Raw genomic sequence first — 809933 nt, 5'->3', positions numbered from 1 at the left:
CAAACCGGGTCGAGAGGCACTCAAAGAGATTGTCAGAGCAGTTCTCTGACTCACCAACAATGTACTTCACAAGAGCGTACAATCAATTCAGCCAATATTAACCTCGTTGAAGATGGCTCCTCAGTCGCTCTAGACTCTGCGGGTGACTTCTCTTCAACCGATGTATCGGCTGGCACAACCTTCGGTGTAGACGCAGCAAGTGGGAATGAAATCAGGGTTGTGTACTCCAGTTCAAGTTCCGACAGCACTGCCACACTTGGGAAATTCGAAGTTCCGTAAATAGCTAATTCAACTCTAAAATGAATTTCAAAAAATTATTCAAAGACGATGACGCCGTATCGCCCGTCATCGGCGTAATCCTGATGGTGGCGATTACGGTTATCCTGGCTGCCGTCATTGGGACATTCGTCCTCGGGCTCGGCGATCAGGTTCAAGACAGTGCCCCAACTGCTTCGTGGACCTTCGAGACTCAAACCTACACGTTAAGTAGTACTGACTTCACCGCTGTCCAGATTACTCACGATGGTGGGGATAGCATAGATGGCGCGAATGTACTTGTTTCAGTTAATGGCGAGCAAGCGTACGCTGCAGATGGAAGTGATTTCGCAGTCAAAGCGTTTACTGGAACAATTAGTGCTGGCTCAAGTACAACTATTGTCGGAGCTGGAAGCGATGCCAATGTCCCCGATGGCGGGAATGATAAGTTTACTGTCGATGGGAGTGATCTCGATATCGACATCAACAACGATGGTGCCACCAGTGGAACAATTGACCAAGTTCAATTGACCTCTGGACAGACGGTCCGCGTAATCTACCAGAGTCCCACTTCAGATAGCACAGCCACAATCGGTAAGTACGAACTGCCCTAGAAAATATATCACTTCTTTATTTTGAACACCTCTCTGAGAGATTTCTTCACCATTCGATTTGATTAATGGCTAATTCTGTAATATACTCCTCAAGCAAGAAGCGTCAGGCTTTACCCCCTCTCTCGCGCACGGTCGACATGGACCAGCTTTCCCAGTCGCTTCGGGACGCACCCATCATCGAGAAAGACGGTTATCACTATTTCGTCCACCCGATCAGCGACGGCGTGCCGATGCTCGAACCCGGCCTTCTCCGTGAGATCGTCATCCGCATCATCCGGAAGGCGAACTTAGAGAACGTCGACAAGATCGTCACGCCCGCGGCGATGGGGATCCACATCTCGACGGCGGTGTCGCTGATGACGGACATCCCGCTCGTCGTCATCCGCAAGCGCCAGTACGGCCTCGACGGGGAGACCCCGCTGTTCCAGCAGACCGGCTACTCCGAGTCCCAGATGTTCATCAACGACGTGGACGAGGGCGACCGGGTGCTCGTGCTCGACGACGTGCTCTCGACGGGCGGGACCCTCTCGGCCATCTGCGCCGCGCTGGAGGACATCGGCGCGGAGCTGGTCGACGTGGTCGCGGTCATCAAGAAGGTGGGCGGCGAGAACAAGCTGGACGACACCCCCTACGCCGCGAAGACGCTCATCAACGTCGACGTCGTCGACGGCGAGGTCGTCATCGTCGACGAGAACGGCGACGACTGAACTCCTCTCGGCTCAGCGCTCCTCTCCGAGAAGCACCGACCGCAGCTCCGGTACGCCGACCACGATCTCATCAGCCGCAGAGAGATCCGTCTCCGCCCCGTCGCCCCGGAACCCGACCGTCCAGAGCCCGGCGGCCGTCGCGGCCTGTACGCCCGCGGTCGAGTCCTCGACGGCGAGACAGGCGTCGGGGGTGAGTCCCAGCTCGGCGGCCCCACGCTCGTAGATGGCCGGTGCCGGCTTCCCCGGGCCGTCCAGGTCCTCCGCGCTGACGACGGCGTCGAAGTGACCGGTGAGCCCGAACCGCTCGTCGAGCAGGCCGATCCAGTCGCGGGGCGAGGAGGTCACCAGCGCGAGGGGGACTCCCCGGTTCCGAAGCTCTGCCAGGAGCTCCGGCACCCCGTCGAACAGCTGGGCCTGTTCGCGGTAGATGCGCTCTCCTGTGGTCTCGAACATGGCCTCGAACTCATCGCGGGAGACCGCGACCTCGTACTCGGCGACGAGGTCGGGGTAGACCTCTCGGAAGTTCCGGCCGGTGATGGCGGCAAGCGGGATGTCGTCGTCCGGGGCGGTCGTCGGGAGGATCTGCTCGCGCTGCTGTTCGACCCAGTGCTCCTCCGAGCGGATGAGCACGCCGTCCATGTCGAAGCAGATACCGTCGAACGCGGTGTGGAGGGCCATTCGTGGTGTCACGTTACCGAGAGGGTGGCTTGGCTCTTTGGTCAGACGGGACACACCAGCCACCCGGTAACACCCGTGTCGCCACGAACTGAAGTACCTCTGTACCCTACATTGAGCCATGACCGACGTGACACCAACCCCCGGTATCCACCACGTGACGTGCGTCGCGGGTGACCCGCAACGGAACCTCGACTTCTGGGTGGAGACGCTCGGCCTCCGCCTCGTGAAGCGCTCTATCAACCAGGACGACCCGAGCACCTACCACTTCTTCTTCGCGGACGCGGCGGGGACGCCGGGGACGAGCATGACGTTCTTCCCGTGGCAGAACCTCTCGCAGGGGAAGGTGGGGTCGGGGCAGGTCGCCCGCACCGCATTCCGCGTTCCCGAGGGGAGCCTCGACTTCTGGGAGGACCGGTTCGACGAGTACGACGTGGAGTACGACGACCGCGTGGAGCGGTTCGGCGAGACCGTCCTCCCGTTCCGCGACCCGGATGGGCTCCCGGTCGAACTGGTCGAAGTCGAGATTCCCGAGGACGACCCGACCGTCCCGTGGACGGCCTTCGTCCCCGAGGAGCACGCCATCCGGGGGTTCCACTCCGTGACGCTGTGGCTCGCGGACCCCGAACCGACCGAGGACCTGCTTCGCACGATGGGGCTCGAGGAGGTGGGCGCCGAGCAGGCGCAGGGTGACACGCCCGGCGACCAGCGCACCCGGTTCGCCGCGGCCGGCCCCGTCGGAAAGTACGTGGACGTGCTCCCGACGATCGAAGGAGGCCGGCAGGGCCACGGGACCGTCCACCACGTCGCCTTCCAGACGCCTACCGACGAGGACCAGGCCGCGATGCGCTCCGCGGTGCAGTCACAGGGGCTGCGCCCGACCCAGCAGATCGACCGACACTGGTTCCGGTCGGTCTACTTCCGCGAGTTCGGCGGTGTGCTGTTCGAGCTCGCGACGAAGGACCCGGGCTACACCAGCGACGAGTCGCTCGACGAGCTCGGCGAACGGCTCGTCCTCCCGGGGAAGTTCGAGGCCCAGCGCGAGCAGATCGAGGCGAACCTCCCGGACGTGACGGTTCCGCGGGCGGAGCCGGTCGAAGCGGACGACTGAGCCGGCTCCGCGAGACAGCTCCGCGGGACGGCACCGGCTCGACTCGCCACCAGAGTCAGCCTTTTTCCTCCCACGCCCGAAGGTCCGGTCCCATGCAGGTACTGTTCGTCGTCAGCGAAGCGGGCTACTGGAGCGAAGAATGCATCACGCCGCTCGAGGTGCTCACCGAGGAGGGAGCCGACATCACCGTCGCCACGCCCTCCGGCGGTGAGCCGGTCATCGACGAGCGCTCGCTCGACCCCGAGTCCGTCGAGGACCACGAGCATCTCCGCGAGGTCCACGAGACCGACGACCGGCTGAACGATCCGATTCCGGTGGCCGAAGCCGAGATGGCTGAGTACGACGCGCTCGTCCTCCCCGGCGGTCACGGCACGGTCTGGGACATCAACCAGGACAGCCACACCCGCGCGCTCCTGCGCGAGGCCGTCGAGGCGGACACCCCCGCCCTCGTCGTCTGTCACGCGGTGGGCATCCTCGCGTTCACGCGCGACTCCGACGGTGGGTTCCTCGTCGACGGCAAGGACGTCACCGGCTTCCCCAACGAGTGGGAGGAGGGAATCGTCGACGAGAACGACGTGCTTCCCGATGGAGAGAAGCTCCCGTACTGGGTCGAAGACGAGGTCGTCGCTGCCGGCGGGAACTTCGACGCGGAGCTCGAGTCCGACACGTCCGTGACGGTCGACGGCGCGCTGCTCACCGCGCGCGGCCCCGGCTCCTCGCGGGCCGCCGTGGAGACGCTGCTCGACGAACTGTAACTACCGCCGGCTCACTCGTCTTCGTCTTTCGCCACGGATGCCGGGATGAGCGTCGACTGGGCGGCCATGTGTAGCAGGCCGAATCCGATTCCGGCGACGGCGAGCGACCAGAAAAATCGCGGTTCGCGGCCGGCATAGCGGGCGAGCGCGAACGTCGCGAGGAGCGTCACGACGGTTCCCGCGAGCAGGACCCACGAGAGCGACAGCACCAGCCTGTCGCGCGCGGCGACCGGGAGCGTCCGGTAGTGGAGGAGCTTCCCGACCGTGTTGAGGCCGAACGCCAGCGTGACGACGACGAGGCCGAGCCAGAACACGGGCGCGACGTTCACCAGCGTGGCGACGCCGAGACAGCCGAGCCCGCCGAACAACAGCAGTTTGCTGCGCCCCTCCGCGAGCGCGGGGTCGACCCACGGCGTCGCTCCCGTCGTGTCGTCGATGCTCGCGGCCGTCATGGCGTCGGTGAGGGGAGGACGGGAACGTTCAGATAACCGAGGTTGGCGAGCGCAGTCACCGCGAGCAGGACCACGCCCCCGGTGACGAGCAGCGCGTCGCCCGCGTCGAACTTGAGCGTGTGTCGAAGCTCGCGGTCCTCGTTCCGGAAGGAGTAGCCGCGCATCGTCAGCACGGACATCATCGTGTTCGACCGCCGGAGCACGGACATGAACATCGGAACGGCGAGACTGGGGACGTTCCGGGCGAACCGGATCGGGTTGCGCGTCTCGAGTTCGAGCCCCTTGACCTTCATCCCGTCCATGATTCGGAACAGGTCGCTGATGGTGACGTAAAACAGGAGGAGCACGTACTCCAGGGTGAAACACACCAGCTCGGGGACGCCGAGCCCGCGGAGCCCGTCGGTGATCTCCGTCAGCTCCATCGTCGTGAACAGGCTAGCGCTCACGAGCAGGGCGGCCTGCCAGGAGAAGGCGAGTTTCAGCCCGAAGTCGAAGTCGCCGCCGAAGGCGCTCCCACCCGTCGCCATGCGTTCGATGGCGGGGAACGCGAGGATGCCGAGGACGTTCGGCACCTGCAACAACAGGAGCGCACCGATCCAGATCGGCGGGACCCGCGCGACGATGGCGAGGCCGAAGCCGACGGCGACCATCGCCAACATCCACTCCCACGTCGGGGCGAGATACAGGTACGACAGCAGCAGCACGAACAGCCCGAGCTTCGCCCGGGGGTCACGCCGATGGACCCACGTGTCGCGGTCGTTGTAGATGACGGGAACGCGGCGTTTCATCCGCGCACCTCCAGCGTCGGCGCGAACGCCTCGACGAACGCGTCGGCGGTGAGCGCGTCCACGCCCACCTGTCTGGCGAGCCGTGCGGCCCGTGGCGGCCGGAGATGCCGGGTGGCGAGCCACTCCCAGTTGTCGACATCGAACACCGTCTCCACGGGGCCCTGCTTCGCTACCCGTCCGTCCTCGAGGACGGTGACGGTGTCTGCCACCTCACAGACGAACTCCATGTCGTGGTCGATGAGGACGACGCCCTTGCCTCGCTCGCGGAGCCGGTCGATCGTCCGGGTGATGTGCGCCCGTGCGGTCGCGTCGACGCCGGCCACGGGCTCATCGAGCACCAGCACGTCAGGGTCGGGCGCGAGCGCACTCGCGATGGTCACCAGCCGTCGTTGCCCCCGCGGAAGGAACATCGGGTCCGCCGTCAGTACGGACTCGGGAAGCCCGACCCACTCGCGGATCGTCTGGACCCGCTCGTCGATGAACGCGTCGTCGTACCGCTCGCGTTTCGAGAGGCCGAGCAGCCCAGTCCGCTCGTAGCGCCGGCGGGCAAGCGGGAATCGAAGCTCCCCGTCGACGGTCTGCTCGGAGAGCTGCTCGTCGGGGTTCTGCAGCGCGATGCCGACTGACTCCGCCACGTCGCGGGCGGTCCGCCCCTCCGTCGGCTCCCCGTCGACGGTCACCGCCCCCTCGTCGGGGGTGAACAGCCCGACGAGGAGCTTGCTCAGCGTCGTCTTCCCCGCGCCGTTCCCTCCGATGATGGCGTGGACCTCCCCCTCGGCGACCGTGAGATCCACGTCCTCGACGGCGACGATCTCCTCCGAGTAGCGGTAGGTGACCCCGTCCGCACGCAGCAGTGTCCGGCCGTCCGCGGCCGCGTTGTCGGCTCCAGCGCCGTCGGCGCGCTCCGGCCCACCGTCGGCCTGCGCGACGGTCGACTCTCCGGTGGTGGGATCCCACCCGACCGTGTGTCGGTCCAGCGCGTCGAGGAACTCCCCCGGCGTCAGCGGGGAGCTCGGGAGCCCGACCTCCCGCGCGATCCGAACGCAGACGGGCGGTGCGACCCCCACCGATTCGAGGAGCTCGGCGTCGCGCAACAGCTCGTCTGCCGGCCCGTACGCGACGCGTTCCCCGCCGTCGAGCACGAGCAGGTCGTCTGCGACCCCCACCAGCGCGTCGGGGTCGTTCGCCGTCACGACGAGCGTCATCTCGCCTTGCAGTGAGCTGATGAGGTTGGAGACATCGTCACGGCCCTCCGGGTCGAGCATGTCCGTGGCGGTGTCGAACACCAGCACGTCCGGGTCGGTGGCGAGCGCCGCCGCGATGGCGAGCCGCTGTTGTTGCCCCCCCGAGAGCTCCCAGGTGAACTGGTCTGCCACGTCGGCCATCCGGACCTGTTCGAGCAGTTCGCGCGCCCGGTCGAGTGCGTCCGCCCGGGGTATCCCCCGGTTCACGAGCGGTGCGACGACCTCGTCGATGACGCGGACCTGCGTGAGCTGTGCGGAGTAGTCCTCGAACACCATCGCCACCGCGGTGTCGTCCGCTTCTCGCGGGTCGCGTCCCGCGACCGAAAGCTCGCCGCTCGTCGTCCCCCCGGTGTTCTGCGGTGCGAAGCCGGACAGCGCCATCGCGAGCGTCGTCTTCCCCGCCTCGACGGGGCCGACGACACCGAGCACCGATCCGGCGTCGAGCTCGAACGAGAGCCCGGAGAGCACCGGCTCGTCGCTCGTGGGGTAGCTAAAACCGAACTCAGAGGCGTGGACCATCGGCTCTGTCGATGAGACGGGTGTATCTGTCATGTCTGTGTTCGTGTATAAAAAACCGCGTCGCGTTCAGTTGGCGGTCTGTGCGGCGGGTGCGAGCACGCGCTCCATCCGGCCACGCAGCGCGGAGACGACCGGGATGAGCGGGATCGCCCCGAGGACGATACCGTGAGTGACGGTGTTGCCCGCGAGCGCCGTGAGATAGACGCTCAGCGCGTCACCCGAGACCACGAGCAGCGAGAGCCCCTCGATGGCGAACTGGATGAACGCCCCGAGGACGGCCCCGATGGCCAGCTTCACGGTGTCGTTCGGGTCCTTGAAGAAGTAGCCCGCGATGGTGAAGCCGACGATGTATCCGGCCCAGCCGAACGGCTCGTCGGGCTCGAGCCCTTCGAAGAAGTCGAGGATACCCTCGGCCATCGTCGCCCCGACTGCGGCGGCGATGGTCGGCGTCCCCCACGGTACGAACACGATGACCGTGTAGACGACGAAGAAGGCCTTCCAGTCGATGTCCGGTGGAATCTCACCGAGGCCCTCGCCGATGGCAAGTGCCCCCGCGAACAGTACGGCCGTGAGCCCCGCGATAACGACGAGGCTCGTGATGTCTACGTCAGTGGTGAAGCGATCTGACCCCCGCTTCGAAGTTGCCTGCGCCATCACCTGTCCGATTCGCCGAGCCGTAAAAGAAGGCTGCTATGACGCGTACAGTCCGCCGGATACGGCCGTTGAGCACTCAGTACGTCACATATCCGTACAGATCGGTATATAGCTATAACTCTCGGTCGGGAGGGGGCTCACCGCAACCGCTGGTACTCGACTTTCAGACAGCGGTCCTGGACGACTCGTTTTCCGGCCGCTTCCGCCTTCTCGGCCGCCTCGCGGTCCTCGATGCCGAGCTGTGTCCAGATCACCTTCACGTCGTCGCGCTCGAGCGCCTCGTCGACGATGCCGGCGACCTCCTCACTCGGGCGGAACACGTCGACGATGTCGATCTCCTCGTCGATCTCCGCGAGCGAGTCGTACGGCTCCTCGCCGAAGATCTCGTCGGCGTAGGGGTTCACCGGATAAACGGTGTACCCCTGCTCTTTCAGGAACTTCGGGACGCCGTGGGCGGCCTTGCCGGGGGTGGCCGAACAGCCGACGACGGCGATACGCTTGTAGTCGAGAATCTCACGGAGTTCATCGTCGCTCGTAACTGGCATACGAGAGCCGACGGGGCGTCAGGCGAAAAGCCTGCCTCCGTCGTGTTCCGTGTACGCACAGTGGCGCAGCTCAGGGAAGCCGCGTCTCGATCCCGCCGTCCTCCTCGATACGGATGAGCCCGTCGAACAGCTGTGAGAGGGTGTTCATCGCCTGGGAGTCGTGCGCCTCGGATTCGAGGACGAACAGGCCGAGCGCGTCGGCGTTCTCGATACGCGAGGTGAACACGTGGAGAAACCGGAAGACGGTCTGGAGATCAGAGTAGATGAGCAGGGTCGACAGCGACGTGAACAGCACCCGGTTCTTCGTGACGCCGCGCTCCTTGTAGAACCCCTCTAACAGGTTCGAGAACTTGATCCCGATCCCCGTCATGTCCTCGGGGGAGGAGGCGTAGCGGATGTCGTCGCTGTCGCGGATGGTGCCCTGCCCCTGGTGTTTGGTGATACAGTCGACGATGCCGACCGGCGGGCCCGCCTCGAACAGCACCTCGTGGTCACGACGGAGACGGTCGGCACTGTCCCTGTTGGTGACGATGATGGCACCCTCGCCGTTCGCGAGACCGTGTTCGAGGAACTCGAATCCGAGCCGGTCCTTGCCGCTCAGTGCCGGCCCTGTGATGAGGAGGCTGTTCCCCGGCGCGACCTCCGTGCCGGCGAGCGACCCGCCCAACTCATACATCGGGAGGCCCCACGCATCGGGGTTCCACCGACTGGCGGTCCGTCCGGTCACACCGTTCCATTACTCTGTATGGCACTCAGCGCACATTTAGCGTTTTTGCTTGGCTCCGGGGTTCTTGCGTGGTATCAACACGGTAACCGGGGTGGCGTTCGATGGACCACCGGCGAGTATCGCCGGGAGACGACGAATCGACACTCACGCGAGCCGCCCGACGACGAACGCGGCGGCCGCGAGGAACATCCCGTATTTCAACAGCGACTGGCCCGCGGTTGGGTCGCGCCACGACCGGTACCCCGCGAACAGCATCACCGCGTCCGCGGGGAGCACGGCCACGAGGTACGCGACCGAGAACGTCCCGCGCAGGTACGGCAGTGGCGAGGCCCCCACGGCCACGACGAGCGCGACGAGCGCCACCACGAGCGCGACCCGCTCGCCCGCCGCGATGGGGAGCGTGTTCAGCCCCTCCTCTCTGTCCCCCTCGATGTCCTCCACGTCTTTCACGACCTCACGCGCGAACGTCGAGAGCGCGGCGAGCGCGAACAACACGACGACCGCGGCCGAGAGCCGCCCCAGCACGGCCGCCGAGCCGAACAGGAAGGTGCTCCCGCCGAGATACGAGACGACGAGGTTCCCCATCCCGGGCAGTCCCTTGAACACCTTCGTGTAGGCGACGAGCGCGAGGAGGTTCACCACCGCGATGGCGATGGCCAGCGGCGGGAGCACCGCCGTCAGCGCCACCGCCCCGACGAACAGCGCCACCGAGAACCACAGCGCCTGCCGCGGCGTGACCGCCCCCCGCGGGATGGGCCGCCCCGGCTGATTGATGCGGTCGATCTCCCGGTCGAAGTAGTCGTTGATGGCGTTGCCCGCCCCCGTCGCGAACACCGTCGCGAGTACGGCCGCCGTGACGCCCACGTACGCCGGGGTGCTCGACGGGATGCCGGCGACGAACGCCCCGATGAAGGTGAGCAGCCCCGCCGCGACCGCGTTGCCCGGTCGCGTCAGCTCCAGTAGCCCGCGAAACATACCCCCACTGCCCGAGCGCCGGCCATAAACCCGACGGAAGCCCCCCGGTTCGAATCGCGGGACTTATGCGGAACGCCCGACGTGTATCCGACAGGGCCCTTAGCTCAGCCTGGACAGAGTGTCTGGCTTCGGACCAGATTGTCGGGGGTTCAAATCCCTCAGGGCTCGTTCGGTTCCTCACTGCGTTCGTCACCTCACGAGCCCTGCGTACTCACGCTCGCTCCGCTCGCGTGAGTCCCTCAGGGCTCGCTTTTGCGAGCCTCGGAGATTTGAAGCAGGCCGGAGCTTCGTTGGTTGTTTAATTTCGGCCGCTAGCGTGACGAATTCTCGTTTGCCAACGAGATCTCCATGTGAGCAGAGCTTTCGCGTACTCACGTGAGCGCAGCGAATGTGAGTCCCCTACCTGATTATATTTTATTTGACTACTGCATCTAGACTCGCATATTCGAGGAGATCTTCTTCTTGTTGATTGTCTAACCATATCAAGAATCCTCTATCCACTATACTGAGCCTTCTGTTTGTTTGGTCGTAATCTAAAATAATCGGTTTTATTCCCTTGTCAACTTGGAGTGAGGCTGTTGATTGCAATGCTTGGGTCAAGTTACCTGGATTTAGGTCTTTTCCCCTCGGATGATGGTTTTGTATCTGCTTCCGAATATCGGCATATATTAGCCCGCCTTCAAGATCATCCGTATCTGCTGATAATATTGGGAATAACAGCCACTTATACATCTCGAGTTCCGTATCCTGAAACCCATCCCTGAACGCCCTGATAAATGATCGATACCTTGCACTCTGATCATTAACTACTGAGTCAACCACATCCGTAGCATCGATTTCTTTAGCCAGCTTTGACAAACTTTGCTGTGTTCCTTCAATGTTGTTGTCTAAGCATACTTTTCTGCACGCTTCTTGGACAATATATACACTGTCATAACAATTTTCGATTAGTTCGTCTTTAAAAGAGAGCTCAAATTGAACATTCAAGATGCTTTCCCCCTTTTCGATTACCCTTCTCAATTGATTTCGCTCCCAATTGTCTGCGTTTACTGCAATTACCCTGCCCGTTAGATCTCCATTGTGGACTATGAGTCTGTTCTCCTCAAGCCACACGCCCACGATAATAAAACTAAACTGAGAAGCTTCATGAAACGCTTTCAGTGCGACAGCGAAGTCTTTTTGTGTCTCAACAGGTAGATAGTGGTAGTCTTCTAGGACTAGATATTTGTCATTTTCAATTTCTTCTAAGGCTCGAATTACATCATTTACATCTAATGGGTCTAATTCTAACTCTCTTACCGTCTTCTCTTGCGTTTCCGTCTTCGTTTCTTCACCCTCGACTTCCCCCCCCTAGTCCTGGTATCTTGCCTCTGATTTTTGCCCTTATTTTCTTTGTCCCTGATATGGCTTCTTTTTCTGAGACTGTTATCTCGTACCCTGCTCTCTTTAGAATCGCCGTATGGATATCTTTTAATTCCCATTTATTGCTACATTGAACAACCAATTGGTCGTCATCCTCTATGCAGTGTTTTCTTAAACATGTCTTTCCTTGCTTGGAACTGCCGTAGATAACCAGATGCTTCCCCCTATTCAAATCGCTCCGCAGTTTCTCGTCCACAGCTTCTCTTCCAACGTAGTTACGCGGTAGATCTCTTGTTATGCCATAAACGTCGTCAACAGAGTATATTTTCGGTTTCATGAGATACAAAATGAACTTCTTCCACCTTGGTAAATGTTTGCACTGATAAGTTTCGATGAGTTAATATATTTAGCATGATTGAATCTCGTTCCCTCCGCTCGCGTGAGTCCCTCAGGGCTCGCTTTTGCGAGCCTCGGGGATTTGAAGCAGGCCGGAGCTTCGTTCAAATTCCGCGAGAGCAGAGTTCTCGCTTCACCCACCCGCTCAGTAATCTCGATTTTCTCTCGCTCTGCTCTCGTGTCGATGTACCGCTGATGAAGCGATTTGACCGGGTATATACGTCTCGCCCCCGAATTCGCGTGTATGAACCCGGACGAAGTTCGACAGGACTGGGCGGAGCGGTCCGGGCGGTTCTCGCCGGAGTACTACGCGCATCTCGGCCCCAACGGGGTGAGCGAGACGCTCGTGGAGGTGCTGGACCACTACACGACGGGCGACGTCTCTATCCTCGAGATCGGCTGCGGCTCGGGGCGGCATCTCGCGCATCTCCACGACAACGGCTACGAGGACCTGACGGGGATCGACATCAACGAGGACTCCTTCGCGGTGATGGCGGAGGCGTTCCCCGCGCTCGCGGAGACGGGGACGTTCACGGCGGGGGCCGCGGAGGATTTCCTCCCGGAGTGCCGCGACGGGCAGTTCGACGTCATCTACACCGTCGAGACGCTCCAGCATATCCACCCGGAGGACGACTGGGTGTTCGAGGAGCTCACGCGGGTGAGCGACGACCTCATCATCACCGCGGAGAACGAGGGGAACAGCCCGCAGCGCGGCCGCGGCGAGTTCGACGTGAGCTACGTCGACGACGAGTTCCCGCTGTACCACCGCGACTGGAAGACGGTCTTCACCGACCTCGGCGCGGCACAGCTGTTCGAGAAGCCGACCAAACGAGATACGATTCGCGTGTTCCGGGTGCTCTGAGACGGCGAACCGGGTGGCTCGATATGTGTCGTGTGCTAGCACGAACCGCGGGCTGTGAGGCTGCTCACGGCGTCGTGAGCAGGGGGTAACTACCCACTAAGTGTCCGCGCGCGAGTGCGTTTCGGGCGGTGTTACGCTTCCCGACTCTCTTCGTTGCTGAGTATTTTCCCCCGGAAGAAGGTTATTTGCTTCCCGATTCGGGTGGAATAGCGAAGTTTCGGACCCTTTCGGACCCTTTCGGACCGTTTCGGCACGAAATTCGGTGCAACTCTCTCGACCGCTCATATAGCGGTAACTGAATGGTTAGTCCGAGTCGATAGATGACGACACGACCGAACTTCCAGGCAGGTCGAGGACCGAGTACACGAACGACCCTCACGGGGGTAGCGCCATGACCGAGGAAGGTCAGCCGAGCCGTCGGACGTTCCTCCAGGGCGTCGGCGTGCTGTCGGCGGTCGGGCTCGCGGGCTGTTCGCTCGGGGCGAACCCGGACGTCCGCACTCAGCAGACGCCCGTCGAGATCGAGGTGAACCGGACGGCGACGCCCACGCCCACCGCTGCCGGCGGTGGGATGTCCGCGCCCGCGGAGGAGGCGCCGCCGGAGCTGGCCGCGTCGGCCACGGTCGAGGCCGTCGCCACCGACTCGGGGTTCGCGTTCGAGCCGAGCGTGGTCCACGTCAAACCCGGCGCGACGGTGACGTGGGAGATGGTCGACAGCGTCCACACGGTGACGGCGTACCACGCGGACAACGGGAAGCCGAACCGGATGCCCCCGACGGCGACGCCGTTCGATTCCGGGATGCTCTCGGAGGGCGACACCTTCGAGCACACTTTCGACAGCGAGGGTGTCTACGACTACTACTGTCTCCCCCACGAGGGGATGGGGATGGTCGGCTCCGTCGTCGTCGGGATGCCGTCGCCCGACACCCAGCCGGGGCTGGCCCCGCCACAGGAGTCGCTCCCGCAGCCGGCGCGCGAGGCCATCCTCGAGCTGAACAAGACCGCGAACGCGCACCTGAACGCCCACGGTGGCCACGAGGCCCACGGGGGCGACGGCGAGGACGCGGCGTCGACCGGGAACCCCGCACGGACCCTCACGGAGGAGGCCGAGGTCAGCATCGTCCCGGCAGCGGAGGACCACGCCTTCGACCCGCCCGTCGTACAGGTCGCCACCGGGGGTTCGGTGACGTGGACCTCGACGGAGGGGACCCACTGCGCGACCGCCTACCATCCCGAGAACGACGCTCCCCTCAGGATTCCCGAGGACGCGGAACCGTGGGACTCCGGCAGGCTCGAGGAAGGGGAGTCGTTCACCCAGACGTTCGCGGAGCCCGGGATCTACGACTACTTCTGCCCGATGCACCAGGAGCGCGGTGCCGTCGGCACCGTCGTCGTCGGTGACCTCGGCGACCAGCCGGGGCTCGCCCCGCCGCAGGCGGAGCTCCCGTCCGCGGCGGCCGAGGCGCTCTCGAAGCTGAATCGGCAGGCGCCCGAGCTGTTCTACGGGGCCACGCCGAGCGAGAAGACCGTCGACGCCAGCGCGGAGGTCGTCGAGGGCGAGATCACGCTGTTCGTCACGGCGGTCAACGGCGAGGTCGGCCCCGGCAGCCGGGCCCGCGTCGTCGCGTGGGTGGACAACCACCGGCTCGTGAACGCCCCCGTCACCGTCAACGACGAGCGCGTGGGGACGACGGACGAGCGCGGCGCGCTCGTCGTCACGCTCCCCACCGACACGGCCACGGTCAGAATCGAGGCGTTCGCCGGGGTCGCCACGGGCGGCACCACGCTCACGCTCGGGAGCGGGGCAGCCGGGGGGGCCGACAGCGGCGCCGGCGGGAACGCCGCCCCCGAACCTCTCCCGCAGTCAGTCACCATCGAGGCCGTGCAGACGGCCGACGGCTACGCCTTCGAGCCCGCGGTCGCGCACGTCGCGGCCGGCGGCACCATCACCTGGAAGATGGTCGATGGCGTCCACACGACGACCGCCTACGCCACCGCGAACGGGAAGCCCCAGCGCATCCCCGGTGGCGGCACCGCGTGGGACTCCGGCATCCTCCAGACGGGCGACAGCTTCGAGCAGACGCTCGGGACGGAGGGCGTCTACGACTACTTCTGTCTCCCGCACGAGGGGATGGGGATGGTCGGCACCGTCGTCGTCGGCCGGCCCTCCCCGGAGGGTCAGCCCGGCCTCGCGGCCCCGCAGAGCGACCTCCCCGCGGCCGCACAGAGCGCGCTCACGTCGCTCAACGGCGAGGCGGAGACCCTGCTCGCGAACACCGGCGGCTCGGGCGGCTCCGGCGGCACTGGTGGGAGCCCCCCGAACCAGCAGCCCGACCAGCCGTCGAACGGCGAGCCCGCGCTCCCCACCGAGGGGGACGTGACCGTCCGGCTCGTCGCCACGGGTGACGGCTACGCGTTCGATCCGCCGGTCCAGCAGCTCCAGCCCGGCCAGACCGTGGAGTGGCAGGTCGTCGACGGCACGCACGACATCGAGGCGTACGCCCCGGCGAACGACCGGCCGCGGCGCATCCCCAACGCGGGGCTCGCGTGGCGCTCCGGCATGATGGGTCCCGGCGAGTCCTTCGCGTTCACCATCGACGCCCCCGGCGTCTACGACTACTTCTGCCGTCCGCACGAGGGCAGCGGGATGGTCGGCTCGCTCGTCGTCGGCACCCCCTCTCCCGATGGCCAGCCCGGGCTCGCGCCCCCGCAGTCGTCGCTCCCGGATCGCGCGGAGACGACGCTCACGAGCCTCAACGACCAGGCCCGTTCGCTCCTCGAGAACGGCGGGAACGCCGGTTCCGGTGGCGGTTCGGGCGGTTCTGGAGGTTCCGGCCAGCCCGCCACTCACACGGTCACCGTCGGTGCGAACGGCGGGAAGTCCTTCTCGCCGGAGCTCATCCACGTGGACGTGGGTGACACCGTCCGGTGGGAGTGGGCCGAGGCGGGCCACACCGTGACGAGCTACTCGTCCGATAACGGGAAACCGGACCGCATCCCCTCGGGGGCCTCGGGCTTCGACTCCGGGTTCGCCTCCGCCGCGGGGTTCGAGCACACGTTCACGACCGCCGGGAAGTACGACTACTTCTGTCTCCCCCACGAGGGCGGCGGGATGGTCGCGTCGGTGCTCGTCGGCTCCCCCGACCCCGCCACCGATCCCGGGTTCCAGCCGGCACAGTCCAGCATCGACGCCGACGCGGGCAACGCGCTCGACGCGCTCACGACCCGCGCGGAGGAGATGCTCGCCGGCGGTGGCTCCGGCGGCGGCAACGAGGGTGGCTCGGGCGGTTCGGGCGGCGACGACACCGGCTCCGGCGGGAGCTCGAGCTGTGAGGAGCCCGTCGTCGACGCCGCGTCGCTGTCCGCGCAGGGAACCATCGACATCGTCGTCACCTCCACGGAGGTCGCGCCGGGTGACACGGCGAGGCTGGTCGCGCGGTACGACGGCCAGCGGCTCGCCAACGCCCCGGTCGACGTGGACGGCGACCCCGCCGGCTCGACGAACGGCTGTGGCGAACTCACGTTCACGGTGCCGAACGAGGACTCCTTCCGCATCGAGATCCGCGTCGGCGACGCGCGCGGCCGCACGGAGGTGACCACCTGAGCCGGTCCCCCACGCTCTGCCTGGAACCCCTTTTCTTCCCTGACAGCGTGTCTCTAGCTATGGCATCGAAAGGCGTCACTACCCGGATGACGGAGACGTTCGGGCTTCGGCCCGAGGAGGAGGCCCAGTTCGCGGGTCGCTGGGCGGCCGGTGTCGGCGGTGGGCTCGCCGGCGGGATCGCCTTCGGCGCGCTCCTGCAGGCGACGGGCGGGCTCCCGACCATCGGCGCGCTCTACGGGGCGGAGACCCTCGTCGGCGGCTGGGTCGCCCACCTGTTCCACAGCCTGCTGTTCGGGCTGGCGTTCGCCGGCCTCTCCACGGCGGCCCCGTTCCGGCAGTACGCGGCCCGCGTGCTCCCCGCGATGGGGCTCGGCATCGCCTACGGCGTCTCCCTGTGGCTCGTCCTCGCGACCGTCGTCATGCCGCTGTGGCTCACGGCGATGGGGCTGCAGACGCCCATCGGCTTCGACCTCGTGAGCCTCGTGGGTCACGTCGGCTTCGGCGCGGTGCTCGGCGCGACGTTCCCGGCGTTCCTGCGGGCGACGCGGCCGACCGGATAAGAAGGGGGGACCGGATGCGGTTTCAGGGCTCCACGTCGACGGCGATGTCGGAGCAGATCCACGCCCGGACGTTCATCGTGTCGAGCAGGAGCAGCCCCGTGTCGAGCTCGACGACGATATCCCGGGGCTCCGAGGGCTGGCGGCGCGATTTCGTCTCGTGCATGCGTCTTGTAGGACAGGTGGTGATTTGAACCCCGGATTACCTTGACAGGGAATCGCATGGATTCTATCGGGGGGATGCCTTGGCTGACTGTTGGCTCGGGGAGGAGACCCGTGGAAACGCCCGCTCAGCCTTTTTTTCAGGTACGACTGGTGACCTCTCAGGTGTCCGGGTGGTGGGGGCGGCTGGCGGGCCAGCGGCCGGATCCCCCGGCGTTCGGTGAACCTTGAGCGTTCGGCGTTCGGTGGGCCTTGAGCGTTCGGAGGACGTTCCGGTGGTTCCCCGCCCCTCCCGTCGCCGGGGGTCGTCTCCCGGCTCGCGTGTTCCACCCGTCGACCCGTGGCGTGGCACTCGCCGGTGGCAGCCGATACGACCCCGAGGGGGAACAGTCGGGTCTGTCGCGGCACGACGAGGCGCACAGGGTGTGTGAAGAAGTATCACTCTTCGTAGGCGACGCGCCGTGATAAGCGGCCTGACCGTTCATCGGGGCCGGAGACGGCGAAAAACGCGGTTTCGAGGGCGCTGAGGCGTCGGTTCGGTGACGCTCAGTCGTCCATTTCGTCCGCGTCGTCCATCTCTGCCATCTCGAGGCTCATCCCGTTCACCGAGAGGGTGACCTCGGCCTCGGCTTCCAGTTCGCCGTCGTCGAGCGAGACCTCGAACGACTCCTCGAACTCGACTTCGAGCTCGTCGCGTTCTTTCACCTGGCCCCGGATCTCCCCCGCGGGGTAGGTCGTGGTGTGGATGTTCACGTACGCCTTCCCGGCTTTCATCGCCTTCACGGCCTTCGCGAACGTCTCCTCGCCCGCCATCTCGGGGGTGATGGTGCCGTGCGCGAGCAGCCCGTTCGTCGTGACGGGGTGGTCGTGGTCGAACAGCGTGAGCAGGACGGGGCCGTTCTCCCCCTTCGCGCCGTCGTGGAGGTGGGCCGCCACGGCCTTCTTGAGCTTGGCGACGACCACCGCGAAGTGGATGTGCGGCCCCGCACCGTGCTCCGTCAGGTGGAGGGCGGCGAACCCGCTCGCCGGGCTCTCCACGGGTGGGACCTCGTTGGCCCCCTTCATCAGCTTCGTCGCGAAGACGTGGCCGTCGAGTTCCTTCTCGACCTCACCGGCCGCGGCCGTCCCGCTCACCGCGGGGGCCAGGAGGGCGCTCACACCGACCAGTTTCAGTGTCTCTCGTCGTGTGGTCATACGGATGCACCTGTAGGTCTCGTAGGCTCGCAGCGGAGATGACTCCCGCAGAGAGTTTCCCCGAAATCCGGGTGTATGAATGGCGATGACGGGCGATACCGAGAGAACGCTCATTCCGGCTCGCGCCGTAGCTGATGGTATGGTTCACGCCCAATCGCCCCCCATCGAGGTGTGGTGCGCCGGCGAGGAGTGGTGCCCCATCACGGCCACGGCGTCGCTCATCGGCAAGAAGTGGCACCCGGTCGTCGTCCACCGCCTCCTCGAAGCCCCCCTCGGCTTCAACGACCTCAAGCGCGCGGTCAACGGCATCTCCTCGAAGGTGCTCACGGACTGTCTCACCGACCTGGAGGCGAACCAGCTGTTGACCCGGCGCGTCGTCTCGGAACACCCGCTGCGCGTCGAGTACGAACTCACGGACCACGGCCAGTCGCTCTCGCCCGTCCTCCTCGCGATGCGCGACTGGGGGGAGGAACACCTCGTCGCGGCTTCCTCGCCCGCGTAGGCGCCACTGTCGATCGCTTTTCCCCTCGTCCTCACCGAAAAACGCCGCCCGCCGGCCACCCGCGCCCGTCAGATGTCGGCGGCGTCCTCCACCGCGCGGACCGGGTCGAGATGGCCAGCGCCGTGGAACTCCGCCTGGCCCATCCCGCGGGCCGTCTCGCGCAGGTGCTCGCGGACGGCCCTCGCGCTCGCCGTGGGGGCCAGCGAGCGCACCAGCGCGACGGTGCCTGCCACCTGCGGGGCCGCCATCGAGGTGCCCGCGGCCCAGCCGTAGCCACCGGGGACCGTACTGAGCACCAGGTCGAGATACCACGCCGCGTCCGTCCCGATGGCGCTCCGGTCGGCGTTCCCGCCCGGCGCGCTCACGTCGATGGCGTCCTCCCCGAAGTTGGAGTAGAAGGCGATCTCGGAGGGCTCCTGTTCGAGGCGGTTCAGGGGGTCGTCCTCGTCCGGTTCGTCGTCCCAGCGGTAGCCGATCGGCCCCGTCGCACTCACCGAGAGGACGTTCTCGGCCTCGTTCGGGAGGCTGATGACCTCGCCGTCGGCGTCGAGGTTCGCGCCGTCGTTGCCCGCGGCGGCGACGTAGACGGTCCCCTGCTCCTCGCCGAACGCGACGGCGCGGTCGACGGCCTCGCGGAGCAGCTGGACCTCGGGGTCGTCGAGCGGGAGGGGGTAGGCTCCGAGCGAGAGGTTCGCGGCGTCGGCGTCGATCTCGGCGGCGTAGACCATCGCGGCGATGACGTCACCGAACAGCGCCGACGCGGCGGAGAACACCCGACAGGCGACCAGGTCGACGCCGGGGGCCATCCCGACGAGCCCGGCGTCTCCGGGGGCCGCGGCGATGATCCCCGAGACGTGGGTGCCGTGGAAGCCGATGTCCGTGTAGTCGCCGCCGTCCTCCGTGAAGTTCTTCGAGAGCTCCGTGTTCACCGCGTGGGTGAGCGCCGGGTGCGTCCCGTCGATGCCGGTGTCGATGACCGCCACGCGGGCCCCGCTGCCGTCCGTGATGGCGTGGGCCTCCGCGACGGGGATGTACTGCCGGTCCCACTGGAAATCGAGGAGGGGCGCCTCGACGTGGGTCGCCTCGTGGCTTCGCAGCGGGAGGTCGATCCCGAAGGCCACGTCGCGGGAACACCGCACGTCCGGTCTGGGGCCGCGGACGACCTGCAGCCCGATCGCCGGGAGGTCGTGGACGACGCGCAGTCCAGCGAGCTCCTCGCTGGAACAGCTACAGGTGTCGACGATGAAGCGGTCCTCGACGGCCGTCGCACGCGCGGGGAGCCCGGCTACCAGCAGGGCTGTCGCCCCTCCAACTGCTCTCAGCGCCGCCCGACGAGTGAGGAACGTCACCATGACTCACACTATGTCAGCAGGTATGATAACGCGACCAGACACTCGCGATAGAATCAGTCGAAACGGTCGAAAAAACGGACGGTTTCCGTGGGGTTACCGCCGCAGGATTCTCCCGGCGATGACGACCACCGCGCCCGCGAGGGCGAGGATGGCGAGGAACGCCACGGCGACCGGGATGCCGGAGCTGTCGGTCCCGGGACGGTCCTCGGCGGGCGTCTCGGCCTCGGGGGCCATCGTGGGCACCTCGGGGGTGGGCGTCACGTCGTCGACGCTCCCCTGCTCGGCCGGGTCACTGACGGACGGGCCGGTGGCTCTGGGGGTGGGTTCCGGGGTCGGCGCGGGCGTCGGTTCCGGGGTCGGTTCCGGGGTCGGCGCGGGCGTCGGGACGGGCGTCGGCTCGGGGGTGGGTTCCGGCGTCGGCGCGGGCGCGGGCGGTGCGCTCGATCCGCCCGAGGAGCCGCCGGAGCTGCCACCTGACGAGGGAGCGGGTGCCGGTTCGGGCGCCGGAGTCGGCGTGGGTGCCGGTTCGGGCGCCGGTCGGTGCTCATCCGCGATGGCCGCGGCGTCGTCGAGCGTCACGATGGGGGTCGAGAGCGGGCCGTACACGCGGAGCAGGCCCCACTGGCCGGCCTCGGCGTACGGGAGCCGGTGGTTCATCCACAGGTAGTCGCCGGGGGTGTTGGCCCCGCCGAAGAGCTCGGCGTTGACCACCATGTGCGCGCCGAAGTGTTCCGCTCCGACGACCGTCGACTCCTCGAGGGCGGGGTTGCGCTGCCAGCCGTGGCCGTCAATCGAGAACACGCCGGCCTGGAGACCGTAGCCGTGGACGACGTGGACCGTCACGTCGTCGCCGGCGTACGCCTCCAGCAACGTGGTCGCGGGATCGCCGTGGGCCGCCGACGAGAAGTACGTGGCGGGGTCGGCCGCGCGCAGCCCCTCGTTCAACGAGGCCGCGCGGTAGTTGACGAGTACCGGCTCCCTGACGTCCTCCCGGTAGGGCATGACTGGCGTCCCGATGATCGGCTCCTGGTCGTGGAAGACGAGGACGTAATCGCGGTACGTCTTCTCCTCCGTGGAGACGATGGCGGCGACACCGGCGTCGGTCACGTTGCCCGTGTCGGGGTCGAGGATGATCGCGTCCTCCGGTGCGACGACGATGGCACCGTAGAGGCCGCTGCGCTGGCCTTCCATGCGGTCGTCCGCCATGGCGAAGTCGGCGATGACGCCCGTGCCGGGTTCGTCCAGCATGAGGACGTACGTCCGGCTCTCACCGGGGCGGACGGACTGGTCGGGGTTGTAGCCGACCGTGATGCCCTGACTCGCCTGCGGGTCGAACGACCCCTTCCCGATGTGCATCGAGACGGGGGCGTCGAGGCCGTTGTGGACCGTCACCTGGAGACACTCGCCCGCGGTGGGCCGCAGGACGAGCGGCTCCAGCTGTTTCGCGCCGGAGTGGACGGCCGCCAGGTCGTCGGTGGGGACGAAGGCGAACACGCGTCCGCCATCGCCGGTGCCCTCGTCGAAGACGGTGTCGACCTGGGTGGCCGTCACGTCGTAGGTGTGGACGGGCGCGTCGGGGTCACAGACGCTTCCGTCGTCGACCGCGGCGGGCGGGAGGCTCCCACCGACGGACGGGAAGCCGTCGCCCGCGGGCACGGGGTCTCGGTCGGGGAGCGGCCGGAGGTCCTCTTCTCGCGTGTCGTGGACGCGGATGATGCCCCACATCCCCTCCACCAGCTTGTCGGCGCTGCCGACGTACCAGAGGTAGTCACCGGCCGCGCCGGCCCCCCCGGTGAACCACATGTCGTGGCGCTCGGAGATGTCCATGAGGACGGCGTCTTTCGACGGGCTCCCCGGGTAGTGCTCCAGCTGGAACTCGTGGCCGCTAAAGCGGAGCGGGTAGCGAGCGATGGTGCCGGCGTTCAGCCCGCGGACCATGATGGGGTCGCCCTCGTAGGCGCGCAACAGCGGGGTCGCGGGGTCGCCGTGGACCGCCGAGGAGAACGCCAACGAGGGGTCGGCGCGGTTCAGCCGGTGTTCGAGCGGCTCCGCTCTGAGGTTCACCGACCCCATGACGGGCCCGGCGTTCTGGGCGTCGAAGCGGTGGTCCGTGAAGATGAGCACCATCTCGCGGTAGCTCATCGGGGGGCCGTTGGCGACGGCGGGACGGTTCGTGTGGATGTCCACGACGGAGCCGGCACGGCGCGTCTCGCCGGTCACCGGATCGTGGTAGCTCGACCCGCGGGGCTCGACGATGAGGCTGCCGAACAGCCCCCGTGGCCACGTGTTGAGCGCGTCGACGTGGTCGTGGAAGTACACCGTCCCGAAGTTCGCGTCGACGTAGTACGCGTAGCGGACGAACTCCACGCCGACGTGCTGTCCGGCCGCGTGGTCGCGGACGATGGGTTCGGCGAGGACGATGGTCCCGTTCGCGGCGTCGAGCCGCTCGATGGTGTGGATCTCGATGGCGTCCGTGCCGAGCCCCACGCCGACCGTGATGCCCTCGTGGAGGCCATCGAGGCTGGTGACCGGGATGACCGTGTCACCGGCACTGACGGCCGCAGTGAGGGTCCGGTTCTCCGTGCGGTACGGGCGGACCGACTGCTCGAAGTTGAAGCCGGTGATGACGCCGTCGGAGGCCTGCACGTCGAACTGGACGAAGTGCGGGTGGATGTTCACCTTCGAGAACCCGTTGTTCTCCGCCGAGTCGATGAGCTCGGAGACGAGCGTCACCTGGACGCAGTCGCCGACGTTGGCGCGGTAGATGAGCGGCTCCGCGGGCCGTTGGCCGGTCCGGATCGCCTCCGTCTGTTCGGCCAGCGTGAAGATCATCCCGTTGGGGATGACGTCGCCGTCGTTGTTGAACGCGATGGGGAGCTCCGTGGCGACGATGTCGTACCGTTTGATGGGCGCACCGGCGGGACAGATGGCGTCGTCCGGGCGGTTCGGATCGGGCGGGACGACCGCGTGGTCACTGTTCGTGGGTACGTCGTTCCCCCGATCGCCGGTCGAGAGGTACGGCGCGGGGCCGTGGCCGGGCGCGAACGGTGGGCGTTTCCCGAGGTGCGGGCTCAGCCACGGGTAGGCGAGCCGGCCGTTCTCGGGGTCGAAGGTGAGCACGCGGCGCTCGCCGGGTGTCTCGGACGCGAAGTTCGGCCAGACGTGGGTGTCCTCGGGCTCGGTGAGATAGAGGATCCCCTCCCCCTCCACGCCCAGCTCGGTCACGTTGACGCCGAGGTCGGCGGGGCTGGGGAGCCCGGAGACGGTCGTCGTGGTGTTGTTCTCCCCCTCGACGACGCGGGTGTCGACCTTCCGCCAGTCGTAGACCGTGGCGTCGTAGCCGTCCGGCACGCCCTGCGGCGGGAGGTTCGACTCCACCCACGACTCGACGTTCTCCTCGGAGAGTCGTTCACCCGAGGGGAGCTCCGTGCCGATGAGGCCGATGGAGGACACCGCCTGGGGGGTGTCGCCGGTCCGGTCCGGCAGCTCCGCGAGGTCGGGCTGTTTCGTGTTGTGCACGCGCCAGAGCGCCCACATGCCGGCGACGTAGTGGTCCGGGATGTGGCAGTGGAACAGGAAGTCACCAACCGAGCGCTGGCAGCCGCCGGCCCCGCAGGCGATCTCGTTCATGTACGTCTCACCGGGGCCGAGCGTCTGGGAGTCGAGCCGTTCGGTCTCGGAGTTCACGTCGTCCGCCGGGGGGTTCTTCGTGAGCCCCTTCCCGTCGAGGCTGCGCATGATGAGGTTGTGCGCGCCGTGGCTGTCCGCGTGGGGTTCGAAGCGCCACCGGATACCGCCGCCGTGGAGGTGGTGGCTGTGGAACTGCTCGCTCCCGCCGTGGACGATGGCGACCTTCGAGGGGTCCGCGAGGTAGGCGCGGGGCGTCGGCGTCGCGGGGTCACCGAAGGAGTACGAGCTGTAGAGCAGCGACTTGTCGAAGTCGGAGCCCTTCGGGATGTCGTCGTTGGCCTGCAGGTCGATAAGCCGCATCATGAAACACTCGGAGCGGTAGTTCATCGCCTTCGTGCAGGGACGGTAGGTGTCCGTCAGGGGGTCGACCAGCTCGACCTCGAAGTTGTTCGCGTCGAGCGGGCGGTACCGGTCGTCACCGATCTCGTGGTAGATGATGACGTACTCGCGGTAGGCGTAGCCCTCCTGCCCGTCGACGATGACGGCCTCCCAGCCGGAGTTGAGGGGTTCGAGCGTCTCCGGGTGGAGGTACTCGCTGCCCTCGTGTTCGACCATCAAGGTGCCGAACAGCCCGTGGGCGGTCTGCGCGCGGACATCGCCGTGGCTGTGGAAGTACCACGGGCCCTCGAAGCGCTCGTCCTCGGGGATGTAGAACGTGTACGTTTGGGTCTCACCGGGGGCGACGAGGCTCTCGGTGTTGAAACCAACAGCACCACCGCTCTCCTCCGCGGCGACCGGACCGCGGTGGATGTTGATAGAGGCCGGCTCGCCACCGAGGCGGTTCGTCAGGTCGATCGTGACACAGTCCCCCAGGTTCGCGCGGATGACGAGCGGCTGGATGGCGTCGTCACGGAGCCCGAGCTGGACCTTCTCGGGGTCCGTGTGCGGGATGGCCTCCTGGGCGCGGACCGCGGGGAGGTTCTCGTCGAGGACGTACATGCGACCCTCGGGGTCGTGGATGCCGTAGCGGTTGAGCGGGATGTCGACGCGGATGGCGCTCACGTCGAAGTTGACGTTCCGCGCGTCCGCGGGACAGACCGACGACTCCTGGAGGGCCTCGAAGGTCCCCGTCCCGAACGCGTGTTGCGACTCGCTGGAGTGGCTGTGGCCGCTGGACGACCCCCAGTCGAGGACGGGCGCGTCGTTGGCCGGACCGACTCGGTCCGGGAAGTCCCCACGCGAGACCTTCGCGTCGGGGTCGAACTCGAGGCTCGGGTCGATCCCCGTCGCGTGGTGGGTCGCCCCGTTCGTCTCAACGTCGGCGACGCCCTCCGGTGTGACGGCCGGCCCGGCGTCGATGGTTGCATGCCCACCCGTCGGGGCGACGGGGGTCGCACCGACCGGAGCTAAGAAGACACTAATCGAGCTAACGAACAGGATTAGTGCGAACAGAACGGCGGTCACACGCCGTCCCGTGGATACTTGGATACTCATTGTGGGTTCCTCTGGGTGGGGCCCGTGCTGGCCGGGGCGCACACCGAAACGACCGCTCGGAGGCGGACGCTCCACGACCTACCTACCCCCCGGTCGTGGTATAAGCCGTGACCGGAGAACTGGTGCGCTTTTCACCGGACGGGGAAGGAACGGGGTGGACCCACACAGACCGCCCCGGCCCGCCCCCGTCGACGGGCCCGTCGTATATCACGGATATATCGGTTCACGCGAGTCGTCGCCGAGAGAAACGACGAGCAAGGGTTTCCAACCGTTAGCTCGCGTCTCGGAAGTTACCGCGGGGTAACCCTCGCTCCGCGTGGCACGGGATTTCACCCGGGAGCGTCTGCGGTGTTCATCATCTCATCCGCCGTACAGTGACGTGGGAAGTTGAGATGCTCCGACAGATCCTCACCGTCGCGATGATCGCACTCTGTGTGACGGCTGGCAGCACCACCGGGCTCGCGGCACCGAGCTCGCTCACCACCGACCTCACGGCCGACGCGGACGGGGACGGCCTCACGGATGCCCAGGAAGGAAACCTGGGCACCGACCCCCTCAAGGCCGACTCCGACCGTGACGGGCTGGACGATGGCGAGGAAGTGTACACGCATCGGACCAACCCCCTCATCCGGGATACGGACGGGGACGGGTGGACCGACCGCGACGAGGTCGAGGCGGGCTCGAACCCCCTCGACTACGGTAGCACCCCCGAGCGCTAACACGACCCAAGCCCCCTTGCGCGCTCGCGGGGAGTGAAACGGGACAGTTCCGGGGTCTCGTCGGAGTCGGCGGCCGACCACCGCCGTCCTTCCCCATCCGACCCGAAGCGACGACGACCCGCTATGTTCGATGGCGGATATTTTGAGATAGGTACGATACCATGCACACCACACGACGCGATATGTTACGAGCCGTCGGTGTCGGCGCGGCCGTCGGCCTCGCCGGCTGTTCCGGTGGACCGGGCGGCGGCGCACAGCCGACCCCGACCGAGGAACCGACCCCGACACCCGCCCAGACGCCCACGAGCACCCCCACGCCGGCCCCCGAAGGCCAGACGCACACGGTGACGATGCACATGGAGCCCTCGAACGGCGGGATGGCCTTCTACTTCGACCCGGTCGCCGTCGCCATCCAGCCCGGCGACACCGTCGAGTGGGAGCTCGTGAGCGGCCAGCACACCGCGACGGCGTTCCCGGCCCGCATCCCCGAGGGTGCGGAGCCGTTCGACACCGGCCTCCTCACCGAGGCGGGGACGACCGCCTCGGTCACCTTCGAGACCGAAGGGACCTACGACTACTACTGTGAGCCCCACCGCGGCCTGCAGATGGTCGGCCGGATCGTCGTCGGCGTCGCCGGCGGCCCCGGCAACGAGGGCTCGCCCCCGGAGGGGATGCTCCCCGCGGGGTTCGACGTGCAGGAGGCCGGCGCGGTCTCGTTCGCCGAGTGGAGCGCCATCGAGGGGTTCACCTACGGCTCGTGGTTCCGGGGCGTCGACGCCTTCGACGGCACCGAGGATGAGACCGGCGACGAGACCAAGACGATCATGGTCGGCGCGCAGGGGAACGGTGGCCCGTTCGCCTTCGACCCCACCGCCATCCTCGTCGACGCCGGCACCAAGATCACCTGGGAGTGGGTGGCCGGCACCCACAACGTGGTCGCCGTCGACGGGAGCTTCCGCTCCGGCGACCCCGTCGAGGGCGGGACGTACACGTACACCTTCGACGAGCCGGGGGTCTACACCTACTTCTGTGAGCCCCACCGCGGGCTGGGCATGAAGGGGGCCGTCGTCGTCCAGTAGCGCCGACTCACCCCCGCATCGCCCCCGACCCGACCCGTTTCTTCGTCGCCGATTCTTATCCTCCCGAGACATCTCCCGACCCATGGACACGACACGACGGGCCGTCCTGACGCACTCCGGCGTCGGCATCGCCCTCGCCCTCGCGGGGTGTACGAGCGCCCTCGGCCCCGGTGCCGGGGCTGCCGACCACACCCACACCGACGGCGGCACCATCGAGGTCGCCATCGAGGGGGAGATCGCCTCCGGCGCGACCGTCACCGTGGTCGCCACGCACGACGACGAGCCCGTCGAGGGCGCGACCGTCGCGGTCGGGGAGTCCGGCGGCTCCCGCGAGGTCGTCGGCACCACGAACGCCCGCGGCCGCCTTCAGATCACCGTCCCCGACTCCGGCAAGCTGAACGTGAAGGTCCGGTCGGGCGAGCTGGAAGGCGAGTTCGAATCGGACCACGAGGACTCCCACGAGTCCCACTGAGCGGTCGGTCTCTTCTCCGTCGTCTCCTTCCGGTCGACTCTTCCCCCGCTGTTTCTCCGACTCCCCACGGTGAGCCGCGCGTTCGCCCTGTCCCACCTCGGTTCGTGTCGCCTCTTCGTCCCGGTTCGTGTCGCCCGGCTGTCCGGACACATTCGACACCGATTTCAGCGCGCAAGCAGGGGTGGATTCACGTCGGGTGAGTGCGGCGCTGGCACACTCTTTTCCAGCCAGAAACGCTGAAAACGGCTGTATTCGGGGGCTAGCACACCGCACGCCGAATCGACTATATGTTTCGACATCCTTCCCCATTGTAGATGATACGTGGTCGGACGGAGACGGTTCTCCTCGTTTGGCTCGTCGCCACGGTCGTCACGGTCGCCCTCACGCCGGCGGTGGCCGCGGCGACGGCTCCCGACACTCCCGTTCTCGACACGTCGACTACCCCGTCGACCACGGCCTCGCTCTCCAGCTCGCTTGGGTCCCCCGCCGAGACCCCGCAGACGGCCGTCCACGTCGCCCGTGAGGGGGACACCCTCCGCTACACGGTGACGGTCGAGACGGCCGGTGCGGACGCGCTGTGGCTCTACGTCGACCCCGACGTGACGGTCGTCGAGACCGACGGCGTTCAGGCACTCGATGGACACCGCGTCCCCACCTACCGCGCGACCGGCGAGACGACCCGAATCGTCGTCGAGCGGGAGCTTCCGCGCGCGCCCCGGACGACGACGGGGGCGGAGTACCTCGCCACGGACGACTGGGCGCTCGGTCCCGTCCCCTACCTCCGCGTGACGTGGCAGACGGACGGCCACACCGAGACGACCGCACCCTTCGAGGACGGTCGGATCACCACCGAGGACCCGGCCGCAGTCGGCGAGAAGTTCCTCCTCTACGGCGACCACGAGATCTACTCCCGCACCGCGAACGGGCAGACGTTCCACCTCGTCGCCCCCGCCGGGACGGGGCTGGACGCGCCCGCGGTGCTCGACACCTACGCGTCGGTCTCGGCCCGGCTCGCCGTCGGTGACCGCGATACGGCGGTCCGGGTGTTCGCCCTCCCGCCGCCGGCCCGCGGGGGTGGCGAGGCGTTCATCCGGAGCGACGAGGCGTGGGTCAACGCCGGCTCCCCGATGGACAGCGCGAACAACGTCTGGATTCACGAGTACGTCCACACGCGCCAGGAGTTCCGGCTCACCGGCGAGATGGCGTGGTTCACCGAGGCCTCGGCGGAGTACTACGCGGCCCGCCTCGCGTACGAGGAGGGGCACATCTCGCAGGCCGAGTACGAGGCGTACGTCTCCCGACCGGGGTTCGAGGGCGCGGCGCTCGGTGACCGGGACACCTGGGCCAGCCAGCGGGTCCCCTACGTCGCGGGGGTGCGGACCCTCGCCGAGCTGGACGAGCGCATCCGTGACTCCTCGGGGGGTGAGCGCTCGCTCGACGACGTCTTCCGGATGATGAACGAACACGAGGGGGAGGTCTCCTACGAAGAGTTCACGACGTTCGTCGCGCGCGCCGCGGGCGAGGACCACAGCGCCTGGCTCGACGAGCGCGTGCAGGCCGGCGACGGCTCGAACACGCCGTTCCCGTTCGACGGCCCGGTCGACTCCCCCGCGCGGGCCCTCTCGGACGCCATCTACGCGGGCAGGGGTGTACTCCCCGGCGTGCTCGCCCTCGCGGGGCTCGCCGCCGGGCCGCTGCTGTTCGGCTACCGGCGACGGGAGTAACCCCACCGGTGAGACGGCGCGACCGCTCGGGAGCGTGGGTCAGAAAAAACCGCTGTACCCCGCGTTGGGGGGTGGTTACGGGCGCGCCAGGACTGCCACACCAGCGACGAGCGCGATGATGAGCGCTGCGATGATGAGCAGGACGACGACGCTGCTGCCGGATTCGGGCGCGGGTTCCTCGATGTCCTCTGCGGGTTCGTCGTCGTCGACGTCCTCAGCGGGCTCGGGAGCCGGCTCCTGGTCGGCGGGTTCGTCGTTCTCGAGGTCGAACTCGGCCGTCGCGTCCGGGACGGGGTCGACCGCAGTCGTGCCGGAGGGGACGAACTCGTCCTGCTCGGGCTCGACCGCGTCGGGTTCGGGTTCGACCACGTCGGGCGCGGGCTCGGGTGTGGGCGTGGGGGCCGCACCACCGGAGCCGCCGGAGCCACCGCCGGAGCCACCGGAGCCATCGCCGGAGCCGCCACCGTTGTTGGCGGGCGGGGCGGCGGGGCCACCGGAGTCACCGGTGTCGGCGGGCGGGGCGGCGGGGCCACCGGAGGTGTCACCGGTGTCCGCGGGTGGTTCGGGTGCCGTCAGGGGACCGACGAACTCGAAGTAGGGAGTGACGCGGTACTGCATCTCTCCGACGGAGTCGTTGAGCACGACGGTCTCGGTCGTCGTGTTGGTGCTGTTGGCCTCCGTAACGGTCACCGTGGTGGTGGCGCTGGCGACGAGCCCGAGCGCCTGGCCGGGCGTGATGGTGACCGTTCCGTTCGCGGGCGCCGGCTCCGTCAGCGCGATGCTGGCGTCGCCGGTCGCGTTGCCACCCGGGTAGACCAGGGAACCGACGACGCCGGCGTCATCGTCCTCGTACTGGAGCGCCAGCTCGTATCTGATGTGCTCGGCGGCCGCGGCGTGGACCGCGGCGATCGGCTCGGTCGCCTCCCACATCCCGGTCGTCTCGTTGAACGTCATGCCGACGAACGCCGGCGTGGGGGGTGCGACCACGTCACCGGTCTGCTGGACGCCTTCGAGGGTCGCCTGCCACTGGACCTCGTAGCCGTGGCGGGCGTCGATGACGGTCCCACCGGTGTTGCGGTCGACGAGTCGCATCTGGACGACGACGTCCTGCTTCGCAGCGCCGTCGACCATCGCAACGCCGCCTTCCGGAACCATCACGGGCGAGTCGAACACGAGGTTGAACAGGCCGTTGTTGGAGACCTCGACCCACGGGGGTGCGGTCACGGCTTCCACCTCCTCGGGTGGGTTCGGGCCCTCGCTCACGTCGCTGAACCCGCCACCGTTGACGGTGAGGGTCCAGGTGTTCTCGTCCGCGTTGAGGTCGGTCACCGTGGGGGCGAGCACCGTGCCACCCCGCCCGGTCCCGTCGGACGTGAAGTTGACCTCCTCGGTGACGGTCCCGTCGGTGATGGTGAGCGTGTAGGTCTCGCCGGCGACGAGCTTGTCGCCGCCGAAGGCGACGCCGAGTTCCTTCGAGGAGTTGGGGTCGGCGGGGTCGACGGGCTCGACGACGGCCTCACCGCGGAGGCGTTCGTCGGTGAATGCGTCTCGGAAGCCGAACTCCCGACCCGCGGTGTGGAACTCCGCACCGGCGTTGAACAACAGGAGCTCTTCGCCGGTGGTCACGTCGATGACGCGGACGTGCATCGACCCGAGCATCCCCTCCGCGTTCGTCGTGGGCGGGATGGACCAGACCACGGTGTAGGTGTTGTCGGCCGGGTTGTACGGGACGGTCGTCCAGGTGGTGCCGGGGGCCGGCGGGCCACCGGGAGCGGTCTCGTAGGTGATACCGAGGATGACGGTCGCGTCCGTGATGGGGTTGCCACCGGCGTCGGTCACGGAGACCTCGAACGTCTCGAGGTTCTTCGCTAAGACCTCGATGGTCGGTTCGCCACCCTCCAGCGCCACGCCGGGCGAGAGGATGGTCATGGTCGCGCCGTCACCGGTCACCTCGTGGGGAACGATGGGCTCCTGCTCGACGGGCTCGACGTCGCCGGGACCGGAGACGCCGTTCGAGGCGTCGAACTCGGGGCCGGTGACCGAGATGGTGAAGTTGGTCTCGTTGGCTTCGAGCGCCGTCGCGGCGGGGCCGTACAGCGTGCTACCGGTGCCGGACTGTGGCTGGTCACCGGCGGCGGTGAAGTTGACGGACTCGCTGTTCACCCCGTCGCTCACGGTGAGCGTGTAGACCGCACCGGGCGTGAGATCGCTCCCGCTGAACGAGATGCCGACCTCGTTGCCCGCGGTGGGGTCGGCTGGGTCGACGGGCTCGACGACCACGCCACCGCGGAGGCGCGCGGATGTCGTCACGTCCTGGAACAGATAGGTGCGCTCGGCGGGGTGCATCCCGAAGCCACCCTCGAAGGCGGCCAGCTCGGTGCCGGCCGAGTCGAGCGCGACGATGCTGACGGACCCGAGGAGGCCCTCGGGGTCGACCGGCGAGGGGGACTGCCACTCCAGTTTGTACGTCCCCGTCGCGGAGTCGTAGCGGAGGAAGTGGGTTCCCGAGCCCTCGGAGGGAGCGATCGGGAGCAGGAAGAACGTGAAGTCCTTCTCTTGGACGGCCGTCCCATCGCTCACGCGCACGAACAGCATGGCGGTGGTGTTCGCGTCCACCATGGGTGCGGCATACGTGAGCTCCCACTGGCCGCTCGCGGCGTTGTAGGTCATGGTCTGATAGGCGGCGGGGTCGGGGGTCGCGGCCTCCGCGGCCGCGGCGTCGGCGAACAGGCCGACCTGCGCCTCGACGGTCGCACCGGCTGTTGCGTCGGTGACGGCCGTCCCGCTATCGGTCACGTTGACCGCGAGGGTGTATGTCGCCCCTCCCTGAACGGACGCTCCCTCGACAGGGGAGGTCATGTCGATATCCCACTCCGTCGCCGGCAGTGCAAAGACCACCGTCGACGAGGTGACGAGGAGCAGCACCATCAGGATGGCACCGATTCCGCGTTTCTGTGCGTTACGTACTGGACTCATGGTAAGTTTCTCTCTGGCACAGCCCCCTGCCGACACGGGACGCGTCGGTCGCGGTAGCACGATGCATGACCAGCCGGGACGCTACACCAGCGATTGGCGCTACGTTCGGTGAGGGCGGCTATGAACAGGCGGCGAAGAACCTCCCCTACCCGGACACAAATCGGTTCGTCCGGGGCGATTCACCGGTTTCCGCACCGACTACGGCTCCCTCTCCCCGACTGCGACCCCAGCCGGCAGCCGACCGCGGGGACCGGCTGTGCAGTGCGTCACTCGCGCGCGCGAGGGCCGTCCGGCCGGGGGTCGCGGGACCGGACGGGTGGGGCGGTCGCTCGAGGCGGTGACAGCTCCGATCGAGAACGCGGAATCGTGGGGTGTGCCGTCGACGGTCAGTCGCCGAATGGAGTACCTCACGAATTAGTGGTCGTAAAAACCGCGCCGTCCGTGTTAGCTGACACGGCGCAGGTCGACCGACGAGCGCGCCATGGACGGGTTGTAGGCGGCCATGAGCAGCCCGACGACTTCCGGGTTGCTGGGCTCGTACCCGAGCTGGTCGGTTAGTTCCGCTTTGATCTCTTCGAACCGTTCACTTTTCGAACCGTATAGCTTAACGTGTGAGGTCATTGGCATCCCCCTTTTGCTGCTGTCCGGCGACGGCACGCTCCCGTTCGGGGAAGATGTCGGTCGAACAGCTACGCCCTTCTATTCGACTGCGACCTACATAATCGCACGTACTGAACACCGTTCACCATGTGAACAGCTGTCAGATTCGATTGGTTGATCCGGCGTCAGTTTCGCCGTCCTCACGAGGGCGTGAGGTCAGGTCGTGAGGTACTCAGCCACCGGTTTGGCGGCCGACCAGCGACGTTCGAACTCCGCGAGACACCAGTCGGTGGCCGCCTCGTTCGAGCACGTGAGCAGTGCCCGTGGGATGCGGTCCTCGTCGGTGAATCCGAGATAGACCCGGTCCTCACCGATCGCGATCATGTAGGGAAGGTCCTCCTCGAGCACGCGGGCCTCCACGCTCTCCTGTGCGAGGAGCTTCTGGAACCGGTCGTCGAGTTTCGTGCTCCCGCGAATGGCCTCGAGGAGGTCACTCGAGACCGCGAGCTGGAACTCCAGGCCGTGCTCGAGGACGGCCTGGAGGCTCTGCTCCATCGCTTCCGGTCCGGCGATAGGTGTGAGCACCCGGTCGCAGCGCTCCGAGCCGGGGTCCTCGAGGAACGCCGTGACGGGAGCGAGCGGGTCCGCGCGCGTGCTGACCGTGAGTTCCGCGTCCGCGAGCAGCCGCGGATCGAGGTCGAAGGCGGGGGGGAGCACGTCGGCGATCTGCTGGAGCTTCCGCACCGACTCGACGGTCCGACACAGCGAGAGGAACTCCGTGCAGATCAGCTTCCCGAGGGGGGTCGCACGGTACTCCCGTTCCGTCTGGACGATCCAGCCACGCTCTTCGAGGCTCGAGAGCACCCGACCCAGGGTCACCCGGGAGGCGTCACAGCGGGATTCGAGTTGCGACCGGCTCAGCGACTCGTGGATGAGGTGCTGTAAGACCTCTACGCGGGTCGGCGAGCCCGAGAGGTACCCGATATCGTCGAACGCGGCCGCGATATCGTCCATCAGCGTTACGCCGGTTCGGGCGCGTGGTATCTCCCTTTCTTGCATCCGTCTCCCCCCAGCGATCCGTGTTTCTTGCATCCGTCTCCCCCCAGCGATCCGTGTTTCTTGCATCCGTCTCCCCCCAGCGATCCGTGTTTCTTGCATCCGTCTCCCCCCAGCGATCCGTGTTTCTTGCATCCGTCTCCCCCCAGCGATCCGTGTTTCTTGCATCCGTCTCCCCCCAGCGATCCGTGCTGTTTGCTGTTCTCCCAGACGCTCCATGCGGGGATAAAGGCTCGGGGGCGTCGCGTCGCTCGTGCTCACTCGGTGCCATGCCCGACGAGGACGGCGACGGCATTGAGCAGGATGAGCGCGCCGACCCCCGTCACCCCGAGTTCCGGCGGGATGCCGAGCAGGAGCAGGGGGACGTAGACGAGCGGGAGTGCGATGGCGAGCCAGAAGCTCAGCCGTCTCCCCACCCCCGCGACACGCCGTCGCAGCCACGTTCCGGCCCCGGTTCGCGTGTCGACTCGGCGCTCCTCGCGTTCCGTCTCGTGCCACGGCGTGGGCCCGCTCGACGTCGACCCTGCGGCCGGGTCGTCGGTGCGGGCGGCTCGCCCCTCGGTCGCCATGAACGGAAAATCGCCCCGGGCCGACCTAACTCGACCGGGGTGTATCTGCCCGAATCGGGGCGGCTACACGTCGTTCGCACACGACGGACACTCGTGGACGACCCCGTCGTTGTCACCGAACACGCGCGCGAACCCCGACGACACGTAGCTGTTACACCGGATACACGACGCCATCAGCGGTCACCGATTCTGTGGAACATGTGTGATTCACCGGAGGCACCCGCCTCCATCCGGTCATCATCCCGATGGGGTATAACCGCCGGGTGAAAAATCGGGAAGGTCGTGCGTCGGTGTCGCGGCTCAGACGCGGGGGCGCTCCGCACGGCCGAAGCGGGGGAAGTCCCGCTCGGAGCCGGTGAGTGCGTGCTCGAGCGAGAGCCCACCCGCGCCGAGCAGGACGAACCCGATGGAGGCCACCCCCAGCAGGAGGGTGAGTTCGAATCCCCCCTGCGAGACGGGGTAGCCGTTCGGCAGGTGGACGAGCACCGTCGCGGCGGCCATGTCGATGGTCGTGAACACCGCGGCATAGCGGGTGAGGACGCCGAGCAGGATGGCGAGCCCACCGAACGTCTCGACGATGGCGACGACCCACGCGAACAGCATGGGTGCGGGGACGCCGAGGGTCGCGAGGAACCCCGCGAACCCTCCGATTCCGGAGGCGAAGGGGCCGATCGCCGCGAGCTTGCCGATCCCGTGCAGGAAGAACACCGTCCCGATGGCGAGCCGCATCGCGAGGAGCCCGAAGTCGTGTCGTGTCTGGTACATTGGTCGTATCACCGACTGGTCGTTCGGTCGATGAGGGCCTAACTGAGCCGGGAGGGGTCGACGCGATTCGCGGCGGTTACCCCCGATTCGCCACGGGGAACCCCGCCGTCAGGCGGCCCCGTCTGCCGTCGAACGGGGGCGATACTTCCCCATCGTTCACATCCGACTTTTACCCTCCTGCGGCAGAGTATCCGCAACGAGGCGGTAACGTCGACGTTTCCGTCACGCCCCCTCACGGGGCGGGCGCTCGGAATCGCGCCCGCGGGCTATCGGGTCACGGCCCCTCCCCGTGTGTTCGACCCACGGAGTTACGATGAGTCACACGTCACTACAACTAACCACGACGCAGCGTGCGTTGACGCGCGCGCTCGTCGAGCTGTCACGGGGGGTGGCAACTCCCATCACGGGCGACGACCTGGCCGCGGCCGTCGGCAAGAAGGCCAGTACGGTCCGGAACCTGATGCGCTCGCTGAAGGAGCTCGGGCTGGTCGAGAGCACGTACGGCCCCAACGGCGGCTATCGCCCCACACCGCTCGCCGTCGAGCTGTTCGCGGTCGAAGCACCGATCGAGACGGAGATCCGCCCGGCAGCCGAGGAGCTGTCGGCGCCCGAGGGGTCGGCGGTCAAGGTCGACATCCTCGATTTCCACGAGCCGGCACGGACACGCGTCGTCATCCATCTGCGGGAGTCGGCCGAGGAGTACGAGGCGGGTGACGAGCTCGTCATCGGCCCGCTCCCGTCCTCTGAGCTCTCCCTGCACGTACGCGTCATCGAGACCGATACGGCCACGAACGTCGTCTACGCGCGCGTCGTCGCGATACAGCTCTCCGTCTCGACGGGGGAGGAGTGATGCGCCTTTCCGTCCTGCTCGTCGTCCTTCTCCTGCTCGTCGCCCCCACAAGCGGCAGCGAACTGCAGGTACAGGGCGTCGAGACCATCACGACCGTCACGCTCGCCGAGGACGGCGACGCCACGGTGAGCATCGAACTCCGCTTCCCGCTGGCGACCGAGGAGGAGCGCGCGGCCTTCGACCGCTACCGCGCGGACGTGGAGGGGAACCACACCGCGGCCGTCGCCGCCTTCGAGGACTCCGCGCGGGCGCTCGTCTCGCGCGCGGAACGGGCGACCGGCCGTGAGATGGCCGTCTCGAACGTCTCCGTCGAGACCGGCACCGTGACGCTCCCCCGCGAGTGGGGCGTCGTCACCTACCGGTTCGACTGGGCCGCGTTCGCCGTCCCCGAGGACGCCGCCCTGCGCGTCGAGGACGTGCTGACCGGCTACATCCTCACCGACGACGACGCGCTCGTCGTCCTCGCGCCCACCGGCTACGTCGTCGACGTGGTGTCGCCGGCCCCTGACGAGCGGGAGTCCGGTCGCGTCGTCTGGGTCGGCCCGCAGGAGTTCGACGCGGGCGCGCCCGCGCTCACGTTCGTCCGCAGCGACAACGGCCCCGTCGACGACCCCGGTGACGGGCCGGACACGGGCACGACCATCCCCTTCGCGGGGATCGGGGTCGGCCTCCTCGCGCTCGCGCTCGCGGGGGTCGCGGCCGGGGTCTACTACCGGCGCCGCTCGGCTCCCGCCCCTGCCTCGGAGATGCTCTCCGACGGCGAGCGGGTCCTCCAGATCCTCGAGGCTGCGGGCGGGCGCGTGAAACAACAGCGCATCGTCAAGGAGACCGGCTGGAGCGAGACGAAGGTGAGCAAGGTGACGACGGAACTGGAGAGCCAGGGCCGGATCGCCAAACTCCGCATCGGCCGCGAGAACGTGGTCGACATCCTCACTAGTTCGGACGGGGACGGGACCCCGATGGAGGACGGGCGGTAATGACCGCTTTCGACCGCACGCTCAGCGGCCGTCTCGGAACGGATTTATCCCCTCCCGAACGCGGAGAACAAAACGCTCCCCGGTCGTTTTCGACCCTTCGGAACGGTTCGGGAGTGTCCCAGTTCAGGAGTCTCAGCCCGAATCCCGGCGGATTCACCGTTGAGCGCGTTTCCCCTTCAAATAGCCATACGACATACCCCTCTCCAGAGGCCCAGCAATGAGACACACCAGACAGCTACTCAGTATCCTGCTGGCGACCGTCATGGTCACCAGCCTGTTCGCCATCGCCCCCGTCGCGGGACAGGCGGACGACCCCGACCCGGTCTCGCTCCCCGTCGGGAGCCAGCTCTCGCTGCTCGTCGACGGCCAGCGCGCCGTCGTCGAGGACCGACTCGACGCCGAGCGGTACGAACTCCGCGTCGAGACGGAAAACGCCACCACCGAGGAACGCATCACCGAACTGCGGCTCCGCGCCGACGACATCAGCGCCGACCGGAGCGCGCTCATCCAGGCGTTCCGCGCGGGTGAGCTCTCCAAAGAGCGGCTGCTCGCCGGGCTCGTCCTCACGGACCTGCGCGCCGAGCTGACCGCCGAGGAGGTCGAGACGCTGCTCGCGGCCGACCCCGACAACGAGGCGTTGGCCGACCTGCTCGCCGACCTCGACGGTGAGGGCACGTTCGATCCGCTCGTCGCCGCGCTGCGCGGTGGCGACGCCGAGATGGAGGCCCGTCTCGAGATCCGCGGTGACGGCTTCCGCGCGGAGGTCCGCACCGACGGCGAGACCCGCACCGAGTGGGAGGGCGGCGAGGCCGACGACGACCGGAACTTCACCGTCAGCGTGAACGAGGCGATGGCCATCGCCACGGAGCGCGTCGGTGACGACTGGTTCGTCACCCGCGTGCAGGCCAACGAGTACCACGGCACGTGGAAGGTCCGGCTCGCGACCGAGTCCGGTGGCGAGGCCCGCGTCGAACTCGACGCCTCCACGGGCGAGGTCATCGAGGTCCGCGAACGGACCGGTGACGCCGACGGCGGCACCGAGATCGAGACGAAAGGCGAGATCGACCTCGCGTTCGACGGCGAGCTCACGGCGGGCGAGACGGTCACCGTGACCGCGACGCTCGACGGCGAGCCAGTCGCGAACGCCACCGTCGAGGTGAACGGCGAGGACGTCGGCACCACCGACGCCGACGGGATGGCGACCGTCACCGTCCCCGCGGGCGACGAGCTCCGCGTGGAGGTGGAGACCGACGAGGCGGAGGGTGAACTCCGCGTCCGCCACGAGGCGAGCGACGCACCCCTCCGGCTCACCATCGACGGCACCATCGCCCCCGGTGAGAACGTCACCGTGACGGCCACGAAGATGGGCTCCCCCGTCGCCGGTGCCGAGGTCACGGTGAAGAACGAGGCCGGCCAGCGCGTGACGGTCGGCGCGACCGACGCCGACGGGATGCTCACGGTGAGCGTTCCCGCCACCGGCTTCGACCTCCGGGTCGAGAGCGGCGACGCCCGCGGCGAACTCGACGTGGAGTTCCCGGGTGTCGATGACGACGGAATGGACGACGACGAGATGGACGACGACGGAATGGACGACGACGACGCCCCCGACACCGAGGGCGCCATCCACATCGAGGTGCTCGGCGACATCGCGCCCGGCGCGACCGTCACCGTCGTCGCCACCCACAACGGCTCCGCGCTCGCGGGTGCCGACGTGTACGTGAAGGACGGCAACGGCGACCGCCAGCTCGTCGGCCAGACCGACGCCGACGGCCGGATCGACGTGACCGTCCCCGCCGAGGGCGACAAGGCCGGCCGGCTCTCCATCCAGGTCCGGCACGGCGAGCTCGAAGGCGAGTTCGACTTCGGCGACGATGACGACGACGGCGACGGCATCGACGACGGGGCCGCGATGGGTACCATCGCCATCGCCATCGAGGGGACCATCGCGCCCGGTGCGACCGTCACCGTCGTCGCGACCCACGACGGCTCGCCCGTCGCGGGCGCGACCGTCCAGGTGAAAGACGGCAACGGCGAGCGCCAGACCGTCGGGACGACCGACGCGAACGGCCGGCTCGACGTGACCGTCCCCGCCACCGGCGAGAAGGCCGGCGACCTCGACGTGAAGGTCCGCAAGGGCGAACTCGAGGGACAGTTCGAACACGACGCGCCGGACGCGCCGGACGAACCGGATGCCCCGGATGCGCCCGACGAACCGGACGCCCCGGACGCACCCGACGACGATGACTCGGACAGCAGCGGTTCGGGCGCCAGCGGCTCGGGCTCCGGCGACTCCGACAACAGCGGCTCCGGCAGCTCGAACTGAGCCTGACCCGCTGATTCCCGGGTGTGTCACCCACGGATGCGACTCTTTTGAACTCATCAGACACTGACGGGGGTTCCGTGCTGCATACACAGCGCGAGTCGGTCAGGGGCGAGGCCATCCAATCACGCCGACTAAGGTTTCCACACAAAGAATCCCTGTTTCTTCCAGCTTAGTAACGCTCGATGCTTTTTCCCCAATACTTGGTTTACTCGGGTCCAACTAAATCGTCTTGAAAAGAGATATGTGAATCACGGAGAACAACTGGTGTGTGGCAACGACCGCTCCAGCTTGGGTATCAATAGCGGCCACACTTCTTGGAGGTGGCATCTTAGCATATGGCGTTCGCCAAGTCTGGAGCGGTCACAAACTGAAGAAGGCGCTCAAGGCCGAGATACAATCGATGAAGGGCCTTGAGAACTGCAAGAACTCGATGAATTCCCGGAAATCTCCCCCCTCAGACAAGCCCCTCTCCCCTTCTGACGTTCCACCAGCCGGGTCAATCCCGACCACGATATACGAGTCGAACGTCGGTCAGCTGGGGCTGCTTTGTCGGCAGGACCTCACAGATGTTGTCGAGTTCTACTCTGACGTTCTCCGATACAAGGCAATCATCACTGCTGTCAGATCCGGTGAGGACATTCCAGAACCAGATCAGAAAGACCTCTACGACTCGATTAGTTCCTTAGAGCATCGCCGTCGGTCCCTTTTCGGGGGAGACTGGATGCCAGACACCGAGGACGACGGAACCGCTGATGATTGAAAAGAAGGTGATATAGTGAACACTTATGTTGGGCCGTTGATTCTGTTATTACACCCACACAGCCGAGAGCATCATCCATCGGACTCCCATCATGAGTGAACTAGACTTCCTTGAAGCGAAAGACCTCTCGTTCTCCTCCGAGTCCGATTTCTTCCAGTACATCACCAACGACGTTGATTTAGACGATGTCGATGGGAATGTCAATCTGATTGGGTCCGTGAGCGACTACCTCACTAAAGAGGAGTTCGTCCAAGCTCTCGACAATGGCTTCGAAACCATCTGGTCCACCGACGATCTCTATCTTTTGGCAGCCCACACCGGGTCATCCTCAATTCCATACTACGTGTATCTCGATGAGGACTTCCCCGTGTTCCTAACCACCGCCAACATAACGGACGAGATGCCGGGAACCATCGAAAACTTCCTTAAATCCGACCCGAACCTGGGTCGATTCTGGCTCTCTATGGAACAAATGGAGTTGCTACGCGCAGAGATTTCACGCGAATACGACGATTTGATCATCCCGTTCTTTACCGGCCATCGGTCCGAGTATACAGAAATCCCAGCAGAGAAACGCGACGAAATCGACCGTACCGTTTCGTATTGGGGTGAGGATGGTCGTCAGGCGTATAAGGAGATGCGCACCAAATACGGAATTCTCCCGACAAACCTCGTGTTCGAACGCCCGAACCATTTCAAGTTCGGAATTAAACAGGAAGGTGTCTTCAAGCACCAAGGTGGCTCGATTACAGAGACGTGGGAGCTATATCGAAGTGAGCGAACCCGAAAAAGCCGCGTAAAGAACGCGATTAACAGTGGTGGGTACGATACCGATGCACGGAGTGAGCAGTTCGAAGGTCGTACCATTTCGGGGAGCAGACCATGGGCTGTAGAGATGGATGAAGCAATGAGCACCGACCCGCTCGAAAGCTTCGTCCCTCATATCAGCGAGGAGGAAATGGAGTTCAGTGTTGCAGGCTACAAAGCAAAGCCAAACACTCCTGGATTCGACGCGCAGCTGGTCGATACGAACAGCTACGGTAGCACCAAACTCCGCGGGCGTAGAAAGACGATTCGAGTATACCCACACCAGGGTTCAGGAATTGACCAGCACTTCCGTATCTACAACTTCGTTCAGGACCACTTCGATCCTGCCTGCCGAGCAGTAGAAGTCTAACATGATCTCGCCGGAACATGTAGACTCGGATAACTACCTTCCCCGGCTTTCTGATCGAGATGAGTCTAACTTCCGGGAGAAGTACGAAGAGAAGCATGGAGAGCTGTCGTACGACGCCTCAGAGACTGCTGTAAAGGCATTACTCCGGAACAAGCACGAGCCTCAGCATGAGGTGTTCGAAGCGATCGCTGACGGGTTCCATCCGTACAACGATGAAGGCATGAATACGGGGTATGAGGTTGCGCTAACGAACCCATTGTGCGAGATGCGAGAGACTCCCGCCGATGTGCTGTTAACGGCACAGGACTATCGAGAAGTCCATCTCTGCTTCGTGGTTTGTGAGGCAGGCGGTGAGAACTACATTGAGTGGGCAAGGAACATCAATGAGGTCAGCGACCTATACACTGGTCACGAAGAGGAACTTCTAGAGCAAATACCGATTGAGGGTCTTGACCCCGGCCATGTCCAGTTCGTCACTGCGGCTCCCAAAGAGGATCTACCGGATATCGATTTCAAGTATATGAAAGGCAGTGTCTCTCCAAATAACTACTCGTTGTGGGTTGTTGATGACGACTACGAGGGGAACGGGGAACGGCAGGTTGAGTTGCGGAAGGAGTACGGTACGGTTGCTCATCGGCAGCTACGGGCTGTGCTTGATTCGGGATTCGATTACGGGAAAGGAGAGAACACGGAAATCAATTGTACGCTCAACAGTCACGACTTCATTGCGCTCCGTGAGACGTTCATGGGGCTGATGCTCAAACAGCATGCTGCGGACAAGGAACAGCCTCGTGAATTCAACCGAGACGATTTTATAGACGAACTAACGAGGCAAACACAGGTTGCTGATCCTCCCGAGCAAAAGGTTGACGTGATTCGTTCACGGGCAAGTACTCTGCTGGCTGTGGCTGATGATGCGGAGATGGTATACTCGGGGTCGAATAGCAATATCAATACGAATCGGGATTTCCGGCTGCGCTATCCGACTGGGATGCCTACGCAGGTTCCGGAGCATGTCAAACCGAAATACATCGACTATCGAACGCCGATTAAGATGGCAGAGGATGCTTATGACCGCGCTCGTGCCGAGTTCGAACCTACCGATCCATTGAAAACAGAGTTGGATGAATCGGATTCGTGGGGAACGGACTAGGGTATTTCGCGTCGGTTACAGTTGGTTGTTCGACAGCGTCGTACGACAATATGACGGTGATGTCGAGAAGGACCGCGACGAGTATCGGCTCTGGAGTCACGACACCGATCACTCCGGGCACTCCGAGCACGATCACTGCGAATGAGAGAGCGAGCATCGAAACGAAGCCCGATCGGATGCATGTAGTACCTACATGCACCAACGGTCTATATATCGAATTCACCAAATACATCGTGAATAAAATACGATCGGCGTGACCGATGTACTCTCTGTATTCAGCACGGTCGGTGAAACCTATCTCCGATTTGGGATGGCAACAGAGTCACGGACGCAGTTCTCACGCGGGGCTCCCCCGCGTCGTGCGCTATCTCCTACTGGGGGCGATCGCCGCGTTCGTCGGCGTTCTCGGGCTTTCGGTGCTCGCGGCCCTGCTCTAGCGAACTCAGACCGCGTGCGTGGGGAGCGTGCCGTCGACGACGACGATCCGGCCTGCCCGGCGCACCACGATATCCCCGTAGTCCGCGAACCGTGCCGTCGCCAGCCACGCGTCAACGTCGGCGCGCGCGGCCTGTTCGGCCGACTCGAAGCCGAAGACGTACCGCGAGCGCGATGATTCGGGGCCGAAGACGTAGCGGTGGCCGCGCACGCGCCCCCCGTCGAACCGGGCGTTCGCGGGGTCGGCGTCGTGGACGGGGTGGACGACGAGGCTCACGTCGTCGCCCGGGCCGAGCGCGGCGAGCGCCTCGGCCACCAGCGGGTCCCCGCTCCAGCGGTCCCTCCCCTCCTGCCCTGCGGCGAGTGTGGCTGCGAGGGCGTCGTCGGGCGCGACGACGAGCGCGCCGTCGGAGGATTCCCACCCGATGGGGCCGTCGTTGTTGAGTGAGTGGTCCGCGGCGAGGGTGCCCGAGCCGTCCCCGAACTCCCCGAACAGCACGGCCGCGCGGCGCGGGCCCTCGCGGGCGTGGACGAGCAGGTGGGCCCGCACGTCCCCGTGGGCGACCTCCCCGGGGAGGGGTACGCTATCGAGGTAGCCGGCGTACTTCCGCGCGGTGGCGGGGGGCATCGCGTCGGCGACCGAGAGCGCCCGCTCGCGGTCGAGGAAGAAGACGGCACCCGTGTCCGTCCCATGAATGGCGGGGTCGTAGGTCCAGCGGGCGATGGTGTCGGCACCCGGGGCGGGGCCGAGGGGGTCGGTGGCCGGTGCCCGGTCCCCGCGGGTGCCCCGGTAGCCGAGACAGCCGGCGAGCGCGCTCGCGGTGCCGAGACCGATGCCGCCGAGGAACCTTCTCCGTGTGCTCATGCCCCGAACGGCTGGGAGACGATCCACAGCGAGACGACGGTGTAGAACACCATCAGCGCGAGCATGGGCACCTGCGAGCGGACCGCGGCTCGTCGCGAGTCGAAGTAGTCGAGCGCGGCGTGGTGGGCGACCCAGACGGCGACGACGTGGCCGACGACGATGAGCCCGACCATCCAGTACCAGACGAGCGCGGGGGTGACGCCGGCGACGAGGTCCGGCTCGGGGACGATGGCTGCACCCGGGAGGGGTCGGGCGAGCACCGCGACGAGGAGTTCGTGCTGGAGGAGATAATAGAGGCTGTAGTGGGCGAGGTGGTAGGCGGCGGCGATGGGGACGAGCGAGAGGACGAACCGGCGCATCACGTCCCCGAGCGGGCGGGACTCACCGGAGGCGCGGGCCATCGCGAGCGAGACGACGGCGTAGGCCGCGACGAAGGCGACGTAGCCCGTGAGGAGGATTGCGCCGCCCCAGAGAACGCCCCACAGCGTCGGGTGGAGCCCGGGGTTGGGCAGCGCGATGAAGAGGTGGAGGAACGTCTCGGTCTCTTTGAAGCCGTCGAAGGTGAGCGCGTAGAGCATGGCGACGACGAGGAGAACGCCCTCGACGCTGGTGACGGCCTCGCGGACGAGGCCGACGGCGGGGGCGCGCACTTCGATTCCCTCATCGGTGAGCGCGAGGGGGGCAAAGCGGCCGAAGAAACCGAAGACGAGGGTGAACGCGTCGGCGTTCTCCAACCACGCGTCCTTCCCGAAGACGGCCATCCCGGCGAGCATGACGAGGAAGTAGCTCGCGGCGAGCGCGGCGGCCAGAATCGGCTGGGCGAACGCGAGGACGACCATGTTCAGCCAGACGAAGACGAGGAAGGCGACGAGCGCGGGGAGCGCGCCGAGCCAGTCGGGGTACTCCCGGTCGAGGGAGGGCTCGCCGAGCCACTCGAAGACGACGGTCCACGGGGCGATGACGCGCCAGACGTCGACGACGAGCAGCGCGAGGATGCTGTAGCTCACCCACCAGAACACCTCGACGAGGAAGACGGGGGCCGGATTGGTGAGTACGTCGTTCGGGCCGAACAGGCCGAGTGCGACGACGAACGCGAGGAGCGTCACGCTCGCGACACGGGCGAGGAGGCGCGCGGGCCGGAAGTCCTCCGCACGGAGGAAGCGGTGGCGGTAGCTGAACGCCCGCGCCCGGCGGCCGATGAACGCGCCGGCGAGCGCGAAGGAGGCGAACACCACGGCTCCGCCGGAGGTGAGATAGAGCCACGGCGGGATCCCTTCGAGGACGGCGTCCCCGCCGGGGACGCCGTGAGCCGCGGCGGTGCCGGTCGTCGCGATGAGGGCAGCGGTGAGGGCGGCGAGCGTGGCGGTGCCACGGCCGACCCGGCCCTGCCGCTCGGAACGTGTCGGAGTCATATGTCCGAGAACCCCTCGGACGAGGATAAGCCGGCGGGAACGGGGCTTCGCCAGTCGGGCGGGGGCTTCCCCATCCTTCCCGGTTCGCCCGCTCGGGTTCATACCCACGGTGCGCCTTCCGTGGAGCTATGAGCACTACGCGAGCGCTGGCCGTTGCCCTCGCCCTCGCCGTCGTTCTGGCGGCGGTCCCCACGGCGTCGGCGGACGGCCTCGCACAGCTCTCGTTTACGCCCGCGGTCCAGACGGTCGAGGCGGGCGAGACGTTCACTGTCGACCTCCTCCTGCAGAGCACCCCCCAGATCGCCTCGGGTGCGTACAAGGTGGGGGTCGTCGTCGCCTACAACGCCACGCTGGTCGAGGCGGTCGCCATCGAGGAGGGGGATTTCCTCTCGCGTGGGGGCGTCGAGACGTTCGTGAACAGAAGCGAGATCGACAACCGTCAGGGGTTCCTCGTCTACGACCTCGAACGCGACTTCGAGGACGGCGGCGTCGCGGGGCTCGGTACGCTCGCGACGGTCACCTTCCGCGCCCGGGAGACCGCGCCGGACGCGACGTTCGACCTCCGGTATCTCGGCGCGCGCATCCTCCTCACCGACGGGGAGTTCCAGCAGGTGGCGGCCACACCGGCGACCGTGACGGTCGTCGCGAACCCGGACGCGCCCGCGGAGGACCCTGCTCCAAGCATCCCCACGGAGCTCCTCGTCGGCGGTGCCGTCCTCGTCGGCGTCGTCGCGCTGTTCGGGGGGATGTTGCTGTTCGTGCGCCGTCTGTAGTCGGACCTTCCCCATCCGTCGCTGCCTCCTTTTATTCGATTGCGACATTCACCTAGCAATGCAGCACTGCCGGTACTGTGAGGAGACGTTCGACGACGAGTCACGGCTTCTCGCCCACTACAGAAAGCACCACGAAGGTGAACTGCGTGCCGTCGACCGCCGTCGCGTCGAGGCCAGCGCTCCGAGCCGCTCGCTCCCGACCGGGGCGCTCCTCGTCGGCGGGGCCGTTCTCCTCATCGCCGCGCTGTACGTCTTCGTCTTCACCAGCCCGGCGTTCGAACAGCGGAACGCCCCCGCGGGACTCGGCACCGTCCACGAGCACGGGACGGCGACGGTCACCATCGACGGCGCCCAGCTCGATTTCGCCGACCCGCGGTACGGTGACCTCGACACCTGTTTCCACTACCACACCGGCGAGGGGAACGTCTGGCATATCCACTGTCAGGGCGTGACCCTCGGTTACGCGATGGGGACCCTCGGAATCGGCATCTCGGATGCGGGCGTGACGGTCGACGGCGTCGAGTACCGCTACGACGACCCGAACGCCGTCGTCCGCGTGACGGTCAACGGGCGGGCCGCCTCGGCGGGGACGCTCATCGCCGACGGCGACGAGATCGACATGGTCGTCGCCCGCCGGTAGGGCCACAACGGCTTTTTCGGTGCCGGGAGTCCCCCCGATATGGCACTCCTCGACTCCCTCGTCGTCTTCATCGTGAGCCTGCTCATCGGTGGGCTGGGCATCCACGTCGGCGCCTCCATCCTCGCCCGCGGTGACGACTACTCACACGCCGTGGTCACGGCGGCGTTCGGCGCGCTCGTCTGGGCCATCGCGGGCACGCTCTTCGGTGGCATCCCGCTGCTCGGCCCGCTCATCACGCTGCTCGCGTACCTGACGGTCATCCGGTGGCGCTACGGCGTCGGCTGGCTCACGGCGGGCGGTATCGCCCTCATCGGCTGGGTCGCCGCCGTCGTCGTCCTGAGCGTCCTCGGCATCCTCGGGGTCGCGGACCTCTCGGCGACGGGGATTCCGCGCGTCAGAGGTTAGAAGAGCGCTTCCGACTCGTCGAGCACGCGCGCGGGGCCGCCGACCTCCCAGACGCGCGTGCCGATACCGAGCTCGGCGATCGCGGCCTCGACCTCCTCGACGTGTTCCTCGGTGGTGTTGACGTACACGGACGCGCCGGTGTCCGTGGAGTAGTACGCCGGAACGCCCTCCTCGCGGAGCGAGCGAACCGTCTCGAACACGCGGAGCGTGTCCGGCTGCCAGTAGACCCACGCCGCTGGGCCGGTCATCGTCGTCGCCGCGAGCGACAGCGAGTCCTTCTCCGCGAGCTCGAAGGCCGCGTCGAACTCGTCCGCGTGGAGCGCGTCGGTCATCGCGTCCAGCTGCTCGTGCATGTGCGCGAGCCGCGCCTCGAACATGTGGGAGTCGGCGGCCTCCTTGTGGGCCTCCTCGGTCTCTTTATATGCCGGAACCTCCGCGGCGACGATGCGCAGGTCGTCCTCCAGCCCGGTGCGGATGCGCTCGGCCCGGCAGTCCTCGTCGTTGTAGCCCGAGTAGAGGACCGAGAACGCCCCTGTCACGGCACGGGCCGCGGAGGAGGAGCCACGACGGGCGACGGTCGAGACCTCGGGGCGAGTCAGGTCGAGTTCGGCAGCTTCACACAGCGCCATCGCCGCGGCGGCGAACCCCGAGGAGGAGGAGCCGAACCCGATGTTCGTCGGGAAGTCGTTCTCGCTTTCGAGGCGGACGCGGGTGTCGATGCCCGCGAGCTCGCGGACGTGGTTCACGACGTGGCGAACCCGCTCGGCTGCACGGCCGTCGACGCGCTCGCCGTCGATGACGTAGCGGTCCTCGTCCAGCGACTCGTCGAACGCCGCGGTGGTGGTGGAGTTCGACGGCGCGGTACAGACGCTGATGGAGTCGTGATACGGCAGTCGCAGCTCCGGGTCGCGCATCCCGTGGTACTTGACGAGCCCCTGAATCGGGTGGGCCTTCGCGGTCGCTTTCATGGTTTGGGGACCGGTGCGGGCCCGCATAACGGTTCCCTTCTCTCTACCTGTTGCGCCCGACGGGGAACGCCACGCGGTCGGGGTGCTCGTTCAGCCGCGCGAGGATGCGCTCGTAGAGGTCGTTGCGCACCCGCTGGCCCTGCCGGGGGTTGACGAGATACCGGAGCCGGAACTCTACCCACGACTCCTTCTGCACCAGGTTCACCTGCGGGCGGTCCCGCACCTCGAGTTCGACGGGCGTCTCCGCCAGCCGCTTTCGGTACTCCGCGATGTGGCTCGCCATCTCGTCGCCGAGGTAGTCGTCGGCCTCTTCGACGATGAGTTCGCGGGCAAAGGCGAGGTCCGTCTCGTAGGCGACCTGGATGCCGAGTTCGTTCCAGACGTAGGGGAACCCCTCCCACGAGAAGTTGTAGACGTGCGAGGAGAGCACCACGCTGTTGGGGAGGGTGATGATGCGCCCGGAGGGCTGGTTGGAGGTGACGAGCTCCCCGTTTATTTCCCACAGCGTCGTGACGAAGAAGTCGATCTCCACCACGTCACCCTTCGACCCCTCGATGGCGACCCGGTCGCCCACCTGGTACGGCCGTTTGACCATGATGTAGAACCAGCCGATGAGCGAGAACAGGGGCTGTTGCAGCGCGAAGGTGATGGCGAACCCGACCACGCCCAGCGAGAACAGCACCCCGACCCACTGCTCGGTGACGACGCCGAAGACGCCGACGAGGCCGGCGGTGATGAAGAGGAACCGGAGGACGTTCCGGGCGTCGTGTTTCCGGCGTTTGTCCACCGCGCGGTCGACGACGAGCCGGAGGACGAGCAGGTACGCGGCGTACGCGGTGAACCCGACGGCGAGGGCGACGAACACCGTTCCCACGATGTAGGAGACGGCGAGCCCGTCCACCTGTCCGGGGATGAGCGTGGAGCGGCGGGCGACCCCGCCGACGAACGCGAAGACGACGGCGAGGGCGAACGAGACGTAGCCGAGGGGGCGTTTCACGGGCGGTACGTCAGCGGCCGGTGACAAAAACGCTCCGTGCGGCGCGCGGGCGGGGCCGCGAACCGACACGGATTTATCGGTGGGAATGACCGGTACGGCTGAAATGGGGACCGACTCGGGCGACGGGGGTTCGACCCTCGTAGAATTCGGCATCGACGACAGACCACCCCTCTCCACCTCGCTTCTGCTCGGCGTCCAACACTATCTCACCATGGTCGGCGCGAACATCGCCGTCCCGCTCATCCTCGCGAACCTGATGGGGATGCCCGGCGACGTGACGGCGAAGTTCGTCGGCACGTTCTTCGTCGTCTCCGGGCTGGCGACGCTCGCGCAGACGACGATCGGGAACCGCTACCCCATCGTGCAGGGCGCGCCGTTCTCCATGCTCGCGCCGGGGATCACCATCGTGCTCGCCGCGCCCGCCATCGCGGGGATGCCCGACTGGAACGCCAAACTCCTCTTCTTACAGGGGGCCATCATCGTGGCCTCGCTCGCGGAGGTCGCCATCGGCTACTTCGGGATCGTCGGCAAACTCCGGCAGTACATCTCGCCGGTCGTCGTCGCCCCGGTCGTCGCGCTCATCGGCCTGTCGCTGTTCCAGGCCCCGCAGTTCTCCAGCGCGACGGCGAACTGGTATCTCGTCCTCCTGACGCTGGGGCTCATCGTCCTCTTCTCGCAGTACCTGGGTGACGCCCACCGCGTCTTCGACCTCTTTCCCGTGCTGCTGGGCATCGCCGCGGCGTGGGTCATCGCGCTCGTCGGCTCGCTCGCCGGGGTCATCGCCCCCGGCACCGCGGGCTACATCGACCTCTCGTCGCTCGCCACGGACCAACTGATATTCGTCCCCTATCCCCTGATGTGGGGGACGCCGCGGTTCGAAACTGCCTTTATCATCGGGATGTTCGCGGGCGTGCTCGCCTCCATCGTCGAGTCCTTCGCCGACTACCACGCCGTCGCGCGGATGTCCGGCGTCGGCGCCCCCTCGAAGAAGCGCATCAACCACGGCATCGGGATGGAGGGGCTGGCGAACGTCTTCTCCGGGCTGATGGGCACCGGTGGGTCGACCTCCTACTCCGAGAACATCGGCGCCATCGGTCTCACGGGCGTCGCCTCGCGGTTCGTCATCCAGATCGGTGCGGCCGCGATGATCCTCGTCGGGGTCATCCCGCTGTTCGGCAAGATCATCGCGACGATGCCCGCGCCCATCGTCGGCGGGCTCTACATCGCCATGTTCGGCCAGATCGTCGCCGTCGGCCTCTCGAACCTGAAGTACGTCGACCTGGACTCCTCGCGGAACCTCTTCATCATCGGCGTCGCCGTCTTCGCCGGGATGGCCGTCCCGGCCTACATGGGGAACGTCGACGCGGCCGCACAGGGGATGGACTCGGTGGCCTCCGGCCAGGAGCTGTTCACCCAGGGGCTCGCCGGGGTACCCGTCCTCGGGAGCGTCCTCGGCTCCTCCGCCGTTGCAGGGACGCTCTACATCATCCTCAAGACGCACATGGCGGTCGGGGGCGTCATCGCGCTGTTCCTCGACAACACGGTGGCGGGGACGCCGGAGGCACGTGGACTCTCCGCCTGGGCCGACATCGCGGAGGGGGAGGCCGACTTCCGGTCGTTCCCCGAGCGCGTTCGTGGGCGCGCGCCGGCGGACGACTGACCCCGTCACCCACGTCGGCGCGGCACACGCCAGCCCGTCTCGCGCGAGCCTTATCCGTCCACGTCGCCCGAGTTGTTCACCATGACACGACTCGATCTCCTGACCGGCCTGCAGGCGCTCGGCCTGCTGTTCGCCGTGCTGGGCGACCTGCTCGATAGCACGCTCACGATGACCCTCGGTATCGGCGTCTTCGGGCTCGCGCTCGCCGCCGCCTTCGCGGTGTGGGGCGCGATGCTCGTCGAAGGGACCCGGACGTGGACTGCCACGCCCGAGCGCATCAGAAAGAAGTCCCTCTAATCAGCTCAGTTCTTCCACTTGATGGAACAGCCCCGCGCGGGCGCTTCCGCGGGCTCGACGTCCTCACCGGCGAGCAGCGCGTCGATGCGCTGGGCGACCTCGAACCCCGGTTCTCCCGAGGGCGCCGCGTCGGGCGACTGTGCGTCGTCCAGCCGGCCGTGGTACACCACGCGCCACTCGTCGCCCTCCTTCGCGAGCAGGAACGGGTCGGGCGTGCAGGCGGCCCCGTACGCGCGGGCGACTTCTTGGGAGTCGTCGCGGAGGTAGGCGTCGTACGCGATGGTGCCGTCCGCGACGAGTTCGACCATCCGCTCGAAGGAGTCGTCCGGGTACTCCGTCTCGTCGTTGGGGTTGACCCCGACGACGGCGCAGTCGTCGTAGCGCTCGGCGAGCGCGTTCAGCGTGTCGACCTTCGCCTGCGCGTACGGACAGTGGTTGCAGGTGAACACGAGGAGGACGGCCTCGGTGTCGAACGAGTCCAGCGTGTAGCTCTCGCCGTCGCTGCCCGGCAACTCGAACTCGGGTGCGGCGTCGCCGACTGCGAGCTCCGCGTCGTCGGATTCCTTCATGACCATACCTCTCCTTCACGGGGGAACGGAAAAAGTCGTGTGGCAGCGGTGAGGTTCGGAGGGTTCAGGACGCCGTGAGGTAGACGGCGACGCCGGCGAGCAGGATGCCGACGGCCTTCTTCGCCGTCAGCGGTTCGTCCAGCGCGAGGATACCCACCGCGGAGGAGGTGACGAGGAACATCCCGAAGATGGGGACCACGACGGAGACCGGTCCCGCGGCGAGCGCCCGGTAGTAGGCGAGGATGCCGACGGCGAGACAGACCCCGGCGGCGACCATGTACTTCGCGTCGGGGTGGGTGAACGCCTCGGTAAGCGACTTGTCCGCGGAGAGGACGACGACGGCGATGGCGGCGACGACGAGCATCCCGTTCGTCACGGCGGCGACCACGTCGCTGGAGAGGTCCTGTGTCGCGAGCTTGGTGAGGGGGGCCACGAGCGTGTAGGAGACCAGCCCCAGCACCGCGTAGGCGATGTAGTTCATGTCGATTGCTGTGGTCGGACGGTGAAAACCGTACGTATTCTCCGTCGGTGCGCCAGCGGATCCCACGGCCGTCGGCTTTACACGCGCTGACCGACTATCTCCCGGCAATGGTCGCACGAGGCGCCCTCCTGAAGGTCGCCGCCGGCATCCTCGTCCTTGCGGTGGTCGGGGGTGGGGCGGCGCTGTACTCCGTCGGGTCGGACTTCCAGCAACCGCGGGTGGAGTCGATCGAGAACGAGTTCGGCGCCGTCTCACAGGAGACGACGACGATTCAGACGCAGGTGGTCGTCCGGAACCCCAACGACGAGGCGCTTCCCGGGGCTGCAACCATCAGCTACGAGGTGTATCTGAACGACGTGGCGGTCGGAGACGGGTCGAAGTCGGGCATCGGCCTCCAGCCGGGGCGCAACGAGATCTCCCTCGACACCCAGCTCGACAACGGGAAGATCCCGGCGTGGTGGGTGACCCACGTGAACAACGGGGAGCGGACGACGCTGACGACGGCGCCCAGCATCTCCGTCGCCGGCATCTCCACGGACTTGCCGAACCAGACGCAGACGTTCGAGACTGACCTGCTCGGCTCGTTCCAGTCGAACGAGTCGCGGACGGTGACGGTGGCGAACGAGTCCATCCTCGAGGTGGGGGGCCAGCGGGCGTCGTGGGGTGAGGCGACGGCCGAGACGACCCCCATCGTCGTCGAGACCGAGCTCACGAACGTCCACGACGACACCGTCCAGCTCGACGGGACGGCGTACACCATCCGGATGAACGGCATCGTCGTCGGCAACGGCACCACCGCGGAGACGCTCTCGCTCGACCCGGGCGAGTCGACGACGTACACCGTCACGCCGGCCATCGACACGCCGCGGATGGAGCAGTGGTGGGTGAGCCACCTCCGGAACGGCCAGCAGACGGAGCTCACCGTCGAGGTGTACGGCGTCGTCGAACGGGACGGCGAGCGCCAGCGCGTGCCGGTCACCATCTACGAACAGCGCGCGGCGTTCACGACGGACCTGCTCGGCGACGGCGAGACGACGGTCGAACCGCTCCCGACGAACGACACCGCGTTCGCGCCGCCGGAGCTCGCGGGCACCCAGAGCACGTGGGGGGAGGTCACCGAGACGACCACGACCATCGACACGCAGGTCGCGGTGCGGAACCCCAACGCCGCCGCCTTCGAGTTTCTCACGCTCGACTTCTCGCAGCGAACCACCGTCGGTGGCGTCGAGGCCGCGAGCGGGGCGACCACCGTGGAGGGGCTCCCCGCCGGCACCAGCACGTTCACGCTGGAGAGCACGATGCCGCACGACCGGGTGCCGCGGTGGTGGGCGGCCCACGTCAACAACGGTGAGCGCTCCGTGCTCCGGACGACCACCAACGGGACGGCCGACCTCGGCGTGACGACGGTGGACATCGCCGCGCCCGACGAGGAGCGGGTCGTGGAGACCCACGCGCTCGCGGGGTTCACCCAGAGCGAGGACGAGCGCATCCGCCAGCAGGGCCGCACGGTCCTCGTCATCACGGAGACCAGCGCGACGTGGGGTGAGGCCACTCGACAGGAGGCGCCCATCACCGTGACGGCGGTCATCGAGAACCGGCAGGCGCGGACGGTGACCATCGACGACATCCACTACCGGGTGGGGCTCAACAGCGTGACGCTGGCGAACCGCACCTCGGACCAGACGTTCACCATCGCGCCGTATTCGACCAGAACGGTGGAGCTGACGATGCGGCTCGACAACACGAAGATGGCCGACTGGTGGCCCACGCACGTTCGTAACGGGGAGACCTCGACGCTGACCACCGAGGTCGACGCGGACGTCTCCACCTCCTTCGGCACCCGTCGCGTGGCCCTCGACTCGTTCGCGCAGAACAGCACGATCGAGACGGACTTGCTCGGTCAAGAGGAGGAGTAGGCGACGGCGACGGAGAGGCCGAACGCGGCCGCGGCCACCGCGGCCACGGCGAAGAAGGCGAGCTCCACGCTCTGCTGTTCGATGACGACCCCGAACAGCGGCGGGGCCACTGCGCCGCCGAGTGAGATGCCGATGGTCATGAGCGCGAAGTTCTTCCCCACGTCGGCCCGCGCGGAGGCGCGGTCGGTGAGCATCGACCGGGCCGGCCGGGAGATGTCGATGGTCGCGGCCAAGAGCAGCACGACGGCGAGCGCGGCGACGGTGGGGAGCCCCGCGGCGAGCGCGGCGGCGAGCACGACGAGCGAGCCGTAGCCCAGATAGAGGACAGGTGGGGCCCCGACCACATCGGAGAGCCAGCCACCGGCGAGCAGGAGCACCGCGCCGACGCCGAGCATCGCGGCACCGTAGAGGGTCGCCGTCTCGGGGGCCACGCCGTAGGCCCCTTCGAGCAGCGTGGGCGCGTAGGCACGAACGCCCCAGGCGGCGACGCTGTCGGCGAACCACAGCAGCGTCAGAAGCAGGATGGTCGTTGAGCCGAGGAGGGTGCGGACGCCCCCGACCGCGCGGCGGGGGAGCGAGCGCGCCCACGTGGCCAGCCAGCCGGGGGTGAGCGCGGGGCGCTCCGCGGGGTCCTCGGGGTGGGTGATCTCCCGGGAGGTCCGGCGCATCGCGAGGAGGCTCACGACGCCGTAGAGCGCGCCGACGAGGGCGACGAGGCCGAAGGCGACACGCCAGGTGCCTCCGAGCCGTATGACGAGCGGGACGACGGCGAACGGGGCGGCGAGCCCCACCGCGCCGGCGAAGCCGTGGACCGAGTAGGCTCTCCCTCTGGCGGACTCGTCGGTGGCCGCGGCGAGCAAGGGGTAGTGGGCGGGGTGGTGGCCGGCGACGCCGATGCCCATGACGACGTGCGCGAGGAGGAGCCACTCGTAGGTCGGCGCGAGCGCGGCCATCCCGGCGCCGAGCGCGCCGAAGGAAAGCGAGATGCCGAGGACGAGCGAGCGGGAGTAGGCGTCGGAGAGGTAGCCGAACGGGAGCTGCAGGAGGGTGACGACGGCACCAAGCAGCCCGACGGCGAAGCCGAGGGCGGCGGTCGAGACCCCGAGATCCGGGCCGATGAAGCTGAACGCTGGCGGGACGAGGATGAGATAAGAGTGGTTGAGGACGTGCGAACCGGCGACCACGCCCACGACGGTGGATGACTCCCGTGGCACTACCCGGAGTCCACGGGGGAGGACTTAGACTCCGTCGATAGCGGCGAGGTCAGTCGGCGGCGACCTTGGGTTTGGTGACGAGCTGGGTCTCCTCGTCGACGCCGAGACCGCGGCGGGCGAGACAGTCACGGAGGCGGGTCGGCTCGACGCCAGCCTGCCGGGCAGCGGTTTCCAGTGTGTATGTCCCACTCTCGTACAGCGTCAGCGCGGTCTCGAGCGCGTGCTGGTGCATACCCGTCTGCACATACTGTGGGATAATAAGAATATCGTGAGATAATATATCATAGTATGATACGGTGTGACAAGGAAGGGTGCTGCAGAATCGTTATACACTACCCGAGAAATCGCCGAACGTTGCGCCGGTCGCAAGTCTTTTGCCCGCCGTCGCTGGCGTTGGGGTATGGAGGAGCGTGCAGAGATACTCGACCTGCTTCGCGAGAACGCTCGCTATTCGACCGCCGACCTCGCCCGGATGACGGGCACGACCGAGGAGGCAGTCGAGGCAGCGATCGCGGAGCTGGAGGATGCGGGCGTCATCCGCGGCTATCAGGCCGTGGTAGACTGGGACCGGGCCGAGCGCGCCTCGGCGGCATCCGGTGACCGCGTCCACGCCGTCGTCGAGTGTAACGTCACGCTCGACCGCGAGACCGGCTACGACGACATCGCCGACCGGCTCGCGGGCTTCCCCGACGTGCAGTCCCTACGCTTGATGAGCGGTGACTACGACTTCGCCATCGAGGTGGAAGGGACCTCGATGAGCGAAGTCTCCCGGTTCGTCTCCGAGAAGGTGGCGCCCGTCCCCGAGATCACGCAGACGGTGACCCACTACGTGATGGAGACGTACAAGGAGGCCGGCCACCGCTTCGACGACGGCTACGACGACGACCGCCTCTCCGTGACGCCATGAGACCGGCCGACAGAGTCGCCTCCGTCCCCCCCTCGGGGATCCGGAAGTTCTTCGAACTCGCGGCGGAGATGGACGACGTCATCTCGCTGGGTGTGGGGGAACCGGACTTCTCCGCGCCCTACGCGGCCCGGGACGCCGCCATCGCCTCCTTAGAGCGCGGCCAGACCTCATACACCGCCAATCGAGGCATGAAGGAGCTCCGGGAGGCCATCGCGGACCACGTCACGCAGTACGACCTCTCGTACGACCCCGACGAGGAGATCCTCGTCACCGCGGGCGCAAGCGAGGCCATCGACGTGGCGTTCCGCGCGCTCGTCAACCCTGGCGATACGGTGGCGATCGCCCAGCCCTCGTACGTCTCGTACGAACCCGGCGTGGTGTTCGCGGGCGGCGAGCCGCTCTCCGTGCCCACGCACGCGGAGGACGATTTCAGACTGACCCCGGAGGTCCTCGAAGCCGCGGGCGCCGAGGAGGCCGACCTCCTCGTCTACTGCTACCCGAACAACCCCACGGGGGCGACCATGTCCCGCGAGGACATGGAGGCGCTCGCGGCGTTCTGCCGGGAGCACGACATCGGCGTGCTCGCCGACGAGATCTACGCCGCGCTCTCTTACGAGGGCGAGCACGTCTCCATCGCCACGCTGGAGGGGATGCGCGAGCGCACCGTCGTCTTCAACGGCTTCTCGAAGGCGTACGCGATGACCGGGCTTCGGCTGGGTTACTCGCTCGCCCCACCGGAGATCACCGCGGCGATGAACCGCATCCACCAGTACACGATGCTGTCGGCGCCCACGACGGCCCAGTACGCCGCGCTGGAGGCGCTGGAGTCGTGTGGCGAGGACGTCGTCGAGATGACGAAACAGTACGACCGCCGTCGCCGGTTCGTCCTCTCGCGGCTGGAGGAGATGGGCATCGACTGCTTCACCGCGACGGGGGCGTTCTACGTCTTCCCCGAGTCGCCGTGGGACGACGCGAACGCGTTCGCGGAGGCCCTGCTCGAGGAGGAGCACGTCGCCGTCGTCCCCGGCGACGCCTTCGGCGAAGGTGGGGAGGACCACCTCCGGATGTCCTACGCCACCGGCCTCGAGGAGTTACGGGAGGCGATGGACCGGCTCGAACGGTTCCTCGCGTAGGGGCGAAACGGCTATCGGCCCGTTCTCATCTCTAAGAATTCGAACACAACCCTTTTTCCCGGTAGCGGAGAAGTAACGCGGTAATGGCTACCGAAGACGTCGACGGCGGAGACGGCTCGCTCGTTTCCGACGTCGCGTCGGAGACTCCCGACGTTTCAGACGACCCGGAGGAGACACCCGTGGCGGTCGGGGAGTACACGTGGGAGGAGTTCAAAACGGAGTTCTACTACGACGAGGACGGGAACGCGCCCGAGGACCCGTTCGAGCCCGAATCGTATCTCGGGTTCGACCCGGCGGACACCGGCGCGGTGTTCGAGAACCGCGGGTCCGCGGCGAAGACGCTCGACGAGATCGTCGACGCGCGCACGGTCCGCGTCGACCCCGAGTTGGACGAGGACGCCTTCTTTTCGACGACGGAGGGCCACACCACCATCGTCAACCGCTACGACTTAGAGAAGGCCGTCCCCCAGGCGAAGAAGTCCCACTTCCGGGAGGTGGAACGCTACTGGGTGAACAAACCCTACGCGTTCATCATCATCTTCCACTCCGAGAAGGAGAACGAGAAGAAGTACTACCTCATCGAGCCGTATCTCACGGAGATCGAGAGCGACCTCCGGGAGTTCCTCGCGGGGAAGCTCAAGACGGCCATCAAGTACTCCGACGACGAGGTCGTCGTCGAGGGGACCGACGAGGACCGCGCGACCGTCATCGAACGCGAGACGCGCAATCTGCTGGACCGGTACGACCTCTACGCGGACGACGGGGCCCCGGAGCCGGGGCTGGTCGACCAGCTGAAACACCGTCTCGGCATGGGCGAGGTCGAACTCGAAGTCGACGAACGGGGGCTCTCCGGCGTCGAGGCCCGCCCCGAACCGGCCGTCCTCGAGGAGAACTCCCAGACGCTCACGGAGTACCAGATCGAGAAGCTGCTGTATCTCCTCAAGCGGGATTTCATCGGCTTCGAGCGCATCGACGGCATCAAACACGACATCAACGTGGAGGACGTCTCCTGTGACGGCTACAACTCCCCCGTCTTCGTCTATCACTCCGAGTACGAACAGATCATCTCGAACGTCTACCACGGCGAGTCCGAGTTGGACGATTTCGTCGTCAAACTCGCCCAACGGTCGGGGAAGGGGATCTCGAAGCGCCAGCCGCAGGTGGACGCCACGCTCCCCGACGGCTCGCGCGCCCAGCTCACGCTCGGGCGCGAGGTGTCGGACCACGGGACGAACTACACCATCCGGCAGTTCAAGGAAGTGCCGTTCACCCCCGTCGATCTCATCAACTGGAACACCTTCTCGCTGGAGGAGATGGCGTTCCTCTGGCTCTGCATCGAGAACAACAAGAGCCTCATCTTCGCGGGCGGCACCGCGTCGGGGAAGACCACGTCGCTGAACGCCGTTTCCCTGTTCATCCCCTCGAAATCCAAGATCGTCTCCATCGAGGACACCCGCGAGGTCGAGTTGCCCCAGCGCAACTGGATCGCTTCCGTGACTCGGCCCTCCTTCTCCGAGGGGGACCAGGGTGACGTGGACGAGTTCGACCTGCTGGAAGCCGCGCTCCGCCAGCGCCCCGAGTACATCGTGATGGGTGAGATCCGTGGTGAGGAGGGCCGGACGCTGTTCCAGGTCATGAGTACGGGGCACACCACGCTCACGACCTTCCACGCGGACAGCGTGGGGGAGGTCATCAAGCGGTTCACCACCGAGCCGATCAACGTCTCGAAGACGATGTTCACGGCGCTCGACCTGGTGTCGATCCAGACCTCCACGCGCGTGCAGGGGAACAAGGTCAGACGGAACAAGTCCCTCACCGAGATCAACCACTACGACCCGGAGAACGACGAGATCAACGTCCAGGACGTCTACCAGTGGCAGGCGGAGACGGACGAGTATCTGAAGATGGGGCAGTCGAACACCATCGAGGAGATCATGTTCGACCGCGGGTGGACCCCCGCGGAGGTCGACCGCGAGATATTCATCCGCGAACTCGTCTTGGCCTATCTCATCGAACACGGGCTCAACACCTACACGCAGGTCGCCGCGACCCTGCAGGCGTTCATCAACGACCCCGAGACCGTCCTCACGCTGATGGCGAACGACGAACTCGAACGCTCGCTGGAGGACCTCCGCGAGATGGAGTCCGTCTCCATCGACATCGACCCCGACAAGGAGGAGATGGTCCCGCGTCCCGACCCGACCGAGGAGGGTCGAGAGACCTGCCGGAGCATCCTCACGGAGGGGGAGTCGCTGCTCGCCGAGTACGAGGGGAACACCCTCCCCGGCCTGATGGAGGTGCTCGAACTCCCCGAGGCCGAGGACATCGAGGCCGCGCCGGCCGCGGACGCAGAACCGGTCGACCCATCGGGGGAGCCGGGCACCGACACCCCCGCCACTGCCGACGGGGCGACCGAGGTCACCGCCGACGCCGACGGAGGTGAGGACGAAGACGAGTTCGGCGGCTTCGCCTTCGACACATGAGCCTCCAGACCCGGTCCGGCGGGGGCATGGGGGACGCCGACGGCCTGTCGGACGCCTTCTACCCCGTCTACCGCAAGCTGTTCGACGACGAGGGGGATTTCGTCCTCACGATGGAGCGGAAGCTCGCGGAGTCACGGATGCCACAGACGGTCGAGATCTACCTCTCACGAGCGCTCGCCATCGGCGTCATCACGGGCACCGTGCTCTGGCTTCTGGGCACCGCGATGGGGTATCTCATCGTCGAGCTGTTCATCACGGAACCGCCCATCTTCCTCGGGCTGCCCGTCTCGGAGTCGACGGCCGCGCTGATGAACACGCTCAAACTCCCCTTCATCGTGCTCGTCACGGGGCTGTTCTTCGGCTCCATCGGCTTCGCGCTCGGGTTCGGGTCGATGGTCGCCGTCCCCTACTTCCGGTCGGACGCCCGCAAACGGGAGATCAACGTCCTGCTGTCGGATTCGGTGTCGTTCATGTACGCGCTGTCGGTGGGCGGGCTGAACCAACTCGAAATTCTGCAGGCGATGGCGAAGGCGGACGACACGTACGGGGAGGTCGCCCAGGAGTTCCAGTCCATCGTCCTCGAGACGGAGTACTTCGATACGGACTACCGGACGGCCATCCGGAATCAGGCGCTCCAGACCCCCTCCGACGAGCTGAGCCAGTTCCTCACCGACATGCTCTCCATCATCAACTCCGGGGGGGATATGTCACAGTTCCTGGAGGACCAGAAGGAGAAGCACATGCGGACCTCCAAGCAGGAACAGGAGATGGTCTTGGAGACCCTGGAGCTGTTCGGCGAGATGTTCATGACGCTCTCGCTTTTCCCCCTGCTTCTCATCATCATCCTCGTCATCATGTCGATGCTCGGGGAGGCCCAGACATCGCTGTTGTACGGGACGGTCTACGGCCTCATCCCGCTCATCGGTGGGGGGTTCCTCGTGCTCGTCTCCACCGTCGTCACCGACGAGGTGGGTGACGGCTATCTCGAACCCGACACGGACTCCGACCTGCCGACGGAGACGGGTCGGATGTTCGACCTGGGGCTCGTCGAGAGCTACGAGGGACGCTGGAAGGTGTTCGACCGCATCAAATCCCGGGAGGGGACCTACGAGACGGTCCAGCTGCTCAAGCAGCCGCAGCACTTCTTCCGTGAGTACCCGCTGACGGTCCTCGCGGTGACCCTCCCCGCCTCGGCCGTGCTGCTCGCGTTCGCCGCGGCCGGTGGGTACGCCCCTACCACCTTCGACGGGATGGTCGAGAACCCGATTCTGGGGACGTTCACGTGGTTCTACCTCCCGCTGTACGTCAACTGCATCCCGCTCATGATCTTCTACGAGTGGAACATCCGCTCGCGGATGGGCATCACGAAGAACCTCTCCGATAACCTCCGGAAGCTCTCCTCCGCGAACGACACCGGGATGACGCTGCTCGAATCCATCAAGGTCGTCGCCGACACCTCCTCCGGGAAGCTCGCCGACGAGTTCGAGACGATGCACGCGAAGGTGAACTACGGCACCTCGCTGAAAACGGCGCTTCGAGAGTTCAACAACAAGTACCACATCCCTCGGCTGGCGCGGACGATGAAGCTCATCGCGAAGGCCCAGGAGGCCTCCTCCCAGATCACGCAGGTGCTCTCGACCGCGGCGCAGGCCTCGGAGAACCAGGACGACATCGAGCGCGACCGGAAGTCCCGCACGCGCATGCAGGTGGTCATCATCATCATGACCTACGTCACCTTACTCGGCGTGATGGCCCTCCTGAAGATCAAGTTCATCGACGTGATGGCCGGCCTCGCCAATCAGGCCGGGTCGGACTCCGGCTTCGGCGGGAACGTCGACACGGCGTTGCTGACGATGCTGTTCTTCCACGCCGTCTCGCTGCAGGCCGTCATCTCGGGGTTCATCGCGGGGTACATCCGTGACGTGAGCCTGCTCGCCGGCATCAAGTTCGTCGTGGTGCTCCCGACGTTCGCGCTCCTCGTCTTCATGCTCATCTGACCATGCAGGGGAGAGCCCAGACGACGCTGGATTTCGCCATCGGCATCAGCGTCTTCCTCATCGCCGTGGCGTTCGTCTTCACGTTCGTCCCCGGCATCCTCGAGCCGTTCGAGGAGGGGCCACAGGAGGAGACGCTGGTCGCGGACCGGGTGGCGAGCCAGCTGGTCGGGCTGACGCTCGCGGACCCGGCGGAGCCGTATCTCCTCGAGGTGCCGTGCACGACGGAGTTCTTCAAGCAGACCCCCGACACGAGCCTCGACTGCCGGTTCGACCAGAGCGTCGACCTGGCGGGGAGCGGCACCCTCGAGGGGCGGCTGGGGCTCACCGACCGCCAGCGGGTGAACGTCACCGTCGTCGGTGACGACGTTGACGGCGACGGGGACGCGGACTTCCTCTGTAGTGACGACGGGACGGTCACGGTGACCGCCGACGCCGCGAGCTGCGGGGGAACGACGCTCGCCGTCGGCGGCCCGACGCCCGAGTCCAGCACCTCCGTCGTCGTCGCACGACGGGCGGTCACTATCGACGGCGAGCGAGCGACGGTGGTGGTCCGGGCATGGTAGCCGGCCGCCGCAGCGTGACGCTGTTCGAGCGCGACCGCGGGCAGGCGCACACGCTGGAGGGGATCATCGCCACCATCGTGCTCCTCTCCAGTCTCGTCTACGCGCTGCAGGTGACGGCCGTGACGCCGCTGTCGGCGTCGACCGCGAGCCAGCATATCGAGAACCAGCAGCAGGAGACGGCTCGCGGGTTCCTCGCCGCGACCGAGGAGAGCGGTGCGCTCCGCGAGGCGCTGCTCTACTACGACTCCGTCGGTGACGAGGGGTTCCACGGGACGGGCCGACGGACCGCGTACGTCAACGACGCCGACTTCCCCGCGGGGTTCCGCTTCGGCACCGCGCTCGCCGAGACGTTCACCCAGCGGGGGGTCGCCATCAACGTCTTCCTCTATCACGAGACGGGGCCCGGGGAGCTCTCCTCGCCGCGTCCCCTGGTCTACCGGGGGGCCCCCTCCGACAACGCCGTGACGGCCTCGCGGCTGGTGACGATCTACGACGACGACGTCCTGCTTAACGCGGACGGGACCCGGTCGGGGACGACCGTGGAGACCGCCGCCGCGAACGGGCGGTACTTCACGACGTACAACGCACCGGGTGACGTGTACAACGTCGTCCGCGTGGAGGTGGTCGTGTGGCGGATGTGATCGGGCGCCGTGACCGCGCCCAGCTGTTGCTCGCCGGGGGGCTCGCACTCGCCGTCGTGCTCGTCGGCCTCGCGCTCGTCGTGAACGCCGTCATCTACACGGAGAACGTCGCGACGCGGGAGGACGACCCCGCGGCCGACGCGCTTCGGGGGCACGCGGCTATCGTCGACGGCGCGGGCGGTATCGTCGACCACGTCAACGGCCAGTACGTCGGGACCCCCTACGCGACCCTCTACGGCGCCCACTACGACGACGCGTTCGTCGGCTTGCAGTCGGGGCTCCGGACCGAGGGGATCGCCCGCGGGACGGTACTCCAGGCGACGGATTCTCGGGGGTACGAGGGGACACAGATCGTCGACGACACCGACGGGGCGTTCGAGCCGCAGTACCTCGTCGCGCTCGGGGCCAACTGGACCGTCGCGGCTGACAGCCGGGTCCGGGGGTTCGAGATGAACGTCTCCGTCAGCGGCTTGGCCTCGGTCGACCCCGGGACGGTCCAGACACTGCTCGGTGGGGTGACGGACGACGTGTTCGTGGTGACCGTGGAGGACCGCGAGGGTCGGCTGTGGCAGGCAGCCGTCTACGAGAACTCGGATACCGCAGCGAGCGACCTCGCGGTGACGGTCCGCGACGTCCAGACGGGCACTTACACCACGTGTTCGCTCGCCGGGTCGCGGGTCATCGTCGACCTCACGGCGGGTGAGCTCCAGTCGGGGGACACCCGGACGGGCTGTCCCGGGCTGGACTTCCTCGGGGAGGCGACGGGACCGGTCACCGTGACGTACGGGAACAGCGACAAGATCTCGGGCACCTACTCGCTGGTTGTCGACCGGGCCGCGGGTGGGCTGCGCGCCGAGGTGAACCGCGAGAACGGCGTCACCTGCACGGACCCGGCGACCTACTCCACGGACCCGGCGAACCCCCCGTACGCGCTCCCCGCCATCTACGGGACGATCGTGACGACGGACTACACCGGCCCCGGGGCCACCTACGAGACGGAGACGTGGGTCGCGCCGGGCGAACCGGGCGCACAGCCACAGGTCCCGCAGGTCCGGACGCTCTCGGTGACGGACCAGCGCAACGACACGACCGACCAGGCGAAGTTCGAGGTGTCGTGGACCGCGGCGGACCCGAACGCTGGCACGGTGAACGCCACCCTGACGGTGACGAACACGGTCACGGGGGCCACCCAGACGTTCGCCAACCGGGCGGCAAGCGGCACCGTCACGTTCCTCGGCGTGTCCGGCTCCGCAGGGGACACCTACACGTTCGAGCTGACGACGAGCGACGGGCGGTACGCCCGATCGGTGACGAAACAGCAGGACGCGGACGGGAAGCAGAACGACTGCGGCAGCGACTCGAACAGCCCGCCGAGCGCGTCGTTCTCCTATAGCCCCTCCTCCCCCGCGACCGGCGAGAGCGTCTCCTTCGATGCGAGCGCCAGCGGCGACGACAGCGGTATCGCGAGCTACGAGTGGGACCTGGATGGTGACGGCGCGACGGACGACGCGACGGGCGTCACCGCGAGCACGACGTTCACCACCGCGGGCGACCACGACGTGACGCTCACCGTCACGGACGACGACGGCGCGACCGACTCGCGGACGCGGACCGTCACCGTCACGGCGGCCAGCGGGGCGCCCAGCGTCGACAGCATCGGGGTCACGGACCAGAGCAGCGACGGCCCCGGCAACTCCCCCGACGAAATCGAGTTCGACGTGTCGTGGGACGTCTCGGACCCCGACCCGGATCTCTCGACGCTCCGGATCACGCTGGTCCACGTCCCGTCCGGCTCGCAGGTCGACACGGTGACGGTCGGGCTCTCCGGCGGCGGGAGCCCGCAGTCGGGGATGAACACGGTGTCGTGGAAGGAACGCGGCGTCTACGGCGACGACTTCCGCATCGAGCTTCGGGTGGAGGACGCCGCCGGGAACACCGACACGAGCAGCGTCACCGAGACGGCGAATGGGGGTGCCGGATGATCCGCCGTGACGACCGGGCCGTCTCCACGACGGTCAGCTACGCGCTCACGCTCGCCATCACGGGCATCCTCATCTCGGGGCTGCTCGTCGCGGGTGCGGGCTTCGTCGACGACCAGCGCGAGCGCGCGTCGGCGACGGAGCTGAACGTCATCGGCCAGCGGCTCGCGGCGGACGTGGGGGCCGCAGACCGGCTCGCGCTCGCGACCGGCGGAGCGGTCACGATGAACCGGACGCTCACCGACACCGTCGTCGGCAGTGGCTACCGCATCGACGTCGAGCGCGTCGGGGAGTCGAACACCTACGAGCTGACGACGGTGAGCCAGAGCCCCGAGGTCAGCTCGACGGTGCGGCTCTACGCCGAGTCACCGGTGCTCGGTGGCCCGGTCCCCGGTGGGCGGGTGACGGTCGCCTCGAACGATGTCCTCCGACAGAAGCTCACCATCACGCGCCACGGCGAGTCGTTCGCGTACCGGGAGGTGGACGGGCTCGTCGTCATCGAAGCCGAGTTGCCGTTCGAGCGCGCGGCCGGGACGGGCGCGTGGGCGAACCACTCGTGGGAGCCGTTCGACGACGCGGTGGCGTCCGGCGACGAGGCCATCGTGACGCGACCGAACGTGAGCGACAGCGGCGGGACCGACAACACGACCGCCGGCCCCCGCCTGAGCTACCCGGTGCGCTTCGAGCAGGCGGGGACCTACTACGTCTGGGTGCGGCTGCGGGCCCCGGCGACGAACCCCGGGAACAGCGACTCGGTCCACCTCGGGCTGGACGGTTCGCCCGCCACCTACGGCGGGGAGGGGCTCTCCGAGGGGGCCGGGACCTCCTGGACGTGGGTGAAGGGCGTTGCCAACGACGGTACCACGGGTGACCACGTCACCGTCTCGCCGGCCTCACCGGGCGTCTCCCGGCTCGACCTCTGGATGCGCGAGGACGGGACGCAGGTGGACACGATCATCCTCGTCGACAACAGCACGTACGACCCGAACACCGACCCGGTGCCGAGCGCGTGGTGGTCCGCATGACCGACGAGCGCGCGGTGAGCGACGTCATCAGCTTCGCGCTGGTGTTCGCGCTCATCGCCACCACCGCCGCGGTCGTCTCCGTCGTCGGTATCGGTGGGCTGGAGGACACCCGCAACGCGGAGCAGGCGAACAACGCCGAACGCGCGTTCGAGGTGTTCGCGGACAACGTCCAGGATATCCACAGCGACGGTGCCCCCTCCCGGTCGACGGAGATCAAACTCGCGGGAGCGACGCTCGCCTACGGGAACACGACCACGATAGAGATCTCACACGACGACGGCGATGCGCCGTATCGCGCGGAGTTGAAGCCACTGGTGTACGAGACGGGCGAGACGAAGATCGTCTACGAGGGGGGTGCGGTGTTCCGGGTGGACGACGGGAACGCGGTGATGCTCGGTCGGCCGCCGTTCCGGCTCACGTCGGGCGGCCAGTCGCTGTTCACGCTCGTCGAGACCCGGGCGCTCGAGGCGGGCAGCATCAGCGGGGAGACGACCGTCCTCGTCCGGGCGACCCACCAGCAGACGACGGTGCCGTTCCCGGACGGCCCGTCCGCGGACCCGGGCTCGGCCGTGACGCTCACCATCTCGACGAGTGCGGCGCGTGCCCCCGTCTGGGCCGACGCGCTCAACGAGGAGTGGGGGTCGACGGTCTGCACCGCGAACGGTGGGCTCGTCTCCTGTACGTTCCCGGAGGCGCAGGTGACGGAGCTGTTCGTCCGGACGACGACGATCACGCTCCAGTTCGACTGAGCCTAGTCGAGCTCGACTTCCACCCTGTTTTCGGTGATGTGGAGGTAGGTGACGACGTTGTTCGTCCCGCTGTAGTCGATGAAGCCGCCGGAGGCCGTACAGTCCTCGTCACTGCTGTAACACTGCCCGGCGTTGTTTCCCTCGGCGACGGTGAGATCGGCGTTCGGGGCGAGCAGCGCGAGGTAGTGGGCGGTGAGGTAGTCGATGTCCTCGGTGGAGCCCGCGTTGTAAGTCGCCGCGGTGTCGACGCCGTGTTCGGTGAACTGGACGTCGCTCGCGAGCGTTCCGTCGGGCTTGAAGTGGACCAGCTCGCGGTTCTTGAGGGTGGTGTACTCCATGTCCACGGTGGTGTCCATGAAGTCGATGGAGAGCCGGACGGCGTCGTCGGTGCCGTCGCCGTTGGAGTCGTAACACTCCGCGGTGAAGGCGTTCGTCTTCCAGCCGTGGTAGGTCGCCCCGCCGTCGTCGCTGTAGTAGAAGACGACGTCCGCGGCGTCACCGCAGTTGAGGTTCCCGCCGCCACCGTTGCGCACGCCGATCTCGAACTGCGTGTTGCCGTCCTCGGCGTACATCGACCACTGGAGGTTCGAGAACTGGGAGTTCTGCTCCTCCTCGGGGTGGAGGGTGATGGAGAAGTCCGTGAGGGCGTGGCCGCCGTCCATCCCCCGGATGCGGATGGAGTCGCCGACGCTGGTGAACGTCACTGGCCCCTGGTCACCGAGGGTGAGGAGGTTCACACGGGCGGTCTGGTTGCCGTCGAACGCCTCCACCGCCCCGTCGGTGCGTGACTCGAAGTACTGGGCCCATCCCTGGTAGTAGGGGCTCTGCACGTCGATACGGATGTACCCGTTCTGGACGGGGTTCGCGTAGGTGCGCGAGGCGTTCGCGGCGTACGTCTCGCTCGCGTCGGGGTAGACGCGGGTGAACGCGTTCGTGGCGGGCGTGATCTTCGCGCGGACCCCGCCGGCCCCGCTGTCGCTGCTCACCACGTCGATGATTGGAAGGGTGAGCGTCTCGTCGCGGTAGTGGAACTCCGGCGGGGAGACCATCCGGGTGCTCCCGTCGGGGCTCTGCTTCCAGACGCCACCGCCCTGGTAGGCGATGGTGGAATCGCCGATGTCGTACGCGACGGCGCCGAGGCTCCCGGTGTAGAGCACTTCGTCGTTGCTGGGGTCGCCGGGGGATTCGGTCCCGTCGTGGTCGACGTGGGTGATGGTCATCGTCCCGACGGTCGGGTCGACGGTGAAGTCGCCAGCCGTGTCGCCGAAGGAGACCGTCTGCACCGAGGAATCACCGAGCGCGACCATCGAGACGCGCGAGTCGAACAGCGTCATCGAGTGTTCCGCGCGCGTGAGCCGTGATTCGGACTCGGTGTCGTTGATCGCCGCGGCACCGAGCGCGACGACCGCGGAGGTGCCGAGAACGACGAGGACGATGATGAGGGCGGTGCCGAGCGTCTCGGACTGCCCACGCGTGTCGCCCGAGATGCCCGGTCCGGTGTCGGCGACCATGTTCATCCAGTCAACGACCCCGACACACATAAACCGCGTGGCAGAACCGGCGAAACGAACCCGGGACCCCCCGACGTTCGTCGCCGTTCGAGTGCTCGCGAGTGTTCGGTTCGGTCCGACGTTATCCACATAGTGCTCGACTACTCGCCGTGATATCTGTGTATTTTCAAATTCGAACGGCTGTTTTCTCTGCTCTTCGAAAATATATATGCTAATAAGTCTTATTACAGGTTATTGATAACGGTTAAGTAGGGCTCGCGTGGTACTCAATGACACGATGACCAACTCAGACCGAAACACGATGAAAGACGTCAGCCACACACCGCCGACAGGCGAGCCGGTCTCTGACGTCTGGGCACGAGGAAACGAGGCGGAGGACACGAACCGAGCGGAGACCCCCGCGGACGACTGATTCTGCCAGAACGGCTATCCCTCCGGCGAGCGTTGCATCCCCCATGAGCGGTGCGAGCGACCGGGAGTCCGCCATTCGGGTGCTCCACGTCGACGACGACCCGGCACAGCTCCGGGTGACGGCGGCGTTTCTCGAACGAAACGGGATGGACGTGCGCTCGCACACCGACGTGGAGACGGCACTCGAGACGCTCGAGGAGGTCGACTGTGTCGTCTCCGATTACGAGATGCCCGAGCGGGACGGCCTCGACTTCCTCCGCGCCGTCCGCGAGCGCGACCCCGACCTGCCGTTCATCCTCTTTACGGGGAAGGGAAGCGAGGAGATCGCGAGCGACGCCATCACCGCGGGCGTCACCGACTACCTCCAGAAGAGCCGCGACGGGAGCCAGTTCGAACTGCTGGTGAACCGCATCCGGAACGTCGTCGAGCAGGCCCGCGCCAGCGAGGAGCTGGCCCGGCGTGAGCAGGAGCTCGCACTGCTGTTCGAGCAGTCCCCCGTCGGCGTCATCGAGTGGAACCTCGCGTTCGAGGTGGTCCGCTGGAACCACGCCGCCGCGGAGCTGTTCGGCTACACCGCCGAGGAGGCGAAGGGTCGCCACGCCTCCTTCATCGTCCCCGAGGAAGCCGCCCCGCACGTCGACGCGCTGTGGGAAGACCTCGTGGAGAACGTCGGCGGCGAGCGCAGCCACAACGAGAACGTCCGCAAGGACGGGAGCCTCGTCACCTGCGAGTGGCACAACCGCGCCATCGTCGACGAGACCGGTGAGGTGGTCTCCGTGCTCTCGATGGTCTACCCGGCCGAGGAGTGACCGCGGTGTCGCGGGCTACTGCTTGTGGGTGAACAGCAGTACCTCGTCGCCGTGGGTCGTCGTACAGAGGTCCATCAGCTGGTCGAGCTCGAGGCTCGTCGGCGTGTCCGCACACACGACGAGGTCGTCGAACGGCTCGTCACAGGCGGGACACGCCACGGAGACCGTGTTCCGGTAGGTGGTCACTCCCCCAGCCGAGGAGTTCGGCGTCAGCGATGCCGTCAGTTCGTCGAAGGCCGCATCGTCCATACCTCCGTGTTAGCACGGGTGAGTATAGTTCCTCCGCCGTATCTGGCTTCGAACGCGCTCGCGTCGTCGCCAGCGTCCGTCAGTCGGTCAGCCACGTCGGTGGCGTCACCTCCTGCGGTGAGTTGTGGTGAAGCTGTTCGAGCGTCCGCGTGATGAACGTCAACAGGGTCTTCCCCACGTCGGGGTTGACGGAGACGATGGTCCCGATGTCGTCGGTCTGTGCGACGTTGAACACGATGGCGTCGTCGTACACCCGGAGCGTGCAGTGGTGTTCGCCGGCGTCTATCACCTCAGACTGCTTGCGTGCGGCGATCCGGTCCTGCCGGTGGACGTCGAACGTCCGCTGGAAATCCCGCTCGTCGTACGTAGACTCGAGGTCCTCACGCAGGTAGACGAACTCCACCGACCGGTCGGTGTAGTGTGCGACCAATCGGAGGTCCTCACCGGCTTCCTCTTTGAAGAACCGGGCGAGCGACTCGGAAGCCTGTATCGACATGGTCTAAATTCTCCCTCATACACATTAAAATCCACGGGGTAGCTCTCGACATACTTCGTTCTGCCAACGCCAGTGGACTCGTCGGCATACCCTCGTTCGCTTCGATCACGAGGACTTCGCTCGTCGTGTGGTGTCGGGAAAATGATCGTGGACTCGCCGGGAGTCACGCGAGCGGAGCCTCCGGCTCCGCGAGGTACGCGAGAGCTTTGCTCTCGCGGGATTTGAACCCAGAGTGAGACGGTCGCCTCGTTCCACTCGGCGCTGCGACTCACAGGGCTTCAAATCCCGGCTCCGTCGAAAATCTGCGGTGCTCGCGGACTTGCTCGCGCCGCAGAATTATGGACTCGCCGGGACTGAGCGGAGCCTCCGGCTCCGCGAGGTACGGCGAGTCCGTTGACTGAGAGTGAAACGACCGAAGGAAATGGACTCGCCGGGATTTGAACCCGGGGCCTCTCCCATGCCAAGGGAGTGATCTACCCCTGATCTACGAGCCCTGTCTGCACTCCTTCGTAGTCCGAGGGTTTTCTTAAACCCATCGAAGCGGTTCCCCTGTGCGAAACCGGGTCACGGCGTCGGGGTAGCGTGGGGACGGGCGCGGGCGTACGCGGGGTCGTCACACGGGGCGCTCGGCATCACAACCGTCAAGTGGCCGAGTAGGGAACTATGGGTGGGAACAGCGCGACCGCAAATCTGACATCGCCGGGCGGTTGTCCGGCTTGGGATTGCGGTAGTGCAGTGTCGAGAGACACATGCGTCGTTCCGCGACGCAGCTATCAGCGGTCCGTGCAGTTCCAATTCGAACAATGGCACGAATGCATACGCGCCGTCGAGGGTCGTCCGGTTCGGACCGCCCCGCGGCAGACGAACCCCCGGAGTGGAGTGACGTCGAGGCAGACGCGATCGAGGAGCGAGTCGTCGAGCTGGCCGAGCAGGGGCACGACCCCAGTCAGATCGGCATGAAGCTCCGCGACGAAGGCGTGCAGGGCACGCCCGTCCCCGACGTGAAGCTCGCGACCGGGAAGAAGGTCACCGAGATCCTGGAGGAGCACGACGCCTCCCCGGAGCTCCCGGAGGACCTCCGCAACCTCATGGAGCGGGCCATCCGACTCCGTGAACACATGGAGGAGAACCAGACCGACTACCAGAACAAGCGGGCGCTCCAGAACACGGAGTCGAAGATCCGCCGGCTGGTGAACTACTACCGTGGTGACGTCCTCGACGAGGACTTCACGTACTCGTACGACGTCGCGGTCCGTCTCCTCGAATAACTGATGTCCACAGCCGGTCGTCCGGATGCGCCCGCCCCCGCCGCCAGCGCCAGCGATGTCGCCACCGCCTGTCGCGAGGCTGACTTCGTCAGTCTCGTCGCCACGGCGTCGGGTGACGCGCTCGCCGCGCTGGGCGTGGTCGCGAGAGCGCTGCGGACGGCCGACGTGCCGTTCCAAGCACGCGTGCGCCAACTCCCCCGGCCCTCGATGACCGAGGCCGACGTGACCGTCACGGTCGGTGCGCCCGGTGGTGACCTCGCTATCCTCGATACGCCGTGTTCGCTCGTCGCCTACGAGGCGGCCCGCGAACTCGGTGCCTCGCCGGACCCCACGCTCGCCCTCGCGGGTGCCGTGGCCTCCGGCGAACCCGAGGAGGCCGGACACCTCCTTGAGTCCGCACCGATGGAGCGCCGCCCCGGAATCGCGATTCCCGTGGCGGACGTTTCGGATGGGTTGGCCCACTCGACGCTCGCCCACGCCCGCTTCTCCGGCTCGCCGGAGACGGCGATGGCCGCGCTCGCGGACCTCGAGTTGCCCGCGGAGATGGACGAGACCGCCCACCGGCGGCTCGCCTCCTTCGCCGCGCTGGCGGCCGTCGAGGACGCGACCCCGCAGGCCGCCGAGGCCGTCGAACGGTTCCTCCGTCCCTTCGTGGGCGGGCCGTTCGAGACGCTCGGTGGCTACGCGGACGTGCTCGACGCCGTCGCGCGCGAACGCCCCGGCGTGGGTGTCGCCCTCGCACTGGGCGGGGACGCACGCACCGAGGCGCTCGACGCGTGGCGCGAGCACGCACTCGCGGCCCATCGAGGGTTACGAGAGGCCGACACCGGTCGCTACGACGGGTTGTTCGTGGTCCGCACGGACGGCCCCGTTTCGACGGTGGCCCGGCTCGCCCGCGACTACCGCGCGCCGGAACCGGTCGTTCTCGCCCTCTCCGAGGGGGAGGCGGCGACCGCCGGCACCCGCGACGTGGCCTACGCCTTCCGGCAGGCCGTCGACGCGATCGGTGGCGAGCAGACGGCACACGGACGGACCGGCTACGCACGGGACATCGACGAGCAGGACCTCATCGCCGCATACCGGGAGGCACTATGAGACGGGCGACCATCCGGACCGAGCACGCCGACGCCGAGACGGTGGCGGCCGCGCTCACGCCGGACAACACGTCCGACATCGAGACTCGCGTGGTCGATGGCGTCATCGAGACGACTATCGAACGCGAGACGACCGGTGGCTTCCGCGCGACGATGGACGACTACGTCACGAACCTCACGGTGGCACAGCGAATCGTATCCGACCACACCAACACACAATCATGAGCGAACGATCCGTTTCCCGACGAAAGCAGGAGAAGCGGTGGTACACCGTGCTCGCCCCCGAGCAGTTCGACCGGGCGGAGCTCGGCGAGACCCCCGCGGACGAACCCGAACAGGTCTACGACCGTACCATCGACACGACGCTTGGCGAGCTCACCGGCGACGCCAGCGAGAACAACATCAAACTCACCTTCAAGGTGACCGACGTCGGCTCCGACGCCGCGTACACCGAGTTCGTGAGCCAGGAGCTGACCCGAGACTACGTCCGTAGTCTCGTGCGCCGCGGCTCCTCGAAGGTGGCCGCCTACGTCACCGTCGTCACGAAGGACGACTACCGCGTGCAGGTCCAGCCCGTCGCGCTGACCACGAAGAAGGCCGACCACAGCCAGGAGCGCGCCATCCGCCGCACGATGATCGACCTCACGAAGGAGGCCGCGCGTGAGCACACGTTCGCGGACTTCATCGAGGCCGTCGTGCAGGGCCGGCTCTCCTCGAACATCTACAACGAGGCGAAGACCATCTACCCGCTCCGCCGCGTCGAGGTCCTCAAGACGACCGTCGAGGCGTCCCCCGAGGAGCTCGCGGAGGAGGAGGCGACCGCCGTCGACGTCGAAGAGGAGGACGTCGAGGTCGACGCCGACGAAGAAGACGAGGAGTAACCCCACTCGATTCTCCCGTTTATCGAGCGAAGAGTGGCGACGCTCTCTTTTGAGCGTCGCTACTCGACGACGATGGTGCCGACCATGTTCGCCGCCTCGTGGGGGATACAGTAGTACCCGTAGGTACCCGCGACCGAGAAGGTGTGCTCGTAGGTCTCGCCGGGGTCGACGCCTCCCTTGGACGGCCAGCCCTCGAGCGCCGCGTCCTCGCTGTCGAAGCCACCGGAGGCGAAGTAGCTCGCGTCGTCGGGGATCTCACCCTCGTAGGCGGTCACGCTGTGACTTCGCGAGCCGGTGTTCCCCCAGACGACGGTGTCGCCGACGGAGACCGTGAGTTCGCGGGGCTCGAACCGATTGGAGTACATCGCGATGTCGTAGTCGGAATCGGAGAGGCCGCCGCTGGCGCTGCCACAGCCTGCGAGCGCGGTCAGCGCGGCGGTGCCGGACGCTGCGAGGAACGTTCGCCGGTCCATAGCGGCTTTGCGGACCGGATGGCAATAGGCGGCGTGGTTCGAGCCTCGAAACGAACGTACTAAGAACGCGACCGGCCACGGTCGAACCATGCAACCCCGGTTCGTCGGACGGCTCGGCATCGCCGACGTCGTCACCGTCGCCAACGCCGCCCTCGGCTTCTGTGCCGTGGCGGCCGCGACGGTCGACCCGGGAATCGCCGCCCGTCTCATCCTGCTCGCGGCCATCGCGGACGGGCTCGACGGCGTGCTCGCCCGCCGCTACGGGGGAACCGAGGCCGGCAAACATCTCGACTCGCTCGCGGACGTGGCCTCCTTCGGGGTCGCGCCCGCGGCGCTCGTCTTCGCCGCGGCCCGCCCGACCGTCGTCGGCGTGACCCCCGCGACCGCCGCGGCCGTGGGGCTCCCCGCGCTGTTCGTCGCCGTCGCCGTCACCCGCCTCGGCCTCTACACCGCGGAGGACGCCGGTAACGACCACACGGAGGGAGTCCAGACGACGCTCGCCGCGACCCTGCTCGCCGCGGGGTATCTCGCCGGGTTCAGTTCCCCGGCCCTCCTGCTCGCCGCGACCGCGCTGTTCTGTTATCTGATGGTCGCGCCCATCACCTACCCCGATTTACTGGTCCGGGACGCGCTCGTGCTCGGAGGATTGCAAGCGCTCGCCGTCCTCGCGCCCGACGCGTTCGCGGGCGCGTTCCCGCGGGCGCTGCTCGTGGCCGCGCTCGCGTATCTCGTTCTCTCGCCCCGGTTCTACTGGCGAGCGACGTGAAGGGAAACGCTCTTGGCTTGCACTTACGCAGGTGGAGACATGAGCAACGGGGAGGACGAACCCCAGGACGCGGACGCCCAGCCCGAGGCCGAGGAGGCCGACGCCGGCGAGGTCGACGTCGAGGTGACGGTGGAGTCGCTCGACGAACGACTCGACGCCGTCGCCGAGGCCCTCGAATCGGCCGACACCGAGTCGGACCTCGACGACGTGGAGGCCGACCTCGACGCCGTCGCCACCGCCTTCGAAGACGCCGAGTTCGACGTGGCGGTCGACGAGGACGAGGAGGACCCGGTCGAGGCCCTCGAAGGCCGTATCGACGCGCTCCGTGAGGAGCTCGAGGACGCCCGCGGTCCGTACGCCGAGGACGTCGCCGACGCCATCAGCGAGGCGAAGGAGACCCTCGAGTCCAGCGAGTGGACCGAGGACGGCGAGCCCGAAGCACTCGCGGCCGTCGACGCCTTCCTCGCCGACCTCAACGAGGCACTCGACGCCGACGTGCGCGTCTCCGGGTCTGACCGCGACGACTACGCGGCCGCGCTCGCCACGGCTGCCGAGGCCGTCGAGGACGCTGGCCTGGACGCCGACGCGGACGCCGACACCATCGGCGCGCTGCTCGAAGCGACGGACGACTTCGAGGCCGCGCTGGACGACGCCGAGGTCTGGTCGGATCTCACCGTCGTCGAACAGCTGACTGCACAGGGGTTCTACGACCGCCTGGAGTCGGAGAACCGCAAGGACTTCCCGCCCGAGCTGGGGGTCGTCCGCATCGCCGAGAAGGAGAACGACCCCGAGCGCATCCTGCTGGCGCTCGAGAATCTCGACTCGGAGTTCATGCAGGAGAACTGTATCGATGCGCTCCGCCGGATGGGCGCCGAGGAGGCGTTCGACGCCATGTCCACGAAGGCCCAGCGGCGTGACCGCCCGGCCATCGAGGTGCTCGGCAAGATCGGCAACCCCGAGGCGCTGGAGATGCTGCACGGGTATATCGAGGGCGAGTCGAACCCGCCGCTCCAGAAGACGACGCTCCGCGCCATCGGCGAGATCGGCTCCCCCGACTCGACCCAGCACGTCGCCGACCGTCTCGTCGCCGAGGACTACGAGGTCCGCTCCATCGCGGCCCGTGCGCTCGGCCTCATCGGCGACACCCGGGCCGTCGACCCCCTCGCGGACGTACTCGCGGACGACGACGAGGACGCCGTGCGCGCCTCCGCCGCGTGGGCGCTCCGCCAGATCGGCACGAAGGAAGCGCTCGAACAGGCCGCCCAGTACACCGACGACCGCGCCTTTATCGTCCAGACCGAGGCCGAGAAGGCGGACGACGCGCTCGCCGTCGAAGCCTAATCTCTCTGTTCTCGGTTTTCGCGTTCCTCCCCCGCGAGCCGTAGCCTTTTATCCGAGGAGGGGACCACATCCCCCGTGCGTCCGGTCACCCTGCTCGTCGCGTGTCTGCTGCTCTCCCCAGTCGCGACACTCCCGGTCGCCGGCCATTTGGGGGACGCACACATCGAGACGGTGTATCCGAACCCCGTCGCCGACGAGGATGCCGGAGAGTTCGTCGTGGTGCACGTCGCGGGTCCCGACTCACAGTATACCCTCACGGATGGGGAGGACCGCATCACGTTCTCCGGCACTGCCTCGGGACGACTCGTCCTCTCCTCCGCACCGAACCGCACGCGCGAACTGGTCTCCGGTCCCGTCGTTCGTATGCCACTCGCCCTCGCCAACGGCGGGGAGACCCTCCGGCTCTCGACCGAGAACGAGACGGTCGATACCCTCTCGTACACCGATGCCCCCGAGTCGGAGACCTACGACGGGTCGTGGACGCCGCTCGGGGCGACGGCCTTCGAGGTCGTGCACTCCGACGGCGGCCCCGCGCGAACGTTCGTCCTCCCCGACTCCCCCGAGGTTCCCGTCTCGGTCATCGAGAACGCCTCCTCGCGTGTCCTGCTCGCGGGCTACACGTTCTCCGACGAGCGCGTGGCGGACGCCCTCATCGCCGCGCACGAGCGAGGAGTCGCGGTCCGGGTCTTCGTCGACGCCTCCCCCGTGGGCGGGCGCACCCGTGCCGGCGCGCGGGCGCTCACCCGCCTCGCCCGTGCGGGTATCGAGGTTCGGGTGTCGGGCGGCCCCCACGCCCGCTACCGGTTCCACCACGCGAAGTACGCCGTGGCTGACGACACCGCGCTCGTCATGACGGAGAACTGGAAGCCAGCGGGGACGGGCGGTCGCTCCTCGCGTGGGTGGGGGGTCGCGCTCCGGGACGGGGAGACGGCCGAGACGCTCGCCGACGTGTTCCGCGCCGACGCGGGCTGGCGGAACGCGGTTCCGTGGACAGAGTACCGCACGGGCAGGACGTTCCAGCACGACCCGCCCGCGAACGGGAGCTTTCCCACGAGATTCGCCCCCGAGACGGTCCCCGTCGAGCGCGCGTCCGTGCTCGTCGCCCCGGACAACGCCGAGGGGGCGATGGTCCGCCGTCTCCGAACCGCGAACGACTCCATCGACGTGGTGCAGGTGTCCATCGGCTCCCGGCGACTCCCCCTCCTGAACGCCACCCTCGCCGCCGCAGAGCGCGGTGTCGAGGTGCGGGTCCTGCTGTCGAGCGCGTGGTACGTCCGCGAGGAGAACCGGGCGATGGTCGGGTGGCTGAACCGGCGTGCGGAGTCGGAGGGCCTTCCCCTGGAAGCGCGGCTCGCCGCCCCCCGAAACCGCTTCGAGAAGGTCCACGCGAAGGGGGTCATCGTCGACGACTCCGTGCTCGTGGGCTCGGTGAACTGGAATCGCAATTCGGTGCGCGAGAACCGCGAGGTGGTGCTGGCGCTCGAAGGGGAGCGAGTGGCGGGCTACTACCGCGAGGTGTTCGCGGCGGACTGGCGTGCGTCGGGCACCCGGATTCCGGTGGTGCTGGTCGCGTCGGTCGCTGTCGGGGCACTCGCGGCGCTCGCGGTCGGGAGACGACTTCGATGGGAGCGCTAACAGCGCTCGCGACAGACGCGGTCGATGATCTTCCCGGTCGAGAGCAGCTCGTCGTCGTACTGGCTCTCGCGGGGGCCGGCGCGGGCGACCGAACAGTCGATGCCGCGGGCGGCGAGTGCCCCCTCCAACTCGGCCTCGTCGTGGTGCTGGTCGTGGCCGAGCACGATGATATCCGGATTTATCTCCTCGATGGGGACGAAGATGTCCGTGTCGTGGCCGATCCGGGCGAAATCGACGGGCTCCAGCGCGGCGACCATCTCGCGGCGCTGCTCGTCCGAGAGGATGGGGGGCTGTTTGTGCGAGACGTTCGCCTTGCGGGCGATGATGACGTGGAGCTCGTCCCCGAGCGCCTTCGCCTCCCGCAGGTAGTGGACGTGCCCGGGGTGTAGCAGGTCGAAGGTGCCCTGCGCGACGACGCGGGTCATCGGAGCTCCTCGTCGATGTCTTCCTGCGTGAAATCGAAGAACTGCTCCTCCGGGAGGTCGATATCGAGCACCTCCAGCTCGGTGGGTTCGCCCTGACGGTCGAACGCCCGCCAGTCGTTTCGCCCGTAGGGATAGCCGATGATGATGTGGACTTTCCCCTTGCCGAAGGTGGCTAAGTCGGCGTCCGACGGTCTGAGGACGCCGTTCGGGTGGGAGTGGACGGAGCCGGCGGCCCGAACGTCGTTGGGGACCATGCTCGTCTGGACGGTGGCGCTCACGGGGTTCGACTCGGTGCCGGGGATGACGAGCACGTCGGTGATGACGGTGCCGTCCCGGTCGAGGCCGAGCTTGCGGGCGTCCTCCCCGCGGAGAAAGCCCATGTACTCGTTCGGGTGGGCGTCCTCGCTCGCTTCGAGGGCGAAGTCGAGCGCCTCCGACGCGATGCCGAGGAGCGTCCCCGACCGGAACAGTCGCATATCCGAATCTCGGTCCGGCGGCCAACTAAGGCTTCCGTTCCCCCGTCGGCGGCCGGGGTGCCCCGCGGTCTCGGGGGGTCGCCGTGGGCGCCGGCCCCGGTGGCCCGCGCGCGGCCGACAGGCTCCCGCACGCGCGCCGGCGAGTAACAAACGTTAAAACTCGACGCTCCCGACCCTTCTGTAATGTCTCCACGCCCTGATGCCGGGGATTCCGGCGCCGTGTCCCAGCGGGACACGATTGTCTACGAGCTCGCGGCCGGCTGTACGTCCGAGGACCTCGAGGAGGGGAGCCTCTATCACGCGACCGTCAACGGTGTCGTCGAGTACGGTGTGTTCGTCGACGTCTCCGAGCACGCGTCCGGTCTCGTCCACGACTCGAACCTCATCGGCGACTACGACGTCGGTGACGAACTGATCGTCGAACTCGAGGCCGTCCGCGAGAACGGTGATCTGGCCTTTATCGAGCGCCAGCCCGACGATTACCGGACGACGGCGGTCCAGCACGGCCGCGAGGTCACCGTCGCCGACCTCGGCGACTCGCTCGGCGAGACCGTCCACCTCGAGGGGACGGTCGTCCAGATCAAACAGACGGGCGGCCCGACGCTGTTCCAGATCTCGGACGGGACGGGCGTCGTCCCCGCGGCCGCCTTCGAGGAGGCCGGCGTCCGCGCCTACCCGAGCGTCGAACTCGACGACGTGGTCCGCGTCACCGGCGAGGTCGAGTCGCGCGACGGCGCGCTCCAGATCGAGGTCGACAACCTCGCTCGCCTCCGCGGCGAGGCCGAACGCGAGGCGCGTGCGGCGGTCGACGACCGGCTCGCCACGGCCGCCACGCCCGAGTCGGTCGAGCCGCTCATCGACTGGCCCGCCTTCGAGACGCTCCGTGAGGACCTCCAGGCCGTCGCCGAGCGCCTGCGCCGTGCCGTCCTCGAGGCCGAGCCCATCCGGATGCGCCACCACGCCGACGGCGACGGGATGTGCGCCTCCCTGCCCGTGCAGGTCGCGCTCGAACGGTTCATCGCCGAGGTCCACGAGGACAGCGAGGCCACCCGCCACCTGTTCAAGCGCCTCCCCTCGAAGGCGCCGTTCTACGAGATGGAGGACGTCACCCGCGATCTGAACTTCGCGCTGGAGGACGAGGAGCGCCACGGCCAGCGGCTCCCGCTCCTGTTGATGCTCGACAACGGCTCCACGGAGGAGGACGTGCCCGCCTACCGCGCGCTCGACCAGTACGACATCCCCGTGGTCGTCGTCGACCACCACCACCCCGACCCCGAGGCCGTCGAGCCCTACGTCGAGGAGCACGTCAACCCGTACCTCCACGACGAGGACTACCGCATCACGACGGGGATGATGTGCGTCGAGTTGGCGCGGATGATCTCCCCCGACATCTCCGAGGAGGTCCGCCACATCCCCGCCGTCGCTGGCCTCTCGGACCGCTCGAAGGCGGACGCGATGGACGATTACCTCGCACTCGCCGACGAGGCGGGCTACGGCGAGGCCGACCTGCGCGACATCGGCGAGGCGCTCGACTACGCCGCCCACTGGCTGCGCTACAACTCCGGGCGCAACCTCATCAACGACGTACTGAACGTCGGCTGTGACGACGACGCGCGCCACCGCGAGCTCGTCGAGTTCCTCTCGACGCGCGCGGAGCGCGACGTGGACCGCCAGCTCACCGACGCGATGCCACATCTGACCGAGTCGGAGCTCGACAACGGCGCGCGCCTGTTCAAACTGGACGTGGACAACCACGCCCACCGCTTCACCTACCCCGCGCCGGGGAAGACGACGGGCCAGATCCACGACGAGAAGGTGACGGAGACGGGCGACCCCGTCATCACCATCGGCTACGGCCCGGACTTCGCCGTCCTCCGCTCGGACGGCGTCCGCCTCGACATCCCGCGGATGGTCACCGAGCTGCAGGAGGAGATGCCCGGTGCGGGCGTCTCCGGCGGTGGCCACCTCGTCGTCGGCTCCATCAAGTTCGTCTCCGGCAAGCGCGAGGCCGTCCTCGACGCGCTCGTCGAGAAGATGGCTGATGCCGAGTTGGACGAGGCGCTCCGCTCGACGCTCGTCCGCGACGACGACTGAGACCGGTCGGCCGGGGCTTTTTCAGCGTGGCCGCTAGATGGCTAGAGCATGACTATCAACGCGGGAGCCACGGGACTCTCCTCCGAGCAGCTCCTGCGTTTGCTCGATTCGATCCCGGACCTCGCGTACGTGCTCGACGACGAGGGCCGCCTCCAGTGGTGGAACGAGCAGTTCACACGGGTCTCGGACTACGACGACGCGGAGCTGTCGGGGATGTCCGCGTTCTCGCTCATCGCGGAGGCGGACCACGAGGCGCTCCACGAGGCGATGGCTGCCGCGGAGACCCAGCCGCAGACGCGGACGTTCGACCTCGTCACCGCCGACGGCGAGGCGCTCACCCACGAGTTCAGCGGCGCCCCGCTGTTCGAGGGGGAGGAGTTCATCGGCTACGTCGGGGTCGCCCGCGACGTGACCGAACGGGAAGCACGCGCCCGGACGCTCCGGAACCAGCGGGACGAACTCGACACGCTCGTGCGGGTGAACGAGGCGATGCAGGACGCCATCCGGTCGCTCACGACGGCGGGGACACGCGAGGAGCTGGAACGCACCGTCTGTGAGCGGCTTGCCGATTCGGAGCTGTATCGAACCGTCTGGATCGGTCGCAACGGCGACGTGGAACCCAGCGTCGGCGTCGGGCTCTCGACGCTCGGAGAGCTCCTCGACGCGTTGAAAGCGCACGACGAGGTGTCGTGGGACCGGCCGGCCAGCCGGGCGGTCGCGGAGAACGAACTCGTCTCCGTCCACCGGGAGCGGAGCTCGGTCCCCGAGCCGATCCGCGCGCTCGCCCGCGAGGCGGGTATCCTGACGGGGGCGGCCATCCCGCTGTCCCACCGGGGGACGGTCTACGGCGTCCTCTGTGTCTACACGACTCGGGGTGACGCGTTCAGCGACCGCGAGCTGGCGGCGTTCGAGCGGCTGAGCGAGGTCATCGGCTTCGCCATCCACGCGGTTCGGACGGAACAGCTCCTCCTGTCCGAACCCGTCGTCGAGCTGGAGTTCGAGGTGACCGACGAGGAGGCGTTCTTCACCGGGCTCACCGCACGGGAGGGGGGGACGCTCCGGATCGAGTGGGCGACGCCCGTCGGCGGCGGCCGGGTCAGGGAGTTCGCCTCCGTCGAGGGGCTCTCCATCGAGACGATCCGCGAGGCGGCCGAGGCCGACCCGCACGTCACGGACTTCTCGGTCGTCTCGACGGACGCACAGCCGGTCATCGCGGTGACGTTCGCGAGGTCCGTCGTCCGGGCGCTCCTGGACGCGGGGGCCAACATGACGGAGGCGGTCATCACCGACGGGGTCGGGACGCTCCGTGCTGAGGTCCCCCGCGACGCGTCGGTCCGCGAGGTGGTCGACGGCTTCCTCTCGGTGTACGACGAGGCGACGTTCGTCGCCAAGCGCGTGGTCGAGCGGGAGACCACGGGCGACCGGTGGCGGTTCGACGACGGCCTGACGGAGAAACAGGGAAACGCACTCGAGACGGCCTACCGCTCGGGCTACTTCGAGTGGCCGCGCGAGCGGAACGCGGAGGAGGTCGCGGCGGAACTCGGCGTCTCGTCGGCGACGTTCCACTACCACCTCCGCCGGGCGCAGAAAGGGGTGTTCGAGCGGCTGTTCGACGGCGGGTCTCTAGACAGTTAGACGGGATGTTCTTCGCCCATCCCCGGCTACCCCTCCCCGGGGGAAACAGGTCAGGGGCCACATGGGGTCGTGATCGGGGATGTGCCCGCGACGCTCAGAGTAGGTCGTTCGCCGCGAGGCGCTCGACGCCCTCCGTCAGTCGTTCTTCGGATGCCGCATACGAGAGCCGCGCGTAGCCGGGCGTCCCGAACGCGCTGCCGGGGACGGTGGCGACGTGCGCCTCTTCGATGGCCTCCTCACACCACGTCTGGTCGTCGTCGTCGACGGGGAGCATCATGTAGAACGCGCCGTCCGGTTCGGGAACCTCTTTCCCGTGCTCGGCGAACAGCTCGATGAGCATGTCACGGCGCTCCTCGAAGGCGTCGCGCATCTCGGTGACGGCCTCGTCGGTGTTCTGCAGCGCCTCGATACCCGCGTACTGGACGAAGTGGACCGCCGACGAGACGGAGTGGGAGTGGAGCTTCGCGGCCTGGTCGATGAGCGCCTTCGGCGCGGCGAGATAGCCGAGCCGCCAGCCGGTCATCGAGTAGGCCTTCGAGAAGCCGTTGACCGTGATCGTCCTGTCTTCCATCCCCGAGAGCGAGCCGAGCGAGGTCTGCTCGACGCCGTAGGTGATGGCGTCGTAGATCTCGTCGGAGATGACGGTGATGTCGTGCTCGACGGCGAGGTCGCGGACGCCCGCCAGCGCCTCGTCGGTGAAGACGGCGCCCGAGGGGTTCGACGGGCTGTTGATGACGAGCAGTTCGGTGTCGTCGGAGACGGTCTCCGCGAGCTCGTCGAGCGCGGGCGCGAGCTGGAAGTCGTGCGCGGAGAGGTCCACGCGTGAGAGGCTCCCGCCGGCCATCTTCACCATCGCCTCGTAGGAGACCCACGCGGGGTCCAAGAGGACGACCTCGTCGCCGGCCTCGATGACGGCGTGGATGGCCTCGTACAGCGCCATCTTCGCGCCCGGCGTGACGATGATCTCGTCCGACGCGTAGGAGAGCCCGTCACCCTCGAGCTTCTCGACGATGGCCTCCTTCAGCGCGGGGACGCCGTTGGAGGGGGCGTACCCGGTGTGGCCGTCGTCGATGGCCCGCTTGCCCGCGGCGATGATGTTCTCCGGCGTCGGGAAGTCAGGCTCCCCGACGGAGAGGTCCACGACGTCCTCGCCCTCGGCTTCCAGCTGGGAAGCGAGGTTGCTGATGGCGAGCGTCGCGCTCGGTTCGACCCGTTCGACTCTGTTGGCGAAATCCATTATCGTAGTTCCTCCACGAGGTCGATCGCGGCCTCGACCACCTCACCGCCCTTGGGAATGCGCTCTTCGGCTTCCGCCGCGCTCATCCCCGGCCCGTTGACGCCGAAGAGGACCGGCGTATCCCGCTTCAAGGACACGTCCGTGAGCCCCTGGGCGGCGGCGTCGGCGATGACGGTGTCGTGGTCGGTGTCCCCCGAGATGATGGCACCGAGGACGACGACGGCGTCGACGTCGTCGCGGCGTGCCAGCCGGTCGGCCGCCAGCGGCGTGTCGTACGCCCCCGGAACCGCGAGCTCGTCGACGATCTCCGCGCCGTGGGCGGCTGCGGCCTCGCGTGCGGCGTCCGCCATCTCGTGGGTGATGGGGCGCTCCTTGTTGAACTGCGCCACCACCAGGCCGAGGTTGACCATATCCCCGCTCGGAGTGTCCCAATAAAAGAAGTGCCGTTTCGGGCAGACGACCGGAAGGCTTCTTAGCCACGGGTGAACACCACGACCCAATGGCTCGTTCACCGCTCGCGGTCGCTCGCGCCCGCCTGCGTGGGGACCGCACCCTCCAGGCGGTCCTCGCGCTCGTGGCGCTCGCCCTGCTGGCCCGGTTCGTCCTGCTCGGCGCTCGCGTCGCCCACTTCGACGAGGGGCGCGTCGCCTACTGGACGCTCGAATACCTCCGCACCGGGGAGTTCCACTACCGCTACATCATTCATGGACCATTTATCCAGCACCTGAACGTCCGCGTCTTCTCGCTTCTCGGCGCGACGGACTTCGCCACCCGCGTCGTCGTCGCGCTCGTCGGTGGGCTGCTCCCCGCGAGCGCCCTCCTCTTCCGGGAGCGGCTGCGGGACCTCGAAGTCGCCATCCTCGCGGGCTTCCTCGCCTTTAACCCCGTCATCCTCTACTACTCGCGGTTCTCCCGGTCGACGCTGCTCGTCGCCGCGTTCGCGTTCGTCGCATTCGGCTTCTTCCTCCGGACGTACGACGGCCACGGTCCCCGGTCGTTCCATCTCGGCGTGCTGTTCCTCGCCGTCGCGTTCGCGTCGAAGGAGAACGCCATCGTCTACGTGCTCTGCTGGCTCGGCGCCTCGGGGCTGCTGCTCGACCACTTCCTGTTTCGGCCGGGCGCGGGTGAGGGTGGGCTGGCCCGCGCGAAGCGCGCGCTCGCCGGCTACGATACTGACGACGCCCGCGCCGTCGTCATCCACGGCCTGCTCGGTCTCGCTCTGTTCGCGCTCGTGAGCCTCTACTTCTACGCGCCGCGGAACCCGAACGGGCTGGGGCTGTGGAGCGCGCTGTTCTCGCCGGGTGCGCTCCCGGAGCTCGTCGCCGCGACGGCTGACGACATCGCGGTCGGCTACGGCTACTGGCTCGGCGGCCCCGCGAGCTCGGAGGACCTCGCGGGTGAGTTCATCACCCGGCTGGGACAGTTCATGGAGGCCACCGTCCTCTACGCCGCACCGCTGTTCTCGATGGCCGTCGTCGGCTTCCTCGCCGAGCGCTGGGTCGCCGACGAGCCCCGCTCGCTCGTGATGTTCGCCTCCTACTGGGGGTTCGTCTCCGTGCTCGGCTACCCGCTCGGGACGGACATCTGGGGGGCGTGGATCATCGTCAACGCGCTCGTCCCGCTCACCATCCCCGCGGCGGTGGGGCTCACCCTCGTGGTCGACGCCGGCATCGACGCCTACGAGAGCGAGGATGCGGTCTCCGTGGGCGCCGTCGGCGTCATCTGTCTCGTCCTCGCGGCACAGGGAGGGTTCGCCGCCTACTCGGGTGTGTACGCCGCGCCGACGAGCGCCGACAACGAACTCGTCCAGTACGCCCAGCCCTCCCAGGAGCTCCGGGCCATCCTCGACGACACCCGGGGGGTCGCCGACGCGACCCAGGGTCCCGACGTGCTCGTCTACGGGGAGAAGTACGTCGACGGTGACGAGACGGCCGAACGCACCCCCGCGTGCCTGAAGTGGTTCGAGTCGCTCCCTCTCGCCTGGTACTTCGAGGCCGACGGGATGGACGTGACCTGCGCGACGGAGACGACGGGGCTCCCCGACGAGCTTCCCCCCATCGTCTTCGCCGAGGCCGAGGTCCGGAACGGGGAGTACGTCGCCCCCGCGGAGCTCCGCGAGCGGGCCGAGGCCGAAGGCTACGAAAAACGCACGTTCATGCTCCGCACGACGGCCAAGCCGATGGTCGTCTACCTCGACGCTGAATCCACGGAATGAGCGTCCGCAGCCGGCTTCGCTTCGCAGAGCTCCGGTGGCTCGTCGCCGGCGTGGTCGCCGTCGCGCTCCTCGCCAGACTCACCCTCCTCGGGTCGCGCATCGCCCACTGGGACGAGGCCCGCGTCGGCTACTGGATACTCCGCTACATGGAGACCGGGGTCTACGCCTACCGACCCATCGTCCACGGCCCGTTCCTCCAGCAGGTGACGCCCGCCGTCTTCACCCTGCTCGGAGCCTCCGATTTCTCGATGCGGCTGGTCCCCGCGCTCGTCGGTGGGCTGCTCCCCGCGAGCGCACTGCTCTTTCGGGACCGGCTCTCCGACCGGGAGACGCTGGCGCTTTCGCTCCTCCTCGCCGCCGACCCGACGCTGCTCTACTTCTCGCGGTTCATGCGCGGGGACGTCCTCGTCGGCGCGTTCGCGTTCGTCGCCTTCGGCCTGTTCGTCCGGGCCGTCGACCGCACGCCCCGATATCTCGTCCCCGCGATGGCGATGGTCGCGCTCGCGTTCACGGTGAAGGAGAACGCGCTCGCCTACCTCGCGGCGTGGGTCGCCGCGCTCGGCCTCCTCTTGGACCACCGGCTGCTCCTCGCGAGTGCGAGTGACGCGGACGGGAGCGTGCCCGACGCGCTCGCTCGGGCGCTCGGACGGGTGCGCGCCGGCGTCCGTGCGGGCCTCCCGTGGCTCCTCGTCTCGCTCCCCGTGTTCCTCGGAATCACCGTCGCCTTCTACGCGCCGCGCGACCCCGCGCCGGGCGCGGTGAGTCTCCAGAACGCCGGGACGAACGCGACGGCCTGGTCGCTCGTCGTCGAGGAGGCCACGCTCGGGTCGGCCGACCGGCTCGTCGAGGGGTGGGTCGCCGGCGAGGGGGAACACAGCTACTTCGTCTTCCTCGGGGGTGTGCTCAAGGACTTCGCGCTCGGCTCGGCCGGGGTCGCGGTCCTCGGGCTCCTCGGCACCGCGGTCGACCGGTACGGCGGCGCCCCCCGGAGCCTGGTCCAACACGCCTTCTTCTGGGGACTCGTCTCGGTCGCGGCCTACCCCGCGATCACGGACATCGTCGCGCCGTGGCTCGTCGTCCATCTCGTCCTCCCGCTGTCGATTCCAGCCGCGGTCGGGGCCGTGTGGCTCCTCGACGTGGGCCGCGAGGCACTCGCGACGGACGACCGCCGGAGGGCGACGGTCGTCGGTGTCGTCCTCCTCCTGGTCTCGGTGCAGCTCGTCGGTGGCGCGGTCGCCACCTCCTACGTCGCGCCGACGGCCCCCGAGAACGAACTGGCCCAGTACGCCCAGCCGGTCGGCGACTTCCGCCCCACGCTGGAGACGATGGCGGCGAGCGACGACCCCGCACTCCTCGTGTACGGCTCGTACTTCGTCACCGGGCGCGAGGTCGGGCGGCTGGACTACCGGCCGCACTGCATGCGCGTCGGCGGGTGGTTCAACGCCCTGCCGCTCCCGTGGTATCTCGAACGCGACGGCGTGGGGACGACGTGTGCCGCGAACGCGAGCGACCTCCCCGACGAGCTTCCCCCCGTCGTCGCGGTGAAGGTGGAGAACCGGACGCTCGATGCGGTGCGCGTTCCCGACGCGCTGGCGGCCCGGACCGAGGGGTACGACCGCCGGCTCGTCCTGTTCCGGCAGCGCAACACGCCCGTGTTGTTCCTCGTGGACGACTCCCGCGTGGACCGGAAGGACGACTCCCGCGTGGACCGGAAGGACGACTCCCGCGTGGACCGGAAGGACGACTCCCGCGTGGACCGGAAGCTTCTCTTTTCACGCGCGGGGAGTGGCCGATAATGGAACTCACCACGCCCGGCCCGACGCTCGGGGTCGTCGGTGGCGGACAGCTCGGACGGATGCTCGGGGAGGCGGCCGGTCCGCTCGGCGTCTCCGTCATCTGCTCGGACCCGACGCCCGACCCGCCCGCCGCGACCGTCGTCGCCGACACCATCGAGGGCGAGTTCGACGATTACGACACGCTGCTCGCGCTCGCGGAGCGCGCGGACGTGCTCACCTACGAGATCGAGCTCGCCGACCCGGACACGCTCGAACGCGTGAGCGAGGAGACGGGGACGCCGGTCCACCCGGACCCGGGGACCCTCAGAACGATTCAGGACAAGCTCCACCAGAACCAGGCGTTCGCCGAGGCGGGGATTCCCCTGCCCGAGTTCCGGCAGGTCGATTCGGCGAAGGACCTCCACGCCGCGGGCGAAGAACTCGGCTGGCCCGTGATGGTGAAGGCGCGCTCGGGCGGCTACGACGGGAGAGGGAACACGCCCTGTTCGGGGCCCGACGACGTGGAGCGCGCGCTGTCGGAGATCGCGGGCCCCGCGCTGGTCGAGGAGATGGTGCCGTTCGAGCGTGAGTTGGCCGTTATCGGGGTCAGAGGAGCGGACGGGACGGAGGCGTTCCCCGTCACCGAGACCGTCCACGAGGAGGAGATCCTCAGAGAGCTGGTCTGTCCCGCCCGCACGAGCGATGCCGTTCGCGAGCGCGCCCACGAGGTCGCGCTCGACGTGCTCGACGAACTCGATGGGCGGGGGGTCTACGGTATCGAGCTCTTCGAAGTGAGCGAGGCTTTAGCCTCGGATGCGAGCGGGGAGGGTACCGACCCGCGAGCCGAAGACGAGATCCTCGTGAACGAGGTCGCCCCGCGCCCGCACAACTCCGGACACTGGACCATCGAGGGGGCGGTCACCTCGCAGTTCGAACAGCACGTGAGAGCGACGATGGGATTCCCGCTCGGCTCCGTCGAGCAGCGTGACCCCTCGGTCACGTCGAACATCCTCGGGGACGTGGACGAGCCCGAGATCGCGCGGCTCAAGAACGCGGAAACGATCCTGGAGACGCCGCGTGCACACCTCCACTGGTACGGCAAGCGCGAGGTGCGCCCGCTCCGGAAGATGGGCCACGTCACGCTCACGGGCGACGACGCGGTCGACCTCCTCGCGGAGGCCCGCGCGCTCCGGAAGGGGCTGACGTTCCGGTAGTCGCCCCCCGAACACCCACGAACGCGCATATTCTCGCGGAAGCGAAACACCGATAGGGCACACCTACGCACACTGACCATGGCCGAATCCGTCCAGACGCTCATCGACGATCTCGAACGAGAAGCCGAGCGGGACCGTGCCCCGAAGGACACCCCCGAGGTGGGGATCGTGATGGGGTCCGACTCCGACCTCGACACCATGTACGGGGCCTACGAGGCCCTGACCGAACTCGGGTTCGCGGAGGTGACGGACTACGATGCTCCCCCTGAAGCGCGGTTCACCTTCGAGACGTACGTCGTCTCGGCCCACCGCACCCCCGACCTGATGTACGCGTACGGGAAGACCGCGCGCGACCGGGGACTCGATGTCATCATCGCAGGCGCGGGTGGGAAGTCGGCCGATCTGCCGAACATGACCGCGAGCATCGCGTACCCGCTCCCCGTCATCGGGGTGCCCGTCCAGGAGAAGTCCGTCGACTCGGTGATCGGGATGCCGACGGGCGCGCCCATCGTCGCGGTGGACGCGGGCAAGTCGTTCAACGCCGCGCTGTCGGCGGTCCAGATGCTCGCGCGCGAGCACCCGGAACTGGAAGAACGCCTGCTGGAGTACCACCACGACCTGCAGCAGGGGGTGGGCGAGGTCTCCCGCGAGCTCCACGAGGCCGGGACGGACGCGTTCCGAAATCGGCGGTAGGACCCGTCGGGCGACCGTATTCCTCACTTCGGCCATCGACCACTCGTCTCACTCCCCCGTGCGGCGGCGAATCCGCCCGCACGCGGGCGCACGCACAAGAATCAACCCTTATGTACCCGGCTTCCTAACCGCCGGATGATACAGACGAGATGAGCAATCCATGGATCGCTATCGGTGCGCTCGCGCTCGTGGCCTTAGTCATCCCCATGTCGATGGTGGTGATTTCGAGCCTCTTGCGTCCGAGCGTCCCGGAGCAGGGTAAACGCGCCATCTACGAGTCCGGTGAGATTCCGACGGGCAACACGCGTATCCGCTTTAACATTCAGTACTACATGGTCGCGCTGCTGTTCGTCGTCTTCGACATCGAGACCGTCCTCATCTTCCCGTGGACGGTCATCTATCGAGACGCCGTCACGCAGTTCGGCCTCGGCGCAGCGCTCGTGCCGATGCTGGTGTTCATCGGTGTGCTCCTTATCGGGCTCGGGTGGGCGTGGCGGAACGGCGCAGTGCGGTGGGTGTCGAGCCCCCGCGCAGAACTGAAGAAGACGGAGAGCTAATATGAGCAGCGACAACACCCCCATGTCGACGCAGGAAGCCCGGATGGGCGAAGGCGTCGACAATCGATTTAACTCGAAGCTTCGCGAGGCGTTCGGCTCCTCGCCGTTCATCCTCACGAAGTTCGACAAGTTCATGAACTGGGTGCGTGGGTCCTCCATGTTCATGCTGCAGTTCGGCATCGCCTGCTGCAGCATCGAGATGATGCACACCTACGCCGTCAAACACGACCTCGACCGCTTCGGTGCGGGTGTCCCCCGTGCCTCCCCGCGGCAGGCGGACGTCATCATCGTCCCCGGTACCATCGTCTCGAAGTTCGCCCCGCGGATGAAGCGCGTCTACGACCAGATGCCGGAGCCCAAGTTCGTCGTCTCGATGGGCTCCTGTACGATTTCGGGCGGCCCGTTCCAGGAGGGCTACAACGTCATCAAGGGCGCGGAGGAGGTCATCCCGGTGGACATCCACGTCCCCGGCTGCCCGCCCCGGCCCGAAGCCCTCGTCTACGGTATCGCGAAGCTCCAGGAGCGCGTCGCCAACGGCGAGACCTCCCCGGTCACCGTGAAGCCGTACGAACTCGAGCAGTTCGGCGACCTCGAGAAGGACGAACTCGTCGAGCACCTGGCCGACCAGATCGACGAGGAGGACCTCGTCATGCGCTACAACTGGGCTGATTCACCATGAGCCTGGAGGAGCCCACCCCGGACGAGGGCGCCCTCGACGTCGGCGAGACCGAAGACGGCGTCGACTACGAGGCCCTCGAGGCACTCCTCGGCGACCACGTCATCGGGCGTGAGTCCCACATCAACGCCGAGGCGTTCGTGGTCCGCCCCGACGAGGTGCAAGAGGCGCTGTTCAAACTCCGTGACGAGGCCGGCTTCGACCACCTCTCGTGTGTCACGGCCCAGGAGTACGAGGACCGCTACGAGTCCATCTACCACCTGAAGAAGTACGACGACCCGACCCAGGAGGTCGGCGTCGTCGTCCCCGCCGACAAGGAGCACCCCGTGAGCCAGTCCGCGGACGCCGTCTACCGGACGGCCGACTGGCACGAGCGCGAGGCGTACGACCTCGTCGGCATCGAGTACGAGGACCACCCGGACCTCCGCCGCATCCTCCTCCCGGAGACGTGGCAGGGCCACCCGCTCGGGATGGACTACAACCAGGAGCAGCCGCAGGTCGTGACTCTGCGCGAGCACGCGAACCCGCTGCAGGAGGACTATCGTGACTCGGAGTCGGACACGATGTTCGTCAACATCGGCCCGCACCACCCGGCGACCCACGGCGTGCTCCACCTGAAGACGACGCTCGACGGCGAGCAGGTCGCGGACGTGGAACCCGACATCGGCTACCTCCACCGCTGTGAGGAGCAGCTCTGCCAGCAGGGCACCTACCGGCACCAGATCATGCCGTACCCGGACCGCTGGGACTACATCTCCGCGGGCATCCTCAACGAGTGGGCCTACGCCCGCGCGGCCGAGGACCTCGCCGACATCGAGGTGCCGGAGTACGCGCAGGTCATCCGGACGATGAGTGCGGAGCTCTGCCGTATCGCGAGCCACATGCTCGCGCTCGGGACGTTCGCGCTCGATGTCTACGGCGACTTCACGGCCATCTTCATGTACGCGACCCGCGACCGCGAGATCGTCCAGGACATCCTGGAGGACCTCACGGGTCAGCGGCTCATGTTCAACTACCTCCGTCTCGGTGGCGTGGCCTGGGACCTCCCCGAGCCGCGCGAGGAGTTCTTCGAGAAGACCCGCGACTTCCTCGACGGGCTCCCGGAGAAGCTCGAGGAGTACCACGACATGGTCTCCTCGAACGAGATCTTCCAGATGCGGTGTATCAACACTGGCGTCCTCCCCCCGGAGGAGGCCAAGAGCTACGGCGCGACCGGGCCGGTCGCCCGCGGCTCCGGCATCGACTACGACCTCCGGCGTGACGACCCGTACGGCTACTACGACAAGCTGGACTGGGACGTCGTCACGGAGGACGGCTGTGACAACTACTCCCGCGTGCTCGTGCGCATGCAGGAGGTCGAGGAGTCGGCCAAGATCATCGAGCAGTGTGTCGACCTGCTCGAGGACTGGCCGGAGGAGGACCGCGAGATTCAGGCGAACGTCCCCCGCACGCTCAAGCCCGACGCGGACACGGAGATCTACCGTTCGGTCGAGGGTGCGAAGGGCGAACTCGGCATCTACATCCGCGCGGACGGGACGGACAAGCCCGCCCGCTTCAAGATCCGCTCGCCGTGCTTCTCGAACCTCCAGACGCTGCCGGTGATGTCCAACGGTGAGTACATCCCGGACATGATCGCGTCGCTCGGCAGCCTCGACATCGTGCTCGGGGAGGTGGACCGCTGATGCTACAGGAGAACGCCACCAACGCCACGAACGCGACGACCGGGACGACCACCCTGCCGGAGACCATCGGCGGGCTGCTCGGTCTCGGTGGCGGCCCCATCAACGACTTCCTCGCGGCGTTCCTCGGCGCGGCGCTCGTCGGCACGCTGATGCTGACGATGACGGCGGTCGCCGGCCCGTGGGCGAAGCGGAAGATCACCGCCGCGTTCACGGACCGCATCGCCGTCAACCGCGTCGGGCCGTTCGGCCTGCTCATCATCGTCGCTGACGCGGTGCGGCTGCTCTCGAAGGAGCTCATCGTGCCCGAGGGCGTCGACCGGCCCGCGTGGGACATCGCGCCCATCGTGATGGCCTCCTCCGCGCTCCTGGGCTTCGCCGTCATCCCGATGGGGAGCGGTATCCACCTCGCGGACCCCGAAGCGGGGCTCGCGTACGTGTTCGCCGTCGCCTCCATCGCCTCGGTCGGTATCGTGATGGCGGGCTACGCGTCGAACAACAAGTTCTCCCTCCTTGGCGGGCTGCGCGCGGTGGCACAGAACCTCGCGTACGAGATCCCGCTCGTCATCACCGCGGCCTCGGTCGTCGTCTTCGCCGGCTCGCTCCAGATGAGCGAGATCGTCGCGGCGCAGGCCGAGCCGCTGTTCACGCTCGGCGGCGTCACGATCCCGGCGTGGTTCGCCTTCGTGAACCCCTTTGCGTTCATCCTGTTCATGGCCGCGAACCTCGCAGAGGTGGGCCGGAACCCCTTCGACATCCCGGAGGCGCCCACCGAGATCGTCGCCGGGTACCAGACCGAGTACTCCTCGGTCTACTTCGTGTTGATGTACCTCGGGGAGTTCCTGCACATCTTCCTCGGCGGTGCCATCATCACGACGCTGTTCCTCGGCGGACCCGCGGGCCCGGTCCTGCCGGGTATCGTCTGGTTCACCATCAAGATCTGGGCGGTGTTCCTGTTCACGCAGTGGATGCGCTCTGCCATCCCGCGTGTTCGTATCGACCAGCTCATCGAGATCGGCTGGAAGGGGATGCTCGTGCTCTCCTTCGCGAACCTCGTGCTCACGGCCGTTATCGTGGGAGTGATCGCGTAACATGATCGGACTACTCAAATCCATGGCGACGACGATGAAACACGCCCTCGACGGGACCACCTTCACCGTCGAGTACCCGGAGGCCACGCCCGAAGTGAGCCCCCGGTTCCGTGGCGTGCACAAGTTCTCACAGGAGCGGTGCATCTGGTGTCGCCAGTGTGAGAACGTCTGTCCGAACGACACGATTCAGATCGTCACGGACGACCAGCGCAACGGCGAACAGTACAACCTCCACATCGGCCAGTGTATCTACTGCCGGCTCTGTGAGGAGGTCTGCCCGGTCGACGCCATCCTGCTCACCCAGAACTTCGAGTTCACGGGTGACACGAAGGACGACCTGGCGTTCAACAAAGAGCAGCTGAAGAACGTGCCGTGGTACAAGGACATCGACCCGCTGGCGTCGCGTGAGCCGGACCGTGGTGCGTGGATCGGTGAGGGCGACGGGGAAGTCGACTACCAGTAGCCGCCCGCCCGAGTGGAACGAGGGCGGCCTTTTTCGCCCACGGTTTTGCCGTGAGTGGTTTCGACGCGAGCGACAGCGAGCGCGATATCCCGAACGGGAAAACCGTGGGGTCGCGAGGACATCGACCCGCTGGCGTCGCGCGAGCCGGACCGCAGTGCGTGGATCGGCGAGAGCGACGGGGAAGTCGACTACCAGTAACCCTCTTTTAAGCAACCCTCTTACGGTCTGCTCGCGTACGTGACGTATCGTGAGCGAGTTCGATGCCCCGGTTCGAGTCCTCCACGTCGATGACGACCCGGCGATGGTCGAGATGGTCGGGGTGTTCCTCGAACAGGCGGGGATGGTGACGGTCGGCGTCTCGAGTGCGGCCGACGCGCTGGCGGTGCTCGAGGACGAGCCGATCGACTGTCTCGTCTCGGATTACGACATGCCGGGGCGGACCGGTCTGGACCTCCTGGAGGCGGTTCGGGACCGCTGCGGGGAGCTGCCGTTCATCCTCTTCACGGGGAAAGGGTCAGAGGAGATCGCGAGTGGGGCGATCTCGGCCGGCGTCGACGACTACCTCCAGAAGAAGACGACGCCGGACCAGTACGAGGTACTGTCACAGCGCATCCGGACACACGTGGAGAAACACCGGGCCGAGCAGGCGCTCCGGCAGGCCGAGGGGCGGTATCATCGGCTCGTCGAGCAGAGCCTCGTCGGCATCTACATCGTCAAGGAGGACGTGTTCGTCTACGCCAACCCCGGGCTGGCGAGTATCCTCGGGCGGAGCCAGGAGTCGCTCGTCGGCATGTCCCCGCTCGAGGTGGTCCACCCGGACGACCGAGAGCTCGTCGCGGAGAACCTCCGCCGCCGGGCCGAGGGTGAAATCGAGAGCATCCGGTACGCGTTCCGGTGTGTGCGCCCCGATGGCACCGTGATTACTGTCGAGGTCCACGGCGGGCGAATCGAGTACGACGGTGGCCCCGCGGTAGCGGGCGTGCTGCTGGCGGTCGACCACCGCCCCGCCCCGGACCCGGCGGTCGAAGACGCACTCGGCGCGCTCCACGAGGCGTTGGACCGGGCGGGCGAGGGGGACGCGCTCGCCGATGCGCGGGCGGCGGCCGATCGACTGGCGTCGCTCGTGGCCGCGTGCGAGTGAGTGCGGGTGCGCGCGCGAGGGCTCGAAGCGGGCAAACGGGGGGTATTTTCCGGGTAACCGGCGTGGTCGACGGTGATATTTACGCGAAGTGGGGGGCGACCCCGTCCGCGAGCGCCCGCTCGCGCGCGTAGAAAGGTAAGCTTCAAACCGCATCCGGCGTAGGCTCACATAATGGCTGTAGCACCGGTCGAACTAGCGACGTTCCTACTGTTCGCCCTCTTAACCGTGGGGAGCAGCCTTGGCGTCGTACTGGTTCGTGACGTCTGGCACGCCGCGCTCCTGCTTGGGGTGTCGCTGACCAGCGTCGCGATCCACTACGTCATGTTACGTGCCGAGTTCCTCGCAGCAATGCAGATCCTCGTGTACGTCGGCGGGGTGCTCATCTTGATCACCTTCGCCGTGATGCTGACCCGTGAACAGGGCTCGGAGGAGGTGGGGGCATGACGACGCGCCCGCGTCTCCACACGAGCAAGAGTCAGGCCGTGGGGCTTCTGGCTTTCGCGCTGTTCGGCGTGCTGTCGGCCGTCTTCCTCACCGCGAACTTCGGTGAGCACGAGACGTTCAACGGCGCGTCAGAGATTACTGCCACCATCGGTTACGCGATGTTCGACCTCGACGCGGGGACGCTCCCGTCGGAGGGGTTCCTCGTCGCGTTCGAGATCATCGACCTCGTGCTCATCGCCGCGCTCGCCGTGGCGGTGATGCTCGCACGTCGGGAGGCCGACGGTGGCATCCTCCCGCTCACTGACGGTGGACGCGAGACGCGAGACGCGTCTCGGAGTGGCGAGCGGGGCACGTCACGCCCCGCGAGCAACGATGAGGACCGGAACGGGGGTGACCGCTAGATGGCGGTCCCCGTCGAGTACTATCTCGTCCTCTCGGCCGCCGTGTTCTGTATCGGCCTGTTCGGCATCCTCACGCGTCGGAACGCGCTGATGTTCCTGATGAGCGTGGAGCTGATGTTGAACGCCGCGAACATCAACTTCGTCGCGTTCTCGTTCTACTGGGGTAACCTCACGGGACAGGTGTTCAGCCTGTTCACGATGGCACTCGCTGCCGCCGAGGTCGCCGTGGGAATCGGGATCATCCTCGTCCTCTACCGTAACTTCGCGGACGTGGACGTGACGAAGGCGACGACTCTGAGGTGGTAACAATGGCAGAAGGCGCATTCGCATTCGCACCGGCTATCGCGTTCCTCCCGTTCGTATCGTTCCTGATCGCCCTGCTGGTCGGCAAGCACCTCCCGAAGAAGGGCGCAGTCGCCGGCATCGCCGCCACCGCTGGCTCGCTCCTGCTCTCGCTGTGGGCGCTGGTCTCGGTGGCGAACGGCCACGCCCATCAGGCGACGCTCTACACGTTCGTCGCCGGGCAGGGTACCTTCGATCTGACCTTCGGCATCCTGCTCGACCAGCTGTCGACGCTGATGCTGGTCATCGTCTCGACCATCGCGCTGCTCGTCCACGTCTTCTCCATGGGCTACATGAACGACGAGGGCGAGACGGGCCTCCCCCGGTACTACGCCGAGCTGGGCCTGTTCACCGCGTCGATGCTCGGGTTCGTCATGGCGGACAACATCCTCATGGCGTTCATGTTCTTCGAGCTGGTCGGGCTCTGCTCGTACCTGCTCATCGGCTTCTGGTTCCGCGACGACGGCCCGCCGTCCGCGGCGAAGAAGGCGTTCCTCGTCACTCGCTTCGGTGACTATTTCTTCCTCATCGGCGTCGTCGGCATCTTCGCCACCTTCGGCACGGGCGCGTTCATGGGCTCCGAGAGCTTCCCGGAGCTCGCGAAGGCGGCCATCGAGAACGGCGAGACGCTGTTCGGCATGGGTGCACAGACCTGGGTCACGATCCTGGGAATGCTCGTCCTCGGTGGCGTGATGGGCAAGTCCGCCCAGTTCCCGTTCCACACGTGGCTCCCGGATGCCATGGAGGGTCCGACGCCCGTCTCCGCGCTGATTCACGCGGCGACGATGGTCGCGGCCGGTGTCTACCTGGTCGCCCGGATGTACGGCTTCTACGCGCTCTCGCCCACCGCGCTCGCGGTCATCGCGTTCGTCGGTGGCTTCACCGCGCTGTTCGCGGCGACGATGGGCGTCGTGAAGCGTGAGATCAAGCAGGTGCTCGCGTACTCCACCATCTCCCAGTACGGCTACATCATGCTCGCCCTCGGAGGAGGAGGCTACGTGGCCGGGGTCTTCCACCTGACGACCCACGCCTTCTTCAAGGCGCTTCTGTTCCTCGGTGCTGGCTCGGTCATCATCGCGATGCACCACAACGAGAACATGTGGGATATGGGTGGGCTCAAAGACAAGATGCCCATCACCTACTACGCGTTCCTCTCGGGGTCGCTCGCGCTCGCGGGCATCGTCCCGTTCTCCGGCTTCTGGTCGAAGGACGAGGTCCTGTATGAAACGCTCGTCCACGGCCTCGGTGGCTCGCCGCTGCTGCTCGGAGCCTACGCGATGGGCCTCATCGCCGTGTTCTTCACGGGCTTCTACACCTTCCGGATGGTGCTGTTGACCTTCCACGGTGAGGCCCGTTCGGACACCGCGAAGGACCCCCACCCCGTTCGCTGGAACGTGAAGGTGCCGCTCGTCATCCTCGGCGTCCTCGCCGCGGTCGCGGGTGTCATCAACCTCGTCCCGGTCCACAAGGTGGTGCCGGCCGTCCCGGAGTACCTCCACGACTGGCTGTTCCACGGGCCGGAGACGCTCAACGGCGAGTACTACGGCACGCTGCTCCACGACTTCGCGGGCTACACGGCCAACACGACGTTCCTCGGCGGCGAGGTCGTCTCGCTTTTAGCCTCCGCGGCGCTCTCGCTCGGGCTGGCGCTCGGTGGTGCGGGCCTCGCGCTCGCGCTCTACCGGGGCCCCGACCCTGTGGAGCACACGGACAAACTGGGTTCGCTCAAAACGTTGCTGTTCAACAACTACTACCAGGACGAGTATCAGGTGTGGCTCGCTGAGGGCCTCACGCTGAACGTCGCGCGCGCGGCGGACAAGTTCGACCAGGGCGTCATCGACGGCGCCGTCAACTTCGTCTCCAGCCTGAGCCTGTTCTCGGGTGACCGCCTGCGCCGCATCCAGACGGGTATCGTGTCGAACTACGCCGCACTCCTGACGCTGGGGCTGGTCCTGTTGCTTGTCGGCTTCGGGGTCACCTCGGGGTGGTTCGCATGATGGTTGAGAGACGGTCGCGCGTCGCGCGCTGCGGCTCTCATACCGCTGCGGACCACCGGGGGTGGTCCGCATGATGTTAGAGTTCTTAATCGCGCTGTGTCTCGCCGGTGCAGTCGGCGTGATGCTGCTGCCCGACGAGTACGCGCCCAAGGGGGCGTTCCTCTGGAGCCTACTGCCCGTCGCCGTCTCGCTCGTGATGTACGCGAACTTCGACGGCTCGGGCAACGCGTTCCTCGGCGGCGACATCGCCTACGAGACCACCTACCAGTGGATCACGCTCGGCCCGTACGACATCAGCTGGCACATGGGCCTCGACGGGATCTCGCTCCCGCTCGTCGTCCTGTCGACGGTGCTCACGTCGCTCGCCATCCTGAGCGCGTGGACGCCCATCGACGACCGCAAGAGCCAGTTCTACGGCCTGATGCTGTTCATGGAGGCGTCGCTCATCGGCGTCTTCGGTGCGCTGGACTTCTTCGTCTGGTTCGTCTTCTGGGAGGCCGTCCTCATCCCGATGTACTTCCTCATCGGCGTCTGGGGCGGCCCGCGCCGGAAGTACGCCGCGATCAAGTTCTTCGTCTACACGAACATCGCCTCCATCGTGATGTTCATCGGGTTCTTCGGGCTCGTCTTCGGGCTCGGTGACTCGGTGTCGACGCTCGACATGCCGACCATCGCGCAGGCGCTGCGCGCCGGTGAACTCGGTGGGCTCGGCCTGCTCTCCGCGAATCAGGTCGCGAGCCTGGCGTTCCTCGCCATGTTCGTCGGGTTCGCGGTGAAGGTGCCCGTGGTGCCGTTCCACACGTGGCTGCCGGACGCCCACGTCGAGGCCCCCACGCCCGCGTCGGTGATGCTGGCCGGCGTCCTCCTGAAGATGGGGACGTACGCCCTGCTGCGGTTCAACTTCACGATGCTCCCGGAGGTCGCGGCGGCCTACGCGGTGCCGATCGCGCTGTTCGCCGTCGTCTCCATCATCTACGGCGCGTTACTCGCGCTCGCGCAGCAGGACCTCAAGCGCATCGTCGCTTACTCGTCCGTCTCGTCGATGGGGTACGTCATCCTGGGGCTCATCGCGTACACGACCTACGGGGTCGGTGGCGCGACGTTCCAGATGATCTCACACGGCCTCATTTCGGGGCTGCTGTTCATGTGCGTCGGCGTCATCTACAACGTCACGCACACGCGCATGGTCGGTGATATGGCCGGCCTCGCGGACCGGATGCCCGTCACGGTGGGCGCGTTCCTCGCGGGCTCGTTCGCCTACATGGGCCTCCCGCTGATGGCCGGGTTCGCGGCCGAGCTGTTCGTCTTCCTCGGCTCGTTCCAGTCGACCGTGCTCCCGATGGCCCCGCTGTTCACGGCCATCGCGATGTTCGGGATCGTCATCGTCGCCGGCTACCTGCTGTGGGCGATGCAGCGGACCCTCTTCGGCGGGTTCCGTTCGGAGACGGACTACGAGGTCACGCGCGCGGCCACGCACGACGTGGTCCCGCTCATCGTCCTCATCCTCTTTATCATCGCGCTGGGGACCTTCCCGAACGACATCTTCTTCGGGATGATCCAGGACGCGGTGAACCCGGTGATCGAGCCGGTTTCCGCGGCTCTCGAACTCGGAGGTGACATCTAATGGCGATAACCCCTGACTGGGCGGCGCTCGCCCCGACGCTCGTCGTCGGCCTCACGGCGCTCGTCCTCTTCGTACTGGACAGTATCGACCCCGATTCGAGCAACAACGCGCTGCTCGCGGGCACGGCGACGGTCGGCTCCCTCGCCGCGATGGCCGTCTCCGGGGCGTACCTGCTCTCCGGCGTCGGTGACCCCGCGACCACGCTGTACGGCGATCAGCTCGTCGTCGACGAGATGGCGCTGTTCTTCCAGTTCATCTTCACGAGCGTCGCGCTGCTCGTCACGCTGGCGAGCTTCGACTATCTGAAGGGCCAGCGCCACCAGGCCGAGTACTACATCCTCGTCATGCTCGCGGCGATGGGGATGACCCTGATGGCCGCGGCGAACTCCCTTGCGACCATCTTCGTCGCGCTGGAGCTCGCGTCGCTTCCCTCCTACGGGCTCGTCGCGTTCCTCAAACGGAACCGCGGCTCCGTGGAGTCGGGGCTGAAGTACTTCCTCATCGGCGCGCTCTCCTCCGCGATCATGGCCTACGGCATCTCGCTCATCTACGGTGTTACGGGCGGGCTCGCGCTGGAGACCGTCGCCGCGAACGTCGGCGGCACTGACCTCCCCGGCGTGCTCGGTGTCGGGCTGGTGATGCTCGTCGGTGGGTTCGCGTTCAAGACGGCCTCCGTCCCGTTCCACTTCTGGGCGCCGGAGGCGTACGAGGGGGCGCCCGCACCGATTTCGGCGTTCCTCTCGTCGGCGTCGAAGGCGGCCGGCTTCGCCATCGCGTTCCGCGTGATGGTCGTCGCCTTCCCCATCTCGTCGGTCGTCACGGCCATCGACTGGGTGCTCCTGTTCCAGGTGCTCGCCGTCGTCACGATGACGCTCGGGAACTTCGCCGCGGCGACTCAGGAGAACGTCAAGCGCATGCTGGCGTACTCCTCGGTCGGCCACGCGGGCTACGTGCTCATCGCGCTTGCCGCCCTCACGGGCGCGGGTAACGAGGGGCTCGTCCTCGGCGCGGGGATGATCCACCTGCTCGTCTACGGCTTCATGAACACGGGTGCGTTCCTGTTCATCGCGCTCGTCGAGTACTGGGGCGTCGGCCGCACCTTCGAGGACTACAACGGCCTCGCGACACAGGCGCCGGTCGCCTGCGTCGCGATGACCGTCTTCATGTTCTCGCTGGCTGGCCTCCCCATCGGCGGGGGCTTCCTCTCGAAGTACTACCTGTTCGCCGGCGCGGTCGGTGCCGGCGTCTGGTGGCTCGCGCTCGTCGGTGCCGTGAACAGCGCGCTGTCGCTGTTCTACTACAGCCGCGTCGTGAAGGCGATGTGGATCGAAGAGCCGGCCTCCTCGTTCGAGATCGAGGGGTACCCGACGGGGCTCTACGCCGCCGTCCTCATCGCGGCCGTCGCGACGGTCGCCCTGCTCCCCGCGCTTGGGCTGTTCTCGGACACCGCGTTCGACGCCGCCGCGGCGCTGTTCTAACCACCGCTCTCCTCCCGTTTTCACCCCCGAACAGCCGCGCAGTCGCCGGTTTCTCGCAGACGGAGGCTTTTAGCCGCTGGCCCCGAACTCCAGGATATGGTATCCCGGCTGGTGCTGGGGTGTGGGTCCGTCGGGCGCTCGCTCGCCCGCGCGGTCAACGAGGGGCCGGGCGTCGTCCTCGTGCTCACACCCGACGAGCACCGTGTCGAAACGCTCCGCGCGGAGAACGTCCCGGCGGAGCGGGCGGACCCGGCGGACCCGAGCGTCCTCGCCGAGTACGACCCGAACACGGTGATCGTCGGGAGCGACGACCCCGGACAGAACCGGCAGGCCGCCACCCTCGCGGCGGAGTACTTCCCCGACGCGTTCCGGCTGGCCTACGCCGGCAAGGGGGCGACGCAGGACGACGTGGCGGCGCTCCGGGGGCTCGCGGACCACGTCGTCGACCCGGTCGCTGCCGTCGCGGACGACGTGCTCGGTCGGGTCGGTGACGAGGGGGTCCACGTGCGACAGCTGCGACGGGTACTGCGGAGCATCGACGGGACCCTGGCGGTCGTCGCCCACGACAACCCCGACCCGGACGCCATCGCCAGCGCGCTCGCGCTCGCGGCGGTGGCAGAGCGGTTCGGCACGCCCGCACAGGCGGTCTACTTCGGCGACATCAACCATCAGGAGAACCGCGCGCTCGTCAATCTGCTCGACCTCTCGTTGCGCAACATCGACGGGGAGGACTTAGACGAGTTCGGCGGGTTCGCGCTCGTCGACCACTCCCGGCCGGGGGTGAACGACCAGCTCCCGGAGGATACCCCCGTGGACGTCGTCATCGACCACCACCCGCCGCGGGCGCCCATCGACGCGCAGTTCGTCGACCTCCGGTCGGACGTGGGAGCGACGAGCACGCTCATCACGGACTACCTGCGGGCGCTCGGCATCGAGCCGAGCACCTCACTCGCGACGGGCCTGCTGTTCGGGATCCGAGTGGACACGAAGGACTTCTCGCGTGAGGTGTCGCTGGAGGACTTCGAGGCGGCGACGTATCTCCTCCCGTTCGCGGATACGGAGACGCTGAACCGCGTGGAGTCGCCGAGCGTCTCGCCCGAGACGCTGGACATCGTCGGGCGGGCGATCCGCAATCGTGTCGTGAACGACGGCGTGCTCCTCACCTGCGTCCGCGACATCGGTGACCGTGACGCGCTCGCGCAGGCTGCCGACCAGCTGCTCGACATGGAGGACGTGACGACGACGCTCGTCTACGGCCACAAAGACGACACCGTCTACGCGTCCGCGCGCGCACGCGGGACCGACCTCGACCTGGGTGAGGCGCTCCGCGAGGCGTTCGGGCAGATCGGGTCGGCCGGGGGGCACGCGGACATGGCCGGGGCACAGATTCCGGTCGGGGCGCTCGTCGAGGAGGGGGAAGACGAGGGGGCGGCCATCGAGGAGTTCGTCCGCGAGCGGTTCTTCGAGACGCTCGGTATCGGCCCCCACAGGGCTTCCCCCGTCTACGCCGGCCGGGAGTACCTCCGGCTGCCGGAGGGACCGCGGCGGGAGGCCCAGCCCGAGGAGGACGTGTCGGCGGGAGACGAGGTGCCGGAGGAGGGGAGTGAACCGGACACCGAGGCGTCCCCGGAGTAGGCGCGGGGTTTTTCCGCGGCGGCCACGCATCTCCGGGCGATGGAACGAGACACGCTGGAGGGGAAACCGCGCGTCCGCGATTACATGACGCGTGACGTGGACACCGTGTCACCCGACGACACCGTCGCGGCGGTCGCCCGCCGGATCGCGGAGAGCGAGGAGGCCCACTCCGGGTTCCCCGTCGCCAGCGGCCGCCGGGTGGAGGGGTTCATCTCCGCCCGTGACCTGCTGCTCGCCGACGACAACGACCCGCTTTTCAAGGTGATGACGCGCGACCTCATCGTCGCGCACCCGGAGATGAAGGTGACGGACGCGGCCCGGGTCATCCTCCGGTCGGGCATCCAGCGGCTCCCGGTCGTCGACGACGCCGGCAACCTGGTGGGTATCATCTCCAACGCCGACGTGATCCGCTCGCAGATCGAGCGGGCCACCCCCGACAAGGTGGAGAAACTCATCCAGACGCTCCAGAACATCCACGACGTGACGGCGAGCGAGGAGCGCCGGCGCGTCCCGCTCGCGGAGCTCACCCCCACCCAGAGCAAGGTGTACACGGACGAGCTGGAGGGGCGGAGCTACGAACTCCAGAACGGGCTCGCCGAACCGCTCGTCGTCATCGACAACATGGGTGAGCTGCTGCTCGCGGACGGCCACCACCGCGTGAAGGCGGCCCAGCGGCTGGGTATCGAGGAGATGGACGCCTACGTCATCGTCCTCGACGAGCGGGTGAGCCTCGGGATGGCCGAGACGGCTCGCAAGGAGAACCTCACCGGCATCGAGGACATCCAGGAGGTGGACTACGCCCACCACCCGCTGGTGGAGACGACGAAACGGCTGCAGGAACGGGACTGACGGCGCGGGGTCGGGCGTCTCACAGGAAAAACGATGGGGAATCTTCTTTGCGGTTCCCGCAAACATCAGGATATGTACGACGAGGACGAGCTCGACGCGATTCGTGAGTCCCGCGAGTCGTGGGAAGCAGAGACGCTCGAGCCGGTACTCGACTCCTACGGGGAGCGCAAAGACCGGTTCGCGACGGTGTCGAACATGGAGGTGGACCGGCTGTACACCCCCGAGGACGTGGCGGATATCGATTACGGGGAGGATCTCGGCTTCCCGGGTGAGGAGCCGTACACGCGCGGCGCGTACCCGACGATGTACCGCGGACGGACGTGGACGATGCGGCAGTTCGCCGGCTTCGGGACGGCCGAGGAGACGAACGAACGGTTCCACTATCTCATCGACGAGGGACAGACGGGGCTCTCGACGGCGTTCGACATGCCGAGCCTGATGGGGCTGGACTCCGACCACCCGATGTCCGACGGCGAGGTCGGGAAGGAGGGGGTCGCGGTCGACACGCTCGCCGACATGGAGGTGCTGTTCGACGGCATCGACGTCGGCGAGGTCTCCACGAGCTTCACCATCAATCCGAGCGCCGCGGTCATCTACGCGATGTACGTCGCGCTCGCGGACCAGCAGGGGGTGCCCCGCGACCAGATCCGCGCGACCTTCCAGAACGACATGCTGAAGGAGTTCATCGCGCAGAAGGAGTGGGTCATCCCACCCGAGCCCTCGCTGGATATCGTCACCGACACCGTCGAGTTCGCGGTCGAGGAGACGCCGAAGGTCCACCCGATCTCCATCTCGGGGTACCACATCCGCGAGGCCGGCTCCACCGCGGCTCAGGAGGCCGCGTTCACCCTCGCGGACGGCTTCGCCTACGTGGAGGACGCGCTTGACCGGGGGCTCGAGACCGACCAGTTCGCGCCACAGCTGAGTTTCTTCTTCAACTCGCACAACTCCATCTTCGAGGAGATCGCCAAGTTCCGCGCGTCGCGACGCATCTACGCCCGTATCATGCGCGACTGGTACGGCGCGGAGTGCCCGGAGTCGAAGCGGATGAAGTTCCACACCCAGACGGCGGGCCAGTCGCTCACGGCGCAGCAGCCGCTGAACAACATCGTCCGCACGACGATCCAGGCGCTCGCGGGCGTGCTCGGCGGGACGCAGTCGCTGCACACGAACAGCTACGACGAGGCGCTCGCGCTCCCCTCGGAGGAGGCCGTCCGCGTCGCGCTCCGGACCCAGCAGATCATCGCCGAGGAGTCCGGGGCCGCGGACATCGTCGACCCGCTCGGTGGGAGCTTCGCCATCGAGAAGCTCACCAACGAGATGGAAGCCGAGATCATGGCCTACATCGAGGAGATTCGGGAGCTCGGGGAGGGCTCCGTGCGCGACGGCGTCCTCGAAGGGATCGAGCAGGGGTACTTCCACCGCGAGATCCAGGAGGCCTCCTACGAGTACCAGAAGCGGGTCGACGCCGGTGACGAGATCATGGTCGGCGTGAACAAGTACGCCATCGAGGAGGACACCAGCATCGACCTGCTCCACGTCGACGACGCCTCGCAGGAACACCAGCTGAAACGGCTGAAGCGCGTCAAGGAGGAGCGCGACGACGAGGCCGTCGAGGAGACGCTCGATTCGCTCTCCGATGCCATCGACAACGGGGAGAACGTGATGCCGTACATCGTGGACGCCGTGAAGGTGTACGCCTCGATGGGTGAGATCATGGAGGTCTTCGCGGACCACCACGGCACCTATCAGGAGAAGATCGGGCTGGCCTGACCGTGGACCGGTCGATGGCCCGCCCGTCGAGCGGCGGGGTTGGGATAGTTTCACCGAAGCTTTTTACCATGATTCGACATACCGCCGGGTGTAGTGTATGGTAAGGAATGACTCGCAGGGGGGTCCTGCCCCGGTCGCACCGCCCGACGCGTTCACCGAGCGGGCGAACGTCCAGGAGGAGGGGCTCCGCGACAGCTTCGCGGAGGAGGGGGTGGAGGCCTGGTCGCGGGCGGCCGCCCTCCTCGACTGGGAGACGCCCTACGACGACGTGTTGGTCGACGACGGCACTGCGCTCTCGTGGTTCGACGGTGGAGAGCTGAACGCGGCGGCGAACTGTCTGGACCGCCACCTTCGCGACCGGAAGAACCACGTGGCGATCCGCTGGGAAGGGTCGACCGGCGAGTCACGGACGTACACGTATCTCGATCTCTACAACGAGGTGAACGAGGTCGCGGCGGGGCTCCGCGAGCTGGGGGTCGAGGAGGGTGACGTGGTCACCTGCTATATGCCCGTCATCCCGGAGCTCCCCATCGTGATGCTGGCGTGTGCGCGGCTGGGGGCGCTCCACAACGTCGTGTTCGCGGGCTTCTCGGCCGACGAACTCGCGACCCGGCTCGAACGCACGGAGTCCGGGTATCTCGTCACCTGCGACGGCTACTATCGAAGAGGGAGTGCGGTGAACCAGAAGACGAAGGCGGACAACGCCTGTATCGCGGTCGACCACGACGTGACCTCGATCGTCACGGTCCACCTCGACGACGACGTGTATCTGGGCGGTGACCACCATCGGTACGAGGACCTCCGGGCGACCCACCGGGGGGAGACGGTGGAGCCGGTTGCCCGCGACGCGACGGACCCGCTTTTCGTCATCTACACCTCCGGGACGACCGGCGAACCGAGACGCGTCACCCACGCGACGGGTGGGTATCTCGCCTACGTGGCGTGGACCGGCCACTCCGTACTCGACATCTCGCCGGCGGACACCTACTGGTGTGCCGCGGACATCGCGTGGATCACTGGCCACTCGTACATGGTGTACGCTCCGCTCGCGCTCGGAGCGACGACGGTGCTCTACGAGAACGCGCCGGACCAGCCCGAGAAGGGTCGGCTCTGGGAGGTCATCGAGCGCAACCGGGTGGACGTGTTCTACACCGCCTCCACCGCCGTTCGGGCGTTCATGAAGTGGGGGCCGGACGCGCCCGCCGAGTACGACCTCTCGTCGGTGCGGCTACTCGGCACCGTCGGGGAACCCATCGACCCCGAGACGTGGGGGTGGTACCGGACCCATATCGGCCACGGTGAGGCCCCCATCGTGGACACGTGGTGGCAGACGGAGACGGGTGGGGTCGTCGCCTCCACCATCCCCGGCATCGACGAGATGAAACCCGGCTCCGTGGGGCCACCGCTGCCGGGGCTCGACGTCACCATCGTCGACCGGGAGGGAGAGCCGGCCCCCGGTGGTGAGCCGGGGCACTTCGCCGTGACGAAGCCGTGGCCGGGGATGTCGCGCGCGCTCGCCCGCGAGGCCGCGGGCGCGGACGACTGGATGTACGTCACCACCGACCGCGCGGTCATCGACGACGACGGCTACGTCACGTTCCTCGGCCGGGACGACGATATCATCTCGGTGGGGAACACCGCGTTCGGGCCGGCGACGCTCGAACGGGCCATCATCGAGGTCGAAGGGGTCGCCGAGGCTGCTGTCGTCGAGTCGCGCGAGCAGGGCGGGACGGCTATCGCCTACGTCTGTACCGAGCGCGGGTACGAGGGGACGGACGCGCTTCACGAGCGCATCACCGCGCACGTCGCGGAGGTGCTCGGCCCGACCGCGCGTTTCGGTGCGGTCGTCTTCACCGCAGAACTCCCGAAGACGCACTCGGGGAAGATCATGCGGCGGCTCCTGTCGGCGATTTCCGACGGGGAAGAGTACGGCGACACCAGCGCCCTCCGGAACCCGGAAGCCGTCGGCGAGCTCGAAACCGTCACCGACGGGAACTGACGTTTCGGTTCTCTGCTGTGAAAAGAACTGGTCCCTCGAACTCTGTTCGGGGGTGTTTCTGCCGTGTACCCCCGTGACGAGCCCCGAGGCTGGTCTTACTACTATCGCACCCCGCGGTATCAACCCGCATACTTATTTCGTGTGGCAGATATAGAGCGAAACGATGGGTGCGCAGGAACTCACAACCTCGGGCGACGGCCTCTCCAGGGAGGGGTACGACCGACTCGTCCGGACGGCGACGACGTACCGCCGACGACTGCTCGTCCGACTCGTCGGGGAGGCCGGGTTGCGGCCGGTGGAGGTGGCGGCGCTCACACGCGGTGACATCCGCGCGCACGTCCACGACGGTGCCGTCCACTACTTCGTCGCCGTCGGCGGCTCCGACGAGCGACAGGCCTACCTCCCACGAGAGGTCAAACGCGACCTCGACCGCTACGCTGAGAGCAACGGTATCGGCCCCGAAGCGCCCGTCTTCGAGGTGAGCGCCCGCCGGCTCCAGATGCTCATCGCGGAGACCGGGGAGGACGCCGCGGCCGAGACCGGCGACAGCTCGCTTTCGGCGGTGTCCTCGACGACGCTCCGACGCTACTTCGCGCGCGCACGGCTCGCCGATGGGGTCCCCCCCGCGGCCGTCATGGCGACCGGCGGCTGGAGCCGCCTCGACCAGTTCGTCCCCACCCCCGACCGCGTCTCCCGGTCGGCCATCGCGAGCGCCTTCGGTACCCGCCCTGCTTCCACGGACCGGCGGTTCCGCGCGGCGTTCGACGACCTGGATTTTCCGGCGTTCCTGCTCGACTCGAACGGCCGCGTCACCGACGTGAACGCGCAGTTCGAGGCGGTGACGGGGCTCAGCGACGAGCTCGCGGCCGGTCGCGAGCTCCGCGAGCTGGCCGACGAGATCGACGAGACGGAGTACGCCCAGCTGTGGGAGACGGTCGCCGCGGGGCGGACCTGGCACGGCCCCGTCGCCTGTACGGTCCCCGGTGGCGAGCCGATCCGCGGCCGGCTCAGCGTGACGAAACTGGACGACGGGTCGGGGTTCGTCGCCACCTTCTACTCCGTGGGGAGCGAGGGAGCCATCCCCCCGAGCACGCGCCGTGCGCTCGACCGCTTCGACCGCGTGCAGTCGCACCTCCGGGAGGTCGGCGACGCCGTCACCGAACGGACTACCCGCGAGGGGGTCCTGGAGACCGCCGTCACCGGGCTCACCGACCGGGAGCTCTACCGCCACGCGTGGGTCGTCGACGGAGTGACGGAGAGCGCTCCCACGACCGAGGCGACGAGCCCCGACACGGCCGAGTTCGTCGAGTCGGTGAGCGAGGCCCCGCTCGTCCAGAGCGCGGTCGAGGCGGGGGGCGCACGGCTCCAGCAGTCCGACGGCGACGACGAGACGCGTCTGCTGGTCGCCGTCCCGCTCGGGTTCGCGGAGACGACACACGGGGTGCTCGTCGTCGCGCCCCCGGGTGACGCCCCGTTCGACGACCGGGAACGACGGGCGCTCGACGGCTTCGCCCGGCGGGTCGCGAGCGTCCTCGCCGCCGTGGAGTGGAAGCGCCTGCTGCTCTCCGATAGCCTCCTCGAGCTGGAGCTGGGCCACGACGGGGGGAATTCGCTGTTCGCGACGGTCTCTTCGGCGCTCTCGTGTACGCTCACCGTCGAGGGAACCGTCCCGCTGGAGGACGGATCGCTGCTCTACTACGTCACCGTCGCGGACGCCTCGCCGCAGGCGGCCATCGAACGGCTCTCGGAGGTGGCGACGGACGCCCGGCTCATCACGGAACACAGCGGCGAGTCGCTGCTCGAGGTCACCTCCGGCGGTGACGCCCTCCCCGACGCGCTCATCGATCTGGGGGCCCACGTCAGCTCGCTCACCAGCACCACCGGGCGGACGACGGTCGTCTGTGAGGTCGCCTCGAACACCGATGTCCGGGAGTTCGTGGAGGACGTCTCCGCACAGTTCCCGGGCGTCCAGCTCCTCGCGAAACGTGAGGGTGGGCGCTCGACGCGCACCCCGATGGAGTTCCAGCAGGAGCTCGGCGAACGGCTCACGCCCCGGCAGCACTCGGTGTTACAGGCCGCCTACCACGCGGGCTACTTCGACTGGCCGCGCGGCTCGACGGGCGAGGAGCTGGCCGATTCGGTGGGGGTCTCCTCCCCGACGCTCCACAACCATCTGCGGCGCGCACAGCGGAAGCTCCTCGACGTCTTCTTCGCCGAGTGAACCCTCCCGCGAACGCCGGCTTCTCGGGCGCTCACGCCCCGATTTAAAACTATTATACATCACGTTTTTAGTACCCATCTTCTTGGTACGTAATGTCGTGACTCAGAGTACCAAACTCACTCGTCGTGATGTCGTGAAGGCCGCCGGAGCAACCGGAATCGCCGGGCTCGCAGGCTGCACGTCGTCGCTGACGAGTGGCGGGGCGGAGTCGCTCGGGAACTACCCCATCGAGGGAGACACTGCAACGTTCGGGTTCAACGTTCCGCTGTCGGGGCCGTACGGCTCGGAGGGCCAGGACGAGCTGCGTGCGTACAAGCTCGCGGTGAAGCACCTGAACAACGGTGGCGGCTGGGTCGACAGCCAGTTCGACGACCTCTCCGGTGACGGGGTCGCGGGCTATCAGATCGATTTCAAGACCACCGACACGCAGACGGACAAGGCGAAGGCGCGTGAGAACGCCCGGAAGCTCATCGAGCGGGACAACGCCATCATGATCTCCGGTGGGTCCTCCTCGTCCGTCGCCATCAACGTGCAGGACGAGTGCCAGAAACAGAAGGTGCTGTTCATGGCCTGTCTGACCCACTCGAACGACACCACGGGGACTGACTGCGTGCGGTACGGTTTCCGTGAGATGTTCAACGCCTATCACACGGCGAAGGCGCTCGCCCCCGTGCTCAAAGAGGAGTACGGCGAGGGCCAGAAGTTCTACCAGCTGTACGCCGACTACACCTGGGGGCAGTCCGTCCAGGAGTCGATGAAGCGGTTCCTGACGGAGGACGCCGGCTGGGAGCAGATCGACTCGGTCGCCACGCCGCTCGGGACGAAGGACTACTCCTCGTATCTCTCGGAGGCGGCGAACTCCGGCGCGGACGTCCTGCTGCTCGACCACTACGGGCTCGACGGCGCGAACTCCGTCCAGCAGGCGGCCGACGCCGGCCTGAAAGAGGAGATGGCGATCGTCGTCCCGCTGTACAACCGCCCGATGGCCGAGGCCGCCGGAAGCGCGATCTCGGGCGTGTTCGGCACCGTCGCCTGGGACTCCGCTATCGACAACGAGCCGTCGAAGGAGTTCACGAAGCAGTTCCAACAGGCGTACTCGCGTGTCCCCTCCGGGCCGGCACAGCTCGCGTACGCCCAGACGCTCCAGTACGCGGCCGCAGTCGAGCGCGCGGGGAGCTTCTACCCGCCGGACGTCATCAAGGAACTGGAGGGCTTCCAGTACAGCAACATCGGGATGGGCCCGGAGACGATGCGCGGCTGTGACCACCAGGCGCAGCGCGCGGTGCCCGTCGTGCGCGGGTTGCCCGCCGACGAGATCGAGACGGGGAACTACTACGAGATCGTGAATCTGACCCCGTCGGAGAAGGTCACCTACGCCTGTGATACAGGCCCGGCCGCGAAGTGTGAGCTCGGTCCGTACAAATAATCCCCACTCCCACCAGCTATATATCATGAGAGTCGTAGTCGCAACGACGACGGAGGGCCGATGAGCCTGCTCGCCGACGTCATTTCGATTCTGTTGAACGGCTTCCAGCAGGGGGCCATCTACGTACTGCTCGCGGTCGGGCTCTCGCTCATCCTCGGGACGCTCGAGTTCGTGAACTTCGCGCACGGTGCGCTGTACATCATCGGTGCGTACACCGGCGTCTACGTCGCCCAGGGAATCACCATCTCCGAGGGGTACGCGGCGGACCTCGGTATCAGCTCGCTCGGGCTGGGCTGGGGGTTCATCGCCGCGCTCATCATCGCCTCGATCGTGGTGTTCGTCATCGGGCTGCTGTTCGAGCGGTTCGTGGCACGGGCCTTCTACGACCGGCCGGACACCGACCAGATCCTGGTCACGTTCGGGCTGGCGATCATCGTGCAGGAGGCCATCCGGGTGACGTTCGGCTCGAACAGCCAGCCGTTCAACCAGCCCGCGTGGGCCAGCGGCACCGTCCCGATTCCGGGTGTGGCCATCTCCGAGTGGCGCATCTGGATCGTCGTCATCACGGCGGCGCTCGTCGGGCTGGTGTTCCTGCTCGTCGAGTACACGGACTTCGGGCTGGTCGTCCGCGCCGGGACGATGGACTCCGAGATGGTCCGCCTGCTCGGCATCAAACTGACGCGACCGTACCTGCTGGTGTTCGGTATCGGCTCCGCGCTCGCGGGGGTCGCGGGCGTCGTCGGTGGGCCACTGTCGCCCATCAACCCCACCGCGGGGACGGACATCCTCGTCCCCGCGTTCGTCACGGTCGTCATCGGCGGCGTCGGCTCCATCCGCGGGGCCGTCGCCGGCGGCCTGACGCTCGGGATGACGCAGGCCATCCTCATCCAGACGTCGATCGGGACGTACAACCTCGCGCAGTGGTCACAGGTCGGCATCTACGCCATCGCGGCGATCATCCTGCTGTACCGCCCACAGGGACTGCTCGGTGACGAGGTGAAAAGCGCATGAGCGAGCGAACCGACGGCGGCGAGACCGCGACCGTGGAGGGGACGAACTCCCGGCTCCCGTCGCTGCCGGGCGACGAACTGAAGATCGTCGGCGTGACGTTCCTCGCCGTGCTCCTGTTCCCGTACCTGTTCGCGGAGGCGCCGGTCATCAGCGACCTCCTGCAGGGGTACGCCGGACTGACGACGCTGATTCTCATCTGGGGCATCTTCGTCATGGGGTACGACCTCCTTCACGGCTACACCGGCCTGCTCTCGTTCGGGCACGCCGCGTTCTGGGGAACCGGTGGCATCGTCGCCGGCCTGCTCATCGAGTACGCCGGGATCGACTTCCCCATCGTCCTCATCGTCGCGGGCGTGGTCGTGAGCCTGCTCGTCGCGTGGCTCATCGGCTTCCTCTCGCTCCGGCGCGGGGGGATCTACTTCGCCATCCTGACGCTGGCGTTCGGGCAGATGCTCTACTTCACCATCTTCGGCCCGCTCGGGCCCATCACGGGTGGTGAGGACGGCTTGCTCCTCGAGATCGGTGGACTGTTCGGGGCGATTCCGCTCGATGCCGGCCTGCCGGTGCTCACCCCCCTCGGGATCATCCCGTCGTGGCTCTACCTGCTGGTCGCGCTCATCACCGTCCTCTCGGTGTTCGTCGCGTACCGCATCCTCCAGTCCCCGTACGGACTGGTGTTCAAGGCCATCCGGGAGAACGAAGAGCGCGCGGAGTTCGTCGGGCTGAACGTCTGGCGCTACAAGCTGATGGCGTTCATCCTCTCCGGCGGCTTCGCCGGGCTCGCGGGCGCGCTCCACACCATCTACGCCGGGTCCGCCTCGGCGTCGGGGTTCTACTGGATCGTGAGCGGCGACGTGGTCATCATGTCGATCCTGGGCGGCGTCGGGACGCTGTTCGGCGGCTTCCTCGGTGCCGGGGTCTACCTCTACATGTCGAACATCCTCATCACGTTCGTCGGTGACCTCTGGCACCTGCTTCTGGGTGTCCTGTTCGTCGTGGTCGTGTGGAGCTTCCCCGGCGGTATCTGGGGCGGTATCAACGCCATCCGTGAGAAGGTTAGCACGGACGGAGGTGACGACTGATGGCACTTCTCGAGACAGAGAACTTAGTGAAACAGTTCGGCGGTGTGACGGCGACGGACGACGTGAGCTTCTCCATCCACGAGGACGAGCGGGTGAGCCTCATCGGCCCCAACGGGGCGGGCAAATCCACGCTCATCAACCTCATCACGCGACGGCTCGACCCCACGAGCGGCGATATCCGCTTCCAGGGCGAGTCCATCGTGAAGCTCACCCCCCACGAGGTGGTCCAGCGCGGTGTCTCCAAGTCGTTCCAGAGCGCCTCCATCTTCCCGACGCTGTCGGTGATGGACAACGCGCGGATCGCCGCGCTCGGCGCGGAACACGGCTCGTTCCGCTTCAACTTCCTGAAGCGGCTCGACAGCCACGCGGAGGTTGACGACGTGGCCCGCCAGACCCTCACCGACGTGGGGCTGTGGAGCCAGCGGGACCAGCCCGCGGAGGACCTCCCGTACGGTGACAAACGTCGGCTGGAGATCGGAATCGCGCTCGCCGCGGAGCCGGATCTCCTGCTCATGGACGAGCCGACGGCGGGGATGTCCCCCGAGGAGACCAAGGCGACGGTCGACCTCATCGAGGAGGTGAAACGCGAGCGCGGGCTCACCTTCCTCCTCGTCGAACACGACATGGAGATCGTCTTCGAGGTCTCCGACCGCATCATCGTCCTCAATCGGGGCGAGGTCATCGCGACCGGTACGCCCGACGAAGTGAGGGAAAACGAGGCCGTACAGGACGCCTACCTGGGCGGGGTGGACGAATGAGCCTCCTCACCCTCGATGCCGTCGACGCCTACTACGGCGAGAGTCACATCCTGCGGGACCTCTCGCTCTCCGTGGAGGAGGGCGAGATCTGTGCCCTGCTCGGGCGCAACGGCGCGGGGAAGACGACGACGTTGCGGTCCATCGCGGGGGCGACTCCACCGGACGTGCGAAACGGAACGGTGTCGTTCAAGGCGACGGACATCACCGGCGACCCCGCGGAGGACGTGGCGGCCCGCGGCATCTCGCTCGTCCCCGAAGAGCGCCGGGTGTTCCCCGACCTGACGGTCGAGGAGAACCTCAAACTGCCCGAAGTCGCGCGCAACGCCTCCAACCGCTGGGGGCGTGAGGTGGCCACGGAGCGGGAGGGGATGTCGATGGACGACGTCTACGACTACTTCCCGCGGCTGAACGAACGCCAGAACCAGATGGCCGGGACGCTCTCCGGTGGTGAACAGCAGATGCTCGCCATCGGGCGCGCGCTGCGCCAGCCGACGGACCTCCTGCTGCTGGACGAGCCCTACGAGGGGCTCGCACCGCAGATCATCCAGACGGTGGAGGCCGCGGTCGAGCGCATCCGCGACGACGGGAAGACCATCCTGCTCGTCGAGCAGAACGCCATCGCCGCGTCGAAGATCGCCGACCGTGCGTACGTCATCGACCAGGGAGAGGTCGTCTTCTCCGGTACGGGCGAGGAGCTCATCGCCGACGAGGAGACGCGACAGCGGTATCTCGGGGTATGAGTGCCATGGATGCAGACCGGCTGTTCGACCGACTCGTCGACGCCGGCGTGTTGACCGAGCGCGAGGACGAGGTCGTCAAGACGGCCGACTTCGAGTCCACGCTCGACATCTACCGCTCGACGTACGGCGACGCGAGCGACGAGCGCTTCCGGGAGGTCGTCGCGGAGCTGTTCGACCTCTCGCCGGAGGCGGCCGAGACGAAGATCGACGAGCTGGGGATCAGCCGCGAACAGCTGTGTATCCTGCTCTCGCTCCGCTCGGAGGTGGAGGCGACGCCCGAGGCGCTCCTGCAGATGGTCGGGATGGTCGACGCCGTCTCACCTGCCTCCCCGGTCCCGGAGGGACTGCCCGAACTCGGTGCCGACTTCGCGGACGTGCTCGTCGATGGCCAGGCGGTCGTGCTGGTGTTCACCCACGGCTGTGAGCCGTGTGACGCGCTGAAAGCCGAGCTTCCCGCTATCGAGTCCGCCGCGCCCTCGGACGTCCGACTGTTCGGTATCGACGGCCCCGAGCGCCACGACTTCCTGCGCGCCCACGAGGTGACGGGCGCGCCGACGGCGCTCTTCTTCTCCGACGGCGAGGTCGTCGATCGGCTGGAGGGGTTCTACGGTGCCGACACCTTCGAAGCGCGGTTCGCCGAGCACTACTGAGCGCGGTCGGCCCACGCGGGCTTCTCGACCGTCGTCCGTCCGATCCCCCGATAGACGACGGTGCGTTCGACCCGGACGTGCTCACCGGCCGGTGTCACCCCCCAGTAGCGCAGCGTGTACCGGCGGACGACTCCCCGGTCGGTGACGATGGCCTCGACGCGTGCGCCGTGGGCGTCCGTGAGGTCACCGCTCCCGAGCGCGCTGGGGAGGGCCTCAGCCTCGCCGACGAGGCGGTGGCCCGTCGCGTTCGCCCCGGTCCGCGTCAGCTCGTCGAACGGCTCGAGGGTCCGGACGAGGTCCTCGCGTGGCCCGCCGACGAGTGCGACGCTCCGCGTCCAGTAGTACCACTTCCCAGCGTAGCCGTCCGGCGGGACGTACGAGGAGTAGGTGGTGTCGTTCCCGCGGGTGATGGCGGCGACGTAGGTGGAGCCGTTCGACCAGAACTCGCCGGTCGCGGGCGGTTCGCCGAGCAGGCGTGGCCCCGTCTCACCGGTGACGCTCACGTTCGTCCGGTAGTCCCGGTCGGCGCTCAGCCGCACGACGACGGCGTAGGACGCCCGCTCGGTGCCGTTCGGATACACGGACCGGTAGGTCGACTCGACGGTGTAGCTTCGGGCATCGAGCGTGGTGGTGTGGGCACCAGCCAGCGCGTCGAGATCCGCGAGCCCGGCGTCGGTGACCCCCGGTGCGACCGTGCTGTCGTCGGGGACCGGTGCCGGGGTGACGGATTCGGTCGGCGTCGGCTCGGCGAAGGGGGAGCCACAGCCCGCGAGCAGGAGGAGCAGAACGACGGCGAGCGTGGTGCGCATACCACGGCTTCGGCCCGGAGGAACCTAAACCTGAATCACGCCTCCTCGACGTAGCGGTCCGAGACGTAGACCACGCCGAGCAGGAGCACGCCCAGCAGCAGGCCGATGGTCACCCCGCCGTAGACGGCCATCCCGAGCGGGGTCGGGGGGAGCTGGATGACGCCGAACAGCTCGGGGTCGAGTTCCCGCGGGCCGATGGCACCGAGCAGGAAGCCCGTACCGGTGGCGACACCCACGACGATGACGTACAGCGTGAGGACGAGCTTCCGCCCGCCGAGTCCGTTCTCGCTCACAGTGTCACTCGGGCGGGGCGGAGGATTAGCCTTTTGAACGCGTGCCCCCAAGACGAGGTATGCAAGAGAAGGATGCGCTGTTCGGTGTGCTCGCGGGGATCGCGGGGCTCATGTTCGTCACCGGGATCGTCCTCGTGCTCACGTCGCTGAACTGAACCTGTTTTCCGTGTTCGCCAGCGCTGGTAGCGGTAGCTGGGCGATCTGAGAGCAGAACAGAAGATCGCAGGGAGCGTTACTCCGCGGCGCGGTCCGCGTCGTCCACTTCACCGCCGTCCGCGACGAGGGCGTCCTCGTCCTCGCCGCCGTCGGCGACGGGGAACTGGTTCTCGAACCAGGTCCACTCACGGGAGTGCTGGCCGGTCTCCTTGAGCCCCCACGGGTCGCCGTCTTCGACGTCGGGGCCCTCGATGTACGACTGGACCATGTTCCAGACCCAGATGACCTGCCCGAACATGATGATGAACGCGCCGGCCGTCGCGATGACGTGGAAGTTCGTGATCTGGGCGAGCGGGGCGATGTTCGGCCCGAACTCGTAGGTGGCGTAGCGGCGCGGCATGCCGAGGTAGCCCAGCACGAGGAAGGCGAAGAACGTGATGTTCACGCCGACCATCGAGAGCCAGAAGTGGGCTTTCGCGAGCGTCTTCTGGTACATCTTCCCGGTGACGATGGGGAACCAGAAGTAGATGGCCCCGAAGCCGGCGAAGGCGATCATCCCCATGACGATGTAGTGGAAGTGTCCCACCACGTAGTAGGTGTCGTGGAGGATGAGGTCGACGGGGATCGAGGCGAGGAAGACGCCCGTGATGCCGCCGAGCACGAAGTTCGAGACGAAGCCGATACAGAACAGCATCGGCGCGGTCAGCTTCAGCCGACCGTTCCACAGCGTCGTGATCCAGTTGAACGTCTTCACTGCGGAGGGGATCGCAATCGCCAACGAGACCGCCATGAAGCTCGCGCGGACGCGGGGGTCGATCCCCGTGGAGAACATGTGGTGGGCCCAGACGCCGAACGAGAGCACACCGATGGCGAGCGTGGAGTAGATGACGAACTTGTAGCCGAACAGCTTGCGTCCGGCGAACTTCGGCAGGATCCACGAGACGAGCCCCATCGGGGGTAAGACGAGGATGTACACCTCGGGGTGGCCGAAGAACCAGAACAGGTGCTGCCAGAGGATGGGTGAGCCGCCCTCGACGGCGAAGAACGTCGTCGCGAAGTTCCGGTCGAGCAGCAGCATGATGAGCGCCGACCCCAGAAGCGGGAAGGCGAACAGGATGAGCGCCGACTGGGTCAGGATGGTCCACGAGAAGATGTCGAGGTTGGCCCAGTTGACGCCGTCACCGCGCTCCGTGAAGATGGTGACGATGAAGTTGATGGCCCCCATCGTCGCGGAGACCCCGGAGAGGTGCAGCCCCAGAAGCATCAGGTCGACGCCGGGGTTGGCCTGCTCGACGGAGAGCGGGGTGTACATCGTCCACGAGGTCTGGGCGGGGTCGACACCGATGTTGAGCGGTGCCGTGAAGAAGCCGGCCCAGATGAGGAGTGCGGCTGGCGGCAGCAGCCAGAACGCGATGGCGTTGATACGCGGGAACGCCATGTCGTCCGCGCCGATGAGGAGCGGAACGAAGTAGTTCGAGAACGCGGCGATGATGGGCGTCCCGAACAGGAACAGCATGGTGATGCCGTGACTCGTCAGCAGCGAGTTGTAGAACGGCTGTCCCATGATGTCCGTGCCCGGTGCGGCCAACTCGACGCGCATGAGCATGACGGCCAGCCCGCCCCAGATGAAGGCGATGATCGCGTACAGGCCGTACATGATGCCGATGTCCTTGTGGTCGACAGTGGTGAGCCATCGAGAGAGTCCAGCGGGCTTGTGCTGCCCCGGTGCTGTCCCATAGCCCGAACCACTGGTGAGTGGAGTGTAAGAGCGCCAGTTCTCCATGCGGGCCACCAGGGTAAACACCGCGACGAGGAGGACCCCCATGAGAACCGTCAGCGCCAGCTGTTCTCCTGCCATGAATCACAGTGAGGACTGGGGGATAAGAAAGGTTGTGTTCCCGGTCGGTCGGGAGCGGAAAATCCGGGTCGGAGGGCGGGCTCTACGGGGCGCTATGCGGGCGGTCGACGCGGGTGGACTACGCTTTCTCGTCCTCGTCGTCAGCGTCGGCCGGGGGTTCGTCGGCAGCCTCGCTCTCCTCGGCGCTCTCCTCGGCGTCCGCGGCGATGGCGACGCCGGAGTCGGACTCGTCGATCTCCTCGGTCGCGTCGGCGAAGTCCTCCTCGTCGTACTCCGATTCGATCTCGGCGTCCGCGAAGGCCGCCTGCGGCTCCGCGAACTCCGCGGGCTCCTCCTCGAGCTCCTTCTCGGCGTTCGAGATGGCTCGCGCAGAGTAGTACGAGAGGATACCCAGCGCGACGAACATCACGAGCATGATGGTGAACTGCAGGGCGGTCTGGACGGGCGCCGACCCGAACGGGTTCAGGACCACGAACACCAGCATGAAAAACAGGATGATGCCCAGCGGGATGGCGTTGACCACCAGGTCCAGCAGGGTCTCCCGGTCGAACGTACTCGATGACATTGCGTGTCCGTTTGGATACCGGAACTAAGAGAGTATTGGTTCCAGCCGGCTACTGGTTCGCACCGACGGGGGGGTCCGCGAGCGAGGTCAGGCCGACGACGCTCACGGCGGCGGTGAACACGCCCGCGAGCACGATGGAGATACCCCGCAGGACGACGGTGTTCTCGCTCGACACGGTGCCGACCCACGCGGCGACGGTCTGGGCGTCGAGCTGGCTGGCCACCACGCCGAGGCCGATGAGGACGAACAGCCCGCCCATCCCCGTGAGGAGCTTCCAGGGAGTCTCGACGTAGCCCGCCTCGTGGACGATGCCGGCGACGCTGCCCGCGAACAGGAGCAGTCCCAGTACGGCGACCGGATAGAGGCCCATGAACACGCCGACCTCGCTGATGGCGAGTCCCAGCGCGACGAAGATGGGCCACGCACTGGCCCGTTTCGGTTCGGCTTCGCTCATGTGCGGGCGTAGGAGTCGTCGGACAAAGACCCGTCGGTCGCGGTCAGCTCAGAGCTGGAAGGCGTACAAAAGCAGGAAGCCGAAGTAGAGCACCACGAGCGCGCCGATGGCCTTGTACCGGAAGAGACGGAGGTCGGCCTCCTCCCCTTCGAGCGCGTCGGCGTAGGCGTCCGCCTCGCCGGGGGTGAGCCGATGCTCGTGGTCGATGCCGAGATGGAGGTCGCGCCAGTCGCGTTCGGCGAAGCGTCGGTCGCAGTACGGGCAATCGTGGGGGCCGTCTGTGTCCTCGGGGTCGGCAGGGTGGTGCTCGAGCATGGTCAGATGTAGGGGGGTGCCGCGTACGGTCGGGAGACGATCCACAGCGAGGTCATCGTGTACAGCACCATCACGAGCGTGAGCGCGTACTGGCTCCGCACGGCCTGCAGTCTGGATGGAAACAGCTCGTAGGCGACGGCGTGGGCGACCCAGACCGCGAGCAGGTGTCCCAGCAGGACGAACGCGAGCGCGAGACCGGGGAGCCAGCCGGGGAGGACGAGTACCATCGCGGGTGCGGGCGAGAGCGGGTCCGCGAGCGCCCCCGCGAGCGCGGGCGAGAGCGTGAGGAAGTAGCCCAGGTAGTGCGCGAGGTGGTAGCCCGCGGCGATAGCGAGCAGGGAGGGGGCAAAGCGTCGCGAGAGGGTGGCCTCGTCGAGGTACGTCCGCGCGTGCCGCTTCCCGTAGCGTGCCGAGAGCCGGTAGGCGCCGAGAAAGAGCCCGTAGCCCGCGAGCAGGGCGGCCGGGTAGAGCACGGGCGCGGGAATCCCAACGCCCCCCACCGCGGCGCGCGCGAAGTCGGCCCACGGCGGGGTCGCCACGAGTCCGTCGTAGGTCGTCACCCACAGCAGCGCGACGACGAACGCGACCTCGCTCTCGTCGGCGAGCGTGTCGTCGGTGAGCCCTGCGCCCGGCAGCCTGAGTCGGAGGCCGTCGTCCCACGTGAGCGGGGCGACCATCCCGTACAGCCGGAAGACGCGGGAGACGGGGTCCGCGCGCTCGAACCACGCGTCCCCGAAGACGACGAATCCGAGGAGCGTGCCGAGGGTGTACACCGCGACCACGAGCGCGAGCAGCCGCGGGTCGTCGGCCAGCGGGCTCACGACCTCCAGCCAGATGAGCGCGAGCAGTCCCACGACGGAGGGCCACGCGCCGTAGGTGTACGCCCGGTCGAGCGTCGGCAGCCCTCGCGCGAGCGTCCGCCAGGGGTTCAGGAGGGGCCACGCGTTGCCGAACAGGTAGGTCGTCATCGCGAAGCCGGCCCACCAGCCGCCCCAGACGAGCAGGACGGCGAGGTTCCGCAGGGGGTCGGCGGGGCCGACCGCACCGATGGTGACGGTCGCGAACAGGCCGACGACGCCGAGCGCCCGCACCCCGAGCCCGAGCGCGTCGCGGGCGGGTACCCGGAGTTCGACCGTGACCTCGTGGATGTACTCGAGGAAGGCCCGGTCGGTGGCGAACGACGCGAGGAGGAAGGAGGCCCCCACGACCCCGCCGCCAGTGGCGAGGAAGAGCCACGTCGGGACGGCGAGCCCCCGACCGGCCGCGCCGGCGATGGAGCCGCCGTGGGCGAGGGCCGTGGAGGCGCAAAGCGGGAGCGAGACGAGCGCGAGGAGCGCGCGTCGGCGGAACGTCATCGCCACGGCTTGGGAGTCCGGAAAGGTGTACCTGTCGAATCGGGGGCAAGGGGCGCGTGGATAGGTGGGTTTTTGATAGCCGAGTGGTAACCGCGGGGTATGAGCCACGCTGAAGAAAGCGAGGACCACGGACACCACCTCCCGGCCGTGGAGGACTGGCCCAAGGGGTTCGGTGAGGCCTCCTGGTGGCCCTTCATCACGGCGCTCGGTGGTGCGGGCTTCTACATCGGAGCCGCCCTGTACGTCCTGTCGACCGGAGAGAACCCCGTCGTCTCGGCCGTCTACGGCCCGGCGGTGTTCATCGCGAGTACGTTCGTCTTCCTGACCGGCCTCTACGGCTGGCTGTACCACGCCTTCGTCAAGGCCTACTGGTCCGCCGACAGTCACGGTGGCGTCGGCCTGAAACTCGGGATGTTGGCCTTCCTCGGATCGGAGGTCGCCACCTTCGGGGCCGGCTTCGTCTACTACTTCTTCATCCGTTCAGGGGCGTGGGAGAATCTCCCGCATCTCGTCGAGAGCGGGAACGTCCTCTCCAGTCTCGTCATCGTCAACACCGTCATCCTGATCCTCTCCTCGTTCACTCTCCACTACGCGCACGTCGCGCTCCGGGAGAACGACCGCGGTCGCTTCCTCGGGCTGCTCGCCGTCACGCTCCTGCTGGGTGTCGTCTTCCTCGGCGGGCAGGTGCTGGAGTACTACGAGTTCATCGTCCACGAGAACTTCACGCTCATCGGCGGCGCGTACAACAGCGCCTTCTACGGTCTGACGGGCCTCCACGGCCTCCACGTCACCCTCGGTGCCGTGCTGCTTCTCATCGTGTTCGTCCGCGCGCTCTACGGGCAGTACAGCGCGGAGAACCACACCTCCGTCACGACCGTCTCGATGTACTGGCACTTCGTCGACGTCGTCTGGGTGTTCCTCGTCGTCGTGCTGTACGGCGGTGCGGTCATCAACGTCTGAGCGGGTACTCGTTTTTGTTTCTCCTCCCTCGCGAGCTGCAGCGTCGTCGACATCGGTCCCTCCACGGCTGAGAGGGGCGTGTCGGGGCAAGACCCATTACGCTCCGACGGAACACGGCGTGCATGTCCCGCCACCCCGCAGCATACGTTCTCGTCGGCACCCTCGTCTCGGCAGTCCTCTTCGGGGTGCCCGGTGGCCCGGCGCTGGGCGGTGGCCTCGCGAGCTATCTCGACGGTCGGACGCTCGAACGAGGCGTGGCTCTCGGCGCACTGGTCGGGGCCGCCTCCGCCGTCGTCGTCGCACTCCTCTACGCGACCGTCGTCGTCGCGCTCATCCAGCCCGGGGTCGCCCGACCGATTCTCCCCACCGACCTCACGACGACGTTCCTCCTGCTGGTGCTCGGATACGGCCTCGTCGTGGGGGCCGTCGGTGGTCTCGTCGGCTCTCACCTCCCGGCCCGGCGAGGGGTGTAACGCGTCTCCTGCCAGCCCTCGCTCGTCCTCGGTCGTCGCCTGACTCGGGCGGCATCCGACTCCACGCGAGCACTCGGGATACGAACGCGTGTCCGTCAGGAGTGACCCACGCGGCGCGGTCGGTCGCGACGCTACGACCCACCACGACGACCACGCGAGCCGCACGGCTCACGGACAGGCGGGGTAGCAGAGAAAAATCGGAAACGAACGGACGTTACTCTTCCTGCATCGACTGCTTCTGCTCGTCGAGCCAGGTCTGGTACTCCTCCTGGGAGACGACTTTCACCTTGCCGAGCATGCCGGAGTGACCGACACCACAGTACTCGGCGCAGTAGAGCTGGTAGGTGCCCTGCTTGTAGACCACGGTCTTGATGGTGTTGTACTTCCCGGGGAAGGCGTCCTGCTTCAGGCCCAGGTCGGGAACGTGGACCGCGTGGAGCCAGTCTTTCGAGGTGACGTGGAGATATACGGTCCGGTTCGCGGGTATCACCATCGTCTCTTGCGTGGAGACGTACCGCGACTCGTTGCCGTTGACGACCTCGTTCGGGTAGTTGAACACCCAGAAGTACTTCTGGGCGACGACTTCGACCTGGACGGCGTTCTCACCGGGGTTCGGACCGATTGCGCCCTCGTATTCGAGCGTCGTGGCGGCCGGGCCGGCGTCGGGGTTGGTCGCGGCGGTGACGCCACCGATGGCGGAGACGCCGAGCACCTGGTAGGAGGCGAACCCGACGAACAGCAGGATGATGGCGGTGGCGACGGTCCACGTGATCTCCAGCCGGCGGTTCTCCTGCGTGGGTTTCGCCTCGTCGCTCTTGGCGAACCGGTAGACCGTGTAGACCAGAATCAGCTCGACGAGGATGGTGATGGGGATGGCAACGTACAGCAGCTTGATGTTGAGCCCCCGGATGAGCTCCTCGTTGAGGGAGGTCTGCGCGGCGACGGGCTCCACGGCCAGCGCGAGCAGCGCGAGCAGGGGAGCCACCCACACGGCGATACGCTTTCCTGTCATTGTTCGCGCTTAGGAGTTGGGCCACAAATACCTACTGAATCCTGCACGCGGGTGCGAAAGCGCGGGGCCTAAGTACACCCGCTCCGAGGATTCGACTAGGGATTATCGTGTCTCGGCCCACCTTCACCACGCTGCTTGCGGGCGCCGTCGTCGGCGTCTACCTCCTCGTCGTGGCGGGCGCGACCGCGACCATCGCGGACGCCGCCGCCGCGTGTGGGGGCTGGCCGCTGTGTGACGGGTCGCTGACGGCGTCGACGGCTATCGCGCTGGGTCACCGCGCGTTGGCCGCCGTCGTCGGCCTACTCGTCGTCGCCACGGCCGTCGTCGGCTGGCGCGACACCACTCGTCGGGTCCGAGGCGCACTCGCCGTCGCCATCGCGCTCTATCCGGTGCAGGTCGCCGTCGGCGGCCTCGTCGCCACCGGGGCGAGCGTGCCGGGGCTCCACCTGCTCGTCGCGACGGGCATCTTCGCGAGCCTCACGCTCGCGCTCGCCTGGCATCTCGAAGCCGAGACCGGCACGGACGACACGGGTGAGGTCCCCGACCGGGACCTCCCGCCGATCGAGGAGGGGCCGAAAGCCCCGATGCCGACCGGCCTCGCCCGCGCGAAGGCGACCGCGTGGGCCTACTTCCAGCTGATGAAACCGCGGCTCATGTGGCTGCTCGCGCTCGTCGCCTCCGCGGGGATGGCGCTCGCCGCCGGCCCCGGCCTGCCCATCGACACCGTCGTTGCCACGCTCGGTGGCGGGGTCCTCGCCATCGGCGCGTCGGGGACGTTCAACCACGTGCTCGAACGCGACGTGGACCAGCGGATGGAGCGCACGAGCGACCGCCCGCTCGCGACGTATCAGGTTCCCGTGAAGAACGCTGTCGTCTTCGGGCTCTCGCTCGCGGCACTCTCGCTCGTCGCGTTCCTGCAGGTGAACACCCTCGCCGCCGTGTTAGGGCTCGTCGCCATCGTCTTCTACTCCGTCATCTACACCCTCGTCCTGAAGCCGAACACCGTCCAGAACACCGTCATCGGTGGGGCCGCGGGCGCGCTGCCCGCCCTCATCGGCTGGGCCGCGGTGACGGGTGAGATCGGCGTTCCGGGCCTCGCGCTCGCCGGCGTCATCTTCCTGTGGACGCCCGCGCACTTCTACAACCTCGCGCTGGCGTACAAAGAGGACTACGCGAAAGGTGGGTTCCCGATGATGCCCGTCGTCCGCGGGGAGACGGAGACCCGGAAACACGTCCTGCTCCACCTCGGGGCGACGCTGCTCGGGGCGAGCGCGCTCGCCGCGGTGACGGATCTCGGCTGGCTCTACGGCGCGACGACCGTCTCCCTCGGCGCGGTGTTCCTCTGGACGGTCATCCGCCTCCACCACGAGCGCGACGAGGGGGCCGCGTTCCGGGCGTTCCACGCCTCGAACGCCTACCTGGGCCTGCTGCTGCTCGCCATCGTCGTCGACTCGCTCGCGGTATGAGTCGACTCGCTCGCGGTATGATTCGCCCCTCGAAACGCACCCTGCTCTGGGGTGCGCTCATCGTCAACGCCGAACTCCTGATCACGCTCGCGTACTACGCCGTGACGAGCGTCCCCGGCACGCTCCGATACGCACTCCTGACGCTCTACCCGTGGGTCTGGCTCAACGCCTCGCTGTGGGTGTACGTTCGCGTCCGCGCGCCCGACGCCCCCACCCATCGACGCGTCCTCGCGGGTACGCTCGCCGGCGGCTACTTCCTCCTGCTCTGTTACGTCGGGGGCGTCCTCCTCCCCGGCATCGGCGACCGCGCGACGGGGCTGCGACTCGTCGGGCTGACCCTCCCGCCGGGGTTCGCACCCGCGCTGCTCTACTCCGGGCAAGCGGTCGTTCTCAACCTCATCCCGTTCAAGCTCGTGGGGTATCTCACCCTCGCGTATCTCATTTATGGCACCGTCCTCGACGTGTCGGGGAGCGCCGTTGCGGGCGTCGTCGGTCTCTTCTCGTGTGTCTCCTGCTCGCTCCCGATCATCGCCGCCATCGTCTCGGGTATCGCCGGGAGTGGGACGGCCATCGCGACCGCGGCGACGGGCCAGTCGTACGGCCTCTCGACCGTCGTCTTCCTGTTCACGGTCGCGGTGCTCGTCTGGCAGCCCGACTGGTCCGACCTCGCGCGACTCCGAGCGCTCGCGCAGGGTTGATTCGCCAGCGGCACGAACAGTGGGTATGAAGATCGAGATCGAGTACTGCGTGCCGTGTGGTTTCCTTCCCCGAACGATGACGCTGAGCGAGAAGCTCCTCCGAAGCTTCGGGCAGAAACTCGACGAGGTGGCGATCGTCACGGGCGACCACGGCGTCTTCGAGGTCCGGGGGGACGGTGAGGTGCTGTTCGACATCGCGGAGGACGAGTACGACGTCGACGAGATCGTCCGGCGCGTGAAACGCGCGCTGTAGGCGCGTCGGAATCGAGAAGCCTTTTCGCCCGCCCCGCTTGGAGTCGAGGTATGGTCATTCGTGCCGCGAACGTCCGCCGATCGTACGGCGAGACGGTCGCCCTCGACGGCGTCTCCCTCGAGATCGACGCGGGGGAGGTGGTCGCGCTCATCGGCCCGAACGGCGCGGGCAAGACGACGCTCATCCGCGCGCTCACCGGGACGACGCGCGCGGAGGGCGACATCGAGGTCTTCGGGACGGCTCCCGACGCCGTCGACCCGCAGCGGATCGGGCTGCTCCCGCAGGAGTTCGACCCCGCGGAACGGCTCACCGCCCGCGAGCTCATCGACTACTACGGCGGGCTCTACGACCACGCCCGGGACACCGAGACGGTGCTCGCAGACGTGGGGCTCTCCGAGCGCGCCGACACCTACTACGAGCATCTCTCGGGGGGCCAGAAGCGCCGGGTCTGTGTCGGCACCGCGCTCGTGAACGACCCCGACCTGCTGTTCCTGGACGAGCCCACGACGGGTATCGACCCCGTCGGCCGCCGTGACGTCTGGCAGCTCGTCGAGGAGCTCGCCGCCGCGGGGACGACCGTCGTGCTCACTACTCATTATATGCAGGAGGCCGAGCGGCTCGCCGACCGCGTGGGCCTGCTCGCCGACGGGGAGCTCGTCGCCGTCGACGCCCCCGAGCGACTCGTCGCCGACCACGGGGGCACCCCACGGCTGGAGATCGAGGCCCGCGACCCGGACCCCGTGGCGAACGCCCTGCTCTCCGCGGGCTACGAGCTGGTGCCCGACACCCGGACGGTTGTGGTCCACGACATCGCCCCCGAGGCCATCGGTGGCGTCACCGAGGTGCTCGCGGACGCCGAGGTGGAGTACGGCGCGCTCTCGTGGCGCGGCCCCGACCTCGAAACGGTCTACCTGAACCTCACCGGGCTGGACGTGGACGAGCGTGGCGAGGCCGTGGAGGTGCCGACGTGAGCTTCCCCACCCGCGTCGCCACGGAGACCCGGGCCGCGGCGAAGGCGTTCCTCCGCCGGCGGACGGCGGTGTTCTTCACGTTCTTCTTCCCGGCCATCCTCATCCTCATCTTCGGCGCGCTGGTCCAGACCCAGCCGACGGGCGGGGGGCTGTTCACCGAACCGCCGGCGTACTACATCCCCGGCTACCTCGCCGTCGTCGTCCTGTTCACCCCGCTGTCGCGGGTTGGCAGCGAGGTCGCGCGCCACCGCGCTGGCAACCGCTTCGAGAAGCTCGCGACGACCCCGCTGCGCCGCTGGGAGTGGCTGCTCGGCCAGACGCTCGTGAACGTCGGCATCATCGGCTCGGCGGGGCTGCTCATCCTCCTGTTGACCGTCCTCGTCACGGGTGCGGGGCTCCCGCTCACGGTCGAGACGCTACTGCTCGTCCCCTACATCGCGGTCGGCGTGACGCTGTTCTGTGGCGTCGGCGCCATCCTCGGCCGGGTCGCGGACTCACAGGACGGCGTCGTCGCCGCCTCGAACGGCATCGCGCTCCCTCTGTTGTTCCTCTCCGATACGTTCGTTCCGCCCGCGCTGCTCCCCGAGTGGTTCCCGTTCTGGCTCTCGCCGCTCACCTACTTCGCCCGCGGCGTCCGCCAGATCGTCATGCCGGCGGGGCTCGACACGGCGAGCGTCGCGGACCCCCTCACGTCGCTTCTCGTCCTCACGGCGCTCGCCGCGGCGTTCTTCCTCGTCGGCGCGCTCGCGCTCCCGCGCACCGACTGAGCCATCTCCTCGCGGCGCCTTTCTCTCGCTATGGAACGCCGAGCCGATGTCGTCATCGTGGGGGCCGGTCCCGGCGGGTGCACCCTCGCCGCCCTCCTCGCCCGTAGCGGGGTGGATGTAGCCCTGCTGGAACGCCACCGTGACCTCTCACGGGAGTTCCGAGGGTATCTGTTCCAGCCGTTCGCCTGCCGGCTGTTCGACGAACTGGGGCTGCTCGACTCGATTCGGGCGCTTCCGCACGCGACGGTGACGGAGCCGGCAGCCATCGTCTACGGCCGTCGCTACCCGATTTTCGACCTCGGGACGCTCCCGGACCCGTACGACTACGCCCTGCTGATGGAACAGCCCGCCCTTCTTCGATTACTTATCGAGGATGCGACCGACCACGGCGCACGGTTCTTCCCCGGGACGACGGTCCAGGACCTCGTCTACGAGGGGAACGCGGTGGTGGGCCTCCGCGCACTCGACCGCGTCCGCGGGGAGATAGACGAGTGGCGCGCCCGGCTCGTCGTCGGGGCCGACGGCCGGTACTCCACCGTCCGCGAGCGTGCCGGTATCGACGCTGGCCTCCTGCCCTCGAAGCTCGAACTCGTGTGGTTCAAACTCCCCGCCGCGGCGGTGGGCGAGAGCGCCATCTTCCGCGTGAACCGCGCCGGGACGCTCATCTACTTCGGTCTCGGTGCGGAGGAAGCGCAAGCCGGGTGGTTCATCGAGAAGGGTGGCTACCCCGCGCTCCGTGCGGGGGGGATCGCGGCCTTCCGCGACCGGCTCGCGGCCGTGGACCCGGCGCTGGAGCCGTATCTCGCGGACGCGCTTCCCGACTTCGGCGCCTGCTCGCTGCTCCACATCGAACCCGGACTCACCCCCGAGTGGACCCGTGACGGGCTTCTCCTGCTCGGTGACGCGGCGCACGTCGCCTCCCCCGTGGGCGGACAGGGGAACGGCCTCGCCGTCGGGGACGCGGTGGCCGCCCATCCGGTGATCGTCGACGCGCTCGGGCTCCGGGGCCCGCTCTCGGGGGAGCTACTCTCGCGGTACGAGGCCGTCCGCCGTCCGGAGATCAAGGCCGTCCTCGGGGCACAGCGGGCCGGCGAGCGCGCAATCACCGCCTTCCTGCTCGGCCGTGACCGGATTCCAGCCCCGCTCGAACGGGTGCTCCTTCGGGCCGTTCTCGCGAGCCTGCCCCGGATTCCGGGATTCCAGCGCGTCCGCGATCACTTCGCGCTCGGGGACCCCGACCTCCACGTCGCGCTGCCGAAAACGCCAGCGGTTTTTGCCCCCCACTCCCAGTCGGGGGTATGAAACTCGACTCGCTCCCGGCCCGCCCGCTCGAACTCTCGGAGCTCCGTGAGCTGGAGGGGACGGGACAGTTCACGACCGTCCTCCCCGTCGCGGTGTTCACGCTCCACGAGGCCGACTACAAGCTCGTCGCCGCGTTCGTCGCGGTGACGGAGAAGAAGGCCGTCGCCATCGGCTACGATACGGAGGAGGGGTGGACGAAGGTGGCGACGAACGACACGCCCGAGACGCAGGAGGAGCTGGAATCGGCCGCTCGCGGGCTCAACACCGTCCTGCGCGACTGGGCCCAGAAGACGAAACAACAGTGGGCGGACCCGGACGGGACGGGCGTCCTGCTCGAGGCCTTCCGACGTGACCGGGATTAGAACCCGGTCACGCGAACGAACTCGTAGCTGTAGACGTGGTTCAGCAGGATATACGCGAAGACACCGAGCGTCAGCGAGACGGACCAGACGACCACGGTCACGCGCCCGATCTTCGCGTGGGCGGTCTGTTTCACCTCGTCGGTCGCGTAGGTGAGCCCGACGATGACGTTGTAGAGGACGAGGGGGACGGACACCGCGGAGAGCACGATGTGGATCGCGAGCATCGCGAAGTAGAACAGCGCGGCCGTGTCCGGGCCGACGAACTCCTTGCGGCCGCCTCCTCCCGTCTTCAGGAGGTACAGCACGAGGAAGACCAGAATCAGGGTGAACGCCGTGAGCATCAGCGCGCGGTGTTTTCTGATGTCGCCCTGCCGGATGTAGTACCAGCCGGCGACGAGACAGCAGACGGTGACGCTGTTCACGACGGCGATGGCGTGGGAGAGGGCGTTCACGGTCGACTCGCCGATGGTCGGGTAGAAGTCGAACCCGACGTAGAGGGTGCCGATGACGAGCGTGTAGCCGACGACGGTGAGGAGGGCGGTGAGGACTCTGGGATGGTCTCTGACGAACCGGGGCGCGGTGGCCGTGGCCATGGACTGGCTTGGAACCGGCCCACAAAGGCCGTGTCGCTTTCGGGAGGGCGTGCCGGGGAGTCCGGGGCACAGGATTTACGCCGGTACCGGACGGATTACTGTCATGAAACTGGGGCTCATCTCCGATATCCACGCGAACCTCCCCGCGCTGGAGGCCGTCCTCGCGGATATGCCGACCGTCGACGAGCTCGTCTGTGCGGGGGACGTGGTCGGGTACAACCCCTGGCCCGGGGCGTGTGTCGACATCGTTCGCGAGCGGTGTTCGGCCGTCGTGCAGGGGAACCACGACCGGACCGTCTCCTCGCCCGAGCGGTACCGCCACAACGAGATGGCGTACGCCGGGCTTCGACACGCCCGCGAACAGCTCACCCCCGCCCAGCGCGAGTGGCTGGACGGCCTCCCGCGCACGCAGACGCTCTCGGGGAACGTGCTGCTGGTCCACGACCACCCGACCCAGCAGGACCGGTACGTCTACCCCCACTCCGTGCCGGGGCTGCGGACCCACATCGACTCGTACCGGGGGTGTGTGCTCGGCCACTCGCACGTGCAGTTCGCGGAACGGGTCGAGGGGCGGCTCGTCCTCAATCCGGGGAGCGTGGGCCAGCCACGCGACGGCGACCCCGAGGCGGCCTACGCCGTCCTCGACACCGACACCCTCGACGTGGACCTCCGGCGGGTCCCCTACGACGTCGACCGCGTGGTCCAGGCCATCGCGGACGCGGGGCTCCCCCACGACACCGGGGCCCGGCTCCGGCGGGGTGAGTAGAGGGATTGATACGCCCCGGCACTGTTTCCCGGAGTATGTCCAATTCGGCTTGCCGAAACACAACTATACCTGCATTTTCGCCCGACGGCTCCGTTAGAGTCAAACCGTCTGCCTCGAAATCACATACCATGAGTACGGACCAGCGGACCATTCGCTGTCTCGTCGCCAAGGTCGGCCTGGACGGCCACGACCGCGGCGCGCACGTCATCGCGCGGGCCTTCCGCGACGCGGGCTTCGAGGTCATCTACTCGGGGCTCCACAAGGCCCCCGACGAGATCGTGCAGGCAGCCGTCCAGGAGGACGTCGACGTCATCGGCGTCTCCATCCTCTCGGGCGCACACAACACCCTCGTCCCCAAGATCGTCAACGGGCTGAAGGAGTACGACGCGTTCGACGACACCCTGCTCATCGTCGGCGGTATCATCCCGGAGGAGGACCGCCCCGGGCTCAAGGAGATGGGCGTCGCCGGCATCTTCGGCCCCGGCGCGTCGATGGAGGAGACGGTCGAGTTCGTCCGCGAGAACGTCCCCGACCGCGAATGAGCGACCTCATCGACGACCTCCTCTCCGGCAAGCACCGGGCGCTCGCCCGCGTCATCACGAAGATCGAGAACCGCAGCCCCGGCTACCGCGACCTGGTGAGCGAACTCCACCAGCACACGGGCCACGCGGACATCATCGGCATCACCGGCTCCCCCGGCGCGGGCAAGTCGACGCTCGTCGACAAGATGGCGAAGATCTACCGAGACCGGGGCCAGACGGTCGGCATCATCGCCATCGATCCCTCCTCACCCTTCACCGGCGGGGCCGTCCTCGGCGACCGCATTCGGATGGCCTCCAACGTCGGCGACATGGACGTGTTCTTCCGGTCGATGTCCGCCCGCGGCACCCTGGGCGGGCTCTCCACCGCGACGACGGACGCGGTGAAGGCGCTCGACGCCTTCGGGAAGGACAAGATCATCATCGAAACCGTGGGCGCGGGGCAGAACGAGGTGGACATCGTCGGCACCGCCGACACCGTCTGCGTGCTCGTCCCGCCCTCCACCGGCGACGACGTGCAGATGCTGAAAGCCGGCATCCTCGAGATCGCGGACCTGTTCGTCGTCAACAAGGCCGACCTCGACGGTGCGGACCGGACGGTCAAGGAGCTCCGCGAGATGGTCCACATGCGCGACCGCTCCCTGCTCGGGGGGTCGGGCCACGGCCTCCGCGCCCGCGAGGGCGGCGACGAGGAGTGGGAACCCCCCATCGTCCAGACCGTCGCCCGGTCGGGCGAGGGCGTGGAGGCGTATCTCGACACGATTCAGGAGCATCGCGACTGGCTCGCCGAATCGGGGCGGCTCGAAGCCAAGGAACGCTCCCGCTACGCGGAAGAGATCCGCGCGCTCCTGCGGGAGGACACCGCGGCGCTCATCGAGGAGGAGGTCGAGGCCCGCGGCGGGCTCGAACCCTTCGTCGAGGCCGTCGTCGACCGCGAGACGGACCCCTACGCCGTCGCCGACGACATCGTCGGCCCCATCGCGGATTGCGTCGAAACCGACCGCGACGAATAGAGTCAAGCGTCCGCCACTCCTCTTTCCCCTATGAAGCTCCGGACCTTCCTGAGCGGTGCCGTCCTCGGCGCCGGTGCCCTCGCGGCGTACAACGACCGCGTCAGCGATCAGCCGTTCCCGACGCCGCTCGACCACGAGATGGCCACCTGGAAATGGCGTGGGTTCGACATCGCGTACACCGAGTTAGGTGACCCGAACGACCCCACGCTGCTCCTCTTCCACGGCATCAACGCCGCGGGGTCGTCCCACGAGTTCCGCTACGTCGCGGACTCGCTGGCCGACTCGTACCACGTCGTCGCCCCGGACCTGCCGGGGTTCGGCCACTCCGACCGACCGCCGCTCATGTACTCCGCGAGGCTCTACGTCACCTTCGTCCGCGATTTCCTCGCGCAGTACGACGACCCGACCGTCGTCGCCTCCTCGCTGACCGGGGCCTACGCCAGCGTCGCCGTCTCGGAAGCGGCCCTCGACGTGCGCGAACTCGTCCTGGTCTGTCCCACCGCGACGACCATCCCCGGCCAGCGGACGTGGCTCCGTGCCCTGCTCCGGACCCCGCTCGTGGGTGAGGGGCTCTACAACGCGCTCACCTCGAAGCGGGCCATCCGCTACTTCCTCAAAGACCACGGGTTCGCCGACGCCCGTCGCATCACCGAGGAGTGGGTCGCGTACGACTACGCGACGAGCCACCAGGAGGGCGCGCGCTACGCCCCCGCCTCGTTCGTCTCCGGGTATCTGGACCTCCCCGATACGGACCTCCGCGGGGTGCTCGCCGACCTGGATATCCCCATCCGCATCGTCTGGGGCGGCGCGGCACACCTCCCACCCGTCGAGACCGGGCGCGAACTCGCCGATTCGTGTGGTGGGGGGTTCGTCGTCATCGAGGACGCAGACCTCCTCCCGCACGCGGAGTTCCCCGGACAGTTCGTCACGCTGCTCACGGAGACGCGCGTGACGGCCTGACTCCCCCCTGTCCGGAACCGACAGCTACCAAGTGCTCCCGCCCGAAGTCGACCCATGAGCGAGACGACCGTCACCGACGACGGCATCGAAGCACGGTACTACACCACCGACGCCGAGCGCGTGTTGACGTTCTCCCGCGAGGGGAAGACCGCAGCCATCGCCCAGAACATCGAGGGGTACGCCATGCTGAAGGTCCGACCCACGCCGGACGGGGACGAACTCGAACGCTACTACGGCTTCGACATGGCACTCGACCACGCGGCCGAGTTGCTCGGCGTCTCACCCCACGCGCTCCCCATCCCGGAGCCGGCCACCGACATGGGGATGTGACCGACTCGGGTCAACGAATCCGAACGTAGCTTTATACTTCGACCGGGAGAAGCTGTCTGCAGTCCATGACTGACGACCACCCCGACCCGGTGCCCATCGGGGACGACGTGCTCGACCGGATGTTGCGAGGGGGGCTCCCCCGCAAGCGTGCGGTCCTCGTCTCCGGGACGCCGGGAACCGGAAAGACCACGCTCGGGATGCAGTTCCTGCAGACCGGGCTCGACGCCGGCGAACGCTGTCTGTTCGTCTCGACGGAGCAGACCCGCGCGGAGCTCGCGGACGCGTTCCGGAACTTCGAGTTCGACCTCTCACACCCCGAGCTGGCGGTGACGACGCTTCACGCGTCCGTCGTCGACGACGGCGGGCTCGTCCTCAGAACGCTCGACGGCGGGGATGTCCACGAACGGCCCGTCTCCTTCTCGGGTGACTCACTCGCGGAGCATTTCGGCTCGGTGGAGAACTGCGAACGCGTCGTCTTCGACTCCGTCTCCGCGCTCCGCGTGCTCGCGTCCGACCGGGAGCTGTTCCGGCGCGAACTGCTCGATCTCATCCGGCTGTTCACGGACGACATCGGCGCGACGACGCTGTTCACGGCAGAGGCGACCGACAGCGAGGCGACGAACGTGATCCGCTACGCCACACACGGCGTCATCGACCTCATCCGCGAGCGGGTGAACGACGACCCCCACCGCTTCCTCGAGATCTCGAAGATGCGTGGCGTGGACCACGACCACCGGCAGGTGGAGTTCACCTTCGACGAGTCGGGCATCGACGTGGGGCCGGCCCGCCGTTCGCAACCCCCGGAGCTGAAGACGCACAAACACACGAGCATCGGTATTCCGGGGTTGGACGCGCTGTGCGGCGGCGGGCTCGCGACGGGCGTCGGCGTCCTGCTCGAACACGACGGCCACGCGAACCTCACGGCGCTGTTCGCCGCCGTCATGTCGAAGGCCGTCGAGAGCGGGTTCAGCATCGTCCTCGTCCCCACCATCCGGATGCGGCCGTCCAGCGTCGAGACGCTGCTCGAGGGCCACGACGCCTCCCTCCAGGAGCTGCTCGACGACAACCGGCTGTTCGTCCTCGACATGATCGGCGCGTGGGACGAGACCGAGGAGAACGTCTTCGGCGCGCGCGAGTCCGTGGCGGGCGTCCAGTCGGTGTTCCAGGCCATCCGCGAGCGGGCCGGCCCGGAACCCCGCCTCTCGCTCATCAACGCCGACGCGATGGTGAACACCCTGGGTCCCGACGGCGCCCGATCGGTGCGCTACGCACAGGAGGCCCGGTGGCTCCGCCCGGACGACCTGCTCATCCACGTCCACAACCCCGCGGTCACGCTGGAGGGGATAAACGGCTTCTACACCAACGCCGCGGAGCAGGTGTTACGCACGTGGATCACCGACGCCGGGCTCCAGTACGTCACGCTGAAGAAGTCGCCGTGCGGCTTCGTCGGCACTACCTCCCTCGTGGAGTACACCACCGACAAGCCGTATCTCCGGGTGCAGGACCCCCCGGAGAACCGCGAGAACCCCTACGCCGAATAGCACACCCTTCTTTTCGGTGGGCGCCCGACCCCAGGTATGTACCACGCGAGCGCCCTGCGCCGGGACATCTGTGCGCTTCTTTCCGAGAGGGAACTCCGCGGCCAACAGCTGAAACGCACACTGGAGGGCCACTACGACCAGCGAGTGAAACACGACACGTTCTATCGCGCGTTAGAAGAGCTGGAGGAGCTGGGCCACGTCGAATCGAGAACGGAGGGGATTCACGACGTGTACGCGCTCACGTCGGGCGGTGAACGGGCGCTCCGCGAGCACGTCGCGTGGCTGAACGAGCAGGTCGAGAAAGAATAGCGGTCTACTCGAGGACCTTCTGCCCGATGGTGTTCCGCAGAATCTCGCTCGTACCCTCGTAGATCTCGTTGAGCTTCGCGTCGCGGTAGAACCGCTCGGCGGGGAAGTCCTTCGTGTAGCCGTAGCCGCCGTGGATCTGGATGCCCTCGTTGGCGACCTCACGCGAGATCTCGGAGGCGTAGAGCTTCGCCTGCGCGGCCTCCTTGATGAAGTCCTCGCCGCGCATCTTCTTGTCGGCGGCGTCGTGCATGAGCAGGCGCGCCGCGGAGATCTTCGTGTCCATGTCGGCGATCTTGTGCTGGATGGTCTGGAACTGCGCGATGGGCTGGTCGAACTGCTCGCGCTGGTTCGCGTACTTGACGGCCTCGTCGAGCGCGGCCTGTGCGATACCGACCGAGCGGGCAGCGATGGTGATACGCCCGCCGTTTAAGGTCTTCAACGCCTGGACGAAGCCGCGGCCCTCCTCGCCGAGCAGTCGGTCCTCGGGAATCCGGAGGTCGTCGAACCGCAACTCGGCGGTGGGACAGCCCTTGTCGCCGAGCTTGTGCTCCGTCCCTTCGACGATGAAGCCGTCGTCCTCCTCCGGGCGGACGATAAAGGAGGAGATGCCCTTGTTGCCCGCGTCGGGGTCGGTCTTGGCGAACACGGTCACCGTGTCGGCGACGGAGCCGTTGGAGATCCAGAGCTTGCCGCCGTCGATGACGTACTCGTCGCCGTCCTTCTCGGCGGTCGTCTCCATCGCGGGCACGTCGGAGCCCGCACCGGGTTCCGAGAGCGCGAACGCGCCGATGTCGGTGCCCTCCGCGAGGGGGGTCAGGTACTCCTCCTTCTGGGCCTCGTCGCCGAACTCGTAGACCATGTTGCCCGCCAGCGAGATGTGGGCGGCGACGATGGTACCGAGGCCGCCGGACCCCCGGGCGATCTCCGCGAGCGCCATCGGGTAGGCGTGGTAGTCGAGGCCGGCACCGCCGTACTCCTCGGGGAAGGGCATCCCCATCAGGCCGAGGTCGGCGAGCTCGTCGACGATCTCCCACGGGAACTCGTCGGTCTCGTCGATCTCCGCGGCGACGGGCACGACCTCCTCGTCGACGAAGTCGGCGACCATGTCCCGAATCTGTTTCTGCTCGGGCGTGAGGCTGAAGTCCATCTCTACTCCGATGTGGGAGACCGCGGCCTTTAGGTTTCCCATCCCAACAATCGTGAGGGTCACTCGAAGATGACAGGCCAGAAGCTATTTATCGGACGCGTCCTCGGTAGGAGGCAGAAAGCGGGCACGGGTAGGGGTACTCTGCCCGCTTGGATTTCACACCGCGAGCCGCGCTGCCCCCTATTCGTACTCGTAAAAGCCCTTCCCCGTCTTCTTGCCGAGGTCGCCGGCGTCCACCTTCCGCTTGAGCAGGTAGGCGGGCTTGTAGCGGTCGCCGAGTTCCTCGAACAGCGTCCGGGTGGCGTCGAGACAGATGTCCAGCCCGATGTGGTCAGCGAGTTCGAGGGGGCCCATGGGGACGTTCGTCCCGAGTTTCATCCCGCGGTCGATGTCCGCCTTCGTCGCGACGCCCTCGTCGAACGCCCGGATCCCTTCGTTGATCCACGGCATCAGGATGCGGTTCGAGACGAAGCCGGGTTTGTCGTCGGACTCCCAGGTCTCCTTGCCCATCGCCTCGCTCAGGTCGTGGGCCACGGAGACGGTCTCGGGAGCGGTCTTCTCCCCGACGACGATCTCGACGCCCTTCATCACGGGCACGGGGTTCATGAAGTGGATGCCGACCACCTGCTCGGGGCGCTCCGTGGCCGCGGCGATGGTCGTCACGGAGAGCGTGGAGGTGTTCGTGGCGAGCACCACGTCCTCCGGGCACACCTCGTCGAGGTCCGCGAAGATGTCCTGTTTCACGTCCATGTTCTCCACGGCGGCCTCGATGACGACGTCCGCGTCACCCAGGTCACGGAGGGCGGTAGTCCCGTGGACCCGGCCGCGGGCCGCGTCGGCCTCCTCCTGGGTGAGCTTCTCGCTGTCGACGAGCCGGCCGAGGCTGTCCTCGATGGACTCCAGCCCTCGCTCGACGTACTCCTCTTTCAGGTCGCGCATGATCACGTCGTAGCCCGCCTGTGCGGCGACCTGTGCGATACCGTTGCCCATCGTGCCGGCGCCGACCACGCCGACGGTGTGGATGTCGTCGAATTCGCGCATACCCACACGTCTCCTTCGGAAAGGTAAACCTTGCCGACCGATGGCGGCTCAGGCGCGCGACTGGAAGGCCCGGACGGTGTCGTAGAGGGCACCCTTCCGGGATTCGTGGGCGAGGAAGTGCGTGCCGCCCGATAGCTCCGCGTACGCCGTCGTCTCGCTCCCGAGCGCGTCGTAGAGGGCCAGCGCGTCCGACCGCGTGGAGGTGGGATCGAGCGACCCCCGGACGACGAGCGTCGGCACGCGAATCTCGCCTGCGGGATACGGCTCGACGCCCTCGGCGGCCGCGCTCAAATCGACGAGCGTCCCGTTCGGCGCGACGACGACCCGTTCGCCGTCGCGCACGTCCCCCTGCCCCGAGTCGAACAGCGTCCGCCAGAACGCGTCGAAGACGGGGTCGTCGTCCTCGCTCCCCCCGCGCCAGCGCGCGGGCGACTCGGTCGGCAGCTGGTCGTCCCATCGCCCCCGGAGTTCCCCGCGCGTGGCCGCCCGGGCGGGTTCCGGTGGGGTGCCGAGGCCGAAGTCGTCGGCGAACTCGGGGGCCGGGGCGTACACCGGCGCGAACTGCGTGAGCGAGGCGGGCTCGACCGGGTGCTCGGTCACCAGCGTCCCGCAGATGATCGAGCCCCAGGAGTAGCCGACGAGGTGGACGCGGTCGTGGTCCTTCTGGAGTGATTCGTACGCCGCGAGCGCGTCCAGCGCGGCCGTCCGGGCGCGCACGGGGGGTTCCGGCCCCGGGTCGGCATCGAGGGTGTCGGGTCGCTCGCTGTCGCCGTATCCGCGAATGTCCACGGCCGTCGCGGTTCTTCCATTCAGAGCTGTCGCCGTGAGCCAGCCGTCGATGCCGGGCAACTCGAAGGCGGCCCGCGCCCCGAAGGTGGCCCCGTGGACGAACAGGACGGCCTCGTCGCTTCCGGTTTCGGGTGTGCACGTCCACAGCCGGACGCGCGACCCGTCCTCCGCCCGAACGTCGCTGGCCGTCGGTTCCATGCTCGCTGCTCACGCGCGACCCCCTTAGCCCTGTCTCGTGATTCCTTTTTCAGATGTGAGTGAATATGCTCGAAAGAGCGCCTGTACGGGCTGTTTCCCCGAAAATCCAGTAGCTTCATAACCGTCCTCGTTCCACCCTCGCGCGTAGATGATTCCCATCGACGACACCCCGCTGTGCCGGGACGGCAAGGTGCTCATCCTCGCGTACGACCACGGGCTGGAACACGGCCCCGTGGACTTCGAGGGCCTCGACGGCAGCGAGGACCCCGCGCGGACGTTCGAGGCGGCCACGCACCCCGCCGTCACCTCCATCGCGGTCCAGAAGGGGCTCGCGGAGGCCTACTATCCCTCCTACGAGGACGACGTGAACCTCCTTTTGAAGCTCAACGGCACGTCGAACCTCTGGATGGGCGAGCCCGACACGGCCGTCAACTGCACCGTCGACTACGCCGCGGAGATCGGGGCGTCGTCCGTGGGCTTCACCGTCTACGGCGGCTCCAACCACGAGATCGAGATGGTCGAGGAGTTCCGCGACGCCCAGGAAGCCGCCCGCGCCAACGACCTCCCCGTCGTCATGTGGTCGTACCCCCGCGGCCAGGGACTGAAGAACGACACCGCCCCCTCCACCATCTCCTACGCCGCCCGCCTCGCGCTCGAACTCGGTGCGGACGTGGCGAAGGTGAAGTACCCCGGCTCGAAGGCCGCGATGGAACACGCCGTCCGCTCGGCTGGTAAGACGAAGGTCGTCATGTCCGGCGGTTCGAAGACGAGCGACCGCGATTTCCTCTCCTCCGTGAAGGACGTCATCGACGCGGGCGGGAAGGGGCTCGCCGTCGGCCGCAACGTCTGGCAGCGTGAGGACCCCACCCACATCCTCGACGCCCTCGAACAGGTCATCTTCGAGGAGTCCTCCGTGGCGGATGCGCTGGAGTACGCCGACGCCCAGCAGTGATCGAGGATATCGTCGAGACGGTGGCCGCCACCGCGAGCGAGGTCCGCGAGGGGCTTCCCGGCCGCCGCGTCTACGACGACGCGGAGAACCCCTCGGGAGAGAAACAGCTCGCCGCGGACTGCTACGCGGACGAGCTGTACGAACAGCGCCTGCTCGCGCTTCCGGACGTGAAGAGCTACGCCAGCGAGGAACGCGAGGAGATCGTCGAGGCCGACGCGGGCCATCTCCACGTCGCCTGTGACCCGCTGGACGGCTCCTCGAACCTCAAATCGAACAACGCGATGGGGACGATTCTGGGGGTCTACGAGGAACCCCTCCCCGCCTCTGGAAACGCGCTCGTCGCCAGCGCCTACGTTCTCTTTGGGCCCATCACGACGATGGTCGTGGCACACGAGGGGACGGTGACGGAGTACGTCGTCGAGGACGGCGAGCTACGGGTCGTCACCGAGGAGCTCACCCTCCCCGACGACCCCGTCGTCTACGGGTTCGGCGGCCGGGTCCCGGACTGGCCGGCCGACTTCATCGACTACGCGAACGTCGTCGAACAGGAGCTGAAACTGCGCTACGGCGGGGCGATGATCGCCGACGTGAATCAGGTGCTGACCTACGGCGGGGTCTTCGCCTACCCGGCACTGCAGTCGCGTCCCCAGGGGAAACTCCGCCTCCAGTTCGAGGGGAACCCCATCGCGCACATCGTCGAGACGGCGGGCGGGGCCTCCTCCGATGGGAATCAGTCACTGCTCGACGTCGACCCCACCGAACTCCACCAGCGCGTCCCGGTCCACGTCGGCAACGAGTCGCTCATCGAGCGGCTCGAGCTGGCACTCGACTGAGTATTCCTGGCAATTTTTGGAAGGAAACCGATTTGAGGGTGTCCCCTGCATTGGGGGTATGAAAGTGCGTATCGGTGCCGATGCGACCCGCGAGGAGGCGTCCGCCATCGCGAGCGCGCTCGCCCAGCACGTCCACGAGGACATCGAGGTGTACGTGGGCGAGAGCGACGAGCCGATCCTGATCCACGACATCGAACTCACCGCGCCCATCGAGGACGATCTGGGCCCGACCGAGCGGGAGTTGAACCTCTTAGCGGAGATAGAGGAGATCGACCTCGGCGGCCCCGAGAAGTACAAAGAGCGGCTCTCCGAGCAGGGGAAGCTGTTCGTCCGCGACCGGCTGGACCTCTGGTTCGGCGAAGATGGATTGAAGTTCGAGGACGGGAAGTTCGCGCAGTTCGACGCCGACGACGAGCTCCCCGCGGACGGGATGATCACCGGCGCCGCGGAGTTCGAGGAGCGGGACGTCCACTTCATGGCGAACGACTTCACCGTCAAGGCCGGGTCGATGGCCCGCCACGGCGTCGAGAAGTTCCTCCGGATGCAACAGCGTGCCCTGAAGACCGGGAAACCGGTGCTCTACCTGATGGACTCCTCGGGAGGGAGAATCGACCAGCAGACGGGCTTCTTCGCCAACCGGGAGGGGATCGGGAAGTACTACTACAACCACTCGATGCTCTCGGGGCGCGTCCCGCAGATCTGTGTGCTCTACGGCCCGTGTATCGCGGGAGCCGCCTACACCCCCGTCTTCGCCGACTTCACCATCATGGTCGAGGGGATGTCCGCGATGGCGATCGCGAGCCCGCGGATGGTCGAGATGGTCACTGGTGAGGAGATCGACATGCAGGAGTTGGGCGGCGCGAAGATCCACTCCGAGGAGTCGGGGAGCGCGGACCTCGTCGCGCGCGACGAGGAGCACGCCCGGAAACTGGTGTCGAAGCTCGTCGCCTATCTCCCGAACAACGCCGACGAGAAGCCGCCGCGCGCGAAGCCCAAGCCCCCGCTACGCGACCCGAAGGGCATCGACTCGGTCATCCCGCAGGAGCCGAACAGGGGGTACGACATGGCCGACGTCATCGAGCGCGTGGTCGACCACGGCTCCTATTTCCCGCTCCAGCCCGACTACGGGAAGGAGATCATCACCGCGTACGCCCGCATCGACGGTCGCCCCGTCGGGATCATCGCCAATCAGCCGGCCGAGCGCGCGGGAGCCATCTTCCCCGACGCCGCGGAGAAAGCCGCACAGTTCGCCTGGAAGTGCGACGCGTTCAACGTCCCTCTCCTCTACCTCTGTGACACCCCCGGCTTCATGGCCGGCTCGCAGGTGGAGAAGGACGCCATCTTAGAGAAGGGGAAGAAGATGATCTACGCCACCTCCCACGCGACGGTGCCCAAACAGTGCGTCATCGTGCGGAAGGCGTACGGTGCGGGCATCTACGCCATGTCCGGACCCGCCTACGACCCCGAGAGCACCATCGGTCTCCCCTCCGGGGAGATCGGCATCATGGGCCCCGAGGCGGCCATCAACGCGGTCTACGCGAACAAGCTCAACGACATCGACGACCCCGAGGAGCGCGCCGAAATGGAGCAACAACTCCGCGAGGAGTATCGAGAAGACATCGACATCCACCGGATGGCGAGCGAGGTCGTCGTCGACGAGATCGTCCCGCCCTCGCAGCTGCGTGAGGAGCTCGCCAACCGCTTTGCGTTCTACGAGACGACGGAGAAACAGCTCCCCTCGAAGAAACACGGCACGGTCATCTGAGCCGACGGGAGCGGTCCTTTTTTGCCGTCGGGTCGCACCGTCTTCACACGTGCTAGGGGCGATCGCCGCGTTCGAGCGGTACTTCGGAACGGTCTCGACGACCGAGGCCAGGCTGCTGGTGACTGCCTTCGTCGCCATCCTCGTCGCGGCCGTCGTCGGGCTGGGGGCACCGTATCTGCGCCGTACCCTCGCGCGCCTCCTCAGACGAGAGGTGGGCGCACGGGTGGAGGAACGCGACGGCGTTGGCGCGCTCGTCCTCGAGGAACTCCCGGTCGGCACCCTCGCCGTCGGGCTGCTCCGCGCGCTCCAGCTCGCCGTGCTCGTGACGGGGGGGCTCGCGCTCCTCGTCGTCTGGGGGCGCGGTGACCTCGCGCTCGCGCTCCTCGTCGCGGCCCAGACGTCCGTGCCGACGCTCTCCCGTGTCCTCCTCACCGTGGCGCTGCTCGCGGGTGGGTATCTGGGCTCGACCGTCCTCTCGGACGTCATCGAGGAGCTCACCGAGACGAACGACCGCGTGGGCGAACACGAACAGCAGGTCGTCTACCGGTTCGCGCAGGTGGCGCTGCTCGTCGGCGTCGGCTTCGGCGCGCTCGTCGTCTGGGATATCAACCCCGCCGGGCTGTTCGTCGGGGCGGGGTTCCTCGGTATCGTCTTCGGGCTGGCCGCCCGGCAGACGCTCGGCTCGCTCGTCGCGGGGTTCGTCCTGATGTTCTCCCGGCCCTTCGAGATCGGCGACTGGGTCCAGATCGGCGACGCGGAGGGGATCGTCACCGAGATCACCATCGTCAACACCCGTCTCAGGAGTTTCAACGGCGAGTACGTCTCGCTGCCGAACGACAAGGTCGGCGACAGCGTCATCTACAACCGCTCGGAGGAGGGGAAGCTCCGACTCGATCTGGACGTGGGGATCGACTACGAGGCGGACCCGGAACACGCGGCGTCGGTCGCGCTGGCGGCCGTGAAGGAGGTCGACGCCGTGAACGACAACCCCGCCCCCTCCGTCATCCCGAAGGCGTTCGGGGACAGCGCGGTCGTCCTCGAGGTCCGGTTCTGGATCCACAACCCCTCCCCGCCGCGCAAGTGGCTCGCGGTGCAGGGCGTCATCACCGAAGTGAAAGCCGCGTTCGCCGAGGAGGGGATTGGCATCCCGTTCCCGCAGCGGACGCTCTCGAACCGACCCGATGGGCTGGACGTGCAGGTGGGCGAGGCGCGCGAGGTCACCGACTGACTGGGCGAAGCGCGTCGAGGAGGACGGCCCACGCGAGCCCCGCGAGCCCCACGTCCCGGACCAGCACGTCGCCGTAGCGTCCGTTTTCCAGCAGCACGACGAGCGCGAGATAGCCGACTGTGGCCGTGAGCGATACCGCCGCGACGAACGCCGCGAACGCAGTGTACCGATTCACGACGAGCGCGAGGCCGAACGCGATCTCCAGATATCCGTTGATGAGCATGAACTGGGTCGGCGTCACCACCAGGAACGGCGCGAGCCAGTCCGTCACGTAGAGCGCCCACGCTGCGGGGGCGAGGAGTTTGTGGAAACCGGCGAGGAGGAGCATCAGCCCGAGGCTCACGCGAGCGAGCGTGTCGGGAGCGGGCGCGTGCCGGGCGTACGCCTGCCCGCGGTCGCGCAGTCGCGCCCGCACGGACTCGGGAGTCATACTCATCGCCCCGGCAGTCCGTGCTCCTCGATGGCTGCCCGGAGGGCCCGGAGTTCCTCGCGGACCGCGGTCCACTGCTCGATGGTCCCCGGTAGCTCCTCCCGGCCGGAGATCCGGTCGACGAGCGCGCGGACCTCCTGTGGCGCGTGGATGTTCCGGAAGTCGATGTCGTTCCCCCCGGCGATTTCGAGGCCGACGGAGCCGTAGCCCAGCAGGCTCCCGCGGATCGACTGGTGAAAGGAGGAGTCCTGGACGCGTGAGAGCTCGGCGCTCGTGACGCGCCGGCCGAGGACGCCCGATTTGGCGTAGACGGCCCGGTTCGTCACGAGATAGCGGGTGTTGACGACCTGCAGGTAGGCGACCGCCGGGATGGCGAGGCCGACGGGGACGAGCAGGAGCCCGGCGGGCGAGACGCGGAGGGCGACGGCGACACCGACCGCGAGCAGGACGAGCCCGACGAGCGCGCTCGGCAGGACGGTCGCCAGCCGCGGGTGGCCCTCCCAGCGGACCTCCTCACCGGGGTCGAGGGTGACCGCGTCAGCCATCGTCTTCCGGGGCGCTCGCGGGGCTGTTCGGGGTCGCACCGGGCTCCTCGCCCGCGTCTGGGCGCTCCCCCTCGACGGCCGCACGGATCGCGCGCAGCTCCTCGAGGACCTCGTCTAAGACGGCGGCCTTCCCCTCGGTTTCGGGCCGCTCGGTCTTCACGCGCTTGTTGATGCGCTCCTGGACCTCCTTCGGGTCCGGGACGTTCGTGAACTGGAGTTCGATGCCCGCACCACCCGCGGTGGAGATGTCGATGGTCCCGTAGCCGTATCTGGTCCCGAGAAAGCCCTGCGAGTAGGAGGTGTTCTGGACTTTGTCGTAGGAGACGCGTTTCACGTCCCGCGAGAGGATACCGGTCTTCATGTAGAGCGCCTCGGTCGTCACCACGTAGTCGGTGTTCTCGCGGTAGAGATACGCGCTGAGGATGATGAACAGGCCGATGAGGACGATGGAGAGCGGGATTCCGATGGCGAGTGCGGGGACGAGCGAGACGGGGTGGGGGTTCCCCGACCAGACGATCTCCTCCCCCTGATCGAGGGTGAGCCAGTCGAACTCGGGTTCGGTCATGGGATGGATGTATCGTCCCCGGAGAAAAAGCTTCGCGCGCCGGAGGTCGTGACTACTCGGGTTTCTTCAGCGAGAGGGCGGTCCGGTCGAACGCACAGACGAGGGTGTCGTCCCCATCCTCCTCCAGTGTGAACACCTCGACGTGCATCGTGACGACGCCGCGTTCCCCGTCCGAGGTCTCGCGTTTGTCCGTGACGGTGGTCTGGACGCGGATGGTGTCACCGTGGAAGACGGGGTTCGGGTGCTCGACGTTGTCGTACGAGAGGTTCGCGACGATGGTGCCATCCGTGGTTTCGGGGATGGTGATGCCCACCGCGAGCGACATGGTGTAGAGGCCGTTGACGAGTCGCTCGCCGAACTGCGTCTCGCTCGCGAAGGCCTCGTCGAGGTGCAACGGCTGCTGGTTCATCGTCATGTCGCAGAACGTCTGGTTGTCCGACTCCGAGATGGTCCGGCGCTTGTCGTGCTCGATGGTCTCGCCGACCTCGAACTCCTCGTAGTAGAGTCCGGTCATGCACGCGAGTGCGCCCACGCGGCGCAAAAGCGTACCGCTCGGCGTGAGCGACCCCCCACCGCGTAGCTTCAACACCCCTCGCCGTGAACGGGGGGTATGGCACGACGAAGTCTCCTCTTTTCCCCCGGTGACAAGCCCGAGTTGATGCGAAAGGCCCCCGGTTCGAACCCCGACGTGGTCGTCTACGACCTGGAGGACGCGGTCGCCCCCGAGCGCAAGGGCGAGGCCCGCGCGGCCGTCAACGAGGTGCTCCTCGACACCGACCCCGACTGTGAGGTGTGCGTCCGGGTGAACGCCGACCCCGTGGTCGCCGCGCGCGACCTCGACGGTGTGCTCGAGGGGGACGCCATGCCGGACAGCGTGATGCTCCCGAAAGCCGAGTCCGAAGGGGACGTGGAGACGCTCTCGACGCTCCTCGACGAACGGGAGGCTGACATCCCCGTCATCGCGCTGTGTGAGTCCGCGGCGGGGGTACTCCACGCGGAAGGAATCGCCGCCCACTCCCGGACGACGGCGCTCGCGTTCGGCGCGGAGGACCTCTCGGCCGACATCGGGGCGACCCGCACCGAGGCGGGGACGGAGGTGCTCTACGCCCGCGAGCACGTCGTCCTCGCGGCCGCGGCCGGGAACGTCGACGCCATCGACACCGTCTTCGTCGACATCGAGGACACCGATCGTTTGAGGGAAGAGACCGCGTTCGCCCTCGAGTTGGGCTACGCGGGGAAGATGGCCATCCACCCGGCGCAGGTCCCGGTCATCAACGACGCCTTCACCCCGAGCGAGCAGCGCGTCGAGTGGGCGAAACGCGTGCTCGAGGCCGCGACGGAGGCGGAACAGGAAGGTGTCGGCGTCTTCCGCGTGGACGGGGAGATGATCGACGCGCCGCTCATCGCGCAGGCCGAGCGCGTGATGGAGCGGGCGCGAGCCGCGGAGGAGTGACTGACTCCCCGGACTGAGTCGCAGCGGGCGTGCGGTTCGGGTGATATTTGCCACCACGTTTAAGCGGTGACCACCCATCCGTCTAGCTATGGCTGACGATGCGAACCCGTTCGAGAGTCTGCAGGAGCAGATCGACGACGCCTCCGCGTATCTCGACGTGGCTCCCGACGTCCTGAACCGCCTGAAACATCCGGAGCGGGTCCTCGAGACGAACCTCACCGTGGAGATGGACGACGGGTCGCTGGAGGTGTTCCGGGCCTTCCGGTCGCAGTTCAACGGCGACCGGGGGCCGTACAAGGGCGGGATTCGCTACCACCCAGGCGTCACCCGCGACGAGGTGAAGGCGCTCTCGGGGTGGATGGTCTACAAGTGCGCCGTCGTAGACATCCCCTACGGCGGGGGGAAGGGGGGAATCGTCGTCGACCCCAAGGCGCTCTCCGACGGGGAGCTGGAGCGGCTCACCCGCTCGTTCGCGAAGGAACTCCGGCCCATCATCGGGGAGAACCGCGACATCCCCGCGCCGGACGTGAACACCGGCCAGCGGGAGATGAACTGGATCAAGGACACCTACGAGACCCTCGAAAACACGACCGCACCGGGCGTCATCACGGGGAAGGCCATCGACTCCGGCGGGTCGCAGGGTCGCGTGGAGGCGACCGGTCGCTCCACGATGCTCACCGCCCGCGAGGCGTTCGATTATCTGGGTCGTGACCTGCCGGGGGCGTCCGTCGCGGTCCAGGGGTTCGGCAACGCGGGCTCCGTCGCCGCGCGGCTCCTCCAGGAGGACCACGACGCCACCATCGTCGCCGTCTCCGACTCCTCGGGTGCGGTGTTCTGTCCCGAGGGGTTCGACGTGGCGGCGTTGAAGGAGTACAAGAACGAGACCGGCTCGCTCACGGGCTACGATGGCGCGACCCGGGAGATGACGAACGAGGACCTGCTGACGCTCGACGTGGACCTGCTCATCCCGGCCGCGCTGGAGAACGCCATCGACGGCCAGCTCGCCCACGACGTGCGCGCGGACGTGATCGTCGAGGCCGCGAATGGCCCACTGACGCCGGACGCGGACGAGGTCCTGACGGAGAAGGACGTCCACGTCTTTCCCGACATCCTCGCCAATGCTGGTGGGGTCACCGTCTCCTACTTCGAGTGGGTCCAGAACCGCCAGCGGTTCTACTGGACCGAGGAGCGCGTCAACGAGGAGCTGGAACGGCGCATCGTGGAGGCGTTCGAGGCGCTCGTCGACGCCTACGAGGCGAAGGAGCTCCCGAACTTCCGGACGGCCGCCTACGTCGTCGCCATCGAGCGCGTCGTCGACGCGTATCTGGAGGGCGGGACGTGGCCCTGAGTCGGTAGTGTAGTTTCTTTTCGCTCGCGTTCGTCGTCCACCTCATGTACGATGTCGACCCCGAGACGGTCGCTCGATTCGCCCGGACCATCGGCCCGGAGCCCGACGATATCATCGAGGAGATGGACGCCCGCGCCGACCAGTCGGGGTTCCCGACGGTCGGCCCCGAAGTCGGTGGCTGGCTCCGCCTCTGCTGTCGGCTGGCGGGCGCGAAACGGGTGTTCGAGTTCGGCTCCGGATTCGGCTACTCCGCCTACTGGATGGCGCCCGCGCTTCCCGAGGATGGCGAACTCGTCCTCACCGAGATCGACGAGGACGAACTCGACGACGCCCGCGCGTACCTCGAACGCGGGGGGTACGCCGACCGCGCGCGGTTCGAACTCGGTGACGCCATCGAGGCCGTCGGGAGCTACGACGGCCCGTTCGACCTGGTGCTCGTCGACTGTCAGAAGGAGCGCTACCGCGAGGCGTTCGAGGCGGTTCGCGGAAAACTCCGCGACGGTGGGGTCATCGTCGCCGACAACGCCATGACCGCGGGGCCGATGGCGTTCGAGGACCTGCTCGCGTTACAGGAGGGCGAGGACATGGAGACGACGGCCGCGACCCGGGGTGTTCACGACTACCTCACGGCCGTGCGCGAGGCGCCCGACTTCGAGACGGGGCTGCTCCCGCTCGGGGAGGGGCTCGCCGTGAGCGTGAAGACCGACTGAGCGCGTCGCAAAAATCGCCAGCCCGCGTTCCTTTCTCGCGATTGTCATGGAAATCCATAGCAAAAGCAAAGGGAGACCACCCCGCATGGTTGGGTATGCCAGGAGGCACAGACATGACCCTTCGGCCCTTCGCGTGGCGTGCAGAGAACCTCTATCCGGACACGGAGATCGTCTCACGCACCCACGAGGGCATCGAGCGGTACACCTACGCCGACTACGCGAAGCGCACGGCCCAGCTCGCGCACGCGATGACGGAGTACGGCATCGAGGAGGGGGACCGGGTAGCCACCTTCTGCTGGAACCACCACCGCCACTTCGAGACCTACTTCGGCATCCCGACCATCGGCGCACAGCTCCACACCATCAACCCGCTGCTCCCCGACGAGCACATCCAGTACATCGTCGACAACGCGGACGACCAGCTCATCTTCGTCGACGACTCGCTCGCCCCGAAACTGGCGCAGGCCGCGGAGGGAGCAGAGGAGTTCGACGGCGTCGACTTCGTCGTGATGTCCGAGACGGAGACGGACGCGCTCGATGCGACCCCCTACGAGGAGTTCATCAGCGGCCACCCGACGGAGTTCGACTGGCCCCAGGTCGACGAGGACCAGCCCGCCGGGATGTGTTACACCTCGGGGACGACGGGGAAGCCGAAGGGTGTGGAGTACACGAACAAGATGCTGTGGGCGCACACGATGGCGACGCTCACCCCCCACGGCATCCCGATGAACGACGACGACGTGGTGATGCCCGTCGTCCCGATGTTCCACGTCAACGCGTGGGGGATGCCGTTTACGGCGACCGCCGCGGGTGCGAAGCACGTCTACCCCGGCCCCTCGCCGGACCCCGAGGACCTCGCGAAGCTCATCGAGGAGGAGGGGGTCACCATCACGGCCGGCGTGCCCACGGTGTGGCTCGGCCTGATGGAGTACGCGAAGGAGAACGACCTCGACCTCTCCGCGCTGGATACCGTCATCGTCGGTGGCTCCGCCGCCCCCGAGTCGATGATCCGCTGGTTCGACGACCGCGGCGTCGAGCTGCTCCACGCGTGGGGGATGTCCGAGATGTCGCCCATCGGCTCCGTCTCGCATCTCAAGAGCGACCTCGCGGACGCCGACTACGAGACGCAGGTCCAGAAGCGCGCGAAGCAGGGCATCATGGTCCCCGGCCTCGAGTTCAAGGTCATCAACGAGGACGGCGAGCAGATCGCCTGGGACGGCGAGGAGTTCGGCGAACTCCACGTCCGCGGCCCGTGGGTGACGAAGGAGTACTTCAAGCGCCCCGACGCGAACGAGGAGGACTTCGTGGACGTTCCCGGGAGCGAAGCGACCGGGAAGTCGGGAGACGGGACGTCTTCCGGCCGGTGGCTCAAGACGGGTGACGTGGTCACCGTCGACGAGGACGGCTACCTCAAGATCGTCGACCGCGCGAAGGACGTCATCAAATCGGGTGGGGAGTGGATCTCGAGCGTCGAGCTGGAGAACGCCATCATGGCCCACGACGACGTGTCGGAGGCCACCGTCATCGGCGTCCCCCACGAGAAGTGGCAGGAGCGGCCCGTCGCCTTCATCGTCCCGATGGAGGGTGCCGACGAGGACACCATCCGCGAGGAGGTCTTAGAGATGCTCCACGAGGAGTACCCGAAGTGGTGGATTCCGGATGCCGTGGAGTTCATCGACGCCGTCCCGAAGACGGCGACGGGGAAGTTCTCGAAGAAGGACCTCCGCGAGCAGTACACCGGAAGCGTCGAGTTGCACGAGGGCTCCGTGCCCGAGGACGCCGCGCCCGACCAGAACGACTGAGCGGCTCGCCACGTGAACCCCCCAAACGCGGGGGGTGACCCGACCTTATATTGTGCTGTCACGCCAAGGTGCGCCATGGAACTGTTAGAGGAGTCCATCGTCCCCGAACACGCCCGACCCGTGAAGCAGGAGGCTCGCGAGTTCGCCGCGGAGTACATCGACCCCGTCGCCGCGGAGTACTACCAGTCCGGCGAGTACCCGTGGGAAGTCCTGCAGGCGGGGATGGACGCGAACCTCGTCGCGCAGGATATCTCGGAGGAGTACGGCGGCCGCGGGCTCGACATGGCCCAGATACTCGCTATCACGGAGGAGTTCTATCGCGCGGACGCCGGCATCGCGCTCACCCTCCAGCTCGCGAGTTTCGGCGCGGAGATGCTCCAGGAGTACGGCAACGACGAACAGAAGGAGGAGTATCTCCGGCCCGTCGCGGAGAACGACCAGATCACGGGGCTCGCCGTCTCCGAGCCCGAACGCGGCTCCGACCTCGCGGGGATGCAGACCACCGCCGAAAAAGCGGGGGATGAGTACGTCATCAACGGCGAGAAGTTCTGGATCGGTAATGGAGTCGAAGCCGACTGGGTCACCCTCTACGCGAAGACCGGCGACGACCCGAACAACCGCTACGGGAACTACTCGCTGTTTATCGTCCCCACGGACACCGACGGCTACGACGCCGAACACATCCCCGAGAAGATGGGCTTCCGCGCCTCCAAGCAGGCGCACATCGAGTTCAACGATGCTCGCATCCCGGAGGAGAACCTCATCGGCCACGAGGGCGCGGGGTTCTACATGCTCGCGGAGTTCTTCAATCACGGTCGGGTCGTCGTCGGGGGCCACGGGCTGGGGCTCGCCGCCGCGGCCATCGAGGAGGCGAACGAGTTCGTCCACGGCCGCGAGGCGTTCGGCCGCGACATCTCGGAGTTCCAGACCGTCCAGCACATCCTCGCGAACATGCGCCTGGAGTTCGAGAGCGCCCGCGCGCTGAACTGGCGCGCCGCGGAGAAGGTGGCGAACAACGACAACGCCGGCTTCTGGGCCGCGATGGCGAAGACGAAATCGACGGAGACGGCGAACACCTGCGCGGAACGCGGGATGCAGCTCCACGGCGGCCGCTCCGTCCTCGTCGAGAACCGCATCTCTCGCGTGTATCGGGACGTGCGCATCCCCGTCATCTACGAGGGGGCAAACGAGATCCAGCGGAACCTCATCTACTCGCAGACGCCGCGGTAGCTTCACAAGGGACCACACGAACGGTGACGCATGCGCGTCCGCCCTGCCCTTCTCGCCCTCCTCCTCGTCCTCGCGGGCTGTTCCGCGCTCGCTCCAGGTGGCGACACCACGCCAGAGCCGACGCTCACCCCCGCACCGGTCCCCGAGGATACCCCCAGTCCGACGCGGGCGCCGCCGGAACGGCTCGCACCGGGGCTGACGACCGCGGGGGTGGACAACGCCACCGCGCTCGCCGCGGCCCACGCGACCCGGCTGAACGGCACCTACGTCCTCCGGCGCAACGTCACCGTCCGGAACACGAACATCAACGTCGTGGCCCGGAGTCGCTCCGTGATCCGTGATAACGGGACTCACGAGCGTTATCAGTACACCCCGCTGTTCGGCGGCCCGCGCCTCGAATACTACCACACGAACGGGACGGCGTGGCGTCGCTCCGTCGAGAACGGGACCGTGACGTACGACCGGACCACTCTCGAGCCGTGGTTCGACGGGTCGGCGTTCGATATCACCACGCTGCTCGCCCGGACCGACGCGCGGGTCGTCGACCGCGAGCGCGCGGGTGCCACCCGCCGGTACGAACTGGTCGCGCGGGACGTGGACGAGCAGGTGGTGTTCACGCCGGAGGGTATCCGGAACGTCACGGCGGTGACGGTCGCGGCGTCCGTCGTCTCGGACTCGAACGGGACGCACGTCGAGCACTTCGTGATCTGGTATCGCGGGGAGCACGAGCGCCAGCCGGTCACCGCGGAGCTCCGGCTACGCTTTACCCCCCGTGACCGGCTCGCCGTCCCGGCGCCGGCCTGGCTCCCCGAGGCGCGGAACCGGACCGCATCTTCCGCCTGACCAACCGTTATCCGCGTTCCACGCCAACGCTACTCATGGACACGACCGTCCACCTCATCGACCGGGGCCGCATCCACGCCGACGCGAACTTCGTCCTCGACGGCTCGACGGTGGCCGTCGCCTCGGCGCAGAACCCCGAGTTGGAGTACGCGGAGTTCCTGGTCTGGAACCTGGTCATCGATCACCCGGAGGCGACGGTGCTGTGGGACACCGGGTCGCATCACGCAGCTGGCGACGGCTACTGGCCGGCACCCCTCTTCGAGGCGTTCGCGCACGTCGACGCCGACGAGCACCGGCTGGACGACGACCTGGAGCGTGCGGGCTACTCTCTCGGCGACATCGACGCCGTCGTCACCTCTCACCTCCATCTCGACCACGCGGGCGGGCTCCACCACTTCGCCGGGACGGATGTCCCCGTCTACGTCCACGAGGAGGAACTCAAGTTCGCCTACTACTCCGCGAAGACGGAGGAGGGCTCGGTCGCCTACTTCGCGCCCGACTTCGACCACGGGCTGCACTGGGAGATCGTCCACGGGGACCGCCAACTGCTCCCCGGCGTCGATCTGCTGCATCTCCCCGGCCACACCCCGGGGCTGCTCGGCGCGCGCATCGAGGCCGGCGACGATACGCTGCTCGTCGCGGGCGACGAGGCCTACTGGCGTGAGAACTACGAGAACGAACAGTCGATGGCCGCCTCCTTGCTCTACGACAACCGGGCGTGGTTCGAGAGCCTCCAGCGGGTGAAAGAGCTGGAACGCGAGTCGGGGGCGGACGTGCTCTGTGGACACGACCTGCGGCAGTTGGAGGAGAAGACGCGCTGGGGGTGACTACTGCTGGCTGACGGGCGTGCCCCGCACCGTATCGACGAACCGCGCCCAGACCACGAGTGCCGAGGGGAGGACGAGCAGCGAGGCGACGAAGGAGTAGACGACCGAGAGCGCCGTCAGCGACCCGAAGCTCCCGATGGCGGGGAACACGGAGAGCACGAGCACGCCGATGCCGAAGACGGTGGTGAGCATCGAGCCGGCGAGCGCCCCGCCCGTTCCCCGGACGGTCCGGTCGAGCGCGTCGAACAGGCCCTGCTCGGTGACGACGCCCTCGGTGCCGAACTCCCACTTGCGCTCGCGGTACTCGTCGGCGAACCGGTGGACGACGTGGACGGAGTAGTCGATGCCGAGCCCGATGGTGATGGCGAGCACCGTCGCCGTGAAGGCGTTGAAGGCGATGTCGGCGACGCGCATCGTCCCCGCGACGAACGCCACGGTGATGACGATGGGGACGAGGTTCGCGACCCCGAGCGTCCCCTTCCCCTCCAGCACGCGGTAGATGACCACGAGGAAGACCGAGGTGCCCGCGAGCGCCACCGCCAGCGAGACGATGGCGGAGTTGAAGATGAGATCGGAGATGGCCTGGAACACCACGGTCGACCCCGTCGCCGTCGCGGGGTAGCGGTACTCCTCCGCGTGGGCCTGCGCGTCGGACGTGATCTCGGACTGGGAGGCGCTCGCCTCCACGGCGTAGACGACCCGGGTGGCGCTGTAGTCCTCGGTGAGGTACGACAGCGTCTGCGACCGTGAGGAGGAGTTGAGCAGGTACGCGTAGATCTCCTCCAGGTTGTCGTCGGGGACGCCGTTGTCGTTCAGATCGTTCTCGGCGACGAGCGCGGCGAACTCGGGGTCACGCGCCGCGCGGTCCTGGATGACGGTGACGATGCTCGTCGCGTCACCCCGGCCGTCCTCGGTGATGAACGAGTCGGGGACATCGTCGCCGGCGCGATAGATGGCCTCGAGGGCGTGGTCCTGCCGCATCGGTCCCCTGACGTAGATGGTGACGGTGCCGTCCTGCGTGGAGGCGAACTTCGCCTCGAGGAAGTTCAGATCGCGCGTGACGGTGTACTCGGAGGGAGCGAACGGCTCGGGGAGGTCCTGGAGGTACTGGGGGACCTCTTCCGGGGGAAGGAAGTCCTCGTTCGAGAAGGAGGTGTCCACGCCCGTCGCGTAGCCCGCCATCAGCACGCTGGAGAGCAGCATCACGACGAGGAACGCTTTCGGCGTGCGCTTCGCGATGAACACCCCGCCCGTGAGCACGCGCGCGAGTACGCCGCCCTCGGAGCCGAGTGGCGTCCTTGAAAAGGTCGGGATGGGGTATCGCGCTCGAAGGTGGTCGAGTTCCACCTTCGCCGCGGGGAGGAACACCCCGAAGATGAGGAAGGTGAACACGATACCGATGGACGCGACGATACCGAAGTCCTGGATGGGCGGCAGCGAGGAGGTGAGGTTGGAGGCGAAGCCGATGACGGTGGTCCCCGTGACGATGAAGAACGCGACGAGGAGCTGTCTGGCGGTGATGGTCATCGCCTCGTCGACGCCCGCCCCCTCCGCGGTCTCCTCGCGGTAGCGGTTCACGGCGTGGATTCCGAAGTCGATGCCCACCGCCAACAGGAGCGGTGGCACCGCGATGAGCATCTGCGAGAACGGGATGCCGGCGAGCCCCATGAACCCGAACGTCCAGACGATGGCCATGACGAGCGCGAGCATTCCCAGGAGGAGGTCCGCGAGGTCACGGTACGCGACGACGAGAAAGAGGATGATGAACAGGACGGCGGCGGGGACGACGATGATCATCGAGTCGACGATGACGTTCGAGAACTCCGCGGAGATGATGCCCGACCCGAAGACCCGGATGTCGCCGCCCACGCCGTCGACGATCCACTGCGCGCGCAGTTGAATCGCCGTCAGCGGGGAGGAGCCACCCTGCCCGGACCCAGAGGAGATCCCCGCCGGAAGCCGGTGGGTGACGACCCCGATGGTCGCCGAGGCGCTCGCCGACTCGGGGTTGAAGTCCTTCGAGAGCAGCCCCGCGAACTGTGGGCTCCGGTCGTTTGCGGCCCGGACTGCGGCGTCGATCTCACTCGGGGTCGCCGATTCGATCGCCCGCTTCTGGGCCGCGAGGGTCGTCGCCCCCGGGTCGAGCGTCGTCGCGACGATACTGGCGGCGCTCGCCGTGGAGCTCACCCGGAGCCCTTCGTGTTCCTGCAACCGCTGTTGCGCCTCCAACATCCGCAACAGCTCCGTCTTCCCGAGCACGTTCGACCCCGACTGGATGAGCTGTGTGCTGCCCGTGTCGGCCGAGAAGGAGGGGCCGAAGTCGTCCTGAACGTTCTGGAACGCCCGTTCCGCGGGGACGTCCTCCGAGAACGCTTGCGTGCCGGCGGACGTGGAGATGTTCCCCAGCCCGACCGCGAACAGCGCGGTGACGACGAGGAACGCGATGATCACGCGCCGAGGGTGGTCGACGATGACCTCGTTCGCGGCGCCGAGCAGTCGGTCGTACATCTACCGGAACCGGATCACGACGCCGCCGAGTGCGAGGCCGAGCGCGGCCAGGCCGGCGGGGGCGAACGAGAGGAGCCCACCGCCGCCACCGGACGCCTGGACCGTGACGGGGAGCCGGTAGGTGTCGGAGAGCTTGGTGTCGCCGTCGGCCTCCTCGTACTGGAAGTCGACGGAGACGGGGTAGGTCTTCTCGATGGCGCTCCCAGCGACGGAGAGCTGGAACACCACCTCCCTCGTCTCGCCGGGTTCGAGCGCGTCGATGAACGCCTCGTCGTCGCTCGTGGAGACGGGGGCGTCGGCGAACAGCTTCGCCGAGATGTCCGAGACGGGTTCGTCGCCCTGGTTCGTCACGCTGACGACGAACCGGGCGCTCCCGCCGGGCGAGAGGGTGGCGTTCCGCGTCTCGACGGCGAAGACGGGGCGTTCGGGGGCGACGGTCTGGCGGTCGTACAGCTGGTCCGAGGTCTTCGTGGTGTCGTCGTTCGCGTAGCGGACGACGTAGCTGAACTGCCGCGGGCCGTCCCGGGCGTTGTCGGAGATCTCCACGTCGAACGTGAACTCGGCGGACTCCCCGGACTGGAGGTCGCCGAGGGCGTACTCCGTCTCGACGGCGTTGACGTTCGCGGCCGTGGGCTGGAGTACGACGACGGCGTTCTCCGCGGGACCGGGACCGTCGTTCGTCACGGTGCCGGAGAGGGTGCCCTCCGCGCCGACGCGGAGCGTGCTCGCGGTGTTCGACAGCGAGAACGCCTGCTCGCCGGCGGGGGTCACCCCGAACCGCGAGGGGCTGGTCTCGACGGTGCTCCCCTCGTAGTCGTACGACGTGGTGGCCTCGACCGCGTAACTCCGGGGTTCGGCACCGCGGGCGAAGGCGGCCTCGACGGTGAGGTCACGCGACTCGCCGGCGGCCCACTCGCCGACGAAGACGGTGGCGGTGGGCGACCCACCGAAGGTGAGCGCGCCGTTCTGGGAGGCGAGCGTCACCGTGGCGTCCTCGAGGTCCTGTCCGGCGGCGTTCTCGAGGGTGACGGTGACGGTGCCGGAGTCACCGACGGCGACGGCCGAGCTGACATCGGTGACCGTGACGCGGTTCTCGGCTTCGGGGGTGACGCCGAACTGCACCGAGTCGGTGCCGGCGATGCCGTCCGGGCGGTCGAAGGAGACGGTCGCCGTGAGCGGGAGCGACCGGGTCGCGGTCTGGGCGGCGACGCTCGCCGTGGCGCTCACCGTCCGGGTCTCGCCGGGAGCCCACTCGCCGACGAAGGTCTCGGCGCTGCCGGACTGCCCGAAGGTGAGCGAGCCGGTCCGGGAGGCGAGGCTCACCTGCGCGTCGTGGGCGGTGGCGCTCCCGACGTTCCGCAGGGTGAGGTCGACGGCACCGGAGCCGCCCGCGGCGGCGTCGGTCTCCGCGGAGACGACCTCGAAGCGTGGGGCCTCCTCGACGATGACGGTGACGTACTTCGTCTCCGTCACTTCCCGGTCGGTGAACGCGCGCGAGCCCTGTTCGGAGATGGTCCGCGTGTGCGTGTACGACACCTCGACGGGAACCCGATACTTCCCGGGGTCGGCGTCCTCGTCGACGACGAGTTGGAACTGAAGCGGGCCGACCGCGCCCTCGGGGACGGAGCCGACGGCGACGGTCCCCGTGCGAACGGAGACGGGCGCGTTGCCCGACGACATCGAGAGCGTGAGCCCGCGGGCGGTGGTCACCTGCCGCTCGCTGCCGGGGACGGACCCACCGTTCTCCACGTCACCGGTGTTCATCACCGTGACACCGACGGTGGTGGTCTCCCCGGCGACGACGCGGTTGTCGGAGGCTGAAAGCGAGATGACGGGGTCCCCCTCGACGATGGCACCGACGGTCATCGGTGCGAGAAGCGACCCGACGAGCAACAGGACGAGCGTGAGCGCGACGCCCCGTCTCATACTCCCTCACTGACCAGGTGTTCAGTCCGTTGAATCATACCACCCTCCACGAACTCCTGACGTATAAGAACGGGTAAACTGCTGACAACGCAGTCAGTGTTAATCGGACGACCGAGACGCGCGTTCGACGGTGGCGGCGGGAGAAACCTACTGGGACTCGATGAGGCCGTAGGCCGTATCGAGGTAGTCGATGATCCAGTCGACGGTGTCGGGGTCGTACGTCCAGAAGCCGTAGAAGGCGCGGGGCTCCCGTTCCTCGGCGAGAAGTGCACACTTGTTCACATCGACGCCCGCCCCGTCGTAGACGACGAACCACGAACGTTCGATTTCCTCGCTGCGTTCGACGTGGATGGTCAGGTCCGTATCGTGCCGGGGAACGTCAGCGTCGGGGGCGGCGTAGGCGTGGACGTCGAGCCCCTCCTTCTCGGCGAGGCGTTTGTACACGTCCATCTGGTCGGAGAGGATGGAGAGCCGCTGGAAGCCGGCGTGGAGCTGGCCCTTCCCGAGGCGCCACGCGCGGTCTTCGATCTCGCGGGAGGCGGCGACCATCTGGCCCGTGTCGTAGGAGGTGAACATCGTCTCGTCGAGATGGTCGAGGATGGGCCGGTAGGCGTCGGTCTCGAAGCCGGGGGTCATCTCGGGGTCGGCGGAGAGCACGTCGGGGACGCTGGCGGCGGTGACGAACTCGTCGTCCTGCGCGAGGACGACGAACCCACGAGGCTTCCCGCTCGGGGTCGTCTCGCCCGAAACGGAGAGGTTCCGGTCCGCGAATTGCTCGCGTATCGTTTCGACGGTGTCTGCGTCCGTGTTGAAGACCGTCAGCGTCTTCTCGTGGCTTTCGACACCGGCGATGAGTTCGGTGAGGGACATTGCCGGTCTTGTCGCTCTTGACACCATCATCAGTTAAATACTCTTTGGGGGAATGCTCCCCGTCCGTCAGCCGGTCTTCACCGTTTTTGGACAGGTGTCCACATGACGGGGGAACGCGCCCGGATTCTAAATTATATATGCTGTACCTACATGATTAATCCATGTTATTGTCTCACAAACGCTTTAGTCGGTCCGGGCTGAGGTTCACGTAAGCGTCGCCCAGACGCTGGTTCATATGACTCAGGGAGAACTCGTCTGGCGAATCGCAGGCGGTTCCGGGGACGGAATCGACTCGACGAGCCAGAACTTCACGAAGGCACTGATGCGCGCGGGCCTCCACGTTTTCACGCACCGCCACTATCCGTCGCGGATCCGCGGTGGACACACGTACGTCGAGGTACGCGCCGACAACGAACCCGTCGAATCGCGCGGCGACGGCTACAACTTCCTGCTCGCGCTGGGTGACTCGTTCGCCCGGAACCCGCAGGAGGAAGCCGTCTACGGCAACGAGGAGATCAAGCCGCTCTCGGAGAACCTCGACGACCTCCGGGAGGGCGGGATCATCGTCTACGACTCCGGGCTCATCGACGCCGCCGAGATCGACGGCTTCGAGGAGATGGCCGAGGAGAACGACTGGCACGTCTACCCCATCGACCTGCGCTCGCTCGCCCGCGAGCACGGGCGTGAGGTCATGCGGAACACCGCCGGTGTCGGCGTCACGGCCGAACTGCTCGACATCGACACGACCCACATCGAGAACCTGATGGAAGAGCGGATGTCCGGCGACGTGCTGGAGGCGAACCTCTCCATCATGGAGGAGGCCGCGGAGCTGGCGAAGGAGCTCGACCAGACCCACGACCTCCGGATTCCGGAGGGAAGCCACGACGAGGAGCAGGTGCTCATCTCCGGGTCGAACGGCATCGCGTTCGGCGCGCTCGACGAGGGCTGCCGGTTCATCTCGGGGTACCCCATGACGCCGTGGACGGAAGTGTTCACGCTCATGACGCAGTACCTCCCGCAGGTGGGCGGTATCGCGGAACAGGTGGAAGACGAGATCGCCGCGGCCGCGCTCGCGATGGGCGCGTCGCACGCGGGGGTCAAGGCCATGTCCGGGTCGTCCGGTGGTGGCTTCGCGCTGATGTCCGAGCCGCTCGGGCTCGCCGAGATCAACGAGACGCCCATCGTCCTCGTCGAGGCGATGCGCGCCGGTCCCTCCACGGGGATGCCGACGAAGCCGGAGCAGGGGGACCTCGAACACGTTCTGTACACCTCGCAGGGTGACTCCTGCCGCGTCGTCTTCGCGCCCGGCACGCCGATGGAGGCGTACGAGCAGACCCGGCAGGCGTTCAAGATCGCCTACGAGTACCAGCTGCCGGCCATCGTCCTCTACGACCAGAAGCTCTCGGGCGAGCTCACGAACGTTCCCGCGAGCTTCTTCGACCGCGAGCCGAACCCGGATCTGGGGACGACGCTCACGGAGGAGGAGATCGCGGAGGCCGCCCACCACTCTTCGGGCAAGTTCAAGCGCTACCAGCACGACACCGAGAAGGGCGCCTCGCCGCGCTCCATCCCCGGACAGAAGGGGGGGCGCTTCCTGGCGTCCGGGAACGAGCACACCCCGGAGGGCCACATCTCGGAGGACCCCGAGAACCGCGTCGCCCAGATGGAGCGTCGGATGTCGAAGCTCACGAACATCCGCGCGGAGCTCGACGAGGCCGACGAGTCCCACCAGACCTACTTCGGCGACGACGACGCCGACTTCGGGCTCATCACGTTCGGCTCCTCGCAGGGGGCCGTCGAGGAGGCCACCGGGCGGCTCAACGACGCCGGCCACAGCGTGAAGGCCGTCGGCGTCTCCGACATGATGCCGTTCCCGGAGGCGGAGCTCACCGAGTTCCTCGAGAGCGTGGACAACGCCATCGTCGTCGAGATGACCGCGTCGGCACAGTTCCGCGGCCTCATCCAGAAGGAGCTCGGCCGGTTCGGCCCGAAGATGGGTTCGCTGTTGAAGTACAACGGCAACCCCTTCGAGCCCGCCGAGATCGTAGAGGCCGTCGAGGCAACGAACAACGGGGCGGAGTACGAGCGCCCGACCGCTCGCTTCCAGCCCGCCGCAGGTGACTAAATCATGAGTGCATTCTCAGCAATCGGACAGGAACGGGAGGTCGACCAGAACGAGTACACGCCGGGCATCGAGCCCCAGGCGACGTGGTGTCCCGGCTGTGGTGACTTCGGCGTCCTGAAGGCGCTGAAGGGCGCGATGGCCGAACTCGGCAAGGACCCCGAGGAGATCATGCTCGTCACGGGCATCGGCTGCTCGGGCAAGCTCTCCTCGTACTTCGAGTCGTACGGCTACCACTCCATCCACGGCCGGTCGCTCCCGGTCGCCCGCGCCGCGAAGCTCGCTAACCCCGAGTTGACCGTCATCGCCGCCGGCGGTGACGGTGACGGCTACGGCATCGGTGGCAACCACTTCATGCACACCGCCCGGGAGAACCACGACATGACCTACATCGTGTTCAACAACGAGATCTTCGGGCTGACGAAGGGGCAGACCTCGCCCACCAGCCCGAAGGGTCACAAGTCGAAGACCCAGCCCGAGGGCTCCGCGAAGGACCCCCTCCGGCCGCTCTCGCTGTCGCTCAACGCCGGTGCGAGTTACGTCGCCCGCACCGCGGCCGTGAACCCGAACCAGGCGAAGGAGATCATCGTCGAGGCCATCCAGCACGAGGGGTTCTCGCACGTGGACTTCCTCACCCAGTGTCCGACGTGGAACAAGGACGCAAAGCAGTACGTCCCCTACGTGGACATCCAGCAGTCGGAGGACTACGACTTCGACATCCACGACCGGCGTGAGGCCTCCGAGGCGATGTACGAGACGGAGAACGCGCTCCACGACGGGAAGGTCCTCACGGGCCGCTACTACGTCGAGGAGAACCGCAAGTCCTACCACCGTGAGAAGATCGAGCGTGGCTCCATGCCGGAACAGCCGGTCGCCGAGAGCTACTTCGACGACTCCACGGAGTGGGCCCGCTCGTACGACTTCCTCGACGCCCACCGCTAACGCCCTACACCGGGCGTTCTTTCGAGACTCCCTCCCAGACGAGCACCAGCGTCACCGCGCGGTCGTGTCGGTGCGTTCACACGACTGGTCGGCTCTACACCCACACGCGGTTTTCCGATGCGGAAGATATTTTTTCGCCGACGGAAAATTAGGGGGTATGAGCGCCGAATCGACGGAAGATCGCATTCTCTCCGTCCTCGAGGAGGACGCACAGGCCTCCTACGCGGAGATCGCGGAGCGGGCCGGGGTGTCGAAGCCCACCGTCCGCAAGTACATCTCCAAGCTCGAATCGGACGGGGTCATCGTGGGCTACTCGGCCGACGTGGACCCGAAGAAGCTCTCGGGCCGCACCATCGCCCTCGTGGGTATCGACGTGGCGAGCGAGCGGTACGTCGAGGCCACGCGGGAGCTGAAGCATCTCGACGCCGTGGAAGCCCTCTACTCCTCCTCCGGCGACCACATGCTGATGGCGGAGGTCCGCGCTCCCGATGGTGACGCCGTGGGCGAGGTCATCGCCGACGACATCCTCACCATCGAGGGCGTTGAGGCCGCGCACCCCTCGTTCCTGAACGAGCGGCTGAAATAGCACAGATACCCGCTTCCCCCGACGTTTTTCCCGTTCTCCCCGTAGTGGGGGTATGCCCACGTACCACCGCGAGACGCGCGTCGAGGCCCCGCTCGAAGACGTCTGGGCGTTCCACTCGCACGTCTCGGGGCTCGAAGCGCTGACGCCCGGCTTCATGAACCTCTCCGTCGAGCGCGTGGTCGGGCCCGACGGCGAGGAGAACCCCGAGGTGCTCGAAACCGGTGCGCGCATCGAGATGGCGATGCGCCCCTTCGGGGTCGGTCCCACCCAGCGCTGGACCTCCGTCATCGACGAGCGCGTCGAGGACGCCGACGCCCCCTACTTCCGCGATACGATGGAGGGCGGGCCGTTCCCGAAGTGGGTCCACACCCACGCCTTCTACCGCGAGGGGGACGCGACGGTGGTCTCCGACACCGTGGAGTACGAGCTCCCCCCACCGTTGAACCGCACCGGCCCCTTCTCGAAACTCGGCTTCGAACCGATGTTCGTCCACCGCCACCGGACGACGAAGAAGCTCCTCGAGGATTAGCGGCGCTGCTGGACGAGCAGGACGCCGCCGAGCACGAGCGCCCCGCCGACGACGGTCCAGACGGTGACCTGCTCCTGCAGGACGAGCGCTCCGAGCGCGACGGTGATCGCGGGCTCCACGGTCGAAAGGATGCTCGCGCGGCTCGCGCCGACGCGGGCGATGCCGGCGAAGAAGGTGAAGATGGGGACTGCGGTGGCGACGACGGCGATGCCGGCGATGCTGCTCCACGACTCGACTCCGACCGGCACCTGAAGGCTCCCCGTCCCCGTCCCGATGAGGAGGAACGTCACCGCCGCCGCGGGGAGGACGTGCGCGGTGAGCGTCGGGGCGTCGACGCTGCCGAGGACCTGCCGCGAGGCGGTGATGTAGCCGGCGTAGACGAGCGCCGCGGCGAGCATGATGGCGACGCCGACCCCGGACGCGGCGGCGGGGTCCGCGCCGGTGATGAGCGCCACGCCCGCGAGCGAGAGGGCGAGTGCCGCGACCGTCCGGCCCGTGACGGGTTCGTCGAGCGCGAGTACGGCGATGAGGATGACGAACGCCGGATAGGTGTATAACAAGATACCGACGAGCCCCGCGGTCATGTACTCGAGCCCGAGAAAGTAGAGCGACGACATGGCCGCGTAGCCACCGCCGCCGAGGAGCACCCCCACGGCCAGCGCCCGCCCCCGCAGGATGGTCGCCTCGCCGCGGGCGGCGAGGACGCCCCAGAAGAGGAGCGAAGCGAGGAGAAAGCGGAAGAAGAGGACGGTCGGAATCGAGAGGCCGGCCGCGGCGGCGAGTTTGCCGAAGATACCGAGGGTGGCGAACCCCGCCGCGGAGCAGAAGACGAACAGCGCGCCGACCGTGTCCTCGTCCATACTCGGGAGCCACGATGAGAGGGGAAAACCGGTTCGGATTCGCCCGCACCGCAATCGGTAAGCCGGACGGCGAAAATGGGGAGCCGTGAGCGTCCTCGCCCGACTCGAAGCCCGCACGCCGCCGATGGTCGCGCTGGCCGTCGCGGTGGTCGCCGTCTCCACGAGCGCCATCCTCATCCGCTTTTCCGACGCGCCGAAGGGGCCGATGGCGTTCTACCGCGTGCTGTTCACCTGCCTGTTGCTCACCCCCCTTGCACTCCGGGGCGGCACGAACCTCGAGAGCCTCTCGAAACGCGACTTGCTCTCGGCGATGCTCGCGGGGGTCGCGCTCGCCGCGCACTTCGTCACGTGGTTCGAGTCGGTGGACCGAACCACCGTCGCGGCGAGCGTCACGCTCGTGACGACCCAGCCAGCCTTCGTCGCGGTCGGGGGCTGGCTCCTGCTCGACGAGCGACTCAACCGCCGCATCGGCCTCGGAATCGCCGTCGCCCTGCTCGGGTCGGTGGTGATGTCCCTCTCGGGACTGCTCGGCGGGTCGTCCGCGCCGGAACCCCTGCTCGGGAACGCGCTGGCGCTGGCGGGGGCGATCCTCGCCGGCATCTACGTGCTCGCGGGGCGGTCGGTGCGCCAGCGCGTCGACCTGCTTCCGTACGTCACCGTCGTCTACGCCGTCTGCACGGTCGTCCTCCTCGGGTACACGCTCGCCATCGGCGACCCGCTGGTCGACTACCCGCCCCGCGAGTGGCTCCTCTTTCTGGGGATGGCCATCGGCCCGGGTGTCTTCGGACACACCGTCATCAACTGGGCGCTGGCGCACGTCGAGTCCTCGGTGGTGAGCGTCTCGCTGGTGGGCGAGCCGGTCGGTTCGACGATCCTCGCGCTGCTGTTGCTCTCGGAGGTGCCGGACGCCATCACCCTCGCCGGCGGGGCCGTCGTCCTCACCGGGATCTACGTCACGACGACGGGTCGTTCCTGAGCCATTCACAGCCGAAGGTTTTTGTTCGAAGGCGTGTGCAAAAATCCTATGTTGCGCGCTCGGTTCGTCGTCATCGCACTCCTCGGGGTGGCCGCGATTGGGGGAGCGGCGGCCGTGCTGGACAGCGTCCCGACGACCGACGTGAAAGCCCACTCCCCCGTCGGTGACGCGGCTCGGCCCGGTGGCGGCGGCGGTGATCGGACAGCGCCGGCCAGCGGGCTGGTCGCCGAAGCCCAGTCGGGTCTCTTCCCAGGTGGGGGTGAGGGGGACTCACCGACCCTGGCCACTGATCGACAGGTCTTCGGGGGTTCGTTCGATGGGGTCCCGGTTCTCGGCGGCGAGGGTTCCGATTCGAGCCCATCGAAATCCGTGTCGGGCCGTCCCGGCTCGCCGCAACAACGGGAGCCGAACCAGCAGTCAGCGGTGAGTGGTGGGCCTGCTGGAGGCACGAGCGAGGTGAGCGACTCCTCGGGTGGCCCCCCGGCCGGAGGTGACGGCGGTGAGCCGGGGGACCGCGGTCAGAACGGCGGTGGCGGACAGGCCGCGGCGGCAGGCAGCGGTCCCGGTAGTGGTGGTGGCTCCGGTTCCGGCTCCGGCGGCGGGACCGGGGCGGACAGCGGCTCGGGTGAACCGAGCAGCGGCGCGGAGAACCCGGTCGACGAACTTATCGAGAAACTGGACGTCCCCGATTCCCTCCTCGTCGCGCTCCTCGTCGGTGCAGCGGTGATCGCGCTGGGCGCACTTCTCACTGGACTCCACCGTGCAGGGGTACTGCGTCGTCCTCAGTTCCTACGACCGGTCGAGGCGAACCCAGCGGAAGGGGGCCACTCGAACGCCGACCCGAGGGGTCCCCACATCCCGGTCGATGCCGGCGACAACGGTGTCTACGACGCCTGGGAGACGCTCTGTCTCGCGGCGAACGCGACCGGGAACAGCCGGACGCCGACGGAGATCGCGGCCGACATCGTCGCCGAGGGCTATCCCGAGTCCCCGGTCGACCGGCTCACGGCGCTCTTCGTCCGCGTGCGGTACGGCGATGTCGAGGTGACGCCGGAGCGTGAATCCCGCGCGTCGGATGCCCTCTCCGATGCCCTACGCTGAGTCGTGCGCCTCGCGCGCGGCGCGCTCCAGCGTCGCCCGCTCGGGCGCGTACGCGAGGTGACTCTCGCAGTCGCAGTCGGACGCGCCGAAGCCCGCGACTGGGCCGTCGGGGAGCGCCCGCGCCACCGCGCACTCGATGTCCGCATCGATGGTACGCACGTCACCGACCAGCCGTGCCTCGGGATGCCCGACCAAGTAGTCGACGTGCCAGTGGCGGGTGTCGCGCTCGCCCGCCGCGAGTTCGTAGTGTCTGTCCACGCGCGAGAAGCCGCCCGCTCCGAACGCGCTTCCGGTGTAGGCGTAGTAGCCGGCCGAGAGATCGTGGTCCCCGAGCGCGCCGACCGCGATACTCGTCTCTACAGGGAGTTCGAGGAGGAGGGTGTAGGTGCCGCTGGGCATGGCTGTAGCTCCTCAGGAGAGGCCTAAAGCCACGCGACTCGCGAAACGTGAAAGACTCGACCGCGACTAGTGGATGTCGAGCGCTTCGATCTGCTCCTGGTACCGGTTGCGGATGGTGACTTCCGTGACCTGCGCCACGTCGGCGACCTCGCGCTGGGTCTTCTTCTCGTTACAGAGCAGGGAGGCGGCGTAGATGGCGGCAGCGGCGTAGCCCGTCGGCGACTTGCCAGAGAGCATCCCCTTCTCCGCGGTGACCTCGATGATCTCGCGGGTCTTCTGTTCGACCTCCTCCGAGAGCCCGAGTTCGGAGCAGAACCGCGGGACGTACTGGACGGGGTCCACGGGTTCGAGCCCCAGCGAGAGCTCCTGGGCGATGTAGCGGTAGGTGCGGCCGATCTCCTTCTGCTCGACGCGGGCCACCTCGGCGACCTCGTCGAGCGAGCGGGGGATGCCTTCCTGCCGGCAGGCGGCGTACAGTGCGCTCGTCGCGACGCCCTCGATGGAGCGCCCGCGAATCAGGTCTTCCTTCAGCGCGCGGCGATAGATGACGGAGGCGACCTCGCGCACGGAGCGCGGGACACCCAGTGCCGAACTCATGCGGTCGATCTCCGAGAGGGCGAACTGGAGATTGCGCTCACCGGCATCCTTCGTGCGGATGCGCTCCTGCCACTTGCGGAGGCGGTGCATCTGGGAGCGCTTCTCCGAGGAGATGGAGCGCCCGTAGGCGTCCTTGTCCTTCCAGTCGATCTGGGTGGTCAGGCCCTTGTCGTGCATCGTCTGCGTGGTGGGGGCGCCCACCCGCGATTTCGACTGCCGCTCGGAGTGGTTGAACGCCCGCCACTCCGGCCCGCGGTCGATGTTCTCCTCCTCCAAAATGAGTCCGCAGTCGTCACACATCAGTTCCCCGTCGCCCGTCTTCACCAGTGTGTCGCTCTCACACTCGGGACAGCCATGCTCCTCTTTCTCCTCTTCGCTCTCCACTGCGCGCTCTCGCTCACGGGTCGGGCCTGGCATTATACTTTTATAGTGGAGATAATCAGGATATAAATCCTTTGCTACCGGAACCAACTAGGCCAATCGATAGCACTCCCCGGGGAGTGTCGTGGGGTTGATACCCTCCGCGTGCGGGCCTCTCAGGTATGCAACTCGCGGAGTTCTGGGGCGTCGGCCCGAAGACGGCCGAGCTGCTCGAACGCGAACTGGGCGTCCCCGCCGCCATCGAGGCCATCGAGTCCGCGGACTCCCGTGCGCTGGTGAGCGCGGGGGTTCCCGCCGGCCGAGCCACGCGCATCCTCCGGCGGGCGAACGGCGGCGAGGGGCTGGACACGCTCGCCACCCGGGACGCCCGGTCGGTGTACCGTGACCTGCTCTCGCAGGCGGAGACGTACGCGGTGACGGCCCGCGCGGGCGACCGTATCCGGGTGCTCACGCCCCTGCGCACGCGCGGGGAGATTACGGAACGGCTGGACCGCGTGGCCGACGCCACCGACAGCTGGCGCGCCCTTACCGAAGGTAAACGTGCGGCCGTGCTCGCGGCGTTCGCGGACCACGACTCCCTCGATGGGGGCGAGCGCGCCGCGGTCGAGACGGCCATCGCGCTCGCTGACCTCGGTATCGACGACGGCATCTTCGCCCCGCTCGCGGGGCTCGACACGGACGAGCTCGCGGAGGCCGCCGTCGCCCTGCGCGCGCTAGAGGGTGACCGGCTCGGGGAGGGGGCGGACGACGAACTGGACACCCTCCGGCAGGGGCTCGGCCGCGTGGAGGACCTGCTCGCCTCGGGGGCGGTGCTCGAAGCGGTGAAGAACGAAGCCAGGGACGCCTCGGAGTTCCGGGACGCCTTCCTCCGCTACGTCGTCGACGAGACGGGGCTCCCGCGAAGCGACGTGCGGGAGGCCATGGCCGGCGACGCGGTGGACGCGGAGGGGTTCATCACCGAGTCGCTGCGGGCGCTGGCGGGCGAGCTCCGGACCCGCGTGGACGAGCGCGAAACCGCGGTCGCGGAGTCCCTGCGGGCCACCGTCGAGGCGACCCGCGAGGCCGTCGACGAGGCCGTCGACACGGTCGAATCGCTCGCCTTCGCCGTCTCGCTCGCGCGCTTCGCCGACGCGTACGACCTCACGCGCCCCACGATTTCGGAGGAGGACGTCCTCGCCGTGCGTGCGGCCCGGAACATCGACCTGCTCGACCGCGGGGAGGACGTGCAGTCGATCACCTACGCGGTGGGCGACCACTCGCTGGATGTCCCCCCCGGGAGAGTCTCCGTCCTCACCGGCGCGAACTCCGGCGGGAAGACCACCCTGCTCGAAACGCTCTGTCAGGTCCAGCTGCTCGGCCAGATGGGGCTCCCCGTTCCCGCCGGGGAAGCCGAGCTGGGGCTCGTCGATTCGGTGGTGTTCCACCGGCGGCACGCCTCGTTCAACGCGGGCGTGCTGGAGTCCACCCTCCGGTCGGTCGTCCCGCCGCTCACCGCGAGCGGCCGGACGCTAATGCTCGTCGACGAGTTCGAGGCCATCACGGAGCCGGGGAGCGCGGCGGACCTCCTGCACGGGCTCGTGACGCTCACCGTCGAGCAGGAGGCCGTCGGGGTGTTCGTCACCCACCTCGCGGAGGACCTCGAACCGCTCCCCGAGACGGCCCGCGTGGACGGCATCTTCGCGGAGGGGCTGACCCCCGACCTGGAACTCGAAGTCGACTACCAGCCCCGGTTCGGCACGCTCGGGCGCTCCACCCCGGAGTTCATCGTCTCCAGGCTCGTGGCGCAGTCGACCGACCGTGCGGAACGCGCTGGGTTCGAGGTGCTCGCACGGGCGGTGGGGAAGGAGGCGGTTCAGCGGACGCTGGCGGACGCGCGGTGGCAGGAGTAAGAGAGGTAGCTCCCCGCTACACGGCGACAGGCGCACGCTGGCACGAGGCCAGCGTGGTCATCGCCGTGCGACGGCGACGAGCGTCGCCGCAGCGGCGAACTGGAGGGTCGAACTCGTCAGCAGGACCACGCAGCTGACGACCACCAGCGTGGCCGTCAGCGAGCGGTGGACTGCGGGGGCGGGTCGGTGCTGTTCGTAGGCGGTGCGCGTGCGGTGGGTGTCGCGTGACATGGGTTGTGTGCGGTCATGGGTGGCTAGCGGTCGAGTCGGTCGGCGCGCATGACGCCGAAGCCGTCCTCCAGCGAGTCGAGGGCGGCCGTGTCGGCGAGGTCGAGTTCCGCGACGACGTCGACGTAGATGTCGGCGGCCGTCGGGCGGACGTCGTCGATCTCGCGAACCGTGACGCGGTCGACGCCGTCGACCTTCTCGAGGACGGTGCGGGCTCCGGCACCGAGATCGCCCATGCGGCCGCGCGGGACGCGCAGCTCACAGGCCACGCGGACCTCGGTGTGTTGCATCTGGATTGCCATTGCAGGCCCCCGGCGCGAGTCGAACGCGCCGCGTTGCCACCGGGCGGGGGTGGCACAGGGCGGGGGCTACCGGCGTGGTGACGGCCCGAAGAAGAGTTCCCGACCCGTCGCCACGACGGGATGACCCCGCCTTATGCGGTGTGAGTCGGGAACTGGAGCGTGGCGTTCACGATGCCCCACTTCCCGACGGCAGAGACCCCCGTCTCGCGACGGGCGGTCTCGGGGGAAGTGGTGTCGTACATCGTGAATCACTCAGTTCGTATCTCTCCCTGTAAGCGGATTCGTATTAATTATTTTGCACGTTTGTCAGGCCGTTACACGGTGGGCGAGTGGCGTCGAATCTCAGAGCTCGCTGTCCTCCACGAGGGCCTCGCGGGAGAGTTCGTCGGGCGACTTGTGGCCGGTCAGGCCGAGGGTGATGTCGAAATCGGCGAGGAAGTTCTTACACACCTCCGCGACACCTTCCTGTCCTTCGAGCGCGAGACCGTAGGCGTACGGTCGGCCCAGGAGCACGGAATCCGCGCCGAGCGCGAGCGCCTTGATGGCCTGGGCCCCGCGCCTGATCCCCGAGTCGAACAGCAGGGTGGCGTCATCCCCCACCGCGTCCCGGACGCGGGGGAGCGCGTCGATGGCCGCGATGGAGCCGTCCACCTGTCGTCCTCCGTGGTTCGAGACGACGACGGCCTCCGCGCCGTGCTCGAACGCGGCTCGTGCGTCGTCGGGGTGGAGGATCCCTTTCACGACCACCGGGAGCTCCGTCTGGTCGGTGAGCCACTCCAGGTCGTCCCAGGTGAGCGAGGCGTCGCCGAACACGTCGAGGAACTCCTTCACCGTCGCGAGCTGGTTCTCCTCGGGCGGCGCGTCCAGCCGGTCGAGGAACACGTCGTCGGAGACGTAGTTCGCGATCCCCTCTCCATCCAAGAAGGGGAGGTAGGCGTGTTCGATGTCGCGTTCCCGCCAGCCGACGAGCGGGGTGTCGACGGTGACGACGAGCGCCTCGAACCCCGCGTCCTCCGCGCGGGAGACGAACGACTGTGCCAGCTCGCGGACGGGGCTCCAGTAGAGCTGGAACCACTTCGGGACGTCCGGGGCCTCCGCCGCGACCTCCTCCATCGTGTAAGAGGAGACGGTCGAGAGGACGAACGGCATCCCCACGTCGTTCGCGGCGCGGGCCACCGCGAGTTCGGCCTCCTCGTGGATGATGCTCTGGACGCCGATGGGGGCGAGCAGCGCGGGGGCGTCGAGTTCGCTCTCTAAGAGGTCGGTCGAGAGGTCACGTTCGGCCACGTCCCGCAGCATCCGGGGGACGAGATGCCACCGCTCGAACGCCGTGGTGTTCCGGCGGGCGGTGTTCTCAGAGCCCGCGCTCCCTGCCACGTAGGCGTGGGCCTCCTCGGTCATCGCATCGAGGGCCGCGCGTTCGAGTTCCTCGAACCGCGGGGGTATCGAGGGCGTGATGTCCGCGAGCCCCTCCATGTACACTTCCAGCAGGCGCTGTCGGCCACGGCTGTCGTCCATGGCCCGACTCCACCGCGAATCGTGTTATACTTTGGCACGAGTTTGGGTGGTCAAGCCTCGAGTATTTATACTCGAAATCGGACGTTAGAGTAACGACGGCCAGTGGCGTCTAATCGCCGCCGGCCACTTCCATCATGCTCCCCGAAGCCACACTCTCCGATGGCGCATTCGTCGACCTCGAGGTCGAGTTCCTCTCGCGACGCGTGTCGCGGGGCGGCGACCGCCCGGTCAGAACGCTGACGGTGGGCTGTGCCGGCGACACCCACCCGCTGGTGCTCGCCGGCGACGACAGCTACCCGTGGCTCCGGACGGGCGAGCGCTACGCGGTCGTCGACGCGCTCGTCTGTGACCCGGTTCGCCCCCGTCCGAAGTCGCTTTTCGTCTGCACGGACTGCGACGAGCGGATGCACGTGGGCTGTCTCTCCGCGAACTTCGCCGACCCCGTGCGCGATGCCATCCGCGAGACGGGGCCGGTCGCGACGCTCATCGCGCTGTCGGAGACGCGGGTCGAACCCCTCTCCGAGGCGTGGACCCCGCGTGAGCCCCGCGAGAGCGAGTTCCCCTCGCGGTACGTCTGCCCGAGTTGTGACCGCGTCGCGGCGGCCCCCGTCCTCGGCTGAAGCACCCGCCCGCAGTCAGAACGCGGGCCGCTCCTTGTAATCGATGGGGTCGCGCGCCCCCGCCTTCCTGAACGCCTGCAGTCTGAACGCACAGGAGTCGCACGTCCCGCAGGCGGGCGTCCCCTCGCGATAGCAGGACCAGGTGTGCTCGAAGGGGACGCCGAGTTCGAGGCCGCGCTCGGCGATGTCCGTCTTCGACCACTCGGCGAAGGGAGCCTCGATGCTGATCTCGGTCTCGGGTCTCGTCCCTACCTCCACCACCCGCTCGAACGCCTCGAAGAATGCGGGCCGACAGTCCGGGTACCCGGAGAAATCCTCCGAGTGGGCGCCGATGAAGACGGCCTCGGCGTCGTTCGCCTCGGCGTAGGAGACCGCCATCGCGAGCAGGTTCGCGTTCCGGAACGGGACGTAGGTGTCCGGCACCTCGTCGCTCTCTACGTCCGCGTCGGCCACGGCCATCTCCGTATCCGTGAGTGAGGACCCGCCGATCTGCTGGAGGTGGTCCGTCTCGATGTGGAGGAACGGAGCGTCCACCTCCTCGGCGAGGCGTTTCGCGCACTCGAACTCCGTCGTCTCGGTTCGCTGGCCGTAGGAGGTGTGGAGAAACAGCGGCTCGTACCCCTGCTCCATCGCCTCGTAGACGGCCGTTGCACTGTCCATCCCGCCGGAGACGAGCACGACGGCTCGTCGCGTCTGGTGAGAACTCATGTCTCTGGAGCGTCGTTCCACAGGTCGACGTGGAGTCTCGGTGTGTAGCGGTAGCCGTGTTCGAGCGCCAACTCGGCCACGACGCCGCGGGTCTCCGCGAGCCGCTCGCGGGTCGTCCCCTCGGGCATCAGGAGGACGCGGTCGTCCGGCACGGCGACTGCCTCGCGGACCCGCGCGAGGAGCGATTCGATTTCCGCCATATCCTCGCGGCCAGTGACGACGAACTTCAGCTGGGTGTCGTAGTCGCGACAGAGCGCCCGGAGCGCGTCGATATCGATGCGGTCGCGCTCGTGGCGCTCCGGCCAGTCGCCGACGGGCTCGTCACCGCCCGCGGGCGGGCGCTCGGGGGTGGGCGTGCTCGAGGAGAGCTTCGGGCTCACGGACGCGAGGTCGATGCTCGCCTCCCGGTGGATGGTGCCGTTCGTCTCCACGGTGGTGTGGTACCCCCGCGCGGCGAGTTCGTCCAGCAGGTGCACGGCCGACTCGTGGATGAGCGGCTCCCCGCCGGTGAGGACGACGTGCTCCGCGTCGTACTCGGCCACGCGCTCGACGATGGCGTCGACGGCGTCCCACGCGCCCGTCGGCTCCCAGGAGGTGTGATAGGAGTCACAGAACCAGCACCGCAGGTTACAGCCGGCGGTCCGGATGAAGACGGAGGGGACGCCGTTGAGGATACCCTCACCCTGCAGCGAGCAGAACAGCTCGTTCACGGGGAGCGCGGGGCCCTCGGGGCGTTCACCCTCCTCGACGTGGCTCGTGACGGGCATCAGTAGCCGGCACAGAGCTCGCTCGTCTCGGCGATGGAGACGGAGACCTCGGTGACGTTGCCGGGGAGCGCGTCGAGCAGTTTCCGTTCGAGGACGACGGCCATCACCTCGGCCGTCGGGGGCTGGGGGAGGATGACCAGCCCGTCGGCGTCACCCGCGGCCTCGAACGCCTCGATGAGGGGGTCTCCCTCCTCTACGAGGAAGCGGTGGTCCCATTCGTCGATGATGGACGTGACCGCACCCTTGTCGACGACCCACCCCTCGTCCGTGAGGGTCCCGCGGATCTCGACGGTGAGCTCGTAGTTGTGGCCGTGGGGACGCGAGCACTTCCCGTCGTGGTGCAGCAGTCGGTGACCGGCGCTGATCCGGATGGGCCGGTCGCGGCCGATCTGGAGGACGCGCTCGCCCGCTTCGGCGAGTGTAGATTCTTGCAGGGCACTTCGGGACATATTCGGGTATTACTGGGGTAATACTTAACGCTGTCTCCCCGTACCGATAGCTTCCTACGGGTCGGGTTTCGAGTGGGGGTATGGACCTCGCTCCCGGTGCGTGGCGGCTGGCGACCCCCGTCTTCCTCCTCGCCGTCCCCGCCACCCTCCTGTTCGCCCCGCTCGGCCCGCTTCTCGTCCTCCTGGGCGCGTTCGTCCTCTGGTTCCACCGCGACCCGCATCGGCCGGTCGGGGATGGAATCGTCGCACCAGCGGAGGGGACCGTCTCCGTCGTCCGCGAGGAGGACGGCCGCCTCCGTGTGGGCGTGTTCATGAGCCCCTTCTCCGTGCACGTGAACCGCGCGCCCCTCGCCGGTACCGTTCGGGAGGTGGAGCACGTCCCCGGCGCGTACAAACCCGCGTTCTCGAAGGACTCCGATCGCAACGAACGGGTCCGCGTCGTCTGTGAGGAGTACGAGACCGTCCTCATCGCGGGCTGGTTCGCCCGGCGCATCCACCCGTACGTCGAGGCCGGCGACGACCTCGACCGGGGCCAGCGCATCGGCCACATCTCCTTCGGTTCGCGCGCGGACGTGCTCATGCCCCCGGGCGTCACGCGCGAGGACCTCGTCGTCGACGTGGGAACCCGCGTCCGCGCGGGTGAGTCGCTCACCGGGCCGCTCACGTAGAAGCCGCGAAACGAACCCCGCCGCTCACATGTCCTCGCCGTGCGAGACGCCCATCCCGACGACATCGGCGGTCTCGACGGCCTCCACGACGTCGGGGAGGGCATCGAGGAGGGCGTCGACCTCGCTTTCGGGGAGCGCGACCGGCACGTCACCGAACTGGGTCGGCTCGCCGACCTCGACGGCCTCGGCGATGGGGTCGACTGCCTCCTCGGGGTCGGCGTCGTCGGCCACCCGCAGCATGAGCGAGACGGACTCGTCGGGGGTCGGGTCGGTGCGGATCGTCCGAACGGTGGGCGAGAGGTACATACCTCCTCTCGGGGATGGGGGGATTTCCCTCTTGTTACCCCTGGCCGACCATCGAGTCCTCGTCCGCCCACTCCTTCTCGCGGAGTTCGTACTTCTGGATCTTCCCGGTCGCCGTCGTCGGCAGGTCCGTGACGAACTCGAACCGGCGGACCGTCTTGTAGGAGGCGAGCCGTTCACGGGTGAACTCGGTCAGCTCCTCTTTGGTGACGCCGGGGTCGTCGGGGTCGCCGGACTCGGGGACGACGAACGCCTTCGGCGTCTCACCCCACTCCTCGGAGGGGGAGGGGATGACCGCCACGTCGGCGACCTCGGGGTGGTCGAACAGCGTGTCCTCCAGCTCGATGCTGGAGATGTTCTCCCCGCCCGAGATGATGATGTCCTTCTTCCGGTCCTGGATGGAGATCATCCCGTGTTCGTCGATGGTGGCCAGATCGCCCATGTGGTAGTAGCCCTCGATGCGGTCGTTGAACGCCTCCTCGGTGGCGTCGGGCTTCTCCCAGTACCCCTCCATCACCTGATTGCCGCGGACGACGATCTCGCCGATGGTGTTCCCGTCGGGCGCCACGTCGTTGCCGTCCTCGTCGACGACGCGGACCTCCGTCCCGAGGTAGCCGAGCCCCTGTTTCTTCTTCATCGCGTAGGGCTCGTCCGTCGAGGCGAGGAGCTTCGGCGTGTTCGAGGTGGTGATGAGCGGGCCCGTCTCCGTCGCGCCGTAGACGTGGATGAGGTCCCAGCCGAAGTCCTCCTCGACCGCCCGGATGGTCGCCTCCGGCGGGGCCGCGCCGGCCGTCGCCGCGCGCACCTCGTTGTCCCCCTTCGTGGGCATCTCCCCGTCGTAGTAGTTGATGAGCATGTTCAGCACCGTCGGCGCGGCGCACATGTACGAGACGTCCTCCTCGATGACGGTATCGAAGATCCACTCGGCGTCCACGCCACGAGTACAGATCTGGGTCGTCCCCATCCCCACCGCGGCGAAGATGTGCCCCCAGCCGTTGACGTGGAACATCGGGAGCGTCCACAGATACACGTCGTCGTCCTGGATCTCCTGGTGGATGGCGACGAGATACGCGTGGAGCGTCTCCGTTCTGTGCGTTCGCATCACGCCCTTCGGGTCACCCGTCGTCCCCGAGGTGTAGTTGATGGTGATGACCTCGTCCTCACTCATCTCCGGGCGCGTCACGTCCGGCTCCGTCTCGTCGAGCAGCGTGTCGAAGTCCTCCCAGTCGCCCTCTACGTTCTCGGCGTCGTTCGTGATGAACACCTCCGTCGGCACGTCGTCGCGCACCGTCTCGATGCGGTCCGCGTACTCCGCGTCGGCGTAGATGGCGCTCACCCGCGCGTTCGAGAGGATGTACTCGAAGTCGTCGGGGGTGAGCCGGTAGTTGAGTGGGGTGTGGACCGCCCCGATCTGCATCGAGCCGTAGGCGGCTTCGAGATGGTAGTGCGTGTTCGGGTCCAGTACGGCCACGCGGTCGCCCTTCTCGATGCCCCGTGCCTGCAGCACGGTCGAGAACCGGTCGACGCGGTCCCCGAACTCCTCGTAGGTGTACCGCTCGCCCGTGGTCGCGACGATGCCCTCCTGGTCGCCGTAGTGTCGCCGAGCCCTGTCGAGGAACTCGGTCACAAGCAGTGGCTTGTGCATACTCCGCCCTACCAGAGACGGTACTAAATAATTATGTCCATCAGTGGGGGCGGTACTTTTGGCCTTTGCTACCGATGTTCACACTATGTTCGAGGACCGACTCGACGCCGGTGAACAGCTCGCCGACGCGGTCGCGGACCGTGATATCGACGCGGACGTCGTCCTCGCCATCCCCCGTGGCGGCCTCCCGGTCGGCCGGGCCGTCGCGGACCGGCTGGTCGTCTCTCTCGATATCATCGCCGTGAAGAAGATGGGATTACCCGGCAACCCCGAGTTCGCCATCGGCGCGGCCGCCGCCGACGGGAGCGCCTGGGTGAACGACGCGGTCGTGACACGCCACGGCATCGACGAGGAGTACGTCGAATCGGAGCGCCAGCGCGCCGCGGCCACCGCCCAGGAGAAACTCGCCCGCTACCGCGGCGACCGCCCGGCCCCCGATCTGGAGGGGGAGCCCGTCGTCGTGGTCGACGACGGCGTCGCGACGGGAGCGACAGCCCGCGCCTGTCTCCGGCAGGTCCACAACGCCGGCGCAGAGCACATCGTTCTCGCGGTTCCGGTCGGCTCCCCCCGGTCGCTCCGCGATCTGGAAGATGAGGCCGACGAGGTCGTCGCCGTCGAGGAGCCCGCGGGGTTCAGCGCCGTCGGCGCCCACTACCGTGACTTCAGTCAGGTCTCCGACGCGGAAGCCCGCAGCTATCTCGCCTGGACGGAGGTGTGACATCGCTCGCAGTGCTCGCCGGTTTGCTTCTGGAAGAATGCTCCGTCAGGGATTCGAACCCGATTGCGAGACTCACTACGTTCCTCTCGCGTGCTTCGAATCCCTGCCGTGCGCGCTTCTGTCTCGCAAGCACCTCGCTGTCGCTCGGTGACTTGCTTCGTGAGAAGTGCTCCGTCAGGGATTCGAACCCTGGTCCTTGCCGTGAGAGGGCAAGATGATTGGCCGGACTACACCAACGGAGCGGTGTGGTCGACGCGGCGTGCGTCTGCAATCACAGGTATCGCGGTTGGACACATAACGGTTCCGTTTCGACCGCGCCGTGTAGTGGTTTCTCACTCCTCGTCGTCGAACGGTGATCTGGCGGCGTCGGGTTCGTGGCCGGACAGTGAGATGATGTTCTCGCGGCCGACGCGGAGTTTGGAGATGTCGCCCTCCTCTTCCATCTCGGAGAGGAGCATCGACACCTTGGACTTCGACCAGCCGGTCTCCTCGACGATGTTGACCTGTTTCATCCGACCGCCACGCTCTTCGAGCATCGAGACGACGCGGTCCTCGTCGGTCATCAGCTCCTCGTCGCTGATCGTGGGGGCGGTGTCGCCGTCCGGGTCGTCGCCGCCGTCGCCCGACGCGGCGGCCGCGGCACTCCCGTCGTCATCGTCCCCGAAGACGCCGGTGCGGTAGGCGGCGGCGACCGCGCCGAGGAGGAGGACAACGAGGAGCGCGACGATGGGGAGGATGCCGGGTCCGCCGCCAGTGCTCCCGTCGGTCGTGGTCGGAGTGGGGGTCGGAGTGGGGGTTGGTTCCCCGTCACCCGTCGTCGGGGTCGGGGTGGCCGTCTCGGTGGAGAGCACCACGCGTGGGCGGTTGTCGGAGAAGGAGCGTTCCCCGTCCCAGGTGACGGTGTCGCTCTCGGCGAGGGTTCCTCCGGAGGTGGCGTCGGGGCCGGAGCTGACCTCGCTGAAGACGAGGTCGTCGCCGTGGCCGATGACGAGCCGCTGGCTCGGGCCGATGTAGAGTCCGCCCTCGAACACGTCGCCCACGACGACCCGGTCACCCGTGACCACGGCGAACCCGCTCCAGTGGAAGGACATCTCCACGATACCCTGATTGCCGAGCTGGTTCACATACGCCTCCTTCGAGAAGCCGGTCGCGTTCATCTCCCGCCCCGTCGTCCGCTGGCCGTCGGCGACGAGCGCCCGTGCGCGGTTCTTGAAATCCGTATACAGCTGCGTCTCCTGGCTGTTGAACCGCGCTGCGAACTCCCGGAACTGCTGGCGTTCGGACGCGTTGGCGAGCGTCTGCTTGTAGGTGAAGGTCCACTCCGCGCTCCCGTTCGCGTGGACGGTGATGGTGAACTCCGTGCGGTCGAACTCCTGGGCGGAGAGCTTGACCTCCCCCGAGGTGGAGCTCGCGGCCGTCCCGACCGGCGCGAGCGCCGAGAGGAGAACGAGGGCGAGGGCGAAACCGACAGCCAACGGTCGGGACATCTACCGTATCTCCCGCGAGCCTCGAATAAAAAAGCACCTGAAACTGCCGTCTCCCCGTGTCTCCGAGGTGTTCAGTTACTCCCGTCGCCGGCCGCGAGCGCGTCAGCCAGCTTCTCGACGGGGTGTGGCGGCTGTTCACCCTCGTGGCTTTCCAGCTGGCTCCGGCAGGATGCCCCCGGGGCGACGACGGTGTCACCCTCGCTGGCCTTGACCTGCTCGAACAGCACGCCGGCGATGGACTGGCTCATCGAGTAGTGTTCGGCCTCGTAGCCGAAGCTCCCGGCCATGCCACAGCAGCCGGAGTCGAGCGGGTCGACCGCGTACCCCGCGCGCCGGAGCACCCCGACGGCGTGGTGGTCCTTCTTCGTCGACTTCTGGTGGCAGTGGCCGTGGTAGGTGAGATGCTCGGTCGGGGCGTCCCACGCGATAGTGTCGTCGAGCCGGAACGTGTCGAGGTACTCACACAGCCCGTAGCTGTTCTCGGCGACGCGGGCCACGTCCGGTCCGGAGAGCAGGTCCAGGTAGTCCCGCTGGAACATCACCGCGTCGGAGGGTTCGACGACGACCACGTCCCAGCCCGCGGCCACGTCCGGGGCGAGGGTGTCGACGTTCCGCGCCGCGCGGGCCTTCGCCAGGTCGAGAAAGCCCTTCGAGTGGGCGGCGCGCGCGCTCGGCCCCGTCTCGGGGACGCGGACGTGGACGCCTGCGGCCTCGAGCACGCGCACGGCGGCTTTCGCCACGTCGGGGGCGCTGTAGTTCGAGTACGTGTCGGGGAACAGCAGCACCCGTCTACCGGCCTCGGCTTCGGGCACGGCGGGGCCGCGCTCGGCGTACCAGTCCGTGAAACTCTGGCGTTCGAAGGTGGGGAGTTTGGCCTCCCGGGCGATGCCGAGCCCCTTCTCCATGAGCCAGCGCACGCCGGGTACCTTCGTCGCGAGGTTCGACAGCGGGGCGAGCCGACTCCCCCACCGCGAGGCGCTCTCGACGTTCGAGAAGAGCACCTCCCGCACGGAGGGGCTGTGCTCCTGGTGGTAGGCGTGTTCCACCTCGGCTTTGAGCTTCGCCATGTCCACCTCGCTCGGGCAGTCGTTCGCACACCCCTTACAGCCGATACAGAGGTCCATCACTTCGGCCATGAACTCCGGGTCCGTCGTCTCCGTGTCGAGCCCCCCGCTCATCGCCTGCCGGAGCATGTTCGCCCGGCCGCGGGTGGCGAGGCTCTCCTCCTCGGCGGCGCGGTAGGTCGGGCACATCACCCCGCCCGTCGTCTCCTGTGGCCCGCGACAGCCGCCACAGCCGTGACAGAGCTCGACCATCCCCTGCATGCCGTTGTCGTTCTCCCAGTTCAGCGCGGGCTCGAAGCCGAGCTCGAGGTCGTACTCCGGGTCGAACCGGAGATTCTCGGTCATCGACACGTCCCCGCAGACCTGCCCCGGATTGAGGAGCCACTGGGGGTCGAACGCCGTCTTGAGCTCCTGGAACAGCCCGAAGACGTCCTCGCCGTACAGCTTCCGGTTCCACTGGGTCCGGGCGCGGCCGTCGCCGTGTTCGCCCGAGACGGAGCCACCGTATTCGACGACGAGATCGGTCGCGGCGTCCGCGATGGCCTCCATCGAGGCGACCCCCTCCGCCGTCTTGGTGTTGATGAGCGGCCGGATGTGGAGACAGCCGGGGCCGGCGTGTGCGTAGAAGCTCGCGAACGTGCCGTTCTCCTCGAGGACCTCCTGGAAGTCGGCGACGTACTCCGGGAGGTTCTCCGGCGGAACGGCGGTGTCCTCGATGAACGAGATGTGTTTCGCGTCGCTCGTCCGGCCCAGGAGGATGGGGAGCCCCGACTTCCGGAGCTTCCAGAACCGCGCGCGCTCCTCGTCGTCGTGCGCGCCGACCCCCGAGAGCGCGTGGACGGGGGCGTCGGTCCTCTTTGGGTCATCGCCCGGTTCGAACTCGGTTATCGCGTCGGGGTAGCGGTCCGCGAGCATGTCGGCGACCTGCTGTCGCCCGTGGTCGTCCGAGTCGGCGTAGAACTCCACGAGGAGCATCGCCCCCGCGCCGTCGGGCACCATCTCCTCGACGAGCGGGCCGAACTCGCTCGTCTCGCCCGCGAGGTCGAGCAGCACGTCGTCGAGCACCTCCACCGCGGCGGGGTCGTGTTCGAGGATGGGCGTCACGTCCCGCATTGCGGTCACCAGATCGGGATAGCCGAGCAGCGCGACGGATTTCGTCTCCGGGATGGGTTCTAAGGAGACGGTCGCCTCGGTGACGACGGCGAGCGTTCCCTCCGAGCCCGCGAGCAGCCGGGCCAGGTTCACGGTCCCCGTCTCGGCCTCCTCCGCCAGCCGGTCGAGGTTGTACCCCGAGACGTTGCGTTTGAGGCGCGGGAACGCCCCCTCGATCGCCTCCAACTCCTCGTCGATGATGCGGGCGACCATCGCGTACACCCGTGCCTCGATGGAGTCCTCGCCCGCGCGCTCGCGGACCTCCTCGACCGACACCTCCCCGAACCGGGTGACGCTCCCGTCGGCGAGGACGACCTCGAGCTCCTCGATGTAGGCGTCGGTCTTCCCGTAGACGAGCGAGTGGCTCCCCGTGGAGTTGTTACCGATGGCCCCACCGAGGACGGATTTGTCACCCCATGCCGGGTCGGGCGCGAACTTCAGGCCGTGTTCCGCGAGCGCGCGGTTCAGATCGCCGAGCCGGACGCCGGGTTGCGCGGTGGCGCGGCGGGCCTCGGGGTCCACGTCGCGGAGGCTCGTCAGGTGCTTCGAGAAGTCGAGGACGACGGCCTCGTTCACCGTCTGCCCGGCTAGCGAGGTCCCGCCCCCGCGCGGGAGGACGGGGATCTCGCGTTCCGCACAGTACTCGACGGTCGCGGCCACGTCGTCGGTGTCCGTGGGGAAGACGACGCCCACGGGCGTGACCTCGTAGGCGCTGGCGTCCGTCGCGTACTGCTGGCGCGTGAACTCGTCGAACCGGACCTCCCCCTCGACCAGCGACCGCAGGTCGGCGACCAGTCCCGGGCGGCGCACCTCGTCGCCCGCGTAGTCGTAGTCGGCGCGCGGGTCCGTCGCCGGGTCGTCGATAGCCATACCCTCCATTGGAAGGGGGGTCTCTAAAAGTCAGTCCTGCTCTGCGATTTCTGCCGACGGCGCGTTCGCCTGCACGCTCTCGATCCCCTGTTTGGCCTTCTGCTTCGAGGCGTACCCCTCACCGGAGTCCGCGATGATGTTCCCGTTGTCGTGGCGGAGCCGCCAGCGGTACTTCCCCTGTTTGTCCTCGTAGAGTTCGAACGTCGCTCCCATGGCAGGGGGGTCGCCGCCCGCCTGCAAAAACCTTCTCGCGGGACGTTTATGTCCTCTCCCCGCCCAGTCGACGTATGGCCGCTGGTGATACCCTTCTCAACGCGCTGATCGGCGCGGTCGTCTCCGTCGTCCTCTCGTTTCTCCCGTTCGCCACCGTCCTCGGCGGCGGAATCGCGGGCTACCTCCAGGACGGCGACTACGCGACGGGCGCGAAAGTCGGCGCGCTCTCCGGACTCATCGCGTTCCTCCCGTTCGTCGGGCTCGCCGCCCTCGTCGGGGCGTTCCTCCCGTTCGTCCCCATCGAAGTCGCGGGGCTCGGCCTCCTCGCCATCCTCGTCATCGGCGTCATCGGCCTCGGCTACTTCGTCGGCGCGGGGGCGCTCGGCGGCGTCCTCGGCGTCTACCTCAGAAACGAGCTGTGAGTCGGTTCGCGACCCTGTAGACAGCGCTACGGTGCGAGCCGGTTCTTCCGGTTGCGCATCTTCTCGTTGTAGTACTCGAAGGTGATGGGACACCACTCCTCCGCGAGCTCCAGTACCTGCTCCGTCAGCTCGCGGATCTCCCACTGGGCGTCGGCGGCCGCTCGCATGTCGGCGACGTGCATCAGCATTCTCGCATTCAGGGTCATCACGATGTTCACCTCGGTGCCGATGGGGAGGACGAACCGCGCGTCCTCCGGGGGCATCCCCAACTCGAGCAGTTCCTGGTAGTCCTCGACGGCGCGGGTGACGGACTCGCGGAACACCGCCTTGCGTTTCTCGACCGTCTCCTCGTCGACGGCACCGGTCTTCTGGTTGCGGCCGACCCAGTTCGGGTCGCTCGCCGAGGGGGGCGTGACGACCATCTCCCCCTCGCGCACCGACTCGGGGTCCACGTCGTCGAAGCTCACGTAGCGCATCGACTGCACGTCGAAGCTGACGTGGCGGTGTCGGGTGAGCTGGGCCATACACGACCGGGAGACGCCCTCGATGGCGAACGTGGCGTGGGGGTGCTCGAAGGGCCCGTAGTGGCCGTGTGAGAGGAGATGGCCGATGAGGGTCCGTTTCTTCTCTTCGAGGCTCTCACCCTCGACAGTTGCCATCGTCTCCTCGAACGTCTGGTCCCCCACGAACCCGGGGGAGTAGTCGTTCCGCGCGCCGAGACAGATGACCCGTTCGGGGTCGTCAGTGGCTTCGATGAGGCGAACGTCCATACGCGGGTGGCGGACGCGCGCCCTGATAATACTATTCTCTCCGCTGGCGTTATCCCCCGGGGATGCGAGGGACTGCTATGCGTTACCAGACGACCAGCACCGACGACGTGGCGTCGCTCATCGACGAGGAGTGGGGCGGGATGTGGATGCTCCGGGACGCGCTCGGGGCGGACCACCTCGGCGTGACGGTGCTGGAACTCGAACCCGGTGGAACAGGGAAGCGCCACGACCACGCCGGGAGCGACCACGAGGAGGTGTATCTCGTCGTGGAGGGGACCCTCGAGGTCGACCTCGACGGGGAGACGGTCACCCTCGGCCCGCTCGAGGCCGTGCGCGTGGACGCGGAGACGACCCGACAGCTCCACAACCGCGGTGACGACTCCGTCATGGTGGTCATCGCCGGCGCTCCGTGAGCGAGTCGGCCCCTCTCCGTCCGCCGCGCGGACCTCCGAGCGACACCGATTAGGGCCCCTGATTCGAAGGGAGAGACATGATCCACAACCTCGCTGCGGGCCAGCAGGTGTTCACCTCGAACGTCTTTCTCATCACGGGTGACCGTACCGTTCTCGTCGACCCGGGCAACGAGTTCGATGTCGTCCCGGAGATCCGCGAGCACGTCGACGAACTCGACGCCGTCGTCCTCACGCACACCCACCCGGACCACATCGGCAACACGGCCGCCGTCGTGGAGGCGTTCGACGTCGACGTCTGGGGGTACGACCCCGGCCACGAGCTCGTCGACCACGCCATCGCCGACGGGGAGACCGTTCAGCTCGGCGACCACGCCTTCCGCGCGCTCCACACGCCCGGCCACAAGAACGACCATCTCTGTTTCTACGCGGCCGAGCCCCGCATCCTCATCGCGGGTGACCTCGTGTTCGCCAACGGCTCGTTCGGCCGCACCGACCTCGAAGAGGGGAACCGCGAGTGGCTCGTCGAGAGCATCGAGTACGTCCTCGACGCCATCGACGAGGAGCTGGCCGAGCTCCACACCGGCCACGGCCCGAGCGTCACGCGCGACCCCTACGACCACGTCGCGCACGCCGCGAAGGCCGCACGGATGTACTGACCGCTCGCTGGGTTCCGCGGGCCTCGGCTCCGACCGTCGCGGGCCAATCCTTATCCGCGCCGCCGACCGACTTCGTCCATGAGCCTGTTCACCGATGTCGGCCGAACCTTCGAGAAGACGAAACAGGCGTTTTTCGACGGAAAGGACGCGTACGTCTGTACCGCCTGTGGGGAGCGGCTCTCGGAGGACCACGACCACTGTCCGAACTGCGGGGAGGCGTCGGTCGAACCGGTCGAGTAGCGGTCACTCGACGCTCGCTACGCCGTCCGGAACTCGAAGCGCGCGCCGGGGCCGTCCCCGAGCGAGACCTCCCAGCCGTGGTCCGACGCTACCCGCCGGACGATGGCGAGCCCGAGCCCCGTCCCGGTCCCGGTGGTGACACCCTCCTCGAAGACGGTGTCGCGAACCGACTCGGGGACCCCCGGCCCGGTGTCCTCGACGTAGAACCCGTCCTCGAGGTCGCCGACGGTGACGGTCAGCGAGCGGGAGCCCGTAGAGCCGTGCTCCACCGCATTACGAAACAGGTTCTCGAACAGCTGTGCCAGCCGGTCGGGGACGGCCTCCACGGTCCGGTCCGTCTCGATCTCGAGGGTGGCATCTGCCGTGTCGATGACGTCCCACGCCTGGCGGACGATTTCGGCGAGTGACACTGGCTCCGTGGGAGCTCCACCGTTCCCCTCCCGGGCGAGCGAGAGCAGCTCGTCGATGCGGGTGTTCATCCGATTCGCTGCGCGTTCGACGACATCGAGCTGGTCGAGGTCCCCCGTCTCCTTCGCGAGTTCGACGTTCCCGAGGATGACCGAAAGCGGGGACCGGAGGTCGTGGCTGACGACGCGGGTGAAGGCGTCGAGTCGCTCGTTCTGGCGTTCGAGCTCCGCCTCGCGGTCGGCCCGAAGGAGGGCGGCCGCGGTGGCCGCCGCGAGCACGCTGAACAGTTCGACTTCGGTCGTGGAGAACGCCCGGCGGTCCGTCGTGCCGGTCATGATGACGCCGTACTCCCCGAGGGGGACGATGATCTCGGACTTGATGGGTGAGTCGGGGTTCAGACGGTCGGGTTCGTCGTGGACGTCGTCGATGACGCGCGGCTCCCCGGCTTCGAACACCTGCCAGGCGAGCCCCGTTCCGCGGTCGAACCGGGGAATCGTACCGACGAGGCGGTTCGACCCCTCCGTCGCATCGAGGGGGACGAGCGCGTCAGCCGCTTCGTCGTAGGTCCAGATCCCGGTGAAGGTGTGGTCCAGGATGTCCGTGGCGGCCTCGAGCGCGATGGCGGCCACCTCGGCGGGGGAGTCGGCGACGGTGAGCCGGTTCGCCGTCCGGTGGAGCTCGTGGAGGACGCGCTCGTGGTCCATCGGACTGGTCTCGACGGCGGCGACGACCCGGTCGGGGAGCGTCGCCGTCTCCTCCGGGGAGACGTAGTCGGCCGCGCCCGCGCGGAACGCGGCGACGGCGGCGGCTTCCGACCCGTTCTCCGGGACGGCGACGACGGGGAGGGAGGGATGGGTCGCCGCGAGCTCCGCGATGGTCGCTCCCCCGTCGCCGCCGAGGACGAGACAGTCCACGTCGGCGAGTGGGGTCGCCGAGCCGACCTGGGCTCCGGTCGTCAGGACGAACCGGTCGTCCGCGGCGAGCGGTGGGGTTGCGTGGCTCGCGTTCACGGCGAGGACGCGGATCGTCCCCGACTGCCCCGACAGAGACACCGACTCGTCACTCATTGCTCCTTCCGTACGGCCTCCTCCGAAATATGCGTTCGTGTCCGTGTTACGTCGCGTCGAGCAGCGCCTCGTACGCGGGGGCGTACGCGGCGGCGATGCGCGCTGGCTCCCCCCGGGTCCGGGCATCGAGAGCCGGCAGCTCGACGCGGGCGACGGGGTCGATGAGGTCGACGACGCGCGAGACGCGCTCCTCCAGTTGCCCCTCGCGGGCGCTCCCGCTCGCGACCTCGCAGGCTTTCGCGTACCGTTCGCCCCGGTAGATGCGGGCGCGTCGCGGCTCCACGACCGCGACGGCGTCGGGGACGAACCCGGAGAGGGGTCGCGCGATGTCGGCGTAGGACTCGACGACGGCCCGCTCCTCGTCGGCGATTCGCTCGGCCACGGCGTCCAGCGCGGGCCTGTGGAGCCGGGCCATCGCGTCGTTGAACGCGGGCAGCGAGTCGACGCGCTCGGCTCCGCCGAGCGGGAGGCCGTCGGTGACCTCGCTCGGGAGGTCGACGGTGTCGTTGACGACGAACTGGGTCTCCTCCGCGAGGCCGACCCGGTCGACGGCGAACGCCCGTCCCTCGCGGCCGAGCATCCCCTGGCCCGCGCCGGGGGTGGGGAGCCAGAGCCGGTGGACGGGGTTGATGGCCTCGGGCGCCACGTCGCGGGCGCTGGCACTCGCGAGACGCTTCGCGTCCTTCCCGTAGAGCCGGCGCTCATCGAGGGCGGCGAGCACGTCGTCGTGGTCGTACCAGTAGTCGTTCCCGGCGCGGGGTTTGTAGCCGACGGCGTCCGTCGCCGCACAGAGGCCGGCGGAGAAGGTTGTCTTGCCGGCGTCGACGGCGGCGCTCCCGGCCACGAGGAGCCTCATTCTCGCAGGCCGTAGTACCCCGGCTCCTCGTCGCTCTCGGGTTCGGCGAAGACGAACGAGTCCTCGTGGTCGAGCATCCACGGGATGGTCCAGTTCAGGAGGATGTCCTCCGTCCCGGGGTCGAGGTCGCGCTCGGGGTCGAGCCCTTGCAGGACGCGGGCGATCTCGTAGACCGTGTACATGGTGTCGGGGTCGAGCACCTCCTCGGGGTCGCGGAACTCGAACTCGCGGATATCGTCGAACGTGTCGCGCGGTCGTGGCATACCCTCCGATTGGCGACCCCTCCCGTAAAGTCCGACGAATCACGCGCCGAAACACGACGAAGCCCTTTTACCCTGTGGCTTGTTCCAGCATGCCAAGGAATGAGTATGTCACGCACGTCGTTTCTCGACCTGTTCCGGGGGTTCGCCGGGGATGCGCTGCGCGACGTCTGGGTGTTCGACAAGGAGGGGGAGGCGTGCGTCTACCTGCGGGAGGACGTGGCCGACCAGCTCGAAGGACACGACCCCACGACGTACATCGACAACGAACGGTACGGGTTCATCACCCGCCAGACGTACGAGGCGCTGACCTACACGGAGTACCAGTACACCGTCCGCGGGTTCGGCGAGTTCGAGCAGTTCCGGACGTTCCTCCCGGGAGTGGATGGGTACTTCGGCGTCCTCGCCAGCGTCGACCCGGACCACAACCACGACTACGGGGCGCTCTACCGCCGGCTCCTCGGTGAGACGGGCTACGAGTACGCGGCGCTCGCGGACTCGGACGGCAATCCCTCTCGGGCCACGGCGGACGACTAAAAAAAAAATCGAAGATCGGTCCTACAGCTCGACTACTTATTCGAAGTGACCGACGACCTTCTCGTAGTTCGCAGCGACGTTGTCCCAGTCGACGACCTCGAAGAAGCCCTCGATGAAGTCGCCACGGGCCGGGCCGTAGTCGTAGTAGTAGGAGTGCTCCCAGACGTCGAGCGCGAGGATGGGATGGGCGCCCCAGAGCGCACCCTGGTCGTGCTTGTCGACGACGAGGTTACGCAGCTGGTCGGCGACCGGGTCGTAGACGAGCAGCGCCCAGCCACCGGCACCGCTGGCTGCGGCCTCGAACTCGCCCTTCCAGCCCTCGTAGGAGCCGAAGTCCGCCTCGATGCGCTCGAGGAGCTCGCCGTCCGGCTCGTCACCGCCCTCGGGAGACATGTTCTCCCAGAAGAGCGTGTGGAGATAGTGACCGGAGCCGTTGTGCGTGACGTTGCGGATGGCCGACGCGGACGAGCCGAACTCGCCCGCCTCGCGGTTCTCCGCGAGCGTCTTCTCGGCGCTGTCGAGGCCGTTCACGTACCCCTGGTGGTGGGTGTCGTGGTGCCATTCGAGCACCTGCTCGGAGATGGACGGCTCGAGCGCGTCGTAGTCGTACGGAAGCGGCGGCAGTTCGGGATTAGAGTGTTCAGCCATTGTGAGATACCTCCACTCGGACACTCGACCGGCGACCTGAAAAAGATTGAGGCAACGGCGTGGAATCCCCGGTATTCGATTCCAGTAAGAATTCTTACTCGTCCGGGTCCTCGCCGCGAGCGCGCTTGTACATCGCCAGCGCCTGCTCCCGCCGCTCTCCGTGGTCGACGATGGGTTTCGGGTACTCCGGCGCGGCGTCCTTGCGGTCGCGGAGGCCGAGTTCGTGCCACCCGTGAATCTCGTCGGGCGAGGCCGCTGCCAACTCGGGGACCCACTCCTTGATGTACTCCGCGTCGGGGTCGTAGCGCTCGCCCTGTGTCATGGGATTGAAAATCCGGAAGTAGGGCTGGGCGTCCGTCCCCGTCGAGGCGGCCCACTGCCAGCCGCCGTTGTCGTTCGCGGTGTTGTGGTCGACGAGATGGGTCCGAAAGTGGTCGTAGCCGTGTCGCCAGTCGGCGAGCAGGTCCTTCGTGAGGAAGGAGGCGACGATCATCCGCACGCGGTTGTGCATGTGTCCCGTCTCGCGGAGCTCGCGCATCCCGGCGTCGACGATGGGGTAGCCCGTCTTCCCTTCTTTCCACGCCTGAATCTCCTCGGCGTCGTCTCGCCAGTCGATACCCTCCTGGTACTCGTTGTAGTTCTCCGTGACGACGTGGGGATGGAAATAGAGGACGTGGTGGTAGAACTCCCGCCACGCGAGTTGGGACTGGAACGCCTCCACGTTCTCGCGTTCCTCCTCGCTCTCGGCTGCCTCCATCGCGTCCTCGGTCGCGGCGTACACCTCGCGCGGGCCGATGGTGCCCCATCGGAGGTGCGCGGAGAGCCGGGACGTGTGGTCACCTGCGGGGTAGTCCCGCTTCTCGTCGTACTCGAAGACGGGCCCGTCACAGAACGCTTCCAGCCGATTTCGCGCCGCGTCCATCCCTGCGGGTTCGATATCGGCCGTGGGCTCTTCGAACCCCAGCTCCGAGAGGGAGGAGAGGGCCTCGCCGGCCTCGGCTTCGAGCCGGTCCGTGTCGGGCGCGTCGCGCGGCTCGTCCTTCTCCCGGTCGCGCCACTTCTTCCAGAAGTAGGTGTACACGGAGTAGGGGTCCCCTGCGTTCGTCGTGATGGAGCCGGGCTCGTGGTGGAGCGCGTCCTCGTACTCGGTGGCGCGCAGTCCCTCGTCCTCGAGCGCGGCGGTGACGGCCCGGTCGCGCTCGCGTGCGAGCCCGGAGTAGTCCGCGTTCCAGACGACACCGTCCGCCTCCAGCTCCGCGCAGAGGTCGGGAAGGACGGACGAGGGGTCGCCGTGCGTCACGTAGAGGTCGCCGCCACGCTCGCGATACCACGCGCGGAGTTCCTGCAGGGAATCGAGCATGAACGAGACGCGGTTGGGGGAGCCGTGTTCGAGCACCGCGTCGTCGAAGACGAACACCGGGAGGACCGTGTCCTCCGTCGCCGCTGCGGACAGGGCGGTGTTGTCCGTCGCCCGGAGATCCGACCGGTGCCAGTGGAGCAACATGGCTCCGGGTTCGCCCGCCGGGACCGTATAGCCACCCGTTGGGGAACCCGACAGCTCCTTGTGCCATGACGACGCGTCGCACGTATGGAGCAGTTCGCACTGACTGACCGCGTCGTCGTCGTCACCGGAGCATCGCGTGGAATCGGGAAGGCAATCGCGCTGGGGATGGCCGAAGCCGGGGCCGACGTGGTCCCGATGGCCCGCACCACCGCGGACGTGGAGGCCGTCGCCGACTCCTGTGAAGACCACGGTGTCGAGGCACTGCCCGTCAGCGTGGACGTGACGGATGTCGACGCCGTCCGCGAGGGCATCGACGCGGCCGTCGAGGAGTTCGGCGGGGTCGACTGCGTCGTCAACAACGCGGGCGTGAACCCGGAGGGGGCGCTCGGCACCCCCGAACACGTCGACGACGACTCGATGGAGTTCGTCCTCGACGTGAATCTGAAAGGGGCGTTCCGGATCGCGCGCGCGGCCGCGGACTCACTCGCGGAGCGCGGCGGGAGCGTCATCAACGTCGCCTCCGTCGGTGGGCTGGTCGGGCTGCCGCGCCAGCACCCGTACGTCGCCTCCAAGCACGGGATGGTGGGGATGACGAAGTCGATGGCGCTCGACTGGGCGCCCGAGGTGCGGGTCAACGGGCTCGCCCCGGGGTACGTCGCGACCGACCTCACGGAGGAGCTCACGGAGAACGAGAAGCTCCGGAAGTCCATCGAGAACCGGACCCCGCTGTCGCGGTTCGCGGAACCCGAGGAGATCGCCGGGCCTGCGGTCTTCCTCGCGAGCGACGCGGCCGCGTACGTCACCGGGACGACGCTCGCCGCGGACGGAGGGTGGACCGCCCGCTGACCCCACCCGATTCTCGTCAACCGAGTGTGGTAAAAATTGCCGTACACCGGGCAGAACCCTGCAAAATCCCCCATAACTTTATGAGACACGTGTGGTAACGTGTTTGACGGTAGCATGTTTAACAGTGGAAAGGACAGCGAAGACGGTCGAAACTCTGGTAACGAAGACAGTGCCGGAGCGAACATTGGTAGCGTCGGACGACGATCCTTCCTCCGGGCAACTGGGGCGAGCGGGGTCGCCGTCTCGCTCGCGGGTTGTACGTTCAACAGCGAAGCGACGGAGGAGCCGTCCGGCGGTGGTGGCGGCGGGAGCAACAACGACGGCGGCGAGTCCTCGGACACGGAGACCACAGAACAGCCGTCCGGTATCGAGGGGCCGATCAAGCTCGGCGTCCTCGCGCCCGAGCCGACGAACAACCCGATCGGCGCGTCAATCGCCAACGGCGCGCGGTTGGCGGTCCAGCAGCTGAACGCCGAGGGTGGGATCGCCGGTGCCGAGATCGAGCTCGTCGTCAAGGACACCCGTGAGGACCCCGCCGAGGGGCGCCGGAAGTATCAGGAGCTCACGGTCGGTGAGGGCGTCGACGCCACGTTCGGCATCTTCACCAGTGAGGTCCTGCTCAACATCATGGGCGACATCGCCAACCAGCAGACACCGCACCTGACGACGGGTGCGGCGACGCCGGAGGCCTCGAAGCTCGTCCACGAACAGTACGACAAGTACAAGTATCACTTCCGGACGGGCCCGATCAACGCGCACCACCTCGGTGTGAACATGGTGGACTTCGCGGACGCGAAGCTCGACGAGCTGGGCTGGGAGTCCGTCGCGGTCCTCGTCGAGGACTACAAGTGGACGGAGCCGGTCTCCGCCGCGCTGGACGCCCAGCTCGCCGACACCGGCGTCGAGATCGTCATGTCGGAGCGCTACGCCTCGGGCACGGAGAACTTCGGTCCCCTGTACGACCAGGTGGAGTCCTCCGGCGCGGACGCCGCGTTCATCGCGATGGCCCACACCGGGACTGCGGCCGTGGTCCAGTGGGCGAAACAGCAGCGCCCGTTCGAGTTCGGTGGCATCCACGTCCCGATGCAGCTGCCGGCGTACTACGGGCTGACGAAGGGCGCCTGCCGCTACGGCGTGACGCAGAACTCCGCGACGCCGCAGTCCGCGGTGACGGAGAAGACCATTCCGTTCGCCGAGGCGTTCAACGAGGAGTTCGACGGCTATCCGGTGTACACGGGCTACATCACGTTCGACGCGGTGAAGCAGTACGCCGCGGTCGCGGAGGCGCAGGGGTCGGTCGAGGCCGACGCCATCGTCTCCGGGCTCGAGGAGTCCTCGTACAAGGGGACCGTCGGCACCGTCGAGTACTACGGGAAGGACTCGGAGTTCACCCACGACGTGATCTACGCCAAGGACAAGGTGTGGCCGGTCTTCCAGCAGTGGCAGGAGTCGAACGGCGAGGGGGTCCAGGAGGTCATCTTCCCCGAGTCCCTCCAGACCGCCGAGTACCAGAAGCCTCCGTGGGTCTGAGATGGTAAACGCAGTCGGCGTCCTCCTGAACGCGGTGATGATCTCGGCTCTGTACGCCGTCGTCGCCATCGGGTTCACCCTCATCTTCGGGGTGGGCGGGGTGTTGAACCTCGCACACGGGGCGGCCATCACCATCGGCGCGTTCGGCGCGTACCACGCCAGCACCACGCTCGGCCTGGGCGTCGTCGGAGCCCTCCTCGCCGGCGTCCTCACGGGCGCGGCGTTCGGCGGGCTGCTCTACGTGCTGATGATCCGCCGCGTCCAGGAGGAACCAATCATGGTCATGATCCTGACCCTGGTGACCGCGGTCGCCTTGGAACAGGTCGTCCTCTCCGTCGAGGGGTCCCAGCCGGTGGTACTCCCCTCGCTCGTGAGCGGGAACGTCTCGGTCCTCGGCGCGCGTGTCCAGACGAACCTGCTCGTCGTGTTCGCCCTCTCGTGGCTCATCATCGGCGCGCTGTTCGCCTTCGTCAACCGGACGAAACCCGGGAAGGCCCTGCTCGCCACGTCGATGACCCACAAGGGCGCGGCGCTCGTCGGCATCGACGCCGACCGCATCACGCTCACCACGTGGGTTCTCGCGGGCGCGCTCGCGGGACTCGCCGGGGTCTTCCTCGGCTCGTTCCAGTCGGCCTACTGGGCGATGGGTCGGGCACCGCTCGTCCTCTCGTTCAGCATCGTCGTCATCGGTGGTATCGGCTCGATTCGGGGGTCCGTCGTCGGTGCGTACCTCATCGGGACCCTCGAAGTCCTGACCACGTCGTACATCGACTCCAGCCTGCAGGGGCTCACACCCCTCATCGTGCTGGTGCTGGTGTTGCTCGTGAAGCCTGAAGGCCTGTTCGGGAGGGAGCTGGCACATTGAGCGACGAAACCGCCACGGGCACGGCAAGCCCGCGCTTCGGGATGCTGGGGTCGCTCCCCCTGCGCCACAAGCTCGGCCTGCTGGGCCTGCTGTTGCTCGCGCTCCTCCCGGTCGGTAACCTGGTCGGCATCAGCTCCGTCACCCTGGTCGGTGGCCTCACGGTCCCGCTCACGGTGGACGCGCTGACCCTGCTGAAGCTCTCCGGGGCGCTCTACTTCGCGATGTTCGCGATGTCGTGGGACACCGTCTCCGGCTACACCGGTCAGATCAGCTTCGGCCACGGGCTGTTCTTCGCCATCGGCGGCTACACCTCGGCCCTGCTGAACCTCGGACACGGCGTCGACCCGATACTCGCCGTCCCCGTCGGCGTCGTCTTCGCTGCGGCTGCCGGCATCATCGTCGGCGTCCCGGCGCTGCGCCTGCAGGGGCCGTACCTCTCGCTGGTGACGCTCGTCGCGCCGCTCATCCTGCTGCAGATCTTCATCTACAAATCGGAGATCTTCGGCGGGGAGCTCGGGCTGTCGAGCCCGGACAACATCTTCGGGTTCGGCCTGCAGGACGCCGTGGCGGTCTACTACGTCGCGTTCGGCCTGTTCGTCGCCATCCTCGCCGTCCTGCTCGCGGTGACGCGCTCCGACGCGGGGATGGTGCTCACCGGCATCCGTGAGGACGAGGACGCCATCGCGGCCTCGGGGATCAACCCGGCGAAGTTCAAGACGTTCGCGTTCGTGCTCTCGGCCGCCGTGGGCGGGCTCGCGGGCGCGATGCTCGTCCACACGCCCGTCGGGAACCCCCAGCCCTCACAGCTGCTCTCGGTCACGGTGAACATCGAGGTCATCATCGCCGCCATCCTCGGCGGGATGGGGACCATCGTCGGGGCCGCCATCGGTGGCCTGTTCATCGTCCTCTTCCGGGACGCGCTGACGAGCGAGCTCTCGGTCCCCATCCTCCAGTTCGACCCCGGGAACTTCGCGTTCCGGGTGGGGAGCTTCAACGTCTCGGAGGTGATGGTGCCGGTGCTCAACGCCCGAATCGGGGACATGAGCTTCCTCATCTTCGCCGTCGTGACGCTCGTTCTCCTCTTCGTCCTCCCCGGCGGCATCGTCCGCTGGGCCATCGTGATGGGCCGTCGCGCCCACGCGCGGCTGCGAGCGCGGTTCGGTGACGGGGTCGCCGCAGACGGCGGCCGCGACACCGACGAGGCGCTCCGCGGAACCGCACCGTCCGAGACCCGCTCGCCCGTCGAGTCGGTCATCGAGAACTACCGCGAGTTCTTCCGGAGGGAGAAATGAGCACCGACACACCTATCGAAGAGACGCCCGAGCTTCGAACCGACTACGGCCCGAACGACGGCGTCCTCGTCGCCTCGGGGCTCACGAAGCGCTTCGGTGGGCTCACCGCCGTCGACGACCTCTCGTTCGCCGTGGAAGAACAGGAGATCCTCGGCTTCATCGGCCCGAACGGTGCCGGGAAGTCGACGACGTTCAACTGCGTCACCGGCACCTACCCCCCAACCGAGGGGACGGTCTGGTACGACGGTGAGGAGGTCACCGGCGACCCCGCCTACGAGATGGTCCAGCGGGGGCTCGCACGCACGTTCCAGTCGTTCAAGCCGCTACGCGACCGCAGCGTCGTTGACAACGTCCGGACCGCGCTCGTGCCGAACAAGCTCTTCTCCACGAAGGGGCTCGGCGGCGAGTCCAGACAGAAGGCCATCGCCATCTGCGAGCGCGTCGGGCTCGACGACGACCTCCACCGGACGCCCGACGAACTCCCCCACGCGGGGATGCTCCGACTGGAGCTGGCGCGGGCGCTCGCCACCGAGCCGGACGTGATGCTCGTCGACGAGCCGTTCGCCGGCCTCTCCGGCAACGAGGTGAAGGCGCTCTCGGCCGTGCTGGAGGACCTCCGCGCGAACGGGATGACGCTCATCGTCGTCGACCACAACATGCGCGGCCTGCTGTCGCTCATCGACCGGGCCGTCGTCATCAACTTCGGCTCGAAGATCGCGGAGGGGACCCCGGAGGAGATCCGGAACGACCCCCGCGTGCAGGAGGCGTATCTCGGGAGCGAGGCCGAGTAGCCCTCCATCCCGGTCCGGCCTTTCAGCGGATTCGTTTTTCCGGAGAACTGTTACCCTTGGAAGCGTATACCGTGGCAAAAGCTTACAACGGAAGCCTCCGAGGGGGGTTGTATGAGTGACGAAGCCGTCCTCGTCGAGGTCGACGACGGGGTCGCGACCCTCACGCTGAACCGCCCGGAGAACCGCAACGCGATGTCCCGTGACATGTCGCGGGCCATCATCGAGGCCATCGACTCCGTCGAACAGCACCCCGAGGCGCGGTGTCTCGTCATCACCGGGCAGGAAGGGACGTTCTGCGCCGGTGGCGACATCAACGCGATGCTGGCGCGGTTCGAGGAGGACACGCCGCTCGCGGAGGCCGTCCGGAGCATCCAGCTCGTCACCTCGCGGGCCATCCAGCGGCTCTACGAGTTCCACCTGCCGACCGTCGCGAAGGTCGACGGCGTGGCGTTCGGCGCGGGTGCGAACCTCGCCATCGCCGCGGACTGCACCGTCGCGAGCACGGACGCCAAAATCAGCTTCGGCTTCCGGCAGGTCGGGCTCGGCGTCGATACGGGCACCTCCTATCTGCTCCCGCGGCTCGTCGGCGAGAACACCGCGAAGGAGCTCGTCCTGACGGGCGAGCTGCTCGACGCCGAGCGCGCGGAGGACATCGGGCTGTTCAACCACGCGTACGACGCCAGCGAGTTCGAGGAACGCGCAGGCGAGTTCATCGAGACCATCGCCGAGGGGCCGACCATCGGCCTCGAGAACTCCGTTCGCCTCATCCGCGACGGGATGGACACGACGCTGAAGGCGGCCATCGACAACGAGGCCGCGGCCCAGGCGGCCGTTCTCGCGAGCGAGGACCACGCGGAGGGGGCGGAGGCGTTCATGGAGCGCCGTGACCCGGAGTTCGAGGGGAAATAAACTCACAATCGCCGGAACGTTCTTGCGGCTGTGTCGCTCTTCTTCGAGCATGACACAGGACGCACGGCTCTCCCGGGACGCGCGGTCGTTTCGCTACTATCGCAACGCGGTCGAACGCCACTGGGACCCGCAGGACGTGGACCTCACGAGCGATGCCGCGCGGCTCGATGTCCTGACCACAGCGGAGTTCGACGCGCTCCGGGCGGCGCTCGCGAAGTTCGGGGCGGGCGAGGAGTCGGTGACGACCGACCTCGCTCCCCTCGCGGTGGTGCTCGACGACGTAGAGGACCAGCTGTTCCTCACCACCCAGCTCTACGAGGAGGCGAAACACACGGACTTCTTCGACCGCTACTGGCGGGAGGTGGTCCACGAGGCGGAACGCGCGCGTGGCCTCGAGGAGTCCTCCCCCCACGAGGACCGGTGGTACGACGACGACTACGTCGAGCTGTTCGACCGGATGGAGACCGCGATGCATCGGCTCTTAGCGGAGGACACGCCCGAGACGCGCGCCGTGGCCTACGCCCACTATCACCTCACGATCGAGGGAATCCTCGCGCAGACGGCCTACTACGGCCTGCAGACGACCTACGGCCCCGATGTCGAGGGCGCACCCCACCTGCCGGGGCTCTGTGCGGGGCTGGACCTCATCCGGCGCGACGAGGGGCGTCACGTCGGCTTCGGGATGCTGAAGCTCAAGGAGCTCGTGGCCGAGGGGGTCGACCCCCAGCTCCTCCACGACACCGTCAACGAACTCGTCCCGCTCGTCAACGGCATCACCACCGCGGGGTTCGACGAGGGGGTGGAGCCGGCAGGCCCCGGCCCGAACGACCTCGTCGCCTACGCCGCGGGGAAACACACCACCCGCATGAAACAGATCACGACCGCCAGCGAGGCCGTCCCGGACGTGAACGAACTCACGAAACTGGAATCAGACGATTAACGCTGTACGGCCGCCGGGGGTATCTTTTTACCAACGTAACGCGCACAGCCTGCCATGTCGGAGCACAACACTGGACCGGTCGCCGAGACCGGGTGGCAGCGATGAACCACGAGGCGTGGAGCGAGGCGCAGTCCTCCCAGACAGTCGAGGTGGACGGCCACGACGTGGAGATGGCGTACTACGAGGCGGGTGCGGGCGAGACGGTCGTCTTCCTCCACGGCATCCCGACGTGGAGCTTCCTCTGGCGGGACGCGGCGACCGACCTCGAAGACGACTACCACGTCGTCGCGCCCGACCTCGTGGGCTACGGGAACTCCGCCGCCCACGAGGGGTTCGACCGCTCGATCCGTGCCCAGGAGCAGGCACTCTCCGACCTGCTGGATGCCCTCGACGTCGAGACGTGTACCCTCGTCGCCCACGACATCGGTGGCGGGGTCGCACTCCGCTTCGCGGCCCACCAGCCCGAGCGCGTCGAGAAACTGGTCTGCTCGAACGTCGTCTGCTACGACTCGTGGCCCGTCGAGTTCATCGTCAACATGGGCCTGCCGAAGACCGAGGCGATGGACCCCGCGGAGTTCGAGGCCAAACTCGACTTCGCGTTCGACGACGGGGCGTTCGGCGAGGCCGACCCCGAGTTCGTCGCCGGGATGAAAGCGCCGTGGCTCCGCGAGGGCGGCCAGCGTGCGCTCGCTCGCGCGGCTGTCTCGACGAACACCAACCACACCACTGAGATCGACTACGGCGCCATCTCTGCTGAGTTGCTGTGTCTCTGGGCGGCGGCCGACCAGATGCAGCCCATCGCCTACGGGGAGCGGCTCGCGGAGGAGCTGGATGGCGACCTGCAGCGACTCGACGACGCCTACCACTGGGTGCCCGAGGACCGCAAGGACGTCTACGCCGACCGGGTCCGCGAGTTCCTCGCGGGTGATACCTGATGGTCCCTCAGGAGGACCCGGAGGACGCCCCGGACTGGAAGTTCAAAGAGCGGGATATCTACATTCTCCGGGAGCTCTCTCGCGACCCACAGCTCTCCTCGCGGGACCTCGCGAGCATCTTAGAAGAGAAGTACGACATCGGCGTCTCGCACGTCACCGTCAGCGAATCGATTCGGGGTATGCGCGAGGAGGGGGTGTTCCGCGAGGCCGTCATCCCGAACGAGGAGTACTTCGTGTTCGGGCTGTTCGAGTTCAAGTTCAACACCGAGAACTTCGAGGAGGGGTGGCGCGACGCCATGGCGTACATCCGCGACTCCCCGAACACGCTGTTCTACTTCCTCTCGGACGGGGAGTACCAGTGGAAGGCGGTGATGATGTTCCCCACCCGCTCGGCGGAGTCGAAGTGGATCCACGAGTGTTACAAGAAACACGGCGAGGTCATCGCCAACATCCGCAACAGCGTGGTCCACAACGTCCTCAAATTCCGCACTGACCCCGCAGTGCTCGACACGCTGAGCGAGCACTGATCGCTGATCACGCGCGGCCGGCGACCTCCGCGGCCGCGATCTCGAACAGGAGCCACCAGATCACGAGCGCGAACGCGAAGACGAGCACGAGCGCGGTGGAGGCTAAAAGACCCAACTGTGCCGTGGCTGCTGCGACTGTGGTGAACCCGAGGAACAACGCGAGCGCGGTCAACGCGAGTGCTGACAGCGCACAGAGGGCATGCCCAGCTGGCCCGACGGGGCTATCGCGACTCCGTGCCGGGAACGTGCTGGGCATGCTAGATGCTAGGCAATACCACGAAAAAAGGGTTACGTCGAGGATGCCGAAGAACGGCTTTACCAGCCCATGAACGGGCTGCGTTCGGCGCTTACGCCAGCGCGCTGCCTGCTCGAATGATCGTCTCGCTCCCACCTTTTCCCCTCGCTCGCTGTCGCTCACTCGGGCAAAAGCTGTTCGCACGAGCGAACGCGAGTGCGGGCTTGTGAGACGCCGAGCGTCTCACAGTGGACCAAAAGGGTCACCGATTACGCCAGCGCGCTGCCTGCTCGAATGATCGTCTCCTCGTCGAACGCCTTCCCGATGAGCTGCAGGCCCACGGGGAGGCCGTCCGACTCGCCCGCGGGCACGGAGATGGCGGGGAGGTTGGCGAGGTTCACCGGGACGGTGTTCGCGTCGGCGAGGTACATCTGGAGCGGGTCGTCGAGGCTCTCGCCGAGTTCGAACGGCGGAACGGGCATCGTGGGTGAGGCGAGCACGTCCGCGGACTCGAACGCCTCGTCGAAGTCCTGTTTCACCCACGCACGGGCGTCCTGGGCCTTCTTGTAGTACTTCTCCTGATACCCGGCGGAGAGGGCGTAGGTGCCGAGGAGCACGCGCCGTTTGACCTCCTCGCCGAACCCCTTCTCGCGGCTCTCGGCGAACGCCTCGTTCCAGTTCCCGTCGGTTTCGGCCCCGACGCCGTAGCGGACGCCGTCGAACCGCGCGAGGTTCGAGGAGGCCTCGGACATCGCGATGACGTAGTAGGCCTCGACGGCGTGCTCGACGGACGGGAGCTCCACGTCGACGACCTCGGCGCCCTGTGCGCGCAGATCGTCCAGCGCGGCCTCGAACGTCTCGACGACGCCGTCGTCGGCCCCCTCGACGAGTTCGCGGGGGACGCCGACCGTGAGTCCGTCCACCTCGCCCGTGGCGGCGCTCGCGTAGTCGCTCTCGTCACCGGCATCACGCGTGGTGGCGTCGTGCTCGTCCGGGCCCGAGATCACGTCGAGGAGGGCAGCGGCGTCCTCTACGGAGTTGGCGATGGGACCGATCTGTTCGAGCGAGTTCGCGTACGCGACGAGGCCGTAGCGGGAGACGAGTCCGTAGGTGGGTTTGATACCGACGACGCCGCAGAACGCGGCGGGACAGCGGATGGAGCCGCCGGTGTCGGAGCCGAGTGCGAGGTCGGCCTCCCCCGCGGCGACGGCGGCCGCGGACCCCCCGGAGGAGCCGCCGGGGACGTGGCCGGGTGCGGCCGGGTTGTCGGTGGGGCCGAACGCCGAGGTCTCCGTCGTCGTTCCCATCCCGAACTCGTCCATGTTCGTCTTGCCGACGATGGTGGCGCCGGCCTCCTTCAGCCGGGTGACGACGGTGGCGTCGTACGGCGGGACGTACGCTTCGAGCATCTTCGAGCCGCAGGTGGTGGCGACGCCCTCGGTCGAGATGTTGTCCTTGACCGCGACGGTCCGGCCGTCGAGTGCCCCCGAGGCCGTGGGGTCGAGGTCGGTCTCGGTGATGAAGATATCGCTCATGAGACCTTCGGCCCCTTGAAGAAGCCCGCTTCGGACTCAGGCGCGTTCGCGAGCGCTTCCTCCTGGGAGAGCCCCTCCCGGACCTCGTCCGGGCGCATGACGTTCGCGAGGTCCTCCTCGCGCTCGACTTCGGGCACCTCGTCGAGGGTGTCGAAGTAGGCGAGGATGTCGTCGAACTGCGCGGCGAATCGCTCGACCTCGTCGTCGTCGAGCGCCACGCGCGCGAGCGACGCGACGTGTCTGACCTCCTCGTGGTCGACCATACGCGAGGGTTCCGCGCGCCGGCACTAAGGGTTTCGATGCGGCCCCTCCCGGCAGGGCTCCCGCTGGCCCCAGACCTTAAGTCGCTTTCGCCCCAACAGATAAACTGTATAGACGTTCTACCCCCGCGGTTCCCCACCCACCCCATCAATGAGCGATTCATCCGTCAGACGATTCCAGCGCGAGCGAGACGAGGAGGAGACCACAGAGGAGCACGAGGACGAACTCGTCTGCCCCGAGTGTGGCGGTCGTCTCGCGAGCGACGAAGCCCACGGCGAGACCGTCTGTGAGGACTGCGGTCTCGTCGTCGGCGAGAACGAGATCGACCGTGGCCCGGAGTGGCGCGCGTTCGACGCCAACGAGAAGGACGAGAAGTCGAGAGTCGGGGCCCCGACGACGAACATGATGCACGACAAGGGGCTCTCGACGAACATCGGCTGGCAGGACAAAGACGCCTACGGCAATCAGCTCTCCAACCGTCAGCGCCAGAAGATGTCGCGGCTCCGCACGTGGAACGAGCGGTTCCGCACGCGCGATTCGAAGGAACGCAACCTGAAGCAGGCGCTCGGCGAGATCGACCGGATGGCCTCGGCGCTCGGTCTCCCGGACAACGTCCGCGAGATGTCGTCGGTCATCTACCGCCGCGCTTTAGAGGAGAACCTCCTTCCCGGCCGTTCCATCGAAGGTGTCTCGACGGCGAGCCTCTACGCCGCCGCGCGGCAGGCCGGCACCCCCCGGAGCCTCGACGAGATCACGGCCGTCTCCCGCGTCGAGAAGGACGAGATCGCCCGGACGTACCGCTACGTGGCCCGCGAACTCGGCCTCGAGATCGAACCCGCGGACCCCGAGCAGTACGTCCCCCGGTTCGCGAGCGACCTCGAGCTCTCCGACGAGGCGGAGCGCCGCGCCCGCCAGCTGCTCAAGAGCGCGAAACAGCAGGGCATCCACTCCGGGAAATCCCCGGTCGGGCTCGCCGCCGCGGCCATCTACGCCGCCTCGTTGCTCACCAACGAGAAGGTGACCCAGTCGGAGGTCTCGGAGGTCGCCAACATCTCGGAGGTCACCATCCGCAACCGGTATCACGAACTCCTCGAGGCCGAGGAGTCCATCAACACCTAACTTCTTCCTCTACCTAGCGCGGCTGTGGCGAGCTACACCTACGTCTGCCCGGAGTGCGGGAACACCGTCGAACGCGAGTACCGCGTCCCCTCCATCATCCGTACCTGCGAGTCCGGCTGTGGGTTCGACCACTACGTCCGTGCCGAGCTCGCCGACGCCATCGCCGAGGTCCCCGAGGAGTCCCGTCCCGACGACTGGGACGACCTCACCTCGACAGAGCGCCTACTCGTCGCCTTCCGCGAGGGCTTTCTCTCGATGGGCGACGTTCGCTGACCTTCGCCAACCGCAAGCGGAAAGCCACCCCGCTCCCGAACGAGGGCATGGAAACGACCCGGCACTTCGTCGCCACCGTGTACGTCGTCTGTGACGGCGCGACCGCACTCCACGAACACGAGCGGCTGGGGATGTGGCTCCCACCGGGCGGCCACATCGACCGCGACGAACTCCCCCACGAGGCCGCGCTCCGCGAGGCGAAAGAGGAGACGGGACTCGACGTCGAGCTCTACGCCGAGCAGGGGGAGATGGACTCCGAGACCGCCCGGTCGCTCCCCGAACCGCAGCACTTCCTCCTCGAGGACATCAACGTCCACGACGGCGCGGTGGGCCACCAGCACATCGACTTCGTCTTTTATGGAGCGTCGGAGACCCAGGAGATCGCCCCCGACGGCCACGACGAGGCCCACCCCGAGCGCTGGGAGTGGTTCACCGTCGAGGAGCTGGAGGCGCGCGCGGATGAGCTCCCGGAAGACGTGGTCGAGGCCGGGAAGCGAGCGATTCGGACGGTCTCAGCGTCAGAGTAACGAGTCGATGTACTGCCCGACGTGGTCGTCCATCCGGCGTTTGTAGCCGGCCTGTCGGGCTAATCTATCGAGCTCGCGGGAGACGTAGGTGCCGTACTGGACGGCCTTCTTCTCGCGGAAGCGGACCTCGTCGGGGAGCCAGTCCGCGGCGAGCCGCAGGGCGCGTTTGCGCTCGCCGTCAGCCACGAGGAGCTCCTCCGGGAGTCGGAGCGCGGCCTCGACCACGGCGTCGTGGAGCAGCGGGGCGACCGGCTCCACGCCGGCTGCACGCAGCGCGCGCAGGTCGCGTTCGAGCTGCTTGGGGAGTGAGCCGACGACCTCCCGAACCGCACCCCTGACCGAGTCGGCCTCGACGCGGGGGTCGTCGGGCGCTTTCGCCACCTTCGCGTACCCACCGAACAGCTCGTCCGCGCCCTGTCCCACCGCGAGGGCGTCGTAGCCGTCGGCGGCCACCCGTTCGGCGACGAGATAGAGCGGCAGGGCGATCTGGACGTCCATCGGGTTGCTCCGGCCGATGGCGCGGGCGACCTCGGGGACCGCGCGCTCCAGTGTTTCGTGGTCCAGCTCGACGACGCGGAGCTCGCGGCCCATCGCCTCGGCCGACGCGCGGGCGGCGGCGATGTCGTGGCTCCCCTCGAAGCCGACGACGTAGAGGGGGGCGTCCAGTCGCCCGGCGACGGCGGCGGAGTCGACCCCGCCGGAGAAGGCGACGGCCATCTCGGATGGTTCGACCCCGTCGACCGCGTCGATGACGGCCTCACGCACGGCCGTGACCGCGTCCGCGTGGCTCTCGGTGGGGTCGAACGCGGGAAGCTGCCAGACGCGCTCGTCGCGCCCCGCGGTGCGGGCGTGGCCCGCGGGCACGAGCGAGGGGGTCTCGAGCTCCGAGGGGTCGTGGCTCCACGCGTCGCCGTCGGAGTAGACCAGTTCGCGGCCGAGCACGTCCCGGACGAGCGCGCCGTCGAGCTCCCCGGCGAAGCCGTAGCTGCCGGGGAGCGGGTCAGCTGCCTCGCGTGCGGCACGGACGATCTCGGCCGGTGCGCCGCGCATCAGAAGGGGCTAAAGAGCGTCTGTTTCGCCCGGCGTTTCATCCCGCCGCCGAACTGCTTGAAGCTGATCCGCCACGGGGTTCGCTTGCCGACGACGGAGGTTCGCCCGTCCGTGATGGCGTCGAGCACGCCGTCGAGACTCCGGTCCGTCGTCTTCAGCTCCGTGACGGCCTGCCCGACCATCTCCGCGATGTGGGCGTCGGAGCCAGCGGTCATCGGGAGGTCACGTCGTTCGGCGAACCCCTCGGCCTGTCGGTTCGACCGGCCCGTAAACAGCCGGGAGTTGTAGATCTCGATGCCGTCGGCGCTCGCCAGCTCCTCGCCGGTGATATGCGGGGCGACGCCGTGGCGCGCCTTCTGATACGGGTGGGGGATGACGGCGATGCCGCCCTGCTCCCAGATGCGGTCGAGCGTCTCCATGAACTCCAGCCCGGGCGGGACGAGCTCCTGGACGCCCAGCGCGAGGACGTGACCCGCGGCGCTCGTCACCTCCATCCCCGGAATCCCGACGAGGCCGTAGTCGGGGGCCTTCTCTGCGGCCTCCAGACTGGCGTCGATCTCGTCGTGGTCGGTCACGGCGAGCACGTCGAGACCCACTGCCTGCGCCTGTGTCAACAGCATGTCGACGGGGTCACGGCCGTCGTACGAGAGCGCGGAGTGGCAGTGGAGCTCTGCTTGTAACACACCACTCCGTAGCGGATACGGGGAGAAAAAGACCACGATAGCTCGTGTGATGCGCTCACACGCGTCCGGGTCGCCGCGCCGCCCCCGCGGTCGGGCGGTCACGGAACTGGTCACGAACGTGTACAACAGAATCCTTTTGTCTCCCGGATATGGACAGACAGGTGAATGACTCTCTCGCCGTCGGACCGCGAACTCGTCGTCGCGGAGCTGGGCCGGGACCCGACCCCTGCGGAGGAAGCGCTGTTCGAGAACCTCTGGAGTGAACACTGCGCCTACCGCTCCTCGCGCCCCCTGCTGTCGGCGTTCGACAGCGAGGGTGACCAGGTCGTCGTCGGCCCCGGTGACGACGCCGCGGTGGTCGCCCTTCCGTCGGCTGACGCCGACTCCACTCGCGGTCAAGACCGCGCTGATTCGGACACCTACATCACGATGGGCATCGAGTCGCACAACCACCCCTCCTACGTCGACCCGTTCGACGGCGCGGCCACCGGCGTGGGTGGCATCGTCCGCGACACGCTCTCGATGGGTGCCTACCCCATCGCGCTCGCCGACTCCCTGTATTTCGGCGACTTCGACCGCGAACACTCCCGCTATCTCTTCGAGGGGGTCGTCGAGGGGATCTCCCATTACGGGAACTGCATCGGCGTCCCCACCGTCGCCGGGTCGGTGGCGTTCCACGAGAAGTACGTCGGCAACCCCCTCGTGAACGTCGCCTGTGTAGGCCTCCTCCCGAAGGAGCGCCTGCTCACCGCCGCGGTGCAGGAGGTGGGGAACAAACTCGTCCTCGTCGGCAACGGCACCGGGAGAGATGGCCTCGGTGGCGCCTCCTTCGCCAGCGAGGACCTCGCCGAGGACGCGGAAACCGAGGACCGCCCCGCGGTGCAGGTGGGCGACCCCTACACGGAGAAGCTGCTCATCGAGGCGAACGAGGCGCTCATCGACGCAGGCGTCGTGGAGGCGGCCCGCGACCTCGGGGCGGCCGGCCTCGGCGGTGCCTCCTCCGAGATGATCGCGAAAGGCGACCTCGGCGCCGAGATCGCCCTCGAACGGGTCCACCAGCGCGAACCCAACATGAACGCGCTCGAGATCCTCCTCGCCGAGTCGCAAGAGCGGATGTGCTACGAGGTGAGACCGGAGAACGTCGATGCTGTGAAGGAGATCGCGGAGAAGTTCGACCTCGGCTGTTCGGTCATCGGCGAGGTCACGGAGGGGAACTACGTCTGCACCTTCGAGGGGGAGACGGTCGTCGACGTGCCGGCCGAGTATCTCGCGGAGGGCGCGCCGATGAACGACCTCGACCACGAGGAGCCGCCCGAGCAGGAGCGGGATCTCCCCGAATTCGACCTCGAGGCGGCGTTCGAGGCCGTCGTCGGCAGCCCCAACACGGCCTCCAAGCGCTGGGTCTACCGGCAGTACGACCACGAGGTCGGCGCCCGGACCGCCGTGGGACCGGGTGGCGACGGTGCACTCATCGCCATCCGGGAGGCCGAGACGGGCCTCGCCTTCACCGCCGGCGCGGACCCGAACTGGACGAACGCCGCACCCTACGAGGGGGCCCGCGCCGTCGCGCTGGAGAACGCCACGAACGTCGCCGTCCTCGGCGCCTCCCCGCTCGCCGCCGTGGACTGTCTCAATGGCGGAAACCCCGAGAAGCCCGACGTGTACGGCGGCTTCCGCGCCATCGTGGACGGTCTCGCGGACATGTGCTCGACGCTGGACGTGCCCGTCGTCGGCGGGAACGTTTCCCTCTACAACGACTCTCCCTCGGGACCTATCCCCCCGACCCCCACCCTCGCGATGACCGGGACCAAGCGGGGCTACGACGCCCCCTCCTCCGCGTTCGAGGGCGAGGGTACCGTCCTCCTCGTCGGCGCGCCCGCCGGGAGCCTCGGCGGGTCGCAGTATCTCGCCTCCATGGGCGGCACGGACGCCTTCCCGACGCTCCCGGGGGAGCCCAAGGCCGTCGTCGAGGCCATCGCCCGCGTGGCGAACCTCGACTCCACGCTCGCCGCCCACGACGTGAGCCACGGTGGCCTCGCGGTCACGCTCGCCGAGATGGTCGGCGACGCGGGCGCGAGCGTCACCCTCGCGGGCGAGGGCGGCCACGCGGAGCTGCTGTTCTCCGAGCTTCCGGGGAGAGTCGTCGTGGAGACGACCGACGTACCCGCCGTGCGCGAGGCGGTCGGTGACGCGCTCCCCGTCGCCGAGATCGGTGTCGCCGACGACACCGGTGGGCTGAATCTCTCCGTGGGGAACGAGAGTCTCGCCGTGACTGCTGAGGAGATTCGGGAGCTTCGGTCCGTCATCGAGCGGGAACTGGAATAGGTCAACAAGCCGAACGCTTTTGGTTCGAGTCGTGGACGGTGAGCCATGCGACTCCGCCTCCTTGCCGTCGTCGCCCTCCTCGTCCTTGCCGGGTGTGGGGCCGGGCCGACGGCCACACCCTCCACGACGCCGCAGCCGACCGAGACAGACGTGGCGGTCACCGACACAGCCACACCGACCCCGGCAGCGACCCCGCCAGCGACCACCACTCCCGAGCGAGAGGTCCGGGTCCGGAACGGTGAGTTGCCGTTCGATGCCACCGCGGTTTTCGCCCGGACGCAGGCGCTGCTCGGGAGTGACGTGGCCCCGCCCAGAAACGTCTACGTCAGCGAGCAGTCGTACTTCGAGCGCGGGAGCTACGCCGAGAGCGACCTGTTCCGTTGGCTCGGGCTCACCGGGGGCGGGAGCTTCCGGGCCTCGGCGTACGTAGCCCACCCGAACGCCGTGTACATCGCGACGGGGAACCAGACCGCCACAGAACTCGAAACCATCCTCGCTCACGAGTACGTCCACATCGTCCAGCGCCGGAGCGGGGTGCACGACCGGCTCGGGCGACGCGTCGTTGACGGCTCCACGGACACCGCTATCGCGGCCTCCGGAGTCACAGAAGGCGCGGCGACCTACACCGCACAGGCGTACTGGGACCGGCACATCAAGACTGGGGAATCCCCCCGAGCGGCCATCGAACGGGCCTACGCGAACGCCACCGGGGCTCGGAAATACTTGCTCGCTCGGTACTACTTCGGCGTGCGCTACATCGACCAGCGCGTCGACGACCCGAGTGAACTCGATTCGGTGTACGAGGCCCCACCCGAGAGTTCCGAGGCGCTGATTCACGGCCCGACGGAGGTGGTCGCAGCCCCCACCGTCTCCATCGAGAGCGACTGGACCGAAGCCAGTCGATCGCGACAGGGTGAGCTGTTCCTCCGCGGTGCTCTCTCGACGGGGCTCCCCGACGAGACGGCCGGCCGTGCCGCTGCCGGGTGGGGGAACGATACCATCGTTGGCCTCGCGGACGAAGGAGATAGCGCGTACGTCTGGGCCCACCGCTGGGACGACCGGGCGAACGCGACGGAATTCGAGCAGGCCTTCGCCGAGTGGGAGCGTCCGAGCGACGCGAGCTATCGGCTGGTTCGCGTCGATGGCGAGACGACGGTCCTGCTGTTCGGCACGCCACGATTCGTGACGAACGCGACCGTCGAGCGCGGGGACGGGATCGTCGTTCGGACCTAAAACGGCAGCTCCGTCCCGAGACCCCGTTTCTCTGCCCGCTCCAGCACGTACTCAGCCGTCGCCGCGTCCAGCACCGCCGTTCCCACGCTGAGAACGATTGCCCGCTTCTTCGCCTCGCGTTCGGCCCACCCCTCGATGGCCTCCGAGAGGGGAACGAGCGCCCCCTCGCGGACCCGTGCGGCGCGGGCGTCTCCGGTCTCCGCCGCCTCCGCCGGCACGTCGGCGAAGCAGGTCGCCCCCTCGAAAATCTCGGGTGGGAGCTCCTGCATCTCGCTCGTGTAGGCACCGACGGCGATGACGAGCGCGTCGGGGGCCAGCGCCTCCGGTGGAAAGACGGGGCTCGTCGCCGTGGTGGCCGTGACGACGACGGAGGCGTCCGCGATGGCGGCCTCGGGCGAGGAGACGGCCTCGACGGGGCAGTCGAGTTCCTCACCCAACTCGGCGGCACACGCCTCCCGCGCCTCGCTCCGGGAGTAGATGCGGACCTTCCCGAGCTCCGTCGCCGCGGCGATGGCGCGGGTCTGCCACCGCGCCTGCGTGCCGGAGCCGATGACCCCGAGCGTGATGCGACCTGAGGTGAGGTGTTTCGCCGCGAGGCCGCCGATACAGCCCGTTCGAGCGTTGGTGACGCGGCGGCCGTCGAGGAACGCCGCGGGGGTCCCCGTCTCGGCGTCCTGGAGGACGAGTTGCGCCTGAACGGTGGGCAGGCCGCGTTCGGGGTTCGCCTCGTGGACCGTGACGAGCTTCGTGGCGACGTACGCCGCGCCGTGGATATACGCGGGCATCGTGAGCCCCGTCCCGCCCGGAATCGGGAAGTGCGGCCGGTCGGGGCGTTCGACCTGGCCCTTCCCCTGTTTCGAGAACGCCTCGGCCACGACGGGGAGCAAGCTATCGAGGTCGATGCAGGTGGCCACGTCTGCGTCGGTGAGGACGCGCATGGCCGGAAAACGCGGGTAGAGACCTTAGTTTATAGCGTGAGTGCGAGCGGAATGCCGAAGACGACGAGGACGCCGATGAGGGCGACGAGGGTGCCGACGGTCACGTCCTTCATGGTGTAGGCGCTCTGCGGGGCGGTCGTGCGCTCGGTCGCGTACTCGCTGTCGTGGGCCGTGTGCCCACCGTCATCAGCGTGGTCGGTCATGGACGAGGATAACGAACGCGACTACCAATAGCTATCGGATATCGTTCGCGTGGTCGAAACGGTGAAACCGCCCCCTCGCCAACTCCCGATAACGAATGACGCTCACCAAGCGCATCATCCCCTGTATCGACGTGGACCTCGATGAGGACGGGAACGCCGCCGTCTACACCGGTGTGAACTTCGAGAACCTCCAGTACACCGGCGACCCCGTCGAACTCGCGAAGAAGTACAACGAGGCCGGGGCCGACGAGTTCGTCTTCCTCGACATCACGGCGAGCGCCGACGGCCGGGAGACGATGTTGAACACCGTCTCCCGCGTCGCTGACGAGGTGTTCATCCCCCTCACCGTGGGTGGTGGCATCCGCACGCGCGAGGACATCAAGGAGACGCTTCGCGCGGGGGCCGACAAGGTCTCCATCACGACCGGTGCGCTCGAACGCCCCGAACTCATCACCGAGGGCGCGCGCGCCTTCGGCAACCAGTGTATCGTCATCTCCGTGGACTCTCGAAGAAGGTTCGACGAGCAGGGCGAGCACTACGTCGAAATCGACGGCGAAAGCGCGTGGTTCGAGTGTACGAAGAAGGGCGGCCGCGAGGGCACCGGCATCGACGTGGTCTCGTGGGCACAGGAGGCCGAGGAGCGGGGCGCGGGCGAACTCTTCGTCAACAGCATCGACGCCGACGGGACGAAGGACGGCTACGACATCCCGCTCACGAAGGCCGTCTGTGACACCGTCTCGACCCCGGTCATCGCCTCCTCGGGCTGTGGCGGCCCGGAGGACGCCTACGAGGTCTTTACGGAGGCGAACGCGGACGCGGCGCTCGCGGCGAGCATCTTCCACTTCGAGGAGTACACCGTCGGGGATGTCAAGGAGTACTTAGACGAGCGGGGCGTCCCGGTTCGGCTGTAATCAGGCGTCGTCACTCACGGTCCGGTGAAACGAGAGAGAACGAACCGATTACGCGGCGAGGAACGCGTCACGCAGGGCGTTCGTCTTGTCTTTCACGTTGCCGGCTGCGGCTTCGAGCGTGTCGAGCGGGGCGACACCCTCCTCGGTCTTGATGGTGAGGATGGGGTCGGTCTGGCCACCGGACTGCTCGGGGTTCATGTCGTAGGTCGCGGCGACGACGCCCTCGGTCTCCAGAAGCGCCCCCTTCAGCACGTTCATGAACGTGTGATCCTCGCCCGCGATCTCGATGGAGAGCTCCGTTTCCTCGTTCTTGATGACGCGCAGGTCCATACCTTCGTTACCTATCTCGCGCGCATCAAGCTTACGAAGCGGGCTCCCGGCGAATCCAGAAGTTCACCGATTCCCACGAAGAGCTTACGTTTGGTAGCGTTTCACGACCGTGAGTTAACAGCGGTAAGCGAACGGCGGTGGAATTAAGAGCGTGCCGGGGCGAGTGTGGCGCATGACAGTCGATACCATCGACAGGGTCGCGGTGCTCGGGGCCGGCAGCATGGGCCACGGCATCACGGAGGTCATCGCGCTCGCCGGCTACGAGGTCACGATGCGCGACATCGAACGGGAGTTCGTCGACGACGGCTACGAGTCCATCGAGTGGTCACTCGAGAAGCTCGCGGAGAAGGGCATCATCGACGAGGCGCCCGCCGAGGTGCTCGACCGCATCTCCACCGAGACGGACCTCGAAACCGCCGTCGAGGACGCGGACCTGGTCATCGAGGCCGCCCCGGAGAAGATGGACCTGAAGAAGGACATCTTCTCGGATCTCGACGCGTTCACGCCGCCGGACGCCATCCTCGCGTCGAACACCTCCTCGCTCTCCATCACGGAGATCGCGACGGCCACCGACCGCCCCGACCAGGTCGTCGGCCTCCACTTCTTCAACCCGCCGGTGAAGATGGACCTCGTCGAGGTCATCTACGGGAAGAAGACGTCCGATGAGACCGCGGAGACGGGCTACGAGTTCGTCGAGTCCATCGGCAAGACGCCGATCTACGTCCAGAAGGACGTCCACGGCTTCGTCGTCAACGCCGTGCTCGGCCCCTTCATCACCGAGCCCGCGTGGATGGTCTCGGAGGGTGAAGCCGACATCCGGCAGGCCGACGCCTGCATGGTCTACGAGCGGGGCTACCCGATGGGCCCCTTCGAGCTCTCGGACATGACGGGCATCGACATCTCCTATCACGTCCGCAACGAGGCGGGGATGCCCATCCCGCCCGTCATGGAGGAGAAGATCGAGGCCGAGGAGTACGGGAAGAAGACAGGAAAGGGCTACTACGACTACGAGGACGGCGACGGTGCCGACTACGAACCGGACGACGCCGAGGGGTTCGACTGGCTCCGCGTCGAGGCCTGCATCATCAATCAGGCGGCCGAGCACATCGGCAACGACGTGGCCACGGCCGAAGCAATCGACACCGGGATGCGTCTCGGCACGGGGTTCCCGGAGGGCCCCTGCCGTCGCGGGGACAAGCTCGGGCTGGATACGGTCCTCGACAAACTCCGGTCGCTCCACGAGGAGTACGGTGAGGACCGCTACGAGCCCTCGGAGTATCTCGTCCAGCTGGTCGAGAAGGGCAACACCGGTGAGGACGCCGGCGCGGGCTTCTACGAGTACGGCTCCGGCAGCGACCGTTCGTACACCGCCATCTCCGTCGAACAGGACGGTGGCCTCCTCGAAGTTACCCTCGACCGCCCCGAGCGCCTGAACGCGCTCAACCAGGACATGATGGACGAGATCGTCCATCTTCTCGACTCCATCGACACCGACGAGGTGCGGTGTATCACCTTCGAGGGGGCGGGCGAGAAGGCGTTCTGTGCCGGCGCGGACATCACCGGCTTCGCGGGCGTCGACCCCCACGAGAAGGATATCACCCCTGTGTTCGAGGCGGTCGCGAACGTCGCCGTGCCGACGCTCGCGAAGATCGACGGCTACTGTCTCGGCGGTGGCCACGAACTCGCATTAGCCTGTGACCTGCGTATCGCCACGGAGGACTCGGAGTTCGGCTTCCCCGAGATCAACCTCGGGCTCATCCCCGGTGGCGGTGGCACCCAGCGCGCGATGCGGATGCTCACTGAGGCGCGGGCGAAAGAGCTCGTCTTCCGCGGGAACCGCATCGACGCCGAGACCGCGGAGGAGTGGGGGCTCATCAACCGCGCCGTCGACGACGACGAGTTCGACGAGACGGTCGAGGCGTTCCTCGACGACCTCGTGAACGGGGCACCCATCGCGCTCCGGAAGGCGAAGCAGGTGATGAACGACGGGAAAGACGAGAACATCCAGGCCGGCCTCCGCATGGAGGCGCAGGCGTTCGGTCTGCTCCTCGGCACCGAGGACATGGAGGAGGGTGCCGCGGCGTTCATGGAGAAGCGCGACCCCGAGTTCGAGGGGAAATGAGCACCCAGCGGTACGCCGCGCTGGAGCGGGACCTGCGCGAGCACGGTCTGTTCGCGTGGCTGGACCTCGACATCGAGACGGTCGAGGAGGGCCGGGTCGTGTTCACGCTCCCGTTCGACGAGAAGTTCGCCAACGTCGCCTCCGGCACCGTCCACGGCGGTATCACCGCGACGGTCATCGACACGGCCTCGGGGTTCGCGCTGCGCACCACGTTCGACGAGCCCGACGGCGCCATGCTGACGACGACGGATCTCAACGTCCGGTACGTCCGGCCCGCGAAACAGGCCGTGCGCGTCGAGGCCGAGGTCGTCCGCGCCGGCAAGACGATGGGCGTCACGGAGTCGACGGTGACGACCGAGTATGAAGGGGAGGAGAAAGTCGTCGCCACCGGTGGAACTACCTACCGGCTCTTCCGAGGTGACACACCATGAGCGTGTTCCACGAACTCGAAGTCGGTGACACCCACGAGTCCCACGGCCGGACCATCACCGAGGCCGACGTGGTGAATTTTGCTGGTGTTTCCGGCGACCACAACCACGTCCACCTCGACGCGGACACGATGGCGGAGTCCCACTACGGCGAGCGCATCGCCCACGGGATGCTCGTCCTCTCGGCCGCGACGGGGCTGGTGTGGCAGACGCGAACGGTGAAAGAGCGGAACGCCGTCGTCGCGTTCTACGGCATCGACCACCTGCGCTTCCGCGCGCCGGTGTTCTTCGGCGACACCATCCACATCGAGTCGGAGGTCATCGAGAAGGAGGAGAAGCCGGACAGCCCCGGGACGGGGACCGTCCGCTACGCGCTCGACGTGAAGGTCGGTGAGGAGACGGTCATCTCGTGTGAGATGCTGTCGTTGTTGGAGTAGTTAGCCATATACGTCTGTTCTCAGTTCAGTTGCGGTTCGCAGGGCCTCCTCCCGGTCCGTTATCGTGAATTTCGAGTTGGAGAACGTCGCCCAGTCGTGTTCGTCCGCCAGAGACGCCGCTGCGGCGCTGATCTCCCTCTCGCTGTACCCGACGATCTGCCGGTCGAGTTGTTCGACGTACATCGACCGCGGTGAGTACATCCCGTTCGTCGCCGTCAACTGGAGAATACACGCCTGTAGCTCGCTCATCTCGTCCGCTTCCATCGGTCGTGGTTCGGACATCTGCTGGTGCTCGTATCACTGTTTTGTTGTTCTACTGCAACACGAGGTTGCATGGATGCAACTTTAATACTGCCAGGGCGTATAGGGGGGTATGATGGTGGAACATGGTGGAGCAAAATACGTCGAGAACTCCCCGTTCGTGCGCCTGCTCGCGACACCGAGCCGGGTGAAGATACTCGATGTCCTGTTGCGTCGCCACTCGTCGTGGCTCACCGCGAAACAGATCTCGAATCAGGCGGGCTTCGACAAGGCGACGTTCAGTCGCAACAAGGACCTACTCGTCGAGGGCGGACTCGTCGAAACGAAATCGGAGGGCCGGAAGACGCTGTACAGAATCAATCGGGATGACGAGGCCGTGAAACACCTCGGCCGGGCACACGGTGAACTGCTGCTCCGCTCCGGTGCAATACTCGACAATACGGCGCGGTCGCCGTACATGGAGTTGCTCGAACATCTCGACGACGAACGATCCTCCAGCGAACGAGACTCCCAACAAGATGAAGCACGGGAGACGATTCGGGCAGCCATGAACACAGCATGACCTTCGAAGTCGAGGCAGATACCAGAGTGGAGATGATCTACGTCACCGATGCTGAATCCGGGGAACAGCTCGGACGAATCTTCTCCAGCTCTGCGCTGATGGTGCCCGCTACTGGCGACGAGCTGGAGCTGGGCGCAATCAGCAGAGATGCGGACGGTGCCTCGTTCGACGAGGACACCGAGGGACCGCACAGGGTCGAATCCCGGAAGTTCTCCTACGTGGAAATCACGCGCCCTCAACAGGACGACGATACCGATCCGGAAACCGCCCTGGGCACGATCGTCGAACTGGTCGTCTCCGAAGTCGAATAGTTACCGCTGGTAGGCGAGGTTCATCACCCACTGCGAGAACTTATCGGAGTTGGGGTCGACCTCCTCGTCCCCGATGAACGGCGAGAGCATGTCACCGGCCATCAGAAGCGAGAAATCGAGTTCCTCGGCTTTCACCTCGGCCTCGATGTAGTAGGTGTTGTGCCCGTTGTAGACGGTCTCCTCGCGGGAGACGTACCCCTTCTCCGCGAGCGATTCGATGATGCGGCTCCCCTTCCGGGAGTCCACGTCCATCTCCTTCCAGAAGTCGCTCTGGTGGATACCACCGCTCTGCCGCACGAGTTCGAGCCCCCGCATCTCGTCCTCGGAAAGGTCCTCTTCAGCCATTGTGCATCTATCCGAGAGCCGACCGTTTAAACCTCACCCTCGACGCTTTCGTAGGGCGTCTCACACGGGGGGCCGTCGGCGAATCCATACCACTCGCCGGGGACGATGAGCGAGGAGGATTTCGTCCCGAAGCCGTCGCCGTGGAGGCAGACGCCGTAGTCGTGGTCGCCGAGCACCGTGCCGGCCCGGTCGGTCCACGACTGCCAGCCCTCGCCCGGCTCCGCGACGAGGGCGTCGAGCACCTTGCGGGCGTTCGCGGCCTGCCCCTCGCCCACCTCGGGTCGTCGCCCCGGGACGAACACGCTCTCGATCCGCTGTGGGGCCGCCGCGTCGGCCGGCCCGACGGTCTCCCCGACCCAGCCGACGTTGACGACGACGTAGGTCCCCGGCGCGAGCTCGTGGACGGTGAGGTCGCCGTCCCACTCGACGAGGAGCGCGTCCTCGGTGTCCACGGCGAGCAGGTGGAACGGCTCGTACGCGCGTTCCCGGAGCTCCTCGCGCACGTAGGCGAGCACCTCGCGTGCGCTTCCGTACGAGAGCGCGTCGCGCACGAGCAGGCCGCGCGAGCGCGACCCCTCCCGCTCCGTCCAGCGGTTCGTCAGCGCGACGAAGAGGTTCGAGTCGTTGTACCCCTGCCACGTCCCGCCGGCCTCCTCGTCGCGGGGGGCGATGATGCGGGGTGAGTCACCGAACACCTCGGGGGGTGCGGAGGGACGAGCCAGCGCCTCGTCACGGTTGGCGGCGACGGCTAGGGGCGTATCGAGCACCTGCCACGCGAACGTCAGCGTACACACGGAGGGAGATAGCCCCCCGCCGGCGAAAAGCCTACTCCCCGCTCGACAGGCGCGCGCGGACGGCCTCGCGGTCGACGGTCCCCGACGCGGTCCGGGGGAGGGCGTCCGCGAAGCCGACGGTCCGGGGGCGTTTGAACCCCGCGAGCCGGTCGCGACAGTGGGATTCGAGCGCGTCCACGGAGAGGTCGCCGACGACGAGCGCGCCGACGCGCTCGCCCCACTCCTCGTCCGGGAGGCCGACGACCGCAACGTCTTCTACGTCAGCATGCTCGCGAATCACGCCCGCGACCTCCGCGGGGTCGATGTTCTCCCCGCCAGAGAGGATGAGGTCGTCGACGCGGCCGGTCACCCAGAAGCGCCCCTCCTCGTCGCGGTAGCCAACGTCACCGGTGTGGAACCCGTGGGGGCCGAACGAGGCCGCGGTCGCCGAGCGGTCGCCGTAGTACCCCGGTGTCACCGTCGGCCCCGACACCACGAGTTCGCCGCGCTCACCGGCCTCGCAGATCGCGCCGTTCTCCCCGACGACGGTCACCTCGGTGAACATCAGGGGATGGCCCACGGTTCCGAGTTCCGCGGCCGCGTCCTCCGGGTGGGCCGTCGCGATCTGCGAGGCCGTCTCGGTCATCCCGTAGGTCGGAGCGACCGGGACGCCCCGCTCGTGGCACGCGGCGAGCAGGTCCTCGCCCGCGGGCGCCCCCCCGAGGAGGACGAACCTGAGGTCGGGGAGGTCGCCCGCATCGAGCAGTCGTCGAAGCATCGTCGGGACGAGCGAGACGCAGGTCGCATCGTGTTCGGCCATCTGTTCGAGGGTCGCCGCGGGGTCGAAGTCCTCCTCCTCGACGACGATGGCGGTCCCGTAGCAGACCGAGCGGTAGACGGGTGCGAGCCCGCCCATGTGGTACATCGGGAGCGCGCAGTGCCAGCGGTCCGATGGGAGGACACCGAGCCGCCAGGAGGAGGCCATCGCCGAGGAGAGGAGGTTCCCGGTGGTGACGACGACGGCCTTCGGCTCGCCCGTGGTGCCCGAGGTGAACATGAGCACCTGTGGGGTGTCGTCGTTCCACGCGGGCAGGTCGAACGTCTCGGGCCGGGTCGCCCGGAGGTCCGCAGCACCTGCCTCCGGGCTGTCGATGGAGGCGACGGGGACCTGCGTCCCGACGACGGCCTCCAGCAGGAGCTCCTCGGTCTCGCTGTCCCCGACCACGACGGTCACGTCCGCGGCATCGAGCCGGTCACGGAGCTCTCGCGAGGTCAGCCGCGGCGAGAGGGGGACGAGCACCGCGCCCAGCCGCATCGCGGCGTGGACGAGCTCGACGAAATCGAGCGACGTGTCCATGCAGACGCCGAGGTGGTCGTCGACGCCCAGTCCCCGCGCCGCGAGCCGGCCCGCGAGCTCCTCGACGCGCTCGTCGAGGTCGCCGTACGAACAGCGCTCGCCCGTCTCGGCCGCGATGACGGCGGTCGCCGTCGGCGTCGCACGGGCTCGGTGGGCCAGCCAATCACGCATAGTCCGCCGATGATGTGGTGGGGATATTTCCCTCTTTCTGTGGCACGGCGATACGCCCATTGCTAACAGGCACCGGGTCGGGCCCGAAATCCACCGAAAGCAGGCTCCCGGTGGCGAGCCCACACGCCCGCACGTCGGGGATGGCCGCGGCGACGTGGACCGCCGCTGCCCGGGCGACACAGCCGTCGATGGTCGTGGTGACGACGGGCGCGATACCCGCGCCGCGCGCCAGCCCCGCGGCCTCGATGGCCACGTCCGGCCCGCCCATCGCCATCGGCTTGAGTATCCACACGTCGGCGGCGTTCGCGTCGAGGACGGCGTCGAAGCCGTGTTCGTACAGCCCCTCGTCGAGCGCGACGGGGACCGTCTCCCGGAGCGCCGCGTGCCCGTCGAGGTCGTCGGCCGGGAGCGGCTGTTCCACGTACGCGATACCGTACGACGTGAGCGCGTCGAACGCCTCCTGTGCCTCGGCACGGGTCCACGCGCCGTTCGCATCCAGGCGGAGCTCCGCGTCGGGCGCCGCGTCTCGGACGGCCGCGACGCGCTCGATATCCTCCTCGATGGATCGCGCGCCGACTTTGAGCTTCACAGCCGGGAAGCCGGCGTCCACGGCCGCCGTGACCTGCTTGGCCGTCGTTTCGGGGTCCGCATCCCCAACGGTGGCGTTGACGGGGACCGACTCCACGGCCGATTGCCCGCCGAGAAAGCGATACAGGGGCTCTCCCTCCGATTTGGCCTGTGCGTCCAGCGCCGCGAGCGAGACCCCGTGGCGGGCGGCCGGCGGGAGTTCGTCGAGTGGGTCGCCCGACTCGAGCGCCTCCTTGCACGCTGCCAGCGACTCGGTCCAGCCCGGGAGGGGTGTTGCTTCCCCGAGACCGATGTCGGGCTCCTCCACCGTGACGAGATACCCCTCCCGGTCCTCGATGGGCCCCTTCGCCGTCTGCAGCGGCTCGGAAAGCGGGAGCGAGAAGTAGTCGACCTTCATGCGAGCCCCAGCCCCACGGCGAACAGCACCGAGTGGGCGAACAGCAGTTTCCCGGTGGTCTCGAGCGCGGGGTTGAGCTTCGTGCCCTCCGTATGCGTGAGGACGGTCTTCGAGAGCGAGACGGCGACCGGGAGCGTCAGGAGCGGAAGCAGGGTGAGGAGCCCGTAGTCGAGCGCGAAGATGAGGGGGACGACGTAGGCCATTCCGACCATGCACAGGAACTCGACGCGCGAACCGGTGTAGCCGAGCGCGACCGCGAGCGTGCGCTTTCCGGCGTTCATGTCCGTCTCTCTGTCCCTGATGTTGTTCACGATGAGGATGGCGGTGGAGAGCCCCGCGACGGGGAGCGCGGCGACGACGGCGTCGATGGGCACCAGTTCGAGTGGGGCGGTGAGCGCGGGAATCCCCGACACGCCCGCGGCGGCCTGCACGTAGAACGTCCCCGTCACGGCGACGAGCCCGAAGTAGAGGAAGACGAAGAGGTCACCGAGCCCCCGATAGCCGTAGGGGAGCGGTCCCCCAGTGTAGGCGATGCCCGCGGCGACGGAGGAGAGCCCCACGAGGACGATGACGGGCCCGCCGACCCAGACGAGATACGTCCCCGAGAGGACGGCGATGGCGAAGGTGGCCCACATCGCCCGTTTGACCTGCTCCGGAGCGATGAGCCCGCCCGCGGTCACGCGGGTGAACCCCTCGCGCTCGTCGGTATCGGCCCCCTTCACGGCGTCGTAGTAGTCGTTCGCGAAGTTCGTCCCGATCTGGAGGAGCAGGGCACCGAGCAGCGCGGCGAGAGCCGGCAGGGGGGCCACCACGTCGAACGCCGCGGCCAGCCCCGTCCCGACGACCACCGGTGCGGCACCCGCCGGAAGCGTCTGGGGGCGCGCGGCCATCACCCACGCCTTCGTCTTCGAGATCTCCGCAGTGTCGCTCATTACCCCTTCTTGGGGCGTCGCCGAAAAAGCCGCTGTGGTTCGGTTGGCGGGCGGTTACAGGTTGTCCTCGACCTGCGCGTAGACGACGCCGAGAACGAGCCCGTAGACGACGTGCCAGAGCAGCGACGGGATAGCGAAGTTCGGGAACGGCGGGTTCGCGGGCGAGCCGACCGCGGAGAGCCACACGGGCATCAACAGTGCAGCGAGGACGGCCCACGTCACGACACCCCAGCCGATACCGAGGGCGGCGAGCTTCCCGGTCGACCCCTCGCCCACGACACCCGCGAGAGCCGCGAAGACGACGCCCAGCACCGCGCCGTGGCTGACGTGGACGAACAGCCCCATCCCCGGCGACGGCGGCGGGGCCAGCGTGTACAGGGAGGGGATCGCGACGGCCAGCGTCGGGGGGTTCATCGCCAGCACGAGCGCGCCCATGACGATGGCCCCGATGATGCCACCGACCACGCCCGCCTGCCAGTTCCCGTCCGATATCTCGACGTTCGATTGCGTTGTGGTTGCCATTCACCCCCGTCTGGCACCGCCAGCACGACTTCCATTCGGGGGAATGGCGGCAGAGATGCATGGTGGCACAGCGTTTTTATAGTAGTTCGCTAACGAACCCCACAGCCGTCGTCGCTCGGCCGGATTTGCCGTTGGCGGGATGTCCGAGTGAGCGCACGCCGTGCGCTCACGAGGACTGCGTTCACGAGCATCACCGACTCAGCCCGTCGGGCTGAGTCGGCCTTTTTGGTGCAGATTTTTGCGGTGAGCGGTTCGCGCAGCGCGCGAACCCGAACCGGAAAAAGGTGCGTTAGTAGTGCCAGGGGTAGTCCTGAAACTCCGGCTCGCGCTTCTCGACGAATGCACTTCTCCCCTCCTCGGCTTCGTCGGTCATGTAGCCGAGTCGCGTCGCCTCTCCTGCAAAGACCTGCTGGCCCACGAGGCCATCGGTGTCCATGTTGAACGCGTACTTCAGCATCCGAATCGCGGTGGGCGACTTGCTCATGATGGTCTCGGCCCACTCCAGGGCAGTCTCCTCCAGTTCCTCGTGGGGGACGACCTCGTTCACCATCCCCATCTCCGCGGCCTCCTCGCCCGAGTAGGTCTTGCCGAGGAAGAACACCTCACGCGCCTTCTTCTGGCCGATCTGGTGGGCGAGATACGCGCTGCCGAAGCCGGCGTCGTAGGAGGCCACGTCGGGGTCGGTCTGGAGGAACTTCGCGTGTTCCTCCGAGGCGAGGGTCATATCGCAGATGACGTGCAGCGAGTGGCCGCCGCCGACGGCCCACCCCGGCACCACGGCGATGACGGGTTTGGGCATGTGGCGGATCTGCCGCTGGACTTCGAGGATGTGGAGCCGGCCCGTCTCGGAGGCGGACTCCTCGCTCCCGTCGTACTGGTAGCCGTCGGGGCCGCGGATGCGCTGGTCGCCGCCGGAGCAGAACGCCCAGCCGCCGTCCTTCGGGGAGGGGCCGTTGCCGGTGATGAGGACACAGCCCACGTCCGTCTGGCGTTTGGCGTGGTCGAGCGCGCGGGAGAGCTCGTCGACGGTGCCGGGGCGGAAGGCGTTGCGTACCTCGGGGCGGTCGAAGGCGATCCGGACCGCGCCGGTGTCGGTGGCGCGGTGGTAGGTGATATCGCGGAAATCGAACTCGTCGATGGGGGTCCATCGGTCGGGGTTGAACAGATCCGAAACCATACCGCTCGTGGGTGGGGAGCCGAGAAAAAGGTGGGCAGTCGGTCTTCAGTCGTCGTCCGTCTCGTGTTCGGCCAGAATGGCCTGCACCTCCGCGAGCTCCTCCACCGCGACGACCAGCCGGTAGAACAGCCACAGCACGACGGCGACGACCGCGAGATACAGGAGGTTGTACAGCGCGGTCAGCGCGTCACCGACGACGCCGGTGAAGACGACGACGAGCAGCGCCAGGACGACGGCCAGCGCGAACGCGGGTTCGGAGGCGAGGCGTCGGAGGCTCGTATCGGGGGCCATGGGGGGCGGTTCGCGCGAGCGATGGATAACACAGGGGCGAGAGTTTAGGCCGCCGGGGCCCACCCACGGGTATGGACGGGGGGAGCTACTACGACCTGCTCGGCGTTCCCCCGGACGCGTCCGAGACGGAGATCCGGGCGGCCTACCGCGCGAAGGCGAAGGAGGCCCACCCGGACCGGAGCGACGCCCCCGACGCGAGCGAGCGGTTCAAGCGGCTCACCCGGGCGCGGGACGTGCTCACCGACGAGACGGAGCGTGCACGCTACGACCGGCTCGGCCACGAACGGTACACCGGCGAGGACGTGGCGGGACCCACGACCGAGCGCACCGACCACCAGCAGGGGAACCAGCCGGGCGACCGCCGGGAGGCCCGCTGGCGCCGCGAGGAGCGGAAACGCCGCGGCACCGATGAAGACGCCCGCTGGGAGGCGTACGACCGGGAGCGGACGAGCCGCGAGAAGGAGCGGGAGCGCCGGGCACGCGAGTACCGGCGCCAGCAGCGCGCGAAGCGGATGGCCGCGGAGCACCGCTGGTGGGACGGCGACGAGGAGGCGTACCGACGAACGCAGCGGACGGTCGGGCCGGAGTCGGCGAGCGGGCGCGACTCCACGATGGGACGACGGCAGGGCGGGAACACGCGCCGAGCCCGGCGACAGCCGCGGGGCCGTGCGAACCGGGGGCTCTCCGCCGGGGATATCGGGCTGGGGGTCACCGCCTTCCTCCTCTACCCCGTGCTGCTCGCGAGCAGCGTGCTCCCCGCGTTCCCGCCGGCCGTGAACGTCGTCGTCGGGGTGTGTACCCTCCTGCTCGTCGTCTACCTGCTCACGGTCCCGGAGGTCGCGGTGTTCGTCTTCGGCGGGTGGGCGTTCCTCGCGCCGTTCGGGCTGGCGGCGCTGGGCGTGGGCGTGCTCTCCGCCGTCGGTCTCGTCGCGCTCACCGCCATCTGGATCCCCTTCGCGCTGGCCTGTGTGAACCTCCTGTTCATGAGCGGATAGCGTCGGCCACCTGGGACTGCAGCTCCCGCCGGAAGTCGTGGCTGGCCTGCCCGTCGACCTGCACCTCGATGACCTGGGTCCCCTCGCTCTCGAGGGAGGCCTGATACAGCTCACGGAACTCAGCGAGTGAGTCCGTCCGGGTGAACGCCAGCCCGTAGAGGTCGCCCACCGGCGCGAAGTCGAGGCCGTGTGGCGTCTTGAAGAACCGCTCGAAGGTGGCGTGCTCCTCGATGGGGAGGATGTGGAAGATGCCGCCGCCGTCGTTGTTGACGACGACGATGGTGGCGTCGACGCCACACCGCCCGACCGCGAGGAGGCCGTTCATGTCGTGGTAGAACGCCAGGTCGCCGGTGACGAGCACGAGCGGGTCGTCGGTGGCGCTGCCCGCCCCGAGCGCCGTGGAGGTGATGCCGTCGATGCCCGAGGCGCCGCGGTTCGCGAGCACGGTGAGCGATTTCTCCGAGGGCGCGCCGAACCGGTCGAGGTCCCGCACCGGCATGGAGTTCGAGACGAACAGGGTCGCGGGGTCTGGGGCGAGACGGGCCACGTCGCCGAGTATCCGGCCCTCCCACAGCTCGTCGTCGGGGACGAACGCCCAGTACGCCTCTTCGATCGCCCGGAGGCGCTCGGCCCACGCGCCGGGGTCGCGTTCCACGCGCGCGGCGAGCCCCTCCGCGACCGAATCGGCATCGGCTGCGAGGAGGTCGGTGGCCGTGAACTCCGCTTCCCGCCACTTCCCTGCCGGGTCCACGACGACCTGTCTGGCACCGCTCTCGGCCAGATACCTCCGCAGGGGTTTGGAGGTAGGCGAGGCGCCGAACCGGAGGACGACCTCGGGGGCGTCGTCGAGCGTCTGGACCCACGCGTCGTAGCCCCCGAGCGTCTCCACGGGACCGAACCGGTGACCCGACATCGGGTCCGCGAGGACGGGGTAGCCGGTCGCGTCGGCGAGCGCCGCGAGCGCGTCGCGTGAGGGCGTGGGTGCGTCCGCGGGGCCACAGACGATGAGGCCGCGGTCGCTCGCCTCGATGTCGGTCGCGAGCGCGTCCAGCTCGGTTTCGAGGGCCTCGACGCGCCCCTGTCGCACGGAGACGAACGGGCCGTCACGTCCCCGGGTCGCGAGCGGATACTCCTCGGTGAACCCCTCGGGCACCTCGTCTGTCTCCACGGTCGGCTCCAGCGGTTTTCTGAAGGGGACGTTCAGGTGGACCGGTCCCGGTTCGTTTCCTCCGGTGTCCGCGACCGCTCGGCAGACCGTGGTCCGAAGCGACCGGAGCTTCCGGTCCGCGGCCTCCGGCTCCGGGAGGGTGCGATAGGAGCGAACTGCGTCCCCGTAGAGATCCTCCTGGTCGATGGTCTGGTTCGCGCCGGAGTCCTGCAGTTCGGGGGGTCGGTCGGCGGTCAGAAGCAGGAGGGGGACGCGCGCCTGACTCGCCTCGATGACGGCCGGATGGAAGTTCGCGAGCGCCGTCCCGGAGGTGCAGACGAGCGCCGTCGGGGTCCCCGTGCGTTTCGCCCGGCCGAGCGCGAAGAACGCCGCGGAGCGCTCGTCGAGGTGGGAGAAGGCCTTGAGCTCCGGGTGCTCGGCGATGGCGACGGTGAGCGGAGTGGACCGCGAACCGGGTGCGAGACAGGCGGCCTCGACGCCGGCACTGGCGAGTTCGTCGGCGATGACCGACCCCCAGAGGGTGTTGACGTTGGGTGGCGTGGGAACCGTCATTCCAACTCGTCGAGGATGGGGCGGTACTTGAGCTGGACCTCGTCCCACTCCGCGTCGGGGTCGGAGTCGCCGACGACGCCGACACCGGCGAAGAGCGTCGCGGTGTCCTCGGTGGCGACGGCCGAGCGGAGCGCGACGGCGAAGGAGCCGTAGCCCGCGGCGTCGAACCAGCCGACCGGGGAGGCGTACCAGCCGCGCTCGAACGGTTCGGTCTCGCGGATGGCCGCCAGCGCCCGCTCGGGCGGGAGCCCGCCGACCGCGGGCGTCGGGTGGAGCGCCTCGACGAGCGAGAGGACGTGCTCGTCGTCCGCGAGCTCGGCGGTGATGGGGGTCTCGAGGTGCTGGACCGTCTCCAGCCGACGGACCCGGCGCTCACCGGTCGAGATGCTGGCGGCGTAGGGGGCGAGCTGTTCGCGGATGGTCTCCGCGACGAGGTCGTGTTCGTGGGCGTTCTTCGCGTCCTCGAGCAGTTCCTCGGCGAGCCACTCGTCCTCGGCCGGGGTCTCCCCTCGGCCGGTCGTTCCCGCGAGCGCCTCCGTGCGGACGGTGCGCCCGCGCAGCGCGACGAGCCGTTCGGGGGTCGCCCCGAAGAACGAGGGGCCCTCGTGGGGCTCGACGAGGAAGCGATAACAGTCGGTGTACGTCTCGCCCAGTCGGGTGAGGATGTCGGGGACCGAAAGCGTGCGCGCGAGCTCCGTGCGCAGCGCCTGCGCGAGGACGACCTTCCGGAGCTCGCCGGCGTGGATGCGCGAGACGACGGCCTCGACGGACTCGCGCCACGTCTCCTTCGGCGTGGTGCGCTCGCGGGCCACCACGCCCGGCGGGCCGAGCACGGGGCCGGCGTCGGGGAGCGCAGCCAGCTCCTCGCTGGCCGTCTCGATACGCTCCTCGACCGCTGCGGGGGTCGCGTCGGGGCCTATGGCGTTCACCGTGAGCCACGCACCGTCGTCGGTGTAGGTGACCTGTGTTCGGGGGAGGACGAACCCCGCACCGGGGAACCCCTCCCACGGGGGCGCACCGGCGTGGTCGTCGTGGAAGGCGAACCCCCCGAACAGGCGGGGGCGGGCGGCTTCGGTTCCCGCGTGGACGTCACCGTGGTCGAACAGCGCGTCGGCGCCGTCTCGAATCGCGGAGAAACGGTCAGCCCCCGTCGCGGTGAGCCGGGCGGCGGCCCCGCCGGCGACGACGGTGGGTTCGTCGGGGGCACTCCAGACCGTCCGGGGGCGGGCAGCCGCCCCGAGGACGGCCCGGGGGTCCGGTGCCGGAATCGGCACCGCACGCGTTATCACCCCGTCCGACAGCTCGTCACCCAGCGGTTCCATTGGCTATCCATTCGGCCCCGATTGTTTTAGGTTAACTGACTCCGGTCGCCTTCGCAGTCAGACGACGGGCCCGTCGCGGACGCCGCTCGTTCCGAGCGAGAGCGTGCCGGCGACCATCATCACCACGCCCATGAGCGCCAGGATGAACTGCAGCGTCGAGGACTCCAGGCTGGCGAACGCGAGCATCGCGATGAGCAGCGAGCCGATGACGATGCCGGCCACACCGGCCTGTACCTTCTGCTGTTGGGTGAGTTCGCGGTTCATCTTCGCGAGCGTCTCGAGCATATCTCATACTGCGCCCTCTGTGACTTAATGTCACCTCTTGTGGAACCGCGGGCGAAACGCTATCACGATTCGTGCGTGAGTCTCACCCATGCGACGGAACCCAGCGACTGGGGAGCCACTCCCCGAGGTGGAGCCACACACGGACGAGCAGGTCGACGCGGCGCTCGACCGGGCGACCGCGCGGTTCGACTCGTGGTCGGCGCGACCGATGCACGAGCGCCGCGAGCTGCTCGCGACCGCGGCCGACGTGCTCCGCGCGAACAAGGAGGAGTACGCAGGGCTCATGACCCGCGAGATGGGCAAACCCATCTCGGGCGCCCGCGCCGAGGTGGAGAAGTGCGCGTGGGGGTGTGAACACTACGCCGAGAAGGCCCCCGAGTACCTGCAAGACGAGGTGATCGGCACGGAGCCGCACGCGAAGACGTACGTCACGCACGAGCCGCTCGGCCCCGTGCTGGCCGTGATGCCGTGGAACTACCCGTTCTGGCAGGTGTTCCGCTTCGCGGCGCCCGCGCTCACGGCGGGGAACGTCGGCCTCCTCAAGCACGCCTCGAACGTTCCCGAGTGCGCGCTCGCCATCGAAGAGGTGTTCCGAGAGGCGGGCTACCCGGAGGACGCCTTCCAGACGCTCCTGGTCGGCTCCGAGAAGGTGGGCGACATCATCGCGGACGACCGGGTCCGGGCGGCCACCCTCACCGGGAGCGAGCCCGCGGGCCGTGCGGTCGGCCAGACCGCGGGGAAGGCGCTCAAACCCAGCGTCCTCGAACTCGGCGGCTCCGACCCCTTCATCGTCCTCGACGACGCGAACGTCGAGGCTGCGGCACGCGTCGGGGCCACGGCGCGCACCCAGAACTCCGGGCAGTCGTGTATCGCCGCGAAGCGCTTCATCGTCCACACCGACGTCTACGAGGCGTTCGTCGAGGCGTTCGTCGCCGCGGTGGAGTCGCTCACCGTCGGCGACCCGATGGCCGAAGAGACCGACGTGGGGCCGCAGGCCCGCGAGGACCTGCTGGAGGACCTCCACGAGCAGGTCACGGCCTCGGTGGCGGCGGGCGCGACGGTCGAGACGGGCGGCGAGCCGCTCGACCGCGAGGGGTACTTCTACCCGCCGACGGTGCTCACCGACGTGCCGCTGGACTCCCCGCTCGGCTGTGAGGAGGTGTTCGGCCCCGCAGCCGCGGTGTTCGAGGTGGAAAGCGAGGCGGAGGCCATCGAGTTGGCGAACGACGCCGAACTGGGGCTCGGCGCGGCCATATTCACCGACGACCTCGACCGTGGCGAGCGCCTGACGAAAGAGATCGAGTCCGGCGCGGTGTTCGTGAACCAACTGACGAAATCGGACCCGCGGCTTCCCTTCGGTGGCATCAAGGACTCGGGGTACGGCCGCGAGCTCGCGGCGCAGGGGATCAAGGCGTTCGTCAACGAGAAGACGGTGTGGATACAGGAGGCGGAGGACTGACATCCTCCCACGACTGAAGTCGTGGGGTTCCACGGTCACAGACCGTACCCACGACGGAGAGGTTCCCCACTCACCGATGGTGGGGTTGTGGGCCGTGCCAGTACGGCCCCCGACCGAGATAGCGGGCTTCATCTACCGCCACGGTGGCGTGCGTATCCGTACCTCGGACTCGGCACCGCAACCGACGAACGGCGACACAATCAACGGTTCGCCGGTTGTCGGCTTCATCCCACGACTAAAGCCTGGGCTTTCGCCTCGAAACTCTGTAAGCGACGACGGCTACAGCGAAAGGATTCCGGGGCGGGCGATGGTGAGCCCTTCGCCGACGCTCGTCACGTCGGTTTCGGGCCAGTCGCCCGTCCGGGTCAGCACCTCGATCTCGTTCTCGCGAACGAGGACGGTGTCCTCGCTTTTCGACCCCTGCACCGTGGGGTTCCACGCGTAGGCCATCGGCAGGTGGACCGGGGCGTCGCTCGTCGGCGTGGCGATCCACTCGCGCCCGGCGAACCCCGCGGCCCCGCCCTGGTGGTGGTGTTCCCACTCGCCGTGGTAGCCGAGGGCGGCGTAGGCGTTCTGGATGGCCCCGAACACGTCACCGGCAGTCCCGCCCTCGCGCCCGACGCGCTGAGTGGCCTCTATCGCGGTCGTCTCGACACGGGTGGCGGCGCGATGGCGCTCCGGGAGCCAGTCCGGCGTGTCGAACGCGACAGTCCGGGTGCAGCTCGCGTAGAGGCCGTCGCGGCGCGCGGTGACGGAGACGAGCGCGTAGTCGCCGAGCGGTACGTCGATCGGTGTGTAGTGGCGGAACCGGGGCGCGCGGCGTTCCCCGCCGACGAGAGCGACGGGGGCGTCGATTCCCCGGCGAGCGAGCCGACCGCGCAGATCGCCGGCGACCGCCTGCTCGGTGTCTTCGGGCGTGGCAGCACGGCAAGCCGCTTCGAGGGCCGCCGCGGTCTCCCGACCGAGTGCGCGGTAGCGCTCCACGTCACGGTCCGAGAGCGGCTGGCGAAGCGGGCTCGCATCGAGCGGTTCGAGCCCTTCCACGGGGAAATCGGCGGCCGCGGTGCCATCGGTACGGGCGCGGACGGCCTCGGCGAGCGAGCCCTCGTGCCACGGCACCGTCTCGACGGAGACGCCTTCGGGGAGCTCCTCGACGGCGAGGCGTTCCCCCTCGATGTCGTTCGTGACGACGGTGAGCTGGCCATCGTAGCGGGCCGCCGCGACCCCGATATCCCCCGTACGGTCCACGACGTTGCTCCCACCGGTGAGCCACGCGAAGTTGTCGGGCCGGGCGAACCAGACGGCGTCGAGGCCTCGTTCGGCGAGGAGGGAGTCGAGCCGAACCGCCCGGTCGTCCGGGAGCGATACGAACGCAGCACTAGTCATTATTTACTTTATTGTGAGTAAACTTCTTAACGATGGCGGTCGATGATAGAGGCATGGAAGTGGAACAGGTGAAACACGCCAAGCAGAACCTCATCGACGGGACGTGGGACCCGTCGGAGGGGATCATCGAGGTGACTGATCTCGCGGACGGCGGGGTCTTCGCGGAGGTCGCCGCGGCGACGCCCGAGCAGGCAGAGGCCGCAGTTACGGCTGCTCACAACGCCAAGCGAGCCATGCGCGAGACGACCATCGTCCAGCGCGCAGAGTGGCTCGTCGCCATCGCGGAGGGGCTCGAAGCCCGCAAAGAGGAGCTCGCCGACGTCATCGTCCGCGAGGCCGGGAAACCGATCTCCTCTGCGCGCGGCGAGGTCGACTCCGCCGCCGAGCGGTTCCGGCGCGCGGCCGAGGAAGCACGCGGTCAGCAGGGGGAGTTCCTCGAAGGGACGACGACGGGCCACGAGGGCTGGCAGGCCATCGTGAAACCCCAGCCCATCGGCACCGTGCTGTGTATCACGCCGTACAACTACCCGCTGGCGACGACGGCGCTGCAGGTCGCCCCCGCCATCGCCGCCGGCAACAGCGTCGTGCTGAAGCCCGCGACGAAGACGCCCGTGAGCGCCGCCATCCTCGCCGAGGTCATCGACGAGGTCGGCCTCCCCGAGGGCGCGTTCAACTTCGTCACCGGGAACGCGAGCGACATCGGCGACACCCTCGCCGGCGATTCCCGGATCGACGCCATCGCCATGACCGGCTCCTCGGGCGCGGGCAAACACGTCGCCCGCCAGTCCGAGATGGTGAACCTCCACATGGAGCTCGGCGGGAACGCCCCGGCGATGGTGTTCCCCGACGCCGACCTCGACGCGGCCGCTGCGGCCGCCGCGAAGGGCTCGTTCAAGTACGCCGGGCAGCGTTGCTCGGCCGTCTCCCGCGTCCTCGCACACGAGGAGGTCCACGACGCCGTCGTCGAGAAGATCGAGGCGCAGATGGACGACTGGCAGCCCGGGGACCTGTTCGACCCCGACACGGCCATCGGCCCGCTCATCAGCACCGAGCAGGCCGACTGGGTCGAGGAGCTCATCGAGGACGCCGTCGAGAAGGGCGCCACCCTCGTCCGCGGTGGGGAGCGCGACGGCCGGACCATCCAGCCCGCGCTGCTCGCCGACGTGCCCCACGACGCCCGCATCGTCCACGAGGAGCAGTTCGGGCCCGTCGCAGTCGTCACGACGTTCGCCTCCGAGGAGGAGGCCCTCTCGCTCGCCAACGGTGGCGACCTCGGGCTCGACGCCGCGGTCTTCACCGCGGACCACGACCGGGCCATGCGCCTCGCCGACCGCATCGAAGCCGGTGCGGTCCGCATCAACGGTGCCCCCTCACACGGGCTGGGGGACATCCCGTTCGGCGGGGTGAAAGACTCCGGTATCGGCCGTGAGGGCATCGGCTACAGCATCGAGGCGTTCACGACCACGAAGAGCATCGTCCTCTGACCCGCCGTTCCACCCTCCGACCACACTCAAGGGGTCGGACCCAGAACTCTCTTTCATTCATGCGCAACGCAAAAATCGTCTGTACGCTCGGCCCGGCCTCTAACGACCCCGACACCATCCGCGAGCTCGTCGACGCCGGGATGTCCGTCGCTCGCCTGAACGCGAGCCACGGCACCACCGCCGACCGTGAGGCGACCATCCGACACGTCAGGGAGGCCGACGCCGCCTCCGACAGCACCGTCGCCGTCCTGCACGACCTGCCGGGACCGGAGATACGCACCGCACCCTTAGCGGAGCCCATCGAGCTCCACACGGGCGAGGAGGTCCGCTTCGTGAAAGGCGAGACCGCGACCCCCGAGGAGGTCGGGCTCTCGCTGTCGCTCGACGGCGTGGAGCCGGGCGACCGGGTCCTCCTGGACGACGGCCGCATCGAGACCGAGGTCGTCTCGGTCGACGACGGGGTCCGCGCGACCATCCTCGACGGGGGCCCCCTCTCCGGCCGGAAGGGCGTGAACGTCCCGGGCGTCGATTTGGGCCTCGACGTCATCACCGAGAGCGACGAGGCGGAGCTCGACCTCGCCGCCGAGGCCGGGGTGGATTTCGTCGCCGCCTCCTTCGTCCGCGACGCGGCCGACGTCTACACCATCAGCGAAGCCCTGGAGGAACGGGGTGCCGACATCCCCGTCATCGCGAAGATCGAGCGGGCCGACGCCGTGGAGAACCTCGACGGCATCATCGACGCCGCCTACGGCGTGATGGTCGCCCGCGGCGACCTGGGCGTGGAGTGCCCCCTCGAAGAAGTACCGCTCATCCAGAAGCGCATCATCCGAAAGTGCCGGAACGCGGGCGTCCCCGTCATCACCGCCACGGAGATGCTGGACTCGATGGTCCACGAGCGGCGGCCCACCCGCGCGGAGGCGACGGACGTGGCCAACGCCGTCCTCGACGGGACGGACGCCGTCATGCTCTCCGCCGAGACCGCGGTCGGCGACCACCCCGTGCGCGTCGTCGAGACGATGGACCGCATCGTCCGCGACATCGAGGAGAGCGAGGAGTACGACGAACAGCGCGAACAGCGCGTCCCCACCACCGACGGCTCGAAGACCGACGCGCTCGCGCGCTCGGCGCGCTTCCTCGCACGCGACGTGGACGCGACGGCCATCGTCGCCGCCTCCGAGTCGGGCTACACCGTCCTGAAGGCGGCGAAGTACCTCCCACGGGTCCCCATCCTCGGCTCCACGACGAGCGACCGCGTGCGCCGGAAACTCGCGCTCTCCGGTGGCGTCGTCCCGAAGTACGTCCCGATGCGCGAGAACACCGCCGATAGAGTCATCAACAGCGCCGTGCAGGCCGCCCTCGACGCGGGCGTCGCGGAGAGCGGCGACACCGTGGTCGCGCTCGCCGGGATGATGACCGAACTCGAGGGCGTCGACACGACGAACATGCTGAAGGTCCACGTCGCCGCCGAGATCCTCGCCTCCGGACGCACCGTCGTCGACGGCTACGCCTCCGGCCCAGTGTACAGAATCGAGAGCGGCGACATCACGGGCGTTCCCGAGGGAGCCATCCTCGTCATCCCGCCAGCGTTCGACGACGAGTTCACCGGCGAGGTGGAGAAGGTGGCGGGCATCATCGACGCGCGCGCCGGCATGACGAGCTACGTGGCGATGATGGCCCGCGAGCTCGGGGTTCCGATGGTCGGTGACGCGGTGCTCCCACGGGAGATCGAGAACGGCGATGCGGTGACCGTCGACGCCCAGCGGGGCGTCGTCTACGAGGAGACGGTCGGAACGCGAGATTAAAGCAGCTGCCGCTCGCGCTCTTCGCGCTCCTGTTCGCGGCGTTCCTGTGTCTGTTTCTCCTGACGCTCACGGCGGTACTCCCGCACCAGCGGGATGAACTTGTTCTTCACGTCCAGGGCGAACGAGACGAGCCCGTACGCCCAGAACCCGAACAGCAGCGAACCCGCGGCGAAGTACGTGAGCGGATCGACCATGGTCAGTCGTCCGTGTGCGCGCGGGCGCTGTCCGCCGCCCCGCCCGTCGTCTCGACGATGCCGTGTTCGAGCGCCTGTTCCGTCTCGCTGTCGAACAGGTGGACCTTCGAGCGGTCGAGGACGACCTCCATCTCCTCGTCCTCCGCGATGGTGGAGTCCGGCTCGACGCTCATCAGGAGCTGGCCGGACGCGTTCGGGTCGTCGATGTCGACCTCCGCGTCCTCCTCGGTGAGCAGGTAGACGAAGATCTCGTCACCCATCGGCTCCAGCACGTCCGTCGTGACGGAGATGGGCTTCGTCGGGTTCGCGAGCGAGTCGGCCTGCTCGGCCGGGTAGACGTCCTCCGGGCGGATGCCGACCGTCACGTTCTGATCGGGGGTGACGCCCACGTCGCTCGGCTCGAAGTCGATCTCGATCTGGCCGTCGTTGGAGTGGAAGCCGGTCGCCGTGGCCGCACCGGGGACGAAGTTCATCGACGGTGAGCCGATGAACCCCGCGACGAACAGGTTCGCGGGCTCGTTGTAACAGACGAGCGGCGGGTCGATCTGCTGGAGTTCGCCGGAGTCGATGACCGCGATTCTGTCACTCATCGTCATCGCCTCCGCCTGGTCGTGCGTGACGTAGATGATGGTCGTGTCCAGCTCCTTGTGGAGCCGCTGGAGCTCCGTCCGCATGTGGACGCGGAGCTTGGCGTCGAGGTTGGCCAGCGGCTCGTCCATCAGGAACACGTCCGGCTCGCGGACGATGGCGCGGGCGATGGCGACGCGCTGTCGCTGCCCGCCGGACATCTCGTCGGGCATCCGGTCCAACATCCCGTGGAGCTGGACGGTGTCCGCCGCGCGTTCGACGCGCCGGTCGATCTCCTCCTTCTCGTAGTTCCGAAGCCGGAGCCCGAAGGAGATGTTGTCGTACACGTCCATGTGGGGGAACAGCGCGATGTTCTGGAACACCATCGCGATCCCCCGGTCCTTCGGCGGGAGGTTCGTCACGTCCCGCTCACCGATGTGGACGGTGCCCGAGGTGGGCATCGTCAGCCCCGCGATGGTCTCCATCGTCGTGGACTTCCCGCACCCCGATGGACCGACGAGACAGACGAACTCGCCGTCCCTGATATCGAGGTTCATGTTGTCGACCGCCGTTACGTCATCGTACTGTTTGACTACGTCTTTGAGTGTGACTGATGCCATTGTTCTACTCCTTGAGTGCGCCCGAGGTGAGGCCGCTCACGATCTTTTCCTGTGCCACTACCACGAGGATGGCGACGGGGAGCACCGCGATGATGCTGCCGGCCGCCATGATACCGTAGGTGATCTCGAACTGCCCCGCCCGCTGCAGGTTCAAGAGCCCACCCACGATGGGTGCCCAGTTCTCCGGTTGCCCGTTGTTCATCAACTGGCTGAAGAAGAACTCGTTGTACACCGCGATGAACGTCAGGACGCCCGCGGTGGCGACCCCGGGGGCCGACAGCGGGACGATGACGCGGAACAGCGCGCCGAGCCGCGTGGTCCCTTCTACCCGTGCCGCGTCCTCCAGGCCGTCGGGAATCTGGCCGTAGAACGTCGTCAGGATGAAGATGGACAGCGGCAAGAACAGCGCGCTGAACGGCAGGATCATCGCGCCGGGCGTGTTGTAGAGACTGAGCCACGGGAAGACGTTCCCGGTGAACAGCCGGTACAGCGGCACGAAGAACGCCGCCGGGGGGAAGTAGCTGATCGCCAGCACGATGAGCATCATCGGCGTGCGCCCCGGGAACTCGAGGCGGCCGAAGACGTAGCCGGCGAGGCTCGCCAACAGCAACACGATGACCGTCGTGGTCAACGCGAGGAAGATGCTGTTGAACATGTATCTGAGGAAGTCGATCTTCACGAACACCTCCCGGAACACCTCGAAGTTCGCCCCCTTCGGGACGAGGCCGATCTGCCCCGCGTTCTCCGGCGTGATGGCGAGCACCAGAAGCCAGTAGAACGGGAACAGCGTGGTGAACAGGAAGAACACCGTAGCGACGTAGAACATCGCCCGGTAGGCCCGCTGTGGGTCCTCGATGGTCTTCGAAACCCACCGCTGGAGCGGGCCGCGTTTCAGCTCGCCCTCGCCGCTCATACGTCACCACGGGCGTAACCCACGATGTAGACGGAGACGACGACTCCGATGATGGCGGCCGTGATGAACGCGATGGTCGCCGAGGAGCCGAGCATCCGGTTGTTGAACGTCGTCACGACGAGACACGACAACGATGGCACGGTCGTACAGCCCGCCACGGTCTCGATGAGCCCGTAGATGCGCATCGCCTGGATGGTGCGGAACAGCATCGCGACCATCACCGTCGGCAGGATGATGGGCAGCGTGATGAGCTTGAACCGCTGCCACGGAGAGGCGCCCGCGACCTTCGCCACGTCGTAGAGGTTCCGGTCGATGGACTGCATCCCCGCGAGGATGAGCAGTGCCATGAACGCCGTCGTCTTCCAGACGTCGGCGACGATGACGATCATCGTCGCGTCCTGGGCGTTCGCGAGCGGCGTCGTCGAGATGAGCCCGAGCTGGTTGAGGATCGCCGGATTGTCGGCCGTCCCCACCAGGAACCCGATGTTCGGCTGGAACATCAGGAAGAAGATCATCCCCTGCACGACGATGGGGATCGCCCACGGCAGGATGATCGCGACCCGGACCCACCGGCGCCCCCGGAACTCCTGGTCTAAGACGAGCGCCTGGACGAATCCGAGTATCGTCTCGAAGAAGACGCTGATGACGGTGAAGATGAGCGTGACCGCGAGCGCGCTGTTGAACAGTGCGTTGACGGTCAGGCTCTGTGGCAGGAACGGCGATGGGAGCAGCGCCGTCCGTTGTCCGGTGAGGATCGCCACGTAGTTCTCGATCGCGACGAACTCGCCGACCCCGGCCCGCCCGAGGCTGTCGGCGAACAGCGACAGCCGGAACGTCGAGATGAGCGGCCAGAACGCGATCGCTCCCAACAGGAGAACGACCGGAGTCAAAAGCAAGTACGCGTACTGTGTCTCGGAGAGGTTCTCCATCCAGCGGACGGTGTTCGTGTAGATACCCCCGTCGCCGCCGGAGCCAAACCTCCCCGTTTGCTGTTCTGTGCTCATGATACTTGGTAACGCATGTCTATATGAATAATAAGTGTGTTGCCGCCCGGTGTTACGCCGAGTCCTCGATCGCCTGAAGCGACTTCTTCAGGTCCGACATCGCCTTGGTGGGCGTTTTCTCCTGACGGATGCTGGCGTTGACCTCCTTGGCGATCTGGGTGGACTCCTGCGGCCAGACGACCGTGACGGGACGCGGGAGTGCGTTCTCACCGGCGACCTGCAGGCTGTCGACGTAGCGGCCGATGACATTGAGTTTGCGCGTGCGCTCGGTCGCGATGAGGTCCGGGATCGGCGGGATCCAGCCACCGATCTCGAACATGCGGAGCCGGACGGCGTCGTTCTGGAGCGCCTTGAACAGCTGGACGGCGGCCTGCTTGCGCGCGTCGGTCGCGTTGGGGTTGAGCGTGAGATGCCAGCCACCGAGCGCGGAGGTGGACCCGCCGATGGTCTCGTACTGGGACTCGCTCTGGGAGACCGCATACGGGATGGGCATCACGCCGAGGTCCTCGCCGAAGACGTCCTCCGCCCCGTTGATGTTGATGGAGTAGGGCCAGTTGCGGTGGGCGATGACGTTGCCGTTGGTGAACGGCTTGCGCGAGGACTCCTCTTTGTACTGGACGACGGCCTCCGGCGAGATGTTCTTGATCCCGTTGAGTGCCTCGGGGTCGTTCCCCTCGCCGTAGATGAACGACCGCATCATCCGCACGGCGTTGATAGTGTTCTCGCTGTCGACGGTGATGGGGCGGTCGCCGATGGGACCGAAGTAGTTGTCGAACGCGCCGAAGTAGGAGCCGCCGTGCGAGCCCATGAACTCGACGAAGTCACAGCAGGAGAGCCCCTCGTAGGCCGCACCCTGCCAGGTGAAGCCGGTCTTGCCGGTCTCCTCCATCCCCTGTTTGACGACCTGCGAGAACTCGGACCAGGTCATCGGCTCCGTCGCCCACGTGTCGAAGTCGGAGTCGGAGTAGCCGGCCTGCCGGAGCAGGTCCTTGCGGTACTGGATGGTCGGGAAGTCCGCGAACAGGGGGATGCCGTAGAGGTCACCGTTCGACCCCTGTGCGGTCGAGACCATGTTGGAGAGGTAGTCGTTCTTCACCGTCTCCGTGATGGAGTTCGGGAGCACCTGCGAGAGGTTCGCGAGCTGCCCGCGGGCGATGAACGGGATCGTCCACCCGTTGTCCATCATCAGGACGGTCGGCTTCTCCTGCCCTGCGGAGAGGATCTGCTGGTACTTCGCGCGGCGGTCGCCCGTCGTGAACGACCCCGCGAGGAACTCGATGTTGATGTTGTCCGGGAGCCCCCCGTCCTCACGGAGCGTCTTGATGATGGCGTCCGAAGCGCCCTTGAAGTTGGAGTCGGCCGCGATCTGAATCGTGACCTCCTCTTCCGGAGCCTCGGTGCTGATGGGCGTATCCTCGCTCCCACCGCCACCGTTGTTGCCGCCGCCGTTGTTCCCGCCGCCGCCGGTACAGCCGGCGAGGCCGACTGCGATACCCGACGTACTTGCTGCTTTCACGAACCGGCGACGCGAGATGCGCCCGGAGCCGCCGTTACGCTTGCCACGCTCTGACATATCCGGCGGAGTCTAACGGCCCGACTCTAAAATATCTAGTGGATTTACAACAGCTGTTGTAAATAATTTTGTAGACTGCCAACACATCCCACGAAACCGGCTACGGTCGCTTGAACAGGTCGCTCTCGGCCGTCGCGTCCGTCGTGGGAACGGAGAGGACGGTGACCCGAGTCGCCTCCACGTCCTCCAGCATGGCTCCCCATCCCCCGACGGTGATCGTCTCCCCCTCGTCGGTGGTGACGGTGAGCGTGACCTGCCCGGAGAGCCGTTCGACCGGGTCCTGTGACTCGGGGACCCCGGAGAACTGCGCGCGGTCGAGCGTCCCCCGCACGGAGACGTCGTCGCCGGAGTTGACCTCGAACCCCTCGATGTGGACCCGTGGGGTGGCTCCCTCGTCCACGAGCGATTTCAGGTCGCGCACGCACTGGCGTACGTCGACGTAGGTGACGGGGAACGAGTCCCCGTAGTCGCTGTAGACGGTCGGCCAGTTCTCCCACAGGCAGGTGAGGAAGTACCAGTGGAAGACGAAGGTGTGCGTCCGGTCGTTGACGAGCACGCCGTACTGCTCGTGGGAGTCCGGGTGGTGTGAGAAACAGGTCTTCTCCCGGTCGACGAGCGCGACGAACGGCGCGGGCAGCGCCCGGTGGCGGACCTCCAGTGTGGCGCCTTCGAAGGCCTCGGGCGCGAGGGGTTCGGTGTCGCCGTCCGTGTGCACCGAGACGCGCGTCGAGACGCCCCGCTGGTGGGCGTCGACGAGCTGGGGACGGAGCGCCTCGAAGTCCTCCGGCGTCACCGACAGCTGGATCTGGTACTCCGCGTCCTCGATGAACGTCCGCGCGCGCTCGAGAACCGTCTGGAACCGCGTGACGATGCTCGTCCGGTTGCTCTCGAGTTTCGGCTGTTCCCACCGGTCTTCGACCTCCTCGGCGGCCGTCTCGAACTGGTTCGCTCGGTCGCGGAGGTCCTCCAGGACGGCCGCGGGGCTGTGCGCCCGCGCGTGGAGACTGTCCGTCTCGTACGTCTCGATGTAGCCGTGACTCTCCAGTCCCTCGAGCACGTCGTAGATGCGGGGTTTCGGGACCTCACTCGCCTCGGCGATGGCCGTCGCGGAGGCGGCACCGAGGTCCAACAGGGCGACGTACGCTGCGGCCTGGTACGGCGGCAGGCCCGCAGTCTCCAGCGTGGCAGCCAACTCCGCTTTCTCCATAGCTCTCCGAGGCAGTCCGAGTATCTAAATCCCGCGCCGGTTCAGGTGTCCTTCCCCGGGGCGGGCCACCGCGGCGTGACGGGTGCCTCGATGCGCTCCAGTTCCGTCTCCGACAGCGAAATATCGAGCGCGCCGAGGCTGTCGTCGAGCTGGTCGCGCGTCCGCGGGCCGATGATGGGTGCGTCGACCACGTCCTGGTGGAGCAGCCACGCGAGGCTCACCTGCGCGGGCGTGGCGTCCTTCGTCTCGGCGATGGCCTCGATGGCGTCCAGCACCTTCCAGTTCTCGTCGGTGAACCGCGCGGCGGTGTACTCGTCCTCCGCGGCGCGTCCCGACTCCGGCTCCGCGTCGCGGTCGTACTTCCCGGCGAGGAACCCGCCCGCGAGCGGCGACCACGGGACGACGCCCACGCCCTCCGCCTCGCAGGCCGGGAGGACGTTCGCCTCCTCGTGGCGGTCCACGGCGTTGTACTCCGGCTGCATCGAGACGAACCGCGCGTGGTTCTCCGCGTCGGCCTGATACAGCGCCTTCGTGAACTTCCAGGCGGGCATCGTGCTCGCGCCGACGTAGCGGACGAGCCCCTCCTCGACGAGGTGGTCGAGCGCCGCGAGCGTCTCCGAGAGGGGGACCTCGTCGTCGAACCGGTGGATCTGATAGAGGTCGATGTAGTCCGTCCCCAGCCGGTCGAGCGAGGCGTGACACTGGTCGATGATGTGCTTCCGGGAGAGCCCGGACTGGTTCGGGCCGTCGCCCATCCCGAAGTACACCTTCGTCGCGACGACGAGCTCCGAGCGGTCGCGCCCCGCGATGGCGTCGCCGACGATGCGCTCGCTCTCTCCCTGTGAGTAGACGTTCGCAGTGTCGAGGAAGTTGATGCCGGCATCGAGCGCGTCGTCGAGAATCTCGTGGCTCGCCACCTCGTCGTTCACCATCCACGGTTCGCCGCTTCCGAAGTTCATACAGCCGAGACAGAGCCGTGAGACCTCCAGCCCGGTCGAACCGAGTCGTGTGTACTCCATGTCCATACCGCCGCGATGGACGGGGAGCAAAAAGGCCTGCCGGCTGACGGCGGAACCCTCTTGCCCGCGCGGTGGGAACCGCGGACAATGTCACTGCTCGACGACCTGCGCCGGCCGGAACACACCGGGGACCGGCGCTGTTGGCCGTGTACCGTCGTGAACGTCGCCCTCGTCGCCCTCGCCGCCATCGTCACTGGCCGCAAGCGGAAGGGACTCGGCCTCCTCGTCGGGGTCGTCGGCCTCGCGCTGGTCGCCCTCCGGGGGTACGTCGTCCCCGGCACCCCCACCATCGCCCCGAAGCTCGTGGCCGCCTCGCCGCTCCCCGACGCGTGGTTCCACGACGAGCCGCCCGCAGCAGGGATCACGCAGGGGCCGGCGGTCGACCGGGGGGGAGAGCCCGACGAGACGCCGGCGACCGAGGAGACCCCGGACGACGCCTCCGAGGACCGGGAGACGCCCGACCCCGAGCAGGCCGGTGGGCTCGCCGACGAGGACGCCCCCGACGGCGAGGAGCTCCTGGGCGTGCTCGTCGAGGCGGGCGTCGTCACCGTCGAGGGGGAGGCACTCGAGTTGGCCCCCGCGTTCGCCGAGGCGTGGGAGGCGCGAATGGACGAGCTCGCGGCCCAGGATATCGAGGCGCTGGCCGACGCGGTCCGGGAGGTCGCGCACGCCGCCAAGGTCACCGCCTTCTCGAACGAGGAGGGGGCGTGGGTCATCTGCGCCGACGGGAGCGACACCTTCGAGGGGGAGACGTGGCTCACCCGGCCCGTCGCCATCGCCGAGGCCGCCGCGGTCGACGCGCTCTCGGAGTGGCTCGACGACCCCGCGCTCCGGCGGGCCGCGGCCGGCCCCCTCCGGATGTTCCTCGTCGACTGTCCCGACTGCGGCACGGAACTCGTGGAGGCGACGACGGCCTCCTGCTGTGGCGGCTACACGCGGACGAGCGAGGTGCCGGAGGACGTGCTCTCGTGTCCCGAGTGCCAGCGCTGGGTGTACGTCTTCGAGGAGTAGCTACCGTTCGCCCGCCAGCAGGTGTTCGGCGCTGGCGAGGTTCGTCGCCAGCGGGACATCGTGGACGTCACAGATGCGGAGCAGCGCGGAGATGTCCGGCTCGTGCGGCTGTGCGGTGTGCGGGTCCCGCAGGAAGACGACGGCCTCACAGCTGCCCTCTGCGACCTCCGCGCCGATCTGGAGGTCACCCCCGAGCGGTCCCGACGCCTTCCGTTCGACCGTGAGCCCGGTCGCCTCCCGGAGCCGTTTGCCAGTGGTCCCCGTCGCGATGAGGTCGAACCGCGCGAGCGTCTCCCGATGGCGGTCGGCGAAGGCGACGAGGTCGTCCTTCTTCGCGTCGTGTGCGATGAGTGCGATGCGCATGCTCTCACTCCGATGCCCCCCACCGTCAACGTTCGGGCGAGGTACTCGGACGCGAGTGAATCTATGACGTTAAGTGGGGGCCGTCCGCTGGATGAGACATGTACGCCGGTGTGGACCTCGGGGCGACGAACATCCGTGCGGTCGTCGGTGACGACGAGGGGACCATCGTCGGGAGCGACCGCCGGAGCACCCCGGCGGGGCCGACGGGTATCGCAGTCACCGAGGCCGTCCTCGGTGCCCTCCGGGCCGCCTGCGCGGACGCGGGTGTCGACCCCGACCACGTGAGGGCGGCCGGCATCGGGGCCATCGGCCCGCTGGACCTCCGCGCCGGCACCGTGGAGGACCCCGCGAACCTCCCGGACACCATCGACACCATCCCGCTCGTGGGGCCGGTCGAGAACCTCATCGGCTCCGAACGGGTCTACCTCCACAACGACACCAACGCCGGGGTCATCGGCGAGCGCTTTCACAGCGACCGCAACCCGGACGACATGGTGTATCTCACCATCTCCTCGGGGATCGGTGCGGGGGTCTGTGTCGACGGCTCCGTGCTCTCCGGCTGGGACGGCAACGCCGGCGAGGTGGGGCATATGACCCTCGACCCGCAGGGCGAGCTCCGCTGTGGCTGTGGCCACGACGGTCACTGGGAGGCGTACTGCTCCGGGAACAACATCCCGCGCTACGCCGAACACCTCCACGGCGAGGACCCCGTCGAGACCGCCGTCCCGCTCGACGACCCCGACTTCTCCGCCGCGGACGTGTTCGAACACGCCGGGAGCGACCCGTTCGCCTCCCACGTCGTCGACCAGCTCGCCCACTGGAACGCGATGGGCGTCGCCAACATCGTCCACGCCTACGCCCCCATCGTCGTCTACGTCGGTGGCGCCGTCGCCCTCCACAACACCGACCGCGTGTTAGCGCCCATCCGCGAGAAGCTCCCCGAGATGGTGATGTCGAACATCCCGGACGTGCAGCTCACCACACTCGGCGACGACGTCGTGGTGCGTGGGGCGCTCGCCAGCGCCATGACGCAGGGCACCGGCGACCGGCGCCACCTGCGTTAATCCTCCTGCCCCGCGAACGCCCGGAATACCCGCGTCGAAAAGCGCGGCGTCAGCCGGCTCGGCGGGCGACCCGCCCCCTCCGTCCGGGTCCCCGGAACCCGTTCGATGATACCGTCCTCCGCGAGCTCGTAGAGGAACCGCTCGACCGTCGACGCCGAGAGCGCCACCCGGTCGGCGATGGCCACGCTCGCGATGGAGACGGATTCACGGTTCGCCTCGTCGAGGGCGACGAGCCCGCGCAGCACCGCCAGCCTGCGCGGCGGGAGTGTCAGCACGCGACCGAGCGGCACGCCGGGGCGCGGCACGTCGGCCATCCCCTGGTCCAGCGTCGCGTCGGTGATGCGGCTCGCGCCCGCAGCCCGGGCGCGGTCGGCCGCCGCGAACCACGCGGCGAGCGCGTCGTGGGCGTCCCCGTCCGCCCAGTCGGCGACCCGTGCGAGCTGGTCGTGGGTCGCGCCGTCCCCCACCCCCTGGGAGACGCGCTCCGTCAGGAGATCGAGGAGCCCCGCGCGGTCGTACGGCTGGACCTCGATCTCTGCGAGCGTCTCGTCCCCCTCGCGGCCGACGGCGAGCCAGGCAACACCCGGGACGTCGAGCGCCGCGGCGACCGCGTCGAGGTCGGGCCCCCCCGGCTCACCCACGTGGTCGACCGCGACGACGGCCTGGTCCGTGGCGACGCGCTCCCGAAGCCGGTCGCGGAGCGTCGCCGTTCCCACGCCGTCGGCCGGCACTGAGTCTGCAAGGAGCGAGTCGAGCACGGCGTGGACCAGCCCGAACTCGCTTCGCGCGTGGCGGGCGTCCACGTAGACGAACGCGGGGGCGGACGGCGCCTGCGCGCGGGTCGTCGTGTAGATGGCCGACGCCGACCCCGTGACGAGCCGGTCGAGTTCGGCGACGAGTGCGGTGACGACCGCCGACTTCCCCGAGCCGGGGGGGCCGGAGAGCACGGCGTTCTCGGGGAGCCGCCCGTCCAGCGCGGGCGCGAGGTGGTCGAGCAGGCGCTCCACGAGCGGTCCCCGTCCCACCGGCTCGTCGAGGTGTGCGACCGGGGAGAGTGCGTCCTCGTTCACGACGAGGGGAGCCCCGCTCGACGAGCGCTGGCGTCGCCGGATGCGCGCCGCGAGGTCCATCTACTCGCGCGCCCAGTCGAGCGAGCGGTCGACCGCGTCGTGCCAGCGCTCGTGCTGCCGGTCGGCCTGCTCGGGCGACATCTCGGGGGCGAACTGCCGGTCTTCCTGCCAGTTCGCGCGGAGTTCGTCGAGGTCGGCCCAGTAGCCCACGGCGAGGCCGGCGGCGTAGGCGGCGCCGAGCGCCGTCGTCTCGTCGACCTCAGGGCGGGTGATCTCGGTGCCGATGATGTCCGCCTGGAGCTGACAGAGGAAGTTGTTCTTCACCGCGCCACCGTCCACGCGCAGGGAGGCCATCTCGATGCCGGAGTCGGCCTCCATCGCCTCGGCCACATCGCGGGTCTGGTAGGCGATGGATTCGAGAGTGGCGCGAACGATGTGCTCCCGGCGGGTGCCGCGGGTCATCCCGACGATGGTCCCGCGCGCGCGCCCATCCCAGTGGGGGGCTCCCAGCCCGGTGAACGCGGGGACCAGATAGACGCCGTCCGTGGAGTCGACGGCGCGGGCGAGCTCCTCGGTCTCCGCTGGGTTCTCGATGAGCGAGATGTCTTCGAGCCATTCGATGGCGGCGCCGGTGACGAAGATGGACCCCTCGAGCGCGTACTGGGCTGGCTCGCCCGAGCGCTGGAACCCCACCGTCGTGAGCAGGCCGTGGTCGCTCGTCACCGCCTCGTCGCCGGTGTTCATGAGGAAGAACGAGCCGGTGCCGTAGGTGTTCTTCGCGTCCCCCTCGTCGAAGCAGGTCTGGCCGAACAGCGCGGCCTGCTGATCGCCGAGCGCGCCCGCGACGGGGACCTCCGCACCGAGGAACCCCTCGGGGTCCGTCGTCCCGTAGAACGCGTCGTCGCTGGAGGGGCGCACCTCGGGGAGGATGGCCTCGGGGACCCGGAACTCCTCGAGGAGCTCGGGGTCCCACTCCAGCTCGTGGATGTCGAACAGCATCGTCCGCGAGGCGTTCGTGACGTCCGTGACGTGCTCGCCGGTGAGCTTGTAGATGAGCCAGGCGTCGATGGTGCCGAACATGAGCTCCCCCTCCTCCGCGCGGTCGCGGATGTCCTCGGGCCGGGTGCGCTGGAGCTTGATGGGGTCGGCGTTGTCGAGCAGCCACTCCGCCTTCGTCGCGGAGAAGTAGGCGTCCGGTTCGAGGCCGGTGCGCTCGCGGACCCAGTCCGTCTTCCCCGCCGCCTCCAGCTGTTCGATGCGCTCCGTGGTGCGCCGGTCCTGCCAGACGAGCGCGTTGTGGACGGGTTCGTCGGTGGCCGCATCCCACAGCAGGGTCGTCTCGCGCTGGTTCGTGATCCCGAGCGCCGCGAGCTGCTGGGCCTCGATGCCCGCCTCGGCGAGCGCGCGCGTCACCACCGTCTTGGTGTTCTCCCAGATCTCGTGGGGGTCGTGTTCGACCCACCCCGGCTCCGGGTAGTACTGTTCGTGCGTCTCGTAGGCGTTCGCCACGACCTCCCCCGCGTGGTCGAACACCATGAACCGCGTTCCGGTCGTCCCCTGGTCGATCGCGCCGACGTAGCTGTCTTCCATGTGTGTCACCTCGTGGCCACCAATTCTTTACTGGTGGTTCACGTCTGCGTGGCACATCCCACGACGCCCAATTAAATCTTACCCGTGACCCCCCTCGATATTCGCCGTTTCGAGCGTATCAACCGAGGAGGGCGAGGAGCGTCCAGCAAGAAATCGTTACTGCCGGTCGGAAACATCCAAGTGGGTGGGGCGCACACACTCCCCCAACCGAATGGCATCGACACCAACCGTCGTGGTCATCGGTGGGGGCTCGACGGGCACGGGCATCGTCCGCGATCTGGCGATGCGCGGGCTCGACGCGGTCCTCGTCGAGAAGGGGAACCTCACCCACGGGACCACGGGACGGATGCACGGCCTGCTCCACTCCGGGGGGCGCTACGCCGTCTCCGACCAGAAGTCGGCGAGAGAGTGTATCGAGGAGAACCGCGTCCTCCGGGAGATCGCGAGCCACTGCGTCGAGGAGACCGGAGGCCTGTTCGTCAAACGCCCCGAGGACTCCGAGGCGTACTTCCAACAGAAGCTGCAGGGCTGTCGCGACTGCGACATCCCCGCCGAAGTGCTCACGGCAGCGGAGGCCCGCGCGATGGAGCCACATCTCGCCGACGACATCGAGAAGGCCATCCGAGTCCCGGACGCGGCCATCGACCCGTTCCGGCTGTGTGTCGCGAACGCCGTCGACGCGGAGCGACACGGCGCGCGCATCGAGACCCACGCGGAGGTCACCGATATTCTCGTTCAGGACGGCGAAGTCGTCGGCGTCGAGGTGGAACACGACTCCGGGCCGGGGAAGCGCACCCACCGAACCCCGGGCGAGACGGAGCGCATCGAGGCCGACTACGTCGTCAACGCGACCGGCGCGTGGGCCGGCCGAATCGGGGAGATGGCCGGCGTCGACATCGCGGTCCGGCCCTCGAAGGGTGTGATGACCGTGATGAACACCCGGCAGGTCGACACGGTCGTGAACCGCTGCCGTCCGAAAGGGGATGCGGACATCATCGTCCCCCACGAGACGGCCTGCATCCTCGGCACCACCGACGAGGAGGTCTCGGACCCGGAGGACTACCCCGAGGAGGAGTGGGAGGTCGACCTGATGATCGACACCCTCTCGGAGCTCGTACCGATGCTCGAAGACGCCCGGACGGTGCGCTCGTTCTGGGGCGTCCGCCCCCTCTATGAACCCCCGGAGACCGGCAGCGAGGACCCCACGGACATCACGCGGGACTTCTTCCTGCTCGACCACGCGGAACGCGACGACCTCCCCGGCATGACGAGCATCGTCGGCGGGAAGCTCACCACCTACCGGATGATGGCCGAGTCCATCACCGACCACGTCTGTGAGCTGCTGGGCGTCGACGCCGAGTGCCGCACGGCCGAGGAACCGCTCCCCGGGAGCGAACACCCCGGTGACCTCGACGCGGCGATGGAGCGGTTCGGCCTCCGGTCACCGGTCGCCCGGCGCTCGACCCAGCGGCTCGGTTCCCGCACCGAGGACGTGCTCTCGAAGGCGGACCCGAACCCCGTGCTCTGTTCGTGTGAGGCCGTCACCCGCGCCGAGGTGCAGGACGCCATCGAGCAGTCCGGGACGGACCTCAACGCCGTCCGCCTCCGTACGAGAGCCTCGATGGGGAACTGCCAGGGCGGCTTCTGCTGTCACCGCATCGCGAGCGAGCTCTACCCCTCCCACGACGAGGTGGTCGTCGACGACGCGCTCTCCGAACTCGTCGAGGAGCGCTGGAAGGGCGAGCGCCACGCGCTGTGGGGCGAACAGCTCTCGCAGGCCGCGCTCAACTACACGCTGCAGGCGACGACGATGAACCGGGACGCGGACCCGGTCGAGAGAGACGTGGACTGGGGCGCGTTCGACGCGGGCGCGGAGGTGGCCGATGGCGATTGAGGACGACGTGCTCGTCGTCGGCGGTGGGCTCGCGGGCGTGACCGCCGCGCTCGCCGCCGCACGTGAGGGCGCACGCGTGCGACTCCTCTCGAAGAAGGAGTCCTCCCTCCGACTCGCCTCCGGGCTGGTCGACGCACTCGGGGTCGTGGACGGGGCGTTCGTCGCCGACCCGTACGACGCCATCGAGGGGCTTCCCGAGACACACCCGTACCGCATCCTGGGAGCCGACACCCTCCGCGAGGGGCTCGCGCTGTTCGACTCCGTGGCCGAGTATCGGGGTGGCCACACGGACGCGAACGCGCTCGTCCCCACCCACGTCGGGTCGGTGAAACCCACGGCGCGCTACCCGGACTCGGTCGCATCCGGGCTGGCGAGTAGAGATGAGAAGACGCTGCTCGTCGGATTCGAGGCCGAACCCGACCTCGACGCGCCGCTCGCGGCCGCCCACCTGGAGCGCGCGGGCGTTCCCTTCGACGTGTCGGGCGCGACCGTCGCGTTCCCCGGCGACCTCCGGGACGACGCGAAGGTGACGCGGTTCGCGAAACTGCTCGACGAGGAGCCCTCCGTGCGCCGGGAGCTGGCCGAGCGCGTGAAACCCCACCTCGACGGGGCGGCGCGCGTGGGGTTCCCGGCCGTCCTCGGCCAGGACCACGCGAGCGAGGTCCGGGCGGCGCTCGAATCCCACCTCGGGGCGACGGTGTTCGAGATTCCGATGGGACCACCCTCGCTGCTCGGGTTGCGCCTGCAGGAGCGGCTGTACGAGGCGCTGGATGCCGAAGGCGTCGCGGTCGAGACGGGGAACCCCGTGGTGGATTTCGATGCCGCAGAAGGAGAGATCGAGCAGGTCGTCGCCGAGCACACCCACACGCGGGTCCCCTACGCCGCGAGCCAGTACGTGCTCGCCACGGGCGGGCTCGTCGGGAAGGGCATCGACTCCACGCGCGAGGTCGTCCGGGAGCCGGTGTTCGGCTGTCACGTCGCGCACCCCGAGAACCGGTACGAGTGGTTCGCGGACGGGGCGTACGGCGACCACCCGTTCGCCCGCTTCGGCGTGGGTATCGACGCGGACGCGCGCCCCCTCGACGGCGAGGGCGAAGTGGAGTACGAGAACCTGCGGGCCGCGGGCGGCGTGGTCGGCGGGGCGGATATCGCGGCCGAGAAATCGGGAAGCGGTGTCTCGCTCGCGACCGGCTACGTGGCCGGGCAGCGAGCGGGGGAGCTGATCTGAAATGAGCAAGACAGACGACGGACTGATCGACGTGTTCACCGGCGAGGAGATCGACCTCCGCGACGGTGCCGATTCGTGTTACAAGTGCTCCGCGTGCGACGTGTCGTGTCCCGTCGCGGAGGTGGACGACGAGTTCCCCGGCCCGAAGTTCCAGGGGCCGGAGCAGTGGCGGCTCAAACGCCAGGAGGACACCGACATCGACGAGTCGGTGATGAAGTGTTCGAACTGCATGCGGTGTGACGGGGCCTGCCCCTCCGACGTGCCACTCTCGGAGATGCACAACACGGCACGCGGGGAGTACGTCGCGGAGCACATGAGCAAACTGTCGCGCGAATACTGGCGCAACCGCATCCTCGCGAACTACGGCACGCTCGCCCGCATCGGCTCGAAGGTGCCGCGGCTCACGAACCTCGTGATGGGCTCGCGGGTGACCCAGTGGGCCAACGAGAAACTGCTGGGCATCACGAGCGAACGGGAGTTCCCCGAATTCGCGAGGGAGCCGTTCACGGAGTGGTGGGCGCAGCGAGGCGGCGCAGCCGCCTCGAAAGAGCGAGCGCGGGAGGCGCGAGCAGAGCGGGGGGGAGCCAATGTTCAAAGCGAGGAGAAGCGCGTCGCCTACTTCCACGGCGACTACGCGAACTACAACACCCCGGAGGTGGCGAAGGCGATGGTCCGGGTGTTCGAACACTACGGCTACGAGGTCGTCGTCCCCGACCAGCGCTGCTCCGGCACGCCGATGTTCGCCAACGGGATGCTGGAGGACGCGAAACGCGCGGCGAAGTTCAACGTCGACACGCTCTCGGACCTCATCGACGAGGGGTACGACATCGTCGCCTCCTGTACCTCCTGTTCGATGGCGCTCAGACAGGAGTACCCGGAGCTGTTCCAGTTCTCCGACACCGAGCGGGTGGCCGCGCACACCTACGAGGCGCTCGAGTACCTGCGTATCCACGAGTCGGTGCGTGAGGACGTCGCTGCCGCCGAGGTGGCGTTCGAGGATATCGCCTACCACGCGCCGTGTCACGCGCGGAATCAGGGGCTCGACCGGCAGGCGGTCGAACTCTTCGGCGAGGTGGACGGGATGGCCATCGAGGACGTGGGCGACTCCTGTTCCGGCATCTCGGGGACCTACGGCTGGAAGGCGGAGAACTACGAGACCTCCATGAAGATCGGCGAGGAGATGTTCGACCACATGGACTCCGCGGAGGGCGAAACCGGGATGACGGAGTGTCCCACCTGCGCGATGCAGATGGAACACGGGACGGGCTACGACATCCGGCACCCGCTGGAGCTGCTCGAGGCTGCGGTCGTCGAGTGATCAGTCGCTGCGGACGAACGTGACCGGGCAGGGGGCGTTCAGCATGATGGCCTGCGCCGTCGACCCGAAGACGGCCTTCCCGGTGGGCGAGCGCTTGCGGCCGCCGACGATGAGGAGGTCGACACCGGCGTCCTCGGCGAAGTCGACGACCTCCTCCTCTTTCTCCCCGACGCGGCCGTGCCAGGTGAACTCCACGCCGGCCTCGGTCAGCATGTCGCCGAACTCACGGATGGTGGTGTGACGTTTCGCCACGTCGTCGGGCGTGACCTCCGAGTCGGGGTCGAACTCCAGTTTCTCCCGGAGGTCCCCGTAGGCGTCCTTCGAGAAGACGTGCAACAGCTCGACCGTGGCACCGGCGGGGCCGGCGATGTCGATGGCTGTCCGCGCGAGCGATTCGATCCGGTCTTCGTCCCCTTCGCCGACGGCGACGAGGACATTCTCGAGACCCATACCCGGCAATACTCGCTCCTACGTGTTAAAGCTTGAGTAATTTATTCAGAAGTGAGTGAATATTTGACTACCCGGTGTTCTTCATCCCCGCGGCGATGCCTTTCACGGTGAGCCGGAGGGTCCGGGCCTCCATCTCGGTGTGGTCGTCCCGGCCGAGGAGCTTCATCTGGAGGTAGTTCAGCGGGTCCACGTAGGGGTTCCGCCGGGCGAGGTTCTCCTCCAGCCACTCACGGTGGAGCAGCCCGTCGTCACCCGTGATCTGGAGGACGAGGTCGCGGGCGCGGTCGTGCTCGTCCGTGAGCCGGGGGAAGATGCGGTCGCGCAGCTCCTCGTCGGCGAGGTCCGCGTAGCCCGCCGCGATCTCGAGATCCGTGCGCGCGAGCGACATCCCCGCGTTGTCGATCATCGTCCGGAAGAACGGCCAGCCGTTGTACATCTCGCGGAGCATCTCGATGTCGCCACCCTCCGCCAGGTAGGCTTCCAGTCCGGTCGCCAGCGAGTACCAGCCGGGGATGATACACCGCGCCTGCGTCCACGAGAACACCCACGGGATCGCCCGCAGGTCCTCTACCGACCGCTCCTCGCTGCGTGAGGCCGGTCTCGAGCCGAGGTTCAGGTCCTCGATGACCGTGATGGGGGTGGCCTGCTCGAAGTAGGAGACGAACCCCTCCGTCTCGAGGAGGTCGCGGTACTCGGCGCGGGCCGCGTCCGCGGCCGTCTCCATCGCCTCGTGCCACGCCTCGGGAACGGGGTCCTCGTCGCTCTCCACCGCCCGGTACCGCGCGCGGAGCTGGGCGTTCAGCATCTGCTCTAAGTTCCGTTCGGCGATGTCCGGGTTCGCGTACTTCTCGGCGATCGCCTCCCCCTGCTCGGTGAACTTCACCTGCCCCGTCACCGTCTCTTGGGGCAGCGCGAGCAGCGCGTCGTTCATCGGCCCGCCACCCCGCGAGATCGACCCGCCCCGCCCGTGGAACAGCCGGAGGTCGATGTCGTAGTCCTCACAGATCGCCGCCAGCCGTTTCTGGTTCCGGTGCAGCGACCACTGCGCCGCCAGATAGCCGTTCTCCTTGTTCGAATCCGAGTAGCCCAGCATGATCTCCTGGGTGCCGTTGCGCGCCTCGACAGCGGCCGCGTACGCCTCGTTCTCGAACAGCGTCCCCATGATGCGCCGCGCACCCGACAGCGCGTACTCCGTCTCCAGCAGGGGGACCACGTCCAGCCCGCAGTGGCCGGGGAGGTCCGCGACGCCGGCCTGATCCGCGAGGAACAGCACCTCCAGCACGTGCGACGGCTCCTCACACATCGAGATGCAGTAGGTGTCGATGGCGTCCACCCCGTACTCACGCTGCCACTCGGCGGTGGAGTCGAACAGCTCCAGCACCTTCGCCGCGGTGTCGGAGAGCCCCGTCCGGTCCCCCACGTCGACGACGGGGTCGGCCTCGAGGATGGCATCGGTGAGCAGCTCGACGCGGTCCTGTTCGTCGAGCGCTTCGTAGTCGATCCCCTCGCGGGCGAGCGCCTCCGTCACCGCCTGCGTGTGGTTCGCCTGATGGTCACGCAGATCGAGACTGGCGAGCGAGAAGCCGAACGTGGAGACCTGCCGCGCGAGCGGGTCGACGTGCTCGGCCGCGACCGTCTCGGCCCCGTTGCGCCGAAGGTCGTCGGCGATGACCTCCAGGTCGGCGAGCAGCGCGCCGTGGTCGTCGTAGCCGCCCGGCCGGACGCTCCCCACCCGGTCGACGCGCTCGCGCATCAGCTTGAGCAGCTGGCGGTACGGCTCGTTCGGATAGCGCGTCTCGGCCTCCTCCGCGGCGGCGGGGAGGGCGTCGGCGTGGACCTCCAGCCGCTCGCGGACCTCCTCGCCGAGGTCGAGACGGGTCGCGTCCTGACTGAGCACGCCCGAGAGGCGTTTCAGGGCCGTGCGGTACTTCGAGAGGACCACACTCCGCTGGCGTTCGAGCGTCTTCGCCGTCGTCTCCGGCGTCACGTAGGGGTTGCCGTCGCGGTCGCTGCCCGCCCACGAGCGGAACTCGAACAGCTTCGGCACCGAGAGGTCGTCGTACGCCTCGCCGAGCTCGCTCTCGAGTTCGTCGTACACCTCGCCGACCACGTCGAACAGCGTGTTCTCGAGGTACCACTGGACGTTCAGCGCCTCGTCGGTCACCTCGGGGGCGCGTTCGCGAAGCTGCGGGGTCTGCCAGAGGCTCGTCACCTCGGCGTCGAGCGCGCGTTCGAGAGCCGCCTCCTCGTCTGAGGTCAACCGCCCTTCGTCCAGCGTCCGGAGGTGGCCCGCGACTGACCGGAGCTTCGCCTTCACGGTCTTTCGCCGGGCCTCCGTCGGGTGGGCCGTGAACGTCGGCTCGATGAGCACGTCGTCGAGCACCCCTCGAACCGTCTCCGCGTCGGCGTCGGCCTCGTCGAGCGCGTCGACCGCCGCGGCGATGCTGTCGGCGACCGTCCCGGCCTCGTTCCCCTGCCGGATGGCCCGGACCCGCTCGCGCTCCTCGGCGAGGTTGATGAGTTCGAAGTAGGTCGTGAACGCCCGCGCGACCTCGCTCTCGAGGCTCGCGGACATCTCCGTGACCTCCGATTCGAGCGCGGCTCTGGAGTCCGCATCGCCGCGTCGGTAGTCGATCGCCGCGCGGCGGGCGGTCTCCACGGAGTCGAACGCGTCGTCGGTCGACTGGTCCCGGATGACGTCCCCCAGAAGCGCACCCAACTCCCGGACGTCCTGTTCGACGTCCCTGTTATGTAATGGCGTGTCACTCATATCCGTACGTCATACCCGCACGCACAGCGCCAAAAGAATTACTACCGAAATCCGAGTTAATAATTACACAGTTTCGCCGTCACGATGGCGGTCGGGAAGCCGGCCCGGTACGGCCGAGTCTGCACGTTTCGGTGGCTTTTACGTAACCCCCCGCGGAGGGGGAGCCATGAGCGAGGACTTCCGAATCGAGGAGGACAGTCTCGGTGAGATGCAGGTGCCGGCGGAGGCGTACTGGGGCGCCCAGACCCAGCGTGCCGTCCAGAACTTCCCCATCTCGGGTATCACGTTCGGTCGTCGGTTCATCCGTGCACTCGGCGTCGTCAAGAAATCTGCGGCCCGCGCAAATGCTGACCTCGAGCTCGTCCCCGAGGACAAGGCGGAGGCCATCATCGCGGCCGCCGATGAGGTCATCGCCGGCGAGCACGACGAGCACTTCCCGGTCGACGTGTTCCAGACCGGCTCCGGCACGTCCTCGAACATGAACGCCAACGAGGTCATCGCCAACCGCGCCACCGAGATCTACGGTGGGGACATGGGCACCCGCGAGATCCACCCGAACGACCACGTGAACTTCGGGCAGTCGAGCAACGACGTCATCCCGACCGCGATGCATATCGCTTCGCTCGAGGCCGTCGAGAACGACGTCATCCCCGCGCTCACCAAGCTCGCGGACGCCCTCGCCGCGAAGGAACAGGCGTTCGACGGCGTCGTCAAGACGGGCCGCACCCACCTGCAGGACGCGACGCCCGTCCGGCTGGGCCAGGAGTTCGGCGGCTACCGCACGCAGATCGAGAAGGGCATCCGCCGGGTCTCCGCCACCCGCGAACACCTCTCGGAGCTCGCGCTCGGCGGGACGGCTGTCGGGACGGGGCTCAACACCCACCCGCAGTTCCCCGCGAAGGCCGCGGAGTACATCTCCGCCGAGACGGGGCTCGGCTTCCGCGAAGCCGACAACCACTTCGAGGCGCAGGCCGCCCACGACGCCATGTCCGAGGCCCACGGCGCGCTGCGCACCGTCGCCGGGAGCCTCAACAAGATCGCCAACGACCTCCGGCTGCTCGCCTCCGGCCCGCGCAACGGGCTCGGCGAGATCGACCAGCCCGAGAACCAGCCCGGCTCCTCCATCATGCCCGGCAAGATCAACCCCGTCGTCGCCGAGGCCGTCAACCAGGTCCACAAGCAGGTCGTCGGCAACGACGCGGCCGTCGCCGCGGGCGCGGCCGAGGGGCAGATCGACCTGAACCTTTATAAACCAGTTCTCGCCCACAACTTCCTCCAGTCCGCCCAGCTCATCGCGAACTCCAGCGACGTGTTCGCGGAGCGGTTCGTCGCCAAACTGGAAGCCGACGAGGAGCACTGCGAGCGGCAGGTCGAGCAGTCGATGGCGCTCGCCACCGCGCTGAACCCGACCATCGGCTACGACAAGGCCTCGAAGGTCGCCAAGAAGGCGCTCGCCGAGGGGAAGACCGTCCGCGAGGTCGTCGTCGCGGAGGGCTACCTCTCCGAGGAGGAGGCCGACGAGGTGCTCGACCCCGCGAAGATGACGGAGCCGGGCATCCTCGGCGACGACTGACCCGGGCGCGCAGGCTATCTTGGCTTCCCGCGTAGGGGAGCTATGGCAAAGCACACCACACGACCGCTTCCCGTTCTCGGGCTCCCCGAGCCCCTCCAGTCGCCGGAACGTCGGCTCGACCCGTTCCCGTGGTACGCCGAGATGCGCGCCGAAGGGGTGGTCTACGACACCGAACGCGAGTGTTACGACGTGTTCGGCTACGACGAGTGCCGGCGCGTGCTGGCCGACTGGTCGCACTTCTCCTCGAAGCGAACCGAAGCCCTCCTCCCCGAGGAGATGGAGGAACTGGCCGACAACCCGATGGCGACCGACTCCATCATCACGATGGACCCGCCCCGCCACACCGCGCTTCGGTCGGTGATCGACGCCCACTTCACCCCCCGTCGGCTCGCCACGCTCGAGGAACACATCCGGGAGCTCGCCGACGGCCTGCTCGACGGCATCGCGGGGGAGTTCGAGGCCGTCGAGACGCTCTCGTGGCCCCTCCCGGTGATGGTCATCGCCGAACTCCTCGGGATTCCCGTCGAGGAACGCGCCCAGTTCAAGGCGTGGTCGGACGACCTCATCGAGTCGCCGCCCGTGGTGGACGAGAACAACATCGACGGGATCGTCGCGTCCCGGACGGCGGTGCTGGAGGAGCTCACCGACTACTTCGCCGACGTGCTGGAGGAACGCCGCGCGAACCCCGGTGAGGACCTCATCTCCGTCCTCGTCGAGGCGGATATCGACGGGGACCCCCTCACGGAAGACGAACTGCTCGCCTTCTGCGTCCTCCTGCTCGTCGCGGGCAACATCACCACGACGAACCTCATCACGAACTGCCTGTGGACCTTCGCCGAGTACGACTGCTGGGAGGAGCTTCGGTGTGACCGCGTCCCCGTGGCGTCGGCCGTCGAGGAGGTGCTGCGGTTCCGTCCCCCGGTACAGTCCGTCGTGCGCGTCGCGGGCGAGGGCGCGACCCTCGATGGCGAGCCGATCCCCGAGGAGGCGCTGGTGTTCGCGTGGCTCGCGAGCGCGAACTGCGACCCCGCGGCCTTCCCCGACGCCGACCGCTTCCTCCCCACGCGCATCCCGAACCCCCACCTCGCGTTCGGTCACGGCATCCACTTCTGTCTCGGCGCGCCGCTCGCCAGACTGGAGACCCGTATCGCCATCGAGGCCCTGCTCGACGCGGCCGACCGAATCGAGTTCGAGATCGACGACCTCGAACCGCTCGACAGCGCCTTCCTCCACTCGGTGAAGCGCCTGGAGGGGACGCTCACACCGGCCGTGCTCCCCGCCTGAGCGGGGCCTGCGGCAGGTCGAGCGCCGTGCACGAATGCGCAAACCGGTTAACCAACGGAATCGTAACTCCTCGCAATGAGCTCCCAATCGGGCACCCCGTCCGTCGCGATGGTGGACCCCCGGGCACCACGGTTCGGCCAGACCATGACCACGCTCGGGATGGCCGCGTTCGTCGTCACCGGGAACCCCGCCCCCCTCTACGCCGTCACGGCCATCCTCCTCACGAGCGTCGCCACCGGCTGGCGCGTCGATATGTATGGATTCCTCTGGAAGCGCGTGCTGATCCCCGTCGTCGGGAAACCGGACCAGCCGGAGCCGGCCTCCCCGCACCGCTTCGCGAAGCTCATGGGCGCGACGTTCACGGCCATCGCCTCCGTGGCGGTCCTCGCCGGCTTCCCGGTCGTCGCGCTCGCGGTCGCCGCGATGGTCGGCCTCCTCGCCGGCGTCGCCGCGGCCCTCGACCTCTGTGTCGGCTGCCGGATGTACAAGCAGGTGCGGTTCTTCCGCGAGCTGGGCGTCGTCTAACGAGGACCGTCGGATTATTGCCCCCCGCCGTCCGACTCGCCACCAATGACCGAGTACGATTACGAGGACCTCGGCCTCGTCGCCGGGCTGGAGATCCACCAGCAGCTGGACACGGCGACGAAGCTCTTCTGTAACTGTCCGACGGCGCGGCGAGAGCCCGAGGAGGCGGCCCGCTCGTTCGAACGGTATCTCCACCCGACGCGCTCCGAACTGGGCGAGATCGACGACGCCGCCTTAGAGGAGTCGCGCGTCGAGAAGACGTTCGAGTATCTCGCCTTCGATACGACGTGTCTCGTCGAGGAGGACGACGAGCCGCCACACCGGCTCGACGACGAAGCACAGGAGGTCGTCCTCGAGGTCGCGTCGCTGCTGGATATGGACGTGGTCGACGAGGCGCAGGTGATGCGGAAGATCGTCGTCGACGGCTCGAACACCTCCGGCTTCCAGCGCTCCACGCTCGTCGCCACCGACGGCGTCATCCAGACTTCCGACGGCCCGGTCGGGGTCGCGGACCTCCTGCTCGAAGAGGAGTCCGCCGGCCGCGTCGAGGAGACCGACGACGGCGTCCAGTTCTCGCTCGACCGCCTCGGGATTCCGCTGGTGGAGATCGGCACCGAGCCGGACATCTCCTCGCCCGCACAGATGCGCGAGGCCGCCGAAGAGATCGGGATGCTCCTGCGGTCGACCGGGAAGGTGAAACGCGGGCTCGGCACCATCCGGCAGGACGTGAACGTCTCCATCGCGGAGGGCGCGCGCGTCGAGATGAAGGGCGTGCAGGCGCTCGACGACCTCGAGGACATCGTCCGCAAGGAGGTGGGTCGGCAGGTCGCACTGCTCGAGATCAGAGACGCGCTGGAAGCCCGCGACGCGAGCGTCGGCGACCCGCAGGACGTGACCGAGGTCTTCGCCGACACCGACTCCGGCGTCATCGCGGGCGCGGAGACGGTCACCGCGGTCCCCCTCTACGGCTTCGACGGGCTCGTGGGAACGGAGATCCAGCCCGACAGGCGGCTGGGAACGGAGCTCTCCGACCACGCGAAGCGCTCGGGCGCGGGCGGTATCTTCCACACGGACGAGCTGCCGGCGTACGGCGTCACCGAGGCGGAGGTCGCGGCCCTCCGGGAGGCCGTCGGGGCTGGTGCGGACGACGCGGTCGCGCTCGTCGCGGCCGCGACCGACATCGCGGAGCAGGCCATCGAGGCCGTCGCGGCCCGTGCCGAGGTCGCCATCGAGGGCGTCCCCGAGGAGACCCGCGGCGCGAACGACGACGGCACCTCCCGCTACATGCGCCCGCTCCCCGGCGCGGCCCGGATGTACCCCGAGACGGACGTTCCCCCGGTCGAACTCGACCCCACGGAGATCGAGTCCCCGGAACTCCTCACGGAGAAGGTCGAGCGCTACCAGGAGGAGTACGGGCTCGACGCCGGGCTCGCGGAGCAGGTCGCCTACGGCCGCCGGATGCTGCTGTTCGAGGCCGCCGTCGAGGCCGGTATCGACGCGACGCTCGCCGCGGGGACCCTCGAATCCACGCTCACGGAGCTCCGGCGCGACGACGTGGCCGTCGACCGGCTCACCGACGACCAGCTCCTCTCGGTGCTCCAGCTCGTGGAGGACGGCGAGCTCGCGAAGGAGGGCGTCAACCCCGTGCTCACGACGCTCGCAGAGAATCCCACCCTCTCCCCCGAGGAAGCCGTCGAGGAGGCGGGACTCGCCGGTGTGGACGAGGCGGCGGTCCGCGAGACCATCGTCGAGGTCGTCGAGCGGAACGCACAACAGGTGGACGAACAGGGGATGGGCGCGTTCTCCGCGCTCATGGGCGAGTGCATGGGCGCGCTCCGCGGGAAGGCCGACGGTGAGCTCGTCTCCGCCGTCCTGCGCGAGGAGATCCAGAAACGCGCCTGAGCCCCGTCCGGCGATACTTTTCTAACGCCCCACGGCGTTTATGTGGTATGTACACAACCGCGGGAAGCCTCCCGGTCGAGTCGCTCGCCGCGGGGAGCCGGCTCCGGTGTCTCGGGCCGCCGATGGCGGGCAAGCGGTCGCTCCTCATAGAGTTACTTGCGGCCGGTGTCGACGCGGGGGAAGCAGCCATCGTCATCACGACGGATATGGACGCGAAGACGCTCTTTGCGGCCGTTCCCGCGCTCGATGTCGAGGGGGTTGCCGTCGTCGACGCGACCGGGACGGCGACGACGGACGACCGCGTCCACGTGGTGAACTCCCCCTCGGACCTCACGGGCATCGCCATCGCGACCACCGAGGCCGTCACCGCGTTCACGGAGGCCGGGTACGACCGCATCCGGGTCGGCGTCGACTCGCTGTCGACGCTCCGGGTCTACTCCGACGGGAAGCGGCTGTTCCGGTTTTTCCACCTGCTCACCGGTCGCGCGCGAGACGAAGGGGCGCTGTTCGTCTGTACGGACCACGACACCGACGGTGGCGGTGCCCTCGGCTCCCTGTTCGACGTGCGCGTCGAGCTCCGCGAGGGAGAGACGGGGAGCGAACGGCGAGTGACCGTCGACGGGGAGACGACGGAGTGGGAGCCCGCGGCGCCCTACGACGTCCAGCGGGTCGAACACGAGCGGACGGTCCACGCCATCAGCGTCCGGTCGTTCCAGCACGTGCGCGACGTGCTCACGGGCGACGACCTGACGCTCGTCGCCTGTAACCCCACGGTGGGGGACTCCGATCTCGAGGCGATCCGCGCGTTCTTCGAGGGGCTGGCGGTGACCGTCGAGACGCGGCAGGTGGAGGGGTTCCCGAACTCCGTCGCGCTCCTCCACCGGGGCGGGGAGTTCCTCGCGGCCGACCAGCTCGTCACCGTCGCGGCGGCGGTCACCATCGACGACTCAGTGCTCCGGCGCGAGACGGTCCCGGACGTGATACAGCAGGCCTACCGGTCGGTCCACGGCGATCACTACGCCGACCCGCAGACCCTCGTCCGGGTGAGTCGGCAGTTCGAGCTGGAGGCCGGGCGAGGCGGCGTCGGGACGGTCCACGCGGGGTTCAGACGGCTCTCGCGTGTCACCGCGGACGCCGAGACGTGGGACCTCTACCGTCGGCTGGCGGCCGCCGGTGTGGAGATCCACATCTACGGCGAGCCGGACATCGATCTCCCCGACCACGAGGGGATCACCGTCCACACCGACCTGACCGACGAGCTCCGCGAGACCTGGTTCGTCGTCCGCGACGGCCCGACCGGCGGGGCGCTGCTCGCGGAGGAGGTCGAGCCCGAAACCGTGCCCGAGGACGGCCCCGTCGACGACCACCCGCATCGGGGGAGGTACTACGACGCGATCTGGACCCGTCGCGCGGACGTGGTCGACGGGCTCGTCGATTACCTCGGGAAACAGCAGCCCTAATCCTCCAGCCGTTCCGGGTGTTCGAGCAGGTCACCCGCGCGCCGGAAGATGCCGCGGAGGGTCGTCGCCTCACGGACGGTCGGGTGCGCCCGACCCATCACCCGGCGGAAGAGTCTGGTGGCTTTCTCGCGTTTCGGTTCGGGGTGATTGATGGACTCGAGGAAGGACGCGAACTGCTCGTAGAGCGCCTCGATATCCCCCTCGGGGGCGCGTTCCTTGACGTTCTCCGGGAGCTGGTACCCCTCGACGTTCAGCTCTCGAAGCTCGTAGAAGACGATGGTCGCGGCCTGCGCGAGGTTCATCACGGGGTACTCCTCGCTCGCGGGGATGGAAACGACTTCATCGAGCCGCGCCATCTCCTCGTTCGTCAGCCCGGTGTCCTCACGGCCGAAGACGAGACAGGTCTCCGTATCGACCTCCTTCAGCGACTCACGCAACTCGACGGGCGTCTTGAACGGGTACCGAACGTGCTTGCGAGCGTCCTCGTTCGTGATGGCCGTGGTGCCCACGGTGTGAAAGTTCTCGACGAGGTAGTCGAAGGAGACCTCCTGCGCGTTCGGGAGCACGTCCTCGCGGGCGTGGCCGGCGAAGCCGTACGCCTCGCTCTCGCGGGGGAGCTCGGGGGGGTTCACAAGCAGGAGCTCCGAGAGCCCGAAGTTCTTCATCCCGCGGGCGATGGTCCCGATGTTTCCGGGCGTCTGCGGGTCGACGACGGCGACGTTCATATATCGAGGTCGTCGAGGTTCACGTCCAGCGCTTCGAGTTCCTCGTCGCTCATCTCCGCGAGCTCCTCCTCCAGCGAGGGCATCTCGACGTCCGGTTCGGGCTGTGGCACCGAATCCGGGTCCGTCTCGACGTGTTCGAGCCCCTCGTACCCTTCGGGGGCGCGGTTGTCGTCGAGGAACCACTCGTGGAAGGCGTCCGCGAACGCCTCGGGCTCCTCGACGTACTCCCGCCCGCCGGCCTCGCGGAACCAGTAGAGGAAGTCCCTCTCGTGCTCGGGACAGAGGACGACCTCGTGGAGCGCCTCGCCGTACACCGCGCCGGCGACGTTACACTGCTCGATGTTCTCGTCCCCGTGGATGAGCCAGCAGGCGTCACACGGCGCGCCGGTGATGACCGTCAGGCGGACCAGCCGTTCGCGGGCGTCCTTCGGAATCTCCTCCAAGGGCCGGAGTTCGCCGTGCTCGTCGAAGATGTCGTCCTCGTCGAACCGCCAGCCCCGCATGGCGACAGAGACCTTTCCCATACCCGCGGTAGCCGGTCGAGGGGTAAAAGCGGCGCGTCATGGGTCGGTCGGACTACCGGAATCAGCCCCTATTTGTGTCGACCACTCCAAATCATCCTATGCGAACGGTAGACGCCGCCGGGCTGAAGATCGGCGACGACCATCCACCCCGGATCATGGGCGTGTTGAACGTCTCCAGTGAATCCCCCTACAAACCGAGCGTGTTCGACGACCCGGCCGAGGCCGCCCAGTACGTCGACGAGCGGCTCATCGGCGAGGGCGCGGACATCGTCGACGTCGGGCTCGAGTCCGCGAACAAGAAGTTCGAGGTGCTCTCCGCGGAGGGGGAGCTCGACCGGCTCGACACCGCCATCGAGACCATCGAGTCGGTGTCCGGGGACGCGGTGTTCTCCATCGAGACCCGGTACCACGAGGTCGCGGAGGCGGCCATCGAGGGCGGATTCGACATGGTCAACGACATCTGTGGGTTCGCCGACCCCGAGATGCCGCGCGTCTGTGAGGCGTACGACGTGGCCGTAGCGAAGATGGCCTCTCCCCCCGACCTGGAACGGCCCGGCGCGGTCGAGGAGGTAGACGACATCTACGACGCGCTCGAGTTGAACGGGCTCACCGACAAGACCATCGTGGACCCCGCGTTCGGCGGGTGGTCCGAGGAGAAGACGCTCGAACAGGACCGGGAGACGTTCGAGCGACTCCGTGAATTTCGGGGGTATGGCCAGCCCATCCTCGTCTCCATCAACCGCAAGAACTTCCTGCGCGAGCTCGCCGGGCGCTCGACGGAGGAGGCGCTCCCCGTCTCGCTCGCCGCCACCTCGATGGCCGTCGAGCGCGGGGCCCACGTCATCCGGACCCACGACGTGGCCGAGACACGCGACGCGGCGCTCGTCGGCCACCGGTTCGCCCGCGAGCGGGTCCGCACGCCCGCGGTGGAGGAGCTGGACGTGACGACTCCGAAGGAAGCGGAACGACACCTCGACCGCGTCGGCGGGGAGGCGGACCCCGAAGGTGCCGTCACCCGGACGTTCGCGGTGGAGCTCGCCCCGACCGCACGCGACCGGCTGGCGACGCTCGCGACGGAGATTCCGGGCGTCACCGTCGCGGCGGGGGAGGCGGGAACCCTGCTGTTCGGCACGGTCGCGGGGCTGCGCGCGCTCTGCGCGAACGACGCCGAGGGGGAGCTCGCCCCGGTCATCGACGGCGTGGCGCGGGCGCTGTGAGTCGGCTCCACGTCAGACACCCGTCTGCCGGAACCCGGTTTGGGTCCGCGCTCAAGAGAAGACTTATGCCAGACCCATTAGAATGGGCTGGTGGAAGCCGGAAGGGCGCACACCCGGGTAGGGGTACGTAGTCGCCCTTCGGGCCCATACTTATCACCGTGAGAGCGATGCACTACGAGACGTGGAGCCCGGTGTATCGGGAGATCCTCGACGACTTCGGCTTCGACAGCGACGGCGACGAGCGGGCGCGAGACCGGCTCGCCGAACTCACGGAGCCGTTCGACCGCTCGCGACTGGGGTTCCTCGACGGTGAGACCGTCTGTATCGTCGGTGCAGCCCCCACCCTCCCCGATGAGCTCGACGCCGTCAGCGAGGCCGACCGCAGCGTCGTCGCATCGAGCGCGGCGACCGTGCTCCGCGACCACGGACTCACCGTCGACGTGCTCGTCACGGACCTCGACGGCGACCCCGAGACGAGCGTCGAACTCACCCACGAGGGGACCCCCGTCGCGGTTCACGCACACGGGGACAACGTCCCCCTCCTCGAACGGTGGGTCCCGGAGATGAATCGGGAACAGGTGCTCGCCACGACGCAGGCGGAACCCCGGGCACACGTCCACAACTTCGGAGGGTTCACCGACGGCGACCGGTGTGCCTTCCTGGCGGACGCCTTCGGGGCCGGGACCCTGACGTTCGCCGGCTGGCAGTTCGACGACCCCTCGGTCGACGCGATGAAGGCACAGAAACTGCAATGGGCCGCGCGGCTCCTGAAGTGGCTCGAAGAGCGACGCGGAGAGACGTTTTCCGTACTGGACGGACTGCGAGAGGAACTGGAACCGCTCTGAGGATTAGCGGTCGCGCAGCTCGAACTTCTGGACCTTCCCGGTCGTCGTCCGCGGGAGTTCGTCCGTGAACTCCACCTCACGCGGGTGTTTGTACGCGGCGAGGTGCTCCAGACAGTACTGCTTGATATCTTCAGGAGTAGCCTCGGCGTCGGGCGTCGGCACGATAAACGCCTTCACCGTCTCACCGCGGCGCTCGTCGGGCTTGCCGACGACGGCGGCGTCCGCCACGTCCGGGTGCTCGAAGAGCAACTCCTCGACCTCGCGGGGGTAGACGTTGTAGCCGCCCGTGACGATCATATGCTTCTCGCGGTCGACGATGTAGAAGAAGCCGTCCTCGTCGTAGTAGCCGATGTCGCCGCTGTGGAACCAGCGGGTGCCATCCTCCTCGGTGAAGGCCTCCTCGTTCGCCTCGGGCAGGCCGTAGTAGCCCTTCATCACGTTGGGTCCCGAAATCACGACCTCACCCACCACGTCGTCGAGGTTCGTCTCCTCGTCGACGGGCCCCTTCTTCACGGGCGGGCGCTCCTCGAAGTCGGGGCCGACGATCTTCGCGTCGACGCCCGGAATCGTCTGGCCGATGGAGCCGGGACGGCGGTTCTCGGGGCGGTTCGCGTGGGTGACGGGCGCCGTCTCCGTGAGGCCGTAGCCCTCGTGGAGGGGAACCCCGAAGGTCTCCTCGAACTGGTTCATCACCTCGATGGGGAGCGCCGCGCCCCCGGAGTTGGCGAATCGCACCGAGGAGAGGTCGAACTCCTCGGCGTTGGGCTGGTTGATGGCGTCGTTGTACATCGCGGGGACGCCGTGGACGATGGTGAGCCCCTCCTCCTCGATGAGCGAGAGCGCCTCCTGGGCGTCCCACGAAGACATCGGCCAGTAGCTCCCCCCGTCGACGAGGGTGCCGAGCATCGTGACGGTCATCCCGTAGATGTGGAAGAGGGGAAGGACGCCGAGCATCTTGTCGTCGGCGTGGACGCCGTCGTGAATCTCGCCCGAGGCACGCGCCTCGAAGGCGAGATTGCCGTGCGTGAGCAGGACGCCCTTCGGCTGGCCCGTCGTCCCCGAGGTGTACGGCTGGACCGCCACGTCGTCGTCCTCGCGGGGGACGATGTCGAGTTCCTCGTCGGCGAGGAACGCCTCGAAAGAGGCGGCACCCTCCACGTCCCCGCCGACGGAGACGACGGTGTGGACGGCCGTCTCGGGCTGGACCTCCGTCACCTGCGGGACGAGGTCGGCGAGCGCGACGACCGCGGTGGCACCCGAATCCGAGAGCAGGTGCTCGATCTCGCGGGACTTGTACTGGGGGTTCATCGGGACGACGATGGCCCCCGCCGCGATGATGCCGTGGAAGGCGATCACGTACTGCGGAAGGTTGGGGAGATAGACGCCCACGCGGTCGCCGGGTTCGACGCCCGCGTCCGCGAGCGCCTGCGCGAACTGTCGCGTCTGGGTCCAGAACTCCCCGTAGGAGATCTCCTGTCCCTCGAAGCCGATCGCGGTGGCATCGGGCGTGGCCGTCGCCTGCGCCTCGATATCTGTGACGAGGTTAGTCATCTACTCCCGACTGTGAGAGGGGGCGAAAAAAGCGTTTCCAATAAAACAATCGGGAGAGTCAGGCCGCCGATTTAAGGGACGAGCACGACCTTCCCGCTGGTCTCACGGTTCTCGATGGCGTCGTGGGCCGCCCGTGCCTCCGCGAGGGGGAACGTGTGGCCGACCTGCACCTCGAGCGCGCCGGACGCGAGCTGCTCCGTCAGGGCGGGGACGGCCTCCAGCACCGACATGGGTTGGCGGGCGAGCGCGCGGCCGAGGTGGTACCCCTTCACCGTCTTGTTCCCGAACAGGAGTTTGTCCGTGGGCGGCCGGCCGGGGCGCCCGGAGGCCGCGCCGTACGAGACCATCCGACCGAACTCCTTCAGCGCGTCGAGGCTCTTCTCCGTCGTTTCGCCCCCGATACCGTCGAGCACGAGGTCCGCGCCGTAGTCAGTCTCCTCCTTCACCCGCGCGACGAACTCCTCCTCGGTATAATTTATCGGGACGTCACAGCCCAGCTCGCTCGCCGTCTCCAGCTTTTCGGAAGTCGAGGCCGTCCCGATGACGTGCGCGCCGACATTGCTCGCCAGCTGGACGGCCGCGGTGCCGACCCCACCCGCGGCGGCGTGGATGAGCACCGATTCGCCCTCCTCCAACTCGCCCCACTCGAACAGGCAGTTGTGCGCGGTGAGGAACTGCACCGGGAAGCCCGCGGCCTCCTCGAAGCTCATCGGCTCAGGGATGTCGAACAGCCCCTGCGCGTCGGCGACGGCGAACTCGGCGTAGCCGCCGCCGTCGACCATCGCGACGACCTCGTCGCCCTCGGAGCGACCGACATCTGCTCGCGGGCCTTGCCCGCTCGCACGGCCCGAGGAGCTTCGCTCCTCGCTGCCCTCCCCGACGGCGTCGACGACGCCGGCGACCTCCATCCCCGCGACGTACGGGGGCTCGGGCCCGCCGTGGTAGTGACCGCGGCGCTGCATGATGTCCGCGAAGTTGATCCCCGCGGCGCGCACCTCGATGCGGACCTCGCCGGGACCCGGCTCCGGCACGTCCGTCTCGACGACCTCGAGGGTGTCGCTGTCTCCGAACTCGGTTACCTGAATCGCTTGCATGGCCCGCGGTTCCCACCCCGGCTCCTTAACTATACGTCAGCCGGCAGGTCGGACTCCCGGCCGAGGCCGCCACTGTCATAACTGCTAACTAATGACGGCTCCAAACCGCGGGTGATGTCAGAACAGATCCACGACCGGCTGGAGGTCGACGCGTTCACGCTCGGCCTCGTCGGACCGGACCAGGAGTGGGCGGGAACCGTCGCGGACGGGGGAACCGTGACGACCCACACCCCCGCGGGCTGCTGGGGGCCGATGATCACCCCGCAGTTCCGCGGTGGCCACGAGGTCACACGACCCATCGCCGTCGAGAACGCGGAGCCCGGCGACGCGCTCGTCGTCCACATCAAGGACGTCTCCGTGACGAGTCTCGCGACCAGTACCGGCAGCATGGCCGAGCGCGAGAAGGCGTTCGGTGACGACCCGTTCGTCGACCACCGGTGTCCCGAGTGCGGGACCGAGTGGCCGGAGACGGTCGTCGAGGGGACCGGTGAGGGCTCCATCCGCTGTGCCGAGTGCGGGGCGAACGCCTCCTCGTTCGGCTTCGAGTACGGCTACACCGTCGTCTTCGACGACGACCGGACCGTCGGTATCACGGTGGGGCCCGACGGCGCGGATGACCTCGCGAACCGGGCCGACGAGGCGATGGCCCTGCCGGAGAACTCCCGACAGCACCCCATCCTGCTGTACAAACCCGACGAGATGCCGGGGACGCTCGGCCGTCTCCGGCCGTTCATCGGGAACATCGGGACGACACCCGAGGTCGAACTCCCGGACTCGCACAACGCGGGTGATTTCGGCCAGTTCCTCATCGGCGCCGAACACGACTGGGGACTCCCGGACGAAGCGGCGCTCGAAGCCAGAACCGACGGCCACCTCGACTCCAACGAGGTGCGGGCCGGCGCGACGCTCATCTGCCCGGTCCGGGTCCCCGGCGGGGGGCTCTACGTCGGTGACCTCCACGCGAACCAGGGTGACGGGGAGCTCTCGCTGCACACCACCGACGTGAGCGGCACCACCGAACTCGAGGTCTCCGTCCTCAAGGACGTGACCCTCCCCGGCCCCATCCTCCTCCCGAACGAGGAGGACCTCCCGCACATCGCGAAGCCGTACAGCCCCGAGGAGCGCGCCACGGGCGAGGCGCTCGCCGAGGAGTACGCGGTCGACCACCTCCACGACGCGCTCCCCATCCAGGTCATCGGCTCGGGCGCGACCATCAACGACGCCACGGACAACGCCTTCGCTCGCGCCAGCGAGCTGTTCGGCATCACCGAGGGCGAGGTGCGCTCGCGGTGTACGTTCACCGGTGGCGTCGAGATCGCCCGACTCCCCGGCGTCGTCCAGTTGACCATGCTCACCCCGGTCGAGCTGCTGGAGGAGGCCGGACTCGCCGACACCGTCCGCGAGCAGTACGCCTGAGCCGTCAGCCCCCGCGCATCGCGGGGAACAGCTCGATGGTACCCTCGGCGGGGACGGTCTCGTCGAGCTCGACGCGTTCCCCCTCGCAGGTGACGCGCACGCTCGGCTGGAGGTCGCCGTTCGCGTCGGTCAGGTGCCCCTCCGCCCGCGGGTAGGCCTCGACGAACGCCGCGAGCACCTCCTCGACAGTCGGGGTGTCGTCCGCGACCGCAACCACGACCGATTTACCGCCGGTGGCCGCCCGCAACGGGCCGTACACTCGAATCTCCATACGCCGTTCTCGGTGGGAAGCGAGAAAAGCACCGACCCTGCGTGATGGGCCGACAGCGCGCGACGTACCTTTATGTCCGTACGCGAGTCGTGTGTGGTATGCCACACGACTGCACGTTTCTCTCGGCGGTGCTCCCCGACGAGCAGGTCTCCGTCGGCGACTCGGACCGGGCGAGCCACGCGGCCGACTGGGGCGGCGAACAGCGCGGTGTCGGCGTCACCCCCGACGCCGTCGTCTACCCGGAGTCGACCGAGGACGTGGCCGCCGTTCTCGAAGCGGCGAACGAGCGCGGCGTCCCCGTCACCCCCTACGCCGCGGGGACGAGCCTCGAGGGGAACGCCGTCCCCGCGTTCGAGGGCATCAGTCTCGATTTGACGCGGATGAACGCGGTCCTCGACATCCGCCCGGACGACTTTCAGATCGATGTCCAACCGGGGGTGATGGGCACCGCCATCGACGAGGCCGTCGAGAGCCACGGGCTGTTCTTCCCGCCGATGCCCTCCTCCGCGAACATCTCCACCATCGGCGGGATGATCGCGAACGACGCCTCGGGCCAGAAGACGGTGAAGTACGGCGAGATCGCCGACTGGGTGCTCGAACTCGAAGTCGTCACCGCAGATGGGGAGGTGTTCACCGCGGGGTCGAAGGCCGTGAAGACGAGCGCGGGCTACAACCTCAAGGAACTCATCGTCGGCTCGGAGGGGACCCTGGGTGTCGTGACCCGCGCCACCCTCGAACTCGAGGGGCTGCCCGAGCAGATCAAGGGCGGGCGGGCCGTCTTCCCGTCGCTCGACGACGCCGCGGAGGCCGTGATGGACGCGGTGCAGTCCGGCGTGGACGTGGCGAAGATCGAGCTCATCGACGAGCTGTCGGGGGCGATGGCGAACGCCTATCTGGATACGGGGCTGCCGGACTCGGCCATGATCTTCGTGGAGTTCCACGCGAACCACGGTATCGAAGAGGAGATCGCCTTCTGTGAGGCCATCTTCGCGGCCCACGACGTGGTCGAGTTCGAGCTCGCGGACGGGGACGACCCCCGGATGGCCGAGCTGTGGCGCGCCCGCGACGAGCTCGCCTTCGCCGCGCAGTCGTACGACCCCGACCGCGCCCCCATCCACCCCGGTGACATCACCGTCCCCATCTCCTCGTTCCCCGAGCTCGTCCGCTACGCGAAGGACCTCGGCGACGAACACGGCCTCATGGTCCCCTGCTTCGGACACGCGGGCGACGGGAACCTGCATTACACCGTGCTCGTGGACCCCGACGACCCCGCGGAGGTGGACGCCGGGGAGGAGGTGTACAAGAAAATCGTCGAGCGGGCCATCGAGGTCGGCGGGACCGCCACCGGCGAACACGGGATCGGCCTCGGCAAGCGGGAGTACCTGGAACTCGAACACGGCGAGGTCGGCGTCGAGTTGATGCGCCGCATCAAGAAGGCGTTCGACCCCAACGACATCCTGAATCCGGGGAAGATCTTCCCCGAGACGGTGGAGGAGGGCGGGCGCGTGCGGCTGGAGTAACCGGGCTTTTTCTTCTCCACCCGCTTCTCGCGGGTATGTTCCACGACCGCCTCCGTGCGGGCGAGCCGCTCGTCGGTGGCTGGGTCGCGCTCTCCGACCCCGCCATCGCCGAGCTCACCGCCGCGGAGTTCGAGTTCGTCATGCTCGACACCGAACACGCCCCGAACTCCACCGAGACCATCGCGAACCTCGTCCGCGCGGTCGAGGCCGGGGGGAGCGTCCCCCTCGCGCGCGCCGTCGACAACGACGTGGGGGCGATAAAGCGCCTGCTCGACGTCGGCGTCCGGGGCGTGATGGTCCCGATGGTCGAATCGGACGCCGAGGCACGCCGAGCCGTCGAGGCCGCCAAGTACCCGCCCGAAGGGAACCGCGGGGTGGCCGGCACGCGCGCGTCCGGCTACGGCCGCGATCTCGATTCGTACTTCGAGACCGCGAACGAGGAGACCGTCCTCCTCGTCCAGATCGAAAGCGCAAACGGGGTGGACCACGCGGAGGCCATCGCCGCGGTCGAGGGCGTGGACGCGCTGTTCGTCGGCCCCGCGGACCTCTCCGCGACCCTCGGCTGTTTCCGACAGTTCGACGATTCACGATTTACCGACGCCGTCGAGACGATTCTCGCCGCAGGCGAGGCGACCGATACCCCCGTCGGCACGCTCGGTGCGACCCCCGAGAGCGTGGAGCGGTTCGCCGCGATGGGGTTCGACTTCCTCGTCGCGGGCGTCGACCAGACCCACCTGATTCGAGGGAACCAGGAGATTCGGGCCGCAGCCGACCGGACCCTGCGGGAGAGCTAAGACACGACACACCGAACGGCGGATATGAGCTTTCGTCTCACAGCCGAACAGGCGGCCGTCCGCGACGCCGTCCGGCGCTTCGCGGAGGGGGAGATTCGACCGATTGCGAGCGAGTACGAGGCTGAGGAACGGTATCCCGAGGAACTGCGGCAGGAGGCCGCGGAACTGGGCTTCGTCGCCGCGCATATCCCCGAGGAGTACGGGGGAGCAGGGATGGACGCCGTCTCCACCGCCATCGTCACCGAGGAGCTGTGGCGCGGCGACCCCGGCGTCGGCGGCTCAATCGCCGCGGCTGACTTCGGGACGGGGATGCTCCTCGAGTACGGCGACGACTGGATGCGCGAGGCGTGGCTCCCCCGCATCACCGGTGGGGAGACCCCCATCGCCACGGGCATCTCGGAGCCGGGCCACGGCTCGAACGTGGCCGGAATGGAGACCCGGGCCGAGCGGGACGGGGACGAGTTCGTCATCGACGGCCACAAGATGTGGATCACGAACGGCACCGTCGCGGACGTGGCCATCATCATGGCGAAGACCGCTCCTGAGGAAGGCCACCGCGGCATCACGGCGTTCCTCACCGAGACGGACGTCGTGGGGTACGAGGCGACCCGTATCGAGAACAAACTGGGAATCAGAGCGCAGGACACCGCCGAGATCGTGCTCGATGGGCTCAGGGTTCCCGAAGAGAACGTCGTCGGCGAGGTGGGGAAGGGGTTCTACCAGCTCATGGACTTTTTCGCCCCCGCGCGGGTGGACGTGGCCGCGCAGGCGACCGGGGTCGCACAGGCGGCGTTCGAGGCCGCGCGCGACTACGCGAACGAGCGCGAGCAGTTCGATAAGAGAATCAAGGAGTTCCAGGCCATCCAGCACACGCTCGCGGAGATGGCGACGGGCATCGAGGCGGGTCGCTCGCTCGCCTACCGCGCCGCGGCGGCGCTCGACGCTGGGGCCGACGACGCCACCCGACTCGCGTCGATGGCGAAACTGTTCTGCTCGGAGAACGCGGTCGACGTGACCGACGACGCGATCCAGGTGTTCGGAGGCGCGGGCTACGTGGCCGACCACCCCGTCGAGCGCTACTACCGGGACGCACGCATCACGAAGATCTACGACGGCACCTCCGAGATTCAGAAGAACATCATCGCGGACTCGTTCTACTAGTCGTGGACGAGGATGTCGAGTACGTCCACGCCATCGCGTGAGAGCGCGGCGGCGTACGCCTCCTCGATGCCGTCGCGGGTCTCGATGAGCTGGCCGCGCGCGCCGTAGCTCTCCGCGTTCTTCGGGATGTCGACGGGCGGCTCGAAGTCCATCCCGATGAACTCGTGGTCCTCGTCCGACCCGCCGAGCATGGCGTTCGTGTTGTCCTTCAGGATGCGATAATTTCGATTATCGGGGATGACGACGGTGAGGTCCACGTCCTCGCGCACCGCGGAGTAGACGGAGTTCGGGTAGTAGAGATACGAGCCGTCGCCGATGAAGCCGACCACGGTCCGGGGGTCCTCGCGCATCCCTTCGGCGATGGCCGCCCCGATGCTCGCGGGGAGGCCGTAGCCGAGGCCGCCCCCCTTGTTGGAGATGTAACCCTGTGGGGAAAGGTCGTATCGGGTGAGCAGCGCGTACTTCGCCGTGATCCCCTCGTCGACGATGTAGACGTCGTCGTCGTGGGCCTCGGCGGCGGCCTCCATCGCGTCGACGAGTTCGGCCTTCGAGGCGCGCTGGTCGCCCTCCTCGGCGGGGTCCTCCCCGATGGAGGCCATCGTGTCCGCGAGGGAGGCCTTCATCGTGGCGACGGCCTCCAGCCGGCTCTCCCTGATATCCTCGTCCAGCCGGTCTTCGACACGCGCCGTGAGGTCGGCCATCACGAGGCCGGGGTCGCCGACGACCGCGGCGTTCGAGTGCTCGTTCTTCCCGAGTTCGCGGGCGTCCGGGGAGACGTGGACCGTCGTGGCGTCCTCGGGGACCAGCCGTCCCTCGTGGCGCAGGAGCGTCGTGTTGGTCGAACAGCCGACGAACGCGAGGGTGTCCGTGTTCTGGAGCATCGCCCCGAGGTCGCCACGCGGCGGGAGATACGATATCCACTGCTCGTGGTCGGTGGGGAAGTTCACCTCACAGCCGAGCATCTCGCCGTGGACGCGCGCGCCGGTTGCCTCCGCGAGCGCGATGGCCTCCTCGACGGCGTCGTTGCGGGCCACCTCGTCACCGAGGACGAGCACGGGCTTCTCGGCGTCGACGAGCGCGTCCGCGGCGGTCTCGATCTGTGCGGGGTCGCCCGCCCCCGCGTTCGGAATCGGCCCCAGCGGTTCCGGCTCGGCGTCCGTCTCTGCCATCATCACGTCGACGGGTAACGAGAGGAAGACGGGGCCCGTCGGGGGCGTGAGCGCGATACGAAAGGCGCGTCGGAGGAGCATCGGGAGGCTGTCGATGTGCGTCACCTCGACGGTCTCCTTGCAGAACTGCTCGACGAGCTGCTGGAGGTCACCCGTCAGCAGCGGTTCCTCGTGGCGGAAGTCGAGTTCGTGGTTGCCGGCGGTGACGACGAGCGGGGCCCCCGTATAGGACGCGCCGTAGATGTTCCCGAGGCCGTGGGCCAGCCCAGGCGTGATGTGGAGATTCACGACGCCCGCGGGGCAGATATCGGGGTCGTCGTGGCTGTGGTACCGACGGGTGGCCGCGTAGCCAGCGGCCATGCCGACCGCGGCGTCCTCGTGGAGGCCGAGGACGTACTCCACGTCGGCGTCGGACAGCGACTCCATCACGGGGAGCTCCGTGGTCCCGGGATTGCCGAAGAGGTGGGTCACACCGTACGTCTCCAGGGCGTCGACGAACAGGTCGGCGCCGGTGTACGTCTCACTCATAGAGAGGGGGTCCGAGCGCGGGGGCATATATCTGCCCCACCGCACGGACCCCGACCCGTTAAGTTGGCTGCGGCCGAGAAGCTACTATGGCAGAGACAGTTGGGCTCGAGGTCGGCGACCGCGCCCCGGCGTTCACCGCGCCGCTCGTCCGGCCGAACGGGGACGTAAGCGACGTGCCGCTCGAAGAACTCCTCGAGGACGGCCCCGTGCTGCTCGCCTTCTACACGGCCGACTTCAGCCCGGACTGCGTCGATGAGTGGTGCGCGTTCCGGGATTTCGACTGGTTCGCCGCGACCGACGACGTGCAGGTCGTCGGCATCAGCAAATCCGGCACCCGCTCGCACAAGCAGTTCATCAAGCGACTGAGCCTCCAGTTCCCCATGTACTCCGACGAGGACCTCTCCGTCGCGGAGGCGTTCGACGTGAAGTACAAGGTGTTCGGCCTCGTCGAGCGCTCCCGGCGCTCCTGTTTCCTCATCGACACCGACCGCACGATCAGATACCGGTGGATCGGGGAACACTGGCTCGACCCCACGCGGAGCGTCCCGCCGGTCGACGAGATCCACGAGAAACTGGTGGAGATCCTCGACGCGGACGCCGCGACCGGCGCCTTCTGACCGCGCCTCGCGTTCGCTGCGTTAGGCCTTGACCTTCTCCTGGAACTTCTCGCGGACCTTCTCGATCTTCGGCTGGGCGTGCATCGAGCAGTAGGCGTCCTGCGGGTTCTTCTCGAAGTAGTCCTGGTGGTTCTCCTCGGCGCGGTAGAACGTCTCGAGCGGCTCGACTTCGGTGACGACCTCGTCGTCGTAGCCGCCCTCTTCATCGAGCGCTTCGATGTAGGACTCGGCGAGCTCGCGCTGTTCGTCGTCGTGGGTGAGGACGATAGACCGGTACTGCGTCCCGACGTCCGGCCCCTGCCGGTTCAGCTGGGTCGGGTCGTGGACCGTGAAGAACACCTCCAGGAGGTCGTCGTAGGAGATGACCTCGGGGTCGTACTCGAGCTGGACGACCTCGGCGTGGCCCGTGTTCCCGGTGCAGACCTCCCGATAGGAGGGGTTCGCCGTGTGGCCGCCGGCGTACCCCGAGGTCACCTCGTGGACGCCGTCGAGCTCCTTGAACGCCGCCTCGATACACCAGAAGCAGCCGCCGCCGAACGTGGCCTGTTCCGTCATACTCGAAGGGAGGTGACCCAGGTCTTTGTACCTGCCGTCCGGGGCGGGCGCTGCAGGGACTGCTATCGCTCGTGGTTGGTGGAGGAGGTCGGATTCCTCCCACCCGTAAACGGGTGGGCTTCCTCCTCGCACTCATGTGACATCGGTGTCATCGGCCACGTCGAAGAGGGGCGAAATATCGAAGTAGCCGCGGGGCGCCCCATCCGACAATGAGTTTCGGGTTTCGCGTCGTCCTGTACGCCCTCTTTCTCGGGCTGCTCGTCGGTGCGGTCCTCCTCGCGAACGGGGTGCTATGAGCTTCGAGAGCCACGACGCCCTGCTCCGGTGGGCCCGCGGCTACGCCCACATCGTGGACCTCGACGTGAACCTCGATTCCATCGACTGGGAGGTCTCCACCCGGGCGAAGCGCCGGGCCGGCGCTTGCCGGTTCGACCGCGAGACGGGGGAGATCACGGTCCGGCTCGCGTGGCGTGCGGCCGAGTCGTTCTCCCTCTCGGAGCTGAAGGCCGTCGTCAGACACGAGCTCATCCACGCGTGGGAGTACCAAGAGTTCGGTGAGGCGGGCCACGGCTCCCGGTTCAAACGGCAGGCCGCGCGGCTGGACGTGGCGACGACCTGTCCGCGGTTCTCGGACGGCCGGCTGCGCTTGACCTGCGAGAACGACGCCTGCGACTGGGTCGTCCACCGCCACCGCGCCTCCGCGAGCGTCACCCAGCCGGAGCGCCGGCGCTGTGGCGACTGTGGCGCGCGCTACGAGGTGGAACACGTCGCCTCGGGGGAGACGTGGACCACGACGACGGGATACGAGACGGCGCGAGCGAGAATCGAGGAGTGGTAGTCAGGGGGCGAGCGCCTCGATGGTCTCGCGGATCTGCTCCAGATTCGCCTCGCGGGGGAAGGAGATCGACAGCGAGTCCACGCCGTCGATGGCCTCCCACTCTTCGAGCTGGGCGCGGCACTCCTCGGGGGGGCCGGCGACCGCTAACTTGTCGAGGAGGTCGTCGTCGATGGCGGCCATGGCCTCCTCGTGGTCACCCGCCTGCCACGCGTCGAAGATTTCGTGGGCGACCGCCTCGTGCCCCTGTCGGGCGAGGTTGTCGCGGTAGTAGGTGCCCATCCCGCCGACGTAGAAGGCAGTGTGCCCGCGGGCGAGCCGCCGGGCCGCCTCGCCGTCTTCGAGGGCACAGCAGTTCAGCGAGAGCGTGACGCGCACGTCGTCGATGGACTTGCCGCCCATCTCCGCGCCGCGTTCGAGGTCCTCGAGGCGATCACGCAGACCGTCCGGCGTGAGCAACAGCGCGTGCCAGCCGTCGGCGAACCGACCCGCGAGCTCGACGGCCTTCGGCCCCATGGCGGCGGTGTCGACCTTCGGCGCCGGCTCCGGCGGATCACACCGGAGCCGGAACCCCTCCAGCTCGAAGTACTCTCCGTCGTAGCTCACTTCCTCGCCGGAGAGCACCTGCTTCACGATATCGACGGTCTCGCGGGTGCGTTTGAGGGGGTTCCCGAACGTCACGCCGTGCCAGTTCTCGATGACGATGGGGCCGGAAGGGCCCAGACCGAGCCGGAACCGCCCCTCCGAAACCTCCTGGAGCGTGGCCGCGGTCTGGCCGATGAGCGCGGGCGACCGGGAGTACACCGGCATGATGGAGGTGCCGATACCGATCTCGTCGGTGGCGTGCGCGATGCTCGTGAGGACCGTGACGGCGTCGCGGCCCCACGTCTCGGGGAGCCACGCGCGGTCGTATCCTAACCCTTCGGCGACCTGTGCCTGCTCGACGAGCGCGTCGACACTCGGCTGGGCTGCCACGGGGAGGAAGACGTCCCGGTCGGTCATACGTCCGGGGTCTCCATGATGTCCGGGAGACCGCGTGCGGTGACGGTTTCACCGACGAGATACGACGACGCATCGCTGGCGAGGAACTGGGCGAGGTCGGCCATCTCCTCGGGGAGGCCCATCCGGCGTTTCACCTCGCCTCTATCGACATCGTCGGCCGAGACGCCCATCTGGGACTCGACGCCGGGCGTGGCGACGAAGCCGGGGGCGATGCAGTTCACGCGAATGCCCTTGTCGGCGTACTCGTACGCGAGCGTCTTGGTGAGGTTCACGACACCCGCCTTCGCCGCGCCGTAGTGGCTCATATAAGGTGCGCCCTGCGTGCCCGCGACCGACGCGTAGTTGACGATGACGCCACCCTCGTCCATGTACTCGCCCGCGACCTGCGCGCCGTGGTAGGTCCCCGTGAGGTTGATGTCGAGGATGGTCTTCCAGCCGTTCTCGGAGATGTCGTCGAACGGGGCCATGAACGAGGCGCCGGCGTTGTTGAGCAGGATGTCGACGCTTCCGAACTCCTCGACGGTGGCCTCGAACAGCGCCTCCACGGCCTCCCGCTCGCGCACGTCGCACTCCACGGCGATGGCGCGGCCGGGCGCGTCGCTCTCGTTGATCCCCTCCGCGACCGACTCGACCTTCTCCTGGCTCCGCGAGGTGACGACGACGTTCGCACCTCCCTCGGCGAACACCTCGGCCGTCGTCTTCCCGATGCCCTGCGAGGAGCCGGTGATGATGGCCGTCTGCCCGTCGATACTGAACCGCTCGTTCGCCGTCATCGCCGCCCCTCCTGCGTGTGCGTAGTTACCATTGTTAATTCCGAGTGGCCGATTGTTCCCTGTTGTTAATAAAGGTGTGTGGCGCGGCAGGGCGTTCGAGGGCGCGTACTGGGCACACATCGCGGCGACACGAACGCTTATCCCCATCGATGGAGAGTTTCCAACGAATGACCGAGAGCCGCCTGTCCGCCGTCCAGCGCATCGAGTACGCCATCGACTGGCCACCGGGCCACGTCGCCTCCTATCTCCTCGGTGGCGACGAGCTGGTGCTCGTCGATGCCGGCGTCCCCGACGAGTCGGCGCCGTTGACCGACGCGCTCCACGCGGCCGGCCTCCGGCTCGCGGATATCGACCACGTCGTGCTCACACACCCCCACAGCGACCACCTCGGGCAGGTGCCGACCGTCCTCGCCGAGAGCGACGCGACCGTCTACGCCCCGCTCGGCGTGCGCGACCGCCTGCGGCGCGACCCCGCGGACCTCGCCGCCGAGGTCCGCGCGAACGCCACCCGAGCCGGACTCAGCGGAGAGCGCCTCGAAACCGCGGTCACGATGGCCGTCGAATCGCTGGAGCGCAACGCCGCGCTCCTCCCGCCCGACCGGGTCGACGTCTGGGTCGAAGACGGCGACACCATCGCGCCCGGTGGCCACGAGCTCACCGCGGTCCACACGCCCGGCCACCAGGCCGACCACCTCTGTTATCGGGGGACCGTCGACGGGGACCGGGCCCTCTTCGCCGGCGACATGGCCCTCGAACCGTTCCGCGCGGCCGCCATCCACGGCGGGCTCACCGACGCGGTCTCGGAGACCTTCGAGGCGTTCTACGGCGCGCTCGACACCCTCGCCGCGCTCGAGGTCGACCGGGTGTACCCCGGCCACGGCCCCGTCCACACCGCGTTCGGGGGAACCATCGAGCGCGACCGCGGGAGCCTCGACCGGCGGCTGCGCCGGGTCCGCGAGGCGCTCGCCCCCGATGGTTCGACCGCCCCCGAGGTGACGACCGCCCTCGCGGGCGACCGCTCGCCCGAGTACGTGTTCATCGAGGTGCTCGGCGCGCTCTCGCATCTCGCCGCGACCGGGGCGATCGGTGCGGAACGGGTCGACGGCGTGGAGGTGTTCTCGCCGTGACCCACGAGAGCTACGACGCCGTCTTCTTCGACATCGGTGGCGTCATCGTCGAACTGAGATCCGTTCGGGAGGGGTACGCCCGCTTCCTCGACCGGCTGGACGACGAGTACGATCTTCCCGGTGGTGCTTTCGAGTCGTGGAAATCCGTGCTCGGCTCTCATTTCAAATCCCGGACCGGGACGGAGTACAAGACGGCGAAGGCGGGCTACCTGAAGGCCACGGCGTCGCTGTTCGAGACCCCACCACCCGAGGAGGAGTGGTGGCCGATGTTCGAGGCGGCGACCCGGGAGTGTCTCCGGCCCGAACCGGGGGTCGTCGACGCTATCCGGACCATCGCCGACCGGGACACCCACGTCGGCATCGTCTCGGACATCGATACGGAAGAGGCGGAGAAGATGCTCACCACCTTCGAGGTGTGGGACGCCTTCGACGCGGTGACGACGAGCGAGGCCGTCGGCTACACGAAACCGGATTCGCGGATGTACGAGGCCGCGCTCGACGCGGCGAGCGTGGCCCCCGACCGGGCGGTCATGATCGGTGACCGCTACAAACACGACATCGCCGGCGCCGTCGATGCGGGACTCGATGCCGTGGCGTACGGCCCCGACGCGCGTGGCCCGAAGGCGACCTACGAGATCGACTCGATGGACGAGCTTCCCGATCTCGTCTGAGTTCCCCCGGCGAGTCGCCGTGAGCCGCGAGGAGTGTCAGAGCGCCGACTGTTGCGTCTTCGGCGCGTCGGCGTCGGCGCGGGTGATCTGCTGGCAGCTCTCGATGAAATCCAGGAGGTCGCGGCCCGCGTCGGCGGTGAGGCTGATGAGCACGCTATCGGAGTCGGAGACGGGGAACTGCAGGACGAACGCGTTCTCGTGGTAGGTGACGACGGCGCGACGCGTGCCGATGGGGGTCCCCTCGATGTCGGGAGCCTCCGAGGGGCTGGTGTCTCGGAAGGTCTCGACGACCTCCGAGAACCGGTCTTCGGTGTACTCCCCGCGGAGGTCGTGTCGGAGATAGTGGGTGTCGTAGCCGTCCTCGTGGATGACGACGACCGTGCGGAGCCCGTCACCCGCCTCGTTGAGAAGGTACCCAGTCAGCCGCTCGACGGTCTCCCGAGCCATGTCACTATGTACAAGAAAGAGGCTGAAAAGTGTGGTGGCCCAGCGGTTTTCTCAGAAAAAACCGGGAGAAATCGGCCAGATGTCAACCCACACACGGGTGCCGCCTGCTCGGCGAGAGCCGATGGCGGGGGTCGAGTGCGGCCGGTGTCTACCGCCCGTCCCCGTCCGCGCGCTCCTGGGCGTCGACGACCGCGACCCCCGCGAGGTTGACGATGTCCTTCACCTCGTCGCCCCGCTGGAGGACGTGGACCGGTTTGTCCATCCCCACGAGCATCGGGCCGATGGCCTCCGCACCGCCCAGCCGCTGGAGCAGTTTGTACGCGATGTTGCCGGACTCGAGGTTCGGGAAGACGAGCACGTTCGCCGCCTCGTCGAGCTCCGAGAACTCGTAGGTACCGGTGAGCATCTCCTCCACGACGGCGGTGTCGGCCTGCATCTCCCCGTCGACGGGGAAATCGATGTGCGGGTCCGCACGGAGGTTCTGCGCCGCCGTCCGGGGTTTCGCCGTCCCCTCGTTGCGGACGGAGCCGAAGTCGGAGTACGACAGCAGGGCCGCGCGGGGTTCGACGTTGAACCGCCGGGCGAGCTTCGCGGTCTGTTTGGTGACCTCGGCGAGCACCTCCTCGTCGGGCGCCTGGTTCACCGTCGTGTCCGCACAGAACACCACGCGGTTCTTGAACGTCAGCATGTAGACGCCCGCGGCGTAGTCCACGTCGGGCGCCGTGCCGATGACCTGCAGCGGGGCCCGCAGCGCCGAGGGGTAGTGGTGCATCAGTCCGGTGAGCATCGCGTCGGCGTCACCCATCTCCACCATCACGCTCCCGAGGTGGTTCCCGTCCTGGATCAGCTCGCTCGCCTCACGCCGGGTGATGCCCTTCCGCTTGCGGAGCTTGTAGAGCCGTTCCGCGTAGGCCTCGAGGTTCCCCTCCTCCGGGTCGACGATCTCGGGGTCGAAATCCAGCCCCAGCGTCTCGGAGATGGCCCAGATGCGCTCGCGATCGCCGATGAGCACCGGCTCCGCGATCCCCTGTTCGATGAGCTGGTAGGCGGCGCGGATCATCTTCTCGTCACCACCCTCCGCGAGGACGACCCGCTTGGGGTCGGACTTCGCCTTGTTCAGGACGACGCGCATCATCTCCCGCGACTTGCCGAGCCGGGCTTCGAGCCGCTCGACGTACTTCTCGAGGTCCAGCTCCGTTCGGGCGACGCCGGCGTCCATCGCCGCCCGGGCGACCGCGGGCGCCACCTCGAACAGCACACGAGGGTCGAGCGGTTTCGGGATGATGTACTCCGGGCCGAACTGCAGCGGCTGGTCGCCGTACGCCTTCACGACGGCGTCGGGCACGTCCTGTCGTGCCAGCTCCGCGAGCGCGCGAGCGGCCGCGACCTTCATCTCCTCGTTGATTTCGGTGGCGCGTACGTCGAGCGCGCCGCGGAAGATGAACGGGAACCCCAGCACGTTGTTCACCTGGTTCGGGTAGTCCGAGCGTCCCGTCGCCATGATGACGGTGTCGTCGCGGGCCTCCTTCGCGTCCTCGTACGGGATTTCGGGGTCGGGGTTCGCCATCGCGAAGATGATCGGGTTGTCGGCCATCGACTGGACCATCTCCTGGGAGACGAGCCCCCCGATGGAGAGCCCGACGAACACGTCCGCCCCCGCCATCGCCTCCGCGAGGTCCGTCGCGTCCGTCTCGTTGGCGAACTCTCGTTTGTACTCGTTCACGTCGTCGCGGTCCGGCGTGATGGGGCCCGAGGAGTCGCACATGACGATGTTCTCTTTCGACGCCCCGAGCGAGACGTAGAACCGGGCCGTCGCGAGCGCCGACGCGCCCGCCCCGGAGAAGACGATATCCAGCTCGTCGAGTTCCTTGTCCACCACGTCGGCGGCGTTGACGAGCGCCGCACCCGAGATGATGGCCGTCCCGTGCTGGTCGTCGTGGAACACGGGGATGGACATCTCCTCACGGAGGGCCTCCTCGATGACGAAACACTCCGGGGCCTTGATGTCCTCGAGGTTGATCCCCCCGAAGGTCGGCTCCATCGCCTTCACCGAGGTGATGATGTCCTGCGGGTCGTCCTGGTCGAGCTCGATGTCGAAGACGTCGATGTCGGCGAACCGCTTGAACAGCACCCCTTTCCCTTCCATGACGGGCTTCGAGGCGGCGGCGCCGATATCCCCCAGTCCGAGGACGGCGGAGCCGTTCGAGACGACGCCGACGAGGTTCCCCTTCGCGGTGTACTTGTAGGCGTCCGTCGGGTTGTCACGGATCTCGCGGCAGGGGGCGGCGACCCCCGGCGAGTACGCCAGCGAGAGGTCGCGCTGTGTGTTCGTGGGCTTCGTCGTCGAAATCTCCAGTTTCCCGGGTGGGTCCTGCTCGTGATACTCCAGTGAATCCTCGTCGAGTCCCATACCGGCTTGGCGTTGAGGGGGGACAAAAAGCTACCCGTGAGACAGATACCGACTGACAGGTCGGCCGTCCGGGAAAGCGTCCTTTATGACCGGGGAGGCCCGACCCCCGCACATGGAGTTCCGCAAGCTTGCCGCGGGCACCGCGGCCCTGACGGGCGTCCTGATGCTCCTCGGCGTCTACACCGCCGCCGCGGGCGCGGGGCTGACCTGTGGTCAGCGCTGGCCGCTCTGTGACGGCTTTCTGGGGCTGTTCCCCGCCAACTGGCCGTCGTTCATCGAGTGGTTCCACCGCTTCGTCGCGATGATCACCGGGTTCGTCATCCTCGCCACGACGATACAGGCGTGGCGCACCGGCCAGGAATCGCGCGTCAAGTACGCGAGCACCCTCGCGCTCGTCATCCTCCCCGTGCAGGTCGTGCTCGGGGGGCTCACCGTCCTCCAGTACGAGTGGGCCATCCTCATCGCGCACTTCGCGACGGCCACCTCGATCTTCGCGCTGCTCACCCTCGCCGCGGCGTGGTCCTGGAAGGGCGCGCTCGACCGCACCGCCGCCCGCGCACGAACGGCCACGCTCGCCGCCGCGGGCGCGCTCCCCGTCGCTGCCGTGTTCACCCCGCGACTGTTCGTCACCTTCGGCGAGGCCGTCCAGGTCGTCTACTACGCGCTCGCCCTCGCCGCCTTCGGCAGCCTCGTCGCGGCCACCGTCTGGCTCCGTGCCGAGCGCACGAAGCTCGTGACCGGCCTCGCGGCCGCCATCGTCGCCGCCCTGCTCGTGCTCGGCCGGCAGAACTTCGACACCACCGTCGCCTACGCCGCCCTCGCCGCGACGCTCGTCGCCGCCAGCCTCGCCCTGCTCGGCTCACAGTGGGCGAAACAGGAGATCGGCGTCACCCACACCACGTCCATCTTCACCGACGACTGACCTTTTTCTTCCTGCCCCACATAGAGGGCCTATGGCCGAACTCCTCTCCGACAGCGAGATCGCCGACCGACTCCCCGACGACTGGACGCGCGAGGGCGACGAGATCACGCGAACCTTCGAGTTCCAGTCGTACCTCGAGGGCGTGGGCTTCGCCGCCGGCGCGGGTGGCCTCGCCGAGGAGGCGTTCCACCACCCCGACATGCACATCGGCTGGCGCGAGGTCGAGGTCCGTCTGACGACCCACGATGCCGGCGGCATCACCCAGAAGGACATCGACCTCGCCGCGCGGCTGAACGACCTCGCCGACTGAGGATGGCCCACTACGTCTTCCGCGTCCGGTTCCGGGTCGACAGCACCGACCCCACCGTCACCGTCGAGCCGCGGCGCTTCGAGACGGTCCTGAGAAAAGAGGCCGCACCACCCGGTGACGACGACTGGCTGTTCTTCCGGGACAACCTCTGGCGCGGCGAGGTGAACGACGAAGGCCACCTGCGCGAGCTGGCGACCGACACCCTCGGCGTCGAAGTGGAGTCCGTCTCCTTTCGAGAACTCGTCTGCTCACAGCCGTATCTGGACGCGCTCACCGAGGAAATCGAGGACAATCTGGACCTCTTTCGCGCCGAGGACGCGGGCGAGGTGCTCCACAAGTATCTCGGGAGCAGCGTGCGGGTCTCAAAGTAGGTCATCGAGTGCGTCGAGGAACCGCTGAAAATCGTTCGCACCGGCCTGTTTTGCGATGTCCTGCAACGTCCCTGTCGCCAGTTCGTCGTGCAACGGCACGACGACCGTCCGAACCTCATCCGTGTGCGGGTGTCTGTACTTCAGTTTCACGTGGCTCCCACGCTGGCTGACGCGTACGAACCGCCACTTCTGGAGCGCGCGAATGACCTCCGCACCGGAGTAGGGTCGTCGAGGCACGAGGGACGCTGGCTCCGCCATCGGTCTTGAGCTACCCACCGCTAAAGCGGTGGGATTCAGCGTGGACTCCCATTCTGGCCTCGGATGAGGCAGGAGAGTAGCCTCCGTTCACGTTCAACATCCCGCTGTTCAAGCGCACGCCCAAGGGTGCGCCTCCGTCGCCCCCAGTTTGGTTGCGACGGAGATACCGCAAGCCGATGTTTTTCGCCGCGTTGTAGTCGGCGTGGTTCTCATACCCACACTTCAGGCACTCGAAGTCTTCGTCCTCGCGGTTGTCTGGATGCGTGAACCCGCAGTGCGAGCAACGCCGACTCGTGTTCTCAGGGTCAACCTGCTCCACGGAGATGCCGTATTCTTCGGCCTTGTACTCGACGTAGTCGTACAGGCGGTCAAACGCCCACTTGTGTCCCCACGACGCACCAGTTCGATTACGAATGTCGGTCAAATCCTCGAACGCTATCACCGAACACTCGTTTTCGCGGGCCTCTGCAACGAGTTCGTTGCTAATGCGATGGAGCATCTGTTTGAACCGTCCGTCTTCTTTCCGTCCGACTGATTGGATGTTCTGGTGTGCCCAGCGCGTCCCGCGCTGTTGGAGCGACCCACGCCGTTTCTCATACTCTTTTCGCCAGTGGTCGAATTCGTCGCCAGTCCAGAACGTGCCCGTACTAGTGACAGCGAGGTTGTTCACGCCGAGGTCAACCCCAAGAACCGTTCCGTTCTCGGTGGTCGCCTGTTCCGACGTGTCAGACTCCACCTCCTTCTTGCAGTGGACGTGAAGCACCCAGTCGCCGTCACGATAGTGCAGTTCCGCACCCGTCGTTTCATACTCATCTGAAAACAGGTACTTGGAGTGCGGCGTGTCGCTATCCTCGTCGGGCAGTACGTAGTCGGCTTCGATGCGACCGTCTGTGGTGGCGAGGCTCACGTAGTCGTCGTGGAACGTCGCGGTGCGGCGGTCGTAGACAACGTGTGGGCTGGTGAACGTCGGCTTCGACGCGTTCTTCCCGTTCTTCCACCGTACGACGACGCTTTTGCAGGCTTCGGCGGCCTTGTTCCGAGCGGCTTGGACGAGTCCACCGTTGAACCCGTCTGTTTCCTCGCGCACGTCGTCGTAGGTTTCGTCGTCCAGCGTGGTTTTGCTGGTGGTGACGTACTCGCCTTGGAAAGCGTGGTCTGCGACGTACTGAGCGCACCAAAGAAACGTGTCTACGGTGTCTTCGAGGAGTGCGGCGTCGTCGCTGTCTACATCGAGCGCAACGGGGACAGTACGCCGCACCTCCATATCTTATATGTCGAACGGGTGATTCTTAAATATCGGGGAGTCGGCCTGCTACTGAAGTGTGGTTTGATCCCCAGTTGTCGGCTTCATCCCACGGCTAAAGCCGTGGGTTTTCGCCTCGTACTTTCTATAAACCTCAGCCAGTTAGAGCCACGGGGCGTTCGACTCTTCGGGCTCTGCGTCGTCTGCCTCCCAGTAGAGTTCCAGCGCTTCCGCAAGGTTAGAGAGCGCCTCCGGTTTCGTCTCACCCTGACTCGTCACCCCCGTCTCTTCGTCTGTCGCGACAAAATACCCATCACTCACAACGACGGTGACACTACTCTGGTCGCCCGGACGGCGAGCGTTCGACTCCATACCGGGGATTCGGCGTTCTCGCTGAAAAGGGTTCGTGCGATGGGACACAGGGGATTCAGACAGGACCCTCGTGTTCGGGGCCTTCCGTCGATACGCCGAAAGACTCGCTATACTCGTCTTTCGAACCTTCGCCTTCGGCGCTACGCTCCTCAGGCGAACACACCGTCGCGGTCACTGCGTTCCCGCGACGAGCCTTTGCGTTCGTCGCTACGCTCCTCAGGCGAAGATATCCGTGAACTCGTTCCGGATGAAGTAGCGAACCCAGTTGCCGTACGTGCGGTCTGCGGGGTGGTCCGCGACCTGCTCGTACTGGACGATACCGTCCTCGTCGATGACGTACGTCGCGGCGATACCGGTCACGCCGTGGCTCGTCTCCTCGGTGCCGGAGTACTGCTCTGCGACCTCACCCTCGGGGTCGGCGAGCAGCTGATACCCCAGGTCGAAGCGGTCGCGCATCTCCGTCAGCGCCTGCGTGTCGTCGGTGACGACCGGGAGGATGTCGACGCCGTCGTTGAACCAGAGGTCGTAGGCCACTTCATCAAAGGTCTGGAGCTGTTCGGCACAGAAGCTACACCAGGAGCCACGGTTCACGAGGACGACGGTCGGGCCGTCCTCCAGGGTGTCGGAGAGGGAGACCTCACCACCAGCCGTGCTTTCGAGCGTGAAGTCGGGGGCGGATTCGCCTTCGAGACTCATTACGTCCGGTAGAGGGTTCCCCTTGGTAACTACCTTTGGGCGAGTTGACCGCGGGCGCGCAATTCCGATGATAAACCGGGACAGAAGACACTTATCCGGGCTTCACCTAGAGCAGGTGAATGGTCGCGGACGACTACGACTTCTGGCTTCTGGACCTCGATGGCACGCTGGTGGACGTCGAGCCGGGCTACACCCACGACGTGTTCGACCGCGTCGGTGAGCGAATCGGGTACGACTTCTCCGAAGAGCAGGCGGAGATCCTCTGGCACGGGCTCGGTGGGCCGCGCAACGAGCAGCTGGAGCGGTGGAACATCCCCGTCGCACCGTTCTGGGACGCGTTCCACGCAGAGGAGGACGGGGAGGCCCGCGCGGACCACACGTATCTCTACCCGGACGCCGAGTTCCTCGCCGACCTCGACGTGCCGCTGGGGGTCGTCACCCACAGCCAGCAGTACCTCGCGGACCCCGTGCTCGACCACCTCGGCATCCGCGACTGGTTCGACACCGTGGTCTGCTGTACGAACGAGACGGGGTGGAAGCCGGACCCCCGGCCCGTCCGGATGGCGATGGACGACATCGGCGCCGACGGGCGGGGCGTGCTCGCCGGCGACGGACCCCAGGACGTGGGTGCCGCGTGGAACGCGGGGCTCGACGGGATCCACGTCGAACGCCACGGGCACGAACGGCGGGGGCTGTGCGTGATGGCCGACCATCGCGTCCAGACGTTCGACGACCTCTTCTCGCAGTCGGCGTCGGACTAACGACGGTAGCCCGGCAGCGAGTCGAAGACGTCCGTCGACTCGATCGCCTCGCGCAGACGCTCGACACCCGATTTCTCGATCCGTTCGGGGTTCGCGAGCACCTGCACCGTCTCCTCGCCGACGGGGACGAACCCCATCTCGAGCGACGCGGCGGTCGCCCGAAGCCCGAGGCCCACGTCGGCTTTCCCCGCCAGCACGCGCCGAGCGGGCGACTCGTGGGCGCGAACCCCCCGGTCGAAGCCCTCGATGGCCTCGACGAGGGCGTGCCGCTTCTCCCCCCGCTCGGTCGCCAACTCGGCGACGGCGTTGCCGAGTGAGGTTCGGAGCCCCGACGCGCTCGTTCGGTTGACGAACGAGAGTTCGCGGTCGACGAGGTCACCGAGCCCCTCGACGTTCCGGGGATTGCCCGCGGGGACGACGAGCCCCCACTCCCGGGTCCACGAGCCGAGTTCCTCGGCGTCGAGCTCCAGCGTCTGCGTCGTGACGGCCACGTCAGGAATCCCGTTGCGCAGCCGGCGCAGCCCCTCGCGGGAGCCGAGGCCGAGATACCGGGGGTTCGAGACCGCATCGAGGATGCGCGCGAGCGCGGGGTCGTCCTCCCCCACGCCGAACAGCGCGGGCGGTCGCACGTCCGGGGAGAACAGCTGCACCTCGACCGTCTCCCCCTCGGCGAGATACTCCGTATCGGGGTCCACGGCGACGACCCCGTCAGCCTCGACGAGCGAGGTGGTCGCACCGGACCCTTTGTCCACCGGGTAGACGAGCAGGTCCTCTCCCGACTCCACGAGGCCGACGGGCATGTAGCGGAGTCGTCCTTCGGCGTAGCGCTCCTCGACGGCCATCTGCCCATCGATAGTCGCGGTGGCCGGCTCCGGGAGCCCCGCCGCCGCCCGGATGACGGGTGCGACGAACGTCCGGAAGATGGTGAGCGCGGAGACCGGGTAGCCCGGCAGGCCGACGTAGGCGCTCTCCTTGATGGTGCCGACGAGCATCGGTTTGCCCGGTTTGACGGCGACACCGTGCAAGAGGAGCTCACCCGTCTCCTCCACGACGCGATAGATGACGTCCACCGCGCTCGCGCTGGTGGAGCCGGAGGAGAGCACCAGATCGCACTCCTCCGCGGCCTCCCTGAGCAAGGACTCCATCGCCTCGTAGTCGTCGCCCGCGTGCGGGTAGAGCGTCTGCTCGCCGCCGGCCTCCTCGACTCCCGCGGCGATGGTATAGCTGTTGACATCGTAGATTTCCCCCGCGTCGGCGTTCAGCGACTCGCCGGGGCGGACGAGTTCGTCACCCGTCGAGATGATGCCGACCGTCGGGCGACCACGGACGGGCACCTCGTCGATGCCGAGCGCCGAGAGCAGGCCGATCTCGCGCGAGGTGATCCGTGTACCGGGCCCGAGCGCCCGTTCGCCCGCGGCCACGTCCGCGCCCGCGAACATGATGCGGTCGCCGGGGGCGAGCGAGGTGCGGACCAGAATTTCGTCGCCATCTTCGTCAGTTCGCTCGACCATCACCACCGCATCGGCGCCCTCAGGCACCACGGCGCCCGTCGAGATCTCGGCACACTCCCCCTCACCGACGACCACGTCCGGTTCGGCCCCTGCGTGGACTTCGCCGACTTTGGTGAGCCGGGCGGGCTCGGCTTCGTCCGCGCCGAACGTGTCCTTCGCCTTGAGTGCGTAGCCGTCGACGCTCGCCCGGTCGAACCCCGGCACGTCGAGCTGGGCGTCGATGCGTGCCGCGAGCACGCGTCCCCGCGCCTCCGCGAGCGGGACCGGCTCCGAATCGGGCGCGAGCGGAAGCCCCTCGATGATCCGGTGGGCCTCGTCCGGCTCCGCCAGATCGCGGAACTCCTTACGCATCGTACTCCCACTCCTCGACGGCGACGGTCGACCCTTCCGCGAGCCCCTCGCTGGACTCCTCGATGACGACCCAGCCGTCCGCGAGCGCGACGGAGGAGAGCACCCCGGAGCCGGACGCGCGGGTCGGGTGGGCCTCGAGGCCGTCGTCCGTCTCCTCGAGACGGACGCGGGCGAAGGTGCGGGTACCGGGCTCGCTCGGAATCTTCCGCGCGAGCGTCGCCTCCCTGGAGGGTGGGGCCTCCAGGGGAAGGCCGCCGGCCCACTTCACCGCGGGGCGGAGGAACTGCTGGGCGTTGACGATGCAGGCGACCGGATACCCCGGGAGCATGAGGACGGGCGTCCCGTCCGTCACTCCGAGCGCGCAGGGGTGGCCCGGCTTCAGCGCGACCCCGTGGACGAACACCTCGCCCAGTCCCGCGACGACCTCGGGGACCAGGTCGCGCTCGCCGACGGAGGAGCCACCGGTCGTGACGACGATGTCGTGGGTCGCGGCCGCGGTTCCGATGGCATCGGAGAGCGCCGCCTCGTCGTCCGTGACCACGTCGTGGTAGGTGGCCTCGCCACCCCAGCGCTCGACGAGCCTGGAGACCGTGAGCCCGTTCGTCTCGATGACCTCGCCGGGGGCGGGGTCGGCCTCGACCAGCTCCTCACCAGTGGGGATGACGGCCACGGTCGGCCGCTCGTACACCTCCAGCCCGGTGAGCCCCGTCCCGCGGAGCAGCCCCAAATCGGAGGGTCGGAGCCGATGACCGGCGTCGTAGAGATGCTGCCCCTCGCTCACGTCCTCGCCCGGGGGCGCGACGTTCTCTCCTTCGGCGACGGCGTCGAACACCTCCACCTCCTCGCCGAATCGGTCGGTGTGCTCGATCATCACCACGGCGTCCGCCCCGTCGGGGAGCTCACTCCCGGTGTGGACGCGCACGGCGGTGTTCGCGCTCATCGCGTCCCCCTCGCGGAGGACGGCCGGCGAGCGGTCCGATGCGCCGAACGTGTCCTCGGCACGAACGGCCCACCCGTCCATTGCGGCGCGGGCGTAGTGTGGCACGTCTCGCGCGGCGGCGATGGGGGTCGCGAGGGCGCGACCGTCCGCCGCGGTGAGGGGAACGCGTGTCGTCCCGACGTGGTCGACGCGCTCGCGCAGGGCGGCGCGGGCGTCGGCCACGCGGGTGACCTGTTTGAAGCCGGAGTCCATACCACACCCTTCGCCGCTGCGGGTAAAGTGATACCGGCGACGGGTGTGGGGAACGCGGGCTTTTTCGCCCATGCCCTCCTGAGGGAGAGTATGAACGCGCTCCGCGACGCCCTGCGGGACCTTCCCGAGACGGTGTTTGCAGACCTACTGGAGAGCGACGACGCCTACCTGCTCGTCCTCGACCTGCCCGGTGCGACCGCCGAGACCGTCGACGTGGCCGTCGAGGAGGGGCGACTCCGCATCGAAGCGCGCCGCGAGAAGTCCCTGCCCACGGAGTTCCGCTATCTCACCGAGGAGCGCTCGCTGTTCCTCGATGCCGAACTCCCGCTTCCCCCGCACGTCAGCGGTGACCAGGCGGAGGCGACCATCGACCGCGGTGTCCTCGAGATCCAGCTCCCGAAGGCCGGCGCGACGGGGACGAGCGTGCCGGTCGAAGACGCCTGACCGTGGCCGTCGCCCGCGCGTATCGACGGTTCTTCGTCGTCGCCTACCAGTTCCTCCCCCTGCTCGTCGCCTACGCCCGCGACCGCAAGAAGTACCTCCTCTTCGGCGGCCCCCGGCGCGTCTCCAGCGAGCGTCGCCGCCGCCGCGCCCGGTCGCTCCTCTCGTCGATGCTCACGCTCGGCCCGACGTTCATCAAACTCGGGCAGCTGCTCTCGACGCGCCCGGACGTCCTCCCGCCGGAGTACGTCGAGGAGTTCGAGAGCCTGCAGGACGACGTGCCCGCCGCCCCCTGGGCGGGCGCGAAACAGGTCATCGAGGAGGACCTCGGCCCCATCGACGAGGTGTACACCGACTTCGACACCGAGGCCATCTCGGGGGCCTCGCTCGGGCAGGTGTACACCGCCCGCGTGAACGGACAGGACGTGGCCGTGAAGGTGCGCCGCCCCGGCATCGAGGAGCTGGTGGAGGCCGACCTCCGGGTCATCCGGTTCTCGCTGCCCATCCTGATGCGGTTCGTCGACCAGACGCGCTCGTTCTCGCTCGAGACGCTCGCCGACGAGTTCGAGAAGACCATCCGCGAGGAGATGGACTACAACCGCGAACGCCGGATGTTAGAGGAGATCCGGGCGAACTTCCTCGAGACCGAGACGGTGCGGATCCCCTCCGTCATCGAGTCCCACTCGACACGCCGGGTGTTGACGATGGAGTACGTCCCCGGCACGAAGATCTCGGAGATCGACGACCTGGACAGCCTCGGCGTCGACCGGACCTCGCTGGCGGAGACGCTCCAGCGGGTCTACCTCCAGATGATCGTCGAGGACGGCGTCTTCCACGCCGACCCGCACCCCGGGAACCTCGCGGTGCAGGACGACGGCACCATCGTCTTCTACGACTTCGGGATGTCCGGCCGCGTCGACCCGTTCATCCAGGGGAAGATCGTCGAGTTCTACATGGCCATCGCCCAGCAGGACATCGAGGCCATCCTCGACACCCTCATCGAGATGGGGACGCTCTCGCCGAGCGCCGACCGGCAGGTGATGGCGAACGTGATGGAGCTCGCCATCGCGGACGCCCGCGGGGAGAACATCGAGCAGTACCGGGTCCAGCAGATCGTCTCGCAGGTGGAGGACACCATCTACGAGTTTCCCCTTCGGCTCCCCCCGAACCTCGCGCTCGTCCTTCGGGTCGCGACCGTCGTGGAGGGGGTCTGTGTCACCCTCGACCCCGACTTCGACTTCATCGAGGTCGCCACCAGCTACCTCCGCGAGCAGGGGTATCTCGAACGCGGTGCCCGGGAGTTCGTCGAGGACCGCGCGACGGAGTTCCAGAACTTCGGGAAGTCCGTAGTGCGCGTCCCGCCGAAACTGGAGTCCGCGCTCGACCGGGTCAACCGCGAGGACTTCACCGTACAGGTGGAACTCGCCGACGAGGAGCTGCTCGTCAACCGCCTCGCCAAACGCCTGATTCTGGGCCTGTTGTTCGCGACCACCACGCTCTCCGCGTCGGTGATGTACGCCTTCAACCGCCCGGAGGGCGCGCTCGTCGCGCTCGGTGGCGCGGCCGTCGTCGGCTTCCTGCTGTGGCGGTCGTTCCGCTCCCGGAAGGGGATCCGGGCGACCCCGCAGTTCACCAGACAGAACCTCAGACAGCGGCGCAACGACTGACTTTTCCCGGCGGGGGTATACCCCCTCGCATGGACATCGACCCCTTCGAGCTGGAGCGCTTCTTCGCCCGGTTCGAACACGACGCCGACATCATGCTCGCGGAGTCGGGGATTCGCTCGCTCGATTCGAGCCGTTTCGATTCCGATCCCGGCGAGATGGGCTACGTCATCCCGACGAACGGGGACCCCGAACTCAGAGAGACGATCGGCGACGACCACGGCCGCGACGCCGACGAGGTGCTGTGTACCGTCGGCTGTCAGGAGGCGAACTTCCTGGCGTTCGCCGCGACGATGGGCGACCACGCCGTCGTCGTCACGCCCACCTACCAATCGCTCTACGCCGTCCCCGAGGCGTTCGGGGAGGTGACGAAAGTCGAGTTGGAACCGCCGGAGTGGGACCTCGACGTCGACGCCGTGGCCGACGCCATCCGCGACGACACCGCGCTCGTCGTGCTGAACAACCCCAACAACCCCACCGGGCGGTATCTGAGCGAGGAGACGGTGCGTGCCGTCTACGACCTCGCGGCCGACAACGGGTCGTATCTGCTGTGTGACGAGGTGTACCGCCTCCTCGCCGAGGACCCGCTTCCCCCCGTCTCCAGTCTCGGCGAGTACGGCATCTCCACCTCGTCGGTGACGAAGTCGTTCGGCCTCGCAGGCTGCCGGTTCGGCTGGCTCGCCGGCCCCCGTGAGGTCGTGGAGGCCGCGTGGAACTGGAAGGACTACACCACCATCTCCCCGACGAAACACGGCCAGCATATCGCGACACAGGCGCTCGCCCAAAGGGAGGAGATTCTGGCCGAGAACCGCGCGCTCGCCGACGACCACCGGGAGAAGACGCGAGCGTTCGTCGAGCGACACGGCCTCGACTGGTACGAGCCGACGGGCGTCAACGGCTTCATCACCGTCCCCGACGGGTTCCACTCGGGCATCTCCTTTTGCGAGCGCGTCGTCGAGGAGGAGAGCGTCGTCCTCGCGCCCGGGAACGCGTTCGGCCAGCCGGACTACTTCCGGCTCGGGTTCGGGCTCCCCACGGAGGAGCTGGAGGAGGGGCTGGGTCGGCTCGACGCCTTCCTCGAACGCCACGCCTGAGTCCCGTTCGCAGGGTGGGCGCGCCCCGCCTGCCGCGCTATCAAACCGTTTATACCCACGTGGGAAGAACGCTCGTCCATGGCGAAAGAGCAGAAGGAAGTTCGCGACCTGCAGGAGGGTGGCTACGTGATGATCGAGGACACCCCCTGTCTCATCAACGCATACAGCACGTCGAAGCCCGGCAAACACGGCAGCGCCAAGGCCCGTATCGAGGGCAAGGGCGTCTTCGACGGCCAGAAGCGCAACTTCACGAACCCGGTCGACGCGAAGTGCTGGGTTCCCATCATCACGCGCAAGCAGGGCCAGGTCGTCTCCGTCACGGGCGACGACATGCAGGTGATGGACCTCGAGACGTACGAGACGTTCACGATGCGCATTCCCGACGACATCGACCCCTCCTCGGACGACGAGATCGAGTACCTCGAGTACGAGAGCCAGCGGAAGGTCGTTTAAGGCCCATGTTCCCGGGTGCGCGCGCCCCTCTCGACGAGGCCGACTACGTCATTTACGGCGCGCCACTCGACGTTTCCACCACGTTTCAGCCAGGCACCCGCTTCGGCCCGGAGCGGCTGCGCCGGTTCGCCCGGACCTTCGACGACTACGACCACCGGACGGGCCACCACTTCTCGAAGCTCGCCGTCCACGACGCCGGCGATCTCCACGCCTGGGACGACGCCGCGGAGTACCTCCAGTTCCTCGAAGGCGAGTGCGCGGATTTCGCCGACGACGGTGCCATTCCGATCCTCCTCGGTGGGGAACACACCGTCACCGCCGCGAACGTCCGCGCGACCGACCCCGAGGTGTACGTCACCCTCGACGCCCACCTCGACCTGCGCGAGGCGTACGGTGGCAACCCCCTCTCGCACGCCACCGTCACCCGACGCATCCTCGAAGGCGATGTCGAGAACGCCGTCATCCTCGGGGCCCGCACCGGCTCCGAGGCGGAGTGGGAGCGCGCCACGGAGGCGGACGTGACCGTCGTCCCCCCCGAAGACGTGGCCGACTGGGAGCCCGACTTCGACGCTCGCACCTACCTCTCGGTGGACATCGACGCCGCGGACCCCGGCTTCGCGCCCGGCACGGGCACGCTGGAGCCCTACGGCCTCACCCCCCGCGAGATGCGGGACGTGGTTCGGGCCGTGGCGCCGCAGTGCGTCGGCTTCGATGTCGTCGAGGTGAACGACCGGGACGACGGGCAGGCCGCGACGCTCGGCGCGAAGCTCTGCCGGGAGTTCGTCTTCTCGCACCACGCCTCACACCGTGCGACCGGCGACCGCTGAGTCGCCACCGCTTTTTTGCCCCCGCGAGAAGCCGGTGTATGGACCTCACGACGTTCGCGAACCGGTTGAACGAGACGCTCGACGTTGCGGAGTGGGCGGGCAGTGACTACGCCGAGAACGGCCTGCAGGTCGGCCCCGAGCAGGGCACCGTCGAGAAAGCCGCCTTCGCCGTCGACGGCGTGGTCGAGACGTTCGAGGCGGCTTCTGAGGAGAACGCCGACGTGCTCGTCGTCCACCACGGCATCTCCTGGGGCGGCATCGACACGGTCACCGGGAAGGAGTACGAGCGTGTGAAGACGCTCCTCGACAACGACCTCTCGCTCTACGCGGTCCACCTCCCGCTCGACGCGCACGCCGAGTACGGGAACGCGGCGGGCGTGGCCGACTATCTCGACCTCGAAGTCGTCGAGCCGTTCGGCCGGCACGGCCCCGGTCACACGGGCCAGCGTGCCCGCGCTGGGACCCCCCGGAACCCGGAGGGCATCCGCGACCGGCTCGCCGAGCTGCCGACCGGTGGCCAGCCCGTCCAGCATCTCGATTTCGGCCCGGACGAGGTGACGGACGTAGCCATCCTCACCGGGAGCGGGACCGATTATCTAGACGAGGCCCGCGAGCTCGGTGTGGACGCGCTCGTCACCGGGGAAGGAAAACAGCCCGCCTACCACGAGGCGAAGGAGGCTGAAATGCACGTCTTCCTCGCGGGCCACTACGCGACGGAGACGTTCGGGGTGCAGTCGCTCCAGGAGCTGGTCGAGGACTGGGGCATCGAGACGACGTACATCGAACACCCGACCGGCCTCTAATCGAGACGGCGGACGCGGAGGGCGAAGCCCCAGCGGCCGGATTGCCGTTTCCCGTCGGTGAGCGGGGCGATGGAGTAGCTCGCGGTGAACCGCGTGTTACCCGTGGGGAGACAGGCGGACTGCTCGGGAGCCCCGTAGAGCCCGACGAGCGCGCTCACGCGCCCTCCCGCGGGCACCTCGACGGTGCCGTACTCGGCGGTCACCGGGACGTGGTCGGTGAGCCGCCAGCAGCCGTCGCCGACCACGGGATACTCCCGCCCGGTGGGCGTCGGCGTCCCGTTCACGACGCGCTCGGAGTGCGGGAGCAGGATCGCGCGGTCCTTCGCGTGGGCGTACATGAAGACGACCGCGCGATACTCGCCGATGGTGACTGGCTCGTCCGTAGGATTGCGAACGGTCGCCCGGAGGACGGGCGGGTGCTCGGGCATCGCGTACGGCTCCACGACCTCGATTTCGGGGACGACGGGGAAGTCCGGGAGCGCGTCGCGCGATTCGATGGCGACGTGATGGGAGGCGTTCATGGGTGGATTCTCGGGACCGGGCGGGAGTTCGTTCTGCCCGGTATCGGGTCGATAGCCGGTCAAACAGCCAGCCAGCGCCGTGCTCGTGCCAGCGCCGAGCGCGCGCAGGAGGGTTCGTCGGGAGGGTCGGGAGGGCATGGATGAAGGGAATCGGGGAGCTGGGATAGGCCTTCAGGAACGTCAAACGGGCGTTTGTGCTACTCGCTGTCCACCTCTTCGACGCGGAGGGTGAACCCCCACGTCGCCTGCCCCGATGTCTCGGCCCCGATATCGCCCTCGGGGAAGGTCTGGTACGTCGTCTCGAAGCGGTACTCGCCCGACGCGAGACAGCCGTCGTCGGTGGCGTACAGCCCCACGGCACCGGCCACGAAGCTCCCCGCGGGGAGCGTGTGGGTGCCGTAGTACTCGGCGATGGCGATCCCCTCCGTGAGCCCGCCGCAGTCGTTGGTGGGGTACTCCGGGGTCGTGCGGTCCGGCTCGCGGTCGACCGCGTACTCGCCGTGCGGGAGGAGGATGGTCCCGTCAGCGCCGACGTACCGGAACAGCGCGCCGCGTTCCTCGCCCACACCGAGCGTCCCATCAGAGAGGTTCGTGACCCGCACGAGCAACGCGGGTGGGGAGCCGGACGAGGCGTAAGGGTCAGCGAGTTCGATGGAGATGGCGAGCGGAATCTCGGGAGTATCGTCGGTGGCGACGATGGAGACCTCGTGGGTCGTCCCGGGCGGGTACTCGCGGTCGCTGAGCTGGCTGTCGTCGGGGCCGTCGTCCCCGGCCGGGGGGAGGTCGTCGTCCGGCTGGTCGGTCGCCGGGTCCTCGCGAGGAGCGGTGCGGTCGTCGCCGAGACAGCCCGCGAGCGCGACGGACCCGAGGAACCCCGCGATGACGGCACGTCTGGTGTGCATACCACCTGATAGCGAGGTGAGGAGATAAGCCACCGCTAACCTCAAATTCCTGTTTGAACGGGAGGTTTTTGTGTCACTCCGGCGTCACTCGGCGCATGCAGCTCCGCGAGGCCCGACCCGACGACGCGCCCGCCATCGCGGCCGTCGCGCGCGAGGCGTGGCGCACCGCGTACACCGACATCATCGGCGAGGAGCAGGTGGCAGCGCTCCTCGACCGCTGGTACGGCATCGACGACCTCCGGGACCGCCTCGCCGACGCGCCGGCGTTCGTCGTCGCCGAGGTCGACGGGGAGGTCGTGGGGTTCGCGGACGGCGTGGAACGGGAGGAGGAGGAGTGGGCGCTCGGCCGGCTCTACGTCCACCCCGACCACTGGAATCGAGGAGTCGGGTCGGCACTCATCGAGGCGGTGGAGACGCGAGCGAGGGAGGCCGGTGCGGAGGCGATGGAGCTCGGCGTCTTCGCCGAGAACGACCGCGCGACGGGGTTCTACGAGCGCCACGGCTACGAGGAGGTGGGGGAGATCGAGGATGGGCTCGAGGAGGAGGTGACGGAGTTGCGATACCGGAAACCGCTCAGGCGATGACCGCTCACGCGATGACGAGCCACGCGAGGAAGACGACGATACCACCGATGGCGGTGGAGGCCACCGCGTGCATCCGGAGGCGGTCGAGCAGCGCGTGGTCGTGCTCCTCGATCTCGGCGACTTCCGCGACCTCGCTGCCGGCCTCACAGACGGGGAGGAAGTCCATCGCGACGTGGAGGAAGACGCCGGCGGCGAAGCCGAAGACGGCCGCCTGCATCGCCCCCGGGAAGGTGGGGTTCAGGACGGCGACGGGGATCGCCGTGAGACCGACCCCCGCGGCGGGAAGCAGGAGGACGGAGGCGTCCTTGCCCGCGCGGGCCATCCGGCGGGCCGCAGCGTAGCCGACCGGCCCCTTGTGCGAGACGATGGCGAGTCCGAGCAGGAGGCCGAGGTCGGGCATCGCGGCGTAGATGGTCCCGATGATGAGCCCCGCGGAGAGCGCGTGGGCCGCGATCTGCACGGCCGTGTCGTCGAACGGCGTGTCGAGATGGGAGAGCCGATGGCCCACCGTGTGGGCGGCGTAGCCGGCGAGGATACCGGCGGCGACCCCGAAGCCGCCGACCTGACCGCCGACGCCGGTGTTCTGGCCGATACCGATGGCCTGCGGGACGAGGAACACCGCGGCCGAGGTGACCATCGCGCCCGCGCTCAGGCCGTACCCCCAGACGAGACGGACGGCGTTGCCCGACTCCGCGGCGCGGACGCCCGGCACGGCGAACAGCGCCATCGCGAGGAACGCGGCCACCGAGATGCCGAGCACCTTCGTCTCACCGGTGAGGTAGGCGACGCCACCGAGGACGACGAACAACAGCGTCGAGGCGAGCCCGACAAGCGAGACCGCCCCGATGCGAGGCAGTCGGAACGTCGAAATTGACACTGGTAATCCGATACGGAGTGCCAGTAATAAGTACCCCGATTCACAACCCTCAATCGAGAGTTATTAATTCAGCGGGTGGCCCGCTTCCACGCCCCGAGGTCGAGAACGCCGCCGTCGAGCTCCTCGGCCGGGGCCTCGGTCGCCGCCCAGCGGAACAGTCCGGCCACCTCCTCGGGGGCCCGCCCCTCCATCCCGTCGGTGAGCTCCGTAGTGACCATTCCGGGGTCGACGACGCCGACCGGGATATCGAGGTCCGCGGCAAACTGGCGGGCCGTCGCCTCCGCGAGCGCCTTCGAGACGGCGTAGCTCCCGAACCCCGGTCTCGCCTCGCGTGCGATGCGGCCGGAGGAGACGAGGACTCTGGCGTCGGCCGCGAGGTGGGGGACCGCCTCCTTGATGGCGGCGAAGACCCCGCGGCCGTTCGTCCGCACGTGGTCGTCCCACGCGGCGTAGCTCTCCGCAGTGATGGGGGTGTGGCCGGCCTCGCCGTGGTAGACCCCGGCGTTGGCGACCAGCACGTCGATGGCCCCGCCTTCCCGCGCGGCCGTCTCCATCAGCCGCTCCATGTCGAACTCGTCGCGCACGTCCGCGCGCTGGGTGACGATTTCTTCGGGAAGGTCCGCGAGCGCGTCAGCGTCACGGGCGCAGGCGACCACGAGTGCGCCCGCCTCCGCGAACGACTCCGCGATGGCCCGACCGATCCCCCGTGACGCACCGGTGACGACGACTGTCCTGTCCATATCCCGAGAACGGATGGAGGGCCTATCGTCGTTTCCGTTGCGGCGGTCGGTCAGGTCCGAACCTCGGTCAGGTCCGAACCTCGGTCAGGTCCGAATCCCGGTGAACTCGAACCGCGCGCCGCCGTCGCTCCCCTCCGTCACCGTGAGCTCCCACCCGTGTGCCTCGGCGACCTGTTCGACGATGTTCAGCCCGAACCCCGTCCCGGACGGACGGGTGCTGTAGCCGAACTCGAAGATAGCCTCTCGCTCGCTCTCTGGAATCCCGGGACCGTCGTCCTCGACGTAGAACCCGTCGGGCAAGCTGCCGACCGTCACCGTCGCGTCGGTGCCTGCGTGTTCGATGGCGTTCCGGATGAGGTTCTCGAACAGCTGTCGGAGCCGGGGACGGTCGGCTTCGATGGTCAACTCGGCCTCCACGACGAGCGCCGCGTCCTCGGTCTGGACCATCTCCCAGCAGTCCCGGACGAGCGAGGCGATGTCGACCGACACCAGCTCCATCGAATCGCCCCGCCCGTGTGCGAGCGTCAGGAGGTCCTCGATGAGCGTGTCCATCCGGCCGAGCGAGCGTTCGATCGGATCGAGATGCGGGCTGTCACACTCCTCGCGGAGGAGCTCGAGCCGGCCCTCGGCGACCTGCAGTGGGTTCCGGAGGTCGTGGCTCACGACGCTGGTGAACCGGTCGAGCTGTTCGTTCTGGTGGACCAGCTCCGCCTCGCGGGCCTTCTGGTCGGAGATGTCCCGGTCCATACCGACGAAGAGGTCTTCACCCTCCACGTCGAGCCGGATGAGGTGGACCTCAACGGGGATGGTGGTGCCGTCCTTTCGCTGGAGACGCCCCTCGAACCGTCGCGGGGAGTTCGTCGGGAGCTCACGCCAGAAGGCACGTGCTCGCGTCTCGTCGGTGGCCGTATCGATCTCCCAGACGGTCTTCCCGACGAGCTCCGACTCGTCGAAGCCGAGTGTCTCGCACATCCGCCGGTTCACGTCGCGGATGACGCCGTCGGCGTCGTGTATCGCGATCATATCCGGCGAGTGCTCGAAGAGGGCTTCGAGCCGCGCGGTCGTCTCGCGGAGCCGTCGCTCGTCGGCGTTTCGCTCCGTCACGTCCTCCTGGAACCCGACGAACAGCTCCGCGTCGCCGTCCTCGTCGACCAACGGGGCGATGCGAACGCGGTTCCAGAACGCCGTCCCGTCCCTGCGGTAGTTGAGCACCTCCACGGTGACGGGCTCCGCCTCCTCGATTGCAGTGCGCATCCGTCGGACCGGTTCCTCGCTCGTCTCCGGCCCTTGCAGGAACCGACAGTTGCGTCCGAGGACCTCCTCCTCGTCGTATCCGGTCAGCTCGCGGAACCGCTCGTTAGCGTAGACGATGGGGTTGTCCTCGGCCGAGGGGTCCGCCACGACGATGCCGACGGGGGCCTCCTCGACGGCCCGCTCGTACATCGTCGCCGATCCGACCACGGTCGGCTCCCCGGCGCTCGAGATGGTGCAGATGAGCGAGCCGTCGTCGGTGTACGTGAGCGTGTGGTCGACATCTACGAGCGAGTCGTCCTTCCGCAGGAACGTCGTCCGGCCGCGCCAACCCCCCTCCCGGGCGCGGGGAAGCAACTCGTCGTACACCTGAGCGACCGCATCCGTCTCGTAGAGCGCCTCCCAGTGGACGCCGAGGAGCTCCTCGCGGTCGTACCCCAGCAGCTCCGCCCAGGCGGTGTTGAGATACTGGATGTGTCCCCCCTCATCGAGGATGGCGATGCCGTCTCGTGCGGTCTCGATGGCCTGCAGTCCGCGATCCGCGTACCGCTCCGCCCGGTACGCCTCGACGGCGTTCAGGATGCGGTTCGCGAGCACCTGGTACTTTTCCATCCCACCACCCTTCTGGAGGTAATCGGTGACGCCCGCGGAGATGGCCTCGCTCGCGATCTCCTCCGAGCCCTTCCCGGTGAAGAGGATGAAGGGGAGCTCCGACCGGTCCGTTCGGACCGCTTCGAGCACGTCGAGCCCGTTCATGCCGGGCATGTCGTAGTCGCTGACGACGCAGTCGAACACCGGCTCTCCGGCACGGACGCGGTCGAGGGCGGCCCGCGGATCCGTCTCGGTCGTGACCTCGAACCGGGCGTCGATGCGTTCGAGGGAGGTGGCGACGAGGTCGGCGAAGTCCGGGTCGTCCTCGACGTGGAGGACCGCGACGGGCTTCGACGCCGGGAGCAGCGACTCCCGGCGCACGGGGTTCGTCATACGAGTGAGTATCTCCTCGACACGTAAAAACAGTATCAGTTCACCGCGGGAACGTGCAGTAACATCCCACACCACGGCGTTTTAGATGCCTCCGCCCCTCTTTCGCGCATGGCTTCGCTCTCCGGTCTCTCGGTCGGTGTCATCGGTGCCGGCTTCGGTGGCCTCTCGACCGCCTGTTACCTCGCGGACGCCGGCGCGGACGTGACCGTCTTCGAGAAGAACGAGCAGCTCGGAGGCCGCGCCTCCCGGCTCGAACGCGACGGCTTCCGCTTCGATATGGGCCCCTCCTGGTATCTGATGCCCGATGTCTTCGAGCGCTTCTTCGCCCACTTCGGGAAGACCCCCGAGGAGTACTACACCCTCGACCGGTTGGACCCCCACTACCGCATCTTCTTCAAGGATAGCGCGGCGCGAAGCGCCGCGGACGATTCGGACGGGCAGCGCCCGTCCGAACACGTGGAGCGGGTGGACATGGTCCCCGACCTCGAGGCGAACGCCGAGACGTTCGAGTCCTACGAGGAGGGGGCCGGTGAGACGTTCTACGAGTACCTCGACACCGCCGAAACCCACTACGAGGTGGCGATGGAGCAGTTCGTCTACGAGGACCGCCCCCGGCTCAGAGACTGGGTCGATCTGGACGTGCTGCGCGCCGCGCCCATCGGGCTCCAGCTGCTCGGGACGATGGACGACTACGTCTCCGACTACTTCGAGAGCCACAAGCTCCAGCAGATCATGCAGTACACCCTCGTCTTCCTCGGCGGGGCGCCCTCCAACACCCCCGCGCTCTACAACATGATGAGCCACGTCGATTTCAACCTCGGCGTCTACTACCCCGAGGGCGGTATCGGCGCGGTCGTGGATGCCCTCGTCGAGCTGGGCGAGGAACTCGGCGTCACCTACGAGACGGGGATGCCCGTCAGCGAGATCATTTCGAGAAAAGCGGGGTTCGAGCTGGCGTTCGAGGACGGCTCGCGACGGCGGTTCGACAAGGTCGTCTCCGACGCGGACTACGCCCACACCGAACAGGAGTTGCTCCCCGAGCACGAACGCCAATATTCCCAGGAGTACTGGGAGAAGAAGACGTACGCCCCCTCCGCGTTCCTGATGTACCTCGGCGTGGAGGGCGACGTGGAGCCGCTCGCGCACCACACGCTCGTCCTCCCGGACGACTGGGACCCGCACTTCGAGCAGATCTTCGACCGCCCGGCGTGGCCCGACGACCCGGCGTACTACCTCTGCGTTCCCTCGAAGACCGACGACACCGTCGCCCCCGAGGGACACAGCAACCTGTTCGCGCTCGTCCCCATCGCTCCCGGGCTGGACGACGACGAGGAGACCAGACAGGAGTACCGCGAGAAGCTCCTCGACGATATCGCGGCGCACACGGGCGTCGAACTCCGCGACCGAATCGTCCTCGAAGAACACTTCTCCGTCAGCGAGTTCGCGGACCGCTACAACTCGATTCAGGGGACGGCGCTCGGGCTGGCCCACACCCTGCGCCAGACGGCCATCATGCGCCCCGGCCACCGCTCGACGGAGGTCCCCGGCCTCTACTTCACCGGCTCCTTCACCACCCCGGGTATCGGCGTCCCGATGTGTCTCATCTCCGGTGAGCACACGGCGAACGCGCTCGTCGACGATGTCTGAGTTCGTGCGACTCCCCCCCGAGTCGACGGCGACGGGCTATCTCCTCCGGCTTTCGAGACCTCGGTTCTGGTTCTATCTGGCGGGACCGGTCATCGTCGGAGCCACCTACGGCGCGGGCTCGCTCGGCGAGCTGTTCTCACCCGTAGCCGTCGCGCTGTTCTGCTACTTCCTCCTTCCTGCGAACGTCTTCCTCTACGGCGTGAACGACGTGTTCGACCGGGACGTCGACGAGGCGAACCCGAAGAAAGACGAGAAGGAAGTCAGATACGTAGGCGGGCGACTCGTCCCCGCGCTCGTGGTTGCGACGGGGGCGCTCGCGCTCGCGTTCGTGCCCGTGCTTCCGCGGGCGGGCGTGCTCGCGCTCGGCGCATGGGTCTTCCTCTCAGTGGAGTACTCGGCCCCCCCACTCAGATTCAAGACCACGCCCTTGTTCGACTCGCTCTCGAACGGCCTCTACATCCTCCCGGCCGTTATCGCCTACACCGTGCTCGCGGGTGAGGCCCCGCCGCTCGCCGCGATTGCCGCGGGCTGGCTCTGGACGATGGGGATGCACACCTTCTCCGCGATTCCCGATATCGAACCCGATAGAGCGGCGGGCATCCGGACGACGGCGACGTATCTCGGCGAGTCGAAAACCTACGGCTACTGTGCGGCCTGCTGGCTGGCGGCAGCCGCGGTGTTCCTCCTCGTCCACCCGTTTTTCACCGCGCTGCTCTTGGCCTACCCCGTCCTCGTCTTCGGTATCGTGCGCGCCGGTGTCCCCGTCGAAGAAGCCTACTGGTGGTATCCCGCCATCAACACCCTCGTCGGGATGGTGATGACCCTCGCGGGGCTGTGGGTGATGCTGTATGGCTGAGTTCTCGCTCCCCGAGTCGCGGGCCGACTTCGAACGCGAGCTCGACGCGTTCGTCGAGGAGCACCGCTTCACCATCGCGGTCGTCTTTCCGGTCCTCGGCGCGATCCTGCTCACCGCGAGCGCGGAGGCCCTGCTCGGCCCGTTGAGCTTCAACCCGTGGCTCATCGTCTCCGGCACCCTCGTGATGCGGCTCCCGCTCATCGCGGGCGTCCTCCCCGAGATCGGGAGGCGTGCGGCCGTCGCGCTCGGTCTCCTGACCGGCTACGCCTACGGCATCGAGTATCTCGGCGTGAAGACGGGCTGGCCCTACGGCTTCTTCGAGTACGGGGTCGACCTCGGTCCGATGCTCCTCGATACGGTGCCGGTAGGCCTCCCCATCTTCTTCTTCCCGCTCGTGGTGAACGCCTACCTCCTCTGTCTACTGCTCCTCGGAACTCGGGCAGAGTCGGCCCCGATTCGGCTACTCTCGGTCATCGCGCTCGTGCTCGTCATCGACTTCGTCCTCGACCCCGGTGCGGTCGCCCTCGGCTTCTGGGCCTACGAGGGTGGGGGCGCGTACTACGGCGTTCCGTGGTCGAACTATCAGGGCTGGGTGCTCTCCGCGACGGTCGCCGTACTCGCTCTCGACTGGGGCTTCTCGCGGGCGGGGCTCAGAGCCCGGCTCGACCGCTGTCGGTTCATGCTGGACGACCTGGTCTCGTTCGTCATCCTCTGGGGGTCCATCAACGCCTACTTCGGCAACTGGATCCCCGTGGCGCTCGCGGCGCTCATCGGCGTGGGACTCTGGCGAACGGAGCGGTTCGACATCCCGATGCCGCCGTGGCTCGCGCGCCGGCGGGCAGTTCGGAGCTAGCGGGCCGGCGACGGCGCCCCCGGCTCCGGGCCGTGGTGGTGCGTCTCCGCACTCGGCACCGCCGCGACCTTCGCGAAGACGGCCTCGGGGTCCTTGTTCCACGCCCAGTGCCAGCGGGTCTTCGCGACGAGCGCGACCTTTCGCGCGGTCGAGAGGGAGGGCGTCGTCGTCACGGTGTCGTAGTCGAGGTCCCTGATGAGCCGGTGGTGGTCCGCGTAGAGCACGGCCGAGAGGAGGACGGCGAACTGGCAGTCCTCGGGGAGGTACTTGATGCCGGCCACACCCTCGCGGTAGAGCTTCTCGGTGCGCCGGAGCTCCGACTGGATGGCCCCCCGGACGCCCGGGGTCGCCTCGCGGCGCTCGATATCGGCGAAGGAGGCGCCGTGGGCGCGGAGCGTCTCGCCGGGGAGGTAGATCCGGTCGCGCTCGGCGATGTCCTCGCCCACGTCCCGCAGGAAGTTCGAGAGCTGGAACGCCTCGCCGAGCGTGACGGCGTGGGGCATCGCGTGGTCCGGCTCGTCGGGGTCCATGACGTGGGTCATCATCACCCCGACGGCGGCCGCGGAGCCGCGCATGTACGTCTCCAGCTCCTCGTACGTCTCGTAGCGCGATTTCTCCGTGTCGGCGGCCATCGCCTCGATGAACGTCTCCACCTCCTCGGCGGGGATGTCGTACCGGTCGCGGAGCTCGGCGAACGCCGAGAGCACGGGGTCGTCCGTCAGCTCACGCCCCAGCGCGGCGGCTTCGATGGCCGCGAGGCGGTCGCGCTGCTCCGCGGTCGACAACCCGGTGTCGTTGTCGACGACCTCGTCAGCCACCCGGAAGAACGCATACAGCACGTAGGTCGCATCCCGGACCCGCTCGGGGAGCACCCGGGTCGCGTAGTAGAACGTCTTCCCCGTCTGCTTGTGGATGGACTTGCTCTCCGCAAGCTGGGACTCGTCAACCATTCGCTGTCTGATATATAGGGATGGAACCGACTTAGGTGTTCCTCCGAGCACCGGCAAAACACGGCCCCTGTCCCTCGAAAATCGGCAATCTGTGGGGGATACCGAAAACCCTCAGTGGTCAGTGAGTTCAGGCTCGGTGAGACTCACGGCCCGAGATACCCCCAGGCCAGCAGCCGGTCGCCTTCCCCGTCGACCCACCGTTCCCCGATGTCGTCGCGGTAGTACATATTGGGGATGACGATTTCGTCGATCCGTGCGTAGGCCTGCTCGCGCGCCTCCCGCATCGTCTCCCCCTTTCCGGTGACGACGAGGGGCATCCCGGACTCCCCCGCCGCGCGCCACTGGTTCTCGACGCGCTTCGCGTCCTCGATGTGGACCCCCTCGGGAGCGGTGCCGGAAGTGGTGACGCGGTCCCCCTCGACACCCGGGTACGCACCCTCGAAGACGATGGCCGCGTTCCGGGAGTTCTCGGCGTAGGTCGCCTCGTCGTCGAACGGGAACGGCGGGAGCACCACCCGGACGCCGATCTGGTAGCCGCGATGGACCTCGAGCCCGGGGTCCTCGCCGTTCGCCAGCGCCTCGAAGAACTCGCCGGTTGGCGTCTCGAAGCTCTCCTCTTGGAGGATGATGGTCGGGTAGCCGAACCGGGGGGTGAACTCCAGCGGGTGGATGCCGTCGGCGTTGACGATGCAGTTCAGATCGATGCTCCCCACGTACCCCTCCTCGGCGAGCCACCCCTCCAGTTTGCCGAGGGTCTCGCGGAACAGCTCGTTCCGGCCCGCCCAGAACATCGAGGTCCCCATCTCGCCCGTCGAGGGACCGATGTTCCCCGGGAAGAGCTTCTTGTGCTCGAAGTTGAAGTTGATCGGTTCGATGAACTCGTTGCCGTTGAAGAAGCCGCAGACGGCGATTTCGACGCCTTCCACCCGGCGCTGGAGCTGGAACCCCTTCATCCGGTGGCCCCACGCCTTCTTGTAGGCGCGCAGCACGTCGACCACGTCGCTCCCGTCGTCCTCGCGCCCGACGTAGAGCAGGCGTTTGACGTTCTGCACCTCGCCCAGCGGCTTGATGACGTAGGGTGCGGGGTTCGCCTCGACGTGGTCGATGGCGGCGTCGAAGTCCGTGAACACCTGGTGTTCGAGCGTCTCGATGCCGTGGTCGGCGAGGACCTCCATCGCGTAGCCGCGGTCCTCCTCCAGCCGGTCGGTGTTCGGGGTGCCTCCGACGACGGCCGTCCCGCGTTCGCGCAACTCCTGGGCTAGCTTCCCGGTGCCGACCTCGTTGCCCACCCAGATGTCGTCGAAGACGACCACGTCGGCCCACTCGATTTCGGCCTCCCAGTCGTCGGTCTTGGTGACGAACCCGTCCGCGATCTCGCGGTCGCCCGCCGCGTGGATGTAGTACTGCACGTCGTGGCCCTCTCTCGAGACCTGCCACGCGATGTCGCCGATGAGCGCGGCGTCCATCGAGCAGAAGAGGAAGTTGGTCATACTGCCCTGCCGAGGGGAGCCCACAAAACCGTTGCCCGCGTCGGCCCGCCCCTCGTGTCCGTCGCCACATCCATCCGTGAACCTGTCACCGAGCGGAGGTAGCTCTTTTAATGTTCGGGGGAGATGCTACGCTCGTATGACAACGTTCCTCATCGGAACCGACAGCGCCGAGACGAGCGAGAAGGTGTGTGCGTACATGAACGAGCGGGTCCAGGAGGGTGACACCGTCTACGGGGTCAACAGCCTCCACGGCGGTGACCGGACCAGCGACCAGGACGTCATCGACGGGCAGGAGGCGCTCGACGTCCTCGACGAGCAGATCGAGGGCGCGGACACCCACCAGCTCATCCGCGGGAACGCCCCGCAGGAGGACGTCCTCGACTTCGCGGCGGAACACGACGTGGACGAGCTCGTCATCGGCATCCGCAAGCGCTCCCCCACCGGCAAGATGCTCTTCGGGTCGACGGCACAGGACCTGCTGCTCTCGACGCCGCTCCCCGTCGTCTGCGTTCCCCTCACCGAGTAGCGCGCCGAGCCGAGGGGGTTTTCACCCCCGGTATCGAATGATACGATATGGCATACACTGAACTCCAGCGAACTGCGGAGCTCCTCCGCGAAGCCGCCGCCGACTGCACCGGGGAACCGAAGAAGCGACTCGAGGGGTTCGCGGACGAGTGTGACGAGCTCGCGGAACGGGAGAAGAAACCCGACCACGGTCGGCTCGACAAGATCCAGAACGGCCTCCACGAGATCGCCGGCGATGTCGACCCCGAGGTCGCCCGGCAGGTCCAGCAGGCCCGGAAGGCGCTGATCTCCTTCCGGAAGACGGTCCCGGGCGTCTAATCTAAGAGTTTCTCGGCGAGGATGGGGACGAACGTCCCGATGTCCGTCACCATCCCGACCGCCTGCGCGGAGCCTCTATCGAGCAGCTGTGTCACCGTCGCGGGGTTGATATCCACACAGACGACGCGCGTCGTCGAGGGGAGGCAGTTGCCGACGGCGACGGAGTGGAGCAGCGTCGAGAGCATCAGCACCATGTCGGCCTCGCGCGCCTGCTCGCGGATGGCGTTCTGCGCCTCCACGGCGTCCGTGATCGTGTCTGGCAGCGGGCCATCGTCGCGGATGGAGCCCGCGATGACGTAGGGGACGTCGTTCTGGACACACTCGTACATCACGCCGGACTCGACGAGCCCCGACTCGATGGCCTCGGGGATGGAGCCCGCGCGGATGATCTCGGAGATGGTGTAGATGTGGTGTTTGTGGCCCTTCCGCGCGTGGTCGAGCGTCTCCGTGTTGACGCCGAGTGAGGTCCCGTAGAGGTCGCGTTCGAGGTCGTGGACCGCGAAGCCGTTCCCGATGGAGAGGCCGTCGACGTACCCCTCACGCACCAGCCGGGCGAGGTCCTCGCGGGCGCCGGAGTGGATGAGCGCGGGGCCGGCGACGACGAGCACGTTGCCGTCCTCCCGCTTCGTCTCGTCGATGGCGTCGGCGATCTGCTCGATTGTCGTCTCCGAGGGTCGCTCCGAGGAGATCCCGCCCTGCATGAAGCCGAAGGCTCCCTCGGTGTCCCGGGGGCGCTCCGGGGGGCGCACCCGGATGCCGGCCTCGCCGACGACGACCTGATCGCCCGCCTCGATGGCGTTGAGCACCTTCGTGTACGCGCGCGGGTCGTCGCCGTCCTCCACGATGACGGCACAGTCCATCTCGATCTCCTCGACGGGGATCCACTCGTCGTCGTAGCGGATCTGCGTGGGGTGGTTCGTCGTGGAGTAGAAGCCGTCGGGGACGACCTGGTCCGCGGGCGCGGGTTCGAGTCGGGCGTCCGCGTCGTCCGCGGGGTTCGCCCCGTGGTGGTGGAGTTCGTGGACGATGGCCTGCAGCGTCTCCTCGTCGGGGGCGGAGATGCGGAGCCGCGCGTAGGAGGTGGCCGTCTTCTCGCGGCCGATGTCGAACTCCTCCACGTCGAACTCCCCACCGTTGTCCATGACGATGCCGAAGGCGGCCTGTAACATCCCGGAGTCGATGATGTGGCCCTCCAACTCGACGTCGCGTGAAACGGTCATACTCGCGGAACGGAGGGGTGGGACAAGTCGGTTATGGGTGTGACAGTCGATGTGGAGGAGATTTGGGTCACCCTCGGGCGAGTCTTGGGAAAATCGCTTTTATCTGATTCGTGCTCCGTCAACACGTACCATGGCCACTGAAACCGCCACCGTACAGACCCCCGAATCGAACGGTATCCAGACGACGGCCGCCATCGTCTTCGGCGGCGTGCTCGCGCTCGTCGGCGTCCTCGGCCCGGCGCTCGGCGGCGCGAACGGCGAGCTCGTCGTCTTCGGCCGGAACTACCTCCACGACGTGGTCCACCTCGGCTCCGGACTGGCCGGCCTCGCCGCGGGCTACGCCGCGGGCGGGAAGTACGCCGGCACGTACAGCAAGGTGCTCGGCGTGACGTACCTGCTCGTGACGGTCATCGGCTTCGTCGCGACCGGCTTCGCCGCCAGCCTCCTGAACATCAATTTCGCGGACAACCTCCTCCATCTCGTGCTCGCGCTGGCGTTCCTCGTCATCGGGTTCGGCCTCTCGCAGGACTAACGCCGGTCGACGTGCCACCGCGCGTCGCTCGCCGCGACCAGCCGGTCGTACAGCGCGTGGAGTCCCGCCTCCCCCGTCGCGGGGAGGATATGGAACTCCACCCGCCCGTCGCGAACGGCGACCCGGAAGGTATCCCCCGTCTCGTCGTCGTGGACCAGATACAGCGGCATCGGCAGGTCGAACCAGTCCCCGTAGGTGTACGGCTCCTCGTCGAGAACGGACTCGACGAGCGCCGCGAGCGTATCGTCCGACCGCTCGGGCGTGGGCACGAGCGTGAACACCATCTGCCCCTCGTACTCCACCCCACCACCCCGCGGATAGCGGCGCGTCGGCCGCTCGGTGATGGTGAAGTCCGGCCCCGCGGCCGCCTGCTCGGCTGCCAGCTCCGCGGCCGTCCGGAACTCCGGTTCGTCGCTCGCCATGAGACTCTGGGTCATGGTTCGTCGTTCTCCCGTTTAAATTCGCGGGGCGTATTTGGGGTGTATTCGTCGATCTGTGGCCTCGTGCATGGGGTTTCGTTCGAGTGGCCATCGCGAACGCTCCAGTTCGGTTGTGAATCAGAGATAACGGGTCCGGCAACACTACCTCGAAAGTCCCACCCCACGGTGAAATTTTGAGGGGCTTTCGAGGTAGTGCTGTCAGCTGTCGCACTCATTCATCCACCCCCCTCACCTCCGAATCACCAACACGAGAGGAGGACTTAACGCGACGGCAGGATAACACAGCGTCATGTGCGGCCGCTATTCGCTTTTCACGCCCCCTGCCGAGCTCGAAGACCGGTTCGACGTGACGTTCGACGTCGACTGGGAGCCCCGATACAACCTCGCGCCCTCGCAGTCGCTGCCCGTCGTGACGAACCACGACCCCGAGCGGGTCAGCCTCCAGACGTGGGGGCTCGTCCCCGAGTGGGCGGACGACGGCTTCTCCGGGCTCATCAACGCCCGGGCCGAGACGGCGGACGAGAAGCCCGCGTTCCGGGAGGCCTACCAGCGCCGGCGGTGTCTCGTCTTCGCCGACGGCTTTTACGAGTGGGTGGAGACGGAGGAGGGGAAACAGCCGCACCGCGTCGCCTTGGAAGATGACGAGCCGTTCGCGATGGCGGGACTGTGGGAGCGGCGCGTGCCGGAGCAGCAACAGACGGGGCTCGGCGATTTCGGCGGTAGCGGCCCCACCGGCGGACCGGAGCCCGAGGAGACGTTCACGATCCTCACCACCGAACCGAACGACCTCGTCGGGGAGCTCCACCACCGGATGGCCGTCATCCTCCCGAAGGGGCGGGAACGCGAGTGGCTCGAACGGCCGGACGAGGAGCTGCTTACGCCCTACCCGAGCGACCGGATGCGGGCGTATCCGGTCTCGACGCGGGTGAACAGCCCCGCGAACGACGACGCCTCGCTCATCGAGCCGGTCTGAAGAAGGGGAGGGTCACTCGAACAGGTCCTCGTGGCGGTTCGCGAGGTTCGCGTACTCGCCGGAGTGGTACCGCTCGAACAGCCGGTCCGTGTCGATGGTCGTCTCCGAGAGCGGCCGGACCGACGCGGGGCTCCCGTAGACGAACGACTCGGGCGGGATGGTCGTTCCGGGGGTGACGACGGCCCCCGAGGCGACGACGCTCCCCTCGCCCACCGTGGACTCGTCGACGACGGCGTTGAAGCCGACGAGCGCCCCGTCCTCGACCGTCGAGTCGTTGATGACCGCGCCGTTGCCGACCATCACCCGGTCGCCCACCGTGGAGGCGTGGAGCGTGGCGTTCTCCCCGACGTGTGACTCCTCACCGACCGAGACGGGCCCGATGTCACCGCGCAGGCGTGCGCCCGGCCAGATGCTCGCGTCCGCGGCGACCGTCACGTCCCCGACGAGCGTCGACTCGCGGGCGACCGAGGCGTCCTCGTGGACCTCGGGTGACGCCCCCTCGAACGAATACCGTGTCGTGAAACTCGGTGCTGCTGCCATACTGGTCTGTTCGGCCGGCGGAGAGAAAACGATTGTGTGTTAACACACCCCGTAGTGAACCGGAAGCCGTTTGTCGCCTCGCGTGTCCCACCCTGCATGAAACTGGCACGCATCGAGACGGCGGACGGGGTTCTCGACGGCGAGTACGACGACGGGACGGTCACGACCGACGAGGGGACGTACACGGTCGGCGAGGACGCGACGCTGAAGGCCCCCTGTGTGCCGCGCGTCTTCTACTGCGTCGGGCGGAACTACGGCGAGAAGGTCGACCAGATGGGGTACGACGTGCCCGAGGAGCCGGACTTCTTCATCAAGGGCCCGACTTCGCTGTGTGATCCCGACGGCCCCATCGAGTACCCGTCGTTCACCGAGGAGCTCACCTACGCGGGGGAGCTGGCGGCCGTCATCGACGTGGCGTGTCACGAGCTCTCGGAAGACGAGGTGGACGACGCCGTCCGCGGCTACACCATCCTGAACGACCTCGACTGTCTGGACCAGGAGCGCCGCACGGCCCGGAAGGCGTTCGACGGGAGCGCCCCGCTCGGTCCCGTCATCGACACCGAGGTCGACCCGGTGGGGCTCGACATGACCACCCACATCAACGGCGAACTGCGCCAGGAGGACAACACGGCGAACATGTTCATCAAGCCACGGGAGGTCATCGCCTTCCTCTCCGAACGGTTCACGTTCCACCCCGGCGATGTCATCTCCTTCGGCAGCCCGGCGAACCCCGGGCTCTTAGAGCGCGGCGACGAGATCGCAATCGAGTACGAGGGGATCGGCGTCCTCCGGAACACCGTCGAGTAGTCGATCGGGGAAGAAACGGGGCGCGCCGCCCCGGAATCCTTAAGCTACGTGATGTTTCTGCACGAAAAGTCTTAGTCCTCGACGGCTGTGTGGTACATATCTTATGAGTGATGAACGAGACCCCGACCGCGGGGACGGGGAGGGGCAGTCCGACGGTGGTACCGCCGCCGATGGCCAGACCACCGATGAGGGGGAGGCGTTCTCGGGGCTGTTCATCGACGCACCAGTCGAAACCGCGCCCGACCGCGCGCCGGGCATCACCACGACGGACGACGACCGGGAGCTCCCCGAGGACGGTGACCTCGGGGACTCGGTCGGCCAGCGTGCGATCGCCGTCCTCGGGGGGGACCGCGAAGAGCTCACCGACCCCGACGTTCCGGACCAGGCCGGTATCCGCGAGGAGATCATCGGCGACGTGAAAGCCTACTTCGCGGAGCACGCCGACGACCGACTGGGCAGGCCGGACGAGCTGTTCCTCGAGGAGGCGTTCTTCGATTTCGACTATCTCGACCGCTTCGAGGAGGTCGAACGCCAGTGGGTGAACGAGCCGTACGCGTACATCTCCGTCCTCTACGACCCACGGGAACGCGAGTACCGCTACCGCGTGGGCGAGCCCGACCTCGACGAGTTCGAACGCTACGTCCGCCAGGACCTCATCGAGTACCTGCGCAACAGCCTGATGTATCAGGACGTGGACGACCGTGGGGACAAAGAGCGCGTCTTCGAGGAGGAGGTGACCGACCTCGTCGTGAACCACGCGAAGAGCGTCAGCGCCGGATCGATGCACAAACTGCTCTACTACCTCCGGCGCGACTTCATCGAGTTCGGCCCCATCGACCCGATCATGCGCGACAGCGCGGTCGAGGACATCTCCTGTGACGGGGCCGGGGTCCCCGTCTACGTCTACCACCGCGCCTACCGCGATCTGGAGACGAACGTGGAGTTCTCCAAGGACCGGCTCTCCTCGTACACCGTCCGGCTCGCCCAGCGTGCCGGCAAGCAGATCTCCGTCTCGGACCCCCTGCTCGACGCCACGCTGCCGGACGGCTCACGGCTTCAGTTGACGCTCGGCGGGGAGATCTCGACGCGCGGCTCGAACTTCACCATCCGGAAGTTCTCCGACGTGCCGTTCTCGCCGGTCGACCTCGTCAACTGGAACACCTTCTCCTTAGAGCAGATGGCGTACTTCTGGCTCGCCATCGAGTCGAACAAATCGCTCGTCTTCGCGGGCGGGACCGGCTCGGGGAAGACCTCTTCGATGAACGCGGTTTCGTTCTTCATCCCGCCGAACTCGAAGGTCATCACCATCGAGGACACCCGCGAGATCGACCTCCCGCACGACAACTGGATCCAGTCGGTCACCCGCTCGTCTGCCTCGAACGAGAGCCGCGGTGAGGTGACGATGTACCGGCTCCTGCAGGCCGCGCTCCGGCAGCGCCCGGAGTACCTGCTGGTCGGTGAGATCCGGACCGAAGAGCGTGTCGCACTCACCTTCTTCCAGGCGATGGGGACGGGCCACACGGCCTACACGACGATGCACGCGGACTCCATCGACACCGTACTCAATCGCCTGCAGAACCCCCCGCTGTCCGTGCCGCGGGCGATGATCCAGGACCTCGACATCATCTCCATCCAGAAGCAGACGTACGTCGGCGAGAGCCGCGTCCGCCGGAACCAGCAGGTGACGGAGATGCTCGACCCGCCGGAGAACGACCCGATGGCGCTGCGGACGCGCAACATCTTCAAGCGGGATGCCCGCAACGACACCCACGAACAGGTGGGTGACTCCGTGGTGATGCAGCAGATCGCCGAGGAGCGCGGCTGGTCCGACGAGATGCTGACCGAGGAGATCGCCCGCCGCGAGGCCATCCTCCGGTTCCTCGTCGAGGAGGACGTGCGTGACTACCGCGACGTGGCCGCGGTCATCCAGCTCTACGCGAAGGACCCCGAGTACGTCGTCGGACAGGTCATGCGTCACGGCTACTCGGTGACACCCCAGCCATGAGCGACGGGAAGGGGGTCGACGAGAAGGGGGTCGACGGGAAGGAGTCCGGCGAGAAGGAGTCCGGCGAGAAGGAGTTCGGCGGATTCGAGTTCGACCACGACTCGACGACGGCGACGCGCGAGGACGGCGGCTACGACCACACCGCCTCCGACGAACGCATCGGCGTCCTGTTCGACCTCTTCGACGGCGTCATCACGCCCGACGACCGGCCACGGGAGTTCCCCGGCGGCTCCGCGTCGCTCGACCGGGCCGAGGACATGGAGGTCAACCCCCCGCCGGAGTACGCCCTCGAAGGGCTCGGCGGGCTTCGCGACCCCACGAAGGACGACGTGCAGGTGTACCGCGAGCAGTTCGGCTACCTGCGGGCGTACTTCCGGTCGCGCCCCGCGGACTACGCGGACTACCAGCGGACGCTCAACCAGGCCCGGATGGCGATCTCCTACGACGAGTACCTCGCGAACAGCGCGCTGTACGCCATCGCCGTCGGTATCGTCGGGGCGCTGCTCGGTATCGCGCTCACCTTCGCGCTGTCCGTCTCGGGCGTGCTCGGCACCATCGAGTCACCGTACGGTATCACCGGCCCCGTCGCCTCGTTCGTCGGGCAGTACCGCGTGTTCTTCGGCGGCCTCGCGCTGACGCTGATGCTGGGCGGGCTGTTCGGCGGCGTCACCTGGGCGCTGTTGAAGTACTACCCCGCCTCGAAGGTCGTCACCCGCACCCAGAAGATCGACGTGATGCTTCCTCACGCCATCGTCTACATGTACGCGCTGTCGTACGGTGGGATGGCGCTCACAGACGTGATACGCTCCATCTCGGAGGCGGAGGACACCTACGGCGAGATGGCACTGGAGTCCGACCAGATCGTCCGGGACATCGAGATCTTCGGGAACGACCTCATCACGGCGCTGGCGAACACCCGGAACCTCACGCCGTCGGACAACTTCGAGCAGTTCCTCGACGACCTGCTCTCGGTGCTCGACTCCGGCGGTGAGGTGACCCCCTTCCTCGAGAGCGAGGCGCAGGGGTACCTGGAGGAGGCGATGGACTCACAGGAGGACTTCTTAGAGACGCTCTCGATCATGTCCGAGGTGTTCATCGTCGGCTTCGTCGCCGCACCGCTGTTCCTCGTCGTCATCCTCGTCGTCATCTCGCTGGTCGGCGGGAACACGCTCACGCAGATCTCGCTGCTCGTCTACGCCGTCATCCCCGTCGGGATGGTGGCGTTCCTCGTCCTCATCAGCACGCTCTCGGAGCCGTACGTCCAGAAGGGGCGTGTCGACGCGCCGTCGCGGTCGCGGTTCGACGTCCCCGCGGAACTCGTCGAGGCCGACGAGCGCTTCGAGGCCTACCAGAAGCAGCGTCGGCTCGACGTCATCAAGGAGTACCTGGCGAACCCCCTCGAACCGGTCCGACAGGAGCCGCTGTACGTCCTCGCGCTCTCCGTCCCGGGGGCGTTGTTCTTCATGGCCGTCCTCGTGTTCTCCGGGACCGTCCCGATCTCGATGGACGCGTTCATCGAGCTCCCGCTGCTCACGACCGTCGGGCTGGTCGTGGTGCCGCTGCTCATCGCGACGATCCCGCTCTCGTACTACCACGAGCGCCGCAGTCGCCGCGAGAACATCATGTCCCGCCGGCTCCCGGACACGCTGAACATCCTCTCGTCCGCGAACAAGATGGGGATCACCCTCACCGACGGGTTGAGCCTCGTCGTCCGTTCCTCCTCGGGGCTGGTCGCCAGCGAGCTCCGGAAGGTCCGCAACGACATCATCTGGAACAACGACACGTCCGGCGCGCTGCTCGCGTTCGGCTCGCGGCTGCGCATCCCCCAGCTCGCACGGACGACACGCCTGCTCGCGGAGGGGCTCGAATCCACGGGTGACCTCTCGCGGGTCCTCTCCATCGCGGCGGAGGACGCCCGTGCCCGGTACAAGCTGGAGCGGGCGCGCACGCGGGAGATGACCTCCTACATCGCCATCGTCGTCATCGGCTATCTGGTCTACCTGCTCGTCGTCCTGCTTCTGGACGCCGCCTACCTCGGCCCCATCGCCGAGGCCGCGGCGGGCCAGGGGGACCCCGGACCCGACGGCACGCAGGTCCCGCTGTCGTTCACGAACGTCCCCGTCGCGACCTATCAGGCCATCTTCTTCCACTCCGCGGTGATCCAGGGGTTCGGGTCGGGTCTGCTCGCCGGGAAGCTGGCCGACAACACGCTGTTGTCCGGACTGAAGTACGCGATCTTCCTCGTCGGCCTCGCGACGGTGGCGTTCGCGTTCGTCTGACTCCGAGCAAACTGATTTAAATACAAACGTCATGTATACCACAATGGATTTCCGCGACGACCGGGGTGTGTCCGAGCTCCTGGGGGCGATTCTCCTCTTCGGGCTTCTCATCTCACTGCTCATCATCGTGCAAGCGACGGCGGTACCGAGCGCGAACGAACAGGTGGAGTTCCAGCACAGCCAGCAGGTGCAGGGCGATATGCTCCAGCTCGCGGACGACATCGACTCCGTCGCTGGCTCCGGAAGCAACCAGTTGAGCGTCATCGACATGGGGCTCTACTACCCCAACCGCTTCCTGCTGTTCAACCCCCCGCCGGTCTCCGGCACCCTGTCGACCAGCGAGGACGCGACGTTCACCATCACGAACGCGCAGGCCACGGGTGAGGTCGGCGACTACTGGGACGGCACGGCGAGGAGTTTCAGCTCCCAGGCGATCACCTACCGCTCCTCGTACAACGTCTACCAGGGGGCACCGGACGTCCGCTACGCGTCCGGGACCGTCCTGAACGTCTTCGAGAACGGGAACGCCAACGTCGTGGGCGGTGACAGCATCGTCGACGGGAACCGCATCAACCTCGTCGCGATTCAGGGGAGCCGCGACGTGAGCCAGGCGACACCGCTCTCGCTGGACGTGGTGCCGCTGTCCGCGCCCTCGCGGACCGTGACCGTCGCCGACACGGGGAGTCCCATCACGGTCACCATCACGACCGAGCTCTCGGCCGCTCAGTGGGAGGCCATCCTCGAGGACGAGCTCTCGGCGAACGGTGGGAACGTCCAGTCAGTGGCGGCCGGCGCACAGCCGAACACCGTCGACATCACGCTGGTTCCGGGCAAGAGCTATCAGCTCCGGCTGGCGGCCGTCGCGGTCGGCTCCGGCATCTCACCCCCGGATGCGAGCTACCTCACTCCCGTCACCGACCAGACGATCGAACTCGCCCGCATCGAGGCCACCGAGCTCACCGTCGAGGTGCGAGACCAGTTCAACAACCCCGTCGCCAACGAGAAGGTGTCCTTCTCCTCCAGCGGCGGGACGTTCGACACGGGGACGGTGACGACGGACGCGAACGGGCAAGCGACCGTGACGTTCACGCCGAGCAGCACCGGGACGGCGTTCGCCACCGCGACCATCAACAGCGGTGGGTCGGCCGCCGAACGGGCCGTGTTCACCGTCGGCGTCAGTGAAGCCACCACCGAATCCATCGGCGACGAGTGGATCAACAGCGGCTACAACTCCGGTGTGTTGTTGTCAGAGGTTGACGCCGCGAACAATAAAAAGAGCGCCACTCTGACCTTCGAAAACACCGGATCGACGGCCCGTGAAGCGGTATCAGCCAGGCTCATTTCGAGCGGTAGTGGTGTGGAATCCGTCGAGTTCGAAGGTGTCGACCTTCCCGTCGGTGGCTCGTACATTTCGTTACCTTCGACGTACACGGTTCCCTCGGGGGGCAGTGAGGACGCTCAGGTCGACCTCACGCTAATCGGTGCGGAGAACTCACAAACCCCGGAACTCACGCTGGCGGTGAGATACGACAACGGAGACGTCTCGAGATACGTGTTCAAAATAGAAGACGATTCCAACCTGCTGTCGGATGCCGACCGTGTCGGCATCCGCTCCGTGAGCACCGTCGGGAGCGGCAACAGCGGGATGGCGGTCGAGTTCGTCGTCACCAGCGATCCACGGACGGTCACGGACATCACCATCGAAGGGACCTCCGTCGGTGCCGACACCGTCCAGTTCAGCGGGCAGGAAGTCGACGAATCCTCCGGAACAGGTGGCTTCAACGGCGTGATGGACGTCGGGACGACCTACGCCCTCTCACCGACCATCAGTCTCACCGACGGGGAGACAGTCACGATTCGGGACTTCAGGGTCGGTGGCTCGCCGGTCGACCTCAGCGGCGAGAGCGTGGTCTTCACGCTGGAGTTCGCCGACGGCTCAGAACGGACCTACACCGTGACGTTGCCGTAGCCCGACAGTTGTCCCACGGGTTACAGGTATCTGAAGTACTTTATCCCCGCATGTGGTATCCCCGATGTGGCACGAGAACGGAGTATCGAGGAGGTCCTCGATACCATCGGCGATAAACACGCTCGGACGGTCCTCGCCGCGATCAGTCGCCAGCCGCGCCCTGCCAAGGAGCTCGCCGCGGAGTGTGAGCTCTCCTTGCCGACCATCTATCGGCGGCTCGAGCTCCTGCAGGAACACGACCTCGTCACGGAGGCAACGGCGGTGGCGGAGGACGGGAACCACTACAACGTCTACGAGTGCAACTTCGACAGCACCGTCATCGCACTGAAGGACGACGAGTACCAGGTGCGTATCTACCGGAAGGAGAACGTCCCCGACCGCTTCTCCCGGTTGTGGGACGACCTCGCCGGCGAGTGAGTGTAGCTGGCGAATGAACTAAGCCCCTCCCCGCGGCCCTTCCTGCATGATAGATGTCGCAGTCATCGTCCTCGCGCTCATGCGGCTCGTCCTCTTCGGCCTCTCGCTCGGCCTCACGCTCATCAGTTTCCAGGCGTACAGCCAGCGCGGCGGCCAGCGACTCCAGTACGCCTTCATCGGCTTCGCGTTCATTTCGATGGGCGTCGCCGTGACGAACCTGAACACCCAGCTGGCCGCGGCCGTCACGCAAGCGACGACGCTGTTCCAGATCGCGGAGACCGTCCCCTTCATCGTCGGCTTCACGATGATCTACCTCTCGCTCTACCGGTGACCCCACGATGAGTCGGGGTTCACGTCTCGATACTGGACCGGGGTTTAATTACGGGAGACGCACAGGAGTCGTATGACCAGCCAGACCACACGGGGACTCGCGCCGACGACGGAGTTCATTCTGCTGGGGGCGTTGACGCTGCTGACTGCGGCCGCGTCGGTGCTGCTTCTGTCCCCGGCGTGAGCCGTCGGCTCTGGGTCGCCGCCGTCCTCACCTACGGCGTCGGCGACCTCGTCACGACGTACATCGGCCTCGCGACGGACCGCGGCGCCGAAGCCGGCCCCATCGCCGGGGCGTTCGTGGGGAGCCACGGCTATCTGGGACTCGTCGTCCTCAAACTGCTCACCTTTGGACTCTTCTACCTCGTGTGGCGGGTCGCACACACCCGCGGAAAGATCGCCGTCCCGCTCGCCGTGACCCTCGTGGGGACCGTCGTGACGCTCTGGAACACCTCCGTGCTGCTCGCCTGAGTTACTGGGCGGTCGTGATGAGTTCGACCACGTCGCGGTGGTCGAGCTCGTGGCTCCCGCCGACCTGCCGCCCGTTCCGGCAGTCGATGCCGTGGAGCAGGCCGTCGCCGATGTCCGAGTGGATGTGGTAGGCGAAATCCGACGTGGTGGAGGTGTCGGGCAGGAGGAAGCAGTCGCGGAACGTCCCCTTCTCGTCGCCCTTCCCGTTCGCGGTGCCGGGGAACACCGCCATCAGGCCGAGCACGTCGAACAGCGCCGCTTCGAGCGACTGCTGGACGCCCGTTCCCCCATAGGCGTCGATGAAGGTGCGGATCCGTTCGAGCCCCTGTTCCTGCTCGTCCGAGAGGTCGCCCGTGATATCGAAATCCTCGGCACCGGGCGTGTAGTCGACCACGCCGGCCTCGTCGGCGTTCTTCAGCGCCTTCTCCGCGTGCGCGCTCGCGGGAACGATGGTGAGATGCTCGTAGTCGGGGTCGTCGCTGATCTCCTCGTAGTTCGCCTGGCCTTCGGGCGTGTCGAGTTTGTTCGCCGCGATGACGATGGGCTTCGTCTCCTTTCGGATCTCCTGGGCCAGCGCGAACACGTCGTCGTCGTCCCACTCCGTGGGGTCGAGCGAGAGGTCCAGTCGGAGGATGAGTTTCTTCACCTCGTCTTTGTTCGTCTTGAACGCGGACATCTGCTCGGCGAGCACGACCTCGATATCGGTGTTCTCCTTGTCGTAGGCGTTGGCGTACTTCTCTAACCCCTTCTCCATGATTTCGAGGTACCACATGTCGAGCTCCTCCTCCAAGAACGCGATATCCTCTCGCGGGTCGTGGCCCTCCGTGGCCTCACCCTCGGCGTCCGTCTTCCCCGAGAAGTCGACGACGTGGACGAGCACGTCCGCCTCGTTCAGGTCGGTGAGGAACTGGTTGCCGAGCCCCTTCCCCTCGTGTGCGCCGGGGATGAGCCCCGCCACGTCGACGAGCTTGACGGGGACGAACCGCGTCCCCTCGTCGCAGTAGCCCACGCTCGGGGTGCAGGTCTGGTCGAACTCCGGCGCGGCACACTGCACCCGCACGTACGCCTCCCCCACGGAGGGGTCGATGGTCGTGAACGGGTAGGCACCCTCCGGCACGTCGTTCATCGTCGCCGCGTTGAAGAACGTAGATTTCCCCACGGAGGGTTTCCCCACGAGGCCGATCTTGTAGCTCATTGCCCTCGATAACGACACCACCCGTTTCAGGCTTTCTGAACGGTACTCGCCGTGTGATTGCGACCCGCGAGAACCGTTCGCAGAGGGGCTACTTGTTCGACTGATACAGCAGCACCACGACCGCGATCGCGGCGAAGAGGTCGGGCAGGAACGTGAACGGCCCCAGCCCCGCTCCCGTCCGGAAGCCCAGCAGCCGGGGGAGGATGGGGTTCGACGCGAACGCGTAGAGCATGAGCGAGACGCTGAAGAGGAGAAGCGAGAGCGTGAACTGGTTCGGCATCTCGCGGTAGATGGCCGCGTACTCCGCGACCAGCACGACGAGCACGAGCAGCGTGAACGTCGAGATGAACAGCTTCGCGCGCAGCAGCGTCGCCAGCCGCGGGGAGTCGATGAGTCGCGGGCCGATGGCGGTCATCAACAGCGCCGTCACGAGGAGCGCGGCGAAGGCGGCGAAGCCGACGGTGAGCACCGTCCGCCGGGTGGCATCGGCGCTCATCCGTCCCCCTCCACGCCCGTCTCCACACCCGCCTGTTTCGCGACGGCGTCGAGCACGTCGAGGTTCTGTTCCATCCGGTCGGTGAGGAAGTACGTCTTCCCGTAGCCATCGCCCATCGTCATCAGTACGTTGTTCTCCGTCAGGAGCTCGAGGTGGTGCTGGACCGTCTTGTAGTCGAGGTCCAGTCGTTCGGCCAGTTGGTTCGCGTTCATCGGCGTGTCGTGGAGGGCTCTGATGACGCGGACGCGGTTCTTCCCACCGCGCGTGCCACCGATGAGCCACCACAACACCCGACGCATCTACGATTCGGTTCTCCGGTCGGGTATAAAAAGTCGCGGTTGGTTTTATTCTGGGATTGGCCGGTCACGTCTCGTGGTTTTTCGTTTTGATGTGGGTTGCCTCGGGTGCCACCACCAACAGCCCCGAAAGCCCCCACTTGCTGGTGAGTCGTCGTATCGACCAGTGACACCAACACCTCGAAAGCCCTCGGCCCCTTTCAGTCCCCCCGGCGTGGAGGTGGGGCTGTCGTCGCCCGGTGGCTGTTTCACCGAGCGTTGCTGTAGCGGCTGTCACACGGCCTACGCGGGAGTTGGCGTGGCGGTGTCGGTGGAGGCGTCAGCGGGGCGGTCGGTGGTCGTTTCACGCACGGGCCGGTCGGTCGCGCGGTCGCCGTCGAGCTTACCCCACGATTCGAGCAGGGCGCGCACGTCCTCCCGAATCTCGGCGGGGGTGTCACCGGCCGCGACACCGTCACGGACCGTCTCCGCGACGATGCGAGTCTCCTCCTCGGTGAGGTCGAAGCGCTCGGCCAGCCGGTGGATGCGGTACTTCGCGTAGGCCTCCTTCACGTCGGCGGGGTCGGCCCCGTAGCTGACGAGCTGACGGCCGACGGCCTCACGAATTTCCGCGTGAGTCGCGCCACCCTGGCGCATCTCGGTGACGGTCGAGAGGATTTCGTGGACCTGCTGTCCGGAGAGGTCGAACTCAGCCTGGAACGCGCGGATGTGGTCCGCGCGGTGGCCGTCCACCTTCTCCCACGCGACGAGCTTCAGGTAGATGGCGCGCTTGATTTCGTCCCTCGATGCGCCGTTCTCGTGCATCCGGGTCGCCATCGTAGCGAGTTCGCGGGTCTGCTCGTCCGTGAGATCGAAGCGTTCCTGCAAGTGCTTCAGGAGGCGCTTCGCCACGTCGCGCTCCTCGACTTTGTCCCACTCCACCAGTTTGGCGATGACGGCGCGCTTGATTTCAGCGCGCGACGCCCCCTGCTCGTGCATCCGGGTGATGAGGGTGTGGAGTTCCTCGACCTGCGCATCTGAGAGGTCGAAGCGTTCCTGGAGGTGCGCGAGGTGGCGGTCGATGGCCGCGTCGGGGTGTTCGTCGTCGGTTCGGTCGTCCGTCGGGGTGGCGCTGACGAGGCCGACGACTCCGGAAGAGACCGTCAGCAGCGCCAGCACCGCGCCGATGAGTGTTCGTGCGTTCATTTCGGACCTCGGCTGTCGGGAGGCCAAGAGGCTAAAAAGCGATTTGCCGAGATGGGGCCCGAGATGGGCCGGGTGGGACCCAAATTGAGTCCAGAACCGCCCCCAGTCTGGCGGTTTCGGGGGAGGAGTGGGGCAGGCGCGCAGGGTTGAAGGTTTCGGAGCGACAACACGACCCATGGTCTTACTCGTTCCGTTCGACGACACGCCGCTCTCGCGGACCGCGCTGCAGCGTGCGCTCACCTTCGCGGACCACACCGACGAGGAGGTGCTCGTGCTCACCGTCGTCCCGACGGACCGGGGGTACGCGCGCGAGCGCGGGTGGGTGGACGAGGGGTTCGACCCGAACGCCGTCGCCGAGCGGCTCGTCGCCCGCGCCCGCGAGCTCGCGCCCGAGGCCGCCGTCCGCCTGGAGACGCCGCGAAACGACAGCTCGCTCGCCTCCACCGCGATGGACGTGGCCCGCACCATCCGGGAGGTGGCCCACGAGGTCGGGGCCTCCATCGTCTTCATCGGCTCCGAGAACGCCGGGCGGGTCTCCCGGCCCATCACCAGCGTGGGCGCGCCCGTCTCCTCGGACCCGGAGTACGACGTGTTCATCGTCCGGCACGCGGACGAGCCGTAGGGTTTTCTCGCTCCCCCGAGTGGCCCCGGTATGCACACCATCGACGGGGGCGCGGGCGGGGGGCAGCTGCTCCGCACGAGCCTCGCGCTCGCCGCCTGCCGGGGAGAGGCGATCCGTGTGAGAGACATCCGCGGGAGCCGGGACTCCCCCGGCCTGCGCCCGCAGCATCTCGCCGGGGTCCGGCTCCTCGCAGAGATCACGGACGCCGACGTCCGGGGGGCAGAGCAGGGGAGCACCGAGATCCGGTTCGACCCCGGGGCCGTTCGTTCAGGGGACTACGAGATCGACATCGGGACCGCGGGGGCCATCACCCTGCTTTTCGACACCGTCCTCCCGCTGGCGACGGCCATCGACGAGCCGCTCTCCGTGACGGCCACCGGCGGCACGGACGTGCGGTGGTCACCCCCCATCGACTACTTCGAGCACGTGAAGCTCCCGGTCGTGCGCTCGTTCGGGCTGGAGGCGTCGGTCTCGGTCGAGCGGCGCGGGTTCTACCCCGCAGGCGGTGGGACGGCCACACTGGAGCTCCGGCCCTCGGAACTCTCGCCGCTCGCCTGCACCGAGCGCGGCCCGCTGAAGACAGCCGACGCCTACGCCGTGGCCGAACAGCGGCTCGCCGATGCGGACGTGGCCGGCCGTCTGGCTGCCCGGGCGAGCGAGCGCCTGCGCGAGGCCGGGATCGAGGTTCAGAGCCACGAGTCGGTCGTCGACGCTCGTTCCGCGGGTGCGGCGCTCACCCTCGTGTTCACCTACGACCACCCCGTCGGGTTCACCGCGCTGGGGGAGAAGGGGGTTCCCGCCGAGGCGGTGGCCGACGACGCCGTGGATGCGGCACTCGCCTTCCACGAGCGCGATGCCGTGGTGGACGCCCACCTCGCCGACCAACTGGTGCTCTTCCTCGCGCTCGCGGGCGGGGAAGTTCGGCTTCCGGAGCGGACCGACCACGTCGCGACGAGCCTGCGGCTACTCAGGGGATTCGGCTACGAACTCGAGGAGGAAGACGGCGTGGTCCGCCGGGAATCGGCTTAGAACGAACTCGCGGCTTCGATACCGAGCAGTTCGAGTTCGCCCTCGTGGCGGTCGTCGTCGAACGCCGTCACCCGGAAGCGGGCGCGGACGTCCACGGGCAGGTCGTCGGTGTCCGCGTTCCCGACGCGGAGGACGGAGTCACCGATGCGGACGAGCGGCGTGGTGCCGTTGTGGCCCGTGACGAACGCGGAGAACTCCTGGCCCGCGTCGAAGGTGGGTTTCGAACTCCGGAGGCTGAGGCCGGCGAGGAACGCACTGAAGCGGCTCATACGCGGCTCACCTCCTTACTCTCGCGGTCGGAGACGTATTCGAGCCCGAAGCCGGTGACGGCGGCGAAGAGGAACACGCCGAAGAGGAACCAGCCGTGGAACACGTAGGGCCACACCTGGACCGGGTTCACGACGAGGCTCTCCGTGAACCACGAGAACTGCTGGGGGAGCGTCTGGAGCTGGGCGTAGCCGACGAGGACGCCACCGGCCCACGGGAAGATGTAGCCGAGGGCGGAGGTGTTCGCGTCGAGGATGTTCGCCCGGCGATACCCGTTGATGTTGAACCGCTGGCCGATGCGGGCGATGTACGGTGCGATGGCGATCTCCGCGGCCGTGTTGATCGTGATCATCGCGTTCACCATCGCGGTGCCGAGCACCATCGTCACCTCGGCGCGGCGGACGCCCGTGGCGACGGTCTCGAGCAGGAAGTCCTGGATCGCGGCGAAGCCGCCACCCCGGATCATCACCTGCGCGCCCGCGACGATGAGGAGCACGAGGACGATGAGCGGGAAGAAGCCCTGCGCCCCGGTGTAGATGGAGCCGCCGACGCTGCCGGCGAGCTCCGCGTTCGCGGCGACGAACGGCAGGCCCGCGTAGCTCGAGCCTTCGGGGACGTAGAAGACGAGGATGTCCGTCAGTTCGGCGAGGCCGAAGACGAGGTTGAACGCGATGGCCGTAAAGAGCCCCCACGAGACGGCCTCGATGATGTGGCGACCGCGGACGGCGAGGACGATGACGACGCCCATCGAGACGAGATGGAGGAGGCCGAACGCCTCGGCGCGCTCACCGAGGAGGGCGGCCGCCCCGGCGATTGGCTCGCCGGCCATCGACGCGCCGGCGACGACGTACGCGATGAACGCGAGTGTCGCGGCGATGATGGCGTACTTGAACCGGGAGGCGACGACGCCACCGATGTCGGAGTCCTGGGTGACGGCGCTCACGATGGTCGTGTCGGAGACGGGCGCGAGGTTGTCACCGAAGACGGCGCCCGAGAGGATGGCCCCGAACATGAGGACGGGGTGGGCACCGAGGGCGACGCCCGCGGGGAAGAACAGCGCCGCGAAGGCGACGGTCGTCCCGTAGCCGGTCCCGATCCCCGTCGCGAGCAGGCCCGCGAGGAGGAACGTGACCGCGGGGAAGATCGCCGCGCCGACGGAGAGGCTGTCGGCGGCCCAGATGAGCCCGCCGACGAAGCCGCCGGCCTGGAGCGTGTTGGCGAACATGCCGGCCCAGAGCCAGGCGACGATGGCCGTGGCGGCGACCCGCTGGGTCATCCCCTCGAACACCACGTCGGCGTAGGTCTTCCAGTCGCCCTTCACGAACAGCATCCCCACGGTGAGCGAGACGAGCATTCCCGCGACGAGCCCTGTCGTGTCGCCCACCCCCAGCACGCCGGACTGGAAGACCGCCCAGAGGATGAAGAGGGTGATCGGAAGCGCACTCACTATCGGTCCGCCACGGAACTCTATCGACGGCGCCTCGGACTGGAGACCCGTCTCGAGCTCGGTGGACGGCTCGGTTCCACTCGTCGTCATAACTGTACACCACAGGGCATTCGAGCGGGCGCGATAAGCGTGCTGATACGCGTCGTGTCAGGGAAAAGAACGAATCTGCGGGGAGCGGACGGAGTTTTCCGGGGGTTCCGAGTGCGCCGTCGCCTACCGGTTCCGGAACTCCGATTTCAGCGTCTCGAGGACGGAGCGGTCGTCGTGGTCCAGCTCCCGTTTGCCCTGTTCGAGAACTGATGTGACGTTCCGTCCCGTCTCCGTCGCCTCCCGTTCGAGCGCGGCTTTCAGTTCCTCCTTCGAGCGGTCCCCCGACCGGAACTCCGCGAACAGCGTGCGCAGTCGCTCCCCGGTCTCGCTCATCTCCCGTTGCAGGTCGTCGAAGACGCCGGATCGCTTCGACATACAGGGCTGTGTATGGACGCCAGTCAGAAAGGCGTGACGCCGACCCCGTCACTTGCGGGTCTGCCAGACCAGGAAGGCGAGGAAGGCGACCACGGGGACGACGAGCAGGGCCTGCAACAGCTCGATGCCGGGGCTGAACAGGGCGGCCGCGAGCGCCAGCGGGGCGATGAAGAACCACACCACGGCGAGCAGGAGGGCCGCGTACTCGGTGGGGAGCTCCGGGGAGACGACCCCCTCACGGGTCGGGCGGTGGCCGGGCGGGCGGGCGGTCGACCGCGCCGTCTCGGAGGAGGGCCAGCCCTGGCCGTCCCACGCGCGGGCCGCGGCGACCCGCTCGTCGACGGGGGCGAACTCCGCCGTCGGGGGGAGCGACTCCACGAACCGGAGCCGCGACCGGAGTCCCGCACGGTTGGCGTTCTGGATGCCGAGCCCGGGGCGCTTGTTCACCTCGAGGACGAGCGGCCCTTTCGCCTCGTCGACGACGATATCGACGCCCGCATAGCCGAGTTTCGAGGCGGCAGCGGCGCGGACGGCGAGTTCGAGGATGGCCTCCCAGTCCGGGATGCCCACGCCGATGAGCGGCGCACCCGTATCGGGGTGGTGTTCGAGCCAGCGGTCGGTCGTCTGCTGGAACGCCCCGGTCGTCGTCCCGGTTGCGAGCGCGACGCCGACGCCGATCCCGCCCTTGTGGAGGTTGGCGACGCTGTCGGAGTCAGCGGTAGGGAGCCGGAGCATCGTCATCACGGGGTGGCCACGGAAGACGATGACCCGCACGTCCGGCACGCCGTCACCGCAGAGGTCGATGAAGAACCGCGTCGGGGCGACGAGCCGTTCGACGATCACCCCCGCCCGCCCGCCGCCGGGGCGTCTCGTATCGAGGATGCGCTCGACGCGGGTGAGGATGTCGTCGAGGGTGAGCGTCCCCGCGTTCGTGCGGTAGAGCCCGTCTTCGGTGCGGCCACGGACGACGAGGACACCCTCACCGCCGAGGCCGGCGGCGGGCTTGATAACGAACCCCGAACGGCGCGCGATGTCGGCGGCGAGGGCGGGGAGCTGGTCGTGACTCTCGACCATCGCGTACGTCTCGGGCGTCGGGATGCCGATACCGTGGAACGTCCGCTTCATCGACGCCTTCGTCAGGTGGGGGAACAGCGCCCGGGGGTTGTACCGGTCGACGTACTCGCGGTTCCGGACGTTCATCGTGAGGACGCTCCCGGCGGCGTCCGTCTCGTCGGTGCTGTCACGCAGGCCACGGAGCATCCGGCGGAGCCGCGACCCCTCGTGTGGGAGCAGGCGCTTGAACCGCCCGAACTCCCGGACCCGGACCGCAGCGTGGGTGCCGACGAAGACGTTCACGGCGATGAGCAGCAGCCAGACCTCCGGCGTGCGCGCGACGAACCGGATGAGCGGGTCGTAGGTGATGACCTGGTAGGCGACGACGACGGTGAGGAGCGTCCACAGCAGGCGCTTCCCCGGCGAGGCCCACCCCAGCTCGGCGACGACGCCGGCGAACCGTTCCGCGTACCAGGCGGTGATGATGGCGGGGAACAGCAGGGGGGCGACCCCCGTCTCGGCGACGACGGGGGCCATCGCGAGCGACTGGATGACGATGGTCGTCGCCCCGACGACGATGACGAGGACGGCGATGCGGTGGGCCGTCCCCACGCGGAAGGCGTTCAGGAACAGCCGCGTGACGAGCGTCACGAGGAAGACGTTCAGGAACACCACCATCCCCCAGAAGGGGCCGATGGGGACGAACGACAGCGCGATGACGATGGGACCGAACAGCCCGAACGTGTCCACGCCGACCTCGTGGCGGAGGAACGCGATGATGGTCCCCGCGAGCATGAGCTGGAAGTACGGCAGGTACTGTGGCGAGGTCGTCACCGGCGCCAGCGAGAGCCGGACGAGAAGCGCCACCGACACGAGCGCTACGATGAGGGCCACGGACGCGAGCCGCTTTCGCCCCACGAACCGCTGACCGAGGGTTCTCCCCCTGGTGGTAGTTGCCATCAGGTGAGGGTTCGTGAGGGTAGGGGGTAAGCCGCGGATATCCTCAGCGTGAATCCCGGAACGGTATCGGCCGAGTTTCGGACGCTCGCCGGCGATTGCGCACCGTTTCACGTCCGAAAGGGTACGGTCGGGAACGTCGGGGGAGATTCCGCGACGGGGCGCGTGGAGGAAACGGTCGCGCACGAGCCGAGCCGTCGCCGTGGTGAGCGGGCTCGTCGCGACAGCCGACGGTCCGCGCCCGTCGCGCGGTCGGCGAACTGGCGGTATTCTGACCGTCCGGCGGCGATTCGTCGCCATCCCGACGACACGGCCGCCACGCGACACGCTACCGCGCGTCTCCAATGACTTATCCGTGCCCCAGACGGAGTGGGTATATGAGCGAAGAGGAAGGTGGGCGACGGAACCTCCGCATGCCCAACGAGAACGAACAGTTCGCCCTCGTCACCGAGATGCTCGGTGGAAACCACGTCCGCATCCGCTGTGCCGACGGGAAGGAACGGCTCGGCCGCATCCCGGGCCGGATGAAGTACCGGACCTGGATCAACGAGGGCGACATCGTCCTCGTCGAGCCGTGGGACTGGCAGGACGAGAAGGCCAACATCGAGTGGCGCTACACGGAACAGGACGCCGAACAGCTGAAGCGGGAAGGCCACATCACCGAGCAGTTCTAATCCGAGTTCGCCGAGCAGTCGCTCCCGTCTCGTCGCGCTCTCTGGGGGCCTCGATGGGGGTCGGTGGGGGACTCCGTGGGAAGGTCAGTCCGGAGCTTGGAAAACGGGGAGAGGTCCTCAGGCGAGGCCGACCGCGATGCCGAACAGCGCGAGCGCGATGAGCGTGAACAGCGCGCCGACACCCTTCTTGATGAGTTTGGTGTCGAGCCGCGAGGCGACGTACGGGGCGATCTGTCCGCCCGTCACCGTCGCGGGGACGGTGAAGACGACCATGTTCCACGGGGTCGTCGCGAGGTCGACGGCGTGGCCGCCGACGATACCGCCACCGAAGACGTGGACGAGCGAGGCGAGGACCGCGGTGAAGGCGACGACGATGTGATTCGTCCCGATGGCGATCCGGACGGGTACGGAGGTGCGGAGCATCGAGATGATGCCGAGCTCGCCGATTCCGAAGCCGGCGAGTCCCTGGAACATCCCCCCGACGGAGTAGTTAGCGAACCGTTCGGTGTACCCCTGACGAGTGTAGCGGTAGTCGTTCCCGTCGCGGTCGACGCGGGTGACGACGCCCTCCTCGTCGGTGGAGACGCCGGCGTGACCGATCTTTTCGTCGTCGTCCGGGAGCTCCGGGCCGCCGTCGGCGGAGACCGCGTCCTCGGTGCTGGACTCACCGGGCTCCTCGTGGTCGAGGTCCGCGCGGAACAGCAGGTAGGCGGCCGCGGTGAGCGCGATGCCGAGCAAGAACTGGAAGACCGCCTCCGGGATGATAAACGAGAGGAGCGCCCCGCCGATGACGAACGGGATGGCGCCGACGACGAGCGAGAGGGCCAGTCGGCGGTCGACGAGCCCGTACTGGATGAACGCGAGCGCGGAACTGGAGAGCCCGAAGGACTCGGAGATGAGTCCGATCTTCACGATGGTCTCTGACTCCAGCCCGAAGCCGGCGATGAGCGGGAAGAGGAAGATGAGGAAGGGAACGAACAGCGCGGAGCCGCTGATCCCGATGGTGTTCACGGTGGTCGCCCCGAGCAGGAAGAAGGGGAACAGCCACCAGTATTCGAGCCAGTAGCTCGAGCCGGAGGCCCCCTCGGGCGTCGGCGCACCGACGTACACGCCCGTCACGAACAGGACGGGCGCGAGGAACACGAACACGTGTTGGTACTTCAAGAACAGTCGCTGGATTCGACTGGAACGGGAAGCCGCGCTCATTGTGCGGTGGCTCGGAGGACACGTTTCTCACATAAGGGTCTTGTCCTTGACCGCCGTGTTCGGGCGTCTATCACGGTTTATCGCCCGATTCGGAAGCGGCAGTTCCCGCCGCCACCACCCCGAATATCGAGAGTATTAGGAACACCTCGCGCGAGGGGTTCCCATGGAGCTCCCACCGGTCGGTCTGGGAACGATGGGGATCGACGACCCCGCGGTCGTCGCGCGCGCCATCGACCTGGGCTACCGCCATCTCGACACCGCACAGATCTACGAGAACGAGGCCGTCGTCGGCGAGGGCATCGCGATGGCCGACACGCCGCGCGAGGAGCTCACCGTCGCGACGAAGGTGTGGGCGAGCAACCTCGCGCCCGAGGACGTGCGGGTGAGCACGGAAGCGAGCCTCGAGAGACTGGGGCTCGACCACGTCGACCTGCTGTACGTCCACCGACCCATCGAGGCGTACGACCCCGCGACGACGCTCCCCGCGTTCGACGCCCTGCGCGAGGACGGGCTGGTTCGCGAGGTGGGGGTCTCGAACTTCGAGCCGGACGACCTCGAACACGCGCGTGAACACCTCGAGTCCCCCATCGCCGCGAACCAGGTGGAGTACCACCCCCTCTTTCGCCCCACTCGCGCGCTCGCGGACGCCCGCGCGAACGACTACGAACTGGTGGGCTACTCCCCGCTGGCCGGGGGCCGAGTGTTCGACCTGCCTGTCGTCTCGGAGATCGCCGACGCACACGACGCGAGCCCCGCGCAGGTGGCCATCGCGTGGCTGCTCGAGCAGGGGATTCGCGTGATCCCGAAGGCCTCTTCCGAGGCGCACTTACGGGCGAACCTCGCGGCTGCGGAGCTATCGCTCAGCCCAGAGGAGGTGGCTCGCATCGACGCCATCGAGGAGCGCGAGGAGCTGTTCCCGGAGTAGCCATTCCCTGAGAAGCCACGCCCCGAGTAGCCACCGCCGGGACCACCGAAACTATGCCACCCCCCTGCAAACGGGGGACATGGACACACGGGCACTGCTCGCACGCGAGCCCGACGACCGGGTGCAGTTTCTCACGCCCGACGGGGAACTCACGGACGGGTACGAGCCGACGCTCTCCGACGAGGAGTTGGTGGCGCTCTACCGCGAGATGAAGCTGGGCCGGCACTTCGATACGCGGATGGTGAGCCTCCAGCGGCAGGGCCGCATCGGCACCTACGCCCCGATGGCGGGGCAGGAGGGCGCACAGTTCGGCTCGATGTACGCGCTCGACGACCGGGACTGGGTGTTCTACCAGTACCGCGAGCACGCGGCGCCCCTGACGAGAGGCTTCCCCGCGGAGTATCTCCACTACTGGGCGGGCTACGAGTCCGGGAACGCCGTGCTCGCCGACTCGAACGTCTTTCCGCTCAACATCTGTATCGCCGACCACATCCCGCACGCGACGGGGTTCGCGTGGGCGACGAAGCTCAAGGGGAACGAGGAGGTGTCCGTCTGTCACTTCGGCGACGGGGCCACCTCGGAAGGCGACTTCCACGAGGGGCTCAACTTCGCCGGCGTCTTCGACGTGCCTGCGGTGTTCATGTGCCACAACAACCAGTGGGCCATCTCCGTGCCGAGAGAGGAGCAGACCGCCTCGGCTACCATCGCCCAGAAGGCGACGGCCTACGGCTTCGAGGGGATCCAGGTCGACGGGATGGACCCGCTCGCCGTCTACGAGGCCACCCGCGCGGCGGTGACGAAGGCCCGCAAGCCGGAGGGGCGAGCGCGCCCGACGCTCATCGAAGCCGTCCAGTACCGCTACGGGGCACACACCACCGCCGACGACCCCACCGCCTACCGCGAGGACGACGAGGTCGAGGAGTGGAAGGCGAAGGACCCCATCGACCGGCTGGAACGCTATCTTCGCTCCCGTGGCTTGCTCGACGACGAGCGCATCGCGGAGATCGAAGAGACGGTGAAAGGGCAGGTCGCCGACCGGGTCGAACGGCTCGACGAGGCGGAACGCGACATCGACGATATGTTCGCGGACGCCTACGCCGAGTTACCGCCGCGGCTCGAAGAACAGCGTGAGTACCTGCGAGAGCTACGCGAGCGACACGGGGACGAGGCGCTGTTGCGGGAGGAGTAGGCGTCGCTGTCCGGGTAGCGTCCTGAAAAAGTCGCGATTACACAGTGTCGCCGTGAGGCGACCGTGAAACCGATTTAAAGTCGCGTAACGTTCTTCGCGCGGGGGCCCTTGTCGGCCTGCTCGATGTCGAATTCGATCTCCTGTCCTTCCTCGAGGTCCGGGCCGCCGACGTCCTCCATGTGGAAGAACACGTCCTCGTCAGAGTCCTCAGTCGTAATGAAACCGTAGCCGCCAGTGTCGTTGAAGAAATCAACCTTACCGTTTGCCATTGCAACTAAACGGGGTACCTTCCCACGGATAAGGGTTGCCATTCGTCTACTGATACCGTCGTTTGATAGACGTTTGAATTCGAAAGAGAAGTGGAAGTAGACTTTTGCCCACGTATCGTCGGTTCTCACGGGGATCACCGCTAGATGCAGCACATCCAGCCGGTGCTTCGCGGGTATCGACAGTTCGCCCTACGAGTCGGGGTCACGACGTGTGCCGGAGCTCCCGCTCTCGGAGCGTAGCGTATCGAAAAGACGCGATTACACGATGTCGCCGTCAAGCGACGGTGGAATCGGAATTAGACGCGCAGAACGTTCTTCGCGCGGGGGCCCTTCTGGGCCTGCTCGATGTCGAACTCGATTTCCTGACCCTCGGTCAGGTCCTCGCCGCCAACGTCCTCCATGTGGAAGAACACGTCCTCGTCAGAGTCCTCAGTCGTAATGAAACCGTAGCCGCCAGTGTCGTTGAAGAAGTCAACCTTACCGTTTGCCATTGCAACTAAACAGGGTACCCACCCACGGATAAGGATTGCCATTCGTTCGCCAAATGAGTTGTTTGCTGGACGTTCGAATATACAAAATCGGTATGGATAGATATTCGTACACACATCGTCGGTTCTCGGTGGAATCCATGCCAGATACGGCACATCCAGCGGGTCCTTCGTCGGTATCCGCAGTTGTGGGTTCAGTCCCTCGGGAGTGCGCATCGTTTACAGACAGCGCCATCATTGACATCCTCCCCCGCCTGAAGTCGGAGGAATCCCACGGCACCGCGCCGCTGGATTGGGATATTAAGGTTTGCAGTCTACCACTTGAGCCTGCGGTTGGAATCCGCTGGACAAGTCATGAAGGTAGACTCCGGGCTGTGCCAACCAGCCGGTACTCCTATCCTCACCCAAACCGGGTACAGACTCGGAGTTACTTTGGTTCAAGTCGAGACGGATGTTCTCCGCCCCATTCACGTCAGCGTTGAACGCCGCATCACACGTCTCGCACACGTACAAGCCGCGCTCCACACGCTGATTATCGTCTTCTCTACCGCAGACACAACACGTCTTGCTCGTGTCGCGCTCTGAAACCTCTACGACTTCGATACCCTCGACTTTGGCCTTGTATTCGAGGATGTTGGTGAAACGGTCGAACGCCCACCCGTGCAGGTCGAGGTTGCCGTGCTTCCCCCAGTTCTTTGACTCGCCGTTCTCATCCTCACGAACACCAGCGAGTTCATCGACGTTGATGCGGCCAACTTCCTGTTCGACACACCGTTCAACGATGTGTTTGGCTAAGGAGTGGAAAAAGTGGGTTCGACGCTCCGACCACTTCGCATGCAATCGAGTTGCTTCTTGGCCGCCTGAATCGTCACACTTGGCGATCTCTTTCGGGAAGTAGTACCCGTCTTGTTTCAGGCGGTTGCCGGGATATAGGTCGGCTTCTTCGGTGCTGTATGCGACGGCGGCGAAGTTACAGATACCGAGGTCAACACCTGCCGTCTCGTCACCGGGATCGTCGGGAGTCTCGACTTCGTGCTTACACACTAAGTGCAGTTCCCAGCGCCCTTTCGCCTTGTCGTAGACGATTCTGACTTGTTACAAGTTCTCGACGGTGGCTCCGGGGAGCGTTTCGTATTCGACAAGGATGTATTCCCATGCTCGGGGGTGTTCCTTGTGATTCGCGCCTTTCGAAAGGCGCACTCGCCCGTTGTTGGTGTCGTGACGAATGCCTTTCTGCTTCCACGTAACCGTGCTTCGCGGGTGTTCTTCGTGGACGCGACGGCTTTCTGAGTCGTAGTAGTTTTTCTTGCGGTAGCCGGGCGGATTCGCACGAGAATCGTTCTTGCGTTTGCGGTACCACGAGTTGAAGGCTTCAGCGAGTTCCTCCAGAACGCGCTGACTGGACTGCGAGTGCAATCCTTTGTACTTGTTGTGAGTCTTCAACTCACTCTTCAAGTCCGAATCATCTGGAATCTCGCCCGTCTCATCCCATACTTGGCGGGAATGATAGTTTGCGACGTTCCAGAGTTTCGACGCACTCCACCCGTGTTGGTCGAGCGAGTCCTCTACCTGACTGTGGTTGAGGATTTTCGCTCGATAGGTTCGGTGGATGTGCATCGTGGAACGCTTCCATAACAGGTTATGTGGCGTTCTGTTGAAACAGTTCGGATTTCGGCGTGGAATATCCAGTCGGGCTATCGACGGTGGATTGTGGAGGAGTTGTCGGATTCATCCCGCGCCTAAAGGTGCAGGTATTCTCCTTGCCCTTTATAGGATGGGGCGCGACGCGGGGTACGTATGAGCGACGACTCAGACAAACGGACGATTTCGACCGATTCGCTACACGCGGGTCAGGAGCCCGACCCGGCGACGGGGGCGCGGGCCCCGCCGCTGTACCAGACCACCTCGTTCGTCTTCGACGACGCCGAGGACGCGGCCAAGCAGTTCGCGCTCGAGAAGCCGGGATACATCTATTCGCGGCTCATGAACCCCACGCTGGAGACGCTCCAGGAGCGACTCGCGACCCTCGAAGGGGGCGTGGGCGCGGCCGTCACCTCCTCGGGGATGGCCGCGTTCGACCTCACGAACTTCATCCTCGCCGAAGCCGGTGACAACGTCGTCTCCGCCTCCTCGCTGTACGGTGGGACCTACACCTACCTCACCCACACCGTCGAGCGCCGGGGCGTGACGACCCGGTTCGTGGACACCCTCGACTACGACGCCTACGAGGAGGCCATCGACGAGGACACGGCGTTCGTCCACCTCGAGACCATCGGCAACCCCGCGCTCGACACCCCCGACATCGAGCGCATCGCGGACATCGCCCACGAGAACGACGTGCCGCTGTTCGTGGACAACACGTTCGCCACGCCCGCACTCTGCCGGCCGCTGGAACACGGCGCCGACCTCGTCTGGAACTCCACGACGAAGTGGCTCCACGGCTCCGGCACGACCATCGGCGGGGTCGTCGTCGACGGCGGCTCCTTCCCGTGGGCCGACCACCCCGAGAAGTACCCCGAGCTCGCGAAGGACAACCCCGCCTACCACGGCGTCAACTTCGCGGAGACGTTCGGCGAAGCCGCGTTCACCTACGCCGCCATCGCCCGCGGCCTGCGTGACCTGGGCAATCAGCAGTCCCCCTTCGACGCCTGGCAGACCCTGCAGGGTATCGAGACGCTCCCGCTCCGGATGGAGCGCCACTGCGAGAACGCCATGCTCGTCGCGGAACATCTGGAAGACCACCCGGACGTGGAGTGGGTGAACTACCCCGGTCTCGAATCGCACCCGACCCACGAGAACGCCAAAAAGTACCTCGACGGCGGCTTCGGCGGCATGATCACCTTCGGCGTTTCCGGCGGCTACGAGGCCGCCCGGAAGACCGTCGAGTCCACCGAGCTCGCGAGCCTCCTCGCGAACGTCGGCGACGCGAAGACGCTCATCATCCACCCGGCGAGCACGACCCACCAGCAGCTCACCGACGAGGAGCAGGAAGCCTCGGGCGTGACCGACGAGATGGTTCGCCTCTCCGTGGGTATCGAGGATCCCGCGGAGATCATCGCCGATCTGGAGATGGCCATCGAGCAGGCGACGTAGGACGCGTCACCGAATCGACGTGCACATGCCTAGGACGTACTGCACTGCGGCGTTGTGGGCGCTCGCCACATCGTGCGGCAGAAGGAGGACACGGGAGGAGGACGGCGACGATTCTCCGAGCGACTGGAAACACTGGAGACGACTCTCGGCGGAGCTCGACATCTCTGAGACTGCCCTGGCGTCATGGACTGGCCGGACCGCGGCGTGTAGTTCTTCCTCACACCGAACGAGCACCACAGCGAGGGACAACGACGAGGCGGACCGGGTGCCGTGTGTCCCGTTCATCCAGCCGGAGGTCCTTCGAGACCCGACGAACAGCATCTGCGTGCGTGCGTCGACCTAGACGACCCCAATGATGATGCATGCTCCGAGAGTATAGCCACGTGTATGCTCAAGGAACCAGTCGAAGACGCCCTGAACGAGCAGATCAACGCGGAACTCTACTCGGAGTACGTCTACCTCTCCATGGCGGCCTACTACGAGGACGAGGGCCTCCCAGGCTTCGCGTCGTGGATGCGCGCCCAGGCGGAAGAGGAACACGCCCACGCGATGCGGATCTACGACTACGTCAACGAGCGCGACGGCCGGGTGACCCTGGCGGGACTCGACGATCCACCCACGGAGTGGGCCGACCCGAGTGACGCGTTCCGGACGGCCTACGAGCACGAGGTCGCGATCAGCGAGAGGATCGACGACCTCGTCGCGCTCGCCCGGGCGGAGAACGACAATGCGACCGAGAACATGCTCCAGTGGTTCGTCGCGGAACAGGTCGAAGAAGAGGCGACGGCCCAGGCCATCCTGGACAAGCTGAAGCACGTCGGCGACGACGGCCCCGGGCTCCTGATGATCGATCAGGAGCTGGGTGAGCGTGGGGGCGGCGACGGGGATCTGGCGGGTGAAGAGCTGGCTGAAGAGTAGCGTCGAACGGGTCCCCTCGGTTAGTCTGAGTCGCACGGCAGAAAGCTGGCCTCGGCACTCATAGGGTTCCTCATCACCGGGTGCCGAGTCCGGTTCGGCCCAGAGCTCTCGTCATCGGCCGCTCAGTGGTAGTGGACTGCGAAAGAAAGCGGTTGTGGCTTCGGGGGGGAAGTCCACGGGGGTGATTACCTGATCTCGTCGACGGGGACCGCGTGGTCCACGTCGATGGTGATCCATTCGGTCGCGAGCGTCTCGAGTGAGTCCCGAGCGAACACCGTGACCTCGGTGGGGGAGTCCGTGTCGTCGAGGGCACAGACGAGGTCGAAGTGGGGGACGTCGGCGTTCGAGGGGGTTCTGGTGTTCGAGGCGCTCATGATACGGTGCCATCCGCCACACGCAGCGGATCGACATCGGAGATGGGTGAGGGAAGCGTATGAACGTATCCCCCCAATTCTCACAGTTGAGAATCATCGACGGTCCCGCAGTCGGGTGATCGTCCCCTCCGCGCCCGCAACGGCGAGAACCACGGCGACGGTACCGAGGATGAAGAGGTCGAGCCGTTCCGGTGGCGGGCTGGCGACGAGGACGAACGCGAGGGCCGCGACGAGCGCGAGCGAGGGGGTCCGGAGCCCCGAGTCGGAGAGCCGGGTGACGGCGTAGCCGAGCGCGAACGGGACGGCGAAGAAGACGAGCAGTTGGGAGAGGAGCACCGTCAAGGTGACCGTCTGAGAGAGCGTCGCGGCTCCACGGAACAGGGCGTAGGCGTAGACCGCGAGACCGACGAGGAGACCGAAGCTGTGAGGGCGTCGCACGTGTGAGCCCCACAAGCCGGGGGGGCTATATCGGGGTTTCGGTCGGGGTCAGCCCTCCAGTCGCTCGCGGGCCGCGGCGACGAGCAGCGGGAGGAAGACCGTGGCGTCGCCCTGGACCGTCGCGTTGCGGGCGTCCTTCTCCAGTTTCCCCCACGAGCGCGCCTCGTCGAGGGTCGCGCCGGAGAGTCCCCCGGTGTAGTCGGGGTCCATCGTCACCTGCACCGCGTAGTCGTACGACTTGGGCACGACGAGCATCGTCTGGAGGGTGAAGTTCTTCGGGACGCCACCGCCGATGAGGAAACAGCCCGCGGTCTCGGATTCGAACGCCAAATCCGTGAGCGGGGTCATATCCCCGAGCGCGTCGAGCGCGAACGCGGAGGTCTGGGAGTACATCCACGCCTGCAGGCCAAGCACGGAGTCCTGCACCGCGGGGCAGTAGATGGGCACGTCGGCCTCGTAGCACGCGGCGGCGAGCCCCGCGTCTTCCTCGATCTCCTGCTTTTCATTCACCTCGGCGTTCGCCCGCCCCAGCTCCCGACAGAGCCGTTCGATGGTGACGGTTCCCGCCTCCTCGAGGACCGGAAACACCTCCTCACGGAGGTGTGACTCGAAGTCCGCGAAGTACTCCTGCGGGAGATAGACGTTGTAGATTCGGTCCACTTCCTCGTCGCGGAGCGTCTCGTCGTGTTCGCGCGTGGTCTTCCCCTCGTGCCCCTCGTGGCCGTGGTGGTGCTTCCCGCCGATGGCCTCGATGGTGTCGTGAGTGAGGTTCGCACCGGTCGTGACGAGCGCGTCGACGTAGCCGTCGCGCACGAGATCGGAGATGACGCGGCGCATCCCCGTCGGGACCATCGCGCCCGCGACGGAGAGGAAGACGGTGCAGTCCTCGTCGCCGAGCATCTCCGCGAGGATGTCGGCCGACTCGTGGACCGACTCCGCACCGATGCCGGCGTGGCCGTACTCCTCCACCAGCTCGCCGACGGTCATCCCCGCGTGGACCCGCGTGTGTCCGAGCGGGTTCTCCGTGAACTCCTCCCGGTCGGGGGCTTCGTACTCGTGGTCGTCCATTATCGGCTCTCTGTCGGGGGAGCGTTTGAAAGGCGCGGTTGCCCGATAGGGAGTGCGCGTGGTTGCCGTGGCAAGTATTGTCTCTACCCGAGCGAACTAGCACGATTTAAACCGGAGGGGGACCGCGTTGGCTGCATGGCTGACGACGCGCTGCAGAACATGCTGGCGCAGATGGAGAACGCCGAACCGTACATCGACATCGACCCCGGTGTGTTCGAGCGGCTCAAACACCCCGAGCGGACCCTGAAGGTGAGCCTCCCCGTCGAGATGGACGACGGCTCCGTCCAGGTGTTCGAGGGCTACCGCTGCCAGTTCGACTCCGCACGCGGCCCCTACAAGGGCGGCATTCGCTACCATCCGGGCGTCTCGATGGACGAGGTGACGGCGCTCTCCGGGTGGATGACCTGGAAGACCGCGCTCGTGGACCTCCCCTACGGCGGTGCCAAGGGTGGCGTCGTCTGCAACCCCAAGGAGATGTCCGACCGCGAGGTCGAACGCCTCACCCGCCGCTACACCGAGGGGATCCGCCGGATGATCGGCCCGGACATCGACGTCCCCGCCCCCGACATCAACACGGACCAGCAGACGATGGCGTGGATCATGGACACCTACTCGATGTACGGCGGCTACGTCATCCCCGACGTGGTCACCGGCAAGCCCATCGAGGTCGGCGGCACCGCGGGCCGACTCGAAGCGACCGGCCGCGGCGTCGCCATCACCACCGAGCGCATGTTCGAGTACCTCGACCGCGACCTCGAGGACGCCACCGTCGCCGTCCAGGGCTTCGGGAACGTCGGCTCCGTCACCGCCCGCCTGCTCTCGAACATGGGTGCCACCGTCGTCGCCGTCTCCGACGTTTCTGGAGGAATTTACGACCCCGACGGCCTCGACGTCATGGCCGTCGAACAGCACGTCGCGAAGAACGCCACCCTCGACGGCTACGAGGCGGGCGTCACTCGCATCTCCAACGACGAGCTCCTCCGGCTCGACGTGGACGCGCTCATCCCCGCCGCCATCGAGAACGTCATCACCGAGGACGTGGCGCGGGAGACCGAGGCCAGCCTCGTCGTCGAGGCCGCCAACGGCCCCACCACCGTCGCCGCCGACGAGATCCTCCTCGAACGCGACATCCCCGTCGTCCCCGACATCCTCGCGAACGCCGGCGGCGTCATCGTCTCCTATCTGGAGTGGGTCCAGAACAGCCAGCAGTACTCCTGGGACCTCAAGCAGGTGAACGAGGACCTCGAAGGCCGACTCACCCGCGCCTTCGACGAGATGCTCGACACCTACACCGCGCGTGAGTGTCCGGACCTCCGGACCGCGGCGTATGCGGTTGCCCTCGAACGGGTCGGTCACGCGCACGAGATGCGCGGTCTCTTCCCCTGAACCTTTTTCTTCGTCGGGTTTCCTCTCTCGCTTCGCTCGCTGCGGGAACCGCTCCTCGAAAAATCTTCACCAAAAAGGCCGGACGCTCGCGGTGCTCGCGTCCGGAGGACCTCGCTCGGACATCCCGCCAATGGCCACTTCTGCCGGCTATCGAAACACCTAGCTTGGCCGGCTATACGTTCAGTTGTAGCCTCTCCATCTGTAGCCGCACTCCGTACATTTGAAAAAGCGGGTCGGGGGTTCGTCCGCGCTCCCGGTCTGCTTGATGGTGTACCACGCCTTCCGGGTGCCGCACTCCTCGCATTTCACGTCCTCCGTGGTGGGTTTGCCCTCGAACTCCGCGCCCTCCTCCGTCTCGATGAGCTCGTCGCCGGCCTGCTCCTCGGTGGAGGTGTACTGCTCGCTCAGGTCCCTGTCCTTCGCGACGCGGTTGCCACAGGATTTACAGACCATCTCGTCGCCGTCCGAGTGCATCATCGACCCACAGTCGTCGCAGAACTGCATACTCGTGCTCCGGGGTCGAGGCCAAAAAATCAGTCGTCGTAGCCGCGGAGGCCGAGCCGCCTGGCGACGACCGGGCATCGGTAGACGCGGAAGTGGTTCATGTCGACGAGTTCGCGCACCTCGCTCCCCTCGTAGGTGCAGGTGGCGTCCGGAGGCGCGGAGAAGTGTTCACACTGCTCGCAGTAGCGGCGCTTCGGGACGACCGCCTCGCCGTTGACGACCTCGATGTCCTCGTCGAGCGCGGGGGCGATGAGCCCGTCGTCCTCCTCTTCGGGGGGTCCCTCGAGGAGCGTCGAGAGGTCGGCCTCGTCCGGCGTCTCCGTGGAGAGGTCCTCGAACGGGTCGTCGTCGGGAGTGACCTCGCCGAGGTCGGTGAAGGGGTCAGACTCGACTTCCACATCGTCGAGTTCGTCCAGCGGGTCCACGCTGTCCGCGGTGTCCTCCCGGTCCTGTTCACTCATCGTCCTCGCTCCGGTCGCCCGTGAGGCGTGGCTTCCCGAAGAAGCCGCTGGCCGGTTCGACCCCCCGGACCTGCGTATCGCAGTGCGGGCAAGCGGGCTCCGTGAGGAGGGCGATGTTCACGGACTCACCGCACGCGCCGCAGTTCGCCTGGTCGACGCCTTCGATGGCGGCTTCGTGTTTCAGCCGGTCGAGCGTCCCGTCTTCGGAGCCGGACGACCGGAGCTGGACGACGGCGTGGGCGACGCGCGTGAGCTTCCCGTCGAGGTCCGCCATCGCCTCCTCGGTGTCGTCGAGCCGGTCGTCGTGTGCGACGACGGTGTCGCGGAAGTCCTCGAACTCCTCGCGGAACTCCGCGACGGAGCGTTCGAGGTCGTCGAGTTGCGCGAACTCCTCGTGGTCGTGGTCCGCCGGGGCACGGCTCTCCGCCTCCTCTTTCACCTGGAGGACGCGTCGGCGGACGTCGTCGAGTTTGTTCTCCGTATCCGCCTCGATATCCGCTTTGAGATCGGCAAGCGCCTCCTCCGACGGCTGCTGGCGGGCCTCGACCACCGCTTCGACGACGGCCTCGATGTCGTCGGTATCGGCGAGTGACGCGTCCGATTCGGTCGCGAGCCGATACGCGTTCACGAGGCGCTGTACGAACGTCTCCCGGCTCACCCCCTGTTCTTCGGCACGCTCGTCGAGCCACCGTGTGAGGTCATCAGGCAACGGCTCTGACAACCTCCCCCCGTCTTGAGACTCGCTTGCCATTCTACCCCATCGTAACGCCGGATAGCAGTTAAGAGTTCGCCCGGAAACAACAGGATTCACCGGATCTTCCGCACGTCGCTGATGTCGAAGCCGGCGTCGCCGATCTCGGTCTCGAAGCGGACGATGTTCTCCTCCTCGATGCGCGAGAGGACGCCGCGGAACTGCCTGACGACGAGGGTCCGGGCGCGGGTGGAGCCGCCGGACTCCCACTCGAACATGAGCGTGCCCGCAGCGCTATCGACGAGCTGGCCGTGCTGTTCCGCCGTGAGCGTCTCGTGGTTCACGCGGATGAGGATGAGCCCGCCCCACCGGTGGGCAGCCCGGGAGATTCCCTTCAGCAGTTGGGGGATCTCGTTCCACGAGAGGTCGTCCTCGGCCGCGCTGATGAGGTCCGTGAGCGAGTCGATGACGACGAGGTTCCCCTCCGCGTGTTCGGACAGCCGGTCGCCGAGTGCTTCGGGGACGCTCGTCCGGTCGTCGTCCGCACCGAGGTCGGTGATCGTCGCCGTGCGCTCGGAGTACCAGTTCCGCGGGACCGGTGAGAGCCGGAAGTACTCCGGGGAGAGGTCGTGGAAGGTGACCGCGTCCATCGAGGCGTCCACCAGTTCGGGGTCGAGGGCGTGTTCCATCTCCTGGCGGACCTGCTTGCGGTCGGCCGTAAACGAGACGTAGTGGACCTCGGGCGGGACGGTCGTCCCCTCGTCGATGTCGCCGTAGTAGAGGTCGAACAGCTCCTCGTCGGCGGTGGCGAGCGCGTTCATCACGGCGGTGGTGTACATGAACTCGCGGGACCCGGCCCCGGCCTCGCCGGACAGGAGGACGACGCTCCCCGAGGGGGCACCGCCACTGATGGTGGTGTCGAGGCGGCGGATACCGAACGGGATGCGCTGCATACCCGTTCTTGTGACGGATGCTATTTAAAATCGGGCGCACGGACAGCACCCCGCTCGGCGGAGGAGACGACGAGCACGTCACCCGACACGTTCGCGCGGTCGAGCGCCTCCCGGCCGGCCGCTCGGGCCGCGTCCGCGCGAGCCGCGTCGGTCACACCGAACACCGCCGGGCCCCACGATGACTGGCCCACGCCGACCACGGCTGGCGACGACGAGAGGGCGTTGACCAGCTCGCCTGCCGGGGGGCGATACACCCCGCCCTGCTCGTCGGCGTACCACGCGCCGTTGAGCCGCCCGAACGCGCTCACGGCCGCCCCGAACTCCGCGAGGTCACCCTCGGCGACGGCGGGGAGGATGCGTCGCGAGAGGATGCCCGCGAGTTCGTCGCCGAGGGCGGGGTCGGCCCGTTCGACCACGGCGCGCATGCTCTCGTCCTCCGCGTTCCCGCTCCGTCCCGAGGGTGCGTCCGGGACGACGAGGACGAACCGCCAGTCCCCGGGGAGGGTGTGGCGGGCGACGACGGGGGGGACGGTCCACTCGCCGACGGCCGGGGTCTGGGTGGTGAACTGCTCGACGGGGTGGCCGGCGTCCACGACGAACCCCCCGGCCTCGAAGCCCGCGACGCCGACCCCCGACCGGCCGCCGCGACCGAGCGCGGGGGCGTGTTCGCGCACGTCGACCGCGACCCCGTGTGCGTCCGCGATCGCCGTGAGCGTCGCGAGCGCGAGCTGGGTGCCAGAGCCGAGCCCCGTGTGCCGTGGCAGCGTCTCCTCCACGCGGACGAGTGCACCCTCCACGTCGAGGAGGGCACACGCTCGAGACGCGTACTCGGCGACGAGCTCGTCCGGGCAGTCGAGTTCGTCGTGGGCCTCGGCCGTGACGGTCACGCGCGGCTCCGAGAGCGCGACGCCCACGCCGCCGTAGAGGCGCTCGTGCGCGAGCGAGAGGTTCTGAAAGCCGAAGTGGAGCCGTGCGCCGGCCGAGACCCGTGCCATCGGTTCGTCTGGGGGCGAGAGGAGTAATTCGCTTTCGCCACCGGCACCATCTGACTGCAACGTCTGTCCGGAGGACGGGAGTTAAGCCGCTCCGGGTCCAGCGGCGAGTATGAGCCAGCAGGAATCCCCGAAACGGGAGAAAGACGAGACGCTCCGGTCCCGGGAAGTCACCGAGGGGCCGGAGCGTGCCCCCCACCGCGCGATGTTCCGCGCGATGGGGTTCGACGACGAGGACCTCTCCTCGCCGATGGTCGGCATCGCCAACCCCGCGGCCGACATCACGCCGTGTAACGTCCACCTCGACGACGTGGCGGGCGCCGCCCTCGACGGCGTCGACGCCGCGGGCGGCATGCCCATCGAGTTCGGCACCATCACCATCTCCGACGCCATCTCGATGGGGACGGAGGGGATGAAAGCCTCCCTCATCTCCCGGGAGGTCATCGCCGACTCCGTCGAACTGGTCGCCTTCGGCGAGCGCATGGACGCGCTCGTCACCGTCGCCGGCTGTGACAAGAACCTCCCCGGGATGCTGATGGCCGCCATCCGCACGGACCTCCCGAGCGTCTTCCTCTACGGCGGCTCCATCATGCCCGGCCAGCACGACGGCCGCGACGTGACCATCGTCCAGGTGTTCGAGGGCGTCGGCGCCTACGCGCAGGGCGAGATGTCCGCCGAGGAGCTGGACGACTTAGAGCGCCACGCCTGCCCCGGCGCGGGGTCGTGTGGCGGGATGTTCACCGCGAACACGATGGCCTCCATCTCCGAGGCGCTCGGCATGGCGCCGCTCGGCTCCGCGAGCGCCCCGGCCGAACACCCCGAGCGCTACGAGGTGGCCGAACGCGCCGGCGAACTCGCCCTCGAGGTGGTCGAGGCGGACCGCAAACCCTCCGACATCCTCTCACGCGAGAGCTTCGAGAACGCCATCGCCGTCCAGACCGCCATCGGCGGTTCGACGAACGGGGTCCTCCATCTCCTCGCGCTCGCCGCCGAGGCCGGCATCGACCTCGACATCGACGACTTCGACGAGATCTCCAGGCGAACGCCGAAGATCGCCGACCTCCAGCCCGGCGGCCAGAGCGTCATGAACGACCTCCACGAGATCGGTGGGGTGCCGGTCGTCATCCGTCGCCTGCTCGACGCCGGGCTCATCCACGGCGACGCGATGACCGTCACCGGTCGCACCATCGCGGAGGAACTCGCGGAACTCGACCTCCCCGCGGACGAGGATATCGACGCGGACTTCCTCTACACCGTCGACGAGCCCAAGCAGGCCGAAGGCGCCATCAAGATCCTGAAGGGGAACCTCGCGCCCGACGGCGCGGTGCTGAAGGTCACCGGCGACGACAAGTTCCACCACGAGGGGCCGGCGCGAATCTTCGAGAACGAGGAGGACGCGATGGCCTACGTCCAGGAGGGACACATCGAGTCCGGCGACGTCATCGTCATCCGGAACGAGGGGCCGAAAGGCGGCCCCGGGATGCGCGAGATGCTCGGTGTCACCGCCGCCGTCGTCGGTGCGGGCCACGAGGACGACGTGGCGCTGCTCACCGACGGTCGGTTCTCGGGTGGCACGCGTGGCCCCATGATCGGCCACGTCGCCCCCGAAGCGTTCGTGGGCGGCCCCATCGCCGCGCTGGAGGAGGGTGACGAGATCACGGTCGATATCCCGAACCGGACGCTGGAGGTCGACCTCTCCGACGAGGAGCTCGACGCCAGACTCGCGGACTGGGAACAGCCCGAACCGGCCTACGACTCCGGCGTCCTCGCGAAGTACGGGATGCTGTTCGACTCCGCGGCTAACGGGGCGGTGACGAACCCCGGCGTGAAGCGGAACGACTGAACGGACGCTCGGTTTCTACTCCCGCCCGAACCACTCGTCTTCGAGCAGCCCGAACCGGACGAAATCCTCCCACTCGCCGCCGTTGAGCGCCTCCTCCCGGTGGCGACCCTCCTCCGTGAACCCCAGTTTCTCCAGGACGCGAAGCGAGCCACCGTTGCTCTCGAAGGCCGCCGCGGTCACCTTGTGGAGACCGAGCCGACCGAACGCGTGCGAGAGCAGCAGCCGCGAGCCCGCCGTGGCGTAGCCGTTGTCCCACTCCTCGCGGGCGACCCAGAAGGCGAGTTCGCCGCGTCGGAACGAGACGTCGTTCGGCTGCTCCCGTGAGAGGATGGCGAGCCCCACCGCGTCGCCGTTGTGGCAGATGAGCAGGGCGAGCGATCGGCTCTCGCGGCCGAACCGGCCGCCGAGATACGCCTCGAGATCGCCGCGGTCACGGGGGTAGAGGTCCGAACGGCTGGCGCGCACGGCCGGGTTGTTCCACTCACGGAGCAGAAACGAGGTGTCTGCCTCCGTCGCGGGACGCAGCGTCACGCGGTCGCCATCGAGGAATACGGGGCCGGGCATACCTGACGGTCACGCGGCGAGTACAAAAAACGTGGCTGGCAAGAGGTCGCTCGAGTGCCATTCCGTAGACGGCAACGGGGGCCGCTGCGCGCGGCTCCGTGCTTCCATTTCTGCTCCGCAGAAAGTGGGACCGCTGAGAGTCGAACTCAGGTCCTACGGACCCCATCCGCAGAGGATACCACTACCCCACGGTCCCAGTCGCGTACTGCATTCTAACCGATGGCGGATGGGTGGATAAGGGCTTCGTTTCGGCGTGGGGATGTGTCCTCTGAGAGCCACCAGAATTTTTTAGCAGGCGTGAGTTTGCCGAGGTGAGATGCTCCTGCAGACCGGCATCGTCGGTCGGATAGACGAGTACGTGAGAACACAGCTCTTGCCGAACTCGATCGAGTTCGCGACGGACCTCGCCGCGTTCGTCATCACGCTGGCGGTGGTGTACGTCGTCGGGAAGGCGGTGGCCGTTCCGGTCGTTCGTCGGGTGCTCGAAGCCCGCGGCATCGACCGGACGATCGTCCAGCCCGGGATGAAGGTGGTCCGGGCGGCGGTGCTGTTCGTCGCCTTGGCCGTGGCGATGGCGGTCGCCGGCTTCGGGAGCCTCTTGGCCTCCTTCGCGACGGTGGCCGCGGCGCTCACGCTCGCCATCGGGTTCGCGGCGCAGGACCTCATCGGCAACGTCGTCGCCGGGGTGTTCCTCATCTCGGACCCGAAGGTGAAGATCGGTGACTGGATCGAGTGGAACGGCAAGTCGGGCGTCATCGAGGACATCAGCTTCCGCGTCTCGCGCGTGCGGACGTTCGACAACGAACTCATCACCGTCCCGAACAGCGAGATCGCGAACACGGCGCTCACGAACCCGGTCGCGAAGGACAAACTCCGCGTGACGTTCACCTTCGGCGTGGGCTACGACGACGACCTCGACCACGCGAAGGCGGTCATCGTCGAGGAGGCGGAGAAGCACGACGGCATCCTCGACGACCCCGCGCCGTCGGTGCGCGTGACGGAGCTCGCCGACTCCTACGTCGGGCTCCAGTCGCGCATCTGGATCGACGAGCCGAGTCGCGCTGACTTCGTGAAGACCCGCTCGGAGTACGTCCAGGCCGTGAAAGAGCGGTGTGACGCCGAGGAGATCGAGATGCCGTACCCCTACCGCGAACTCACGGGGTCGGTGGAGATGACGAACGGGCCCGAACGGGCCGCGGCCGCGGACGACTAAACGAGCACGCGGTCGAGGTCGACGACCGTCGCCGCTTCTTCCTCGGGATCACCGACGAGCGTCCCCAGACAGACGGCCGCGCCGTTCGGCGTGTAACAGGCCACCTGCTCGCCGCGCTCGCCCTCGCAGTCGATGACGCCGGGGGCGTAGACGGGCGCGCCCTCCGCGACCTGTTCGGCCGCGCTGGGCGCGATGACGACGTGCGGGAGGTCGAGCGCGTCGAGGGCTTCTTCGGCCGGGGCGACGACCTCACGGAGCCACGCGTCGTCCCCTTCCTCCCGGTACTCGGCGAGCGCGTCGGCCACGTCGTGCATCGTGACCATGCTCGCGTCCGTGTAGCCGCCCGTGGCCGTGCGCCGGAGCGCACCCATGTGCGCGCCCGTCCCGAGCGCGAGCCCCAAATCGTGACACAGCTTCCGGATGTAGGTGCCGGACTCACACCGGATGCGGAGGAGGGCGCGACGCGCCTCCGTTTCGAGGATGTCGATGGCGTGGATGCGCCGTGAGCGGAGGCGGCGCGAGACCGCGCTCTTCCGGGGTGGTTTCTGGTAGATCTCCGTCTCGAACTCCGCGGCGATGGCGGGGAAGTCGTCCGGGATGCGGCCGTGGGCCTCGAAGACGGTGACGTACTCCTTCACCGCGTCGTCGAAGATCTGAGCCGCACGGGTCGCGTCCCCGAGGAGGACGGGGAGACAGCCCGTGACCTTGGGGTCGAGGGTGCCGGAGTGGGCCGCTCGCTCGACGTCGGTCATATCGCGGAGCCAGCCGGCGACCTGGTGTGCCGAGGGGCCGGGCGGCTTGTCGAGGTTCACCACCCCGAAGGAGAGCACCTCCTCGACCGTGCGGTCGGCGGGAGCGGGACGCATCAGAAGTCGTAATCGACGGTGACGGGCGTTTTCCCCTCGTCGCCCTCGGGATTGTACGCCTCGACGACGGTACCGATGGCCTCGACGACGCCGTCGGGGTCCAGCCGTGCCGTGTTGAGGACGAGGTCGTAGATGGAGAGGTCGTAGATATCTATGCCGTAGTAGTCCTGATAGCGGTGCGCCTCGCTCTCGGAGCGGGCCTTCGTCTCCTTGCGCGCCAGCTCCTCGGACTTCTCCTCGCGCTCGGAGATGCGCTTCGCCCGGACGGACAGCGGGGCGTCAAGCCAGATGCGGAAGTCGGCGTGTTCACCGGCCATCCAGCCCGCGAGCCGGGATTCGAGGACGAGATCGTCCGACTCCGCGGCGATCTTCCGGAGCCGTCGGTCGAGATCGCGGTCGATGTCGTCCTCCTCTTCGGCGAGCTTGTTCAGTTCGAGGGGGGTGAGCCCCCGCTCCGCGGCGAGCTCACGGAAGATGTCGCCGCCGCTGACGTGCTCGTAGCCGAGGAGGTCCGCGAGCTTGGCGGCCGCGGTAGATTTGCCGGAGCCCGCCGGGCCCGAGATGGTAATCAGCATGTAATCACTCCGGCGGGGCCGTTAAAATGGATTACCCTTTTGCGGGGGTGTGTGGCCGAGGGACACGCCCCACCGGCGCGATGCCGGGGCTGGCGTTACGTCGACGGAGTCGTCTGGATGTGCAGCGCCTTCCGGATGATCTGGGTGAAGCCCATCGAGCAGACGAAGTACCAGAGGATCCACGCCTGCAGCGGGCCGAGCACGCCTTCCGTCCACGTGACGGTGCCGACGAGCGGCATGGTGAACGACTCCGGGGTCGGCGTCCGGGTGAGGATCATCCAGTACATCCAGAGGAACACCGGGATGGTGAGCAGCATGATCCACACCATCGGGCGGAACTGCTCTTTGAACATCCCCATCTGGTCGCCCATCGCCTCCATCTGCTCCTCCTGAATCTTCTCCAACTCGTCGTCGTCGCCGCGCTCCTGGGCGTCCTTGCGGCGCTGTTGGATTTCCTTCATCTGCTCCTGGTACTTCCCCATCTTCTCCATGTCCATCAGGTTCGACTGGAGGATGGTGGAGTAGAGCCCCGTAAAGAGCGCGAGGACGAGGACGACGGCGTAGAAGGGGAGCATCGCGTCGACCGGTCCGAGGAAGATGTCGATGGTCCGGCCGATGGCGTTGCGGACGCTCGCCACGGAGTAGCCCGCGAACAGCCCGACCGCGCCGAGTGCGGCCAGCTTGTCGTACTTCGACCACGAGGAGTCCTCGTCGATCTCGGGCGATTCCACGTCCGATTCGAGCCCCTCGCGGACGGCGTCGGGGTCCGTGACGCGGAACCCCTCCCCGCCGTCGTCTTCCAGGAGGCCTTTCTCGATGAGCCGGCCCCACTGCCCACTGGTGAGGGAGTCGGAGACATCGGCCCAGGCGACGGTGCCGTCCTCGGACCGGTCGAGGACGACCTCCAGCGCGTCGGCCATGGCCGGGTCCTCGCTGACGAGGTCCTCGACCCGTTGTGCGGTACGTACCATTACGCCCCTCTAGCCCGGGGTGGCTTATCAACGTTTTACTGTCGGATGAGCCCCTCGAAGGTCCCCTGCAACACGGGCTCGCTCTCGCGCGTGCAGTCGAACACCGCCTCGACCTCGAGGTTCCCGTCCGGCCGCTCCGCGACCGTCTCGAACGTCACCTCCGAGTGGACCTCCTCCCCGGTCCAGACGGGCCGCCGGAAGTGGAACGTCATCCGGCGCGCGAGTACGTCGAACTCGCCGCCGACCTTCGTGGGGAGCGTCGCCGTGAGCAGCCCCTGGACGAGCAGTTGTCCGTCGGCGTTCTCCTCGACGTGGTGGTCGCCCGCGTCGCCCGAGAGCTCCGTGAACTGCCTGACGTCGGCCTTCGTGAACGTGCGGTCGAAGGCGTGGGTCTCGCCCGCGCTCGGTGTCATAGCCGGGGCGACGACGGGCGCGGACAAAAAGCCGCAGGCCGAGGGTCGTCCACTCAGAAGATGTAGGGGTCGTCCGGGCCGCCCGCACCGGGCGCGACCCACAGGCCGTCGCCGTCCCGCTCGATCTCGCCGCTCGCGGAGAGCTCCTCGATGACCTCCTCGGCCTCGTGTTCCGGCATCCCGAGCGTCGTCGCCACGCCGCGCGTGGAGAGCCCGTCGGCCTCCTCGATGATGCGTCGGACCTCGTCGCCGGGTGCCTCGTCGCCGTTCTCGAAATCGCCGTACATGGTTGCTACTCCGCGCTGGGGGAAGCGACTATATGAGTCTTTCACTCGACTCGCTGTGTCGTGATTATCCGTGGAGGAACGGCGCTGTATCCTGTCGGATACTGCAAATACACTAAATACAGTGGAATACAACAAATACATATGCCCATCGACATCGACACGTTCGAATCGTCCTCGCCGGAGCGCCTGCAGAAGAACGGCGAGACGAACGCCGAACGCGTCATGCGGTTCCTCGCTTCGAACCCGGACCAGGCGTTCACGCAGAGCGAGATCCGGGACGCGACTGGCGTGAAAGCCGGGAGCATCAGCGTCGTCCTCTCCCGGCTCGAGGACCGGGGGCTCGTCCGTCACAAGGGGAACTACTGGGCACTCGGAACGGACGCCGACATCGCAGCCTACACCAGCCTCTCGGAGAGCACGCGGGCGGCGAACGAGCGCTTCGGCGAGGAGGACATGGAGGAGTGGCTGGAACACGCCGTCGACGAGGACGGCGAATGAGCTACCGGCGGGGCGATGTCGTCTGGGGACCGGACCCGTTCAAATCCGGGGAGAACCCCCGTCCGTGGCTTATCCTGAACAACGGATCCCACCCCTTCGGCGATGAACAGTACATGACGGTCACGCTGACGACGACACCGCACGACGGGACCGTGCCGATCGAGGAGGCAGACTGGATCGAAGGCGGGATGCCTCGCCAGAGCTACGCCTCTCCGTGGGCGGTCGCCTCACCGAAACACGCCGCGCTCGTTCGCCGGCAGGGCCGACTCGACGAGTCGTTCGTCCGGACCGTCGTCGACGAGCTGGGGACGTATCTCGAACCACCAGCGGACGACCGGTGAGAGAAGGCGAGAGGGCCGCTCAGACGCGCTTCTCGATGGCGGCTTCGAGATCCGCCCACACCTCGTCGGGCGTCTGTTCGCCGTCGATGGTGACGAACGCCTCCTCGCCCTCGTAGAAGTCGATGACGGGTTGGGTGTTCTCCTCGAAGACGCGGAGCCGCTCGCGGACGGTCTCCTCGGTGTCGTCCTCGCGCTGGACCAGCTCGCCGCCACAGTCGTCACAGACACCGTCCGCTTCGGGCGGGGCGAACTCGACGTGGTAGTTCGCGCCACAGTCGTCACAGACGCGCCGGCCCGTGAGGCGGTCGACCAGCTCCTCCGTGGAGACATCGAGCGACGCGACGACATCGAGCTCCGTGATGGAGTCGAGATACTCCGCCTGGTCGAGGTTGCGCGGGTAGCCGTCGAGGACGTAGCCGTCCGCGTTCTCCAGGGCGGTCTTCACGATCTCGTTGACGACGGCGTCGGGCACGAGCTCGCCGGCTTCCATGTACTCGCGCGGCGTGTCGTGCTCCAGGTCGAGATCGGAGATGTCCATGTCCTTGTTCGCGCGGAGCGCGTCGCCCGTGGTGACGTGTTCCACGTCGAACCGGTCGGCGATACGCTTCGACTGCGTCCCCTTCCCTGCCCCCGGCGGCCCGAGCAGCAGGATGTGTGGCTGGCTCATTACAGCGGTCGTTCTCCCGGCCGCCTAAAAGAGTTATACAATCACGCCGAGCTTACCGCCCATGGACCCCGTCGAACGCACCCGCCGTACGTACGAGGCCATCGCGGAGGCGTACCACGACCGGACGAAGGACCTCACCGCGCTCGTTCCCGCGATCGAAGCGTTCTGCGGCCGCCTGCCACCGGAGCCGCGCGTCCTCGATGCCGGCTGTGGCCCCGGTCGGGACGCCGCGATGCTCGCCGCCCGGGGATGTGACGTGGTGGGGGTCGACTTCGCCCGTGCACCCCTTCACATCGCCCGCGACGAGTGTGCGGCCGAGCTGGTGCAGGGTGACCTCCGGGCGCTCCCCTTCCGCGAGAGGAGGTTCGACGGCATCTGGGCGTGTGCCTCGCTGCTCCACCTGCCGGTGGCGGACCTCACGGACACCCTCGCCGCGTTCCACGACCTCCTCTCGCCTGGTGGAGTCCTCTTCGTCTCCGTCCAGCGCGGCCGGGACGAGGAGCACGACGAGCGGGTCGTCCAGCACGAGGGGGAGGCAGGTCGCTACTTCCGGTTCCACACGGCCGCGGCGATGGAGGACCACCTGCGGGAGGCCGGGTTCACCGTCGAGGAGTTGGAGACGGACGACGAGGGGTGGGTGACGGGGTTCGCACGTCGGTAGCTTCTTTCTCCTTCCCGTGAATCATCGGCCAATGGACTCACGAGAGCGCCGGGTGACGCTCGTCCGCGCCCTCCACGCACACCGGGGCGAGACCGAGACACTCCGCATCGAGGCCGGCGGGGAGACGCTGGAGTTCTCGAACAGCGTGCTCCGGGTCCCGGCCCCCGTCGAGACGGTCGAGCCGTTCCTCGCGGAGCATCCCGTGTTCAAGGTGAAACAGCCCGAGACCAGAAAGGCATCCGAGGGCGTCACGTTCGTCTCCGCGAAGGCCGACGCGAACCACCTCGCGGGGTTCATCGATGCCGTCTTCGAGGACCTCTTCTCGCTCGGCGATGGCTACGATCTCGCCGTCTCCGTCGTCGACTGACCTTCGTGGACGGGTCGGTAGCTTTTCCCACCATCCCGGAGAACGCCCGACAGATGTACATCGTCATCGTCGGTGCGGGCGACATCGGGACCCCGCTCATCGAGATCGCGACAGCTGGTGGCAACGAGGTGGTCGTCGTCGAGCGGGACCCCGAGAAGGCCGAGCAGGCCGCGAGCGCCTTCGACTGCCTGGTCATCAACGCCGACGCGACGGTGAAAGAGACGCTCGTCGACGCCGGTGCGGACCGGGCGGACGCCCTGCTCTCGACGACCGACCGGGACGCGACGAACATCATGGTCTGTCTGCTCGCACAGGAGCTCGAGGTGCCGGACATCGTGAGCGTCGTCCACGACCCCCAGCACATGGCGCTGTTCGAGCGCATCGGCGTGAACACGATGGAGAACCCCCAGCGGCTCATCGCGGAGTACCTCTATCGCGCGGTGAAACGCCCCTCCATCGTCGACTACATGCGCGTCGGCGAGGAGGCCGAGGTGTTCGAGATCGTCGTCGGGAAGGAGGCACCCATCGCGGGCAAGACCATCGCCGACGCGGACCGCGAGGGGCTGCTTCCCGAGGACCTCCTCATCGTCGCCATCGAACGTGACGGGGACGGGCCACCGATCACGCCGCGCGGAAACACCGTCATCCACGAGGCAGACCTCCTCACGGTCTACGCGGCCGAAGGGGCGACCCCGGACGTGACCGACGTGTTCGGGCACCACGAGGACCACGACTGAACGATGCGCCGCGAAACGGTTCGAGGCGTTCCTGCCGACCTCGCGACCATCCTCCGGGACGTCGGCTCGCTGGTGGCGATGCAGTCGGTGTTGATGAGTGTCACGACGCTCGTCGCCCTCGGCTTCGCGGAGTGGTACCCCGCACTCGCGTTCGCGCTCGCCGCGGGCGTGACCGCGGGCGCAGGACTGCTCGCCCGTCGGGCGTTCGCCGACGCGCCCGCCCCCCGGATGAAACACGGGATGGTCATCGCCGCGGGCGGATGGTTCACGACGGCGCTGTTCGGTGCGCTCCCCCTGCTTCTGGCCGCCCATCTCACCCCCACCGCGGCGATGGCCGCGTTCGTCCCCGCGGGGGCCTCGTGGGACCCCGTCACGGTCTGGGGTGTGACCTCTCGCTCCTCGCTCGTCTACTTCCGCGACCCCCTCCACGCCCTGTTCGAGTCGATGAGTGGGTGGACCGGGTCGGGGCTCACGATGGCGGTCCACGAGCCCTCGCTCCCACACGCGGTGCAGTGGTGGCGCTCGTTCATCCAGTGGGTCGGCGGCGTGGGCGTCATCGTCCTCACCGTCTCCATCCTCGCGCGGCCCGGCTCGGGCTCGTACGCGCTCTACCGCTCGGAGACGCGCGAGGAACGCATCCACCCGAGCGTCGTCTCCACCGTGCGGACGGTGTGGAAGATCTTCGTCGGGTACACCGTGTTCGCGGTGGTGCTCCTCTTCGGGGCCATCGTCGCTAGCGCGCCCGACCTCCCCGTGGGCGAGGCGGCGTGGCAGGCTGTCAACCACGCCATGACCGGCCTCTCGACGGGTGGGTTTTCGGTCACGGACAACTCCATCGAGACGTACAATTCGCCGCTCATCGAGGGCGTCCTCCTCCCGGTCATGACTCTCGGGGCCATCGCGTTCCCGGTTCACTACGGCATCCTGAAGAACCGCGACCTCCGGCCGCTCGTGTCGGACCTGCAAACCCGGTGGCTGTTCGTCCTGCTTCTCGTCGGCTCCGTGCTCCTCGTCGCGCAGAACCTCCTTTTCGCCGCCCGGCTCGGCACCCTCGGCACGTTCGTCGAGGTGACGGGCGTCTCGGCCGCACGGGTCGACGCCGCACGGGACGGCGTCTTCCAGTTCGTCTCCGCGCTCACCTGCACGGGCTTTCAGTCCTCGCCCATCGGCCGCTGGTCCGACGGCGGGAAGCTCATCCTCGCGGGGGCGATGACCGTCGGCGGGGCCGCGGGCTCTACGGTCGGCGGCATCAAGGTCATCCGCGCGTACACCGTCTCGAAGGGCATCAGATGGCAGTTCTCGCGGGTGTTCCTCCCGGCCTCGGCCGTCGTCACCGCCACCCTCGGCGACCGACGGCTCGCGCGCGAGGAGATGGAACGTGAGTTCTCGGAGGCCGCCATCGTCTCGCTGCTCTGGCTCATCGTGCTGTTCGCCTCGGCACTCGTCCTCACCAACGTCACCGGCGCGCCGTTCGTGGACGCCTTCTTCGAGGTCGCCTCGGCCCAGGGGAACGTCGGGCTCTCGACGGGCATCACGGGGCCGACGATGCCCCGGCTCGCGGAGGCGATGTTCCTCCTGAACATGTGGGTCGGTCGGCTCGAGATCATCCCCATCCTGGTGTTCGTCCGGGCCGCCCTCTACGGGCTGAACCCCTGAGTTCTTGGGTGCCGAGCGGGGAGGTGGGGTATGGAAGACGTGCTCGTCCCCGGCACGCGCGACGTGCGGGCCTCGCTCGACAATCCGGAATCGGACACCGTCGTCGTCGCCTGCCCCCCGCATCCGCAGATGGGTGGGAAGCGCACCGACACCCGACTCCAGGCCGTGAGCGACGCGCTCGGGGAGTCGGGGACCGCCTGCCTCCGGTTCGACTACGGCGAGTGGGATGCAGGTCCAGGAGAGCTCGCGGACGCGCGGAACGCCCTCGCGTGGGCGCGGGAGGAGTATTCTACTATCGGGCTGTTCGGCTTCTCCTTCGGCGGCTGTCTCGCGCTGTGTGCGGCCGCGGCGGAGCCGGACCTCGCGGCAGTGTCGGCGCTCGCGCCCGCCGCGCGCATCTCCGCGGCGGTGGACGCGGTGGAGGCGCTTCCGGACATCGCCTGCCCGGTCCACGTGCTCTACGGGGAGCGCGACTCGACAGCCGACTGGGAGCCGGTCGTCGAGCGAGCCCGCGAACTCGGCTTCGCGGTGGAGGGGATGGGCGCCGACCACTTCTTCGTCGGCCAGGCCCCGAAAGTGGCAGCCCGGGTCGCGGGGTTCCTCACCGACCACCTGTAACCGAAGCTGAAAATCGGACGAGGGCGACGGTGTGCCGTTCACCCCCTCCCGGCAAGCTCTGCCACGGCTCGCCCGTCCCGGAACCGTTTTTACTGCCCCCTTCACATCGTCGGTATGCCGACGGAGTCCGTCACGGATTACGACCCCTCACTGGGGAGGAAGTTCATTTTCGTCACCGGCGGCGTCATGTCGGGGCTCGGTAAAGGAATCACAGCCGCCAGCACGGGCAGGCTGCTGAAGAACGCCGGCTTCGACGTGACCGCCGTCAAAGTCGACCCGTATCTGAACGTCGACGCGGGGACGATGAACCCCTACCAGCACGGGGAAGTGTACGTACTGAAAGACGGTGGGGAGGTCGACCTCGATCTGGGGAACTACGAACGGTTCCTCGACATCGACATGACGTTCGACCACAACGTCACCACCGGGAAGACCTACCAGCACGTCATCCAGAAGGAGCGTGCCGGCGATTACCTGGGGAAGACCGTCCAGATCATCCCCCACATCACCGACGACATCAAGCGTCGCATCCGGGAGGCCGCCGAGGGCCACGACGTCTGTCTCGTCGAGGTCGGTGGCACCGTGGGTGACATCGAGGGGATGCCGTATCTCGAAGCCCTTCGCCAGTTCGCCCACGAGGAGGAGGACGACGACTTCCTGTTGATGCACGTCACGCTCGTCCCCTACTCGAAGAACGGCGAACAGAAGACGAAGCCCACCCAGCACAGCGTGAAGGAGCTGCGCTCGATCGGCCTCCAGCCCGACGTGCTCATCGGGCGCTCGGCGGACAAACTCGACCCCGAGACGAAAGAGAAGATCGCGCTGTTCTGTGACGTGCCCACGGAGGCCGTCTTCTCCAACCCGGACGTGCCGGACATCTACCACGTCCCGCTGATGGTCGAGGAGGAGGGGCTCGACGACTACGTCATGGACCGCCTCGATATCGCGAACGAGGCCGACCCCCACGAGGAGCGCACCCGCGAGTGGCGCGAGCTCGTCACCCGCGAGAAGCAGGGGACGGTCGACATCGCCCTCGCCGGGAAGTACGATTTGGAGGACGCCTACCTCTCCGTTCACGAGGCGCTGAAACACGCCGGCCTCCAGCACGGCGTCGACGTGAACGTCCTGTGGGTCGACACCGAGGAGATGAACGGCGAGCACACATCGCGCCTGGAGGAGGCCGACGGCCTCGTCGTCCCCGGCGGATTCGGCCAGCGCGGCACGGAAGGCAAGATCGAGGCCATCCGCTACGCCCGCGAGCACGACGTGCCCTTCCTCGGGCTCTGTCTGGGCTTCCAGATGGCCGTCGTCGAGTACGCCCGCAACGTCTGCGGGCTCGAGGGAGCGAACTCCGCCGAACTCGACGAGGAGACCGCCCACCCCGTCATCGACATCCTCCCCGAGCAGTACGAGGTGGAGGACATGGGCGGGACGATGCGGCTCGGCGCCCACGAGACGGCGATCGAGTCGGGCACCATCGCCGAATCGCTCTACGGCGGCGGCTCCTGTACCGAGCGCCACCGCCACCGCTACGAGGTGAACCCCGAGTACATCGAGCAGCTGGAAAGCGCGGGGCTGAAGTTCTCGGGGACGGCTGGTAACCGTATGGAGATCCTCGAACTGTCATCGGAGGAGCACCCGTACTTCTTCGGGACGCAGTTCCACCCCGAGTTCCGCTCGCGCCCCGGCCGGGCCTCCCCGCCGTTCGTGGGGCTGCTCGACGCCGTCCTCGAGACGGAGGGTGGGAACTGATGGTCGACGTCGACTCGTTCATCCCCGAAGCCAAAGCAGAGATCGAAGACCAGATCGGTGACGCGAACGCCATCATCGCGCTGTCCGGGGGCGTCGACTCCTCCGTGGCGGCCGCGCTCGCCCACGAGGCCATCGGCGACCAGCTCACGGCCGTCTACGTCGACACCGGCCTGATGCGGAAGGGTGAGACCGAGGAGATCGCCGAGACGTTCGACTTCCTCGAGGGCCTCGAGATCGTCCACGCCGAAGAGCGGTTCTTCGAGGAACTTTCAGGAGTAACGGACCCCGAGGAGAAGCGCCACGTCATCGGCGAGCAGTTCATCCGTGAGTTCGAGCGCGAGGCGAAGGAGACGGACGCGAAGTACCTCGTGCAGGGGACCATCTACCCCGACCGCATCGAGTCGGAGGGGAACATCAAGTCCCACCACAACGTCGGGGGGCTGCCCGAGGTCGTGGACTTCGACGGCATCGTCGAACCCGTCCGGGACCTCTACAAGGACGAGGTCCGCGAGGTCGCCCGCGCGCTCGGCCTCGAGTCCGTCATCGCCGAGCGGATGCCGTTCCCCGGCCCGGGGCTCGCCGTCCGCGTCGTCGGCGAGGTCACCCCCGAGAAGGTGGAGGTGGCCCGCGAGTCGTGCCACATCGTCGAGGAGGAGACCGCGGAACACGAGCCGTGGCAGGCCTTTGCAGCGGTCATCGGCAAGGCCACGGGCGTCAAGGGTGACAACCGCGTCCACGGCTGGGTCGTCTGCGTCCGGTCCGTCGAGTCGCGCGACGGCATGACCGCGCGCGCACAGCAGCTGGACTGGGACACCCTCCAGCGCATCCAGTCGCGCATCACCGGCACGCTCGACAACGTCTCGCGCGTCGCCTACGACGTGACGCACAAACCGCCCGCGACCATCGAGTACGAATGAAAGCACTGCTCGTCGGGCCCGACACGGACGGGCTCATGGACGCCCTCGAGAAGGAGGGAGTCGAGGTCGTCCCCGTCGAGGGGACGGGCGCCCGCCCCGCGCTCGAGGACGCCGGGGTGCTCGAGGCCGACATCCTCATCATCACGGACGTCGGACTCTCGACCTCGATTCCCGTCGCGCGCGACCTGAAGGAGGACCTCCGCGTCCTGGTCTACTCCCGGGACAGCGTCCCGGAGTTCGTGCGCGGGAAGGCCGCGACCATCGTCGACCCCGAGCTCATCGCGGCCGACGTGGTCGCGGAGGAAGTGGCGGCGTCGACTAACTGAACCGTTTTCGCAGCGCGTCCACGTACCCCGTGGCCGGGAGAGACTCAGAGCGTCGCCGCGATGTAGGCGTCGACGGCCCGGACGGTCTCCGGGTCGAAGGTCCAGACGGCGTCCCACTCGCGAGGAGCTGTCTCGATGGCGACGAGTGCCGCGTGCTCCGCCTCCGGCGACGCCGGGGCGTAGACGACGAACCACGAGTCACGGTACTCCGTCGACTCCCCGCCGTGGACGGAGAGCGCGTCGATGGCGGGCGACCGGTCGGGGACGCCGTAGACGTGGACATCGGTGTTCGTCTCGCCGAGCCGCTCGTACACCTCCCGCGTGCCGAGCTCGTCGCGGAGCCGCGAGAGCCGCTGGAACGACGCACGCAGGGTCCCGCCGTCGCCGTCCAGCGCCAGCCGCTCGATACACCGCGAGAGGACGATGAGCAGGAGCTTCTCCTTGTTCGACTCCGGGTAGCCACGAAGAGAGAAGCGGGTCTCCGCGAGCTCCTCAATCACCGCCGGGAGTTCGAGGTCATCGAACCCACGGGTCGATGTGATGTAGAGGTCGGAGTTCACGAGCAGGACGGTCTCCTGCAGCGTCGAGAGCGGGGAGGTGGCGACGAGGTCGTCACCGTCCAGCAGGTAGAGCACGTCGGCGGCCTCGTCGGGGACCGCCGCCTCCCGGACGACGATCCCCTGATCCTCGAACGTCTCCTCCAGCAGGGTCTGGAACGGGCGTGGAACCGTCCGGTTGACGAGCGCGAGCGTCCGCTCCGGGCGGTCGGCCGTCCGGATGAACGAGAGCAGACTGTCCACGCGCACTACCTCACGTAGTCAGCTACGCGATATAAACCTGCGCGCTCAGCGGCGTTCGATGCGCTCGCCCAGCTCCGCGAGCCGGATGGAGCCGTCCCGGGTGAAGGGGACACCGTGGCCCATCGCCAGCACCTCGACGGCGGGCTCCTCGTCCGCGAGCTCGTGGATGGACTGGCGGACCCGCTCCGTGTCGTACGAGAGGTACCACGGGGACGGTCTGAGCTCCCCGTCGCGTTCCAACACGAGGTCGCCGACGAACGCGGCGTCCAGCGCGTCGCTCACGTAGGCGACGTGCCCGGGAGTGTGGCCGGGGGTGGCGTACACCCGGAAGGAGCCGACCGTGTCCCCGTCGGCGACCGGAGTGATATCGGCGTCGGGCCGTCTGATGAGAGGGCTCACGACCCGCTGGAGCGCCCCCTTCCGGTTGCCGAGCGGCGGTTTCGCCTCCTTCGTCAGGTAGGGCACGTCCGGCGCGCCCATGTAGATCTCGTCGACGCCGAGCGCGGCGAGCCCCCCGACGTGGTCGATATCGAAGTGCGTGATGAGCACGCGGTCGATATCCGAGACGGAGAAGCCGGCCGCGTCGACGGCACCGCGGATGGCACCCGTGTGGGTCGGCATCCCCGCGTCGATGAGCGTGAGCGTCCCGTCGTCGTCAGCGAGATAGGCGTTGACGCCGGTGAGGTCGATCTGCCAGACCCCGTCACGGAGCGTAGTTACCATGCCCACGAATACGAGGCGAGGGACCTTTAGGATGCGTGATACAACTCAGAGGGGAAGGCTCTGTCTGAGGAAGCCGCGGGCTGCCTTGAGCTTCGAAGGACGGCGGATGCGGGCCATCTCCTCGGCCGAGAGCTCGAAGTCGAACACCTGGAGGTTCGCCTCGAGATGCTCCCGCGAGGTGGCCTTCGGGATGGTGCAGACTCCCTCCTGCTGGACGAGCCAGCGGAGCGCGACCTGCGCCGGCGACTTCCCGTAGCGGTCGCCGATCTCCTCGAGGACGGGGTCCGAGAGCACCTCCCCCTGCGCGAGCGGGGAGTAGGCGGTGAGCATCACGCCGTGGATGTTACAGTAGTCGAGCAGCCGGGTCTGGGGCCAGTAGGGGTGATACTGCACCTGGTCGGTGAAGATGGGTGCGTCCGAGAGGTCGCGGGCCCGCTGGAGCCGCTCGATGCTGAAGTTCGAGACGCCGATATGCTCGACCTTCCCCGCGTCGACGAGTTCGTTCATCGCGGCGAGCGTCTCCCCGAGGGGGACGCCCGGCCGCGGGAAGTGGATGAGCAGGAGGTCGAGATACGAGGTGTCGAGCTTCGAGAGCGACTCGTCGACGGAGCGCAGTACGTCGTCGTACCCCCGATTCCCGCCCGAGAGCTTGGTGGTGAGGAAGACGTCCTCGCGGTCCACGTCCGCATCCGCGATGCCGGCGCCGACCTGCCGTTCGTTGCCGTACACCTGCGCGGTGTCGACGTGGCGATACCCCAGCTCCAGCGCATCGGTCACGGTGCGGCGACACGCGTCGCCGGTGAGCCGCCACGTCCCAAGTCCGATCGCCGGCACCTCGACGCCCTGTACGCGCACGTACTCCATGACGGTCCTTCGACGGGAACGGCCAAAAGCCGCACGCCCGCGGAACTACTGAGTGGAGGGCCCGCGGAACTAAATCCCTCGCAGGCGAGAAGGGGACTATGAACCGCTATCCGGACCTCCACCCCGAGGAGGGTGAGGTGCTCACCGAGGAGGTGGCGTTCAACGACGACACGCTGGTGAAGGCGTTCGCGCTCGGCCCCGGCGCGCGCATCGAACCACACGAACACAGCGGGTCCACGAACGTCTTCCACGTGCTCGAAGGGACCGTCACCGTGATCCAGGACGACGCGGAGGAGCGGGTCACAGCCCCCGGCGTCGTCGTCCACGAGCGCGGGGTCGCCCACGGCGCGCACAACGACAGCGAGGACCGCGCGATACTCACGGCGACGTTCTGTCCCGCGCCGTAGGGGTTACTCCTCGTCTTCCTCGTCCCGGCGTGCCAGCCCGACCAGATGCGGGGCCTCCGAGACGATGATGTCCGCGCCCAGTCGCGCGGCGTTCTCGCTGCCGGGAAGACAGAAGACGAGGACGCCCGAGGCGACCCCGGCGGTCGCGCGGGTGCCCACGACGCGCGAGCCGATCTCCTCGTAGGACTCCCGTCTGAACAGCTCGCCGAACCCCGGAAGCTGCTTCTCCACCAGCGGTTCGACGGCCTCCACGGTCACGTCGTCGGGGGTGACACCCGTCCCTCCCGTGGTGACGACGACGTCCACGTCCTTCCGGTCGACGAGCCGGTCGACGATCCCCTGGACGCCGTCGAAATCGTCGTTCACGAGTTCGCGGTGTGAGACTTCGTGGCCCGCGTCCTCGAACGCGGCGATGATGGCGTCGCCCGCGGGGTCGTCGTCGACGGAGCGCGAGGAGGAGACGGTGACGACGGCGGCCCGGACGGTGTCGAGGTCGTGATGGTGGTGGTCGTGGCTGTGGTCCTCGTCGTGGTCGTGGGGCTCATGGTGGCCGTGGCCGTCACCCTGGTGATGGTCGCCCCCGTTGTCATCGTGGTGCTGTTCGTCGTGGCTGTGGTCGTGGCTATTGCCTTCCTCCGCATCGTCCTCGGGTGCGTGATCGCTCATGCCCGCGCCTACGCGGCCCGGGGCAAAAATCAGGGGGCTGCGCCGTCCTTCGAGATCCCCAGTCCGACGCCGACGAGCGCGACCCCGGCGAGCACCGGGCCGACCACGAGCGGCCCGCGGGGGTCGCCACACCCCGACTCGCGGCCCACGCGCACGAGGTACTCGGTGCCCTCGTAGGTGACGAGCGCGGGCTCGATGTTCCCGCGGCGCGTGAGCACGCCCGCAGCCTCGGCGTCACCCCCGGCGGAGAGCGCGGAGCGGAACACCGACTGCTCGGTGGTCGAGAGGTCCGAGAACGCGCGTTCCGGGAGCTCCGTACTGGCGTTCTCAGGGGCTGGCGTCACGGAGACGAACTCCACGAGCCGGCACTGCTGGGCGTCGAGGTGGACGGCCGCGCCCACGCCGGCGAGGAGCAGGCCACAGACGAGGACGGCGATACCGAGGAGGGCGCGTCTGGTCACACCGGAACGCGGGGCCGCGGCGATAAAGCAGCTACGGGGGAAAGTGCTGCCCCGGTGGGGAGGGTTTTTGAGGGGTGCGAACACACTGCAGGTCGATGAAGGCAGTCTTCTACGAAGAGCACGGCGACACGGACGTACTGCAGTACGGTGAGCTTCCGGACCCCGAGCCATCGCGCGGTGAGGTGCTCGTCGACGTGAAGGCGGGCGCGCTCAACCATCTCGACGTGTGGACCCGTCGCGGGATGCCCTCGCCCGGGGAGTTCCCCCACATCGCGGGCTCCGACGCGGCTGGCGTCGTCAAGGAGGTCGGCGAGGACGTGACGCGCTTCGAGCCGGGCGACCGCGTCGCGGTCTGTGCGGGCTCCTACTGCGGGACGTGTGAGTACTGCCGCGAGGGGGAACACTCGCTGTGTACGAGCTACACCATCATCGGCGAGCACTCCACGGGCGTCCACTCCGAGCTGACGACGCTCCCCGAGGAGAACCTCGTCCACGTCCCGGACCACGTCGACTGGGAGACCGCCGCGGCCGCACCGCTCGTCTTCCAGACCGCGTGGCGGATGCTCCACTCCCGCGCGGAGCTCGAGCAGGGCGAGGACGTGCTGGTGCTCGGGGCCTCCGGTGGGGTCGGCCACGCCGCGGTCCAGATCGCCGACCACGCCGGCGCGACCGTCTACGCCACCGGCTCCTCACAGGAGAAGCTCGATGCGGCGAGCGAGCTGGGTGCCGACCACGTCATCAACTACGAGGCCGAGAACTTCGCGGAGGCCATCGACCGCCTCACCGACGGGCGCGGCGTCGACGTCGTCATCGACCACATCGGCGGCGCGACGTGGCAGGACTCGATGTCCTCGCTGGCGAAGGGCGGCCGCATCGTCACCTGCGGGGCGACGGGCGGCCCCAAAGTCGAGGTGAACATCACCGACCTGTTCTGGAACCAGTACGACATCATGGGCTCGACGATGGGGTCGAACGCCGACATCGACGGCGTCCTCCCGCTCGTCTGGGACGGGACCCTCGAACCGCAGATCCGCGAGACGCTCCCGATGTCCGAGATCGCGACGGCACACGAGATGCTCCAGGACCGAGAAGGCTTTGGCAAGGTGGTGGTAATCCCCGATAGCGAACTGTGAACGACGACGAGGGCTACGTCCACACACCCGACACCGACGAACCGACCGCCGACCCGGCCGACCGCGAGTTCGACTGGCGAGGCTGGGTGCTGGTGGGGTGGATCATCGTGGCCCTCGTCATCGTCCCGAGTTACCTGTTCTACTTCCCGCACGCGGGCGAGACCGTCTCGCTGTTCGGGCTCGGCTACCGGGACACCTACCTGTTCGTCCCGCTCATCCCCGCCATCGTGCTCGGCGCGCTGGCGGTGTGGGCGACGACGCGGCCCTGAGCGGCTGAAAACAGTTATTTCTCCTGCGTGCGTAGTGATAGCACGATGCACTACGTCGAGTGTGCAGCCTGCAACGCGACGTTCCTCGCCAAGGGGCTGCTGCGCGACTGCCCGAAATGCGGCGGGGAGGTCCGGGTCGTCATGCTCGCGTGACGGCCCGGCTCCCGATAGCGGACGCTTCGCGTCTTACAGAGTTTCGAGGCGAAAGCCCAGGCTTTAGTCGTGGGATGAAGCCGACAACCGGCGAACCGTTGATTGTGTCGCCGTTCGTCGGTTGCGGTGCCGAGTCCGAGGTACGGATACGCACGCCACCGTGGCGGTAGATGAAGCCCGCTATCTCGGTCGGGGGCCGTACTGGCACGGCCCACAACCCCACCATCGGTGAGTGGGGAACCTCTCCGTCGTGGGTACGGTCTGTGACCGTGGAACCCCACGACTTCAGTCGTGGGAGGATGTCAGGCCCGTTCGTCCCGGAACTCGGCGACCGCCGCCCGCGTCGGGAGCGCGGTCATCGCCCCCTCCGCCGTCGTCGCCGTCGCGGCCACCGCGTTGGCGAACGCGAGTACTTCCTCTACCGCCTCCCCGTCCGCGAGCGCCGCGAGCGCGCCCGCGGTGAACGCGTCACCCGCGCCCGTCGTGTCCACCGGCTCGACCGGGTAGCCCGGATGCTCGGTCAGCGTGGGCCCCCACGGTGCCTCCGCGGTCGCCGACGCCACCGCCCCCGACGAGCCGAGCGTCAGCAGGACGGTGTGCGGCCCCGCCTCGTGGACCGCCTCACAGAGCTCCTCGGGCGTCCCCTCGATGCCCGCCTCGGCGAGGTCCTCGGGGGTGGCCTTCACCACGTCCGCCAGCGCGAACATGGTCGAGAGCAGCTCGGGGAAGTCGTCGCCCCACAGCTCGGGCCGGGCGTTCGGGTCGAACACCACGGTGGCGTCCTGCTCGGTCGCGCGCCGCGCGAGGTCGAGCGTCGCCGTCCGCGCCGGCTCGGACGCGAGCGTCACCCCGCCGACCGCGACCCACGACACCTCCGCGAGCACGTCGTCCGGGACCGCGCCGGCGGTCATGCGCGTGTCCGCGGTGCCGTCCCGGTAGAAGGAGAACGTCCGGTCGGCCATCGAGTCGTGTTCGACGAACGCGAGCGTCGTCTTCGCCTCGGGGTCCCGCTCGACGAACCGGTCCGGGAGGCCGTGCTCCGTGAGCGTCTCCACCAGCGTGTCGCCGAACGGGTCGTCGCCCACGCGCGTCCAGAACCACGGCGTCGCGTCGAGATGCGACAGGCCGACGGCGACGTTCGCCGGCGCACCACCCGGCCGTCGGGTGAACGTCTCCACCTCCGCGAGGGGGCCGGCGCTCCCCGGGATGAAGTCGATGAGGGTCTCGCCGGCGACGAGGATGTCGTGCATACCCCCTCTCCACGGGAGGGCCGGAAAAACCCACCGAGGCCGGCAGAATCACGGTCACCGCTCCCGGAGCACGGATATGGACGACGGCCACCGCAACGCCGGCTTCGACCGGCTCTTCTCGGGGGAGCTGACCGTCGGAACGGGGTTCCCACTCACCGGTACCCGAACGGAGCGTCCCGACCCTGACCGGGAGATGCGGCTCGCCGGTCTCGCGGAGGAGCTGGGCTACGACGCGCTGTGGGCGCGCGACGTGCCGCTGTTCTGGCCCCGGTTCGGCGACGCCGGCCAGACGTACGACCCGTGGACGTTCCTCGGCTACGCCGCGGCCCACACGGACGAGATCGCGCTCGGGACGGCGAGCGTCGTCCTCCCGCTTCGCCATCCCCTTCATGTGGCCAAGCAGGCCGCCTCGCTCGACCAGCTCTCCGACGGCCGGTTCGTGATGGGGGTCGCCACCGGCGACCGCGACCTCGAGTTCCCGGCGTTCGACAGGGAGATCGAGGCACGCGGGGAGCGGTTCCGCGAGGCCGTCACCACGCTCAGAACGCTCTGGCGGGAGGAGTACCCCACGCTGGACGGGGAGTGGGGCCAGCTCGACGGCGGGATGGATCTCGTTCCGAAACCCACCGAGGAGACGGTGCCGCTGCTCCCGACCGGTCACAGCCGGCAGGAACTCGACTGGCTCGCCGACCACGGCGACGGCTGGTTCTTCTATCACCTCCCCGAGGACACCCTCGAATCGTATCTCGCGGACTGGCGCGAGCTCGCGGGGGAGAAACCCTACGCGATGGCGGTCCGGGTCGACCTCACGGACGACCCCACGGCAGAACCGGAACCGATCCACCTCGGCTACCGCGCGGGTGCGGAGTGGTACGTCGACTACGTCCGTCGACTCGCGGACCTCGGCGTCGACCACGTCACCGTCGCCGTGAAGGGCGAGAACCGGGAGGCCGCGCTCACCGGGTTCGCGGAGCGCGTGCTGGACCAGCTGTGAACGGCAAGACCCTTTTCGGTCCCGCGGCTCCCCCCGATATGACCGCTACTCGCTGGCTCACCGCGTGGGCGCTCGCGTCCGTCGCGCTCGGTGGTGCCTCGCTGCTCGTCCCCCTCTACGTCGTCGCACTCGGCGGTGGCCCCGCCGTCCTCGGGCTGCTCGCCGCGAGCGCGGCGTTCGTGGGGGCACCGGGCGCGCTCGTCGTGGGTCGTATCGCCGACAGGACCGGCCGTCGTCGCGTGTTCGTGCTCGCCGGCATCGCGCTGGCGACGGCGGCGCTCGTCACCATCCCCCTCATCGAGTCCATCCCGCTCATCATCGTCGCCAACGCCCTGCTGTGGTTCGCGGCGGGTGCTGTCGCCCCCGTGCTCTCGCTGATGGTCGTCTCCGGAGTCCCGGAGTCGCGCTGGAGCGACCGCTACGCGAAGCTCAACGCCTATCAGGGGTACGGCTGGGCCGCGGGGCTCGTCCTGGGTGTGGCGTGGACCGCGCTCGGTGGACGGTTCCTCCCCCCGCTCGCCGTCCAGCAGTCCTTCTTCGTCGCGTGTGCCGCGGCCGCCGCGGCCGGGCTGCTCGTGGGCCTGCGACTGCTCCCCTCCGACGACGCCGTGCTCCCGAGTCGCCACGCCCGCGGGCCGCGGCTGGCTCGCGCGATGGCCGGCGCCCGACGGCTGAACCTCCGTGGCGCGACGTTCCCCTTCGGCTTCGGGCGGCTCTACTGGACCACCGCCGCGTTCCACCCGCGGCGGTTCGTCGATCGGTTCTCCGCGACCCTCGCCATCTACTTCGGCGCGGTGGTGCTCTTCTTCGCCGGGTTCGCGGCGTTCTTCGCCCCGCTCCCGGTGTTCCTCACCGACGCTGGCTTCGACGCGGGGGCCATCTTCGGGCTCTATCTGGTCTCCTCCATCGGCGCCGCGGTCGCGTACGCCCCCGCCGGAACCCTGTCGGCGCGATACGACGCCAGCCTGCTCCAGACGGTCGGGCTCTCGGTCCGCGGGGTCGCGCTCCCCGCGGTCGCGGTGGTCGGTATCGCCTTCGACTCCACCGCGCTCGGCCTCCTCGCCACGGGTGGGGTCTTCCTCGTCATCGGTATCGCCTGGGCGTTCATCGCGGTCACGGCCGCGACGCTCGTCACGCGCATCGCCCCCGAGACCATCCGCGGGGAGGCGCTCGGCGTCTACACCGCCCTCTCCGCCCTGGCGGGCGGGCTCGGGAGCGTCCTCGGCGGCTGGCTCGGCGCCCGAAGCTTCACCCTCACGTTCGCCGTCGCGGGCGCGCTCGTCCTCGTGGGCGCGGGCATCGTCGTGCTGGTCCGCCAGCGGGCGGTGCTCACCGCGCCGACGGAGACGGTCGACGCCGCCTAGCGGGAGATTCCGCCGCTCGCGCCGGCGATGACCTCCGTGACCTCCTCGTGGGAGAACAGCGCCATATCGCCCGGTATCGTCCGCTTGAGCGCCGCGGCCGCGGCGGCGTACGCGAGCGCGTCAGCCACGCTTCCGCCGCGCTGGCGTTCCGCGAGGAACGCGCCGACGAACGCGTCGCCCGTCCCGACTGGATACGGGGACGCGGCCTCGAAGACGGGCTGGTCGTACGTCTCGCCGTCGTGGACCGCCGTCGCGCCGTCTGCCCCCTGCGTGACGATCACCGTCTCGCAGTCGTACTCGGCCGCGAGGTCGGCCGCCACATCGGCCGCCGCCCCGTGCCGGTCCAGCACGACCTCGGCGTCACGTTCGGCCACGACGAGGGTGTCGACCGCCGGGAGCAGCCCCCGGAGTACGTCCTGGGCCTCCTCGGGAGTCCAGAGCTTCGCGCGGTAGTTCACGTCGAAGGCGACGTGGGTGTCCGCGGCGTTCGCGAGCGAGAACAGCGCCGCGACGGTCTCGACGAGCGTCTCCGAGAGCGCGGGGGTGATGCCGCTCGTGTAGAACACGTCGGCGTCCTCGATGGCCTCGACCGCGAGCTCGCCCGTCGTCGCCGTGCGGACCGCCGCCGCCTCGCGGTCGTAGACGACGTTCGTCCCCCGCGGGTCGGCCCCGGTCTCGAGGTAGTAGGTGCCGACCCGCCCCGTCTCGCTTCGCGCGACGTGGGTGTCGACGCCCTGCTCGCGGAGCGCCCCGATGACGCGCGCGGCGGGCGGGGTCTCCGGGAGCTTCGAGAGCCACGCGCTCTCGACGCCGAGCCGCTGGGCGGCGACCGCGACGTTGCTCTCCGCGCCGCCCACGTGGACCTCGAAGCTGTCCGCGCGCTCGACGCGGTCGTCGTCCGGGGGTGTAAGCCGCAACATCGTCTCACCGAAGGTGACGAGTGCTGACATACCACCGCCTGCGGGCGGCGTCGGCAAAGACCTCACGTTTGCCCGTGACCGCACCGTTGAAACGGGGTGCGTGAGAAGCGTGGGTATGCAGTTCGACCGCAGCGCCGGCGTGCTCCTGCACGTGACGGCGCTCCCCGGACCGGACGGGGTCGGAACCCTCGGCGACCCGGCACACACCTTCCTCGACTGGCTCGACCGTGCGGGCGTTCGCTACTGGCAGGTCTGCCCGCTCGGGCCGACCGTCGGTATCCACGGCGACTCCCCGTATCAGTCGTACTCCGCGTTCGCGGGGAACCCCCTGCTCGTGGACCTCGACGCCCTCGTCGCCGCGGGCTGGCTCCCCGAGCACGCGCTGGACGACCGCCCCGACTTCGACCCCCACCGTGTCGAGTTCGACCGCGCGAAGGCCTACACCGACGAGACGCTCCGCGAGGCGTTCGACCACTTCGAGGCGACCGCCACCGAGGAGGAACGGGCTGCGTTCGACGCCTTCCGGGAACGCGAGGCCGACTGGCTCGCCGACTACACCCTCTTTCGCGCGCTGAAGGACTCCTACGAGGAGATCGCCTGGACCGAGTGGCCCGCGGCCATCCGGACCCGGGACCCGGACGCGCTTGCCGACGCACGCGCGGACCTCGCGGAGGAGACGCGTCACTACGCCTTCCGGCAGTTCTGCTTCGACCGCCAGTGGGCGACGCTCCGGGAGGCGGCCGACGCCCGCGGTATCGACCTCATCGGCGACGTGCCCCTCTACGTCGCGGCCGACTCGGCCGACGTGTGGGCGAACCCCGACGCCTTCCAGCTCGACGACGAGAACCGCCCCACGGCCGTCGCGGGCGTCCCGCCGGACCTCGGCGATGCCGGCCAGCGCTGGGGGAACCCGCTGTACGACTGGGAGACGCTCGCCGCGAACGACTTCGACTGGTGGGTCCGGCGGTTCCGCCGCCTCTACGACCTCGTCGACGTGGTCCGCATCGACCACTTCAAGGGGTTCTCCGAGTACTGGGCCATCCCCGCGGAGGCGACGGACCCGAACCAGGGCGAGTGGCACGAGGCCCCCGGCCACGCGCTGTTCGAGACGCTCGAAGCCGAGCTCGGGGAGGTGCCCGCCATCGCGGAGGACCTGGGCCACCTCACGGAGGACCTCCACGCCCTGCGTGAGGCCGCCGATATCCCGGGGATGCGCGTCCCGCTGTACGCCGACTGGTGTACCGAGGACCACCTCTATCTTCCTCACACCTACACCGAGGACCACGTCGCCTACACCGGTACCCACGACACCGACACCGTGGTGGGCTGGTACGCATCCCTCGACGCCGAACAGCGCGACTGCGCGAACTACTATCTGGACACTGACGGCCACGAGATCGAGTGGGACGTGCTCGATGCCGTCTGGGGCTCCGACGCGGTGCTCGCCATCACCCCCCTGCAGGACGTGCTGGGGCTGGGGAGCGACGCGCGGTTCAACACACCCGGCACGCTGGGTGGCAACTGGGACTGGCGCGTGACCCGCGCCGGGCTCGACGAGGATGTGGCCGACCGGCTCCGGGGGTTGACGGAGCACCACGACCGGGGGTAAGAGGAGCCATTGGTACTGTCTAACTTCGTGGAGACGGACAGAAGCGATGGGCGATAGATAGCGGGTGATTTTTTATATATTTTCGATATGTCCGGAATTGTTATAATGCTGTTAGGACAAGGGTCTCCTATGTCACTCCCAGGTAAACTTCGATTAAGCTTAGAACAGATGCTAACCGACTCTGAAATTGACGAATTTGAATCGGGTGAGTCGGCTCTCTTTATTTCGGAGCCGGATTACGCTTTTTTCCGTTTTGATAGTGGTGAGTATCAGCGGGCCGACGTTGTGCGAGATATGGACCCGGATGGTGATGCCCAAATGCGCATCTATCATGATGTCTACCGAACGACTGCAAATGAGCTAGAGAAACGCCTCAAAGACGTTTCTGATCTGGATGTAGTGCCTGCCGAAGTCGGGTTTGGCGATATCTGACTGGTATCAAGGCCACTTAGAATCCGATCGGCCCGTGCTGAATGGGTGCCCCCTATTTAATACGCTGTTTGTCTCAGTCGTTGTGGATCTCAACAAATCTGAACACTATTAATGCCAGTAAATTTTATTTTGCTGAATGTCTTTTCACTCAATCAGATGGTGAATGAGCATATTGTCCCACAATCATATCTCCAAAATTTTTCTCCGGGCGGAGAGGGACTCATTTCTAGATATTCACTCACTGACAAACATGGTGGAGGGGACTATCATTCGCCACGGGACCGTTATTCAATAAAAAAAGCGGCGTCATATGAGGACTTCGCAAACGGCCTCTTGGAAGATGGTGAAACGAACATCGCTGAAAGAGAGATGATTAGCACTATCCGGAATATCTTGGACGGGGAGGTCCTATCAGCAAAGGATATCCCCGGCGTATCTTCGTTTATATCGTTCCAAGCTATCCGCAGTATCAATTCACGGCTCTACTACGATCCTAAGGAGAGGCTGCCATTTGATGAGTTCAATGAAGGGGTACAGGATTGGCCCTCAGCAATTTCGTATACTACCTCTGAGGGACATACGCTTCTACAATACATGGGTTGGGTGCTGATAGAAAACAAGACCGATCTCCCCTTTTTTACATCTGATGAACCAGTAGTGGAGTTCCAAGAGAAGCAGTTTGAAAACATAGATTCGGCAACAAAAAATCTGATTGGGAGGCAGATTTTCTGTCCAATCAGTCCGAACTACCTCTTGCTGTTATTGGACCCGAGTATCTACAACGTAGATGGATTGCTATGGGAGGTTGATACAGAAGAGAGGATCCAACAACTCCCCGACGAAATGTTTATCAAGATTGAAGTAACGGACCGAGATGAGATCTGGAAGTTCAATCTCCTTCAACCACTCAGTGCATATCGGGAGATCTTCGCTCCTGTTGGGCACGGTGACTATTTGCAGCGGGCAGTGGAGCAACTTTGTTCGGCCTTTCCAGATGATGATTTCGTACGAGGGAATACACCAAGTTTTGAGAAAATGCGTCGAGCCTGCCTAATTGCGTCTTCAGGACCAAATTCCCAGGAACAAAAAGAGTGGTACCAGAGAGTAGGATCGGATATTGTTGCTTCCCGTAGGAAGAAAGTCAAGGCCCTCGAAAACTTCTCACACTCGATCTCACTCATAAATGATCTGGAAGTAGGGAGCCACGATATCGAATACTGGAATGAAATTTTAGAAGAGATTAGTCAAGTACCGCCCGAGGCGTATTTAGATGCGGACTCGCTGTAACTATCACGTCAGTCGATTACCTGTATTGACCGATCGACCTATCTGAAAGCGGGGAAATTGCTCCGTGCAAGATTCCCCCGTGAATTCAGCAAGCCCACCGAAACCCATCACCTATCAGGGTTTCAAAATCCCCAGGTCACCGCGAGAAGATGACCATCTCCGCGTTCTCCAGCGTCACCGGCTCATCAGCCACGGGCTGCTCGTCGAGTGAGGTGAGCGCGACCTCCCACCCCTCTGCACCCACGTCGGCCAGTTCGGTCGGCACGACCTCCGTCGCGATTCCCTCCATGTTCGCGACGAACAGCAGTTCCTCGTCCGGGCCGATGCGGTGGCCATAATAGATCACCGCGCCGTCGGTGGGATGGCGATACTCGAACGTCTCCGCCTCGGAGAGGTCGTGGCGGAGCCAGGGGCGGGCCTGCCGGAACTCCCGAATCGAGCGGTCGAACGCGGTGCGCTCGGGGTCCTGTGCGTCGCGCCAGTGGTCGAGGTTGGCGAACTCGGCCACGTCGCGCATCCACGCGAGGGCGAACGCCTCTAAGTCCGCCGCGGTCGGCTCTCCCTCCCCGAGCGGGGGGTCGAGCGCGGCGAGCATGGTGGCCATCTGTTCGAGGTCGTAGTCGGTCGCCTCCACGGCGTTGGCGAGCGCGTGGACGAACGTGGCGAGTTCGTCGCGGTCGTCGAAGCCGAGGGCCTGAATCCGGGTGAAGAAGCGTTCGTCGTGGAACCGGGATTCGGTGACCTGCCACTCGACGAGGTTGTGCTCGTCGGCGACGACCTTCACGTTCCAGGCGGGGTCCGTGTCGCGGACGAACCCCCACGGCGCGCGGAAGTTCGCGTTGAGGAAGTCCATCGGGACGCCCGGCAGGACGCCGTGGATGAGGGCGTTCGTCGCGGGGTTGTCGTAGGCCCGCGCGAGCGTCTCTCTTGGCGAATCGCCGAGATAGGGGTTGATGGGGTCGCCGTCCTCCCACGACTCGGGGACGGCGCGCTGGGTCCCGCGCCTGACGGTGTCGTGGTTCGCCACGCCGGTGATCCAGTTCTGGCCGAACTCGGCCACCTCGGTGACGCGCCACCACTTCGTCGCCCAGAACGTGAGCAGCGCGGGCGTGTTGTGCGCGAAGGTGATGGGCGACCACTGGAAGGCGTGGGGGTGCTGCTCGATGAGGGTCCGGTACGTGGAAGCGAGCTCCCAGTCCTCGCGGGGCCACGGCCGGCCATCTTCATAGATCATCCACGGGCGGTACTCGCGGCCCGCGACCTCCTGGGTGACGGCGTCCATCTCGGCGAGGAACGCGTCGTCGTGCCACTCGCCGCGCTCGGGGTCCCAGTTCGTGAAGTCCTGGGCGCCGTCGACGCGGATGCCGTCGGCACCGAAGTCCATCTTCCGGCGCTGCATCTCGAGGAGGACGGCGCGGACGACCGGGTGGGTGTAATCGAGGTCCTGGCCGTACATCCCTGGCCCGGAGAAGTACTCGTCTGTCAGAAGCTCCAGCGCGCCGTTGTCGGCGTGCCCGAGCGCGATATCGAACACGACCTTCACGGGGTCGGGCTGGTCGTGGCACGCGGCGATGAAGTCGACGAGTTCGTCGGGCCGCCCCGACTCGAGGATGGCGGGGTTCACCGTCGAGAACCCCGAGATGACGATGTCGTAGCCCCAGTTCACCATATCCGGGTTCGCGAGCTCGACGACGAGCTCGTCGGCCGAGCGGTCGACGGGCGACCAGTACGACTGCTCGTCGTGTTCCGTGATGGGCTCGACGGGCATCAGCTGGACCGCGTCGTAGCCGGCGAGGTTCGCCTCCGCGGGGGTGAGCGCATCCCCGTCCCGGCGCTTCTCCGCGAGGCGCTCGAACTCGCGGGCGAGACCGGCGAGCGACCCCGACTCCGTGGCGGTCCCGGGGTGGATCTCGACCATGCTCGTCGCCGGCTCGATGCGCGGGAGGCCGTCGTCCTCGCTCGTCGGGACTCGTTCCTCGTCGGTGCCGAGCGACTGGAAGTAGTCGCGGTCGGGGCGCTCGGCGTCGAGCCGATCGAGGTCGTACAGCTCCGGCGGGGCGAACGCCCCGAACGGGAGCGAGGCGGCGAGCGGGTCCGTCACCGTCTCGCGCTCGCCCTCGTGCTCGTAGACGAGCTGGTAGAGGGTGCCGAGTTCCTCCCGGGTCCCCGGGCGGACGCCCTCGACGGCGGCCCAGGTGAACTCACCCTCCCGGACCGTCTCGACGACCGCGCGGTCGAATCTGGCGGTCCCGTCCGGGTCGCCGGGGTCCACGTCGTCCGTGGGGGTGAGCAGTTCGAGTTCGACATCCCCGTCGATGTCGGGCGTCCAGAACCCGAACTCCGCGTGGTCGCCGCGCCAGTGACCACCGAGTCGCCGCACCAGTTCCGTCGCGGCCTCGAACCGGTCGTCGTGGCTCTCGAGCACCGACGCTTGCCACTCGGCCAGCGCGCGCGTCTCCTCCCGACGGAGTCGTGGGCCGCTCATGGTTCCGCCTGCATGATGAGGACGGATTCGACGGCGACCCCCTTCGACGTTGCGACCGACTCGCCCGTGAGGAGGTTCGTCGGCTCGTACCGCTCACTGGGGAGTGACACCTCCTCCGTCCCCGGCCCGAAGTTCAGGACGACGAGGACGCGGTCGTCACCCGTCCCGCGGGCGTACGCGGTGACGCCCTTCGAGTCGGCTGCGTACTCCACCCGCTGGAAGTCGGCTTCTCGGTCGAGCGCCGGCAGCTCGTCGTTCGCGTCGAGCAGCCGTTTGTAGTGGTCGTACAGCGACTCGTCGAAGGCGTCCCAGTCGACGTGGCCCCGGCGGACGTGTTCACCGAACTCCTGGCCGGAGTAGACCATCGGGATGCCCGGGAGGGTGAACAGCGCCCCCGCCGCGGCCAGCGTCTCGCTCCGGCCGCACTCCTCGATGAAGCGGTGTTCGTCGTGGTTCTCGATGTAGGTCATGAAGCCCGCGTCGTCGGGGAACCCCACGCGCGCCCGTTGCTCGATGGCGTCGAAGACGGCGTCCGCGTCGGCGTGGCCGCGACCGATCTCGCGGAGGGTGAAGTAGAGGGTGGTGTCGAAGTGGACGTCGAACATCCCCTCGTGGAAATCCGCGACGTAGGGGACGGTCTCGTCGAGGAGGAGGAACGACGAGTCGTGCGCCTTCACGCGGTCGTGGATCTCCTGCCAGAACGCCTTGGGGACGGCCCACGCCATGTCACAGCGGAAGCCGTCGACGAGGGGTGCCCACTCGTCGACCGCGTCGAGGAGGTGTCGGCGCACCTCGAGCGAATCGTACTCGAAGTTGGCGATCTTCTCCCAGTCGAAGTAGGTGCCCGGCTCGCCGGAGTCCTGCCACTCGTACCAGTCGCGGTAGGGGGAGTCGGGGTTCTCGTAGGCGTCCTCGAAGTGGGGGTGCTGGCGGCCGGAGTGGTTGAGCACGAGGTCGAACAGCACGCGCATCCCGCGGTCGTGCGCCGCGTCGACGAGCGCCTCGTACTCCTCGCGTGTCCCCAGGTCGCTGGCCACGTCGAAGAAGTCCGTGATGTTGTAGCCGTGCGGCGCGTCGTCGTTCTGGAGGACGGGCGTGAGCCAGAGGGTGTCGACGCCGAACGCCTCGAGATAATCGAGTTTGGCCTCGATGCCGGCGAAGGTGTCCTCCTCGGCGAACCCGCGGACGTAGATCTCGTAGATGGTGGCGTCGGTCGCCCACGTCGGCGGGACGTAGAGCCGTTCGACCGACCCATCGGGATGGACGCGGACGGCGTCGGGGACGCTGTACTGCTCGCCGACGGCGACTGCGTGGACGCGGACCGGCTCGTCGGGAAGCGGAAGGGTGGCGGCCTGGGTCCCGACATCGAGCTCCCCTGCGTCGCGGTCGTCGACGTAGAACTCCACGTCGAAATCGCTCGGGTCGTCGGCCGAATCCGGGTGCGGGGTCACCTCGGCGGAGAGCGAGACCGTGTCCCCGTCGCGCGTCCCGGTGAGCCGGAGGCGGGGACGGCCGCCCTCGCCGCTCGCGCTCCCCCGGCCGGAGCCGGAGCCGCTGCCGACGCCCGAGAGGTGGCGGGCGCTGCCCGAGACGCCGCTGAGCCCGGAACCGCTCCAGCCGTCGTCACTGGAAACCGATTTGTCGGCCGGGAACGCACGGACGGTGAGGCGGTGTGTCCCGTCGGGCGCGTCGAGTTCGACGCGGTAGATTCCAGCACTATCGGGGACGAGCTCCTCGACGGGGTCGTCGCCGAGGGTGATGCGGCTCTCGGCTGGCTGTTCGACGACGGTCCAGTGGTACGCCGCGGCCGGGTCGGGGTCGCGCGGCGCCAGCTCGACGGCCTCGCCGACGGCCGTGAACCGGGGTGGCCCTGGGTGGTGCATACGTGCGTGTGGGGTCCCGGGGGATATGATTTTTACTCATTTCCGAGTAACAATCTGCCGAAATCGTCAGTCTTTATGTACGGCACCGCATCCGGTCGAGTATGCGACTACGTACCGCTCTCAACGATTATAAGCGAGACGAGGGGCCGTTCCCCGGCAGCGTCCCCACTCACGAAGGGACGCTCTCGGGCTACGGCGACCGGCTCGTGTACGTCCACCCGGACGGGTCGTTCCGGGACCACTCCGCCCCACTCTCGGGGCTCTACGGCGTCGACCGCTCGCGGTTCGGCATCGAGACCGACGAGGAGATCCGGTGGTTCGACGACATCGACCCGGTCCGACAGCACTACTACGGCGATACGACGCTCGTCGAGACGGAGTACGACGCCGGCGAGTTCACCGTCCACCAGTACGACCTCACGCTCGGCCGCGCACACGTCACGCACGTCGAGCTCCGTGGGGAGGTCCCCCCCGACGCGAAACTCACCGCCTTCCTCACCTTCGCCCCCGAGGGGCGGGAGACGCAGGTCGGCCGACTCATCCACGAGCTCGGCGACGAGAACGGGGAGGAGACGGTCGTCGAGGTGTTCCACCGCGACGAGCACGACTACGTCGCGGCGACCAACGGCCTCGAGAACGTCCGCGGCCAGATCCCCGAACGGTTCCACGAGATCCTCGACCACGAGCCCGTGGCGTTCCCGCGGCGCGCCGAGAAGGAGAGCTACGAGGACACCCACCTCAGCGGTGACCTCGTCGTCTCGACCCCGCTCGAACGCGACGGCCGGGCCTCCACCGCGACGCTCGTCACCCAGCTCTCCGATCACCGGGAGACGACCCGCGAGCAGGCGCTCGCGGACATCCGCCACGCGGCCGCGACCCACGTCACGCCCGAGGACCTCCGCGCGGTGGCCCGCGAACAGGTCGCCGTCGACGCGCCCGAGGAGACTCCGCGGCGACAGGAGGTGACACAGGACCTCCGGGCGCTCTCGCTGTTGCAGGGCCGTGCGGGTGGCCGAATCGCCAGCCCGGAGCACGACCCGTTCTACGTCGCCTCCGGCGGCTACGGCTACACCTGGTTCCGCGACGACGCCGAGACGGCGAGCTACCTGCTGGACGCGAACGACCGGCTCGGCATCGATGTCGCGGGCGACCTCGAAGCGACCGCGCAGTTCTACGTGGACGCCCAGACGGCGGACGGCTCGTGGCCCCACCGCGCGTGGGCCGTCGACGGCTCCATCGCCCCCGGCTGGGCCAACGGCCGCGTCGACGGGAGCAACCTCGTCGAGTACCAGGCCGACCAGACCGCCTCCGTCATCACCTTCCTCGCGGAGCTCATCACCGAGCGCCCGAACGTCGTCGACGCGGAGCTCCACGGCGCCATCGTCGACGCCATCGAGGCCGGCCTCGACTCGCTCGACGACACGCTAGAGGACGGGCTCCCCGCACGCTGTCAGAACCTCTGGGAGAACATGGACGGGCGGTTCGTCCACACCGCCGCCACGTTCCTCGAGGCGTACGCGACCGTCGCGGCGGCACCGCTCTCCACCGCGGTCCGCGACCACGCGCGCCAGCAGGCGGAGACCGTCCTCGACTCGCTCGACGCGCTCTGGGCCGGGAGCCACTACGCACTCCGGCTCGACCACGGCGAGCTCGACGACCGGCTCGATGCGGCCTCCTTCGCGCTCGTCTCCGGGTTCGCGGCCTACGACGCCGTCGGCGAGCTGACCGACGACCACCTCGACCGGCTGGAGTCGCACCTCGTCGTCGCCGTCGACCGGCTCCACCGTGACGGCGGCGACGTGCGCGGGCTCATTCGGTTCGAGGGCGACACCTGGCGGATGGGTGACCAGGCCGGCCCCAAGATCTGGTCCGTCACGACCGGCTGGGGAGCGAACGCCCTCGCCCGCGCCGCGATGCTCTTCGAGGACCACGGTCGGAACGCGGACACCCTCCTCGCGCACGCGACGGACCTCTACAGCCTCATGGCGGCTGACGGCCCGTTCGCCGCCGACTCTGGCCATCTCGCCGAACAGGTGTACGACGATGGGACGCTCGATAGCGCTACCCCGCTCGGCTGGTCGCACGCCGTCCGGCTCGACACGACGGCCCTGCTCTCCGATCTCGACGCGCTCCCCGCGGCGACGACGCCGGAGGGCCCCGAGGCGGTTCCCCGGTGGACGACCGGCGAGAAGTACGGCGTCGGCACCGTCGCGGACCACCGCGCCGAGGCCCCCTCGAAGGTGTGGTTCACGCTCACCGACGGGGCGCTGACGGAGGTGCGCTACCCCCGCGTCGACCTGATGAACCTCCGGACGCTCGACTTCCTCGTTGTCGACGCCGACCCCGAGTCGGACTACACGGCCCGCACCCACAACGAGAGCCGGCGTGACGACCACGCCGACACCGTCACCCGGCACGTCGAGCCCGTCGAGGACGACGCGCTCGTCTTCCGCCAGACCGTCACCGAGACGGGTCGCGGACAGGGCCACGAGTGGGAGCTCACCGCCGAGTACGTCACCGACCCCTCCCACGACGCCGTCATCGTCGACCTCGCGTTCGAGGCGCGCGACGACAACGAGTACGAGCTCTACGCGGTCGCCGACACCGCGCTGACGAGCGTCGGCAACCGCGACCGGGGGCTCCGGCTCGGCCACGACGGCGCCTACCACCTCGCCGCCCGTGACGCCCACACCTTCGACGCACCCGGGGACACCCTCCTCGTCGACGACGAGGGCTCCCCCTTCAGCATCGCGCTCGCGCTCGCCGCGGACTCACGGTTCGACTGGGCGACCGTCGCCCGCGCCGGCTCCGAGGAGCTCCGCGGGCTGTTCGCGGACGGCGTCAAGCCCGAATCGGTCGACGAGACGGACGGCGGCAACCTCGTGCTCGTCGGGCGGCTCGGTACCGGCGCGTCGCTCGCCGACACCCTCGCACTCGGCTTCGCCGAGGACGCCGACACCGTCGGCGCGCTCGGGGAGGCGGAGGGGGCGCTCGCCCGCGGCTACGCCACCGTCCGGCAGGCGTACTGCCAGTCGTGGGCCAACTGGCTCGCGGACAAGCCGCTCCCGGAGGTGGTCGCCGACGACGGGGAGCTGGCCGCCCAGTACCGGAGCTGCCTGATGACCCTGCGCGCCGTCGAGGATAAGACCTACCTCGGTGCCGGCATCGCCTCACCCTCCGTCCCGTGGGGTGACGCCGTCGAGGCCGAGCGCCAGAAGGGGTACGGCTACAACTTCGTCTGGTCGCGCGACCTCTATCAGGTGTTCACCGTCCTGCAGGCCGTCGGCGATCAGGAGACCGCCCACGACGCTCTCGCGTACATCTACGACTACCAGCAGGACGAGACCGGCTTCATCCCGCAGAACACCTATCTCCAGGGGCGCACCCGCTGGGGCGGCGAGCAGATGGACAACATCTCCTTCCCGCAGGTGATGGCCTACCAGCTCGCCGAGGCCGGGATCGGCATCGACGAGGCCGACTACTCCTACGAGAACATCCGCCGCTCCGCGGACTACGTCGCGCGTAACGGTCCCGCGACCCAGCAGGAGCGCTGGGAGGAGGAGTCCGGCTACTCCCCGTCCTCCATCGCGGCCGAGATCGCCGGCCTCGGCTGTGCCGGCGCGCTCGCGCTCGACCGCGGCGAGCACGGCGACGCACTCGCGTGGCTGGCGCTGGCCGACGACTGGACCGCCCGCGTCGAAGACTGGACCGCCACGGACACGGGAACCGAGACGCTCGAGCCCCCGTACTACCTCCGGATCACCCGCAACGGCGACCCCGAGGAGGGCGCCACCCGCGCGCTCGTGAACGACGGGCCCGCGATGGACGAACGCGAGATCATCGACGGCGGGTTCCTCGAACTCCCGCGGCTCGGGATCAAGCCCGCGGACGACCCCGTCATCGAGCACTCCGTCGAGATCGTCGACGAGACGATCCGCGTCGACACCCCGCAGGGCCCGGCGTTCTACCGCTACACCGGCGACAGCTACGGCGAGCTCGAACGCGACGAGCAGGGCGCCCCGTGGGACATCGAGTCCGCCGGGAAGGGCCGACTCTGGCCCATCTTCACCGGCGAGCGCGGCGAGTACGAGCTCCTCCGTGGGACGGAGTCGGGTGAACTCGCCCCGGAGAACCTCCTCCGGACGATGGCCGGGTTCGCCAACTCCGGCCGGATGCTCGCCGAGCAGGTCTGGGACCGCGAGGCCCCGACCGAGTTCAACTGGTCGTTCGGCGAGGGCACCGGCTCCGCGACCCCGCTCGCCTGGAGCATGGCCCAGTTCGTCCGGCTCGCCCACGGCATCGACGCCGGCCAGCCGATCGAGACACCGACGGCACTCCGCGAGCGCTATCTGGAGACCGACCGCCCAGACGGTCCATCGCTGTGGGTGGACACGGCGTTCGAGGGTGACCGCCTCGCCGTGACGGTCGAGACGGACGGCGAGGCCGTCGCCATCAAGACGGGCTCGGACACCGCCTACGCCGAACCCGAGGACGGCACGGCGACCTTCCACGTCGAGGTCGACCACGGCGAGACCGAAGTGGTGGTCGCCGCCGCGACGGACACCGATCTCCACGCGGCCGGGACGACGGTCGAACGGCTCACGCTGTAACGAACAGCCGACACGGACGGCCCACGGTGTCGGGTGCCGGACACCCGCGTACGACACCGTGGCGACTCACACTGGCATGGGGTCGCTGGCCCCCTTCTCGCGTAAAAAGGTACGGACGGCTGCGGTTCTATGTTAGCTGCTTACGCCTCGTCGAACACCGTGAACCCTGACGGGTTCACGAGCTCGACGAGTCGTTTCACTCCTCGTCGAACGATGCGAATCGGGGATTCGCAGGCTCGACGAAGCTCCGCTCGCTACGCTTCGTCGAACACCGTGAACCCTGACGGGTTCACGAGCTCGACGAGTCGCTTCACTCCTCGTCGAACGATGCGAATCGGGGATTCGCAGGCTCGACGAGTCGCTTCACTCCTCGTCGAACAACGTCTCACCGTCGACCATCCGCTCGGCGACGGTGTCCATATCGAGAGTGACGCCGAGCCCCGGCTTCTCGGGAATCTCGATGTACCCCTCCTCGATGACCTCCTCCTCCACGAGGTCCGACCACCAGCCGAGTTCGTAGGAGTGGTACTCCACGGCCAGGGAGTTCGGAATCGCGGTGCCGACGTGGGCGCTCGCCATCGTCGCGACGGGCGAGGAGACGTTGTGCATCGCGACGGGGACGTAGTACTGGTTCGCCACGTCCGCGATCTTCCGGGTCTCGCGCATCCCGCCGACCTTCGGCATGTCGGGCGCGACGATGTCCACGGCCTGGTTCTCGATGAGTCGGCGGAGTTCGGTGACGCGGTAGCGGTTCTCGCCCACCGTGATGGGCGTGAGCGTCGATTTCGTGACCTCCTCCTGCACCTCGAGGTTCTCCGGCGGGACGGGGTCCTCCAGCCACCAGACGTCGTAGTCCTCGATGGCGGCGGCGAGCCGCTTCGCCGAGCCGCCGGAGAAGGTCCAGTGGCAGTCGAACGCCACGTCGGCGCGGTCCTTCACGCGCTCGGTGACGGCCTCGACGATCTCGGCCTTGTGCCGGATCTCGCCAGGGCGGAGATGCCGGTTGGCGCGGTCCTTCTCGTGGCCGCTCGGCACGTCGAGGTCGAACTTCAGGGCGTCGTAGCCCAGGTCCTCGACGACGCGCTCGGCCTCGTCGGCGCAGGCCTCGGGGTCGGCCTCGGCCTCGGTGTGGCAGTCGCAGTAGACGCGGACGCGGTCGCGGTACTTCCCACCCAGCAGCTGGTAGGCCGGGACTTCCAGGATCTTCCCCGCGAGGTCGTGGAGCGCGATCTCGATACCGGAGATGGCGGTGACGGTGACGCCCTCCACGCTCCCCTCACCGGACATCTTCTGGACGAGGTGCTCGAACAGACGGTCGATGTCGAGGGGGTTCTCGCCGATGACGAACGGCTTCATCCGCTCGATGAGTTCCGGGACGCCCGCGCCCCAGTACGCCTCACCGGTGCCGACGATGCCGGCGTCCGTGTAGATTCGGACGAGGGTCCACGGGAAGTTCCCGTCCACCATCGTCGTCTGGACGTCCGTAATCGTCACATCGCGTCCGCCACCGCGCTTCGCCGTCACGCCCATGGTCTCGGCGGAGAGCTCTCGCATCGTGTACTCCGCGTTGGGGTCGTGCAGGTCGGCGTAGTCCTTGCTCATGCATTGCGATTTAACTCGATGTGTAGTAAAAGTTTTGTAGCCGTCAGGTACGTCGGTAGATCCGCGCCTCGAACGGCCGGAGGTCGAGCGGTGACTGGTGGGGGACGTCGTCGTAGTTCGCGAGCAGTAGTTCGGATGCGGGGTCGAGCCCCGGGATTCGAACGGACGTGTACCCCTCGTCGAAGTTACAGACGACGAGGAGCTGGTCGTCGCCGAGCGTCCGGGTGAACGCGAAGACGGACTCGTGGTCCGGCAGGAGCAGTTCGTACTCCCCGTAGACGAGCGTCTCCGACTCGTCGCGCAGATCGATGAGCGACTCGTAGTACGAGAGCACGGAGTTGGGGCGCGCGCGCTCGTCGGCGACGTTCAACTCGCGGTGGTTCGGGTTCACGGGGAGCCATGGCTCGCCCGTCGTGAACCCCGCGTGCTCGGAGCTGTCCCACTGCATCGGCGTCCGGGAGTTGTCACGCGCGCGGTGCTCGACGAGGTCGCGGATCTCCGAGTAGTCAGAGACGCCCCGCTCGTCCATCAGCATCCGGACGTTGTTGATGGTGTCCACGTCACGCAGTTCGTCGAGGCTCTCGAACTCGCAGTTCGTCATCCCGAGTTCCTGGCCCTGGTAGACGAACGGCGTCCCCCGGAGGGTGAGCAGGATGGTCCCGAGCAGCGTCGCGGACTCGTAGTGGAACTGCTCGTCGTCGCCGAACCGCGAGACGATCCGCGGCTGGTCGTGGTTCTCGAAGAACATCGAGGGCCAGACGCTCCCGTCGACGCCGGTCTGCCACTCGCTCAACACCGCCTTCAACTCGGGGAGGGACCAGTCGCCGATGGCCCACCGGCCCGTCTCACCGAAGTCCAGCCGCATATGGTCGAAGTTGAACACCATATCGAGCGGCCCGTCCTCACCCGTGTACGCGCGGGCCTGCTCGACGGTCACGTCCGGCATCTCGCCGACCGTCATGGCGTCGTACTCCGCGAACACCTCGTCGTGGAGCTCCTGGAGATAATCCATGACGTGCGGGCCGTTGACGAAGTGTTCTCGACCGATCCACCCCGAGCGTGGGTCGCCGTCGGGGTACGACTCCGGCTTGGAGATGACGTTGATGACGTCCAGCCGGAAGCCGTCGATTCCCTTCTCCAGCCAGAAGCGCATCAGGTCGTGAATCTCCGCGCGGACCGCGGGGTTCGCCCAGTTCAGGTCGGGTTGGCGCTCGTGATACAGGTGGAGATAGTACTCCTCGCGCACGTCGCTCCACGCCCACGCGGGGCCGCCGAAGTGCGACTCCCAGTTGTTCGGCGGGGCGCGGTCCGCGGGGCCGGGAGAGGCCTCGGCGCGTACGGTCCGCCGCCCCGGATGCCAGAGGTAGTAGTCGCCGTACTCGCCGTCGGGATTCGCCTCGGATTTGCGGAACCAGTCGTGCTCGTCGGAGGTGTGGTTCACCGCGAGGTCCATGATGAGCCGCATCTCCCGCGCGTGGAGCCCGTCGAGCAGCGACTGCCACTCCTCGATGCTCCCGAACTGGTCGTGGATCGCGCGGTAGTTGGAGATGTCGTAGCCGTTGTCGACCTGCGGGGAGTCGTAGACGGGATTGAGCCACACCACGTCGACGCCGAGCTCGTCGAGGTAGTCCAGCTTCTCGATGATGCCCGCGAGGTCGCCGACCCCGTCCCCGTCCGAGTCGTTGAAGCTCCACGGGTAGATCTGGTAGACGACGGCCTCCTTCCACCAGGCGCGGGTCTCGCTCGATACGACGTTCCGGGTCATCTCAGCGTCGGTATACACGGGCCTCGAAGGGTCGCAGTTCGGTTTCAGTCACGGTTCCGTAGTTGCTGGTGACGAGCGTCGCCTCGGACAGGGGGAGGGCCGGCTCGCTCGGCGTGTCGTCGAAGTTGCAGACGACGAGGAACTCCGTTCCCTCCAGCGTCCGCGTGTACGCGAAGACGGACCGGTCCTCGGGGAGCAACAGTTCGTACTCCCCGTAGACGAGGGTGTCCTCGTCGTGCCGGAGGTCGATGAGTTCGCGGTAGTAGTCGAGGATGGAGCGCTCCGCGGCCTCCTCGGCGGCGACGTTGATCTCGTCGTGGCTCTCGTTGACGGGGAGCCACGGGTCGCCGGTCGTGAACCCGGCGTTCTCGCTTTCGTCCCACTGCATCGGCGTCCGGGCGTTGTCCCGCGATCGGTAGCGCACGAGCTCTTTCACCTCCTCGAAGTTCTCGATGCGTCCCTCCTCGAGGGCCTCGAGGACGCGCCCGACGGTCTGGGCGTCCTCCTTCTCCTCTAACGATTCCCACGGGTAGTTCGTCATCCCGATCTCCTCGCCCTGGTAGACGAACGGCGTCCCCCGAAGGGTGAGGATGAGCGTCGCGAGGAGCGTCGCGGACTCGTAGCGGTAGCGCTCGTCGTCGCCGAACCGCGAGACGATCCGTGGCTGGTCGTGGTTGCCGAGGTAGACCGCGTTCCACCCCTCCTCCAGCCCGGTCTGCCAGCGGGTGACGACCTCTTTCAGGTCACGCAGGTCGATGTCGGTCACCGCCCACCACCCCTCCGTCTCGTCGTAGTCGAGGCCCATGTGCTCGAAGTGGAACACCATATCGAGCGGGCCGTCGACGCCGGTGTGCCGGCGGGCCTGGTCGAGCGTGACCTCGGCCATCTCGCCGACCGTCATGGTGTCGTAGTGCGAGAACGTCTCCTCGCGCATCTCGCCTAAGAACTCGTCGAGGCGAGGGCCGTCCGAGCAGTGGCCCATCGCCGGCCACGCGCGGTCGGGGTCGTCGTCCGGGAACTCCTGCGGCTTGGATATGAGATTGATGACGTCCATGCGGAAGCCGTCGATCCCCTTGTCGAGCCACCAGCGCATCATCTCGTAGATGTCCTCGCGCACGTCCGGGTTCTCCCAGTTCAGATCGGGCTGCTCCTCGACGAACAGATGCAGATAGTACTGATCTCTCTCGGTATCCCACTTCCAGGCGCCGCCACCGAAGGCGGACTCCCAGTTGTTCGGGGGAGCCCTGTCGGCGGGGCCTTCGCTGTCGGTCGCGCCCTCGGCCGGGGTGCCGTCGTGCCAGATGTAGTAGTCGCCGTACTCGCCCTCGGGGGCCTCCTTCGAGGCGAGGAACCACTCGTGTTCGTCTGAGGTGTGGTTCACGACGAGGTCCATGATGAGCTTCATGTCCCGGTCGTGGAGCTCGGAGAGGAGGCGGTCCCAGTCCTCCATCGTGCCGTACTCCTCGCGGATGGCGTGGTAGTCACGGACGTCGTAGCCGTCGTCGTGGTGCGGCGAGTCGTAGACGGGGTTGAGCCAGACGACGTCGACGCCGAGCGATTCGATGTAGTCGAGCTTCTCGATGATACCGGGGATGTCACCGACGCCGTCGCCGTCGGTGTCGTTGAAACTCTGCGGATAGATCTGGTAGACGACGGATTCCTTCCACCAGGTTCGTTCGGGGGTCATAGGTAGGTGATTGAGGGGGCTAGTCGATTGGCGGTACTAAATCGCCCGATTGCGCGGCGATGAGCTCAGAGGAGCGCCAGTTCGCGCAGGTCGTCGGCGAGCGCCTCGCGGTCCGTGTCGTCCATCGTCCGCAGGGGACTCCGGAGCGGCCCCGCGCTGGGGGTGTCCTCGCGAAGCGTGAGCGCCGTCTTCACGCCGGCCATGTACGGCCCGCGCTTGATCGCGTCGCGCACGTCGTACACCCGGCTCTGGAGCTCGCGCGCCCGGTCGCGCTCTCCCGCGTCGTAGGCGTCGAACAGGTCGACGACGAGCTCGGGAAAGACGTTCGCGACGGCGCTCACCATCCCGGTACAGCCGACCTGCAAGCCGGGGTACAGAAGCGAGTCGGAGCCCGCGAGGAAGGTGAGTTCGGGGTGGGCGTCGATCGCCTGCCCGAGCCACGGCACGTCCTTGCTGGAGTCCTTGATGCCGGCGACGCCGGCCTCGGCGAGTCGGTCCACGGTGTCGAGCGAGAGGGCGTTCCCCGTCTTGCTCGGGATGTGGTAGACGTACACCGGGACGTCGACGGCCTCGATGACGCGCTCGTAGTGCGCGACGGCCGCGTCGCCATCTAAGGGGTAGTAGTACGGCGTGACGACGACGACGCCGTCCGCACCGACCGCCGCCGCGTCCTCCGCGTGCGCGACCGTCTCGCGCGTGCTGGGTGCGCCGACGCCCGCGATGACGGGGACCTCCTCTCCGACTTCGTCCACGACACACTCGACGACGGCGCGTCGCTCGTCGCCCGTGACGAGCGGGAACTCCCCGTTCGTGCCGAGGGGGAAGACCCCGGTCGCACCGTGGTCCACGACGAAGCGGGCGTGGGCGGCGGTCGCCTCGGTATCGAGCGATTCGTCCTCGTGGAACGCGGTGACGGTGGGGGGGACGACCCCGTGGAGTCCGAGGGGGTCGGCCGCACCCGGCTGTGGTGCCTCGCCAGTCATACACAGGGGTTCACGAGCCCCGGGCATAACGATTGCGCCAATGCTTTTTCGTATCTGAGTAAACTTTTAGTACCTCGCAAACATCACCGTGAGTATGTCAGTAGAAGTCAGACTGGAGGGCTCGCTCGTCGCCCGTGCCGGCGCGCGACGCGCGAACGTCCCGGTCCCGGAGGACGCGACGGTGGAGGACGTCGTCAGCGCGCTCGCCGAGAAGTACGGCCCGCACGTCCGCCCCGCCATCCTCGAGGGCCACCGCCTGCGCACCGACACCGTCGCCATCCGCGAGTCGCGCTCCCCCGGCGAGCGACTCACCTCCGACAGCAACGTCCGGCACGGCGACCGCCTGCGCTTCGAGATGCGGGCGTACTGACCCGGCGAAAAACAGCAGCCTCTCGTTCTCTCTCTATCGGATATCAGCCAGCCGATTGAGCGCGTAGACGGTTCTGAGTGGTTCGGTCGCCTTCCCCCGGTCGAACACCAGCTCGTCGGTGTCGAGCACGTGATCGAGCACGTCGCGCGAGGCGTGTTCCGGGGCGGCGGCGAGCCCGGCGTCCTCCTCGGCGATCCACTCCATCACGCGCAGGTCGCTCTTTGAGTCGCCCATCACGAGCGCGAACGGGTCGTCGATGCCGAGCACGTCGAACGCTCCCTCCACGCCGACGACCTTGTTCAGCTCGAGGCTCCCGATCTCGGCCGCGTCGGCCTCGTAGTAGGCCACGTCGATGCGCTCGAACACGTCGACCACGCCCGCGGGCACGTCGTCGGTGTCGAGTTCGGGGAGCCCGCCGCGCGTCTCGAGGACGCCACGGATCTCGGGGTCCTGTGCGGCGTAGAAGGCGCGCGTCCACTCGCCGGCGCGCTCCGGGTCGTGCGGCTCGTCCAGCTCCTCGACGACGGCCTCACCCAGGAGATCGAGCTGGTAACAGAGCGCGTGGTCGATGATCTCCTTCGCCTCGCGGCTCCCGGTCTCGAAGTTCGGTTTCAGCGTGACGTTGAACTCGTTGCCCTGCAGGTGGCAGCCCCGTCGGATGTCCTCCGGCGCGTCGGGGAGGATGCGCGAGCGCACGCGGTCGAAGACGTTCCGGATCTCGGGCGCGAGGTCCTCGTACAGGAGCTGCTTGGTAGCGGACCCGTGACCGGGGGTGAACACGCCCGTGCCGGCCTCGTAGACGATAGAGAGGGTGCCGGAGTGGACGATCTCGTTGCCGAGCCCCTGGATCATGAACCCCTTCACGTTTTCGAGGGTTTGGCCGGTACAGACGACGATGGGCATCCCCGCCTCGTGGAACTCCGTGAGGAGATGCAGCGTCTCCCGGGGGATCTCGTTGTCCGTCCCCCCCGCGGAGCGGAGCGTCTCGTCCACGTCGAGAACGAAGACGTTCACCCCCCGGTCGTACTTGTTCAGGAGGTCGAGCGCGGCGAACGCCTGGTCACGGGTCGCGTGGGCGGCGATGTCCGCGAACGTCTCGCCGGTCGCCCGGAAGGAGCCACGGATGGCGTCCTTTCGCGTCTCCAGCTCGTCGCTGGCGTTCTGCCAGTGTTCCAGCGCGACCCGGGAGTCGATGGCCGGAAAGAGATCCGTGAACTCCTGATACGCGCGCAGGGTCTCGGTATCGAACTCGTCGTAGAGCCGATACAGTTGGTCGTAGCGTTCCATGGGGTATCCACCACGGACGGGTGCAAAAACCCCACCCGCGACGATGGTTCAGATATTTACTCAAAATAGGATAAATCTTTTGTCGGAGTGGGGGGTAGACGGTAGTATGTACGCAGTAGCCATCCGTCGGGGGGAGACCACCCCGTCGGTCATCGAGAAACCGACACCGGAGCCCGCACCCGGTGAGGCGCTCGTCCGCACCCTCCGCGTGGGCGTCGACGGCACTGACCGCGAGGTCATCTCGGGGAGCCACGGCGGCTACCCCGAGGGCGAGGACCACCTCGTGCTCGGCCACGAGGCGGTCGGCGTCGTCGAGGACCCGAACGGCACCGACCTCGAAGTCGGCGAGGTGGTCGTCCCCACCGTCCGCCGCCCCCCCGTCGAGGGCACCAACGAGTACTTCGAGCGCGGCCAGCCCGATATGGCCCCACCCGAGGCCTGCGTCGAACGCGGCATCGCCGGGGCGCACGGCTTCATGACCGAGTACTTCACCAGCCCCGCGGAGACGCTCGTCTCGCTCCCCCGCGAGCTCGCTCCCCTCGGCTTCCTCGTCGAACCCCTCTCCATCTCCGAGAAGGCCATCGAACACGCCTACGCCTCCCGCGCCGCGTTCGACTGGAACCCGTCTTCGGGCCTGGTGCTCGGCAACGGGCCGCTCGGCCTGCTCACCCTCGCGATGCTCGACGGCTACGACCGCACCTACTGTCTCGGCCGCCGCGACCGCCCGGACCCGACCATCGACATCATCGAGGGGCTCGGCGCGACGTACATCGACTCCCGCGAGACACCCGTCGCCGAGATTCCGGGCGTCTACGAGCCGATGGACTTCATCTACGAGGCGACCGGCTACGCGAAACACGCGGTGGAGACGGTCCACGCGCTCGCCCCGGGCGGCGTGGGTGCGCTCCTCGGCGTCCCCGACTCGTGGGAGTTCGACATCGACGGCGGGAGCTTCCACAAGGACCTCGTGATGAACAACAAGGCGCTCGTCGGCAGCGTCAACTCCGGCGTCCACCACTTCGAGGCGGCCATCGACACCCTCGCCGGGCTCCCCGACTGGCTGCTCGAGGACCTCGTCACCGGGGTGTACGACCTCGACCACGCCGGCGAAGCGTTTGTCGATGACGAAACGTCCATTAAGACCGCGGTTCAGTTCGACACACTATGAAGAACGTAGACGACCTCATCAAGAGCGCCGCCGAGCTGGCGGAACAGGGGCTCTCGAAGGGGGAGATCGCCGACGAGCTCAACGTCTCGCGCGAGACCGCGAGCTGGCTCGTCGAGCGCGCCGGCAACGCCGCACAGCCCACGACCACCCAGCCCGAGAACTCGGGCGGCCCTCACGACATCCACGTCGACTGGTCCGCGCTCGGCCGCGACAGCACCCGGCTCGGCTATACCGGGAAGGCGATGGCCGACCTCCTCTCGAAGCAGGGCGAGGATGTCGATCTGACCATCGGCATCGAGAAGGCCGGCGCGCCGGTCGCGACGACCATCGCGAGCGAACTGGAGACGGATTTGGGGACCTACACCCCCGCGAAACACCAGTGGGAAGAGGGTGACATCGAGGATCTCGGCGGGACGTTCTCTCGGAACTTCGCGGAGATCCGCGACCGCGAGTGCTACCTCGTCGACGACACCATCACCTCCGGGACGACGATGCGCGAGGCCATCACGGCCATCCGCGAGGAGGGTGGCGAACCGGTCGCCTGCTGTGTCCTCGTCGACAAGCAGGGGGTCGAGGAGCTCGACGGCGTCCCCGTCTACTCGCTTCTCAGGGTCATCCGCGTCGGCAACGGCTCCTGACTGGGTCACGGAAGGGACACACTCTTTACCGGTCTCGCCGACTCCCCGACAATGACTCCCGGTGACCCTCGTGGTGCGCTCCAGCGGGTGAGCGAGCGCTTCGACTTCGGCGAGTACGAGTCGGACGCCTACCTCGCCATCCTGCGTCACGGCCGGATGACGGCCTCGGAGATCGCCGACGAGACGGACATCCCACAGCCCCGCGTCTACGACACCGTTCGCAGCCTCGCGGACGCCGGGCTCGTCGAACTCCAGGAGACCCGCCCGATGCAGGTGCTCGCCATCGACCCGGAGGAGGCCTTCGCCGACCTCCAGACCTCCCTCGACGAGCTCGTCGACGAGCTCGAACGCGAGTACACCACCCCGGCCCGTGACTCGGAGGCGGTGACACTCATCAAATCGCGGTCGACCATCCTCCGGTATCTCGGCGACGTCATCGAGGCTGCGGAGTACGAACTCGTCCTCTCCGTCTCCCCGGCGCTCGTCGGCCGGTTCGAAGAGCAGCTCCGGGCCTGCCGCGCCCGCGGGGTCAACATCGAACTGCTCCTCTCGCCCGCGGCGGAGGTCCCCTCCCCGGAGGAGTACGACTACACCGAGATCGCCACTCACGCGCGCGCCCGCCGCGGGCTCACGACCCCCGTCGTCGCCGTCGCCGACGGCACCTACTCCATCTACGCCACCCGGGAGGCGCTCAGGAACGACCGCGACCGCTACGGCGTCATCTTCAACCGCTCGGAGCTCGGCTTCCTCGTCTCCGGCTTCCTCAACACCGTCGTCTGGACGAGCGCCAAGACGCTCACCGACGTGGACGAAGACCCGGTCTTCCCCCGGCGCTACGCCACCATCCGCCGCTGTGTGAGCGACCTCGCCGCGATGAACGGGACCTTCTACGCCCGCATCGTCGGGCGCGACGTGGCGACCGGCGAGAGCCGCACCGTCGCCGGGAAGGTCGTCGACATCTCCGTCGGCACGAACCGCGAGACGGCCGCGCTCACCGTCGACACCGGCGAAGAACTCGTCGACATCGGCGGGCAGGTCGCGGCGCTGGAGGACGTGGAGGCCCACCAGATCAGCATCGGTCGGGACAGCCCGCCCGAACTCTGACCAGTCCGTTCGCCGGTCAGTTCTCGAATCAGTTCTCCGGCACGCGCGTCGTCAGCTCCAGCGCGTGCACGCTCCGTGTCATGTGATCGCCGAGCGCGTCGTACACCATCCGGTGCTGTTCGACGAGCGACTTCCCCTCGAAGGCGGGTGAGACCACCGTCGCGCGCAGGTGGTCGTCGTCGTGTTCGCCGCGGGCGCGTTCGACCGTCGCGTCGCAGTCCGGAATCGACTCCTCGATGAGCGCGGCCACGTCTTCGGGTGTCATACCCAACCCTTCGGTCTCGGGCGAACAAAGCTTGCGGTCGCTCGTTCGGGCGACCGCTTCCGTGCGAGCACGCTCCCGGCGCGTTTTTATTCTCGACTCCGCTCTCTCCGGCAATGACACCTCCCGGTGCGGACACGGTGCTCGTCCGCTACGGCGAGATCGGCGCGAAGTCCTCCGGCGTTCGCGGCCGGATGGAGCGCCAGCTCTGTACGAACCTGGGTGCCGTCATCGACGCCGAGGGGGTCGACGGCCGGGTCGAACGGCTCCCCACGCGGCCGCTCGTCCGCACGCCCGATCCCGAGCGCGCGGGCGCGGTGCTCTCGCGGGTTCCGGGCGTGGCCTCCCTTTCGGTCTGCCGGACGGTCGCCCCCGAGCGCGGCGCGGTCGTCGACGCGCTGGCGGAGACGGCGGAATCGCTGTACGAGACGGGGACATTCGCCGTCCGAGCCCGGTGTCCCGAGGGCGGGCTCTCCTCGATGGCCCTCCAGCGCGCGGCCGGCAGCGAGATCGAATCACGGGTGGCCCACGCCAGCGTCGACCTCGATGCTCCCGACTTCACCGTCCGTGTGGAGGTCAGAGCCGAGGAGGCGTTCGTCTTCGTCGACTCACGGGACGGCCCCGGCGGGCTCCCCGTCGGCACGCAGGAGCCGGTCGTCGCGCTCGTCTCCGGCGGCATCGATTCGCCCGTCGCCGCCTACCAACTGCTCCGGCGCGGCGCACCCGTGATCCCCGTCTACATCGAGCTGGGGGAGTACGGCGGCCCGGACCACGAGGCCCGTGCGGTCGCCTCGGTGAACCGCCTCCAGCGGCTCGCCCCGACCCACGACCTGCGGCCGTACGTCGTCGACGGGGGTGAGGCGGTCGCCGCGCTCGCCGACGCCATGGACCGCGGACGGATGCTCTCGCTCCGACGCTACATGCTCCGGGTCGCGGAAGCGATCGCCGACCGCGAGGGTGCGGACGGCATCGTCACCGGCGAGGCGCTGGGCCAGAAATCAAGCCAGACGGCCCGCAACCTGAAGCTCACGAGCGCGGCGACGCGTCTCCCGGTCCACCGGCCGCTTCTCACTCTCGACAAGCCGGCCATCGTCGAGCGCGCGAAGGCGCTCGGGACCTACGAGGAGGCCTCCATCCCCGCGGGCTGTAATCGCCTCGCGCCGGCGCGACCCGAGACACGGGGACGGCTCTCGAAGTTGCAGGAACTGGAGCCCGCCGAGCTGTTCGCGTGGGCCGCGCGCGATGCGGCTGCGGCGACCCGCATCGACGCGTTTTGAGTATCGGCCCTCACGGGCCAGGCGCTCGTTCCGGACCAACCCTCACTCCTCGTCGGGCGAGTCCGCGTCCTCCGTGGGCGACGGGAGGCTCTTGAAGAGCTGGTCGAACTCCTCGGGCCCCATCTCGTCGACGAGCTCGTCCACGTGCCGCTGGTGTTCGGCGAGGCTGTCGAGCAAGGACTGATACCGGTCGTCCCGTTCGAGCGCAGCGTTCGGCTTCTCTGACTCCAGGGTCGCCTTCTTCTTCGCCGTCGAGAGGAACTGCTGGACGCGTTCGTTGTACTCGCCGACGGACCGGAGCCGTTCGACCGTCTCCAGGACGGTCTCCTGGTCGACCGGCTTCTGCAGGTAGTCGTCGAACGGCATGTCGACGATGTCGAAGCCCGGGTCGACACCGGTGATCATGGCCACGCGGCAGTCGTACCCCTCCTCGCGGATGTACTCGAGCACCTCGTCACCGGAGACCCCCGGCATCTGGCGGTCGAGCAGCACCACGTCGACGGTGTCGTCGAGTTGGTCGAACGCCTCCTCTCCGCTGTTGGCGGTGCGGACGGTGTACTCGTCACCCAGCCAGAGCTGGAACACCTGTGTGATGCGTTTCTGGTCGTCGACCGCCAGCACGGTCCCTTTCGGCTGTTCCGTCGTCGTCGTGTCGTCAGCTGGCTCTACGGTATCCGATGTCATGGTTGTCTCGTCGTCGTCATCTCGTGGAACTCGAACCGGGCCCCACGGTCGCCCTCCGTCGCCTCGACGCTCCACCCGTGAGCGTCCGCGATCTGCTTTACGATGTTGAGCCCGAACCCGGTCCCGTCCTCGCTCGTCGTGTAGCCGTACTCGAACAGCTGCGACGGGTCCGCCACGTCGAAGCCGACCCCGTCGTCCTCCACGTAGAACCCCTCGGGGAGCGAACCGATGTAGACGGTCACCTCCTCACCGCCGTGTTCCACGGCGTTGCGGATGAGGTTCTGGAACAGCGTCTCCAGCCGTTCGGGGTCGGCCTCGACCCGCCCGAGGTCGTCGTCGACGGAGAGAACGGCATCTGAGGGACTGACCGTCCGCCAGGCGTCCTCCGCGGCGGTCTTCACCGGCACCTGCTGGGTCTCCCCGATGCTCTTCCCCTGTTTCGCGAGAGTGAGCACGTCGCCGATGAGCGCGTCCATCCGGTCGAGGATCTCGTCGAGCTCCGTCACTAGCACCTCCTCGCCGTACTGCGCTTCGAGCAGGGCGATGTTCGCCTTCGCGGACTGCAGCGGGTCGCGCAGGTCGTGGCTCACGATGGAGGCGAACTTCTCCAGCTGTTCGTTCTGTCGTTCGAGTTCGCGTTCGTGGGTTACCCGCTCCGTGATGTCACGCATGATCCCCGAGAACACGCGCTCGCCCTCGTACTCGTGTTCCTCGAAGGTGATGGAGAGCTGGACCTCGTGGCCGTCCTTGTGTCTCGCGGGCAGTTCGATGTTCTGCCAGTCGAGGTTTCGAACTCCGGTCTCGAGATACTCGGCGACCGCGTCGTGGTGGGCCTCGTGGAACCGGTCGGGCATGATTGTCGTCAGCGGCTCGCCCGTCAGCTCCTCGGGCGTGTAGCCGAACACCCGCTCGACGGCCTGGTTCGCGAAGAGGATATGGCTCTCCTCGTTGATGGAGACGATGGCGTCGGAGCCGTTCTCGACCAGCGCCTCGAAGAAGTCCTTGTCGAGGACGCCCGGCTCGACGTTCCCCTGCTCGTCGAACACCCGCGACTCCCCGGCCTCGGCGTCCGACGGCGAATCAGAAGATGCCATAGTCGTATACTCCCGTCCAACGCTTCTATCCCAGATAAAGGGTGGGTGTCGTGGCAGGTTCTCGGTTGAAGACCGACTGCGCCGGTCGCAGCGGTCAGGTCCAGCGGTCGAGCCCCGTCTGGACGACTGACTCCTCGATGCGCTCGAATCCCCGTTCCACCTCCGTCTCGGCGACCTCCCACTCCTCGGTGACGTAGGCTCGCGCCGCCGCCATATCCGGGTCCAGCGCGGTGTCGAACGCGTAGTCGTCGGTCACCGCGGGGTCGAGGAACATCTCTCGAATTCTATCGGCGTGCTGGATATGCTCGCCTTTCGCGTCGAGGACGGCCCACAGGTCGCCGTGTTCGTGGATGAGCTTCACCGCCGTCTTGGGACCGACGCCCGAGATGCCTTCGTTGAAGTCCGTACCCATCAAGATCCCGACATCCACGAGCTGTTCCCACGTCAGATCGTGTTTTTTCAAAGTCGCCTCGAAATCCATCAGCTCGGGGTCCCCTTTCGAGGTGAGCTGCCGGAGCGTGAACGGTGCGCCCAGAAGCAGCGAGTCGTAGTCCTCCGTCCCGGCGTAGTCGACCGCCCCCTTCCGCGCCATGTAGGCGGCCTGCGCTTCGCCCTCGGCAGGTGCCTCGACGACGGGCACGTCCAGCAGCCGGAGGAGCTCCGTCGTCGTCTCGATGATGGTGTCCGTGAGCCGCTGGGTGCGGGAGGCGAGCTTCGCGACCTCCACCGAATCGCCCTTCTCTCTCGCCTCCTCCAGCTGCTCCTCGTAGCGCTCACGCTGCTCACGACGCGCCTCGACCTCGTCGTCTTTGAGCTCCGTGACCCCCCCGTCGAAGACGAACACCGGGGTGAGGTCGTGCTCGAAGAACTTCGGGAGCCCCTGTATCACGCCGATGAGGTTCGCCACCTCCTCGCCCGCGTCGGTGGTGTACGCCGACTCCCGGGTGAACTTCACCGTCGTCGTGAGATACCGGTAGAGCCAGTTGTGCGCGTCGACGGCGACGATGCTCCCCTCCAGCTCCGCAAAGGGCACCTCCTCGATGACCGCCAGCTGCCGCAGATTCGAGTTACCCATTGCCGGGTGTAGTCGCCTTCGGGGCTTGAATCGTGTGGGATTTACCCAGGGTGAAACAGGTCCTCGATACGGCAGTCGAAGTGGTCGGCGAGCGTGAACGCCAGCTCCAGCGAGGGGTCGTAGCGCTCCCGCTCGATGGCGTTGATGGTCTGGCGCGTGACCCCGACGGCGGCCGCGAGGTCCGCCTGACTCTCACCCGTCTCCCCGCGGCGCTCCCGGAGGTCGTTTCTCATCGCCGGACCCGAAGCACAGCGTACACCAGCCCCCAGCCCAGCGAGACCACCGCGAACGCGTACAGGAGCGTCTCCGCGGGCCCATCGAGGGTGTACCGTCCCGTCGCGTCGAGGAAGAACAGCGTGATGAAGGTGAACAGCCCACCGTAGCCGAACAGCTCGAAGGTGAGGTGGCTCGCCCGCCGTTCGAGTTCGTTCTCCCGCTCGTCGCCCATCGCCAGCGAGTCGCTGAACCGGACGTAGAAGAACAGCGCGAAGCCGGCCACGACGGCGACCGTGTATACCACGAGGCCAGCCAAGAACTGCCCGACCAGCATCGCGGCCAAGAAGGCCACGACACCGATGGTGATGATGCCGAAGAAGAGGCGTCTGTACCGCCGACCGCTCTGCACTGGATTCGTCGTTGTCATGGGAGTGTGGAAAGCGCACTTGTCGTAAAGTATGCTTTACAGTAAAGCACGCTTTACACAGCCTCTTAACTGTTACTCCGCGAACCAATCTCTGTTGTGCGGTCGCGGGGCTCTCGACGGTGGGACTCGGACCACAAACACTCGAAATGCAAAAATATCTATTTATATTATGAATTTGGAGTAAGACTGCTGTTCGTCGGTATTGTTCTGAAACTCCTACCACTCCGATTCGGTGCCTGTGAACTGTCTGAATCCGTTTCGTTCTCGGATATCCTGTCCCGTTCCGGATTGATGCCAAATCTGGATAGATACGGCCCAAATGCTGCTTAGTGGCTTACTTCCGGACGAAGTCATCCATATCGGTCCCTGCGTCTACGGGGCCAATATTCTACTCAGGTTATTGTGATTTTTGAGTTTATCTATTGTTATTGATACTACCTCGGGTCGAAGCTCACGTCCGAAAAAGGGGTGTTTTCAGTCCGACTCGGTCTCGATTGGCTGGCTGGGCGTGATGAACGAGTCGCGCTCGCTCATCTCGGCTTCCGAGAGATGACAGGCGATGTGGTGGTCGCCGTCGACGGCCTCCAGCGCCGGCAGGTGCTGTTCACACTCCTCGCCGATCTTCTTCGGACAGCGGGTCTGGAACGGGCAGCCCGATGGCGGATTGATGGGGCTCGGCACGCTCCCCTCGAGGAGGATGCGGTCCGTCTCGCGGTTCGGATTCGCGTGCGGGACGGCCGACAGCAGGCTCTCCGTGTAGGGGTGGAACGGCGCGGAGAACACGTCCTCGATGCTGCCGAACTCCGCGATCTTCCCGAGATACATCACGGCGACCCGGTCACAGATGTGCCGGATGACACCGATGTTGTGCGAGATGAACAGGAAGGAGATGTTCTCCTCGGCCTGGATCTCGTTGAGCAGGTTGAGGATCTGCGCCTGCACGCTCACGTCGAGCGCCGAGACCGGCTCGTCACAGACGATGAGCTTCGGCTCGACGGCCAGCGCGTGCGCGATGGCGACGCGCTGCTGTTGCCCGCCGGAGAACTCGTGGGGGTACTTCGTCGACGCGGCCCCCGAGAGGCCGACGCGTTCGAGCAGCTCCCGCACGCGCTGGCGCTTCTCCTCGCCGTGGGCGATGTCGTGTTTCGCCATCGCGCGACCGATGATCTGCCCGACGGTCTTGCGCGGGTTGAGCGAGCTCTGGGGGTCCTGGAAGATCATCTGCATCTCGCGACGCAGGCTTCGCACCTCGCTCGATCCCAGCGCGTGAAGCGGCTGGCCCTCGAAGAACACCTCACCGTCGGTCGGTTCGAGCAGCCGCAGCGCCGTGCGCGCGACCGTGGACTTCCCACAGCCGGACTCGCCGACGAGCCCGACGGTCTCCCCGGGGTAGATGTCGAAGCTCACGCCGTCGACGGCCTTCACGTACCGGCGTTCGATGGTGGGAAGCCCGCCACCCTCTCGTGAGATGTGGACGTTGCCGAAGACGCCCTCGCCCGCGGAGAAGTGCTTCTCGAGGTTCCGGACCTCGAACAGCGGTTCGCCGGAACGGTCGACCTCACCGCGGCCCCCTTCCGACTCGGGGACGGTGCTCTCCGAGAGGTCGAGGTCGTCCGCGTGGATGCATGCCGCGCGGGAGTCGCTTCCGGCGACGGCCCCGAGGGTGGGGTCGCCACCCGTCCGGCAGGCCTCCGTCGCGTGGGCACACCGGGGGGCGAAGTTACATCCCTCGGGCAGGTCCGCGAGGTCAGGCATCGCGCCGTCGAGGGTGGGCAGCGTGTCGTACTCGGTGTCGACCTCCGGGATGGAGTCGATGAGCGACCGCGTGTAGGGGTGCCTCGGGCGGTCGAACAGGTCACCGAGCGCTGCCGTCTCGACGAGGTTGCCGGCGTACATCACGCCGACGTGGTCACACGTCTGCGCGACGACACCGAGGTTGTGCGTGATCATCAGCACGGCCGTCCCCTCGCGCTCCTGTAGCTCGTTGAGCAGGTCGAGGATCTTCGCCTGCGTCGTCACGTCGAGCGCCGTCGTGGGCTCGTCCGCGATGATGAGGTCGGGTTCACAGGAGAACCCGATGGCGACGAGGACGCGCTGGCGCATCCCCCCGGAGAACTCGTGGGGGTAGTCGTCGATGCGCTCTGCCGCGTCCGGAATGCCCACGTCGTCCATCGACTGGATGGCCAGCTCGCGAGCTTTCGCCTTCGAGACGTCCTGGTGGCGACGGATCGTCTCCGTGATTTGCGTCCCGACGGTCATCACCGGGTTCAAAGACGACATCGGGTCCTGCGGGATCATCGCGATGCGGTTCCCGCGAATGTCGCGCATCTCCTTTTCCGACTTCTCTAAGAGGTCCTCGCCGTCGAAGACCACCTGCCCGCCGGTGATCTCGCCCGGCGAGTCGATGAGACGCATGATGGAGCGCGCCGTCACCGACTTGCCCGCGCCGGACTCGCCGACGAGCCCCATCGTCTCGCCGCGGCGCAGCGAGAAGGACACCTCGTTCGAGGCGACGACGGGGGCGGCGTCGGTGCGGAACTCCGTCCGGAGGTTCCGCACGTCGAGCAGTGGGGTGTTCGCACTCATTCTATCGCCTCCACCTTGGGGTCGAGCACGTCACGCAGCCCGTCACCGAGCATGTTGAACCCGATGACGGCGATGGCGATGGCTATCGCCGGGAACAGCAGCATCCACGGCGCGGTCACCATGAACCCGCGACCCGCGTTTATCATCAGTCCCCACGACGGTTTCGGGGGCTGTGCCCCCAGCCCGAGGAACGACAGGCTCGCCTCAGCGAGGATGGCGAAGGAGACGGTGAGCGACCCCTGCACGAGCATCGGTGCCGTACAGTTCGGGAACACCTCGCTGAAGACGATGCGGGCGCTGCTCTCGCCGCGCGCGACCGCCGCCTCGACGTACGCCTCGTTCCGTTCGGCCAGCGCCGCGCTGCGTGAGACCCTCGCGATATAGGGGGTGTAGACGAACGCCAGCGCGATGATGACGTTCCGGAGTTCCGGCCCCAATACGACGAGCAGCGTCAGTGCCAGCAACACGGGCGGGAACGCCATCGCGGCGTCCATCACTCGCATCAGGAACTCGTCGGTCAGGCCGCCGGCGTAGCCCGCGACCACGCCGATGACGGCCCCGGTCACGAGCGCGCCCCCGACGGCCCCGAAGCCGACGCGCAGCGAGATGCGGCTCCCCATGACGACCCGGCTAAAGATGTCACGGCCCAGGTCGTCCGTCCCGAACGGGTGTTCGAGCGACGGCGGCTGTGACCGCTCGTCGATGTTGGTCTCGTCGATGGGGTACGGTGCGATGACCGGCGCGAAGATCGCGACGACGACGAGCAACGACACCAGCGTCAGCCCGATCATCGCCTTGGTGTTGTTCCGGAACTTCTTGACGAACCGCGCGATCCGGTCGCGTTGCGACTGGGTGAGATACCGGTTGGCCCCCGTCGACCGCGTGGCGCCGTCGGTGGCCATCACTCACCACCTCCGTAGCGGATCCGCGGGTCGAAGTAGGCGTACAACAGGTCGGCGGCGAGGTTCGAGAACATGTATATCAGTGCGATGATGATGATACACCCCTGAATGAGGGGGATATCACGGTTCTGGATGGCGGTCAGCGTCAACCGACCGATGCCGGGCCAGACGAACACCTCCTCCAGCACGATGACCCCGCCGAACGCGTAGCTGAACTGGAACGCGATGACGGTGATGACGGGGATGACCGCGTTCTTGAGCGCGTGCCGAAGGACGATGACGCGCTGGCTCATCCCCTTCGCCCGTGCGAGATTGATGTACTCCTCGCTCATCACCTCGATCATCGAGGAGCGGGTCATCCGCATGATGTAGGCGGTGAGCGCGATGCCCATCGCCCCCGCGGGGAGGATCAGGTGTCGCATCGCTCCGACGAAGTCCTCGCTCGGGGCGACGTACCCACCGGTCGGGAAGAGGTTGAACCACGCGGCGAACACGAGGATGAACACCAGCCCCCACAGGAAGATGGGCATCGAGATGCCGATGAAGGCGAACATCGACGCCGTCACGTCCGGGGCTTCGTTCTGCCTGACCGCGGCGTAGATGCCCAGCGGGATCGACAGGATCACGGCGATGAACGTCGCGGCGAACGCGAGCATCAGCGAGCGGGGGAGCCGCTCGGCGATGAGCGACGTGACGGGCTCGCTGAAGCGCAGCGACTCGCCCATGTTCCCCTGCAGGAGGCCGATGACCCAATCGATGTACTGGATGTACAACGGTCGGTTCAGCCCGAGCTGCGCACGCAACGCCTCGAGTGACTGCTCGTTGGCGTTCGGCCCCAGTATCAGCAGGGCGACGTCGCCCGGCAGGATGTTCGTGACGGCGAACGTGATGAGCGTGACGAAGAACAACGTCACGGCCATGAACCCGATACGCCGGAGTACGTAGTTGTACATCGATGACGGGGATCAGTTGTCGAGCCAGTTGTCGCGGAACTGGAGGGTCGAGCCGTCCGGCGCACCGGTGTCGCCCTTGTAGTGGTCGGCGGCCCCGTAGAGGCTGGGTTGCCACCAGAGGAAGAGGTGGCCTGCGCGGTCCTCGTGGAGGATCTCCGTCGCCTGGTGGTAGAGCTTTGCGCGCTCCTGTACGTCGTAGATGGTCCGCGCCTCCTCGACGAGGGCGTTGTACTCCTCGTTCACCCAGTTGGTGAAGAAGAACGCCCCCTCGGGGTGCAGGAACTTGTAGAACGACACGTCGGGGTACCAGAGCGCGAGATAGGAACTCGTCGTCGCCTGGAAGTTCCGCTTCGAGTAGACGTCCGAGAGCCAGGAACTCCAGGTGATCTGCTGGATCTCGAGGTCGATGCCCACGTCGCTCGCCTGGTCGGCGATGACCTGTGCCCCCTGGACCTGCGTCGGGTAGGACTGGGGGATCTTGAACGTCGCGGAGAAGCCGTCGGACATGCCGGCGGCGTCGAGGTGCTCCTGGGCCTTCTCGAGGTCACGGGGCCGCGGCTGGATGTCCTCGTTGACCCACGGGCTGCCGGGGGCCGCGGGGGTCGCGGTGGGCTGGCCAGTGCCGTAGAGCGCGGCCTCGGTGACCTTCTTCTTGTCGATGGCGAAGTCGAGCGCGAGCCGCGCGTCCTTGTTGTCGAACGGGGCGCGGTCACAGTTCATCCCGAGGTAGACGAGCGACTTCGGGAACTGCTTTTCTAAGCGCACGCCGGAGGCCTGCTCGACGCGGGAGACGTCCTTCGGCGCGATACCGTTGATGAAGTCGTACTCGCCGGCGAGGAACGACCGGATGCGGACGCTCGGGTCCGGTATCTCCGTCTTGACGATGGTGTCGAGGAACGGACCCTCCTCCTCGGAGGCCCCCCAGTAGTCCTCGTTTTTGACCATCGTGAACGAGGATTCGATCTCCCGGCTCTCGAACTTGTACGGGCCGGTCCCGATGGGCTCTTCGACCATGTCCTTCTTGGCGTTCTCCGCGGGCATCACCGCGAGCTCGGCCGTCGCCATCTTGGCGAGGAAGGGGGCGAACGGCTGGGTGAGCTGGATCTCGAAGGTGTAGTCGTCCGGCGCGGACATCGACTCCACGAAGTCGAAGAAGCCGGTGGCGAGGTAATCCCCGTTGGCGACGCGCTCGTACGTCGCCAGCACGTCCTCGGAGGTCATCTCCGTCCCGTCGTGGAAGGTGACGCCCTCGCGGAGTTCGAACGTCAGCAGCGTGTTGTCCTCGGACTGCTCGAAGGACTTGGCGAGATGTGGCTGGATGGAGTAGTCGTCCTGCAGGGCGACGACCTCCTCGTAGATGTTCTCGAGGACGCGCTTCGACGCCGCGGAGGTGTCGATGTGGGGGTCGAGCCCCTGCACGGGGACCGCGCCGCCCCACTGGAGCGTGCCGCCCATCTTCGCGGAGGCCGCGGCTTCGGTCTCGTCGCTGCCGCCGCCGCTGCCGCCGCTGCCGCCGCCACCGCTACTGCCGGAACTGTCGTCACTGTTCGAGTCGCTGCCCGTACAGCCCGCGAGAGCCGCACTCCCCGCGGTCGCCGTCGCGCCGAGGAAGGTGCGGCGACCGAGACGACCCCTGAGCGAAGGGGTCGCGTTGCTCTCCGGGGAGTCGGCTCCCTTGTCATCATCTTGCATACAGTCGGTGAAGTTGGTTAATGGGTATTAAAACTTGTGACACTGAAGGTATAATCGTGACTAAGGAACTCACAACTCCTTCCTCGCTGGCGTCGGCGCCCCTGCTCCGGGCCCGGGAGGTGCTCGCCAGGGGATTACCGCCACTGCTGGCGGTCTCACGGGCGTTCGCGGTGGATTGCTCGGCTCGAACCGCTGTCTCGATGCCAAACAGTAAAATAGGGGAACCACAAACCGTGTCGACCAAGGACAATGCAAGTCAACCAGCAGCGACTCCGCAGTGATATCGAGTCGAACGCGGAGTTCGGTGCCGTGCCGACGGCGGAGGGGCGTGGGCGGACGGTGCTGACCGGGAGCGAGGCCGACCGCCGGGCGAGGGAGTTCCTCTGTGAACGGCTCCGCGACGCCGGGCTCACGATCCGCATCGACGACGTGGGTAACATCGTCGGTCGCTGGGTGCCGGAGAGCGCGGACCCCGATGCCGCGCCCGTCGCCACGGGGAGCCACCTCGATTCCGTCCCCGAGGGCGGAATCTTCGACGGGCCGCTCGGCGTCTACGCCGCACTGGAGAGCGTCCGGGCGATGCAGGACGCCGGCGTCGAACCCACCCGGCCCGTGGACGTGGTCTGTTTCACGGAGGAGGAGGGCCAGCGGTTCGGCGGGGGGCTCATCGGGTCCGCCGTCGCCACCGGTGCGATGACCGCCGAGGAGGCGCTCGCCATCGAGGACCAGGACGGCATCCCGCTCGGGGACGTCCTCGCCGATATCGGCTATCGCGGTGAGGGGGTCGTCGACGCCTCGGCGTGGGACGCCTGGCTCGAGCTCCACATCGAGCAGTCCGAGCGCCTCGAGGACGCCGACGTGCCGGCCGGCGTCGTCACGAGCATCGTCGGCCTCTCCCGGTGTGCGGTGGAGATCTCCGGCGAGGCGAACCACGCCGGGTCGACGCTGATGGACGACCGGTCCGACGCGCTCACCGCGGCCAGCGAGTTCGTCCTCGACGTGGAGCGGGCGACGAAGGACCGGCGCGCCGAGTCCGAGACGGTCGTCGGCACCGTCGGGAAACTCGATGTCTCGCCGAACGCGCCGAACGTCATCGCCGGGAACGTCTCGCTCACCGTCGACGTCCGGGACGTGGACTACGGCTCCATCGAGCACGTCATCGCCGAGGCCCGCGACAGCCTCGACCGTATCGAGGCCGAACGGCCCGTCGAGACGACGCTGGAGCATCCGTGGGATCGCCGTCCGATCGAGATGAGCGAACGGTGTCGGAGCGCCCTCCACGCCGCGGGCGAGGACGCCGACCTCTCCACGATGGACCTCCACTCCGGGGCCGGCCACGACACCATGCACGTCGCCGAGGTGACCGACGCCGCGCTGCTTTTCGCCCCCTCCCGCGACGGTATCTCGCACAACCCCCTGGAGTGGACCGACTGGACCGACTGCGCCGACGCCACCCGCGTCCTCGCGGGGGCCGTCGCCGACCTCGCCACGCAGTAGCTCTTCGTTCTCGTTTTCGTCTCGTTCCGTTCGCGTCGTCCGCTCACTCTCTCGACGGTCTCCACAGCCCGCCGCTCGTGATTCGCCACTGTGGTCCGACGCAGTGGTCCGACGCAGTGGTCCGACAGGAAGCTCCCTCGATCCTCTCGCGAGCACTGCCTCCCGGGCCCCTTCTCCGTAGTTGGCGTTCGCATAATGAGAACAATATGTCCGATAGCGCTCGAAACCGCCTGAATCGGCTGAATTCTCCCGAATCGCGAGAAAGTCGAACTCGGAAACTCCCCGAAACGGGGTATTTCCCCGGAACAGGGCATCCGGTTCACATAATCAGTTTGTGAGATACAAACACCTTTGTCGGTCCGGGAGTGAAGCTTCGGTATGTCCGACGAACACACGACGGGGTCGCCGCGGACCCTGAAGACGGTGTCCCGGGCGTTCGACGTCGTCCGGGCGCTAGAGGAGTTGGACGGCGCGGGCGTCACCGAGCTCGCCGAGCATCTGGACCTCTCGAAGAGCGTCGCGTACAACTACCTCTCGACGCTGCGCGAGGAGAAGTACGTCGTCAAGGAGGGGGACACCTACCAGCTCTCCCTGCAGTTCCTGCTCGTCGGGGAGTACGTTCGATATCAGAACATCCTCTACCGCATCGGCAAGCCCGAGATGGAGGAGCTGGCGGAGAAGACGGGGGAGTTCGCGCATCTGGCGACCGAACAGCACGGACTCGGCGTGAACCTCTACAAGGTGAGCGGCGAGAAGGCGGTCGGCAGCGACTACCAGGTGAACAAGCTCCAACGCGCCGACTACCTCCACTTCTCGGCGACGGGGAAGGCCATCCTCGCGCACCTCCCGCGCGAGCGCGTGGAGTGGATCGTCGACCGGTACGGGCTCCCGGCGAAGACGGAGAACACCATCACCGACCGCGAGGCGCTGTTCGAGGAGCTGGAGACCATCCGCGATCGCGGCTACTCGCTCAACGACGAGGAGGAGATCACGGGGCTACAGGCCATCGGCGCGCCCGTGACGAACCGCCACGGTCGGGTGCTCGGGTCCATCAGCGTCTCCGGCCCGGTCCGCCGGATGAAACGGTCCGAGTACCACGAACAACTCATCGAGAACGTCATCAACACCGCGAACGTCATCGAGGTGAACGTCAACATGGAGGAGTCCGACGACGAGTTCCCGACGTTCGCCTGAGTCCATTACAGAAGTATGATTGTAACGCCTATCCGATCTCTCACGGCGACGCTCGTTCTCTTTTGACTGTCCTCGCGCGTAGAGGAGTCACAACCGCTCCGATTGACCGAGTACTACTCAGATAACTGAGTATATACATATAAGAAATAATACTATCGAATTGGCTGGTGGTGCCCCATTTCTCCACGCGAGAATATGGGAGCTGAATCGTCGCATCTGGACACTCTACCGGGTTCAAACGCCTGTTCATACAGTATCGTGTGAACTCTTCGAGCGTGTCGGGGCGACGATCTCGAACCATCTCTCCGGTCGGACTATTTCCGGGAGATATCTCCCCACTATCGCCTCTGTAGCGCTTAAGGAGAGTACTCTCTCGATTGCCGGTCGGATTCGTGAGCGAACTGCCGCTGGAACGAATCTCGATGAGGACGAAGAACTATCATTTGTGAATACTACTAGTTATACAAAATCAGTCATAAATTCTCGGCAGACAGCCGCCGGTATCGCTGTTAGTGCCGACCGACGAGAACGACGGGTCGCGCTACGGAAGCTGCCGGAGGTTTTCCAGCATCTCGTTGAGCCCGATCTCGGTGACGGCCAGCGAGAAGCCGTCGACGCCCGCGAGCTTCGGGGCGTGTTCCCAGAGGTCCTCTTCCGAGATGCCGTGGAGAACGACGGCGTTCGGGGTCGGTGTCGCCACCCGAAGGGCGACGAGCGGGGACTCCCCGCGGGTGACCTCCGTGAAGACGAGCGCCCGGTTGGTCGACTGGCCGTAGAGCCGGTAGAACTCCTCGGAGGAGAGGCGGGTGATCGCCTCGATGGAGTTGATGACGGTGTGGCCGGCGATGGTGGTCGCGCGGCCCTCCGCGACCTCGGTGGCCTCGATGGCGTCGTAAAAGCGCGAGATGGGGATGGTCGCGGAGTACTCCCGGAGGTCCTGGACGATGTCGCTTTCGAACCCCGCGGAGATGACACGGGCGTACTGCCGGATGTGACTCCCGCCGCTCGCCTCGTCGATGGCGAGCAGCGCCTCGACGAACCGGCGGACCATCCCGATACCGGGGGACTGCCGTCGCCCGGACTCGTAATCCGAGACGACGGAGGCCGAGACGTCGAGCTGGGAGGCGAGGTCGGTCTGGGCCACCTCGAAGTCCGTGCGCCACTTCCGGAGGGTCGCGCCGGGGTCGTCGGAGAGGACGACCTCGCCGGCGATCTTCTCGGCGAGTTCGCGCTTCGGTGACCCGTCCATACCCATCGATTCGGCGGCGCGCTTAAGGCCGTTCCGCCCTTCGCTCGGGTGATGCCCCCGACGGCCGTCCACGTCGCGGTCGGCGGCCTGCTCGCCGCGGCCCTCCTCGGCCCCCATCTCGACCGGCGGAGCGTCGCCGTCGTCCTCGCCGCTGCAGCCCTCCCCGACCTCGACGCCCTCCTCTCGCTTCTCGTCGAGGGGGGCCACAACGCCGCGCTCCACACGCTCGTCTGGCCCTTCCTCGTTGGTGTCGGGCTCTACTGGGCCACCAGCGGTGGACACCTGGCCGCGCGCTTCGGGGACCGCGGGGTGCGCGTCATCTGGGCCGCGTTCGCCTCCTTCCTCGTGGCCGGTATCGGCCTCGACCTGCTCAACATCGAGGGTGTGAACGCGCTGTGGCCCCTCGTCGACCAGTTCTACACGCTCGTCGGGGTCCTCGAACTGAACAACAAGGAGGGGCTCGTCCAGACGTTCGTACAGGTGAACACGACCGGCGGCCCGTTCCTCGAGGTGGGCACGCGCGGGAGCACGGCTGACTACTTCGTCCCCTCCCCGCTCAACCCGACGCGCGGCCCGGACGCTGGCGCGAACCGGATCTTCCGGGTAGTCGAGACGGGCTGGCAGTTCGTCCTCGTCGTCGCCTCGGCGGTCGTGCTCGCCACTCGACTGCGCGGAGGTGGTCGCTGATGCCCTCCACCGTCGTCCACGTCGCGTTCGCCTGGCTGCTCGCCGCGGGGCTCCTGCGGGACCACTTCGACAGGCGCGCGCTGGGGCTCATCGCAGCCGTCGTCGTCCTCGCCGACCTCGACGCGTTCGCGGGCCTGCTCGTCGAGTCGACCCATCGGGCGCTGTTGCACACCGCACTGCTCCCGCTCGCCGCCGGGGCGCTCGTGCGCTGGGACCTCCGCCGTCCCGACTCGCGCATCCGGGAGCGGTACGGCGACTGGGGTGCCGAGGTGTTCCCCGTCACGGTCGTCTGTTTCGCCGTCGCGGCCATCGGCCTCGACCTCGCCACCGCCGGCGGGGTGAACCTCTTCTATCCCGTTTACGACCAGTTCGTCTCCGTCTCGGGCGAGCTCGGCTACGCGACGAGAGAGGGGTTCTTCCAGACGTTCGTGGAGGTGACCGGAAGCCAGGCACCCGCGAGCGGTGGTGGTGGCGGCGCCGGGAGCACCCAGCCGCGCATCGACGTGGGACAGCAGGGCTCCACCCGTGAGCATCACGTCGGCAGCGGTATCGACCCCGAGAAGGGCGTCGAGACGGGCGACGTGCGCCGGACCTTCCCCGTCTTCTATCGGGGGTGGCACCTCCTTCTCACCGTCGCGAGCCTGCTCGCCGTCGCGGTTCGACTGCGTGACCGGCAGCCCCCGTGATCGACAGCCTGCGCGACCGGTAGACTGCGTGACCGGCAGGCCGAATACCCCCCGTGTGGAACCCCGGGTATGGACATCAGGGCGTACGATTCCGACTCCCCGACCGACACCGCGGGACTCTGGACGCTGAAGGAGGCGTTCGAGCGCGAACTCGGGAGTAAGAACGCGGAGAAATCGGCGACGTACGACGAGAAGCTCACCGACACGTATCGCGAACGGTATCTCGACTGGGTGGCACGCGCGACGGACAGCGAGGACTGCCTGCTGCTCGCGGAGCACGATGGCGGAGTCGTCGGCTACGCGTTCATGCTCCCCGAATCGATGGCGATGATCTGGGACGCGGCGGTGCTCAACGAGATCTACGTCGTGCCGGACCATCGGGGAACGGGGCTCGCTGGCGAGCTCCTGGAGGCGGGGCTCGACCACGCGCGAAGTCAGGACCTCCCGCTCGACCGCGTGGTGTTCGACGTGGATCCCGACAACGAGCGGGCCTACGCCTTCTACGGGAAGTTCGGCTTCGAAACCTGGGCCGAGATGGTCAGTCGCGACCTGTGAGTGCCGCGACGCCGCCGCCCGCGGCCCCGAAGACGACGGGGTAGAACACCGCCGCGAGCAGGATTCCCGTGGCGACGACGGGGGCGGCCCCCTCCACGCCGAAGAGGAACAGCCCGACGACGGCGAGCGGAGCGTATCCGAGCGAGACGGTCGCGCCGGTCACGGCCGCGTTGGCGGTGTCGAGCGTCTCCGCACCAGCCCGGCGACCGACCGCGAGCCCCGCAGCGAGCAGGAGCGCCGGCGGGACAACGTACAGGAGGAGGGTGAAGCCGTCCTCGCCACCGACGAAGGAGGCGGTGCCGCCGAAGATACCCTCGAACCGCGTCTCGACGAAGTGGGCGTTGTAGAACACCCAGCCGACGACCTTCCACGTCGGGAGCTCGCCACCGAACAGCTCGATGGCGCGTCTGAGCCCCGAATCGCGGACCCGCGACCCCGTGAGGAGGAACGTGGTCAGGTAGCCGAGGAGCCATGCGCCGGCGCCGGCGAGCGCGCCCGTCGCGTACGGTCTCTCGCTCATGTGCCGCCGTTCTCCCGGCGGGTCGATACCTCTTGTGGCCGTTCAGTCAGCTGTTCGCGGCCCACTCCTCCGTCGAGATCGAGTAGCGCACCGAATCGCGGGGCTCGCCGTCGATGACGATGTCGTTCCGAATGCGCCCCTCGCGTCGCCCGCCGAACCGCTCGACGTACTTCGAGATGGCGCGCTCGCTCTGGGTGTTCTCGGGGTCGTGGCTGACCGTCACGCACTCCAGGTCGAGCCGGTCGAAGGCGAGCTCCATGAACCGCGCGGCGCGCTCGCCGGAGTAGCCGCGGCCCCAGAACGGCTTGCGGAGCCACGTGCCGAAGGTCGCCGTGCGGCGGTCCCAGTCGACGCCCATCCCGGCGACACCGGCGAACTCGCCTGCCTCCGCTTCCCCCTCGCGCGGCCGGGCGACGTAGGTGGCCCCCTCGCCCGCCTCGAACTGCTCGCCACAGTGCTCGATGAACTCCGCGGTCTCCTTCGGCGTCGCCGCGGGGTCCCACGTGACGTAGCGCGTGATGGCGTCGATGCCGGGGGCCCCGCGCTTCTGATGCTCGTAGAACTCGAAGACATCCGTCTCGTCGGGGTGGACGCGCTCGAAGCGGAGCCGCTCGCTCGCCATCTCCTCCGGGAAGAGCTGCATACCCGAGCGTCGAGAGGCAGTATAAAAGCGTTTGCCGTGGGGTGTGAGTGAACGGCACGGCTGTGGGCCTATCGGCCGGGGAGGAGGTGGCGACCCCTACGCGCGAGCGGCGAGCGCGGCGCCCAGATAGAGCGCGATAGCGACGATGACGATGGTGCCGCCCGCAGCGACCCCGTACGCGTACGAGAGCGTCGTCCCGGAGAGGGTCGCGAGGAGCGCGAACCCCACTGCGAGGCCGATGGAGGCGCGGAAGCTTCCCGCGATCTGCGTCGCAGCGGCGACGGGGACGACGAGCATCGCGGCGACGAGGATGACGCCGAGCAGCTGCATCGCCCCCACGACGACCATCGCAGTGAGGACGACGAGCAGACGGTTGAGCCACCGGACGCGGACGCCGGCGATGCGGGCGGCCGACTCGTCGAAGGTGACGAAGACGAGATCCCGGTAGGTGACGGCGACGACCCCGACGACGAGCACGGAGAGCCCGACGAGCAGGCGCACGTCCGCGTTCGTGAGCGTCGAGAGGCTCCCGAAGAGGTACTGATTGATGCTGACGGCGATGCCGCCGCTGGTGAGGCTGATCAGGACCGTCCCGACCGCGAACCCGCCGGCGAGGACGATGGCCATCGACACGTCGTCGTACACTTCCGTGTGCTCGGAGAGGACCTGTATCGCCAGCGCGGCGAGGCTGGCGACGACGAGTGCCGTGAGATAGGGGGAGACCGGTATCGCGAGGACGTTCGAGAGGAACAGCCCGACCGCGACCCCCGCGAAGGCGGTGTGCGCGAGCGTGTCGCCGATCATCGCCAGCCGGCGGTGGACGAGAAAGGAGCCCACGAGCGGGGCGATGACGGCGATACAGAGTCCGGCGAGGAACGCCCGTCGCATGAACGGGAAGCCGAGCATCTCGGCGAGGAACTCACTCATGGTGGTGTGCGAGCACGCCCTGGTTCGCCCCGTAGGCCTCCCGGAGGCTCTCGGAGTCGGCGAACGCCTCGGGCGGGCCGTGGAAGAACAGCTCCCGGTTGAGACAGGCGATGCGGGTCGCACGCGCGGTGACGACCCCGATGTCGTGTTCGATGAGGACGATGGTGCGCCCCTCGTCGTTGAGCTCACCGAGCAGGTCGTAGAACGCGGACCGCGAGTCCGCGTCGACGCCGACCGCCGGCTCGTCGAGCGCGAGCAGCGCGGCGTCCGCAGCGAGCGCCCGCGCGATGAGGACGCGCTGGCGCTGGCCCCCCGAGAGCTCGGCGACGCGCCGGCTGGCGAGGTCCGTCACGCCGACGCGGGCCATCGCCTCCTCGATGGCGTCGCGGTCCGCCTGCGAGAAGCGCCCGCGGCCGACGTGGGGGTACCGCCCCATCCGGACGGCTTCCTGGACGGTGACGGGCATCCCCGAGGCCGTCCCGGCCGCCTGCGCGACGTAGCCCACGCGGGTGCCGTCGCCGACGCGGTGGGCGGGCTGGCCGAACAGGCGCACACGCCCGGAATCCGGTTCGAGCAGCCCCAGCATGAGCTTCAGCAGGGTGGTCTTCCCGGAGCCGTTCGGGCCGACGAGCCCGAGGAACTCCCCCGATTCGACGGTGAGGGAGACGTCCTCGATGGCGGGGCGGTCCCCGTAGCCGAACGTCACGGAATCGAGTTCGACGACGCTCATTCCGCGCCCAGGGCTCTCGCTAGACTCGGGAGGTTCACCTGTTCCATCACCTCGAGGTAGCCCCAGCCGTTCTCGCGCCACTCCTCGGTCAGGGTCGGGACGGGGGTGAGCGGGAGCACCGCCTTCGCGTCCGTCTCGGCGACGAGCTGGGTGGCCGCGCGGTCCGACTCGAACACCGGTGCGAGCACGTACTCGATGTCGTGTTCGTCGATGACGGCCTGTGCGCGGGCCACGTCCTTCGGCGTCGGGGAGGCGTCCGGCGCGAGCCCGACGAGCGACTCCACGTGGAAGCCGTAGCGTTCCGCGAGATACTGAAAGGAGTTGTGGCCCGCGACGAGCACGGTGTCCCTCGTCCGACCGGCCAGCCGCTCCTCGTAGGTCGCATCGAGCGCGGCCAGCCGGTCGGTGTAGGCCGCGGCGTTCGCCCGGTAGGTGTCGGCGTTCGCGGGGTCGACGTCCCCCAGCCCGGCCGCGATGGTCTCGACCGACCGCGCCGCGCGGCCGAGGTCGAGCCAGTAGTGCGGGTCCACGGCGCCCGCGTGGCTCGCGTGGCTGTCGTTGCCGTCGTGGTCTTTCTCGTGTTTGTCGTGGTGTTCGGTCTCGTGGTCTCCCTCGTGTTTGTCGTGGTGTTCGGTCTCGGTGTCCTTGGACCCGTGTTCTTCCTCGTGGGTTCCGTGTTCTTCCTCGTGGGTTCCGTGTTCTTCCTCGTGCTCGTCGTGCCCGTCCTCGGTCCCCGAGCGGAGCTCGACGTCTGCCCAGGCTTCGATGACGGCCACGTCGCTCCCGTCGTCGCGGATGTTCCGGACCAGTTTGTCGGCCCACGGCTGGAACCCCTCGCCCACGTAGACGAAGGCGTCGGCGTTCGAGACGGCACGCTGAACGTCCGGCCCCGGCTCCCAGCCGTGGCCGTGCTGACCGAACGGGACGACCGTCTCGACCGCCAGCTCCCCGTCCGTGACGTTCGCTGTGAAATCCGAGACGACGAAGAAGGAGGCCTGCACTCCACCGGTCTCCGTGGCGCCGGCTTGCGTCCCGAGACACCCAGCCGTCGCGACCATCGCCGCACTGCTCCCGAGCAGGAAACCACGGCGCGTGAGTTCGCTCATGTTATTATCTATTTTCTCTTAGTTAATAGCTCTTGCTAACTATCGTATGTAGATTCACAACTCGGCACTCGCGCACGAGGAACTGTGGACCGTTTCCGGGGCGCTCCTGTGGCGCTCCTGGGACGTTCCCGTCACGGCCCCGGGACGGTCCCGGGCCCTTCTCGGCCTCAGGCCCCTGTGTCGGTACCCGACTCCCCCCTGTCCAGGGGAACGCGGAGGGTGACGACGCTCCCGCACGGCTCTCGCTGGCCGATCTCGAGGGACCCACCGGAGAGCGAGATTGTCCACTGGGCGAGCCAGAGCCCGAGGCCACGACTGTGCTCGAGTGCGGTCTCCGTCCGGCCGTTCAGCACGTCCTGTTCGAGGGTGGGGATCCCCGGGCCGTCGTCGACGACGCGGACGTACGCACGGTCGCCGTCGACCCCGACCTCGACGGTGACGCTCGGGGCGTCGCGGTCACTGTGGACCACGCTGTTCTCGATGAGTTCGGAGAGCGACTGGCCGAACAGCTCCCGGTCCACGACGGAGACCGCAGCGACATCGCCCACGGCGGTGGAGACGGTGAGGTCGATCTCCGCCTCCGGAAAGGTCGCCCGCCCGGTCTCGACGACCCGCTCGACGGTCGCCACGAGCGGGACGGCGACGGTCGACTCGCTCTCGCGGAACATCTGCTCGATGCGCCGGGCCTGGTCCGCGGCATCGATGATGCGGTGTGCGCTCTCGCGGGCCGTCTCGAGGTGGTGGCCCACCTCGTCGTCGACGAGCTCGCGAGCGAGCTCGAGACGCCCGTCGACGATGTTCAGCTCGTTGCGGACGTTGTGCCGGAGGATACGGTTCAACACGCTGATCCGCTGTTCCTGTTTGAGGATGTCCGTCACGTCGTTGAGGGTGATGATACGCCCCGTCGTGCGACGGTACGGGTCGGTGAGCTCGCTCACCGTCGCCTCGTACGAGCGGTTCCTGCGCTCGTCTTCGATGAGGGCGGAGTCCGTATCGTGGGCTGGAAGCTCCTCGTAGTGCGGGATGACCTCGCTGGCGGGTCGCCCGAGCGTCTCGCCCACGGTGGTGTCGAACATCTCCGCCGCCTTCGGGTTGATGTCGATGACGAAGCCGCTCCGGTCGACGACTATCGCACCCTGTCTCATCCGCTCGTAGGCGACTCGCCGGGCGGACCGGCTCGGGGTCGGACTCGATCCGAGCAGCTGGAAGCGGGTGAGCGCCCCCAGATACGCCACGCCGGAGACGCCGAACGCGATGGGGGTGGGGTCGAACCCCGTCACGGGGACCCAGCCGACGAGAAAGAGGACGTTGGCGATCCACGGGGCCGCGATGCCGACCAGGAGGGCGATGCTCTGACCCCGGAAGAGGAGGTTGTCGCTGCGGATGAGCTCCAGCAGGGGGATCGCCCCCAGCAGCCCGAGCAGATACGTGTACGCCGCGATCACCCAGAACCACGGCCCGGACTCGCGGGCGAGATACGAGAGGCCGTTCCGCTCGACGACGACGGACCCCTGATACAGCAGGGAGTTGTAGTCGTCCGTCAACGCGAGAAAGACCGTCATCGCCGGGATGACGCTCAACCCGAGGATGTAGCGCGGCTGGAGATAGCGGTTGAGCCCGGTGTACTCTAGCGAGAATAACAGCCAGCCGAGCGGGATGAGGACGATCCCGACCCACCGGACGTTCGCGATGAGCAGTTTCGCCCCGAAGGTCGTCGCCTGGAACTCCAAGAAGAGCGTGGCGGACCACCAGGTCTGGCCCGCGAGAAGCAGGATGAGTGGGAGCGCCCCGGGTTCGGGGTACTCCCGCCACGCGAGGAGGCTCGCGGAGATCCCGATGCCGATGGCGACCATCAGCGCGACCGCGATGGTCACCGGCATCACCTGCTCGAAGGAGATGTCGATGGAGGGAGCCGTCCGGAAGTAGAGCACGATGAGCGTCCCGAAAACGACGAGATACTCGTACTCGGCCAGCCGGGAGAGCACGTCCGCGTTCCTGAACCGGTCGACGAGCCGGACGACGACCGTCGAGTAGGCCAGCCCGACGAAGAGGGCGAGCGAGAGCGTCTCGGGGAGATACCCCTGCGCCACCGCGACCACGAGGACGACGGCGGTGAGTGCGTCGATGGCGTGGAACGCCCACTGCGTCCGCCTGACACCGAGGACCGTCGGGAGCGTCGAGATGTCCCGGGCCTCGTCCTCTGCTCTGTCCGCGACGTTCGACACCTCGGTGTTCTTGAACACGCGCAACAGGAAGTAGCCGACCATCGTGAGCACGCCCGCAACGGGGACCTGCCCCGCGTAGCCCACGGGGATGAGGACGAGGGTGATCGCCCACGCGAACGCCACGAGCAGGCTGTTGAGCAGGAACAGCTCTTTCAGTCGTCTGAAGTTGACCCCCGTCCGTTCGGTGAACGTGGAGATGACGTCGGAGGCGTAGAGGATCCACGCAAGCCCCGGAATGAGGGCGATGGCGAACGTCAACAGCCCACCCCAGACGGAGAGGCTCAGCGCGATCCCGTAGGAGACGGCACCGAAGACGTACAGGAGGTCCTTGTGCCGGGCGATGAACGCCGCCTCACCCGGATCGGGGATGTCCCCGTCGTCCAGGTCGATGAGCTGGTCGTTGACGTACACCGAGAAGACGATGAGCCCGATGGTCGCCGGCGCGAGGCTCAACGGGAGGTCGAGCAGGACCGTCACGATGATCGTCTCCCCGACGGCGATGAGTGCCAGATACAGGCAGGTGTAGACGAAACTCCGATAGAGTGTCACCAGCGGCGTGGGGAGCCTCGTTTCAAAAGAATTAGACATCATCGCGGTGGTTTTCGATACGATAGACTCCTATCTGAATAAACGTTCTGATGGGGTGGCTATCTCATCGGTGGCTGACGATTTCTCGAGTTCCCGCTCTCATCGAGGGGCTCCCCGGCAGTGGAGCGGGTCGCAGTCCCCGAAGTTCAATTAAATTGATAGTTACGCGCGTGCGGCATCGGACCACGCCCCACCGCTCCGCAACCACTAAACGCACCTCCTGCCTACCACGGACAATGGCTGATTGGACGGAGAAATATCGTCCCTCCACGCTCTCGGAGGTCCGCGGGAACGACAAGGCCCGCGACGCCCTCGCCGAGTGGGCGCGGACGTGGGACGACCACCGCGAGGCCGTCATCCTCCACGGTTCGCCGGGGGTGGGCAAGACCTCGGCGGCACACGCGCTCGCGAACGACATGGACTGGCCCGTCATCGAGCTGAACGCCTCGAACCAGCGGACGGCGGACGTCATCGAACGGGTCGCGGGCGAGGCCGCGCGCTCGGGGACCCTCTCGGGGGGCTCCGGCGGCCGACGCCTCGTCATCATGGACGAGGCCGACAACATCCACGGGAACTACGACCGCGGCGGTGCTCGCGCCGTCACCCGACTGGTGAAGGAGGCCTCCCAGCCGATGATCCTCATCGCCAACGACTTTTACGATATGTCACGCGGGCTCCGCAACGCCTGTGAGACCATCGAGTTCCGCGACGTCTCCCCGCGCTCTATCGTCCCCGTCCTGCGTGATCTCTGCCGGAAGGAAGGGATCGCCTTCGACGAGAAGGCACTGGAGAAGATCGCCGAGGGGAATCGTGGTGACCTCCGCGGGGCGGTGAAGGACCTCCAGGCCGTCGCCGACGGGAAAGAGTCGGTCTCGGTCGAGGACGTGGTCTCCGGCGACCGCGACAAGACCGAGGGCATCTTCGACTTCCTCGACGCCGTCCTCAAGGAGGAGGAATCGGCCGAAGCCGCGCTGAAGACGGCCTACAACGTCGACGAGACGCCCGATAACCTCCTGCTCTGGATCGAGGACAAGGTCCCGCTCGTCTACGACTCCGAGGAGCTGGTGCGTGCGTACGACCACCTCGCCCGCGCGGACAAGTGGCTCGGGCGCGTGATGGCCACGCAGAACTACTCCTACTGGCGCTACGCCACCGACAACGTCGCGGCCGGGGTCGCCGCGGCCCGGAACGGCACCTCCGGCGGGTGGACGCGCTACGGCGGGGCCCCCTACCGCTCCTCGAAGGACAAGACGCGGGATTACATCGCCCGCGAGATCGCGGAGCACGCGGGGGTCTCCATCGCCACCGCCCGCCGCGAGATCCTCCCGTTCCTCGCCGTGATGACCCACCACTGCAAGAACCGCGAGCTCACCGTGAGAATGGCCGCGCGCTACGACCTCGACGCCGAACACGTCTCCTTTATCACCGGCTCGGGCAAGACGACGAACAAGGTCGAGAGCATCGTCGCGGACGCAGAGGAGCTGAAAGAACAGGAGGCGGTCGAGCACTCGGGTGGGGCGTTCGCCCCGCGTGAGGATGCAGGGGAGGACGCGGACGAGGCGGACGCAGCGGACGGAGACGCGGACGCGGATGCGACCGAGGACGGTCCCGCGCAGGCCACGCTCGGCGGGGGGAGCGAGCCCGCAGAGACGGACGCCGACACGGCCGAGGCTGACGGCTCCGGTGAGGCGGAGAAAGACGACGGGCAGTCCGGGCTCTCGGACTTCTTCTGACCCTTCAGAGGATCTTCGAGAGGAACTGCTTGCCTCTGTCCGTCTTGGGGTTCGTGAAGAACTCCTCCGGCGGGCCGGTCTCCACGATCTTCCCGTCGGCCATGAGGACGATTCTGTCGCCCACTTCGCGGGCGAAGTCCATCTCGTGGGTGACGACCATCATCGTCATCCCGTCCTCGGCGAGCCCGCGCATCACTTCGAGCACCTCCCCGACGAGCTCGGGGTCGAGGGCGCTCGTCACCTCGTCGAACAGCATCACGCGCGGTTCCATCGCCAGCGCGCGGGCGATGGCGACCCGCTGCTGTTGCCCGCCGGAGAGCTGGTTCGGGTAGGAGGCCTTCTGTGCGGAGAGCCCGACCTCGTCGAGTAGTTTCTCGGCCAGTGGCCGCACCTCCTCTTTCTCGAGGCCCTTCACCTTCGTCGGCGCGAGGGTGACGTTCTCCAGTGCGGTCTTGTGCGGGAAGAGGTTGAAGCTCTGGAACACCATCCCGATCTGCTGGCGCAGCGCGTTCACGTTCGCGCCCTCGGCCGAGATGGGCGTCCCGTCGAGCCGCACCTCGCCGCCCTGGATCTCCTCCAGGCGATTGGCACACCGGAGGAGCGTCGATTTCCCCGAGCCGGAGGGGCCGATGACGACGCAGACCTCCCGTTCGTCGATATCGAGGGAGACGCCCTTCAGGACGTGCGTCTCGCCGTAGTACTTGTCCACGGCGTCGAACTCGAGGAGGCTCAATTCGTCTCACCCCCCCAGTCGGCGCGGTCCTCGAGGTACGAGACCACGTACCCCAGCGGGAGCGTGATACCGAGGTACGCGACGGCCGTGAGGACGATGGGCGTCCACGGGTCGAACGTGGCGCTGTTGACCGACCGGAACACGCTGATGATCTCGGGCACGGCGATGACGGTCAGCAGTGAGGTGTCCTTCACGAGGATGACCTGGTCGTTCCCGATGGCGGCGAGCGCGTTGCGCCACGCCTGCGGGAGGATGACCTCGCGCATCCCCTGCGTGTAGGACATCCCGAGCGAGCGTGCGGCCTCCATCTGCCCCTCGGGGACGGCGCCGATGCCGCCGCGGATGGCCTCGCCGATGTACGCGGCGTGGTTGAGCGTGAGCGCGATGACCGCCGCCGGGATCTCCCAGTCCTGAATCGGGAACGTCCCCGTCCACAGCGCGGGGATCCCGAAGTAGATGATGATGATCTGGAACAGAAGCGGCGTCCCGCGGAAGAACGAGACGTACCCCTTCGCGACGGCCCCGGTCGGGAAGGTACTGGAGACGCGACCGAACCCGACGAAGATCCCCGCGATGACGGAGAGGACACTCCCCATCACGAAGATACGCAGGACGAGGAGGTACGCGTCGACGAACCGGGGGAAGATGGTCTGGAGCAGCCCGAAGTCGACCTTCGCGTAGACGATGTAGCCGATGAGGCCGAGCACGGCCAGCGAGAATATCGACGACACCGCGACACCGCCCCACTTCAGCGTCGTATCGTTGATGACGGATTCCTCGACGCGCTGGGTGGACGATTCGCCCGAATATGATCCTGCCATTGGTAGTGATTACCTCGGTTTGGTATAAATCGGAGGGGGGCGTTATCCGCTGAAGTACTTCGCGTAGATCTCGTCGTACGTGCCGGACTCCTTGATCGCGGCGAGCGCCTCGTTGACCTTCTTACGGAAGGCGTCGTCGTCCTTGCGGAACGCGATTCCGTAGTTCTCGACGGAGAGCGTGAGATACGGCGGGGCGTCCTGGCCCTGCTCGGCGGCCGCGCCCTCGCCCTCGACGAAGCGCGCGCCGTCCTCGTTGTTGACGAACTCGGCGTTGACCGTGTTGTCGTTGATGACGGCGTCGACCTGGCCGTTCAGCAGGGCGTCGAACGCACCCGTGATCTGGTCGTACTTCTTCAGTTCGAGGTTGCCGTCGAACTCGGCTTTGAGCTCCTCGGCGGCCGCCAGCCCGGTCGTCCCCTTCTGGACGCCGACGGTCTTCCCGCGGAGGTCCTCCTTCGAGTCGATGGGGCTCCCCGTGCGGACGATGATCGTCTGATAGGCGCTGAAGTAGGGGTCGGAGAAGTCGACCTTCTCGGCGCGCTCCTCCGTGATGGTCATCGCGGACATGATGACGCGGAAGTTCCCCTGGTTGAGCGAGGCGATGATGGTGTCGAAGGAGGTCTTCTCGAACTCGGATTCGACGCCGAGCTGCTCGTCGAACACCGAGCGGGCGATGTCCACGTCGAAGCCCTTCAGCTCGCCGGCGGCCGTCTCGTACTCGAACGGCCGGTACGGGATGTCCGACCCGATGACGACCTTCTCCGGAAGGGCGTCCTCCGTCGGCGTGTCCTCGTTCTGGCTGCCGCCGTCGTTCCCGCCACTGCCGCCGTCGTTTCCGCCATCGTTGCCACCGTCGCTGCCCCCGTTGCTGGTACACCCGGCCAGCGCCGCGGTTGCGGCCCCGACGGCCGCGAGATACGCGCGACGTTCCATGGTGGTTTCCTGTGCCATATCCTCTCCTACCGGCTAACGTGTTTCAAGCTTTCGCACTGCGTGCCGTTAGTATGACAACATCTCCGGATATTTTTCGCTCCGCTGTCGTGAACGTTCCATTCTCCGCGGTAGAACTACTGTCTGGCAAACAAACGTCCGGGAACGAACGGGAGATTGTTCGGTACGAACCGTTATCCCGAACGCCCCTGATAGAGGGGTCGTAATGGATTTCGGACTCGCTGACAAGACGGCCCTCGTCACCGGGGGCGCGGGGCGAATCGGGAGCGAAGACTGCCGGGTGCTCGCGGCCGAGGGGGCGGACGTGGTCGTGCTGGACGTGAAGGAGGACGCGGCGCAGTCCCTCGCGGACGACCTCAACGACGCCGAGGGGGGCGAGGCCCACGCCGTCGCCTGCGACCTCACCGACCGCGAGGACGTGGCCGACACCGTCGCCGCCGTCGAGGCGGAGACCGGGGGGATCGACGTGCTCGTCAACAACGCCGGGATGGTCGACGCCCGGTCGCTCATGCGCGACTACGACGACGAGCTGTGGGACCGCGACGTGGCCATCAACCTCACGGGCACCTACAACATCACCCGCGAGGTCTTTCCAGGGATGCTCGACCGGGAGTGGGGTCGCGTCATCAACATGTCCTCGATGGCGGGCTGGCAGGGTGGGTTCGGACAGGCCTCCTACGCCGCGACGAAGGCCGCGCTCATCGGCTTCGGGAAGACACTCGCCCTGGAGGGTGCCCAGAAGGGGGTCACCGCCAACATCATCGCGCCGAACATCGTGATGAAACAGCTCGCGGAGATGGACATCGAGGAACTGGAGCAGTTCGACGAGCACTTCGCCCGCATCGCGAAGGCCACCCCGATGCGGAAACTCGGCAAAGAGGAAGACGTGGCGAACCTCGTCGCGTATCTCGCCTCCGAACAGGCCTCCTACATCACGGGCCAGGTCGTCGGCGTCACGGGCGGTATCGACCTGTTCAGCTTCTGAACTCAGATGAGTTTCGGGACGTAGAACTCCACGAAGATGAACAGGAGGGGAAGGAACACGGACCCCGCAAGCCGGGCGAGGATGCTCGTCTGGAGCGGGTAGAGGCTGACGGAGTTGAAGTTCTGATACTTGGTCTGGAGTCGCTGGAGTTCGAGCCGACGGTTCAACTCCGAGAGCTCGTCGCGGTCCGGGGTCTGCATTTCGGCTTCGACCTGCCGGTACTCCCGCCGAATCCTCTCCAGCGCGGTATCTCGAAGCGTGTGGGCTCGCAAAGAGACGCGCAGCGTCGGGTAGAGGAACGTCCCGAGAATCGTGCAGACATAGACGGTGGCGAAGGCGAAAATGACGATACCACTCGCGCTGGCTGCACTGAACCGGAAGAGCAGCGGGAGGAACAGCGAGGCCGTCGAGTAGAGGAGCGTCGTTCGGATGGCACAGTAGCCGACCGTACTCAGTCCACCGAGATTATCGGGGTGAAGCGGATCGATTTGCAGGTCCGCCTCCGCCACCTCGCCGATGAGCCGGAGAGTCAACACCGGCCCCATGAAGCCGTGGCTGAGGACGAGACCGATGAACAGGGCGTAGGCGTACGTCGTCCAGATGAACACGCTTCCGGTCCCGACCATCCCCTGCGCCCGAAGCACATCCGTCCCCGCGAACACGATGGCGACGGTTCCAACGGTCCAGAAGGCCGCCACGAGCGGCTGCGGTTCTGCAAACATCGTGGTGTACTTCTCCGCGAGCTCGTCGACTGACGCCTCCTCGGGCAGGATTTCGCCCAGTCGCTCGAAGAACGACGGGAGCACCCGCTCGTCGTAGTACCAGATGAGATACGGGGCGATGTTGACCCACAGCAGGCCAAGTCCTGAGGCAACGAGATATCCCGGTGAGAACGTCGTGTCGGCGACGGCCAGATACGCCGCAGCGAGGAGGTTCCAGACGAGTCCGAATTTGAGCACGCTGACGAGCAGCGGGTGCTGGATCCCGAGTGCGCCACGCGAGATCTGTTCGCTGACCCAGTGGCTCCCGTAATCATACTGTTCGAGCGGGTCTCCCGCGGTGAGTCGGTCGCTTGCTCCTGAATCGGCTGTCATTGCGTCGTTCCCCCGGTCATACTCCGGCGTCACGGGGGGCCGTCAAGTATGTGTCGCCGTGACGACATCGGGCGCGCCCCAATCGACCCGTTTTTCGGGGCTGACCACGTGGTCAGCGTATGGATCAGATCCCTTCGCCGCGCGTGGTGAAAGACGAGTGAGCCGACTCCGCGCCGTCGCCCCGTTCGCCGTGCTCGCCGTCCTCTGGGGGCTCTCCTTCCCCGCCATCACCATCGGTCTCGATGCCCTCCCGCCCGTGCTGTTCGCGGCGTTCCGCTACGACCTCGCCGCGGTCCTCCTCCTGGGGTACGCGGTGACGACCGACCGCTGGCGGCCCACCACCCCCGCGAACCTCGCGGCCGTCGTCGCCGGCGGCTGCTTCCTCGTCGCGGGCAACGCCTTCCTCTTCATCGGCCAGCAGACCGTTCCCAGTGGGATCGCTGCCGTCCTGCAGGGGCTCGTCCCCATCGCCACGACGCTGTGGGCGCTTCCCCTCTTGCCGAACGAACGCGTCTCCGCCGTGGGTGCGGTCGGCATCCTCCTCGGCTTTCTCGGCGTGGGGCTCGTCGTCCAGCCGGACCCCGCGAACCTCCTCGCCGGGGATACGTTCGGCAAACTGCTGGTCCTCGCGCAGGTGGCGAGCGTCGCGCTCGGTGGCGTGCTCGTCCAGCGCGCGAACCCCTCGCTCGACCAGACGGCGATGGCCGGGTGGTCGATGCTCATCGGGGCGGTCATCCTCCACGCCGTCAGCGCGGGGCTGGCGGAGTCGTTCACCGTTCCGTCCTCGCCGACGGCCGTCGGTGCCGTCGTCTACCTCGGCGTGTTCGCCACGGCCATCGCCTTCTTCCTGTATTTCACCATGCTGGAACGGTACGGCGCGATGGAGACGAGTCTCGTCGCCTACGTCGTCCCGCTCGTGGCCACCGTCGCCGGCATCCTCGTGCTCGACGAGCCGATAAAACCCCTCGTCCTCGTCGGCTTCGCCGTCGTCTTCGTCGGCTTCGTCCTTCTCAAGCGCCAGTCACTCCGCGGGCTCCTCCGCGAGCGCCTGGGGTGACAGCGCCTCGATCGTCGTCTCCGCGAGGTCGGTCGCGTTGTTCGGAATCGTCACCAGCGGCTCGTCGATGACCGCCATGGCCAGCAGCGACCGGAACTGTTCGCGCGCCTCCGCGGGCGTGCCTGCGATTCCGAGCGCGCGGACCATCTCGTCGGTCACCAGCGAGACGGCCTCCCCGCGGTCGCCCGCCTGCCACGCGCTCGCCACGGCCTCGGCTTCCCCGGGGAACCGTGAGGCCACGGCTCGCTCGTACCCCTTCCCGCTACCGACGTAGTAGGCGATGTGGCCGCGGATAGCGTCCCGTGCCTCGGCCGGGTCCTCGCTCACCGCACTCGGAACGTACGGCGCGACGGCGATGTCGTCCGGCGAGCGCCCCTCGGGGAGGTGGTCGACGATGTAATCGAACGCCGAGGGGAGCTCCGGGAACGGGACGTTGTGGGGGATCCAGCCGTCACAGAGGCGGGCGACGACCCGGCGGTTGGCCCGCCCGAGCGCGGCGTGGTAGACCGGGATGTCGGTGCCGAGCCCGGGGAAGTCCGCCGCGTGGAACACTTCACCGTCGTACTGGACCCGTCCCTCGCCGAGCAGCGCGTTCGTCAGCTCGATAGCCTCGTGGGCGCGCCTGACGGGGCGGTCGAACGTCATCCCGTGGAGGTCCTCGACGGCTTTCGGGGTGGAGGTGCCGACTCCGAGCCGGAACCGTCCGTCCGAGGCGTCGTCGATGCTCGCCGCGGTCATCGCCAGTACGGCCGGGGTTCGCGAAAAGACGTTGAGGATGGCGCTTCCCACGTCGATCTCGTTTGTCCGCTCCGCGATGCGGGTGAGCGTCACCACCGAGGAGGTCCCCCACAGTTCGCCGAGCCACGCCGACTCGTAGCCGAGCTCCTCCGCGCGGACCGCGAGGGGGACCGGGTCGTCGCCGCGCTGGGGGAGCAGCAGGCCGTGGCTCATATCGCCCCCTCCGCGCGGAGCCGCGCCATCGCGTCGTCGTCCAGCCCGGCCTCCCGGAGCACCGTCTCGGTGTGCTCACCGTGTGCCGGCAGGTCACCGGCCTCGTGTGACACGTCGCTGCCTCGGAGCGGGAAGCCCACTCTCGGGCGCTCGCCCCCGTGGACGTATTCCCGCGACTGGATCTGTGGGTGTGAGAGCGCCTCCTCGGGGGTGTACACCCCGTCGACGGCGGTGTCCTCGTCCGCGAGTCGGTCGACCCACTCGTCGCGCGTTCGCGTGGCGAACAGTGCTTCGAGCGCCTCCCGCAGCGCCTCGCGCTCGGCCGGGTCGTCGGTCGTGTGGAGGGAGATCCACTCCTCGTGTCCCACGGCTTCGCAGAACCCCTCCCAGAACTGCGGCTCCAGTGCCGCGAGTGTGACGTACCCCTCCTTCGCCTCGTAGACGCCGTACCACGGGTACGCGCCCGTGAGCTGCGTGTCGCCGGGGCGGGGGTTCTCATCGCGCAGCGCCATGGGTGCGACCGTCTGGCCGAACGAGACCACCGCGTCCGTGAGCGACACGTCGAAGTACTCACCTCCCTCCCCGCCGAGTTCGCGCGAGAGGAGCCCCCCGAGAATCGAGAACGCCGCGAGCAGCCCCCCGCCCATATCCGCGACAGGATAGCCCGGTGCGCTCGGCACCTCGTCCTCGCCGGCGCGGGTCATATCGAGCATCCCCGCGACCCCTGCGTAGTTGAGGTCGTGGCCCGGGCGCTGAGCGAGGGGGCCGGTCGCGCCGAACCCCGAGAGCGAACAGTAGACGATGCCCGGGTTGTGCTCCCGGCAGGTCTCGTAGTCGACGCCGAGCCGGTCGACGACCCCCGGCCGGAAGCTCTCGATGACGGCGTCCGCCGTCTCGACGAGCGCGTAGAACGCCTCCCGGCCGGCCTCCGATTTCAGATCCAGCGTCACCGACCGCTTGTGGCGATTCACCGCGTCGAAGACGATGCCGTACCCCTCGTCGGTGAGCGGCGGCATCGCCCGCGCGTAGTCACCCGCGCCCGTGTCTTCGACCTTCACCACGTCCGCGCCGGCGTCCGCCAGCAGTTGTGTGGCGTACGGGCCCGGAAGCAGTCGTGTCAGGTCCAGTACGCGGACCCCATCGAGTTGCATAGCACAGCGACTCCGTGTGGACACTTAACGCTACGCACACCTCCGCGGGTTGACACCCCACAGTTATCCCCCTCCCCGCGCATCGTCGCCCATGCACGATGCATCCGCCGGCGTCTCCTTCGCCACGGACGAGGAGACGCGGCTCATCCTGGACTCGCTCGACGAGTTCATCAAGCAGGAGGTCACACCTATCGAGGCGGAGCTCGGCGAGACGTGGTCGAATCCACGGCTGCGCCACGAGCCCGACGGCCGGTTCGTCCCCGAGGTGCTGGAGGCCATCGACGAGGTCCGCGAGCGCTCCGCGGAGGCGGGCTTCTACGCCATGAACCTCCCCGAGGAGGTGGGTGGGGAGGGGGTCTCGAACGTGACGTGGTACCGCGCCGTGAAACACGTCGCGAGCCACGGCCCGGGGCTCACTGAGTTCGTCCTCGCCGGGCCGGAGGGGCCGAAACCGCTGCTCGCACAGGCCGAGGGCGAGCAGGTCGAGAACTACCTCAAGCCCGCCATCCGCGGGGAGAAGACCACGGCGTTCGCCCAGACGGAGCCCGGTGCGGGCTCCGACTCACCGGCGATGGCGACGACGGCCGAGAAGCGAGGAGACGAGTGGGTCATCGACGGCACCAAACAGTGGATCACCAACGGCCCCTACGCCGATTTCGTGCAGGTGTTCGCCCGCACCACGCCCATCGAGGAGGCCGGGCGCTACGGCGGTATCACCTGCTTCCTCGTCGAGGCCGACGAGTACGAGGTCGCCTCGCTGAACAACGCCGTGGGGAGGACCGGCCAGCAGGCTGAACTCGTCTTCGATAGCGTGCGCGTGCCCGACTCTCGCGTGCTCGGGCGCGTCGACGAAGCGTTCTACGACGCGATGGCGTTCCTCTCCCTTGGCCGACTGGAGATCGGGGCTCGGGCGCTCGGGCACACCGAGTTCCTCCTCGAGAAGGGCTTCGAGTACGCCACCGACCGGGAGGCGTTCGGCCAGCCTATCGGCGAGTTCCAGGGCGTCTCACACAGGCTCGCCGAGGGGCGCGCCCGGGCTAGCGCGGCCGACGCGATGGGCCTGCAACTCGCGTGGCAGATGGATACCGGCGAAGAGACCGTCGAGGCATCGAGCATCGTGAAGTACCTCGCGACGAACGTCTTCTTCGACGTGGCGGACGACGTGGTCGGCGTCCACGGCGGGAACGGCGTCGCCGAGGAGAACCCGTTCATGGAGGGGCTGGAACTCGCACGCGTCATGCGCATCGTGGAGGGGACAGACGAGATCCAGCTGAACACGATCGCGAAACAGAACGGCCTATAGTCGAGATCGGTGCTCCTCGGCCAACCGCTCCGCCTGCTCGCGAGTTTGGGTCGCCTCCCATCGCACCTGCGCCCCGTCGCCGTACGCGATGGCCTCCTTCAGCGAGTCCTTCAGTGGGCCGTGGTCGACGGCGATGACCGTCCCGTTCTCGTCACCCAGCTCGTAGACGCCGTAGCGGTCCGGTACCGTCCCCACCGTCTTGCGCGCCAAGGGATGCCAGCGTTTCTGGAGGGGCATTATTCGTCTTCGGGGTCGGGGTCGTCTTCGGGGACGGGGTCGTCTCCGTGCTCGTCCCCACTCTCGTCTTGCCCCTCGGGAACCGCACCCTCCCGGACGATCTCGTAGGACTGCTCGCCCCAGTCGTCCTCGACGAAGACGAAGACCCGACCGCGCGCCACCTCGGGGTCGGCCTCGACCTCGATGCGGTAGCCGTGGTTCTCGGCCTCGACGCCCGGGAACAGCGACTCGCGCTCCCCGCGGTCGATGATGACGCGGCCCACCCCCGAATCCTCGAGGATCTCGTCGTGTGTTTTCCGGTCGTTCACGTAGACGAGGACGCCCTCGCTGTTCGTGGGGTCCGTGACGAGGATGTGGACCTCTTTCCCGGGGGCACAGGTGACGGCGCCGTCGGTCTTCGTCGGGACGCCGTGATAGAAGGTCGAGCGGCCGTCGGAGTAGCTGACCTCGATCCCCTCCGTTTCGAGGGAGATGGGGAGGGTGTCGGGGGCGATGTCGTTCCGGAGGCTCATAGGGGAACTGGGAATCCGGGAGGGAAAAACGAAGCGTTAGCTCCCGGGGAGGATGTCACCGAGCGCGGCCCCGATGCTCATCGGGACGAACGCGACCGTCACCGTACAGAGCGCGACCCACGGGTCCGCCCAGTCGACCCGCCCCCACGCGGTCATCACGACGAGCGCGGTGAGAAACGGGATGGTGATGACGCCCACGACTCGGCGGGGAACGAGTCCGAGAACGGGGTTCGTGACCCGCACGTCCTGGAAGTCCGCGACGTAGATGATGCCGACGACGAGCGCGATGGCTCCGACAAGCGTCCCGAGGAGGTACGCGGGGTGGGTGGCGACGAACGCGCCGACCTCGCCGGTCCCGCCCTCGACGAACATCGGGATACCGAACAGCACCGCCCCGAGGAACATCTCCGTGGCGTCCGCCCGGTCGAACCCGTAGATGACGTTTCCGAACCCGGGGGACTGCAGCTCCGCGGCGAGCGCGATGGTCTCCTTCAGCCGTGCTTTCACCTCGGGGTCGTCGATCTCCCCTTTCAGCGCGGTGAGCTCCTCCACCACGCGGGTCGGTTCGACCCGGTCCGGGTCCCCGTCGGCCTCCGGGGTGGGCGCCTCGGGCGCGTCGCTCACTGCCCGCCGTCCCCCTCCCCGGATCCGCTCCGTGACCGGAGGAGTTCGCGGTGGTCGCTCCCCCCGGAAGGCATCGGGTCGGGCGCGTCACCCGCGGCCGCCACCGGCTCGCCCGCCTCCCAGACGTAGAACCCCTCGCCCGCCTCGCGGCCGAGCTTTCCGGCCCGGACCTTCCGCTTGAGGAGCTGTGGCGGCCGGAACCGCTCGCCGAGTTCGTCGTAGAGGTACTCCAGCGTCTCCAGCCGCGAGTCGAGCCCCTCGATGTCCGCGAGCTCCAGCGGGCCGCGGGCGTGGTGGGTGCCGAGCGTCATCGCGTTGTCCACGCCCCGGGGGTGCGCGACCCCCTCCTCGACCAGGCGCATCGCCTCGACGCCGAGCGAGACCGCGAGCCGCGAGGAGACGAACCCGGGTGAGTCGCGGGTGACGACGGGGGTCTTCTCCAGCGACTCGACGAACGAGGTGGCCCGCTGGGCCGCGCCGGCCTCCGTCTGCTCGGCGATGACGACCTCGACGATGCCCGTGAGGTCGACCGGCTCGAAGAAGTGCAGCCCCACCGCACGCTCCGGGCGCTGGAGGGCGCTCGCCACGTCCGTCACCGGGAGGGTGTCCGTCGTCGTCGCCAGCACCGTGTCCGTGAGGAAGTAGTCCTCCGCGGTGGAGAGCACGTCCCGTTTCGTCGTGAGGTCGTCCGGTACCGCCTCGATGGCGACGGTGACACCGGTCATGTCCGCGAAGTTCTGCGTCGGCACGATGCGGTCCATCGTCGCCGTGGCGTCGCTCTCGGAGAGCTTCCGCCGCTCGACGCGCCGACCCAGTTGCTCGCCGATCGCGTCGACGGCCTCGCGGACGACGAGACTGTCCGTGTCACGGAGTCTGACCTCGTGCCCGGCGAGCGCGCAGGCCCGTGCCACCTCCCGCCCCATCGTCCCCGCACCGAGAACTGCCACTTGCATAGGGGAGAAGGCACCTCAGGAGGAATAAGTGTTAGTCGAGTGGTCGGATCTTCAGGCCGTAGCGGGTGACCCCCTCCTGCGTGTAGATACGGCGGGGTATCGCGGTGACGGTATCACCCACCTCGACCGGGGCGACGGCCTGCATCGGCAGGCTCACCCCACCATCCGACTCGAACGCCACGATGGCGACGGGGAACGACCCCGACCGGGCCTGCTGCGGGGCGAACTCCGGGGGCGCGCCGCCCGCACCGATGGTCGTCACGGCCTCCACGGTCCCCGTCTTCGGCAAGCGGACCGGCTCGAAGTCCACGAGTCCGCCGCAGTCGGGACACGCACCGTCCGGTGGGAACGCGAGCGCCGAGCACTCGGGGCATCTCCCGGCCTCCAGCCGATGGCGCTGCGGGAGCGACCGCTTCCAGGTGGGGACGGAGACGTACGCGCCGCCGCCCGAGACCTCGCCGTCGGTGATGTCACCCCGGAGCCGGAGATACTCGGCGTAGGTGACCTCCTCACCCGCATCGAGCGCGAGCGAGACGGGAGCCGACCCCGCGAGCGCGCAGGCGAGCGCGCTGCCGGAGCCCCACGCGACGGCGAGCGGGCGCTCGGCCCCCTGGGAGAACGCGCGGGCGAGCGCGACCGGCACCGAGGCCGCGCCGAGGTCGCCGAGGTCGTGGACGGGCGCGGCCTCGTGGATGGCCTCCGCGTCGAGCCCTGCGACCTTCCCCGCGCGGTACGGGAGCTTCCCGTCCGGGGCCTGCAACGCGACCGCGTCGTGGTCGGCGTCGATGGCCGACACGGCTTCCGAAACCGGGTTGACGAACCGCCCCCGGTCGTAGGTCCCCGCGTCGATGGCCTCCACGCGACTGCTTCCGGCCTCCCGGAACCGCGTTCCGGGGGCGGGGTCGTTCACCTCTGTCCTCGCTTCGACCGTGACGGGTGCGTCGGGGGCGACGAGGAACGCCGCGGCACCGGCTCCGGCCGCGTGCTCCACGGCGTCGCCGGGCTCGGCGCTGGGCGCGTCCGCGACGAGCACGAGCCCCGTCGCGTCGGCGTCGATGGCGGCGAGCAGGGCCTCCATCCCCGCGCGGGTGCTCCCCGTGTGCGTCCGGACCGCCGCCGTCTCCGGGACGGCGAGCAGGGAGGCGAGCCGGGGTGCGAGGTCCCCCTCCTCGAGCGGGGGTGTGGTCGTCGCGAACGCGAGATACTCGATCTCCCCAGCTTCGAACGCGCCCACCTCGAGCGCCCGCCTGCCGGCCTCGGTAGCCATCGTCAGTGCGTCCTCGTCGCCGTCCGGCACGGCCTTCGACTCGATTCCCGAGCCCTCGAAGCGACCCCACGCCTCGGCGAACGCCTCACCGGAGACGCGCTTCGACGGGGCGTACGCGCCCATCGCGTGGATACCGGTCATCGGCCCACCTCCTGTTCCCGTTCGAATATATGGACGACGGCCGCCCCACCGGAGCCGCCGACGTTGTGCGTGAGCCCTCTCGTCGGAGCATCGAGCTGCCGGTCGCCCGCGTCACCGGAGAGCTGGTTGAACGCCTCGGCGACCTGTCCGGCCCCCGTCGCCCCGATGGGGTGACCCTTGCTCTTGAGGCCGCCGGAGGTGTTCACCGCGACCTCGCCGTCGGGCCGGGTCGCCCCGGACTCGATGAACTCGCCCGCGTCGCCCCGCTCACAGAAGCCCAGGTCCTCGTAGGCCATCAGCTCGGCGATCGCGAAACAGTCGTGGACCTCGGCGAAGTCGATGTCGTCGGGAGCGACGCCGGCCATCTCGTAGGCGGTGTCGGCCGCGGATTTCGAGGCCGGCACTCCCGTGTAGGTGTCGCGCTGGAACAGCCCCACGCGGTCGGAGGCCGCGCCGACGCCCGCCACCCGGATGGGGTCGTCCGTGTACTTGTCGACCACGTCCTCGCTCACGACCAGCGCGCAGGCCGCGCCGTCCGTGGTGGGACAGCAGTGGTAGAGCGTGAGCGGGTCCGCGACGACGGGGGCGTTCATCGCGTCTTCCAGCGAGCACTCGAACCCCAGCTGGGCGTGGGGGTTCTTCGCGCCGTTGGCGTGGTTCTTCACGGCGACGTGCGAGAGCTGCTCGCTCGTGGTGCCGTACTCGGCCATGTGCGCGCTCGCCATCTGCGCGTAGACGCCGGCGAAGGTGGTTCCCGAAAGGCGCTCCCACTCCGTCTCCCCCGAGACGCCGAGCCAGTAGCGCACGGCGTCCCCGGAGACGTCGGTCATGATCTCGACGCCGCCGGCGAGGACCACGTCGGCCATCCCCGATTTCACGGCCTGCACGGCCTGTCGGACCGCGTAGCCGGAGGCGGCACAGGCGTTCTCCACGCGGGTGACGGGAATCCCGTGGAGCCCGACGTGCTCGGTGACGGCTGGCCCCGACAGGCCGAGCTGGCGACCGCCCACCCCGAGCGTCCCGATGACGGCCTCGTCGATGGCGTCGGGGTCCATCCCCGCCGGCACCGAGTCGAGCGTCGTCTCGTACGCCTCCCGAAAGAGCGAGCGGTAGCTCTCCTCGGGGAACGAGCCGAAATCCGACTGGCCCGCGCCGACGAGATAGGCCTCGGTCACGGGCATCCCTCCGTTGCTGGGTGCATGTTCCACCGCTTGCGGTCCAGTATGAAATAGCTCCCGCACCCTACGAAGGGTTGCCACCCAGTTCGAGCGAAACGTCAACAGACGAAGAAGCGGCAATACTTATCATACCACGCGGCGACCCCCTCGTATGCCAGTTACGTACGAACCGCACTACTTCGAGGAGATGGACGTGGGCAAGACGTTCGAGAGCGCGGGCCGCACGGTCACCGAGGCCGACCTGGTGACGTACTCCGGGGTCTCCGGCGACTGGGAGGAGATCCACACGAACGACGAGTACGCCCGCGAGACGGGCTACGGGGCCCGCATCGCCCACGGCCCGTTCACGTTCGTCATCACCACCGGGCTCGTCCACCGCTGCGGGTTCGTCGAACGCCGGGTCATCGCCTTCCTCGGGATGAACTACATGGATCTGAAAAACCCCGTCTACGTCGGCGACACCCTCTCCGCGACGTTCGAGGTGACCGAGACGCGGGCGCTCGAGTCCCGCGACGACGCCGGGCTCGTCGTCATCGACGCGCTGACGACGAACCAGGACGGCGAGAGCGTCTTCGAGGGGGACATGAAGTTCCTGTTCAAGCGGGACCCGGAGGCCTGAGGCTCGACGCGACCGTCCCGGTTCTTCTCCATCCTTCGTCGCGCGGTTATCCCCCGGCAGGGCGACCGTTCACCTGCAATGTCAATCGCCGACGCCAAGAACAACAAGCAGGTCGTCCGCAAACTGAACACGGAGATCTTCAACGAGCGGAACTACGGGAAGATCGAGGGGTTCGTCATGAACCGCATCGAGAACGGGAAGATCGCGGAGTCGTTCGTCTGCGTGGACTTCCTCGGCCTGCTGGACCAGATCGGGGCGATCGAGATCCCGAAACAGGCGTAAAAAAGCGGCAACCTTTTTCGCGACTGCGGCGCCTCTCGTGAGTATGCTAGACGTACTCAAAGAAGAGGGCGAGCCGCGTGCCATCGACACGCACGCCCACCAGCCGACGGCGGAGTTCCTCGAGGACGCGGGCGGGGAGATGATGCAGGACGCGGCCCGGAAGTTCGGGATGGATCTCGACCCGTGGGACTACGACGCGATGGTCGAGGAGTATCACGCCGCGGGCATCGGGAAGACCGTACTGCTGGGGTGGGACGCCGAGACGAACACGGGGAACCCACCCGTTCCGAACGACTACGTCGCGGAGGTGCGCGACGCGTATCCGGACTTCTTCGTCGGCTTCGGGAGCGTCGACCCGCTGAAGGACGACTGCGTCGCGGAGGCCCGCCGCTGCGTCGAGGACCTCGACCTCTCGGGGTTCAAGTTCCAGCAGATCGCCCAGGGGTTCGACCCGTCCGACTCCGAACACGAGCCGCTGTGGGACACCATCGAGGAGCTCGGCGTCCCCGTCGTCTTCCACGGCGGGAACACCACGCTCGGCGCGGGCTCGCCGGGCGGTCGGGGCCTCACGCTCAAACACGGGAACCCGATGCTCATCGACGACGTGGCCGCGGCCCACCCGGAGATGCAGATCCTCATCGCCCACCCGGCGTTCCCGTGGGAGAAAGAGCAGCTCGCCATCTGCCAGCAGAAGGGGAACGTCTACATGGACCTCTCCGGCTGGCTGCCGAAGTACATCGACGACCAGGTGCTCCAGTACTCTCGTTCGATCCTGCAGGACAAGGTGATGTTCGGGACGGACTACCCGATGCTCGACCCGGAACGCTGGCTGGAGCAGTTCGGCGAGCTGGGGTTCCCCGAGGAGGTCCAGCGGAAGATCCTCTGGGAGAACGCGGAGGCGTTTCTCGGTCTCTAAAGGAAACAGCGAGGGCTCTGTTGAAACCCTCTCGCCCTCTTGCGGTTTGCTGAAAAGCCAGTTTCATAGCGGATCCGTCTGCTCCGGTCGGAAGAGCCGGTCTCCCCTATGTCAACTCTGATTCCGCCACCGACTGGCTATTTTACCCGGCGTCCGTAGTGGGGGGCGTGCAGCCGCCTCGACTCTCGACGACGGTCGCCGGCTATCCCGCGGTCGCGTGGGGGACGGGCGACCCGCTGCTCGTCGTTCCCGGTCTGAACGACCCACTGTGTCGCGTCGGCGAACAGCACTGGTTCGACGCCGCCGCCCTCGCGTTCTGTCGACGCCTCGCTCGAGCCTGCGCCAGTGCGGGTGTTCCGCGACGGGTCTTCTACGTCTCGCGACCGGCGGGGCTCCCCACCGACGCCACCACGCGCTCGATGGCCGACGGCTACCGCGCCGTCCTCGACGAGCTCGGGACCGTGGACCTCGTGGGCATCTCCATGGGCGGGTTCATCGCCGGTCACCTCGCGCGCGACGACCGCGTCCGCACCTGCACCTACGCGCTCGCGGGAGACCGGCTCTCGCGACACGGGAGACGGTCCATCGCCCAGTGGCGCGACTGGGCCAGCGTCGGCGACTGGCACGCCATCTACGACCGGGGAGTCAGAGCCGTCACCCGCGGCCCGCTGTCGACGCTGGGGCGGCTCGTCGCCCGTGGCTACGACCTCGTCACCGCACCCCGCGCGCCCCGCGATTTCCGCGTCTCCGCCCGGGCGTGTCTCGACCACGAGCCCGCGAGTCCCGAGTGCCCGACCCTCGTCGTCGGGGGGACGCGCGACCCCTTCTTCACCGACGAGGCGTTCGCCGCGACGGCCGACCGACTGGATGCGACCCACACACGCCTCGACGGCTGGGGGCACGACGCGGTCGTCCACGCGGCCGGGCGGTTCGACACCGCAGTCACGGCGTTCCTCACCGACTAGTCGGCCGCTCGCGGGAGCTCGAGCACCACGGTCCGCCCCCCGTCGGCGAACGAGAGCTCGCCACCGACGGACTCGACGACGTATTTCGCCAGCCAGAGGCCGAGCCCGCGGCTGTGCTGGAGCTGTGTGATGTCCTGGGCCCCCGTGAGGACGTTGCGCTCACGGACCGGAATCCCGTCGCCGTCGTCCTCGATCCGGAGCCGGACGCGCTCGCCGGACACCGTCGCGTCGAACGTGACGTGCGGGGCGTCCCCCGCGTGCAGGGCCGCGTTCTCGGCGAGCTCGACCAGCGCGGTCCGCAGCAGATCGCCACCGACTACGTCGACCGGCTCTACCGTCGTCTCGACGGTCACGTCCGGGTTCCGCTCGCGGGCGGCCTCGCTCGCATCGGCGACGAGTCCGGCGAGGTCGACCCGCCGGTCGCCGTCGTCCGCTCGGTCGAGTGCCCGCTCTATCGTTCGGACCTTCTCCACGATGCGGTTGGTGCGTTCGACCCCGTCGAGCGCCCGCCGTGCGAACGTCTCGGTCTTCCCGTCGACGGCCTCCAGGACCATCTTCAGGTACCCTTCGACGACCGTGTTCGTATTCCGGAGGTTGTGCCGGAGCACGCGGTTCAGCATGGCGATACGCTGCTGGTCGGCCTCCCGTTCGGTGATGTCGGTGTAGATGCCGAACATCCGCGGTCCCTGCTCCGTCGAGCCGTGCTGGACGGCCCGGAAGAGGAACGTCCGCGGGCCGCTCGGCGTCTGTCGAGTCACCTCCACCGGTTCGGTGAGCGCCTGCTCGGCGTCCGTATCGAGTTTCCGCGCCCCCGCCACGTCCCGCTCCGGAACGATGAGGTCGTTGAGCGGCTCGCCCACGGCGTCGTCGTTGTCGATACCGAACGTCTCGGTGAACGCGGCGTTGACGCGCTGGACGTAGGGGCCGTTCGAGGTCACGATGATATCCACGATGGCGTCCGGCGTCCGGGCGAACAGACTGGAGAACCGGGACCGCTCCCGTTTCAGCTCCGACTGGTCGCGGACGACACCCACGCTGCCGCCGTCGGGAAGCGTCGAGAGTTCCACCTCGACGGGGAACGTCTCCCCGTCGGCAGTCGTCAGCGTCGTGTCGATGGTCCGGCTCTCCTCGTCGCTCGCCCGGAGCGCGGCGAGGTGTCGCTCGCCAGTTGCCAGCGCATCCGAGGTCAGGAACGCCGAGACGTGCGTCCCCTCGACAGCCGCTCGGTCGTAGCCGAGTCGGTCGAGGAGGGCGTCCGTCGCGACCTGAAGGGAGCCCCGGTCGTCGAGCACGTACACCATCTCGCGGACGTTCTCGTGGATGGCGCGGTACTGCTGGAGCCGTTCGATGCGCTCCGCGCGGTCGAGCGCCGCCTCCGCGTTGGCCGCGAGGATGCGCGCGAGCGTCCGCTGGTCCTCGTCGATACCACCGGGGTCGGTCGTCCCGACGGAGAGGGTTCCGTAGTTCCCGAGGGGGATGACGAACGCCGAGACGATCTCGCCGTAGCTGTCGGGTATCGTCCGCTCCGCGGCTTCGCTATCGAGTGCCTCACCACGTGCGAACGCCATCCCAGAGAGCCCCTCCCCGGGGGCGTACGTGGGGAGTTCCTCGATCTGTTCTCTCGCGCCGGCACTCACCGCTGCCGAGACGAGGCGGTCGCGGTCGGCATCGTAGAGCCGGACGGCGTTGAGTGAGAGTCCGAGTACGTCCGCCGCGGCCGCGCAGACGATGTCGGCGATCGCTTCGCGGTCGTCGGCGTTCATCAGCTCCTGGGTCGTCGAGAGGAGTTCGTTGAGCGCGGTCTCCCGCTGTTTCCGCTCCGTGATGTCGTTGAAGAATACGGAGAGGCCGTCACTGGAGGGGTACGCGGTCACCCCGAACCACGTGTCGAGCGGGTCGTAGTAGGCCTCGAACGAGGTCGGTTGCTGCGTCGCCATCGCCCCCCGGTAGTGCTCCTCGAACGCGGTGCCGATGGCGTCCGGGACGACCGTCCAGAGGTTCTGGCCGGGGAGTTCCTCGAAGTCGACGTGGGCCGCTGCGGCCGCCTGGATGACCTCGTAGCCCCCCTCGTTGAGGTAGGTGAACTCCCAGTCGTCGTTCACGGCGAAGAACCCGTCCTCGACGCGTTCGAGTACCTCCTCGTAGCGGTCACACGCCGCCGGTAGCTGTTCTTCCCGGCGCTCCCGTTCGAGTTCGTAGCTCGACCGGTCGAGTGCGGCGACCACGCGGTCTCCGAGCGTCTCCGCACCGTCGTCGAAGGCCTCCTCGGGGGCGTACTCCACGCCCAGCCGAGAGGCGATAGCACCCGCCTTCGGGTCCGCGCTGCCGGTGAGGATGACCGGGAGGTCGGGCGCGCGGGCACGGAGCGTCCGGACGTCGCGCTCCCAGCCGTCGCGCGGGGTGAGGAGCACGCAGCCCACCGTCTCCGCGTCGACCGCGTCGACACTCGAGACCTCACGAACCCACTCGGGAGCGAACACAGCAGCGACCGCCCGCGCGGCGACCGAATCGAGACAGATAACCGCCCCAGAACTCATCACCCCGCCGTTCGCGCTGTGTATAAAAAAGCTGCACGCTCGGCGAGTGGAACGCCGCAGGGTGCATCAGACCAGTATCTGTCCGAAGAGTGAGGACTGGGCCCGTCTGAGGCGTTCGAGGAAGGCGCTCTTCGAGATGCCCAACTCGGCGGCGACTTCGCTCGCGGTACACCGTTTCGGCACGTCGAAGTAGCCCGCCTCGAACGCGGCCCGGACGGCGGCCTCCTGTGCGGGGGTGAGGTCCCACCGCGAGGCGACGGTCGACTCCGCGTCGTCGCCGAGCGGGGAGATGCGCTGGATGCCGACACCCACCGCGTCGCCCGCGGCCTGCAACACCCCCTCCAGTACGTCGTGGCCGACGACCGCGCCGACGTGGTGTTCCGTCCCGCCCGCGACACGCATCGACTCGACGAGAAAGCCCTCGTCGATGAGGTCGTGGACGACGCACCGCCCTTTCGAGAGGAAGCGGTAGGTGTATCGCCCGTCCGACTGGGAGCCGTGGAGATACCGGATGCGCTCGTCGGCGTCGAGCACCGCCCCCACGTCCGAATCCTGCGTAGAGACCTGATGGAGGGTGTAGCCATCACCTCTGAGCAGCGGCGGGAGTGCGTCGATGGCCGCGCCGGTCGCACGGGAGGCCTCGGCGAGGGGGCAGTCGTCGCCAGTGACCCGGAACTCGACGACGAGGCACTCCGAAATCATGCGGGAACTACGCACGATTTGCATATAAAGCCACGCCATGTGCGGGTGAATCGGGATGTGAACGCCCCACGTAGAGTCTATCATGAATCTTGAGGAGGTATTCGAACGCGCGGGCCCGCGAGCGTTCGGGCCGAACGACGACATGCCCGAGGAGTACCGCAAAGCGGCAACGCGGATGATCCAGTTCCACGCGAACTCCGAGATCATGGGCGCGTACATCGAGCGCCCGTACATCCGGCAGTCCCCCTCCTTGGACCGCAAGCTCGCCGTCTCCGCGCAGGTGCAGGACGAGATCGGCCACGGCCAGCTGCTGTATCGCGCGGCCGAGAACCTCGGCATCAAGACGCGCGAGCAGATGCTGGACGAATTGGCGAATGGAGAGGGGAAGTTCCTCAACTGCTTCCACTACCCCATCGACAGCTGGTACGAGCTGCCGATGATCATGTTCTTCGTCGACGGTGCGGCGATGCGCCGGCAAGCTACCCTTAAAAGAACCTCGTGGGAGCCGTACGCCCACGCCATCGACAAGATCTGTTTCGAGGAGGGGTTCCACATCAAACACGGTGAGGACATCCTCCGTGAACTCGCGACGGGCACCCGCCGCGACCAGCTCGAGTTGCAGAAGGCGTTCGAGAAGTGGTGGCCGCGCATCCTCCAGTTCTTCGGGCCGACGAACGACCGGTCGACCCACGGGGATTTCGGCCTCAAGACGGGGCTGAAGACGATGGGTAACGACGAGCTCCGCACCGCCTTCCTCAACGTCTACCTCCCGAAGGCGGAGAAGTACGGCCTCGAGATCCCGGACACGCCGACCATCTCCTACAACGAGGAGACGGACCTCTACGAGGTGGAGGAGGAGGAGCTCGACTGGGACGAGTTCTTCCAGATCGCGAAAAACGAGTATCCGACGGGGGTCGGGCAGATCAACAAGCGCCACCGGACGCAGGAAGCGGTGGAATGGGTCCGTGACGCCATCGAGGGGCCGGCCGCGCCCACGAGCGCGGCGGGGGCGGACTGATGATCTGGGAGGTGTTCCGCCAGGAGCGCTCGAAGGACTACCACGTCCACGTGGGGAACGTCCACGCCCCTGACGCGGAGATGGCGATGATGTACGCGCAGATCATGCACGCACGGCGGAAGCCCGCCCACTCGCTGTGGGTCGTCCCGAAAGAGGAGATCCACGAGGTCTCCGCCGACGACATCGGCGTCGAGATGGGCGGCACGACCCAGAAGGAGTACCGCTGGGCGACGAACTACAACACCGACGAGACGTTCGCTCAAGAGATCGAAGACTCCCAGCGCGAACAGGAGGAGGCCGAACGCGGTCGCGCGGAGGCACAGGAATGAGCGCGCTCGCCGGTCCCCAGGAGCTCTCCGCCGAGGAGCGCGCCGCGGTGGAGGCGTTCCTCGAAACGCTCGCGGACGACGAGTTCGTCGTCGCCGAGCGCTACACGGAGTGGCAGGTGCGGGGCCCCACCCTCGAGGCCGATATCGCCATCGCCAACATCGCGCAGGACGAGTACGGCCACGCGCGGCTCTGGTACGACCTGCTGATGGACTTCGGCTACGAGGAACCCGACCTCATCTGGGAGCGTTCCCCCGACGAATTCCGTCACTCCACGCTCGTCGAACAGCCCTTCGCGCGCGGGGACTGGGCGGACGCCGTCTGCCGGACGTTCCTCTACGACTCCTACGAGCATCTCCTCCTGGAGGCGCTCGCGGACTCCTCGTACCCCCGCATCCGTGACCGCGTGGCGAAGGTGCAGGGGGAAGAGGCCTACCACCGCGAGCACGCACAGAACTGGCTCGAACGGCTCTGCGAGAGCGAGGACGGGAAGACGCGAGTGCAGGACGCCCTCGACCGGCTGTTCCCCCACGCGCTCACCCTCTTTGCCCCCACCGAGGAGGAGGACGCCATCGTCGAGTTGGGCATCCGACCCGTCACCCTGCCCCAACTGCAGGAGGACTGGCTCGCCGTCGTGACGCCGTTCTTCGAGTCGCTGGACCTCGACGTGCCCGACGCCCAGTCGGTCGACCTCCCCGCCGTTCGGGGACGCGACGGCTCCCACACCAATTCGTGGAGAAAACTCTACAACGAGTTCACCTACACCTACGAGCTGCTCGACCGCTCCGAGGCGAGACGCCTGATGAGGGACCCCGACGATGTCTAACGAAACCGAGAAACTCGAGGAGATCGAGGAGATCGAGGAGTTCGACGCCCCGAACTACTGTTCGTACACCGACTACACCCCCGGCGTGGCCCCCGAGGACCTCCCCAACACGGGCGAGGGCTCCTCGGGCGTGGAGCGCCGCGTCTGGGACGCCCTCTACGAGGTGGAGGACCCCGAGATGCCCGTCTCGGTCGTGGACCTGGGGCTCATCTACGGCGTGCGCGTCGAGGAGTCGACGGCGATCGTCACGATGACGCTCACCTACACCGGCTGTCCCGCGCGTGAGATGCTCAAAGGCGACATCAGGAGTGCGGCCGAGTCCGCCGACGGCGTCGACTCGGCGGAGATCGAACTCGTCTGGAACCCGCCGTGGAACGTCGAGCTCGTCACCGAGACGGGGAGGAAAAAGCTCCGGGAGTTCGGGGTGGCGATATGAGACGGCTCGACCCCTCCGCGGACACCTCGCCGACGAAGAAAATGGCCTGTCCGTACTGCGACGGGACGAACACCGAGCGCGAACACCCGAAGGGTCCCTCGCTGTGCCGGTCGATGCACTTCTGTCACGACTGCAAGGAGCCGTTCGAGGCGATGGGCTGAGGAGACACCAAGAGTCGTTTCACTCATCTGAACGTTTTTACCTATCGGCGAAGGAGCACGTCGTATGCGCGCCCTCCACATCCTCGCAATCGCCCTCCTGTGTCTCGCCGTCGGCTGTCTCGGTGGCCCGGCCGGCCCGGCCGGCCCGGGGACGACCGACCCTGGCGGGAACGGCTCGGCGTCTCCGACGCCCCTGCCGGTGACGTTCGAGACGCCGACGGGTGAGTGTACGGCGGTGACGCCGACCCCGGCCGGGAACGACGAGGTGGCATCGTACGCCTACCCGTCGCCGCCCGAGACGTGGTCCCGGAACGCGACGGCGTCGTACGTCGAGTCGTTCGAGCGGGCGTACCTCCACGCGGAGAAGGTGGACGCCCGGACGACCTACATCGAGGTGTACGTCTCAGACGTGCGGGTCACCCGCCACGGGAACGTCTCGGTGGTCCGGCTCTCCTCCTACACGAACGGGGGGTACGAGAACGACGACGCGGACACCGGGACGCCGATCGAGGTCCACTGGGACGGGGCCGAAAAGCCCGTGGCGTATCTCGTCACCGATGAGCGAATCGTTCGGACGGAAGGCGGCTACCAGCGCACTCCTGCCTTAGCGGACCTCGGTAACGGCCGCACGGTGGCATGTCGCTAACCGAGGGGCCTTTCACCCGTCGCGTCGGACTCGGGGTATGAGCGACAACGGATGGTTCGTCGGCGTCGACCCCGGCGACACCGAGACGGCGGCGGGCCGCATCCGCGAGGGGTCGGCGGACTCCCCGGAGGACTGGCCGGCCCGCGCGGTCGAGGCCGGCTTCGCCGACAGCGAGGAGGCGTACTACTCGCTCCTGCGCGAGGCGAGCATCGCTGCGGCCCGCGCGGGCGTCGTCGAACGGGAGCGTGCCGGCGACAGACAGCTGATGCACGCGATCCGCGCGATGGACGACTGCGACCGCACGGCGAACGAACTCGCCGAACGGGTCGCGGAGTGGGCCGGGAGCCTGTTCGACGAGGTCGGTGCGGGTGTCGACGGCGCCCGCGCGGTCGCGGCGCGCGACCCCGCAGACCCGAACGAGGAGCGCGTCGTCGCGCTCGCGGAGCGGGTGGTGGAACTGGACGAGGAGGCGACGGCCCTTCGCTCGTACATCGAGCGCACGGCGCCCGAGGTGGCACCCAATCTCTCGCGGCTGGCGGGGCCGGTGCTCGCCACGCGGCTCATCGCCATCGCGGGTGGGCTGGACGCGCTGGCGAAGAAACCCTCCGGGACGGTGCAGGTGCTCGGCGCGGAGGACGCGCTGTTCGCCCACCTCCGGGGCCGCGCCCCGTCTCCGAAACACGGCATCATCTTCACGCACGAGTACGTGCGCGGGACGCACCCGGACGAGCGCGGGAGCGCGGCCCGCGCGCTCGCGGGGAAACTCGCCATCGCGGCCCGGGTCGACCACTACTCGGGCGAGCTGAAGCCGGCGCTGGAACGCGAGCTGGACGAGCGCATGGAGCGCATTCGCTCGCGGGGTGACGCATGACCATCGACGGCGTCACCAGACGGGCGTTCGACGGCCGGGACCGGCTCGCCACGCAGGGGCCGCCGGTCTACGGCGAGCCCACCCACGACGGCTGGCGCGCGTGGGACGCCCGGCGCTCGAAGCTCGGCGCGATGCTGGAGAAGGGGATGGAGACGGGACTCGACGGCGGGGAGACGGTGCTCTATCTGGGGGCAGCCTCGGGGACGACCGTCTCGCACGTCGCGGACTTCGCGGGGCCCACCTACGCCGTGGAGTTCGCCGCACGCCCCGTCCGTGACCTCATCGCGGTGGCCGAAGCCCGCGAGAACCTCTTTCCGCTGTTGAAGGACGCGCGCAAACCGGAGACGTACGCGCACGTCGTGGAGCCCGTGGACGTCATCGTGCAGGACGTGGCGACCCGCGGGCAGGCGCGGGTGGCGTGTGCGAACGCGCGGTTCCTCGACGCCGGGGGGAGACTCCTGCTCGCCGTGAAGGCCCGCTCGGAGAACGTCGTCGCCGACCCGGGTGAGGTGTTCGAGGGCGTGCTCGACGGACTGGCGGCGGAGTACGACGTGCTGGAGACGGCGCGACTGGAGCCGTTCCACGACGACCATCTCGCCGTGGTCGCCGAGAAGCGGTGACTCGCAGGTAACAGAACGCCTTTAGCCGATGCCGTCGGATGGTTGGCCGATGGAACTGGGGTCCGCCGACGCCTTCGACCGGATGGGTACGCTGGGAATCGAGGAGGAGTTCTTCGTCGTCGATTCCGCGGGGAGGCCCGTCTCGGGTAGCGACACGCTCGTCTACGAGGCGGACCCCCCCGAGCTGCTGGACGGTCGGCTGGACCACGAACTGTTTAAATGCGTCATCGAGACGCAGACGCCGCTCATCGAATCCCCCGGCGACGCCGAGGAGCACCTCCTCGCGGTCCGGCGGGCACTCCTCGACTACGCGGGCGAGCACGGCTACGGCATCGCGGCGGCCGGGCTCCACCCCGCGGCGAAGTGGCGCGAACTGGAACACGCCCAGAAACCCCGCTACCGGTCCCAGCTCGACCGGATTCAGTACCCTCAGCATCGAAATACGACGGCGGGGCTCCACGTCCACGTCGGGGTGGACGACGCGGACAAGGCCGTCTGGATCGCGAACGAGCTCCGCTGGTATCTCCCCGTGATGCTCGCGCTCTCGGCGAACTCCCCGTTCTGGAACGGCTACGACACCGGGCTCTCGTCTGCGCGGGCGAAGATCTTCGAGGCGCTGCCGAACACCGGGATGCCGACGGCGTTCGAGGATTTCGAGGCGTTCGCCGCGTTCGAGCGGCTGATGGTCGAGAACGGGAGCATCAACGACCGCGGCGAGCTCTGGTACGACGTGCGCCCCCACTCCGGCCACGGCAGCGTCGAGATCCGCGCGCCGGACGGACAGGCCGACCCCGACCGCGTCATAGCGTTCGTCGAGTACACCTACGCGCTCGTCGAGGACCTCGCCGCGCGGTACGACGACGGGGAGGAGGGGTACGCCCACCGGCGTGAACCCCTCGACGAGAACAAGTGGCGGGCCATGCGCCACGGGCACGACGCCTCGTTCCTGACGCGGGAGATGGACGGTGAGATCGGGCTGGGCGAGGTCGTCGACCGCGAGGCCTCACGGCTCGGCGTCTCCGGTATCAAAGAACTGTACGACGCGGAGAGCGGCGCCGCGATGCAGCGACGACTCCTCGAGACGGAGGGGATCGAGGCGCTCTGTGACGCCCTCGCGCTTCGGGTCTGAGCCGACCACTGCCCGGGGCATTCTGTCGGCAGAGAACCGACCCGTCCGTGGGTTTTATACGTGGCAAAATCTTCGTGTCGCAACACGAACGACACATGTCTGCTGACGATTCCAACGATGACGGCGTCCAGGAGGACGTCCGTGAACGACTCGAGGAGACCGCAGAGGGGCTCGACGCCAGGCTCGTCGACCTGCTCTCGTGGATTCTGGACACGGAGACCCGTGCCCGCATCTACGTGTACCTCCGCGAGCACCCCCACGCCACGAGCGAGGAGATCGCCGACGGGACCGGCCTCTACCCCTCCACCGTCCGTGAGGCGCTCGCCGCGCTCCACGAGGAGGGGAAGGTCACCCGCGGCAAGCGCGAGTCGGGTGGAGCCGGCAACAACCCCTACGAGTACGACGCGATGCCGCCGGCCGAGCTCGTCGGCAGCATCGTCGAAGAGGTCCAGGAGGAGCTGAACACGGTGTTCAACCTCGATAGCCTGCTCGGGGGGGAGACGCCGAACAGCAGTCCCGTCACCATCAACGTGAGCGAGGACGATACCCGGCAGGACGACCGCGACGACTAGCGACACCACTTTACCGGGGGACACCGATTCCGGTGGTATGCAGGTCGTGCTGGGCGGGACGTTCGATCCGATTCACGACGGCCACCGGGCGCTGTTCGAGCGTGCCTTCGAACTCGGTGACGTGACCGTCGGCCTGACGAGCGACGAGTTCGCGCCCGAGACCAGAAGCGAAGCCCGCCCGGTCCGGCCCTTCCCGGAGCGGAAAGCGACGCTCGAAGCCGAACTCGAGTCGTTCGCCACGGAGTACGACCGCTCCTACGAGGTCAGGAAACTCGAAGAGCCCACGGGCATCGCCACGGAGCCCGGGTTCGACGTGCTCATCGTCTCCCCGGAGACGCAGAAGGGGGCAGAGATCGTCAACGAGGTCCGCGCGGAGAAGGGGCTCGACCCCCTCGAAATCGAGGTCGTTCCACACGTCGTCGCCGAAGACGGCGACATCATCTCCTCGACGCGCATCGTCAACGGTGAGATCGACGAGCACGGCAACCTCGTCTGATTCGCTACCAGCTCGGCGGCTCCAGCCCCGCCTCGCGCATCAGGTCCTTCCAGCGCTGTTGGACGGAGAGTCGCGACACCCCCACCGCGTCGGCCACGTCGCCCTGCGACCGCCGGTCCCCCTCCGTCAGGGTCGCGACGTAGAGCGCCGCGGCGAGCGCGGGCTTCTTCGAGCGGTCCCCCTCCGGCACCGTCGAGAGGAACAGATCGGCCGCACGCGAGCGCACGGGCGCGGGAAGGTCGAGCCGGTCGGCCGCCTCGTCGAGCGCGGCCAGCCACGCCTCGTTCGCCACCTCGTCGCTCGCCCGGTACATACCTTCCCTTGCGAACGCGGGGACTTAACGCCCTCGTCGGCCCGCCTGGCAACGTTTATCGCCGCTCGTGTCAGTACTTGTCACATGTCCGGTCGTGTCGAGGGCATCTGGTACGCCGATGCGGACAGCGAGCCCATGGTCTCCGTCGAGCGAATCGAGGCCATCGAGGGCGGGCTCGCCGGCGACCGCTACGCCACCGGGAAGGGCTACTACTCCCCGTTCGACGTGTGTGCGGTCACGTTCATCGAGGCCGAGATCATCGACGACATCCGCGATGCCGGCATCGACCTCACCGATGGCCGCCACCGCCGGAACGTCGTGACCCGGGGGGTGGACGTGACGGACCTGCTGGAAACCCGTTTCAGGGTCGGCGAGGCCGTCTTCGAGGGGACTCGGCCCCGACCGCCCTGCGTCCACGTCGAGGAGGTTGCTGGCGAGGACGGGGTCGCGAAGGCGCTCGCGGGCGACCGCGGGGGCATCTGCGCGGACGTGGTGACTCCCGGGGAGTTCGGGGTCGGTGACGAGATCGAAATCGTGGAGGACCTGTCGTTCGACGCGGAGGGGTTGGCCGCCTCCATCGCCGACCGGAGCGACGCCGAGATTCTGTAACGACAATCTCTTAATGCGGTTTCGAGTATATGCGGGTGCGCGTGGGTAGCCAAGCCTGGAAACGGCGCAGCGCTTAGGACGCTGTCCTATAGAGGTCCGCAGGTTCAAATCCTGTCCCACGCATTCTCCGGCTCGACCGCAGGGGAGAGTCGTGAGAATCGTCCGGTCAGGATTTGAAGCATGGCGCGAACGCAGTGAGCGCCAGCGGTTCAAATCCTGTCCCACGCATATTCTGTCCGAGCGACGTGAAATCCTGTCGCGCGCTGAGCCCCCCGCGCTGGCCGTCGGGTGGCTCGCGCGAAAACGTGATATTGGATTACGACGTACTGTTCGGCTGGATAGGGAGGTGAAAGAGAATGCTTCCAGTGATGACTCCGAGCAGTTGGACGCAGGGGCTCGACCTGCCGTCCCGGCTGTTCCCGACCGGGCTGTTCGAACGCGCGTTCGAGGGCGTCGAACTCTACGAGGAGGACGACGCCTTCGTACTCACCGTCGATATGCCCGGGTTCGAGCGGGAGGAGATCAGCGTCACGTGGGACGACGGCCAGCTTAACGTCGCCGCCGAACACGTCGACGACGCTCACGACCGCAAGAAGACGTATCACCGGTCCTTCCGGCTGCCGAAGGACATAGAGGAGAGTGAGATAACCGCCTCGTACCGCAACGGCGTCCTCGAGGTGACGCTACCGATTCCCGCGGACGCCCCGCCGAAGGGCACGCGGATCGAGGTCGAGGGCTGAGGAGGGCTGAGGAGGGCTGACCGTCGAAGGCTGCCCTCGCAGGCCCGGACGAGCCTTCTTCTGAGCCTTCTTGGACGTACCGCACCTGACTACCGCCTCTCTGTGCAACCTCTAAGGGGTGTCTCCCATGAAGATGTACGACAGCGACCTGACTGCAGACGAGAATCGGACGACGACCGCGACCACGAAGCGATTCAAGGGGTTCGACGCCCGTTTCGGGACCGACCCCGCGGAGATCTACATCGAGCTCCGGATGGGGAGTCCCGCGTACATCCACCTGCGAGCGGGTGAGTACCTGCAGGAGGGTGACGTGTTCCACCGCGAGCAGCTCGGCGTGCGCTCCCCGACGCTGGACACGTGGGAGGTCGTCGAGATCACCCCCGAGCGCGTGGTCGGTCGGGACATCGAAACCGGCGACACGGTTACGTGGGACCGCGAGACGGTCGAAAAGGGGCTGGCGATCGGCCGGTACTCGACGAACCTCACCGACTTCGAGTGGGTCAGCGTCTATCAGGTCGGTCGGTGGGATGACTACGACCCCGAGGAGGGGGACGCGGGCACGCGGCACGCGGAGCAGCCGTACGTCTCCGTCGTCGCCTACGGTGACAACGGCCGGAAGTACGGCCGCCGGTACCGGTTCGCCGAGCCGGAGGCGGGGGAGTTGTACCTCTGGAGGGAGGACAGGCCGTTCGGGGGGTTCGACGAGACGGTGGTCGAACGGTTGGACGAACGCGTCCGGGAGGCGCTCGAAGCCGAGGGGTACACCGTCGTCGAACGGACGGACGTCCCGGCGTGAGCACGTGAGTTCTGTTTTCTACCGTCGGCCTCACGCTGGCGGCACGTCCCTGAAGAAGGCGCCATGAAAGTCGAACGGGAGGACGTGGGGGAGGGCGACCGAATCGACCAGACGCATCGACTGGGCGTCCACGACGACGAACCGCGAGGTCTCCGCGACCGTATCGAGCGCCACGGCGAGGAGGACGCCGTCGTCCTCCGCGACTCCCTCGGGATGGGGGACGAAGACGGGTTCCGAGAAGTACCAGTGCTCCTCGCGGAAGCGCTCGACGTCTCCCGAAGTCACGTCCACCTTCAGCAGTTCGTGGGGGAAGTCGGTGACCGGCTGGCCCGCGGTGCCCTGGCCGTAGACGTACCGGTAGGGGTCCATGTGGACCTTCGGGGAGTGGCGCGGGAGGGCGATACCTCCTTCGTAGGCCGTCTCCACCGAGATCTCGGCCGTGTCGAGCGCGAGCCGGTAGCGGTCGAGCCGCCCGCCGGCGAACGCGAAGTCGTCGGCGGTGAGCTCGTCGAGGTAGAGCGCCCCGATGGCGGACGCGTCGTCGAACGCGACGAGATCGAACACGAGTTCCCCACCTTCTTGGAAGGCGTTGACGTGGTGGAAGGCGAACGTGGCGGGCGCCTCGGCGTCGACGACGACCTCGCCGGTTTCCCGCGAGACGACCCGGATTCTGGTGCCACGCTTGGGGGTCCAGTCGTACCGCTCGATGAAGGACTTCGAGGACGGGAACAGGAGCTTCAGCGGGGTGACGACGAGCGGGAACTCCGTGACGATGACGTGCTCGCGGGTGAGCCCGAAGGAGTGGACGTAGGCGGGCTTCTCGGTGGGGAGCCGGGCGAGCGTTCGCCGCGACCAGACGCCGTCCGGTTGGATCGAGAGCCGATACTCGTTCTTGCGGCCGAAGTGGGTGTGGAGATTGAGGGTCTCCCCGCGGTCGGCGTCGTGGTGGGGGTGTGCGGTGACGAGCTGGCCCGACGGCTCCCCCAGATAGCTCGTCCTGCCCGTCGTCTCCAGGGTTTCGGGGTCGAACAGCGTGAGTTTGGGGGTCTCCGTCAGTGCCGCGAACTCCCCGCCGAGCCGTGCGACGTGGACGTTCGTGTTGTCGGTCGCCTCCGGTGGGGCGAGCGCGTCGAGCGCGCGCCGGGGGAGCGAGCGCCCCGAGTCCGTGCCGAACCCGCCCACGGCCTCCCCTCGCTCGGCGGCCTCCCGCGCCGTGGTGTCGAGAACCCGGTTGCGGTAGTGGAGGTTCTCGCCGACCGTGAACGCGCGGAGCATCGCGAGCCCGTCGAACCAGTGGGCGACCCGTCTCCCGCCGGGTTCGAACTGGCCGGGGCCGTTCCGGATGAGCGTGCCGCGGAGCCAGTCCGGGGTGGCGAGCGGGAGCCGGGTGTCGACCTCCTCCTCCGTGGACTGGAAGCCGGGTGCGTAGTCGCGCATGGGTGGGGAGAGGTGGGGAGCGGCCTTCAATCCGCCAGTCGTCCGGAATGATACGGATGGTGACACTCTGTCAGGGTGTCGGACAGTAGCAAGCCGTCCGCAAGCCGTCCCACAAACCTTTTTCCTGTCGGAATAGATGATAGGATAATGACCGACCTCCGTGAGCTGCTTGGGGGCATCGTAGCCGACGTCGACGCCGTGTGTCTGTTCTCCCCGAGCGCCTCGTACGTCGAGACGTTCGCGGAGGCGGACCTCCCCGTCATCGTCGTCTCGCCCGAGAACGCCGTGGGTGCGGACAACTACGTCGAACTCCCGCTGGAGTTCGCGGATATCAAAGAGCGCATCCGGTTCGGTATCGAGGGGGCCATCGACAACGGCTACGTCGAGGACGGCGACATCGTCGCCTGTGGCACCAAGATCTTCGGTGATAGCATCGACAGCATCACCCGGGTGAAGGCCTCGGAGTTCTCCCGGTCGGGCGTCTACGACCTGTTCGTCAACTCCCGCGCCGAGGCGTCCGTCATCCGCGACGTGCTCGAGGTCGCCATCGAACTCGGGAAGAAGGGCCAGAAGGGGAAACGCGTCGGCGCGCTGTTCGTCGTTGGCGACGCGGGGAAGGTGATGAACAAGTCCCGCCCGCTCTCGTACAACCCCTTCGAGAAGTCGCACGTCCACGTCGGCGACCCCATCGTGAACGTCATGCTGAAGGAGTTCTCGCGGCTCGACGGTGCCTTCATCATCTCCGACTCGGGCAAGATCGTCTCCGCGTACCGGTATCTCGAACCCTCCGCGGAGGGCGTGGACATCCCGAAGGGACTCGGCGCGCGCCACATGGCCGCGGGGGCCATCACCCGTGACACCAACGCCGTGTGTATCGTCCTCTCGGAGTCCGACGGGCTGGTCCGCGCCTTCCAGGCCGGTGAACTCATCCTCGAACTCGACCCGGAGGAGTACTGATGGCTCAGCTCGACGGCGCGCTTCGGACGGTCCAGGAGCTGTTGACCGACGAGCTGAACCTCCTTCTCGCCATCGTCGTCCTCCTTCTGGGGCTCGCCGTCGGCCTCTGGGCCGCCTCGGTGGTGACCCGCTGGCTCGACCGGTTCGGTGTCGCGGAGGCCGTCGAGGGGACCCCGTTCGAGCGCTCGGCCCGGAACCTCGGCACCTCGACGGTCGGCATCCTCTCGCGGCTCGTCGGCCTGTTCGTCGTCGCGCTCGCCGTCGTGGTCGCCCTCCAGCTACTGGACGTCGTCGCAACACAGATCTTCATCACGCAGCTGACGAACTACTTCCCGAACCTCTTCATCGCCGCCATCGTCGTCGTCACGGGCCTGCTCGTCGGGGAGAAGGCCGCCCTCGCGACGAGCGAACGCCTCCGGTCGGTGAAGCTCGCTGAGGTGACGCTGTTGCCGACGCTCGTCAAGTACAGCATCTTCTACATCGCCGCGCTCGTCGCGCTCGCCCAGCTGAACGTCGCCGTCCTCGCACTCATCGTCCTGCTCGCCGCGTACGCCTTCGGTGTCTTCTTCATCGGCGGGCTGGCGTTCCGGGACCTGCTCGGCTCCGCGACGGCGGGTATCTATCTGCTTCTCACGGAGCCCTACTCCATCGGTGACGAGGTGGAGATCGACGGGCATCGAGGTATCGTCCAGGAGGTGGACACCTTCGTCACGCGCATCGAGAGCGACGGCGAGGAGTACATCATCCCGAACCGCCGGGTGTTCCGGTCGGGCATCGTCCGGATTCGGAACTAGTCGCGGTCGACCGGTTCCGCGGGCACACCCGCGACCGTCTCCCCCTCCGGCACGTCCTCGGTGACGAGCGAGTTCGCCGCCACCTGCGCGTTCGTTCCGATGTGGACCCCGGGGAGGACGATAGCGCCCGCACCGATCATCGCGCGCTCGCCGACGACTACCTCGCCCAGCCGGTACTCATCTTGGAGAAACTCGTGGCACAGCAAGGTGGCGTCGTAGCCCACGATGCAGTGGTCCTCCAGGGTGATCAGCTCGGGCCAGAACACGTCCGGGGTCGCTTCGAGTCCCCACGAGACCCCCTCGCCGACCGTGACACCCAGCCGGTGGAGCGCCCAGTTCTTCACCCGGAGGAACGGCGCGAGCCGCGCGACGGTGACGAACAGGTAGTTGTAGATCAACTGGAGGAGGGATTTCTCGTCGGGCCACGACCACAGCGAGTTTCGCGGGCCGGGCGTCGGGTGCCGGGAGAGGCGGTCGTAGCGGGAGGGGGCGTCGTCGTTCACGCGAGAAGGAAGGCGAGCCGCGGGCTTAATTCCACGCCACCGACTCGCGCTCGGTCACCCGAATCCCCTTCCCCGCGAGGTGGCGCATCCGCTGGCGGGCGAAGTCCTCCTCCGTGCTCCCGCGCGTCGCGAGCACGTACATCCGCGCACGCCCCTCGGGGCGCATGGTTCGGCCCGCCCGCTGGGTCCCCTGCCGACGTGAGCCACCCAGCCCCGACGCGGCGATCGCCAGCTCCGCCTCGGGGAGGTCGATACCCTCGTCCCCCACGCGGGAGACGAGCAGCACGTCCCGCGGGCCGTGGCGGAACTCCTCGAACAGCTTTCTCCTGCGAGCATGGGGCATCTCCCCCGAGATGAAGGGAACGTTGAGCGCCCCGGCAAGCTGTTCGCCCTGCTCCAGATACTCGACGAAGATGAGGGCCTTCTCGCCGGGGTGGTCTCTGAGGATCTCGCGGATCTCCTCCTCCTTCGCGGGGTTGGCCGCCGCGAGCTGGCGCTTCTCGTGACCCGCGCTGGAGCCGTACTCGTTGGCGTGCATGTCGGAGGCCCAGGGAATCAGCCGAATCTCGATCTCGGGTTCCGCGACGTAGCCCGCGTCGAACAGCGCGCCCCAGTCCGTTCCTATCGGAGGACCGATGAGGGTGAATATCTCGCGTTGTTTGTCGTCTTCCCGTACTGGCGAAGCGCTCAATCCCAGGCGGGAGGTGGTCTGCAGGTCGACAGAGCGCCTGTGAATCGGTGCCGGCACGTGATGCACCTCGTCGTAGATGATGAGCCCCCATTTGCGCTCCTCGAACAGCGTTCTATGTCTATCCATCCCCGCGGTCTGGTAGGTCGCGACGGTGACGGGGCGAATCTGCTTCTCGCCGCCGTGGTAGAGCCCGACCTGCTCCCGGGAGAGCGACGTGTTCAACACGAGCGTGTCGCGCCACTGCTCGGCCAGCTCTCTCCCGGGAACCAGAATCAGCGTCTCGCCGTCCATCGCGTCCATGATGCCCATCGCGGCCACGGTCTTCCCGGAGCCGGGCGGCCCGACGAGCACGCCGGAGCCCTGCTGGACGAACCGGTTGACCCACGACTGCTGGTAGTCGCGCAACTCCAGCAGACAGTCGATGTCGAGGGGGTCACCCTCCTCGAGGTGGCGCTCGTCGCGGACGGGGTAGCCCGCGTCGTAGAGGGTGCGTTTGATCTCGGCGGCCTTCCCCTCCGCGACCCACGCCTCCGTATCGGAGATGCGCGCGCGGATGAGGCCCGCTTCGAGCTTCTGTTCGGCGACGTTCCCCAGCAGATCGGCGGAGTTCGCCTCGAGGACGACGTAGCCGTCGTCGTGCGTGTAGAGTCTGAACTTGTGCGCGCGCTCCCACTGGGCGGTGACGAACTCCTCTAAGACCTCGGCGCGCTGGCCGAGCGCCTGGCGCATCGTCCGGAGGAGCCCGTCGAGCGAATCGTGAGGGGCCTGCCAGACGTCCTCCTGTCTGACCTCGTAGATGTACCCCTCCTCGCGGTTGGTGTCGTCGAGGTGCGCGAACTGCGAGAGCTGGGCGCGGGTGAACTGCGTGGGTTGATCGACGATGATCTGGCGGCGCTTGGGAAACACCACGACCCGCTCGCGCGACTGGGTGTCCTTGTAGTCGCGGGGGAACCACACGACGGGGTCGGGCTCAACGTCGAGGGTGTCGAGCCGGCCCTCGTCGCGGAGTCGCTGGAGGGCCTCGGCCGCCTGCGCGTGGGTGCAGTCGAGCGCGCGGGCCACCTCGCCGGCGGTGACGACCGGCCGCTCGCGGGATTCGAGGACATCGTAGAAGCGGTCGATGGAGAGGTCGAAGGTGGGTCCGTCGTCCTCCCGTATCTCGGTTATCGCGGGGGTCGGCTCCTCGTCGGGGCGGTCGGCGGAGGCGTCGTCTGTCACTGGCCCCCCTTCGTGGGCGAACGGGAAAAGCGGCGCGACAGCCGGAAGAGGTATGTCCTGAAGGCGACAGGTATCGCGTATGCGCCGTCGCACAGCCCTCCAGCTGGCCGGCACGACCCTCCTCGGTGGTCTCGCCGGCTGTTCGGCCGTTACGGAATCTCGACTCCGCGACCCACGCACCGAACGCGAGGACGACCAGACGCACCACGTCTACACCCGCGGTGAGGAACGGATACTCGAGGTTTCCGCGCTCCGATTCGGGGTGCCGGCTCCCGAGTACGCCATCCCACTGAAACTGTTCGTCTGGCACCGCGGAGGGACACACCTCGATGCCGTTCGGTACGAGATTCAACTGAACGAGCCGGGGAAGCCCCTCCCCGAGGTGTTCATGACCCGCCTGTCCGGCTATCCGACGCCACGGGTGACGTTCGGCCGGAACCGCGAGGCGGACGCGACGGTCGTCGACATCCCCGAACTGGGGTCGCAGGGCACCGGCTCGTTCGGACTCGACCTCGTCGTCGTCCCCTTCGGTGACTGGGAGGAGCGAGTCGTCACCGTGCGCTACGACCTCGACCTCTCGCAGAACGGCGTCGACCCGCGGCGCTACACCGCGAGCGACGCACTCGAATTTCCGGTGACGCGGTAGCTACTCGACGCGCGTCTCGCCGCGCAACTCGGCCATGTGGTCGACGCGCTGTTTGAGCAGGTCGGCCTTCCCGATGTCGTGGCGGGAGCGGAGCCCCTCCTCGCCGGCCTTCTCGAGTGCTTCCTCCGCGATGGCTTCCGCCTCCGTGATGGTGTCCGCGACGCCGACGACGGCGAACGACCGGGAGGTGGTCGTGTAGATACCGTCCTCGCGGGCGTCGACGGAGGCGTAGAACAGCAGCGCGTCCCCGGCGCTCTCCTCGTCGATGGCGACGAGCGCGCCCGATTTGGGGTCGGTGGGGTAGCCCTCGGGGACCGCGTACTTGCAGACGGTCGCCTCGTCCGCGAACTCCAGGGAGGGGAGCGGCTCGCCGTCGCGGGCCGCCGTGATGACATCGACGAACGGCGTCTCGAGGACGGGAAGGGTGTTCATCGCCTCGGGGTCACCGAAGCGGGCGTTGAACTCCACGATCTTCGGCCCCTCCGCCGTGAGCATGAACTGCCCGTAGAGAATCCCCTTGTAGCCGTCGAGCGCCGCGACGACGGCGTCCAGAATCTCGACGGCGGCGGTGTAGTCGTCTTCGGTCATGAACGGGAGCTCGAACGTCGCGTCGGAGTACGAGCCCATCCCGCCGGTGTTCGGGCCCTCGTCGCCCTCGTAGGCGCGCTTGTGGTCCTGAATCGCGGGCGTTACTCTGTATTCACCGTTGGCGACGAACGCCTGTACGGTGAACTCCTCGCCGACGAGGCGTTCCTCGAGGACGATACGCTCGTAGTCGTTCTCGCGGATGTACGCCTTCGCCTCCTCGGGGGTACACTGGTCGCCGATGACCTTCACGCCCTTCCCGCCCGTCAGCCCGGCCGGCTTCACGGCGAGGTCGCCGTCGTACTCGTCGATGAACGCGCAGGCGGCCTCGTCGTCCGAGAACACCTCGAACGCCGGGTTCCCGGGGATCTCGTGTTTCTCGAGGAACTCCCGCTGGAACCCCTTGTCCGTCTCGATGCGAGCCTCCGTCGACTGGGGGGCGAAGGCGTAGATGCCGGCCTCGTCGAGTGCGTCGGCGACCCCCTCCGCGAGGGGGGCTTCCGGGCCGACGACGGCGAGCGTGGCGTCGACGGCCTCGGCGTAGGCGACGACAGCGTCGGGGTCGGTCTCATCGAGCTGTTTGAACGCCGTGGCCAGCCCGGCGATACCGGGGTTCCGGTTCGCGGCGCAGGCGTACAGGGTCACGTCCTCCGCGAGCGCGCGGGCGATGGCGTGTTCGCGGCCGCCACCACCGACGAGCAAGACGGTTTCACTCATGCGAGGAGAGGGACGGCATAGGAGTGTAAAGGTTGCTCTTCCGGGGGACGGATGTATACACGAACGTGTCTGATCGGGGAGGGAGTCTTTTTGTCTCCGACGCTCGCTTCACCGGGATATGGTCACGGGTTCGCTGTTCCGTCTGTTGTTCTCCCCCGTCGGTACCGTCGCCGGACTGGTCTTCATCCTCGCCGTCGGGACCGTCGTCGCGGCTACCCGGGGACGGGTCGGGCCCAACGCACCCCAGCGGACCGCTGTCGCCCTCGCCGTGGGTGGCGCGGCGCTGCTCGCCGCCGGGATCGCACTCCTGTTCACCGGGGAAGCGGCTGCCATCCCACTCGTGAACGAGGGACTCGATGCCGTCCAACGGGGCGTTTCCCCGAGCCAGTCCACGACCGCGGCGCTCGGCTGGCTGTTCACCGTCGGTAGTGCCGGGTTCGTCGGCGCGTTCGTCCTCGCGGGGGTCGACGCCGCGATACGGGACCACGACCACCTCCCACCGGCCGAGGGCGTCGTCCTCATCGTCAACGGTGGGGTGACCTGCCTCGCGGTCGGCATCGGCCTGAGCTACGCGCGCGGGTCGCTCCAGGGGACCGCAATCGCCGGCGTCTCCATCACGCTCGCGGTGTTCCTGCTCACCCTCGGATCGCTCCTGCTCGTCGTCCAGAAGGCGGGCTGATGTGGGTCGACCTCACCCAGCCGTTCGACGCGGACGCCGTCCACGGCTCCGGCCCCCCACCGGAACTCGACCGGCTGTCGACGGTCCCTGACGACGGCGTGGGGCTGAGCTGGCTCGGCTGTTCCACCCACACGGGGACGCACGTCGATGCCCCCCGGCACTTCCTCGCCGACGGCCCGACCATCGACGACCTCCCGCTCGACCGGTTCACCGGTGAAGGCATCGTTCTCGACGTGGCGTGCGGTGAGCCCCGCGAACTCACGCCGGCTACCCTCGAGGCCGCATCCGGGACCGTCGAGGACCGCGACATCCTCCTTCTGCGAACCGGCTGGGGCGACCGCTACGGAACGGCGTCGTACCACGAGTACCCGTGACTCTCTGCGGACGCGGCCGACTGGCTGCTCGATGCGGGGGTGCGGATGCTCGCCGTCGACACCCGCAGCCCCGACCGCCCGCGCGCCCTGCGCCCCGACGACTGGGACGCCTACCCCGTCCATCGGCGGCTCCTCTCGGAGGGAGTGCTCATCGCGGAGAACCTCGCGATTCCCGACTCGCTCGCGGGGGAACGCGTCGAGGTGTTCGCCTTCCCGATGGCCGTCCGGGAGGGGGACGGCGCCCCCGCCAGAATCGTCGCCCGGCGGTAGCGCCGCTCAGTTCTCTTCGGCTTCTTCCAGCGACGCCCGCCTGAGCTTCCCGGTCGCCGTCTTCGGAAGCGCCTCGCGGAACTCGATCTCTCGTGGGTACTCGTACTTCGCCAGCCGGTCACGGACGTGCTGGCGGAGCGCGTCGCGGGTCCCCTCCGTGGGCTCCCACCCCGCGGTGAGCACGACGAACGCCTTCGGGACCTCGCCGCGCTCGGCGTCGGGAACGCCGATGACCGCCGCGTCCGCGACGGCGTCGTGGCCCGCCAGCGTCTCCTCGATCTCCACGGGGCCGATGCGGTAGCCCGCGGAGATGATGACGTCGTCCTTGCGCCCCTCGAAGACGAGATAGCCGTCCTCGTCGAGCCAGCCTAAGTCCTCCGTGCAGAGCCAGCCGTTCCGGACCTTCTCGCGCGTCTTCTCGGGTTTGTTCCAGTACTCGACGAAACAGACGGGGTTCCCCTCGTAGCGCAGCGCGATTTCGCCGACCTCTCCCTGTGGCACCGTCGGTTCTGCGGTCTCGGGGTCGACGATGGCGATCTCGTGACCCGGTCCGGGCCTTCCGATCTTCCCCTCCCGGAACTCCAGGAGCGCGGTGCAGTCCCCGACGAGCATGTTCGCCTCCGTCTGGCCGTACCCCTCGTGGACGGCCGCACCCTGGAACACCTCGTCTGCCCAGTCGACGATTGTCTGCCCGAGCGACTCACCCCCGCTGGCGACGACGCGGATGGAGTCGAGTCGGTACTGTGAGGTGTCCTCGACCTGCATCATCATCCGGAGTGCGGTGGGCGGGGCGAAGAAGTTCGTCACCCCGTAACGCTCGATGAGGTCGAAGGCGAGCTCGGGGTCGAACGGCCCGCCGTCGTACGCGACCACGGGCTTGCCGTAGTAGAGCCCCGGGACGACCACGTCGAACAGCGAGGCGATCCACGCCCACTCCGCGGGCGTCCAGAACACGTCCGGCTCTTCGAGCGAGAGGTTACAGAACGCGGTGAGGAACAGCGGGAGATGGCCGAGCAGCATCCGGTGGGCGTGGCGGACGCCCTTCGGGTCCCCCGTCGTCCCGGAGGTGTAGATGAGGATGGCGTCCTCCTCGGCGTCGGTGTCGACGGTGTCGAACTCCTCGCTCTCGTCGTCGATGGCGTCCCAGAAGTCGGCCTCGTCACCCTCTCTGGAGGCCGCACCCACCGTGAGCACGGTGTCGAGGTCGTCGAGGGACTCGCGGGCCTCCCGGACGTTGTCGATGTTGGACTCGTGGACGATGGCGGCGACGGCCCCCGCGTCGTCCAGCCGGTAGCCCACCGCGTCGGGGCCGAACAGCGTGCTCAGTGGGACCGACATCGCCCCGAGCTTCCAGCAGGCGACGTGTGCGAACACGGTTTCGGGGCGCTGCGGGACGTTGATTCCCACCCGGTCGCCGCGTTCGACACCCTGCGAACGGAGGTAGTTCGCCAGTCGATTCGCGATTCGCTGGAGCTCCGCGTAGGTGTACTCGGTTCTCGCCCCGCTATCGTCCTCCGCGTACAGCGCCACGCGCCCTTCGTCGTCTGCCCAGCGGTCACAGACGTAGTGGGCCATGTTGAACCGTTCGGGGACCTCCCACTCGAAGGAGTCGTAGAGGTCGTCGTAGCTCTCCCAGTCCCGTTCGTAGAAGTGGTAGGTATCGAGTCGCTCGGACATAGCTCACCCAGAACGCGAGGTGTTACCAATGTTCGCCCTCGCTCCCCCGCGAAGCCCGACACTTAGGGACCGGACGCCCGTAGGTGGGGTATGGAAAACCGTCTCGACGCGGAGGAGTCACCGTATCTCCGCCAGCACGCGGACAACCCCGTCGCGTGGCAGCCGTGGGACGACGACGCGCTCGAAGAGGCCAGAGAGCGCGACGTGCCCATCTTCCTCTCCATCGGCTACTCGGCGTGTCACTGGTGTCACGTCATGGCCGAGGAGTCGTTCGAAGACTCGGAGGTGGCCGAGGTGCTGAACGAGCACTTCGTCCCAATCAAAGTGGACAGAGAGGAGCGCCCGGACCTCGATTCCGTGTACATCACCATCTGCCAGCTCGTCCGCGGACAGGCGGGGTGGCCGCTCTCCGTGTGGCTCACGCCCGACGGAAAGCCGTTCTTCGTGGGCACGTACTTCCCGAAGGAGGAGAAACGCGGGATGCCCGGCTTCCGCAGTCTCTGTGAACGCATCGCGGAGTCGTGGGCGACCCCCGACGATAGAGCGGAGATCGAGGACCGTGCGGAACAGTGGGCGCGGGCGGCCCGCGACGAGCTGGAGTCCGTCTCCGAGGCCACGGAGCCCGCCGAGACGACCCTCACCGATGCCGCGAACGCTGCGCTCCGCACCGCCGACCGCCAGTACGGTGGCTTCGGCCAGGGCCAGAAGTTCCCCCAGCCCGGCAAACTCCACATTCTCGCCCGTGCGTTCGACCGCGAGAGGCGAGACGCGTACCGAGAGGTCCTGACCGAGACCCTCGATGCGATGGCGAACGGCGGGCTCTACGACCACGTCGGCGGGGGGTTCCACCGGTACTGCGTCGACCGCGAGTGGGTCGTCCCCCACTTCGAGAAGATGCTCTACGACCAGGCCGAACTCACGAGGGCGTTTCTCGCGGGCTACCGACTGACCGGGAAGGAGCGCTACCACGAGGTGGCGATGGAGACGCTGGCGTTCGTGGAGCGGGAACTCACCCACGAGGACGGCGGGTTCTTCTCCACGCTCGACGCCCAGAGCGGCGGCGAGGAGGGGGCGTTCTACGTCTGGACGCCCGACTCGGTCGCGCAGGCGCTCGACGAGGACGCCGAGCTCGTCTGCGCCCGCTACGGCATCACCGAGGCCGGGAACTTCGAGGGCGACACTGTGCTGACGATTGCGAAATCCATCGAGGAGCTCGCGGCGGAGTTCGACACCAGCGAGGCCGACATCGAGGCCCGGCTCGCCAGCGCGCGCGAGGAACTCGACGCGGCTCGCGAGGAGCGCGTCCGCCCCCCGCGCGACGAGAAGGTGCTCGCCTCGTGGAACGGGCTGATGATCTCCGCGTTCGCGGAGGGGGCGCTCTCCGAGCCCGTGCTCGCGGAGACGGCCGCGGCCGCGCTCGAGTTCGTACGCGAACACCTGTGGGACGGCCACTCCCTGTCGAGGCGCTACGCCAACGGCGAGGTGAAAGGCGACGGCTACCTCGAGGACTACGCCTTCCTCGCGCGCGGCGCGTTCGACCTGTATCAGGCCACAGGCGAGGTGGCGCATCTCGCGTTCGCCCTCGACCTGGCACGGGCGCTCGTCCGGGAGTTCTACGACCCCGATGCCGGAACGCTGTACTTCACCCCTGCGGCGGGAGAGTCGCTCATCGCCCGTCCACAGGAGCTCGGGGACTCCTCCACGCCCGCGAGCACCGGCGTCGCCGCGGGACTCCTCGACTCGCTCGCCGCGTTCGCCCCCGACGCGGGGTTCGACGAGGCCGCGGAAGCGACCCTTGCCAGCCACGCGACGAAGGTCGAAACGAACCCCGCGGGCCACGCCTCGCTCGCGCTCGCGACCGACGCGCACACGCACGGGGAGCTGGAGTTGACGGTCGCGGCCGACTCGCTTCCGGACGCGTGGCGCGAGCAGGTGGCGAGCACGTTCCTCGACCCGTACACCCTGTCGGTGCGCCCCCCGACGGCGGAGGAACTGGAGCCGTGGCTCGACACCCTGAACCTGACGGCGGCCCCACCCATCTGGGCCGGCCGCGAGGCGCGCGACGGGCCGACGGTCTACGCCTGCCGGAACTTCACCTGCTCGCCGCCGACCGGGTCGCTCGACGAGGCGTTAGAATGGGCCCGAGAACGCCTGTGAGTTAGAGCCGCTCCGCGAGATAGACCAGTATCGGCTCGGGTTCGTCCTCGACGAACCGGGCGACCTCCTCGCCGTCGCGCTCGACGACGACGGTCGGGATGAGTTCGATGCCGTACTCCTCGACCTTCGGCCCGGACTTCGAGCCGTCGTCGTTCTTCTCGACCGGGTAGTGGTGGATCCGTTCGGCGGGGACGCCCGCGGCGTCGAGCCCCGCGGCGAAGTCCGGGAGCTGGCTGCGGCAGTCCTTACACCAGTCGCCACCCCACACCTTCACCTCGATCTCGTCGGCGACCGCGGCGAACGCCTGCACTGCATCGTCGTAGGAGTCCGCGTCGAACACCGGGTTCGGGCGCATCGTTTCGAGTTCCATGGCTCGCCCTACCTCACGCGGAGGCTTAACGCCCGCGCTCCGTGCAAGCCAGGCGCTCCGCGAGCACGACCCGGTGCGATCGCCGATTCGGGCCGACGGTGTCGACGATGACGAGTGACTCCCCCGCCCGGACGCGCTCCCGGAGGCCATCGAGGGCCGTCCTGGCTGCCGGGTCGTCGTCGAGTCGGTCCCGGTAGCGTTCGAGAACGCCCACGTCGTCCCACGCGGCGTTGTGTGCCCCCTCGGCGCACATCCCGGCCATGCGGAACTCCGCTGCGACCTCTCGGGCGTCGGCGAGTACGGGAGCTGGGGGTGCCAGCTCCGGGACGTTCGTGTCGACGAGCCGGCGGAAGCCGGGGTCGGGGTCCCGGACGACACCCACGAGCGTCGCGTCCGCGGGGGCCGGGGCGAGCCCCCGTCGCAGGGCGTCCGCGCTGGCGTCGGTGACGGACATGGTCGTGCTACGTCGTACCAACACAAATCCCCACCGACGGCAGCACCTGCCGGTGTCCACAGGGCGTTTAACCGCCGACCGACTACCCGGGAGCAATGAACCGGTCGATTCTGGAGAGCATCGGCTCGCCGCTGGTCCAGGTGTCCTCGCCTCCAGGGAGCCAGATCGCGGCGAAAGTCGAGTCGAAGAACCCCGGCGGGTCGGCGAAGGACCGCCCGGCGCTGGCGATGATCGAACGCGCGGAACGCGAGGGGGAGATCTCGCCGGGTGACCGGCTCGTCGAACCCACCTCGGGGAACACGGGCATCGGGATCGCGATGGTCGGCGCGGCGAAGGGGTACGACGTGACCATCGTCATGCCCGCATCGAAGTCGCCCGAGCGCCAGCGCATCATGCGGGCGTACGGCGCCACCCTCGAACTCGTGGAGGGCGACATCTCCGACGCGAAGGAGCGGGCGGACGAGATCGAAGCCGAGGGGGCCTACCAGCTCCGGCAGTTCGAGAACGACGCGAACCCGAACGCTCACTACCACACCACGGGCCCCGAGATTTTAGAGCAGGTCGGCGACCGCACCGTCGACGCACTGGTCGCGGGTGTCGGCACAGGGGGGACCATCACGGGCATCGGTCGCCGCCTGCGCGAGCAGTTCCCCGAGATGGAGATCGTGGCTGTCGAGCCCGAGGACAGCGCCGTCCTCTCCGGCGAGGAGCCGGAGGGAGACTCCTTCCAGGGGATGGGGCCGGGGTTCGTCTCGCCCAATCTGGACACCGAACTCATCGACTCGGTCGAGACGGTCTCGCTTGAGGCCGCTGAGGAAGAGTGTCGCCGGCTCGCCCGCGAGGAAGGGATTCTGGTGGGGCAGTCGTCGGGGGCGTCGAACCTCGCGGCGAAGCGGGTCGCCGGGCGTCTCGCGGACCCGGATGCAGAGTGCCCCGGCCCGAGTACCCAGACCGATCTGTTCGCCGACGGCGGGATGGAAGAAGCGTGCCCGCTCGTCATCACCGTGTACTGGGACTCCGGTGAGCGCTACATGTCCACCGGGATGTTCGACTGATTCGGGGTCGCCTGCGACTCCGTGCTCGTGATATCGCGTACGAACAGCAGCGTGGCCGTGTTGAGCGCGAGCGCGAGCGGGGCACAGAGCAGCGTGGCGAGGACGCGGTAGCCGGGGGCGCGGTGTACGCGAGCCATGAAATGGGGACGGAGCAGACCGCCGAGAGGGCGATGTACGCGAGGAAGAAGGCGGGCACGCGGATGTCCCCGGTCGCGAGCGTGACTGCACCCCGGAGCGCGGCCACGAGCGCGCGGTCCTCGACCACGACGAGGTACGGCGCGGTGAAGAACAGGTAGGCGAGGGCGAATAGCCCCACCCCGAACACGATGAGGACCGGCCCGGACCCCAGCGAAGACAGCGCGACGAGTGCGAACAGCAGGCCGACGCCCGCCTCCAGCAGCGCGAGGCCGACGAACGGGGGAGCGTACCGCCGCAGTGACGCGACGAACGACCACTCCCCGCGGAGGGCAGCGTCGATGCTCCCGAGATAGCCGGCGGCGAGCACCCCGGTGAGGACGATGGAGGCGACGGTGGTGGCGACGGCGAGCGGGTCGAGTGCCGAGAGTCCGTACACCGTCGTGCCGTCAGGAATGACGTTGAGAAACGAGAACAGCGTGCTGACTGGCCGGGGGACGCCGAACGTGACGGAGAACTCGTGGTCGGTGTTCGCGAGGAGCGTGGCGAGTTCGCCGACGCTCAGGAGCGTGGCAACGACGGGGACGAGGACGAGCGGCCACACGCGCTGGAGGTGCGTCGCGGTCCGCGAGACGAGTGAGTTGGAGGGCATCACTCGCTCGTCCTCCGGGGTGGGAAAAACGTGTTGTGGTTCTGACGCTATGCCCCGAACTCGGCCTCGGTCACCCGCACCCGAACGGTCTCCTCGACGTCGCGGAGGTCGTACTCGGGGAGTTCGGGGCCGGTGCGGGTGACGTACATCGGTTCGACGAGCTTCCGTCCTTCCTCCGTCTCCTCCACCCCGAACACCTTCAGATAGCGCCCCGACTCCTCGGGGGTGACCTCCTTGTCCCGGACCGCACGCGCCAGCTTCCGGGAGAGCCACTCCTCCTCGGAGACGGAGGGTTCGAGGACCAGGACCTCCTCGACGAACCGGACGAGATACCAGTTCAGGTCGTTACACAGCGAGACGGCGGAGCCGAGGCTGATGGTCTCTAAGGCCACCGTGTTCACGAACGGCTCGCGCAGGTCGTAGGTCGCGAGCGCGTCGCGGGCGGTCTCGCGGGAGACGAGTTCGTACCGGAGGTTCACGTCCGCGTCGCCGACGAGACACACCCGCGTCATGTCCCGTGAGAGAGGGGGTCGGGGAAAAACGGTTTCGCTCTCCCGCAATCCCTTTTCCCCTCCGTGCCCGAGGGAGGGTATGACCGAGTACACCACCGTCTCGATCCCGAAGGAGCTGGCCGAGCGCGTCGACGACACCATCGAGGGGACGAGCTTCTCCTCGACCTCCGATCTGGTGCGGTTCCTGCTCCGGAGTATCGTCATCGAGCACCAGCGAGAGGGGGAGCTGACGGAGGCACAGTTTCAGGACATCGCGAGCCAGCTCCGAGATTTAGGGTACCTGCAGTAGTCTCAGTCCCCCGTCAGTAGTCCAGCCGTGCTTCCGGCGGCTCGATGTCGAGAACCTCGAGGGGAAGGCGACGTCCCGAGCGGCCGAACGCGGCCAGACTCGACTCGTCGTAGGGTGGAATCGCGACGAAGATCACGGCCGCGAAGTCGTCCGTCTGGACGAGTTCGAGCTTCCCCTGCGGGTGGGAGACGAACCGCCCATCCGTGTTCGGCCGCCCGAGGTCCATCCCGAAGACGGCGTTGACCGAGCGCCCTGCGTCGGGGAGATAGAAGTCCGTGAACACCGACGCCTCGGGATCGAGGTCGGCTTCCGGAAGGTCGCTGGCGGGAGTGGTCGCCAGCGCCAGGGCGACCGATTCGGGGTCGGCCTCCCCGGCAAACTCCAGTAACGCGGTGACGAGCCCGCGGGTGACGTATACCACACCACTACTAGCCACGCGGAACGTATAATCCCGGTGGCTCTCGTCAGCTCCGCAGGAACGAGGCGAACGATTCCATCCACGCGCGCGGCGCGCGCTTTCGCGACCCGGAGACGGCGTCCTCGATGTGTGCCTCCGCGTTCTCCAGTACCCCGGCCCCGTGACCGACGAGCAGGCGCTCGACGGCGAGCGGCCGGAGCTGACTCGGCGGGAACAGCCGGAGCGCGGGGTGGACCCCCACCTGCTCGTCGCCCGTCGTGTAGTAGTCGACCGTCCCGAGCGTCTCGGGGACGAGCAGGGTTCCGCTCCCTTCGTGGTAGAGTGCGGCCTCCTTCCAGAACGGCGAGTCGACGAGTCGGCGCACCTCGTAGCCGGTGTCGCCGAGCGCGTCACCGAGCCGTTCGACGGGCGCATCGAGTTTCTTCTCGACTCCGGACATCCACGCGGGGATGTGTACGGCGACGTCGTGGCGGTTCGCGATGGTCGCGGCATCCCGGAGGTGCCGGTCCAGCAGGACCACGACGCCCGCGACCTCCCCTTCCTCCGCCAGGAGATCGTCCAGCCCGTCGGCGTCGACGGGGTCGACCACGTACACCTTCCCGTCCGAGACGAGCGCGTGGCTCGCCCGCTGCATCCCCTCCTTGGGGTAGGCGATCCAGCCGAAGCCGCCGTCGAACCGGTCGATCTCGCGGAGTTGGGTCGCGCCGGAGCCCTTGATTGGCATATCTCGGGAGAGGGGCGGTACCCGGAAAAAGGATAGCGAGGAGGCAGGCACCACCGCTTTGCCCCCTGCGTGCGAAGGGAGCGTATGGTCGCCGGGCTCACCCACCTCGCCCTCGAAACGAAGTACCTCGACCCCGCGGTGGCGTTCTACCGCGAGCATCTGCATCTCTCCACTATCGAGGAGTCCGCCACCGAAGTCGCCCTCGCCGCGGGGGAGACCGACCTGATACTTCGCGCGCCCTCGACGGTTCCTCGGGGTGGGCTCCACACCCACTACGCGTTCGCCACGCCGGCAGGGGAGTACGCGGGGTGGTACGACCGGCTCTCGGAGGAGTTCGACCTGGAGGAGGTCACCTTCGGCTCGGCGAAATCGCTCTACTTCTACGACATAGATGGAAACTGCGTGGAGATCGGCCAGCGCGCGGAGGAGGGCGAGGGGATCACGGGCATCTTCGAGCTGGTCCTCGAAGTGGAGTCGCTCGACGACGCCGAGCGGTTCTACCGTGACCTGGGGTTCGAGGTGATGGACCGCGGGGGTGAACGGCGGCGAATCCGGCTCACGACGGGAAAATTCGACCTCGAACTCTGGGAGCCCCAGCTCGGGCTCGCGGACGCGCGCGGTGGTGTGCACGTCGATTTCGGTATCGAGGCCGACCCCGAGGCCGCCCTCGCCGCGGTCGAGGACCGGGTGCAGAAGGTCGAGTACCTGAGCGACGGGGTTCGTGTTAGGGACCCGGACGGCCACTACCTCACATTCATCTAGTTCCCCCTGATAGGGTAGCACATGACAGACGACTACGGTCACCTGCCCGCCGACGCCGCACCGGACGCACCGAGCCCCACCCGCCACAAGTTCGAGGTGGACGAGGCCTTCTCAATCACCGAATTCGGCTTCAACGTCTTCGTCGCCGACCCCGGGCAGCGCCTCCCGTGGGGGACCCACTCGCATCCCGACCACGAGGAGCTGTTCTACGTCATCGAGGGACAGGTGTCGTTCGAGACGCCCGACCGCGAGTACGTCGTGGAGGCCGGTGAGGTGTTCTTCGTCCCGCGCGACCACCCGCAGAAGGGTGTCGCCGTCGGGGACGTGCCCGCGCGCGTCGTCGCTGTGGGTGCCCCGAAGGCCACGGACGACGCCGTCATCGAGGAGGAGTGCCCCGAGTGTGGGGAGATGACTGGGAGAACGTTCGACGAGGAGGACGGTGCGTACCTGCTTTACTGCGCCGAGTGTGGCGAGCAAGTCGACCGACTCGTCTCGGGGCCGGAGTAGTCACCCCAGCCGCGACGTGTCGATGTCCATCTCCGGGGGTGCGACGACGAGGAAGCCCCGGAAATGCATCAACTCGCCTCCCAGGTCCTTCACCTCGCGGGCGAAGCCCTCGGCCAGTTCCGCGAGGTCGCCGTCGACGTGGAGGACGAGCACCGACCCGCTGGCGATGGTCTCCACCCACTCCTCGGGCGGGGTGGAGCCGTCGAGGACGCCGAGCACGATGTCACCGGGGTCGATCTCCGCTGCCATCTCGCCTTCCGCGGTCTGTAAGTCGAGGTCGAAATCAGCCATATCCGGGAATCGACGCCCCCGGAGAAAAATCCACCCGTCGGCACAGGGTTGAAGGTTTCAATCCGGGACCGCGCGTGAGCCGCGTCTCAGATAATTCCAGATAGAAAAGAACACAACTTACAGTTGCACGATTATTTAAAGACCCTATCGCGGCCAAGGTATTGGGTAGCATATTGTGGACTCAAAATTGTATAAGGCCGTTTACGTCATGTGGTTTTGCTGTGCGACAGTCGACAGTCAGTTCTCGGCAGGAGCGTCTCGCCTGTCTGAAGGCAAGTCTTATATACTGGCGAGTGACTTGGACAGAATGCTATGACAAAGCGCAACGAGGGTTCGTCGGCTTCGCCGGCGGATCGAGTTCTTCGAGGGTACGTTAACTGACACCTCGGAGATAAACGAGGCACGTATTTTCGACACCACGCTGCGAGACGGCGAGCAGTCGCCGCGAACATCGTTCTCCTACAACGACAAGAGAGAGATCGCCGAGATTCTCGACGAGATGGGCACCCACGTCATCGAAGCCGGGTTCCCGGTCAACTCCGACGCGGAGTTCGAGGCGGTCTCCGACATCGCAGCGAGCACGACGAACACGGTCTGCGGACTGGCCCGTGTGGTAGACAAGGACGTAGAGGCCGCGCTCGATTCGGGCGTCGAAATGGTGCACGTGTTCGTCTCGACGAGCGACGTGCAGCTGCAGGATTCGATGCACGCGACCCGCGAGGAGGCGGTCGAGCGGGCCGTGAAGTCCGTCGAGCGCGTGAAAGAGGCCGGGGTGACCTGTATGTTCTCCCCGATGGATGCCACGCGGACGGATGGGGAGTTCCTCATCGAGGTCATCGAGGCCGTCTCCGACGCCGGAACGGACTGGATCAACATCCCGGACACCTGTGGGGTCGCGACCCCCAACCGGATGCAGTCGCTCATCGAGACCATCACGCAGCACACGGATGCCTACATCGACGTGCACACGCACGACGACTTCGGGCTGGCCTCCGCGAACGCGCTGGCTGGCTTCGAAGGCGGTGCGTCACAGGCGCAGGTCTCCGTCAACGGCATCGGCGAGCGCGCCGGGAACGCGGCCTACGAGGAGGTCGTGATGTCGCTGGAGAGCCTGTACAACGTCGACACGGGGATCGACACGACGCGCATCACGGAGCTGGCGCGCATCGTGGAGGAGAAGTCGGACATCGTCGTCCCGGCCAACAAGCCGGTCGTCGGTCGCAACGCCTTCTCCCACGAGTCGGGCATCCACGCCGCGGGCGTCATCGAGAACGCCTCGACGTTCGAACCCGGCGTGATGACCCCCGAGATGGTCGGTGCGAAACGCGAGCTGGTACTGGGCAAGCACACGGGGACCCACTCCGTGCGCGAGCGCCTGTACGACGCCGGCTACGACCCGACCGAGACGGAGGTTCGGGAGATCACTCGAGCGGTGAAGGACTTCGGCGCGGAGAAGCGCCGGGTCACGATGGAGACGCTGAAGCGCTTCGCGGAGGAGCACGGCGTCGCCAAGCGCGAGGAGGTCCGCGCGTAAGATGGCCTCCGTGAGCGTTTCGAACGGCCAGCGACCGCGTACGCACGCGCGCGGCAACGACTGCCCGACCACCAAGGTTTATCAGGGTCCGATGCCGTACGCTCGTGTTGATGACGCGGCACGCGACGCAGACCGGCACGCCCGCCGCCAGCGCCGCCGCCGTTCGGACGCTCATTATTGTAGGGGCGTAACCTGCCCCTCATCATCCTCCCCCCGACCGTATCGCACCGACTTCGAGCGCACCCAGCAGTATCCAATGACACCACACACAGACCACACACGACCGTATCGCACCGGAGGTGAACCATGAGCGGCGAAGGCGTCTCCGCACCCGCGGACACGAACACCGACACCGACACCGACACCGACACCGACGCGACCGCCGACGCCGACGCCGACGCGCGGGCCGAAGAGCGCCCCGTCACGAACGGCGCCGAGTCCGTCGTCCGGGCACTCGAGAACGCCGGCGTCGAACACCTCTTCGGCGTGCAGGGCGGCGCCATCATGCCCGTCTACGACGCGCTGTACCACTCCGAGATGACCCACATCACGATGGCCCACGAGCAGGGCGCGGCTCACGCCGCTGACGCCTACGGCATCGTCGCCGGCGTTCCCGGCGTCTGTATGGCCACCTCGGGGCCGGGCGCGACCAACCTCGTCACGGGGCTCGCGGACTCCAACATGGACTCCGACCCCGTCGTCGCCCTCACGGGCCAGGTGCCGACCGACTTCGTCGGCTCGGACGCCTTCCAGGAGACGGACACCGTGGGCGTCACCATGCCCGTCACGAAGTGGAACACCTTCTCCTCGGACCCCGACACCGTCGGCGACGACGTGAGCGAGGCGTTCGCCCTCGCCGCCCGCGGCCGACAGGGCCCGACGCTCGTCGACCTCCCGAAGGACGTGACGAACGCCGAGACCGACAAGGAGCCCGGCGAGCCGCGGACGCCTGATACGTACACGCCGCCGGAGCGCGCGAGCGCCGAATCCGTCCAGGAGGCCGTCGAGGTGCTCGCCGACGCCGAGAAGCCCGTCATCCTCGCGGGTGGCGGCGTCATCAAAGCCGAGGCGTCAGAGGAGCTGCGCGCGTTCGCGATGGAGAACGACATCCCGGTCATCACGACGATGCCCGGCATCGGCGCGTTCCCCGAGGACCACGAACTCGCCCTGGAGATGGCCGGCATGCACGGCACCGGCTACGCCAACATGGCGATCACCATGACCGACTGCATGCTCGCGGTCGGCACGCGCTTCGACGACCGCCTCACGGGTGGCGTCGAGACGTTCGCGCCCGACGCGGAGATCATCCACGTGGAGATCGATCCCGCGGAGGTCTCGAAGAACATCGAGGCCGACTACCCGCTTCTGGGTGACGCGAAGCAGGTGCTCGGCCAGCTCACCGAGGCCATGCCCCGCGCCCCCGACTGCGACGAGTGGCGCGAGCAGGTCCAGACCTGGAAACGGGAGTACCCGATGGACTACCCGATGGACCCCGACGGCCCCGTCAAGCCGCAGTTCGTCGTGGAGGCGTTCGACGCCGCCACGCCCGCCGACACCATCGTCACCACCGGCGTCGGGCAACACCAGATGTGGGCCTGCCAGTACTGGACGTACACCGAACCACGGACGTGGGTCTCCTCCCACGGACTGGGTGCGATGGGCTACGGCCTCCCGGCCGCCATCGGTGCCCGGCTCGCCGCGGACGACGACCAGCAGGTCGTCTGTTTCGACGGCGACGGCTCCTTCCTGATGACGTGTCAGGAGCTGGCCGTCGCGGTCCGCGAGAACCTCGACATCACCGTCGTCGTCCTGAACAACGAGGCCATCGGCATGGTCCGCCAGTGGCAGGACGGCTTCTTCGGTGGCCGCCACATGGCCTCGCAGTACAACTGGGTGCCGAAGTTCGACACCCTCGCGGAGTCGTTCGGTGCCGCCGGCTTCCGCATCGAATCGCACGACGAGGTCGAGGAGGTCGTCCAGGAAGCCCTGGAATACGACGGGCCGAGCGTCGTCGACGTCTACATCGACCCCGCGGAGAACGTCTACCCGATGGTCACGTCGGGTGGCGACAACGGACAGTTCGCGCTGTCGGAGGACCAGCTATGACCGAACAGGGACTGCAGGGCCCCGCGCCCGAAGAACGGCAGCGGCCGACGAAGCGACGCAACTCCCAGGGCATCCGCATCGACCCCGAAGTCGAGGCCGAGCGGAAGCCCCGCCGGACGGTCATCTCGGCGCTCGTCCAGCACGAACCCGGCGTCCTCGCCCGGGTCTCGGGGCTGTTCAGCCGCCGACAATTCAACATCGAGTCGCTGACCGTCGCGGACACGCAGAACGACGACTGGGCGCGCATCACGCTCGTCGTCGAGGAGCCGGACCCCGGTATCGACCAGATCGAAAAACAGCTCCAGAAGCAGCTGCCCGTGATTCACGTCCGGGAGCTGGGTGACGACGCCGTCGCCCGCGAGCTGGTGCTCGTGAAGGTCGAGGCCACGGAGCCCGACAAGGTCCACGCCATCACGGAGATGTACGACGGAACGGCGATGGACGCCGGCCCCCGGACCATCACCGTCGAGCTCACCGGCGACGAACAGAAGATCAACGACGCCATCGACGCCTTCCGCCAGTTCGGGGTCCTCGAGATCGCCCGGACCGGGCAGACGGCGCTGGCACGCGGAGAGACGAAGACAGCAATCGTTCCGGAGCATCTGAAATGACTGACGAATTCGAGAACCCACTCTACTACGACGACGACGCTGACGAATCGTATCTTGATGACAAGACGGTAGCCGTCCTCGGCTACGGCTCGCAGGGCCACGCCCACGCACAGAACCTCGCGGACTCCGGCGTGGATGTCGTGGTCGGCCTGCGTGAGAGCTCCTCCTCGCGGTCGGCGGTGAAAGCCGACGGCCTGCGCGTGGAGACGCCGAAACAGGCCGCGAAGGAGGCCGATCTGGTCTCCGTGCTGGTCCCCGACACGGTCCAGCCCGCGGTGTACGAGGAGATCGCCCCCGTCATGGAGGCGGGTGACACCCTCCAGTTCGCCCACGGCTTCAACATCCACTACGGCCAGATCGAGCCGAGCGAGGACGTGAACGTGACGATGGTCGCGCCCAAATCGCCGGGCCACCTCGTCCGCCGGAACTACGAGAACGACGAGGGGACCCCCGGACTGCTCGCCGTCAATCAGGACGCGACCGGCGACGCCCACGACATCGGGCTGGCCTACGCGAAGGCCATCGGCTGCACCCGCGCGGGCGTCGTGGAGACGACGTTCCGCGAGGAGACGGAGACCGACCTCTTCGGCGAGCAGGCCGTCCTCTGTGGCGGTGTCACCTCGCTCGTGAAGCAGGGGTACGAGACGCTCGTGGACGCGGGCTACTCCCGCGAGATGGCCTACTTCGAGTGTCTGAACGAACTCAAACTCATCGTCGACCTGATGTACGAGGGTGGGCTCGGCGAGATGTGGGATTCGGTGTCCGACACCGCCGAGTACGGCGGGCTCACGCGTGGTGACCGCGTCGTCGACGACTCCGCCCGCGAGCGGATGGAGGAGATCTTAGAGGAGGTCCAGGACGGCACGTTCGCCCGGCAGTGGATCACCGAGAACCAGGCGGGTCGCCCGAGCTACAAGCGGCTCCGCCACGCCGAGAAGAACCACGACATCGAGGCCGTCGGCGAGGACCTCCGCGCGCTGTTCGCGTGGGGCGAGGAGGCAGAGACGGAAGAGAAAGAGAAGACACGAACCACCGCAGATGACTGAGGACAAGAAGACGCTGGGCGAGATGAGCCACACGAACCCCTACACGAACGAGACGTTCGGGGACACCCAGACCTACAACCGCGGCCAGCAGGTGGCGGCGGACGGTGGGTCCGACCCGGTCCGTGAGGGCACGTCGATGAGGGACGTGAGCCACGAGCCGCCGAAGAACGCCCCGAGCGCCTCGCGCACGTACATGCGCGGGGAGGAGGACGGCGTAGACGCCGATAATGACGTAACATGAGCGAAGGAACCCTCTACGACAAGGTCTGGGAGAACCACAAGGTCACCACCCTCCCCAACGGCCAGGACCAGCTGTTCGTCGGGCTGCACCTCATCCACGAGGTGACGAGCCCGCAGGCGTTCGGGATGCTCCGCGAGCGCGACATCGAGGTCGCGCGACCGGACCTCACGCACGCGACGGTCGACCACATCGTCCCCACGAGCGACCAGTCGCGTCCCTACGGCGACGACGCCGCGGAGGAGATGATGAGCGAACTCGAGAAGAACGTCCGCGACGCGGGCATCGAGTTCGACGACCCGACCACGGGCGAGCAGGGGATCGTCCACGTCATCGGTCCAGAGCAGGGGATCACCCAGCCCGGCATGACCATCGTCTGTGGTGACAGCCACACCTCGACGCACGGCGCGTTCGGCGCGCTGGCGTTCGGTATCGGCACCTCCCAGATTCGGGACGTGCTCGCCACCCAGACCGTGGCGATGGAGAAGAAGAAGGTGCGGAAGATCGAGGTCACGGGCGAGCTCGGCCCCGGCGTCACGGCGAAGGACGTCATCCTCACCATCATCCGCGAGCTCGGCACCGACGGCGGGGTCGGCTACGTCTACGAGTACGCGGGCGAGGCCATCGAGAGCCTCGGGATGGAGGGCCGGATGAGCATCTGTAACATGTCCATCGAGGGCGGTGCCCGTGCGGGCTACGTCAACCCCGACGAGACCACCTACGAGTGGCTCGCGGGGACCCCCGAGTTCGCCGACGACCCCGAGCGCTTCGAGGAGCTCAAGGAGTACTGGGAGTCCGTCCGCTCGGAGGACGACGCCGTCTACGACGACGTGGTCACCATCGACGGGTCGGAGATCGAACCGACCGTCACGTGGGGGACGACCCCCGGCCAGGGCATCGGTATCACCGAACCCATCCCCCACCCGGAAGAGCTTCCCGCGGACAAACAGGAGACGGCGAAGATGAGCCAGGAGCACATGCGCGTCACCCCCGGCGAGACGATGGAGGGGTACGACATCGACGTGGCCTTCCTCGGCTCGTGTACGAACGCGCGGATGCCCGACCTGCGCGCGGCCGCGGAGATCGTGAAGGGCCGGCAGGTCCACGACTCCGTTCGCGCGATGGTCGTCCCCGGCAGCCAGCGGGTGAAGGCCGCCGCGGAGGCCGAGGGCCTCGACGAAGTGTTCAGGGAGGCCGGCTTCGACTGGCGCGGTGCCGGCTGTTCGATGTGTCTCGGCATGAACGAGGACCAGCTGCAGGGTGACGAGGCGTGTGCCTCCTCCTCGAACCGAAACTTCATCGGCCGACAGGGCTCGAAGGAGGGCCGAACCGTGCTGATGTCCCCGGAGATGGTCGCCGCCGCGGCCATCGCGGGTGAAGTGACCGACGTGCGGAAACTGCCCGAGGTGGCACAGCCATGAGCGAGGAGATTCCCGAAGTCGACTACGTGGAGGGGACGGGCGTCCCCATCCGCGGCAACGACATCGACACGGACCAGGTCATCCCGGCGCGCTTCATGAAGGTCGTCACGTTCGACGGCCTCGGGGAGTTCGCCTTCTTCGACCTGCGGTTCGACGACGATGACAACGAGAAGGACCACCCGTTCAACGAGGAGCGCTTTGCGGACGCGAACGTGATGGTCGTCAACAGCAACTTCGGCTGTGGCTCCTCGCGTGAGCACGCGCCGCAGGCCCTCGTGCGCTGGGGCATCGACGCCATCATCGGCGAGTCCTTCGCCGAGATCTTCGCGGGCAACTGCCTCGCGCTCGGCGTCCCCACCGTCACCGCGGACACGGAGACCATCGAGGCGCTCCAGGACTGGGTGGACGAGCACCCCGACGAGACCATCGAGGTCGACGTGGAGGCCGAGACGGTTACCTACGGCGACCAGACCATCGACGTGACCGTCGACGACGCCCAGCGGAAGGCGCTCGTCGAGGGGCAGTGGGACACCACCGCGCTGATGAAGTCGAACACCAAGGCCGTGGCCGACACCGCGGCCAGCCTCCCCTACGTCCGGAGCGATGACTGAGGAGATCGCCGTCATCCCCGGCGACGGTATCGGCCAGGAGGTCGTCCCCGTGGCAGTCGACGTGCTCGATGCCGTGGGCGCGTTCGAGTTCGTCCACGCGGACGCGGGCGACGCTACCAAAGAAGAGACGGGTGAGGCGCTCCCCCAGGAGACGTACGACCTCGCTGCGAACGCCGACGCCACGCTGTTCGGTGCCGCAGGCGAGACCGCAGCCGATGTCATCCTCCCGCTTCGCGAGGCGGTCGGCTCGTTCGCCAACGTCCGGCCCGCCCGTGCCTACCCCGGCGTGGACGCGCTCAAGCCGGAGACGGACCTCGTCTTCATCCGCGAGAACACGGAGGGTGTCTACACGGGCATCGAGTCCGAGATTTCCGAGGGCGTGACGACGCTCACCCGCGTCATCACCGAGGACGCGTCCCGGCGAATCGCGGCGTTCGGCTTCGAGTACGCGGCCGAGAACGGCTTCGACCGCGTCACGGTCGCCCACAAGGCGAACGTGATGCGCGTCACCGACGGCCAGTTCCTCGAAGCCGCGCGCGACGTGGCTGAAGAGGGCGACTACGACCACGACGAGGCACTGATGGACGCGCTGGCGATGCATCTCCTCCTCACGCCCGAGGAGTACGACGTCGTCATCTGTCCGAACCTCGCGGGCGACATGCTCTCGGACCTCGCGGCGGGGCTCGTCGGTGGGCTCGGCCTCCTGCCGAGCGCCAACGTCGGCCCCGAGAACGCGCTGTTCGAGCCCGTCCACGGCTCCGCCCCGGACATCGCCGGCGAGGGCATCGCGAACCCCGCGGCGACCGTCCTCTCCGCCGCGATGCTCCTGGAGCATCTGGGCTATCAGGACGAAGCCGCGAACGTCCGGTCGGCCGTCGAGGGCGTCCTCGCGGACGGCCCGACGACGCCGGACCTGGGTGGTAACGCCTCCACGGAGGAGGTCGGAGCCGCCATCATCGACCGGCTGTAATCCGGCCGCAACGACGTTATTTTCCCTCGTCTCCTCTGTTTAGCCATGCCCCGGATCGAAGTCGCACAGGCCACGGTGGGGAAGCTCGACGAGCTGTGTGAGGAAGGCGAGAGCTACGACGAGCTCATCAACGAACTCATTGCCATCTACAAGGCGGAGGAGATGACGTTGTATCACGCGGGTGAAGAGTACTGAGCGTTAGCGAAGTACTCTTCAGCATGCGAATCTCCGATTCGCAATCGGGCGAGGAGTACTGAGCGTCAGCGAAGTACTCCGAGCCACGCGAGACGAGCATCGCGAGTCTCGCATTCCGGCGAAAAATACTGAGCGGTAGCTACGACGACCCGTAAGCGTCGCGCACGCTCTCCCACGACCCGTTCTTCTCGAGGTGCTCCTGGAGCGCCGTCGCGTAGTTCTGTGCGAGCGCCTCGGCCGCGGCCACTTTCTCGGCGTCGGTCTCCTTCTTCGATTTGGAACTGCCGAGGCCGAGCGCGGATTTCACGGAGCCGAGGAGCCCGGACTTCTCTTTTTCGCCGCCCATCCCGGCCTGCTGTTGCATCTTCGCGACGCGCTCGACCTCCGGCATGATGTCCTCGAGGTTGGAGGTGTCGGCGACGAGGCGTGCGTCGTCGGTGTCGGCGTTCTCGATGTCGAACTCGACGGCGGTCATGATGAGCCCCCACTCCTGTCTGGAGAACTGTGAGTTCGTGATCTCGGGGGCGAACTCGTTGTCGACGGCCATGCGGGCGCCGACGATTCGGTCCTGCCAATTGCTCATGCGCGGCGTTGGCACTGGGCGGGCAAGAACGTTGGCAAAAAACGGGCAGGGCGTCGCTTCAGAAGGCGTCGGCTTCGACCGTGATGTCGGCGTGGATCTCCTCGCGGAGGACGGCGTGGACGTGGCAGATCTCCTCACCGAGCTCGATGAGCTCTGCGATCTGGTCGTCGTCGAGCTCCGCCTCTACCTTGAGCGTGAAGGCGACGGAGTCGTCGGCGATGTCGTCCTCGTCGTTGATGTCCGCGGAGGCCGCGGTCTCGATCTTGCCGAGGTCGAGGTCGTGCTCACGGGAGGCGCCGGCACGGAAGGCGAAGGTGTAACAGGAAGCGTAGTCGGCGAGCAGCACCTCGTTGGGGTTCGGGCCCTCCTTGTTCGTCGCGTCGATGGAGAGTTCGTAGTTGCCGACGCGGGAGGTCGCCGCGAAGCCCTTCTCGTTGACGGTGTTGGATTCGATGTCAGCCATTGCAGTCTGACCCACGGGCGGCGACATTAAAAAGATGGTCCGATTGTGCTCAGAAGTCGACCGGGTAGACGAACGTCTCGTCGCCCTCGAGGATGACCGGTTCGGCCTTCGCGCCGGCGGCGTCGAGCTCCTTCGAGAAGTTCTCAGGGTCGATCTCGATGGGCGGGAACGTGTCGTAATGCATCGGGATGGCGTACTCCACGTCGAGCCAGTCGGCGGCGACGGCGGCCTGCCAGGGGCCCATCGTGAAGTGGTCGCCAGCGGGGAGCGCGGCCACGTCGGGTTCGAGGAACGGGCCGATGACATCGCGCATCTCGCTCATGAGACTGGTGTCGCCGGCGTGGTAGAACGTCTCGGACGCCTCGTCGGCGACCTGTGTGGGCTTCGTGGTGGAGATGACGTACCCGGCGGGCATCCCGGCCGAGGCGTTGTAGTCGGTCATGATACCGTTGGTGTGGTCCGCACGGACCATCGTGACGAACGCGTCGCCACACTCGACCGTACCGCCCATGTTCATCCCCATCCCGCCGACGGCGTCCTCGAAGCCGAACTCGTCTTTCGCGTACGAGACGAGTTCGGGGACGGCCACGAGCGTGGCGTCGGAGAAGTGTGCGGCGTCCGCGATGTGGTCCGCGTGGCCGTGCGTGAGCAGGACGTAATCCGGTGTGTCGAGGTCCGCCGGCTCGACCGACGTCTTCGGGTTGTCGAAGAACGGGTCGATGAGCAGGCTCGTTTCACCGACGGTAACGTGGAACGTGGAGTGTCCGTGCCAAGTAATGTCCATGGCAGTTTCAGTTCGCCCGCCGAGAACTTAATCGTTCATGCGACCCCCCGGTTTCGCCGCGACGGGGAGGGGTACACTCTTACCGTCGCCCGGGTGAAAAAAGAACCATGTCGGGGCGACTCGTCGATATCGGACCCGTCTCGGGTGCAGGTAGCTGGACCCACGGGGTCGCGGTGACCGAGCGATGCTGACGCGCGTCGAGTGGCGCGTCAGCCTTCGCCTGCTCGGAACGGTCCTCAAGTGGCTCCCGGTCCCGCTCGCGCTCCCCCTCGCCGTAGCCCTGTACGACGGCACCGACGTGGTGCCGTTCGTCGTCCCCATGGTCGGGGCGGCACTCGTCGGACTCGCGTTGGAGGGGCTCACGGAGAGTGACGACCTCCAGGCCCGCGAAGCGTTCCTGATGGTCTCGCTCACCTGGCTGAGCGTCGCACTCGTCGGGGCCGTGCCGTTCGTGCTCGCGGGCGAGGGGGTGCTCGCCCGCCCCGTGAACGCCCTCTTCGAGAGCATGAGCGGCATCACGACGACGGGCGCGACGGTCATCCTCGATTTCGAGGTCCACTCGCGGGCGGTCATGCTGTGGCGGGCGGTCCTCCAGTGGCTCGGCGGTATCGGTATCCTCGTGCTCGCGACGGCCATCCTCTCACAGCTCTCCGTCGGTGGGGCACAGCTGATGGAGGCGGAGAGCCCAACGGGCGATGCAAAACGGCTCTCCCCGCGCATCTCGAAGATCGCCGCCATCCTCGGGCGCATCTACCTCGCGCTGACGGTGCTCCAGATCGCCGTGCTCTACGGCCTGCATCTGGCCGGACTCGCCCCGAACATGACCCTCTACGACGCGGTGGCCCACGCGTTCACGACGGTCTCGACGGCGGGATTCTCCCCGCGTGCGGAGAGCATCGCGGCGTTCTCCCCGGCCGTCCAGTGGGCGACGATCCCGTTCATGGCGGTCGGTGCGACCAGTTTCGTTCTCATCTACCACGCCGTCGGCGGGGATTTCGCTCGCCTCCGCGAGAGCGACGAGTTCCGGTTCTACCTCGGCATCCTCGGCTTCTTCACGCTGGGCATCGCGGGCGTCATCGCCCTCGATGGCGCCCCGCACACGAGCCTCGAGTCCATCGCCCGTCACTCGCTGTTCCAGACCGTCTCCATCGTGACGACGACGGGCTACGCGAGCACGGACTTCAACCTCTGGTCCTCGGGCGCCAAGCACCTGCTCTTCGTCTGTATGTTCATCGGCGGGATGGCCGGATCGACGACCTGCTCCATCAAGACGCTGCGCTGGCTCGTCGTCCTGAAGGCGTTCCGGCGTGACCTGTTCACCGCCGCCCACCCCGCGGTCATCCGCCCGGTCCGGCTGAGCGGGAAGGCCGTCTCCGAGGAGACGATCCGTGACATCTACGCCTACACGCTGGTCTCGCTCGTCTTCTTCATCACCGCCACCATCGTCGTCGTCGTCGACGCCTCACGCGCCCGGGTGACGGTCACGGAGTTCGAGGCCATGAGCGCCGCCGCGTCGACGTTCTTCAACGTCGGCCCCGCGTTCGGCATCGCCGGACCGTTCGCCAGCTACGAACCGTTCCCCGACTCGACGAAGCTGTTCATGACCTTCCTCATGTGGATCGGGCGCATCGAGATCATCCCCGTCCTCGTGCTCCTGACGCCGGGCTACTGGCGTTCATAGGACGAGAATCACCGGACGGCTCCCGACCGGCCCCTGTCTTTTTCCGTCGTGGCGACCTACGAGGAGGTATGCAGGAGACGTACGTCGAGTTCGTGTGTCCCGCGTGTTCGAAGGATTGGGAGGTCACCAAGCCGTTCCCCGACCCGAAATCGGAGTACGTCTGCCCCGACTGTGGGGAGGAGCGGCGGGCCGCGGAGTTCGCCCGCACGGACCGCGGTGTCGAACTCCTGAAGCAGTTCGCGTAACCACCCGACGCGCGTCGGGTAACCGTTTTTTCCGGGCGAGCCATCCCCTCGGCATGAACGTCGTACGTATCGAGGACGACGACGAGTTGGCGGCGGCGTTCGCCATCCGTCGTGCCGTCTTCATCGAGGAGCAAGAGGTCCCCGAGGAGCTGGAGCTGGACGAGAAGGACGAGACCGCGACCCACGTCCTCGCGACGGTCGACGGGGAACCCGTGGGCACCGCGCGGCTCATCGACTACGATGGCGTCGGGAAGGTCCAGCGCGTGGCCGTACGGAGGGCCCACCGAGGGACGGGTGTCGGCGAGGCGCTGATGGCGAAGGTCGAGGCGCTCGCGCGCGAGGAGGGGTACGACGAACTCGTGCTCGACGCGCAGGTCCCCGTCATCGGTTTTTACGAGACTCTGGGGTACGAGGTACGCGACGACGAGCCCTTCCTCGATGCGGGGATTCCCCACAAGCGGATGGGGAAGGTGCTCTGATTACTGCAGCCCCAGGTCGTGGCTCATCGAGTTCCCCGGTCGGGGGACCCCCTTCGCCGTGTACGTCTCGCCGGTGATGAACGAGGCCGCAGGGGAAGCGAGGAACACCGCGAGGTCGGCGATCTCCTCGGGGTGGCCGATGCGGCGCATCGTCTGTTCGCGCGGCGGCATGGCTTCCTCGTCGATGCCGAGCGTCTCCGCGACGCCCGGGGTCTGGACCAGCCCGGGGGCGATGCAGTTCACCCGGACCTCGTCGTCGGCCCACTCCACGGCGAGCGTCTCGGTGAGCCGGATGATGGCGGCCTTGGCCGCGCCGTAGTGTGACTCACCCGGGGCAGGGTGCTGGCCGTTCACCGACGCTATGTTGATGATGGTGCCACCCTCCCCCCTCAGGTACTCGCCGGCGACCTGTGCACAGCGGTAGGTCCCACCCAGATTGAGGTCGACGACGGCGTCCCAGCCGTTCTCCGAGATGTCCTCGAACGGGGCGACGAACTCCCCGCCGGCGTTGTTGACGACGATGTCGAGCCCGCCCAACTCCTCCGCCGCGGCGGCGAAGAACGCCTCCACGTCATCGCGCTCGCGCACGTCGCACTCGGTGGCGAAGGCGGTCCCCCCCTCGGCTTCGATCTCCTCTGCGACCGGGCCGACGCGGTCCATCGACCGCGAACAGATGGCGACCGAGGCGCCCGCGGCGGCGAAGGTCTTGGCGATGGCCTCACCGATACCCTGCGAGGCGCCGGTGACGAGCACGTTCCGTCCTGCGACATCGAACTCTGGTGCGTCCATGGGGGGAGGCCACACGCGGGAGTAAAGAGCGTTCCCGTCGTCACAATCGAACGGAAAACCCTTTTTCACCCCGGTCGGTGGTGTGGGTATGCGACACGTACGCTTTCGAGACCCCGGTGGCCGCGTCCGACGAGGCGAGTGGACCGGCGATGACGGCGCCGAGATCACCGCCCACCCGACCCACGGCGCGCGAATCACCCTCGAATCCGAGTCCTTCGCGGCCGACGAGGTGGAGCTCCTCCCGCCGTGTGAGCCCTCGAAGATCGTCTGTATCGGGCGCAACTACGCGGACCACGCCGAGGAGATGGGGAGCGACATCCCCGAGCGTCCCCTGCTGTTCTTGAAACCGCCGAACACCGTGGCGGCGCACAACCAGGACGTGGAACTGCTTCCCGGGAAGGAGCGCATCGACCACGAGGCCGAGCTGGGCGTGGTCATCGCGGAGCGCTGCCGGAACGTCTCCGAGGCGGAGGCCGAGGAGGTGATCGCGGGGTACACCTGCGTGAACGACATCTCGAACCGCGACGACCAGCGGAGAGAGCAGAACTGGGTCCGGGGGAAGGCGTTCGACAACAGCGCGCCCATCGGCCCGGTCATCGCCACGCCCGAGGAGGTCCCGTCGGACGCGAGCATCGAACTCCGGCTCAACGGGGAGACGAAGCAGTCCTCCTCGCGTGACCACTTCATCTTCTCCATCCCCGAGCTCATCGCCGAGATCACGGCGTACATGACGCTCGAACCCGGTGACGTCATCTCCACGGGGACGCCCGCGGGCGTCGGCCCCCTCTCGGACGGCGACGAGGTCGAGGTCGAGATCGAGGGTGTCGGGACGCTCCGGCACACCGTCTCGATCCCCTGACCCAGATCCCCTCGGGCGGTCTCCCCTCCTGCATCGAGCCCACCGGCGAAGGACAATCCCTAAGTTTAGGCTCACCTAATCTCGACGTGTGCAACTGACGCGACGGGACGCGCTCGCGGCGCTCGCGGGTGCCGGTATCGTGGGAGCCAGCGGGACCGCGGCAGTCGTCCGGAACGCCAGCGAGGAGGCCGACATCGAGGAGGCTCCATCTGAGGCGATCGCTCCCTCGCGAACCCATCTCGTCGAGACGTTCGTCGCGGTCGCGGAGGTCGTCTACCCGAGCCCGGTGGAGGGGATCCCCGCGTTCGTCGAGACGTACGTGACAGGGCAACTGGACTCGGAGACCCTGTTCGCCGACGAGGTGTTCGACGTGGTGGCCGTCCTCGACGACCACGCCACGGCGTGGTACGGGGGTGCGTTCAAGACGCTCGACGGGGAGACGCGTGACCGGCTCCTCAGAGAGATGGACGTGAACGAGGCCGACGAGGACCCGGATGGAACGGCCGCGGGCCGGGTCCGCTATTTCGTCGTCAACGAACTGCTCTACGCGCTGTACGCCTCGCCCACGGGGGGAAAACTGGTCGGCATCGAGAACCCGCAGGGGTACCCCGGCGGGACGCAGTCGTATCGGGAAGGCCCGGACGATGAGGAGCAAGCGGGAGCGGAGGGAGAGCGATGAGGGACGCCGTCATCGTCGGGGCGGGGCCGGCGGGCGCGCTCGTCGCGAACCGGCTCGCCGACGCGGGCCACGACGTGCTCGTGCTCGAGGCGGGGCCGCGGTTCGACTTCGATGAGCGCCCCGAACGGCAGAAACGGAGCATCCGCCCCGCACACGCCGACCCCGAGGTCTGGGATATGGGTGGGGACCGCGACGCCTTCTCCACCACGGGAGAGCTCTACTACCCGCTGAACGTGGCCCGGGTGAAGGGTGTCGGCGGGTCGACGCTCCACTGGCAGGGGATGGTGATGCGGCTCCACGAGTCGGATTTCGACGGGACCCACGGCCGGGCGTGGCCCCTCTCGTACGACGATATCGAGCCGTACTACGGCGAGGCCGAGCGAGCCCTCGGCGTGGCCGGCGCGTCCGACAACCCCTTCGAACCGCCGCGCTCGGAGCCGTACCCGATGCCGGCGTTCCCGCCCTCCTACTCGGACTCCATCTTCGCCGACGCGTGTGAACGTCTCGGCATCACCACCCACTCGGTCGGCAACGCCCGGAACTCCGAGGGGTACGACGGCCGGTCGCCGTGTGTCGGCTACGGTACGTGCAAGCCGGTCTGCCCCTCCGGCGCGAAGTACTCGGCCGATTTCACCATCGCCGACGCGGAGGCGAAGGGTGTCGACGTGGTCGCCGAAGCCCCCGTTCAGCGGCTGGAGACGGACGAGGACGGCGGGCGCGTCACCCGCGCGGTGTACGCGAAGGACGGCGCGGAGCACGCAGTCGAGGCCGAGCAGTTCGTCCTCGCCGCTGGGGGTATCGAGATCCCCCGCTTGCTCCTGCTGTCTGCGAACGACGCGCACCCCGACGGCCTCGCGAACTCCTCGGGGGCCGTGGGGCGGTACTTCACGGACCACCTCTTCGCCGGCGCGGGCGGGCGGCTCGACCGGCGAACGCGACAGAACCACATCGGGTTCATCACCACGGAGTCACACCAGTTCTACGACGACCCCGGCATCGGCAGCGAGGGAACCGACGGCGATATCCCGCCCGCGGATGGGGCGTTCCAGCCCGTCAAGCTCGAGTTCCTCAACTACGCCGGTCCCTCCCCGGTCGAGCAGGCCATGGCGGCCGACGACTGGGGTGACTCGCTGCTCTCGGAGCTCCGCGACAGCTACGGCACGCACATCGCCATGGGGGCGCTGGTCGGGATGCCCGGCAAAGCCGAGAACAGAGTGACCCTCGACACATCGCGGACCGACGACCACGGCAACCCCGTCCCCGACCTCCGGTGGTCCATCCCCGAGCAGACGAAACGGACGCTCGCACGGGCCAACGAGATCCAGCACGCCGTCCTCGAGGAGCTTGGAGCCTCCATCGACTGGACCGTCGGGCCCGACAACACCGGCCCCGCCTACCACCACATGGGGACCACCCGGATGAGCTCGAATCCGAATTCGGGGGTCGTCGACGCCCGCATGCGGACCCACGACGTGTCGAACCTCTCGATCGCCTCCTCCTCGGTGTTTCCCACCGGTGGTGCGATGAACCCGACGCTCACCATCGCCGCGCTCGCGTTGAAGTGCGCCGACCACGTCGCCGCGGCCCTCGCGTAGCTCGCCGGAACTCGACCGAACCCGACAGACCTTACCCCTCCCGTCTCGACCCCACACCCATGGCCGAGAACCGCGTCGTGCAGGGGCGGATGGTGACGCCGAAGACGCTCGCAGAGCTCATCGAGGGTGAGCCGGTGATGGACGCAGAGAACATCACCGACGCCGACCGCGAGTGCCCCGACTGCGGCGGCAACGTCGTCGCGGTCGGATACATGCCCACCGTCACGGAGTTCGTCACGGGCTACAAGTGCCAGGACTGCGACTGGGCCGACGACGACCGCTAATCGGGCAGCAGCTGACCCCACATGATTTTCCCGTCCACGAGCCGCACGGTGAGCGGCTGCGTCACTTCGATGGTACACGAGAGCCGAGGGTAGCCCCACCGCTCTGCCGCCCGGTCGTGCCAGTGGGCCGGCGCCGACTCCTCGTCGATGCGCACGCCACAGGTGCCACAGAGCCCCCGGCCCCCGCAGTTGAGCGCCCCCGAGACGGTCCCGTAGGGGTCGATGTCGGCATCGAGCAGCGCCGCCCGGAGGTTCGTCCCCGCGGGAACGTCGAGGGTCGTCGTTTCGGTGCCGTCGTGGACCGTCACCCGGACCATGTACGGGGATGGTGCCGGCCCGTCATCAACCGTCGGAATCGAAACCCCTTTAGTGGTAATCGCCATACGTCGGGGCGAGGGGACGTGGCCAAGCCAGGCATGGCGTCTGACTCCAGAGGCTACGCGCCCGGGACGAAACTCCAGCTGATATACCGAGCGACCGACTGATCATCGGTTCGCGTTGACGACCCTCTGGAGTTCCGAGGCGCACACCGGAGATATCAGACGATCGGGGGTTCAAATCCCTCCGTCCCCACTTTGATTTTAACCGCTTAGAAATGGCCATACAGCGCCTCTATGCGTATAATAGCGGTTTGAGGATACGGTAGGATTTGAACCCCTCATCGAATGAGATCTCGAGTCTTCTTGCGGTTTGGTCGAATGATGCTCGGCGGTAGTGGCCCCTGCTCGATGAACGGAAATTTTCGTAAACCATCCGGCCCAGAGGCCAAGAATTCTGACCATCTACCTCCGGCCCTGTTTGAATCTTCAATTGCTGTTACTATCTTGAGACCGTACTGAATAGACAGCGTGAATTCAGAACCAAACTTACCAGCGAGAGCCTTTTTTAAATCCCACTTTGCGTAGATGTCGGCTCTATCGTTAAGTGGACTCATCATTAATGTCTAATATGGCAGATAATCAGGGCCAGTGGCTGTTTAAACAGATTCAACAACAATTGAGTCGTGATTGGGAGGAGTTACGTGAGATCTACGCCAATAGCAAGGGGGACGCCTACGAACAGACACTCTCTGATTTCCTAACTTCGTATTTTGGCGGCGTATACGATATAAATACAAAGGTTGCAGTTATTGATAAGAATCTCATAAGCTTTGACGTATTTGACTTCGTAAAGGGCGATGATGAAATTGATTTGGTCGCATCTTTCTCACAGGCGAAACCCCGAATAATATTCAAAACAGGAGACGGCAACGGGGAACTTCGGTGGGTACCGTTTGAAGCAGTTGCGTTCATTTGTGAGGTCAAAAGCCAGCTAACAAAACAAGCACTGGAGAAAGATTTTGATAAACTGAAATCAGTTTCACAGATCTCAGAGTCAATTGATAATAGGTTCGGACCGATGATCGGGGGTGATTATACTATCTCTGAACCACTGCAATGTTTGGTATATGATAGAGAATCTATAGCTGACGACACATTAGAGGATATTCTCATATCTAATCATTCCCATTGGCATATGATCTTGCTGGTGGATAACGATGTTCTTCTACTCAACCGTAGCATACCTCTCTCTGAACATTTTGTGCCCAGTTCACGGATGTTTGGGCCAGACAATATGCCGGAATTACCGCCAGAGATCTTAGAAGAGATTGAATCTGAGTTAGATATTGACGTTGACTCAGACATCATTACCCTTGATAACGGCCTTTTCTGGTTTTTAATTACCATATCTGCAACCATTCCTGACCCACTTTCGGTGAATACCGTAAACTCTCTCAATGCGCTATCAAGCCAAATTCGATTTTATTCAGGCGCAAAGACCGAAATGGACAGTGAGGAGTAAGGAGACAAAGAATAATTGCTGTTGATAACTGTAGGTGGATGCAAACGTTCATAAGGAGTTCTCCGGATCAATGCTCTGCTGAATACATCCTCTGTATCTCGCACGGTGATTCTGTCAACTAATGAGGGTCCCAATGGAGCCAGAGTATTAGGTTACAGATTATCCAGATACTGCCTCCGTGTCATCGCCCGCTCCCCTTCTGACCGCCCATCGTAGTGTTCCTCCAGCACGTCGATACTGACGTTCGCCCGTTCGCTAACCTTCTGCTTCGGCCAGTTTCGATTGAGATGGTAGGTGATGGCGGCTCGACGTACTGGATGTGAACTCATCGTAGAGGGGCACTTCGATGATTGAGTCTTCTTCTGGGCGGCTTCGCAGTCCTCGATGAGTCGATTATGCGGACAGGTATTGCGATAGACACACGGGCGCGTCATCGCGTAGACGTTCTTCCGAATGGTCGTGTGGGTGACTCGGCCATACGATGTCGTGAACAATGGCTCACGACCGTACTCGTCGGTTCGCGGTTCACGGCGTCCCTGAATGTAGTCGCTCAGCACGTCGATGATCTCGTCTCCGAGGTTGACCACGCGCTCCGCATCTTCACCGTTCTTCAGCGGGGAGTCTGTCTCGGGTCGGTGTCGAATCTGGAGGAGATTCTTATTCGGCTTGTAGTCCTCCACGTCCAACGAGATGACCGTTCCAATCCGCAAGCACGAGTGCCACATCAGTTGGAAGATCGTGTGCCGCCGGCTGGCGTACTCGTACTTGTAGAAGTAGTCGAGTATGTCCTCAACTTCGTCCAGCGTCAGCATATCGTCATTCGAGCGCTGGTCCGAACTCAGAGATGGGAGCTGAACCATCTCGTCCATCCCTGCGGGAAGGAGTCCGGCTTGGGCACACCAACGAAGGAAGACCCGAAGCGTTGAGAGGTTGTTCTTCAGCGTCACCTCCTTGATGCCACTCTTTCGACGACGAATCTTGTACTGCTTCAGGTGGTACGGGTCGAGATCGTTGATGTACTCGATCCCCTTGTCGTCACAGAAGTGTATCAGCTCCTTGAGGGCGTACTTGTAGTTGCGGTGGCTTGCTCGACTGACTTCCTCGCGGCGCTCGATGAGAAAGTCCTCTACGGCTTGTTCGGGGGTGATATTCGGAACCATCGTTGGTTATTGACCCACAAGACGGCGTGGAGTTCTCCGGCGCACCACCAAGACATCAGCACTTGCGGTGCGGTTCCCACGAGACGGCCATATTTCGGCGGTATGGCCTCTGTCTCGGGGGAGGGGGTTCATAATCCCTCCGTCCCCATACTTTCACTCCGAGCACTCACGCGAGGAGTGACATCTGTCGGCGGAGGGATTTGAATCAGGGAGCGAGCAACGCGAGCGACCGTGGTTCAAATCCCGGACGATGACTCTGCACACTCACGCGAGAAGTGAAATCTGTCGGCGGAGGGATTTGAACGTACTCGCAACGCTTCGCGTTGCTCGATGCTCAGATCTCTTCGCGGGCTCAGAGATTCGAATCAGGGAGGAGCTTTGCTCCGACTGTGGTTCAAATCCCGTTGCTCACCAACTCTCGACTTCGAACCCCATCTTCTCGAAGTCCTCGACGTTCCGTGTGAGGACTTTCTCCCCTTCTACCTCGGCTGTCGCGCCGATAGCAGCCTCTCCTTTTTTGAATTGCTTCGCGTCCAGCTCTCTGATCCGTCGTCCTGCTCGCATCGCGATCTCCGCGTCCATCGGTACGAACGGATGCTGTGAGAGCACTCTCCGAGCGTCTTTCTCCTGGTCGGGTGTCGCCACCGCACCGACACCGATGTAGAACTCCAGCATCGCCATCGCGGGAATCTTAATCGGGACGCCTTCCTCCTCCAGCGCGGCCAGCTTTGCGTGTGCGTCCGCGTCTCGACCGGACAGCGCAATCAGAAAATCGGTATCAGCGATCATCGAATCGCTCTCGTACATCCGCTACTTCCTCGGCGTCCGCCTCGTCTGCTTTCTCGATCGCTTCGCGCATCTCTTCGACCTGTGAATCGTCGAAGATGTCGCCGAGCTCAGCCAACGATGACCCACCGAGTAGCCGGTCGATGGCCTCCGAAAACGTTTCATCCGGGCGCTTCTGTTGCCGAATCCGCTCGTACACCTGCTCGTCTAACCGAACGGTCTTCGTCCCCATGTGTATACGTCGTATACGGGTGACCAAAACCGTTACCCGTGTTTCACGATTAGCTCGCGGACGACCTGTGTGCCGGACATCTCTCGCTCTGCGGGCTTTTATTCTCTGGTGAAGATTCTCAGTAGCCACTCACCCGAGGAGTGAACTCTGTCGGTAGCGGAGTTCGACCGTTCAGTCGCGGACCCGCCGGAGGAACAGACCAGCACTCACGACGACGGAGCCGAGGCCGGTAATCACTGCCCCCCATCGGAGACGTGTCCCGAACCCCTCGTCGCTCTCCGAACCGTGGTCGTGACCGGCACCAGCCGCGGAGATGAACGGGGTGAACTGCTCCTCGACGTGCTGGCCGTCGACCGTGCCTGTCACGGTGACGATCCACCGGCCGTCCGTGGGGAACTGTACGACCGCCGAGTAGCTGCCGTCGTCCTGTCGTTCCGCGATCTGGCGTCGATGGAGTCCGATATCGGCGTGGCGCATGCGGATGGTCACGTCGCCGTCCGCGGTGAGCCGCTCGTCGTCGCTGACGAACGTGATGTCGGTGACACTATACCCGACCGCAGCGGGGGTGAGCCGCATCCGGACTTCGGGGTCGTCTCCCTCCTGTATGAAGAGCGGTACTGGTTCGGTAGCGGCCGCCGTCTGATGGGTGGCCGTCGGGATGCCGGTCAACACTCCCGCGAGAACCATGACGACCAGGAGGAGTGCGAACTCGATACGAACGGCTCGGACGAACCACGCACTGAGTGTGCGTCTGGACGGGACCATCGAACGGCCGCCGTCGGCCACCGTCTCCAGGGGGCCGGTGGGGAGGTGGTTGCCGAAGACGAGCTGATTGAGTCCTCCCATGGCGAGCGCGGCGATGACGACCAGCACTTTCACCGAGAGTACCGTCCCGTAGGCTGTCGTCTCCAGCGCGGTCGCGGCCGGGACGTGCCAGGCACCGAGGAGGAGGCCGGTGGCCCCTGCGAGGCCGACGCTCAGTACGGCGAACGGGCCGAACCGCTGGACGAGTCGCCCGACCGTTCGCGTCCGGTCAGCTCGGTCGAGGTCCAGGAGGGCTGGCGGCACCCCCACCGCGAATGCGGCGACGCCGCCAGTCCAGACGGCGACCGCGAGGAGGTGGGTGATATCGACGAGCGTGGCGGTGGCCCCGACCGACGACGCCGAGTGGCTCGACAAGCTGATCGTGGAGAGGGCGAGCACGCCGGCTATCGAGACGCCACCGAGTTGTCGGGGGCCGAACGGTCGCCCAGTGCGACCGGCAGCGAGGGTTACGGCGAGAACGGTGGCGGCTGCGGCGACCTGCACGACGGCATACAGCCCCAGCGATGACTCCACGAACTGCTGGACGCCGGCTATCGAGACCTGGGAAGCGATGTCCGTCAGCCTGATCGCCGCGAGGAGAAGCGCCGCGAACAGGAGCGTTCCGGCGGCACCAGCGACGAGTATACGCGTGCGCCGCTCGACCGGATCGGACCGGTCGAGTACCGGCCGGACAACGACGACCAGGGCGAGTGGCAGGCCGACGAGGAGCAGGACCGAGGTGAACAACAGCCCGCGGGCGAGTGCCTCCACGGGGTTCACTTCCGCGAACCCGCCCGCGCCACCCGAGAGAACCGCGTCGCGCGACGGCGGGTCCTGTTCGACGACCGGAAACGTCGGCGTCGGCGTTTGCGTCTGGGTCGCTGTCGGGGCTGCGGTCGGAATCGGCGTCGATGAGCCGGCCGGGGTCGGCGTTTGAGTCGATTGGCCGGCCGGGGTCGGGGTTACGGTCGGGGTCGCTGTCGGCGTGGGCGACGGCGTCGCCTCCCTGATGACGAACGTGAACGAGTCGCTGGTGGTGTGGCCGTCAGCCGCTTGCACCCTCCACCGGACCTGATAGGACCCCCGCTCCAGGGTTTCGAGCGGGACGGTGACGAAGCGGCCGTTCTCCTGTCGGTTTATCCTGGCAGGGCCGGCGTCGACGCGAGTCCCGTCGTCGGCGACGACCCGTACGTTCGCGTTCTCGACGCGACTGCTGAATTCGAGGCGGACCTCCGCGGGTGAGTCGGTCAGTCGCTCCCCCTCGGACGGGTCACTCGCGATGAGTTCCGCGTGGGCGCTCACAAGCGGGACGAGCGCGAGGCTGCAGACGAGCACGACGAGGAGGAGTGTCGGCCATCGCGCACGGCGGGGGCCGTCACTCCCCGGCGACCAACCTCGAGCATCGCTCATTGCACCTAGATGAAAGTATACCGCTAACTCCGTATTGGTAGAACTCTCGAAACGGCTTCTCGCCGAAACGAGCATAGAAGTGCCTCGCGTCGAAAGACGGGCTATGGACGAATCGACAGACGAGCATGGCGTGCCGACGGTGACGTGTTCACGATGCGACAGCGAGTGGGAACTCGATTTCGAGCTGGACGAGCTCATGGCCGGGAACCGCGCGGTCGAGCAGTTCGCGCTGGACCACGAGCGACACACGGGGCATTTTCCCGACGACGTGACGCCGTGGCGGGTCGACTGCCGACGGTGTCCGGGCGGGGAGGCGTATCTGGAGGAACGGCCGGCGCGTCGGTGGGCGCTGGTCCACCACCGGCACACGCGACATGCGGTGGAGCTCCGGCCGCCGGGGGCTGAGGCCGAGCTCATCGGAGAGGAGTAACTGCCCCTGTAGTGGGTCCGACGGGTAAACCGGACGGTTTATACTGCTACCTCCGTTCCAACAGGAACGGCATGGATGACATCCGTACCGGACTGAGTTACGGGGACGTGTTGCTCGTTCCGCAGCGCTCGCCGGTGGACAGTCGCAGTGACGTGGACCTGACGACCAACCTCACGCCGAGCGTCGAGCTCGCGAATCCGCTTCTCTCCGCGCCGATGGACACGGTGACGGAGACGGCGATGGCCATCGCGCTCTCGGAGGCGGGTGGGTTCGGGACGATCCACCGGTTCCTCTCCATCGAGGAGCAGGCGGAGCAGGTCCGAGAGGTGAAGGCCGCAGGCGAGCAGGTCGGGGCGGCCATCGGCATCAACGAGGACTATCTCGACCGGGCGCGGGCGAACGTGGAGGCCGGCGTAGACGTGTTGATGATGGACATCGCGCACGGGCACCTCGACGCCTGCATCGACGCGGTGGAGGCGCTCGCGGCGGAGTTCCCCGACACCGACCTCGTGGTGGGGAACGTCGCCACGCCGGAAGGCGTCGCGGACCTCGTCGCCGCGGGCGCGGACACGGTGAAGGTGGGGATCGGCCCCGGGTCGCACTGCACGACGCGGAAGGTCGCGGGCGCGGGCGTCCCGCAGCTCACGGCCGTCTCGGACTGCGCGACGAAGGCCGAGGAACTCGGCGTCTCCATCATCGCGGACGGCGGCATCCGGACCTCGGGTGACGCGGTGAAGGCGCTCATGGCCGGCGCGGACACGGTGATGATGGGGTCGCTGTTCGCGGGGACGGACGAGGCCCCGAGCCAGGTCGTCGAGGTTGATGGAGTCAAATACAAGCAGTCGCGGGGGATGGCCTCCACGGCGGCCGGCGAGGAGCGCACGGACAAGGCGAACAACGTCGAGGCCGCGGAGGGGGTTGAGTCGCTCACTCCGTATAAGGGCTCACTGGCGGACGTGGTTGGAGAGTTCTGTGCTGGCATCCGCTCGGGGCTCTCCTACTGCGGGGGCCACACCATCCCGGTGGCACGCGAGAACGCGGAGTTCATCAGGGTGGCCGCGAGCGCCAAGGAGCGGGAGGGCGCCCACGGCGACCACGACTGGGAAGGCATCTCGGTCGATACCGACACCTTCGCGCGGGCGGACGACTAAACGCCCGCGATGATGCCTCGCTCCGTCGCGAGGTAGATGCTGATGAGTTCGTTGAGCAGTTCATCGTAGCTCTCGCCCTCCTCCCTGAGGTCGTCGAGTCGGGCGACGGTCTCCTGCTCGAGGTGGAGCTGTACGGTCGGCGGTGTCTCCGGTTCTTGTGCGTGCATGGGCCCATCCACGGCTCTCGCCGCACACGCCTCTATGCGCCACGGTATCATTCCTCTTTCCCCTCCACGGTCACCCTCGCGACCAGACCTCGGTGTTCGGGTAGTGGGCGAGCCAGGCGAACCAGTAGAGCGAGGTGGCACCCGCGACCGGGGAGAGCGGGTCGTCGGCGTCTACTGGCGCCCCGGTCGTAGGGGTCCAGGTGGCACCGCCGGAGCTGAGCAGCCCGTCGCGAAGCTCGAACCGTCGGGGCCCGCGTTCGTAGGCGAACAGCCCGGTCTCCGTGTTGACCACGACGACGGGGAGCCCCCCGACGGTGTCGTTGACGACGGGCTGATACTGCATGTCGAGGAAGGCGTAGGCCGTCGCCTCACCGCCGTGGGCGACACCCAGCACGAGCGCCTTCCGCGGGAGCCGCGTATCCGAGTACGACTCGTCGCCGAGATAGTCGTCCACGCGGGAGAGCTGCCCGTACAGGTCGAACCCGTAGTTCAGCCGCACCTCGCCCACGACGGTGTCCGAGAGCGGTGGAGGGAGAAGCACTTCGGCGTCGGGGTGCTGCTCGCGCCACGTTCCCCAGTCGGTGAGCGACGCGGGGACGAGCGAGAGCTCCGTTCCCGTCGCCGGCCCCCGAATCGCCTTCCCGAGCAGCTGTGACCACAGCGAGTCCGACACCGAATCGTACATCACGAGGTTCTCGCGGTAGAGTAACCCCGAGACGCCGAACGTCGCGAGCGACCCGTCGACGACCCGTTTCGCGACGACCCCCGAGCGACACAGCGGGCAGTAGGAGACGAGTAGCCCGTCGGGGGCGTTCACCACCTCGTGCCACGCGAGCACTTTCAGCGGGTACGCCCGTGTGGCCCCTTCGTAGTCGACACCGACCACGAGGTCACTCGGATGGAGTTGCGGCTCGTACGTCGAAGTGCGACCCTCTGGGGTCGTGAACGTGATCTCGATACCGTCCCAGCTCGCAGCGTACCTCGGGTCGGTTATCGCGGGGATGCCATCGCGCGGCGCCCCCCGTCGCAGTTCGTCCCGCGGGACCGCTGTCGAACCTCGGTAGCCGGCGCTGCAGCCGGCGAGCAGCCCGCTTCCGGCGAGCGCGAGGTAGCGGCGACGCTTCACACCGCAGCGTTCGTAGACACGACGGATATACCTCGCTCGTGCGTGCGCCCCGCTATCACTTCCGCCCCGGTTCCCGAAGGGTAAGGTGGCGGGCGTCGTATCCTCGGATATGGCACGCGGCCGCCTCCCCGGTGTCGAGCGCGACGAGCGGGTGGTCTGTCACGTCGACATGGACTGCTTTTACGCCGCTTGCGAGCGCCTGCGCGAGCCCGCGCTCGAGGGAGAGCCGGTCGTGGTCGGTATGGGGTACGAGCCGGGCGAGACCATCGGCGCGGTCGCCACCGCCTCCTACGAGGCCCGCGAGTTCGGCGTCGACAGCGCGATGCCCATCACGGAGGCCCTCTCGAAGCTCCCGCGGAAGGTCGACGCCGCGAAGGAGGGGAACGACCCGAGCGAAGCCGGGTTCTACCGCCCCGTCGACATGGCTTACTACAAGGAGGTCTCCCGGGAGGTGAAGGCCGTCCTCCACGACCTCGTCTCCTCGGCCGACCCCGACGGCGTCGTCCGTGAGGTCTCCATCGACGAGGCGTATCTGGACGTGTCCGGCGTCGGGTGGGACGGCGCCGAGGCGTTCGCCTACTCGCTGAAGAAGTGTATCGCAGAGGAGGTCGGCGTCACCGCGAGCGTCGGAGTCGCGCCGAACATGTCCACGGCGAAGGTGGCCTCGGATTACGAGAAGCCCGACGGCTGTACGGTCGTCCGCCCCGAAGACGTGGAGGCGTTTCTCGCCCCGCTTCCCGTCTCGGAGCTCCACGGCGTCGGCCCGAAGACCGCCGCCACGCTCGCGGAGGAGGGGATCGAGACGGCGGGGGAGCTCGCGGCGGCCGCCCCGTCTCTCCTCAAAAAGCGGTTCGGCGAGCGCGGCAAGGAGATTCACGCCCACGCGCAGGGCCGGGACGACCGCGCGGTCACGCCCGTCGGCAAGCCGAAGAGCCTCTCCTCGGAGTCGGCGCTCCCGCCCACCTCGGAACTGGAGACGAAACGCGACATCGTCCGCGGGCTCGCGAGCGAGGTCGCGGAACGCGCCGACTCGAAGGGCGCGCTCTACCGCACCATCGGCATCAAGGTCGTGGAGCCACCGTTCGAGGTGAACACCCGCGCGACCTCGCTGCCCGGCCCCGTCGCGAACCCCGATCTGGTGGAGCGGACGGCGCTCTCCCTGCTGGAGGAGTTCGACGACGTCCGCGTCCGCAAACTCGGCGTCAGAGTCTCGAACCTCTCGTTTTCCGACGCGGAGCAAGCCTCGCTCGCGGGGTTCGAGACCGGCGATATGGGAAGCGAGGTGGAACGGCCCCGCTCGTTCCCCTCGCGACCCGCACGCGGGCAGACCTCGCTCCAGGACTTCGAGTAGTACGTCGCGGGGTACCATGGACCAACCGTCCGGTAACGTTTTCCGACTCAGCGGACTGGCCGGAGTATGAGCAGTTCGACCCTCCAGTTCCTGCTGCTCGTCGTCGGGATGTCCATCGTGCTCGGTAGCGTGGTGGGCTTCTTCGCGATGCAGGACCAGGACTTCAAGTACGTCTACGAGCAGTCACACGACGACTACCCCCACAACGCCGGCCCGACCGGCTACTACGAGGAACTCTCCCCCGAGCAGCAACAGGCGGTCGACGCCGCCATCGCCGGCACCCCGCAGCGATACGAGGACGGGTCGGGCGTCCCGCCCGAGGTGGTGAAGAAGAACGGTACCTACCACGAGTTCGACGCGTTCTCGCATTTCGACTGGGGGAACCCGAACACGTTCGGTCCCGTGCTGGTGGGGCTGTTCGGGCTCGGGGTCACCGTCGAGGTGGCACGGCGTGACGTGCGACGGCCGTGACCGGCGAGTGCTTTTGTCCGGACTCGGCGTACAGACGGTATGAACAAACTCGCCCCCGTGGGTGACGACCGGTGGCAGCTCGCCCGGCACGCGCACGTCATCGTCCACGAGACCCGTGACGGCAACGAGTTCATCACCGTCTACGACTGCGGGGCGGCCCAGAAACCCCCCCGCGCGCAGGTCATCGGCAACCTCGTGCGCGTCGATGCCGACCACGAACTCGTCGCCCAGCCAACGGGCTACATCGCCAAGCTCCGGGAGCCGTCGATACTGGAGAAACAGGACGAGTCCCACTGGATCATTCGCGCGAACTGATAGGTGTCTGACGCGGACTTATCCCTTCCTCGCGTGAACTCGCGTCCAAATGGGAGACTCCGAGACGATTCGGGTTGGGGAGGAAAGCGAGGGTGAGCACGCCGGCCGCGCGGTGGAGCTGCCCGTCGTGGAACTCCTGACGGGCCGCGGCTTCGTGACCGGGAAGAGCGGTTCGGGCAAGTCGAACACCGCGTCGGTCATCGCGGAGAAGCTGCTGGACGGCGGGTACGGCCTCCTCATCGTCGACATCGACGGCGAATACTACGGCTTGAAAGAGGAGTACGAGATCCTCCACGTCGGCGACGACGAGGAGTGTGACCTCCGCGTCGGCGTCGAACACGCGGAGAAACTCGCCACGCTCGCGCTCGAACAGAACGTCCCCATCATCCTCGACGTCTCCTCCTTCCTCGACGAGCGCAACGCCAAGGAACTGCTCACCGAAGTCGCCAAGCATCTCTTCGCGAAGGAGAAGAAGCTGAAACAGCCCTTCCTGATGCTCGTCGAGGAGGTCCACGAGTGGATTCCCGAAGGCGGTGGCTTAGACGAGTGTGGCCGCATGCTCATCAAGGTCGGCAAGCGCGGCCGGAAACACGGGCTGGGCATCACGGGCATCAGCCAGCGCCCCGCCGACGTGAAGAAGGACTTCATCACGCAGTGCGACTGGCTCACGTGGCACCGGCTGACGTGGGGGAACGACACGAAGGTCGTCGGCCGTATCCTCGGGAGCGACTACGAATCGGCGGTCGAGGGGATGAACGACGGCGAGGCGTTCCTGATGACCGACTGGTCGGAGGACATCCGGCGCGTGCAGTTCGAGCGCAAGCGCACCTTCGACGCAGGCGCGACCCCTGGGCTCGACGACTTCGAGCGCCCCGAGCTCAAATCCGTCTCCGCCGACCTGATGGGGGAACTCGAAACCATCAGCGAGTCCCAGGAACAGCGCGAGTCGCGCGTCCAGCAGCTCGAGCTGGAGCTGAAGAACAAACAACAGCGCATCGAGGAGCTGGAAGAGGAGCTGGAGGAGGCCCGTGACCTCTCGCGGATGGCGGAGCAGTTCTCCCGCGCGATGATGGCCCACGCGACGGGGCGGGCGTTCCGGGAGGACATCACGGGCTATCAGTCCCAGCTGGAGGAGCATCTCCCTGCGGACGCGCTCGATGCACCCGATTTCGCCCGCGATGCCCCGGCGATGAACGGCGGGTCGGCGGAAAGCGAGGCGCAGGCCGACGGGGGGACGAGTGCGGCCTCGGACGCCAGCTCCGGCGTGGACTACGGCGCGACGGAGGCGCCCGACCCGGACGCGCTCGTCGCCGACGACTTCGGGGCCGAGCGCCAGGCTGAGGCGGCAAAGCGCATCAAGGACAGGCGGAAGGACAGCACGGAGAACGAGGGGACGGAAGAGCCTCCGGCGTCCTTCGACCCGCTCCCCTCGGACCACGGGGTCAGCCCCGACCAGCGTGCGCTGGTGAAGCGACTCCGCACGGAGATCGTGAAACTCGACGCCATCACGCAGGGGATGCTCGCCTTCTACCGCGAGTACGGCCCTGCCACGCCGATGGACGCCCACGTCGTCGCGGGCGGGGACGCCACCCGGACGGAGGCGTACCGGCGCAACGGGCTCCTCCGCGAACTGGGGCTCATCCAGCACGTCGCTCGCGGGGAGTACACCTCCAGCATCACCGAGCGCATCGACGAGGCCCACGAGAACCGCCTGGAGCCGGAGACGCTCGACGCCGCGGTCGCGGCCGTCGTCGAGGTGCTTCCCCCGGCGAAACCGCCAGAATCGGCAGAAGACTGGCCCGAGCCCTAGATTCCCGAGACGAGATCTTCTAAGGCGGCCTGCGGGTCGTCGGCTTTCGCGACGCCCGAGGCGAGTAGCACACCTTCCGCACCCAGCTCGCCAGCCGCGTCGAGGTCCTCACCCGTGGAGATGCCGGCGCCACAGAGCACGTCCACCTGGGGCGCGACGGCCTCGGCCGCGGCGACCGCGTCGGTGACGATGTCGGGATCGGCCTGCGAGACGGGCGTGCCGGTGCCGATGAGCTCCGGCGGCTCGACGGCGACCGCGTCGGGGCCGAGGACGCTCACCGCGCCGATCTGCCGGGGGTTGTTCGCACAGACGATGGTCTCCAGCCCGGCGCGCTCGGCGGCCTCGACGCCCGCGTCGATGTCCGCGAGCTTCAGCCGCCGCTCGGAGTGGTTGAGTAGCGTCCCCGTCGCGTAGTCGGCGACGGCCTCCGCGAGCGTCGAACCGGTGTGCGAGCCGTAGTCGTTCGGCGAGACGTGCTGGGCCCACGTCTCGACGCCGGTCTCGGCGACGGGCGCGAGCTGGGCGGCCTGCGGTGCGACGGCGATGCGGGCCCCGTGGTCGTCGGCGACGTTCGCGGCAGCGGTGGCGACGTCGACGGCGTCACAGGGGTACGCCTTGAGGTTGACGAGAACGAACATACTCCCACCCCGATGGGACGGATGAAATAACTGACCGTTCCGGCCGAACTTCTCCTCCCCGGTCAGTACCGGTAGACGACCGCCTCGTACGGCCGGAACGTCCCGCGTGGACCTTCCGAATCCGCGTAGTTCCCGATGACGACGGTCGCGTCGGCGAATCGCTCGTGTGCGAGGTCGACGGTGGCCGGCTCGGCCGACCAGTTCAGCACGACGAGCAGGCGCTCCTCGCCCAGCTCGCGGGTGTAGACGTAGAGCTGTTCGTCGTCGGGCAGGAGCAGGTCGTACGCGCCGTAGACGAGCGCGCCCTCCTCGTGGCGCAGCGCGATGATCTCCCGGTAGTGGTGCCAGACCGAGGCCGCGTCGGCGCGGGCCGCCGCGACGTTGATCTCGGGGTAGTTCTCGTTGACGGCGAACCACGGCTCGTGGGTGGTGAACCCGCCGTGCGGCTCGTCGGACCACTGCATCGGCGTCCGCGCGTGGTCGCGGCTCTGGTAGTTCACGAAGCCTCGAAGGTCGTCGAAGGAGTCCGCCTCGCCCGCGGCGATGGCGTCCTCGACCGCCCCGCGGATCATCGGGTCGTCCAGCTCCTCGAACCGGTCGAACGCGTCGTTCGTCATGCCGATCTCCTCCCCCTGGTAGATGTAGGGGGTGCCGCGCGTGGTCAACAGGAACGTGGCGAGCAGCGTCGCGCTCTCGCGGTGGTACGCCCCGTCGTGGCCGAACCGGGAGACGATACGCGGCTGGTCGTGGTTCCCGAGGTAGAGGGCGTTCCAGCCGTCGAGGTCGGTCTGCCAGCGGCTCATGATCCGTTTGAACTCGGGGAGGCTCCAGTCGCCCCACCCCTCCGGGTCCCACCGCCCCCGTGGTCCGGCGTCGATGTCCATGTGCTCGAAGTGGAAGATCATGTTCATGCCGTCGCCGTCTTCCCCGAGATACTCGTCCGCGAGGTCGACGGACACCTCGCTCATCTCCGCGACGGTCATCACGTCGTAGTGGGCGAACGTCCGATCGTAGAGCTCCCGGAGGTACTCGTGGATGCGCGGCCCGTTCATGAACTGGTCGAGCCCACGGGGGCGCCGCTCGTCCGTGCTGTCCGGATACCCCTCCGGCTTCGAGAGGAGGTTGATGGCGTCCAGTCGGAAGCCGTCGATCCCCTTCTCCAGCCACCACTCGACGAGCGAGACGACCTCGTCGCGGACGGCTGGATTGCCCCAGTTCAGGTCCGGCTGTTTCTCATCGAAGAGGTGGAGATACCACTGCCCCCGCGTCTCGTCGTAGGACCACGCGGAGCCACCCATGAACGACCCCCAGTTGTTCGGGGGGACGGGGTTCCCCTCCTCGTCCACGTCGCCGTCGTGCCAGTGGTAGTAGTTCTCGTAGCCGCTGACCCGTTCTCGAGAGTTCTGGAACCACTCGTGCTCGTCGGAGGTGTGGTTGACCACGAGGTCCATGAGGAGTTTCATGTCGTGGGCGTGGAGCTCCTGTAGGAGCGCTTCCCAGTCGGTCATCGTCCCGAACTCCGAGGCGATGGTCCGATAGTCGGCGATGTCGTAGCCGTTGTCGGCCTGTGGCGACTCGTAGACGGGACAGAGCCACACCACATCGACGCCGAGTTCGTCCAGATACCCGACCTTCTCGGTGATGCCGGGGAGGTCACCCACCCCGTCACCGTCGCTGTCGTTGAAACTGCGGGGATACACCTGATAGACGACCGCCTCCTTCCACCACTGCCGGTCGGGCGCGGGGGAGGCGGGTCGGTTCTGCGGGGGCATTATTACCCAGATGGACCACCCAGCCGGCCTTTGGTGTTCCGCTCTCCGGGTTCGGAGACGGCTCGGAGACGGCTCGGAGACGGTTCAGAGGGGGGCCGCCGACTCCGTCTGCGCCGTCAGCGACTCGGGGACGAGCCGGAAGAACCCGAACTCGAGGTCGCGGGGCGGTTCCCCGAACATCTCGACGAACGGGATGTCCACGCGTTCGAGCCCCGCGAGCGTCTCCGTCGCGATGGCCTCGTCCGTCGTCGGTTCGAGGTGGCCCGTCGCGATGACGCTCCGCCACCCGTCCTCGCCCGTGCCGTAGACGACGAACGAGACGGGGCGCTCGACGAGGGGCGCCTTCTCGTGGTCGCTGCCGAGGGCGAGCCGGAAGTAGAACGTCTCCGCGGTCGCGTCGTAGCCGTAGGAGACCGGCAGCGAGTGAGGGGGCGCACCGGCCGCACCCGCGAACGCGATGACACCGGTCCCGCCCGTCCCGAGGAACGCGTCCCGCGCCGTCGCGTCGAGTTCGGTCGTGCTCGTCGTGCTCATTCGTATCTGTAGGCGACGTGCGAGAATAGCGCTGTCGCGAGAGAAGGAGGGGTTCGACCGTTATCGGCAGTCGTCGAGGTCGAGGAACGCCGCGGCATCGGCCGAGAGCCACGTCGACATCCGGTCGATGTCGTCGAGCCCATCGGGGTAGACGGTCACCCGGTCGGGGGCGTCCACGTAGCAGACCAACTCGGCGTTCAGGGCGGTTCCCTTCGTGGTCATGTTTCTCCGTACTCGACGGTGTATAAAATACCCTGCTATGTTCTCTCAATAGCCGACCGGTCAGTGTCGTTCACCCACCGTTCGCTCGCCTTTCGTCCCCTCGCCGTCAGACCGTGCAGGCGCGCATGTACGCGAGGTGGTCGGCTGCGTCCTCGATGGTGTTCGGAACGGCGTCCATCCCCAACACGAGTTCGCGGTGGACGAGCGCCTCGGGTCCGTAGCCACCGGTGAACGTCTCACGGAGACAGTCGTCTTTCAGGTCGTCCGCCGCGGTTTCGAGCCGTCGAACCCGGTCGAGCGAGGCCCCGAGCGAGGGCGGGTCCGCGACCGTCGCCAGCGCACGAACGTACGACCGCGAGGCGGCAGCGAGCGTCTCGAAGGCGACACCCGCCACGTGCGCCATCTCCGCGAGCCCCTCACGGATGGGGCCCAGCGCCGGCTCGATGGTGTCCAGCTCCACGAGCACGCGCTCCGCGCTGGTGGCGATCTCACTGAGTGCGGTGAGATAGGTGACGAGCTCACCGCGCATCAGATACACCCGTCCGGCTTCGAAGCCGTCGATCCCCGCCAGGGTCGCCCGCAACTTCCGTGCACACTCGACCGTCTCGTCCTCGTGGTTCGAGACCGCCCGGATGGCCGCGGCGAACCGCTCGGTATCGTGGCCGTACGCGTCGATGGCGTCCGGAAGGACGTGGACGCACCGCTCGACCGCAGCGAGATACTCCGAGAACTGTTCACTGACGGGTCCGACTTGTTCGGCGCGCGCCATGCCGAAGGCTCTTCGAGTGATAGGAAAACGCTTCGTAATAGCGCTATAGAGGCCGAGATGGCCAACGGAGGCCTATATATCAGTCCTTCCGCTTGACCACGTCGCCGAGCGTCGTCGTCCCCATCGAGGAGCCGCTTTCCCACTCGCTGTCCTCGCTCTCCCCTTCGGTGAGCGAGATGCCGAGTGCCTTCTCCAGTTTCTTCTGGACGGAGTCGGACGGGAGCACGTCACCGCGTTCGACCTTCCGGATGAGGCTCGCCTTCTCGTTGAGCTGGTTCGCGAGCTCCTCCTGTGAGAGCCCCTTCGACTCGCGGGCGGTGCGGATTCGGTCGTCGTAGTCCGTCGCGACCTCGTCCATCTCGTCGAACATGTCGCGGCGACGGCGCGAGGAGCCGCCTCCCGAGCTACCGGACCCGGAGCCGGAGGTGCCGCCCCCCGAGGATTTCGAGGAGGAGGAGGACGAGGAGGTGGAGTACTTCGTCGACGTCGAGGAGGACTGCTGGGTTCGGACCTCCGTGCCGAAGTCCGCACAGTCGGCGCAGACGTCGAGCTCCGCGCCCTCGACTTTCACCGTCTTCGGGGCCCCGGTCTCGGCGCCGCACATCTCACACTGAACCATACCGGCCCTTTGCCAGCGCCGGGTATAAAACGCACGCCGTGGCGTTATTCCGCACCCAGCGCGCGCATCGAGTAGTAGAACCGCTGGAGTGCGGTGACGTGGCCCACCACGGCGAAGAACACCAACAGCAGGCCGACGAGTGAGAGCCCCCGCAGTTCGACGGGGGCGAACGGTGCCACTGCGGTCACGAGGCCGACGAGTGCGAGGCGGTCGGCCCGTCCCACGAGCCCCCCGTACACCCTGTCGAGGCCGACGGCCTGCGCCTGCGTCCCGAGATACGAGGTCATCAACACACCCGTGATGGCCGCGAGGCCGATGGCGTACTGCTCGACGCCGACCGCGAGCCCGACGATGATGACGATATCGGCGTAGCGGTCGAGCACGTGGTCGAGCAGGTCACCGGCGGCGGAGGCCGTGTCCGTCCGGCGCGCGACGGCGCCGTCGAGCAGGTCCAGCCAGCCGTTGAGGAAGACGAGGAGTGCTCCGGCGAGGTAGAGTATCGGGGTCGCGCCCGCGAGCACGTACGTCCCGCCCGCCCCCACGGCGAGGAGGAAGGCGACGACGGAGATGGTGTCGGGCGTGGCGCCCACCGCGAGGGCGAGCTTCACCCACGGTTCGAGCAGGCGGTTCGCCACGCTTCGGAACCGGTCGAGCATTCAGAGCCACCCCACGAAGTCCACCTCGCCGGCGCTCGGTTCGCGGTCGCCGGCGATCACGGCCTCGATCTCCTCGGCGACCTCCGCCGGCGTCCGGTTCGTCGTATCGACCTCGTGCACCGAGTCGAGTCCGTGTTCGTGGACGGCTTCCGAGAGGATCACGTCGAGGGCTTCGGCCTCCGCATTTTCCGTCGCCTTGGCCTCCGTCTCCCCGCGCTCTCTCAGCCGGCGCTCCAGCTCCTCGGGGTGACACCGCAGGACGACGACCCGGTCGACGGGGAACCGGTGGGCGAGATGCGACTCCACGAGGATGTCGTCCTTGCCGGCGAGCCACTCCCCGAGCGCGTCCATATCGGCGTAGAGACTCCCCCGGTCGGGGTCCGTCCCCGTGGAGAGCCCCTCCTCGCGAATCACGTCGTTCAGGTGGATCACCGCGAGGTCGGTCTCCACCGCCTCGGTCGCGCTCGTCTTCCCCGTGCCGGGGGTGCCGGTGACCGCGACCCTCATAGCGCGTCGTTGATGACCTCGACGGCGCGCTTCGTCTCGGCCTCGGTCCCCGTCGTGATGCGGATACACTCGGGCAGACCGAACGACGAGGTGTCGCGGACGATGACGCCCTCGCGTTTCGCGGCCTCGAACACCTCCGTCCCGTTCCCGACCTCCGCGAGCACGAAGTTCCCCGCGGACTCCCACGTCGGGGCCTCGAGGGTGTCACGGATGTACTCGCGAGCCCACTGCGCGCCCGCCACCGTCTTCTCGACGTGTTCCGTATCCTCCAGCGCGGCAAGCCCGGCGCGGCAGGCGATCTCCGAGGCCGCGAAGGGGGTGTTCACCCGGGCGTAGGCGTCGGCCCACGCCTCCGGGACGACCGCGTAGCCGAGTCGAACCCCGGCCAGCCCGTACGCCTTCGAGAAGGTCCGGAGGACGGCGAGGTTCTCGTAGTCGTCGAACAGCGTGACGGCGCTCGGCGAGTCGGAGAACTCCGCGTACGCCTCGTCGACGAGGACGAGCGTCTCGTCGTCGACGGTCTCGGCGAGCGCCTCCACCTCGGAGAGCGGCATCTCGCTCCCGGAGGGGTTGTGCGGCGACGTGACGTAGATGATGCGCTCCCCGTCGTAGTGTGCGAGGACGTTCGCCGCGGTCTGTGCGAAGTCCGTCTCCTTCTCGATGGGGTACTCCGCGACCGTCCCGTGGTGGTAGCGCGCGGACATCGCGTAGTAGGCGAAGCCGGGTTTCGAGACGAGCACGCGGTCGCCGGGGTCGAGGAACGTCCGTGCGAGGTAGTCGAGCGCGCCGTCCCCGCCGTTGGCGAGCCACACCTGCTGGGGGGTGACGTCGAACCGCTCCGCCAGCCCCGCGCGGAGGTCCGCCGCGGAGGACTTGGGGTAGGTGTGTACCTTCGGCGCGTACGCCTCGATCGCTTCGATGGCCTTCGGCGCGGGGCCGAAGGCGTTCTCGTTCGAGGAGAGCTTGATGAGCGACTCGGTGTCGAGCCCGAGTTCGCGAGCCACCTCCTCGATACCACGACCCGCCTCGTAGGCGACGTGCGAAGAGAGGTCCCGTGGTTCCATACTCGGTGACGGGGGCGCACCGTTCTTAAGCGTGTGCAAGCCGAGTCGACGCGAGTCAAACAGGTGTGGCTCGTCACGAAATGATTGATTAGGCGTCCGCGCGCCCTCCCCGTATGGCACCGATCGACCTCGTCGTCTCGTATGCGGTTCACATGCTCTTCGCGGCCGCCTGGACCGGCGCCGTGTTGTTCTTCGCGTGGGCCGTCCTCCCACTCGCTCGCGACGGGACCGTCGCACCGGAGGTACTCGGACGGACCACCGGCAAACTCACCACGCTCACCCGCGCGTCGGCCGTCGTGCTCTTCGTCACCGGGGGGCACCAGGCCGGCCGGCTCTACACGGTCGAGAGCCTGACCGGCTCCCAGCTGGGACATCTCGTCGTGACGATGCTGGTGCTCTGGCTCGCGCTCGCCGCGCTCGTCGAGATCGGCGCGAGCAAGATCCGCTCGGGCGTCGACGAGGAGAAGGTCCGCACCCCGGCACACGACGCCCACACGATCTTCCGGGCGGCGAGCGTCGTCGCCGTGCTGTTGCTTCTGGACGCGGGGGTCCTCGCCGTCGGCGGCTTCTAGCTCCCGACGGCTAGCCGCCGTCGATGATCCCCTCCCCGATGAGCGCCATGTAGCTCACCCACGGTTTCCACTCGGACTCCGCGCCGGCCTCGACCCGGAGCCGATGGAGGTCCGCCCACACCGCCCCGAGCATGAACGCGGCGTTCGCCCGGTAGAATCGCTCGTGCTCGAAGGCGGTCCCCGTCCGTGCCTCGTAGCGTGCGACCAGCGCCTCCCGCGAAGGACTGCCCGGCTTCGCCGTGAACGGCGCGAGCCCCGCCTCGTTCGCTCGTCGGATCGTCGAGAGCGCATCGTGGCCCGGGTACGCATCCTCCAGCGGGGCCAGCGAGATCGGTTCGTCGTCCTCGTCGCGCCACCGGAGGAGGAGATAGCCCACCTCGCCCAGGGGGTCCCCGAGCATCGCGGTCTCCCAGTCGAGGACACCGGTGAGTTCGGGGAGAGAATCGCCCGAGAACAGCACGTTTCCCGGTCGGTAGTCACCGTGGACGAGCGTCCGCACGCCCGTCTCCGGCGCGTTCCTCGCCAGCCACTCTCCGACCCCGCGGAGCCGTGGGAAGGGCTCGCCCGTCGCGTCGGCTACCACGTCCAGCCGTCCCCGATCGTGGGCGACCTGGTCGGCCACCGTGTGCTGGTCACAGACGCCTTCGAACGGCGCTGTCTCGAGGGTGTGCATCGTCGCCAGCGTGTCGACGAGCCGATGGGCGAGTCGCTCGCGAGCCGCCGGGGTCCGGAACCGCTCCGGCAGGTCCGAGCCGAGAGGGACCGTCTCGCCGGGGAGGTACCTCGTCACGGTGAACGGGGCACCGAGAAGCGACGGGTCCTCACAGAGATGGATCGGTTCGGGAGCCGGAAGGGAAGTCGCTACGAGGCGGTCGAGCACCCGGTACTCCGTCGCCACGTCGGTGAACATCCCCGTCTGCCGGAGGTCGTTCGGTCGCCGGAGGATGTATCGTTCCGCCGGGGTCGTCACTTCGAGCACGAGATTCAGCCCGTCACTCAGCGTCTCGATGCGCTCGATGTCGATGCCGAGCACGTCGCGGAGATGGGATTCGAGGGCGGGGAACTCGGGGTCGGCGGTCGGCATACCTGAAGGTGTCGGGGTCGGAAAATACGTCTTGGGGAGGGGTGAGGACGGGTGTCAGCTCAGAGCCACGGCGCGCGGTCGCCGTCGCCCAGCGAGGGGCCGTCGGACTCCTCCGTGTCGATGGAGATGTCCGCGTCGTCCTCGTACTCCTCGTCTTCGTACTCCGCCTCCGCGTCGTCGGCCTCGACCTCGTCGCCACCGTCGGTGACGGCCGCGGCGGAGTCGCCGACGCTCTGGGTCCCTTCGGGGTCGAACGCCAGCAGACCCGTGACACCGAGGACGGCGAGCGCGAGGGGGACGTTCGCCTGGATGATGCCGAGGATGCTGAGCGGCAGCACCCCGAGCGCGACGGCGCTCCCGAAGCGGAAGCGGTCGATGTTGACGGAGCCGCGGAGCCACGGGGCGAACAGGGCCGCGCTCAGCGCGAAGGCGACGCCGACACCGGCGGCAGCCGCGCCGCGGGCGACGAGCATCGGGTCCGTGACGAACTGGATCGTCACCGCACCGGGCTGGAACGAGGCGATGAGCCCGAGGCCGATGATGACCCCCGGCGAGGGGAGATACTCCCCGACCGTCGCGGAGGCCGTCTTCGCCGCGATGGCGAGGATGACGAGCGCCGCGAAGCGCGTGAAGATCTCCATGTTCAGGAACGACTGGATGGTCGGCGCGAGCGCGGCTTCGATGGTCGCGACGCCGATGATGAGCGCGCCGACGGCGAGCACCGAGGCGACCTGCTCGCGGCGGGTCCCCTCCATCTCGGCGAGGACGACGGCGAGAGTGGCGGAACCGCCGAAGATGAGCAGCCCGACCTCGATGATGCCGAGCGTGGTGCTCAACGCCCCGGCGAGGACGACGGCTGGGAAGATGCCGTCGACGAGCGGGAGGCCCATGACGGTCGCGAGAAGCTTCGTCCCTTCACCCACGGTGCGCTCTAGGCGGAGCGCGATCGGATGGCGTGAAACGCTCATCTCAGGCGGCGTGGCGATACCCCGTCGCCGATGGGTGATGGGATTCGCGATACGAGTGGCAGGCGTGCACGGATTTCCGCCCGAGCCAGTCGAATGCGAAGTTCTCCGCTTTATTCCCAGTCGCGAGTGTAAATGTAATGCCGGCGTCGAGGCTGGTTTGCCCGGCGTTACGCTGCGCGATGGGACATGCGGAGTCCATATCCCAAACAATTGTTGACGCAATCATAAGTGTTGTGTGAGGCTTGCCCGCATGGCTCGGGAACTTTTGGCTCGTTTCCGCCCCGATTGTTCGCTTTCGACCGATATTCGACAACTCCCTGCACGACTGTACACCGACGGGGTCCGTTCCCGAACACCGGTCGTCCGCGACGGCTCCGGGTCGACGAGTTGGCTGCTGGCTCAGCCCGCCGACTCGCCCGCGTCCGCGGTGTCCGAGCTGGGTAGCATCTCCCGACGGGTGGTCATGATGACCCCGCTCGTGAGCATCAGGACGGCGATGGCGACCATCCCCGCGTCCCCGCCCATCATCGAGCCCGACAGCATCCCCGGCCGCATCCCCATCTCCGCGGGCATCAGCGCCTGCAGCGCGAGCATGAGGGCCGAGTAGCCGACCATCAGTGGGCCGCTGGCCCGACCGAGTTTCCCAGCGAGGGGAGTGAGCAGGGCGACGCCGTGGGCGAGCACGACGACTCCCACCAGGAGCATGAGCCAGTCGGTCGTCGTCATCCCCATCATCCCCATCGTCGAGAGCCACACCGAGTAAGCGCCCGAGACGAGCGCGATGGCACTCCCGTAGAGCCGCATCGTCGAAATCCGTTCCATGGTCGACAGTTCGCGCCTCGGACCCAACTACCTTCGGGGGGTGTGCGGGTCGCACGCGGACGGCGACGAGACAGATGTTCTGACCGCTGGCAGAGCACACATACTCACTAACGTGTGTATCCACGGGGGTGGAGCATCGACCCGGTGCGTGGTCGTGTGGGTTCGTGGCGTGGTTCGTGGCCACGAACATCCCCTATCTCGCAACGTTTTTCCGATGTGCCTCCGCACCGCTTACATGGCGAAGGATTCCGCTCCGTTCTCGCAGAAACTTCAGGTACCGGAGTCGCTGACGTTCGACGACGTGCTGCTCCGACCGATGGAGAGCCGCGTCGAGCCCGACGAGGCCGACACCACCACACGCGTCTCGAAGAACGTCGAACTCAACATCCCGGTCCTCTCGGCGGCGATGGACACCGTGACCGAGGCCGACCTCGCCATCGAGATGGCCCGGCAGGGTGGCCTCGGCGTCCTCCACCGGAACATGGACGTGTCTGAGACGGCAGAGCACGTCACGCGCGTGAAGCGCGCGGACGAACTCATCATCCGTGATGTCGTCACCGCGGCCCCCGAGCAGACCATCGAGGAGGTCGACCGGATGATGGCCCACGCCGGCGTCTCCGGGGCACCCGTCGTGAACGAGGACGACGAGGTGCTCGGGATCATCTCCGGCACCGACATCCGCCCCTACCTCGAGGTCGGTGAGGCCGACCTCGTCTCCGACGCGATGACCGACGAGGTCATCACCGCGACGGAGGACGTCGACGCGCGGGAGGCGCTGGAGCTCATGTACGAGCACAAGATCGAGCGCGTCCCCATCGTCGACGCCGAGAACCATCTCGTCGGCCTCGTGACGATGCGCGGCATCCTCTCCCGGCGCGAGTACGACGCCGCCGCCCGCGACGAGCAGGGCCGCCTCCGAGTCGGGGTCGCCGTCGGCCCGTTCGAGACGGACCGCGCGACCGCGGCCGACGAGGCCGGTGCGGACGTGCTGTTCATCGACTGTGCGCACGCGCACAACCTCAACGTCCTCGACTCCGCGAAGGAGATCAAGCAAACAGTGGAGGCCGATGTCGTCGTCGGGAACATCGGCACCCGGGAGGCTGCGGAGGCCGCCGTCGACTTCGCCGACGGCCTCAAGGTGGGTATCGGCCCCGGCTCCATCTGTACCACGCGCGTCGTCACCGGCGCGGGGATGCCCCAGATCACGGCCGTCACGGAGGTCGCCGACGTGGCCGTCCAGGAGGACGTGCCGGTCATCGCCGACGGTGGGATTCGCTACTCCGGTGACGCCATCAAGGCCATCGCCGCGGGCGCCGACGCCGTCATGCTCGGCTCCTACTTCGCCGGCACGGACGAGGCCCCCGGCCGCGTCATCACGATGAACGGCAAGAAGTACAAGCAGTACCGCGGGATGGGCTCCGTGGGCGCGATGCAGTCCGGCGGCGGCGACCGCTACCTGAAGGACGCCGACGAGGACGACGAGTACGTCCCTGAGGGTGTCGAGGCCGCGACGCCGTACAAGGGCTCGCTGGAGAGCGAACTCCACCAGCTCGTCGGCGGGATGCAGTCCGGGATGGGCTACGTCGGTGCCGCGACGATTCCGGAGTTCAAAGAGCGCTCGCGGTTCGTCCGCGTCTCCTCCGCGGGCCAGACCGAGGGCCACCCCCACGACGTGATGATCACGGACGAGGCGCCGAACTACTCGCCCGGCGAGTAAGCGCGTCCGTCCCGCTCGTGGAGAACCCAAGCGTCTTGTCTCCCTTTCTCCACCCCCGAGTATGTCCATCGTCTCGTCGCTCCCGAACCGGGGACTCACGCACAGCGAGCTGGACGCCCTCCGCGAGGTCGACCGCGTCGACGCCGTCCACCCGGTGTTCGGCCGGGAGGACGGGAAGGTGGCCTACGGCTTCGTGCTCGTCGCCGGGCGCTCGGTCCGGGGGGTGGCCTACGCGGCGCGCAGCGGGACCTGGTCGGTCGTCGCGGAGACCACCTTCGAGGCGGCGGATGCGGAGGGCGAGGCCGTGGTCACCGATGTCCAAGAGAAGGTCGTACGCCGGGTCGAGCAGGGGTGACTACTCGGCGGCGCGGTAGTAGGGGAGGTGGTGGCGAGCCGAGAAGGTACAGTCACCCGAGCTCCATGCGTTCGGCGCGCTCGCGGGCCAACTCGGCGAGCTCGTCGACATCGCTGTCCGACTGGTCGGCGAGGACGCGCAGGAGCATCCCGAGCTGGACCGCCGCGGCCTCCCGGAGCGCCGTGGCGTCCTCGGTGTCGTTGCCGAAGTAGTACTCGCGGCGACCGTCCGCGTGGATGATGCCCGTGTAGACGGACTGGAGGTCCGGCTCGGAGAGCGCGGCCACGGCCCGGTCGGTGACGGTCTCGAACTGGGGGTTCGTCATGCTCCGAGTGACGGACAGCAACCACCTAACGCTTCGTGGTGGGTGTGGATTTTTGCCCTCTCGGTGTGAACCCCTGTCAATGAGTTCTGTGGACGGGCCGAGCACCGATGCGCGTGCGGTTCGCGTCTCCGCCCCCTTCGACAGCACGGCCGCGGACCGCGTCGCGCGAGCGGCGCGTGAGACCGCCGCCGATACCCCGGTCGTCCGGACGGGGCCGAGCGGTGCCGGCGTCCTGCTCCTCGCGACCGCCGACGGCGAGACGGTGGTCCACCGGCACCCCGAGGCGGCGACGGTCCGGGAGGTGGTGCGGGCGGTCGAGGCCGGCAACCCGCTGCCGGGCGAGACCATCACTCACGACCCGGACACGACGACGCTTCCCGTCCCGAGCGAGGGGCCGCTCGCGGTCGGGACACGACGGCTCCTCGCCCCCTGCGGCTGGCGCGACCCCCTCGATCCGACGGCGTGGACGTTCGTCTCGACGACTGAGAACGCGGAGCCTGTGGCGGGGACGAGCCTTCGGGGCCGCGGCCGCGGGGACGCCGCACGCGACGACCTCGTCAGTGAGGCGTGGACGACCGTGCGCGAGCAGGACGGAGAGCCGGTCGTCGTCTGCAACGCGAACGAGGCGAGTCGCCTCCCACAGGGTGACCGGACCCTGCTCGCTGGCGCCCCGCTGGCGGTGCTCGACGGGATCGCTGCCGTGGCCGACTTCGTCGGCGCGGCGGACGCAGTGCTGCTCGTGAACGAGACCGAGACCGCGCTTCAGCGGCATCTCCGTGATGCCACCGACGCGGTAGCCGACCGGCTTCCGGTGGTTCCACAGCTCGTCGCCGGCCCCGACGTGTACCGCGCAGGCGAGCCGACCGCCGCGCTCGAGGGACTGGAGGGGGCAGACCGCATCGAACCGCGGCTGCAACCCCCGACGCCCGCCGAGTACGGGCTGTACGGCCGGCCCACGGTCATCCACACTCCGCGGACGTTCGCGCACGTCCGGCAGGCCATCGCAACCCCCGGCGCGTACACCGGTCGCGACCCCGGAACGAGACTCGTCACGGTCGCGGGCGAGGTGGCGGACCCGGTGACCGTGGAGCTGGCGCCCGACGACAGTCTCGCCGGCGTGCGGGGGGCCGTCGACCTCGATGAAGGGTTCGAATTCGCCGTCGTGGGTGGGGAATTGGGCGGGCAGACCCGTGACCTCGATATCGCCCCCACCGCCCGGGCGCTCACGGCGGCCGGGCTCGGCACCGACGGCGTGGTCGAGCTGTTCTCGGACCGGTGTCCCGTCGCCGTCGCAGGCGAGCGGGCCCGGTTCGCGAGCGAGGAGAACAGCGGCCGATGTGTCCCCGGCCGGGAGGGGACGAAACAGCTCACCGAACTCCTGCGAGACGTGTACTCCGGGGCGTTCGACCCCGAGAAGATCCGCGAACTCGCGCGGGTGATGCGACGCTCCAGCAACTGCCTGGTGGGGGCGCAGGCCCCCCGCCCGGTCACCACCGCAATCGAGGCGTTCGAGCCGGAGTTCCGCGCGCACACCGACGGCCGCTGTTCAAGCGACAGGTGTTTCCAGTGAGTACCCACGACCATCTCCCCGGCGTACCCGACATCGACGACCCGACCCCCGAGACGCCCGTCACGGCGACGTTCGAGACGGGGACGGCGAACGACCCACCCGTCGGGACCCTGGAGGGGCCGACCACCCTCACCGTCGACGGCGAGCCCGTCACCGTCGATGCGGGAGCGACGCTCATCGACGCCATCGAGGCCATCGACTCGGTGCGCGTCGGCGGCGACGGGGTGGACACGGACGCCGACATCCCCGCGCTGTGTCACTACGACCGCGAGGGAGAGTGTGGCGACGACATCGGGCCGCGCAGTGAGTGTCGGACCTGCATGGTCGACACCGACGACCACGGGCTCGTCCCCGCCTGTTCGTTCCCCGCGGAGGACGGCCTCTCGGTCGAGACCGACACCCCCGATGCCGACGAGGCGCGCAGCGTCAACCTCGATTTAGTCCTCTCGAACCACAACCTCCGGTGTACGACCTGCAACGGCAACGGTCGGTGTGAGCTGCAGGACGCCGCCATCTCGGAGGGCGTCGACCACCCGCGCTACGGCGTCTTCGACGACCGGAGCGAGTACGAGCCGCTCGACGACAGCTCCTCGTTCATCCAGATCGACCGCAACAAGTGCATCATGTGCACCCGGTGTGTCGACGCCTGCAACGACGTGCAGGTGGAGGGCGTCCTCCGCGTGGAGGGCCACGGCGAGGACACCCGCATCGGCTTTCAGTCCGAGGCGGAGACGATGGCCGACTCCGACTGCGTCTCCTGTGGCCACTGCGCCACCGTCTGCCCTACGGGTGCGCTCACGGAGAAGGACATCGGCGGGGCCGGGACGCTCCCGCTCCCGGGGTTCACCCAGCGCAACTCCATCGGGAGCGTCATCGAACACGAACCCGCGGAGACGATCGACGACACGCCCGCGCCGAACCGCTCGTTCGGCGTGCCCGGGGTCGAAACCGAGAAACCGGGGCTCGCCGGCTTCGCGGCACGGGCTAGACGGCAGGCGGAGGGGCTCGCGGGCGCACTCGGTCGGCAGGCGTTCCTCGCGGCGGAGCACACGGCCGAGAGCGTCGCGTCGAACACCCTCTCGGAAGGGCGGCTCTTCGACATCGCCAGCCTCGTCGCGGACCACCGGCTCGGCGAGATCGAGAAAGCCGAGACCACCTGCGGGTTCTGTGCGGTCGGCTGCCGGTTCGAGATGTGGGGGAAAGACGGCGACACCCTCGGCGTCGTTCCCGTCGCCGATCCGGACGCGGCACCCGCGAACGACTTCTCCACGTGCGTGAAGGGGAAGTTCGGCCACGAGTTCGCGAACAGCGAGGGACGCCTCCGAAAACCCCTCGTACGGAACGACGAGGGAGAGCTCGAACCCGCGTCGTGGGACGAGGCGCTCGACCTCGTGGCCGACCGGCTCTCCGGGATTCAAGAGGAGCACGGCATCGACAGCGTGGCCTGTCTCGCCTCCTCGAAGGGGACCAACGAGGAGGCGTATCTCGTCCAGAAGTTCGCCCGGCAGGTGCTCGGGACGAAGAACATCGACAACTGCGCGCGGCTCTGTCACTCCTCGACCGTCGCCGCGCTCCAGCAGACGGTGGGCTACGGCGCGATGACGAACCGCATCAACGAGGACGTGGGGGAGGCCGACGCCTACCTGATCTCGGGGTCGAACACCACCGAGTCACACCCGGTGCTCGCCACGCGCATCAAGCGAAACGTCCGGAACGGGGCCGACCTCGTCGTCTTCGACCCCCGGAAAATCGGCATCGCGGAGCACGCCACCCAGTACACCCGGACGAATCCGGGCTACGACGTGACGTGGCTCAACGGGCTCATCCGCTATCTCATCGAGAACGACCTGCACGACAGCGCGTTCATCGAGCGCAACACGCGGAACTTCGAGGCACTGAGAGAGAAGGTGCAGGCGTTCACCCCCGAGAAGGTCGAGGAGCTCGCAGGGGTCACGCCAGAGGAACTCGCCTCCGCGGCCGAGACGCTGGCGTCCGCGGAGACGGTCGTCTTCGGCTGGGCGATGGGGATGACCCAGCAGCGCCACGGCACCGAGAACCTGCTGGCGATGGCCGATCTCGCGCTCGTCCTCGGGCAGGTCGGTAAGCCCGGCGCGGGCCTCTCTCCCTTCCGCGGCCAGAACAACGTACAGGGCGGTGGCGGGGATATGGGCACCCTCCCGGGGAGCCTCCCCGGCTATCAGGACCCCGCGGACGACGAGGTCGGCGAGACGTTCGCCGCCGTCTGGGGCGAACGGCCACCCGAGGAACCGGGGCTCAAGGTCCCCGAGATGTTCACCGAGATCCACGCGGGGAACCTCAGGGGGATGTACGTCGTCGGCGAGAACCCCGCGCTCTCCGAACCCGACATCCAACACGCTGCCGAGGGACTCGAGGAACTGGAGTTCCTCGTCGTTCAGGACGTCTTTCTCACCGAGACCGCGGAGTACGCGGACGTGGTGTTGCCTGCGGCAGCCGCCCCCGAGAAACACGGCACCTTCACCAACACCGAACGCCGGATTCAGCGCGTGCGGCCGTCCTCCTCGCCGCCCGGCAAGGCGCGACAGGACTGGGCGATCACCCAGGCGCTCGCCCGCCGGCTGGGGTACGACTGGGCGTACGACCACCCCCAGGAGATCATGGCCGAGATCGCTTCCCTCACGCCCATCTACGGCGGGGTCACCTACGACCGGCTCGAAGAGGGCGAACACGGCCTCCAGTGGCCCTGCCCCGACGAGGACCATCCGGGGACCCCCTATCTCTACGACTACGAGGAGGGGAACTTCAACTTCGAGGACGGGAAGGCCCGGTTCGTCCCCGCCGACGGCGGACATCCGGGCGAGCTCCCGGACGAGACGTACCCCTACACCCTCACCTCCGGACGGGTGCTCTACCACTGGCACACGGGCCAGATCACCCGGAGGGTGGAGGGACTCATGCACCACGTCGGCGAGAGCTTCGTCGAGATCTCGCCCGAGACCGCGACGGGACTGGGCGTCGCCGACGGCGAGTACGTCCGCGTGGCGTCCCGTCGCGGCTCCATCGTCGTCAAGGCCACCGTCACGGACCGGGTCGGCCCCGGCACGCTGTTCATCCCGATGCACTTCGCCGCGGGCGCGGTGAACAAGCTCACGGGGGAGACGTTCGACCCGACAGCCGGTATCCCGGAGTTCAAAGTGTCGAGCGTTCGCGTGGAGCGGCTGGGCCCGGAGACGGACGAATCCGTGTTGAAGACCCCCGACGCGGGCCGCGGCAGTGGAGCCGCGGACGACTGACCACGCGCCGATAGGCGAATGCCCGCTCGCGCCCTATCTCTCCCCTCATGTCCTCGCTCTCGACGGGACGCCACGTCGCCGACACCGACGGCGATTTCGTCATCTACATCAACGGAATGCGGCTCAACACGCTCCGCGCGCTCCCGCGCTGGATTCGCGCCAGCCGCGAGACGGCGAAGATATTCAAGCGGCTCGAAGCCGACCCCGACAGCGGCTTTCTGGGGTATCACCCCGCCTTCATGGGCCTGCCGAAGGGCGCCGCCATCCAGTACTGGCGCTCGCTGGAGGACCTCCGCCGGTTCGCCAACGACCCCGGCGACCTCCACGTCCCCGCGTGGCTCTGGTACAACGAGACCGACGACGGCGGGCTGGGCTTCTGGGCCGAGCTCTACGTCATCGAGGCGGGGAACTGCGAGACGTTCTACCGGAGCATCGAACCGACCGGGCCCGGGGAGTTCTTCGGGGTGGTCGAGGCCGATGAACGGGAGCGACGGCTGGGGCTGTCGGAGGATGGGGTGGTGGAGGAGAGCGGGAACTGAATCGGGGGAGGGGTCATTCCGCCCCTCGATGAAACTCCTCTCGCCGACGAGACGCAGGGCTCACAAAGTTGTTCGCGCTGCGATAACGGGCCGAGAGGGATTGTGAACCGTTGCGAGACGTCACTTCGCTCGTCTCGCATGGTTCAAATCCCTCTGTGGCGTTTTCACTGCTCACGTTGTTCGCAGGAAAACGGGCCGAGAGGGATTTGAACCCTCGACCGTCTGGTTAAGAGCCAGACGCTCTGCCTGGCTGAGCTATCGGCCCAGGCAATTCGATGTATCCACGAGGAACTCATATAGGTGTCGATTGAACCGCCCTGTGCCACTTAGCCACGCGTTTACACGAAGTGGGCAATATAAGTATCGTGCCGCCGCACCCATGTGTACCATGAGTACCGCGATTTCGATGGCGTCGATGTCCACGTACGCGATTTTGGGGTGCGGGAGCGTGGGCCACGCCGTCGCCGAGGAGCTCGTCGACCAGGGGAAAGACGTCCTCATCATCGACAAGGACGAGGGCCGGGTCGAGGCGCTGCGGGACCAGGACCTCGACGCACGCACGGGCGACATCGCCGACGAGGAGGTCGCGGACCTGATGGACGACCGCGATGTCATCCTCATCCTCTCGTCGGATATCGGCGCGAACCGGGCGGCCGTGGAGAACATCCGCGAGCGCGACGGCGACCAGTTCATCGTCGTCCGCGCGTCGGACCCCGTCACGGCCGACGAACTCCAGAAGCTGGGCGTCGACGTGGTCGTCAACCCCTCTGCGGTCATCGCGGACTCGGCGCTTCGCGCGCTCGAGACGGGGGAGCTGGAGTACAAAGCCGAGCAGCTCGCGGAGGTCATCGACGACACGAGCGGGAAGATGGCCATCCTCGCGCATCGGTCGCCGGACCCCGACTCCATCGCGAGCGCGGTGGCGCTGAAGGCCATCGCGCAGTCGCGGGACGTGGACGCGGATATCATCTACGAGGGGGAGATCGGTCACCAGGAGAACCGCGCGTTCGTGAATCTGTTCGGTATCGACCTGCTGGCGCGCGATGACGTGAGCCTCGAGGACTACGACACCATCGCGCTCGTCGATTACGCGAAGGCCTCCGAGCCCGTGGTCGACCGCCCGGTCGACATCTTCATCGACCACTACGAACCCGAGATCGACTACGACGCGACGTTCGTCGACGTGCGGCCGAACGTCTCTTCGACCTCCACCATCCTCACGAAGTACATCCAGGAGTTCGACATCAACCTCTCGGACGAGGTCGCGACGGCGCTGCTGTACGGCATCCGCGCGGAGACGCTGGATTTCAAACGCGACACCACGCCGGCGGACCTCACGGCCGCGGCGTATCTCTACCCGTTCGCGGACCACGACACCTTAGAGCAGGTGGAGTCGCCGTCGATGAGCCCGGAGACGCTGGACGTGCTCGCGGAGGCCATCCGGAACCGAGACGTCCGGGGGTCGCATCTCGTCTCGAACGCGGGGTTCATCCGCGACCGTGACGCGCTCTCGCAGGCGGCCCAGCATCTCCTCAATCTGGAGGGAATCACCACCACAGCGGTGTTCGCCATCGCCGACGAGAACATCTACCTCACGGCTCGCTCGAAGGACATCCGGATGAACATCGGGAACGTCCTGCAGGACGCGTTCGGCGGCATCGGCGAGGTCGTCGGCCACTCCACGGATGCGAGCGTCGAGATTCCTCTCGGCATCTTCACGGGGCTCGAAGGTGGTGGCTCCAACCGTGACACCCTGCTCGATCTGACCGAGGAGGCGGTTCGCTCGAAGCTGTTCCAGGCGATGGGCGTCGAAGGATCTGGCAGCGAGAGCGGGAACGGCAGCTAGACCGCGGACTCTTCCTCTTCCGCCTGGTCGCGCGACCGCTCGACGATGTCGTTCACGAGGATGACGTCGCCCACGGCCCGGACCCAGCGGTACGGGATGATGACGCCACGGGCGTCGCTCGTCCGGTCACCGAACAGCGAGCCGTTGAGCTCCGAGAGGGCGAGCCCCGTCACTTGCTCGGCATCGAGATCGAGTCGGAGGTCCTCCACCTGGCCGACGAAAACGCCGTTGTTCGAGTACACCTCGCGGCCGACGAGGCTGGTAATCTCCTGAGGTTCGTCCATACGGCCGTGGTTGCTGGCCGCGCCCTTAAACCTACAGGTCGTCTCTAAGCCCCGGATACCGCCGGCGCGCCGACCCCCTCAGCGGTCCTCTGTGGCCGGTGGCGTCGGGATCGGATCGGCGGCCTCCCAGTGTTCGGTGAAGAACGACTCTCCCCACGCCACGGCCGCGGGGTCGTCGTTGACGATCGCCCCCTTGAGCCCGTCGTCGACGTAGACGAGGACGGCGAGCCGGCGTTCTCCGTCGATCTCGAAGACCCCCTGACTGAACGGGAGGTCGTCGTCGAGTTCGCGCATGGTGACGGTCCCGCTCTTCAGGGCGGTGTCCAGCACCTCGCGATGCTCCGCGATGAGTCGCTCCACGACGCAGTCCGCACACGCGACGTCGAGATCGGGGTCGCCGGCGACGGCCAGCTGTTCCAGCTCTTCCACGTACTGCTCCGTGAGTGCCGTGTTGAGCAGCCAGGCACGGTCCGAGGACCGGAGTAGGTCGAGATACGCCTCCGCCGGGCGGTAGGGGGCGGTCCGGTCGGCCATGACGACCTCGGCGCCGGCGAGCGCACTCGGGGCGAGGCCCACGTTCGGCGGCAGCGACGACAGCAATGGGTGGGCACGTTCGATGCCCGCGACGCGGCGGCGGAAGTTCTCGTACTCCTCGACGAGCAGCTCACCGGCTAGCGTCAGCACCCACCCCTGCCCCGTTCGCTCGACGAGATCGTGGTCCGCGAGCTCACGCATCGCCCGGTCGACCGTCGACCGGGAGATGTCGAGCGACGAGACGAGCGCGCTCTTCGAAATCGGCTCGCCCCGAAGCTCCCCGAGCATCGCATCCCGGCGTGAGAACAGCGGGAGCAGCTCGTCGAATACACCGTCCATAGTAGTTCATTCTAACATGTTCACGAATGGGGTTATCGGTTGGGGTTGAGTGAGCAACCATATATAAATGAAGGCTGAGTTTATATACTACTGCTCAGGTGGTGGACGCCGTCCCGGTGAGTGATGTAAAGCCATCCCCTTACATCTGTACTGGTGCCGGGGTGCCTCTGACATCCGGCACTCGGCGGCGGTTTTGCCCGGACCGCCGCCTCTCTTAACTCGGTACGGTCGTGTAACTCGCGAGCACCAGCCCCGAGTCGTTAACTCCTCGTGGATACATCACACTACCGATGAGCGACAGTGACGACGAACTGGAACGGATCCAAGAAGCGAAACGCGAACAGCTCCGGGCGGCCGGGGAACGGTCGGACCCGATCCGTATCGAGACGCGGGCCCAGTTCGAGGAGCTCGTCCGGAGCCGGGACGTCGTCCTCGTCGATTTCTACGCCGACTGGTGTGGACCGTGTAAGCTGCTGGAGCCGACCGTCGAGACGCTCGCGCGCGAGAGCCCCGCGACCGTCCTGAAGGTCGACGTGGACGAACACCAGGCCATCGCGAGCGAGTACCAGGTGCAGGGCGTCCCAACGCTCTATCTGTTCGTCGACGGGGAGCCGCGAGAGCGCATGGTCGGCGTGCAGGACGAGGCTACCCTCTCGAACACCATCGCGCAGTACGCCTGAACGCGGCCGCGGGTACCCGTCGGAACGAACGCCCCCATCACGCGGTCCGACGTGGGATTCTCCGTCCGATCGCGTAGCCGAGCCCCCCGAGCATCACACCACCCCCGACCACGAGCACACCGTACCGCGGAGCGAGGGTGAAAAGCGAAATCGTGAGCGGGGTGAACGGGGCACTCCCGAGAGCGAGTCCCCCCACCGGGTGCTCCCGACGTGCACCCGCGAGCCCCGCGGTGAGCCAGCCGACGACGACCGCGACCGGGAGGTACGTGGCCTGCGACACCCCGACGACGAACGCCAGCGCGGTGAACGTGCCGGCGGAGACTACGGCGAGCGGCAGCGCAGCGCGGGCCATGTCGACGGAAGGGGTGGAGCCGACTAATCCCTCGGGGTCCCGGTGATTCGTAACCGGTATGCACCGGGGGCCGCACCGTGGGGTATGGACCTCTCGCTGCTGGTCGCGGCGGCCGCGCTCGGCATCACGCACGCGGCGGAACCGGACCACGTCGCCGGCATCATCTCGCTGGGGAGCGAGGGGGGCAGGAAGCGGGCCGCGCTCGTCGGCGCGAGCTTCGCGGCTGGCCACGTTCTGCTCGTGCTCGCGTGGCTCACCGTGGCGACGGTGCTCGCCGCACGGCTCCCGCTCGACCGGCTGGACGCCGTCGGCGGGTCGGTGCTCGGCGGCTGTCTCCTCCTCGTCTCGCTGTTCGTCGCGCGCTCGGGGGTCCGGACCCTCCGCGGCGAGCGCGGCCACGACCACGGGGCGACCCGCGGAGCCCGCCACCTCCCCCACGCGGAGGGGACACGGGGACTCCTCGTCGTCTCCGTCACAGGCGCGCTGTTCACGCTCTCGCCACCCGTCTCGATGCTCGCGTTCGTAACGGGCGTCCTCTCGACGGGGGCCGCGCTCGCCGTCGTCGCCGCCTACGCCGTCGCCATCACGGGCGGGATGGTCGCCGTCGGTCTCCTCGCGGGCGTCGCGTTCGAGCGGCTGGACGGGCGCACGCTCGGGGGCGCACAGCTCGTGGCCGCGGCCGTGACGGCGTTCGTCGCCCTCTCGGTACTGGCGTAGGACAAAGACGCGTTTGCGCTTTCCGAACGGCCTTACTCCCGGCGCGCCTCTGAAGTAGCATGAATCGACGGGCTCTCCTCCGGGCCGGTGGGGCCGTCACCGGCATCGCGCTCGCGGGCTGTACCCGCCCGACCGACGAGCCGGACGACCAGCCAACCACGGGGACCGACACGCCGACGGATACGCCGACGGATACGCCGACATCGACACCCGAACCGGCCGTCGTGTCGAGGTCGTTCACCGTCCGCGACACGGCGTGTGGCGACGGGCGCGACGAGGCGACGGTCACCCGCGACGGCGACCGGATCACCGTCTCCGGGGTCATCGGCGGGCGCAACGGCTGTTACACCGCCGAGCTGGAGGACGTTCGCGCCACGGCGGGCGAGCTCACCGTCGCGGTACGCTCGTTCCAGCCGGACGACGCGATGGCGTGTACCCAGTGTCTCGTCGACATCGAGTACGACCTCGAGCTCGTCCTCGAGGGGCACCCCGACGCCGTGGTCGTCCGCCACAACGGTGAGCGGGTGGCGCGCGAGCCCGCGACGGAGTAGCCCGCGTCGGGGAGCCAGTATCAGGTCGAGTCCGTCGCGTCGGCCGCGAGCTCGCCGACCTCGGCGGTGAGGTCGAGCAGCCGGTAGGCGGGCGGGCAGTCGAGGTCGTGGGTCGCGATGAATCGTACGACCGTCTCCTGGGCGTCCATGGAGGCAACGCTGCGGCGACAGCCGGGAAGCCGTTTCGGTCCATCGACACAGGAAAGTGGGCTCGGTACCCGGTCCCGGTATGCACGACCGCTGGCTCTACGGCTGGGCGCTGGGCTACGCATCCGTCGGGGCTGCCTCGCTGCTCGTTCCGCTGTACGCGCTCGCGCTCATCGGTGTCACCTGGGCCGTCATCGGGGCCCGCACCACCGTCCCCGACTCGCTGTGATTTTCCCCTCTCCAACTGATTGTCACCCATGACCCGTGACCTCCCCGTCTTCGAGGCCGAGCTGGTCACCGCGGTGGCCGAGGCACACGACACCTCACCCGACCAGCTCGCGGCGCTCGTCGCCCGCGTCCAGTCGTATCTCGCGGGCTTCCCCGGTATCGAGGACCTCGTCTACGAGTGGAAACGCGCGTTCGCCTACGACCCGGTCGTCCTTCGCGACGACGAGCGGTACGTCGTCGTCCTCCTGCCGTACGTCTGGGAGGAGCTCGCCGAACAGCTCGAGCTCGAGGACGACGATCTCGCCACGCTGCGAGCGGTCCACGACCGGCAAGCCCGAGCGACCTTCGACGCCCGTGGTGAGGATGCTGCCGTCCTCGAGGGTGGGGCGCCGATGGTCCTCCACCGGGAGTGACCCTGCCGTTCGTCGGGACTGCTTTGTGCCCGCGCCCGCGAGCGGTCCCATGCACACCGTCGCCTGCTGTCAGGCCCCCGTCGACGATCTCGACCCCGAGGCGAACCTCGCCCGCCTCGACTCGCGGGTCGCCGACCTCCCGGACCGCGTGGAGGTGGCACTGTTCCCCGAGCTGTATCTCACCGGCTTCGTCGGCGACGAGCGCCTCGACCCGGTCGCGCTCGGCCGTGACGCGCCCGCACTCGACCGGGTGCGAGCCCGCGCGCGGGCCAACGACTGTGCGATCCTCGTCGGCTTCGCAGAACGGGACGAAGACCGGCTCTACAACACCGCGGCCTACGTCACCCCCGAGGGTGAGACGACCTACTACCGGAAACGACATCTCTGGGGCAGCGAGCGAGAGCTCCTCACCCCCGGGACGGAGCGGGTCATCGTCGACACGCCGCTCGGCCGGACCGGACTCGTCACCTGCTACGACCTGAACTTCGTCGCGGACAGCGCGGCGTTCACCGCGGACCGCGTGGACGCGCTGTTCGTCATCGGCGCGTGGCCCGCGGCACACGCGACGAACTGGCGGCTGCTCGTCCGGGCGCGGGCGCTGGACGGCGTGCGATGGGCCGTCGCCTGCGGCCGGACGGGACGCCGGGAGCTGGACCCGGTCACCACGTACGCGGGGCGGTCGCTCGTGGCCCGGCCGAACGGTACGGTCCACAGCGCGCTCGACGTCGCGGGCCGCTCGCTCGTCGCCGACCTCCAGACCGACGAGCTGTCGGCGTACCGTGAGGAAGTCGGTGTTTTTGACCCATAGAAGAAAGATATCTTTTCGAAAAGAGAACTTTACTTGTCGTGGCAACAAGGTTTAAGGGGCTGACGCGAGAACGTGAAACCGAGTCATGAGCACCCAGAAATCCGACGCGACGGCTCGACGGGAGGCCGGCAGCATCGAGGAGAACGCCCTCCGCATCGACGAGGAGAAGGCCCGCCAGCTCATCGACGCGCTGAACACGGACCTGGCCGCGGCGTACGTCGCCTACCACCAGATCAAGAAACACCACTGGAACGTCGAGGGGGCGGAGTTCCGCGACCTCCACGTCTACCTCGGTGAGGTCGCCGAGGACCTCGAGCTCGCGGCCGACGCCTTCGCCGAGCGCGCGCAGGCCATGGGCGGCGTCCCGCTCTCCGGTGGCGCGACGTTCGAGGAACACGCGCCCGTCACGCCTGAGGACGAGGACGTCTACGACATCCGCACCTCACTGGAGAACGACATGGAGATGTTCGGCGAGATCATCGAGACGATGCGCGAGCATATCGGGCTCGCCGAAGATCTCGGCGACTACACGACGAGCGAGCTCCTGCGCGAGCACCTCGAACCGCTCGAGGAGCACGCACACCACTTCCAGCACTACCTGGAGGACGACACGCTCGTCACCGAGGACGCGTTTTAACGTTCCAACTCGACCGTCGTATCCGTCGAGATCCACCCGTCCACGTTGCCGGGTTCCGTGAACACCGATTTCTCAGGGCACGTTCGATAACACGCGAGCGCCGGCACACCGTCGTCGGTCGTCTCACTCGTCGGGGACGTGGCTGCCATTACCGGGATTAGGTAACCCTAAAAGGTAAAACGTTTCGGTCGGCCTAAATTCGGCCTACAGGGGGAGCCAGTCCGTGACGAGCCCGGCTTCACGGAGGTGCCAGCGCTGCTCGCGGCCGTCTCCGCGGGTCCGCACCTCGATGACGGCGTCGAACAGCGGGACGAGCGTCCGCACCGCGGAGTCGTCGTAGCTCACGGGGAGATGGAAGTGACCCATGCCGCGGGCGGCCTCGATCTCCCGGGTGATGCCGTGGAGGAAGTGGAATGTCGGCTCTTCGCCGTGTTCCTCCAGCAGGGGGCGCAGGGAGTCGACGCAGACGCGCAGTTGTGCGGGCTCCAGCCCGCCGGGCCGGCGGGTCGCTTCGGTGATGGCCGCCTCCATCTCGCGGCCGAGCGACGCCAGATCCGTGACGGTCTGGTAGCGGGCCGGTTCGGGGCCACTGTCCGCGGCGGGTGACGCGCTCGCGGCGGCCGAACGCGTCTCCTGTTCGTACTCGATGACGGTCGTTCCATCCTGGATTCGCTCGTCGACGGCCGTCGCACCCACGGAGACGAGGAGCCGCTCGCGGGGTGCTTCCGACTCGTCGCCGAGCAGCCGGCTGCACGCACCGTGCTGGGCGTCACCGGCCGCGCCGACCAGAAGGATGTTGCTCCCCGTGCGCTTGAGGCTCGCAAGCGCCTGCGTGAAGGTCGCCGTCTCGGAAGCACCCTGTCCCATTGGTATTCTTTTAGAGTATTCTCTCCATTATATATTAAGGGTTTTGCCGTGTTCACAACCGGACACACCGTTTTGGTGCCCCACCGCGAAGGGACGGACATGAGCGACCGCCCCGACGACCTCGCACCCCTCCTCGAGGAGCTCGCAGAGACGCTCGAGGCCCTCCAGCGCGCCCAGCGGCCACGGGGGCTGAGTGAACTGCTCCGCTTTACCGAACAGTACACCATCCCCGCGGTCATCGCGGTCCTGGAGGCGAACATCCGACTGCTCGAACTGCTCGCCGGCACGATCCGTCTCGCGGAGGGACGGGTCGACCGGGGCCGTGGCGACCGTGAGGGACGCGGCCGTGGCGCGGAGGCCCTCTCGCGGAGCGCACGCGAGACACTCGACGCCGCGCTCGCGGACCTGACCCGTGCATTCGAAGGGGAGCCATCGGACCCCGAGTCCCGTCGCCTCCTCGAGGAGGCCCGCGAGCTCCGTGCGGAGGTCCGCGAGCGTCTCGCCGCGGCCGAGACGGCCCCCGAGGATGGCTCGGACTCGGAGCCCATCACCATCGACGTCGACGCCGAGCTGGCCTCCATCCGCGAGGAGGTCGACGGGGACCACCCGGATGGCAACGACTCGGCCGACGACGTGCCGGGAGACGACGACTCACCCGGTCGATAACGGAGGTCCCGACGGCCGGGCCGATCCCCTCGTGAGTTGTCGGATTTCTGTAGAGTCGTTTCCGGGTCGTTTCCGAACGGATTCCGCGGCGAGTCACACGGCCGTCATCCGTCAGCTCCCGTTCTCGGCCCGCTCGTCCCGGAATTCGAATAAATGTACGACTGACTAGTCCGTTCCCCGTCACGTTCAGAACCAGTTATATCGTCGACAGGACCTGTCCGAAACCTTTCGGAAAGGGATATGGTAACACACACCATAACATGGACTGCCGACACCACACGGCAGGTACAACTATGGGGACCACGCCAACGCGCGTGCAACTATTCGTCCGATCGGACTCGGCGGCAGTTGCACGCGAGCGAAAGGGAGAGGTACTAGACCGTCTGCAGACGTTACGGGAGGCCGGTATCGACGTCGAGACGGCCACGTGGGGACACCGGATCGTCATCGACGACGAGGAACGCATCGACAACGAGGCCATCGAGCAGTACGAGCGGTTCCGTGACTGGGCCGAGAAGGAGGGTGCGAGCCTCTATCCCGCGTTCCGGACCCGGCAGTACGACTGCTCGTTCACCGGCGTCTGCGCGGAGATCCTCGTGACGCCCGGGCTCTGTCTCGCCGTCTACGATGGCGACGAACTCACCGCGGTCTACCCGCGGTGGCAGGACGACAGAACGCTCACCGTCGAGGACGGACTCGCCGCGCTCGCGGAGGCTGTCGGGGCCGACACGACGGAGACCGCCACGACCCCACCGGCGTAACTGCCGGGACCGCCGTGTGGGTGTCCGATTTTCGGAGAACAGCGAGCGAGTGACTACACCGGGTCGAACCGGTAGCCGTCCCAGTCCTGACTCTCGGGTTCGCGGATCCCCGCGCCCGGTTCGCGGAGCTCCTCGACGTAGACGGGCGTCACCTCCGTCCCCGACTCCGCGGGCTCCGTGAGCTGACCGAGCGCGCGCACCGACTCACCGTCGACCTCGAACTCGACGATAGCGAGGTGGTTCGGCGAGCGCACCCCGGGCGGGGTCGAGGTGGAGGTCGTCCACGTGACGACGACGCCCGTCTCCTCCGTCAGGTCCACCGTCTCGGTCTGCTCCTCACCGCACTCCGGGCACAGCGGGTGTGACGGGTAGGTGGTGTGACCGTTCGGACAGCGGAACGCTTCGAGGCTCATCGGCCCACCTCCATCACCGTGGTGATGACACAGTTGCCGAACCCACCCACGTTACAGGTGAGTCCGACCTCGGCGTCGACCTGTCGCTTCCCGGCTTCACCCATCAGCTGTTCGTAGATCTCGACGCCCTGTGCGACGCCGGAGGCCCCGAGCGGATGGCCCTTGCTCTTGAGCCCGCCGGAGGTGTTGATGGGGAGCTCCCCGTCGCGGGTCGTGATCCCCTCCTCGATACCCAGCCACGCCTCACCGGGTTCGAAGAAGCCGAGCCCCTCGCTCTGGAGGAACTCGAGGATGGTGAACATGTCGTGGAGCTCGGCCACGTCGATGTCCTCCGGGCCCATCCCGGCCATCTCGTAGGCCTGCTGGCCGGACTCGACGACACCGCCCATCACCGTGGGGTCCTCGCGTTCGTGGACGACGTGGGTGTCAGTCGCCCCCGCGATGCCCGCGACGGTGACGTAGTCGTCCGTGTACTGCTCCGCCATCTCGACCGGGCAGAACATGAGCGCGGCCGAGCCGTCCGTGATGGGACAGAAGTCGTAGAGTCGGAGCGGGTCCGCGATGACGGGTGACTCCATCGCCGTCTCCACCGTGATCTCCTTGCGGAACTGGGCGTTCGGGTTGTCGACGCCGTTCCGGTGGTTCTTCACCGCCACCTTCGCGAGCGACTCGCGCGGGGCGTCGTACTTCTCGAGGTACGCCCGCGCCGTGAGCCCCGCGAACGAGGGGAGCGTCACGCCGTGTTTGTACTCCACCGGGTGGGTGAGCGACGCGATGACGTCGGTCGCCTCCGCGGTAGTGCGGTGGGTCATCTTCTCCCCGCCGACGAGCAGGGTCATATCGCTCGCCCCCGACGCCACCGACTGCCAGGCGGCGTACATCCCGGCCCCACCCGAGGAGGAGGTCTGGTCGACCCGCTGGGTGTACGCGGGGAGCGCGCCGAGGTCGTGTGCCAGCCGGTTCGGGACGCCCGTCTGCCCCTCGAACTCGCCGCTGGCCATGTTCGATACGTAGAGATGCTCGACCTCGGAGGGGGCGACGCCTGCGTCCCGTAGACAGGCCTCTCCCGCCTCCGCGAGCAGGTCGGCGACCCAGCCCTCCCGCTTGCCGAACTGGGTCATCGACGCCCCGATGATTGCAACGTCGGACATGCGCGTGAGTGCCGGCGGCAGGGGCCTAACTGTTTGGGTGCACGGAACCGTTTGGGTGCACGGGAACTCAGAGCCGACGGGTCCGCCCCGCCAGCTTCCACACGTTCCGGTCCCCGTCCGGCGTGAACCGCCCGCGCGTCCGCGAGCCGAGCCGGCCAGCCAGCTTCCAGCGGTCGACGCTCGGCACCGCGTCCTCCTCCTCGGTGGCCTCCTCCGCCCGGAGGTGTGCCGTGATGGCGGCGACGATGGCCGCGGCCTCCGCGGCCCCCGCGGTGGGTGGCAGTCGGGCGGTGACACCGTCAGCGACCGGGACTGCCTGAGGCTCGTCGCCCGGAAGTGGCTTCGCGTCGTCTCCGTCCATCGTGTCCCCGCTTCGGGGCTGGGATTCTTGCATCTGCATCACAGGGGGATGTTGCCGTGGTCCTTCGGCGGGCTGTCGCCGCGTTTTCTGTCGAGCAGTTCGAGGTCGTCGATGAGCCGTCGCCGGGTCTCCTCCGGCCGGATCACGTCGTCGATGTAGCCGCGTTTCGCCGGTTTGTAGGGGTTCGCGAACTCCTCGCGGTACTCCGCCATCAGCTCCTCGCGCAGCGCGTCGGTGTCGCCCGCGTCGGCCAGCTGTTTCCGGTAGAGGATGTTGACGGCGCCGCGTGGCCCGAGGACGGCCATCTCCGCGGACGGCCACGCGTAGTTCACATCGGCTCCTAATTCCTTCGAGCCCATGACGATGTACGCGCCACCGTACGCCTTCCGGGTCACGACCGTCATGAGCGGGACGGTCGCCTCCGCGTAGGCGTAGATGAGCTTCGCCCCCCGGCGGATGATCCCCTGGTGTTCCTGGTCCGTCCCCGGCATGAAGCCGGGCACGTCCACGAGCGTCAGGATGGGGACGTTAAAGGAGTCACAGGTGCGGACGAACCGGGCCGCCTTCTCCGAGGCGTCGATGTCGAGGGTGCCCGCGCTCACCCGCGGCTGATTGGCGACGATGCCGACCGACCGACCGTCCAGCCGGGCGAACCCGACGACGACGTTGCGGGCGAACCCACCCTGTACCTCGAGGAACGACCCCTCGTCGACGATCTCGTCGATGACGTCCACGGCGTCGTACGGCTTCTTCGGCGCTTCGGGCACCATCGAGGCGTCCACGTCGCGGTCGGGGTCGTCCCACGGCTCCACCCGCGGCGGGTCCTCCACGTTGTTCTGCGGGAGATACGACAGCAGGGTCCGGACCCCGTCGAGCAGTTCCTTCTCGTCCTCGTAGGAGAAGTGGGCGACGCCCGACTTCGACATGTGGGCGTTCGCGCCGCCGAGCTCCTCCATCGAGACGCGCTCGCCGGTGACCGTCTCGATGACGTCCGGGCCGGTGATGAACGCGTGGGCGGTGTCCTCCACCATGAACGTGAAGTCCGTGAGCGCCGGGGAGTAGGTCGCCCCGCCCGCACACGGCCCCATGATACAGGAGACCTGCGGCACGAGGCCAGAAGCGTCCGTGTTCCGCTTGAAGATGCGGGCGAAGCCGACGAGCGAGTCGACCCCCTCCTGGATGCGGGCGCCCGCGGAGTCGTTCAGCCCGACGACGGGGACCCCCTTCTCGATGGCGTGGTCCATCGCCTTCGTGATCTTGTCGGCGACGGCCTCGCCCACGGAGCCACCGAGCACCGTGAAGTCGTGGGCGAACACGAACACCTTCCGGCCCTCGACCTCTCCGTAGCCCGTGATGACCGCGTCGCCGAGGTACTTCTTCTCGGCCATGTCGAAGTTCGTCGACTGGTGTTCGACGAAGGTGTCGAGCTCGCGAAAGCTGCCCTCGTCGACGAAGTACTCCACGCGCTCGCGGGCGGTGAGCTTCCCCTTCGCGTGCTGGCTGGCGATGCGCTCCTCCCCACCACCCTGCTTGGCCTCGGCTTTCAGCCGGTCGAGTTCGGCGAGCGGGTCCGCTGTCGCGTCGAACTGTGTGCCGGGCTCCTCCATCTTACCACTCCATGCCGCCGTTGACGGCGAGAATCTGGCCGGTCATGTAGGATGACTCCTCGCTGGCGACGAACCGGACGATACCCGAGACGTCCTCCACCGTGGCGAACCGGTCGAGCGGGATTCTGCGGAGGATCTTCTCTTTCACCCGTTCGGGAACCGTCTCCAGCATGTCCGTCTCGACGAACCCCGGCGCGACGCAGTTCGCGGTGGAGCCCGAGGAGGCGAGTTCCAGAGCGATGGTCCGGGTGAAGCCGAACAGTCCGGACTTCGTCGTCGCGTAGTTCGCCTGCCCGTAGTTCCCCTGCTGGCCCACGACCGAGGAGATGTTGATGAGCCGGCCGTGGTCGGCCGCTTTGATGTCGTCGAAGAAGGCGTTCGTGCAGTTGAACACGCCGCCGAGGTTCACCTCCATCACCGTGTCCCAGTCCTCACGGGTCATGTGCTCGAACTTCTTGTCGACGGTGAGCCCGGCGTTGTTCACGAGCACGTCGGCCCCGCCGAAGGCCCGTTCCGTCCGGTCGCGCATCTCCCGGACGGCGTCCATATCCGAGACGTCCGCCTGGATGGCGACGGCCGACCCCCCCAGGTCCTCGATGGCGTCGACCACGTCGTGGGCTTCGGCCTCGGACGAGCGGTAGTTCACGACGACGTTCGCCCCTTCGGCCCCGAGGTCCTCCGCGATTGCTCGACCGATACCGCGCGATGCTCCGGTTACGACGCAGGTCTGGTTTTCCAGTGTCATGGTTTCCTCTCGATTGGTCCGACTCCCACTCGCCGTGCAGGCGATTTCCCGTCGGCCCGCGTGAGTTATCTGCCGATGGTTTCGCGCTGAACTATAATCCTGTCCTTAGCGCCCCTAGTATTTTTTCTGTCGTGTATATATGTCGTGGTGAGTATTGCCACGAGGCACCTCACCACCCGTGTCAGAGCTATTGGACCCACTTCGACTTAACAGTATGTCATATGTCCACACACCAGAACACGCAGACAGCTGGCTTGTTGAGGCTCGTCGACACCATTACGACGACAGCGATAGGTACTTTAGGCTGCCCTAAACATGTGGGGGTGATGACCGACACGTGCGTGATCGTCCCGACGATTCGCGAGTACGAGTGTATGCGCGAGTACTTCCAGAACGCCCGCGACCACGGCTTCGACCTCTCCCGGCTGTTCGTGCTGCTCGTGACCGAGGACTTCTGTGACACCGAGGAGATGGAGCAGATGCTCGAGGAGGAGGGCGTCGAGGGAGCCGTCTACGACGGCACCCGCCGAGAGCAGTGGTACGCCGAGCAGGGGGTCGAAGAGTACGGCCACCTCGTGCCCGCCGCGTCCCACGCCGAGACCTCCTTCGGCCTGCTGTACATGTGGGCCAACGACTTCGAGTACGGCTTCTTCATCGACGACGACACCCTCCCCACCGACGAGGACTTCTTCGGCACTCACTTCGAGAACCTCGCGTACGAGGGGAAGATCGAGAGCGTGGAGTCGGACACCCGCTGGGTGAACGTCCTCTACCAGAACGTCGAAGAGCACGGGCTCTACCCCCGCGGCTACCCCTACGCCGCGATGGACGAGACCGTCGAGACCCACGAGGCCGAGATCGACTCCGTCGTCGCCTCCCAGGGGCTCTGGACGAACGTCCCCGACCTCGACGCGGTCCGCATCCTCATGGACGGCGACCTGAACGGCCAGGCCCAGACACGCACGGGCGCGGAGGACTACGACGAGGACTTCGTCGCCGCCCCCGGTCAGTATCTCACCGTCTGCTCGATGAACCTCGCCTTCCGCCGCGAGGTCATCCCCGCGTTCTACCAGCTCCCGATGGACGACAACGAGTGGAACGTCGGTCGCTTCGACGACATCTGGTCGGGCGTCTTCTTGAAGCGCGCCGCCGACCTCGTCGGCGACCAGATCTACAACGGTGCCCCGCTGTGTGAGCACAACAAGGCCCCGCGTTCGACGTTCTCCGACCTCAACAACGAGGTCCCCGCACTCGAGCTCAACGAGCACGTCTGGGAGGTCGTCGACAGCGTGGGCGACGGAGCACACTCCTACGCCGAGGCGTACGAGGCGATGGCCGACGCGCTCGCGGAGGGCACCTTCGACGACTGGGAGAACGGCGAGTTCCTCAACTTCGTCGGCGAGCACATGCGCGAGTGGCTCCACGCCCTCGACGCCCTCGAGACGATGGACGCGCAGGCCGAGGCGGCCGCCGCCGCGGACGACTGAGAACCGACACCTATAACCGATTTAGGCAACCCTAAACTGATAATGGAAGACTCACGACCTACGACCCGTCGCCGGTTCCTCTACGCGGCCGGCGTCGCGGGCATGACAGGACTGGCGGGCTGTGGCGAGCAGGCGACGCCCACGCCCACTGGAACCGACAGCGACGAGACGGAGACGCCCGAGGACGAAGAGGTCCAGATCGGCTCCGGCCGCGAGGGCTTCGAAGCCGAAGGTGGCGTTCCGATGTCGGAACTCCCGGATCTGTCCGGCACGCTCGACATCTACTCCGGGCGCGGCGAGGCGCTCGTCGGCCCCCTCATCGAGACCATCGACGACCTCTATCCCGATCTCACACTTCGGGTGCGCTACGGCGGCTCGACCGACCTCGTGAACCAGATCCTCACCGAGGGGAACAACTCCCCGGCGGACGTGTTCTACTCCGTCAACGCCGGCGCGCTCGGCGCGCTCGCGGAGAACGGCCGAACCATCGCGCTTCCCGCTCGCGTACTCGATCTGGTCCCCAACGAGTTCCACGACGCACAGGGCCGATGGGTCGGCACCTCCGGTCGCGCGCGGACCATCCCGTACAACACGAACCAGTTCTCCGAGAGCGACATTCCGGACGACATCTTCGCGTTCCCCGACGACCCCGCCTTCGACGGCGTGATGGGCTGGACCCCTTCGTACGGGTCGTTCCAGGCGTTCGTCACCGCGATGCGTATCCTCAACGGCCGCGCGGAGACGAAGGCGTGGCTCCAGGGGATGATCGACTCCGACGTGGCGACGTTCAACGACGAGTTCGCCATCGCGCAGGCCGTCGCCGACGGCGAGATCGGCGCGGGCTTCGCCAACCACTACTACACCCTGCGCGTGCTCGCCGGGCGCCCGAACGCCCCGATCGACATCGCGTTCACGGAGGGGGACGCCGGCTCCATCTTCAACGTCGCCGGCGCGGCCACCGTCGACACCGCGCAGAACGCCGAGCTCGCGCACAACTTCAACATGCACTTGCTGTCGGCGGAGGCCCAGGAGTACTTCGCCTCCACCACCTTCGAGTACCCCCTCATCTCCGACATCGAGCGAATCCGGTTCGAGGGGATCGACCTGCCGACCATCGACGAGCTGAACCCGCCGTCCGGGCTGGACCTCTCCCAGCTCGCCGACATCGGCCCGACGCTCGAGCTCATGCGTGAGGTCGGCCTGAACGTCTGACCATGGCCACCGAGGGGCGCTCGCTATCCATCTCGCTGGGGGACGAAAAGCGCGAGCTCCCGCTCGGCCTCACCCTGCTCGCGGCGGCGATCGCGGCCGTCGTTCTCTCACCGCTCCTGTGGGTGTTCGCCGGCGCCTGGGACGCTCGCGGCTCGCTCGATCTGCTCACGAGCCCCACGACCCAGCAGGTGTTCATCAACAGCGCGCTGCTCGTCGCGGGCGTCACCGGCGCGTCGATCGTCATCGGCGTCCCGAGCGCGTATCTCACCGTCCGCACGAACCTCCCGTTCAAACGCGCGTTCACGGTTCTGCTCGCGATGCCGCTCGTCGTCCCCTCCTACATCGGCGCGTTCGCCTTCGTCTCCGCGTTCGGACCGCGCGGGGCGTTTCAGGACCTCCTCGTCCCCCTGGGCATCGAGCGCATCCCCTCCATCTACGGCCTGCACGGCGCGGTGCTCATCCTCACGCTCTACACCTACCCGTACGTCTACATCAACACCCGCGCGGCGCTCCAGTCGATGGACACCCGACTGGTGGACGCGGCCCGCACCCTCCAGCACACCCAGTGGGGGGCGTTCAAACGCGTCATCGTCCCCCAGATCCGTCCGGCGGTCGCCGCCGGCTCGCTGCTCGTCGCGCTCTACACGCTCTCGGATTTCGGGACGCCAGCCATCATGCGCTACAACGTGTTCACGCGCGTCATCTACTCGAACTACAACGACGTGCTCGGCGGGGGCCGCTACAAGGCCGCGCTGCTCTCTCTCCAGCTCGTCGTGGTGACGTTCGTCATCCTCTCCGTCGAGTCGCGCGTGCGCGGTTCCGGGGTGCGAGCGAAGAACCCCCGTGCCCGCTCCTCGCTCGTCCGGCTCGGGAAGTGGCGATGGCCCGCTGCGGGTGCGTGTCTCGCCGTCGTCGCCACCGCACTCCTCGTCCCCCTCGGCATCCTCGGCATGTGGCTCGTCCGCTCCGGCTCCACCGTGGCCGCGGAGTCGCTCGTCTTCAAACCCGTCTACGTGTCGAACTCGGTGAGCGTCGCCGCGGCCGCGGCCGTCGTCTCCGCGGTGGCCGCCGTCCCCATCGCCTTCCTCGCCGCGCGCTACGACTCGAAGCTGACGTGGCTCATCGAGCGCGGCGCGTACGTCGGCTACGCCGTCCCCGGCGTCGTGATGGGCCTTGCACTCGTCTACTTCGGCGCCCGGTACGGCGGAAGTCTCTACCGTAACGGGCTTATCCTCCTGCCCCTTCTCGTCTTCGCATACGTGGTACGTTTCCTCCCGCAGGCCGTGGGGTCGTCCCGCGCCGCGTTCCTCCAGGTCAGCCCCCAGCTCTCGGAGGCCGCCCGCACCCTCGGGCGCTCGCCCGCGCGGGCCTTCCGTGACGTGACGCTCCCACTCGTCGCCCCCGGCGTCCTGGGCGGCGCGGCGCTCGTCTTCCTGACGACGATGAAGGAGCTGCCGGCGACGCTCCTGTTGCGTCCTCCCGGGTTCGACACGCTCGTCACCCGCGTCTGGACCGCGTACAACGCCGGCCACTTCGGGGAGGCCGCGATCCCCGCGCTCGCGCTGCTCGGCGTGAGCGCGCTGTCGATGTTCGTCATCCTCGCCATGGAGGGATACGATGTCGAGTGAGACCCAACCCATCCGATCCGACAGCCGCGACGACACCGTCCTCGAACTGGACGACGTAAGCAAGACCTACGGCGGGACCGAGGTCATCTCCGACCTCTCGCTCACCGTGCGGGAGGGGGAGCTCCTCACCCTGCTCGGCCCCTCGGGCTGCGGGAAGACCACCACCCTCCGGCTCATCGCCGGGCTCGAACGCCCCGACGGCGGGCAGGTGAAGCTCCGAGGCACCCCGGTCGCCGGCGGGTCGACGTTCCTCCAGCCGGAACAGCGCGACATCGGCGTCGTCTTCCAGGAGTTCGCGCTGTTCCCTCACCTCACCGCCCGCGAGAACGTCGCGTTCGGTCTCGATGACCTCGAGGAGTCCGCGCGCGAACGGAAGGTCGACGACCTGCTCGAACTCGTCGGCCTCTCGGACCACGGCCACAAGAAGCCGGACGAGCTCTCCGGCGGCCAGCAACAGCGAGTCGCGCTCGCCCGCTCGCTCGCGCCCGAGCCGCATCTCCTGCTGTTGGACGAGCCGTTCTCCAACCTCGACGTCGACCTCCGCGTGGAGATGCGCGAGGAGGTCCGCCGTATCCTGACGGAGGCGGGCGTCACGGCGATCAACGTCACCCACGACCAGGAGGAGGCGCTCTCCATCTCCGACCGCGTGGCCGTGATGTACGAGGGCCAGCTCGAACAGGTCGACACCCCCGAACAGGTGTTCCAGCACCCCGAATCCCGGTTCGTCGCCTCCTTCCTCGGCCACGCGAGCTTCCTCGCCGGCCGCGTCGACGGCGACACCGTCGAGACCGGCGTCGGCACGGTGGACCGCGACCGCATCCACGGGCTCGCCTCCGAGTACGACGGGACGAACATCGACGTGCTCGTGCGCCCCGACGACATCGCGGCGTACCCCGACGGCGCGACGAACGCCGAGGTCGTCAACCGACGATATCTCGGGCCGACCGTGCTCTACCGCGTCGAGCTGGACAGCGGTGACGTGGTCGGCTGTATGCACAACCACGCCGACGAGGTGCCGCTCGACGAACGGGTCCGCGTCGAACTCGCCGCGGATCACGATCTGGCCTGGTTCCCGCGAGGGAGCGTCGTGCGACCGAGGGGGAGCAGGGAGTGACGCGAGTTGTGTCGAGTAGAACGACCGGGTTCCCGCAGGGGGCCCCCCGGGTCGCCGATGGCGGCCGACCGGTCGACTCCTCGGAATGAACCGCGACCGGGCCGCACACGTCGCGCTCGCGTTCCTCTCCGTCCTCGGGGGCCTGCTGGTTCTCCTCGTCGCCGTCGACCTCTTCCCCTACCACTCCTCGAACCACGACGAGGGGGTCTACCTCCAGCACGCGCGTCTGCTGCTCGGCGGCGAACTCTGGTTCTCGACGCCGTATACGGACGCCTTCCACCACTGGTTCTTCGTCGAGGAGGGTGACCGGCTCTACTCCAAGTACCAGCCCGTCGTCCCCGCCGTCTTCGCGCTGGGGGTCGCCATCGGTGCCCCGCGGCTCGTCCTCGCGGTCGTCGGCGCCGGGATCGTCGCGCTGGTCGGCCTGCTCACCCGGGAGGCGTTCGACGCACGCACGGGAATCGTCGCCTCCGCGATCGTCGTCGCTACCCCACTTTATCTCATCAACACGGCGCTGTTCCTCCCGTACGCGACGACGACGGTCCTCAATCTGAGCTTCGCGTACGCGTACGTGCGCGGGGTGAAAGCCCGGAGTCGCCGGTGGGCCACGCTCGCGGGCCTCGCCGTGGGGCTCGCCTTCTTCGCCCGGCCCTATACGGCCCTCCTGTTCGCGCTCCCGTTCGTGGTCCACGCCCTGTGGACCTGCACCCGCGAGCCGCGCGCCGCCGTCCGCCATCACCTCCCCACCGGCGTCCTCGGGGTCGCGTTCGTCGGCCTCGCGCTGGCGTACAACCTCGTGCTCACCGGCGACGCGCTCACCTTCCCGTACCAGGCGTTCGCGCCACGGGACGGCATCGGCTTTGGAACGAGGGAGATCCTCGGCTACTCCCGGGAGTACACCGTCTCACTCGCGCTGGAGGCGAACGCCCGCGTGCTGTGGGAGTTCGCGACCCGGTGGGTCGCCGCCCCGCCGTTCGGTGCCGTCGCCGCACTCGGTGGCCTCGCGGTCGCCACGTTCGGGCTCCGCGGCTTTCGCCCCGGTGGATTCGATATCGCAGCCGAGGATTTACGTGTCCTCCTCGCGGGCGTCGTGCTTACCGTCGTCGTCGGCAACGTCGCGTTCTGGGGAAACCTGAACGTCCTCGCGAGCCTCGAGGACCCGACGGATGGGCTCATCGCCCAGATGGGGCCGTTCTACCACTACGACCTGCTGCTCCCGCTCGGGGCGTTCGGCGCGGTCGGTCTCCTCGCCGCGTTCGACACACTCCGGGCGGCGATCCCCTTCGCGAACGACCAGCGCGTACGCGCGACGCTGCTCGCCGTCTTACTGGTGACCGCCCCCGTCGCCGCCGGCGCACAGACCGACGCCCTCTCCCCTGTCGTCGAGGAGAACCGCGCGTACACGGAGCGCTACGAGAGCGCCTACGAGCCGTTCCCGGTCGAGTCGGAGAACGCACTCGTCTTCGTCCCCGCGCCCTACGGGGAGTGGCTCGGCCACCCGTTCCAGTCGCTGTACAACGACCCCGGACTGGATGGGGACGTGGTGTACGCGCTCGACCGGCGCCCCGACGACGATTGGCCGGTCATCGACGCCTACCCGGACCGGGAGCTCTACCGCTACACCTACCGCGGGGAGTGGACCCCCGAGCCCGACCCCGTGGAGGCCCACATCCAGCCCCTCGACGTCCGGGAGGGGACGACCCACACCATCCGGTTCGAAACGGGGGTCCTCGGGAGCGTCTCCACCGTCCGGCTCGCGGACGGCGACGACGCCGTCAGCTACGACGTGACCGAACGGACGGACGGGACGCTCACCCTCACGTGGACCGTCTCGCACGTCGACGCGGAGGGGCGTGCCCGCGTCGTCGGCGAGAACGTCGAGCCACGGGGTGCTCCCGGTATCGACTTCGAGGGGAGCGACGAGCTCTCGCTCGCGGTGACGTACATCCAGCAGGGTGGCGCGACGGTCACCTACCGACAGGAGCTCGCGGTCGACGTGACGGACGAGGAGGTCCGAATCGTCTGGCCGCCCGAAGTCGAGGTCTGCCCGCTCACCCCGGACTGCGGCCACGAGGGGATGTACGTCCCCGGCGGGGAGTACATCGACGGCGTGGCGGTGAACCAGACCATCGCGACGCGGTAGGGGGCTCCCGCATTTTCCGACTGGTGGGCGTTCTGTCGGCCATGAACCGACGCGGCCTGTCGTCGTCGGCGACAGCGGGGCGATACTGGAGCTGGGCTACTGACGGACCAAAGCGGGAGAACAGCGAGAAACGAGGAACCCTGTTTTCGGCGAGGAGTTCCGAAGCGTGAGTCAGTCGTCGGCGACGGTCGGCGCGTTCGCGGTCTCCGCGCGCGCCGTGATGGCGTCGGTGACCGGGCGCCACTCCAGCGCGCCCTCGTAGTGGAACGCGCGGTGGTCCTGCGTCGGGTCGACGACGGTGAGCGCCAGCCACTCGTTGTCCAACAGCGTGGCGACCGCCTCGTGCTCGGCCAGGATCTCCGTCACGCGGTCGACCGGCGCGTGGACGACCGTCGAGAGGCGCAGCGGCTGGTGGTACGGCTCGTCGTCCGCCGCCAAGAGCGACTGAAGCGGGAGGCCGGCCATCAGGTCGCCGCCGTTCCCCTGGTAGACGCCGACGTTGCCGACCGGGTTCTGCGTCACCTTCGACCCGCTGCCGTAGACCGCGTTGTCGACCGTCGAGAAGTAGTACTGGGTGTTGATCCACTGCGTGACGACGAGCGGGCCGGTGAAGATGGCCTCCAGCGCGTCCCCGTCGGGGTCCGTCGTCCAGTCGTACGAGTGGAGGAACGCCCGCCCGTCGAGATCGCAGTCGCGGGTGAGCGCGCGCGGGCCGATGACGAAGCCGGCGTTGCCGGCGAGCCCCCACTCGGGGCGCGTCTCCGCCCAGTCGGCCGCCCGGCGCTCCGTCTCGCGAACCCCCCGGGAGCCGTCGGCACCCATCGACTCCACGCGCTCCGCGGTCGCGCGCTCGCGGGCCGTCTCGAGGTCCGAACGGAGCTGGTCGAGCTCCGCGGCGTGGCTCTCCGGCACGTCGCTCGCGAACAGGTCCACCTCGTCGGTCGTCGTGTTGTGCTGGGCGGCGAGGAACACCGTGTCCTTGGGAATGTCGAACCCGCGGTCGCGGAGTTCGTCTTTGACCTCCGCGTCGTTGCAGATATTCGCGAGCACGCGGGCGCTGGGGCCGCCGGGGTTGCCGGCGCAGGCTCCGCAGTCGAGACTGGAGTCGTAGGGGTTGTTCGCCGTCTCGCTGGCGTGACCGGTGAAGACGACGAGGCGGCTGAACTCCTCCCAGCCCATCAGCTCGAAGGCGGTCGCGGCGTACTCCACCTTCTCCTCGGTCGTGAGCCCCACCGGGAGGTCGCCGGAGTAGCTGTACTGGTGGTGGACCAGCGGCTCGCAGAACTCGTGGACGTCGGGTACGCGGGCTGCGGTCCGGTCGAACAGGTCGTGGACGCGCCCGGGGACGAGGGTGCGGGCTGCGAGCGAGATGCCGTAGCCGCTGCCGGCCGTCTCGACGTAGCCGTACGCGGTGGCGGCGTTGGCCTCGAGAATCTCGATGACCTCGTCGGCGGCCGCCCGGAGCTCGGCCCAGCGGTCGTGTTCTTCCTGTGTGTCGTCGTCGGTCGGGTAGTCCGTGATGTGGTGCTGCGGGTCGAGGATGGGCGGGCAGGCGTCCACGGCGACCTCGGCGTCGTAGCCCTGATACTCCATGGGGATGCCGAAGAAGCCCGCGTAGCCGTGGGTCTCGTAGTCGCCGACGCTCTCGAGGTGACGGCGGATGACCTCCGAGCGAGTGTCGATACAGAAGACCAGCTGGGCGTCCGGGCGCGCAGCGGACTCCTCGTCTGCGGCCGCCCGGCTCTCGGCGGCGACGGTGCCGACGAGCTCGTCGCGGTAGGTCGCCTCCCACGCGCGGAGGAACGCCCCGGCGAGTTCGTCCGCGGGCGACACCTCGCTTCCGGTGGTCGACGGCGTGAGGTCGGCGTCGAAGGCGTCGGCGAGCGCGAGGCGAGCCGCGAGATACCCCTCCAGCGAGATGGGGTACGTCGACTGCCAGACGCCGCCGTCGGCCGCGCGCTGTTTGATGAAGCCGGTCCAGCCCGGGAGCGCCGCCAGCTGCTCCTCGAAGATGGGGACCCACTGGCTCTCCGGATACGACGAGACGACCGCCTCGATGGTCTCCAGCGGGTCCTCGGGCATCTCGGCGACGATACCCTTCTTCGGGATCTGGCTGTCGTACGCCGCCATCCCCGTGAACGCGGTGTAGAAGCCGGCTTCACGGTTCGGCATCGACCAGTGGGCGCTCCCTTCCTCGAGGAAGGCCGAGAGCCACTTCGTGAGCACGCGGTCGACCTGGTCGGCAGCCGTGTCGGCGGCCTCTTCTGTGGGGTTCTCCGCCTCGGCGATCCGGTCGAGGAGCGTCTCGGGGGACGCATCGTAGCCGAGCGCCTCGAGCTCGGCTTCGAGGTGGGCCGTGTCGATCTGGTCGCGTGCCAGCGCCGTCCGGAACGTCTCGGCGCTGGGGTAGCCGCGGCCACCCAGGAGGTCTCCGGCCTGCTGGACGGCCTCGTCGAACGGCAGGTCCTCGAACCCGGCGAGGGGGTTGGCCGTCACGAACGAGTGGATGGGCCAGAGGGAGCCGACGGTGGTCGCTGCGTCGTCGATGCTGGTGCGGATGGCGGATTCAGTACTCATTGTAGTCCTCCGTGGAGGTCAGCAGGGTGTCGGACGAGGGCTGGGTGGCGTTCAACAGGGCCACGTAGAGCCGCTTGCTGTGCTCGTGGATGCCGGTCTCGATACCGATGTAGATGCCGACGAAGCTGACCGCGATGATCCCGTGGAGCAGGGTCAACTCGGTGGTCGCCGTGCCGACCGGGAGGAGTCCCGACACGCCCTCGTAGACGACGGCGTAGACGACGATGGCCGGGAAGAACACCAGCGGGACGGCGCCGTAGCGGGCCGTCGTCGAGAGCGAGGTGTGGTGGACCGCGCTGCGAGCGGCGTGGAGCGTGGTGAAGACGACGAAGAAGGTCAACAGCAGCCCGCTGTCGACCCTCGCCCCCTTCCCCGTGAGCACCGTGAACACCGCCCCGCCGGCGAGCCCCGTCACGACGGCCACCAGGAAGCCGGTGACGCTCGTCACCTGCCCGAGGGTGTGTTCCGTGTGGTCGCTCGGGCTCGTGCGCTGGACCTGTTCGCCCGAGCTGAGGAACTGGTAGGCCTTGTAGAACCCGTGGAGGATGAGGTGGGTGATGGCGGCTCCGAAGAAGCCGAGGCCGGCCTGCATGATCATAAAGCCCATCTGGCCGATCGTCGAGCAGCCGAGTTTCCCCTTGATGTCCGTCTGGACCGACTTCAGGAGTTTCCCGCCGACGGCGCTCGCGGCACCGACGGCGACGACGCCGAGCATGAGGGTGGCGTCGACGGTGATGACCGGGGCGAAGCGAGTCAGCAGGATGCCGCCCGCGTTGACGAAGCCGGCGTGCATCAGGGCCGACGCGGGCGTGGGTGCGGTCATCGAGGAGAGCAGCCAGCCGTGGAAGGGGATCTGGGCGGACTGGATCATCGCCGCGAGCACGAGCGCCCCCGCTGCGAGGAGCCACGTCGTCCCGCCGAGCGTGTCGGCGGCCGCGTCGATCCCCGAGATGGTCGTCGCGCCGGTCGTCCACCAGAGCGTCGCCAGAGCGACACCGAGCAGGACGCTGCTGGCGACGAAGTAGCGGCGGGCGGTCGCCGCCGCGGCCTGCGCCTGTTTCCAGCCGTCGATGGTCCCGATGAGCTTCGCCATCACCAGCCCCATCGCCAGCCAGAGCGCGGCGAACAGCACGAGGTGGTCGGCCGCGACGAGGGCCATCACCACGGCGGTGAAGCCGGACATCGCGAGGAAGAACCGCGTCTTGTGGGTGCTCCCTGCCATGTAGCGGCGCGAGTAGCTGTGGACGATGCCGCTGAAGAACGTGACGACCACCCACATGAGGACGGTCAGCCCGTCGACGGCGACCAGTCCGGGGAGTTCCCACACCCCGCCGAGTCGGAGCTTGGCCACCAGAACTGCGATACTTGCGGCGAACAGCGACCACACGAGCCACGTTAGTGCGACGGGCACGAGCGGTGCGTCGACCGTTGTGTCCGGGAGCGCTCCGACCGTTGGTTTCGAACTGTGTCCTGACATCGTTCAGCTCAGTACGACACAGGTGGACACCCGGTAGAGCACACGGGGTGTACATCTGGTCGCGCTTACTCCACTCTTTGAACAGACTGTTTGTTAAAGCTATCTATGATCACATTCTGTTCGAATATTGGTTATTAAAGAACATTATGGTTTTCTGCAGGGGTGCATGTCGATGGAGCTCCGACGGGGGTTCACGGCCCCTCCGGTCGCTGTGTCTGCAGGGTAGGAGCGGCCGGCCGGGGCGCCAGAACCGCACGACGCCGGTCCCTACGAGTCGTGTTCCGCGTGCGTCTCGGGATCGAACTTCCCGAAGGGCGTCGTCTCGTGGCTCCGGACGAGGACTTCGTCGGCGACCGTGAGCCCCATATCGAGGAGCTCCTGCGCGACGGAGGTGATGTCGCTGTCCGACTCGCCGACGGCCGTGACGAGGAGGTTCTGTTCGCCGGTGACGAGCTCCTGGACCGAGACCACGCCGTTGATCTCCAGGATGTCCGGGATGAGCGCACCGCGTTCGGGGATGGCGGCGGTACAGTAGAGCAGCATCCGGAGCGGGTACCCCGACTTCTGGTAGTCGACGCTGGCGCTGTACCCCTTGATCACCTCGCTGGACTCGAGCCGCTGGATACGTTTGCGAACGGTACTGTCCGAGGTCCCGGTTCGCTTCGCGATGTCCCCGGACGACATGTTCCGTGCGTCCTCCTGGAGCGCGTACAGGATCGCCTTGTCCACGTCGTCGATGTCCACATCAGTCATATCGCCCTCTCCGCGGGTGAGCCACTTTACTTTTGCACGTTACGGGGTTCTCGCGCACGCGAACACGCGTAATCTCAACCGACTCTCGCTGGCACCGGGCTCCCACGCCGGCTATCGACCGGAGAACCCCTCTCGCCGTCGATATCGGGTGTCTCGGACCGTGGACTACCGGCCGCGATGGATGGCAATTTGATATAGCTGTCTATAGTTTATGAGTTGGCCGCGCGGCGCAGGAACTCTCGATGAAATGACAACTAATCAGCACTACTCCCGAAAAACGAACCGAATATCGCGGGCGCGGGAACTCAGCGGAAGCGCTCCTGCAGCGAGACCTTGACGATGCTCTTCAGGATGGCGTAGCCACCACCGATGGGGTCGAGTTTCGTGTCGCCGAGGCGTTCGGCGTAGTTGATCGGTTCCTCGTAGACGTCGTAGTCGCGCATCAGGGGCCGGATGAGCAGCTCCGCGGAGAGCCCGGTGTTCTCCGTCCACCGGATCTGCCGGATCACGTCGCGGCGGTACGCCCGCATCCCCGTGGTCGTGTCGTGGATGCGCTTGCCCATGAGCGCGCTGGCGACGAGGGCGAACGCCTCGTTCCCGAGACGGTTGAACCGCGGCATCGCCTCCGCACCGTGGTAGAGCCGGTCGCCGCTCACCACGTCGTACCCCTCGTTGACGAGTTCGAGGAACCGGGGGAGCGCGTCCATCGGGTAGGTGTCGTCGCAGTCAGTGGTGACGATGACGGGGCGCGAGGCCTGGAGGATCGCCTCGCGGACGGCGACTCCGTACCCCTGCGGCTCCTGTTCGATGACGCGTGCGCCATGCTCACGGGCGATCTCTGGCGTGCGGTCGGACGAGCCGTCGACACAGACGACCTCCGCCCGGCCGTCGGTCACGCGGTCGATGTCCTCGAGAACGGTCGCGATCGCCTCTTCCTCGTTGTAGGTGCCCATGACGACGCTGAGGTCGTCGAAGGTGTACTCACTCATATAGAGTGAGAACGAGGGCCGGTACTTGGTGCTTTAGGTTTGCCTAAACAGTGGCACTACCTAGCGCATATCGGGAACCATCGGGGTGAGTTCCTCCCGTGGGCGGTCCCGTTCGGTACAGGTGAGCCGTTCCGGCCGTTCCGGAGCCCGGGTACCGCCGTCGGGTAGCGGCGTCGGATCGGTGGTTCGTGGGAGTTCGGGAACGAGCGGTTCGATGTCGAGTGTGGGTTTTCGGGTCATTGGTCGTGGGGCAGGTAGTCGGCGCGCTGTGCAGTCGGGCAGAATCAGTGGTGTACGCGTACAGCGAGCATCCGTACTCCCACCCATGACGCAGACTATCATAAATGTTCATGCTAGACCAATCGTTGCCGGCGGGTCGAAATCGGCTTGTCCACGGCGGGGTGAGGGCTCCTATGGACGACGTGACGCTGACGCTCGCGTTTGAGTTGCGCGCAGCGAAGCGACTCGTGGACCCCGAATCCGCGTTCGAGAGCGCCCGGCAGTGGAGCCAGTACGTCGGTATCGTCAGCGACCGCCCCCCGTTCGTCGTGACGAAGTTCGCCCGTGACCACTACGTGGAGAACGACTTCCCCGTCGAACCGGAGCCCGCGGGCCGCAGCCTCGAGCACATGCGCGAGCACCTGGACACCGGTCGACACGTCTTCGTCGGGGATTCGCCCGAGGACGGCGCGCTCGCAGCCGAATACGGCTGGGAGTACCAGTCCATCGAGGAGGCCGCGGAGGCGGCCGGCTGGGCGGTTCGGGACCGCGTCGACGACGCATCCGCTGAACCACAACGGACCGACTCCGAAGGCTGGCCATAGTTGACAATGCTGTAACCAATATTCCGGGAGTGTGTTGTGGCTGGTACATATAGCAGGATGTGATTCATGAAGTGGTCTCGGGACAAACTAAGCCCTTGTTTGTTGTTTATTTAATAGAACTGCAGTCGGCCGAAACTGACCAACTTTTGAGGACAGAATTAGAATCGGTCAGTATTCGGTTCAGTAAACACTATACCTCATCTACAGCGCTTCTACCGCACATTTTCATCCCACTCATAGAGAAACCCCGTGAAGTCTCATCTTCCCCCCACAACTCTGGGGGTAAACGCGGCGAAACAGGGGTCGGTTCACACTCCTTCGGCGCGAAGGTCGAGGACCCAGAGAATCGAACCGATCACATACAAGTCGATAGTGAACTGCCGAACCACCGACCGAGTCCCACCTGTGCAGAGTGGGGAAGACAACATTGCGAACCGTGATCACGAGAACACCAATATCGATTATAGTGTCACGATTCGCACCGCTTGATAGGATCAGAAATATAGATAATGCATACATGGGTCCGCTCTTTGGATACCAAAATCGGCGATAAGTGCCCTTATCCGGTATTCTGGGGTAGATTGATTATCTGGGGGTGAGTCGGCCCGCACATGAGTTCGGAACGCGACGAGGAGCGGGTGGCCGTCCGCACGTACGTGCCACGCTACCAAAAAGAGCTGTGGGCCGACGAGGCCGAGGACCTGAACATGAGCCAAAGCGAGTTCGTCCGGTCGATGGTCCAGGCGGGGCGTCGGGAGTTCTCGTTCGACACGACCGACCAGCCAGCTGCGGAGTCGGCTTCGTCGGGTACGAACCCTGGGGGTCAGGACCTCGAAGCACGGGTCCTCGACCTGCTGCGGGACGGTGACCCCCGCGACTGGGACGAGCTCGTCGAGGGGCTCACCGGGGATATCGAAACACGGCTGGAGGAGACGCTCGCGACCCTGCAGTCCGAGGGCCGAGTCATCTACGCCGGTCGACAGGGTGGCTACGTGGTGACCGATGGGCGCTGACGGCGTCGAGGACCCCATCGGCTACTTCGTCGAGGACCTCACCTACCACGGGAAGACGGAACGGACGCGCCAGGCGTACGAGCGCGTCCTCAGGCGGTTCGAGACGTTCACGGCCGAGCGCCGGGGGACGAGCCTCGCAGACGCCTCTCAGCGGGAGTGTATGGCTTTCGTCCACGAACTACGGGGAGAGAACGCCCCATCGACCGTCGCGAGCTACGCGTCGTATCTCCACCGCTTTTACGCCTACATGACCCAGGTCGGCGTCTTCGAGTCGAACCCGATGACGCTCGTCTTAGAGGAGATGGACGAATCCATCGACACGGACCCGGCACGCCGCGAGATCAGCGTCCCCCGGATGCGCGCGTTCGTCGCAGGGATCGACCACCCGCTCGAGCGGGCGCTCGTCGTGACGCTGCTCAAGACCGGGATGCGTGTCGGCGAGTGCTGTAACCTCGATCTGCGGGACGTGTCTCTCGACGATTCCGAGGTTCGGGAGGCCTATCCGGTCGACCCCCGGGGGCGGCTCGACGGCCGCCCGGACTCGGTGTTCGTCTCGTCGGAGCCCGCCCGCGGGAGCGTCGTCAACGGTGAGCGACGGACGGCCTCGAACAAGCGAAAACGGGATACCGTGATACCCATCGACAGGGAGCTAAAATCGGTGTTGAAACGGTGGCTGGCCGTGCGTCCGGACGCTCGCTCCCCCGCGGAGCCGCTGTTCTGTTCGACCTCCGAGTGGGGCCGACGCGTCACGCCGGCGATGGTGCGCGACATCGTCGCCGACCACGCCACCGAAGCCGGGTGGTATCGCCCCGGCGGGGGCGCAGAGGAGAACGTCACGCCCCACTACTTCCGGCACTTCTTCACCACGCATCTCCGGGACCGAACCGGGGATAGAGGCATCGTGAAGTACCTCAGAGGAGATGTGGCGACAGATATCATCGATACCTACACCCACAACTGGGGTGACCGGGTGCGCGAGGTGTACGAGGAGCACATCTACTCACTGAACTGAGTCGGCGCCGACCGCCTGCTCGTTCGGTGGGTCGCCCCCCGAGCCCTCCGCTTCTGTAGCTCCTGTTCGTCCTCCATATTCGGGTTCTCCTGCGATTTTGCCGTCTTTGGAGCGACACACCGCTGGTAGCTGTCAAACTCATAAAGCGTATGTTGCTATACAAAATCTGCCCCCGGCGCGACTGTCGCATCTGCAACGCAGAACCACCGAAATCGGGGGGTATGGCCGGAAAGCGGCGCTCGGAGAGGGCACACAGAACGGTTCGGAGATCCATCCGGGAGTTGGACGCCGGCGCGGCGGTTACTCGAACGCGTCGACCAGGGTCGGGTCCGCCAGCGAGACCAAGCGGTCGGGCGTCAGCGCGAAGACGGCATCGGGGGTCCCCGCCGCGGCCCAGATCGTCTCGTGGTCGGTGAGCGTGGGGTCGAGATAGACGGGGAGCGCCTCCGCGTGACAGATCGGTGGCACCCCACCGATGGACCAACCCGTCGCTTCCTTCACTTCCGTGGCGTTCGCGACCCGGACCGACTCCACACCGAGCTCCACGGCGAGGGCGTCCTCGTCCACGCGATGGTCACCGGCGGTGAGGACGACGACCACCTCGCTGGCGACGAACACGAGACTCTTCACGATCTGGCCCACCGTACAGTCGATGGCCGCTGCGGCGTCGGCGGCCGTCTTCGTCCCCTCGGGGAACTCTCGAACCTCGGGGTCGAAGCCGTACTCGCGCTGCACCTGCTCGGCGAACCGCTCGGCGGTCGGATGCATACCACGCCGTCAGATTCACCGGACAAAAGCGTGTGGAATCGACCCAAACGTTCTCCATCTCTCGCGTCGTCTCCCCGTCATGCAGTACGAGATCACACACAGACCCTCCTACGCCCAGGTCGACCTCTCGCTCGAGACGGGTGACACGATCCGCGCGGAGGCGGGGGCGATGGTGAGCCACTCGGGCGGTATCGACGTCGAGACCAAAGCCGAGGGCGGGCTGAAGTCCACCCTCTTCTCCGGCGAAGGGCTCGTCTGTGAGTTCACCGGCGAGGGACGGGTGTGGACCCAGACCCGGAGCCCGGAGGCGTTCCTCTCGTGGCTCATCCCACAGCTCCCGACGAACAACAGCTCGAACTGACCGGCTCAGGCCGGCAGCGGTGTCTCGAAGAGGGTATCGGCGACGGCCTCCGCGGCGGCGGTCGTCTCGTCTCCGTTCGCCAAGAGGACCGTCTCGGAGGGGAACAGGCGCTCACCGAGGTCCAGCCCGTACTCGCGGGCGGTCGAGCCGGTGACCGTGAGATAGACGCCGACGCCGATCTCGGCGATGGCGGCCTCTTCCTCGTCCCCGTTCGGGTAACAGAACTCCACCCCATCGAGCGCATCACTCCCGACGACGGCCTCGACGAGCCGTTCGTATCGCGGGGAGATACACAGCGGCCCCGCGTACGCCGCGATGGCCTCACGGGTGAGCACTCCTTCGTTCGAGAGCAGGGTGTGGTGGACGGTGTCCCCCAGCCCGGAGACGACCCGCACGTCCGTGTCCCGCGGGTCGATCCGCTCGTTCACGTCCTCGAGCGACGAGAGCGGCTCCCCACGGAGTTCGACCACCTCCTCCAGCACGAGGTCGGCGCTGTCGAACCCCAGCGCGAACTCGTGTTTTCGCAGCGCGCGGAACGGCTCCTCCCGGCCGACGAGCTGGACGGTGTGGTCGTCGAGTTCGAACCCACAGGAGTCGAAGACGACGCGGCGCGGCATCCCCTCGCGGGCGTCACGCAGGAGCGTGTACTCGGGGGCGAGCGGGTCCGCGGGGTCGGAGTACTCCGCGAGCCGGTCGTACACCGAATGGTGCGGGTCGTGCTGGCCCTTCGTCACCGCCTTCTCGTGGCGGAGCGTCTCGATGACGACCTCTGCACGGTCCGGCGCGTCCGCAGCGTCCGCGAATCGGCTGAGGACGGCCTCCAGCGGTCGCCCCTTCCGGGGAACCGCGACCCTCACGGTTGTCATTAGCGGGTGAACGAATCCCCCAAGTAAAACGGGCCCGGTTTCGGTCTTATTCGTAATCGCCCTCGTCGTCGGGGGCCGGGCTGGCCGCCGCGAACACCGACGAGAGCCGCTCGCGCATGGCCGCGAGGTCCTCCAGCCGGTCGTCCATCTCGTCGAGCCGCTGGGTCGTCTCCTCGATCTGCTCCTCGACGTTCTCCAGGTCGTCCAGCCGCTCCGTCGTCTCCTCCAGTCGGTCCGCGGTCTCTGCCAGGCGGTCGTCGAGCTCGGCGACCCGGTCGGAGACCACCTCGATCTCGTCGACATCGATATCCTCGACGGTCGTCTCGAGGTCACGCAGTTCGCCGCGGAGGTCGGCGATGTCCTCGTCAACCTCGTCGACGTGGATTCGCATGCTATCGACCTCCTCGCGCACGTCCTCGACTTCGTTCGTCGCAGCGGCCACCTCACCCTCCACGTCCGCCACGTCGCCTTCGAGCGAGCCGACGGTCCCCTGGATCTCCTCGACGGTGTCGTCCAGCCGGCCGACCGCGTCGTCGAGGTCGGCGACCTCCTCCGCCGTCGTCGCGGACCGCCCGTCGAGCGTCTTCACCTTCGAGCGCACCGACTCCAGCCCGTTCCGGAGGTCCCGGAGGAGGGTCTGTGCGTCCCCGTTCTCGTCGAGGAACGCCTCCAGCGCGTCCGTGTACGCCTCCAGATCCGCGATCTCCGTCTGGAGTCGGGTGATCTTCGCGTTCAGGCTGCCCGCCGACTCGACCGGGCCGTCCCCCTCGACACCGAGCGCATCCCGCAGCGTCTCGAGGTCCTCGTCGCCGACCGCACCTGCACGGAGCTGTGCCGCGAGCGCCGAGGCGAGGTCTGCCGTGGATGCGGCGTTTCCGGGCGTCGACTCCGCCGCCGGTGGCGGGTTCGGCTCCGCCTCGGCGACCGCATCGATGTCGCTTCCGTCCGTCTCGATGGGGACCGAGTCCGCCGCGTCGGAGTCTACTTCGGAGTCCGTGTCGTCCGCTGCATCGCTCTCGGACTCGTTCGGGTCCCGAAGCTCCAGCGGCTCGATGGGGTCGCTCTCCTCCGGGTCGTCGTGGTCCGTCCCGTCCTCTGCGTCGGCTGCCTCCTCGTCGACCGACTGGATGGCGGGCTCGGCGTCCGACATCACCTCGCGGATGGCCGCCCCCGCGTCCTCGACCGGTGGGTCGACGCGCTCGATGGTGGGTTCGCTCAGGTATCGCTCGATGTCGCCGGAGTCCTCCGTGCGGAGCCCGTACACCGTGGTGTACTCCTCGCCGGCCTCGAACTGTCGCTCGAAGACGATCTGGTCACCGTCGACGGACCAGAACTCGGCGCCGTACTTCGGATGGAACCCGATGTCCGTGGCCTTCACGTCCTCCGGAACGTCGTCGACGATGCGGACCTCGACACTCTCGTCGCGGGTCGACTGGATGACGAACGCGATCGCCGGGACCGGGAAGTCGTCGGGCTCGAACGATTTCTCCACCGAGACACCGTGGTCGGAGACGACGACGCTCACCTCCTCCGGGTTCGTGTTACTCATACCTTCAGGTGTGGCGAGACCGGTATAAATCTAGTCGGTGGGTCGACCTCCTCCCCCTCGGATGGGCTACAGCGAGACGCGGTCGCCGATCTCCACCAGCTCCAGGGTCCGCGGCGCGTCGAACGACCGGATGTGGTGACGGAGCGCGGTCGGGTCCGCGGTCATCCCCCGCCACATGTCCCAGTGGGAGGGGAGCAGGCGGTCGAGTTCCAGTTGGCGAGCCGCCTCCGCGATCATGTTCTCGTCGGAGTACCACGTCGTCAGCGTCGGCTCGCCCGTCTCCTTGTCCGGGATCATCCCCGTCGAGCCGAACGCCAGCACGCCGAGGTCGATGTCGTAGCGCTCGCCGATGTCCGCGAAGTGCTCGGACGGACGCGCGTCCCCACCGTGGAAGAACGTCCCGGCGTCGTGCTCGATGACGTAGGAGACGGGGTGTTCCGCGTCGGGGTCGTGTGCCGGTTCGACGTGAATCGTGAGCGAGCCGAGTTCCACCGTCTGGCCCTCCGCCACGTCGTGGAACTGCTCGGCGCGGAGGTCGTACTCCTCGACCCAACCCTCCTCCTGCGTGACCGCGATGGAGGCCGAGGGACCGTAGAACGCGGCCCCCGTCTCGCGCATGAGGGCCCCCTGCGAGGGGCCGTGGACGTGGTCCGTATGCTCGTGCGTGGCGAGTACGGCGTCGCACTCGTCGGGTGCGTCGGGGTCGAACGGCACCGGGATCATCCGCACCGTTCGCGGCGGGTCGCCCGTCCCGAGATACGGGTCGATGTAGACCGTCGTGCCGTCGTCCGCTTTGAGGACGAAGCCGTTGCAGCCGAGATACCAGATGTCGAGACCGTCGGGGTCCGCCGTCTCCACTTCGCGGGGGAGCCAGTCGCCCCAGTCAGACGCGATCATGGTTCCGGGTCCGAACGGCGGCGGGCTAAGCGTTGTGGTCACCAACGGACTTCGATGCGGCCGCCCGGTCCGGGCTTCGCGGTGACGGTCCAGCCGTGGGCGTCGGCGATCGCCGCGACGATGGCGAGCCCGAGGCCCGTCCCGTCCTCGTCCGTCGTGTATCCGTGGTTGAACACCGCCTCCGTAATTGATTCGGGAATACCCGGCCCCTCGTCCACGACCGCGAACCCGTCCGGGAGCCGCTCGACGCGGACGGTCGGCGGGCGGTCCTCGTCCTGTTCGAAAGCATCGCCGGACTGCGTCCGGCGGCCCGTGGAGCCATGCTCCACCGAATTCCGAAACAGGTTCTCCAGCAGTTCCACCAGCCGGTTCCCGTCGGCGTCGACCGTCCCGAGCCCCTCGTCGATGACGAGAACCGTCTCCCCGTGGTCGGTGTGGCGCCAGGCCTCCTCGACGGCCGCCGCGAGGTCGACGCGCCCGGGGTCGTCGACGAGGGCGCCACGCCGGGCCAGCGTGAGCAGCTCCTCGATGAGCCGGTCCATGCGTTCGAGCGCCGCCTCGATCTCCGTGAACGCCTCGCGCTCTCCCGTCTCGGCGAGCGTGAGCCAGCCCCGGGCGACGGCGAGCGGCGAGCGCAGGTCGTGGCTCACGATGGAGGCGAACGCGTTCAGTCGCTCGTTCTGGCGACGCAGCGAGCGCTCGTGTTCGGCGCGCTCCGTCCGGTCGGTGACGGAGGCGACGACGAACCGGATCTCCCCGTCCTCGATGACGGGAGCCGCGTTCACCGAGAGGAGCACGCGGGCGCCGTTCGGCTGGCGGATGGCGTGTTCGTACTCCCAGACGGATTCGCCCGTCTCCAGCACCCGCGCGAACGGCAGGTCCTCGCTGGGGATCTCCGCGCCGTCGTGGTCGGTGATGACCCACTCGGGGGCGTCGTACTGGCGCCCGGCCACCTCCGAGGTGGAGAGGCCGAGGATCTCCTCGGCACGGCCGTTCGCCCGGCGGATAGTGCCGTCAGGGCCGAGGACGACGATACCCTCCGGAGCGGTCTCGAACACCCGGTCCATGATGTTCCGGGTGGACTCGAGCGCCTCCGTCACCCCGGTCTCCTCCGTCAGCTCCCGCACCGAGACGACGTGCAGCCCCGGCGAGATGTCGGACTCGATGGCGAACCGGACCCGTCGTCGCGCGCCGTCGTCGGTCCGGATCTCGACCTCACCGGCGTACGACCCCGTCTGCTCGAAGCGGTCCCACATCGAGGCCGCGAGCTCGGTGTCCGGGAGGAACGTCCCGACGGGGCGGCCCCGGAACGACTCCCGGTCGACCCCGAATAGCTCCGTCGCTGCGGGGTTCACGTCGACGTACGACCCGCCGTCGTCGAACAGCAGGAGCGCGTCGAACGCTTCCTCGAAGAGGGCTCTAAACGGCGGGGGGAGCGCGTCCTCCGGTGGGGAAGACATACGGCGTATAAGGGAGTAGAGGTGAAAACGGTATCTAGTACCATGGACCCCCGACACCGCGACGGTCTCCTCGCCCTCGCCGCGCTCGCGGGCGTGTTCGCACTCGGGGCGGGCGGGTCGATGACGCGACCGGTGGCGGCCGCCGTCGGTGTGTTCGGCGCGCTCGCCATCGAGGTGCTGTTCTACCGGTTCGACGCGCTGCTCGCCCTCTGGGAGCGCGAGTGGGTCCGACTCGGGGGGCTCGCCGTCGTCCTCGCGGGCGGATACGTCCTCGCGCTCGTCGCGGGCCCGTGGACGCTCGCCGCGCTCGCGTGGGGTCTGATCACCTATCTGGGGCTGCTCGTGGTGTCGCTGGGGCGACGGCCGGAGCCGCGAGGGGAGTAAACGCGAGGGGTGCGCCCTGAATTTAAATACGAACGCGACCGACTGTTCAGTATGGCCGTCGAGCTTTCCGAGCGCGTTCGCGAGATCGCCCGAGCCCGTGACGTACCGGAATCACAGGTGTTCGAACAGGCCCTCGAACGCGGACTGGAAGCGCTGTGGAACGACGTCATCCTCTCGCAGTTTCTGCGTGGTGAGCTCTCACGTGAGGAGGCTATCGAGGCAGTCGGGCACGACCTCGTCCGGCGCGCAGAACGAGAGGCCGAAGCCGTCGAGGAGGACGTTTCGTGGGGACTCAACGCGTGATCATCGCGGTCTCCGATACGGGACCACTCATTCACCTCGCCGAAATCGACTCATTCTCACTACTGCGTAGCATCGACGAACTCCTGATCCCCGAAACAGTCCGGGACGAGCTCGCGACGGGTGGGCTTCCCGATGGGTTCGGCGACCTCGACGTCTCGGTCGTGCCAGATATCGACATCGATGACGTAGATCTCGACCCGGGTGAGACGGCAGCGCTGGGTGTGGCACGCGATCGAAATGCGATTTTCCTCACCGATGACCTCGACGCTCGCCAGGCGGCAAAGTCACGCGGTGTCGAGGTTCACGGCACGGTCGGTCTCATCGCCCTGGCTCACAGCCGTGGGGAACTGTCGGAAGAAGCCGCCACAGATCGAATGCGTTCGCTCGCCTCGGAGACGAGTCTGTTCGTCACCGACGCGGTCATACAACGGGGAATCGCGCTCCTGAATCAGTCCTGACAGCAGCCGCCGGCCTTCTCGCCGAAGTCGACGACGAGCTCGTCGGAGATGAGGGTGTTCAGCTCCTGCAGTTCGAGTTCGAGCGCGGACTGCGCCTGGAGGTACTCGCGCATGACGGGGAGTTCGTGGAGCTCCTGCTGGGCGGACTGCAGCTCACGGAGGTCCTCGTTCGTCGCGTCGCCGGTCTGGCGGGCGAGCATGAACTCCTCGCGGATGGACTCGAACGTCTTCACCTGTTCCTGCGCCTCCTCGTCGCTCTCGACGGCCTCCTTCGCCTCGAGATAGCGCTGGTACTCCTCGGTCTCGGTGATGGCCTGCCCGAGTTTCGTGGCGAGGTCGGACACGCTCTCCTCGGCGTCGGTCGCAGCGGCGGACGTCTCGATGCTCATGCTCGCGCTTGGGTGCCGTGGATTAAAGGGTTGCCGGAAGGGGCACCGGCTCGCTCCGTCCGCGGGAGCGAGACGGAGACGCACGTCCCCGTGGGTTCGCGCTCCTCGACGCTGAAGGTGCCGTCGCGGTCGGCGACGAGCAGGCGGACGATCCACAGGCCGACTCCGCGGGAATGCGAAAGTGGGTCCTCCAGCTCCTGCCCGAGGACGGTGCGCTCGAGTTGGGGGAGCCCCGGGCCGTCGTCCTCGATGGTGAGTCGTAGCTGGTCGCTGTCGGTGCGGAGCCGCACGGTTATCTCGACGCCCTCCTGTCCGTGTTTCGCTGCGTTCTCGAGTAGCTCCACGGCGATGGTCTCGGCTCGCGCGGAGACCACGGGGGGTGACCGCTGGAGGTCGAGCTGGATCGTCGCCTCGGGGAACCGCTCGCGCAGGTCGACCCGGAGCGCCTCGATGAACGTCGCGAGGTCGTCACCGTCGGAGGGCCCCCGGTCGCGGGTCATCCGGCTCGTCTTCTCGCTGAGCCGGACGAGCCGCTCCGACTGCTCGATGATGGTGTTGACGTAGGGGCGACACTCGGGAGGGACGTCGTCGTCCAGCAGCTCCGCGTAGCCGAGGAGGATGTTCGACACCGTCCGGATGTCGTGGCGCATCACGCGCTGGAGCACGCTCACCTGCTGGAGGTTCCACTGCAACCGCTGTTCGTACTGTTCTCGTTGGGCGATGTCGTGGGAGAGGAGCAGATACAACACGATCGCGGTGAAGCCGACGAACGCGACCCCCTTCCAGAGCTGGACGGTCGGTTGTGCGGACGGGGGGACCACGGCCGCGACGATCGCATCCGAGGTGAGAAGCCAGAGGAGCCCCACGGCCAGATACGCCGTGACGATACGTGTCGGCGTGCGAACACGAAGTGATTTCCCCCACATAGCAGTGTCTCGGGTCATGAATTCTCCCGACGGGTCATAACTTTATGCACAATGTATCTAGCAACAATCTCGGGAGGGCGTGGGGGTTCGAGGGTCGCTGGCACGCCTCACCCCGGAAGCACGGACGTTATACGGCGTGACTCGCAAGGGCAGGTAATGAGCCAACAGTCGGAGTACGGTGAGGGAGACCTCACGCGGACGGGGATGGCCCTCAAACACGACCGCACGTGGGACTACGAACTCGACCGCATCGCCGAGGCGGTCGAGGAACGCGACGCGACGAAGGTGGGCCTCCAGTTCCCCGAGGGGCTCAAGCGCCGCGGCCCGGCCGTCGCCGACGACCTGCGGACGCTGCTCCCCGACGACGTGCAGGTGATGATCTCGGGCCAGCCCTGCTACGGCGCCTGCGACCTCGATACGTTCCTCATGCGCCGGACGGACGTGTTCGTCCACTTCGGCCACTCCCCGATGAAGGAGTCTGACAAGATCATCTACGTTCCCCTCTTCTCGAACGTGGCGGTCACCCCCATCATGGAGGAATCCCTCGATTCGCTCGCGGACCCCGCAGAGGACCCGGACGTCGGGCTCGTCACCACCGCCCAGCACATGAACAAGTTCGACGAGATGCGCGAGTGGCTCGAAGACCGCGGGTTCACCGTCCACACGCGCCGCGGCGACGACCGACTCACCCACGAGGGGCAGGTGCTCGGCTGCAACTACGCCTCCGCGGACATCGACGCCGACCAGATCTTGTATGTGGGTGGCGGGAAGTTCCATCCCCTCGGGCTGGCGATGGAGCACCCCGACAAGAACGTCGTCATCGCCGACCCCGTGAACAACGTCGTCACCATCGCCGACACGCGGAAGTTCATGAAACAGCGCTACGCTTCGGTTCACAAGGCGATGGACGCCGAGACGTTCGGCGTCATCTTCTGTACCAAAATCGGGCAGGGACGCTGGGAGATCGCCCAGGAGATCGTCGAGAACAACGAGAACGCGTATCTCATCACGATGGACGAGGTCACGCCCGACCGCCTGACGAACTTCGGGCTCGACGCCTACGTGAACACGGGCTGTCCGCGCATCACGACCGACGACGGCCCGCAGTTCAAGAAACCGATGCTCACGCCCCAGGAGTATAAGATCGCCATCGGCGAGGAGCCGCTGGAGAGCCTCGAGTTCGACACCTTCCACGGGACGTGGTGACGCTCGTTTTGAAGCGACTGTTCCCGAAACGAACCCAGTTCGCCACTAGTCGTCGCTGACTGCTGGGGTCGCGTGATTAGATTGATTCGTCGCTGGGCCGGGGTCACGGAGTGCGAGAGCCGCGATTCCAGAGAGGAGGGCGAGCACCCCCCCGAGCTGGAAGGTAAGCGACCAGCCGACCTGGGTGACGACCCATGCGGCGACGGCCCCACCGAAGACGCCACCCCACATCTTCCCGGAGTAGAGCAGGGCGTAGTTCGCCGAGGAGTTCGACTCGCCGTAGTAGTCTGCAACGAGGCTGGGGAAGAGTGTGTACTGTGGGCTCCAGAAGAACGTCGCGAGAACGACGGCCGCGAGGAAGCCGACAGTCGTTCCGGTCTGACTGAACCCGACGACAGCGAACAGCCCAAGTCCGCAGAGGCTGAAGGAGGCGGCCATCGCCAGTCGGCGGTTGAGCCGGTCGGAGAGCTCACCCAGGACGAGCCGACCGATACCGCCCGCGACGGGGAGAAGCGTCGCCGACGCGGTGGCCGTAACCGCATCCAGCTGCATCGCCTGCGCGAAGGAGACGATTTTGGCAGTCAACATCAGCCCCGCGCCGCTGACGGCGACGAACATCCCGTACATCAGCCAGAACTGCCAGGTACCGAGCATCGTCCGCCAGTGGTAGTCACGGGCTGTATCGCCACCGTCGGCCTCCGCCGCAGTCACTTGATCGGCCTTCCGGGCGTCGTACCACGACTGCGGTGGGTCACGGAGGACGACTGCCGCGACGAGGATGGCGATGCCGATGACGAGGCCCATGTTCTGAAGTACCGCATCGTACGCGCCCGTCGTGGCGTTCGCACGGACGTAGGGAACGAAGAACGCCGCTCCGCCAGCGAACGCCATCGTCCCGACGCCGGTCGTGAACCCCTTGCGGTCTGGGAACCACTTCAGCGCCGTGTTCACGGAAATCGTGTAGACGATACCGACGCCGAGAGCCCCCACCGAGTAGAGCAGATACAGCTGCCAGACTGCGGTGGCATACGAGAGCAGATAGTACGCGCCGCCAGCGAGACCCGCGGCGAGGAAGGTCAACAATCGTGGACCGTGACGGTCCCGCCACCAGCCGACGGGGAACTGCGAGCCGGACTGGACGATGACGAACAGCGTGAACACCAGTCCCAGCTGGGTCAGGGGGATATCGAGGTCTGCCGCCATCGGCCCCTCTATCGACGACCAGACGTACTGGTACGGGCTGACGACGGCCATCGCCAGGGCCGCGGCGACGACGAGCCACCACCGCGAGAAGCCGAGGTGGTCACGGGCACGTTCGTCGTAGGTGGTCTCTTCACTCATCTCAGTAGCCGATGGTCAGCCCGTCTTTGCGCGGATCGGTCGCCCCCGAGAGCGTTCCCGACTCGTTGCGGACGATCTGCGCCCCACCGAACTGGAGGCCAGGGAGGATGCGCACGTCGTGGCCCTTGCGGGCGAGTTTCGTCGGAATCCCCGATGCGATATGCTCCTCGACGGCGAGGCTCCCGTCCTCACGGTAGCGCCACCGCGGCTCGTCGAGTGCTTCCTGGAGACTCATCCCGTAATCGACGAGATTCGAGACGACCTGAACGTGCCCCTGTGGCTGCATGTAGCCACCCATCACGCCGAAGGCGGCCCAGTCGTCCTCGGCCAGACGGGCGACTGCGGGGATGAGCGTGTGGAAGGGCCGCTTCCCCGGTTCGAGCTTGTTCGGGTGCGACTCGTCGAGCGAGAACGAACTGCCACGGTTCTGGAGCGCGATGCCGGTCTCCCCAGCGACGAGACCGCTCCCGAAGCCAGCGAACCGGGAATTGATGTAGGAAACGACGTTCCCCTCGTCGTCAGCCACACACAGGAGCACCGTGTCGGCGTCCTCGGCGTTGGCGTTCGGCACGCCGAAGGAGACATCTTCGAGCCGCTCCGTCCCGATCTGCTCGGCGCGCTCCCTCGCGTACGATTTCGCGTTCAATTGCGGGATCTCCTCGTAGTTCGGGTCGGTGATGTAGCGGTGGCCATCGTGGAACGCGAGTCTCGTCGATTCCGCGAACTCGTGGACACGGTCAACGGAGTGGAGGTCGTACTCCCCCGCCTCGCGAGCCTGGGCGATGTTGAGCGCCTCGAGGGCGATGAGCCCTTGATTGTTCGGCGGTAGCTCGAACACTTCGACACCGTTGTACGTCGTGCTCACAGGGTCGAGGAACTCCGGCTCGAACGCCGCGAGGTCATCAACGGTGAGGAAGCCCCCCTTCGATTGGACCTCCTGAGCGATGGTCTCCGCAATGTGGCCCTCGTAGACGACATCCGCACCCTCCTGAGCGATGGCTTCCATCGTCGCACCGAGTTTCGGGAGCCGCATCGTCTCGCCCGCTTTCGGTGCGCGGTCGTTCAAAAGGTAGGCCTCACGGGCATGGGCGTCGGTGAACAGCTCTTCGGCGTACCCCCAGTGGCTCGCGATGACCTCGGTGACGGGGTAGCCGTCCGTCGCGTAACGGATGGCAGGGTCGAGCACCTCCGAGAGTGTGAGCCGTCCGAGCTCCTCGACAGTCGTCTCCCAGCCCCGGGCAGTACCGGGAACGGTGACCGTGTGCGGCCCGGTGTCGGGCATCTCCACGTCCGCCGGGTCGGTGTCCGTTCCGTCCGCGACCGCCGCTCGGACGGTCTCGACCGTCGCCTCTGCGGGTGCACCCCCGCAGCTGCGCATCGCACCGACGTCACCGTCGGCAGTGCGGTAGAGGCCGAAAACGTCACCACCGATGCCGGTACTCGTCGGTTCGACGACGTTCAGTACGGCCGCGGTCGCCACGGCGGCGTCGAAGGCGTTGCCACCGCGCCGAAGCGTTTCGATGCCCGCTTGCGCTGCCAGCGGCTGGCTCGTCGAGACGACCCCTCGCTGGCCATAGACGGTCGACCGGCGAGAGTTGTACTTGTCGAGATCTCCCATATACCGTAACCAATCGGATACACCGGCTAAAACCGACAACCGAATCAATTTGGGTGGTGATATAGCCTCCACCGACTCAGAGATACCATCATGACGTTCTCCATCTGCGTCCGTGAGGAGACGACCGACGGTCCCGTCTTCGGTGTCGCCGTCGCGACCGATGCACCCGCAGTCGGCGCGTTAGCCCCGTGCATCTCCCACAAGGGAGTCATCAGCACGCAAAGCTTCGTCAACGTTCGACTCGGACGACGAGGCGTCGAACTGCTCTCGGACCTCGCCGTCGACGACGCCCTCACAGGCCTGCTCGCACAGGACGACCACAGTGCCCTCCGGCAGGTCCACGGACTCGACTATCGGGGCGAGGCCTTCGCGTTCACCGGGACGGACTGTGATGGCTGGTGTGGACATGAGGTCCGCGAGGACGAGGGTATCACTGTCGCGGGCAACATGCTCGCCACCGGGGAGACGCTCCCGGCGGCTATCGATGCGTACCAGTCTACCGACGGACAGCTCGGCGAGTGTCTCATTGCGGCACTCGCAGCTGGCAAGGAGGCCGGTGGCGACAAGCGCGGACACACCTCCGCAGTCCTGCGAATCAAAGCGCCCGAAACCACCATCTACCACGACCTCCGGGTGGACGAACACGAAACACCGATTACTGAGTTACGGCGCGTGTACGACGCCGCTCGGGAGGCCAGCGAGCAGTTCACGGAAGCGAAGAAGTCGCGGATTTTCGACTGAGACGGCGTGCGCTACTCGACGCGGTGACACGCCGCCGTGTGGGCGGCATCGACCGCGACCGTCTCAGGCACTTCACCCGCACAGGGTGAGGGGAACGCCTCCTCGACGAGCCGCGCCGCCCGATCCTCGTCACCCGCGACGACGGCCGCGGTCGCCTCCTCGATGACTGTAACCGCGTCTGCCGGAAGGTCACCACGACTTCCCGTGAGCGTCCCGCCGATGAGATACTCGACGATGTGGTCATCGTCGGAAGGGTGGCCTTCCGCCTGGAGTCGCTCCTTCGCCGCCTCGGGGTCGAGATCGCCCGCGACGACTCGCGTGCGGTAGCTGAACGCCCGACGGAACGCCTCGTCCGAACCTGGCCAGTCGGCTGGCGGGACGACCTTCGGACAACGCGTGTGGAAGCGGCAGCCGGACGGTGGATTCAGCGGGCTCGGCACCGTCCCCTTCAAAAGGATACGGTCGGTCCGGGCCGCCGGGTCGATGCGTGGCACGGCCGACAGCAGCGACTGCGTGTACGGATGCTGTGGGTTCTCGAACAGTTCGTCGGTCGGTGCGGTCTCGACGATCTCGCCGAGATACATCACCGCGACGCGGTCCGCGAGATAGCGGACGACAGAGAGGTCGTGGGTAATGAACAGTAGCGAGAGGTCCAGCTCGTCCTGGAGCTCCTGCAGGAGATTGAGAATCTGCGCCTGCACGCTCACGTCGAGCGCGGAGACTGGTTCGTCGGCGATGATGAGATCCGGCTCCAGCGTCAGTGCACGGGCAACCCCCACGCGCTGCTGTTGGCCACCGGAGAACTGCTTCGGATACCGGTCGAGCTGGTTGGCCTTCAGCCCGACGCGTTCGAGCAGTTCGCGGGCCAGTTCAGTCCGCTCGGCGTCCGAGTCACCGATGCCGTGGACCTCCATCGGCGCTTTCAGGATCTGTCCCACTGTCTGTCGCGGATTGAGCGACGCCAGCGGGTCCTGGAACACCATCTGGATATCCCGGCGATAGGGGCGCATCTCCCGGGCCGAAAGCCCCGTCAGCTCCGTCCCGCGATAGCGGACGCTCCCGGCCGTCGCCTCGTGGTGCTGCAGCAGGGTGCGACCAAGCGTACTCTTCCCGCAGCCGGACTCGCCGACCACGGCCAGCGTCTCTCCTTCGTGTACCGTGAGATCGACGCCGTCAACGGCCTTCACCGAGGCGTTCCCGCCGAGCAGTCGATCGACCAGGCTGTCGGACTGCGCGAAGTGTTTCTTCAGTCCCCTCGCTTCGAGGACGACCTCTCCCGTTCCGTCCGCGGTTGCTGGTGTCTCAGTCATCTGTTGCTGACCCGTTCCGCTCATAGCTGCACCTCCGATGGGCCACGTCGCAGACAGGCCGCCTCGTGACCCTCCGCACCGACCTCGCGGAACTCCGGGTCGGTCTCGAAACACTCGCGTTCCGCTTCGGGACACCGTGGCGCGAAGTGACACGCGTACGGGATGTCGATGAGGTCCGGGACGTTCCCCTCGATAGGGGTAAGACGGTCCCCCGGCGCATCCAGTCGCGGCGTGCTCGCGATGAGTCCTTGGGTGTAGGGGTGCCGTGGGTTTTCGAACAGTTCGCGGGCTGTTGCCCGTTCGACGATCTTCCCAGCGTACATGACCGCGACCCGATCACACACCTCCGAAACGACAGCGAGGTCGTGGGTGATAAGCAGGATGGAGGTGTCGAACTCGTCTTTCAGCTCGCGCAGCTCGTCGAGGATCTGTGCCTGTACGGTTACGTCGAGCGCGGTGGTCGGCTCGTCAGCGATGAGGAGGTCCGGCTCACACGAGAGTGCCATCGCAATCATCGCGCGCTGGCGCATCCCGCCCGAGAATTCGTGGGGATAGTCGCTCGCGCGACTCTCAGCCTCGGGAATTTCGACGGTTTCGAGCATCTCGATGGCGCGCCGCCACGCCTCGCTGTTCTTCGTCGCTCCGAGCAGTTTGCGCTTCAACTCCGCGGACAACGAGACCGACTCTCCGACCGACTGGTGGAGCCGAACCGTCTCGGCGATCTGCTCGCCGACCGTCAGCGTCGGGTTGAGGCTGTTCATCGGGTCCTGAAAGATCATCGACAGCCGACCGCCCCGGAGCGATTCGAGCGCTCTATCGGACTTTTGACGGAGTGATTCGCCGTCGAGGCGGATGTCGCCAGCGACGATCTCTCCGGGGTGATCGACGATACCCATGAGGCTCTGGGCGAAGACGCTCTTGCCACTCCCCGATTCGCCGACGAGCCCGACGATCTCACCTCGCTCGACCGTGAGGTCGACGCCATCGACGGCCATCACGGTTCCACGAGCTGTGGGGAACTGGGTACGCAAGCCATCGACTTCGAGGAGACGGTGGTCGGTCATCGCGCCTCCACCTCCCCTTCATCGATGTCGAAGGCATCGCGCAGCCCGTCACCGAACATGTTGAACGCGAGGACGGTCACCATGATGGCGAGGCCGGGCATGACCGAGATCCACCACGCCTCGCTGATGAACTGCCGACCGTCCGAGAGTAACAGCCCCCACGTCGGCGTCGTCGGCTTGACGCCGAGCCCGAGAAACGACAGCCCGGCCTCGGCGAGAATCGCCAATGGCAGCATCAGCGTCGCCTGCACGATGAGCGGGGCGACCGCGTTCGGGAGGATCTCCTTCACCATGATGCGCACGTCGGACATGCCAACTGTCTGGGCGGCCATGATATACTCCTCTTCGCGTATCGAGAGCACCTCTCCCCGGATGAGCCGGGCGAAATCGTCGATGTAGGCGATCCCGATGGCGATGACGACGTTGACGACGCCCAACCCCCCTGAGAGAGCGATAATGGCGACGCCGAGGATGAGTTCGGGGAACGCCCACTGGAAGTCGACGTATCGCATCAGCAGGCTATCGATCCACCCGCCGTGGTAGCCAGCGAGGATACCGATAGTAGTGCCGAACGTGAAGGCGACGGCGAGCGTCGCGAGCGCGACGAGCAGCGAGACCTGTGCGCCGTAGATGAGGCGTGTCAGGATATCGTGGCCGAACGAGTCGGTGCCGAGCGGGTGGAAGACACGCTCCAGTTCGCCGTCACCGTCGAAGTCACCCTGTGAGTACGTCCCCGGCTCCTTCATGAACCCGAACGTCTGTTCCTCGCCGTAGGGGGCGAGATACGGGGCGAACGCGGCGGTGAGGACGAACAACACGATGACGACCGCGCCGAACAGTGCCATCCGATCGCCGAGAATCCCCTCGACGAGGCGCTGACGGGTGCTCTTGAACTCCTCGACGGCCTCGGACTCTTCGTACTCCGGTGGCACTTCACCGGGGCCGTAGGTGCCACGGTTCTCACCGAAGCCCGAGCTCACGCAGCGTCACCTCCGTAGCGGATTCGGGGGTCGATGGCGGTGTACGCCAGATCGACTGCGAGATTCGTGAACACCAGCACCGCGGAGACGAGCAGGATGACCACCTGCGTCACCGGATAGTTCCGGTCGAGCATCGAGTCCACGAGGAGGCGGCCCAGTCCCTGAATTCCGAAGACGAGTTCGACCGTGACACTCCCGACGAGCACGAGCGCGAGCTGGATGCCCGCGACCGTGACGACGGGGATGAGCGCGTTCTGCAGGGCGTGTTTGTAGAGACGTACTCTGGAGCTGACCCCCTTGGCGAGTGCCGTCTTCATGTACGGCTCGTCGAGCACTTCGAGCAGTGACGAGCGCATCATCCGCATGACGACGGCTCCGTACGGGAGCCCCACCGCAATGCCGGGCAGGAGGATGCTCTCCAGCCACGGCACGACACCTTCCGAAAGCGGCGTGTAGCCGAACACGGGCAGGAGGTCGAGCCAGACTCCGAAGACGAGCGCGAGCAGGATGCCAACGAAGAAGGCGGGCATCGAGAGGCCGAGGAACGCCGCCACAGTGGCGAGATAATCGATCGGTTCGCGTTTTCTGGTCGCGCTGACGATGCCAGCTGGGATGGCTACCCCGAGGCCGACGACGACGGCGACAGCGCCGATGGAGACCGTCCGCGGGGCCGCTTGGACGACGATGTCGGCCACCGGCTGGCTCGAGGTGAGACTCTGGCCGAACTCGAACGTGATGAGATCGACCATCCAGTCGCTGTACTGGACGTACCACGGGTCGTTGAGCCCGAGCTGCTCGCGGAGTGCTCGCTTTGCCTTCGGTGTCGCCTCCTGGCCCAGCATCGTTGCAACCGGGCCACCGGGGATGGCGCGGAGCCCGAAGAACACCGTCGTCGCGACGAGCCACATGATGAAGACCGCGTGTGCAACCCGTTTGAGGATGTACCGACGCATCCTATCGGTTCACGACGACCCGAGAGAGGTCGCGCATGAAGGGGATATGCGTGAAGTTCGACACCGCGTCGGTGTAGGCGGCGATGTCGTTCTGGTGGACGAGGTAGGCGTGCGGGACCTGCTGGATGAGGCGGTCTTCGAGCTGTTGGAGGATCTCTTTCCGTTCCTCGCGGTCGAGTGCCCGGCGCTGTTCGTCGAGCAGCTCGTGGACCTGCTGGTCCTCGTAATCCGTCCAGTTCCAGACCCCGTCCTCGTCGGGGAGTCGGTAGAAGTTCCACAGCGACTGGTCGGGGTCGGGGTCACCGACGCTGCCGCTGATCGTGGTGTCGTAGTCGAGCTTCGCGTACCGGTCCCAGTACGTCGATGACGTGACCTGCTCCAGTTCGACCTCGAATCCGGCGGCGTTGAGCTGCTGGCGCATCGCCTTTGCCGCGCGGGTGTCGCCCTGGGTGACGAGGATACTGAAGCTCTCGCCGGCGATGCCTGCTTCCTCGATGAGCTGTTTCCCGGCTTCGGGGTCGTACGACTGGTCGTCGGGTTTGTCCTCACGATACACCCAGTTGGTCGCTTTGTTGATCGGGCCCTTCGCGGGTAGTGCGTTCCCGAAGTAGGCTGTCTCGACGAACTTGTCGTTGTCGATGACCTTCGCGATTCCCAGCCGCGCCTTCCGTGAGCTGAAGATATCACGCCGTTGGTTCATCGCGAGCCCGTACCAGTTGACCCCGGGGGCGATGGATGCTGTGACGCTCTCCGTCTGTTTGATGCGGTCGAGGTTCTGCAGGGGAATGAGGTTCGCGAAGTCGATATCACCACTCCGAAGCGCGTTGACGAGCGTCGCGGCCTCCGGAATCGTCTCGATATCGATGCCATCGACGTAGGGAAGCTGGGTGCCGTCCTCGTCGGTTTCGAAGTAGTCCTCGTTGGCGTCAAGGACGAGCTTCGAGCCCACATCGTGCTCGACGATTTTGAACGGGCCCGTACCGACGGGCTTCGTCTTGTACGCTTCCGCGCCCATCTCCTCGATGGCTGTCTTCGAGACGATGGTCGCGGCTCGCCCCGGACCACGGGTCAGATAGATGAGAGCCGGAGCCATCGCCTGTTCGAAGTTGAGCGTCACCGTGTAGTCGTCCTCGACGACGACACCGTCCTCGTCAAGTGGCTTCAGCGTTCCGAGCTTCGAGGCGGCCGGTGCCTCCTCAGTGATGGTTCGTTCGATCGTGTACCGGACGTCCTCTGCGGTGAACGCATCACCGTTGTGGAAGGTGACTCCCTCACGCAGCTCAAAGCGAATGGTCTTGCCGTCGTTTTCGACGGTCCAGTCCTTGGCCAAGTCGCCACGGATGGTCAGGTCCTTTTGAAGCGTCACCAGCCCGTTGAAGACGTTGGCAGCGACCTGGAAGTACTGGCCAACGCTGATGTAGGGTGGGTCAAGCACATCGATACTGCCGGTGAACCAGCCCGCACGGAGTCGCCCACCGGTGGACGGCTCGCCCGCAGGCTCGTCCGAGGGACTCCCACTACCGCCACTGCCGTCGCCGCCACCGGAGCCGTCGGCGTCTCCGTCACCACCACTACCACCAGTACAGCCCGCAAGGCCAGTAATCCCTGCTGTGCCGAGCAGTTTTACGGCCGTCCGCCGGTCGATTGTCGGTCCGCTCAGAGCTTCGTCAGTGAACTCCCTCGTCTCGTCAGGGGTCTTCATTACAGAACGAAGTATGAGAATATGTACCAAATAGGGACCCCCGAATATATTTGGCCATCAGCCAACAACCATGTATGGCCGCAACGGCCGGTAATACATGCGAGAAGTAACGCTGCTCATCAGGCACCACGGTGAACCCGAGAGTGATGTGAGTGCCGACTATCCGGAGGTGACACTTCGATCCCGGTCGTCGATGACGGGACGGACCGCGAACCGCAAGCGAATTATCGAAGTCTCCGGGCCTTCGAGAGTCATTCCGGAGTTCCTCGACGCGTTCGAACAGACGGATCCGATCGTCGCACTCGAACCCCTCTCACCCCTCGACCGTTCGCGCGTCTACGTCGCGATGACGTACGACGCCTACCAGTGGGACAGCATCTCTGAGCGGTTATCCGATATGGAGATCCACTACCGAAACGGCACTACCATAACAGCTGGTTGGGAACGGTGGACGCTCTATCTTGAGGAAGACGACGACCTCGGAGGGATCCGCGACTCGCTGGAGGCAACCGGAAACGAGACCGAGCTCGTCCGAACCGTCGAACTCAAGGAGATGCACGCCCCAACCCAGATCGACATATTCGAGCTCGTCGAGGAACTCACCGCTCGCCAACGGGAGGTACTGACACTGGCTATCAGGGAAGGCTACTACGAGTCCGGCCGCGATACGTCGATCGAGGCGCTCGCCGAGCAGGTCGGTATCGCCCCGACGACCGCGTGGGAGCATCTCAAACGGGCCGAAGGGAAGGTGATGGACGAGCTCTACGACTACCTCCAGTCCGTGCCCACTACGTAACGTGGGAAACAGTCTCCGGGTGACGACGCCGCGGTCGAGAAACAACTCGATGGCGTTACCACGGGATGTCGAGTCCCGCGACCAGTATCGCGGCCCGGTCGTACGGCGAGTCCATCTCTCCAGTTGCCCTCGGTCGCGCCGTCCCAGCCGCGTTGAACACCGAATCCACGAACGCCTCCCTGACAGCATCGTTCTCGAACAGGCCGTGGAGATACGTTCCGAGAACAGGGCCGACCGCCGCGCTCTCGGGGCCGAACGGTTGGGCGAGGTCTGCATCCGAGACGGTCCGTCCCATGTGAATTTCGTATCCCGACGCGTCGCCCTCCTCGCCGGTGAGAAACCCCCCGGCTGAGACCGTGACGGCGGTCTCGACCACTCGCTTGTCGTGTTCGAACCGCGTCTCGACGGGGAGCAGACCGATCCCCTCGACCTCGTCCTCGTCGCCGGTCCCCTCCACCGCGGCGTTGGTGATGCGTTCCCCGAGCATCTGGTACCCCCCACAGAGCCCGACGACCGGCCCCTCGAACGCGCGGAGGCGGTCGGTGAAGCCGGCCTCGTGGAGCGCCAGCAGGTCGTCGACGGTGTTCTTCGTGCCGGGGAGGACGATGGCATCGAGGTCATCCAGCGCGGCACCGAGCGGCAGGTATGCCACCCGGACCCCCGGCTCGCGACTCAGCGGCTCGAAATCGGTGAAGTTGGAGATGTGAGGGAGCCGCGGGACGCCGACGGTGACGGCGCGCTCGTCCTGGACCCCGTCCTCGTCCCCGACCACCGCCCGCTCGCCCTCGGCCGGGAGGGAGACGCTGTCCTCCTCGGGCAGGCCGGGGTCGTCGTACGGGAGGACACCGAGGACGGGAACGCCCGTCCGGGCTTCGAGGTCCGCGATACCCGAATCGAGGAGCGAGGGGTCGCCGCGGAACTTCGTGATCATCACCCCGCAGACGCGCTCGCGGAGGTCCGCGGGCATGAGTTCCAGCGTGCCGTAGAGACTGGCGAAGACGCCGCCGCGCTCGATATCCCCCAAAAGAAGGATCTCGGCATCGGCGAACCGCGCGGTCTCCACGTTCGCCAGATCGCGGTCGTGGAGGTTTATTTCGGCGATTGAGCCCGCGCCCTCGGCGACGACGACATCGTGGTCCGCGGCGAGCCGATCGTAGGACGCCTCGGCCGCCTCGCGGGCGCGGTGCCACCCCTCCTCGTAGTACTCCCCGGCCGCGACGTTCCCGACCGCCTGACCCTGGATGACGAGCTGGCTCTCCCCGTCTCCTCGGGGTTTGAGCAGGACGGGGTTCATGTCCGTCGTGGGCGCGACGCCCGCGGCGCGGGCCTGCGTGTACTGCGAGACGCCGATCTCGCCCCACTCGCCGTCCGAGGAGACGACGGCGCGCGCGTTGTTGCTCATGTTCTGCGCTTTGAACGGCGCGACGGAGACGCCCCGGTCGGCGAGCAGCCGGCACAGGCCGGCGACGACGGTGCTCTTGCCGACGTGGCTCGCGGTCCCCGCGACGAGCAGCGTTCTGGTCACTGGTCGGTGATTCGCGGCCGAGGGGAAGGGCATTTCGCCCGAGCCGAGTGAGACGGGGCGGTCGGACGCCTTCCTGACGTGCGGGTCGCTACGCAAGTCGGAGTGTCTACAGGCTGTGATGTTCCGAGAGGCCCAACAGTCATGACCCCTCCCGCGTAACCCTCGCGCATGACTGACACCCCCGACGACCGGTTCGTCGAACTGTACAGACGGTATCTCGGGGAGCCGGAACGCGAACTCGACGTGTATCTGGGCTTCGGGCTCTTCTTCGGCGGCTTCGCGCTCGGCATCCTCGGGCTCGTCCTGTTCGCGGTCGAACAGACGCTCACCCCCGGCGACCTCTTCTGGGTCCGCGAAATCGCCTACTCGGTCGGCGCGCTCGGGCTGCCGACCCTGCTCGTCGGCGTGACGGTCCTGTTGCCCGTCGACCGCCGGGCGTCGTACGCGGCCGCGGTGGGGCTCGTGGTCTGTCTCGCGGCCATCGCCTTCTTCGTCTCCGTCTATCCGAGCCAGTGGAACGTGCAGGGCTCGGACTTCTCGCTGCAGGGGGTCGTCATCTACGCGGTGGGGCTCGTCACCGTCATCGCCTCCACCGGCGCGGCGCTCGTCTCGTATCACGTCGAGCGGGTCTCCGGCGGGCCCGCCGCTGCGGGTGAGGGGAGCGGTGCGGACGACGGCCTCGACGAGGAGGCCACGGCCGCGCAGGTCGAACGCGACATCGAGGAGGCGATGAAGGGCTCCGATATGTCGTGGGGTGGCGTGAAGAAGACCGAGACGAAACGGCTACAGATCAACCCCGAGTTCGACGACGTGGACAGCTCTTCGTTCAAGAAGACGCAGGCGAAGACGCACAGAGGGGAGGGGGTCGACGACGCGCTCAACGCACTGAAGGGGCTGAAAGGCGGGGAGAAGCGCGAGGCCCGCAGTTCGGGGACGACGGACGACCAGGCGGCGGCGCTACGGGAACTCCGGCAGAAACAGCGCGAACAACAGGAACAACAGAAGCAGGGCGGGTTCTTCGCGCGGCTGAAGGCGATGCTCGGACTGTAGCCACGCGGCTATTTTTTCACCTGTTCGTTCTCATAAATAACTATTTGAAGCGTACCTTTATGCCCCCCGGCGTGTCCCTATTCCGCATGGCACGAGGCATTGACGTCGGTACCATGAACCTGGTATCGGCCCGACAGGAAGGCAACGAGACCGTCTTCGTCCAGCAGCGAAACTCCTTCGTCGAGATCGAGTACTCCGATATGGCAGAGCGGATGCTCTCCCGCTCCGACGTCCTCCACATCCGCAAGGGTGACAAGGTCTATGTGGTCGGAGACGACGCGCTGAACTTCGCGAACATCTTCAACCGCGAGACCCGCCGCCCGATGAAACAGGGGGTGCTCTCCTCCGACGAGAAGAGCGCCATCCCGATGATGAAGCTCATCATCGAGCAGGTCATCGGCGAGCCCTCCCGACCCAACGAGCGCGTCTACTTCTCGACGCCGGCGGACCCCATCGACTCCGATATGAACACGCTGTATCACCAGAAGACGCTGGAGTCGTTCCTCGGCGACATGGGATACAACCCCGAGCCGATCAACGAGGGGATGGCCGTCATCTACTCCGAGCTCGCGGACAAGAACTTCACGGGGCTCGGCATCTCCTTCGGTGCGGGGATGACGAACGTCTGTCTCTCCTACTACGCCGTCCCGGTCATGACGTTCTCCGTCGCCCGCGGTGGCGACTGGATCGACGAGCAGGCCGCGAACGCCACCGGTCGCTCCGTCGACAAGGTCACCTCCATCAAGGAGGAGGACTTCCGGCTCGACTTCAAGACGGACGCCGGCGGTGTCGAGGGCGCCCTCGCCATCTACTACGACAACCTCCTCGATTACGTCATCGAGAACATCGCCCGCGAGGTGAACGACGAGGACGTCGAGGAGGGCCTCGACGTGCCCGTCGTCGTCACCGGTGGGACCTCCTCGCCGGCCGGCTTCGAGGAGCTGTTCGAGGAGCGCTTCGAGAAGGCGGACATCCCCTTCAGCATCTCCAGCGTGCGCCGTGCCCGCGAACCGCTCTACTCCGTCGCCCGTGGCGCGCTCGTCGCCTCCCGAACGGAGGAGGAAGACGAGGAGGCAGAGGACGTAGAGGCAGAGGTCGACATCGAGGCGGACGGCGAGGGCGAGTAGTCAGATCCCGGTCTCCACTGCGACGTCCTTCCGTTTTTCACCCGCGGAGCCACCGCTCTCGCTCACTCCTCGACGCGTCGGATGGCCGGCTCCGGGACCCACCGGATGGCGGGCGTCGGGTCCGTGTCGTTCGCTTCCTCCGTGTCGTCGCGCACCCCAGAAACATCCGTGTCCTTCGTATCCTCAGAATCGTCCGAGTTCGTCTCGGCCGACGTCTCCTCGCCGGTGATCTCCGCTGCGGCCCGCTTCACCGCATCCAGCGGTACCGACCCGTCTTCCTCGCCGTCCACTCGGCGACCCTTCTCGTTGAACCGTCTGATGGCGTCGGCCCACGACTCGACCGGGCGGAGTTCGCTCCGGTGTTCGACGGGGACGCCGACGTAGCCACAGCGGTCACAGCCGTAGGCGACCCGGTCGCGAAACTCGTAGCGGTCGAGTGTCGACGCACAGCGCGGGCAGTCCATACCCCGAGTATCCGGGTCGGGGGTGATAAAGGCTCAGTCGTCCGCCGTGGCGGCCTCGCTCGCGGGGACGACGGGGGCGGCCGCGAGCTGGCGGGCTGCGACCTGCACGGCCAGCCGCGACCGGTCGTTGTACGCGTGCGCCGCGTCCCACGCTTCGGCGAGCGCGGCCTCGTCCGCGACCCCGCGGAGGGTGATCGTGGTTCCCGTGGCGTCGATATCGAGGAGGAGGTACGCACAGGGGAACGAGGAGAGCGCGGGGGCGACGATCTGCGAGACCCCGCCGGGGACGGTCGCGGGAACGACCGCGGGGATGTGGAGGTGTCCCGAGACGTGGAGCGGGACGCCGGCGTCGGCGAGTTCTCGTTCGACCTCGGTCGCGGTCCACATCGGATAGGAGCCCCGCCACGGCGGGACGCCGAGCCCGTCGAGGTTGTGGTGCGAGACGGCGATGTCCACGCCGTCGAGGTGCGTCAACGTCGGCGGGGAGGCGAGTCGCCCGCCCTCCTCGGGGCTGTAGCCTGCCGACGCGAACCCCGCCACGGTGAGGTCGTCGATGGCGGTCGGCCCGCGGTCGAGCCACGGCAGCTCGACACCCTCCTTCGTGTCGTGGTTGCCGGGGACGCCGACGACGGGGAACGAAAGAGAGCCGAACAGCTCCGCCGCGACCGCGTGGTCGTCCGGGTGGCCGTCCTTCGTCAGGTCGCCTGCGAAGACGACGCCGTCCGGGTGGGTCTCCGCGAGGTCCGCCACGGCCGTCCGGAGGCGCTCCTCGGTGCGGTGAAAACACTTCCAGCCACCCTCGTGCCGGGTCGAGAGATGCGGGTCCGAGAGCACCGCGAGCCGCGTCGGCTCCGTGGAGACGGGGGCGGGGAGTCGGCCGAGGACGCGCTCCTCGCCGCGGGTGGGCATCCCGGCAGGAAGGGGCTGGTCGGGGACGGGCTGGCCGGCGAGGTGGGCCTCGAGCGCGGGGGCGTCGAAGCCGGGGTTCGCGGCGTTCACAGCGTAGCTATCGGACCGGTCGGTATGAGCGCTTCGTGGGGTTTGCTAGCACTACAGGTGACCGAAGCTCTCGCGGAGCCCGTCGGCGATGACGGCGAGGCCGTCCTCGGCGCGGTCGAGTTCGTCCGTCATCGAGACGAAGCCGTGGATCATCCCGTCGAACTTCTCGAAGGTGACGTCGACGCCGGCGTCCGCGAGCCGGTCGGCGTACGCCCGCCCCTCGTCGCGCAGGGGGTCGAACTCCGCGGTGATGACGCTGGCGTCGGGGAGCCCCGAGAGGTCGCGGGCCAACAGCGGGGCGAGATAGGCGTTCCGGGCGTGGACCTCGTCCTGCACGTAACAGGCGTAGTAGTCCTCACAGGAGGCGCGTTCGAGGAGGTACCCCTCGGCGTTCTCCTCGTAGCTCTCGAACTCGTGGACGCGCGGGGAGGCGACGGCGGGGTAGATGAGCCCCTGGTGGTCGATGTCGGGGCCGTCGCGGTCGCGGGCCATGAGCGAGATGGCCGCGGCGAGGTTCCCGCCCGCGCTGTCGCCCGCGACGGCGAGCTGGCCGTTCCCCTTCACGTGCGCCCCGTGCTCGTCGGCCCACTCCAGTGCGGCGTAGGCGTCGTTGACCGCCGCGGGGAACGGGTGTTCCGGGGCGAGCCGGTAGTCCACGGAGAGGACGATACACTCCGCGCGGTTGGCGATGACCCGGCAGACGTTGTCGTGGGTGTCGAGGCTCCCCGCGGTCCAGCCGCCGCCGTGGTAGAACACCGTGATGGGCGCTTCCCCCTGTGGGCCGTAGAGCCGCACCGGGAGCTCACCGGCCGGGCCCGGAATCGTGAACTCGTCGGTTCGGGGGACCTCCTCCACCTCCTTCCCGCCGAAGAAGGTCTCCAGCCGGTCGCGTTTGCTCGCCGGCGAGAGCGTGTAGGAGGGCGGTGCACCGAGGTCCGCGAGGAACTGGAGGAGCGCTTCTGCCTGTGGGTCGAGTTCGCGCATGGTCCCTCCTCACACACCGGCCACTTCACTCTATCCGAGGAATAACTACTGTGCATACACAAAGCTATTAGTATGTCCATGGAGAATTGAGTTGCAAGATGAGTGCCACGCCCGACCTCGAATCGACGGTCGCTTCCTGTCGTCCCGCGGACGCCGAACCCGTCGCCATCCCGGCCCACGCCCTCGAATCGACCGCCCCGGAGTACATCCGGGACCTGAAGTACGAACTCGCCTGCGAGGGGAAGCTCCCCGCGAGCCTGGAGCTCTCCGCGAGCTTCGAGGAGGACTGCTCGTTCGCCACCCAGTCGGAGGTCAAGCGCGTGCGAGAGCACGTCCGTGCGGCCGCCCTGCTCGGTGCGAGCCGGCTGGAGCTCACCGTCGAGGCCGTCGCCGACGAGGGGAAAGTCGAGCCCGCACTGGAGGCGGCCCGTGAACGCGCCCGCCGAGAGGGCGTCACACTCGCCGTCAGACGGGAATGACCCGCCAGCGGTTAGAACAGGAGCTGGCCGTCGTCGCGGGGTTCGACGACCCGCGACTCGACCTCGAACAGTACCACACGCCTCCGGACCTGGCGGCCCACATCATCCACACCGCCGACCTGCAGGGGGATATCGAGGACCGGACGGTACTCGACCTCGGCTGCGGGACGGGGATGCTGGCGCTCGGGGCGGCGCTGCGGGGCCCCGAGCGCGTCGTCGGACTGGACATCGACGCCGAGGCGCTCGGAACGGCCAGACAGAACGAGCGCCGCGTCGCCACGCGCACGGACATCGCGTGGGCTCGCGGCGACGCGGCCCGGGCCCCGTTCTGCGTCGAGGACGCGACCGTCGTGATGAACCCCCCGTTCGGCGCGCAGGCGGGGAACGAACACGCGGACCGGCGCTTTCTGGAGACGGCGAAGGCGCTCGCGAGCGTCTCCTACTCCGTCCACAACGCGGGCTCGCAGGCGTTCATCGAGGCGTTCGCCGCCGACAACGGTGGCGAGGTGACCCACGCCTTCGCCGCGACGTTCGACCTCCCCCGGCAGTACGACCACCACACCGACGAGCGGCGCGAGCTCGAGACGGAAGTGTTCCGCATCGAGTGGGCCTAGTTGTACGTCTCCTTCTTCGCGACCCTGACTTTCGTCCCGTCCTCCACGGCGTAGAGCGTCCCCTTCTCGCGGACGAGCCGGAGCCCGTCGATCGTCGCCGACTCGTTTATCCCCGGCATCGGGGCGATCCCGCGCGTGACGTTCCCCGCGGTGACCCGGAGCTGGAAGCCCGTGTCGGCGGGGACGACGCTGACGTTCCGTCCCTGGATGACGGGCTCGGCCGTCGCCGGCGGCGACCGGTAGGCGAGCGTCGGGTCCTCACCGGGCTGTCGGAGGGTGACCCGGTAGGCCGTCGGCCCGCCGACGGTGGTCCAGCCGGTGCGGTTCACGACGACCGTCTCGCGCCAGCCCACTCCCCCGACACGGACCCGGGTCTCGCCCCGGAAGGCGAGTTCCGACTTCGAGACGGGTGACCACCAGATACCCCTCGCCTCGGAGGTGACGATGACGCCGCTCTCCGTGACCCCGGAGGCGTTGTAGAACGGGAGGTCGTAGGCGGCGACGAGCTGGTTCGCCGTCTCCTCCGCGTAGAAGACGGTGTAGTCACGAGCCTCGACGGTCGCGCCCTGTGGGTCCGTCTCCCCCACGGTGAGCAGGTTGTACGGGACGGCGACGAGCGAGAGCGCGAGGAGACTGCAGACGAGGAGGCCGACCGCCGCCTCCTTGCGCGTGAGGTCGATGCGCGGGACGAGATCCCGGTCGCTCGCGACGACGGCCGCGGCGACGAGCCCCGCGAGGACGAAGACGAGCGCCGTGCCCACCCCCCGGAGCAGGAGGAACTTCCCGTTGCCCAGAAAGAGGTAGGCGGCCCACAGCCCCTTCGAGACGGCGAAGGCGAGCGCGCCGAACCAGAGCAGCCCCGCGCTGGGTTTCAGATTCCGGCGGCGGACCACGGCGACCCCGAACGCGACCCCGAGCAGGAAGCCGACTGCGTGGCCCTGGATGGCGATGCCGGCCCACCACGGCGTCGAGAAGCTCGGGCTCGCCGACCCGGTGACGGTCGGGTTGTTGAACGCCCGGTAGAGCTGGCCGACGAGGCCGTCCCCCGCGAGCAGCACGATGGTGGCGAGGGGGTACCGCACGAGCGCGAACCCGGCGTAGGCGAAGACGACCCCCGAGAAACCGATGACGGGGCCGAGCCCGAACAGCGAGCCGAAGACGGCAGCGAGAAGCGACCCGGCGGCGAACGCGACGGCCCGGGCGTACGGGTTCGTCGCGAGCGAGGTGAACGTCTCGCTCCCCTTCTCCTCGGGGAAGTGGCTCCACGCGTACTCCGCGAGGATGCCGAAGGTGAGCGTGCCGAAGACGTTGCCGAGCAGGTGGTTCGGTCCGGCGTGGGCGATACCAGCGGAGAGCATCCCCAAGGGGTAGAAGTACGACCACGCACGGAACGGGATGGTCATCGGGGTGAACCAGTGCCAGAGCCCGCCCTGCACGACGAGATAGAAGCCGACGACGACGGCGACGGTGAGGGCGGTGCCGAGCGGGACGCCGGCAACGAGCCGTCTCCGGAGGCGGAGCCCCCACCTCCCCTGGGGGCGGGCGAGTCGGAGGAGGACGGCGACGGAGACGACGACGGCGAGGAGGAGGCCGATCTGCGAGACGGCGTCCGGGAGATCCATTACCCGGTGATCGGGGGCGAAGCTGAAAAAGCTACGTTCGTCGGGCTCACAGCGGTTCGTCGCCCTCGATGATGCGGAGCGCACGCTCGGCGAGTGCCGGGACGCCCTCGCGCATCTTCGGGTACATCGGGTCGTCGGAGTTCCCCTCCAGATAGCGCCGGAAGAACATCTCGCCGAGCCCCGCGAGCTTGTAGACGGCGAGCGCGCGGTAGAACCGGTCGTGCTCGAACTCGAAGCCCGTGAGCTCCTCGTAGCGTTCCACGAGATCCAGCCGTGAGGGGTAGCCCTCCCGGGTCATGAAGTCCTTCATCAGCGTGTCCGTCGACTGCGGCGGGTCGGGGTCCTTCGGGTCCCACCAGTAGGAGAGCATCCAGCCGAGGTCGGTGAAGGGGTCACCGAGCGTGGACATCTCCCAGTCGAAGACGGCGTTGATCTCGGGAGGCGTCCCCGGCGCGTACATCACGTTGTCGAGCTTGTAGTCGCCGTGGACGAGCGTCGCCGGGGTCTCCTCGGGGACGTTGTCGTAGAGCCACTCCATCACCTCGTAGAGTTCGGGTACCTCGCGCTCGTCGACGGTGACCTCGAAGCCCCACATCAGCTGCTCGGACCAGCGGCGGACCTGTCGCTGGGTGAATCCCGGGGGGTAGCCGAAGTCCCCCACTTCGAGCCCGACGCCCTCGTAGTCCACCTGGTGGATGGCCGCGAGCGTCTCGACGAGCTGGTAGCCCACCTGCTCGCGGTGTTCGGGGGTGGCGAACCGCTCGGGTTCGTCGTTCCGCAGCACGTCCCCGTCCATGCGCTCCATCACGTAGAAGTCGGAGCCGAGGACGGCGTGATCCTCACAGGCGAGCACGGTTCGGGGGAGGGGCACCTCCGTCCCCTGCAGCGAGTCGATGACGCGGTACTCCCGCAGCACGTCGTGGGCCGTCTCCGCCACCTCACCCGGCGGTGGTCGGCGGATGACGAGCTCCTTGTCCCCCCACGTGACGAACAGCGTCTCGTTGGAGTGGCCCTCCTGATGGTGTTCCACCTCGTACACGTCGACGGGGCCGAGCTCCTCCCGGAGATAGCCCGCGAGCGCCTCCTCGTCGACGATGCGCGCGAAGTAGTCGTCCTCCGCCGTCATACGCGCTCACCTAACATTGTAAGGAACCAATCTAGCCGGAACCCCCTATACCTACGGGTACCTCACAGCCCCCCGACAGTTCGCGGGGCGATTGTTTTACATTGGTGTGTTCCAATGGGGTTGGCATGGAGTATCATGACTCGGCCCGCGCGAGCGAGCTGGAAGCGAACGCACGGGCGTTCATGGACGAAGTCGTCATCCCCAAAGAGCGAGAGTACCAGGGCCAGGGTCCGGTCCCCGAATCCGTCATCGCGGACCTCCGCGAGCAGGCCAAGGAGTACGGCGTCTACTGCCCGCAGATCGGCGAGGAGTACGGCGGCGGTGGCGAGGCGTTCCGCGACGTCCTCCCGCTGTTCGAGCAGGCCGGGCGCTCGCTGCTCGGTGCGCCCGCGATGCGCGTCGACGCTCCCGACGAGGGGAACATGCACACCTTCGAGATGTTCGGCACGGAGGCCCAGAAGGAGGAGTGGCTCGCGCCGCTCGTCGCGGGCGAGATCCACTCCGGCTTCTCGATGACCGAACCCCAGCCCGGCGGTGGCTCTGACCCCAAGATGCTGAAGACGACCGCGGAGAAGGACGGCGACGAGTGGGTGATTAATGGACACAAGTGGTGGACGACGCAGGGTACCGAAGCCGACGTGCTGCTCGTGATGGCCGTCACCGACCCCGACGCGCACCCCTACGAGGGGGCCTCGATCATCATCGTCCCGTCCGACGCCGACGGCGTCACCATCGAACGCGACATCCCGCATTTGGGACAGGACCTCATCCACGAGAGCCACGCCGAGATCACGTACGACAACGTGCGCGTCCCCGTCGAGAACACCCTCGGCCCCGAACACGAGGGCTTCTCCATCGCGCAGGCCCGGCTCGGCCCGGCCCGGCTCACCCACTGTATGCGCTTCTCGGGGATGGCGACCCGCGCGCTCGACATCGCCAAGGCCTACATGAGCGAGCGCGAGGCGTTCGGCTCGAAGGTGGGCGACAAGAGCGTCATGCGCCACCGCGTCGCGGACCTCGAGATCAAACTCCACGCGACGAAGTCGATGGTCCGCCACGCGGCGCGCGAGATCACGGAGGGGAAGCAGGCGCGGGTCCCCGTCTCGATGTCGAAGGTGTACGCGGCGAACGCCTGTCAGGAGATCATCGACTTCTCGATCCAGGCTTGCGGTGGCGCGGGCATCAGCAAGGACCTCCCCATCTCGGACTTCTACGAGGCCGTCCGCGCGTTCCGCATCATCGACGGGGCCGACGAGGTCCACCGGCGCGTCATCGGCCGCAAGGCGTTCGAGGAGGTCGACACGTCCGAAATCGAACACCTCCCGCAGTTCTAACGCCGAATCGAAAGCCGTTTTCCCGCCCTCGGCAAGCGAGGGTATGACCCGCTATCGGACCCTTCTCCTCTTTCTCACCCTCTCTGCCGTCTGGGGGACGGCCTTCCCCGCGACGAAGGCCGCGCTCGACTACCTCCCCCCGGTGACGCTCGCCGCCGTCCGGTTCGACATCGCCTCGCTCGCGCTGTTCGCGTACGCGGTCGGGACGGGGGCGGCCCTGCGCCCCCGCACACGCGAGGATTTCGCCGTCATCCTCTCGGGGGGTTCGCTCACCGTCGGCGCCCACCACGCCTTCCTCTTCGCCGGCCAGCAGTTCGTCACCTCCGCGGTCGCCGCCGTGCTCCTGGGGGTGATCCCCGTCGTCACGCCCGCGCTGACGCGACTCACCCCCGGCGGGAAGCGGCTCTCCCCCATCGGTCTGGTCGGCGTCCTCGTCGGGTTCGGGGGCGTCGTCGTCATCGCCGACCCGGACCCCGCGCGGCTCGCGACGGAGGGACTCCTCGGCGTCGCGCTCGTCCTCGCGTCCGCGCTCGTCTTCGTCGTCGGCGCCATCTACATCTCCGAGCAGTCGCCCGACCTGGGGCTCGTCTCGCGGCAGGCGTGGACGATGCTCGTCGGGGCACTCCTCCTCCACGTCGCCGCGTTGCCCCTCCCCGACGAGCCGTCCGTGCCGGGCGCGCTCCCCCTCCGGGGGCTCGCCGCGCTCGGCTACCTCGCCGTCGTCGCCGGCGCGTTCGGCTTCGGGCTCTACTTCTTCCTCCTCGAACGCGTCGGGCCCATCGAGGTCTCCTTCCTCGAATATACGATTCCGCTGTTCGCCGCGGCGACCGGCTGGTTCCTCCTCGACGAGCCGGTCGCCCCCAACACCGTCGCCGGCTTCCTCTGCATCCTCGTGGGGTTCCTGCTCGTGAAGCGCGTCGCCATCCGCGCGGAGCTCCGGCGTGCGGTCGACCGCCACGGGTGAGGTTTTATCGCGCGCGGCTGTAGCGCGACCATGACCGATATCGACGCGCTCGCGGCCGCCATCCGCGAGGCCGAGACCACCGTCGCGTTCACCGGCGCGGGCGTCTCGACGGCATCGGGGATTCCGGACTTTCGAAGTGAGGATGGGATCTGGACGCGCTACGACCCCAAACAGTTCCACGTCTCGCGGTTCCGTGCCGACCCGGGGGGGTTCTGGTGCGACCGCGCGGAGCTGGTGGCGGAGGCGTTCGACGGCGTCGCCCCGAACCCGGCCCACGAGGCGCTCGCCGACCTCGAACGCGCCGGCCAGGTGCAGGGACTCATCACGCAGAACGTCGACGGGCTCCACCAGCAGGCGGGCAGCGACCCAATCGAGATCCACGGGAACGGCGACCGGACCGTCTGTACGGACTGCCGAGAGACATTCGACGCGGCGCCGGCGTTCGAGACCGTCCGCGCCGGCGAGTCACCACCGACCTGTCGGGACTGCGGCGGTGTCCTGAAGCCCGACGTGACGCTGTTCGGGGAGTCGCTTCCGCAGGACGCGCTGTTCCAGGCGCGACGGCTCGCGCGCGAGGCGGACGTCTTCCTCGCCATCGGCTCCTCGCTCACGGTGGAGCCCGCGGCGTCACTCCCACGGGAAGCATCGCGTCGCGGGGCGACGCTCGCCATCGTCAACCTGGACGAAACGGACGCCTCGAGCGAGGCCGCCTTCGACCTCCGGGCGGACGTGACGGACGTGCTGCCGGCGCTCCGCGACCGACTGGTCGGTTAATCGCCGGCGAGTGAAGGCTTTTCACCCCGTGGGGTGTGTCCTCGGATGGCATGCACTACAAGGTCATCCACGAGAACGACGTGCCGGTCACGGACCTCTCGGAGATCGAGGAGGTCCCGCCGGATCTGAACATCCGGGCGGTCGACTCCGCACTCGGTGCCGAGGAGCTCCGCTGTAAGCTCTGGTACTTCGAGCCCGGTGAGGAGATCCAGTACCACGCACATCTCGAACAGGAGGAGCTCTACTACGTCCTGCAGGGGGAGTTCTCGCTGAAGCTCGGCCCCTCCGGTGACACCGAGATCATCGAGGCCGGGCCGGGGACGTTCTGGATCGCCGGGCCGGAGACGGGCCACGGCCACCGCTACATCGGTGACGACGAAGGCGTGTTACTCGCTGTGGGCGCGCCGAACGTCGAGGACCCCGGGCAGGACCCGCACTCGCTGTAGGGGTCAGGGGTTCACGTCGACGGTGACGTCCTCCTCCGCGTAGGTGCCGTTGATGTACTCCATGATGCGGCCGCTCTGGCTCATCGTCACGCCCGTCGCGTCGTCGACGATGACCGGGACCTGCCGCTGTCCGGAGACCCGCTTCACCTCGTTGCGCTTGGAGTGGAGTCCCTCCACCCAGACGGAGTCGTAGTCGAGACCGAGTTCGTCCAGTCGGTCGACGACGAGTTCACAGTAGGGACAGCCCTCGAGTCGGTAGAGCGTGAGACTCATACTCCCCTCTGGGAGTGGGGCACACTTCACTCCAGCGGCGACCCGATTCGGGCCGGAGCTTCCCGAACCGGTGGGGTTCGTCGACTGGGAGCTTTGACCGCAGCGCGCATACCTCACGGTGGTACCAACCATGAGCTACAAGATCGCGTGTCGCGACAGCGGGATGGACTGTGCCTTCTGTATCGAATCGGACGACGAGAAGGAAGTCATGAAGCTCGCACGGACCCACGCCGCGGACAAACACGGGATGTCGGTGAGCGACGACGACCTGCGCGGGCTGATGCAGAAGCCAGCGTAGGGTACCCGTGCGGTTTTTCATGGTCCGTGATGCAGGTGAGCGTATGCCAACTGCAGGAGAGCAGGCCCCGGGGTTCGAGGCGCTGTTGTGTGACGGTGAGACGTTCCGCGAGCGGACGCTGGAGCGGGCGCTCGGCGACCGCGGTGGCGTGCTCGTCTTCTTCGGGTTCGCCTTCTCCGCCATCGCGGAGAACTGGTGGCACCGCTACGAGCGTGCCGGCTGGCACGAGTTCGACGTGCCCGTCTACGGCGTCGGTCGCGACGGGCCGTACGCGATGAACGCCTTCCTCCGGGAGATCGACTCGCCCTTCTCGCTGTTTGCCGACGTGGACGGGGAGGTCGCCGAGGCGTACGACCTCCTCGTCGAGCGCGACGGGATGGCCGGGGTCCACACGCCGCGGCGGGCGGTCTACGTGCTGGACGACGAGGGGACGGTCCAACACGCCTGGGAAACCGACGAGTGGATCAACCCGGTTCCGCGCGAGGAGATCGAGCAGGCTGTCGAGTCGCTGTAGGCGAGCAGGCGGCCCGACCGTTCGTCCACGACGGGTGGGCCGCGCTCCCGCCAGGTCCGCCGTGGCACCGCTCAGGTGATACGGTCGCTGGTCGCGGCCTCACTCTTGAAACTTCGGCGCAACAATCACGGTCCGGGCCGCTCTCTTCGGAGATATGAGTGATGACGTGACCCTCGAGGTCCGCAGCGCCGAGAAGCGCGACGCGGGCCGCGGGGTCGCCCGCCTCCCTGAATCCGTCCGCTCCGCGCTGGGGGTGCTCTCCGGTGACACCGTCGTCATCGAGGGGGAACGACCCACGGTCGCGAAGGTCTGGCCCGCGAGCGGCGCCGGCCGGTTCGTCCAGGTGGACGCCGACACCCGCGCGAACGCCGGCGTCACCGTCGGCGATAGCGTCGTCGTCCGGCCCGTGAGCGTGGAGAACGCCCGCTCGATCCACGTCCGTGTTCCCGACCTCGCGGGCGACGACCTGGAGGGGCTCCTCCGACGGGTCCTCCTCGACCGGCCGCTGCGCGCGGGCGAGACCGTCCGGCTTCCGGGCGGCGAGCGCGCCCACGTGGAGTCGACCACGCCCGACGGGACGGTGCGCGTGACGAGCGAGACACGGCTCTCCGTCGAGGGAGCCACCTCCACGACGGAGGACTCCCCCTCGCAGACGAGCACGGACACCGGTATCCAGCCGAAATCCGAGCCGGAACGGGACCGCCCCGGCGAGACGACCTACGAGGATATCGGCGGGCTCGACGAGGAGCTCGACCTCGTCCGGGAGATGATCGAACTCCCGCTCTCCGAGCCGGAGCTGTTCGCCGAACTCGGCATCGACCCGCCGAAGGGGGTTCTGCTCTATGGCCCGCCGGGGACCGGGAAGACCCTCATCGCGAAGGCGGTGGCGAACGAGGTGAACGCCGCCTTCTACACCATCTCGGGCCCGGAGATCGTCTCGAAGTACAAGGGCGAGTCCGAGGAACGGCTCCGCGCGGTGTTCGAGGACGCGACGGCGAACGCCCCCGCGGTGGTGTTCATCGACGAGGTCGACTCCATCGCGGGGGAACGCGACGAGGACGCCGACATGGAGAACCGCGTCGTCGCCCAGCTGCTCACGCTGCTCGACGGCCTGAACGAGCGCGGGCAGGTCGTCGTCATCGGGGCGACCAACCGGGTGGACGCGGTCGACCCCGCACTGCGCCGCGGGGGTCGCTTCGACCGGGAGATCGAGATCGGGCCGCCGGGAGAGGAGGGCCGCCGCGAGATCCTCGATGTCCACACACGCGCCATGCCGCTCGCGAGTGACGTGGACTTGGATCGGCTCGCCGCCCGGACCCACGGCTTCGTCGGGGCCGACCTGGCGACGCTGGCGACGGAGGCCGCGATGGTGGCCCTGCGCGAGCGGTCCACGCGGGACCCGCTCACCATCACCCGCGCGGATTTCGAGGCCGCACTCGCCGCCGTGGAGCCGAGTGCGATGCGCGAGTACGTCGCCGAGTCGCCCACGGTGGACTACGACGACGTGGGCGGGCTGGAGGACGCGAAAGCCCAGCTCTCGGAGGCCGTCGAGTGGCCCCTGCGCTACCGCCCGCTGTTCGAGGCGACACGGACGGACCCGCCCTCCGGTGTCCTGCTCTACGGCCCACCGGGCACTGGGAAGACGCTGCTCGCCCGAGCGCTCGCGGGTGAGACGGGCGTGAACTTCATCCGGGTCGCGGGCCCGGAGCTGCTCGACCGGTACGTCGGCGAGTCGGAGAAGGGCGTCCGGGAGCTGTTCGAGCGGGCGCGACAGGCCGCCCCGGTCGTCGTCTTCTTCGACGAGATCGACGCCATCGCCTCCCGGCGGGGGGAGAGCCACGAGGTGACGGAGCGGGTCGTCTCCCAGCTCCTCACCGAGATGGACAACGCCGCGGACAACCCCGGTATCGTCGTGCTCGCGGCGACGAACCGCCGGGACGCGCTCGATCCTGCCCTGTTGCGTCCGGGGCGGCTGGAGCGCCACATCGAGGTGCCGACCCCCGACGAGGCCGCCCGTGCCGCGATTCTGCGTGTGCACACGGCGGGGAAACCACTCGGAGAGGACGTGGACCTCGACGCGCTCGCCGCGGAGACCGACGGGCGCTCTGGCGCGGAACTCGCCTCGCTCGTCCGTGAGGCCTCTCTACGCGCGATCCACGAGGTTGCGGACGGGGTCTCCCCCGACGAGGCGAACGCGCGGGCCGACGACGTGGTCATCCGCGCCGAGCACTTCGAGGCGGCGCGGAAACGGCTCCACGGGTCCACATGAACCGTTTCGAACGGTCTAAACGATGTGCGACGGCCGGAGTGATTATGTCCCTGTACCGGGTGTAGGGGACATGAACCAGGGGATCAGTGTGCTCGTCGTTGACGACGATGCAGGGCTTCGACGGCTCGTCGCCGACGTTCTCTCACGGGCGCCGGACATCGACGCGACGACCGCGGCGGACGTGGCGACGGCGCTCGACGACCTCACCCACGGTGACCCTGGATACGACTGTGTGATCTCGGATTACGAGATGCCGGAGCGGGATGGGCTCGACCTCCTTCGGCGGGTCCGTGAACGATGGCCCCACCTCCCGTTCATCCTCTTTACGGGACGGGGGTCCGAGGAGATCGCGGCCGACGCCATCGCGGCGGGCGTCACCGACTACCTCCAGAAGGAGACCGGGACGGCCCAGTACACCGTGCTCCTCCACCGGATTCGGAACGCGGTCGGGCAGGCCCGCGCGGAGGAGGAGAGCCGGCTTCGCGCACGAGCGATGGAGGCCGCACGCGAGGGCATCGCCGTCCTCGACGCCGAGGGCTACTACCGGCTCGTCAACGAGGCGTTCGCGGCCCCGTTCGGCCTCGACACCTCGGAGATGGTCGGCCAGCACTGGGAGACCTACAACACGCCGGAGGAGGTGTCCCGCCTCCGGGAGGAGGTGTTCGAGTCCGTCGAGAAGACCGGGGCGTGGGAGGGCCACTCCACGGCCCTCCGGCCCGACGGAACCGTCTTCGAGGAACACGCCTCGCTCACCAAGCTGCCGGGCGGTGGATTCGTCTGCTGTTGTCACGTGGTCGGCGAACCCGCGAACTGTCACGCCGACACGCCCGCACAGGCGGACTGACCGCCGAGGGGGAGGTCCCGGAGCGACACGCCCCGTTTACTGCTTTTCGAGTGCCGCGTAGTAGGCGGAGCCCTCCTCCATGCGCTCGATCTCTTCGACTTCCCAGCCAGTCCCGATCGCGGCCTCACGCAGGCGGTCCGGCGAGAGCATCAGAAACACCAGGGTCTCCCCAACCTCGTCTTCGTACTCGAAGTGGAACACCCGGTGGGCCAGCCCCGGCTCGGGGCGAGGTCGGTAGCCCTGCAGTCCCGTGGGGTCGCCCTGCTCCGGGTCGTAGAGGTGGACGGCGGCCGTTCCCTCATCGTCCGTGACGTACGCGAACTCCCGCAGGATCTCCGCGACGCCACCGAGGGAACCACCGAGTCCCAGCTGCGTCCCGAAACAGAGGATCGAAGCGAACCGGTCCCGCTCGAACTGCGCGGACAGCGAGAACATATCGCCGAGTCGCGCGTCCGTCACGCCGCGCTCGCGGGCCGTCTCCACGAGGTGCTCCGACACCTCGATGCCGACTGCCTCGAAGCACTCCTGGTAGGACAGCGCGTGCTGGCCGACGCCACAGCCCACGTCGAGCATCGGGCCGCGGAGGTGGTCGTCGAAGAACGGGTGGCCCTCGTAGTCGCCGAAGTAGAAGGCCTCGATGGGGTGTTCGATGACGTCGTCGCCGTCACGCTGGCGGAGTGGCTCGTCCTGCTCGCCGCGATGGAACTCCCGGATGGCGCGGCCGAAGGGATCCGACATGGAGTGGGACGCGGAGCGGGGGGACAAAGCGGTTGGGCAGGCGTGTGAACAGTTAACGAGGATAGTCTATTATTTCGAACGGAAAGCACGATGCAGGTGACGGTGACGCGCCAGGCGACCGGTGCGGCCGTCTTCAACGAGGCCGTGACGCTTCCACCCGGCACTGAGAGGGAAGTCTACAACACGAAGCAGGCGAATCCGGATGGGTCAAGTCGTTCGATGTGGCCGCGACGATGGGCGGACAATCCGGTTCCGTCGTCATCGAGACGGACGACTGCCACGGGAGTGTCATCGTCTCCGTGAACGAGAACGGAGAGTTGCAGGTAATTTACTCTATTTGTTGAGGTGTTGGGTTGAATCTCCTGATGGGAAACAAGTTTTAGCTGACGTGCTGAATATACAGCGCGTATTTAGCAACCACCTGCTCATGAGCAGGTGGTTGCTATCTTATGCTTAGTGACGGTGAGGCAGTGTGTAATAAATAACCAATTGGGGAGTCGTTTCGTTATTATGGTAGAACGATAGTTTCAATTTGAAATTCAGATCCGTCAATCGTCCGCGGGCCTGTGAGATCCTCTTCAAAATTCGATCTATCCGTGATTAGTCGTTTCTCGTCCCACATAATTGCTTTCATCCGAGTACAATCTGGATGCTTATGGTAACTCTCAATATCCACTTTCAATTCATCAGAGAGTTTCTTCGCATGTCTTTCGTTTCGGACATATTTCAGTTCGATAGCGAGAGATAATTCTGGAACCACAAAGTCGATCTTCTTTGACTTTGTGGCGTGTTGGGGGATAGGTTCCTCTGAAAGAGCGGTTGGGAATGTCGGCTTAATTAGAGCGAAAAATAAGTCTTGGAAATCCTGTTCGCAAGTAATCTCAAAATCCGGACGGTCGTCTCTTCTATCTTGTAGAATCGTGGCTGATTCGGGAATCCCCTCAATTAGTTCATCAAGCAGATATCGTCGATTACCTTTATACGAATCTTCAAAAAATTCGTATCTTTCCGTTTCACTTCCGGTCAAGAGGGCTTCTAATTCATCACCGTAGAATGCCGCGGGACAATACTCTTGATCCGCCTCAACCCACTCATTATACTCTTTGACCCTTTCCTTTATTTTCGAGTCCGAGATTCTCTTAAGTGCGGTCTCGCGTGAGTCTCCCTCATTCAGATATTCCAAAAAGTCGTCATAGGCTTGAAGAGCGTCCACGAATTTAACAATCTCGTCAGGATTGAACTGTATTCGACAGTAGTCAAACTTCTCTAAATCCTCTCTCCAGAACCGGTCATAAACACACCCTTCATCCTCTAATGTGTGTAGCTTTTCGAGAAAGAACCAATCTATTTCACTGAACTCCCGTCCAAAAAATTCCACCATGACACGTGTAAGTCAGAGATTCTACTAATATTTAGTGGATAGAGACTTTGCGCAGAACACTCTTTCCAGCACACTGCGTTGCTGACTACACCCTCTGTATCCACCACTCAGCTCGCATCAACTTCTCAATATCCCAACAACTACCCAGCCCGACTCAGTCCCAGAACGACTTCGTCCGCGCGTACTGCCGTTCGCGTTCCAGAATATCCCGGTAGAAATCCTCCTCGTTCTCGCGGAGTTTGTTGATGATGAGCGCGGCGTTCCGCGGCCCCACTCCCCGCGCGGCGAGCGCGATGACCGCCTGCTTCCCGTGGCTCTGGACGAGCGAGGCCGATTTGTAGGCGCGTTCGGTCATCTTCTGCTCCTCGGCGTCCTTCTCCGTCGATTTGATGGCCTGCACCACCTCCTCGGCCCACGGATTCAGACAGGCGATCTGCGTGGAGCCACAGAGCGGACACGCGGGCTCCTCGTCGACGCGCTGGACCTGCCGTTTCGTCTGCCAGTCCTTGCAGTGGAGACAGAAGAGCAGGACCCGGTCCTCCTGAATCCGCTCTTTCACGGTCTCGATGACGCTGGCGTCGGCGTTCTCGGGCGCGAGGAGCTCCTGGCCCGAGGAGCGCCCGTCGATGCCGATGGCGGTGCGCTCGCCCACCTGTTCGAGGGCGAGCTCCCCGGACTGGATGCGGGTGAGCACGTCGGCCGCGCCCGCGGCATCCAGGTCCTCGTGGAGCACTTCTCTGATTGCTTCGTCGTAGATGGGGGTGTCCTCGAGGGCTTTCAGCAATCGGCCTTTCCCGAAGCTCCGGCCCGAGCCCTTCTTCCAGTTCTTGAGCGTGCCGAACTTCGCCGCGACCTGCGCGAGCTTGAATTTGAGGGCGTCGGCGTTCTTCAGGGAGAGCTCGATGAGGGGTTCGACGTGGGCGGGGTCCGTCTCCTCGAGGAGGCCAGCCACGTCGCCGAGCGAGATGCCCGAGGGGACCTCCAGTTCGATGCGGTAGGGGTCGATCTCCATCGCCACGGAGGAGCCGGTCTGCTGGCCGATGAGCGCCGAGAGGAGTCGCCCGAGCGTCTCGTTCACCTTGTGCCCGAAGCAGGCGTTCACCGTGATCTCGCGGGCGTACGCCTCCACGACGACGGTGTTCTCGTCCGGAAGGGGAGCCTCGTGGCGCTCGATCTGTCGCAGCGCCTCGCTCGCGGTGTGCTCGTCGATGGGATACCGCTCCGCGAAATCGCGGGCGATGGCCTCGCGCGACCGGCCGGCGTCGAACCCCTCCCTCGCCTCTCTCCTGAGTCGGCCGACGTGCTGGGCCACGTCGTAGGGGACCGGGATCTCCTGGCCGACCCACGAGGGGACCTCGCCGCCGGGGTCCGAAACCGGTGTCACCTTCACCTGCTCCTCCTCCTCTTCGACCTGCGTGATGCGCCACATCTCCCCTCCTTGAATAAAGCTCTCGCCCGGTTCGGCGAAGTTGACGACGAACCGCTCGGCGAGCGTGCCCACCGTTCTGCCGGAGGCCATATCCACCACCTGGTAGTTGGCCTCGTCGGGAATCATCGAGAGGTTCGCGTAGAAGTACTGCCACGTCCCGCTCGACTTCTCTAATCTATCGGCCTCCTCCTCCAGCCAGAGGATGCGGTTCCCCGAGAGCTCCTGGACGACCTCCTTGAACTGCTCCTCGGGGAGGTCTCGGAACGGATACGCGCGGGTGATGATCTCGTAACACTTGCGCGCGGATATCTCGCCGAAGCCCATCAGAATCCCGGCGATCTGGTTCGCCACCGTGTCGAGGCTCCCCTCGTGGATGTTCGCGTCCTCCACGTCCCCGTTTTCGGCGCGGGTGACGATGGCGAGCGCCTCGAAGGTGTCGTCCGGGCGCGTCGTGATGACCGTCCCCTCGGAGACGGTGCCGCGTTTGTGGCCCGCTCGTCCGACGCGCTGGAGCATGCGCGAGACCTCTCGTGGGCTCTGATACTGGACCACGTGGTCGATGGACCCCACGTCGATGCCGAGCTCCATCGACGAGGTACACATCAGCGCCGAGAGCTCACCCTGCTTGAACCGGTCCTCCACGTCGATGCGGGCCTCCTTCGAGAGCGACCCGTGGTGGATGCCGATGTCGGTGTCCAGCTCCTTCAGGCGGGAGCCGAGCCCCTCCGCCGTCTGCCGGGTGTTGACGAAGACGAGCGTGGACTCGTGTTCCGCCACGAGTTCGTCGATGCGCCGGACGTGGCTCGCGATCGTGGCGTCCGTCATCAGCTTCGAGCCGAGCCGGTCGTCGGCCTGCGTCACCTCGGGCTCCTCCACCGAGATGTCGATCTCGGTCCCCGCGGCCACCTCGATGATGTCACAGGGTGCCCCACCCGTCAGGAACTTCCCCACCTCCTCGGGGTCACCCACCGTCGCGGAGAGTCCAATCCGTTGAAAATCGCCCGCGTACTCGCGGAGGTGTTCCAGTCCGATGGTGAGCTGTGCCCCGCGTTTCGCCGCCGCGAGCTCGTGCACCTCGTCGATGACGACGTGCTCCACGTCCGCGAGCGCCCGCCGGAGCTTCTTCCCCGTGAACATCGCCTGGAGCGTCTCGGGGGTCGTCACGAGCACGTCCGGCGGGTCGTCCGCCTGCTTCCCGCGCTGATACTGCGTGGTGTCGCCGTGGCGCACGTCCACCTCGATATCCAGGGTCTCACCCCACCAGTCGAGTCGCTCGCGCATGTCGCGGTTCAGCGCCCTGAGCGGGGTGATGTACAGCGCCTGCATCCCGTGGCGTGCCTCACGCTGGGAGATAGCCGAAAATACCGGGAGCATCGCCGTCTCCGTCTTCCCTGTCCCCGTCGGGGCGATGACGAGGCCGTGATTCCCCGACGACAGGGGTGGAATCGCGCGGCGCTGTGGCTCCGTGGGCGTGGAGAACCCTCGTTCCGAAAGCGCCTGTCGCACCGGTCCCGAGAGGTGCGCGAAGGCGTCCATACCGCGAGCGTCGGTCACTATCGGTCGAAGGGACGGGAGCCGATTAAGTCGCGCGGTCGCCCTCAGACGCGCCGGTAGTCCCCCAACCGGGTCCCGTCGAGGAGGTACGCCTCCCCGTCCGCGAGCCCGTCGGGGAGGAACGGCGCGAGGAAGTCCTGGCCCTGGTTCACCCACGTCCCACCCAGCAGGTCGTTGAACGCGGGGAACACGACGAACCCACTGGGTGGGACCTCGTATCGGTCCGCGAACGTCTCGGGGTTCACGCGCCCGCGGAGCCAGACGCGCTCCTGTCGGCTGCCGCCAACCGAATCCTCCAGCCTGACGACGGGGTGCTCGTGGGCCATACAGAACGTCGGAGCCGCCAGGACCTCCTGCGCGGGCCACGTGTGGCCGTGGGCGAACCCGACCTCCCCCAGCCGGACTCCCGTCCCTGGCGTTACCTCGACGCGCGCCTCGTAGCCCAACTCGGCCACCACGTCCTCGATGTCGCCGTCGTGGTTCCCCTTCACCACCGTCATCGGCACGCGCTCGGTGACGGCCGCGAAGAGCTCGTCCAGTTCACGGCGCTCGCGCTCGCCCGGTCGGCCGATGGCGTTCGCCAGATCACCGAGCACGACCAGTCGATCTGCATCCGTCTCGTCGAGCAGGGAGCACACGTGCTCGCGTCGCTCGCCGCTCTGCGTCCGAATCTCCACGCCGTCGCGCCGGAGCGCGTCCTCCAGCCCGGCGTGGTAATCCGCGACCACGAGCGCCCGCTCCCGGCCGAGCGTGGCGACCGCCGCGGGCTCGTCGGGGAGCGGTTCGAGCATTCAGATGGGCTTGATGACGCCGTCGGCGGGCTCGTAACACCGCCCGCTCATCAGCGCGTCCTGGATCGCGTCCTCGACCTCGCTCGCCGCGACGCCGTACTGGTCCGTGACGTGCGAGACGACGGCCTCCTTCTCCGCACCCTCCTCGTCCTGCAACTCGTTCATCGCGTCGATGACGGCGTCGACGAGGTCCACGTCCTCGGCAGACGCGGGCTCAGGCTCGGACTCGTCGGTGGGGTCCTCCTCGACAGGCTCCGGTTCGGGCTCCGTGGTCGTCTCCGGTTCCGACTCGCTTTCCGGCTCCACGGCGCCGGCTTCGGGTTCGATGCCGGCCTCACCGGGCTCTTCCACCTCGCTCCCGGTCGAGAACTCCGTGCCGAACTCCTCCTCGACCTGCTCGCGGGTCTCCTCGTCCATCTCGTACATCCCCTCGTCGCCAGCCGCGTCGCCAGCCGGCTCGTCGAAGTCACCGACGTCCTCGTCGTCGCTCGTGGACTCCGGCGCGGCGAAGTCGCCCACGTCGTCCTCGGGTTCGGAGTCGGCGACGGTCTCCGGCTCCTCGGTCGCGGACGACGGCTCCGGCTCCGCTGCCGTGGTGGGCTCGTTCGCCGATTCGGTGTCGGTTGACTCTGGTTCGGCGGCGGATTCCGGCTCTGGTTCCGTGATCTCGGCCTCCGGTTCGGGCTCGCTGGATGCTGCCTCGGACTCCTCGACCGGCTCGGGTTCCCCGACCGATTCGGACTCCTCGACCGATTCGGACTCCTCGACCGGTTCGAAGGAGTCGTCGGGTTCCTCGCTCGCCGGCTCTGGCTCAGTGGTCGACCCGCTGAAGCCCGCGGGGACGCTCGCCTTCGCGATATCGGGGTCCGCGAGCGGCGCGGCGTCACCGTCCCCGTCACCGGGCGCGAGGGTGAGCGACCGAACCTCCTCGACCTCGCCAGCGACCTGCCGCGTCGCGTCGAGTGCCGTCTCGCGCAGCGCGCTCAGGTAGTCCGGGGTCGTGCCGTAGTGCTCCAGCGCGAGCGCGATACCCTCGGAGAGCTCTGGGGTCACGCCCACAGATTCGAGGGCCGCAGTGAGCTCTGCGCCGTGGAGGCCCGTCTCGATGGCGCCCGCGATGGTCGAGACTCGATCGAGGGTGCGTTCGGCGGTGGAGACGACCCAGCGGTCCCGCGTGGCCGCGTCGATCTCGCTGATGGACTCCGGGCGGACGGAGGTGTAGACGAGATCCGAGTCCTCCGGCTGGAAGGTGCGGGCCTTCCCAGTCACCGCGAGGAACGCCGGGGGTTCGACCCGTTCGAGGAAGGCGAGCGCCTCGGGCTGGTACTGCCCGGCGTAGACGACGAACGCGCCCGTCGGGTCGACGATGCGCGCCCGCAGCATGTCGTCGTTCACGGCTTCGAGTTCGGTCAGGACACCCGTGATGAACAGCCGGTTCACCCGCGCGCCGGTGGGGGTGATGACGAAGTTCGGGGCACGCTCCTCGTCGCTCTCGGAGTAGGAGAAATCGGCGTCGTCGAACTCCGCGGCGAACAGGCGGTAGGCGACCTCGCGGCGGCCGGGGGCGGAGCCGGAGGAACTCATGCGAACCACCCCGCGAGGTGGTGAGCGTGAGGTCGTCGACCGCGGTCAACGGAACTCATGCGTCCACCTCCGCGAGCAGCGCGGTCGCACGCGCGGCCGGGTCGTCCTCCGCGAGCTCGAACGACGTTGCATCGAGGTTCGCGCCGTACTCGTCGACGGAGAGCTGGCCCCGGACGACGTACTCCTTGCCGACGATGTCCTCGGCGATGGACTCGGCGACGACCTCCTTGTCCATCGCGTCGCGGGCGTGTTCCTTCGCCTTCTCGACCCCCCCGCCGTAGATGTCGGCGGTGAGCTCGTCGTCGAGGATGACGGTCACCGTGCCGGTGCCGTCGTCGAGGATACCCTTCACGCGCAGGTCGTCCTCGCCTTCGACCGCGCCGTGGGTCCGGCACTGGCCGTTCTGGATGACGCGGGAGCACTCCGGACAGCGCTCGATGAGCCCCGAGCCGTCGCGCACGGCGATGAGGTTCCCGACCAGTTCCACGTCGTAGACGCCGCCGGAGTCGACGGCCTCGCGGATACCCATCCGGGGGGCACCCTCTGTGGTCTCGACCTCCTCCTGGAGCGCGATGACGTGGGAGTGCTCGGAGACGTTCACGGAGGGGACGCCGCGGAACTCCCGTACATAAATGTCCTCGATACGGACCGAGCCCCCGGCTTCGATCTCCGAATGGGGGTCCCAGTCGGTGAACGGGAGCTTCCCCGAGCTATCGGCGAGGACGCCGGAGAGGATCTCCGTCTCCCCGTCGCGGCCGTCGATGGTCTTGCGCTCGCACTCCTCGACCTTGACGACGACGTTGCGCCCGCGGTCGCCCGGCGCGAGGTCGGCGAGCTCGCGGTCCCCACCGATGGGGTACGGCACTTCGAGGGTCTCGTCCTCCTGCACGAGCGTCGTGGACTGCCCCAGATTGAGTTCGGGGCGGCCGTCCCACTCCCGGACCCCGGCGTTCCCGGCGGTGATGGTGTCCCCTTCGGTGAGCCCGAAGTCCTGCCACGCGGTGTAGGAGATGGTGCCCGTCTCGTCGGCGAGCTCCCCCTCGAAGATGCGCTGGTCGTCACCCTGATAGCGGATGGTTCGCTCCCCGACGGTGAGCACGCGCGCGGTGACCGTCACGTTCGAGTCCTCGGTAGTCACGTCGCCGATGGACTTCTTGGATGGTTCGCCGCCCGAGGCGGACGAGGAGCCACCGCCGTACTTCCGGCGGAGGCTCCCCTTCGCCTCGTCCACGGGGACGGAGTAGGAGACGAGCTTCTCTAAGTCTTCTAAGACCTCCTGTTTGTCAACGCCGAGGTCGGAGGCGAGCTCCTCGGCATGGTCTTCGAGATTCATCATCTGGGGATTTTACCCCCGCCAGCAAAAGGGTTCCCGCTATTCTGATGGTGGTGTCTCTTTTCGGAGCCGAGTGGGGCATGCGGCGTACGGGGTTTCTCGTACTGCCCCGGCTCCGAGAGGACCACCGAGACAGCCGTCAACACCACCTCGAAAGCCCCCGAGTGCTCGCGGTCGCTGCGCGAGATATTCGCTTCGCGAATAGGGCTCGCGCACCGACTCCCCTACCGGCGCGAGCCCTCGGCCCCTTTCAGTCCACCCGAGTCGAAAAATCGGTCAGCCACCGTGGGTCGGCTAGTCGGCCAGCCACCGAGGATGGAAAGCCCGGAAACTACTGCGGGGTGGGACCGAAAGGGGCGGCTGCGCGGCGGCTTCGCCGTTCACGAGACGCGACGCGTCTCGTGAGCGCACGAGAACTTCGTTCTCGTGAACGCCGCGACTTGTCGAGGCCGGCAGAGCCGGCCTCGCGTGCGCTGGAGGAAGGCTCGGAGACGTGAGCACCGCAGCGAGTGAAACGAGCGAGGAGCGCGCGTCCCGAACCGAGTCCAGCGCGTCGGGGCTTTCTACCCGTTGTTGGCGGACTCGGTCGCACAACAGCAAACAGCGGCACTCAAAGCGTTCTCGAGGGCAGTCACTACACTCTAACGACAAAACAAGAAACGGAACGGGCAGGAATATCATAGACGGGGAAACTAAGCCACGCGAGACGCGAATCACCACCATGTACGTCCACGTGAACGCCGCGATGTCGGCGGACGGGAAGCTCTCCACCCGTCGCCGGGAACAGGTGACGATAAGCGGCGACGAGGACTTCCGCCGGGTCGACCACATCCGTGGGCGCTCGGACGGGATCATGGTCGGCGTCGGGACGGTGCTCGCCGACGACCCGTCGCTGCGCCGGCACGACGAGAGCGCGCGGGAGGACGCGCGCCGGAACCACGCGGTACGGGACGGGCCGCCCGCACGGGTCGTGGTGGACTCGCGGGCGAGGACCCCGGTCGACGCCGAGATCCTGCAGGGGGAGGCGGACACGTTCGTCCTCGTGAGTGAGGCTGCCGTCGCCGAGGACGTGGACGCGCTCCGGGATGCCGGCGCAGCGGTCGTCGTCGCCGGGACCGACCGGGTGGCGCTGCCGAAGGCGCTCGCGGCGCTGGAGCGGGGAGGAATCGAGTACCTGATGGTCGAGGGCGGCGGGGAGCTCATCTTCTCGCTCTTCGAAGCGGGGCTCGTCGACCGCTGTACGGTCTACGTGGGGGCGCTGATCCTCGGCGGGCGAGACGCGCCGACGCTCGCCGACGGGAAGGGGTTCGTCGACGAGTTCCCGGAGCTCACGCTCGACGACGTGACGCGCGTCGACGACGGGGTGGTGCTCACGTGGTCGGTCGCGTCCGAACGAGCTCCCTGAGCTGGTCGGTCGTCAGGACCTCCAACAGGGACTCCCCCGCTTCGAGCCGGCGCTCCTGCTCGGGGGAGAGCAGCTCCTCGGCGTTCCACTCCTCTAAGAGCTCCCGGAGCCGTTCGTCGACGTCGGCCGGGTCGTAGCCTGCGATGGGCATACTAGAACTATGTTACACAGTGCCAAATATAGTTTGCCGGTAGATTACTCTCGGTAATTCGCTGGCGTCGAAAGAAGCCGGTGGTCGGTCGAAACTCCGGTCGTTGGCCGCTATCGGGGTTAGTGCTGGTGGCCCGTTAGCTCGCCGTAGGTCGCGCCGAAGCGCTCCTCGAACAGCTCCATGGTGACGCTCTCGGCGTCCTGCAGCTCCTGGGGCGCCTCGCCCTGCCCGTGGTGGACGGAGGCGTGGGCGCGCTGGGCGCAGCCGAACAGCGCGAGGTCACCGACGACCTCGGCCGCGCTCTCGTCGTTCTCCGCGAGCATCTCCACGAGCGCCGCGGAGAGGGTCACTTCGTCGTCGCCGTCGGGTCCCGAAATCTGCACGGTGACTGTGTCGTCTGCCATGCTCCCTCCTTTCAGGCCGCCACATAAGGGGTTGTTGGGTCAGTGTGCGAGCGCCGACTCGATGAACGCGTTGATGCGTTCGATGTCCGGGGGCTCGACCGCGTGTTCTCTGGGGTCCACCTCGCTCGGGAGTGAGAGCTCGCCGAAGGCGTCACCCACCGACACCTCGCCCTCGCCCGCCCGCTTTCGGTCGACGAGCGTGCGGGCTTCCGTGAGCACCGCCTCGTCGAAGCGGTCGGCCTCTTCTTCGAGAAAGCGTGGGAAATCCAGCTCCGGGAACGCGTGGGTGTCGAGGACGTAGCGCGCGTAGCAGTACCCGCGCACCCGGTAGAGGTTCGTCTTCACCGTGGCCGTCCCTGTCCGAATGCGCGCCGCGTTCGTCTCGGCGAGCGAACGGTAGTGGTGGTACAGCGAGAGCGGCGCGAAGGCGACGTCCTCGGCGAGCGCGTCGAACGCGGGATGCGCTGTATAGGAGACCGGGGAGTGGACCAGCTCCAGCGCGGACGGGTTGGAGTCCGCGAGGAGCTCGCCGAAGCGCTTGACGTTCCAGCCGTGGAGCTCGACGTCTCGCTCCCGAGTGTCGATGCTCGCCCGGTACTCGCCGAGCTTCCCGTAGGCCGCGGCGGACTGGGCGAACACGAACCCCACGTCGTAGTCGCTGTCGGGGTCAGCGAGCCCCCACGCGCGGCTCCCGGTGTCGCGGGCGGCGATGACGCGCACGTCGTACTCGGCTTCGAGCCGAGAGAGCGCGTCGAAAACCACGGGCTCAGTCGTCTGATTCGGCGGCCGCGGGCTCCGAGGCCTGCGTCCCCGCACGCCCGAGGTCCTCGAGGTACTCGTCGGCGTCGATGGCGGCCTTGCTCCCCATACCCGCCGCGGTCACGGCCTGCTGGTAGTGGTGGTCGACCACGTCGCCCGCGCCGAAGATGCCCTCGACGCCCGTGCGGGTCTGGCCACCGCCGTCGCCGCCGAGCGTCTTCAGGTAGCCCGCCTCGTCGAGTTCGACGCCGGTCCCCTGCAGGTAGTCGGTGTTGGGCGTGTGGCCGATGGCCATGAACACCGCGCCGACCGCCTGCTCGTACGTCTCCGTTGCGGGGTCCTCCAGCTTCTCGGAGGGGTAGCCCTCGGGGTTCTCGGCCAGCAGGACGCCCTCGATGCCCCCCTCGGGAGTGCCGTTGATCTCGAGGAGTTCGGTGTTCTTCCGGACCTCGATCTCCCCGGCTTCGACCTTCTCGTTGATGCGGTCGATCCAGTAGTCCTCCGCGCGGAACTCCTCGCGGCGGTGGACGAGGATGACCTTCTCCGCGAACTTCGTGAGGAACGCGGCCTCCTCCATGGCGGCGTCGCCCCCACCGACGACGAGCATCGTCTCGTCGCGGAAGAACGCGCCGTCGCAGGTCGCGCAGGTGGAGACGCCGTAGCCCATCAGCTCGTCCTCGCCGGGGACGCCGAGCGTGCGCGCGGACGCACCCGACGCGGCGATGAAGGCGTCACAGGTGTAGACGGTGCCGTCGCGGAGCTCGACGGTGAACGGGCCGGAGTCGCCCTCCCGCGAGACGTCGACGACGACGCCGTGGTCCACCTCCGCGCCGAACTGCGTCGCCTGTTTTTTCATGTTGTTGACGAGGTCCGGGCCGGAGATGCCCTCGGGAAACCCCGGGTAGTTCGCCACGTCGGTGGTGAGCGTGAGCTGGCCGCCCGGTTCGACCCCTTCGAGCACGAGCGGGTCGTTGTTCGAACGCGCGGCGTAGATGGCGGCCGTGAGCCCTGCGATACCGGTCCCGGCGATGATGAGCCGTCGGTGTACGGCGTCCTCGGTCATATCTCCCCGTACCGGCCGGGCGGCTAATTACCTTGCGCCCTGTGACGGCCGGCGCGCAGTCCCGACAGTCTTACTCCCCCGCGCGGAGGAGACGGGGTATGCCCGCGGACCTCGACGAGAAGATGAACCGCTACGGAGAGCTGCTCGCGCAGGCGGTCGACGCCGCCGAGATCGCGCCGCCGGAGGGGACTCCGCTCCACGACGCCGCCCTCGAATGTGAGGAGATGGCTGTCTCCTATCTCGAAGACGGCCGGCACTTCCGCGAGCAGGACGACCCCGTGAACGCCCTCGCGTCGTTCTCCTACGGCCACGCGTGGCTGGACGCGGGGGCGCGCGTGGGGCTGTTCGACGTTCCCACGGAGGGACACCTCTTCACCGTCTGACGCCGGGGCGTTTTCTCGCCTCTTCCCGGTGGGCTTACATTGGTTGGGCGAAACCAGTTACCCGATGGAGGCGGTCCTGTGGTACGTGTTGACCGGGACCCGCGGAGGTGGCAACCGGATTCGCATCCTCCGCGCGCTCGACGAGCGACCGCGAAACGCGAATCAGCTCGCGGAGGACTTAGCGCTGGACTACAAGACCGTCAGACACCACCTCGACGTGCTCGCGGACAACAACATCGTCCGGGATTCGGGCGACGACTACGGGGCCATCTACCTCCCCACCGAGGCCGCGCGCGTCCACTGGGAGACCATCGAGACGATCATGAACCATGAGTAGGACCCATGAGTAGGGACGAATTTGGGAAAGTGTATATGAGCGCTGGCGGACGGAGGTGTAGATAGATGCCCCTATTGGTCGATCTCTTCCGGGTCTTCACCGTGCTGAACCTCCTCCTGTTGGCGGGGCTCGGCTACGTGTGGGCCCGCAACTGGCTCCAGCTCCGCTCGAAGCATACCCTCGGTCTCCTGCTGTTCGTCGTCTTTCTCGCCGGGGAGAACCTGCTGGCCGCGTACTTCTTCATGATCGACCCGACCCTCTCGACGTGGATCGTGACGGCCGAGCAGGTCCCGCCGGTCGCACAGGGCGCGATGACGACCCTCCGCGTGCTGGAGTTCGCCGGGCTCGCGTTCCTGACGTGGGTCACCTACGACTGACGACCCGCCCACGGCCCTCCACCCGTTTCTCGTCGTGTTCCACCTCCTGAGCGTGAGCCGCGCGACCGTCTCGACGGTGTCGCTCCCGACCCTCTGAGCTGTCCTCGACCGGGGGAACCGGCAAAGCATGAACGAATTTGGGTGAGAGAGGGGCCACGTCCGGGGAACAGTTCGGCAAACCCCCTTTTAGGGTCTCCCGGATGGTGTGGTATGCACCGACGCATAGGTATCGGCCTCGTGGCACTGGCGCTCCTCATCGCAGGGGCATCCGGCGCAGTCGCCGGTGACCACCAGGCGACGGTAACGTTCGAGAACCAGACATCCGGCGGGACGACCGTGACGGTCGACTCCGTCACGCTCCCGAACGGTGGGTTCGTGGCGATCCACGACTCCACACTCGCTGACGGGGCGGTGCTCTCCTCCGTCCGCGGGACGAGCGCGTATCTCGAGGCAGGCACCCACGAGAACGTGACCGTCACCCTCGATGAGCCCATCTCCGAGGACGCGACGCTCATCGCAATGCCCCACAAGGACACCGACGGCGACCGCATCTACGAGTTCGTCGCCTCGTCGGGCGGCGCTGACGGCCCCTACACCGTGGACGGGAATATCGTCATGACTTCGGCGGAGGTCACCGCGAGCGCGACCGTCTCCTACGAGACGCAGCCCACCAAGGGCGGCAGTCTCGTCGTCGACCGCGTCGAGCTGGCGAAGGGCGGCTTCGTCACTATCCACGACGCGACGGTCACGGAGGGCGCGGTGTTCGACTCCGTACGTGGTACCTCGGCGTACCTCTCCGCCGGGGTCCACGAGAACGTGCGCGTGACGCTCGACGAGCCGCTCTCGTCGTCGGCGACGGTGGTCCCGATGGCCCACCTCGACACGAACGACAACGAGCAGTACGACTTCCTCACGAGCGAGGGCGAGGCTGACGGCCCCTACACGGACATGAACGGGGACATCGTCCTCACCACCGGGAAGGCGAAGATCATGAACACCGCGAGCGCGACGTTCGCGAACCAGACCTCCGGCGGCCACTACGTGGAGGTCGAGTCCGTCTTCCTCCCGGAGGGTGGCTTCGTGACGGCCCACGACGGGTCGCTCGCTGACGGCGCGGTGTTCGACTCCGTCCGCGGGACGAGCGCGTACCTGGGGGCGGGCTACCACGAGAACGTCGGGATCGTCCTCGACGAGCCGCTCGACTCGCAGACGACCATCATCGCGATGCCGCACAAGGACACGAACGACAACGAGCAGTACGACTTCGTCACGAGCGAGGGCGAGGCTGACGGGCCGTACACCGACTCGATGGGGAACATCGTCGTCGACTCCGGTACCGTGACGATCGGCGCGACGGTCGCCATCGACGACCAGGCCTCGAACGGCAACACCGTCGTCGTCGAGCGAGCCGACCTCCCCGAGGACGGCTTCGTCACCATCCACGACGCCTCGCTCACCGCGGGCGCCGTCTTCGACTCCGTGCGTGGCTCCAGCCCGTATCTGGAGTCCGGGCTCTCCGAGAACGTCGAGATCACCCTCGACGAGCCGCTGACGACGACCACCCAGGTCTACGCGATGCCGCACAGGGACTCCAACGACAACCGCGTCTACGACTTCGTGACGAGCGAGGGTGGCGCGGACGGCCCCTTCACCTCGATGGGGAACATCGTCCTCGACCCCGCGACGGTCACCGTGACCGCGCAGGTCACCATCGCCGACCAGATGAGCGACGGTGAGACGGTCACCATCGAGCGCACGACGCTCCACAACGGTGGCTTCATCACCATCCACGACGCCTCGCTCGCGGACGGCGCCGTCTTCGACTCCGTGCGCGGCTCCTCGGCGTACCTCGCGCCCGGCACGCACGAGAACGTCGAGATCACCCTCGACACCCCGTACGAGACGAACGGCACCGCCGTCGCGATGCCGCACCTCGACACGAACGGCAACGAGCGGTACGACTTCGTCACCAGTGAGGGTGCGGCAGACGGCCCCTACACCGCTGGTGACACCATCGTCACCGACGCGGCGAGCATCGGGCTCCCCGCGCGAGCTGATGTGACCTTCGAGAGCCAGGCGACCGCTGGCGCGAGCCTCACCGTCGCCGAGGTCTCGATGACCCGTGGCGGCTTCGTGACGATTCACGACGCCTCGCTCACCGAGGGCGCGGTGTTCGACTCCGTGCGCGGCACGAGCGACTACCTCGCGCCCGGCACGCACGAGAACGTCACGGTCGAGCTGAAGAACGACGAGCGCATCGAGGAGTCCGGGACGTTCATCGCGATGCCCCACATGGACACGAACGACAACGAGCGGTACGACTTCGTCCGCTCCGACGGGGCGAACGACGGGCCGTTCACCACCGCGGGCGGCGACATCGTGGTCGCTCCCGCCGAGGTGACGCTCCGGCAGGCCTCCGTCTCCATCATGGATCAGACCTCCTCCGGGGAGACCGTGAGAGTGGCCTCGGCGTCCCTCTCGCAGGGTGGCTTCATCACCATCCACGACGCCTCGCTCCAGGATGGCGCGGTGTTCGACTCCGTGCGCGGGAGCTCCGCGTACCTCGAGGCCGGCTCGCACTCCGACGTGGAGGTCACCCTCGACGACCCGCTCGAGGAGTCCGGGACCGTCATCGCGATGCCGCACCTCGACACGAACGGCAACGAGCAGTACGACTTCGTCGCCAGTGAGGGCGCCAACGACGGCCCCTACACGACGGCTGGCGGTGACATCGTCGTCGACGCCGGTGCCATCACGGTCGAGCAGACGGAGATGACCGAGATGGACGACGCGACCCCCACCGAGGGGAACGGCCCCGGCTTCGGTGTCGCGGCGGCGATCGTCGCGCTCGCGGGGGCGGCCCTGCTCGCGCGGCGCCGGTAACCACGACCCGACCCGGGGGACCCCGGGACAGTAACGTTTATTTATACTAATATTTGACGTGACGGGAGCGACAGATCACCCCGAAGCGTGTAGAATCGCGTTATTCCGAGGAATACGTGTGTTTCAGCGTCACACGCTGCCGATAGATTTATATACTTTTCGGACTAACAAGGAGTTAGGAGCACGGGCCGGATTTATTGGCCTTTCGAACAAGCCCTCCAGCCCGTCGCATCTCACCTACCCCATCATGAGCGATACGAACATCCGAACCTACAGCGAGAAAGAGCGCGAGGCGGAACGCGTAGCGGAGCAGGAGTCGACGACGACCTGTCCCGAGTGTAACGCCCGCCTCGAGACCGACACGGAACACGGCGAGGTCGTCTGTTCCGACTGCGGGCTCGTCATCGAAGAGGACAACATCGACCACGGTCCGGAGTGGCGCGCCTTCGACAGCGCCGAGAAGGACCAGAAGTCCCGCGTGGGTGCGCCCACGACGAAGATGATGCACGACAACGGCCTGTCGACCAACATCGGCTGGCAGGACAAGGACGCCTACGGCAAGCAGCTGTCCAGCCGCCAGCGCGCGAAGATGCAGCGGCTCCGCACCTGGAACGAGCGCTTTCGAACGAGAGACTCCAAGGAGCGCAACCTGAAGCAGGCGCTCGGCGAGATCGACCGCATGGCCTCGGCGCTGGGCCTCCCGGAGAACGTCCGTGAGACCGCCTCGGTCATCTACCGCCGCGCGCTCAACGAGGACCTGCTCCCCGGCCGGTCCATCGAGGGCGTCGCCACCGCGAGCCTCTACGCCGCCGCCCGACAGGCCGGCGTCCCCCGGAGCCTCGACGAGATCACCATGGTCTCGCGGGTCGACAAGATGGAGCTCACCCGGACCTATCGGTATATCGTCCGCCAGCTCAACCTCGAGATCGCCCCCGCGGACCCCGAGAGCTACATCCCGCGGTTCGCCTCGGATTTAGGCCTCTCCGACGAGGCCGAGCGGCGCGCCCGGAAGCTCATCGTCGCCGCCCGGGAGGACGGGCTCCTCTCCGGGAAGTCACCGGTCGGCCTCGCGGCCGCCGCCGTCTACGCGGCCGCGCTGCTGTGCAACGAGAAGGTGACGCAGTCCGAAGTCTCAGACGTTGCGAACATCTCCGAGGTCACCATCCGCAACCGCTACAAGGAGCTGCTCGAGGCCGAAGGCATCGTCACCGCGTAACATCGCTCGGGTAGGCCAGCCGCCCACGAGTCTCCCGTTTTTCCGTTTTCACACCGCGAGCGACCGCACCGTACTGCAGTAGTCGTGTCCACACACCTCATGACAACGTTTTTCACACTACACGGCGCATTGAGGTAGCATGGTGGAAGCGTACGTTAGACTTCTCTGTCCTGAGTGCGGCAAACACTGGGAATCCTCCCCCAGCGACCTCCCCGAGGTTGCCCGAACGTTCCACTGTCCGAACTGTCACGCGAGCCGACGGCTCTCCGAGTTCGCGCGAACGGAACACGACCTGCGGACGATGAAGGAGTTCTAGTTCCCGGCGGGGGTGGTCGCACCGCACGCCTCACATCGCAGCTTCGAGTCGCCCTCGACCAGCTTCGTGTCCGGCAGGCCACACTCCGAACAGAGGACGTAGGCGTCCGCGTACTCGGTGAGCGCACGCTGGACGCGGCGGGGTTTGAACTCCCCCGTGAACCGGACGCGCCCGCGGTCGTCGATGCTCGCGGAGGTGCCGAGCTCGTTCTGGAGGTATTTCATCACGTGGTCGGCCTCGCGGCCGAGCGCGTCGAGCGTCTCCTGGAAGTTCTCGAAGACGGTGACGTTCCCCTCCTTGCGGAGGTTCGAATCGGGCAGCGAGAACCGTGCGGCACTCCCCTCGGTGTCGGGCTTCTGGTCCATCGCCCGGTCGAGATAGTCGTCGTAGCTCATACCCCTGCTATCCGTGCCGCCGGGAAAAACCGTTCGGCACGCCCGCAGCCGAATCCCATGATAACGCGCCCCACGGGCCGAAATACGACGATGTATGTTAACGGTTGTCAGGATAATAATATAACCCTCCGCTGGTTAGCGAAGGCTGACTATGAAGAAGCAGGAGCTCATTCATCTCCACGGCCTGCTCGCAGAGGTATGTAACCACTACGAGGAGCTTTCGGGTGCGACCGTCGCACACGAAGAGTACTCCGAACTCGGGATTCGACCGACATCGATCCACAAATCGAAGACGGACCACAAAGCAGCTGTTTTCGCCCTGGCGGACGGCATCACGAACGAGATGACGGAGGAGACCAAGGAGCCGGTCTCCGCCGCCGCCGACTGAGTCGCAGCGGATCGCTGTCCTCCCGAGAGCCACACCCACCAGCGACGGCGTTCTCGCGAGAGCTACTCGTCGAGGAGGTCCTCGAACTCCGGCAGCTGGTCGTTCGCTTCCTCCTCGCCCGTCGGTTCTTCCCCGTCGTCCCCCTCCGGCGAGGTCTTCTCGTCCGCAGCGTCCGTCTCCTCCTCTTTTATAACCTCGACCTCGAGCACCTCCAGCGGGATGTTCTTCAGCCGCATCCCGATCTCCTTGCGCGCGATGCGCGAGGCGTGCTCCTCGCGCTCGACGTTGAAGACGGTCATCTCCAGCTCGAGCGCGACGAGCCCCTCGTCGGCCGCGATGAACGCCGGTTCCAGCGCCTCGTGGCAGTGGGGACACGACCGCGACCCCATCTCGATCTCCACGTAGTTCAGGTCGGGGTTCAGCATATCCCCGGTCTTCGAGATGGCGATGCGAACCGCCTCGTCCGGGCTACCAACGTCATACACGGGGACCGCTGCCTCGACGACGACTCGGCAGTCCATACCACGGTATTTCTTCTCCTGTGTCAAGAAGTTTCGCCCGTCGGAACCCGAAAGGCCCAATCACGGGAGCGCCGGAGGACAGGTATGTACGAGGGCGAGATTCCCGGGGGCGACCTCGCGGGCGGGTTCGACATGCAGGCCACCGTCGAGTCCGGCCAGAGCTACCTCTGGGACCGGGCGGACGGCCGGATGTTCGAGGACGACCACGCGTGGGGGGCGGACGCCTGGTACCACACCGTGCTGCCCGCGTCGTTCACCCCCTCGAACGAACCGGCGGTGCTCCGCGCGCGCTGGACCGGCGACGCCCTGGAGTGGGAGTCCTCCTCCCCGAACGCGCCCGACCTCCTGACGCATCTCCTCCGGCTCGACGACGACCTCGACGCCATCGTCGCGCGGACCCCGGCCGACCCGCTGCTCGACCGCGCGTACGATACGTATCGCGGCATGCGGCTCGTCCGTGACCCCCCGTTCCCCTGTCTCATCTCCTTCATCTGCTCGGCCCAGATGCGCGTCGAACGCATCCACGGGATGCAGACCCGGCTCGCGAAGGCCTACGGGGACACCGTCGCGTTCGATGGGGAGACGTACCACGCGTTCCCGACCCCCGAACAGCTCGCGGCAGCCACGGAATCCGAACTCCGGGAGCTCGCGCTCGGCTACCGCGCGCCGTACGTCCAGCGGACCGCGGAGATGGTCGCGACGGGGGAGGCGACCCCGGAGGAAGCCCTGGACACCGAGTACGAGGAGGCACGCGACTCGCTCACCCGGTTCGTCGGCGTCGGCGACAAGGTCGCGGACTGCGTGCTGCTCTTCTCGCTCGGCTATCTGGAGGCCGTCCCCCTCGACACCTGGATCCAGACGGCCATCGAGGAGTACTACCCCGACTGCGACCGCGGCTCCTACCGCGAGACCTCGCGCGCCATCCGCGCCCAGTTCGGTGGCGAGTACGCCGGCTACGCCCAGACGTACGTGTTCTTCCACCTGCGGACGGGCGGAGAGTGAGACGGAGAGCGACAGAATTATCTGAAGTATTCTTCAATTGGTAGACGATGAACGCTCGTCCGGAGTGGTCGCCGTGAGCGACCCGTTCGGCCTCGGCCTGCTCGTCGCCGCGTTCGCGGGCGGGGCGTTCGGTGCCTCGCTCGGTGCGCTCACCTCGTTCGTCTTCACCGGCCTGTTCGTCATCGTCGGCGAGACGTACCGACTCGTCCAGCGCAACCTCGTCCCCGGCGTCGCGACCTACGGCCACCTCGGCCTCGTCGACAACATCGCGTTCGGCGTCGTCTTTGGCCCGCACGTCGCCTTCGGTGGCGGGGCGGCCGCGCTCGCCTACGCCGTGAAGAAGGGGTACGTCACCGGCACGGGCGGGTACCACCCCGCGAAGAACGTGACCCGGGGGCTCGGCACGCGTCCGGACGTCCTGCTCGTGGGTGGGGCGTTCGGCGTGTTCGGTCACCTCGTCGCCGCCACCTCCGTCACCCTCGCGCTTCCGTGGGACCCCGTCGCGATGGGCGTCGTCGTCAGCGCGCTGGCTCACCGTGCCGTCTTCGGCTACGACCTCATCGGCGCGACCCGGGACCGGTTCGATATGAGCCCGTTCGAGGACGCCATCCCGGATGGGGGTCGCCCGGCGGTCGAACCGTGGCTCCCCTACCAGTACCGGTGGCCCGGCGTGTTCACCATCGGCGTCGTCGTCGGGATTCTGGGCGCGTACGTCGCCTACCTCACCGCCAGCGCGTTCCTCGCGTTCGGCATCAGCGTCACCCTCCTCGTCTTCGTCGTCACGGGCGTCGAGGAGGTCCCCGTCACCCACCACATCTCGCTGCCGGCGAGTACGGCCGTCATCGCCTCCGCCCCGGTATCGTACGCGGAAGCCACGCCGGAGGCGCTCGCCGCCACCGTATCGCTCCCCGAGGCGCTCGCCGTCGGCGCGGTGTTCGGCGTCGTGGGCGCACTCGCCGGCGAGGTACTCCAGCGGGTCCTCTACGCCCACGCGGACACCCACCTCGATCCACCCGCGGCGAGCATCGTGGTCACCTCCTTTCTCATCGCCGTGCTCGCCATCACCGGGGTCTTCGACGGCGCGGTCTGGGTGCCGACCCCATAAATTTATTTGAACAGTTTCTCAAGTATCGGTATGGTCCAGATAACGGAGCGGCTGGAACGGTTCGTCGCCGAGTCCGGCGACTGCTGTGACGATATGGAGGCGTGTCAGGTCCGGCTCGGTGAGCTGGCGGAGACGGCGACAGAGGAGGTCGACACCGCGGACGTGGACGTGTTCGCCGCACTCGGCAACGAGACGCGGTACACCCTGATCCGCCTGCTCCACGCCGCGGGTGACGAGCTCTGCGTCTGTGAGCTCGACGCGCTCGTGGACGCGACGGAGAGCGCCGTCAGCCACGCCCTGCGGACGCTTCGCGAGGCCGGGCTGGTTACCGTCCGGAAGGAGGGTCGATGGCGCTACTACCGCGCGACGCCGCGCGCGACCGCCGTGCTCGTCGCCCTCGACGGGACGAGGCAGCGATGAAACTCGGCTTCGTCTGCGTCCAGAACGCCGGGCGCTCGCAGATGGCGACGGCGTTCGCCGAGCGCGAACGGGAGCGACGCGGGCTCGACTGGGAGCTCCTCACCGGCGGGACCCACCCGGCCGACCACGTCCACCCCGAGGTCGTCGAGACGATGCGAGAACGCGGCATCGACCTCTCCGGGCGGACCCCACGGAAGGTGACCGACGCCGAACTCGGCTCCTGTGATGTCGTGGCGACGATGGGTTGTTCGACCCTCTCGCTCGACGTGGACACCCGGGACTGGGACCTCGACGACCCGGACGGTAAATCCCCCGAGGAGGTGGCTGCCATCCGCGACGAGGTGGAACACCGAGTCGTCGCGCTGTTCGACGAACTGCAGGGCTGAAGTTTTTCAGCGAGGCCGACGCATATTCTGTCATGACATCACTCGACGCACCGCTTCGCGCACACGTATTCGTCTCCGGCAAGGTGCAGGGAGTCTACTACCGCGCGAACACCCGCGATACGGCACACGAACGCGGGGTCGACGGCTGGGTGCGGAACCTCGCTGACGGTCGCGTGGAGGCCGTTTTCGAGGGCGAGAAGGAGGCGGTCGAGGCGATGGTGGAGTGGTGTCACGAGGGGAGCCCCCGTGCGGAGGTGGAGTCCGTCGAAGTGGAGTACGGCGAACCCGAGGGGCTCTCCGGGTTCGAGGTCAGGGCGTAAGCCGCCGCGAGACCGCCTCGGAGAGCGTCGATCGGAACGCCTTCACGTCGAACGCCGGGGACTCCTCCTCGAACAGTCGCGCGTACTCCTCGCGGGCGAGCCGTTCGAGCAGGCGGTCGAGCACCGTCTCGACGGTCGGCGCGTCCTGTGCGCTGATGACCCCGTCCAGCCACCGGCTCGCCGTCTCGCGGGCGTACTCGTCGGTGTCCGCGGCGAGCGCGACCTGCGGGAGTTCCCCGTCGACTCGCGCGCGCCCGCCCGTCTTGTTCCGGAGCAGCAGTCCCGCCGCAGGCCCGTCGTACCACGCGGAGTCCGGCAGCCCGAACCGCTCGGCGGAGAAGTGCTTGGCGGGGGTCTCCTTCTCGACGGGAGGAAGCGGTGTCAGCCCGAGCCGGTCGAACGCCCGGTCGACCGCATCCGGGGGGAGGACCGTGCCGTCCGGCCGGACGATGTCGGTGCCGAGGAACGCCGGCAGCCGGTCCCAGTCGTACGCGATCCCCTCGTATCGCGTTGCGGTGCCGACGAAGGTGTACTCGTCGGGGGAGTCGACCTCCGCACGGAAGGCCGCGTCGTCGAACCGGTCGCGGACCTGGCGCGCGGCAGCGCGGAAGGGAAGCGGCTCCCCCCACGGCTGGAACTCGTCCGTCTCGTCGCCGAAGACGAGTCCCACGTCGGTGACCTGAAATCGGACTGGGGCGCCAGTGACTGCCTCCAGTATCCAGAGGTGGCCCCCATCGAGGAGGGCCGTGTCGTCGAGCGCCGGTGTCGCGGGAATCGAGTGCACGCTCGGGGGTGTACAGCCACGACCAAAACCCTTCGCGTGGCCGGAAGGGTGAAGCCCCGGCTCGCCGACGTATCCGGTATGTCCGAGCCCTCCACCCACGCTGACGACGAGGTGTTCTGTCGCGACTGTGGCGAAGTCATCTCCGAGAAGGCCGAGATCTGTCCCGCGTGCGGCGTCCGCCAGAAGGCCCCGCCGAGCTCCGGTATCGACCGCGCGGTCGAGAGCCTGACGGAGGGGGGCAACCCCTTCGTCGCCGCCGTTCTCTCCGCCGTCTTCCCCGGACTCGGTCAGCTCTACAACCGCGAGCTGGCGAAGGGGCTCGCCGTCATCGTCGCGATGTTCGTCGCCACCCTCTCGGTCGTCGTCTTCATCGGCATCGTGCTCGCGCCCGCCGTGTGGCTCTACGCCGTCTGGGACGCCTACGTCGTCGCGGACCGACAGGCCGCGGCGCGCGATGGCGTCGGGACGAACGACGCGTGATACCGACCGCGAGCGACACGCTTTCCCCGCGCAGGCACCGAGTTCGGGTATGAACAGGCGAGCGTTCCTCGCCGCGGCCGCAGGCGCGAGCCTGACCGCGAGCGCGGGCTGTCTCCGGTCCATCGGCTTCACGAGACGCGGCTACGTCCGGTCGAAGACGCTCACCGGGTTCGCCGCGGACGGCGAGGAGACGCGTATCATCCAGGTCGCCGTCACCGGCGACGGCGGCATCAACGCGCAGGTCGCGGAGCGCCACGCCGGGCTCTTCGAGGACCCGAAGCACCCGGAGATCTCCGGCCGCGCACGCTCGGTGCTACAGAACGCCTACAGCAGCCTCCGCGTCGAGCTCACGCTCTGTGCGCTGGACTTCCCGGAGTGTGAGACGGGGACGACGGGCGTCTCCGGGTTCAATCAGGTGCAGGTGTACGACGCGGCCGAGGTGTTCGCGTCGCGCGGCGGGTTCTCCGTGCTCGCGGTCGAGGATAGAGAGGACGGTGCGGTGTGGTTCTGAGGAGGAGTCGGAACCGCTTTCGAGCGTTTAGACCGGCGGCTCGTCTGCCACGAACTCGACGACCCGGGAGCCGGCCGAGTGGCGTTCATACCGAGCTGCATCGGCACTGTAGAGCCGGACGGCATCGGCGTCGAACTGCCCGAGGAGGCCGAACTCGAGTGTCGCGACGAGCGACTCGCGGGGGTCGACGGGGTGGGACTCGTCGACGACGGGGTCACACGCGTGGAGGACGCCGTCGTCGACAACGAGACGGACGAAGCCGACGAGCGCCTCCGTATCCTGTCTGAGGAAGCCGTAGGCGCTGTCCGCGGCCGCCAGGCGTCTGGAGAGTTCCTCCTGGTCGCGACCGAGCGGGTGTCCGGCCCGTTCGTAGAGCGCCGCGACATCGGGGAGTCGGTCGTCCACGTCTTCGCCGACGATTGCCATGCGTGTTCCTCGCGAGTCGGAGCGCAAAAGCGTTCGGACCGCCCACGACACCGGATTTTATCGCCCGGCCGGTCGAGGACTGGACTATGATCACGAGCGACGAGATGGCCGTCGTCGACCGGAACGCGGCAGCGCTGGGGGTGCCGACGAAACAGCTGATGGAGTCCTCGGGGAACGCCATCGCTCGCGTCGCACGCGAGCTCGTTCCAGAGGGTGCCGAAATCGCCCTCGTCTGCGGGCGGGGGAACAACGGCGGGGACGCCTTCGTCGCGGCGCGGTTCCTGACGGGGTACGACGTGACCGTCCACCTGCTCGGCCGGCCGGAGACCATCTCGACCGACATCGCGCGGGAGAACTGGGAGGCCCTGGAGCAGGCGGAACTCGCCACCGAGGTCGTCCGCGACTCGCGGGACCTCGAGTTGGGCACCCCGGACCTCGTCGTCGACGCGATGCTCGGGACGGGAATCACCGGCGAGCTCCGGGAACCCGAGGCGAGCGCCGCGGCCGCCATCAACGAGAGCGACGCGACGGTGCTCGCCGTGGACGTTCCCTCCGGGGTCGACGCGGACACCGGCGACGGGGATGGCGTCGAAGCCGACCACGTCGTCACGTTCCACGACGAGAAACCCGGGCTCTCGAAACTCGACGCGACAGTCCACGTCGCGGACATCGGCATCCCCGCGGCCGCGGAGACGTTCGTGGAGCGGGGCGACCTCCTCCGGCTCGGTCGGGACCCGCGCTCGCACAAGGGCGACCACGGCGAGGTGCTGGTAGTCGGGGGCGGCCCGTACACCGGCGCGCCGGCACTCGCCGCACAGGCCGCCCTCCGCGCGGGGGCCGACCTCGTCCGCGTCGCCTGCCCCGCGTCTATCGCCCGCGAGGTGCAGGGGTACGACGAGAACCTCATCCTCCGGCCGTTCGAGGGGGAGCGGCTCACTCCCGATGCCGTCCCCCATATCAGAACGCTCGCGGCCGACCACGACGTGACGCTCATCGGGCCGGGGCTCGGCGACGATGAGGCGACGCTCGATGCCGTCCGGGAGTTCCTCTTCGCCTTCGACGGGACCGGGGTCGTGGACGCCGACGCCCTCCAGGTCGTCCCCGACGTGGAGACGGAAGCGACCCTGCTGTGTACCCCCCACCAGGGGGAGCTCCGGAGGATGGGTGGCCCCGCGAGCGACGGCTGGCGCGAGCGCCGGGAGCTCGTCGAGGCGTTCGCATCCGAGATCGGCCACACGCTGCTCGTGAAGGGCGCCTACGACATCATCTCGGACGGCGACCGAACGAGAGTGTCGAAAACGGGGAACCCGGGGATGACCGTCGGCGGGACGGGCGACGTGCTCGCGGGCGCGGCGAGTGCGCTCGCCTGTCCGCTCTCGCCCGTGAACGCCGGTGGCGTGGCCGCGTACGCGAACGGGCGGGCGGGCGACGCCGTCGTCGCCCGACAGGGGTACGGCCTCACCGCGACCGACCTCGTGAGCGAACTGCCCAAGGCGCTCCGATTCGAGGAGTGAGTATGACCGACGAGGAACTCACGCACACCGACGAGTCGGGGAAGGTGCAGATGGTCGACGTGGGGAGCAAACCGGACACCGCGCGCCGTGCGGAGGCGCGAGGAACCATCCACCTGAGTGCCTCCACTGTCGACGCCGTCCGCGACAACGACGTGAAGAAGGGTGACGTGCTCGCCACGGCGCGCATCGGAGCGGTGCAGGCCGTGAAACACACCTGGGAGACGATCCCGATGTGCCACCAGATCCCCATCACGAACATCGACACCGCGTTTCAGGTCGCAGAGGAGTCCGTCACCCTCACCGTCGCCGTGGAGACCACGGGCAAGACGGGCTGTGAGATGGAGGCGCTCGAAGGCGTCACGACGGGGCTCAACGTCGTCTGGGACATGGTGAAAGCCGCGGAGAAGGATTCGGAAGGCCAGTACCCCGGAACCCGAATCACGGACGTGGAGGTCGTCGCGAAGGAGAAACGCGAACTGGCGTGATCACTGCTCGGCCGGCACGAGGTTCGCGGCTTTCGACCGCGACTGTTCGACGACCGACGGTCTCGCCTCGAACTCGATGATCACCTGCTCGCCGTAGTCGACGTCCTCGACGACGGCGTGGTCGTGGACCCACGAGACGACGCTCATCGTCTCCTCGGTCATGGGGAGCACGAGCGTCTCGTGCTGGTAATCCGGGAGCTCGCCGTCGATGCGGGCGACCAGCTCGTCGATGTTCAGGTCCTCCATCGCTGAGATGGCGACGGGGTTGGGCGCGAGCGCGGAGAGGTACTCGCGTTTCTCGGCGAGCTCCTCCTCGCTCACCTTGTCGATCTTGTTCAGCACCGTCACGATGGGGGCCTCGTTGCGCTCGTAGAGGGTGTCGTGACAGGTGACGAGTTTCTCCTGGATCTCCTCGACGGGGTCGGAGACGTCCACGACGAGCAGCACGAGGTCGGCACGGTACACCTCCGAGAGCGTGGATTTGAACGACTCGACGAGCCAGTGGGGCAGGTCGGAGATGAACCCCACAGTGTCCGTCACGAGCACGTTCCGGCGGTCGATATCCGCGCGGCGGGTGGTGGTCCCGAGCGTCGTGAACAGCCGGTCTTCGCTCTCCGCGGTCTTGTCGAGGTCGGGGTGGAGCCCCTCGTTCTCGTCGATGTCGACCTCCGCGGCGAGCCGCCGGAGCAGGGTGGACTTCCCCGCGTTCGTGTAGCCCGCGAGCGCGACGAGGTCGAAGCCGGATTCTCTGCGGGTCTCGCGGCGGTGCTCCTCCTCGCGCTCGATGCGGTCGAGCGCGTCCCGGATGTTGGAGATCTGCTTTTTGATGTCCTGCTCGCGCGACTCGTCGTACTCGCCGAGCCCCATGAAGCCGGGACGCTCGTCGCGTTTCGCGAGCGAGGTCTTCGCCTCGGCTCTGGGAAGTTCGTATCTGAGTTCCGCGAGTTCGACCTGGAGCTGCGCCTTCTTCGTCTGGGCGCGCTGGCCGAAGATGTCGAGGATGAGCCGGAATCGGTCGAGCACCTCGACCCCCTCGGGGAGCTTGTTCCCGATGTTGAACGTCTGGTACGGGCCGAGACGGTTGTCGAACAGGACGGTCGTCGCCTCCGTCGCCTCCACGACACGCGCGAGTTCGGCCACCTTCCCCTCACCGAGGCAGAACGCGGGGTCCTCCGTCCGGGTCTGCGTGACCTCCCCCACGACCTCGTAGCCGGCCGCGCCGGCGAGGTCCCGGATCTCCTCCGTGTTCGGTTCACCGTCGTCCGCGCGTTTGGCGACGACGGCAGTGCCGTTGTATGCGTCAGTCACTCACAGAACGGTTGGCACCGCGGATATTTAAGTTCCAGTACCGGCCCGTCGACGCCCCCCGAGGCGCCACAAGAGTCTTATCGCCGGCTGTCGGTTTCCCTACCATGTTCGAACTGAATCCCCAGCAGCTCGGTCTGGAGTTCGGCTCCGGGGCCGTCATCGGCGGTATCATCGGCTTCGCCGCCAAGAAGGTCGCGAAGCTCGTCGCCGTCATCGTCGGGCTGGAGCTCGCCCTGTTCAAGTTCCTCGAATCGCGCGGCATCCTCACGGTGGACTGGGAGCAGCTGACCGCCGGTCTCGTGAAAGCGAGTCGGGAGGCCGCGAGCGGTGCCCCGCCGTCGTGGCTCAACACCATCCTCTCGACGCTCTCCATCTCGGCCGGCTTCACCGGTGGGTTCCTGCTCGGGTTCCGTCGGGGATAGTCCTAGCGCGTCGTCAGGTCGTCCTCGTCCTTGATGACCTGCACCTCACCCTCCCCACTGGTGATCTCGTTGACGAGGTCGTAGAGGTCGTTCTGCAGCCCCGCCGGGAACTTCAGGACGCCGACCCACGAGCCGTCGTTCTGCCACTCCTCACGCTGGAGGTCACCGAACTGCCGGACGCGCGCCTGCCCGCTCCCCGCCTTGTCCGCGGGGAGGTGGACGGCCATGACGACCTCCTCGAATCGGATGGGGATGACGGGACGGAGCGCCTCGAGCGCCTCGTCGACCTGCCCCTCGACCGGCTCCATCGGGTCCACCTTGAAGCCGGCCTCCTCCAGCGCGCGCTCGATGCGCTCCGGCGGGTGCGGGGCGTTGTCCATCTGCGGATTGACCGCGTTGCGCGCGATGGTGTTGATGAGCTGTTTCCGCTTCTGTTCTTGCATCTCACGGCGCTGCTCCGCGGTGATCTGGATCTCCCCGCGTTTGATCACTTCCGGGATGATCGCCATCGGGTCGGTGGTGTCGAACACCGTCTCCAAGTCCGCCTCCGCGGGACGGTCACCGCGGGAGGCGTCCTCGAACACGTCGTCGGAGGCGATGACGTCCTCTAAGTCGCCGTCGAACTCCCCGCGTTTGATGGCGAGGGCGGCGTCCGGGTCGACGAGTACCTCGAATCGCGCGCCGTGGCTCTCCAACCGTGCCGTCACTGCCTCGTCGAGACTTATCATGCCACCAGATAGTACGGGCTGCTAAAAAGGCGTTTCCACGTGGGGAGGAAACCCGCCGCGGGGGATCGAGTTTCGAACGGGCTACTCGTCGGCCAGCAGGTCTCGCGTCTCGAGGTGCTCGCGGAGCGCCTCGGGCGTGAGCTGTTCGTAGCGTTCGTCCTCGGTCGTGATGGTCGCCATCCCGACGCCGTCGGGGGAGAGCGAGCCGTCGTTGACCGACGCGAGCGCCTCTAAGGCGAGGTCGACGGCCTCCTCCGTGGAGAGGTCCTCGGAGTAGTGCTCCTCGAGGTGGTCCTCGATCTCGCCGCGGTCCGCGCCGACGGCGAGCGCCTGCCACTCGTAGGGGGTGCCGGAGGGGTCGGTCTCGAAGAGCCGCGGCTCACCGTCCTCGATGCCGCCGACGATGAGCGCGACGCCGAACGGGCGCGCGCCCCCAACCTGCGTGTACTGCTGGATGTGGTCGGTGATGTTCTTCGTCAGTGTCTCCACGCCGATGGGCTCGCCGTAGCGCAGACGGTTGATCTGCGCCTGCCGACGGGCGAAGTCGATGAGCTGGCGGGCGTCGGCGACGTGGCCCGCGCTCGCGATGCCGATGTGGTCGTCGGCCTTGTGGAGTTTCTCGACGGACGATGCTTCCATGAGTGGGGAGCGGGACCGCTTGTCGACGGCGAAGACGACGCCGTCGGCAGCTCGGATCCCGATACTCGCCGACCCGCGTTTCACTGCCTCGCGGGCGTACTCGACCTGATACAGCCGTCCGTCCGGGGAGAAGATGGTGATCCCGCGGTCGTAGGCCTGCTGCTGCGATTGACCCTGCATTGTTAAGTATCGAGTGCCGTCGCCCCCACGAAGCCGTCGCCGACGCGCACGTCCAGCCGCTCGTCGCGGCCGTGTGCACGCCGGTCAGCGTCCGCGAACACGACGTGTCTCTCCTCGGGTGGTTCCGCCGGCCCGCCTAAATATTTTTCCTCACACGCCCGTACCGTCCCCGAGATTCCGGCTATCGACGCTCGTATCGGCTGGCCGTCGATCTCGTCGATGCAGGCGACGACGGCCCGCGAACGGCCGGTCTCGCCGTGGCGCACCCGGACGATGGCGTGGCCCTCACCGTCCTCGAACGTGAAGCCGTAGACGGTGAGGTCACACGCGGCGCTCCCGGCGTCGCCGATGAGGTTCTGCGCGGCGTACCAGAGTTCCCGCTGGAACGCCCCCCGCTCCAGCGTGGCGTCGGGCCACCCCTCCAGCTCGACCGCGAGATATCGGTACCGCGGCCGGAGATGCTTCGGGAGGTGTTTCATACCCGTGTCTCGGGGGACAGTGGTTTCAAACGTCCGGAGTCGTCACGGTCGGTGCACGCGTTGCGGGGGGTCACTCGGCGAGCCTGGACGCCGCGGCATCAAGGAGTTCGGCCATCGAGAGCCCCCGGAGCGCGTCGTCGGCGAGGACGAGCCGGTGGGGGTTCCGGCCACGGGTCCCGGTCTCGATGGGCTCGGTGTCGACCACGTCGACGCGCTGGAGCTCCGCCAACCCTCGCTGCATCGTCGACGAGCTCACGAAGCCACACTCGTCCATCGTCGTCGCGATGTCCTTCCGGCGCGCACCGGTGTAGCCCCCGACGAGCACCACGAGATGCTTGTCGTCGAGCACCGGGCGGTCGCTCTCGGGATTTGCCGCCCGGGAAGCGACAGCCCGGCTCCCCTCGGCCGTGACGGTGGCCGACCCGAGCGCGACGACGAACGCCCGGGCGTACGCCGCCCCGAGCGTCTCCTCCACCGTACTGAGCACGGTATCGAGCGGGGGTGTGTCCAGCGTGACGGGCGTGCAGGCGTCCCACCCCGTCTCGTACTGCGCGCGGAGCCGGTGCACGGGCTCTCCCTCGGCGACGGGGACGGCGGCCCACCCCCCAGTCGGGAACGCGCGCGTCTCCTCGGCGAGGTCGCCGAACGGCCCGCCGGTCGTCGCGGTTCCGGCCTCTGTCGCCGTGTCGGTCGAGGGACCCAGCCCGGCGACCGCCGGGACGACCGCGAACGCCACGTCGTCGACGAACAGCAGGGTCGGGTCAGTGACGGGTCTGGCCGGCGCTGCGGGTGCGCGGTCGAGTCCGGAGAGGTCACCGGGCCAGTTCGTCAGGTGGCCGAACACCCGGTCGCTCCGGTCCGTGGGTGCGACGCGGACGTTCGCCAGCTCCGCCGGGCGCGCGTCGGCTGCCGCCCGGGTCGCCGACCGGATGGTCACCGCGTCGGGGGGCTCGTCCCCGCCCGGGGAGGTGGCAGGGGTCGCGGGCGAGTCCGTCCCCGCACCGTTCGCCTCGGCCACCCCGCCGCCGAGCTCGCGGAACTGTCGGTAGAGCACACCGGCGGCACTGGCGACGTTCACGTCGTCGAGCGCGGCCAGGACCGTCTCGCGTCGCCCGAGCACCCGGAGCCGGATGGGCCGGCCGAGCGGGGTCCCGTCGGGGCGGAGCGCGTCGCCACCGACCGCGATCGGCCCCATCGAACTGGTGACGGCGAGCGAGACGACGAGCGATTTCAGCGCCGTCGTCGGCAGCCCCACTGCGAACACGTCCGTCGATTCACCCGCCTCTTCGTGGCGCTCCCGTGCATAACGGACGACGCCGGTCGGGAACGCAACAGCGTCAGCGGACCCGTTCGAGGCCGGTGACGAGGTCATACGCCGACGTTAGCCGGCATCTCCCATAAACTCCCCGTCGATACGGGACGCCTCCTGAACGGAGTGGAGATCGAGTTCGTCGGACCAGTGGAGCGAGTGCCGGCGCACCCCATCGCTGGAACGAATCCGAACCGGAAGGGGCTCGGCCCCGAGGAAGCGGGAGAGCCCCGTCGCGTCCACCGTGTACGGGCCGAACGTCGCGCCGTGGAGCTCATCTCCCTCTACGACGGGGAGCTCGTAGAGGGTGACGACGCCGCCGGCCTGGGGGAAGCTCTTCGCCGAGAACGTCTCACAGGACAGGTCGAAGCGCCCGTCGTCACGCGGCACCACGTCGGCGAGCAATCCGACGCCGGCCTCGTTGTCGACGATGCGAGTGCCCGGGTAGCCGATGGCCGCGTAGCTGCTCGCCGCGATGGCGGCCTCCTTGACGACGGCGACGGCGGAGTCCAGCCGCCAGCCGAGGTTCAACAGACGGGCGACGTGGCTCCCGACCGTCGCCGCGGTGCGGTCGGGGACGTCCTCGAAGGTGATGATACCGCCCTCGGCCCCCTGCTCCGTGAGCCGTCGCCCCTGCCAGACGGAGCGACAGCCGTTGAGGATGAACGCGGTCGCCCCGACCGATCCGATGTCACTGGCGTCGAGTACCCCATCGCGACAGGCCAGCCCGTCGGCGTCTACGTGGCCGATGTAGTGGACCAGATCGACGTTCGACCGGAACACCGCCCGGAGCTCGTCGACCGTGAGGTCGGCCCGGGTGGTCACGTCGAAGTCGAACTGGTCCCGGTCCCCGTACGGGCTGGACCGGACCTCCTCGACCATCGACTCGTCGTTACAGACGACGGTCACACCGATGTCGATGCCCCCGGACGGCCGCCGCTGGAACCGTCGCTCGTAGGCGGCCAACACCCCCTTGTTCGCCCCGACCGCGAACCCGTCACCGAAGTAGAGGTGCTGTGCGGTCTCGACCGGGGGCATCCGGGTCAGCGTCTCGCGCTGCCGGGAGCCGTCCCTCGTGGCGGAGCCGGACGGCTCGTAGCCACGAACCAGCGCCAGCTCGGAGGCGAGATGTGGCAGCACCGCTACGGTGTCGGGTGTCGTGGGAACGTCGGCAGTCACCAACCACGTCGGGCGAAACGGCTCCACCTCCTCGAACGGCACCGCGAGGTAGCGCTCCAGCTGCTCCCCGAGTGAACGATCGTAGAGCGCCTCGTAGTCGAGTCCGAGAGCCGCACGCTCACGTGAGATGAGGGAGATGGCGTAGAGTCCCTCACACCGCGTGAAGCAGTCGAGGGTGAACACGTGCTGGAGCACGTCGCTGACGGTGGATTCGAACCCGCCACGGGCGGTCAGGTCGAACGCGACCCCGGTGTCCGTCCGGAGCGTGGGCGTCTCCCCGGGAACCAGCTCCGCACCCAGATAGAAGGCGAGCGGCGTGACGGGGAAGAGCCGTTCGAGCGTCGGCGGGAGTTCGATGGTGACGCCGGTGTCGGGCCGCTGGCGGCCGCCGGGGAGGTGGAGCGCCTCGCCAAGCTCGACGAGTGGTGGGTGGCCGCGGAGGGTCGGCCACGACCGCTCACAGGAGGTGGTCTTGAGTGCCGCGCCGAACTCGCTTATCACGGTCATCAGGTCCGTGGGGTCACGAGTCGTCGTCAGCGTCCGTGTCGGTCGGAGGTGCGACGACCGCGCACCGATGTAGAGCTCGTCCGTGTCCGGAAATCGGAGGGTGGTCGTGTCGTCGCGGGTGTCGACGTGGAGCCGACTGTCCGCGGCGAGCAGGATCTTGAACGGGACGCTGGAGAGTTCGACGGTGTAGAACCCCCGCGGGGAGACCGTTCGAGCCGTCGCCTCGGAGATCTGCTCGACGGCTGTGGTGTCCTCGGTCCGGACCACGACCTTGACCCGGTAGGGGACCGAGAGCTCGTTCGTCGCCACGCGCGCGGCGGAGTCGATGGGGAAACAGAACGGTGCCGCGTCCGTCGCACACGGCTCCGGCGTGACGGGGACGGTGGTGTCGAACAGGAACAGCTCGTCTTCGACGGGGTCTCTGACGACGATGCTGCGTCTGGACGGATGGCTCCCGAACGTCGGTGCCGCGGTGGTGAGGTCGGATGACATCTGGGCGGAACTCGGACACCTCCGAGTGGTTACCGGCGGTTCGGGGAGCGAGGATAAGAACTCCCCCGTCGATGGTGGCTTCCCGTGGCACCCGGACGCCGACGAAGAACTATTTACACCGATTCCTCTGCTAACGGTAATTATATAATTCCGGGGAGCGACGGGCCGGTGCGGGAACGGCGCCGCTCGGTTGCACCCGTTTCGAACCGGGGGAGACGGTGGGGACGAGCGGGCCACCGTCCCCGCACGGGGGACGGGCCTGGGGAAGTCGACGGTCGGCGCGACAGGACCAGCGTCCTCCCGGTGGACGACCCGCGGGGGGTGTCGTCCACCCACCGACTGGCGCTCGAACGGCCGTCGAGACACTTTTCGGGCGTGCCGTCACTCCTCGTCGAGCCACACGCCGGGTTCGAGATAGTGCGCTGACGTGCGCTCGCGGTTCCGCGCGGCGAGTCGGCCCCACTCGCGGAGTCCCGTCTCCATCTCGTCGGCCGTGAAGCCGACCACCTCGCCGAGCGCCGCGAGTTCGCGCGGGGCCCGGAGCTGCAGATGCGAGGTCGGGTCTGCGCTGACGACGTAGGGCACGTCGAACTTCGCCACGAGTTCGCGGAGTTTGCGTAGTCCCTGGATGGCCTGTACGCGCCGGCCACCATCCGAGCGAAGGACGGGCCCGAAGTTGAACTCCAGCCGGACGCCGTTGTGGGCGGCGGCCTTCGCGAGGACGTGGTTCACGTCGCCGTCGCCGCGCATGGGGTGACAGAGCACGTCCACCTTCGGCTCCTCGACGGCGAGGCGGTTTATCGCCCGGTCACCCCCGTGGAGACAGAGCAGGGTGCGTTTCTCGCGATAGGTCTTCACGAGGCTCGCGGCCTGCGAGCGGTCGTCTGTGCGGAGCTCGATGGCGTCCACCACGTCCACGTCGTACGCCTCACGGATCGCGGCGGCGTCGTAGTCGGCCTGGCGGTCGCCGTGGTTCCGGACCACGACGCCGTCGTAACCCAGGTCACGGGCCGCGAGCGCGTGGCGCGCGACCGTCGCGCGACCGTCGGGGTGTGCGTGGACGCCCTCGTACATGGACCGAAGAAGTCGGGGGAGGCTATTGTGGGTTTCCTTGTGCGTCGGCGTGGAACCGCGAGACGAGGAAGTCGATGGCGGCACCGCGGTCGCCCGAGGGAACGAAGACGAACGGGATGGGCGTGTCGAACGCGCGCTCGCCGTAGAGCCCCCAGTCGCCCACCGACCGGGTGGTCCCGCCGTAGGCGATGGGGATGTCCGTCAGCTCCTCGGGCTCGTACTCCGGGACGTAGGAGCGCTCGATCCACACCTCGTGGGTCGGCACGCCCAGTTCGTCCGCGAGCCGCTCCTCCAGGGCGTCGGCGTTGGCGACGAGCCACGAGCCGAAGGCGTCGAGGTCGGCGTCCACCCGGTCCGCGTACGCGATGCGGTGTTTCCAGCAGGTCTTCAGGAACCGCCGCGACCGGAACCGGTCGTAGAGCGCGGCGAGCGTCGAGTCGGGGTTCTCGCGTGCCGCGACCCGGAGCCGTTCCATGAGGACGGTGTCGTCGAGTTCGTCCCCCAAGACGCCGTCGACGGTGACCGGTGGCTCCCCCGTCAGCGCGTACAGCTCGTCGAGCATCGCGCGCAGGAGGACGTTCGCGTACACCGATTTGTGGTGCTGGGTCACCCACATGTAGAGGGCGATGCGGCCCTCGAGGTAGTTGCCGATGGTCGACAGCGCCTTCTCCGAGAGCGCGAGCCCCTCCTCGGGGTGGGCGGTGTAGGCGTCGACCATCCGGTCGACGTCGAAGCTCAGCACGTCCGCACCGGTCATGCGGTTGTCGCGGGTGATGTAGTCCAGCCGGTCCACGTCGATGGGGGAGTGGAGCAGCTGGGCGCCGAGGCCGTACTGCCACGCCCCGCCCTGTTCGAAAGTGAGGCTGTAACCGAGGATGTAGCCGCACACCTCGTAGGGGTCGACGCCGAACGCCGAGATGGGGTCGCCGAACGCCCGGAGGACGGTGAGACAGCTCAGCAACTCGTGGGCGCTCGCGCGGCGAAGCGGCTCCGCACCGATGCCCGCCTCGGCGAAGGCACCGACGAGCCCGTGGTCGTCGAGGCGGGCGAGGAGGTCCTCGCGGTCGAGGAACCGTTCCGCGAGATGCGAGAACGGCGGATGGCCGATATCGTGGAGCAAGCAGGCACACTCCAGGGTGCGTTGGATCTCGTCGAGCGTCTCGGTGTCCGTCTCCTCCGTGAAGTACGACTGGGTGCGGAGGTTCTCGAAGACGGTCTTGCCGAGGTGGTAGACGCCGAGTGAGTGTTCGAACCGGGTGTGGTTCGCGCCGGGGTAGACGAGATGCGTTGCCGAGAGCTGGCGGATGTAGCGCATCCGCTGGAACGGCCGGGTGTCGACGATTCGGTCGACGAGCGGCCGGGCGAGTTCGATGTAGCCGTGGACGGGGTCTTTGATCTGCGTCGTTTGCATCGAGGCGATGGTGTCACCCCTACAGGCTGGAGGGTCATGCCGATTTCGACCCTCGGTGAGCGCCCGAACGAACGATTTATTCGACTCACCCGGAAAGCGGGAGTATGAACGCGTCCGAGCGGACGGACCTCGTCTCGCGCTTTACGGAGGAGGTCGTCACGGAAGACGAGCTGGAGGCCCTCTTCGAGGAGACCGACGAGCCCACCGCCTACATCGGCTACGCCCCCACCGGCGAGATGCACATCGGCCACTTCACGACGATGCGGAAGCTCGCCGACTTCCAGGAGGCCGGCATCGAGGTGACGGTGCTCCTCGCGGACCTCCACGCGCATCTCGACGACGAGAAGTCGCCGTTCGACCTGCTCGACGCCCGCTCGGAGTACTACCAGGTCGCCATCGAGGGGATGCTGGAGGCCGCGGGCGCGGACGGCGACGCCATCGAGTTCGTCCGCGGGACCGACTACCAGCTCGAGGAGCCCTACACGCTGAACCTCTACCGGATGATGGCGGACGCGACCATCTCGCGCACCCAGCGCGCCGGCAGCGAGGTCGTCCGGCAGTCCGAGAACCCCAAGCTCGGCGGGCTGGTCTACACGCTGATGCAGAGTCTCGACGTGGCGGCGCTCGACGCCGACATCGCCTACGGCGGCATCGACCAGCGCGGCATCTACATGCTCGCCCGCGAGGAGCTCCCGAACCAGGGGTTCGACAAGCCGCTGTGTGTGTTCGCCCCCCTGCTGTCGGGGCTCTCCGGCGGGAAGATGTCCGCCTCCGACGCCGCCTCGAAGGTGAACCTCAACGACGCGCCCGACGTGGTCGAGGAGAAGCTCCAGGGCGCCTACTGTCCCGCCGGCGAGGTGGAGGACAACGGCGTGCTGGAGTACATGGAGTTCCTCGTGTTCCCCATCCTCGCCGTCAGGGACGAGTCGTTCACCGTCGAGCGTCCCGAGCAGTACGGCGGCGACCTCGTCTACGACGACTACGCCTCGCTGGAGGAGGATTTCCTCTCGGGTGAGCTCCACCCGGCGGACCTCAAGCCCGCGGCCGCGTCGGCCATCTCCGAGGTCATCGACCCCATCCGCCAGCGCCTGAACGACCGGCCGGACCTGCTCGCGGAAGCGTACCCCGAGAAGTACGACTGAGCCGGCTCTTTCTCCCGTTTTCTCCAGTACGTATCACCCACGTAGTGGTTTCGACAATCGTGTGAAATACCCGGTGACACCGGAGTTACCCGGTATCCCGAATGTCCGCGAACCGATATATGCGTCCGGGGGATAGTTGACTCCGTATGGTAACAATCGGTAACCTACTGCCGCTCGTGTTCGACACCGCCGGTGCCGGTGAACTGTTCCTGCTCGGCCGCCTCCTGTTCGGTGGCGTCCTCGCGTTCATGGGCCTGAACCACTTCATGAACGCCGACATGATGGTCCCGTACTCCGAGGCGAAGGGCGTCCCCGCCGCGGGACTCATGGTCCCGTTCACCGGCGGGCTCCTCCTGTTCGGTGGCCTCTCGGTCATCGCTGGTGCGTACGTCGTCGTCGGGGCCGGTGGCCTCGCGGTCTTCCTCGTTAGCTCGGCCGTGCTGATGCACGACTTCTGGGCGGTCGGCGAGGAAGAACAGATGACGGAGATGACCCAGTTCCTGAAGAACATGGTCATGGCAGGCGGCGCACTCGCCTTCCTCGCGCTCGCCGGCGAGACCTGGCCCTACGCCGCGAACGTCGGCCTGTTCTGAGGCCGCGACCCGCGTTCGTTTTCGACACGCACCCGTCTGCCGAGCGGCTGCCAGATGGCGTGCGAACGACTGACACAGGGACGACATTCTCCGTCTATAGAAAGCACAGCGGCTAATACCGTGGCTAGCGGAGTACGGAATATGACCCACACGTGTAGGAACTGCAAGCGTGCATTCGGGACGAAACTCGAGTACGAACTCCACCAGGACAAGTGTGCAGCGGAGCAGCTCCTCTGTCGCAAGTGTGGAGAGAAGTTCGCGGAGCGAACCGCGACACGCGACGGCTGGTATTATCGATGTCCGAACGACGAATGCGACGGTGAGGGGATCGGGGAGGACCTGTACGCCGTAGACGAACTCCTCGTCGCGACCCGCTAACGCCCACTCGAACCGTCCTGCACGTCCCCCTTCTCCCGCCCTCTGGCCCGCGACTCGGCGAGCCGTGCGACCTGTCTCGCCGCGCGCGCACAGACCGGCGCGTACCCGACGGCCCAGACTGGCACTTCGAAGACGACACGCGAACCCCCCTCCCGGTGGTCGGCCCGGTGGCCGGTGGCCGGCACCCCCGCGACCGACCAGCTCCAGCAGTAGTCCCCGCAGCTCTCGATCTCGAAGGGGATCCAGCCAAGCGGCGTCCGAATCCGACCCGTGTCGCCGGGGGCGACGTACCGATCCACCACGTCCACCGCCCGGACCGACGGCCCCCAGTCGGGCCACGTCGCCGTGTCGGTGAGCACCTCCCACAGCACGTCGCGGGGGGCGTTCACGTCCCGTTCGACCTCGACCGTCGGGCCCGCCAGCAGTCCTCGCGGCATACTGACTCTTCGCGCCCTCGAGGCTTGAACCCGGCGACGGACTTAATTTGCCCCCCCACGGACCTGCGACCGTGATCGACGTTCGCAATCTCCGCAAGGAGTACGGCGGTTTCGTCGCCGTCGAGAACTCCACCTTCTCCGTCGACGCCGGCGAGGTGTTCGGCATCATCGGCCCGAACGGGGCCGGGAAGACGACGACCCTGAAGACGCTCGCCGGCCTCATCGACCCCACCGCCGGCGAGGTCTCCGTCGCCGGCTACGACCCCGGCGACTCCGCGATGCGCGAACGGCTCGGCTTCCTCCCGGAGGAGTCCCCCCTCTACGAGGAGATGACCGCGGACTCCTATCTGGCGTTCTTCGCCGACCTCTACGACGTTGAGAGAGGAGTGGCCCGCGACCACATCGCCGACACGCTCGACCGGCTCGACCTGCAGCACCGCGACCGCCCCCTCGGCGACGTGTCGAAGGGGATGAAACGCAAGGTCGCCATCGCCCGCTCGCTCGTGAACGACCCCGACGTGCTCATCTACGACGAGCCCGCCTCGGGGCTCGACCCGCTCACCACGAACTACGTCATCGACTTCACCCGCGAGCTGGCGGACGACGACCGCACCGTGGTCTTCTCCGCGCACAACCTCTATCACGTCGAGTCCATCTGCGACCGCATCGCCATCATGAACCACGGCGAGATCGTCGCACAGGGGCCGGTCGACGAGCTCCGCGACCGGTACGGCACCGTCCAGTACCACGTCTACACCTCCGTCCCCGTCGAGGGGTCCGAACCCGATGACGGCCGGCACGTCGTCACCGTCGAGTCGATGGACGCCGTCGACGCAGTGACCGAGGAGGCCGAGCGCGCAGGCGGTGCCGTGGTGGACATCCGTACCGTCGAGCCGAACCTCGAACGGGTGTTCCTCGACCTCGCCGAGGGGGACGCGGGGCGCGCGTGAAGCTCCGCAAGACCCTCCGGGTCGCCCGCTGGGAGGTGACGAAAGGCGCGGGCGGCATCGACAGACGGAACCTCCTCGTCGGCGCGCTCGGCATCGCGTTCGTGCTGGCGATGGTCCCGGCGCTCGCCGGTGGGGGGTTCGCGCTCGACGAGGGGATCTACCGCATCGGCGTCGCGGAGTCACACCCCCTCCACGGCCCCGCCAGCGCCGACCCCTCGTTCATCGTCCGCGAGCCCTCGGCCGAGGCCTACGAGGAGGGGAACCTGGAGATACTGATCCGGGGGAGCCGCGCTACCTACCGCGATACGGAGAAGGGTCGTGCGGCCGTCGCGACCCTCAGAGAATCCGTTGCGCGCTACAACGACGCCCGGATGCGCGGGGAGGCGAACGAGACCGCCGCGTTCCCCGTGGACGTGACCATCGAGTACGTCGAACGCGGCACCAGCGAGCTCGTCGCGCCCGGCAGCGGTGGCGGTGGCGACGCTGGCGGCGGTGGTGGCGGTGGGGACGGAACCGGCGGCACCGGCGGAGGGACCGCCGGCGGGAGTGACGGTGGCGACACCGATTCCAGAGGCGACGACGGGCCCTTCGGCGCCCCGAACATCGGCCCGGACCTCTTCGGCACCGGGACCGCACGGGGCTCCCCCTCGGCTATCGCCCCGCCGTTCCCGTTCCAGTCGCTCGTGCTCGCCTTCGCGTTCGTCCTCCCCCTGAACTTCGTCATCCAGGCGTACGGCTCCTCGATGCTCAGAGAGCGCGTGAAACGCCGCGGGGAGCTGTTGCTCGTCGCGCCCGTCTCCAGAGGGGACATCATCGTCGGGAAGACGCTCCCCTACTTCCTCGGCGGGATCGGCGTCATCGCGGCCATCGCGCTCGTCGCGGGCGGGGGGCCCCTCTCCGTCGTCGCGATGGTCCCCCTCGCGCTGTTGTTCCTCGCCGCGACGTTCCTCGGCGCGATGTTCGCCCGGTCGTTCAAGGAGCTCACTTTCGTCACGGTCACCGTCTCGGTGTTCCTCACCTCCTTCGCGTTCGTCCCCGCCATCTTCACCGACATCGGCCCCATCGCGCTCATCTCGCCGCTGACGCTCGTGGTGCGTGACCTCGCGGGCGAGAGCGTCGACTTCGGGAGCGTCGCGTTCGCCACGCTCCCCACCACCCTGACGGCGATGGTCCTCTACGGGCTGGGGACCGGGCTCTACCGCGAGGAGGACCTGTTCACCCAGCGGCCCGTCCACCTGAAGGCACTGGATGCGCTCGCGGGGCGGATCTCGGGACTGCGGTCGCTTCCCCTGCTCGTCGCCGTCCTCATCCCGTTCGTCTTCGTCGCGGAGCTGCTCGCCGTGGCCGCGCTGTTCGCCGTCCCCGCGGGGCTCGCCGTCCCCCTCCTCTTCCTCGCCATCGCGGTCATCGAGGAGCTGGCGAAATCCCTCCCGGTGTACGCGGGGTTCACCCACGCGCGGTACCCCCGCACGCTTCAGGCCGGGGCGCTCGCGGGGGCGCTCGCCGGCCTCGGCTTCTTCCTCGGGGAGAAGCTCACGCTCATCGTCCAGCTCGTCGGCCTCCCGGAGCTCCGGACCCGGACCTCGGGGCAGATCGGCGAGACGGCCTTCCAGACCGGCTTCGGCGTCGACGGGCCCGCAGCCATCGTGATCCTCCTCTTGGCCCCGCTCGCGCTCCACGTCGTCACCGCGGGCATCTCCGCGGCCGGCGCGAGCCGGGGGCGCGACGAGTACGCCGCGGCGCTGACCGTGGCGATCCTGCTCCATCTCGCCTACAACCTCACGGTGGTGACGAACCTTGTTTGAGGGAGTGCGAAAGCGGCTCACCATCGGGAACCGCGAGCTGTCGGCCATCTCACGCGAGAAGACCATCGTGCTCGCGCTGCTCATCCAGCTGTTCGTCGCCGCGTTCTCCTCCTTCCTGGTCGTCGGGCTCACCTCGCTGTCCGATCCGTCGTCGGTGGAGGGCGGGGAGGTCGAGATCGCCGCGGTCGGCAACGCGACGGACGAGCTGGTCGCCGCGAGCCGGGGGACGAACACCGACGTGGTCCGCTATCCGAGCGAGACCGACGCACGGCTGGCGTTCGACGAGGGGCGCGTCGATACGGTCGTGGAGGCGCGGTACGACCCGACGGACCGGGGGAAGAAGATCGCCATCGAGGCGCTCGTCCCGCAGTCGAGCCTGCGGAAGACCCTCATCGTCGTCCAACTCCGGGAGACGCTCGAGCGCCTCGAACGACAGGAGCGACGCGAACGGGCGCAGTACATCGACGCCCCCCTCGTCCCCCTCCCGCCCGCGGTGCAGGCGAGCCCCTACTTCGGGTTCACGTACACGATTCTCTTGCCCCTGCTTTTGTTCCTCCCGGTGTTCATCTCCGGCTCCATCGCCGTCGACTCGGTGACCGAGGAGATCGAGCGCGGGACGCTCGAACTCCTGCGCGTGGCGCCCGTCTCGCTCACGGCTATCGTCGACGGGAAGGCGCTCGCGATGGCCGCACTCGCACCGCTGCAGGCGGTCCTCTGGATCGCCCTGCTCTCGGTGAACGGCATCGGAGTGTCGAACGTCCCGTCGCTCGTGCTCGTCGTGGCGAGTCTCGCCGTCGGCCTCGTTGCGGTCGGAGTTGGGCTCGCCATCGCCGTCCCCAGCCGGCAGCGCGCCCAGCTGCTCTACTCGCTCGCGATACTGGTGTTCTTCACCGGCGCGACGGCGCTTCCCGAACACCCCGCGGGGACGGTGGCGAAGCTCGCGGTCGACTCGCCGACGGCGACGACTCAGCTCATGGTGCTCGCGTACGCGGCCGCGGCACTCGCGCTCGCGGCGGTCGTCCGCGCGGCCGTGGCGCGGGTGGACCCCGAGTCGCTGTGAGGTCCATGACCGCCGGTCCTCCCGGCGGGCACCCGCTGCCGCCGACAGCAGCTTTTTCGCGTGGGGGTGAGTCTCACGACCATGGAGTACACCACTCTGGGCGACACCGGCGTCACGGTGTCCAGACTCTGTCTCGGCTGTATGAGTTTCGGCGACTCCGACTGGCGCGAGTGGGTCAAAGGCGACGAGTTCGGCCACGAACTCGTGGAGAAGGCCCTGGATTTGGGTATCAACTTCTTCGACACCGCGAACATGTACTCGCGGGGCGAAAGCGAGCGCATCCTCGGCGACGCGCTGGAGGGGTACAAAGAGGAGTCCGTCGTCGCGACGAAGGTCTACTTCCCGATGGACGACGACGACCCCAACTCCGGTGGACTGTCGCGAAAGACCATCGAGCAGGAACTGGACGCCTCGCTCGAGCGGTTGGGGATGGACACCATCGACCTGTATCAGACCCACCGCTGGGACTACGAGACGCCCATCGGGGAGACCCTGCACGCGCTCGACGACGCGGTTCGCCGGGGGAAGATCCGCTACTTCGGGGCCTCCTCGATGTGGGCCCACCAGTTCGCGGAGGCGCTCCACACCTCGGAGTTGGAGAACCTCGACCGCTTCGCCACCATGCAGAACCACTACAACCTCGCCTACCGCGAGGAGGAACGCGAGATGCTCCCCCTGTGTGACAAGGAGGGGATCGGCGTCATCCCGTGGTCACCGCTCGCGCGTGGCTTCCTCACCCGGCCCCACGAGGAGTACCTCTCCACCAAGCGGGCGGAGACGGACGACTACGCCCAGACGCACCCCTACGCCGACGGTGGGGGGAAGGAGATCAACGAGCGCGTCCAGGAGCTCGCCGACGAGTACGACGCGACGATGGCGCAGATCGCCATCGCGTGGGTGCTCCACAAGGACGTGGTCACCGCCCCCATCGTCGGAGCCTCCTCCGTCGAGCATCTGGAGCAGTCCGTCGCGGCGCTCGACATCGACCTCTCCGACTCCGACGTGCTGTGGCTGGAGGAGCCGTACGAGTCAGTGCGGGTGTCGGGCCATCAGTGACGCGCAGCGCCGGCTGAGCCGTCCCGCCTCCACGGGATCGCCGGAACGGCCCGCAACTATTTACCCCCGCGTCCCACCACGTCAAGTATGTCCGATTCGGAGGGCACGGAGATCGTCGACCTCGACGCCGAGGCAGTCCTGGACGCGGCTCGGGCCGCGACCGACGGCACACTCCACACCCTCATCGAGTTCGACCGCGAACGCTTCGAGATCCTCTACGTCCACGAGTCGACGCGCGCGCTGTACGCCTCCGACGAGGAGATGCGCGAGCACTTCGCCAGCATCCACGAGTTCGTCAACCTCGATTTCGCCGAGGTGGAGCTGTTCACGGAGGACCTGCTGCCGTTCGTCGACCGGGTCCGCTACAAGACGACGGCGATGGACACCGCGACGTTCGTCCGGCTCTACGTCTCGGAGTCGACGGGGCTGTTCATCACACTCGACCCCGGGGCGGAGGCCGAGCCGGTCGCCCGCGCCATCGAGGGGACCATCGAACGATAGCCTTTCCTGCAGGCGGTTCGCCGGCCCGGTATGGACGACGCCCTCCGCGCCGTCGCCGTCCGCGCGAGCGAAGCCGGCGCACGGGTCGCCCGCGACCGTTTCCGGACGGGAGATCTGGACGGCGAGTACGGCACCGACGACGTGAAGACCGACCTCGACCGGGAGGCCGAAGCGCGCATCATCGAGGTCATCGAGGAGACCTTCCCGAGCCACGCCATCGTCACGGAGGAGTCGGGCTACCACGACGGGAGCGACTACGAGTGGGTCGTCGACCCCCTCGACGGGACGAACAACGTCGCCGCGGGGCTCCCGGTGTTCGCCAGCGCGGTCAGCGTCCGCGACGACGAGGGAGCGCTCGTCGCCGCGGTCCACGAACCGCTCGCGGCCGATACCTACGTGGCCGAGCGCGGGGCGGGAGCCACCGTGAACGGCGAGCCCATCGCCGCGGGGAGCGCCCTCCCGCTCGACCGGGCGACCGTCTCCTTTATCCCGGGGTATCGGGCGCTCGGGGACGCTGACCTGCGGGCGCGCGCCGACGCGATGCGCGACGCGCTCGACGGGGAGGCCAAGCGCGTCCTCTCGACGTGGGCCCCCTGCGTCGACTGGGGGTTGCTCGCACGCGGCCGCATCGAGGCCGTCGTCACCTACCACCCCGACGTGTACGAACAGGTCCCCGGCACCCTCCTCGCCGGGGAGGCCGGTGCGGTCGGCTGGGCGGACGGCCCGCTCGCGGTCCACGCGGCGACCGAGGAGCTGGCGGAGACGGTCGTCTCGATACTGCAGTCCGAGCCGTCGACCGGGTGACCGCGGGTCAGGGGCGCCGGCGTCGGTAGACGACGGCGGCCACCCCGGTCACCGGTAGCCCGAAGACGAGGAGATACGGGAGCGCGTAGGCGACCGTCACGGTGATCGTCCGGATCGTGAGGACGACCCCGTCGATCGAGGCCAGGAACGCCGTGATGAGCCCGACATCGGCGTAGCCCGGCTCCGGCTCGCGCTCCGGGGGCTCCTCGTGCAACTCGACGGTGATGGTCGAGTAGGCGACCCGGTTCTCCAGCTGTCGCTTCTGGGCCTCGAGCCGTTCGATCTCCTCTTGCACCTCGCTGAGTCGCTCGGAGACCGCCAGCACGTCCTCCGTCTCGTTGGCGTTCTCGTAGAGCGTTCGGAGCCGGTCGCGCTCGGCCCGGAGGTTCTCCAGTCGGGCGTTGAGATCGACCAGCTGGTCGGTCACGTCCGTCGTGTCGGATTCCGCGCTCTCGACGGTGCCCATCGTCTGGATCTCCGTGAACGCCGACTGGAACTCGTCGCTCGGGACCCGGATGACGAGTCGGCCGGTCGTCCACGTCTCGTTGTCGCGGCTGTGGGTCGTCCGCGACGAACTCGCGACGAACCCGCCGCTGGACCGGGCGAGCGACGCGATCCGGTCGCTCGTCTCCGTGAACGAGTCGACGGTCAGCGACACCTGGCCGGTGCGGATGATGGCACGCTGCGCCTGCAGCGCCGTCGTGTCGGCGTTCGCCGAGCGCTCCCGCTCTTCGGCCGCGGCGTCGACGGCCCGTCCGCCGTCGCTCCCGCCGGCCGTGAGGTCCGCGCCACCACCACCGTTGCTACTCGCACCCAGTCCGCCGCCCGAACACCCGGCGAGGACGACGAGGGCGACCACCGCCACCGCACCGAGGAGTCTGTGCGATCCCATAGCACGGTATGGACACCCCCCGGAAAAACGGGTTTCCTAATATCAAACGCTCGTTTGAGTGTTCGGCGGGCGTCAACGGCAAGGGGCTTCGCCGCGTCAGTTCGGGTATGCACGACACCGGTGTGCTCGACGAGACCGCCCTGCTCTCGATGACGTGGGCCGACCTCCTGTTCGCCCACTGGCCCGTCGATCCCGAAGTCGTCGACGCGCGGCTCCCGCGGGGGCTCTCCGTCGACACCGACGGGGGGACGGCCTACCTCGGAGTCGTGCCGTTCCGCATGGAGGACATCCGGCCGCGGGGGTTCCCGATCGGCCTCTCGTTCGGGGAGCTGAACCTCCGGACCTACGTCGTCGACGAGGACGGGACCCCCGGCGTCTACTTCTTCAACCTCGATGCCGACGACCGGCTGGGTGTTCTCCTCGCCCGCACGCTCTTCCAGCTCCCCTACTACCGCGCGGAGATGGACGTTCGCCGGGAGGACGGCGAGGTTCACTTCCGGGCGCGGCGCACCCACCGTGGCGCCCCTGCCGCGCGGTTCGAGGGGCGCTACGGCCCGGTCGAGGAGCCGACCGTCCGCGACCCGGAGAGCCTGGAGGCGTTCCTCACCGAGCGCTATCGCTTCTACACCAGCGACGACGCGGGCACCATCTACTACGGCGACATCGACCACGAGCCGTGGAAGCTGGCACCCGCCCACGCCGAGATCACCTCGAACACGCTGTTCGAGGCCAACGGCTTCGCCAGGCCGGACTCCGAGCCGATCTACCACTACTGTCCCCGCATCGAGGTGACCGCGGGGCGACTCCACCGCGCCTGACTTTTTAATCCCTCCCGCCGTCTCCCCGACGATGAGCGACGACGTGCAGCCGGCGATCCGCCGCGTCGACGAACCGGCGACCGATGCGTCGGCGACCGACGAGCCGGTACTCGACGACGAGGCCGCTGAGCCCCCGTCCCCGCCGGAGCCATCGGGTGTCGAACGACAGCTCGATCCCCGTGTGCGCTACGAGTGGCTGATTCGCGCCGGCATCTCGAGTCTCGTCCTCGCCGTCGTCGGCACGATCATCGGGAACTTCACTGTCGGGCTGTGGCTCGGCCCCGCGCTGGGGGTCCTCGTGCTCGTCTCGGGCGTCGGCCTCGTGGGGGCGCGCTACCGCGCGTGGCGCTACACCGTCCGCGCGGACTCGCTTCTCCTCTCGCGGGGCGTCATCACCCAGACGCGGACCGTCGTCCCCTACGTCCGGCTTCAGCACGTCGACGTCTCGCGTGGCCCCATCGAGCGCTCGCTCGGGCTGGCGAGCGTCGTCGTCTACACCGCCGGCTCGCGGGGCGCGGACGTGACCATCCCCGGGCTCACCCCCGGGGACGCGGACTCACTGCAATCGCGGCTGAAGGCGCTCGCCATCGCCGCGGAGGGTGAAGACGCGGTATGAGGCTCCACCCCCTCTCCGTTCTCTATCGGGCCGGCGACACCGTCTCGCGGCTGGCGTGGATACTGGTGTTGACGACCGTCGGGGCCAGCAACGCCCTCGGCCTCGAGACCGCGCTGCTCATCGTCGGGGCGACGCTCGTCGTCGCGCTCGCGTACCACGCCGCGGCCGTCACGCGCTTCGAGTACGCGCTCACCGACGACACCGTCGACATCCGCTCGGGGGTGTTCTCCCGGACCGTCCGCGAGATCCCCCTTCGACGGGTGCAGAACGTCGACATCGTCCGCAACGTCGTCCACCGGCTGTTCGGGCTGGCGGAGGTCCGCATCGAGACCGCCGGCGGGGGGGAGACGGAGGCTCGGCTCAGATACGTCACCGGCGACGAGGCGAGACGCCTCCAGCGCGAGGTCGGCACCCGCTCGCGGGGGGAGACCGAGGGCGACGCCCCCGAACGCGAGGAGCTGTTCGCCGTCACGATGGGTGAGCTCCTCCTGTTGGGCGTCATCGGGATGGACCTCCGGCTGCTCTCGGCGCTGACGGCACTCCTGCCCATCATCCTCCCCTCCGTCTCCGACACCTTCCCGCTCTCCTCGCTGTTCACCGTCGCCCCGCTGCTCGCGGGGGGGATCATCGCCGTCGCGGCCATCGCCTCCGCCGTCATCGCCGTGACGAACTACTACGGCTTCCGGCTCTCTCGTGTCCCCGGAGAGCTCCAGTACGAACGGGGCTTCCTCCAGCAGTTCTCGGGGACGATCCCCCTCTCGAAGGTCCAGTCCGTCGTCATCGAGGAGAGCGTCCTCGCCCGACGACTCGGCTACGCGTCACTCACCGTCGAGACGGCGGGGTACGCCCCCGGCGAGTCCGGCGCGCAGTCGGCCGTCCCCATCGCGACCCGGGACCGCGTGCTCGCGCTGGCCCGCGAGGTCGAGCCGTTCGGCGACCCGGACTTCGAACGGCCCCCGAAACGCGCCCGGACCCGGTACGTCGTGCGCTACGCGCTGGCGCTCCTCGTCCTCGTCGGCACCGTCACCACCGTCGTCCGGTTCTTCGACCTCCAGCCACCGATTCCGCCGCTCGCGGGGGTCGCGCTCCTCCCACTCTCTGCCCTCGGTGGGCACCTGAAGTGGCGGAACCTCAGCGTCGCGTTCGACGCGGACCACGTCATCACCCGCGAGGGGTTCTGGACGCGCCGGACGCGCGTGGTTCCCTACTACCGGATCCAGACGGTCATCGAGTCGCGGACCCTGTTCCAGCGGCGCCGGTCGCTCGCCACCGTCACCGTCGACACGGCCGGAACCGGCGGGTTCGGCGGTGGCAACGCCCGGATGCTCGACATCGACGCGGCTCGCGCGGAGGAGCTCCGCGAGGCCGTCGCGGACCGGTTGCAGGGGGCGCTCGTCGACCGGCGAATCCGGAACCGGGAGCCGGAACGGAGCCTGGACGGGACGACCGGGGCGACCGCCTCGCCGAGGGGCGACTGAGCCGACCGGCAGTTTTGTATCCGGCGCGGGATACGAGACGGCCATGACCGACACCGAACGCGTGCTTCGCGTCGCCGGCCCCGTCGCCATCGTCGTCGCATTCGGTGGGATACTCTCAGCGGTGGCCGTCGCACCGTGGTTCTCGTGGAGCGGGAACGCGCTCTCCGACCTCGGCGAGGCCGGCCGCGCGTCCAGCCCGTTTTTCAACGGCGGACTGGTTCTGGCCGGCGGGTTGGGCGTGGCGTACGCGGGCTATCTCCGCACGGTCGCGCGGAACGTCCTCCACCGACTCGCCGTCGCCACGCACGTCGCCGCCATGCTCGGGCTGGCCGGTGTCGGCATCGCCCACGTCCCCCACCGCCTCCATCTCCCGGCCGCCGTCGCCGCGTATCTCGGATTCACCGCGACGCTCGTCCTCTGGGGCGCTGGAACCGTCCGGGACGGCATCCGTATCCGCGGAGCCGCGTCCGTGTTCGCGGGAGTCGGCCATCTCGCGGTCTGGGTGCTGTGGGCGCTTTTCCTCGTCCCGTGGCTCCCGGGACTCGCCGTTCCGGAGACCGTCGGTGCGCTGCTCTACGCCGGGTGGGTGTTCGGAGTTACCCGCGGAACCCACGACGCTCGATGACCCGTGCGAGCGGTTCGGGGAGATAGCGGTCGTCGTCGAACGCGACCCCCGAGCCGGTGCTCGGCGCGGGGTGGAGGAACCCACCCTCGCAGTAGTGGACGCCCTGACACTCCCCCTCTCCTCTGAGCGGACCGAGGACGTTGTGGAGCAGGCCATGGGTGAAGAACACCTCGCGGTTGCCGCTGTCGGCCGTCGAGTCCACGAGGGCGATGCGGCCGGGCGTGGCCGCGAACCCGTCGTGTGCGTGGCGGGCCACGTCGACGAACGGGAGGAGATACACGTCGTGATACGCGTCGTTGCGCGGAAGTTCCTCGTCGAGCGCCGCGGCCGTCTCCTCGAGGTCCGACCCATCGAAAAAGCGGAGCGAGGTGTTGTGCGTCCCGACGATGTGCAGGGAGATACCCGTCGTCCCGTCGGGGTTCCGAACGGGCATGGCGGCCCAGTCCGCGACGATGCGCTCGCGGACGATGGGGGTGTACGGCTCGGCGCGCGGCCCGTAGGTGACTCGGACGTAGAGGTCCATCCGCGCGGGGTCCGCGTCGGGGATGGGCGTTCCCTCGTCAGTCACGCCGGCGAGCTCCTCCCCGTCGCGGAGGCGGTCCTTGTCGGTGTCCACGCGCCGGGGGTTCAGCCCGCGGTCGAGCTCCTCCTCCGTGGTGAGGCCATCGCCGTCCGGGTCACCCTCCGGGTCCAGCTCCTCGACGGGGACCTGGGGGGTCGGGGTGGCCGTCGCGTCGAGCGAGACGCCCCGTGGTTCCGGCGTGGCACTGTCCGTGGGCACCGGTGCCGGGGTGACGGTGGGCGTCTCGGGGGCGTCACCGCCGCTACAGCCCGCGAGCACGAGGAGGACGACGAGTCCCAGCGCGGCGCGTCGCATGCGCCCTCTCGGTGCGTCGGGGGGAAAAGCCTACGCCAGCCCGAGTGCCCGGAGGCCACCCAGATAATCGAAGTCGAAGACGTAGAGGTATATCTGGGCGAGGCCGGCGAGCGCGAGCAGCGCGCCCGCGACACGAGTGACCCGACCGCTCTCGCGGGAGAGCAGCCGGAGCAGGGAGTCACGGCCGAGCGCCGAGAGGAACGTCACGCCGAGCATGAGACTCACCATCCCCGCGGCGTAGGCCCCGAGGACGGCGACAGCCCCGAGGGCGGTGCCCGTCGTCGCGACGAAGAGGATGCCGACGAAGATGGGGGCGGTACAGCCGGCCGCGGCCAGCGCGTAGACGACCCCGAAGAGGAGGAAGTCGCCCGACGAGCGGTTCCGGACGGGGAGCTGTATCCCCTCGACGGAGAACCGCCCGGTGACCATGGCGACCCCGAGGCCGACGAGCAGGCCACCGACGACGACCTCGAGGAGGGCGATATCGGCGAGCGCGCTCACCCCGAACGTCGAGACGACGGCGGCGATGGCCCCGTAGACGAGGAGGAAGCCGAGACTGGCCAGCCCCCCGACGCGGGCGGCCCGCGCGAGGCTGGCGTCGCCGTCCCCGCGCCCGAGGTAGTAGGCGACGTAGCCCGGGAGGAGGGGGAACGCACACGGCGCGAAGAACGTGGCGACGCCCGCGGAGAAGGCGAACCCGACTCTGAGCGATTCGATCACGCTCCCGCCTCCCGGAGCTTCGCGGCGAGTGTCTCGGTGTCGGCGAGGCCGACGTGGCGCCACACCTCCCCACCCTCGGCGTCGAAGACGAGCAGGGTCGGAAGCGAGGTCACGTCGTAGCGCTGGTGGGCCGTGAGCGACGGCTCCATCGCCACCGGCCACGTCCCCTCGAACTCGGTCCAGAACTCGCGGACAGCGGGCTCGTCCTCCTCGCTCGTGATGGAGAGCATGTGGAGCTCCGGGAACCGCGAGCGAATCTCGCGGAGCCCGGCCATCTGCGCGCGGCAGGGGGCACACCACGTCGCCCAGAAGTCGAGTAACACCGGCTCCGGGGGTTGCACGCGCAGCTCGCCGCCGGGAGAGCCGGCCACGTCGAGCGTCTGCACGCTGAAGCCCGCGGGCGAGCCGTCGCCGGTCCCGCCGGAGCCACCGGTGTCGCCGGACCCACTACCCAGACAGCCCGCGAGCGCGGTGGCCCCCGCGGCGGCCGCTGACAGGAGGGCGCGGCGGTTCATACTCGAAGTTCGGCTGCGGTCGTCTTATTCCCGCCGCGATAGTGAGACCCACTCACACAACCCCGTATGGATGATGGGACGGTGGGCGTAACCCCCGCCATGGACGAACCTACTCCCAGCCGCCGGCGACTGCTCGGAGCGCTCGGCGTCGCCGGCCTCGGTGGCCTCGCCGGCTGTATGGGCTATCAGGGCCGCTCGGGTGGGGCTACCCCGACGGAGCCGCCCGGGACACCCACGCCCGTCGCGACGACGGGCCCGGGCGGCGTCGAGCTCCCGGTCCCCCGCAGCGAGCTCGTCAGGGGGGCCGGCAAGGACGCCATCCCGGCCATCACGGAGCCGGCCTTCGGTACCGACTGGGAGGGGATCAGTTTCGAGGCGCACCACCCCGCCGCGGGGCAGTACACCGCGAACCCCCGGCTCGGCGAGGGTGACTGGGTCGTCGGCATCGAACGCGACGGTGAGGCGCGCGCGTACCCCCTCCTCGTGTTGAACTGGCACGAGGTCGTGAACGACGAGTTCGGCGGGCCCCTGCTCGTCACCTACTGTCCGCTGTGTGGCTCCGCGATGGCCGCCGAACGCCGAGTGGACGGCGAAGAGACCGTCTTCGGGGTCTCCGGGCTGCTCTATAAAAACGACCTCGTGATGTACGATGAGAAGACGGGGTCGCTGTGGTCCCAGATCATGGCGACCGCCATCAACGGTCCCCGGACGGGCGAACGGCTCTCGCTCGTCCCCGCCGCACTGACGACGTGGGGTGAGTGGAAAGCGGAGTACCCGGACTCGCTCGTCTTGCGCCCACCCCCGGAGTCGAACACCGTCGTCGGCCGGCACGCCACCCGGGACTACGACCGCAACCCCTACGCGGGCTACACCTCCTCCCGCCAGATCGGGATCGGCGGGGAGTACGACGACGAACGGCTCCACCCCAAGACGCAGGTCATCGGCGTCGCCACCGAGGACGCGGCCCGGGCCTATCCGCTCGACGCCGTCTTGCGGGCCGGCGTGGTCAACGACACCGTGGGCGACCGCCCGGTCGTCGTGACGACCCACGGCGAGGCCTCGCTCGTGGCCTATATCAGGACCGTGGACGGCGAGACGCTCACCTTCGAGCGGGACGGTGACTCCCTCGTCGCCGGGGGCTCGCGCTGGAACCCCGCGACTGGCGTGGCCCTCGACGGCCCCCACGAGGGAACCCGGCTGGAGCCGGCGAACGACGTGTCGCCCATGTTCTTCTTCGCGTGGAAGGAGTTCCGCCCCGAGACGAGCGTCTACGGGGCCTGACCGGTCGCCGACGCCAGCGGTCGCGGTCCTCCGACGGCTACGCCGCGGCCGGACTAGTTCACGTGAGCGTGGCGACGCGGTTCACGTCCTCGTCCGTCCCGGCGATGACGAGTTCGTCCCCGTGCTGGATGCGGAAGCCCGGACCGACCTCGGTGACCACGTCACCGTCGCGTTCGACCGCGATGACGGTACAGCCGGTACGCGCCCGGAGGTCCGCACCGGCGAGCGTCTTCCCGGCGAGGTCGCCACACTGCATCCGGACGACCTCCACCCCCTTGTCGAAGGAGATGACGTCCTCGTCGAACACCGTCGAGGCGAGCAGCCGGCCCGAGACGGTGGCGATAGCGAGCACGTAGTCCGCACCGGCACGGTACAGCTTCCGCACGGACTCCGTGGCGTCGGCGCGGCCGATGACCTCCACCTCGGGGTTGAGCTCCCGGCAGACGAGCGCGGCGAAGATGGCCGTGCTGTCGTCGGCGACGGCGAGGACGACGGTGGACGCTTCAGCGACGCCGGCCTCGCGGAGCACGGACTCCTCGGTGATGTCGCCGACCACGTCCACGCCGTCCATCGGCTCGCGGTCGACGACCCTGACCTCCCGACTGGCCTCGCGGAGTGCGGTGGTGACGGTGTGGCCCACCTCGCCGTACCCGGCGACGACGACCGGCCCGGTGCGCTGGCGGCGCTGTTCCGAGAGGGTGAGCTCCTTCAACCGCTCCAGCTGGTCCTCGCGGCCCGCAGCGACGAGGATGGTCTGTTCGTCGATGCGCTCTGTAGTCGGCGGCGGGGAGACGAACTCCCCGCGGAACCACGCGCCGATGACGTTCGTCCCGGTGCGCTCGCGGATGCCGCTGTCCTCGATAGTCGTCCCCGCCAGCACCGAGCCGGCCTGTACCGGGAGTTCGACGATGTCGAACGACTCGCTGATCTCCACGGCGTCCCCGAGCTCGGGCGTGACCCCCGCCGTGATCTTCCGGGCGATGGCCTCCGCGATGAGCTGCTGGGGGAGGTAGGTCTCGTTCGCGCCCGCGTATCGGTGATACTGCGCCACGTCGGGGTCATCGACGAAGGTGATCACGTTCGTTCCCTCGACGTCGTTCGCCGCGAGCGCGATGGAGGCGTTCGTCTCGTCGTCGACGTCCGCGACGAGCGCACGCGCGGACCCGATGTTCGCGTCGTGGAGCGTCTCGGTCTGCTCCGGCTCGCCGTGGATGGCCTCGATGTCGTCCTCGCGGAGTTCCACGACGCGCTCGCGGCTCGGTTCGATGACGACGTACGGCCGGTCACGCGCGTCGAGCTCCTCCACGAGCGCCTTCCCCCGGGAGGTGAACCCCGCGAGGATGACGTGGTCCGCGATGCCATCGACCGCCGTCGGTGGGGTCGTGGAGATTCGTTCCTGGAGGTACGGTGCGAGGAACACCGGGAACGCGAGGAAGACGAGCGAGACGCCGGTGAGCTGGACGACGACGAGGAAGAGGTAGACCGGCGTCGTGCTCCAGAGGCCGCTGTCCTCGCCGAACCCGACCGTCGTGAACGACTCCGTGACGGTGAGGAGGGCCTTCGCGAACGAGACGGTCTCGCCCTCGAAGACAGCGATGACGAACTGGTAGAGGAAGGTGTAGGCAAACACGAGCACTGTCAGGCCGATGAGATAGAGGACGACCCGTCGGCGCTGTTTGCTCCCAGCCAGAAGGCGACCGCCGAGCATGGGCACTCTGCGAACGGCGGGCGAATAACCGTTCGGTTTCCGGGCTACTCCGCGTCCGCCGGGGTGTCGAAGTCGTGGAAGTGCTCGCCCTTCTCCTTCGAGAGGATGTTGAGCGCGGCGGCCGCGCCATCCCCTGCCGAAATGACCGCCTGCCACTCCTCCGCGCGGACCATCGCGCCCGTGGCGTAGGCGTTCTCGACGCTCGTCTCCATCGTCACGTCCACGTCCACGATATCGCCGTCGAACGCACAGCCGAGCTCCTCCGCGAGCGCGCGGTTCGCGCCCGTGGCGAGCACGAGGTAGTCGGCCTCGTGGTCACCGTTCTCGGTCGAGACGGTGAACCCCTCGTCCGAGGAGGCGACGCCCGTCACCTTCGTCCCCTGATGGCGCTCGACACCGAAGGAGTCGGCCTGCTCGCGGGCGCCCTCGATGAACTCGGTGCCGTCCTCGGAGTCGATACCGAGGTAGTTGAACAGGTGGGCTTTGTGCATCCACGTCTCGTCCGTGTCGAACAGGACGGTGTCGAGACCGTTCTTGGCCGTGAAGAGCGCCGCGCTCAGGCCTGCGGGACCACCGCCGACGACTGCGACTGTTGGCATGAGAGAACGTTCGGGTCGGAGACGATTATACCTGCTGGGTGGGGCGGATTCCGCCGCTGCCCGATCGATGGAGCGACCGACTCATTTCGGTGGGCTCCATAGGCCGCCTATGGACTATCACGGCGTCGTACTCGACCTGGACGGGACGGTCTATCGGGGCGACACCATCATCGATGGCGTGCCGGGGACCGTCACCCGACTGCGCGAGCGCGGGCTCGACATCGCGTTCATGACGAACAACCCCACCCGGAGCCCCGCGGAGTACGTCGAGAAGCTCGCGGGGATGGGGATCGACGCCCGGGAATCGGAGATCCTCTCGGCGGGAGCGATGACGGCCGAGTACCTGACCCACCACCACGCGGACGACGACATCTACCTCATCGGCTCCTCGGGGCTGGAACGCCAGCTCGAGGCCGCGGGCTGTTCGCTCATCGCGGACCCGGACGCGGCGGACGTGCTCCTCACCTCCCACCACTACGGCTTCGACTACGAGTCGCTCACCGCTGGGCTGTGGGCCTGCGACGTGGTCGATGCGTTCTACGGGACGGACCCGGATTTGACCTACCCGGACGGCGACGGCCGGCGGTATCCCGGGTCGGGCGCCATCACGCGGTCGGTGGCCGCGACGGCCCGCCGCGAGCCGGATGCGGTGCTCGGGAAACCCTCCGCGTCCGCCATCGAAGCGCTCTCGCATCACCTCGACGTCCCCCTCTCGGAGTGTCTCGTCGTCGGCGACGGGCTCGACACCGACATCACGCTCGGCAAGACGGCCGGGATGGACACCGCGCTCGTCCTCTCCGGGCGGACGACGCGGGCGGAAGCCGAGTCCAGCGACATCACCCCGACGTACCTCCTCGACTCGCTCGTGGAGATCGACTCGGTGCTGTAGCCGCTGAGCGAACCAGTCTGCGCGTGAGAATGTCTGACAAAGGCTTATATCCCATGGCTCACAACCTCCGCTCATGGTCGAACGGAACTCTCCCTACGAATACGGCGACATCACCACGGACGGTGGGCTTGGGTCTGACGACCCCCCGGAGGACCACGAGGACGGGACGGACACCGTCATCGTCGACGGGAGCGCCATGAGCTATCGGAGCTACTGCCGCCACACCGGCGACGAGTGAGACCCGGCGGCGCGAGTGTCAGCCGCGCGCCGCCCGACTCGAGCCCGGGGATAGACCCTTATCCCGCCCCGTCGTAGGTTTCGGTTATGGGTATCCAGTACGACGATTTCCTCGACGAGAGCTACGCGCCCGGCGACGCCGACCTGCTGTGTACCTTCCGGCTCGCCCCCGGCGAGGGGATGAGCCTCGAAGCCGCCGCGGCACGCGTCGCGAGCGAGTCCTCCAACGGCACCTGGGCCGCCCTCGACGTGGAGAGCGACATCTCCCGGCTCTCCGCGATGGCCTACGACCTGGAGAGGGAGACGAACACGGTCCGCGTCGCGTACCCACCGGAGTTGTTCGAGCCGGGGAGCCTCCCGCAGATCCTCTCCTGTATCGCCGGGAACATCATGGGGATGAAAGCCGTCGACACCATCCGCCTCGTGGACTGTGAGTGGCCCGAATCGGTGGTCTCGGGGTTCCCCGGTCCCGGCTTCGGGCCCGCCGTGAAATCGGAGTTCCTCGACGCGACCGACCGCCCCGCGCTCGCGACGGTCCCCAAACCGAAAGTGGGGCTCCCCACGAGCGAGCACGTCCGCGTCGCGCGCGAGGCGTGGCTCGGCGGCGTCGACCTCCTGAAGGACGACGAGAACCTCACGGACCAGGCGTTCAACCCCTTCCGCGAGCGCGTCGTCGACTCCTTCGCCGCGCGCGACGAGGTACAGGACGAGACGGGCGAGCGGAAGGACTACCTCGTCAACGTCACCGCGGAGACGACCGAGATGCTCGAACGGGTGGACTTCGTCCACGAGCAGGGCGGCTCGTTCGTGATGGTCGACATCATCACCTGTGGCTGGAGCGCGCTCCAGACCGTCCGCGAGCGCTGTGAGGAACTCGGACTCGCCATCCACGCCCACCGCGCGATGCACGCGGCGTTCGACCGGCTCCCCCACCACGGCGTCTCGATGCGCGTGCTGGCCCAGTGGGCGCGGCTCGCCGGCGTGGACCACCTCCACACCGGCACCGCGGGCTTCGGGAAACTCGAGAACGAGGACACTGCGGGCATCAACGAGTGGCTCCGCAGCGACCTCTACGGGATGAAGGAGGTGCTGCCGACGGCCTCCGGCGGCCTGCATCCGGGCGTCGTCCCCCAGGTGCTCGACGCGCTCGGCCCGGAGCTCATCGTCCAGGCCGGTGGCGGCATCCACGGCCATCCCGACGGCACCCGCGCCGGCGCGATGGCCCTGCGTCAGTCCGTCGAGGCGTGGCAGGAAGGCGTCTCGCTGGAGGAGTACGCGAAAAGCCACCCCGAACTGCGGGTGGCGGTCGAGAAGTGGGGCAGCGAGTCGCCGCGCTAGCACTCCTCTTGTTCAGTCGTCCGGCGACGGGGACGCAGCCAGCGACTCCGGTTCGACCGACCCGTATCTGACGATGGCGTCGAACTGCTCGTCACCCAGTCGCTCTCCCGAGTCGATGCCGTACCCACCCTCGAATCGGTCGCGTGCGAACAGCGTGACGACGAGCGCCAGCCGACCGTCATCGTCGAGTTCGTCCGCCGCACGGTCGAGCAGGAGCGCACCGGCGACCACGTCGAAGACGAGGTCCGCGAGCTGCTTCGCGTGGTACTGGGCGTGGTCCTCGTCGACCGTGGCGAGCGTGCCGAGCGCGGTCTGGAGCTCCGTGAACGCCTCACGGAGCTGGGAACGGGGTTCGGCGAGCGCCGGGTGGTCGACGTCGAGCAGGTCGTCGACGTACGGTATCAGCGCCTCGTGAGCCGATTCCCGGGCGAACACGCGGAGCACGTCGAGCGAGAGGATGTTCGAGGTGCCCTCCCAGATGGGGAGCACCTGCGCGTCCCGGAGCAGGCGGGGCGTGACGTGTTCGCGAACGTAGCCGTTACCGCCCAGCACCTCCATGCAGTAGGAGGCCGTCTCGACACTCATCCTCGCGGTCTTGTACTTCGCGATGGGGACGAGAAGCCGCATCAGTTTGTACTCGGATGAGTCGTCACCCGCCTCCTCGCGGGCGTCCATGAGCCGTGCGGCCTCGAAGGCGAACGCGGCGGCGGCCTCGTAGTCGGTGGTCAGCTCCGCCAAATCGCGTCTGAGAAGCGGGTACTCCTGGATCGTGGAGCCAAAGGCCTCCCGGTTGGCGGCGTGGACCTTCGCCTCGAGGAGGCCGCGGCCCATGATCCCGAGCGCGCCCGTCGCATTGGTGAGCCGCTCGTAGTTCATCATCTCGGCCATCTGTTTGAACCCGCGGCCCTCCTCGCCGACGAGATACGCCTCGGCACCGCGGAACTCGATCTCGCCCGTCGGAACCGAGAGCGTGCCGAGTTTGTCCTTCAGTCGCCGGAACAACGAATCGTTCACCTCGCCGCTCGGCTTCGTGCGGGGGACGAGGAACAGCGAGAGACCGCGTGTCCCCGCCGGCGCGTCGGGCGTCCGGGCGAGCGCGAGCGCCCCCTCCGCGTCGAGGTTGGAGCAGAACCACTTCTCACCGTAGAGCTGGTAGGTGCCGTCCTCCTGTGGCTCGGCGCGGACCTCGTTCGCCCCCACGTCGCTCCCACCCTGCTGCTCGGTGAGGAACATCGCGCCCTCGATGTGCTCGTCGACATCGCGGCTCGTGAGCCGGTCGAAGTACTGAGACAGCGACCCGTCGTCGAACTTCTCGAGGACGAGCGCCGCGCCCGTGGTCATCGAGACGGGGCAACAGAAGCCCACGTCGGTGTAGCAGAGGAGCGTCTGGAGGGCGAGAACGTGAGTCAGACTCGCGGGCTCGTCGCGCCCCGGTGGCGCGTGGAAGGCGTCGTGGGTGAACCCGAACTCCCCGTAGACGATGCGCTCGTTCTCGTGCTGGTCCGGGTGGTACTCCACCTCGTTTCGGATGTTGCCCTCCTTGTCGTAGGTGTGGAGGATGGGGCCGTGGCGGTCGATTCTATTCGAGGTGTCGGCGAGCGTGTGCCCCGCGACGTGGCCGAACTCCGAGAGGACGGACTCGGCCCACGCGAACTCCTCGTCCGTGTAGGCGTGGCGCACGGCGGCCTGCAGGGTGGGGTCGAGCGCCCAGTAGTTGCACTCGCGGCCCGCCTCGTACTGACCGTAGTCGATGGGGTCGGACATGGGCGAAAAGAGTGCCACGGTGACATAAATCCGGAGGCTGGCCGGGATCAGATGACGCCCTCGGAGCTGAGCCGGTCGATGTCGGCGTCCGTGTAGCCGTACTCCCGCAAGACCTCCTCGGTGTGCTCGCCGAGCAGGGGTGGGTGCCGGCGCACGCTGGTCCCCGTTCGCGAGAAGTGCATGGGGTTGCCGGGCATCTCCACCTCGCCCGCGGTGGGGTGGTCGACGTGGAGGTGCATCCCTCGTGCCTCCAGCTGTGGGTTCTCGAAGACGGCCTCCATGTCCTTCACGTCGGAGGCGGGGACTCCCCGCGAGTCGAAGCTCGCGAGGAGCTCCTCGGTGTCTCGCTCGGCAAACAGCGGTTCGAGGACCGCGTCGAGGGCCTCGCGATGCTCGACGCGGGCCGTGTTGTCGGAAAAGCGGTCGTCGTCGACGAGGTCCTCGCGGTCGATGGCCGCGCAGAACTTCGGCCAGAGATTGGGGGAGGGGACGGCGACGACCACGTACCCGTCCGCGGTCTCGAACGCCCGGTAGGGGACGATGGAGGGGTGTTTGCTCCCCATTCTCGCGGGTGAGTCACCGGTGGCGAAGTAGTTCGTCGCCATGTAGGTCATCCACGCGACCTGCCCGTCGAGTAGCGACACGTCGATCTTCTGGCCGCGGCCGTCGCCCAGCTCGCGTTCGAGGAGCGCGGCGAGGATAGCCTGAGTGGCGTACATTCCCGCCCCGATGTCGGCGATTGCGACGCCCGTCCGGACGGGGGCGCGGTCGGCCTCGCCGGTGATGGACATGAGTCCCGACTCCGCCTGCACCACGAGGTCGTACGCGGGCCGGTCGCTGTCGGGCCCCCACTCACCGTAGCCCGAGATGGCACAGTGGATGAGCCCGGGGTTCTCCTCGCGCAGCGACTCGTAGCCGAGGCCCCACTCCTCTAAGGTTCCGACCCGGAAGTTCGAGACGAGGACGTCCGTCTCGCCCGCCAGATCGCGAAAGAGTGCCTGTCCGTCCTCGCTGTTGAGGTCGATGGTGACCGACCGCTTGTTGCGGTTGATGGAGAGGTAGTAGGCGCTCTCCTCGCTGTCGCCGTACGTCGGCGGGTGCCACGACCGGGTCTGGTCGCCGCCGTCCGGCCGTTCGACCTTGATGACATCCGCACCCATGTCACCGAGGTTCATCGTACAGAACGGGCCGACGAGCACCCGCGAGGCGTCGAGGACGGTCACGCCGTCGAGCGGACCGGTTCGCGAGTCGGGGTCGCGCGCTTCCCCGACCATCAGGCTCCCTCCGGGACTGCGATAGTGAACACGATAGGCGAGCAATCGCGGGAGGTACCTAAACCGTTTGTCCCCTACTCCGCGAGCAGCCGTGTCGCGATGTGTTCGCCGAACGGGAGCGAGGAGGTGAGCCCCGGTGAGACGGCGTTGAGGATGTGGATCGCGTCGTCGCGTTCCAAGAAGAGCGGCTCTTTCACCAGGTCGCCGTCCTCGGTGACGAGCTGGGCCCGGATGCCCGCGTAGCTCTTCTCGAGGTCCCGTTCGGTGACCTCGGGGACCAGCCGGGCCGCGGCCGCGGCGAACTGCTCCTTCCGGTAGGACTTGTGCAACTCCTCCCACGCGACGGCGAGCATGGTCGGCGAGGCCATGAGCTTCCAGAACCCCTCGTAGGTGAGCGTCTCGCGGAGGTCCGCCAGGTCGAACTGGGTGTTCTCGTAGGCCTCCCGACCGAACGCGAGGACGGCGTTCGGTCCGACGATGACCTTGCCGTCGGTGCGGCGGGTGTAGTGCACCCCGAGGAACGGTAACTCCGGGTCCGGGGTCGGGTAGATCATCGTCTCACAGAGCTCCGCGCGGTCGGGAACCACCTCGTAGTACTCCCCGCGGAACGGGACGACCTGATACTCCTCACCCACCCCGACCTGGTGGGCGAGCCGGTCTGCGTGGAGGCCGGCGGCGTTCACGAGCAGGTCGCACTCCACCGTGCTGTTCGTCGTCGCCAGCCGGTAGCCGTCGTCGACGGCGGTGAGCCGCGTCACCTCGTGGCCCGTGTAGAGCGTGACGCCCGCCCGCTGGACCTCCCGCGCGAGGGTGTAGACGTACTGCTGGGAGTCCACGGACGCGGCCTCCGGCGCGTAGAGCGCCGCCTGCCCGGCCGCGTGCGGTTCGTGTTCCTGGATGGCGGCCTCCCCCTCCAGGAGCTCGTATGCGACGCCGTTCGCCTCGGCCTGCTCCGCGAGTTCGTGGAGTCGGCGTTCCTCCTCGTCGTCCTGCGCCACGACGAGCACCCCGAACTCCTCACACGGGACCCCGTGCTCGGCGCAGTAGGCTTTCATCCGCCGCGTCCCCTCCGTCGCGAACCGGGCTTTCTGCGAGCCCGGCGGGTAGTTGAATCCCGGATGGAGCACCCCGGAGTTGCGCCCGCTCTGGTGTTCGGCGAGGTGGTGTTCCTTCTCGATAACGGCGATATCCAGGTCGCTGCGCTCGGCGAGATGTTTCGCCACCGAGAGGCCGACACACCCCCCGCCGACGACGGCGACGTCGTGACCGGTCATTCGTTCGGCTCCTCTCCCGCCAGCGGCTTCTGTGTACCGAATAAACTCTCTGCAACGGGAGAGTTGACGAAATACACACGATTTATACTCCTCTGTGCAGTTGTTTCTCCCATGGCAGATAAAGCAGCCCTCCGCGAGCAGATGATCGAAGCGTTCGAAGGTGCCGACTACCCCATCAACTCCCCGATGGACCTCGTCCCCGCGCTCCCGAACGGGCCGGCCACCAAGTTCGAGTCCGGCGACTTCTCGATGACCGCTATGGAGCTCAACACCAAGCTCGGCGGTGGCGAGTTCCCCTACGACTCGGCCGAGGCCTTCGTCGACGACATCCTCGAGCAGCTCGAGAGTCAGGACCTTATCTAACACCTCCACCTTTTTCTGCGTCGGGTAGTCGGCTTCGCCGACTACCCCTCCTTGAAAAATCTGGACCAAAAAGCCGGACGCTCGCGGCGCTCGCGTCCGGTACGACATCCTTGTACAGCCCCGCGACCGCACAGCACCGCGACCGCACAGCACCGCGACCGCAACAGCCCAGCCCTTCCCCGACTCGCTCGCGCTCGCCCGCCGTGGGCTCGCGCGAGCGACCGGCCACCGCGACAGCACCGCACCGCGACAGCACCGCACCGCGACAGCACCGCACCGCGACAGCCCCGCGACCGCACAGCACCGCGACCGCACAGCACCGCGACCGCAACAGCCCAGCCCTTCCCCGACTCGCTCGCGCTCGCCCGCCGTGGGCTCGCGCGAGCGACCGGCCACCGCGACAGCACCGCACCGCGACAGCACCGCACCGCGACAGCACCGCACCGCGACAGCACCGCACCGCGACAGCACCGCACCGCGACAGCACCGCACCGCGACAGCACCGCACCGCGACAGCACCGCACCGCGACAGCACCGCACCGCACCGCTCCGCCCTACTCCGAGTCCAATGGCTCGTCGAGTCGCGAGTCGAGTTCCTCCTCCAGTTTATACCGCTGGACCTTCTGGGTGGCCGAGCGCGGGAGGTCGTCCACGAAGAAGATTCGCCGGGGGTGTGCGTAGGAGGCGACGTGGTCGAGGGTGAACTCCCGGAGTTCGGCCTCGGTGATGTCCGTTCCCGAATCGAGGACGACGAAGGCGACGGGGGCCTCGCCTTTCACCTCGTGGGGGGCGGCGACGACCGCGGCCTCGGCCACGGCCGGGTGCTCGTACAGCGCGCTCTCGACCTCGGTCGGGTAGACGTTCTCCCCGCCGGCGATGATCATGTCGTCGGCGCGGTCGATGATCCAGAAGTAGCCATCCTCGTCGACGCGGGCGATATCCTCGGTGTAGAAGAACCCGTCGTAGTCGAACACCTGCTCGGTTTTCTCGGGGCGCTTGAAGTAGCCCTCGAAGACGTTCGGGCCGCGGATGGCGATCTCCCCCGTGACGACGGAGTCGTCCTCGAAGTCGATATCCGGGTCGGGGAAGGGGGAGAGCTGGTCGGTCGTGAGCCGCGTCTCGCGGGTCGCGGGGTCGACGAGTTTGATGTCGATACCCTCCAGCGCGGGGCCGGTCGAGCCAGCGGCCTTCCGGACGCCGTGGGAGGGTTCCGCGGTGCCCGCCGGCGCGGTCTCGGTCATCCCCCAGCCCTCGAGGATGGGGACGTTCCACGCCTGCTCGATGGTGCGTCTGGTCTCGTCGGCGAGCGGGGCGGCCCCGCAGTTCACGTACCGGAGCGTGGAGAGGTCGTACGCGTCTTCGTTGTCGCGGTACTCCCGCCAGAGCATCGTGAACAGGGCGGGCACGCCCGCGAACGTGGTCGCGTTGTACCGGTCCATCGCGGAGAGGATGGCCTCGGCGTCGGGTTGGGGCTGGAGGTGGACCGTCGCCCCCTGCGCGAGATACGTGGTGAGGATGGCGTTGAGCCCGTAGATGTGAAAGAGGGGTAAGACGAGCACCGTCGCATCGTCAGCATCGACGGTCGACGCCCCCTTCGAGTACGCCTCTATCGTCGAGAGAAGGTTCTCGTGGGTGAGCAGGACGCCCTTCGGGTTCCCCGTCGTCCCCGACGTGTACGGCTGGCAGGCCACGTCGTCGTAGGCCCGCTCGGGTCGGTCGAACCCCGGGTCGTAGTCGGCCTTCGCGTGCGAGTAGTTCACCACGCCGTCGTCGCTCACGCCCGGCAGGAACAGGGTCCCCACGTCGGCGGTATCCGCGAGCCCCCGGGCCTCCTCGGCGAGCAGCGGGGAGCCGATGAGGGAGTCGGCTTCGGCGTTGTCGAGGACGTACGCCAGCGTCCCGGGGTCCATCTTGAGGTTCAGGGGGACGGGGACTGCCCCCGCGCGGATCGCGCCGAAGAACGCCTCCGGGAACTGCACGGTGTTCGGGACGAACAGCCCGACCCTGTCGCCCGGGTCGACGCCGTGGTCGGCCAGCATCGCGGCCACCCGGTCGGACTCCTCGTGGAGCTCCCGATAGGCCTGTTCACCGTCGATCCCCGTGAGTGCCGTCTTCTCCCCGTACCGCTGTGCCCCCATCGCCGGGAGATCCCCCACGTGTCGCAGCGGACCGCCGTTGAAGTGCTCCATGGTACCGATTGGCAGTCATGCCGGGACGGCTTAATTATTCGCCCGGCGAGCGCGGCGGTTCAGACCCGCAACGCGACGATCCCCGCGGCGATGGTGGCGAACACCCCGAGTGCGAGCAGCCCCCAGTTCGCGATTCGGTTGGAAGCGCGGGCGACGCGCCACGAGTAGGTGCGCGAGGAGAGCGGCCAGAACAGCGGGACGCCCGCGGGGGTGAGCATATCCGCGACGAGATGCGAGCCGACGCCGAACAGGGCGATGGCGACCCCGAGCGTGGCGTAGAGGGTCTCGTTCCCGAGCCCCCCGCGGACGCCCGCGAGCCAGCCTACACCCCCGAGCGCGCCCGCGACGAGCGCGAGGAAGAGCAGGGTGTGCGTGGGCCCGCGATGCGAGATGAACGGCAGCCGGAGGTCGATGTCGGGGAGCCGAGCGAGCCACACCGCGCCGGCCCCGACGACGACCGCGACGACCGGGTCCGAACGGAGGAGATAGCCACCGACGGGCGCGTAGAGGAGCAGTGCCGCGCCGTAGTGGCCGGTCTTGTACATACCGGGTCTGGGGCGTCATCCCGCCTAAAGCTGTGGGCCGCCCGTCGCCCGTCGGAATCAGGAGTCCAGAAACGCCCGTGCCTGCTCGCGCATTCGACCGGTGAACGCGTCCGTCACCCGCCCTTGCGGTCCGGAGACCGCACGATGTTTGATGGTCCCGAGTACCCACGGTGAGCAGTACGACGTCTTCGCGGGGTTCCTGCCGGAAACCCACGCGTCGCCGAGTTCGTGATTCGCAGGAAGGTCACTCGTCGTGAGCGCAGCACAGACGTACTCCTCACCGGGATAGGGCAATCTTTCCGCGGCCAAGACCAGCCACAAGCGGGGGTTCGACCCCGTCCTGAACGGGTCCGGTGCCCAGAACACATCCCCTGCGCGGTAGGAGCTACTCACGCGTCTCACGCGGGTCGACCGCGTGCTCTTGCCATTCATCGTAGTCCAGCGGTTCCTCCTCGTGGCTCGCTGCAACGTCGCTTGCGTGGTTCGCGGCTGCGTTAAGGCTCTCCTCGTGGTCGCTGACCCGCCAGTAGGTCCCCCGATGGTCGACCCGGCCGGCCTCCCGAAGTCGAACCAGCGTCGGCCCGACGGAACCACGCGGGATATCCGTTGCCTCGACGATTTCCGACTGCGTGAACGCGCTGTCCGCGTTGGCTTCGAGAAACGAGAGGACCTCGTGGGCGTTCGTCCCGGGGGTCGGCGCGTCCTTCTCCTCCTCGATAGCGTCGAACTGGTCCGCACTGATAGGCATGTGTATCAGTTTGTATCGAATGTACTAAGCAGTTTGGCCCGCACGTCGGTTATCGGTGGGCCTTATTCCCCCGCCACACGAACGGGTGATATGACCATCGTCGACACCTTCGGCCCCTTCCTCGTCCCCGCGACGATGTTCGTCCTCGGTGCCATCGGCTACGCCGCGCTCTACCTCTACACTCGGGTCCGGCGCGGGAGCTAAGTTCTCTCCCTCGGATGGTGGGGCCATGGACGACCCGATGACCCGCCTCGACGTGCCAGAGTACGACGACCTCCCCGAAGACCTCCAGGAGCGCATCGACGAGGAGACGGAACAGGCCGGCTTCACCCCGAACGTCTTCTCCGCGTTCGGCTACAAGCCCAGCCACTTCCGCGCCTTCTTCGCCTACCACGACGCGCTCGTCGAGGACTCCGCGCTGGAACGCGAGGAGATCGAGATGCTCGTCGTCACGGTCTCCGGCGTCAACGACTGTCTCTACTGCGTCGTCGCGCACGGCGCGCTCGTCCGCATCTACGCGCAGGACCCCCACCTCGCCGACCAGCTCGCCACCAACCACCGGACCGCCGATCTGGGCCACGCCCACGAGGCCATGCTCGATTTCGCCGTGAAGCTCACCGAGGAGCCCGGCCGCATCACCGGTGCCGACATCGACGACCTGCGCGTCCACTTCACCGACGAGGAGATCTGGGATATCGCATCTGTCGTGGGCTTTTACAACCTCTCCAACCGGCTCGCCACCGCATTCGATATGCGCCCGAACGAGGAGTTCTACACGCTCGGGCGGGAGCCGCGAGAGTAGTTTCTCAAGGAAGGATTTCGGCCGGAATCGCTTTGGATTGCTAAGCCATCTCACCAGCTATGCGCGACCTCGACGATATCGACCGGCACGTCCTCCGGCTCCTGCTCGAAGACGCTCGCCGCCCGTACAGCGACATCGCCGAACACGTGGACCTCTCGGGGCCCGCGGTCTCGGACCGGGTCGAGCGCCTCCAGGAGATGGGCGTGATTCGGCGATTCACCGTGGATCTGGACCGCTCCCGTCTCAGAGAGGGGCTGAACGTCCTCCTCGAACTCGAGACGGCACCGGAGTCTACTGAGGGGACCCGGGAAACCCTCGCCGGCCTCGACGGTGTGGAGCACGTCTTCGAGACGGCGGAGGGCGCCCTGGTAGTGAGCGCGACGGTCCCGACGGGGGACGTGCGGGCCTATCTGGAGGAGCAGATCGACCTCTCACAGGTTCGAACCCTGCGCGTGCGCCTGCTCGCGGGCAGCGAGTGGACGCCCGATGTAGGCGAGGCGACGCTCGGCCTCGAATGTGCGGAGTGCGGGAACCGCGTGACGAGTCAGGGCACCTCCGCCGTGGTGGGGGAGACACGCTACGAGTTCTGCTGTCCGACGTGTGAGTCCCGGTTTCGAGAGCGGTACGAGCAGATGCAATCGGGGGTTTAACCCATCGTCGCGGGGTTCCCCATCCCCTCCTTCACGCCAGCGCGGATGAGCGCGAGGTTCACCGGGTAGGCGACGACGAGGCCGATGGTGAGCGAGAAGACGAGCCCGGACCAGAACAGCACGTCACCGATGTGCGCCTCGCCGGCCAGCCAGACGTCCGTCCCGATGGCGGCGATCTCCATCACGGTGATGGAGGGTGTCTCGGAGTAGAACGCGTCCGTCATCGCCTCCCAGAAGGGGACCTCCTCCTGCATCAGCGGGCCGACCGTCAGCGCGTATCCCAGGACGTAGGCCGCGGCGAACGTCCCGACGATGACCAGATGCGTGTCGAGCGCGAGCAACCCCGCGGTGACGATGACGCCGATGACCTCTCCCATCCCACAGCCGGAGTAGCAGTGGGCCACCGAGCGGAAGCCGCGACGCCAGATGTCGTCCTCGGGTATCTGGGTGCGCCCAGCGTACGTGTAGATGGCGAGCCCCAGCGGCCCGGAGTAGAGCACCGTCAGCCCCCAGACCAGCTTCATCAGGCTCGGGAGTTCCGCGTTCTTCGCCACGAGATCGTACCCCAGCACCGCGAGCGAGGTGAGGACCAGCCCGCCCCACACCGCGAGCGCGAGGGGGTTCGTCAACACCGACTGCAACAGCTGTCGGAGCATGGATATGTGTTCGACCGGCCGACTTAATCCGTTTGGGGCTGTCGTATCGGAGAGAAGGACAGCGTTCACTTTGGATTCCAAATATTCGGGATAGAATATCGCCGATTGATGAGTGACAAGGGGCATCAACGAGGCGGCCGAATACCTATCCATGAGACGGGAACGACTCGCGATACAGGGGATGAGCTGTGCGAACTGCTCGTCCACGGTGCAGGGGGCCCTCGAATCCCTCGACGGCGTCTCGGAGGGGTCGGCCAACTTCGCCACCGACGAGGGGACCGTCGAGTACGACCCCGAGGAGGTCTCCCTGCGGGAGATCTACGACGCCATCGAGGAGGCTGGCTACGAGGCCGTCTCGACCACCTACTCGCTCGCGGTGACGGACATGACGTGTGCGAACTGCGTCCAGACGGTGGAAGGGGCGTTGCTCGACACGCCCGGCGTCATCGCAGCCGACGCGAACTTCGCCACCGACGAGGTGCGGGTGCGGGTCAACCCCGAGAGCGTCTCCCGTGAGGAACTCTACCGGGCCATCGAGCGGGCCGGCTACTCCCCCGTCCGCGAGGAGAGCGAGGACACGGGTGGCGAAGCGCGAGAGGCCGCGCGAACCGCGGAGATCGACCGCCAGTTCCGCCTCACCCTGCTCGGCGCGGTGCTCTCGGCCCCGCTCGTCGGGATGCTCGTGGCCCACCTCTTCTTCCCCGGCGTCCTCCCCGAGACGATTCCCGGGACCGCCCTCCCCATCGGCTGGGTCGGCTTCCTGCTCGCGACGCCCGTCCAGGTCATCCTCGGGAAGGAGTTCTACGAGAACGCCTACTCCGCGGTCGTCCGGAACCGCACGGCGAACATGGACGTGCTCATCGCGCTCGGCTCCTCGACGGCGTATGGCTACTCCGTCGTCGTCCTCCTCGGCCTCCTCGAAGGGGGACTCTACTTCGACACCGCCGCGCTCATCCTCGTGTTCATCACGATGGGGAACTGGCTCGAAGCCCGCTCGAAGGGCCAGGCCAGCGCCGCGTTACAGGAGCTCCTGGAGATGGAGGCCGACGAGGCCACCCTCATCGACGAGGATGGCGAAGAGCGGACCGTTCCCCTCTCGGAGGTCGAGGTCGGCGACCGGCTCAAGGTGCGGCCCGGCGAGAAGATCCCGACCGACGGGATGGTCGTCGAGGGGGAGTCCGCCGTCGACGAATCGATGGTCACCGGGGAGTCCGTCCCCGTCTCGAAAGAGCCCGGTGACGAGGTCGTCGGCTCCACCATCAACGAGAACGGCGTCCTGGTCATCGAGGCGACGAAGGTCGGGAGCGAGACCGCGATCCAGCAGATCGTCTCGCTCGTGAAGGAGGCGCAGGCCCGCCAGCCCGAGATCCAGAACCTCGCCGACCGCATCTCCGCGTACTTCGTCCCCGCGGTCATCCTGAACGCGCTCGTCTGGGGGAGCCTCTGGTATCTCTTCCCGAACACGGTCGGGGAGCTGGTGCGGGCGCTCCCGCTGTGGGGGCTCGTCGCCGGCGGCCCCGCGGTCCTCGGCGGCACCGTCTCCACGTTCGAGTTCGCCGTCATCGTGTTCGCCTCCGCCGTGCTCATCGCGTGTCCCTGCGCGCTCGGACTCGCGACGCCCGCGGCGACGATGGTCGGCACCGCCATCGGTGCACAGAACGGCATCCTATTTAAAGGAGGAGACGTGCTCGAACGGGTCCGTGATGTCGATGCCGTCGTCTTCGACAAGACCGGCACCCTCACGAAAGGCGAGATGCGCCTCACCGACGTGCGGCCCGTGGGTACGGCCGCGGATGGCGGGCTGGTCGCCGAGACCGCATCCGAGTCCCGAGAAGCGTCCATCCTCGCCGTGGCGGCCACCGCGGAGAACGGCAGCAGCCACCCCATCGCCGAGGCCATCGTCGCGGGGGCACGGGAGCGAGGCATCGAGGTTGGCCAACCGGAGGGCGTCGAGAACGTCTCCGGTCAGGGCATTCGCGCGGAGACCGACGCAGGCACCGTCGTCATCGGCAAGCCCGACCTCGTCGCGGATGCTGGCGCGGACCCGGCGCCCGCGATGGACGCCCTCGAGGAGCTGCAGAACGAGGGGAAGACCGCGATGCTCGTCGCGGTCGACGGGGAGGTGGTCGGCGTGCTCGCCGTCGCCGACGAGGTGAAAGAGAGCGCGAAACGCGCGGTGGCCGCGCTCACCGACCGTGGCCTCGTCGTCCACCTCCTCACGGGCGACAACGAGCGGACCGCGCGCGCCGTCGCCGAACAGGTCGGCATCCCCGCCGAGAACGTGCGCGCGGAGGTCCTCCCCGAGGACAAAGCCGACAACGTCGAGGCGATCCAGGCCGAGGGATCGAAGGTGATGATGGTCGGCGACGGGGTGAACGACGCGCCCGCGCTCGCCGCGGCCTACGTCGGCACGGCCATCGGGAGCGGGACGGACGTGGCCATCGAGGCCGCGGACGTGACGCTCATGAGATCCGATCCGTACGACGTGGTGAAGGCCATCCGCGTCTCGGAGGGGACGCTCCAGAAGATCAAACAGAACCTCTTCTGGGCACTCGGCTACAACACCGCGATGATCCCCCTCGCGTCGCTGGGGCTGCTCCAGCCCATCCTCGCCGCAGGGGCGATGGCGCTCTCCTCCGTGTCCGTGCTGGCGAACAGCCTGCTGTTCCGGCGGTACGACCCCGACGAGGACTACGAGCTGTTCGGCTGACGGGCCGCCGGGTACTTCCGTCCTGGCTGCGAACGGGGAGGTATGGCCACCCACGGGACGAACTCCGACGCCGATGCTGATGCCGACCCTGACCCCGATAGCGACCCGTTCAGCGACTACCCCAACCGCATCGGCGGGGAGGAAGGCGCCCGGCTGGTCGGCCGGGACACCGACGGCGCCCTCTACTACTTCGACGCCGAGCGCCGGGTGCTCGTCTCCGGCGCTCCCGAGGAGGTCCCGGACCCCGAGTGGCAGGGCGGCCGCCAGCTCTCCCGCGAGGAGTCGCTGACGGATGTCATCCGCGACGTGGAAGGCGAAACCGGGTGGGACGCGCTCACCGGGTACGCGAAGCGCGTCCGCGGCGAGTGAGTCTTGCTCGAATAACACAATACATTTCTCCGCCCCGCCCCTCTCCCGAGGTATGACCGGCGACGCCAGTGAACGACCCGAGGCGGAGCTCCCGCCCGAGACCGGTGAGGGACCCGTTCCGGCCCCCGACCCCTACATCGGGCGGGGGCTGTTCGACCGTACGTCCGGAGCGCTCCCCCATCTCTATCGCGGGGAGATCCACCGGATGAAGGCGTGGCGTGAACGGCTGGATCGCACGACCTACTGGGCCGTCACGGTGCTCGCTGCGGTGTTGACCTGGACGTTCTCCTCGCCCGACAACCCCCACTACGTGCTGCTCGCGGGGGGCGTCCTGCTCGGGTTCTTCCTCGTCACCGAGTCCCGGCGCTACCGGGGGTACGACATGTGGCGCTCGCGGGTGCGGCTCCTCCAGGAGAACGTGTTCGCACAGGCGCTCGACCCGCGCGAGGCGCTCGAACACACCGACTGGCGCGAACGACTCGCCGCGGACTACCGGAGCCCCGACCCGCGCATCACCTTCGAGGAGGCGCTCGCTCACCGCCTCAGACGCATCTACCTGCCGCTGTTCACCGTGCTGTTCGCGGCGTGGGCGTTCCGCGTCACGGGGTTCATGCCCGGTGGCTGGCCCGAGACGGCGAGCGTCGGCGTCGTCCCCGGCCCCGTCGTCACGGCCATCGTCCTCTGTACCTACCTCGGCTTCCTCCTCGTGACCGTCCGCCCCCGGTCGTGGCAGGCGAAGGGCGAACTCCGGTCCGACGACGTTGAGCCGTGGGAGTAGTCTTGTACTAATCACGCAATTCTTAATGCCCTCGCGATCCGAGGTCAGGTATGGCCAGTTTCATCTCCGCCGAGGAACTGCGTGACCGCATCGACGCGGGCGAGACGTTCACCATCGTCGACACCCGGGGCGAGGAGAGCTTCGACGCGTGGCATATCGCCGGCGCGATTCGCTACACGTACAAACCGCACCACGCGTTCGACGCGGCGGAGTTCAAACGCGAGACGGGGCTCTCCGAATCCGACTCCATCGTCACCATCTGTGCCAAGGGGATCTCGAGTGTCGACTTCGGGCGGGAGCTGAGCGACGCGGGCTTCGAGGACGTGGCGATGGTCGAAGACGGGATGCAGGCGTGGAGCGCGGTGTACGACATCGTCGACCTCCCGGTCGGAGTCGACCTCGTCCAGGTCCAGCGCCGCGCGAAGGGGTGTCTCTCCTACGTCGTCGCGAGCGAGGGCGAGGCGGCCGTCATCGACCCCACCCGCCACACCGGGGAGTACACCCGGCTCGCCGACGAGCGCGGGTGGGAGATCACCCACGTCTTCGACACGCACGTCCATGCCGACCACATCAGCGGGGGTCGCGCGCTCGCGGACGCGACGGGTGCGAGCTATCATTTGGGAGCGAACGCGACGGACCGCGAGGTGGCCTACGAGTACGACGCCCTCTCGCGGAACGAGGTCGTCCAGGTGGGTGAGGTGCCCATCAAGGCGCTCTACACCCCGGGGCACACGAGCGAGATGGTCTCGTATCTCATCGGGAGCGTGGGGGTCGCCACCGGTGACACGCTGTTCGTCGACAGCGTGGGGCGGACGGAGCTCCAGTTCGGGGACGGCGAGGCCGCGACCGGTGCCCGAGAGCTCTACGAGTCGCTCCACCGGACGCTACTCGCGGAACCGGAGTCGGTCGAGGTGCTGCCCGGCCACTTCGCGCTCGCCAACGACGGGACGAGCCACCAGACGCCCGGCGAACCCATCCACGAGTCCGTGGGTGCGGTGCGACAGGCGCTCGCCGTCCTGGGTGAGGAGAAGGATTCGTTCGTCGCGCAGCTCACCGAGTCGCTCCCGGAGAAGCCGCCGAACTACGAGACGGTCATCGGCGTGAACCGGGGCCACGATTCCGTCGACGACGAGCAGGCCATCGAACTCGAACTCGGGCCGAACCGGTGTGCTGCCGAGTGATCAGAGGGTACCGTCCTCGGCCATCGTCCTGACCTCGGCCGCGCGTTCGCGGATGGCGTCCAGCTTCTCCCCGCGCTTGTCGTCGAGATGTGAGTAGACGAGCCCCATCCGGTGGTTGCTTCGGAGTTTCTCCTCGTTCCGGGCGAGGAAGTCCCAGTAGAGCGCGTTGAAGGGACACGACCCCTCCCCCGACGCCTTGGTGTGGTAGTAGGGACACCCCGAGCAGTAGTCGGACATCTTGTTCACGTAGTTCGCGCTCGCGGCGTAGGGTTTGGTGGCGAAGACGCCCGCGCCGAAGCTCCCCATCTCCACGACGTTCGGCGTGGTGACCCAGTGGTAGGCGTCGACGTAGCCCGCGTGGAACCACTCGTTCAGCTCGCCGGGGTCGACGCCGTAGATAAGCGCGAAGTTCGAGAGAATCATCAGCCGCTCGATGTGGTGTGAGTAGCCTCGTTTGCGGACGCCGTCGATCACATCTGAGAGACAGGCCATGTCGGTCTCGCCGGTCCAGAAGAGCTCCGGGAGGGGTTCCGTCTGGTCGAGCTGATTCGCATCGGCGAGCCCGTCCGTCTCCGCGTAGACCCGTCGCGTGAACTCCCGCCAGCCGATGACCTGCCGGACGAACCCCTCCACGGAGTTGAGGGGGGCGTCCTGTTCCGCTGCGGCGTCGATGACCGTCTCCACCACCTCGTCGGGGTGCAGGAGGCCGAGATTGAGCGAGGAGGAGAGCAGGCTGTGGTTCAGCGCCCACTCCCGGTCGAGCATCGCGTCCTGATACGGCCCGAACTCGGCGAGCCGGTCCTCGCAGAACCGGTCGAGGGCGTCCAGCGCCTGCTCGCGCGTGACGGGCCAGATGAACGTCTCGGGGGCGGCCCAGTCGCCACCGTTCTCCTCGTAGGAGCCCGAAAACTCCTCACGGACCCACGATTCGACCTCCTCGGTGAGCGCGTCGGGCTCGTATCGCGGCGGGTCCGGCGGGTCGTACGCCTCACCCGGGAACTCCCTGTTCTCCTCGTCGTAGTTCCACTCCCCTCCGACGGGGTCGCCGTTTTCCATCAGGTAGCCCGTCTCACGGCGCATCGATCGGTAGAACTCCTCGTGGCGATACGGTGGGTCGCGGTCGTCCGCGTAGTCGCTCCAGAGCTCGTCGTCACAGAGGAACAGCGCGGTTTCGGCGACTTCGAGGCTCCCACCCCGCGATTCGACCAGTTCCCGGAGCCGATCGGTGTCGGTCGAGGCAGGCTCCATCAGTGTCAGCGTGTCCTCCGGACGAGCGTCGAAGTGGGCGTCCAGTCCCTCACCGAACGTCTCACACCGGTAGTAGTCCACCTCGTGGCCGTCCTCGCGGAGCTCGTCGCGGAAGTGCCGCATCGCCGAGAACACGAGCGTCAGCTTGTGCGGGTGGTACGGCTTCCGACGGGCGAAGCCGTGCGCCTCGACCATGAGGACGCGCTCCCCCTCTCGTATATGCCGGCGCGTCAGGGCGTCACCGAGGACCCAGCGTGTCATACCCTCCGTTCGCGGGGATGGGGCTTGTAGGTGGGAGCCGAGGCGGCGGTTGCCGGGAGCCGACGGAGCGCTCGAATCGGGGCCACCGATGCCGGGAGAACCCACGGGCCGTTGCCGGCTTTCGACCGTCGTAGCATCCGGAGCCCCCGACCTTTTCTGTCAAGCGCACCAACGATCGATGCATGACGGACTCCCAACTCAGCCGTCGTTCGTTCGTCGCGGCAGCCGGCGCCGCGAGCCTCACTGCCCTCGCGGGCTGTTCCTCCGGAGGCGACGCCACCCCCGAACCGACCGAGGAGCCCACGGACGAGCCCACAGACGAGCCCACAGCAGAGCCGACCCCCACGGAGGGTGGTGGCTCCGGGCCCGAAGCGCGCGTGACCGACTTCCTCCAGTCGGACCCCGCAGCCGGCAACTTCGACGGGAACATCGCCGACATGACCGGTATGGACAGCGTGACCGTCGAGGTCGGTGCGGAGGGGAACGGCGGGAACTTCGCCTTCGCCCCCCCGGCCTTCCGCATCGACGCCGGCACCACGGTCGAGTGGGTGTGGACCGGCAAAGGCGGTGCCCACAACGTCGCCTCCGTCTCCGACTCGGATTTCGACTTCACCAACGGCGACCCGAAGGAGTCGGGCGACCCCTACACCCAGTCGTTCGACAACACCGGCGTCGGCCTCTACGAGTGTGAGCCGCACGCCTCGCTCGGGATGAAAGGGGCGTTCATCGTCGAGTAACCGAGTCGTTCCGAGTCGTTCCGAATCGTTCCCGATTAATCGCACGCCGACGCGACCTTTTTTAGCTCCCAGTCGCTACGGAGCGGCGTGGAGAACGTAACAAGCGAGACGAGCAACCCCTTCGGGATGCGGGCCGGGGGCCCCGCGGTCTACGGCTACGGTGACGCGAACGCGGACTTCCACGTCATCGGTGACCACCCCGGTGTCCACGGCGGCGTGACGACGGGCGTTCCGTTCACCGAGAACGGCGCCGGCGAGCGCCTCCAGCGCGTGCTGGCGGAGGTGGGTCTGCTCGCGGAGACGGGGGATCGCCCCGTCGTCGACGACACCTTCCTCTCGTACGCCCACTGCGGGGTACCCGAACGGGAACCGACGGACAGCGACTACGCCGACTTCGAGCGCTTCCTCGACGCCGAGTTGCGAGCGATCAACGCCCACATCCTCCTCCCCGTGGGTGACCGGCCCCTGCGCTACACCCTGCAGGAACACACCTCGATGGCCTACCGGCTCCCGGATTCCGCAGCCGAGCTGCACGCACAGGACATCCGCGGCCGCGGGTTCATGGTCCTCCCCGTCAAGGAGCCGACGGAGTGGGACGACGGGGACGAAGAGGCACTCGTGGACACGCTCACGGCGATTCTGGAGTCGGATTACCGCCAGACGAAGGGGATTCCGACGCTCGTCGGCTAACTCGTCAGTTAGGTCCGGTCGACGAACGCCACGATCTCCTCGGCGATCTCCTCGCCCGCGTCCTCCTGTAGGAAGTGCATCGCCCCCTCGATCCAGATGTCGGGCTGCTCTGTCGCCGTCGGGATGAGTTCCCGGAGGGGGTCACGCGCCTTCCCCGTGATCGGGTCCGAATCCGAGAACAGCACGAACGCGGGCTTCTCCCACTCCCCCAACCGCTCGCGGGCCGCGCTCGTCATCTCGCCGCCGTCGCCACCACCGTAGCGAGGAACCATGTCGGGCCACGCCCGCGCCCCGGCCTTGGATGCCTCGTCGGGGAACGGGGCTTCGTACGCCGCGACGACCTCATCGGAGAGCTCCGTGGCCGTCGCGTTCTGGATCAGCATCCCGATGGGGAGTTCGTCCACGCGCTCGGTGAAATCGCGGAACGCCTCCCACTCGTCGGACATCCGCTGGTCGCCTCTCGGGATGTCGGTGTTCATCGCCACGATGCGGGCGAACCGCTCGGGGTGGTTCGCGGCGAGCGTCAGTCCCAGAATCCCGCCCCAGTCCTGGCAGACGAGAGTGATGTTCTCCAGATCCAGCTCCTCGAGGAACGTCTCGAACGCCTCGTAGTGGAGGGCAAACGAGTAGTCCTCTTCGCGAGTGAACTTCTCCGAGCGGCCGAAGCCGAGCGCGTCGGGAACGACGACCCGGCCCCTCTCCGAGAGCGTGGGGATCAGCTTGCGATAGAGGAACCCCCACGTCGGTTCCCCGTGCAGACAGAGGAAGGTCTCCTCGCCCTCCCCGACGTCGACGTAGGCCATCTCCGCCGGCCCCACGTCCACGTACGAGACGGGGTAGTCGTAGTCGGGCACGTCCTCGAACGCCGCCTCCGGGGTGCGGGTCGTCTCCATCGACGGCACATCTCAGCGTGACAACAAAAACGTTCGCCGAGAGCGGGGCTACCGTCAGATGCGCGATCCCTATTCGCGAAGCGAATATCTCGCGCAGCGACCGCGAGCCCGCTGGGGCTTTCGGGAGTGTACAGATCGTTGTGTGTACCGAGTGCGAGGGGGCAACACGGTAGCCATCGAGTGAACGCCATTTATTCCCCGGCACACCAATCCAGAGGTATGCACGTCACCGTCGAACTCTACGGCACGCTCCGCGACGCGGTCGGCCACAAGTCACTCTCCCGGAACGCCCCGCAGGGGGCGACGGCGGGCGAGGTCGTCCACGAACTCGGCGAGGAGTACGGCTCACTTGGCCCGCTGGTCTTCGACTCGGAGGGGCGGGTACGACCGCACATCGGCATCGTGGTGAACGACGAGCCGGCCGAGCGTGACACGGTGCTCGCCGCCGGCGACACCCTCCTGCTCGCGCCCGCGGTCGCCGGTGGCGTTTCCCTCCGCTAACCCCAGTTTTAGGATGGTAGAGTCGAAATACGTGACTGATGTCCGAGGTAATCGACGTGGAGGCGAAAGCGGAGTCGGTGCTCGACTACCTCCGTCGTCGGGTGGGGGACGACCTCCGGGTCATCGCGTACTACGACCTCGAGACGGAGCGGTTCGACTCGGCGTTCGTCCGCGACGACATCCGGCTGGAGTACGGGCCGGAAGGGCTCCGGGAGTTCGCGCGGGAGGTCGTCGACCTCGCCGGCGCACCGCGGCAGACCCCGGACGACTTCCCGCTGGGGGACAACCTCGCGGATATCGGCTGGTACGAAGACGGCGTCGCCGTGCTCGTCTCACCCTGGGAGAACCGGGGAATCATCTTCAGCATGGAGCCGGACGCGGCCGCCCTGGCCGAACTCGGGGAGATCATTTCCAGCGTCGATGCCCGCCTCTCCTGACGGCGATACAGTCATCACATCCCGCGTTCTCGCGGTAGGTAGTGACCGACCCTGCACTCCCCTTCACGCTCGAACAGGTCGCCCTCGGAAACCACGCCTTCGAGGGGAACAACAACGCCTACCTCCTCACCGGTGACGGCCCGACGACGCTGCTCGATACGGGTGTCGTTCAGTCGGAGGGCGAACTCGAATCCGGCCTCGCGGAGTTCGGCGTCTCCTTCGCGGATATCGACCAGGTGATCCTCACCCACTGGCACGGCGACCACGCGGGACTCGCCGGGACCATCCAGGCCGCCTCGGGCGCGCCCGTCTACGCCCACACGCTCGACGCGCCCATCGTGTGCGGGGACCCCGACGCACAGGCCGCGATGGACGCCCGCATCGAGGAGCGCCTGCTCGCGTGGGGGATGCCCGACGCCGAACGCGAGGAACTGCTGGACTTCCTCGACGGCGCAGGCGGCGAGGGCCGCTACGCAGAGGTGACCGAGTTCGAGGCGGGCGCGACGTTCGAGGCGGGCGATGCGGAGCTCGAAGCCGTCCACCTCCCCGGCCACACCATGGGCCTCACGGGCTTCGAGGTGGCCGGTCGCGACGGCACGGAGCTGTTCTCCGGGGACGCGCTGCTCCCCTACTACACCCCGAACGTCGGCGGGGCCGATACCAGAGTCGACGACCCGCTCGCCGACTACCTCGACACCCTCGAGACCATCGTCGCGGGCGACTACACCCGCGCGTGGCCCGGCCACCGCGGCGCCATCATCGACCCCGCCGGCCGCGCGAAGGACATCGCCGTCCACCACCGCGAGCGCACCGACCGGGTGCTCTCGGTGCTCGAAGACGGGCCGGCGACCGCGTGGGAGGTCTCCGCCGCGCTGTTCGGCGACCTCCACTCCATCCACGTCCTCCACGGCCCCGGCGAGGCGTTCGCGCACCTCCATCACCTCGAAACCGGTGGGAAGGTCGAACGCGACGGGACGCGGTACGCGCTCGTCGACGACTCCGACGTGGACGCGCTGTTCCCGGCAATCGCGCTCGGGAACTGAGACTGAGACGGGAGCCGTCGCTCCGGAGTCGAACGGCGAAAAAGTGGGACAGACTCGCCGCGTTGGGTGAGGTTCGTGGACTAGTCGTCGGAGGTCTTGATGTCCGCCGAGAGGCCCTGTGCCATCTCGATCTCCTTCGAGTTGTTGAGCGTCCACGCGGTGCGCTCGGTGACGGCCTCGATGATTTCCCTCGCGCTCGGGTAGCCGTTGCCGGACTTCTTCACGCCACCGAACGGGAGGTGGACCTCCGCGCCGATGCACGGCAGGTTCCCGTACGCCAGCCCGACCTCGGCGTAGTCGCGGAAGTAGTTGATCTGGCGGTAGTCCTCGGAGATGACCGCGCCGGCGAGCCCGTAGTCCGTGTCGTTCTGGATCTCGACGGCGCGCTCGATGTCACCGGAGTATTTCAGGAGGGCGACGTGCGGGCCGAAGACCTCCTCGTGGGTGCACCGCAGGGGGGCGTCGGGGTCCGCCTCGTAGACGAACGGGCCGACCCAGTTGCCCTCTTCGTGCCCCTCGGGGATCTCGTCGGCGTCGAGTTCGACGCGGTCGACGAGCACGTTCACGCCCTCCTCCTTCGCGAGCTCGGCGTAGCTCTGCACCTTCTCCTTGTGGCCGGGCTCGATGAGCGGGCCCATGAAGGTGTCCTCCGAGAGGGGGTCGCCGACGGCGACCTTCTGTGCGAGCTCGACGAAGCGCTCCTTGAACTCGTCGTAGACGTCCTCGTGGACGACGAGGCGCTCCGAGGAGACACAGCGCTGGCCCGTCGTCTTGAACGAGGACATGAGCGCCGAGTGGACGGCGATGTCGAGGTCCGCGTTCTCGGTGATGACGATGTTGTTCTTCCCACCCATCTCACAGGCGGCGAGCTTGCCGGGCTGCTCGGCGACCTTGCGGGCGACCTCGTGGCCGACCTCCGCGGAGCCGGTGAAGAGCACGCTGTCCGCGCGCTCGTCCTCGACGATAGCCGCGCCGGCATCACCGAAGCCCTGGACCATGTTGAAGACACCGTCGGGGATGCCGGCGTCCTCGAACATCTCGGCGATGATCTGGCCGCACCACGGGGTCTGCTCCGCGGGCTTCCAGACGACGGTGTTCCCCTCGACGAGGGCGACGGCCATGTGCCAGAACGGGATGGCGACCGGGAAGTTCCACGGCGTGATACAGCCGACGACGCCGCGCGGCTTGCGGCGCATGTAGGCGTCCTTCGCGGGGATCTCGGAGGGGATCACGTCCCCCTTCGGGTGCCGGGCGTCGCCGGCGGCCCACTCGACCATGTGGTACGCCTCGATGACGTCGGCGCGACCCTCGCTGATCTCCTTGCCGCACTCCTTCGTTACCACTTCCGCGAGCTCCTCGGTGCGCTCACGCAGCTCGTGGTAGATCTCCCAGAGGTACTCCGCGCGGTCGATATGCGAGAGCTCGCGCCACTCCTCGAACGCGTCGTCCGCCGCGGCCATCGCGGCGTCGATGTCGGCTTCGGTGCCGCGCTCGAAGGTGCCGAGCGTCTCCCCCGTCGCGGGATTGGTGCTGTCGAACGTCTCCTCGCTCTCGCCTGAGGTCCACTCCCCGGCGATGTAATGTTTGTAAGTCTCGCTCATACATGCAATCCGGATTCCGGCCACGTAATACCCCGGCCCGTCCATGGGAGGGTGTCAGCGAGAGGTCAGACAGGTGTTTATTCTCCCCACCCGATATGCGGGTATGAGCGACAGCGCGAACGCGAGCACGCGGCTGACGCTCGACCTCTGGCATCCGAACTGCTGGGCCATCGAGTCGACGGCGCAGGTGGGGGGTGGGGTTCTCGCCCACGCGATCTACAACTCACCGCAGGTCGAGGCGGAGTCCGTCAACGGGCTCTTTACGGCGTACGGGGACACCGACGAGGAAGTCGAGACGCTACTGGAGACCATCGAGGCCTCCGAACACGGGGGACAGGTCCTCGAACTCCAGGAGCGGTTCGGCCAGGGCCACCGTGACGCCCCGGGGAACGTCGTCCGGGAGTTCTTCCTGGAGTACAACCCTCAGGACATGGTCTGTCCCACCCTCCTCAAGTACGGGTTCGTCCACTCCGCGCCCGTCCGCATCGAGGACGGCCGGGAGACCTGGCAGGTCGTCTTCGCCGGCGACCGCGGGGAGATCGAATCACAGCTCGACGGCGTCCGTGAGGAGGCGGGGGCGGAGGTCACCGTCGAGGCCATCACCGCCGCAGATACCCGTCGCCCCGAGCGCGAACGCCGGATGAGCGCCCTCACCGCGACACAGCGAGAGGTGTTCGAGCTGGCCCGCGACGAGGGGTACTACGAGTGGCCGCGCGGCTGTTCGACCCGCGATCTCGCCTCCGAGATGGGCGTCTCGAAGACGACACTGCTCGAACATCTCAGGAAGGCCGAGGCGAAGCTGCTGGACCCGAAGAACTAGCGACCGGTCAGACGCCGATGACCGCCCGCAGCGCGAACAGCGCGTTCTCCTTACGCTCGCGCACGCGGCGGTAGAAGTAGGAGAACCACTTGTCGCCGTAGGGGAGGTACTGCCACATCTCGTACTCGTCGGCGAGGTCGACCTGCGCGTCCTCGCGCACGCCCATGAGCATCTGGACCTCGAAGGGGGTGCCGTACTCGTCGTGGAGCTCCTTCGCGTACGAGATCATCGCGGGGTCGTGGCTCCCGACGGCGATTCCGCCCTCGAACTCCTGGAACATGAACTCCAAGAGCTGCTTGTACGCCGCGTCGACCTCCTCCTTCTTCTTGTAGGAGACGGATTTGGGCTCGTTGTACGCCCCCTTCACGAGCCGCACCTTCCCGGGGAGCGGCGCGAGCCGTTCGAGGTCCGCCTTCGTGCGCTTGAGGTTCGCCTGCACGCAGACGCCGACGAGGCCGTCCGTCTCTTTCTTCAGGCGCTCGACGGCATCGAGCGTCACGTCGGTCGTGGTGTAATCCTCCATGTCGACCCAGACGAACACGTCCTTCTCGGCCGCGTGGGCGACGATGCGGTCGAGGTTCTCCACGAACACCTCGTCACCCAGGTCGAGCCCGATCTGGGAGGGTTTCACGGAGACGCAGGCGTCGAGGTCGCGCTCGACGATGCCGTCGATGAGGGTGAGATACTCGTCGGCGTCCGCGTCCGCGGGCGGCCGCTCGTCGTAGTGCTCGCCCAGGAGGTTGAGGATGCCCTTGATCCCCTGCGCGTTCAGGCGTTCGACGTGGTCCAGCGCCGCCTCCGGCGACTCACCGGCCACGAAGTTGTTCGCGATAGGTGGTATCATGGGCTATGTGGCGGACTGGGTGACCCTATATCACCACCCGACCATATGGTGCACGCAATACTTGCTGTAATTTGTAGGATAGCGACCGGCTCGCGACCGATCGGGCCAATCTGTCAACCCGCTCCCGACCATGGTCGGACGCCAGTATAACAGCCATCTCGGTATACGTCCTGATAGTTCGTTATGGCACAGAATGACAACCGCGAACTGTCTCGCAGGGACGTACTGAAAGCGACGGGGGCCACGGGATTCGTTATCGCCGCGGCCGGCTGTCTCGAAAGTGAAGGTGGCGACTCGACGCCGACTTCCGGGGGGAACGACGGTGGGAGCTCCGGGGGCGGTAGCTCGGACGACTCCGACAACAGCGGTGGGGGAAGCGCCGCCTCGAAGATCCAGTTCGGGATGGTCGACTCGCTCACCGGCTCGCTCGCCCCCTACGGCGAGCGCAACACCCGGGGGCGCGAGCTCGCACTGAGCGCCATCAACGCCGAGGGGATCGGTGAGGCCGGCGCGACCCTCGAGTTCCTCGTGGAGGACGACGAGTCCACGAGCCAGGGCGGGGTCAACGCGGCCCGCAAGCTCGTCTCGCAGAACAACGTTCCGCTGCTCGTCGGTTCCGTTGGCTCCGGTGTCTCCATCGCCATCCACGACGCCGTCATCTCGGGCAGCGGCGTCACGCAGATCTCACAGAACTCCACCTCGCCGGAGCTGTCGAACTACCCCGACCTGCTCCGGATGTCCCCCTCGGGGGCCGCGAAGGGGAAGGCGCTCGCCAACCTCGTCTCGCGTGACCACGACACCGTCGCCGTGACGTGGATCAACAACGACTACGGGACGGGCCTCTCCGGCGTCTTCGCCGAGGAGTTCCCCGGCACCGTCGCGTACAACAACCCCCACGACCAGGGCCAGGCGTCGTATCGTGGCATCCTCTCGGAGATGGCCGCCACGGACGCCACCGCGTGGGTGTTCCTCACCTACGCCAACGAGTACACCATCATGGTGAACGAGGCGTTCGACCAGGGGTACAACGAGCAGATCCAGTACTACGGCGCCGAGTCCACCGTCGCCGACTCCATCATCGAGAACACCAGCCCCGGCTCGATGAACGGGATGCTCGGCATCACGGAGTCCGCCCCGGTCGACCAGGAGTCCTACCAGCAGTTCAAATCCGACTTCGAGTCGAAGTACGGCTCCACGCCCACGGTGTGGTCCGCCTACGCTTACGACGCCATCACCGTCTCCGCCATCAGCGCGGAGGCCGCCGTGCGTGCCGACGGCGAGGTGACCCAGGAGGGGCTCGCGAACGTCGTCCGCGACGTGACCCGCCCCGAGGGGACGAAGGTGTACTCCTTCGCCGAGGCCAAAGCCGAGCTCGCGGGTGGCGCGAGCGCCACGGAGATCAACTACGAGGGCGTCTCCGGTCCGGTCGACCTCGACGAGAACGGCGACCCGCCGGGCTTCTACCAGATCTACCGGGTCGAGGACCACGAGTACGTCTTCGGCGACTTCATCACCGGGTAATCCCCACGATGAACCACTTTTCGAACGGAGGTGACAGTCTTGGCTAGCCTCGCGCAACTGCTCGCGAACGGGCTGGTGTTCTCGTGTATCATCATCCTCGCGAGCATCGGGCTGTCGCTCATCTACTCCATCGCCGACTTCGCCAACTTCGCGCACGGCGACCTGATGACCGTAGGGGCGTTCGGCACGTTCGTCGGTGCGGCCGTGTTCGGACGGGGCTACGTGTTCACGGTTCCGTTCACCGACGCGGCGTTCCGGCTGACGGTCCCGTTCCCCGACATCGTGCTGTTCGAACTCCCGCTCGCGCTGTACGCGGGCGCCATCGTCGGGATGCTCCTCGCGGCCGTCGTCGCGCTCGGAACGGAACGGTTCGTCTACCGCCCGCTCTCGAACGCCGGCTCCATCGAGCTGCTCATCACCTCGATCGGGGTCGCACTCGCCTACCGCGCCATCATCCAGATCCTGTTCGGCTCGGGCCAGCGAACCTACGAAATCCAGCGACAGGGCCAGATCGGCTGGCTCAACGACGCCATCGGCGTCTCGCTCACGCCGCGCGACGTGGTCGTCGTCGTCCTCACCGGGGTGATGGTCGTCGCGCTCCACGCCCTGCTCCAGTACACCACGCTGGGCCGGAAGATGCGTGCCACCGCCGACAACCCGAGTCTCGCCCGCGTCGCGGGCATCCGCACCCGCGAGGTCGTCCTCGCGATGTGGGTCATCGGTGGCGCGCTCGCCGCCGCCGGCGGGGTCTTCCTCGGTATCGACACGCTCGTCCGCCCGCGGATGGGCTTCGACCTCCTGCTCATCGTCTTCGCCGCGGTCATCCTCGGCGGCATCGGCTCCGTCTACGGGGCCATGCTCGGTGGGCTGGTCATCGGCATCACCCACGAGCTGACGCCCGTCATCCCCTTCGTCCCAATCGAGTACGCGTCGGGGCTGGCGTTCCTGCTGATGCTCGTCATCCTGCTCGTCCGCCCGCAGGGCATCATGGGTGATTCCGTATGAACATCGCGGTCAACGACGCCGACCGTCGCGTGCTGGGCTCCGTCGCGGTGCTCGTCGTCGCACTCGCCGTCGCCGTCGTCGCCGGCGTGCTCGACTTCGGCTTCCTGCTCGGCACCGTCGCGCTCGCCGGGATGTGGATCCTGCTCTCGCTCGGGCTCAACGTCCAGTGGGGCTACGCGGGGCTCATCAACTTCTCGGTGGCCGCGTTCTGGGGTATCGGGATGTACGCCGTCGCGCTCGTCGTCTCGAAGGGGTCGCCACTCGGCATCGAGATGGGTCCGCTGACGGCGCTCGTCGGCGCCATCGTCGTGAGCGCGCTCGTCGCGCTGCTCATCGGCGTGCCGACGCTCAGACTGCGCGAGGACTACCTCGCCATCGCCTCCATCGGGCTCGCGGAGATCATCCGGCTCATCGTCCTGAACGAGCGGGAGATCACCGCGGGGAGCCAGGGCATCTCCGTGCCCCCGCTCCTGCCCGGGCTCGTCTCGGGGATCGACAGCGTGTTCGCTCCCGACGCACCCGCGTTCCCGTACCGGTCGCTCGTCGACGTGTTCCTCGTGCTGGCGGCGGTCGCCGTCGTCTACGGCGTGCTCCGCCGGATGCACCGGTCGCCGTGGGGGCGCGTGCTCCGGACGATCCGGTCCGACGAGGACCTCGCCCGCGCGCTCGGGAAGGACACCTTCCGGTTCAAGATGCAGGCGTTCGTGCTCGGCTCCGTCCTCATGGCGGTCGCCGGGTTCTTCTTCGCCTACCAGTTCCGGTTCGTCCTCCCGACGAACCTCGAACCCATCAACACGTTCTACGTGTGGGTCGCCGTCATCCTCGGCGGCACCGGGAGCAACCGCGGTGCGGTCCTCGGCGGGCTGACCATCGTCCTCATCCGACAGGGCCCGCGGTTCGTGAACGACCTCGGGGCGCTCCCCGTGGACCCGGCACAGTTCCGCCTGCTTCTGGTGGGGCTGCTCATCATCGCCATCGTCCGCTACCGCTCGGACGGCCTGCTGCCGCCGCGCGACGAACTCATCTGGCCCTCGGCCCGCTCGAAGTCGAGCAAGACGGCCGTCGCCGACGGAGGTGAGAGCGAATGAAACACGACGGTGCGAACCTCTCCAAAGATGATGTCGTGCTGGAGACGCAGGGCCTGCGAAAGACGTTCGGTGGCCTCGTCGCGACCGACGACGCCTCCTTCCAGGTCGAACGCGGCACCATCACGGGCATGATCGGCCCGAACGGCGCGGGGAAGTCGACCCTCTTCAACCTCGTCTCCGGGTTCTACGAACCCGACGAGGGGCAGGTGTTCGTCAACGGGACGGACGTGACCGACATGCCACCGCACGAGGTGGCCCACGAGGGGCTCATCCGGACGTTCCAGACCCCGCGCAAGCTGGAGGGGATGACCGTCCGCGAGGCCATGCTGGTGGGGCCGAACCCCCAGCTCGGCGAGTCGGTGATTCCGCTTTTCACCTCGCCCGGGAAGGTCCAGCAGGAGGAGTCCGAACTGCTCGCACACGCCGAGGAGCTGCTCGAGCGGTTCGAGATCGACCACCTCATCGACCAGCCGTCGACGGACCTCTCCGGCGGGCAGTTGAAGCTCGTGGAGCTGGCACGCGCCATCACCACCGAGCCGGACATCCTGCTGCTCGACGAGCCCGTCGCCGGCGTCAACCCGACGCTCGCGAACGACATCAAGCGGTTCATCCGCACGCTGAACGAGGAGGAGGATCTGACCTTCCTCATCATCGAACACGACATGCCATTCATCATGGACCTCGCCGACCCCGTCATCGTCTTAGACCAGGGGCACGTCCTCATGGAGGGCACCCCCGAGGAAGTGAAGAACGACTCGCGCGTCATCGACGCCTATCTCGGAGGTGCCGAATGAGCGACCACGCCCTCGAGGTCTCGAACGTGGATTCGGGCTACGGCGAGGCGCAGGTGCTCGACGACCTGAACCTCTATCTCGACGAGGAGGAGATCGTCTGTCTCGTCGGCCCGAACGGCGCGGGCAAATCGACCGTCCTCAAGACCATCTTCGGCCTGCTGAAGCCGTGGACCGGGAGCGTCGAGCTCGGCGCGGAGGATATCACCGGCGAGGAGCCGGAGGACCTGGTCCGGAAGGGCGTCGGCTACGTCCCTCAGACCGAGAACGTCTTCGGGAGCCTCACCATCGACGAGAACCTTCGGATGGGTGGCGTCGCCCGCGACAACGCCGACCCGGTCATCGACCGACTCTACGACCGCTTCCCCATCTTAGCGGAGAAGCGCAACGTCAAGGCACGCACCCTCTCCGGCGGTCAGCGTCAGGTGCTCGCCTTCTCCCGCGCGCTCGTCATGGAGCCCGACGTGCTCCTCATCGACGAGCCCTCCGCGGGGCTGGCACCGAACATCGTGCAGGACGTCTTCGAGAACGTCCAGACGGTGAACGACCTCGGTACCGCGATTCTGATGGTCGAGCAGAACGCCCGCGAGGGGCTCGCCATCTCCGATCGCGGCTACGTCCTCGACCAGGGGACCGTCGCCTACACCGACGAGGCAGACGGGTTGCTCGACAACCCCGAAGTCTCGCGGCTGTATCTCGGCGGGTAGCCCCCTACTGCAACTCGTTTTTTAGCAGTCCGTAGCGCAGCACGTCCACGTGCTCGCCGTCGACGAACCCCTGCTCGCGGTGGACCCCCTCCTGCACGAAGCCCACCTTCTCGAGCACCCGCGCCGATGCGGGGTTCAGGTCGTACACGTCCGCGTAGACCTTGTGGAGTCCCCGCTCGCGGAATGCGTAGCGACACAGCAGCCGCACCGCGGCCGTCGCGTAGCCGTTCCCCCACGCGTCGCTGGCGATGAAGTACCCGAGTTCGACGGTGCGCGAAGGCCCGGATGGGGGCTGGATACCGACCGTCCCCACCGGCTCCCCCTCGACGCAGACGAGCAGGTGAACGCCCTCGTCGTTGTCGAGCGACTCGATCCAGTTCTCCTCCTCGATTCCCGTGATTGGCGCGTTCGCGGCCAGCGTCCGCCGGACCTCTGGGTCGTTGATCGTCTCCTGTAAGAACGCGGCGTCCTCGGGTTCGATGGTCCGGAGTTCGACCGTCTCGCCCTCCAGAAAGATCGGACCGGGCATACCACCTCAGTCGTCGCCGCGCGGTTTCAGCGTTATCCTGCCATGTGTCGTGTTAGAACACCGCATCGACCTGCTCGTAGGTCGATGCCAGCCCATCGGAGTTGTCGACGACCACGTGGTCACCCTCGATGGGGTCGAACGTCTCGCGGAACAGCAGATGCACCTCGAAATCCGCGTCGCTCTCGTCACCCTCGCGCTGTTCGATGCGTTTCTCGACGCCGTCGAGGTCACACCGGACGTACACCAGCTCGAACGCGCGTCCCGTCTCCTCGGCCACGCGGCGCGCTCGCTCGCGCTTCGCTGCCTCCTGAAACGTCGCATCGAGGACGACATCCTCGTCCGCCTGCAAGCGGTCGCGCGTCCGCGAGAACAGTTCGTCGTACACCGCCTGCGACTCCTCGTCGGTGTAGTCGGGGTCGGGAAACAGCTCCTTGCGTACCACGTCCGTCCGGAGCATCTCAGCATCGAGTTGCTCGACCACCCGCTCCGCGACCGTCGTTTTCCCGACACCCGGCAGGCCGCAGACGACGACTAACATATGCGTTGGAAACGGGGGCGGGGTCTTGAACGGTGCTGTTCTGCGTGGTGAGTGAACGGGCGTGGTGGGAGTGAGCAAACGCGGAGCGTTTGCGAACGACGCGAGAGCTTCGCTCTCGCGGAACCCTCGTGAGTGAGCAACGCGAACGAACGAGAGTACGCCACGCGCGCTGAACGAAGTGAGTGAAGCGGGCGTGATGGGATTTGAACCACGGTCGGACGTGCTCACGACGTTGCGCGCGACCTCCCTGATTCAAATCCCACACGGTAGGCTCTCGGTCTCACTTCGCTCGACACAAGAGCGGGCGTGATGGGAGTGAGCAAACGCGGAGCGTTTGCGAACGACGCGAGAGCTTCGCTCTCGCGGAACGCTCGTGAGTGAGCAACGCGAACGAACGAGAGTACGCCACGCGCGCTGAACGAAGTGAAGCGGGCGTGGCGGGATTTGAACCACGGTCGGACGTGCTCACGACGTTGCGCGCGACCTCCCTGATTCAAATCCCACACGGTAGGCTCTTGGTCTCACTTCGTTCGACACAAGAGCGGGCGTGATGGGATTTGAACCGCCGTGAGACTCACTCCGTTCGTCTCACGTGCTTCGAATCCCTTGGCCCGTGGTCGTCACTCGCGTTCGCTCGTGACAGACCACGGGCGTGGCGGGATTCGAACCCACGATCTAGAGGTTAGGAACCCCTCGCCCTGTCCGCTAGGCCACACGCCCCGCTCTCGGGAAGGAGTGCGCGTAGAAAAACCGTTGCGACTTACTCGGCCTTCTCTTTTTCTTCTTCCTCGTCGGAGGCGTCCGTCGTGGTCTCCTCCGTCGTGGATTCCTCACCGCCCTCGGCCTCTTTCTTTTTGCCTTCGCGCATCTCCTGGAGCTCCTGTTCGACCTCCTCACGGCCCTTCTGGAACTCACCCATCGCCTCACCCGTCGAGCGGGCGAGTTTGGGGATCTTGTTCGCGCCGAACAGCAACACCGCGATGAGCAGGATGACGAGCAGCTCTGGGCCGCCCGGGAGCCCACCCAGCAGGGGGAACATCTGGAACATCTCTGAGGTGAGATAGCCGGGTTGCGATTATATGCTTTTTCCTCCGAAGAGGACAGGAGCCGGGAGGAATCGAGTGACGCAGCTAGCGATGAGAGGGTTCAGCGAAAAGGGGAGACGGGGTTACTCCGCGGGCTCGGACTCCGGCTTGGCCTTGCCCTCACGCATCTCCTGGAGCTCCTGTTCGACCTCTTCGCGGCCCTTCTGGAACTCGCCGAGTGCCTCGCCCGACGAGCGGGCGAGCTTGGGGATCTTGTTCGCGCCGAACAGCAACACCGCGATGAGCAGGATGACGAGCAGTTCAGGGCCACCGGGAAGCCCGCCGATGAAGGCTGGAAGCATAGCTGACCGTTAGGGGGGGTACTTGTATGCCTTTCGCCCAGCGGAAGCTCGCCAGGCTCGGAAAGATGATAGGAGTGGGCTACACAGTGAGGGTATGGTATCAGTCGGCGATTCGGCTCCGGATTTCACGGCCCCGCTCGCGAACGGCGACATCGAACAGTACACGCTCTCCGAGCGGCTGGAGGAGGCGCCCATCGTACTCGCCTTCTTCCCCGCGGCGTTCACGGGGACGTGCACGACGGAGATGTGTACGTTCCGCGACCGGATGGCGAACTTCAACGACCTCGATGCGTCGATTTACGGGGTGTCCATCGACACGCCCTTCACCCTCAACGAGTTCCGCGACCAGCACGGGCTGAACTTCGGACTCATCAGCGACGTGAATCGGGAGCTCATCCACGCGTACGACGTGGCGATGGATTTCGCCTCGCTTGGGGTGCGTGACGTGGCGAAGCGCTCGGTGTTCGTCATCGACGCGGACGGCGAGGTCACCTACACCTGGGAGTCGGACGACCCCGGTGTCGAACCCGATTACGAGGCCATCGAGGAGGCTGTCGAGACGGCCGCGTAGGCCCGAGGGCTTTTCTTTCGCCGTGGCGGAGTAGCGGTATGAGCGACGGACACGCAGGCACGGACGAGCCGGCTCGCACGGAGTCATCCGAGGCCGGCCGGGAGTACGACCCCACGGCGGCCCACTCGTTCCCCGACGAGCGGGTGAACGAGGTGCTGGACCTCATCGAGACGGACGAGGAGATCGAAGCGTACCTCGAGGCACAGAACGTCAACGCCGTCACCCGGAAAGGGTACAACGACCACGGGCCGAAGCACATCAAGATCGTCCGTCACCGGGCGCTGTGTCTCTACGACCTCCTGAAACGTGGGGGCGTCGAGTTCAACGGTGCGTCGGAGAACGGGCTCGAGGAGGCCGACGAGGCCGTCATCATCGCGCTCGCGGCGACGCTCCACGATATCGGCCACGTCGTCCACCGCGACGACCACGCGTACTACTCGATTCCGCTCGCTTCAGACCTCCTCGACCGGGTACTCCCGGGGTTCTACGACATCGCCGACGCGGTGCGGGTGAAAGGCGAGGTGCTCCACGCCATCCTCTGTCACCACACCGAGGAGACCCCACTCACGACCGAGGCGGGGGTCGTCCGCATCGCTGACGCACTCGACATGGAGCGTGGCCGGTCACGTATCCCCTACGAGAAGGGCGGCCGCGGCATCAACACGCTCTCCTCGCAGGCCATCCGCTCGGTGAACCTCCGGGAGGGGGACGGTCGCCCGGTGCTCGTCGAGATCGAGATGACGGATGCCGCGGGGGTCTATCAGGTGGACGAACTGCTGAAGGCGAAGGTCGTCGGCTCCCGACTGGAGGATCACCTCCGCATCGTGGCCGTGAACACCCACGAGGACGACGACCAGCTCGTCGAACGGATCGAACTGTAGCTGAACGCCCCGGAACGGTCGTCTGTATTTAAGCTTCTCCCCCTCCTACGGAGAGAGAAGAATGACCTATCATAGCTCCTTCAGGGATTACGCGCCGACCGAGGAGTACGTCATCCCTATCGGAGCTGTGGACTGTCGGCTGGTGACCGACGGGACGCGCTCGTGGGACGACCCCGCCGCGACCCTGTTCGCCGACGTGTCGGACGACGAGCTCGCGGCCGCGCTCGTCCGCTACGGGACGGACCTCGACGGCTGGCAGAGACACGAGACGCCGTGTATCGCCCTGCTGGTCGAGACCGGAAGCGACACCGTCCTCATCGACACGGGGCTCGGTGACGACTCCCCCGACGGGGGGCTCCTCCGCACGAGCCTCCGGCGGGCCGGCGTCGAGCCGCCGGATATCGACGTGGTCGTCCTCACGCACGCCCATCCCGACCAGATCGGCGGGGCGCTCACCGACGGCGAGCCCACGTTCCCGAACGCCCGGTACGCCATCACGCACACGGAACGCTCCTTCTGGCTCGGTGACGCGCCGACGCATCTCCCCGAGCACATCGACGAGGAGGCCGCACGCATGCTGGCACGCGAGACCATCCTCGGGCTGGGCAACCGACTCGACGTGGTCGAGACGACGGCCCAGATCGTCCCCGGCGTTCGCCTGATTCCGGCCGGGGGTCACACCCCGGGCCACGTCGCCGTCCGTGTCGACTCCGGCGCGGAGACGTTACTCTACATGGCGGACGCGGTCGCACACCCCGTGCAGTTCGAGAACCCCGAGTGGGTCGCCGGCCTCGACAACGACGAGGAGCACGTCATCGAGACCCGCGAGCGGCTGTTCGCGCTCGCCGCCGACAACGACTGGCTGGTCGTCTGTGCGGGCGCGCCGACGGCTCGTCCCGGCCACGTCGTCCACGAGGGAGACGCCTACCGATTCATCCCCCAGGAGTAGCCCAGCTACTCGTAACCGGTCCCGTACACGCCGTCCCCCAGTCTGATCTCACAGTCGAACACCGTCCGGATGGTGCTCATCGTCTTCGCCTCGTGCATATCCGGGGTGACGGCGAACATCGCCAGCAGCGACGCCGACCGGATCCGGGAGGAGAACACGTGCAGGAACCGGAAGACCGTCCGGAGCTCCGCGTACATCAACAGCGTCGACAGCGAGGTGAACCCGACCCGGACCTGGTCGACCCCCGAGTCGTCGAACTGCGAGAGGAGCTTCGAGAACTCGAGGCTGATACCGGTGAGGTCCGCGGGCGAGCTGAGTCCCCGCACCGGTACCCCATCGATCTCGGTGTCCCCGCGGTCGCTTCCGCTCGCGTCGACGATACCGAGACGGTCGGTCGCCATCCCGCGGTCGGTGAGTTCCTCGAGGGCGGTCCGCGCGTCATCGTCCGTCGTGATGAGGATGGCCCCCTCCTCCGGGTTCGCCTCCGCCATCGCGTCGTACACCCGTTCGTTCGCGTCTGGCCCCGTGACGAGCGCGCTCGTCCCCGGCTCGAACCCGGAGAGCTCCTCGTGGAGGCCGGTCACCTCATACATCCCCCTCACCTCCCGACTCGATATCGCGGACGAGCGTGACGAGGTCGTCGTCGTCGACCGACGGGAGCTCGTCGTCCATCGCCTCCCGTACCGACCGAATGCGGTCCGTGAGCCGTTCAATCTCCTCGCTGGAGTCGAGAACGTGCGCCGGCTTCGACTCGGAGAGCGCCACCTGCTTCGAGACGAGGGCGAACAGCTCCCGCTCCAGCTCGGAGTAGGCCGACCGCGCGAACAGCCGGTCGACGGTGTCGACGAGCGTCCTGCGGTCCACCGGCTTCGTCAGGTACGCGTCGAACCCCAGCGTGAGGATGTCGAAATCGGGGTCGACGGCCGTCACCATCGCAACCCTCACGTCCGGCGTCCGCTCGCGTATCTCGGGGAGTATCGTGTCCCCCGACCCACCGGGTAGCCGTCGGTCCAGCAGCACGACCCCGACGGAGTCGTCCAGCCGGTCGAGCGCCTCCGCCCCGGTCGTGGACGTGCGGACCTCGTACTGGTCGGCCAGCCAGTGGGCGTACACCTCGACGAGTTCCGTCTCGTCTTCGACGATGAGAACGGTGCCCTCGGTGCCCATTTACTGGGTTGTCGTCCCCCCATAGCAAATGGGTTCCGGGTTCCTGACGGCCAGCAGGGAATCAGTATATAAACAGGCCGTCCGATAGCCCGGCCAATGCTCGTCGCTGCACTGCTGCTCGCACTGGGGTTCCTCGGGGTCAGTTACGTGACCCAGACCCGAGGGCTCCGACTCGGTGGGACGATCGTCGTCCCGATGGTCGCGCTCTACTCGCTGAAGAACTTCGTCGCACTCCCCGTCTTCCTCGTCAGCACCGCGCTCGCGTACGCCGCGCTGTGGGCCGCAAAGGAGTACACGCTCGTCTACGGCCGCCAGGAGTTCATGATCGCCCTCCTCTCCGGGTCTCTCCTCCCACTCGGCATCCTCTTTCTCGGGGAGCAGGCTGGGACAACCCTGTTCGATGCCCGACTCGCCCTCTTTCTCGGTAGCATCCTCCCGGGACTGGCCGCGTACAACCTCCAGCAAATAAAGCCGGGGTACCGTCGGCAGGACGCGGGCTACGCCATCGCGCTCTACCTCGGCCTCGTCACCGTGGGTGCCCTCCTCGTCGGCCCACGGCTCGCCCCGATGCTCGGTACTCACACCCCGCTCGTCCTCTTCAGTGCGACGAGCGATATCGCGGTCCTCCGGGGAGCCGTCGTCGGTGGTGAACTCTATCCCGTCATCGTTACCCGGTCGCTCGCGGTCGGGCTCCTGCTCGTCTCGCTCCTCGTCGCCGAGTGGGGTCGCGCCCGGTTCGGCGTGCGTGCCGGCGTCGTGACCATGGGACTACTCGCGGTGTACGCCACGGCGAGCCGCTGGCTGGTGCTGCTGTTCCTCATCTGCTTTCTCGTCGCGAGCTTCACCATCGCACTCATCCACACGACCACGCTCTTTTACGGCCGGGTCCTCGTCGGCCTCGCGGGAACCATGACCGCCATCGTCGTCATCCCGCTGGCGCTCACGCTCCCCATCGTGCGGGGGCTCTCGGCGCTCATCGTCGCGGTGCTCGCCGCAGCCGCCGCCTACAACAGCCACGTCACCCCGCCGTACGAACGCCGGATGCGAGTCCCGCTCGCACTCATCGTGTTCACCTCCATCTTCCTTCTCGCACGTTTCATCGGGAACCCATACGACCGGGGGTTGTTCGCGGACGTGGCGACCCTCCCATGGATTGCGCTTCTCACGCTCGTCATCGTCGTCGGGAGTCTCCTCCTTCTCGAACGGTTCCAGGTGCCGGCCCCCTCCGACGACGCCGTGCTTTCGGCGTCGATCCTCTCGGGGGGTGAGGGATGAACCCCCTCGACCGCCTCTCACGGCTGTTCGGCCGCGGGGAGCGCCACCGCCGCGTCCTGGATCACGCCCCGCTTCGCATCTCGATCTCGGGCATTCGTGGCAAGTCCTCGACCGCGAAACGCCTCGGTGAGGTGTTCTCCGACCGTGGCTTCGACACCTACGTGAAGATCACGGGGGACCACCCTCAGTCTATCCACAACGGCCGGGTCATCCCCGTCGAACGGAGCGGTCCGCGGGTGACCCTCTACGAGAACATCCGCCTCCTCAAGGAGTTCGTCCCGCAGCTCGCCGTGGAGGAGCCCCGCGACGCCGTCGTCGTCGAGAACCAGGCCATCACGGAGTACACGATGCGGATGGTAAACGAGACGTTCGTCCGCCCGAACGTCGTCGTAATCTGTAACGTCCGGCAGGACCACAACGACACCCTCGGTCGAACGAGACAGGAGATCGCCCGCTCGTTCGCTCGCTCCGTTCCCGCCGGGGTCCACGTCATCAACGGCGAACAGCACGGCGTCATCCACGAGTACATGCGCGAGGAGATCGAGGCCCGTGGCGGCACCATCGAGCAGGTCTCCGTCCCCGAGAACCACCGCGGGCTCACCGCCGCCGAGACCGTCCACGCCCTGAACCACGTCCTCGAGTACGTCGGGGAAGAGCCGCTGCCAGACAGCGACCTCGAGGAGCTCCTGTGGTCGATTCAGCCCCGATGGACCATCTTCGAGAACGGCCGGCTGTTCAACGCCGCGAAGGTGAACGAGATCGAGAGCACGGAGCTGTTCCGCCGCCAACTCGCGGGGAACGGTGAGGACGCGGAGTTAGTCTGCCCGTTCGTCTTCCTCCGAAGGGACCGCCGGGGGCGGACCGCCTCCTTCGTCGAGTACATCGACATCCTCGCCGCGCGGGGGCTCATCGACCGCGTCCACGTCGGCGGCGCGTACACGAGCGTCTTCGCCCGGAACGTCGACGTCGAGGCTGTCGAACACGACACGGACACCGAAACCGCGGCCTCGGTGCTCGATACCCTGCTCGAGACGGGCCAACCGGTGATGCCGATGGCGAACACGGTCCACCCGTTCATGCGCGAGTTCGCGGCGGAGATCGAACGACGCGCCGTCGGGGTCTCGGCCCCGGCTCCGGCCGACCCCCGGATGCCGCCAGAGTAGGCCTGGTGAACCCCCAGCCAGAACTCGCCCGACCCTCACTCGGTCCGCGGCAGCGCGACGACCGGCACCTCGGCGTCGGTGACGAGCCCCAGCGTCCGGTCGCCCGAGAGGAACTGCTGGAGGCGGTTCCCCCCGCGCGGCCGGAACGCGATGGCGCTTGCATCCAACTCGTTTGCCAACTCGATGATGGCCGCGACCACGTCACGCCGGTAGGTGACCTCCGTCTCCGCGTCGGGGAACGTCTCCCGGAACGCCGCGAACGCCGCCTCGGCAACCCCTTCGGACTGCTCGACGGGCGTCTTGTCCGGGACCCCACCACCCTTCTCGACCACGTGCGTGACGGTGATCCGCGACGGACCGTACCCCGCGAGCGCACTCGCGGTCAGTCGCGCGTCCTCGTCGTCCGCCACCGGGACGAGCACGTGCCGGAGCAACTCTGCTGTATCGTCGGAAGAAGCCATACCGGGAGTACAGTCGGATTCGGTATAATGGTTCGCAGGGAGTGGGAGCGTGGGGGCGTTCGCCCGATTCGGACATAGTGGCGTCGTGAGTGTCGAGATTGGTGGGAAATGCAGGAACAAGTGCTGTAAACAGAAGGATGGCCGTTCAGTCGAGAGCCTCAGTACGTCTCGATGTCCACACCATCGAGGCGGTCGAAATCATCCACGTTCCGCGTCAACACCGGCTCATCGATGATTCGAGCCGTCGTACCGATGATAACATCCCCATCCCCGATTGGGGTTCCATCGTTTGCTAACTCTCCCGCAATCCGACCTGCTTTCCGCATGACAGCTGAATCCGCGTCGTGGACGGGCTTCGATCCGAGGACGGTCTCCACTTTCTCCCGTTCGGCATCTGATTCGACCGCTCGCGCAACGCCGTAGTAGAGCTCAAAAAGCGTCATGGACGAAAGGCGCTGCTGGATCAACTCGGATTCGATCTCACGCGCCTTCTCGACTGCCCCCTCGTCTCCGCGCATCAGGTCGATAAGAAATGACGTATCGAGGAGCACTACTGCCCACCCATCCGCTCTGCAGTCCGTTCGAGGTCGGAATTCCGGCGCGCTCGTCGCTCGTCGATAGCTTCCGCAAGCGCGTCCGCCTCCTCGTCGCTCAGGATACCCGCCAGTTCGAGCAGTGACCGCTCACCCGCGAGCCGAAGCACGACATCGGAGAACGTCTCCCCCTCGCGTTTGTGCGCGGCAAGCCGCTCGTAGGCGTCCTCGGAGAGCCGGATGCTTTTCGACATGTGCATACAGTTGTATGCAATCGCAGAAAAGGATTCGCCTGGGAGAGAACAGAACAGTCGACATTAGTCCTTCGAGGGTCTAACGGCTCTTTGTTGAGGTCGTCGAACATGGCTCTGTGTGGAGCCGATTAACCTTATCGGGTAGGCTGAGATTGGCCTAACTCGAGGTTAGTTTCACGTTAGAAAGCCAGAAACGGGCGCGAGAGCGCCTGATGCACCGGCCGGGAGTTGAACCCGGATCGTTGGCTTGGAAGGCCAAAGTCATAGCCATTAGACCACCGGTGCTCGTTCACTGCGTTCACTCGCACCGAGGCTCGCGGTCCCTGCGGGACCGCTCACCACCGGTGCGTGCATCCGCACCGTGGCGAACGACCCAAAGAGTCGCTCACCACTAGCGCCTGTGTTTGCACCGTGGCGGGCAATCCAAGATTGCTCACCACGGCAAACGCGACAGGGCCCGTGGCGGACGGTCGGAGACCGCACACCATCGGGCCCGCGTTCGTATCTCTCCGTATCCGACGCCCACTAAAATCCGTTTCCCTTCCGGTCGGTGAACGCCCGTCCGTCACTCTCCGCTCGCGACGACAGCGTAGCAGTTCCCGCTGGAGACCACGCTCTCGACGACGTGAAGCCCCGCACGTTCGAGGTCGGCGTCGAACTCCGCGGGGTCGTAGATGTGGTAGTATCTGGGAACGGTCTCACCGCCGGGGAGGGTCCACTCGACGGTGGTGTCGAAGCCCTCAGTCTCCTCGAAGCGGTCGTGTTCGGTCGACCACGCGCTCACGAGCGCGCGGCCCGCGGGAGTGAGCGTGCGGCCGAGCTCCGCGAGGCTGCGGACGCGGGCGTCGCGGGTGGGGAGGTGGTGGAGGGTGGCGACGTAGACGGCGAGATCGACGCGGTCGTCGCGCAGCGGGAGCCGAGCGGCGTCGCCGTGGAGCCAGTCGGCGTCGAATCCCCGGTCGGCGGCGCGGGCCTTCGCTTCGGTGAGGAGCCCCCGCGAGGCGTCGAGCCCGACGGCGCGCTCGACGTGGGGGGCGAGCGTCTCGGTGTGTCGGCCGTTCCCGCAGCCCACGTCGAGCCCGACGGTGCCCGTCCGCCCGTCCAGAAACTCCTCGACCTCGGGCCACGGATACTCGCGGGTGGCGGAGAAGTGCCCGGCGATGCGGTCGTACGTGCGGCGCACGTCGCGGGCGTCGTGGTCCATGGCGAATCTGTGTGGCGGGGGGACAAGAGCGCCCCGTTTTCGGGGTTAGAAGGGGGCGAGGAACAGCGCGTTCTCGGCGAGGCCGGAGCCGCCGAGCAGCAGGAAGCCCACGTAGGCGACGGTGAGCATGATGGCGGCGTGTTTCGCCCCGTGTCGGATCGACCCCCCGCTCATCTGCCCGCCGACGAGCCCGGACATGGCGGCCTGGATCAGCCCGGCGTGGAAGAAGGTGAGCCGGTAGCCCTCCACGTCCACGTCGCCGAGGGAGATGATCCCCGGTCCGGCGAGGCTGCCGGCCCCGTTCAGCGAGCTCGTGTCGGGGAGACTCGGGATGAGCACGTAGTCGATCGCCCCGATGACGACGAGGAAGACGAAGAACGCCACGTAGATGATGAGCAGGTAGGTGAACATCTCCTGCTGGCGACGGCGCTTCAGCCGGCGGTCCGCACGCGCCTGGTCGGCGGCGATACGGAGGACCGGCCCGATCTCGTTCGACGCCCGCATCGCGTTCGTGATGAGCGTCACGACCCGGGTCACGGCGGGGGTCTCGACCCGGCGCTCGAAGCGGCCGAGCGCCTCCTCGACCGTCGCCCCCCACTGGATATCGCGCCAGATGCGCTGGACCTCCGGGCCGAGCGCACCGAGGTCCGACCGGCGTACCCGGTCGAACGACGTGACGGCGGCCACGCCGGCCTCGTTCACCGACGCGAGCCGGTCGAGCAGGTCCGGCACGGCCCCCTCCAGCCGATCCAGCCGCCGCGTGCTCAGTTCGTGGGCGATGGCGAACGTCCCGAGGACGAGCAGCACCGACTGGACGAGCACGTCGTCGAACCGCCTGAGATCGAAGACCCCCTCGACGAAGACGGCGGGGAGCTGGATGAGGAAGAAGCCGAGTGCGACGGGGACCGTGACGTAGAGGACCAGCTCCGGGCGAGCCGTGAGCGACCGCAGTGGGTTCGAGATCGTATCGATGATCCCGTGGACGCTCCGGTAGGCCTGGAGCCGCTCGCGGTCGGCGCTGTGTCCCCCGTCGGTCGCGGTGACACGCGTGTCCGGCGCCTCTCTGGGGGTGACGACCTCCTGTTCGATGTTCGTCCGGTTGGTACGGCTCGCGCGCAGCGGCTGGGTGATGTCGGAGAGATACGCCACGAACAGCACGTTCGTCGCGGGGAGGACGAGATACGTGAGGAGCTGGACCGCGGGGAGCATCCCCCCGGCCGTCAGCCCGATGACGAGGAGGATGGTGATGAGAAACAGCATCCCGGCGACGACGGTCGTGACGTAGATCTCCGCGGTCGCCGACAGCAGGTCGAGGATCTCCTGTTGCTGCTCTTCGGCCTCTTCCTGGTACCGTTCGTACTCGTCGCGGAGGAAGCGGGCGACGCTCCCACCGGACTGGAGGACGCTGACGAGGTTCTCCGTGAACTTCTGGAACTGCTCGGAGGGGCTGCGCCGGGAGATGTCCTGCATCGCGCTGATGAGGTCGTCGTTGAACAGGTCGATGTTCCGGACGCCGACGGAGATCTCGTCGGCCGTCGTGCCGAACACGCCCCGGTTCCGCGCGAGCGCCCGCATCACGTCGGGGAACGCCATCCCCCCGCGCGAGAGCGCGTAGACGAACGCGATGGTGCGGGGCATCCCCGCGTCGATCTGGCGGCTCCGCGTGTTGGCTCGGACGGCGGGGACCTTCCAGCGGACGAGATAGGCGATGGTCGCGCCGAACGCCCCGAAGACGAGACTCGCGATGAACAGCACGGCGAAGTACTTCGCCGAGAACGAGAGCAGCCAGTCGGGGAGCGGTCGGAAGATGTTCCCGGCGATGGGGCTCGTGATGCGCTCGACGTTCAGCACGTCGATGACGAGCGCCCCGAGATAGATGCCGAGGATGGCCCCGCTGACCGCCCCGATCGCCGTGAACAGGTAGGTCTTGGTGGCGTACACGCGGTAGGGCGTCCCCAGTCCGGCAGACCTGAGGCTCCGTTCCCGGCTCGAGTCCTGTTCGATGATCCGCCCACCAAAGAGGCGGAAGGCGACGTGCGTGAGCCGGCGGTCGAGAGCGGGGGCCGTCGGGGCCACGACGACGAGCGCGACGAGGAGGGCCGCCAGAAGCAGCGGGAGGTAGACGAGGACCATCTATTCGGCCTCGTCCGGCTCCGTATCGAGGTTGGCGTCGACCGTCTCCATCACCCGGTCGGGGTTCGCGTAGTACCGGTTCACCATGGCGGTGAACTGCTGGTACTGGGTGACCTCCTCGTCCCAGAGGAACCGCAAGAACCGCTGTCGACGGTCGAGTTCGCGGAGGAGCTCCGTCTGTGACCAGCCTCGCTCCTCGCGGATCTCGTCGAGGAGGTTCCGGTTCCCCTCGCGGAACGTGTCGTCGGTGGCGTCCCAGGTGAACGCGGTCGTGTAGTCGAGCTCCCCCGTCCGCTGGTCGATGGAGTCGATCTCGGCGACGGTCTGGGCCCGACGCACCCGCTCGCCGCCGAAGCGCGCGAGCACCTGCACCGAGAGCACGTCGAGCGACTGGACCATCGGCCGCGGGACGTTGATGGGCTCGTTCTCGAGCCGGTTGATGACCGTCTGGACGGAGTCGGCGTGCATCGTCGAGAGCGTCGTGTGCCCGGTGTTCATCGCCTGGAACAGGGTGATGGCCTCCTCACCGCGCACCTCGCCGACGAGGATGTACTCCGGTCGGTGGCGCAGCGCGCTTCTGAGGAGGTCGTACATCGTCACGTCCGCCCCCTCGTCCAGCCGCTCGCGGGTGACGGAGGAGAGCCAGTTGTCGTGATACAGCGCCAGCTCGCGGGTGTCCTCGATGGTGATGAGCTTCGACCGCGGGGGGATGAACATCGAGATGGCGTTCATCGAGGTGGTCTTCCCCGATGCCGTCCCCCCGGCGAAGATGATGTTCTTGTTGTTCTCGATGGCCAGCCAGAGATACGCCATCTGCTCTAAGGAGTACGTCCCGAACTTCAACAGGTCGATGGGGGTGAACGGCTCGTCGGAGTACTTCCGGATGGTGAAGGCGCTCCCCCGGGGCGTCACCTCCTCGCCGAGCGCGAGCTCCGCGCGCGAGCCGTCCTGGAGCGTCGTCTCGACGACGGGGTTCCCGACGGAGATGTGTCGGCCCGCCTGCTGGGCCATCCGGATGACGTAGGAGTCGAGCTCCTCCTCCCCGAACCGCACGTTCGTCTCGATGTCCTGGTAATCGTCGTGGTACGCGTACAGCGGGATGCCGTACCCGTCACACGAGATGTCCTCGATGTGGGGGTCAGACATCAGCGGGTCGAGCTTCCCGAACCCGCGGAACCGGCGGTAGAGGTAGTAGAAGAGCTTGTAGAAGCCGGCCACGTCGATATCGACGCCGTACTCCTCGAGCCGGTTGCGGAGCTCCGTCCGGAGGATGGTCTCCGGGTCACCCTCCGTCTCCCGGTAGAGCAAGGGGTTCCGGACGTCGGTGTAGAGCGTCTCGAGCAAATCCTGTTCGAGCGCGTCGAGGGCGGGCTCGACGACGGTGTAGGCGTGTTCGTTCTCCGTCTCGTCGTAGGTGATGACGGCGAAGGAGAACGGCGCGTTCAGCCAGTAGCGGTCCACCTCGTTTTCGAGCTCGTCGAACTCGACGATGCGGCCGTGTATTCGCGGGTCGTAGTCCGTCAGGTCGATGGACGAACCGCGGAGCATCTCCACCGTCCGTGTGAGCCCATCGAGCAACCCCTCGAACGTCCCGGTCGTCGTTTTCTCCGACATAGTGGTGATAGCACACCGCCCCCCTGCAGTGTCTGTATCCACGCTCAGGCGCCCGTGGTATTAAAAACCGGCCCCGAAATCGGTGGGGTCAGGTGCGTTCGACCCGCAGGAGGACGCCGCCGAACGCCAGGAGGAAGAACGCGCCGAGCGGGACCGAGAGCCCGGCGTAGGCGTCGACGAGCATGACCGCCGACGCGAGCAGGAGACCGCCGGACACGACGAGGAGACCGCCGAGCAGCCGGACGGGGTCCAGCGCGCGGTGGACGGCCGTGAACCGCGTCTCCAGGCGCTCGTCGAGCGCGTAGTAGGCGACGCTGAGGAGGAACGCCAGCCCGAAGACGACGGCCGCGGCGAGCCACACCTCGTAGGCCTGCGAGACGGCCCCCGACTCGAAGGCGGGTGCGCGGTTGACGGTGAGGAACGGGCGTTCGAGCGCGCCCAGGTCGGCCCCGAAGATGAACTGGAAGAGGAAAAAGGGGAACCGGATGACGACGAGGCTGATCCCCTCACGGGTGACGTACGAGACGGACCACGGGATGAGCACGCTCACCCACACGGAGAGGACGGCGAGTTCGCCGGCGTACTCCTTTCTGACCCAGACCATGGTGAGACGGCACCCGGCAGGGGGATAAAAACCGCGGTCGGGCCGGGGGCTGGGTGCCCTGCGGTGGGTACCGCAGGGGAGCTCCTTGTGCCCGCTCACCCGCACGACGGAAACTGACGAGGGCGTTACGTTCATACGGCCGCACTCCCTAGCCGGATTCAGCGAATGAGGCGTGATTACTTCACTCTGGAGGTCTCCGAGGACGACGAGCCCCCGGCGGCGCGTATCGCGTTCGAGGGGCCGGACGACCGGTTCACGGAACGCCTCGCCGAGGACGCCGACGCGGTGGACCTCGCGTTCCGTCTGCAGAAATCCCCGGGCGCGGCCGACGAGGGTGTCCTCGCGGTCACCGACCGTCTGACCGGGGAGTTCATCCTCGAATGTAACGCCCCCGTCGAGGACGTTTTCGCCCTCGTGGGCGCGGCACGGGCCGGCGACGAGCACCGCTATCAGTTCACGGTCAGCGTGAACGGCGACCCAACCTTCGACTCCGAGAAGTCGACCTTCCTCGTCTACGACCACGAGGGGGAGCTCCTCCGGGAGCGGTCGCTCATCCCGAGCGGCGTCGAACTGTAAGCGGCTCGCTACCCCCGGCTGCTCGCCCGCGTTCGACGTAATCCTCTTATTGTCGTATATTCCAATATACACCATGGGCAAGACGATCCGCGTCTCCGAGGAGTACCACGCGTGGTTGCGCGCCCACAAGCGGGACGGCGAAACCATGGAGGAGACGCTCCGGCGGATGACGCGGGGGCCCCACCCAGACGATGTCGTCGGACTGTTATCGGAAGCGGAAGCCGAAACGGCGAAAGACGCGGTTGCCCGGCTCCGGAATCGCGACCGGGACCGCCTCGACGCGGCTCGTGATGCCGTCGAGGACGCCGACGGATGATTATCGACTCGTCGTATCTGTTCGATTTGATGGCGAACGACCCCGATGCGTTCGCGAAGGGCACCGAGCTCGTCGAGCGAGGGGAGATGCAGTGGCTCCCGACACCGGTCGTCGCCGAGACCTACTACGGCGTTGCGACTGCGCGGGGCGACACGACCAGGACGGAAATCCGGAACCGGCTCTTGGGGTATCCTCGCCTGGATGTCGACGAGGAGGTGGCACGAACAGCGGGGGAACTCCTCGCGGCAGCTGACGACCGGGCCGGCGGGAACGCAGGCGTCGGTCCGAACGACGCCTACATCGCGGCGATGGCGGATATCCTCGATGACGCCGTGCTCACGAACAACGCCAGGGATTTCCGCGCGCTCGGCGTTCGCGTCGAACGCTACTGACTCCGGACGACGGCGTGATTCCCCGTTGCCGGGCGACTTCTCCCGCACACGACCCGCTTCGACCGATCTGTGACCACGGAGCGACACCTTCTACCTCCCCGCCGCGCGATTCGGGGTATGGACCTATTCGGTACTGCCGGTATCCGCGGCCCAGTCAGCGAGCGTGTCACTCCCGAGCTCGCGCTCGCCGTGGGCCGAGCCGCGGGCCGCGACGGCGAGGAGTTCGTCGTCGCCCGCGACGGCCGCGAGACGGGAAACAGCCTCGCCGCAGCGCTGGAGGCAGGGCTCACCTCTGCGGGTGCGCGCGTCGTCCGCGCGGGCCAGCTCCCCACCCCGGCGCTCGCGTTCGCCTCGCAGGGTCGCCGTGGCGTGATGGTGACCGCGAGTCACAACCCGCCGGCAGACAACGGACTGAAGCTGTTCGACGACGGGACGGAGTACGACCGCGACGCCGAACGCGAAGTCGAGGACCGCGTCGCGGAGGGGACCGACTCCACCACCTGGGACGCGTGGGGCGAGACGGAGCACACCGACGTGCTCTCCGACTACCGGGACGCCGTCGCGGACTACGCGAGCGAGCACGGGGCGCCGCTCGGCGGACTCTCCGTCGCCGTCGACTGCGGCAACGGGATGGCCTCGCTCGCCACGCCACAGGTGCTCCGCGAGCTGGGCGCGCACGTCGTCGCAGTAAACGCACAGGTGGACGGCCACTTCCCCGGTCGCCCCTCCAAGCCCACGCCGGAGACGCTGGCGGACCTCCGCCGGTTCGTCGCGGACGGGACGTTCGATCTGGGTATCGGCCACGACGGCGACGCCGACCGCATCGTCATCACCGACTCGGGCGGAGAGGTCGTCCACGAGGACACCGTCGTCGCCATCCTCGGCGAGCACTTCGTCCGGGCGTCCGACGTGGCGGACCCGGTCGTCGTCACCACGCCCAACGCCTCCGGGCGCATCGACCAGCGTGTCGACGCTGCGGGGGGGCGCGTCGAGCGCGTTCGCCTGGGGGCGCTCCACGAGGGGATCGCCCGCGTGACGGCCGACGGTGGGGACGTGGTGTTCGCCGCCGAGCCGTGGAAACACATCCACGTCGGCCACGGTCCGTGGATCGATGGCGTCGCGAGCGCCGCGGTGTTCGCCCGACTCGTCGCCGAGTCGGGGCTCCCCTCGCTCCGCGAGCCCGTCGAAGAGCGCCCCTACCGGAAGGTGAGCGTCGAGTGCCCTGACGACCGGAAGGGCCCCGTGATGGCGGCGCTGGCGTCGAGCCTGCCCGCGGCGTTCCCCGACGCCGAGGTGAACACGGACCACGGGGTTCGGCTCTCGTTCGACGACGGCTCGTGGGTGCTCGTCCGTCCGTCCGGGACGGAGGCGTACGTCCGGGTCTACGCGGAATCGACGGACGTGGACGCCCTCGTCGACGAGACCACCGCCCTCGTCGAGGCGGAAGTGTAAGTTCGAGAGAAGGTACGGGCGAGAGACCCGACCGCGGCAACTTTCGCAGACCTTAAAGCCGCTGGGTCGGAGGAGTTGGTAAGCATGGACCTCGACAGGCGGAAGTTCCTGACGGGCGTTGGCACTGCAACCACCGTCGGCCTCGCTGGCTGTACCGGTGGCGGCGACAACAACAACGGCGGCAACGGCGGCAACGGGGGCGGCAACGGCGGTGGCGGTGACGGCGGCGACGAGGACACCGCAACGGCGACCCCTGAGGCGGCAGCCCACATCGGGATGGTCTACGCCACCGGTGGGCTGGGCGACGGGTCGTTCAACGACCAGGCTCAGTCCGGTGCACAGCGCGCGGCCGAGGAGCTGAACATCGCGTTCGACGAGGCTCAGCCGGACGAGGTCTCGCAGTTCTCGACGTTCCAGCAGCAGTTCGCCCAGTCCTCGAGCCCGAATTACGATCTGGTCTCCTGTATCGGCTTCCTGCAGGCCTCTGCGCTCTCGGAGAACGCCCCGCAGTACCCCGAGCAGAACTTCCAGATCATCGACTCCGTCGTCGAGGAGCCGAACGTCGCCTCCTACGTGTTCGCGGAACACGAGGGCTCGTTCCTCGTCGGCCACCTCGCCGGCCTGCTCACGACCCAGTCGTTCTCCGCGGGCGCGGGCTCCACGCAGAGTGACTCCACGAACCTCGGCTTCGTCGGTGGCGTCGAGTCGCCGCTCATCAAGAAGTTCGAGGCCGGCTTCACCGCCGGCGCGAAGTACGCGAGCGACGACATCGACATCCAGACCGCCTACGTGGGCGACTTCAACGACCCCTCCGGTGGGAGGGAGGCCGCGCTCTCGATGTATCAGTCCGGCTCGGACATCGTCTACCACGCGGCGGGCAACACCGGCACGGGCGTCTTCCAGGCCGCCCAGGAGCAGGGCCGCTTCGCCATCGGCGTCGACCGTGACCAGTCCGTCACGAAGCCCTCCTACGCCGACGTCATCCTCGCATCGATGGTCAAGCGCGTCGACGTCGCCGTCTACAACGCCATCGAGGCGACCGTCAACGCCGAGTTCGGGGGCGGCACGGTCACCGCCCTCGGCCTCAAAGACGACGGTGTCGCGAACGTCTACGGCAAACAGCTCGGCAGCGAGATCCCGCAGGAGGTGAAAGACGCCGTCGCCCAGTCCCGCGAGGACATCATCGCCGGCGAGATCGACGTGCCGACCGACCCGAAGAACGCGTAAGCGCGGCCCTACAGGCCGACCCGATTGATATGACCACAGCCGTCCACCTCGACGGAATCACGAAACGCTTCCCCGGAGTCATCGCCAACGACGACGTGACGCTCACCGTCGAGCAGGGGACGGTCCACGCCCTCCTCGGCGAGAACGGGGCCGGAAAAACCACCCTGATGAACGTCCTCTACGGGCTCTACGAGCCCACGGAGGGGCGTGTCGTCGTCGACGGCGTCGAACGCGACTTCGACTCCCCGAGCGACGCCATCGACGCCGGTATCGGGATGATCCACCAGCACTTCATGCTCGTGGACCCGATGACCGTCGCCGAGAACGTCACCCTCGGGAACGAGCCCCGGAAGTGGGGTGGCCTCGCCGTCGACCGGGAGGCCGCCCGCGAGGCCGTCCGCGACCTCTCCGCCCGCTACGGCTTCGACGTGGACCCCGACGCCCGCATCGAGGACGTCTCCGTGGGCGTCCAGCAGCGCGTCGAGATCCTGAAAGCGCTGTACCGGGGCGCTGACACCCTCATCCTCGACGAGCCGACGGCCGTCCTCACCCCACAGGAAGTGGAGGACCTCTTCGCCGTCCTCGAAGAGCTCACGGCGCAGGGGAAGACGATCATCTTCATCACCCACAAGCTGGGTGAGGCGCTCCACGCCGCGGACGACGTGACCGTCCTCCGGGATGGAAAGAACGTCGGCAGCCTCTCGACCGACGAGACCACCGAAGAGGAGCTCGCCGAGGCGATGGTCGGCCGCGAGGTGCTCCTCGATGTCGACCGCGAGGAGGGGTCCCCCGGCGACACCGTCCTCACGACCGACGGCATCCACGTCACCGACGACCGGGGCGTCCCCGCGGTCACCGACGTGAGCTTCGACGTCCGCGCGGGCGAGGTGTTCGGCATCGCCGGCGTCGACGGCAACGGCCAGGCGGAGCTCGTCGAGGCCGTCACCGGGCTCGCCCACCCCGAGTCGGGGACCGTCACCTACCAGGGTGCGGACATCACCGACTGGTCCCGGCGCGACCGCATCGACGCCGGCATGTCCTACATCCCCGAGGACCGCCACGAGCGCGGGCTGGTGATGGAGTTCGACCTCGTCGGCAACGGCCTGCTCGGCAGCCAGCACAGCGCCCCCTTCGCCTCCGGGGGAACCATCGACTGGGGGACCACCCGCGACCACGCGGAGGCCCTCATCGAGGCGTACGACGTGCGACCCCCGAACCCCGACGCGACTGCCGCCTCGCTGTCCGGCGGGAACCAGCAGAAGTTCATCGTCGGCCGGGAGTTCGAACGCGACCCCTCGCTGCTCGTCGCCACCCACCCGACCCGCGGGGTCGACATCGGCTCGACGGAGTTCATCCACGAGCGGCTGCTCGACCTCCGGTCCGAGGGGGTGGCGGTGCTGCTCGTCTCCTCCAAACTGGAGGAGGTCCAGGGGCTCTCGGACCGGCTCGCGGTGATGTACGAAGGTGAACTGATGGCTATCGTCGACCCAGAGAAGGTAACGGAAGAACAGCTCGGCCTGCTGATGGCCGGGGAACGACCCGACCTCCCCGAGGCAGCGCTCGTCGGTGATACCCGATGAGCCGCCGGGAGCAGGCACGGGCCGTCCTCGACCGCCTCGCGCGGGCCTCCGCGACCGAACGCGCGCTCATCGCCTTCGCGGCGCTCGCGCTCTCGATGTTCGTCGGGACGGTCATCGTCCTCGTCGCCGGCATCTTCGTGAAGAACTGCACCGAGCCCGCGTACTTCCTCGCCGGCCAGTCGTTCTGTTACGACCCGTTCCACGTCTACGACCGGCTCTTTTTGGGTGCGCTCGGTGACCCGCTCGCCGGGAACTGGGACCCGCTGAACGCCCAGTTCGCCGTGACGCTGCGTGAGACCACCGTCCTCGTCTTCACCGGGCTCTCCGTCGCCATCGCCTTCCGCGCCGGCGTGTTCAACATCGGGACGCAGGGACAGCTCGTCGTCGGGGCGCTGGCCACGGCACTCGCCGTCATCGCCATCGGTCCCATCGGCTCGGGCGTCGTCGGCACCCTCCTGCTCATCCCGCTCGGCATCCTCGTCGGCGCGGTGGGTGGCGGGATCTACGGCGCGATTCCGGGGGCGCTGAAGGCGTACGCGGAGGCGAACGAGGTCATCACGACCATCATGCTCAACTTCGTCGCCACCTCAGTCGTCTTCTATCTGGTCAACGAGCACTTCCGGAACCCGGACAGTCAGGCCGTCGAGACGGTCGATATCCCCGTGCAGGCGGTGTTCCCCTCCGTCCTGTTCGACCCCCGGACGGACTTCTCGCTCATCGCGCTCGGCGTGGGACTCCTCGCCATCATCGGCATCTACCTGCTGCTCGAACGCACCTCGTTCGGGTACGACCTCCGGACGGCGGGGCTCCAGCCCGAAGCCGCGGAGTACGGCGGCGTCGACGCTCCCAAGACCGTCGTCGCCTCGATGGCGCTGTCGGGCGCGCTCGGGGGTATCGGGGGTGCGATGTACGTGCTGATGATCCTCGGCAAGTTCCAGACCGGCGTCCCCGCGTACGGATTCGACGGCATCACCGTCTCCATCCTCGCCGGGAACAACCCACTCGGTGTGGGCTTCGCCGCCCTCCTTTTTGGCGTCCTCAAGTCGGGAACGACGGTGGTGCAGGTCTCGACGGACGTTCCGCCACAGCTCGTGGGCGTCCTCCGCGGGCTCATCATCCTCTTCGTCGCCATGCCGGAGTTCTTCCGGCTGGTCGGCAAGCGGCTGAACGCTGGCGGGAAGAAGGGGCTCGCGCTCGGACAGAAGGCGAAAGACGTCGCGGCCGACGGGGGTGAAGAGCGGTGAACGTCCCGACCCCGAGCGACCTGAAAGCGCTGTCGGGCCGGACGCTCATCGCGCTCGCCGCGCTCGCCAGCCTCGTGCTGGTCGCGCTCGCCGGCCTCGTCTTCCCCGACTCCTTCGCCGGCGTCCTCCTGGGGATCATCACCTCACGGAGCGCGCTCGGGGCGACCCTCCGGCTCTCCGTACCCATCGTCTTCGCCGCGCTCGGCGGTATCTTCGCCGAGAAATCCGGCGTCATCAACATCGGGCTGGAGGGGCTGCTCATAATCTCGGCGTTCGCCGCGGTGCTGGGGACGGACCTCCTCGTCGGTGACGGGGAGGCCACCCAGATGATGCTGTTCGGCGGGCTCGCCATCGGCGTCCTCGCGAGCACCCTGCTCGCGCTGTTGTTCGCCGTCGTCTGTATCGAGTTCCGCGCGGACCAGATCATCGCCGGCCTCGCGGTCTGGCTCATCGCGCTCGGGCTCGCCCCGTTCGCCTCGCAGGTCTTTTATGGAGGGCCGAACTCCAAGAGCGTCGGCACGTTCGACACCATCACCATCCCGGTGCTCTCGGAGATCCCGTTCTTCGGGGCGATGTTCGACGCCACCCCCACCGTCTACATGATGTTCGTCGCCGTCGCTGCCTCGTGGTTCGTCCTCAACCGGACCTCCTTCGGCTACTGGGTCCGCGCGGCAGGCGAGAACCCCAAGGCGCTCGACACCGTCGGCGTCGACGTCTCCCGCGTGCGCTACGCGGCCGTCACCCTCTCCGGTGTCCTCTCGGGGATCGGTGGCGGCGCGCTCGCGCTCTCCATCGGCCAGTTCTCCGGGAACGGCCCCACGATGGTCAACGGCAAGGGATTCATCGCCATCGTCGCCTACCTGTTCGGCAACTACAACCCCATCGGCGCGCTCGGCTCCACGATGCTGTTCGCCGGCCTCGATGCCGTTCAGCTCCGCCTCCAGCTCCTCGAATCGGTGACCGTCCCCTCCTCGCTCGTTCAGACGATTCCGTTCGTCACCGTCATCGTCGTGCTCGCGCTCGTCGGCAAGACCCGGATTCCCGAGGCCGCCGGTGAGCACTACGACTCCGGCGAGGACCGCTAGTCTCGTTTTTCGGAGCAGACTCGGCCGGAGCCGAGACCACCACTTCCGAAAGCCCCCTCGCGCTCGACGGCTGCGACTCGCTGCGCGCTTCGCTCCCGTTGGTCGCTGTAGTGCTTGCGTCGTCTCGCTCGTCGAGCACTCGGCCCCTTTCGAATTCCCACCCGGTGTAGGTGCTCGTCGGTCGACGACGGGGGGTTCTCGGCATCGAATACGGAGGAGAACCGCCACCGCTTCGGAGGCTATTTTTGCCAGCCCCGGAAAGGGGAGCCATGGACGAACTCATCGAAGCCGCCCGCGAGGTGCAAGCGGCGGCGTACGTTCCTTACTCCGAGTATCGGGTCGGGGCGGCGCTCCGCACCGCGGACGGTACCGTCTACGTCGGCTGCAATCTGGAGAACGCGAACTACTCGAACTCCCTCCACGCGGAGGAGGTCGCCATCGCGGAGGCCGTGAAGGAGGGCCACCGGAAGTTCGACGCGCTCGCCGTCTCCTCGGACCGGCGCGACGGCATCACCCCCTGCGGGATGTGCCGTCAGACGCTCTCGGAGTTCTGCGAGGAGGACCTCCCCATCCACTGCGACGAGGGGGAGGGCGTCTCGACGTACACGCTGGGCGAGCTGATCCCGAACACCATCACGATGGAGCATCTGGAATGAGCCCGAGCGACGACGCGGAGGACCCGAACGCGGAGACGCAGTACCACATCGGCGTCGGCCCCGCGGACATCGACGGCCCCGTCCTGCTCCCCGGCGACCCCGAGCGCGTCCCGAAAATCGCGGAGGCGTGGGACACCGCCGAGGAGAGGGCGTATCATCGGGAGTACCGCACCATGTCGGGGACGTTCGATGGCGCACCCGTGACGTGTACCTCGACGGGAATCGGCTCCCCCTCCGCGGCCATCGCCGTGGAGGAGCTGGCCCGTGCGGGCGCGGACACGTTCATGCGCGTGGGCTCCTGTGGCGCCATCCAGCCCGAGATGGACATCGGCGATCTCGTGATTACGACCGGCGCGGTTCGGCAGGAGGGTACCTCTTCCGAGTACGTCCGCGAGGACTACCCTGCGACCGCGGACAACGAGGTCGTCACCGCCCTCGTCACCGCGTGTGAGGAACTCGGCTTCGACTATCACCTGGGTGTGACCTGCTCCACCGACTCCTTCTACGCGGGGCAGGGTCGCCCCGGCTTCGGCGGCTTCGAGGCCGCCGGTGCCGACGATTTAGTCGAGGAGCTCCAGAACGCGGGCGTCCTCAACTTCGAGATGGAGGCTTCTGCCATCCTGACCGTCGCCAACCTCTACGGCCTCCGCGCGGGGGCAGTCTGTACCGTCTACGCCAACCGCGTCACCGGCGAGTTCCGCACGGAGGGGGAGCGCCGCGCGGGGAAGGTGGCCTCGAAGGCCTCCGCGATTCTCGCGGAGATGGACCGGGTGAAAGAGGACGCCGGTGCCGAGAGCTGGCACGCAGGGCTCTCACTCGACTAGAACTCCACCGGACAGCCGTTTATCTCCCCGCCGCGCATCCCGTCGGCGAGCCAGTAGATGGAGAGCGTGAGCACCACCAGGGCACCGAGCGCGAACTCCAGGCCGTCGAGAGGGAGAAAGAGCAAGGAAGTGGAGACGCCGAGAAGCGAGAGCAACCCGACGAGCACGGCCGACCCGCAGGCCGCACAGCCGGCGCCGAGGGTGCCGAGGAGGACGCCGGCCGCGCCCGTGCCGCCCTGCTGGATGGAGACGCCGTGCTCCCGGAAGTGGTAGGTCGCCATCGCCACGTCGAGGCCTGTGAGGAGGGCGACGCCGACGAGGAGGATACCCTGGAGCGGGGTGAACGCCGGGCCGACGAACGGGAACTGCGAGACGAGCAGGTCGATTCGTGCCCCAACTGCGAGGTCACCGGTGAGCGCGAACCCCACGAGGGGGAGGTTCAACGAGAAGACGAACAGCGCGAGCGCCGCCACGGAGACGAGCGCGGCGAAGACCGCGTAGCTCGGGACCGTGAGCACGAGCCGTCCCGTCCGGGCCATCAGCCGCCAGTCCCGCCTGCGTGTCGGGAGGCGCATCAGCTGCCCAGCACCGACTCGAAGACGCTGAACCCCTGCGCCCCGCGGACGGTGGTCTTGAAGACGCCGTCGCTGAACAGGTAGAACTCCGGCGTCTGGCCGATGCCCAGCTCCTCGCCGGCGGCGAGGTCGAGCTCGACGGCGGCGTCGGCCTCACCGTTCCGGGCAGCCGTGACGACTGCCTCGGCGTCCACGTCGGTCTCCGACGCGAGGAACGTCTGCGAGCGGTTGTAGACGTTGTCGGTGTCGAACGCCGACTGCTGGCCGAAGTAGTGGTCCTTGAGCGCCCAGAACGCGTCCGCGTCGGCCGCGAACGTGGCTTCGAGGACGTGCGACGCCGGCTCACCCCACGGATAGATGATGGGCAGGCCGCGGTAGACGAATGAGGCCCGTCCGGTCTCGACGAGCTCGGAGACGATTCGGGGATAGGTCTGCTGTTCGAAGCGGCGACAGAGCGTACACGAGGGGTCCTCGAAGGCCACGATGAGGGCATCCGTCGCCTCGCCCAGTATGGGCTGGCTGTCGAGGTTCGCCGCGGCCGGGTGCTCGGCGATGGGCGTGCCGGATGCGTCGCCACTCCCCTCGTTGCCCCCATCCATCCCGCCGTTCCCGCCGCCACCGCCCGTACAGCCCGCGAGAGAGGAGACACCTACCGCTGTCGCGCTCGCCAGAAACCGGCGTCTGTCCATGGCGGAAAGACGGGAGGAACTGATAAAACGCTTCTTCGGAATCTCACCCGAATCGGAATCCCGATCTTACATGTCGGGCCACGCCCGCGCGGCGGCGGACGGGCCGGCGACGTCGTTGATCCAGCGGGAGGCGACGGTGCGTTTGAGCATCTTGGCGAGCGGGCCGCCGAAGGTGTCCGAGAGCGCGCCGAAGTAGATGACGTTGTGCGCGACGGCCTTGTCGCCCACCGAGATGAGCGTCCCCTTGTCCTCGTGGGTCCACTCGGTGAGCGGCTGGCCGCGGATGGCGCGGGCGACGTTCTCGCCCATGACCTCGGCGGCCTGCCAGGCGGCCTGCGCCGTCGGCGGCGCGGGCATCTCCTGGCCGGGCTGGTCGATGAGCGCGGCGTCACCGAGCGCGAAGACGCGCTCGTCCTCGGTCTGGAAGTTCGAGGAGGCGTTGATGCGGTGCGAGCGCTCGTCCTGCTCCACCTCGATGTTCTGGGCGGCTTCCTGGCCGGTGATACCGCCGGTCCAGAGCAGCACGTCGTAGTCGAGTTCCGTGTCGTCGCCGATGTAGACGGTCTCCTCGTCGACCTCACCGATGAACTCCCCGGTCAGGATGTTGATGTCCTTCTCCTCTAAGAGCTTCGTGAGCTTCGCCTGGACGACGGGGTCGTTGTTCGGGAAGACGTTGTCGAGCCCCTCGACGAGGTGGATGTCGATGGGTGCGCGGTGCATGTCGCGGAACTCCGCGATCTCGCCCGCCGACTGGATGCCGGAGAGGCCCGCGCCACCGACGACCACCTGTGCCGGCTCCTCGCGGGTGGCCTCCTTCGCGGCCTCCTTCACGGCGTCGTGGATGTCGAGGGCGTCCTGCAGGGACTTGAGGACGTAGGAGTGCTCCTCGAGCCCGTCGATACCGAAGAAGGCGGTTCGGGAGCCGAACGCGACGACGACGTAGTCGTACTCGACGTCCTCACCGTCTTCGAGTTCGACGACCTGCGCGTCCGTGTCGAGCCCCGTGACGCGGTCCTGGATGAACCGGGTGGCAGGGGCTTTCAGCTGCTCGCAGGGGAAGGTGATCTTGTCCTGTACGTCGGGGTTGCGGATGCAGCGGTGGGATTCGTGGAGAACGAGGTGGTGGTCGACATCGGAGATCCACGTGATATCGGCCTCACCGTCGAGTTCCTGCTCCAGTTTCTTCACCGTGCCAGTGCCGGCGTAGCCCGAGCCGAGCACGACGACGTCGTTGGTCATACGCTGAAATCCGGGGCCATCGGATACAAAGGTGTTGGAATCGGCCTCCGGCGGGTGGCAAGGCTTGCGACCGAGAGGAGAGAACGGAGAGAGGGTCGGCTCAGTGGAGCGGCTCCGCGTCGCCGTAGGGAGCCTGCATGTCGTCGATGGTGAGGATGAGCGTGTTGTTCGTGTCGTCCTTCCCGTCGAGGGTGCCCGCGATGCGGAGTTTCGACAGCGGCGTCGGGCCGACGACGATGGAGTCGCCCTCGTGGAAGTCGGTGATCGACCCCTGCAGACGGATCTCCGCGCGACAGAGCTCGGGGTGGTGGACGGAGGTCAGGTCGATCTCCTGGACGTTCGCGCCCTCGATGAGCTCACCGTTGTGCTGGAAGGGGACGTCCGCGGCCTGGTCCATCTCCTGCAGCTCGAGCGCGTCGTAGGCGTTCGCGGTCGGCTTGTAGCCGCCTTTCGGCCCCGGTACCCCTTCGACCAGCTGGAGGGCCTTCAGCGACTGCATCTGGTTGCGGATGGTGCCGGGGTTGCGGTCGACCTCCTGGGCGATATCCTCTCCCTTCACCGCCGATTCCTCGTCGCGGTAGAGGTTGATGAGCGCCTCGAGGATCTTCTTCTGACTCGGTGTCAGTTCGATTGATGACATGAAATATCATTTGGTACTGTCGTTCATAAAATCGACGGTGCGAGACGTTCCGGACAGATAACGTATTCCACCGTCTCGCGGGGGGCGGCCACCCCCGCCGTGCGTGTCTGCCGTCTGAGAGTTCGGGTGGGGTGGAACCCCCGCTCGGGAGGAGCCGGGACACCGACAGACCCATACCCCTCGCCCGTTCTCACTCGTCCATGCAGGACAAGCGAGTGCTCGTCACGGGTGGGGCGGGCTTCATCGGCTCGAACCTCGCCAACCACCTCGCCGACTCGAACGAGGTCACCGCGTTAGACGACCAGTATCTCGGTACCGCCGAGAACCTCTCACCCGACGTGGAGTTCGTCGACGGCTCCGTCCTCGACGAGGACCTCCCGACGGACGTGGACGTGGTGTTCCATCTCGCCGCGCTCTCCTCGTACAAGATGCACGAGGAGGACCCCACCCGCGGCGCGCGCGTCAACGTCGAAGGGTTCACCAACACCGTCGAGCAGGCGCGGGCGGACGGCTGTGACACCGTCGTCTACGCCTCCACCTCCTCCATCTACGGCTCCCGCACCGACCCCTGTTCGGAGGACGAGGCGGTGGAGGCCCGGACGGGCTACGAGGCCTCGAAGCTCGCGCGCGAGCGCTACGCCGAGTACTTCCACCACCACTACGACATGTCGCTGGCCGGGATGCGCTTCTTCTCCGTCTACCAGGGGTTCGGTGGCAACGAGGCCCACAAAGGCGAGTTCGCGAACACCATCGCCCAGTTCGCAGACGAGATCGCCAACGGCGAATCGCCCGAGTTATTCGGCGACGGCACCCAGACGCGTGATTTCACCCACGTCGACGACATCGTCCGCGGGCTCGAACTCGCCGCGGACCACGAGCTCGACGGCATCTACAACCTCGGCACCGGCGAGTCGTACGACTTCAACACCATGGTCGCGATGATAAACGACGAACTCGGCACCGACATCGACCCCGAGTACATCGAGAACCCCTTCGAGGTCTACGTCCACGACACCTGTGCGGACATCTCGAAGATGCACGAGGCGACCGGCTGGGAGCCACAGATCTCCTTCGAGGAGGGCGTCGCGCGCGTCTGCGAGCCCTACCAGTAGCCACGCGGCAATCCTTGCGCTTTTTCACCCCCGTCGTGTAGCCACGGGCATGAACGTTCGACTCATCGGCGTCCCGATGGACCTCGGGGCGGACCGACGTGGCGTCGACATGGGCCCCTCGGCCATCCGGTATGCCGGCCTCCGGAATGCCATCGAGGCCACGGGCCACGACTGTACCGACAGCGGTGACCTCGACGTCCCCCGTCCGGAGCTCTCGAGCGCGGACGAGACGCCCGACGGCGGCCGCGCGAAGTACCTCCCCGAGACGGCGGCCGTCTGCCGGACCCTCCGCGAGGAGGTGGCAGCCACCATCGAGGACGACGCCTTCCCGCTCGTGCTCGGCGGTGACCACTCCATCGCCATCGGGACGGCTGGCGGGGCAGCCCAGGATGACGACATCGGCGTCGTCTGGTTCGACGCCCACGGCGATTTCAACACCCCCCAGACGACGCCCTCCGGGAACGTCCACGGGATGTCCGTCGCCGCCATGCTCGGCCGCGGCGAGTTCGCCGGCAGCGACTGGGCGCACGCCCCCACCGTGCGCGAGGAGAACGTCGTCATGGTCGGCATCCGCGACCTCGACGGCGAGGAACGCGACGCCCTCCACGACTCCGACGCGACCGTCTTCACGATGAGCGATATCGACGAACAGGGTCTGACGAGCGTCGTGGAGCAGGCTTTCGATATCGCCACCGACGGCGTCTCCGGCATCCACGTCTCGCTCGACATGGACTTCCTCGACCCCGACGAGGCACCCGGCGTCGGGACGCCCGTCCGCGGTGGCGTCACCTACCGCGAGGCCCACGCCGCGATGGAGCACGTCGCCGCGCGGCTCGACGACGTGCGCTCGATGGAGGTCGTCGAGGTGAACCCGATCCTCGACCAGCACAATCGCACGGCAGAGCTCGCGGTCGAACTCATCGCGAGCGGCCTCGGCAAGCGCATCTTCTAACGCACGACTTTCCGCGCTTCGCTGATGAAGAAACTCCCGCTGTTGAACAGCTTCGTCTCACAGCGGTCGAACCGCGCATCGAGCGCCCCGGGCACGTCGTACTCCGGGTGCCAGTCGGTTGCCCACCGGGAGATCGGATTCAAGAGGGGGTTGAGCAGGCGACCGGGCCCCTCCTGGACGGGTTGCGCGTCGAGGACGACGAACCGACCCCCCGGCGCGAGGACGCGATAGCTCTCCTCGATTGCGGCATCCAGGTCAGGCATCGCCGTCATCGCGAGCGTGGAGTAGACGGCGTCGAAGCTTCCGTCGGGGAACGGGAGTCGGCCCGCATCCCCGCGGACGACCCGGGGTCGGGGCTCGTCGAGGGTCGCGGCCGTCTCACGGGCGCGCCGGACCATCCCCGCGGAGTAGTCGAGCCCCACGACGGCGGCCGGTGCGAGCGCGTCGAAGTTCACGCCGGGGCCACAGGCGAGATCGAGGATCTGCTCCCGCTCCTGGGGCGCGAGCGTCTCTATCGCCCGCTCGCGGAGTTCCCACTCACGTCCCCCGAACGTGAGGGTGGCGAGGGCGTGGAACAGCCGCTGGTGGTCGGCCCACCAGTCGTAGACGCGCTGCCCGCGCACTTACGCCGACGCCTCGTAGCCCACGTCCTCGACGGCCTTCACGAGGGCGCTCACGTCTACGTTCCCCTCGACGGTGACGGTGTCCGACTCGTTGTCGGCGTCGACGCTCGAGACGCCCGATACCCCGAGGAGTGCCTCCTCGACTGCCGATTCACAGTGGCCACAGGACATCCCTGAGACGGTGAGTGTCGTGGTCATGGGAGGTCCTTGAACGTCCTCGTTTATCCGAGTTCGGATAGCCGTGAGGGACACCACTTTATTCCCGTCTCCCCAAGACGAGGTATGACCGAGGTCGACCAGAAACTGCTCGCCGGCGTCCTCGCACTCCTGGTTCTGCCGATGGTCGGGTTCTGGGCGCTCTCGCTCGCCGGCTTTCGGGATTTCGCGCTCGTCGCCGTCGCCTTCCCGCTCCTCGTCATCACCGTCGTCGGTCTCCATCTGGGCCGGAAGGTGGGGAAGGAGGCCGACGACCCCGAGGCCGTGGACGCACGGCTCGCGGAGTCGCTCGGGCTCTCGAAAGAGGAGTTCGACGAACGGGTGGAGTGACTACTCCGCGAGGTCGTCGGTCGCGTCCGGTTCGTCCGCGTCTGCGTGTTCGGCCTCCACGTCCTCCGCGTCCTCCGCAGCCCCGGAGGTGTTGCCACCCTCGGGAACCACGTCGACGCCGGCGACCCAGTCGCCGTCGAGGTTCATCACGCGGACGCCCATCGTGTTGCGGCCCTGCGTCGACACCTCGTGGACGCGGGTGCGCATGATCTGGCCCGCCTCGCTCATGATGACGAGGTCGTCCGCCTCGTGGACGGCGTTGATGGCACAGACCTCGCCGTTCCGCTCGTTCGTCTTGATGTCGATGAGCCCCTTCCCGTATCGGGACTGGGTGCGGTACTCCGAGAGGGGCGTGCGCTTCCCGTAGCCGTTTCTCGTAACGGTAAGCAGGTGGCGGTCGTCGTCCGTCTCCGCGGCGACGACGCCGGCGACGGCGTCCCCCTCCTGGAGCTTGATCGCGTTGACCCCGCGAGCGGTGCGGCCCATCGCCCGGGCCTCACCCTCGTCGAAGCGGATGGTCATCCCCTTGCGCGTGCCGATGAGGAGGTCACCCTGCCCCTCAGTGACCTCCACGTCGACGAGCTGGTCGCCGTCCTCGAGACGGACGGCCCGAATCCCGCCGGAGTGGATGTTCTCGAACGCGCCGACCTCCGTGCGCTTGATGTAGCCATCGCGCGTCGCCATCGAGAGGTACCGCTCCTCGTCTAAGTCGTCGACGTTGACGACGGCGGTGATCTCCTCCTCCGTGTCGAGGTCGATGACGTTCACCGCGGAGGTGCCTCTCGCCGTCCGGGACATCTCCGGGATCTGGAACACCTTCAGCCGGTAGACCTGCCCCTGGTTCGTGAAGCAGAGCAGGTAGTCGTGGGTGGAGGCGGCGAACACCGTCGAGACCCGGTCACCCTGCTTGGGCCGGGTGCCGATGATCCCCTTCCCGCCACGGTGTTGCGGGTCGAACCGGGAGAGGGGCATCCGCTTGATGTAGTCGTCCTCGGTGACGACGACGACCACGTCCTCCTCGGCGATGAGGTCCTCGCGCGTGACGGAGCCCACGTCCTCCATGATGGAGGTGCGGCGGTCGTCGCCGTAGGTCTCTTTCACCTGCTCGAGCTCCCCTTTGATGACGGCGTCGAGCTCCTCGGCGTCGCCGAGGATGGTCTCGAGTCGCTCAATCTCCGCCTGCACGTCGCCGTACTCGGATTCGATCTCCTGGGTCTCCATCGAGGTGAGCGAGCCGAGCTGCATGCGGACGATATGCTCCGCCTGCGTCTCCGAGAGCTCGAACGACTCCTGGAGCCCCTCGATGGCGGCCGAGCGGTCCGCGCTCTCGCGGATGAGGTCGACGACCGCGTCGACGTTCTCCAGTGCGAGCAGGCGGCCCTCGAGGATGTGGGCCCGGTCCTCCGCCTCGCCGAGGTCGTACTCGGAGCGGCGACGCACCACCTCACGGCGGTGGCGGACGTACTCCGCGAGCGCCTCCTTCAGCGTGAGCACCTTCGGCTGGCCGTCGACCAGCGCGAGCATGATGACGGAGAACGTGGATTCGAGGTGGCTCTCGACGAGCTGGTTCTTCACGACGTCCGCGTGGGCACCGCGCTTGAGGTCGATAACCACACGAATACCCTCGCGGTCGGACTCGTCGCGGATGTCGGCGATCCCCTCGATCTTCCCGTCGTTCACGTCGTCCGCGATGCGCTCTATCATCCGCGCTTTGTTCTCCTGATAGGGGATCTCGGAGACGATGATGCGGTCGCGCCCGGAGTCGTTGTACTCGAGGTCGATCTCCGCGCGCACGCGAAGCCGGCCGCGGCCGGTCTTGTACGCCTCGAGGATCCCCTGCCGGCCGACGATGTTCGCGCCGGTCGGGAAGTCGGGACCCTTCACGTACTCCATCAGGTCGTCGACGGAGCATTCGGGGTTGTCGAGCAGGTGGATGGTCGCGTCGACGACCTCGTTGAGGTTGTGCGAGGGGATGTTCGTCGACATCCCGACGGCGATGCCAGAGGCCCCGTTCAGAAGCAGGTTCGGGACCGCCGACGGGAGGACGTCCGGTTCGGTCAGCCGGTCGTCGTAGTTCCCGCTGAAGTCGACGGTGTCCTTCTCGATGTCCGCGAGCATCTCCTGGGCGATGGGGGCCATCCGGGCCTCCGTGTAGCGCATGGCGGCCGGCGGGTCGCCGTCGATGGAGCCGAAGTTCCCCTGCCCGTCGATGAGCGGATAGCGAAGCGAGAAGTCCTGTGCCATCCGGGCGAGCGCGTCGTAGATCGCGCTGTCGCCGTGCGGATGGTAGTTACCCATCGTCTCGCCGACGATGTTCGAGGACTTGCGGTGCCCGGAGTTGGGCGTCACGCCCATCTCGTGCATCGCATACAGGATGCGGCGCTGGACGGGTTTCAGCCCGTCACGGGCATCGGGGAGCGCGCGCCCCACGATGACCGACATCGCGTAGTCGATGTACGACTGCTCCATCTCGTCTTCGATACGGACGTTCGTGACCCGTTCCGCGGGGGCCGTGGGTTCTGAACTCATATATCCACCCACTCGGCGTCCTCCGAGTGCTCCTTGATGAACTGCTTGCGCGGCCCGACGGCGTCACCCATCAACACGGAGAACATCCGGTCGGCCGCCGCCGCGTCCTCGACGGTCATCTGTTTGAGGATGCGGTTCTCCGGGTTCATCGTCGTGTCCCAGAGCTGTTCGGGGTTCATCTCGCCGAGGCCCTTGAACCGCTGGACCTGGTCGGGGTTCCCGTCACAGACCTCCTCGACGACGCGCTCGCGGTCCGCCTCCGTCATCGCGTCGTACGTCTCACCCTTATACCGGATGCGGTAGAGGGGTGGCTGGGCCGCGTACACGTAGCCCGCCTCGATGAGCGGCTGCATGTGCCGGTAGAGGAACGTCAGCAACAGGGTCCGGATGTGGGCCCCGTCGACGTCCGCGTCGGTGTTGTGTGCGCAGAGACCACCCATTCCGGCCACGAAGTTCTCGTCGTCCTCGACCGAGAAGTCGTAGACGTACTCGCTCGTCGGGGTGACCCGTTCGACCGAACGGACGTCGAGGGCGACGAGGTCGTCCGAGATCTCGGTGAACGACCGGTTGGCTGGCGTGTCCCAGCCGCTCTCGACACGTTCGGAAAGCAGCTCACTGTCGAGGTGTGACGCCCACACCTCACGGAGCGATTCGAGGTCCGCACGGGCCGAGACACTCACGGTCTGGCGGTCGTGGACCGTGCTGATCGGACGGCCATCGATCTCGCCGTCCGGGATGGCCTCGGCAGCCGTCACGGACCGGGAGCCGAAGACGCCGTGTGCGGAAAGGAGGTACTGTAGGCCACTGGCGAGGTCACGGGAGGTCGTGGTCCAGCTCACCTTCCGTTCATCGACCGTTCCGTCCCCGAGCAGCCAGCCACGCATGAAGGCCCGCTGGAGATCCGGCGAGACGTTGAACACCAGATCGGGAATCGTCTTCTCGTGAGCCGTCCCGGCATCGAACCCGAACACGTGTTTCCAAACCGTCGCGGCCACCCGATTGACCAGTTTCACCTCGCCGGATCTGTTCTCGTATTCGCTGTGTTTCGCTCGGATACCGAACACGTGCTCGAACGCGTCACGGTACGTCTCGACGAGCGGCTCGTTGTTCGCACCCATCGTCAGCCGGACGCCGTTTCGGGCAGAACACGACCCCTCGGCCGTGTAGAACCCGAACAGGTCCAGTAGCGTCTCGTCCACGTCGACGTACCGGTCGATCGCGTGGTCGGCGTGGTGCTCGGGAGTCAACTCGACCGTTGCGTCCTCGGGAATCAGTTCGAGGTCGGCCGGGTCGAGCTCGGAGATTCGCACGTAGTCCCGCACACGGTTCGTCGGCGCACCCCCGTACTGCTCGTTCCACCGCTGGTCGAGTAACGAGTCCGTCACGGTCACCGAGGACATCACGTCCCCTGCATCCACGGCTTCGCAGTACGCCTCGAAGTTCGAGAGGCTCGGACGACTCTCACCTCGCTCCCACTGTGAGACGGTGATCCGCTGGGCGACGCCGACGGCATCGCAGACATCTGCTTGCGTCATGCCGTTCTCGACTCGCTGTGCGCGCAGATTCGACCGGACGGATTCGGGAACGTCGACGCGGGGGACCGCGTGTTCGGTCCCGGCGTACTCCGCCCTGACCTTCCGCTTGAACAGCTCCTCGATACCGTCACCACGCGCGTAGATCTCGGAATCGAACGCGTCGGCGCGTTCGACCAGCTCTTCGAGCAGGTCGATTCGTTCCGGAGCGGTCCCGTGGTCGGCGAGCGGAATCGAGCGCGGGGCGACGACCTCGTCTCCCGGCTGTATCTCGTCGCCGTAGGCGAGCTCGACCGCACCGTCGCGGTGGACGAAGACGCTGTGTGAGGCAGTCACCTTGAGACTGCGACCGTACGACGTTTCGATCTCGTACAGTGGCTCATCAATCTCGTGGCGGATAACCTGGTCGATGGGTCGGAACTTCGTCGCATGGTCGTCCCGACCGAAACACAGCACTTCGTAGTCATCGTACCCGTCACCGTCGACCTCGATGGCCGCGTCGATGAACTCCCCGATTCGGACGAACCGAACGCGGCCGTCGGGCCCCCGGACGAACCCGTGTTCCTCCCCGTCGACGCTCATCATGATGATCTTCTTGTAGCGGGCGTTCTCGATGTCGAACTCCTCGCCGATGCCCGTGCCGACCGCGGTGATGAGGTTCCTGATCTGCTCGTTCTCGAGGATGCGGTCGAGCCGGTGTTTCTCGACGTTCAGGATCTTCCCGCGCAGAGGTAAGACGGCCTGGAACTCCGGGTTCCGGCCCTGTTTGGCGCTGTTGTGGACGAACACCCCCGCTTCGAGAGCGAAGTTGTGCGTTCCTGGCACCTCCAGATCGTACACGTCTGCAGTCTCGTCGAGGAACTCGACGGACTCGACAGTGTGGTTGTAGCTCTGTACGGCCTCGACTAGTTCCGCCTCGTCCTCGAAGAATTTCTCGATAGTCGTACGCTTGGTCAGGACGTTTGGATCACCATCCTTGCGCCGTCGCTCGTCGTAGTTCTCCAGATGCCCATCCTCTTCGAGGACATCCTTCATGAACGGAATCGTGTTCTCGTAGTACGTTCGGTTGTACGCCTTCATCCGGCTGTCGCGGAACTCCTCCGTCCACTGCTCTTTCGGCTGTCGGACCATCTCGTATCCGTCGATGGTGATACCTGTCTCGGCAGAGTTCGATGTCTTCCGATACAGGGGCATGAGCGATTGCCCACCTTCGAGATCCTGCGCCTCACGGTAGCTCCCGTCTCTGAGCATGAACTCGTGGTCAGGCGTACACGTTATCGTCTCACCGTTGTCGAGCGTGACCTCGACGAGCGGCGCATCTCTCCGAGTGATACGGGGATGTTCGATTCGCTCGATTCCGATACGTCCGTCGTCGGTCACGGTGTAACAGTAATGGGTTTCGCCATTCTCCCACTCCTCGACGAGCTCTTCGAACGTTATCGACCGACCGGACGCGAGTGCGACCGTGGTGTCACCGGTAAAGCATCCTCCCGCCGAATCGCCTTCCACGACGAACAGCTCCGCCTCCTCCGGGTCGCGGGTCTGACAGTCGGCGAGCTTCCCCGGCAGGGAGGTGGACTCCAGTGCCGACTTCCGGCGGGTGAGCTCCTCGGCCTTCTTCGCGGCCATCCGGGCCTTCGCGGCCTGCACGGCCTTCGAGATGATCGCCTCCGCGGTCGAGGGGTTCTCCTCGAGATACGTGGAGAGCCCCTCGTGCATCGCGGATTCGACGATACCCCGCACCTCGGAGTTGCCGAGTTTCGTCTTCGTCTGCCCCTCGAACTGCGGGTCGGGGTGCTTGATGGAGATGACGGCGGTGAGCCCCTCGCGGATGTCCTCCCCTTTCAGGGTGTTGTCGAGGTCCTTCAGCATCCCGTTGGAGGTGGCGTAGTCGTTGATGACGCGGGTGAGGGCGGTCTTGAACCCGGTCATGTGGGTCCCCCCCTCACGGGTGTTGATGTTGTTGGCGAACGCGTGGATGGAGCCCTGGACCCCCTCCGTCGCCTGCATCGCGATCTCGACCTGGATTCCCTGCTCCTCGTCGTCGATGTAGACGATGTCGTCGTGGAGGACGGTCCGGGTCTCGTTCAGGTATTCGACGAACTCCTTGATGCCGCCGTCGTACTGGAAGCTCGCCTCCTCGGTGTCCTCGCCGCGCTCGTCCACGATACGGATGTGGACGCCGGGGTTGAGGAAGGCGAGTTCCCGGAGTCGGGATTCGAGCGTGGAGAAGGTGAACTCCGTCTCCTCGAAGATGTCGCCGTCGGGCCAGAAGGTGATGGTCGTCCCCGTCTCCTCGTCGGGGGCGATCTCGCGGATCTGCTCCATGTCGCCGACGGGCGCGCCGTGGTCGAAGCGGTGGCGGTAGACCCCACCGTCGCGTTTGACCTCAACTTCGAGCTCGGAGGAGAGGGCGTTCACGACGGAGACACCGACCCCGTGGAGGCCACCCGACACCTGATACGACTTGTTGTCGAACTTCCCCCCGGCGTGGAGGACGGTCATGATGACCTCTAACGCGGGTCGGTCGTAGTCGGCGTGGGTGTCGACGGGGATACCGCGCCCGTCGTCGGAGACGGAGACGGACCCGTCGTCGTGAAGCGTCACCTCGATGGTGTCACAGTACCCGGCCAACGCTTCGTCGATGGAGTTGTCGACCACCTCGTAGACGAGATGGTGGAGCCCTCTGGCGTCCGTCGACCCGATGTACATCGCGGGTCGTTTCTGGACGGCCTCCAGACCCTCGAGCACCTGGATCTGGTCGGCTCCGTAGCTACGTTCTTCAGACATCAGTTCTACCGCGACGTATGCCCCTTTCGGGTATAAAACCCTCGCACGCGCGGGCGTGAGCGCGCTCGCGTGGTGAGTCTGTTTAGCCCTGGCAGGCGCGAGCACCCCGGGCCTCCCGTGCGCGCTGTGGCCCCCGACACCGCCGGACCGGGCTTCACCCGCTCGGCGACCGCGTCAGACGCGTGGCGGACGTCTCGCCGTCTCCCAGTTCACTTTCACCGTGGTAGCGAGAGGGTTTTAGGCCCCGGCCAGCAATCACCCCGTACGAATGACGTCGTATCAGTCGCAACTCGGCGAGGGCGAAGGCGTCGCCGAGGAGCTGGCTCAATCGCAACGAGCCATCTCCATCGCCGAGTTCTTCGAGAAGAACAAGCAGATGCTCGGGTTCGACTCGGGCGGGAAGTCGCTCGTCACCGCGGTGAAGGAGGCGGTCGACAACGCGCTCGACGCCACCGAGGAGGCCGGCATCCTCCCGGATATCTACGTCGAGATCGAGGACCTCGGTGACTACTATCGGCTCGTCATCGAGGACAACGGCCCCGGCATCACGAAAGCACAGCTCCCGAAGGTGTTCGGGAAACTGCTGTACGGCTCGCGGTTCCACAAGCGTGAAATGACCCGCGGGCAACAGGGGATCGGGATCTCCGCAGCGGTGCTCTACTCCCAGCTCACCTCCGGGAAGCCCGCGAAGATCACCTCCAAGACGGACGCGTCGAAGCCCGCGCAGTACTTCGAGCTCACCATCGACACGGACACGAACGAGCCCGAGATCGACGTGGAGAAGGAGACGACGTGGGAGCGTCCGCACGGCACCCGCATCGAGCTGGAGATGGAAGCTAACATGCGCGCCCGCCAGCAGCTCCACGACTACATGCAGTACACCGCGGTCGTGAACCCCCACGCCCGCCTGGAGTTCCGCGAGCCGAAACACCACGTCAAATACGAACGGGCGACCGACCAGCTGCCCGCGGAGACGACGGAGATCCGCCCGCACCCCCACGGCGTCGAACTCGGCACCCTCCTGAAGATGCTCAACGCGACGGACTCCTACTCCATCTCGGGGTTCCTCCAGGAGGAGTTCACCCGCGTCGGCCAGAAGACCGCCCGGTCGCTCGTCGACAACTTCCGCGACCTCCACTTCGGCCGCGAACTCGCGTGGCGCCCCCCGCAGGCCCACGCGGACGCCGACGTCGAGGCTGCCCTCCTCGATGCCGTCTCGAACAAGGGAACCGACGCGACGGAGGCGTTCGCGAGCCGCGTCACGAAACGCGTCCACGCACAGGAGCGCGTCGCCCACCACGAACTCGTCGACATCGTCGACGAGGTCGCCGAAGAGATCGAACCGGAGTTCGACCGCACGTTCGGCGACACCGTCCGGGAGAACGCCGTCGCGGCCGCGTGGGGGGAGCTCACCGCCGACCGCGAGGCCGACCTCTATCTCCTCGTGGACGAGGCCACCACGAGCCGGAAGGACGACGCCGTCGTCGAGGCGATGGCCCGACGCATCGCCGCGAAGTTCGCGGACGGCGACCCCCGCGACCGCGTCACCCGCAAGGGGCTACGCGACTACGTGGACCGCGCCGCCGAGATGACGGAGACGCAGGACGACGTCTCCTTCGGCGAGACCGCACGGGAGAACGTCACCGAGACGGTCTGGGCCGCCTCCCGGCGCGTCCCGGACGACCCGCCGAAGGTGAGCGCGGTGGCTGACGACCGCGACACCGCCCGCGCCCTGCTCGACTCGATGCGGATGACGGACATCCTCGCGCCGCCGACGGACTGTCTCGCACCCATCACCGCGGAGCTCATCCGCGCCGGGCTCGAGAAGGAGTACGACGCCGACTTCTACGCCTCCGCGACGCGGAGTGCCGAGGTCCACCGGGGCGACCCGTTCATCGTCGAGGCCGGCATCGCCTACGGCGGCGACCTCAAAGCGGAGGGGAACGTCGAGGTGCTCCGCTTCGCGAACCGCGTTCCCCTGGTGTACCGGCTCGGCGCGTGCTCCACGACCGACGTGATAAAACGCATCAACTGGCGCAACTACGGATTGGACCAGCCCGGTGGGACGGGGATGCCGAACGGCCCCGCCGTCCTGATGGTCCACGTCGCCTCGACGAACGTCCCGTTCACGAGCGAGTCGAAGGACGCCGTGGCGAACGTCCCCGAGATCGAAGACGAGATCGAACTCGCCTTGCGCGAGGCGGCCCGCGAACTCAAGAGCTACCTCTCGAAACAGCGGTCGCTCCAGAAGCGCCGGCGCAAGCAGAACGTCCTCGTGGACATCCTCCCGGAGATGGCACGGAAGCTCTCGGAGGTCACCCACAGGGAGCCGCTCAACATCGAGGACTCGCTTGCTCGCATCATGAACAACGTCCTCGTCGAGCGCACCGTCGAGAACGGGACGGTCACGCTCGCCGTCCGGAACCACGGCGACACCATCGCCTCGCCCGATATCACCGATATCGTGGACGTGGATCCCGGCGACCCCGAGGGGGCCACCGTCGTCGAGATGGACGGCGAGTGGTTCGTGAAGTGGTCGCCGGAGGTGCAGGGCGGCGAGGTCGCCATCCTGGAGTACGACATCGGCACGGAAGCAACGTTCGACATCTCCGTCGAGGGAGTCGAAGCTGAGAAACTCACGGTGAACGCATGAGCCCGAAACTAGAAGAGGAGAAGGCGCGCGAACAGCTCATCGACCTGGCCGCGCAGTTCTACGACCAGTTCGCCGCGGGGGACGTCCCCTCCATGGACATCCCGACGCGGACGAAGAGCAACATCGAGTACGACGAGGAGTCGAAGGTGTGGGTCTACGGGGACCGGAAATCCACCCGCTCCGCGAACTCCGTGCAGGGGGCGAAGAAACTCCTGAAGGCGATCTACACCATCGATTTCCTCGCCACCCAGCTGGAGGAGGACCGGTCGTCGACCCTGCGTGAGCTCTACTACCTCTCGGAGTCGTGGGACCAGGAGCACGCGCAGTTCAACGACCAGGACGAGTCGAACCAGCTCGTGGAGGACCTCGAGATCGTCTCGAAGGTCACTCGCGAGGACTTCCACATGCGCCCGGAGGAGTCCGGGGCGACGCTCATGGGCCCGCTCCACCTCCGCGAGCAGACCCGCCGCGGGGAACGCGAGATCCACTGTCAGGAGGACGTCGGTGAGGGGGGCTATCAGATTCCGAACAACCCCGACACCATCGACTTCCTCGACCACGATGCCGAGTTCATCCTCTGTGTCGAGACCGGTGGGATGCGCGACCGGCTCGTCGAGAACGGCTTCGACACGGACCACAACGCCATCATCGTCCACCTGAAGGGCCAGCCGGCGCGGGCGACCCGCCGTATCACGAAGCGGCTCCACGACGAGCTGGACCTGCCCGTCGTGGTGTTCACCGACGGCGACCCGTGGTCCTACCGCATCTTCGCGTCGGTGGCGTACGGCTCCATCAAATCCGCACACCTCTCGGAGTATCTCGCGACCCCCGACGCGCAGTTCGTGGGCATCCAGCCCCGCGACATCGTGGAGTACGACCTCCCGACGGACCCGCTCGGTGACTCGGACATCAACGCGCTCCAGTCCGAGCTGGACGACCCCCGGTTCAAGGACGACTACTGGACCGAACAGATCGAACTCCAGCTCGACATCGGGAAGAAGGCCGAGCAGCAGGCGCTCGCCTCCCGCGGGCTGGACTTCGTGACGGACACCTACCTCCCCGACCGGCTCGGCGAGATGGGCATCCTCTGATAGCTTCTGAGTACGGACGTTTTTCTCCCCGCTTCACCTACGTCGGGCATGACGTGGGCCTGTGCCGACTGCGACCGCACCTACCACGAGCCACCGTCGGGCAACTGCCCGGCGTGTGACGGCCCGGTGATTCCCGCAGGAACCGATTCGGGCGCATCCCCGCTCGACCGCCTGCTCGCACGAGCCCGCGCGAACCTCCTCGGACAGAGCGACCACCCGCTCGCCGACGACAGCCCCCGGATCAGGCTGCTGTTTCGCGTCCTGCTCGCGCTCGTGTTCCTCCTCGTCGGCTACGCGTTCGGCGAACTCCTACTCGCGCTCGTCTAACACCACGGGAACGCCCCGTTTCGCCACGTCGGCCGCGAAGGCCCCGGAGTCCGTCTCGATGGCCTCGAACGTGTCGTAGTGAATGGGGAGCACGAGATCGGGGTCCATCGCCTCGGCGAGGGCGGCGGCCTCGTGACGGTCCATCGTGTACGCCCCCCCAATCGGCGGACAGAACAGCGAGACGTCCAGGTGTTCGTGCCCGTCGAGCACGTCCGTATCGCCCGGCCAGAAGACGGTCACGTCGTCGACGGTGACGAGGAACCCACAGCCGAGCCCCTTCGGGTGGATGGGGTCGCCGTTCTGTCGCACACGGGGGCCGTCCGGCTCGTTGTACGCGTTCACGGTGCGGACGATGACATCGCCAACGAGGATATCGGACTCCGTATCCACGGTCCGGACCGCGTACGGCAGATCCGCCGGTCGATCCACGTCCCGGTCGATGCGGTGGGTGTTGATTCCCTCGAACAGGACGACGGTGGCGTCCGGCTTCGCGACTCGGCGGATACCCTCGGTGTCGTAGTGATGGTCGTGGGTCACACAGACGACGTCGCCATCCTTCGGCTCGTGTCCATCGAGAACGCCGTAGCGCCCCGGGTCGAAATACACCGTTTCCGACCCCTCGATGCGAAGCGTCGCGTAGCCGAGCCAGCTCACCCGGAGGCCGTCGTGTCGAATCATACCCGACGTTCGCCACTCGGGTAGTAAACACGTTCGACCGGTCGCGTTTTCACGCTCAGATAACGCGCGCCCCCATTTATACGAGCTGATAGCATACGTTCGACTACGACGCTATGGCATCCGACGAAGAACTCTCGAAACACATCCAAGCGTACGAACGGGGGGACGAGCCCGACGCCACCGAGCTTCGGGCGCGGGTCCGGCAACTGGAGTCGGCGACGCGGGACGCCAACGCCGCACTCGCGGAGCGCATCGAACGCCGTGAGCGCGACGGGGTGACCCACGACGATCTCATCGGGGTGCTCGAACGGCTCGATGCCATCGAGAGCCGCCTCGACGACCTCGAAGCCGAGCTACCGTAGCCGCTCGATTCGCTCCAGCGTGTCGGCGTCGGCGGCAGATTTCTCCTCGCGGACCTCGACGAACCGGGGGAACCGGAGCGCGTACCCCGAGGAGTAGGTGGGCGACTGCTGTATCTCCTCGTAGCCCACCTCGAAGACGACTTCCGGCCGGATATCGACCGTCTGGCCCTCCTGCCGCACGATATGCGGGTCCAGCAACTCCGTCAGCTCGGCGAGCCGCTCGTCCGTGATTCCGGTCGCGACCTTGCCGATGGTCTCGTACCCGTCGTCGGTGCGGGCAGCCAGCAGGAACGTCCCGAGGAAGCTCGCACGGCGCCCCTCACCCCACTCCGCGCCCGTGACGACGAGGTCGAGCGTCTCCACGTCCGGCTTCCGCTTGAGCCAGTGTTTCCCGCGGTTACCGGGGGTGTAGCGGCTCGACGGGTCCTTCAGCATGATTCCCTCGTGGCCCGCATCGAGCGCCGCTTGCTCGAACGCCTCGATCTCGTCGGGGTCGTCGGAGACGAGACGTTCGGAGCGCCCGACGTCGAGCAGGTCGTCCAGCCTCGCATGCCGCTCGTCGAGCGGGGCCGAGAGGAGGTCCTCACCGTCGACGTGGAGGCAGTCGAACGCCCGCAACTCGACGGTGACCTCCTCCCGTGCGCGACCGATATCGTGTTTCCGGCGGAAGCGCTTGAGGATCTCCTGAAACGGGAGCGGGTCCCCCGCGTCGTCGACGGCCACGACCTCACCGTCGAGGATGGCCGGGACGTCGAGCTCCGCTTCGACGAACTCCACGACCTCAGGGAGCGCGTCCGTCACGTCCTCCATGTTCCGGGAGTAGAGCCGGACTGCCTCGCTCGCGTGGACCTGCACGCGGGCACCGTCGTACTTCGTCTCGACGACCGCCGCCTCCCACGAATCGAGCGCGTCGGTGACCGTGCCGGCCTGCGCGAGCATCGCCTGCACCGGGCGACCGACTTCGAGGTGGATTCGTTCGAGGCCGGCTTCCCCCTCGTCGCGGGCCGTCTCGGCGACGAGACCGTAGTCGTTCGACACCTGGAGCGCACGTTCCGTCTCCTCGATGGGCACCGCGAACGCCTCTGCGATGGCGTCGCGGACGGTGCCCTCGCCGACACCGATGCGCATCTCCGCGAGCACGAGTCTGGCGAGGTACTTCGCTTCGTCGGCAGCACAGCGATTGAACAGCCCGAACAGTGTCTGCAGTTTAGTCTCCTCGCTGCCCGCGCCCTCGGCGGCCGCGAGGCTCCGGAGCTCGGTATCGACCTCGGCGACGGTCAGCTTGTCGCGGCCGCCGGTGAACGCGGAGAGCCCCTGCTGGCCGCCGAAGTCGTAGCTCGCGGCGACGGCCCCGATCTCACCCCGATCGGCAAGCCGGTCCTCCACATCGGCGGCTGTGACGTTCTGGCCGGCGGCGCGAGCGATGGCCTCATAACAGAGTGCCGGCCCGATATCGAGTTTGGTCGAGTCGTGGGCGGGGAACACCCGTCCCTGGACGAACCGCGCGACGACGGGCAGGTCGTCGCCACTCTCGGCGAACAACTCGGCGACGAGCGCGACGGTCTCGAGGTCGGCAGGCTCGGCCTCGATAGCCGACGCGTGGGCGGCGAACGCGGCGAACTCCATACCCGACGCTGGGGGAGTCGGAGATTAAATCGCCCGACTCGTAGGCGTTCCCTGTCGATAGCGAACAGGCGACCCGTGGCGAAACGCGGGCGAGCGGGTCACACTCCCGCCTCGACTCGGCCCGCGGTGATTCGTCAGATACCGGTGCTGGCCGCGTTTTCGTTCAAAAGGATTCGCCCGCGTCGATAGCCGCGTCGCTGGAGGCTGTGAGAAACCGAAAGGGAGAGTCGCCTTACAGGACCTCGTCGAAGTCCTTGTGACCGACGATGTCGACACCGTCGGTGGTGATTTCACAGAGGAAGACGCCGTTACCGGAGCCCGTGTCGCGCTCGACGGCGGACTTGATGCCGCGGGCGGCGACGGTCTTCGCCTCCTCGTTCGAGAGGTCGTCGGTGAACTCCTGTTCTAAGACACCGTAGGCGAGCTGCATCCCGGAGCCGGTGACGGTGTAGTCGTCGCGCATGACGCCGCCGGCGGGGTCGAGCGAGAAGACGTGGCTTCCTTCCTCGTCGACGCCGCCGAGGATGGGCGAGACGTAGAAGAACGGGCCGCCACGCAGGAAGTTCCCGCAGAGCGTGGAGAGCGCCTCCATGCTCATCTGTTCGCCGCGGCGGGCCTCGTAGAGGTTGGCCTCGACGCGGACGTTTCGCATGAACGACTGGGCGCCACCGACGGAGCCGGCCATCGTCAGCGCGGCCGTCGGGTGGACCTGTTCGACCTTCTGGACGTCCTTGTTGGATACGAACCGGCCGCCGAGCGAGGCGCGCATATCCGTCGCCATCACGACCCCCTCGTTCGTGGTGATACCGATGGTGGTCGTTCCCGTCTTGTTGACGTTGTCGAGTTCGTCGGCGGAGAGGGGTGACTCGGGGAGCGACCCGACCTCCGGCTCGTAGGCGTTGAACTCCGGCTCCAGTCGGTCGAGATTCCGGGAGAACTCGTCGTTTCGCATTGGGCGACCCTACTGGCCCGGCGCTGATAAAACCAACCCTTCGGGCGCTCCGCGTGGTGGCGTATCCGAGCGTCGGCAGTCGGGTTACTGGGCGTTCGCCGCCTCGTAGGCGGCCCCGACGCGAGCGATGACGCGGTCGAGTGGGAGGGGGAGCCCGGCCTTCCGGGCGAGGAGCGCGATCGGCAGCAGCAGGACGCCGAGGGCGATGGTCGTCTGGTACGTGGCGAACAGCGTGGCGCGGTACAGCGGGGATGTCATGCCGTTGTGCGCTCGAAGCCGGTAGGTGTACATAACTCCATCGCTCGGTTCGGCGACTGTGGGTCCGTAACACAGCCGCCACGTCGTGCGGTTCCACCCTGGTTGCACTGGGGACAACCACACCGGAGTTCCGCCGGAGCCACCGGGAAGCGAGCGCGACGTGATTCGGAGGATTCCCATAAGTTATAGCGATGATTCGAGTGACGTGCGCGGTGACCGAATCCTGGCCGCGAGCCCAGAGCACGGTCCGCGCTCGCACGGGACGGGCTCGCTCGAAACCACAAGACAATAACCCCCGGAAACCCCTGTTCTGGGTATGTCAGATTACGTCGTGGCGATGGAAGCCGCCTGGTTGGTTCGTGACGTCGAGGAAGTGGACGACGCCATCGGCGTCGCCGTCAGCGAAGCCGGGAAGCGCCTGAATCAGAAGGACATGGACTACGTCGAGGTCGGCGTGGGTGCGACCCACTGTCCCGCCTGTGCCGAGCCGTTCGACTCCGTCTTCGTGGCCGCCGACACCGCGCTCGTCGGCCTCCAGATGGAGATGAAGGTTTTCAACGTCGAGTCCGACCAGCACGCCCGCCGCGTCGCCAAGAAGGAGATCGGCGGTGCCCTGCGCGACGTGCCCCTGAAGGTCATCGATAGCGCCGAAATAAACGTCGAGGAATAACCCCGAGACATTTTCGACGGGGTGGAAACCCTTTTCAATTACCCCGAGTAATTACGGGTATGGACCTACCCACGCCCGCGGACCTCCGCGAGAAGCGCCACCAGCTCGGGCTCACGCAGAGCGAGCTGGCCGACCGCGCCGATGTCTCCCAGCCCCTCATTGCCCGCATCGAGGGCGGTGACGTGGACCCGCGGCTCTCCACCCTCCGCCGCATCGTGAACGCCCTGCAGGAGGCCGAGGGGAACGTCCTCCGCGCGCGCGATCTGATGCACGACGAGATTATCGCCGTCGCGCCGGACGACGCCGTCAAGGACGCCGTCCGCCGGATGAACAAGGAGGCCTACTCACAGCTTCCCGTGCTGGAACACGGCCGCCCCGTGGGCTCTATCAGCCAGTCCGATCTGGTAGGCGTCGAGGAGGACGCCCGCGACAAGCCCGTCTCGGAGTTCATGGCCGAGTCGTTCCCCACCGTCTCGGCCAACGCGAACATCGACGAGGTCCGGCATCTCCTCGAATACTACAAAGCAGTGATGGTCACCGAAGGCGGCGACGCGGTCGGCATCATCACGGAGGCCGATGTGGCGTCGCGGCTCGGGTAACCGAAATGAGCCGGGGCGACCCGCGAGGCGTAGATACTCCCTCCTTCTGGAGATGGGTAGCAATCGGCTGGAGCGTACCGGTCTCGGTAGCCGTGCTGTGTCTCATCGGAATCAACACGGCGATTTGGGCGATGAGACAAACGACAGAAGCAATGGGATACGAGGCAGGACTAGCAGTCGTGACTGCCTCATTGATTGTTATTTCCGCCCGGTTCTGGAAGAGCTCGTACCAACGGATGCGACAGGAGAAAGGGAAGCTGGCAGTCGCTGCGCCTGCACTCGCCCTGCTCGCGTACATGTGTACGAATTACCTGCTTTTGGCTGCCGTGATCGAAACGAGGCTTCTGACACAGTATCTCGGTGGTGTGATTGTCGGGATTCCCGCTGTCGATGCAGTTCCGGGTGGAGGACCCGCGGATGCTGCAATCAGAACGGTACAAGTGACAACCTACGTGACAGTCGTTGCAGAGCTACTCCACAGAGGTCTCTCGGCTGTGGCTGAGTATCAGAATTAGAGCGACAGCCCGCGAACCTCGACCGAATCGCCCTCTGCGACGCGGCCGATGATCTTCCCGTCCGTCTCCGCGACCAGTTTCTCGGCATCCTCCTCGGAGACGGCCGCGACGAACCCCGTCCCCATGTTGAACGTCCGGTGCATCTCTTCTTTCGAAACGTTCCCCTCCTCCTGCACGAACTCGAAGACGGGCTGGACCGGGTGCGGGTCCTCTATTTCGTACCGAAACTCGCCCATCCGCGAGAGGTTCGTCCACCCGCCTCCGGTAACGTGGGCCGCGGCATGCGTCTCGACTGCGTGGAGCGCGTCGAGGAGGTAGGTGTAGATGCGCGTCGGCTCCAAGAGGGCCTCCCCCACGGTGTCGTACCCCTCCTTCGGGTAGGCGTCGGTGTAGTCGTGGTTCCGGGTCGCGGCCTCGCGGGCGAGCGTGAGGCCGTTGGAGTGGATGCCCGAGGAAGCCCAGCCGACGAGCACGTCGCCTTCCTCGGCTTCGCCGTCGAACACCTCGTCTTTCCCGGCGAGCCCCGCGCAGGTGCCCGCGAGGTCCAGTCCGTTGATGACGTCGGGCATCACGGCCGTCTCGCCGCCGACGAGGGCGATGTTCGCTTCCTCGGCCCCAGCCTTGAGCCCCTCGCCGACCTGCTCGGCCTCGGCGTCGTCCGGCACCTCGACGGCGAGGTAGTCGACGAACGCGACGGGCCGAACCCCCGCGGCCACGAGGTCGTTCACGTTCATCGCGATGCAGTCGATGCCGATGGTGGAGTAGTCGGAGAGGGCCTCGGCGACGAGGAGTTTCGTCCCCACGCCGTCCGTGGCGAGGGCGAGATAGCGGTCTCCGATGTCGAGCAACCCGGCGTAGTCCCCCTCGAACTCGCCGGCCGCGCCGATGAGCGCCGCGGTGGCCGCCTCGCTCGCTTCGATGTCGACGCCAGCGTCGGAGTAGGTGAGCCCCTCCTCGTCCTCGGTCATGGTGGAAGGCGCGGGACACGCCCGCAAAAGAATGCCGGTTCCGCTGGGAAATCTATGCGCGTTCGTGTATCGTCGTGGGTTCGAGAGACGAGAAAGGTACAGAGTGGTGTTCAGACCGGGAAGCCGACGAAGAGGATGGCGTAGGCCGCGAGCCCGACACAGCCCACGAACACGGGGACGAACACCGCGGTGCTCCAGCGTCGCACTTTCTTCCCGTCGAGGGGGCCGAACGGGAGCATGTTGAACGCGGCGAGCGCGGCGTTGACGGTGACGCCCAGCTGCCCCGCCGCGCCGATGGTCCCACCGACGAACGTGAACGGGAAGAACACGCCGACGAGCGCGACGTTCGTCAGCGGGCCGGCGACGGCGATGAGGCCGTTCTCCCGCTCGGTGATGCGCCCCGAGTGGTAGACCGCGCCGGGGGCGGCGAAGAGGAAGCCCGCGAGCGCCGCCCCGATGGCGAGCGCGAGCATCGTGTAGTCGGCCCGGAACGCGGCCACCTGCCCGAACTGGACGGCGACGACCTTGTGTGCCAGTTCGTGGAGGAGGAACCCCACCCCCACGGTGAGCATCGAGAGGACGAAGATGCGTCCAAGTACGTCGATGAGGCCCGCGGAGGGAGGCAGGAGGAACCGACTCGGGACCACGAACAGCGTGAACGCGACTCCGAGGGCGACCCACGCGATGAGCAGGTCGCGAACCTCGCCGTCGTGGAACCTCACAGCAGCCCACCCGTGAGGATATCGATGCTGTTCTGGGCCCCCTGGAGCATCAGCCGCGCGATCTCGTCGACGCCACCGACCTCCGCGAACAAAAGCGGGATGAGCACCGTGGCGAAGACGACGCTCCCGACGAAGCTTCCGACGTTGGTCAGCGCGACGACGACGATGAGTTTGAACAGGGGCACCGAAAGCAGGTCACGCGCGAGGTCCGGAATCGGCCGCTCCTCGTCCGCGATGAGCTCGTTCAGCGTCGAGATGTCCGAGACGTTCACGTTGATGTATCTGAGTTCGACGTAGCCAGCGAACCAGCCCGGTGCGAGCAGGGGGTTCACGGACGTGAGCCACGCGACGGCCCCACCGACTCCCGCGGAGGTCCAGTGGGCCCCCGCGATTTTGGCGAGCGCGAACGTGAACATGGCGTTGACGATGAACCACGCGGCGAACAGCCGGAAGAGGAAGGCGTTGCTCACGCCGGCCATCGCGACGAGCGCGAAGAAGACGAGGAATCCCAGCGTAAAGAGATAGCCGAACGCCTTGTACACCGAAAATCTGGACGACTGCTGGCCCACGAGCGACGCCATCGGCGGCAGCGTCTCGGGGTTCGCGAGGTAGCGTTCGATCCCCTCGCGGTGCCCTGCCCCGACGATGGCGACGACGTCCTTCCCCGCTCTCCGGAGACCCACGAGCTGGTGGGCGATGTAGGCGTCCCGCTCGTCGATGAGTGCCTCGGCCCCACCGGGGGAGAACTGCCGGAACTCCGCCATCATCATGCTCACCACGTCGGTGTCCGTCAGATCGGACGGGTCGAACTCCGAGAGGTCCTCCTCGGGGACGCTGGCCGCGAGCGCCAGCGCCAGCGGTACCCCGATGAGGAGGCCGATGCCGAGCGCGATGAGAAGGAAGTCGGCGACGGCGACGACGAGCCCCGGCGCGAGTGCCGCGGGGACGATGAGCGGTCCGGCGAGCGCCTCCGCGAGCACGCCCACGAACAGCCCGATGGAGAGCCCCACGGCGAGCCCGATGCTCCGGGGGTCGGTCACCCCGAGCGCGAGCGAGCCGATCAGTTTCAGTTTCTCCAGCGCCGAGAGCCGCGCCCAGAACCGCTGGATGGTGATCTGGATGTCCCGGTCGACGAGCGCCACGTCGATGTCGTGGGCCTCCGCGCTCTCGATGGCGGCGAGCATCTCCGCGCCGGGCGTGATGTCGAACTGCTCGCCCATCCGCGCCTGTACGTACGAGAGCATCCAGTACGCGAGGAACTGGAAGACGGTGTTCCCCTGCAGGAGGTCCGACGCGTCGAGGTCGTCGGGCGTCTCCCCTTTGAGCTGGCGATAGCGCCCTTCGTCGAGTTCGACGGCGACCACGTCCGGCTTTTCGGCTTCGATGACCGACTCCACCTCGTCGACGGAGTCGGCGGACACGTGGGCGGTCCCGACGACCCGGACCGACCCTTCGTGTGCGACCTGTTCTGCCATTGGGCTCCCTTCCAACGGACGCCGTTTACGGCTTTCGCCCTCGTTTTCGCTCGTGGACAGGTCGGTTCCGAGACCCCTCCCCGAGACCACAAACCCCTTCGCCGACCCGCATCGACTGGGAGTATGGAGTCGACGCTCGCCGATTCGCACACGCAGATGACCGAGATGCTGCTGCCGAACGACACGAACAACCTCGGGCGCGCGCTCGGGGGCGCGGTCCTCCACTGGATGGACATCGCCGGCGCCATCGCCGCGATGCGGTTTTCGGGCCGGCAGTGCGTCACCGCCTCGATGGACCACGTGGATTTCGTCGCCCCCATCGACCTCGGGGAGGTGGCGCTCATCAACGCCTACGTCTACAACGTCGGCCGCACCTCCGTCGACGTCCGCGTCACCGTCGAGGCGGAGGACCCCCGCACCGGCGACCAGCACGAGACCACCACGTCCTTCTTCACCTTCGTCGCGCTCGACGACGACGGGAAGCCCACCCAGGTCCCCGACCTGACGACCCCGACCGAGGAGGAGCAGGCGCTTCGTGAGCGCGCCATCGAGAAACAGCGGGAACAGCTGGAGCAGGTCGTCGACCGGCTCGACTGAGGCTATCTGAACGACCGGAGCTCCTCCGGAGTCCCCATCCCAGCCCGCTCGACGTGGTAGCTGGCACACCGGTTCCCGAGCGCCAGCGCCCGCTCCAGCTCCCACCCCGTCCCGAGCGCGAGCGCGAGGCCGGCGGAGAAGCAGTCCCCGGCCCCCGTGCGCTCGCTGATCTCGCGGGCGTCGAAGTTCTCGACGGCCGTCCGCTCCCCGTGGAAGGCGACCGCCTCGTCCGTCTCGTGGACGACGACGGCCCGCACCCCGAGCGTCTCGCGCAGCGACGCCACCGAGGTGTCGAGCGCGTCCGCGAGCGCCGAGAGCTCCCCGCGATTCGCGCTGATGACCGTCCGGTCCGAGACCACAGACGCGAGCCGCGCCGCGCGGTCCGAGCCGATTCCGGTTATCGGGCCGGGGTCGAGCACGCACGGCGCCGACCCGGGGAGAGCCGCCAGCACGTCGGCGACCCCCGGCACCGACACGAAGTTCGTCACCACCCACACGTCGGGCGCCCGGTCGAACGCGCCGACCTCGGCCAGCCGCTCGGCGTCACACCGTCTGAGGTCCTCCGACTCCGTCGCGAGCATCACGTCCCCCGCCTCGAACTCACAGACCGTCACCTGCGCGGGGTCGCCGAGGGTGACCGTCTCGAACGGGAGGCCGGGATCGACGTGCCCGAACAGCGTCGTCTCGGCACCGAGCGCGTGGCTCTGGCGGGCGACGTTGACCGCCTGTCCCCCCACACCGGTCCACTGCTCGACGAACCGGAAGGAGCGCTCCCCGGCCGCGATCCGCTCGCCGAACGTCTCGCGGTCCGTGAGCCGGGTCTCCGAGTCGTGGACGTGGACGTGTCTGTCGACGCTGCCGTCGGGAAGCGCACACACCGTCGTGCCCGCGAGCGTGTCGAGCGATTCCGCTACAGCCCCGTCCATCACCGCACGACGAGGACGGGACAGCCCGCCCGCCGGACGACGGCCTCCGCGACGCTCCCGAGGAGCACCCGGGAGACGCCCGACCGGCCGTGGCTCCCCATCACGATGAGGTCGATGCCGGCCTCGTCCGCGTAGTTGACGATGGTCCGTGCGGGCGGCCCCATCTCGATAGCGGTTTCGACCTCCCGGTCGAGGTCGCTCGTGAGCTCGTCGAACAGCTCCACCGCGCGCTCCTCGGCCGTGTCGTACCACTTCTCGTAGTAGGCCACCACGTCGGGGCCTGGGGGTGCGCCCACCCCCGCGTCGACGAGGTCCACGACGTGAAGCAGGTGGATCGTCGCCTCGGGGTACTGTTCGACCGCGTGGTCGAGCGCACTACGCGCGAGCTCGCTGTCGTCGACCGGCACCAGTACGTGGTCCATACCCCGGGGAACGGTCGCCTCCGTGAAAAGACCAGCCGCCTTTTTGCCGTCCGACAGCCAAACACGGGTATGGGATTAGCGGTCGAACCACCGGCACCACCGACCCTCGAGGTCGACCAGTCCGTCGACCAGTACGACGACGTCGACGTGATGGGCGACGAGTACCGCCGCCAGGAGCTCCAGGCGTACCTCGACGAGGGGGCGTGGGACCGGGCGTTCAACGAGTGGGCCGAACACACCGACCTCACGCCCGAGGAGTTCGCCATCGCCCACGATTTAGAGATGTTCGACATGTTCGATTTCTTCTGGGACGACTTCGCCGACCGCGTGGGGTATCACGCCCCCGGCATCCCCGAGGACTGGCGCGAACGCGAACTCCACCCGGAACTGGAGTCGTGGTCCACCGTCTCGGCTATCAACGCCGCGCTCGCGGAGCTGGGCCAGACCGTCTCCGAGACGCTGAAATCGGAGTACATCGAGTGGGAGTCCGCGTTCGAAGCGCCCGACGACCTCCCCGAGTTCTAATCGGTGACCGTTCCCCCGTCGAGGTAGTACCGACACTTGTCCATCGTCGAGTGGGAGAGCTTGCGGAAGGTGAGCGCCCCCTCGCTGCGGGACTCCACGGCCACGTCGAGCCCCTGTGCCTCCAGATGGTCGAGCAGCGCCCGGAGCTCCGCGTCGGTCCCCCGCACCGTGTGTCGTTCCCCGACCGGGTCACCCCGCTGGACCGCCCGGATGGCCTCGACGGTGGGGCAGAGGATCGACTCGCCGAGCCCGTGGGCGCGCTCCCGGAGCGCCTCCCCGTCTTCCCCCTCCTCGACCGCCTGGAAGGCCTCGCGGATCACCCGCCGGAAGATGAAATCCCGGCCGCACTCGAACGGGAGCGAGAAGGCGTACCGGAGGTCACCCTGGTTCGCGTAGGAGGTGGTGTACTTGAGCATCGTCTCCCCGTCGGCCGACTTGGCGACGACACCCTCGCGACCCCGGTCGTGGAGGTCGGCGATGAGCGCACGGACCTCCGTCCCCGCGTCGGGGGCGTCGAAGACGCCGAGCAGGGGGACCTGCGGGAGGCCGTACTCGTCGAGTCGGTCGCGGCGGTCCTCGACGGGGAGCGGGGTGCCGGTGCGGCGGTCCCGCACGTCGAACGCGCGAAACGCCATCGAGTCCACGTCCGGGTAGGCGTGGTCGGTGTACGGCGCCTCGTGGCCCACGACCTCGCCACAGAGGATGGCGTCGGGGTGGGCCTCGAAGAAGTCGTCGAGCGAGAGGGTCCGGGCGAGCCGGGAGGTCGTGTACGGACAGACGCGCCCGGAACGCGTGAGCGCGAGCGGGTCGTCGAACCCCGCCACCCGAACAAGCCGGACGTTGTAGCCGTTCAGCTTCTCCTCGACCCAGACGCGCCCGTCGAAGGTCTGTGGGAACGCCGTCTCCGCGACGAGCGCGCGCGGCACTTTCGGGAAGCCGATGGCCGGCCCGTCGGCGAAGTACGACGTGCCCCGGGGGATCCCGCTTCGCGCCTTGGGGAGGTACCGGTACTTCCTCCCACGGTAGTACGACCCCGTCAGGTGCGATTCGATCGACTCCGGGGGCGAACGCGAGAGCTCCATACCCCGAAAGACGGGCTCCGGGGCGATAAGTCCCGCCCGAGAGTTGATACGTCCTCCCGAAGTAGCTCAGGTATGACGTATCCCCTCAAACAACGCTTCGTCCTCGACACCTCCGTGTTCATCACCGACGAGATCCGGAAGGACGACGAGGGGGTCGAGGAGGCCGTCTCGCGGCTGCTCGATCTCATCGCGGCCGCGCGGCTCGAGCTCAACATCTCCTGTTACTACCCACCGTCCATCTACGAGGAGCTGCTGGGGATGCTCGCCCGCCGCGACGTGAGCGGGGAGACCCGTGCGCGGCTCAACACCTGGGTCATCAAAAAGAACCCCGCCCGCTACGAGGTGATGATCCCCGCGGAGATCGTCTACGAGTTTATCGAGGAGATGTCACAGCGGGTCAACCGCGGGCTCCGGGTCTCGGAGAAGGCCGTCCGGAAGGCCGAGAAACGCCAGGGGGAGGAGAACGGCCACCCCGAGATGTCGGAGGTGGACCGGGTCATCTCGGATCTGCGCGACGAGTACCGCCAGACGCTCCGGCAGGGCGTGCTCGACTCCCGGGAGGACTTCGACCTGCTCATCCTCGCGCGCGAGCTGGACGCGGGCGTCGTCACGGAGGACCAGGGGATCATCAACTGGGCCGAAGCGTTCGGGCTCCGGTATCTGAAAGGTCGTGATTTCCCGCGGCTCTTAGAGGAGTATCTCGCGGCGGTCGAGACACGGAAGTAGGTACTGAAAGCGCGGAGACGGGAGAAGCGGGCGGGCCACGATTGGAGCCCGGACGGGAAACGTTTTCCACGACCCGTACGGCACTTCCCGAGTCGTCCGCTGTGTTACGAACGTTTGTGGATTCCCGAACGTCACTCACGCGACGTCCGGTACTTTGCCTTCGTACCGTCCCAGCCGGCTGGGTCGGTTGTGGGTCGTTGCGGTCTTCCTTCGAGGCGTGTGACTTCGCCACCCTGTTACAGGTGTTTCAGTTGCCACCCCTAACCACCACGTTCCTCTGGGGTCCGTCTTCAGCGACCTTGCGGTCCCTGAATCCGTGTCTCCCACGGTTCGTGGCTGGTCGTCCGGTGTGCCCTCGTGGCTCGCCGGTATCCATGGGTAGGAGTGACATGGTAATGAAGTTGTCGGGAAGGTTCGTCCCTATTCTGCGCTGGCGACGAGGAGCCACGTCTCGCGGCGTTCTTCCATCCGGTCGACCGTGAACCCCGCCGCTGTGAGGGCCTCGGTCGCTTCCGCCGCGGTGTACCGCTCCGTCGTCGGTGGCCCGGCTTCCCCCGGGCCGTCGGCCGACCAGTCCGCGAGTACCACGGGCGCACCGGGCGGGCAGACGCGCGCGAGCTCCGAGAGGGCTGCAGGCGTGGCGAACTCGTGGTAGGTCATCGTGGAGACCACGCCATCGACGCTTCCCGAACGAAGGGGGAGGTGGTCGGCGACGGCGGTGAGGAGGTGGACGTTCTCCGGCACGCCCGTCTCCCGGAAGTGGCCGTGCATCGCGGGTTCGAGGTCCAGCGCCAGCAGCTCCTCGACCGCGGGCGCGAGCCGCGACGAGTAGAAGCCCGTCCCACTCCCGAGATCGAGCACGCGGCCGCCCTCGAGCGCGCCGAGCAGCTCCTCGACGGAGACGTACTGGAACCTGGTCGGGTCGTCGAGTTTCGACGCCCGGGCGGGGTCGAACGTGTGGAAGCCCATACCCGAGACAGAGCGGGCTGCCTCTTGGCCCTACCCCTGTCGGCGCGCTACTCCCCTCGCTCGTACGTCGCCGTCAGCTGTCGGCGCGCTACTCCCCTCGCTCGTACGTCGCCGTCAGCTGTCGGCGCGCTACTCCCCTCGCTCGTACGTCGCCGTCAGCTGTCGGCGCGCTACTCCCCTCGCTCGTACGTCGCCGTCAGCTGTCGGCGCGCTACTCCCCTCGCTCGTACGTCGCCGTCAGCTGTCGGCGCGCTACTCCCCTCGCTCGTACGTCGCCGTCAGCTGTCGGCGCGCTACTCCCCTCGCTCGTACGTCGCCGTCAGCAACCGCCCCGCGAGCTGTGCGGATTCGAGCGCCTCGTCGAAGTCGTCTTTCGACGCGCCCCCGGGCAAATCGAGGGGTTCACGCAACGCGTACAGCGTAAACCAGAACTCCCGGGGGTCCCCCGGTGGCGGACACAGCGGCAGGTAGCCGACCCGCCCGATCTCGTTTCGTCCCTGTTTCGCCCCGCCGAGCGAGGGCACCGTCTTCGTCGGGGGAACGCCCCGCGGAATCTCGCGGGTGTCGGGAGGGATATCCCAGATGGACCAGTGGGCGAGCACGGAGCCCACGTCGTTCGGGAACTCCACGGCGAAGGCGAGCGACTCCGTCGGCTCGGGGACCCGTTCGATGGCGACCGGTGGCGAGACCGGCTCCGCGGCGTCGCAGGTGAACCGGGGTGGGACTCGCCCCGACTCGAACGCGGGCAACGAGAAGTCGAGCGCGGCCGGCGTCGGAGAGCCCGTCTCGGTCGCACAGCCGGCGAGCCCGGAGAGAGCGGCCCCGATGGTGGCGAGGGCGGCGCGTCGGCGCATACCCGGCCTTGGAGGGGGTGGGCAAAACCCCCTACGGTCGCAGGGTTGAAGCCGACTCCCACCCTCGAACCGCGTATGACCACCATCGTCCCCCCGACGGAACGCGCCTGCGAACGCTGTGCCCGACAGGAGGTGTGGGACGGCGACCGCGAGACGTGGGTCATCGCCACGGTGGACGGCGAGAAACGGGTCGGCCGGAAGTACTGCATCCACGAGTGGGACATCAACGGGACGTACAACCCCGTGCAGGCGTAGTTCCGACCCTCACAGCGCCGGGATCACGTTCTGGGTGAACACGCCCACCATGTCGAGGACGGCGATTCCGAACGTCACGACGAGGATGGCGACCGCCGGCGGGTCGAGGTGGGTGTCCGCGTGCGCGTAGAGCACGCGCTGGGCGAGTTCGCCGACGAGCGCGCTCGTGACCCCGACGACGGCGCCGACACCCACCGCGAACGGGAGGGTCACCGACGCCGCGATGGTCGCCGGGGGGATGTACGCCGTGCCGTCGATGGCACCCGGGTTCAGGACGCCGACGAGCGCGACGACGATGATCCCCGCCGGGAGGGCCATGTGGTGGGTGACCGGCACCGGCTCGATATCGAACGCGAACAGCGCGAGTCCCGCGGCCGCGAGACCGAAGGGGAGCAGTGGACTCCCCGTCAGGTACGTGAGCACGGCCGCGAGCCCGCCGGCGAGCGCACCAACCCCGCCAGCGACCAGCCAGTCAGACTGGTGGGGGAGCCACGGCTCGACGAGATAGCGCGGTTCGTCGGTGGCCCCCTCCGTGGACTCGGTTTCGTTCGCGGATCCGTCGTCTCCCCCGCCATCGCTCTCGATGCGGTACAGCGACTCGCGCCGCTCACCCCGCGAGAACGGCGACATGTCGAGGATTCCTCCGTCGACCTCGCCGATGATCGGATAGCCGAACGCGATACGGTGACAGAGCCCGCTGACGACGACGGCGAAGGAGAGCGGCCCCCACGGGAGGCCGAGGGCGGCGCTGGCGGTCGTGAGCCCAAGCCCGAGGACGCCGAACACGCCCCCAACGACGAGCGCGTCCGGGGTGCGCGCCAGCGCGTGGGTGACGTGCTTGGCATCGTAGTACGGGAACTCGGCATCGACGTGGCCCCGGCGGGCGGCGTAGGCGGCCGCGGCGACCCCGCCGGCGAAGGCGACGTGCGGGCCGAACAGCGGCCCCAGACCCACCGATGCGGTGATACCGGTCGCGCCGAGCGCGGCCGCGTCGGGCGGGCCGACGGACGCGACCCCGCCGCGGAGTATCGTGGCGAGTTCACCGACGACGACGGCGACGCCCGCGAGCGCGTAGGCGTTCAGCCCGCCGATCGCCGCGCCGAGGGCCCCGCCGGCGAACGCGAGGCCGGCGAACGCGGCGACGGTCACCGGGTCGACCATTCGCTCCCTCCGTGCATACCCGTGGCCTCCGGGGTGGGACAGTTAGTCCTATCTATCCTCCCCACCGTCCGCGACGAATATCTCGGCGCTCGGCACCTCCGTCCCGGCGTGGCGCTCTGCCATCCGGTTCCGGAGGAGGTCACTCGTCAGGTCGTCGCCCGCGATGGCCGCGATGTACGAGAGCGACCGGGCGTGGGTCCCGAACGGCGTACCGGAGAGCGACTCCAGCGGCTCGTCGAGCGTCCCCGGCTCGTCGTACTTCTTCGTGTGAATCTCCTCGATGGAGAGCCCCCCGAGATGGCGTTCGAGGTCGGCTCGCACTTCGGGGGTGATCCAGTTCAGCCGCTGGTAGTACCGCAGCGCGTTCAGCGCGCCCCCGGTGCCGAAGGTCGTCCCGAGATAGCGCGCCCATTCGATGACGGTCTCGACGTCGGCGACCCCGCGGACGGAGTCGAGATAGGGCTTCGTCGTGGGCTCGTGCATGGGCGTGCTACGCACCCCCCCTCTAATAAGGCGCACCCGGTATCGAGCGGTGAGTCACAGCTGAATCACGCCGCCGACCACCCACTGGGTGAGCACGGCGACGAGTGCCCCGATCCACGCCAGCAGGACGAAATGGAGGTAGGCGTTCGTCGTGTGCCCCCGGTCCGTGAGTCGGATCATGAGCGAGGAGAGCATCGCGTTCACGAGCACGACGACGAGGAGCAGCGCCTCGATGAGTTCGATGTCGTAGAGCCCCGGCGAGAACAGCATCGTCATCAGCTCGCTGTTCCCCTCACCGAGGGTCTGTGTGATCTCGAGCATCTGCCCCGCGATCTCCAGGCCGATGAACGAGGAGAAGATGCTCGCGGCCGTGATCCCGTAGATGACACCGGTGAACGTCGCCGTCGCCTGCGCGCGCTGCTCGCGCACCCGGAGCACCTGACTCAGGTTCGTCGAGATGACCTGGCCCAGCTGTTTCGGGTCGCCACCCATCCGCCGGCCGACGACGTACATCTCACCGAACTTCTGGATGAGATACGAGCCGGTCTCCGCGGCGAACAGCCGCCAGGACTCCGCCTGGTCGATACGGGTGTTGAGTCGCTTGTAGAGGCCGTCGACGTTCGCCGTGAGCGAGCCGAAATCCTTCTTGCGCAGCGATGCGAGTACGTTCGCCGTCGAGGTCTGTTTCACGGACTCGACGCCCCCGAGCGCCCGAATGAACGAGGGGAAGGCTTCGTCGCGCGACTTCACGCGGCGCTCCTCCCGGCGGATGACGAGCGCCGGGTAGAGCAGCGGGGTGAGCGGGATGGCGACGTACAGCGGGCGCGGGATAGCGTCGGGGGCGAACGGGGTCAGCCCGAACCCGACCGCCAGCACCCCGGCCGCCACGACGCCGACGCCGGCCACACCGACGACGAGCGGCACCTGCATCTTCTTCGCGGGCGAGCGCGGGCCGATGAGCCACAGCGGGTCCCACGGCGCGATGGTGTGGATGACGAAGAGGAACCCGGCCTGCACGACGGCGAACATGGCGACGACCCCGCCCACGAGCAGGGTGGGCGGGACCCCCAGCAGGAGCGGCAGCACCGTCGAGAAGACGAGGATGAACGTCGTCGAGAGCATGAGCGAGAGGTACATCTCCTGGAGCACGTCGAGTTTCGCCAGGTCCGACTCGTACCGGATGACGAACCCCAGGATGATGGACTCCTGTTCGTCCACGAGGAACTCGTCGAGGGCCTGCCCCGCGCCGACGGTGTACGCCAGCCGTTCGAGGAAGTCCGACAGGAGGTCCGAGGGGACGCGCTTCGAGCGCATCCGGCAGGCGTCGTCGAGCGACTGGTTCCACGTGTCGACGAGCGCGACGATGCGGCCCATCTCCTCCGCGAGGGCCCCGTACTCCTCGACGTTCGCGAGGGTGCGGAAGATCTCCACCCGGTCGATGTTCGTCAACGAGAGGACGGTGATGTGGGTGAGAAAGAGGTGAAACCGCTCGCGGATCTCCTTCCGTTTTCTGTCCTGGACGACTTTCGGGTACGCGACGGCCGTGATGCTGAGCAGCCCCGCGAGCGCCACGAGCGGGAGGGAGACGAGAAGCGGGAGCGGGAACAGAATCAGCGCGGTGAGCGACCCCAGGAGGAACGTCACCGCCGGGGCGAGCACGAACATCGCGTAGCGCTCCACCGGGATGTCCATGTACCGGTAGGCGTCGATGACGGCCGCGATGGCGTCCCGGAGGTCGAGTTCAAACCCCTCGCTGGAGACCATCAGCGGGGCACCTCCCGCGCCTCCCGCGCCTCCCGCGGCATCACCCACCGACCTCCGTCAGCCCTGCGATATCGATGGGGAGCTCCTCGACGCCGTCGCGCTGGAACGTCTCGATGGCGTCGTTCACCTCCTCGTATCCGAGCACTCCCCCGTCGATGAGTCGGCGGATGATCTCCGCGCGCCGCTCCAGCTCGTCGTAGATCTTCCTGGTGTCGTCGTAGCCGAGCAGCGTGGCGATCTGGTTCTCGAGGACGTGGCTGTTGTTCTGCCCCTTGAAGACGATCTCGTCGTCGCGGGGGTCCCAGGTGAACGCCTCGCGGGTGATGACCCCGTTCTCGTGGGAGGAGTAGCCCTCGATCTCCTGGACCGAGGTCACCCGCCGGAGCACCTTGTCCCCGCGTTTGACCCGATTTTGAAAGAGCGCCACGTCGCAGTTCGACATGAACGTCTCGGGGACGTTGATGGGGTTCGACGTGAAGCGCTGGATCATCGAGACGATGTCCGAGGCGTGGAAGGTGAGCATCACCGGGTGGCCCGTCTGGGCCGCCTGGAACGCCATCTGCCCCTCCGCCCCCCGCACCTCGCCCATGACGATGTAGTCCGGGCGCGAGCGCAGCGCGGCGGCGACCAGGTCGAACGTGTCCACGCCACCGTCATCGCCTTTCCCCTCCCGCGTGAGGAGTTGCTGCCAGTTCTCGTGGGGTGGCATCACCTCGGCGGTGTCCTCCGCGGTGTAGATCTTGTGGTCCCGCGGGATGAACGAGAACATCGAGTTCAGGGTCGTCGTCTTCCCGGAGGCCGTCTCGCCGACGACGAAGACGGTCTGTTCGTTCTCCATACAGAGCCACAGGTAGGCGGCGAGCTCGGGCGAGAGCGTCTTCCAGGCGGTGAGCTGGAGCACGGAGAGGGGCACGTCCTCACCCTGCCGGATGGTGAGGGAGGGGCCCTGAATCGACACGTCGTCGGAGTAGATGATGTTGATACGCGAGCCGTTCGGCAGCGTGGAGTCGATGATGGGGTTCGCGTCGCTGACGGGGTGGTTCATCCGCTCGCCCATGTTGCGGATCCAGTTTTCGAACTCGTCGGGTTCGCCGAAGTCGGCGGTGGTCCTCACCATCCCGAAGACCCCGTTCGAGACGTAACACGAGTCGGGGCCGATGACGTGGATGTCCTCGTTCTCCGGGTCGGCCATGACGGGCTCGAGCGGCCCGAGCCCGACGATATCCCGCTGGAGGTTGTAGTGCAGGCGGTCGTACGTCTCCTGCGTGACGGCGAACCGGTCGCCGACGAGGCGCTGGCGGATGCTCGCGAGCGTGGAGGCCGCACCGTCGCCCACGGTGAGGATCTCGTCGACCAGCTCGTCGAGGTAGGCCGTGAACTCCTCGTCCCCGCTGGGTGCGGGCTTCGTCACCGAGCGGTCGAGCACCTGCTGGCGGACGTCCTCGTAGAGCTGTTTCTCCGCGTCGGAGAGCGTCGGCTCCAGACAGTAGTACGTGGTGTCCTCGCCGGGCCGGCCGAAGACGTGCGAGAAGATGGGTGGCTCCGCGGGGAACAGCACGTTCGGCTTGCGTGTGGCGTGCTCATTCGTCGGCTCCTCCGCGTACTCCGGGAACGTCCCCGTCCGGTCGTAGAACGCCTCCAGGTGGTCGCGGACGTGTGGATGCTCCGCGGCCACGTCCCGCAGTTTCTGGGGGGCGCTCTCGAGGCTCATGCGATGGTCCTGGATTCGATGACGACGCCGCGGCCCTGCTGGACCGCGAAGCCGATGGTGTCATCGACGGGGGCTTTCATCCCGGCGAACCGCCGGACGAGCGCCTCCCGCCGCAGTTCGTTCCCGACGGGCTTCGTGCGGAGTTCGAGGAGTACGTCCGCGGCCCCGCGCAGGGGCTGGAGGGCGTCCTCGCTGACGAACCCGGGGTTCACGGTCACGACGACGACGGTCCCCGTCGCGGCCGCGGTGCGGAGCGTCGAGACGGCCGCCCCCATCGCGCGGTCCTCCCGGCCACGGGAGGTCGCGGCGGCGAAGCCCGCGTCGTTCCGGCAGAGCGCGCCGAACCCGTCGACGATGACGACGTCACGCCGCCAGAGCGGACTCGGGGTGAGAAGTCGGTCCAGCAGGTCGGGGTGCGCCTGCACGTCCGCGTGAAAGAACCGAATGCGGTCCGAAAGCAGGTGGTCCGTGACGCCGTAGGAGATCGAATGCATCTGCTCGAGGAAATCGCTGGCCGTGAGGTCGGTGGAGGTGACACCCACCGTCGTCCCCTCCTCCGCGAGGCCGTAGGCCATCCGCTGGGTCCAGACGGACTTGCCCGACCCGTCCGGGCCCTGCAGGAGGACGATGGCACCGCTCGGCAGCCCACCCCCGAAGGCGTGGTTCACGCGGTCACGCGACGTGAGGCCGAGCGAGTAGTGGCTCATGTGTAGAAGCGGAACACCTCCCGTTCCCCGTTGATGATGACGACGGCGCGGTGTTCGCCGGCACCGAGCGAGCGGGCGATCTCCACCCGGACGACGGCCCCCTCGCGCCAGTCGCCGCCACCGATGACGGTGACGGTCACGTCGCTCGGAGCGACGTACTGCCCGTCGAGGAGGAGATCGAGGTCCTCGGCGCTCGCCGGCAGGGTCCCTTCACCCGTGTTCTTCACGAGCAGCGTCACGTGGGTGCCGTTCGAGACCGCGTCGCTCCCGGCGTCGGAGATGACCTCGACGTCGGTGTCGATGCTCTTCGCCACGTCGACGCTCCGCTGGTCGATGGAGTCGGAGATGTCGGTGACGCTCTCGACCATCGTCCCCGAGACGGTGACCGCGATACCCACCGCCGCGATGAAGATGACGAGCGTGGAGGCGGAGACCGAGGCCATCTAGTTCACCCCTCCAGTCGTGGCGACCCCGTTCTCGGCGACGACCTTCACGCGGGCAGGCTCGCTGCCGAGCGGTCCCTGCCCGGTTCCAGCCCGAAACCGCAGCACATCACCGGGGGCCCACACGTCACGGACCTCGCCTTCGACCTGCCGGTCGGGGGTGAGATAGACCCCGTCCGCGAGGAGGTCGGTCGCGTTCGCGGAGAGGGTCGTACTCCCGTTGTTCCGGACGTACACCGTCAGCTCGTCGTTCAGCGAGTCGTACGTGGCGTTGATGAGGTCGATGTCCGTGTTCATGCGGTCGAGGCTCCGCTCGCCGTGTGCGTCGATGGCGTCGGTCCGGCGTTCCGAACTCCGTTCGAGCGTCGGGAACGCCACCGCGGCGCTCACGAGGAGCCCGACGAAGATGACCGCCGTCGCACCGCTGACGCTGAACCCCATTAGAGGTTCGAGAGGGTCGACAGCGTCCGGATGAACGCGACACTGTCCTGGTGGTCCGCGGCCGTCGGCTCCGCCGGCCGGCTCGGGTCGACGTGAAGGTCGAGGTCCGGACCGCCGAGCAGGTCGACGAGCCCCCGTTTCACCTCGGGGGAGATCCAGCCGATCTCCTCGTAGTGTCGGACCGCGCGGAACGCGCCCGCCGGGCCCGTCCGCGACATGAGGACGGCGAGCCACTCCATCACCAGCACGTCGCCGGCGTAGCCGCAGGGGAGCGAGCCGAGCCAGAGGCCGTCGTGGTCCGGCCCCGAGTCGGTGGTCTCGGTCGCCTCGTCCACCCTCGCCTCGGCCTCCGCCGACTCGCCGAACAGCTCCGCTTCCAGCGCGGCCTCGTCGAGGGGGTCGTCAGCCTCGCTCGCGACCGGCTCCTCGTCGGCCTCCCAGAGGAACTCCTCTTCCGAGGCGTCCCGGAGGTCGTCGAACGAAACCGTATCGTCACCGCCCGCGGGCTCGTGTGTGGGCTCGCCCGCGGGGGGCTGTGCGGGCGCGTCGTCAGAATCACCCGTCTCCACTGCCACGGGCTGGGGTGGCGCCGTCTCCGCGTGGGCCGTCGCCCCCGTCGTGTCGAACAGCGGTTCGTCCGGCTCGGCGAAGGGGTTCTGTTCGGTCGTCAACTGGTCGTACACGCCGAGCAGCTGCCGAACCGTGTCGTTCACCTCGTCGATGCTCTCCGCGAGCTCCTCCTGGCCCGTCCGGACGGCCCGAATCGACGAGTCCTTCCGTTCGAGCTCCTCCTCGAGGTCGTCGAGGCGAACGGTGAGTTCGCGGATACGGTTCTCCGCGGGCGCCGCGGGCGTCGGTTCCTCCGGCTCGGAGGTCGAGTCGGCCGATTCGCTCATCGGCTCGTCCTCCGAGCGTCCCCCGAGTGTTCGTCTAAGTCGGTCAAGGTCCATTGGTGTCCTCCGCGGGGCGGCGCCCCGCTCCCGCAGTCGTGTTGCACACACGTATCTCACCGTCTCGGGGTATAGGCCGCCGCGTCATTTCGCCGCCCGAATCGAGTCCCGAAACGCGCCTCGAAACGCGTCGTGAGTTCGATGCCGCCTTTAGTACGGTACCGACCATCGAGGAAGCTGTGGGACGATCCCACGCGTCCGACGGCTGCCGCGGCCGGCATCACGCCAGCACGGTCGGCACGTGGGCGGACACATAGACCATGAAATTCGCACAATCGAACGACGACGACCGCGGGCAGGTCGGCATTGGGACCCTCATCATCTTCATCGCGCTGGTGCTGGTCGCTGCCGTCGCCGCGGGCGTCCTCGTCAACACCGCCGGGCTGCTCCAGTCGCAGGCGCAGGATACCGGTGCAGACGCACAGTCACAAGTCTCGAACCAGATCGACGTCGTGAGCGCGACCGGGGAGAACGCCGGGAGCGACGACGACGTAGACACCGTGAGACTCGTCGTGAAGAAGTCGGCCGGCTCCGATCCGATCGACCTCGAAGAGGCGACCATCGAGTATACGAGCTCGGGGAGTTCCGCGACGCTCACCCACGGTGGCACGGCGGACGGGACGACGTTCTCGACGGCCATCGAGAAGGGCGACTCCGCGACGATTCTCGACGACAACGGTGAGCGCGTGACGGTCACCGTCAACGTCGATTCCATCGAGGGCGGCGGCCTCGCTGAGGGTGAAGAGGCGACGCTCCGCATCGTCGACCAGTCCGGCGCGACGACCATCTACGGCGTGAACGTCCCCGACGTGCTCGGGAGCAACAACTACGTGACCGTCTAACATGTTCGAGCGAATCACCGACGACGACGACCGCGGGCAGGTCGGTATCGGGACCCTCATCATCTTCATCGCACTGGTGCTGGTCGCTGCCGTCGCCGCGGGCGTCCTCGTCAACACGGCTGGACTCCTCCAGAGTCAGGCACAGGACACCGGCGCAGACGCGCAGAGTCAGGTCTCGAACCAGATCGACGTGATTAGCGCGACCGGCGTCGTCGATACGACCAACAACGACGTCGACACCGTCACACTCATCGTGAAGAAGTCGGCCGGATCGGACCCCATCGACCTCACGGAGGCGACCATCGAGTACACCAGTTCCGGGAGCTCCGCGACCCTGACGCACGCAGCATCGACGAGTGCGTCCGAGTTCTCGTCGGCGGACGTGAAGGGGACCACGAGCGGCGAGGTCCTCGACGATAACGGCGACCGTGTGAAGATCACCGTCGATGCGTCCGCAATCGAAGGTGACGGCCTCGCTGAGGGCGAAGAGGCGACTCTCCGCATCGTCGACCAGTCCGGCGCGACCACGGTCTACGGTGTGAACATCCCCGACGTCCTCTCCGGGAGCTACGTCGAGGTCTAAGCAGATGACCGACCGCGGAACCCTCGCGCTCGTCGCCGGGATCGCCCTCGTGGCGATCACCGCCGGCCCGCTCGTCTCCGCGGTCAGCCTCCCACCCGCACAGGGCGGGGGGAGCTTCTCCGGCTTCGGCGACACCGCCGAGGTCTCGGTGGACCACCGCCTCTCGTTCGACACCCCCGTGGTGTCCGAGGCGGCCACCCTCTCGAGGGACGGCGACTCGTATCGGGTCGCCCTCCCCGGGACAAGGGTTGCCGTCACCGCCGGCGATTCGCCGGTGCTCGTCTCCTTCCGTCTCCACGCCGACGACCGGACGGCCCGGTCGCGGACGACGGTTCCGGCTGGCTCCTCGACCGTCGTGGAGCCGTCTTTCACCGGCCGTCTCGAGTCCGCACCCGCGAACGCGACGCTCGTCGTCTCGATGACGCAGGGGAACCAGACGTTCCCGGTCGACCGGCGCACGCTCCCCGTGGAGGTGCGGGAATGAACGTCCGCGATCGGGTCTTCGGTGACCGGCGCGGGCTCGCGCTCTTCCTCGGTGCGCTCGTGCTCTACGGGCTCTACTGGCGTGTGGACGTGTTCATCGTCGACACCTTCGCCCTCCTCAACGGCCTGTCGAGCCTCGCGGAGGGGCACCTGTTCCTCGACAGGGTGCGCTACGGCCCCGTCGCGGGGCGAAAGCCCGGGCTGTACGAGGCGCCCGGGGGCGTCATCGCCCGGAACTACGGCCAGCTCCTCGCGGCGCTTCCCGTGCTGGTCGCGCTGAAGGCCATCGCGGCCGTCGCGTCGGCCAGCGCCCTGCTCGTCGGGCTCTGGAGCCTCGTGCTCGCCGCGTTCGTTCGCGAACTCGGTGTGCTCCTCGACCGACCACGGCTCACGCGGGGCGCGCCCGTCGTGGGGGCCGTGGCCTTCCTCGTCAATCTCCCGGGGATGACCGCGCTCCCACCCGCGGTCCTCCCGCTCGTCGCCCTCCAGCTCGTCACCGTCCTCGCAGCGGCGATGATTCCCGTCCTCCTCTACCGACTCGTTTCCGAGTTCCACGGGACGCGCGCCGGTCTGCTCGCGGGGGTGTTCGGCCTGCTCGTCGGCCCGGTGGGGTTCTGGGCCTCGATTCCGAAGCGCCACGTCATCACCGCCGCGCTCGCGCTCGCGACGTTCCTCCTGTTCGCGGCGAGCCGACGCTCCGGCCGGACGCGTGACCGGGCGCTCGCGTACGTCCCCGTCGGGCTGACCGCGTGGGTGAGCGCGCCCGAGGGGCTGGCGCTGTTCGTCCCGCTCGTCGCCGTCGACCTGCTCACGGCGCGAACGAACGACCCGCGGTCGCTGGCGACGGTCGCCGCCGTCTTCGGTATCGCCGCGCTTCCCGTCCTGCTCACGAACGCCGTGCTCACGGGGAGTCCGTTCGTCCCGCCGCGGATGCTCGCGTCCTTTTCGGGGCTCGTCGAGACGCAGGCGCAGGCGGCATCGGCTGGGGCAGCGCCGACGCAGGCAGCGACTTCGGGCCCGACGCAGGCCACCCCCACCCCGGAACCGACCGTGGCAAGTGGGGAATCTGGGGGGGCGACGCCGGCCCCGGAATCCACCGGGTCGACCGGTGGACTCCTCACCGAACTCGTCGCCGGGATGCTCGGCCTGTTCGAGGCGGCACAGCGGCCCCTCTCGGTGTTCGTCCGCCTCGGTGAGGACGGCCTACATGCCCTGGACCCGACCCGGCTCTACCACGTCCTCGTCCGCGGCGGGACGATACCGGGCGTGGATTACGCACAGACCGGGGGAGAGACGCTGGAGCTGACGTTGCTGGAGGCCGCCCCCGTCCTCGCTGGCCTCACGTACCTCCCGGTCGCAGGCGCACGGCGGCTGGCCAGGGCGCGGGGGCGGTACACATTTCGGGGGCTTCGGGAGTTCCGTGAGTGGGTTCGCGAGCCCGCGCGGGCGACCGATCTCCTCGCCGTGACCTACGTGGCCACGTTCTGGCTGTTGTACCTCCCACGGCTCCCCCTCCACGCGACGATCACGGTCCGGTATCTCGTCCCCACCGTCCCGCTGCTCGTCTACGGGCTCGTTCGACTGCCGCCGGTCCGGGGCGTCGCCCGCGATGGCTGGCGTGAGGTGGGGGTCATCGCGGCCGCGACCACGGCACTCGTGCTCGCCGTCATCGCGTTCGGCCTCGGCCCGCTCGGGCTCTCGGTGGGAACCCTGATGCAGGTCCACGCGCTTTCGAACCTCGTCATCGCCGGGGTCGTTGCGGGCTGGCTGTTCACCCGGCCGGGCGACACGAGACTCGGGGCCGTCGCGCTCGGAGGCGCGCTGGGGGCGATGGCCGCCTTCCTCCTCCTCTCGGGGGTGGAGTACTTTGGCGTCGGTCGCACCTTCCTGCTCCCCGTCGGCCAGACGCTCGAAGCCCTCCTGGAGGTGCGCGGATGAGCGACGACGGCGACGACGGTATCCTCCGGCCTGAGGACCTCCGGCTGGACGACGACCGGGTCCGACGGCTCGAGGACGGCCGAATCGTGGTTTCGACGGATGAAGAGACCGGGACGGGACCGGCAGCCAGTCCGGACTCCGACAGCCCGGCCGATCCGGCGGCTCACCAGTCTGAGCCGGCTGCACTCGTGGACTTCCTCCCCGAGGAGGACGCGTACGAGCTGGCCGTGGCCATCCGGACCGACCACGCGACCGCCGAGCTGACCGTCGGTTCGAACGACATCCGCGAGCCGTTCGTCGACCTGCTGCGGTGGTACGCGGCTCAGGTGAAGCCGGAGTTCCCGCCAGAGGCCGTGTTGCAGACGCTCATCGAATCCTCAGACCTGGCGCTCTCGGTCGAACGAACAGGCGAGGAATAGCGGCGAGCGCGGTCGCTCAGTCGTCGGAAAGCGGGAGAAGCAGATCCCGGCTGTGGCTCAGAACTCCCTGAGCGCGGTGTAGAAGAAGAACCCGAGGGCGAGATGCTGGCGCATCGCGTGCTCGGTCCGGTCGATGAGCGCCTCGACGTCGTCGACGCGGTACTCCTTCGTGCGGACGAGTTCCTGCATCTCCAGTGTGCCGTCCGCCTCCAGTTCGTGGAGTCGGGGATACACCGTCCCGGGGGAGAGCCGCGCACCGAAGATGGTGGCGAGGTCCTCCATGAGCCCCTTGCCGTGGGTCTCACCGTCGCGGAGCGCCACGAGGAGCATGAGAATCTCGTCGAGATCGCCCTTCACCATCGACTCGTCGAACATGAACGGTTCGTCGAACAGCGTCGCGACGACGGAGTCGACCACGGACTCGGCGTGCTGTTCCGGTGCGAGCCGGACACCCGAGGCCTCGGTCTCCGCGATTTCGCGATAGAGCCGCCGGACAGAAATCCCACCGTCGTCATTGGCGCCCCCTACTTTGACATCCTTGGCGTTTGGACCCATACATTCAGTAATTTCGTGATTAATATAAACCCGAGAGGGCGTTATCACAGCGTGAAAAGACCCCCTGTCACCGGGTTTTCCGTTTAGAGATGCGGATGAACGGCCCGTGTCCGACGACGCGGTCGCCCGCGAGGCTGACCGCCAGTCGCCGGTGGACCTCACGCGCAGCGTGGCGCTCCGGGACTGACAGCCCTGCCACGTCCGCGAGCGCCTTCCAGTCTGCAAGCGGGATGACGTACACCTCCTCGGTCTCCCCGACGTGGATGAACGTCGCGTCGGACATCGTCGCCAGGTGGGAGGAGGCGGCTTGCAGTCGTTCCAGTGCCGTCGTCAGCATCACCCGCGACACCGGCGCGTCGAGGGCGACGTCCGCGATGAGGTCACCGAAGTACTCCCCGACGGGGGGCGCGCTGCCGGGCGATGCGTCTCCCATCATTCGAGGTAATCTACACGCGCGGAAATGGCTTTCCCCCGGCCGAGCCGTTCAGTTTCACTTTCACTCCGCGTGGCTGACGTTCAATACCGACTCACCCCGAGAGCGTGTATGAACGTGGATACCATCCGGGTGCGCGGCGAGAAGACCGAATCGGCGCGGTCGAGCGCCGACGGACCGAGCGCCGACGGACCGAGCGCCGACGGACCGAGCGCCGACGGACCGAGCGCCGACGGACCGACGCGAACCGTCGTCGAGGTGTCGGAGGTCGACACCGTCCGGGCGGCCGCCTACGCCCGCGAGTCCGCGGCCCGCGGCCACCCCGAGGTCTACTTCGAGCGCAAGGGCGGGCGGACGTTCCTCGTCGGGAACTGAGCTACGCCTCGTCCCCCTCCCGTCGCATCACCGTGACGACGGGGACCTCGGCGTCGAACAGGATGTCCTGTGTCGTCGACCCGAACAGCGCCTTCCCGACCGCGGAGCGCTTCCGGCCACCGATGACCAGATAGCGCGGCTCCAGCTCACGGGCAGTCTCGACGATGCTCTCGCTGACCGAGCCGACGACGCCCCGCGGCGTCACCCCACCCGCGTCGTCGAGCGTGTTCCGGGCCACGCGTCGGACGAGGTTCCGGGCGTTCTCCTCGGCGTCCTCGAGGTAGTAGTTCGGCGTCGAGTCCTGTCGGTCGGCGAACTCCTCGTTGGACAGCACGTGCACCGCGACCAGTTCGTCGTCGTAGGCGTCCGCGAGGTCCGCGGCGACTTCGACCACGCGGTCCACGTCCCGTTCACCGTTGACGGCGGCGAGTATCGTCATGACATCGAGTTCACGCGTCTCGTATAAATAAGCAGGCGGCGCTCAGTCGAGGCGCTCCGACGTGTCACGGTGCCGGCGCGCCAGGTCGACGTAGACCTCACCCGCCTCGCGCCACGGCGACTCCTCGAAGGTGCGTTTCTCCTCGGCGGGGGTCCCCGCGACGAGCGTCGAGTCCGGAACCGCCATCCCCTCCGGGACGAGCGAGTTCGCGGCGACCATCGCCTCTTCGCCGACGGTCGCCCGGTCGAGGACCACGGCGTTCATCCCGACGAGCGCCCGCTCGCCGACCCTACAGTTGTGGACGATGGCCCCGTGGCCGACCGTCGCGTACGGCTCGAGATGGCCCCCCTCGTGGAGCACGGCGTTGTCCTGGATGTTGACGCCCTCCTCGAGCGTGATCTTCCCGTGGTCGCCGCGGATGGTGACGTTCGGCCAGACGCTCGCGTCCTTGCCGATCTCGACTTCGCCGATGACGACCGCCGAGGGGTCGACGTACGCGCTCTCGTGGATGTCGGGCTCGTGGCCGTCGAAGGACCGAATCATGCCCACTCCACCGAGCGGGAGGCCATAAATCCGCGGTCAGTAGTCGAGTTCGTCGGTGACGTAATCGAGCCCGAGGACGAGGGCCGCACCGGCGACTCCCGCACCCACGACGACGGCCACCGTCCCTGGGGTCCACGCGGTGACGTTCGCCGCCACCTCGTCTGCGGGCACACGCAGCGCCCCCACCATCAGCGCGACGAGGAAGACGAGCGTTCCCCGGCGGTAGTGGGTGAGCGCCCACTTCACGACGTGAGCGATGGAGAACAGCCCCGCGAGCGCCCCCAGCCCGAACGCCGCGAGGACGAAGAGCGGTTCGAGGTCGCCGGTCGACAGCGAGTCGAAGAGCCGCGAGGGGATCTCCGTCATGAACTCGTACTGGCCGAGAAGCAGAAGGATGAACGACCCCGAGATGCCGGGGAGCACCATCGCGGTGATGGCGATGGCCCCCGACAGGAAGAGGACCGGCAGGGTGTGCGGGAGCGCCCCGCGTGCCGCACCGGAGACGAGGAAGGCGAACGTGAACCCCACGAGCCCGGCGAGCACGCGACCGAGAGTGTCGAGCGAGACGCCGTGGCGCAGGACGACGGCACTCGCGGCGATGAGCCCGAAGAAGAACGCGTAGGTCGGGACGGGAAAGTCGGTGACTGCGACGTGCATCACGCCCGCCACCGTCGCGAGGGCGGTGAACACCCCCGCGAGGAGGACGGCGACGAACGGCGCGTCGAGTCGCAGGAGCGTCGCCGCGAGCGACGCCCGCCCCGGACGGGTGTGGACGCGCGAGAGGTCCCCGAGGAGTTCGGTGACCGCGTCGGGGTCGACGTTCGTGATGGCCGTCAGCAGGCGTTCGTAGACGCCCACGATGAGCGCGATGGTGCCGCCGGAGACGCCGGGGACGGCGTCGGCAGCGCCCATACACAGCCCCTTCAGGTAGACGACCAGCCAGGTGCGACCCGCGGTCGCCATCAGTCAGCCCTGATGGCGACCGGTTCGGGCGCGACGCTCGCCGTCGTGTTACCCGCGCCCTCGGGCGCGTCGGTGACCTGCTCCTGGAGGTCGACGGTGACGACGGTGTCGTCCTCACCGAGCACCTGCGCCTCGGTGACGTTCGCGGTAGCGACGGCCTGCGTCGTGATGAGCGTCGACTCGTTCGTCTCCTGGGGCGTCGTGAACCGGTACGGACCGGTCGCGCGGACGGAGACGTTGGTGTGACCGTTCTCGGGACCGAAGTTCTCGTAGCCCGTCGTGGAGTACGGGAGCGTCATCGTGAACTCCCCGTTCTCGTTCGCGGTCGCCCGCTGGACGTAGGTGAACGTCGTGTTCGTCGTCGGGATACGCATCTCGACGGTGGCCGTCACGTTCTGGCCGGCGGGCGCGGTGCCCTGGACCTCCGCGCCCTCGACCCGTTCGAACACCTTCGTCCACGAGTAGCCCTGCTGATTGCCGGTCTCGGGGCTGGCGTAGACGAGCCGGTAGTGCTGGAGTGCCGGGATCTCCTCCGTCGGGAAGCCGGGGAAGCCACCCACCTGCGAGGAGGGGTCCTGCCGGGTGTACTCGCGTGCGGCGGTCATGTTCGGGAACCGCTTGATGAGCTGGCCGTCCTCCGGCACGAAGCTGAACGTCCGCGTCGAGCCGTCGCGGAGCTCTACCGGCTGTTCACGCCAGTCGAAGACGAACACCGACCCGGGGACCTGCTGTGGCGAGGCGGCGCTGCCGTGGAACTGGTAAAGCCGGACGCGGAGGCTCTGATACGACCGTGGCGTGTGGAGCGTCGCCTGCCGCTGGAACTCCTCGTTGTAGATTGTCCTGGAGATGTCACCGCTGGAGAGGTTGTAGTCCTGCTCCCACGTCGCGGGCGCGGAGAACTTCCGCGTACCCGCCACGCCGAGCTGGTAGTCGATGATGACGTACGGCGTGCCGGCACCCTCGTTCGGGAGGTTCTCGAACGCCTGTTGCTCGCTCGGCGCGAGCAGCACGTCCGCGGCGTCACGCGCGCCCTGCTGGAACGGGTTCGCGGTCGGGACGCGATGGCCGATGGTGGTGATCCAGTGGCCGTAGTCCCACCACGCGAGGGTGCCGTACTCGCCGGACTGATACTCGTAGTCCTCGGTCTTCTGGAACGGCCCGTAGTAATCCATCGACTGCTCGTCACCGGTGTCGTAGGCACCCAGCGCCGGCGTCGACTCGTTCATCCAGTGGAGCGTGGAGTCCCACTGCTGGACCGACCCGGGACCGGAGCGGGAGTTCTGCATCACCGCACCGGAGGCGGCGAGCGGGGCGGTGATGAGCAGGAAGACGGCCGCGATAGCCATCACCTGATAGCCCGCAATATCGGTCACGTCGTCGAGGTCGTCGAGGTCGACGAGGGTGACGACCCACGAGACGAAGACGGCGTTGAGCGCCGCGACCGGAAGGGCGAGATAGTAGTCGAACCGCCGCTGGGTGAACGTCGCCAGCGTGAGAAACACCATGAGGACGATGAGGAACAGCGCCTCCCCCTGCTGGTCGTCGTGGGTGACGTAGCGGTAGAGCGCCACGCCGAAGCCGATGAGCGCGGTGAGATACGCCAGCCCGTACGACTGGAAGAGGAACGTCCCCGCGTTGCGAAGCGGGACGGGCGTCGCCTCGGCGACGGTGAGCGCCCGTTGGTTCGCCGAGAGCCCGAAGACACGCGTCACCTGCCGGACGATGAAGGCGAACACGTCCGGCGTGGCGACGGCGACGACGGCCGTCAGGAGGAGCCCCGCACCGACGATACCGGCGGGGAGGTACGTCTCGGGGAGGTCACGCTCCTCCAGCGCACGGGCACCGAGGACGATGGTACCCATCCCGAGCGCCGCGACGAGCGCGAGCAACGGATGAATGGGCGAGAACGAGGTCGCCGACAGCTCCATCGTGTCCAGCTGCACGAGCGTGAGCAGGAACACCGTGAGGAACGTGACGATGGCGGGGAGCCCGAGGAAGTCTGGGCTCCGGCCTCGCATGTAGCCGACGAGCGTCCCGACGCCGTAGAAGACGGCGAGGATGCCGACCACGAAGATGCCGGGCGGCCAGACCCACGTGTACAGCGAGATGGCGACGCCGGCGAGCACGGCGTAGCTGAGCGGGCGACGGAGGGCATCGAACTCGCGGGCGATGGCGAGTTCGAGGACGGGTTTCTCCTCCTGTGCGACCCGCACGGAGGCGAGCACCGCGACGATGGCGACGGCCATGAAGAACGCCTCCGCGATGTGGTGGTCGGAGAAGCCGACGACCGAGCGGAAGAGGAACCCACCGGGTGTCAGCGCGAGGAGGGTCACGGCAACGAGGCCGCCGAGGCGACCGCCGAAGTGCCGGCCGATGTAGAACATCGGAATCGCGGTGAGCGCGCCGAAGACGACCGGTGTGAAAAGCAGCGTCATCGCGATCTCGTGCTGGGAGGGCGAGCCGAGGCCGACGACGAGCGCGGCCGTTGCGACGAGCTGGTCGTAGAGTGTCCCGAACTGACCGAGTTCGGTGCCGTACGGGAAGTACGACCACGGGTCGAAGTAGATGGTGGAGGGCCAGTTGCGGACGGTGTAGGAGACGGCCCGGTAGTGGTACCACGCGTCGTTCCCGGAGAACAGGACAGTCCCGTTCTCGGTGACGAAGTTCTGCCAGTCACGGGCCCGCACCCACAGCATGAAGGCGATGAGCGCCGCGAGTACGGGGACGTGATAGTACGACCGGAACTGATCGAGGACGGAGACACCCTCGGATTCCGACCGCTCGGAGCGCTTGCTCATTGCGGTTGAGTCCACGCAAAACGCGCATAAGCCTTGTCATATATGAATGGATTCGGGACGGGACGGCCCCTCATCGAGGGCGAGCCCGGACCGAAAAACGCCTAACCACGGCGCTCGCCACCTCGGGCATGCGCGTCTCCGTCGTCCTCTGTGAGCACACCCTCGACCGCTACGCCGACCTGCGCGAGGCGGCCGAGTCGGTGTTCGCCCAGAGCTACGACGACGTGGAGCTGGTGCTCGTCTCCGACGGGAACGAGGCGGTCTACCGGAAGATGGTCGACGACTGGGGTGACCGCGACGACACGGTGATCCACTGCAACGACGAGAACGTCGGCCTCCTCCGCTCGCGGAACACCGGCGCCGAGCTCGCCTCGGGCGAACTCGTCGCCTTTCTGGACGACGACGCCGTCGCCGACCCCGAATGGCTCGAACGACTCGTCGACGCCTACGAGCGCCACGACGTGCCCGCCGTCGGTGGCCCGATGACCCCCGCGTGGGTCGCCGGCAAGCCCGAGTTCCTCCCCGCGGAGTTCTACTGGCTCGTCGGCGTCACGCACAAGGGGTTCGCCGAAGGAGAAGGAGAGGTCCGCAACACCTTCGGCTCCAACATCGCCTTCGAGCGCGCGGTGTTCCTCGACCTGGGAGGCTTCCAGGAGAACATCGGCGGTCGGCAGGGGGATAAGAACCTCCAGGGCGGCGAGACGGAGCTCTGTGCCCGGATGAAAACGCGGTACGGACACGGCGTCTACTTCGTTCCCGACGCCGAGGTGGCCCACAAGGTGTTCGACTACCGAACAGATCCGCGGTGGCTCTGCAACCGGGCGTTCTGGCAGGGCTACTCCAAGCGCGGGATGGAGAAGTTCGTTCCTGGGTCGGGGGGCGAGGAGGGCGACTTCCTCGGGAAGCTGCTCTTCTCGTTCGTTCCGGAACGCCTGGCGGGGCTCGTGCGCTCGCCCTCGCTCGCCCGCGCAGAGCAGTTGGTCTTTCTCCTTCTGCTCACGGGACTCGTCGGACTCGGGTATCTCTACGGCGTCGTGAAGTGGCGCTAAGTAGCAAGCTTATAGCTCACCGGCCGATACGGACCGACAATGCAACCGAACGTCCTCCTCGTCGTGCTCGACACCGCACGGGCTCGCAATCTGAGCCTCTACGGGCACGCGAACCGGACGACGCCCTTCCTCGATTCCTTCGCCGACGAGGCGACCGTCTTCGAGCAGGCCCGCGCCCCCGCCTCGCGGAGCCTCGATAGCCACGTCAGCATCCTCACGGGACTCGGCGTAGAGGAACACGCAGTCACCAAATCGGGGCGGAAGCTCGCGCCCGGCAACACCGTCTTCGAGTGGCTCGCCGACCAGGGCTACCGGACCGGGGTCTTCTCCGAGAACAACTGGCTCACCGACGTCGACGCGGGCATCAAGGACGCCTTCCAGCACGTACAGGGCCCCCGGAACGTCCCCTTTCCGGAGGCGATGGACCCCACCTCCTTCGTCGTCGAACACGGACAGGGCCAGTACGCCGAGTTCGTGAAGGCCGCGCTCGCGTCCGACGCCCCCGCGAAGGCGCTGTGGAACGGCGTGCACACCAAGCTCGCCTCCGATTACCCCAATCTCGTTCCGACCCGCACGAGTACCCCCGGTGGCGTCTATCTCGACTCGCTGCTCGGCTGGCTCGACTCGGGGGAAGGGCCGTGGGCGGCCTGTCTGAACCTGATGGACTGTCACCACCCCTACGAGCCCGAACCCGAATACGACGAGTGGGGCGGGAAGCGCGCCCGTTCGCTCCAGCACGACATCGAGGACGTGAAGTGGGCGTTCAACGGTGGCCGGCGTCCGTGGTGGCAGCGGAAGGCGCTGGAGGGGCTCTACGACGGGACGATTCGTCAACTCGATTCGATACTCGAACGCCTCGTCTCGGAACTGAAATCGAGAGGCGAGTACGACGACACTCTCGTCGTCGTCACCAGCGACCACGGTGAGGGGTTCGGCGAGCCCTCGGAACTCCGTCCGAACACCCGCGTCGCCTCCCACAGCGACGGCTTCCACGAGGTGCTCCTCCATGTCCCGCTGGTCGTCAAGGCCCCCGGTCAAGACGAGGGGAAGCGCGTCTCGGAGGTGGCCGCCGTCGCCGGCTTCCCGGACGCCGTGGACTGCGTACTCGACGGCAAGGACCCCGCAGAGGGGTTCCAGCGTGACCGGGTGCTCGTCTCGGTGCCGGGACTCGACGACCCCGTTCAAGAGCGAGCCAGCGCCTACGTCGACGACCTCTCGCCGTTCACCGGGTTCGCCCGCGTCGTCTACGAGAACGCCGATATCGGGGTGACAAAGCACGTCGTCTGGGAGTGGGCCGAGGGGACGGAGACCGCGACGTTCCACGTTCCCGACGCACACAACGCCTATCGCATCGAGGACGAGGCCGACGCCGTCGTCTCGGACGCCTTCGCGCCCATCGAGGACGTCGAGGTCCGCGCGGAGGGTCGCCGCGTCGAGGAGATGAGCGAGGAATCACGCCAGCGGCTCGAAGACCTCGGATACGTCTGAGTCGGCTATTCCGCGTAGCCCAGGTCCCGAAGGCGCTCTCTCGTCGCCTCGTCCACCTCATCCTCCTCCGCATCCGTATCGTCCTCGTCGTCCTCACGCACACCCACGGGCGCGTCCGCCCGTATCCGCTTGCGCGTCCCGTCGTCGTGGACGAGCCACGGCACGTCGATGAGCGCGGGAATCAGGATGCCGAGCGGATGGCCGTAGACCCGGACGGGGAAGGGTTTCGCCCACTCGCCGAGTGCGTTCCCGTGGTCGGCGGTGACCGCGGTCCGACCCGGTAACTCGGAGAGGAGCGTCTCCACCGTCGGGAAGACCCGTTCGAGGTTGCTCCGGTACGCCTCCCAGACCTGTTCTTTCGAGACCTCGCCCGCGCCGAGCATCTCGAACGGCGTCCGATTGCGCTCGCGTGCGTCCGTTTTCTCCTCGCCGAGCGCCCGTTTCCGGAGGTTCCCGATGCCACGGTCACCCAGTCGAACTTCGCCGACGAAGGGGACGTGCGGCTGATTGAAGTGGACCAGGAGGCGTTTGTCAGGGTGTCGCTCGTTCGCGTCGCGGGCGGCTTCGAGCATCGCCTCGGGCAGCACCGTGCGCTCCTCGTCGTCCCAGCCGTCCTTCCAGACGGGGACCACCTCGTGGAAGGTGTCCTCGGGGAGGTTCGTGTTCACGTAGGGGTTCGCCGTGACGTAGACGATGTCGTGGAACTGCGCTCCCTCGAAGTTCTCCCGGAGGTAGCCGGGGGTACCCGACTCCGCGGACTTCCGAAGCGAGAGTTCGCCCGGGAGCGGGTGGTCCGCCAGCACCTCCGCGAAGAGGTCGTACCGGCAGGCGTCGAGCAGCAGGAGGTTGTCCCAGTCCTCGTCGACCACGCGGGAGCGCTCGGGCGGGAAGGCGTCGTAGTACCGGGAGACGACGTGGGTGAGAAAGCGTTTCCGCCACCACTGGGCGTCGCTTCCGTGTTCCCGAATCTCGCGCAGCGCGTAGCCGACCTTCATCGGTCGAGTCGTGACGCGCCCGGCGCAATACGCTTTCGGGAGCGGATGGAACGACAGACGGACATCCGGAGGGCATATGTCTCCTCCTCCGGTAACTGGAGCAATGCGAGTACTCGTTACCGGTGGTGCCGGCTACGTCGGCAGCTACGTGGTCGAGGAGCTGTTGGCGAACGACCACGAGGTTCGCGTCCTCGACTCCTTTCTCTTCGGTGACGCGGCGCTCGACCCCCTGCGGGACGACCCGAACCTCGACGTTCAGGACGGGGATATCCGCCACATCGAGGACCTCTCGTACGCCCTCGAGGGGATGGACGCGGTCATCCACCTCGCGGGTATCGTCGGCGACCCGGCCTGCTCCGTGAACGAGCAGGCCACCCAGTCGGTCAACATCGAGGCGACGAAGGCGCTTGTCGAGGTGTGCAAGCTCCACGACATCGAACGGCTCGTCTTCGCCTCCACCTGCTCGGTGTACGGCGCGTCGACGCTCCCCGAACTCAACGAGGGGTCGAAACTGAATCCGCTCTCGCTGTACGCGGAATCGAAGATCGACTCCGAGGACATCATTCTCCACGAGACGCACGACCGCTTCACCGAGCCGAACGAGGTGACGCCCACGATCCTTCGACTCGGCACCCTGTTCGGCTACTCCCGCCGCATGCGGTTCGACCTCGTCGTGAACATCCTCACGGCGAAGGCGCTCCTCGAAGGCGAGATACCCATCTACGGCGGTGACCAGTACCGGCCGCTCCTCCACGTCCACGACGCGGCCCGCGCGTTCGTCGAGGTGGTGGAGGCCCCGCTCGCAGACGTGGGGCGGGAGGTGTTCAACGTCGGCTCGAACGAGCGGAACCACCGCATCGAGGACGTGGGGCGAATCGTCCAGGACTGCATCCCCGACGCCGAGTTGCGGTTCGAACCCCACGACGAGGAGAACCGCGATTACAGCGTCGATTTCTCGAAAATCGAGCACGTCGTCGGCTGGGAGGCGAAGAAGGACATCGCGGACGCGGTCGAGGAGATCCGCGAGTGGATGCGCACGGAGGATATCACCGACTACGACGCCGACCGGTTCCGCAACTCCACCTACGAGTATCTCTAATCGAGACCGCTAATCAGAAGATTAACGCCCGGCGTGGGCGTCGTGCCGACAATGCGGACCGCCCTGCTCGTCTCGAACGTCCGTCTCTCGGAGGTCGGGGGTCGAGCGGAGAAGTTCCGGAGCCACGAGCGCCTCTTCGCGGAGCACGGCTGGAACCTCGAGGTCGCGTACGTGCCGGAACCCGACGCGGCGTTCCCCCTGCATCTCGCCCGGGCGTTCCGGAAAGCGCGACAGACGGACCCCGATGTCGTCATCGCCGTCTCCAACCCCTTCCACCTCCAGTTCGTCGGCTGGGCGCTCGCCCGGGCGACGGGGGCGAAGTGGGTCGCCGAACTCCGTGACCCAATCCTCAACAATCCCGACCGGGAGCCGGGGGCGCTCGTCACGAGGCTGGCGGCCGTCGCCGAGCGGTTCACCCTCCGACACGCCGACGCCGTCGTCTGGTTCGACGGCATCCAGATTCCGGACGACTACTTCGACCGGGAGTACCCCGACCACGCGGGGAAGATGACCAAACTCCCCTACATCGGCTACGACGAACCGGCCTTCGATATCGAGCCACGCGAGTTCGACGAGTGGACGCTGAGCTACGCGGGGGCGTTCTACGAGGGGTGGATCGAGCCGTACGCCGTCATCGAGGGGGTCGCCGAGTACGCCGACCGAACCGGGGACCGCGCGTTCCGGGTCCGGTTCTACGGCGACTGGAGCGACGACTACCAGCAGGCGGTCGAGGACCACGGCGTCGGCGATATCGTCTCCGCGCACGGCTACGTCCCCCACGACGAGGTGGTACCCATCATCGCGGGCTCCGATGCCGTGCTCTACGTCGGCGGCTCGGACCCCCGCAACGCCCGGAACCTCTCCACGAAGCTCTACGACTACATCGGCGCGCGGGTCCCGATACTCGCCGTCTGTGACCCCGAATTCCGGGTCGCGGAGTTCGTCCGCGAGTACGGGCTCGGGGTCGTCGCCGAGGAGCGTCCCGACGCGGTCGCGGACGCGCTCGCTCGCCTGCGCGAGGGCTACGAGTACGAGCCGGACGACCGGGCGCTCGGGTTCACCCGTGCGCGGGCCATCGACGCCTACGCCGACGTGCTCGACGGGCTCCTCGGGGAGGGGTCACGATGAGCTCCGGCGCGGGCAAGACCTCCATTCAGCTCTTCGTCATCCACCTCGTCGCCCGCGTCGTCGGCTTTCTCGGCCTCGCGGCGTTCACGAAGCTCCTCCCCCAGGACCAGCTCGGGGTCTACTTCCTCTTCTATCTCGTCGTGCAGGTGGCCGCGCTGTTCTCCTCGTTCGGGATGGGGCAGGCGCTGGTTCGGCGCATCAGCGAGGGGAAGCGAGCGGACGCCATCCTCTCGGCGGCGCTGGCGCTCGTCGCCCTCGTCGGTGGCGGCCTCGCCCTCGCCTTCTACCTCCTTCGCGACCCCATCGGGAGCTACGTCGGTGCTGAGGTCCCCCTCCTCTTGACGCTCGCGTCGGTCTCGTGGCTCCTCGCAGACATCCTCATGAGCGCCCTCCGCGGCGAGGACAAGATCCTCCTCGCCGGCGGGCTCCAGCTCTTCCAGGACGTCGTCCGGGTCGGTGCGGGGGTGGGCTTCCTGCTGCTCGGTACGGGGCCAGAAGGGCTGATGTACGGCGTCATCGCTGGCTTCGTCGCCACCGTGGCCGTCGCGGGCGTGGCGACCGAGCGCTCGCTCGCCCGACCCGTGCGCGAGGACTTCTCCCGGCTCTTCTCGATTTCGCGGTACACGATGTTCTTCGGCCCGACGAACTTCGTCTACTTCTGGCTGGACACGTTCATGATCGGGCTCATCCTCACGCGGGGGGACGTGTCCGCCTACGAGGTGGCGTGGCAGACCACGCGCGTGCTCATCATCGCCACGTCCGCCATCAATCAGACGCTGTTCCCGAAGGTCTCCCAGTGGGCGAGTTCCGGCCGGCTCGACGAGGTGGAGCGGGTGATCCCCGGAGCCATCATCTTCACGCTGTTCTTTCCCCTTCCCGGATTGGTCGGGCTCACGCTGCTGGGGGAGGAGATTCTGGGGCTCGTCTACCAGCCCGCGTACGCCGTCGCGGCCATCCCGATGGCCATTCTCGCGGGCTACATGGTCGTGGAGGCGCTCCAGCGGGTGGCCAACGGGGTTCTGACGGGGATGGACCGGGCGGACATCCCGTTCCGCGCCCGGCTCGTCGGTGTCACCCTCGCCGTCGTGTTGAACGTCACCCTGATTCCCCGGTACGGGCTGGTGGGGGCCGCGGTCGCCACCCTCACCGCGAAGTTCGTCGACACCGTGATGCAGTGGTACGGCATCGGCGACCTCCTGACGGTGCGGCTCCCGAAGCGCGCGCTCTCCTGGGAGGTCGTCAGCGCCGGCGTGATGGGAGCTGTCGTGGTCGGCATCACGCGCGTGCTCGCCGTCGACTCCCTGCTCCCGCTGTTTTTCGCGGTGGGAGTGGGGGCCGCCGTCTACGGGCTGACCGTGCTCTACGACGACGACATCCGGCAGGTCGTCCGGCAGTACGTCCCCGTGTGAGTCCCCGGACGCTCCCGCAGGGGTCAAATAGCCACCGTCCGAGAGGCCGATAATGAGCAACGTCGTCCTCGTCACGGTGGATTCGCTGCGCGCGGACCACCTCGCCGGCTACGGTTACCATCGCGAGACGGCCCCGTTCGTCGAAACCCTGGCCGACCGCGGCGTCTCTTTCGACGCCTACGCCAACGCGAACGCCACCCGCGCCTCCTTCCCGAGCATCATCACCTCCAGCTACCCGCTCGAACACGGCGGCTTCGACTATCTCTCCGACAGCCGCGTCACCGTCGGTGAGGCCCTGCCGGACCACCACACCGCGGCGTTCCACTCCAATCTCTGGCTCTCGCGCGATTACAACTACGACAGGGGGTTCGACACGTTCTACGACTCCAAATCCGAGCCCTCCCCGCTCGCCCGCCTGCGGACGTGGCTGAAACTGAACCTGAATCAGGACGGGCTGGTCTACCGCACGCTCCAGACGCTCTACGACACCACGGAGGAGAAGGCCGGGATGGACATCGGGCAGACGTACAAGGACGCGGCGGTCATCACCGACCGGGCTATCGAGTGGCTCGAATCGAGTGTCGAAGCGGGCAACGAGAGCTTCCTCTGGGTCCACTACATGGACGTGCACCACCCGTACGTCCCCCGACCCGAGGCCCTCTCGGAACTCGGTATCGACCTCGCTATCTCCGAGAACGAGGCGATCAAGCTCCGCCGGAAGATGCTGGAGACCCCCGAGGCGGTCACCGACGACGAGGTACAGACCCTCGTCGACCTCTACGACGGGGAGATTCGCTACATGGACCACCACATCCGTCGGCTCTGCGAGGCCGTCGAGGACGCGTGGGGACTGAACGACACCGCCGTCGTCTTCACCGCGGACCACGGCGAGGAGTTCAAGGAACACGGGAAGTTCTCGCACAACGATTCGATGTACGACGAGGTCATCCACGTCCCGTTCATCGTGGAGGGCGCGGACCGCGTGGGCGTGAGCGACATCTCGGGGCGACAGGCTGAACAGGTGGAACTCCTCGACACCGCGCCCACGATCTGTCACCTCGCGGGCGTCGATGCCCCCGAGGCGTACCGGGGGCGGTCGGTGCTCGACCGGGCGGGGACGGGCGAACACGCCCGCGTGTTCAGCGAGACGACGAGCGGTGACGACGCGAAGGTCGCGCTCCGCACGCACGAGCACAAGTACATCTGGGACCGCCCCTCTGATGAGCGGGAACTCTACGACCTCGCCGCGGACCCCGGCGAGACGGAGAACATCGTCGGTGAGGAGCCCACAGAGGAGCTCCACGACGAGGTGGCGGCGCATCTCGCCGAGATCCGCGAGACGAACGAGGAGCTCCCCGAGGTCGGGATGGACGTGGAGACGGAACAGCGACTGCGAAACCTCGGCTATCTGGACTGAACGCTCTCGTGGGTCCAGACGAGATCGAAGTAACGCTTGAACCCGGCGACGAAGCTCCCGTTCTCGGTCAGGGCGGCCTGCCGCATGTGGTTGGGGACGTCCGGCTCCTCGACGAGGAAGATCGCCTCCCCGTCGGTGTAATCCTCGCTCGGGTCGGCGAAGGTGCCGCGCCACGGTGAGGTGCCCGTGGCGAACCGGAGTTCGACTTCGGGGTGGTCCGTCTCCAGCCGGGTGAGGATCTCCCGTTGAATCCGGCGTTCGGTGTCGTCGAGCAGGTTCGGGTGGTAGAACAGCACCCTGACATGAACCCCGCGGTCGAGCGCGTCCGCGAGCGCGGGCTCGACAGCCTCCAGGTACTCCAGGCTCTTCGTGATGACGTAGACCGCCTCCTCGGCCTCGTGGTAGAGCCGTCGGGTCTCGGCCTCCGAGGGGTCGCCCACGTCGACGACGTGGAACAGCTCCTCCGCGGGCCGCGCGTCGCCCGTCGCCGACTCGTACCGGGGCTGGAACTCCGCGAGGAACCCCTCGCGTTCCTCTTCCAGCTCCTGGGTGAACGATTCGAACGCCTGCCGGCGGTTCTCCTTCGCCCGGTCGAGGATCTCCTCGGGAGATTTGGGGACGTACTCCTTCGGCCGGCCGGGGATGACCTCGAGATAGCCCTGGTCCGCAAGCGAGTCGAGGACCCCGTAGATACGGGCCTTCGGGATTCCGGTCGCCTCGGCGAGATTCGGGGCCGTCGTGCGCCCGAGCGCCAGCAATTCGGCGAGCGCCGTCGCCTCGTACTCGGTGAGCCCGAGCGTCTCGAACAGCCGCGCGTCGCTCATGGACGGGAAGTGACCCGGCGGCGTAGTAAACGCGCCGATATACCCACAAGGTTCATTACATCTGGCGCAGTTGAGTTACTCAGCAACTGAGTAACTATGAGTAAGCACGACACCCGCGACGACGCACACCTGCAGGTCGAAGACGGCTGCGGCTGTACGGAGATCTGGGAGCACCTCTCCGAGCAGCGCGAAAGGGCGGCCGAACCGCAGACCGACGACTGAGATCGAAGGGACGGAGACAGCAGCTTTTTCGCGCCCCGTCTCGCAGGGGGCGGTAATGGACCACGACGACGTCTGCGTCCTCCTCCCGACGCTGAACGAGGCCGAGACCATCGGTGACGTCATCGACGGCTTCCGCGCGGAGGGGTTCGACCACTTCCTCGTCGTGGACGGGCACTCGACCGACGCGACTCGAGAGATCGCCGCGGACCACGGCGCTCGTGTCATCGAGCAGTCCGGCAAGGGGAAGGGACAGGCCGTCCGCGAGGGCGTCCGCCACGTCGAGCGGGAGGTCGTCCTCATGGCCGACGGCGACGGCACCTACCGGCCCGAGGACGCCACGGCGATGCTCGAACCCATCTTCGCCGGGCGCGCGAACCACGTCATCGGTGACCGCTTCGCCGACATGGAGGAGGGAGCGATGACGAAGCTGAACGGCGTCGGCAACCGCCTCATCAACCGGGCGTTCGCGCTCATCCACGGCCGCAATCTACGGGATATCCTCTCGGGCTACCGCGCGTTCACGGTCGAGTCGTTCGAGCGGTACACCCTCTCGGCGGACGGGTTCGGCATCGAGACGGAACTGGCCGTGGAGTGCGTCCGGCACAACACCCCGACCGAAGTCGTCGACATCACCTATCTCGCTCGCCCGGGTGGCTCGGAGACGAACCTCAATCCCCTCACCGACGGCGGGCGAATCATCCTCACGCTCTACCGGCTGGCGAAGACGAACAATCCCCTCTTCTACTTCGGGAGCGTCGGCGCCGTCGGCATCGTCATCGGCCTCGGTTTCGGGGCGTACGTCCTCTACGACTACCTCGCGCGCGGGATCAGCCACGAGGCGATGGCCGTCGTCGGGACGTTCTCGATCCTCCTCGGTGTTCAGCTCGTGATGTTCGGCTTCCTCTCGGAGATCATCGTCGCCATCAACCGCGAGCAGCGTCGGGAGATCGAGTCACTCTCGAAGACGGTGGAGGAGGCGCTGGAGGCCACCGGGGACCCGGACGAGGGGACGCGGGAGGACTAGAAGGGAAGCAGCGACCGGAGCGTGCCGAACAGCCCGGCGCCGCCGCGGCTCCGGAGGCGGTCGAAGACGGGGTACAGCGCGTTCTGGAGGTCACGGCGGCTCTCGAACCGGTTGCGGTTCGCCTCCTCGATCGCCTCCGAGAGCCGGACGCTGCTCCCGCTGGCGTCGTAGGGGATCACCGGATCGCCGAGGTCGTCGATGAGCCGCTCGGCCGTGACGGGGAACTCGACGCCGTCGAGATACGGGTCGAGTGCCGCGATACCGAAGGTGATCGCGTCCGGTTCCTCGGTCGCTCCCTGCGGTGGCGGGCGTGCTGCCATCACGCTGTCCTTGGGGAGAGGACAGGAAAAACCCCCGGTCGAGAACGCCGAGCGCGGTCAGAAGGTGGTGAGCTCGCCGGCGATGACGCGCTCGGTGATGTCGGTGACGTTCGCGAGTTCGCGGTCGATGATCGCCTCCACGTCGTCCTCGATGTCGGAGACGGAGACCCCCTCATCCGTGACGAGCGCGGCGTCGGCGACGTGCGGCTGGTCGATGGGCATCCCGATCTGGGAGAGCAGACGGATGCGGATCTCGCGGATGCCGTCGACCTCCTCGACGACGCGGGTGGCGATCTCGGTCGAGAGCAGGTTGTAGATCTTCCCGATGTGGTTGACGGGGTTCTTCCCGGAGGTGGCCTCCATCGACATCGAGCGGTTGGGCGTGATGAGACCGTTCGCGCGATTACCCCGACCCACGGAGCCGTCGTCACCCTGCTCCGCGGAGGTGCCGGTCGTGGTGAGGTAGATGGAGCCCTCGTCGAGGTCGTCGGCCGTGTTGACGTGGACCGTGACGTTGCGGTCGGTGTACTCCGAGGCGAGGCCGGTGACGAACGAGCGCACGTCGCGGACGGCCTCCGCGTAGGCGTCGATGTCCGGGGTGTGGCGGTCGACCATCGCGACGGCGACGGTCACGTCGATCTCGTCACCCTCGCGTTTCCCCATCACCTTCACGTCGGGGCCGACGATGGGGTTCTCCTCGGCGTAGGAACCGACGAGTTCGCGCTCGACGTTGAGGACGATCTCCTCCGTCTCCGTCAGGGGAGCGTGGCCGACGCCGAACGAGGTGTCGTTCGCCATCGGGACGGTCGCGCCGTCCTCGCCGAAGACCTCCTGCAGGTCGCCGGAGCCCTCCCCGAGCTTCACGTCGACGATGATGTCCGTCCCGAAGTCCAGTTCCGGGAAGTGCTCGGCGAAGTACTCGCGGGCCGCGCGGAGTGCGATGGTCTCCGCGGGAATCTTGGTGCCCTCGTACTCCTTCGTCGCGCGGCCGGTGATGAGCAGATAGATGGGTTCGATGACCTCGCCGCCGTCGAAGGCGGGCGCGGCCGTGCCGGCGACGAGCTGCGTCTCGTCGGTGTTGTAGTGGAGGACCTTGCCGACACGCTCGATGTAGGCGTTCGCGAGCGCCTGCGAGACGTGTTCGGCGATACCGTCACAGATAGAATCCGGGTGTCCGAGCCCCTTCCGCTCGACGATTTCGACCTCCTGATCTTCGACCGCTTGCCCGACCATGGGCTCGACGCGAATATTGCGACTGGTCATTACCAGACGTATCCAGCGGGCGGTTCTATAACTTACGGAAACCTTTCTGCAGCGTTGGATAACTGCGGTGCATGACCCCGCGCGCCGTCACTCGGTCCCCAGCAGGAGGCCGAGATAGGAGGTCCGGATCTGCGCGTCGGGGTCGAGGCCCAGCTCGCGCATGCGCTCGACCGCCCCCTCGCGGGCCGCCTCGACGTCGTCGTCCGGCACCTCGGTCTCGACCTCGACGAACTCCCCCAGACCGGCGACGGAGTCGAGCGTGACGGTGTACCCCTCCAGTTCGTAGAACGCCCGGTCCTTCTCGACGGTCGCGGCGGGCGCGAAGCCGAGCGACTCGAAGATCGCACGGGCCGTCTCCCCGTTCTCGACGGTCGTCTCGTGTTCCTCGCGGGATTTCGATTCTGCTTCCAGAAGGGGGCCCTTGTACGTGAGCTTCGTCACCGTCTCGCCCTCGACGGTCTCCCGTCTGATGCGAAGTGCCTCGTCCGTCTCCGCGAACTCGCGGTGGGGGGCGTCGTAGTAGGTGTCGACCTGGGTGGCGCGTTTCACCAGGTCGGCCCCCAGCTCCTCGAGTGTCGCCCGGACGGCGTCGTGGTCGGCCCGAACCTTCAGTTCGACCTCGTACATGGCCGAGGCGACGGATTCGCGGGGGAAAAACGGTCCGACACGCCACCGGGTCGAAACGTGATTGTTAAGGGTGCGACGAGTGACGTATCCGGTATGAGCGACGAAGCCGAAGAGGTCGAGGAGACCGAGGCAGCAGAAGAGGAGACCGAGCAGGTCGAAGAAGAGGCCGAGGGGCTCCAGGACGGGGACTTCATCCGTCTCGCCTACACCGCCCGCACCGTCGAGGACGGCCAGCTCGTCGACACGACCGACGAGGAGGTCGCCGAGGAGGAGGGTGTCGCGGACCAGGGCACCTTCGAGCCGCGCACCATCGTGCTCGGTGCCGGCCACCTCTTCGAGGGCGTCGAGGAGGAGATCATCGGCAAGGAAGTCGGCGCCTCCGGCTCCGTCACCATCTCCGCCGAGGAGGCCTTCGGTGAGCACGACGAGTCGCAGGTCCGCACCGTCGCGGCCGACAAGATCCCCGAGGACTCCCGCTACCCCGGTGCGCAGGTGAACATCGACGGCGAGCAGGGCTACCTCGAGACCATCATCGGCGGCCGCGCCCGCGTCGACTTCAACCACCCGCTGGCCGGCAAGGCCATCGAGTACGAGTTCGAGGTCTTAGAGGAGGTCACGGACCAGCTCGAGAAGGCGCGCGGCCTGCTCGGGATGTTCCTCGATATGGACCTCGAGATGCACCTCGAGACCGACGAGGTCGAGGAGGAGACCGTCGTCGAGCCCGAGGACGAAGAGGGCGAGCCCACGACGGAGACCGAGATCGTCGAGAAGCGCACCCTCTACGTCGAGGCGACGCCGCAGCTCTCGATGAACCAGCAGTGGATGTTCCAGAAGTCCCAGATCGCACAGGAGCTCATCGACAAGACGGGGATCGACCGCGTCATCGTCCAGGAGGTCCTCGACGGCATGGGCGGCATGCCCGGCATGATGGGCGGTATGGGCGGCATGGGCGGTGCCGGTGCCGAGGACGCCGACATCGAGGCCGCACTCGAGGAGGCCGACATCGACGCCGACGAGATCGTCGACGAGATCGAGGAGTAATCCGACCCACGCTTCTTTCGTTTATCGACCGGCGAGCGGTAGCCGGCGTAGGGAACGGAGGCGGTGAGCAGTTACGCGATGTCGCGGGAGGTGTCGATGGCCACGGAGTCGGACAGCTCCAGTTTGATGATGTCGCGGAGCGCGCTCCCGCCGCGGAACTTGGGGACGGCGAGCCGGTTCTCGATGCGGTCGCCGTTCACCTGCGTGTCGAGCTCGAAGACGATGTCCGCCATGTGGAGCGTCGTATCTCGCATCGGCGGGATGTCGTAGCCGTCGAGCCCGTGGAGGATGGCGAGCGAGCCCGTGTTGTAGATGTGGTTCTGCAGTTCGTTGAGGAAGTTCCGGTAGCGCGGCGGCTCCTGGCGTTCGAGGATGTCGATGGGGTCGATGATGAGGTTCGAGGCGTCGGGGAGCGCGCTCACCAGCCGGGCGGCGTTGTCGAGCGGGGCCTCACCGGCCACGTCACGGACGGTCGGGTCGCCGGTCCGGGCACGCGCCTGCGAGATGGAGGCGGAGACGGCATCGCCCGACCGGTCGAGCGAGAGATACAGCGTCCCACGCGTCGCCGTGAGCTCGTAGAGGAACAACTCGGCCTGGCTGGCCGGGCTCGCCGTGAGCGCGACCAGGCTGCCCGCTGGAATCCCTCCTTCGAGCTTGCGGTCGAGAACGTCGATGCCCGTCCGGAGCCGGTCCGCCATATACCAGTATCGTAACACGGGGTCGGGAATAAGGGTTCTGTCCACCGGATTACACGAACCGCGGGAGGAGACGGGCGATCCGCGGCGCGGCATCCGGGGTCGGCAGGTGGCAAACCCGGTCACAGCCGAGGAGCGTCCCGGCGTCCGGAGCCTGGCGTGGGCCGGTCACCGCGACGGCGACCGGTGGGCAGTCGAGGGCGCGGGCCATCGCCGCGGTCTTCGCGGTGTCGGCGAGCGCCTGTGGCGTGGCCGTGGTGACGAGCAGCGCCCGGTCGGCCACGCGGAGGGGGAGTGCGGCATCGCGGCCCGCGCCGGCCGGGCAGTCGACGATGCTCCCGGATGGGAGCCCCCGCAGCGCCGCCTCGATGGTGTCGGAGGGGGTGTTGGGTTCGAGCGGGACGACCAGTGCCCCGTCGCTCTCCCCCGCGCACGCCGCGAGCGAGCGGCCGCGAGCGAGCGCCCCCACCCCCGGTTGCTCGCCGACGCCAGCGAGCCGACCCAGATCCGGGCAGTCGCGGTCACAGTCCACGACGAGGGCGTTGCGGGCACGGGCGAGCGCGAGCGCGGTGGTCGTCTTCCCCACCCCGCCTTTCCCGCCGGCGATAGCGAGCATGCCGGGGCTTGTCCCGGCATGGTATATGAATTTCGAGGCGTGAGCCAGCTGAGATGTTTAAACCGATAGAGAGCCAGTGTAGGTCATGACCCTCAGTCAGACAGTCAGGTCCAGAGCCACCCGTGCCATCGCCGCGGGCGGGCTTGCGGTCATCGGGGCCATCCTCGCGGTCCCGAACGTCCTCACCCTCGTCCGGGGTGAGACGGCGCTCGGGATGGGCATCGCGGCCATCGGCCTGCTGCTCGCGCTCGTCGTCGGAGGCGCGAGCGTCGTCCTCTATCGCACGGACATCACGACCCCGCACGTGGCGCGCATCACCGGCTGGAACGTCCTCGGCTTCGTCGTCCTCGGGACCGTGATGCTGCTCTCGCGGGCGTATCTCCAGTTCACGCCCCCCCTGTTCGTCGTCACGACGATCCTCGGTGTGAGCGCGTTCGCCCACCTCGTCATCGGAGTGAACGACGTGCGACGCATCCGCGCGACCGCGCTGGCTCGCGAACGCGAGAAGCTGGCGGTGGTCAATCGCCTGCTCCGGCACAACCTCGCACACGACGCCCAGCTGCTGTACGGCTACGCGGAGCTGGCCGAGAACGACCTCGTCGAGAGGCGAGTCATCGAGGTGGCCGACCGGCTGGCCGACCTCGACGACAAAGCCGACGGGATACAGGCCCTCCTGGACCGCGAGGACACGGACCGGACGACCATCGACCTCGCAGCGGCCGTCCGGGAGGTCGTGGCCACGTTCGAGGAGGACCACCCCGAAGTCACCTTCGAGATCGAGTGTCCCGAGACGCTCGTCGTCCAGGGCGACGGGTATCTCGTCGACTCCGTCACGGAACTCGTCGAGAACGCCGTCGAGCACAACGACAGCGCCGACCCCGTCGTCAGGATACGGGCCGAGGCGTCCCGACGCGACGTGACCATCACGGTCTCCGACAACGGCTCCGGCATCCCCGAGCCCGAACGCGCCATCGTCGACCGGTCCCGACCCATCACGCAACTCGACCACGCGTCGGGTCTGGGGCTGTGGTTCACGAAGTGGGTCGCCGAGACCAACGGCGGCGGGCTCTCGTTCGACGACGAGCGACCGAGCGCCGTCTCGCTGCGGCTTCCGCGGGGACGCGGCCAGAACGCACCGGGCGTGACGGCCCCCGGCGCGGACTGACCCGGCCATCCCGAAAGCTTTCTTTGCGGGCGGAACGCCCCTTCGGTGATGCGGCACGACCACGTCATCTCAGCGAAGGGGCTCTCGCGGGGCGATATCGAGGCCGTCCTCGACCGCGCGGCCGAGATCGACGCCGACCCCGGGGCGTTCGGCGACCGCCTCGCGGGCCGGCTGCTCGGGCTCTGTTTCTTCGAGCCGAGTACACGAACGAAGATGAGTTTCGACACCGCCGCCAAGCGGCTCGGTGGCGACACCATCGATATGGGGTCGGTCGAGTCCTCCTCGGTGAAGAAGGGGGAGTCGCTCGCCGACACCGTGCGCGTCATCGAGGGGTACGCGGACGCGCTCGTCCTCAGACATCCGAGCGAGGGGGCGGCCAAACTCGCCTCCGAGTTCGTCGACGTTCCCGTCATCAACGCGGGCGACGGGGCCGGCCAACACCCGACCCAGACCCTGCTCGACCTCTACACGATGCGCGAGAGCTCCGGGCTCGACGACATCACGGTCGGTATCATGGGCGACCTGAAGTACGGCCGGACGGTCCACTCGCTGGCGGCGGCGCTCACGAACTTCGACGTCCAGCAGCATTTCATCTCGCCGGAGAGCCTCCGGCTGCCGACGAACGTCCGCTACGACCTCCACGAGGCCGGGGCGAACGTCCGGGAACACCGCGATCTGGTGGACGTGCTCCCCGCGCTCGACGTGCTGTACGTCACGCGCATCCAGCGCGAGCGGTTCCCCGACGAGAACGAGTACCGGAAGGTGGCCGGTGAGTACCGCATCGACGCCGAGATGCTGGAGGCGGCGAAGGACGACCTCACCGTGATGCACCCCCTGCCGCGCGTGGACGAGATCGCTCCCGACGTGGACGACACCGACTACGCGCACTACTTCGAACAGGCCCACAACGGCGTGCCCGTGCGAATGGCACTCCTCGACTCCATGCTATGACCGAACACGAACTCCGCGTCTCCAAGATCCAGGACGGGACCGTCATCGACCACATCCCCGGCGGCCAGGCACTGAACGTCCTCGCCATCCTCGGCATCGACGGCTCCGGGGGGGAGGAGGTCTCCGTGGGGATGAACGTTCCCTCGAATCGCCTCGGGCGAAAGGACGTGGTGAAGGTCGAAGGCCGCGAACTCTCCGGCGAGGAGGTGGACGTCCTCTCGCTCATCGCGCCGCGCGCGACGATCAACATCATCCGTGAGTTCTCCGTCGAGGAGAAACTCCGCGTCTCGCGGCCCGAGCGCGTCTCCGGCATCCTCTCGTGTCCCAACGCGAACTGCATCACCACGAAGGGCGAACCCGTCGAGTCCACTTTCGAGGTGCTCTCCGACGGCGTGCGGTGTGCCTACTGCGACACCATCATCCGCGAGGACTTCGCCGCACACATCTCCGTCTCCTGACGCGGTTAGGGGACCAGAAGACCTTTTATCCACGACAGCGAATTCATGTTGTATGTCTAAGAAGAGTCTGTTCGTCGTCGCGCTCGCACTCGTCGCGCTCGCGTACGTGCTCAAGCGGTAACGCCCACAACTGCCCTCCCTTCTTTCGAACGACTTACCCCCGTCGCTTCAGAGATAGAGGTATGTACGGCGTCGTCACGCGGAACGCCCCCGAGGTGGAGTGGACGGAGTTCGACATCGGCTTTTTCGAGGTGAAAGACGTCTCCGGGCGCTCCGCGGAGCCCATCGAAACAGGGGTGAACATGGTCTCGTGTTTCGGCGACAACGCGGCGGCGAACGAGAACCCCGATCTCGTGCCCGTCAACCCGGACGGCCAGCACGCAACCCGCGACCGGACCTACTTCGACTGGGCGTACATCTGCCCGACCCACGAGCGGTACAAGGAGGGACTCCTCGAGATCATCGAGGACTGCGTCGAAGTCAACCCCGACCTCCGGCTCGACGACGTGGGGTTCCCGCGACAGGAGTACTGCTACTGTGACCGCTGTAACCACGCGTTCGAGGAGTGGGTCGAGGCCCGCCACGAAGCCGGTGAGGGGCCGCATCCCGAGGAGACCGGGGTAGACGACCGCTACGCGTGGCGCGCCTCGGTCATCACCGAGTTCGTCGAGGAGGCCGTCGCGCGCATCACCGGAAAGACCTACTTCACGCTCTACCCGGACCCCTACGGCGACCATCTCTACGAACGCGCGGGGCTCGACCTGGAGCGGCTGGACGAACTCGTCGACGAGTTCGTCATTCCGCTCTACGACATGGCCTACACGACCACCTACTGGCTGGAGATCATCGCCTCCGGCTTCGCCGACAGGCTCGACTCCCCCATCTCGGTCGAGCTCTACGCCGTCGACGTGGACATCGACAAGCTCATCCACGCCACGGAGGTCGCGGAGGCTTACGGCGAGAACGTGCTCTTCGGCTACGACGCCTCGAACGCGGTGGCCGCACTTCGAAGAAAGAAGGCCGACGACCGGGAGGGCGTGAGCCACGGCTGAGTCCTCCCCTATTTCTCTGCGAACACCAGAGACACCGACGCGCCACAGTCGCACTCGCGCTCCTCGTGGCGGGCGTCCGGCTCACCCTCGACTGGCTCGGCAGAAACGAACCGCTCGCCGTCGGGGACGGTGAAGTAGACGGGATTCCCGCACGCGGGGCAGGTCGTGGACATCATCGCTCCCACCAGGCGAGCAGGTCCTCCCGGTCACGGGTGTCCTCGGGCAGGGAGTCGAACGGGAACCACCGGGCGTCACTGATCTCTCCGTCCGGGTCGCGCACCTCGGGCTCGGTGGTGACGGCCCGCGCCTCGTAGACGGGCATGACACCCCACGTGGTGAGCCCGCGTGAGGCGACCTCCACCCGGGAGAGCAGGGCGAGCCCCTCGTAGTCGACATCGACACCGGCCTCCTCGGTGAGTTCGCGGTGGGCCGCCTCGCGGAACGTCTCCCCCTCGTCGACCCCGCCGCCGGGGAGCACCCACATGTCGACGCCCTCGTGCCGGCAGAGCAGGAGCTCGTCCCCGTCGTGGACGAGCGTGTGGACGCCGTAGGGGGCGCCGCTCTCGCGCACCCGCTCGGCCAGCGTGCGGAACCGCGGGCGCGAGACCCGGCGGCTCACCTCGCGTTCGAGGAACCCGTCGTGTCGCTGCGAGAGGGTGTGGTAGGCCTGTTCGGCCTGTTGGGCGGCCTCGTCTGCGAGATAGCCCAGTCTGTCGAACGTCATCGCGTTTCGGGGGGTGGCGTGGTCGGTCGGCGGCCGAACGTGTGCATGGTCCGTGTACGGAGGACAGGCGCAATAACGCTTCGCCGCGGGCGAACCGTCGGCCTTTTTTAGCCGACTCTCGAATCGCGGGTATGAGCTTCGAGAAAGGCGACAAGGTCGTGCTCTCCGACAAACACAGCGAGTTCGACGGTGAGGCCGGCGAGATCGCGCAGGTCTCCGAGACGATGTTCGGCGACGAGACGTACACCATCTCGTTCGAGGGGGGCCAGGAGGTCGGCATCCCGGCCGACCAGCTGACGGCCGCTGACGACGAAGACGACGAGGAGTAGACCCGTGGCCAGCGTCCCGTTCCACTACGTCGACCTCCGGACGTTCTGCTACGCCACGGAGGACGAAAAACGGGTGGAGGGGGCGCTCCGCACCTTCCTCCCAGAAGAGTTCGAAATCGAGCGCGTCGAGAGCGAGGGCCACCTCGGGGACCGCATCCTCGTGCTCTCCGCCCGGCTCGAGCGCGCCGACGACGTTCGCCACGCGCTGTCGAAACTCGCGGAGGTGCCGGACCTCGACGACGTTCTCGCCGAGTTGGACCAGCGCGTCGACGACAACTGCGCGTTCTACCTCACGCTGGACAAGCAGGCGGCGTTCCGCGGCGACGTGGAGCGCGGGGATGGTATCACCTTCCGCGCGAAGGTGGAGGCCTACCCGGCGAAGAAGGAGACCGCGGTAACGAACGCGCGCGAGACGTTGACCGAGCTCGCGGAGTAATCGGATCTCGTTTTCCCGAGATGGTCGGACCCCGGCGCAGCCGCTCTCGGACGAGTCGAAAGAGGACGATGGGGTTGCGGCTCGCTTAGCCGCTGAACTCGATGGTGGTCTCGGTGGAGACACCCTCGGAGGAGAAGGAGAACACCTCGTAGGTGACCGCCTTCATGTCGCCGTTCTCGTCGAAGTCGACGGACGAGGACGCACCCTGGTAGGCGATGTCGTCGCCGGCCGCGGCGGCCTCGATGGCCTCCGGGAGCTTCGCAGGCCCGAACGCCTCGCCACCGGGGTTCGCGACCTTTCGGAGGTTGTCGCGCACGTCCGTCCCGTCGTTGGTCGCGCCGGCCGCCGCATTGGCGAGCAGGCAGACCGCGGTGGCGTCGTACGCCTGGGAAGTGAACACGCCGGGCTCGCCACCGTACTCGTCCTTCCAGAGGTTCGTGAAGAACTTCACACCGGGGCCGGCCGCGGTAGGCGCGGTGCCGATGACGTTCGACATCGAGTTGCCGACCTCTTCCGGGAGGGTGGGGTCCTTCAGACCGTCCGTGACGATGATGGACGCGCCAGTGTCGAACTCGGAGTAGTAGTCACGGAAGATCTGGATCCCCGAAGCGGGGTAGCCGATGACGACGAGCGCGTCGGGGTCGTCCGCAAGTGCGCTCTCCAGCCGCGTGGTGTAGGATGCCTGCTCCTTCTCGAAGGAGACGGTGGCCTGCACCTCGCCGCTGAACGCCGACTCGAAGGCGTCCGAGAGCGCCTGCCCGTAGTCGTTGTTGACGTACATCGTCGACGCCGTCTGTGCGTTCTCACGCTCGGTGGCCACCTGTGCGATGACTCGACCCTGCAGCGCGTCGGACGGCGGCGTCCGGAAGATGTAGTCGTTGTCCTCGAGCGTCGTCACGTTCGGCGACGTGGAGGAGGGCGAACAGCCCACGACCTTATTCGGAATGAACACCTGGCGCGAGACCTGGAGGTTCACACCGGAGGATGCAGGGCCCGTAATCGAGGGATACCCCGCGTTCACGAGGTTGTTCGCCGCGGAGATACCCGCCTGTGGATTCGTCTGCGTGTCACCGACCTGCGTGTCGATGGTGAACTCCGTCTCACCCTCGAGCTGTACTGCGGGGAGGAGCGCGCCGTCACGGATCGGCTTCCCGACCGAGGCGAGATCGCCGGTTTCGGGCATGAGTACACCCTGCATGAGCGTACTTCCACCACCGCCGCCGCCGAGACTGGAACAGCCGGCAAGACCGGCGAGGCCTGCAACCCCCGCCCCCTTGAGAACGTCGCGTCGTTTGATGTCGCGTGGCATACGACACGTCGTATCTTCCCAAGGGTTATAAACCCTCGCTCTCCATCGCCCGATTTGTCACATAAGGCACCGTCCGCTTGCTAGCAGTTCGCGCAATTCGTGGGGGAGAAGACAAGAATTGCCAGGAGGACGGTCACCGCTGCCGGCAGCGAGTTTCGGTGCTGCTCAGGGGGCGGGGTACCGGGTCAGTAGTCGCTCGCGAACTCCACGTCAGTCCCCTCCTCGCGGCAGACCTCGAGGGCGTGTTTCGCGGCCATCCCCGCGTGCTGGGGCGCACGCGCGGTGCCGACGCCGACCTTGAGTTCCACGTCGACGGCGTCGCGGACGTGCTCGATGGCGTCGCGGTAGCCCGCCTCGGAGATGTCGGGACAGACCACGATGACGTTGTCACCGCCGACGAAGAAGGAGAGCGCGTCGTGCGCCCGACGCATGTAGCGCATGAGTTCGGCATAGCCCTGTTCGATGTGAATGAACGTGTCGAACTCGTTGAGCCGATCGGTGTACTTCCCCGTCGCGTCGTTCACGTCGAAGTGCGCGAGCGAGACGTCCCCGTCCGTGCGCTCCTCCTCCGAAAGCGTCTCCCCGCGGAGGATCTCGGTGCGGGTCTCGTCCTGTGCGCTCCCCGCGTCCTGCAACTGGTCGGTGGCGACACCGAGCGCCTCGGCGGGGGAGGGACCCACCGCCGTCGACAGCGAGACAGTCACGGGATAGCGGTTCCCGATGGACTCCTGGATGCGGGCGTGCGCCTCGTGGTCGAGACCGTTCGTCACCGCGATCATGTTGTCGAAGCGGGTGAAGAAGACGTAGCCGTCCCGGTTGCCGATGAGCTGCGAGAGGTCGGCGTACAGCCGGGACTGGAGGGTCTGGAGGTCCACCTCGCGGCGCGGTTCGGGCGTGACCGTCCACGGCCCGTAGTTGTCGATCTGGATGAGGGTGACCTGCGTGTTCGTCACGCTCGGGGCTTGGGGACCCCCCGCTATTTGCCTTACCATCCCCCGTGGCGCGGGGGACGTTCCGGTCAGCGGACACGAGCGGAATCCGTGGGCTCTTGTCCCCACACGACCCACCTGGGACAATGCCTGTCCCCTCCCTCGTCATCGGCATCGGCGGCGGTACCGGCGCGGGGAAGACCACCATCGCCCGCGAGGTCACCGCCGGCGTCGATTCGGTCACGCTCATCCCGCTCGACAACTACTACGAGTCCCGGTCGGACCTCTCGCCCGAGGAACGCGAGAACATCAACTACGACCACCCGGACGCGTTCGACTGGACGCTCCTCCGCGAGCACCTGCTCGCGCTCTGTGAGGGTCGCACCGTCGAGATGCCCCAGTACGACTTCGAGATCCACGACCGCACGGGGGAGACGGTCACCGTCGAGCCCGGCGACGCCGTCGTCGTCGAGGGGATCCTCGCGCTGTTCGACGACGCGCTCACGGAGATGATGGATATCCGGCTGTACGTCGAGACGGACGCCGACGTGCGGATCATCCGCCGCATCCGCCGCGACGTGGCCGAACGCGGGCGGGAGTTAGAGGGGGTCGTCGCACAGTACCTCCAGACGGTGAAGCCGATGCACGAGCAGTTCGTCGAGCCCACGAAGAAGGAGGCCGACCTCATCATCCCGGAGGGGGTCAACGACACCGCTGTCGACCTCCTGCGAGAACGCGTAGAAGGGGTCGTCTCCGGCGGGGAACACCCGCGGCCCTAGGCATCGGCGCCTTCGTACTCCCACATGCCGTTCGCGCGCATCGCGCGCCCGACGGCCTGGTGGAAGGCGACGAAGTCCTCGAACGACTCCTCCTCGACGTGCTCCATGATGTCGGCGACGGAGACCACCCGCTGGTGGTTCAGCCGCACCGGCTCGTCACCGTAGGCCTCGACGAACTCCGCCTTCTCCAGCGGGAAGTCGTCGTCCTCGTCCAGCTTCTTGGCGAGAATCGCCTGTCCGTACTTCCGCATCCCTTCACTCCCCTCCTCTCCGTCGGGGTCGTGCGGCCAGTCCATACTCCCGAGTCCGGGCGAAGGTCGCAAAAGGGTTTCCTCTTTCCCACCCCTTGCCGGGGAGCCGGTTTCAGTTTCACTCGGTGGAAAGAGTTTTTATATAATACTTCGACGGTGGATTGTCCGGGAGGGATTTGAACGTACTCGCAACGCTTCACGTTGCGCGATGCTCAAATCCCTGCTGTGCCCGATTTCCGACACTCCCGCGAGGCGCGGAGATGAAACTCCGCGCCGGAGCCGTGTCGGAAAATACGGTGAGGCTGGGATTTGAACCGAGCCGAGACGTTCCTGCTCGCTCACTCCGTTCGCTGTGCGGGCTGCGACTCGTCGGCTTCGAACCCCAGCGTTCACGGATCACCGCTCACGCGCGCTGACAGCCAAGCCTGTCAGCGCGGTGTTCGCGGTAGAATACGGTGAGGCTGGGATTCGAACCCAGGAATCCGTGAGGATACCGGTTTTCAAGACCGGCGCAATAGGCCGCTCTGCCACCTCACCACGAATCGGGGTATGGCAACGGGGCCTTAAGACCTGTCGGTTACTCGCGGCGCAGTTCCAGTCCGTCCTCGCCGGGCACCGCGGCGACGCCGAACTCCCGAATGGCCTCCATGGTGTGCGGGGGGACGATGCGGCCCGCGCGTTCCCGGGCGCGCAGGAGGGGCAGCGCGGCCGCGAGGTCCGCGCCGGTCTCGATGACCGGGAGCTGCTGGAGGAAGTCCACGTCGTAGCCGGAGTCGAGGCCGCGGTCGGTGAGCGTTTCGAGCGGGGGCGCGGTGTAGGCGTCCGTGAAGTCGATGGGGTCCGTGAAGCCGGCGTAGTAGACCCCATCCGAGGGGGTCGGGCCAAGCACGACCTCGCTGCGCCGGAGCTTCATCGCCGCGGTGTCGATGACCTGCCGGGTGAGGAAGGCGGCGCTCGGCTCGACGATGGCCGCGGAGACGACCTCCTCCGTCTCGAGGAGATGGGTGACGGTGTTGCCCGCGATGCCGGAGAAGGTCTCACCGACCTGCACCTCACAGCGGGGGTCCTCGGTCTCGGCGGCGACCATCTCGCGGACCTCGGCTTCGGCCTCGTCGTCCACGTCGCGGTAGTTGAGGAGGAGCTCCCCGCCGCTGTGCTCGACGGCGCGGACGATGTCGGTCGTCATCGCGGCGTAGAGCTGGGCTGCCTCCGTCTCGGAGAGCGGGGAGGTGGCGACGAGATCGGTGAGGACGCTACCCGGGCGCGGCGGCTGACAGAGCACGACGACAGTGGTCATATCCGATCTGGGAGCGGCGAGGACTTCCCGTTTTATGTTCGCCCCGGTCGAGGAGGGGATATGAACTGGACTCGACCGCTCGTCGCCCTCATCACGCTCGGTATCATCGTCTGGGCCATCGGCTCGCTCGTCTCGCTCGCCATCGGCCCCCTCTCCGGGCCGCGCGCGACCGCCAGTATCGCCACGCTCGGCCTCGTCGCCGTCTCGGTCATCGGGATGGCCGTGGTGGGCGCGCGCTCGCGTCGGTGGCTGGAGAACCCCCGGAGCTACTGGTAATCAGTCCTCGGTCGGCTCCGCGCTCGTCGGGGCGTCCGCCGGGTCGTTCGTCGGGCTGCTCGGGTGGTAGTCGGTGTCGTACTCGCCCACGCGGCCGTCCACGCGGTCGGGGTTGATACGCCCCGACAGCAGCATGAAGTCGAGAATCGTACAGTAGCACATCGCCTCGACGACGGGCACCGCCCGCGGCGGAAGGACGGGATCGTGCCGCCCGATGACCTGGATCTCCTTCTCCTCGCCGGTCTCCCAGTCCACGGTAGTCTGCTCTTTTGGAATCGAGGTGGGTGCGTGCCACGTGATCTCACCGTAGAGGGGTTCCCCCGTGGTGATACCGCCCTGCATCCCACCGTGGTCGTTCCCGACGGGGACGGGGTCGCCGTTCTCGTCGAACGTCCAGTCCTCGTTGCGGTCGGAGCCGGCCACGTCGCGGGCCTCACGGCCGAGGCCGAACTCCACCGCGGTGACCGCGGGAATCGCGAACAGCGCCTGCCCCAGCCGGGCAGGGATGCCGTCGAACCGCGGGGCGCCCAGCCCACGCGGGACGCCCTTCGTCTCGAAGTAGATGGAGCCGCCGATGGAGTCGCCCGCCTTCTGGTACTCGTCGATGCGTTCGAGCATCGCCTCGGCCGTCTCGGGGTGAGCACACCGGACGGGATTCTCCTCGGCGTGTTCCACCATCTCCTCGAAGCTCACGTCGGGCGCCTCGATGTCGTCGATCTGGTTGACGTGCGCCTTCACGTCGATGTCGTACTCCGAGGCAGAGAGCACGGCCTTCGCCACCGCACCCGCGGCGACCCAGTTCACCGTCTCGCGCGCGGAGGAGCGACCACCGCCACCCCAGTTCCGCGTGCCGAACTTCGCGGAGTAGGTGAAATCACCGTGAGAGGGCCGCGGTGCCGTGATGAACGGCTCGTACTTCCCGGAGCGGGCGTCCTTGTTCTGGATGACCATGCCCACGGGAGTACCGGTGGTGTAGCCGTCCTGCACGCCGGAGTTTATCGTCACCGCGTCCGGCTCGTCCCGCGAGGTGGTGATCATCGACTGGCCCGGCTTTCGCCTATCTAACTCCTCCTGTACCACGTCCTCGTCGAGCGGGACCCCCGCGGGAACCCCGGAGAGCGTACAGCCCATCGCCTCCCCGTGGCTCTCGCCGTACGTCGTCACGCGAAAGAGTCGCCCGAACTCGTTGCCGTTCATTACCACGGCGTCGGGCGGCCGGGCATTTAGACCTTACATTCCGCGCAATCGAGACGAACGTTGAAATACGAGCCCGCGACCAGCGGCCGTATCGCCTGAATCCGGCCCCCGACCGGTCGAGACGGGAGCGTGGCCAGCCGCCGGGGGACGCCGTCGGCCACCTGTTCGCCCTACTCCCGCGAGACCGTCGCACCGAGCTCGTAGCACACCTCGAAGAAGTCGGGGAACGAGACGTCCACGTGCTCCGCGCCCTCGATGGTCGTCTCGCCGTCGGCGACGAGCCCCGCCACGGCGAGCGACATGATGATGCGGTGGTCGTCGTACCCCTCGACGGTGGCCCCCCGCAGGTCGCCGCCGTGGACGGTGAGGGTGTCCTGCGCCTCCTCCACGTCGATGCCCATCTTCCCCAACTCGGAGGCCATCGCGCTCACGCGGTCCGTCTCCTTGTAGCGGACGTGCTCGCAGTTCGTGATGGTCGTCGTCCCCTCGGCGGCCGCACCGAGCGTCGCGATCGTCGGCAGGAGGTCGGGCGTATCACCCACGTCCACCTCGACGCCCGAGAGCTCGGAGTTCGCGATCTGAATCTCGCCCGCGTCGCGGTCCCACTCGATGTCGGCCCCCATCCGGTCGAGGACGTCGACGATGGCCGAATCACCCTGCGCGCTCGGCTGGGCACCCGTCACGGTGAGCGAGTCCTCACTGGCGAGTGCGCCCATCGCCAGGAGGTAGGAGATCGACGAGAAGTCGCCGGGAACGCGGTACTCGCCGTCCTCGGGGTCGTAGCGCTGGCCGCCGGGAACGTGGAACCCCTCGGCGGTGCGCTCGGCTTCGACCCCGAAGTCGGCGAGCACTTCGAGCGTGATGTCGACGTACGGCGCGGATTTGAGCTCCGTCGTCAACTCGATGTCGAGCCCCTCGCTCGTGACCGCACCCGCCATCAACAGCGCCGTGATGTACTGCGAGGAGACGTCACCTGGGATGGCGACATCGGTGCCGGTGATTCCCTCGCCAACGACGAGCGGGGCCTGCCCGTTCCCGCGCGTCGACTCGGCACGTGCGCCGAGTTCGTCGAGCGCCCCGAGCAGCGGCCCCTGGGGGCGCGAGCGCAGCGAGTCGTCGCCCGTCAGGACGGCAAGCCCGTCGACGAGTGCGGCCGCCCCTGTCGTGAGCCGCATCGTCGTCCCGGAGTTCGCACAGTCGATGACGTCGTCCGGCGTCTCGGGGTGGCCGCCGAACCCGGCGACGGTGAGATACGCCTCCTCGCGGGTGACCTCGCCACCGAACGCCTCGACAGCGCGGGCGGTCGCACGGGTGTCCGCGGAGTCGAGCGCGTCGTACACCCGTGCGCCGGTCGCGTAGCCGGCCGCGAGAATCGCGCGATGGGTGTAGCTCTTCGAGGGGGGTGCACTCGCGGTGCCGCGCACGCGAGACGGCGTGATGGTAACGTCCATACCCGGCCTGCAACGGCCCAGGAAAAGAGGCTACCGGAGGCGGCAGCGGCAAGCCTATGTCGCGGCCCGTCCACGCGCGAGTATGGACCCCGACTTCTCCAGGCTCGACGCGCATCTCGACGACCACGACCTCGACGGGTATCTCGTCCAGGCCGACGGCGAGACGCCCACCCAGCGGTATCTCTCCGGGTTCACCGCCCCGGACCCGTTCACGACCCTCTACACCGGTGACGTCCATCTGCTCGTCTCGCCGCTGGAGTACGGCCGTGCGAAGCGGACGGCCCGCGCCGACACGGTCCAGCGAGGCCAGGAGTTCGATGCCAAGGCGAAACGCGAGGAGTACGGCCCCGTCGAGGGGAGCCGCCGCGTCCTCGCCGCGTTCCTCGACTCCCACGGCGTCTCGTCGGTCGGAACGCCGAGCGACTTCCCGCTCGGTACCGCGGACGGCCTCCGCGAGCTCGGTGTCGAGGTGACCGCCGACGAGCTCCCCGGCGCGAACGACATCGTGGAGTACGTCCGAGCGAGCAAGCTCCCCGAGGAGATCGAGCACGTCCGCGCGGCCCAGAAGGCCAACGAGCGGTCGATGGCCCGCGCCGAGGAACTGCTTCGCGAGGCCGAAATCGACGGCGACATCCTCGTACTCGACGGCGAGCCGCTCACTTCCGAACGCGTGAAAACGGAGATCGAGATCGAACTCCTGCGGGAGGGGTGTGCGCTCGACGAGACCATCGTCGCCGGCGGAGCACAGGCCGCGGACCCGCACGACCGTGGCTCCGGCCCCCTCCCCGCGAACGAGGCCATCATCGTCGACATCTTCCCGCGGTCGAAGGAGACGGGCTACTACGCGGATATGACCCGGACGTTCGTGAAGGGCGAGCCCTCGGCGAAAATCGACCGCTGGTACGACCTCACGCTCGAAGCACAGGAGGCAGCGCTCGACGCGCTCGAAGCCGGCGTGACCGGCAGCGACGTGCACGGGGCCGTCTGTGACGTCTACGAGGAGGCCGGCGAGCCGACCCTCCGGTCGGATCCGAACGCGGAGACCGGGTTCATCCACTCGACGGGCCACGGCGTCGGCCTCGACATCCACGAGTTCCCGCGGGTCTCGGAGGCCGACAACGAACTGGAAGCAGGCCAGATCGTCACCATCGAGCCCGGACTCTACGACCCCGAGGTCGGTGGCGTCCGCATCGAGGATATCGTCGTCGTCACGGAGGACGGCTACGAGAATCTGACCGACTACGAGAAGACGTTCCGGCTGTAGCGCGGTTCCGTTCGCAGGAGCGAACTCCTTTTGCACGGGGACGGAATATCCGAGGTATGAACGTACTCGTCGTCGGCGCGGGCTCGATGGGCCGGTGGTTCGCGGAGACCATCGACGCCGACGTCGCCTTCGCCGACCGCGACCCGAGCGTCGCGGACGCCGCCGCAGCTGACGTGGGGGGGCGTGCCGTCCCCCTCGACACCGACGAGCGGTTCGAGTTGGTCTGTCTCGCCGTCCCGATGCGCGTGGTCGCCGACGCCATCGCGACACACGCCCCCCGGGCGACCGACGCCATCGTCGACGTGACTGGCGTGATGGCCGCCCCCGTCGAAGCCATGCGCGAACACGCGCCCGAACTGGAACGGCTCTCGACACACCCGCTTTTCGCCCGGGGGAACGCCCCCGGCAACGTCGCTATCGTTCCGGATTCGCGGGGGCCGGTGACCGACGCCGTCCGCGAGTCGCTCGCTGCGGCCGGGAACACCGCCTTCGAGACCACCGTCGCGGAGCACGACGACGCGATGTCGACCGTGCAGGCCCGGGCACACGCGGCCGTTCTCGCCTACGCGCTCGCGGCCGAGGAGGTCCGCGAGGAGTTCCACACGCCCCTCTCGGCACCCCTGCAGAGGCTCGTCGAGCAGGTGTCGGGGAACACCCCACGCGTCTATTCGGAGATACAGGAACAGTTCCCGGGCGCGGCCGACGTGGCCGACGCCGCCCGGCGCATCGCCGAGGCCGACGCCGCCGAGTTCGAGCGGCTCTACGAGGAACTGTGAACCCCGACCAGCGCGACGCCGTGGCCGACACCGCCCGCTATCTCCGGGAGGTGCGGCCCATCGACCCCGAGGAGATCTACGAGTACGTCGAGGGGAACGCCCACCCGGCCGTCGTCCGGCAGGTGCTCCGGGAGCGCGCGGTCGAGTTGGGGCTCGTCGAACGGGACGACGGCACCTTCGTCCCCGTCGAGGAGGGTCCCGTCTCCGTCGCCTTCGGGGGCGTCCGGAAGCTCCCGGACGAGCGCGCGTGGGCCCTGGAGGACCTCCTCATCGACAGCTACGGCCCCGGCTGGGACGAGGGGGAGACGGGCGCGACCCTCCGCGAAGACATCAGACGACTGAAGGAGGACTACTTCCGGGGGAACTCGGTGGAGTACGACCGGGATACCGCACTCGGGTACGCCATCTACCACCTCCCCGACAACTACGCGGTCGGCGCGTACGTCTTCGCCGAGCTGGCGCAGGGCGGGCTCCTCCCCAAACAGCTGCGCGTCCTCGACGTGGGCGCGGGGGTGGGCGGCCCCGCACTCGGGCTCCACGACCTGCTGCCCGACGACACGCTCGTCGAGTACGACGCCGTGGAGCCCTCCGCGGCCGCGGACGTGTTCGAGTCGCTCCTGTCGGACACCCGCGCGGGGTTCCAGGCGACCGTCCACCGCGCCCTCGCAGAGGACTTCGAACCCGAGGGGGAGTACGACGTGATCCTCTTCGCGAACGTCCTCTCCGAACTGGAGGACCCCGAGGCCGTCATGGACCGGTATCTCGACGCGCTCGCCCCGGATGGGACGTTCCTCGGGGTCGCCCCCGCGGACAAGAACACCGCCATCGGCCTCCGGGAGCTGGAACGCGCCTTCGACGACGAGTACACGGTCTGGGGCCCGACAGTCAGGTTGTGGCCCGGCAAGGACCCTTCCGACCGGGGCTGGTCGTTCGACGTGAAACCCGACCTCGAGCCGCCGGGGTTCCAGAAACGCCTCGACGAGTCCGGTGGCGCGACCGGGGAGTTCGTCAACACGGACGTGCAGTTCGCGTGGTTCGCGCTCCGCGAGGACGAGAAGACGCGAGTCCAAGTACGGGGTGACCGCTCGCGGATCGTCCCCTTCGCGGAGAGCGAGGAACACGTCACCGACCGGCTCAACGTTCTGGCACTCAAACTCAGCCACGACCTCTCCGAACGCGAGGGGGCAAACCCCGTCTTCAAGGTCTCGGACGGGAGCGAGTCCGTCGGCCACTTCGCCGTGCTCACCCGGGAGTCGGCACTCAACCGCGCGCTGCTCGATGCGGAGTACGGCGACCCGCTGTACGTCGAGAACGTCCTGTTGCTGTGGAACGACGACCAGGGGGCGTACAACCTCGTCGTCGACGGGGAGACGGTCGTGGACGCCATTCAGTGAAATCGCCCGCCGGTGGAGTTTTGCGGCGGCTGTCCGAGGGGACGGTATGGAGATCCTGCTCACGAACGACGACGGTATCGAGGCGGCCGGTATCACGGCCCTCCACGACGCACTCTCCGCGGTGGGAGAGGTCACCGTCGTCGCCCCCGCTGACGACCAGAGCGCGGTCGGCCGGGCGATGTCACACGAAGTCAGTCTGGACGAACACGAGCTGGGGTACGCGGTCCACGGCACCCCTGCCGACTGCGTCGTCGCGGGAGTCCAGGCGCTCGGGCTCGACCCTGACGTGGTCGTCGCGGGCTGTAACCGCGGCGCGAACCTCGGGGAGTACGTCCTCGGGCGCTCGGGAACCGTGAGCGCCGCCGTCGAGGCAGCCTTCTTCGGCATCCCCTCCATCGCCGTCTCGCTGTACATCCCGGGCGGCTTCGAGGACTTCCGGGAGGCGACCCCCGACGCCGACGAGTACGCGGAGGCCTGCCGGGCCGCCCGCCACCTCGTCAAACACGCGCTCGGAGCCGGCGTGTTCGAGACCGCGGACTACCTGAACGTGAACGCCCCCGTCCCCGGCGAGGAGCCCGCCGAGATGGAGGTGACCCGCCCCTCGCACGTCTACGACATGGACGCCGAGAAGGAGGGGGATACGGTTACCCTCCACGACCGCATCTGGGAACGGATGGCCGACGGCGACATCCCCGACCCGCGGGGGAGCGACCGCCGGGCCGTCATCGAGGGGCGGGTGTCGGTCTCACCGCTCACGGCACCGCACACGACGGAGCGCCACGAGGCGCTCGACGCGCTCGCGACGACGTACAACGGGTAGCGTTCTCAGACGTGCTTCCGAAGCAGTTCCTCCAACTGCTGTCGGACGCTCGCGCGGTCCGTCGTCTCGATTCGGGCCCGGGTTTTCGTCTCGTCCGTACCGGAGAGCTCGCTCAACAGACCGCCGCGCCGGTCGACCTCCACGAACAGGTCGAGCGCGTCGGGGCCGGGGTTCGCGACCAGTTCGACCTCGTCGAGTGTGCCACGGAACTCACCGCCGGTCGCGCGGTACTCGAACTCCTGTACGAAGCGGCGGCCCGAGGTGTAGCGACCGTGTGGGTCGGCCTCGCACTCGGCCGACTTGAGCGAGAAGCCGAGGTCGTCCATCGCGTCGAAGACCGCCTGTAGGCGCGGCGTGGGGCGCACGTCGAGGTAGTCTTTGTCTTCGGGATCGACCGCGAGCGAGATGTCCAACTCCGTTTCGAGCCACACCTTCACGCCGCCGACCGTGACGGGCGTGTCGTAGGGGATCTCGAAGGAGACCTCTCGGACCTCCGACTGGCCGGGCTGGATGGTGAGCCCCTCCGCGAGCGTAAACCGCGAGAGGTCGACCTCCCGATACCCGTCGTCGGTGAGGTAACGGGTCTCGATCTCGAAGCGGACCGTGCCGACCTCCTGTTCGACCTTCCCGCCCTCGATGTGGACCTCCGCGTCCACCGTGTCGCCGGGGCGGACGGCCGCTGTGGGGAGGACGGTGTCGACGGAGGCGTTACCGATACCGATGGATGCGAGGACGTTCTTCATCGTCGAGTGGGGGTACGCCCGCCCCCGTACAAAAAGCTACGGCCGCTCAACGCGATCGGAGCCCCCACCAGCCGTCGTTCCTCACCGGGAGCCGCTCTCCCGCGGCGGGCGAGTCGGCAGGTGTTGGCGAGCCACGAACAACTATACCCTCCCGCGGTCTCGTCTCCGATGATGCACCCGGTGTTCACCGACCTGCTCGCGGGGAACGCGGCACACGCGGCGGCGTTCGCGGACCGCTTCGACGACGTGCAGGACGCCCAGCACCCGGCTGCCGTCACCGTCTGCTGTTCCGACTCGCGCGTCCTGCAGGACCACCTCTTCGGGAACGACGAACCCGGGCGCCTCTTCAGCTGTGGGAACATCGGGAACCGGGTCGTCCAGCGGACCGCGGAGGGGGAGGTCGTCGCCGGTGACGTGCTCTACCCGCTTGCCCACACGGGGACGAACCTCGCCGTCGTCGTCGGCCACACCGGCTGTGGGGCCGTCACCGCGACCTTCGACGACCTGACGGGTGGGATCGACGAGCCGCCGGGCATCGAACACTGTATCGACCTCCTGGGCCAGCACCTCGTGGATGGGGTAGAGACGCTTCCGGAGGGGTTGACCCGCGAACGGGCGGTGAACCACCTCGTCGAGTACAACGTCGACCGCCAAATCCAGTTCCTCCTCGAAAGCGAGGAGGTCGCCGAGACGGTGGACGTGGCGGGAGTCGTCTACGACTTTCAGGACGTGTACGATGGCGAACGGGGGGAGATACACGTGGTCAACGTCAACGGGGAGCGGAACGTGGAGACCCTCCGAGAGACGCACCCGGCGTTCGCCGACCGCATCCACCGGCTGTGGCAGTACTAGTTGGGTGGCTCAGCTCGTGGGTTCCGCCGTCGCAGGGTACACCCGCGCGAGGAACTCCCGGAGTGCGTCGGTGAAGAACGCGGGGTTGTCGAGGTTCGACGCGTGGCCCCCACCCGGCACTTCCTCGACCTCGACGTCCGGGAGCGCCGCGGCCAGCGCGGCCGCGTGGCGCTTCACGAACGGGAGCTCGTTCTCGCCGTAGAGCACGAGGACCGGCATCGTCAACTGCGAGCGGTCGACGGACTCCTCGTGGAACCGCGCCATCGCGCGCATCACCTTCGTGAACTCGCTCGTCGACATCACGGGGGCGTCCTCGCGCAGTGCCTCGATGGTCTCGTAGTCCCCGCCGGCACCCGCGACGAGCCGTTCGGTGACCCAGACGTTCACCTTCTCGACCCGCTCGTACCCCACCAGGCGAACCGGGTAGGTGAAGAAGGGGAGCACCACGCGCCGGAGGAGCCATTCCCCTCTCGACAGGATGGGCGGGGTGAACGTGTCGGCGAGGACCAGCCCCGAGACCCGGTCGGGGTGACGCGCGGCGTACAGCTGCGCGATGAGCCCTCCCATCGAGAGCCCGCAGAGGACGGGCCGGTCGAGCCCCAGCGCGTCAACGAGCGCGGCCAGATCGTCCGCGAACAGCTCGATCGTGTACCGGTCGACCGCGGAGCCCCCGGTGTGGCCGTGACCCCGCAGGTCGTAGCTGACGACGGTGTAGTCGTCGGCGAGCGCGTCCAGCTGAGCGGCCCACATCGAGCGGTCGACGATGGAGCCGTGGATGAACACGACCGGCCGTCCCTCGCCGCGGCGCTCGTAGTGGGTCGTGATGCCGTTCGTTCGAACTGTCTGCACGTCCTACAGTACGCGATGTGAGGAGAAGAACCCACGCCCGTGGCTCACTCTACGGCCTGCACGAACGTCACCTGCTTCTCCTCGAACCCCGTCTCGCGGTAGAACCGACGGGCGCCGACGTTCTCCCACTCGCAGGAGACCGTCAGGTGGTCACACCCCCGCTCGCGGGCGATCTTCCGCACCGCGTCGACGACCGCCGCACCGTGGCCCTGATTCCGGTGGGGCTCCGCGATGAACAGGTCCATGATGGTCAGATAGTGGTCGTAGACGCGCGAGGGGTGTTCACCCTCACGGAGGGTGCAGAAGCCGATGGAGTCGCCGTCGTGTTCCACGAGCAGGACGGTGGTGTCCTCGCTCGCGAGCAACGACTCGAACCCCTCGGTCGGGACCTCCGCTGGCGCGTCGTAGACCAGTTCGTTGAACCGCGAGTAGGGCTCGTTCGCGGCCGCAAGGCGATACCAGCGTTCGCGGAGATGCGGGACGTCCTCCTCGGTGGCCTCGGTGAGCTGCATATCCGGGAGTCACGGCAGCCCGCCAAAGACGTGACGACGGGGTGTGAGAGACTCACACGCCAGGAGCGCTAGAACAGCGGGACGGACGTGGAGTCGGGCCGAAGCGTGGGTGCGACCCGAATCGGCTCCCACGCGCGCTCGTCGACCGTGAATCGGACGACCGCGATCTCCGGGTTCGCCCGTGACAGCTGGTCGGGAGCCGCGCGATGGGTGGTATCGATACCGAGCAGTCGCGAGAGAAACGGCCGCCGTTCGAGATACTCGCCGAGGAGCCGCCCCCGTTCGTGGCCGGTGAGGACCCGCCCGGTCGCCGGATATACCTCCCCCTCGAACCAGACGTAGCACTCGCGTGGCTGCTGGAAGTTCCGCCACCACGCGCTCTCCCTTTTGGAGGTCAGGACGATGGTCGCGTCGTTGAACCGGGCGTAGGCGACGGGGAACGTGTAGCGACGGCCGCTCCGGGGGCCGACGTACGAGACGAGCATGAGCCAGCGGCTCGCTGGCCAGTGGAGCCGGGACCGCAGCAGCGTCTCGAAGAGGGGGTTCGCCACGCGCCGCTCGACCGCACGGAGCACGGAGAGCCGACTGGGGAGGGTGGCGCGTGGCGATACCATGCCCCCCAGTCGCTCCGGGGGCTCAAAAGCTCTCGCTCGGCGTCAGGGAGGTGGTCGAACGGAGCGACCTGGGCACAGTTCTGCGAGAACAGGCCGATGACGATGAGCCCACCCAGCACGCCGATGAGGATCAGGAACGCGCCGATGGCCGTGCCGCCACCCTGGCAGAAGATCGCACCTGAGATCAGCCCGATCAGCAAGAGCGCGACGCCGATGATGATCCACCCGCTCTAAGGACCCGGAGAACAGCCCCTCGCGCGTGCTCTTGGTGAGCGTGTGGACGGTGAAATGCCGTCGCGAGACGTCGACCGTCAGCGTCCCCGGCGTGAGCGTGATGCTGTTCGCGAGCGTCGTGACCGGCAGGGCGGACCACACCGCCGCGTCGAACTCGACCATCTCCGGGTCGATCGGCAGGTCGGGGTGGAGCACGACGTAGGCGCTCTCGACGTTCGCCTTCACGATTTCGTAGAGGGGACACGGCACGTACAGGAGGAAGCGACCGACCCGTTTGACCGTTCGCACCGGCCTGGCGGGGGTCGTCAGCGAGATGCCCCACAGCACCGTCGAGACGATGCCAGCGGTGATGGCACCGGTGACGAGCTCGAACGTCGCGAGCGAACCGGCGAGCAACAGGTAGAACACGAAGGAGACGCCGAAGAGGGCGAAGTACTGTGAGAGCGTGGCGCGGCGCACCAGCAACGGCCGACGACGTTCCCGTTCGACCGGCGCCGTCTCGATTTCGAGGCCCGCACGCCGGATCTCCTTTTCCAGCGGGGGGAGCAACGGTGTCGTTCCCAGCGGGTTGAACCCGGGGTCGAACACGACGAACTCCGAATCGTGCTTGCGCGCGTATCGGACGATGATGTCGGCGTAGTCGCGCGGACTGAACAGGTACTCGTAGGTCCCGATCATCGCCGTCTCGAAGGACACGGCGCCCGTGTTGTCGCCGCGGTCCGCCTCGGCCCAGACCTCGACGCGGTCGAGGAGGGCCGTGGCGGTTCGCGTCTCTTCCGTCTCGGTCTCGACGGTCAGTCGCTCGGAGACCGGATAGACGAAGTGGATCGTCGCGGGCTGGCCAGTTTCGGCGGCGTGCTCGATCGCCCAGTGGACGGCATGCTCGACGGTGTTCCGGAGGGTCGACGACTCCGAGACCGGGACGAGCAGCCGGGCGCTAGTCAACAACGACACCCCGTGAGGAGAGCGCCGTCGTGCGAACAGACGTCACTGGGACCAGCATACACCGCTGTTTTCCTCCGGACCTGTCAAGTGGTTTCTTTTCAGCCAGCGTCGTGCCGCGATACCATCGACATCCTCCCCGCGCTAAAGCGCGAGGCTTTCACGTTGAATTTCCCGTAAATTCGTCGTCTCCGCCGACCATGCCGTTGTGCGGAACGCGGGGAAACGTTCGGGTGAGCTGAGCACCCATGGAGAGCAGATCGAACGGGAAGACTGCATCGTCGCCGCTACCGCACTTCTGAACGACGAAGCAGCCGTCACGAGGAACATCGAGCATTTCGAGCGTATCGAGAACCTCGAAGTGCGGTCGTACTAAACACGGTGACTACTACGCGGGGACCGAAAATCCGGAAACGAGTGTGCGATACGCTATCGGCTCTCGCGCTGTTCGACCTTGTTCAGCTCGATGAGCAGCCGGAAGATCGCCTTCACGAGGTTCGCATCCACGCCGAACCGTTCGGCGTTCTCGCCGGCGCGGTCCATCACTGCCTGTTCCTGTCCTTCGTCGGTCGTGGGGATGTCCTGTTCGCGTTTGACGCGGGCCACCGACTCGGCAACGTAGGTTCGCTGGGCGATGAGCTCCACGATCTCGCGGTCGATACTCTCGATCTCGGTGCGGAGCTCGTCGAGACTCATCTCGTCCGTGCTCCGTCGGTCTGTGTCGTCGTTAGCCATGTGTCTCCCTCGTAGGTGTTCCACGTTGCCCGCACGCGTTCGAGCGCGTCGCGCGACCCCACCGCGGTGTAGCTCGGCCCGGTTCCCGACAGCGAGACTCCCTCCGCGTCGGGGAGAGCGTCGACGAGCGGGAACGTCGGGAAGTCGAGCGCGGCGCAGAAGGCGAAGCCGTTGACGGTCATCGCCCGGGCGTACTCGCCGTCGGTGGCGAGCTCCAGCACCGTGTCGGCGACGGGGGCGATGCGCTTGCAGCGCTCCACGTCGGCGTCGGCGGAGAAGGCGCGCTCGTTCGGGGTGAAGACGAGGACGTGCCAGTCCACCTCCTCGCGGGCGAGCAGCTCGTCTTCGGTGTTGTCGGTGACGGTGACGCCCCCGAGCATCGACGCGCTGGCGTCGTCGAACGCCCCCGTGATGGTGACGCCGGCGTCGCGTGCGGCCTCGACGCCGAGTCTGCAGGCCGTCTCGCGCTCTACCCCCTCGATACCGAGCGCGTCGAGCGTGGCGAGGACGGTGGCGTTCGCGGCGGCCGACGAGGATTTCAGGCCGCCGGCCATCGGCACGTCGCTTTCGGTGCGGACGTGGCCCCCTTCGCCGTCGCCGTAGCGCTCGGTGGTGAGTTCGAGACAGCGCTCGATGAGCCGGGTGTCGCCGTCCGGTTCGCCGGCGATCTCGCCGGTGGCGTCCTCACCGCCGAGCGAGACGCTGGCGGTGGTGTACGCGTCGATGGCGAACGCCGAGCCGTAGCCCGACGCGAGCGCGTTGAGTACGGTTCCGGCGGCTGGTGCGGCTGCCCGGCCCTCCATGTGACAGCGTCCGACACGGCGGTATTTACCCGTGGCGATTGTGGCGATGTTTCGCTCGCGAGAGGGCTGCCGCAGGGCCTTTAACAAGGGTTAAATGTCGCCGTCACGCACCAGCGAACATGAGCGAGTCCGAGCAGAAGCGCGCACGCAAGTGCGTCTCCTGCGGAATCAACATCTCCGGCACCGGCGCGGCCAGATTCGCGTGTCCCGACTGCGGGCACGACATCTACCGGTGCTCGAAGTGCCGCAAACAGAGCAACCTCTACGAGTGCCCCGACTGTGGGTTCACGGGTCCGTAATCATGGGAAAAGTCGCTGCCAAGATGAAGGTCATGCCGAACAGCCCCGAAATCGACCTCGACGCGCTCCAGGAGCGGCTCGAGGACGCCCTCCCCGAGGGCGCGAAGATCAGCCGTACCGACCGCGAGGACGTCGCGTTCGGGCTGGTCGCGCTGTTCCCGACGGTCATCGTCCCCGACGGTGCCGGCGGCACGGAGGCGGTCGAGGAGGCGTTCGCCGGCGTCGAAGGCGTCGAGTCCGTCGCCGTCGACGAAGTGGGCCGCATCTAACTCCGTTTTAGGCCACCAGCGGCACTCTCTTCGCTGTTCAGTGAGTGACAACGAAGGTTTATTACTCGGTACGCGACAGCGTTCGCACATATGAGCGGAGGGGAGTACCGTGTCTGTTACGTCGAAGACCTCGGCCGCGTGCGCCGGCGCACGGGTTCGAATCTGCGCGAAGCCATCGACGGCACGGTCGTCTTCGCATCCGACGCCGACGCCGCCCTCGACCAGGTCGACGACGTGGACTGTGTCGTCTCCGGACACACGCGCGGGGGACTGGACGTGCTCGATCTCCTCACCCGCGTCCGCGACTGCAGACCGGACCTCCCGGTCATCGTCTACACCGCCGACGGGAGCGAAGAACTCGCCAGTGCCGCCATCTCGGCGGGCGTGACGGACTACATCCGGCGGGACGTCACCCCGGCCGAGGTCGTCGCCCGGAGGGTCGCCCACGCCGTCGACCGCTACCGCACCGAGCGCGCGCTCCGCGAGAGCGAGGAGCGCTACCGCACCCTCGTCGAGCGGAGCCACGACGGCATCTACATCTACCGTGGCCAGCGGTTCCAGCTCGTCAACGACCGCCTGTGTGAGCTGATGGGTCGCTCCCGTGAGGAGCTCATGGAGACCGACATCTGGGAGCTCCTCCATCCGGACGACCGCGAGCGCGTCCACGGGTACGGCAAGCAGCGCGCGAACGGGGAGGACGCCCCGACGCGCTACGAGGCCCGCATCGTCCGACCGAGTGGGGAGGTCCGTCACTGTGAGTTCTCCGTCCAGATGGTCACCCACGAGGGGAAGATGGCCGGGTTGGGCTCCGTCCGTGACGTGACCGAGCAGCGTCGCGCCAAGCGTCGGTTCCGCGCGCTCATCGAGAACTCCCCCTCGATGATCACGATCCTCGACCCCGACGGGAACATCGAGTACGCCAGCCCCTCCGTCGCGAACGAGTTCGGCTACAGCCGCGAGACGCTGGAGGGGACGGACGTGTTCGAGCTCATCCACCCGGCCGACCGCGAGGCGGTGAGCGCCCGGTTCGCGGACATCCTCACCGAGCCGGACGCCACCACGAGCGCGTCGTTCCGGTTTCAGGGTGCCGACGGCGACTGGCACGTCCTGGAGGCCGTCGGCCGGAACTGCCTGTCCGACTCCGCCATCGAGGGAATCGTCGTCAACACCCGCGACGTCACCGAGCGCCGTCGCCGCGAGGAGGCGCTCCAGCGACAGAACGAACGGCTCGACGAGTTCGCCTCGGTCGTCAGTCACGACCTCCGCAACCCGATCAACATCATCAGCGGCCACGTGGAGCTGGCACGCGAGACCGGGGGGGAGCGACACTTCGAGGCCATCGAGAACGCCGCCGACCGGATGGCGACGCTCGTCGACAGCCTGCTCACCCTCGCCCGCGAGGGACAGGAGACCGGGCACCTCCAGACGGTCGAGCTCCGCACGGTCGCGAAGCGGGCGTGGCGGACCGTCGAGACCGACGATGCGACCCTCTCGGTCGCCCCCGCACTCGGCCCCGTCCGCGCCGACGCCGAGCGGCTACGGGCGCTCTTCGAGAACGTCTTTCGGAACTCGGTCGAGCACGGTTCGACGGGCTGTCGGACGCAGTCCAGCGACGACGCCTCGCTCACCGTCCGGGTCCAGGCGGTACCGGGTGGCTTCGCCATCGAGGACGACGGCCCGGGCATCGACCCCGCCGTGCGCGAGCACGTCTTCGAACGCGGAGTCACCACCAGCGAGACGGGGACGGGCTACGGGCTGAGCATCGTGAAACGCGTCGCGGAGGCACACGGCTGGGAGACGACGGTAACGGAGAGCGCCGAGGGGGGCGCCCGCTTCGAGTTCACGAACGTGGACGCGGTCAGTGAACTCCAGCAGCCGTAAACGCCGCGTCGAGGTCGGCGATGAGGTCGTCGACGTGTTCGATACCCACGGAGGCGCGGATGAGGCCGTCCGAGAGCCCGATCGCCTCCCGCTCTTCGGGGGGGATCGCGGCGTGTGTCATCGCCGCGGGCTGTTCGATGAGGCTCTCGACGCCGCCGAGCGATTCGGCGAGGGTGAACACCTCCGTCTCGGAGACGACGGTGGACGCCTCCTCCAGCGTGGCGTCGAGGTCGAAGCTCAGCATGCCGCCGAAGTCGTCCATCTGCGTCGTCGCGATTTCGTGGGTCGGGTGCGACTCCAGCCCGGGGTAGTAGACCCGGTCCACGCTGGCGTGCCCCTCCAGCCACTCCGCGAGCGCGCGGGCGTTCTCACAGTGTCGGTCCATCCGGACGGGGAGCGTCTTGGTCCCGCGGAGGACGAGGAAGCAGTCGAACGGCGAGGGCGTGGCTCCGACGGAGTTCTGGTAGAAGCCGATGTCGGCGTCGAGCGCCTCGTCGTCCGTGATGAGCGCCCCGCCGACCACGTCGGAGTGGCCGCCGAGGTACTTCGTCAGGGAGTGGGAGACGATGTCCGCGCCGAACTCGAGCGGGCGCTGGAGATACGGCGTGGCGAAGGTGTTGTCCACGGCGCACAGCGCGTCGTGTTCGTGCGCGAGGGCCGCGAGCGCCTCGATGTCGTTGACGCGCATGAGGGGGTTCGTGGGCGTTTCGACCCACAGCAGCTCCGTGTTCGCCTGCATCGCGTCGGCGACGGCCGCGTGGTCCGTCGTATCGACGAAGGTGAACTCGAGGTCGTACTTCTCGTACACCTGCGTGAAGATGCGGTGGGTCCCCCCGTACACGTCGTCGCCGGTGACGACGTGGTCGCCCGCGTCGAGGAGGTTACAGACGGTGTTGATAGCCCCCATTCCCGAGGAGAACGCGCGGCCGTAACTCCCATTCTCCAGGGCGGCGAGGTTCGCCTCTAAATCCGTACGGGTGGGGTTCCCCGTCCGCGAGTACTCGTAGCCACGGTGGTCACCCGGCCCGTCCTGCTCGTAGGTGGAGTTCGCGTAGATGGGCGTCATGAGCGCCCCCGTCTCCTCGTCCGGCTCCTGCCCGGCGTGGATGGCGCGGGTCTCGATGTGCTCGTCCATACTCAACCTCCACCCGCGGGAGGTAAATCCCTGTTCGTCTCGCGTGTGCCGGCGCAGGCAGGCCTCGCCCCCGGACGAGCACCTATTAGCCTCCCTGCCGAACCCCTGCCAATGCGAGCCGCAGCCTTCACCGACCTCATCGGTCCCGACGGCGTACAGGTGGTCGACCGCCCGGACCCCTCCCCCGAGGAGGGAGAGGCCGTCGTCGACGTCGAGGCCTGTGCCATCAACCGCCACGACCTCTGGATCCTGGAGGGGGACTCCGCGATGGTCTCGGGCGAGAACCTCCCGTTCGTCACCGGGCTCGACGTGGCCGGCGTCGTCCGCGAGGCCGGGGCCGAAACGAGTGTCGAGCCGGGCGACCGGGTCGTGCTCTGCCCGAACGAGACCTGCGGCACCTGCCGGTTCTGTCGGGAGGGCCCGGAGAACCTCTGTGAGGAATTCTCGCTGTATCACGGTGGGCTCGCGGAGCAGGCGCTCGTCCAGGCCGACCGGCTCGTCCCGCTCCCGGAGGGAGTGGATACGACCACCGCCGCGGCCCTCCCCACCGCCTACATGACGGCGTTCCACATGCTCCGGCGCGCGGACGTGGGCCCCGGCGACCTCGTGTTCGTCCCCGGCGCGACCGGTGGGGTCGGGGTCGCGGCCGTCCAGTTGGCGGACGCGATGGGCGCCCGGACGGTCGGCACCTCCTCCTCGCGCGCGAAACTCGAACAGGTCGAGCCGCTCGGGCTGGACCACGCGCTCGCGGTGGTCGACCCCGACGAGATGCGCGAGGCCGTCCTCGAGGTCGGGGAGGTCGACGCCGTCATCAACCACCTCGGAGGGCCGTACACCCGCGTCGGCCAGGACGTCATGCGCCGCGGTGGCCGGATGCTCGTCTGTGGTCGGACGGCCGGGAACACCTCCGAGATCGCCGTCGCCGACCTGTTCCTCGGCCACAAGCGAGTGGAGGGGAGTACGATGGGAACCCAGCGGGACCTCGAACGGCTGGTCGCGCTCGTCGCGGACGGCGACCTCGAGCCCGTCATCGACGCGACCTTCCCCCTCGAAGAGACCGGCGCCGCGTTCGCCGCGATGCAGGACCGCGAGAGCGTCGGGAAGCTCGTCGTCACCGTCGAGTAGGCCACCGCACCCCCGGACGGCGCGGGAGAGAACGCACGTTTTATAACGCTCTCCGGATTACGAGGAGTTACGACTATGCCGAGTTCCAACGGTCCACTCCACGGCACGCGAAACAAGCTCAAGAACAAACCCCGCGAGCGCGGTACCTCCCCGCCGCAGCGCTCGGTCGAGCAGTTCGACGAGGGTGACAAGGTCCACCTGAAGATCGACCCCTCGGTCCCGAAGGGCCGCTTCCACCCCCGGTTCAACGGCCAGACCGGTACCGTGCTCGGTCCCCAGGGCCGTGCCTACAAGGTCCGCATCAACGACGGCGGGAAGGACAAGACCATCATCACGGTCCCCGCCCACCTCCGCCGCCAGCAGTAATGACCATCTTCAAGGAGAAACTCGACGAGGAGTTCGTCACCGTCTCGGAGGCGAAGGCCATTCTCGCCGACATCGAGGCCGAGCGCGCCGTCGACGAGGAGCGCGAGATGCGCTACGAGCTGGCGCGCGCGATCGAGCACGCGAACCGCTTCGCCGTGCTCGACGCCGAGGAGTCGCGCGAACTCGTCGAGGAGCTCCTCGAGCTGGAGAAGGTCGACGAGCCGACGGCGTTCAAGATCACGGACCTGCTCCCCCAGAGCCGTGACGAACTGCGTGCCGTCTTCGCACAGAACCGCTACTCCCTCTCGGGCGACGAACTCGACGACATCCTCAACATCGTCGCGAAGTACGCCTGATTCTTTAAATAGCCGCTCCTCTTATCACGTGACATGACTGACGCCGGTAGTGATGACACGGTGTTCGCGGTCGTGCTGGATTTCCTCCCGACGGGCCACCACGACGACTCGCGGCAACGGTACCGCCGCTCCCCCGTCGCGTACGCCCTCGGCGAGGAGGATTTCGGCCTCTACGAGCTGCGCTTCGAGGACGGGGCGAAATACGGCGTCGGCGACCGGCTCGCGGTCGACCCACCAGCGGATGACCTCGCGGAGACGGACCGCATCGCCTACGGTGACCTGACGGGCACCGCGCGCTCCGAGCTGGAGTACGCCGTCGACGAGCTGATCGACCGCGACGAGAAGCGCTTCGTCGACTTCTACAACGACGCCCAGCCCATCACGCTGCGGCTCCACCAGCTGAACCTGCTCCCGGGCATCGGGAAGAAACTGAGAAACAACATCCTCGACGCCCGGAAACGCAAGCCGTTCGAGTCGTTCGACGACCTCGACGAGCGCGTCTCTGGGCTCCACCGCCCGCGCGAGGTGCTCAAAGAGCGCATCCTCGAAGAGCTCTCCGATGCGGACCTCAAGTACCGCATCTTCGCGCGGCAGGCGAAACGAGAGTAGAACGCTTTTCACCGGGCGTCTCCAGGGTTCGAGCAGTGACTGAGCGACGTGACCCCGACGCGCTGGTCCGCCGGGCCGGCCGCGGTAACCCCGACCACGACCAGCATTTCCTCGTCGACGACCGCGTACTCGACCGCATCCCCGGGTACCTCCCCGACGACGCGGACACCAGCCACGTCCTCGAGATCGGTGGCGGTCCCGGCGCGCTCACCGACCGGCTCCTGGGCGTCGCCGACCGCGTGACCGTCATCGAACGGGACCGCGCCTTCGCCGCACATCTCCGCCGGGAGTTCACAAACGAGATCGACGCCGGGAGACTCACGGTGATCGAGGGGGACGCGCTCGACGTGCCGCTGCCCGAGTTCACCGCGTGCGTCTCCAACCTTCCGTACAGCGTCTCCTCGGAGATCGCGTTCCGCCTGCTCCCCGAGGGGAAACCCCTGATTCTGATGTTCCAGAAGGAGTTCGCAGAGCGGATGGCGGCCGAGCCGGCGACGGACGAGTACGGCCGGCTCTCGGTGACCGCGGGCCACTACGCCGACGTGGAGGTGGTCGAGCCCGTCCCGAAGGAGGCGTTCGACCCCGCGCCCGCGGTCGAGAGCGCCGTCGTGCGCGCGCTCCCGCGGGACCCCGAATACGAGGTCCCGGACGACGACTTCTTCCTCCGGTTCGTCACCGCGTGTTTCACCCAGCGCCGGAAGACGATGCGCAACGCGATCCGCAACACGGGCCATATCTCGAAGCTCGATGACCCGGACGCCGTGGTGGACGCGGCGCCCGAAGACCTGTTGCGGAAGCGCGCCGGGAAGGTGACGCCCGCTGAGTTCGCCGAACTCGCCCGCATCGCGTGGGAGGTGGGCGACCCCGCATGATACACGAGACGGTCATCAACGGGCCGCAGTACCTCACGACCGTCGCCATCGTCGGCGGGTATCTCACGCTCGCCTGGCTCACCTACTCCGCCGGGAAGCTGCTGAAAAGCCGGTTCGACGAGGACCTCACGGAGGCGTTACAGGCCGCGTTCCTCACGCTGACGGGGGTCGGAGCCGGCATCACGCTCGTACTCATCTGGGATGCGAGCGGTGACGTGGGCGATGCGCTCGACACCATCCAGTTCGGCGCGGACACCGGGGTGAAGCTGCTCGTGATGGGACTGGCGTTCGCGGCCGCCTACACCGTGACGCGCGTGACGAAACGGCTCGTCCGCATCGGTGACAGCCGCGACGCCATCACGAACCACCAGCGGGAGGTGCTCCACCACGTCGTCCAGATCCTCGTCTTCGCCCCCGCGCTTCTGTTCGCGTTCGCGCTGTGGGGGCTCAACCCCGCGAACCTCCTCGTCGGTGCCGGGGTACTCGGTATCGTCCTCGGGCTCGCGGCCCGCCAGACCCTCGGCGCCGTGCTCGCGGGGTTCGTCATCCTCTTCTCGCGACCGTTCGAGGTCGGCGACTGGATCCAGGTCGAAGACCAGGAGGGCGTCGTGACGGACATCTCCACCGTCAACACCCGGATCCGGACGTTCGACGACGAGATGGTGATGATCCCGAACGACATCGTCGCGAACACCACCGTGACGAACCGCTCGCGCAACGGCCGGCTCCGTATCGAGGTCCCCATCGGCGTGGACTACGACACGGACGTGGACCGCGCGGCGGAGATCGCACGGGAGGCGATGGACGGGCTCGACGAGATCATGGACGGCCGGAAGCCGGACGTGGTGTTCGACCGGTTCGGCGACAGCGCGGTCGTGCTCAGACTCCGGTTCTGGATCCGCGACCCGACCATCCGCCGGAAGTGGAACGCCCAGAACGCCGTCGTGGGTGCGGTGAAAGACGCCTTCGAGCGCGAGGGGATTACCATCCCGTTCCCGCAGCGCACCCTCTCCGGGCGCGAAGCGGGAGACGCGGACGGCCCGGAATCCGTCGTCCGCGAGGTCTCGGAGGGGAGCGATGAGTAAGCTCTCCGAGCTGCGCGGGGAGAACACGGCGGTCTACCAGCCCGCGGAGGACTCGGGCCTGCTCGCGAGCGCGGCCCGCGAGCGCGTCGGGAGCGACGACCGCGTGCTCGATGTCGGAACGGGCTCCGGCTGGGTCGCACAGCGGGTCGCGGAGACCGGTGCCGAGGTCGTCGCCTCCGACGTGAACCCGCACGCGTGCGAGCAGGCGCGCGAGCGCGGCGTCCCCGTCGTGCGCGCGGACCTCACCGAACCCTTCCGGACGGGGAGCTTCGACTGGGTGCTGTTCAATCCGCCGTATCTGCCCCTCGACGAGGAGGCGTTCCGCGACGACTGGATGGAGGTGGCGCTCACCGGCGGCGAGACCGGGCGGGAGGTCATCGAGCCGTTCTTAGAGGGTGTCGGACGCGTGCTCGCGCCCGGCGGGAGCGTGCTCATGCTCGTCTCCTCGCTCACCGACATCGAGGAGGTGGCCAGCTACGCGGACGACCAGGGGCTGGCAGCCGAGACCGTCACCGAGGAGTCTCACCCCTTCGAGCGGCTGGTGGTCCTCCGGCTGTGGCCCGCCTGATTACTGTAGAGCATTAACCGGGATAGCAAATATTAAAGAGCGGCATCCCAAAGCGAAGGTAATGACGGAGCTTGTCGCAACGACTCCTGGGCTGTTCCCCCTGCCCGACTGGGCGAAAGAACAGCTCTCCGACCTGAAGGGCCACCAGAAGTCCGACCTCATCAGCGGTGACGAGGGCGCAGACATCACGGCGGCCTACGAGAAGGGCCGTGCCGAAGTCATCGACCGCCAACAGCAGGCCGGGCTCGACCGCGTGGTCGAGGGCCAGCTGCGGTGGGACGACATGCTCGCGCACCCCCTCGCCGTCCACGACGCCGTGGAGACGCGCGGCATCGTCCGCTACTACGACAACAACAACTTCTACCGCGAGCCGGTCATCACCGAGGACCTCGGCTTCTCCGGCGACGTGGCCGAAGAGCTGGAGGCCGCAGCCGAGCTCACCGACGACCTGCAGGCCGTCCTCCCGGGGCCGTACTCGCTCGCGGACCTCGCGACGGACGAGTACTACGGCGACGAGCTCATCGAGGGCATCGCCGAGTTCCTCGAGGGTGAAGTGGAGGCGTTCCCGGACGTGGAGACGCTGTTCTTGCTCGAACCCTCGCTCGTCACGAACGCCCCCGGTGAGGGGGTCGACGAGCGCGCCAGCGAGGCCATCGACCGGGTGGCGGGCGCGACGGACGCCGACGTGGTCGTCCACACCTACTTCGGCGCCATCCCGGAGAAACCCTACGCGCACCTCATGGACGCGGACATCGACGCGGTCGGCTTCGACTTCGTCACCGACCACGAGACGAACCTCTACAACATCCAGGAGTACGGCACGAAAGACGCCGTTGCGCTCGGCGTCGTCGACGGGCAGAACACGCTGGTCGAGGAGCCGGAGACGATTCGCGAACGGATCGACTGGGTCCAGGAGAACGTCCCCGCCCAGAGCTTCGACACCGTCTACGCTACCTCGAACACCGAGCTGTTCTACCTGCCGGTGAACAAATCGAACGCCAAGCTCGACGCGCTTGCGAACGCCGTTTCCCTCACGGAGGCCGAACAATGACACGCGAACAGTTCCGACCCGCAGACCACCCGACCGACCACTTCCTGCTCACGACCGTCGTGGGCTCCTACCCGAAACCGAAGTGGCTGAACCGCGCGAAAGACCTCGTCGACGACGAGACGGCAGACTTCGAGGAGCGACACCTCGAGGAGGCCGAGGACGACGCCTCCCGGCTCATCACCCACGAACACGACCGGGCCGGCCTCGACGTCGTCGTCGACGGTGAGATGCGCCGCAACGAGATGGTGGAGTTCTTCGCCCACCGCATCGACGGCTACGAGTTCAACGGCCCGGTGAAGGTCTGGGGCCACAACTACTTCGACAAACCCTCCGTCGCCGACGAGGTCGAGTACGACGAACCGTGGCTCGTCGACGAGTTCGAGTTCACCTCGGAGGTGACGGACACCCCCGTCAAGGTCCCCATCACGGGGCCGTACACGCTCGCCAACTGGTCCTTCAACGAGGCGTACGACTCCGAAGAGGAGCTGGCCTACGACCTCGCGGACCTCGTCAACGAGGAGATCGAGAAGCTCGTCGAGGCCGGCGCGCGCTACATCCAGATCGACGAGCCCGCGCTCGCGACGACCCCGGACGACCACGCCATCGTCGGCGAGTGTCTCGAACACATCGCCGACGGGGTTCCGGAGGACGTCCGGCTCGGCCTCCACGTCTGTTACGGCGACTACTCGCGCATCTACCCCGAGATGCTGGAGTACCCGGTCCACGAGTACGACCTCGAACTCGCCAACGGCGACTACGACCAGCTCGACGTCTTCACCGAACACGAGTTCACGAAGGACCTCGCGCTCGGCGTCGTCGACGCCCACACCGCCGAGGTCGAGCCCGTCGAGGTCATCAAGGAGAACATTTTGAAGGGGTTCGAGGTCGTCCCCCCGGAGCGACTCACGATCTCGCCGGACTGCGGGCTGAAGCTCCTCCCGCGTGAGATCGCGTTCGGGAAGATGCAGAACATGGTGCAGGCGGCCCGCGAGGTCGAAGCGGAGCTCGACGCCGGTGAGGTCTCCGTCGGCTACGCCGGGACGGAAGCGCCCGCGGACGACTGAACGCGGGTTTAGACCAGCGTCCACGCCGTCGCCGCGAGGAACAGCGCCACGGCGGCGACCAGACTCAGGTTCGAGAGCGTCGTCTCCGTCCCCGTCGCGTCGCTGGTCCGGAAGAGGACGAAGGCCACTCCGAGGACGGCGACGACGACGGCGATGCCCGCGTACACGAGGTCGATAACTCCTGCCATACAGGCTATACGAACGCCGGCATGAAAAGCCTACCCCGCAACGGTAATGCGTCTCGCGTGAAAGGCTCTGACAATGCGACTCGAACTCCGCGTCTGTAAACACTGTTTCGAGGGTGAACACGGCAACCCACAGAAGGCCGCCGTGACGCAGGACATGGTGAAGTGTGCCCGCCGCGTCCGGGAGTACAAGGACCTCATCGGCCTCGACGCCGTCTACATCTCGATGGTCGAGGAGGGTGACGGCGGCGGCTCGGAGGCGCTCAACGTCATCGTCGCCAGCATCCAGAACGACCAGGTGGCGCTCACCGACACCCAGCTCGTGATGGAAGACGGCAACGGCAACGTCCTCGTCTACCCCGAACCGGAGGACGTCCTCGAGGTGCTCACTCGGAACATCGACCAGATACAGAACCAGACCCGCCAGGACGTGACGGTGGAGCTCTCCGAGGAAGGCTCTCGGCTCGTCTCCTAAAGAAAAGAGGAGTCAGTCGTCGCTCGGCTCGTTACCGCCGTCGGTGGCCGGCGTCGACCCCTGGCGCTGGCGCAACTGCTTCTCCCAGCGCACGCGCAGGACGTTCCCGTACATCGAGAGGACCAGCCCCGTGAAGAGGACGAAGATGCCCGCGTTGACGCCGATGGTGAGAAGCAGGCTCGTCGGCCCGCCACCCACCGTCAGCGCCTCGGGGACCGGATACCCCGAATCGAAGATGCTCGCCAACAGCACGGAGACGATGCCGATCACCGTGAGGACGCCGAACACCGTGCTCGCGAAGTGCCATGTCGGGGAGAGCTCGAGCCGCTCGATACCCGTCCCCTCGCCGTCGCCGTGGTGTTCCGGGATCATGCTGCGCGGGATGAACGCCTTCGTCTCGACGGGGTAGAACGCCGGGTGGAACCCGTGTTCGTAGATGTGGAACATCACCCCCATCAGCATGATGACGCCGAGCAGGCCGTGGAAGACGACGAACGCCGTCGCCGCGACCTTCGTCTGGAAGTACTGTGCGAGCCCCGTCTTGTTCCAGATGAGCAGCCCCGAGATGGCGAGCAGGGTGAGCTCCACCGAGAAGATGTAGACGACGCCCTTCCCGATGTAGGAGAGCAGCGGGATCTCGTCGGCCGTGCCGCCCGCGAACTGCCGGGCGTTGGGGTGGCGTTCGTCCGCCCGCCCCAGCACGAACTTGAAGTCCTGGATCATCGCCGTGATGTCCTCCTTCGTCATGATGACCTCCCGGAAGTTGCCGCGGCCGGTCGGGGAGATGAGCATCAGCGTGATCCAGAAGACGATGAGGGCGATGAGGCCGAAGCCGGCGAGCCGGTGGAGCGCCGCGACCCCGGTGTTCCCGCCCATGAGTTCGAGCAGCCACCAGAGCTCGTCGTTGAACATGATGGCGTAGCCGGTGAAGAACAGCGCGAAGACGTCCAGCGCCAGAAGCGAGTGGAACGTCGTCGTCATCCGGGTGAACTTCCCGTGGTCGAGATTGCTCATCGGTTCTCACCCCCGTCGGTGACGGCCTCGCCAGCGTTTCCGGGCTGGCGCATCCGGGCGGCCAGCCGGCGGAACGCGGCCCAGTGGACGAACACCATCGCGAGGATGAACATCCCCATCACGAAGTCCGCGAGGTGGATGGCGAAGATGAGGAACTTCAGGCTCCCCAGCTCGTTGCCGGCGACGAAGTCCGCACCGACACCACCGCCGGCGACGGTCGGCTGAATGCGGAACAGCACCTCGTAGAACGGGCCGAACCCCGCGGCCCACCAGATGGACAGCACCGCCACGGCCACACCGACGACCGCGGCGATGAGGATGGACGGCCCGGAGTAGCTCCGGGTTTCGGGGAGCTCGCTCATCTGAACGCACCGGCGTCGTCGCCGAAGATGATCTCCATGGCCTGGTCGTTGAAGAACGTGCCCGAACCGCGCTTCTCCAGCTCGTCCGCGATCTCACCGGAGGTGCCCACGAGGATGGCGTCGGTCGCACACTCCTCGGCGCAGGCGGGCCCTTTGCTCACGTCCTGTCGCTCCTCGCACATCGTACACTTGTCCATCGTGCCGCCGGTCCCGAAGATCGCCGCCGAGCCGTCGTTTGCCTCGGGGAACTGCGGGGCGCCGAACGGGCACGCGGACAGGCAGTACTGACAGCCGATACACAGCGAGTCACGCACCTCGACGAACCCGTTGTCCTTCTTCAGGAGTGCGTCCGTCGGGCAGACGGAGACACAGGGTGCGTTCTCGCAGTGGTAACACTGCATCGGGATGGAGGTCTCGCCGGGGCTCTTGCCCTCCTGCAGCGCCTTCGCGCTGTGGGCGTTCAGCCCGTCTGCGGCCTCCTTCCCCTCCAGCATGGTTGCGATACTGATCCGCTGTTCGTCGGGTGAGATGTCCCAGGTCCGCTTGCACGCCACGACGCAGCCGCCGCAGTCGATGCAGGCCTCCACGTCGGGGAAGATGCGAGCACCCTCGCCGGTGCTCATCACGCCCTGGCCCATCACCTCTTTATTTTCTGTTGACATTATTGCACCGTGGTGTTATCCCGCACGTCGAAGTCCTTCTGGGAGCCGATGCCGTTCCGGTCCTGCGGGAAGTCGATGAACTCCATGTTGAGCTCCTCGATGCGCGCGGGCGTCGCCTTCTCCAGTTTCACCATCCCCGCCTTCGTCTCCTGCATCTGCGTCTCGACGTCGTAGCCACGCGAGGTGATGATGTTCACGCTGTCCCCGATGGCGTACGGCGCGTGCCCGTCGGGGTACTGGTCCTCCAGCGACTGGCCCTTGAAGACGCCACCCCAGTGGAACGGGAGGAACGTCTCCTGGTCGTTCGGGCGGTGGGTGACCCGTGCCTTCACGAGGATCGAGCCGCGGTCCGTCGTGGAGACGATGATGAGGTCACCTCCGTCCACGCCGAGCTCCTCCGCCCGGTTGGGCGTGATCTCGGCGTACATGTGCGGCTGGAGGTCCGCCAGGTAGATGTTCGAGCGGGACTCCGCGCCACCGCCCTGGTGTTCCACCTGGCGACCGGAGGTGAGGATGGTGTCCATCCCCTGTTGTTTGATCTTCCGTGTCGCCTCCTCCTGGACCGTCGCGTTGTTCTGGTCCAGCCGGTAGAAGTTGGTCTGCTTCCCGTTCGCCGGCCACTGCTCGACGAGATCCGGCCGCGGGCTCTCGATGGGCTCGCGGTGGACCGGCAGCGTGTCGATGAAGTTCCAGACGACCCCACGCGCGCGGCCACGCCCCGTCGGCGCGTCCGGCTGCTTGTAGTCGTACTGCTCGTAGAACGCCTCGTCGTAGTCCGTCCCGTACTGCTCGTTCATCGCGACGGCGGTGTCGTAGACCGATTTGGTGGGGTCGAGCGCGTACTCGTACGGGAGCGTCAGCTGGTCCGGGTTCGACAGGTCGTCCGGCAAGGTGGTGGCGAAGCCGGGGTACTGTGGCACCCCGCGGATCGGGCCGCTGCCGTCCCACCAGTCGGGGTCGTAGGGGTCCCGCAGCATGTTGAGCCCCTCCTCACCCTGCTCGTCGAACGTCTGTTGCATCGGGTACGGCTTGTCCGTCGCCATCGCGTCCCACTCGTCGGGCGTGGGCGCTTGCACGCCCCAGCGGGCACGGAAGTCCTGGCCACCCTCGTTGGGGTCGAGGTCGTCGTTCCAGATGATCGGCGTCCCGGGGTGTCCCTCACCCCAGCACGGCCACGGGAGCTGCCAGTACTCGCCCGACACTTCGAGCCCCTCGACCTCGCATTTGAGGTTCTCCGTCGAGAACGCGTAGTCGTACTCGCGCTGTTTCTCGAGGCGTTCGGGGTCCTGGATGTAGCCGATAGTCCGGACGCCGATGTTGATCTCCCGGAGCGCCTCCTGGTAGGTCGACTTCCCGTTGTACAGCTCGGGGCCGGCCCCCCAGTCGAAGTGGGCACCCATCCCGAGCTCGTCGGCGAGCTCCTGGATGATCTGCATGTCCGGGCGCGTGTTGTGCGACGGCGGCCGGACCGGGTCGGACCACTGGACCGACCGGTGGGAGTTCGTCACCGACCGGTGGTGCTCGTACTGTGAGGACGCCGGGAGGAGGATGACCCCGTCCTCCCGTTCGGGCATCACGGAGGCGACCGACGGGAACAGGTCCACGATGACGAGCAGGTCGAGCTGCTCCATCGCCCGCTTCATCTTCGTCATCTCGCTGATGGAGTTCGAGGAGTGCCCCCAGAAGAACGCCGCCCGCACCTGATTCGGCTGGTAGATCGGCGTCTCGTTCAGCCGTTCGGACTGGTCGAGGCCGGCCTCGAACCACCGGGCGACCGTGAGCCCCTTCTGGAACATCATCGACCGGTCGTTCGGGAACGTCTCGTCGTACTCCTCCTGACCGGACTGTGCTAAGAACTTCCCTTCCGGCATCAGGTCGTACTTGTCGTACAGCTCCTCGAAGGTGATCTCGCCGCTCGTGTACGGGCTCTTCGACCAGACGTCGGCCCAGTACTGCCACGAGCCGGGGGAGTTCACGGAGTAGTAGCCCGGCAGGATGTGGCTCGCCACGGCGAGGTCCGTCGCGCCCTGGACGTTCGAGTGGCCGCGCATGACCTGGAGGCCGCCGCCGGAGTGGGCGGCGCCACCGCACGCCAGCGAGAGGATGGCGTACGACCGGATGTTCTGCGTCCCGTTGTTGTGCTGAGTCCCGCCCATCGCCCACTCGATCTGGACGTTGGGTTTGTTCTCGATGATGGTGTCACCGAGCTCGCGCAGGTCGGCCTCCGAGAACCACGTGATGTCGGCGACCGTCTCGAGGTCGTAGCGGTCCAGCTCCTCGCGCACGTCCGGCCAGCCCATGACGCGCTCGGAGAGCATCTCCTCGTCCAGCTCGTCCTGGTCGCGGAGATACTTGATGAGCCCCATCATCAGGGCCACGTCCGTCCCGGGGCGGATGCGGTAGAAGTCGTCGGCGTGCGCGGATGTCTTCGTGAACCGCGCGTCCACGGAGACGACCGTCCCGCCGCGTTTCTGCCCCTCGAGGATGTGCTGCATCGCGATGGGGTGGGCTTCGGCGGGGTTCTGCCCGATGATGATGTTCAGATCGAAGTTCCGGTAGTCGTTGATGGTGTTCGTCATCGCGCCGTAGCCCCACGTGTTCGCGAGGCCGGCGACGGTCGTGGAGTGACAGATCCGCGCCTGGTGGTCCACGTTGTTCGTCCCGAACAGCGACGCGAGTTTCCGGAACGCGTACGCCTCCTCGTTGGCGTGGTGCGCGCTCCCGAGCCACATCACCGAGTCCGGGCCGGACTCCTCGACGATGGTGTCGAGTTCGTCCGCGATCTTCGCGTACGCGTCGTCCCACGAGATCTTCCGCCACTCACCGTCTACCTTCTGGAGCGGATGTTTCAGCCGCCGTTCGGAGTGTTCCGACCCGTAGATGGCCGCCCCCTTCGAACAGAGCGACCCGTTGTTGATGGGGTGTTCCTGCCACGGTTCCTGCCCGACGAAGGCGTTGCCCTTCCGCTCACCTTTGAACCCGCACCCGACGGCGCAGAAGTTGCAGATGGTCTTCGTCAGTTCACCTTCCGTATCCGTCCCGTCGACCTCGCCGTCGTTGGCGGCAAGCGCCTGTCCCGCGCCACCACCACCCAGCGCGACTGCGCCGGCCAACGCGCTCGCTTTCATGAACGAACGCCGGTCGAGGTCCAGTGAGACTGGTTCCGCACTCATTGTTCTGTCATACCCGATTGTGCTCCGTTATCCACGGTTCGTCCGTTGTTAACGGTTCTCTCATTACCACTCACTAACACTATAAATAACCAACGTCCACCCGGATGATCAAAATCGCACGCAGCGGCAGTTCTCTCCGGCATCTACATATCAGGAACGCGGGAGGAGGGGGAAGGCATAACTGTGTCCTGTTGGACTGGCTCATCAATGAACGTCGGGGCATTCGTGTGTTCGTGCGGGGGTTCCTGCGACATCGACCTGGAGGCGACCCGCGAGGGTGTCGACGGCGTCGACGTCGTGGCGAGCTCGGAGCTCCTCTGTCAGAGCGGGCTCGACGGCATGGCACACGTCATCGAGGAGTACGACATCGACCAGGTGATCGCTACCGCGACGAGCGACTCGTGTAAGCGACGCATCCGGGCCCAGACGGCCGACTCCGGCCTCCACCCGGACGCGACGGCGTTCGTCGACCACCGGGAGGGTGCCGCGTGGGTCCACGAGCCCGAGGCCGCTCAGTCGAAGATCTCCCGGCTCATCGACGCCGCGAACGTCGGGCTCGAACACGAGGCGGTCTCCCGGACCGTCTCCCACGAGGCGGGCGACCACGTCGCCGTCGTCGGCGATCTGGAGTTCGCGCGCACCATCGCGGACGACGCGGACGTGACGCTCATCGCCGAGGGCCGCGACTTCGCCGGCGAGGAGATCCCCGAGTCGGTCACCCTCCAGCGCGGGCGGGTGATCGGGGTCGACGGCTCGTACGCTGAGTTCCACCTCACCGTGCAGGCCGGCGTCACCGACGACTGCATCGACTGCATGAAATGCGTCGAGGAGGGGCCGGAGGGGGCCGTCACCGCCCGGCCCGTCGACGTGGCTCCGGTCGCCGACGGGGGCTGGACCGACTGCTGTCCCACGGACGCCATCGAGCCCGGCGAGGTGACGATGACCGTCGAGGCGGACCAGGTGGTCCACCCCGGGAGCGACCGCGCGACCCGCGGCGGGCGCGTCGGCTACTACACCGTCGCCGACGCCGGCACCGTCGCCGCGGTGGAACACCACCTCGGCGGCATCGAGAAACCCCAGTTCCTCGATATCGACATGGAGATCTGTGCCGCCGGCGCGTCGAGCCAGGAGGGGTGTACCGAGTGTACCGACGCCTGCCCGCACGACGCCGTCGGACGGCCCACCGTCGACTCCGTGGAGTTCGACCCCGTCGCCTGCCAGAACTGCGGGGCCTGTACGAGCGCCTGTCCCACCGGGGCCGTCCAGCTCCGCGAGCCCTCCAACGAACGGCTCGCGCGCGAGGTGGAGACCCTCGTCGCCGACGACGGGCTCGACCCGGTCGTCGCGTTCGTCTGCTCGGAGACCGCGGCGGAACGGCTCCGCGAGTACGGCCGCCGCGCCGGTGCTGGCGAGGATATCTCCTACCCGCCGGTGCTCCCCGTGCGCGTGAACTGCACCGATACGGTCGGCGAGGGGCACCTGCTGCACGCGCTCGCCGCCGGTGCCGAAGGGGTCGCCATCGTCGGCTGCGGCGACGCCTGTCTCCACTCGGGACCGGACCCCAAAGCCGAGCTCGTCGAGCGGGTCAACCGGGCGACCCGCGACCTGGGACTCGGCGAGCGCGTCACGTTCCTCGCCCCCGAGCGGGACCCGAGCGGGTTCACGGAGTCGCTGACGGCGTTCGCCGATGGCCTCGACGCCTCGCCGATACCCGTCGGCCACGAGGCCGAGGCGTTCACCACCCACGCGTGGGTCATCGAGAGCGTGCGCGCCATCGGCGAGCACGTCACCCCCGAACGGGATGTCATCCGTGGCATCGAGTCGGTGGGCCGCGTCTCCGTCACCGAGGCGTGTAACCTCACGCCGACCTGTTCGACGCTCTGTCCCACCGACGCCCTCCGGCGGACGGGCGAGGGTGAACTCCAGTTCAACCACTCGGAGTGCGTGAACTGCGGCGTCTGTGAGGACGGCTGTCCGGAGACCGCCATCGAGGTGGACGGCGGGCTCGACCTCTCGCTGCTCCCCGAAGCGAACGACGGGGAGGCGTGGACCACGGTTCACGAGGGCGAGATGCTGGAGTGTGTCCGGTGTGGCAAACCCTTCGCGAGCAAGGCGACGACGGAGAAGATTCAGAGCGAGGTGGGCGACCTCGTCGAGGGCATCGCGCCCGACGGGAACCACAGCATCTTCGAGTACTGTGGCGACTGTCGCCCGCGGCTGCTGTTCGGTGGTGATACCCGATGAACGACGACGACATCTACACGGCACGGCTCGAGTTGGTCGATTTCCCCATCGAAGTGTTCTGGGACACCCCCCGCGAGGAGTTCATCGAGAAGCTGCTCGCCGGCGACGTGCTCATCCCCGAGAAGGACGTCAACGAGCAGCTCACGACGGGGTTCCGCCACCTCCGGTCGTTCATCGACGACCACGAGGGAGAGGACCCCGCGGCGGTGGCCGACGACCTCGCGGGCGAGTACACCCGCCTGTTCGCGGCTCCGCGCCCGCCCGTCCTCCCGCACGAGACCTACTACCGCGACGACACGGACCTGCTGGGGGAGGGGCTCGCGGAGGTGGAGGCGAGCTACGCCGCGGCCGGCTGGAAGCGCCCCGAGGAGTACCCCGAGGAGAGCGACTTCATCGCCGTGGAGCTCGCCTTCCTGCGGTGGGTCATCGAGCGCCAACAACAGGGCCAGGAGGAGGCGTTCGGCTACGAGCGCGTCTTCCTCGACAACCACCTCTTGGGCTGGAAGGACGCGTTCCTCGCGGACCTCGTCGACAACACCGAAGAAGACCTGTTTCTCGCCGCCGGCTACGTGTTCGCAGGGCTCGTCGAGTTCGAAGACGAGCTCGTCGCACAGATGGTCCCGAACTAAAACCGATTACTCCTCGTCGTCGAAGGAGATCTCGCCGTCGGTCTCGCCGGGGTTGACCTCGTGCGGGCCGATCTCGTACTCCCAGACCTCATAGCCCTTGTACGATTCGAGGCCGCCCTTCGGCCGCCAGCCGCTGTCATCGTGTGCCATACGCTCACGTACCGGGGCCTCCTGTATAAACGTTGACCCGATCAGACCTCGGCGTCGGCCTCCACTTCCTCGAGGAAGACGCGCGCGAAGAGGTCCACGTGCAACGAGAGCACCGCCGCCTCCGAGAGCCCCGTGGACTCCGACTGCGCCGCGAGCAGTCGTTCGAGCTCGTCGGACGGATACAACACCAGCTCCTCCCCTTCCACGTCGAACGCCACCTCGTGGGAGCCGGAGACGAGGTGTTCGATCTCCAGGAGCGCCTGCTCGGCTTTCGTCTCCAGCGCCTCCTGTTCGTCGAGCATCCGGTAGTCGCCCCACTCGACGGCCGCGTCCATGAACCGGTCGCTGACGGGGACTCGGATCACCATTGTTCGTCCTCGAAGGCGACGGACCAGGTGGTCTGCTCCTCACAGTCCGGACACTCCTGTCGGAGCGACGACGCGCCGAACACGGAGAGGTTCGCCATCACGCCGCAGGACTCACACTCGAAGTAGGTCATTCCCAGGGCTCTGGTGCCGGCCCCTCGCTGCCGAGTTCACCGAACAGCGTGACGAGCAGCGCGAAGATGCCGAGCATGGCCAGCAGGCCGATGACGCCGGCGGTCATGCTCTGCCCGACGAACGGCTCGCCGGCGGCACTCATCTCGTCGAACACGGAGAAGGCGGTGACGACGAGCCAGATCACGCCCAGGAGCACACCCATGGTCACGACCCGGGACTGTGACAGTGCGGTTTTCATTGCCATACCACGGACCTCTCGGCCGACAATCAAAAACTTAACCCGACTCCTCGAGCGTCCAGTCCGCCTTCGCCGCGGCCTCGGCGATGGGGATGAACTCCCAGCCCGCGGCCTCGGCGATGGACTCCTCCTCGGGGTAGCCGATGACGACCATGCGCTCGGCGTGGAACATCGAGTGCTCGTCGATGGACGCGAGCCGTTCCGCCGCCTCGGTGCCCGCGCCGTTGAAGAAGTCCGCGTCGATGGTGTGGTCCCGCTGGAACTTCTGGATGACGTGGGCGGGCACGTCGCCGACGATACCCACGTACTCCCCCCAGTTCTTGGAGTCCGCGACGGCCGCCGCCGGCACGTCCACCGACGAGAGCGCGCGGTAGGTGAACGCCGTCGTCATCCGCGCCGTCGGGGTGTCGCCGTGGGCCGGCGCGCCCGCGAGCGCCCGTTTCCCCTCCCGCGACTCCGCCGTGGTGCCGCCACCGCCACCCGACTCCCGGGGGATGCCGACCGGCTTGTCCTCGTTCTCGCGGGGGACCCGCGGCACCCGGTTCTCGGCGACGGGGGAGTCCGTCTCGGACTCGGCGTCGGCGACCGCGGCCGGTTCGTCCGCCGGGTCACCCTCGCCCTTCCAGAACCAGTCGCCGCGCTTCCGTTCTGTCGTCTCCTCCTGTACGTCGATCTCGTCGAGGTCGATGGTGTCTGTCATAGCTCCTGTAAGTCAAGCCGTTCTCGCGTCGCGGCCGTCGGGACCCCCCGTTCGTCCCAGCCGCGCCGGTCGTAGTACGCCTCGAGCAGCGCGTCGAAGTCCGCCGGGAGGTCCTCGGGGTCGATGGCCGCGGGCAGACAGTCGTCCGCCCGGGTGAACCCCTCACGGACGTTGAACAGCCGAACGAGCGTCCAGACCCGTTCGCCGACGGTCGCGAGGTCGTCGTGGGGGGCACCGACGGCCTCCAGCCACTCCGCGCCGTCGTCCGTCAGCGTCTCTCCCGTGAAGTCGTCGGCGACGAGGCTCCAGCGCACGGACCGGGTGTCCTGTGCGTCGGCAACCGCGTCGGCGGCCGTCTCCGGGTCCCACGGCCCGTCGAACACCTCGCGTTCGACGGGTCGGGCGCGTCGGTGACAGCCACCCCGGTCGGAGGTGGCGTACGCGAGCGCCATCGACGCCGCCCCCCGCGGGTCGTACGCGGGGAGTTCCATCCCCTTCACCGTCGCGGCGAACGCCTCCCCGCCGAACCGGTCGGTGGCGGCGTCGACCCCGTCCGCGAGCGCGTCGCCGAGGGCGCTCTCCCGCGTCGCGATCTCGGCGAGAAGTGTCCGGGCCCCCTCGGGATCGCCGAACGCGACGGGTCGGTCGAGGACATCCGCATCGCTCGCGCGAGCCGCCCACGCGACGGCGTTCCCCGCGGAGATGAGGTCCATCCCCAGTCGGTTACACTGCTCGCCCAGCTCCGCGACGGCGTCGAAGTCGTCGATGGCGAGCCCCGCACCGAGCGTCATCGCGGTGGCGCCCCGGGGGACGGACTCCCCCGCGCCGGTCTCCACGCGGAACCCACCGGGGATGGCCCCATCGTGCTCACGGTCGCTGGCGGCGGCACGGACGGCCTCGATACCCACCGCACCGGCGCCCTCGAACCCGCGTTCGGCGAACCCGCGCGCGGCGAGCACCCCGGTCTGCTGGGCGAAATCGACGGTCTCGAGGGTGCCGGAGGCCGCGTGCCAGCGGCCGGTGTGGTCCTCGCGGTAGCGCCGTTCGTACTCCTCGCGGAGCGACTCGAACCCGGATGGCGGCTCGCCGCGGGCGACGACGGCCTTCAGCCGTTTCGCACCCATCACGGCGCCGGCGCCGCCTCGCCCCGCGTGGTGCTCCGCGTCGTCGGAGGCGATGGTGGCGTAGGCGACGCCGTGTTCGCCGGCCGGGCCGATACACGCCACGGCGCCCTCGTGGGCCCGGCAGGTCGACGCGGCGTCGGCCCCCCACTCAGTCGCCGCCTCGATACTCGCTTCGCCGTCCTCGACGACGAGCCGGACCGGCTCGTCCGCTTGCCCGGTGACGAGCAGTCCGAGATGCGGGCCGAGCGCGCCCGCGAGCATGAGCGGGAACTCCCCGCCGGCGTACGAGTCGAGGAACGTCCCCGTCAGCGGCGATTTCGTCACCGCAGCGTACCGGGCCTCACCGGGGAGCAGCCCCGACACCGGCCCGAGCATGAACGCGAGGACGTTCGCCGGGGCGAGCGGGTCCGTCCCCGGGGACAGCTCCTCGTAGAGGTAGCGGGCGCCGAGTCCCTTCCCCCCGAGGTAGCGACGACGCCACGCCTCCGGAACCGGCTCGCTCTCGACGGTGCGCGCCGAGAGGTCGGCCCGGAGCAGGCGGTCCGGTGCGGTGCGTGTCATTCATTCACGCAACTCCGTCCGAAGTGGTAAAACTTCCTCCCAAGGTTATTCTCCCCTCCTTTCCGAGTGAGGGTATGCCCACGGGCGTCATCATCGCTGGCGGTCGCTCCACCCGGTTCGGCGAGGCTGACAAGGCCGTCGCTCCCCTCGCGGGGGTCCCGATGATCCGGCGCGTCGCCGACCGACTCGTCCCCCTCGTGGACGCCATCGTCATCAATGGGCGACCCGACCAGCGCGAGGCCATCGAGGCCGCCCTCGCCGACCTCTCGCTCCCCGTCAGCTACGCCCCCGACGAGACGCCGGACGAGGGGCCGATGGCGGGTATCGGCACCGGACTGAGGGCCGTCGACACCGAGTACGCCGTCGTCGTCGCGTGTGACATGCCGTTTCTCGACCGCGGGGTCGTCGAACTGCTGTTCGAGCGCGCGGCCGGCCACGACGCCGCCGTCCCCAAACTGGACGACGGCTGGTATCAGACGACGCAGGCCGTCTACCGCGCCGACGCGATGGCCGACGCCTGCGAGCGCGCGGTCGCCCGCGGCGACCGGAAGATTCTCGCACCCCTCGAGGAGCTCGACTGGGTGGTCATTTCGGAGGCCGAGTTGGAGTCCGCTGGCTCGCTGGAGAGCTTCCGGAACCTGAACACGCAAGCGGAGTTCGAGCGGGCGGAGACGGAGTTCGCGTAGCTACTCGAGAACGCCGACGAGTCGGCCCTCGTCCATCTTCGTTATCGCCACGCGGTCGATTCGGTCAGTCCGGGCGAGCGCCGCCTCGCCGATTTCGAACGCGATACCGGTGCGTTCGGCGTCGTCGGCCATGTTCACCACGGCGACGACTGTCGCGTCCCGGGGGATATCCTTCAGCCCTCCGCGCTCGCTGGCGAGCACGGTCGCCACGTCCTCGGCGGTGAGCTCGTCGCCGACCGCCTTGTCGAGCAAGTCCGCGACCAGCGCTGGCCGGTGGACCCGGTCCTCGTCGAGTGGCTTCCCGACCACACGGGCGCTGGCCACGGGGAGAACGGTGTCCGCACCCGCAGGGATGCGCGGTTCGTGCTCGTCCGGGGCCTTCAGCCACCGGGTGCGGGCGCCATCAGCTTTGACGAGGACCGCCCCGGCGTCCGTCCCCGCGAGCGGGTCGATCTGGTCGGGGTCGAACCCCGCGTAGCGGTCGGGGCGCTCCCGCTCGGAGACGACGCCGACCGGCCACGCCGTCGTCGCCTCCACGGCGTCGAACGGGTCGTCGGTGACGACGACGCGCGCCACCTGCTCGTCGAAGATGGGGATGCGAACGGTCGCGGTGACGACGGCCCGCTCGACCCGGCCGGCGAGCTCGTACAGCGTCGTCTTCTTGCCGCCGGCACCGACGACACAGACGATTCCGTCCACGGCCAGCGCCTCGACGAGGTCCATGGGCGGACTGCGAACGGGGTGGAGAAAAGGGTTCGTTACTCGGAAGCGTCTTCGTCGGCGTTCGCGGTAGCGAGCTTCGTCGCCTCCGTCTCGGCCCATGCTTTCAGCTCTTTTTCGAGTTGTTTCCCCGCACCGCGGCGTTCGAGCGCGATGGTCACCACCGCGGCGACGAAGATGAGGACGCCTTTCGCCCGGATGGCGTCGAGATACCACTCCTTCGGTTCGAGAGCCTCGGGGTTCTCGTAGCCCGAGAGCAGCACCTGTTCGACGGGACGGAGGGATTTTCGAGGAGCGACCGCCATGGCCAATCCGAACAACGCGAAGAACACGCGGCTGAACATGGGAGCACTAGATCCCCCGTTCGCAAAAAACCCAGCAGGTTCTACACCCACACGTCGGAGGTGCAGTCGGCATCGGGCCACCGGATCTCGTGGGCGCGGGCCACGCCATCGGAGAGTCTCCCGAAATCCACACAGAACTCCGGGTCGAGCGTCATCGTCCCCGCGCTCGGGTCCACGTCGGCTTTCACCATGACGGAGCCCGCGGTCCCTTCCTCGGGGAAGAACTGGTCGTCCCACGAGGAGTAGAGCGAGGTGGTCCAGTAGAGCCGTTCCCCGTCAAGCGAGCACTGGAGCATCTGCGGACCGCCGTGTACGGTCCGAAGGGGGTGGTCGGGACCGAAGCGCCCACCCAGATGGACCGTGTCGACGTGTCGGGGGTGTGCGGGGTCGGACACGTCGTACATCCGGACCTCGCCGTGGAGCCACGCGGAGACGAACAGATACCGGTCGTCCATCGAGAGGAGGATGTCGGTGAGGAGTGCGGGCGTCGGCTTCCCCTCGAACTCACGGGCCGGAACGTCGATCACGGGGTCCGCACGCCAGTCGCCGCCGTCCTCGCGGAGATACCAGACCTGTCCGGACAGTGCGCAGGCGACGTACGCCTCCGCGCGCTCGGGGTTGTGGAAAAAGCGCACTTCGAGCGGGAGCGACCCCGAACCCATGTCGAACGTCTCGACCACCTCCTCGGCGTCCCAGTCCCAGACCCTGACCTCACGGCCGAACTCGTCCAACCGGGTGGGGTCGAACCCCTGCTGGTAGACGTTCGGGTTGGCCCACGCCGTCGAGAGCATGGCGTTCTTCCGGGGCTGGTACCAGAAGTCGTAGTTCATCGGGACGCGCTGGCCCCACCGGCCCGAGACCTGCAGCGACTCGTCGAGGGTGAGAAAGCCACCGGGACCGTCCCCCTCCTCGTTCCCCAGCATCGAGACGATGACCTGCCCGCCGGGCGCACAGTGGACCGTGTGGGGTGCGGACAGGTCCTCTGCGAGGACATCCTCGGGGTCGACGACGTGCGAGCGTTCCGGGTGACGCTCGTCGGCACAGTCGACGACGTAGAGTCTCGAGGTTCGATTGCCCGGCACGACGAGATACCGGCGTTCGAGCCCGCTGTGACAGGAGGAGGAGCAGGCCGACCAGCCGAAGTGGTGGAGTTCGTCGCCGACGCCACAGTCGACGCGGTCGATGACCTGCTGGTAGGTCTCCGACCGCGGGTCGACGTCCACGACGGCGAGGAGATCCGGCTCCCCGGCCGCGGGCGTTCCCACCCGGGGGCACGCGACGTACGCGACGCGCTCGCGCCGCCCGCGCGTGGCCGCGGCTCCGGGACTCGCGTACATCGTCCGGTCGCTGTGCGCGTGGTCGTGTGCATCCGTATCCATACCCCCTCTTGGTGCGCTGACAGCATAGCGCACACGCTGACGGCGAGAGCACGTCGAAAACGCGAGTTCAGCCCCGGAGCGCGTCGACGGGGCGCTCCCTCGCGGCTTTCCACGCGGGGTAGAGCCCCGAGAGGACGCTCGTGAGGACGCCGAACACGAGCGCGGCGAAATAGAAGACGACGTTCCCCGGCGCGAGCGCCATCAGCGGGTCGCCCAGCGCGAACTCGGCGATGACGGCCCCCGCGGCGACGGAGAGGAAGACGCCGACGAGACCACCGATGAGTCCGAGCAGCATCGCTTCGGTGAGCAAGATTTTCAGCACGTCACGGCGCTGGTAGCCCACGGCGCGAAGGACGCCGATCTCACCACGACGCTCGATGGTGGACATGAGCATCACGTTCAGGATGGAGACGCCGGCGACGACGAGCGAAATCGAGCCGATACCGACGAGGAACAGCGAGAGCGTGTCGAAGAACGCCCCGATCTGGTCGGTGATCTGGGAGAACTCGAAGATCGTGACGCGCTCCTCGCGGTCGTTCAGGTCGGCGCGGATAGCCCGGGCCGTCGCGTTCGCCGACTCACCCGTCTCGGCCTGGATGACGACCTGCTGGAACCCCGAGCCGTTGATGTCGTCGGGAGGGACGATGACCCCGCCGCCGACGTTGATGGGAGAAAACCCGCCCTGCGGTTCGAGCACGGCACGCACCCGGTAGGTCCGGTTGTTGACGGTGATGCTGTTCCCCGCGCGGATGTCGAATCGGTCCGCGAGGCTCGCACCGACGACCGCGCCGTTGCGGAGCGGGTCGGGGAGCCGCCCATCCCTCGCGACGTACGCGTCACCCGGGTTCTCGATACCGTAGGCTGTCGTGAACGTCGTCTGCCCGGAGTAGACGACGCGGGCCCGCGCCTGTTTCAGGGGGACGACCGCGGCATCACCCGCGGCGCGTTTGATGGCCCGCACGTCCCTGTCGGTGAGGCTGCGAACCCCCTCCTCAGCGTTCGGGGAGACGATGAGTTGGTTGCCGATATCGCCGAGAGAGCCGACCGCGGCGGTCTGGAGGACGGAGCCGAAGACGCCCAGCGAGGCGATGGCGACGACGCCGATGACGATACCGAGCATCGCCAGCGCGGTCCGGGCCTTCGTCCGCGAGAGATTCCGCCGAGCCATGAGCACGGTCGGGAACCGCCGGTAGAGCGATTCGAGGAGGCTCATCGCTCCAACTCGCCGTCGACGATGCGGATGGTCCGGTCTGTGAACTCCGGGACCTGCGGGTCGTGGGTGACGGCGACGACGGCCACCCCCTCGTCGGTGATGCGGGTGAACTCGTCGAGCACCTGCCGACCCGTCGCCCGGTCTAAGTTCCCGGTCGGTTCGTCCGCGAGCAGCAGTCGCGGTTCGTTGATGAGCGAACGGGCGATGGCGACGCGCTGTTTCTGCCCGCCGGAGAGTTCGCTGGGCTTGTGGTCCAGGCGGTCACCGAGGCCGACGCGTTCCAGGAGGGATATCGCCCGCTCGCGCGTCTCGGAGTCGCGGTCGAGGAGCGCGGGCACCTCGACGTTCTCCACCGCTGTCAGCGTCGGAATCAGGTAGAAGTTCTGAAAGACGAAACCGATGGTGCGCTTCCGGGCGGTGGTCTTCTCCCGGTCGGAGAGCGTCGTCACGTCCTCGCCGTCGAGTTCGACGGTCCCCGACGAGGGGTCATCGAGCAGGCCGAGCACGTTGAGAAGGGTGGACTTCCCACTCCCGGAGGGGCCCATGACCGCGAGGAACTCCCCGCGGCCGATGTCGAGGTCGACGCCCTTCAGCGCCTCCAGATAGCCGTCACCGCTCTGGTAGCGCTTGACGAGCGACGAGGCGCTGATGACCCGGGCGCTATCGGACACGGTTGCGCCACCCCACGGCCACGATGCCGACCACGAGCAGTGCGACGACGGCACCCCCGACGTAGACGAGGAGACCGGAGTCGGACCCGGTATCGCCGGTGTCACCGGTGTCCGCCGGTGGTTCGTACGGCACGCTCGTCCGGAGCGTCTTCCGTTCGCCATCCGAGAGGTAGGTCACGGTGAGCGGGATCGCCGTGGCCCCCTCCTCGGCCGTGGCGAACACGTCGAAGGAGACGAAATCGCTCGCCGGGACGGTGCCGACGAAGTACTCGCGGTTGGGCGCGACCCCCTGGACGAGGTCCGTATCGCGAACGCGAACAATGACGCTGTCGACCTTCCGCAGCCCGACGTTGCTCGCCGTGCCGGTGACGTGGAGTCGCCCGTCCTCGCGTTCCACGTCGAGGCCGGTGAGTTCGATCTCACCCGGTACGTCCGGCTCGGCGACGACGCGGGACTCGGCGGTGACGCTCCCGCGAGTGTCCCCGAGGTCGTAGCTCGCCGTGAGCGTCACGGTCGCGCGGGTCTCGACGTCCGAGACGTTGACGAGGACGCGCCGGGTCGTCCCCGCGGGCACGGTGCCGACGGCGACGGGTGAAACGCTCCCGTTCGAGGCCTCGCCGCGAATGACGACGTTCTCGATGGGGGCGTTCCCGAAGTTCCCGAGCGTGACGGGGACGGCGAGTCGGCCCTCGCGCGGCGTGTCGGCGTCGAGCGTCACCTCCTCGCGGAGCGGGTCGAACCGGAGGCTTCGATCCACGACGACGGTGCGTTCGAGCCCCGTCGTGGTGCGGTAGGTGACGGTCGCGGTGAGTGGCCACCGGCCCGCACGGTTCGTCCGCACGTCGAACCGGAACGTCTCGGCCTCGCCGCCCGCGATGCGCGGTGCCCCGTCGGAGACCTGCCGGGCGGTGAGTTCGGTTCCCGCGAGTGAAACGTCGACGCTACGGATCTCCCGCTCGAAGCCGTTGGAGACGGTGACGTTCACGCGCTCCGCGAACCCGGTGGTGAGCGTCGCGTCGGTCCGGATCGAGACCTCGGGATGCTCATCACGCACTCGGACGGTGACGGGGTATTCGAGGCGGATGTCGTTCCCCTGGCCGTCCTCACCGATGACCTCGATGCGGAACCGCTGGACGCCGGCCTGCTTGAAGGTGATTCCGAAGGGGATACGGAGGTCGGAACCGGGGGTGAGCGTTCCCAGGTCACGAATCGGGTCCGTGCCGCTCGCCTCCTCGTCGGAGAGCCCACGGATGCGGACGAGTTCGATTTCGAACGAGGTGGGACTCGACTGCTGGTTCACGACCGTCGGCGCGACGGTGATGGTCTCACCGACGATAGCGGGTTCAGGGGTCGTCTCGGTGCCCGAAATCGTCACCTGCGCCTCCTGTGCGGCGACGACGGAGACGGAGGACGCGACCAGCAGGCAGGCGAACGCGACGGCGGCGAGCCGGCTCATATCACCACCCCCCAGACGCGGAAGACGAGGCCGAGCGCGACGGGGACGCCGACGACGACACCGGCTTCGCGCATCGTGAGGTCACGCACGTGCTTGACGGCGAACGTCCAGAGGAACGCCGACCAGAGCAGGAAGGCGATGCCGAGGACGCTCGCCACGAGGAACTCCGGCCGGTTCCGGAGTTGCTGGGAGAACTGGGCGACCTGCTGGGGGTCACTCGGGAACGTCACGCCGGAGAAGACGACGGTGGCGACGACCGCGGAGACGATGGCAGCGAGGAGTGCGGGGACGAACCCCCAGCCGACGAGCGCCAGCAGGTCGCGGAACGACCCGCGTTCGGCGTCGTACACCACCGACGAGAGGACGTGGAACGCCGCCGCGTAGAGCACCCAGCGGACGAACGGCCCGAGAAACGCGAAGGCGCTACCGACGACGAGCGAAATCGTGCCGAACGCCTGCGCCTCCTGTGGGAGGGCGTCGATGGTCGCCTGGAGGGCGGGCAACGTCCCTGCGACCCCCACGAGACCGACGAGGACGAGGAGGGCGACGGACGGGACCAGTCCCGGGTTCTCCGCGCGCTCGCGGAAGAACGCGTCCGGATTGAACAGAAGGTCTAGCATACGGAGGGGAGTGAACAGC

At 67.5% G+C, this 809933-nt stretch carries 851 protein-coding genes, 10 tRNA genes and 8 pseudogenes; 451 read left to right on the top strand and 418 right to left on the bottom strand.

Features of this window, described 5'->3' with window-relative positions; genetic code table 11:
- The first annotated feature begins 299 nt into the window (after positions 1-299).
- Both ACQUQR_RS05790 and hpt read left to right on the top strand, forming a co-directional pair.
- Positions 300-869, top strand: a complete 570-nt coding sequence (locus tag ACQUQR_RS05790) for a type IV pilin (protein WP_435195493.1) — start codon at positions 300-302, stop codon at positions 867-869.
- A 137-nt stretch (positions 870-1006) separates the two neighbouring features.
- Positions 1007-1576 carry a hypoxanthine/guanine phosphoribosyltransferase gene (hpt, locus tag ACQUQR_RS05785; protein ID WP_435195492.1) on the top strand — a complete coding sequence of 190 codons (570 nt, stop codon included), beginning with the start codon at positions 1007-1009 and terminating at the stop codon, positions 1574-1576.
- Positions 1577-1588: 12 nt separating this feature from the next.
- On the opposite strand, the gene ACQUQR_RS05780 is transcribed toward hpt, so the two are convergent.
- Complete coding sequence (locus tag ACQUQR_RS05780) at positions 1589-2254, bottom strand: HAD family hydrolase (RefSeq protein ID WP_435195491.1); 666 nt, start codon at positions 2252-2254, stop codon at positions 1589-1591.
- Between the two features lie 118 nt (positions 2255-2372).
- On the opposite strand from ACQUQR_RS05780, the gene ACQUQR_RS05775 reads away from it, so the two are divergent.
- Both ACQUQR_RS05775 and ACQUQR_RS05770 read left to right on the top strand, forming a co-directional pair.
- Complete coding sequence (locus tag ACQUQR_RS05775) at positions 2373-3362, top strand: ring-cleaving dioxygenase (RefSeq protein WP_435195490.1); 990 nt, start codon at positions 2373-2375, stop codon at positions 3360-3362.
- Positions 3363-3454: 92 nt separating this feature from the next.
- Entirely contained in the window at positions 3455-4117 is a 663-nt protein-coding gene (locus ACQUQR_RS05770; RefSeq protein ID WP_435195489.1) for a type 1 glutamine amidotransferase domain-containing protein, read from the top strand.
- A gap of 11 nt (positions 4118-4128) precedes the next feature.
- Here the strand turns inward: ACQUQR_RS05770 and ACQUQR_RS05765 are convergent, their stop codons facing one another.
- The 7 genes from ACQUQR_RS05765 to ACQUQR_RS05735 all read right to left on the bottom strand — a co-directional run bounded on the left by ACQUQR_RS05765 (position 4129) and on the right by ACQUQR_RS05735 (position 10021).
- On the bottom strand, positions 4129-4569 hold the full coding sequence (locus ACQUQR_RS05765; RefSeq protein ID WP_435195488.1) for a hypothetical protein: 441 nt from the start codon (positions 4567-4569) through the stop codon (positions 4129-4131).
- Positions 4566-5357, bottom strand: coding sequence for an energy-coupling factor transporter transmembrane component T family protein (locus ACQUQR_RS05760; protein ID WP_435195487.1), 792 nt, complete (start codon positions 5355-5357; stop codon positions 4566-4568). Before ACQUQR_RS05760 ends, ACQUQR_RS05765 begins: the two co-directional genes overlap by 4 nt.
- The gene (locus ACQUQR_RS05755) at positions 5354-7120 is read right to left on the bottom strand and encodes an ABC transporter ATP-binding protein (protein ID WP_435195486.1); all 1767 of its coding nucleotides are present in this window, start codon (positions 7118-7120) and stop codon (positions 5354-5356) included. Before ACQUQR_RS05755 ends, ACQUQR_RS05760 begins: the two co-directional genes overlap by 4 nt.
- Before the next feature lie 66 nt (positions 7121-7186).
- The gene (locus ACQUQR_RS05750; protein WP_435195485.1) at positions 7187-7774 is read right to left on the bottom strand and encodes a hypothetical protein; all 588 of its coding nucleotides are present in this window, start codon (positions 7772-7774) and stop codon (positions 7187-7189) included.
- A gap of 137 nt (positions 7775-7911) precedes the next feature.
- Entirely contained in the window at positions 7912-8319 is a 408-nt protein-coding gene (locus ACQUQR_RS05745) for a CoA-binding protein (protein WP_435195484.1), read from the bottom strand.
- A gap of 70 nt (positions 8320-8389) precedes the next feature.
- On the bottom strand, positions 8390-8995 hold the full coding sequence (locus ACQUQR_RS05740) for an RAD55 family ATPase (RefSeq protein WP_435195507.1): 606 nt from the start codon (positions 8993-8995) through the stop codon (positions 8390-8392).
- Positions 8996-9190: 195 nt separating this feature from the next.
- A complete protein-coding gene (locus ACQUQR_RS05735; protein WP_435195483.1) occupies positions 9191-10021 on the bottom strand; it encodes a geranylgeranylglycerol-phosphate geranylgeranyltransferase in 831 nt (276 codons plus the stop codon).
- 93 nt (positions 10022-10114) lie between these two features.
- On the opposite strand from ACQUQR_RS05735, the gene ACQUQR_RS05730 reads away from it, so the two are divergent.
- Positions 10115-10189 (top strand) — tRNA-Arg (locus ACQUQR_RS05730).
- Positions 10190-10435: 246 nt separating this feature from the next.
- Here ACQUQR_RS05730 and ACQUQR_RS05725 read toward each other — a convergent pair.
- Entirely contained in the window at positions 10436-11140 is a 705-nt protein-coding gene (locus tag ACQUQR_RS05725) for a hypothetical protein (RefSeq protein WP_435195482.1), read from the bottom strand.
- Positions 11141-11351: 211 nt separating this feature from the next.
- Positions 11352-11720, bottom strand: a complete 369-nt coding sequence (locus ACQUQR_RS05720; RefSeq protein WP_435195481.1) for a hypothetical protein — start codon at positions 11718-11720, stop codon at positions 11352-11354.
- A 303-nt stretch (positions 11721-12023) separates the two neighbouring features.
- Here ACQUQR_RS05720 and ACQUQR_RS05715 point away from each other — a divergent pair, with 303 nt between their 5' ends.
- The 3 genes from ACQUQR_RS05715 (at position 12024) to ACQUQR_RS05705 (ending at position 16805) form a co-directional block, all read left to right on the top strand.
- Positions 12024-12641 (top strand): class I SAM-dependent methyltransferase, encoded by a 618-nt coding sequence (locus tag ACQUQR_RS05715; protein ID WP_435195480.1) that lies wholly within the window; start codon positions 12024-12026, stop codon positions 12639-12641.
- 391 nt (positions 12642-13032) lie between these two features.
- On the top strand, positions 13033-16245 hold the full coding sequence (locus tag ACQUQR_RS05710; RefSeq protein WP_435195479.1) for a plastocyanin/azurin family copper-binding protein: 3213 nt from the start codon (positions 13033-13035) through the stop codon (positions 16243-16245).
- Positions 16246-16304: 59 nt separating this feature from the next.
- Entirely contained in the window at positions 16305-16805 is a 501-nt protein-coding gene (locus ACQUQR_RS05705; protein WP_435195477.1) for a hypothetical protein, read from the top strand.
- A gap of 22 nt (positions 16806-16827) precedes the next feature.
- On the opposite strand, the gene ACQUQR_RS05700 is transcribed toward ACQUQR_RS05705, so the two are convergent.
- Positions 16828-16968 (bottom strand): hypothetical protein, encoded by a 141-nt coding sequence (locus ACQUQR_RS05700; RefSeq protein WP_435195476.1) that lies wholly within the window; start codon positions 16966-16968, stop codon positions 16828-16830.
- Positions 16969-17510: 542 nt separating this feature from the next.
- Positions 17511-18158: a CHRD domain-containing protein gene (locus tag ACQUQR_RS05695; protein WP_435195474.1), complete on the bottom strand. Its 648-nt coding sequence runs from the start codon at positions 18156-18158 to the stop codon at positions 17511-17513.
- A 139-nt stretch (positions 18159-18297) separates the two neighbouring features.
- Here ACQUQR_RS05695 and ACQUQR_RS05690 point away from each other — a divergent pair, with 139 nt between their 5' ends.
- On the top strand, positions 18298-18660 hold the full coding sequence (locus ACQUQR_RS05690; protein ID WP_435195472.1) for a winged helix-turn-helix transcriptional regulator: 363 nt from the start codon (positions 18298-18300) through the stop codon (positions 18658-18660).
- Between the two features lie 68 nt (positions 18661-18728).
- Here the strand turns inward: ACQUQR_RS05690 and ACQUQR_RS05685 are convergent, their stop codons facing one another.
- Complete coding sequence (locus ACQUQR_RS05685; RefSeq protein ID WP_435195470.1) at positions 18729-20012, bottom strand: S8 family peptidase; 1284 nt, start codon at positions 20010-20012, stop codon at positions 18729-18731.
- A 93-nt stretch (positions 20013-20105) separates the two neighbouring features.
- Positions 20106-25106 carry a multicopper oxidase domain-containing protein gene (locus ACQUQR_RS05680; RefSeq protein WP_435195468.1) on the bottom strand — a complete coding sequence of 1667 codons (5001 nt, stop codon included), beginning with the start codon at positions 25104-25106 and terminating at the stop codon, positions 20106-20108.
- Between the two features lie 422 nt (positions 25107-25528).
- Between ACQUQR_RS05680 and ACQUQR_RS05675 the strand changes: the two genes are divergently transcribed.
- The 4 genes from ACQUQR_RS05675 (at position 25529) to ACQUQR_RS05660 (ending at position 29130) form a co-directional block, all read left to right on the top strand.
- Positions 25529-25855, top strand: coding sequence for a hypothetical protein (locus ACQUQR_RS05675; protein WP_435195466.1), 327 nt, complete (start codon positions 25529-25531; stop codon positions 25853-25855).
- 182 nt (positions 25856-26037) lie between these two features.
- A complete protein-coding gene (locus tag ACQUQR_RS05670) occupies positions 26038-26934 on the top strand; it encodes a halocyanin domain-containing protein (protein ID WP_435195464.1) in 897 nt (298 codons plus the stop codon).
- Positions 26935-27016: 82 nt separating this feature from the next.
- A complete protein-coding gene (locus ACQUQR_RS05665) occupies positions 27017-27406 on the top strand; it encodes a hypothetical protein (protein ID WP_435195463.1) in 390 nt (129 codons plus the stop codon).
- 314 nt (positions 27407-27720) lie between these two features.
- On the top strand, positions 27721-29130 hold the full coding sequence (locus ACQUQR_RS05660; RefSeq protein ID WP_435195461.1) for a hypothetical protein: 1410 nt from the start codon (positions 27721-27723) through the stop codon (positions 29128-29130).
- 75 nt (positions 29131-29205) lie between these two features.
- Here ACQUQR_RS05660 and ACQUQR_RS05655 read toward each other — a convergent pair whose 3' ends face one another.
- The 6 genes from ACQUQR_RS05655 to ACQUQR_RS05630 form a co-directional block, all read right to left on the bottom strand.
- Positions 29206-32106, bottom strand: coding sequence for a hypothetical protein (locus ACQUQR_RS05655; protein WP_435195459.1), 2901 nt, complete (start codon positions 32104-32106; stop codon positions 29206-29208).
- A 444-nt stretch (positions 32107-32550) separates the two neighbouring features.
- Positions 32551-32727, bottom strand: a complete 177-nt coding sequence (locus ACQUQR_RS05650; protein WP_435195458.1) for a hypothetical protein — start codon at positions 32725-32727, stop codon at positions 32551-32553.
- Between the two features lie 195 nt (positions 32728-32922).
- Entirely contained in the window at positions 32923-33720 is a 798-nt protein-coding gene (locus tag ACQUQR_RS05645; protein ID WP_435195456.1) for a helix-turn-helix transcriptional regulator, read from the bottom strand.
- 299 nt (positions 33721-34019) lie between these two features.
- Positions 34020-34331 (bottom strand): hypothetical protein, encoded by a 312-nt coding sequence (locus tag ACQUQR_RS05640; RefSeq protein ID WP_435195454.1) that lies wholly within the window; start codon positions 34329-34331, stop codon positions 34020-34022.
- Positions 34332-34394: 63 nt separating this feature from the next.
- Entirely contained in the window at positions 34395-34505 is a 111-nt protein-coding gene (locus tag ACQUQR_RS05635) for a DUF7563 family protein (RefSeq protein ID WP_435195452.1), read from the bottom strand.
- 126 nt (positions 34506-34631) lie between these two features.
- Positions 34632-35096, bottom strand: coding sequence for a DoxX family protein (locus ACQUQR_RS05630; protein WP_435195450.1), 465 nt, complete (start codon positions 35094-35096; stop codon positions 34632-34634).
- A 313-nt stretch (positions 35097-35409) separates the two neighbouring features.
- Between ACQUQR_RS05630 and ACQUQR_RS05625 the strand changes: the two genes are divergently transcribed.
- The 6 genes from ACQUQR_RS05625 (at position 35410) to ACQUQR_RS05600 (ending at position 42336) form a co-directional block, all read left to right on the top strand.
- Entirely contained in the window at positions 35410-35946 is a 537-nt protein-coding gene (locus ACQUQR_RS05625; protein ID WP_435195448.1) for an Rrf2 family transcriptional regulator, read from the top strand.
- Positions 35946-36923, top strand: a complete 978-nt coding sequence (locus ACQUQR_RS05620; protein WP_435195447.1) for a helix-turn-helix transcriptional regulator — start codon at positions 35946-35948, stop codon at positions 36921-36923. Before ACQUQR_RS05625 ends, ACQUQR_RS05620 begins: the two co-directional genes overlap by 1 nt.
- A gap of 217 nt (positions 36924-37140) precedes the next feature.
- Positions 37141-39246 (top strand): PepSY domain-containing protein, encoded by a 2106-nt coding sequence (locus ACQUQR_RS05615; protein ID WP_435195446.1) that lies wholly within the window; start codon positions 37141-37143, stop codon positions 39244-39246.
- Between the two features lie 268 nt (positions 39247-39514).
- Positions 39515-40006 carry a hypothetical protein gene (locus ACQUQR_RS05610; RefSeq protein WP_435195444.1) on the top strand — a complete coding sequence of 164 codons (492 nt, stop codon included), beginning with the start codon at positions 39515-39517 and terminating at the stop codon, positions 40004-40006.
- Between the two features lie 91 nt (positions 40007-40097).
- Entirely contained in the window at positions 40098-41183 is a 1086-nt protein-coding gene (locus tag ACQUQR_RS05605; protein WP_435195442.1) for a hypothetical protein, read from the top strand.
- A 1-nt stretch (position 41184) separates the two neighbouring features.
- Entirely contained in the window at positions 41185-42336 is a 1152-nt protein-coding gene (locus tag ACQUQR_RS05600) for a hypothetical protein (protein WP_435195440.1), read from the top strand.
- A gap of 442 nt (positions 42337-42778) precedes the next feature.
- Here the strand turns inward: ACQUQR_RS05600 and ACQUQR_RS05595 are convergent, their stop codons facing one another.
- Positions 42779-43636 carry a hypothetical protein gene (locus tag ACQUQR_RS05595; protein ID WP_435195439.1) on the bottom strand — a complete coding sequence of 286 codons (858 nt, stop codon included), beginning with the start codon at positions 43634-43636 and terminating at the stop codon, positions 42779-42781.
- Complete coding sequence (locus tag ACQUQR_RS05590; protein WP_435195438.1) at positions 43633-45048, bottom strand: hypothetical protein; 1416 nt, start codon at positions 45046-45048, stop codon at positions 43633-43635. The genes ACQUQR_RS05595 and ACQUQR_RS05590 overlap by 4 nt, the downstream gene beginning before the upstream one ends.
- Positions 45049-45176: 128 nt before the next feature.
- On the opposite strand from ACQUQR_RS05590, the gene ACQUQR_RS05585 reads away from it, so the two are divergent.
- From ACQUQR_RS05585 to ACQUQR_RS05575, 3 genes are read left to right on the top strand one after another with little or no spacing between them, the layout of a single operon-like run.
- Entirely contained in the window at positions 45177-45821 is a 645-nt protein-coding gene (locus ACQUQR_RS05585) for a cohesin domain-containing protein (protein ID WP_435195436.1), read from the top strand.
- Between the two features lie 58 nt (positions 45822-45879).
- Positions 45880-46461: a hypothetical protein gene (locus ACQUQR_RS05580; RefSeq protein WP_435195434.1), complete on the top strand. Its 582-nt coding sequence runs from the start codon at positions 45880-45882 to the stop codon at positions 46459-46461.
- Between the two features lie 39 nt (positions 46462-46500).
- On the top strand, positions 46501-46866 hold the full coding sequence (locus ACQUQR_RS05575; protein WP_435195433.1) for a hypothetical protein: 366 nt from the start codon (positions 46501-46503) through the stop codon (positions 46864-46866).
- Here the strand turns inward: ACQUQR_RS05575 and mvaD are convergent.
- Together mvaD and ACQUQR_RS05565 are read right to left on the bottom strand one after the other, a co-directional pair.
- Positions 46863-47834 (bottom strand): phosphomevalonate decarboxylase MvaD, encoded by a 972-nt coding sequence (gene mvaD, locus ACQUQR_RS05570; RefSeq protein ID WP_435195432.1) that lies wholly within the window; start codon positions 47832-47834, stop codon positions 46863-46865. The genes ACQUQR_RS05575 and mvaD overlap by 4 nt on opposite strands.
- Before the next feature lie 43 nt (positions 47835-47877).
- Entirely contained in the window at positions 47878-48831 is a 954-nt protein-coding gene (locus tag ACQUQR_RS05565; protein ID WP_435195430.1) for a mechanosensitive ion channel family protein, read from the bottom strand.
- Positions 48832-48934: 103 nt separating this feature from the next.
- On the opposite strand from ACQUQR_RS05565, the gene ACQUQR_RS05560 reads away from it, so the two are divergent.
- Entirely contained in the window at positions 48935-50491 is a 1557-nt protein-coding gene (locus tag ACQUQR_RS05560; RefSeq protein WP_435195428.1) for a uracil-xanthine permease family protein, read from the top strand.
- A gap of 81 nt (positions 50492-50572) precedes the next feature.
- Complete coding sequence (locus ACQUQR_RS05555; RefSeq protein WP_435195426.1) at positions 50573-50788, top strand: hypothetical protein; 216 nt, start codon at positions 50573-50575, stop codon at positions 50786-50788.
- 5 nt (positions 50789-50793) lie between these two features.
- On the opposite strand, the gene ACQUQR_RS05550 is transcribed toward ACQUQR_RS05555, so the two are convergent.
- Positions 50794-51363, bottom strand: coding sequence for a thioredoxin family protein (locus tag ACQUQR_RS05550; protein WP_435195425.1), 570 nt, complete (start codon positions 51361-51363; stop codon positions 50794-50796).
- A 58-nt stretch (positions 51364-51421) separates the two neighbouring features.
- Positions 51422-51838 carry an EamA family transporter gene (locus tag ACQUQR_RS05545; RefSeq protein WP_435195423.1) on the bottom strand — a complete coding sequence of 139 codons (417 nt, stop codon included), beginning with the start codon at positions 51836-51838 and terminating at the stop codon, positions 51422-51424.
- 107 nt (positions 51839-51945) lie between these two features.
- Between ACQUQR_RS05545 and ACQUQR_RS05540 the strand changes: the two genes are divergently transcribed.
- Complete coding sequence (locus ACQUQR_RS05540; protein ID WP_435195421.1) at positions 51946-53754, top strand: LEA type 2 family protein; 1809 nt, start codon at positions 51946-51948, stop codon at positions 53752-53754.
- On the opposite strand, the gene ACQUQR_RS05535 is transcribed toward ACQUQR_RS05540, so the two are convergent.
- Together ACQUQR_RS05535 and ACQUQR_RS05530 are read right to left on the bottom strand one after the other, a co-directional pair.
- Positions 53739-54968 (bottom strand): MFS transporter, encoded by a 1230-nt coding sequence (locus ACQUQR_RS05535; RefSeq protein WP_435195420.1) that lies wholly within the window; start codon positions 54966-54968, stop codon positions 53739-53741. The genes ACQUQR_RS05540 and ACQUQR_RS05535 overlap by 16 nt on opposite strands.
- Positions 54969-55017: 49 nt before the next feature.
- Positions 55018-55200 carry a DUF7317 family protein gene (locus ACQUQR_RS05530; protein ID WP_435195419.1) on the bottom strand — a complete coding sequence of 61 codons (183 nt, stop codon included), beginning with the start codon at positions 55198-55200 and terminating at the stop codon, positions 55018-55020.
- Between the two features lie 168 nt (positions 55201-55368).
- On the opposite strand from ACQUQR_RS05530, the gene ACQUQR_RS05525 reads away from it, so the two are divergent.
- The 9 genes from ACQUQR_RS05525 to ACQUQR_RS05485 all read left to right on the top strand — a co-directional run bounded on the left by ACQUQR_RS05525 (position 55369) and on the right by ACQUQR_RS05485 (position 66445).
- Positions 55369-55875 (top strand): Lrp/AsnC family transcriptional regulator, encoded by a 507-nt coding sequence (locus ACQUQR_RS05525; protein WP_435195417.1) that lies wholly within the window; start codon positions 55369-55371, stop codon positions 55873-55875.
- On the top strand, positions 55872-57008 hold the full coding sequence (locus ACQUQR_RS05520) for a pyridoxal phosphate-dependent aminotransferase (protein ID WP_435195415.1): 1137 nt from the start codon (positions 55872-55874) through the stop codon (positions 57006-57008). Before ACQUQR_RS05525 ends, ACQUQR_RS05520 begins: the two co-directional genes overlap by 4 nt.
- An 83-nt stretch (positions 57009-57091) precedes the next feature.
- Complete coding sequence (locus ACQUQR_RS05515) at positions 57092-59491, top strand: type II/IV secretion system ATPase subunit (RefSeq protein ID WP_435195414.1); 2400 nt, start codon at positions 57092-57094, stop codon at positions 59489-59491.
- Entirely contained in the window at positions 59488-61488 is a 2001-nt protein-coding gene (locus ACQUQR_RS05510) for a type II secretion system F family protein (RefSeq protein WP_435195413.1), read from the top strand. The genes ACQUQR_RS05515 and ACQUQR_RS05510 overlap by 4 nt, the downstream gene beginning before the upstream one ends.
- A 2-nt stretch (positions 61489-61490) precedes the next feature.
- Positions 61491-62051, top strand: a complete 561-nt coding sequence (locus ACQUQR_RS05505; protein WP_435195411.1) for a DUF7287 family protein — start codon at positions 61491-61493, stop codon at positions 62049-62051.
- Positions 62045-62692: a DUF7288 family protein gene (locus ACQUQR_RS05500; protein ID WP_435195409.1), complete on the top strand. Its 648-nt coding sequence runs from the start codon at positions 62045-62047 to the stop codon at positions 62690-62692. Before ACQUQR_RS05505 ends, ACQUQR_RS05500 begins: the two co-directional genes overlap by 7 nt.
- Complete coding sequence (locus ACQUQR_RS05495; RefSeq protein WP_435195408.1) at positions 62680-64674, top strand: PKD domain-containing protein; 1995 nt, start codon at positions 62680-62682, stop codon at positions 64672-64674. Before ACQUQR_RS05500 ends, ACQUQR_RS05495 begins: the two co-directional genes overlap by 13 nt.
- On the top strand, positions 64671-65696 hold the full coding sequence (locus ACQUQR_RS05490; RefSeq protein ID WP_435195406.1) for a DUF7266 family protein: 1026 nt from the start codon (positions 64671-64673) through the stop codon (positions 65694-65696). Before ACQUQR_RS05495 ends, ACQUQR_RS05490 begins: the two co-directional genes overlap by 4 nt.
- A complete protein-coding gene (locus tag ACQUQR_RS05485) occupies positions 65693-66445 on the top strand; it encodes a DUF7289 family protein (protein WP_435195404.1) in 753 nt (250 codons plus the stop codon). The genes ACQUQR_RS05490 and ACQUQR_RS05485 overlap by 4 nt, the downstream gene beginning before the upstream one ends.
- Before the next feature lie 2 nt (positions 66446-66447).
- Here the strand turns inward: ACQUQR_RS05485 and ACQUQR_RS05480 are convergent, their stop codons facing one another.
- Positions 66448-67956 (bottom strand): DUF7289 family protein, encoded by a 1509-nt coding sequence (locus tag ACQUQR_RS05480; RefSeq protein ID WP_435195402.1) that lies wholly within the window; start codon positions 67954-67956, stop codon positions 66448-66450.
- A gap of 277 nt (positions 67957-68233) precedes the next feature.
- Here ACQUQR_RS05480 and ACQUQR_RS05475 point away from each other — a divergent pair, with 277 nt between their 5' ends.
- Both ACQUQR_RS05475 and ACQUQR_RS05470 read left to right on the top strand, forming a co-directional pair.
- Entirely contained in the window at positions 68234-68368 is a 135-nt protein-coding gene (locus tag ACQUQR_RS05475; protein ID WP_435195400.1) for a hypothetical protein, read from the top strand.
- A 43-nt stretch (positions 68369-68411) separates the two neighbouring features.
- A complete protein-coding gene (locus tag ACQUQR_RS05470) occupies positions 68412-69176 on the top strand; it encodes a response regulator (RefSeq protein WP_435195398.1) in 765 nt (254 codons plus the stop codon).
- Positions 69177-69191: 15 nt separating this feature from the next.
- Here ACQUQR_RS05470 and ACQUQR_RS05465 read toward each other — a convergent pair whose 3' ends face one another.
- From ACQUQR_RS05465 to ACQUQR_RS05455, 3 genes are all read right to left on the bottom strand, one after another.
- A complete protein-coding gene (locus ACQUQR_RS05465; RefSeq protein ID WP_435195396.1) occupies positions 69192-69425 on the bottom strand; it encodes a DUF7385 family protein in 234 nt (77 codons plus the stop codon).
- A gap of 79 nt (positions 69426-69504) precedes the next feature.
- Complete coding sequence (locus tag ACQUQR_RS05460) at positions 69505-69921, bottom strand: DUF7522 family protein (protein WP_435195394.1); 417 nt, start codon at positions 69919-69921, stop codon at positions 69505-69507.
- 422 nt (positions 69922-70343) lie between these two features.
- Positions 70344-70415 (bottom strand) — tRNA-Ala (locus ACQUQR_RS05455).
- Between the two features lie 309 nt (positions 70416-70724).
- Here ACQUQR_RS05455 and ACQUQR_RS05450 point away from each other — a divergent pair.
- From ACQUQR_RS05450 to ACQUQR_RS05435, 4 genes are read left to right on the top strand one after another with little or no spacing between them, the layout of a single operon-like run.
- Entirely contained in the window at positions 70725-71189 is a 465-nt protein-coding gene (locus tag ACQUQR_RS05450) for a 30S ribosomal protein S15 (protein ID WP_435195392.1), read from the top strand.
- A 3-nt stretch (positions 71190-71192) separates the two neighbouring features.
- Positions 71193-72284, top strand: a complete 1092-nt coding sequence (locus ACQUQR_RS05445; protein ID WP_435195391.1) for an exonuclease RecJ — start codon at positions 71193-71195, stop codon at positions 72282-72284.
- Positions 72281-72508 carry a KEOPS complex subunit Pcc1 gene (locus ACQUQR_RS05440; protein WP_435195389.1) on the top strand — a complete coding sequence of 76 codons (228 nt, stop codon included), beginning with the start codon at positions 72281-72283 and terminating at the stop codon, positions 72506-72508. Before ACQUQR_RS05445 ends, ACQUQR_RS05440 begins: the two co-directional genes overlap by 4 nt.
- Positions 72505-73164 (top strand): 30S ribosomal protein S3ae, encoded by a 660-nt coding sequence (locus tag ACQUQR_RS05435; RefSeq protein ID WP_435195387.1) that lies wholly within the window; start codon positions 72505-72507, stop codon positions 73162-73164. Before ACQUQR_RS05440 ends, ACQUQR_RS05435 begins: the two co-directional genes overlap by 4 nt.
- 59 nt (positions 73165-73223) lie before the next feature.
- Here the strand turns inward: ACQUQR_RS05435 and ACQUQR_RS05430 are convergent, their stop codons facing one another.
- Positions 73224-73637, bottom strand: a complete 414-nt coding sequence (locus ACQUQR_RS05430; protein ID WP_435195385.1) for a plastocyanin/azurin family copper-binding protein — start codon at positions 73635-73637, stop codon at positions 73224-73226.
- An 88-nt stretch (positions 73638-73725) separates the two neighbouring features.
- Between ACQUQR_RS05430 and ACQUQR_RS05425 the strand changes: the two genes are divergently transcribed.
- The 3 genes from ACQUQR_RS05425 (at position 73726) to ACQUQR_RS05415 (ending at position 77379) form a co-directional block, all read left to right on the top strand.
- The gene (locus tag ACQUQR_RS05425) at positions 73726-74403 is read left to right on the top strand and encodes a protein sorting system archaetidylserine synthase (RefSeq protein ID WP_435195383.1); all 678 of its coding nucleotides are present in this window, start codon (positions 73726-73728) and stop codon (positions 74401-74403) included.
- 39 nt (positions 74404-74442) lie between these two features.
- Complete coding sequence (locus tag ACQUQR_RS05420) at positions 74443-75744, top strand: HEAT repeat domain-containing protein (RefSeq protein WP_435195381.1); 1302 nt, start codon at positions 74443-74445, stop codon at positions 75742-75744.
- A gap of 75 nt (positions 75745-75819) precedes the next feature.
- Entirely contained in the window at positions 75820-77379 is a 1560-nt protein-coding gene (locus tag ACQUQR_RS05415) for a phospholipase D-like domain-containing protein (RefSeq protein WP_435195379.1), read from the top strand.
- Here ACQUQR_RS05415 and ACQUQR_RS05410 read toward each other — a convergent pair.
- Together ACQUQR_RS05410 and ACQUQR_RS05405 are read right to left on the bottom strand one after the other, a co-directional pair.
- Entirely contained in the window at positions 77376-77804 is a 429-nt protein-coding gene (locus tag ACQUQR_RS05410) for an adenylyltransferase/cytidyltransferase family protein (RefSeq protein WP_435195377.1), read from the bottom strand. The two genes, ACQUQR_RS05415 and ACQUQR_RS05410, sit on opposite strands and share 4 nt — an antisense overlap.
- On the bottom strand, positions 77801-78280 hold the full coding sequence (locus ACQUQR_RS05405; protein WP_435195375.1) for a Mov34/MPN/PAD-1 family protein: 480 nt from the start codon (positions 78278-78280) through the stop codon (positions 77801-77803). Before ACQUQR_RS05405 ends, ACQUQR_RS05410 begins: the two co-directional genes overlap by 4 nt.
- Before the next feature lie 183 nt (positions 78281-78463).
- Between ACQUQR_RS05405 and ACQUQR_RS05400 the strand changes: the two genes are divergently transcribed.
- Together ACQUQR_RS05400 and ACQUQR_RS05395 are read left to right on the top strand one after the other, a co-directional pair.
- Positions 78464-80374: a DHH family phosphoesterase gene (locus tag ACQUQR_RS05400; RefSeq protein ID WP_435195373.1), complete on the top strand. Its 1911-nt coding sequence runs from the start codon at positions 78464-78466 to the stop codon at positions 80372-80374.
- Positions 80375-80422: 48 nt separating this feature from the next.
- Entirely contained in the window at positions 80423-82009 is a 1587-nt protein-coding gene (locus ACQUQR_RS05395; protein WP_435195371.1) for a bacterio-opsin activator domain-containing protein, read from the top strand.
- A 94-nt stretch (positions 82010-82103) separates the two neighbouring features.
- Here the strand turns inward: ACQUQR_RS05395 and ACQUQR_RS05390 are convergent, their stop codons facing one another.
- Positions 82104-83246 carry a pyridoxal phosphate-dependent aminotransferase gene (locus ACQUQR_RS05390; RefSeq protein ID WP_435195369.1) on the bottom strand — a complete coding sequence of 381 codons (1143 nt, stop codon included), beginning with the start codon at positions 83244-83246 and terminating at the stop codon, positions 82104-82106.
- Positions 83246-83656: a 6,7-dimethyl-8-ribityllumazine synthase gene (gene ribH, locus ACQUQR_RS05385; RefSeq protein WP_435195367.1), complete on the bottom strand. Its 411-nt coding sequence runs from the start codon at positions 83654-83656 to the stop codon at positions 83246-83248. Before ribH ends, ACQUQR_RS05390 begins: the two co-directional genes overlap by 1 nt.
- 89 nt (positions 83657-83745) lie before the next feature.
- Here ribH and ACQUQR_RS05380 point away from each other — a divergent pair, with 89 nt between their 5' ends.
- The 28 genes and pseudogenes from ACQUQR_RS05380 (at position 83746) to ACQUQR_RS05245 (ending at position 115180) form a co-directional block, all read left to right on the top strand.
- Complete coding sequence (locus ACQUQR_RS05380; protein ID WP_435195365.1) at positions 83746-85461, top strand: flippase activity-associated protein Agl23; 1716 nt, start codon at positions 83746-83748, stop codon at positions 85459-85461.
- Positions 85458-87257, top strand: coding sequence for a flippase activity-associated protein Agl23 (locus ACQUQR_RS05375; protein WP_435195363.1), 1800 nt, complete (start codon positions 85458-85460; stop codon positions 87255-87257). Before ACQUQR_RS05380 ends, ACQUQR_RS05375 begins: the two co-directional genes overlap by 4 nt.
- The gene (locus ACQUQR_RS05370) at positions 87257-88450 is read left to right on the top strand and encodes a 5-(carboxyamino)imidazole ribonucleotide synthase (RefSeq protein ID WP_435195362.1); all 1194 of its coding nucleotides are present in this window, start codon (positions 87257-87259) and stop codon (positions 88448-88450) included. Before ACQUQR_RS05375 ends, ACQUQR_RS05370 begins: the two co-directional genes overlap by 1 nt.
- A gap of 78 nt (positions 88451-88528) precedes the next feature.
- Entirely contained in the window at positions 88529-89143 is a 615-nt protein-coding gene (purE, locus tag ACQUQR_RS05365) for a 5-(carboxyamino)imidazole ribonucleotide mutase (RefSeq protein ID WP_435195360.1), read from the top strand.
- A 149-nt stretch (positions 89144-89292) separates the two neighbouring features.
- Entirely contained in the window at positions 89293-89700 is a 408-nt protein-coding gene (locus tag ACQUQR_RS05360; RefSeq protein ID WP_435195358.1) for an NADH-quinone oxidoreductase subunit A, read from the top strand.
- A gap of 1 nt (position 89701) precedes the next feature.
- Positions 89702-90379 (top strand): NADH-quinone oxidoreductase subunit B, encoded by a 678-nt coding sequence (locus tag ACQUQR_RS05355; RefSeq protein ID WP_435195357.1) that lies wholly within the window; start codon positions 89702-89704, stop codon positions 90377-90379.
- Complete coding sequence (locus ACQUQR_RS05350) at positions 90376-92058, top strand: NADH-quinone oxidoreductase subunit D (RefSeq protein WP_435195355.1); 1683 nt, start codon at positions 90376-90378, stop codon at positions 92056-92058. The genes ACQUQR_RS05355 and ACQUQR_RS05350 overlap by 4 nt, the downstream gene beginning before the upstream one ends.
- Positions 92058-93146 (top strand): complex I subunit 1/NuoH family protein, encoded by a 1089-nt coding sequence (locus tag ACQUQR_RS05345; RefSeq protein ID WP_435195353.1) that lies wholly within the window; start codon positions 92058-92060, stop codon positions 93144-93146. Before ACQUQR_RS05350 ends, ACQUQR_RS05345 begins: the two co-directional genes overlap by 1 nt.
- A gap of 1 nt (position 93147) precedes the next feature.
- Entirely contained in the window at positions 93148-93609 is a 462-nt protein-coding gene (locus ACQUQR_RS05340) for a NuoI/complex I 23 kDa subunit family protein (protein WP_435195351.1), read from the top strand.
- A 111-nt stretch (positions 93610-93720) separates the two neighbouring features.
- Positions 93721-93807: pseudogene (locus ACQUQR_RS05335) on the top strand (NuoI/complex I 23 kDa subunit family protein); the annotation flags it as partial.
- Positions 93808-93856: 49 nt separating this feature from the next.
- Complete coding sequence (locus tag ACQUQR_RS05330) at positions 93857-94750, top strand: response regulator (RefSeq protein WP_435195350.1); 894 nt, start codon at positions 93857-93859, stop codon at positions 94748-94750.
- Between the two features lie 171 nt (positions 94751-94921).
- Positions 94922-95194, top strand: a complete 273-nt coding sequence (locus tag ACQUQR_RS05325; RefSeq protein WP_435195348.1) for an NADH-quinone oxidoreductase subunit J — start codon at positions 94922-94924, stop codon at positions 95192-95194.
- A complete protein-coding gene (locus ACQUQR_RS05320; protein ID WP_435195347.1) occupies positions 95191-95595 on the top strand; it encodes a hypothetical protein in 405 nt (134 codons plus the stop codon). Before ACQUQR_RS05325 ends, ACQUQR_RS05320 begins: the two co-directional genes overlap by 4 nt.
- Positions 95596-95901: an NADH-quinone oxidoreductase subunit NuoK gene (gene nuoK / locus ACQUQR_RS05315; protein WP_435195345.1), complete on the top strand. Its 306-nt coding sequence runs from the start codon at positions 95596-95598 to the stop codon at positions 95899-95901.
- Between the two features lie 2 nt (positions 95902-95903).
- On the top strand, positions 95904-97934 hold the full coding sequence (gene nuoL / locus ACQUQR_RS05310; protein ID WP_435195343.1) for an NADH-quinone oxidoreductase subunit L: 2031 nt from the start codon (positions 95904-95906) through the stop codon (positions 97932-97934).
- A 70-nt stretch (positions 97935-98004) separates the two neighbouring features.
- On the top strand, positions 98005-99558 hold the full coding sequence (locus ACQUQR_RS05305; RefSeq protein WP_435195341.1) for a complex I subunit 4 family protein: 1554 nt from the start codon (positions 98005-98007) through the stop codon (positions 99556-99558).
- On the top strand, positions 99558-101036 hold the full coding sequence (locus ACQUQR_RS05300; protein ID WP_435195339.1) for an NADH-quinone oxidoreductase subunit N: 1479 nt from the start codon (positions 99558-99560) through the stop codon (positions 101034-101036). Before ACQUQR_RS05305 ends, ACQUQR_RS05300 begins: the two co-directional genes overlap by 1 nt.
- A 96-nt stretch (positions 101037-101132) precedes the next feature.
- Positions 101133-102671: a DHH family phosphoesterase gene (locus ACQUQR_RS05295; RefSeq protein ID WP_435195337.1), complete on the top strand. Its 1539-nt coding sequence runs from the start codon at positions 101133-101135 to the stop codon at positions 102669-102671.
- Between the two features lie 39 nt (positions 102672-102710).
- Positions 102711-103520, top strand: a complete 810-nt coding sequence (locus ACQUQR_RS05290) for a CBS pair associated ParBc domain-containing protein (protein ID WP_435195335.1) — start codon at positions 102711-102713, stop codon at positions 103518-103520.
- 72 nt (positions 103521-103592) lie between these two features.
- Entirely contained in the window at positions 103593-105293 is a 1701-nt protein-coding gene (locus ACQUQR_RS05285; RefSeq protein ID WP_435195333.1) for a methylmalonyl-CoA mutase family protein, read from the top strand.
- Between the two features lie 97 nt (positions 105294-105390).
- The gene (locus ACQUQR_RS05280) at positions 105391-107292 is read left to right on the top strand and encodes an acetate--CoA ligase (RefSeq protein ID WP_435195332.1); all 1902 of its coding nucleotides are present in this window, start codon (positions 105391-105393) and stop codon (positions 107290-107292) included.
- Positions 107293-107455: 163 nt separating this feature from the next.
- On the top strand, positions 107456-109513 hold the full coding sequence (locus ACQUQR_RS05275) for a bacterio-opsin activator domain-containing protein (RefSeq protein ID WP_435195330.1): 2058 nt from the start codon (positions 107456-107458) through the stop codon (positions 109511-109513).
- Between the two features lie 157 nt (positions 109514-109670).
- On the top strand, positions 109671-110939 hold the full coding sequence (locus ACQUQR_RS05270) for a substrate-binding protein (protein WP_435195506.1): 1269 nt from the start codon (positions 109671-109673) through the stop codon (positions 110937-110939).
- 60 nt (positions 110940-110999) lie between these two features.
- On the top strand, positions 111000-111950 hold the full coding sequence (locus ACQUQR_RS05265; RefSeq protein ID WP_435195328.1) for a branched-chain amino acid ABC transporter permease: 951 nt from the start codon (positions 111000-111002) through the stop codon (positions 111948-111950).
- Entirely contained in the window at positions 111947-113032 is a 1086-nt protein-coding gene (locus ACQUQR_RS05260; protein WP_435195326.1) for a branched-chain amino acid ABC transporter permease, read from the top strand. Before ACQUQR_RS05265 ends, ACQUQR_RS05260 begins: the two co-directional genes overlap by 4 nt.
- Entirely contained in the window at positions 113032-113790 is a 759-nt protein-coding gene (locus ACQUQR_RS05255; protein WP_435195325.1) for an ABC transporter ATP-binding protein, read from the top strand. The genes ACQUQR_RS05260 and ACQUQR_RS05255 overlap by 1 nt, the downstream gene beginning before the upstream one ends.
- Positions 113787-114530, top strand: coding sequence for an ABC transporter ATP-binding protein (locus ACQUQR_RS05250; protein WP_435195323.1), 744 nt, complete (start codon positions 113787-113789; stop codon positions 114528-114530). The genes ACQUQR_RS05255 and ACQUQR_RS05250 overlap by 4 nt, the downstream gene beginning before the upstream one ends.
- A complete protein-coding gene (locus ACQUQR_RS05245) occupies positions 114527-115180 on the top strand; it encodes a thioredoxin family protein (RefSeq protein WP_435195322.1) in 654 nt (217 codons plus the stop codon). The genes ACQUQR_RS05250 and ACQUQR_RS05245 overlap by 4 nt, the downstream gene beginning before the upstream one ends.
- Here ACQUQR_RS05245 and ACQUQR_RS05240 read toward each other — a convergent pair.
- From ACQUQR_RS05240 to ACQUQR_RS05210, 7 genes are all read right to left on the bottom strand, one after another.
- Entirely contained in the window at positions 115174-115989 is an 816-nt protein-coding gene (locus ACQUQR_RS05240) for a DUF7537 family lipoprotein (protein ID WP_435195320.1), read from the bottom strand. The two genes, ACQUQR_RS05245 and ACQUQR_RS05240, sit on opposite strands and share 7 nt — an antisense overlap.
- A gap of 35 nt (positions 115990-116024) precedes the next feature.
- On the bottom strand, positions 116025-116282 hold the full coding sequence (locus ACQUQR_RS05235) for a DUF7520 family protein (protein WP_435195319.1): 258 nt from the start codon (positions 116280-116282) through the stop codon (positions 116025-116027).
- A gap of 232 nt (positions 116283-116514) precedes the next feature.
- Entirely contained in the window at positions 116515-118296 is a 1782-nt protein-coding gene (ctaD, locus tag ACQUQR_RS05230; protein ID WP_435195317.1) for a cytochrome c oxidase subunit I, read from the bottom strand.
- 118 nt (positions 118297-118414) lie between these two features.
- Positions 118415-118861 carry a DUF6684 family protein gene (locus tag ACQUQR_RS05225; protein ID WP_435195315.1) on the bottom strand — a complete coding sequence of 149 codons (447 nt, stop codon included), beginning with the start codon at positions 118859-118861 and terminating at the stop codon, positions 118415-118417.
- 49 nt (positions 118862-118910) lie between these two features.
- Entirely contained in the window at positions 118911-119315 is a 405-nt protein-coding gene (locus ACQUQR_RS05220; protein ID WP_435195313.1) for a DUF7541 family protein, read from the bottom strand.
- A 48-nt stretch (positions 119316-119363) separates the two neighbouring features.
- The gene (locus ACQUQR_RS05215) at positions 119364-119630 is read right to left on the bottom strand and encodes a DUF7410 domain-containing protein (RefSeq protein ID WP_435195312.1); all 267 of its coding nucleotides are present in this window, start codon (positions 119628-119630) and stop codon (positions 119364-119366) included.
- A 2-nt stretch (positions 119631-119632) separates the two neighbouring features.
- Positions 119633-120985 (bottom strand): hypothetical protein, encoded by a 1353-nt coding sequence (locus ACQUQR_RS05210; protein WP_435195311.1) that lies wholly within the window; start codon positions 120983-120985, stop codon positions 119633-119635.
- A gap of 99 nt (positions 120986-121084) precedes the next feature.
- Here ACQUQR_RS05210 and ACQUQR_RS05205 point away from each other — a divergent pair, with 99 nt between their 5' ends.
- Positions 121085-121945: a cytochrome c oxidase subunit 3 gene (locus ACQUQR_RS05205; RefSeq protein WP_435195309.1), complete on the top strand. Its 861-nt coding sequence runs from the start codon at positions 121085-121087 to the stop codon at positions 121943-121945.
- Between the two features lie 122 nt (positions 121946-122067).
- Positions 122068-122418 (top strand): DUF5518 domain-containing protein, encoded by a 351-nt coding sequence (locus tag ACQUQR_RS05200; protein WP_435195308.1) that lies wholly within the window; start codon positions 122068-122070, stop codon positions 122416-122418.
- A gap of 214 nt (positions 122419-122632) precedes the next feature.
- Here the strand turns inward: ACQUQR_RS05200 and coxB are convergent, their stop codons facing one another.
- On the bottom strand, positions 122633-123430 hold the full coding sequence (gene coxB / locus ACQUQR_RS05195) for a cytochrome c oxidase subunit II (RefSeq protein WP_435195306.1): 798 nt from the start codon (positions 123428-123430) through the stop codon (positions 122633-122635).
- Positions 123431-123534: 104 nt separating this feature from the next.
- Between coxB and ACQUQR_RS05190 the strand changes: the two genes are divergently transcribed.
- From ACQUQR_RS05190 to ACQUQR_RS05160, 7 genes are read left to right on the top strand one after another with little or no spacing between them, the layout of a single operon-like run.
- Positions 123535-124896, top strand: a complete 1362-nt coding sequence (locus ACQUQR_RS05190; protein WP_435195505.1) for a heme o synthase — start codon at positions 123535-123537, stop codon at positions 124894-124896.
- Positions 124893-125594 (top strand): DUF7546 family protein, encoded by a 702-nt coding sequence (locus ACQUQR_RS05185; protein WP_435195305.1) that lies wholly within the window; start codon positions 124893-124895, stop codon positions 125592-125594. The genes ACQUQR_RS05190 and ACQUQR_RS05185 overlap by 4 nt, the downstream gene beginning before the upstream one ends.
- 25 nt (positions 125595-125619) lie before the next feature.
- Positions 125620-125847, top strand: a complete 228-nt coding sequence (locus tag ACQUQR_RS05180) for a SelT/SelW/SelH family protein (RefSeq protein WP_435195303.1) — start codon at positions 125620-125622, stop codon at positions 125845-125847.
- 50 nt (positions 125848-125897) lie between these two features.
- The gene (locus ACQUQR_RS05175; protein WP_435195302.1) at positions 125898-126818 is read left to right on the top strand and encodes an ABC transporter ATP-binding protein; all 921 of its coding nucleotides are present in this window, start codon (positions 125898-125900) and stop codon (positions 126816-126818) included.
- Positions 126815-127585: an ABC transporter permease gene (locus ACQUQR_RS05170; RefSeq protein ID WP_435195300.1), complete on the top strand. Its 771-nt coding sequence runs from the start codon at positions 126815-126817 to the stop codon at positions 127583-127585. Before ACQUQR_RS05175 ends, ACQUQR_RS05170 begins: the two co-directional genes overlap by 4 nt.
- Before the next feature lie 30 nt (positions 127586-127615).
- Positions 127616-128887, top strand: a complete 1272-nt coding sequence (locus tag ACQUQR_RS05165) for an FAD-dependent monooxygenase (RefSeq protein WP_435195299.1) — start codon at positions 127616-127618, stop codon at positions 128885-128887.
- The gene (locus ACQUQR_RS05160; RefSeq protein WP_435195298.1) at positions 128884-129249 is read left to right on the top strand and encodes a hypothetical protein; all 366 of its coding nucleotides are present in this window, start codon (positions 128884-128886) and stop codon (positions 129247-129249) included. Before ACQUQR_RS05165 ends, ACQUQR_RS05160 begins: the two co-directional genes overlap by 4 nt.
- On the opposite strand, the gene ACQUQR_RS05155 is transcribed toward ACQUQR_RS05160, so the two are convergent.
- Positions 129246-129842 carry a DUF420 domain-containing protein gene (locus ACQUQR_RS05155; protein ID WP_435195297.1) on the bottom strand — a complete coding sequence of 199 codons (597 nt, stop codon included), beginning with the start codon at positions 129840-129842 and terminating at the stop codon, positions 129246-129248. The two genes, ACQUQR_RS05160 and ACQUQR_RS05155, sit on opposite strands and share 4 nt — an antisense overlap.
- Before the next feature lie 103 nt (positions 129843-129945).
- On the opposite strand from ACQUQR_RS05155, the gene ACQUQR_RS05150 reads away from it, so the two are divergent.
- The 7 genes from ACQUQR_RS05150 (at position 129946) to ACQUQR_RS05120 (ending at position 135300) form a co-directional block, all read left to right on the top strand.
- A complete protein-coding gene (locus tag ACQUQR_RS05150; protein WP_435195295.1) occupies positions 129946-130608 on the top strand; it encodes a metallophosphoesterase family protein in 663 nt (220 codons plus the stop codon).
- Between the two features lie 128 nt (positions 130609-130736).
- Complete coding sequence (locus tag ACQUQR_RS05145) at positions 130737-131150, top strand: cobalamin B12-binding domain-containing protein (RefSeq protein WP_435195294.1); 414 nt, start codon at positions 130737-130739, stop codon at positions 131148-131150.
- The gene (meaB, locus tag ACQUQR_RS05140) at positions 131147-132160 is read left to right on the top strand and encodes a methylmalonyl Co-A mutase-associated GTPase MeaB (protein ID WP_435195293.1); all 1014 of its coding nucleotides are present in this window, start codon (positions 131147-131149) and stop codon (positions 132158-132160) included. The genes ACQUQR_RS05145 and meaB overlap by 4 nt, the downstream gene beginning before the upstream one ends.
- A gap of 30 nt (positions 132161-132190) precedes the next feature.
- Complete coding sequence (locus ACQUQR_RS05135; protein ID WP_435195291.1) at positions 132191-133120, top strand: alpha/beta fold hydrolase; 930 nt, start codon at positions 132191-132193, stop codon at positions 133118-133120.
- Between the two features lie 54 nt (positions 133121-133174).
- Positions 133175-133450, top strand: a complete 276-nt coding sequence (locus tag ACQUQR_RS05130) for a DUF7111 family protein (RefSeq protein ID WP_435195290.1) — start codon at positions 133175-133177, stop codon at positions 133448-133450.
- Between the two features lie 65 nt (positions 133451-133515).
- A complete protein-coding gene (locus ACQUQR_RS05125; protein WP_435195289.1) occupies positions 133516-134991 on the top strand; it encodes an ATPase domain-containing protein in 1476 nt (491 codons plus the stop codon).
- A gap of 36 nt (positions 134992-135027) precedes the next feature.
- The gene (locus ACQUQR_RS05120; protein WP_435195287.1) at positions 135028-135300 is read left to right on the top strand and encodes a PadR family transcriptional regulator; all 273 of its coding nucleotides are present in this window, start codon (positions 135028-135030) and stop codon (positions 135298-135300) included.
- 4 nt (positions 135301-135304) lie between these two features.
- Here the strand turns inward: ACQUQR_RS05120 and ACQUQR_RS05115 are convergent, their stop codons facing one another.
- The 3 genes from ACQUQR_RS05115 to ACQUQR_RS05105 all read right to left on the bottom strand — a co-directional run bounded on the left by ACQUQR_RS05115 (position 135305) and on the right by ACQUQR_RS05105 (position 138475).
- Positions 135305-136447 (bottom strand): acyl-CoA dehydrogenase, encoded by a 1143-nt coding sequence (locus tag ACQUQR_RS05115; RefSeq protein ID WP_435195286.1) that lies wholly within the window; start codon positions 136445-136447, stop codon positions 135305-135307.
- 180 nt (positions 136448-136627) lie between these two features.
- Entirely contained in the window at positions 136628-137488 is an 861-nt protein-coding gene (locus ACQUQR_RS05110) for a 3-hydroxyacyl-CoA dehydrogenase family protein (protein ID WP_435195284.1), read from the bottom strand.
- Positions 137489-137536: 48 nt separating this feature from the next.
- Positions 137537-138475: an alpha/beta hydrolase gene (locus tag ACQUQR_RS05105; protein ID WP_435195282.1), complete on the bottom strand. Its 939-nt coding sequence runs from the start codon at positions 138473-138475 to the stop codon at positions 137537-137539.
- A gap of 148 nt (positions 138476-138623) precedes the next feature.
- Here ACQUQR_RS05105 and ACQUQR_RS05100 point away from each other — a divergent pair, with 148 nt between their 5' ends.
- Genes ACQUQR_RS05100 through ACQUQR_RS05085 form a run of 4 tightly spaced genes read left to right on the top strand, consistent with a single transcriptional unit; the run spans position 138624 to position 143253 of the window.
- Entirely contained in the window at positions 138624-139427 is an 804-nt protein-coding gene (locus ACQUQR_RS05100) for a class I fructose-bisphosphate aldolase (RefSeq protein WP_435195280.1), read from the top strand.
- Positions 139424-140260 (top strand): class 1 fructose-bisphosphatase, encoded by an 837-nt coding sequence (locus ACQUQR_RS05095; RefSeq protein ID WP_435195278.1) that lies wholly within the window; start codon positions 139424-139426, stop codon positions 140258-140260. The genes ACQUQR_RS05100 and ACQUQR_RS05095 overlap by 4 nt, the downstream gene beginning before the upstream one ends.
- Before the next feature lie 58 nt (positions 140261-140318).
- Positions 140319-142025: an acyl-CoA carboxylase subunit beta gene (locus ACQUQR_RS05090; protein ID WP_435195276.1), complete on the top strand. Its 1707-nt coding sequence runs from the start codon at positions 140319-140321 to the stop codon at positions 142023-142025.
- Positions 142026-142074: 49 nt separating this feature from the next.
- Positions 142075-143253: a mechanosensitive ion channel family protein gene (locus ACQUQR_RS05085; protein ID WP_435195274.1), complete on the top strand. Its 1179-nt coding sequence runs from the start codon at positions 142075-142077 to the stop codon at positions 143251-143253.
- Here ACQUQR_RS05085 and ACQUQR_RS05080 read toward each other — a convergent pair.
- Genes ACQUQR_RS05080 through ACQUQR_RS05065 form a run of 4 tightly spaced genes read right to left on the bottom strand, consistent with a single transcriptional unit; the run spans position 143243 to position 145307 of the window.
- Positions 143243-143689: a DoxX family membrane protein gene (locus tag ACQUQR_RS05080; RefSeq protein WP_435195273.1), complete on the bottom strand. Its 447-nt coding sequence runs from the start codon at positions 143687-143689 to the stop codon at positions 143243-143245. The two genes, ACQUQR_RS05085 and ACQUQR_RS05080, sit on opposite strands and share 11 nt — an antisense overlap.
- Positions 143686-144228: a PH domain-containing protein gene (locus ACQUQR_RS05075; protein ID WP_435195271.1), complete on the bottom strand. Its 543-nt coding sequence runs from the start codon at positions 144226-144228 to the stop codon at positions 143686-143688. The genes ACQUQR_RS05080 and ACQUQR_RS05075 overlap by 4 nt, the downstream gene beginning before the upstream one ends.
- Positions 144221-144793, bottom strand: coding sequence for a PH domain-containing protein (locus ACQUQR_RS05070; RefSeq protein WP_435195269.1), 573 nt, complete (start codon positions 144791-144793; stop codon positions 144221-144223). Before ACQUQR_RS05070 ends, ACQUQR_RS05075 begins: the two co-directional genes overlap by 8 nt.
- A gap of 52 nt (positions 144794-144845) precedes the next feature.
- Positions 144846-145307 carry a MaoC family dehydratase gene (locus ACQUQR_RS05065; protein WP_435195267.1) on the bottom strand — a complete coding sequence of 154 codons (462 nt, stop codon included), beginning with the start codon at positions 145305-145307 and terminating at the stop codon, positions 144846-144848.
- Between the two features lie 96 nt (positions 145308-145403).
- Here ACQUQR_RS05065 and ACQUQR_RS05060 point away from each other — a divergent pair, with 96 nt between their 5' ends.
- The 7 genes from ACQUQR_RS05060 to ACQUQR_RS05030 all read left to right on the top strand — a co-directional run bounded on the left by ACQUQR_RS05060 (position 145404) and on the right by ACQUQR_RS05030 (position 153006).
- Entirely contained in the window at positions 145404-146246 is an 843-nt protein-coding gene (locus ACQUQR_RS05060) for an HpcH/HpaI aldolase/citrate lyase family protein (protein ID WP_435195265.1), read from the top strand.
- Between the two features lie 88 nt (positions 146247-146334).
- The gene (locus ACQUQR_RS05055) at positions 146335-147594 is read left to right on the top strand and encodes a Glu/Leu/Phe/Val family dehydrogenase (RefSeq protein ID WP_435195263.1); all 1260 of its coding nucleotides are present in this window, start codon (positions 146335-146337) and stop codon (positions 147592-147594) included.
- A gap of 44 nt (positions 147595-147638) precedes the next feature.
- Entirely contained in the window at positions 147639-148304 is a 666-nt protein-coding gene (locus ACQUQR_RS05050; RefSeq protein WP_435195261.1) for an O-methyltransferase, read from the top strand.
- A 95-nt stretch (positions 148305-148399) separates the two neighbouring features.
- Positions 148400-150106 (top strand): long-chain fatty acid--CoA ligase, encoded by a 1707-nt coding sequence (locus ACQUQR_RS05045; protein WP_435195259.1) that lies wholly within the window; start codon positions 148400-148402, stop codon positions 150104-150106.
- A 75-nt stretch (positions 150107-150181) separates the two neighbouring features.
- Complete coding sequence (locus tag ACQUQR_RS05040; RefSeq protein ID WP_435195257.1) at positions 150182-151336, top strand: acyl-CoA dehydrogenase family protein; 1155 nt, start codon at positions 150182-150184, stop codon at positions 151334-151336.
- A 30-nt stretch (positions 151337-151366) separates the two neighbouring features.
- Complete coding sequence (locus ACQUQR_RS05035; RefSeq protein ID WP_435195255.1) at positions 151367-152179, top strand: hypothetical protein; 813 nt, start codon at positions 151367-151369, stop codon at positions 152177-152179.
- 35 nt (positions 152180-152214) lie between these two features.
- Positions 152215-153006 carry an N-acyl homoserine lactonase family protein gene (locus ACQUQR_RS05030; protein ID WP_435195254.1) on the top strand — a complete coding sequence of 264 codons (792 nt, stop codon included), beginning with the start codon at positions 152215-152217 and terminating at the stop codon, positions 153004-153006.
- Here ACQUQR_RS05030 and ACQUQR_RS05025 read toward each other — a convergent pair whose 3' ends face one another.
- From ACQUQR_RS05025 to ACQUQR_RS05015, 3 genes are all read right to left on the bottom strand, one after another.
- On the bottom strand, positions 153007-155514 hold the full coding sequence (locus ACQUQR_RS05025) for an efflux RND transporter permease subunit (RefSeq protein WP_435195252.1): 2508 nt from the start codon (positions 155512-155514) through the stop codon (positions 153007-153009).
- The gene (locus ACQUQR_RS05020) at positions 155515-157440 is read right to left on the bottom strand and encodes a COG1361 S-layer family protein (RefSeq protein ID WP_435195251.1); all 1926 of its coding nucleotides are present in this window, start codon (positions 157438-157440) and stop codon (positions 155515-155517) included.
- A 147-nt stretch (positions 157441-157587) separates the two neighbouring features.
- Entirely contained in the window at positions 157588-158310 is a 723-nt protein-coding gene (locus ACQUQR_RS05015) for a DICT sensory domain-containing protein (protein ID WP_435195250.1), read from the bottom strand.
- Positions 158311-158545: 235 nt separating this feature from the next.
- Between ACQUQR_RS05015 and ACQUQR_RS05010 the strand changes: the two genes are divergently transcribed.
- The 4 genes from ACQUQR_RS05010 (at position 158546) to ACQUQR_RS04995 (ending at position 162489) form a co-directional block, all read left to right on the top strand.
- The gene (locus ACQUQR_RS05010; RefSeq protein ID WP_435195249.1) at positions 158546-160435 is read left to right on the top strand and encodes a 2-oxoacid:acceptor oxidoreductase subunit alpha; all 1890 of its coding nucleotides are present in this window, start codon (positions 158546-158548) and stop codon (positions 160433-160435) included.
- Between the two features lie 3 nt (positions 160436-160438).
- Complete coding sequence (locus ACQUQR_RS05005) at positions 160439-161374, top strand: thiamine pyrophosphate-dependent enzyme (protein WP_435195248.1); 936 nt, start codon at positions 160439-160441, stop codon at positions 161372-161374.
- Between the two features lie 157 nt (positions 161375-161531).
- Entirely contained in the window at positions 161532-161960 is a 429-nt protein-coding gene (lrpA1, locus tag ACQUQR_RS05000) for an HTH-type transcriptional regulator LrpA1 (RefSeq protein WP_435195246.1), read from the top strand.
- Between the two features lie 52 nt (positions 161961-162012).
- The gene (locus ACQUQR_RS04995; protein ID WP_435195244.1) at positions 162013-162489 is read left to right on the top strand and encodes an SRPBCC family protein; all 477 of its coding nucleotides are present in this window, start codon (positions 162013-162015) and stop codon (positions 162487-162489) included.
- Here the strand turns inward: ACQUQR_RS04995 and ACQUQR_RS04990 are convergent.
- Positions 162486-163349, bottom strand: coding sequence for a DMT family transporter (locus tag ACQUQR_RS04990; protein WP_435195243.1), 864 nt, complete (start codon positions 163347-163349; stop codon positions 162486-162488). The two genes, ACQUQR_RS04995 and ACQUQR_RS04990, sit on opposite strands and share 4 nt — an antisense overlap.
- Before the next feature lie 124 nt (positions 163350-163473).
- Here ACQUQR_RS04990 and ACQUQR_RS04985 point away from each other — a divergent pair, with 124 nt between their 5' ends.
- A complete protein-coding gene (locus tag ACQUQR_RS04985; RefSeq protein ID WP_435195504.1) occupies positions 163474-164325 on the top strand; it encodes a DMT family transporter in 852 nt (283 codons plus the stop codon).
- A gap of 48 nt (positions 164326-164373) precedes the next feature.
- A complete protein-coding gene (locus ACQUQR_RS04980) occupies positions 164374-165426 on the top strand; it encodes a DUF4129 domain-containing protein (RefSeq protein ID WP_435195242.1) in 1053 nt (350 codons plus the stop codon).
- Here ACQUQR_RS04980 and ACQUQR_RS04975 read toward each other — a convergent pair.
- A complete protein-coding gene (locus ACQUQR_RS04975) occupies positions 165418-165825 on the bottom strand; it encodes a GIY-YIG nuclease family protein (protein WP_435195240.1) in 408 nt (135 codons plus the stop codon). The genes ACQUQR_RS04980 and ACQUQR_RS04975 overlap by 9 nt on opposite strands.
- A 66-nt stretch (positions 165826-165891) precedes the next feature.
- Positions 165892-166839 (bottom strand): transcription initiation factor IIB, encoded by a 948-nt coding sequence (locus ACQUQR_RS04970; RefSeq protein ID WP_435195238.1) that lies wholly within the window; start codon positions 166837-166839, stop codon positions 165892-165894.
- Positions 166840-166964: 125 nt separating this feature from the next.
- On the opposite strand from ACQUQR_RS04970, the gene ACQUQR_RS04965 reads away from it, so the two are divergent.
- On the top strand, positions 166965-168692 hold the full coding sequence (locus ACQUQR_RS04965) for a MutS-related protein (RefSeq protein WP_435195236.1): 1728 nt from the start codon (positions 166965-166967) through the stop codon (positions 168690-168692).
- 57 nt (positions 168693-168749) lie between these two features.
- Here ACQUQR_RS04965 and ACQUQR_RS04960 read toward each other — a convergent pair whose 3' ends face one another.
- The 3 genes from ACQUQR_RS04960 to ACQUQR_RS04950 all read right to left on the bottom strand — a co-directional run bounded on the left by ACQUQR_RS04960 (position 168750) and on the right by ACQUQR_RS04950 (position 170740).
- Positions 168750-168923 (bottom strand): hypothetical protein, encoded by a 174-nt coding sequence (locus tag ACQUQR_RS04960; protein ID WP_435195234.1) that lies wholly within the window; start codon positions 168921-168923, stop codon positions 168750-168752.
- A 23-nt stretch (positions 168924-168946) separates the two neighbouring features.
- The gene (locus tag ACQUQR_RS04955) at positions 168947-169222 is read right to left on the bottom strand and encodes a hypothetical protein (RefSeq protein WP_435195232.1); all 276 of its coding nucleotides are present in this window, start codon (positions 169220-169222) and stop codon (positions 168947-168949) included.
- A gap of 342 nt (positions 169223-169564) precedes the next feature.
- Positions 169565-170740, bottom strand: a complete 1176-nt coding sequence (locus ACQUQR_RS04950; protein ID WP_435195230.1) for an alpha-hydroxy-acid oxidizing protein — start codon at positions 170738-170740, stop codon at positions 169565-169567.
- 134 nt (positions 170741-170874) lie between these two features.
- On the opposite strand from ACQUQR_RS04950, the gene ACQUQR_RS04945 reads away from it, so the two are divergent.
- A complete protein-coding gene (locus ACQUQR_RS04945) occupies positions 170875-171360 on the top strand; it encodes a hypothetical protein (RefSeq protein WP_435195229.1) in 486 nt (161 codons plus the stop codon).
- A 15-nt stretch (positions 171361-171375) separates the two neighbouring features.
- On the opposite strand, the gene queC is transcribed toward ACQUQR_RS04945, so the two are convergent.
- From queC to ACQUQR_RS04930, 3 genes are read right to left on the bottom strand one after another with little or no spacing between them, the layout of a single operon-like run.
- The gene (queC, locus tag ACQUQR_RS04940) at positions 171376-172068 is read right to left on the bottom strand and encodes a 7-cyano-7-deazaguanine synthase QueC (RefSeq protein ID WP_435195228.1); all 693 of its coding nucleotides are present in this window, start codon (positions 172066-172068) and stop codon (positions 171376-171378) included.
- A complete protein-coding gene (locus ACQUQR_RS04935; RefSeq protein WP_435195227.1) occupies positions 172065-172835 on the bottom strand; it encodes a 7-carboxy-7-deazaguanine synthase QueE in 771 nt (256 codons plus the stop codon). The genes queC and ACQUQR_RS04935 overlap by 4 nt, the downstream gene beginning before the upstream one ends.
- Complete coding sequence (locus ACQUQR_RS04930) at positions 172835-173284, bottom strand: 6-pyruvoyl trahydropterin synthase family protein (protein WP_435195225.1); 450 nt, start codon at positions 173282-173284, stop codon at positions 172835-172837. Before ACQUQR_RS04930 ends, ACQUQR_RS04935 begins: the two co-directional genes overlap by 1 nt.
- A gap of 80 nt (positions 173285-173364) precedes the next feature.
- On the opposite strand from ACQUQR_RS04930, the gene ACQUQR_RS04925 reads away from it, so the two are divergent.
- The gene (locus ACQUQR_RS04925) at positions 173365-173952 is read left to right on the top strand and encodes a protein sorting system archaetidylserine decarboxylase (protein WP_435195223.1); all 588 of its coding nucleotides are present in this window, start codon (positions 173365-173367) and stop codon (positions 173950-173952) included.
- A 24-nt stretch (positions 173953-173976) separates the two neighbouring features.
- Here ACQUQR_RS04925 and ACQUQR_RS04920 read toward each other — a convergent pair whose 3' ends face one another.
- Both ACQUQR_RS04920 and ACQUQR_RS04915 read right to left on the bottom strand, forming a co-directional pair.
- Positions 173977-174258, bottom strand: coding sequence for a hypothetical protein (locus ACQUQR_RS04920; RefSeq protein WP_435195221.1), 282 nt, complete (start codon positions 174256-174258; stop codon positions 173977-173979).
- A 34-nt stretch (positions 174259-174292) separates the two neighbouring features.
- The gene (locus ACQUQR_RS04915) at positions 174293-175900 is read right to left on the bottom strand and encodes a long-chain-fatty-acid--CoA ligase (RefSeq protein WP_435195219.1); all 1608 of its coding nucleotides are present in this window, start codon (positions 175898-175900) and stop codon (positions 174293-174295) included.
- Between the two features lie 85 nt (positions 175901-175985).
- On the opposite strand from ACQUQR_RS04915, the gene ACQUQR_RS04910 reads away from it, so the two are divergent.
- Complete coding sequence (locus ACQUQR_RS04910; protein ID WP_435195217.1) at positions 175986-176618, top strand: phosphoribosyltransferase; 633 nt, start codon at positions 175986-175988, stop codon at positions 176616-176618.
- A gap of 167 nt (positions 176619-176785) precedes the next feature.
- Here the strand turns inward: ACQUQR_RS04910 and ACQUQR_RS04905 are convergent.
- From ACQUQR_RS04905 to ACQUQR_RS04890, 4 genes are all read right to left on the bottom strand, one after another.
- Positions 176786-176860 (bottom strand) — tRNA-Glu (locus ACQUQR_RS04905).
- A gap of 90 nt (positions 176861-176950) precedes the next feature.
- Positions 176951-178105 carry a helix-turn-helix transcriptional regulator gene (locus tag ACQUQR_RS04900; RefSeq protein ID WP_435195215.1) on the bottom strand — a complete coding sequence of 385 codons (1155 nt, stop codon included), beginning with the start codon at positions 178103-178105 and terminating at the stop codon, positions 176951-176953.
- A gap of 71 nt (positions 178106-178176) precedes the next feature.
- Positions 178177-181191, bottom strand: a complete 3015-nt coding sequence (locus ACQUQR_RS04895; RefSeq protein ID WP_435195214.1) for an FAD-binding and (Fe-S)-binding domain-containing protein — start codon at positions 181189-181191, stop codon at positions 178177-178179.
- A 30-nt stretch (positions 181192-181221) separates the two neighbouring features.
- Positions 181222-181404 (bottom strand): HVO_2922 family protein, encoded by a 183-nt coding sequence (locus ACQUQR_RS04890; protein WP_435195212.1) that lies wholly within the window; start codon positions 181402-181404, stop codon positions 181222-181224.
- Positions 181405-181478: 74 nt separating this feature from the next.
- Between ACQUQR_RS04890 and ACQUQR_RS04885 the strand changes: the two genes are divergently transcribed.
- Complete coding sequence (locus ACQUQR_RS04885; protein WP_435195210.1) at positions 181479-181826, top strand: DUF5518 domain-containing protein; 348 nt, start codon at positions 181479-181481, stop codon at positions 181824-181826.
- Positions 181827-181852: 26 nt separating this feature from the next.
- On the opposite strand, the gene thyX is transcribed toward ACQUQR_RS04885, so the two are convergent.
- Complete coding sequence (gene thyX / locus ACQUQR_RS04880; RefSeq protein ID WP_435195209.1) at positions 181853-182596, bottom strand: FAD-dependent thymidylate synthase; 744 nt, start codon at positions 182594-182596, stop codon at positions 181853-181855.
- 77 nt (positions 182597-182673) lie between these two features.
- Between thyX and ACQUQR_RS04875 the strand changes: the two genes are divergently transcribed.
- The 3 genes from ACQUQR_RS04875 to ACQUQR_RS04865 all read left to right on the top strand — a co-directional run bounded on the left by ACQUQR_RS04875 (position 182674) and on the right by ACQUQR_RS04865 (position 183905).
- The gene (locus ACQUQR_RS04875) at positions 182674-183009 is read left to right on the top strand and encodes a cupin domain-containing protein (RefSeq protein WP_435195208.1); all 336 of its coding nucleotides are present in this window, start codon (positions 182674-182676) and stop codon (positions 183007-183009) included.
- Between the two features lie 77 nt (positions 183010-183086).
- Positions 183087-183665: an MBL fold metallo-hydrolase gene (locus ACQUQR_RS04870; protein ID WP_435195207.1), complete on the top strand. Its 579-nt coding sequence runs from the start codon at positions 183087-183089 to the stop codon at positions 183663-183665.
- A 78-nt stretch (positions 183666-183743) separates the two neighbouring features.
- On the top strand, positions 183744-183905 hold the full coding sequence (locus ACQUQR_RS04865; protein WP_435195205.1) for a hypothetical protein: 162 nt from the start codon (positions 183744-183746) through the stop codon (positions 183903-183905).
- A 17-nt stretch (positions 183906-183922) separates the two neighbouring features.
- On the opposite strand, the gene ACQUQR_RS04860 is transcribed toward ACQUQR_RS04865, so the two are convergent.
- Genes ACQUQR_RS04860 through ACQUQR_RS04850 form a run of 3 tightly spaced genes read right to left on the bottom strand, consistent with a single transcriptional unit; the run spans position 183923 to position 186499 of the window.
- Positions 183923-185380 carry a sensor histidine kinase gene (locus ACQUQR_RS04860; RefSeq protein WP_435195203.1) on the bottom strand — a complete coding sequence of 486 codons (1458 nt, stop codon included), beginning with the start codon at positions 185378-185380 and terminating at the stop codon, positions 183923-183925.
- Between the two features lie 46 nt (positions 185381-185426).
- Positions 185427-186236, bottom strand: coding sequence for an ATPase (locus tag ACQUQR_RS04855; protein WP_435195201.1), 810 nt, complete (start codon positions 186234-186236; stop codon positions 185427-185429).
- Positions 186233-186499 carry a DUF5827 family protein gene (locus ACQUQR_RS04850; RefSeq protein ID WP_435195199.1) on the bottom strand — a complete coding sequence of 89 codons (267 nt, stop codon included), beginning with the start codon at positions 186497-186499 and terminating at the stop codon, positions 186233-186235. Before ACQUQR_RS04850 ends, ACQUQR_RS04855 begins: the two co-directional genes overlap by 4 nt.
- Positions 186500-186604: 105 nt before the next feature.
- On the opposite strand from ACQUQR_RS04850, the gene ACQUQR_RS04845 reads away from it, so the two are divergent.
- Positions 186605-187033, top strand: coding sequence for a DUF7522 family protein (locus ACQUQR_RS04845; protein ID WP_435195197.1), 429 nt, complete (start codon positions 186605-186607; stop codon positions 187031-187033).
- A 36-nt stretch (positions 187034-187069) separates the two neighbouring features.
- Here the strand turns inward: ACQUQR_RS04845 and sod are convergent, their stop codons facing one another.
- Both sod and ACQUQR_RS04835 read right to left on the bottom strand, forming a co-directional pair.
- Positions 187070-187681 (bottom strand): superoxide dismutase, encoded by a 612-nt coding sequence (gene sod, locus ACQUQR_RS04840; protein WP_435195195.1) that lies wholly within the window; start codon positions 187679-187681, stop codon positions 187070-187072.
- A gap of 94 nt (positions 187682-187775) precedes the next feature.
- Positions 187776-189185, bottom strand: a complete 1410-nt coding sequence (locus tag ACQUQR_RS04835) for a cryptochrome/photolyase family protein (protein WP_435195193.1) — start codon at positions 189183-189185, stop codon at positions 187776-187778.
- A gap of 84 nt (positions 189186-189269) precedes the next feature.
- Here ACQUQR_RS04835 and ACQUQR_RS04830 point away from each other — a divergent pair, with 84 nt between their 5' ends.
- From ACQUQR_RS04830 to ACQUQR_RS04790, 9 genes are all read left to right on the top strand, one after another.
- Positions 189270-190031 carry an SDR family NAD(P)-dependent oxidoreductase gene (locus ACQUQR_RS04830; protein ID WP_435195191.1) on the top strand — a complete coding sequence of 254 codons (762 nt, stop codon included), beginning with the start codon at positions 189270-189272 and terminating at the stop codon, positions 190029-190031.
- Between the two features lie 114 nt (positions 190032-190145).
- A complete protein-coding gene (locus ACQUQR_RS04825; protein WP_435195189.1) occupies positions 190146-191561 on the top strand; it encodes an ABC transporter substrate-binding protein in 1416 nt (471 codons plus the stop codon).
- 1 nt (position 191562) lies between these two features.
- The gene (locus ACQUQR_RS04820; protein ID WP_435195187.1) at positions 191563-192426 is read left to right on the top strand and encodes a branched-chain amino acid ABC transporter permease; all 864 of its coding nucleotides are present in this window, start codon (positions 191563-191565) and stop codon (positions 192424-192426) included.
- Positions 192423-193718 carry a branched-chain amino acid ABC transporter permease gene (locus tag ACQUQR_RS04815; protein ID WP_435195185.1) on the top strand — a complete coding sequence of 432 codons (1296 nt, stop codon included), beginning with the start codon at positions 192423-192425 and terminating at the stop codon, positions 193716-193718. The genes ACQUQR_RS04820 and ACQUQR_RS04815 overlap by 4 nt, the downstream gene beginning before the upstream one ends.
- The gene (locus ACQUQR_RS04810) at positions 193715-194509 is read left to right on the top strand and encodes an ABC transporter ATP-binding protein (RefSeq protein WP_435195184.1); all 795 of its coding nucleotides are present in this window, start codon (positions 193715-193717) and stop codon (positions 194507-194509) included. Before ACQUQR_RS04815 ends, ACQUQR_RS04810 begins: the two co-directional genes overlap by 4 nt.
- A gap of 111 nt (positions 194510-194620) precedes the next feature.
- Positions 194621-195418, top strand: a complete 798-nt coding sequence (locus ACQUQR_RS04805; protein WP_435195182.1) for an enoyl-CoA hydratase/isomerase family protein — start codon at positions 194621-194623, stop codon at positions 195416-195418.
- 49 nt (positions 195419-195467) lie between these two features.
- Entirely contained in the window at positions 195468-196358 is an 891-nt protein-coding gene (locus ACQUQR_RS04800; RefSeq protein ID WP_435195180.1) for a ribonucleotide-diphosphate reductase subunit beta, read from the top strand.
- Positions 196359-196459: 101 nt separating this feature from the next.
- Positions 196460-197293 carry an alpha/beta fold hydrolase gene (locus ACQUQR_RS04795; RefSeq protein ID WP_435195178.1) on the top strand — a complete coding sequence of 278 codons (834 nt, stop codon included), beginning with the start codon at positions 196460-196462 and terminating at the stop codon, positions 197291-197293.
- Positions 197293-197820: an Lrp/AsnC family transcriptional regulator gene (locus ACQUQR_RS04790; protein WP_435195176.1), complete on the top strand. Its 528-nt coding sequence runs from the start codon at positions 197293-197295 to the stop codon at positions 197818-197820. Before ACQUQR_RS04795 ends, ACQUQR_RS04790 begins: the two co-directional genes overlap by 1 nt.
- A 7-nt stretch (positions 197821-197827) precedes the next feature.
- On the opposite strand, the gene ACQUQR_RS04785 is transcribed toward ACQUQR_RS04790, so the two are convergent.
- The 3 genes from ACQUQR_RS04785 to gatC form a co-directional block, all read right to left on the bottom strand.
- Positions 197828-198076, bottom strand: a complete 249-nt coding sequence (locus ACQUQR_RS04785; RefSeq protein WP_435195175.1) for a hypothetical protein — start codon at positions 198074-198076, stop codon at positions 197828-197830.
- Between the two features lie 248 nt (positions 198077-198324).
- Positions 198325-199590, bottom strand: a complete 1266-nt coding sequence (gene gatA, locus ACQUQR_RS04780) for an Asp-tRNA(Asn)/Glu-tRNA(Gln) amidotransferase subunit GatA (protein WP_435195173.1) — start codon at positions 199588-199590, stop codon at positions 198325-198327.
- Complete coding sequence (gene gatC / locus ACQUQR_RS04775) at positions 199587-199853, bottom strand: Asp-tRNA(Asn)/Glu-tRNA(Gln) amidotransferase subunit GatC (protein ID WP_435195171.1); 267 nt, start codon at positions 199851-199853, stop codon at positions 199587-199589. The genes gatA and gatC overlap by 4 nt, the downstream gene beginning before the upstream one ends.
- Positions 199854-200001: 148 nt before the next feature.
- Here gatC and ACQUQR_RS04770 point away from each other — a divergent pair, with 148 nt between their 5' ends.
- The 3 genes from ACQUQR_RS04770 to ACQUQR_RS04760 are packed head-to-tail and all read left to right on the top strand — an operon-like array spanning position 200002 to position 201770.
- The gene (locus ACQUQR_RS04770; RefSeq protein ID WP_435195169.1) at positions 200002-200970 is read left to right on the top strand and encodes a transcription initiation factor IIB; all 969 of its coding nucleotides are present in this window, start codon (positions 200002-200004) and stop codon (positions 200968-200970) included.
- 24 nt (positions 200971-200994) lie between these two features.
- A complete protein-coding gene (locus tag ACQUQR_RS04765; protein ID WP_435195167.1) occupies positions 200995-201243 on the top strand; it encodes a hypothetical protein in 249 nt (82 codons plus the stop codon).
- Between the two features lie 47 nt (positions 201244-201290).
- Entirely contained in the window at positions 201291-201770 is a 480-nt protein-coding gene (locus ACQUQR_RS04760; protein ID WP_435195165.1) for an NUDIX hydrolase, read from the top strand.
- Here ACQUQR_RS04760 and ACQUQR_RS04755 read toward each other — a convergent pair.
- Entirely contained in the window at positions 201762-202820 is a 1059-nt protein-coding gene (locus ACQUQR_RS04755; protein WP_435195163.1) for an asparagine synthase C-terminal domain-containing protein, read from the bottom strand. The two genes, ACQUQR_RS04760 and ACQUQR_RS04755, sit on opposite strands and share 9 nt — an antisense overlap.
- Positions 202820-203503, bottom strand: a complete 684-nt coding sequence (locus ACQUQR_RS04750; protein WP_435195161.1) for a PHP domain-containing protein — start codon at positions 203501-203503, stop codon at positions 202820-202822. Before ACQUQR_RS04750 ends, ACQUQR_RS04755 begins: the two co-directional genes overlap by 1 nt.
- Before the next feature lie 165 nt (positions 203504-203668).
- Between ACQUQR_RS04750 and purL the strand changes: the two genes are divergently transcribed.
- Together purL and ACQUQR_RS04740 are read left to right on the top strand one after the other, a co-directional pair.
- Complete coding sequence (gene purL, locus ACQUQR_RS04745) at positions 203669-205828, top strand: phosphoribosylformylglycinamidine synthase subunit PurL (RefSeq protein ID WP_435195160.1); 2160 nt, start codon at positions 203669-203671, stop codon at positions 205826-205828.
- A gap of 45 nt (positions 205829-205873) precedes the next feature.
- Complete coding sequence (locus tag ACQUQR_RS04740) at positions 205874-207061, top strand: hypothetical protein (RefSeq protein ID WP_435195159.1); 1188 nt, start codon at positions 205874-205876, stop codon at positions 207059-207061.
- Here the strand turns inward: ACQUQR_RS04740 and ACQUQR_RS04735 are convergent.
- Positions 207058-207999: an ornithine cyclodeaminase family protein gene (locus tag ACQUQR_RS04735; RefSeq protein WP_435195158.1), complete on the bottom strand. Its 942-nt coding sequence runs from the start codon at positions 207997-207999 to the stop codon at positions 207058-207060. The two genes, ACQUQR_RS04740 and ACQUQR_RS04735, sit on opposite strands and share 4 nt — an antisense overlap.
- A 29-nt stretch (positions 208000-208028) precedes the next feature.
- A complete protein-coding gene (locus ACQUQR_RS04730; protein ID WP_435195156.1) occupies positions 208029-208202 on the bottom strand; it encodes a DUF7550 family protein in 174 nt (57 codons plus the stop codon).
- 95 nt (positions 208203-208297) lie between these two features.
- Between ACQUQR_RS04730 and hisF the strand changes: the two genes are divergently transcribed.
- Positions 208298-209113, top strand: a complete 816-nt coding sequence (gene hisF / locus ACQUQR_RS04725) for an imidazole glycerol phosphate synthase subunit HisF (RefSeq protein ID WP_435195154.1) — start codon at positions 208298-208300, stop codon at positions 209111-209113.
- Positions 209114-209161: 48 nt separating this feature from the next.
- Here hisF and ACQUQR_RS04720 read toward each other — a convergent pair whose 3' ends face one another.
- Positions 209162-209443, bottom strand: coding sequence for a DNA-directed RNA polymerase subunit L (locus ACQUQR_RS04720; RefSeq protein ID WP_435195153.1), 282 nt, complete (start codon positions 209441-209443; stop codon positions 209162-209164).
- A gap of 172 nt (positions 209444-209615) precedes the next feature.
- Between ACQUQR_RS04720 and ACQUQR_RS04715 the strand changes: the two genes are divergently transcribed.
- Genes ACQUQR_RS04715 through ACQUQR_RS04705 form a run of 3 tightly spaced genes read left to right on the top strand, consistent with a single transcriptional unit; the run spans position 209616 to position 212430 of the window.
- Positions 209616-211565, top strand: a complete 1950-nt coding sequence (locus ACQUQR_RS04715; RefSeq protein WP_435195152.1) for a 3-hydroxyacyl-CoA dehydrogenase/enoyl-CoA hydratase family protein — start codon at positions 209616-209618, stop codon at positions 211563-211565.
- Positions 211562-211996, top strand: coding sequence for a PaaI family thioesterase (locus ACQUQR_RS04710; RefSeq protein ID WP_435195151.1), 435 nt, complete (start codon positions 211562-211564; stop codon positions 211994-211996). Before ACQUQR_RS04715 ends, ACQUQR_RS04710 begins: the two co-directional genes overlap by 4 nt.
- On the top strand, positions 211993-212430 hold the full coding sequence (locus ACQUQR_RS04705) for a MaoC/PaaZ C-terminal domain-containing protein (protein ID WP_435195149.1): 438 nt from the start codon (positions 211993-211995) through the stop codon (positions 212428-212430). Before ACQUQR_RS04710 ends, ACQUQR_RS04705 begins: the two co-directional genes overlap by 4 nt.
- On the opposite strand, the gene ACQUQR_RS04700 is transcribed toward ACQUQR_RS04705, so the two are convergent.
- The gene (locus ACQUQR_RS04700; RefSeq protein WP_435195147.1) at positions 212431-212694 is read right to left on the bottom strand and encodes a hypothetical protein; all 264 of its coding nucleotides are present in this window, start codon (positions 212692-212694) and stop codon (positions 212431-212433) included.
- Positions 212695-212803: 109 nt separating this feature from the next.
- Between ACQUQR_RS04700 and ACQUQR_RS04695 the strand changes: the two genes are divergently transcribed.
- Positions 212804-213253, top strand: a complete 450-nt coding sequence (locus ACQUQR_RS04695) for a winged helix-turn-helix domain-containing protein (protein WP_435195146.1) — start codon at positions 212804-212806, stop codon at positions 213251-213253.
- Positions 213250-213564: a hypothetical protein gene (locus ACQUQR_RS04690; RefSeq protein WP_435195144.1), complete on the top strand. Its 315-nt coding sequence runs from the start codon at positions 213250-213252 to the stop codon at positions 213562-213564. Before ACQUQR_RS04695 ends, ACQUQR_RS04690 begins: the two co-directional genes overlap by 4 nt.
- On the opposite strand, the gene ACQUQR_RS04685 is transcribed toward ACQUQR_RS04690, so the two are convergent.
- The 8 genes from ACQUQR_RS04685 to ACQUQR_RS04650 form a co-directional block, all read right to left on the bottom strand.
- Entirely contained in the window at positions 213565-213909 is a 345-nt protein-coding gene (locus ACQUQR_RS04685; protein ID WP_435195142.1) for a helix-turn-helix transcriptional regulator, read from the bottom strand.
- A 26-nt stretch (positions 213910-213935) separates the two neighbouring features.
- Positions 213936-214703, bottom strand: a complete 768-nt coding sequence (locus ACQUQR_RS04680) for an NRDE family protein (RefSeq protein ID WP_435195141.1) — start codon at positions 214701-214703, stop codon at positions 213936-213938.
- Positions 214704-214734: 31 nt separating this feature from the next.
- A complete protein-coding gene (gene menE, locus ACQUQR_RS04675; protein ID WP_435195139.1) occupies positions 214735-216210 on the bottom strand; it encodes an o-succinylbenzoate--CoA ligase in 1476 nt (491 codons plus the stop codon).
- Positions 216203-217195 (bottom strand): mandelate racemase/muconate lactonizing enzyme family protein, encoded by a 993-nt coding sequence (locus ACQUQR_RS04670; protein ID WP_435195138.1) that lies wholly within the window; start codon positions 217193-217195, stop codon positions 216203-216205. Before ACQUQR_RS04670 ends, menE begins: the two co-directional genes overlap by 8 nt.
- Positions 217192-218127 carry a 1,4-dihydroxy-2-naphthoate polyprenyltransferase gene (locus ACQUQR_RS04665; RefSeq protein WP_435195136.1) on the bottom strand — a complete coding sequence of 312 codons (936 nt, stop codon included), beginning with the start codon at positions 218125-218127 and terminating at the stop codon, positions 217192-217194. The genes ACQUQR_RS04670 and ACQUQR_RS04665 overlap by 4 nt, the downstream gene beginning before the upstream one ends.
- Before the next feature lie 54 nt (positions 218128-218181).
- Positions 218182-218649 (bottom strand): DUF6789 family protein, encoded by a 468-nt coding sequence (locus ACQUQR_RS04660; RefSeq protein WP_435195134.1) that lies wholly within the window; start codon positions 218647-218649, stop codon positions 218182-218184.
- Between the two features lie 289 nt (positions 218650-218938).
- A complete protein-coding gene (locus ACQUQR_RS04655) occupies positions 218939-219826 on the bottom strand; it encodes a 1,4-dihydroxy-2-naphthoyl-CoA synthase (RefSeq protein WP_435195132.1) in 888 nt (295 codons plus the stop codon).
- Between the two features lie 45 nt (positions 219827-219871).
- Positions 219872-220117 carry a hypothetical protein gene (locus ACQUQR_RS04650; protein ID WP_435195131.1) on the bottom strand — a complete coding sequence of 82 codons (246 nt, stop codon included), beginning with the start codon at positions 220115-220117 and terminating at the stop codon, positions 219872-219874.
- A 71-nt stretch (positions 220118-220188) separates the two neighbouring features.
- Between ACQUQR_RS04650 and ACQUQR_RS04645 the strand changes: the two genes are divergently transcribed.
- Positions 220189-221112: a J domain-containing protein gene (locus tag ACQUQR_RS04645; protein ID WP_435195129.1), complete on the top strand. Its 924-nt coding sequence runs from the start codon at positions 220189-220191 to the stop codon at positions 221110-221112.
- Here the strand turns inward: ACQUQR_RS04645 and menD are convergent.
- The 3 genes from menD to ACQUQR_RS04630 are packed head-to-tail and all read right to left on the bottom strand — an operon-like array spanning position 221099 to position 224439.
- The gene (gene menD / locus ACQUQR_RS04640; RefSeq protein WP_435195127.1) at positions 221099-222832 is read right to left on the bottom strand and encodes a 2-succinyl-5-enolpyruvyl-6-hydroxy-3-cyclohexene-1-carboxylic-acid synthase; all 1734 of its coding nucleotides are present in this window, start codon (positions 222830-222832) and stop codon (positions 221099-221101) included. The two genes, ACQUQR_RS04645 and menD, sit on opposite strands and share 14 nt — an antisense overlap.
- Positions 222829-224154 (bottom strand): isochorismate synthase, encoded by a 1326-nt coding sequence (locus ACQUQR_RS04635; protein ID WP_435195125.1) that lies wholly within the window; start codon positions 224152-224154, stop codon positions 222829-222831. Before ACQUQR_RS04635 ends, menD begins: the two co-directional genes overlap by 4 nt.
- A gap of 57 nt (positions 224155-224211) precedes the next feature.
- Positions 224212-224439, bottom strand: coding sequence for a hypothetical protein (locus ACQUQR_RS04630; protein ID WP_435195124.1), 228 nt, complete (start codon positions 224437-224439; stop codon positions 224212-224214).
- Positions 224440-224527: 88 nt separating this feature from the next.
- Between ACQUQR_RS04630 and ACQUQR_RS04625 the strand changes: the two genes are divergently transcribed.
- Positions 224528-225898, top strand: a complete 1371-nt coding sequence (locus ACQUQR_RS04625; protein WP_435195122.1) for an NAD-dependent succinate-semialdehyde dehydrogenase — start codon at positions 224528-224530, stop codon at positions 225896-225898.
- 279 nt (positions 225899-226177) lie between these two features.
- Here the strand turns inward: ACQUQR_RS04625 and ACQUQR_RS04620 are convergent, their stop codons facing one another.
- The gene (locus ACQUQR_RS04620) at positions 226178-227284 is read right to left on the bottom strand and encodes a M24 family metallopeptidase (RefSeq protein ID WP_435195120.1); all 1107 of its coding nucleotides are present in this window, start codon (positions 227282-227284) and stop codon (positions 226178-226180) included.
- Positions 227285-227337: 53 nt separating this feature from the next.
- Here ACQUQR_RS04620 and ACQUQR_RS04615 point away from each other — a divergent pair, with 53 nt between their 5' ends.
- Positions 227338-228768, top strand: coding sequence for an aldehyde dehydrogenase family protein (locus ACQUQR_RS04615; RefSeq protein ID WP_435195118.1), 1431 nt, complete (start codon positions 227338-227340; stop codon positions 228766-228768).
- A gap of 59 nt (positions 228769-228827) precedes the next feature.
- A complete protein-coding gene (gene pyk / locus ACQUQR_RS04610) occupies positions 228828-230570 on the top strand; it encodes a pyruvate kinase (RefSeq protein WP_435195117.1) in 1743 nt (580 codons plus the stop codon).
- Here pyk and ACQUQR_RS04605 read toward each other — a convergent pair.
- The 7 genes from ACQUQR_RS04605 to ACQUQR_RS04575 all read right to left on the bottom strand — a co-directional run bounded on the left by ACQUQR_RS04605 (position 230567) and on the right by ACQUQR_RS04575 (position 237667).
- The gene (locus ACQUQR_RS04605) at positions 230567-230764 is read right to left on the bottom strand and encodes a hypothetical protein (protein ID WP_435195116.1); all 198 of its coding nucleotides are present in this window, start codon (positions 230762-230764) and stop codon (positions 230567-230569) included. The two genes, pyk and ACQUQR_RS04605, sit on opposite strands and share 4 nt — an antisense overlap.
- 2 nt (positions 230765-230766) lie before the next feature.
- Positions 230767-231951, bottom strand: coding sequence for an ABC transporter ATP-binding protein (locus ACQUQR_RS04600; protein ID WP_435195114.1), 1185 nt, complete (start codon positions 231949-231951; stop codon positions 230767-230769).
- 4 nt (positions 231952-231955) lie between these two features.
- Positions 231956-232864 (bottom strand): carbohydrate ABC transporter permease, encoded by a 909-nt coding sequence (locus tag ACQUQR_RS04595; RefSeq protein WP_435195112.1) that lies wholly within the window; start codon positions 232862-232864, stop codon positions 231956-231958.
- A complete protein-coding gene (locus tag ACQUQR_RS04590; protein ID WP_435195111.1) occupies positions 232861-233868 on the bottom strand; it encodes a carbohydrate ABC transporter permease in 1008 nt (335 codons plus the stop codon). The genes ACQUQR_RS04595 and ACQUQR_RS04590 overlap by 4 nt, the downstream gene beginning before the upstream one ends.
- Positions 233869-233920: 52 nt before the next feature.
- Positions 233921-235384, bottom strand: a complete 1464-nt coding sequence (locus ACQUQR_RS04585) for an extracellular solute-binding protein (protein ID WP_435195503.1) — start codon at positions 235382-235384, stop codon at positions 233921-233923.
- Between the two features lie 157 nt (positions 235385-235541).
- Entirely contained in the window at positions 235542-236648 is a 1107-nt protein-coding gene (locus ACQUQR_RS04580; RefSeq protein WP_435195110.1) for a TrmB family transcriptional regulator sugar-binding domain-containing protein, read from the bottom strand.
- A 41-nt stretch (positions 236649-236689) separates the two neighbouring features.
- A complete protein-coding gene (locus ACQUQR_RS04575; protein WP_435195502.1) occupies positions 236690-237667 on the bottom strand; it encodes an aldo/keto reductase in 978 nt (325 codons plus the stop codon).
- Positions 237668-237754: 87 nt separating this feature from the next.
- On the opposite strand from ACQUQR_RS04575, the gene ACQUQR_RS04570 reads away from it, so the two are divergent.
- Complete coding sequence (locus ACQUQR_RS04570; RefSeq protein WP_435195108.1) at positions 237755-238678, top strand: hypothetical protein; 924 nt, start codon at positions 237755-237757, stop codon at positions 238676-238678.
- On the opposite strand, the gene mgsA is transcribed toward ACQUQR_RS04570, so the two are convergent.
- Positions 238679-239041 carry a methylglyoxal synthase gene (gene mgsA, locus ACQUQR_RS04565; RefSeq protein WP_435195106.1) on the bottom strand — a complete coding sequence of 121 codons (363 nt, stop codon included), beginning with the start codon at positions 239039-239041 and terminating at the stop codon, positions 238679-238681.
- Positions 239042-239139: 98 nt separating this feature from the next.
- On the opposite strand from mgsA, the gene ACQUQR_RS04560 reads away from it, so the two are divergent.
- Complete coding sequence (locus tag ACQUQR_RS04560) at positions 239140-240105, top strand: ROK family protein (RefSeq protein ID WP_435195105.1); 966 nt, start codon at positions 239140-239142, stop codon at positions 240103-240105.
- Here ACQUQR_RS04560 and ACQUQR_RS04555 read toward each other — a convergent pair.
- The gene (locus ACQUQR_RS04555; protein WP_435195103.1) at positions 240102-241235 is read right to left on the bottom strand and encodes a Cdc6/Cdc18 family protein; all 1134 of its coding nucleotides are present in this window, start codon (positions 241233-241235) and stop codon (positions 240102-240104) included. The two genes, ACQUQR_RS04560 and ACQUQR_RS04555, sit on opposite strands and share 4 nt — an antisense overlap.
- Complete coding sequence (gene glpK, locus ACQUQR_RS04550) at positions 241236-242765, bottom strand: glycerol kinase GlpK (RefSeq protein ID WP_435195101.1); 1530 nt, start codon at positions 242763-242765, stop codon at positions 241236-241238.
- A 211-nt stretch (positions 242766-242976) separates the two neighbouring features.
- On the opposite strand from glpK, the gene glpA reads away from it, so the two are divergent.
- The 3 genes from glpA to ACQUQR_RS04535 are packed head-to-tail and all read left to right on the top strand — an operon-like array spanning position 242977 to position 247205.
- Positions 242977-244659, top strand: a complete 1683-nt coding sequence (gene glpA, locus ACQUQR_RS04545; RefSeq protein ID WP_435195099.1) for an anaerobic glycerol-3-phosphate dehydrogenase subunit GlpA — start codon at positions 242977-242979, stop codon at positions 244657-244659.
- Positions 244649-245887 (top strand): glycerol-3-phosphate dehydrogenase subunit GlpB, encoded by a 1239-nt coding sequence (gene glpB, locus ACQUQR_RS04540; protein ID WP_435195097.1) that lies wholly within the window; start codon positions 244649-244651, stop codon positions 245885-245887. Before glpA ends, glpB begins: the two co-directional genes overlap by 11 nt.
- Position 245888: 1 nt before the next feature.
- Entirely contained in the window at positions 245889-247205 is a 1317-nt protein-coding gene (locus ACQUQR_RS04535) for an anaerobic glycerol-3-phosphate dehydrogenase subunit C (RefSeq protein ID WP_435195095.1), read from the top strand.
- Here ACQUQR_RS04535 and ACQUQR_RS04530 read toward each other — a convergent pair whose 3' ends face one another.
- Both ACQUQR_RS04530 and ppc read right to left on the bottom strand, forming a co-directional pair.
- Positions 247206-247655: a universal stress protein gene (locus ACQUQR_RS04530; protein WP_435195094.1), complete on the bottom strand. Its 450-nt coding sequence runs from the start codon at positions 247653-247655 to the stop codon at positions 247206-247208. It lies immediately after the preceding gene.
- A gap of 67 nt (positions 247656-247722) precedes the next feature.
- Positions 247723-250425: a phosphoenolpyruvate carboxylase gene (gene ppc / locus ACQUQR_RS04525; RefSeq protein WP_435195093.1), complete on the bottom strand. Its 2703-nt coding sequence runs from the start codon at positions 250423-250425 to the stop codon at positions 247723-247725.
- A 166-nt stretch (positions 250426-250591) separates the two neighbouring features.
- Here ppc and ACQUQR_RS04520 point away from each other — a divergent pair, with 166 nt between their 5' ends.
- The 5 genes from ACQUQR_RS04520 to ACQUQR_RS04500 all read left to right on the top strand — a co-directional run bounded on the left by ACQUQR_RS04520 (position 250592) and on the right by ACQUQR_RS04500 (position 257169).
- The gene (locus ACQUQR_RS04520) at positions 250592-251998 is read left to right on the top strand and encodes a class II fumarate hydratase (protein ID WP_435195091.1); all 1407 of its coding nucleotides are present in this window, start codon (positions 250592-250594) and stop codon (positions 251996-251998) included.
- Positions 251999-252040: 42 nt separating this feature from the next.
- Positions 252041-253282 carry a cytochrome P450 gene (locus ACQUQR_RS04515; protein ID WP_435195089.1) on the top strand — a complete coding sequence of 414 codons (1242 nt, stop codon included), beginning with the start codon at positions 252041-252043 and terminating at the stop codon, positions 253280-253282.
- A gap of 75 nt (positions 253283-253357) precedes the next feature.
- A complete protein-coding gene (locus ACQUQR_RS04510) occupies positions 253358-253807 on the top strand; it encodes a DUF4395 domain-containing protein (protein WP_435195087.1) in 450 nt (149 codons plus the stop codon).
- Positions 253808-253852: 45 nt separating this feature from the next.
- On the top strand, positions 253853-255709 hold the full coding sequence (gene gatE / locus ACQUQR_RS04505; RefSeq protein ID WP_435195085.1) for a Glu-tRNA(Gln) amidotransferase subunit GatE: 1857 nt from the start codon (positions 253853-253855) through the stop codon (positions 255707-255709).
- 47 nt (positions 255710-255756) lie between these two features.
- Complete coding sequence (locus ACQUQR_RS04500; RefSeq protein WP_435195083.1) at positions 255757-257169, top strand: DUF7504 family protein; 1413 nt, start codon at positions 255757-255759, stop codon at positions 257167-257169.
- Here ACQUQR_RS04500 and ACQUQR_RS04495 read toward each other — a convergent pair.
- The gene (locus ACQUQR_RS04495; RefSeq protein WP_435195081.1) at positions 257166-257894 is read right to left on the bottom strand and encodes an RNA methyltransferase; all 729 of its coding nucleotides are present in this window, start codon (positions 257892-257894) and stop codon (positions 257166-257168) included. The two genes, ACQUQR_RS04500 and ACQUQR_RS04495, sit on opposite strands and share 4 nt — an antisense overlap.
- Positions 257891-258418 carry a hypothetical protein gene (locus ACQUQR_RS04490; RefSeq protein ID WP_435195079.1) on the bottom strand — a complete coding sequence of 176 codons (528 nt, stop codon included), beginning with the start codon at positions 258416-258418 and terminating at the stop codon, positions 257891-257893. Before ACQUQR_RS04490 ends, ACQUQR_RS04495 begins: the two co-directional genes overlap by 4 nt.
- Positions 258419-258516: 98 nt before the next feature.
- Here ACQUQR_RS04490 and ACQUQR_RS04485 point away from each other — a divergent pair, with 98 nt between their 5' ends.
- Together ACQUQR_RS04485 and ACQUQR_RS04480 are read left to right on the top strand one after the other, a co-directional pair.
- Positions 258517-259635: a dihydropteroate synthase gene (locus ACQUQR_RS04485; protein ID WP_435195078.1), complete on the top strand. Its 1119-nt coding sequence runs from the start codon at positions 258517-258519 to the stop codon at positions 259633-259635.
- A gap of 167 nt (positions 259636-259802) precedes the next feature.
- Complete coding sequence (locus tag ACQUQR_RS04480) at positions 259803-260480, top strand: 6-hydroxymethylpterin diphosphokinase MptE-like protein (RefSeq protein ID WP_435195076.1); 678 nt, start codon at positions 259803-259805, stop codon at positions 260478-260480.
- Between the two features lie 3 nt (positions 260481-260483).
- On the opposite strand, the gene ACQUQR_RS04475 is transcribed toward ACQUQR_RS04480, so the two are convergent.
- Positions 260484-262031, bottom strand: a complete 1548-nt coding sequence (locus tag ACQUQR_RS04475; RefSeq protein WP_435195075.1) for a long-chain-fatty-acid--CoA ligase — start codon at positions 262029-262031, stop codon at positions 260484-260486.
- A 71-nt stretch (positions 262032-262102) separates the two neighbouring features.
- Positions 262103-263125: a quinone oxidoreductase family protein gene (locus ACQUQR_RS04470; protein ID WP_435195073.1), complete on the bottom strand. Its 1023-nt coding sequence runs from the start codon at positions 263123-263125 to the stop codon at positions 262103-262105.
- 114 nt (positions 263126-263239) lie between these two features.
- On the opposite strand from ACQUQR_RS04470, the gene ACQUQR_RS04465 reads away from it, so the two are divergent.
- Positions 263240-264541 carry an acetamidase/formamidase family protein gene (locus tag ACQUQR_RS04465; protein ID WP_435195071.1) on the top strand — a complete coding sequence of 434 codons (1302 nt, stop codon included), beginning with the start codon at positions 263240-263242 and terminating at the stop codon, positions 264539-264541.
- Between the two features lie 4 nt (positions 264542-264545).
- Here the strand turns inward: ACQUQR_RS04465 and ACQUQR_RS04460 are convergent, their stop codons facing one another.
- Positions 264546-264812 (bottom strand): ubiquitin-like small modifier protein 1, encoded by a 267-nt coding sequence (locus ACQUQR_RS04460; protein ID WP_435195069.1) that lies wholly within the window; start codon positions 264810-264812, stop codon positions 264546-264548.
- Positions 264813-264910: 98 nt separating this feature from the next.
- Between ACQUQR_RS04460 and ACQUQR_RS04455 the strand changes: the two genes are divergently transcribed.
- From ACQUQR_RS04455 to ACQUQR_RS04445, 3 genes are read left to right on the top strand one after another with little or no spacing between them, the layout of a single operon-like run.
- A complete protein-coding gene (locus tag ACQUQR_RS04455) occupies positions 264911-266332 on the top strand; it encodes an FAD-binding oxidoreductase (RefSeq protein ID WP_435195067.1) in 1422 nt (473 codons plus the stop codon).
- Between the two features lie 35 nt (positions 266333-266367).
- Positions 266368-267126, top strand: coding sequence for an HpcH/HpaI aldolase family protein (locus ACQUQR_RS04450; protein WP_435195065.1), 759 nt, complete (start codon positions 266368-266370; stop codon positions 267124-267126).
- A gap of 24 nt (positions 267127-267150) precedes the next feature.
- A complete protein-coding gene (locus ACQUQR_RS04445) occupies positions 267151-268287 on the top strand; it encodes an acyl-CoA dehydrogenase family protein (RefSeq protein WP_435195064.1) in 1137 nt (378 codons plus the stop codon).
- On the opposite strand, the gene ACQUQR_RS04440 is transcribed toward ACQUQR_RS04445, so the two are convergent.
- The gene (locus ACQUQR_RS04440) at positions 268284-269984 is read right to left on the bottom strand and encodes a thiamine pyrophosphate-binding protein (RefSeq protein ID WP_435195063.1); all 1701 of its coding nucleotides are present in this window, start codon (positions 269982-269984) and stop codon (positions 268284-268286) included. The genes ACQUQR_RS04445 and ACQUQR_RS04440 overlap by 4 nt on opposite strands.
- An 86-nt stretch (positions 269985-270070) precedes the next feature.
- On the opposite strand from ACQUQR_RS04440, the gene ACQUQR_RS04435 reads away from it, so the two are divergent.
- The gene (locus ACQUQR_RS04435) at positions 270071-270601 is read left to right on the top strand and encodes a redoxin domain-containing protein (RefSeq protein WP_435195061.1); all 531 of its coding nucleotides are present in this window, start codon (positions 270071-270073) and stop codon (positions 270599-270601) included.
- 21 nt (positions 270602-270622) lie between these two features.
- On the opposite strand, the gene msrA is transcribed toward ACQUQR_RS04435, so the two are convergent.
- Positions 270623-271156: a peptide-methionine (S)-S-oxide reductase MsrA gene (gene msrA, locus ACQUQR_RS04430; RefSeq protein WP_435195059.1), complete on the bottom strand. Its 534-nt coding sequence runs from the start codon at positions 271154-271156 to the stop codon at positions 270623-270625.
- A 292-nt stretch (positions 271157-271448) separates the two neighbouring features.
- Between msrA and ACQUQR_RS04425 the strand changes: the two genes are divergently transcribed.
- The gene (locus ACQUQR_RS04425) at positions 271449-271994 is read left to right on the top strand and encodes a SprT-like domain-containing protein (protein WP_435195057.1); all 546 of its coding nucleotides are present in this window, start codon (positions 271449-271451) and stop codon (positions 271992-271994) included.
- Here ACQUQR_RS04425 and ACQUQR_RS04420 read toward each other — a convergent pair whose 3' ends face one another.
- Together ACQUQR_RS04420 and ACQUQR_RS04415 are read right to left on the bottom strand one after the other, a co-directional pair.
- Positions 271995-272993 (bottom strand): TIGR04024 family LLM class F420-dependent oxidoreductase, encoded by a 999-nt coding sequence (locus ACQUQR_RS04420; RefSeq protein ID WP_435195056.1) that lies wholly within the window; start codon positions 272991-272993, stop codon positions 271995-271997. It abuts the gene before it with no gap.
- Positions 272990-273766 carry an SDR family NAD(P)-dependent oxidoreductase gene (locus tag ACQUQR_RS04415; RefSeq protein ID WP_435195054.1) on the bottom strand — a complete coding sequence of 259 codons (777 nt, stop codon included), beginning with the start codon at positions 273764-273766 and terminating at the stop codon, positions 272990-272992. Before ACQUQR_RS04415 ends, ACQUQR_RS04420 begins: the two co-directional genes overlap by 4 nt.
- A gap of 167 nt (positions 273767-273933) precedes the next feature.
- On the opposite strand from ACQUQR_RS04415, the gene ACQUQR_RS04410 reads away from it, so the two are divergent.
- Positions 273934-274893 carry an MBL fold metallo-hydrolase gene (locus ACQUQR_RS04410; RefSeq protein WP_435195053.1) on the top strand — a complete coding sequence of 320 codons (960 nt, stop codon included), beginning with the start codon at positions 273934-273936 and terminating at the stop codon, positions 274891-274893.
- Positions 274890-275564: an HAD family hydrolase gene (locus tag ACQUQR_RS04405; protein WP_435195052.1), complete on the top strand. Its 675-nt coding sequence runs from the start codon at positions 274890-274892 to the stop codon at positions 275562-275564. Before ACQUQR_RS04410 ends, ACQUQR_RS04405 begins: the two co-directional genes overlap by 4 nt.
- Before the next feature lie 36 nt (positions 275565-275600).
- Here the strand turns inward: ACQUQR_RS04405 and ACQUQR_RS04400 are convergent, their stop codons facing one another.
- Together ACQUQR_RS04400 and ACQUQR_RS04395 are read right to left on the bottom strand one after the other, a co-directional pair.
- Positions 275601-276011, bottom strand: coding sequence for a hypothetical protein (locus ACQUQR_RS04400; protein ID WP_435195050.1), 411 nt, complete (start codon positions 276009-276011; stop codon positions 275601-275603).
- 148 nt (positions 276012-276159) lie between these two features.
- Positions 276160-278421, bottom strand: coding sequence for an NADP-dependent malic enzyme (locus ACQUQR_RS04395; protein ID WP_435195048.1), 2262 nt, complete (start codon positions 278419-278421; stop codon positions 276160-276162).
- A 112-nt stretch (positions 278422-278533) separates the two neighbouring features.
- Between ACQUQR_RS04395 and ACQUQR_RS04390 the strand changes: the two genes are divergently transcribed.
- From ACQUQR_RS04390 to lwrS, 3 genes are read left to right on the top strand one after another with little or no spacing between them, the layout of a single operon-like run.
- Entirely contained in the window at positions 278534-279343 is an 810-nt protein-coding gene (locus ACQUQR_RS04390) for a COX15/CtaA family protein (protein WP_435195046.1), read from the top strand.
- 31 nt (positions 279344-279374) lie between these two features.
- A complete protein-coding gene (locus ACQUQR_RS04385) occupies positions 279375-279653 on the top strand; it encodes a 4a-hydroxytetrahydrobiopterin dehydratase (protein ID WP_435195044.1) in 279 nt (92 codons plus the stop codon).
- A 2-nt stretch (positions 279654-279655) separates the two neighbouring features.
- Complete coding sequence (gene lwrS, locus ACQUQR_RS04380; RefSeq protein ID WP_435195042.1) at positions 279656-280024, top strand: LWR-salt protein; 369 nt, start codon at positions 279656-279658, stop codon at positions 280022-280024.
- On the opposite strand, the gene ACQUQR_RS04375 is transcribed toward lwrS, so the two are convergent.
- The 4 genes from ACQUQR_RS04375 to ACQUQR_RS04360 all read right to left on the bottom strand — a co-directional run bounded on the left by ACQUQR_RS04375 (position 280016) and on the right by ACQUQR_RS04360 (position 282593).
- A complete protein-coding gene (locus ACQUQR_RS04375) occupies positions 280016-280282 on the bottom strand; it encodes a type II toxin-antitoxin system HicA family toxin (RefSeq protein ID WP_435195041.1) in 267 nt (88 codons plus the stop codon). The genes lwrS and ACQUQR_RS04375 overlap by 9 nt on opposite strands.
- A gap of 10 nt (positions 280283-280292) precedes the next feature.
- Complete coding sequence (locus ACQUQR_RS04370) at positions 280293-281546, bottom strand: RNA-guided endonuclease InsQ/TnpB family protein (RefSeq protein ID WP_435195039.1); 1254 nt, start codon at positions 281544-281546, stop codon at positions 280293-280295.
- A 141-nt stretch (positions 281547-281687) separates the two neighbouring features.
- A complete protein-coding gene (locus ACQUQR_RS04365; protein ID WP_435195037.1) occupies positions 281688-281897 on the bottom strand; it encodes a type II toxin-antitoxin system HicB family antitoxin in 210 nt (69 codons plus the stop codon).
- A 216-nt stretch (positions 281898-282113) separates the two neighbouring features.
- Positions 282114-282593 carry a peroxiredoxin family protein gene (locus ACQUQR_RS04360; RefSeq protein ID WP_435195035.1) on the bottom strand — a complete coding sequence of 160 codons (480 nt, stop codon included), beginning with the start codon at positions 282591-282593 and terminating at the stop codon, positions 282114-282116.
- 119 nt (positions 282594-282712) lie between these two features.
- On the opposite strand from ACQUQR_RS04360, the gene ACQUQR_RS04355 reads away from it, so the two are divergent.
- Positions 282713-283354, top strand: coding sequence for an HAD family hydrolase (locus ACQUQR_RS04355; RefSeq protein WP_435195034.1), 642 nt, complete (start codon positions 282713-282715; stop codon positions 283352-283354).
- Here ACQUQR_RS04355 and ACQUQR_RS04350 read toward each other — a convergent pair.
- Together ACQUQR_RS04350 and ACQUQR_RS04345 are read right to left on the bottom strand one after the other, a co-directional pair.
- Positions 283351-285216 carry a molybdopterin biosynthesis protein gene (locus ACQUQR_RS04350; RefSeq protein WP_435195033.1) on the bottom strand — a complete coding sequence of 622 codons (1866 nt, stop codon included), beginning with the start codon at positions 285214-285216 and terminating at the stop codon, positions 283351-283353. The two genes, ACQUQR_RS04355 and ACQUQR_RS04350, sit on opposite strands and share 4 nt — an antisense overlap.
- On the bottom strand, positions 285209-286408 hold the full coding sequence (locus ACQUQR_RS04345) for a molybdopterin molybdotransferase MoeA (protein ID WP_435195031.1): 1200 nt from the start codon (positions 286406-286408) through the stop codon (positions 285209-285211). Before ACQUQR_RS04345 ends, ACQUQR_RS04350 begins: the two co-directional genes overlap by 8 nt.
- Before the next feature lie 90 nt (positions 286409-286498).
- Here ACQUQR_RS04345 and ACQUQR_RS04340 point away from each other — a divergent pair, with 90 nt between their 5' ends.
- The 6 genes from ACQUQR_RS04340 to ACQUQR_RS04315 all read left to right on the top strand — a co-directional run bounded on the left by ACQUQR_RS04340 (position 286499) and on the right by ACQUQR_RS04315 (position 291690).
- Positions 286499-286852 (top strand): Hsp20/alpha crystallin family protein, encoded by a 354-nt coding sequence (locus tag ACQUQR_RS04340; RefSeq protein WP_435195030.1) that lies wholly within the window; start codon positions 286499-286501, stop codon positions 286850-286852.
- A 2-nt stretch (positions 286853-286854) separates the two neighbouring features.
- Positions 286855-288516 carry an ABC1 kinase family protein gene (locus ACQUQR_RS04335; protein WP_435195028.1) on the top strand — a complete coding sequence of 554 codons (1662 nt, stop codon included), beginning with the start codon at positions 286855-286857 and terminating at the stop codon, positions 288514-288516.
- A gap of 29 nt (positions 288517-288545) precedes the next feature.
- Positions 288546-289607: an aminotransferase class I/II-fold pyridoxal phosphate-dependent enzyme gene (locus tag ACQUQR_RS04330; RefSeq protein WP_435195026.1), complete on the top strand. Its 1062-nt coding sequence runs from the start codon at positions 288546-288548 to the stop codon at positions 289605-289607.
- Positions 289608-289685: 78 nt separating this feature from the next.
- Positions 289686-290060: a translation initiation factor IF-5A gene (locus ACQUQR_RS04325; protein WP_435195024.1), complete on the top strand. Its 375-nt coding sequence runs from the start codon at positions 289686-289688 to the stop codon at positions 290058-290060.
- A 5-nt stretch (positions 290061-290065) separates the two neighbouring features.
- Complete coding sequence (gene speB, locus ACQUQR_RS04320) at positions 290066-290887, top strand: agmatinase (RefSeq protein ID WP_435195023.1); 822 nt, start codon at positions 290066-290068, stop codon at positions 290885-290887.
- 38 nt (positions 290888-290925) lie between these two features.
- A complete protein-coding gene (locus ACQUQR_RS04315) occupies positions 290926-291690 on the top strand; it encodes a Nif3-like dinuclear metal center hexameric protein (RefSeq protein WP_435195021.1) in 765 nt (254 codons plus the stop codon).
- Here the strand turns inward: ACQUQR_RS04315 and ACQUQR_RS04310 are convergent.
- Positions 291687-292349 carry a hypothetical protein gene (locus ACQUQR_RS04310; protein ID WP_435195019.1) on the bottom strand — a complete coding sequence of 221 codons (663 nt, stop codon included), beginning with the start codon at positions 292347-292349 and terminating at the stop codon, positions 291687-291689. The genes ACQUQR_RS04315 and ACQUQR_RS04310 overlap by 4 nt on opposite strands.
- 59 nt (positions 292350-292408) lie before the next feature.
- Positions 292409-293113 carry a hypothetical protein gene (locus ACQUQR_RS04305; protein ID WP_435195017.1) on the bottom strand — a complete coding sequence of 235 codons (705 nt, stop codon included), beginning with the start codon at positions 293111-293113 and terminating at the stop codon, positions 292409-292411.
- 95 nt (positions 293114-293208) lie between these two features.
- Between ACQUQR_RS04305 and ACQUQR_RS04300 the strand changes: the two genes are divergently transcribed.
- Complete coding sequence (locus ACQUQR_RS04300) at positions 293209-293697, top strand: GNAT family N-acetyltransferase (RefSeq protein ID WP_435195015.1); 489 nt, start codon at positions 293209-293211, stop codon at positions 293695-293697.
- Positions 293698-293701: 4 nt separating this feature from the next.
- Here ACQUQR_RS04300 and ACQUQR_RS04295 read toward each other — a convergent pair whose 3' ends face one another.
- The 3 genes from ACQUQR_RS04295 to ACQUQR_RS04285 all read right to left on the bottom strand — a co-directional run bounded on the left by ACQUQR_RS04295 (position 293702) and on the right by ACQUQR_RS04285 (position 297549).
- Positions 293702-294574, bottom strand: coding sequence for a ZIP family metal transporter (locus tag ACQUQR_RS04295; RefSeq protein WP_435195014.1), 873 nt, complete (start codon positions 294572-294574; stop codon positions 293702-293704).
- A 68-nt stretch (positions 294575-294642) separates the two neighbouring features.
- The gene (locus ACQUQR_RS04290; protein WP_435195013.1) at positions 294643-295314 is read right to left on the bottom strand and encodes an SDR family oxidoreductase; all 672 of its coding nucleotides are present in this window, start codon (positions 295312-295314) and stop codon (positions 294643-294645) included.
- 84 nt (positions 295315-295398) lie between these two features.
- Positions 295399-297549 (bottom strand): PAS domain S-box protein, encoded by a 2151-nt coding sequence (locus ACQUQR_RS04285; protein WP_435195011.1) that lies wholly within the window; start codon positions 297547-297549, stop codon positions 295399-295401.
- A gap of 108 nt (positions 297550-297657) precedes the next feature.
- On the opposite strand from ACQUQR_RS04285, the gene ACQUQR_RS04280 reads away from it, so the two are divergent.
- The 3 genes from ACQUQR_RS04280 to cruF are packed head-to-tail and all read left to right on the top strand — an operon-like array spanning position 297658 to position 300905.
- Positions 297658-299196, top strand: a complete 1539-nt coding sequence (locus ACQUQR_RS04280) for a phytoene desaturase family protein (RefSeq protein ID WP_435195009.1) — start codon at positions 297658-297660, stop codon at positions 299194-299196.
- Positions 299189-300052, top strand: coding sequence for a prenyltransferase (locus ACQUQR_RS04275; RefSeq protein ID WP_435195007.1), 864 nt, complete (start codon positions 299189-299191; stop codon positions 300050-300052). Before ACQUQR_RS04280 ends, ACQUQR_RS04275 begins: the two co-directional genes overlap by 8 nt.
- Positions 300045-300905 carry a bisanhydrobacterioruberin hydratase gene (cruF, locus tag ACQUQR_RS04270; protein WP_435195005.1) on the top strand — a complete coding sequence of 287 codons (861 nt, stop codon included), beginning with the start codon at positions 300045-300047 and terminating at the stop codon, positions 300903-300905. The genes ACQUQR_RS04275 and cruF overlap by 8 nt, the downstream gene beginning before the upstream one ends.
- On the opposite strand, the gene ACQUQR_RS04265 is transcribed toward cruF, so the two are convergent.
- Both ACQUQR_RS04265 and ACQUQR_RS04260 read right to left on the bottom strand, forming a co-directional pair.
- Positions 300902-301855 (bottom strand): phytoene/squalene synthase family protein, encoded by a 954-nt coding sequence (locus tag ACQUQR_RS04265; protein ID WP_435195003.1) that lies wholly within the window; start codon positions 301853-301855, stop codon positions 300902-300904. The two genes, cruF and ACQUQR_RS04265, sit on opposite strands and share 4 nt — an antisense overlap.
- 143 nt (positions 301856-301998) lie before the next feature.
- Entirely contained in the window at positions 301999-303345 is a 1347-nt protein-coding gene (locus ACQUQR_RS04260; protein WP_435195001.1) for a phosphoribosylglycinamide synthetase C domain-containing protein, read from the bottom strand.
- A gap of 136 nt (positions 303346-303481) precedes the next feature.
- On the opposite strand from ACQUQR_RS04260, the gene ACQUQR_RS04255 reads away from it, so the two are divergent.
- Together ACQUQR_RS04255 and ACQUQR_RS04250 are read left to right on the top strand one after the other, a co-directional pair.
- Entirely contained in the window at positions 303482-303871 is a 390-nt protein-coding gene (locus ACQUQR_RS04255) for a universal stress protein (RefSeq protein ID WP_435195000.1), read from the top strand.
- Positions 303872-303918: 47 nt separating this feature from the next.
- Positions 303919-304188 (top strand): DUF7553 family protein, encoded by a 270-nt coding sequence (locus ACQUQR_RS04250; RefSeq protein WP_435194999.1) that lies wholly within the window; start codon positions 303919-303921, stop codon positions 304186-304188.
- On the opposite strand, the gene ACQUQR_RS04245 is transcribed toward ACQUQR_RS04250, so the two are convergent.
- Positions 304185-305408, bottom strand: a complete 1224-nt coding sequence (locus tag ACQUQR_RS04245) for a TIGR00300 family protein (RefSeq protein WP_435194997.1) — start codon at positions 305406-305408, stop codon at positions 304185-304187. The genes ACQUQR_RS04250 and ACQUQR_RS04245 overlap by 4 nt on opposite strands.
- 130 nt (positions 305409-305538) lie before the next feature.
- Here ACQUQR_RS04245 and ACQUQR_RS04240 point away from each other — a divergent pair, with 130 nt between their 5' ends.
- Positions 305539-305940, top strand: a complete 402-nt coding sequence (locus tag ACQUQR_RS04240; RefSeq protein WP_435194995.1) for a DUF4383 domain-containing protein — start codon at positions 305539-305541, stop codon at positions 305938-305940.
- Here the strand turns inward: ACQUQR_RS04240 and ACQUQR_RS04235 are convergent.
- On the bottom strand, positions 305937-306377 hold the full coding sequence (locus ACQUQR_RS04235; protein WP_435194993.1) for a hypothetical protein: 441 nt from the start codon (positions 306375-306377) through the stop codon (positions 305937-305939). The two genes, ACQUQR_RS04240 and ACQUQR_RS04235, sit on opposite strands and share 4 nt — an antisense overlap.
- Before the next feature lie 292 nt (positions 306378-306669).
- Between ACQUQR_RS04235 and ACQUQR_RS04230 the strand changes: the two genes are divergently transcribed.
- Positions 306670-307353 carry an SOS response-associated peptidase gene (locus ACQUQR_RS04230; protein ID WP_435194992.1) on the top strand — a complete coding sequence of 228 codons (684 nt, stop codon included), beginning with the start codon at positions 306670-306672 and terminating at the stop codon, positions 307351-307353.
- 12 nt (positions 307354-307365) lie between these two features.
- Here the strand turns inward: ACQUQR_RS04230 and ACQUQR_RS04225 are convergent, their stop codons facing one another.
- Complete coding sequence (locus tag ACQUQR_RS04225) at positions 307366-307893, bottom strand: gamma carbonic anhydrase family protein (RefSeq protein ID WP_435194990.1); 528 nt, start codon at positions 307891-307893, stop codon at positions 307366-307368.
- A 96-nt stretch (positions 307894-307989) separates the two neighbouring features.
- Here ACQUQR_RS04225 and ACQUQR_RS04220 point away from each other — a divergent pair, with 96 nt between their 5' ends.
- The 7 genes from ACQUQR_RS04220 to ACQUQR_RS04190 all read left to right on the top strand — a co-directional run bounded on the left by ACQUQR_RS04220 (position 307990) and on the right by ACQUQR_RS04190 (position 316171).
- Positions 307990-308700 carry a fumarylacetoacetate hydrolase family protein gene (locus ACQUQR_RS04220; RefSeq protein WP_435194988.1) on the top strand — a complete coding sequence of 237 codons (711 nt, stop codon included), beginning with the start codon at positions 307990-307992 and terminating at the stop codon, positions 308698-308700.
- A gap of 103 nt (positions 308701-308803) precedes the next feature.
- Positions 308804-310705 carry a type II/IV secretion system ATPase subunit gene (locus ACQUQR_RS04215; RefSeq protein ID WP_435194986.1) on the top strand — a complete coding sequence of 634 codons (1902 nt, stop codon included), beginning with the start codon at positions 308804-308806 and terminating at the stop codon, positions 310703-310705.
- Positions 310702-312984, top strand: coding sequence for a type II secretion system F family protein (locus ACQUQR_RS04210; RefSeq protein ID WP_435194984.1), 2283 nt, complete (start codon positions 310702-310704; stop codon positions 312982-312984). The genes ACQUQR_RS04215 and ACQUQR_RS04210 overlap by 4 nt, the downstream gene beginning before the upstream one ends.
- A gap of 43 nt (positions 312985-313027) precedes the next feature.
- A complete protein-coding gene (locus ACQUQR_RS04205) occupies positions 313028-314953 on the top strand; it encodes an Ig-like domain-containing protein (protein WP_435194982.1) in 1926 nt (641 codons plus the stop codon).
- A gap of 66 nt (positions 314954-315019) precedes the next feature.
- Positions 315020-315370, top strand: coding sequence for a helix-turn-helix domain-containing protein (locus ACQUQR_RS04200; RefSeq protein WP_435194981.1), 351 nt, complete (start codon positions 315020-315022; stop codon positions 315368-315370).
- 46 nt (positions 315371-315416) lie between these two features.
- Entirely contained in the window at positions 315417-315701 is a 285-nt protein-coding gene (locus tag ACQUQR_RS04195; protein WP_435194979.1) for a DUF7521 family protein, read from the top strand.
- 179 nt (positions 315702-315880) lie between these two features.
- Positions 315881-316171 carry a DUF5658 family protein gene (locus tag ACQUQR_RS04190; RefSeq protein WP_435194977.1) on the top strand — a complete coding sequence of 97 codons (291 nt, stop codon included), beginning with the start codon at positions 315881-315883 and terminating at the stop codon, positions 316169-316171.
- 1 nt (position 316172) lies between these two features.
- Here ACQUQR_RS04190 and ACQUQR_RS04185 read toward each other — a convergent pair whose 3' ends face one another.
- The 4 genes from ACQUQR_RS04185 to ACQUQR_RS04170 all read right to left on the bottom strand — a co-directional run bounded on the left by ACQUQR_RS04185 (position 316173) and on the right by ACQUQR_RS04170 (position 319343).
- A complete protein-coding gene (locus ACQUQR_RS04185; RefSeq protein WP_435194975.1) occupies positions 316173-317366 on the bottom strand; it encodes a redox-regulated ATPase YchF in 1194 nt (397 codons plus the stop codon).
- Between the two features lie 88 nt (positions 317367-317454).
- Entirely contained in the window at positions 317455-317862 is a 408-nt protein-coding gene (locus tag ACQUQR_RS04180) for a hypothetical protein (RefSeq protein ID WP_435194974.1), read from the bottom strand.
- Complete coding sequence (locus tag ACQUQR_RS04175; protein ID WP_435194972.1) at positions 317859-318161, bottom strand: ArsR/SmtB family transcription factor; 303 nt, start codon at positions 318159-318161, stop codon at positions 317859-317861. The genes ACQUQR_RS04180 and ACQUQR_RS04175 overlap by 4 nt, the downstream gene beginning before the upstream one ends.
- A gap of 279 nt (positions 318162-318440) precedes the next feature.
- Positions 318441-319343 carry a hypothetical protein gene (locus ACQUQR_RS04170; protein ID WP_435194970.1) on the bottom strand — a complete coding sequence of 301 codons (903 nt, stop codon included), beginning with the start codon at positions 319341-319343 and terminating at the stop codon, positions 318441-318443.
- 175 nt (positions 319344-319518) lie between these two features.
- Here ACQUQR_RS04170 and ACQUQR_RS04165 point away from each other — a divergent pair, with 175 nt between their 5' ends.
- A complete protein-coding gene (locus ACQUQR_RS04165; RefSeq protein WP_435194969.1) occupies positions 319519-319965 on the top strand; it encodes a universal stress protein in 447 nt (148 codons plus the stop codon).
- A 30-nt stretch (positions 319966-319995) separates the two neighbouring features.
- A complete protein-coding gene (gene rtcA / locus ACQUQR_RS04160) occupies positions 319996-320994 on the top strand; it encodes an RNA 3'-terminal phosphate cyclase (RefSeq protein ID WP_435194967.1) in 999 nt (332 codons plus the stop codon).
- On the opposite strand, the gene ACQUQR_RS04155 is transcribed toward rtcA, so the two are convergent.
- The 4 genes from ACQUQR_RS04155 to ACQUQR_RS04140 all read right to left on the bottom strand — a co-directional run bounded on the left by ACQUQR_RS04155 (position 320991) and on the right by ACQUQR_RS04140 (position 325186).
- On the bottom strand, positions 320991-321263 hold the full coding sequence (locus ACQUQR_RS04155; RefSeq protein ID WP_435194966.1) for a DUF7513 family protein: 273 nt from the start codon (positions 321261-321263) through the stop codon (positions 320991-320993). The genes rtcA and ACQUQR_RS04155 overlap by 4 nt on opposite strands.
- Positions 321260-322798: a Na+/H+ antiporter NhaC family protein gene (locus ACQUQR_RS04150; protein ID WP_435194964.1), complete on the bottom strand. Its 1539-nt coding sequence runs from the start codon at positions 322796-322798 to the stop codon at positions 321260-321262. The genes ACQUQR_RS04155 and ACQUQR_RS04150 overlap by 4 nt, the downstream gene beginning before the upstream one ends.
- 123 nt (positions 322799-322921) lie before the next feature.
- On the bottom strand, positions 322922-323173 hold the full coding sequence (locus tag ACQUQR_RS04145; RefSeq protein WP_435194962.1) for a hypothetical protein: 252 nt from the start codon (positions 323171-323173) through the stop codon (positions 322922-322924).
- Between the two features lie 48 nt (positions 323174-323221).
- Positions 323222-325186: a sugar-transfer associated ATP-grasp domain-containing protein gene (locus tag ACQUQR_RS04140; RefSeq protein ID WP_435194961.1), complete on the bottom strand. Its 1965-nt coding sequence runs from the start codon at positions 325184-325186 to the stop codon at positions 323222-323224.
- A gap of 374 nt (positions 325187-325560) precedes the next feature.
- Here ACQUQR_RS04140 and eif1A point away from each other — a divergent pair, with 374 nt between their 5' ends.
- Positions 325561-325857 (top strand): translation initiation factor eIF-1A, encoded by a 297-nt coding sequence (gene eif1A, locus ACQUQR_RS04135; RefSeq protein WP_435194960.1) that lies wholly within the window; start codon positions 325561-325563, stop codon positions 325855-325857.
- Between the two features lie 117 nt (positions 325858-325974).
- On the opposite strand, the gene ACQUQR_RS04130 is transcribed toward eif1A, so the two are convergent.
- The gene (locus tag ACQUQR_RS04130; protein ID WP_435194958.1) at positions 325975-327063 is read right to left on the bottom strand and encodes a sulfite exporter TauE/SafE family protein; all 1089 of its coding nucleotides are present in this window, start codon (positions 327061-327063) and stop codon (positions 325975-325977) included.
- Between the two features lie 163 nt (positions 327064-327226).
- Here ACQUQR_RS04130 and ACQUQR_RS04125 point away from each other — a divergent pair, with 163 nt between their 5' ends.
- Together ACQUQR_RS04125 and pdhA are read left to right on the top strand one after the other, a co-directional pair.
- Positions 327227-327988 carry an aldo/keto reductase gene (locus tag ACQUQR_RS04125; RefSeq protein WP_435194956.1) on the top strand — a complete coding sequence of 254 codons (762 nt, stop codon included), beginning with the start codon at positions 327227-327229 and terminating at the stop codon, positions 327986-327988.
- A gap of 79 nt (positions 327989-328067) precedes the next feature.
- On the top strand, positions 328068-329177 hold the full coding sequence (gene pdhA, locus ACQUQR_RS04120) for a pyruvate dehydrogenase (acetyl-transferring) E1 component subunit alpha (protein WP_435194954.1): 1110 nt from the start codon (positions 328068-328070) through the stop codon (positions 329175-329177).
- 74 nt (positions 329178-329251) lie between these two features.
- Here the strand turns inward: pdhA and ACQUQR_RS04115 are convergent, their stop codons facing one another.
- The 3 genes and pseudogenes from ACQUQR_RS04115 to ACQUQR_RS04105 form a co-directional block, all read right to left on the bottom strand.
- Entirely contained in the window at positions 329252-329446 is a 195-nt protein-coding gene (locus tag ACQUQR_RS04115) for a cold-shock protein (RefSeq protein WP_435194953.1), read from the bottom strand.
- Between the two features lie 296 nt (positions 329447-329742).
- Entirely contained in the window at positions 329743-329937 is a 195-nt protein-coding gene (locus tag ACQUQR_RS04110) for a cold-shock protein (protein WP_435194951.1), read from the bottom strand.
- A 297-nt stretch (positions 329938-330234) separates the two neighbouring features.
- Positions 330235-331551, bottom strand: a pseudogene (locus tag ACQUQR_RS04105) (RNA-guided endonuclease InsQ/TnpB family protein).
- Positions 331552-331731: 180 nt separating this feature from the next.
- Here ACQUQR_RS04105 and ACQUQR_RS04100 point away from each other — a divergent pair.
- Positions 331732-333027 carry an O-acetylhomoserine aminocarboxypropyltransferase/cysteine synthase family protein gene (locus ACQUQR_RS04100; protein WP_435194949.1) on the top strand — a complete coding sequence of 432 codons (1296 nt, stop codon included), beginning with the start codon at positions 331732-331734 and terminating at the stop codon, positions 333025-333027.
- 387 nt (positions 333028-333414) lie between these two features.
- Positions 333415-333945, top strand: coding sequence for a ferritin (locus ACQUQR_RS04095; RefSeq protein ID WP_435194947.1), 531 nt, complete (start codon positions 333415-333417; stop codon positions 333943-333945).
- Positions 333946-334130: 185 nt separating this feature from the next.
- On the opposite strand, the gene ACQUQR_RS04090 is transcribed toward ACQUQR_RS04095, so the two are convergent.
- The 3 genes from ACQUQR_RS04090 to ACQUQR_RS04080 form a co-directional block, all read right to left on the bottom strand.
- Positions 334131-334319 (bottom strand): hypothetical protein, encoded by a 189-nt coding sequence (locus ACQUQR_RS04090; protein ID WP_435194946.1) that lies wholly within the window; start codon positions 334317-334319, stop codon positions 334131-334133.
- 93 nt (positions 334320-334412) lie between these two features.
- Positions 334413-334757: a hypothetical protein gene (locus ACQUQR_RS04085; protein WP_435194944.1), complete on the bottom strand. Its 345-nt coding sequence runs from the start codon at positions 334755-334757 to the stop codon at positions 334413-334415.
- A gap of 48 nt (positions 334758-334805) precedes the next feature.
- Positions 334806-335825, bottom strand: coding sequence for a deoxyhypusine synthase (locus ACQUQR_RS04080; RefSeq protein ID WP_435194942.1), 1020 nt, complete (start codon positions 335823-335825; stop codon positions 334806-334808).
- 135 nt (positions 335826-335960) lie between these two features.
- Between ACQUQR_RS04080 and ACQUQR_RS04075 the strand changes: the two genes are divergently transcribed.
- The gene (locus ACQUQR_RS04075) at positions 335961-337211 is read left to right on the top strand and encodes a Glu/Leu/Phe/Val family dehydrogenase (RefSeq protein ID WP_435194940.1); all 1251 of its coding nucleotides are present in this window, start codon (positions 335961-335963) and stop codon (positions 337209-337211) included.
- A gap of 180 nt (positions 337212-337391) precedes the next feature.
- On the opposite strand, the gene ACQUQR_RS04070 is transcribed toward ACQUQR_RS04075, so the two are convergent.
- From ACQUQR_RS04070 to ACQUQR_RS04050, 5 genes are read right to left on the bottom strand one after another with little or no spacing between them, the layout of a single operon-like run.
- Positions 337392-337715 carry a transcription factor S gene (locus ACQUQR_RS04070; protein ID WP_435194938.1) on the bottom strand — a complete coding sequence of 108 codons (324 nt, stop codon included), beginning with the start codon at positions 337713-337715 and terminating at the stop codon, positions 337392-337394.
- Positions 337716-337744: 29 nt separating this feature from the next.
- Positions 337745-338176, bottom strand: coding sequence for a hypothetical protein (locus ACQUQR_RS04065; protein ID WP_435194936.1), 432 nt, complete (start codon positions 338174-338176; stop codon positions 337745-337747).
- Positions 338169-338927 carry a hypothetical protein gene (locus ACQUQR_RS04060; RefSeq protein ID WP_435194935.1) on the bottom strand — a complete coding sequence of 253 codons (759 nt, stop codon included), beginning with the start codon at positions 338925-338927 and terminating at the stop codon, positions 338169-338171. The genes ACQUQR_RS04065 and ACQUQR_RS04060 overlap by 8 nt, the downstream gene beginning before the upstream one ends.
- Positions 338928-338983: 56 nt before the next feature.
- Positions 338984-339820: an RAD55 family ATPase gene (locus ACQUQR_RS04055; RefSeq protein WP_435194933.1), complete on the bottom strand. Its 837-nt coding sequence runs from the start codon at positions 339818-339820 to the stop codon at positions 338984-338986.
- A 20-nt stretch (positions 339821-339840) separates the two neighbouring features.
- Positions 339841-340815, bottom strand: a complete 975-nt coding sequence (locus ACQUQR_RS04050) for a beta-ribofuranosylaminobenzene 5'-phosphate synthase family protein (RefSeq protein WP_435194931.1) — start codon at positions 340813-340815, stop codon at positions 339841-339843.
- A 109-nt stretch (positions 340816-340924) separates the two neighbouring features.
- On the opposite strand from ACQUQR_RS04050, the gene ilvD reads away from it, so the two are divergent.
- Positions 340925-342655: a dihydroxy-acid dehydratase gene (ilvD, locus tag ACQUQR_RS04045; protein WP_435194930.1), complete on the top strand. Its 1731-nt coding sequence runs from the start codon at positions 340925-340927 to the stop codon at positions 342653-342655.
- A 15-nt stretch (positions 342656-342670) separates the two neighbouring features.
- Here ilvD and ACQUQR_RS04040 read toward each other — a convergent pair whose 3' ends face one another.
- Together ACQUQR_RS04040 and ACQUQR_RS04035 are read right to left on the bottom strand one after the other, a co-directional pair.
- Entirely contained in the window at positions 342671-343219 is a 549-nt protein-coding gene (locus tag ACQUQR_RS04040) for a GNAT family N-acetyltransferase (protein WP_435194929.1), read from the bottom strand.
- Between the two features lie 125 nt (positions 343220-343344).
- Positions 343345-343415: transfer RNA gene (locus ACQUQR_RS04035), tRNA-Pro, on the bottom strand.
- Positions 343416-343535: 120 nt separating this feature from the next.
- Here ACQUQR_RS04035 and ACQUQR_RS04030 point away from each other — a divergent pair.
- Positions 343536-344432 (top strand): mechanosensitive ion channel family protein, encoded by an 897-nt coding sequence (locus ACQUQR_RS04030; protein WP_435194927.1) that lies wholly within the window; start codon positions 343536-343538, stop codon positions 344430-344432.
- Here the strand turns inward: ACQUQR_RS04030 and ACQUQR_RS04025 are convergent.
- The 5 genes from ACQUQR_RS04025 to ACQUQR_RS04005 all read right to left on the bottom strand — a co-directional run bounded on the left by ACQUQR_RS04025 (position 344429) and on the right by ACQUQR_RS04005 (position 347544).
- Positions 344429-345298, bottom strand: a complete 870-nt coding sequence (locus ACQUQR_RS04025; RefSeq protein WP_435194926.1) for an RNA-guided pseudouridylation complex pseudouridine synthase subunit Cbf5 — start codon at positions 345296-345298, stop codon at positions 344429-344431. The genes ACQUQR_RS04030 and ACQUQR_RS04025 overlap by 4 nt on opposite strands.
- Positions 345298-345873 carry a (d)CMP kinase gene (gene cmk / locus ACQUQR_RS04020; protein WP_435194924.1) on the bottom strand — a complete coding sequence of 192 codons (576 nt, stop codon included), beginning with the start codon at positions 345871-345873 and terminating at the stop codon, positions 345298-345300. Before cmk ends, ACQUQR_RS04025 begins: the two co-directional genes overlap by 1 nt.
- A gap of 95 nt (positions 345874-345968) precedes the next feature.
- Positions 345969-346844 (bottom strand): DUF106 domain-containing protein, encoded by an 876-nt coding sequence (locus ACQUQR_RS04015; RefSeq protein ID WP_435194923.1) that lies wholly within the window; start codon positions 346842-346844, stop codon positions 345969-345971.
- A gap of 35 nt (positions 346845-346879) precedes the next feature.
- Positions 346880-347257: a dehydratase gene (locus ACQUQR_RS04010; protein ID WP_435194922.1), complete on the bottom strand. Its 378-nt coding sequence runs from the start codon at positions 347255-347257 to the stop codon at positions 346880-346882.
- A gap of 53 nt (positions 347258-347310) precedes the next feature.
- Positions 347311-347544 carry a hypothetical protein gene (locus ACQUQR_RS04005; RefSeq protein ID WP_435194920.1) on the bottom strand — a complete coding sequence of 78 codons (234 nt, stop codon included), beginning with the start codon at positions 347542-347544 and terminating at the stop codon, positions 347311-347313.
- Between the two features lie 141 nt (positions 347545-347685).
- Here ACQUQR_RS04005 and ACQUQR_RS04000 point away from each other — a divergent pair, with 141 nt between their 5' ends.
- Entirely contained in the window at positions 347686-348042 is a 357-nt protein-coding gene (locus ACQUQR_RS04000; RefSeq protein WP_435194918.1) for a MarR family transcriptional regulator, read from the top strand.
- Complete coding sequence (locus ACQUQR_RS03995; protein WP_435194916.1) at positions 348039-348383, top strand: type II toxin-antitoxin system PemK/MazF family toxin; 345 nt, start codon at positions 348039-348041, stop codon at positions 348381-348383. Before ACQUQR_RS04000 ends, ACQUQR_RS03995 begins: the two co-directional genes overlap by 4 nt.
- Positions 348384-348402: 19 nt before the next feature.
- Here the strand turns inward: ACQUQR_RS03995 and ACQUQR_RS03990 are convergent, their stop codons facing one another.
- Complete coding sequence (locus ACQUQR_RS03990) at positions 348403-349050, bottom strand: adenylate kinase (protein ID WP_435194915.1); 648 nt, start codon at positions 349048-349050, stop codon at positions 348403-348405.
- A gap of 61 nt (positions 349051-349111) precedes the next feature.
- Here ACQUQR_RS03990 and ACQUQR_RS03985 point away from each other — a divergent pair, with 61 nt between their 5' ends.
- The 8 genes from ACQUQR_RS03985 (at position 349112) to ACQUQR_RS03950 (ending at position 356084) form a co-directional block, all read left to right on the top strand.
- On the top strand, positions 349112-349711 hold the full coding sequence (locus tag ACQUQR_RS03985; RefSeq protein ID WP_435194913.1) for a class I SAM-dependent methyltransferase: 600 nt from the start codon (positions 349112-349114) through the stop codon (positions 349709-349711).
- 31 nt (positions 349712-349742) lie between these two features.
- Complete coding sequence (locus ACQUQR_RS03980) at positions 349743-350078, top strand: hypothetical protein (RefSeq protein ID WP_435194911.1); 336 nt, start codon at positions 349743-349745, stop codon at positions 350076-350078.
- A 53-nt stretch (positions 350079-350131) separates the two neighbouring features.
- Positions 350132-350815, top strand: coding sequence for a potassium channel family protein (locus ACQUQR_RS03975; RefSeq protein ID WP_435194909.1), 684 nt, complete (start codon positions 350132-350134; stop codon positions 350813-350815).
- Between the two features lie 3 nt (positions 350816-350818).
- A complete protein-coding gene (locus ACQUQR_RS03970; protein ID WP_435194907.1) occupies positions 350819-352471 on the top strand; it encodes a TrkH family potassium uptake protein in 1653 nt (550 codons plus the stop codon).
- 30 nt (positions 352472-352501) lie between these two features.
- On the top strand, positions 352502-353089 hold the full coding sequence (locus ACQUQR_RS03965; RefSeq protein ID WP_435194906.1) for a dienelactone hydrolase family protein: 588 nt from the start codon (positions 352502-352504) through the stop codon (positions 353087-353089).
- A gap of 114 nt (positions 353090-353203) precedes the next feature.
- Positions 353204-354841: a CTP synthase gene (locus ACQUQR_RS03960; protein WP_435194904.1), complete on the top strand. Its 1638-nt coding sequence runs from the start codon at positions 353204-353206 to the stop codon at positions 354839-354841.
- On the top strand, positions 354841-355758 hold the full coding sequence (guaA, locus tag ACQUQR_RS03955; RefSeq protein ID WP_435194903.1) for a glutamine-hydrolyzing GMP synthase: 918 nt from the start codon (positions 354841-354843) through the stop codon (positions 355756-355758). The genes ACQUQR_RS03960 and guaA overlap by 1 nt, the downstream gene beginning before the upstream one ends.
- Positions 355755-356084 carry a DUF7126 family protein gene (locus ACQUQR_RS03950; protein WP_435194902.1) on the top strand — a complete coding sequence of 110 codons (330 nt, stop codon included), beginning with the start codon at positions 355755-355757 and terminating at the stop codon, positions 356082-356084. Before guaA ends, ACQUQR_RS03950 begins: the two co-directional genes overlap by 4 nt.
- A 44-nt stretch (positions 356085-356128) precedes the next feature.
- Here ACQUQR_RS03950 and ACQUQR_RS03945 read toward each other — a convergent pair whose 3' ends face one another.
- The 3 genes from ACQUQR_RS03945 to ACQUQR_RS03935 are packed head-to-tail and all read right to left on the bottom strand — an operon-like array spanning position 356129 to position 358471.
- Positions 356129-356890, bottom strand: a complete 762-nt coding sequence (locus ACQUQR_RS03945) for a DICT sensory domain-containing protein (RefSeq protein ID WP_435194900.1) — start codon at positions 356888-356890, stop codon at positions 356129-356131.
- Positions 356891-356929: 39 nt separating this feature from the next.
- The gene (locus ACQUQR_RS03940) at positions 356930-357607 is read right to left on the bottom strand and encodes an MBL fold metallo-hydrolase (RefSeq protein ID WP_435194898.1); all 678 of its coding nucleotides are present in this window, start codon (positions 357605-357607) and stop codon (positions 356930-356932) included.
- A 45-nt stretch (positions 357608-357652) separates the two neighbouring features.
- Complete coding sequence (locus ACQUQR_RS03935) at positions 357653-358471, bottom strand: aldo/keto reductase (protein WP_435194896.1); 819 nt, start codon at positions 358469-358471, stop codon at positions 357653-357655.
- A 98-nt stretch (positions 358472-358569) separates the two neighbouring features.
- Between ACQUQR_RS03935 and ACQUQR_RS03930 the strand changes: the two genes are divergently transcribed.
- A complete protein-coding gene (locus ACQUQR_RS03930) occupies positions 358570-358878 on the top strand; it encodes a cupin domain-containing protein (protein ID WP_435194894.1) in 309 nt (102 codons plus the stop codon).
- Positions 358879-358881: 3 nt separating this feature from the next.
- Here the strand turns inward: ACQUQR_RS03930 and ACQUQR_RS03925 are convergent, their stop codons facing one another.
- Together ACQUQR_RS03925 and ACQUQR_RS03920 are read right to left on the bottom strand one after the other, a co-directional pair.
- Complete coding sequence (locus ACQUQR_RS03925; RefSeq protein ID WP_435194892.1) at positions 358882-359544, bottom strand: MogA/MoaB family molybdenum cofactor biosynthesis protein; 663 nt, start codon at positions 359542-359544, stop codon at positions 358882-358884.
- A 29-nt stretch (positions 359545-359573) separates the two neighbouring features.
- The gene (locus ACQUQR_RS03920; RefSeq protein ID WP_435194890.1) at positions 359574-360005 is read right to left on the bottom strand and encodes a hypothetical protein; all 432 of its coding nucleotides are present in this window, start codon (positions 360003-360005) and stop codon (positions 359574-359576) included.
- A gap of 95 nt (positions 360006-360100) precedes the next feature.
- On the opposite strand from ACQUQR_RS03920, the gene ACQUQR_RS03915 reads away from it, so the two are divergent.
- Positions 360101-361138, top strand: coding sequence for a zinc-binding dehydrogenase (locus ACQUQR_RS03915; RefSeq protein WP_435194889.1), 1038 nt, complete (start codon positions 360101-360103; stop codon positions 361136-361138).
- Positions 361135-361407, top strand: coding sequence for a hypothetical protein (locus ACQUQR_RS03910; protein WP_435194888.1), 273 nt, complete (start codon positions 361135-361137; stop codon positions 361405-361407). The genes ACQUQR_RS03915 and ACQUQR_RS03910 overlap by 4 nt, the downstream gene beginning before the upstream one ends.
- A 455-nt stretch (positions 361408-361862) precedes the next feature.
- Here the strand turns inward: ACQUQR_RS03910 and ACQUQR_RS03905 are convergent, their stop codons facing one another.
- Positions 361863-362810: a carbohydrate kinase family protein gene (locus ACQUQR_RS03905; protein ID WP_435194886.1), complete on the bottom strand. Its 948-nt coding sequence runs from the start codon at positions 362808-362810 to the stop codon at positions 361863-361865.
- A 76-nt stretch (positions 362811-362886) separates the two neighbouring features.
- Between ACQUQR_RS03905 and ACQUQR_RS03900 the strand changes: the two genes are divergently transcribed.
- A complete protein-coding gene (locus tag ACQUQR_RS03900) occupies positions 362887-363804 on the top strand; it encodes an LLM class oxidoreductase (protein ID WP_435194884.1) in 918 nt (305 codons plus the stop codon).
- A gap of 38 nt (positions 363805-363842) precedes the next feature.
- Complete coding sequence (locus tag ACQUQR_RS03895) at positions 363843-365168, top strand: MFS transporter (protein WP_435194883.1); 1326 nt, start codon at positions 363843-363845, stop codon at positions 365166-365168.
- On the opposite strand, the gene kdgK1 is transcribed toward ACQUQR_RS03895, so the two are convergent.
- The gene (gene kdgK1 / locus ACQUQR_RS03890) at positions 365165-366118 is read right to left on the bottom strand and encodes a bifunctional 2-dehydro-3-deoxygluconokinase/2-dehydro-3-deoxygalactonokinase (protein WP_435194881.1); all 954 of its coding nucleotides are present in this window, start codon (positions 366116-366118) and stop codon (positions 365165-365167) included. The two genes, ACQUQR_RS03895 and kdgK1, sit on opposite strands and share 4 nt — an antisense overlap.
- 85 nt (positions 366119-366203) lie before the next feature.
- Here kdgK1 and malQ point away from each other — a divergent pair, with 85 nt between their 5' ends.
- The 3 genes from malQ to ACQUQR_RS03875 all read left to right on the top strand — a co-directional run bounded on the left by malQ (position 366204) and on the right by ACQUQR_RS03875 (position 369416).
- On the top strand, positions 366204-367697 hold the full coding sequence (gene malQ / locus ACQUQR_RS03885) for a 4-alpha-glucanotransferase (RefSeq protein ID WP_435194880.1): 1494 nt from the start codon (positions 366204-366206) through the stop codon (positions 367695-367697).
- Positions 367698-367826: 129 nt separating this feature from the next.
- Complete coding sequence (locus ACQUQR_RS03880) at positions 367827-368129, top strand: hypothetical protein (protein WP_435194879.1); 303 nt, start codon at positions 367827-367829, stop codon at positions 368127-368129.
- 156 nt (positions 368130-368285) lie between these two features.
- Positions 368286-369416, top strand: coding sequence for a DUF4238 domain-containing protein (locus ACQUQR_RS03875; protein ID WP_435194877.1), 1131 nt, complete (start codon positions 368286-368288; stop codon positions 369414-369416).
- 136 nt (positions 369417-369552) lie between these two features.
- On the opposite strand, the gene gghA is transcribed toward ACQUQR_RS03875, so the two are convergent.
- Together gghA and malA are read right to left on the bottom strand one after the other, a co-directional pair.
- Positions 369553-371901, bottom strand: a complete 2349-nt coding sequence (gene gghA / locus ACQUQR_RS03870; RefSeq protein ID WP_435194876.1) for a glucosylglycerol hydrolase — start codon at positions 371899-371901, stop codon at positions 369553-369555.
- Entirely contained in the window at positions 371898-373784 is a 1887-nt protein-coding gene (gene malA / locus ACQUQR_RS03865; protein ID WP_435194874.1) for an alpha-amylase MalA, read from the bottom strand. The genes gghA and malA overlap by 4 nt, the downstream gene beginning before the upstream one ends.
- A 101-nt stretch (positions 373785-373885) precedes the next feature.
- Here malA and ACQUQR_RS03860 point away from each other — a divergent pair, with 101 nt between their 5' ends.
- Positions 373886-378394, top strand: a complete 4509-nt coding sequence (locus tag ACQUQR_RS03860; protein WP_435194873.1) for a glycoside hydrolase family 15 protein — start codon at positions 373886-373888, stop codon at positions 378392-378394.
- A gap of 363 nt (positions 378395-378757) precedes the next feature.
- On the opposite strand, the gene ACQUQR_RS03855 is transcribed toward ACQUQR_RS03860, so the two are convergent.
- The 4 genes from ACQUQR_RS03855 to ACQUQR_RS03840 form a co-directional block, all read right to left on the bottom strand.
- Positions 378758-379996 (bottom strand): mandelate racemase/muconate lactonizing enzyme family protein, encoded by a 1239-nt coding sequence (locus tag ACQUQR_RS03855; RefSeq protein ID WP_435194872.1) that lies wholly within the window; start codon positions 379994-379996, stop codon positions 378758-378760.
- A gap of 43 nt (positions 379997-380039) precedes the next feature.
- Positions 380040-381761, bottom strand: coding sequence for a glycoside hydrolase family 13 protein (locus ACQUQR_RS03850; protein WP_435194871.1), 1722 nt, complete (start codon positions 381759-381761; stop codon positions 380040-380042).
- Between the two features lies 1 nt (position 381762).
- Positions 381763-383448, bottom strand: coding sequence for a glycoside hydrolase family 13 protein (locus ACQUQR_RS03845; protein ID WP_435194870.1), 1686 nt, complete (start codon positions 383446-383448; stop codon positions 381763-381765).
- Positions 383449-383513: 65 nt separating this feature from the next.
- Positions 383514-384431 (bottom strand): dihydrodipicolinate synthase family protein, encoded by a 918-nt coding sequence (locus tag ACQUQR_RS03840; protein WP_435194869.1) that lies wholly within the window; start codon positions 384429-384431, stop codon positions 383514-383516.
- Positions 384432-384525: 94 nt separating this feature from the next.
- Between ACQUQR_RS03840 and ACQUQR_RS03835 the strand changes: the two genes are divergently transcribed.
- Entirely contained in the window at positions 384526-384801 is a 276-nt protein-coding gene (locus ACQUQR_RS03835) for a MoaD/ThiS family protein (protein ID WP_435194868.1), read from the top strand.
- Between the two features lie 33 nt (positions 384802-384834).
- Here the strand turns inward: ACQUQR_RS03835 and ACQUQR_RS03830 are convergent, their stop codons facing one another.
- A complete protein-coding gene (locus ACQUQR_RS03830; protein WP_435194867.1) occupies positions 384835-386088 on the bottom strand; it encodes an HAD family hydrolase in 1254 nt (417 codons plus the stop codon).
- A gap of 106 nt (positions 386089-386194) precedes the next feature.
- Here ACQUQR_RS03830 and ACQUQR_RS03825 point away from each other — a divergent pair, with 106 nt between their 5' ends.
- Genes ACQUQR_RS03825 through trmB form a run of 3 tightly spaced genes read left to right on the top strand, consistent with a single transcriptional unit; the run spans position 386195 to position 388998 of the window.
- Complete coding sequence (locus tag ACQUQR_RS03825; RefSeq protein ID WP_435194866.1) at positions 386195-387256, top strand: glucose 1-dehydrogenase; 1062 nt, start codon at positions 386195-386197, stop codon at positions 387254-387256.
- Positions 387253-387894 (top strand): transcriptional regulator GfcR, encoded by a 642-nt coding sequence (gene gfcR, locus ACQUQR_RS03820; RefSeq protein ID WP_435194864.1) that lies wholly within the window; start codon positions 387253-387255, stop codon positions 387892-387894. Before ACQUQR_RS03825 ends, gfcR begins: the two co-directional genes overlap by 4 nt.
- 51 nt (positions 387895-387945) lie before the next feature.
- Positions 387946-388998, top strand: coding sequence for an HTH-type sugar sensing transcriptional regulator TrmB (trmB, locus tag ACQUQR_RS03815; RefSeq protein WP_435194862.1), 1053 nt, complete (start codon positions 387946-387948; stop codon positions 388996-388998).
- 28 nt (positions 388999-389026) lie between these two features.
- On the opposite strand, the gene ACQUQR_RS03810 is transcribed toward trmB, so the two are convergent.
- Complete coding sequence (locus tag ACQUQR_RS03810) at positions 389027-389263, bottom strand: BolA family protein (RefSeq protein WP_435194860.1); 237 nt, start codon at positions 389261-389263, stop codon at positions 389027-389029.
- Positions 389264-389376: 113 nt separating this feature from the next.
- On the opposite strand from ACQUQR_RS03810, the gene ACQUQR_RS03805 reads away from it, so the two are divergent.
- Positions 389377-390537, top strand: coding sequence for a tRNA sulfurtransferase (locus ACQUQR_RS03805; RefSeq protein ID WP_435194858.1), 1161 nt, complete (start codon positions 389377-389379; stop codon positions 390535-390537).
- A 42-nt stretch (positions 390538-390579) separates the two neighbouring features.
- On the opposite strand, the gene ACQUQR_RS03800 is transcribed toward ACQUQR_RS03805, so the two are convergent.
- From ACQUQR_RS03800 to ACQUQR_RS03760, 9 genes are all read right to left on the bottom strand, one after another.
- On the bottom strand, positions 390580-391221 hold the full coding sequence (locus tag ACQUQR_RS03800) for a response regulator transcription factor (protein ID WP_435194856.1): 642 nt from the start codon (positions 391219-391221) through the stop codon (positions 390580-390582).
- Positions 391218-392315: a PAS domain S-box protein gene (locus ACQUQR_RS03795; protein WP_435194854.1), complete on the bottom strand. Its 1098-nt coding sequence runs from the start codon at positions 392313-392315 to the stop codon at positions 391218-391220. Before ACQUQR_RS03795 ends, ACQUQR_RS03800 begins: the two co-directional genes overlap by 4 nt.
- Before the next feature lie 94 nt (positions 392316-392409).
- The gene (gene fen, locus ACQUQR_RS03790; protein WP_435194853.1) at positions 392410-393390 is read right to left on the bottom strand and encodes a flap endonuclease-1; all 981 of its coding nucleotides are present in this window, start codon (positions 393388-393390) and stop codon (positions 392410-392412) included.
- 41 nt (positions 393391-393431) lie between these two features.
- Positions 393432-393623, bottom strand: a complete 192-nt coding sequence (locus tag ACQUQR_RS03785; RefSeq protein WP_435194852.1) for a helix-turn-helix transcriptional regulator — start codon at positions 393621-393623, stop codon at positions 393432-393434.
- On the bottom strand, positions 393620-394033 hold the full coding sequence (locus ACQUQR_RS03780) for a DUF2178 domain-containing protein (protein WP_435194850.1): 414 nt from the start codon (positions 394031-394033) through the stop codon (positions 393620-393622). Before ACQUQR_RS03780 ends, ACQUQR_RS03785 begins: the two co-directional genes overlap by 4 nt.
- Positions 394034-394507: 474 nt before the next feature.
- Positions 394508-396619, bottom strand: coding sequence for a dipeptide ABC transporter ATP-binding protein (locus tag ACQUQR_RS03775; RefSeq protein ID WP_435194849.1), 2112 nt, complete (start codon positions 396617-396619; stop codon positions 394508-394510).
- Positions 396616-397521 (bottom strand): ABC transporter permease, encoded by a 906-nt coding sequence (locus ACQUQR_RS03770; protein ID WP_435194848.1) that lies wholly within the window; start codon positions 397519-397521, stop codon positions 396616-396618. The genes ACQUQR_RS03775 and ACQUQR_RS03770 overlap by 4 nt, the downstream gene beginning before the upstream one ends.
- Positions 397521-398474, bottom strand: a complete 954-nt coding sequence (locus ACQUQR_RS03765; RefSeq protein WP_435194847.1) for an ABC transporter permease — start codon at positions 398472-398474, stop codon at positions 397521-397523. Before ACQUQR_RS03765 ends, ACQUQR_RS03770 begins: the two co-directional genes overlap by 1 nt.
- Positions 398475-398486: 12 nt before the next feature.
- Entirely contained in the window at positions 398487-400166 is a 1680-nt protein-coding gene (locus tag ACQUQR_RS03760) for an ABC transporter substrate-binding protein (RefSeq protein WP_435194846.1), read from the bottom strand.
- Between the two features lie 249 nt (positions 400167-400415).
- Between ACQUQR_RS03760 and ACQUQR_RS03755 the strand changes: the two genes are divergently transcribed.
- Entirely contained in the window at positions 400416-401663 is a 1248-nt protein-coding gene (locus ACQUQR_RS03755; RefSeq protein ID WP_435194844.1) for a Zn-dependent hydrolase, read from the top strand.
- Between the two features lie 378 nt (positions 401664-402041).
- Positions 402042-402857, top strand: a complete 816-nt coding sequence (locus ACQUQR_RS03750) for an IclR family transcriptional regulator (RefSeq protein ID WP_435194842.1) — start codon at positions 402042-402044, stop codon at positions 402855-402857.
- 541 nt (positions 402858-403398) lie between these two features.
- Here ACQUQR_RS03750 and ACQUQR_RS03745 read toward each other — a convergent pair.
- Entirely contained in the window at positions 403399-404106 is a 708-nt protein-coding gene (locus ACQUQR_RS03745) for a helix-turn-helix domain-containing protein (protein ID WP_435194840.1), read from the bottom strand.
- 51 nt (positions 404107-404157) lie between these two features.
- On the opposite strand from ACQUQR_RS03745, the gene ACQUQR_RS03740 reads away from it, so the two are divergent.
- From ACQUQR_RS03740 to ACQUQR_RS03730, 3 genes are all read left to right on the top strand, one after another.
- The gene (locus ACQUQR_RS03740) at positions 404158-404793 is read left to right on the top strand and encodes a metal-dependent hydrolase (protein ID WP_435194839.1); all 636 of its coding nucleotides are present in this window, start codon (positions 404158-404160) and stop codon (positions 404791-404793) included.
- Positions 404793-405479, top strand: coding sequence for a metal-dependent hydrolase (locus tag ACQUQR_RS03735; RefSeq protein ID WP_435194837.1), 687 nt, complete (start codon positions 404793-404795; stop codon positions 405477-405479). The genes ACQUQR_RS03740 and ACQUQR_RS03735 overlap by 1 nt, the downstream gene beginning before the upstream one ends.
- Before the next feature lie 69 nt (positions 405480-405548).
- A complete protein-coding gene (locus tag ACQUQR_RS03730) occupies positions 405549-406034 on the top strand; it encodes a GNAT family N-acetyltransferase (RefSeq protein WP_435194836.1) in 486 nt (161 codons plus the stop codon).
- Here ACQUQR_RS03730 and ACQUQR_RS03725 read toward each other — a convergent pair.
- From ACQUQR_RS03725 to ACQUQR_RS03700, 6 genes are all read right to left on the bottom strand, one after another.
- Entirely contained in the window at positions 406018-406554 is a 537-nt protein-coding gene (locus ACQUQR_RS03725; RefSeq protein ID WP_435194834.1) for a hypothetical protein, read from the bottom strand. The genes ACQUQR_RS03730 and ACQUQR_RS03725 overlap by 17 nt on opposite strands.
- A gap of 46 nt (positions 406555-406600) precedes the next feature.
- Complete coding sequence (locus ACQUQR_RS03720) at positions 406601-407197, bottom strand: GNAT family N-acetyltransferase (RefSeq protein ID WP_435194832.1); 597 nt, start codon at positions 407195-407197, stop codon at positions 406601-406603.
- A 96-nt stretch (positions 407198-407293) separates the two neighbouring features.
- Positions 407294-408124 (bottom strand): metal ABC transporter permease, encoded by an 831-nt coding sequence (locus ACQUQR_RS03715; protein ID WP_435194830.1) that lies wholly within the window; start codon positions 408122-408124, stop codon positions 407294-407296.
- On the bottom strand, positions 408117-408854 hold the full coding sequence (locus tag ACQUQR_RS03710) for a metal ABC transporter ATP-binding protein (RefSeq protein WP_435194829.1): 738 nt from the start codon (positions 408852-408854) through the stop codon (positions 408117-408119). The genes ACQUQR_RS03715 and ACQUQR_RS03710 overlap by 8 nt, the downstream gene beginning before the upstream one ends.
- Positions 408851-409960: a metal ABC transporter substrate-binding protein gene (locus ACQUQR_RS03705; RefSeq protein ID WP_435194827.1), complete on the bottom strand. Its 1110-nt coding sequence runs from the start codon at positions 409958-409960 to the stop codon at positions 408851-408853. Before ACQUQR_RS03705 ends, ACQUQR_RS03710 begins: the two co-directional genes overlap by 4 nt.
- Before the next feature lie 167 nt (positions 409961-410127).
- Positions 410128-412734, bottom strand: coding sequence for a histidine kinase N-terminal 7TM domain-containing protein (locus tag ACQUQR_RS03700; RefSeq protein ID WP_435194825.1), 2607 nt, complete (start codon positions 412732-412734; stop codon positions 410128-410130).
- Between the two features lie 275 nt (positions 412735-413009).
- Between ACQUQR_RS03700 and ACQUQR_RS03695 the strand changes: the two genes are divergently transcribed.
- Positions 413010-414506, top strand: coding sequence for a replication factor C large subunit (locus ACQUQR_RS03695; RefSeq protein WP_435194823.1), 1497 nt, complete (start codon positions 413010-413012; stop codon positions 414504-414506).
- A gap of 4 nt (positions 414507-414510) precedes the next feature.
- On the opposite strand, the gene ACQUQR_RS03690 is transcribed toward ACQUQR_RS03695, so the two are convergent.
- The 3 genes from ACQUQR_RS03690 to ACQUQR_RS03680 are packed head-to-tail and all read right to left on the bottom strand — an operon-like array spanning position 414511 to position 417011.
- Positions 414511-415239 (bottom strand): amino acid ABC transporter ATP-binding protein, encoded by a 729-nt coding sequence (locus tag ACQUQR_RS03690; RefSeq protein WP_435194821.1) that lies wholly within the window; start codon positions 415237-415239, stop codon positions 414511-414513.
- Entirely contained in the window at positions 415236-416060 is an 825-nt protein-coding gene (locus ACQUQR_RS03685; RefSeq protein WP_435194819.1) for an amino acid ABC transporter permease, read from the bottom strand. Before ACQUQR_RS03685 ends, ACQUQR_RS03690 begins: the two co-directional genes overlap by 4 nt.
- A 42-nt stretch (positions 416061-416102) precedes the next feature.
- Positions 416103-417011: a basic amino acid ABC transporter substrate-binding protein gene (locus tag ACQUQR_RS03680; protein ID WP_435194818.1), complete on the bottom strand. Its 909-nt coding sequence runs from the start codon at positions 417009-417011 to the stop codon at positions 416103-416105.
- A 205-nt stretch (positions 417012-417216) separates the two neighbouring features.
- Between ACQUQR_RS03680 and ACQUQR_RS03675 the strand changes: the two genes are divergently transcribed.
- On the top strand, positions 417217-417996 hold the full coding sequence (locus tag ACQUQR_RS03675; RefSeq protein WP_435194816.1) for an SDR family NAD(P)-dependent oxidoreductase: 780 nt from the start codon (positions 417217-417219) through the stop codon (positions 417994-417996).
- A gap of 2 nt (positions 417997-417998) precedes the next feature.
- On the opposite strand, the gene ACQUQR_RS03670 is transcribed toward ACQUQR_RS03675, so the two are convergent.
- Positions 417999-419090, bottom strand: coding sequence for a hypothetical protein (locus tag ACQUQR_RS03670; protein WP_435194815.1), 1092 nt, complete (start codon positions 419088-419090; stop codon positions 417999-418001).
- A gap of 157 nt (positions 419091-419247) precedes the next feature.
- Here ACQUQR_RS03670 and ACQUQR_RS03665 point away from each other — a divergent pair, with 157 nt between their 5' ends.
- Positions 419248-420147, top strand: a complete 900-nt coding sequence (locus tag ACQUQR_RS03665) for a DMT family transporter (RefSeq protein ID WP_435194813.1) — start codon at positions 419248-419250, stop codon at positions 420145-420147.
- Here the strand turns inward: ACQUQR_RS03665 and ACQUQR_RS03660 are convergent.
- Positions 420112-421098, bottom strand: a complete 987-nt coding sequence (locus ACQUQR_RS03660; RefSeq protein ID WP_435194812.1) for an LLM class flavin-dependent oxidoreductase — start codon at positions 421096-421098, stop codon at positions 420112-420114. The genes ACQUQR_RS03665 and ACQUQR_RS03660 overlap by 36 nt on opposite strands.
- Positions 421095-422249, bottom strand: a complete 1155-nt coding sequence (locus tag ACQUQR_RS03655) for a CaiB/BaiF CoA transferase family protein (protein WP_435194810.1) — start codon at positions 422247-422249, stop codon at positions 421095-421097. Before ACQUQR_RS03655 ends, ACQUQR_RS03660 begins: the two co-directional genes overlap by 4 nt.
- A 91-nt stretch (positions 422250-422340) precedes the next feature.
- On the opposite strand from ACQUQR_RS03655, the gene ACQUQR_RS03650 reads away from it, so the two are divergent.
- Positions 422341-423552 (top strand): acyl-CoA dehydrogenase family protein, encoded by a 1212-nt coding sequence (locus ACQUQR_RS03650; protein WP_435194808.1) that lies wholly within the window; start codon positions 422341-422343, stop codon positions 423550-423552.
- Here ACQUQR_RS03650 and ACQUQR_RS03645 read toward each other — a convergent pair.
- From ACQUQR_RS03645 to ACQUQR_RS03620, 6 genes and pseudogenes are all read right to left on the bottom strand, one after another.
- Entirely contained in the window at positions 423547-423789 is a 243-nt protein-coding gene (locus ACQUQR_RS03645; RefSeq protein WP_435194806.1) for a DUF7508 domain-containing protein, read from the bottom strand. The two genes, ACQUQR_RS03650 and ACQUQR_RS03645, sit on opposite strands and share 6 nt — an antisense overlap.
- Before the next feature lie 89 nt (positions 423790-423878).
- Positions 423879-424301, bottom strand: a pseudogene (locus tag ACQUQR_RS03640) (DUF5796 family protein); the annotation flags it as partial.
- Between the two features lie 36 nt (positions 424302-424337).
- On the bottom strand, positions 424338-424925 hold the full coding sequence (locus tag ACQUQR_RS03635; protein ID WP_435194804.1) for a DUF2391 family protein: 588 nt from the start codon (positions 424923-424925) through the stop codon (positions 424338-424340).
- Positions 424922-425878 (bottom strand): 3-hydroxyacyl-CoA dehydrogenase family protein, encoded by a 957-nt coding sequence (locus ACQUQR_RS03630; protein WP_435194802.1) that lies wholly within the window; start codon positions 425876-425878, stop codon positions 424922-424924. The genes ACQUQR_RS03635 and ACQUQR_RS03630 overlap by 4 nt, the downstream gene beginning before the upstream one ends.
- A 31-nt stretch (positions 425879-425909) precedes the next feature.
- Positions 425910-427286, bottom strand: a complete 1377-nt coding sequence (locus ACQUQR_RS03625; protein ID WP_435194800.1) for a zinc ribbon domain-containing protein — start codon at positions 427284-427286, stop codon at positions 425910-425912.
- On the bottom strand, positions 427283-428461 hold the full coding sequence (locus ACQUQR_RS03620; protein ID WP_435194798.1) for a thiolase domain-containing protein: 1179 nt from the start codon (positions 428459-428461) through the stop codon (positions 427283-427285). Before ACQUQR_RS03620 ends, ACQUQR_RS03625 begins: the two co-directional genes overlap by 4 nt.
- A gap of 154 nt (positions 428462-428615) precedes the next feature.
- Here ACQUQR_RS03620 and ACQUQR_RS03615 point away from each other — a divergent pair, with 154 nt between their 5' ends.
- The 4 genes from ACQUQR_RS03615 to ACQUQR_RS03600 all read left to right on the top strand — a co-directional run bounded on the left by ACQUQR_RS03615 (position 428616) and on the right by ACQUQR_RS03600 (position 431246).
- Positions 428616-429083, top strand: coding sequence for a MaoC/PaaZ C-terminal domain-containing protein (locus ACQUQR_RS03615; RefSeq protein ID WP_435194796.1), 468 nt, complete (start codon positions 428616-428618; stop codon positions 429081-429083).
- A gap of 78 nt (positions 429084-429161) precedes the next feature.
- Positions 429162-429365 (top strand): hypothetical protein, encoded by a 204-nt coding sequence (locus tag ACQUQR_RS03610; protein ID WP_435194794.1) that lies wholly within the window; start codon positions 429162-429164, stop codon positions 429363-429365.
- 43 nt (positions 429366-429408) lie between these two features.
- Positions 429409-430281 (top strand): amidohydrolase family protein, encoded by an 873-nt coding sequence (locus tag ACQUQR_RS03605; protein ID WP_435194792.1) that lies wholly within the window; start codon positions 429409-429411, stop codon positions 430279-430281.
- A gap of 167 nt (positions 430282-430448) precedes the next feature.
- Positions 430449-431246 (top strand): alpha/beta fold hydrolase, encoded by a 798-nt coding sequence (locus ACQUQR_RS03600; protein WP_435194790.1) that lies wholly within the window; start codon positions 430449-430451, stop codon positions 431244-431246.
- Here ACQUQR_RS03600 and ACQUQR_RS03595 read toward each other — a convergent pair.
- Both ACQUQR_RS03595 and ACQUQR_RS03590 read right to left on the bottom strand, forming a co-directional pair.
- Positions 431243-433783 carry a PAS domain S-box protein gene (locus ACQUQR_RS03595; RefSeq protein ID WP_435194788.1) on the bottom strand — a complete coding sequence of 847 codons (2541 nt, stop codon included), beginning with the start codon at positions 433781-433783 and terminating at the stop codon, positions 431243-431245. The genes ACQUQR_RS03600 and ACQUQR_RS03595 overlap by 4 nt on opposite strands.
- A gap of 66 nt (positions 433784-433849) precedes the next feature.
- Positions 433850-434485, bottom strand: coding sequence for a helix-turn-helix domain-containing protein (locus tag ACQUQR_RS03590; protein ID WP_435194786.1), 636 nt, complete (start codon positions 434483-434485; stop codon positions 433850-433852).
- Between the two features lie 82 nt (positions 434486-434567).
- On the opposite strand from ACQUQR_RS03590, the gene ACQUQR_RS03585 reads away from it, so the two are divergent.
- From ACQUQR_RS03585 to ACQUQR_RS03535, 11 genes are all read left to right on the top strand, one after another.
- Positions 434568-435503, top strand: coding sequence for a Phenylacetic acid catabolic protein (locus ACQUQR_RS03585; protein WP_435194785.1), 936 nt, complete (start codon positions 434568-434570; stop codon positions 435501-435503).
- Positions 435503-435832 (top strand): 1,2-phenylacetyl-CoA epoxidase subunit PaaB, encoded by a 330-nt coding sequence (paaB, locus tag ACQUQR_RS03580; RefSeq protein WP_435194784.1) that lies wholly within the window; start codon positions 435503-435505, stop codon positions 435830-435832. The genes ACQUQR_RS03585 and paaB overlap by 1 nt, the downstream gene beginning before the upstream one ends.
- Positions 435829-436656, top strand: coding sequence for a 1,2-phenylacetyl-CoA epoxidase subunit PaaC (gene paaC / locus ACQUQR_RS03575; protein ID WP_435194782.1), 828 nt, complete (start codon positions 435829-435831; stop codon positions 436654-436656). Before paaB ends, paaC begins: the two co-directional genes overlap by 4 nt.
- On the top strand, positions 436649-437092 hold the full coding sequence (gene paaD / locus ACQUQR_RS03570; protein ID WP_435194780.1) for a 1,2-phenylacetyl-CoA epoxidase subunit PaaD: 444 nt from the start codon (positions 436649-436651) through the stop codon (positions 437090-437092). Before paaC ends, paaD begins: the two co-directional genes overlap by 8 nt.
- A complete protein-coding gene (paaE, locus tag ACQUQR_RS03565; RefSeq protein ID WP_435194779.1) occupies positions 437089-437253 on the top strand; it encodes a 1,2-phenylacetyl-CoA epoxidase subunit PaaE in 165 nt (54 codons plus the stop codon). The genes paaD and paaE overlap by 4 nt, the downstream gene beginning before the upstream one ends.
- A gap of 64 nt (positions 437254-437317) precedes the next feature.
- Complete coding sequence (locus ACQUQR_RS03560) at positions 437318-437899, top strand: hypothetical protein (protein ID WP_435194777.1); 582 nt, start codon at positions 437318-437320, stop codon at positions 437897-437899.
- 37 nt (positions 437900-437936) lie between these two features.
- A complete protein-coding gene (locus tag ACQUQR_RS03555; protein ID WP_435194776.1) occupies positions 437937-438770 on the top strand; it encodes an NOP5/NOP56 family protein in 834 nt (277 codons plus the stop codon).
- Positions 438767-439390, top strand: a complete 624-nt coding sequence (locus tag ACQUQR_RS03550; RefSeq protein ID WP_435194774.1) for a fibrillarin-like rRNA/tRNA 2'-O-methyltransferase — start codon at positions 438767-438769, stop codon at positions 439388-439390. Before ACQUQR_RS03555 ends, ACQUQR_RS03550 begins: the two co-directional genes overlap by 4 nt.
- Before the next feature lie 49 nt (positions 439391-439439).
- Positions 439440-440519, top strand: coding sequence for a glutamate--cysteine ligase (locus tag ACQUQR_RS03545; RefSeq protein WP_435194773.1), 1080 nt, complete (start codon positions 439440-439442; stop codon positions 440517-440519).
- Between the two features lie 95 nt (positions 440520-440614).
- Positions 440615-441091 carry a winged helix-turn-helix transcriptional regulator gene (locus ACQUQR_RS03540; protein WP_435194771.1) on the top strand — a complete coding sequence of 159 codons (477 nt, stop codon included), beginning with the start codon at positions 440615-440617 and terminating at the stop codon, positions 441089-441091.
- 37 nt (positions 441092-441128) lie between these two features.
- The gene (locus tag ACQUQR_RS03535; protein WP_435194770.1) at positions 441129-441587 is read left to right on the top strand and encodes a phosphopantetheine adenylyltransferase; all 459 of its coding nucleotides are present in this window, start codon (positions 441129-441131) and stop codon (positions 441585-441587) included.
- Between the two features lie 4 nt (positions 441588-441591).
- Here ACQUQR_RS03535 and ACQUQR_RS03530 read toward each other — a convergent pair whose 3' ends face one another.
- Positions 441592-441900, bottom strand: coding sequence for a transcription initiation factor IIB family protein (locus ACQUQR_RS03530; protein ID WP_435194768.1), 309 nt, complete (start codon positions 441898-441900; stop codon positions 441592-441594).
- Between the two features lie 84 nt (positions 441901-441984).
- Here ACQUQR_RS03530 and ACQUQR_RS03525 point away from each other — a divergent pair, with 84 nt between their 5' ends.
- The 4 genes from ACQUQR_RS03525 to ACQUQR_RS03510 all read left to right on the top strand — a co-directional run bounded on the left by ACQUQR_RS03525 (position 441985) and on the right by ACQUQR_RS03510 (position 444045).
- On the top strand, positions 441985-442509 hold the full coding sequence (locus ACQUQR_RS03525) for an MOSC domain-containing protein (protein ID WP_435194766.1): 525 nt from the start codon (positions 441985-441987) through the stop codon (positions 442507-442509).
- 39 nt (positions 442510-442548) lie between these two features.
- Positions 442549-442632, top strand: a tRNA-Leu gene (locus ACQUQR_RS03520).
- Between the two features lie 245 nt (positions 442633-442877).
- Positions 442878-443249, top strand: a complete 372-nt coding sequence (locus ACQUQR_RS03515; protein ID WP_435194764.1) for an Hsp20/alpha crystallin family protein — start codon at positions 442878-442880, stop codon at positions 443247-443249.
- 127 nt (positions 443250-443376) lie between these two features.
- Positions 443377-444045: a hypothetical protein gene (locus tag ACQUQR_RS03510; protein WP_435194763.1), complete on the top strand. Its 669-nt coding sequence runs from the start codon at positions 443377-443379 to the stop codon at positions 444043-444045.
- 30 nt (positions 444046-444075) lie between these two features.
- On the opposite strand, the gene ACQUQR_RS03505 is transcribed toward ACQUQR_RS03510, so the two are convergent.
- The gene (locus ACQUQR_RS03505) at positions 444076-445482 is read right to left on the bottom strand and encodes a carotenoid oxygenase family protein (protein WP_435194761.1); all 1407 of its coding nucleotides are present in this window, start codon (positions 445480-445482) and stop codon (positions 444076-444078) included.
- A gap of 147 nt (positions 445483-445629) precedes the next feature.
- Here ACQUQR_RS03505 and dacZ point away from each other — a divergent pair, with 147 nt between their 5' ends.
- Positions 445630-446439 (top strand): diadenylate cyclase DacZ, encoded by an 810-nt coding sequence (gene dacZ, locus ACQUQR_RS03500; protein ID WP_435194759.1) that lies wholly within the window; start codon positions 445630-445632, stop codon positions 446437-446439.
- A complete protein-coding gene (locus ACQUQR_RS03495) occupies positions 446439-447233 on the top strand; it encodes a mechanosensitive ion channel domain-containing protein (RefSeq protein ID WP_435194758.1) in 795 nt (264 codons plus the stop codon). Before dacZ ends, ACQUQR_RS03495 begins: the two co-directional genes overlap by 1 nt.
- Here the strand turns inward: ACQUQR_RS03495 and ACQUQR_RS03490 are convergent.
- Both ACQUQR_RS03490 and ACQUQR_RS03485 read right to left on the bottom strand, forming a co-directional pair.
- Positions 447230-447736: an acyltransferase gene (locus ACQUQR_RS03490; protein ID WP_435194757.1), complete on the bottom strand. Its 507-nt coding sequence runs from the start codon at positions 447734-447736 to the stop codon at positions 447230-447232. The two genes, ACQUQR_RS03495 and ACQUQR_RS03490, sit on opposite strands and share 4 nt — an antisense overlap.
- Before the next feature lie 25 nt (positions 447737-447761).
- Positions 447762-449645, bottom strand: a complete 1884-nt coding sequence (locus tag ACQUQR_RS03485) for a DEAD/DEAH box helicase (protein ID WP_435194756.1) — start codon at positions 449643-449645, stop codon at positions 447762-447764.
- Positions 449646-449724: 79 nt separating this feature from the next.
- Between ACQUQR_RS03485 and ACQUQR_RS03480 the strand changes: the two genes are divergently transcribed.
- Positions 449725-450291, top strand: a complete 567-nt coding sequence (locus tag ACQUQR_RS03480) for a hypothetical protein (protein ID WP_435194754.1) — start codon at positions 449725-449727, stop codon at positions 450289-450291.
- Here the strand turns inward: ACQUQR_RS03480 and purD are convergent, their stop codons facing one another.
- Positions 450292-451593 carry a phosphoribosylamine--glycine ligase gene (purD, locus tag ACQUQR_RS03475; protein ID WP_435194752.1) on the bottom strand — a complete coding sequence of 434 codons (1302 nt, stop codon included), beginning with the start codon at positions 451591-451593 and terminating at the stop codon, positions 450292-450294. It abuts the gene before it with no gap.
- Between the two features lie 118 nt (positions 451594-451711).
- Here purD and ACQUQR_RS03470 point away from each other — a divergent pair, with 118 nt between their 5' ends.
- Genes ACQUQR_RS03470 through ACQUQR_RS03460 form a run of 3 tightly spaced genes read left to right on the top strand, consistent with a single transcriptional unit; the run spans position 451712 to position 452916 of the window.
- Positions 451712-452272 carry a hypothetical protein gene (locus ACQUQR_RS03470; protein WP_435194750.1) on the top strand — a complete coding sequence of 187 codons (561 nt, stop codon included), beginning with the start codon at positions 451712-451714 and terminating at the stop codon, positions 452270-452272.
- Positions 452272-452646: a cyclase family protein gene (locus ACQUQR_RS03465; protein ID WP_435194749.1), complete on the top strand. Its 375-nt coding sequence runs from the start codon at positions 452272-452274 to the stop codon at positions 452644-452646. Before ACQUQR_RS03470 ends, ACQUQR_RS03465 begins: the two co-directional genes overlap by 1 nt.
- 45 nt (positions 452647-452691) lie before the next feature.
- Positions 452692-452916, top strand: coding sequence for a hypothetical protein (locus ACQUQR_RS03460; RefSeq protein WP_435194748.1), 225 nt, complete (start codon positions 452692-452694; stop codon positions 452914-452916).
- Positions 452917-452922: 6 nt separating this feature from the next.
- Here the strand turns inward: ACQUQR_RS03460 and ACQUQR_RS03455 are convergent, their stop codons facing one another.
- The gene (locus ACQUQR_RS03455) at positions 452923-454593 is read right to left on the bottom strand and encodes an acyl-CoA synthetase (protein WP_435194747.1); all 1671 of its coding nucleotides are present in this window, start codon (positions 454591-454593) and stop codon (positions 452923-452925) included.
- 90 nt (positions 454594-454683) lie between these two features.
- Here ACQUQR_RS03455 and ACQUQR_RS03450 point away from each other — a divergent pair, with 90 nt between their 5' ends.
- Positions 454684-456750 carry a thioredoxin domain-containing protein gene (locus tag ACQUQR_RS03450; RefSeq protein WP_435194746.1) on the top strand — a complete coding sequence of 689 codons (2067 nt, stop codon included), beginning with the start codon at positions 454684-454686 and terminating at the stop codon, positions 456748-456750.
- A gap of 1 nt (position 456751) precedes the next feature.
- Here ACQUQR_RS03450 and ACQUQR_RS03445 read toward each other — a convergent pair whose 3' ends face one another.
- A complete protein-coding gene (locus ACQUQR_RS03445; protein ID WP_435194744.1) occupies positions 456752-457120 on the bottom strand; it encodes a thioredoxin in 369 nt (122 codons plus the stop codon).
- A gap of 25 nt (positions 457121-457145) precedes the next feature.
- Positions 457146-457574, bottom strand: a complete 429-nt coding sequence (locus ACQUQR_RS03440; RefSeq protein ID WP_435194743.1) for a hypothetical protein — start codon at positions 457572-457574, stop codon at positions 457146-457148.
- Positions 457575-457669: 95 nt separating this feature from the next.
- Here ACQUQR_RS03440 and ACQUQR_RS03435 point away from each other — a divergent pair, with 95 nt between their 5' ends.
- On the top strand, positions 457670-458629 hold the full coding sequence (locus ACQUQR_RS03435; protein ID WP_435194741.1) for a PLP-dependent cysteine synthase family protein: 960 nt from the start codon (positions 457670-457672) through the stop codon (positions 458627-458629).
- On the opposite strand, the gene ACQUQR_RS03430 is transcribed toward ACQUQR_RS03435, so the two are convergent.
- Both ACQUQR_RS03430 and ACQUQR_RS03425 read right to left on the bottom strand, forming a co-directional pair.
- Positions 458574-459416 carry a hypothetical protein gene (locus ACQUQR_RS03430; protein WP_435194740.1) on the bottom strand — a complete coding sequence of 281 codons (843 nt, stop codon included), beginning with the start codon at positions 459414-459416 and terminating at the stop codon, positions 458574-458576. The two genes, ACQUQR_RS03435 and ACQUQR_RS03430, sit on opposite strands and share 56 nt — an antisense overlap.
- A gap of 47 nt (positions 459417-459463) precedes the next feature.
- Positions 459464-459928 (bottom strand): DUF5804 family protein, encoded by a 465-nt coding sequence (locus ACQUQR_RS03425; RefSeq protein WP_435194739.1) that lies wholly within the window; start codon positions 459926-459928, stop codon positions 459464-459466.
- 79 nt (positions 459929-460007) lie between these two features.
- Here ACQUQR_RS03425 and ACQUQR_RS03420 point away from each other — a divergent pair, with 79 nt between their 5' ends.
- Entirely contained in the window at positions 460008-460217 is a 210-nt protein-coding gene (locus ACQUQR_RS03420) for a ribbon-helix-helix domain-containing protein (RefSeq protein ID WP_435194738.1), read from the top strand.
- A gap of 13 nt (positions 460218-460230) precedes the next feature.
- On the opposite strand, the gene ACQUQR_RS03415 is transcribed toward ACQUQR_RS03420, so the two are convergent.
- Positions 460231-460638 (bottom strand): hypothetical protein, encoded by a 408-nt coding sequence (locus ACQUQR_RS03415; RefSeq protein WP_435194736.1) that lies wholly within the window; start codon positions 460636-460638, stop codon positions 460231-460233.
- A 43-nt stretch (positions 460639-460681) separates the two neighbouring features.
- A complete protein-coding gene (locus ACQUQR_RS03410; protein WP_435194735.1) occupies positions 460682-461359 on the bottom strand; it encodes a hypothetical protein in 678 nt (225 codons plus the stop codon).
- Between the two features lie 84 nt (positions 461360-461443).
- Here ACQUQR_RS03410 and ACQUQR_RS03405 point away from each other — a divergent pair, with 84 nt between their 5' ends.
- Together ACQUQR_RS03405 and ACQUQR_RS03400 are read left to right on the top strand one after the other, a co-directional pair.
- Positions 461444-462121: a VOC family protein gene (locus tag ACQUQR_RS03405; RefSeq protein ID WP_435194733.1), complete on the top strand. Its 678-nt coding sequence runs from the start codon at positions 461444-461446 to the stop codon at positions 462119-462121.
- A gap of 21 nt (positions 462122-462142) precedes the next feature.
- Positions 462143-462628 carry a cupin domain-containing protein gene (locus ACQUQR_RS03400; protein WP_435194731.1) on the top strand — a complete coding sequence of 162 codons (486 nt, stop codon included), beginning with the start codon at positions 462143-462145 and terminating at the stop codon, positions 462626-462628.
- Here ACQUQR_RS03400 and ACQUQR_RS03395 read toward each other — a convergent pair whose 3' ends face one another.
- Positions 462629-462919 (bottom strand): DUF5779 family protein, encoded by a 291-nt coding sequence (locus tag ACQUQR_RS03395; RefSeq protein WP_435194729.1) that lies wholly within the window; start codon positions 462917-462919, stop codon positions 462629-462631.
- A gap of 352 nt (positions 462920-463271) precedes the next feature.
- On the opposite strand from ACQUQR_RS03395, the gene ACQUQR_RS03390 reads away from it, so the two are divergent.
- The 9 genes from ACQUQR_RS03390 (at position 463272) to ACQUQR_RS03350 (ending at position 471651) form a co-directional block, all read left to right on the top strand.
- On the top strand, positions 463272-464453 hold the full coding sequence (locus tag ACQUQR_RS03390) for a LeuA family protein (RefSeq protein ID WP_435195501.1): 1182 nt from the start codon (positions 463272-463274) through the stop codon (positions 464451-464453).
- Between the two features lie 306 nt (positions 464454-464759).
- On the top strand, positions 464760-466559 hold the full coding sequence (gene ilvB / locus ACQUQR_RS03385) for a biosynthetic-type acetolactate synthase large subunit (RefSeq protein ID WP_435194727.1): 1800 nt from the start codon (positions 464760-464762) through the stop codon (positions 466557-466559).
- The gene (ilvN, locus tag ACQUQR_RS03380) at positions 466556-467170 is read left to right on the top strand and encodes an acetolactate synthase small subunit (RefSeq protein WP_435194725.1); all 615 of its coding nucleotides are present in this window, start codon (positions 466556-466558) and stop codon (positions 467168-467170) included. Before ilvB ends, ilvN begins: the two co-directional genes overlap by 4 nt.
- On the top strand, positions 467167-468216 hold the full coding sequence (gene ilvC, locus ACQUQR_RS03375; protein WP_435194723.1) for a ketol-acid reductoisomerase: 1050 nt from the start codon (positions 467167-467169) through the stop codon (positions 468214-468216). Before ilvN ends, ilvC begins: the two co-directional genes overlap by 4 nt.
- The gene (locus tag ACQUQR_RS03370) at positions 468209-468457 is read left to right on the top strand and encodes a hypothetical protein (RefSeq protein ID WP_435194722.1); all 249 of its coding nucleotides are present in this window, start codon (positions 468209-468211) and stop codon (positions 468455-468457) included. Before ilvC ends, ACQUQR_RS03370 begins: the two co-directional genes overlap by 8 nt.
- Positions 468454-469875 (top strand): 3-isopropylmalate dehydratase large subunit, encoded by a 1422-nt coding sequence (leuC, locus tag ACQUQR_RS03365; protein WP_435194721.1) that lies wholly within the window; start codon positions 468454-468456, stop codon positions 469873-469875. The genes ACQUQR_RS03370 and leuC overlap by 4 nt, the downstream gene beginning before the upstream one ends.
- The gene (gene leuD / locus ACQUQR_RS03360; RefSeq protein ID WP_435194720.1) at positions 469872-470486 is read left to right on the top strand and encodes a 3-isopropylmalate dehydratase small subunit; all 615 of its coding nucleotides are present in this window, start codon (positions 469872-469874) and stop codon (positions 470484-470486) included. Before leuC ends, leuD begins: the two co-directional genes overlap by 4 nt.
- Entirely contained in the window at positions 470479-471456 is a 978-nt protein-coding gene (locus ACQUQR_RS03355) for an isocitrate/isopropylmalate dehydrogenase family protein (protein ID WP_435194718.1), read from the top strand. The genes leuD and ACQUQR_RS03355 overlap by 8 nt, the downstream gene beginning before the upstream one ends.
- Positions 471457-471501: 45 nt before the next feature.
- A complete protein-coding gene (locus tag ACQUQR_RS03350) occupies positions 471502-471651 on the top strand; it encodes a DUF7557 family protein (RefSeq protein WP_435194717.1) in 150 nt (49 codons plus the stop codon).
- A gap of 139 nt (positions 471652-471790) precedes the next feature.
- Here the strand turns inward: ACQUQR_RS03350 and ACQUQR_RS03345 are convergent, their stop codons facing one another.
- The 3 genes from ACQUQR_RS03345 to ACQUQR_RS03335 are packed head-to-tail and all read right to left on the bottom strand — an operon-like array spanning position 471791 to position 473481.
- Complete coding sequence (locus ACQUQR_RS03345) at positions 471791-472234, bottom strand: DUF5799 family protein (protein WP_435194716.1); 444 nt, start codon at positions 472232-472234, stop codon at positions 471791-471793.
- Between the two features lie 58 nt (positions 472235-472292).
- Entirely contained in the window at positions 472293-472697 is a 405-nt protein-coding gene (locus ACQUQR_RS03340; RefSeq protein WP_435194714.1) for an OsmC family protein, read from the bottom strand.
- Positions 472698-472746: 49 nt separating this feature from the next.
- A complete protein-coding gene (locus tag ACQUQR_RS03335) occupies positions 472747-473481 on the bottom strand; it encodes a metal-dependent hydrolase (RefSeq protein WP_435194713.1) in 735 nt (244 codons plus the stop codon).
- Positions 473482-473665: 184 nt separating this feature from the next.
- Between ACQUQR_RS03335 and ACQUQR_RS03330 the strand changes: the two genes are divergently transcribed.
- The 3 genes from ACQUQR_RS03330 (at position 473666) to ACQUQR_RS03320 (ending at position 475886) form a co-directional block, all read left to right on the top strand.
- Positions 473666-475162, top strand: a complete 1497-nt coding sequence (locus tag ACQUQR_RS03330; RefSeq protein ID WP_435194712.1) for a TrkH family potassium uptake protein — start codon at positions 473666-473668, stop codon at positions 475160-475162.
- Between the two features lie 68 nt (positions 475163-475230).
- Positions 475231-475407, top strand: a complete 177-nt coding sequence (locus ACQUQR_RS03325; RefSeq protein WP_435194711.1) for a hypothetical protein — start codon at positions 475231-475233, stop codon at positions 475405-475407.
- A 53-nt stretch (positions 475408-475460) separates the two neighbouring features.
- A complete protein-coding gene (locus ACQUQR_RS03320) occupies positions 475461-475886 on the top strand; it encodes a GNAT family N-acetyltransferase (RefSeq protein ID WP_435194710.1) in 426 nt (141 codons plus the stop codon).
- On the opposite strand, the gene ACQUQR_RS03315 is transcribed toward ACQUQR_RS03320, so the two are convergent.
- Complete coding sequence (locus ACQUQR_RS03315) at positions 475887-476675, bottom strand: SDR family NAD(P)-dependent oxidoreductase (RefSeq protein ID WP_435194709.1); 789 nt, start codon at positions 476673-476675, stop codon at positions 475887-475889.
- A gap of 88 nt (positions 476676-476763) precedes the next feature.
- Between ACQUQR_RS03315 and ACQUQR_RS03310 the strand changes: the two genes are divergently transcribed.
- The 4 genes from ACQUQR_RS03310 (at position 476764) to ACQUQR_RS03295 (ending at position 480092) form a co-directional block, all read left to right on the top strand.
- A complete protein-coding gene (locus ACQUQR_RS03310; RefSeq protein WP_435194707.1) occupies positions 476764-477534 on the top strand; it encodes a fumarylacetoacetate hydrolase family protein in 771 nt (256 codons plus the stop codon).
- An 88-nt stretch (positions 477535-477622) separates the two neighbouring features.
- On the top strand, positions 477623-478213 hold the full coding sequence (locus tag ACQUQR_RS03305; RefSeq protein WP_435194706.1) for a gluconate 2-dehydrogenase subunit 3 family protein: 591 nt from the start codon (positions 477623-477625) through the stop codon (positions 478211-478213).
- Complete coding sequence (locus ACQUQR_RS03300; protein ID WP_435194705.1) at positions 478210-479808, top strand: GMC family oxidoreductase; 1599 nt, start codon at positions 478210-478212, stop codon at positions 479806-479808. The genes ACQUQR_RS03305 and ACQUQR_RS03300 overlap by 4 nt, the downstream gene beginning before the upstream one ends.
- Positions 479809-479867: 59 nt before the next feature.
- The gene (locus tag ACQUQR_RS03295) at positions 479868-480092 is read left to right on the top strand and encodes a DUF5795 family protein (protein ID WP_435194704.1); all 225 of its coding nucleotides are present in this window, start codon (positions 479868-479870) and stop codon (positions 480090-480092) included.
- Here ACQUQR_RS03295 and ACQUQR_RS03290 read toward each other — a convergent pair.
- Positions 480089-480409 (bottom strand): 2Fe-2S iron-sulfur cluster-binding protein, encoded by a 321-nt coding sequence (locus ACQUQR_RS03290; RefSeq protein WP_435195500.1) that lies wholly within the window; start codon positions 480407-480409, stop codon positions 480089-480091. The genes ACQUQR_RS03295 and ACQUQR_RS03290 overlap by 4 nt on opposite strands.
- A 78-nt stretch (positions 480410-480487) precedes the next feature.
- On the opposite strand from ACQUQR_RS03290, the gene ACQUQR_RS03285 reads away from it, so the two are divergent.
- Both ACQUQR_RS03285 and ACQUQR_RS03280 read left to right on the top strand, forming a co-directional pair.
- A tRNA-Trp gene (locus ACQUQR_RS03285) sits at positions 480488-480665 on the top strand.
- Between the two features lie 375 nt (positions 480666-481040).
- Positions 481041-481934, top strand: a complete 894-nt coding sequence (locus ACQUQR_RS03280; protein ID WP_435194703.1) for a DUF6602 domain-containing protein — start codon at positions 481041-481043, stop codon at positions 481932-481934.
- A gap of 152 nt (positions 481935-482086) precedes the next feature.
- Here the strand turns inward: ACQUQR_RS03280 and ACQUQR_RS03275 are convergent, their stop codons facing one another.
- From ACQUQR_RS03275 to ACQUQR_RS03260, 4 genes are all read right to left on the bottom strand, one after another.
- A complete protein-coding gene (locus tag ACQUQR_RS03275; RefSeq protein ID WP_435194702.1) occupies positions 482087-483094 on the bottom strand; it encodes a tyrosine-type recombinase/integrase in 1008 nt (335 codons plus the stop codon).
- A gap of 408 nt (positions 483095-483502) precedes the next feature.
- Positions 483503-483901: a PIN domain-containing protein gene (locus ACQUQR_RS03270; protein ID WP_435194701.1), complete on the bottom strand. Its 399-nt coding sequence runs from the start codon at positions 483899-483901 to the stop codon at positions 483503-483505.
- Complete coding sequence (locus ACQUQR_RS03265) at positions 483873-484112, bottom strand: antitoxin VapB family protein (RefSeq protein WP_435194700.1); 240 nt, start codon at positions 484110-484112, stop codon at positions 483873-483875. Before ACQUQR_RS03265 ends, ACQUQR_RS03270 begins: the two co-directional genes overlap by 29 nt.
- A gap of 171 nt (positions 484113-484283) precedes the next feature.
- Positions 484284-486326 (bottom strand): copper resistance CopC/CopD family protein, encoded by a 2043-nt coding sequence (locus tag ACQUQR_RS03260; RefSeq protein ID WP_435194699.1) that lies wholly within the window; start codon positions 486324-486326, stop codon positions 484284-484286.
- 103 nt (positions 486327-486429) lie between these two features.
- Between ACQUQR_RS03260 and ACQUQR_RS03255 the strand changes: the two genes are divergently transcribed.
- Positions 486430-486756, top strand: a complete 327-nt coding sequence (locus ACQUQR_RS03255; RefSeq protein ID WP_435194698.1) for a hypothetical protein — start codon at positions 486430-486432, stop codon at positions 486754-486756.
- A 71-nt stretch (positions 486757-486827) separates the two neighbouring features.
- Positions 486828-487907, top strand: coding sequence for a guanosine monophosphate reductase (locus ACQUQR_RS03250; RefSeq protein WP_435194697.1), 1080 nt, complete (start codon positions 486828-486830; stop codon positions 487905-487907).
- On the opposite strand, the gene ACQUQR_RS03245 is transcribed toward ACQUQR_RS03250, so the two are convergent.
- Positions 487904-488074, bottom strand: a complete 171-nt coding sequence (locus ACQUQR_RS03245) for a DUF7557 family protein (protein WP_435194695.1) — start codon at positions 488072-488074, stop codon at positions 487904-487906. The genes ACQUQR_RS03250 and ACQUQR_RS03245 overlap by 4 nt on opposite strands.
- Positions 488075-488144: 70 nt before the next feature.
- Positions 488145-489200 (bottom strand): DUF3179 domain-containing protein, encoded by a 1056-nt coding sequence (locus ACQUQR_RS03240; RefSeq protein WP_435194694.1) that lies wholly within the window; start codon positions 489198-489200, stop codon positions 488145-488147.
- Between the two features lie 109 nt (positions 489201-489309).
- Here ACQUQR_RS03240 and dinB point away from each other — a divergent pair, with 109 nt between their 5' ends.
- The 4 genes from dinB (at position 489310) to ACQUQR_RS03220 (ending at position 493147) form a co-directional block, all read left to right on the top strand.
- Positions 489310-490551, top strand: coding sequence for a DNA polymerase IV (gene dinB, locus ACQUQR_RS03235; RefSeq protein ID WP_435194692.1), 1242 nt, complete (start codon positions 489310-489312; stop codon positions 490549-490551).
- Positions 490552-490617: 66 nt separating this feature from the next.
- A complete protein-coding gene (locus ACQUQR_RS03230; protein WP_435194691.1) occupies positions 490618-491022 on the top strand; it encodes a hypothetical protein in 405 nt (134 codons plus the stop codon).
- 39 nt (positions 491023-491061) lie between these two features.
- The gene (locus tag ACQUQR_RS03225; protein WP_435194689.1) at positions 491062-491337 is read left to right on the top strand and encodes a hypothetical protein; all 276 of its coding nucleotides are present in this window, start codon (positions 491062-491064) and stop codon (positions 491335-491337) included.
- Positions 491338-491386: 49 nt separating this feature from the next.
- Entirely contained in the window at positions 491387-493147 is a 1761-nt protein-coding gene (locus ACQUQR_RS03220; RefSeq protein WP_435194687.1) for an ATP-binding protein, read from the top strand.
- Here the strand turns inward: ACQUQR_RS03220 and tpiA are convergent.
- From tpiA to hisC, 9 genes are all read right to left on the bottom strand, one after another.
- Positions 493144-493785, bottom strand: a complete 642-nt coding sequence (gene tpiA, locus ACQUQR_RS03215; RefSeq protein WP_435194685.1) for a triose-phosphate isomerase — start codon at positions 493783-493785, stop codon at positions 493144-493146. The two genes, ACQUQR_RS03220 and tpiA, sit on opposite strands and share 4 nt — an antisense overlap.
- A 62-nt stretch (positions 493786-493847) precedes the next feature.
- On the bottom strand, positions 493848-495557 hold the full coding sequence (locus ACQUQR_RS03210) for a glycoside hydrolase family 13 protein (RefSeq protein WP_435194684.1): 1710 nt from the start codon (positions 495555-495557) through the stop codon (positions 493848-493850).
- Between the two features lie 84 nt (positions 495558-495641).
- Positions 495642-496091 (bottom strand): pyridoxamine 5'-phosphate oxidase family protein, encoded by a 450-nt coding sequence (locus ACQUQR_RS03205; protein WP_435194682.1) that lies wholly within the window; start codon positions 496089-496091, stop codon positions 495642-495644.
- 60 nt (positions 496092-496151) lie between these two features.
- Positions 496152-496313 carry a DUF7511 domain-containing protein gene (locus tag ACQUQR_RS03200; RefSeq protein ID WP_435194681.1) on the bottom strand — a complete coding sequence of 54 codons (162 nt, stop codon included), beginning with the start codon at positions 496311-496313 and terminating at the stop codon, positions 496152-496154.
- A 106-nt stretch (positions 496314-496419) separates the two neighbouring features.
- Positions 496420-497082, bottom strand: a complete 663-nt coding sequence (locus tag ACQUQR_RS03195; RefSeq protein WP_435194679.1) for a DUF47 domain-containing protein — start codon at positions 497080-497082, stop codon at positions 496420-496422.
- 79 nt (positions 497083-497161) lie between these two features.
- On the bottom strand, positions 497162-497701 hold the full coding sequence (locus tag ACQUQR_RS03190; protein WP_435194677.1) for a multiprotein bridging factor aMBF1: 540 nt from the start codon (positions 497699-497701) through the stop codon (positions 497162-497164).
- Positions 497702-497745: 44 nt separating this feature from the next.
- Entirely contained in the window at positions 497746-498357 is a 612-nt protein-coding gene (locus tag ACQUQR_RS03185; protein ID WP_435194676.1) for a CDP-alcohol phosphatidyltransferase family protein, read from the bottom strand.
- Positions 498358-498864: an adenylate kinase family protein gene (locus ACQUQR_RS03180; RefSeq protein WP_435194674.1), complete on the bottom strand. Its 507-nt coding sequence runs from the start codon at positions 498862-498864 to the stop codon at positions 498358-498360.
- A complete protein-coding gene (gene hisC / locus ACQUQR_RS03175; RefSeq protein ID WP_435194673.1) occupies positions 498861-499928 on the bottom strand; it encodes a histidinol-phosphate transaminase in 1068 nt (355 codons plus the stop codon). The genes ACQUQR_RS03180 and hisC overlap by 4 nt, the downstream gene beginning before the upstream one ends.
- Before the next feature lie 113 nt (positions 499929-500041).
- Between hisC and ACQUQR_RS03170 the strand changes: the two genes are divergently transcribed.
- Entirely contained in the window at positions 500042-500500 is a 459-nt protein-coding gene (locus ACQUQR_RS03170; protein ID WP_435194672.1) for a transporter, read from the top strand.
- A 10-nt stretch (positions 500501-500510) separates the two neighbouring features.
- Here ACQUQR_RS03170 and ACQUQR_RS03165 read toward each other — a convergent pair whose 3' ends face one another.
- The 3 genes from ACQUQR_RS03165 to ACQUQR_RS03155 all read right to left on the bottom strand — a co-directional run bounded on the left by ACQUQR_RS03165 (position 500511) and on the right by ACQUQR_RS03155 (position 503374).
- Positions 500511-501584 carry a phosphotransferase family protein gene (locus ACQUQR_RS03165; RefSeq protein WP_435194670.1) on the bottom strand — a complete coding sequence of 358 codons (1074 nt, stop codon included), beginning with the start codon at positions 501582-501584 and terminating at the stop codon, positions 500511-500513.
- A gap of 59 nt (positions 501585-501643) precedes the next feature.
- A complete protein-coding gene (locus tag ACQUQR_RS03160) occupies positions 501644-502552 on the bottom strand; it encodes a DUF5794 domain-containing protein (protein WP_435194669.1) in 909 nt (302 codons plus the stop codon).
- A gap of 399 nt (positions 502553-502951) precedes the next feature.
- The gene (locus ACQUQR_RS03155) at positions 502952-503374 is read right to left on the bottom strand and encodes a hypothetical protein (protein WP_435194667.1); all 423 of its coding nucleotides are present in this window, start codon (positions 503372-503374) and stop codon (positions 502952-502954) included.
- Positions 503375-503609: 235 nt separating this feature from the next.
- Here ACQUQR_RS03155 and guaB point away from each other — a divergent pair, with 235 nt between their 5' ends.
- Both guaB and ACQUQR_RS03145 read left to right on the top strand, forming a co-directional pair.
- Positions 503610-505091, top strand: coding sequence for an IMP dehydrogenase (guaB, locus tag ACQUQR_RS03150; protein WP_435194666.1), 1482 nt, complete (start codon positions 503610-503612; stop codon positions 505089-505091).
- 61 nt (positions 505092-505152) lie between these two features.
- On the top strand, positions 505153-505446 hold the full coding sequence (locus ACQUQR_RS03145; RefSeq protein ID WP_435194664.1) for a hypothetical protein: 294 nt from the start codon (positions 505153-505155) through the stop codon (positions 505444-505446).
- 52 nt (positions 505447-505498) lie between these two features.
- Here ACQUQR_RS03145 and ACQUQR_RS03140 read toward each other — a convergent pair whose 3' ends face one another.
- Positions 505499-505771, bottom strand: a complete 273-nt coding sequence (locus ACQUQR_RS03140) for a hypothetical protein (protein ID WP_435194663.1) — start codon at positions 505769-505771, stop codon at positions 505499-505501.
- 79 nt (positions 505772-505850) lie between these two features.
- On the opposite strand from ACQUQR_RS03140, the gene ACQUQR_RS03135 reads away from it, so the two are divergent.
- The 3 genes from ACQUQR_RS03135 to ACQUQR_RS03125 are packed head-to-tail and all read left to right on the top strand — an operon-like array spanning position 505851 to position 511152.
- Complete coding sequence (locus ACQUQR_RS03135; RefSeq protein WP_435194661.1) at positions 505851-507341, top strand: NADH-ubiquinone oxidoreductase-F iron-sulfur binding region domain-containing protein; 1491 nt, start codon at positions 505851-505853, stop codon at positions 507339-507341.
- Positions 507338-510613 carry a formate dehydrogenase subunit alpha gene (gene fdhF, locus ACQUQR_RS03130; RefSeq protein WP_435194659.1) on the top strand — a complete coding sequence of 1092 codons (3276 nt, stop codon included), beginning with the start codon at positions 507338-507340 and terminating at the stop codon, positions 510611-510613. The genes ACQUQR_RS03135 and fdhF overlap by 4 nt, the downstream gene beginning before the upstream one ends.
- A 47-nt stretch (positions 510614-510660) precedes the next feature.
- On the top strand, positions 510661-511152 hold the full coding sequence (locus ACQUQR_RS03125; protein ID WP_435194658.1) for a monooxygenase family protein: 492 nt from the start codon (positions 510661-510663) through the stop codon (positions 511150-511152).
- Positions 511153-511343: 191 nt separating this feature from the next.
- Here the strand turns inward: ACQUQR_RS03125 and ACQUQR_RS03120 are convergent.
- A tRNA-Lys gene (locus tag ACQUQR_RS03120) sits at positions 511344-511417 on the bottom strand.
- A 123-nt stretch (positions 511418-511540) separates the two neighbouring features.
- Between ACQUQR_RS03120 and ACQUQR_RS03115 the strand changes: the two genes are divergently transcribed.
- Complete coding sequence (locus tag ACQUQR_RS03115) at positions 511541-512998, top strand: DHH family phosphoesterase (RefSeq protein WP_435194657.1); 1458 nt, start codon at positions 511541-511543, stop codon at positions 512996-512998.
- Here the strand turns inward: ACQUQR_RS03115 and ACQUQR_RS03110 are convergent.
- Entirely contained in the window at positions 512995-513282 is a 288-nt protein-coding gene (locus ACQUQR_RS03110; protein ID WP_435194655.1) for a PRC-barrel domain-containing protein, read from the bottom strand. The genes ACQUQR_RS03115 and ACQUQR_RS03110 overlap by 4 nt on opposite strands.
- A 78-nt stretch (positions 513283-513360) precedes the next feature.
- A complete protein-coding gene (locus tag ACQUQR_RS03105) occupies positions 513361-514155 on the bottom strand; it encodes a helix-turn-helix transcriptional regulator (RefSeq protein ID WP_435194654.1) in 795 nt (264 codons plus the stop codon).
- A 290-nt stretch (positions 514156-514445) separates the two neighbouring features.
- Between ACQUQR_RS03105 and trxA the strand changes: the two genes are divergently transcribed.
- On the top strand, positions 514446-514835 hold the full coding sequence (trxA, locus tag ACQUQR_RS03100; RefSeq protein WP_435194652.1) for a thioredoxin: 390 nt from the start codon (positions 514446-514448) through the stop codon (positions 514833-514835).
- A 37-nt stretch (positions 514836-514872) separates the two neighbouring features.
- Here the strand turns inward: trxA and ACQUQR_RS03095 are convergent, their stop codons facing one another.
- Positions 514873-515187: a hypothetical protein gene (locus tag ACQUQR_RS03095; protein WP_435194651.1), complete on the bottom strand. Its 315-nt coding sequence runs from the start codon at positions 515185-515187 to the stop codon at positions 514873-514875.
- A gap of 84 nt (positions 515188-515271) precedes the next feature.
- Here ACQUQR_RS03095 and ACQUQR_RS03090 point away from each other — a divergent pair, with 84 nt between their 5' ends.
- Positions 515272-515904: a hypothetical protein gene (locus ACQUQR_RS03090; protein WP_435194650.1), complete on the top strand. Its 633-nt coding sequence runs from the start codon at positions 515272-515274 to the stop codon at positions 515902-515904.
- A gap of 59 nt (positions 515905-515963) precedes the next feature.
- Positions 515964-516455, top strand: coding sequence for a hypothetical protein (locus ACQUQR_RS03085; protein WP_435194649.1), 492 nt, complete (start codon positions 515964-515966; stop codon positions 516453-516455).
- A gap of 20 nt (positions 516456-516475) precedes the next feature.
- On the opposite strand, the gene ACQUQR_RS03080 is transcribed toward ACQUQR_RS03085, so the two are convergent.
- The gene (locus tag ACQUQR_RS03080) at positions 516476-516604 is read right to left on the bottom strand and encodes a hypothetical protein (RefSeq protein ID WP_435194647.1); all 129 of its coding nucleotides are present in this window, start codon (positions 516602-516604) and stop codon (positions 516476-516478) included.
- Between the two features lie 80 nt (positions 516605-516684).
- Between ACQUQR_RS03080 and ACQUQR_RS03075 the strand changes: the two are divergent.
- From ACQUQR_RS03075 to dpsA, 4 genes and pseudogenes are all read left to right on the top strand, one after another.
- Positions 516685-516774, top strand: a pseudogene (locus ACQUQR_RS03075) (sugar transporter); the annotation flags it as partial.
- Between the two features lie 85 nt (positions 516775-516859).
- Positions 516860-517243 (top strand): hypothetical protein, encoded by a 384-nt coding sequence (locus tag ACQUQR_RS03070; protein ID WP_435194646.1) that lies wholly within the window; start codon positions 516860-516862, stop codon positions 517241-517243.
- A gap of 49 nt (positions 517244-517292) precedes the next feature.
- A complete protein-coding gene (locus tag ACQUQR_RS03065) occupies positions 517293-518051 on the top strand; it encodes a carbon-nitrogen hydrolase family protein (RefSeq protein ID WP_435194645.1) in 759 nt (252 codons plus the stop codon).
- A gap of 85 nt (positions 518052-518136) precedes the next feature.
- Positions 518137-518688: a DNA starvation/stationary phase protection protein DpsA gene (gene dpsA / locus ACQUQR_RS03060; protein WP_435194643.1), complete on the top strand. Its 552-nt coding sequence runs from the start codon at positions 518137-518139 to the stop codon at positions 518686-518688.
- On the opposite strand, the gene ACQUQR_RS03055 is transcribed toward dpsA, so the two are convergent.
- Positions 518685-518837, bottom strand: a complete 153-nt coding sequence (locus tag ACQUQR_RS03055; protein WP_435194641.1) for a hypothetical protein — start codon at positions 518835-518837, stop codon at positions 518685-518687. The genes dpsA and ACQUQR_RS03055 overlap by 4 nt on opposite strands.
- Positions 518838-518892: 55 nt before the next feature.
- Positions 518893-519555, bottom strand: coding sequence for a DUF7504 family protein (locus ACQUQR_RS03050; protein ID WP_435194639.1), 663 nt, complete (start codon positions 519553-519555; stop codon positions 518893-518895).
- A 99-nt stretch (positions 519556-519654) separates the two neighbouring features.
- On the opposite strand from ACQUQR_RS03050, the gene ACQUQR_RS03045 reads away from it, so the two are divergent.
- Both ACQUQR_RS03045 and ACQUQR_RS03040 read left to right on the top strand, forming a co-directional pair.
- Complete coding sequence (locus ACQUQR_RS03045; protein ID WP_435194637.1) at positions 519655-520221, top strand: DUF7547 family protein; 567 nt, start codon at positions 519655-519657, stop codon at positions 520219-520221.
- A gap of 293 nt (positions 520222-520514) precedes the next feature.
- On the top strand, positions 520515-520982 hold the full coding sequence (locus tag ACQUQR_RS03040) for an HTH domain-containing protein (protein ID WP_435194636.1): 468 nt from the start codon (positions 520515-520517) through the stop codon (positions 520980-520982).
- 53 nt (positions 520983-521035) lie between these two features.
- Here the strand turns inward: ACQUQR_RS03040 and ACQUQR_RS03035 are convergent, their stop codons facing one another.
- The 5 genes from ACQUQR_RS03035 to ACQUQR_RS03015 all read right to left on the bottom strand — a co-directional run bounded on the left by ACQUQR_RS03035 (position 521036) and on the right by ACQUQR_RS03015 (position 525259).
- Positions 521036-521395, bottom strand: coding sequence for a nucleic acid-binding protein (locus ACQUQR_RS03035; protein ID WP_435194634.1), 360 nt, complete (start codon positions 521393-521395; stop codon positions 521036-521038).
- Positions 521392-522546 carry a thiolase C-terminal domain-containing protein gene (locus tag ACQUQR_RS03030; protein ID WP_435194633.1) on the bottom strand — a complete coding sequence of 385 codons (1155 nt, stop codon included), beginning with the start codon at positions 522544-522546 and terminating at the stop codon, positions 521392-521394. The genes ACQUQR_RS03035 and ACQUQR_RS03030 overlap by 4 nt, the downstream gene beginning before the upstream one ends.
- 67 nt (positions 522547-522613) lie before the next feature.
- Positions 522614-522946, bottom strand: coding sequence for a hypothetical protein (locus ACQUQR_RS03025; RefSeq protein WP_435194631.1), 333 nt, complete (start codon positions 522944-522946; stop codon positions 522614-522616).
- Entirely contained in the window at positions 522946-524514 is a 1569-nt protein-coding gene (locus tag ACQUQR_RS03020) for an acyl-CoA carboxylase subunit beta (protein ID WP_435194630.1), read from the bottom strand. The genes ACQUQR_RS03025 and ACQUQR_RS03020 overlap by 1 nt, the downstream gene beginning before the upstream one ends.
- A 1-nt stretch (position 524515) precedes the next feature.
- Entirely contained in the window at positions 524516-525259 is a 744-nt protein-coding gene (locus tag ACQUQR_RS03015; RefSeq protein WP_435194629.1) for a beta-ketoacyl-ACP reductase, read from the bottom strand.
- Positions 525260-525582: 323 nt separating this feature from the next.
- On the opposite strand from ACQUQR_RS03015, the gene ACQUQR_RS03010 reads away from it, so the two are divergent.
- From ACQUQR_RS03010 to ACQUQR_RS02990, 5 genes are all read left to right on the top strand, one after another.
- Positions 525583-526746, top strand: coding sequence for an alpha-1 4-glucan-protein synthase (locus ACQUQR_RS03010; protein ID WP_435195499.1), 1164 nt, complete (start codon positions 525583-525585; stop codon positions 526744-526746).
- Between the two features lie 42 nt (positions 526747-526788).
- Positions 526789-527958 (top strand): extracellular solute-binding protein, encoded by a 1170-nt coding sequence (locus ACQUQR_RS03005; RefSeq protein ID WP_435194627.1) that lies wholly within the window; start codon positions 526789-526791, stop codon positions 527956-527958.
- A gap of 2 nt (positions 527959-527960) precedes the next feature.
- Entirely contained in the window at positions 527961-529586 is a 1626-nt protein-coding gene (locus ACQUQR_RS03000) for an ABC transporter permease (protein ID WP_435194625.1), read from the top strand.
- On the top strand, positions 529576-530700 hold the full coding sequence (locus ACQUQR_RS02995) for an ABC transporter ATP-binding protein (RefSeq protein ID WP_435194623.1): 1125 nt from the start codon (positions 529576-529578) through the stop codon (positions 530698-530700). Before ACQUQR_RS03000 ends, ACQUQR_RS02995 begins: the two co-directional genes overlap by 11 nt.
- An 85-nt stretch (positions 530701-530785) precedes the next feature.
- On the top strand, positions 530786-532843 hold the full coding sequence (locus tag ACQUQR_RS02990; RefSeq protein WP_435194621.1) for an ArnT family glycosyltransferase: 2058 nt from the start codon (positions 530786-530788) through the stop codon (positions 532841-532843).
- Positions 532844-533014: 171 nt separating this feature from the next.
- On the opposite strand, the gene ACQUQR_RS02985 is transcribed toward ACQUQR_RS02990, so the two are convergent.
- From ACQUQR_RS02985 to ACQUQR_RS02970, 4 genes are all read right to left on the bottom strand, one after another.
- Positions 533015-535420 (bottom strand): DUF2309 domain-containing protein, encoded by a 2406-nt coding sequence (locus tag ACQUQR_RS02985; RefSeq protein ID WP_435194619.1) that lies wholly within the window; start codon positions 535418-535420, stop codon positions 533015-533017.
- A complete protein-coding gene (locus ACQUQR_RS02980; protein ID WP_435194618.1) occupies positions 535410-536897 on the bottom strand; it encodes a proton-conducting transporter transmembrane domain-containing protein in 1488 nt (495 codons plus the stop codon). Before ACQUQR_RS02980 ends, ACQUQR_RS02985 begins: the two co-directional genes overlap by 11 nt.
- A gap of 267 nt (positions 536898-537164) precedes the next feature.
- Complete coding sequence (locus ACQUQR_RS02975; protein ID WP_435194617.1) at positions 537165-537650, bottom strand: Lrp/AsnC family transcriptional regulator; 486 nt, start codon at positions 537648-537650, stop codon at positions 537165-537167.
- A gap of 305 nt (positions 537651-537955) precedes the next feature.
- Complete coding sequence (locus ACQUQR_RS02970; RefSeq protein ID WP_435194616.1) at positions 537956-538639, bottom strand: dolichyl-phosphate hexose transferase; 684 nt, start codon at positions 538637-538639, stop codon at positions 537956-537958.
- 413 nt (positions 538640-539052) lie between these two features.
- On the opposite strand from ACQUQR_RS02970, the gene ACQUQR_RS02965 reads away from it, so the two are divergent.
- The 3 genes from ACQUQR_RS02965 to ACQUQR_RS02955 all read left to right on the top strand — a co-directional run bounded on the left by ACQUQR_RS02965 (position 539053) and on the right by ACQUQR_RS02955 (position 541488).
- Positions 539053-539463, top strand: coding sequence for a DUF7124 domain-containing protein (locus tag ACQUQR_RS02965; protein ID WP_435194615.1), 411 nt, complete (start codon positions 539053-539055; stop codon positions 539461-539463).
- Positions 539464-540074: 611 nt separating this feature from the next.
- Positions 540075-540476 carry a DUF5805 domain-containing protein gene (locus ACQUQR_RS02960; RefSeq protein WP_435194614.1) on the top strand — a complete coding sequence of 134 codons (402 nt, stop codon included), beginning with the start codon at positions 540075-540077 and terminating at the stop codon, positions 540474-540476.
- A complete protein-coding gene (locus ACQUQR_RS02955) occupies positions 540466-541488 on the top strand; it encodes a tyrosine-type recombinase/integrase (protein ID WP_435194613.1) in 1023 nt (340 codons plus the stop codon). The genes ACQUQR_RS02960 and ACQUQR_RS02955 overlap by 11 nt, the downstream gene beginning before the upstream one ends.
- A 300-nt stretch (positions 541489-541788) precedes the next feature.
- On the opposite strand, the gene ACQUQR_RS02950 is transcribed toward ACQUQR_RS02955, so the two are convergent.
- On the bottom strand, positions 541789-542256 hold the full coding sequence (locus tag ACQUQR_RS02950) for a YbaK/EbsC family protein (RefSeq protein ID WP_435194611.1): 468 nt from the start codon (positions 542254-542256) through the stop codon (positions 541789-541791).
- On the opposite strand from ACQUQR_RS02950, the gene ACQUQR_RS02945 reads away from it, so the two are divergent.
- Positions 542141-542617, top strand: coding sequence for an AIM24 family protein (locus ACQUQR_RS02945; protein ID WP_435194610.1), 477 nt, complete (start codon positions 542141-542143; stop codon positions 542615-542617). The genes ACQUQR_RS02950 and ACQUQR_RS02945 overlap by 116 nt on opposite strands.
- 5 nt (positions 542618-542622) lie before the next feature.
- Here ACQUQR_RS02945 and ACQUQR_RS02940 read toward each other — a convergent pair whose 3' ends face one another.
- The 4 genes from ACQUQR_RS02940 to ACQUQR_RS02925 all read right to left on the bottom strand — a co-directional run bounded on the left by ACQUQR_RS02940 (position 542623) and on the right by ACQUQR_RS02925 (position 547389).
- A complete protein-coding gene (locus ACQUQR_RS02940; protein ID WP_435194609.1) occupies positions 542623-543483 on the bottom strand; it encodes a hypothetical protein in 861 nt (286 codons plus the stop codon).
- Between the two features lie 46 nt (positions 543484-543529).
- Positions 543530-545032: a hypothetical protein gene (locus ACQUQR_RS02935; protein WP_435194607.1), complete on the bottom strand. Its 1503-nt coding sequence runs from the start codon at positions 545030-545032 to the stop codon at positions 543530-543532.
- A gap of 66 nt (positions 545033-545098) precedes the next feature.
- Positions 545099-545929, bottom strand: coding sequence for an MBL fold metallo-hydrolase (locus ACQUQR_RS02930; protein ID WP_435194606.1), 831 nt, complete (start codon positions 545927-545929; stop codon positions 545099-545101).
- A 38-nt stretch (positions 545930-545967) separates the two neighbouring features.
- Positions 545968-547389, bottom strand: coding sequence for a PAS domain S-box protein (locus ACQUQR_RS02925; RefSeq protein WP_435194605.1), 1422 nt, complete (start codon positions 547387-547389; stop codon positions 545968-545970).
- A 42-nt stretch (positions 547390-547431) separates the two neighbouring features.
- On the opposite strand from ACQUQR_RS02925, the gene ACQUQR_RS02920 reads away from it, so the two are divergent.
- Genes ACQUQR_RS02920 through ACQUQR_RS02910 form a run of 3 tightly spaced genes read left to right on the top strand, consistent with a single transcriptional unit; the run spans position 547432 to position 548534 of the window.
- Positions 547432-547773, top strand: coding sequence for a hypothetical protein (locus ACQUQR_RS02920; protein WP_435194604.1), 342 nt, complete (start codon positions 547432-547434; stop codon positions 547771-547773).
- Between the two features lie 51 nt (positions 547774-547824).
- Complete coding sequence (locus ACQUQR_RS02915; protein WP_435194603.1) at positions 547825-548076, top strand: hypothetical protein; 252 nt, start codon at positions 547825-547827, stop codon at positions 548074-548076.
- Positions 548073-548534, top strand: coding sequence for a nucleic acid-binding protein (locus ACQUQR_RS02910; RefSeq protein ID WP_435194602.1), 462 nt, complete (start codon positions 548073-548075; stop codon positions 548532-548534). Before ACQUQR_RS02915 ends, ACQUQR_RS02910 begins: the two co-directional genes overlap by 4 nt.
- Here ACQUQR_RS02910 and ACQUQR_RS02905 read toward each other — a convergent pair.
- Together ACQUQR_RS02905 and ACQUQR_RS02900 are read right to left on the bottom strand one after the other, a co-directional pair.
- On the bottom strand, positions 548525-548923 hold the full coding sequence (locus tag ACQUQR_RS02905) for a YlbF family regulator (protein WP_435194600.1): 399 nt from the start codon (positions 548921-548923) through the stop codon (positions 548525-548527). The genes ACQUQR_RS02910 and ACQUQR_RS02905 overlap by 10 nt on opposite strands.
- Positions 548920-549867 carry a sensor histidine kinase gene (locus ACQUQR_RS02900; RefSeq protein WP_435194599.1) on the bottom strand — a complete coding sequence of 316 codons (948 nt, stop codon included), beginning with the start codon at positions 549865-549867 and terminating at the stop codon, positions 548920-548922. Before ACQUQR_RS02900 ends, ACQUQR_RS02905 begins: the two co-directional genes overlap by 4 nt.
- Before the next feature lie 138 nt (positions 549868-550005).
- Between ACQUQR_RS02900 and dph2 the strand changes: the two genes are divergently transcribed.
- Positions 550006-551055 (top strand): diphthamide biosynthesis enzyme Dph2, encoded by a 1050-nt coding sequence (dph2, locus tag ACQUQR_RS02895; protein WP_435194597.1) that lies wholly within the window; start codon positions 550006-550008, stop codon positions 551053-551055.
- A 45-nt stretch (positions 551056-551100) separates the two neighbouring features.
- On the opposite strand, the gene ACQUQR_RS02890 is transcribed toward dph2, so the two are convergent.
- Together ACQUQR_RS02890 and ggt are read right to left on the bottom strand one after the other, a co-directional pair.
- Positions 551101-552396, bottom strand: coding sequence for an OFA family MFS transporter (locus ACQUQR_RS02890; RefSeq protein WP_435194596.1), 1296 nt, complete (start codon positions 552394-552396; stop codon positions 551101-551103).
- Position 552397: 1 nt separating this feature from the next.
- Complete coding sequence (gene ggt / locus ACQUQR_RS02885) at positions 552398-554014, bottom strand: gamma-glutamyltransferase (RefSeq protein WP_435194594.1); 1617 nt, start codon at positions 554012-554014, stop codon at positions 552398-552400.
- Between the two features lie 90 nt (positions 554015-554104).
- Between ggt and ACQUQR_RS02880 the strand changes: the two genes are divergently transcribed.
- Complete coding sequence (locus ACQUQR_RS02880; RefSeq protein ID WP_435194592.1) at positions 554105-554755, top strand: DUF1028 domain-containing protein; 651 nt, start codon at positions 554105-554107, stop codon at positions 554753-554755.
- A gap of 11 nt (positions 554756-554766) precedes the next feature.
- Here the strand turns inward: ACQUQR_RS02880 and ACQUQR_RS02875 are convergent, their stop codons facing one another.
- Genes ACQUQR_RS02875 through ACQUQR_RS02855 form a run of 5 tightly spaced genes read right to left on the bottom strand, consistent with a single transcriptional unit; the run spans position 554767 to position 560764 of the window.
- A complete protein-coding gene (locus ACQUQR_RS02875; protein WP_435194590.1) occupies positions 554767-556065 on the bottom strand; it encodes an ABC transporter ATP-binding protein in 1299 nt (432 codons plus the stop codon).
- A 20-nt stretch (positions 556066-556085) separates the two neighbouring features.
- Positions 556086-557129: an ABC transporter ATP-binding protein gene (locus tag ACQUQR_RS02870; protein ID WP_435194589.1), complete on the bottom strand. Its 1044-nt coding sequence runs from the start codon at positions 557127-557129 to the stop codon at positions 556086-556088.
- Complete coding sequence (locus tag ACQUQR_RS02865; protein ID WP_435194588.1) at positions 557126-558109, bottom strand: ABC transporter permease; 984 nt, start codon at positions 558107-558109, stop codon at positions 557126-557128. The genes ACQUQR_RS02870 and ACQUQR_RS02865 overlap by 4 nt, the downstream gene beginning before the upstream one ends.
- Positions 558106-559062 carry an ABC transporter permease gene (locus ACQUQR_RS02860; protein ID WP_435194586.1) on the bottom strand — a complete coding sequence of 319 codons (957 nt, stop codon included), beginning with the start codon at positions 559060-559062 and terminating at the stop codon, positions 558106-558108. Before ACQUQR_RS02860 ends, ACQUQR_RS02865 begins: the two co-directional genes overlap by 4 nt.
- Position 559063: 1 nt before the next feature.
- The gene (locus ACQUQR_RS02855) at positions 559064-560764 is read right to left on the bottom strand and encodes an ABC transporter substrate-binding protein (protein WP_435194584.1); all 1701 of its coding nucleotides are present in this window, start codon (positions 560762-560764) and stop codon (positions 559064-559066) included.
- Between the two features lie 193 nt (positions 560765-560957).
- On the opposite strand from ACQUQR_RS02855, the gene ACQUQR_RS02850 reads away from it, so the two are divergent.
- A complete protein-coding gene (locus ACQUQR_RS02850) occupies positions 560958-561560 on the top strand; it encodes a helix-turn-helix domain-containing protein (RefSeq protein WP_435194583.1) in 603 nt (200 codons plus the stop codon).
- 55 nt (positions 561561-561615) lie between these two features.
- Here the strand turns inward: ACQUQR_RS02850 and ACQUQR_RS02845 are convergent, their stop codons facing one another.
- Positions 561616-563085 carry a cobyric acid synthase gene (locus ACQUQR_RS02845; protein ID WP_435194581.1) on the bottom strand — a complete coding sequence of 490 codons (1470 nt, stop codon included), beginning with the start codon at positions 563083-563085 and terminating at the stop codon, positions 561616-561618.
- A 168-nt stretch (positions 563086-563253) separates the two neighbouring features.
- On the opposite strand from ACQUQR_RS02845, the gene ACQUQR_RS02840 reads away from it, so the two are divergent.
- Complete coding sequence (locus ACQUQR_RS02840; RefSeq protein WP_435194580.1) at positions 563254-564135, top strand: DUF7139 domain-containing protein; 882 nt, start codon at positions 563254-563256, stop codon at positions 564133-564135.
- 86 nt (positions 564136-564221) lie between these two features.
- Entirely contained in the window at positions 564222-565262 is a 1041-nt protein-coding gene (locus tag ACQUQR_RS02835; protein ID WP_435194579.1) for a hypothetical protein, read from the top strand.
- Positions 565263-565324: 62 nt separating this feature from the next.
- On the opposite strand, the gene ACQUQR_RS02830 is transcribed toward ACQUQR_RS02835, so the two are convergent.
- Genes ACQUQR_RS02830 through ACQUQR_RS02820 form a run of 3 tightly spaced genes read right to left on the bottom strand, consistent with a single transcriptional unit; the run spans position 565325 to position 567709 of the window.
- The gene (locus tag ACQUQR_RS02830; RefSeq protein ID WP_435194577.1) at positions 565325-565726 is read right to left on the bottom strand and encodes a hypothetical protein; all 402 of its coding nucleotides are present in this window, start codon (positions 565724-565726) and stop codon (positions 565325-565327) included.
- A gap of 33 nt (positions 565727-565759) precedes the next feature.
- The gene (locus ACQUQR_RS02825) at positions 565760-566725 is read right to left on the bottom strand and encodes a metallophosphoesterase family protein (RefSeq protein ID WP_435194575.1); all 966 of its coding nucleotides are present in this window, start codon (positions 566723-566725) and stop codon (positions 565760-565762) included.
- A gap of 51 nt (positions 566726-566776) precedes the next feature.
- On the bottom strand, positions 566777-567709 hold the full coding sequence (locus ACQUQR_RS02820) for an alpha/beta hydrolase (protein WP_435194573.1): 933 nt from the start codon (positions 567707-567709) through the stop codon (positions 566777-566779).
- A 98-nt stretch (positions 567710-567807) separates the two neighbouring features.
- Between ACQUQR_RS02820 and ACQUQR_RS02815 the strand changes: the two genes are divergently transcribed.
- Together ACQUQR_RS02815 and ACQUQR_RS02810 are read left to right on the top strand one after the other, a co-directional pair.
- The gene (locus tag ACQUQR_RS02815; protein WP_435194571.1) at positions 567808-568188 is read left to right on the top strand and encodes a hypothetical protein; all 381 of its coding nucleotides are present in this window, start codon (positions 567808-567810) and stop codon (positions 568186-568188) included.
- Positions 568185-568802 carry an METTL5 family protein gene (locus ACQUQR_RS02810; protein WP_435194569.1) on the top strand — a complete coding sequence of 206 codons (618 nt, stop codon included), beginning with the start codon at positions 568185-568187 and terminating at the stop codon, positions 568800-568802. Before ACQUQR_RS02815 ends, ACQUQR_RS02810 begins: the two co-directional genes overlap by 4 nt.
- Here the strand turns inward: ACQUQR_RS02810 and ACQUQR_RS02805 are convergent.
- The gene (locus tag ACQUQR_RS02805) at positions 568799-570424 is read right to left on the bottom strand and encodes a rhomboid family intramembrane serine protease (protein WP_435194567.1); all 1626 of its coding nucleotides are present in this window, start codon (positions 570422-570424) and stop codon (positions 568799-568801) included. The genes ACQUQR_RS02810 and ACQUQR_RS02805 overlap by 4 nt on opposite strands.
- Positions 570425-570470: 46 nt before the next feature.
- A complete protein-coding gene (locus tag ACQUQR_RS02800; protein ID WP_435194565.1) occupies positions 570471-571550 on the bottom strand; it encodes a phosphotransferase family protein in 1080 nt (359 codons plus the stop codon).
- Positions 571551-571675: 125 nt separating this feature from the next.
- Between ACQUQR_RS02800 and ACQUQR_RS02795 the strand changes: the two genes are divergently transcribed.
- From ACQUQR_RS02795 to ACQUQR_RS02780, 4 genes are read left to right on the top strand one after another with little or no spacing between them, the layout of a single operon-like run.
- On the top strand, positions 571676-572884 hold the full coding sequence (locus ACQUQR_RS02795; RefSeq protein ID WP_435194564.1) for an acyl-CoA dehydrogenase family protein: 1209 nt from the start codon (positions 571676-571678) through the stop codon (positions 572882-572884).
- Between the two features lie 43 nt (positions 572885-572927).
- Positions 572928-573848 carry a DMT family transporter gene (locus ACQUQR_RS02790; RefSeq protein WP_435194562.1) on the top strand — a complete coding sequence of 307 codons (921 nt, stop codon included), beginning with the start codon at positions 572928-572930 and terminating at the stop codon, positions 573846-573848.
- 30 nt (positions 573849-573878) lie between these two features.
- The gene (locus ACQUQR_RS02785; protein WP_435194560.1) at positions 573879-574622 is read left to right on the top strand and encodes an SIR2 family NAD-dependent protein deacylase; all 744 of its coding nucleotides are present in this window, start codon (positions 573879-573881) and stop codon (positions 574620-574622) included.
- A gap of 50 nt (positions 574623-574672) precedes the next feature.
- Positions 574673-575068, top strand: coding sequence for a cupin domain-containing protein (locus ACQUQR_RS02780; protein WP_435194558.1), 396 nt, complete (start codon positions 574673-574675; stop codon positions 575066-575068).
- A 3-nt stretch (positions 575069-575071) separates the two neighbouring features.
- Here ACQUQR_RS02780 and ACQUQR_RS02775 read toward each other — a convergent pair whose 3' ends face one another.
- Positions 575072-575341: a glutaredoxin family protein gene (locus tag ACQUQR_RS02775; RefSeq protein WP_435194556.1), complete on the bottom strand. Its 270-nt coding sequence runs from the start codon at positions 575339-575341 to the stop codon at positions 575072-575074.
- 130 nt (positions 575342-575471) lie between these two features.
- Here ACQUQR_RS02775 and ACQUQR_RS02770 point away from each other — a divergent pair, with 130 nt between their 5' ends.
- The 4 genes from ACQUQR_RS02770 (at position 575472) to ACQUQR_RS02755 (ending at position 579266) form a co-directional block, all read left to right on the top strand.
- Entirely contained in the window at positions 575472-575639 is a 168-nt protein-coding gene (locus ACQUQR_RS02770) for a DUF1059 domain-containing protein (protein ID WP_435194555.1), read from the top strand.
- Positions 575640-575682: 43 nt separating this feature from the next.
- The gene (locus ACQUQR_RS02765; protein ID WP_435194553.1) at positions 575683-576153 is read left to right on the top strand and encodes a peroxiredoxin family protein; all 471 of its coding nucleotides are present in this window, start codon (positions 575683-575685) and stop codon (positions 576151-576153) included.
- A 154-nt stretch (positions 576154-576307) separates the two neighbouring features.
- A complete protein-coding gene (locus tag ACQUQR_RS02760; protein WP_435194552.1) occupies positions 576308-578422 on the top strand; it encodes an AAA family ATPase in 2115 nt (704 codons plus the stop codon).
- Between the two features lie 70 nt (positions 578423-578492).
- Positions 578493-579266, top strand: a complete 774-nt coding sequence (locus tag ACQUQR_RS02755; protein WP_435194550.1) for a response regulator — start codon at positions 578493-578495, stop codon at positions 579264-579266.
- A gap of 36 nt (positions 579267-579302) precedes the next feature.
- Here ACQUQR_RS02755 and ACQUQR_RS02750 read toward each other — a convergent pair whose 3' ends face one another.
- The 6 genes from ACQUQR_RS02750 to ACQUQR_RS02725 form a co-directional block, all read right to left on the bottom strand.
- Positions 579303-580004, bottom strand: coding sequence for a class I SAM-dependent methyltransferase (locus tag ACQUQR_RS02750; protein ID WP_435194549.1), 702 nt, complete (start codon positions 580002-580004; stop codon positions 579303-579305).
- Between the two features lie 508 nt (positions 580005-580512).
- Positions 580513-581385 carry a hypothetical protein gene (locus tag ACQUQR_RS02745; protein ID WP_435194547.1) on the bottom strand — a complete coding sequence of 291 codons (873 nt, stop codon included), beginning with the start codon at positions 581383-581385 and terminating at the stop codon, positions 580513-580515.
- Between the two features lie 154 nt (positions 581386-581539).
- Positions 581540-584368: a DEAD/DEAH box helicase gene (locus tag ACQUQR_RS02740; protein ID WP_435194546.1), complete on the bottom strand. Its 2829-nt coding sequence runs from the start codon at positions 584366-584368 to the stop codon at positions 581540-581542.
- A 44-nt stretch (positions 584369-584412) separates the two neighbouring features.
- Positions 584413-585159 carry a metallophosphoesterase gene (locus ACQUQR_RS02735; protein WP_435194544.1) on the bottom strand — a complete coding sequence of 249 codons (747 nt, stop codon included), beginning with the start codon at positions 585157-585159 and terminating at the stop codon, positions 584413-584415.
- Entirely contained in the window at positions 585160-586743 is a 1584-nt protein-coding gene (locus ACQUQR_RS02730) for a hypothetical protein (RefSeq protein ID WP_435194542.1), read from the bottom strand. It lies immediately after the preceding gene.
- Positions 586744-586798: 55 nt separating this feature from the next.
- Positions 586799-588076 (bottom strand): Single-stranded DNA binding protein, encoded by a 1278-nt coding sequence (locus tag ACQUQR_RS02725; protein WP_435194540.1) that lies wholly within the window; start codon positions 588074-588076, stop codon positions 586799-586801.
- Positions 588077-588797: 721 nt separating this feature from the next.
- Between ACQUQR_RS02725 and ACQUQR_RS02720 the strand changes: the two genes are divergently transcribed.
- A complete protein-coding gene (locus ACQUQR_RS02720; protein WP_435194539.1) occupies positions 588798-589481 on the top strand; it encodes a 2,5-diamino-6-(ribosylamino)-4(3H)-pyrimidinone 5'-phosphate reductase in 684 nt (227 codons plus the stop codon).
- Here the strand turns inward: ACQUQR_RS02720 and ACQUQR_RS02715 are convergent.
- The 4 genes from ACQUQR_RS02715 to ACQUQR_RS02700 form a co-directional block, all read right to left on the bottom strand.
- Positions 589447-589632, bottom strand: a complete 186-nt coding sequence (locus ACQUQR_RS02715) for a hypothetical protein (protein WP_435194537.1) — start codon at positions 589630-589632, stop codon at positions 589447-589449. The genes ACQUQR_RS02720 and ACQUQR_RS02715 overlap by 35 nt on opposite strands.
- 119 nt (positions 589633-589751) lie before the next feature.
- Positions 589752-590036 (bottom strand): DUF7545 family protein, encoded by a 285-nt coding sequence (locus ACQUQR_RS02710; RefSeq protein ID WP_435194536.1) that lies wholly within the window; start codon positions 590034-590036, stop codon positions 589752-589754.
- 39 nt (positions 590037-590075) lie between these two features.
- On the bottom strand, positions 590076-590798 hold the full coding sequence (locus ACQUQR_RS02705) for a nucleotidyltransferase domain-containing protein (RefSeq protein ID WP_435194534.1): 723 nt from the start codon (positions 590796-590798) through the stop codon (positions 590076-590078).
- A 4-nt stretch (positions 590799-590802) separates the two neighbouring features.
- Positions 590803-591858, bottom strand: coding sequence for an NAD(P)/FAD-dependent oxidoreductase (locus ACQUQR_RS02700; RefSeq protein ID WP_435194533.1), 1056 nt, complete (start codon positions 591856-591858; stop codon positions 590803-590805).
- A gap of 98 nt (positions 591859-591956) precedes the next feature.
- Here ACQUQR_RS02700 and ACQUQR_RS02695 point away from each other — a divergent pair, with 98 nt between their 5' ends.
- The 7 genes and pseudogenes from ACQUQR_RS02695 (at position 591957) to ACQUQR_RS02665 (ending at position 597370) form a co-directional block, all read left to right on the top strand.
- Positions 591957-592241: a DUF357 domain-containing protein gene (locus ACQUQR_RS02695; RefSeq protein WP_435194531.1), complete on the top strand. Its 285-nt coding sequence runs from the start codon at positions 591957-591959 to the stop codon at positions 592239-592241.
- 64 nt (positions 592242-592305) lie between these two features.
- The gene (locus tag ACQUQR_RS02690) at positions 592306-592578 is read left to right on the top strand and encodes a winged helix-turn-helix domain-containing protein (protein ID WP_435194530.1); all 273 of its coding nucleotides are present in this window, start codon (positions 592306-592308) and stop codon (positions 592576-592578) included.
- A gap of 65 nt (positions 592579-592643) precedes the next feature.
- Complete coding sequence (locus tag ACQUQR_RS02685) at positions 592644-592955, top strand: hypothetical protein (protein WP_435194529.1); 312 nt, start codon at positions 592644-592646, stop codon at positions 592953-592955.
- 237 nt (positions 592956-593192) lie between these two features.
- Positions 593193-594983 (top strand): annotated as a pseudogene (locus tag ACQUQR_RS02680) (DUF7282 domain-containing protein); the annotation flags it as partial.
- A 30-nt stretch (positions 594984-595013) separates the two neighbouring features.
- The gene (locus tag ACQUQR_RS02675; protein WP_435195498.1) at positions 595014-595838 is read left to right on the top strand and encodes a DUF7282 domain-containing protein; all 825 of its coding nucleotides are present in this window, start codon (positions 595014-595016) and stop codon (positions 595836-595838) included.
- Between the two features lie 247 nt (positions 595839-596085).
- A complete protein-coding gene (locus ACQUQR_RS02670) occupies positions 596086-597054 on the top strand; it encodes a transcription initiation factor IIB (RefSeq protein ID WP_435194528.1) in 969 nt (322 codons plus the stop codon).
- A 139-nt stretch (positions 597055-597193) separates the two neighbouring features.
- On the top strand, positions 597194-597370 hold the full coding sequence (locus ACQUQR_RS02665; protein WP_435194526.1) for a hypothetical protein: 177 nt from the start codon (positions 597194-597196) through the stop codon (positions 597368-597370).
- On the opposite strand, the gene ACQUQR_RS02660 is transcribed toward ACQUQR_RS02665, so the two are convergent.
- Positions 597367-597765: a translation initiation factor IF-2 subunit beta gene (locus tag ACQUQR_RS02660; RefSeq protein WP_435194525.1), complete on the bottom strand. Its 399-nt coding sequence runs from the start codon at positions 597763-597765 to the stop codon at positions 597367-597369. The two genes, ACQUQR_RS02665 and ACQUQR_RS02660, sit on opposite strands and share 4 nt — an antisense overlap.
- Positions 597766-597916: 151 nt before the next feature.
- On the opposite strand from ACQUQR_RS02660, the gene ACQUQR_RS02655 reads away from it, so the two are divergent.
- Positions 597917-598153, top strand: a complete 237-nt coding sequence (locus tag ACQUQR_RS02655; protein ID WP_435194523.1) for a UPF0058 family protein — start codon at positions 597917-597919, stop codon at positions 598151-598153.
- A gap of 62 nt (positions 598154-598215) precedes the next feature.
- Here ACQUQR_RS02655 and ACQUQR_RS02650 read toward each other — a convergent pair whose 3' ends face one another.
- Complete coding sequence (locus tag ACQUQR_RS02650) at positions 598216-598674, bottom strand: DUF555 domain-containing protein (protein WP_435194521.1); 459 nt, start codon at positions 598672-598674, stop codon at positions 598216-598218.
- 84 nt (positions 598675-598758) lie between these two features.
- Here ACQUQR_RS02650 and ACQUQR_RS02645 point away from each other — a divergent pair, with 84 nt between their 5' ends.
- The 5 genes from ACQUQR_RS02645 to ACQUQR_RS02625 all read left to right on the top strand — a co-directional run bounded on the left by ACQUQR_RS02645 (position 598759) and on the right by ACQUQR_RS02625 (position 601907).
- Complete coding sequence (locus ACQUQR_RS02645) at positions 598759-599676, top strand: DNA-3-methyladenine glycosylase family protein (protein WP_435194520.1); 918 nt, start codon at positions 598759-598761, stop codon at positions 599674-599676.
- Positions 599677-599749: 73 nt separating this feature from the next.
- Positions 599750-600781, top strand: a complete 1032-nt coding sequence (locus ACQUQR_RS02640) for a hypothetical protein (protein WP_435194518.1) — start codon at positions 599750-599752, stop codon at positions 600779-600781.
- A gap of 30 nt (positions 600782-600811) precedes the next feature.
- Positions 600812-601201: an ArsR/SmtB family transcription factor gene (locus ACQUQR_RS02635; protein WP_435194516.1), complete on the top strand. Its 390-nt coding sequence runs from the start codon at positions 600812-600814 to the stop codon at positions 601199-601201.
- Positions 601198-601587, top strand: a complete 390-nt coding sequence (locus ACQUQR_RS02630) for a low molecular weight phosphatase family protein (protein ID WP_435194515.1) — start codon at positions 601198-601200, stop codon at positions 601585-601587. The genes ACQUQR_RS02635 and ACQUQR_RS02630 overlap by 4 nt, the downstream gene beginning before the upstream one ends.
- Positions 601588-601619: 32 nt before the next feature.
- Positions 601620-601907, top strand: coding sequence for an acylphosphatase (locus ACQUQR_RS02625; protein WP_435194514.1), 288 nt, complete (start codon positions 601620-601622; stop codon positions 601905-601907).
- Here ACQUQR_RS02625 and ACQUQR_RS02620 read toward each other — a convergent pair.
- Positions 601897-602691 (bottom strand): hypothetical protein, encoded by a 795-nt coding sequence (locus ACQUQR_RS02620; RefSeq protein WP_435194513.1) that lies wholly within the window; start codon positions 602689-602691, stop codon positions 601897-601899. The two genes, ACQUQR_RS02625 and ACQUQR_RS02620, sit on opposite strands and share 11 nt — an antisense overlap.
- 78 nt (positions 602692-602769) lie before the next feature.
- On the opposite strand from ACQUQR_RS02620, the gene ACQUQR_RS02615 reads away from it, so the two are divergent.
- Positions 602770-603171, top strand: a complete 402-nt coding sequence (locus ACQUQR_RS02615; protein WP_435194512.1) for a DUF5683 domain-containing protein — start codon at positions 602770-602772, stop codon at positions 603169-603171.
- Between the two features lie 49 nt (positions 603172-603220).
- On the top strand, positions 603221-603682 hold the full coding sequence (locus tag ACQUQR_RS02610; RefSeq protein WP_435194510.1) for a hypothetical protein: 462 nt from the start codon (positions 603221-603223) through the stop codon (positions 603680-603682).
- Between the two features lie 27 nt (positions 603683-603709).
- Here the strand turns inward: ACQUQR_RS02610 and ACQUQR_RS02605 are convergent, their stop codons facing one another.
- On the bottom strand, positions 603710-604108 hold the full coding sequence (locus ACQUQR_RS02605) for a hypothetical protein (protein ID WP_435194509.1): 399 nt from the start codon (positions 604106-604108) through the stop codon (positions 603710-603712).
- An 86-nt stretch (positions 604109-604194) separates the two neighbouring features.
- On the opposite strand from ACQUQR_RS02605, the gene ACQUQR_RS02600 reads away from it, so the two are divergent.
- Positions 604195-605622: an NAD(P)H-hydrate dehydratase gene (locus tag ACQUQR_RS02600; protein ID WP_435194507.1), complete on the top strand. Its 1428-nt coding sequence runs from the start codon at positions 604195-604197 to the stop codon at positions 605620-605622.
- 2 nt (positions 605623-605624) lie between these two features.
- On the top strand, positions 605625-606107 hold the full coding sequence (gene moaC / locus ACQUQR_RS02595; RefSeq protein ID WP_435194506.1) for a cyclic pyranopterin monophosphate synthase MoaC: 483 nt from the start codon (positions 605625-605627) through the stop codon (positions 606105-606107).
- Here moaC and hflX read toward each other — a convergent pair whose 3' ends face one another.
- On the bottom strand, positions 606108-607415 hold the full coding sequence (gene hflX, locus ACQUQR_RS02590) for a GTPase HflX (RefSeq protein ID WP_435194504.1): 1308 nt from the start codon (positions 607413-607415) through the stop codon (positions 606108-606110). It lies immediately after the preceding gene.
- Positions 607416-607519: 104 nt separating this feature from the next.
- Between hflX and ACQUQR_RS02585 the strand changes: the two genes are divergently transcribed.
- On the top strand, positions 607520-607837 hold the full coding sequence (locus tag ACQUQR_RS02585) for an FUN14 domain-containing protein (RefSeq protein WP_435194502.1): 318 nt from the start codon (positions 607520-607522) through the stop codon (positions 607835-607837).
- 2 nt (positions 607838-607839) lie between these two features.
- On the opposite strand, the gene ACQUQR_RS02580 is transcribed toward ACQUQR_RS02585, so the two are convergent.
- The 7 genes from ACQUQR_RS02580 to ACQUQR_RS02550 all read right to left on the bottom strand — a co-directional run bounded on the left by ACQUQR_RS02580 (position 607840) and on the right by ACQUQR_RS02550 (position 615835).
- Positions 607840-608565 (bottom strand): ribosome assembly factor SBDS, encoded by a 726-nt coding sequence (locus ACQUQR_RS02580; RefSeq protein ID WP_435194500.1) that lies wholly within the window; start codon positions 608563-608565, stop codon positions 607840-607842.
- Positions 608566-608646: 81 nt separating this feature from the next.
- Complete coding sequence (psmA, locus tag ACQUQR_RS02575) at positions 608647-609384, bottom strand: archaeal proteasome endopeptidase complex subunit alpha (protein WP_435194498.1); 738 nt, start codon at positions 609382-609384, stop codon at positions 608647-608649.
- A 2-nt stretch (positions 609385-609386) separates the two neighbouring features.
- Positions 609387-609863 carry an Rpp14/Pop5 family protein gene (locus ACQUQR_RS02570; RefSeq protein ID WP_435194496.1) on the bottom strand — a complete coding sequence of 159 codons (477 nt, stop codon included), beginning with the start codon at positions 609861-609863 and terminating at the stop codon, positions 609387-609389.
- A 70-nt stretch (positions 609864-609933) separates the two neighbouring features.
- Positions 609934-611235, bottom strand: a complete 1302-nt coding sequence (locus ACQUQR_RS02565; protein ID WP_435194495.1) for a hypothetical protein — start codon at positions 611233-611235, stop codon at positions 609934-609936.
- 9 nt (positions 611236-611244) lie between these two features.
- Positions 611245-613350 (bottom strand): hypothetical protein, encoded by a 2106-nt coding sequence (locus ACQUQR_RS02560; protein WP_435194494.1) that lies wholly within the window; start codon positions 613348-613350, stop codon positions 611245-611247.
- Between the two features lie 381 nt (positions 613351-613731).
- Positions 613732-614424, bottom strand: a complete 693-nt coding sequence (locus ACQUQR_RS02555; protein ID WP_435194493.1) for an RNase P subunit p30 family protein — start codon at positions 614422-614424, stop codon at positions 613732-613734.
- A gap of 22 nt (positions 614425-614446) precedes the next feature.
- Positions 614447-615835, bottom strand: a complete 1389-nt coding sequence (locus ACQUQR_RS02550) for an HD domain-containing protein (RefSeq protein WP_435194491.1) — start codon at positions 615833-615835, stop codon at positions 614447-614449.
- Positions 615836-615939: 104 nt separating this feature from the next.
- Between ACQUQR_RS02550 and ACQUQR_RS02545 the strand changes: the two genes are divergently transcribed.
- The 3 genes from ACQUQR_RS02545 (at position 615940) to ACQUQR_RS02535 (ending at position 617948) form a co-directional block, all read left to right on the top strand.
- Complete coding sequence (locus tag ACQUQR_RS02545; protein ID WP_435194489.1) at positions 615940-616977, top strand: tyrosine--tRNA ligase; 1038 nt, start codon at positions 615940-615942, stop codon at positions 616975-616977.
- Between the two features lie 146 nt (positions 616978-617123).
- The gene (locus ACQUQR_RS02540; protein WP_435194487.1) at positions 617124-617570 is read left to right on the top strand and encodes a DoxX family membrane protein; all 447 of its coding nucleotides are present in this window, start codon (positions 617124-617126) and stop codon (positions 617568-617570) included.
- Between the two features lie 141 nt (positions 617571-617711).
- Positions 617712-617948, top strand: a complete 237-nt coding sequence (locus ACQUQR_RS02535; RefSeq protein WP_435194485.1) for an HVO_2901 family zinc finger protein — start codon at positions 617712-617714, stop codon at positions 617946-617948.
- On the opposite strand, the gene ACQUQR_RS02530 is transcribed toward ACQUQR_RS02535, so the two are convergent.
- A complete protein-coding gene (locus tag ACQUQR_RS02530; protein ID WP_435194483.1) occupies positions 617945-618385 on the bottom strand; it encodes an SRPBCC family protein in 441 nt (146 codons plus the stop codon). The two genes, ACQUQR_RS02535 and ACQUQR_RS02530, sit on opposite strands and share 4 nt — an antisense overlap.
- A 71-nt stretch (positions 618386-618456) precedes the next feature.
- Here ACQUQR_RS02530 and ACQUQR_RS02525 point away from each other — a divergent pair, with 71 nt between their 5' ends.
- The 6 genes from ACQUQR_RS02525 to ACQUQR_RS02500 all read left to right on the top strand — a co-directional run bounded on the left by ACQUQR_RS02525 (position 618457) and on the right by ACQUQR_RS02500 (position 624561).
- Complete coding sequence (locus ACQUQR_RS02525; RefSeq protein ID WP_435194481.1) at positions 618457-619335, top strand: ATP-binding cassette domain-containing protein; 879 nt, start codon at positions 618457-618459, stop codon at positions 619333-619335.
- Positions 619332-621140: an ABC transporter permease gene (locus ACQUQR_RS02520; RefSeq protein ID WP_435194479.1), complete on the top strand. Its 1809-nt coding sequence runs from the start codon at positions 619332-619334 to the stop codon at positions 621138-621140. The genes ACQUQR_RS02525 and ACQUQR_RS02520 overlap by 4 nt, the downstream gene beginning before the upstream one ends.
- Positions 621133-622200 (top strand): ABC transporter permease, encoded by a 1068-nt coding sequence (locus ACQUQR_RS02515; RefSeq protein ID WP_435194477.1) that lies wholly within the window; start codon positions 621133-621135, stop codon positions 622198-622200. Before ACQUQR_RS02520 ends, ACQUQR_RS02515 begins: the two co-directional genes overlap by 8 nt.
- Before the next feature lie 81 nt (positions 622201-622281).
- Positions 622282-623256 carry an aldo/keto reductase gene (locus ACQUQR_RS02510; RefSeq protein WP_435194475.1) on the top strand — a complete coding sequence of 325 codons (975 nt, stop codon included), beginning with the start codon at positions 622282-622284 and terminating at the stop codon, positions 623254-623256.
- An 87-nt stretch (positions 623257-623343) separates the two neighbouring features.
- Entirely contained in the window at positions 623344-623757 is a 414-nt protein-coding gene (locus tag ACQUQR_RS02505; protein ID WP_435194473.1) for a hypothetical protein, read from the top strand.
- Between the two features lie 30 nt (positions 623758-623787).
- Entirely contained in the window at positions 623788-624561 is a 774-nt protein-coding gene (locus ACQUQR_RS02500) for an inositol monophosphatase family protein (RefSeq protein WP_435194472.1), read from the top strand.
- A gap of 7 nt (positions 624562-624568) precedes the next feature.
- On the opposite strand, the gene ACQUQR_RS02495 is transcribed toward ACQUQR_RS02500, so the two are convergent.
- A complete protein-coding gene (locus ACQUQR_RS02495; RefSeq protein ID WP_435194470.1) occupies positions 624569-625453 on the bottom strand; it encodes a DUF4349 domain-containing protein in 885 nt (294 codons plus the stop codon).
- Positions 625454-625560: 107 nt separating this feature from the next.
- Between ACQUQR_RS02495 and ACQUQR_RS02490 the strand changes: the two genes are divergently transcribed.
- Genes ACQUQR_RS02490 through ACQUQR_RS02475 form a run of 4 tightly spaced genes read left to right on the top strand, consistent with a single transcriptional unit; the run spans position 625561 to position 628990 of the window.
- Positions 625561-626271 (top strand): YqjF family protein, encoded by a 711-nt coding sequence (locus tag ACQUQR_RS02490; RefSeq protein ID WP_435194468.1) that lies wholly within the window; start codon positions 625561-625563, stop codon positions 626269-626271.
- 31 nt (positions 626272-626302) lie between these two features.
- Entirely contained in the window at positions 626303-626887 is a 585-nt protein-coding gene (locus ACQUQR_RS02485; RefSeq protein ID WP_435194467.1) for a PH domain-containing protein, read from the top strand.
- On the top strand, positions 626884-628365 hold the full coding sequence (locus ACQUQR_RS02480) for a PH domain-containing protein (protein WP_435194465.1): 1482 nt from the start codon (positions 626884-626886) through the stop codon (positions 628363-628365). Before ACQUQR_RS02485 ends, ACQUQR_RS02480 begins: the two co-directional genes overlap by 4 nt.
- Positions 628366-628408: 43 nt before the next feature.
- Positions 628409-628990, top strand: coding sequence for a DUF998 domain-containing protein (locus ACQUQR_RS02475; protein ID WP_435194464.1), 582 nt, complete (start codon positions 628409-628411; stop codon positions 628988-628990).
- Here the strand turns inward: ACQUQR_RS02475 and ACQUQR_RS02470 are convergent.
- Genes ACQUQR_RS02470 through ACQUQR_RS02460 form a run of 3 tightly spaced genes read right to left on the bottom strand, consistent with a single transcriptional unit; the run spans position 628962 to position 631102 of the window.
- Positions 628962-629867: a hypothetical protein gene (locus tag ACQUQR_RS02470; RefSeq protein WP_435194462.1), complete on the bottom strand. Its 906-nt coding sequence runs from the start codon at positions 629865-629867 to the stop codon at positions 628962-628964. The genes ACQUQR_RS02475 and ACQUQR_RS02470 overlap by 29 nt on opposite strands.
- Positions 629868-629897: 30 nt before the next feature.
- Positions 629898-630587 carry a cytochrome c biogenesis CcdA family protein gene (locus ACQUQR_RS02465; RefSeq protein ID WP_435194460.1) on the bottom strand — a complete coding sequence of 230 codons (690 nt, stop codon included), beginning with the start codon at positions 630585-630587 and terminating at the stop codon, positions 629898-629900.
- Positions 630584-631102 carry a TlpA family protein disulfide reductase gene (locus ACQUQR_RS02460; RefSeq protein ID WP_435194458.1) on the bottom strand — a complete coding sequence of 173 codons (519 nt, stop codon included), beginning with the start codon at positions 631100-631102 and terminating at the stop codon, positions 630584-630586. The genes ACQUQR_RS02465 and ACQUQR_RS02460 overlap by 4 nt, the downstream gene beginning before the upstream one ends.
- Before the next feature lie 99 nt (positions 631103-631201).
- Between ACQUQR_RS02460 and ACQUQR_RS02455 the strand changes: the two genes are divergently transcribed.
- Positions 631202-632383 (top strand): DUF3179 domain-containing protein, encoded by a 1182-nt coding sequence (locus ACQUQR_RS02455; protein ID WP_435194456.1) that lies wholly within the window; start codon positions 631202-631204, stop codon positions 632381-632383.
- Positions 632384-632441: 58 nt separating this feature from the next.
- On the opposite strand, the gene ACQUQR_RS02450 is transcribed toward ACQUQR_RS02455, so the two are convergent.
- Both ACQUQR_RS02450 and ACQUQR_RS02445 read right to left on the bottom strand, forming a co-directional pair.
- Positions 632442-634091: a potassium channel family protein gene (locus ACQUQR_RS02450; protein WP_435194455.1), complete on the bottom strand. Its 1650-nt coding sequence runs from the start codon at positions 634089-634091 to the stop codon at positions 632442-632444.
- A gap of 44 nt (positions 634092-634135) precedes the next feature.
- Entirely contained in the window at positions 634136-634690 is a 555-nt protein-coding gene (locus ACQUQR_RS02445) for an FAD-dependent oxidoreductase (RefSeq protein WP_435194453.1), read from the bottom strand.
- Between the two features lie 109 nt (positions 634691-634799).
- On the opposite strand from ACQUQR_RS02445, the gene ACQUQR_RS02440 reads away from it, so the two are divergent.
- The 3 genes from ACQUQR_RS02440 (at position 634800) to rbcL (ending at position 637154) form a co-directional block, all read left to right on the top strand.
- A complete protein-coding gene (locus ACQUQR_RS02440; protein ID WP_435194451.1) occupies positions 634800-635579 on the top strand; it encodes an HAD-IIA family hydrolase in 780 nt (259 codons plus the stop codon).
- Between the two features lie 73 nt (positions 635580-635652).
- Positions 635653-635817, top strand: a complete 165-nt coding sequence (locus ACQUQR_RS02435; protein WP_435194450.1) for a hypothetical protein — start codon at positions 635653-635655, stop codon at positions 635815-635817.
- An 86-nt stretch (positions 635818-635903) separates the two neighbouring features.
- On the top strand, positions 635904-637154 hold the full coding sequence (gene rbcL, locus ACQUQR_RS02430; RefSeq protein ID WP_435194448.1) for a type III ribulose-bisphosphate carboxylase: 1251 nt from the start codon (positions 635904-635906) through the stop codon (positions 637152-637154).
- Positions 637155-637166: 12 nt separating this feature from the next.
- Here rbcL and ACQUQR_RS02425 read toward each other — a convergent pair whose 3' ends face one another.
- The 3 genes from ACQUQR_RS02425 to lhgO form a co-directional block, all read right to left on the bottom strand.
- On the bottom strand, positions 637167-638918 hold the full coding sequence (locus ACQUQR_RS02425) for an acyl-CoA dehydrogenase family protein (protein WP_435194447.1): 1752 nt from the start codon (positions 638916-638918) through the stop codon (positions 637167-637169).
- 47 nt (positions 638919-638965) lie between these two features.
- Complete coding sequence (locus tag ACQUQR_RS02420; RefSeq protein WP_435194446.1) at positions 638966-640192, bottom strand: CaiB/BaiF CoA transferase family protein; 1227 nt, start codon at positions 640190-640192, stop codon at positions 638966-638968.
- Between the two features lie 74 nt (positions 640193-640266).
- Entirely contained in the window at positions 640267-641466 is a 1200-nt protein-coding gene (gene lhgO / locus ACQUQR_RS02415; protein WP_435194444.1) for an L-2-hydroxyglutarate oxidase, read from the bottom strand.
- A gap of 111 nt (positions 641467-641577) precedes the next feature.
- Between lhgO and ACQUQR_RS02410 the strand changes: the two genes are divergently transcribed.
- On the top strand, positions 641578-641829 hold the full coding sequence (locus tag ACQUQR_RS02410) for an MTH865 family protein (protein ID WP_435194442.1): 252 nt from the start codon (positions 641578-641580) through the stop codon (positions 641827-641829).
- A 554-nt stretch (positions 641830-642383) separates the two neighbouring features.
- Here the strand turns inward: ACQUQR_RS02410 and ACQUQR_RS02405 are convergent.
- Genes ACQUQR_RS02405 through ACQUQR_RS02390 form a run of 4 tightly spaced genes read right to left on the bottom strand, consistent with a single transcriptional unit; the run spans position 642384 to position 645311 of the window.
- On the bottom strand, positions 642384-644018 hold the full coding sequence (locus ACQUQR_RS02405) for a class I adenylate-forming enzyme family protein (protein WP_435194441.1): 1635 nt from the start codon (positions 644016-644018) through the stop codon (positions 642384-642386).
- A 59-nt stretch (positions 644019-644077) separates the two neighbouring features.
- Entirely contained in the window at positions 644078-644563 is a 486-nt protein-coding gene (locus ACQUQR_RS02400; RefSeq protein WP_435194439.1) for a metal-dependent hydrolase, read from the bottom strand.
- A 57-nt stretch (positions 644564-644620) separates the two neighbouring features.
- Positions 644621-644995: a hypothetical protein gene (locus ACQUQR_RS02395; RefSeq protein ID WP_435194438.1), complete on the bottom strand. Its 375-nt coding sequence runs from the start codon at positions 644993-644995 to the stop codon at positions 644621-644623.
- A complete protein-coding gene (locus ACQUQR_RS02390; protein WP_435194436.1) occupies positions 644949-645311 on the bottom strand; it encodes a helix-turn-helix transcriptional regulator in 363 nt (120 codons plus the stop codon). The genes ACQUQR_RS02395 and ACQUQR_RS02390 overlap by 47 nt, the downstream gene beginning before the upstream one ends.
- A 229-nt stretch (positions 645312-645540) precedes the next feature.
- Here ACQUQR_RS02390 and ACQUQR_RS02385 point away from each other — a divergent pair, with 229 nt between their 5' ends.
- Both ACQUQR_RS02385 and ACQUQR_RS02380 read left to right on the top strand, forming a co-directional pair.
- Positions 645541-646113 (top strand): peroxidase-related enzyme, encoded by a 573-nt coding sequence (locus tag ACQUQR_RS02385; RefSeq protein WP_435194434.1) that lies wholly within the window; start codon positions 645541-645543, stop codon positions 646111-646113.
- 59 nt (positions 646114-646172) lie between these two features.
- Positions 646173-646763 carry an AsnC family transcriptional regulator gene (locus ACQUQR_RS02380; RefSeq protein WP_435194432.1) on the top strand — a complete coding sequence of 197 codons (591 nt, stop codon included), beginning with the start codon at positions 646173-646175 and terminating at the stop codon, positions 646761-646763.
- Here ACQUQR_RS02380 and ACQUQR_RS02375 read toward each other — a convergent pair.
- Entirely contained in the window at positions 646760-647419 is a 660-nt protein-coding gene (locus ACQUQR_RS02375) for a DUF4396 domain-containing protein (RefSeq protein ID WP_435194430.1), read from the bottom strand. The genes ACQUQR_RS02380 and ACQUQR_RS02375 overlap by 4 nt on opposite strands.
- A gap of 151 nt (positions 647420-647570) precedes the next feature.
- Here ACQUQR_RS02375 and ACQUQR_RS02370 point away from each other — a divergent pair, with 151 nt between their 5' ends.
- From ACQUQR_RS02370 to ACQUQR_RS02355, 4 genes are read left to right on the top strand one after another with little or no spacing between them, the layout of a single operon-like run.
- The gene (locus tag ACQUQR_RS02370) at positions 647571-650129 is read left to right on the top strand and encodes a heavy metal translocating P-type ATPase (RefSeq protein ID WP_435194428.1); all 2559 of its coding nucleotides are present in this window, start codon (positions 647571-647573) and stop codon (positions 650127-650129) included.
- Positions 650130-650171: 42 nt separating this feature from the next.
- The gene (locus ACQUQR_RS02365) at positions 650172-650498 is read left to right on the top strand and encodes a hypothetical protein (RefSeq protein ID WP_435194427.1); all 327 of its coding nucleotides are present in this window, start codon (positions 650172-650174) and stop codon (positions 650496-650498) included.
- Between the two features lie 52 nt (positions 650499-650550).
- The gene (locus ACQUQR_RS02360; RefSeq protein WP_435194425.1) at positions 650551-651276 is read left to right on the top strand and encodes a DUF2270 domain-containing protein; all 726 of its coding nucleotides are present in this window, start codon (positions 650551-650553) and stop codon (positions 651274-651276) included.
- Positions 651277-651326: 50 nt separating this feature from the next.
- Complete coding sequence (locus ACQUQR_RS02355; protein WP_435194424.1) at positions 651327-652457, top strand: MBL fold metallo-hydrolase; 1131 nt, start codon at positions 651327-651329, stop codon at positions 652455-652457.
- Here ACQUQR_RS02355 and ACQUQR_RS02350 read toward each other — a convergent pair whose 3' ends face one another.
- A complete protein-coding gene (locus ACQUQR_RS02350; RefSeq protein ID WP_435194423.1) occupies positions 652458-653966 on the bottom strand; it encodes a cryptochrome/photolyase family protein in 1509 nt (502 codons plus the stop codon).
- A 182-nt stretch (positions 653967-654148) separates the two neighbouring features.
- On the opposite strand from ACQUQR_RS02350, the gene ACQUQR_RS02345 reads away from it, so the two are divergent.
- Together ACQUQR_RS02345 and ACQUQR_RS02340 are read left to right on the top strand one after the other, a co-directional pair.
- A complete protein-coding gene (locus tag ACQUQR_RS02345; protein WP_435194421.1) occupies positions 654149-654703 on the top strand; it encodes a halocyanin domain-containing protein in 555 nt (184 codons plus the stop codon).
- An 87-nt stretch (positions 654704-654790) separates the two neighbouring features.
- Positions 654791-655393, top strand: coding sequence for a uracil-DNA glycosylase family protein (locus tag ACQUQR_RS02340; RefSeq protein ID WP_435194419.1), 603 nt, complete (start codon positions 654791-654793; stop codon positions 655391-655393).
- 8 nt (positions 655394-655401) lie between these two features.
- On the opposite strand, the gene ACQUQR_RS02335 is transcribed toward ACQUQR_RS02340, so the two are convergent.
- Positions 655402-656286, bottom strand: coding sequence for a haloalkane dehalogenase (locus tag ACQUQR_RS02335; RefSeq protein WP_435194418.1), 885 nt, complete (start codon positions 656284-656286; stop codon positions 655402-655404).
- Positions 656287-656505: 219 nt separating this feature from the next.
- On the opposite strand from ACQUQR_RS02335, the gene ACQUQR_RS02330 reads away from it, so the two are divergent.
- Genes ACQUQR_RS02330 through ACQUQR_RS02320 form a run of 3 tightly spaced genes read left to right on the top strand, consistent with a single transcriptional unit; the run spans position 656506 to position 658267 of the window.
- On the top strand, positions 656506-656787 hold the full coding sequence (locus tag ACQUQR_RS02330) for a MoaD/ThiS family protein (RefSeq protein ID WP_435194417.1): 282 nt from the start codon (positions 656506-656508) through the stop codon (positions 656785-656787).
- A 38-nt stretch (positions 656788-656825) separates the two neighbouring features.
- A complete protein-coding gene (locus ACQUQR_RS02325) occupies positions 656826-657224 on the top strand; it encodes a hypothetical protein (RefSeq protein WP_435194415.1) in 399 nt (132 codons plus the stop codon).
- A gap of 41 nt (positions 657225-657265) precedes the next feature.
- Positions 657266-658267 (top strand): MBL fold metallo-hydrolase, encoded by a 1002-nt coding sequence (locus ACQUQR_RS02320; protein WP_435194414.1) that lies wholly within the window; start codon positions 657266-657268, stop codon positions 658265-658267.
- Positions 658268-658347: 80 nt separating this feature from the next.
- Here ACQUQR_RS02320 and ACQUQR_RS02315 read toward each other — a convergent pair whose 3' ends face one another.
- A complete protein-coding gene (locus ACQUQR_RS02315) occupies positions 658348-659868 on the bottom strand; it encodes an aldehyde dehydrogenase family protein (protein ID WP_435194413.1) in 1521 nt (506 codons plus the stop codon).
- Positions 659869-659971: 103 nt separating this feature from the next.
- On the opposite strand from ACQUQR_RS02315, the gene ACQUQR_RS02310 reads away from it, so the two are divergent.
- Entirely contained in the window at positions 659972-660688 is a 717-nt protein-coding gene (locus tag ACQUQR_RS02310; protein WP_435194412.1) for a helix-turn-helix domain-containing protein, read from the top strand.
- 7 nt (positions 660689-660695) lie between these two features.
- Here ACQUQR_RS02310 and ACQUQR_RS02305 read toward each other — a convergent pair whose 3' ends face one another.
- Positions 660696-661532 (bottom strand): proline dehydrogenase family protein, encoded by an 837-nt coding sequence (locus tag ACQUQR_RS02305; protein WP_435194411.1) that lies wholly within the window; start codon positions 661530-661532, stop codon positions 660696-660698.
- A gap of 207 nt (positions 661533-661739) precedes the next feature.
- On the opposite strand from ACQUQR_RS02305, the gene ACQUQR_RS02300 reads away from it, so the two are divergent.
- The 5 genes from ACQUQR_RS02300 to ACQUQR_RS02280 are packed head-to-tail and all read left to right on the top strand — an operon-like array spanning position 661740 to position 666644.
- Positions 661740-663053 carry an ABC transporter substrate-binding protein gene (locus ACQUQR_RS02300; protein ID WP_435195497.1) on the top strand — a complete coding sequence of 438 codons (1314 nt, stop codon included), beginning with the start codon at positions 661740-661742 and terminating at the stop codon, positions 663051-663053.
- A gap of 39 nt (positions 663054-663092) precedes the next feature.
- Entirely contained in the window at positions 663093-664058 is a 966-nt protein-coding gene (locus tag ACQUQR_RS02295) for a branched-chain amino acid ABC transporter permease (RefSeq protein WP_435194409.1), read from the top strand.
- The gene (locus ACQUQR_RS02290; RefSeq protein WP_435194407.1) at positions 664055-665146 is read left to right on the top strand and encodes a branched-chain amino acid ABC transporter permease; all 1092 of its coding nucleotides are present in this window, start codon (positions 664055-664057) and stop codon (positions 665144-665146) included. Before ACQUQR_RS02295 ends, ACQUQR_RS02290 begins: the two co-directional genes overlap by 4 nt.
- The gene (locus ACQUQR_RS02285) at positions 665143-665940 is read left to right on the top strand and encodes an ABC transporter ATP-binding protein (protein WP_435194405.1); all 798 of its coding nucleotides are present in this window, start codon (positions 665143-665145) and stop codon (positions 665938-665940) included. Before ACQUQR_RS02290 ends, ACQUQR_RS02285 begins: the two co-directional genes overlap by 4 nt.
- On the top strand, positions 665937-666644 hold the full coding sequence (locus ACQUQR_RS02280) for an ABC transporter ATP-binding protein (protein ID WP_435194404.1): 708 nt from the start codon (positions 665937-665939) through the stop codon (positions 666642-666644). Before ACQUQR_RS02285 ends, ACQUQR_RS02280 begins: the two co-directional genes overlap by 4 nt.
- 4 nt (positions 666645-666648) lie before the next feature.
- On the opposite strand, the gene ACQUQR_RS02275 is transcribed toward ACQUQR_RS02280, so the two are convergent.
- The 5 genes from ACQUQR_RS02275 to tatA (ACQUQR_RS02255) form a co-directional block, all read right to left on the bottom strand.
- Complete coding sequence (locus ACQUQR_RS02275) at positions 666649-667173, bottom strand: GNAT family N-acetyltransferase (protein ID WP_435194402.1); 525 nt, start codon at positions 667171-667173, stop codon at positions 666649-666651.
- Positions 667174-667225: 52 nt separating this feature from the next.
- Positions 667226-667711 (bottom strand): AAA family ATPase, encoded by a 486-nt coding sequence (locus tag ACQUQR_RS02270; protein WP_435194401.1) that lies wholly within the window; start codon positions 667709-667711, stop codon positions 667226-667228.
- Between the two features lie 647 nt (positions 667712-668358).
- Positions 668359-668431 (bottom strand) — tRNA-Arg (locus ACQUQR_RS02265).
- A gap of 40 nt (positions 668432-668471) precedes the next feature.
- On the bottom strand, positions 668472-668759 hold the full coding sequence (gene tatA / locus ACQUQR_RS02260; RefSeq protein ID WP_435194399.1) for a twin-arginine translocase TatA/TatE family subunit: 288 nt from the start codon (positions 668757-668759) through the stop codon (positions 668472-668474).
- A gap of 120 nt (positions 668760-668879) precedes the next feature.
- Positions 668880-669098, bottom strand: a complete 219-nt coding sequence (gene tatA / locus ACQUQR_RS02255) for a twin-arginine translocase TatA/TatE family subunit (RefSeq protein WP_435194397.1) — start codon at positions 669096-669098, stop codon at positions 668880-668882.
- Between the two features lie 94 nt (positions 669099-669192).
- Here tatA (ACQUQR_RS02255) and ACQUQR_RS02250 point away from each other — a divergent pair, with 94 nt between their 5' ends.
- From ACQUQR_RS02250 to ACQUQR_RS02240, 3 genes are all read left to right on the top strand, one after another.
- Positions 669193-669669 carry a redoxin domain-containing protein gene (locus ACQUQR_RS02250; protein WP_435194395.1) on the top strand — a complete coding sequence of 159 codons (477 nt, stop codon included), beginning with the start codon at positions 669193-669195 and terminating at the stop codon, positions 669667-669669.
- A gap of 38 nt (positions 669670-669707) precedes the next feature.
- Positions 669708-670550, top strand: coding sequence for an HD domain-containing protein (locus ACQUQR_RS02245; protein ID WP_435194394.1), 843 nt, complete (start codon positions 669708-669710; stop codon positions 670548-670550).
- A 61-nt stretch (positions 670551-670611) separates the two neighbouring features.
- Entirely contained in the window at positions 670612-671499 is an 888-nt protein-coding gene (locus tag ACQUQR_RS02240) for an MBL fold metallo-hydrolase (protein WP_435194392.1), read from the top strand.
- Between the two features lie 5 nt (positions 671500-671504).
- Here the strand turns inward: ACQUQR_RS02240 and ACQUQR_RS02235 are convergent, their stop codons facing one another.
- Together ACQUQR_RS02235 and ACQUQR_RS02230 are read right to left on the bottom strand one after the other, a co-directional pair.
- Positions 671505-672092, bottom strand: coding sequence for a DUF7504 family protein (locus ACQUQR_RS02235; protein WP_435194390.1), 588 nt, complete (start codon positions 672090-672092; stop codon positions 671505-671507).
- Positions 672085-672666, bottom strand: a complete 582-nt coding sequence (locus ACQUQR_RS02230) for a response regulator (RefSeq protein WP_435194388.1) — start codon at positions 672664-672666, stop codon at positions 672085-672087. The genes ACQUQR_RS02235 and ACQUQR_RS02230 overlap by 8 nt, the downstream gene beginning before the upstream one ends.
- Before the next feature lie 96 nt (positions 672667-672762).
- On the opposite strand from ACQUQR_RS02230, the gene ACQUQR_RS02225 reads away from it, so the two are divergent.
- Complete coding sequence (locus ACQUQR_RS02225) at positions 672763-673941, top strand: poly-gamma-glutamate biosynthesis protein PgsC/CapC (protein ID WP_435194387.1); 1179 nt, start codon at positions 672763-672765, stop codon at positions 673939-673941.
- Positions 673938-675104: a Mur ligase gene (locus tag ACQUQR_RS02220; protein ID WP_435194386.1), complete on the top strand. Its 1167-nt coding sequence runs from the start codon at positions 673938-673940 to the stop codon at positions 675102-675104. Before ACQUQR_RS02225 ends, ACQUQR_RS02220 begins: the two co-directional genes overlap by 4 nt.
- Positions 675105-675139: 35 nt before the next feature.
- Here ACQUQR_RS02220 and ACQUQR_RS02215 read toward each other — a convergent pair whose 3' ends face one another.
- From ACQUQR_RS02215 to ACQUQR_RS02180, 8 genes are all read right to left on the bottom strand, one after another.
- Positions 675140-675565: a universal stress protein gene (locus tag ACQUQR_RS02215; RefSeq protein WP_435194384.1), complete on the bottom strand. Its 426-nt coding sequence runs from the start codon at positions 675563-675565 to the stop codon at positions 675140-675142.
- A gap of 158 nt (positions 675566-675723) precedes the next feature.
- The gene (locus tag ACQUQR_RS02210; protein ID WP_435194383.1) at positions 675724-676116 is read right to left on the bottom strand and encodes a type II toxin-antitoxin system VapC family toxin; all 393 of its coding nucleotides are present in this window, start codon (positions 676114-676116) and stop codon (positions 675724-675726) included.
- A complete protein-coding gene (locus tag ACQUQR_RS02205; RefSeq protein ID WP_435194381.1) occupies positions 676116-676352 on the bottom strand; it encodes an antitoxin VapB family protein in 237 nt (78 codons plus the stop codon). Before ACQUQR_RS02205 ends, ACQUQR_RS02210 begins: the two co-directional genes overlap by 1 nt.
- Before the next feature lie 213 nt (positions 676353-676565).
- A tRNA-Gly gene (locus tag ACQUQR_RS02200) sits at positions 676566-676637 on the bottom strand.
- 280 nt (positions 676638-676917) lie between these two features.
- Positions 676918-677556: a class I SAM-dependent methyltransferase gene (locus tag ACQUQR_RS02195; RefSeq protein WP_435194380.1), complete on the bottom strand. Its 639-nt coding sequence runs from the start codon at positions 677554-677556 to the stop codon at positions 676918-676920.
- 45 nt (positions 677557-677601) lie between these two features.
- Positions 677602-679689, bottom strand: coding sequence for a type II secretion system F family protein (locus ACQUQR_RS02190; RefSeq protein WP_435194379.1), 2088 nt, complete (start codon positions 679687-679689; stop codon positions 677602-677604).
- Positions 679690-681303: a type II/IV secretion system ATPase subunit gene (locus tag ACQUQR_RS02185; protein WP_435194377.1), complete on the bottom strand. Its 1614-nt coding sequence runs from the start codon at positions 681301-681303 to the stop codon at positions 679690-679692.
- 88 nt (positions 681304-681391) lie between these two features.
- Positions 681392-681907, bottom strand: coding sequence for a DUF7549 family protein (locus tag ACQUQR_RS02180; protein ID WP_435194376.1), 516 nt, complete (start codon positions 681905-681907; stop codon positions 681392-681394).
- Positions 681908-682072: 165 nt separating this feature from the next.
- Here ACQUQR_RS02180 and ACQUQR_RS02175 point away from each other — a divergent pair, with 165 nt between their 5' ends.
- The 10 genes from ACQUQR_RS02175 to ACQUQR_RS02130 all read left to right on the top strand — a co-directional run bounded on the left by ACQUQR_RS02175 (position 682073) and on the right by ACQUQR_RS02130 (position 691259).
- Positions 682073-682483 carry a DUF5793 family protein gene (locus ACQUQR_RS02175; RefSeq protein WP_435194374.1) on the top strand — a complete coding sequence of 137 codons (411 nt, stop codon included), beginning with the start codon at positions 682073-682075 and terminating at the stop codon, positions 682481-682483.
- 73 nt (positions 682484-682556) lie between these two features.
- On the top strand, positions 682557-682799 hold the full coding sequence (locus tag ACQUQR_RS02170; protein ID WP_435194372.1) for a hypothetical protein: 243 nt from the start codon (positions 682557-682559) through the stop codon (positions 682797-682799).
- A complete protein-coding gene (locus ACQUQR_RS02165) occupies positions 682796-683191 on the top strand; it encodes a PIN domain-containing protein (protein ID WP_435194370.1) in 396 nt (131 codons plus the stop codon). Before ACQUQR_RS02170 ends, ACQUQR_RS02165 begins: the two co-directional genes overlap by 4 nt.
- Before the next feature lie 117 nt (positions 683192-683308).
- Positions 683309-684643, top strand: coding sequence for a phosphopentomutase/phosphoglucosamine mutase (locus ACQUQR_RS02160; protein WP_435194369.1), 1335 nt, complete (start codon positions 683309-683311; stop codon positions 684641-684643).
- An 84-nt stretch (positions 684644-684727) separates the two neighbouring features.
- Entirely contained in the window at positions 684728-685870 is a 1143-nt protein-coding gene (locus tag ACQUQR_RS02155; protein ID WP_435194367.1) for a BMP family lipoprotein, read from the top strand.
- Positions 685871-685899: 29 nt separating this feature from the next.
- A complete protein-coding gene (locus ACQUQR_RS02150; RefSeq protein WP_435194366.1) occupies positions 685900-687450 on the top strand; it encodes an ABC transporter ATP-binding protein in 1551 nt (516 codons plus the stop codon).
- Positions 687447-688694 carry an ABC transporter permease gene (locus ACQUQR_RS02145; RefSeq protein ID WP_435194364.1) on the top strand — a complete coding sequence of 416 codons (1248 nt, stop codon included), beginning with the start codon at positions 687447-687449 and terminating at the stop codon, positions 688692-688694. The genes ACQUQR_RS02150 and ACQUQR_RS02145 overlap by 4 nt, the downstream gene beginning before the upstream one ends.
- Entirely contained in the window at positions 688691-689779 is a 1089-nt protein-coding gene (locus tag ACQUQR_RS02140) for an ABC transporter permease (RefSeq protein ID WP_435194362.1), read from the top strand. Before ACQUQR_RS02145 ends, ACQUQR_RS02140 begins: the two co-directional genes overlap by 4 nt.
- A gap of 269 nt (positions 689780-690048) precedes the next feature.
- Positions 690049-690435 carry a cytidine deaminase gene (gene cdd / locus ACQUQR_RS02135; protein WP_435194360.1) on the top strand — a complete coding sequence of 129 codons (387 nt, stop codon included), beginning with the start codon at positions 690049-690051 and terminating at the stop codon, positions 690433-690435.
- Complete coding sequence (locus ACQUQR_RS02130) at positions 690432-691259, top strand: nucleoside phosphorylase (RefSeq protein WP_435194359.1); 828 nt, start codon at positions 690432-690434, stop codon at positions 691257-691259. The genes cdd and ACQUQR_RS02130 overlap by 4 nt, the downstream gene beginning before the upstream one ends.
- Here the strand turns inward: ACQUQR_RS02130 and ACQUQR_RS02125 are convergent.
- From ACQUQR_RS02125 to ACQUQR_RS02110, 4 genes are all read right to left on the bottom strand, one after another.
- Positions 691256-691834, bottom strand: a complete 579-nt coding sequence (locus ACQUQR_RS02125) for a hypothetical protein (RefSeq protein ID WP_435194357.1) — start codon at positions 691832-691834, stop codon at positions 691256-691258. The two genes, ACQUQR_RS02130 and ACQUQR_RS02125, sit on opposite strands and share 4 nt — an antisense overlap.
- Positions 691834-692523, bottom strand: a complete 690-nt coding sequence (locus ACQUQR_RS02120; protein WP_435194356.1) for a DsbA family protein — start codon at positions 692521-692523, stop codon at positions 691834-691836. The genes ACQUQR_RS02125 and ACQUQR_RS02120 overlap by 1 nt, the downstream gene beginning before the upstream one ends.
- A gap of 66 nt (positions 692524-692589) precedes the next feature.
- A complete protein-coding gene (locus tag ACQUQR_RS02115; RefSeq protein ID WP_435194355.1) occupies positions 692590-693762 on the bottom strand; it encodes an NAD(P)/FAD-dependent oxidoreductase in 1173 nt (390 codons plus the stop codon).
- Between the two features lie 100 nt (positions 693763-693862).
- On the bottom strand, positions 693863-694402 hold the full coding sequence (locus ACQUQR_RS02110) for an Rrf2 family transcriptional regulator (protein WP_435194354.1): 540 nt from the start codon (positions 694400-694402) through the stop codon (positions 693863-693865).
- 200 nt (positions 694403-694602) lie between these two features.
- On the opposite strand from ACQUQR_RS02110, the gene ACQUQR_RS02105 reads away from it, so the two are divergent.
- Together ACQUQR_RS02105 and rocF are read left to right on the top strand one after the other, a co-directional pair.
- Entirely contained in the window at positions 694603-695514 is a 912-nt protein-coding gene (locus ACQUQR_RS02105; RefSeq protein WP_435194353.1) for an NAD-dependent epimerase/dehydratase family protein, read from the top strand.
- Positions 695515-695563: 49 nt separating this feature from the next.
- Positions 695564-696466: an arginase gene (gene rocF, locus ACQUQR_RS02100; RefSeq protein ID WP_435194352.1), complete on the top strand. Its 903-nt coding sequence runs from the start codon at positions 695564-695566 to the stop codon at positions 696464-696466.
- Here the strand turns inward: rocF and ACQUQR_RS02095 are convergent.
- On the bottom strand, positions 696463-697089 hold the full coding sequence (locus tag ACQUQR_RS02095) for a class I SAM-dependent methyltransferase (RefSeq protein WP_435194350.1): 627 nt from the start codon (positions 697087-697089) through the stop codon (positions 696463-696465). The genes rocF and ACQUQR_RS02095 overlap by 4 nt on opposite strands.
- Entirely contained in the window at positions 697090-697287 is a 198-nt protein-coding gene (locus ACQUQR_RS02090) for a heavy-metal-associated domain-containing protein (RefSeq protein WP_435194349.1), read from the bottom strand.
- 84 nt (positions 697288-697371) lie between these two features.
- On the opposite strand from ACQUQR_RS02090, the gene ACQUQR_RS02085 reads away from it, so the two are divergent.
- Positions 697372-697635 (top strand): hypothetical protein, encoded by a 264-nt coding sequence (locus ACQUQR_RS02085; RefSeq protein WP_435194347.1) that lies wholly within the window; start codon positions 697372-697374, stop codon positions 697633-697635.
- Here the strand turns inward: ACQUQR_RS02085 and gyrA are convergent, their stop codons facing one another.
- From gyrA to ACQUQR_RS02065, 4 genes and pseudogenes are all read right to left on the bottom strand, one after another.
- Entirely contained in the window at positions 697636-700164 is a 2529-nt protein-coding gene (gene gyrA / locus ACQUQR_RS02080) for a DNA gyrase subunit A (RefSeq protein ID WP_435194346.1), read from the bottom strand.
- A pseudogene (locus tag ACQUQR_RS02075) lies at positions 700161-700580 on the bottom strand (DNA topoisomerase IV subunit B); the annotation flags it as partial. The pseudogene ACQUQR_RS02075 and the gene gyrA, both read right to left, overlap by 4 nt.
- A gap of 6 nt (positions 700581-700586) precedes the next feature.
- Positions 700587-702278, bottom strand: a pseudogene (locus tag ACQUQR_RS02070) (LAGLIDADG family homing endonuclease); the annotation flags it as partial.
- Positions 702275-704486 (bottom strand): annotated as a pseudogene (locus ACQUQR_RS02065) (ATP-binding protein); the annotation flags it as partial. The pseudogenes ACQUQR_RS02070 and ACQUQR_RS02065, both read right to left, overlap by 4 nt.
- A gap of 268 nt (positions 704487-704754) precedes the next feature.
- Between ACQUQR_RS02065 and ACQUQR_RS02060 the strand changes: the two are divergent.
- From ACQUQR_RS02060 to ACQUQR_RS02050, 3 genes are read left to right on the top strand one after another with little or no spacing between them, the layout of a single operon-like run.
- Positions 704755-707139, top strand: coding sequence for a DNA topoisomerase VI subunit B (locus ACQUQR_RS02060; RefSeq protein WP_435194345.1), 2385 nt, complete (start codon positions 704755-704757; stop codon positions 707137-707139).
- A complete protein-coding gene (locus ACQUQR_RS02055; RefSeq protein WP_435194344.1) occupies positions 707136-708230 on the top strand; it encodes a DNA topoisomerase IV subunit A in 1095 nt (364 codons plus the stop codon). Before ACQUQR_RS02060 ends, ACQUQR_RS02055 begins: the two co-directional genes overlap by 4 nt.
- A gap of 48 nt (positions 708231-708278) precedes the next feature.
- On the top strand, positions 708279-708557 hold the full coding sequence (locus ACQUQR_RS02050; protein ID WP_435194343.1) for a hypothetical protein: 279 nt from the start codon (positions 708279-708281) through the stop codon (positions 708555-708557).
- Here ACQUQR_RS02050 and ACQUQR_RS02045 read toward each other — a convergent pair.
- Entirely contained in the window at positions 708540-709235 is a 696-nt protein-coding gene (locus tag ACQUQR_RS02045; protein ID WP_435194342.1) for an MBL fold metallo-hydrolase, read from the bottom strand. The genes ACQUQR_RS02050 and ACQUQR_RS02045 overlap by 18 nt on opposite strands.
- A gap of 113 nt (positions 709236-709348) precedes the next feature.
- Between ACQUQR_RS02045 and ACQUQR_RS02040 the strand changes: the two genes are divergently transcribed.
- Complete coding sequence (locus ACQUQR_RS02040; RefSeq protein WP_435194340.1) at positions 709349-709597, top strand: hypothetical protein; 249 nt, start codon at positions 709349-709351, stop codon at positions 709595-709597.
- Here ACQUQR_RS02040 and ligA read toward each other — a convergent pair.
- From ligA to ACQUQR_RS02025, 3 genes are all read right to left on the bottom strand, one after another.
- The gene (gene ligA / locus ACQUQR_RS02035; RefSeq protein ID WP_435194339.1) at positions 709589-711223 is read right to left on the bottom strand and encodes an ATP-dependent DNA ligase LigA; all 1635 of its coding nucleotides are present in this window, start codon (positions 711221-711223) and stop codon (positions 709589-709591) included. The two genes, ACQUQR_RS02040 and ligA, sit on opposite strands and share 9 nt — an antisense overlap.
- 232 nt (positions 711224-711455) lie before the next feature.
- Positions 711456-712175, bottom strand: a complete 720-nt coding sequence (gene psmB / locus ACQUQR_RS02030; protein ID WP_435194337.1) for an archaeal proteasome endopeptidase complex subunit beta — start codon at positions 712173-712175, stop codon at positions 711456-711458.
- Positions 712176-712259: 84 nt separating this feature from the next.
- Positions 712260-712433 (bottom strand): hypothetical protein, encoded by a 174-nt coding sequence (locus ACQUQR_RS02025; RefSeq protein WP_435194336.1) that lies wholly within the window; start codon positions 712431-712433, stop codon positions 712260-712262.
- 316 nt (positions 712434-712749) lie between these two features.
- Between ACQUQR_RS02025 and ACQUQR_RS02020 the strand changes: the two genes are divergently transcribed.
- The 3 genes from ACQUQR_RS02020 (at position 712750) to ACQUQR_RS02010 (ending at position 714217) form a co-directional block, all read left to right on the top strand.
- Positions 712750-713103 (top strand): DUF555 domain-containing protein, encoded by a 354-nt coding sequence (locus ACQUQR_RS02020; RefSeq protein ID WP_435194334.1) that lies wholly within the window; start codon positions 712750-712752, stop codon positions 713101-713103.
- 59 nt (positions 713104-713162) lie between these two features.
- Entirely contained in the window at positions 713163-713702 is a 540-nt protein-coding gene (locus ACQUQR_RS02015) for a CBS domain-containing protein (protein ID WP_435194332.1), read from the top strand.
- Positions 713703-713854: 152 nt separating this feature from the next.
- Positions 713855-714217, top strand: coding sequence for a hypothetical protein (locus ACQUQR_RS02010; protein WP_435194330.1), 363 nt, complete (start codon positions 713855-713857; stop codon positions 714215-714217).
- Here ACQUQR_RS02010 and purM read toward each other — a convergent pair.
- The 3 genes from purM to ACQUQR_RS01995 all read right to left on the bottom strand — a co-directional run bounded on the left by purM (position 714214) and on the right by ACQUQR_RS01995 (position 717382).
- The gene (gene purM, locus ACQUQR_RS02005) at positions 714214-715185 is read right to left on the bottom strand and encodes a phosphoribosylformylglycinamidine cyclo-ligase (protein ID WP_435194328.1); all 972 of its coding nucleotides are present in this window, start codon (positions 715183-715185) and stop codon (positions 714214-714216) included. The two genes, ACQUQR_RS02010 and purM, sit on opposite strands and share 4 nt — an antisense overlap.
- Before the next feature lie 110 nt (positions 715186-715295).
- Positions 715296-715907: a metalloprotease gene (locus tag ACQUQR_RS02000; protein WP_435194326.1), complete on the bottom strand. Its 612-nt coding sequence runs from the start codon at positions 715905-715907 to the stop codon at positions 715296-715298.
- The gene (locus ACQUQR_RS01995) at positions 715904-717382 is read right to left on the bottom strand and encodes a TraB/GumN family protein (protein ID WP_435194324.1); all 1479 of its coding nucleotides are present in this window, start codon (positions 717380-717382) and stop codon (positions 715904-715906) included. Before ACQUQR_RS01995 ends, ACQUQR_RS02000 begins: the two co-directional genes overlap by 4 nt.
- A gap of 123 nt (positions 717383-717505) precedes the next feature.
- Here ACQUQR_RS01995 and ACQUQR_RS01990 point away from each other — a divergent pair, with 123 nt between their 5' ends.
- Entirely contained in the window at positions 717506-717979 is a 474-nt protein-coding gene (locus ACQUQR_RS01990) for an acyl-CoA thioesterase (RefSeq protein WP_435194323.1), read from the top strand.
- A gap of 2 nt (positions 717980-717981) precedes the next feature.
- Here ACQUQR_RS01990 and ACQUQR_RS01985 read toward each other — a convergent pair whose 3' ends face one another.
- Positions 717982-718905 (bottom strand): PfkB family carbohydrate kinase, encoded by a 924-nt coding sequence (locus ACQUQR_RS01985; RefSeq protein ID WP_435194321.1) that lies wholly within the window; start codon positions 718903-718905, stop codon positions 717982-717984.
- The gene (locus ACQUQR_RS01980) at positions 718905-719327 is read right to left on the bottom strand and encodes a universal stress protein (protein ID WP_435194319.1); all 423 of its coding nucleotides are present in this window, start codon (positions 719325-719327) and stop codon (positions 718905-718907) included. The genes ACQUQR_RS01985 and ACQUQR_RS01980 overlap by 1 nt, the downstream gene beginning before the upstream one ends.
- A 69-nt stretch (positions 719328-719396) precedes the next feature.
- Between ACQUQR_RS01980 and ACQUQR_RS01975 the strand changes: the two genes are divergently transcribed.
- A complete protein-coding gene (locus ACQUQR_RS01975; RefSeq protein ID WP_435194318.1) occupies positions 719397-719852 on the top strand; it encodes a hypothetical protein in 456 nt (151 codons plus the stop codon).
- Here the strand turns inward: ACQUQR_RS01975 and ACQUQR_RS01970 are convergent.
- The gene (locus ACQUQR_RS01970; RefSeq protein ID WP_435194316.1) at positions 719849-720934 is read right to left on the bottom strand and encodes an RNA ligase; all 1086 of its coding nucleotides are present in this window, start codon (positions 720932-720934) and stop codon (positions 719849-719851) included. The two genes, ACQUQR_RS01975 and ACQUQR_RS01970, sit on opposite strands and share 4 nt — an antisense overlap.
- Positions 720935-721006: 72 nt before the next feature.
- On the opposite strand from ACQUQR_RS01970, the gene ACQUQR_RS01965 reads away from it, so the two are divergent.
- A complete protein-coding gene (locus ACQUQR_RS01965; protein ID WP_435194314.1) occupies positions 721007-721660 on the top strand; it encodes an RNA ligase partner protein in 654 nt (217 codons plus the stop codon).
- Positions 721661-722080: 420 nt separating this feature from the next.
- Here ACQUQR_RS01965 and ACQUQR_RS01960 read toward each other — a convergent pair whose 3' ends face one another.
- The gene (locus ACQUQR_RS01960) at positions 722081-722629 is read right to left on the bottom strand and encodes a class I SAM-dependent methyltransferase (RefSeq protein WP_435194313.1); all 549 of its coding nucleotides are present in this window, start codon (positions 722627-722629) and stop codon (positions 722081-722083) included.
- A gap of 293 nt (positions 722630-722922) precedes the next feature.
- Positions 722923-723483, bottom strand: coding sequence for a YbhB/YbcL family Raf kinase inhibitor-like protein (locus ACQUQR_RS01955; RefSeq protein WP_435194312.1), 561 nt, complete (start codon positions 723481-723483; stop codon positions 722923-722925).
- 75 nt (positions 723484-723558) lie between these two features.
- Between ACQUQR_RS01955 and ACQUQR_RS01950 the strand changes: the two genes are divergently transcribed.
- Positions 723559-723738, top strand: a complete 180-nt coding sequence (locus tag ACQUQR_RS01950) for an HEWD family protein (RefSeq protein WP_435194310.1) — start codon at positions 723559-723561, stop codon at positions 723736-723738.
- A 9-nt stretch (positions 723739-723747) separates the two neighbouring features.
- On the opposite strand, the gene ACQUQR_RS01945 is transcribed toward ACQUQR_RS01950, so the two are convergent.
- The 8 genes from ACQUQR_RS01945 to ACQUQR_RS01910 are packed head-to-tail and all read right to left on the bottom strand — an operon-like array spanning position 723748 to position 731344.
- Positions 723748-724899: a hypothetical protein gene (locus tag ACQUQR_RS01945; protein ID WP_435194309.1), complete on the bottom strand. Its 1152-nt coding sequence runs from the start codon at positions 724897-724899 to the stop codon at positions 723748-723750.
- A gap of 48 nt (positions 724900-724947) precedes the next feature.
- Positions 724948-725382, bottom strand: a complete 435-nt coding sequence (locus ACQUQR_RS01940) for a FlaD/FlaE family flagellar protein (RefSeq protein ID WP_435194308.1) — start codon at positions 725380-725382, stop codon at positions 724948-724950.
- 54 nt (positions 725383-725436) lie between these two features.
- Positions 725437-727146: an archaellar assembly protein FlaJ gene (gene flaJ, locus ACQUQR_RS01935; RefSeq protein ID WP_435194306.1), complete on the bottom strand. Its 1710-nt coding sequence runs from the start codon at positions 727144-727146 to the stop codon at positions 725437-725439.
- 40 nt (positions 727147-727186) lie between these two features.
- Positions 727187-728857 carry a type II/IV secretion system ATPase subunit gene (locus ACQUQR_RS01930; RefSeq protein ID WP_435194304.1) on the bottom strand — a complete coding sequence of 557 codons (1671 nt, stop codon included), beginning with the start codon at positions 728855-728857 and terminating at the stop codon, positions 727187-727189.
- Positions 728854-729564: an ATPase domain-containing protein gene (locus ACQUQR_RS01925; RefSeq protein ID WP_435194302.1), complete on the bottom strand. Its 711-nt coding sequence runs from the start codon at positions 729562-729564 to the stop codon at positions 728854-728856. Before ACQUQR_RS01925 ends, ACQUQR_RS01930 begins: the two co-directional genes overlap by 4 nt.
- Positions 729561-730007 carry a flagellar protein G gene (locus tag ACQUQR_RS01920; RefSeq protein WP_435194301.1) on the bottom strand — a complete coding sequence of 149 codons (447 nt, stop codon included), beginning with the start codon at positions 730005-730007 and terminating at the stop codon, positions 729561-729563. The genes ACQUQR_RS01925 and ACQUQR_RS01920 overlap by 4 nt, the downstream gene beginning before the upstream one ends.
- Positions 730008-730448, bottom strand: a complete 441-nt coding sequence (locus ACQUQR_RS01915; protein WP_435194300.1) for a flagellin — start codon at positions 730446-730448, stop codon at positions 730008-730010. It abuts the gene before it with no gap.
- Positions 730448-731344: a FlaD/FlaE family flagellar protein gene (locus ACQUQR_RS01910; protein ID WP_435194298.1), complete on the bottom strand. Its 897-nt coding sequence runs from the start codon at positions 731342-731344 to the stop codon at positions 730448-730450. Before ACQUQR_RS01910 ends, ACQUQR_RS01915 begins: the two co-directional genes overlap by 1 nt.
- 314 nt (positions 731345-731658) lie before the next feature.
- On the opposite strand from ACQUQR_RS01910, the gene ACQUQR_RS01905 reads away from it, so the two are divergent.
- The 5 genes from ACQUQR_RS01905 to ACQUQR_RS01885 are packed head-to-tail and all read left to right on the top strand — an operon-like array spanning position 731659 to position 735663.
- Entirely contained in the window at positions 731659-732240 is a 582-nt protein-coding gene (locus ACQUQR_RS01905; RefSeq protein WP_435194297.1) for an archaellin/type IV pilin N-terminal domain-containing protein, read from the top strand.
- 1 nt (position 732241) lies between these two features.
- Positions 732242-732823 (top strand): archaellin/type IV pilin N-terminal domain-containing protein, encoded by a 582-nt coding sequence (locus ACQUQR_RS01900; RefSeq protein WP_435194295.1) that lies wholly within the window; start codon positions 732242-732244, stop codon positions 732821-732823.
- A gap of 4 nt (positions 732824-732827) precedes the next feature.
- On the top strand, positions 732828-733307 hold the full coding sequence (locus tag ACQUQR_RS01895; protein ID WP_435194293.1) for a hypothetical protein: 480 nt from the start codon (positions 732828-732830) through the stop codon (positions 733305-733307).
- Positions 733304-735244 carry a hypothetical protein gene (locus ACQUQR_RS01890; RefSeq protein ID WP_435194291.1) on the top strand — a complete coding sequence of 647 codons (1941 nt, stop codon included), beginning with the start codon at positions 733304-733306 and terminating at the stop codon, positions 735242-735244. Before ACQUQR_RS01895 ends, ACQUQR_RS01890 begins: the two co-directional genes overlap by 4 nt.
- Complete coding sequence (locus ACQUQR_RS01885; RefSeq protein ID WP_435194290.1) at positions 735241-735663, top strand: DUF7500 family protein; 423 nt, start codon at positions 735241-735243, stop codon at positions 735661-735663. The genes ACQUQR_RS01890 and ACQUQR_RS01885 overlap by 4 nt, the downstream gene beginning before the upstream one ends.
- Before the next feature lie 57 nt (positions 735664-735720).
- On the opposite strand, the gene ACQUQR_RS01880 is transcribed toward ACQUQR_RS01885, so the two are convergent.
- Together ACQUQR_RS01880 and ACQUQR_RS01875 are read right to left on the bottom strand one after the other, a co-directional pair.
- Complete coding sequence (locus tag ACQUQR_RS01880; RefSeq protein ID WP_435194288.1) at positions 735721-736218, bottom strand: PadR family transcriptional regulator; 498 nt, start codon at positions 736216-736218, stop codon at positions 735721-735723.
- Positions 736219-736285: 67 nt separating this feature from the next.
- The gene (locus tag ACQUQR_RS01875) at positions 736286-736651 is read right to left on the bottom strand and encodes a hypothetical protein (RefSeq protein WP_435194287.1); all 366 of its coding nucleotides are present in this window, start codon (positions 736649-736651) and stop codon (positions 736286-736288) included.
- 111 nt (positions 736652-736762) lie between these two features.
- Between ACQUQR_RS01875 and ACQUQR_RS01870 the strand changes: the two genes are divergently transcribed.
- Entirely contained in the window at positions 736763-737026 is a 264-nt protein-coding gene (locus ACQUQR_RS01870) for a hypothetical protein (RefSeq protein WP_435194286.1), read from the top strand.
- 1 nt (position 737027) lies between these two features.
- Here ACQUQR_RS01870 and ACQUQR_RS01865 read toward each other — a convergent pair whose 3' ends face one another.
- Genes ACQUQR_RS01865 through ACQUQR_RS01850 form a run of 4 tightly spaced genes read right to left on the bottom strand, consistent with a single transcriptional unit; the run spans position 737028 to position 741769 of the window.
- Entirely contained in the window at positions 737028-737465 is a 438-nt protein-coding gene (locus tag ACQUQR_RS01865; RefSeq protein WP_435194284.1) for a universal stress protein, read from the bottom strand.
- 42 nt (positions 737466-737507) lie between these two features.
- On the bottom strand, positions 737508-738008 hold the full coding sequence (locus tag ACQUQR_RS01860; protein ID WP_435194283.1) for a gamma carbonic anhydrase family protein: 501 nt from the start codon (positions 738006-738008) through the stop codon (positions 737508-737510).
- 36 nt (positions 738009-738044) lie between these two features.
- A complete protein-coding gene (locus ACQUQR_RS01855) occupies positions 738045-738971 on the bottom strand; it encodes a DUF368 domain-containing protein (RefSeq protein WP_435194281.1) in 927 nt (308 codons plus the stop codon).
- Positions 738971-741769: an oligosaccharyl transferase, archaeosortase A system-associated gene (locus ACQUQR_RS01850; protein WP_435194280.1), complete on the bottom strand. Its 2799-nt coding sequence runs from the start codon at positions 741767-741769 to the stop codon at positions 738971-738973. The genes ACQUQR_RS01855 and ACQUQR_RS01850 overlap by 1 nt, the downstream gene beginning before the upstream one ends.
- Before the next feature lie 128 nt (positions 741770-741897).
- Between ACQUQR_RS01850 and aglG the strand changes: the two genes are divergently transcribed.
- Together aglG and ACQUQR_RS01840 are read left to right on the top strand one after the other, a co-directional pair.
- Complete coding sequence (gene aglG, locus ACQUQR_RS01845; RefSeq protein ID WP_435194278.1) at positions 741898-742818, top strand: glucosyl-dolichyl phosphate glucuronosyltransferase; 921 nt, start codon at positions 741898-741900, stop codon at positions 742816-742818.
- A 39-nt stretch (positions 742819-742857) separates the two neighbouring features.
- Positions 742858-744306 (top strand): sulfatase-like hydrolase/transferase, encoded by a 1449-nt coding sequence (locus ACQUQR_RS01840; protein WP_435194277.1) that lies wholly within the window; start codon positions 742858-742860, stop codon positions 744304-744306.
- A gap of 5 nt (positions 744307-744311) precedes the next feature.
- On the opposite strand, the gene ACQUQR_RS01835 is transcribed toward ACQUQR_RS01840, so the two are convergent.
- On the bottom strand, positions 744312-745301 hold the full coding sequence (locus ACQUQR_RS01835; protein WP_435194275.1) for a hypothetical protein: 990 nt from the start codon (positions 745299-745301) through the stop codon (positions 744312-744314).
- A 103-nt stretch (positions 745302-745404) separates the two neighbouring features.
- On the opposite strand from ACQUQR_RS01835, the gene ACQUQR_RS01830 reads away from it, so the two are divergent.
- Genes ACQUQR_RS01830 through ACQUQR_RS01815 form a run of 4 tightly spaced genes read left to right on the top strand, consistent with a single transcriptional unit; the run spans position 745405 to position 750354 of the window.
- A complete protein-coding gene (locus tag ACQUQR_RS01830; protein ID WP_435194274.1) occupies positions 745405-746400 on the top strand; it encodes an NAD-dependent epimerase/dehydratase family protein in 996 nt (331 codons plus the stop codon).
- A gap of 51 nt (positions 746401-746451) precedes the next feature.
- A complete protein-coding gene (locus ACQUQR_RS01825; protein WP_435194272.1) occupies positions 746452-747528 on the top strand; it encodes a glycosyltransferase in 1077 nt (358 codons plus the stop codon).
- On the top strand, positions 747525-748937 hold the full coding sequence (locus ACQUQR_RS01820; RefSeq protein WP_435194270.1) for an oligosaccharide flippase family protein: 1413 nt from the start codon (positions 747525-747527) through the stop codon (positions 748935-748937). Before ACQUQR_RS01825 ends, ACQUQR_RS01820 begins: the two co-directional genes overlap by 4 nt.
- A gap of 52 nt (positions 748938-748989) precedes the next feature.
- Complete coding sequence (locus tag ACQUQR_RS01815; protein ID WP_435194268.1) at positions 748990-750354, top strand: sulfatase; 1365 nt, start codon at positions 748990-748992, stop codon at positions 750352-750354.
- On the opposite strand, the gene ACQUQR_RS01810 is transcribed toward ACQUQR_RS01815, so the two are convergent.
- Positions 750342-751178 carry a TrmB family transcriptional regulator gene (locus tag ACQUQR_RS01810; RefSeq protein ID WP_435194266.1) on the bottom strand — a complete coding sequence of 279 codons (837 nt, stop codon included), beginning with the start codon at positions 751176-751178 and terminating at the stop codon, positions 750342-750344. The two genes, ACQUQR_RS01815 and ACQUQR_RS01810, sit on opposite strands and share 13 nt — an antisense overlap.
- A 96-nt stretch (positions 751179-751274) precedes the next feature.
- On the opposite strand from ACQUQR_RS01810, the gene ACQUQR_RS01805 reads away from it, so the two are divergent.
- Both ACQUQR_RS01805 and aglJ read left to right on the top strand, forming a co-directional pair.
- On the top strand, positions 751275-751400 hold the full coding sequence (locus tag ACQUQR_RS01805) for a hypothetical protein (protein ID WP_435194265.1): 126 nt from the start codon (positions 751275-751277) through the stop codon (positions 751398-751400).
- A gap of 55 nt (positions 751401-751455) precedes the next feature.
- On the top strand, positions 751456-752424 hold the full coding sequence (aglJ, locus tag ACQUQR_RS01800; RefSeq protein WP_435194263.1) for an S-layer glycoprotein N-glycosyltransferase AglJ: 969 nt from the start codon (positions 751456-751458) through the stop codon (positions 752422-752424).
- Here the strand turns inward: aglJ and ACQUQR_RS01795 are convergent.
- From ACQUQR_RS01795 to cyaB, 3 genes are all read right to left on the bottom strand, one after another.
- Positions 752421-752744 (bottom strand): hypothetical protein, encoded by a 324-nt coding sequence (locus tag ACQUQR_RS01795; protein WP_435194261.1) that lies wholly within the window; start codon positions 752742-752744, stop codon positions 752421-752423. The genes aglJ and ACQUQR_RS01795 overlap by 4 nt on opposite strands.
- Before the next feature lie 57 nt (positions 752745-752801).
- Positions 752802-754007, bottom strand: a complete 1206-nt coding sequence (locus tag ACQUQR_RS01790) for a methionine adenosyltransferase (RefSeq protein WP_435194259.1) — start codon at positions 754005-754007, stop codon at positions 752802-752804.
- An 87-nt stretch (positions 754008-754094) separates the two neighbouring features.
- Entirely contained in the window at positions 754095-754634 is a 540-nt protein-coding gene (gene cyaB, locus ACQUQR_RS01785) for a class IV adenylate cyclase (RefSeq protein ID WP_435194258.1), read from the bottom strand.
- 93 nt (positions 754635-754727) lie between these two features.
- Between cyaB and ACQUQR_RS01780 the strand changes: the two genes are divergently transcribed.
- Positions 754728-755675, top strand: coding sequence for an FKBP-type peptidyl-prolyl cis-trans isomerase (locus tag ACQUQR_RS01780; protein WP_435194257.1), 948 nt, complete (start codon positions 754728-754730; stop codon positions 755673-755675).
- Between the two features lie 71 nt (positions 755676-755746).
- Here ACQUQR_RS01780 and ACQUQR_RS01775 read toward each other — a convergent pair whose 3' ends face one another.
- The gene (locus ACQUQR_RS01775) at positions 755747-756373 is read right to left on the bottom strand and encodes an RAD55 family ATPase (RefSeq protein ID WP_435194255.1); all 627 of its coding nucleotides are present in this window, start codon (positions 756371-756373) and stop codon (positions 755747-755749) included.
- A 49-nt stretch (positions 756374-756422) separates the two neighbouring features.
- The gene (locus ACQUQR_RS01770; protein ID WP_435194253.1) at positions 756423-756986 is read right to left on the bottom strand and encodes a MinD/ParA family ATP-binding protein; all 564 of its coding nucleotides are present in this window, start codon (positions 756984-756986) and stop codon (positions 756423-756425) included.
- Positions 756987-757071: 85 nt separating this feature from the next.
- Here ACQUQR_RS01770 and ACQUQR_RS01765 point away from each other — a divergent pair, with 85 nt between their 5' ends.
- From ACQUQR_RS01765 to ACQUQR_RS01750, 4 genes are all read left to right on the top strand, one after another.
- Positions 757072-758151, top strand: coding sequence for a sensor histidine kinase (locus tag ACQUQR_RS01765; RefSeq protein ID WP_435194251.1), 1080 nt, complete (start codon positions 757072-757074; stop codon positions 758149-758151).
- A 48-nt stretch (positions 758152-758199) separates the two neighbouring features.
- The gene (gene pyrB, locus ACQUQR_RS01760; protein WP_435194249.1) at positions 758200-759102 is read left to right on the top strand and encodes an aspartate carbamoyltransferase; all 903 of its coding nucleotides are present in this window, start codon (positions 758200-758202) and stop codon (positions 759100-759102) included.
- A complete protein-coding gene (gene pyrI / locus ACQUQR_RS01755) occupies positions 759099-759560 on the top strand; it encodes an aspartate carbamoyltransferase regulatory subunit (RefSeq protein ID WP_435194248.1) in 462 nt (153 codons plus the stop codon). The genes pyrB and pyrI overlap by 4 nt, the downstream gene beginning before the upstream one ends.
- Before the next feature lie 182 nt (positions 759561-759742).
- Entirely contained in the window at positions 759743-760612 is an 870-nt protein-coding gene (locus ACQUQR_RS01750; protein WP_435194246.1) for a hypothetical protein, read from the top strand.
- A gap of 8 nt (positions 760613-760620) precedes the next feature.
- Here the strand turns inward: ACQUQR_RS01750 and ACQUQR_RS01745 are convergent, their stop codons facing one another.
- Together ACQUQR_RS01745 and ACQUQR_RS01740 are read right to left on the bottom strand one after the other, a co-directional pair.
- Entirely contained in the window at positions 760621-760785 is a 165-nt protein-coding gene (locus ACQUQR_RS01745; RefSeq protein ID WP_435194244.1) for a hypothetical protein, read from the bottom strand.
- Positions 760785-761336, bottom strand: a complete 552-nt coding sequence (locus ACQUQR_RS01740) for an NUDIX hydrolase (protein ID WP_435194243.1) — start codon at positions 761334-761336, stop codon at positions 760785-760787. The genes ACQUQR_RS01745 and ACQUQR_RS01740 overlap by 1 nt, the downstream gene beginning before the upstream one ends.
- Before the next feature lie 131 nt (positions 761337-761467).
- Between ACQUQR_RS01740 and ACQUQR_RS01735 the strand changes: the two genes are divergently transcribed.
- Both ACQUQR_RS01735 and ACQUQR_RS01730 read left to right on the top strand, forming a co-directional pair.
- Complete coding sequence (locus ACQUQR_RS01735; RefSeq protein WP_435194242.1) at positions 761468-761665, top strand: DUF1918 domain-containing protein; 198 nt, start codon at positions 761468-761470, stop codon at positions 761663-761665.
- Positions 761666-761669: 4 nt separating this feature from the next.
- A complete protein-coding gene (locus ACQUQR_RS01730; protein ID WP_435194241.1) occupies positions 761670-762101 on the top strand; it encodes an RNA-binding protein in 432 nt (143 codons plus the stop codon).
- Between the two features lie 85 nt (positions 762102-762186).
- On the opposite strand, the gene ACQUQR_RS01725 is transcribed toward ACQUQR_RS01730, so the two are convergent.
- Together ACQUQR_RS01725 and ACQUQR_RS01720 are read right to left on the bottom strand one after the other, a co-directional pair.
- Positions 762187-763410: an ABC transporter substrate-binding protein gene (locus ACQUQR_RS01725; protein WP_435194240.1), complete on the bottom strand. Its 1224-nt coding sequence runs from the start codon at positions 763408-763410 to the stop codon at positions 762187-762189.
- Between the two features lie 185 nt (positions 763411-763595).
- Complete coding sequence (locus ACQUQR_RS01720) at positions 763596-764363, bottom strand: GTP cyclohydrolase III (RefSeq protein WP_435194239.1); 768 nt, start codon at positions 764361-764363, stop codon at positions 763596-763598.
- 122 nt (positions 764364-764485) lie between these two features.
- Between ACQUQR_RS01720 and udk the strand changes: the two genes are divergently transcribed.
- A complete protein-coding gene (gene udk / locus ACQUQR_RS01715; protein WP_435194237.1) occupies positions 764486-765118 on the top strand; it encodes a uridine kinase in 633 nt (210 codons plus the stop codon).
- On the opposite strand, the gene ACQUQR_RS01710 is transcribed toward udk, so the two are convergent.
- From ACQUQR_RS01710 to ACQUQR_RS01700, 3 genes are all read right to left on the bottom strand, one after another.
- Positions 765115-765414, bottom strand: coding sequence for a DUF5785 family protein (locus ACQUQR_RS01710; RefSeq protein ID WP_435194236.1), 300 nt, complete (start codon positions 765412-765414; stop codon positions 765115-765117). The genes udk and ACQUQR_RS01710 overlap by 4 nt on opposite strands.
- Positions 765415-765822: 408 nt before the next feature.
- Positions 765823-765906, bottom strand: a tRNA-Ser gene (locus ACQUQR_RS01705).
- A 40-nt stretch (positions 765907-765946) separates the two neighbouring features.
- Positions 765947-766666, bottom strand: coding sequence for a hypothetical protein (locus ACQUQR_RS01700; RefSeq protein ID WP_435194235.1), 720 nt, complete (start codon positions 766664-766666; stop codon positions 765947-765949).
- A 60-nt stretch (positions 766667-766726) separates the two neighbouring features.
- Here ACQUQR_RS01700 and ACQUQR_RS01695 point away from each other — a divergent pair, with 60 nt between their 5' ends.
- On the top strand, positions 766727-766942 hold the full coding sequence (locus ACQUQR_RS01695; RefSeq protein WP_435194234.1) for a hypothetical protein: 216 nt from the start codon (positions 766727-766729) through the stop codon (positions 766940-766942).
- Here ACQUQR_RS01695 and aroC read toward each other — a convergent pair whose 3' ends face one another.
- Both aroC and aroA read right to left on the bottom strand, forming a co-directional pair.
- On the bottom strand, positions 766943-768139 hold the full coding sequence (aroC, locus tag ACQUQR_RS01690) for a chorismate synthase (protein ID WP_435194232.1): 1197 nt from the start codon (positions 768137-768139) through the stop codon (positions 766943-766945).
- Between the two features lie 170 nt (positions 768140-768309).
- Positions 768310-769590 (bottom strand): 3-phosphoshikimate 1-carboxyvinyltransferase, encoded by a 1281-nt coding sequence (gene aroA / locus ACQUQR_RS01685; RefSeq protein WP_435194231.1) that lies wholly within the window; start codon positions 769588-769590, stop codon positions 768310-768312.
- Positions 769591-769672: 82 nt separating this feature from the next.
- Between aroA and ACQUQR_RS01680 the strand changes: the two genes are divergently transcribed.
- The 4 genes from ACQUQR_RS01680 to surE are packed head-to-tail and all read left to right on the top strand — an operon-like array spanning position 769673 to position 773844.
- Complete coding sequence (locus ACQUQR_RS01680; protein WP_435194230.1) at positions 769673-770854, top strand: M24 family metallopeptidase; 1182 nt, start codon at positions 769673-769675, stop codon at positions 770852-770854.
- 56 nt (positions 770855-770910) lie between these two features.
- Complete coding sequence (locus ACQUQR_RS01675; protein ID WP_435194228.1) at positions 770911-771630, top strand: prephenate dehydrogenase/arogenate dehydrogenase family protein; 720 nt, start codon at positions 770911-770913, stop codon at positions 771628-771630.
- Positions 771627-773024 (top strand): small ribosomal subunit Rsm22 family protein, encoded by a 1398-nt coding sequence (locus ACQUQR_RS01670; protein ID WP_435194227.1) that lies wholly within the window; start codon positions 771627-771629, stop codon positions 773022-773024. Before ACQUQR_RS01675 ends, ACQUQR_RS01670 begins: the two co-directional genes overlap by 4 nt.
- A 46-nt stretch (positions 773025-773070) precedes the next feature.
- Positions 773071-773844, top strand: coding sequence for a 5'/3'-nucleotidase SurE (gene surE, locus ACQUQR_RS01665; protein WP_435194225.1), 774 nt, complete (start codon positions 773071-773073; stop codon positions 773842-773844).
- Positions 773845-773849: 5 nt separating this feature from the next.
- Here the strand turns inward: surE and ACQUQR_RS01660 are convergent, their stop codons facing one another.
- Complete coding sequence (locus tag ACQUQR_RS01660) at positions 773850-774587, bottom strand: sporulation protein (protein WP_435194223.1); 738 nt, start codon at positions 774585-774587, stop codon at positions 773850-773852.
- A 171-nt stretch (positions 774588-774758) separates the two neighbouring features.
- On the opposite strand from ACQUQR_RS01660, the gene ACQUQR_RS01655 reads away from it, so the two are divergent.
- Complete coding sequence (locus ACQUQR_RS01655) at positions 774759-775439, top strand: carbonic anhydrase (RefSeq protein WP_435194222.1); 681 nt, start codon at positions 774759-774761, stop codon at positions 775437-775439.
- Positions 775440-775448: 9 nt separating this feature from the next.
- Here ACQUQR_RS01655 and ACQUQR_RS01650 read toward each other — a convergent pair whose 3' ends face one another.
- From ACQUQR_RS01650 to ACQUQR_RS01625, 6 genes are all read right to left on the bottom strand, one after another.
- Positions 775449-776288: an alpha/beta fold hydrolase gene (locus ACQUQR_RS01650; protein WP_435194220.1), complete on the bottom strand. Its 840-nt coding sequence runs from the start codon at positions 776286-776288 to the stop codon at positions 775449-775451.
- Between the two features lie 44 nt (positions 776289-776332).
- On the bottom strand, positions 776333-776800 hold the full coding sequence (locus tag ACQUQR_RS01645; protein WP_435194219.1) for a GNAT family N-acetyltransferase: 468 nt from the start codon (positions 776798-776800) through the stop codon (positions 776333-776335).
- 68 nt (positions 776801-776868) lie between these two features.
- Positions 776869-777414, bottom strand: a complete 546-nt coding sequence (locus tag ACQUQR_RS01640) for a hypothetical protein (protein ID WP_435194217.1) — start codon at positions 777412-777414, stop codon at positions 776869-776871.
- Between the two features lie 42 nt (positions 777415-777456).
- Complete coding sequence (locus tag ACQUQR_RS01635) at positions 777457-778593, bottom strand: monovalent cation/H+ antiporter subunit E (RefSeq protein WP_435194215.1); 1137 nt, start codon at positions 778591-778593, stop codon at positions 777457-777459.
- A 426-nt stretch (positions 778594-779019) separates the two neighbouring features.
- Complete coding sequence (locus ACQUQR_RS01630) at positions 779020-779325, bottom strand: chorismate mutase (RefSeq protein WP_435194214.1); 306 nt, start codon at positions 779323-779325, stop codon at positions 779020-779022.
- On the bottom strand, positions 779283-780128 hold the full coding sequence (locus tag ACQUQR_RS01625) for a shikimate kinase (RefSeq protein WP_435194213.1): 846 nt from the start codon (positions 780126-780128) through the stop codon (positions 779283-779285). The genes ACQUQR_RS01630 and ACQUQR_RS01625 overlap by 43 nt, the downstream gene beginning before the upstream one ends.
- 119 nt (positions 780129-780247) lie before the next feature.
- On the opposite strand from ACQUQR_RS01625, the gene ACQUQR_RS01620 reads away from it, so the two are divergent.
- The 3 genes from ACQUQR_RS01620 to ACQUQR_RS01610 all read left to right on the top strand — a co-directional run bounded on the left by ACQUQR_RS01620 (position 780248) and on the right by ACQUQR_RS01610 (position 782577).
- The gene (locus ACQUQR_RS01620; protein ID WP_435194211.1) at positions 780248-780427 is read left to right on the top strand and encodes an HVO_2753 family zinc finger protein; all 180 of its coding nucleotides are present in this window, start codon (positions 780248-780250) and stop codon (positions 780425-780427) included.
- 2 nt (positions 780428-780429) lie between these two features.
- Entirely contained in the window at positions 780430-780696 is a 267-nt protein-coding gene (locus tag ACQUQR_RS01615; RefSeq protein ID WP_435194209.1) for an elongation factor 1-beta, read from the top strand.
- 90 nt (positions 780697-780786) lie between these two features.
- Positions 780787-782577 carry a PAS domain S-box protein gene (locus ACQUQR_RS01610; protein WP_435194208.1) on the top strand — a complete coding sequence of 597 codons (1791 nt, stop codon included), beginning with the start codon at positions 780787-780789 and terminating at the stop codon, positions 782575-782577.
- Here ACQUQR_RS01610 and ACQUQR_RS01605 read toward each other — a convergent pair.
- Positions 782555-783718 carry a cystathionine gamma-synthase gene (locus ACQUQR_RS01605; protein WP_435194206.1) on the bottom strand — a complete coding sequence of 388 codons (1164 nt, stop codon included), beginning with the start codon at positions 783716-783718 and terminating at the stop codon, positions 782555-782557. The two genes, ACQUQR_RS01610 and ACQUQR_RS01605, sit on opposite strands and share 23 nt — an antisense overlap.
- Before the next feature lie 105 nt (positions 783719-783823).
- Here ACQUQR_RS01605 and ACQUQR_RS01600 point away from each other — a divergent pair, with 105 nt between their 5' ends.
- The 9 genes from ACQUQR_RS01600 to ACQUQR_RS01560 all read left to right on the top strand — a co-directional run bounded on the left by ACQUQR_RS01600 (position 783824) and on the right by ACQUQR_RS01560 (position 790808).
- Positions 783824-784837 (top strand): alcohol dehydrogenase catalytic domain-containing protein, encoded by a 1014-nt coding sequence (locus ACQUQR_RS01600; RefSeq protein ID WP_435194205.1) that lies wholly within the window; start codon positions 783824-783826, stop codon positions 784835-784837.
- A gap of 75 nt (positions 784838-784912) precedes the next feature.
- Positions 784913-785203, top strand: a complete 291-nt coding sequence (locus ACQUQR_RS01595; RefSeq protein ID WP_435194204.1) for a 50S ribosomal protein L21e — start codon at positions 784913-784915, stop codon at positions 785201-785203.
- Positions 785203-785559: an RNA polymerase Rpb4 family protein gene (locus ACQUQR_RS01590; RefSeq protein ID WP_435194202.1), complete on the top strand. Its 357-nt coding sequence runs from the start codon at positions 785203-785205 to the stop codon at positions 785557-785559. Before ACQUQR_RS01595 ends, ACQUQR_RS01590 begins: the two co-directional genes overlap by 1 nt.
- 33 nt (positions 785560-785592) lie before the next feature.
- Positions 785593-786168 carry a DUF655 domain-containing protein gene (locus ACQUQR_RS01585; protein ID WP_435194201.1) on the top strand — a complete coding sequence of 192 codons (576 nt, stop codon included), beginning with the start codon at positions 785593-785595 and terminating at the stop codon, positions 786166-786168.
- A gap of 35 nt (positions 786169-786203) precedes the next feature.
- Positions 786204-787040: a 16S ribosomal RNA methyltransferase A gene (locus ACQUQR_RS01580; protein ID WP_435194200.1), complete on the top strand. Its 837-nt coding sequence runs from the start codon at positions 786204-786206 to the stop codon at positions 787038-787040.
- A complete protein-coding gene (locus ACQUQR_RS01575) occupies positions 787037-788125 on the top strand; it encodes a mechanosensitive ion channel family protein (protein ID WP_435194199.1) in 1089 nt (362 codons plus the stop codon). The genes ACQUQR_RS01580 and ACQUQR_RS01575 overlap by 4 nt, the downstream gene beginning before the upstream one ends.
- Positions 788118-788693, top strand: a complete 576-nt coding sequence (locus tag ACQUQR_RS01570; RefSeq protein WP_435194198.1) for a HemK2/MTQ2 family protein methyltransferase — start codon at positions 788118-788120, stop codon at positions 788691-788693. The genes ACQUQR_RS01575 and ACQUQR_RS01570 overlap by 8 nt, the downstream gene beginning before the upstream one ends.
- A 61-nt stretch (positions 788694-788754) precedes the next feature.
- On the top strand, positions 788755-789744 hold the full coding sequence (locus ACQUQR_RS01565) for a 5-methyltetrahydropteroyltriglutamate--homocysteine methyltransferase (RefSeq protein ID WP_435194197.1): 990 nt from the start codon (positions 788755-788757) through the stop codon (positions 789742-789744).
- Positions 789741-790808 carry a methionine synthase gene (locus ACQUQR_RS01560; protein ID WP_435194196.1) on the top strand — a complete coding sequence of 356 codons (1068 nt, stop codon included), beginning with the start codon at positions 789741-789743 and terminating at the stop codon, positions 790806-790808. Before ACQUQR_RS01565 ends, ACQUQR_RS01560 begins: the two co-directional genes overlap by 4 nt.
- Positions 790809-790816: 8 nt before the next feature.
- On the opposite strand, the gene ACQUQR_RS01555 is transcribed toward ACQUQR_RS01560, so the two are convergent.
- The gene (locus ACQUQR_RS01555) at positions 790817-790996 is read right to left on the bottom strand and encodes a hypothetical protein (RefSeq protein WP_435194195.1); all 180 of its coding nucleotides are present in this window, start codon (positions 790994-790996) and stop codon (positions 790817-790819) included.
- A 73-nt stretch (positions 790997-791069) separates the two neighbouring features.
- On the opposite strand from ACQUQR_RS01555, the gene ACQUQR_RS01550 reads away from it, so the two are divergent.
- Positions 791070-791468, top strand: a complete 399-nt coding sequence (locus ACQUQR_RS01550; protein WP_435194193.1) for a hypothetical protein — start codon at positions 791070-791072, stop codon at positions 791466-791468.
- 12 nt (positions 791469-791480) lie between these two features.
- Here ACQUQR_RS01550 and ACQUQR_RS01545 read toward each other — a convergent pair whose 3' ends face one another.
- The 4 genes from ACQUQR_RS01545 to ACQUQR_RS01530 are packed head-to-tail and all read right to left on the bottom strand — an operon-like array spanning position 791481 to position 796679.
- Positions 791481-792482 carry a cytochrome b/b6 domain-containing protein gene (locus tag ACQUQR_RS01545; protein WP_435194191.1) on the bottom strand — a complete coding sequence of 334 codons (1002 nt, stop codon included), beginning with the start codon at positions 792480-792482 and terminating at the stop codon, positions 791481-791483.
- On the bottom strand, positions 792479-792844 hold the full coding sequence (locus ACQUQR_RS01540; RefSeq protein ID WP_435194190.1) for a hypothetical protein: 366 nt from the start codon (positions 792842-792844) through the stop codon (positions 792479-792481). The genes ACQUQR_RS01545 and ACQUQR_RS01540 overlap by 4 nt, the downstream gene beginning before the upstream one ends.
- The gene (locus ACQUQR_RS01535; RefSeq protein ID WP_435194188.1) at positions 792841-793506 is read right to left on the bottom strand and encodes a 4Fe-4S dicluster domain-containing protein; all 666 of its coding nucleotides are present in this window, start codon (positions 793504-793506) and stop codon (positions 792841-792843) included. The genes ACQUQR_RS01540 and ACQUQR_RS01535 overlap by 4 nt, the downstream gene beginning before the upstream one ends.
- Entirely contained in the window at positions 793506-796679 is a 3174-nt protein-coding gene (locus ACQUQR_RS01530; protein WP_435194187.1) for a formate dehydrogenase subunit alpha, read from the bottom strand. The genes ACQUQR_RS01535 and ACQUQR_RS01530 overlap by 1 nt, the downstream gene beginning before the upstream one ends.
- Before the next feature lie 207 nt (positions 796680-796886).
- Between ACQUQR_RS01530 and ACQUQR_RS01525 the strand changes: the two genes are divergently transcribed.
- Positions 796887-798923, top strand: coding sequence for a hydrogenase iron-sulfur subunit (locus ACQUQR_RS01525; protein ID WP_435194186.1), 2037 nt, complete (start codon positions 796887-796889; stop codon positions 798921-798923).
- Complete coding sequence (locus ACQUQR_RS01520; protein WP_435194184.1) at positions 798920-799552, top strand: TorD/DmsD family molecular chaperone; 633 nt, start codon at positions 798920-798922, stop codon at positions 799550-799552. The genes ACQUQR_RS01525 and ACQUQR_RS01520 overlap by 4 nt, the downstream gene beginning before the upstream one ends.
- Before the next feature lie 6 nt (positions 799553-799558).
- Here the strand turns inward: ACQUQR_RS01520 and ACQUQR_RS01515 are convergent, their stop codons facing one another.
- Genes ACQUQR_RS01515 through ACQUQR_RS01490 form a run of 6 tightly spaced genes read right to left on the bottom strand, consistent with a single transcriptional unit; the run spans position 799559 to position 802825 of the window.
- A complete protein-coding gene (locus ACQUQR_RS01515) occupies positions 799559-799702 on the bottom strand; it encodes a hypothetical protein (RefSeq protein WP_435194183.1) in 144 nt (47 codons plus the stop codon).
- 41 nt (positions 799703-799743) lie between these two features.
- Positions 799744-800070 carry a hypothetical protein gene (locus ACQUQR_RS01510; RefSeq protein WP_435194181.1) on the bottom strand — a complete coding sequence of 109 codons (327 nt, stop codon included), beginning with the start codon at positions 800068-800070 and terminating at the stop codon, positions 799744-799746.
- A complete protein-coding gene (locus tag ACQUQR_RS01505; RefSeq protein ID WP_435194179.1) occupies positions 800064-800201 on the bottom strand; it encodes a hypothetical protein in 138 nt (45 codons plus the stop codon). Before ACQUQR_RS01505 ends, ACQUQR_RS01510 begins: the two co-directional genes overlap by 7 nt.
- Positions 800198-800446: a hypothetical protein gene (locus ACQUQR_RS01500; protein ID WP_435194177.1), complete on the bottom strand. Its 249-nt coding sequence runs from the start codon at positions 800444-800446 to the stop codon at positions 800198-800200. Before ACQUQR_RS01500 ends, ACQUQR_RS01505 begins: the two co-directional genes overlap by 4 nt.
- Before the next feature lie 31 nt (positions 800447-800477).
- Positions 800478-801140, bottom strand: a complete 663-nt coding sequence (locus tag ACQUQR_RS01495; RefSeq protein ID WP_435194176.1) for a DUF7124 domain-containing protein — start codon at positions 801138-801140, stop codon at positions 800478-800480.
- The gene (locus ACQUQR_RS01490) at positions 801137-802825 is read right to left on the bottom strand and encodes an aldehyde ferredoxin oxidoreductase family protein (RefSeq protein WP_435194175.1); all 1689 of its coding nucleotides are present in this window, start codon (positions 802823-802825) and stop codon (positions 801137-801139) included. Before ACQUQR_RS01490 ends, ACQUQR_RS01495 begins: the two co-directional genes overlap by 4 nt.
- 74 nt (positions 802826-802899) lie before the next feature.
- Here ACQUQR_RS01490 and mobA point away from each other — a divergent pair, with 74 nt between their 5' ends.
- Positions 802900-803511, top strand: a complete 612-nt coding sequence (mobA, locus tag ACQUQR_RS01485) for a molybdenum cofactor guanylyltransferase (RefSeq protein WP_435194173.1) — start codon at positions 802900-802902, stop codon at positions 803509-803511.
- On the opposite strand, the gene yqeC is transcribed toward mobA, so the two are convergent.
- The 7 genes from yqeC to ACQUQR_RS01450 all read right to left on the bottom strand — a co-directional run bounded on the left by yqeC (position 803512) and on the right by ACQUQR_RS01450 (position 809914).
- A complete protein-coding gene (gene yqeC, locus ACQUQR_RS01480) occupies positions 803512-804234 on the bottom strand; it encodes a selenium cofactor biosynthesis protein YqeC (RefSeq protein ID WP_435194171.1) in 723 nt (240 codons plus the stop codon).
- A 35-nt stretch (positions 804235-804269) separates the two neighbouring features.
- Positions 804270-804575: a hypothetical protein gene (locus ACQUQR_RS01475; RefSeq protein WP_435194169.1), complete on the bottom strand. Its 306-nt coding sequence runs from the start codon at positions 804573-804575 to the stop codon at positions 804270-804272.
- 41 nt (positions 804576-804616) lie between these two features.
- Entirely contained in the window at positions 804617-805954 is a 1338-nt protein-coding gene (locus ACQUQR_RS01470; RefSeq protein ID WP_435194168.1) for a selenium-binding protein SBP56-related protein, read from the bottom strand.
- Between the two features lie 67 nt (positions 805955-806021).
- A complete protein-coding gene (locus tag ACQUQR_RS01465; RefSeq protein WP_435194167.1) occupies positions 806022-807167 on the bottom strand; it encodes an ABC transporter permease in 1146 nt (381 codons plus the stop codon).
- Positions 807164-807838, bottom strand: coding sequence for an ABC transporter ATP-binding protein (locus tag ACQUQR_RS01460; RefSeq protein WP_435194165.1), 675 nt, complete (start codon positions 807836-807838; stop codon positions 807164-807166). The genes ACQUQR_RS01465 and ACQUQR_RS01460 overlap by 4 nt, the downstream gene beginning before the upstream one ends.
- A complete protein-coding gene (locus ACQUQR_RS01455; RefSeq protein WP_435194164.1) occupies positions 807828-809294 on the bottom strand; it encodes a hypothetical protein in 1467 nt (488 codons plus the stop codon). The genes ACQUQR_RS01460 and ACQUQR_RS01455 overlap by 11 nt, the downstream gene beginning before the upstream one ends.
- Entirely contained in the window at positions 809291-809914 is a 624-nt protein-coding gene (locus tag ACQUQR_RS01450) for a Yip1 family protein (protein WP_435194162.1), read from the bottom strand. The genes ACQUQR_RS01455 and ACQUQR_RS01450 overlap by 4 nt, the downstream gene beginning before the upstream one ends.
- Between the last annotated feature and the right edge of the window lie 19 nt (positions 809915-809933).

The sequence above is a fragment of the Natronomonas sp. EA1 genome (assembly GCF_051195035.1).
GTDB lineage: Archaea > Halobacteriota > Halobacteria > Halobacteriales > Haloarculaceae > JBNTJV01.
This window is presented reverse-complemented; position numbering and strand designations above follow the sequence as displayed.

What these genes read in the sequence shown, in the direction of transcription:
- ACQUQR_RS02390 (WP_435194436.1), bottom strand. Translation starts at nt 645,311, where the DNA reads ATGCCTATCAGTGCGGACCAGTTCGACGCTATCGAGGAGGAGAAGGAC.
- ACQUQR_RS01795 (WP_435194261.1), bottom strand. Translation starts at nt 752,744, where the DNA reads ATGGCAGCACGCCCGCCACCGCAGGGAGCGACCGAGGAACCGGACGCG.
- ACQUQR_RS04820 (WP_435195187.1), top strand. Translation starts at nt 191,563, where the DNA reads ATGGTAAACGCAGTCGGCGTCCTCCTGAACGCGGTGATGATCTCGGCT.
- ACQUQR_RS02040 (WP_435194340.1), top strand. Translation starts at nt 709,349, where the DNA reads ATGGCATCCGACGAAGAACTCTCGAAACACATCCAAGCGTACGAACGG.
- ACQUQR_RS01505 (WP_435194179.1), bottom strand. Translation starts at nt 800,201, where the DNA reads ATGACCTACTTCGAGTGTGAGTCCTGCGGCGTGATGGCGAACCTCTCC.
- ACQUQR_RS03605 (WP_435194792.1), top strand. Translation starts at nt 429,409, where the DNA reads ATGCTAGACGTACTCAAAGAAGAGGGCGAGCCGCGTGCCATCGACACG.
- ACQUQR_RS02490 (WP_435194468.1), top strand. Translation starts at nt 625,561, where the DNA reads ATGCACGACACCGGTGTGCTCGACGAGACCGCCCTGCTCTCGATGACG.
- cyaB (WP_435194258.1), bottom strand. Translation starts at nt 754,634, where the DNA reads ATGTACGAGGTCGAACTGAAGGTTCGGGCCGACCACGACGCCGTCCGG.
- ACQUQR_RS02700 (WP_435194533.1), bottom strand. Translation starts at nt 591,858, where the DNA reads ATGACCGAGGACGCCGTACACCGACGGCTCATCATCGCCGGGACCGGT.
- nuoL (WP_435195343.1), top strand. Translation starts at nt 95,904, where the DNA reads ATGGCAGAAGGCGCATTCGCATTCGCACCGGCTATCGCGTTCCTCCCG.
- hisC (WP_435194673.1), bottom strand. Translation starts at nt 499,928, where the DNA reads ATGGAACCACGGGACCTCTCTTCGCACGTCGCCTACGAGGCGGGTCGT.
- ACQUQR_RS03825 (WP_435194866.1), top strand. Translation starts at nt 386,195, where the DNA reads ATGTACGCAGTAGCCATCCGTCGGGGGGAGACCACCCCGTCGGTCATC.
- ACQUQR_RS04145 (WP_435194962.1), bottom strand. Translation starts at nt 323,173, where the DNA reads ATGTCGAAGCGATCCGGCGTCTTCGACGACCTGCAACGGGAGATGAGC.
- guaA (WP_435194903.1), top strand. Translation starts at nt 354,841, where the DNA reads ATGGTCGACGTCGACTCGTTCATCCCCGAAGCCAAAGCAGAGATCGAA.
- ACQUQR_RS04580 (WP_435195110.1), bottom strand. Translation starts at nt 236,648, where the DNA reads ATGGAGAAAGCGGAGTTGGCTGCCACGCTGGAGACTGCGGGCCTGCCG.
- ACQUQR_RS04240 (WP_435194995.1), top strand. Translation starts at nt 305,539, where the DNA reads ATGGCCACTGAAACCGCCACCGTACAGACCCCCGAATCGAACGGTATC.
- ACQUQR_RS01515 (WP_435194183.1), bottom strand. Translation starts at nt 799,702, where the DNA reads ATGGCACACGATGACAGCGGCTGGCGGCCGAAGGGCGGCCTCGAATCG.
- ACQUQR_RS04195 (WP_435194979.1), top strand. Translation starts at nt 315,417, where the DNA reads ATGATAGATGTCGCAGTCATCGTCCTCGCGCTCATGCGGCTCGTCCTC.
- ACQUQR_RS02600 (WP_435194507.1), top strand. Translation starts at nt 604,195, where the DNA reads ATGATCACGAGCGACGAGATGGCCGTCGTCGACCGGAACGCGGCAGCG.
- ligA (WP_435194339.1), bottom strand. Translation starts at nt 711,223, where the DNA reads ATGGAGTTCGCCGCGTTCGCCGCCCACGCGTCGGCTATCGAGGCCGAG.
- ACQUQR_RS04795 (WP_435195178.1), top strand. Translation starts at nt 196,460, where the DNA reads ATGAACCACGAGGCGTGGAGCGAGGCGCAGTCCTCCCAGACAGTCGAG.
- ACQUQR_RS02900 (WP_435194599.1), bottom strand. Translation starts at nt 549,867, where the DNA reads ATGACCCGAGACACTGCTATGTGGGGGAAATCACTTCGTGTTCGCACG.
- ACQUQR_RS04500 (WP_435195083.1), top strand. Translation starts at nt 255,757, where the DNA reads ATGTACACAACCGCGGGAAGCCTCCCGGTCGAGTCGCTCGCCGCGGGG.
- ACQUQR_RS01775 (WP_435194255.1), bottom strand. Translation starts at nt 756,373, where the DNA reads ATGGCGGACCGGCTCCGGACGGGCATCGACGTTCTCGACCGCAAGCTC.
- ACQUQR_RS03315 (WP_435194709.1), bottom strand. Translation starts at nt 476,675, where the DNA reads ATGGACGCACCAGAGTTCGATGTCGCAGGACGGAACGTGCTCGTCACC.
- ACQUQR_RS05675 (WP_435195466.1), top strand. Translation starts at nt 25,529, where the DNA reads ATGCTCCGACAGATCCTCACCGTCGCGATGATCGCACTCTGTGTGACG.
- ACQUQR_RS05210 (WP_435195311.1), bottom strand. Translation starts at nt 120,985, where the DNA reads ATGACGTTCCGCCGACGCGCGCTCCTCGCGCTCGTCTCGCTCCCGCTT.
- ACQUQR_RS04475 (WP_435195075.1), bottom strand. Translation starts at nt 262,031, where the DNA reads ATGACTAACCTCGTCACAGATATCGAGGCGCAGGCGACGGCCACGCCC.
- ACQUQR_RS04465 (WP_435195071.1), top strand. Translation starts at nt 263,240, where the DNA reads ATGTCAGAACAGATCCACGACCGGCTGGAGGTCGACGCGTTCACGCTC.
- ACQUQR_RS04860 (WP_435195203.1), bottom strand. Translation starts at nt 185,380, where the DNA reads ATGAGTGACGAGTCGGTGTCTCTGTCGGGGCAGTCGGGGACGATCCGC.
- ACQUQR_RS01815 (WP_435194268.1), top strand. Translation starts at nt 748,990, where the DNA reads ATGAGCAACGTCGTCCTCGTCACGGTGGATTCGCTGCGCGCGGACCAC.
- ACQUQR_RS01825 (WP_435194272.1), top strand. Translation starts at nt 746,452, where the DNA reads ATGCGGACCGCCCTGCTCGTCTCGAACGTCCGTCTCTCGGAGGTCGGG.
- ACQUQR_RS01965 (WP_435194314.1), top strand. Translation starts at nt 721,007, where the DNA reads ATGACGTATCCCCTCAAACAACGCTTCGTCCTCGACACCTCCGTGTTC.
- ACQUQR_RS03590 (WP_435194786.1), bottom strand. Translation starts at nt 434,485, where the DNA reads ATGATTTCGGAGTGCCTCGTCGTCGAGTTCCGGGTCACTGGCGACGAC.
- ACQUQR_RS01780 (WP_435194257.1), top strand. Translation starts at nt 754,728, where the DNA reads ATGAGCGACGAAGCCGAAGAGGTCGAGGAGACCGAGGCAGCAGAAGAG.
- ACQUQR_RS04555 (WP_435195103.1), bottom strand. Translation starts at nt 241,235, where the DNA reads ATGGACCTCGCGGCGCGCATCCGGCGACGCCAGCGCTCGTCGAGCGGG.
- ACQUQR_RS04155 (WP_435194966.1), bottom strand. Translation starts at nt 321,263, where the DNA reads ATGAGCCGCTTCAGTGCGTTCCTCGCCGGCCTCAGCCTCCGGAGTTCG.
- ACQUQR_RS02565 (WP_435194495.1), bottom strand. Translation starts at nt 611,235, where the DNA reads ATGACCTCGTCACCGGCCTCGAACGGGTCCGCTGACGCTGTTGCGTTC.
- ACQUQR_RS03970 (WP_435194907.1), top strand. Translation starts at nt 350,819, where the DNA reads ATGCGCCGCGAAACGGTTCGAGGCGTTCCTGCCGACCTCGCGACCATC.
- ACQUQR_RS05760 (WP_435195487.1), bottom strand. Translation starts at nt 5,357, where the DNA reads ATGAAACGCCGCGTTCCCGTCATCTACAACGACCGCGACACGTGGGTC.
- ACQUQR_RS05110 (WP_435195284.1), bottom strand. Translation starts at nt 137,488, where the DNA reads ATGCGCGAATTCGACGACATCCACACCGTCGGCGTGGTCGGCGCCGGC.
- ACQUQR_RS03050 (WP_435194639.1), bottom strand. Translation starts at nt 519,555, where the DNA reads ATGGGACAGGGTGCTTCCGAGACGGCGACCTTCACGCAGGCGCTTGCG.
- ACQUQR_RS01905 (WP_435194297.1), top strand. Translation starts at nt 731,659, where the DNA reads ATGAAATTCGCACAATCGAACGACGACGACCGCGGGCAGGTCGGCATT.
- ACQUQR_RS05180 (WP_435195303.1), top strand. Translation starts at nt 125,620, where the DNA reads ATGAAGATCGAGATCGAGTACTGCGTGCCGTGTGGTTTCCTTCCCCGA.
- ACQUQR_RS03510 (WP_435194763.1), top strand. Translation starts at nt 443,377, where the DNA reads ATGAAGATGTACGACAGCGACCTGACTGCAGACGAGAATCGGACGACG.
- cmk (WP_435194924.1), bottom strand. Translation starts at nt 345,873, where the DNA reads ATGCTGATTACCATCTCGGGCCCGGCGGGCTCCGGCAAATCTACCGCG.
- ACQUQR_RS04005 (WP_435194920.1), bottom strand. Translation starts at nt 347,544, where the DNA reads ATGTACGGCGATTTCGAGAACGGCGACGAGGCACCCGGCGACGAGGTC.
- ACQUQR_RS05360 (WP_435195358.1), top strand. Translation starts at nt 89,293, where the DNA reads ATGAGCAATCCATGGATCGCTATCGGTGCGCTCGCGCTCGTGGCCTTA.
- ACQUQR_RS04165 (WP_435194969.1), top strand. Translation starts at nt 319,519, where the DNA reads ATGGTCTTACTCGTTCCGTTCGACGACACGCCGCTCTCGCGGACCGCG.
- ACQUQR_RS03615 (WP_435194796.1), top strand. Translation starts at nt 428,616, where the DNA reads ATGCCAGTTACGTACGAACCGCACTACTTCGAGGAGATGGACGTGGGC.
- ACQUQR_RS04050 (WP_435194931.1), bottom strand. Translation starts at nt 340,815, where the DNA reads ATGGCACGGGTCTCGGCCGGCGCACGGCTCCACTTCGGCTTTCAGAAC.
- ACQUQR_RS04310 (WP_435195019.1), bottom strand. Translation starts at nt 292,349, where the DNA reads ATGCCCTCCCGACCCTCCCGACGAACCCTCCTGCGCGCGCTCGGCGCT.
- rtcA (WP_435194967.1), top strand. Translation starts at nt 319,996, where the DNA reads ATGCACACCATCGACGGGGGCGCGGGCGGGGGGCAGCTGCTCCGCACG.
- ACQUQR_RS05305 (WP_435195341.1), top strand. Translation starts at nt 98,005, where the DNA reads ATGATGTTAGAGTTCTTAATCGCGCTGTGTCTCGCCGGTGCAGTCGGC.
- ilvB (WP_435194727.1), top strand. Translation starts at nt 464,760, where the DNA reads ATGAGCGGCGAAGGCGTCTCCGCACCCGCGGACACGAACACCGACACC.
- ACQUQR_RS03630 (WP_435194802.1), bottom strand. Translation starts at nt 425,878, where the DNA reads ATGCAAGTGGCAGTTCTCGGTGCGGGGACGATGGGGCGGGAGGTGGCA.
- ACQUQR_RS04360 (WP_435195035.1), bottom strand. Translation starts at nt 282,593, where the DNA reads ATGAGTCTCGAAGGCGAATCCGCCCCCGACTTCACGCTCGAAAGCACG.
- ACQUQR_RS04955 (WP_435195232.1), bottom strand. Translation starts at nt 169,222, where the DNA reads ATGGCAATCCAGATGCAACACACCGAGGTCCGCGTGGCCTGTGAGCTG.
- ACQUQR_RS02710 (WP_435194536.1), bottom strand. Translation starts at nt 590,036, where the DNA reads ATGGCAGACGACACAGTCACCGTGCAGATTTCGGGACCCGACGGCGAC.
- ACQUQR_RS02445 (WP_435194453.1), bottom strand. Translation starts at nt 634,690, where the DNA reads ATGCCAACAGTCGCAGTCGTCGGCGGTGGTCCCGCAGGCCTGAGCGCG.
- ACQUQR_RS02245 (WP_435194394.1), top strand. Translation starts at nt 669,708, where the DNA reads ATGAGCGACGGACACGCAGGCACGGACGAGCCGGCTCGCACGGAGTCA.
- ACQUQR_RS02800 (WP_435194565.1), bottom strand. Translation starts at nt 571,550, where the DNA reads ATGACGGCGGAGGACGACTACTTCGCGCGCATCGTCGACGAGGAGGCG.
- ACQUQR_RS05040 (WP_435195257.1), top strand. Translation starts at nt 150,182, where the DNA reads ATGGAACTGTTAGAGGAGTCCATCGTCCCCGAACACGCCCGACCCGTG.
- ACQUQR_RS01765 (WP_435194251.1), top strand. Translation starts at nt 757,072, where the DNA reads ATGACCCTCAGTCAGACAGTCAGGTCCAGAGCCACCCGTGCCATCGCC.
- ACQUQR_RS01640 (WP_435194217.1), bottom strand. Translation starts at nt 777,414, where the DNA reads ATGGTATCGCCACGCGCCACCCTCCCCAGTCGGCTCTCCGTGCTCCGT.
- ACQUQR_RS04275 (WP_435195007.1), top strand. Translation starts at nt 299,189, where the DNA reads ATGTCTGAGTTCGTGCGACTCCCCCCCGAGTCGACGGCGACGGGCTAT.
- ACQUQR_RS05020 (WP_435195251.1), bottom strand. Translation starts at nt 157,440, where the DNA reads ATGAGACGGGGCGTCGCGCTCACGCTCGTCCTGTTGCTCGTCGGGTCG.
- ACQUQR_RS03610 (WP_435194794.1), top strand. Translation starts at nt 429,162, where the DNA reads ATGTCAATCGCCGACGCCAAGAACAACAAGCAGGTCGTCCGCAAACTG.
- ACQUQR_RS03835 (WP_435194868.1), top strand. Translation starts at nt 384,526, where the DNA reads ATGTCAGTAGAAGTCAGACTGGAGGGCTCGCTCGTCGCCCGTGCCGGC.
- ACQUQR_RS03480 (WP_435194754.1), top strand. Translation starts at nt 449,725, where the DNA reads ATGCGCCGTCGCACAGCCCTCCAGCTGGCCGGCACGACCCTCCTCGGT.
- ACQUQR_RS02750 (WP_435194549.1), bottom strand. Translation starts at nt 580,004, where the DNA reads ATGTCGGATCCCTTCGGCCGCGCCATCCGGGAGTTCCATCGCGGCGAG.
- ACQUQR_RS04755 (WP_435195163.1), bottom strand. Translation starts at nt 202,820, where the DNA reads ATGCGCGGCGCACCGGCCGAGATCGTCCGTGCCGCACGCGAGGCAGCT.
- ACQUQR_RS02425 (WP_435194447.1), bottom strand. Translation starts at nt 638,918, where the DNA reads ATGTCCGACCCCATCGACTACGGTCAGTACGAGGCGGGCCGCGAGTGC.
- ACQUQR_RS01880 (WP_435194288.1), bottom strand. Translation starts at nt 736,218, where the DNA reads ATGGGTCCAAACGCCAAGGATGTCAAAGTAGGGGGCGCCAATGACGAC.
- ACQUQR_RS02120 (WP_435194356.1), bottom strand. Translation starts at nt 692,523, where the DNA reads ATGGACAGACGCCGGTTTCTGGCGAGCGCGACAGCGGTAGGTGTCTCC.
- ACQUQR_RS05425 (WP_435195383.1), top strand. Translation starts at nt 73,726, where the DNA reads ATGCAACCCCGGTTCGTCGGACGGCTCGGCATCGCCGACGTCGTCACC.
- ACQUQR_RS05115 (WP_435195286.1), bottom strand. Translation starts at nt 136,447, where the DNA reads ATGGACTTCAGCCTCACGCCCGAGCAGAAACAGATTCGGGACATGGTC.
- ACQUQR_RS02775 (WP_435194556.1), bottom strand. Translation starts at nt 575,341, where the DNA reads ATGAGTCTCACGCTCTACCGACTCGAGGGCTGTCCCTACTGTGAACTC.
- ACQUQR_RS04455 (WP_435195067.1), top strand. Translation starts at nt 264,911, where the DNA reads ATGCCACACGACTGCACGTTTCTCTCGGCGGTGCTCCCCGACGAGCAG.
- ACQUQR_RS03015 (WP_435194629.1), bottom strand. Translation starts at nt 525,259, where the DNA reads ATGACACTGGAAAACCAGACCTGCGTCGTAACCGGAGCATCGCGCGGT.
- ACQUQR_RS02970 (WP_435194616.1), bottom strand. Translation starts at nt 538,639, where the DNA reads ATGAGTGAGTACACCTTCGACGACCTCAGCGTCGTCATGGGCACCTAC.
- ACQUQR_RS02580 (WP_435194500.1), bottom strand. Translation starts at nt 608,565, where the DNA reads ATGATAAGTCTCGACGAGGCAGTGACGGCACGGTTGGAGAGCCACGGC.
- ACQUQR_RS01855 (WP_435194281.1), bottom strand. Translation starts at nt 738,971, where the DNA reads ATGGCGACCGCGGGTCGCACCTGGCTGGTCGTCTACCTGAAGGGGCTG.
- ACQUQR_RS05070 (WP_435195269.1), bottom strand. Translation starts at nt 144,793, where the DNA reads ATGACCGAACCCGAGTTCGACTGGCTCACCCTCGATCAGGGGGAGGAG.
- ACQUQR_RS02905 (WP_435194600.1), bottom strand. Translation starts at nt 548,923, where the DNA reads ATGAGCATCGAGACGTCCGCCGCTGCGACCGACGCCGAGGAGAGCGTG.
- ACQUQR_RS03280 (WP_435194703.1), top strand. Translation starts at nt 481,041, where the DNA reads ATGGCAGATAATCAGGGCCAGTGGCTGTTTAAACAGATTCAACAACAA.
- pyrI (WP_435194248.1), top strand. Translation starts at nt 759,099, where the DNA reads ATGACCGAACACGAACTCCGCGTCTCCAAGATCCAGGACGGGACCGTC.
- ACQUQR_RS04205 (WP_435194982.1), top strand. Translation starts at nt 313,028, where the DNA reads ATGGATTTCCGCGACGACCGGGGTGTGTCCGAGCTCCTGGGGGCGATT.
- ACQUQR_RS04560 (WP_435195105.1), top strand. Translation starts at nt 239,140, where the DNA reads ATGTACGCCGGTGTGGACCTCGGGGCGACGAACATCCGTGCGGTCGTC.
- ACQUQR_RS02060 (WP_435194345.1), top strand. Translation starts at nt 704,755, where the DNA reads ATGACGTCGTATCAGTCGCAACTCGGCGAGGGCGAAGGCGTCGCCGAG.
- ACQUQR_RS02840 (WP_435194580.1), top strand. Translation starts at nt 563,254, where the DNA reads ATGACTGACACCCCCGACGACCGGTTCGTCGAACTGTACAGACGGTAT.
- ACQUQR_RS03135 (WP_435194661.1), top strand. Translation starts at nt 505,851, where the DNA reads ATGAGTTCTGTGGACGGGCCGAGCACCGATGCGCGTGCGGTTCGCGTC.
- ACQUQR_RS02995 (WP_435194623.1), top strand. Translation starts at nt 529,576, where the DNA reads ATGTCGAGTGAGACCCAACCCATCCGATCCGACAGCCGCGACGACACC.
- ACQUQR_RS05430 (WP_435195385.1), bottom strand. Translation starts at nt 73,637, where the DNA reads ATGGACCGGCGAACGTTCCTCGCAGCGTCCGGCACCGCCGCGCTGACC.
- speB (WP_435195023.1), top strand. Translation starts at nt 290,066, where the DNA reads ATGTTCCCGGGTGCGCGCGCCCCTCTCGACGAGGCCGACTACGTCATT.
- ACQUQR_RS04685 (WP_435195142.1), bottom strand. Translation starts at nt 213,909, where the DNA reads ATGGCTGAAGAGGACCTTTCCGAGGACGAGATGCGGGGGCTCGAACTC.
- ACQUQR_RS04375 (WP_435195041.1), bottom strand. Translation starts at nt 280,282, where the DNA reads ATGGCGGAGCCAGCGTCCCTCGTGCCTCGACGACCCTACTCCGGTGCG.
- ACQUQR_RS05105 (WP_435195282.1), bottom strand. Translation starts at nt 138,475, where the DNA reads ATGGAACCGACGGCCAGCGACGTTCGGGCGGAGGACGGGTCGCGCGTC.
- paaD (WP_435194780.1), top strand. Translation starts at nt 436,649, where the DNA reads ATGTCTAACGAAACCGAGAAACTCGAGGAGATCGAGGAGATCGAGGAG.
- ACQUQR_RS01620 (WP_435194211.1), top strand. Translation starts at nt 780,248, where the DNA reads ATGAGCGAGTCCGAGCAGAAGCGCGCACGCAAGTGCGTCTCCTGCGGA.
- ACQUQR_RS02190 (WP_435194379.1), bottom strand. Translation starts at nt 679,689, where the DNA reads ATGGTCCTCGTCTACCTCCCGCTGCTTCTGGCGGCCCTCCTCGTCGCG.
- ACQUQR_RS04900 (WP_435195215.1), bottom strand. Translation starts at nt 178,105, where the DNA reads ATGTCCCGACCGTTGGCTGTCGGTTTCGCCCTCGCCCTCGTTCTCCTC.
- ACQUQR_RS05010 (WP_435195249.1), top strand. Translation starts at nt 158,546, where the DNA reads ATGACTCAGGGAGAACTCGTCTGGCGAATCGCAGGCGGTTCCGGGGAC.
- ACQUQR_RS02665 (WP_435194526.1), top strand. Translation starts at nt 597,194, where the DNA reads ATGGTGGAAGCGTACGTTAGACTTCTCTGTCCTGAGTGCGGCAAACAC.
- ACQUQR_RS03545 (WP_435194773.1), top strand. Translation starts at nt 439,440, where the DNA reads ATGGAACTGGGGTCCGCCGACGCCTTCGACCGGATGGGTACGCTGGGA.
- ACQUQR_RS03800 (WP_435194856.1), bottom strand. Translation starts at nt 391,221, where the DNA reads ATGACATCGGATACCGTAGAGCCAGCTGACGACACGACGACGACGGAA.
- ACQUQR_RS02105 (WP_435194353.1), top strand. Translation starts at nt 694,603, where the DNA reads ATGCAGGACAAGCGAGTGCTCGTCACGGGTGGGGCGGGCTTCATCGGC.
- ACQUQR_RS01495 (WP_435194176.1), bottom strand. Translation starts at nt 801,140, where the DNA reads ATGACAGACACCATCGACCTCGACGAGATCGACGTACAGGAGGAGACG.
- ACQUQR_RS02695 (WP_435194531.1), top strand. Translation starts at nt 591,957, where the DNA reads ATGCCCGCGGACCTCGACGAGAAGATGAACCGCTACGGAGAGCTGCTC.
- ACQUQR_RS03345 (WP_435194716.1), bottom strand. Translation starts at nt 472,234, where the DNA reads ATGAGCAATTGGCAGGACCGAATCGTCGGCGCCCGCATGGCCGTCGAC.
- ACQUQR_RS03735 (WP_435194837.1), top strand. Translation starts at nt 404,793, where the DNA reads ATGCCCTCCACCGTCGTCCACGTCGCGTTCGCCTGGCTGCTCGCCGCG.
- ACQUQR_RS02890 (WP_435194596.1), bottom strand. Translation starts at nt 552,396, where the DNA reads ATGAGTGAAGAGACCACCTACGACGAACGTGCCCGTGACCACCTCGGC.
- ACQUQR_RS02615 (WP_435194512.1), top strand. Translation starts at nt 602,770, where the DNA reads ATGTCCGAGCCCTCCACCCACGCTGACGACGAGGTGTTCTGTCGCGAC.
- ACQUQR_RS02810 (WP_435194569.1), top strand. Translation starts at nt 568,185, where the DNA reads ATGACCCGCCAGCGGTTAGAACAGGAGCTGGCCGTCGTCGCGGGGTTC.
- ACQUQR_RS03550 (WP_435194774.1), top strand. Translation starts at nt 438,767, where the DNA reads ATGACCATCGACGGCGTCACCAGACGGGCGTTCGACGGCCGGGACCGG.
- ACQUQR_RS04395 (WP_435195048.1), bottom strand. Translation starts at nt 278,421, where the DNA reads ATGGGACTCGACGAGGATTCACTGGAGTATCACGAGCAGGACCCACCC.
- ACQUQR_RS03845 (WP_435194870.1), bottom strand. Translation starts at nt 383,448, where the DNA reads ATGACCCCCGAACGAACCTGGTGGAAGGAATCCGTCGTCTACCAGATC.
- ACQUQR_RS02155 (WP_435194367.1), top strand. Translation starts at nt 684,728, where the DNA reads ATGGACCTCGACAGGCGGAAGTTCCTGACGGGCGTTGGCACTGCAACC.
- ACQUQR_RS04390 (WP_435195046.1), top strand. Translation starts at nt 278,534, where the DNA reads ATGGAGTTCCGCAAGCTTGCCGCGGGCACCGCGGCCCTGACGGGCGTC.
- ACQUQR_RS01575 (WP_435194199.1), top strand. Translation starts at nt 787,037, where the DNA reads ATGATACACGAGACGGTCATCAACGGGCCGCAGTACCTCACGACCGTC.
- ACQUQR_RS04515 (WP_435195089.1), top strand. Translation starts at nt 252,041, where the DNA reads ATGGCAAAGCACACCACACGACCGCTTCCCGTTCTCGGGCTCCCCGAG.
- ACQUQR_RS05690 (WP_435195472.1), top strand. Translation starts at nt 18,298, where the DNA reads ATGGTTCACGCCCAATCGCCCCCCATCGAGGTGTGGTGCGCCGGCGAG.
- ACQUQR_RS05375 (WP_435195363.1), top strand. Translation starts at nt 85,458, where the DNA reads ATGAGCGTCCGCAGCCGGCTTCGCTTCGCAGAGCTCCGGTGGCTCGTC.
- ACQUQR_RS04700 (WP_435195147.1), bottom strand. Translation starts at nt 212,694, where the DNA reads ATGGAAGCGGACGAGATGAGCGAGCTACAGGCGTGTATTCTCCAGTTG.
- ACQUQR_RS04215 (WP_435194986.1), top strand. Translation starts at nt 308,804, where the DNA reads ATGAGTGATGAACGAGACCCCGACCGCGGGGACGGGGAGGGGCAGTCC.
- ACQUQR_RS02250 (WP_435194395.1), top strand. Translation starts at nt 669,193, where the DNA reads ATGGTATCAGTCGGCGATTCGGCTCCGGATTTCACGGCCCCGCTCGCG.
- ACQUQR_RS02745 (WP_435194547.1), bottom strand. Translation starts at nt 581,385, where the DNA reads ATGGTGGAATTTTTTGGACGGGAGTTCAGTGAAATAGATTGGTTCTTT.
- ACQUQR_RS01980 (WP_435194319.1), bottom strand. Translation starts at nt 719,327, where the DNA reads ATGGACCACGTACTGGTGCCGGTCGACGACAGCGAGCTCGCGCGTAGT.
- ACQUQR_RS04330 (WP_435195026.1), top strand. Translation starts at nt 288,546, where the DNA reads ATGGACATCGACCCCTTCGAGCTGGAGCGCTTCTTCGCCCGGTTCGAA.
- ACQUQR_RS01700 (WP_435194235.1), bottom strand. Translation starts at nt 766,666, where the DNA reads ATGACCACTGTCGTCGTGCTCTGTCAGCCGCCGCGCCCGGGTAGCGTC.
- paaE (WP_435194779.1), top strand. Translation starts at nt 437,089, where the DNA reads ATGAGACGGCTCGACCCCTCCGCGGACACCTCGCCGACGAAGAAAATG.
- ACQUQR_RS03080 (WP_435194647.1), bottom strand. Translation starts at nt 516,604, where the DNA reads ATGGACGCCCAGGAGACGGTCGTACGATTCATCGCGACCCACGACCTC.
- ACQUQR_RS05175 (WP_435195302.1), top strand. Translation starts at nt 125,898, where the DNA reads ATGGTCATTCGTGCCGCGAACGTCCGCCGATCGTACGGCGAGACGGTC.
- ACQUQR_RS03295 (WP_435194704.1), top strand. Translation starts at nt 479,868, where the DNA reads ATGGCCGAGAACCGCGTCGTGCAGGGGCGGATGGTGACGCCGAAGACG.
- ACQUQR_RS05395 (WP_435195371.1), top strand. Translation starts at nt 80,423, where the DNA reads ATGACTATCAACGCGGGAGCCACGGGACTCTCCTCCGAGCAGCTCCTG.
- ACQUQR_RS05405 (WP_435195375.1), bottom strand. Translation starts at nt 78,280, where the DNA reads ATGCGACTGTTCCGGTCGGGGACGCTCCTCGGCATCGCGTCGGAGGCG.
- purD (WP_435194752.1), bottom strand. Translation starts at nt 451,593, where the DNA reads ATGAGTGAAACCGTCTTGCTCGTCGGTGGTGGCGGCCGCGAACACGCC.
- ACQUQR_RS04230 (WP_435194992.1), top strand. Translation starts at nt 306,670, where the DNA reads ATGTGCGGCCGCTATTCGCTTTTCACGCCCCCTGCCGAGCTCGAAGAC.
- ACQUQR_RS01895 (WP_435194293.1), top strand. Translation starts at nt 732,828, where the DNA reads ATGACCGACCGCGGAACCCTCGCGCTCGTCGCCGGGATCGCCCTCGTG.
- ACQUQR_RS04055 (WP_435194933.1), bottom strand. Translation starts at nt 339,820, where the DNA reads ATGCAGCGCATCCCGTTCGGTATCCGCCGCCTCGACACCACCATCAGT.
- ACQUQR_RS04305 (WP_435195017.1), bottom strand. Translation starts at nt 293,113, where the DNA reads ATGCACACCAGACGTGCCGTCATCGCGGGGTTCCTCGGGTCCGTCGCG.
- ACQUQR_RS03290 (WP_435195500.1), bottom strand. Translation starts at nt 480,409, where the DNA reads ATGGTCCGGGTGACGGTCCACGACGGCACCGAAACGACGACCCTCGAC.
- ACQUQR_RS02470 (WP_435194462.1), bottom strand. Translation starts at nt 629,867, where the DNA reads ATGCGACGCGCCGCGCTGGGACTCGTCGTCCTCCTCGTGCTCGCGGGC.
- ACQUQR_RS04000 (WP_435194918.1), top strand. Translation starts at nt 347,686, where the DNA reads ATGCCCATCGACATCGACACGTTCGAATCGTCCTCGCCGGAGCGCCTG.
- msrA (WP_435195059.1), bottom strand. Translation starts at nt 271,156, where the DNA reads ATGACGGAACAGGCCACGTTCGGCGGCGGCTGCTTCTGGTGTATCGAG.
- ACQUQR_RS02985 (WP_435194619.1), bottom strand. Translation starts at nt 535,420, where the DNA reads ATGAGTACTGAATCCGCCATCCGCACCAGCATCGACGACGCAGCGACC.
- ACQUQR_RS02505 (WP_435194473.1), top strand. Translation starts at nt 623,344, where the DNA reads ATGTCCGATTCGGAGGGCACGGAGATCGTCGACCTCGACGCCGAGGCA.
- rocF (WP_435194352.1), top strand. Translation starts at nt 695,564, where the DNA reads ATGAACGTTCGACTCATCGGCGTCCCGATGGACCTCGGGGCGGACCGA.
- ACQUQR_RS01840 (WP_435194277.1), top strand. Translation starts at nt 742,858, where the DNA reads ATGCAACCGAACGTCCTCCTCGTCGTGCTCGACACCGCACGGGCTCGC.
- ACQUQR_RS01860 (WP_435194283.1), bottom strand. Translation starts at nt 738,008, where the DNA reads ATGATTCGGTCCTTCGACGGCCACGAGCCCGACATCCACGAGAGCGCG.
- ACQUQR_RS02330 (WP_435194417.1), top strand. Translation starts at nt 656,506, where the DNA reads ATGCACGTCACCGTCGAACTCTACGGCACGCTCCGCGACGCGGTCGGC.
- ctaD (WP_435195317.1), bottom strand. Translation starts at nt 118,296, where the DNA reads ATGGCAGGAGAACAGCTGGCGCTGACGGTTCTCATGGGGGTCCTCCTC.
- ACQUQR_RS02540 (WP_435194487.1), top strand. Translation starts at nt 617,124, where the DNA reads ATGGTAACAATCGGTAACCTACTGCCGCTCGTGTTCGACACCGCCGGT.
- ACQUQR_RS05250 (WP_435195323.1), top strand. Translation starts at nt 113,787, where the DNA reads ATGAGCCTCCTCACCCTCGATGCCGTCGACGCCTACTACGGCGAGAGT.
- ACQUQR_RS04895 (WP_435195214.1), bottom strand. Translation starts at nt 181,191, where the DNA reads ATGGCTATCGACGACCCGGCGACGGACCCGCGCGCCGACTACGACTAC.
- ACQUQR_RS04990 (WP_435195243.1), bottom strand. Translation starts at nt 163,349, where the DNA reads ATGGACGAGGACACGGTCGGCGCGCTGTTCGTCTTCTGCTCCGCGGCG.
- ACQUQR_RS05420 (WP_435195381.1), top strand. Translation starts at nt 74,443, where the DNA reads ATGAGCAACGGGGAGGACGAACCCCAGGACGCGGACGCCCAGCCCGAG.
- ACQUQR_RS05220 (WP_435195313.1), bottom strand. Translation starts at nt 119,315, where the DNA reads ATGAGCGAAGCCGAACCGAAACGGGCCAGTGCGTGGCCCATCTTCGTC.
- ACQUQR_RS04235 (WP_435194993.1), bottom strand. Translation starts at nt 306,377, where the DNA reads ATGACCCAGAGTCTCATGGCGAGCGACGAACCGGAGTTCCGGACGGCC.
- ACQUQR_RS02380 (WP_435194432.1), top strand. Translation starts at nt 646,173, where the DNA reads ATGCGCGACCTCGACGATATCGACCGGCACGTCCTCCGGCTCCTGCTC.
- ACQUQR_RS02570 (WP_435194496.1), bottom strand. Translation starts at nt 609,863, where the DNA reads ATGAAACACCTCCCGAAGCATCTCCGGCCGCGGTACCGATATCTCGCG.
- ACQUQR_RS03810 (WP_435194860.1), bottom strand. Translation starts at nt 389,263, where the DNA reads ATGACACCCGAAGACGTGGCCGCGCTCATCGAGGAGTCGATTCCGGAC.
- ACQUQR_RS05225 (WP_435195315.1), bottom strand. Translation starts at nt 118,861, where the DNA reads ATGTCATCGAGTACGTTCGACCGGGAGACCCTGCTGGACCTGGTGGTC.
- ACQUQR_RS03165 (WP_435194670.1), bottom strand. Translation starts at nt 501,584, where the DNA reads ATGCCGACCGCCGACCCCGAGTTCCCCGCCCTCGAATCCCATCTCCGC.
- ACQUQR_RS03985 (WP_435194913.1), top strand. Translation starts at nt 349,112, where the DNA reads ATGGACCCCGTCGAACGCACCCGCCGTACGTACGAGGCCATCGCGGAG.
- flaJ (WP_435194306.1), bottom strand. Translation starts at nt 727,146, where the DNA reads ATGGTCTCCAGCGAGGGGTTTGAACTCGACCTCCGGGACGCCATCGCG.
- ACQUQR_RS04125 (WP_435194956.1), top strand. Translation starts at nt 327,227, where the DNA reads ATGGAGCTCCCACCGGTCGGTCTGGGAACGATGGGGATCGACGACCCC.
- ACQUQR_RS03125 (WP_435194658.1), top strand. Translation starts at nt 510,661, where the DNA reads ATGTCCTCGCTCTCGACGGGACGCCACGTCGCCGACACCGACGGCGAT.
- pyrB (WP_435194249.1), top strand. Translation starts at nt 758,200, where the DNA reads ATGCGGCACGACCACGTCATCTCAGCGAAGGGGCTCTCGCGGGGCGAT.
- ACQUQR_RS04210 (WP_435194984.1), top strand. Translation starts at nt 310,702, where the DNA reads ATGAGCGACGGGAAGGGGGTCGACGAGAAGGGGGTCGACGGGAAGGAG.
- ACQUQR_RS05500 (WP_435195409.1), top strand. Translation starts at nt 62,045, where the DNA reads ATGGTAGCCGGCCGCCGCAGCGTGACGCTGTTCGAGCGCGACCGCGGG.
- gatA (WP_435195173.1), bottom strand. Translation starts at nt 199,590, where the DNA reads ATGAGCGATATCTTCATCACCGAGACCGACCTCGACCCCACGGCCTCG.
- surE (WP_435194225.1), top strand. Translation starts at nt 773,071, where the DNA reads ATGGAGATCCTGCTCACGAACGACGACGGTATCGAGGCGGCCGGTATC.
- guaB (WP_435194666.1), top strand. Translation starts at nt 503,610, where the DNA reads ATGGCGAAGGATTCCGCTCCGTTCTCGCAGAAACTTCAGGTACCGGAG.
- ACQUQR_RS02045 (WP_435194342.1), bottom strand. Translation starts at nt 709,235, where the DNA reads ATGATTCGACACGACGGCCTCCGGGTGAGCTGGCTCGGCTACGCGACG.
- leuC (WP_435194721.1), top strand. Translation starts at nt 468,454, where the DNA reads ATGAGCGAAGGAACCCTCTACGACAAGGTCTGGGAGAACCACAAGGTC.
- mobA (WP_435194173.1), top strand. Translation starts at nt 802,900, where the DNA reads ATGCCCACGGGCGTCATCATCGCTGGCGGTCGCTCCACCCGGTTCGGC.
- tpiA (WP_435194685.1), bottom strand. Translation starts at nt 493,785, where the DNA reads ATGTTCGTTCTCGTCAACCTCAAGGCGTACCCCTGTGACGCCGTCGAC.
- ACQUQR_RS02720 (WP_435194539.1), top strand. Translation starts at nt 588,798, where the DNA reads ATGTACGTCCACGTGAACGCCGCGATGTCGGCGGACGGGAAGCTCTCC.
- ACQUQR_RS01590 (WP_435194202.1), top strand. Translation starts at nt 785,203, where the DNA reads ATGACCATCTTCAAGGAGAAACTCGACGAGGAGTTCGTCACCGTCTCG.
- ACQUQR_RS01525 (WP_435194186.1), top strand. Translation starts at nt 796,887, where the DNA reads ATGAACGTCGGGGCATTCGTGTGTTCGTGCGGGGGTTCCTGCGACATC.
- ACQUQR_RS03585 (WP_435194785.1), top strand. Translation starts at nt 434,568, where the DNA reads ATGAATCTTGAGGAGGTATTCGAACGCGCGGGCCCGCGAGCGTTCGGG.
- aglJ (WP_435194263.1), top strand. Translation starts at nt 751,456, where the DNA reads ATGGACCACGACGACGTCTGCGTCCTCCTCCCGACGCTGAACGAGGCC.
- ACQUQR_RS01530 (WP_435194187.1), bottom strand. Translation starts at nt 796,679, where the DNA reads ATGAGTGCGGAACCAGTCTCACTGGACCTCGACCGGCGTTCGTTCATG.
- ACQUQR_RS04925 (WP_435195223.1), top strand. Translation starts at nt 173,365, where the DNA reads ATGGACCTCGCTCCCGGTGCGTGGCGGCTGGCGACCCCCGTCTTCCTC.
- ACQUQR_RS02650 (WP_435194521.1), bottom strand. Translation starts at nt 598,674, where the DNA reads ATGGACTGCCGAGTCGTCGTCGAGGCAGCGGTCCCCGTGTATGACGTT.
- ACQUQR_RS04630 (WP_435195124.1), bottom strand. Translation starts at nt 224,439, where the DNA reads ATGCTCGAGACGCTCGCGAAGATGAACCGCGAACTCACCCAACAGCAG.
- ACQUQR_RS02235 (WP_435194390.1), bottom strand. Translation starts at nt 672,092, where the DNA reads ATGTATGAGGTGACCGGCCTCCACGAGGAGCTCTCCGGGTTCGAGCCG.
- ACQUQR_RS05300 (WP_435195339.1), top strand. Translation starts at nt 99,558, where the DNA reads ATGGCGATAACCCCTGACTGGGCGGCGCTCGCCCCGACGCTCGTCGTC.
- ACQUQR_RS05525 (WP_435195417.1), top strand. Translation starts at nt 55,369, where the DNA reads ATGGAGGAGCGTGCAGAGATACTCGACCTGCTTCGCGAGAACGCTCGC.
- ACQUQR_RS01915 (WP_435194300.1), bottom strand. Translation starts at nt 730,448, where the DNA reads ATGGGGTTCAGCGTCAGCGGTGCGACGGCGGTCATCTTCGTCGGGCTC.
- aroA (WP_435194231.1), bottom strand. Translation starts at nt 769,590, where the DNA reads ATGGACGTTACCATCACGCCGTCTCGCGTGCGCGGCACCGCGAGTGCA.
- ACQUQR_RS02170 (WP_435194372.1), top strand. Translation starts at nt 682,557, where the DNA reads ATGGGCAAGACGATCCGCGTCTCCGAGGAGTACCACGCGTGGTTGCGC.
- tatA (WP_435194397.1), bottom strand. Translation starts at nt 669,098, where the DNA reads ATGCTTCCAGCCTTCATCGGCGGGCTTCCCGGTGGCCCTGAACTGCTC.
- ACQUQR_RS02870 (WP_435194589.1), bottom strand. Translation starts at nt 557,129, where the DNA reads ATGACCGACCACCGTCTCCTCGAAGTCGATGGCTTGCGTACCCAGTTC.
- ACQUQR_RS03400 (WP_435194731.1), top strand. Translation starts at nt 462,143, where the DNA reads ATGACAGACGACTACGGTCACCTGCCCGCCGACGCCGCACCGGACGCA.
- ACQUQR_RS02685 (WP_435194529.1), top strand. Translation starts at nt 592,644, where the DNA reads ATGCCCCTATTGGTCGATCTCTTCCGGGTCTTCACCGTGCTGAACCTC.
- ACQUQR_RS02110 (WP_435194354.1), bottom strand. Translation starts at nt 694,402, where the DNA reads ATGTCATCAATCGAACTGACACCGAGTCAGAAGAAGATCCTCGAGGCG.
- ACQUQR_RS04870 (WP_435195207.1), top strand. Translation starts at nt 183,087, where the DNA reads ATGATCCACAACCTCGCTGCGGGCCAGCAGGTGTTCACCTCGAACGTC.
- ACQUQR_RS05135 (WP_435195291.1), top strand. Translation starts at nt 132,191, where the DNA reads ATGAAGCTCCGGACCTTCCTGAGCGGTGCCGTCCTCGGCGCCGGTGCC.
- ACQUQR_RS01970 (WP_435194316.1), bottom strand. Translation starts at nt 720,934, where the DNA reads ATGGAGCTCTCGCGTTCGCCCCCGGAGTCGATCGAATCGCACCTGACG.
- ACQUQR_RS02875 (WP_435194590.1), bottom strand. Translation starts at nt 556,065, where the DNA reads ATGACTGAGACACCAGCAACCGCGGACGGAACGGGAGAGGTCGTCCTC.
- ACQUQR_RS01910 (WP_435194298.1), bottom strand. Translation starts at nt 731,344, where the DNA reads ATGAGCGAATCGGCCGACTCGACCTCCGAGCCGGAGGAACCGACGCCC.
- ACQUQR_RS03725 (WP_435194834.1), bottom strand. Translation starts at nt 406,554, where the DNA reads ATGAGCGAGAGACCGTACGCGACGGGCGCGCTCGCCGGCGCCGGCGCA.
- ACQUQR_RS04365 (WP_435195037.1), bottom strand. Translation starts at nt 281,897, where the DNA reads ATGGAGTCGAACGCTCGCCGTCCGGGCGACCAGAGTAGTGTCACCGTC.
- purM (WP_435194328.1), bottom strand. Translation starts at nt 715,185, where the DNA reads ATGACCGAGGACGAGGAGGGGCTCACCTACTCCGACGCTGGCGTCGAC.
- ACQUQR_RS03275 (WP_435194702.1), bottom strand. Translation starts at nt 483,094, where the DNA reads ATGGTTCCGAATATCACCCCCGAACAAGCCGTAGAGGACTTTCTCATC.
- ACQUQR_RS03880 (WP_435194879.1), top strand. Translation starts at nt 367,827, where the DNA reads ATGTCACTCCCAGGTAAACTTCGATTAAGCTTAGAACAGATGCTAACC.
- ACQUQR_RS03110 (WP_435194655.1), bottom strand. Translation starts at nt 513,282, where the DNA reads ATGGACGAACCTCAGGAGATTACCAGCCTCGTCGGCCGCGAGGTGTAC.
- eif1A (WP_435194960.1), top strand. Translation starts at nt 325,561, where the DNA reads ATGAGCGAAGAGGAAGGTGGGCGACGGAACCTCCGCATGCCCAACGAG.
- ACQUQR_RS01740 (WP_435194243.1), bottom strand. Translation starts at nt 761,336, where the DNA reads ATGACGTTCGACAGACTGGGCTATCTCGCAGACGAGGCCGCCCAACAG.
- ACQUQR_RS05465 (WP_435195396.1), bottom strand. Translation starts at nt 69,425, where the DNA reads ATGGACGATGCGGCCTTCGACGAACTGACGGCATCGCTGACGCCGAAC.
- ACQUQR_RS05290 (WP_435195335.1), top strand. Translation starts at nt 102,711, where the DNA reads ATGGAACGAGACACGCTGGAGGGGAAACCGCGCGTCCGCGATTACATG.
- ACQUQR_RS04760 (WP_435195165.1), top strand. Translation starts at nt 201,291, where the DNA reads ATGGAAACGACCCGGCACTTCGTCGCCACCGTGTACGTCGTCTGTGAC.
- ACQUQR_RS04805 (WP_435195182.1), top strand. Translation starts at nt 194,621, where the DNA reads ATGAGTGACGAAGCCGTCCTCGTCGAGGTCGACGACGGGGTCGCGACC.
- malQ (WP_435194880.1), top strand. Translation starts at nt 366,204, where the DNA reads ATGCAGTTCGACCGCAGCGCCGGCGTGCTCCTGCACGTGACGGCGCTC.
- ACQUQR_RS01955 (WP_435194312.1), bottom strand. Translation starts at nt 723,483, where the DNA reads ATGCGCCGACGCGCCGCCCTCGCCACCATCGGGGCCGCTCTCTCCGGG.
- ACQUQR_RS03420 (WP_435194738.1), top strand. Translation starts at nt 460,008, where the DNA reads ATGACCGAGTACACCACCGTCTCGATCCCGAAGGAGCTGGCCGAGCGC.
- ACQUQR_RS04715 (WP_435195152.1), top strand. Translation starts at nt 209,616, where the DNA reads ATGACAGTCGATACCATCGACAGGGTCGCGGTGCTCGGGGCCGGCAGC.
- ACQUQR_RS05655 (WP_435195459.1), bottom strand. Translation starts at nt 32,106, where the DNA reads ATGAGTCCAGTACGTAACGCACAGAAACGCGGAATCGGTGCCATCCTG.
- ACQUQR_RS01820 (WP_435194270.1), top strand. Translation starts at nt 747,525, where the DNA reads ATGAGCTCCGGCGCGGGCAAGACCTCCATTCAGCTCTTCGTCATCCAC.
- ACQUQR_RS03040 (WP_435194636.1), top strand. Translation starts at nt 520,515, where the DNA reads ATGGGGACCACGCCAACGCGCGTGCAACTATTCGTCCGATCGGACTCG.
- ACQUQR_RS01600 (WP_435194205.1), top strand. Translation starts at nt 783,824, where the DNA reads ATGCGAGCCGCAGCCTTCACCGACCTCATCGGTCCCGACGGCGTACAG.
- ACQUQR_RS03760 (WP_435194846.1), bottom strand. Translation starts at nt 400,166, where the DNA reads ATGCAAGATGATGACAAGGGAGCCGACTCCCCGGAGAGCAACGCGACC.
- ACQUQR_RS01925 (WP_435194302.1), bottom strand. Translation starts at nt 729,564, where the DNA reads ATGAGCCACTACTCGCTCGGCCTCACGTCGCGTGACCGCGTGAACCAC.
- ACQUQR_RS05280 (WP_435195332.1), top strand. Translation starts at nt 105,391, where the DNA reads ATGGTAAGGAATGACTCGCAGGGGGGTCCTGCCCCGGTCGCACCGCCC.
- ACQUQR_RS04605 (WP_435195116.1), bottom strand. Translation starts at nt 230,764, where the DNA reads ATGGTCGATCCGCTCACGTACTTCGCCGCGGGTTCGCTGCTGTTCGGG.
- ACQUQR_RS02880 (WP_435194592.1), top strand. Translation starts at nt 554,105, where the DNA reads ATGACGTTCTCCATCTGCGTCCGTGAGGAGACGACCGACGGTCCCGTC.
- ACQUQR_RS03995 (WP_435194916.1), top strand. Translation starts at nt 348,039, where the DNA reads ATGAGCTACCGGCGGGGCGATGTCGTCTGGGGACCGGACCCGTTCAAA.
- ACQUQR_RS04490 (WP_435195079.1), bottom strand. Translation starts at nt 258,418, where the DNA reads ATGGGAAAGGTCTCTGTCGCCATGCGGGGCTGGCGGTTCGACGAGGAC.
- ACQUQR_RS01475 (WP_435194169.1), bottom strand. Translation starts at nt 804,575, where the DNA reads ATGTTCAGCCGCGTGTTCTTCGCGTTGTTCGGATTGGCCATGGCGGTC.
- ACQUQR_RS03160 (WP_435194669.1), bottom strand. Translation starts at nt 502,552, where the DNA reads ATGAGCGTTTCACGCCATCCGATCGCGCTCCGCCTAGAGCGCACCGTG.
- ACQUQR_RS04980 (WP_435195242.1), top strand. Translation starts at nt 164,374, where the DNA reads ATGTTGCGCGCTCGGTTCGTCGTCATCGCACTCCTCGGGGTGGCCGCG.
- ACQUQR_RS05670 (WP_435195464.1), top strand. Translation starts at nt 26,038, where the DNA reads ATGTTACGAGCCGTCGGTGTCGGCGCGGCCGTCGGCCTCGCCGGCTGT.
- gghA (WP_435194876.1), bottom strand. Translation starts at nt 371,901, where the DNA reads ATGAGCGGCCCACGACTCCGTCGGGAGGAGACGCGCGCGCTGGCCGAG.
- ACQUQR_RS01520 (WP_435194184.1), top strand. Translation starts at nt 798,920, where the DNA reads ATGAACGACGACGACATCTACACGGCACGGCTCGAGTTGGTCGATTTC.
- ACQUQR_RS02125 (WP_435194357.1), bottom strand. Translation starts at nt 691,834, where the DNA reads ATGCGCCTCCCGACACGCAGGCGGGACTGGCGGCTGATGGCCCGGACG.
- ACQUQR_RS02315 (WP_435194413.1), bottom strand. Translation starts at nt 659,868, where the DNA reads ATGAGCGAGACTTACAAACATTACATCGCCGGGGAGTGGACCTCAGGC.
- ACQUQR_RS02440 (WP_435194451.1), top strand. Translation starts at nt 634,800, where the DNA reads ATGGACTATCACGGCGTCGTACTCGACCTGGACGGGACGGTCTATCGG.
- ggt (WP_435194594.1), bottom strand. Translation starts at nt 554,014, where the DNA reads ATGGGAGATCTCGACAAGTACAACTCTCGCCGGTCGACCGTCTATGGC.
- ACQUQR_RS02015 (WP_435194332.1), top strand. Translation starts at nt 713,163, where the DNA reads ATGGACCTACCCACGCCCGCGGACCTCCGCGAGAAGCGCCACCAGCTC.
- ACQUQR_RS01810 (WP_435194266.1), bottom strand. Translation starts at nt 751,178, where the DNA reads ATGAGCGACGCGCGGCTGTTCGAGACGCTCGGGCTCACCGAGTACGAG.
- ACQUQR_RS01995 (WP_435194324.1), bottom strand. Translation starts at nt 717,382, where the DNA reads ATGGCAGAACAGGTCGCACACGAAGGGTCGGTCCGGGTCGTCGGGACC.
- ACQUQR_RS03440 (WP_435194743.1), bottom strand. Translation starts at nt 457,574, where the DNA reads ATGTCCGTCACCGACGCCAGCGCGGACGCCCTGCGACGGGGGCTCGCC.
- ACQUQR_RS04530 (WP_435195094.1), bottom strand. Translation starts at nt 247,655, where the DNA reads ATGGGTCTCGAGAATGTCCTCGTCGCCGTCGGCGAAGGGGACGAAGAC.
- ACQUQR_RS04495 (WP_435195081.1), bottom strand. Translation starts at nt 257,894, where the DNA reads ATGAACGTCGCCGTCGTCGACCCGCAGACGCCCGGAAACATCGGGACC.
- ACQUQR_RS05600 (WP_435195440.1), top strand. Translation starts at nt 41,185, where the DNA reads ATGATCTCGCCGGAACATGTAGACTCGGATAACTACCTTCCCCGGCTT.
- ACQUQR_RS04090 (WP_435194946.1), bottom strand. Translation starts at nt 334,319, where the DNA reads ATGAGCGCCTCGAACACCAGAACCCCCTCGAACGCCGACGTCCCCCAC.
- ACQUQR_RS03765 (WP_435194847.1), bottom strand. Translation starts at nt 398,474, where the DNA reads ATGTACAACTACGTACTCCGGCGTATCGGGTTCATGGCCGTGACGTTG.
- ACQUQR_RS01735 (WP_435194242.1), top strand. Translation starts at nt 761,468, where the DNA reads ATGAGCTTCGAGAAAGGCGACAAGGTCGTGCTCTCCGACAAACACAGC.
- ACQUQR_RS05355 (WP_435195357.1), top strand. Translation starts at nt 89,702, where the DNA reads ATGAGCAGCGACAACACCCCCATGTCGACGCAGGAAGCCCGGATGGGC.
- trmB (WP_435194862.1), top strand. Translation starts at nt 387,946, where the DNA reads ATGACTCCCGGTGACCCTCGTGGTGCGCTCCAGCGGGTGAGCGAGCGC.
- ACQUQR_RS05005 (WP_435195248.1), top strand. Translation starts at nt 160,439, where the DNA reads ATGAGTGCATTCTCAGCAATCGGACAGGAACGGGAGGTCGACCAGAAC.
- ACQUQR_RS05630 (WP_435195450.1), bottom strand. Translation starts at nt 35,096, where the DNA reads ATGTACCAGACACGACACGACTTCGGGCTCCTCGCGATGCGGCTCGCC.
- meaB (WP_435195293.1), top strand. Translation starts at nt 131,147, where the DNA reads ATGAGCGACCTCATCGACGACCTCCTCTCCGGCAAGCACCGGGCGCTC.
- ACQUQR_RS02725 (WP_435194540.1), bottom strand. Translation starts at nt 588,076, where the DNA reads ATGAATCTCGAAGACCATGCCGAGGAGCTCGCCTCCGACCTCGGCGTT.
- ACQUQR_RS04835 (WP_435195193.1), bottom strand. Translation starts at nt 189,185, where the DNA reads ATGTTGCTCCACTGGCACCGGTCGGATCTCCGGGCGACGGACAACACC.
- purL (WP_435195160.1), top strand. Translation starts at nt 203,669, where the DNA reads ATGACTCTCTCGCCGTCGGACCGCGAACTCGTCGTCGCGGAGCTGGGC.
- ACQUQR_RS05710 (WP_435195479.1), top strand. Translation starts at nt 13,033, where the DNA reads ATGACCGAGGAAGGTCAGCCGAGCCGTCGGACGTTCCTCCAGGGCGTC.
- ACQUQR_RS02835 (WP_435194579.1), top strand. Translation starts at nt 564,222, where the DNA reads ATGGCACGAGGCATTGACGTCGGTACCATGAACCTGGTATCGGCCCGA.
- ACQUQR_RS02770 (WP_435194555.1), top strand. Translation starts at nt 575,472, where the DNA reads ATGAGCTACAAGATCGCGTGTCGCGACAGCGGGATGGACTGTGCCTTC.
- ACQUQR_RS03905 (WP_435194886.1), bottom strand. Translation starts at nt 362,810, where the DNA reads ATGCACGACATCCTCGTCGCCGGCGAGACCCTCATCGACTTCATCCCG.
- ACQUQR_RS02160 (WP_435194369.1), top strand. Translation starts at nt 683,309, where the DNA reads ATGGACCTATTCGGTACTGCCGGTATCCGCGGCCCAGTCAGCGAGCGT.
- menD (WP_435195127.1), bottom strand. Translation starts at nt 222,832, where the DNA reads ATGACGGTTCCCACGCCACCCAACGTCAACACCCTCTGGGGGTCGGTC.
- ACQUQR_RS02585 (WP_435194502.1), top strand. Translation starts at nt 607,520, where the DNA reads ATGTTCGAACTGAATCCCCAGCAGCTCGGTCTGGAGTTCGGCTCCGGG.
- ribH (WP_435195367.1), bottom strand. Translation starts at nt 83,656, where the DNA reads ATGGTCAACCTCGGCCTGGTGGTGGCGCAGTTCAACAAGGAGCGCCCC.
- ACQUQR_RS04655 (WP_435195132.1), bottom strand. Translation starts at nt 219,826, where the DNA reads ATGGTTTCGGATCTGTTCAACCCCGACCGATGGACCCCCATCGACGAG.
- ACQUQR_RS03320 (WP_435194710.1), top strand. Translation starts at nt 475,461, where the DNA reads ATGAACGTCGTACGTATCGAGGACGACGACGAGTTGGCGGCGGCGTTC.
- ACQUQR_RS03300 (WP_435194705.1), top strand. Translation starts at nt 478,210, where the DNA reads ATGAGGGACGCCGTCATCGTCGGGGCGGGGCCGGCGGGCGCGCTCGTC.
- ACQUQR_RS02025 (WP_435194336.1), bottom strand. Translation starts at nt 712,433, where the DNA reads ATGACATCCCCGCTGTACCGCGCCACGCTGTTCGCCACGTACCAGACG.
- ACQUQR_RS01750 (WP_435194246.1), top strand. Translation starts at nt 759,743, where the DNA reads ATGTACGGCGTCGTCACGCGGAACGCCCCCGAGGTGGAGTGGACGGAG.
- ACQUQR_RS01710 (WP_435194236.1), bottom strand. Translation starts at nt 765,414, where the DNA reads ATGGACTGGCCGCACGACCCCGACGGAGAGGAGGGGAGTGAAGGGATG.
- ACQUQR_RS05320 (WP_435195347.1), top strand. Translation starts at nt 95,191, where the DNA reads ATGACGACGCGCCCGCGTCTCCACACGAGCAAGAGTCAGGCCGTGGGG.
- ACQUQR_RS02830 (WP_435194577.1), bottom strand. Translation starts at nt 565,726, where the DNA reads ATGGACTGCCCGCGCTGTGCGTCGACACTCGACCGCTACGAGTTTCGC.
- ACQUQR_RS02175 (WP_435194374.1), top strand. Translation starts at nt 682,073, where the DNA reads ATGAGGCGTGATTACTTCACTCTGGAGGTCTCCGAGGACGACGAGCCC.
- rbcL (WP_435194448.1), top strand. Translation starts at nt 635,904, where the DNA reads ATGGGTATCCAGTACGACGATTTCCTCGACGAGAGCTACGCGCCCGGC.
- ACQUQR_RS02375 (WP_435194430.1), bottom strand. Translation starts at nt 647,419, where the DNA reads ATGCTCCGACAGCTGTTGCAGTCGGTGTTGACGAACCCCCTCGCGCTC.
- ACQUQR_RS03255 (WP_435194698.1), top strand. Translation starts at nt 486,430, where the DNA reads ATGGACGAATCGACAGACGAGCATGGCGTGCCGACGGTGACGTGTTCA.
- ACQUQR_RS05245 (WP_435195322.1), top strand. Translation starts at nt 114,527, where the DNA reads ATGAGTGCCATGGATGCAGACCGGCTGTTCGACCGACTCGTCGACGCC.
- ACQUQR_RS03340 (WP_435194714.1), bottom strand. Translation starts at nt 472,697, where the DNA reads ATGGCTGACATCGAATCCAACACCGTCAACGAGAAGGGCTTCGCGGCG.
- ACQUQR_RS04030 (WP_435194927.1), top strand. Translation starts at nt 343,536, where the DNA reads ATGCTCCTGCAGACCGGCATCGTCGGTCGGATAGACGAGTACGTGAGA.
- ACQUQR_RS03560 (WP_435194777.1), top strand. Translation starts at nt 437,318, where the DNA reads ATGCGCGCCCTCCACATCCTCGCAATCGCCCTCCTGTGTCTCGCCGTC.
- ACQUQR_RS02815 (WP_435194571.1), top strand. Translation starts at nt 567,808, where the DNA reads ATGAGTGCCACGCCCGACCTCGAATCGACGGTCGCTTCCTGTCGTCCC.
- ACQUQR_RS04600 (WP_435195114.1), bottom strand. Translation starts at nt 231,951, where the DNA reads ATGGCATCAGTCACACTCAAAGACGTAGTCAAACAGTACGATGACGTA.
- ACQUQR_RS04865 (WP_435195205.1), top strand. Translation starts at nt 183,744, where the DNA reads ATGAGCCTGTTCACCGATGTCGGCCGAACCTTCGAGAAGACGAAACAG.
- ACQUQR_RS02055 (WP_435194344.1), top strand. Translation starts at nt 707,136, where the DNA reads ATGAGCCCGAAACTAGAAGAGGAGAAGGCGCGCGAACAGCTCATCGAC.
- ACQUQR_RS02765 (WP_435194553.1), top strand. Translation starts at nt 575,683, where the DNA reads ATGCCAACTGCAGGAGAGCAGGCCCCGGGGTTCGAGGCGCTGTTGTGT.
- ACQUQR_RS04340 (WP_435195030.1), top strand. Translation starts at nt 286,499, where the DNA reads ATGAACGCGCTCCGCGACGCCCTGCGGGACCTTCCCGAGACGGTGTTT.
- ACQUQR_RS04855 (WP_435195201.1), bottom strand. Translation starts at nt 186,236, where the DNA reads ATGAGGCTCCTCGTGGCCGGGAGCGCCGCCGTCGACGCCGGCAAGACA.
- ACQUQR_RS05050 (WP_435195261.1), top strand. Translation starts at nt 147,639, where the DNA reads ATGTACGATGTCGACCCCGAGACGGTCGCTCGATTCGCCCGGACCATC.
- ACQUQR_RS01490 (WP_435194175.1), bottom strand. Translation starts at nt 802,825, where the DNA reads ATGACACGCACCGCACCGGACCGCCTGCTCCGGGCCGACCTCTCGGCG.
- ACQUQR_RS05520 (WP_435195415.1), top strand. Translation starts at nt 55,872, where the DNA reads ATGAGACCGGCCGACAGAGTCGCCTCCGTCCCCCCCTCGGGGATCCGG.
- ACQUQR_RS02730 (WP_435194542.1), bottom strand. Translation starts at nt 586,743, where the DNA reads ATGAGTTCCTCCGGCTCCGCCCCCGGCCGCCGCGAGGTCGCCTACCGC.
- ACQUQR_RS05585 (WP_435195436.1), top strand. Translation starts at nt 45,177, where the DNA reads ATGAGCACTACGCGAGCGCTGGCCGTTGCCCTCGCCCTCGCCGTCGTT.
- ACQUQR_RS03465 (WP_435194749.1), top strand. Translation starts at nt 452,272, where the DNA reads ATGTGGGTCGACCTCACCCAGCCGTTCGACGCGGACGCCGTCCACGGC.
- ACQUQR_RS03225 (WP_435194689.1), top strand. Translation starts at nt 491,062, where the DNA reads ATGAACAAACTCGCCCCCGTGGGTGACGACCGGTGGCAGCTCGCCCGG.
- hisF (WP_435195154.1), top strand. Translation starts at nt 208,298, where the DNA reads ATGACGCTCACCAAGCGCATCATCCCCTGTATCGACGTGGACCTCGAT.
- ACQUQR_RS04665 (WP_435195136.1), bottom strand. Translation starts at nt 218,127, where the DNA reads ATGAGCGACACTGCGGAGATCTCGAAGACGAAGGCGTGGGTGATGGCC.
- ACQUQR_RS05390 (WP_435195369.1), bottom strand. Translation starts at nt 83,246, where the DNA reads ATGGATTTCGCCAACAGAGTCGAACGGGTCGAACCGAGCGCGACGCTC.
- leuD (WP_435194720.1), top strand. Translation starts at nt 469,872, where the DNA reads ATGAGCGAGGAGATTCCCGAAGTCGACTACGTGGAGGGGACGGGCGTC.
- ACQUQR_RS03530 (WP_435194768.1), bottom strand. Translation starts at nt 441,900, where the DNA reads ATGTACCGGGCGAGCGACGAGGTGGCGAACGAGGCGTGGCTGGCCGCG.
- ACQUQR_RS05635 (WP_435195452.1), bottom strand. Translation starts at nt 34,505, where the DNA reads ATGGCGTCGTGTATCCGGTGTAACAGCTACGTGTCGTCGGGGTTCGCG.
- ACQUQR_RS04885 (WP_435195210.1), top strand. Translation starts at nt 181,479, where the DNA reads ATGGCCGCTGGTGATACCCTTCTCAACGCGCTGATCGGCGCGGTCGTC.
- gatC (WP_435195171.1), bottom strand. Translation starts at nt 199,853, where the DNA reads ATGGTCGACCACGAGGAGGTCAGACACGTCGCGTCGCTCGCGCGCGTG.
- ACQUQR_RS01875 (WP_435194287.1), bottom strand. Translation starts at nt 736,651, where the DNA reads ATGGGAGACGCATCGCCCGGCAGCGCGCCCCCCGTCGGGGAGTACTTC.
- ACQUQR_RS05065 (WP_435195267.1), bottom strand. Translation starts at nt 145,307, where the DNA reads ATGACCGGACTCTACTACGAGGAGTTCGAGGTCGGCGAGACCATCGAG.
- ACQUQR_RS04450 (WP_435195065.1), top strand. Translation starts at nt 266,368, where the DNA reads ATGTTCCACGACCGCCTCCGTGCGGGCGAGCCGCTCGTCGGTGGCTGG.
- ACQUQR_RS01725 (WP_435194240.1), bottom strand. Translation starts at nt 763,410, where the DNA reads ATGCCACGCGACATCAAACGACGCGACGTTCTCAAGGGGGCGGGGGTT.
- ACQUQR_RS05555 (WP_435195426.1), top strand. Translation starts at nt 50,573, where the DNA reads ATGACACGACTCGATCTCCTGACCGGCCTGCAGGCGCTCGGCCTGCTG.
- ACQUQR_RS02855 (WP_435194584.1), bottom strand. Translation starts at nt 560,764, where the DNA reads ATGAAGACCCCTGACGAGACGAGGGAGTTCACTGACGAAGCTCTGAGC.
- ACQUQR_RS02820 (WP_435194573.1), bottom strand. Translation starts at nt 567,709, where the DNA reads ATGCGCGAACTCGACCCACAGGCAGAAGCGCTCCTCCAGTTCCTCGCG.
- mgsA (WP_435195106.1), bottom strand. Translation starts at nt 239,041, where the DNA reads ATGCGCATCGCACTCATCGCACACGACGCGAAGAAGGACGACCTCGTC.
- ACQUQR_RS05695 (WP_435195474.1), bottom strand. Translation starts at nt 18,158, where the DNA reads ATGACCACACGACGAGAGACACTGAAACTGGTCGGTGTGAGCGCCCTC.
- ACQUQR_RS04625 (WP_435195122.1), top strand. Translation starts at nt 224,528, where the DNA reads ATGCGACGGAACCCAGCGACTGGGGAGCCACTCCCCGAGGTGGAGCCA.
- ACQUQR_RS03785 (WP_435194852.1), bottom strand. Translation starts at nt 393,623, where the DNA reads ATGAGAAACGACCTCCGGGAGCGCCGCGGGGAGACGGGTGAGAGTCAG.
- ACQUQR_RS03715 (WP_435194830.1), bottom strand. Translation starts at nt 408,124, where the DNA reads ATGAGTGAGTTCCTCGCCGAGATGCTCGGCTTCCCGTTCATGCGACGG.
- ACQUQR_RS02230 (WP_435194388.1), bottom strand. Translation starts at nt 672,666, where the DNA reads ATGGGCACCGAGGGCACCGTTCTCATCGTCGAAGACGAGACGGAACTC.
- ACQUQR_RS04280 (WP_435195009.1), top strand. Translation starts at nt 297,658, where the DNA reads ATGGCTTCGCTCTCCGGTCTCTCGGTCGGTGTCATCGGTGCCGGCTTC.
- ACQUQR_RS03965 (WP_435194906.1), top strand. Translation starts at nt 352,502, where the DNA reads ATGGAAGACGTGCTCGTCCCCGGCACGCGCGACGTGCGGGCCTCGCTC.
- ACQUQR_RS04220 (WP_435194988.1), top strand. Translation starts at nt 307,990, where the DNA reads ATGAAACTGGCACGCATCGAGACGGCGGACGGGGTTCTCGACGGCGAG.
- ACQUQR_RS04970 (WP_435195238.1), bottom strand. Translation starts at nt 166,839, where the DNA reads ATGCCAGGCCCGACCCGTGAGCGAGAGCGCGCAGTGGAGAGCGAAGAG.
- ACQUQR_RS03145 (WP_435194664.1), top strand. Translation starts at nt 505,153, where the DNA reads ATGTCCATCGTCTCGTCGCTCCCGAACCGGGGACTCACGCACAGCGAG.
- ACQUQR_RS05440 (WP_435195389.1), top strand. Translation starts at nt 72,281, where the DNA reads ATGAGACGGGCGACCATCCGGACCGAGCACGCCGACGCCGAGACGGTG.
- udk (WP_435194237.1), top strand. Translation starts at nt 764,486, where the DNA reads ATGCCTGTCCCCTCCCTCGTCATCGGCATCGGCGGCGGTACCGGCGCG.
- ACQUQR_RS02925 (WP_435194605.1), bottom strand. Translation starts at nt 547,389, where the DNA reads ATGTCTTCCCCACCGGAGGACGCGCTCCCCCCGCCGTTTAGAGCCCTC.
- ACQUQR_RS01745 (WP_435194244.1), bottom strand. Translation starts at nt 760,785, where the DNA reads ATGTCCACGACCTGCCCCGCGTGCGGGAATCCCGTCTACTTCACCGTC.
- ACQUQR_RS04975 (WP_435195240.1), bottom strand. Translation starts at nt 165,825, where the DNA reads ATGCCCAGCGGCACCTACACCCTCCTCCTCGAACTCCCTGTAGAGACG.
- ACQUQR_RS03770 (WP_435194848.1), bottom strand. Translation starts at nt 397,521, where the DNA reads ATGGCCACCGACGGCGCCACGCGGTCGACGGGGGCCAACCGGTATCTC.
- ACQUQR_RS05035 (WP_435195255.1), top strand. Translation starts at nt 151,367, where the DNA reads ATGCGCGTCCGCCCTGCCCTTCTCGCCCTCCTCCTCGTCCTCGCGGGC.
- ACQUQR_RS03180 (WP_435194674.1), bottom strand. Translation starts at nt 498,864, where the DNA reads ATGAGGGTCGCGGTCACCGGCACCCCCGGCACGGGGAAGACGAGCGCG.
- ACQUQR_RS03250 (WP_435194697.1), top strand. Translation starts at nt 486,828, where the DNA reads ATGGATGACATCCGTACCGGACTGAGTTACGGGGACGTGTTGCTCGTT.
- ACQUQR_RS05030 (WP_435195254.1), top strand. Translation starts at nt 152,215, where the DNA reads ATGGACACGACCGTCCACCTCATCGACCGGGGCCGCATCCACGCCGAC.
- ACQUQR_RS03355 (WP_435194718.1), top strand. Translation starts at nt 470,479, where the DNA reads ATGACTGAGGAGATCGCCGTCATCCCCGGCGACGGTATCGGCCAGGAG.
- ACQUQR_RS02310 (WP_435194412.1), top strand. Translation starts at nt 659,972, where the DNA reads ATGAGCGACAGCGCGAACGCGAGCACGCGGCTGACGCTCGACCTCTGG.
- ACQUQR_RS03200 (WP_435194681.1), bottom strand. Translation starts at nt 496,313, where the DNA reads ATGACCACGAAGGGAACCGCCCTGAACGCCGAGTTGGTCTGCTACGTG.
- ACQUQR_RS03395 (WP_435194729.1), bottom strand. Translation starts at nt 462,919, where the DNA reads ATGGCTGATTTCGACCTCGACTTACAGACCGCGGAAGGCGAGATGGCA.
- ACQUQR_RS02935 (WP_435194607.1), bottom strand. Translation starts at nt 545,032, where the DNA reads ATGAGTAACACGAACCCGGAGGAGGTGAGCGTCGTCGTCTCCGACCAC.
- ACQUQR_RS03540 (WP_435194771.1), top strand. Translation starts at nt 440,615, where the DNA reads ATGTCTGCTGACGATTCCAACGATGACGGCGTCCAGGAGGACGTCCGT.
- ACQUQR_RS03170 (WP_435194672.1), top strand. Translation starts at nt 500,042, where the DNA reads ATGGCACCGATCGACCTCGTCGTCTCGTATGCGGTTCACATGCTCTTC.
- ACQUQR_RS02530 (WP_435194483.1), bottom strand. Translation starts at nt 618,385, where the DNA reads ATGCCGCGAGGACTGCTGGCGGGCCCGACGGTCGAGGTCGAACGGGAC.
- ACQUQR_RS02735 (WP_435194544.1), bottom strand. Translation starts at nt 585,159, where the DNA reads ATGCTCGAACCGCTCCCCGACGAGCCCGCGGCGGTCGCCACGCTCGGC.
- ACQUQR_RS03065 (WP_435194645.1), top strand. Translation starts at nt 517,293, where the DNA reads ATGCACACCGTCGCCTGCTGTCAGGCCCCCGTCGACGATCTCGACCCC.
- ACQUQR_RS04460 (WP_435195069.1), bottom strand. Translation starts at nt 264,812, where the DNA reads ATGGAGATTCGAGTGTACGGCCCGTTGCGGGCGGCCACCGGCGGTAAA.
- ACQUQR_RS01570 (WP_435194198.1), top strand. Translation starts at nt 788,118, where the DNA reads ATGAGTAAGCTCTCCGAGCTGCGCGGGGAGAACACGGCGGTCTACCAG.
- ACQUQR_RS02915 (WP_435194603.1), top strand. Translation starts at nt 547,825, where the DNA reads ATGGCCGTCGAGCTTTCCGAGCGCGTTCGCGAGATCGCCCGAGCCCGT.
- ACQUQR_RS05540 (WP_435195421.1), top strand. Translation starts at nt 51,946, where the DNA reads ATGGTCGCACGAGGCGCCCTCCTGAAGGTCGCCGCCGGCATCCTCGTC.
- ACQUQR_RS02560 (WP_435194494.1), bottom strand. Translation starts at nt 613,350, where the DNA reads ATGTCATCCGACCTCACCACCGCGGCACCGACGTTCGGGAGCCATCCG.
- ACQUQR_RS01565 (WP_435194197.1), top strand. Translation starts at nt 788,755, where the DNA reads ATGACGGAGCTTGTCGCAACGACTCCTGGGCTGTTCCCCCTGCCCGAC.
- ACQUQR_RS01645 (WP_435194219.1), bottom strand. Translation starts at nt 776,800, where the DNA reads ATGCAGCTCACCGAGGCCACCGAGGAGGACGTCCCGCATCTCCGCGAA.
- ACQUQR_RS03090 (WP_435194650.1), top strand. Translation starts at nt 515,272, where the DNA reads ATGGACCTCTCGCTGCTGGTCGCGGCGGCCGCGCTCGGCATCACGCAC.
- ACQUQR_RS05780 (WP_435195491.1), bottom strand. Translation starts at nt 2,254, where the DNA reads ATGGCCCTCCACACCGCGTTCGACGGTATCTGCTTCGACATGGACGGC.
- ACQUQR_RS01790 (WP_435194259.1), bottom strand. Translation starts at nt 754,007, where the DNA reads ATGACCAGTCGCAATATTCGCGTCGAGCCCATGGTCGGGCAAGCGGTC.
- ACQUQR_RS04710 (WP_435195151.1), top strand. Translation starts at nt 211,562, where the DNA reads ATGAGCACCCAGCGGTACGCCGCGCTGGAGCGGGACCTGCGCGAGCAC.
- ACQUQR_RS04315 (WP_435195021.1), top strand. Translation starts at nt 290,926, where the DNA reads ATGGACCTCACGACGTTCGCGAACCGGTTGAACGAGACGCTCGACGTT.
- ACQUQR_RS03055 (WP_435194641.1), bottom strand. Translation starts at nt 518,837, where the DNA reads ATGGCAGCCACGTCCCCGACGAGTGAGACGACCGACGACGGTGTGCCG.
- ACQUQR_RS02370 (WP_435194428.1), top strand. Translation starts at nt 647,571, where the DNA reads ATGAGACGGGAACGACTCGCGATACAGGGGATGAGCTGTGCGAACTGC.
- ACQUQR_RS04010 (WP_435194922.1), bottom strand. Translation starts at nt 347,257, where the DNA reads ATGACACCGAGCGCGGGCGAGACCCACGCCTTCGACCGCACGTTCACG.
- cdd (WP_435194360.1), top strand. Translation starts at nt 690,049, where the DNA reads ATGGACGAACTCATCGAAGCCGCCCGCGAGGTGCAAGCGGCGGCGTAC.
- ACQUQR_RS01510 (WP_435194181.1), bottom strand. Translation starts at nt 800,070, where the DNA reads ATGGTGATCCGAGTCCCCGTCAGCGACCGGTTCATGGACGCGGCCGTC.
- ACQUQR_RS02555 (WP_435194493.1), bottom strand. Translation starts at nt 614,424, where the DNA reads ATGTACGAGGGCGTCCACGCACACCCCGACGGTCGCGCGACGGTCGCG.
- ACQUQR_RS01585 (WP_435194201.1), top strand. Translation starts at nt 785,593, where the DNA reads ATGACTGACGCCGGTAGTGATGACACGGTGTTCGCGGTCGTGCTGGAT.
- ACQUQR_RS05640 (WP_435195454.1), bottom strand. Translation starts at nt 34,331, where the DNA reads ATGGCGACCGAGGGGCGAGCCGCCCGCACCGACGACCCGGCCGCAGGG.
- ACQUQR_RS05325 (WP_435195348.1), top strand. Translation starts at nt 94,922, where the DNA reads ATGGCTGTAGCACCGGTCGAACTAGCGACGTTCCTACTGTTCGCCCTC.
- ACQUQR_RS02270 (WP_435194401.1), bottom strand. Translation starts at nt 667,711, where the DNA reads ATGTTAGTCGTCGTCTGCGGCCTGCCGGGTGTCGGGAAAACGACGGTC.
- ACQUQR_RS05055 (WP_435195263.1), top strand. Translation starts at nt 146,335, where the DNA reads ATGGCTGACGATGCGAACCCGTTCGAGAGTCTGCAGGAGCAGATCGAC.
- ACQUQR_RS03140 (WP_435194663.1), bottom strand. Translation starts at nt 505,771, where the DNA reads ATGACGAACCCCCAGTTCGAGACCGTCACCGACCGGGCCGTGGCCGCG.
- ACQUQR_RS02420 (WP_435194446.1), bottom strand. Translation starts at nt 640,192, where the DNA reads ATGGTCGGGGAAGCGCGCGACCCCGACTCGCGAACCGGTCCGCTCGAC.
- aroC (WP_435194232.1), bottom strand. Translation starts at nt 768,139, where the DNA reads ATGAACGGCAACGAGTTCGGGCGACTCTTTCGCGTGACGACGTACGGC.
- ACQUQR_RS04170 (WP_435194970.1), bottom strand. Translation starts at nt 319,343, where the DNA reads ATGAACGCACGAACACTCATCGGCGCGGTGCTGGCGCTGCTGACGGTC.
- ACQUQR_RS03405 (WP_435194733.1), top strand. Translation starts at nt 461,444, where the DNA reads ATGGTCGCCGGGCTCACCCACCTCGCCCTCGAAACGAAGTACCTCGAC.
- ACQUQR_RS05125 (WP_435195289.1), top strand. Translation starts at nt 133,516, where the DNA reads ATGACTGACGACCACCCCGACCCGGTGCCCATCGGGGACGACGTGCTC.
- ACQUQR_RS04510 (WP_435195087.1), top strand. Translation starts at nt 253,358, where the DNA reads ATGAGCTCCCAATCGGGCACCCCGTCCGTCGCGATGGTGGACCCCCGG.
- psmB (WP_435194337.1), bottom strand. Translation starts at nt 712,175, where the DNA reads ATGCGAAACGACGAGTTCTCCCGGAATCTCGACCGACTGGAGCCGGAG.
- ACQUQR_RS04095 (WP_435194947.1), top strand. Translation starts at nt 333,415, where the DNA reads ATGCTCAAGGAACCAGTCGAAGACGCCCTGAACGAGCAGATCAACGCG.
- ACQUQR_RS04995 (WP_435195244.1), top strand. Translation starts at nt 162,013, where the DNA reads ATGCCCACGTACCACCGCGAGACGCGCGTCGAGGCCCCGCTCGAAGAC.
- ACQUQR_RS04825 (WP_435195189.1), top strand. Translation starts at nt 190,146, where the DNA reads ATGTTTAACAGTGGAAAGGACAGCGAAGACGGTCGAAACTCTGGTAAC.
- ACQUQR_RS04290 (WP_435195013.1), bottom strand. Translation starts at nt 295,314, where the DNA reads ATGGACAGGACAGTCGTCGTCACCGGTGCGTCACGGGGGATCGGTCGG.
- ACQUQR_RS03755 (WP_435194844.1), top strand. Translation starts at nt 400,416, where the DNA reads ATGCAAGTCAACCAGCAGCGACTCCGCAGTGATATCGAGTCGAACGCG.
- ACQUQR_RS01675 (WP_435194228.1), top strand. Translation starts at nt 770,911, where the DNA reads ATGAACGTACTCGTCGTCGGCGCGGGCTCGATGGGCCGGTGGTTCGCG.
- ACQUQR_RS05685 (WP_435195470.1), bottom strand. Translation starts at nt 20,012, where the DNA reads ATGGTGACGTTCCTCACTCGTCGGGCGGCGCTGAGAGCAGTTGGAGGG.
- ACQUQR_RS02645 (WP_435194520.1), top strand. Translation starts at nt 598,759, where the DNA reads ATGTACGAGGGCGAGATTCCCGGGGGCGACCTCGCGGGCGGGTTCGAC.
- ACQUQR_RS02760 (WP_435194552.1), top strand. Translation starts at nt 576,308, where the DNA reads ATGAGTGATGACGTGACCCTCGAGGTCCGCAGCGCCGAGAAGCGCGAC.
- ACQUQR_RS01560 (WP_435194196.1), top strand. Translation starts at nt 789,741, where the DNA reads ATGACACGCGAACAGTTCCGACCCGCAGACCACCCGACCGACCACTTC.
- ACQUQR_RS03675 (WP_435194816.1), top strand. Translation starts at nt 417,217, where the DNA reads ATGGATTTCGGACTCGCTGACAAGACGGCCCTCGTCACCGGGGGCGCG.
- ACQUQR_RS03020 (WP_435194630.1), bottom strand. Translation starts at nt 524,514, where the DNA reads ATGGAGGAGCCCGGCACACAGTTCGACGCGACAGCGGACCCGCTCGCC.
- ACQUQR_RS02755 (WP_435194550.1), top strand. Translation starts at nt 578,493, where the DNA reads ATGAACCAGGGGATCAGTGTGCTCGTCGTTGACGACGATGCAGGGCTT.
- ACQUQR_RS03830 (WP_435194867.1), bottom strand. Translation starts at nt 386,088, where the DNA reads ATGGAACGCTACGACCAACTGTATCGGCTCTACGACGAGTTCGATACC.
- ACQUQR_RS02660 (WP_435194525.1), bottom strand. Translation starts at nt 597,765, where the DNA reads ATGAGCTACGACGACTATCTCGACCGGGCGATGGACCAGAAGCCCGAC.
- gatE (WP_435195085.1), top strand. Translation starts at nt 253,853, where the DNA reads ATGACCGAGTACGATTACGAGGACCTCGGCCTCGTCGCCGGGCTGGAG.
- ACQUQR_RS05410 (WP_435195377.1), bottom strand. Translation starts at nt 77,804, where the DNA reads ATGACCCGCGTCGTCGCGCAGGGCACCTTCGACCTGCTACACCCCGGG.
- ACQUQR_RS03695 (WP_435194823.1), top strand. Translation starts at nt 413,010, where the DNA reads ATGGCTGATTGGACGGAGAAATATCGTCCCTCCACGCTCTCGGAGGTC.
- ACQUQR_RS01500 (WP_435194177.1), bottom strand. Translation starts at nt 800,446, where the DNA reads ATGGCAATGAAAACCGCACTGTCACAGTCCCGGGTCGTGACCATGGGT.
- ACQUQR_RS02275 (WP_435194402.1), bottom strand. Translation starts at nt 667,173, where the DNA reads ATGCCCGGTCCGATCTTTCTGGAGGGCGAGACGGTCGAACTCCGGACC.
- ACQUQR_RS03505 (WP_435194761.1), bottom strand. Translation starts at nt 445,482, where the DNA reads ATGCGCGACTACGCACCCGGCTTCCAGTCCACGGAGGAGGAGGTCGAC.
- pdhA (WP_435194954.1), top strand. Translation starts at nt 328,068, where the DNA reads ATGGACACACGGGCACTGCTCGCACGCGAGCCCGACGACCGGGTGCAG.
- ACQUQR_RS05075 (WP_435195271.1), bottom strand. Translation starts at nt 144,228, where the DNA reads ATGGCTGACGCGGTCACCCTCGACCCCGGTGAGGAGGTCCGCTGGGAG.
- ACQUQR_RS05295 (WP_435195337.1), top strand. Translation starts at nt 101,133, where the DNA reads ATGGTATCCCGGCTGGTGCTGGGGTGTGGGTCCGTCGGGCGCTCGCTC.
- ACQUQR_RS05665 (WP_435195463.1), top strand. Translation starts at nt 27,017, where the DNA reads ATGGACACGACACGACGGGCCGTCCTGACGCACTCCGGCGTCGGCATC.
- ACQUQR_RS03245 (WP_435194695.1), bottom strand. Translation starts at nt 488,074, where the DNA reads ATGCACGCACAAGAACCGGAGACACCGCCGACCGTACAGCTCCACCTC.
- moaC (WP_435194506.1), top strand. Translation starts at nt 605,625, where the DNA reads ATGACCGACGAGGAACTCACGCACACCGACGAGTCGGGGAAGGTGCAG.
- ACQUQR_RS03410 (WP_435194735.1), bottom strand. Translation starts at nt 461,359, where the DNA reads ATGCCAATCAAGGGCTCCGGCGCGACCCAACTCCGCGAGATCGACCGG.
- ACQUQR_RS03680 (WP_435194818.1), bottom strand. Translation starts at nt 417,011, where the DNA reads ATGGCACAGGAAACCACCATGGAACGTCGCGCGTATCTCGCGGCCGTC.
- ACQUQR_RS03660 (WP_435194812.1), bottom strand. Translation starts at nt 421,098, where the DNA reads ATGAGCCACGGCCTGCTGCTCCCCCAGCGCGGCGACGACCCGGTCCCC.
- ACQUQR_RS03950 (WP_435194902.1), top strand. Translation starts at nt 355,755, where the DNA reads ATGAAAGCACTGCTCGTCGGGCCCGACACGGACGGGCTCATGGACGCC.
- ACQUQR_RS02610 (WP_435194510.1), top strand. Translation starts at nt 603,221, where the DNA reads ATGAACAGGCGAGCGTTCCTCGCCGCGGCCGCAGGCGCGAGCCTGACC.
- ACQUQR_RS03975 (WP_435194909.1), top strand. Translation starts at nt 350,132, where the DNA reads ATGTACATCGTCATCGTCGGTGCGGGCGACATCGGGACCCCGCTCATC.
- ACQUQR_RS03875 (WP_435194877.1), top strand. Translation starts at nt 368,286, where the DNA reads ATGGTGAATGAGCATATTGTCCCACAATCATATCTCCAAAATTTTTCT.
- ACQUQR_RS05265 (WP_435195328.1), top strand. Translation starts at nt 111,000, where the DNA reads ATGAGCCTGCTCGCCGACGTCATTTCGATTCTGTTGAACGGCTTCCAG.
- lwrS (WP_435195042.1), top strand. Translation starts at nt 279,656, where the DNA reads ATGGCCCACTACGTCTTCCGCGTCCGGTTCCGGGTCGACAGCACCGAC.
- ACQUQR_RS05645 (WP_435195456.1), bottom strand. Translation starts at nt 33,720, where the DNA reads ATGGACGATATCGCGGCCGCGTTCGACGATATCGGGTACCTCTCGGGC.
- ACQUQR_RS05750 (WP_435195485.1), bottom strand. Translation starts at nt 7,774, where the DNA reads ATGGCGCAGGCAACTTCGAAGCGGGGGTCAGATCGCTTCACCACTGAC.
- ACQUQR_RS05205 (WP_435195309.1), top strand. Translation starts at nt 121,085, where the DNA reads ATGAGCCACGCTGAAGAAAGCGAGGACCACGGACACCACCTCCCGGCC.
- ACQUQR_RS03940 (WP_435194898.1), bottom strand. Translation starts at nt 357,607, where the DNA reads ATGGTAACTACGCTCCGTGACGGGGTCTGGCAGATCGACCTCACCGGC.
- ACQUQR_RS03185 (WP_435194676.1), bottom strand. Translation starts at nt 498,357, where the DNA reads ATGCTCGACCGGTTCCGAAGCGTGGCGAACCGCCTGCTCGAACCGTGG.
- ACQUQR_RS02670 (WP_435194528.1), top strand. Translation starts at nt 596,086, where the DNA reads ATGAGCGATACGAACATCCGAACCTACAGCGAGAAAGAGCGCGAGGCG.
- ACQUQR_RS05575 (WP_435195433.1), top strand. Translation starts at nt 46,501, where the DNA reads ATGGCACTCCTCGACTCCCTCGTCGTCTTCATCGTGAGCCTGCTCATC.
- fen (WP_435194853.1), bottom strand. Translation starts at nt 393,390, where the DNA reads ATGGGTAACTCGAATCTGCGGCAGCTGGCGGTCATCGAGGAGGTGCCC.
- ACQUQR_RS03045 (WP_435194637.1), top strand. Translation starts at nt 519,655, where the DNA reads ATGAGCGACCGCCCCGACGACCTCGCACCCCTCCTCGAGGAGCTCGCA.
- ACQUQR_RS02395 (WP_435194438.1), bottom strand. Translation starts at nt 644,995, where the DNA reads ATGAATGGCAAGAGCACGCGGTCGACCCGCGTGAGACGCGTGAGTAGC.
- ACQUQR_RS02480 (WP_435194465.1), top strand. Translation starts at nt 626,884, where the DNA reads ATGAGGCTCCACCCCCTCTCCGTTCTCTATCGGGCCGGCGACACCGTC.
- ACQUQR_RS04175 (WP_435194972.1), bottom strand. Translation starts at nt 318,161, where the DNA reads ATGCGTCGGGTGTTGTGGTGGCTCATCGGTGGCACGCGCGGTGGGAAG.
- ACQUQR_RS04705 (WP_435195149.1), top strand. Translation starts at nt 211,993, where the DNA reads ATGAGCGTGTTCCACGAACTCGAAGTCGGTGACACCCACGAGTCCCAC.
- ACQUQR_RS05480 (WP_435195402.1), bottom strand. Translation starts at nt 67,956, where the DNA reads ATGGTCGCCGACACCGGACCGGGCATCTCGGGCGACACGCGTGGGCAG.
- gyrA (WP_435194346.1), bottom strand. Translation starts at nt 700,164, where the DNA reads ATGAGTTCAGAACCCACGGCCCCCGCGGAACGGGTCACGAACGTCCGT.
- ACQUQR_RS03205 (WP_435194682.1), bottom strand. Translation starts at nt 496,091, where the DNA reads ATGAGCACGACGAGCACGACCGAACTCGACGCGACGGCGCGGGACGCG.
- ACQUQR_RS02535 (WP_435194485.1), top strand. Translation starts at nt 617,712, where the DNA reads ATGACCCACACGTGTAGGAACTGCAAGCGTGCATTCGGGACGAAACTC.
- ACQUQR_RS02500 (WP_435194472.1), top strand. Translation starts at nt 623,788, where the DNA reads ATGGACGACGCCCTCCGCGCCGTCGCCGTCCGCGCGAGCGAAGCCGGC.
- ACQUQR_RS04250 (WP_435194999.1), top strand. Translation starts at nt 303,919, where the DNA reads ATGGCATACACTGAACTCCAGCGAACTGCGGAGCTCCTCCGCGAAGCC.
- ACQUQR_RS03645 (WP_435194806.1), bottom strand. Translation starts at nt 423,789, where the DNA reads ATGCCCCTCCAGAAACGCTGGCATCCCTTGGCGCGCAAGACGGTGGGG.
- ACQUQR_RS04690 (WP_435195144.1), top strand. Translation starts at nt 213,250, where the DNA reads ATGACCTTCGAAGTCGAGGCAGATACCAGAGTGGAGATGATCTACGTC.
- ACQUQR_RS04575 (WP_435195502.1), bottom strand. Translation starts at nt 237,667, where the DNA reads ATGGAGTACACACGACTCGGTTCGACCGGGCTGGAGGTCTCACGGCTC.
- ACQUQR_RS05155 (WP_435195297.1), bottom strand. Translation starts at nt 129,842, where the DNA reads ATGGCCACGGCCACCGCGCCCCGGTTCGTCAGAGACCATCCCAGAGTC.
- ACQUQR_RS01900 (WP_435194295.1), top strand. Translation starts at nt 732,242, where the DNA reads ATGTTCGAGCGAATCACCGACGACGACGACCGCGGGCAGGTCGGTATC.
- ACQUQR_RS05605 (WP_435195442.1), top strand. Translation starts at nt 40,098, where the DNA reads ATGAGTGAACTAGACTTCCTTGAAGCGAAAGACCTCTCGTTCTCCTCC.
- ACQUQR_RS02350 (WP_435194423.1), bottom strand. Translation starts at nt 653,966, where the DNA reads ATGACACGCTGGGTCCTCGGTGACGCCCTGACGCGCCGGCATATACGA.
- mvaD (WP_435195432.1), bottom strand. Translation starts at nt 47,834, where the DNA reads ATGAAAGCGACCGCGAAGGCCCACCCGATTCAGGGGCTCGTCAAGTAC.
- ACQUQR_RS03990 (WP_435194915.1), bottom strand. Translation starts at nt 349,050, where the DNA reads ATGAGCCAGCCACACATCCTGCTGCTCGGGCCGCCGGGGGCAGGGAAG.
- ACQUQR_RS05165 (WP_435195299.1), top strand. Translation starts at nt 127,616, where the DNA reads ATGGAACGCCGAGCCGATGTCGTCATCGTGGGGGCCGGTCCCGGCGGG.
- ACQUQR_RS03730 (WP_435194836.1), top strand. Translation starts at nt 405,549, where the DNA reads ATGGACATCAGGGCGTACGATTCCGACTCCCCGACCGACACCGCGGGA.
- ACQUQR_RS01805 (WP_435194265.1), top strand. Translation starts at nt 751,275, where the DNA reads ATGAGTAAGCACGACACCCGCGACGACGCACACCTGCAGGTCGAAGAC.
- ACQUQR_RS05015 (WP_435195250.1), bottom strand. Translation starts at nt 158,310, where the DNA reads ATGTCCCTCACCGAACTCATCGCCGGTGTCGAAAGCCACGAGAAGACG.
- ACQUQR_RS02635 (WP_435194516.1), top strand. Translation starts at nt 600,812, where the DNA reads ATGGTCCAGATAACGGAGCGGCTGGAACGGTTCGTCGCCGAGTCCGGC.
- ACQUQR_RS05215 (WP_435195312.1), bottom strand. Translation starts at nt 119,630, where the DNA reads ATGCTCGAGCACCACCCTGCCGACCCCGAGGACACAGACGGCCCCCAC.
- ACQUQR_RS03595 (WP_435194788.1), bottom strand. Translation starts at nt 433,783, where the DNA reads ATGAGTTCTGGGGCGGTTATCTGTCTCGATTCGGTCGCCGCGCGGGCG.
- ACQUQR_RS03670 (WP_435194815.1), bottom strand. Translation starts at nt 419,090, where the DNA reads ATGACAGCCGATTCAGGAGCAAGCGACCGACTCACCGCGGGAGACCCG.
- ACQUQR_RS04115 (WP_435194953.1), bottom strand. Translation starts at nt 329,446, where the DNA reads ATGGCAAACGGTAAGGTTGATTTCTTCAACGACACTGGCGGCTACGGT.
- ACQUQR_RS05150 (WP_435195295.1), top strand. Translation starts at nt 129,946, where the DNA reads ATGAAACTGGGGCTCATCTCCGATATCCACGCGAACCTCCCCGCGCTG.
- ACQUQR_RS04485 (WP_435195078.1), top strand. Translation starts at nt 258,517, where the DNA reads ATGCGAACGGTAGACGCCGCCGGGCTGAAGATCGGCGACGACCATCCA.
- ACQUQR_RS05475 (WP_435195400.1), top strand. Translation starts at nt 68,234, where the DNA reads ATGACCAACTCAGACCGAAACACGATGAAAGACGTCAGCCACACACCG.
- ACQUQR_RS03840 (WP_435194869.1), bottom strand. Translation starts at nt 384,431, where the DNA reads ATGACTGGCGAGGCACCACAGCCGGGTGCGGCCGACCCCCTCGGACTC.
- ACQUQR_RS03455 (WP_435194747.1), bottom strand. Translation starts at nt 454,593, where the DNA reads ATGTCCGAGCGACTCGATACCTACCACTTCTACGAACGGGACTGGGAG.
- ACQUQR_RS01885 (WP_435194290.1), top strand. Translation starts at nt 735,241, where the DNA reads ATGAGCGACGACGGCGACGACGGTATCCTCCGGCCTGAGGACCTCCGG.
- ACQUQR_RS03310 (WP_435194707.1), top strand. Translation starts at nt 476,764, where the DNA reads ATGCGACACGTACGCTTTCGAGACCCCGGTGGCCGCGTCCGACGAGGC.
- ACQUQR_RS02400 (WP_435194439.1), bottom strand. Translation starts at nt 644,563, where the DNA reads ATGTACAAGACCGGCCACTACGGCGCGGCACTGCTCCTCTACGCGCCC.
- ACQUQR_RS03805 (WP_435194858.1), top strand. Translation starts at nt 389,377, where the DNA reads ATGACACCTCCCGGTGCGGACACGGTGCTCGTCCGCTACGGCGAGATC.
- glpB (WP_435195097.1), top strand. Translation starts at nt 244,649, where the DNA reads ATGGCGATTGAGGACGACGTGCTCGTCGTCGGCGGTGGGCTCGCGGGC.
- ACQUQR_RS05615 (WP_435195446.1), top strand. Translation starts at nt 37,141, where the DNA reads ATGAGACACACCAGACAGCTACTCAGTATCCTGCTGGCGACCGTCATG.
- ACQUQR_RS04480 (WP_435195076.1), top strand. Translation starts at nt 259,803, where the DNA reads ATGCACTACGAGACGTGGAGCCCGGTGTATCGGGAGATCCTCGACGAC.
- lhgO (WP_435194444.1), bottom strand. Translation starts at nt 641,466, where the DNA reads ATGACCGGTCACGACGTCGCCGTCGTCGGCGGGGGGTGTGTCGGCCTC.
- ACQUQR_RS05100 (WP_435195280.1), top strand. Translation starts at nt 138,624, where the DNA reads ATGATTCCCATCGACGACACCCCGCTGTGCCGGGACGGCAAGGTGCTC.
- ACQUQR_RS04790 (WP_435195176.1), top strand. Translation starts at nt 197,293, where the DNA reads ATGGTCCCTCAGGAGGACCCGGAGGACGCCCCGGACTGGAAGTTCAAA.
- ACQUQR_RS01960 (WP_435194313.1), bottom strand. Translation starts at nt 722,629, where the DNA reads ATGGGCTTCCACACGTTCGACCCCGCCCGGGCGTCGAAACTCGACGAC.
- ACQUQR_RS03780 (WP_435194850.1), bottom strand. Translation starts at nt 394,033, where the DNA reads ATGACAACGACGAATCCAGTGCAGAGCGGTCGGCGGTACAGACGCCTC.
- ACQUQR_RS01660 (WP_435194223.1), bottom strand. Translation starts at nt 774,587, where the DNA reads ATGAAGAACGTCCTCGCATCCATCGGTATCGGTAACGCCTCCGTCGAC.
- ACQUQR_RS04445 (WP_435195064.1), top strand. Translation starts at nt 267,151, where the DNA reads ATGAGCTTTCGTCTCACAGCCGAACAGGCGGCCGTCCGCGACGCCGTC.
- ACQUQR_RS05715 (WP_435195480.1), top strand. Translation starts at nt 12,024, where the DNA reads ATGAACCCGGACGAAGTTCGACAGGACTGGGCGGAGCGGTCCGGGCGG.
- ACQUQR_RS05200 (WP_435195308.1), top strand. Translation starts at nt 122,068, where the DNA reads ATGTCCCGCCACCCCGCAGCATACGTTCTCGTCGGCACCCTCGTCTCG.
- ACQUQR_RS04730 (WP_435195156.1), bottom strand. Translation starts at nt 208,202, where the DNA reads ATGACCGACCACGCTGATGACGGTGGGCACACGGCCCACGACAGCGAG.
- ACQUQR_RS03860 (WP_435194873.1), top strand. Translation starts at nt 373,886, where the DNA reads ATGCGACTACGTACCGCTCTCAACGATTATAAGCGAGACGAGGGGCCG.
- ACQUQR_RS05490 (WP_435195406.1), top strand. Translation starts at nt 64,671, where the DNA reads ATGATCCGCCGTGACGACCGGGCCGTCTCCACGACGGTCAGCTACGCG.
- ACQUQR_RS05660 (WP_435195461.1), top strand. Translation starts at nt 27,721, where the DNA reads ATGATACGTGGTCGGACGGAGACGGTTCTCCTCGTTTGGCTCGTCGCC.
- ACQUQR_RS01870 (WP_435194286.1), top strand. Translation starts at nt 736,763, where the DNA reads ATGAACGTGGATACCATCCGGGTGCGCGGCGAGAAGACCGAATCGGCG.
- ACQUQR_RS04595 (WP_435195112.1), bottom strand. Translation starts at nt 232,864, where the DNA reads ATGAGCGGCGAGGGCGAGCTGAAACGCGGCCCGCTCCAGCGGTGGGTT.
- ACQUQR_RS03460 (WP_435194748.1), top strand. Translation starts at nt 452,692, where the DNA reads ATGCTCGCCGTCGACACCCGCAGCCCCGACCGCCCGCGCGCCCTGCGC.
- ACQUQR_RS01945 (WP_435194309.1), bottom strand. Translation starts at nt 724,899, where the DNA reads ATGGTCGACCCGGTGACCGTCGCCGCGTTCGCCGGCCTCGCGTTCGCC.
- ACQUQR_RS05505 (WP_435195411.1), top strand. Translation starts at nt 61,491, where the DNA reads ATGCAGGGGAGAGCCCAGACGACGCTGGATTTCGCCATCGGCATCAGC.
- ACQUQR_RS03330 (WP_435194712.1), top strand. Translation starts at nt 473,666, where the DNA reads ATGCTGACGCGCGTCGAGTGGCGCGTCAGCCTTCGCCTGCTCGGAACG.
- ACQUQR_RS03525 (WP_435194766.1), top strand. Translation starts at nt 441,985, where the DNA reads ATGTCCGGTCGTGTCGAGGGCATCTGGTACGCCGATGCGGACAGCGAG.
- ACQUQR_RS05350 (WP_435195355.1), top strand. Translation starts at nt 90,376, where the DNA reads ATGAGCCTGGAGGAGCCCACCCCGGACGAGGGCGCCCTCGACGTCGGC.
- ACQUQR_RS03900 (WP_435194884.1), top strand. Translation starts at nt 362,887, where the DNA reads ATGGACGACGGCCACCGCAACGCCGGCTTCGACCGGCTCTTCTCGGGG.
- ACQUQR_RS03685 (WP_435194819.1), bottom strand. Translation starts at nt 416,060, where the DNA reads ATGGCAGGATCATATTCGGGCGAATCGTCCACCCAGCGCGTCGAGGAA.
- ACQUQR_RS04265 (WP_435195003.1), bottom strand. Translation starts at nt 301,855, where the DNA reads ATGGTTGACGAGTCCCAGCTTGCGGAGAGCAAGTCCATCCACAAGCAG.
- ACQUQR_RS04260 (WP_435195001.1), bottom strand. Translation starts at nt 303,345, where the DNA reads ATGACCAACTTCCTCTTCTGCTCGATGGACGCCGCGCTCATCGGCGAC.
- ACQUQR_RS04410 (WP_435195053.1), top strand. Translation starts at nt 273,934, where the DNA reads ATGACCGAGAGCCGCCTGTCCGCCGTCCAGCGCATCGAGTACGCCATC.
- ACQUQR_RS05160 (WP_435195298.1), top strand. Translation starts at nt 128,884, where the DNA reads ATGAAACTCGACTCGCTCCCGGCCCGCCCGCTCGAACTCTCGGAGCTC.
- dph2 (WP_435194597.1), top strand. Translation starts at nt 550,006, where the DNA reads ATGAGCCAACAGTCGGAGTACGGTGAGGGAGACCTCACGCGGACGGGG.
- ACQUQR_RS04415 (WP_435195054.1), bottom strand. Translation starts at nt 273,766, where the DNA reads ATGACGGCGAACGAGCGGTTCAGTATCGACGGGCAGACGGCCATCATC.
- ACQUQR_RS04830 (WP_435195191.1), top strand. Translation starts at nt 189,270, where the DNA reads ATGGAGCAGTTCGCACTGACTGACCGCGTCGTCGTCGTCACCGGAGCA.
- ACQUQR_RS02165 (WP_435194370.1), top strand. Translation starts at nt 682,796, where the DNA reads ATGATTATCGACTCGTCGTATCTGTTCGATTTGATGGCGAACGACCCC.
- ACQUQR_RS05445 (WP_435195391.1), top strand. Translation starts at nt 71,193, where the DNA reads ATGTCCACAGCCGGTCGTCCGGATGCGCCCGCCCCCGCCGCCAGCGCC.
- ACQUQR_RS04935 (WP_435195227.1), bottom strand. Translation starts at nt 172,835, where the DNA reads ATGCCCGTCACGAGCCACGTCGAGGAGGGTGAACGCCCCGAGGGCCCC.
- menE (WP_435195139.1), bottom strand. Translation starts at nt 216,210, where the DNA reads ATGCGTGATTGGCTGGCCCACCGAGCCCGTGCGACGCCGACGGCGACC.
- ACQUQR_RS04875 (WP_435195208.1), top strand. Translation starts at nt 182,674, where the DNA reads ATGCGTTACCAGACGACCAGCACCGACGACGTGGCGTCGCTCATCGAC.
- ACQUQR_RS04535 (WP_435195095.1), top strand. Translation starts at nt 245,889, where the DNA reads ATGAGCAAGACAGACGACGGACTGATCGACGTGTTCACCGGCGAGGAG.
- ACQUQR_RS03030 (WP_435194633.1), bottom strand. Translation starts at nt 522,546, where the DNA reads ATGTCCGACGTTGCAATCATCGGGGCGTCGATGACCCAGTTCGGCAAG.
- ACQUQR_RS03000 (WP_435194625.1), top strand. Translation starts at nt 527,961, where the DNA reads ATGGCCACCGAGGGGCGCTCGCTATCCATCTCGCTGGGGGACGAAAAG.
- ACQUQR_RS02130 (WP_435194359.1), top strand. Translation starts at nt 690,432, where the DNA reads ATGAGCCCGAGCGACGACGCGGAGGACCCGAACGCGGAGACGCAGTAC.
- ACQUQR_RS02205 (WP_435194381.1), bottom strand. Translation starts at nt 676,352, where the DNA reads ATGTCGAAAAGCATCCGGCTCTCCGAGGACGCCTACGAGCGGCTTGCC.
- hpt (WP_435195492.1), top strand. Translation starts at nt 1,007, where the DNA reads ATGGACCAGCTTTCCCAGTCGCTTCGGGACGCACCCATCATCGAGAAA.
- ACQUQR_RS02180 (WP_435194376.1), bottom strand. Translation starts at nt 681,907, where the DNA reads ATGGTCTGGGTCAGAAAGGAGTACGCCGGCGAACTCGCCGTCCTCTCC.
- ACQUQR_RS05510 (WP_435195413.1), top strand. Translation starts at nt 59,488, where the DNA reads ATGAGCCTCCAGACCCGGTCCGGCGGGGGCATGGGGGACGCCGACGGC.
- ACQUQR_RS05340 (WP_435195351.1), top strand. Translation starts at nt 93,148, where the DNA reads ATGATCGGACTACTCAAATCCATGGCGACGACGATGAAACACGCCCTC.
- ACQUQR_RS02965 (WP_435194615.1), top strand. Translation starts at nt 539,053, where the DNA reads ATGGACGACGTGACGCTGACGCTCGCGTTTGAGTTGCGCGCAGCGAAG.
- ACQUQR_RS04140 (WP_435194961.1), bottom strand. Translation starts at nt 325,186, where the DNA reads ATGGCAACTACCACCAGGGGGAGAACCCTCGGTCAGCGGTTCGTGGGG.
- ACQUQR_RS04440 (WP_435195063.1), bottom strand. Translation starts at nt 269,984, where the DNA reads ATGAGTGAGACGTACACCGGCGCCGACCTGTTCGTCGACGCCCTGGAG.
- ACQUQR_RS04325 (WP_435195024.1), top strand. Translation starts at nt 289,686, where the DNA reads ATGGCGAAAGAGCAGAAGGAAGTTCGCGACCTGCAGGAGGGTGGCTAC.
- ACQUQR_RS03710 (WP_435194829.1), bottom strand. Translation starts at nt 408,854, where the DNA reads ATGAGCGTCGTCGAACTCGATTCCGTGACGTTCGGCTACGGGGACCGC.
- ACQUQR_RS05770 (WP_435195489.1), top strand. Translation starts at nt 3,455, where the DNA reads ATGCAGGTACTGTTCGTCGTCAGCGAAGCGGGCTACTGGAGCGAAGAA.
- ACQUQR_RS03155 (WP_435194667.1), bottom strand. Translation starts at nt 503,374, where the DNA reads ATGGAACGGATTTCGACGATGCGGCTCTACGGGAGTGCCATCGCGCTC.
- ACQUQR_RS05090 (WP_435195276.1), top strand. Translation starts at nt 140,319, where the DNA reads ATGAAAGTGCGTATCGGTGCCGATGCGACCCGCGAGGAGGCGTCCGCC.
- ACQUQR_RS04695 (WP_435195146.1), top strand. Translation starts at nt 212,804, where the DNA reads ATGATGGTGGAACATGGTGGAGCAAAATACGTCGAGAACTCCCCGTTC.
- ACQUQR_RS03265 (WP_435194700.1), bottom strand. Translation starts at nt 484,112, where the DNA reads ATGGGGACGAAGACCGTTCGGTTAGACGAGCAGGTGTACGAGCGGATT.
- lrpA1 (WP_435195246.1), top strand. Translation starts at nt 161,532, where the DNA reads ATGAGCGCCGAATCGACGGAAGATCGCATTCTCTCCGTCCTCGAGGAG.
- yqeC (WP_435194171.1), bottom strand. Translation starts at nt 804,234, where the DNA reads ATGGACCTCGTCGAGGCGCTGGCCGTGGACGGAATCGTCTGTGTCGTC.
- ACQUQR_RS04300 (WP_435195015.1), top strand. Translation starts at nt 293,209, where the DNA reads ATGCAGCTCCGCGAGGCCCGACCCGACGACGCGCCCGCCATCGCGGCC.
- ACQUQR_RS04635 (WP_435195125.1), bottom strand. Translation starts at nt 224,154, where the DNA reads ATGGAACCGCTGGGTGACGAGCTGTCGGACGGGGTGATAACGCGTGCG.
- ACQUQR_RS02010 (WP_435194330.1), top strand. Translation starts at nt 713,855, where the DNA reads ATGGGATACGAGGCAGGACTAGCAGTCGTGACTGCCTCATTGATTGTT.
- ACQUQR_RS01890 (WP_435194291.1), top strand. Translation starts at nt 733,304, where the DNA reads ATGAACGTCCGCGATCGGGTCTTCGGTGACCGGCGCGGGCTCGCGCTC.
- ACQUQR_RS04945 (WP_435195229.1), top strand. Translation starts at nt 170,875, where the DNA reads ATGCTCCCCGAAGCCACACTCTCCGATGGCGCATTCGTCGACCTCGAG.
- ACQUQR_RS05130 (WP_435195290.1), top strand. Translation starts at nt 133,175, where the DNA reads ATGAGCGAGACGACCGTCACCGACGACGGCATCGAAGCACGGTACTAC.
- ACQUQR_RS03115 (WP_435194657.1), top strand. Translation starts at nt 511,541, where the DNA reads ATGAGTACCGCGATTTCGATGGCGTCGATGTCCACGTACGCGATTTTG.
- ACQUQR_RS02335 (WP_435194418.1), bottom strand. Translation starts at nt 656,286, where the DNA reads ATGGAGACGACCCGCACCCCGGAGGCGGCGTTCGAGGACGTGCCCGAC.
- ACQUQR_RS03515 (WP_435194764.1), top strand. Translation starts at nt 442,878, where the DNA reads ATGACTCCGAGCAGTTGGACGCAGGGGCTCGACCTGCCGTCCCGGCTG.
- ACQUQR_RS04285 (WP_435195011.1), bottom strand. Translation starts at nt 297,549, where the DNA reads ATGACGAACCCCGTGCGCCGGGAGTCGCTGCTCCCGGCGTCGAAGCCC.
- ACQUQR_RS05240 (WP_435195320.1), bottom strand. Translation starts at nt 115,989, where the DNA reads ATGCGCACCACGCTCGCCGTCGTTCTGCTCCTCCTGCTCGCGGGCTGT.
- ACQUQR_RS02405 (WP_435194441.1), bottom strand. Translation starts at nt 644,018, where the DNA reads ATGGAGCACTTCAACGGCGGTCCGCTGCGACACGTGGGGGATCTCCCG.
- ACQUQR_RS01940 (WP_435194308.1), bottom strand. Translation starts at nt 725,382, where the DNA reads ATGCACGAGCCCACGACGAAGCCCTATCTCGACTCCGTCCGCGGGGTC.
- ACQUQR_RS04470 (WP_435195073.1), bottom strand. Translation starts at nt 263,125, where the DNA reads ATGCAAGCGATTCAGGTAACCGAGTTCGGAGACAGCGACACCCTCGAG.
- ACQUQR_RS03425 (WP_435194739.1), bottom strand. Translation starts at nt 459,928, where the DNA reads ATGACGCGGGTGTGTCTCGTCGGCGACGCGGACGTGAACCTCCGGTAC.
- ACQUQR_RS05080 (WP_435195273.1), bottom strand. Translation starts at nt 143,689, where the DNA reads ATGAGTATGACTCCCGAGTCCGTGCGGGCGCGACTGCGCGACCGCGGG.
- ACQUQR_RS01555 (WP_435194195.1), bottom strand. Translation starts at nt 790,996, where the DNA reads ATGGCAGGAGTTATCGACCTCGTGTACGCGGGCATCGCCGTCGTCGTC.
- ACQUQR_RS03915 (WP_435194889.1), top strand. Translation starts at nt 360,101, where the DNA reads ATGAAGGCAGTCTTCTACGAAGAGCACGGCGACACGGACGTACTGCAG.
- ACQUQR_RS04800 (WP_435195180.1), top strand. Translation starts at nt 195,468, where the DNA reads ATGACACAGGACGCACGGCTCTCCCGGGACGCGCGGTCGTTTCGCTAC.
- ACQUQR_RS05370 (WP_435195362.1), top strand. Translation starts at nt 87,257, where the DNA reads ATGGAACTCACCACGCCCGGCCCGACGCTCGGGGTCGTCGGTGGCGGA.
- sod (WP_435195195.1), bottom strand. Translation starts at nt 187,681, where the DNA reads ATGGCTGAACACTCTAATCCCGAACTGCCGCCGCTTCCGTACGACTAC.
- ACQUQR_RS02220 (WP_435194386.1), top strand. Translation starts at nt 673,938, where the DNA reads ATGAACCCCCTCGACCGCCTCTCACGGCTGTTCGGCCGCGGGGAGCGC.
- ACQUQR_RS02115 (WP_435194355.1), bottom strand. Translation starts at nt 693,762, where the DNA reads ATGACCAACGACGTCGTCGTGCTCGGCTCGGGCTACGCCGGCACTGGC.
- ACQUQR_RS03260 (WP_435194699.1), bottom strand. Translation starts at nt 486,326, where the DNA reads ATGAGCGATGCTCGAGGTTGGTCGCCGGGGAGTGACGGCCCCCGCCGT.
- ACQUQR_RS05545 (WP_435195423.1), bottom strand. Translation starts at nt 51,838, where the DNA reads ATGAACTACATCGCCTACGCGGTGCTGGGGCTGGTCTCCTACACGCTC.
- ACQUQR_RS03105 (WP_435194654.1), bottom strand. Translation starts at nt 514,155, where the DNA reads ATGGACGGTGTATTCGACGAGCTGCTCCCGCTGTTCTCACGCCGGGAT.
- ACQUQR_RS02345 (WP_435194421.1), top strand. Translation starts at nt 654,149, where the DNA reads ATGACGGACTCCCAACTCAGCCGTCGTTCGTTCGTCGCGGCAGCCGGC.
- ACQUQR_RS03795 (WP_435194854.1), bottom strand. Translation starts at nt 392,315, where the DNA reads ATGGCATCTTCTGATTCGCCGTCGGACGCCGAGGCCGGGGAGTCGCGG.
- ACQUQR_RS05720 (WP_435195481.1), bottom strand. Translation starts at nt 11,720, where the DNA reads ATGAAACCGAAAATATACTCTGTTGACGACGTTTATGGCATAACAAGA.
- ACQUQR_RS03895 (WP_435194883.1), top strand. Translation starts at nt 363,843, where the DNA reads ATGACCGCTACTCGCTGGCTCACCGCGTGGGCGCTCGCGTCCGTCGCG.
- dinB (WP_435194692.1), top strand. Translation starts at nt 489,310, where the DNA reads ATGGCACGCGGCCGCCTCCCCGGTGTCGAGCGCGACGAGCGGGTGGTC.
- ACQUQR_RS04890 (WP_435195212.1), bottom strand. Translation starts at nt 181,404, where the DNA reads ATGGGAGCGACGTTCGAACTCTACGAGGACAAACAGGGGAAGTACCGC.
- ACQUQR_RS02365 (WP_435194427.1), top strand. Translation starts at nt 650,172, where the DNA reads ATGGCCACCCACGGGACGAACTCCGACGCCGATGCTGATGCCGACCCT.
- ACQUQR_RS03495 (WP_435194758.1), top strand. Translation starts at nt 446,439, where the DNA reads ATGGCTCAGCTCGACGGCGCGCTTCGGACGGTCCAGGAGCTGTTGACC.
- ACQUQR_RS02280 (WP_435194404.1), top strand. Translation starts at nt 665,937, where the DNA reads ATGAGCGACCACGCCCTCGAGGTCTCGAACGTGGATTCGGGCTACGGC.
- ACQUQR_RS05705 (WP_435195477.1), top strand. Translation starts at nt 16,305, where the DNA reads ATGGCATCGAAAGGCGTCACTACCCGGATGACGGAGACGTTCGGGCTT.
- ACQUQR_RS03220 (WP_435194687.1), top strand. Translation starts at nt 491,387, where the DNA reads ATGGGAGACTCCGAGACGATTCGGGTTGGGGAGGAAAGCGAGGGTGAG.
- ACQUQR_RS04075 (WP_435194940.1), top strand. Translation starts at nt 335,961, where the DNA reads ATGGCTGACGACGCGCTGCAGAACATGCTGGCGCAGATGGAGAACGCC.
- ACQUQR_RS02785 (WP_435194560.1), top strand. Translation starts at nt 573,879, where the DNA reads ATGACCGATATCGACGCGCTCGCGGCCGCCATCCGCGAGGCCGAGACC.
- ACQUQR_RS04435 (WP_435195061.1), top strand. Translation starts at nt 270,071, where the DNA reads ATGGCAGAGACAGTTGGGCTCGAGGTCGGCGACCGCGCCCCGGCGTTC.
- ACQUQR_RS03750 (WP_435194842.1), top strand. Translation starts at nt 402,042, where the DNA reads ATGTCCGACGAACACACGACGGGGTCGCCGCGGACCCTGAAGACGGTG.
- ACQUQR_RS05740 (WP_435195507.1), bottom strand. Translation starts at nt 8,995, where the DNA reads ATGTATGAGTTGGGCGGGTCGCTCGCCGGCACGGAGGTCGCGCCGGGG.
- ACQUQR_RS02550 (WP_435194491.1), bottom strand. Translation starts at nt 615,835, where the DNA reads ATGCAAACGACGCAGATCAAAGACCCCGTCCACGGCTACATCGAACTC.
- paaC (WP_435194782.1), top strand. Translation starts at nt 435,829, where the DNA reads ATGAGCGCGCTCGCCGGTCCCCAGGAGCTCTCCGCCGAGGAGCGCGCC.
- ACQUQR_RS02385 (WP_435194434.1), top strand. Translation starts at nt 645,541, where the DNA reads ATGGACGACCCGATGACCCGCCTCGACGTGCCAGAGTACGACGACCTC.
- ACQUQR_RS03980 (WP_435194911.1), top strand. Translation starts at nt 349,743, where the DNA reads ATGGACTCACGAGAGCGCCGGGTGACGCTCGTCCGCGCCCTCCACGCA.
- ACQUQR_RS02485 (WP_435194467.1), top strand. Translation starts at nt 626,303, where the DNA reads ATGAGCGACGACGTGCAGCCGGCGATCCGCCGCGTCGACGAACCGGCG.
- ACQUQR_RS02795 (WP_435194564.1), top strand. Translation starts at nt 571,676, where the DNA reads ATGGAGTATCATGACTCGGCCCGCGCGAGCGAGCTGGAAGCGAACGCA.
- coxB (WP_435195306.1), bottom strand. Translation starts at nt 123,430, where the DNA reads ATGACAGGAAAGCGTATCGCCGTGTGGGTGGCTCCCCTGCTCGCGCTG.
- ACQUQR_RS01990 (WP_435194323.1), top strand. Translation starts at nt 717,506, where the DNA reads ATGGAGTCGACGCTCGCCGATTCGCACACGCAGATGACCGAGATGCTG.
- ACQUQR_RS04735 (WP_435195158.1), bottom strand. Translation starts at nt 207,999, where the DNA reads ATGCGCGTCCTCACCGACGCAGACGTGGCCACCTGCATCGACCTCGAT.
- ACQUQR_RS04385 (WP_435195044.1), top strand. Translation starts at nt 279,375, where the DNA reads ATGGCCGAACTCCTCTCCGACAGCGAGATCGCCGACCGACTCCCCGAC.
- ACQUQR_RS03705 (WP_435194827.1), bottom strand. Translation starts at nt 409,960, where the DNA reads ATGAGCGAACTCACGCGCCGTGGTTTCCTGCTCGGGAGCAGTGCGGCG.
- ACQUQR_RS02805 (WP_435194567.1), bottom strand. Translation starts at nt 570,424, where the DNA reads ATGGATCTCCCGGACGCCGTCTCGCAGATCGGCCTCCTCCTCGCCGTC.
- thyX (WP_435195209.1), bottom strand. Translation starts at nt 182,596, where the DNA reads ATGGACGTTCGCCTCATCGAAGCCACTGACGACCCCGAACGGGTCATC.
- ACQUQR_RS03230 (WP_435194691.1), top strand. Translation starts at nt 490,618, where the DNA reads ATGAGCAGTTCGACCCTCCAGTTCCTGCTGCTCGTCGTCGGGATGTCC.
- ACQUQR_RS05625 (WP_435195448.1), top strand. Translation starts at nt 35,410, where the DNA reads ATGAGTCACACGTCACTACAACTAACCACGACGCAGCGTGCGTTGACG.
- ACQUQR_RS04850 (WP_435195199.1), bottom strand. Translation starts at nt 186,499, where the DNA reads ATGCCACGACCGCGCGACACGTTCGACGATATCCGCGAGTTCGAGTTC.
- ACQUQR_RS01630 (WP_435194214.1), bottom strand. Translation starts at nt 779,325, where the DNA reads ATGGCTAACGACGACACAGACCGACGGAGCACGGACGAGATGAGTCTC.
- ACQUQR_RS02435 (WP_435194450.1), top strand. Translation starts at nt 635,653, where the DNA reads ATGGTCGAACGGAACTCTCCCTACGAATACGGCGACATCACCACGGAC.
- ACQUQR_RS04255 (WP_435195000.1), top strand. Translation starts at nt 303,482, where the DNA reads ATGACAACGTTCCTCATCGGAACCGACAGCGCCGAGACGAGCGAGAAG.
- paaB (WP_435194784.1), top strand. Translation starts at nt 435,503, where the DNA reads ATGATCTGGGAGGTGTTCCGCCAGGAGCGCTCGAAGGACTACCACGTC.
- ACQUQR_RS04245 (WP_435194997.1), bottom strand. Translation starts at nt 305,408, where the DNA reads ATGACCGTTTCACGCGACGTCGAGTTGGAGGGCCACATCATCGACTCC.
- ACQUQR_RS01545 (WP_435194191.1), bottom strand. Translation starts at nt 792,482, where the DNA reads ATGAGCAATCTCGACCACGGGAAGTTCACCCGGATGACGACGACGTTC.
- psmA (WP_435194498.1), bottom strand. Translation starts at nt 609,384, where the DNA reads ATGCAGGGTCAATCGCAGCAGCAGGCCTACGACCGCGGGATCACCATC.
- ACQUQR_RS04620 (WP_435195120.1), bottom strand. Translation starts at nt 227,284, where the DNA reads ATGACTAGTGCTGCGTTCGTATCGCTCCCGGACGACCGGGCGGTTCGG.
- dpsA (WP_435194643.1), top strand. Translation starts at nt 518,137, where the DNA reads ATGAGCACCCAGAAATCCGACGCGACGGCTCGACGGGAGGCCGGCAGC.
- ACQUQR_RS03930 (WP_435194894.1), top strand. Translation starts at nt 358,570, where the DNA reads ATGAACCGCTATCCGGACCTCCACCCCGAGGAGGGTGAGGTGCTCACC.
- ACQUQR_RS05060 (WP_435195265.1), top strand. Translation starts at nt 145,404, where the DNA reads ATGGCACGACGAAGTCTCCTCTTTTCCCCCGGTGACAAGCCCGAGTTG.
- ACQUQR_RS04400 (WP_435195050.1), bottom strand. Translation starts at nt 276,011, where the DNA reads ATGGCTCGGGAGACCGTCGAGCGGCTGACTGGGTACCTTCTCAACGAG.
- ACQUQR_RS02455 (WP_435194456.1), top strand. Translation starts at nt 631,202, where the DNA reads ATGGACGAACCTACTCCCAGCCGCCGGCGACTGCTCGGAGCGCTCGGC.
- ACQUQR_RS05185 (WP_435195305.1), top strand. Translation starts at nt 124,893, where the DNA reads ATGAGTCGACTCGCTCGCGGTATGATTCGCCCCTCGAAACGCACCCTG.
- ACQUQR_RS05560 (WP_435195428.1), top strand. Translation starts at nt 48,935, where the DNA reads ATGGGGACCGACTCGGGCGACGGGGGTTCGACCCTCGTAGAATTCGGC.
- ACQUQR_RS05025 (WP_435195252.1), bottom strand. Translation starts at nt 155,514, where the DNA reads ATGTACGACCGACTGCTCGGCGCCGCGAACGAGGTCATCGTCGACCAC.
- ACQUQR_RS04070 (WP_435194938.1), bottom strand. Translation starts at nt 337,715, where the DNA reads ATGCAGTTCTGCGACGACTGTGGGTCGATGATGCACTCGGACGGCGAC.
- ACQUQR_RS02050 (WP_435194343.1), top strand. Translation starts at nt 708,279, where the DNA reads ATGACGTGGGCCTGTGCCGACTGCGACCGCACCTACCACGAGCCACCG.
- ACQUQR_RS02655 (WP_435194523.1), top strand. Translation starts at nt 597,917, where the DNA reads ATGAAGAAGCAGGAGCTCATTCATCTCCACGGCCTGCTCGCAGAGGTA.
- ACQUQR_RS05145 (WP_435195294.1), top strand. Translation starts at nt 130,737, where the DNA reads ATGAGTACGGACCAGCGGACCATTCGCTGTCTCGTCGCCAAGGTCGGC.
- ACQUQR_RS02150 (WP_435194366.1), top strand. Translation starts at nt 685,900, where the DNA reads ATGACCACAGCCGTCCACCTCGACGGAATCACGAAACGCTTCCCCGGA.
- ACQUQR_RS05530 (WP_435195419.1), bottom strand. Translation starts at nt 55,200, where the DNA reads ATGCACCAGCACGCGCTCGAGACCGCGCTGACGCTGTACGAGAGTGGG.
- ACQUQR_RS01615 (WP_435194209.1), top strand. Translation starts at nt 780,430, where the DNA reads ATGGGAAAAGTCGCTGCCAAGATGAAGGTCATGCCGAACAGCCCCGAA.
- ACQUQR_RS03740 (WP_435194839.1), top strand. Translation starts at nt 404,158, where the DNA reads ATGCCCCCGACGGCCGTCCACGTCGCGGTCGGCGGCCTGCTCGCCGCG.
- ACQUQR_RS03195 (WP_435194679.1), bottom strand. Translation starts at nt 497,082, where the DNA reads ATGGCGCGCGCCGAACAAGTCGGACCCGTCAGTGAACAGTTCTCGGAG.
- ACQUQR_RS03210 (WP_435194684.1), bottom strand. Translation starts at nt 495,557, where the DNA reads ATGCCCCCGCAGAACCGACCCGCCTCCCCCGCGCCCGACCGGCAGTGG.
- ACQUQR_RS04345 (WP_435195031.1), bottom strand. Translation starts at nt 286,408, where the DNA reads ATGGACTCCGGCTTCAAACAGGTCACCCGCGTGGCCGACGCCCGCGCC.
- ACQUQR_RS04425 (WP_435195057.1), top strand. Translation starts at nt 271,449, where the DNA reads ATGAGCTTCGAGAGCCACGACGCCCTGCTCCGGTGGGCCCGCGGCTAC.
- ACQUQR_RS02715 (WP_435194537.1), bottom strand. Translation starts at nt 589,632, where the DNA reads ATGCCCATCGCAGGCTACGACCCGGCCGACGTCGACGAACGGCTCCGG.
- ACQUQR_RS03325 (WP_435194711.1), top strand. Translation starts at nt 475,231, where the DNA reads ATGCAGGAGACGTACGTCGAGTTCGTGTGTCCCGCGTGTTCGAAGGAT.
- ACQUQR_RS01465 (WP_435194167.1), bottom strand. Translation starts at nt 807,167, where the DNA reads ATGAGCCTCCTCGAATCGCTCTACCGGCGGTTCCCGACCGTGCTCATG.
- ACQUQR_RS02930 (WP_435194606.1), bottom strand. Translation starts at nt 545,929, where the DNA reads ATGATCGCGTCTGACTGGGGCGACTGGCTCCCCCGCGAAGTGGAGACG.
- ACQUQR_RS05650 (WP_435195458.1), bottom strand. Translation starts at nt 32,727, where the DNA reads ATGACCTCACACGTTAAGCTATACGGTTCGAAAAGTGAACGGTTCGAA.
- ACQUQR_RS03025 (WP_435194631.1), bottom strand. Translation starts at nt 522,946, where the DNA reads ATGCAGATGCAAGAATCCCAGCCCCGAAGCGGGGACACGATGGACGGA.
- ACQUQR_RS02145 (WP_435194364.1), top strand. Translation starts at nt 687,447, where the DNA reads ATGAGCCGCCGGGAGCAGGCACGGGCCGTCCTCGACCGCCTCGCGCGG.
- ACQUQR_RS05345 (WP_435195353.1), top strand. Translation starts at nt 92,058, where the DNA reads ATGCTACAGGAGAACGCCACCAACGCCACGAACGCGACGACCGGGACG.
- ACQUQR_RS04065 (WP_435194936.1), bottom strand. Translation starts at nt 338,176, where the DNA reads ATGAGTGAACAGGACCGGGAGGACACCGCGGACAGCGTGGACCCGCTG.
- ACQUQR_RS04960 (WP_435195234.1), bottom strand. Translation starts at nt 168,923, where the DNA reads ATGTCACGCGACACCCACCGCACGCGCACCGCCTACGAACAGCACCGA.
- ACQUQR_RS04110 (WP_435194951.1), bottom strand. Translation starts at nt 329,937, where the DNA reads ATGGCAAACGGTAAGGTTGACTTCTTCAACGACACTGGCGGCTACGGT.
- ACQUQR_RS02460 (WP_435194458.1), bottom strand. Translation starts at nt 631,102, where the DNA reads ATGAACCGCCGCGCCCTCCTGTCAGCGGCCGCCGCGGGGGCCACCGCG.
- ACQUQR_RS01540 (WP_435194190.1), bottom strand. Translation starts at nt 792,844, where the DNA reads ATGAGCGAGCTCCCCGAAACCCGGAGCTACTCCGGGCCGTCCATCCTC.
- ACQUQR_RS04420 (WP_435195056.1), bottom strand. Translation starts at nt 272,993, where the DNA reads ATGACCGACCGGGACGTCTTCCTCCCCGTGGCAGCCCAGCCGAGTGTC.
- ACQUQR_RS02510 (WP_435194475.1), top strand. Translation starts at nt 622,282, where the DNA reads ATGGAGTACACCACTCTGGGCGACACCGGCGTCACGGTGTCCAGACTC.
- ACQUQR_RS02990 (WP_435194621.1), top strand. Translation starts at nt 530,786, where the DNA reads ATGAACCGCGACCGGGCCGCACACGTCGCGCTCGCGTTCCTCTCCGTC.
- ACQUQR_RS01850 (WP_435194280.1), bottom strand. Translation starts at nt 741,769, where the DNA reads ATGAGCAAGCGCTCCGAGCGGTCGGAATCCGAGGGTGTCTCCGTCCTC.
- ACQUQR_RS02355 (WP_435194424.1), top strand. Translation starts at nt 651,327, where the DNA reads ATGGCCAGTTTCATCTCCGCCGAGGAACTGCGTGACCGCATCGACGCG.
- ACQUQR_RS03095 (WP_435194651.1), bottom strand. Translation starts at nt 515,187, where the DNA reads ATGGCCCGCGCTGCGCTGCCGCTCGCCGTAGTCTCCGCCGGCACGTTC.
- ACQUQR_RS04180 (WP_435194974.1), bottom strand. Translation starts at nt 317,862, where the DNA reads ATGAGCGCCGATGCCACCCGGCGGACGGTGCTCACCGTCGGCTTCGCC.
- ACQUQR_RS05580 (WP_435195434.1), top strand. Translation starts at nt 45,880, where the DNA reads ATGCAGCACTGCCGGTACTGTGAGGAGACGTTCGACGACGAGTCACGG.
- ACQUQR_RS03650 (WP_435194808.1), top strand. Translation starts at nt 422,341, where the DNA reads ATGCACGATGCATCCGCCGGCGTCTCCTTCGCCACGGACGAGGAGACG.
- ACQUQR_RS01655 (WP_435194222.1), top strand. Translation starts at nt 774,759, where the DNA reads ATGCACCCGGTGTTCACCGACCTGCTCGCGGGGAACGCGGCACACGCG.
- ACQUQR_RS02360 (WP_435194425.1), top strand. Translation starts at nt 650,551, where the DNA reads ATGACCGGCGACGCCAGTGAACGACCCGAGGCGGAGCTCCCGCCCGAG.
- ACQUQR_RS05260 (WP_435195326.1), top strand. Translation starts at nt 111,947, where the DNA reads ATGAGCGAGCGAACCGACGGCGGCGAGACCGCGACCGTGGAGGGGACG.
- ACQUQR_RS05550 (WP_435195425.1), bottom strand. Translation starts at nt 51,363, where the DNA reads ATGGTCATGAAGGAATCCGACGACGCGGAGCTCGCAGTCGGCGACGCC.
- ACQUQR_RS01985 (WP_435194321.1), bottom strand. Translation starts at nt 718,905, where the DNA reads ATGGACGGGGCTGTAGCGGAATCGCTCGACACGCTCGCGGGCACGACG.
- ACQUQR_RS04025 (WP_435194926.1), bottom strand. Translation starts at nt 345,298, where the DNA reads ATGCGTCCCGCTCCCGCCGACCGCACGGTCGAGGAGGTGCTCTCCTTC.
- ACQUQR_RS04040 (WP_435194929.1), bottom strand. Translation starts at nt 343,219, where the DNA reads ATGCCCGGCCCCGTATTCCTCGATGGCGACCGCGTGACGCTGCGTCCC.
- ACQUQR_RS04660 (WP_435195134.1), bottom strand. Translation starts at nt 218,649, where the DNA reads ATGGCAACCACAACGCAATCGAACGTCGAGATATCGGACGGGAACTGG.
- ACQUQR_RS04150 (WP_435194964.1), bottom strand. Translation starts at nt 322,798, where the DNA reads ATGACGACGAGTGGAACCGAGCCGTCCACCGAGCTCGAGACGGGTCTC.
- ACQUQR_RS04355 (WP_435195034.1), top strand. Translation starts at nt 282,713, where the DNA reads ATGGTCGCGGACGACTACGACTTCTGGCTTCTGGACCTCGATGGCACG.
- ACQUQR_RS04845 (WP_435195197.1), top strand. Translation starts at nt 186,605, where the DNA reads ATGTCACGCACGTCGTTTCTCGACCTGTTCCGGGGGTTCGCCGGGGAT.
- ACQUQR_RS02850 (WP_435194583.1), top strand. Translation starts at nt 560,958, where the DNA reads ATGACGGGACGGACCGCGAACCGCAAGCGAATTATCGAAGTCTCCGGG.
- ACQUQR_RS05515 (WP_435195414.1), top strand. Translation starts at nt 57,092, where the DNA reads ATGGCTACCGAAGACGTCGACGGCGGAGACGGCTCGCTCGTTTCCGAC.
- ACQUQR_RS02605 (WP_435194509.1), bottom strand. Translation starts at nt 604,108, where the DNA reads ATGGCAATCGTCGGCGAAGACGTGGACGACCGACTCCCCGATGTCGCG.
- ACQUQR_RS05765 (WP_435195488.1), bottom strand. Translation starts at nt 4,569, where the DNA reads ATGACGGCCGCGAGCATCGACGACACGACGGGAGCGACGCCGTGGGTC.
- ACQUQR_RS03745 (WP_435194840.1), bottom strand. Translation starts at nt 404,106, where the DNA reads ATGGACGGGTCACCGAAGCGCGAACTCGCCGAGAAGATCGCCGGCGAG.
- ACQUQR_RS03070 (WP_435194646.1), top strand. Translation starts at nt 516,860, where the DNA reads ATGACCCGTGACCTCCCCGTCTTCGAGGCCGAGCTGGTCACCGCGGTG.
- ACQUQR_RS02980 (WP_435194618.1), bottom strand. Translation starts at nt 536,897, where the DNA reads ATGTCAGGACACAGTTCGAAACCAACGGTCGGAGCGCTCCCGGACACA.
- ACQUQR_RS03350 (WP_435194717.1), top strand. Translation starts at nt 471,502, where the DNA reads ATGCCCCGGATCGAAGTCGCACAGGCCACGGTGGGGAAGCTCGACGAG.
- nuoK (WP_435195345.1), top strand. Translation starts at nt 95,596, where the DNA reads ATGGCGGTCCCCGTCGAGTACTATCTCGTCCTCTCGGCCGCCGTGTTC.
- ACQUQR_RS04950 (WP_435195230.1), bottom strand. Translation starts at nt 170,740, where the DNA reads ATGGACGACAGCCGTGGCCGACAGCGCCTGCTGGAAGTGTACATGGAG.
- ACQUQR_RS01550 (WP_435194193.1), top strand. Translation starts at nt 791,070, where the DNA reads ATGCGACTCGAACTCCGCGTCTGTAAACACTGTTTCGAGGGTGAACAC.
- ACQUQR_RS05380 (WP_435195365.1), top strand. Translation starts at nt 83,746, where the DNA reads ATGGCTCGTTCACCGCTCGCGGTCGCTCGCGCCCGCCTGCGTGGGGAC.
- ACQUQR_RS04650 (WP_435195131.1), bottom strand. Translation starts at nt 220,117, where the DNA reads ATGGCCCCCGATACGAGCCTCCGACGCCTCGCCTCCGAACCCGCGTTC.
- ACQUQR_RS04590 (WP_435195111.1), bottom strand. Translation starts at nt 233,868, where the DNA reads ATGAGCACAGAACAGCAAACGGGGAGGTTTGGCTCCGGCGGCGACGGG.
- ACQUQR_RS03270 (WP_435194701.1), bottom strand. Translation starts at nt 483,901, where the DNA reads ATGTACGAGAGCGATTCGATGATCGCTGATACCGATTTTCTGATTGCG.
- ACQUQR_RS04645 (WP_435195129.1), top strand. Translation starts at nt 220,189, where the DNA reads ATGGACGGGGGGAGCTACTACGACCTGCTCGGCGTTCCCCCGGACGCG.
- ACQUQR_RS02495 (WP_435194470.1), bottom strand. Translation starts at nt 625,453, where the DNA reads ATGGGATCGCACAGACTCCTCGGTGCGGTGGCGGTGGTCGCCCTCGTC.
- ACQUQR_RS04520 (WP_435195091.1), top strand. Translation starts at nt 250,592, where the DNA reads ATGAGCGAGGACTTCCGAATCGAGGAGGACAGTCTCGGTGAGATGCAG.
- ACQUQR_RS05255 (WP_435195325.1), top strand. Translation starts at nt 113,032, where the DNA reads ATGGCACTTCTCGAGACAGAGAACTTAGTGAAACAGTTCGGCGGTGTG.
- ACQUQR_RS04130 (WP_435194958.1), bottom strand. Translation starts at nt 327,063, where the DNA reads ATGAGCGCGGCTTCCCGTTCCAGTCGAATCCAGCGACTGTTCTTGAAG.
- ACQUQR_RS05120 (WP_435195287.1), top strand. Translation starts at nt 135,028, where the DNA reads ATGTACCACGCGAGCGCCCTGCGCCGGGACATCTGTGCGCTTCTTTCC.
- trxA (WP_435194652.1), top strand. Translation starts at nt 514,446, where the DNA reads ATGAGCGACAGTGACGACGAACTGGAACGGATCCAAGAAGCGAAACGC.
- ACQUQR_RS02860 (WP_435194586.1), bottom strand. Translation starts at nt 559,062, where the DNA reads ATGCGTCGGTACATCCTCAAACGGGTTGCACACGCGGTCTTCATCATG.
- ACQUQR_RS02475 (WP_435194464.1), top strand. Translation starts at nt 628,409, where the DNA reads ATGACCGACACCGAACGCGTGCTTCGCGTCGCCGGCCCCGTCGCCATC.
- ACQUQR_RS01695 (WP_435194234.1), top strand. Translation starts at nt 766,727, where the DNA reads ATGAACTGGACTCGACCGCTCGTCGCCCTCATCACGCTCGGTATCATC.
- ACQUQR_RS01450 (WP_435194162.1), bottom strand. Translation starts at nt 809,914, where the DNA reads ATGCTAGACCTTCTGTTCAATCCGGACGCGTTCTTCCGCGAGCGCGCG.
- pyk (WP_435195117.1), top strand. Translation starts at nt 228,828, where the DNA reads ATGCGCAACGCAAAAATCGTCTGTACGCTCGGCCCGGCCTCTAACGAC.
- ACQUQR_RS02955 (WP_435194613.1), top strand. Translation starts at nt 540,466, where the DNA reads ATGGGCGCTGACGGCGTCGAGGACCCCATCGGCTACTTCGTCGAGGAC.
- ACQUQR_RS03335 (WP_435194713.1), bottom strand. Translation starts at nt 473,481, where the DNA reads ATGGACATTACTTGGCACGGACACTCCACGTTCCACGTTACCGTCGGT.
- ACQUQR_RS03850 (WP_435194871.1), bottom strand. Translation starts at nt 381,761, where the DNA reads ATGACCCGGAACGTCGTATCGAGCGAGACCCGCGCCTGGTGGAAGGAG.
- ACQUQR_RS04370 (WP_435195039.1), bottom strand. Translation starts at nt 281,546, where the DNA reads ATGGAGGTGCGGCGTACTGTCCCCGTTGCGCTCGATGTAGACAGCGAC.
- ACQUQR_RS02630 (WP_435194515.1), top strand. Translation starts at nt 601,198, where the DNA reads ATGAAACTCGGCTTCGTCTGCGTCCAGAACGCCGGGCGCTCGCAGATG.
- ACQUQR_RS01950 (WP_435194310.1), top strand. Translation starts at nt 723,559, where the DNA reads ATGACCACCATCGTCCCCCCGACGGAACGCGCCTGCGAACGCTGTGCC.
- ACQUQR_RS05590 (WP_435195438.1), bottom strand. Translation starts at nt 45,048, where the DNA reads ATGACTCCGACACGTTCCGAGCGGCAGGGCCGGGTCGGCCGTGGCACC.
- ACQUQR_RS01835 (WP_435194275.1), bottom strand. Translation starts at nt 745,301, where the DNA reads ATGAAGGTCGGCTACGCGCTGCGCGAGATTCGGGAACACGGAAGCGAC.
- ACQUQR_RS03430 (WP_435194740.1), bottom strand. Translation starts at nt 459,416, where the DNA reads ATGCCCTCCAACTCACTCGTCTCGCGGACCGCGACGCACCTCCAGCGC.
- ACQUQR_RS02020 (WP_435194334.1), top strand. Translation starts at nt 712,750, where the DNA reads ATGTCAGATTACGTCGTGGCGATGGAAGCCGCCTGGTTGGTTCGTGAC.
- ACQUQR_RS02185 (WP_435194377.1), bottom strand. Translation starts at nt 681,303, where the DNA reads ATGTCGGAGAAAACGACGACCGGGACGTTCGAGGGGTTGCTCGATGGG.
- aglG (WP_435194278.1), top strand. Translation starts at nt 741,898, where the DNA reads ATGCGCGTCTCCGTCGTCCTCTGTGAGCACACCCTCGACCGCTACGCC.
- ACQUQR_RS05595 (WP_435195439.1), bottom strand. Translation starts at nt 43,636, where the DNA reads ATGAGCACACGGAGAAGGTTCCTCGGCGGCATCGGTCTCGGCACCGCG.
- ACQUQR_RS03855 (WP_435194872.1), bottom strand. Translation starts at nt 379,996, where the DNA reads ATGAGCAAGGACTACGCCGACCTGCACGACCCCAACGCGGAGTACACG.
- ACQUQR_RS04910 (WP_435195217.1), top strand. Translation starts at nt 175,986, where the DNA reads ATGTTCGAGGACCGACTCGACGCCGGTGAACAGCTCGCCGACGCGGTC.
- ACQUQR_RS04060 (WP_435194935.1), bottom strand. Translation starts at nt 338,927, where the DNA reads ATGGCAAGCGAGTCTCAAGACGGGGGGAGGTTGTCAGAGCCGTTGCCT.
- queC (WP_435195228.1), bottom strand. Translation starts at nt 172,068, where the DNA reads ATGAGTTCTCACCAGACGCGACGAGCCGTCGTGCTCGTCTCCGGCGGG.
- ACQUQR_RS01930 (WP_435194304.1), bottom strand. Translation starts at nt 728,857, where the DNA reads ATGAGCCTCGAGAGCGCCCCCCAGAAACTGCGGGACGTGGCCGCGGAG.
- ACQUQR_RS01455 (WP_435194164.1), bottom strand. Translation starts at nt 809,294, where the DNA reads ATGAGCCGGCTCGCCGCCGTCGCGTTCGCCTGCCTGCTGGTCGCGTCC.
- ACQUQR_RS03960 (WP_435194904.1), top strand. Translation starts at nt 353,204, where the DNA reads ATGCCGACGGAGTCCGTCACGGATTACGACCCCTCACTGGGGAGGAAG.
- ACQUQR_RS05485 (WP_435195404.1), top strand. Translation starts at nt 65,693, where the DNA reads ATGACCGACGAGCGCGCGGTGAGCGACGTCATCAGCTTCGCGCTGGTG.
- ACQUQR_RS02920 (WP_435194604.1), top strand. Translation starts at nt 547,432, where the DNA reads ATGGACCCCCGACACCGCGACGGTCTCCTCGCCCTCGCCGCGCTCGCG.
- ACQUQR_RS03190 (WP_435194677.1), bottom strand. Translation starts at nt 497,701, where the DNA reads ATGGTTCAGTGTGAGATGTGCGGCGCCGAGACCGGGGCCCCGAAGACG.
- dacZ (WP_435194759.1), top strand. Translation starts at nt 445,630, where the DNA reads ATGACCGACCTCCGTGAGCTGCTTGGGGGCATCGTAGCCGACGTCGAC.
- ACQUQR_RS04225 (WP_435194990.1), bottom strand. Translation starts at nt 307,893, where the DNA reads ATGGCAGCAGCACCGAGTTTCACGACACGGTATTCGTTCGAGGGGGCG.
- ACQUQR_RS03555 (WP_435194776.1), top strand. Translation starts at nt 437,937, where the DNA reads ATGAGCGACAACGGATGGTTCGTCGGCGTCGACCCCGGCGACACCGAG.
- ACQUQR_RS02940 (WP_435194609.1), bottom strand. Translation starts at nt 543,483, where the DNA reads ATGACAACCGTGAGGGTCGCGGTTCCCCGGAAGGGGCGACCGCTGGAG.
- ACQUQR_RS05735 (WP_435195483.1), bottom strand. Translation starts at nt 10,021, where the DNA reads ATGTTTCGCGGGCTACTGGAGCTGACGCGACCGGGCAACGCGGTCGCG.
- ACQUQR_RS02195 (WP_435194380.1), bottom strand. Translation starts at nt 677,556, where the DNA reads ATGGACCACGACGCCCGCGACGTGCGCCGCACGTACGACCGCATCGCC.
- ACQUQR_RS03625 (WP_435194800.1), bottom strand. Translation starts at nt 427,286, where the DNA reads ATGACCGGTATCCACGCGATGGGCGCGTACGCCCCGTCGAAGCGCGTC.
- ACQUQR_RS03935 (WP_435194896.1), bottom strand. Translation starts at nt 358,471, where the DNA reads ATGGAGTACGTGCGCGTACAGGGCGTCGAGGTGCCGGCGATCGGACTT.
- ACQUQR_RS04185 (WP_435194975.1), bottom strand. Translation starts at nt 317,366, where the DNA reads ATGAGCTACAAGATCGGCCTCGTGGGGAAACCCTCCGTGGGGAAATCT.
- ACQUQR_RS04720 (WP_435195153.1), bottom strand. Translation starts at nt 209,443, where the DNA reads ATGGACCTGCGCGTCATCAAGAACGAGGAAACGGAGCTCTCCATCGAG.
- malA (WP_435194874.1), bottom strand. Translation starts at nt 373,784, where the DNA reads ATGCACCACCCAGGGCCACCCCGGTTCACGGCCGTCGGCGAGGCCGTC.
- ACQUQR_RS01535 (WP_435194188.1), bottom strand. Translation starts at nt 793,506, where the DNA reads ATGTCAACAGAAAATAAAGAGGTGATGGGCCAGGGCGTGATGAGCACC.
- gfcR (WP_435194864.1), top strand. Translation starts at nt 387,253, where the DNA reads ATGAAGAACGTAGACGACCTCATCAAGAGCGCCGCCGAGCTGGCGGAA.
- purE (WP_435195360.1), top strand. Translation starts at nt 88,529, where the DNA reads ATGGCCGAATCCGTCCAGACGCTCATCGACGATCTCGAACGAGAAGCC.
- ACQUQR_RS05745 (WP_435195484.1), bottom strand. Translation starts at nt 8,319, where the DNA reads ATGCCAGTTACGAGCGACGATGAACTCCGTGAGATTCTCGACTACAAG.
- ACQUQR_RS05775 (WP_435195490.1), top strand. Translation starts at nt 2,373, where the DNA reads ATGACCGACGTGACACCAACCCCCGGTATCCACCACGTGACGTGCGTC.
- ACQUQR_RS04670 (WP_435195138.1), bottom strand. Translation starts at nt 217,195, where the DNA reads ATGAAGGTCGACTACTTCTCGCTCCCGCTTTCCGAGCCGCTGCAGACG.
- ACQUQR_RS04770 (WP_435195169.1), top strand. Translation starts at nt 200,002, where the DNA reads ATGAGCGATTCATCCGTCAGACGATTCCAGCGCGAGCGAGACGAGGAG.
- ACQUQR_RS01470 (WP_435194168.1), bottom strand. Translation starts at nt 805,954, where the DNA reads ATGGATACGGATGCACACGACCACGCGCACAGCGACCGGACGATGTAC.
- ACQUQR_RS04965 (WP_435195236.1), top strand. Translation starts at nt 166,965, where the DNA reads ATGCAACTCGCGGAGTTCTGGGGCGTCGGCCCGAAGACGGCCGAGCTG.
- ACQUQR_RS04615 (WP_435195118.1), top strand. Translation starts at nt 227,338, where the DNA reads ATGGAAGTGGAACAGGTGAAACACGCCAAGCAGAACCTCATCGACGGG.
- ACQUQR_RS04080 (WP_435194942.1), bottom strand. Translation starts at nt 335,825, where the DNA reads ATGGACGACCACGAGTACGAAGCCCCCGACCGGGAGGAGTTCACGGAG.
- ACQUQR_RS02790 (WP_435194562.1), top strand. Translation starts at nt 572,928, where the DNA reads ATGACCCGCTATCGGACCCTTCTCCTCTTTCTCACCCTCTCTGCCGTC.
- ACQUQR_RS01595 (WP_435194204.1), top strand. Translation starts at nt 784,913, where the DNA reads ATGCCGAGTTCCAACGGTCCACTCCACGGCACGCGAAACAAGCTCAAG.
- ACQUQR_RS02945 (WP_435194610.1), top strand. Translation starts at nt 542,141, where the DNA reads ATGGCCGCTGCGGCGTCGGCGGCCGTCTTCGTCCCCTCGGGGAACTCT.
- ACQUQR_RS01830 (WP_435194274.1), top strand. Translation starts at nt 745,405, where the DNA reads ATGCGAGTACTCGTTACCGGTGGTGCCGGCTACGTCGGCAGCTACGTG.
- ACQUQR_RS02240 (WP_435194392.1), top strand. Translation starts at nt 670,612, where the DNA reads ATGACCTATCATAGCTCCTTCAGGGATTACGCGCCGACCGAGGAGTAC.
- ACQUQR_RS01680 (WP_435194230.1), top strand. Translation starts at nt 769,673, where the DNA reads ATGGACCCCGACTTCTCCAGGCTCGACGCGCATCTCGACGACCACGAC.
- ACQUQR_RS05045 (WP_435195259.1), top strand. Translation starts at nt 148,400, where the DNA reads ATGCCAGGAGGCACAGACATGACCCTTCGGCCCTTCGCGTGGCGTGCA.
- ACQUQR_RS04100 (WP_435194949.1), top strand. Translation starts at nt 331,732, where the DNA reads ATGAGCGACGACTCAGACAAACGGACGATTTCGACCGATTCGCTACAC.
- ACQUQR_RS02285 (WP_435194405.1), top strand. Translation starts at nt 665,143, where the DNA reads ATGAAACACGACGGTGCGAACCTCTCCAAAGATGATGTCGTGCTGGAG.
- kdgK1 (WP_435194881.1), bottom strand. Translation starts at nt 366,118, where the DNA reads ATGTCAGCACTCGTCACCTTCGGTGAGACGATGTTGCGGCTTACACCC.
- ACQUQR_RS02450 (WP_435194455.1), bottom strand. Translation starts at nt 634,091, where the DNA reads ATGCTCGGCGGTCGCCTTCTGGCTGGGAGCAAACAGCGCCGACGGGTC.
- ACQUQR_RS05620 (WP_435195447.1), top strand. Translation starts at nt 35,946, where the DNA reads ATGCGCCTTTCCGTCCTGCTCGTCGTCCTTCTCCTGCTCGTCGCCCCC.
- ACQUQR_RS04930 (WP_435195225.1), bottom strand. Translation starts at nt 173,284, where the DNA reads ATGTCCCGAAGTGCCCTGCAAGAATCTACACTCGCCGAAGCGGGCGAG.
- tatA (WP_435194399.1), bottom strand. Translation starts at nt 668,759, where the DNA reads ATGTTCCAGATGTTCCCCCTGCTGGGTGGGCTCCCGGGCGGCCCAGAG.
- ACQUQR_RS02215 (WP_435194384.1), bottom strand. Translation starts at nt 675,565, where the DNA reads ATGGCTTCTTCCGACGATACAGCAGAGTTGCTCCGGCACGTGCTCGTC.
- ACQUQR_RS04810 (WP_435195184.1), top strand. Translation starts at nt 193,715, where the DNA reads ATGAGCACCGACACACCTATCGAAGAGACGCCCGAGCTTCGAACCGAC.
- ACQUQR_RS02950 (WP_435194611.1), bottom strand. Translation starts at nt 542,256, where the DNA reads ATGCATCCGACCGCCGAGCGGTTCGCCGAGCAGGTGCAGCGCGAGTAC.
- ilvN (WP_435194725.1), top strand. Translation starts at nt 466,556, where the DNA reads ATGACCGAACAGGGACTGCAGGGCCCCGCGCCCGAAGAACGGCAGCGG.
- ilvC (WP_435194723.1), top strand. Translation starts at nt 467,167, where the DNA reads ATGACTGACGAATTCGAGAACCCACTCTACTACGACGACGACGCTGAC.
- ACQUQR_RS02690 (WP_435194530.1), top strand. Translation starts at nt 592,306, where the DNA reads ATGGAGGCGGTCCTGTGGTACGTGTTGACCGGGACCCGCGGAGGTGGC.
- ACQUQR_RS05400 (WP_435195373.1), top strand. Translation starts at nt 78,464, where the DNA reads ATGTCTCCACGCCCTGATGCCGGGGATTCCGGCGCCGTGTCCCAGCGG.
- ACQUQR_RS01770 (WP_435194253.1), bottom strand. Translation starts at nt 756,986, where the DNA reads ATGCTCGCTATCGCCGGCGGGAAAGGCGGGGTGGGGAAGACGACCACC.
- ACQUQR_RS05435 (WP_435195387.1), top strand. Translation starts at nt 72,505, where the DNA reads ATGAGCGAACGATCCGTTTCCCGACGAAAGCAGGAGAAGCGGTGGTAC.
- cruF (WP_435195005.1), top strand. Translation starts at nt 300,045, where the DNA reads ATGGCTGAGTTCTCGCTCCCCGAGTCGCGGGCCGACTTCGAACGCGAG.
- ACQUQR_RS04740 (WP_435195159.1), top strand. Translation starts at nt 205,874, where the DNA reads ATGCGACTCCGCCTCCTTGCCGTCGTCGCCCTCCTCGTCCTTGCCGGG.
- ACQUQR_RS01865 (WP_435194284.1), bottom strand. Translation starts at nt 737,465, where the DNA reads ATGACGATACTCGCCGCCGTCAACGGTGAACGGGACGTGGACCGCGTG.
- ACQUQR_RS02625 (WP_435194514.1), top strand. Translation starts at nt 601,620, where the DNA reads ATGACATCACTCGACGCACCGCTTCGCGCACACGTATTCGTCTCCGGC.
- ACQUQR_RS05275 (WP_435195330.1), top strand. Translation starts at nt 107,456, where the DNA reads ATGGGTGCGCAGGAACTCACAACCTCGGGCGACGGCCTCTCCAGGGAG.
- ACQUQR_RS05790 (WP_435195493.1), top strand. Translation starts at nt 300, where the DNA reads ATGAATTTCAAAAAATTATTCAAAGACGATGACGCCGTATCGCCCGTC.
- ACQUQR_RS05755 (WP_435195486.1), bottom strand. Translation starts at nt 7,120, where the DNA reads ATGGTCCACGCCTCTGAGTTCGGTTTTAGCTACCCCACGAGCGACGAG.
- ACQUQR_RS01625 (WP_435194213.1), bottom strand. Translation starts at nt 780,128, where the DNA reads ATGGAGGGCCGGGCAGCCGCACCAGCCGCCGGAACCGTACTCAACGCG.
- ACQUQR_RS01975 (WP_435194318.1), top strand. Translation starts at nt 719,397, where the DNA reads ATGGGATTAGCGGTCGAACCACCGGCACCACCGACCCTCGAGGTCGAC.
- ACQUQR_RS04785 (WP_435195175.1), bottom strand. Translation starts at nt 198,076, where the DNA reads ATGCCCAGCACGTTCCCGGCACGGAGTCGCGATAGCCCCGTCGGGCCA.
- ACQUQR_RS04915 (WP_435195219.1), bottom strand. Translation starts at nt 175,900, where the DNA reads ATGCACAAGCCACTGCTTGTGACCGAGTTCCTCGACAGGGCTCGGCGA.
- ACQUQR_RS03450 (WP_435194746.1), top strand. Translation starts at nt 454,684, where the DNA reads ATGGAAAACCGTCTCGACGCGGAGGAGTCACCGTATCTCCGCCAGCAC.
- ACQUQR_RS03005 (WP_435194627.1), top strand. Translation starts at nt 526,789, where the DNA reads ATGGAAGACTCACGACCTACGACCCGTCGCCGGTTCCTCTACGCGGCC.
- ACQUQR_RS03925 (WP_435194892.1), bottom strand. Translation starts at nt 359,544, where the DNA reads ATGAGCGATCACGCACCCGAGGACGATGCGGAGGAAGGCAATAGCCAC.
- ACQUQR_RS02545 (WP_435194489.1), top strand. Translation starts at nt 615,940, where the DNA reads ATGAACGCGTCCGAGCGGACGGACCTCGTCTCGCGCTTTACGGAGGAG.
- ACQUQR_RS03470 (WP_435194750.1), top strand. Translation starts at nt 451,712, where the DNA reads ATGGTCACGGGTTCGCTGTTCCGTCTGTTGTTCTCCCCCGTCGGTACC.
- ACQUQR_RS03370 (WP_435194722.1), top strand. Translation starts at nt 468,209, where the DNA reads ATGACTGAGGACAAGAAGACGCTGGGCGAGATGAGCCACACGAACCCC.
- ACQUQR_RS02975 (WP_435194617.1), bottom strand. Translation starts at nt 537,650, where the DNA reads ATGACTGATGTGGACATCGACGACGTGGACAAGGCGATCCTGTACGCG.
- ACQUQR_RS02960 (WP_435194614.1), top strand. Translation starts at nt 540,075, where the DNA reads ATGAGTTCGGAACGCGACGAGGAGCGGGTGGCCGTCCGCACGTACGTG.
- ACQUQR_RS02085 (WP_435194347.1), top strand. Translation starts at nt 697,372, where the DNA reads ATGACCGAGGTCGACCAGAAACTGCTCGCCGGCGTCCTCGCACTCCTG.
- ACQUQR_RS05700 (WP_435195476.1), bottom strand. Translation starts at nt 16,968, where the DNA reads ATGCACGAGACGAAATCGCGCCGCCAGCCCTCGGAGCCCCGGGATATC.
- ACQUQR_RS04350 (WP_435195033.1), bottom strand. Translation starts at nt 285,216, where the DNA reads ATGCGTAAGGAGTTCCGCGATCTGGCGGAGCCGGACGAGGCCCACCGG.
- ACQUQR_RS03655 (WP_435194810.1), bottom strand. Translation starts at nt 422,249, where the DNA reads ATGCAACTCGATGGGGTCCGCGTACTGGACCTGACACGACTGCTTCCG.
- ACQUQR_RS04015 (WP_435194923.1), bottom strand. Translation starts at nt 346,844, where the DNA reads ATGGTACGTACCGCACAACGGGTCGAGGACCTCGTCAGCGAGGACCCG.
- ACQUQR_RS03435 (WP_435194741.1), top strand. Translation starts at nt 457,670, where the DNA reads ATGAACCGGTCGATTCTGGAGAGCATCGGCTCGCCGCTGGTCCAGGTG.
- ACQUQR_RS02225 (WP_435194387.1), top strand. Translation starts at nt 672,763, where the DNA reads ATGCTCGTCGCTGCACTGCTGCTCGCACTGGGGTTCCTCGGGGTCAGT.
- ACQUQR_RS03035 (WP_435194634.1), bottom strand. Translation starts at nt 521,395, where the DNA reads ATGAGCCTCGAAGCGTTCCGCTGTCCGAACGGTCACACCACCTACCCG.
- ACQUQR_RS05470 (WP_435195398.1), top strand. Translation starts at nt 68,412, where the DNA reads ATGAGCGGTGCGAGCGACCGGGAGTCCGCCATTCGGGTGCTCCACGTC.
- ACQUQR_RS03085 (WP_435194649.1), top strand. Translation starts at nt 515,964, where the DNA reads ATGAATCGACGGGCTCTCCTCCGGGCCGGTGGGGCCGTCACCGGCATC.
- ACQUQR_RS04985 (WP_435195504.1), top strand. Translation starts at nt 163,474, where the DNA reads ATGGTCGCGCTGGCCGTCGCGGTGGTCGCCGTCTCCACGAGCGCCATC.
- ACQUQR_RS05285 (WP_435195333.1), top strand. Translation starts at nt 103,593, where the DNA reads ATGTACGACGAGGACGAGCTCGACGCGATTCGTGAGTCCCGCGAGTCG.
- ACQUQR_RS04570 (WP_435195108.1), top strand. Translation starts at nt 237,755, where the DNA reads ATGTCACTGCTCGACGACCTGCGCCGGCCGGAACACACCGGGGACCGG.
- ppc (WP_435195093.1), bottom strand. Translation starts at nt 250,425, where the DNA reads ATGAGTGACACGCCATTACATAACAGGGACGTCGAACAGGACGTCCGG.
- glpA (WP_435195099.1), top strand. Translation starts at nt 242,977, where the DNA reads ATGGCATCGACACCAACCGTCGTGGTCATCGGTGGGGGCTCGACGGGC.
- ilvD (WP_435194930.1), top strand. Translation starts at nt 340,925, where the DNA reads ATGAGCCAGCAGGAATCCCCGAAACGGGAGAAAGACGAGACGCTCCGG.
- ACQUQR_RS03535 (WP_435194770.1), top strand. Translation starts at nt 441,129, where the DNA reads ATGCAGGTCGTGCTGGGCGGGACGTTCGATCCGATTCACGACGGCCAC.
- ACQUQR_RS01920 (WP_435194301.1), bottom strand. Translation starts at nt 730,007, where the DNA reads ATGGCCTCGGTCTCCGCCTCCACGCTCGTCATCTTCATCGCGGCGGTG.
- ACQUQR_RS02290 (WP_435194407.1), top strand. Translation starts at nt 664,055, where the DNA reads ATGAACATCGCGGTCAACGACGCCGACCGTCGCGTGCTGGGCTCCGTC.
- glpK (WP_435195101.1), bottom strand. Translation starts at nt 242,765, where the DNA reads ATGGAAGACAGCTACGTCGGCGCGATCGACCAGGGGACGACCGGAACG.
- ACQUQR_RS04920 (WP_435195221.1), bottom strand. Translation starts at nt 174,258, where the DNA reads ATGTACCTCTCGCCCACCGTTCGGACGATCCGCACCGACCCGACCCCC.
- ACQUQR_RS05460 (WP_435195394.1), bottom strand. Translation starts at nt 69,921, where the DNA reads ATGTCGATACAGGCTTCCGAGTCGCTCGCCCGGTTCTTCAAAGAGGAA.
- ACQUQR_RS03775 (WP_435194849.1), bottom strand. Translation starts at nt 396,619, where the DNA reads ATGAGTGCGAACACCCCACTGCTCGACGTGCGGAACCTCCGGACGGAG.
- ACQUQR_RS01610 (WP_435194208.1), top strand. Translation starts at nt 780,787, where the DNA reads ATGAGCGGAGGGGAGTACCGTGTCTGTTACGTCGAAGACCTCGGCCGC.
- ACQUQR_RS02410 (WP_435194442.1), top strand. Translation starts at nt 641,578, where the DNA reads ATGGCAGATAAAGCAGCCCTCCGCGAGCAGATGATCGAAGCGTTCGAA.
- ACQUQR_RS02090 (WP_435194349.1), bottom strand. Translation starts at nt 697,287, where the DNA reads ATGACCACGACACTCACCGTCTCAGGGATGTCCTGTGGCCACTGTGAA.
- ACQUQR_RS02305 (WP_435194411.1), bottom strand. Translation starts at nt 661,532, where the DNA reads ATGATACCACCTATCGCGAACAACTTCGTGGCCGGTGAGTCGCCGGAG.
- ACQUQR_RS05450 (WP_435195392.1), top strand. Translation starts at nt 70,725, where the DNA reads ATGGCACGAATGCATACGCGCCGTCGAGGGTCGTCCGGTTCGGACCGC.
- ACQUQR_RS02780 (WP_435194558.1), top strand. Translation starts at nt 574,673, where the DNA reads ATGCACTACAAGGTCATCCACGAGAACGACGTGCCGGTCACGGACCTC.
- ACQUQR_RS02325 (WP_435194415.1), top strand. Translation starts at nt 656,826, where the DNA reads ATGTCCGAGGTAATCGACGTGGAGGCGAAAGCGGAGTCGGTGCTCGAC.
- ACQUQR_RS03445 (WP_435194744.1), bottom strand. Translation starts at nt 457,120, where the DNA reads ATGGAACTCGAAACGATGCGCCCGAACCCGGTGTTCGACGCGGACTCC.
- ACQUQR_RS03720 (WP_435194832.1), bottom strand. Translation starts at nt 407,197, where the DNA reads ATGCAGCTCTTCCCGGAGGAGATGGCGAGCGAGCGGCTCCGCTTCGAG.